The sequence below is a fragment of the Corynebacterium jeikeium genome (genome assembly GCF_028609885.1).
GTDB lineage: Bacteria > Actinomycetota > Actinomycetes > Mycobacteriales > Mycobacteriaceae > Corynebacterium > Corynebacterium jeikeium.
Window position 1 is genome coordinate 1,495,232 of record NZ_CP063195.1, and the last position, 922,746, is coordinate 2,417,977.

Below are 922,746 nucleotides of genomic sequence, written 5' to 3' on the forward strand. Positions count from 1 at the left end.
CCAAAGGCCGCTGGGCAGGACAACCGTTTAAGCTCTTGGGCTGGCAGGAACAGATCGTGCGCGACCTGTTCGGCACCATCAAGCCCGACGGCTACCGCCAGTTCACCACCGCCTATGTGGAAATCCCCAAGAAGCAGGGCAAGTCCGAGCTGGCCGCCGCGATCGCGCTGCTGCTGACCTGCGGGGACGGTGAGCAAGCCGCCGAGGTCTACGGGTGCGCGGCAGACCGACAGCAAGCCAGCATCGTCTTCGAGGTCGCCGCCGACATGATCCGCCAATCACCAGCCCTATCGAAGCGGGTGAAAATCCTCAGCAGTCAGAAGCGGATCATCTACAAGCCGACCAACAGCTTCTACCAGGTGCTCTCGGCTGAGGCGTACTCCAAGCACGGGTTCAACATCTCCGGTGTCGTCTTCGACGAGCTGCACACCCAACCCAACCGGGCCCTGTTCGACGTGATGACCAAGGGCTCGGGTGATGCGCGCACCCAGCCGCTGTACTTCCTCATCACCACCGCAGGCACCGACACCCACAGCATCTGCTACGAGCAGCACCAAAAAGCACGCGACATTCTGGCGGGCAAGAAACACGACCCCACCTTCTACCCGGTGATCTACGGCGCAGACCTGGACGATGACTGGACGGATGAAAAGGTCTGGCACAAGGCCAACCCCTCGCTTGGGGTCACGGTGCCGGTGGATAAGGTACGCGCCGCGTGCAACTCGGCGCGCCAAAACCCCGCCGAGGAGAACTCGTTTCGCCAGCTGCGGCTTAACCAGTGGGTGAAACAGTCCGTGCGGTGGATGCCCATGCACATCTGGGACGCCTGCGCGGACCCGGTAGACCTAGACGAGCTGGAGGGCAGGCCCTGCTACGGCGGGCTGGACTTGGCCTCCACGACGGATATCACCGCGTTCGTGCTCGTCTTCCCGCCCTACGGGGATGACGAGCAGTACCGGATCGCCCCGTGGTTCTGGATACCGGAGGACAACCTTTCGCTGAGGGTGGCGCGTGATCACGTGCCCTACGACCTGTGGCACGCCCAAGGCTTTCTGGAGACCACGGAGGGCAACGTGGTCCACTACGCCCACATCGAGCACCTCATCGAGCAGCTCGGCGAGAGGTTCGATATCCGCGAGATCGCCTTCGACCGGTGGGGCGCAGTCCAGATGAGCCAAAACCTCGACGATGCCGGTTTCACCGTCGTGCCGTTCGGGCAGGGCTTCAAAGACATGAGCCCACCGAGCAAGGAGCTGATGAAGCTCGCACTTGAAGGACGCTTGGCTCACGGAGGGCACCCGGTGCTGGCCTGGATGGTCGACAACATCCACGTACGCACCGACCCGGCAGGAAACATCAAACCCGACAAGCAGAAGTCCACCGAGAAGATCGACGGGGTCGTCGCCACCATCATGGCCCTTGACCGCGCGATCCGAGGCGGCAGCGCTCAGACGGGCGCGTCGGTGTACGACTCGCGCGGGTTGCTCGTCCTCTAACGCTCACGACAACGCAAAAGGAGGCCCCTGTGGGACTTTTCGACTGGCTACGCGGCACCAATGCCCGGCAGGTGTCGAACCACCAGCTGTCTTCGAGCTACAGCTTCCTGTTCGGTCCCACCAGCTCCGGACGCACGGTCACCGAACGCTCAGCGATGCAGATGACTGCGGTGTATTCGTGCGTGCGGATCCTGGCAGAAGCAATCGCGGGCCTGCCCCTGCACGTCTACCGCACCGAGAAAGACGGGTCGAAGGTCAAAGCCACCGACCACACGCTCTACCGGCTGCTGCACGATGAGCCCAACCCGGAGATGACCAGCTTCGTCTTCCGAGAGGCCCTCATGACGCATCTGCTACTGTGGGGCAACGCCTACGCACAGGTCATCCGCAACGGCCTCGATGAGGTCATCGGCCTGTATCCGCTCATGCCCAACCGGATGAGCGTAGGCAGGGACGATGCAGGCAGGCTCTACTACGAGTACCAAACCACCAGCGACGAACCCGCCGGTGAGTGGTCACGCATCCGGCTTTCACCTGCTGACGTGCTGCACATCCCCGGGCTCGGGTTTGATGGGCTGGTGGGCTATAGCCCGATTGCGATGGCGAAAAACGCGGGTTAAGGGTCAAAATGTGTGTCTGGCTCGGCGTGTCGCGGGGGTTAGATTTGGCCTTTTTGAATGCCGATTGAGTGGGTGTAGTCGGTGTCGATAGCGTTGTCGTAGAGGGCTGGGCGTCCTGTTTCGTGGTCGGCTTGGTTCTCGGTTTGGGTCAGGGTGGATACTTTGGCGAGTTGGCCCTGGCCCCAGTCGGACTGCCTGGCGATTCGTACTGGATCGTCAGGCAGTTCCGTTTTTAAGTAGAGCCACCAATCCAGCATGCGGCGTTGTCGTTCGCCTGATCTGCCGCGGTGGGTTCTGGCGAGCAGTTTGAGCTGGGCGTTGATGCCGCCTTCTAAGCTGTTGGTGGTGGATTTGATCCGCTCGGGCGCAAGGACTCCTGCTGGCGGGTTGAGGTAGACAAACAGCATCTCGGACCGCCAAAGATGGTTGAGGCTGTTGTAGGCCTTGCGCACGTTGTGGTGGGTCCACACGCGGGTCCATGCACCTGTTTTGGGGTCTTTGATCATGGTTTTCTCGTTCATCCATTCCCGGTAGATCGTTGAAAACTCGTGCAGTTGCACACCCCACGCGGCGGCTTCATCCAGTGTGGTGATCCGGGTCAGTTTCAGCGCAAGTCGGTAGATGGTGCGCCCGGCATCGGTGCGTGGGTTGGTGGTGGTGTAGCGGCGGACCACGCGTTGGGCGTGGACGAGGCAGCGTTGAATTTTCGTAGTCGGCCAGCACTTTTTGATTGCGCTGTATGCGCCTTGGCCGCCGTCGATGACGGCGATGAGTGGGGCTTCGATGCGTTCAAGCAGCAGTTGGTAGTCGCGGGTGGTTTCGTGTTTGCACCAGTGCCAGGCGATCACGTGGTCGATGGTCGCCGCGACGATCAGGCAGCCACCGGCGGTGTAGGTGCCATCGAGAAATACCTGGTCGTAGATCCGCTTGTGGTGGCCGGCGGTGGGGTCAGGCACATCAACGAGCCAGCACCACTTGAAGCGCCGCTTCATGGTGGCGCGGCTAACACCGTTTCGTTTGGCTAGGTCGTCGAGTGATATTGCGGTGGTGCAATGCTCGATGAACTGGGTGAACACTGCCGCGTTGGTGATGTCGTTTCGACGTTTGACGCTGGAGGCGCCGCATTGTTTGCAGCGCCATCTGGTGGTGCCTTTGCTGGTGGTGCCGTTGCGTTTCATTTCACCGCCGCAGTGGCAGCGTGGTTGGTTCTTCGACATTGCGACACCACACCACGCCGCGCATAGCACATCACGGCTGCCACACCGAGGATTTCCCGTCGGGGGCTAGATATATGCTTCCGGAGCATATACTTTCCGGAAACCTACAGGTCAATCCGTGAAAATCCGCGATTCCGGACACACTTTTTGACCCTTAACCCAAAAACGCGATCGGCATGGCCATGGCCACCGAAGACTACGGGGCGTCGTTCTTCGCCAACGGGGCCGCCCCTGGCGGGGTGCTGGAGCATCCGGGCACGATCAAAGACCCGTCTCGGGTGCGCGAGTCCTGGCAGCAAACCTTCGGTGGGGCCCGCAACGCCAACAAGGTCGCGGTACTCGAAGAGGGCATGAAGTACACGCCCATCTCCGTTAGCCCGGAGCAGGCGCAGTTCTTGGAGACCAGGAAGTTCCAGATCAACGAGATCGCCCGGATCTTCCGCATCCCACCGCACATGGTCGGCGACCTCGAAAAATCGAGCTTCTCCAACATTGAGCAGCAGTCCTTGGAGTTCGTGAAATACACGCTCGACCCGTGGGTCATCCGCTGGGAACAAGCCCTGACCAAGACACTGCTTAGCCCACGCGAGAAGCCGAGCGTGTTCGTGAAGTTCAACCTCGAGGGCCTGCTGCGTGGCGACTACGTCTCGCGCATGAACGGCTACGCGGTAGCACGCCAGAACGGGTGGATGAGTGCCAACGACATCCGCGCCCTCGAAAACCTCGACCGCATCAACCCTGCTGATGGTGGCGACGTGTACCTGGTCAACGGCAACATGCTGCCGCTGTCCATGGCCGGGGCCTACGCCACCGCGAGGCAGGAGGAACCAGCGGGGTTGGAGCCGTCAGAAGGCGGTTTGCCTCCTGGCGGGCCACCAACTGAACACAGAGTTGAAAGGAGGAGCCGGTGAGACGGTTCTGGAACTGGGAGCCACCCGCTCCCGACACATCTAACCCGGCAGGTAGTGATACCAGCCGGGTTTTGCGTATCAACGGGGTGATCGCTGAGGAATCATGGTTTGACGACGACATCACCCCGGCCCTGTTCGCCTCCGAACTGGCGGCAGGTTCCGGTGATGTGACGGTGTGGATCAACAGCCCAGGAGGCGACGTCGTCGCGGCAGCCCAGATCTACAACATGCTCCTCGACTATCCCGGACACGTGAAGGTGTGCATCGACGGGATCGCAGCCAGCGCCGCCAGCGTGATCGCGATGGCAGGTGAGGTCGTGTCGATGAGCCCGGTGTCGATGCTCATGATCCACAACCCGGCCACCCTCGCCGTCGGTGACGCCGACGAGCTGGGCCGGGCCATCGACATGCTCGCAGCGGTCAAAGAGTCCATCATCAACGCCTACGAGCTGAAAACCGGGATGAGCCGGGCCAAGCTCGCACGGCTGATGGATCAAGAGACCTGGATGGACGCACGAGCCGCGATCGCGATGGGGTTTGCCGACGACTACCTCACCGGCAACGCCCCTAAGGTCACCGACCCCGATGAGGATGAGGACGATGATGAGGAGCCGGACACGAAGGTACCGTGGCCGCCGAAGTCACAGAGCCCCGCCCCGCTGGCCGATACCGCCAGCGGGGTGTGTTTTGCCCGCAAACCTGCCGAGCAGCGCCTTGTCGCGCACCTGACCGACACGCCACGAGCTACCCAGCTACCGGTCCCAGCACTTGCACCACCTGTGGGGCGACGTGTGGTGGACCTGTATGCCGCCTTGATCAATCACACTCACCAACACTGAAGGAGAACCCATGTCTACGATGACGATTTCTGATCTGCGTACCCGCCGCGCCGACACCTGGGAGAAGGCCAAGGCCTTCCTCGACGAGCGCCGCGACACCACCACCGGCTGCCTGTCCGCCGAGGACGACCAGACCTACGCCCGCATGGAAGCCGATATCGACAAGCTCACCAACGAGATTGCCCGGGCTGAGCGCGCCCAGCGTCTGGACGCTGATCTTGCCCGGGCCACCCATTCGCCGCTGTTCTCGATGCCCGGCCAGACCGGAGATGAGAGCGAACCGTCCAAGATGGGTCGCGCTTCCGCGTCCTACAAGCGGGCCTTCTGGGACGCGATGCGCCTGAACGCCTCCCCAATGGAGGTGCGCAACGCCCTGTCCGAGGGGGTCGATTCCGAAGGCGGCTACCTCGTGCCGGACGAGTTCGAGCACACCCTCATGCAGTCGCTGGCCGACCAGAACATCATGCGAGGCCTTGCCAACGTCATCCAGACCACCAGCGGGGACCGCAAGATCCCGGTCGTATCCACCCACGGCAGCGCCGGGTGGCTCGATGAGGGCAAGCCCTACACCGAATCCGACGAGACCTTCTCCCAGATCACGCTCTCGGCGTTCAAGCTCGGCACGTTCCTCAAGATCAGCGAGGAACTGCTCGGCGATTCGGTCTTCGACGTCGAGGCCTACCTCGCCGCCGAGTTCGCCCGCCGCATCGGTGCCGCCGAAGAGGAGGCCTTCCTCGTCGGTGACGGCAAGGGCAAGCCGACCGGCATCTTCGATCCCACCGGTGGTGGCATCTCGGATGTGACCACCGCGAAGGCCGCAGACATCACCGCCGATGAGCTCATCGACCTGCACTACAGCCTGCGCGCACCGTATCGGGCCCGGGCAGTGTGGCTGATGAACGACGCCACCGTCAAGACCGTGCGCAAGCTCAAGGACAACCAGGGCCAGTACCTGTGGCAGCCAGCACTGGCCGCTGGTGCCCCGGACATGATCCTGGGCAAGCCCGTGCACACCTCCACGTTCGCACCCGAGATCAAGGCGGGCGCGAAGACCGTGGCGTTCGGTGACCTGTCCTACTACTGGATCGCTGACCGGCAGGGACGCTCGTTCAAGCGCCTGAACGAACTGTTCGCCACCTCCGGCCAGGTCGGTTTCCTCGCCTCCCAGCGCCTGGACGGCAAGCTCGTCCTGCCCGAGGCCGTCAAGATCCTCACCCAGAAGGCCGGAGCCTAAAACTCCCCGCACGCAACGAATAGGAGGTGGCAGCCATGAACCACCAGCTCATCGACCAGGTCAAAGCCAACCTCATCCTCGCCCACGACGCCGACGACGAGCTCATCGCCCACCTGGTGGCCGCTGCCACCTCCTATGCCACCGCCTACCAGCACCTACCCGAGGACTACTACGAGGCCCACGAGATGCCCGGTTCGACCCGGCAGGCGATCGTGATGCTCGCCAGTCACTTCTACGAGTCGCGTGACGGGTCCACGGCAGGGTTCTGGTCCGACAAACCCGATGCCGCCAAAGCCATGTGGGGCGCGGTGAACACGCTGCTGCGCCTCGAGCGCGAATGGAAGGTCTAACCCATGGCTGGTATCGGCAGTATGCGAGAAACCATCGACCTCATCACCCCCGTAGCCCGCAGGGACGCTGCGGGGTTCACCGCTAGCGCCGAGCAGGTGGTCGCCTCGGTGCGCACCTACAGGGAGATGAGGCACGCCAGCTCAGCGTGGGTCAACCGTGCCGCCTACACGCAGGCCACCGTCTTATTCCGCATCCGCACCATCCCCGGGCTCACCGTCTCGGAGGTCATGCAGATCGCCGCTTGCGATGGCCGCTACGTCATCGACACCGTCGAGCCCATCGGCGGCTACATCGAGATCCTTGCCCACCGTCTGCAACCGGAAGGAGCCCATCATGGCGCGCGTCCAGATCCGACTGCCCAATAAGTACATCGACGCACTCGAGGCCACCTCACGCCTGCTGGACACTGCAGCCGACGAAGTCTTGAGCGCTGGCGCGAACGTGGTCGAACCACGCATGAGAGCCAACCTCGCATCCGCGATCGGGCGGGCGACCACGATGCCGTCCCGCTCAACCGGCCAGCTCATCGGAGCCCTGGGTGTTACCAGCGTGAAGGTCAACAGCAAAGGTGCCCACAACGTCAAAGTCGGTTTCGCTGAAAACCGCCGCGACGGCAGGTCGAACGCGCTCATCGCCAACGTGTTAGAGCACGGCAGGAGCAACCAGCCCGCACGCCCGTTTCTGGCACCGACACGCTCCCAGACCAGGCGGGGTGCGGTGGAGGCGATGAAAACCGTGCTGGCAGCCAAACTCGACGGGATCACACCATGACCATCCCGCTGCTGGAAACCCTCACCACGATCGCTGACCAGCTTGATCTGCCCATCGCGGTGAGCCTGTTTAGCGCCTCGCCCGCACCGGACACCTATCTAGTTGCCACCCCGATCGCCGACACGCTGGAAGTGTTCGCCGACAACACCCCACACGTCGAAATCGAAGAAGTCCGCCTCTCCCTGTTCACAGCAGGTAACTACCTCACCTGGCGGGACACGCTCACCCGTGCTCTCGTCGACGCGGGGCTGGTGGTCACGGCCAGACGCTACATCGGCTTCGAGGACGACACCGGCTACCACCACTACAGCTTCGATACCAGCTGCCACCACCCGTTTTAACGAAAGGACGCAATCCCCATGGCCACGATTGGTCTTGACAAGCTCTACTACGCCACGATCACCGAAAACCCCACCACCGGCGAGGAAACCTACGCCAGCCCGAAGCCACTGGCCAAAGCGATCTCAGCGGAGTTGTCCGTCGAAGTCGCCGAGGCAATCCTCTATGCCGACGACGGGCCCAGCGAGATCGTCAAGGAATTCAAATCCGGCACGCTCACCCTCGGCGTGGACGACCTGGGAGCAGAAGCCGCAGCGGCACTGACCGGCGCAACCCTGGATGCCAACGGGGTACTCATCTCGTCCTCGGAAGACGGCGGCACACCGGTAGCGATCGGGTTCCGTGCCGCACGCTCCAACGGCACCTTCCAGTACTTCTGGCTCTACCGCGTCAAGTTCGCCCTACCAAGCACCACGCTTGCCACCAAGGCCGACTCGATCACGTTCTCCACCCCGAGCATCGAGGGCACCATCCTGCGTCGCAACAAGCCAGACGCGAAGGGCCGTCACCCGTGGAAAGCCGAAGCCACCGAAGGCGACCCCAAGGTCAAGGCCGAGATCATCACCGGCTGGTACCAGTCCGTCTACGAGCCCGCCGCCACCAGCCCCGGCAAGTAAAGGAGCACCCCCATGACTGACACACCATCGCGTGACACCGCTCGCAGTGCGACCGTGACGATTGGTGGGAGCGAGTACGAGCTGGTGCTCACCACCAAGGCCACCCGGCTGATTGCTGAGCGCTACGGCGGGCTGGACAACCTCGGCACCGCGTTGGAGACCTCCGAGGACCTCGGTCAGACACTGACCGAGGTGATCTGGCTGATCACACTGCTGGCCAACCAGTCAGTGCAGATCCACAACCTCACCCACCGCGACAACCCGCGCCCGCAGTTGACGGAGGACGAGGTGGAGCTGCTGACGGTTCCTGCCGATATCGCCGACTACCGGGGTGCGATCGCTGAGGCACTGCAGCGAGGCACCCGCCGCGACATCCTCACCGAGCCAGCCCCAAAAGCGAGCCCGGCAGCGGACGGATAGTCGAATCCGACCGGGCAGTGTTCACCCGCCTGACCTACATCGGTTTAGCCCACCTCGGCCTGAGACAAGACGAGGTGGGCCTGATGGTCTTTGGTGAGCTCCTTGACCTGGTGGACTGCTGGCGGATCGAGACAGGACGAGCGAAACCAGCACGGGTGTGGTTCATCGACGACATCATCCCGACCGGCATCTAACCCCACTGACAGGCAGGTGAATCCTCATGGCTGACTCATCGTTTGGTCTCAAGATCGGTCTGGAAGGTGAACGCGAGTTCAAGCGGGCCATCACCGACATCAACCGTGAAATGCGGGTGCTGGGCTCGGAGATGAAACTGGTGGCCTCCCAGTTCGACAAGAACGACAAGTCCACCCAGGCACTGGCCTCCCGCAACCAGGTGCTGACCAAAGAGATCGAGAACCAAAAGTCCAAGATCGAGACACTCAAGGCCGCACTCGAGAACTCGGCCGCGTCGTTCGGGGAGAACGATTCGCGCACGAAGAACTGGCAGATCCAGCTCAACAACGCCGGTGCCGAGCTCAACGAGCTGGAAAAAGAGCTCAAGGCCAACAACGATGCGCTCGGCGAGTTCGGGGACGAGGCCGACGGGGCAGGCGATGATGCGAAGGACGCTGCCAAGGGCGCCGGACGCTTGGAGGACGCGGTCGATGATCTCGGCGACGAGATGGACGACACCGGGGATAAGACCCGCGTCTTCGGTGACGTGCTCAAAGCGAACCTGGCCGCCGAGGCGATCGTCGCTGGTGTCAAGGGCATCGGCAAGGCGATCGCGAGTATCGGCCGGGGTATGGCCGATGCTTTGAAGGACGGGGTGGAGTACAACGCCCGCATGGAGCAGTACACCACCAGCTTCACCACGATGCTCGGCGATCAGGCCAAAGCCCAACAGCTGGTCAACGACCTGAAAACCCAGGCCGCGAAGACCCCGTTCGGCATGGGCGATCTCGCAGGCAGCATGCAAACCCTGCTGGCCTTCGGCATCAGCCTGGAGGATGCGAAGAAGCACCTGATGCATATCGGTGACATCTCCCAAGGTGACGCGCAGAAGATGGAGTCACTGACCTTGGCGTTCGCCCAGATGTCCTCGACGGGCAAGCTGACCGGCCAGGACCTCAACCAGATGATCAACGCCGGGTTCAACCCGCTGGAGGAGATCTCCCGCAAGACGGGTAAGTCCATCGGCGAGCTGAAAGAGGAGATGGCCAAGGGCGCGATCAGCGCGGACATGGTCGCTGACGCGTTCGCTTCGGCAACCGAGGAAGGCGGCCGTTTCCACGGGGCGATGGAAGCCCAGTCGAAAACCTTCACCGGCCAGCTGTCGACCATGCGCGACGGCATCGACAACCTCAAAGGCCTGCTCGCCCAAGGTCTGACCGACGCGCTGGCTGGCACGGTCATGCCGATGGTCAACGGATGGATCGATGAGCTCACGGCAGCCTTCGAACAAGGCGGAGCCCCGGCATTGATCGACAAGCTCGGCGAGATCCTGCAAGAAGCACTCGGGTTCATCGCCGAGCAGCTGCCAATGGTCGTCGAGACCGGCATGTCGATCCTGACCGCGCTGCTCGAAGGCATCATCGAGGTGTTGCCGTCGGTTGCCGAGACAGCGGTGATGCTCATCGTCGCACTAGTGGAGGCGATCATCGAGGCGCTGCCGTCACTGTTGGAAGCAGCCCTGCAGATCATCACCACCTTGGTCACCGGGATCGGTGAGGCACTCCCGGAGCTCATCCCGGCGGCCGTGGAGATGATCGTCGCCCTGGTCCAAGGCCTGGTCGATAGCCTGCCGATGATCCTAGAGGCGGCGTTGCAGCTCATCCTCGGGCTCGCCCAGGGTCTGCTGGAAGCGATCCCGGTGCTCATTGAGGCACTGCCGCAGATCATCACCTCGATCGTGGAGTTCCTGGTCGGGGCGATCCCGCAGATCATCGAGACCGGTATTGCGTTGTTGACCTCCCTGGTCGACGCGCTCCCGGAGATCATCACCGCGATCGTGACGGTGCTGCCACAGATCATCACCGGCATCATCACCACGCTGCTGTCGGCCCTGCCGCAGCTCATCGAGGCTGGCGTCAAACTGCTCACCGCGCTCATTGGGGCGCTGCCGCAGATCATCAGCACGATCGTGGCCGCGCTGCCGCAGATCATCGCAGCGATCGTCTCGGCGATCGGTGGGGCGATCCCGCAACTGGTCATGGCAGGCGTTGAGCTGCTGACCGCGTTGATCACGAACCTGCCGCAGATCATCTCGACCATCGTGGCGGCGATCCCGCAGATCATCACCGGAATCGTTGGCGCGGTCGGTCAAGGGGTCGGCCAGATGGCCTCTGCTGGCGCGGACCTGGTGCGCGGCTTGTGGAACGGCATCCAGTCGCTGGCAGGCTGGCTCTGGGACAGGGTTACAAGCTGGTGTTCTGACATTTGGGACGGCATCACCGGCTTCTTCGGCATCAACTCGCCGTCCAAGGAAATGGCGTGGGTCGGTGACATGCTCACCCGAGGCCTGGCCGGAGGTATCGAAGACACCGGCGACCGCGCCATCGACGCAGCTCAAGATGTTGCCGCTGACACCCTGGCGGCCATGGGTGAGCTCACCAGCGGTATCGACGTTCCCATCACCACCAGCCTGGACCCGGTCGATCTGGCCCCAACCCACCTGCAACCACCGCCTGCAACCACCAGCCACAGCGCTGTCGGCCAAGAGGCAGGGCGCGCAGGAGAGGTGGCGGGCATCGTCGACCAGACCGCCCGGGCACTGCTGGAGGCCATGGACATCAAGGTCGTGCTCAACGACGGCACGCTGGTGGGCAAACTCGCCCCCGGCATCAACCGCCAGCTGGCTCGTATCAACTCCCACCACACGGTGCTCGCCACTGGAGGAGGTGTCTAATGCACGGTTTCACTCTCGACAAGTCAGTGTCCTCGACGTCGCTGGGCCTGCGGCTCACAGGCCCGGTCGACCTGCCGGTCGCCGAGCGGGTCACCGACGATATTGAGGTGGCGGGCAGAGCCGGGACGCTGACCCGCCTGGGCGGCTGGCATGACACGTCGATCACGTTGCCGCTGGCGATCACAGGCGGCCTGGCCGCCTACCACAAGGCCGCACTGGCGCTGGAGCGGGCGGCGACCATTCACCTGTCCCACCAGCCCGGGGCGTTCCACAAGGTCAAACACGCCTCCATTAGCCCACTGCGCGCGGACATGTCCTCGTGGGGCTTTTTCGAGGCGCACCTGGTGTGCGAGCCGTTTAGCTACCTCGATTCTGGGCTGACCACCCACACGCTCACCGCCTCCGGACAGATCACCAACCCCGGTCTGGTGGATGCGGCACCGATCATCACGATCAAGGGCACCGGGGCGTTGACGCTGACGATCAACGGAACTACCTACCGCGTCCAGTCACCGGCAGGGCAGATCACCCTGGACTCGGCCCGGCTTGTCGCACACGTCGCGGGCCGGGTGCAAACCGACGCTCTGACCGGCACGTTCCCACTGCTTACCCCAGGGGTTAACCGGGTCACCCTCGGTAGTGGCGTCTCCAGAGTCGAGATCACCGGGAACTGGCGAAACCCCTAACCCGGCCCATTTCTTTGCTCCTCAATGCGCCCGTAGCCGTTTTGCTCTCGGCTGCGGGCAAAACGTCTGTGAAAGGAACCCCACCGATGCTTACCGTGCATGCCTCGACTGCCACCACGTTCACCGCCACCGGCGAGGGTGTCCTCGACCCTGAACTCATCGACGCCCGGGTCGTGGAGGAGCTCGGCGGGGCCTACCAGCTGACCGTCACCTACCCAGCCGATGGGCCGCTGGCCTCGAAGCTTGTAGTCGAGGCGATTATCGCAGCCCCTGTTCCTGGCACCACCATCCGGCAGGGGTTTCGTATCCACGAGGTCACCACGAGCCTGGACAGGCTGTTGGAGGTCACGGCCTTCCACCTGTTCTACGACCTGGCAGGCAACTTTATCGCCGACACGTTCGTGGTCAACAAGACTCCTAAGGCGGCCCTCGACCAGCTCCTTGGTGCTGCGACCACGAAGCACCGGTTTACCGCGACCAGCTCCGATACGGCCACCAGGGCCTCTGCGCGTGTGGTGCGAATGAACCTGGCCGCAGCGATCATGGACCAGGGCTCGGACAACACGTTCGCCTCCCGGTGGGCCGGAGAGCTCACGCGCGATAACTGGCACATCCACCACGCCGCCACACGCGGCGCAGATCGTGGTGTCGTGATCCGGGATCGCAAGAACCTCACCGGCTACACCTCGACCATCGATCTGACGAGCGTGGTCACCCGGATTGTGCCGGTCGGGTTTGATGGGATCACCCTGCCCGAGCTCTACGTCGACTCGCCACACGTGGATCACTACGCGATCCCGCATATCAAGGTGATGCGCTACCCGGACATCAAAGCGATCGCCGACGCGGAGAACCCCCGTGAGGACGAGGTGCCCCTGCCGCAGGCGCACGCGCTGCTTCGTCAAGCCGCCAAGGCCGAGTACGCCACCAACCACGTCGATACGCCTGCCGCGAGCTACACCGTCTCGTTCGTTGATCTCGCCTCGACGAGCGAGTACGCCGACCTCGCTGAGCTGGAGACCGTCCTGCTGGGCGACACGGTGACCGTCCAGCACGCCGACCTGGGCGTGTCCCTTTCTGCACGGGTTGTCGGCTACGAATACGACCCGCTCCGGCAGGCGTATGTCTCGGTGGAGTTGGGGTCGGTTGCAGGGAAGTTCACCTCGATCACCCGCACCATCACCACCGCGCAGACGGCCGCCCAGATGGCTGCTGATCTCGCTGGCGTAGCGCTGGCATCAGCGGACGGGAAATCCACCAACCATTACGGGCCGAAACAGCCCGCTGCCGCCCGCCTTGGGGACACGTGGTTCAAGGACAATGGCGAGAGCATCGAGATCTGGATCTACCAGCTCACCGACACCGGCGAGCCCGGGTGGGTCGCCCTTGCCACGGACCTCAACCATGCCCAGGTCAGTGCTGAGCTTGCTGAGGCTCGCGCTGAGGTGGAGGCAGCGAAAACCGCTGCAGAAGAGGCCCAAGCCGCCGCTGCCGCTGTCGGTGCTCGCCTCACCGAAGCCGAAGCCGAGATCGGCCATGCACGCGAGGCAGCCAGCCAGGCCGAAGCCACCGCGCAGCAGGTGCAACAAGCCGCCGCCGGTATTGATGAGCGGCTCGGCCAGGCCGAAGATGAACTCGACCAGGCTGTCACAGCGGTAGCGGGACTGGATTCCCAGTTGGCGACCACCCATCAGATCGCCTCCCAGGCTGCTCGTGAACTCGTCACCCTGGATGCGCGCCTTGACGGTATCGACCAGCAGGTCGGTGATCTCGCGGCTGATGCGCAAGAAGCACACAACGCTGCTGCCGCCGCTGCCAACCAGGCTCAGCAGGCCTCAACCCGGGCCGCCCGCGCGGCAGGCATCGCGGACGGCAAAGCAGATGTGCTCATCCAAACTGGCGCGCCAGCGCAACAGTTCCAGAAAGCCACCACCTTGTGGATCGACACCACCAGTGGGGCGAACACCCCGAAACGGTGGAACGGAACTGCGTGGGTGGCCGTGACAGATAAGACCGCCCGCGATGCGGCAACCCGCGCCACCCAAGCATCCAGTGCAGCGACCACGGCACAACAACGCGCCGATGCGGCCTACAGTCTTGCCGAAACCAAACCCTCCGACGCCCAGGTGCGCCAACTGGCAGATCAGGCGCAGCAGGCAGCGATTACGGCAGCGAAAGCGGACGCGAAAGCGAAAGCCGACCAGGCCAAAGCCGACGCGCTCAAAGCTGCTGCCAGTGATGCGTCCACGAAAGCTGATGCCGCGAAAGCCCAAGCCATCGCTGCAGCCAGCCAGGACGCGGCAGCCAAAGCGAACAAGGCTCTCGCTGATGCGAAAGCAGCCCTTAACGCGGCACTGGCCGCAGCCCGAGCAGAAATCACCACCGAGATCCAGAACTCGGCGAACGGGAAAAACACCATCACCCTGTCCACGGCCAGCCCGTCCGGGTCGGGCAAACGGGTTGGGGATACGTGGTGGCGGCGCTCTGGTGGAGTGATCATCGGTCAATGGTCGTGGGATGGCACCACGTGGCTGGCAACCCAGCTCCGCCACGAGGTGATCGCCTCAGTTGATGTCAACGCACTGCTGGTCACCGGCACCGCACGGATGAACGAAGCGGCGGTCAAGAAGATCATCGGTGATGCGGCGTTCTTCAAGCAGCTCACCACCAACAGACTGTTGGTGTCGAGCCCGGACAACATCATCCCGGGAGGCGATATCGCACCCGAGCCCGTGTGGTGGCCAGCCAGCCTGCAACGGGTCACAACTGACCCGCCACCGGGCTACGAAGCATGCCTGGAAACCAGCGCAGGACAAGGCACCGTTCACTTAACCTCAGATGCGAGTCGGCTCGTGCCCGTGACCCCAGGTGCCGTGTATGCCGTGGAAGTGTGGCTGCACGCAGATAAACCAGACTCGCGGTTCTATCTGGATCTGCGTAACCAGAAGGGCGCACACGCAGGAACCGCTGGAGAAGTGGTCAACGACGGCGACCACGCCACCGGTGGCGGCGTACACGCGATCGCCAACCAGCTCGTTCCCACCACGTGGACGAGGTTCTCGTGCCGCTACACCATGGCCAAAGACACGACACAGATCCGGCTCGGTGCTGCCTTCTTCAATCACCCCAACGGCACTGAGCATAGCGCGGTGATCCGTATCGGCGGAATCCGTGTGCGTGCCATGAGCGGGGCGACCCTGATCGAGGATGGGGCGATCACGACCGACAAGATCGCCGCCGGTGCGATTACCGCTGCCACCATCAAGGCAGGGGCCGTCACCAGTGACAAACTCACCATCGCCAACGGGTTCATCACATCGGCCATGATCGCAAACGCCGCGATCACCGACGCGAAAATCGCCAACCTGTCAGCGTCGAAGATCACCACCGGCACGCTCGCGGCTGCACGGATCGCGGCCGGGTCGATCACCAGTGACAAACTCACGATCGCTGATGGGTTTATTAAGACGGCGATGATCGCTAACGCGGCGATCACCGACGCGAAGATCGGTTCGTTGTCGGCCTCGAAGATCACCACCGGCACCCTGTCGGCTGCCCGGATCGCGGCCGGGTCGATCACCAGCGACAAGCTCAGGATCGCCACCGGGTTCATCCAAACCGGAATGATCGCGGATGCAGCGATAACCTCGGCGAAGATCGGTGCGCTCGACGCGGGCAAGATCACCACCGGTGTGCTTAGTGCTTCGCGTATCGGGGCGCGGTCGATTACGGCGGACAAGCTCGCAACCAACGCCATCCAGGTGGGGCTGGCGGGGTGGACGAACTCCATCCGCATCAGCCCCACGCAGATCGCCTGGTACAACGGGTCCACGCTGGAAGGGACCATCACCTCGTCGGGGATGCGGTTCTACTACGGCTCTCGCTTCATCGGGTGGACCGGGCAGCAATCGAAAGCCGGTGCAGCGGACATCCGTGGTATCTCGAACTCGTTGGAATACACCGGCGACTACATCAGCTGGTCGTACAAAACGACGTCGACGAGCACCACCTACACGACCATGCTCACCCTGGACCCCAGGGGCAAGTTCTACGGCCAGTCGGGTATCCACCTCGGTGCCGCGCTACGCACCCACGGACACGACTTCTACACCCAAGGCAACCGCATCATCATCCCGCAAGACTGCACCCTCAACGGGGTCGGCACCTACCCCGGCTGGGCAGGAAGTAGCGGCAAATCCAAGGTCGTGTTCCACACCAACGACCTGTACGTGATCAGCGGCAACACCTTCTACAACATGACCAGCGTGTTCAACCGAGTCAAAGACCTCATGTCACGGATGAACTCACTGATCTCGCTGCTGAACCAAGGCTGGGTGAAAAACATCAACAGTGGCGCAAACGGCAACATCACCTGGAATTACTTCAGCAACACCGGGCTGTCGTCCATGTCGACCACGTTGAGCTAACCGAACAGAAAGGACCACACATGCGTTTCCTCCTACCGGCACACCAGATCCGTCCCTCGATCGCGCTGCTTAATGACATGCCGTTGACAGGTAGCGCGTCTCGGGCACGCAGCAAACTCATCCGGCTCCTCGAGCAGGCCTATGCCAGCTTCGCCGAAGACGAATACGAGCTCGTGCGCGCCCACGCTGTGTGCGATGAGGACGGTCAACCCGTCATCGATGCCGACGGGACCCTCACCCTGGCCAACCCGGATCACGCCACCGGGTTCCACACCCAGCACCAGGCGCTGTTGGCCCAGCGCGTCGAAGTCGAAGGCCCCACCTATGAACATCACGGCCACGACGTCGTCGGCTTCCTCGACGCGCTGGAGATGGAACTCTCCGGCAGCGCGGCAGCTGCCTACGACGCGCTCTACGACGCCATCACCGAATCCCTCGCCGGGGGTGAGTAGCACCCATGAGCACCCCAATCGATACACCCGTGACCGGTGAGGACGACGAGGAAGGGATCGTCGAGGTCATCGGCAGCGGCCCGAAAGCCCTCCACACTGTCTCGGCCACCCCGGCCACTGATCAACCGCCTGCCGCGCCCACCGAACACACCGGGACGATCGACCTGTACGAGCCGATCCTGGACATCCTCACCAGCCCGGAACTCTAACCCCAAACCGCACTCCCAACAGGCCCACACCACTTCGGTGCGGGCCTTTGTCGTGTGCCCACAAACGGGAAGGAACCCACTTTCTATGTCGCTCAAAGCTATCTGGGCCACGATCCAAACCGGCCTGGCCGGGGTCGGGGCCGTCATCGGCGCGTTCCTCGGAGGCCTCGACGGCCTGGTGTACGCGCTCATCGCCTTCATCGTATTCGACTACATCACCGGCGTACTCGCCGCGATCGCCGAACGCCGCGTCTCCTCAGCCATCGGATTCCGGGGCATCTCCCGCAAGATCCTCATCTTTACCCTGATCGGACTTGCCCACCTGCTCGACGTGCACGTCATCGGAACACCCGGAGCACTACGCACCGCCACCGTCGTGTTCTACCTGTCCAACGAAGGCATCTCCCTGATCGAAAACGCCACCCGGCTCGGGCTGCCCGTACCAGCCCACATCCGCCGCGCCCTGGACCTGGTCACCCGTGACGTGACCGGCAAACCCGACCTCGAACACCACCCCAACCAAACCACCACCTCAGCAGAAAAGGAGAACCTCTGATGAAGAACTGGGCCACCCTCGAAGCCGACGAAAACCGGCTGATGAACAAGCACTACAGCGCCGGACGAAGCGGACGGAAGATCAACAAGGTCATCATCCACCACAACGCAGGCAACCTCACCATCAAGTCCATCTGGGACGTGTGGCAGACCCGCCAAGCATCCGCCCATTACCAGGTCGACTCCAACGGTCGCATCGGCCAACTCGTGTGGGATCGCGACACCGCCTGGCATGCAGGCAACTGGGATGCCAACACCACCTCCATCGGTATCGAACACGCCGACATCTCCTCCAAGCCCTGGCGCATCTCCGAGGCCTGCCTCGACAACGGTGCCCACCTCGTCGCGGCCATCTGCCACTACTACAAGCTCGGACGACCCGTGTGGGGCAAGAACGTGTTCGGCCACAAGCATTTCTCTTCCACCGAATGCCCGGCCTCCCTTGCAGGAAGCCAGCATGCGGCCTACATGGCACGCGCCCAGTACTGGTACGACCGCATGAGCGGCACCAAGCCCGCCCCGACACCACCGGCAAAGCCCACACCGCCCGCACCCAAGCCCTCCGCCAACATCGACGCTCTGGCTGATGCGGTCATCCGTGGAGACTACGGCAACGGCGAGGAACGCAAGCGCCGACTCGGCGGCAACTACGCCGCCGTGCAGAAACGCGTCAACGAAAAGCTCGCCGGACGAAGCCCCGCCAAGCCCTCCGTCAACATCGATGCCCTCGCTGATGCGGTGATCCGTGGAGACTACGGCAACGGCGAGGAACGCAAGCGCCGACTCGGAGCCAACTACGCCGCCGTGCAGAAGCGCGTCAACGAGAAGCTCGGCATCGGCTAACCCACACGAGAACACTCTCTGGCCCCGTCATCACCTTCATCGAGGTGGTGGCGGGGCCCTTTTCTGCGTTTGCGCAGCTGGTGTTTACCGCAGGTCTTCGAACGGGTCGATGACGGACTGCACTCCACAGCTCGGGCAGATGAACGCGATACGGATTCCTTCACCTTCGCCTGCAACAAACGGGTCAGGGACACAATCTGAGCCGCATTCTGAACAGGTTCAGTACGACTGGTCGTCGAGAAACACCGGGAGTTCACCGTCGTCGTCAGTCATCTTCACCCGCCCTTGCTCTGGTCACGGTTCACACGTCGATGGCTCCAGATTGTGAATTGAGCAAAGAATAGCTGCCTTATCCGAATAGAGGCGCAGATCCCAGACATGGGTGCGAACTCGGCAGGGAGGCTTTGTTTCTGCTGTCCGGTTTCGTCTGGTGCAACCGGCGTATGGGCGACCACCTTTCGCCTCGTTGCCAGGAGGGCCTGCTCATGGCTCTGAACCAGACTGATCGCCATCACATCCAGATGATGCGCGCTGCAGGAGTTGCCTACTCTCGTATCGCCGCGCACCTGGACCTCAACGCCAACAGCGTCAAGACCTATTGTCTGCGACACGGCATCACCGTCGACCCTGCCGTTGAGCAGGTCACGGACCCAGTTGGAGTGTGGTGCTTGCACTGCTGCAAGCCAATCGAGCTCCGGCAAGGATCGAAGTTCTGCTCCACTTCCTGCCGACGAGCCTGGTGGGCCACCCACCGCAGAGTGGTCACCGAAGAACTGGTCTGCGCGAACTGCCACCGACAGGTCACTGTGGCTCGCACGAACCAGACGAAACGCAAGTACTGCTGCCACCCGTGCTACATCCAGCACCGTTTCAACACCCGTGGCGGTAAACGATGAACATGGCAGCCGAGCTGACGGCTCATCACCAGCTCACGCAGGTCAAGCAGCTTCTCGAACGCGGCATCCTCACCCCACGCGAAGCCATCACCGTGTGCCAGCGCCTCGACGCCCCAGATGCGCCACTGGCCGCCCTACAAAGAGCCAGTTTCGTTGACTATCTCGAGGGTTTGAGTGATGTATGGATACAACCTGAAACCCTGTCTGACTAGGAGAAATACCTTGAAGAGAATGGAGCAAATCACCCCGCCACCGATCAGTGCTTCTCCGCTTGTGAAAGTGGCAGCGTATGCCCGCATCAGCATGGAAACCGAGCGCACACCGCTGAGTTTGTCCACCCAAGTTTCCTACTACCAGCAACTCATTCACGACACTCCTGGCTGGACGTTCGCCGGAGTGTTCGCCGATTCTGGAATCTCTGGAACCACCACGCATCGACCCCAGTTCCAAGAAATGCTGGCCCTTGCCCGGGAAGGGGCAATCGACCTGATCCTCACCAAGTCGATCTCGCGCTTCGCTCGCAACACCGTCGACCTGCTCGAAACCGTTCGCGAGCTGAAAGACCTCGGGGTGGAGGTGCGATTCGAAAAAGAGAACATCTCCTCAACCAGCGCTGACGGAGAACTCATGCTCACCCTGCTGGCGTCTTTCGCGCAGGCAGAATCAGAGCAAATCAGCCAAAACGTGAAGTGGCGCATTTGGAAAGGCTTCGAAGAAGGAAAAGCGAACGGCTTCCACTTGTACGGTTACACCGACTCCGCTGATGGCACCGACGTGCAGATCATCGAAGAAGAAGCAGCCGTGGTGCGCTGGATCTTCGCCCAGTACATGAAGGAGACCTCGTGCGAAAAGATGGCCGCGCAGCTCATCGCCGACGGCAGGGTTCCGCATCTGGCTGACAACAAGTTGCCCGGCGAATGGGTTCGTCACATCCTGAAGAACCCGCACTACACCGGCGACCTCCTGTTGGGGCGATGGTCCACTCCGGAGGGTAGACCTGGACGAGCAGTGCGCAACACCGGCCAGTTGCCCCAGTACCTGGTGGAAAACGCGATCCCCGCGATCATCGACCGCGACACTTTCGTCGCGGTCCAAACCGAGATTGCACGCCGACGTGAACTCGGGGCCCGGGCGAACTGGTCCATAGAAACTGTGGCGTTGACGTCGAAGATCAAATGCGTGTCCTGCAACTGCTCGTTTGTGCGCAACGTACGCAATCCGAAAACCCAAAACTCGATCTCCACCGAGCACTGGATCTGCACCGAACGGAAGAAAGGCCGCAAAACCGGATGCGGCACCTGCGAAATCTCTGACACGGCGCTCAAAGGCTTCATCGCTCAAGTTCTGGGTATCGAGGCCTTCGACGAGGATGTGTTCAACGAGCGTATCGACCACATTGACGTGCAGGGAAAAGACCATTACACGTTTCAGTACACCGATGGCACCAGCAGCTCGCACACGTGGCGACCAAACCTGAAGAAGAGCTCGTGGACCCCAGCAAGAAAAGCCGCCTGGGGTGAACTCGTGCGTGCCCGCTGGGCCGAAGCCAAAAGGCTCGGGTTGGACAATCCACGGCAAGCACCAACACCGCCAGAAGCATTGGCGAAGTACCGGGCCGTGGCCAAGGCAGAGGCTGAGCGCCTGCGCGCCGAGCGAGGCGAACGCTAAATGGCCCGCACCGTCACAGCAATCCCCGCCACCCGAGCGCTCCACACGGGTGCTCCACTTGGACAGACAACCCTGCGCAGGGTCGCCGGGTATGCCCGCGTGTCCACCGACCACGACGATCAGGTGACGTCCTACGAAGCCCAAGTCGACTACTACACCCGCTACATCAGCGACCACGCGGGCTGGCAGTTCGTCAAGGTCTATACCGATGAAGGCATCACCGGTACCTCAACCAAACACCGCGCTGGGTTCCAGCAGATGGTGACCGACGCGCTCGACGGCAAGATCGACCTGATCATCACCAAGAGCGTGTCCCGGTTCGCCCGCAACACCGTCGACTCGCTGACCACCGTTCGAGCGCTTAAAGACAAAGGCGTGGAGGTCTTCTTCGAGAAAGAAGGCATCTGGACCTTCGACGCCAAAGGCGAGCTCCTCATCACCATCATGAGCTCGCTGGCGCAAGAAGAAGCCCGCTCCATCTCGGAAAACGTCACCTGGGGGCACCGCAAACGCTTCGCCGACGGCAAGGTCACCGTCCCATACTCTCGGTTCCTTGGATACGACAAAGGTGAAGACGGAAGCCTCGTCATCAACCCCGAGCAAGCCAAAACCGTGCGCCGGATCTACAACATGTACTTAGGCGGCATGTCCATCGGAACGATCGCCCGCACCCTCACCGACGAGCCAGAGACCTTCACCGCTGCAGGCAACAAGACCTGGTATTACCGATCCATACGAGCGATTCTCACCAACGAGAAATACAAGGGTGACGCTCTCCTGCAGAAGTCGTACGTCGCTGACTACCTGACGAAACGTCAAGTCATCAACCAAGGCGAAGTGCCCCAGTACTACGTCACCGCCAGCCATGAGGCGATCATCAGCCCCGCAGTGTGGGACTTCGTCCAAGCCGAGATAGCTAAAGGCGCTAGGGATCAGCGAACCCAGCACCGCACCCGCCCCTTCTCATCGACCTTCGAGTGCAGCCAGTGCGGGCACTTCTTCGGCTCGAAAACCTGGCACGCGGGCAGTAAGTACGAAAAGGTCATCTGGCGGTGCGGCCACAAATACGCAGGCCAGGACAAATGCGCCACCGGGCACATCAGTGATCAGCGACTCAAGGACATGTTCCTGGAGGCCATTCGCCTTCGATTCGGCTCACCGACCGACACCGGTGTCAGCCAAGCCGTTCTCGACGCCCTCGACACAAGTGACCTGGAGGTTGAGGCCGCCGGGCTTCTCGCTCAGATCAACGAGGTGGCAAAGAAGCTCCAATCGATGATCGCCCACAATGCACGAGTCGCTCAAGACCAGCAAGCCTACGAGAAGGCGTTCAACGCTAGCCACGAGCAGCACCAGGCGCTGTTAGCTGAGCACGCTGCCGTGGTCGCCGAGATCCAGAACAAGAACAACCGACTGGCCGCCTACCACTACTACAGGGAAGAGACCGCCAACCTTGATCTTGAACAGTTGGTCTTCAGCCCATACCTCTGCGTAGCTTTGCTCGAAAAAGGCACCGTCGACGTCGACGGCAACGTCACCTTTCAATTCCGCGACGGCAGCACCCAAGTAGTCGCCATCAAGCCATCAGATGGCGCATAGCACCATACCCGCCGTCGGTCCCTCATCACCCCGGAGAGGCGAGCAGTCAACTAAGATCTGGGCATGAGCTTTACTGCAACAGTTTTACGTGTGCTGGTTGCTTCGCCTTCCGATGTTCCTGAGGCTCGTGACGCCGTTGAGAGCGCAATTCATTCATGGAACAGCCGCCATGCTGCTACGCGAAGTATCGTGCTACTCCCATGGCGTTGGGAAAGCTCTTCTGTGCCCCTATTGGGTGATCATCCACAGTCAATCATCAATGAACAAGGGGTCGACGGGGCCGACATCATCGTAGCGTTGTTCGGCAGCCGTCTTGGTTCTCCCACTCGCGAAGCGGTTTCAGGAACCGTTGAAGAGATCGAGCGTGCCGTCAATAGCGGGAAGCCAGTGCACCTGTACTTCTCAACAGCTCCACTACCGCACGACGTAGACACCTCTCAATTGGACGGGCTTCGTCAATTTAGGCAGGAAATAAGCGAGCGGGGTCTGCTTGGCGAGTTTGACGATGCGCGCCAGCTTGAAAGCCAGATCTGGGCAGCCATTGAGCTTGACTTGGCCAGGATGGATACGTTCACGGCAGCGAGTCAAGACACTCCAGTCGGTGTCAGGTTCCGAGTCGCCTCCAACAGCGAGCGGTTGCAAACAGGCATCGACAAGTCCGGTAAGGCGAAGTATGAAACTAAGCGCTGGTACGAAGTTACCAATACTGGTGATCTCGCTGCTGAGTCGGTGACCTTCGAAGGCCAAGCTGCATCGGGTCTTATGAGACTCCTTGTGGATAATCAGCCAGTCACGCTGGAACCTGGAGTCATCTGGAAAGTGCCAGTCCTGCATTCGATGAACACCGCAGGCACAAAGCTCATCGTGCACTGGGTCGAAGATAACGAGCAACAGTCAAAGTCGTTCGACGTCCAATAGCGCACGAGGTTACGTAAGTGAACCAGTCAGGCGGCTAAATCGTAGTTCGCGCGCGTTTGTATCCAGCGTGGCATGAAAGTTTCATAAACGGTGGTGGAGCGGGGAGCATCCTTCGGGATTTCCAGTACCTGAGCCATGATTCTGGAAACTTCAGCCGGGGTGTAGAACTGGCCCTTGCTCTTGCCGGACTCTGTCGCAAAATGCCGCATGAGGTACTCATACGCATCCCCGAGCAAGTCGTCACCTTCAGCACGCGAACCAGTGAAGTCGATGTCCTGGAAGATGCTAATGAGGTTGGTCAGGCGATCCTGCATCGCCTTGCCTTCGCCCAATTTGTTTGGGTCATCGAAGTCGGCGTTGTTGATCACGCCCTGCAGGTCGTTCTCCTCAGCCAGCCGGCGGATGGCGATGTTCATCCTCTCGCCGATGTCCGGGGCACCCTTCACGGCAACCAGATCATCGAAAGAGCCACCCTCGGGAACCTCGATCAGGCTGTAAGGATCGCTCTTGGCCTTATCCGAGACGTACTTTACGAAGAGCAGCGTTAGGACGTAGTCCTTGTACTGGCTGGCGTCCATGCCGCCGCGCAGCTCATCGGCACTCTTCCAGAGGGAGCTATAAAGATCAGACTTTTTGAGAGCCACTACCATGCCACCACCTTCGGCAGCTTGGCCACTAACTTCTTACCCTGGGCTCTTAAGGTCATATGCTGTTCGTCTCCTCCACTGAACGTGGTTAATCTTCTAGTTAATACCGACATTACTGACCGACTCAGACACGAATGCCGGGCAGTACCCGTCGAAGAGGTTCAATCAGGGTTCCGAGGGATTAATGAGCCTCTACGGCGTGCAGCTGCCAATGGTGCAATTATACTTTGACCAGGTGTTTTATAAATCGTTTGATGGTTACAGTCTAGGCGCCCATTACATTTTCGGTTCGCTCGTGCGTTCGCCCTACCCCGTCCCCTAAAGGTCTATCCACTCCAGTGTGCGCAGATTCTGCCCGCCGCAAGGGGGTCGCGGATACATTCCAGCGCATGCACACAACCAATGACACCCCCGACCTGGATGGCTACGTGGGCTGGGTTGTTGATGACCTCAAATGGGGAACGTTGCAGGACTACCTCGGCACCGAGGAGGAAGCTCGCGAGCTCTCTTCTCGGACCGGTGGCGGTCCTATCTACAAGCGAACTTGGATGCGCCTAGCGTGAGTACGGTGAACCGACAGCAGCCTCCACCCCACGTAAAACGTCAGTACAGAACGCCAATTTGTGGGTAAGGGGTAGAACGTAGGCTCACATAGCGCGACAGGCTCCCATCTTCTTCTATTCTAAGGGGAGGCAACCTCTCACCTACGTGCTGGCGTATCCACTACTTCGAGTTCATGTGTGGAGGGTGTCACTCGGAGGGACACGCCCTGGAAGTCCCTGAGGTCGGATAGAAGGAGACGAATTCCCCGTTGTTTCATCACTCACAGAGAAAGCAGGCTTAGCCTGCAGGGTCCGGGCAATTTTGCCCGATGGAATGAAGAGTCACCGCCGCGCCGGCGGGATAGGGGATGCGGACGTTTTTGTCCATTAACGGGTTAAGTAAAGAAAAGTGTGTCTTTTCCGGGCGTGTTGCGGTTATTTGATCCAGCCTTTTTGGATGCCGAGGTTGTGTTGGTAGCTGGTGTCGATGGCGGGTTAAGGGTCAAAATGTGTGTCTGGCTCGGCGTGTCGCGGGGGTTAGATTTGGCCTTTTTGAATGCCGATTGAGTGGGTGTAGTCGGTGTCGATAGCGTTGTCGTAGAGGGCTGGGCGTCCTGTTTCGTGGTCGGCTTGGTTCTCGGTTTGGGTCAGGGTGGATACTTTGGCGAGTTGGCCCTGGCCCCAGTCGGACTGCCTGGCGATTCGTACTGGATCGTCAGGCAGTTCCGTTTTTAAGTAGAGCCACCAATCCAGCATGCGGCGTTGTCGTTCGCCTGATCTGCCGCGGTGGGTTCTGGCGAGCAGTTTGAGCTGGGCGTTGATGCCGCCTTCTAAGCTGTTGGTGGTGGATTTGATCCGCTCGGGCGCAAGGACTCCTGCTGGCGGGTTGAGGTAGACAAACAGCATCTCGGACCGCCAAAGATGGTTGAGGCTGTTGTAGGCCTTGCGCACGTTGTGGTGGGTCCACACGCGGGTCCATGCACCTGTTTTGGGGTCTTTGATCATGGTTTTCTCGTTCATCCATTCCCGGTAGATCGTTGAAAACTCGTGCAGTTGCACACCCCACGCGGCGGCTTCATCCAGTGTGGTGATCCGGGTCAGTTTCAGCGCAAGTCGGTAGATGGTGCGCCCGGCATCGGTGCGTGGGTTGGTGGTGGTGTAGCGGCGGACCACGCGTTGGGCGTGGACGAGGCAGCGTTGAATTTTCGTAGTCGGCCAGCACTTTTTGATTGCGCTGTATGCGCCTTGGCCGCCGTCGATGACGGCGATGAGTGGGGCTTCGATGCGTTCAAGCAGCAGTTGGTAGTCGCGGGTGGTTTCGTGTTTGCACCAGTGCCAGGCGATCACGTGGTCGATGGTCGCCGCGACGATCAGGCAGCCACCGGCGGTGTAGGTGCCATCGAGAAATACCTGGTCGTAGATCCGCTTGTGGTGGCCGGCGGTGGGGTCAGGCACATCAACGAGCCAGCACCACTTGAAGCGCCGCTTCATGGTGGCGCGGCTAACACCGTTTCGTTTGGCTAGGTCGTCGAGTGATATTGCGGTGGTGCAATGCTCGATGAACTGGGTGAACACTGCCGCGTTGGTGATGTCGTTTCGACGTTTGACGCTGGAGGCGCCGCATTGTTTGCAGCGCCATCTGGTGGTGCCTTTGCTGGTGGTGCCGTTGCGTTTCATTTCACCGCCGCAGTGGCAGCGTGGTTGGTTCTTCGACATTGCGACACCACACCACGCCGCGCATAGCACATCACGGCTGCCACACCGAGGATTTCCCGTCGGGGGCTAGATATATGCTTCCGGAGCATATACTTTCCGGAAACCTACAGGTCAATCCGTGAAAATCCGCGATTCCGGACACACTTTTTGACCCTTAACCCTCGATGGCGGTGTCGTATTCTGCTGGTGCACCGATGTCATTGGTAGTGGCTGTGGTGTTGTGGGTGATCAGGTCTGTTGCTGTGGAAAGTGCGTCTTGACCCCATCGTTGGTCCCTGGCGATCTTGACCGGATCGTCAGGGACTTCTGTATGTAGATACAGCCACCAATCCATCACTGTGCGTTGATGCGGTAGTGATAGTCCGCGGTGTCTGCGGGCTAGTTCTTTTATGGGGGCGTTGATGCCACCTTCGAGGCTGTTTGTTGTTGCTGCAAGGTTGTCGGGGTCGATGGTTGTTGGTGGGGGTTGCAGGTAGGTAAACAGCAGGTCTCTGCGGTGCAGAGATAGCAATGATTGATAGGCCGCTCGGACGCGTTGGTGGGTGTAGACCTTGGTGTAGGCGCCGGTAGCAGGGTCTTTGATGGTGGTTTTCTCGTTCATCCATTCCCGGTAGGTGTGGTCGAATTCGTGCAGGTGGGCGACCCATGTGGATGCTTGGTCAAGGTCGGTGATGCGAGTGAGTTTCAGGGCTAGGCGGTAGAGGGTTTTGCCGGCATCGGTGCGGGGGTTGCTGGTGGTGTGGCGGCGGACTGTTCGTTGGGCGTGGACGAGGCAGCGTTGGATGCGTGTTGTTGGCCAGCAGTGGTGGATGGCTGATTGGGCACCTTGTCCGCCGTCTGTGACTGCGATTAGTGGTGCGGCAATGGGGCGTAGGAGTTCGGTGTAGGCGGCGGTGGTTTCGTGTCTGGCCCAGGTCCAGTTGATGACGTGGGTTTTACTGGCTGCGATCAGGAGGCATCCGGACTTTAGATAGGTCGCGTCGAGGAAGATTTGGTCATGGATGCGGAATGAGTCGATGGTGGGTGTGGGGATGATCCACCAGCACCATCGGAATCGGTGGTGCATGGTTTGCCTGGTTACGCCATGGTGTGCGGCGAAGGTGGTTAGAGATTGGGTGCCGGTGGCCCATTGGATGAACAAAGCCATGGTGGCGGTATTTTTGTTGTGGGTTTGGGTGTTGCGGGTAAAGGAGTGTCCGCAGTGGGTGCAGCGCCAACGGGTGGTTGATTTGCTGGTGGTGCCGGGGCCTGACCCCCGGAAAGTAGACACGTCGGGGGTTAGCTATGCTGCTTGGGTCAGTGTAGCTGATGTGAGTGCTTCGAAGTCATTGGGGGCTAGAAGGTTGCACCAGGAGTGCCGTCTGCGGGTGTTGTAGCGCATGCACCATCGAAAGACTTCCTGCCGGCAGATAATGGGATTATCAAAGACTTTCCGATCACGTAGCACTTCACGTTTTAAGGTGGCGTTAAATGATTCTGCCAGGGCATTATCGGCACTAGTTCCCACCGCGCCCATGGATTGGCGTACACCAAGTTGGGCGCAGTGGTCCCTAAACGCCTGTGAGGTGTACACACTTCCATGATCAGAATGGAAAATAGCCCCGTCAAGGCTTCCGCGGACTGTGCTGGCATGGGACAAAGCCTCGATGACCAGTGAGACACGCATGTGGTCTGCGAGTGCATAACCTGCAAGTCTTCGTGAATAGGTGTCAATGACCGTGGCCAGGTACATGTTCTTACCGCCCTTACACGGCAGGTAGGTGATGTCGCCTACATAAACACGGTTCGGCTCGTCAGCGGTGAATGTACGGCCTACTAAATCTGGCATGACACGGTGACCAGGCTTGCGCCGGGTGGTGATGCATCGACGCCGTTTGCTAAAGCCTTTTAGCCCCATGGATTTCATGATGCGCGCAACCTTCTTATGGTTGATCGGGCCGAAGTCCGTATCGTCGTTGAGGCTTGCAGCGATGCGTTTAGCACCATAAAGCCCGTTCTCATCATCAAAGATGGCCTTGATTCTTGCACCAATAAGGGCATCGGAACATATCTTTAACCTGCGATTTTCGTGGGTGTTGACCCATTTATAAAACGAGGAGCGATTGAGCTTTAACACATGGCACATCCGCTTGACCGAGTACTCGGTTCGGTGGTCATAGACAAACTGGAAGCGGATCACCAGCGTGTCTCTTCGGCAAAATATTTCGCGGCCTTGCGCAGAATATCGCGTTCTTCGCGCAGCTTCGCGTTCTCTTTTTCTAGCTGGCGGATTCGCTCGGAATCAGTCGTCTCCTTGGCGTTGTCGCGCATGGCCTTCGTGCGGGCACGTTTGCCGGTGCCGTATTGCTGAAGCCAGGAGAAAAGCGAGGAACGATTGACTCCAAGCTCTGCTGAAGCCGCGTGAAGTGAAAGGTCCTCATTGTTTTCATAGAGGGCCACAGCATCACGTTTGAACTGTTCGGAATACCTAGGCATGGTGGTAGATTACCTTTCTTCCCAACCCAACCGGGCTGGATATCAGGTGTCTACCAAACAGGGGTCAGGTCCCCGTTTTTCTTTGTGTTGTTGCCGCATAGTGGGCAGCTGGGGCGGTTGGTGGTCATCCTTTAATCCAACCGGTGTGCGGTTAGCACAAATGTGGCCGGAGGTGCGGGATGGTGTGGGTAATAGCTTTCGGGGAGCTATTCTTTGGTGATTTGTGGTGTGTGGTCTGGGGTTATGGTGGCATGCGGACACACTTTTCTTTACTTAACCCCCATTAACCCCTCATCAGCTAAATCGGGGGTTAAGGGTCAAAAAGTGTGTCCGGAATCGCGGATTTTCACGGATTGACCTGTAGGTTTCCGGAAAGTATATGCTCCGGAAGCATATATCTAGCCCCCGACGGGAAATCCTCGGTGTGGCAGCCGTGATGTGCTATGCGCGGCGTGGTGTGGTGTCGCAATGTCGAAGAACCAACCACGCTGCCACTGCGGCGGTGAAATGAAACGCAACGGCACCACCAGCAAAGGCACCACCAGATGGCGCTGCAAACAATGCGGCGCCTCCAGCGTCAAACGTCGAAACGACATCACCAACGCGGCAGTGTTCACCCAGTTCATCGAGCATTGCACCACCGCAATATCACTCGACGACCTAGCCAAACGAAACGGTGTTAGCCGCGCCACCATGAAGCGGCGCTTCAAGTGGTGCTGGCTCGTTGATGTGCCTGACCCCACCGCCGGCCACCACAAGCGGATCTACGACCAGGTATTTCTCGATGGCACCTACACCGCCGGTGGCTGCCTGATCGTCGCGGCGACCATCGACCACGTGATCGCCTGGCACTGGTGCAAACACGAAACCACCCGCGACTACCAACTGCTGCTTGAACGCATCGAAGCCCCACTCATCGCCGTCATCGACGGCGGCCAAGGCGCATACAGCGCAATCAAAAAGTGCTGGCCGACTACGAAAATTCAACGCTGCCTCGTCCACGCCCAACGCGTGGTCCGCCGCTACACCACCACCAACCCACGCACCGATGCCGGGCGCACCATCTACCGACTTGCGCTGAAACTGACCCGGATCACCACACTGGATGAAGCCGCCGCGTGGGGTGTGCAACTGCACGAGTTTTCAACGATCTACCGGGAATGGATGAACGAGAAAACCATGATCAAAGACCCCAAAACAGGTGCATGGACCCGCGTGTGGACCCACCACAACGTGCGCAAGGCCTACAACAGCCTCAACCATCTTTGGCGGTCCGAGATGCTGTTTGTCTACCTCAACCCGCCAGCAGGAGTCCTTGCGCCCGAGCGGATCAAATCCACCACCAACAGCTTAGAAGGCGGCATCAACGCCCAGCTCAAACTGCTCGCCAGAACCCACCGCGGCAGATCAGGCGAACGACAACGCCGCATGCTGGATTGGTGGCTCTACTTAAAAACGGAACTGCCTGACGATCCAGTACGAATCGCCAGGCAGTCCGACTGGGGCCAGGGCCAACTCGCCAAAGTATCCACCCTGACCCAAACCGAGAACCAAGCCGACCACGAAACAGGACGCCCAGCCCTCTACGACAACGCTATCGACACCGACTACACCCACTCAATCGGCATTCAAAAAGGCCAAATCTAACCCCCGCGACACGCCGAGCCAGACACACATTTTGACCCTTAACCCACATTTTGACCCTTAACCCTAAATCGGGGACTAAACGGCAAAAAGCACGGCCCGAAAGCCGTGCTAAAAAAATTTGTACCCCGTACGGGATTTGAACCCGTGTTACCGGCGTGAGAGCTGCCGGCGTCCTAGGCCGCTAGACGAACGGGGCGCGTGCGCCACATGATCGGCGCGCGTGCTTTTGCAAGCAGCAAGAAAGAACTCTACACAGTAGTTCCTTTACCTACCTAATCCGCAGGTGGCGTGGCATTTTTCAGCCACGCCGGAGCAGCACCTACAGCGCACGCAGTTCCGCGACCTTCTCTTCCAGCACCGCGACCAACGGGTTGTCCGGAATCCGCTTGGCCGCCACCTCGCTCACCGCGCCGTACCACCACTGCTGCTTGTCCTTACCGGAGTTGAAACGACCCCACAGCTCGTCGCCGATCTCGGAGTGGTCGGCCAGAATCGAAAGCAAGTTGTGCAGCTTGTCAGCCACAGAAACAATCACGGAGCCCTCATCGGCGCCGGAAAGGTGCGCCAGGTAAGCATCGGAGCGTTCCTGCCAGTCAGTGATGCTGTCATCCTTCGTCACGCCCAGCACTAGCTCCACCACGCGATCGCCGAAGTCCTCCCGCATCTGCGCCTCGGAATACTCCTCCGGCACGTCCTCCAAAATGTCGTGGAACAGCGCAGCAATCAGCACGTCTTCGTCATCCGTAACCGTGCTGGCCAGGTGCATCACGCCGAAGATGTGAGAAACATACGGAATGTCAGTGCCCTTGCGGGTGTGGTTACGGTGCGCGTACGCCGCCACGTTGATGGCGCTCAGCAGTCGCGGCGAAGTCGCCACATCCAGCAGCTGCGCACCCACTTCTGCGCGAGTCGTTGCGTCAGTCATCGTCTACCTTCTTTCCAATCAGCCCGGCACTTCCGGGAACACTCTTGACTATAAGAATCCCCGGACACCCTCCTTCGCGTGTCCTTGTTCGATTTCTTTTCCGACGCCCCCAGTCCGCACCGCTACAAACTCCCACCTACCAGGTATCTTCAGTAGCTAATGAGTGTTGAAAACCCCAGAACGAACGCCCCTCAGATGAGCGCATCGTTCCCACCCTCGGAGGGCAGGTCACACCGGCACTGCCCTCTGAGGCGTACCACGAGGAAGTCGTGCGGGAGCACCGCTGGCTGGAACCCTCAACTTGGAAGGTCATCGCCAAGCGTCTCTATTTCGAGGTTTTCTTCAACGCTTTGCTAGACAAAGGCGCCACGCTGAGCTTCTTCACACTGCTCACCGGACTGCCGACTTTGCTGGCCTTTTATGCGATCATCACGCTGTTCCTTGACCAAAACCGCAACCAGGTCACGGAGCTCACCGACGAATTCATTGATAAAACATCCCACCAACTTTCCAGACAATGCGCAGAGCATTGTCTCCACGGTCATCGGCTCTACGGAGCAATCCATCGTCATGCTGGTGATCAGCGTGCTGCTTGCCCTGTTTTCCTCGTCGGCGTACCTCCGCGCATTTTCCCGTATGTCCAACGAAATGTACGGGCGGCGCGAAGGACGTGGCCTCATCAGGAGGTGGACGACCATGTGGGCAGTCACCCTTGTTCTGGTGATCGGACTGGTCTTCATCGCGGGCGCATACTTTCTTCGGGAGGATATCGCCCGGCCACTGCTGGACAAGGTCGCCGAGCCGCTTAGGATACAGGGCTTCACCACCTTCGTCCTGGAGCACTTCCTGCCGGTCTGGCAGTACCTTCGCTGGCCAGTGATCTTCTTCGTGTCGGCGATCCTCATCGCCATCCTCTACCATGTCGCCCCGAACGTGCGCTTCGGGCGCGTGCGGTGGCTAACGGTGGGCTCCACATTCGCGCTGATCAGCATAACTATCGTCGGCCTGCTGCTACGCGCCTATCTAAACAACTTCGGTTACATCGGTATCTACGGCGCGCTGGGAGGCATCATCGTCAGCCTCCCTCGGCTTGGTCTTAAGCAACTCCCTGCTGCTCCTCGGCGTGAAGCTGGATGCGGAGATCGCCCGCACGCGCGAGCTGCAGTGGCATGGAATCCGAGCGAATCATCCAGGTTCCGCCGCGCTCCTCCGCAGCGGTGGAGAGCTTCAGCCACCTCCACGACAGCATTGAGGAACAGTCTTCGCAGTTGCGAAACGAAGCGGCGTCCAAAACACTAGCCCCTGCCCTGCACCCGACCAGCGAGTTCACCGCAGGCACCATAGAATCGGGAACTATGAGCCACGAACTGAACTCCACCACCGTCGGCGGCCACGTCCGCGCCGCCGTAAGCACCCCGCCCCAGCACGCTTCCACCCGCAAGTTTTGGACCGGCCTTTCCCGCAATATCCAAGAGCGCATCGCCGACGATTGGGAACGCACCCGCGAAGCCTACGCCGCCACCCGCCAACAGCATTACTTTTCCGCCGAGTTCCTCATGGGCCGCGCGCTGCTGAATAACCTCCACCAACCTCGGCCCCCCCCCCTGGTGGAAGAGGCTCAGGCCGCCACCCGGGAGCTCGGCCACGAGCTCGCGGACGTCCTAGAAATTGAAAACGATGCCGCCCTGGGCAACGGTGGCCTGGGTCGCCTGGCCGCCTGCTTCCTGGATTCCGCCGTCACCCAGGATTACCCCGTCACCGGCTACGGCATCCTTTACCGCTACGGCCTGTTCCGCCAGTCCTTCGACAATGGCTTCCAGGTGGAGCGCCCGGACCCGTGGCGCGAAGAGGAATACCCCTTTACTATCCGCCGCGCCTCCGACCAGCTAGTCGTTCACTTCGACGACATGAAGGTCCGCGCGATCCCCTATGACATGCCCATCACCGGCTACGGCACCCGCAACGTGGGCACCCTGCGCCTGTGGAAGGCCGAGCCGTGGGAGGAGTTCGACTACGACGCTTTCAACTCCCAGCGCTTCACCGATGCCATCATCGAGCGCGAGCGTGTCAGCGACATCTGCCGCGTGCTCTACCCGAACGACACGACCTACGAGGGCAAAGCTGCGCGTGCGCCAGCAGTACTTCTTCACCTCCGCCTCCCTGCAGGCGATGATCCGCAGCCACCTGGCCCACCACGGGGATCTGAAGAACTTCGCGGACTTCCACTCCGTGCAGCTGAACGATACCCACCCGGTGCTGGCCATCCCGGAGCTCATGCGCCTGCTGATGGACGAGCACGGCATGGGTTGGGAGGAAGCCTGGGAGATCGTATCCGACACCTTCGCCTACACCAACCACACCGTCCTCACCGAGGCCCTGGAGCAGTGGGACCAGCAGATCTTCCAGCAGTTGTTCTGGCGAGTGTGGGAGATCATCGCCGAGATCGACCGTCGCTTCCGCATCGAACGCTCGGCGGAGGGGATTGATGGCGTCACCATCCAAAGAATGGCCCCGATCCAACACGGTGTGGTGCACATGGCGTGGATCGCCTGCTACGCCGCGTATTCCATCAACGGCGTGGCCGCGCTGCACACAGAGATCATCAAGCGCGAAACCCTCGCCGATTGGCACGCGCTGTGGCCCGAGAAGTTCAACAACAAGACCAACGGTGTTACGCCGCGCCGCTGGCTGCGGATGATTAACCCTCGCCTGTCTGCGCTGCTTACTCGCCTTTCTGGTGATGACGCCTGGGTCACCAACCCGACAACCTCAAGGAACTGCGCAGCTTCGCCTCCGACCCGGCGGTCATGCAGGAACTCCGCGAGATCAAGGCCGCCAACAAGCACGACTTCGCCGAGTGGATCGCCGAGCGCCAGGGCGTGGTCATCGACCCGAACTCCATCTTCGACGTACAGATCAAGCGCCTGCATGAGTACAAGCGCCAGCTACTGAACGCCCTGTACGTGCTGGACCTGTACTTCCGCATCAAGGAGGACCACGAGCGCGACCTGCCGCCGCGCACCGTCATCTTCGGCGCGAAGGCTGCGCCGGGCTACACGCGGGCAAAGGCCATCATCAAGCTGATCAACGCAATCGCGGACCTGGTGAACAACGATCCGGTCGTTTCCCCGCTGCTGAAGGTCGTGTTCGTGGAGACCATGATTCTGGAAACTTCAGCCGGGGTGTAGAACTGGCCCTTGCTCTTGCCGGACTCTGTCGCAAAATGCCGCATGAGGTACCTCATACGCATCCCCGAGCAAGTCGTCACCTTCAGCACGCGAACCAGTGAAGTCGATGTCCTGGAAGATGCTAATGAGGTTGGTCAGGCGATCCTGCATCGCCTTGCCTTCCAATTTGTTTGGGTCATCGAAGTCGGCGTTGTTGATCACGCCCTGCAGGTCGTTCTCCTCAGCCAGCCGGCGGATGGCGATGTTCATCCTCTCGCCGATGTCCGGGGCACCCTTCACGGCAACCAGATCATCGAAAGAGCCACCCTCGGGAACCTCGATCAGGCTGTAAGGATCGCTCTTGGCCTTATCCGAGACGTACTTTACGAAGAGCAGCGTTAGGACGTAGTCCTTGTACTGGCTGGCGTCCATGCCGCCGCGCAGCTCATCGGCACTCTTCCAGAGGGAGCTATAAAGATCAGACTTTTTGAGAGCCACTACCATGCCACCACCTTCGGCAGCTTGGCCACTAACTTCTTACCCTGGGCTCTTAAGGTCATATGCTGTTCGTCTCCTCCACTGAACGTGGTTAATCTTCTAGTTAATACCGACATTACTGACCGACTCAGACACGAATGCCGGGCAGTACCCGTCGAAGAGGTTCAATCAGGGTTCCGAGGGATTAATGAGCCTCTACGGCGTGCAGCTGCCAATGGTGCAATTATACTTTGACCAGGTGTTTTATAAATCGTTTGATGGTTACAGTCTAGGCGCCCATTACATTTTCGGTTCGCTCGTGCGTTCGCCTACCCCGTCCCCTAAAGGTCTATCCACTCCAGTGTGCGCAGATTCTGCCCGCCGCAAGGGGTCGCGGATACATTCCAGCGCATGCACACAACCAATGACACCCCGACCTGGATGGCTACGTGGGCTGGGTTGTTGATGACCTCAAATGGGGAACGTTGCAGGACTACCTCGGCACCGAGGAGGAAGCTCGCGAGCTCTCTTCTCGGACCGGTGGCGGTCCTATCTACAAGCGAACTTGGATGCGCCTAGCGTGAGTACGGTGAACCGACAGCAGCCTCCACCCCACGTAAAACGTCAGTACAGAACGCCAATTTGTGGGTAGGGGTAGAACGTAGGCTCACATAGCGCGACAGGCTCCCATCTTCTTCTATTCTAAGGGAGGCAACCTCTCACCTACGTGCTGGCGTATCCACTACTTCGAGTTCATGTGAGGGTGTCACTGAGGACACGCCCTGGAAGTCCCTGAGGTCGGATAGAAGGAGACGAATTCCCCGTTGTTTCATCACCACAGAGAAAGCAGGCTTAGCCTGCAGGGTCCGGGCAATTTTGCCCGATGGAATGAAGAGTCACCGCCGCGCTTGGCTGATAGGGATGCGGACGTTTTTGTCCATTAACGGGTTAAGTAAAGAAAAGTGTGTCTTTTCCGGGCGTGTTATGTATATTTGATCCAGCCTTTGGATGCCGAGGTTGTGTTGGTAGCTGGTGTCGATGGCGGGTTAAGGGTCAAAATGTGTGTCTGGCTCGGCGTGTCGCGGGGGTTAGATTTGGCCTTTTTGAATGCCGATTGAGTGGGTGTAGTCGGTGTCGATAGCGTTGTCGTAGAGGGCTGGGCGTCCTGTTTCGTGGTCGGCTTGGTTCTCGGTTTGGGTCAGGGTGGATACTTTGGCGAGTTGGCCCTGGCCCCAGTCGGACTGCCTGGCGATTCGTACTGGATCGTCAGGCAGTTCCGTTTTTAAGTAGAGCCACCAATCCAGCATGCGGCGTTGTCGTTCGCCTGATCTGCCGCGGTGGGTTCTGGCGAGCAGTTTGAGCTGGGCGTTGATGCCGCCTTCTAAGCTGTTGGTGGTGGATTTGATCCGCTCGGGCGCAAGGACTCCTGCTGGCGGGTTGAGGTAGACAAACAGCATCTCGGACCGCCAAAGATGGTTGAGGCTGTTGTAGGCCTTGCGCACGTTGTGGTGGGTCCACACGCGGGTCCATGCACCTGTTTTGGGGTCTTTGATCATGGTTTTCTCGTTCATCCATTCCCGGTAGATCGTTGAAAACTCGTGCAGTTGCACACCCCACGCGGCGGCTTCATCCAGTGTGGTGATCCGGGTCAGTTTCAGCGCAAGTCGGTAGATGGTGCGCCCGGCATCGGTGCGTGGGTTGGTGGTGGTGTAGCGGCGGACCACGCGTTGGGCGTGGACGAGGCAGCGTTGAATTTTCGTAGTCGGCCAGCACTTTTTGATTGCGCTGTATGCGCCTTGGCCGCCGTCGATGACGGCGATGAGTGGGGCTTCGATGCGTTCAAGCAGCAGTTGGTAGTCGCGGGTGGTTTCGTGTTTGCACCAGTGCCAGGCGATCACGTGGTCGATGGTCGCCGCGACGATCAGGCAGCCACCGGCGGTGTAGGTGCCATCGAGAAATACCTGGTCGTAGATCCGCTTGTGGTGGCCGGCGGTGGGGTCAGGCACATCAACGAGCCAGCACCACTTGAAGCGCCGCTTCATGGTGGCGCGGCTAACACCGTTTCGTTTGGCTAGGTCGTCGAGTGATATTGCGGTGGTGCAATGCTCGATGAACTGGGTGAACACTGCCGCGTTGGTGATGTCGTTTCGACGTTTGACGCTGGAGGCGCCGCATTGTTTGCAGCGCCATCTGGTGGTGCCTTTGCTGGTGGTGCCGTTGCGTTTCATTTCACCGCCGCAGTGGCAGCGTGGTTGGTTCTTCGACATTGCGACACCACACCACGCCGCGCATAGCACATCACGGCTGCCACACCGAGGATTTCCCGTCGGGGGCTAGATATATGCTTCCGGAGCATATACTTTCCGGAAACCTACAGGTCAATCCGTGAAAATCCGCGATTCCGGACACACTTTTTGACCCTTAACCTCGATGGCGGTGTCGTATTCTGCTGGTGCACCGATGTCATTGGTAGTGGCTGTGGTGTTGTGGGTGATCAGGTCTGTTGCTGTGGAAAGTGCGTCTTGACCCCATCGTTGGTCCCTGGCGATCTTGACCGGATCGTCAGGGACTTCTGTATGTAGATACAGCCACCAATCCATCACTGTGCGTTGATGCGGTAGTGATAGTCCGCGGTGTCTGCGGGCTAGTTCTTTATGGGGGCGTTGATGCCACCTTCGAGGCTGTTTGTTGTTGCTGCAAGGTTGTCGGGGTCGATGGTTGTTGGTGGGGTTGCAGGTAGGTAACAGCAGGTCTCTGCGGTGCAGAGATAGCAATGATTGATAGGCCGCTCGGACGCGTTGGTGGGTGTAGACCTTGGTGTAGGCGCCGGTAGCAGGGTCTTTGATGGTGGTTTTCTCGTTCATCCATTCCCGGTAGGTGTGGTCGAATTCGTGCAGGTGGGCGACCCATGTGGATGCTTGGTCAAGGTCGGTGATGCGAGTGAGTTTCAGGGCTAGGCGGTAGAGGGTTTTGCCGGCATCGGTGCGGGGTTGCTGGTGGTGTGGCGGCGGACTGTTCGTTGGGCGTGGACGAGGCAGCGTTGGATGCGTGTTGTTGGCCAGCAGTGGTGGATGGCTGATTGGGCACCTTGTCCGCCGTCTGTGACTGCGATTAGTGGTGCGGCAATGGGGCGTAGGAGTTCGGTGTAGGCGGCGGTGGTTTCGTGTCTGGCCCAGGTCCAGTTGATGACGTGGGTTTTACTGGCTGCGATCAGGAGGCATCCGGACTTTAGATAGGTCGCGTCGAGGAAGATTTGGTCATGGATGCGGAATGAGTCGATGGTGGGTGTGGGGATGATCCACCAGCACCATCGGAATCGGTGGTGCATGGTTTGCCTGGTTACGCCATGGTGTGCGGCGAAGGTGGTTAGAGATTGGGTGCCGGTGGCCCATTGGATGAACAAAGCCATGGTGGCGGTATTTTTGTTGTGGGTTTGGGTGTTGCGGGTAAAGGAGTGTCCGCAGTGGGTGCAGCGCCAACGGGTGGTTGATTTGCTGGTGGTGCCGGGGCCTGACCCCCGGAAAGTAGACACGTCGGGGGTTAGCTATGCTGCTTGGGTCAGTGTAGCTGATGTGAGTGCTTCGAAGTCATTGGGGGCTAGAAGGTTGCACCAGGAGTGCCGTCTGCGGGTGTTGTAGCGCATGCACCATCGAAAGACTTCCTGCCGGCAGATAATGGGATTATCAAAGACTTTCCGATCACGTAGCACTTCACGTTTTAAGGTGGCGTTAAATGATTCTGCCAGGGCATTATCGGCACTAGTTCCCACCGCGCCCATGGATTGGCGTACACCAAGTTGGGCGCAGTGGTCCCTAAACGCCTGTGAGGTGTACACACTTCCATGATCAGAATGGAAAATAGCCCCGTCAAGGCTTCCGCGGACTGTGCTGGCATGGGACAAAGCCTCGATGACCAGTGAGACACGCATGTGGTCTGCGAGTGCATAACCTGCAAGTCTCCGTGAATAGGTGTCAATGACCGTGGCCAGGTACATGTTCTTACCGCCCTTACACGGCAGGTAGGTGATGTCGCCTACATAAACACGGTTCGGCTCGTCAGCGGTGAATGTACGGCCTACTAAATCTGGCATGACACGGTGACCAGGCTTGCGCCGGGTGGTGATGCATCGACGCCGTTTGCTAAAGCCTTTAGCCCCATGGATTTCATGATGCGCGCAACCTTCTTATGGTTGATCGGGCCGAAGTCCGTATCGTCGTTGAGGCTTGCAGCGATGCGTTTAGCACCATAAAGCCCGTTCTCATCATCAAAGATGGCCTTGATTCTTGCACCAATAAGGGCATCGGAACATATCTTTAACCTGCGATTTTCGTGGGTGTTGACCCATTTATAAAACGAGGAGCGATTGAGCTTTAACACATGGCACATCCGCTTGACCGAGTACTCGGTTCGGTGGTCATAGACAAACTGGAAGCGGATCACCAGCGTGTCTCTTCGGCAAAATATTTCGCGGCCTTGCGCAGAATATCGCGTTCTTCGCGCAGCTTCGCGTTCTCTTTTTCTAGCTGGCGGATTCGCTCGGAATCAGTCGTCTCCTTGGCGTTGTCGCGCATGGCCTTCGTGCGGGCACGTTTGCCGGTGCCGTATTGCTGAAGCCAGGAGAAAAGCGAGGAACGATTGACTCCAAGCTCTGCTGAAGCCGCGAAGTGAAAGGTCCTCATTGTTTTCATAGAGGGCCACAGCATCACGTTTGAACTGTTCGGAATACCTAGGCATGGTGGTAGATTACCTTTCTTCCCAACCCAACCGGGCTGGATATCAGGTGTCTACCAAACAGGGGTCAGGTCCCCGTTTTTCTTTGTGTTGTTGCCGCATAGTGGGCAGCTGGGGCGGTTGGTGGTCATCCTTTAATCCAACCGGTGTGCGGTTAGCACAAATGTGGCCGGAGGTGCGGGATGGTGTGGGTAATAGCTTTCGGGGAGCTATTCTTTGGTGATTTGTGGTGTGTGGTCTGGGGTTATGGTGGCATGCGGACACACTTTTCTTTACTTAACCCCCATTAACCCCTCATCAGCTAAATCGGGGGTTAAGGGTCAAAAAGTGTGTCCGGAATCGCGGATTTTCACGGATTGACCTGTAGGTTTCCGGAAAGTATATGCTCCGGAAGCATATATCTAGCCCCCGACGGGAAATCCTCGGTGTGGCAGCCGTGATGTGCTATGCGCGGCGTGGTGTGGTGTCGCAATGTCGAAGAACCAACCACGCTGCCACTGCGGCGGTGAAATGAAACGCAACGGCACCACCAGCAAAGGCACCACCAGATGGCGCTGCAAACAATGCGGCGCCTCCAGCGTCAAACGTCGAAACGACATCACCAACGCGGCAGTGTTCACCCAGTTCATCGAGCATTGCACCACCGCAATATCACTCGACGACCTAGCCAAACGAAACGGTGTTAGCCGCGCCACCATGAAGCGGCGCTTCAAGTGGTGCTGGCTCGTTGATGTGCCTGACCCCACCGCCGGCCACCACAAGCGGATCTACGACCAGGTATTTCTCGATGGCACCTACACCGCCGGTGGCTGCCTGATCGTCGCGGCGACCATCGACCACGTGATCGCCTGGCACTGGTGCAAACACGAAACCACCCGCGACTACCAACTGCTGCTTGAACGCATCGAAGCCCCACTCATCGCCGTCATCGACGGCGGCCAAGGCGCATACAGCGCAATCAAAAAGTGCTGGCCGACTACGAAAATTCAACGCTGCCTCGTCCACGCCCAACGCGTGGTCCGCCGCTACACCACCACCAACCCACGCACCGATGCCGGGCGCACCATCTACCGACTTGCGCTGAAACTGACCCGGATCACCACACTGGATGAAGCCGCCGCGTGGGGTGTGCAACTGCACGAGTTTTCAACGATCTACCGGGAATGGATGAACGAGAAAACCATGATCAAAGACCCCAAAACAGGTGCATGGACCCGCGTGTGGACCCACCACAACGTGCGCAAGGCCTACAACAGCCTCAACCATCTTTGGCGGTCCGAGATGCTGTTTGTCTACCTCAACCCGCCAGCAGGAGTCCTTGCGCCCGAGCGGATCAAATCCACCACCAACAGCTTAGAAGGCGGCATCAACGCCCAGCTCAAACTGCTCGCCAGAACCCACCGCGGCAGATCAGGCGAACGACAACGCCGCATGCTGGATTGGTGGCTCTACTTAAAAACGGAACTGCCTGACGATCCAGTACGAATCGCCAGGCAGTCCGACTGGGGCCAGGGCCAACTCGCCAAAGTATCCACCCTGACCCAAACCGAGAACCAAGCCGACCACGAAACAGGACGCCCAGCCCTCTACGACAACGCTATCGACACCGACTACACCCACTCAATCGGCATTCAAAAAGGCCAAATCTAACCCCCGCGACACGCCGAGCCAGACACACATTTTGACCCTTAACCCACATTTTGACCCTTAACCCTAAATCGGGGACTAAACGGCAAAAAGCACGGCCCGAAAGCCGTGCTAAAAAAATTTGTACCCCGTACGGGATTTGAACCCGTGTTACCGGCGTGAGAGGCCGGCGTCCTAGGCCGCTAGACGAACGGGGCGCGTGCGCCACATGATCGGCGCGCGTGCTTTTGCAAGCAGCAAGAAAGAACTCTACACAGTAGTTCCTTTACCTACCTAATCCGCAGGTGGCGTGGCATTTTTCAGCCACGCCGGAGCAGCACCTACAGCGCACGCAGTTCCGCGACCTTCTCTTCCAGCACCGCGACCAACGGGTTGTCCGGAATCCGCTTGGCCGCCACCTCGCTCACCGCGCCGTACCACCACTGCTGCTTGTCCTTACCGGAGTTGAAACGACCCCACAGCTCGTCGCCGATCTCGGAGTGGTCGGCCAGAATCGAAAGCAAGTTGTGCAGCTTGTCAGCCACAGAAACAATCACGGAGCCCTCATCGGCGCCGGAAAGGTGCGCCAGGTAAGCATCGGAGCGTTCCTGCCAGTCAGTGATGCTGTCATCCTTCGTCACGCCCAGCACTAGCTCCACCACGCGATCGCCGAAGTCCTCCCGCATCTGCGCCTCGGAATACTCCTCCGGCACGTCCTCCAAAATGTCGTGGAACAGCGCAGCAATCAGCACGTCTTCGTCATCCGTAACCGTGCTGGCCAGGTGCATCACGCCGAAGATGTGAGAAACATACGGAATGTCAGTGCCCTTGCGGGTGTGGTTACGGTGCGCGTACGCCGCCACGTTGATGGCGCTCAGCAGTCGCGGCGAAGTCGCCACATCCAGCAGCTGCGCACCCACTTCTGCGCGAGTCGTTGCGTCAGTCATCGTCTACCTTCTTTCCAATCAGCCCGGCACTTCCCGGGAACACTCTTGACTATAAGAATCCCCCGGACACCCCCTCCCCTTCGCGTGTCCTTGTTCGATTTCTTTTCTCGACGCCCCCCAGTCCGCACCGCTACAAACTCCCACCTACCAGGTATCTTCAGTAGCTAATGAGTGTTGAAAAACCCCAGAACGAACGCCCCTCAGATGAGCGCATCGTTCCCACCCTCGGAGGGCAGGTCACACCGGCACTGCCCTCTGAGGCGTACCACGAGGAAGTCGTGCGGGAGCACCGCTGGCTGGAACCCTCAACTTGGAAGGTCATCGCCAAGCGTCTCTATTTCGAGGTTTTCTTCAACGCTTTGCTAGACAAAGGCGCCACGCTGAGCTTCTTCACACTGCTCACCGGACTGCCGACTTTGCTGGCCTTTTATGCGATCATCACGCTGTTCCTTGACCAAAACCGCAACCAGGTCACGGAGCTCACCGACGAATTCATCGATAAAAACATCCCCACCAACTTCCAAGACAATGCGCAGAGCATTGTCTCCACGGTCATCGGCTCTACGGAGCAATCCATCGTCATGCTGGTGATCAGCGTGCTGCTTGCCCTGTTTTCCTCGTCGGCGTACCTCCGCGCATTTTCCCGTATGTCCAACGAAATGTACGGGCGGCGCGAAGGACGTGGCCTCATCAGGAGGTGGACGACCATGTGGGCAGTCACCCTTGTTCTGGTGATCGGACTGGTCTTCATCGCGGGCGCATACTTTCTTCGGGAGGATATCGCCCGGCCACTGCTGGACAAGGTCGCCGAGCCGCTTAGGATACAGGGCTTCACCACCTTCGTCCTGGAGCACTTCCTGCCGGTCTGGCAGTACCTTCGCTGGCCAGTGATCTTCTTCGTGTCGGCGATCCTCATCGCCATCCTCTACCATGTCGCCCCGAACGTGCGCTTCGGGCGCGTGCGGTGGCTAACGGTGGGCTCCACATTCGCGCTGATCAGCATAACTATCGTCGGCCTGCTGCTACGCGCCTATCTAAACAACTTCGGTTACATCGGTATCTACGGCGCGCTGGGAGGCATCATCGTCGGCCTCCTCGGCTTGGTCTTAAGCAACTCCCTGCTGCTCCTCGGCGTGAAGCTGGATGCGGAGATCGCCCGCACGCGCGAGCTGCAGGCCGGCATGGAATCCGAGCGAATCATCCAGGTTCCGCCGCGCTCCTCCGCAGCGGTGGAGAGCTTCAGCCACCTCCACGACAGCATTGAGGAACAGTCTTCGCAGTTGCGAAACGAAGCGGCGTCCAAAAAACACTAGCCCCCTGCCCCGCACCCGACCAGCGAGTTCACCGCAGGCACCATAGAATCGGGAACTATGAGCCACGAACTGAACTCCACCACCGTCGGCGGCCACGTCCGCGCCGCCGCCGGCACCCCGCCCCAGCACGCTTCCACCCGCAAGTTTTGGACCGGCCTTTCCCGCAATATCCAAGAGCGCATCGCCGACGATTGGGAACGCACCCGCGAAGCCTACGCCGCCACCCGCCAACAGCATTACTTTTCCGCCGAGTTCCTCATGGGCCGCGCGCTGCTGAATAACCTCACCAACCTCGGCCTGGTGGAAGAGGCTCAGGCCGCCACCCGGGAGCTCGGCCACGAGCTCGCGGACGTCCTAGAAATTGAAAACGATGCCGCCCTGGGCAACGGTGGCCTGGGTCGCCTGGCCGCCTGCTTCCTGGATTCCGCCGTCACCCAGGATTACCCCGTCACCGGCTACGGCATCCTTTACCGCTACGGCCTGTTCCGCCAGTCCTTCGACAATGGCTTCCAGGTGGAGCGCCCGGACCCGTGGCGCGAAGAGGAATACCCCTTTACTATCCGCCGCGCCTCCGACCAGCTAGTCGTTCACTTCGACGACATGAAGGTCCGCGCGATCCCCTATGACATGCCCATCACCGGCTACGGCACCCGCAACGTGGGCACCCTGCGCCTGTGGAAGGCCGAGCCGTGGGAGGAGTTCGACTACGACGCTTTCAACTCCCAGCGCTTCACCGATGCCATCATCGAGCGCGAGCGTGTCAGCGACATCTGCCGCGTGCTCTACCCGAACGACACGACCTACGAGGGCAAGAAGCTGCGCGTGCGCCAGCAGTACTTCTTCACCTCCGCCTCCCTGCAGGCGATGATCCGCAGCCACCTGGCCCACCACGGGGATCTGAAGAACTTCGCGGACTTCCACTCCGTGCAGCTGAACGATACCCACCCGGTGCTGGCCATCCCGGAGCTCATGCGCCTGCTGATGGACGAGCACGGCATGGGTTGGGAGGAAGCCTGGGAGATCGTATCCGACACCTTCGCCTACACCAACCACACCGTCCTCACCGAGGCCCTGGAGCAGTGGGACCAGCAGATCTTCCAGCAGTTGTTCTGGCGAGTGTGGGAGATCATCGCCGAGATCGACCGTCGCTTCCGCATCGAACGCTCGGCGGAGGGGATTGATGGCGTCACCATCCAAAGAATGGCCCCGATCCAACACGGTGTGGTGCACATGGCGTGGATCGCCTGCTACGCCGCGTATTCCATCAACGGCGTGGCCGCGCTGCACACAGAGATCATCAAGCGCGAAACCCTCGCCGATTGGCACGCGCTGTGGCCCGAGAAGTTCAACAACAAGACCAACGGTGTTACGCCGCGCCGCTGGCTGCGGATGATTAACCCTCGCCTGTCTGCGCTGCTTACTCGCCTTTCTGGTGATGACGCCTGGGTCACCAACCTCGACAACCTCAAGGAACTGCGCAGCTTCGCCTCCGACCCGGCGGTCATGCAGGAACTCCGCGAGATCAAGGCCGCCAACAAGCACGACTTCGCCGAGTGGATCGCCGAGCGCCAGGGCGTGGTCATCGACCCGAACTCCATCTTCGACGTACAGATCAAGCGCCTGCATGAGTACAAGCGCCAGCTACTGAACGCCCTGTACGTGCTGGACCTGTACTTCCGCATCAAGGAGGACCACGAGCGCGACCTGCCGCCGCGCACCGTCATCTTCGGCGCGAAGGCTGCGCCGGGCTACACGCGGGCAAAGGCCATCATCAAGCTGATCAACGCAATCGCGGACCTGGTGAACAACGATCCGGTCGTTTCCCCGCTGCTGAAGGTCGTGTTCGTGGAGAACTACAACGTCTCCCCCGCCGAGCACATCCTGCCGGCCTCCGATGTCTCGGAGCAGATCTCTACCGCGGGCAAGGAGGCCTCCGGCACCTCCAACATGAAGTTCATGATGAACGGCGCGCTGACGCTGGGCACCATGGATGGCGCGAACGTGGAGATCGTGGATTCCGTTGGTGAGGACAACGCCTACATCTTCGGCGCCCGCGTGGAGGAACTGCCCGAGCTGCGCGCGGACTACAAGCCCTACGAGCTGTACGAATCCGTGCCCGGCCTGAAGCGCGCCCTGGACGCGCTGGATAACGGCACCCTGCACGACGACTTCACCGGCTGGTTCTACGACCTGAAGCAGTCGCTGATCCACGGCTACGGCGAGGGCGCCTCCGACACTTACTACGTGCTGGGCGACTTCGCGGACTACCGCGACGTACGCGACCGCATGGCCGCGGACTACGCGGCCGACCCGCAGGGCTGGGCGCAGAAGGCGTGGGTGAACATCTGCGAATCCGGGCGTTTCTCCTCCGACCGCACGATCCGTGACTACGCAACGGAGGTTTGGAAGTTGGAGCCCGCGCCGATTAACAAATAGTTCCCGACCTGCACCGGCGCAGGTCGGGGCGTCAAAAAAGGGTGTAAAAGAGGGGCGTTAAGAAACCGTAAAGAGTCATTAGCACGGGGCACCACCGGTGTTGTTATATCTACATGCTTTATGACTTTTTAATGGTTGCAGTAACCTGCGCGCTGTTCGGCGCAATGGGTGCCGCCTTGAAGGCGGTGGACAAGCTATGAGCTGGGAACTGATCGTCGGTGGGATCCTGGGGATCCTGGCCATCATCTACCTGTTGGTTGCCCTGTTGAACCCGGAGAAGTTCTCATGAGCGGGGCCATCACAGGGTGGATCCCTGTCATCATGGTCATCATTGCCCTCGCGGCTTTCTACGTGCCGCTGGGCAACTACATGGCCGCCACGTTCACATCCAAGAGGCACAATGCCTTCGAACGTGGCTTCTATCGCCTGATCGGCGTAAACCCCGACGGCCAGCAAAAGTGGACTCGCTACTGCGCAAGCCTGTTGGCGTTTTCTGCCCTCAGTGTCGTGTTCGTTTACCTGCTGCAGCGCGTGCAGCAGGCGCTGCCCCTGAACCACGGCAAGGAGCCCGTGCACTGGGACCAGGCGTGGAACACCGCCGTATCCTTCACGACTAACACCAACTGGCAGTCCTACTCCGGTGAGACGGCCATGACCATCCTCACCCAGATGGCGGGCCTGGCAGTGCAGAACTTCGTGTCCGCCGCGGTGGGCATCACCGTGGCCATCGCGCTGATCCGCGGCCTGGCCAACCGCATGGGCAACGGCCAAATCGGCAACTTCTGGGTCGACTTGACCCGCGCGGTCTTCCGCATCCTGCTGCCGATGGCAATCATCGGTGCGATCCTGCTGATTTCCCAGGGTGCGATCCAGAACTTCCACGCTCCGACCACTGTGGAGACGATCACGGGTGGCCAGCAGACCATTCCGGGCGGTGCAGTGGCCTCGCAGGAAGTCATCAAGGAGCTGGGCACCAACGGCGGTGGCTACTTCAACGCCAACTCCGCCCACCCGTTTGAGAACCCGAACGCATGGACCAACATGCTGGAGATCTTCCTCATCCTGGTGATCCCGGTTAGCCTGACCCGCACCTTCGGCAAGATGGTGAACGACACCCGTCAGGGTTGGGCAGTTCTGGCCGCCATGGCCGTGCTGTACTTCGCTTCCCTGGCAGTCGTGATGTCCAGCGAAACCTCCCTGGCTGCCTTCCAGGGCGGTGGCATGGAAGGTAAGGAGTACCGCCTGGGCGTGCTGCCTTCCTCCTTCTTCGCCGTCACCACGACAATGACGTCGACGGGCGCGGTGGACTCCTTCCACTCCAGTTACCACCCGCTGGCTGGCGGCATGCTGATCCTGGACATGATGCTGGGCGAGATCTCCCCTGGTGGCGTGGGCACTGGCCTGTACGGCATGCTCATGATCGCCCTGCTCAGCGTGTTCGTCGCGGGCCTGATGGTCGGCCGTACCCCGGAGTACCTCGGCAAGCGCATCGGCGTTTCCGAGATCACGAAGGTCAGCCTGTACATCCTGGTCATGCCGACGTTGGTGCTGGCCGGTGTGGGTATTTCCGCCATGCTGCCCGATACCCGCGACTCGGTATCCGCAGCCGGTCCGCACGGCTTCAGCGACATTGTCTACGCCTACACCTCGGCCTCCAACAACAATGGTTCCGCGTTCGCCGGCTTCGGTGCAGATACCCCGTGGTTCAACATCACCCTGGGTCTGTGCATGTTGCTGGGCCGCTTCCTGCCGATCGTCTTCGCGCTGGCACTGGCCGGAGACTTCGCTAAGCAAAAGCCGGCTGCCGAAAACGCCGGTACTCTACCCACCCACCGCCCGCAGTTCGTGGGAGTGATGGTCGGTATCGCCATCATCGTTGGCGCGCTGACCTTCCTGCCCACCCTGGTCCTCGGCCCGTTGACGGAGGCTCTGTCATGACAACCCTAAATGCTCCTTCGCGCACTGAAGCGAAGCGTGCGACGGCTCCGGCCACGCACGACAAGAAGAAAAACGAGGGCGCTTTTTCCGCAGCCCAGTTGAAGCAGGCTCTGCCGCTGGCGCTAAAGAAGATGGATCCGCGCCTGCTGTACAAAACGCCAGTGATGTTCCTGGTGGAGGTCGGCGCGCTGTTCACCTTGGTTTTGGCGATCGCGCATCCTTCCCTGTTCACCTGGTCCATCACCGTGTGGCTGTGGCTGACCGTTCTGTTCGCCACCCTGGCCGAATCTGTGGCCGAGGGTCGCGGTAAGGCGCAGGCGGACGCCCTGCGTGCCACCCGCACCCAGTCGAACGCCCTGAAGTTCACCGGTTCCGACGTGAACGATCCCCACCTGGCACCGGCGCTGGAAAACTCCGGCGCGGGCATGCAGGAGGTCACCGAGGAGGTCTCCAGCGAGTCCCTGCTGCCGGGCGATATCGTGCTGGTCAGCGCCGGTAGCGTGATCCCCGCCGACGGTGACGTCATCATGGGCGCCGCCAGCGTGGACGAGTCCGCCGTCACCGGCGAATCCGCACCCGTTATCCGCGAATCTGGCGGTGACCGCTCCGCCGTCACGGGTGGTACCCGCGTGCTCTCTGATGCGATTGCTATCCGCGTGACCAGCAAGCCGGGCGAGTCCTTTATGGACCGCATGATCGGCCTGGTCGAGGGCGCGGAGCGCAAGAAGACCCCGAACGAATTGGCCCTGGGCACCCTGCTGATCGTGCTGACGATCATCTTCATGATCGTGGTGTTGGCTCTTGCCCCGATGGCCGCGTTCAACGGTGCCGAGCAGTCCCCCGTGGTGCTGGTCGCTCTGCTTGTCTGTTTGATCCCCACCACCATTGGCGCGCTTCTGTCCGCCATCGGCATCGCGGGCATGGACCGCCTGGTGCAGCACAACGTCCTGGCCATGTCGGGCCGCGCCGTCGAGGCCGCGGGTGACGTAGCCACCCTGCTGTTGGACAAGACGGGCACCATCACCATCGGTGACCGCCAGGCCAGCGAGTTCGTCGCCATGGAGGGCATTAACCAGGAAGAACTCATCTACGCCTGCCAGCTATCTTCCCTGGCCGACGAGACCCCGGAGGGCCGCTCCATCGTGCAGCTCGCCGAGAAGCAGTCCGGCCTGGCCATCCCGGAAGAGACCTTCCGCAACGCAGAGTTCATCCCCTTCACCGCGCAGACCCGTATGAGTGGCATCCAGCTGCCCGCCGGCGCCGGAGAGCACACGGAGTGGTCCACAGGCCACCAGGCCGCGCACCGCAAGATCGTCAAGGGCGCAGCCTCCGAAGTTGCGAAGCTCGTGACGAACCTCGGCGGAGACGTCCCGCCGTCCATCACCGACGTCGTCAACGACATCTCCAACAGCGGTGGCACCGCACTGGTCGTGGCAGAAATCGCCCTGGACTCCCAGGGTGAAGACGTCACCGGCCGGGTGTTGGGCGTCATCCACCTCAAAGACGTAGTAAAGCCAGGCATGACGGAGCGCTTCGAGCAGCTACGCAAGATGGGCATCCGCACCGTCATGGTCACCGGCGATAACGCCCTGACCGCGAAAGCCATCGCTGCAGAGGCGGGCGTGGACGATGTCCTCGCGGAGGCAACCCCGGAGCAGAAACTGGAGTTGATCCGCAAGGAGCAGACCAAGGGGCGCCTGGTGGCCATGACCGGCGACGGTACGAACGACGCTCCCGCCTTGGCCCAGGCCGACGTGGGCGTGGCGATGAACACCGGCACCACCGCGGCCAAGGAAGCCGGCAACATGGTGGATCTGGATTCCGACCCGACCAAGCTCATCGACGTCGTGGCCATCGGCAAGCAGTTGCTGATCACCCGCGGTGCACTGACCACCTTCAGTATCGCCAATGACATTGCGAAGTACTTCGCCATCATTCCCGCGATGTTCGTGGTTGCCTTCCCAGGCCTGTCGGCGCTGAACATCATGCGCCTGCACTCCCCCGAGTCCGCGATCCTTTCTGCCGTGATCTTTAACGCGCTGGTCATTATCGCGCTGATCCCGCTGGCGCTGAAGGGCGTGAAGTACCGTGCGGGTTCTGCAGCCTCGCTGCTGTCACGCAACTTGACCATCTTTGGTTTGGGCGGCGTGATCGTACCGTTCATTGGCATCAAGATCATCGACCTGATTATCTCCGGAGTCTTCGGGCTCTAACCCTCTTGGGCTGGCAACCGCCGGCCCGCTTTGAAAGGAAACACAGAGAACAATGGCACGCGCAACATCTAGCAACGGCTTGCGTCTGGCCTCCACCACGGTGCGCATCTTCTTCCTGCTGACGTTGATCCTGGGAATTATCTACCCTGCGTTCATGGTCGGTGTGGGGCGAATCATGCCCGCCAAGGCGGACGGATCGATGATCACCAACGCTGATGGCCAAACCGCCGGTTCCACCCTTATCGCTCAGGAAGTCACGAAGCCGGGCTTCTTCTTCCCTCGCCCTTCTGCTGCTGGGGATAATGGTTATGACGCCATGTCGTCCTCCGCCACCAACCTGTCCCCCTACAGCAAGGAGTACCAGGAGGCCATCGCCTCCAAGCGCGACGAGGTTGCCCAACGCGAGGGTGTCTCCCCCGATGAGGTTCCGGTGGACGCCGTGACCTCCTCCGGCTCCGGCTTGGATCCGCACATCTCCACCGCCTATGCGAAGCTGCAGGCTCCGCGTGTGGCGAAGGAGCGCAAACTGGACCAGCAGAAAGTGGAGCAGCTGGTATCGGAGGCCACCGAGGGCAACTACACCGGTAGTGCCGACGGTGCGCCGGTGAACGTGGTGAAGCTGAACAAGGCGCTGAGCGAGCTGTAACAGGCGAGCTATAGCGAGGCCGCAGCGGGCGCGGACACGTGCCCGCAAAACCCAGGCGCGGTCGGTCTCAAGGTGTAAAACAGGCACTAGCGCCCGGACGCGTGGCGTCCAAACATTTCAGCGCAAGATAAACAACAGGAGTAACAACAACAATGACTAAGCGTGGCACGCTGAAGGTGTACCTCGGCTTCGCCCCAGGCGTGGGCAAGACGTGTGCCATGCTCAGCGAAGCGCACGACTTGTACGACCGCGGGCGGGACGTGCTGGTCGGCATCGTGGAAGACCACGGGCGCGAACGCACCCGCAAGCTCACCGAGGGGCTGCCCATGTTGCCGCGCAAAACGGTCCCACACCGTGGCGGCAACTACGAGGAGCTGGACCTCGAGGCGGCGCTGGAGGCGCACCCGGAGATCATTCTGGTCGATGAGCTGGCGCACACCGTGGTGGGCGCGCAAGATACGGACGGCAGCCGCCCTGCCGAGGCAGCCAAGCGCTGGCACGACGTGTACGCGCTGCTTGATGCCGGCATCGACGTCATCTCCACGATGAACATCCAGCACCTGGAATCCCTCAACGACGTGGTCTCGGCCGTCACCGGTACGCGCCAGCTAGAGACGGTGCCGGACCAGGTTCTTCGGGACGCCGACGAGATCGAGCTGGTGGACCTCTCCCCCGACGCTTTGCGGATCCGCTTGGCCCGCGGTGAAGTCTACCGCCAGCAACAGGCCGAGACCGCGCTGAATAACTACTTTCGCGTAGGCAACCTGACCGCCCTGCGCGAACTGAGTCTGTTGTGGTTGGCCGACAAGGTCGACGAGGGGCTGGCGAAATACCGCGAAGACAAAAAGATCAAGGAAAACTGGCCGACCCGGGAGCGCGTGGTGGTCGCCGTGCGCGGCGATGATGTCTCCGAAGCGCTGATCCGCCGCGGGGCTCGCATCACCCAGCGCGTGGCCGGGCGCGAGATGCTGGTGGTCTACGTCTCCGGCGCCGACGAAGCCTTGGGGGTTGATCTCCCCGAGCGACTGCGGCGCCTACAGGAACTCACCGAATCCCTCGACGGACAATGGCGCGTGATCGAAGGCGATGACATTGCCAACACCCTGCTAGAGTTCGCGCGGACCGTCAACGCCTCACAATTGGTGATCGGCCTGGGCACGCGCATGAGCCGGCTGTTTAGCTCCACTGCCCACAAGATCATCGACGGTTCCGGACGCATCGACGTGCACATCGTTTCTACATCTAGTGTCTCGTCCGACGACGATGCCACGAAGATGTCTAAGAGAGTGCTTCGGAAAGCTTCCCAGTTAATGGGGCTCACCCGGGATCGCGGGACGGGACTGGATACTTCGAAGCAGCTCAGCCCCACGCGCCGCTGGATCGGGTGGTTGCTGGCCGTGCCAGGCCCCATCCTCTTAACGCTCCTCGTGCTGCCGTTCTTCCGCGAAAGCGGGGCCTTGGGTTCCATCCTTTTGGGCTATTTGACGATCGCAGTTTTCGCAGCCCTGGCCGGTGGCTTCGGCCCGGCTATCGTGGCGGTGATCATCGGCTCGGTCATGGCCAACTGGTTCTTTACACACCCCTATCACACCCTCACGGTGACCGAGCCGGCGAACCTTGTGCAGATAGTCCTGTTCTTTGTCATTTCTGCAGCGGTGGCGGTGGTCGTGGATATTGCAGAGAGGCGCCGCGCCATTGCCAACCGGCGCCTCGGCCAGGCCGTTGTGCTCTCCGACTTAGCACGCGGTGCGCTGGACGAAGGCGACGACATCCGCAGTCTGCTTGCTCGCTTGCGGGAAACCTTCAACCTGGAGCGGGTAGACCTGCAGCAGTATTCGAAGGAACGCAAGAAGTGGGTCACGATGGCAACCACCGATCCGGGTGGTATCGGTGTGCCGTGGCCTAGCAAAAAGGCACCGTCGCATGTTGGTGCAGGTGATGGCATGCGCTTCGTCCTCGACGGGCGCGACCTGACCCCTGCCGAGGATGCGATGATCGAAGCTCACGGCGCCCGCATCACCGCGATTTACGACCGCGAGGAGATCGATGCAATGCGCCGGGCAACGGCCGCGCTGGAGGCCGGCAACCGTGTGGGCACCGCTCTGCTCACCGCGGTGTCCCACGACCTGCGCACTCCCCTGGCCGGTATCAAGGCCGCAGTCAGTGCGCTGAACATGGACGACATGGAGTTGGATGAAGAATCCCGATCGCTGCTGATGGAAACCATCGAATCCAGCACCGATCGGCTGGAGACCGTCATCGGCAACCTGCTGGACATGAGCCGCGTGAATTCCAACACCGTCGCCGTGCACCGCGCCAAGGTGCACTACAACACCGTGGTCGACGCAGTTCTGGCGGAGCTGCCCGAGGCAACACAGCACGTCGATTCTTTTATTGACGCCACCGTTCCGCCCGTCTTAGGCGATGCCGGTCTAGTGCAACGCATCATTGCGAACATTGTGGTTAATGCTCGCACCTACGCGCCGAATTCCCGGATCGAACTGCACGCCCAGCAGGTTGCAGCGGGTGCCGACGATCTGGCAGGTGCCGACGATCGGACTGGCGCAGAAACAGGCGCCGTGGAGCTTGCAATTGTCGACCACGGCCCAGGCTTCCCCTCGGAGCACCTTACGGACGTGTTCACCCCCTTCCAGCGCCTCGGCGATCAGTCGGCCAACCACAACGGGCTGGGTTTGGGCTTGGCTGTCGCCCGTGGCTTTGCCGAAGCCATGAACGGATGCCTCGAAGCCCGTAACACCCCAGGTGGAGGCGCCACACTGGTTCTTTCCCTTCCAACGGCAACGGGGGAACTTGAAGACGGTGAAGAACGTGGCGTCCAGAAGAAAGTACAAGGAGAAGCGCCATGAGCGGCGAAAAGATTTTGATGGTCGAAGACGACGTGGCGCTGGCTAACGCGGTGCTAGTGACTCTGCGGGCGCGTGGCTACAACGTACAGGTGGCGACGACGGCGACGAAGGCGATTCAGGTGGCCTCGAAGTGGCACCCGCAGGCGGTGCTGCTGGATCTGGGGCTGCCCGATCTGAGTGGCCTGGAGGTGCTGCGCGCGCTGCGGAATTGGACGGATATTCCCGTGCTGGTGGTTTCCGCACGCCACGACGAATCGGGCAAGATCAACGCACTGGATGAGGGCGCGGACGATTACGTGACCAAGCCATTTTCCGTCGGCGAGCTGCTGGCCCGGCTGCGGGCGGCGCTGCGAAGGGCGCCCGGCGCGCCGATTCCGGAGGAGCCCGTGGTGGAGACCTCCGACGGGCGCGTGGTGTTTGATCTACCGAACCAGCGGGTGACCGTCGACGGGCAGGACGTGCATCTGACCCCGCGGGAATGGGGCATTGCCGAGCATATGATCCGCCACCGCGGAACTCTGGTGACAAAGGTGGAGCTGCTGCAGGCGGTGTGGGGGCAGGCCTACAAAAAGGAGACGAACTACCTGCGGGTCTATGTCTCTCAGCTGAGGTCGAAGCTGGAGGTTGATCCGAGTAACCCACAGTACTTCACGACCGAGACGGGCATCGGCTACCGCCTGATACTGTGACGGGGTGCCGCCAGCGCCGGCGAAGGGGCAACCAACACCGCGAATGAGTTCACCTGACGGCCATGTTGCCGTAAACCTAGCGCAAAAAAGAGGTGGAAACATGTGTCTGGTTTTATTCATAATTCGCACATAGATAGGCGCGGCTCTTCATGCAGCTCAACAACTTCAAAAACTCGGTCTCCCAGCGTGCACAGCGTGCTCGGCGCTCCCAACGCAAGGTCGCAGGGATTTCCCTGGCTCTAGCGGTGATTCCCTTCGCCGCGGTTCCCGCAGCGCACGCAACCGCAGGCTCCGAGACCGTGGTCGGATCCACCCTGGGATCTTCCAGCTTCGGCTCCTCGGCTGGGTCTTCTGTGACGGGTTCTTCCCTGTCTGGGTCTAAGGGTCCTGCTGGTTCCACCGGCTCCTCGCAGCCGGGCACCCCAGAGGCTCCGGGCGCGCAGTCCACATTTGAACGCACTGCGACCTACCCGGTGTACGAAAACCGTCCCGAGGGCGAGGATAAGTCCGCGGCGACCGTGGCGGAGATCTCCACGATCTCCAAGGACGGCAAGACGCTGATCCACACGGACGCCCTGGCGCAGCGCATCGGCTTCATCGACATCAGCAACCCGAACGCTCCGAAGGGCCTGGGCACCCTGGATCTGAAGGCACAGGGGCACGCCAAGGACGAGCCGACCTCCGTAGCTGTGTACGGCGACTACCTGCTGGTGGTTATCGACGAGACGGGAGGCGACTTCGCCAACCCGAAGGGCCGCGTGGACATCGTGCGGGTCTCCGACCGCACCCGCGTTTCCTCCATCGACTTGCAGGGGCAGCCGGATTCCATCGCCATCTCCCCCGCTGGCGCGCCGGGCAAGCCCAAGGCCGCCATCGCCATGGAGAACCAGCGCAACGAGGAACACAACGACGGCAACCTGCCGCAGCTGCCCACCGGCTTTGTGCAGACCATCGACCTGTCCGGGGATGCCAAGGATTGGAAGGCCACCCCGATCCGCTTCGAGGACGAAAATGGCAAGCTGCTGGACGAAGTAAAGAAGGCCGGGCTGGATACCCCCGAGGACCTGGAGCCGGAGTACGTCAGCATCAACAGCAAGAACCAGCTGGCCGTCACCCTGCAGGAGAACAACGGCGTAGCCATCATCGACCTGCAGACCAACCGCATCACCAACGTGTTCAGTGCAGGCAGTACTGAGGTCAAGGGCGTCGACACTCAGTCCGATAAGCTCATCAACCCCACCGATACTCTGCCCGCCACCCCGCGCGAGCCGGACGCCATCGCATGGATCGACGATAACCACGTAGCCACCGCCAACGAGGGCGATTGGAAGGGCGGAACCCGCGGCTGGACCGTCTTCGATACCAGCGGCAAGATCATCTGGGATGCCGGCAACTCCGTGGAGAACCTGGCCATCCGCCACGGCCTGCACAACAACAAGCGCGCCAAGAAGAAGGGCGTGGAGATCGAGGGCATCGCCACCGCCAAGATGAATGGCACCAACTACGCCTTCGTCGGCTCCGAGCGCTCCAACTTCGTGGCCGTGTACAACGTCAACGATCCGGCGAACCCTCAGTTCGTGCAGATGCTGTTCACCACCAACGGCCCGGAGGGAATCCTGCCGATCCCGGAGCGCAACATGCTAGCCGTTTCCAGTGAGGTCGACGAGCCGGACAACGCCGTGCGTAGCGCGGTGACGCTATATCGTCTGGGTGGCCAGGAATCCCAGCCCTCCATTGTTTCCGCCGACGAGGGCGATGCACCGATCGGCTGGGGTGCGCTGGGTGCTCTTACTGCCGACCCGAAGGACGCCAACCGCCTGTACGCGGCCTCCGACTCCGCGTACGCCAACGGTTGGGTTTACACGATCGATGCCTCCAAGCAGCCCGCCGTAATAACCGAACGCCGCGCCGTGAAGCGCGACGGTGCCCCGGCTGAGGATCTGGACATCGAGGGCATTTCCGTTGCCGCCGACGGTGGCTTCTGGATTGCCTCCGAGGGCAAGAAGGGCAAGGATAACCGTCTCTTCCACACCGATAAGGACCTCAATATCACCTCCACGGTCGAACTCCCTGCCGACGTTGCTGAGCACATCGGCAAGTGGGGGCTAGAGGGCGTCAGTTCCACAAAGGACGAAAACGGCGTGGAACAGCTCTTCGTCGCCGTGCAGCGGCCGCTGTGGAAGGACCCGGAGGCAAAGAAGCTCGAGGCGCTGGAAGGTGAGAACACCACGCGCATCGGCAAGTACAACACGAAGACCAAGCAGTGGCAGTGGTTTGGCTACGAACTGGAGAAGCCAGCCGGCAAAGGCGACTGGATGGGCCTGTCGGAGATCACCGCATTGGATGATAAGCACCTGCTGGTAGTTGAGCGGGACAAGCTGAACGGCCCGGACGCGAAGGTCAAACGTGTGATGAAGGTGACTTTGCCCGAGGGCGGCGCTGAGGGTGAAGCCACTGGCGCGAATGGTGGCGAGCTGCCGATGGTCAAGAAGGAGCTGGCCGTGGACGTGCTGCCGAAGCTGCGTGCCACCAATGGCTGGACGCAGGAGAAACTGGAAGGCTTCACCATCGCGGCGGATGGCCAGATGTACGCGGTGACGGATAATGACGCGCTGGAGGATGCGACCGGCGAGACCGTCTTCCTGCGCCTGGGCAAGGTGAGGTAGGCAGGCAAATCCCGCCTGCTATTCCAGGCGAATGTCCCAAATCTTCGAGTTATTAAAAGTAGCGGGTGTGCAGCTAATTATTGCAACGCGCTGACCTGCAGAAACAGAATAGTTATATTCTAAGACCTGGAATTTGGGACATTCCCCCTCCCCCCCCGGGCAGAGCTCTGGCAGGCCCCAGGGGGAACCCGGCTCTTCAGCAATTGGGTTGACGGTGTCGTTCGTGCCGATGACCAGCACCGCGTCGATGTCCCCGAAGTCGTCATCGACCTCGTCGAGTTCAAGGACAATGCCATAAGGCACCTTGGCCTCGGCACTGTGGAGGTGCCAATGAAAGCCATTCAGAGTTTCCGAAGCAAAGCCATGCGGAGCTTCCAAAACTTGCGTACTCTCACTGCCATGTTTGGACTATTCGGTAAAAAGAAGAACAACACCACCGCAGCACAACAAGAAACCCAGCAAGCAGCAGATCAGCAAGCAGCCGCTCAGCACGGCAGCTTGAGCTTTCAGCTCGGCAGCGAAGGCTACGGCACCTTAACCGCCCCGAATGGAGAGCTGGTCTACGGCATCATCTCCCCCACCCCAAAGGATGTGGAGAACTACTCCTATGCCGACCAGATCCTGCCGGGAGTCTACCGCTTCCTCGCCACCGTAGATTCCGGCTTCAAACCCCTTTCCGACGCTGATCTGCCGGAGGGCTTCAACGTGGATCAGCCGGTTCTCGGCGACGCGAACTTCCCGGGCACAGACCAGCCCGCAACCAACTACACCTTTTGGGCAGTCGCTTCCGGAGCCACAGAGCGTAAGTCCCTCGAAACGCTGAAGATTGCACGCGCTGGCGATGTCTTCTTCCAGGTTAAGTCTGACTTTCCATTCGGCGCGACGCTCGCGCTAATGTTCGATCGCTTCCTGCAGATCACCAGGATTCCTGACCACGGCCACGGCCACGTGGTTTCCATGCCCGGTGGCAGCACGGTTCTGGTTCACCCAGTGGTGCCGAACCAGCCGGCGGACAACATCATGCAGCAGATGGCTCAGACCCGCCACGAGCTGCGCCAGCACCCGGTGAACGTCTCTCCCCTGATGTTCTGGGTGCACGATAACCACTGGGATGTTCTCACCGCCAAGGACGGCGTATCCCTCTTCCTGCCGGAGAGCTTCCCCGTGCAGCGCAATGCCGACGGCGCGCCGCTCATGTCCGACGGCAACGCGGGCACCCGCGCTTAGCTCTCGCGCATTTCTTCCGGCGCATATCCACGTCGTATCTGGTGCTAAACCACGCGAACCGCTTCGAGATGTGCGCGAGCTCCGCCAGTTCGCCAGCTTCCGGGTCGGCTCGGAGCACTACATTCGAGGACAGCAGCCACCTACGATAGGGGTTAATAGACAAAAAGTGTGTCCGCATCCCAGCATAACCGCAGCACACACCCCACAAATCACCGCATAATAGCTCCCCGAAAGCTATTCCCCACACCATCCCACACCTCCGGCCACATCTGTGCTAAACGCACACCGGTTGGATTAAAGGATGACCACCAACCGACCCAGCTGCCCACTATGCAGCAACAACACAAAGAAAAACGGCACCACCAGCAAAGGAACAACCCGCTGGCGCTGCACCAAATGCGGACACTCCTTTACCCGCAGCACCCAAACACACAACAAAAACGCCGCTACCATGACCTGGTTCATCCAATGGATCACCGGCACCCAACCACTGACACAGATTGCAGTTACACAAAACGTCTCAGCAAAAACACTGCAACGCCGCTTCCACTGGTGCTGGTGGATCATCCCCACACCCACCATCGATACTTTCCGTATCTACGACCAGATCTTCCTGGACGCGACCTACCTAAGGTCCGGCTGCCTCCTTATCGCTGCCAGCAAAACCCACGTCATCAACTGGACCTGGGCCAGACAAGAAACCACCGCCGCCTACACCGAACTACTACGCCCCATTGCCGCACCACTTGTCGCAGTGACAGACGGCGGACAAGGCGCCCAATCAGCCATCCACCACTGCTGGCCGACAACACGCATCCAACGCTGCCTCGTCCACGCCCAACGAACAGTCCGCCGCCATACCACCAGCAATCCCCGCACCGACGCAGGCAAAACCATCTACCGCCTAGCCCTGAAACTCACTCGCATCACAGACCTTGACCACGCAGCCGAATGGGTCACCCACCTGCACGAATTCAACCACACCTACCAGGTGTGGATGAACGAGAAAACCACCATCCGCGACCCTGCCACCGGTGCCTACAGCAGGGTCTACACCCACCAACGCGTCCGAGCGGCCTATCAGTCATTACTATCCCTACACCGCAGGGACCTGTTGTTTACCTACCTGCAACCACCACCAACAACCATCAATCCTGACGGACTAGCAGCGACAACAAACAGTCTCGAAGGCGGCATCAACGCCCCAATAAAAGAACTGGCCCGCAGACACCGCGGATTATCACTACCGCATCAACGCACAGTGATGGATTGGTGGCTGTACCTACATACAGAAGTCCCTGACGATCCGGTCAAGATCGCCAGGGACCAGCGATGGGGTCAAGACGCACTTTCCACAGCAACAAACTTGATCACCCACGACACCACAGCCACTACCAATGACATCGGTGCACCAGCAGAATACGACACCGCCATCGACACCAGCTACCAACACAACCTCGGCATCCAAAAAGGCTGGGTCAAATAACCACGACACACCCGGGAAAGACACACATTTTGTCCTTTAACCCTACGATAGCGAAAACCTCCGACCAGCTTCTGAGAAGTGAAACTGACCGGAGGTCATCGTATTCATTATTTGTACCCCGTACGGGATTTGAACCCGTGTTACCGGCGTGAGAGGCCGGCGTCCTAGGCCGCTAGACGAACGGGGCGCTGGCCTACCAGGACTCGAACCTAGAATGACGGTACCAGAAACCGTAGTGTTGCCAATTACACCATAGGCCATCGTTCGTCGAACAAAACCCGCAAGTGACACTCCCCAGATAACCAGGTCGTTGAACACTGCGAACCTCGCTCGCAACGAGGAATACTATAACCAGAACAGTGAATTACAAGCAAATCAGCTGGTAAACGCACATTTTCCGGCCATAGTAAGCTCGCTGCGCCGCTCCCTCACTGCCAGGACGGCACTCGCAAGCGCACCTACCGCTGCGCCCCTTCTGCACCTACTGCTGCGCAGGCGCGAACGGAGTCTGCTCGCGGGCAGCCCGCAGGCGCGCCAGCGTGGACTCCTTGCCCAGCAGCTCCATGGACTCGAACAGCGGCGGGGACACAGCCGCGCCGCTGATGGCCACGCGCAGGGCACCGTAGGCCTTGCGCGGCTTCAGCTCCATCTCCTCGATCAGCTTCGACTGCAGCGCACTCTCGATGACGTCAGTCTTGAACTCCCCGTCCGCGATGGCCTCCAACTGCGCGATGGCAACCTCGAGAACCTCCACCGCGTCCTCCTTCAGGTTCTTCTTGGCAGCCTTCTCATCCAGGGACAAGTCGGCGTCAGAAGTAATGAGGAAGCGCAGCAGACCGTCAGCGTCCGAGAGCGTCTTGATGCGCGTCTGCACCAGCTCCGCGGCGAAGGTGAACTTGTCCGCGGGATAGTCCGCCGGGAAGTCCTTGTACTCCTCCAGGTAGGCGCGCAGGCGCTCGGTGAAGTCGCCCAGCTCGAGCAGGCGGATGTGGTCGGCGTTGATGGCCTCCAGCTTCTTCTGGTCGAAGCGCGCCGGGTTCGGCTTCACGTCCGCCACATCGAAGTTGTCAATGAGCTGCTGCATCGTGAAGATATCCTCGTCCGCGGACAGCGACCAGCCCAGCAGCGACAGGTAGTTCAGCATGCCCTCGGGGATGATGCCGTTGTCGCGGTGGTTAAACAGGTTGGATTCCGGGTCGCGCTTGGAGAGCTTCTTGTTGCCCTCGCCCATCACGAACGGTAGGTGGCCGAATGTAGGTACCTGTTTAGCGACGCCCACCCGTACCAGCGCCTCGTAGAGTGCTATCTGTCGCGGTGTGGATGGCAGCAGATCTTCGCCTCGCAGGACGTGCGTGATCTCCATCAACGCGTCGTCCACCGGGTTAACGAGGGTGTACAGCGGCCGACCGTTAGAGCGAGCGACTACGAAGTCCGGGACGGTCTTGCCGTCCACGCTCATGTCGCCACGGACGAGGTCGTGCCACTCGTAGATGCGGTTGTCGGGCATGCGCAGGCGCCAGACCGGCTCGCGGCCTTCCGCCTTGAACTGCGCGATCTGCTCTTCAGTGAGGTCGCGGTCGTAGTTGTCGTACCCCAACTGCGGGTCGCGGCCTGCAGCCTTGTGGCGAGCCTGGACTTCCTCATTGGTGGAATACGCCGGGTAGACGTCGCCGGATTCCTTCAGCTTCTCCAAAACGTCTGCGTAGATGTCCATACGCTGCGACTGGCGGTAGGGCTCGTGGGGGCCGCCTACCTCAATGCCTTCATCCCAGCCGAGATTCAGCCACTTCAGGGAATCGATGATGGCCTGGTAGGACTCTTCAGAGTCTCGTTTCGCATCGGTATCTTCGATACGGAAGACGAGCTTGCCGCCGGTATGGCGAGCATAAGCCCAGTTGAACAGTGCCGTACGCACCATGCCGACGTGCGGGGTGCCGGTGGGCGACGGGCAGAATCGAACGCGAACTTCGCTAACTTCACTCATGGTATTTAACTGTACCTTTTCGGCTTCCAGCCTTCGCGCTTGCTCTGTATCGTCTCAGTGCCGTCACTGTGCCGTCACTGTGCCGGCTCTGTGCCGGCAAAGCAAAACCCCCGCGCAATGGCGGGGGTGCAGGTCACCGTCTAGGCATGACGTTGGCGCGACAGGAAGTGCCACGCAGCCTGCGGAGCGTCCGGGGCGAAGGCGTGCCAATTGTGGCCGCCGAAGTCCGCCCGCCACAGAACGGTGGAAGCGCGGCAACCGTTGTAGGTGAATCCGCTGGTCAGGGCGTGGGCTGGAGCACCGTGCAGGGTCTGCATGTTGCAGGAATTACGGCGTGCTGCGTTGTCGAAAGCAGCGCGGGCGCCGTAGTAGTGCATACCGTGGAGCACTCCGCCACCGTAGTGCAGCAGAGTGTCGTGCACACCGTGGATCAGCATGGTCGGCACGTTGCGCCCACGGCAGTTGTTCATGGTGGCGTCATAGTAAGCACCAGAAACAGACACGACACCGGCGACCAGATCCGGAGCCTGGCAAGCCAGGTTCATAGCCATGCCGCCACCATTGGACAGGCCAGCCGCGTACACACGGCGGGTGTCAATGTTGTAGCGCTTGGACAGGGAACGCACCATCTCGCGGACGAACGCAACGTCCTCGCCACGGCGAGTCTTGGAGTACGGAGCCCCCTCCCAGGAGCGGTCGATACCCTCTGCGTGGACGATGACAGCCTGGCGACCAGCCACCGCATTGAGGCGGGAAGTGTTTTTCATGTCCGCCGCAGATTGGCCGCGACCGCCAAACACAAAGAGGATCGGCTTCTTGCGGTTCGCCGAGTTCACCGGAACGTCAACAATCGCAGTGCGGGTCTTCCCCTTGACGTTAAAGGTCTGGTAGTTGTTCGCCGGACGCGGGCTCAGGGCGCCAGCGATACCACTGACACCACCAGAGAGGCTCCCTACCAGGCTATTCGGGGCCGCGCTAGCCTGCGGGGTTGCGGACTCGTTGCCAGCAGCAGTGTCCAGGGCCGGGCCTGCCAGGGTGCCTGCGCCAATACCGAGGGCTACAGCCAGGGACAGCGTGAGCTTGCGGAAGCGGCCGCCGCGACGGACCGGGCGGGATGCACAGGAAGCGCCAGAAACTGCGGAATCTACAGAATCAGTGTGAGTAGCCGCGGAAAAAGAGTGGGCGTTCGCGGCTTTCGTGTGAGTAAAACGTGACGAGAATTTTTGCACCGCTCAAACATACACCGGTTGGGCTGTTTTTAGGAACTTTCTCTTACAAAATCCTAAAGTTTGCCATAGCTCTAGCTGGCCGCACCTGGCAGAGTCTTGTTCTGGCGGGCTAGGAAGTTCCAGGCTTCGTTGGCCACGTCAGGGGCAAAGTGCCAGTTGTGCCCCTGGTCATTGATGCGCCAGAACACTGCCTCATCACGGCAGCCCGGGTAGCCAAACTGGGTGACATTGTTCGACTTTTGCTCCACCACTGGCTGCGGAGCACAACCGTTGCGCAGTGCACGGGAGTGGACCAGGCGCGGTGCTGGCAGATATGGCGCATTGTGCAGAGTGCCACCTTCGTAGTGGGTCAGCTCGTCCTGCTGGCCGTGGATCACGAACGTAGGCACCGACTCCGGAGCGCAGCCTTCATTAACGGGATTGTAGAAAGCACCAGAGACGCTGACCACACCGGCGATCAGGTCAGGCGCCTGGCACGAAAGGTTCATCACAAACCCGCCACCGTTAGACATTCCCGCAGCGTAAATGCGGTTACGGTCGATGTTGAACTTCCTGTCCAGCTCGTTGACGATCTGCCGTACGAAGTCCACGTCCTGGCCGCGCTTGCTGGTGGCATACGGGGCACCCTCCCAAGCATTGTTGATGCCACGCGGATAGACCACGATCGCCTCGTTGGCCGCACCGGTGTTCGAGAAGCGCGAGTAACTGCGGTAGTTTTCTGGCGTATCGTCGCGCCCGCCAAAACCAAGCAGCACAGGTGCAGGCTTGTGCGGGTCGTAGGAGGAAGTCACGCTGACAATTGCGCTGCGGATGCTGCCGTCAGGTCGGGTGAACTCGATGTTTTCTGGTTGCCCGGGTTGCGCCCGATCTATTGTTGACGCCGGCTTCGGCGCCGGTGCAGGTTTCGGTGCCGGTGCTGGCTTGGGTGCGGGGGCCGGGGCAGGCGCCGGTGCTGGTGCTGGTTTCGGTGCCGGTGCTGGCTTGGGTGCGGGGGCCGGGGCTTCTTGCGCGTTGGCCGCGCCAGCTCCGCCGAAGAGCGTGGCGGCAAGCATCACTAGCGTCATCGCGACGGATACAGCTACGAGCAGAGCGAAACGCGTAACTCTTCCGGCGATTACGGAGCCAACAGCTTTAACATTCTTAACGGCAGTCACATAAGTCACAAATGTAACATTAGACACAAGTTTCGCTGCTCTTATGCTTTAACACGCCGGAATCTGCGCAAGTTTTTAAGCACTTACTCAGCTGAGTGCGCGTTAGAGATGCTCGAGAACGACCTCACCCTCATAGCCAGCCGCGCGCAACTGGTTAATCCGTTCCTCCAACGGGGCTTCGCCAGTCCCCGGCGCCCCACGGCCTGGGAAGTCCGCAATCTGCACGTGTTCCGGCCACAGCTCACTCCCCGGCCCCCGGTCGGCGAGCCAGGTCCAGTCTTCACCGTTCGCGGCGAGGTGGTAGGCGTCCAGAAGAAGGCGGCCACCTGCAGCAACCAGGGGTGCGGCCTCCTTAATGCTGGTCACAGGGTAGTTTTCGATGCCGCTCAGCGGCTCTACCAAGGCCACACCACCAAAGCTTGCCAGGCGCTTGGCTACCGCAGCGAACGCCCGAACCTGGCGACGTTGCAACACGCGACCACCACGGCCAACCAGCACATTGAAGCGGCGCACGCCGGTCAGGCGGTGCAGATACTCGATGACGTTGAGGTGCTCAATCAGCTCTTCTGTGATCGCGGGGTCGCCGTCGGCAAACACGTCGCCGGCGCCGGCGCCTGCACCATCAGCACCGCCCTCCGAGCCAACCAGATGCAACACTCCCCGATCGCCCGCCGCCAGGTCGCCGGCCCACAGATTCAGCGCTACAAGCTGACGCGGATTCTCCTGTCGCCCCTTAGCCAGCGCATCTACCAGCTGACGCATTTGCTGCTCGGACGGGTGGGGCGTATTCCACGGCCACCACAGCTCCACCTTGTCGTAGGGAGAATTCGCAACGGATTCAAGAGCATCCGCGCCGGTCGGCGCGCCGAGGGAGTAGTTCATCGCGGTGGCGTAATCCACCTGATATGCACCTGATTCTGTATTCATAAGCATCATCATTCCACGTAGAGGCGCTAATCCAGAATTGGAATCAGCCCCTTGCGGTACAACCCTCGCGCCCTGCCCGTCCCGAACCCGGGGCACACCACAGGACACAAGCCAGAGCACAAACCAGGACACAAGCCAGAGCACAAACCGGGGCGAGGCAGCCCGTTGTCTTGCCGGGCAGTAAAATGGCACCCATGACCCACGAGCAGCGACCGGCCACCGCCCCGGATTTCCTGCTTTCCCGCCCAGATCGCAGCATCCGCACCCAGGGGCGCAAGGCGACCTTCCCAGACCCCTTCGAAGCCTCCACTGCGCTTCGAAACAAGGAAGCAGACTTGATTGTCGGCGCTTTCCCCTTCGATACCTCACTCCGCGCGGCACTCATGGAACCGGAGACTGTCGTCCGCGCCGAAGGCCCGCTGGAGCCGCCGGCTTTCTTCCGTGGTAAGGATGCCGCCCGCTCGTTGACGGTCGAGTCCGTCGAAGCGCAGACCACCGCCGAGGAACACACGGCAATGGTCGCCGCCGCCGTTGCCACGATCCAGCAGTCCCGCCTGGAGAAGGTCGTGCTGGCCCGTGCCGTGGACATCACCTACGCCGAAACCGTGGACCCGCTACTAATCGCCGCCCGCCTGATCGACCTGTCCGCTTACCGCGATGGCTTCGCCGTGGATCTCTCCGCCACGGGCCGCTCCGAGTACCAGGGCGCGATGTTCGTCGGCAGTTCGCCGGAGATGCTGATTCGCCGCGATGGCCGCCACATCTCGGCCTTCCCCCTGGCCGGTTCCGCGCCGCGCACCGGAACGCTTTCTATTGATGACGCCACAGCCCGCGAACTCGGAAGCTCCGACAAGGATTTACGCGAGCACCGCTTTGTGGTGGAGCACTACCGCCGCGTGCTAGAGCCGTTGTGCGAGACGCTGGACATCCCCGCCACCCCGGAGATCCACGAGACCAACGAGATGATCCACCTGGGCACTCAGATCGCGGGCACGCTAAAGGACGACGAGTATTCCGCGCTGGATCTGGCCTTGATGCTGCACCCCACCCCAGCCATCGGCGGCACCCCGACGGACGATGCGCTGGGGGTTATTGCGCAGGAGAAGTCCCCGCGAGAGTTCTACTCCGGTGCCGTGGGCTGGTGCGACTCCAGCGGCGACGGGGAGTTTATGCTCTCTATCCGCTGCGCCATCGTGGAGGACAACACCGCCCGCGCCTGGGCTGGCGGAGGCATTGTCGTGGATTCGATTCCCGCCATGGAGGCGGAGGAAACGTCCGCGAAGCTGCAAACAGCGCTGCGGGCACTCAACGTGCCTGCAGCGCTGCGGGAAGTGTAGCGCCCGGAGCAGCCATAGCCGGCCGGTGCTGAACACGCGGCTGGCGAGCTCCGCCTAGTTGCCGTAGGCCTGAACCGGGTTGGCCAGCTTGCCCAGACCCGGGATCTCGACCTCGATGCGGTCGCCCGGAACCATCTCTGCGGTGCCGGCGGGCGAGCCGGTGCAGATCACATCGCCCGGCAGCAGCGTGAATGCGGAGGAAACCCACTCCACGATCTCCGGAATGGACTTGATCATCTGGTTGGAGTTGGAATCCTGCTTGGTTTCCGTCTTGCCCTCGTGGGTGAGGTGCGCCAGGATCGGCTGATTATCGATGTCGATGCTGTCCACAGCCGTTTCGATCCACGGGCCCAGCGGGCAGAAGGAATCCAGGCCCTTCGCACGGGACCACTGACCGTCCTGGAACTGCAGGTCGCGGGAGGAAACGTCGTTGACGACGGTGAACCCCAGCACCACGTCCTTCCAGTTGTTGCGGTTGACGTCCTTGCACGGACGGCCGATGACGATCGCCATCTCACCTTCGAACTCCACGCGCGTGGCCCATTCGGGGATGCGGATGGGAGCCTCGGGGCCAATGACGGCTGTCGGGGGCTTCAGGAAGATCGTCGGCGGCAGGTGCTCGGCGCTCTTGTTGAACACCTCCTCGACGTGGTCAGCGTAGTTGCGCCCGACGGCGATAACCTTCGACGGCAGGATCGGGGCCAGCAGTCGAACGTCTTCGATAGGCCAGGATTTTCCGGTGAATTCGGGCTGTCCGAACGGGTGGCCTGCGATCTCGCGGAGTGTAGCGCCGGTGCCGTCCGGCTCGCCGCCTTCCACGATCGCGAAGGCCATGCCCTCGGGGTGTGCAATTCGAGCAATACGCATGTTTTCATACCCTACTCTATTGCCCCTTCTACCTCTTGCTATGCCCCTTTCTTTACAGCCCCTTCTTTACGACCCTTCTTGTCGGTCACGTTCCTATGCTTATTTATGACGCCCACTCCTCCCCCGCCCATTAACCATGAATTTAGTTTCACGTAATCCGCGGTTTACGTGCTTGCCACGGCTCCGACAGTTTTAGCCGTTAGCTTGGCCGCTATGACAAATCGCAGTGCTAATCCTCAAACCCCCAATTCCTCGACCCCTTCGCATTCCGCAACTCCTTCCAACTCCCACAGCACCATTCGCCGCACCACCCGTCGCACCTTCCTGGCCGGCGCCAGCGCCACCGGCGCCGCTCTGCTGGGCACAGGTGCAGCGCGCGCTCTCGGCTCGCAGGCCGGCAGCATGGCTGGCTCCGCTGCCGGATCGTCGGTAGGTTCCAGCGGGGCAATCGGCTCAGTTGGATTGCAGCGCGCCCGGCCAGTAATCACTCATGGCGTCGCTACCGGCGATGTGCGACCCGACGGCGGCCTCGTATGGGCGCGCGTCGATCGACCGGCTCGAATGGTCGTAGAGGCATCGACGGACCCAGCATTCCCGCGACACAAAACCAAGACCTTCCGCGGCGCCACGCTCACCCCGGATAGTGACGGCACTGGGCGGCTGCGCCTGGTTGGCATGGAGCCGGGCCAGAAGATCCACTACCGAGTGACCATGGAGGATCAGCACACTGCCGCGCGTTCCGTGCCGGTGATCGGCAGCTTCACTACCGCCCCTTCCACCAGCCAGGCGCCGAAGAACATCCGCCTGCACTGGTCCGGCGACGTGGCGGGCCAGGGCTACGGCATCAACCCGGACATCGGCGGCATGTACTGCTGGAAGACGATGGCAGACCGCAACCCGGACCTGTTTATCCACTCCGGCGATACGGTCTACGCCGACGGGCCAATCGAGGCGAACCACAAGATGGACGACGGACGGGTATTTAAAAACCTCACCAGCCCGTACAAGAACAAGGTGGCCGAAACCCTAGAGGAGTTCCGCGGCCAGCACGCCTACAACCTGCTGGACGAAAACTACAAGCGCTTCAACTCTCAGGTCGCGCAGGTAGTGCAGTGGGATGACCACGAGACGACGAACAACTGGTATCCCGGCGAGATCCTGGAGGACGACAAGTACCAGGTCAAGGACGTGAATCTGCTGGCCCAGCGCGGATTCCAGGCGTTCCACGAGTGGCAGCCGCTGGACCGAAAAATGGCCGTGGATGGCCGCGTGTACCGCAAGATCTCCTATGGTTCCCTGCTGGACATCTTCGTGCTGGACATGCGCAGCTACAAGGACCGCAACCCGGACAGCGGAGCTTCTGCCACCAAGCCGGGACAGATCCTGGGAGAAAAGCAGGCAAAATGGCTGGTCGAGGGAGTAAAGAACTCCACCGCCACGTGGAAGATCATCGCCAACGACCTGCCACTGGGCATCGTGGTGCCGGACGGGGACGACCAGGAGGGCGTATCCAACGGCAAGGGTGGAAAGGCCGTCGGCCGCGAGGCGGAGATCGGGCGCGTGCTCAGCGGCATCAAGGACGTGCGCAACGTGGTGTGGCTGACGGCTGACGTGCACTACACCGCCGCCCACCACTACTCGCCGGATCGTGCGGACTTCCAGGATTTCGCACCGTTCTGGGAGTTCGTCACCGGGCCGCTGAATGCCGGCGGCTTCGGCCCGAACGACATGGACGGCACCTTCGGCCCGGAGGTCGTGTACGTGCACGCCCCGGCGAAGGATAAGCAAAACTCCTCGCCGCTGGATGATTTCCAGCACTTCGGAGAGGTGGACATCGACGGCGGGTCGAAGGACCTGACCGTCCGCCTGTTCACCACCCGTGGCAAGGAGCTGTGGTCGAAGACGCTGCGCGCGCAGTAGTCACAAGCTGTAGGCGTGGTAGTAGGGCGCACCGCGAGCGGGCGCAGGCTGCCACCAGCGAGTCGTCGGCTTACTAGAGGTTAGCGACCACGCGGTCGCCGACCTCCGCGGTCTTCACCGGTCCGCCGTCGCGCGAGCCGGCCTCGGCGAGCACAGCGGCCTCGATACGTTCCGCGTTGGCATCGTCGCCCAGGTGACGCAGCATCAGCGCCACCGACAGGATCGCCGCGCATGGGTCGGCGATACCCTGGCCCGCGATGTCCGGCGCGGAGCCGTGCACCGGCTCGAACATAGAGGGGTTCTTCCGCGAAGGATCGATGTTGCCGGAAGCCGCCAGGCCGATACCGCCGGTGACAGCACCCGCCAGGTCGGTCAGGATGTCGCCGAACAGGTTATCCGTAACGATCACGTCGTACTCCTGTGGCTTAGTGACCATGTAGATCGTCGCCGCGTCGATGTGGTTGTAATCCACCTGCACCTCGGGGTACTCCTGCCCCACCGTTTCGATGGCGCGCTGCCACAGAGAGCCAGCGTTCACCAGCACGTTCGTCTTGTGCACCCAGGTCAGCTTCTTACGCCTGCCCTGCGCACGCTCGAACGCATCGCGCACCACGCGCTCCACGCCGTAGTAGGTGTTTTGGGATACTTCGGACGCCACCTCGTGGTCAGTTCCTTCACGCAGTGTGCCGCCGTTGCCGCAGTAAAGGCCTTCGGTTCCCTCTCGCACGACGACGAAGTCAATGTCGCCCGGGTTGGCCAGCGGGCTGGAAGATCCCGGGTACAGCTTCGACGGGCGGAGGTTCACCGCGTGGTCCAGCTTGAAGCGCAGCGGCAGCAGCAGGCCGCGCTCCAGCACGCCGGCGGGCACGGTGCGGGGGTCGCCGATGGCGCCGAGCAAGATAGCGTCGTGCTCGCGCAGAGAGTCCAGGTCCGCGTCAGTCAGGAGTTCACCATTGCGCAGGTAGCGGCGGGCGCCGAGGTCGTAATCGGTGGTCTCCACGTCGTCACGCAGAGCGTGCAGAACCTTCAGGGCCTCGGCGGTCACTTCGGTGCCAATACCATCGCCGGCAATCACTGCGAGTTTCACTGTATGAACTCCTTTGTCTCACTAGTTGGTCATTTAGAACAATAGCATGTCGCCGGGACACCGCCTGCGAACCAACATAAAATGGCGCGCATGACTTTTCAGCCATATCCCTCACACTCAACCCCCAACGCGGAAATTGGCGACGCAGCGCTGGTCATCCGCAATCTCGTAAAGACATTCGCGAACAAAGTCGCGGTGAATAACCTCAACCTGACTGTGCCGAAGGGCAGCTTCTACGGCATCGTCGGCCCCAACGGGGCGGGCAAGACCACTGCCATCCTCGCAGCAACGGGCATCATTCGGCCCGACAGTGGCAACTCCTGGGTCGCCGGTCACCCACTGTGGGCCGATCCCGCCGAGGGCATGCAGGCGGAGGAGGAAGTGCTGGCAGCCAAGCGCAGCTACGGGCTGCTGGTCGACGGCCTCCCCGTGTTCGAACGCCTCAGCGGCAAGGAGTATCTGGAATACCTGGGCTACCTGCGGGACATCCCCGGCGAGGAACTGCAGCAGCGCATCGCAGACCTGCTGCAGGCACTCGACCTAGAGGACGCGGGCAAGAAGTACATCGCCGACTACTCCGCGGGCATGAAGAAGAAGATCCTACTGGCCGGCGCCCTATTGCACAGCCCGGGAGTTTTGATTCTGGACGAGCCCTTCGAGGCCGTGGACCCGGTATCCGGCGAGGTGATCCGCACGATCCTGCGACGCTACGTGGATGCCGGGGGCACCGTGATTCTCAGCTCGCACGTGATGGAGCTGGTCGAAGGACTCTGCGACCATGTGGCAATCATCAACCAGGGCACCGTCGTAGCCGCCGGAACCACCGAGCAAGTCCGCGCTGGTAAGTCGCTTTCCGAGCGCTTCGTCGAGGCCGTGGGCGGCAAGCAGCTGGACACGAAATCCTTCGGCTGGCTACGCGGCGCGGAGCAGCCGAGCGCCCGTCAAGAGGGGCAGGCCAGTGTCGAAGACTAAAACTCTCCTCAAACTCCACTGCAAACTGTGGGCGCACGCCTTCTTAGGCAACCTGCAGATGATCATCCCGTCCGTGGCTGTAACGATTATCGCGGTAATGGGCTGTGTCTGGCTAGGGTTCAGCAGCTACGGGGCACTCGTCATCGACGGAGACCCGGCGATGTTTGTGCTGACGATGGGGCTAGGCAGCGTGCTCTACCTAGCCATGTCGGCCATCTTCCCCAGCGAGGAACGGATGCTGGATCCGCGCATGTTCAGCTCCCTGCCCCTGACCGAACGCGACATTCTGCCGGGCATGCTCACCGCCATGTTCATCAACTCTCGGGCGGCGCTCTCGCTGGTGAACACCATCATCATGGCTATCCTCGGATATCTCGCGTTCTCGGAGGTAGCCTCCGCGGGCACCGGCGCCCTGTGGGTGCTGGCATGCGTACTCCAGCTGGTGATCACGCTGCTCGCGGGCGAGGCACTAGCAGCTGCGCTCAGCGGCATCGCCACCAAATTCAACGAACTGTGGGGCAACATCGCCGGGTTCGTCGTCACCTTCGGCTTCCTGGCTCTGTACCTCTTACCGCAGTTGCTGGCCGACGGAACCGACCCCACCGCGGCCATCAAGACCAGCGCCGACATCCTGTCCTGGACACCCTTCGCCGCCGCGGCCGGAGCCGCTGCTGACATGGCCGGCATCGGAGAAGATGGCGTCAATAATGGTGGCGTCGGTACCGGCCTCGCCAAGGGCGCGATCTGCCTCGTGGCGATCCTCGCCGTGGCCTACATAATGCGCGTGGCCGTCAAGCACGACCTCAACAATCCACTGCCGCCGCAGCACGCCACCCGCTCTGCGAAGGGCGATAGCCTGCTGCTGCCACGTGTCCCGGGATCCCCGGTTGGCGCCCTTTACTCCCGCGAGATTCGCTTCTGGCGCCGGGACAACCGCTTCATGATGAGCCTGATGGTCGTGGTCGTCCTCTGCGGGCTGTACCTCCTGATGGGGATACTTAACGAGGCCAACCGCTGGATGCTGTGGTTCGCACTGTTCTTCGTATCCCTTGGTCCCCAGCAGGTCGCAGGCAACTCCCTGGGCATGGACGGCCCATCCAACTGGGTGCACATGGTCGCCGGAGTGCGCGGCAAGCAGATCGTCGCCAGCCGCAGCCTCTCCACAGCGACAGTACTGGTGCCGATCTGGCTTGTCGTCTGCATCGCTGCCGGAGCCATCGACGGCTTCAGCGCCACCTGGTTGCTGGTTAGCCTTCTCACCCTGGGGTGCATTGTCGTCGCCTCCGCGATGGCGAACTTCAGCGCCACACGCTTCCCCGCTCAAACCACCGCGCCGGGCACAAACTCGTTCAAGCAGCGTAACGGCGGCAGCAACGCCATGATTTCCGCGCTGGTGACGATGCTGATCCTTACCGTCTCTTTCCTGCCGGGCGGGCTGCTAGCGCTGATTCCGCTGGCCATGGCCGACGGAACTAGCAACAGCATTGCCGCCATTCCCCTGCTCAGCTGGCTGGGCGTGCTACTGCACTGGGGCATCGTCGTCGGCGCCGCATGGATCATGAATCGTCGCGCCTCCCGCCGGCTCGACCTCGAGTGGCCGGATATCGCGCAGAAGGTGCAGCAGTACCTGTAGCCGCGCGGCATGGGGTGTCCATAAAAGATCAATCCATACAAGAACGCAAGAAAAGGCCGGGCAACAACTGCCCGGCCTCACACGTACTGGGCGTGAAGCCCAGCCTCGCGGTTTAGAGGTTCAGAACGAATGCGTTGGAGGCGTTCAGCTCTGCCTTGACCTCTTCAACCAGCTGCTGATCCAGTTCCTCGCTCACGCGCAGAACCAGAGTTGCCGTCTGCTCATCGTCCGTCGGGGACAGTGCGGCGGCGTCGATGTTGATGCCCTTGTTGCCCAGCAGCGTGCCGACCTTGCCCAGCGCACCCGGCTGATCCGGGTAGACCAGGAACAGGTTGGTGCCGGTGGCACGTAGATCCAGGCCGCGGTGGTTGATGCGGACGATCTTCTCCACGTGCTCCAGGCCGGTCAGCGCACCAGCGACGGTAGCGGTGGTGCCATCGGCAGCGACGACCTGAACCTCCAGGATGGAGCGGTGGCTGACGGACTCGTCCTGAGTCTGCACGTCCAGCTCCACGCCGCGCTCTTCAGCGATCTGCGGGGCGTTGACGAAGGTGACCTGCTCGTCGATCACACCGGAGAACACGCCGCGCAGGCCAGCCAGGCCCAGCGCGTCAACGGACTCGGTGGACAGCTCGCCGCGGGCGGTGACGGTCACGGTGTTCGGGGCGCTGTTCAGCAGCTCGGAGGCAACGCGACCCAGGTTGGTAGCCAGGTTCAGCCACAGGGCAACCTCTTCGGAGACCTTGCCGCCGGAGACGTTCACGGCGTCCGGAACGAAGTCGCCGGACAGGGCCTTCAGAACGGAAGCGGCAACATCGGTGCCCGCGCGGTCCTGTGCCTCCACGGTGGAAGCGCCCAGGTGCGGGGTAACGACGACCTCTTCCAGCTCAAACAACGGGGAGTCGGTGCACGGCTCGGAAGCGTACACGTCGAAGCCGGCGCCGCGGATGTGGCCGGACTTGATGGCCTCTGCCAGGGCAGTCTCGTCCACCAGGCCGCCGCGGGCGGCGTTGATGATGATCTGCCCCTTCTTGGACTTTGCCAGCAGGTCCGCGTCGAACATGCCCGCGGTTTCCTTGGTCTTCGGCAGGTGGATGGTCACGAAGTCAGAGCGGCTCATCAGCTCTTCCAGCTCCACTAGCTCCACGCCCAGCTGTGCGGCGCGGGCGGGGTTGGCGTACGGGTCGTAGGCGATGATGTCCGTCTCGAAAGCTGCCAGTCGCTGTGCAAACAGCTGGCCGATGTGGCCGAAGCCGACGATGCCGACGGTCTTGCCCAGAATCTCCACGCCCTTGAAGGAGGAGCGCTTCCACTCGCCGTCGCGCAGGGTCTTGTCGGCGGCGGGGATCTGACGGGCGGTGGACAGCAGCAGGCTGATTGCGTGCTCGCAGGCGGAGTGGATGTTGGAGGTCGGAGCGTTTGCGACCATCACGCCGCGGGAGGTGGCGGTGTCGATGTCAACGTTGTCCAGGCCCACGCCTGCGCGGCCTACGATCTGCAGCTTCGGTGCTGCCTCGAGCACCTCTGCGTCAACGGTGGTTGCAGAGCGGACCAGCAGCGCGTCTGCGTCTGCGACTGCCTTCAGCAGCTCGGGGCGGTTGGGGCCGTCGACCCAGCGAACCTCGACGGAATCGCCGAGGGCATCGACGGTGGACTGGGACAGTTTGTCGGCGATGAGGACTACCGGACGGGTGTTACTCACGAATGTTTCTCCCTAAAGTGCGACATTGCCTCGCCCACGCCGAAACGACCGCGCCGACGCGGGAAGGGACCACGCCATCCAAATGTGACGTGCGACCCTTACAGCATAACTCTTACCTCTGCGTCACTCAGCATTGCATTAGAGAATTGCTGTACCGCTCTGTCTGCATCGAAATTGACGCCAATCAGTACCACCTCACTCGAGGGAGTTAGCCCCACCTGGCGCCACCCGCCGGCCGGTTGTATCCGCAAGCCAGGGCCAGCCTGGTGCCACACCTGAGCGAGCTCCGGACGGTCGGCAATCCAGCAGTATCCTTTCGAACGCACCAACCCAGTTGTGGAGCGCAGAGCCTTGATCAGTCGCTCCCTGTCGAAGGGACGGTCCCCGCGGAAGACAACGGAGCTGATGCCGTACTCTTCCGTCTCTGGGGTGTGCGGGTTCTCCAGCTCGTCGAGGTAGCCCTCGTAGGCGCGGGCCGTCGCCTCGTCGTAGAGGTGCGCGCCGAGAATGTCATCTACCGCCGACCGCCCGCCAACCGCCGCAGTATCCGTCGCCTCAGCCGCGTCGTCTGCTGCGCTGACCGACGAGCCACCACGGGCCCCATCCCCATCTAGCGATCCAGCAGTGACGATGCGGCCGTGGAGGAGTTTTTCGATGCGCGCCCGCGGGTTCATCCGCCGCAGCAACGCTAGCGTCGCGCGGTAACGTTCTTCGCTGACGAGGTCCGCTTTGGTGACGTAGATGACGTCCGCGAACTCAACCTGATCGACTAGCAGATCAGCGATGGTGCGTTCATCGTCCGCAGTCGCCTGCAAGTCCGCTTCTGTAAGCAGCTTCTTCTGCCCTATTTGCGGCAGGAACTGGGCGGCGTCAACAAGAGTGACCATAGTGTCGATCGGCGCAACGTCGGCGAGGCGAGTGCCGTCCTCCCAACGCCATTCGAAAGTTGCGGCGACGGGCATGGGCTCGGAGATGCCGGTGGATTCGATGACGATGTGGTCGAAGCTGCCGCTGCGCGCGAGCGTGCCGACGGATTCCACCAGATCCTCGCGCAGCGTGCAGCAGATGCAGCCGTTGGTGAGCTCGACGAAGCGATCCTCGCCGCGCGTGAGGTGGCCTTCGCCGGCGATGAGGGCGGCGTCGATGTTGATTTCCGAGAAGTCGTTGACGATCACCGCGATGCGGCGGCCGCCTCGGTTGGCGAGCAGGTCGTTCAGCAGTGTTGTCTTGCCCGAGCCGAGGAAGCCGGACAACACCGTGACGGGCGTGGCGCTCGCGGTGGTGGCAGACGCAGGCGCGGCGGCGGGTGCACTCCCCCGTCGTGGAGCATCGGCAGTGGGCGTGGTTTCAGAGGGCGTGCGGCCGGAAGAATGGCTATGTGCGTGTCTCATAGCCCGCTACCCTACACGCTATTGCAACCTATTTTCATTAGTGACGCCGGGAGTGCACTTCGAAATACCTCTAACGGCCCTATCTTTAGCGCTTTTAGCGTCTTTAACGTCTTTAGCGATACGGAATCGGCAAGACTCTCCCCGTTTCCGGATCCTTAACCTCCAGGCAGGAAATTCCGAAAAGATCCTCAACGAGCTTCGCAGACATAACGTCTTCCGTCTCCCCCGCCGCTAGCACCTGACCGTCACGCATAGCGACGATGGAGTCGGCGAAACGGGCCGCGTGCGTCATGTCGTGCACGACCATCACGACAGTCCGGCCAGCAGTGTTGAGATCCCGCACCAAATCCAGAATCGCGATCTGATGGGCGGGATCCAGGTACGTCGTTGGTTCGTCAAGGAGCAGCACGGGAGTCTGCTGAGCCACGGTCATTGCTACCCACACTCGCTGGCGCTGACCGCCGGACAGATCCGTCGCTGGAACGTCGAGCAGGGCGGTCACCCCGGCGCGTTCCGCCGCCTCCTCTACCGCGCGGTGGTCCTCCGCTCCCAACGACGCAAACGCCCCGGTATACGGGTACCGGCCGTACGCGATAACTTCCCGCACACTCACCCCTTCGGGAGTAACGGGCTGTTGCGGCAAGAACGCAACGTGCCGGGCAAACTCACGCGCGCTCATCTTGCGGATGGAGCGATCGCCTAGGTAGACCTGTCCCTTCGAGATTGGTTGTTGACGCCCCAACGCTCGCAGCAGCGTAGATTTTCCGCAGCCATTCGGGCCTATGAGGGCGGTAATCTTCCCCTCCGGAACCTGGAGAGAAACATCTCGCAAGACATCCGGGCCGCCGTAGCCTACCGTGATGGCCTCGGCGTGCAAGGCAGGTACACTCATCGGGAGCTCCTTTCATCTGTCGTGGGCACCGCAGGCGCTCCCGCAGGGGTGCGAGACATACGCAGCAGAAGATAAATGAAGTACGGGGCGCCGACAACGGAGATCAACGCACCCACAGGGATTTCGGTGGGTGCAAATGCCCAGCGGCCAAGGGCGTCACAGAAAACGACCAACCCCGCGCCAGCCAGCGCAGACACTGGCAACACTCGCCTGGCAGCACCACCAACCAGCAGTCGAGCAGCATGCGGCACGATTAGTCCTGCGAATCCCAACACCCCCGCCGCAGCCACAGCGGCAGCTCCCAACAGGATCGCGAACAGCACCGCCACGGTGCGCCACGTTCGCTCACTGACACCTACTCCCGCCATGGCAGAAGAGTCCAGGTTCAGCATGTCCAGGTGCCTCGAGAGCACGATGGCTACCACGATGACTACCAACACCACTGGCCCCACTACTTGCGCATCCGCGAGAGTGCGGGCGTAAAGCGACCCCTTAAGCCAGGTCATCGCCGCGCCCGCTTCCGGAGCAGCCTTGACCAACAACAGTTGAGTCAGCGCGCCCAGACCCACAGAGACCGCTACGCCAGTGAGGGTAAGCCGCACCGGATCCGTTGCTCCTCGGCCCGCGAGCACCAGCACCAGGCCTGCACCCACCAGTGCACCGATAAAAGCCACGGGAGTCAGTGCCTGCGCAGGCAAGGAACCGACACTCAACAGAGCTGCCACGGCAGCCAAGCCCCCTCCTGCGGTGACACCCACAGTGTCCGGAGCTGCCAGCGGATTACGCAGGGCTAGCTGCAGCAACGCGCCGGAGACCGCCATCGCTGCACCAGCGAGGATTCCCACGAGCACACGGGGCATCCGGTAGCGCCATATGAGTTTCCCACCGGTGAAGAGGTCGTGGATCGTCTCTGCCGGGGGCTTCATGACGGCGCCGACGCTTAATCCCAGGACGATCGCGAACGCCAGCAAAGCCAGCAGCGCTGCATACACGGCTATAACGCGGGGCGCGCCGGCATTAGTACGCCGTGGCGCTATAGCAACTTCCCGCGGCGCCGCAGTATCACCCTGCGGCGCCGCAGTGTCACTCTGCGGCGCTGCAGTGTCACGCCTCGGCGCTGCAGTTCCCGGCTGGGAAACGCCCCTCCGGAGGATTCGTTTGCGATTCAGCCTGCGGTTCATCAGCGCCCACCTCCTGGTCGCAGCCGATTAATACCCCACAGCAGCAAAGGCACGCCTGCAATGGCAGTAACCACGCCCACTGGAGTCTCCGCCGGCGCCCACAGAGCCTGCGCAACGGAATCCGCCACCAGCAGAACCACCGCGCCCACCACTGGGGCGATCACTAAGCTCAATCGGTGACGCGGGCCTGCCACCCGATACGAGACGACCGCCGCCATCAAGCCAAGGAAACCAATGGGTCCAGCAGCCGCAACTGCCGGCGCGATCAACAGCACTGCGCCCACCACTGCCAAAATGCGCAGACGGTGGGGGTTCGCGCCGACGGAAGACGAGAGGGCGTCACCAGCAAAAAGCGTATCCAGCCCCCGACCAGCAGCAATAGTAAACGGCAGAACCACCGCCACAGCAATAATGCAGGGCACTACATCCGGGAAACGAACCCCACCCAAGCGGCCCGAAAGCCACGACAGCACGGTCGAAAGCTGAGCCTCATCGATGACCAAAATGATCGCGGTACACGCCGAGAACAATGCAGAAACGGCTATGCCGAGCAAAATCATCCGCTGCACCGACTGAGCACCAGTCGGATCCCCCACCGTCACACGCATCCCGATACCTACCGTGATCGCAGCTCCAAGCGCTGCACCACACAACGCCCCCGGCAACACAGCTGCGCCCGACACAGATCCCGTGATCGTCGTGCACAGCACAGCGCCGAAAGCCGCACCGGAATTCACGCCGGTGATTTCCGGATCCGCCAGCGGGTTGCCTGTAGCCGTGCGAAGCAGCACGCCTGCCGCGCCCAAAGCCATGCCGATCACCGTCGCTGCCAAGAGCCGGTCGCGCATGACGGAGCGCATCTCCCCCGCGAGTTCTGGCGCGTTAGTCGGCACCTCCACGCTGCTCATGCGCCAGACCCATACCGCAAGAATGACAGCCAATCCCAGCGCCAGCAGAATCGCTAGTTGTGTAAGGCGTGGTTTTAGCCCTCGTTGCACTTAACTTCCTTCGGTCGTAAACGCACGAAGGTGCGCCTACTTACGAGCGTTCTCCGTTTCAATGATCTGATCCAGCATTGCCTCTGCGGCCAGCGGGCCACGAGAACGGGACCAGGTGTCCTGCTCCACGTCCACGATATCCTTCACCACACCCTTATATGGGCTGGACTTAAAGCCCTCGATGTCGTTGTACAAGTACATCCGATCCAGCTTCATTGAGGGGAGCTTATCACCCGTCATTTCGGCAACGTCAGTCTTGGACTCGATAGCGGTACGGGAACCGTCGTAGCCGTAGACGTAGCCGGCGTCAGAAAGAAGAGAGCCTGCAAAGGAATCCTTGATCCAGGTGTAGAGAGTGCCCTTCGACCATCCGACCAGCGCTGCACGAGTGTTCGGCTTGACGAGCTTCTTTGCCTCTTCGACCTTGTCTTCGATACGCTTGCGCACTTCCTTAGCTTTATCTTCCTTGCCCAGCTTCTTTGCGATGTCATCCATGGAGTCAAGGACGTCGGTGTAGCTGGAGTCGCTGTAGGACTTCGTCCCTGCAATTTCCTCCAGCTGCGGCATGATCGATTCCTGCCGCGTTGGGCTAGCGAGGATCAGATCGGGCTCAAGAGACTGAATGACCTCCAGGTTCGGCTGCTTTGCCTGTCCAACCGATTCGATGCCCTCGAGCTTGCCCTCCAGAGTCTTCGGCCCGGCGGACTTGCCGATCTCTACAATGCCGACAGGCTTTACGCCCAGCGCCTCGAGGATTTCCTCATATCGCCAGTCCAACGCGACCACCCTTGGCTCGCCGTCTTTACCGCCTCCACCGTTGTTACCGTCACCGGCGCCACAGGCAACAAGGGCCGTGGCTCCGAGAATCGTCGCGACGAGGAGAGCCAGGGCGCGACGTAAAGAGCCGCGCTGAGAGTTTCGAGAATTCATCATTCCGCAGACACTACCGGACTTAGGTTCACCTAAGCAAGGTAAACCTACCTTGCCAGGTCTAGGGCGATTGCCGAGATTCTTCCCACCTGTTAGCGAATGTTGCTGCCCCACCGTTGGCGCACGTTGCTTTCTCGGCCACTAGCAGACGTTGTTCCCCCACCGTTAGTGCACATTGCTGTCCCAACCGCTAGCAGACGTTCTGCGGACCCTCGTGGTCGGCGTGGCTGGCGCGCTCCACCTGAATGGTGGCGTGCGCGATCCCCCGCTCCTGCAGCGCGGCCTGTGCAGCACACAGCACCGCGGCCGGATCGCGCCCTTCCGGAACCACCAAGTGCACGGAAGCCAACGCGCTCGTGCCATCCAGCGACCACAGGTGGAGATCATGCACGTCCAGCACGCCGTCGACCTGCCGCAGCAAAGCATCAACCTCAGCGGGCCGGTAGCCCGGAGGCGCCTGCTCGAGCAGAATGCGCAAGGCCTGCATCATCAGCTGCCAGGCGCGCGGCAACACCAGTGCGGCAATCACCAGCGAGGCGATAACATCCGCATACTGCCAGCCGGTCAGAATGATCACGCCACCCGCCACTAGCACCGCGACGGAACCCAACATATCCGCCAGCACGTGCAGGAATGCACCCTGGACATTGACGGAATGCTCCCGCTGGCGGTTCAAGATCCACGCGGAAATGATGTTGGCTAGCAGGCCGATCACCGCGACGATCATCATCGGGCCGGCCATAATCTCCACCGGCTCGCTGAGGCGCTGGAACGCCTCGACCACGATCCAAGCGGAGATTCCCAACACGGTGACCGCATTGACGAGCGCAGCGAGCACCTCCACCCGCCGATAGCCGAAGGTCGCCTGCGCAGTTGCGGCCCTGCGACCGATGAAAATGGCGACGACCGCAATGATTAGGCCGGCGGCGTCCGAAAGCATGTGCATCGCATCGGCGAGCAACGCGACGGAGCCGGTGATCAGACCGCCGATCAGCTCTGCAAAGAAAACTGTGCCAGTGACGCCCAGCACGATGAGCAGCGCGCGCAGCGGAGCATCCGTCGGCGCGTGGGAGTGCGAATGCCCGTGCGAATGCCCGTGGCCAGAGTCGTGGGACTGTGCATGGCCGGATTCGTGCGAATGTGCATGGCCCCCCTCAGATACGCCGGCGGGCGCGGGCGCGCTGCCAGCGGTCGACGCGGGCGCGCCGCCAGCCGCAGGCGCGGACTCGCTGGAACGCGCAGAACCGTGGCGGCGCACGTCGGCACCACCACGGTCCTGTGGTTGTTGCTGAGCTACGCTTGCGGGGTCGTTCATACCCTCACTTTAGGCAGCCACATCCCTTATTGGCAACTTACTGAAAACAAAGACGGGGGACCAGAACGGCTCGCCATTGGCGGCCGGAACATGGGCTCCCCGCTAAACAGATTCCAAATTCAGAATCCATAAACTTGGAAATCTAAAGCATTCAGTTATTCAGCCAGACCGCTTTAAGCAGGCCGCTTCAGCCGAGCAGTTTCGGCCGAGCAGTTTCGGCCGAGCAGTTTCGGCCGAGCAGTTTCGGTCGGGCAGTTTCGGCCAGGCCGTTGTGACCAGGCCGCTTTAGGCGGTCTCGGCGCGAGCGTCGACCTTGACCCAGCTCATCAGGTCGCGCAGCTTAGCGCCGGTTTTCTCGATCTGGTGATCGTTGTAGGAAGCACGCAGCTCCTCCAGCTCCTTGTTGCCACCCTCAACGTTGGCAACCAGACGCTTGGTGAAGGTGCCGTCCTGAATGTCGGTCAGAATGTCCTTCATGCGCTTCTTGGTGTCCGCGTCAATGACGCGCGGGCCGGACAGGTAGCCACCAAACTCAGCCGTGTCAGACACGGAGTAGTTCATGTTGGCAATGCCGCCCTCGAACATCAGGTCCACGATCAGCTTCATCTCGTGCAGGCACTCGAAGTAAGCCATCTCCGGCTCGTAGCCAGCCTCCACCAAAACCTCGAAGCCTGTCTTGATCAGCTCCTCGGTGCCACCACACAGAACAGCCTGCTCGCCGAACAGGTCGGTAACAGTCTCCGCCTCGAAGGTCGTCGGGATCACGCCGGCGCGTGCACCACCGATGGCAGCTGCGTAGGACAGCGCCAGGTCGCGGCCGTTGTTCTTCGGATCCTGCTCAACGGCGATCAGGCACGGAACACCCTTGCCGTCGACGAACTGACGGCGAACCAGGTGGCCCGGCCCCTTCGGGGCAACCATGCCGATGATGATGTTGTCGGCCGGCTCGATCAGCTTGAAGTGGATGTTCAGGCCATGGCCGAAGAACAGCGCGTCGCCGTCGTTCAGGTTCGGCTCGATATCCTCAGTGAAGATCTTCGCCTGGGAGGTGTCCGGAGCCAGCAGCATGATCACGTCTGCCCACTTCGCAGCCTCCGCATTGGTCTTCACAGTGAAGCCAGCTTCCTCAGCCTTGGCGCGGGACTTGGAGCCCTCGCGCAGGCCGATAACGACCTCCACGCCAGACTCGCGCAGGTTCTGGGCATGTGCGTGCCCCTGGGAGCCGTAGCCGATGATGGCTACCTTGCGACCCTGGATGATCGACAGATCAGCGTCGTCGTCGTAAAAAACATCAATTGCCATGGGGAGCTTCCTTTCGTTGACTGTCTACCTTTATAGCAAACTTTATTTCATTTGGTGAGATTTTGGCGTCCACATAGTGAACTCCGTGAACTGTTGCGGGCTGTTGCCCTCTTTCGTAGGTAGTGACGCCCACCCGGCTGCAAGCCCAAGGCGTCACCAAAGAACCTAGAGATTCGCCGGGTACATGGCGCGAGGACCGCGACTGATCGCAGTCGGCGACGCCTCGACAAGCTCGCGAATACCGAACGGCTCCAGAACGTCCAGCAGAGCCTGCAGCTTCGACGGCGTGCCGGTGCACTCGATGATCACCGACTCCGGCCCAACATCCACGACGTGCGCGCGGAACAGCTTCGCGGACTCCACCACCTGCGTGCGGTTCGAGTTGTCAGCAGAAACCTTCACCATCATCAGGCCGCGGGAGACGATTGACTCCGGGTCGTGGCGCGTGACCTTAATAACGGGGATCAGCTTGTTCAGCTGCTTCGTGATCTGCTCCACCACGTGATCCTCGCCCTCGACGATGATGGTGATGCGGTTGATGCCCTCAACCTCCGTGCGGCCAGAGCTGATCGAGATGATGCTGAACGCGCGGCGGGTGAACATGCCGGAGATTCGCGAGATGATGCCGTCGACGTCCTCACACAGGACGGACAGGGTGTGGACCTGTACCTTGTTCGTGCTCATTAGTCTTCTTCACCTTCCTGGGTGACCTCGTGGATCTCCGCGGGCGATTCTGCCGCCGAGGATTCCTCGTCGAACAGCGGCCGCAGGTTGCGTGCGTACTGGATTTCCTCATTGGACGTGCCGGCGGCAACCATCGGCCACACCTGCGCATCCTCGCCGACAATGAAGTCGATGACGACGGGCCGGTCGTTGATCGCTTCCGCCTTGCGGATGGTCGGCTCTACATCCTCTGGCTTGGTGACGCGGAACGCCGCGCAGCCCATGGACTCAGCCAACATCAGGAAGTCCGGCAGGTAGGTTTCTCCCGGCTTCAGGTTGGTGTGCGAGTATCGCTGGTCGTAGAACAGCGTCTGCCACTGGCGGACCATGCCAAGGTTCCCGTTGTTGATGAGGGCAACCTTGATCGGCAGCTTCTCCACCGCGCAGGTAACGAGCTCCTGGTTGGTCATTTGGAAGCAGCCGTCGCCGTCGATGGCCCAGACGGAGGTGTCCGGCTTGCCAGCTTTCGCACCCATGGCGGCGGGCACCGAGTAGCCCATCGTGCCGAGGCCGCCAGAGTTCAGCCACGTGCGCGGGTTTTCGTAGTCCACGAACTGTGCCGCCCACATCTGGTGCTGCCCCACGCCGGCGACGTAGATGGCGTCCGGGCCGACGGTCTTGGACAGGGTCTCAATGACGAACTGCGGGGCGAGCTTGCCGTTAGGCTGCTCGTCGTAGCCGCGGGGGAAGTCTTGCTTCAGCTTGTTCAGATAGTTCAGCCAGCCGGCGGTGGCGGGCTTCTTCAGATCCAGGTTCCGCATCGCCTGGTGGAGTGCGGCCAGTACCTCGCGGGCGTCGCCGACGATAGGCACGTTGGCTTCGCGGATCTTGCCGATTTCCGCCGGGTCGATGTCAGCGTGGATGACCTTCGCGTCAGGCGCGAAACTATCCACGTGGCCGGTAACGCGGTCGTCAAAGCGGGCGCCGATGGTGATCAGCAGGTCGGAGCGCTGCAGGGCAGCAACTGCCGGGACACTTCCGTGCATGCCAGGCATGCCCATGTACAGCGGGTGGGAGGCCGGGAAGCTGCCCAGCGCCATGAGAGTGGTGACAACTGGGATGTCGTTAGCCTCTGCAAATTCCAGCAGTTCTGCGTGTGCTTCCGCCTTGATCACGCCACCACCGACGTACAGCGTCGGGCGCTTCGCTGCACTGATCATGCGCACGGCTTCCTCCACCTGGCGCGGGTGCGGACTGGTGACCGGACGGTAGCCGGGCAGCTCGTACTTCGGCGGCCAGTTGAATTCCAGCTCTGCGTTCTGCACGTCCTTCGGGATGTCCACCAGCACCGCGCCGGGGCGACCGGTGGAGGCCACGTGGAAAGCCTCGGCGATGGCGCCGGGGATGTCCTCGGGGCGGGTCACCATGAAGTTGTGCTTGGTGATCGGCATGGTGACGCCGCGAATGTCCGCCTCCTGGAAGGCGTCAGTACCCAAAAGCCCCTTTCCAACCTGGCCCGTAATAGCGACCAAGGGCACCGAGTCCATGTTGGCGTCGGCGATAGGGGTGACCAGGTTCGTCGCACCCGGGCCGGAAGTTGCGATGCACACACCCACGCGGCCGGTGGCCTGGGCGTAGCCGGTGGCGGCGTGGCCGGCGCCCTGCTCGTGGCGGACAAGGATGTGGTTCAGCTTCTCGGAGTCGTACAGCGCCTCGTAGAGCGGCAGCACAGCACCTCCGGGCAGGCCGAATACGACATCGGTTCCTAGCTCTTCTAGGGAGCGGACTACGGCCTGTGCGCCGTTAATTCGCTCTGGCCGCTTGCCGCGGGTGTTATTCGCCAAGGTGGCGGGGCTGGGTTGCGAGCGTGATGTGTGTGTCACGTTGTCTTCGCTCCTTGAGTCCTTGAATCCGTCCTGCCTTCAATTCTCCGCCCCCTCCGCTTCCCGGTTGCCCGCCGTCGCGCCGCGTCGCAGCGCACGTTACGCGCCTCAACGTCTGCCTCAGCACGCGCTGCGCAGTTCGCGCCTCAGCACGTGCTGCGCAGTTCGCGCCTCAGCACGTGCTGCGCATCAACACAGCGCGCCACGCATTGCTACGTGTTTCAGCGCCGCATAGTCCGCGCTGCAGCCCGCCACAGCGTTCGCGCTCTGGCGAGCTGGCATTACCTGGAAGCGATAGAGCCGAAGAATCTTCGGTGTGGAATCGCTTGTTCGGTTGGGTGCATGTCCTTCACACAACAAAAGCCCCCAACTTACCGACGCTGTTGCGTCGGTTGCTGGGGGCGCCGTGTCGAGCTCAACGAGGTAGCTAGTGGCGCCCCTCGATAATGAGTACTCGTACTAGTTGCGTAAATTCCATGGCTCTAAATTTAGCGACTTCTGCGAAAGTAGTCAAGCCGTTGACCACAGGTTTCCCAAAGTATGATGCCAATATCTCACCTATTGGACAGGTTAAAACGCCCCCGACCTGTGCTTCAATCCGCCCATTCCCCCCGGTTTTCCACCGAGCCACGCCCCAGCGCCCGGCAAAATCCGGGAGCCTTCAGCACCCTGCACAGCACCGGGGAATACCCCGGCACCCACGCAACATCGGAGCTCCATCCACAACCCTCTGCGCCTGAACGCGAGCCGTGAACCCGGCTGGAATCCCGTCAGAATTCCGTCAGAATCCGGCTAGAATCCGTGCCGAATCCGTGCAAGCCCAAACTCCCCAACTGGTTTCGGGACTACGGTGGGAAAGCATGTTGAAGTTCTATGCTTTCCAGCTCTGGGAATGGCTGGTTATCCACGGCATTCCCTTGACTGCACTGGTAATTATCGCAATTTTGATCCCGCGTGTGGGGCGTTTGGCGATTCGCATTGTCAGCAGCCGCTTCAATGAAGGCGAGGAAGCCACCAAATCCCGCCTCGCCCTGGTCGGCGCGTTGGTATACGTACTGCAGGCGATTGCGTACTTCGCGATCATCATGCTGGGCCTGACGAACCTGGGTGTCCCCGCTATGGGTGCTGCCCTGCCGGCAACCGTCGTTTCAGCTGCTATTGGTTTCGGCGCGCAGAACGTGATCGGCGATTTCCTCGCGGGATTCTTCATCATCTCGGAGCGGCAGTTCGGTGTGGGAGACTTCGTTGCCTTCGATGGCACCTCCAGTGACATTTCGGGCACGGTTGTGGCTCTGACCCTTCGGGCAACGAAGGTGCGCACAGCCTCCGGTGAAGTGGTGACGATCCCGAACGGTTCCGCGGGTGTGATCACGAACTATTCCCAGGACTGGTCGCGGGCGGTCGTGGACTTGGCAGTCCCGCTGCAGCCAGGAGAGTCCATGTCGCAGTTGACCGAGCGCGTTGAGGTCACAGCTGCGAAGGCACTGCAGGATCCGACTATCACCGGGGACGTCACCGGAGAATTAGAAGTTCTGCCAGCTACGGATATCGTCGCCCCCACTGCGGCAGGGCAATCATGGCAGGTGAACTTCCGAGTGATGGTCGTGGTGAACCCGGCGCGCCAGTGGGCGGTGGAGCGCGTTCTGCGCTCGGCGCTGGTGAATGTCTTCTGGGACCGCTATGACATGCCGCGGGTCTTTCGCGATGGCCGTGACGCCCAATCCTCCACCGCCCTCGATCCCATCAAGGCTGTGGCAATGGATTCCGGGCTGACGCCTACGGAGGTCCTGCCTGCCCAAGACACTTCAAAACATCGGCGCACTTCAGCCGCTCCAGTGTCTCCAGTGTCTCCAGCGTCTCCAGCGTCTCCAGCGTCACAGAGCATTTCCGGCAATTCCGCGGGAATCGCTGATTCTGCGAGCGATGAAGCAAAAAGCGGGCTTGCGCCACGCGGGACGGCTTCGGCGTACGAAGCCGCTGCCAAGGATGCGGTCCAGGCTGAAGGGGCAGACCGGGCTAGCCAACTCGCACAGCCCGGCCAGGCTGCACAGGCTGGACCGGCCGAGGCGGCTGCACAAGCTGGACCGGCCGGCGAGGCTGCACAGACCGAACAGATTAGTCAGGGCGCGAAGTCGCCCACGACTGATGGACCTGGAGTTCGCCCTCTCGACAGCGATGGAACCATTGGTCGGACACGATCAGCTTCCCCGGAGCACACCCAATCCGCCGCAACCGCCGACTCCGGCTCCGGTTCTGGCGGAGATTCCGGCCTAGCAGACAAGCGCGACGCCGACACAGGCAACGCCACCACCGACTGGACAGCTCGCATTGGTGCGAACGCTCACGCTGGCGCAGGTGCCGAGGACAGTGCCGAGGACAGTGCTAACGGTGCTGATGACACTGACGGTGCTGATGACACTGACGGTGCTGATGACGCCGAAAAGGGTGAGAAGTTCCAGGGCATCTGGCGCAGCGAACAGTACGCCTCCAAGTTCAAGAGGATCATGAGCGTCGGCGGGCGCACCCGCCCCTCCACCACCGGACTAATCCTGGCGTTGTTGCTAGTCGGCGGCCTGGCGTTGGCCTCCTCGAACCCAGAAGGCGGGGACACCGGCTGGCTTTCTCCCGATTACTGGCGCGACCGCCCTTCGAACAGCGCATCCACTGAGGACTCCGAAGCAAACAAACAATCCGACGAAAGCTCCACCAGCCAGAACAACCCCACCTCTGACCCGAGCTCCGACTCAAACTCTGACTCAAGCTCCAGCTCAAACTCTGACTCAAACGCTGAAACAAGCAATGGAACAAACCCTGGCACAAACACCGACGCAAACTCTGACGCGAATAGCGGCTCAAACTCCGGTGCAAACTCCGATCAAAACGCCAACTCGACCTCCGGCGGAGGCGACGGATCACGCAGCGGGACCGCCAATGAGCCGAACAACAACTCCAATGGCAATCCCAATAGTGGAAATGGTGGCGTCCAAAACAACTCCAACAACAGTGGCACCGGCGGCAACAGTATGAACGGCGCTGCACCTCGCGCTATGGGTGCGACGAGTACGCCCAATGCAACCGACACCACCCACGGCTGATTAAATGAACACCATGAACTCGAAGGTTTTCCACCCCAGCCGCGAACACATCCTCGGCGGGTTCGTCATGTTCCTGATCTGCTTGCTATTCACGGGCTATAAGGTCGCCTGGTTTTTCTGGGTTCCGCTAGTACCACTAGTGTTTATTTTGTGGACTTTGTGGGTGCGAACCACCGTCACTGACAAAGCCATCACCACGCGCTACCTCTTCCGCGCAGGCAAAACCATGCAATGGGAAGACTTCCGCGCGCTCCGCTTCAACCGAGCAGGACGCGCCTACGCCGTAGACAACCAAGAGAACACCATCTGGCTACCGGGCGTGACCTTTAACTCCCTGATCGACCTGCACAAGGTCAGTGGCGGACGTATCCCCGACCCCGTCAGCCCAGCGCGCGCAGCCACGGACGACAAAGTGCAGGTCGTCAACAAGGACGGCTACGCCGTGCTCATGGATAAGGACGAGTACAAGGAATACGAAAAGCAGCGCCGCCTCGAAGCGGGAGTCGATGTGCCAGACACAGACGCGCCGAAAGCAAACGCGGACGACGCTAACAGCTAGCTGCCCGGAACTCCGGGCGCGCGGGACGAGAGTCGCCAGACGATAGCCGTTGAACCAAAGGTGTCAAACGCCCGGCAGATCAACGGCTGCAAGTTCTAACCGACAAACGGCGACTAGAAAACGGCGCAAATAGAAAACACAATCCAAGAACCCAAGCCAGATAACACAGGCCAGATAACACAACCGAAGAGAACTACTAACACTAGAGTACGAAGACTAGAACGACGAGAAGAGAACCGTGAACAGTATGAACGCCATCCCATTGAGATCCGCCGTCACCACCCAGGGACGCAACGCCGCCGGCGCCCGCGCCCTGTGGCGTGCGACAGGCATGACGGATCAGGACTTCGAAAAGCCCATCATCGCCATTGCGAACTCGTACACACAGTTCGTACCGGGCCACGTGCACCTGAAGGACGTGGGAGACATCGTCGCAGACGCCATCCGCGAAGCTGGTGGCGTTCCTCGCGAGTTCAACACCATCGCCGTCGACGATGGCATTGCTATGGGACACGCGGGCATGCTCTACTCGCTGCCTAGTCGCGAAATTATTTCTGACGCCGTCGAGTACATGGTCAACGGCCACGCCGCCGATGCGCTGGTGTGCATTTCCAACTGCGACAAGATCACGCCCGGCATGCTGAACGCTGCCATGCGTCTGAACATCCCGGTGGTGTTCGTCTCCGGCGGTCCGATGGAGGCCGGCAAGGCCGTGGCCGTTGACGGTGTTGTGCAAGCTCCGACGGATCTGATTACCGCCATCTCCGCCTCTGCATCCGACAAGGTCGACGCACAGGCACTGCTGGAAGTTGAGTCCGCTGCCTGCCCGACGTGCGGCTCCTGCTCCGGCATGTTCACCGCCAACTCGATGAACTGTCTGACCGAGGCGCTGGGCCTGTCCCTGCCGGGCAATGGTTCCACCTTGGCGACTCACGCCAAGCGGAGAGACCTGTTCACCAAGGCTGGCACCACCATCGTTGAACTGTGCCGCCGCTACTACGGCGAGGGAGACGCCTCCGTCCTGCCGCGAAACATCGCCACCCGTGAGGCCTTCGAAAACGCAATGGCGCTGGACATGGCCATGGGCGGATCTTCCAACACTGTGCTGCATATCCTCGCAGCTGCCCAAGAGGGTGAGGTCGATTTCGACCTGCACTCTATCGACCAGCTGTCCCGCGAAGTGCCGTGCCTGTCAAAGGTGTCCCCGAACTCCGACTATCACATGGAAGACGTCCACCGCGGAGGCGGCATCCCCGCCATCCTCGGTGAGCTTTACCGAGCAGGCAAGCTGAACGAAGGCGTACACTCCGTTCACTCCGCCACGCTCAAGGAATGGCTCCTGTCCTGGGACATCCGCTCCGGGGCTGCAACCGAGGAAGCTATCGAGCTGTTCCACGCCGCCCCCGGCGGAGTCCGCACAACCGATCCATTCAGTACTGAGAACCGTTGGTCCAGCTTGGACACCGACGCAGAAGGTGGCGTCATCCGTGATGTGGAACATGCGTACACCGCCGATGGCGGTCTGGTTGTCCTCCGCGGCAACCTCGCCGAAGACGGCGCCGTAATCAAAGCCGCGGGTGTTGATCCGTCGATCTGGCACTTCGAAGGCAAAGCGCTAGTCGTCGAATCCCAGGAAGAAGCCGTGCGCGTGATCCTGGACAAGAAAGTCAAGCCGGGCCACGTGGTAGTCGTACGCTACGAAGGCCCCGCCGGCGGACCGGGAATGCAGGAAATGCTACACCCGACCGCTTTCCTCAAGGGCGCAGGGCTTGGCAAGGAGTGCGCGCTAATCACCGACGGTCGATTCTCCGGCGGCACGTCCGGCCTGTCCGTCGGCCACATCTCCCCTGAGGCTGCTCACGGCGGCTTGATTGGCTTGGTCCGCGACGGGGATCCGATCACGATCGACGTTCACGAGCGCCTTCTGCAACTGAACATCTCCGACGAGGAGATCGAGCGCCGCCGTGCCGAAATGGAAGCTTCCGATAAGCCCTGGACTCCCACCACTCGTCAGCGCAAGGTCACCAAGGCGCTGCGCGCTTATGCCGCGATGGCAACCTCCGCTGACCGCGGAGCCGTCCGCGAAGTGAAGTAGCCACCCCGCCCTGCCGCCGGTGCGCGGGGCCGTAGGGTGGAGGGCATGCATGTTTCACACCTCCAGCCCGATGCAATGATCCGCGTCCGTGACGCACACTTGCGGAACCTCAAGCACCAGGACGTTTCGCTGCCCCGTAACGCCCTGGTGGCGGTGACGGGCGTATCTGGATCGGGAAAGTCCTCGCTGGCGTTTGGCACACTGCACGGTGAGGCTCAGCGGCGGTATCTAGAGTCCGTTGCGCCATTCGCCCGCCGACTGATCGGCGGGGCCGTCGACCCACGCGTGGGGTCCGTTGAAGGGCTCCCGCCGACGGTCGCATTACGACAGGGGGCGCAAGCGGGCGGGGCGCGTTCGACGGTGGGAACCGTATCAAACCTGTCGAACACGATCCGCCTACTGTATTCGCGTTGCGGCCAGTACCCGGCGGGCGTTCGCGAACGCCACGGCGGGCGACTGGATTCAGATAGCTTCTCCCCTAATACGACGGCGGGAATGTGCCCAGAGTGTCAGGGCACGGGAGTCGTGCATGAGCCGACGGAGGAGTCCATGGTCCCAGATCCGTCGCTTTCCATCGACGAAGGGGCTATCGCCGCTTGGCCCGGCGCGTGGTTGGGGAAGAATTTCCGCGATATCGTCGCGGAGCTCGGTTTCCCTATGGACATTCCGTGGCGGGAGATCCCAAAGGCCGACCGAGATTGGATCCTTTACACCGATGAGCGGCCGGTGGTGACGATTCACCCTCACCGGGGTGCGGATCAGATTCAGCGGACGTATGAGGGCACTTGGCGTTCGGTGGCCTCTTATCTGCGGAAGACGTTGGCAGAGACGGGTTCCGATTCCACGCGACGCCGCGTCTTGTCGTTTATGAAGTCTTCCCGCTGTGGGGTGTGCGATGGTCGTCGACTTATTGTCGACGCCCTTTCCGTGGGTTACCTCGGCCTTCCCATCGATAGCCTTGGGGCGCTTCCTCTGGAAGACGTTCTCTCTCGCTTCGCTGAGCGCCGTGCCTCTATGCCCGCAGACACTGCCCGCGGACAGGCCGATATCTACGCCACAACTGGGCGAAGACTAGCGCAGCACGCGCCAGCCGGCGGGGATTCCAGCGCGGCCGCGGAAGCGGAGCGAATCCTGCTGAGCCAGGCGATTCCTACGCTGGAGTCAGTGGTGGATCTCGGTTTGGGGCATCTGAGCCTGGATCGTGCCACGTCTACCCTGTCGGCAGGTGAGCTGCAGCGTTTGCGGTTGGCATCTCAGCTGCGGTCGGGGCTTTTCGGAGTGGCATACGTTTTGGACGAGCCGTCCGCGGGCTTGCACCCTGAGGAGCGCCGAGCCGTGATGCGGCTGATTCGCGGTTTCCTGGACGCAGGCAATAGTGTCCTGCTGGTGGAGCACGACATGCACCTGGTGGCGGAGGCCGATTGGATCGTCGACGTCGGCCCGGGCGCGGGCGAACTCGGCGGCAAAATCCTCTACTCCGGCCCAGCCGGGGATTCCAGCGCGGACGCGAATGCAGCCGGGACTGGTATGGAGGCTGCCGACCACGCTGATGGTTGCCGTGCTAAAGACTGCCGTTGCTCTGAAACCGGCGGCGTTGGCGGTCCGGACGTCGCCGGCAACGCTGGCGGTCCGGACGTCGCCGGCGGCGCGGGCCTGGCCGGGCTGGATTGCCCCACCGGGCGGGCCCTCGCCGCCGGGCCACTGAAACTGACCACTGACGCCGAAGCGCGCACCCCCTCCGGCACTCTCAGCCTCACGGACATCAACGAACGCACCCTGAAAAGCCTCGACGTGAAATTCGGCCTCGGCACATTCACCGCGATCACGGGCGTCTCGGGCTCCGGCAAGTCCACGCTTCTGTACACGCTGGCCAACTCACTGCGCGAACGGGTGAAGACATCGGTCGACGACGGAGACGTGGCGTCAAAAAGTAAGGGCCCCGCAGAAAAAACAGGCTCCGCAAGAGCAACAACGGTCGAACTCAGCGCAGACCTCAACTCAGACATTGCCATCAACCGGTTGGTGCAAATCTCACAAAAGCCCATCGGCCGGACACCCAGATCCTGCCTCGCAACCTACACCGGACTATTCGACCGCGTACGGAAACTCTTCGCACAGACCGACGAAGCGAAACGGCGTGGCTGGACCGTCTCCCGGTTCTCGTACAACGTCACCCAAGGACGCTGCCCCACCTGCAGTGGAGAAGGGCAAATTGAAGTCGAGCTAGTGTTCCTGCCCGGCAGCTACACTCCCTGTCCCGACTGTCACGGCGCACGCTACAACTCTGAAACGCTGGAAGTCACCTGGAACGGGCGGACGATCGCGGACGTGCTGGAGCTCACCGTCGCTGAAGCGCGGGAGGTCTTCGCCGATGAAGAGGCAATCGCCCGGGCGCTGCGAGCTCTGTCGGCTGTCGGGTTGGATTACCTCCGGCTCGGGCAGCCGGCCACGGAGCTGTCCGGCGGCGAGGCCCAGCGAATCAAGTTGGCCACGGAGCTGCAGCGGGCTCAGCGGGGGCATACCGTGTACCTCATGGATGAGCCGACCACCGGCCTCCACCCCGCAGACGTGGATTTGCTGATGACGGAACTCCAGCGGTTGGTCAACAACGGCAACACCGTGGTGGTTGTGGAGCATGACATGCGGGTTGCCGCACAGGCAGACCGGGTTCTGGAAATGGGCCCGGGAGCCGGCGCGCGGGGTGGTCAGGTTGTGGCAGACGGAAGCCCCGCCACAGTGGCTCAAACGGACACCGCGACGGGGCGAGTATTAGCGGAAAGGAGCTCTAGCTAGTTGAACGGGTTTCCTCCGCCGACGCCGAGCCAAAGCGCGGCGGTAGCCGCCGCTGCGACGACAAAGAAGATCCATGCAGAAGCCAACGGTCGGGTTGCCCATCCCCTGCTGCGGTCGAGGCTGATCCGGCCGGGGCCGAGGAAGATGAGGCTTATTGACGCCACCGTCAGCGCCGCCCAAAGCTGGACGTAAGGGTTCAGGCCGTATGGCCATAGGGTTCCCTGGAAGCTATCGAGGTTATGGAATGCCATAAAGCCGCTCACAATGGTGGCGAGTGCCGCGCCGAATGGCGTGACTAGACCGAGGAGCAGCAAACCGCCGGCGACAACTTCAGCGACGGGGATTCCAATGGCAAGGATGTCGGTGAAGTTGTAGTTCTCCAGTTGGCTCTGGAATACGTCAACGCCCGGGTCTCCTCCGAACGCGAATAGTGTCTGCAGGCCGCGTACCAGGAGGTACGCGCCCAGCACTGCGCGCAGGATGAATAGTCCAAAACTGGTGGTCCCGCGCTTAACTTCCGCGACTGCACCGGCTGCATCTGTGCCCGCCGCAGCCGCCGCGTTGCGGTCTCCGTTGGCCGCGTCGCGGCCATCGCCAGCGACACCAGCATCAGCAGCCGTGTCAGCGTCAGCGGCAGTGCCGGCGGCAACGCCAGTGCCCGCTGCTCCGGCTCCAGCGGCGGCAACGCCAGTGCCCGCGTTGTTCGTCGCCGGCCGGCTGAAGGCCTGATCATTGGCTGGAGCGTTGTCCCGCTCCGCCGGTTTGGCGTCATCAACCTTGCCCCAACGATCGGACGGACCGTCGGTATGCCCAGAATCAACGCGTGCGCCGGCATTTGAGTCAGCCCCAGCCGGACCAGCGCCTGCAGCGGGCTGAGAGGCGTCAAGTTTCGAGAGATCTACTTCCGGCTCAGACGGACGGCTCTCAATGCGCTGCGGACGCGCCCGACCGAGCACAGCGTAAATGTCCCGCTTGGCGGGCTTCTCCTCAATCGGAGTCCCAGCCTCTGGAGTGTCCGCCTCGACCGGCGCTGACGTTTTCGGCTGCTCCGCAGCTACTCCGGAGGCCTTGTCCGGCTCTCGGACATCAGACTTGGCATCCCCTGCTGCTGACGATTCCACAATCTCCTCGCCGACTGTTTCCTCGCTGACTGTTTCCTTGCCGTCAGCTTCCTCGCCGGGCTTCTCAATTTTGGTCGCCTTAGCGGGAGTTGCGGAGCCGGCGGGCTTTTGCGCATCCCGACGGTAGACGGGCACGTCAATATCGTTGTTCAGGTCGTCCGCTAGATCGTCTGCGGAGTTGCCGAACAAAGCGTCGTCTGGATTGTTGGGCTTCGCGTTGTTATTCACGCTCCCCAGACTATTCTGACCAGCACGATTTGTGCGGGAGGTCACTCGGCATGTCTCCGAGCAGACGGCGGATGCGCGCCGCTAGCTGAGCTTCTTAGCGATCAGCTGGTTGACCTGTGCTGGGTCTGCCTTGCCCTTGGTGGCCTTCATGACAGCACCGACAATCGCACCGGTAACCTTCTTATTGCCTGCACGGTACTTTTCAACGATGTCCGGGTTTGCGGCCAGGGCTTCGTCAACTGCCGCTTCGATGGCGCCGTCATCGCGCACAACTTCCAGACCGCGCGCTGCGACGACCTCGTCGACGTCGCCTTCGCCCGCGAGCACTCCGTCGACTGCCTGACGTGCAAGCTTGGTGGTGAGCTTGCCTTCGTTTACTAGTGACGCCACCCGCGCCACCTGAGTCGGCGTGATGTCGAGACCGGAAAGCTCTACACCTTGTTCGTTTGCCTTGCCTGCGAGGTAGGAGACCCACCAGGAGCGAGCTTCGTCGGGCTTGGCGCCTGCTTCAACGGTGTCGACGACGAGGTCCAGTGCACCGGCGTTGACTAGGTCGCGCATTTCTTCGTCCTTCAGGCCCCACTCCTCCTGGATGCGGGCGCGGCGGATCCACGGCATTTCCGGCAGGGTGGCCCGGATTTCTTCGACCCACTCGGCGGGTGCGAGTACGGGCGGCAGGTCCGGGTCGTTGAAGTAGCGGTAGTCCGCCATGGTTTCCTTCGGGCGTCCTTTGGAGGTGGTGCCGTCGGTTTCCTGGTAGTGGCGGGTTTCCTGAACGATCTCCACGTCGTTGACGAGGCAAGCTGCCTGGCGCTGCATTTCAAAGCGCACGGCCTGCTCGACGGACTTCAGTGAGTTGATGTTCTTCGTTTCGGTGCGCGTGCCGTATTCGGTGGTGCCGACGGGGCGCAGGGACAGGTTGGAGTCCACGCGCATGGAGCCTTGATCCATACGTGCATCGGAAACGCCCAGTGCCTTGACGAGGTCGCGCAGCGCGGAAACGTATGCCTTCGCAACTTCTGGCGCGCGTTCGCCGGCGCCCTCGATGGGCTTGGTAACAATCTCGATTAGTGGCACGCCTGCGCGGTTGCAGTCCACCAGGGAGGCGGTGGCGCCGTGGATGCGGCCGTCTGCGCCGCCGAGGTGGGTCAGCTTGCCGGTGTCTTCTTCCATGTGCGCGCGCTCAATCTCCACGCGCCATTCGGTGCCGTCCTCCAGCACGACGTCCAGGTATCCGTCGTAGGCGATGGGCTCGTCGTACTGGGAGATCTGGTAGTTCTTCGGCTGATCTGGGTAGAAGTAGTTCTTACGTGCGAAGCGGGACTTCGGAGCAATTTCGCAGTTCAGCGCCAGACCGATCTTGATGGCCCACTCCACGCCGAGCTTGTTGACGACTGGCAGTGCGCCTGGCAGGCCGAGGCTGCATGGGTCAACGTTGCTGTTTGGCGCGTCGCCGAATTCCGCGGAGGACGTGGAGAACATTTTCGTCTTCGTGGCAAGTTCGACGTGAACTTCCATGCCCATTACCGGGTCGAAGTGCTCCAGCACTTCGTCGAAGTCCATCACATCATCGGAGTAATCGTAGACAGGCGCAGTCATGCCAGCCATCTTAATACGTCCCCGTGGCTGTGTGGCGTTAGGGTCGCTGGGCACTGCCCCGCCGGGCGCCAAAGGCTGTCCCGGCTCTATACGTCCTGGCACCCCCAACGCGGTTGCACTGCATGCCGGCACCGCGCCGGCCCAGCCTTCGAAAACCTCGACATCTTCGCGACGTGTACGTGTCAGCACGGCAACACGGCAACGCAGCTCCGCGTCTGCCTCGCGTTTCAGTGCCCCGGCGGTTCGCCGCGTCCCGGCGGGTTCGGCGGTTCGCCGCGTCCCGTCGTTTCGACACAGCCCGGCGAGCCTGGCGGCAGCCAGGTGACGCGCCCACTTATGCGCGCCATCCTCCCGCGGCCGCGTTGCCCGTTCACGCCATTGTGATACGCGCATAAGAGTGTCATGTTTTCAGGATTGGTTTCTCCGCCTTTCGCAAACTCCTGCAGGTGGTGAACTTGGCATTCGCTCGCCGGACGCCCACATCCCGGCCAGGCACATCGCGTCGTTTCGGCTTCCAGCATTCGGCGTTGTTTTGGTGACGCCAACCGCTTCACCCGGTATAAATTCACCGGCCCTCGTTCCGGGGCTACCAGGGTGATGCGGTCTCCATCCTTCAGCATCACGTTTGCCGTCTTCGCCGCGTCCGCAACACCTGCCGCGCCGCCCGCCCCGTCGGTCACGCCGCCTCCGCGCCTTTTACCAAAGGGCTCAGCTTGAGCAGCACTATCAGGCGTAAGCCTCGGTGTCACCGTCGCGTCGGAGCCTCCGGCCTGGTCAACTCCGGCTGGGCCGACCGCTACCTCGCCGACCGCTACCTCGCCGACGACTGAGGCGTCGGCAACTCCAGCTGGGCCGGCCATTGCGTCGGCGACTGAGGCGTCGGCGATTGGGCCCTCGGCAATTGAAGCGTCGGCAATTGGCGTGGATAGCTGGCGGGGAAACCCGGCGTCTTCTAGGCGACGGGCGACGTATTCCGCTCCGGTGAGGACAGCCCCATTGGTGGCCCGCAGCTCGATCTCATCCCCTTCGCCGCTGAGCACCTGCATATAGTCATCCAGGCTGACCACTACGTTTGTAGTCAGGGTGCTGCGTTGAACGATGCGATTCTCCGTGAGCCATGCCAGTGGGTCCAGGCGTGCGGACTCCCAGATCTCTGACATGCGATGCGACGGGCCGGTGAACTGGAGGGTGGTCTTCGTACCGTGCATAATGCGGCGTCCTCCGTCATCGGGCACACGTGGCCCCTGCATTTCGCGCCGCAGTTGCGTCGCACGGCGTGAAATCGCCGCATAATCTCCAGCGGTATTACAGAGCGTTTCGGTAAACACGTAACGCTGTTTGATCCTCAGCGTCCGTGCTCGCTCGGCGATTAGTATCAGCACGTCCAGCCCATGTCCGTTGCGCTGGGCAGCTTCCAGTGCCCGCTTCTTGTAACGCGAGTACGCCGCCCCGGAGAAGTGTTCCGCGGCCCGCGCCACACTCCGCGCATACTCGCGTTCCAGCGGCAGCTGTTCAGCGGGCTTGCCCATGGCTTCTGTCAGCAGCTCCACGCCGTGGCGCTGTGCGTCCACCACTTGGCGCTTAAGCTTCGCAAGCTGCTGCAACTTTTCCATGCCCCGAACGCTAAATCATGCGCCGATCTTTTGCCCCGCCCGGCGCAAACGCCTGTGGATAACTCGCTCCCTTCGGAAGCGTTTTCCACAAGCATTTCAACTCCCCCTTGACAATCCCCGACAAGGCATATCCTGACTGGGTGCGTCCCCACAAGCCATGCTTCAAACAAGGCAAGCAGTGTGCCCCCGCCTAGCACTACACAGCACTGCCCTGATATTCGCGACACCGTCCAGCCCCTGCCTCTAGCTTTGGATGTGCCAGACGCAGTTGCCGAACCGCCGCTGCCCCCAGGCTGGCGTCCGCTGTCGGACGTTAGCCAAACAGCGAGCGTGCCGTTTCGTAGCGCTTCTCGGGAACTTCCTTCAGCGTGCCGACGGCCTCTTCAAAGTCGATCAGCTCGATGCTGCCGCCCTTCAGCGCAACCACCTTGCCGAAATCTCCCCGAATGGCGGCCTTGGTAGCATTCACGGCAAAGCGGGTTGCCAGAACGCGGTCGAACGCGGTGGGGGTTCCGCCGCGCTGGATGTGCCCCAGCACGGTGGAGCGCACGTCAGTATCCAGGCGGTTTTCGATCTCCTTGGCGATCAGCGCGGACATGTCTTGGAACTTCTCGTGGCCGAACTGGTCCACCTCGCGTTCTGCGACGTCCAGAGTTCCTTCCTTTGGCAGTGCGCCTTCGGCTACGACAATGATGCCGTACTTCTCCCCCAGCTGGAATCGACGAGCCATGCGGCGGCAGACGTCATCGATGTCGAAGGGGAACTCCGGAATCAGAATCTCGTGCGCGCCACCGGCCATGCCCGCGTGCAGCGCGATCCAGCCGACGTGGCGCCCCATGACCTCCACGATCATCACGCGGTCGTGTGATTCGGCGGTGGTGTGCAGTCGATCGATTGCATCGGTAGCGACGGCGACGGCGGTGTCAAAGCCGAAGGTGTAGTCGGTTCCGTTGACGTCATTGTCAATGGTTTTCGGCACGCCGATTACTGGCACGCCGTTGTCGTGCAGGAAGCGCGCGCCTTTCAGAGTGCCTTCGCCGCCGATGGGAATCAGGGCGTCAATACCTGCATCCGCGAGGTTGGCTTTGACGCGGTCGATGCCGGCCATGAAGTCGTCGGGGTGCAGGCGTCCGGTGCCGAGGATGGTGCCTCCGCGGCGCAGGATCCGGTCGATAAAGTCGTCGTCATACAGTTGCACACGACGGTCTTCCAGCAGCCCCTGCCAACCATCTTCGAATCCGACGACGGTATGGCCTTCCCCGGCCGCTGTCCTCACGATGCCTCGGATAACGGCGTTCAATCCTGGGCAGTCTCCACCACTGGTCAAGGTCGCAATACGCATGTTTTAAAGTTTAGCGATACCCCGCCGGATGTGCCGGGCGGCATGTTTTGTTGCATTTCCCGGGGCTTCGCCCGCACGGTTTTTCTTTTCGGGTCTTGCTGGCCGTTGCCGGTCTTTTTTGTTGAATTTTTTGACGCCTACTCGTCTCCGCGGCTGACCTCTGGCCTAGCCATGGCGGAAGCCACTGCGCCGAGGATCAGCATGATGGCCGCGGGTAGTAGGGAGTCGCCGAAGGCTTGGGGGCCAGCTACGCCGATCCGTGCTTGGACGACGGCGGCGATAACTGCGGCCCCTGTGACGGCGCCGAGTTGGCGGGTGGCGTTGTACATTCCAGAGCCCGCTCCGGCGAACTGGGGCGGCAGGTCGCGCAGGGTGGTGGTGGAGTTTGGAGCCCAGACGAAGGAGTTTCCGAATCCGAGGATCACGAAAGCCCCGATCATCATCCACAACGGCCGCTCAGGTCGCATAGAGAACACCAATGCAGCCACGCCCACGGCCATCAGGCAGAACCCGGTGACGGCGAAGCGGCGGGGTTCGTAGCGGTCGACCAGTCGGCCGACGAACGGCGCCATAATTCCAGCGATAATGGCCATGGGAGTGACGACGAGGGATGCCTTCAGCGGGCTGAAACGATGGACTTCCTGCAGGTACATCATCACTGGCACCATCATCCCGGCGACGGTGAAGCCCATCGTGAATATGGAGGCGTTGCCGAATGCGAAGTGGCGGCGTGCGAATAGGGCGATCGGCACCAGCGCGCTACCTGCGGACAGGCGGGATTGCAGCCAGACGAAGGCCACCAGCAGCGCCAGGCCTCCGAGCAGCAGCCCCCAGATCCATGGCGCCCAGCCGGCGGGATCGCCTTCTTGGATGCCGTAGATCACCATCGTCATCGCCACCATGGAAAGCAAGATCGACGGCACGTTGATACGGTCCTCGGTTGGTTGGAACCGCGGCACCCAGCGGGCGACCATCACCACGGACAGCACGCCGATGGGCACGTTGATGAAGAACACCCACTGCCAGGTTGCGTACTGGGTGATGAGGCCTCCGAGCAGCGGCCCGGCGAGCGTGGAGATTCCCGCCGTGGCACCCCAGATGCCCAGTGCTGCCCCGCGCTTGTCGCGCGGGAAGATGCGGTTGATCACGCTCATGGTCTGGGGCGTCAATAAAGATCCGCCAATACCTTGCACGGCGCGGGCGGCGATCAGCGTATTGATGCTGCCGGCCAGTCCGCAGGCAAGCGACGAGAGCGTGAAGATCGTCATTCCCGCGATGTAGAGATTCTTCGGGCCGAAGCGGTCGCCGAGCCGGCCGGTGACCATCAGCGGCACCGCGAACGCCAGCAGGTAAGCACTGGTGACCCACAGCACTTTGCCGTAGTCGGCGTGCAGGTCGGCTTGGAATGCGGGCGTTGCGACGGCGACGATCGTTTGATCCAGCAGGATCATGAAGAAGCCGATGCACAGCGCCACGAGGGCGCGCCATGCTTGCGGCAGTGGAAGCGGCAGCACGGGGTAACTCCCGTCGCTCAGCTGGCTCTGCCGATCTTGTGCGCTCATCTGAGCGCGGCTCTGGGACTGAGCTGAATTCATTAAAGGGAGTCTACTGCCGCCCGGATGACGGGCAAACTGGCCTTAAACTCCGGCATCAGTGGAAGATCCTCCAGCTGGTCGATGGGTTGCCACAGTAGCTCCAGTGATTCGGCGGTCGGGTGCAGTTCCAGGTGTTCGGAGCAGGTGGCCAGGACAGTGGTGTACGTCCACTCGTTGATTTCCGGGTTTTCGTATTGCCACCAGAATGTGCCGCCGAGTCCGAAGATTCCGTGGGCGTCTAGCGATGCGTCGAGGCTGGGGTGTCGGACGGGGAAGTCTTGCAGGGCTTGGCGGGGGTCTCCGCTGCGTTCGACGATCTTCTCGACGTCGGCGAAGAGGTGCCATTCGTCGTCGCGGACGGGCAGGCGGCAGTACGCGGTTTTGACGGGCACGGTGGAGGTGACGATTTCTTGGTGCACCTCTACCGATGACGCCCCCACGCCTGTCTCTTCCCACGTTTCGCGGAGGGCGCCGTCGGTGGGTGATTCGCCGACGTCGATGGCGCCGCCAGGCAGAGCCCAGGTTCCGCCACGGTTGGTCCACTTGGCGCGGTGCTGCATCAGTACGTGGCGGTCGTCGGTGACGAGGAACAGCCCCGCCGCGCCGAGGACTCCCCAGCGTCGGGACCCGTCGGGGTCTTCGACGAGGCCGTCGCCTGTGTAAAGTTCGGGAATTTTACCCATGTCCCCCACCATACGCGGATCCCCAGACTCCGCCGCGGGTCGCCCGGCCCTGACCATTTCAGCGCCCCGTCCTCGGCAGAACTATGCGGCTGGGTAACCGCAAGGCCAGACTGACCGCCCTGCCCGCCGACTCTGGGACCGCCACGCTGCCCGCCGACTCTGGGGCAACCAGCTAGGAGTGGCTGGCTAGGCGCGGCCAGCTAGGAGCGACCGGCCTCGAAGGCAGCGCCAACGCGGTACAGGCGGTCGTCGCCGTGCGCCGGGCCCATGATCTGCAGGCCGGTCGGCAGGCCCGAGTCGCTGGCGAAACCACCCGGCACGGACATGCCGCACACACCCGCCAGGTTCAGCGGCAGGGTGAACAGGTCGAACATGTACATCGCCAACGGGTCATCGACCTTCTCGCCGAGCTTGAAGGCGGTGGACGGCGTCACGGGTGCGACAATCGCGTCTACCTGCTCGTAGGCCTTGGCGAAGTCCTGGGAAATCAGGTTACGTACGCGCTGAGCTTGCAGGTAGTAGGCGTCGTAGTAGCCGACGGACAGGGCGTAAGTGCCCAGCATGATGCGGCGCTTGACCTCCGGACCGAAGCCTTCGGCGCGGGTCAGGCTCATCACCTGGTCGGCGGAGCGGGTGCCGTCGTCTCCGCGGCGCTGGCCGTAGCGCATGCCGTCGAAGCGGGCCAGGTTGGAGCTGACCTCACAGGGCAGGATCAGGTAGTAGGCGTTCAGCGCGTGGTCGAAGTTCGGGCAGTCGACCTCCACCAGCTCAGCTCCCTGAGACTTCAGCTGCTCCAGGTTGGCGTGGTAGGTCTCCAGCACGCCCGGCTGGAAGGCTTCGGCCTTCTCAAACTGCTTCACCACGCCCAGCTTCACGCCGCTCAGGTCTCCGGAGGCTCCCTGCTTCGCGGCCTCGACAACCGGCGCGACGGCGTGGGAGGAAGAGGTCGAGTCGTTGGCGTCATGCCCCGCAATAACCTCGTGCAGCAGCGCCGTATCCAGAACCGTGCGCGCCGTCGGGCCGCCCTGGTCCAGCGAGGAGGCGCAGGCCACCAGGCCGTAACGGGAAACGGTGCCGTAGGTCGGCTTCACGCCGACGGTGTTGGTCAGTGCGGCCGGCTGGCGGATGGAGCCACCCGTGTCCGTGCCGATTGCCAGCGGAGCCATGCCGGCGGCCAGCGCTGCAGAGGAGCCACCGCCGGAGCCGCCTGGCGTGCGCTCCAGGTCGTAGGGGTTCTTCGTCGCGCCGTAGGCGGAGTTCTCGGTGGAGGAGCCCATGGCGAACTCGTCCATGTTCGTCTTGCCCAAGATCGGGATGCCGGCGGCGCGCAGACGCATGGTGACGGTCGCGTCGTAGGGGCTCATGTAGCCCTCCAGCATCTTAGAGGCGCACGTGGTCGGCGCGTCGGTGGTGGTGAAGACGTCCTTCAGGGCCAGTGGCACGCCTGCCAGCTTGCTGGTCGGCTGGTCCCCGGCGGCCAGTGCGTCGTCTACGTTCGAGGCCGCCGCTAGCGCTTCATCGGCGCCCACGTGCAGGAATGCGTGAATGTCGCCGTCGATTTCACCGATGCGATCCAGGTGGGCCTGGGTTACTTCCTGGGAGCTGATCTCGCGCGCGTGGATCTTCTCCGCCAATTCCGCGGCGGTCCAGGTGGTGAAGTCCGAGTCGTCCCGGGAACCGACGATGTACTTGTTCTCAGCCATGAGTGTTCCTACAGTTCCTTGCTTTTCTTTAAAGGTTTTCTCTAAAGCTTGTGTCTTTAGCGTTCGTTCGTCTAACGGTCTTTTGGCTTTTTGACGCCACCCGCGGCAGCTGGCCTAGTCAGCGAGGATCTGCGGAACCTCGAAGCGCTGCTCGCTTTGCTTCGGCGCCTGGTTCAGGGCCTGCTCTGCGGTGAGGCTCGGCACGACCACGTCTTCACGCATCACGGCAACATCGCCGTCAACGTTCTGGGTGGGATGGCTCAACGGCTCGACACCTTCAGTATCTACCTTCCCGATCGCGGCTACGTGATCGACAATCCCGTCGATCTGAGCTGCGTATTCATCCAATTCCTGCTCCCCCAGGTCCAGGCGAGCCAGGCGGGCCAGGTGGGCAACATCTTCGCGCGAAATCTCAGACATGGGTTCTACTCTAGCCAAGGCATCTATCCCCCGTGGTCTTCAGGTGGCGCTAGTATCGGTTCCATGTCTTTTCTAATGCGTGTGCGTATGCCCGACACCCCCGGCTCCCTCGGCCTGCTGGCCATGGCATTGGGGACTGTCGGCGGTGACATTCGCGGTGTGGACATCGTCGGCCAAGCGGAACAGGATGAGCCCAACTCCGTTATGGATGATATTGTCGTCTCTTTGCCGCCCGGGCATCTGCCCGACAGCCTGATCACGGCCACGCAGGAGCTCGACGGATTCTACGTCGACTCGATCCGCCCCTTTTCAGGTTCTATCGACCGACGCGGTCAGATTCAGATGCTGTCCGGGGTGGCGGAGAAGCGGCGTCACAAAGAAACGGCGCTAGAGATCATGATGCAGGACCTGCCGCGCTCCATGACGGCAGGCTGGGCGGTCGTGCTGGATACGTTGCCGCGTACGCACCGGGTGGCAGCCTCGTCTGCCGCTCCGGCGGACAACGGGCAGGAGCTGGATCACCCGCCTTTAGACGAAGCGCGCGTGCTGAACCCAGAGCGCGAGGATTGGATCCCCGAAAACTGGGCGGTCATGGACTCTGCTCTGGCGGGCACGCCGATCGAAGGCACGAGCCTGCTGCTAATCATCGGGCGCCCGGGTGGACCGGACTTCCTGCTCACTGAAGTTGAGCATTTGCGCCAGCTCGGCGCGATCTTCGGCGCGTTCTTCAGCTAGCGCTGCGTTATGCACGCCGGCGCACCGGCTGTCCACTATTCGGCGCTGATGAAGAAGTCGTAGGCCGGGCTGTCTGTCACGTCCGTGGCGTGGTAGCCAAGCTGCTGCAGGTGCTCCTGGAATTCCGCGTCGCCGGAGACGTCCTCGAACGCTGCCAGAACACGCCCGTGATCCATGCCGAAGCTGCGGTAATGGAAGCCGGTGATGTTCCAGCGGGTTCCCAGCACCTCCAGGAAGTGCAACAGGGCTCCCGGGTGTTCGGGAAACTCGAAGCTGTAGGCGGTTTCATCGACGTGCTGGCTGGGGTTGCCACCAATCATGTAACGGACGTGTTCCTTGGCCACGTCGTCGTCCGACAGGTCCACCACGCCGTAGCCTGCCTCACGGAGGTCGTCGGCGATGGCCTTGCGCTCGTCTTCACCGTTCTTGAGCTTGACGCCCACGAAAATGCGGGCGGGTTTTTCCCCATCGCGCTGGCCGACTCGGTAACTGAATTCTGTGACGGCACGGTGGCCGAGGATCTTGCAGAACTCGAGGAATGCTCCCTCGCGCTCGGGGATGCTCACGCCGAAGATGCCTTCGCCGCCCTCGCCGATCTCCGCGCGTTCGGAGACATAGCGCAGGGAGTGGAAGTTCACGTTCGCACCGGAGAGGACGTGTGCCAGGGTCTCCCCTTCGACCTGGTGGGTGGCGGCGTAACGCTTCAGGCCTGCCAGTGCGACGGCGCCGGCTGGCTCGGCGATGGCGCGAGTGTCGTCGAAGATATCCTTGATGGCGGCACTGATCTCATCCGAGCTGACGGTGATGACGTCGTCGAGGTATTCGCGGCAGACTCGAAAGGTTTCGCTGCCGATCTGCTTGACGGCCACGCCTTCGGCGAAGAGGCTGACGTGGTCGAGGGCCACGGGGTGCCCGGCGGCTAGCGCGTGGGTGAGGCAGGCGGATTCTTCGGGCTCCACTCCGATGACCTGGATGTTGGGGTCTAGTTCTTTGAGAAGCACGGAGATTCCGGCGGCCAGTCCGCCGCCGCCGACCTGTACGAAGACGCGGTCGACGTCGGGGCGGGATTGGAAGATCTCCAACCCGGCGGTGCCCTGGCCGGCGATGACAGCTTCGTCGTCGAAGGGTGCGACCCACACCATGCCCTCAACTTCGGAGAGCTCCATAGCCTTGGCCTTGGCTTCGTCGAAGTTCGCGCCGTGCAGCAGCACTTCCCCGCCGAAGCTACGGACAGCGTCGATTTTGATGCTGGGGGTCACTTCCGGCATGACGATAACGGTGCGGATACCGAGTTCCGTGCCGGAAAGCGCTACGCCCTGGGCGTGGTTGCCGGCGGAAGCGGCGACGACTCCGCGGGCGCGTTCTGCGTCCGTGAGCTGGGACATGCGGTTGAATGCGCCGCGAATCTTGAAGCTGTGCACAGGCTGCAGGTCTTCGCGCTTGACCAGCACCTCGTTGCCGATACGCTTCGACAGCGTTTCCATGTGCTCGAGCGGAGTGTTCGTGGCCACGCGGTAGACAGGTGCGGAGACGATCTTCTTCAGATACTCCGCACCGGAAATGGTCGCCGTACCTAGGTTTTCTGCCGTGCTTTGGCTATCTGCCGTGCCTTCGCTGTCCGCCGGGCCGTTCCCCTCGCTTGCAGGATGTGAAGCTTCATGTGACATGCGCTTCAGTATAGACCCGCCGGTGATCCCCCTTACGCGGCAGTCCCCGCTGCCGCTCCCTGTGCTGCAATTCCCCACCAACCGTCGACCGCCCGCTGCCTTCTAGCCCCGAGGGGTTACTGACCGGCGGGCTACTGCTGGCGGTAGTCGTCCAGGTTGACCTGCGGAGTAGGCTGCAGGTGCTCGGTGGCGGGGTTCTTTACCGACGGGTACTTCAGGTTGACGTTGTGGTCGTCCGCGGCCTCCACGTACGGGTCCTCGCCGTTCAGCACGCGCTTGACCTGTTCCTTGTCGACGGTGTGCGTCCACTTGCCGACCAGCAGGGTAGCCACTGCGTTGCCGGAGAAGTTGGTCAGCGCGCGGGCCTCGGACATGAAGCGGTCGATGCCAACGATGATGTCCACGCCTCCCAACAGCTCCGGGCGGTGGGACTGCAGGCCAGCTGCTAGCGTGGCGATACCCGCGCCGGACACGCCCGCTGCGCCCTTGGAGGCGATGATCATGAACACCAGCAGGCTGATTTGGTCGCCGAGTCCCATGTGGATATTCATGGCGTCCGAGATGAAGATGGCGGCCATCGTCAGGTAGATGGCGGTGCCGTCCAGGTTGAAGGAGTAGCCCGTCGGCACGACGATGCCCACCGTGGACTTATCCACACCAATGTGCTCCATTTTGCGCATCAAGTTCGGCAGCGCCGACTCGGAGGAGCTGGTGGCAAAGATCAGCAGGAATTCGCGGCCCAGGTACTTCACCAGCTTGAAGATGTTGAATCCCGTGAATACCCGCAGGATCAGGCCCAGGATGCCGAACACGAAAATCACACAGGTGATGTAGAAACCAAGGATCAGCACGCCCAACTGCAGGACGGCCTTGATGCCCGTACCGCCGACCACGCCAGCCATGGCGCCGAAGGCACCGATCGGTGCGAGCCATAGGATCCAGGACAAGATCTTGAATACCAACTTCTGCAACGTAGCTACGAAGCCAAGGATCGGCTCGCCGGCCTTGCCCATCGACTGTGTGGCGAAGCCCACCAGCAAGGCGATGAACAGCACCTGCAGGATCTGACCACTAGTGAAGGCGCTGAAGAAGGTGTCCGGGACGATCCCCTGGACAAAGCCCACCAGGCCTTCGGCCTTCTGCTCTTCGCCGTTGCCGAAAGTATTGCTTCCGCCGGTGCTCAGGTTCAGTCCATCGCCAGGCTGCAGGAGGTTACCGACCACCAGGCCCACTGCGAGGGCAAAGGTGGACATAGTAACGAAGTATGTCAGCGCCAGGCCGCCTGCTTTACCTACTGACGCCGCAGACCTCACCGAGCCAATTCCCAGCACGATCGTGCAGAAGATCACCGGAGCGATGATCATCTTGATTAGGCTGACGTAGGTAGTGCCCAGCTCTTTGAATCCCTTGGCAGTATCCGGGGCCACGAGGCCGAAGATGATACCGGCGATCACGGCGATGATCACGGCAATGTACAGCCAGTGGGTGTTGTCCTTCTTCTCCCTCTTAGACTCCGCGATCTGTGGAGTGGAAGCGACTGCGTATCCAGGAGCAGCGCCCTGGGGATTGTTTTTATCGTCCATGGATCCCTAGTGCCCCATTTCGGTGTATTCAGATGTTCTCTGTTTTCAGATGTCTTCTTGAAGCGTCGGCCCTCATCCCCTGCCGCGACAGTGACTTCCCTTCGGGTTCGGCTGGGGCCGAGTGGGCGTCAAAAAGAAACAGGAAAAGGACCCTAACACCTTTATTGTGCTACTTGGGGAAGATAAGAAACAAATGGCCGCTGCGATAAGTTTTCGCCAGACTACTCAGCGAGCGGCCAAGCGGTGTTGACCTGCACGTCCTTGCCCTTCTTGTGGAACCACTCTTGCAGCCCCTTTTGGGACTCGTAGAACCATGTTGCCTGGGACAGCATCAGTTCATCCGCTGACATCTGGGTAATCTCGGGATACTTGCGTGCCAGCATCCATGCCACGCGGGCTGCGGCCACCGCATCCGCCGTCGCCTCGTGAGCGTTGTCCAAAGTCACACCGTAGTGCTGGCACACGCTTTCCAGGGTACGCTTACCCTTGCGGTACTGGTCCTTTGCCCTATCAACAACATAGGGATCGAATACCGGCCCGTCGACAGTAAAGCTGGGCTCCAGAGCGCGCAGGACACTGAGGTCATAGGCGGCGTTGTAGACGATCAACGTCGCACCAGAGCGCCAGGCTGCGCGGATACCCTCGATCGTTTTGGCCAACACTTCGCCGTGATCCTGGCCGTGCTCACGGGCGTATTCGGTGGTGATGCCGTGGACGTCGGAGGCCTGCTGGGGAATCTCCACGCCGGGATCGGCGAGCATCTCGATGTCGTTTCGCTCGCGCCCTTTGATGGTCACAAGTGCGCTGGTGACGATGCGGGCGGTCTTCGGGTCTACTCCAGTGGTTTCCAGGTCGAAGCTCAGCATGTGTGCCGGGTCAAAATGCGGTGCAGTCATGGTGACCACTTTATAGGTGCCCCCGGACACCCCTCGTTATCGTTCAAATCAGAACGCTCTTCATGCGGGTCAGAGCTTTATTTCCTATTATTTTCTTCACCACAATTTTTCTCAGCGGGGAACTTTTTCCGCACTGGGAACATTATGCGGCCGCGTTGCGTCCCACCCTTGTAAAACAAAACCTCGCAGTACTTAGAAAGGCGCTGATCCCCCTTGCACCCAGCTAGCCCCACCCCCCAAACCTCAGCAAAACACCCCACACCCTGGCGCCTCACCCTCGCACTACTCGCCTTCCTCACCATCATCGCCCTCCTGCCCATCCTCGCCGTCAACGCCAACGCCGAAGACGACAACAACGGCAGCGATGGAAGCACTAGCAGCAATGACGCCACCGGCGGCGACAGCAAAGTCGCCGTCGTCCTCGACGCCTCCGACTCCATGGCCGAAAAAGATACCGGCGACGGCGGCACTCGCATGGACGCAGCCAAAAAAGCCGCCAACGACACCATCGACACCCTCGCCGATTCAGCCCAAACCGCAGTCATCGCCTACGGCTCCGAAGAATCCAACGCCCCGGACAACCGCGACAAAGGCTGCCAAGACATCACCACCCTCGCTTCCCTCGGCAACAACAAGCCCGAAGACCTCGAGGACAAGATCAACGGGCTAGAGCCCAAGGGCTACACCCCCATCGGCAATGCCATCAAGAAAGCCGCCGAGGAACTCGGCAGCTCCGGCAAGCGCAACATCATCCTCGTCTCCGACGGCATCGACACCTGCGCCCCACCACCAGTCTGCGACGTCGCCGAAGACATCGCCGGCGACGGCATCGACCTAGCCATCCACACCGTCGGATTCAAAGTCGACGACAAAGCCCAAAAAGAACTCGAATGCATCTCCGAAGTCTCCGGCGGCACCTACACGTCTGCAGACGACACCGAAGCACTCACCGAAGCACTGACTGACGCCGCCCAACGCGTCGCCGGAAATTACGAATCCGCAGGCACCCCAGTCCAATTAGCTGACAACGCCACCGATGGGTTCTACCTCGGCGAAGGCCTCTACCAAAGCACACTGCCGGCACCGCAGAAGACTAACGAAGACGGCGCTGACAAGTGGTTCAGCATCAGCGTCCCCGAAGGCAAGAAGGCTCAAATCACCGCTAACCTGGTTCCCGTCGGCTTCGAAGGCGGCGACCACATTTACTACAACGTCAACGTTGAATACAAGAACGACAGCTGCAGCGACAAGGGCTCCGGCTACTTCGGAGCCTCCAATTGGCCCGGCCCACCGGAGGCGGAGTCCGTCACTATCGAACCGGATGAGGACTGCGACCCGACGAAGTATCGCGTGAAGCTGAACCATACCGGTACCGAAATTGACCACGACCTTCCGGTTGAAATCATGGTCGGGTTCGCGCCTCAGGTCGACGGCGCCGATGCCGGCCCGGAGAACGATCGCGAAACTCCGGAAGGCGACGACAAGGATAAAGTCAAGGTGCCGAGCACCTCCCCGAAGCCGACCCCCGGCGGCAACTCCTACAACAACGCAACCGAGATCACCCCGGGCACGGTATCCGACACCTTGGTGCCCGGTGAGACGAAGTTCTACCGCATGAACGTCGACTGGGGCCAGCGCCCCATCGCAGAGGTTGAATTCGATAAGAAGAACACGGACGATTCCCGTAACGGCGACATTTACGTGGCGTCGCCGCGCCGCGAAGTAACTTCCGAGCAGACAATTCGGACCCTCGACAAGGATGTCCCCACCACCGCACGTGCTGTGGGTACGCCGTACGTTTTCTACCGCAACCGTGAAGGAAACGTTGGGGAACAGGAAGCTTCGGATGCCGGTCAGTGGTATGTCATGGTCACCCTCGAGGGCTACGACGATAACGGAAAGCAAGCAAAGGACATCGAGTTCCGCCTGTCCACCGCAGTAGAAGGAAACAAAGTCGATGGACCGGAGTGGCGTCAAACCCTAGAGCCCGGACCAACCCCCACCCCCGAGGCACCAGGAACCAACGACGACGGCAACGACGGACAGGAGAACAACGGAAACTCCAGCGACGACTCCAACGCCCAAGCCAAGGACATCGACAATGCCTCCCAGAGCAACACGATCCTATACATCGGCCTGGGAGTCCTAGTCCTCATTGTGCTCGCTGCAGTGGCCGTCTACTTCACCGCCGTCCGCCGCAAGTAGATCCGCCGCAAGTAGACTAGCGGGGGTGAGTACTCAATCCCGCTGGCAAGAACTCGCTGACCAGGTGCGCCACCACCGGCAGCTCTACTACTACGGCGAACCGGAGATCTCGGACGCGGACTTCGACGCCCTGCTGCAGGAGCTCAAAGACCTAGAGCAGGCCCACCCGGAGGTCGTCACCGGCGCGTCCCCCACCGAGGAAGTCGCGCCCGCCCCGCCCACCAGCAGTCCATTCCGCAATGTTGACCACCGCGAGCAGATGCTCAGCCTGGACAACGTCTTTGATACCGAGCAACTCGCCGGCTGGCTGGACCGCACCCCCGCGAAGACATATCTGACGGAGCTGAAGATCGACGGGGCGTCAATAAACCTCCTCTATATCGACGGCCAGCTGGAGCTCGCGCTGACCCGCGGCGACGGCACGACGGGCGAGGACATCACCCACAACGCGCGGACCCTCGACGACATCCCGGATACCCTCCACGGCACCGATGAATTCCCCGTCCCCGAACTGGTAGAGATTCGCGGCGAGGTATTCATCGACGTCGAGGACTTTGCCGCCATGAACGCCCAGCGCCAGGCCGAGGGGCTGAAAATGTTCGCCAACCCTCGCAACGCCGCTGCCGGCGCGATGCGGCAAAAGAATTCCGCGGACACGGCCAAGCGCCCACTGAAGTTGATCTGCCACGGTATCGGCGCGCGCGAGGGCTTCTCCCCCGCTTCCCAGCACGATGCGTACCGCGCGATTGCCGCGTGGGGGCTGCCGGTTAGCCCGTACACCAAGCAAGTTCACTCCGCCAAGGAGGTCCAGCAGCAGGTCGAGTACTGGGGAAACCACCGGCACGACGCAGCGCACGAGATGGACGGGCTGGTCGTCAAGGTCGATTCCCTGGAAGAGCAGCTGGAGCTGGGCCACACCAGCCGCGCCCCGCGCTGGGCGATCGCGTATAAGTACCCGCCGGAAGAGGCGATGACCACGCTGCACAACATCCGCGTCGGCATCGGCCGCACGGGGCGGGCCACGCCTTATGCGGTCATGGAGCCGAAGTACGTAGCGGGCTCCACGGTCTCGATGGCCACTCTGCACAACCCGACGGAGGCCCACCGCAAGGGCGTGATGCTGGGCGATACGATCACCATCCGCAAGGCCGGCGAGGTCATCCCGGAGGTGCTGGGCCCGGTCGAGGACAAGCGTACGGGTGCGGAGCGGCCTTTCCTATTCTCGACGTTCTGCCCCGAGTGCGGCACCCGTTTGGCTCCTTCGAAGGTTGGTGACGCCGACTGGCGTTGCCCCAACACTCAATACTGTCCCGGCCAGTTGCATACCCGCTTGACGTACCTGGCTTCCCGCAAGGCGTTTGATATCGACGCTTTGGGGGAAAAGGGCGCTTACGATCTGATCCACTCCGGCGTGCTGGCCGACGAGTCGGAACTGTTCGACCTGAGCGCCGAGGATCTGGAGAAGACCAGTTCCTATGCGACGAAGGCCGGGAAGCTGAATAAATCTGGCGAGACTTTGCTGGAGAAGCTGCAGTCCGCGAAGGAGGCGGACCTGTGGCGGGTGCTGGTTGCACTGTCGATTCGGCACGTGGGTCCGACTGCGGCGAAGGCTTTGGCGAAGCATTTCGAGTCCGTGGAGGACATCGCCTCGGCCTCAGTCGAGGAGATGGCCGGCATCGACGGTGTGGCGGAGACGATCGCGGAGTCAATTTCGGATTGGTTCACGGTGGATTGGCACCGCCGGATCGTGGATCGCTGGGCGGCTGCTGGCGTGCGGATGCACCAGGAGGCCGGGGAAGCTTCCGGAGAGGCGGATGGCGTGGATTCCGCGCTGTTGGAGGGCCTGACGATCGTAGTCACCGGTTCGCTGGAGGACTTCGACCGGACGGCAGCGAAGGAAGCCATCGAGGCTCGCGGCGGCAAGGCGGCGGGCAGCGTGTCGAAGAAGACGGACTTCCTGGTGGCAGGTGAAAAGGCCGGCTCCAAGCTGAAGAAGGCCGAGGACCTGGGCGTGCCCGTGCTGGACGAGGCAGGCTTTAAGGAGCTGCTGGAAAGCGGCGCAAACCGAACGGCGCAAAACCGAACTGAGTAGAGAGGCAGGACCGAATGACTGAAACCACAGCACTTTCCCTCCCGGAGATTGGGCTCGGAACCTACAAGATGCAGGGCCAAGCGGGCGCGGACTCCGTGGCTGCGGGCATTCGCGCGGGCTACCGTCTGATCGACTCGGCTTACAACTACGAAAACGAGGGCGCGGTGGGCGCGGGCATCCGCGCTGCGACCGGCGCCGGCGGGATCCACCGCGACGAGGTGATCGTCACCTCCAAGCTGCCCGGCCGCTACCAGCGGCACGACGACGCTATCGCTTCCGTCGAGGAATCCCTCTTCCGATTGGGTTTGGACCGCATCGACCTGCATCTCATCCACTGGCCGAATCCCAAGCAGGGTCACTACGTGGAGGCCTTCGAAACGTTGCTGGAGCTGCGCGAACGGGGGGTAATCCGCCACGTGGGCGTGTGCAATTTCCTGCCCGAGCACCTGGAGGCCGTCCACGCCGCCACCGGCGAGTACCCCGTGGTCAACCAGATCGAGCTGCACCCGCACTTTCCACAGGCCGAGGCCGTCGCGGCACACCGCGAACTTGGCATCGTGACGCAGGCCTGGTCGCCGCTGTTGCGCGGCGCGGTTCTGGAGGAGCCGGTCATTGCCGAGATTGCTGACGCCCACTCCGCAACCCCCGGGCAGGTCGTCCTAGCGTGGCACCGCGGCCGCGGGGTGTTGGCGATCCCGAAGGCTGCCTCGGAGGAGCGGCAGCGCGAGAACCTGGAGTCGTTGAACGTCACCCTGAGTGATGCAGAAATCGAGGCCATCACGGCGCTGGGCCGTCCGGATGGGCGCCGGAAGAACCAGGATCCGGCGGTCTACGAGGAGTTCTAGCGCGACTGGCGTTCAACCGCGCTCAGTCGCGTTCAGCGGTGCACGCCGCGCTCAGCGGTGCAGGCCGCGTTCAGCGGTGCAGGCCGCGTTCAGCGGTGCAGGCCTCGCTCAGGCGCGCCGGGTCCGCGCTAGAGCAGCACCAGTTGCACTATCAATTACGCCAAAGCAGGGCCGCCGCGTGGCGGGCACGAGCCGCCGCCACGGAGGCCTGCGCGGCGGTGCGCTTGCGCTCGGGAACCACAATGTCCACCAGCCCCGGCAGCTCGTCGGCTGGCAGCGTCCACTGCGTCCACTGACTTAGGACGGCGCGGGCGATGTCGCCCGCGACGGCCTCCACGTCGGCCCCGCTGAGATCTGCGGCCGGGTCGCCGGCACTCTCCACGCCGGCTGACTCCGGATGCGCAGCAGCATGCCCTCGGGCGCCCGCAATCTCCCCGCCCACCGACGGCGCCGCCTGGGGCACCACCCAGCCAATCCCCTGGCCGCGACCGATCATCCCGCCAACCAGGTCTTTGCCGCTGGTTGTCTGCAACTGATCCACGGGCACCACGATGCGGTGGAAGCCAGGCGCGTGCGAGAGGGCGTCATCGATAAAAGATCCCGTATCCAGCACCACCGGCCGCGCGACCTGCTGCTGGAAGCGCTGCCACACCCCGTAGATGAACTCGCGGTCGACGGCGGGGATCGTGTCGAAGCGGGTGGCCCCGGGTAGTCCGCCCATGACCTCGCGGACGCGCGGCTCGTGGAGTGCAATGATGACCTCGCAGCCGAGCGCCGCTGACAGCGCGCCCGCGACCTGCTCCACGCCGAAGCCCAGGTGCAGAGCGCAGTCCTTAAACGCCGGGCGGTCGCGCAACACGGGGTGGCCGCGGAACTCCACCTCGGCGCCGAACGTCCACGGCCCGGTGACGTGCAGCATCAGCCGCTCGACCTTGCTCGCCAGCAGCTCCTCAGCGGCATCCGTCGCCTCGCGTACCCAACCATCCATGCGCCGGGATTCCAGGCTCGGATGGGCAGTCAGCTCCCACCCGCGGGTATTAGCGCGGATCGGCAACTGCGCGAAGCTGGCCGTCAACGCTGTGAGATCCCCCGCCCGGCCGCAACGCGGGAACGACAAAACCGGCGGCACGCCCGTGTCCTCGTCCACGTCGCACGTGCGGGTCAGTGCGGACTGGATTGCGGCGCGCACCTCCGCGTGATCCGTGACGGTGCTCTCCCACCAGCCCAGGCGCCCGATCGGCTCCGGCTGTGCGGTGTTTTCTGCCATCGCCGTGCTACGCCTCTGCCGGCGTTGCGCGCTCACCCGCGGTACCAGCGGCACCCGCATCGCTCCACGGTGCGGTGGCGCGAATGGTGCCGCTGCCCAGCAGGATGTCGCCTTCGGCGTCCGGCTGGTAGACCACGGCGGCCTGCCCGCGCGCCACGCCCTGCAGCGGCTCGTGCAGATCCAGCTCCAGGCGCCACGGGCTCTCGCCTTCCTTCTTGACGCGCCCCGCCGGCGTGGTCCTCTCCGGGTCGTCCACCAGCCGTGCGGTGGCGGGCACTACCCCACCGTGAGCGCGCACCTGCACTTCGCACTCGAATTCGCGGCCGTGCACGGCAGGGTCCAGGCGCTTCAACCGATCGGCCGTAATCCCACCGACCCGTAGGTCGTCGCGCTGGCCGATGGTCACGGTGCCCGTGGCGGCGTCAATATCCGTCACATAGCGCGGCTTGCCGTCCAGCCCCTCGCGCGGAAGTCCCAAGCCCTTCCGTTGGCCGATGGTGAAGCCATACACACCGTCGTGCTCCGCGACGGTCGAACCGTCCTGGTCCTTCATCAGCCCCGGTCGCAGGCCGATCTTCTTGCCTAGAAACGCCTGCGTCTGCCCGTCGGGAATGAAGCAGATGTCGTGGGAGTCCGGCTTGGAGGCCACGCCGAAACCGTGGTCCTTCGCTTCTTCGCGGATCTCCGGCTTGATCGTGTCACCGACCGGGAACATGCAGTGTGCCAGCTGCTCGTCGGTCAGCACGCCCAGCACATAAGACTGGTCCTTGTTGGCGTCCACTCCGCGGCGCATCACGCCGTCGTGCAGGCGGGCGTAGTGCCCGGTCACCACGGCATCAAACCCCAGCGCGATGGAGCGGTCCAGCAGCGCCTCGAATTTGATCTTTTCGTTGCAACGCAGGCACGGGTTGGGTGTCTCGCCGATGGCGTAGGAATCCACGAAGTCGTCAATGACGTCGGCCTTGAAGCGGTCGGAGAAGTCCCACACGTAGAACGGAATCCCCAGCTTATCGGCCACGCGGCGTGCGTCCGCGGAGTCCTCCAGGGAGCAGCACCCGCGCGAGCCCGCCCGCACAGCCTCGGGGGACTGGGAAAGCGCCAGGTGTACGCCGATCACTTCGTGCCCGGCCTCAAGCGCTCGGGAGGCCGCCACGGCGGAATCCACACCGCCACTCATTGCTGCTACTACTCGCATGTTTGGCACCCTACTCGGGTACCGGCGGGTTAGGCCATTCCTGCGGCGCGGGCCTGCTCGACCACGCGCGGCAGGATGCTCGCCAGGTACTCGACCTGGTCGTCAGTGATGTCCGCGCCCAGAGTTATCCGCAGCGCACCACGGGCCACGTCCACTGGCACGCCCATGGCAGTCAGCACGTGGCTGGCTCGGTTCACCCCGGCGCTGCAGGCAGAGCCCGTCGATGCGTCCACCCCGGCGGCGTCCAAAAGCATGATCAGTGAGTCACCCTCCGCACCAGGGAAGCTCATGTGCAGGTGCCCGGGCAGCGCGCCGACCTCGGGAGTCCAGATCCGCACGCCGTCGATGCCCTGCGCCGCCGCCCGTAGCCTCTCGCGCGCCATGCGCATTCTGGCGGTTGCTTGTTCTAGTTCCTTGATTGATGACGCCAACGCCGCCGCGCATCCCACCGCACCCTGCACGTTCACGGTGCCGGAGCGGAGCTTTCGCTCCTGGCCGCCTCCGCGCACGGGGCTTAAGATGTCCGCGTCTCGGCGGGCGAGCAGCAGGCCCGTGTTCTTCGGACCGCCGAACTTGTGGGCGCTGGCAGCCAGCGTGGTGGCACCGAGGGCGTGGAAGTCGACGGGGACGTGGCCGACGGCCTGCACCGCGTCGGTGTGGAAAGGCACGCCGTTGTCGCGGGCAAAACTGGCGAGTCGCTCCACCGGCTGGATCGCGCCGGTTTCGTTGTTGGCCCACATGCAGGTCAGTAGCGCCAGGTCGCTCGGCGCGCCCGCGCTACCTTCTAGACCGGCAATCCAGTCTTCGGCACGGACGCGGCCGGCGGCGTCCACAGGAAGGACCGCACGTTCAAACCCCAGATCGAGCGGCCCGGCCGTGAGCCAGTCGACGGACTCGACCACGGCGGGGTGTTCAATGTCGGAGCTGGCGATCACGTGCGCGCCGCGGTGGGCCTTCGAACCAAACGCGAGCCCCTGGATGGCGATGTTATCGGCCTCCGTGCCGGAGCCGGTGAAGATCACCTCTGCTCCATCCGCGCCGAGGAGTTCGGCGATCTGCTCACGGGCGTCCTCGAGGCTGCGACGGGCATCGCGCCCGGTCTTGTACTGGCCTGCGGGGTTCAGCAGCCCTGCGGCACGCTCCATCGCCTCCTGCGCTTCGGGTCGCAGGGCCTGGGACGCCGCATTGTCCACGTACAGGCGCTCCCGCGCGGCCGTTGCGCCGCCGCCCGTCGCCTCAGCCGACGCGCCTGGCACTGGACTCTTCGCTGCGTGGTTGGTCTTGTTCACGCCCCTACCCTACTTCTTGGTCAGCAAACATCGCTCACGGGACCTTTGCCTCTTGGTATTATCCAGGTACTCAGAGCTGATATCTACAGAAGCGATAGCAATGGGGCTCGCAGGATTTTTGTTTATGCCCCTGATCGCGTTTCTTGTCCTAGCAGTTCCTGGTGTGCTCATCATGATCATCCATTTGCTCCGGAAGAACAATAAGGGCAAGGACACGGACAGGGACACAGACAAGGACACAGCTGGATCGGAAGATCCCGGATCTAACACTTCTAACAAGTCCACAGAGATCTAACAGATCTAACAAAATCTAGCAAAGCTCCACTATGCTGTGAGGCATGTCCGATCCCTCACGCCAGTCCGCTGTGCCCGGCCAGCGCAACCCCTTCCGCCCCAGCTTCGGCACGTCGCCGTACTACCTCGCAGGCAGAGCGGAGCTGCTGCAGGATTTCGAGCTCAGCCTCGCCGAAGGCCCCGGCTCCCCGCACCGCACGATCTTGGCCAGTGGTCTGCGTGGCGTGGGCAAAACGGTGCTACTCAACGAGATCGAGGACAAAGCCCGCGTCCAGGGTTGGATCGTCCTGCGCGCTTACCCGAACAACGACATGATCTCCGAGCTGGTCGAAACGACTATCCCCACCGCCATCACAAGTATCGAGCAGCCACCAGAGCGCAAACTCTCCGGCGCATCCATCACCGGCGTGGGCAGCTTCCGCACTGAAGCACACTCAAGAGCCGAAGAACTCCGCAGCGTACCAACGCTCATCACCCGCTTACGCGAACTCTCCGACGCAATCACCGGCACCGGCATCCTCATCACCCTCGACGAGCTGCAATCCGCCGACCTCGACCAGCTCCACCGCCTGGCCACAGCGGTCCAGGACCTCATGCGCGACGAGCGCGACATCGCCTTCGTCTGCGCGGGCCTGCCCCACGGCGTGGACACGCTACTGCAGCACGAGGGCACCACGTTCCTCCGCCGCGCCTTCCGCGTCGACCTCCACGCTGTGCCGACCGAGGAAGTCTCGAAGACCCTCGCCATCACCGCCGCGGATTCTGGCCGTCCTTTTACTGATGACGCCCTATGCCGCGCCACCGACATTTGCCGCGGATACCCGTACCTCATCCAAGTGGTCGGCGCACTGTCCTGGGCGGCTGCCGGGATCGATGATTCGGGCACCATCGAGGCCGCACACGTGGAGACTGCCTCCCGACGGGCAATCGACCGCATGACCAGCCACGTCCACCGGCCCGCGCTCAGCCGTCTGCCGGAGGGGGAAATGAACTTCCTCCGCGCGATGGCTGCGATTAGTGCCGACGAGGGGGCGTCCGAACCAGAATCGGTGAGCGCAGCAGCACCGGCAACGAGAGCTGTCAAGACTGGCGACATCGCCACTCACCTGGGCGTGGAGCCGAGGGGCCTGTCCACGTGGCGGAGCCGCCTCATTACCCGGGATCTGATCGAGCCAGCGGGATTCGGTCGCGTGCGTTTCACGCTGCCTTACATGGACGAGTACATCCGGCAGCAGGACGGGTAGCGCCGAACAAGCCACAAGAAAAACCGGCGCCCTCCCGCCAGCGTAGAGCTAAGCGAAAGGGCGCCGGCTGTAAAAGCCTAGGGTGAAGAACTACTTGCGGTTCTTCAGCTCCTCGGTAGCCTGCGGAGCAACCTTGAACAGGTCGCCGACAACACCGAAGTCTGCGATCTCGAAGATGGAAGCCTCTTCGTCCTTGTTCACAGCAACGATGGTCTTGGAGGTCTGCATACCAGCCTTGTGCTGGATAGCGCCGGAGATGCCCAGTGCGATGTACAGGTTCGGGGAGACCGTAACACCGGTCTGACCAACCTGGAACTTACCCGGGTAGTAGTCGGCATCCACAGCTGCACGGGAAGCACCAACGGCGGCACCCATGACGTCGGCCAGCGGCTCGACGACGTCGGTGAAGCCCTCGGAGCCGCCCACGCCACGACCACCGGAAACCACAATGTTGGCCTCGGTCAGCTCCGGACGATCGCCGGCTTCAGCCGGGGCGAAGGAGGTGATGGTGACGGCGGTCGGGCCAGCACCCGGCAGCTCAACCTGCTGGACGTTGCCAGCAGCAGCCTGCGGCTCCGGATCCAGGGAGCCCGGAGCCAGGGTGAAGACCGGGGATGCGCCGGCAGCGGAAGCGGTAACGGTGTAAGCGCCACCGAAGATGCTGATCTCAGCGGTCTTCTCAGCGGTGATGTTGTTGGTGTTGTACAGAACGCCGGAAGCAACGCGGGCGCCAACGCGACCTGCAATTTCGTTGCCCGTTGCGGTAGCGGAGACGATAACCGGAACCTGCAGCTGAGCTGCCAGGCCGGACAGTGCGTCGACCTCCGGGGTGATCAGCAGGGACTCTGCCTGATCGGACTCAGCGGCGTAGATGGTCTCTGCGCCAGCCTCGGCCAGTGCGCCCTGCAGCTTCTCGGTAGTTCCGGGAGCGCCAACAACAACGGCGCCGACGGTGCCGAACACACGTGCAGCGGTGATCAGCTCGACGGTGGAGTTCTTCAGCTGACCCTCACCGTGCTCAACCAGTACTAGTACGTTGGTCATGTCCTTAAATCCCTACTTCCCTTAAACCAGCTTTTCCTTGACCAGGAACTCGACCAGCTGCTTGCCGCCCTCGCCCTCGTCGTTGATGATCTCACCAGCCGACTTCGGCGGCTTCGGGGTGGAAGCGGAAACGGAGGTGGTGGCGTTTGCCAGGCCAACGTTTGCAGCGTCCACGCCGATCTCTTCCAGAGACAGCTCTTCGATGGTCTTCTTCTTGGCAGCCATGATGCCCTTGAAGGCAGCGAAGCGCGGGGTGTTGGACTTCTCGGTCACGGACACGATGGCCGGGGTCGGAGCCTCCAGGCCGAATACGCCCTCTTCGGTGACGCGCTTACCGGTGACCTTGCCACCCTCAACGCTCAGCTCTTCCATGTGAGTCAGAGCCGGGATCTGGCGGTACTCAGCCAGCAGGCCCGGGACGGAACCAGCGCCACCGTCGGTGGAGGCGTTGCCGGCGATAATCAGCTCGATGTCCTCGATCTGGTTCAGGGCGTTGGACAGGGTCCATGCCGTGCCCAGTGCGTCGGAGCCAGCCAGGTTCTCATCTACAACCAGCTTGGCCTCGTCGCAGCCCAGGGACAGTGCCTTACGCAGCGCTTCGGTTGCGCGCTCCGGGCCGACGGACAGAACGATGACGTTGCGGGAGCTATCTGCTTCCTTCAGCTGCAGTGCAGCCTCAACAGCGTTTTCGTTGATTTCGTCCAGGACAGCATCTGCGCTGTCGCGGTCGAGGGTGAAGTCATCGTCGGTGAGCTTGCGCTCGGAGTAGGTGTCCGGCACCTGCTTAACCAGAACAACGATGTTCGACATTCGTTGACCTTCCTGCTTGGGTATTGTGATTTGGCACCATAGTACCTACCACTGGGTGACCACCGCCACAAATTTCCTATATTGTTTTAGAACTACCCCCGCGAGCTGCGACGAGCCCGGCAAATAAATGCCACAGCCTTGGCAGCGCCGCCCTCACCGATGCGCGTAACCACGACAGAGTAAGCAGTATCCGCCACTCCGGCACCGCTCGCGCCACCATTTCCGCCCGCGTTGCCCTTCTTCAGCTTCCACTTCTTCCGCAGCTCATCGGGGTCCACATCCACGCCGCGCACGAGGATCTCCACGCTCTTCGCACCCAACCCCACCAACGCAGAACGCGCCTTCTTCAGCGGCACTTTTTCCACAACCTCGAAGCCGCGCACGCCCGCTGGTAGCTCGTCGCCAGTCAGGTACGCGATGTGTGGATCCAACTGCCACAGCCCATGCCGCGCCGCGTATTGGCGCACTAGCCCGGCGCGCACGATGGCGCCGTCGGGGTCCACGATGTAGCGCCCTACCCCGCCCACACGATCAGTCTCGGGCTCATCGCTTGTCACTATTTCTTTAACTGATGACGCCCCCATCACGACCGCCCGGCGCCCCCGCCCAAGGATCGCGGGTGAATAGAGGCACGCCTCCTTTACTCCTCCATCGACGGAAACGACTTCCACGTGGCCGTCGAACTCGGAGTAGTCGATCCCCGGTGCGCATTTGACCACCATTTTGTCGTAGCAGTCCAAAAGCTCCGGCAGCGGCGGCTGCAAATCCTCTAGCTTGGCAATGCGGCCCGAGGAGTTCCGGCGAGCGGGATCTGCCACCACCACGCCGGATTTCAGCGCACCGGATTTCAGGTCACCAGCGAACGCGGGTCGCAGCGCATCCATGCGCACTACCGGGACCTCCGGCACATTGAAGCGGGCCATGCGCAGCCGCTGGTGATCTAGGTCCCCGCCCAGTGCGCGCAGCCCCGCGGCAGAAAGCGCGTACAGCTCGGTGCCAATGCTGCACGTGACATCCACGGCAGCCTCCACCCCGGCACCCTTCAACACCTCCGCGCGCCACTCGGCGACTACCGGCGGGGTGGCCTGCTGAACTGATTCGCTATCCATCAGCCAGCTATCCGGCAGCTTGCCCGCACGGCGGGCCTGCACCAGTTCCACTAGGGCGCGAGCGTGCTCGCCGTGTGCCTTACGCAGGTGGGAAAGGTCCTGCACGAGGGTTTTCTTGGTTAGCTGGTACGTGGTGGCGTCATTAATAAGGGGCGAGCCAGCGGCGCAATCAGCGAGCAGAAAATCCAGCTCGGCGGCAGAAAAGGCCATCGTTGCGCGCTACTGCTCGTAGGAGTGGGGACGAATGGCGAAAGGGTTCTCCGGCATCTCGGCGGGGTCTACGACGAACTTCATGCCCGGCGCGAACTGGCGGGCAGGTGCGCCATACATCTGCTGCTCCATCAGGTAGTACTCGGCCATGTACGGCTCGTCGACGGGCTCTTCGAGCACCGGATCGACGGAGAGGCTGGAGGAAAAATCCAACACTTCCTCGACAGTGCGGAAAGTATCCAGCAGCTTCAGCTGGGCCCACGTCGGCGGCATCAGAGAGATCTTGCGGGAGCGCCACCCGTCCAACAGCGTGGAGGGACGGAACCAACCCGTCGAGGTAGCCTCCGGGGTATCGGCTCTGGTCTCCTGCCCCTCCGGCATGGCGGCCACGAAAAAGGCTGTGTCGTAGCGGATCGGCTGCTCCACCGGGGTAACCCAGTTGGCCCAGGGGCGCAGCAGGTCGGAACGCAAGACCAAGTTGTTGTTGCTCATAAAGTCGGAGAAGCTCAGTTGGTGGTTCTCCAACAGCTTGCGTTCCTCCTGGTAGGGCGTGGTGTCCACGACTGGGGAGCCATCGCGGTGGGTGGCCAGCAGCGTGCCGCACTCCTCGAAGGTCTCGCGCACCGCGGCACACACCAGGGCGCGGGCCATACTTTCCGGCTTCTGCAGGCGCTTGGCCCACCATTTGACCTCCGCGCCCTGCCAATTGATGGCCGGCGACATGTGGCCATCGCCGTCGACGTCTCCCGGCATGTCTCGGGAATCCACACCGCCGCCTGGGAAAACCGTCATCTCCGCGCAGAACTTCATGGTCGAGGCGCGCTCCTGGACGTACACCTCGATCCCCGACAACGTATCGCGCAACAGAATCACCGTTGACGCGTGACGTGGCTGCACTGGGCCCAAACGGTTTTCCTTCATGCGTCAGAGTCTACCGATCTTCCTGTCGGCGGTGGCCGGCTCCACTGGCGCCACTGGCTCCACCGGCTCCATTGGAACGGTGGCTGCCCCGGCGTTGGCGGCTGCGGCGGGCGAACCAGCGACCGTCCTCGTGCTTGACTTCGATTGGCTGGTGGAAGGTGCGGGTGAGGTTCTCGCTGGTCATTACGTCTTCCAGGATGCCCTGCGCCACAACCTCGCCCTCGTCCAGCAACAGAGCGTGGGTGAACCCCGGCGGGATCTCCTCCACGTGGTGGGTGATCATCACGATCGCCGGGGAGTCCGGATCCGCCGCCAGGTCCGAAAGCAGCGCCACCAAGTCCTCGCGGCCGCCGAGGTCCAGGCCTGCGCCCGGTTCGTCCAGCAGCAACAGCTCGGGGTCGTTCATCAGTGCGCGGGCGATCAGCACGCGCTTGCGCTCACCTTCGCTTAGGGTCCTCCAGGTCTGCTCGGCCAGGTGGTAGGCGCCGACGCTTTCCAGGATCTCAATGGCGCGCTCGTAGTCCAGCTCGTCGTAATCCTCGCGCCAGCGGCCCAGCACGTCATAGCCGGCGGAAATCACGATGTCCGCGACCTTCTCATCTCCCGGCACGCGCTGCGCCAGCGCAGAGGAGCTCATTCCGATGGCGGTGCGCAGCTCGCGCAGATCCACCTTTCCCATCTGCTCACCAACCAGCTTTACCGTGCCGGTGGTTGGGAACATCTGTGCCGACGCCAGGCGCATCAAGGTGGTCTTGCCCGCCCCGTTGGGCCCGACAATGATCCAGCGTTCGTCCAGCTCCATCTGCCAATCCATTGGCGCCAGGATGGCCCGCCCGTCACGTACGACGGAAACGTTGCGCATATTTACGATCAGGTCGTCCTCATCGGCCTGCGCGGTGGCCGGGGTGGAAATCAAGTTCGTCACGTTCTCGCTCACTCCCCCATGGTGCCTCAAGATCCGCGCGAAGTGTGCCAACAACATAGGCTTGCTGTGTAAGCACCAAAGCGAACCGCCAACGGATCCCCACTGCCACCCAAAAGGAGCTTTCCCATGACCGGCCGCCTCGGCATCGACTGCATCTCCCCCGTCATCTCCCACGGAGCCACCCCCGCCAAGGCCATCGTCGGCCAGGTGTTCCCGGTCAGCGCAAGCGTCTGGCGCGAGGGGCACGACGCTATTTCTGCCACCCTCGTCGTCCGCCGCCCCGCCGGCGCTGAGGGTGGCCGCGCGAAGATCACGATGTCGCCTGACCCCGATGACGTCGACCGTCGCCATGCCGTGTTCGTTCCGGATGTGCCGGGTATGTGGACCTTTCGTGTTGACGCCTGGTCGGATCCAGCAGCCACATGGTTCAACGCAATCACCAAGAAGGTAGCCGCGGGCCAGGATGCCCAGGCGCTGGCCAATGATTTTGAGCTCGGCGCGCGCCTGTTCGAGCGGGCGGCGGAGAAGGCCTCCCGTAAGCACCGGGAGCTGGTGGCTTCCGTGCCAGGCCAGCTGCGCGATGAATCCTTGAGCATCGACGAGCGCCTGGCCACCGCCCTGTCTCCGGAAATCAAGGAGGCCCTGGACAAGCGCCCGCTGCGCGACCTGCTGACCCGCGGCCCGGAGTTCCACGTGCTGGTGGAGGAAAAGACCGCCGGCGTGGGCGCCTGGTACGAGATGTTCCCCCGCTCCACTGGCGGTTGGGATGCCGACGGCAACCCGGTGCACGGCACCTTCGCCACCGCTGCCGCGGACCTGCCGCGCATCGCGGACATGGGCTTCGACGTGCTGTACCTGCCGCCGATTCACCCGATCGGCGAGATCAACCGCAAGGGTAAGAACAACACTCTGACCCCCACCCCGGAGGACGTCGGCTCCCCGTGGGCCATCGGCTCCAAGGACGGCGGCCACGAGGCCGTACACCCACGCCTCGGTACCGTCGAGGACTTCGAGAACTTCGTCGCCGACGCCAACAAGCAGGGTCTGAAGGTCGCCCTGGACCTTGCGCTGCAGTGCGCCCCCGACCACCCGTGGGCTAAGGAACACCCGGAGTGGTTCACCGTGCTGCCGGACGGCACCATCGCCTACGCCGAGAACCCTCCGAAGAAGTACCAGGACATCTACCCGCTGAACTTCGACAACGACCCGGAGGGTCTGTACCGCGAGGTGCTGAAGGTTGTGCGCCTGTGGATCGGCCGCGGCGTGCGCATCTTCCGCGTGGATAACCCACACACCAAGCCCACGAACTTCTGGCAGTGGCTGATCGCCGAGGTCCACGCCACCGACCCGGACGTGGTCTTCCTCTCCGAGGCTTTCACCCGCCCGCCACGCCTCTACGGCCTGGCCAAGGCGGGATTCACGCAGTCCTACAGCTACTTCACTTGGAAGACCACCAAGGAGGAGCTGGAGGAGTTCGCCGGGGACATCGCCAACTACGCCGATGTCTTCCGCCCGAACCTGTTCGTCAATACCCCGGACATCCTGCACGAATCCCTGCAGACCGGCGGCAAGGCCATGTTCGCCATCCGCGCCGCTCTGGCCTCCACCCTCTCCCCGCTGTGGGGCGTGTACTCCGGCTTTGAGATCTACGAATCCACGCCGGTTCACGCGGGCTCGGAGGAGTACCTGGACTCCGAGAAGTACGAGCTGCGTCCGCGCGACTACTCAGTGGACAACTGCGCTGAATGGATCAGGGATCTGAACCTGTGGCGTCAAGAAAACCCGGCGCTGCAACAACAGCGCACCCTGCGCTTGCACGAGACCACGAGCGACGACCTCCTCGCGTACTCGAAGGTCGACGGTGTTACCGGCAACGCGGTGCTCGTGGTGGTGAACCTGAACCCCAACGCGATCGTCGAGGGCTCTGTGCACCTGGATACCGAAGCGCTTGGCCTGGGCGCGCCGGAGGAGGTGCACTTCGAGGTCACCGACCTGCCGACGAACCAGACCTACACCTGGGGCGCCAGCAACTACGTGCGTCTGGATCCGGACTTCCAGGTTGCGCACATCTTCCGGCTGCCCACCCTCGGTGAGGGTGAGCGCGAGCGGGTCTGCATGCGAGCTCAGGAAGAATACGATCCCCGCAGGTAGAATCGGCGGGTATGAACCACGATTACCACCGGCTCGCAGAACGTAGGCACCACGCCCCGCACGACGTGCTTGGGGCACACGAAAACGGAGACGGAACCACCACCATTCGCACGGTTCAGTGCGGGGCGGAGTCCGTCGCCGTGCGCATCAACGGCGGCGAGCCGGTGCAGATGGAGCCGGCAGAGGAATACCCGGCGCTATTCACCGCAACCGTGGATTACTTCGTAGACACCTACGTCTTCGAAGTCACCTGGGCCGGCGGCACCACCGCCACCCTGGAAGACCCCTACCGGCGTCTGCCTACCGTCGGCGACCTGGATCGCTACCTCATCGGAGAGGGGCGGCACGAGGAGCTGTGGAAGGTGCTCGGCACGCACGTGCTGGACGGCGGCGTGTCCTTTTCCGTGTGGGCGCCGCATGCCGCGGGTGTTTCCGTGATCGGCGACTTCAACGGCTGGAACGCTAACCAACACCCCATGCGCGCGCTGGGTAGCAGCGGCATCTGGGAACTGTGGATCCCCAGCGTGGGTGCCGGGGCGCACTACAAGTTCTCCATCACCACCGGCGACGGCGTACGCCTGGACAAGGCCGACCCGATGGCGCGCCTGGCAGAGCCCGCCCCCGCGACCGCTTCCATCGTCGTGGCGGACAGCGACTATGCCTGGGGCGACGACGAGTGGCTGGCTCACCGCGCCGCCGTGGGCGTGGACGAGACCATGAGCATCTACGAGATGCACCTAGGCAGCTGGCGCAAGGGGCGCAACTACCGGGAGCTGGCCGCGGAGCTGGTGGAGTACGTGCAGAAGCTGGGCTACACCCACGTAGAGCTCATGGGCGTCTCCGAGCACCCCTTCGAGCCCTCCTGGGGCTACCAGGTGACCAGCTACTACGCGCCGAACAACCGCTACGGCGGCCCGGACGACCTGCGCTACCTGATCGATTCGCTGCACCGCGCCGGCATCGGCGTAATTATGGACTGGGTTCCCGGCCACTTCCCCAAGGACGGCTGGGCTCTGGGCCGCTTCGACGGCGAGGCCTGCTACGAGCATCCGGATCCGCGCCGCGGCGAGCAGCCGGACTGGGGCACCTACGTGTTCGACTTCGGGCGCAACGAGGTACGCAACTTCCTGGTGGCGAACGCTTTGTACTGGTGCAAGGAGTTCCACATCGACGGCCTGCGCGTGGATGCCGTGGCCTCGATGCTGTACCTGGATTACTCCCGCGATGACTGGCTGCCCAACGAGTTCGGCGGGCGCGAGAACCTGGATGCGGTGGAGTTCCTGAAGGAAATGAACGCCACCGTGCACCGCAAGTGCCCGGGCTCGCTGACCATCGCCGAGGAGTCGACCTCCTGGCCGGGTGTGACCGCCCCCACCAGCGAGGGCGGCCTGGGGTTCAGCCTGAAGTGGAACATGGGCTGGATGCACGACAGCCTGGAGTACATCCAGCGCGATCCCGCCTACCGCAGCTACCACCACAACGAAATCACGTTCTCGATGGTCTACGCCTACTCCGAGAACTACGTGCTGCCGATCAGCCACGACGAGGTAGTACACGGCAAGGGCACCCTGTGGTCGCGCATGCCCGCCGGTTCCGCCTGGGACAAGGCTGCGATGGTGCGCAGCTACCTGGCGTTCATGTGGGCGCATCCAGGCAAGAAGCTGCTCTTCCAAGGCCAGGAATGGGGCCAGACCGAGGAGTGGAACGAGTCCCGCGGTCTGGATTGGCACGACCTCGAAGGCTGGGAGGGAGAATTCCACCGCGGCATCAGCGCCCTGACCAGCCAGCTGAACAAGCTCTACCACTCCGAGCCCGCGCTGGGGCAGGATCACGCGCCGGAAGGCTTTCAATGGATCGCCAGCGACGACTCGACGAATAACGTTCTTTCCTTTATTCGACGCCACCGTGGACGCGAACTGGCGTGTGTCATTAACTTCTCGGGTACCACCCAGGAGAACTACCGCATCGGCCTGCCGCAGGCCGGTACGTGGCGCGAGGTGTTAAACACCGACGACGTGCAGTACGAGGGTGCCGGGCGCGTGAACGGCGACCTGCACACGGAGCCCACCGGCTCCCACGGCATGCAAGCTTCTGCGGTGTTGCAGATCCCGGCGCACACCGCACGCTGGTTCGTGCTGGAGGGCTAACCCCGGCTAGAACAGCGCCGAGGCCATGCGGGTGCGGCCCGTGATGACCTCCGGGTCCGCCGGGTCGAACAGGCTGAACAGCTCCAGCAGGCGAGCCTTCGCCTGCTTCTTGTGATCCGCGCTCCCCTCGGCGGACGGGCGCAGCTCCTCGATCAGCAGGTCGAAGGCCTTAGGCTTGTCGCCCGCCAGCAGCAGGCGGTCGGATTCCGCGAACTCGTCCCCACCCGTGGACAGGCGCTGCATCAGCAGCGCGTTGGCACGCGCCGCGCGGGCCTCCCCTACGACCTCGTCGTCGGCCTGCGCGGGGTTGGCAAGGATGGCGTCATAATCCTCAATTGCGCCCGCGTAATCCTCCGCTTCGAGCTTTTCGGCGGCAGCAGCCAGGCGCGGGTCGCCCGCATCCTGGTCCGCGTCAGCACCGGCCGCAGCAGCGCCCGCGCCACCGCCGGCCGCATTAGCCGGGTCTTCCTCCGGAGCCAAGCCACGCAACTTGCCGTCTACGGCCTGAACTACCGCATCTACCCAGCCGTGCAGCTGCGCGGCAGGCTGGCCTCCCTCGAAGTTGGTCAGCGGGCGGCCGGCGGCCAGCGCAATGACGGTGGGGATTGCCTGCACGCCGAAGGCCTGGGCGACCTCCGGGGTGGCGTCCACATCGACATAACGGAAAAGCCACTTGGTCGGTGCCTGCTGGGACTCAGCTAGCTTGGTGAAGTCCTGGCGCATCTGCTCCGATGCCTCCGAACGGGCAGAACCCAGCAGCGTAATCACCGGAACCTGCGTGGAGCGGACCACAAGGTCAAGCTCGAAGTTCTCCGGGGTGATAGTGCTTACGAAAGCTACGGAAGCCCCGGTGCCTCCTGCGCCGGTTCCACCGGCCGCCGCACCCGGCTGGCCTGCCGCGCCAATACCTCCAGCGGCGGCGCCAGTGCCAGCCGCGCCCGCCTGAGCGGCGCGAGCCTGCGCCTGCGCCCGCTGTTCGGCCTGCTGCTTTACTGCACCCAGGTCCACTGCCCCAGCAACAAAGCGGGACGGAGGGATATTAGAAGGATTCGTCACCTTTTAAGTGTCCTTTCTTGATAGCCCTCAAGCGCGGCGGCCGCGCGGGAGAGCTTACTTTGCCGGATAAGGGGCTAGGGCCAACCAACGGAGCTAGGTCTTTTAGAAGAGCCGCAGCTCCGAGGAGTCGGTTCCTCGCATTGCTTCGTAATCCAGAGTAACGCAACGGAAGCCGCGGTCCTCCGCCAGTGTGCGAGCCTGCGGCTTGATCTCCTGGGCGGCAAACACGCCCGTTACGGGCGCCAGGAGCTCGTCCCGGTTCAGCAGCTCCACATATCGCGTTAGCTGCTCAACCCCGTCGATCCCACCACGGCGCTTGATCTCCACAGCCACCGTCGCGCCCGTCGAGTCCTTAGACAATATGTCTACTGGGCCGATAGCTGTCGGGTACTCGCGGCGGATCAAAGAGTAGCCCTCACCCAAGATCTCAATCTGCTCGGCCAGCAGCTCCTGCAAGTGCGCCTCCACGCCATCCTTAACCAGTCCTGGGTCCTCCCCCAGGTCATGCTCCGTATCTGAATAGATCTCGAAGATTTGGATCCGCAGCTGCTCCCCCTTTGGATTCGTAACGATCCACAACTGCTCGACCCCCTCATTTCCAAGCTCCGAATACTCCGTAGGGGCGTCATCACCATCAAAAGAGCTAGCCTCGACGGCCTCAAGGGAACACGGCGGCATCATCCAGTTGAGCGGCTTATACGCGCGATCGTCGGCGTGGATAGAGACCGAACCATCGGCCTTCAGCAAGATCAAACGGTCTGCAGGCGGCAGATGGGCCTCCAGGCGTCCGACGTAATCGACACAGCAGCGGGCAATGACTAAGCGCATGGTTGTTCAGCCTACGCTACCGAAGCCGGCGGCGACTCAACGGCGGGGTATGCGGCGCTCCGAAGGGGCCGACTCGAGCCAGGCCACAAGCGCAGTATCCCCGGCACTATCCAGGGCGATTTCCCAATGAGTCTTGCGATGAACTACCTCGACGACGTGGACGTTATCTTCCAAGAAAGCGGACTCGCGCGGGGTGATTTCGCGGCGAGAAACGATTGCTGTGCCCAAGCGTGTAAGCACCACGTCCGAGGCCGGGCGCAGGCTACGCAGCTTGTAGAACTTGGCGGAGTGGCCCGAATACTTCAAAATCCCGTGGCGCCAGTGCCTGCCATCGGAATTCGGCAGGCGCCGGACAACCACGGGATACCCCTGGGAACGCAGCGTAAAGAAGCGCCACACAACGGCGGTGACGACGAACAGCGCCACCGCCGCAAGAAAATACAACAACCACGCCATATACCTAACTTACAGGCATGAAGTGGGTTTCGAAAAAGCAAAACGGGCCCCACCGTGAAAACAGTGGAACCCGTTTGTCGGGAAGTTTAAAGCTAGTTAGCTCTTAAGCTTCCATACGCTTCACAGCGCGCAACTCGGACTCTGCGACAGCCTTGTCATGCTCAGTCTCTGCAGACTGCTTGCGAGACTCGGCATCCGCAACGTTGACCTCGCTGGCCCACGTTGCAGAATCCGCCAGAATGGTGATCTTCTCGGAGGACACGGACAGGAACCCGCCCTGTACCGCGGCCACCAGCTTCTCACCGGTGTTCGTCCGAATGGTAACGACGCCGTTCTCGACCAGCTGGCCGAGCAGAGGCTCGTGACCAGGGAGCACGCCGATCTCGCCCTCAGTGGTCTGCGCGGTAACGGACGTTGCGGTACCAACCCACAGCGGACGTTCCACGGAGACCAGTTGTGCGGCAATCTCAGCCATGTGCTTAACCCCTTACTTTTCGGTCATCTTCTTGTAAGCAGCCTCGACATCGTCCAGGCCACCCAGACCGTTGAAGGCCTGCTCCGGGTAAGCGTCGAACTCGCCGTCGCAGATGCGCTCGAAGGCGTCGATCGTGTCGGCCAGCGGCACGTAGGAGCCCGGGATGCCGGTGAACTTCTCCGCAACGAAGAAGTTCTGGCCCAGGAAGCGCTCCAGACGACGTGCACGCTGAACGGTGATCTTGTCCTCTTCCGAGAGCTCGTCCATACCCAGGATGGCGATGATGTCCTGCAGTTCCTTGTTCTTCTGCAGGATGTGGATCACGCGCTGGGCAACCTCGTAGTGACGCTCGCCGACGATACCCGGCTCGAGGATACGAGAGGTAGAGGTCAGCGGGTTCACTGCGGGGTAAATACCCTTCGAAGCGATGGAACGATCCAGCTCGGTCGTTGCATCCAGGTGGGCGAAGGTCGTTGCCGGTGCCGGGTCGGTGTAGTCATCGGCCGGCACGTAAACGGCCTGCAGGGAGGTAATGGAACGACCCTTGGTCGAGGTAATACGCTCCTGCAGAACACCCATCTCGTCAGCCAGGGTGGGCTGGTAGCCCACGGCAGAAGGCATACGACCCAGCAGGGTCGAAACCTCAGAACCAGCCTGGGTGAAACGGAAGATGTTGTCGATGAACAGCAGCACGTCCTGGTTCTGAACATCGCGGAAGTACTCCGCCATGGTCAGACCGGACAGAGCCACGCGCATACGGACTCCCGGCGGCTCGTCCATCTGGCCGAACACGAGCGCGGTATCCTGCAGCACGCCCATCTCTTCCATTTCCAGGAAGAGGTCGGTGCCCTCACGGGTACGCTCACCAACACCTGCGAACACGGAGGTACCGGAGAACTCGCGGGCAATACGGGTAATCATCTCCTGGATGAGCACCGTCTTACCCACACCTGCACCACCGAACAGGCCGATCTTGCCGCCCTTCACGTACGGGGTCAGCAGGTCGATGACCTTAATACCGGTCTCCAGGATCTCGGTCTTACCCTCGAGCTGGTCGAATGCCGGCGGCTCGCGGTGGATGCCCCACTGCTCGCCGTCGCGGCCCAGGCCCGGCTCGTCCAGGCAGTCGCCCAGAGCGTTGAAGACGTGGCCCTTGACAACGTCGCCGACCGGTACGGAGATCGGCTTGCCGGTGTCGGTAACCTCAGCGCCACGGATCAGGCCGTCGGTCGGTGCCATAGACACGGCGCGCACAAGGTTGTCCCCGAGGTGCTGTGCAACCTCCAGGGTGATGGTCTTTGCCACTGCCTCGAGGTCAACCTCGACGGTCAGGGCGTTGAACAGTGCTGGCTGCTGGCCGCGCGGAAACTCCACGTCGACGACCGGGCCGATAACTCGCACGACGCGGCCCGCAACAGCCGATTCAGCAGAAGGCTGAACCTGGTTTGCTGTAGTCATACTTAATCACTTTCTCCGCTATCGGCGAGCGCGGATGCGCCACCGACGATCTCTGTAATTTCCTGGGTAATCTGGGCCTGACGAGCCTGGTTGGCAACTCGAGAAAGCTGCTTGACCAGGTCGGTCGCGTTGTCGGTTGCTGCGCTCATCGCGGTACGACGCGCTGCGGATTCCGACGCCGCAGACTCCAGCATTGCTGCGAAGATGCCTCGGGAGACATACTGCGGCAGCAAGGCCTTCAACAGGGTGTCTGGGTCGGGCTCGAAGTCGTAGTCGGCAGCAATATGGTCTACCTTGTCGGAGACCAGATCCTCGCCGAGCTCGAACTTCTCTTCCTCAACCACAGTCTCGATCGGCAACAGTCGGTGTGCCTCTGGCTTCTGGCTCAGCATGGACTCGAAGCGGGTGTACACGATGTGCACCTCGTCGAATCCCTGTACAGCCTGCCCCTCTTCCGCCTTGAGGCCCTCGCGCCACTTAGCGGTTCCTTCGGAACCAGCGACGAAGCCGTCAATCAGGTGGCGACGCACATCGTGAGTAGCGGCATAATCGGGGTCCTGAGAGTAGCCCGACCAGGCGCCTGCGATGTCTTCGCCACGGAAGTTGTAGTAGGAGATGCCCTTGTTACCAGAGACGTACAGAACAACGTCCTTGCCTTCGTTCTCCAGGCGCTTGCGCAGCTCTGCAGTCTTCTTGAAGACGTTGTTGTTGTAGCCACCGCACATGCCACGGTCACTTGAAACCACGAGGATCGCAGCGCGGGAAGCATCCGTCGGCTCCTGCAGGATCTTGTGGTCCAGGGTGCTGGCGGCGGCCAGACGCTGAACCACGCGGGTGATTTCATCCGCGTAAGGCTCTGCATCGTCTACACGTGCCTGAGCCTTCGTGATCCTCGAGGTGGCGATGAGCTCCTGGGCCTTCGTGATCTTCTTGGTCGAGTTCACGGACTTGATGCGTGTCCTCAGCTCGCGAAGACTAGCCATAACTATCGCCTCCCTTCTGTTTCATTAATGGTTTTGGTGGTCACTGTGCTCACTTACCTTCCGCGCCTACTGAGTTTTGCGGGAGACAGTGATCTGAGACTTGGTGACCTCGTCGTCGCCAAGCGGACGAGCTTCCGGCTCGTTGATGACGGGGGTGCCGTCGGTGGTCTGGAAGCCCTGCTTGAAGTCCTGGACTGCGCCAGCCAGCTCGGCCTTGGATTCGTCGCTGAACGGGGTGCCACCCTTGATCTGTTCGAACACGCCACCGTGGGTAGCGTGCAGGTTCTCCAGCAGCTCGGACTCGAAGCGGCGAACGTCCTCAACCGGTACGTCGTCGAACTCGCCCTCGCCAGCCAGGTAGATGGAAACCATCTGATCCTCGACAGACTGCGGCTCGGTCTCCTTCTGCTTCAGCAGCTCGACCAGGCGCTTACCGCGCTCCAGCTGCGCCTTGGAAGCCGGGTCCAGGTCGGATGCGAAAGCAGCGAATGCCTCCAGGTCGCGGTATGCGGCCAGGTCCAGACGCAGGGAGCCGGACACCTTCTTCATGCCCTTGGTCTGTGCGGCACCACCAACACGGGAGACGGAAACACCAACGTTGATAGCCGGTCGGACACCCTGGTTGAACAGATCGGACTCCAGGAATACCTGACCGTCGGTAATGGAAATAACGTTGGTCGGAATGAAGGCAGATACGTCGTTTGCCTTCGTCTCGATGATCGGCAGTGCCGTCAGGGAACCGCCACCCAGCTCGTCGTTCAGCTTCGCTGCGCGCTCCAGCAGACGGGAGTGCAGGTAGAAAACGTCACCGGGGTATGCCTCGCGACCCGGCGGGCGGCGCAGCAGCAGGGAGATCGCACGGTAGGCCTCAGCCTGCTTGGTCAGATCATCGTAGATAACCAGGACGTGCTTGCCCTGGTACATCCAGTGCTGGCCCAGTGCGGCGCCGGTGAACGGTGCCAGCCACTTGAAGCCGGCGGAGTCGGATGCCGGTGCTGCCACGATGGTGGTGTACTCCAGCGCGCCGTGGTCTTCCAGGGTCTTACGGATCGAAGCGATCGTGGAACCCTTCTGGCCAACAGCAACGTAGATGCAGCGAACCTGCTGCTTCGGGTCGCCGGTTGCCCAGTTGTCGCGCTGGTTCAGGATGGTATCGATGCAGACCGAGGTCTTACCGGTCTTGCGGTCGCCAATGATCAGCTGACGCTGACCACGGCCAATCGGGGTCATTGCGTCGATAGCCTTGATGCCGGTCTGCATCGGCTCCTCGACGGGCTGACGCATCAGGACGGAGGGCGCCTGAAGTTCGAGGGCACGTTCTTCCTCGGACTCGATGTCGCCCAGACCGTCGATGGCCTGACCCAGTGGGTTGATAACGCGGCCAAGGAACTTCTCCCCGACCGGAATGGACAGGACCTCGCCGGTCCTCTTGACCTCGTCGCCCTCCTTGAGGGTCTCGAAGTTACCCAGGATCACGACGCCGACGCTGTCGGTGTCGAGGTTCTGTGCGACGCCAATCACGCCGCCTGGGAACTCGAGTAGCTCGTTAGCCATCACAGAAGGCATGCCGCTTACCTGGGCAATACCGTCTGCAGCCGCCGTGACCACGCCGACCTCCTCACGGGAGGCCTCCGGGGAGTAGCTCGAGGTGTAGTTCGCAATCGCGCTACGGATCTCATCGGAGGAGATCGTCAGCTCCGCCATGTTCTTCCTGCTCTCGGTTTCGTCTTCCAGCATCTATTTTCTTGCTTGGTCTTTGTCGGTTTCTTGGAGCGCTTTTTATGACGCCCTAAGCGATCGACGCGCGGAGGCGCCGCAGGTTACCTGCAGTGCTGCCGTCGATAATTTCGTGTCCGACGCGGATCACGGCACCGCCGAGGAGGCTGGTATCAACCTCGGAGTGGACCGCAATCTTGCGACCGTAAATCTTTTCCAGCTTGTCCGACAGAGTCGACTTCTGCTGTTCACCCAGGGCAGCTGCGGCACGGACACGCGCTACGGTGCGTCCTTCCAGTGCAGCTACCTCGTCTACCAACGAGTCAAGTTCCTCGACTGGACGCTGACGCAGACGGCCAATTGCCTGCAGCGCCAGTGCCTCGGTCGTGGAGGTGACCTTTCCATAGAGAACCTTGGCCAGCAGGTCGCGACGTGCATCCGGGGATGCGGCGCGGTCAGCTAGCTTCAGCTCCAGCTCCGGCTCACGCTCGATGATGCGGGCCAGCTGGAACAGTTCGTCTTCAACACGATCCTGTTGACCTTGGGCGTCGGCGGCGCGCAGCAGGGCCAGGCGGCCCAGCTTCACCAGTCCGTCGCGCAGGTCGCGAGTGTTGGACCACGACTGGGATACAGCAGCAGACACGATTTCTTCCGTCGAGGCAGATACCTTGCCGCCGAACAGGCTCTTGGCCAATTCAACGCGGGTGTTGGTATCCCTCGCCGGGTCGATCAGCGCGACACGTAGGCCGCGGTCACTGTCGAGCAGCTCGACTACGTCGAACAGCTCGGTGCCGGTGTTCACACCGGTGCCCACTTTGTCGGAGGTCTCGTTGAGACCCTGGTCCAGGGTCTGCTCGAGGCGCTCAAGTGCCTCTCGGCTCGCTGCGTGCATACCGATCACTTCCCGGATGCGCCGACGTTGTCCAGTCCGGCGAGGAAGTTATCGATGGTGCCCGAGCGCTTCACGTCGTCCGACAGCTGCTCGCCCAGCAGGCGCTCAGCCAAGTTGATGGAGTTCTCGCCCATCTCCTTGCGCAGGTCGGTGACAACGGCGGAACGCTGTGCCTCGAGCTGCTTGTGGCCCGACTCGACGATACGGTTGGACTCTTCGGTTGCCTGAGCCTTCATATCCGCGATGATCTTCTGGCCCTGGGAACGGGCGTCATCACGAATCTGTGCAGCCTCAGTGCGTGCCTCAGCAAGCTGAGCGTTGTACTTCTCCAAGGCAGCCTTAGCCTCTGCCTGAGCGGACTCGGCACGCCGAATGCCGCCCTCGATCTGATCCTCGCGCTGATTCAGCACTTCCTGGAACTTCGGAAGCACGAACTTCCAGAAGACAAACAGGATGACTGCAAAAGGAATGATGGACCAGACGATGTCGTACAGCGGAGGGATCAGCGGGTTTACCGACTCCTCCATCGGCAGCTTTTCAGCTGCTAGCAAAAAGGTGTTCGTCATAGTCTCCAGCTTTCGATTCTGGTGCGGTGGTTAAAAAGTGCTCTTAAAGAGCGGCCAATCGCACTGAAATTAGAACAGGAAGCCAGCGACGAAGCCGATCAGAGCCAGCGCCTCGGCGAAAGCGATACCCAGGAACATGGTGGTGCGCAGCTGGCCGGCCATCTCGGGCTGGCGAGCCATTGCCTCAGCGGTCTTACCTGCAACGTTACCCACACCGATAGCGGAGCCGATAGCAGCCAGGCCGTAGCCGATGGTGCCGAAGCCCTGGAACTTGGTGGTGGTGTCCTGCGCGATGAGGAAGATGTCGTTCATTTGGTTTCCATTACCTTTCTGAGAACCAGCCGGTTGCAGATTTTCTATTGTTGTCCGGCTTGGTCATTTGCGTACTTAAAAAGGGGCGAATTAGTGCTCGTCTGCGTGGAGGGACAGCTCGATGTACACGGCGGTCAGCAGGGAGAAGATGTATGCCTGCAGGAAGATCACCATGAGCTCGAACAGGGTGAAGGCGATCGCGAAGAGGATCGTGCCGCCAGCAGCCGCAGTCCAACCGCTCATCTGCCAGAAGAAGAAGTTCGTGGCACTGAACAGCATGACGAGGATGATGTGTCCAGCCAACATATTCGCCATAAGACGAATCGTCAGCGTTACCGGACGGAGGACGAATGTGGAGAATGCCTCGATTGGCGCCACGATGAAGTGAAGCCAAGAAGGCAAACCAGGAATGATCAGCGAGGACTTGATGTACTTACCGAAGCCATAGCGCTTCACACCCGCGTAGATGAATGCAATATACGCAACAACAGCCAGCACCAGTGGCAGACCCACGCGAGCGCTGGCTGAAATGTTCATGAACGGGATGATCGTCGACATGTTGACGGCAAGAACGGTGAAGAAGATAGCGGCGATGATCGGCAGGAACCGGCGCCCCTCCTTCTTGCCCAAGATATCCTCCGCGATGTGAATCCGAACGAAGTCCAAGAAGTACTCAGCGACGTTCTGCACGCCGCTCGGAATCAGCTTCGGCTTCCGCATTGCAAAGAAGAAGAATGCGGAAACCAGAAGAATCATCACAATACGGATGACCATGAGGCGGTCGAGCGCGAAGGCTCCACCGGCAAACTCACTGAACCACAGCTGGTTGCTATCCACTTGCCCCGGGAAGAATTCGTGTTCCAATGAAGGTACGTGGAATTCGCCCTTCATGGCCAAGGTTGTTACGCTCAGCGTTCTCTCCCGTGATTGGGCCGCAAGATTGCACAGAATCACTGCGGTGCGATGGAGGTCTCTTTTCGAAGAGTTAGGCTGACGCTGAGGGACTCCGTCGCACGTCCCTACATAATCAGCCGGTGCCGTATCTACTGTTCACACATACGTGTGCCAATAAATGGCCCGATAGAACAATATCAGCTATATCTCGATAATCGCTAAGTGAAACACGTTGCGGGTCCCCCCGCTTGGTCGTAGTTTTCAACGTTTTGGTTCCGGAAACATTTGGAATCATTCCTATACTTTCTCTAGTTTCCGTCAGCTGATGTAGAGCTTCTGGGTGCGTGTAACCGCTAAGGTCTCGATAGCCAGCACGGCAACCATGCTCAAAATCACAGTCACGGCCAGCGCCGCAGTGTCGTAGAAGGTCTTGTCCTTCAAGAAGAACAGAATCCCCAGGAGCATAGCCGCCTTAACCAGCCAGCTGCCTAGGATCAAGCCCATCGTCATCGATGGCGAAGTGTTGGAGCTAAATAGCACGATAACTACCGTCAGCAGCATAAATCCGCCACCGACCAGCCACCCGATACCTGCTCCCCACAGTCCTTCAGTGCCGCTGATAAGCCCCCAAACCAATAGGGAAAGCGCGCCCAGCACCAACAGCGCAAGAGCTCCGGAACGCATGGCAGCCTTCAGCGGTCCAACGTGGTCGCCAGCTTGGGATACGTCGTTCAGCTCAGGTAGCTCTTTAGCCCCCGCAGATCCGTTCGCCGTAGCGTCGTTTACCACAGCGTCTTTTGCAGCACCGTTATTCTGTGTCGGCTCAGTCATGGCGATTAGCTTACCCGAGCTGTGTTCGACTTCCGATTCTCCCGCCACAGCGGCACTACCGTCGCCGTCATGGCGACGATCACCAACAAACTAAAGGAGATCGCCATCACGGATAGTGGCAACACGGTAAGCCCTACCGCGCCAAAAGCCACTACCCCAACCCAGGTGTACAAAACCAAAACCACGCGCTTCTGGCTATGGCCTATGCGGAGCAGGCGGTGATGCAGGTGCTTCTTGTCCGGCGAGAAAGGGCTCTTGCCCTGGGACACGCGCCGTACCACTGCCATCACCAGATCCAGCAGTGGGATCGACAGGGCTGCCAGAACCACGATCATCGGCGACAGCAAAGCTGCCATATCCGCCGGTCCATACAGCGCCGCGTTAATGCGCCCAGAGGCCGACGTGCAGGCTGCGGACAACAGAAGGCCGATCAGCATCGCGCCACTATCCCCCATGAAAATTCGCGCGGGCGAAAAGTTATGAGGCAAGAAGCCCATGCAAATTCCTACAAGGGCTGCCGAAATTATGGCCGGCGGGTAGGCCGCCACGGTGCCACTCTGGTCATGCAGGATAGTAAGCGAATAGATCAGAATCGTCCCGGCAGCGATCGCCCCCAAACCTGCAGCCAAACCATCCAAGCCGTCCACGAAGTTCATGGCGTTGACGATGGTGACGGTCAGAAGCGCCGTCAGGATTGTGGACTGGACCTGGTCCAGGATCAGGGTGGTGCCGTCCCCAAACGGCAGATAAAACAGGTACCAACTGAGGCCCATCAGACTCATCACCACGGCACCAACTATCTGCCCGCCGAGCTTCAGCACCCAAGAAATGTCGTAGAGGTCATCGACTACACCGACGACCACAATCACGAAGGCGGCCATCAGCACGGCCGTCATATCTGGCGTTACCGGCGGAAAGCCACGCGTCAGCGCGGGCAGCTGGTTCGCCACAACCACGGCCACGACCAGTCCCGTAAACATCGCCACTCCACCCAGACGCGGCATGGGAACTTGGTGCACATCGCGTTCGCGCGGGGCGGCCATCCGCCCGTAGCGCAGAATCACCGAACGCACCACGCCCGTCACCAGATACGTCACCGTACAGGCAATGAGCAGCACCAATACCAACTCGCGCAGGGGAATTCCTGCGCCGATAGCCGGCTGGGCAAGGACGGTCATTAGACGTCTCCCCGCAGCTCCGCACTGCTCATGCCCAGAACCTCGGCCACGCGCTCGGTGGTTGCCGCCCCCTCGCGCAGGATGCGCGGGCGACCGGAAGACAGGTCAACGATGGTGGAGGCCACACCGTGGTGTGCTTCCCCACCGTCGATGTAGGTCGTCACGTCCGCGCCCAGCTGGTCCTCGGCCATCTGCACATTCGTCGCCGGCGGCTGGCCGGAGATATTGGCACTGGAAACGGCCATCGGGCCGGTGCGTTCCAAAAGCTCCAGCGCAATGGGTTGGTTGGGCATGCGCAGCATCACGGTGCCGCGGGTATCCCCCAGGTTCCACGGCAGACTGGGCGCCTGATGGACAACCATCGACAGCCCACCCGGCCAGAAGGCCTCGACTAGCTTGCGCATGTTGTAGGTGTATTCGCGTACGAGCCCCTGGATGGTGGTCCAGCTAGGAACCAGCACGGGAACGGGCATGTCGGGGCCGCGCCCCTTGGCACGCAGCAGGGCGGCCACTGCCTCATTATCGAAGGCATCGCAGCCGATGCCGTAGACCGTGTCGGTCGGCAATACGACCAACCGTCCGCCCTTCACCGCATTCGCCGCAGCATCTAGCGCGGCCTCGCGGTTCTGCGGATCGGTTGCGTCAACGGTTCTCGACATTACGGCCCTTTCTTGCTGATTTATTACGTGCTCTACCTTAACCCCATCGCCGGTACTACTGCGGTAGCAGGGCGGTGACGAAGCGCGGCCGACCGGCCAGGTCGCGGTGTTGAGTAATGTCTCGCCAGCCACGTTGCTGCATCATGGCCGCTACCTGCGCGCCGTTGGAGTCGTCGTGTTCTATTCCGACGCCACCACCTGCGCGCCCCAGCGCCTCAGCCCACTGCAGTACCCGTGGCATGAGATCCAACCCGTCGTCCCCGGAGAACACGGCTGCATGCGGGTCGGCAGCCACTTCGGGAGAAATCTCTGTGGATTCCGGTACGTACGGAGGGTTGCACACCACCACATCTGCGGGCGCGAAAGCCCCCGGGGAAACGTCCCTTGTCGCTGGCGGCTCCAATGGATCATCTACAGCCAGATCGGCCTGGACGAAAGTAGCGTTGACCTGCGGAACTAGGCGAGCATTCTTCTCGGCCAGGCGCAGCGCGGCGGGAGAGATTTCGAAGCCGGTTAGGGAGATGGGGGCGTCATAAAGAAAAGAAACTCCGAGCCCCAACGTGCCAGGGCCACAGCATAGATCGACCACGTGCGGCGTGGGCCGGCCAGTGAGGAAATGCGCGGCCCAGTCGGCGAGCAACTCGGTTTCGGGGCGTGGGACAAAGCAGCCTGGCTCCACAAAAAGGTCAAGGCCGCAAAAAGGGGCGGAGCCCACGATGTGCTGAAGGGGTTCGCGCGCGACGCGACGAGCCACCCAGTCGGCATAGGCGCTAGGGGCAGGATCGTCGGCACGCATAAAGAGGGCGCCAGGGTCGACGGCGACGCGGGGCATCGGGTCTGCGCCGGTTCCGGGCGCAGCATTGTAGAGGCCCGTCTCCGCGAGCAGGTAGCGCATCAGCAGCCGCGCGTCGACCGCAGCGGAGTCGATGCCCGCCGCGCTCAATTGTGTGGTGGCTTCGCGGATCGCCTGGTTGATCTTCAACGTTCTGCCGTCCTACCGCCCTACCGTTCTGCCCTCACCTGTGGCTAGGTAACGGCTAGTCCTCGGCCTCGAGCCGGCGTGCTCGGTCGGCTTCCTTCAGGGCTGCAAGCAGCGCCTCCAGGTCTCCGTCCAGGACGGAATCCAGGTTGTTGGCCTTGTAGCCGATGCGGTGGTCGGAGACGCGTGACTCCGGGAAGTTGTAGGTGCGGATGCGCTCGGAACGATCCATGGTGCGGATCTGCGCTGCGCGCCCCTCGGCTGCCTCGGCCTCGGCTTCCTCTTCCTTCAACTGCTGCAGTCGCGCAGCCAGAACCTGCATCGCGCGGGCGCGGTTCTGGATCTGGGAGCGCTCCTTCTGACAGGTCACCACAATGTTGGTTGGCAGGTGAGTAATGCGCACGGCGGAGTCCGTGGTGTTCACACCCTGGCCGCCCTTACCGGAAGAACGGTAGACGTCCACGCGGATGTCCTTGTCGTCGATGTGCACATCCTCGACTTCATCGGGTTCCGGGTACACCAATACGCCCGCTGCAGAGGTCTGAATGCGACCCTGCGACTCCGTGACAGGGATACGCTGCACGCGGTGCACGCCACCCTCAAACTTGAACTCCGACCACGCACCGTCGCGGGAGGGCTGCTTGGAACGGATAGACAGGGTCATGTCCTTCACGCCGCCCAGGTCGGTCTCATTCAGGCCCAGGATCTCAGTGCTAAATCCGTGGCGCTCAGCGTAGCGCTGGTACATGCGCGCCAGTTCGCCAGCGAACAGCGCGGCTTCCTCGCCTCCGGCGCCAGACTTGATCTCCATAACGATGTCGTCGCCGTCGTGCGGGTCACGCGGAGCCAGCAGGTCGGTCAGCTGCTCTTCCAGCTCGCCGATCTCCTCCTCCAGTCGCTTGGCTTCCTCAGCGAACTCCTTGTCCTCGGCTGCCATCTCGGATGCAGCCTCGTGGTCTTCGCGGGCCTGCTCGAGTTTCTGGTGCGTCTGAATGATCGGCTGCAGTTCGGAAAAGCGCTTACCGACCTTGCGGGCCGCCGCCGGGTCATTGTGCAGCTCGGGATCGCTCAGCTGCATCTCCAGGCCCTGATACTCGGCCAAAATGTCATCGATGACTGACGGTGATTGGCTCATGGTTTAGTCCTCCTCGTCCTCGCCTGCCAGAGGTGCGGAGCTGGCAACCTGCAGCATGAACTCCCGGTTGGTCTTGTTCTTACGCAGCTGCTTGATCAGCAGATCGATGGCCGCCTGCGAATCCAGGGCAGACAGGATACGGCGCAGCTTGTGCATGATGCGCGCCTCCTCCGGGCTGAGTAGCAGCTCATCCTTGCGGGTGCCCGACGGGTTCACATCCACTGCCGGGAATACACGGCGCTCGGAGATCTTGCGGTCCAGCTTCAATTCCGCGTTGCCGGTGCCCTTGAATTCCTCGAAGATCACCGTGTCGCCGGCCGAGCCGGTCTCCACCATCGCGGTGGCGATGATCGTCAGGGAGCCGCCGTTTTCAATGTTGCGGGCAGCGCCCAGGAAGCGCTTCGGCGGGTATAGCGCGTTGGAATCCACACCACCGGACAGGATGCGGCCCGAGGCCGGCGAGGAGTTGTTGTACGCACGGCCCAGTCGGGTGATGGAGTCCAGCAGCAGAACAACATCCTTGCCCTGCTCCACCAGGCGCTTTGCCCGCTCAACGGCCAGCTCGGCGACATTGGTGTGCTCCCCCGGCGGGCGGTCAAACGTGGAGGCGATGACCTCGCCCTTGACGGAGCGTTGCATGTCCGTCACTTCCTCTGGGCGCTCGTCCACCAGGACGACCATGAGGTAGCACTCGGGGTTGTTCGTGGAGATCGCGTTGGCGATGTCCTGCAGGATGGTCGTCTTGCCAGCCTTCGGCGGGGAGACAATCAGCGCACGCTGGCCCTTGCCGATAGGCATGATCAGGTCGATCACGCGGGTGGTTAGAGTCTTCGGGTCAGTCTCCAGGCGCAAGCGCTGGTTCGGGTACAGCGGGGTCAGCTTCGCAAAGTGCGGGCGCGCTGCCGCCTGCTCCGGGGTCAGGCCGTTAACCGTCTCTACCTGGTAGATCGGCGTGTACTTCTGGCGGTTTCGTCCGCGCCCACCGCCGTTATTGTTGTTGTTCTTCGGGCGAATCGTGCCGACGATTGCATCGCCGTGGCGCATGCCGTATTTGCGCACCGTGTTGATCGGTACATACACGTCCGTCGCCCCAGCGTGGTAACCAGTGGTGCGGATGAATGCGGTGTTCGCGTCGACAAAGTCGAGGATACCTGCGACGGGTGCCAGCTCTTCCGGCTTCGGGTCACGGTTATTGTTGCCGTGGTTGCCGTTGTTGCCGCCGTCACCGTTGCCACCGCCATTGTTGTTGCGGTTGTTATCCCGGTTATTGTCGCGGCTGCTGTTGCGGTTGTCGTCGCGGTTGTTGTCACGGCCACGGTTGCGGCGATTACGACGATTGCGACGGTTACGGCGGTTGCCGCGGTTATTCTCATCGCGGTTGTTGTCATCGCGATTATTGTTATCGCGCTCGCTCTCGTCGCGGTTGTTCTCGCGATCTTCGCGGTGTTCTTTACCGTGATCGCCGCCACGCTTTTCAGCGTCCCCTGCGGCTTCTTCTTGTCGCTTTTCTTGGTGACGCCCCTCCCGCGCCTCCTCTACCGGCTTTTCCTTCGGTGCCTTGGGCTCCTTGGCCTCCTTGGCCTCCTTGGGCCCAGCTTCTTCAGCAGGCTGCGGCTTCCGGGGCGCTCCGCCGCCGCTAGACGCGCCACCGGACTCGATGGCAGCGATCAGCTCACCTTTGCGCAGACCAGAGGTGCCTTTCAGCCCCTGTGCCGCTGCAACCTGGCGCAGCTCCGGCAGTTTCAACGAGGCGAGGCCATTGGCTTGGCCACGAGCCAAAATATCGGACAGGCTCACAAAAGTCCTTTCACGTCCGGCTTCTTCAAAGCCCCTTCAAAAAGCCTGCGAAGCCCCAGGGTCGGCCGGACATGCGTATTCGACAACAGTTTTTAAATTAACCCAAAGATTGCGGGAATCTTCCAGAAAGATTGCCACCTTTAATGTCCCACGATGTGACTGGCGGCGGGGTGTAGCGCGGGGTGGCGTCGTAAAAAAGATAAGAGAAAGAAACGAGCCTCGCATCCGGCTTCCGTAGCTAACCATAGCACCTCCCACACCGCGAGTACCTAACGGCTAGGCTGAATTGCATGAAGTCGACGATGCAGGAGATCCCACTTTCCGTTGCGAGGATCCTGGAATACGGGGCCAGCGTTCACCGAAACACCACCGTGACCACGTATTTTGACGAAGCTGCGGAACAAACTAGCTTCCTGCACATCGGCATCCGCGCAGCCGCGATGGCCAACATGCTGCGCGACGAGTTTGGCATCGAGCGGGGCGACCGCGTGGGCACCGTCCTGCCGAACTGCACCGAACACCTTGAGGTGCTGCTCTCCGTAGCCTCGATGGGTGCGGTGTTTAACCCCATCAACCGGCACCTCATGGACACCCAGATCACGCACATCATCAACAAGGCCGCGCCGAAAGTGCTGGTTCTCGACCCGGCTTGTAAAGAACAGATCATCCCGCTGCTAGCCGACTGCCCCTGCGTAGAAGCGGTGCTGGTGATCGGCCCGGACTTCGCTGACACCGAAGCTGTACAAAAGCTCGCCACAGCACGGCGCGATCAGGACGATCAGGGCGAAAAGGGCACGCCCGGCTTGAGCCACCTGCGCATCCTAAACCTGGAGGCCGAGTTGGATGGGCGTAGCGCAGACTTCGACTGGCCCGAAGTGGAAGAAACTGACCCGGCGGCTATCTGCTTTTCCACTGGTACAGAGGGCCCGCCGAAGGGCGTGGTCTATTCCCATCGCGCGCTGTGGCTGCACTCCATGCAGCTGCGCGCCGCCGATAGCTTCAGCATCCGCAACGGCACTAGCTTCCTGTGCTGCGTGCCGATCTATCACGTACTCAGTTGGGGCGTGCCACTGGCAGCTTTTATGGCCGGCGCACCGATCGTGTTTACCGGACGCAGCGCCACTCCAGAACACCTGGCGCACGTAATCGAAGACGCCATGCCGCGGCAAGCGCACGGATCGCCGGCAGTATGGACCGGCCTGCTGGTGCATTACGCCAAGAAGCACCCGAAGAAGATGAGCCTGCAGGAGATCTACGTTGGCGGTTCACAGGTCTCCCCTGCCATGATCGATGCCTGGGAGGAGCGCTTCGGCGTGGACATCATCCACTCCTGGGGCATGACGGAGACCGGCCCGGTGGGCACCGTTGCCCACCCACCCGCCGGAGTGGCCGGCGCTGCTCGTGCTAAGTACCGCGAAAGCCAAGGGCGCTTTCACGCGGGCATGCGCTACCGCATCGTCGACGACCACGACAATGTGCTGGAAGCCAACGACCGCAACGAAGGCGAGCTGCAGGTACGCGGCAACACGGTGACAGCCTCGTACTATAAGGACGACAGCCCGCGCTTTACCGAGGATGGCTGGCTGCGCACCGGCGACATCGCCACCGTGAATAAGGACGGCTACCTGACAATTCACGACCGCAAGGCCGACATCATTCGCTCTGGCGGTGAATGGATCTACTCTGCAGCGCTGGAAAACTACTTGTTGGAACCGGAAGCCGTGATCGAAGCCGCGGTGATCGGCATCCCATCAGAAAAATGGGGGCAGCGCCCGCTGGCAGTGGTAGTTGTGGCCGAAGGAACCCCGTGGACGGCAGAAACCGCACAAGAACTGGCTAAAGAGTTACGCGAGCGCGTGCCCGGTTGGATGGTGCCGGAGAACTGGACCTTCGTGGATCACATCGACAAGACCAGCGTGGATAAGTTCGACAAGAAGGACCTGCGCCAGCACTTCCGCGAGGGGAAATTCGACATCATCACGGTCTAGGGTGCGCCTTGAAGGGCTGCAAGAGTCACTCCGGGCTGGTTGAGAGTAAATTCGCTAGCTTTTAACAGGCGCCACTCTAACTATTACCGGGCAAAGTAGAGTAGCGTTTTCCTGCATGACCGATGTAACTGTGCTGGCCCTCGGGCCGCAATGGTTCGACCCGATGTATCTGCTTTCGGGTTCCGGACCTTTCGGCGCGGCGATCCTGCCCGCCATTTTTGCGATTATCTTCATCGAATCCGGACTATTCTTCCCATTCTTGCCCGGCGATTCCTTACTCTTCACCGCAGGCCTGCTGGCCAGCCAACCCGATGGCTTCGCACCTCTGTGGCAGGTGCTGCTGATTACCCCGATCGCGGCGATCCTGGGTGACCAGGTGGGCTATTGGATTGGCCACCGCTTCCACCCTGCGCTACGCAATCGGAAGGACGGACGTTTCTTTAAGCAAGAGCACCTGCACCGCTCCGAAGCGTTCTTTGAAAAGTACGGTTCGATCACGATCATCCTGTGCCGCTTCGTGCCCTTCGTGCGCACCTATGCCCCGCTAGTAGCTGGAATGTCAGGCATGCGTTACCGCACGTTCATTGTCTTTAACATCATCGGCGGTGTGCTGTGGGCCAGCGGCATCGTCTACCTGGGATCACTGTTCGGCGGTGTAGAGTTTGTGCGCAACAATATCGAGGCCATCTTCCTCGGTCTCGTCGCCTTCTCCGTCGTCCCGATGCTATTCGGATTGATACAGAAAAGCCGGAGTCAGAGGCAGCAATCCTCCGCTCCGGCTAGCGCCCAGGATTAGTTTCCGGTCTTATCCGGTGACATCCACCTCGACCGGCCCGGCGATACCCAACTCCAGGACCTTCATCCCGCGGCCTCGGGCCTCTTCGACCAATGCATTGTCCACCGGCTCGGTGCTCAGCACGAGGATCGTCGGGCCCGCGCCCGAAAGGAACGCCGGGTAGCCCAGGTTGCGCAAGCGGTTTACCCACTCAGCAGTCACCGGCAGCACTTCGGCTCGGTAGGTCTGGTGCATACGGTCGCGAGTGCCCTCCCATAGCAGGTCCGGATCGTCGCGCAACGCGACGGTCATCACCGCCGTGCGGGAAACGTTAAAGCGGGCATCCACGTGGCTAATGTCGGACGGCAGCACGCGGCGGATCGCCTCCGTCGAGGCGTGGAAGTCCGGGATGAATGCGGTGGCCTTAATGTCCGGGTGCACGTCGATGCGGCGGGCGTGGTAGGCCGGTGCAGATACCCCGTCGATGGGAGTATTGGTCCAAGAGACAACACCCGCGCCCAGTACTGAAGCCCCCGCGTTATCGGGGTGCCCCTCGAAGGTGGAGGCAATCTGCACCTGCGCCTGATCATCTAGCGTGAACCCTGCCAAGCCATTACCAGCCGCCACGCCGGCCGTCGCCGCGGCAGCCGAAGAACCCAGGCCACGAGACTGCGGGATGGAGTTCGTGCAGCTCACACGCAGCCCTGGAACAGTCACGTCGGCTTCCTTCAGCGTTGCGCGCAGAGCACGCACCACCAAGTGGCGCTCGTCCAACGGAACTTCGCCCTCGCCCTCGCCGGTGACCTCGACTTCCAGGCCGGACTCGATAACCTCGGCCGTCACGTAGTCGTACAAGCCCAGTGCCAGGCCGAGGGTATCGAAACCAGGCCCCAGGTTGGCAGTCGACGCAGGTACCTTGACGGTGGCCTTGCGGCCAACGGGAATTTCGACGCCCATTACTTCAAACCCAGCTTGTCTGCAACGGCGTGCGGATCCACGTCCGTGACGGTGGGCTCCGGCATCTGAGACAGAGCGGTCGTCGGGTCCTTCAAGCCGTGGCCGGTAACGGTGCACACAATGCGCTGTCCTGCGGTCAACTCGCCGTTGGCATGAGCATCCAGCAGGCCCGCAACGGAAGACGCAGATGCCGGCTCAACAAAGATGCCCTCACGTCCTGCGATGGTGCGGTAGGCCTCCAGGATCTGCTCGTCGGTCTGAGCGCGGAAGTCGCCACCCGACTCCTCCTTGGCGGCAACTGCCTGCTGCCAAGAAGCCGGGTTACCGATGCGGATCGCGGTGGCGATCGTCTCCGGCTCCAGCACGGGCTCGCCTTTGACCAGTGGAGCAGCGCCTGCTGCCTGCACACCCTTCATCACGGGACGCTGGGTGGAAACGCCATCTTCTGCGTACTCGGAGTAGCCCTTCCAATACGCCGTGATGTTGCCCGCGTTGCCGACTGGCAGGAAGTGAACGTCGGGGGCGTCACCAAGACAATCCACAATCTCAAACGCGGCGGTCTTTTGCCCCTCAATGCGCATTGGGTTCACTGAGTTAACCAGGGCGATCTCCGGGAACTCGGTAGTGGTCTTGCGCACCAGCTCGAGGCAGTCGTCAAAGTTGCCGCGGACCTGGATGATCTGTGCACCGTGCATGACAGCCTGTGCGAGCTTGCCCTGGGCGATCTTGCCCTCTGGGATCAGCACGGCGGACTTCAGACCGGCGCGAGCTGCGTAGGCAGCGGCGGAAGCCGAGGTGTTGCCAGTCGAGGCGCACATCAGAACCTTCTGGCCCTTGTGGTAAGCGTCGGTGACGGCAACGGTCATGCCGCGATCCTTGAAGGAACCGGTGGGGTTGGCGCCCTCGATCTTGAGGTAAACATCGCAGCCGGTGATCTCCGACAGGTAGTTCGCGCGTAGCAACGGAGTGCCGCCCTCGTTGAGGGTCACCGGCTCCCAGTCCTTCGCGAACGGCATCCGATCGCGGTACATGTTGATCAGGCCGGTCCAGTGGTTCAGAACCTTGTTCGTCATAACTTCCCTGTCGTTTCTTCCCTGTTATCGGTCTTGGCTTAAAGCGCCCTTAGAGTTTAGCCTTCCATGCGGATGACGGAGTCAATTGCCTTGACAGCGTCGAGATCCTTTAGCTTCGCGACGGTGTCTTCCAGGTTCTTTTCCTTCGCACTGTGGGTGATGACGACCAGGCGCGCGCCGTCGTTCAACCCTTCTTGACGCACGGTCTTCAGCGACACACCCTGCTCAGAGAACACGGAGGCCACCTCGGCCAGCACACCCAGGCGATCATCCACCTGCATGTCTACGTGGTAGCGGGTGCTTACATCGCCAAAGTTGGCAATAGGCAGGGAGGCATAGGTGGACTCCCCTGGTCCGCGGCCGCCAAGCACGATGTTGCGGGCCACAGCCACGACATCACCCAAAACGGCGGAGGCAGTCGGGCCGCCACCAGCACCGTTGCCGTAGAACATCAGGCGGCCGGCGGACTCCGCCTCCACGAAGACCGCGTTGTAGGACTCAGACACACTGGACAGTGGGTGGCTACTGGGGATCAGCGCCGGGTACACGCTTGCAGACACAGATTCCTTACCTTCCTCATCCACCAGTCGTTCGCAGATGGCCAGAAGCTTGATGGTGGAGTTTGCGGCCTTGGCCGCCTCAATGTCGGCGACGGTGATGTCGCGGATGCCTTCGGTGTGCACGTCCTCGCCGGACACGCGGGTGTGGAATGCCAGGGAGGCCAGGATGGCGGCCTTGCTGGCAGCATCAAAGCCATCGACGTCGGCGGACGGATCGGCCTCCGCGTAGCCCAGTTCCGTGGCTTCTGCCAGCATTTCGTCGTAGCTGGCGCCCCGGGTGTACATTGCGTCGAGGATGAAGTTGGTGGTGCCGTTGACGATGCCCATCACCTGGTTCACCTTGTCACCAGCCAGGGAGCGGCGCAGCGGACCAACCACCGGGATGGCGGCGGCGACGGCAGCCTCAAAGAACAGATCCACGCCGGACTCGTCGGCCGCGGCGGACAGCTCGTCGGCGTGAGCGGCGATGAGAGCCTTGTTGGCGGTGACGACGGATTTTCCGGCGCGCAGTGCGGCCAGCACAACTTCGCGCGAATAGTCGATACCGCCGATAACCTCGATGACCAGGTCGATGTCGTCACGAGCCACCAGGGAGAGTGCGTCGTCGGTTAGCTTCTCCGGATCCACTCCCGGGCGGGGCTTGGAGAGGTTGCTAACGGCGATGCCCCGAACCTCCAGCGGGCTACCGATGCGGGACGCGAACTCGTCGCTACGCTCCTCCAGCAGGCGCAACACCTCGGCGCCAACGGTACCCATGCCCAGCAGAGCCACACCTACGGTCTGGCCGATTCCCTTGCCTGGCTTAAATTTCTGCTCGGTCATGTCGCTCCTTTGTCGCTCCTCTGTAGGGTCTCAAATGAGAGAAAAGTCGGTAGTTTTTCTTAGGTTATCGCACCAATCTACCTTGCGACTAGACAAAGCTGTCCATTACCCCTGCTTTGCCCATTATCCAGGGAGGTTACTCCTCCAAAGCCAGCACGTCGTCGATGGTTTCACGCCGAATCATCAACCGTGCCTCACCGTCGGCCACACGCACCACCGGGGGGCGGGTCATCATGTTGTAGCGAGAAGCCATCGCGTAGCAGTACGCGCCGGTCGCGCCAATCATCAACAAATCTCCGGGACGAACATCATCCGGCACCAGCGCGTCGTTGACCAGCACGTCGCCCGACTCACAGTGGGAGCCCACGATGCGGGTCGGCAGCAACTCGCCCGCGACCTCACGGTTGGCCACACGGCAGTCGTACTCCGCCTGGTAGAGGGCGGGACGGATGTTGTCACTCATACCACCGTCGACGGAGATGTAGCGGCGGGTCATGCCGTCAGCCACTTCGACGTCCTTGACCGTACCCACCCGGTAGAGCGTGATCATCGACGGTCCGGCAATCGCTCGGCCAGGCTCGACGTTTAGCTTCGGCACGGGCACACCGGCTGCCTCTGCCGCCTTGCGCACCTTGCTCTTGAGGTCGGACGCCACCTCTTCCACGTCCAAAGCCTCCTGATCCGGCATGTAGGCGATACCGTAGCCACCACCGAGATCGAGGGTATCCAGCGACGTAGGGGCGTCCGAAAGCGCCGCGGTGGAATCCAACAGTTGCTTCCATAGGCCCAGCAGACGCTCTGCGGCCAGGGCGAAGCCAGAGGCCTCGAACACCTGGGAGCCGACGTGGCAGTGCAGTCCGCGCAAGCGCACTCCGTCAGCGGTGTGACACGCCATGGCCGCACGATGAGCTGCGCCGGAAGCCAAGGAGAATCCAAACTTCTGATCCTCGTGGCTAGTGGCGATGAACTCATGGGTATCGACGTGCACACCAGGAGTCACACGCACCAGCACATCCTGAGACTTCCCCAGCTCACCGGCGACGGTGGACAGCGCCTCGATCTCCTGCAGCGAGTCCACGACGATTAGCTCTGCGCCCTCGGAGACCGCCAGGCGCAGGAACTCCGGGGACTTGTTGTTGCCGTGCACGGTAATGCGCTCGGCAGGGAATCCCGCGGCCAGGGCAACCTGCAGCTCGCCGAGGGAGGCAACGTCCAGGGATAGCCCCTCTTCCATCACCCAGCGGGCGACCGTCTTAGACAAGAATGCCTTGGAGGCATAGTGCACATAGTGTCCCCCGCCGAAAGCCTTCGCCAGGCGGCGGCAGCGGGCGCGGAAGTCCTCCTCGTCCATGACGAACGCAGGCGTGCCGAAAGTCTCGGCGATCTCTGCGATCGGTACGCCGCCGATGGTGACCTCTCCCTGTCGCTCCCCCGCCGCCTCGCGTCGAAGGCTCTGCGGGTAGACGTGCGCGGGAATCGCGTTGAACTCCGCGGTGCTGGCCGTACGGCGGCGCAAAGGCGTGGAGTTCAGGTGAGTCTCCGGATCCAAGGGAATCTCCTAGGTGAGTGAGTTTTCGGCAGCGGGCGGACGTGCTGGCGTCACAAAGAAAACAGCAACTACATGCGCTCCGGGGCGGCCACGCCCAACAGCTCGAGCGCATTGGCCAGGGTCTGGCGGGAAGCGGCAGCCAGGGACAGGCGGGCGGCGAACAGAGCCTTGTTCTCCGCCACAGTCTGCTCATCATCGCTGGGCTTCGGCAGGATCTGGCACGCATCGTAGAAACGGTGAAAGGTGCCGGCCAGCGACTCGGCATAGCGGGCTACACGGTGGGGTTCACGTAGCTCGGCGGCGGTCTTCACCACAGCCGGGAACTCACCCAGGGTACGGATCAGGTCGCCTTCGCGGTCGTGGGTCAGCAGAGAAAGATCGGCACCCTCGCGAGTAACACCGAGGTCCTCGGCCTTGCGCGCCAGAGAGCACAAGCGGGCGTGCGCGTACTGGACGTAGAACACCGGGTTGTCGTTGGACTTCGAGGCCCACAGATCCATGTCGATGTCCAGGGAGGAATCCACAGAGCTGCGGATCATGGCGTAGCGGGCAGCATCCACGCCGATAGCCTCCACCAGGTCGTCCAGAGTGATGACGGTTCCGGCGCGCTTCGACATGCGGACGGCCTTGCCGTCCTTGACCAGGTTCACCAGCTGGCCGATGAGCACCTCCACCTGCTGCGGGTCGTATCCCATGGCAGCAGCGGCTGCACGGAGGCGAGCGATGTAACCGTGGTGATCGGCACCCAGCATGTAAATGCACAGGTTGTGGCCACGATCGAACTTGTCGGCCACATAGGCAATATCACCAGCGATGTATGCCGCGTTGCCGTCGGACTTGATGACCACACGGTCCTTATCGTCGCCGAAGTTGGTGGAGCGCAGCCACCATGCACCGTCGGCTTCATAGAGGTTGCCGTTGTCCTTGATCTTCTGGATCGCAGCCTCCACCGCACCGGACTCGAACAGGGAGTTCTCGTGGAAGTACACATCGAATTCCGTGCCGAACTCCGCAAGAGTGCGCTTGATGTGAGCGAACATCAGCTCCACACCCTGGGAGCGGAATAGCTCCTGTGCCTCGTCCGCGCCGAGCTTCTGCCAATCCGGGTTGGCCTCTACGATCTGGGAGGCGATGTCCTGGATGTAATCTCCGCCGTAACCATCCTCCGGCGTGGGTTCACCCTTCGCGGCGGCCACCAAGGAGCGGGCAAAGCGATCGATCTGCGCGCCGTGGTCGTTGAAGTAATACTCGCGGGTGACCTTCGCGCCGCGGGCGTTAAGCACGCGCCCCAGGGAGTCACCGACGGCCGCCCAGCGGGTGCCGCCCAGGTGGATCGGGCCAGTCGGGTTGGCGGAGACGAACTCCAGGTTGATGGCAGCGCCTGCAAGCTCATCGCCGTGGCCGAAGTTCGCGCCGGCAGTGAGGATGTCCTCGACGATCTTGCCCTGCGCGGCAGCAGCTAGGCGGATGTTGATGAAGCCCGGGCCGGCGACGGTGGCTTCGTCGATGCCCTCGTGCGCGCCGAGGGATTCCGCTAGCCAGGTGCCGAACTCGCGGGGGTTTGTGCCGGCCTTCTTGGCCACCTGCATGGCGATGTTCGTTGCATAATCGCCGTGCTCCGGGTTGCGCGGGCGTTCCACGGTCGCGCTCTCCGGCACCACGGAGGAATCCAGACCGTGGGCATCCAGGGTCGTGCGGGCAGTTTCGGTAATCAGTTCAGACAATTCAGCAGGAGTCACAGCATTAAACACTAGCAGTGAGGCCGGACACCTCACCGCAGCGGTGGAGGTGATTCAACTACTGCCCGGGTGCAGTGCTAGACTCTCAACCCGTATTGACGTGAACACAAAGTGAAGCGCCGATACGCGCCTTCGTAGCTCAGGGGATAGAGCACTGGTTTCCGGTACCAGGGGTCGTGAGTTCGAATCTCGCCGAGGGCACTCTTTTTTATTCGGATTCATCCGATTTATTTGGATCGAACTCTATTGAGTCGATGATCGCCTCGATCTCATCCTCTGACAGGGTGAGTGACAAGATCTCCACCCCAGCGGCTCCCCCGCCTCCAGCGGAAACGAACACCCAGGCTCCTTGCAAAGTCTTGCCGGACTTTTCGTTTGTTGTCCATGTGGTCAGCTTGGCCTCGTCGGCGTTTTCGATGTCCAGGTCTCGGGATTCGCCTAATTCGAATTCTCTTCCGTGTGTTGTTTGGAACTGGGCATTCACTTCGAAGTACCCCATCGTTGCGGTTGCCGTGGGACCTTGCCCCTGGTCAGAGCTCAGACGGATCACATCCGTTGGCTCTTTATCGGCCTCTTTGTCCGCGTTAGACCAAGACGTGGTGAAACCATTCTTCGTTGGTTTGAAGTCCTCGGTCTCTTCCCAATCTGCTGGAACTTCGAGGGAGATCCGCCCTTCTTCGACGCGCTGCATTCCCTCGGCCGCGGACTGACCCGAATTTTCGGCCTGATCCGACTCCTCAGAAGCAACGAGACTGCACGACCCCAGCAAGGCAGCTGAAGTGATTAGCACAGCTATCTTTACTGGCAGCGAATGGCGCTTCGAGCAGGGCTTTGAGAAGGACTTCATGGGAGCACTCCTTTGCGTTGTCTACTGTGGCGATAATAACGTCGCTGCAGGGCACTCGCCGGGTATTCTTAAAGTAATTCTTGGTAATTCTTAATAAACTCAGAGGAGCTCGAACATGCGTCGCGCAGGGATTATCGCTCTGGCTCTTACTTCCGCCCTTGCCCTTTCTGGTTGTGGTTTCGGTGGGGACGATTCGGGTGAGGTGCAGACCACTACCGTGACCGCATCTCCGGAAACCTCTACAGATAATTCCGATTCCAAGGACAAGGACAAAGACCAAGACAAGAAGGCCGAGAAGGACTCAGATGCCAAGTCTCCGGCACCCACCCCGGGTGGCTCGCAGCAGACGAATACCACCGGTGAAGTGGTCATTGGCCATACTGAGGCTCCGGGGCAGGCGAATCCATCCGTCATGAACAAGACGATCGCTTCTTGCGGAAATCCCTCGATGCACGAGACCGGCACAACTTTCTTTACCGATGGGACGTCGGGATGGACGTTGACTTGTGCCAACAAGATGATGGCTGCACGCCCGGCAGAGCCCGCACCCGCGCCGGACGATTCCTACTACGAGGGATACCTCGACGGTTATGACGATGCGCAGTACGACGGGGGTTACGACGACTACGACGATTACAGCGACTACTAGGGACGAACTCCAGCCTTCTTAATGCTGTCGATGCTCTGGTAGTCCACACCTGGGATCCGCGAGAACCTATCTTTATCGCAGGTCAGAACGATGATCTGATTCTCCCGCCCCAAGGCGCCGAGCACCTTATTCATGCTCTTGGCCCTGTTGGTATCACTGAATCCAAGTACATCGTCTAGGAAAATCGGCACCCCGCTGCCGTCGTGCCCCACCAGGCGGGCGATGGCGAGCAGCTGCAGAATCTCCACCTGCTCTTGAGCGCCCCCGGAGAGTTGCTCCTTATCCAAGCGCACGTTGCCAATGGCTCGGCTCGACACCTGGAACCGCTCATCTACGCCCAGATCAACATCGCTACCGAAGACAATCCCGGAGAGCTTGTTCAGGGCCTTGCGGTATGGCTCGGAGTACCTTTCCTGCATCCGCTTCCGCGATTCCTGAACCACCTGGTGCAGTAGCTCCGCGGCATTCGCCTGCCGGCGCAGCCTAGCGACCACGCCCTCCAGACGCTCTACTTCCGCCTCTGCCTGTTCCTTCGTTTCTGCGGACCCGCGGGCCTGCCCGAGCTTGGCGTTCAGGGCTGCAATGTCCACGCGGCATTCCTGTATCTGTTGGTTCAGCATGTTCACCCGACTCTGGGCGCCCTCAAAGCTCGCCTGCACGTCCGCAACGTCGCCGAGCTCGCCCACCTCCCGGCGTTTGGAATCCAATTTGTCGCGCACCACATCCACGGCCTGTATCGCCTGTGTGCACTTCGCGTTCAGGGCTTCGTCGGAATAGCGCTCGCGGGCTGCTTCCAGATCCCTCACCGCCCCATCCAGCTGTTGCTGCAGATTGTCCACCTTTGCCTCGTACTGGATTCTCCGCTCGATCGCGTCGTTGTTCTGCATGGAAAGCAGCCGTTCATTGGCTTCGTCCCGAATTCGGGTAGCTTCCTCCAGCGCGGCAACAGCTTCATCCACGTCGATGCTTTCGCCAGCTTCCACGTTGGCGTCACTTCGCAAGGTACTAGCGGTTTCCCGCAGCCTTTCTACCTCGGCGGTGAGGCTTTCAACCTGGCCATTCAGGTCGGAAATCGTGTGCTTACCTAGTATCGCCTTCAGGTTTGCGCGTTGGTCCCGCAGGGTTTCCTCGTCCTCGTTTCGAGCCCGCACAGCCAGCCCAAACTCTTCAAGAATCTCCGCACGGGGGCTTTCGAGTGTTACATGCTCACGCCCGACTGCCGATAGCTCCGCATTGACCTTCTGCAGGGCCTCGTCGACATTCCGGTCGAGGTTGCTGGAATCCTGCGCCGGGGTGACGCGTACCTCGTATTCGCCCAGGGCTACTGCCCATTCGGTGGTGACCTTCTTCTCCAGGCCGCTCTCCCCCAGGGTAACCTCCACCCCGCTGTCCACGATGGTGCTGCCAGCCGGCCCCTTGACCTCCACGGAGGTCGCGCCTGCATCGCGGATCTTTAGCTGCGCGTCCAGGTCCGTCATCGCCTCGCGGATACGCTGTTCCGCCTTGGGCGTGGCCGGGTTACGATCCACCTTCTGCGCCAGCTCCGCGACCTTTGCATCCAGCTTCACCGCACTTTCCCGCTCCTCTGTCGCGGACTCCAGCCGCCCCTGGACCTCCGCCGCGTTCTTCAACGCGGTGGCCAATTTGGCACGCTTTTCCGCACGCACGTACGCGGCGTGGGCATTGTCGAAGGCTTTCTTCGCCTCGCCCCGCTTGGCCTGTTGTTCCTCGGCCTTTTTCTGGACGCCACGTAGCTCCTCCGTTGCGGTGTTGAGCAACTGCTCTAGCTCCCCTTGCGCGAGTTTCTGCCTCTCCCGCGCCTCGGAGGCTTCCTTCCATCGCCCGACCTGGTCCTGCTTCAGTCCCAGCTCATCTTCCAGAGCACTCAAAGCCTCCGCGATCTTCTTCGCAGCTTCCAGGCGCTCAGCGCATTCGTCGAACTCTTTTTGAGCATCCGGGAGGTCGTCTTCGGCATCAGCGCGTTGAATCTGCTTGGATTCGATTTCGCTAATCGCTGTCTGCGCATTGTTGTATTCCAGCTCGGCGGTCGCTAGGGCTTCCTGCGCACTCGCCAAATCTGCCTCGGCTGCGGCCAGCTCTCCCTTGGAATTCCTGTTAACTCGGCGGTCCCGCAGCTTTTTGTCTTCATCGTCAATCAGACGGACCAGCAGCTCCGCGGCACCCTGGTCACCTTCGCTGATTCCTCCGGCGGCGCTGGCAGAATCGTCCACAGCACCGTCACCAGCAGTGCGCAGAGCCGAGGACAGTGAGGGAATGGCTGTGAAATCGAGGGCGCCCAGGCGCTGACCCTGGCTGACGAAAAGTGCTTCGCGCAGTGCGGAGTCGATGCTGTCGTTCAGCAGCTCGCTAAACTTCTCCATGGCCTGGTCACCGGTGTAGTTATGCACGAAGGGGCGCAGCACATCTAGGAGCACCTTCTTATTCTCGAAGTCCTTGGTGTACTCCACCAGATTCTCGCCCAGCTGCAGTCGGGCGGTGATCCTCGGTTTGGTGCCGCTGCCCACAGGGAAGAAGCCGCTGACTTTCTTGGAGGATGTCGAGACCTTCCAATCGGAAAGCAACAGGCTAAAGGCATTCATCAGGCTCGATTTTCCGGCCTCGTTACTGCCGTGGACAACGGTCACGCCCGTCGTGCTTGGGGCGAAATGTGCGGATTCGATGCCAGCGAAATTCTGCACATCCAGGCTCTCCAGCACGAAGCTGGCCTTTGGCGATGCCTTGGTAGACAATGTCATTTGCTTACCGTCCCTCTCCCCTAGTTGGCCTTCTCCGCCTGGTGCGCCAGGCGCACCAACAACCGCAGCGCATCCTGCGCCCGCTGCGCCCGCTCGACTTGTTGCGGATCATTGCTATCTGAATTCGCTAGCTGCTGCAGTTCTTCTACTGCCTCACCGACAAAGCCTTGGGCAAGCAGCCCTTCAGAAAGCTCGTCTTCGTTGGGAATGACGTGAAGCTTCATTAGCCTTTCACGTTCGTAGAGAGCAGCGAAGGTCGGTGCGATCTTCGCCAGCCGCTCGTCCAGGTACGCGGCATCGTGGACGGAGAGCGTCCCCTCCAGTGCGTACTTCACCACGGTGGTGCGCTTCGCGCCTATGCCCTCCAGTCGCTCCAGAAACTCATCGATATCCGCCGCCGAGTTCACCGTCGCGTTCAACGCCTTGAATGCCCAACGCCCGACTGGAACCTCCTCTACCTGCACATCCGCTTGTTGCTCTGGGTGCGCCGGATCCACCGCGATGTCCACGACCAACACGTTGCCGGAGTTTGCCTCACCGCGCCCGTCCTGCTCGACGAAGTCCGTGACCTCCTGTGCGCCCGAGTACCACACCCGCGCCCGGGATGCGTCCGCGTCCAGCGGCATTGTCGAGTGCGTGTCGCCCAGCGCCACATAGTCCACCTTTCGCTCACGGCACGCCCGGGCTGCATTGTCCACGTCGATGAGGTCTAGATCATCCTTCTCACCAAAAGAACTCACTGCCCCGTGGCCCACTAACACGCGAACACCCGCGCCCCGCACCGGCTCCAAATCTCTCAAAGCGGCTGCCACCAGGTCTTCGTCTGCGTTCTTCCCTCGCAGCGGGGCCCCCACAATCTCCAAAGCCACATCGGCCGCACCTGCACCGCGGGAGTTCGGCACCGCGACTGGGACCGTATCTCTGAGCACAAAAACATTGCTCAGCTCAGCAAACTCCTCCCTGTGATACACGCTCGCCGCGTCCAACGGGTCGTGGTTGCCAGGCAGTAAAAATACCGGCACCGTCGCCCCCTTCAGCACATCCATCGCACGCCCGTAGATCTCTGGTTTCAGCAGGTTGTCGTCGAAGACGTCGCCGGCCACCACGATGGCGTCACACTGCTTTTCCTCCGCGAGCTCCAGCAACACCTCGACCGCCTCCAACCGCGATTCATCAAAGCGCGACTGCGCCTCGCTACTCAAGAAGCGGCGCTTCATTCCCAGTTGCCAATCCGACGTGTGCAAGATCCGCACCCGGTGCGCCGCTGTTGCTGCCATAGGTTGTGCCATGCCTTACCCCTGCCCGTTGTTGCCGTAATCGCTAGCGTTGCCTTCTACTTCGCCACTTGTCTCGTCTGTAGTTTTATCAGCTCCTGCAGACAAGCCAGCTTCATAATAGAACATAGGTTCGACCGCTTCCAGGGTCTCATAGCAAACCTCCAGCTCATGCATAGCCTTCAGTTGATCCACCGCATGCCAAGTCACCGAACGCATAGCCTCTTTCAGAGCCTTCTGATCGCCCTGTTCCATGCCCGATTCCCACTGCAACGGCTCCCATTTCACCGGTTCCGCCGCAGTCCCCCAAAACTCGGCCGAATCCACTTGCTCCGGTTGGTCGACCTTCCCCTCCGCTAGAGCCAGCGCTTGCTGTTGCCTGATTGGTGACGCCCCCACGCCTCCGCCACCCCAGCCCTGGATTGGGCGCAGCAGCTCCTGCGCATTCAACCCTCGCCATTTCAGCAGAATGCTGGCGTCCCTATCCAACTTCTCCGCCGCGGAGTAAGCCAGCGCCACCACGTGCTTGCAGACCGCGGACTTATCCGGGCAGCTGCAGTACACACGATTCACCTGCCCGGGGTGCATCAGCACCGAGGCAACGTCCAAGCCCGGCGCGCCACCGCTCAAAAGGGAGCGGACGTGCGAACTGTCAGAGAGCATCTCGTGATACACGAAATCCCTCTGGCGATCTGTGAGCTTCCGCAGGTGAATGGACGTTTCGAAAGGCTCCAATTGCGAGCCGTGAATCAGCCCTGCAACCACGTTCTCTGCGAACTCAACGCTCAAGACCTTCCCGCCGCGGAAGTACTCGCGGCCGCGCGCCAGTCGTCCGGAATCTGCGGATCTGGATATAGCCTCCATCAGTTGCGAACTAGCCCAGCTGTCCTCTCCGCGGATGTGAGTGCCGTGCTGATCCCGCAAGCGATTCATCTCTTGGCGTCGCTTGGCTCCAAAGTCAGCGAGCACCACGTTGTCGCCCCAGGTCGCATCCGTGCGCGTGCGCTTCTTCGGCCGCTTGCTAACCATCGTTTTCCTCCAGCTGAGTGGACTCGCGCAGCTGCAGCAATTCGCTCAGCTCCTCATCGTCGAGGTTGGCGATCCACCCCTCGCCTGCGCCGACGATATCTCCTGCCAACTCCCGCTTGCTCATGATGATGTCGTGGATTCTTTCGTCGATGGTGCCCTGCACCACCAGCTTATAAACCTCCACAGACTTGTTCTGGCCGATCCGATAGGCCCGGTCTGTGGCCTGGTCCTCCACTGCCGGGTTCCACCAGCGGTCGATGTGGATCACGACCGAGGCCTCAGTCAGGGTGATGCCAGTGCCGCCAGCCCGTACCGAGAGGATCATGATCGGCGGGCCATCAACGCTCTGGAAATCGCGGACCATCTGCGTACGCTTCGCACGAGATAGCCCGCCGTGCAGCACGGGCACCTCCACCCCGAAGGTGCTCTGCAACTCCGGCGCTAGCATCTTGCCGAACGTCGGGAACTGCGTGAACATCAGTACCTTCTTGCCCTGTTCCAGCGCCTGATCAGTGATCTCAAAGATGCGCTCGATCTTGGCCGAACGGTGCTTACCGTCAGCCAAAATGCCTGAACCGTCGCCTGCAAAGTGTGCCGGGTGGTTACAGATCTGCTTGATCTTCACCAGCGCGCCCAGAATATTGGCGCGCCGCTTGCCACCGGGTAGCTGCAGGCGCATTTCCATGTCTTTAATAAAGGTCTCGTACAGGGCCGCCTGCTCCCTGGACAAAGGCACTCGCTCCACGATGTCCTGCTTCTCCGGCAGGTCCAGACCAATCGCATCGTCGTCCTTCAACCGGCGCAAAATAAAGGGCTGCACCAGGCCACGCAGCCGCCGCTTTGCCTCCTCATCCCCATAGCGCTCAATGGGGATGGCCAAACGATTCTGGAAGGCCGCAGCGGAGCCAAAGATTCCCGGGTTCGCGAAGTCCATGATCGCGTACAGGTCACTCAGCCGGTTTTCCACCGGCGTACCCGTCAGTGCGATGTGCGTCTCTGCATTCAGCGAGCGCACCGCGCGGGACTGCTTCGTCGCCGGGTTCTTTATGGCCTGCGCTTCGTCGGCCACCACTCGGCCCCACTGAACCTGCTGGTAGCGTGCAGTATTCCTTGCCACGCGCCCGTAGGTTGTCACCACCAGATCCGGCTTCTTTTGCTTTCCCTCCAGCCCCTGGGACGTGGCGTCACCAAACTCCTCGTCGGTGAGCAACCCCGAACCGTGATCAACCAAGACCTCCAGGCTCGGCACGTGCAGCGCGGCTTCTGCCCGCCAGGCTTCCACAACAGTGGTGGGCGCGACCACCAGGGTGGGGCCCGCGCAATCCTCAACCTCACGTTCCCAGGCCAGTAGAGCGAGCACCTGCAGAGTCTTACCCAGGCCCATATCGTCGGCCAGGATCGCACCGATGCGGTGACGATGCATCCAGGCCAGCCAGCTCACACCGCGGCGCTGGTGGTCGCGCAGAGTGGTCTGCACCGCCGCAGGAACTTCTACCGGCTCCGGCGGTTCCACCTGTGCCTCGCCATCGAGCAATCGTTCCACCCAGCCGTCGGCCACCACGCGGAATTCGTGGTCTGTATCCACCGTTTCGCTGGCACTCAACAGGTCGGCTTCCAGGATGTCGCGCACGCTCACGGTGGCTTCCCCCACCGGCTTGTCCTGCTCTTTCGTTACTTCCGCGAACCACTTGCGGGCGGACGACAGGGCCTCCTGATCTAGGTAGACGTACTCGCCGTTGATCCTCACGATCGATTCGGCAGCGTTCAATAGCTCCTGACGGGTGGCCTCGTCCAGCGCTTCCTCGGCCCCATCGGCGCTGCTAGTTCCCGCGCCGCCGTCACCGCCCAGACTGACCTCCCAGGAGAAGTTCATCAGCTGATCCATGCCCAGCTTTCCCGACCCCGGCCCCTGCCCTACCGGGGTGGCCTTAGCCTTTACCCGCGGGCGCACCTTGCCCCACCCACGCGGAATCATCACACTAAATCCGGCTTCGCGCAGCGCCTCCGCCCCGTGTTCTAGGAAGCTCGCTAGTTCGGTGATGTCCAGGTTCGTGCCGAGTGTTGGCTGTGCGCTCGGCAGCTCTTCTGGACGCCACCATTCCTGCCCCAGCTGATTCGCGCCGATATTTACCCACGCCAGCAGGTTTCGCACGTGCGGATTGAACTCCTGCCACACGTCCTCCACCCTGTAGAGGCTGCGGATAACCTGCTCCTTCAGCTCTTCGTTCATGGCGGCTGGGTTCAACGGCTCGAAGGGACCGCCGTTCTGGGAATAGGCAATCTGCAGCCACCATGTTGGCTCAGAATCGACTTGTTCCACTTCGGATGGTGTGGACAACAAGAACACCAGTTGCCCCGCCTGAACCTCGGCCTCGCGCCGCCACTGACTGAGGCTAGCCACGGTGCTGGCCCCACCTCGCCGGGTCGGCGTTCCCGTCGCCAGAGCCCGCACAAAATCCGAGGTGAAATCGCTCAGTTCACGGCGCAGGTGAGTCACCGCAATCCAGTGCGCAAATTCGTCGGCCATGCGATCCACTACGTCTGCGCCGCCGTTGCGCGTCAGTACTCCGGGCACCCGCTCGCGGAACTGCTGCAGTACACGTATGTGGTCGCCTGCGGGTGCAAGGGTCCAACGCGGGAACCACTGATCGTCCACGCGCTCCATTCGCACCATCACGCGCCCGGCCCGCACGGCATCCTCAACAAATGAGCACAAATTCATAAGGAATTTGAGCTCCGGCCCCAGTCCGTCAATCAAGCCACGCTTATCAGCAGCTCCACTTTCGATTTTTTTATTCGCATACTTGCATAACTGCCCCATTAGCCCGACGGACTCCTCGGGCGTTAAAGCCACCGCCGGCACCGGCAATTCCTTGACTCTTCCCCGGGGCGTAGACAGCCAGATCCCACCCCTATTGCGCCACGGGCGTGACCCCAGAATATCCATACAAACCGCAGGTAGATCACCAGTTCCCAGCTCGTCAATATCAAGTACCACCCCGTGCCCCTCGACACGCTCTACCCACAACCACAGCCCGCCCGACGTGGGTGCAACAACGTGCATTTGATGCGTGAATCCCATGCTGGAAGTTTTACCACGTACCCCGGACACCCTTCGCAACGTGAACGTGTTCGCTAACGTGGATACCGAGTTGTGCGCGTCACACATGCGCGCGCCTTCTGTACTTCGGAGCACAGAGAGCCCGAAAGCTGACGTATAGAACTTATACATTCAACTTGAGGAGATGATGTTTGTGACTGACCAAACATGGTTTGTCATAGCCATGGTGATCTATCTGGTCGTCATGCTGCTGATTGGACTTTATAGTTTCAACCAGACCGACGAGTATGAGGATTACATGCTCGGCGGGCGTAACCTGCACCCCTTCGTCGCCGCATTGTCAGCCGGCGCGTCGGACATGTCCGGCTGGCTCCTCATGGGGCTGCCAGGACTCATCTATGCATCAGGTTTCAGTGGAACATGGATGGCCATCGGCCTGCTCATCGGTGCCGCGGTGAACTGGATCGTCACCGCTCCGCGCCTGCGCTCCTACACCGAGGTGGCGAACAACTCCATCACGATCCCCTCCTTCCTGGAGAATCGCTTTAACGACCGCAGCCACTTCCTGCGCATCGCCGCCGGCATCATCATCCTGGTGTTCTTCACCTTCTACGTAGCCTCCGGCATGGTCGCCGGTGGCGTCTACTTCGAGTCCACCTTCGAGGGCGACTACCTGACCGGCATGATCATCATCGCCGCCGTAACCGTGGGCTACACCTTCATCGGTGGCTTCCTGGCCGTCTCCTTCACCGATACCGTCCAGGGCTGCATCATGTTCGTCTCCCTGCTCCTGGTGCCGGTCATGGCACTGTTGCACATGGATGATCCGGGCGCTATCTGGACCTACCAACTGGAAAACGCTTACGGCCTCGGGTCCATTGAGCCGAACCCGGATTGGTTCTCCCTGTTCACCGGCGTTTCCTTCATCACCATCATCTCCAACGCCGCGTGGGGTCTCGGCTACTTCGGCCAGCCGCACATCATCGTGCGATTCATGGCGCTGCGTAGCCCGTCCGATGCCCGCGCAGGTATGCGCTACGGTGTCGGCTGGATGTTCCTGTGCATGGTCGGCTCCGTCATGGTTGCCATCATCGGCCCTGCGTTCTTCGGCATGGACCCCTCCATCGCCATCAATGACCAGGATAAATTCGAATCTATCTTCCTGGACATGGGTCGCATCCTATTCCACCCGCTGATCGCTGGCCTTATCCTGACCGCCGTTCTGGCAGCGATCATGTCCACCATTTCCTCCCAGCTGCTGGTTGTCTCCTCCGCGCTGATCGAGGACATCTACAACGGCCTGATCAACAAGAACGCATCCGACCAGTCCTTGAAGAACCTCTCCCGCATCTCCGTGCTGGTTGTCGCCATCTTCGCCGGCGTGATTGCTCTAAACCCGGAGTCCGGCATCCTGGGCCTGGTCGAGTTCGCCTGGGCGGGCTTCGGCGCCTCCTTCGGCCCGGTCATTCTGGCTTCGCTGTACTGGCGCCGCCTCAACGCTCCGGGTGCCGCCGCGGGCCTGGTCACCGGTGCTATCGTCGCCTTCATCTGGGGCGGTCTACCGCAGTTCGGTGTTATCGAAAAGCCGTTCGGCCTGTACGAGATGATCCCGGGCGTGGCTCTGAACGTCATCGTCATGGTCGCCGTCACTCTGCTGACCAAGGCTCCGTCCAAGGAGATCACCGATACCTTCGACGAAGTAACCAAGCTCTCTAAGGTGGCCATCAAGAAGGACATCGACTTCGAGGAAGCCGCAGAGGTTACCGCCAAGTAGTGCAACCGCTATCTTGAGCGAACCTTTCTAGCGCCGCTGCAGTCTAAGACTGCATGCGGCGCTTTTTCCTGTCTCAGCCCTTCACGATCTATTGCCTGTTCCTGGTCATTGTGGTCTGTGTTGTTTCTTGGGTGACGACGCCCCATCGTCACCACCCACAGGATCAAAAAACCGTCCGGGAATACCTGCAACACATTCGCCAGATCCCCAGCCGGCCACGGGTGCTGGGGTACTCCCGCGCCCGATTCGGCGACGGTTGGGAAATGCAGGTCACTGACTTCGGGGTCTGCAATACCAGGCATTTCCTGTTAGTGCAGACCTTCGGAGGTTCTGCCGGTGGATGCGCCAGCGGCAGTGCAAACAGATCGGCGAGCGAACGAGAGGGCGTCGACCCCTACACGAAACATCCCATGGACCGCCACAGCGTAGATATAGACCACATCGTCCCGCTGGCGGCTGCGTGGGACCTGGGGGCCTACGCATGGCCGGAAGCACAGCGGCGTGCATTCGCCAACGACACACAGCGGAATTTGGTGGTGACGGCCTCTGAAGTGAACCGAGAGAAATCCGATGCCACCATGAGCGAATGGCTGCCCCCTGTGGACAGCTGCAACTACTGTGCGCGGTTTATGCGGGTAGCCGGTGACTATGGCTTAGCGCTGCCGGCAGCAGACGCACAGGCGGCACAGAAAGCCTGCGACCTTTAGGGCGCGCGGTATTCAAAGGTGACAGATCCCCTGTTCATCTGTGAGGATAGAGGACATGTCTACTTTTATTACCGCGCTTCACGTTCTGGCGGCGATCCTGCTGATCGGCCCCGTTGCTATTGCTTCTTCCATGTACGCTCCCCAGTTCCGTAAGGCACAGTCCGGTGACCCGGCTGCTATCGGTGCCCTGCGACTGGTACACCGCATCACCCGTTCCTACGGATTCGTATCTCTGCTGGTACCGGTACTGGGTCTCATCGCATTCTTCGTCGTTGACGGCGCGATGAAGAACACCGCACTGCACTTCGCTCTGCTGCTAGCCATCGCTGCCTGGGGTGTTCTGATCGCTCTGGTTATCCCCCGTCAGCGCCAGGGCCTGGTAGCGCTGAACGCTGTAGAGGCCGGTGACGCTCCCGCTTCCGAAGCAGAGGCTGCCAAGGCCGCGAATGCAGACATCTCCAAGCTGCCAGGTCAGGCGGCAATGTTCGCGGGCATCTTCAACCTGCTGTGGCTGGTCACAGCAATCTTGATGTTCATCTAACCTCGCAGCTTTTATTAGCACCCGCGGATAAAGCCGCGGATACGCAAAAACGCACCCCTCCCCGGGGTGCGTTTTTATTTGTACTGCCGCTAGCGGCGGCCTCCACGGTGCCCGCGATCTGACTTGAAGCCGCGGCCGCCGCGATCATCCCGGCGGTTGCGCCCGCCGAAGCCTCCTCGGCCACCGCGATCGTTCGAATCGCCGCGATCATCCCGGCGGTTGCGCCCGCCACGGTCACCATGGCCACTACGGCCACCACGTCCGCCGCGATCCCCGCGGTCATTGCGGTGCTGGCGCTTGTGGCTGCCCGGACGGCCTTCCGGCGCGCCTGGATCCGGCTCAATGTTGATCAGCTGACCAGACACACGAGTCTGATCCAGCGCATGGAAAACCTCCATCGGCAGATCTGCAGGCAACTCCACCAGGGAATGCTCCGCGAAGATGCTGATGCGACCGAAGTCCCGGGAGCTCATACCCCCCTCATTGGCCAGGGCACCGACGATGGCACCCGGGCGCACGCGTTGACGATGTCCGACCGACAGGCGGTACACGGCCAACTCCTTGCCATTGCGATCCGTGATGCGCGGAGCTTCCTTGTTGAAGCGCTCGTCGAAGGGCTTGTACGCTCCGCCACCGCTGCGGTTGTCGTCACCATAGCGGTCACGGCGGCGCGGACGCTCCTCCTTAGGCTTCTCCTTCATCAGGAAATCCTCGCCGGCCTGCAGCTGAGCAGCCAGAGCTGCCGCAATGTCCGCCAGTTCCACTTCGTTGGACTCCGCGTACTCCTTCACCAGGTCGCGGAAAATACCGATCTGCGGGTCCGCCAGGGACTCCGTCAGGCTGTCGCGGAACTTCTCCTTGCGGGCCTCATTCACCGCGTCCACGGTCGGCAGCTCAATCTCGTTCAACCGAGACTTCGTTGCCCTTTCGATGGACTTCAGCAGGCGGCGCTCACGGGGCGTCACAAACAAGATGGCGCGCCCCTTGCGACCGGCACGCCCAGTCCGGCCAATGCGGTGCACATAGGACTCAGTGTCGTGCGGAATGTCGTAGTTGAACACGTGGGTGATGCGATCAACGTCCAGGCCGCGGGCTGCAACATCGGTAGCCACCAGGATGTCCAGGCGGCCGTCCTTCAGCTGATCCACCGTGCGCTCACGCAAGTTCTGCGGGATATCGCCGTTGATGGCGGCAGCGTTGAAACCACGTGCGCGCAGGCGCTCTGCCAGCTCCTCGGTCTCATTCTTCGTGCGCACGAACATGATCATGGCCTCGAACTCAGTGATTTCAAGGATGCGAGTCAGCGCGTCCAGCTTGTCGCGGTGGCTGACCAACAAGTAATCCTGCTCGATGTTTTCACTGGTCCGCTGGGTAGCCTTAACCGTGATTTCCCGCGGATCGCTCAGGTATTGCTTCGACAGGCGGCGAATGCCGGATGGCATCGTCGCGGAGAACAGAGCGACCTGCTTGTCGCTGGGGGTATCCTCCAGGATGCGCTCAACATCCTCCTGGAAGCCCATGTTCAGCATCTCGTCTGCTTCGTCGAGCACCATGAAGCGCAGCTCGGAAATATCGAGGCTGCCCTTCTCCAGGTGATCGATCACGCGGCCGGGCGTACCGACCACGATGTGCGCGCCTCGGCGCAGGCCGGACAGCTGCACGCCATAGGCCTGACCACCGTAGATCGGCAGCACGTGAATGCCACCCAGGTGCTCGGAGAAAGATTGGAAGCTCTCTGCAACCTGTAGCGCAAGCTCGCGCGTCGGTGCCAGAACGAGGGCTTGGGGGTGACGCTTCGACACGTCAATACGCGACAGAATCGGCAATGCAAATGCAGCCGTCTTACCGGTGCCGGTCTGCGCAAGGCCAACCACATCGTGGCCTTCCATCAGCACCGGAATGGTTTCTGCCTGGATCGGTGAAGGTACTTCGAAGCCGACCTTCTTGACTGCAGCTAGTACGTTTTCGGGCAATCCCAGCCCGTCGAAAGAGGGCTGCTGCTCTTCACTCTGTTGGTTGTCTTTTTCTGGAACTTTCGCTTCGGCGTTCTCAGACTCCACTGCCTCATTAGTCACATCTTGTGGCTCTTGATTTACCACGGCAGAATCTTGCGAAGAATTCTCCGTGATGCCACCCTGCAGTTCATTCTGAGATACCGACTCGTCATTAACCGGCTGGTTTACGTCGCCGGTGACGTTTTCAGTATCACTCATCGCTGTCCAAGCCTACGCTGCCTTGACCGATAAAGCGATTCGCGAAAGTCTTGATTCGCGAGAGCATTCCGGAAAATGCCCCAGGGCTTAGCTACCTTCAGCTCAGGCTACTGGTCGAGCTGGGCGATCACGTGATGCGCCGCCCGTTGCCCGCTGCGCAGCACGCCGTCGATACTCGGTGTTGCATGCTGAGCGCCGGCCAGGGCGATGCGACCACCCTGGATTTCCCGATCCCCTAGCTCCTTGCCTATGCGATGCAGGCTTTGCGGGAGGTTGAGCGGGATAGCGTCAATAAACCTCTGCTCCTTCACTAGCTCCCAACTGGAAGAATCCACACCAAACAGCGAGCCTAAACCGCGCTGCACTTCATCCACCGACGGCCCCATCGCGGGGTCCGAACCGCGCGGGTGTACATGGTTAGCCGCCACCAGGTGCTTGCCTGGCGCATAGCTCGGGGCGGCGGCCGTAACCTCCGTAGCTGATGTAATTGGAGTGCTGCGAGTGCCGTCCACAGTTAGCAGCCCCTCGTCCATCACCGGCTCTTCCGAAACGAACCACCAGGATGAAACACTGGTCGTGGGCACTTCGGGCGAGCCCAGCAACTCAGTTTCCCGCCGTGGGTCGACGGCTACGATGACGTGTGAAAAGTGTTCGACTTCAGCCCCGTTGACCGTCACCCGTACCCCGTCGCCATCCTCCTCGATAGCCGTCACCGGCGTGTTCAGCCGGAACTCGGCCCCCGGCACGCGCGCCAGCGTCGTCGCCAGTTCGCCCATCCCGTTTTCCAGTACAGCTAGGTTGCCACGCAGCATCGTGGCGACCATCCACTTGGCGAAGATTGCGGAAGACTCGCCCTCGGTATCGAACAGGGAAGCGCGCAGCAGCGGATCAATCGCCACGGCGCGGGTGCGTCGGCGAACGCCTCGCTGATCCAGCGATTCGCAGGTCTTCACATCCTCATCGATGTACTTCTGTTTGATGCTGCGAAGCTCCAGGCTGGAGCGGTGGGATAGCTCAGACTTTAACCAGCGGCGCAAGGCTAATAGATCCCGAAAAGATAGTGCACTGCGGGCCTTCGAGCGCATGAGGCTTGGGATCAGGTGTGGTGCTCGGATGGGATCGCAGATCAGCGCCAAGCCATCGCTCGTAAGTGTTTGGATCGCGGGCTGGAAATAGCGGATCCCTAGAGCGGCATACTCCCCCGGCTGCAGAATTTCCTTCACTGCTGGGTACCACGAGTTGAAGGTCTGCAGCCCGTGGTCAACCGTCACCCCATCAATTCGCTCGCTGCGCACATGTCCACCAAGACTGTCGCTAGCTTCAAAGACGGTGCAGTTCAAGCCACTCTTGTACAGGGTTCGCGCTGCGGCAAGTCCAGCTAGCCCGCCTCCTACGATGGCCACATTGGCTTCGTTGGCTACGTTGGCTACGTTCTCCGCCATGTCGCTGCTCCCAAAACTATCGTCGCTCGCCTGCTGTTTCCGTCTGCGCTCACGCGCCGTCTGCGCCCCATGCTAGCGCACTGATCTTTACGTTCGGTCGCCCGCAACACCTTCACTATTCGATTGTATGTTCTATTCTTTTTTCTTAGTGACGCCACCTGTCCCACCCGTTGCCTATTCTGCATCCCTGAACACAGACCACTGTTGGCAGACCTCCACAACGGGAGCTCGGCACAGCTGATCAACACACAAGAACACGCAAAAAGGAAGTGAGCCACCATGAAATCCCGCATCACCACTCAGCGACCAAAGGTTCCTCACCCAGCTACCCATCGTCCAGCATCTAAGCGCGCGGGCGCGAACACGTATACTCTTCGGAGTTTCGCTTTGAGCGAGCCTCACCGCGCTGCGGCTGAGGCACGCGCTATGTTGCGCCATCCGCGCAGTCTGATCCGTATTACCCCCGGCTGGCAGGCGCCTCGTTTCGCGGTGGCGGCGGGCGATTCTACTGCCATAGTGCACGTTTCACGGCGGCGCATGACCTCACTGATGTGGCACAGGCTCAGCGGGCAGCTAGCCCCCGAGGGGCAGGAATTATTCCTGGTCACAGTATCTGTAGAGTGCCCACGCTGGATGCTCCACGAATCCATTCGCGTTCTGGAGCTCATCTTGGAGCAGGCGTGGACGGTCCGGGAGGACCCGCAGGAGTTTCGGGACCGCAACCACCGAGCTCAGGTCAACCTGAGCTGGCATGCGCTGATGACTCAGGAGGATCTACAGGCACGCAATGCCCCAGCTCCCCGTGCCGCATAATCCCCCTCCTCTCAGCGGAGCTCTACTCAAAACAACGGAGACGAGCTAGTCGGCGTCCTCCGTGTCCTCTGTGCCCTCCGTTTCGTCCTCATCCTCAAAATCTTCATCGAAGTCTTCATCGAAATCTTCGTCGTAGTAATCGAACTCATCCTCCAGCGGGACCAACAGCTCCTCCCACTCGGTGGCTTGCACTTGCGCGACCGCCAGTGCGTCGAAGAGCTGATCAAAGTCCGTGAAGGTACCCAGTTCCAGAACCTCCTGAGTCATCTCTGCGGCATCCTCGAGGACATTCTGATACATCACTTCACGCTCGAAGTCGCTCAGAGACTCGTCGCTTTCCAGCTCAGCTTCAGCCTGCGCTACAAGCTCGTCATACTCCTCGCCGAAGGTCACGAAGGTAACGGTCGCTTCTGGCTCATCAGTCCCGGACCCCAGCATGACGGTGAGCAGGGACCCATTGCCTACCTCTGCGCGAACTAGCATCGGCTCGATCAAATCCTGTTCAAACTCCAGGTCAGAAATGCGATCGTCGGTACCCTCCAGTAGATCGTGCAGCACGGTGATGCACTGATCCGTCGCGATATACTGAGCCACCACAGCCACTGCAGCTTCCACGGAGAACACCACGCCGACCAACGTGTCCTCAAACTCTTCAATGCCTGCGACCTCGTCGAGCTCCCCCTTGGCCATGAACACATTCGCCGAGTTGATGCCTTCGGTGGTACTCGTCTGCTCGATTTGCTGGAAATGAATCTCCAGCTCCGGAGCGATCGGTACGAACAACATGTCGTCGTTTACTCGCGACTCAATACCTTCAGTATCCAGCGCCTGAGCAATGTCCTCGTAGAAACCCACAGTCAACGTCTCCCTAGTACTTCCTAGTGTTTTATGAGGTGTTTCAGTCCGAAGCGAACGTGCATTCCGAGACTTGGGCACCATAGTAGCCCGATCCCGAACTACACGTCTCCGCACTCATCCGCACTAGCGCCCCGGCCTGGGCATCGCCACGGAACTCTCATCGCCATCCCAGCCCCGCATGTCGAACTTCTCCCATACCTGGCGAAACTCCGCGCGGGGATCTTCTTCCAACCTCATTTCCCTCTCGAACACCTGCGTCGCGCGGCTCTCCGACGTGTAGGGCTGCCATCCCGGATCCGAACCCCAGATAAAGCTCTTCCATGCCCGCTGCATATACTCGGAAACCACGGCCATCTCCTCCCCCAAAACAAAGCTGGCCTTCGAGGACTTGGCGTCACCAAAAAGAGCAGACAGCTCCATCGAGTGCATCGCACCCACCCCGAGCCGCCGCAACATCGCCGGCGCATAGTCGAAGCGGTACATCCACACAGGAGCCCCAGCGGCTTGGTGCAGTTCGGCGAGCCGAATGGACTGTGCCCAGAACACGGCGTCGGCAAGCATCTGAGCGAAAACCCCGCGACGCCCTATATCCCCATAGGCGGCCTCGATCTGCTCGGCCAAGGCTGGATCGTGGGCGCGCAACATCGTCCGAGCTGCCCTTATCCTCGAAGATTTCGACAAGAACAGGATTTGGGCAGCCGACAGCTCATCGTTATTAGTCCCGATAAGCAGTGGGATCCGCTGATGTTCGGCGCGTTCGAAGATCCCCAAAGGGTGGTCGCAAAGCAGTTCACCGTCGATAGCGATGCCAAATGCCATATTCATCTCCCGCAATCCACCGCCGCGCCACAACATTTGCTGCCCGGCGCGCACCACGTCGGCGAACGGCAAGGCGCGTAGCTCTGCGATGGACGTTGTACGCGGGACCAACCCGGAATACTGCGTGAGCTTGCGGGCCCAGAGGTTCGATTGCGCGTTAGTGTGCACGCTCATCACGGGAGCCGACTGCAGGATTACCCGGTGAAATAGGCTTTGTGCAGCAGGAATGGTCATCAGTACGGCAGCGGAAGTTCCGCCCGCTGATTCACCCATCAGAACCACATTGTCCGGGTCACCACCGAACCTCGCAATGTTCTCCTGCACCCATTTCAGCGCTAGGAGCTGGTCGCGGGTAGCGGGGTTGGGTTCGCAACTCGCTGCGTCGGAGACGTCCAGGGAACTCATGTCCACGTACCCCAGCGTGCCGAGCCGGAAGTTAAGGGCGACGTACACCACGTCCAATTCTTTGGCGAAGTTATGTCCGCGCAACACTGCGGTATGGGAGGCTCCGGCGAAGAACCCTCCACCGTGCAGGAACACCACAACTGGCAACGTAGCGTCGGTGTCTGGCCGGACGATATCCAGGTTCAGGCAGTCCTCGTCGCCGATGACTTCGTCTTTCCAGTTGTAGGCCGTCTGTGGTGCTACGTTCCCGTATTTTTCAGCTGGCCATTCTCCTTGCCAGCGCACCGGGCGTGGGGCTTTCCAGCGTTCTGCGTAGCCAAACGGGATGCCGCGCCATGTCCGCACACCGTCTACCCGAATACCGCGGACGACCCCTCCCGTGGTCTCTACCCGCACGCCTTCCTGATTCATCATTTCACCATCCTAAGCTCTAACTCTGCTGGCAGCCGGTCAAATGTCTTCCCCACCGTCGGCGCGCTTTTCGCCTACTGTTGATGCCCATGGGAATTCTCAATTTCGGTAAGTCCGATAAAACGCACGACGAGGCTACGGCTACAGCTGAGCTCATTCAGCAGGCTCGGCGTGCACCATATCCCTCTGGGCCGATCGCCCGCCGTTTCTTCGGGGCAATCGACCGCACGGTCTCTGTCCAGGAACCGCTCATCCGGTCCTATGTGGAAAAGATCGAGCAGAAGCATGGTGACGCCACGCTTCAGCGCCGACAGGAAGTTCTAGACACGCACTTTAAGAACCTGGCGACAGGATCCGGCGCGGGTACCGGTGGCGTGGCGGCAGTTCCGGGCGTAGGCACGTTGCTTTCACTGGCAGGAATCGCAGCAGAATCTGCGCTGCTCATTGAGGTGTGTGCCCTCTATGCCCTGGCCTCCGCAGAGTTGAATGGCATCGATATTTCCAAGGAGGAGACTCGCCGCGCGGTAGTGTATCTGGCGATCTCCGGGGCCACCGCCAAGGAGTTGGTGCAGGCTCTGGCTGAGGACCGCACCTTCAGCTCGCTGCAAGCTGCCAACCGGCTGCGCGGTACGCGCAAACTGCGCAAAACCAGCTCTGTTGAGCTAAAGCAAGCCAACAACATCCTGGGACGCTTTGCGTTCCGTCAGATACGCAAGAGTTTCGGCGGCGCGATGTTTAAGAAGGTTCTGCCGTTCGGCGTCGGCGCTTATCTGGGTGCGAAGGCCAACCGGAAGATCGCAGAGCGCATGGTCGACAACGTGCACGTCTTCATCCGCGAGGCCGAAGAGATCTTCTAGCTCGCCCGGGGCTGTCCACCCCTCACGTTAGAATCATCGGCGTGTTCAGAGTCATCCAAGAATCCGCCCGGCGCCACCGATGGTTATTCACTGCCGTAGTGGTTTTCACCGTGCTCTTACCCGCCATTGAGCTGCTGTTACCGCTGCTCGCAGGCGCTTCTGTGGATGGCAGCACGCACGCGATTGGGTTACTAGTACTAGCTGCTTGCGCGCGTTTCATAACGCAGGCGTTGCGGCGTTTCCTGTCTGGCACTTTTAGTGTGCGTACTCAACACAGCCTGCGTACCCGGATGTTTGAGGCAATCCAGTCGGTCGATGAGGGCACAGCCCGATCTTTCGGCACCGGCCAGGTTATCTCGCGCACCATTACTGACCTGACAAAGGTACAAGGCATGGTGGCAATGCTCCCGCTGATGGCTTCCAGCATGCTGGAGCTGGTGCTGATCTTCGCCGTGGTGCTGTGGATTTCCCCACCAATCGCCGGGATAATCGCGCTGCAAATCCCGCTGCTTTTCGTCGTGGCTTATGCCTCGCGTAAGAAACTGTATGCCCCGTCCCTGGCTTCGCAGCGCCAAGCGGCAGTAGTTGCGGAGCAGGTTGATCGCACGGTTTCAGGTGTGCAGGTGATGAAGAGCTTCGCCCAGGAGCCGCGCGAAATTGGTCGCTACCGGCTAGAATCCGCCCGGCAGTACGGCATTAACATGCATGTGGGCAAACTCAGCGCGATCTTCCAGCCCGCCCTTTCCGCACTGCCAAATGTGGCACTGGTGGCGGCTATTGCCCTAGGAGGCTGGCTGGCCATGCGTGGAGCGATCAGCGTTGGAGACTTCTTGGCGGTCTCCACATACATCACGATGCTTGCTCGGCTTACTCGCATGGCGGCTGGGACGCTGGTCAATATACACGTCACCCAACCGTGTGCAGACCGTATTCTCGAAATTATTGACGCCCCGCCGCGCCCCACCGGAACCACTCCTGTGCGCGCCCCCATGGGGTTTGTCGGCAGCGTGCCGATCGCACCGGGACAACCTCCGGTTCGGCTGAGCATCACGCCATCGAGCACGACGATTGTAGAAGGCCCGGTGGCTTCGGGAAAGACTCGCCTGGCGCATGCCTTAGCCGGCTTGAACACCCAGGATGCGGTGGACATCCGAGTAATGAGCACCACAGACGGCATGCCGATTCCTCTATTGGAGGTGCAAGAGGCCGACCGTCCAGCACTGGTGATGGACGAAGCATTCCTCTACTCCGGAACGATCCGGGAGAATATCCTGCTCGGCTATTCAGCCACTGAAGCGGAGGTCTGGGAGGCTGCCCGGCTGGCCTGTGCAGATCAGTTCATTCGGGAGGCTGGCGGACTGGATACCGTCGTAGGCGAGCGCGGCATCACGCTTTCCGGCGGGCAGCGCCAGCGCATCGCCATCGCGCGCGTACTGCTACGCACCCCGCACACAATTATTTTTGATGACGCCACCTCGGCCATCGATCAGGCCACCGAGTCCCAGATCCTGGCTAACCTCCGTACCGCGGTGTCCCACCCCACGGTGATTTACATCAGCCACCGCGCGGACGGCGGCTTCCGCGATCCGGACCAGACGATTTCCCTACCCGCGGCGCGACCGATGGCACTGCCTGAAGAAACCCCAGCCGCAGCCGAGACCTCTAATTCCTCCGATCCTGCGAACTATTCTGCCGCGGAGCCTCGCATCGCAGATCTTGACGACTGCGGGGGCTTCCGCCTTCGCACCCTGTTTGCCATGGTCCCGGGACTCATCGCAGCGGTGGTCGTCACGCTATTCCTATCTTCCGCCGCCGACATCGCCCTGCCCACGTTTATCCGCCACGCTATCGACGGCGGAGTCGCAGAGAATGACATTGGAGCGCTGTGGGTAACCTGCGGATCCGCCCTAATGGTGGTCGCACTCTCCTGGGGCGCACAGGTCGCTAACACCGTACTCACCACGCTGACTGGTGAACGTCTGATTTTTACGCTGCGCAACCGGCTGTTTCGACATATCACGGGAATGGATCTTTTGTGGTTCCACAGCCAGTCGAGCGGCAGGATCATGACTCGCCTGACGACCGATATCGACTCTCTTTCCAACTTCCTGCAATCTGGGCTTTCCCAGACAATCGTGTCGACCTCCCTGGCTCTTGGCATCCTCGGCATGCTCATCAGCACTGATCTCACGCTCGCTGGAATCGTCGCGCTGTTCCTCCCTGTGATCGTGGTGGTGACAGTGGTGTTCCGCATAATCTCCCGCCGCCTCTACACCCGGGCAAGAAGTCAGATTAGCCAGGTCAATGCCACGTTCCAGGAAGCTCTCATGGGGCTCCCCACAGGCCAAGCCTTTGGCTACGGCACGGCACTGCAGACCCGCCTAGAAAACGAGTCGCGAGAATACCTCCGCCTGCGCATTCGCTCTCAAACTGCGGTAAGCCTGTACTTTCCCGGCATAAACCTGCTCACACAACTCGCACAGGCCGCGATACTTAGTGCCGGTGGAACTCTCGTGGCCAATGGCCAGACCACCGAAGGCGCGCTGGTTGCATTCAGCCTCTACCTGACGATGCTTTTTGGGCCGATCCAACAGCTTTCCCAGGTGTTCGATCAGTTCCAGCAAGCCAGCGTGAGCGTCTCCCGGATACGCGAACTGCTTAACGAACGCCCTGCCGTCACCGCGCCTACCAACGCAGCTGTACCAGCCTTCGTGAAACGCCCGGAGATTCGGTGTGAGGGCGTCGTATATAAATACAGAACCATAAATCCCTGCGAACACAGCGGACACAGCGAACACGCCGAAGCTCCCCTAGACATCGACCACACCTTCCGCGGTACCACGGCGGTAGTCGGTGCAACGGGCGCAGGCAAAACCACCTTGCTACGGCTAATAAACCGGTTCATGGATCCCACGGAAGGGACTGTGCGAGCGGACGGAACAGATATCCAAGCTTTCGACGTGCGCGGATGGCGGCGCTGCATCGGTACTGTGCCGCAGGAACCCCATATGTTCGCCGGAACCGTAGCAGAGAACATCGCCTACGGAGCAGACGACGGAAGCCAACCGAACCTGGCAGAAGTGAAGGCGGCGGTCGGGCGAATCGGCGGCGAGAAAATCCTGCAGACAATCCCCGGCGGGCTCAGCGCCCGCATCTCCCCCGAAGCGAGGACTTTATCATCCGGCCAAAAACACATGATCGCGCTAGCAAGGGCGGAATACATTCAGCCAGCGGTCATGTTGTTGGACGAAGCGACGGCCAATATCAGTGACGACGAAGAGGCTCAGATCGTCGAAGCGATCAACCGAGTGACTCGGAACCGCACTGCACTCATCGTCGCGCACAGACTACGCACCGCCGCCCGGGCCGACACGATCGTCGTGATGGACCACGGAAGGATCGTCGAAATTGGCGAACATAACAACCTACTACAAAACGGCGGATTATATGCCGAATTGTGGAATGCCGCCCCAAGGCCAACAACGGGTTTGTAGTAGGGTGGAACGACGAGACTTAGAGTCATAAAGGAAAGAGGCGAGGACCTGCTGTGAGCAGCGCAAATTTCGGTCAAAACGAGTGGCTGGTCGATTTGATGTACCAGCAGTACAAGGAAGACCCAAAGTCTGTCGACGCTGAATGGCGCGACTACTTTGAGAAGAATTCCTCTCCGGTAAGTTCGTCGGGCAACACCCAGGCTGCCGCGGGCAACGGAGCACAGACGACCACGGGTGGCCAACGCTCCACCAAGAACACCGTCACCCCCACCCGGGATACGACGGCGGGCGGTAAGCAGCCTAATGGCTCCAAGGGCCCTAAGAGCCCTAAGAGCTCTGCATCCCAGAGCCAGGACAGCGTTAAGCCCACCCCGAAGCGCACCCCTCCGCCTGCTCCGAAGCAGCCGGTCGAGGCGCCGGAGCCTGGCGAGTCCCCCATTAAGGGCGCCGCTAGGGCCGTAGTTAAGAACATGGACGCTTCCCTGGAAATCCCGACGGCTACATCCGTGCGCGATATGCCGGCGAAGCTGATGTTCGAAAACCGTGCGATGGTCAACGAGACCCTGCGTGCGCGTGGCGGCGGCAAGATTAGCTTTACTCACATCATCGGTTACGCCCTGGTGCAGGCTGTCAAGGCTCACCCGGACATGAACAACTCCTACGAGGTTGTAGACGGCAAGCCGACCCTCGTCACGCCGGAGCACATCAACCTGGGTCTGGCCATCGACATGGTGGGCAAGAACGGTCAGCGTTCCCTGGTGGTTGCCGCCATTAAGGAAGCCGAGAAAATGTCCTTCGGCGAGTTCGTCGAAAAGTATGAGGACGTTGTTCACCGCGGCCGCGAAGGCAAGCTGACGATGGACGACTTCACCGGCGTGACCATCTCCCTGACCAACCCGGGTGGCATCGGCACCCGCCACTCCGTGCCGCGCCTGACCAAGGGCCAGGGCGCCATCATCGGCGTGGGCTCCATGGATTACCCCGCCGAGTTCGCAGGCGCATCCGAGGATCGTCTGGGAGAGATGGGCATCGGCAAGCTGGTGACCATCACCTCCACCTACGACCACCGCATCATCCAGGGTGCAGAGTCCGGCGAGTTCCTGCGCACCATGAGCCGCCTGCTGATCAACGACGAATTCTGGGACGAGATCTTCCACGCCATGCGCGTGCCCTACGCCCCCACCCGTTGGAGCCAGGACCTGCCGAATATCGGCGTAGACAAGTCCACCCGCGTGATGCAGCTGATCGAGGCTTACCGCTCCCGCGGCCACCTGATCGCCAACGTCAACCCGCTGCAGTGGACGCAGCCGGGTCTGCCTATCCCGGACCACTCCGACCTGGACATCGAGTCCCACGGCCTGACCCTCTGGGACTTCGACCGTACCTTCCACGTCGGTGGTTTCGCTGGCCGCGAGACCATGACGCTGCGTGAGGTTCTTGCTCACCTGCGCAAGGCCTACACCCTGAAGGTCGGCTCGGAATACACCCACATTCTGGACGCCGAAGAGCGCAACTGGCTGCAGGAGCGCATCGAAGCCGGCCAGGAGGGATTCACCCCTGCTGAGCAGAAGTACATCCTGCAGAAGCTGAACTCTGCCGAGGCTTTCGAGAACTTCCTGCAGACCAAGTACGTCGGCCAGAAGCGCTTCTCTCTGGAGGGCGCTGAGACCCTAATCCCGATGATGGATGCCGCCATCGACCGCGCTGCCGATGCAGCTCTAGATGAGGTCATCATCGGTATGCCGCACCGTGGCCGTCTCAACGTTCTGGCCAACATTGTGGGCAAGCCCTACGCACAGATCTTCACCGAGTTTGAGGGCAACATCGACCCGGGTGCCGCTGGTGGTTCCGGCGACGTGAAGTACCACCTGGGTCAGCAGGGCCACTACCACCAGATGTTCGGCGACAATGAGATCGACGTCTACCTGGCCGCGAACCCCTCCCACCTGGAGGCCGTCAACCCAGTCATGGAAGGCATCGCCCGCGCCAAGCAGGATCAGCTGCACGAGAAGCACACCGTCATGCCGCTCCTGCTGCACGGCGATGCTGCCTTCACCGGCCTGGGCATTGTGCAGGAGACCATCAACCTGGCTCGCCTGGAGGCCTACGAGGTCGGCGGTACCGTCCACATCATCGTGAACAACCAGATCGGCTTCACCACCACCCCGGATGCCGGCCGTTCCACCCACTACGCCACCGACCTGGCAAAGGGCTTCGACAGCCCAGTGTTCCACGTCAACGGTGACGATCCCGAGGCGGTCGTGTGGGTCGCACGCCTGGCTGTGGATTACCGCAACCGCTTCGGCAAGGACGTATTCATCGACCTCGTTACCTACCGCCGTCGTGGTCACAACGAGGCCGACGACCCGTCGATGACCCAGCCGCTGATGTACAAGCTGATTGGCGAGACGAAGAGCTCCCGCGATCAGTACACCGAGACTCTGCTGGGCCGCGGCGACCTGACCGAGGAAGACATCGAGCGCGTGCAGCGCGACTTCCACGAGCAGCTGGAGACCGTGTTCACCCAGGTGCGCGAGGCTGAAAAGGGCGCCACGCCGAAGGAGCAGAGCGGCATTACCGGCTCCCAGGATCTGCCGCATGGTCTGGATACGTCCGTGGACCGCGAGCTCGTTGAGCGCATCGGCGACGCGTTCGCTGACATTCCGGAGCACATCACCCCGCACCCGCGCGTGAAGCCTGTGATCAAGCGTCGCAAGGAAATGTCCCGCAACGGAAAGATCGACTGGGGCTTCGCCGAGCTACTGGCATTCGGCTCCCTGGTTCACGGTGGCAAGCTCGTGCGCCTGGTCGGTGAGGATTCCCTGCGTGGTACCTTCACCCAGCGTCACGCCGTGCTCTTCGACCACACCGACCACGACCGCTACAGCCCGCTTGAGGAGCTGGCACGCGAGTCCGGCAAGGGCGGTGGCTTCGAGGCCTACAACTCCGCTCTGACCGAGTACGCGGGAATGGGCTTCGAGTACGGCTACTCCGTGGGTAACCCGGATGCCCTGGTGGCGTGGGAGGCTCAGTTCGGCGACTTTGCCAACGGCGCCCAGACCATCATCGACGAGTACGTCTCCTCCGGAGAAGCCAAGTGGGGCCAGATTTCCTCCCTGGTGCTGCTGCTGCCGCACGGCTACGAGGGTCAGGGTCCGGACCACTCCTCCGCCCGCATCGAGCGTTTCCTGCAAATGTCCGCTGAGGGCTCCTGGACCATCGCCCAGCCGTCCACCCCGGCAAACTACTTCCACCTGCTGCGCCGCCACGCTCTGGGCTCCCTGAAGCGCCCGCTGGTCGTCTTTACCCCGAAGTCGATGCTGCGCAACAAGATGGCTGTCTCCTCCGTGGAGGACTTCACCGAGGTGAAGAAGTTCCAGTCCGTGATCGACGATCCGAACCAGAACGGCAAGAACGAGAACGTCAAGACCGTCCTCATGTGCTCGGGCAAGATCTACTGGGATCTGGAGAAGAAGCGCCAGGCAGACGGCCGCGACGATGTCGCCATCGTCCGTGTGGAGATGCTGCACCCGATTCCGTTCAACCGCATCGAGGATGCGCTGGATAATTACCCGAACGCCGAGGTGCGCTGGGTTCAGGACGAGCCGGCCAACCAGGGCCCGTGGCCGTTCCTGGCTCTGCAGCTGCCGGAGCACATCCCGGGCATCCAGCTGAAGCGCGTATCCCGCCGTGCACAGTCCTCTACCGCCACCGGTGTGGCGAAGGTGCACCAGCTGGAGCAGAAGCAGCTGCTGGAGGAAGCTTTCGAGTAAAGCGCTCCCCCGCCAGGCGTTAGCCCCACGCTAGCGCCCTAGGCCAGCAGCCACGCTAGCCAAGAGCCCGCCACGAGCCACTTCGAGGTTCACGTGGCGGGCTCTTTCGCGTTGCGGGTTTCCCCTCCCGATTCCGACCAATGCCGACCATTACCGATCAATGCCGGCTAGAGCCGTCCAGCATCTAGACCCCAATGCTAGATCCCAATGCTAGGCCCCAAGCATCTCCATCGATGTCCCCACCGCAACAGAGTTCAACTTCCCAAGTTCTTCGCGCCCCATCACTCGCTTCGCATACAGCACCACTGCGTTCTGCGGAAGCGAACTATCCGAGCAGGGGGTGGCATCCCCCGGCAAAGACGCCCCAATCTCCTGAGGCAGGGAACTCAGCAATGCGTCGTAGACGAGGAACTTCTTATCCGCATCCCTCTTGCTAACGTCTCCCTCACTATCAGCTTTTTTCAATTCCTGCCGCAGCTCCATCGCCCGATTTCGGTCCAACAGGCCCAGCAGCTCCCCAGTACAGCCGAAAGTAACGTTGATGTCCCCGGTTCGCAGTTGCCGTACTCTCTGGTCTGCGGGCGCCGGCTGGCGTTCCCCCTTGCGGTCATCGGCGTTGAGCTCTCGCACTAGGTAGCGTCCGAAGGCATCGGCGTAGCGCTCGGGCATCGGCGCTTCGTCCTCTGACTTTTCCGGAACCCCAATCAGGTATGGCTCCGGTTTTTCTTCGGAACAGGCCGTCAACCCACCGATTGTTGCCAGGCAGCTTATTGTCGCAATTATTGACGCCACGTTTCGCCCGCCCAGCATTCGCATCTTTCCTTGGCCCCTTTGTTCGCCGTACGCCATCCAAACGCTATCTAACTCGCCACATTCTACCCCGAGGTTGCTATGAAGTAACCTAAGAACCTATGAGTACTAGTCGTGTTTATGCAGGACGTTTGGCCGGCCTTGTTGTGCTGGGGCCGGATGGCGAGTCCGTCGGCCGTGTCCGCGATGTCGTCATCACCATCCACGGCGACGATGCGACTGCCTTGGGGTTGGTGGTGGAAATTGCGAACAAGCGCAAGATTTTCCTCCCGATGCTTCGTATCGCAACGATCACCGGCACGGATATCACCACCACGTCCAGCTCTGTGAACCTTCGTCCATTCAAGTCCCGCTCCGCTGAGCTGACGATCTTCGAGGATCTGATCGGTTCGAAGGTACACACTGACGATCCGGAGCACGAAGAGCTCCACGGCAAGGCCGTGGAGATCACGGACGTGGAACTCACCCGCAGCCGTCGCCGCGAATGGAAGATCCGCAATCTAGCGGTCACCCAGCGCAGCCGCCTGGGCCGTAAAACGTCGATAGATGTGATCCCCATAGAGCACATTCAGGGCCTCCACGCCTCGGGCACGGGTGCAGTGAACCAGGATGCGGAGCTCATCGCCTCGTTCCAGCAGATGCGCAACGCCGATGTGGCTAACGCCTTGGTGGAGATGGACGATGCGCGGCGTAACAAGATCGCCTCCGAGCTGGACGACGAGCGCCTGGCGGATGTGCTGGCAGAGATGCCGGACGACGACCAGACTGCGATCCTCGAGCACCTGAACATCGAACGTGCAGCCGACGTCCTGGAGGAGATGGACCCGGATGATGCCGCCGATATTCTGGCAGAGCTGCCAGAGGACACCTCGGACGTCCTTCTGGAGCTGATGGATCCTGAGGAGTCAGAGCCGGTCCGTCGCCTCATGGACTTCTCGCCCGAGACTGTGGGTGCGTTGATGACGCCCGAGCCGATCATTTTGACGCCCCAGGCCACCGTCGCCGAAGCTCTCGCCCACGCACGCAACCCGGAGCTGCCAACCTCCCTGTCCTCCCTGATCTTTGTTGTGCGACCTCCCCAGGCCACCCCGACGGGCAAATACCTAGGCTGTGTCCACCTGCAGAAATTGCTGCGCGAACCCCCTTCGTCCCTGATCGGCGGCATCTTGGATCTGGATCTACCAGCTTTGTTTGCCGAAGACAGTCAGGAAACGGCAGCACGTTATTTCGCGACGTACAACCTGGTGTGCGGACCAGTGCTGGATCACGACCAGCACCTGCTGGGAGCCGTGAGCGTCGATGACCTGCTGGACCACATGCTGCCGGAGGACTGGCGCGAGGAAGACTGGCGCGTAGATTCTTCTACAACCACTGCAGCGCCGGACACGCCACCGGACACGCCAGCAACACCAGAAGTAAAGGAGGTCTAGCCACACCATGGCTCGTAAGTTTTCCCGCGCGGATCTCGATACTCCGACTGATGCCACGCGGCAGAAGAAAAAATTCAACCTCGATGGTGATGGTGTAGGCCGCGTTGCCGAGAACATCGCCCGCTTCTTAGGAACCGGCAAGTACCTCTTCTATCAGACCGTCATCGTGGTCGCCTGGATCGGGCTGAACCTGGGTGGCATGTGGTGGAACTGGGATCCCTACCCATTCATCCTGCTAAACCTTGCCTTCTCTACCCAGGCTGCCTACGCCGCGCCGTTGATCCTGCTGGCGCAGAATCGGCAGGACGACCGCGACCGCGTGAGCCTGGACGAAGACCGTCGTCGCGCTGCAGAAACCAAGGCCGATACCGAATTTCTGGCTCGTGAGGTCGCCAGCGTGCGCATTGCCGTAGGCGAAACTGTAACGCGCGACTATCTACGCCGCGAACTGGAAGAACTCAACGTCCTTCTGCAGCGTATCGATGACAAGATCGACGACTCTCGCCGCGATGAAGAAGCCCGTGGCGATGCGCGCGAGAACTAGGCCGCGTGCCCGCAAGCGAGGGTAAATTAGCGTCTCGCCAGTCGTTCGATAGACTAAAACCCATCATGTCCCAAGTCACTGAATCCGCTGTACGCAGCGCGCTATCCCGCGTAGAGGATCCTGAACTAAACCGCACGATCACGGATCTCGGCATGGTGAAGTCCATCGACATCAACGGTAGTGATGTCGCCGTGGAGATCTACCTAACGATCGCCGGCTGCCCAATGAAAAACCACCTGACGGAGAAAACGCGCGAAGCCGCAGCATCTGTCGAAGGCGTGGAGAACGTCACTGTCACTACCGACGTGATGAGCGACGAACAGCGCCGCAACATCCGCCAGATGGTGCGTGGCGACTCGGCCGACCCCGTGATTCCCTTCGCCCAGGCCGATTCCACTACCCGGGTCTTCGCCGTAGCCTCCGGTAAGGGCGGCGTAGGCAAGTCCAGCGTCACCGTGAACCTTGCCGTCGCATTGCAGAAGCGCGGCCTCAAGGTCGGCGTAATCGACGCAGACATTTACGGCCACTCCGTCCCTGGTCTCATGGGCTCCACGGACAAGCCGCACCAGGTGGACGAGATGATCATGCCGCTGCAGGCGCATGGCGTGAAGCTGATTTCCATCGGCCACTTCATCGGCGATAACTCTCCCGTCGTGTGGCGTGGCCCGATGCTGCACCGCGCGATCCAGCAGTTCTTAGCCGATGTCTTCTGGGGCGACCTTGACATCCTGCTGCTGGACCTGCCGCCGGGTACCGGCGACGTAGCAATCTCCGTGGCGCAGCTGGTGCCGAACGCCGAGCTGCTGATCGTCACCACCCCGCAGGCCGCCGCCGCGGAGGTTGCAGAGCGCGCCGGCTCGATCTCTCAGCAGACCCGCCAACGCATCGGCGGTGTGATCGAAAACATGAGCTGGATGGACATGCCGGACGGCTCCCGCATGGAGGTCTTCGGCTCCGGTGGCGGCCAGTTCGTTGCCGAACGCCTTTCCCAGATCACCGGTACCAAGGTGCCGCTGATGGGGCAGATTCCGCTGGATCCAAACCTGCGCATCGGTGGAGACCTGGGCAACCCGATTGTGCTGTCCGAGCCGAACTCCCCGGCCACCATTGCATTCGGTGGGATTGCCGATCAGCTGGCAGTGCGCCGTAGCTCGCTGGCCGGTAAGTCGCTGAACCTCGGCGTCACAAAGAAATAATCAAAGAGTTCAGGTCACGTCCTCCCACCCATAACCGGGTGCGGAGGGCTTTTCCTTGGGCTCACTAGCGCTCCCCACGTCGCCCGTGAGCTGCTCTGCAGCATCGGCGACTGGGGAATCGTGGCTAGAACGGGACTCACCCGCGTTAGACTGCTGAGTCACGGCAATTCCGCCATTATCGGCGCTACCGCTGGCGAGCGAAGGCTGAGGCTGCGCAGATTTCTTGGTCTTATCTGCCTTGAGGGATTCCCGCAGGTTCGGCTTGCGCACCGTATCGACAGTGTCCTTCACGTCCTGCTTCGTCTCGTTGAAGGAAGTCAGGAAGCTATCGTCGCCATCCAGAAGAGTCTTGGTGATGAAGCCCTTCGCTCCCATCTGGCGCACCGAGTTGAGCTCCTGCAGTGGCTTGGAGAACTCCCGGAAGTCCTCCCCCAGCTCCCCGTCGATCTGCTCCTTAGCCTGCGAGATAGCGTTGCGCACCGCAAGTAGCATCGCGCGGACTTCCTTGATGAGCCCCGGCAAGCGCTCCGGGCCGATCAGGAATAGCGCAACGATCAAGAGAACGAGGACTTCGCCCCAACCTACATTGGAAAACACCTGTCTAACCTAACCTACTCCAAAGAGACTTTCACTTTACTTGCCGCGAGGCTGCAGCTTCCGCAGGAGGAGGTCCACCCGGTCGACGAGGGTTTCCGGACGGCGACAACCGTCAACGGAAAATCGGTGCGAGGGTTCGCCCTCGTCGCATTCGTCCGGAATGCGCTGCAGCTTTTCTTTCAGCCCACCGGGAGTGTGCACTGCCGAAGCATGTTTGCGCATGCGGTGGGCGGCGCTGCGTTGGGCGCGCACTTCCTCACGGCAGGTTTCACAGTGCACCAGGTGGATCTTTGCGCGGTGTTCAGCGCGGCGGGACAACTCACCATCGACCAGCGCGGCGATGGCTTCGGTGGACAGGTGGTCTACGGACAGTTCCCCCGTTAAGTTTTCTACGAAAGATGCCACGTGCCCCTACCTGCCTTCCTGCATTTCCAAACTACGGTTACGCTCTGAGATTTTCGGCTGCCAGCGTCAGCTGCGCTGGGCCTTCAATTCGGCTAGGCCTGTCCGGTGAAAACCAGTTCGCCTTGGCTACGCTCCAGGTTACCCCGAAGTTGCGCACGGGCGCGGTGGATGCGGGAGCGGACGGTGCCCATTTTGATACCAAGCGTCTGGGAGATCTCGTCGTAGCTCATCCCCAGCCCGTCGCACAGCACAACTGCCACGCGGTACTCGGGAGCAAGCTGATCCAGCGCCTGTTCCAGCGCGGGATCTAGGTTGTTGAGCTCGAAAGTATCTGCAGGATCGGCGATGCCGCCTTCGATGCGGTCATAATCCTCTGGCAGGGCCTCCATACGGATCTTCGCGCGGCGCCGGACCATGTCGAGGAACAGGTTGGTGGTAATACGGTGCAGCCAACCTTCGAAGGTGCCCGGCTGGTAGTTCTTCAAGCTGCGGAAGACTCGCATGAACGTATCCTGCGTGAGATCTTCTGCGTCTTGCTGATTACCCGCCAGCCGGTAAGCAAGGCGGTACACACTGTCTGCGTGCTGCTCGACCAGTTCCCCCCAAGATGGAAGCTCCCCCATTCCTGCATCAAACTCGGCGGTGGTTCGCGAAACGGGGTTCTGGTCTGCGTTCATGACCATGATTATGGCTTATCATCCTCAAAAAGTTGTGCTGCTCACCTGGCAGTTACCTGTGAGGATTTTACCCCCTTCAGGGAAGGAGGGAAAGTTTGTCACTTCGGTCACTCTCGTTCACTCTCTTTTCTATTTTTGACGCCACCGTCTGACATGCCGACAGCAAGCGCAACATCGACGCTCTACTGCCCTATCGTGTGAAGGCGTGAATGCTGCATCATCTTCCCCCATTGAGGCCATCCGTGAGTACGTTCGGGCAACCACCGAGCCCGACGAGGTGACCGCCGCCGCCGTTGAGGCTGCCGAAGAGTTCGGGCTACTCACCCCCGATGCGATGACTGCCGAATTCCTGGAGTTCATTGCCGCCCGCGCTGGAGCGAACGCTGCCGCCCGGGGGCACACCCCCACCGGCATTATCGTTTCCCCCGCCAGCGGCGTGATTGGCCTGCACCTATTTAAGGGCTTGAACGCAGCGCAGGCGGAGGGCCATCTGACATGCATTGAGCCGGAGGTACAGCACCAGCAGCTAGCCAAGCAGGCCTTCGCCAATGCAGGCCAGCGCCCGAATACCTTCCGCTTCCTGCCCAGCGCGCCTCTGGATGTCATTCGCCGGCTGGCGAACGATAGCTACGACATTGCAGTCGCAGAGGCAGCCACGGAGGAATTCACAGCCATCGTGGAATCCACCCTCCCGGCTCTACGCACCGGTGGCGTGTTGGTCCTGCTGGATAGCCTGATGGACGGCCTGGTCGGCGACGAGAATCATACCGACCGTCAGACGGTCCGCGCCCGCGAAGCAGATCAGTTCTTCCGCGAGCTGGAAAACGCTAAAGTCTCCCGCCTGCCCCTCGGCGCCGGCGCCACGCTGATCACTAAGACCAGCTAATAAGAGGGTTAATAGACAAAAAGTGTGTCCGCATCCCAGCATAACCGCAGAACACACCCCACAAATCACCGCATAATAGCTCCCCGAAAGCTATTCCCCACACCATCCCACACCTCCGGCCACATCTGTGCTAAACGCACACCGGTTGGATTAAAGGATGACCACCAACCGACCCAGCTGCCCACTATGCAGCAACAACACAAAGAAAAACGGCACCACCAGCAAAGGAACAACCCGCTGGCGCTGCACCAAATGCGGACACTCCTTTACCCGCAGCACCCAAACACACAACAAAAACGCCGCTACCATGACCTGGTTCATCCAATGGATCACCGGCACCCAACCACTGACACAGATTGCAGTTACACAAAACGTCTCAGCAAAAACACTGCAACGCCGCTTCCACTGGTGCTGGTGGATCATCCCCACACCCACCATCGATACTTTCCGTATCTACGACCAGATCTTCCTGGACGCGACCTACCTAAGGTCCGGCTGCCTCCTTATCGCTGCCAGCAAAACCCACGTCATCAACTGGACCTGGGCCAGACAAGAAACCACCGCCGCCTACACCGAACTACTACGCCCCATTGCCGCACCACTTGTCGCAGTGACAGACGGCGGACAAGGCGCCCAATCAGCCATCCACCACTGCTGGCCGACAACACGCATCCAACGCTGCCTCGTCCACGCCCAACGAACAGTCCGCCGCCATACCACCAGCAATCCCCGCACCGACGCAGGCAAAACCATCTACCGCCTAGCCCTGAAACTCACTCGCATCACAGACCTTGACCACGCAGCCGAATGGGTCACCCACCTGCACGAATTCAACCACACCTACCAGGTGTGGATGAACGAGAAAACCACCATCCGCGACCCTGCCACCGGTGCCTACAGCAGGGTCTACACCCACCAACGCGTCCGAGCGGCCTATCAGTCATTACTATCCCTACACCGCAGGGACCTGTTGTTTACCTACCTGCAACCACCACCAACAACCATCAATCCTGACGGACTAGCAGCGACAACAAACAGTCTCGAAGGCGGCATCAACGCCCCAATAAAAGAACTGGCCCGCAGACACCGCGGATTATCACTACCGCATCAACGCACAGTGATGGATTGGTGGCTGTACCTACATACAGAAGTCCCTGACGATCCGGTCAAGATCGCCAGGGACCAGCGATGGGGTCAAGACGCACTTTCCACAGCAACAAACTTGATCACCCACGACACCACAGCCACTACCAATGACATCGGTGCACCAGCAGAATACGACACCGCCATCGACACCAGCTACCAACACAACCTCGGCATCCAAAAAGGCTGGGTCAAATAACCACGACACACCCGGGAAAGACACACATTTTGTCCTTTAACCCTAATAAGAAATCCCCGTGCCCAGTTTGCCACCAGTATGACAGGGCTCGGGGATTCTTCTTGGTTCGGTTCGCGTTAGACTACTGCGCTAAACCACTTCGCTAGACCACCACGTTCTTGCCAATACAGACCACGCCGCCCTTGGAGATGGTGAAGCGATCCTGATCACGGGCGCGATCCACGCCGATGATCTCGCCTGCAGAAACCTGAACGTTCTTGTCGATGATTGCGTGGCGCACCACTGCCCCGCGGCCGATGCGCACGCCCGGCATAATCACGCAACCTTCGACAGAAGCGCCCTCTTCCACAACCACGTTTTCACTCAAAACGGAGTTGCGAACCGTGCCAGCGGAGATGATGCAGCCCGCCGATACCATTGAGGACTGGGCGATGCCGCCCTTGACGAACTTCGCGGGCGGAAGGTTACCCGTCTCCGCAGTGTGGATCGGCCACTGCTGGTTGTACAGGTTAAACACCGGGTGCACGCTGATCAGGTCCATGTGAGCCTCGTAGAACGCATCAACAGTACCCACATCGCGCCAATAGCCCTTATCGCGCTCGGTCTCGCCCGGCACGTAGTTGTTGGAGAAGTCATAAACGTATGCCTCCCCGCGGTCGACCAGTCGCGGGATGATGTCGCCACCCATGTCGTGGTTAGAGTTCTCATCCTCGGAGTCCTCCTTCAGCGCATCAATCAGCGTCTGCGCGGTGAAGACGTAGTTACCCATGGAGGCAAAGGAGACCTCCGGGTCGTCCGGCACACTCGGCGGCTCCGCAGGCTTCTCCAGGAACTGCTCGATCTTGTTGTCATCGTCCGCCTGGATCACGCCGAACGCCGTTGCTTCATGACGCGGTACACGAAGTCCAGCGACGGTAACACCAGCACCGGCCTTAATATGCTCCTGAACCATCTGCTCCGGGTCCATGCGGTAGACATGGTCCGCACCGAAGACGATGATGTAGTCCGGCTGCTCGTCATATACAAGGTTGAGGGACTGCAGAATCGCGTCCGCAGAGCCGGTGAACCAGCGCTTGCCCAGTCGCTGCTGCGCCGGAACCGGAGTGATGTACTGACCGGTAAGGCCGGACAGCTGCCACGACTGGGAGATGTGGCGGTCCAGGGAGTGCGACTTGTACTGGGTCAGCACGCAGATCTTGTAGTAACCGGCGTTGACCAGGTTGGATAGCACGAAATCGATCAGGCGATAGTTACCGCCAAAGGGGACGGCAGGCTTAGCACGGTCGGCGGTGAAAGGGTACAGGCGCTTACCCTCGCCACCGGCAAGGACAATGGACAGGACGTTTGATCTGCTCTTCACACTTTCCAACCTAGCGATACAGCATTACTTTTGCTTGCCAAGCAGCCAATCTGGTAACCACCCGCTGCCCCCTAACTACTCGCTAACTGCTCGCGCGCAGCGAAGCGCCCGTTTAGTTGCCAAGACAGGTGAACGTCCGCCCGGTTAATCTGGAGGCATGCGTATCGCCATGCTGACAAAGGAATACCCTCCAGAGATCTACGGTGGTGCCGGTGTGCACGTCACCGAGTTGGTTCGTTACATGCGGAAGCTCGAGCACGTGGACGTGCACTGCATGGGTGGGCCACGCGAGGAGCAGGATGTTTACGTGCACGGGGTAGACCCGGAGCTCACCGAGGCCAATGGTTCCATCAAGACCCTTTCCACCGGCCTGCGCATGGCGAACTCTTTGGGCGACGCCGAAGTTGTCCACTCACACACCTGGTACACCGGCCTGGGAGGCCACGTTGGTGGACTGTTAAACGGTATCCCCCATGTGGCCACCGCTCACTCCCTGGAACCGCACCGTCCATGGAAGCGTGAACAGCTCGGAGGCGGATACGACGTCTCCTCCTGGTCGGAGAAGAACGCGATGGAAAACGCGGACGCCGTCATCGCCGTGTCCGCCAAGATGAAGGAATCCATCCTCGACGCATACCCAGCCATCGATCCGGACCGCATCCACGTCGTGCTCAACGGCATCGACTCCGAACTGTGGCAACCCCGCCCAACCTTCGAGGCGGCCGTGGAAGCTGGCAATCGATCCGTACTCACGGAGCTGGGCGTCGATCCCAATCGCCCCATCATCTCCTTTGTCGGACGCATCACGCGCCAGAAGGGGGTGCCACACCTTCTCAAGGCGGTGGCTCACCTGGACCCGGAAATCCAGGTTGTGCTGTGCGCGGGCGCTCCGGATACCCCAGAGATCGAGGCTGAGGTCACCGCGCTAGTCGAGAAACTACAGTCAGAACGCGACGGGGTGTACTGGGTGAAGGAAATGATGGACAAGCCGCACCTGCAGGAGATCCTGTCGGCCTCCGATGCGTTCCTGTGCCCTTCCATCTATGAGCCTTTGGGCATCGTGAACCTGGAAGCCATGGCGTGCGGCACAGCCGTTGTGGCCTCCGACGTGGGCGGCATTCCGGAGGTTGTCGTCGACGGGGAAACCGGTACTTTGGTCCACTACGACGAGAACGACCCGGAGACTTTCGAGCGTGGTCTGGCCGACGCAACGAATGCTCTCGTAGCGGATCAACAGAAGGTACGAGCCTTCGGAGAAGCCGGCCGCCAGCGCGCGGTAACGACCTTCAGTTGGGCCACCATCGCAGAGCAGACTCTGGACGTTTACAGGTCCCTGCTTTAAACCGAATCCGCTGGTATGAATGGGAGCATGCACTCTTCCTCCCATAAGCACCGCCCGGAACTGCACATCACCGCAGAAACGGGGGTGCTGGAAGCCCCCGCGGGCGCCGTCTTTACCGGCGACGCTCTGCATGTATTCCACCAGTTCCGCCCCCGCGCCACCGAAGGGTCGCGCTGGGCACATCAGGTGGCCTCGGAAGCGACATACGACTGGGACATTTGCGACGACGTCGTAGTTCCTAACCAGGGGCTACCCGCGCAGGGCGATGCCGCCGAAGGTAGCGCTAACGGTGCCCCCAACGGCGCCGAGGTGGACATCCTTGCCGGCGCGTCAGTCCCGATGGGCCTCGGAGCCGAACTCTTTTTCGTCACCACTCGCGCCACAGACGAGGCATCTGCAGACCAGGTTCTGGCTGCGGACATCCCCCACGGCCAGCGCGGCCCCCGCACCTTCACCATCGAGCGTGCGGAGATCCCAAATTTGACGGAGGCCACTGAGGTTTCGGACGATCCAAGCCTGCCGGACCCCCACGTCCGCCGCCTGGGACCGATCGACATCGACGATTCCTCCTACCCTGTGGAAAATCTGGTGACCCCCAGCGTCATTCGCCACGACGATCCCGCCAATCCTGACGAAGAATGGCTAATGCTCGCCCTCTCCCTCACCGGCGACAAGGACGCACAGATCGTCGTCCTGCGCTCTGCAGACCGCCAGCACTGGCGCGTTCTAGGCCCCATCGAGCTGTCCGCTGAGGCCGCCCTGCGCCCCGGCCGCCCGTTCGCTCCGCGCATTGTTTCTATGGTGGACGCCGAATCCTCCGTCCGTCGCGATGTCCTTTTCGTGACCTTCCCCGGCGACGCTGGGGAATCCGATGAGGTCGCGGGCTACATCGTCGGCAACCTCAGCGGCACGTCGTTCAGCCTGACCAGCCCGTACACCGTCATCGACTTCGGCCATGACTTCACGCGCCCCCGCGTGATCGACCACTCCACCCCAGTGATGTTCGGCCTGGTGGGCGCCCACCCTTCGCTGGATGGGCAGTGGGCGAACTGCCTGTCGGCACCGCGTTACCTCACGCTAGTGGACGGCGAACTATTCCAGGACGTCGTCGGCGCCCCGACCGCCGTGCGCACATTCTCTGACTACGCATTCCTCTGGGCCGCCCAGCTGGATGCCACCCAGGGGCAAATCGACGTCGACGTGACGGACGATTCCGGGCAGGTGATCGCGACGATCAGCTACACCAACGACTCCGTCTCTGTCACCCGCTTGGGTGTGGACACGCGCACCGCGCCGCTGAAGGATGCGGATTCGGATACGCTAACGATCTTCCTCGACGGGCCAGTGTGTGAGGTTTTCGCTGACGGCGGTGCGGTGACGCTTACCAGCGCTATTCCGGCACACTCACAGATCTCCGACATCGATGTGCGAGCTACGGGTGGAGCAAAGATCATCTCCTCCATGCAAACCGCCGGCCGGCACCTCATGCGTATGCAGGCGGGTCTAACTTCCCCGGAAGAGCAGGAGCGTTACATGGCTGAGGCTCTTATCGCTGATCGCGACGTAGCCGAGGGAATCCTCGACGAAGACTAGCGGCAGCTCGCTGGCACGAAGCTAGCTCGGTGGTAGCGCGGAGCTAGCTGTTAGCCTTCGCTAGGCGCGTAATAGCTGCGCGGGCTGTGACCTCCATGGTCTCCGGCAAGGCGGCAATGCGCTCCTGCAAGACATCCGGGTGGATGTGGCGAGCCGAGGGACTCATGCCGATCTGCGCGGCGATGGAAGCCTGATCCAACTGCATCGGGAACTCGATATGCTCGGGCTCCCCCACCGGCACCAGGTGACCGGATGCCTGATTGATCATCCGCTCGACCTTGCCTTCCTCCACGTCCAGAATTCCCAGCGGCTCACGTAGCTCCCCTAGGTGACCGACGTCCGCGGTCAGGACAACCACCTGTCCCTCCGGCGTAAGGATGCGGGCGAACTCTGCCGCATTACGCGGTGCGAAGACAACCATGATGGCGTCAACACTTTCCGAAAGAATCGGTAGGCGCGACCAGGCGTCGGCCACGACGGCCCCGACCCGAGAGTGCGACGTGGCCAGGCGCTTCGCCGCCGCGGTAGACACATCGATACCTACGCCGCGGGAGCGCTCGATCGTGTCGAGAGTGTGTGCTAGGTAGTAACCCGTGCCGGCGCCGATCTCTACGATGGACGGAGCGTGTTCAGCGGCGACATTGCCGTCATCCAAAACGTTCTCAACGTTGGCGGTAACGGCTTCCACGAAGGGAGCAAAGTGTCCACCGGAGAGGAAGGTCTCGCGAGCGTCGATCATCGATGCATCGTCGCCCGAATAACGCAGGCCGGAGCCTCCCGCGAGAGTCACATAGCCCTGCCGTGCGACGTCGTAACTGTGGCCGGATTCGGAAACCAGAGTGCGCCACTCGTCATCGCCGGCGCTCAAGCGCGAACCGTCTACTGGGTCGGCAAGGAGGTCAATGACATCTGCAAGCACGAACAGATTCCTTCCTGAAGATTCTTATGAGACTCCCACGCGGGTGGGGATCGAACAAGCGACCACCCCATCGTAAACCGTCCACTGTCCGAAATGTATATCGGGCAGGTGTCTAGCCGCGGGTGGGCTGGCGCGCCACCGAAACTAGTGCATCAACCACTGCACCAGCGTGCGCGCGCCGAAGCCAGTGCCCACCGGGGTGACTTCGTCGTAGGTGGATTCCGCGCGTCCCGGGCCGGCGATGTCCAGGTGGATCAGCGGCACGCCACGGGTGAATCGGCGCAGGAACATCGCGGCGGTGGTCGCACCCGGCCCCTTCGGTGTCTGGCGCACGTCGGCGATCTTGGAGGTCACGTTCTCCTCCAAGTACTCCTGCATCGGCATTGGCCACCAGCGCTCGCCCACGATGGCGCCGCGACGGGCGAGCTTCACACCCGCCCCCCAGTTATCGGAGAACACAGCACCCGTGCGCAGGCCTAGCGCGACCTTGGCCGCGCCCGTCAGAGTCGCAACAGTCACCACGGCGGCGGGCTTGTACTTCTTCGCCCCGTAGCTCACAGCATCGGCTAGGATCATACGACCCTCTGCATCGGTGTTCGTCACCTCGGAGGTTAGGCCACCGTAGTGTTCCACCACGTCTCCTGGGCGGTAGGACTTTCCATCGATCATGTTTTCCGCCGCCGGGATCAGCGCTACGACCTTACGGGGCACCTGCTGCTCGGCCAGAGCACGGAAGGCAGCAATGACACTAGCTCCGCCGGTCATGTCGGTACGCATGGTGTCCATGCCCGCAGCCGGCTTCACGCTGATACCGCCCGTATCGAAAGTCACGCCTTTGCCCACCAGCACGGCAGTACGACGGCGGCGGCGCTGGTCCACCTTCTGCGGATCCCACACCAGCTCGATTAGCATCGGCGGGCGAGAGGAACCTCCGCCGACTGCCAAAATGCCGCCAAATCCCTTGTCCTTCAGCCAGCCTGCGTCGCGCAGACGCACCTTCACACCATCCAGGTCTTCCACGGCCTTCTTGGCCTGAATTGCCAGCCACTCAGGGGACTTCACGTTGGCAGGCGCATTCGCCAGATCGCGGGATAGGCAGGTCGCTTTACCCAAGGCCTTGCCTTCGTTCACTGCGGCGACGTAGTCATTCGTGTCGAAACCGTCGAACTCATAGCCTTCCGGCAACACGATGTGGACGTCGCGCACGCGGGCGGGCTTGCGCTTATTAGTGGTGATGAAGCTGTGGTTCCCAACGATCAGACCAATGACCAAGGAGCGGACGTTGGCGGGGGTAAACTCCTCCGGCAGATGCACCTGCACAATGTGCTTCTTCGCGCGCACAGGGTGACCGTCGACAACCTTGCCGATGCGGCGCACCAGACGGGCACCGGCGCCCCGCCAGCCGTCCTCTAGAAACTCTCGGCCGTCGCTGAGATCCAGCGGGCGGCTCGGCTCCTTCGGCACCCATGCCACCCATTGGCCGGTAGCGTCCAACTCAACCTCGCCCGGCGCGTTCGTGCCAGTTGCAGCCTTCACCTGCGTTTCGATGATTTCGGAGCCCTCCGCGCGCGGGCCGATCGTCACACGGGTCACTTTCTGCGGAATGCTTGGAATCGGTGCCATTGCTTAACGCTCCTTATCACGGGGATCTGCGATGTCTGTTTCGGTATTGCCGGTTTCAGCAGTGTGGTCCTCTGCAGTGTGGGTCACGGCGCCGACCTGCCGCTCCAATTCCTGGATGCGTCCGGCGAGGCGATCGATGTAGAAGTCCACTTCAGCTTGGTTGTAACCGCGAATCTCCAGAGAGAACCCGATGTCCCGGATTCCTTCGGGGGTTAGCGGGCCGTTCTCCAGGCTCTCCCAGTGCTGTAGCTTTGCGTTTCCCGCAGTGACGGGTGGCAGCGCCTCACCGCGGCCAAACACAGTACCGAGTAGATACACCAGGAGCGCGCCGACCAGGAACGCTCCGACGAGAGACAACAACCAAAACATACCTATTAATCTACCGCCTCTTAGGACCGCTTCGGCGGCATGTGGGGCCTTACTCCGTTCCTGCCCCCTCTGTCGGCCCCTCTGCCGGCCCCTCCGTCAGCGCTCCGTCGACAGGCCCTCGTCACCAAAGCGCCCCAGCTCTGCCTCAATCCGCTCTTGCTCCAGCGCCAGCTCCTCCTGTCGGATCTGGAGCTTCCGCACGTGGTTATCGTGCGCATCCACGCAAATTCTTACTGCTTCGGCGGGATCGTCAGTCACGTGGAACAGATCCACATCCTCTGGGGAGATCATGCCCTCTTCGACCAGTCGATCGCGGATCCAGTCGACCAGCCCACCCCAGAACTCCTTGCCGATCAGGATGATCGGGAACTTGCGGATCTTTTCCGTCTGCACCATCACCAGAGCCTCGAACAGCTCGTCCAGGGTGCCGTAGCCACCGGGCAGGCAGATGAATGCCTGCGAGTACTTCAGGAACATCGTCTTGCGCACGAAAAAGTAGCGGAAATTCAGCCCCAGATCCACCCATTGGTTCATGCCCTGCTCCATGGGGAGCTCGATGCCCAGGCCGATGGACATGCCGCCGGATTCCTGCGCACCACGGTTCGGGGCTTCCATCAGCCCCGGCCCACCGCCGGTGATCGTCGCGTAGCCGGCCTCGTGGATCAGCCGACCCAGCTCCCGACCCTTTTCGTAGTACTCGTGGCCGGGCTTCACGCGCGCGGAGCCGAACACTGTGATGGCCTTCGGAATCTTTGCCAACGCACCAAACCCGTCGACAAATTCGGACTGGATGCGCATAACGCGCCACGGATCGGTGTGCAGCCAATCAATGCTGGCCTGCTCCCCCAGCAGTCGCTGATCCGTTGTGGACTTCTGCTTCTGGCTGTGCCTCTTGCCGCGCAGCAGCATCGGTCCGCGGAGTCGGAATTCTCGGTTGTTGTCGCTGGTAGTCATGCGTAGGTGTGCCTTAAATGTCTGGTCGATCTTTATATTTCTTTGTGGTTCTCACGCTACTGGTTGCAGGCTCGTGGCGCTCGTTATGGATATGACGCCATCACCCCTCCACCCAGCACACGCCTTTCCCCTATGGCACTCGTGGGGAGATAGGCGGAGAGGATCTAGCGGGAGAGGAACTGGATCAACTGGCGGCTGACCTCCTCAATCTGCGCCACCGGGCAGCGTTCGTCCTTCGTGTGGCACAAGCCCGGGTCGCCGGGGCCAAAGTTCACGGCGGGGATACCCAGCTCAGTGAAACGGGCCACGTCGGTCCAGCCATACTTCGGGCGGACTCGCCCCCCGGTGGCCTCCACCAATTTCGCCGCGAAGGGTTGGTTCAGCCCTGGGGCGGCTGCGGCTGCGGCGTCATCAAGAAAAACAGAATAACCGTCGGCGGGGCTTTCGGGAGTGCCCACCTGCAGCACCTCGTAAAGGTGCGCCAGCGCCTCGTCAACACTGCGGTTCGGGGCGTAGCGGAAGTTAATGAAAGCCCAGGCCTCATCGGGAATAGTGTTGGTGGCCACTCCGGATTCGGCCATGACCGCATTGAGGCCCTCCTTGTAGGTCAGGCCGTCGATCTCTACGTCTTGCGGCTCATAGTCCGCCACGCGCACCAGCACACGAGCCAGGTCGTGGAGTGCATTGTGGCCGAGCCAGCTGCGAGCCGAGTGCGCGCGTGCGCCATGGGCGGTGACCTTCACCCGAATGGTCCCCTGGCAACCGGCCTCGATCATCGCCCCGGAGGGTTCTCCTAGCAGCGCTAGATCGCCCTCCAGCAGGTCGGGATCGGAGTGCACCAGATGGTTCAGACCGTTGTACTTGGTGGCTACTTCCTCACCCTCATAGAGAACCAGCGTCAGGTCGCAAGCTAGCTCCGGAGAGTTCGCCAGAGTGGCGAAGGCGTGCGCATAGCAGGCGGCCCCGGACTTCATGTCTACGGAACCGAGGCCGAAGATAGTCTCCTCCCCTGTCTCCGGGTCTGGCCCCAGGCGCGAGGGCAAGTTATCCGCCGGTGGCACCGTATCGAGGTGGCCCGCCAGGACTACTCGATCCGGAAGACCGCGTTGGGTACGCGCGACCAGCGTGTTTCCCCGTCGTGTGACGTCCACGTTCTCGATGGCCCGAAGGGCGGGCTCGACGGCGTCGGCAATCTCCTGCTCGTGGTGCGACTCGCTATAAATGTCAACGAGCTGGCGGGTCAGGGGCACCGCCCCTGCGAGAAGGTCGATGGGGGATTCAGGGAAAGACTCTGTAGGCGCTGCAGTACTCATTGCTTGCGATCCTAGACGAGCACACCGCCTACCGTCGGAAAACAGGCGGGTGGTCCGCGGGATGAAAAAGTATACCCGCCGCAGGGGCTAAAAGTACCCATGCTGGCCTTTACCAGGAGCAGTTGTGTTCTAATTTCGGTATGAAGACTCGAGAATCCAATTCAGGTGCCACGGAAGGCACCTCTAACCAGCTGGGTCACAGCCTAGAAACCCGGCACCTAACAATGATGGGCTTGGGCTCAGCCATCGGCGCTGGTCTTTTCCTCGGTACCGGCGTGGGCATCCAAGCTGCAGGTCCGGCCGTGCTGCTTTCCTACGTCGTCGCCGGCATTGTGGTGATCGCTGTGATGCAGATGCTGGGAGAGCTCGCCGCCGCCCGCCCTGCATCCGGCACCTTCGCCACCTACGGCCAGATGGCTTTCGGCCGCTGGAACGGCTTCGCCTTGGGTTGGCTGTACTGGTTCATGCTGATCATGGTGATGGGCGCTGAGATCACCGGCGCCGGAGCGATCATGGGTGCATGGTTCGGCGTGGAAGGTTGGATCCCAGGCCTTGTATGCGTGGTGCTGTTCACTATCGTGAACTTGGCTGGTGTCCGCGGCTTTGGCGAGTTCGAATACTGGTTTGCCTTCATTAAGGTGGCCGTCATCATCGTTTTCTTGGTCATCGGCACGGGACTGCTGCTGGGGCTGTTCCCCAACTATGATTCCCCTGGCCTGAGCCATTTCTCCGACTTCGCCCCCAACGGCATTTCTGGCATGGCAGTAGGCCTGCTAGCCGTGGCCTTCGCCTTCGGCGGCATCGAGATCGTAACGATCGCCGCCGCGGAATCGAAGGATCCGGCGAACTCCATTGCCGCCGCGGTGCGCGCCGTCATTTGGCGCATTTCCGTGTTCTATTTGGGTAGCGTCTTCCTGATCTCCGCCTTGCTGCCCTTCGAAACCCTGGGTGAGGCCGAGTCCGCTGAGGAGTCTCCGTTCACCCGCATCCTGGCTCTCGCGCAGATTCCGGGCATCGTGGAGATCATGGAAGCCGTAATCGTCTTGGCGCTGCTGTCGGCCTTTAACGCACAGATCTATGCGACCAGCCGCCTGATGTACAGCTTCTCCCAAGAGCGCAACGTGCCGCGATGGTTCGGTAAGACAAATTCCCAGAAGGTGCCCTACCGCGCCGTGTGGTGTTCCCTGTTCTTCGCCTTCGTCTCCGTGGCGCTGCAAGTGTGGGGTCCAGAGAACCTGATCAACATCCTGTTCAACGCCGTCGGCGGCACCCTGCTGGTCATTTGGATGGTCATCGTGTTGGCTCAGATCAAGCTACGCCCCACCTTCGAACGTGACGGCAGCCTGACTGTGCGCATGGTGGGCTACCCCGTACTGTCGTGGCTAACCTTCCTGGCGCTTATCGCCCTGACTGTCCTAATGCTCTTCGACAACAGCGCCCGTTTGCAGGTTCTCACCGTCACCATAGCTTTTGTCGTCTTGAGCCTGATCGGCCTAGTGCTACAGAAGACGCAGGGGCCGCAGCAATCCAACGAAAATGCTGATGCTGCTAGTACTGCTGGCGTTGCCGGAACCACTGCGACAAACAGCGACCCCAACGCATAGACACCAACACAAATGTAGGATCGACAACCATGACTTCTGCTTATGGAAATGGATTTGCCACCCTGACCGATTCTGGCGATGTGCTGGACACCTGGTTCTTCGAGTTCGACCTGGGTTCAGCTGATACTGGCACCGCCGAAGCGGGTACACAGGTGCTCGATCTTACTGACGCCAGCGCCTCCGCTCCTGATTCCTTCCGCCCCTTTGCCAAGCTGGCAGGCGCGGACGATGTCCGCGGCACCCGCCGCGTGGCGGTGACCACTAAGATTGCCGATCTGGACACCCCTCCCGCCGATGCGTATGACGCCTACCTGCGTCTGCACCTGATCTCCGGCCGGAAGATCAAGCCCCACGGCTGCAACCTAGATGGCCTATTCGGCCTTCTCAGCAACGTTGTGTGGACCAACCACGGACCGTGTGCCGTCCCCGGTTTCGAGTCTGTCCGCGCCCGCCTGCAGGCCGAGCGCGGCCCGGTGACGGTCTACAGCGTGGATAAATTCCCGCGCATGGTGGATTACGTGGTTCCCACTGGCGTGCGTATCGGCGATGCGGACCGCGTGCGCCTGGGCGCCCACCTGGCTGAGGGCACAACTGTTATGCACGAGGGCTTCATCAACTTCAACGCGGGCACGCTGGGCTCCTCCATGGTCGAGGGTCGCATCTCTGGTGGCGTGGTCGTGGGCGACGGCTCCGACATCGGTGGCGGCGCTTCCGTCATGGGCACTCTGTCCGGCGGTGGCAAGGAGGTCATCTCCATCGGCGAGCGTTGCCTATTGGGCGCGAACTCCGGCGTGGGCATTTCCCTGGGCGACGACGTCACGGTGGAGGCCGGCCTGTATATCACTTTCGGCACCAAGGTGACCCTGACCGACGAGGTGGCCAAGCAGTTGGGCAAGCAGGAAGGCGAATCCGTCAAGGCCTCCGAACTCTCGGGCGCCAGCGGCATTCTGTTCCGTCGCAACTCCATCTCCGGCGCGGTCGAGGCCGTCGCAAACGCCTCCGCCGTCGAACTCAACGAGGCCCTGCACGCCAACTAGGCCAGTTCCCCCACTGGGCCCACGGGTCTTCCAGGCAGCGCTCAATTTCGATGCGCTGCCTGTTTTTTAATGACGCCACCAGTGCCAACTCAATAGCGACGGCACGCAAGCGCAACGCGCCCGCACCGGGACGGTATTCCGGGTACGTGTCATCGCCGTAGATGGGAGCGCCCAGGTGATTCATCAGTACCCGCAGCTGGTGCGTGTACCCCGTTAGAGGTTGTAGTTCGTACACGGCGGTGGGAGTGCCCGCGCGTGTAGCTTCCACAGGTCTGGCCTCCGCACCGGCACTGCTGGCCAGCTTCCGAATGCGCGTGACGGTCAGCCGTGACCGTTCCCCGTCCACCACCTTCACCTGCGGATCGTCCTTGATCTTCAGCATCGGCAGCTGCACATCCTGCCACTGTGACCCGATCTCCGGGATGTCCGCGGCCAGTGCTTGATAAGTCTTAGAGACTTCGCGGCGCTGGAATTGGGTCTGCAGGAACCCACGGGTAACCGGGTTACGCGCGAGCACCAGCAGGCCGCGAGTGTCCCGGTCCAGCCGATGGGCTGCCACCAATTCGGGCTCCTGCAAACGTACTCGCATCAGAGACTGCGCGGTAGCGCGCAGCAGCCTACCGTTGGGCGTAGACGGCAAGCCATGTGGCTTATCCACCACCACGGCATCCGAGCCGGAGTACAACACAGGAATGTCCGCCGCCAACAGCTCTTCGGGTTCTTCTGGGAAGTCGGGATAGACCCATGTGGGCGTCCGACCCGCAAGAACTAGCCCCGGAGCCAGCAACGTGCCGGATTCGTAGGGTGAGTCGCCCGCAGCAGCGGCCAGATAGGTGCGGCCATCGTCGGGAACGCGGCCGCTCAGCATGGCTTTAACGGCGGATACGCCGTGGCGCGGCGGCGGGCGCCAGCGTTGCAAGGCGGGGATGAGGCTCAGAGCTCCCGCTACCGGGCGGCTGCGGGATCTTCGCCGGTCAAGCGGCGGGCGGCAGCCTCAATTCGCTCGTCGGTGGCGGTGAGGCCTACGCGGACAAAGTTCTTGCCCTTCGGGCCGTAGAAGTCACCCGGAGCAACGAGGATGCCCTTATCGGCCAGCTCGGCGACAGTTTCGCGACCGTCGCGGCCCTGCGTGGCCCACAGGTATAGGCCACCGTCGGAGTAATCGATGTCGAAGCCAGCCTGCAGCAGGGCAGCCTTCAGCAGGTCGCGGCGGTGGCGGTACAACTGCTTCTGCAGAATCTCGTGGCCATCCTCCACCAACGCGGCCACCATGGCGGACTGGATCGGCCCGGGGTTCATCAGACCCGCATGGCGGCGGATGCCTAGCAGCTCCTGGATCAGCTCGTCGTCGCCGGCCAGCCAGCCCGCGCGATAAGAGGCCAGGTTGGAGGTTTTCGACAGCGAGTGCACCGCAATTAGGTTGGTGAAGTCTCCCCCACACACCTCCGGATCCAAGATCGACACAGGGCGCTCCTCGACCCACCCCAGGCCCAGGTAGCACTCGTCGGAGACGATGATGGTGCCGCGTTCCCGGGCGAACTCCACGAATTTGCGCAGATGATCCACGCCCAGCACCTGGCCGTGCGGGTTCGCCGGGGAGTTCAGGTAGATCAGCGCCGGGGTCTGCGGCCCCAGCTTCAGCAGCGAATCGCTGCGCAGCACGTCGGCTCCGGCCAGGCGGGCGGAGACCTCGTAGGTCGGATAAGCCAGCTCCGGGATCACCACCGTGTGCCCCGCCCCGATCCCCAGCAGGGTGGGCATCCACGCGATGGCCTCCTTGGTGCCGATCACCGGTAGCACCTGGGTATCGGCATCCAGCCCCCGCACCTGGAAGCGGCGCTCCATCGCCCCCACGATGGCCTCACGCAGCTCCGGGGTGCCCTTCGTCTGCGGGTAGCCTGGCTCCGCGGCGGACTCCGTCAGCGCCAGCTGAATGGCCGGGGAGACCGGATCTACAGGAGTGCCGACCGACAAATCCACAATCCCATCTGGGTGACTCGTTGCCTTGGCCTTAGCCTCGGCAAGCGAATCCCACGGGAAGTCGGGCAGTCGGTCGGCTACTTTGGTGCGCTTGAAGGTCATGCTTGTACTTTATACCGCCTGCTTAGTGCGGCCGGCGCTAGCCGGTACAAGTGTGGGCGTCAATAAAGAAAAAGCAGTTAATTCTGCGGCGGCAGGTTAGCGATCAGCTCCGCGTCGAAGTCCTGCGGCCCCAGCTTGGCGGCGCCGCCCGGGGAACCCAGATCGTCGAAGAACGCGGCGTTCGCGTCGTTGTACTCTTCCCACTCGTCCGGCACGTCATCCTCGTAGAAGATGGCCTCAACCGGGCAGACCGGCTCGCAGGCGCCACAGTCCACGCACTCATCCGGGTGGATGTACAGCATGCGCTTACCCTCGTAGATGCAGTCAACGGGGCACTCTTCTACGCAAGCGCGGTCCAATACGTCTACACAGGGCTGCGCAATCGTGTAGGTCATCGTCTAAATACCTACCCTTTCTGGAAAGTTCGTCATACTCCACAGAGCTCTCTTCAAGCTTCTATTCTGTCACTTCAGCGGTTCCAGTGAAAACTGAGGGCGAAGCGGCCACGCGGCCGCTGCCATACCGACCACAAACAGCAGCATAGACCACACGGTCTGCGGCATTAACGTCGCCTCACCGAAAGGCAGCTCCGGCCACATCACGGCCAGCAGATAGCCGGCCAGCCACACGAGCGCGGGAATGCCCGCGATGAGCTTGTTATCGGTCCACAGAAGCGCGGTTTTCGTCACCGCGCGGTTGAAGAAGAACGCAAACAAGATGGTCCACGGCAGCGGTACAAGTGTGTCCCCCACCGTAATGCGCGAGCCGATGTATAAAACGCTGATGAACAGCCCGAACAGCGCGCCGATGGAGAGCCAGACGATGCCGGAAATGCGCTCAGCGCGCGTTGTGTCCTGGCGTGCCTGACTCTTGGTGGGGTGGCCCCAGTTGGGCTCGTCCTTCTTCGCGTTCACGTCGATCCATCCTAGTGCCCTACCCCGCCGGACCTCCAAGGCCACGCGGTGTAGAGCTTAAGTGCCCAGCCGTCTCAGGCCAGCTTTTCCCCCAGCGCGCGGGCGAAGAAATCCTCGGGCACGCCGGGGGCCGTCCAGCCCAGGCGATAGCTTTCGCTGTCCAGCAGCGGCTGCGTAATAAGGTTCGACAGGCAGAACAGGGTGGTTGCTGTGGGGGCCGGCGGGTTAGAGTCCCGCACCTGGTCATTGACGTCCGAGGCCGTGCCATCGGCCACCCAAATCTGGGTGGCGTGGGCACGCATGGCGGCCTGCTTGGCTGCCACGTCCTCTGCGGTTCCGTGAATCACCAGATCGACCTCCGCAGAGGGCACGGTAGCGATCTCCCCTGCGGCAGGCAAGGTCCAGCCTTCGGGCACGGCCGCCGGGTCCTCCTCGAGGCCCTGCATCCCCTCGGCGAACTTCGCTTCCTCCGTCACGCACCACAGCACCTGGCTGGGGACGAATACATCTGCGCCCGCTCTGTCAGCAGCCGCAGCCACACTACTCAGCCGCCGCACGGCCTCGTGCACGATGCGGTGCGCCTGCTTGTGGTCCGGGTGCCCGTAGCCACCGTCAGCGGCATACGTCAGGATCACCTCCGGCCGAATGCGCTGAATCTGCTGGATCAGCTGCTCTACCTGCGTATCCAGCAGGCCCTGCCCTGCCTCTGTCTCGCGCGCAAAAGCCCGCGGATGGCGGATGGACTCACTGCCCTCCATGCCCGAATCCCGCCAGGCACCGCAGCCGCCCAGAAGGTTCGGCCCGTGCTGAACCCCCAGCGCATTGAGCGCCCGCTGCAGTTCCGCAATGCGGTAACCACCGAGCATTCCCGTGCCGTGCTCGTACTGCTGGGCGTCCACAAGAGCTTGGTACTTCTCCCCGATTACCTCGCCTTCCTCGCCGAGGGTGCAGGTGACCACGGCAACGTCGTGCCCCAGCCGCCGCGCCTTTGCCAGCGCCAGCCCCGTCCACAAGGTTTCGTCGTCCGGGTGCGCATGCACCGCCATCACGGTGATTTTCTGTGTTTCGGCGCGGGTGCTGGTCACGGGTTAATCCTCCTGGAGGGCGTTTTCTGCGGCGTTGCGTTTGTTTTCCTCGATGGGGCTCAGGGTCCACCGTGGCGCCGAGATCAGCACCGAGCTGCTGTTATCCAGCGGCCAGTCTTCCAGCCCCGGGGTCGGCCCGTTGAGCCTGTCCGATGTCACCACGGTGAAACGATCGGACAGTATCGGCAACACCGTGGAGATCTCCGCGATCCGCTCGTCCAGCTTCTCTCGCTCGTCGTTGAGGTCGGCGCGGCCTTCGCTGAGCTTGTTGAGGCGTTCTTCCAGGTCGCGGTCGCAGGTACCGCTGAGGTTGCCGCCCTTTGGGGTTTTGGGGTGTGACGCCCCTTCGTCCCCGCTGTCGCTACCCTCAGCCGGGTCCTTCGAGTCTGCGTCGCCAGACGGCTCCGCGGAGTCTTCCTCTTCGGGAGCGGTAGTGCAACCGTACTGTTCCACATAGTCGAAGGTGGCCTGCGGGCTGCGTTGCCACGTCACCACGCCGTCGACTTCTCCCTGCTCCACAGCCGAACCGAGAATCTCCCCCGCCTTGCCAGTGCGAACGGTGGCGGGAATTCCGGCGTGCAGCAGCTGGTCCACGACGGAGCGGGCAGCATCCACCGCCACCTGATCATCAGTGACCGCGCCGATGACGATGCCGTCTGGGCATTGGTCGGACTGCAGGTCACGAGGCATCTCCGCGGCGGTCTTCGGGATGACATTCCAGCGCGGGGCCTCCACCTCGGGATCCTGGGAGACGATCCGCGCTATTCGCTCCGCGTTGATCGCTCCCAGAACCCGGCGGCGGGTTTCCTGGTCAGAGAAGATTGGGCTGGCCTGGTTGAGCTGCAGGTTCAACTGCACTCCCCGAGCGGTGTTGCGCATCTGCGTGTAGGGCAGCTGGTTAAGAGCCAGGTCGGTGGTGGCCGAACGGTGCGTCATGTACATCTGGATCTGCTCGGTGCGCATCATCTGCGCACCTGTGGATTCGTTAGGCACGGCGGTGAAGCGGATGATGTCGGTCTTGGCCGCCTTCGAACCCCAGTAACGGTCGTTGCGCTGCAGTTCCAGCAGGCCGCGCCCCTCGTCCACAGACTTCACGGAGAACTGCCCCGCAGACGCGACGGATCCCCCGTCCATCATCGTGTCGAAGCTACGCCCCTCCGCCCGATAAATATGGCTGGGCAAAAGGTGTGCGAACAGTCGCTTCCAGTTGTTCAGCGGCTTATCGAAGGTAACTTTGAAGCTCTTTTCCTTCTTCTCCGGCTCGATGGAGGTGATGTGGCGGTACAGCCCCTTCGCCTCTGCGAGGGGCTCGTCCACAATCGCTTTATGCAGGTATTGGAAGTCGGAGATAGTGATGGGCGTGCCATCGGACCACTGCGCCTCCGGCTGCAGGGTATAGACCACTTCCGTCGGATTCTCCCGGTCGTTTGGCTTGACCTCGCTGATCAGATCATCGTTGAGGTTCTCCCCCATCGAGCCATCTGTGTAGACACTCGGCAGGGTCAGATCGGCTACTGCCGCCACGACTGGGTTGCGATTGCCCACCAGGTGCGGATTGAGGTTGCCGGTGAAGCGATCCACGCCCACCGTGATCTCCCGCAGGCTCTCGTCAACCGGCTGTGGCTGCTGGGTTTGGGTGGAGGCGGAAGGGTCCTCCACCGTCGGAGCCTCGCCCGGATTCGCCTGGCAGGCGGCCAGCGTTAAGGCGAGTGTCGCCGATGTCAGGGCGGTCGCAGCGGTGGGCATCACACTCCAAAAACCGCGACGGCGCGCGCCGGAGGAACGGCGCGTCGGCGAGCTAGACAGTGGAAAGAGCGGGAACAAGGGCAACTTTAGGAGTTTTTATTGCGCTGCTTCTCGCGGGAACGGGCGCGGGCGCGATCGGTGGCGTTCAGGGTTACCTTGCGCACTCGGATGACCTCTGGGGTCACCTCAACGCACTCGTCGAAGCCACAGAACTCCATGGCCTCTTCCAAGGTGAGGGTGCGAGCCTTGGCCAAGGTCACCGTCGCGTCCGCGGTTGCGGAACGCATGTTGGTCAGCTTCTTTTCCTTGGTGATGTTGATGTCCATGTCCTCGTCGCGGTTGTTCGCGCCGACGACCATGCCTTCGTAGGCCTCTGCGCCCGGCTCGACGAAGAAGGTTCCGCGGTCCGCCAGCTGGATCAGCGCGTAGGCGGTGATCTGGCCGGAGCGGTCGGCAACCAGGGAGCCGGAGGCGCGACCCTTGATCTCGCCCGCCCACGGCTCGTAGCCAGCGGAGTAGCTGTTGGCGATGCCGGTGCCGCGAGTTTCAGTCATAAAGACGGTGCGGAAGCCGATCAGGCCGCGGGCCGGGACGATGAACTTCATGCGGATCCAGCCGGTGCCGGTGTTGTCCATGGACTCCATGCGACCCTTGCGGGCGGCCAGCAGCTGGGTGACGGCGCCGAGGTGCTCCTCCGGGACGTCGATGATCAGGTTTTCGTAGGGCTCGTGAACCGTGCCGTCGATGGTGCGGGTAACCACCTGTGGCTTACCGACGGTCAGCTCGAAGCCTTCACGGCGCATGGTCTCCACCAGCACGGACAGAGCCATCTCGCCACGGCCCTGCACCTCCCAGGCATCCGGGCGTTCGGTGGGCAGCACGCGCAGGGAGACGTTACCGATCAGCTCCTGGTCCAGGCGGGCCTTGACCATACGGGCAGTCAGCTTGTCGCCGCCGCCGCGGCCTGCCATCGGAGATGTGTTCACGCCGATGGTCATGGAGATTGCGGGCTCGTCGACGGTGATGCGCGGGAGGGCGACCGGGTTTTCAGGATCGGCCAGAGTATCGCCAATCATGATGTCCTCGATGCCGGAGATAGCGGCGATGTCGCCTGCAATCATCTCCTCGGCCGGCACGCGGGTCACACCCTCGGTGCGCAGTAGCTCGGCCACCTTGGCGGTCTTGACGTGCTCCTTGCCGTCCTCGTCGTAGTGGATCCAGGCGACCTGCTGGCCCTTACGCAGCCGGCCAGCGTGGATGCGCACCAGGCCAATGCGGCCCAGGAAGGAGGAGGAGTCCAGGTTGGTGACGTGCGCCTGCAGCGGGCCATCCACATCTGCGGAAGGCTCCGGCAGAACGTCGTAGAGCACGTCGAACAGCGGCTGCAAGTCCTCGGAGTCCGGAACGTTACCGTTACCCGGGTTCTCGGTGGAGGCCTTGCCCTCGCGGCCGGAGGTGTACAGCACAGGAAGATCCAGCAGCTGCTCGGCGGCCTCTGCAGCCTCGTCGTCCTCCAGGGTGGAGGCCAGCTCCAGCAGCAGATCCTGGGACTCTTCGACGACCTCGTCAATGCGTGCGTCCGGGCGGTCGGTCTTGTTCACGCAGATGATCACCGGCATCTTGGCGGCCAGGGCCTTGCCCAGCACGAAACGGGTCTGCGGCAGTGGACCCTCAGAGGCGTCAACAAGAAGAACCACACCGTCCACCATGGACAGGGCGCGCTCGACCTCACCGCCGAAGTCGGCGTGGCCGGGCGTATCGATCACGTTAATGATCAGGTCGCTACCCTCTTTACCCAGACCCTTGCGGTGGATGGCGGTGTTCTTCGCCAGGATCGTGATGCCCTTTTCCCGTTCCAGGTCGCCGGAGTCCATCACGCGCTCTTCAACTTCGCCGTGCGAAGAGAAGGCGCCGGACTGGTGCAGCATGGCGTCGACGAGAGTGGTCTTGCCGTGATCGACGTGCGCGACGATGGCGACATTGCGGAATTCAGTCAAAGACACAGATCCGAACTTTCCTTTACTTGGGTGGTTAGAGTCTTGAGTTCAAGCTAGTTGTGCAGCGTAGGCACTTCAGGGGAACCTTTCACAGCCTACTCCTTTAGTCCTCCACAATAACGCATAGGGCGCGAAGAAGTTTTTCCCAAAACCTTGAGAAAAGCTTGCAGACAGGTGTTATTGTTTACAAAAGGTTCCTACCGAACGTTACCTGCGTGACAAATGTGACAGATGTGACTAATGTGGTTTCCATCTTCTGTTTAAACGCATTTAAGACGACTAGATAAAAACCCCGAAAGGTTCACCGTGGCTTTCTCTCGACGCTTGACCCGTGCCGCCGCTGCACTGACCACTGCCTGCGCACTGGCAGTCCCGACCGTGGTGGCTCCTACTACCGCCGGCGCCCAGGTACAGGGCTCCATTGATCACCTGGGCCGCCCCGCGCCACACGTCCTGGATCAGATCGAGGCTTTCGCCAACAACCCGCAGCTGCCGCCGAACGTGAAGGCTTCCCTGAAGAAGCTGGTCGGCTTCTTCCGTGGCGATGGCAAGCCGGGCGTTGACGTTCCGGAGAACGCCCCGGCGTTCACCCAGTTCGGCTGGCCGACCGTTTCCGGCAAGTGCATCGGTGGCAAGAACAAGGCCGTCGGCACCGCGATGGGCGTGCCCGGCCCGGCGAAGCTCCCGCTGCCAGGCGTCGGCGCCGGCGAGGTCAACTTCGTCTTCACCGCAATGGGCACCGGCACGGTTGCTAAGAAGCAGACCACCGCGATGAACGTCCACTGGATCAACATCAACACCGGCAAGATGGGCCGCACCCCGCTGGGCTTCACCGGCATCAACCCGAAGGGCCCGGCCACCGTCAACGGTGTTGCCAAGACCGGCAAGGGCACCGTCATCGCCCTGCTCGAGGGTGGCGTGACCACTCACGAGAAGGAGTCCGGCTACTCCAACTGCAACTTCCTGCCGACCGCGGCACTGCTACAGGTCTAGTAGCTTTCGCCTAGACTCCCGGGGCGCAAACCCCCTCGGCCGCGCATATCTGCGCGGCCTTTTGCATATCCGCATCCATTACCCACACCTCACCGCGCTTAGCCCCCCTTTCCAAACCCCGCCCGCACTACTAGCCACAACCACACAAAACAATGGCCGATCTGCACAAAGTAAAGCAAGAGACCTTCGACCTCTCCCGCGCGATCAACATCGACCCGAAGGGCTTCGAACGCGCCGTCGACGCCTACGAACTGTCCCCCAACCAGCCCGCGGCTGTGCAGCCTGGCACTGCCAACCCCAACCCGGTGCTCTACATGCGCCGCCCCACTCCTGGCCACCCACGCTTCCATTATCTCGAATCCTGGCTAGTCCCCCACCTGGACATTCGCCTCAATAAATTCCACTTCTTCGAGGGCATCGAGCCCACGCAGGACCTCTATATAGACATCGCCTTTATCGAGATTGATGACGCCACCACCCCAGCAACCTGGCGCACCCGCGACATTTACGTGGATGTGGTGACGCACCTCCGCAAGACCCCTTCTCCGGAACGAACTCAGTCGAGCTCTAGCTGTGATGTCCAGGGACGTTGTTCTGGCCCCCGCCCGTAATGACACCGTGCCGATTCAAGAAGTATCTGTCCAGACCGCTTGCCATTGAATGGGGTGTGATGATTCTTGTTGACGGGGAAACCCGTAACCGACAAGGATTGAGAGTATGCCAAAGGCTTATCCACCACAGTTCAAGCAGCAATGCGTTGATGCAGTGCTAGTGCTAGGAAAGACTCGGGAAGAAGTGGCCCGGGAATACGAGGTCTCAGCATCAGCGTTAGGCCGCTGGGTAGCTGCTGCACAAGGCACGCAAGGTACCGGCTCCGGCTCGCACCTACGCAAAGCCGATCCCAACTCGCAGGATTCGGCCGAGTTATCTAAACGAGTTCGTGAACTGGAACTGGAGAACGAGTTTTTAAAAAAAGCGGCCGCCTTCTTCGCCAAGGGCATGTAGACGAGCATTCCTTTGCCCTGATCCGTCATTTTGAAGAAGAAGGCACATTTACGGTGACTATGATGGCCCGACTTCTACGCGTGAGCCGTGCCGGCTACTACGGGTGGAAAAAGCGCCGAAACCAGAATTATCCTTTATCTACTCCACGAGGATTTCGTGACCAGATTGCCGACGACGTCAGAGAAATCTTCGCCAAGCATAATGGTTTCGCCGGCGTACGTACCATCGCCACAGAACTAGGCACGCGTGGTATTACAGCCACGTTGTATGCCGTGCGTAAAACCATGCGGACGCTAGGGCTAGTAACTAAGTATCGCCGAGCGTTTAAACGCACGACCATTGCCGATGCCAACGCCCGAGACCGCAGCGATCTTGTACGACGCAATTTCACTCCACCAGTTCCAACAACTTACTTGTGCGGTGATATTACCTACCTTCGTACCGGGCAGGGTTGGATGTATTTAGCGACAGTGATTGATTTATCAACCAGGATGGTCACAGGCTGGCAGGTAGCCGATCGTATGACCAGCCAGCTGGTCATTGACGCACTGGACATGGCTCATCGCAGTGGCTATGTCGCAGGTAATGCCATATTTCATTCCGATCGCGGCGCCCAGTACACCAGTGCGGCATTAAGTCAGTGGGCCGAGAACCATGATGTTCGCTTATCAGTCGGCGAGGTCGGCGTGTGCTGGGATAACGCTGTGGCGGAATCGTTCTTTTCCACCCTGAAACTGCATTTACTCTACGAGCGGAAACAGTTCGTTTCCAAACTCGAAGCGCGAACCAGTGTAGGCGAATGGATCGAGGCCTACTACAACCGCCGACGCATCCACACCAGCACCGAAGAAATCCCTAAGAAAGCAATGGACGACTTCCTGACCACACCTGTGACTACCGCCGCGCAAGCGGCCTAACCAACAAACTAAAGAGTTTCACCGTCAACAAAACTTGACACAGCCCAGAAGGCATGTTAGAGTTTGGGGCATGTCGAGTCCCGAATCAGACAGGTCAGGGGTTGTCGGTCACACCGCCAGCCCCTTGAACCACTAGTTACGACGCCCACGATCTGTGTGGGCGTATGTCTGGCGTACCCGGGGCGCTGGCCGTGGTGACAAGAAGAACCATTTCTTGATCTCACACCTCGGAGTACTCGATGCCTTTTGCCCTCTACATGCTTGCCCTGGCGGTCTTCGTCATGGGCACTTCAGAATTCATGCTCGCGGGATTGCTCCCCGCGATCGCGACCGAACTTGACGTCTCGGTCGGCACTGCGGGCCTGCTGACCTCCGCATTCGCAGTCGGTATGGTCGTCGGCGCGCCAGTGATGGCGGCATTCGCTCGCCGTTGGCCACCGCGGCTCACATTGATCGTTTGCCTTCTCGTGTTCGCGGGAAGCCACGTCATCGGAGCGATGACACCAGTGTTCTCTCTCCTGCTCATCACCCGGGTGCTCAGCGCTCTCGCAAACACAGGATTCCTCGCCGTAGCACTGAGCACGGCCACTACCCTCGTGCCAGCGAACCAGAAGGGGCGTGCACTGTCGATCCTGCTCTCCGGCACGACGATCGCAACCGTCGTGGGCGTCCCCGCCGGGGCACTGCTCGGCACAGCGCTGGGCTGGCGAACGACGTTCTGGGCGATCGCCATCCTCTGTATTCCCGCGGCCGTTGGAGTCATTCGTGGCGTCACGAACAATGTTGGTCGGAGCGAGACTAGCGCGACCTCACCAAGGCTCCGTGTCGAGCTCAGCCAGTTGGCGACGCCGCGGCTCATCCTGGCCATGGCACTCGGAGCGCTGATCAACGGAGGGACCTTTGCGGCATTCACCTTCCTGGCACCCATCGTGACCGAGACCGCGGGCTTGGCCGAAGCGTGGGTGTCCGTCGCGCTGGTGATGTTCGGCATCGGATCGTTCCTTGGCGTCACGATCGCAGGACGACTATCAGATCAACGACCTGGCCTCGTGCTCGCAGTCGGCGGACCGCTATTGCTGACAGGCTGGATCGTGTTGGCAGTGGTCGCATCTCATCCCGTTGCGCTTATCGTCCTCGTCCTCGTTCAGGGATTCCTGTCGTTCGGCGTCGGCAGTACTCTGATCACGCGTGTGCTGTATGCAGCATCGGGTGCGCCAACGATGGGCGGTTCGTACGCAACCGCAGCATTGAATATCGGAGCTGCAGCGGGGCCCGTGCTTGGTGCGCTCGGGCTCGCGACCGGGCTGGGGCTGCTCGCGCCGGTTTGGGTCGCTTCGGTGCTGACAGCGATCGCTCTCGTCATCATGCTTCTCACCAGACGCGCGCTTACGAAGACCGCGGCGGAGGCCAATTGATGACCCATCCGAACGCTCTTCTCACTCCTCGTGCCCGTCTCCGGTTAGCTCGGCTGATTGTCGAAGACGGCTATCCGGCCACGATCGCCGCAAAGATGTTCATGGTCTCCCCGATCACTGCCCGGAAATGGGCAGGCCGCTACCGGGAAGAGGGTGAGTTTGGGATGCAGGATCGCTCCAGCAAGCCGCACCGGATCCCAGGCAGGACGCCCGAGCATGTCAAGAAGAAGATCATCAACCTGCGCTGGCGGCTTCGACTGGGGCCAGCCCAGATCGCTGCGCGACTTGGTCTCTCGACGTCGACTGTTCACGCGGTCCTCGTCCGTTGCCGCGTGAACCGCCTCTCGCATATCGATCGTGTCACTGGCGAGCCATTGCGGCGATATGAGCATCCTCATCCGGGATCGTTGATTCATGTCGATGTCACGAAGTTCGGCAACATCCCCGACGGCGGTGGACATCGTTACGTAGGTCGGCAGCAAGGCGCACGGAACAAGCTCGCGACTCCGGGATTACCACGAGGAAAAGATCACAAGCCGCGCACCGGGACGGCGTTCGTTCACACAGTCATCGACGACCACTCCCGCGTCGCATACGCAGAAATCTGGTCGGATGAGCAGGCGAGCACAGCGGTGGGAGTTCTCGAACGCGCCGTGGCCTGGTTCGCCGAACGAGGCGTGACCGTCGAGCGAGTCCTATCCGACAACGGGTCGGCATACAGATCCCACGCATGGAGGGACTTCTGCGCTCGGCTCGGCATCCGACACAAGCGGACACGCCCCTACCGGCCGCAGACGAACGGGAAGATCGAGCGATTCCACCGCACGCTCGGGGACGGCTGGGCCTATGCCAGGTTTTACGGTTCAGAGGCCGAACGACGCCTGGCGCTGCCCGGCTGGCTCCACTTCTACAACCACCACCGACACCACTCTGCGATTGGCGGCGTACCCTTCGACCGACTCAACAACGTCCCTGGACATCACATCTAGCTACGTCCCGGGCACATCCTCAAAGGCGCAAGTCCAGGTGCTGGACCTGGACGAGTTGGGCGAAGCACTCCTGGCGGGTTACATCACCGCCGACGAAGCCCGCCGAGCGCTGGATTCCACGCAGCGGCTGCTGGATGGGCTGCACGAACACGGCAGCGTGGCCGATTGGCTGGCCGCCCAGGGCGTCCAACTTCGTCGCACTGCCTAAGCCAGCCACGAGTTAAAACAGACTAGTACCTCGGGCGCTTCTCGCAACCTACGCCATCGCCGTCACGGTCAAAGCGGCTAGAGAAACCTGCATCCCTCTGGTAGATCGGACGCCCCAAACGATTCCAAACGTCTTTACAGTTCTGGTAGTAGACGTTCTGCGCACGCGCTGGAGCCGGGCGCTTAGCCGGAGCCGGGCGCTTAGCTGGAGCCGGCTTGGCAGCAACGGGCTTCTTAGTTGGTGCCGGCTTAGGCGCCTTCTTCACTGGCACCTTCTTTGCCGGCGCAGGTTTTGCCGGAGCCTTCTTCGCCGGAGCGGGAGGCGCAGGCGGATTAGGGATCAAGCCGGGCAGAGGATTGGGGATCAGTCGGGACTGAACCGCCCAGTTCACACCCGCAGCAATCAAAGCACCCACCGCAAGGCTTCCGACAATCGCACCAATAACCGTCTTCAAGTCAGTGGATCCAACTGGCTTGGAGCTTAGCTCTGCACCCTGCGGGTCATCGGAGGGGTTCTGACCATCTTCAGAACCATTCTCCTTGCCCTTACCTTCACCCTCGTCCGTGCCAGGATCCTTCACCTCGGGATTGGGTGCCCCTTGAGAGGAGGAATCTACTGGAATACCCGCTGCATTATCCTGTGCAGCAGCTGGGGAAATACCGCCCATGACCAGGCTGACCGAAAGCGCAGCCACGATTACTTTTTTCATCATGACGTAAGAATAGACCGCTTTCTAACTCCGCTCTAAGCAAGAGCTTAAGAAGGGGTAGTTTTTTTACTACCCCTACCGCTACGCCAGGATCTGGCGGCCCATCACCATACGGCAGATCTGGTTGGTGCCCTCGTAGATCTGGGTGATCTTCGCATCGCGCATCATGCGCTCCAGCGGGAAGTCGCGGGTGAAGCCGTAGCCGCCGAGCAGCTGGACGGCGTCCACCGTGACCTCCATGGCCACGTCGGAAGCAAATGCCTTGGAGCCTGCCGCCATGAGGCCCAGCTTGGCACCATCCTCAGCCACGCCGCGCTCCGCGTTGGAAGCCGCGGTGTAGATCATCAGGCGGGCGGCGTCGATCTTCATCTTCATGTCAGCCAGCATGAACTGGGTGTTCTGGAAGTCGGCGATCGCCTTGCCGAACTGCTTACGCTCCTTCACATACGCAACGGCCTGGTCGAACGCACCCTGGGCGATACCCAGAGCCTGCGCGCCGATGGTCGGGCGGGTGTGATCCAGGGTCTGCAGAGCGGTCTTGAAGCCAGTGCCTTCCTCGCCGATCATGCGGGAAGCCGGAACGCGGCAGTCCTCGAACAAAAGCTCGGCCGTGGGGGAACCCTTGATGCCCAGTTTGTGCTCGTAACCGGAAACGCTGAAGCCTGGGTCGTCCTTGTTCACCATGAACGCAGAGATGCCGCGTGCGCCAGCCTCCGGATCGGTCACGGCCATCACGGTGTACCAGGTGGACTTACCACCGTTGGTGATGAAGCACTTGGAGCCGTTAATAACCCACTCGTCGCCGTCGCGGACAGCGCGGGTCTTCATCGCGCCGGCGTCAGAACCAGCCTCGCGCTCCGTGAGCGCGTAAGAGGCCATCGCACCGTTAGCAATATCTGGCAGCACTTCCTTCTTCAGCTCCTCGGAGCCCTGCAGGATCAGGCCCATGGTGCCCAGCTTGTTCACAGCCGGGATGAGGGAGGAAGAACCACAAACGCGGGCAACTTCTTCGATGACGATAACTGCTGCGAGGGAGTCGCCACCCTGGCCGCCGTACTCCTCCGGAACGTGGATAGCGTTGAAGCCCGCGGCGTTCAGAGCCTCTAGGGCCTCCTGCGGGAAGCGCTCTTCTTCGTCAACGTCCTTGGCGTGCGGAGCGATCTGCTGCTCAGCCAGGTCGCGGATAGCCTCGCGCAGTGCGAGGTACTCGTCGGGCAGACGGAATGGTTCGAAATCAGGGTTGAAGCCCATGGTTAATTCTTCGCCTCTCTAGCAGTGAAGTTGAGAACGTTCTTTCCCACCGAGTGTAATGCGCTCCGGCGATTCGGTGATCTGAAAGCGATATTTACATAAAGAACCTTACATACAGCTACGGCCACCCCCTCAGTACTCCCCTCCCCGGATACGGCCACATCACTTTCCGCTCACCATTCGGTAACAAAACGCCAATCTCATTGGCCACATACATACCTTGTGTTTACAGTGTTATCCATGAAGAGCCTTCGCCGTCGTCCGGTTATCTCCCGATCCCGCGCTCCCCGCTCCGCCCTGGCCGCGGGTGCAGCCGCCCTGCTACTTGCCGGTGGTTCACTCACCCTGACCGCCTGCGACGACGAGGAGACCACCCCCTCCAACGCAGCGTCTACTCAGGAATCCGCAGAGGAAAGCTCTGCCCAATCCCTCACTGATCACAGCACTGCCAGTACCGGCGCAGCCAACAGTAAGGCCGAAGACGGCTCCGTGGGCAAGGGCGGCATGTGTGCCACCAATGATCTAGAGATCACCACCGCCGACTCGCAGGGCGCAGCCGGCTCCACGCTGGTCAACGTCGTCTTTAAGAACACTTCCTCCAAGCCGTGCTCGATGCGTGGCTTCCCGGGCGTATCCATGGTCGCAAACCACAACGGCACCCAGCTGGGCAAGCCCGCGCAGCGGGAGAAGGACGTGCCCAGCAAGGACGTAAAACTCGACCCCGGCGCATCGGCCATCGCGCCCATAAAGATCACTCAGGTTGGCGCCCTGGATCCGCAGGAGTGCAAGCCCCAGGATGCTGACGGCCTGCGCGTCTACCCGCCGGAGCAGACCAAGGCCGCCTATGTGCCGATGAAGAACCTGGAGGGTTGTTCCGGGGAAGTCGAGTACCTGTCGGTGCAGCCCGTCAGCATGGGCGATCACAGCGGCCAGGCCGGCACCGGCCAAGGCGACCAAGACGGCGAGTAGCGCCGCCCACAAGCCCACGCCCCACCCACCGTGTCTTTACTCCACAGCTCTTCCCGCACCGCACCCCGCCGGTTCACCGCATGGCTGGCTGCGGTGGCTTTGCTCTCCCTCCTCGTCCGTGGCCTCCAGCTGGGCCAGCGCACGTTCTACTGGGATGATTTCCTCATCCCTGCTACCTTCAGCGGCGGTTCCCTCGGCGACTATTTCGCCAGTTACGATGGGCACCTCATGCCGGCTTCCGCACTCGTGCAGGTGCTAGCCCATCGAATTGCGCCGCTCAATTGGTGGCTCCCCGTCACTGTGCTGATGCTGCTCAGCGCCCTCGCCGCGGCACTCTGGGCGAAGGTGTGCGTGCAGCTCGCCGGCCGCAGCCTCGCCACCCTGGGGCTTTACACCGCGCTCCTTTTCAGCCCTTTCCTCATGGACGCCGCCGGTTGGTGGTCTGCAGGCATCAACGCGCTGGCCTGGCAGATCGGCATGGCGGGATTCATGGTGTGCCTGCTCTCCGCGCGCCGGTCTCTCCCCCGCTACTCCTTGTGCGCCACCGGGTTTCTGCTTTTAGCCCTGCTGTTCACGGAGAAAGCCCTCACGATCGTCCCGGCCGCCCTCGCCCTCGCTGTGCTGGCAGGCATGGCCCGGCGCGACATCGCCCGCTTCTTCGCTGCGCCCGGCGCGCTCTTTGTCGTCTGGTCGCTGCTCTTCCTCACCCTCTCACCTCTGCCGCGCGAGGAGTCGAATAGCCAGTCGCTGTGGTCGGCGCTGCCCAATAGCCTGTTCGCCACCGTGATCCCCGGCGCGCTGGGTGGTCCGTTGTCGTGGGATCGTTGGTCGCCCTCCAGCACTTTCGCCACCGCTCCGACGTGGTGGAGTGTCGCCAGCGCTATCCTGCTGCTCGCCCTCGCCGCTTTCTGGCTGCGCCGCGATACTCGCCACCGTCTTCTCGGCCTGTTCCTGGTGCTCGGCTATCTGGCCGCCATCTACATACTGCTTGGCCGCGCCCGCAACAGCACCGGCACCTCTGGTCTGCTACTTTCCTCTATGCACTACTTCGCGGACTGGTTTACCTTCGCCGTGCTGGTGGTAGGTTGTTGCTCCCTTTCTTATGGACGCCCCCACGTCGCCAACCGCCCCACCCCCAGCTTCGCGGCCGCGCGCTCCCGCTGGGTTGGGGTGGGCGCGATTCTCAGTGCTGTGGCCATCAGCATCGTCTCTACCTACACCTGGGTTGGCACGTGGAGCAATGACCGGACCGCCGACTACCTGGCCAACCTGCGCACCTCCACGAAGTTGGACGGTTCGGGGGAACCGCCGCAACTGCTGGATCAGCCGGTTCCGCTGGACATTCTCACCCCGGTGGTGCACCCCTACGACCGCGTCTCCGCGCTGACTGGCCAGCCCGCGGCAACGCAGGTAGACGAGCCACCACGGATCATCGACGAGTCGGGGAAGATTGTGGATGCGGAGGTGGTGGCGTCCGCAACAAGCACCGCAGGTAAAGAACCCGAGTGCGGGGTGCGCATCGCCGCGGGGCACTCCCAGGCTATCCTGCTGGATAACGCACTGCCGTTCGGGGATTGGACGTGGCAGCTGAACGCGACAGCCAGCACGGATATGACGTTGACCATCACCACCCCCAACGGGCTCGAGGATGCCAAGGAGACCAAGAGCCGTGCCGTCGATGTACACCTTGGCACGGAGCTCAAGCCCCGCTGGGTGCGGGTTTCCGGTGGTGGCGGAATCCTGCTGGTGCGAGCAGAAGCGGATTCCGGTGCATCTGACGAATACGTCTGCATCGGGGCGGGTGGCATCGGTCCGCTGGTGGCGAAGGCGGACTAAAGCTGGGATAGCTGGAATAGTGTGCCTTTCCGTACCGTTGAAGGTGCTTAGGAACGAACCAAAACGCACTTCTAGGAGGCGCTGACAGATGTCGACCCAGAACGCACGGAACGCACAGAACGTCATGATCCTCGGAGGCCACGGCAAGGTGGCGCTGCTGGCGTCTCCGAAACTTGTAGAGGCCGGCCACACGGTCACTTCCGTGGTGCGCAACCCCGATCACGTGGCAGACGTGGAGGCCACCGGCGCGAAGGCCGTGGTGCAGGACATAGAGCAGCTGGATGTGGCTGGCTTCGAGAAGCTTTTCGCCGATCAGGACGTGATCATCTGGTCCGCGGGTGTGGGCGGTGGCGACGATGAGCGCACCCTCCGTGTGGACCGCGATGCGGCGATCCGCTCCATCGACGGCGCCGGAACCAAGCGCTTTGTCATGGTCAGCTACTTCAATTCTCGCGCCGATCACGGTGTGCCGGAAGACCACTCGATGTTCACCTACTGCGAGGCGAAGGCCGCCGCGGACGACCACCTGCGTGCTTCTTCCACCAAGTGGACGATCGTCGGCCCGTCCGCGCTGACGATGGACGAGCCGACCGCTAAGATCGAAACACGCTCCCCGAAGGCTGATGGCACCGCCAACGGCGACGACACGCTGCAGGCCAGCCAGGTCTCCCGCGCCGACGTGGCCGCCGTCATCGCCGAGGTTGTGGATCGCCCGAACCTGGTCGGCCACTTCATCGAGTTCAACACGGGCGACACCCCCATCACCGAGGCGCTCGACGCACACGCCGAGAACCAATCGGCTTAAGAGAAAGAGAATTTCATGGCAGCTGGCCTTGCGGCACTACTAGACGACATTGCGCTTATCGCTAAGAAAGCCGCGGCCACGACGGATGACGTCGCTGCCATCGCCGGGCGTACCTCGACGAAGGCGGCTGGGGTTGTTATTGATGACGCCGCCGTCACCCCGAAGTTCGTCGCTGGGGTATCCCCGGCGCGCGAGCTGCCGATCATTTGGAAGATCACCAAAGGCAGCCTCGTCAACAAGCTGATTATTATCCTGCCGATCATCTTGCTACTGAGTTGGCTGCTGCCCGGCGCGCTGACTCCCCTGCTGATGCTCGGCGGATTCTACCTTTCTTTCGAAGGCGCTGAGAAAGTCCTGGAGAAGGTAGGTCTGGGTAGCCACGGCGAGGGAGAATCAGACGATGGCGATGAGGAGAAAGACCAGTCCGAAAGCGCACTGGTGCGCGGGGCGATCCTCACCGACCTGATCCTCTCTGCGGAGATCATGGTGATTTCCCTGAACGAGGTTGCCGACCAGCCACTTTTGACGCGCGCCCTGGTGCTGATCCTGGTCGGCCTCATAGTCACTTTCGCCGTCTACGGCGTGGTGGGCGTACTCATCAAGATCGACGACATCGGACTTGCCCTCGCCAACAAGGAAGGCGTCAGCAAGGGGATGAAGAAGTTCGGCCTGTTCCTGGTCAAAGGAATGCCAAAACTGCTGACCGCCATCGGCATCATCGGCACCCTAGCCATGCTGTGGGTCGGTGGACATATCCTGCTGGTTGGCTTCGATGAGCTGGGCCTGCACTGGCCTTACCAGGCGGTGCACCACGTGGTGGAGAACTTTGAGCACCTCGGGGGCGCGGTAACCTGGCTGATGGAGACCGGTTTCAGCTTGCTGTTCGGCCTGCTAGTCGGCGCACTCATCGCCGTGGTGGTCGGCGGGGTAAAGAAACTGCGCGCCCGCTAAGCGCTGCAGGTGCGCTACACATGTAAATACAGAATTCCGCTAGAAGCCTAAGGAGGCTCACCTCTTGTCTGCGAAGGACGTAGCCCTCGTGCTCGAGGGCGGTGGCATGCGCAACAGCTACACCGCCGCCTGCATCGACCAGCTGCTGGAGCACAATATCGAGTTCGGCTGGGTCGGCGGCATCAGTGCCGGAGCTTCCCATACCGTGAACTTCCTTTCTGGCGATAGGAAGCGAGCCCGCGAGTCCTTCGTGGAATTCGGTGGACACCCAAAGACCGGCGGGTTCAAGTCCCTACTCAAGGGCACCGGCTACTTCAACGCGGAGTACATTTACGAGACCGCTGGCGCACCCGGCAACGATCTGCCCTTCGACTGGGAAACTTTCCAGCGTTCGAACTCCCAGGTATGCATCGGCGCGACCCGTGCGGATAACGGCGAGACAGTCTATTGGCGCCGCGAGGACATCAAAGACCTGCCGGATCTCATGCGCAAGGTCCGCGCCAGCTCTACCCTGCCGGGCCTCATGCCCGTGCCCACCATCGACGGGGTGGATTATGTCGATGGTGCCCTCGGAGATTCCGGTGGCCTGCTGATCGATGCCGCCATTGAGGATGGCTTTGAGAAGTTCCTGGTGCTGCGCACCAAGCCCAAGGGCTACGTCCGCCCCGCGCTACGGAGCCCAAAGCTAGTTAAGTCACTACTACGCTCTCGCCCGGCCGTAGCCCAGGCAATGATCGACCGGCCGCCGAAATACAACCTAGCCTCCGACAAGATCGCGGAGTTAGAGGCCAAGGGCCAGGCGTTGGTGTTCTACCCGGAGAAGATGAACGTCAGCAATACCGAGCGCCGGTTGGAACGCCTGAAGCAATCCTGGAGCGACGGGTTGGAGCAGACCAAGCGCGAATGGGAAACGTGGATGGAGTTTCTGGGCGAATCTAAATGATGCTCAGCAAACCCAGCACGATGAGCATCGCCGCCACCACATAGCCCGCCAGCGCCACCATCTGTTCCTTTCTATGGCGTAGCCCATCGATGAACCGAGCCAGTGCGCTTTCCGGCTTACGCAGAACAAAGCCCAGCGCCAGGCCAGACAGCGCCGGCAGGCTCAGCGCGAGCGTGGCATAGAGGAAGACCGCAAAGTATTTCGCCGCAGAGCTGATTCCCACGGTGCTCAAGTACGCCAGGCCAGCAAAGAAAGGCGCGGACGTCGCGGATTGGACGATTCCCAGGGCCATGCCCGAGAGGAAGGTCCCCCACGACGCTCGGCGGAGGGGGCGGGCCAGACGATTGATCATGGGGGTGGGATCGCCGCCTCGTAGCGTCAAGAAGGCACTTAGAAGACCCACCGCAATGAGGACCAGACCAAATATCGGCGAGGCCAAGGCGGTCTGCACGGCATCCGAAATCCCGTTGAACAGCAGCAACACAGCCAGCGACAGCAGGAACACTCCGAACCAGTCCCCCGCCACCAGCACTGCGGCGATGGGCGCGTAGCGGCGCGGCTTCGGGTGCATCACCGCGACAGCGAAAAGCACGCCGATGAGCAGCACGTTGACGGAATCGGCCAACGCGAAGCTCACGGCGTGCAGCATGCGGGGGATCCTTTCGGTGGCTCCCACAGCACCTGAACGATCTACCTAAACAATCTTGGGTCAGGGCGCGGGAAGGAGGGGGTGGAACTCTAGCGAACTCTAGCGAACCTTCCGGCCGTGAACAAGGAAGTACACGGCGGCGCTGACCGCGACCAGCCCGGCCAGCATCGTGTACATCGCCTGGTAGCTGGTGGCAGAAACGATCATGCCCAGCAGGATCGGGCCGAAGCCCACGCCGACGTCCAGCAACAAGAAGAGCGTGGAAATGCCCGCGCCCATCTGGTGGGGCTCGACAGCCTTGACGGAGATCGCCTGCGCGGCTGGCATTAGCGAACCATAGCCCAAGCCCGTCAGTGCACCGGCCAGAACCACCATCCAGTCCTGAGTAGAGAACGCGAGCACAACCAGGGCGATGGCGAAGGTAACCAAGCCCAGGTAGATCACAATGTTGTCGCCCTTCTGGTCCTGGATCTTGCCCAGAACGAAGCGCATCACGAGGGTCACCAGTGCATAGGCTAGGAAGAAGTATTTGGCGCCGGTGACCAGGTCGTTGTCCTCGGAGTAGCTGTTCAGGTAGGTGATCACACCTGCGTAGCACACACCGACCAACAGCATAAAGAAGCCGATGGGGGCAACCTTCGGGTGCACGATAGCCGAGAGGCTAAAGGTCGGACGGTGGTGGTGCGCATCCGCGCCCTTGGGCTCTGGGGAACGCACCAGCAAGGACAGCAGGAAGGCCACGATGGACATGCCCACCACGACCTGGAACATGGTGGTGTAGCCGACGGAGCCCACCAGCCATAGCCCCAGCGCCGGGCCGATCGCGGTGGCCAGCGTGGTACCCAGAGCGAAGTAGCCGGTTCCCTCCGCGCGGCGTGCATTGGGAATCACGGACTGGGCGACGGCCATCACTGCGGTGCTGGCGAAGGCATAACCGATGCCGTGGATAATGCGCACGGCGATCAGCAGCCCCAGGGAGTTTGCGGGAATGTAGAAGGCACAGGTCACGATGACCAACACCAGTGCGGTGAATAGCACTCGCCGCCGCCCCACCGCGTCGACGAAAAACCCCGAAAAGACGCGCGCCCCCGTCGCGCCGATAACGAAGGCACTGGAGGCCAGGCCCGCGCTCGCGTTATTGGCCGCGAATTCTTTGACTGCGTAGCCAGCCATGGTCGTCACGAGGACGTAGAAGATCATGAACTGGGCGAAGTTTACTAACCATGCAAAGACAAAAGCCGGTGTTACAACCGGCTCTTTCGTTGGTGCGGACGTTAGGAACACCTTCTTCATTTAATTGTTTTTATGTTTTATACCGCGGAGCACGTTACCAAACATCTGCAGCCTCGGTGAGACAGGGGCCACTTTTCTGTGTTCTTTCTTTCGCGCTTTCTTTGGGACGCCCCTACGCATCCAGCTCGCAATCAGGCATCAGGCAAGCACCACTCGCTCCCCCACGCTTGGCCTCCAATACGCCGCCTCAGCTGCGGTGATGGACTTAAACTCTCGCGGCGTGATCTGAGACAGGGCGTCAATATAAGAAGGAACAACATCCCGCGGCAACCTTAAACCAACCGTGAGGTGCGGAACCCAACGTGGGCCGCGACCGTCTGGGTTGAGAGCACTGAGCTCGCGGGCGGCGTTTTCCAGCTCGTCCGTGGCTTCGAGCAGCCACGCCACCGTCTGTTTCTTTCCTGTGCCGAAGACGACCACGCCCCGGCGGCTAAGCTCCGAGGGCACGGCGGATGGCAGGATCTCGCGGGCGCGCTCCACGACGTGCGGGGCCATATTCGGAGAGAACGTGACCGTGATGTGCGGAGTCTGCCGCTGTCGCGGAAACCCGCGGGCTGCGAGCTCGTCGAAGATGCCGCGGACGGTGGCGGCCTGCTCGTCGGGCAGGTTCAGCAGGATGTTCTCAGGGGAATTGACGGACATTGTTCTCTATCCTAGCTGGCTGCGCCGAGACCACCGGCGCGTCGCGTTGCCCGGCGGCGCGCTACCCTGCGTCGCGTCGCCCGGCGGCGCGCTACTTGAAGGACACGTACTCCGGAAGGTCAGCAGGCTTTTCCAACGGCTGCTTCTTCGGGTTCATGTCCAGCCCCAGCTCCTTGGCGAATACCAGGCGGGTGGACTTGTAGACTCGCTCGTCGGCCTCGTCCAGCTCGAACACGCGGGCGCCGCGCAGGGTGTGCATGGACCAGGTGCCGTCCTTCAACCCATAGGGGCCGAAACCGGTTCCCGGGCAGTAGCCCAGTTCTACCCCGAAGTAGTTGCCGTTGAAGGTGTTGATGTGGTCGTGGCCGCAGTAGATACCCAGGACGTCGCCGCGCTCGCGGACGGCGGAGTAGATGCCGGGGTTGAAGGCGCCGACGTAAACGTCCTCGTTCTTCACGCCCTCGATGCCGTGGCGCTTCTTGGCCTCGCCATGCTTGATGAGGTCGTTATTGTATGGCCCGCCGAACCACATATCGCGGTGCTCGTAGGTCGGGATGTGGAAGTACATCAGGCCTGGAATCTTCTTGCCGTAGCGCTCTTCGTAGCCCCGGGAGGTATCGCGGTACCACTGGATTTGGTCGCTGTGGATGTAGTCGTAGCCGGGGATCTCCTTGGTCTCCTGACCCGCCAGTTCCTCGCCGATGTAGTTCCCGGAATCCAGCAGCCAGATGGCGAATGCTGGGTTCGGGTTTGCGTTGCCCTGAACCAGCAGGGATACGTTGGATTCGCCGTGGATCGGGTCGTCCGCGACGTTGAGGTTGTACTTGTACTTGCGCACGAAGTTCAGCAGCGCGATCTCGTCGGCTTGAGTGCCGTCCTCCATGGAGTCTTCGTCGTGGTTACCGAAGGTGATGGCCCATGGGATCTTGCGGGACTCCATCGGCAGCACCACATTGTTTACCGCCTGGAATGCCTGTTCGGTGGTTTTGGGGCCAGAGGAGATCACGTCACCGTTGATCAGCGCAAAGTCCGGCTTCTCCTGGTCCAACACCTTGCCCATGAACTCGATGGTGCGGCGATCAGTGAGGTGATCGTCTTGAGTGTCATTGAACTGGACGATCTTGAACTTGCCGTCGCCGTTGAACTTCAGCGGCATGTCCGCGCCGCCGTTGTTGTCGCCACCGCCGTTTCCGCGCCCCGGGCCGAAGCTGGATCCGGCCAGCGAGCCTGCTGACGAGTTCCACGCCTGTGCCTGCGCTGCTGGCGCAAGTGCAGCGGTGACGCCCAACGCTCCGGTTCCCGCCAGGAAGTTACGGCGGTTCACATTGAACTGCTTGGGCGCATTCTGGCCTTCCAGCTGCTGCGATTTTTTAGATGAATTACTAGACAAGGTAATTGAGTTCCTTTTCCTGCGAGAATTGAACTTCCACAAGCTATCGGCCGCAGGTAAGCGCAAGGTTTCCTGAAGATGAATTCATAACAACTTCGCGTCTTCCCTCTCCACCGCTTGACCACTTCGCTTGACCTTGCCGTTGCGGCAACCGAAAGGATGTAGCCCATGACCGAATACACGATTGGTGATGCTGCAGATTTTTTGGGTGTGACGCCCAAAGCCCTGCGCCATTGGGATTCCATTGGGCTACTCAGCCCACAGTGGCGCACACTGGGCGACTACCGCCTCTATACCGAGGAAGATCTGCGCGTCGGCGCGGCCATTGTGCTGTACCGGGACATGGGTTTCAAGCTGGCGGAGATTCCCGACCTGATTGAAGCGCCTTCCGACGCTGCCCTTGACCGTGCCCTCCGCGCCCATCGGGAAGCCTTGGCGCGCAAGCGCGACGAGGTGGAGAGCCAATTGCGTGCGGTCGAGGATTTGATAACAACAACCCGAGTGGAGGGATACACCATGGAACAAATGGACAAGATCAAGCAGTACTTCGGCGAGCAGATGCCCGCCTACCAGGAGGAAGCTCGCGAGCGTTGGGGCGACACCCCTGAATACCAGCAGTCCCAGGAAAAGCTGGCCTCTATGGGTGACGGCGACTTCCAGGAGGTTAAGGCCAACCACGACCGCTTCGTGGCGGATCTGGTAGCTGCCCGAGATGGTGGCGTCACCCCCGATAGCGAAGAAGCACAAGAACTCGTGGAGCGGCACCGCGCAACGATTAACCAGTGGTACGAGGTTACGACCTCGCGGCAGCTGATTCTGGCACGGATGTACGTGGACGACGAGCGTTTTGCCGAGGCATACCAGGGCGCACAGGATTACCTGCTTTCGCTAGTGGAACACCGTGCGAAGCAGGAGGGAATCACCAATCCCAGCTGGGATGACTAGCTAGGGTTGCTACGATTGCGCCATGAAAGGCTACCGCACCGGAGAACATGCACTGGCGATCTACTTATCCTCCATTGCAGGATTCGTAGATACGCTGGGCTTTTTGTATCTGGGAGGGTACTTCCTGTCGTTCATGTCGGGTAACACCACGCGCCTGACTGCGGCGGTCAATGCGGGGAAATGGGACGTCGCGATGACGGCTGGCGGGGTCATGGCGCTGTTCCTCATCGGCGTGGGAATTGGGGCGCTTATCAGTCAACTCGGGCGGCGCTATTTGCCCCCGACGCGCACGCGCGAAGCGATTCTTCTGTTTATCTGCACCACCTCAACGATTGCCTCCGTACTGGTCTTAACCGGGCACGAACAGTTGGCGGTGTACAGCCTGTCATTCACCGTGGGCGCTATGAATTCCACGTTCGAGCGCGACGGCGAGGTGAGCATTTCCCTGACGTACATGACGGGCACGCTGGTGAAGATGTCTCAGCGGTTCGTGGCCGCACTCTTCGGTGGCCCGCACTTGGATTGGCTCCGCTATTTCGCTCTGTGGATGGCGCTAGCCTGCGGGGCACTCCTGGGCGGCTGGATGTATGTCCAGGTGGGTCTGCACGCGGTTCTGGTGGTGACGGGCATGCTGTACGCGGGAACCGTGACTGCACTGGTGTACCGCCAATGGCGGCGCAACCGTGGGCTGGCGGTTTAGCGCTAGTGGACTAGAGCTCCCAGGGGTTCAAATTGAGCATCCTCGCGGCTCGAAGTCCATCCGTTCGTCCTCGAGGTCAATGTCCTCTTCCATTTGCAACCGCGAAGCCCAGTCTTCATTCGAGCCGGAGATCTTCCTGTAGTCATCAATGGAAAGCAATACGAAGGCCGGCTCACCTCGATCAGTAATAACAACTGGCCCCTCACCGGCCTTCCTTTTCGCGTAACTCACATCCTGATGGAACTCACGCGCGCTCACGCTAGTCATAGCCAACCTCCTGACGCAACAACGTAACTACAAAATAGCGCGAAAAGTCTGGGCGTCTTTCATAACAAGTTAGAAACACCCTGTTTTTATCTTGGCAACACATCGTTGCTAAAGTCTGTGTAGCGACTGATCAACCGCTCACCTCTCCAACCCCAACCCCAGGGATTTTCATCATGTTTCTAGCCTTGCGCGAAATGCTTTTTGCGCGCACCCGATTCCTTCTCATGAGCGTCGTGTTGGCACTCATATCCTTGCTGGTCGTCATCATCTCCGGCCTCACAGCCGGATTGGTTAACGACGGTGTTTCCGGTCTGAAGGCAATGGATAGTGACGTCATCGCTTTCGCCGATGGCACCCAGACCGATTCGGCCTTCACGCGCTCCATCGTTGACATCACAGAGGCCGACAAGTTCGCCAACATCGACGGGGTGGAAGAGGCCGCCCCACTGGGCCTAACCATTGCAAACGCTCACAACCAGGACGGTAAAGCTATCGACCTCACCCTCCTCGGCGTAAAGCCCGGTTCTTTCATCGCACCGGAGGGCCTTCCAGAACAAAGCACCACCCCTAACGGCGGCGCCCCTACCAAGACCAAGCACGAGATCGTCGTATCCTCCACCCTCCAAGACGAAGGCATCAAAGAAGGAGACACCATCACGATCGATCGCCTTGAGATCCCGTTGAAGGTCGTCGGCTTCACCGATGGCCAGCGCACCTTCGGCCACGTCGATGCCGCTTACCTACCCCTCGATGTCTGGCAGGAAATCCACACCGGCGCACGTAAGGGCGAAAAGGTAAGCCCAGAGGCGTACAAGGAAATCTCCGTTATCGCCGCCCGCACGCAGGATAAACCAGACACTGGGGCGCTCTCCGACGCCTCCGGCCTGGACGTCCGCACCCTCAAGGAAAGCTTCGACTCCTCCCCCGGCTACACCGCCGAAATGATGACCCTTTCCATGATCAAGTGGTTCCTCTACGTCATCGCCGCCCTGGTCACCGGCGCCTTCTTCCTAGTGTGGACAATCCAGCGCGCTGGCAATATCGCCGCGCTGCGTGCAATGGGAGCCACGAAGGGCTTCCTGCTACGCGACAGCCTGGGCCAAGCCGTCATCATCCTAGGCGCGTCCGTCATCGTCGGTGCACTCATCGCCGTCGGCCTCGGAAGCCTCCTGGAAACCACGGCCATGCCCTACGCCACCGAACTCGGATCCGTCCTTAGCGGCAGCGCGATCCTCTTCGTATCTGGCCTGATCGGCGCGCTGATCGCCGTCGTCCGCGTCACCCGCACCAACCCACTCGCAGCCCTAGGAGAAAACCGATGAGCCCCGCCTCGCATCTTCCTGCCCAGCACGTTCCCGCCCTGGAACTTAAAGACGCCACGGTGACCTACACCGATGGCGATTCCCAAATCACCGCGTTGGACAAGGTGAACCTGACCGTCGAGCCCGGAGAGTTCGTCGCCGTGGTCGGCCCGTCCGGTTCCGGTAAGTCCACGCTGTTGGCCGTCGCTGGAGCGCTAACCAACCCGGCCGCAGGTGGCGTCACAATCGGCGACGAGGACATCACCAACTACGACGACAAGGAACTAGCCCGCATTCGCCGCGACTACATCGGCTTCGTCTTCCAATCCTCCGGCAGCCTGCCGGGCGCCCTCACCGCCGAGGAACAACTGGAGCTCGCCGCGCGTGTTATGGGTAAGCACGGTCGTTACTCTGGTGCGGAGCTGTTGGAGAAGGTTGGTATGACGCCCCGAGCTAAGCACCGCCCAGGAAATCTGTCGGGTGGCGAACGTCAGCGGGTGGGCATCGCCCGAGCTCTCGTCGGCGACCCACAGGTGTTGCTAGTCGACGAGCCCACCGCGGCTCTGGACCGCAAGCGATCACAAGAAATCGTGGAGCTGCTGGCTCGCGAATGCCACGAATTTAACGTCGCAGGTGTGATGGTCACCCACGATCACGAAGTCTTGAAGCACTGTGACAAGGTCTACGAAATGGTCGATGGGCGCCTGAGCGCTGCATCCAAATAGGCACCCAAATAGGCCTATACGCAGGCCGAAAAGCGGGTAGTAAACTAGGGAACCATGCCGAAGATCACAGAGACGACAGTAGCGGAGCACCGCGCGGTCCAGCACCGCGCAGTGCTGGAGGCCGCCGAGCGGCTGATCGTTGCTGGCGGCGGCAAGGTTCCCTCCCTGGCAGAGGTGGCGGCCGAGGTTGGCCTGGCCCGCCCCAGCGTCTACCGCTACGTCTCCTCCCAACATGATCTGATGGTTCAGCTGCTGGTACTTAACAGCGAAACCTGGCACGACCAGCTGGAAGACAAAGTCAAGGCCGCTCCGCCAGAGCCCGAAGATCGCATCTGCGCTTACGTGGACGCGATGCTCGACCTCTTCGTTCACGGCTCCCACGGCCCGCTGATGGCCGCCGCCCAGCACTTCCCGGAGGCGTTCGCCGAGGAAAGGGTGCAGAAATCGCACGCCGGCTTCAAGGAAATCGTGGATAGCTTCTGCCCCGGTGTTTCCTCCATCGACATCGGATTGCTGAATGCGGCGGTGGTGAGGGCGTCAGAAATAGCAAAAACCCCCGAAGACCTCGAACAAGCGACGGCGACGCTGCACCACATGGCGCGCGCCATCGTGTCGAGCTAATTCGTCGAACTACCTGCCTGATTCTGCTGTTATGCCTGGGCAAGACCGGGCGGCGTTGTAGGCTTTAGGTCATGCGAAATCGCCTTGTTGCACTCTCCATTGCCGCGTTGACGGCCCTCTCGCTTGCAGCTTGTTCGGATGATGAGACTCCGCCTGAGCCGAGCACGGCTTCGTCTTCTAAGGAGTCCGAAGAAGCTTCCGCAGCCGAAGGACAGGAAGATACTTCGGAGGAAGGGCAAGAAGATGAGGCCGCAGATAACGCAGATGACAAGGCCAAAAAGCGGCCCAACCCCACAGCGCCCAGCGACCCGAAGCCCGATAAGGTCGAGCTCGCTCCGAATGAAGCAGCCCTGGAGGGCGAGCTGATGAAGGTACGTTTCAGCGACATGACCCCTCCGGAGGACTTCGCACGAGTGGCGGACATCGTGGACGATAGCGTGGTCTACTACGCGATCAAACTCGATCCGAAGAAGCCCGTGACGGCTAAGTTGGGGGCAGGCATTGGTACCCAGACCCCTGCATGGGCCATCGTTGGTAGCAGCAGTATGCCAAATGAAATGAACTGGGACTCTATGGTCGGGCGCAAAATCCGCGCTATCGCGCACCGGGATAACATGACCTTCGCGACGGACCCATCCGCTCCCCCGACGGCGGTGACGGTCGAGAACTCGGACTACAAGCCGGAGATCCTCGACTAGGGGCCGCTACGCTGAAGCAGCCTGGTATGGCCGAATATTATCGATCTCTGCTAGTGCCTTGTCCTCGGCAAGCTCAATCTCGTACTGCATCTGCAGGTTCATCCAAAACATCGGTTCGACACCAAAAAACTTGCCCAATCTCAGAGCAGTGTCAGCGGTGATTCCGCGCTTCCCGTGCACGATTTCATTGATCCGGCGCGGCGGAACCCCTATCGACACAGCCAGTTTGTGCTGAGTGATTCCAAATCCCTCAATGAAATCCTCAAGCAGAATCTCTCCAGGATGAATCGGCGGGTAAAGCTTGTTCGACATGGCACTCCTTAGTGGTAATCCTCGATGGTCATTTGTTCGGGCCCCGCACTCGTCCACCGAAAAGTGATTCTCCACTGGTCATTCACTCGAATACTGAACGTCCCCTTCCTATCACCTTTTAGAGCCTCTAGGCGATTCCCAGGAGGTACGCGAAGGGAGTCCAGGGTACTGCAGCATCGAGCTGGTGGAGCTTCTTGTTCGCCGACTTGTGGATCCGAGTATCCAGTTTCGGAACCCGCTCACGCAAAAACACCAGTTCCGTCCCTCGGTTCCCGAATGACTGGATCATGCTTCACCCTATCCCCCCATAACGTAAAGCGTCAATAACGCTAAACGTTAAACTTGAACTCCACGACGTGTCGTTGCTAAATACCCTTTACCCTATGGACATACAGTAGAAGCTGCTAGAGATTGAGTAGATACAAAAAGTAAAAAGCGATAGCTAGGATCGCAGTACAACCTTCGAGACCGCGACGACGGCTGCTACCGTAGGCCTCGTTGCCTAACTGACACCAACGCCGTGTCCACTACTCGGGGGACACCCCCAACATTAATGCTGCCCTGCCGGCAGACCAGGGCGGCCGTGTGAGTATCGGACAATAATGCGTAGTCCTCCAAGGGTCTGGACACAGGGGCTTTCCCCTTTCCTCAGTGGTGCGACCAGAGGGAGTAGAAACATCCACCCCGGTGCACCCGCTGCGGTGACAACGACCCATCGCCCGCAGCAGGTGGCAATCGTCACGGTTATCCCTCTTTTTCAGATTCCTGTCCTCGGGATCAGAAAAAGACGGGGACCTGTCATAGGTCAGTGAGCATTTGCTGCATCTGGGCGATCTCGGCCTCCTGGTCGTTGATAATTTGTTCGGCCAGGGTGGTTGCATGGGGATTCTGGCCGTCAGCCACCTCGTCACGGGCCATGTCGACCGCACCTTCGTGGTGGGCGGTCATCTGCTCCAGGTAAAGGCGGGCGGCGCCGGTGCCCTGGGCTTCCTCAAGGGCTGTCATGTCCTCCTGGCTCATCATCCCGCTCATGCCACCCATCTCGCCGTGATCCATTCCACCTATCTCATCCATGGTCCCCATGCCCCAGAGTCGGTGACCGGCTGCTGGCCCCAGGCCTCGAGCATGGCGTTCATCCGGTCAATCTCCGGTCCCTGGGCGTCAATAACCCCCTGGGCAAACTCCACGACCTGGGCGGGGATGCCCTCCTTGGCCAGGAGCATCTCACTCATTTCCACGGTCTGCTTGTGATGGGGGATCATCATCTGGGCAAACATGATGTCCGCGTCGTTGTGATCGGCGGAGATCTCCCCGTCCTCCTCAGTCGCCGCCCTGGTGGTCTCGGTCGTCTCAGCGGTAGTCGTCACAGTGCTGGTGGCCGAGGTGGTGGCGTCGGTGTTGCCTGAGTCGGTGGCCTCACCGCAGGCGGCCAGCGCCAGGGTGGAGGCTACGGCGAGAGCGGAAAGAACAAGGGTGCGCTTTATGGTGGAGCCCTTTCAGGGTCATATGGGGTCAGTGGAGAGAAGTGATGGATCAGTGGACGGCGGTGGATTTCGGAGTAGGCGTGGTGTGTTACTCCTTCGGACTGGTGGGAGCCAGGTGGGCCGGGTCCAGATCAATCCGGCGCAACAGCTGGGCGTTCAGGGCCACCACGATGGTCGAGGCAGACATCAAGATCGCGCCCACGGCCGGGGACAGCACGAACCCGATCGAGGCGAGCACTCCGGCGGCCAGCGGCACGGCGAGGATGTTGTAGCCAGAGGCCCAGACCAGGTTCTGGATCATCTTGCGGTAGCTGGCCTGGGACAGCTCAATCATCGACAGCACTGCCCGCGGGTCATCACTGGCTAGGACCACCCCGGCAGATTCCATGGCCACATCCGTGCCGGCACCGATGGCGATACCGACCTCCGCGCGGGTCAGAGCGGGGGCGTCATTGACACCGTCACCGACCATGGCCACGCTCAAACCCCGGTCCTGCAGCTGCATGACCTTGGTGTCTTTGTCCTGGGGCAGGACCTCGGCGAAGACCTCATCGATCCCCAGGTCCTGGCCAACCGCCTGGGCCACCTGCTGCGCGTCACCGGTGATCATCGCGACCTTCACCCCGCGGTCCTGCAGGGCTTTCACGGCGGCTCGGGATTCGGGGCGGATCTTGTCCTCGACGGCCACCGCACCGATGATCTGACCGTCGCGGACAATATGGAGCACACCGGCCCCACGCCCGGTCCAGGCGCTGGTGGTGTCGGTGAGCTCGGCCGGGGTGGTGAGGTTGAACTCGCGCAGCATGTTCGGCCCGCCCACGAGGATCTCAACGCCATCGACAGTGGCCCGGACCCCCCGGCCGGAGGCGGCGCTGAAACCAGTTGCACGCATTTGCCGACGGGAGGCCTCGGGATGGGCGGCCGCGGCCGCCACGATGGCGCGGGCCACGGGGTGCTCGCTGTCGGCCTCCGCGGCGGAGGCCAGGGCCAGCAACTCGCCCTCGGTGACGCCGACAGCTGCTGCGACACCGGTGACCGCGTGCGCACCCTCGGTCAGGGTGCCGGTTTTGTCGAAGAGTACCACGTCGATGGTGCGCATCCGCTCGAGCGCCATCCGGTCCTTGATGAGCACCCCGAATTTCGCGGCCCGCTCGCTGGAGATCGCAATGACCAGCGGAATCGCCAGGCCCAGAGCGTGCGGGCAGGCGATGACCAGCACCGTGACCGTGCGCACCACGGCATCGTCCGGGCTGCCGATGATGGTCCACACCACCGCGGTGATCAGAGCGGAGATCAGCGCGAACCAGAACAACAACGCTGCCGCCCGATCCGCCAGGGCCTGGGCCCGGGAGGAGGACTCTTGGGCGTCGGCAACCATGCGTTGGATCCCGGCCAGGGCGGTGTCCCCGCCGGTAGCCTCCACCCGGATGCGGACGGTGTTGTCGGTGGCCACAGTACCGGCGACCACCTTGTCACCGGTGTCGCGGAAGACGGGACGGGATTCGCCGGTGATCATCGCCTCATCGAATTCGGCGGCTCCGTCGAGGATGGTTCCGTCGGCCGGCACCCGGGCACCGGCCCTCACCAGCACGACGTCGTCGACGGCCAGCTCGGAGATGGCCACGGTGCGGGTGGTCCCGTCGATGACTTTCTCGGCCTCATCCGGCAGCAGGGCAGCCAGCGCGTCAAGCGCGGAGGACGCGGCCCCGAGAGCGCGCATCTCCAGCCAATGGCCCAGCAGCATGATGGTCACCAGCAGAGCCAGCTCCCACCAGAAGTCCAGGTCAAAACCGCCCAGCCCCAGAGTGGTGACCCAGGAGGCGACAAACGCCACGGTGATGGCCATGGCGATCAGGAGCATCATCCCGGGTTGGCGGGATTTCAGTTCGTTCCATCCGCCCTTGAGGAAAGGCGTTCCGCCGTAGACGAAGATGATCGTGCCCAGCACCGGGGGGATCCAGGTGGATCCGGGGAATGCCGGGAGGTGGTAGCCGAGCAGCTGGGCGACCATGGGGCTGAAAATAACGACGGGAAGGGACAGAATCAGCGACCACCAGAAGCGTTCCCGAAACATTGCGGTGCTGTGTCCGGCGTGTTCGCCGTGACTATGAACGTGGTGGTCGTCGTCCATGGCGGAGTGCGGGTGATCGTGGGGCATCGCCTGGCCGTGGGTGTCGGCATCTGCGTGGTGTTCGTGGCTGGCATGATGCGGGTGGTGGGTGTGGTCTGTTTCCGGAGCGGGGTGATCACCATGGTGATCACCGGAATGGTGGGGAGTACTCATGACGTTCCTTTCGCTCAACCCGGTCGGGGTCGAGATGATGGGTAAAACTGATCAGGATAAGACGGTGTAGCCGGCCTCTTCGATGGCCCGGCGAACCATCTCCGGAGGTACGACACCGGTGACCGTGACGGTGGAAACACCACCAGCAGCGAGGTCAATCTGGACGTCGTCGACCTGGGGGAGGGCCTGAAGGGCCTGGGTCACGCTTTTCACGCAGTGTCCGCAGGTCAGGCCGGTGACCTGGTAGCTCGGGGAGGATCCTCCTGCTGACGAGTCGCTGGCGGCAGGGATGGAGGCGGTGTCGGCACGTGAGGCAGGTCCGCAACAGCTGCAGCCGTTGGAGGCCATCGGCAAGAGGCGGGGCGGGGAGGTGATCATGGGAAAGCTCTTTCGGTTCGGTGGGGTGCGGCGATGCCGCTCTCTAGCGTATACCCCCAGGGGGTATATTTTCAGCATACCCCCTGGGGGTATATTTTCAAGGGGTGGAGGGCACGGCCCTCACGCGGGGCAGGCTGTGGTCACCGAGCAGCCTCCTCACTGTCGGGAGGGGACAGCGGGAGACGGAGGGCAAACACCGCTCCGCGACCAGGTCCGGGGGAGGTGGCGGTGAGAGTGCCGCCGTGAGCCTCGATCAATGCCTTGGAAATGGTCAGACCGATACCGGCCCCGGCGTTGTCCTGGCTGCGGGCGGCATCCCCCCGGTAGAAGCGTTCGAAGATGTGTCCGAGCTGGCCAGGTGGGATGCCCTCACCGTCATCGGCGACCTGGATGAGCGCGGTGGACGCCCCCTGTCGGTGGACGCTGATCCGGACCTGCCCGCCGGCCGGGGTGTGCCGTAGCGCGTTCGACAGGAGATTGCTCAACACCTGGCCGAAGCGTTGCCGGTCCACGAGCACCCGGGCGGTGTCCGTAATGGTCTCGACCTGTAAATCGACGCCTTTGTCAGCATAAGCTTCCCCCGCGGCAGCTGCGGCGGTATGGAGCAGATCCCCGAGCCCTTCCTCCGCCAGGTCCAAATCGATCCGGCGTTCCTGGGCCCGGGAAACATCGTCAATGTCTTCCATCAACCGGGTCAGGCGGGTGAGTTGGTCAGCCATGATCGTGTGGGTGGCATTATTCCAGTCCACGACCCCGTCCTGGAGACCATCGAGGTAGACCGTGAGCACCGATAAGGGGGTGCCCATTTCGTGGGCCAGATCAGAGAGCATCTGGCGGCGGACCTGTTCGGTGTGTTCCAGCCGGTCGGCCATGGTGTTGAAGGCATGCGCCAGGGTGGTGACCTCGGGGCCTGCTTTTCCGGCGGGCACGCGGATACGGGAGTTGCCGGCCGTTAGGCTGGTAGCGGCGCGGGTGAGATCCTGCAGGGGGGTGCGCAGACGACGCGATAACCACAGGCTGGCCAGCAGGGCGCTGATCAAGGCGGTGGGTAGGGCGACGGCCAGGGTGATCAGGTTGGCGCCCCGGTAGGCCTGCTCGGCATGGAACAGCTCCAGCGAAGGGTTCTCCCGGCCGGTCATCAACATATGATCGTGGAACAGGGTCGGGCCCACCATCGTGGCCACGGCCGCGGCCACCAGCAGGCTAATCACCACGACCAACACCTGGGCGGCCAGGAAGCGGAAGGTCAGGCCGGGTCCGTGATTCATGGCTGCCCCACCCGGTAGCCCACGCCACGCACGGTGTCGATAAACCCCCGGCCCCGGGTGTCGGTGCCGAGCTTGCGACGCAAGTTGCCGATGTGGACATCGACGATGCGTTCATCACCGACCCAGGTGGTGTCCCAGACCTCGGTGACCAGGTCGTGGCGGGTCAGCACCTGGCCGGGGCGCAGGGCCAGGGCAACCAGCAGCTCGAACTCCGTGCCGGTGAGCTCCACGGTCGTCTCCCCCACCCGCACCTGGTGGGCGACGGGGTCAAGGATGAGGTCACCAACGATCAAGGGGGTGGTCACCTGCGGTGGGGTGGTGCTGGTGCGTGGACGGCGCAGCACCGCATGCACCCGGGTCACCAGTTCCCGGATGCTAAAAGGTTTGGTGATGTAGTCATCCGCCCCCAGGGTCAAACCGCTGATCTTGTCGTCCTCGCTGCCACGCGCGGTGAGCATGAGGATGTAGCAGTCCGAGAAGGTGCGGATCCGTCGGCACACCTCCAGGCCGTCGAGTTCGGGCAGCCCCAGGTCCAGCACCACGACATCGGGGGAAAAGCGACGGGTCTCGTCCACGGCCTGGGTGCCGGTGTGCGCCTGGCGGGTATCGAACCCGGCCCGGATGAGGTAGGAGGCCACCATCTGAGCCAGGGGTTGTTCATCATCGACGACCAGCACCCGCCCCGGGGGCGTGGCGGTGGTCGGTGTGTGGTCAGCCATAGACCCCAGTATCGCTCCGGCCAGGGGGGAATACCATCCTCGCTCAGTGCCCGGCGGGGAATCTTCATCAAATCTTCAAACATCACCCTTCGACCGCCGTCACCCCTGTGCCCCATCCCGCGTCGTCGGCATCGCCTCCCCTGGTCGGTTCAGCAGGCGCCACCAGGGATTTCACTGCTTGCACCGCATACCCGGGGCGGGTGGAAGGACATCGCCCACGGCTGTGGGGTGGTGTTCCGGTGGTGACCCAGCCCACCGAATTCACCCCCCTTTTCGCCCTGTTATAAGACTGTGAGCAGGGCTTTTGATTTCTAGCCCGTCAGGCACCCGTGCTAGATAAAGGTATGGCATCGACCTTGAGGCGGTGTCTTCTCATGGCCCAGCCACGATCCAAGGAGATTGACGTGAAACGAGCAGCGATCGCAGCCGCCGCCCTTGCCCTCGCCCTCACGGGGTGTTCGGCCGCCGACCCGGAACCCACCGCCGATGGGACGGTGTCCCAGGACACATTCCTGACTACCCATGGCCTGGCCGGCATGGACGCGGTGGAGATTATTGATCACCTCGACCGGCAGAAGGTCACTGAGCGTCCCACGGATCTTATCGCCTCAGTGCGTAACGATGAACTGCTGCTCTCGAGCGATGATCAGGAAGTCGTGGTTGATCTTCCCGACAATCAGACGTATGTCTCGATCGCACCCTATCTCACCTCCACCCACGACTGCTTCTACCACAGCCTCACGACCTGCCAGGGGGAACTCGACAATGAGGATATCCAGGTCACGATCACCGATGAGGCGACCGGTGAGGTGCTGGTGGACGAGGCGACAACCACCTTCGACAACGGGTTTGTCGGCTTCTGGCTTCCCGATGATGTCACCGGCCTGATTGAGGTCAGCTACCAGGGGCGTACCGGCACCACGGAGTTTTCCACCGCCGACGACGGTGCCACCTGTGTCACAGACCTGCGCCTGACGTGATGGCTCAGCAGGGTCCTCACCTGCGCCTGTCTCCCGTGTCACTGAAATCTTGCACCAAGGACGGTTAAATCATGACGAACGCTTTTTCCCGACGACAGTTTCTGCTCGGCGGGCTCGTCCTCGCCGGCACCGGGGCCGTGGCCGCCTGCACCAGCGACCCTGGACCCGCTGCCTCGGCACCAGGTCCCTCCCTTCGCCCCACTCCCACCCCCACTACGCTCGGTGAGCCGACGGTGCGCCGGACACTGACCGCCCGGCCCCTCTCCCTGGATATCGGCGGCATCGAAGCCAAGACGTGGGGATACGTCTCTGACACCGGGGATGCGGCCATTGAGGCCACTGCCGGCGACGTCCTCCAGGTCGATATCACTAACGAACTGCCTGAGAGCACCTCCATCCACTGGCATGGCATCGCACTCCACAACGCAGCCGACGGTGTGCCCGGCATGACCCAGGACCCCATTGAACCTGGCGAGTCTTTCTCCTATGTTTTTGAAGTCCCCCACGGTGGCACCTACTTCTACCATTCCCACTCCGGCCTGCAGCTTGATCGCGGCCTCCACGCCCCACTGATCATCCGTGACCCGCAAGACGCTGAGGACCAGGACGTTGAGTGGACCATCGTGCTCGACGACTGGGTCGATGGCATTCAGGGCACTCCCGACGATGAGCTCGACAAGCTCACCGGAATGGGTTCGGGCGACCATAACGGGAAGAAGGGGATGGGAGGTCACGGCCAGATGATGCACGGCTCCCCGGACCGGGTACTGGGCGGGGATGTCGGCGATGTGATGTATCCGCACTACCTCATCAACGGACGTATCCCCCGTGCTCACCGGACCTTCGAGGCTCGCCCGGGCGACAAGGCCCGCCTGCGGTTTATCAACTCCGGCGGTGACACCATCTTCAAGGTGGCCCTCGGTGGTCACCGCATGACCGTCACCCACACCGACGGCTTCCCCGTCCAGCCCCGGGAGACCGAATCGATCTACCTGTCGATGGGCGAGCGTGTCGACGTCGAGGTCATCCTCGGCGACGGCATCTTCCCGCTCACGGCTTTGGCGGTGGGTAAGGACGACCGCGCCTTCGCCGTCATCCGCACCGCCGGCGGCCAGGCCCCCCACCCCGATGTCGACTTCCCCGAGTTGTCGTCCACCGGACTGCTCCTGTCCTCCCTGAAGCCAGCAGACCGTGCACTCCTGCCCGAGGGCACACCAGACCGAGAAGTCAGCATCGACCTGGGCGGGCAGATGATGCCGTATGAATGGAGCATTCTCACCGACGGCCAATCCTCCTCCGCGACCGTGCAGGAGGGCCAGCGCCTGCGGATGGTCATGCGCAACAGGACCATGATGCCCCATCCCATGCACATCCACGGCCACACGTGGGCGCTGCCCGGCAGCGGCGGGCTACGCAAGGACACCGTCCTTCTCCGCCACGGTGAAACCATGATCGCCGACCTGATCGCTGACAACCCCGGTGAGTGGGCATTTCACTGCCATAACGCCTATCACATGGAAACCGGGATGCTCAGCTCGCTTCGCTACGAGTAACCCCCACAGCAGGGTATCGAGCGAGATGCGAAGGTAAATGGCAGCACGTGTTGTTATACGACTAACACTAGCGCGCCTTAGGTTACGTTGAACTTGAACTCCACGGAGTGTCGGCGATAACTAACCATTTGATGCGCGCGTGCGGAATTAACAACGAAATACCGCTAAAACAGACAACATATGGGGTGCACAGAAACACATATAGGTTCTGCGGAAAACCTATAGGGCGCGTCGCTAAAAACCGCTGTGCGCGGAAAACATAAAGGGTTTACGGACCCGGTCCCAGACCCCTCAATACTCTGAGCCGGAAGAATGGAAAGTGGAAGGTTGATGTATCCCCGCTATTTATTTTTTCCGTTTTTCGGAGTACATCGGGAGCTACAACTGCGGACCAGCTCTGTGTGAACTAGATGAGAAGGCGCAGCAGCGAATCATCGACGCTGGACAGTTGGTGCTGCGGGCACGCGAGCGGCACCCCCGGCGGTCACTCGCGGAGCACTACAACCCGTTATCGATGGACCCAATTCTGCTCAAGGCTCACAACAACTTGGACCAGGAAGTCGATAAGGCTTTCGGTGCGGCACGCAAACTCACCAACGAGCGCCACCGCCAGGAGCTACTGTTCGCCAGCTACGGGGAGTTGGCGAGGGGCTATGTCTCCTCGCTTTCATCAAAATCGAAACCACCAGCAGGGTCGTTCCCCGTGCGGGTGATTTTGATCGGCCCGCTGCCGGGTGTAGAACCCTGTCGCTGGCAACGCCGGGAACTATGACTGTGCCCGACGAGAACACGTCACTGTCATAACGCGGCTCACGGTAGACGAGCATGGGTCGTTCACTACTACTGGTGGATTTCGGTTTTGGTGGTGGGGGGATTACCGCCGCCGGCCTCGTTTTTTCCGTTGAGGAGGGCGTTGACTACTTCCCGATTGTGAAATGGGCCGATGGCGCGGTGGAGAGAAACCAGTCACCTGGAAGAGATCGATCCAGTCGCTGGTGCGCAATCTGGGAGGTAGGGTTGCGGGGTCGATTCCTCGCGAGCGCAACCATGATTGTGTCTCTGAACGTGATGAAAACAACCCTGCCCTTCGGAGAATTTCCCCTATCCCGCGTCCCCGGGCGGTGAAAACGGTGTGCACCATCGCCTGAAAGGCTTTGCGCTGCTCTATCGGGATCTTCGGGTCACCCACCCGGCGGATCACTAAGATCCCCCCGTCAACGTTTGGCTGTGGCCGGAAAGCAGACCTTGGTACTCGGGAACCAAGGTGAAATGTGAACCATGGGGACCACTGAGCCGTCATCATTGTGCTTGCGCCTACCCCGGCCCGGCGGCGAGCGACTTCCCACTGCATGAGGAGTACAGCGTCAGTCCATGCCGGCGCATGCAACAACTCTCGAAGAATGGCAGTAGTGAGGTGAAAGGGAATGTTTCCCACAATGACGCAGGGAGTGGCGGGTAACGGGAAGTTAAGGAAATCACCATGGACCACTTCGACCGACGCCGAGGCGGTCTTTTTTGTGAGTTTGGCAGCTAGTTTTGCGTCTACCTCAACTGCCGTTATTGGCCTCCCCAAGCGGGATAGCGGGTGAGTGAGGGCACCGCTTCCTGGCCCGATCTCAATGATGGGGCCAGAGGATTCTTTTACAAGATCGACGATGGAGTTGATGATCTTGTGGTCTGTGAGAAAATTTTGGCCATGTTCGTGACGGCCGTATCCGTATGTAGACATCAGGTGTGCTCCGTGGAGTTGAAACGAAGCCGGGCATGGCAAATGGCCGCCCGGCTAAAGGACCGGAGCGGTTTCTAACCTGCGGGAGGGAGAAAACCGCCTTAGCGGCTGGTGAGCGGCCGCATGAAAACGGAACCTGAAATCAACATGGGCCTATCGTATCCAATTAATTTCGCAGGGTCCAATACGGTGAGAAAGAAGACAACCGCACCGCAACAGTGCAAGACCTCTCTGGATTGGAATTTGTCCTACTTTCGGCTCGTCGTACAGACGCCACTGGCGTATTTTGTCTCTGGGCAACGAGGGGGAGTTACCCCCACCTCCGGATGTTTTTAAGGTGCACCCCTGATTACGCTGTGGTGCGGGAGTAATTTTGTCCGACCGATCGGACTATCCACCGACGTGGGGCGGGTAGTTCGAGGTCCCAGCAGATGATCGCGTCGATTTCGCCGCGTTCAAAGGACGCCACCATGGCGTCGTAGTCGGGGCGAGCCACATTCTTCTTTGACGCGGAAATGGACTGATCGACGTAGTTATGTCCTATGTCCAACGTGCAAGCCACGCTGCTTTGCAATGGCTTCACAGTCCTGACGCTGCCGGTCGATGGTGAGGCCATCCACGTCAGCGTCTCGTGAGATACGAAGGTAAATAGGAGCGCGTGTTGTCAAACGCTATTAATAAGGCCCTTAGCTACACATTGAACTTAAACTCGACGGTATGTAGTTGCAAAGTTACTTTCTCGAGAACCTCGCCGCCCACGTCGCTCCCGCGTTGGGTGGCAGCCGAACCACAAAGGATCAGTCATCTGCTATCCCATCGACTAATTCTTGCAGGTCGCAGGACCTTCGCGTAACTGTCAGTTCAGCGCATTTTGAATAGTTCAGCACACGATGTATTGTTCAGCACATGCTGACCATTGTTTCACGCCTCGACGTCATGAACCGGCTCGGCCGGGCCATGGCGGATCCGACGCGCTCCAGAATCCTGATGACACTACTCGACGGCCCGAGCTACCCGGCCGTGCTTTCGCGCGACCTGGACCTGACCCGCTCGAACGTCTCGAACCACCTGACCTGCCTGCGCGACTGCGGCATCGTCGTCGCCGAGCCGGAGGGCCGCAAGACACGCTACGAAATCGCCGATCCGCACCTCGCGGCAGCGCTCAACGCGCTGGTGAACGCGACGTTGGCTGTCGACGAAAACGCCCCGTGCATCGACCCTGAATGCTCGGTGCCCGGCTGCGGCGAGAAGGGAGCGGACGCATGAGCTCGGCGTGTGGATGCGCACACGAACCCGCCACAGAGATCGAAGAACTCGATCGGCCATGGTGGAAGGACCCCGAGTTGCTACTGCCGATCTTCTCCGGCGTAGCCCTCGGCATAGGTCTGGCGCTGGACTGGTCCGGGGTAGAGACACCCGCGACAGTACTGTTCTGGGTCGGCCTGCTGCTAGGGGCGTATACGTTCGCGCCCGGCGCGATCCGAAACCTTGTCACGAAGCGCAAGCTCGGCATTGGTTTGCTGATGACGATCAGCGCGGTCGGCGCGGTAATCCTCGGTTACGTCGGAGAGGCCGCGGCGCTAGCGTTCCTGTACTCGATCGCCGAGGCGCTGGAAGACAAGGCAATGGACCGGGCACAGGGCGGGCTGCGGGCACTGTTGAAGTTGGTACCGCAGACCGCGACGGTGCTGCGCGACGGCACGTCGGTCAAGGTCGCAGCGAAGGACCTCGTGGCTGGCGAACTGATGCTCGTGCGCCCCGGAGAGCGGATCGCCACGGACGGCATCATTCGGTCTGGACGTTCCAGCCTTGACACCTCAGCGATCACCGGAGAATCCATTCCGGAGGAGGTTGCACCCGGCGACGAGGTGCCCGCGGGTGCGATCAACTCCGCCGGTGTGCTGGAAGTAGAGACGACCGCAGCTGGAACGGACAACTCGCTGACCACACTCGTCGACCTCGTCGAGCAGGCGCAGGCGGAGAAGGGTGACCGCGCCCGGATCGCCGACCGAATTGCCCAACCCCTAGTGCCCGGGGTGATGATCCTGGCGGTGCTGGTCGGCGTGATCGGCTCGCTGCTGGGTGACCCAGAGACTTGGATCACCCGTGCGCTGGTGGTCCTGGTCGCAGCGTCGCCGTGCGCGCTGGCAATCTCCGTGCCGCTGACGGTCGTGGCCGCCATCGGCGCGGCCAGCCAGTTCGGCGTGGTCATCAAGTCCGGCGCGGCGTTCGAGCGACTCGGTGGCATCCGTCACCTGGCGGTGGACAAGACCGGAACCCTTACCCGCAACCAGCCCGAGGTTACCGACGTGGTCCCGGCAGACGGATTCGATCCGGCGCAGGTGCTTGCCTTCGCGGCGGCAGTTGAGCAGCAATCGACGCACCCCCTCGCTGCGGCGATCGCGGCAGCGGTGCCCGAAGCGCCCGCCGCCCAGGACATCAGCGAGGAAGCCGGACATGGCATCGGCGGCACTGTCGAAGGTCGACGGGTGCTGGTGGGCAGCCCCCGGTGGATCGACGCCGGGCCACTAAAGGCAGACGTTGAGCGCATGGAGTCCGAGGGCCAGACCTGCGTCCTTGTCACCGTCGATGACGCCCTCTCTGGGGCGATCGGGGTCCGCGACGAGCTGCGGCCCGAGGTGCCCGAAGCCGTGCAGACCCTGCACGCCAACGACGTGGAAGTGAGCATGCTCACCGGCGACAACACTCGCACCGCCCGGGCGCTGGCTGAAATCGCCGGAATCGACGACGTGCGCGCCGAGCTTCGCCCGGAGGACAAGGCAAACATTGTCGCCGAACTCTCCTCCAAGACGCCGACGGCGATGATTGGCGACGGCATCAACGACGCTCCTGCGCTGGCGGGCGCGACGGTGGGCATAGCGATGGGAGCGACCGGCTCCGACGCCGCAATCGAGTCCGCTGACGTCGCCTTCACCGGCCACGACCTCCGGTTGATCCCGCAGGCGCTGCAGCACGCCCGTCGAGGCAGCAGGATTATTAACCAGAACATCGTGCTGTCTCTGGCCATCATCATCGTGTTGATGCCACTGGCGATCAGCGGTGTGCTGGGGCTGGCCGCCGTCGTATTGGTTCACGAGGTCGCTGAAGTCATTGTCATCTTGAACGGCCTGCGGGCCGCACGAGCGAAGCGCTAAGACACACCTTCGCCCAGCGCGCTGGCTCTCCAGCGCGGACCTTGGAAGGATCGAGCTGCTCAGGAACCAAGCGTCGCCTCAAAACTTTTGCTGCCGAGCTTCATCGACACGGTCCGCGACTACCTGGGCAGTGTGTTTGGCAAAGAGCCCCACACCCATCAGGGTTGCCGATCCGTCGCCGGTCCAGTTGCCATAACCGACTAGATGCAGATTCTTCACTGCGGTTTCGCGGCCACGCATGAGGTGGCGGAATGGACTGAGGGCCGGACGGAAACCAGTGCACCAGATCAGATGGTCGTGGTCGAGCTCGCTCAAGCTATCGAAGATGGGGGTAGCGGTGAGCTGGCCGGAGTCGCGGAGCTCACGTAAATGAGGAAGCGCGACAATGTCCCCGAGGTTCGGGCCGGAATCGCCACCGAGAATCCGGCGGTGGCTGCCCGCGTTAAACGTTGAACTTGAACTCTACGGTATGTCGTTGCAAAGTTACCCCCTCTCGTTAACACCATCAAAAGGAGTGTTATTCAATGAAAGCGATCGGCTTCTTAAGCTTCGGGCATTACGCCTTCGGCAGCTAGTGCGGGCCATCTGCGGAAAAGATCGCCAAGACTCGTCTGGAGATCACCCAGGCTGCGGACGAAATCGGCGTGAACAACGCGTCCTTCCGAGTCCACCACTTCGCGCTGCAGGCCTCCGCCCCGATGCCGCTGCTGTGTGCTATCGCGGCCACCACCAAAATCATCGAGGTGGGCACCGGCGGCATCGACATGCGCTAGCGCATATCGGGGTTGTAGCGTTTGAGTCATTGACTCCCGCCGTCTACAAGTACCTACACACTTGATCGGTGCTGCACGTTTCAGGATCCGGGTGCGCGGCGTCCTGGCTAAGGTCCGCGATAGTGTCGCGCAGCACGGAGAGCTGCGCGATCTGCTGCTCGATCTCAGCGAGGCGCACGTCAAGCAGGTCGCGCACGTGCCCGCAGGGCGCATGGCCGCCGTCGCGGATGTCGAGGATCTGGCGGATCTGGGCGAGGGTGAGGCCCGCGGCCTGGCCGCGGTGGATGAAGTCGATCCGGGCGACCGTCTCGGGCGCGTAGTCGCGGTATCCGGACGGCGTGCGCTCGGTCGGGGGTAGAAGGCCCTGTTCCTCGTAGAAGCGAAGGGTCTTCGCGGTAGTGCCCGCCCTCTCGGCGAGTTCTCCGATCCACATTGCTGTCTCCCTCCGTGGCCGCGCTTGACCTTCCCCTGCACTGGAAGGTCCAGTATGGCTGAGACAGAGCAGAAAGCCAAGAGTTGACAGGAGTAGCGATGCCTACGAAGTACGATCTCGCCATCATCGGATCGGGAGGCGGCGCGTTCGCCGCTGCGATCCGCGCCAGCACGCTCGGGAAGTCGGTGGTGATGATCGAGCGCGGGACGCTCGGCGGCACCTGCGTGAACACGGGCTGCGTCCCGTCGAAGGCGCTCATTGCCGCGGCCGGCGCGCGGCACGTCGCGGTCGACGCCGCAACCCGGTTCCCCGGGATCGCGACGACGGCGGATCCCGTCGACATGCCCGCGCTGATCGCTGGGAAGCAAGCGTTGGTGGAGTCGCTGCGCGGCGAGAAGTACGCCGACGTCGCCGACTCCTACGGCTGGCAGGTCCTCCGCGGCGACGCCTCGTTCGTGGGCACCCCTGATGCGCCGGTTCTCGATGTTGCCGGATCCGACGGAAGCGTCGAGACCATCGAGGCCCACCACTACCTGGTCGCGACTGGTTCTCGCCCGTGGGCACCGCCGATCGACGGCCTGGAGGAGACCGGATACCTGACCTCGACCACGGCGATGGAGCTGACGGAGGTCCCCGAGTCGCTGCTGGTGCTCGGCGGCGGCTACGTCGCCCTGGAGCAGGCGCAGCTGTTCGCCCGCCTCGGCTCGCAGGTCACGCTGCTCGTGCGGTCCCGGCTCGCCTCGAAGGAGGAGCCGGAGGTGTCGAAGGCGCTCCAGGAGGTGTTCGCCGACGAGGGCATCCGCGTCGTCAGCCGCGCAGTGCCCACCCGGGTCTCCCGCGGCACGGGAGGCGAGGCCGTCGTGACCGCCGCCTTGTCCGGCGGCTCGCAGGAGTTCCGCGCCGACCAGGTCCTGGTCGCCCTCGGACGCCGTCCCGTCACCGATGGCCTGAACCTCGATGCGGTCGGGGTGAATACCGGAGACTCCGGCGAGGTGGTCGTCTCCGACCGGCTGCAGTCCTCGAACCCGCGGGTCTGGGCCGCGGGCGACGTGACCGGGCACCCCGAGTTCGTCTACGTCGCCGCCCACCACGGCACCCTCGTCGCCGAGAACGCGTTCGCCGACGCCGACCGGTCCGTCGACTACGCCCGCCTGCCGCGGGTGACGTTCACCGGGACCGCGATCGGCGCGGTCGGGATGACCGAGAAGGACGTCCTCGCCGCGGGGATCCGCTGCGACTGCCGCGTCCTGCCCCTGCACCACGTGCCCCGCGCCTTGGTGAACCGCGACACCCGCGGGTTCATCAAGATCGTCGTGAACGCCGAGACGAAAGAGATCCTCGGCCTGACCGCCGTCGCCAAGGACGCCGGGGAGCTCGCCGCCGCAGGCGTCCACGTGCTCGGCAGGACCGTCGCCGAGGTCGCCAACGCCTGGGCCCCCTACCTGACCATGGCCGAGGGCATCCGGATCGCCGCGAAGGCCTTCACCACCGACCCGTCGCTGCTGTCGTGCTGCGCATGAACGGCAACGCAGGCAATCGGGGAGATCTCATCCTGAAGCAGACGATGAGCGCCGATCAGGACCGCGACGAATGGCGCGCCGGTCCCGTCGTCGCTGCAGTGACCGGGCTGCTCTTGCTGGCATGCTGCGCGCTTCCGTCGCTGCTCTGCTGCGGCCTGCCGTTCATCGCGGCGGGCGGAGCACTCGCAGGCGTCGGTGGGCTCCTCGGTAATCCCTGGATCATCGGTGCCGGGACCGCCGTCGTGATGGCCGTCATGGCGGGGATGCTCGTCAGGCTACGGCGGCGGCACCGGCGCCGCAGGTCCGGCTGCTGCGAAAATCCTTCGACCGCTGATCGGAACCGGTAGTTCGAGCGGATCCAGCGATCACTGCCACCTGCGGAGGCCGCTGAAATCGAAGCCCGACGGGAGAAGGAGGAGCAAAAAGCGTTCGAATCAACCGGTGACGAGGATAATACTGAGGCTGGATCCCGGCCGTCGCGACGCGGTCTCCGCTTCCGCCGAGACGAGAAAGGGTTGTGGGCACCTAGGCTGGGCGGCATGAACGACATGACCATAGCGCCCGGCCCGGGGATCCCCGACGGTGCGGTCATCGCCGCCGATCTCGCGGAGCGTTTCGCGAAATCGTCGACTCCGGGCGGCCAGGGCGTCAACACGACGGACGGCAAAGTCCAGCTTTCCATCGATGTCGCCGAATGCGCATCGCTTACCGACGCCCAGCGTCACCGTATCTCGCGCAACCTCGAGCACCGCCTAGACGGCTCCGTCTTTACCGTGACTGCGTCGACTCAGCGGTCTGTGTTTCGCTAGTGGTCCTCTCGCTTGCACCTGCGACACAGCCTCGTGCCCCCGGGCCGTAGCGTTCGGGGGAGCACAATAGCCCCAGTCCTCATCACGTCCCGGGATCAAAGAGTTCATCGCAGAGGTTAAGCACTACACGTTAAACTTAAACTCCACCACGTCACCGTCGGCCATCACGTAGTCCTTGCCTTCCTGGCGAACCTTGCCGTGGGCGCGAGCCTCCGCCATGGAACCAAGCTCGTCCAGGTCCTCAAAGGCCACGATCTCGGCCTTAATGAAGCCCTTCTCGAAGTCCGTGTGGATCACGCCGGCCGCCTGCGGGGCGGTATCACCCTGGTGAATCGTCCATGCGCGGGCTTCCTTCGGCCCAGCAGTCAGATAGGTCTGCAGGCCCAGCGTTGCGAAACCAGCCTTCGCCAGCGTCTGCAACCCCGGTTCAGTCTGCCCGACGGATTCCAGCAGCTCAGCCGCCTCCTCGTCGTCCAGCTCCAGCAGGTCCGCCTCCGTCGCGGCGTCCAGGAACACGCAGTCCGCAGGAGCCACCAGCTCGCGCAGCTCCGCCTTCTTCGCGTCATCGGTCAGCACAGACTCGTCGGAGTTAAACACGTACAGGAACGGCTTGGCCGTCAGGAAGTGCAGATCGCGCACGGTTGCCAGGTCGATCTCCCCCTGCGCCGCGGCGCTCGACAGCGTGCGGCTATCCTCCAGGATTTCCTGCGCCTTCTTGGCTCCCTCGACCTGCTCGGCCAGATCCTTGTTCTTCCGCGCTTCCTTCTCCAGGCGCGGCAGAGCCTTCTCTACCGTCTGCAGGTCGGCCAGGATCAGCTCCGTCTCAATGACGGAAATGTCGCTGGCGGGGTCCACACGTCCATCGACGTGGATCACGTTGTCGTCGGAGAATGCACGCACCACCTGGCAGATCGCGTCTGCCTCACGGATGTTCGCCAGGAAGGCATTACCCATACCCTCGCCGTCGGAGGCGCCCTTCACGATGCCGGCGATGTCCACAAAGGAAACAGTCGCGGGCAGGATGCGCTCGGATTCGAAGATCTCCGCCAGGCGCGTCAGGCGCGGGTCCGGCAGCTCCACCAGCCCCACGTTGGGCTCAATGGTCGCGAACGGGTAGTTCGCAGCCAGAACATCGTTGCGGGTCAGGGCGTTAAACAGCGTGGACTTGCCCACGTTGGGCAGGCCAACAATTCCAAGAGTAAGAGTCACGTGCCCCATCCTATCGCCCGGCCGTCGCTGCCTCCAATGCGCCCTTTCTATTGCCTCTATTGCCATACTTATTGCTTCTTTTTGACGCCCACCGCTGCCCACCCAAAGCCGCTCCAGTACCCCCACATACCCCAGACCGGCTACCCCCGCCCTTTCATTAGGTAATCAATCCGAGGAAAGAATTGTGAAAACCCACTATCAGAGCCTGTCAACCGCCATATAGTAAGTGCACCTTAGAAAACCTTGAGGCTTTACCACCCATTAAGCCACTTCTCTTAATTCTTCGCCTTGCGAGATGCCTGCTAGAAAGTTGCACCTCAATGACCACTTCATCCTCCTCGCCTGAAGCTAGCACCCGTCAGAGACGGGAAACATTCAACACCCGCCTCGTGTTCCTCATGGCCGCAATTGGCTCTGCGGTCGGCCTGGGTAACATTTGGCGCTTCCCCTACGTCGCCTTTGAAAACGGCGGCGGCGCCTTCCTGATCCCCTACCTGGTCGCGCTCCTCACCGCGGGTATTCCCCTGCTGTGGTTCGACCTTGCCATGGGTCACCGCTTCCGCGGCTCCACTCCCCTGACATTCCGCCGCACCAGCAAGTACGCAGAGCCGATCGGCTGGCTGAAGGTAGGTGTGAACTTCTTCATCGCGGTCTACTACGCCGCCATTATCGCCTGGGCGGGTATCTACACCTGGAAGTCCATCAACAAGACATGGGGTGAGGACGCAGAGTCTTATTTCCAGGCTGAATTCCTGAAGCTTGATGACTCCTCTGCATGGACCGGTGACTTCGTCATCCCGGTTCTGCTGGTCATGGTCGCCGTCTGGGCGATCTGCATCTTTACCCTGGCTCGCGGAATCAACGAAGGCATCGGCCGCGTCACCATGTTCTTCGTGCCGGTACTGATCGTCCTGTTCGTGGTCATGGTGGTCCGCGCCCTGTTCCTCGACGGTTCTGCCGAAGGTCTGAACACATTCTTCATCCCTAACTGGAGTGTGCTGTCCGATACTTCCGTATGGATCGCCGCTTATGGCCAGATCTTCTTCTCCCTGTCCATCGGCTTCGGCATCATGATGACCTACGCCTCTTACCTCAAGCCGCGCACGAACCTCACCGGCACCGGTATGGTCACGGCCTTCGCTAACTCCTCCTTCGAAGTTCTGGCCGGCATCGGCGTGTTCGCCACCCTGGGGTTCATGGCTGCCCAGTCTGGCACCTCCGTCGAGGAATCGGTCTCCGGCGGCATCGGCCTGGCGTTCATTGCCTTCCCGACCATCATCAACGAAATGCCGGCGGGACCCCTGTTCGGCGTGCTGTTCTTCGGCTCCTTGTTCCTTGCTGGCATTACGTCGCTCATCTCCATCATGGAGGTTGTCATCTCCGCTGTGAAGGACAAACTGAACCTGTCCCGTGAGGTCGCCTCGATCAGCATTGGTGGCATCATGGCCGTCGTCTCCTGCCTGCTGTTCTCCACCACGTCCGGTCTGATCACCCTGGACATCATGGACAAGTTCACCAACAACCTGGGCATCGTGATCTGTGCCGTCGCCGCGGTTCTGACCATTGGTTGGATTCAGGGGCGCCGTAACGAAATGGCGCAGCACCTCAATGCTGTTTCGGAGCTGCGTCTGGGATTCGTGTGGCAAGCTTGCGTATTCGCCATCACCCCTGTGGTGCTGCTGTACTTCCTGTTCGAGGAAGTCCGTACCCTCCTCTCCGAAGGCTACGAGGGCTACGCATCCGGGACGATCTTCGCTTACGGCTGGTTGGTGCTCATCATCATCGGCCTGGGCGCGGTGGTATGGAGCTTCGTGCCTTTCCGCGGCAACCTGTTCCTCGATGGTCTACCGAGTTCGGACTACGGCGTGCCTCCAAAGGGTCGGCCGAGTGGCACTCCGAACCCGCTCGCCAATGGCGCTGCCACCGCCGCTACTTCTTCCACCAGCTCTAACAATGGCCCTAACAATGGAAAGGAACTGTCATGACCGGCCCCGCAATTCTCCTGATGGCCCTGTTCATTATCGTGATCTGGGGTGGGCTCGTTGCAGCGATTCTTATGCTTGCGAAAACGGATGACGCCACCACCGGCGAGCTGGGATCCGCACCCGGCACGGACAACGATTCCCTGCTCAAGGTGAACACGTCCTCCGCGGCACATTAAGCCGCCTATCAACACGCCCAGGGAGCGCGTCATAAACTCCCGTTTTGGACCTGCGTGAGGCAGAATAGGGAGAATGAACTCCCAGAACCCTCACGACAGGTCCTTTCCCTATAAGGATGGCCGTGACTTTGCAGACTTCATCGCAGGGTCCCATCGACTAGATACGGAAAACATTCCCATCCCGGGGGACGACAGGGACGAAGAACGCCTCGGCCATGGCCAGTTCGCTGACGAACCGGAGGCCGCCAAGCACCCAACAATCAGCCCCGACTCCCCCGAGGCCGAGCTGGTCGAGGATAGGCGAGCAGAAACTGCCCCCACAGTGGTGGAAAAGGGGGACTCCTACGTCCAGGAGCGCAACACCGCCCGCGCCACGACAGGCATGGAGAAGCCACTGGATGAAGATCACGAGCCAGACGGAGAAACGGAAACTGACGATCGTCCTGGGCTTCGCTCGCACGCCGCAAAGGTCAAGAAGAAGGATAAGAAGCCTGCTAAGAAATCTCCTGTCGATGAGCAGCTAAACCCTGAACTACGCGACCGCGCGGAGGTCATCGGCACCACCGGTCGCTGGTTTGCGGGCTGGTGCTTGCGCTTTATCATCATCGCCGCGGCGCTGTACCTGGGATTCCAGGTATTCGGCAAGCTCTGGGCCGGCATTCTGCCGGTCTGCCTGTCGGTGATCGTATGTACCGTGCTGTGGCCGGTCGTGCGCCTGCTCCGCAAGTTGAAGATCCCCAACAGCTTGGCTGTGCTGATCTCTATCCTAGGCTTCTTCGCCCTCATCATCGGCACCTTCGCCGCCATCGCGCCCAGTGCCGTGGACCAGGGTAAGACGATCGTCAACCAGGCCAGCGACGGCATCGGCCGGATCCAGGACTGGCTGCAAGGACCCCCTGTGAATTTGCAGGAAAGCCAGTTCAACGATGGTGTCCAGCAGATCACCGACTGGCTGCAGAACAAGTCCGGCGACATCGCAACGAGCATCGCCGCCTTCGGTACGGAAACCGCTTCCCTGCTGGTCACCCTCTTCGTGATGCTGGTGCTGACGTTCTTCTTCCTGAAGGACGGAGAGAGCTTCCTGCCGATGCTGCGCCGCGTGACGGGCCGCCGCGTCGGCTGGCACCTCACTGAGGTTCTGACTCGTTGCTGGAACACCCTGGGCGGCTTCATCCGCACCCAGGCCATCGTGTCCGCGATCGACGCTATCTTCATCGGCCTGGGCCTCGTGCTGCTGAACGTTCCGCTGGCCGGCCCGCTGGCTATCCTGACGTTCTTCGGCGGCTTCATCCCCATGGTCGGCGCTTTCGTCGCCGGCGCGCTGTCCGTGTTGATCGCACTGGTGGCAGTCGACTTCAACACCGCCGTTATGGCACTGCTCCTGGTCGTTGCCGTCCAGCAGCTGGAAGGCAACATCCTACAGCCGGTGCTGCAGTCCCGCGCGATGAACGTCCACCCTGTCATCATTCTGCTGTCCGTCACCCTGGGCTCCACCCTGTTCGGCATCATCGGTGCCTTCCTGGCAGTGCCCTGCGCCGCTATGATCGCTGTCATCCTGCGATACATGGGCGACCTGACGGACCTCGCCACGGGCGAAAAAACCTCTCAGGATATCGAGTTTGCTACCACCGCGGGTTCTCTCACAGGCGAACAGTCGGAGCGTGCCGCCCAACGCTGGCAGGAGCTGCGCAAGGCCATGATGTTGAATAGCTCCGGCAAGACTGATCCTGCCGATTCCACCAAGGCCACGACTGCAACGGAGGACAATGACGATCCCGCGGAGGCGGCGGCCGACGCGAACGAGGGGGCGTCATCCCTCAGCGACAAGAGAGCACAGATCCGCGGTAAGGTGCAGTCAATCTATAAGTCCCTCCGTGGCAATAACGAGTAGAGCGAGCCAAAGAAGTAGCATTACCCCGTGACCGAAAGCAGCCGACACAGAAGCAACAACCGCTCCGTACACCGTGGCGTACGCAGCCGCGGCAAGGCTGAGGTGGCGCATGATGATTCACCGGCGCACTGGTTCCCCGTCTGGGCACCCGTACTGGTGATGCTGGCCATTGTCTTCACCGGCCTAGTGCTCGCCAATGGCGATACCACGATCCCGACTCTTTTCTTCGGCCTCTTCGCCGTAGGAATGATTGCCTCTACCATCTTCGTCGAGCCGCGCGGACTCTTCATCACCGTCGCTTCGTTCCCACTGTTTTACCTGTTCGGATCGCTTTTGATTGGCTGGTTCAGTTCCGGAAGGGCGACAATTGCCAGCCGGAAGACGAAGGTCATCACCTCGATCTACCCCGCCATTGAGCACTACCTGTGGCTACTGATCCCCTTCCTCGTCGCAGTGGGTATTGCGGTTTTCCGCTGGTGGAACTTCCGCGAGTCCCTCACCCGCAAGGCCGCGAAGCTGGAGATGCAGCGCCGCCGTCGCAGCGAATCCGACCGCAGCAATATTGAGACCTACGGTCGCGCACAAGAGCGTTCGCACGCTCGAAGCCACGCGCGCAGAAGTGCTCGTTCTTTTAATGACGCCCCCAGCTACGAACCGCGGAAACGTTCAGAACGAACGGCACAGCGTGGAACCCGCATTCCCCGGGGCGGGGATTCGGTTCCTGCCCCCTATCAGGAGCGCGCCGCCAGGAGCTTGGATAGGGATTCCGACAGGAGCATCGATAGGGACGAGGAATTCCTGCGCCTTGGAGAGACCTCCAGCGCCGACAACTCCCGTACTAGCGCCAAGCGGGTCACCCGAAGCTCTGAGGAGTTACGCGAGAACGCTCAGCGCCGCCGGATCCCCTTCCCGGAGCGGCGCATGTCCCCCAAGCGCTACCTCGACGACGAGCGCGAATAGCTGATCTGGCTCTGGCGCTCTGCGGTTAGCTCCCCCCCCTATCGGGTTTGGTTTATTTCTGGGTCCGCGGCGGACGCAGCTCGCGTGGCAGGGAGAAGATCAGATCCTCTGTGGCGGTGGTGACTTCCTCCACCTCGCCGTAGCCCTTCTCCGCCAGCAGCTCCAGCACACCGCGAACGAGGATCTCCGGGACGGATGCGCCTGAGGTTACGCCGACGTGCGTCACGCCATCCAGCCAAGCGGGATCGACCTGCTCTGCGTAATCCACCAGATGGGCATCCTGCGTTCCGTGCTGCAGGGCTACCTCCACCAGGCGCTTGGAGTTGGAGGAGTTCTGCGAACCAACCACGATCATGAGCTCCACCTTCGGAGCGATGGCCTTGACCGCGACCTGACGGTTCTGAGTGGCGTAGCAGATGTCATCGGACGGCGGATCTTGGATGTGCGGGAACTTCTCGCGCAGCAGTTTCACGGTTGTCATAGTTTCGTCCACGCTCAGGGTGGTCTGGGACAGCCACACCAGCTTCGTATCCTCCGGGAAGTCCAGCGCATTCACGTCGTCCTCGCCGTCGACCAGGTGGACGACATCCGGGGCCTCACCCGCGGTGCCCTCGACCTCTTCGTGGCCGTGGTGGCCGATCAGAATGATCTGGTATCCCTGCTTAGCGAAGCGCGTGACCTCGTGGTGGACCTTGGTGACGAGCGGGCACGTGGCGTCAAAAGTCTTCAACTCGAGCTGGCGTGCCTCCTCGTGCACGGCGGGCGATACACCGTGCGCCGAGAACACCACATTGGAGCCACGAGGAATCTCCGAGGTCTCGTCGACGAAGATCACGCCGCGATCCTCGAAAGTCTTCACAACGTGCTTGTTGTGCACAATTTCCTTACGCACGTACAGCGGCGCACCGTGCTTTTCCAAAGCCTTCTCGACGGACTCGACGGCACGATCGACTCCGGCGCAATAACCGCGCGGAGCAGCTAGATAAACCTTCTTCGTGTCGGCAGTTGCCTCGGTAGTTGGGGTAGTCATGTGCCCCATCGTAATGGAAGTACCTGACAGTGCCCATCCCCTGCCCATCCGCTGCCTTTGTACTGCTCATCCACTGGTCATCAACTGGTGTCCGAGCCGTCATTTAGAATGCATAACCATGAGTGTTCCAAACTCCCCTGAAGCCCCGTGGGCGGTCGGGCAGCTAAACGACCAGGTGAAGAACTGGATCCAAAGGTTGGGGTTCATCTGGGTAGAAGGCCAGGTCACGCAGGTAAACATGAAGAGCACCTGGCGGTTTTCCTACATCACTCTGCGCGACGTGAACCTGGAAGCTTCGGTCTCCCTGACCGTGGAGACGAGCGCGCTGAAGAACCTGGCCACTCCGGTGAAAGACGGCGACCGCATTGTCGTGCACGGCAAGCCGTCGTTCTATTCCAAGCGCGGCAGCTTTTCCCTGTGGGTCACGGAAATCCGACAGGTCGGTATCGGCCAGCTGCTCGCGCAGATCGAACAGCTGAAGAAGGCCATGTTCGCCGAGGGACTTTTCGATCCCCGCTTGAAGGCCACCCTGCCCTTCCTGCCCACCACCGTGGGTTTGATTACCGGTCGTGGTTCGGCGGCGGAGCGGGACGTGATGGAGGTGGCCAAGCGCCGCTGGCTCGCAGTGCGCTTTCGGGTGATTAACACAGCAGTCCAAGGCCCGAAGACGGTTCCGCAGGTCGTCGATGCTCTACACGAGCTGGAGCAGGACCCGGCGGTCGACGTAATCATCGTCGCCCGTGGCGGTGGCTCTGTGGAAGATCTGCTGCCGTTTTCCGAAGAAGCACTGGTTCGCGAGGTATCCCGCCTCCGCACCCCGGTGGTTTCGGCCATCGGGCACGAGCCGGACAATCCCCTGCTGGACTACGTGGCCGACGTCCGCGCGGCCACTCCCACAGATGCGGCCAAGACAGTGGTCCCGGATGTGGTTCAGGAGCTGCGAATCATCAGCGAAGCACGCCAGCGCGGCGCCGGTGCCCTGCGTAACTGGGTCTCACACGAGCGTAAGGGGCTGGCGCAGATCCGCACCCGGCCCGTGATGGCGGACCCCAGCCTGCCAGTCACCCGTCAGAAAGACATCATCGCGGAGGCTCTGCAGCGCAAGGATCGCGCGCTCGGCGTGCATGTCCGTTCGCTGCGTTCCTCCATCGAATCGCTGAAGGCGCAGGTCAATGCCCTGGGGCCGTCCCAGACCCTTGCGCGTGGCTATTCCATCGTGCAGGTCATTCCGCGTGACAAATCTGGAGCCCAGGTGGTCACCACGGTGGATCAGGTTGATCCCGGTTCACAGCTGCGCATCCGGGTCCCTGACGGATCCATCACGGCCGCGGCGATGGGTGTACAGGCGGCGCCTGGGGGCGTCATGAATAGAAACAGCAACACCACAGACAGTACCGGCAGCACAGACAGCACCGAGAACAGCACAGGAGAGGCTTAAGACGATGGCGAACAACACCAGCAACGGCACCAACAACACCGAAAACGGCGAGCAGCAGAAGTTTCGCCCACTCGACCAGCTGAGCTACGAGCAGGCACGCGATGAACTGGTGGAGGTTGTGAAGATCCTCGAGCTCGGGCAGATGAGCCTCGACGAGTCGCTGAACTACTGGGAACGCGGCGAGGAGCTGGCCGCATACTGTGAGGACTACCTCAATGGCGCATCCAAGCGCATCGAGCAAGCGCTACAGCAGCGCGAAGCACGCAACGCCGAGGCGCAGGGCGAAAGCTAGCTAGCGCCTGGGGCTAGTTAGCTGTTTCGGCGCTACTGGGCTCGGCAGCCGCTCCCGCAGCATCGGGACTGTCGGAAACGTCGGTGACGTCAATTGGCTGCGTCGCAGCAATCTTCTCTGCGGCAGTGCGAGTCTGCTCGTGGGAGGCCATCGCCTCTATAGCCAAGCGCACATCCCCCAGGTCAGCGACCCACAGCGGGCGGGCGTCGTCTCCGGTGAAGATGTGCCACTCGACGTCCCCCGTGGTCTCCGTTCCAGTCTCTTCCCGCACGGAATCATCAGGCTGAGAAGCAGCCTTAAAGTCGGCACCGGTTTGGGTCAAGGAAATGTAGTTCTCCCCGTTAATAACCCAACCGACCAGGCTCGACGGCTCGCCGCCGACCATCACACGACGGGCGGAGTTGGCCACCCAGCCTTCCGGCATCTCCGGATTACGGATCGGGAAGTCGAAGGTCCGGGCATCCATCTGCAGCACAGTATCCTTGTCGACCTCCTGCACAGGACCCGAGCGATCAGCCTCTCCAGGGTTATAGGAGCACAGGCCCGTAAACCCGACCGTCAGGAACATGGCAACCAACAGCACCACCAGGGAAAGCACAATGTCCTTGGTGGATTGAAACGCACGGGGTTTTTGAATCTGCACGCCCGCCATTATCGCATTGCCTCCGCTGGCCTGGCCAAATCAACCCTAGGTAAGGCTGGACGGCAAAAGATAGGGCAAAGCATGAAACAACGCCCGGGGTAAATGAGGCACAATGGAAGAAGAGTGGAAACAATTACCTATCAGCCACCAATCAGCAACAGAAAAGAGCTTGAAGATCATGTCTACTGAGCACATCCCTGCTGTCTCCCCCAACCCGGAGGCTCCGGATCGCAACCTGGCGATGGAGCTGGTCCGCGTGACCGAAGCCGCCGCCCTCGCCTCCGGCAAGTGGGTTGGCCGTGGACAGAAAGAATCCGGTGACGGCGCAGCCGTGGATGCGATGCGCCAAATGATCAACTCCGTGGAAATGGACGGCGTTGTCGTGATCGGCGAGGGCGAGAAGGACGAAGCCCCCATGCTGTTCAACGGCGAGCAGGTCGGCACCGGCAACGGCCCGGCAGTGGACATCGCCGTCGACCCGGTCGACGGCACCACCCTGATGGCCGAAGGCCGCCCGAACGCCATCTCCGTGATCGCCGCCGCCGAGCGCGGATCCATGTACGACCCGTCTGCTGTGTTCTACATGAAGAAGATCGCCGTTGGCCCGGAGGCCGTGGGCAAGGTGGACATCGACGCTCCGGTCGCTGACAACATCAACGCCGTGGCCAAGGCCAAGGGCACTGTCCCGGGCGACATCACCGTCGTCGTGCTGGACCGCCCACGCCACGAGGATCTGATCCGCGAGATCCGCGAGGCCGGCGCGAAGGTCCGCCTGATTGGCGACGGCGACGTTGCAGGTGCCGTGGCAACCGCCCAGGACACCGCCACCAACTCCGTGGACATCATGATGGGCATCGGCGGCACCCCGGAGGGCGTTATCGCCGCCGCCGCCATGAAGTGCATGGGCGGCGAGATCCAGGGCAAGCTGTGGCCGAAGGACGAGGCTGAACGCCAGAAGGCCCTGGACGCAGGCCACGACCTCGACCGCGTGCTGACCACCAACGACCTGGTGAACTCCGAGCACTGCTACTTCGTCGCCACCGGCGTGACCAACGGCGACATGGTGCGCGGTGTCTCCTACCACCAGAACTCCGCCACCACCCGTTCCCTGGTCATGCGCTCTCGCTCCGGCACGATCCGCTTCATCGAGTCGCAGCACCAGCTGGCGAAGCTGCAGTCCTACTCCGTGCTGGATTACACCCGTAACTAGCCCTTTTTATGACGCCCCCACGCCGCCGCCGTACAGCAGGCCTTTTAGGTAGATTGGGCGGTGTCCGTGCGGGGCACGAAAGACTATCCGCTTTCCCACGGTTCCCGGTTTTGAGCCCTTTGGTGGGTTCGAAGCGGGAGGCGTCAAAAACCTAAGAAGATAAAGGTGATGAAAGAATGACCGAGCAAGAATTCCGCATTGAACACGACACGATGGGCGAGGTTAAGGTTCCCGCCAAGGCTCTGTGGCGTGCGCAGACGCAGCGCGCGGTGGAGAACTTCCCGATCTCCGATCGCCCGCTGGAGTCCGCCCAGATCCGCGCGATGGGTCTTTTGAAGGCGGCCTGTGCACAGGTGAACAAGGACCGTGGCCTGCTGACCGACGAGCAGGCGGATGCCATTATCTCCGCTGCGAAGGAAATCGCTGACGGCAAGCACGACGCTGAGTTCCCGATCGACGTGTTCCAGACCGGCTCCGGCACCTCTTCCAACATGAACACCAACGAGGTCATCGCCTCCATCGCCAAGAACAATGGCGTGGAGATCCACCCGAATGACCACGTGAACATGGGGCAGTCCTCCAACGACACGTTCCCGACCGCTACCCACGTGGCCGCCACCCAGGCTGCTGTCAATGACCTGATTCCGGGTCTGAAGGTTCTGCAGGAATCCCTGGCTAAGAAGGCCAAGGAGTGGGAGACGGTTGTTAAGTCCGGCCGCACCCACCTGATGGATGCCGTCCCAGTGACCCTGGGCCAGGAGTTCTCCGGCTACGCCCGCCAGATCGAGGCAGGCATCGAGCGCGTTGAGGCCACCCTGCCCCGCCTGGGTGAGCTGCCGATCGGTGGCACTGCAGTCGGCACCGGCCTGAACACTCCGGCTGACTTCGGCGCGAACGTTACCGCCGAGCTGGTGAAGCTGACCGGCGTGGAGCAGCTGCGCGAGGCTGAGAACCACTTTGAGGCACAAGCCAACCGCGATGGCCTGGTTGAGTTCTCCGGTGCTATGCGCACCATCGCTGTCTCCCTGAACAAGATTGCCAACGACATCCGCTGGATGGGCTCCGGCCCGCTGACCGGTCTGGGCGAGATCCACCTGCCGGACCTGCAGCCGGGCTCTTCCATCATGCCGGGCAAGGTCAACCCGGTTCTGTGTGAGACCGCAACCCAGGTTGCTGCACAGGTCATCGGTAACGACGCTGCCGTTGCCTTCGGCGGTTCCCAGGGTGCGTTCGAGCTGAATGTGTTCATCCCGATGATGGCCCGCAACGTGCTGGAGTCTGCGAAGCTGCTGGCCAACACTGCCCGCGTATTCGCGGAGAAGCTGGTCGACGGCATTGAGCCGAACGAGGAGCGTATGCGCACTCTGGCTGAGTCCTCCCCGTCCATCGTTACCCCGCTGAACTCTGCCATTGGCTACGAGGCTGCTGCGAAGGTTGCTAAGACTGCTCTCAAGGAGGGCAAGACCATCCGCCAGACAGTTATCGACCTGGGCTTTGTCGACGGTGAAAAGCTGACCGAGGAGGAGCTGGATAAGCGCCTCGACGTCCTGGCTATGGCAAACACCGACCGCGACAAGTAGGCGAAAGCTAACTACTGACGCTGTTTTGTGGCCAGCTGGCTGGCTGGTCGGCAAGCTGACTGGCTGGTTGGCACGCTGGCCAGTTGGCCGGCACACTGACAGGGCCGCACTTGCCGGGGCATCCTGGCTGGTCATCCTGGATGGTCATCCTAGCTGGCCATCCTGGATGGCCCGCAAGCTGGGTCGACTCACCCGCTGTTGTTTTCCGAAGGCACTAGTAGGCATTAGCGCTACTAGTAGGCACTAGCCACCACCTTTGGAGGAGTGACGGCGGGTTTTCTATTTGTCATGCATCTGACCCCTGTCCCTCTGGCCCTCTCGCCACCGCCGAAGGGGCGAAATGTCGCTAGACCGAGAATATGCACTGCGCCTCGGCCGACTTCACACAATCACAACGCGCTGAACTGGGATTTTACTTTACTGGAACCTGATCCCATTAACGGACTCTCGTTCTAGCGACATTCAGCCTCTCCAGCACCGACCAATACCCACTATTTGCCACTACACCGCCAACCAACCACTATCCTTCAAAAGCTATTGGTCACACCAGCACCACACGTTTCATAAATGTCGGAAAAGTTGCAAAACACCTCCTCGCCAAAATTGGCACCTTCCACAACACCCCCGTGACCTGCATTTTTACACTATTGAAAATCTACTCCGACAAGGTTGTGCAACTTTTCCGACAATCGACCCTCTGGAATGCAACTTTTCCGACACTTAACCACCGGCGAACCGAAACACACTGGCCCGCCACCTGAGTTACGCAGCACCCCCAACTGGGTCAAGTCCGGTGTAGTGGTGTAGCCGTTTGTGCTTTCGGCTCGATATGAAGTTCGGGGCTTGGTTAGGCGGTTAGCTGGTGGTGGTCGTCACGATGTTCTCCTGGGTGGTGCATGAGGTGCTTGGTGTGTTCGAGTGCGGTCAGTGACATGTAGCGTTTTTGTTGGATCCAATCGTCGTGTTGCTCGGCTAGGACCGCACCGACAAGCCGGATGATGGATTCACGGTTTGGGAAAATGCCGACGACGTCGGTGCGCCGGCGGATCTCTCGGTTTAACCGTTCTGTGGGGTTGTTTGACCACACCTTCGTCCAGACTGGTTTCGGCACTGCGGTAAACGCCAGTACTTCATCGAGTGATTCCTCCAAATACGCCGCGACGTGAGGGAATTTCGGCTCCAGTAGGTCGACAACTTCGCGGGCTTGAGCCCAAGTGGATGTGGCGTCAGGTTGCTGGAAGATTGTCTGGAACATCGCAGAGACCATCGGCCATTGTGTTTTCGGGACCTTTTCGTAGAGGTTCTTCGCGAAATGGGTGCGGCACCGCTGCCACGACGCATTGGGCAGCACTTCGGAAATGGCGTGCTGGATGCCTTCGTGGGCATCACTGGTGATAAGGAATACCCCAGTAAGTCCGCGGGCTTTTAAGTCCTGGAAGAAGCCTTTCCACGACGCGTTGGATTCCGCGGTGGCGACGTGCATGCCGAGCATTTCGCGATACCCGTCGGCGTTGACTCCGGTGGCAAGCAGCACTGAGCATTTGACCACCCGGCCGCCTTCACGGACTTTGATCGTGAGCGCATCGCACGATAAAAAGGCGTACCCGCCGGGGTCTAGTGGGCGGTTTTTGAAGTCTGCGACCATGTCGTCGAGTTCTTCTGACATGCGTGAGACTTGCGATTTCGACATGCTGGAAATCCCAAGTGTAGCCACCAGATCATTCATCCTGCGGGTGGAAACCCCCTTAAGGTAGCACGTGGCGATCACAGTCGATAAGGCTCGTTCTGCTCGTGAGCGGCGCTCTAACAGCCAGTCTGGGAAGAACGCGCCGTGGCGCAGTTTCGGCACCGCCACGTCGATCGTGCCGACACGGGTGTCAAGGTCGCGGTGGCGATACCCGTTGCGGTGGTTGACCCGCTCGGTGGATACAACCCCGTATTCGGCGCCGCAGACGGTGTCAGCCTGGGCGGAGAGGATCTGGTTGATAAACCCTTGCAGCATCTGGCGCATCAAATCCGGAGACGCTTGGGCCAGCAAATCATCCAGATAGGTTGTCGGGTCGATAGAATACGGTGCAGCGGTCATCGTCATAGGCCTTTCGGTGAGATGTGGTAGTTGAGTTGAAAGGCTAACTGGCGGTGGCCGCCCACTACTTTCCGGGATCCACCATCAGCAAGCGTTACACCACACTAAGGGACGCAACCCCCCAACTGCCACGCGAACTCCATCACTCCGCCACAGCGCACCCCCCCACAGCGCAAACTGCTAGCCACAGCACTCCACAGCGCAAACTGCTAGCCACAGCGCACCCCACAGCACCCCACAGCGCGAACCGTTACCCACGACACCCCCAGCAAGGCCGTATGAAAAATCACACAAACCTTGCACTGGATACAACTTTGCACTGGGTGTAACTTCGACTAGGTGACTAACTCAAACTGCTCAGATACCTCAGACCCCACATCCATGGGACTGCGCGAGCGCAAGCGCCTGGAGACCAGGCTACGAATCGAGGACGAGGCCACCCGCCTCTTCCTCGATCGTTCCTTTGATGGAGTCACTTTGGAAGATGTCTGCGAAGCAGCAGGTATTAGCCGCCGTACCTTTTTCAACTACTTCTCTTCAAAGGAGCACGTTGCGGTCGGTAAACAACCCCCATTGCTCACCAAGGACGACTTCGACAAGCTCGAGAGCTTCTCCCCCGCACAGGGCAGCCTGCCTCAATACCTCTACGACATGCTGACCAAGAAGCGCATCGAGGAGGCCAAAAAATCGGACAATGCCAACCTCGATCCGGAACTTGCGGAGTCGATACGGTGGCGTCGATCCCAAATAATAGAGAGATTCCCCAGCCTGGCACTCTCGAAGCTCGTCAGCTACGAAAAGCTACGCAGCGACCTCGCCGAAGCGGTGTGCAAGAACCTCGAAAGCCATCCGGGCAACCGCAGCACCGACATGGAGGCGATGGAGGAAGCGCACCTCATCGTCACCGCGGCAACAACGGTGCAATGGGCCGCAGCAACCTCAGCCGCACGGCGCGGCAGAACCCTGAACAGCACAAAGGACTTCGACATCGCGCTTGTCGGCCTGCAAAAGATCTTCAGTGCCATCGAACCAGCCACCCCCGAGCCAACAGCAGAAACAACCAAGGAGAACCGCCCATGAAAGATACTCGCGAAGAAGCCGCAGCGGCCAAGGCGCGGCTCGACGCGGCAGAGAAGCAGCGCCAGGAAAACAACAACAATGTCCCCCTAGTCTTTGGCTGCCTGATGCTTGGCATGCTGATGTCCTCGCTGGGGCAGATGATCTTCTCCACCGCTCTGCCCACCCTCGTCGGTGAGCTTGGCGGCGCCAACAAAATGAGTTGGGTCATCACCAGCTTCCTGTTGACCATGACCATCGGCATGCCCGTCTACGGAAAACTGGGCGACCAGATGGGCCGCAAGCCGCTGTATCTGCTGGCAGTAACTCTGTTCCTGGTCGGGTCCGTCCTCGGCGCGCTGGCGCAGAGCATGAACATGATGATCGTCGCCCGTGGCGTGCAAGGCCTCGGTGCGGGCGGCCTGATGATCGGTGCCCAATCCATCATCGCCGACGTGGTTCCCGCCCGTGACCGTGGCCGATACATGGGCATCATGGGCGCCGTCTTCGGCCTGAGTTCCGTACTGGGGCCTCTGTTGGGCGGCTTCTTCACCGACGGTCCCGGCTGGCGCTGGGCGCTCTGGTTCAACGTGCCGCTGGCAGTCATTACGATCCTGATGGTTTTCTTCAACCTCAAGCTGCCGAAGCGCGGCTCGCGCGCACACTTGGACGTCCCCGGTACGGTTTTGATGGCCGGCGCAACCAGCTCGCTGATTCTGCTGCTCACCTGGGGTGGTCGAGATTACGCCTGGTCGAGCCCCGTCATCATCTGCCTGGGTATCGCGGCAGTCGTCTTGGCCACACTGTTTGTGCTGGTGGAACGCAAGGCCAAGGATCCGCTGATCCCGATGCAGCTGTTCACTGTCCGCAATTTCGTGGTCACCACAGCGGCCGGCACGATCACGGGTGTGGTCATGTTTGGCGTATTGGCTTACATGCCGACATACATTCAGATGGTTCACGGCATGACCCCCACCAAGGCCGGTCTCATGATGATTCCGATGATGGCCGGAATGATCGTTACCGCCACCGCCTCCGGCCAGTACGTGTCCCGCACGGGTCGCTACAAGTGGTTCCCCGTCGCGGGTCTGCTCGTTGCCGCCACGGCGGTTGGTCTTATGGGGCTTTTTGACGCCCACGATTCCCTCGTGCACCTCGGTCTTGTTTTGGCTCTCATGGGTGTTGGCCTGGGGCTTTCGATGCAGATCCTGGTGCTGATTGTGCAGAACTCTTTCCCAATCTCGATGGTGGGAACTGCGACAGCTTCGAATAACTTCTTCCGCCAGATTGGTGGCACGGCGGGCTCTGCGATTATCGGTTCGCTGTTCACACACCGCGTGGCGGATCTGATGGGTCAGCGGGTGCCCGGCGCGCTCAAGGAGTTGGGTCCGCAGGGGGCTGAGTTTGCGAAGGACTTCCAAGGCGGTGGCAGTGCGCGGTTGACCCCGGAGATCGTCGATACGCTGCCTGGCCCGTTGCATGACGCGATTATTACCTCGTATAACGACGCCCTCGTCCCAGTTCTCGGGGCTATGGCGCCGGTGGCCGTGTTGGCTGCGCTGATTCTGGTCTTGGTACGTCAGGACACCCTGAAGGAGACCATCGAGTAGTCCCCGTTGGGATCCTGCGCTTGGAAAGTTACTTGGTCTCTTCTGCCGATCCCTCAGCGTTGCCCTCGTCGGAGCGCTCCAGGTTTTCCTGGTAGTACTTCCAGGCCGGGCCACCCTCAAGGATCTTCTCCATCACCATGTTGTGGCGCCACGTGCCCTTCTTCGGCCCGTAGTTCATGTGGGACATGCAGTGGAATACGCCCACTTCCTCGAATCCTCGGGAGACGTGCAGCCGCACGGAGCCCTCGTTCTCCGGGAAAATGCTGGAGTGCATCGCCCAGTGGCCCTGCTCGGCGGCGTCCTTGAGCAGCCTATCGAGCAGGCTGCCGGCCACACCCTTGCCTGCGGCATCCTTGTGGACGTAGATCGAGTCCTCCAGCACTCCGTCGAACACGTCACGGTGGCTGGCGGATGTGGCGGTGATCCACCCCAGGATCTTCTCCCCATCCTCGCCCAGGCCTGCGGCTGCGGCGGCTGCGGGATCCGTGTCGATGGCAACGAAAGAGAGCTCGGGCAGGCGGTGGCGCATAAAGTCTTCCCACGCTTCGGGCGCGTTTTCCTCAAAGGTCGCCTCGCCCGTATCCATACCGGTCTGCAGGATCTTCTGGACTTGCGGATAGTCCTTCTCCTCCATCAGGCGGATGGAGATTGCCTGCTTGGCACTGTTCTGGGCGTTGTTGCCAGCGTTGCTATCTGCGGCGCTCCCTGCAGTGTTCACAGAGTTCCCAGTATTCGCAGTGTTCCCTGCGGTGTTCGCGGAAGTCATGGAAGAAATTGTGCCCTAAAACCCATCGTTTACGCCACCTGACTACCGGCAGCTGTGAGCGAACTATCCTTTTTCCAACAGATTCGTCACCAGTTCAGCGATCGCGGAACGCTCGGACCGGGTCAGCGTAACGTGCGCGAACAGCGGATTGTTCTTCAGCTTTTCGATCACCGCCTGGATTCCGTCGTGGCGCCCTACCCGCAGGTTATCGCGCTGCGCAACGTCGTGAGTCAGTACAACGCGGGAGTTGCGCCCCAGGCGAGAGAGCACTGTTAGCAGGACGTTGCGTTCGAGTGACTGGGCCTCGTCCACAATGACGAAGCTGTCGTTGAGGCTGCGGCCACGGATGTGCGTCAGCGGCAGCACCTCCAGCAACCCGCGGGCGTCGATCTCCTCCAGCACGTTGTCACTCACCACCCCTTCTAGGGTGTCGTACACCGCCTGCGCCCAGGGGTTCATCTTTTCCGTTTCGCTGCCGGGCAGGTAACCCAAGTCCTGTCCACCGACGGCATACAGAGGGCGGAAGACGACGATGCGCTTGTGCTCACCGCGCTCCAGCACCGTCTCCAACCCGGCGCACAGCGCCAGCGCGGACTTGCCGGTACCCGCGGATCCGCCGAGACTTACGATGCCAACCTCGTTATCCAGCAGCAAGTCCAGCGCCACGCGCTGCTGGGCGCTGCGTCCACGAATACCGAAGGCTTCCAAGTCGGTGGGAACCTGGCGCACCATTCCGTCGCCCATTGTGCGCGCCAGAACGGACTGGCTGCCCGCGGTCAACTGTAGGCCGCAGTGGATCGGCAGTTCATCGACCTCGTCGCCGTCTACCGTCAGCGCTCCAGAGATGTCGGCCTCCCCCACGTCGTACAGCTCGTCGATGATGCTGGAGGGCACCTCCGCGCGGGCCATGCCGTTGTAGCCGGTAAGTACGACGTCCTGAGCGTGGTACTCGTCTGCGTCAAGACCAACAGCACCGGCCTTCACTCGCAGTGGCACGTCCTTCGTCACCAGTGTGACGTTGTGCCCTTCGGCCCGCAGGTTCAAAGCACAAGCCAGAATGCGGTGATCGTTTTGTTCTCCGCGCAGGCCCGTGGGCAGCACGGACTGGTCGACGTGGTTCAGTTCCACCTGGACGGTACCGCCGGCTTCATTAACAATGCTGGGCATGTCCAGCCGTCCGTGTTCCTGACGAAAATCTTCGAGCATGCGCAGAGCCTGACGAGCAAACCAGCCGAGTTCCGGGTGGTGGCGCTTGCCTTCTAGTTCACTGATCACGACGACGGGGAGAATGATGCGGTGCTCCGCAAACTTGATGAGTGCCCAGGGATCGGATAGCAACACCGAAGTGTCGAGAACATAAGTGCGTAGGCCGAGCTCTGCGTCGGAATGCGCGTTGAGAGCCTGTTCTGCCTGAAGGTTCTGATGTGCCTGATCGGTGGGCGCGGCGGAAGTCATGGAGGTGGTGCTCCTTTTAAGGGGTTATGAGCCAATCAACCCGGACGTTCCACGCCGCAAAAGCTACGCTTTACATCCGGGAAACGGATGCGGTGGGTAGTTGTTACTTGCTTCGGACATCCTCGACGCTATGCGCGCCGCATGGAAATTACATTGTTGTCAGATGAACTCTGGGTAAACATAAAAAGCCCCAGGTTCTGAGGCATTTTCCGCCCCTCACCTGGGGTTATCAAGTTCTACTTTAAAGTTAGAACCTAGCGCTTCTCGATGGTCTCAGCGAACTTGCCGGAAGCGTCCTTTGCCCACGTAATGGTGCCGTTTTCGAAGGACTGGGTCCAACCGTTAGCTGCGTCGCCCTTCTCCGGAGCGGTCGGCAGACCCAGCTCATTGTCCAGGCCGCCACCGTTGTTCCAAGTTTCGCCGATCTTGCCGATCAGCGGAACCGCACCGTGGTCCTTAGAGTTAGCAATCCAGCCCTTCTCGAAGGTAGCCAGGGAGCCATTCTCTCCCTCGGCGAACTCGGTCAGCTTACCGAAAGCGCCGGTCTCGCCGCCCTCGTTGTCCCAAGCGGTCTTGACATCCTTCGGCAGCTCAACCTCTTCACCGCTAGCGGTCTGAACCTTCTCAGTCTCACCCTTGGCATCGGCGCCCTCAGAGCCCTCAGCGTCAGCACCCTCAGAGCCCTCAGCCTCTGCACCCTCGGTCTCAGACTTGCCGTCCTTACCTTCACCGGCCTTAGCAGTAGCAGAATCGGCAGCCTCTCCAGCCTTCTCGGTGGCGGAGTTTGCTGCATCGCCGGCCTTATCCTTGGCGTCCTCTGCATCGTCGGAGCACGCAGCAACGCCGAATACCAGGGATGCACCTGCGGCCAGAGCCACTGCGGAACGGCGGAAACGCTTGTTGGAGTTCATTACTAATACCTTTCTGTCGGTTCTTTTTAGCTCTCACTTATCGCAAGAGCGCCACCCCTCCAGTCGTAGTAGCTTTCCTATGAAGAATGCACGCCCCGTTTGGGAATCTTGACCCAACCGAGATCAACTCTTTATCTTCGCCGCGCACCTTGGGGAGTCTTTTTCTTTCCGCTTTTATTGCCTTTATCTGCATTTTTACTGACGCCACCACGTCCTCGCTTAGCCACCTGTCGCGAGCTGCTCGCGGTGCGCCCTTTGCATATCCCAACGAAGTCCTGGATGACGTCACTGTCGGATTCTGTAAGCCACATCAGGGCCACACGGGTGCGGGGACACGTGGTGGCGTCAATCCCCAAAAGGTCACGATGAACCACCCCGCGCTGGTTAATAGATCGCAGCAAGGGGCGCGGAGCTACGGCGATACCAACATTGGCAGCCACTACCTGCAGGGCTTCGCGCAGTGCTCCCACATCATCCCATCCGTTGGACGGGGTAACGTACATCAGCTTCTCGTCAACTAGCTCTCGAAAGGCGATGGAATCCATGACCTTGACGGGATGATCCTTGGGGGCAGCGACGCCGATCTGTTCCTCATAGAGAGCAACCTCGTGCATATCAGCCGGGCGCTCAAACCCCTGCGCGGGGAGGCGCACCAATGCAACATCCGCCTGTCCTGCACGAATGTAGGGTAACGGGTCGTCGGCGCCCGCGCTGGCAATCTTCCACCCGGGAACTCGCTCGTCAAAGCGGCGGAACCATTTATCCGGCTGCACGCCAGTACTAAAAACAACTTTCAAGTGCTGACGCGCCTTCACGGTGCGGTTCTGCGGAGAGGGCTGAGTGGGCATGGGACTAATAATAGAGCCGTTCATTAGAATGATGGGCATGACTGACGCAAACCCGAGTTACAAGTCCGGCCCGCCCATGAAACCCGCCACCGCCGCTAAGAAGCTGGCCATTTACCTTCCGGCCACCCCGCAGGAGTTTCAGGATTCCGCACTCAGCCACGAGCAATTCGTAGAGCTGCAGAAGAATCCGCCCGAGTGGCTGCAGACGCTGCGTCGAGAAGGGCCGCACCCACGCCCCGAGGTAGCTCGCAAACTAGGCATTAGCATTACGTCGCTTAAGAACAATGACATGGATAAGCCGCTCACTACAGCGGAGATTAAGGCATTGCTTGAAAAGCAGCCAGAGTGGTTGCGGGAGGCTCGCACTAAGTTGGCTAGCGAGCGAGATGAGACGGGGCGTCAATAGCTTCAGCCAAAGGCGGCAATCGCCCCTCAGGGCAGCATATAAAAAATAAGAAAAGGCGAGGATAAGCCCGATATTTCGGACCTTTCCTCGCCTTTCGCCTTCGATGGTGACGAGCCATCAGAAGCCTTTATCCGGTAAGCAATCGCCAGGTGACGAAACTGTCGATTGCGGGACAACCGGATGAACAACCGCAACACCTCGGAGGAGAAAGCTGTAGCCGATGCTCATGCGCTTCGGGGAGAAGAGAGAAACCCTCATCGCATGAATACTGCGCCGGCAACCCGACTTTCGACAGGTGCTGCAACATATTCCACAACTGCAGTGCGCCTCAGGTGACTAGCCTGCGACACACTCAAGAGGTTAGCCAACCCTCACTTGGCTTGTCAATATTTAAGCAACAAAATTGTTGAATAAATATCTGACCTGGGGTTATATCGACCTCAAGTGGACAGGTTTGACCACAGGGGGTGGATCTAAAGGTATGCGCAGCGCTTGATGACACATTTTCGCCCAATATCGAGGGGTTTCCTTGTGCTTTCACCCCAAAGAAATGCTATTCTCATAAACAATGCAGAGATGCACGTCACAATAGCGATGTGACATCCAGCTGCAACACAAAGAAATCTCTATAACCAACCTTGCCGCTGCTGGCGCTACTTGCGACGCTGACGAATCCAGCGATTCAGCCTTTTAGTAGTTCACGCAGCCATTGCCTTGGTTTGAAAGGAACCCATGAAGAACTTCCTGCCACGCAACATTTTCGAAGAAGAGCACAACATGTTCCGCGAGGCCTGCGCGGACTTCGTGAAGGCCGAGATCGCCCCGAACGTTGACCGCTGGCACGAGCAGGGCTACTGCGACCGTGAGATGTTCCAGAAGGCTGGTCAGCAGGGCCTGCTGGGCATGATGGCACCGGAACAGTTCGGCGGCGGCGGTATGGAGAACGACTACCGCTTCAACGCTGTACTGACCGAGGAGCTGGCTAAGGCTGACTCTGGTTCCGTCATCGTGGGCATCCAGACCATCAACGACCTGGTCATTCCTTACCTGCAGCGCTTCGGCAACGACGATCAGAAGGAGCGTTTCCTGAAGCCGCTGTGTGCCGGTGAGAAGATCGCCGCACTGGCAATGACCGAGCCGGGCGCAGGCGCCGACCTGGCTGGCATCCGCACCTTCGCTAAGAAGGACGAGAACGGCGACTACATCGTCAACGGCGCAAAGACCTTCATCTCCAACGGTGTTCAGGCAGACTTCACCCTGCTGGTCGTCGTGACCAACCCGGAGAAGGGCCGCGCAGGCGTTTCCATGCTGATCGTTGAGGACGGCATGGAGGGCTACACCAAGACCGGCCCGCTGAAGAAGGTCGGCCTGAAGTCCCAGGACACCGCTGAGCTGTCCTTCGAGGACACCCGCGTTCCGAAGGAGAACCTGCTGGGCGAAGAGGGCGCAGCATTCGGTTACCTGCGCACCAACCTGGCTCAGGAGCGTCTGTCCATCGCCGTGGGCTCCATCGCTACCTCCCGCCGCGCATTCGATCTGGTTTACAAGCACTCCCAGGATCGCAAGACCTTCGGTCAGCGCCTGATCGACCACCAGGCATACCGTTGGGAGCTGGCCAAGATGGCCACCAACATCCAGGGCTCCCAGTCCTTCGTTGATGCCTGCATCATGGAGAAGGTCAACGGCACCCTGGACGAGGTCACCGGTGCAATGGCTAAGTACCAGACCACCGAGCTGCAGATCGAGGTTGTAAACGAGGCCCTGCAGCTGCACGGCGGCTACGGCTTCATGCTGGAGTACCCGATCTCCACCCACTACCTGGACTCCCGTGTCCAGCCGATCTACGGCGGCCCGAACGAGATCATGATCGAGATCATCTCTCGCCGCCTGGCCAAGGGTGAGAACTAAGGCCTAGCTCTACTAGGTCCAGCCCTACGGGGCCCTACTCCCCCTTAAACTGCGGTGGTCGCTTTCCTAGGAAGGCGGCCACCGCTTCGCTATGGTCGGCGGTGTTAAACAGGCGCAGCTGTGCCTCCGCCTCCGCCGCGGCAGCATCGCTAATCGCCGCGGTGTTCTTCACCAGCGCCTTCATCTCCTTATATGCCGCGGTCGGGCCAGCGGCGAAGTTGTTAGCCAGCTTCTCCACGGTCGCTTCGAGATCCGCCGGCTCTACAAGCTGCTCTACCAGGCCCAGCTCTGCGGCTTCCTCGGCGGGCACTTTGCGATCCAGGAGCAGCAACTGCAGAGCCTTCGCACGCCCCACGCAGTCCACCAGGGTCTGTGACAGGCCCGAGTCCGCCGCCAGGCCCACACCCGTGAAGGCGCCCTTGAAAGAGGCTGCTGTGGACATCACGCGGAAGTCGCAGGCCATTGCCAGTCCCCAGCCCGCACCTGCCGCCGGCCCCTGAATCGCGGCGATCGTCGGCACGCTGATCCCGGCGAGGAGCTCAGTCATGGGGTTGTACTCCTCCACCACCTTTTCCATCCCCGTGCGATTCTGCGTATCCCGCAGCTGTTCCTTCAGATCCTGGCCGGAGCAGAACGCCTTGCCGTTGGCGCGCAAAACCACGGCACGCACCGCGGAGCCAAGTTCTTCGGAATCCTTTTGCGCATTCCGGAATGCCTCGATCAGTGCGAGCCGGAGTTCTTGATTCAACGAGTTGTATGCCCCCGTGCGGTTCAGCGTGATGTAGCGTACGGCTCCAACTGTGGAGACCTGCACGATGTCGCCCGTCGGAGTCGACGCAGCGGCAGTGCTTGGAGAGTTAGCAGAGTTTGGAGTGTCCTGAGTCATAGAACAAACTCTAGGCCATCTGCCCGTCAGCTTGGCTCGCAAGGAACTTCAGGAAACGGAGGGCCGGCTCGGAGAGGCGGTTCTTCGAGCTCCACACCACTCGCAGCGGCCGGTCAAACTTGACTCCGACCACCGGAACCTCCACGTACTGCCCAGTAGCTAGTTGCGACGCTACGGCTCTTCGCGCGATCACCCCTGGCGCCCCGATCGCACCGATTGCCGTGCGCTGCGCTCCCAGGGAACCGAATTCCCCCGCCGGTGGAGCGAGCTCGCCCAAAACGGCCTCCACCACTTCCCTGGTACCACTTCCCGGTTCGCGTAGCACCAAAGGTGTGGACTTCAACTCGTTCTTCGTCACTATTTTTTCTCTTGACGCCGTTTTCCCCGGCTTAGTGTCCGAATGACCATGATCGTTGGCCTGCGCCCAGGGGTGCTCTGCAGGCACGACAACCACCAGTTCATCGTGCCCCAGCACCCGCTGGTGCAGTTCGTGTGAGACCCAGTTTCCCTCTACTACCGCAAGTTCCGCCTGGCCCTGGACAACCTGGCGCTGCGCCCCTTGGCTATTGAGTTGCCGCATATGCAGATGGGTCTGTGGGCTGATGCGCAAATACTTCGCTGCCCAGCGTGGGTAATCCAATTCCGCCACGGTGTTCGAGGCCACGAGTTTAACCTCTTCGACAACGCCTTCTCCCAGTGCTTCTTCAAGGCCACGAGCGCATTCGTCGAGCGCGTCCTCTAGGCTCTCCAGTACGCGGACGACCTGGCGGCCTACCTCCGTGGTGGAACTCCCTGCGGCTCCGCGCCAGAAGATGCGCGCATCTAGGTGTTTTTCCAACTTGGCAATGCGCATACTGACGGTCTGTTGCGAGACGTTCAGATGCTCTGCGGCCCGGTTCATGCCTCCATACCGAGCGACAGCGAGGACGGAATCTACTGTGAGGGCGTCAGGAACATAGCCACGTCGAGCAGGGAAAGAATCCCCTTCGTTATCAAGATTCCTTTGGGGGTACATGCATTCATTGTAACCCTGTCCAGCACATACACTCTCCCGCTACTGCCGAGCACTGCCTAGCCTCAAGAATATGAATACGAAGCACAGCAAGCCCGACCTACCGCCCCTAGGCCCCGGTTGGGCCGGAGCGGTGATGGGGCTGGGCATCACGGCGTCACTCATGGACATTCACTTAAGCTCAACGCTGGGGCACCTCCCTGCCGAGCTAATGCTTGGCGCGGCGACACTCCTCGCTTTGGCTCTCACCGTAGGGTTCCATAGACATCGCAACCCGGGTTTCCACTCGAGCGCCATGCCGGCATGGGGAATGGCTTCCATGGGCATCCTCGCCTTGGGCAGTGCATACTCCCTCATCTTCGGTGCTTGGCTGGTTCACGCCTTCTGCTGGGCCGTCGGGACCGTCCTTGGCGCAATCACGTGCGTGAAGTTCATCCGCTACCTCTTTGTTAGCCGCCCAGCTCCCGCCTTTACCTGGGGGCTGCCCCTGGTCGCGCCCATGGTTGCTGCTACTGCCTCGGCTCAGCTGGCACCTCATGCTGGCGCGTGGGGCTCGGCTGTGCACGGAATTGGCGTCGCTTGCTTTGCCCTGGCCTGGGTGACGGCAGTACCGACATTTGCCTTCGTCTACGCGCGCACCTTCCCAACCATCCCCACCCAGTTCGCCACCACCGCGTGGATTCCGCTGGGCCTCGTCGGCCAGTCCACTGTGGCCGCACAGTTGCTTGCCGGCGAACAGTGGCACTTCCGCGCCATGGTCTACGGCATAGTAATGCTGAGCGTTGGTATTCCCCTCGCCTGCTACGCCATATGCCAGCACTGGGGAACGGCCCTGGGCGGTGCCCCCATGCCTTACAACCCCACCTGGTGGGCCAGCACCTTCCCCGTGGGTACGTGCTGTCTTGGAACCCACACCCTAGCCGAGAAATCCACAAATTCCGCGCTGCTGGCGTGGGATTTGGGATGGATGGACACCATCAGCGCCGCCCTGCTCGTTCTGCTACTTCTGCACGTCGTTTGGGCAGCATTCGGGGCTCGCAAGCTATCGCGGCGACCGGACACCGTAATTGCCGGCTAGCACGAAAGCAATGCGTGGGAGATGGCCTAGTCGCGGATGATCTCCGCGCCTGCGTCCTCCAGCTCCTGAATAGCGGACTTGCCGCCCTGCTCAGTCACCGCCGAGCACAGTTGCTCGATGACGCGCACGTGTAACCCAGCATTCATTGCATCCAGCGCCGTGGCACGGACACAGAAGTCGGTGGCGATGCCCACGATCGTTACGTTTTCTACCTCGTGGGAGTTTAGCCACTGCTGAAGTGTTTGCTCCTCGCCCGCAAGGTGGCCTTCAAAGCCGGAGTAGGCAGCGGTGTATTCGCCCTTGTGGAACCAGACGTCCACGAGTTCAGGATTCAGCTCGGCACAGACCTGCGCACCGTGGGTGTCGGCTACACAGTGAACCGGCCAGGTGTCCTTGTAGTCCGGCTCCTCCCCTTCTGGCGCAAAGTGGCCTTCGGGCTTGATGTGCCAATCCTTTGTGCCAACGATGAGTGGGCGGGAGGCCACGGAAGAGCCGTCACTAGCTTCCGCTTCTTCACCCTCGGCGTGCACTAGGCCACCCAGCCAGGCGTTGATCCCCCGCGCCACTTCTAGTCCCCGGTCGGTTCCCAGGGAACCATCGACGAAGTCGTTCTGAACGTCGACGACGATGATTGCATCCTTCGCCTGCGTGCTGACCATAGTGCTAAACCTCTACTCTTTAGGCCGGTTTTCTCGGAGCCGCTTGTCTTGAAGCCGCTGGGCTTCTTAGACGAGCTTCCAGTCTTCCAGGCCCTCGTACAGCGGGAAGTCCTCGGCGATCTTGTCCACACGGGCGCGCAGTGCAGCGATGTCCGCGTTGCCAGCCAGAGCGGTACCAATGACATCTGCGACCTCGGTGAAGGCCTCGGTATCCAGGCCGCGGGAGGCCAGGGCGGAGGTACCGATGCGCAGGCCGGAGGTGACCATCGGCGGGCGCGGGTCGAAGGGGACAGCATTGCGGTTGACGGTGATGCCAACTTCGTGCAGCAGGTCTTCGCCCTGCTGGCCGTCCAGCTGAGAGTTGCGCAGGTCAACCAGCACCAGGTGCACGTCGGTGCCACCGGTGAGCACCTGTACTCCAGCGTCCTTCGTGTCCTGAGCATTCAGGCGCTCCGCCAGGATCTTCGCGCCCTCGAGGGTGCGCTGCTGACGATCGCGGAACTCGTCGGACTGTGCCACCTTCATGGCCACAGCCTTAGCGGCGACGGCGTGCATCAGCGGGCCGCCCTGCTGGCCCGGGAAGACGGAAGAGTTCAGCTTCTTGGCGTACTCCTGCTTAGCCAGGATCATGCCGGAACGGGGGCCACCCAGAGTCTTGTGGACGGTGGTGGAAACCACGTCAGCGTGCGGAACCGGCGACGGGTGCAGGTCTGCGGCAACCAGGCCAGCGAAGTGAGCCATGTCCACCCACAGCTTCGCGCCAACCTCATCGGCAATGGACTTGAAGGCTGCGAAGTCCTGGTGACGCGGGTAGGCGGACCAGCCGGCGATCAGCACCTGTGGCTTTTCTGCAATGGCCTGCTCGCGGATCTTGTCCATATCCAGACGGAAGGTCTCCGGATCCACCTCGTAAGCGGCAACCTCGTAGAGCTTGCCGGAAAAGTTCAGGTGCATGCCGTGGGTCAGGTGACCACCGTGTGCCAGGGACAGACCCATGATCTTGTCACCCGGGTTAGCCAGGGACATCAGGACTGCTGCGTTGGCCTGGGCACCGGCGTGAGGCTGCACGTTGGCGAACTCCGCGCCGAAGACCTGCTTAGCGCGGTCGCGGGCCAGGTCCTCGATGACATCCACGTGCTCGCAGCCGCCGTAGTAACGGCGGCCTGGGTAGCCTTCGGCGTACTTATTGGTGAGAACAGAGCCCTGTGCCTGCAGCACGGCGCGCGGCACGAAGTTCTCCGAGGCAATCATCTCCAGGGTGGTGCGCTGGCGGCGCAGCTCACCCGCGATGGCTTCTGCGACCTGGGGATCCAGCTCCGCCAAAGGAGTGTTGTGCTGTTGTGAGTTCTGAGTGGACGAATTCTGCGGAGAAGTCACGTCTACCAAGGCCTTCCATTGTGGATGAATCTAAGAAAGATAAAACCGGTTGCTTATCTGCATCACTATCATAGCGAGTACCCACAGCGCCCTATACCCAACCCATACCCCAGCCCAACCCCAGCCCACACCCACCTCACTGCCAAACCATTGCGATCCCACTGCGGCTCCATGACAAACCCATGGCGATCCAATTTCACCTTGCCCCATTTTCGGGGCACAATGGGTGCTATGACTTCCCCCAGCCCTTACATTGAGCTGGACCGTACTCAGTGGCGCACCTTAAGAAAGTCGATGCCCCAGGTCCTCACCGAAGATGAACTGGAACAGCTCCGCGGCATCGGCGATGAAATCGACCTGGAAGAAGTCTCCGAGGTCTACCTCCCGCTGTCCCGCCTGATTTTCCTACGCGTCGAAGCGCACCGCAGGCTCAACGCCGCCACTGAAACGTTCCTCGGCGAAGCAATGCCGCCGATCCCTTACATCATCGGCGTCTGCGGCTCCGTCGCCGTCGGCAAGTCCACCACCGCCCGCGTGCTGCAGGTTCTGCTGCAGCGCTGGGAGACAAACCCGCGGGTGGACCTCGTAACCACTGATGGCTTCCTGCTGCCCACCGCAGAGCTCGAGCGCCGCAAGCTCATGCACCGCAAGGGCTTCCCGGAGTCCTACGACCAGGCGGAACTACTGAGCTTCATCACCAAGGTAAAGTCCGGCACCCAGAAGGTGCAGGCTCCGGTGTACTCGCACGAGGCCTACGACCGCATTCCGGACCAGGCCATCACAGTCGACCGCCCGGATATCCTCATCGTCGAGGGGCTAAACGTTCTACAGACCGGCCCCACCCTCATGGTCTCCGACCTCTTCGATTTCTCCGTTTACGTCGATGCCCGGCGCGAGGACATCGAGGATTGGTACATCGACCGCTTCCTGCGCCTGAAGAACACTGCGTTTAAGGATCCGAAGGCGCACTTCCACCACTTCGCCAACTTCAGCGATGAAGAGGCCACCGTGGTCGCTAGGGAAATCTGGCAGACCGTGAACCTGCCGAACCTGATGGAGAACATCCTTCCCACCCGCGTGCGTGCTTCCTTGGTTCTGCGCAAGGGCCCGGACCACCTGGTGCAGAAAGTGCGGATGCGGAAGATCTAGCCCCCCGCGCGCTATCGCGGGCAGTTATCGCCCGCACCCCTATCGCCGGTTATCCCCCGCTTATAGCCCGAAGCGCCTGTGCCGCTGCGAGTAGTCGCGCAGTGCTCGCAGGAAATCCACGCGCCGGAAGGCCGGCCAATAGGTATCGGTAAACCAGATCTCCGAGTACGCGGACTGCCACAGCAGAAAACCAGATAGGCGCTGCTCCCCCGACGTGCGGATCACCAGGTCCGGATCCGGCTGCCCCGAGGTGTACATGTGATTCCCCAACGCCTCGGCGGTGATTGCCTCTGCCATATCCTCCGGCGCCGTCCCCTGCTCCGCCAGCTCGGCCACGAGGGTCTGCACCGCATCCACGATCTCCTGGCGCCCGCCATAGCCCACGGCCACATTCACGCGCACGCCCGTGTGATCGTTCGTCTTGGCCTGGTTTTCCTCTAGGCGAGTACGCAGCTGTTCAGGCAGCAGCTCTAGGTGGCCAACGGTACGCAGCTGGAACCCGGCGTCAGAATCTGCCAATTCCTCCGCGACATCACCGATGATGCTGCACAACAACGACAGCTCCTCTGGCGAGCGCTTCAGGTTTTCGGTGCTGAGCAGGTACACCGTAACGGTTTCGATCCCCAGCTCATCACACCAACCACACATCTCCGCAATCTTCCTAGCGCCCACCCGGTGGCCGTGCGACACATCCGTGAACCCGTTCTCGCGCGCCCAGCGGCGGTTGCCATCGGCCATGATGGCAACGTGCTTCGGGCGTGGTTTCTCGCGCAGCGAGCGCGCTAGGCTCGCCTCGTAGGCTGGGTATAGCAGCTGGGGGATGCGGTTCACAGTGTTGATCCTACTGATGCTGGTTCGGGGGTTCTTCGCCGTCCTTGTTGACGCCCTTAGCCCGCGCCCGTTCAGCGTCAATAGCTGCGGGGCCGGTCAGAGTGCCGGAGGAGGGCAAAAAGCGCTCATCGGTCTGCGGCACCTCAGTACGGGCAAACATAGAGCTCTTACCTGCGGTCTCGTCGAACCCTTCGGCCTTCATCGCTGCTTCCAGCTTCTCCGTGTCGAAAAGGTCAATGCCACGCGCATCAGCAAACGCCTGACGGCGCTCGAGACGGCGGATGCGCTTGTTCATGGCGAAGCCGATGAGCAGCACAACCAGCAACAAGATGACAATCACGAACAGGCCCACGGGGGCTGCCTTACCGAACTCGGCCCCCTTCGGGCCGGTGCGCTCTGCCTGCGCAATGATCCAGGTGGCGGTGTTCATCGCTGGAAACTCCTTCTTGTTATCTGCCCATTAACTTTAGTTTGTCGCCCACCAGTGGGGAAACCCTGCGCTGCGCTAATCTGCCGCAGCGCTGCGCTAATCTGCCTCGCTTAAACCGGCGAAGAGTTCCGTCTCTGGCAGCTCGCTGTTCACACGCGACTGCGCAAGCTCGAACTCCTCGGTCGGCCACACCTGCTTCTGCAAGTCCATATCCGCCAGGAAGAACGCTCCCTTTGGGTCAATCTGAGTGCGGTGAGCACGCAACGCATCATCGCGACGTTCAAACCAATCAGCAACATTCACGCGAGTGGTCACTCGAGAGAAAATATCCGGCAGCTGCCTCCACATCTCCAAGTGCTGCAGAACCTGCTCCGGCAGCTGCGCGCCGCGTTCATACATGGCAGTAGCCAGGTTCTCAAAGCGCTCGCGAATGAACCCATGGGTGTAGTAGAGCTTCTTTACCTCCCACGGTTCGCCCAGCTCCGGGTGGTAGTTCGGATCGCCGGCAGCCTCCCAAGCACGAACGGAAACCGCATGCACCTTGATGTGATCCGGGTGCGGGTAACCGCCGTACTCGTCGTAGGTGATGATGACGTGCGGGCGAAACTCACGGACCACTCGTACTACGTTTTGCGTAACCTCATCCGTGTCTTCCAGTGCAAAACATCCCTCGGGCAGCGGCGGCTTCGGGTCGCCCTCCGGCAGCCCGGAATCCACATAGCCCAGCCACTCATGCTCCACGCCCAGGATGGAAGCCGCCTGGGCCATCTCCTCGCGGCGCACCTCAATCATCTCACCGATGCCCTGCTCGGCCAGTTCCTGCATCTCTGGGTTCAGGATGTCCCCGCGTTCACCACCGGTGCACGTCAGTACCTTCACCCGGTGCCCCTCGTCGACATAACGAGCCATCGTGGCCGCACCCTTGCTCGATTCGTCGTCCGGGTGCGCATGAATCGCCAACAAGCGATAACGCTGCGTATCTGCGGAAGATGTCTTTTCACTCACGCCAATACAATCTACTACCCAGTCCGCACCTACCCAATAGAACCACCGGTCCAGGCAGGCCGGGGACGTGGGCGTCAATAGTAAAAGGGTGGGCTAGACTAGAGACATCATGAACGCGGCGAAAAAGAGCATCCAAAAAGAGCGCTACGGCGAAACGCGCAACCAGAAATTCTCCGGGAAAATCGTTGTAGTAATCCTTGCCGTAGTGTTGGCGGCAACGCTTGCTTATGCGGTCTCGCAGTTCATGCGCAACTCGGAGGCGGACGTCACAGCGCAAGAATCCGGCGGCGAAATCGTCTCGGACGAGCGCATGACCATGAGCATCGACGTCACCCGCAAGGATCCCTCCAAACCCGCGTACTGCATCGTCACTGCTCTGGACTACGACAAAAACGAAGTTGGGCGCCGCGAGTTCGTCATCCCCCGCGGCGGAGAAGAAGTAGAGCGCTTCCTGGTGGACATCCCCACCCGCGAGCGCGGCTACGCAGCCACCGCCTACGGTTGCTCCGCCACGCTGCCGCCACACCTAGACCCACGCGACTAACCCAACCCGCGCGACTAGGCCGGGCAGCCCGGGTAGCCTGGCGCCCAGGTGCTACACTTTGCACGCCTACTTAATAATTTATTGACGCCCACGTGAGAGACCGCGTCAACCTTCAACGAAGATGGGAGAACCCAATGGCCGAGAACCAGACTCGCTGGCTGACCCAGGAATCTTACGACCGACTGAATACAGAACTGACGGCTCTGAAGGAAAACCGTCCGGTGCTGGCAGCCGAGATTAACGAGCGCCGCGAAGAGGGCGACTTGAAGGAGAACGGCGGCTACCACGCAGCCCGCGAACAGCAGGGCCAGGAGGAAGCACGCATCACCTACCTGGAGGAGCTGCTGGATAGCGCCACCATCGGTGAGGCTCCGCAGGAGTCCGGCGTGGCACTGGTTGGTTCCGTGATCCACGTTTACTACGACGGCGACGAGGACGATAAGGAGACCTTCCTGATCGGTACCCGTGGCCTGGAGTCTTCCAACCCGGACCTGGAGACCTACTCCACCGATGCTCCGCTGGGCGCGGCCATCGTCGGCGCCAAGGTTGGCGAGACCCGCGAGTACCAGACCCCTGCCGGCGATACTGTATCTGTGACGATCGTTTCGGCTGAGCCTTACGACCCGGACCTGGACGTTCCGCGCGCGGATCAGTAGTTTCCGGCGGCTAGCGGCACAATTACTACTTTGCTGGCGCTGGACGGCTGATCGCGGCCGATACTTATCGAGAAGGGCGCCTTCGGGCGCCCTTTCTTGTTTTCCTCTGTTTTCAGGTCTCCCTGCAGGGCCCAATGATGCCCGACAGCGCCCGGCACTCGCCCCGGCGGCACCTCTCCCACCCAGGCAGCGGCCATTGCGACCCCTCTGAGCGGTTAGATGTCGGAAAAGTTGCAATTTATTATTGGAAGACATTCCCACTTACCTAAACCCGCAGGTCAGAGTGTTTTGTTACTCACGCGTCGTAAGCTGGAAATTTTGTTTTGCAACTTTTCCGACATCTAGGCCTGAGACCTGCATCTTTTCCGACATTTCCCGCCCCACACTCACTTTTCTCTACCCCGCCATTCCCCTTAGCCCCATCCTGAAAGAGGTTAAACCTCCAGATGTCGCCAGATCGGGAATATACAGGGAGACGTGTCGTCAGATCGGGAATACGCAGGAGGGAACCCCTCCAAATCAGGGCTATACCGGGGTGGATGTCGCTAGAACGGGAATGCGTTCTTGCAAACTATTTGCAACTTCGAGAAAGTGCAGGTCAGGACGTTGCGGTTTTATCAGGCTGACTGGCCGCGCTCACGCATTCCCGATCTAACGACATTCCTCCGCCCAAGCTGCAAAACTCCCCCGCACACCGACAGCCAAGTCGCTGCTCTCCCGCACACCGGCGTCCAAGTCGCCGCTCTCCCACGCACCGACAGCCAACTTTCCCGCCCCCATGCGACAGCCTCTCCTATGGGCAGCAATAAAGGGGCTCCCGGTTAACCGGAAGCCCCTCAACCTACAGCGCCTCAGAATTTAAAACTTAGGCACCTAATGCACAGGCTCCAAAGCTCGGCGCCAGGCGCTGAAATGCTAGTCCCTGAAGTAAGACAGCAGGCGCAGGATCTCGGTGTACAGCCAGACCAGAGTAACGGCCAGGCCAAGCGCTACACCCCAAGCCATCTTCGACGGAGCGCCAGCGCGGACCAGACGGTCAGCCTGGTCAAAGTCCAACAGGAAGCTCATGGCAGCAATGCCGATGCAAACCAGGGAGAAGATGATGGCGATCGGGCCACCGTCTCGCAGGGCACCTGCGGACCCTGTAACCAGTGCAAACACCAGGTTGCCCAGTGCCAGAACCAAGGTGCCGATCATGGCCGCAACCAGGAAGCGAGTGAACTTCGGGGTCACACGAATAGCACCGGTCTTGTATACAAACAGCATGCCGATGAACACGCCAATGGTTCCCAGAACCGCCTGGGCAATGAGCATACCGGCGTCAGTATCGCCAACGGCAGCACCAGACACCAGGAACGTAAAGCCACCAACAAACAAGCCCTCAAAAGCCGCGTAGGTCAGCGTGACCGGCGCGGAGTCGTACTTCTTGCCGAAAGCAGAAACCAAAACGGCGATCAGGCCACCGATCATGCCGACGAAGGTTAGGCCCATCGCGATGCCAGAGTAGCTCAGGCCGATGATGAAGTTCACCACCGCCAGAGCAATGATCACGGCCAGCGTGATGCCGGTCTTCGTAACCACGTCATCGACGGTCATCGGACGGTCGGCGCTGCCGGCCTGGCCGTAGTTAGCCGCATCCTGCATGCCGTAGCCCATAGCGGCGGTCTGAACACCGCCGTGCGCGGAGGTTGCGTAAGGGTTCATTCCCTGCTGACCGTAACCGCCCTGCTGGCCGTAGCCACCCTGGTTGCCCTGTTGTGCGAACGGGTGCTGGCCCTGGTTCTTGGCCAGCGACCCCATGAACGGGTTCGAGCTCTTCATTCTTCAGTACTCCAAAATTGTGCTGGTCATTGTCTGTGCCGGCGCCTAGGAACTGGTCGGGACTAGTTCGGGAATTGGTCGCCGGCGCTTTCGCGTACATCCTACCAACGGCTAAGCCTGTTCAAAGGTTCCCACAAACAGAATCCGCTCTCCCCCGAGCAGGGGTCACGCTCGTACACCCCATTAGCGGGCACCTCATTCACCGGCACCCATTCACGGGCCATCAACCTGCCCATCCATTTGCTTAGAAATGTTCTAGATCGAACACACTCTCCCGGCCTTTTAGGTAGTGTCCCAAACATGAAACGAACCAACTATAAGCGCCTATCCGTAGCCGCTCTGCCCACCGACCTGGAATTAGAGCTGCGCGAACTCACCACCAACGCCCGCCTACACAACCTCAATGACGACTACGACGGCAAGCGCCTGGAGATCGAGGCTCCCTTCCTCGGGGAGACGATCGGTTGGGTTGCCAGCGGTGACGCCGACGATGTCACCGAAGCATTCCGCTTCGCCCGTCGCGCCCAGCAGTCTTGGGTGCATGTCCCCTTCGCCGAGCGCAAGCGCATCTTCCGCCGTTTCCACGACCTGGTTTTGAAAAACGCCGACCTACTCTGCGACATGGTGCAGCTAGAGACAGGCAAGAACCGCGCCAGCTCCTTCGACGAGGTCATGGACGTCGCCAACAATTCGCGTTACTACTCCAACAATGTCGAGAAGTTCATGAAGCCGCGCAAGCGCGCCTCGGCGATGTCGATCATGGCGAAGTCCGTTGAGTACCGTCATCCGCTGGGCGTTGTTGGCCAAATCAGCCCTTGGAATTACCCGCTGTCCCTCGGCATTGGCGACGCGATCCCCGCGCTTCTCGCCGGAAACGCTGTGGTCGCTAAGCCCGACTCTGCTACGCCGTTTACCTCGCTTTTGGTCTTTAAGTTTCTTTTTGACGCCGGACTGCCGCGCGACCTGGTGCAGTTAGTTACCGGTTCCGGCCGAGTAGTTGGTAGCGCCATTGCGGATCAGTGCGACTTCTTGATGTTCACTGGCTCCACTGCAACGGGCAAGGTTTTGGGCGAGCAGGTTGGCCGGCGCCTGATCGGCTACTCGGCCGAGCTGGGCGGTAAGAACCCGCTGATTATTGCCAATGACGCGGACATCAGCTACGCCGCCCGCGGCGCTATCGATGCGTGCTTCTCTAACTCCGGCCAGCTGTGTGTTTCCATCGAGCGCATCTATGTCGAGCGCGCGTCCTATGAAGATTTTGTGGGCGCTTTCACCTCTCGCGTGCAGTCCATGAGCCTTGGCAGTGGCTTCGAGTGGGAGACACAGATGGGCTCTCTGGCTTCCGCTAGCCAGCTGGAGACCGTGGAGAAGTACGTCGAAGATGCCCGCGAGAAGGGCGCGAACATCCTGTGTGGTGGAAAGAAGCGTCCGGACCTAGGCCCGTATTTCTACGAGCCGACAGTAATGGTGGACGTTCCGGAGGATGCGTTGCTGCGTACCGAGGAGGTCTTCGGCCCGGTGGTTTACATCGAGCCGGTAGAAGACCTGTACGACGCGATCGAGCTGGCCAATGACACGGACTACGGCCTGAACGCCTCTGTATTTGCCGCCGATGACACTGCTTGGAAGATCGGCCCGAAGATCGAGTCCGGTTCCGTGGCCTTGAACGATGGCTACACCTCCAGCTGGGCGGCCATCGACAACCCCATGGGTGGCATGAAGGAATCCGGTGTCTCCCACCGCCATGGCGCGGAGGGGTTGCAGAAGTACACGGCAACACAGAACGTCACTTCGCAGCGCTTCATGTACTTCCGCGGGCCGGAGTCCCTTAGCCGGAAGAGCTTCTCCAAGGCCATGCTCTCACTGCTGAAGGCCGGCAAGACCTTCCGCATGCTGCCGTAGCTGCGTCTTCCGCCGCGCGACGTTCGCACGACTGTCACCCTCGGGTGGCCGCCACTACCTCGGCGGCCACCCTTTTTGCGTGCACTCCTACGCCGGTGATGGTGGCGGAACCGGGACCCACCCAATCGCCATAGCCCACGAGGAACAGGCCGGGGTGCTGGGGCGAGGGGGCGTCACCACGAAAAGAGAGCAACCCGCGAAAAGGGCCGAGGGCGGGGCGGAACCCGGTACACCAGATGAGGTGGTCGGCGGAAACGTCATCAAGGGTGGAGAACATCGGCGTGGGGCGCAGGCGGCCGGTATCGCGGGCGCGGCGGACTGCGGGGAGCATGACGATGTCTCCCAGGTTGGAATCGGCGCCGGGGTCTTCCCTACCCGCCGAGATGGCAAGGTAGCGTTCGCGATTGCGGCGGAAGAGCTCCGCGCCATCGACGTCGTCAGGCATCCAACGCGGTGGATGGCGGACGAACCAGGTGACCTCGGCGACATCGGCCAGGTCGGCGGCGATCTGCGCACCCGAGTTCGCCGCTCCGACGACGGCCACGGTGGAACCGGCGAATGGCTCCGGCCCCGGATAGGAGGCGGTGTGCCACTGTCGCCCGGCAAACTCGCCCGGATAGTAGGGAACGAAAGGCGCGGACCACGTGCCCGTGGCGGCGGCGACGGTGCGGGCGCGCCAGGTGTGGGAATGCAAGGTGCGGGAGGCGCCGCCAGCTGTGCGGGCATGCAGATGAAACAGCCCGGTCGAGTCGTCGAACTCCACCCGTTCGATATGGACGGGGCGGACGACGGGCAGATCGTAACGACGCTCGTATTCCCGCAGGTAGTCCACCACATGGTCGGGCGGTGGATAGCCCTTAGGCCCGTCGTAGCTGGGCATCGGCATGCCCGGGAGGTTGGAGAAGTTGGTGGCGGAGAACAACGTCATCGACGGCCACATGTGCCGCCAGGCCCCGCCCGGCTCCAGCTGATCATCAAACACCGCAAAGTCAGGGGCCTTGCGGCCCCGCCTTCCCTCCCGGCGCAAATAGAAGGCCGTGGCGAGGGCGGACTGGCCGCCGCCGACAATGGCGCAGTCCAGGATGCGGTTTGGATCTGGGCGTGCCATGCAATACTTAGCGCCCATTGACCGGGCGGATCGTCAGCGACTCGACCATGGCATCGTCTGTCGCATCAATGGCCAGGCGCACGGCCTTCGCCACCGATTCCGGGCGCAGGTACTGGGTTTCGTCGTAATCCGCTTCGGCCACGCCGCGGTGGGTCTGGATCTGGCGCTGCATGTCGGAATCGACCTTGCCCGGGTGAATAGAGCTCACTCGGATCTTGTCGCGCTGCTCCTCCCGCAGCGCATCGGTGTAGGCGCGCAGAGCGAACTTCGTGGTGGCGTACGGGCCAAAGCCCACGCTGGAGCGGAAGCCCGCGCCGGAGTTGATCGTCACTACAGTGCCGTGAGCCGCCTGCAGTGCATCGAGCAGCTGCCGAGTGAGCTCCGCAACGGCAAACAGGTTGATGTCAAAGGCGTGTTTCCACTGTTCAGGAGTGGTTTCGGTGACCGGATCGTGCGCCACCACGCCTGCCGAGTGCACCAACACGTCGAGCCTTTCCAGCCCCAGCTCTGCCACGGCCGCACCAATACCTTCCGTATCAGCAAGGTCCGCCACGAAGCCCTGTGCACTCGGGAACTGCGCGGCAACGTCGTGGGCCTTCTCCGAGCTGCCACCGATGATCAGGTGGTAGTCATCCTGCAATTCGCGGGCAATCGCCAGGCCGATGCCTCGAGTGCCGCCGGTGATCAATGCGGTTTTCCGATCCATTGCTGCTTTTCCTCTCCCTGCTATTCCCTGCTATTGGATTCTGATTTGGCTATTGGATTCTGGTTTTGTGTTTATGCGCGATCTGGCCCCCACACGGCCAGGGTTCTACCCCTGCGCCACTGTGCCCAGCCATGCCGTTGCATGCGGAATGTGCTGTGCGATCTTCAGTGCTGAGGTCGGTGCCGGACCGTACGGTGTAAGGGAAGATATATATGACGCCGCAGCGTGGATCGCTACACCAACCGCAGCTGTATCGACCACGTAGTCAGCCTCGTGCGCTTCCGATTCGTACTGCCCGGCTTCTAGGTATCCAGTGGCCCGAGCCCGTTTGCCGGCGTCGCGCGCGACCAATGCTCCCAGAATGCCCGCGAGTACGTCGCCGGAGCCAGGAGTGGCAGCCCAGGAGGACGCAGTGTCGACAACCACGGTGCGCATTGGGTTGGCGATGATAGTGAAGCGTCCTTTTAGCAAAACCGTGCAATTCAGCTCGCGGGCCAGCCGCTCAGTGGAGGTTATCCGGTCCGGTGACTCCTCCGGCAGCCCGGCTGCCTTCGCCAGCCGGTCGAATTCCCCATCATGCGGGGTGAGCAGCGTGGGAGCGTTACGCGTACGTAGGATCTCCAGAACGTCTGGGTTCTTCGCTAGGACGGTGATCGCGTCGGCGTCCAAAACCAAGGGCTGCACCATGTCTAAAACGGCGAGCAGTTCTTCGCGAGCATCGCGGTCAGTGCCGCGACCTGAGCCCACCATGCGCGCCTGCACCTGACCCGCCCCGCGGACGGCGGGGTGCACGACAACCTCCGGGGTGGTGGCCAAAACGTATTCAGGGTGTTCGCCGATGTAGCGCACCATCGAGCTGGTGGTGTTGACCGCCGCGAGTGTGGCCAACACGCCTGCTCCCAGATAGTCTTTACTGCCCGCGCAGATACCCACTACCCCGCCGGAGTACTTATCGTCCACTGCGCCTGGTTCGCTGGGCAGTTCCCCGGGCAGTGGTTCCGGGCTGCCGAGTAGCTGCGCGATCATTTCCTCCGACGCGAGGCGCTCGACCGGCGTGTGCCACAAAGAGACAGCGCTTTGGGCATTTTCGGCGCTTTGGAGGTTTTCGGCTTTCGCCAGCTCTGCAGAGAGCGTGGAGCCATCGTCTAGTCCAATGTCTTCGCACAGCACCGCGCCGCACGCAGCGCTGAGGCCGTGCGCTCGGCGCAGGCCACCGAAGGTGACGGTTACGTCGGCACGAACATGCCTGCCCGGCGTCTTCCCAGTATCGGCAACCACACCGCTCGGAATGTCAATGGCTAGCACGCGCACCCGGCGCTTCCCGCCAATGCGAACCCCCTGGGCCTCCCGCAAGAATTCATCGACCTCCACAGGGATCTCGCCTCGTCCGCCGAGGCCAAACATCCCGTCGACGATCACGCGATAGCTGTCTGCGTGTTCCAGACCGACGAAGCTTCCACCGGCCGCCGTGAACGCCCGCGCGGCACGTTCGTGCACGCTATCAGCGCCTTCGAGCGGGTAGGCCTCAACCTTCTTTCCCTGCATCGAAAGAACTGCACCTGCGTACAAGGCATCGCCACCGTTGCCGCCTGGACCGACCAGCAGCAACACGGAATCCTCTGCAGCGCCCGCCGGCGCCTCTGCCTGAGCGAGTATTTTCTCCGTCACGACCGCCACTGCGTGCGCAGCGGACTGCATCAGCTCGTCCTCCCGCTGCTCGCGGGCGAACAAAGCAGACTCTGCGGTGCGGATGTCCTGGACGGTATAGAGAGTGCGCATATCTCCCATGATAAGTGTGCAGCGCACTCTCCCCTGCGTTCGAACCAAACCCCAACACGCGCCCACGTAGGGGCGTCCAGAAAATCGTTTCCCAAAGGCTCTCCAAAGGGCTAGACTGCGTAGTCTGTAAAGGCGCGCCGGCGGCGCCCATAAAACCTCATAAGCACCTCATTTTTGAAAAAAAGGTTCATTCGCTTCACATGCCTCGCCCAATAAACAAGAATCAGCGGTACGTATCCGGACTGGATGGCCTGCGGACGATCGCAGTTGCTGTGGTTGTGCTGTATCACCTGCACGTTCCCGGCTTCGTCGGAGGCCTCATGGGCGTGGGCGTGTTCTTTACGCTCTCGGGTTACCTCATCACCGCGAACCTCATGCGTTCGTGGGATAAGAAGGGCAACTTGACGCTCCGCACCTTCTGGCTGCGCAGATTCCGGCGCCTCATGCCGGCGGTGATTGTCACACTGATCGCCACCCTGATCCTGACGGCGGCGCTCGCTCGTGACGAGCTCACCGAGCGCTTTTGGGAGGCACTTTCCGCCCTGTTCTACGTGAACAACTGGCACACCATCTTCCAAGAGAAGTCCTACTGGGATAACTTCGGCGGACCGAGCCCGCTGAGCCACATGTGGTCACTATCCGTCGAAGAGCAGTTCTACCTTTTCTGGCCCCTGGTGCTCCTCGCGCTGCTGGTTATAACCCGTTCGCGGATTGGTGCGCTGGTTGGGACCTTACTGCTGACGGGAGTTTCTTTTGCCTGGATGTGGAAGCTGGCCGCCCCGGGGATGGACAACACCCGCGCATACGAAGGCACCGATACCCGCGCCGGAGCCCTTCTGTTGGGTGCGTGCCTGGCGATCTGGCTATCCTCCCGCCGCCAAGCAGGAAAATCCACCGAGCCTGCGAAAACCACCGCGAACCTGTTCGGCTTTATCGGCCTGGCGGGCATCGTTGCGCTCGTCGTGCTGGTGGAACAGGAGTCGATGTTCCTTTACCACGGCGGGTTGATCCTGCTTTCCGTTGCTTCTGTGCTGGCGATTTTCTCCGTCCTGCATCCAGATAGCCTGTGGAGCCGGGTGTTGGGCTTTGGTCCCATCCGCTGGCTCGGCGAGCGTTCCTATGGCATCTACCTGTGGCACATGCCTGCGATTGCCTTCATACCGCAGTCGTGGTTGGAGAACAACAAGTTACTGGCCAGCCTTATCACCATTGGCGTGAGCGTCGCGCTGGCCGCCATCAGTTGGACGCTTATCGAGGATCCGATCCGCAAGCACGGCGTGATCCCGCCGGTCAAGGCATGGCTGCGCAGCCGCAAAGCAGACCGTGAGGTTGGCGACAACAACGAGAACTCAGGCGCACGGTCGGGTATCTTCCGACAACCTTTCCCCACCTATTTCACTTCCGGTGCCGCGGTGGTGCTGGCCGCGGTGGTTGCTATTGGTGCGACGCCCATTGGCATCAACCCCACGGCATCTCAGCAGGAAGCTGGCGCGGGCAAGGGCGGCGAGCCAGCGATGGAGCTGGATCCGTCGCAGCGTCCGGGTGGCGCTGGAAAGGCTGCAGGTTCTCCGAACCCCGCCGCGGAAGGGCCTGCTTCCCCCGTGGACCAGGAACCGGATTCCAAGCTGATGAGCTGTAAGCGCGTGGTGCACGTCGGTGATTCCACGTCCATCGGCATGTTTGCGAACGACATGGTGAATGATCCCGAGAACACTGCCTTCGAGACGTATCTGAAGTACGGTGCCGAGGAAGTCATCGACAGTGTCTTCGGCGCGCGCAACACCACCGAGGGCTGGCAGTCCGAAGACGGCACGCAGAGCTACCCACCGGCGATCGACTCCGTAAAGGAGCTACTGCCTACCGCCGCTGGCCCGGATACCTGCTGGGTGATCGCTACTGGTGTAAACGATGCTGCGAACTACGCAGCGGGCGCAAACCTGGCTGCCCCGGAACGTATCAAGATCATGATGGACATTCTGGGCGACCAGAAGGTCATGTGGCCGACGGTCACCACCAACACCAACGAGGGCTACTACGCGAACTCCAACATGGAGGAGTTCAACCAAGCGCTGCGTGACGCGCAGAAGGATTACCCGAACCTGCGGATCTACGACTGGGCTGCCGAGGCGAAGCCCGAGTGGTTCGCCGAGGGCGATTTCGCCCACTACGGCCCCGAGGGCAACAGTCAGCGCGCCGAACGCTTCCCCGCCGCTCTCGCCAAGGCCTACCCGAAGTCGAAGGGCGGCCAGCCTTCCGACGAATTGGTAGTGAACTCCGGACTATAGGGGGCAAACTCCCCAGAACGTGCAGAAACACACTAAGCTTCTGTACGTTCTTTTTTAATGTAAGGCTTATGTGGCGCGCGTGAAATCAGCGCTCATGAGCGGTTCAACGTGTAGGAGCCCCAAGCGTGGAATCACCGGAAAACGCCAGCCGGAAGCAACCGGACCAGCGAAGCCAACGAAACCAGTGGAACTCGCAGAGCTCACGGACTCCGACTGACTCTAGCCACCCTCGCGCATCTCGCGCCTCGCGCAACGAGTGGAAGAACGTGGTGCGCTCGGACGAGACCCCAGCCGCGGAAACCGATGTGGAGGCTGGCTCCACCACGCACCCCTCCACGGAACCCTTCGCACCAGTATCGCCGCCCCAACAGCCGGCCTCCAACCCCCTTGTTGCCCCAAACCCCGGCGTCGGCCCAGCGGCCAACCCGGTCGGCAGCCCGGCCGCCAGTCTGATCGCCAGTCCAGCCGCCAACCTAGGCCCAGCGCCCGTGTTCGGCCCGGGGATGGCTCCCCCACCTGCGGCAGCGCAGGCCATGGCACAGGTTCAACCGCCGAGGAAGACTTCGGTAATTCTGCCGATAATCGTCACCTTCATCGTCTGCCTCCTGTTGCTGGCAGGCGGCCTGTTCGGCTACAAGAAGCTCACCGAGCCCTCTGACAACGAGGCTAATCCGGGCAAGCCCTCCGCAGCCGCAGGCGCAGCGCCTGACGCGGGGGCCGACGAAGCGTCCGATGCAGAGCCAGTCGCGGAAGACTCCGATAGTGGGAGCGAATCCGATGGATCCGGCGAGTCCGAGGAGCAGTTCGACGCCGCTGACCTGATCCCACGGATGGCCTCAATGACGGTGCCCGACTTCAGCGTGCTCGAAGACGCCGAACGCACCGATGAAACGAGTTTTCCGGCCGTCACCTTGAGCGATGGCGTATACGGCGAACCCGGCTATGGCTTCAACATCCAGCTCGGCAGCAACGATCCAAGCGGCGATCGTGGCAAAATCTCCCCGATCTACGCACAAGGCGACCTTAACGGGGACGGGGAGGACGAAATAGTCGTGCAAATGTACAGCAACCAGGGAGGAAACAGCTACGTCAACCACTTCGTGGTGTACGACAAGAACCTCACTCCGATGGGATACACCCAGGTGGATGACCTCGACGAAGATCTGCCGACTATGGGCCGACGTGGCCAAACAGTCGACGAAGTGAAGGTCGAGGATGGAAAGCTGTTCTTCGACTACCTCGGATACGGCGATTCAGACCCCATGTCCTCCCCTTCCCAGCGCACACAGGTCTACCTGACCTGGAATGGCGGCACGGACTTCGAGCTGGCCGAGCCGCCAACCTTCCTCTGACCCCCTAGCCCAGTCTCGCTAGTCCTGCTTAAACTCGCGGGCGATCAGCAGCTTCATGATCTCGTTCGTACCGCCGTAGATGCGCTGTACGCGGGCATCCGTGTACATGCGGGAGATCGGGTACTCGCGCATGAAACCGTAGCCACCGAACAGTTGCAGGCAGCGATCCGCCACGGAACTCTGTAGGTCGGAGGCCAGATACTTCGCGGCAGAAGCTTGCGCGGTCGTCAACTTACCCTCGATGTGTAGCGCCGTGCAGTGGTCGGTCAGCGTCTTCGCTGCCAGCGTCTCGCTCGCGCACTCGGCCAGAACGAACTGGGTGTTCTGGAATCCCAGGATCGGGCGGCCGAACGCCTCGCGCTCGTTGACGTAACGGATGGTTTCGCGCACGGCCCCCTCGCAAGCGGATGAACCGCCAATAGCCAGGATCAAGCGCTCCTGTGGCAGCTGCTGCATCAACTGCACGAAGCCCATACCTTCCTGCCCGCCCAGCAGGTTATCGGCAGGCACTCGCATGTCGGTAAAGAACAGCTCGCGGGTGTCCTGACCACGCTGACCGATCTTATCCAGCACGCGGCCACGCTCGAAGCCCTCTAGATCCTGGGTTTCAGCGACGATCAAGGACAGTCCCCTGCCGCCCGGCTGGTCGTTAGTGCGAGCGACGATCACCACGACGTCGCAGTGCGTGCCGTTGGTGATGAAAGTCTTCGAGCCGTTAATCACCCACTCATCGCCATCCAGCTCTGCACGGGTCTTGATCGCCTGCAGGTCGGAACCGGTGCCGGGCTCGGTCATGGCGATCGCACCAACCAGCTCACCACTGGCCATTCCCGGCAGCCAGCGCTTACGCTGCTCCTCCGTGCCGAGTTGGTAGATGTAGTGGGCGACGATCACGGAATGCACACCGTTGTGCCAAGCAGAGTTGCCAGCCAAGGCGAGCTCCTGCTGGATTACCGCTTCGTGGGCGAAGGTGCCACCGCCTCCGCCGTACTCCTCGGGGATGGAAGCGCACAGCAGGCCAGCATCGCCAGCTTTGTTCCAAAACTCGCGCTCCACCTGGTGGTTTTCTTCCCACTTCAGCTCGTTGGGAGTTACCTCCCTAGCGATAAACTCGCGGGCGTGCAGGCGTAGGGCGTCAGTTTCCTCGGTTTCCCAAGTTGCGCGGTAGTTATCCAGGATCATGTCGATGGCTCCCTCAAAAGTGAATCCTCAAAAGTGAATCAAAGCGCCGGCGTGTATTTTTGCCGACGAAATACTTTCTTGGAAACAACGCTACAGTAGCCTGACCGTGATCTGGCTCACTTTCAAAAAGGGGCTCTAAAAGAGAAACAAAAAAGTCCCCCCAGTCGGACTCGAACCGACACTGAACGGATTTTAAGTCCGCTGCCTCTGCCAATTGGGCTATAGGGGGCGTGCCATGACCTCAGCCAGCATCCCGTCCAATATATCCTTTTCGCTAACCGTGATCTCACTTAGCCCCCAATCAAGGAACTGGCTCGCGAAAGTGTCCACCACGATTGAGCCGCCACCGATCACATCCGCGCGGCCCGGGTGCATAGGCCCGTATTCGCAGCGCTGGGGTGGCGTCAATCCCAAAAGATTGCGCGCCGTGGCGCGGAAGTCCTCTAGCGACAGGACGGCCATGTGGATAGCCCGGGAATCATACTCGGAAAGCCCCAGGGTGATGGCGGCAAGGGTGGTCATGGTGCCCGCCACGCCCACGACCTGATCCACGTCGCGCAGATCCACGTGGGAGCGCACCTGCTCCATCAGCTCCCCTACAAAATCGCGCGCCTCAGCCACCTGCTGCTCTGTCGGCGGCTGGTCATGCAAGAACCGTTCCGTCAGGCGTACACAACCCATGTTGGCCGAGAAAGCCTGTGGCTCGCGCCCCGGGCCGTGCACGACGAACTCGGTAGAGCCACCGCCCAGGTCGATCACACACACCGTGCGGTCCAGCGCATCCTGCAGATCCGTAATGGCCCCACGGAAGCTAAGCTCCGCCTCCTGCTCGCCGGAAATCACCTGTGCCACCGCCCCCTCGCGCACTCGGCCCAGGTGCCGGCGAGTGATGTCGAAGAACTCCTCGCGGTTAGCCGCATCGCGGGTGGCGGAAGTCGCCCCCATCATCACGTCCACCACGCCATATTCGACCATGCGATCGGCGTAGACCTGCAAGGCTTTGTCCACGCGCTGCAGCGCTTCGTCGGCGAAACGGCCCGTGGCATCCACCCCCTGGCCCAAGCGCACAATGATGTTATCCCTGTTGAGCTCGTTGATTTGCCCGTCTGGTGTGCGCTCGCTAATCAGAAGACGGATGGAGTTTGTTCCGCAATCAATAGCGGCGAAGCGGGGGCTCTTGTTTTGGACGGTGCTCATAGCTCCCCAGGCTACCCTGCGACACCTCGGTAGCTACTCTGCGACGCTTGCGGCTTCCATAGACGTGCCCAGCGAGGCTGCCGTCGGCCAGTCTGCAGGCAGCGCCGTACCCTCAAGCTTCGGGTTGTTCTCAATGGCCAGTGCGACAGCCTCGGTACCTAGGCGCACTCGCTGCGGCCCCTCCGCCAGGGCATAGGCAATCAGCACGTGCAGGCACTTCACACGGTCGGGCATGCCACCGCCGGAGAAGTCCGTGCCCAAGTCCTCCATCTTGTTGCGCTCCGCTAGGTAATGCTCGTGCGCAGCCTGGTAGTCGGCCGCCAGATCTTCGTCTTCAGGCAACCGGGCCTGCATAGTCTTCATCACGCCTGCGACCTCCAGTCGGGAGGCTTCGGCGGTCAAGCGCGGGTCCGTCAGGTAGTACAGCGTGGGGAACGGAGTACCATCCGGCAACTTCGGTTGGGTCTTCACCACAGCGGGAACCCCATCCGGCGTGTAGTAGCTGACCTCAACCACACCCCGCAACGGACGGCCGAGTTGCTGGCGCATTACCTCCAGGTCGTCTTCGGTCGGCGGGCCGGGCTGGCGTTGGTTAGTCATGAATTCCCTCGGTTCCTCTGTTCGGGTATCTCGCTCTAGTTGGCTGAACTGTTTGGGTTGTCTAGTTAGCTGGTGCGGGCGCTGGCGCCTGTTCTGGCGCTGCGGGCTGTTCCTGCTCCGGGTTTTCTTCCGGCACTGTTGGCAGCTTGTGGTCTTCGCTCGCCGGATCGTCTTCCTTCAATTCTTCCTCCGGCGTGGAAATCGAGTCCCACAGCTGGGCGTACCAGTCGCGGTTGCCTTCGCCCTCACCCTGGGACTCTTCGTCCGTTTCGGTGCCTAGCTCGTCAGCGTGGATCTTCGGGGAGATGATGCGATATGCCGACTCCCCCGGCTCGATCAGCCCCAGGCGCGTGCGAGCCTGTTCCTTGATGTAGTCCTCATCGCGGTAGCGGTTAAGCTCGCTGGTGAGCTCCGCTTTTTCCTTCTCCTGCACCTCAATCTTCTGGTTCAGCTGCGCCAGCTCGGCGCGTTGCTCGAAGTAGTTACGCAGCGGGTTGGCGATGGAAACCGCCAGGAAAATCACCAGTACCAGCGCCACGAGCCACGTTGTGGGGCTCATGTTCTTCGGCACCTCTACAAAGGAGCGCGCCATGCGTTTCGGCGCGGTCTGCGCGCGCGCCCGACGCCTCTCGCGCCTCTCGATCGACCGTGCTCGAGGCAAGCGGGCGGACTCGGGGCGGCTGTTTTCTGGCCCCTCTTTTTCGGACGCCACGTCTGCGCGTGGCTGATCCTCCGGCTCCTTGTCCGGTTCGCCCTTGGTCGATTTGCTCATGGTCTACAGAGTCTAGCGAAGCGAGGCTGAAATGCGAGTAGCCCACGGCCATCGGCTGGATGGCTGTGGGCTACCTGGGGCTACTGAGCCTTGCGCTCCTTGGGGAGCGCCTAACACTTACTTGGTGAAACGAGGGAAGGCGGAGCGGCCTGCGTAGACGGCTGCATCGCCCAGGATCTCCTCGATACGCAGCAGCTGGTTGTACTTGGCAACACGCTCGGAGCGAGCCGGAGCACCGGTCTTGATCTGGCCGCAGTTCAGGGCGACGGCCAGGTCGGCGATGGTGGTGTCCTCAGTCTCACCGGAGCGGTGGGACATCATGCTGCGGTAGCCGTTGCGGTGTGCCAGTTCGACAGCGTCGAAGGTCTCGGTCAGGGTACCGATCTGGTTTACCTTCACCAGCAGCGCGTTGGCTGCCTTCTCCTCGATGCCCTTGGCCAGACGCTGCGGGTTGGTGACGAAGAAGTCATCGCCGACAATCTGAACCTTGTCGCCGATCTTGGCGGTCAGGGCGGTGTAGCCCTCCCAGTCGTCTTCCTGCAGCGGGTCCTCGATGGAGACAATCGGGTACTCCTCGATCAGGCCCTCGTAGACCTTCGCCATCTCCTCGGCGGTGTGCTCGCCGCCCTCGAAGTGGTACTTGCCGTCCTTGAAGAACTCGGAGGAGGCAACGTCCAGCGCCAGGGCGACGTCCTCGCCGACCTTGAAACCGGCCTTTTCGATAGCCTCGACGATCAAGTCCAGGGCTGCCTTGGTGGAATCGACGGACGGAGCGAAGCCGCCCTCGTCGCCCAGGCCGGTGGACAGGCCCTTGTCCTTAATGACCTTCTTCAGAGTGTGGTAAACCTCGGCGCCAACGCGCAGCGCCTCGGAGAAAGTCTCGGCGCCGATCGGGGCGATCATGAACTCCTGGACGTCCACGCCGGAGTCTGCGTGTGCGCCACCGTTGAGGATGTTCATCATCGGTACCGGCAGCACGTGGGCGTTCGGGCCGCCGACGTAGCGGAACAGCGGCAGGTCGGCGGACTCTGCAGCGGCACGGGCAACAGCCATGGAAACACCCAGGATGGCGTTGGCGCCCAGCTTGGACTTGTTCTCAGTGCCGTCCAGGTCGCGCATCAGCTGGTCGATCAGACGCTGATCGTCTGCCTCCACGCCCATCAGCTCTTCGTCGATGTCCTCGATAACGTTCTTGACGGCATTGAGAACGCCCTTGCCCTGGTAGCGCTCGCCGCCATCACGCAGCTCGTGCGCCTCGTGCACACCGGTGGAAGCACCGGAGGGAACGGCTGCGCGACCGAAGGAGCCGTCGTCTAGAAGTACGTCTACCTCGACGGTCGGGTTACCGCGGGAATCGATGATTTCGCGTGCATCAATGTTGAGGATCAGGGCCATGTGTCTGCCTCCTTGGCATGTGGCATTGGGTGCCAAACTGTTGATTATCTGTTCTTGGGTTAACAGCTAACAAAGGTCTCCACCGCAGCACTTGGTAGCCCACAGGTGGCACCGAGCACAGCGGTCTACTCCCATTGTGGCACCGCCAGAATTTTTTCGCCGTCACGCGGGCAAATCCTGGCCAAAACCACCCCTCCCTAAAGGGGGAATGGCCTACTGCGGCGACTGGCCAATCGCGTAGTTCGCCGCTGCGTCGCGTACCTGCACGACGTACTCGTTGGAAAGGTTGTACCCCTTGATCGCGCTCTTCCAACCACTTTCGGTGCTAAGGTCGCGCCCTTCTCTACACAGTAGTTTGGTCGCGGTGGCGGCGGCGTCGTAGACGCTCTGCGGATTCTTCTTACCGTCGCCATCTGCGTCCACCCCGTAGATCTTCCAGGATTCGGGGATGAATTGCATCGGCCCCAGCGCACGGTCGTATTCGCGGTCGCCGTCTAGACGCCCGCCGTCGGTATCCTCCACCTTGGCGAACTCGCGGCCGTTGAGCTGCGGGCCGATGATGTCGGGCTCGGCGATGCCGTCGTCGTTGAGTTTGGACGCCCCGAATCGCTCGCCGTCGTAGGTCCCGTGGCGGGTCTCTACGTAACCGAGCCCGGCCAGCGTATTCCAGGACAGGTTGCAGGCGGGGGTCTCGTTCCGAGCGAAGCCTTCGGCCTTTCCGTAGGCCATGAGGGCCTGCAGAGGGATGTTTAGCTCCTCGGACTTCGGCTTAGCCCAGTCCAGAGCCTGCTGGTATGCGCGGTCGCTGTCTTGCGGGTCGAAGTCCGGCGCGGGACTCGCGGCCTTCGGCGGGATATCCGTGGGCACCGGCAGGCGGTCGGATTCGGCGCCACGGTCACTGGTGACGAACCCTGCCACCAGGTAACCGACCAGGGCGATGATACCCAGCAGCGCGATAACCACTACGAAGAATCCGCAACCACCCAGCAGCCCCCGGTTCGGGCGGCTTCCGGCTGCGTCGTCATCCCACACAGAATCGTTTGGTTCGATCCTCTGCGGGCGGCGATAGTGGTTCGACGCCATGGATGTCCTTCCTGCTTCTTTTTCTTAGGCCTTCTTGGGCTTCTCAGTGTGACCGCTCTGCGAATTCTTATCGGCTGCGCTTACCAACACTGCGCTTAGGCTACTCGCTGGGAGCTGAACCCTGGTTTCCGACTCGGCGATGTGCAACTCCGCCATATCTGCGAATACACGCTCGCCGACGGTGATGTGAACCCCGGGGAGCACGCCGTGCTCGGTGAGATAACGCACCAGGGCAGCATCCCTGTCGCTGATGCGATCCACGATGAGCTGTTCGCCCGTGTGGGCGTCCGAAAGAAGGAAAGCCGAGCTCGCAGGAATGTGTCCACCCTCGTCGGGAATAGGGTCACCGTGCGGGTCACGGGTGGGGTTGTTCAGCAGGCTGGCGATGCGATCGACGAAGGTTTCGGAAACCGCATGCTCTAAAACCTCGGCCTCGTCGTGCACCTCATCCAGGCCGTAGCCCAAGTGGTTGCACAGAAAAGTCTCGATCAGGCGGTGACGACGCACCATGGCCAGGGCAATCTTTCGACCCGCTTCACTGAGCTCGATGTCGCCATAAGGGGCGTGGTCGACGAGCCCTTGGGCGGCGAGACGCTTGATCGCCTCGGAGGCCGTGGAAGGGCGCTGGTCCATGTGCCTGGCCAAGACGGAGAGGGAAACTCCACCTCCAGACCACTCCTGCAGATCGAAGATCTTCTTCAGGTAATCCTGGGACCTCTCGGGAAGGTCTGTGACATGCATGTCGACCAGTGTACGGGGGTGATCGGGGTTTTAAGAACTCAAGGGTGTGGATTAAGCTGCACTATATTGTTCAATACATTGAACATTATGCCCCTTACTATCGGAAGGTTTATTACCTTGAAAATGAAGCCCAGTAAGAAGCTAGTGGCAACTCTGTGCACCACAATCCTCGCAGTTGCAGGCACCACCGCCTGCAATAGCGAGAACACACCCGATGAAAAAGCCGAGGTTCTAACGACTTTCACCATCTTGGAAGACATCACCTCCAACATCGCCGGCGATACCCTCACCGTGCGCTCACTAACCCAACCCGGCGCGGAGGTTCACGGCTACGACCCCACCCCCAGCGACATCGCCGCCGCGTCCGAAGCGGAGCTCATCATCAACAACGGACTGGGACTGGAACACTGGCTGGACAAGCTGACCGCAGACAGCTCCGCCCAGCGCACCACTGCCAGCGACGGCGTGAAGCCCATCAACATCAAGGGCACCGATCAGCCCAACCCACACGCCTGGATGAGCCCCACCCTCGCCAAAACCTATGTGGACAACATCGTCCAGGCCTTGAGCGACCTGCGTCCGGAAAACGCAAAGACCTACGAGGACAACGGCAAGAAGTACAAAGACAAGCTCGACGACGTGCAGACCGAGCTCCAGGACGGCCTGAAATCCCTGCCCCGCCACCAGCGGACACTGATGAGCTGTGAGGGTGCCTTCAGCTACCTCACCCACGATGCCGGCATGAAGGAGGGCTACATCTGGCCTGTCAACACCGAGGGCGAGATCACTCCCCAGCAAATCACCCAGGCAGCCGATTTCGTCAAGGACAATGACGTCCCCGCTGTTTTCTGCGAATCTACAGTGGAGCCCGGGCCGAAGGAACAGCTCATGCGAGATACCGGCGCCCGCGACGGCGGTACACTGTACGTCGACTCGCTCTCCGAAGCCGACGGTCCTGTACCGACCTACCTCGACCTTCTTTCTTACGACGCCCAAACCATCGTCAGCGGACTCACGGGCAAGAATCCGGAGGAATAGATGAACTCGCCACACTCTTCCCCCTCCCCCGCGCTGGTCGTCGACAATGTGCACGTGAGTTACGGCCACGTCGATGCTCTCACCGGCGTAAACCTGCAGCTCGGCTTCGGCCAGATCACCGCCTTGATCGGCATGAACGGCGCGGGCAAATCCACCCTGTTCAAAGCCATCATGGGGCTGGTGCGCCCCACCTCCGGGAGCATAACGGTCAACGCCACCGGCTCACGCGGCACGGTGGCCTACGTCCCTCAACACGACCACGTGGACTGGAACTTCCCCATCAGCGTGCGCGACATTGTTGCCAGCGGACGGCGCCGCGCACGCTCCAAGGTAGGCCTGCTACCGCAGGGTTCGGCGCTATGGGGGCTGAAGAGTTGGCGTCAAGAGAAAAGAGAAAACAACCGCATCATCGACGCGGCATTGCGGCAGACCGGACTGACCGACCTGCAGAACCGCCCCGTCGGCGCGCTATCAGGTGGCCAGCGCAAGCGCGTTTTCGTAGCACGCGGCATCGCGCAGGAGGCGAAAATCATGCTGCTGGACGAACCCTTCGCAGGGGTGGATACGCAGTCACAATCGCAGATCACCGCACTGCTACACGAGCTCGCCGAGGCCGGGACAGCGCTACTGATCTCCACACACGATTTGGACCGGCTGCCGGAACTGTGCGACAACGTGGCTATGCTCAACCGGCGGATCGTGGCCGAAGGGGCGCTGGAAGAGGTTCTGACAGCAGAGAACCTCGCGCGCACCTTCAGCACCAACACGGCGGACGCACAGCTGGTCGCTAGTGAGGAGGCGCAGCGATGAGCACACTTTCGACTCTTTTCGACCCAATCCTGGTGCCCCTGAGCTACAGCTTCGTACAGCGGGCGGTGCTCGCCGCCAGCGTGATGGCCGTGGTCGCGGGACTACTGAGCTGCTGGCTGATCTTGGTGGGCTGGTCACTGCTAGGCGATGCGGTCTCCCACGCCGTGCTGCCCGGTGTGGTGCTGGCCTACATCACCGGAGCGCCCTTCGCCGTCGGTGCGATGCTGGCCGCACTCATCGCCGTCGGCCTGGTCGGCTCGGTAAAGGAAAGAACCACCCTGCGGGAGGACACCTCCATCGGCATTGTCTTCACCACCTTCTTCGCCCTCGGACTAGTGCTTCTTTCTGTGACGCCTAGCGGCACGCACTTACAGGAGATCCTGTTCGGCAACCTGCTGGGCATAACGCAGTCCGCGCTGTGGCAGATCCTGGCCATTGGAGGCATCGCGTTTGTGGTGTTGCTGGCGAATGCACGCACGTTTACTCTGTGGGCTTTTGACGCCGAACACTCCAGAACCATGGGCTTCAATACGAAGGCCATACGGTGGGCACTGTTGGCGTGCCTGGCGTGCGTGGTGGTGGCCAGCGCCCAGGCCGTTGGCGTGATCTTGGTGGTAGCAATGCTGATTACCCCCGGCGCAACCGCTTACCTGTGGACGCGCCGCTTCCGCCACATGCTGCTTATTGCCCCGTTGGTGGCGTGGGTCAGCTGCATCACGGGCATCCTGCTGAGCTTCAACGTAGACGTATCCACTGGCGGCACCATCGTGCTGGTACAGTCGGCCATCTTCGGGCTGACGTACCTCTTCGCCCCACGTGAAGGCCTGGTACGCAGTTTTCTAACGCGGCGCTAGTTGCCCTGCTGCTGGCTCCCTGGCTGCTGGGGGTTGGGATGCTGAGGCTTGTGCTGTTGGGACTGCAGCTTCTCGCGGAACGCCGCAACAGCATCGTGTAGGCGGCGCTCTGCCTCACCGGGGCTATCTAGCTCCAGGCCAACCATCGGGTAGCGGATGTCGGTCGGGATGTCCTTGTCTGGTAGCCCCAGCTGGCGCGCCTCAGCGATGACGGCCTCCGCGGCGGTCAAAGCGCTAGTGCCGGTCGAATCTGCGGCCGTAGCAACATTGCCACTAGGCGCGACGGAGTCGGAGGGACCTGCGGCGCCTGCAGGGCCTGCCGCTGCAGCGGGCGCGTGAACGGCTGGGAACTGCTCCGCGTGTGGTTCCTGGCGGGGCTGTACAGATTCGGCCTGCTTCTCGGCCGCCTTCTGCTCAGCTTCCTTTTTGGCCTCGCTGTAGCGCAGGTAGTCCTCACCGAAACTGCGGATCCGCTGGGCTTCCTCTTCCTTTTTGCCTTCCGCCCACAGGCGGTCCTGCTCCTGGCGCGGAACCTGGCGCTCGACCTCCTCAAACAGGTAGGGGGCGCGAGCGCGCAGCTTCGCCGAAAACGCCCCGGCCACGTGACCAATGTCGAAGGCGCCACGGCGGTTCGCGATCTCCGCGTGGAAAAGCACCTGCAGCAAAACATCCGACAGCTCGGCACATAGATCCTGCTCGATCCACTCCGGGCGCGTAGCTCCTTGACCTTCGCCCTCGGGCTTCCAGTTTTCCATCAGGTCGATAGTGCGCGCGAGCTCCTCAGTTTCCTCCCGCAGGAACTTCACCAGGCTGGCGTGGGTCATGGACTGCTCCCACTCCCCCTGGCGCAGAGCACGCGCCATTAGCGCCACCGCGTCCTCGATTTCATCCATCACGGAAGCCGGAACTTCGGTGCGCGTCGTGCGGCGCAGGCCGGCCACAGCCGCAGTGTGCTCGTCGGTCCCGACGATCTCGCCGTCCACCACGCCATCGCCCGAGTGGGTGATCTCGGCTGCGTCTTCCCCGTCGGTGGCGTCACTAACAGAAGAGCTACCGGCCTCCAGCTCGCGGGCAGGCTCCATGTGCACCTTGAGGCTCGGCGCGGTGATGAGCTCCTCACCAGCTTCGATGCGGTTAACGACAGCCTCGTTTTCCAGATCCGTCGTGACGATGATGTCGGACTCATCGACCGTGTGGCCGCCCAGATCCGCAATAACCCAGCGGACGCGGATGGGCACCTCCTCCGTGTAGCAAACATCTCCACGAAGCAGATCGACGGCATCCACGGGAATCATCGCGGGGAAACGGGGATCTAGTAATACGACTGACATGGCGGTTATTCTAGCGCGTCGGGGTTTAGGACGTGCCCTTATCCTTGCCTGAGCCCTTGTCGGCACCGCCGGCCATGTTGCGAATCGGAATGCCAGCCAGCTGCGTCAACGCATCGGCGCACCACTGCACCAGCTCCGTATCGCGCAGCGGAACCGCGCGCATGCCCTGACCGCGCTTCGGCGCCGGGATCAGCACAATCTTGGTCGTCGCGCGGTAATTCGCCGCGGGGAATAGGCGCTTCAGACGCACCTGGGTGGAATCCTGCAGCTCGATGGGGCTGAAACTAATCTTCGAACCCGTGGTCACCACCTCCGTGACCTGCAGGTCTCGGCACAGCAGGCGCAGGCGCGAGAGCACCGCGAGCATCTGGATCTGCTCCGGCGGCTTGCCGTAGCGGTCGTGCAGCTCCTCGAGCACCTTCTCGATCTGCTCCTCATCCTGCACCTCGGCGAACTTGCGGTAGGCCTCCAGGCGCAGGCGCTCCGATGCTATGTACTCGGCTGGGATGTGTGCATCCACCGGCAGGTCGATGCGGATCTCCTTCTTTTCCTCTTCTCGGCCGTCGACGGGCTTACCGTCTGCCATCGCGCGAAACGCCTCCACTGCTTCGCCCACCAAGCGGACGTAGAGGTCGAAACCTACTCCGGCGATGTGACCAGATTGCTCGGCGCCCAGCACGTTGCCAGCACCGCGCATCTCCAGGTCCTTCATGGCCACGGCCATGCCCGCGCCCAGGTCGTTGTTCTGGGCGATGGTCGTCAGCCGGTCGTAGGAGGTCTCGGTCAGCACCTCCCCCTTCGGGTATAGGAAGTAGGCGTAACCGCGCTCGCGGGAGCGCCCCACGCGGCCGCGCAGCTGATGCAGCTGGGACAGCCCCATGTGGTGGGCGTTCTCCACGATCAGGGTGTTGGCATTGGCGATATCCAGGCCTGTCTCCACAATGGTGGTGCACACCAGCACGTCGAACTCGCGATCCCAGAAGCCCTTCACCGTGGTTTCTAGCTGTTCCTCGCTCATCTGGCCGTGTGCGACCACCACGCGGGCCTCCGGTACCAGGCGGCGAATGTCCGCGGCGGTCTGCTCAATACTGCGGACCTTGTTGTGCACGTAGAACACCTGGCCGTCACGCAGTAGCTCGCGGCGGATAGCCGCAGCCACGTGCTTATCCTCCTGCGCACCCACATACGTCAGCACGGGGTGACGATCCTCCGGCGGGGTGAGAATGGTCGACATCTCACGGATGCCCGCCATCGACATTTCCAGCGTGCGGGGAATCGGGGTCGCAGACATCGTCAGCACGTCCACGTGGGTGCGCAGCGACTTGATGTGCTCCTTGTGCTCCACACCGAAGCGCTGCTCCTCGTCCACGATGATCAGCCCCAGGTTCTTCCAATGCACGCCCGTCTGCAGCAGGCGGTGGGTACCGATCACGATGTCCACCGTGCCATCGGCCATGCCGGCGATGACCTTCTTGGATTCCGCCGGGGTGGTAAAGCGGGACAGCTCCTTGATAGTGGTGGGAAAGTCCTGCATGCGCTCGCTAAACGTGTTGTAGTGCTGCTGCGCCAGCAAGGTGGTCGGCACCAGCACGGCCACCTGCTTGCCGGACTGCACAGCCTTGAAAGCGGCACGCACCGCCACCTCGGTCTTGCCATAGCCCACGTCGCCGACGATCACGCGGTCCATCGGCACCGGCTTTTCCATGTCGGCCTTCACGGCCTCGATGGCGTTGTACTGATCCTCGGTTTCTGTGAAGGGGAAGGCATCTTCCATCTCCCGCTGCCAGGGCGTATCCGCGGCGAAGGCATAGCCCGGCGCGGCCTGGCGGCTGGCGTAGAGCTGCACCAACTCGCCCGCGATCTCACGTACAGCACCGCGGGCCTTGCGCTTGGTGTTCTTCCAATCCGCGCCACCCATCTTCGACAGCGCGGGCTTTTCCCCGCCGACGTAGCGCGACAGCATATCCAGCTGATCCATCGGCACGTATAGCTGATCGCCCGGCCCGCCCCGCTTGCTGGGCGCGTACTCCAGCACCAGGTACTCACGGCGGGAGGCATCCGGCCCCTTGCCCACCGTGCGTTCCGTCATCTTCACGAACTTGCCTATGCCGTGGGAATCGTGCACCACCAGGTCGCCCGACTCCAGTGCCAGCGGATCCACGCGGTTGCGCTTCTTCGCGGGCTTGCGCTTGCCCGTGGCCTTCGCGTCCACGCGGTTGCCGGTCAGGTCCGTTTCCGTGAAGAACAGCAGGCTAGGGCGCTTGTCGTCCCCGGTGAAGGGGAACACCAGCCCCTCGTAAGCCACGGCGTGGTAGATGCTCACCTGGTGTGGCGCGGGCTCGTCGGCGGTGGTGTGTTTGGACTTCTTAATCCGCCCCAGGCCACGGCTGCCGCTGAGGTCCACACCGATCGCCTCGGCCGCGATGCCAGCTTCTTGGAAACGCCGCAGCATGCGGGCCGCCACGGCCGGGGTTGGGGCCGCGAAGGCCACCCGTCCACCGGATTCCACGCGCTTGCGGATGTCGCTCATCAGCGCACCGATGGCCTCCATCTCGCCGTGCGGTCGGGGCGCCGAGTCGTAGTTGAGCTCCAAAACATCGGAAGTGTCGGCGTCAAAATCCGCCATCCCGAGCGTAGACAACGTCCACCAGGGCCGCCCCAGCTTTTGCTGCACCTTCTGCACCGCGTCGATCGAAAGATAAGCCACGCCCTCCATCGGCGCCGAGCCGCCCATTGCCGCAACGTCCCAACCGGCCTCAAGGAACTGCTGGCCCGTTTCGCGCAGGTCGTGAGCGCGGCGTTCGACTGCCGCGGGTGCCATCACCAGCGTGTGCGTACCTTCCGGCATGAGCTCCGGCAGTGCCACCAGCTCGGCCGTGTGCAGCGCCGGAATCAGCGATTCCATCCCCTGTACCTGGATTTTCTGGCTGATCTTGTCGAGGATCTCGGCCAACTCCGCGTTGCCGGCGTGCTCTTGGGCAAGGTTCTTGGCTTTTGACGCCACCTCGTCCGTCACAATCAATTCCCGGCATGCATAAACCATCACCTGGTCTGGCTCCACCCCGGGGATGGTCCGCTGGTCGCCAACGCTAAAGGCGCGAACTTCCGTGATCTCGTCGCCCCAGAAGTCCACGCGGACGGGCATCTCCTCGGTCGCGGGGAAGATATCCACGATGCCACCGCGAATAGCGAAGTGGCCGCGCTTGCCCACCACGTCCACGTGCGTATAACCGAGCTCTTGCAGCCGGTGAGTGAGGGAATCGAAGTCTATTTCCTCCCCCACCTTCAACCGCACCGGGGTGACCTCACCCAGGTTCGACTGCACAGGCTGCACCGCCGCGCGGGTCGGAGCCACCACGACCTGCAGGTTCTCGTCGCCCTCGTGCAGGCGGCGCAGCACGCGCATACGGGTGGACACCGTCTCCACAGCCGGGGAAAGCTTCTCGTGCGGCAGAGTCTCCCACGACGGGAACAGCTCCACGCGATCCCCCAGCATGTAGCGCAACACTGTGGTGAGGTCCTGGGCTTGGCGCCCCGTGGCCGTCACCACCAGCAGCGGGGTACGCTGCGCCAGCGTGCCGACCGCGAAAGGCCACGCACCCTCCGGGGCTTGCATGTGCAGGCCCCCCTCCCCCAGGTGCGTCATCATCCCGCGCAGTTTCCCGTCCTGCGCGGCGGCTTTCAGCAGCCCCGCCAGGCTGGGCGCCGGATTTGAAGTGCGGTTGGCGTTGGCTTTGGGCGTGGCTGTCTGACTCATGGCCAACAGTCTATCCTCCACTTCACCCTGCGGTTTATGCGCCCGGTTGGGTGTGCTGTAAAGTGTTCGCTGCACATTAATATGTGCACTTCTCCCATGGTGTAATTGGCAACACTACGGTTTTTGGTACCGTCATTCTAGGTTCGAGTCCTGGTGGGAGAGCTTTTTCTTTTGGAAGGGTGGGGCGATACATGTCCGGCAAGTCCAGCACAGATTCCAGTAGGTTCTGGCACACATTCACCACGAAATTCATCGGCACACCACCCAAGAGCGACCTGAAGCACGTCGAGGAAAACGCAGGCCGCTATTCCCTGGGCTTCGGCACGCAGAACATCGGCGATCAAATCGTTTCCGCTAAGACGGTTCTGCCTTGGTTCCTGTCTGTAATCGCCGCCCCGGCGTGGATCATCCCGCTTCTGGTGCCGATCCGTGAATCCGGTTCGATGCTGCCGCAGGCTCTGTTCCGCCCGTGGCTGCAGACGAAGACCTCACGGCTGGGTTTCATGCTGATCGGCACGCTTGGCCAGGCACTGGCATGCGCGATCATGGTCGCCGCCGCGCTTCTGACCAACGGGCTGCTGGCCGGACTGATCATCCTGTTCGCCCTCGCTCTGCTGTCCACCTGCCGCTCTTTGGTATCGCTGACCAGTAAGGACATCGCCGGGCGCACGGTTCCGAAGGGCTTCCGCGGGCGGCTGACCGGCTTTGCCACTACTTTGTCCGGCGCGGTGGCGATCCTGGTGGGTGTGGCCATTCAGGCCGCCCGCGGGGAGCTGACCCCTACCTTCTTCGCAATCCTTTTCGCCGTCGCCGCTGTGTCCTGGTTGGCCAGCGCATGGCTGTTTAAGGGGATCCGGGAAGGCGTCACTAAACAAGAAGAAAAAGACCTGCCGCAGGGCACGAACTACGTACGCGATGTGGTCGACGACATCGTGGACCTCGTACGCTCTGACCGCAACTTTAGGCGCTTCGTGCTGGTGCGTTCGCTGCTACTGGCCTCCGCCCTGTCACCGACATTCCTGGTGACGATGGCGAATCAACAGAGCGTGACGGAAGAATCCTCACTGGCCAGCGCCATTTTCACGGGTCTGGGAACGTTTGTGATCGCCTCTGGCGTGGCCTCGCTACTCGCCGGCAGGGTCTCGGGCTGGCTATCAGACGTGAGCTCCCGCAATACTCTGTCCGGCGCCGCACTACTGGCGACGGTCGTACTCATCATCACTGTGGCGTTGGGTTACGCTTCCTCGCTTAGTGACGCCCACACGTGGACCACCGCCCTGGTGTGGTGGCTACCCATCGCGTTCTTCATTATCTCGCTTGCCCACGCAGCGATCAGGGTCGCCCGCTCCACCTACATCGTGGACATGGCAGAGGGCACGCAACGTACCCGCTATGTATCGGTGGCGAACACGCTGATGGGCGTGTTGCTGCTGATCGTGGGCGCGTTGACCAGTGTGCTGGCACTGTTTTCCCCGGAGGTCGCACTGGCTGCACTGGCGCTTTTCGGCCTGCTGGGCGCGATCCTGTCTAAGAGCTTGCCGGAGGTATCGGTGGGCAAAAACGAGATTTCTTAAGCGCTCGCGGGCGACCCTCCCCGACTCGGCGGCGAAGCGACGCTATGCTGGAATTCGCTTTTAACCGAAAGTAAGGAATGCCAACAACGTGACTGATGCTGCTCAGAACCCCGAAGCTCACCTAAAGGCCCAAGACAAGCCTGTGGCAGTGATCGTGCTGGCCGCAGGGGCGGGCACGCGGATGAAGTCCACGACCCAAAAGACCCTGCACTCCATTGGCGGGCGCACCCTCCTTTCCCACAGCCTGCACGCCGCCGCTGGCATCGACCCCGCCCGCATCGTGGCTGTTATCGGCCATGGGCGGGAGCAAGTAGGACCGGCAGTAGCAGAGGTAGCCGAGCAACTGGGGCGCAGCATCGACACTGCAATCCAGGAGCAGCAGAACGGCACCGGCCACGCCGTACAGTGCGCAATGGAACAGCTGGAGGGCTTCGAAGGCACCGTTGTGGTTACCAACGCGGACGTACCTCTACTTTCCCCGGAGACTCTGCAGGAACTTACTGCCACCCACGACGGCGCGAGCGTGACCGTGCTGTCCGTCAACCAGGACAACCCCACCGGTTACGGCCGCATCCTGCGTACCAACGATGGCATGGTCACCGCCATCGTGGAGGAAAAGGACGCAACGGAGAAGCAGAAGGAAATCACTGAGGTCAACTCCGGTGTGTTCGCCTTCGACGCGGCTATCCTGCGCGACGGCTTGGCGCAGTTGAACACTGATAACGCCCAGGGCGAGCTATACCTGACGGACGTGCTGAGCATCGCCCGCCGGGCGGGCCACCCCGTGCGCGCCCACATCGCCTCCGACGCTGCGGAACTAGCGGGCGTCAACGACCGCGTCCAGCTAGCCGCCGCCGGCGCCGAGCTCAACCGCCGCACCGTGACCGCCGCGATGCGAGGCGGGGCGACCATCGTAGATCCGGCGACAACTTGGATCGACGTGGATGTGCAGGTAGGCCAGGACGTCACTATCCTGCCGGGAACGCAGCTGCTAGGCACCACCACCATCGGTGATAACGCGCAGATCGGACCGGATACCACTCTAGAAAACGTCAAGGTCGGCGAAGGCGCGCAGGTAGTCCGCACCCACGGCTTTGATTCCACCATCGGCCCGCGCGCCGAAGTAGGCCCCTTTACCTACATCCGCCCCGGCACGGTGCTGGGCGAAGAGGGCAAGCTCGGCGGCTTCGTCGAGGCGAAGAAGGCGAACATCGGGCGAGGCTCGAAGGTGCCCCACCTGACCTATGTCGGCGACGCGACGATCGGCGAATACTCCAACATCGGCGCCTCCAGCGTGTTCGTGAACTACGACGGTGTGAACAAGCACCACACCACCGTGGGCTCGCACGTGCGCACCGGATCCGATTCAATGTTCATCGCCCCGGTCGTGGTGGGCGATGGCGCCTACTCCGGAGCCGGTACCGTCATCAAGGAAGACGTGCCACCGGGCGCGCTGGTGGTCTCTGGTGGCAAGCAGCGCAACGTGGAGGGCTGGGTGGCTAAGAAGCGCCCCGGCACCCCAGCGGCAGAGGCCGGCGAGGCCGCAGCCAAGCGTGTGGCGGAAGGCGGTTCGCCTACGTCAACACCACAGGCAGACCAGGAGTAGCAGACAGAAGCTACGCTCGTTTTTGTTGATATCTCTGAGCGCGACCTAAAATGGGGAGCGCCTGAATAAAAGTGAATAGTCCAGCTCTTCGACCGGAAGGTTAAAGCACAAGTGTCCACCACCCACTGGATCGACAATCAAAAGAACCTGATGCTGTTTAGCGGCAGGGCTCATCCGGAATTGGGGGAGGCTGTTGCCCGCGAATTGGGCATCGAGGTCACTCCGACCACCGCCCGCGACTTCGCTAACGGCGAGATCTTCGTCCGCTTCGAAGAGTCCGTCCGCGGTTCCGATGCCTTCGTGCTGCAGTCCCACCCGCAGCCGCTGAATAACTGGCTGATGGAGCAGCTGATCATGATCGATGCACTAAAGCGTGGCTCCGCCAAGCGCATCACCGCGATCCTGCCCTTCTACCCCTACGCCCGCCAGGACAAGAAGCACCGCGGCCGCGAGCCGATCTCCGCCCGCCTGGTTGCCGACCTGCTGAAGACCGCCGGCGCGGACCGCATCGTCTCTGTCGATCTGCACACCGACCAGATCCAGGGCTTCTTCGACGGTCCGGTGGATCACATGCACGCCATGCCGATCCTGACCGACTATGTAAAGGCCAATTACAACCTGGACAACATCTGCGTGGTCTCCCCTGATGCCGGCCGCGTGAAGGTGGCCGAGAAGTGGGCCAACGTGCTGGGCGATGCCCCACTGGCGTTCATCCACAAGACCCGCGACGTTGACGTAGCCAACAAGGTCACCGCCAACCGCGTGGTCGGCGACGTGAAGGGCCGCACCTGCGTGCTGCTGGACGACATGATCGATACCGGTGGAACCATCGCCGGTGCCGTCGGCGTGCTGCGTGAGGCTGGTGCTGGCGACGTGATCATCGCCACCACCCACGGCGTATTCAGCGGCCCGGCACGCGAGCGCCTGAGCAGCTGCGGCGCCCGCGAGATCATCACTACCGATACCCTGCCACAGTCCACCGAGGGCTGGGATAACCTGACGGTTCTGCCCATCGCCCCGCTGGTGGCCAAGACCATTCACGAGATCTTCGAGAATGGCTCCGTGACCACACTGTTTGAGTAGTTTTAATCCCCGGTTGGGGGTGTGCTAACATACTTTCGAATCTCGGCGAGGGCTGAATTCTTACCCAGAATTTGGCCGTTATCGGCGCGAAAAGCACACTCCCTCTACTTTTTGTGTGACGTAACCTTGAAAAGCGAGTCCGCTCGCGTGTGGGTGCGTGACCAATAAACTGTGGGATGCATACACGCCGCGAGATATCGCGGCATTTTTTATGCCCGCGGTTGAAACGCAAGAGCGATTCAGAACAGATCTGAAGCACAAAAATTGAAGGAGAAAATCATGGCTGACATTACCCGCCTGAAGGGCGAGCTGCGCACCGAGTTCGGCAAGGGCGCTTCCCGCCGCCTGCGTCGCGACTTCCGCGTTCCGGCTGTTGTCTACGGCAACGACCTGGACCCGATGCACGTTCACGTGGACATCCTGGAGTTCCAGGCAATCCTGCGTAACGAGGGCGTGAACGCCGTTCTGGAGCTGGAGATCGAGGGCCAGGATCACCTGGTCATGATCAAGGCTGTGGACCAGAACGTGCTGACCCTGGACGTTGACCACGCTGACCTGCTGAACGTTAAGCGCGGCGAAAAGGTTGAGGTTGACGTTCCAGTTGTCTTCACCGGTCAGGCTGCTCCGGGCGCCCTGGTCACCCAGGAGGCAGACGTCATCACCATCCTGGCCGACGTTCTGAACATTCCGGAAGAGATCACCGTCGACGTCGAGGGCAAGGAAATCGGCGACCAGATTCTGGCTGGCGACCTGCAGATGCCGGGCAACGCATCCCTGGTCTCCGAGGAAGACACCCTGATCATCAACGTCGTGGAGCCGGAGGAAGAGGAACTGCCGGAGACGGACGAGGAGGGCGAAGGCGCCGAGGGCGAAGCTGCCGAGGCAGCCGAGGACGAGTCCGCAGAGGGCGAGTCCGAGGAGTAATCCACTCCCCCTTCACTCACTGGGCCACACCGTGTGCATTTTCGCACCGGGTGGCCCTTTTTGTTGCCCTTTTTATTGACGCCACCCCACGGCCGCGGGGGCTGTCCGGGTGGACAGTACAATTACCGTCAGTGAGTTAGAGAGAGGGCTGGAGACGGTGGCGTCACCAAACAAGAAACAACACACCAACAGCGACACGTGGCTAATCATCGGCCTGGGCAACCCCGGCGATAAATACGCCAACACCAGGCACAACGTCGGACGAATGGTGATCGGCGAACTGCTGGATCGACAGGTACCGGCAGCCAGCCTGAGTACCCACAAGAAAACAAACACGGACATCGCCGAGGTGAAGATCGCGGGGCGCAAGGTGGTGCTGGCGCAGCCGCGAACTTTCATGAATGTATCCGGCGGTCCGGTGCAGCAGCTGGCGGCGTTTTTCAAGATTCCGGCGGAGAACATCATCGTCGCCTACGACGACCTCGAGGGTGATCCGGGAGCAGTGAAGCTGCGACAGTCCGGTGGGGACAAGGGGCATAACGGTCTGAAGTCCATTACGAAGTCGCTGGGGACGAAAGACTACTGGCGCTTGTCGTGTGGCATTGGTCGGCCGCCCGGACGCATGGATCCAGCGGCCTATGTGTTGAAGCCCTTCCCCAAGTCAGAGGCAGCGGAAGTGGCGATCATGTGCGCCGACGCGGCCGACGAGGTTGAGCGCACCCTCGGTGTGGGAAACTAGTGGCTGTGTCTTTCCTCCAATCTCTGTTTTCCGTTTTCCGCAAGAAGTCTTCGCCACAGGAGCCTGCAACTACAACTGCAGGTGGCCCTGCAAAGCGAACCAAGCTCACCGTCGGGGAGCTGCAAGAGTTCGCCCCTGAATGGATTGTGATCGGCCTGGGCAATCCCGGCGCCAAGTACGCGGACACCCGGCACAATATCGGCTATTGGCCGATTGACCGCCTAGTTGAGCGGTATGAGGCCCAGTGGCTGCCGGTGGAGGGCCAGAAGGCTCATGCGGCGCTGATCACGGTGGAAGAAACCCCCGTGCTGCTGCTCCGCTCCACGACCTACATGAATAACTCTGGTGAGGCTGTGGGGCCGCTGGCTTCCGCTTTGAGTCTGCCGGCGGAGCGGATCATTGTCTGCCACGACGAGCTGGATATCGCCGCTGGGCAGGTCCGCATCAAGGATAAAGGTGGCGAGGGCGGCCACAATGGGCTGCGTTCAATGACGGCCGAACTGGGCACTCAACACTACGTGCGCGTCCGCATGGGCATCGGTCGCCCGCCTAAGGGAACGTCAGTGATTGATTTTGTTCTGAGCCCGTTCGAAGAGGCAGACATCGACGCAGAGAACGGGTGGATGGAAAACACTCTTCGGGATTCGGTGGACTCAGTGACGCTCATCGTGAACAATGGCACAGACATTGCGCGAAACGATATCCACACACGCAAGCACTAATAAATGCTGCGGTGCAGGTAGCGCGCAGTAACGTCAATACTCGCGGGTTTTCGAGCTACCTAGCGTTAGTATTGATGAATCAATGCACGCGATCTTGCCTTTGGGAGATGCAAAGTGAAGCAGGTTTTTGGACTACTGCGCGCTGTTCGTAACGCACGAACTGGTTCCGCGAAGTCGTCCCCCGACCAGCAAAGACATCAGGAATCTGGTGCGTCTTCCGGGTCTTCTGTGCCTTCTAAGCCGTCTGCGGCTTCCAAGCCTTCCGAGGAAAAGAAGCCGGCTCCGGCGAAGCCAGAACCAAAAAAGACAGCTCCGGCGAAGCCCGCGCAGCAGGCCTCTGCACCGAAGAAGCCAGCCGAGGGAAAAACCTCTGAGGAGAAAAAGCCGGCTCCGGTAAAGCAGGAACCTAAAAAGGCAACCTCCAAGGAGCCCACTCGATCGCCAATCAAACTCTCCGCAGGCGGCCCACCCAAGGCTCCCTCCGCTCCGAAGCCACCGAAGGCTTCTTCCCAGAAGCAGGAGCCGCGGAAGGCTTCCACTGCCTCGCAGGATCCCAAGAAGTCCACTACGGCTGCGAAGGCCCTTAAAGCAGACAAGAACAAGAAGCAGACAAGTGCGCCTCCCAAGAAGAAAGCCGCTACTCCCCGACCAGCCGCGGCTGCTCCGGCCATCAAACTCGGTAACGTAGGCGCGCCGCCCGCTCCAGGGGTTGCACCTGGCGTGGCGCGAAAAGCACCTATACCCGCAAAGGCATCCGCCGCAAAGCCCGCACCCAAGCAGGCCGCCAAGCCGGTTTCCAAGGAGGCCGCCAAGCCGGTTGCCAAGGAGACGCCTGCAGCTAAGGCCACACCGCCTGCGAAACCAAAGCCTGAACAGAAACCGGCTCCCAAGAAGGCTCCCAAGAAGGCGACTCAGCCGAAGGCTGAGCAGAAGACGGTGCCCGTGCCAGCCGCGAAGCCTGTACCAAAGCCCGCACCCAAGCAGGTCGCAGAGTCCGCGCCCATACCGGTGCCCAAACAGGCGCCCGCTGCCAAGCAGGCACCGAAGCCAGTCGCCAAGGCTAAGCCGAAGACAGTGCCGCCAGCGGCGGAGAAGTCGGCGTCACAACCAAAGAAACAGCCCGAAGCGAAGCAGGTGACAACGGCACAACCTGCACCACAGCAGACCTCTGCCCCACGCCGGAACAACGTGCCGGAAGCGCTGGCGATCCCGCCGGAAAACAAGACTGTCAAGAAGGATCGTCGCGCTCGCCTGCGCCAGGTGAAGGGGCTGGATGGCCTGCGCGGCCTCGCTGTGCTCGCCGTGGTGATTTACCACTTCTTCGGCGATATTCTGCCCGGCGGCTACCTGGGCGTGGACCTATTCTTCGTCCTGTCGGGATTCCTAATCACCTCACTGCTGGTGCGCGAGTACCGGGTAAGCAACACGATCAGCCTGAAGGACTTCTGGATCAGGCGATTCCGCCGAATTCTTCCCGCCGCGCTGGTCACGCTATTTATCGTCACCGCGATAGTCACCGCCATAGGTGGAGACATCGCCGTGGGCATCCGCGAGCAGTTCCTGGGCACGCTGTTCTTCGTCAATAACTGGACGCAGATCGCCACCTCCCAGTCTTATTTTGCGGAAAGCGAAATCCAGGTTTTCGCCCACTACTGGTCGCTGGCAGTCGAAGAGCAGTTCTACATCATCTGGCCGCTGGTAACACTTGGGATTTTCGTGTTCACCCAGCGGCGGCTGCGCCGCAGTCCACGCCGTATCCCGATGCTGGTCACGGCGGTGTTGGCTGTACTTTCCGCTGCGATCATGGCGCTGCTGTTTACCCCCGGTGAGGATCCGACGCGCGTCTACTACGGCACGGATACGCACGCTTTTGGCCTGCTCATCGGCGCTTTCCTCTCGCTGGCTGTCACCTCCACGCGCAACGACCCGCGGGTGGATTCCTGGCCGTCGGCAGGAAAGTTTGAGGCGCGGGCTGCGGGAGCGATCGGCGCCTTGGCGCTTGTCGGTTACGTCTTCCAGCTCTTGTTTATGGGCGACGACCTAGCGGTGACCTACCAGGGCGGCCTACTACTGACCAGTGTGCTGGGCGTGCTGATGATCTGGGGTGTGATCCGCGAAACCGGACCGCTGACGATAATCTTCCGCACCAATGTCATGCGTTGGCTCGGCCAACGTTCGTTCTCGCTGTACCTGTGGCACTGGCCGGTCATCATGATCCTGCGTGCTCTTTTTGACGCCGACGGTCACATGGACCACAAGTGGATTCTCGGACTGGTAGCGGTGCCGATCGCTCTGGTGATCTCCGAAATTTCCTACCAGCACGTGGAGAACCCCTTCCGCCGCCGCGGTTACAAGCAGACGTGGAAGGACTACTGGAGCTCCCGACCGACCTATCACGAGATCAACGAGGGCTTTAAGAAGGTCGCGTGGCCTGTCGTACCGCTACTCGTCGTAGCCTGTGCGGGCGGAGTGATCTACGGCGTGGTGAACTCCAACGACAAGACCGCACTGGAGCAGGAACTGGACCAACTGCAGCGCATGAACCAGCAAGCCAACAAGGGCAATGCTCCCGCCCCAGCTACTCCACCGCCGCCGAAGGAAGAGAAGGCCGCGGCCGTGCAGGGCAAGGACATCACCGCAGTCGGTGACTCCGTGATGCTGGCCGCTAGCGAAGCGCTGAACACCAATTACCCGGGCATCTACATTGACGCGGATGTTTCCCGCCACTACACCGCCGGTATGGACGTAGTGCGGCAGCTGAACGATTCCGGCAAGTTGCGCAAGAACGTGTTCCTTGGCTTCGGCACCAACGGCCCGGCCTTCCCGGGCCAGTTGGAGGAGATGATTAACCTCATCGGTCCTGACCGCCAGATCTTCATGGCTATGCCCTACGGCGATCGCGAGTGGATGGCACAGTCCCGCCAGGATGTGCTGGACGCAGCTAAGACCCACGACAACGTCTACATCGCAGACTGGTGTGGCCACGCCCAGGCACACCAAAACATGCTGTTTGAAGATGGAGTTCACCCAATGCCCGAGGGCGCGCAAGAATACGCGAAGGCCTTCGACGAGGCGCTGGCCCAGGCCGCAGACCATAAGAAGAAGACCACGACTACCTGCGCCTAATGCCCACCCGCTAGACTTGTGGGCATTATGAGTACAACCGCATCCGAAGCCTCGCGCCGCCGCACATTCGCCGTCATCGCCCACCCGGATGCCGGTAAATCCACCCTCACCGAGGCGCTCGCACTGCACGCCCACATGATCAAGGAAGCCGGCGCCGTGCACGGCAAGGCCGGTCGTAAGTCCACCGTCTCCGACTGGATGGACATGGAGAAAGACCGTGGTATTTCCATCGCCTCCTCCGCCTTGCAGTTTGAATACGCCCCGGAGGACCACGACGGCGAGCCCTTCATGATCAACCTAGTTGATACCCCGGGCCACGCGGACTTCTCGGAAGATACCTACCGAGTTCTTTCCGCCGTGGATGCTGCGGTGATGCTCATTGACGGCGCAAAGGGCCTGGAGCCGCAGACGCTGAAGCTGTTCCGCGTGTGCAAGGCCCGCGGTCTGCCGATCGTTACCGTCGTGAACAAGTGGGACCGTCCGGGCCGCAGCCCGCTGGAGCTGGTGGACGAGATCGTCAACGAGATCCAGCTACAACCCACTCCCCTGTTCTGGCCCGTCGGCGAGGCCGGCGACTTCCGCGGATTGGCGCGTATCAACGACGACGGAGAGGCCGAGGAGTACATCCACTTCCTCCGCACGGCCGGTGGTTCGACGATCGCACCGGAGGAGCACTACACCCCGGAACAGGCCGTAGAGCGGGAAGAAGACGTATGGGAGACCGCCGCTGAAGAGGTCGAGCTGCTGGCTTCCGACGGCGCGCTACACGACCAGGAGCTGTTCCTGGAATGCACCACTTCCCCACTGATTTTCGCCTCCGCGATGCTGAACTTCGGCGTGCACCAGATTTTGGATACCCTCTGCGCTTTGGCGCCCGCCCCAGCGGGCCGCGATTCCGACCCGAAGGTGATCGAGGCCGCCGCGGGCGGAAACTCCGTCGCGGTGGACGAGCACCGCGACCCCACCGACGATTTCTCGGGCGTGGTGTTCAAGGTGCAGGCGGGCATGGACCGTAACCACCGGGACTCTCTGGCTTTCATGCGCGTGGTCTCCGGCGTATTCGAGCGTGGCATGCAGGTCACGCATGCGCAATCGGGTCGGTCTTTCTCTACAAAGTACGCACTGACCGTCTTCGGCCGCACCCGCGCCACCGTGGATGCCGCCTACCCCGGCGATATCGTGGGTCTAGTCAACGCTGGTTCGCTCGCCCCTGGCGACACGATCTACGCCGGCAAGAAGGTACAGTTCCCGCCCATGCCGCAGTTCGCACCGGAGCACTTCCGCACACTGCGCGCGAAGTCGCTGGGCAAGTACAAGCAGTTCCGCAAGGCCCTCGAGCAGTTGGATTCCGAAGGCGTTGTGCAGATCCTGCGCAACGACGCGCGCGGTGACGCCAACCCCGTCATGGCCGCCGTCGGCCCGATGCAGTTTGAAGTTATGCAGGCTCGAATGGACGTTGAGTACAACGTGGAGACCGTGGCCGACCCCGTCCCTTACTCTGTCGCTCGTCGTACTGACGCCGAGTCCGCGCCGGTACTGGCCAAGCAGCGAGGCGTGGAGATCTTCACCCGCACAGACGGGGAGCTAATTGCCCTATTCGGCGACAAGTGGAAACTAGCCTTCGTGGAGAAGGAACACCCGGAGCTGACGATGGAGACGTTGGTCGCCGACTAGGTGGAGTAGCGATTCGTCGCGACCCCATCAAAAATATTTGCACAAGTCTTGCAACGTTTCGCAGACTGTGCAAATATTTTGCGCATGGCAAAATTCCTGTATCGAGTAGGCCGCTCCGCCTACTTCCACAAGTGGCGCTTCCTCGCCGTCTGGCTGATCGTGTTGATCGGCGTGGGCACCGCCTCCGCACTGTTAACCAAACCCACCTCGCAGTCCTTCACCATCCCTGGACTGGAGTCCATCGAGACCCAGGACAGGATCAAGGAGGAATTCCCCAACGGCGAAGACGCTGATCAGCTAGAGGCAGCCACGGGCAAGCTCGTGATCCAAGCCCCTGAAGGTCAGACTCTTGCCAAGGGCGAGGCTGCACAATCGACCGAAGACATCCTTCAGGCGCTGCAAAAGCTCGATTTCCTGAAGGACAAGGAAAAGCTCGTCTCCCCCGTGCTGGCCAGCGAAGGCATGCACCAGCAAATGGCTCCCATGAAGCAAAAGCAGGGGATGCCGAAGGAGCAGATCACCTCCGACATCGCTGCTCTGAGCCCGCTGAGCTCCGACCAGCGCACTGGCACAATCGAGGTTTCCTTCGATGCGAAAACCGCAGCAGACGTGCCCGCCGAGGACGTACAAGAGTTCGAGGATGCGGTAAAGGACAACGCCGGCAACCTCAAGGTTGGGTGGAACGGTAACGCGTTCCAGCAGCCAGAAATGAGCATGGCCTCCGAAGCCATCGGTCTGGCCGTCGCCGCCATCGTTCTGATTGTTACCTTCGGCAGCCTTGTCGCCGCCGGCCTGCCGCTGCTTTCCGCAGTAATTGGCGTGGGCACTGGCATTGGCATCGTAATGGCTGCCACCTCCGTCACCGACAGCATCAACTCCATGACCCCCACCCTGGCCTCCATGATCGGCCTGGCCGTGGGCATCGACTACGCGCTGTTTATCCTCTCCCGCTTCCGCAATGAACTGGTCGCCCATGTAAATGGTCAGGATCTGGAGCCGAAGGAGCTGCAACAGAAGCTCAAGACGATTCCTGTCAAGGAACGCGCCCACCTAGCTGGCCTAGCCGTCGGCAAGGCAGGCTCGGCCGTGGTCTTCGCAGGCCTTACGGTGCTGATTGCACTGGCAGCACTATCCATCATTAACATTCCGTTCCTCACCGCGATGGCCTTGGCCGCCGCCGGAACCGTTGCCATCGCCGTGATCGTTGCAATCACTCTGCTGCCCGCCATCATGGGGCTCATTGGCACGAAGGTCTTCGCAGGTCGCGCACCTATAGTCAAGGCGCCGGACCCGGAAAACGAAAAGCCGACCATGGGGCTGAAGTGGGTGCGCATCATTCGCAAGAAGCCCGTCCTGTGGATGGTAGGCGCAGCAGTATTGCTGATTCTGCTGGCCATCCCCGCGATGAACCTGCGCCTAGCAATGCCCTCTGATGGCTCTATGGCCAAGGGCACCCCCAACCGCGTGGCATACGAAATGACAGAGGAGGGATTCGGACCGGGCCGCAATGCCCCGATGATTGCCCTGGTGGAGTACCCCGACCTCAATGACAAGGAAAAGGCTGCTGCTACCCAGCAGGCCGTTGCCACCCTCCAGAACACTGAAGGCGTGGAGAACGCCCAAGTAGTGCAGACCAACGGCGATCCGCGCAACCCGTCCGACCTGGGTACTGCAGCCCAGGTGTTTATCACCCCGTCCTACGGCGCAACGGATGCCCGTGCTGCCGATGTCCTTGAGCAGATGCGCGCCGAGGAAGCTGGATACAACGAGAAAACCGGCGCAACCTACGCCATCACCGGCGTTACCCCAATGTACGAGGACATTTCTCAGCGGCTTTCGGACGTCCTAATCCCCTACATTGCAATTGTCCTGGCGCTAGCATTCGTTCTGCTGATGATCGTCTTCCGCTCCATCTGGGTGCCGCTGATCGCAGCACTAGGCTTCGGCCTGTCGGTGGCCGCCACGTTCGGCGTCACCGTCGCACTGTGGCAAGAAGGCTTCGGCGGGATTATTGACGACCCGCAGCCCATCATTTCCTTCCTGCCCATCATGCTGATCGGTATTGTCTTCGGCCTGGCCATGGACTACCAGGTCTTCCTGGTCACCCGCATGCGCGAGGGCTGGGCGCACGGCAAGACCGCCGGCAATGCCACCGCCAACGGCTTCAAGCACGGCGCACGAGTGGTCACTGCAGCCGCGCTCATCATGATTTCGGTCTTCGCCGCCTTCATGATGGCCGATGAGCCGTTTATTAAGGTGATGGGCTTTGCTTTGGCCACTGCCGTGTTCTTTGACGCCTTCATCGTCCGCATGGTCTTCATTCCAGCGACCATGTTCCTACTGGACGAACATGCGTGGAAGTTCCCCAAGTGGCTGGGGAAGATCATTCCCACTGTCGATATCGAGGGCGAGAGCCTGGTTGGATTGAACGCTGACGGTAGCCGCACTCCGAATACACCTACCGAATCAGGTGAAGCAGATTCGCGAGACGCACAGGCCGGAGTAAAGTAAGGCGTCACTAAGGAAAGGTTGTGAAAGTGAGCTACGGAGGCGGAAGAAGCGTAGAGGCAGCAACGCCGAGCCTACGGGATCGCAAGAAGGCCGAAACCCGTGAGCGCATCGCCTATGCCGCCGTTGACTTACTAGTCAACGAGGGAGCGGAGAATGCTACCATCGCGAAGATCGCAGAAAGAGCTGATATTTCCCCGCGCACTTTTCACAACTATTTCCCTCATCGAGACGCTGCTTTACTATTCGCGCTTAATCAATTCGTTGAGCAAATGGTTGGCATGGTGGATACTGCACAGCCTGGGCAACAATTGATATCGATTGGCGAGAATATCGCGGTGGACTTCTTTAATCGAACGACGGGCAGCCCGAACATCATTCAAACCCTCTCCCGCCTTGCGGACCACTTACTCTCTATCCCCGCCCAAGCTCGTACAGAGCTTTTCACAGAGAACGATGGCTTTCCCCGCAATGCCGTGGAGTTCTTCTCTCCGCTCGTACAGGCGTTTCAGCGGTACAGCGAGCGCGAAGGTCGGACGCTCAACACCGCCCACGCGCTGTTGCTCATCAATTCGATCATGGTTGTACCCACAGTTTTCGTGGAGCTCAACGAAGGTGGGGAGCGTGCGGCGGAAGAAGAAATTCGAGACGCTTTCCAACTACTAGCGGGAGGGCTTTCGCAGCTCGGCTAGCTGAGAGGAGAAGCAATTAAATTCCCAACCTCCATTTTGGGAATATCAGACTTGCTACGCTAGTCTGCATCGTACGATGTCCATCCAATCGGATCATCTGGGCATATTGAAAGGTTTCTCACTCACATGTCATCGAGTTCGACGATCCCCGAGCCCTCCGCTTCCCGGCGCGAACAGAAGAAGGCCGAGACGAAGCAGAATCTCATCGAAGCCGCCATTGAGCTGTTTATCGGTTACGGACCGGAAGCTGCGACGGTTCAGGCAATTACCAAGCGGGCGGGCGTATCCACGCGCACATTCCACAACTACTTCGAGCGCCGCGACGATGTCTTCGCCTACTACCTTCACGAAGTCTTCGAGCATTTCGCATGCCGCATCCGCGAGATTGCAGCAAACCGCCCCACCGGCGGCATCGTGGACATCATGCGCGATGCAATGTGGATCTACTGCTTCCCGCCGCACGGTGATCAGGGTGATTCGGTCAGCCAGACGGGCTCGGCCGACTCGTCTGGATCGGCTGGCTCTGCCGGCTCTGCCGATATTTCCGAGTTGGTGGACCCCACCACACCGGACATCCGCAAGTTCAAGCCTCTGCTCATCATGCTGGAGAATCCGCAGGATAAGGGCAGCGGCGAACACCTGGATGTGGACCTACCTACCCTCACAGAACCTGGAACCAAGGCGCTGTGCGATGTAGACCCCGACCTCTCCCCTTTCAAGGCATTCCTGTTGCTGGATGTTTCCTTCAGCATCGCCATGCGCGCCGTAGAGGCAGCTGCGGACGAGCGGCTATCCGGAGGCCTCAGCCCCCAGGAGCTCTACGACCAGGCCTTTGACATGCTGGCCCGCGTGGAGCGCACCGAGAACAACCAGTAGTACTCCCACCAAGAACCAAACCCGGTTTCCCTCCCCGAACCCCGATGGGGGAAGATGGTCGTTGTGGAATCAGAGGGAATCTTTACAACACTGCTTAACGCAACGCTGGTCATCGGCGGCTACCCGATCCTCTGGCGCGAGATCATCGGCAATCTCTTCGGCTTAGCTTCCGCCGTCGGCGGGATGAAGCGCGTCGTATGGGCTTGGCCGGTGGGAATTGTCGGAAATATACTGCTGTTCACGGTATTCCTGGGCGGTCTCTTCCACACCCCGCAAGACCTGGACCTCTACGGCCAGGCGGGCCGCCAGGTGATGTTCCTCATCGTCTCGCTGTACGGCTGGTACCAGTGGAACCGGGCCCGCACCGCCGGCATGCGCGAACCCGATAACACTGACCCCTCCCGCTCCATCGTCAGCGAACCCGCCGCCGACAGCGCCGCAGTGCAGCCAAGTTGGGCCAGTACCAAGGAACGAATCGGCATGCTCACCTTCGCGGTGATCGGCACCATCGTTTTCGCCCTCGTCTTTGACGCGCTGGGTTCGTGGGGGCCATGGGCGGATGCCTGGATCTTCACCGGCTCCATCCTGGCCACGTTTGGCATGGCTCGCGGCTGGACAGAGTTCTGGCTGATCTGGATCGGCGTGGATATTGTCGGCGTGCCCCTCCTGCTCGCCGCCGGCTACTACCCTTCCGCTGTGCTGTACCTCGTCTACGGCGCATTCGTGCTCTGGGGCTTCTTCGTGTGGCTGCGGGTGCAACGCACCGGGGATTAAGCCAGCAGCGCCCGCCATTTCTCCACATCCACGTCTGCCGTGGTCGCCGGGTCGAACTGCGCACTGTGGTCCTTGTGCTCCAGCACGGCGCGTACCCCTTCGATGAAGTTCGGCCCCCGGCGAAGCTCCCCGCCTACCTTGAATTCCATGTCCAGAGCCTCGCGTAGCGTTGCGCTCTCCGCGCGGCGGAACAGCTCCACCGTGGCCACGAGGCTCTCCGGGTTGGCCCCCTCCAGCGAATCGGTCACTTTGGTTATAAACTGCGCCAATTCGGCGTCCGAAACAGAGCCCGCATCCCGCACGATCCGGGCTTCGATATCTACCCAAGTACCCTCAGCGAAGGTCCGCTCGATCCACTCCACATGCTGCTGCAACGTAGAGGTGGGCTCGTCCAACTCCTGCGGATCCAGCGCATTAGACCGCAGCACCTCTGGAAGGTCACCACAGTGCAAATCCGACTCGAATGCATGCACATCCGCCACCAGGTTCGTGGCCAGCCCGGTGTACAACATGTCCGCAGGGCTTAGGCGCCAGCCCGTGGTGGCGATGAAAAGCCCCACTGCGGGCGAGCAATCCAGGTGCGTCAGCCGGTAAGACATTCCTACGTCGGGCACAAAACCGATCGCGGCCTCCGGCATAGCCCCCAGGGTGCGCGGAGTGACCACGCGGTGCGAGCCATGCATAGAAATGCCCATACCTCCGCCCATAACAATGCCCTCTAGCAGCGCAATGACGGGCTTGTTTATCTGCGACAAGCGCTCGTTGAGGTCGTACTCTTCCTCGAAGAAGGAATCCCCAAAGCGGTACATGCGCTTCATGTCGCGCATCCGCACATAGCGCACGTCCCCACCCGCGCAGAAGGCCCTGTCGGAGGAAGACTTGATCACGATGAACCGAATCCAGTCGTCATCAGCCCATTTATCGACCGCCTCGCGGATCAGACGGATCATCTCGACACTCAAGGAGTTGAGAGCTTTGGGGCGGTTCAGCTCGATTACCCCGACGTGACCTGCAACAACGGCGGTCACTTCCGCGTTCGGGTCGTACGTCGGGTGCTTCCTTCTCTTGTCAGCCATGTCACCATAATTACAGGAACGACAAGGAAGTGCAGCCTAAATTGAATCTAAGTCCTACTTAGACTTCTTATCCTTCTTGGACTTCTTACTCTTCTTCTTTTTGTCGCTCTTTTTCTTTGTGGACGCCGCAGCTCCCTTACCGTCGCCCTTCGACCCCTTCTTGGAGTTCCCCTCGGACGCACCTTCCTTGGCCTGCTTGGCTTCCTTAGCTTGCTTCTTCAGCAGATCCTTTTCCAGCAGCTTTGCCACATCAGGTACGTAGCGGAACTGGGTGCGCGGCGGGCGCTCGTAGCTGGAATCGGATGCCGGTCGCTCCGGAATCTTTGGCACGCTCTTTTCCACGTACTCCCAGGGGATCGTGTTCAGCAGGTGGTTGATCACGTTGATGCGGGAACGCTTTTTATCCTCGGACTCCACGGTGTACCACGGAGCGGACGGGATGTCGGTGTGCACAAACATCTCATCCTTCGCACGGGAGTAGTCTTCCCAGCGGGTAATGGACTGCAAGTCCATCGGGGACAGCTTCCACTGGCGCAGCGGGTCGGACTGGCGGGACTGGAAGCGACGGATCTGCTCTTCGTCGGACACAGAGAACCAGTACTTGCGCAGGATAATGCCATCCTCAACCAACAGGCGCTCGAAGATAGGAGCCTGGTGCAGGAAGCGGCGGTATTCCTGGGTGGTGCAGAAGCCCATCACGCGTTCCACGCCAGCGCGGTTGTACCAGGAGCGGTCAAAGATGACGATCTCTCCGGCGGTGGGCAGCTTCTCAATGTAGCGCTGGAAGTACCACTGGCCCTTCTCGCGCGAGCTGGGAGCCGGCAGAGCCTCAATGCGGCAGACGCGCGGGCTGAGGTACTGGGTGATGCGCTTGATCGCGGAGCCCTTACCCGCAGCATCGCGCCCCTCCATCACGATGACGATGCGGGCTCCGGTTTCCACCACCCACTGCTGCAATTCGACGAGTTCAGCTTGGAGCCTTTTGAGCTCCTTTTCGTAGGCCTGTTTGTCCAGCTTGGGAAGTCTATCGCTCATTGTTCCAAGTTTAGTTCTTCGCAAGCCGAACGCCTAATGATTTCTTAGCTTTTGAGCTTTGACGAGCCTGGGCGAGAGCAACCCCACCAGTGATGGAATAATTAGCCTTTATGCAAACAACGGAAGCCGCTTTGCCACGATTGGAAAACTTCAGGCACCTCAAGTTCAGCCTCCCCGTTAAAATTGCGCTGAGCGTACTGCTGGTGCTTTCCGTTCTGCCGAAGATCTTCAACAGTCGCGGCTTCCACTACAACCTGGATCTGGACGTCTACCGGGTGGGAGCCCAGCGAGTCCTGGACGGCCAAGAGCTCTACAGCGGCCACTTCCACATCATCGGCGACACGTACCTGCCGTTTACGTACCCGCCGATTTCAGCCGTATTGTTTACTCCCCTGGCTGTGATGCCCTACCACCTGGCCGCCGTTTTGTTGGTTTGCGCCACGGTAGCCGTCACCTGGTGGGTTCTCGCCCACACTGTGCATTCTGCAGCACGCCTGGACCGCTCCTCTGCCGGGTGGGTGTCGGTAGTCCTCACCGCAGTGCTGATCCACTTGAGCCCCATTCACACCACCCTCGCCTACGGGCAGATCAATGTTCTGCTGATGGGCATGGTCTTTGCCGATGCGCTTGTGGTTCCGCGCCGTTATCGCGGCCTGCTCACGGGTGCTGCGGTTGCTATCAAATTGACGCCCGCAGTCTTCGGCCTGTGGTTCCTTCTGCGCAAGGACTGGGGTTCCATCCTGCGCATGGGCGCAGGCACGGTCGGCACCACAGCTCTAGCGTGGCTAATTCTGCCTCGCGATTCTTTGGAGTATTGGACACACACGCTGCGCGAAACCGGACGTATCGGCAACCACGAATACGCTCTGAACCAGAGCATTAACGGTCTGCTGTACCGTTTCGGCCTGCGGACGGATGACTCTTCCAGTTTGTTGTGGGTACTGCTGGTGTGCGTTTCGCTGGCAGTCATCGCCTTCATCATGATCAAGCTTATGCAGGTACAGGCGCCAATCGTCGCGCTGTGTGTCAATTCCCTGTTTGCACTGCTGGCCAGCCCAGTCTCCTGGAACCACCACTGGTCGTGGGCTCCGGTGCTGCTAGTAGCTCTAGCCTGCTACGCGATTGCTAACCCCACTTCCCCATTGGCCTCTCCGCGCTGGCTATGGGTTTCCCTGGTTGTCCTGGGATTCGCCGCCTTCGCCTTCGAGCCCACCGCTTTCGTTCCCTTCCAAGAACAGCGCGAGCTCGAATGGAATGCCTGGCAGGCGCTGCTGGGCAACTCCTACCTGTGGTGGACCATCCTGGCCCTGCTGGTGATGGCGATTCGGCTAGCGCTTTACCGCGACAAAACTCCCGCCTCTGGGGCGAGCTCTGCCGCTTAAGGGGCTTTAACCCCTCACTCCTAGCACTCCGGCACGTTGACGGAGACGTTCGTCGCCAACCCGCCGCCGGCCGTTTCCTTGTATTTTTCGGACATGTCCCTGCCGGTCTGCCGCATGGTCTCGATGACCTCATCAAGGGTGACGTGATGGTCCCCGTCGCCGCGCATCGCCATCTTGGCGGCGTTGATGGCTTTACCGGCGCTGATAGCGTTTCTTTCGATACACGGGATCTGCACCAAGCCGCCGATAGGGTCACAGGTGAGCCCCAGCGAGTGCTCCATCGCAATCTCCGCCGCGTTCGCAACCTGTCGCGGCGATCCGCCCAGCACCTCCGCCAGCCCGGCGGCGGCCATGGAGGCCGCGGAGCCGACCTCGCCCTGGCAGCCAACTTCTGCACCGGAGATGCTGGCTCGCTCCTTGTATAGCGAACCAACCGCGCCCGCGGCCAGCAGGAAGCGCCGGTTCACCTCGAACGGATCCTGCTTACCCGCGGGCGTGAACTCGCGGGCATAGAAAAGCACGGCGGGGATGATGCCCGCAGCACCATTCGTCGGCGCGGTGACTACCCGTCCGCCGGCTGCGTTTTCTTCGTTCACCGCTAAGGCAATCAGGTTTACCCAGTCCTCGGAGAACTCCGCCGTACGGTGCGGATCTTCCTCCATCAACTGGTCGTACCAACGCTTCGCGCGTCGACGAACCATCAGGGCCCCTGGCAGCACCCCGCCGAAGGTGACGCCCCGCTTGGCGCAATCCTGCATGGCCTGAGCAATTGCATCCAGGTTTGCGTCGATCTGCTCGTCTGTGCGCAGCGACTGCTCGCAGCGCCGCTGCACCTCACCCAAACTGATGCCCGCGTGTTCCGCCAGGGAAATCAGTTTGTCGCCAGACTCGAACAGCCATTGCCCGCTGAGCTCGTCCAGGGTGGGAACTTCCTCTTCTGTGCGGATGAAGCCACCACCGATGGAGTAATAGGTCTGCTTCAGCGGCTCAGGTAGGCCGCTGACCACGAATGTCATGGCATTCGTGTGTATCGATCGTCGCACGGTCGGCCGCAGCACAATGTCCTCGAACCCGCAGGTGACCGGCATGCTCTTATCGCCCGCAAGATAAATGGTGCGGGTCTGACGGATCTCGTCCAGACGAGATTGCATGTAGTCCGGATCTACCTGCGCCGGGTCGGCACCGTCCAGGCCCAGCAGGCAGGCCCCCAGCGTGCCGTGGCCGGCACCCGTAGCCGCCAACGAGCCATAGAGGACGACGCTGATGCTCAGCGAGTGTTCCCCCTCATCGGGCAAGCTCACCACGTCCGCTAGCTTGTCGGAACCCAGCGGAAGCAACCCCTCCTCAGTTGCTGAGTCGGCGGCGCGGGGAGACGCGGCGTCATCCCCCAAGAAAGCCTTGACCCGGCGCGCGAAGGACAGTCCCGCGCGCATCGGCCCGACGGTGTGCGAAGAAGACGGACCCACACCGATCTGGAAGAGGTCGAAAACGCTGACAGTCATAGTGGTGTTAAGGGGGTGGGGTTAAGGGGGAGCGAGACTAAGGGCTAGTTATCCTCGACGCGGAACTCGGCCATGCGGTCCCACTCGGTCTTGCCTGGGATCTTCGTGTTGATGATCTCCGGGGTTTCCAGCAAGTACTTCGGCATCTCGTCGCAGGCGCGCTTGAAGTGCTCGGACTCAACGTGGGCGACGTCGGCATCGTCCTGGAAAGCCTCGATCAGCAGGTACTCGTTTGCGTTCTCCGGATCGCGGAACCAGTCGAAAATTATATTGCCTCCCTCGGCGCGAGTAGCCTCGGTGAACCAGGAAACCTCCTGCAGGAAGTTGTCGGCAAACTCGGGGCGGACCTTGTACTTAACGTTGATAAGGATCATTTTTTTGATGGTAGTTGGTGTTCTGGTGGTTCGCTATTTTCGCTGTTCGCGGGCATGACGCTAGTGTCATTGGTGACGATTATGCCGGGGCTATCGGGGCGCGTGCGGGATCTTTGCGGGATCGCGAGGGCGCGCCCGTCTCCGTCGTGGCAGGGGATACCAGATCAGGGACGCCTAGAAACGCAAAAAAGACCCCCACCACGGGAGCCAAAAGGCTCAACCAATGGTGAGGGTCTATGGGGGATCGCTGCAGGGGGTGGAGGGCGCTTTCGTCGGCGGGGCACGCCCTCTTGCAGCACGGTCAGTCTATCAAAGGTTCTTCAGATCGTCCCGAATCTCCTCGGGAATATCCAAACGATGGTTCGGGTGGTCGCGCAGCCACCGACGGATCGTCTCAAGCGCCGCGCGATACCGCGCTTTCAGGTCAGCCAACTGCTGCTTGACAGTGCGCATGTCCGCTTGCAACTCCTCGATCTGCTGCTGCTGCCCCTCCAACCGCTCATCCGCATACGCTTTCGTCTCCGCTAAGAGCTTCGACCACTCATCAGCGCGAGTGGTCACCTCCGCCGCTTTCTCCTGCGACCTCGACGAGGCGCGCTGCCCCATCAGGGTAAAAAACCCACCCACTAGCGCGACCGCAACAGTGCCCAGCACTGTAAAGAGCGCGTTCATGTCCATCACGCCTCCTCATCAATGCGCACCTCTGTAGCTCGACCTCGCCCGAAAGCCCACAAAATAAGGGCGCAGATCAGGTAGTAGGATAGTGCGCTCACCCAGGCGCGGGGCAGTTGCTCGTCGAAAAACTGGCCAGCCATGAAGCTAGTTCCCCACGCCGCGTGAATGCCAACCACCAGCCCCACACACGTCGGCATGAGCTTAGAGGACAGCGTCGCCACAAGGCAGATCAGGCCAATGCCGATCCATACGACGCTCCACACGGACGGTTGGAAAACGCTTTCTAGGTAGTGTGCTGCGCGTCGATCCTGATTGACAAAGCCGGGCATGTATGAGATGCCGCGCGCGATGGTGGCGATGCCAACTATGAGTAGTCCTGCCGCGTCGGTTGCCCACCAGGTGCGGCTCATGAGTCTAGCCCTGGGTATGCGCCCTCGATCTCCGGCTCTACCTCTGGTGCTGCGTGGCGTGGCTCATAGCTCGCCTGCTGCTGGTAGGTCTGCGCCGCCGCCGCGATAGTAGGGAGCGCCTGGAGCGCTGCTACGAGGTCAAGTCCAGCCAGGGGTGCCTGGTCAGGAGCCTTGGGTAGGTTGGCTGCTGCCGTGCCGCCTGTGATCGCCGCGCCCGCGCCCGCGAGGGTGCCTAGCAAGGCGGCGATGTCGCCGTACCCTAGCGTGGTGGCGACTACGGCTGCGATACCTACTAGCGCTGCGAGGATGTAGATGATGAGGCGTACCCACGCCATTGGGGATAGCTTCTGCGGGGTCATTTAGTGCTCCTTTGCGATGTTGTCGATCTTCTGCTCTAGCTGGTTGAGCTTCTGCAGGATGAGGTAGGCGTGTGCGTCGGTGTTGTATAGAGCGTCGCGCGGGGTCATGGTGACCTTGGAGCCGGGAACGCGCGACTTGTAGCGTCGATTAATCTGGTCAAAATCTGTCATGTCGTTACCCTTCTGTGGTTGTGGTTTGCCCGGTTTAGCCGGGGTGGCCTTAGACTTGGTGCCGTAGAACAGCTCCCTTAGCTGCTCCTTGGTGCCCCTAAAGGCGTTAATGTCCACGGAAAAGCCCGCGACCTGCGCGTTTGAACCGAACTGCCACAGGCTCGGCTTTTGGTTACCTAGCGGGTAGCCCCACTGTCGGTGGTTGTTTCCGGGGTAAATATCGCGGGGCTTACCGGCCGGGTTGCGCCCATAGGCCGCGACCCAGAACTTGCCGAACTCATGCGAATCCGGTTCCCCCGGGCGAATCCGCCCCTCCCAATAGGGCACGTAAGAGTACGCACCAATGACGCGCACCCCGTGGCGCTCGAACTCGCGCTTACACGCCCTAATGTGATCCACATGCAGGCCGGCGTTGGTTTCAACGTCAATCCACATAGGCCGCTTCTTCGACCCCATGACCTGCAACGACGCTTGCACCTGCGCCGCCACACTCGTGCCCTCACTGGGGTTACGTAGGTAGTGATAAGCCGCCGTAACCAATCCCGCGCTTTCCGCGTCCGCTAGGTGCGACTGGTACGCGCGGTCTTTGTACGTGCCGTCGGTTGTGCGGATAATCGCAAAATCGATACCCTCCCGCGCGGCCTGCTTCAAGCTCATTCCGTTTTGAAAATAACTAATATCGACCCCGTACAGCGTGCCCATCGGGCTACCTCCCTTAGGTTTAGGCTTAGGTACAGCGCCGGGGTAATCCGCGTTAGCCAACCACGTTTCAGGGTCAACCCTGCGCCCGCCATAGCCGTACTCCCAGATGGTTAGGTGCAAATGAGCGCCAGTAGATTGCCCATTGGAGCCGATATATCCAATCACCTGCCCCTTACGCACCTTGTCCCCCACTTTGAGGCCGGTAGCGAAAGCGTTCCACATGTGCCCATACTCGGAACAGCCCCCGCCGACGCTGGCCGGGTGGTCGATAACGATCCACTGCCCATACCCTCTGGCCGCGCCAATGTATTGAACGGTGCCGTCAGCGACGGCGTGGAATGGTGTGCCGTCTGGTGCTGCGAAGTCGGTGCCGGAGTGGTTCTCTGGCCTGCCGGTAACGGGGTTAATCCTCCCTGCGAAGCGGCTGGTTATTCTAATTTTGTTGCGTGGTAGCGGCCAAGATCGGTTAGCCATTTCGCGCCTTTCTTGCATGAGTAAACCCCCGCCGGAAAGCGGGGGTTGTTAGATGTTGTTAGATGTTGTTAGACCTTTTGCCACAGGGCGGGCACTGCGGGCGGCTCCCACCCTGCCTGTGTGGTGTGCCCTTGGATCACCTCGTAGGTTGCGCCTTGGTGTGTGTAGCGTTCGCCGGGTTTGACGGTGGTGTTCGGCTTCCATTCTGGGGTGGCCGGTTCCGTCTCGTCGGCGGGGTTATCCTCCGTAGGCTCGTCCGGCTGTTCGCCCGTCTCCGGTTCCGGCTTGTCCTCCGTAACCTCCACCCAGTAACGCTCGTCAATACCAGGTGACCCCGGCTCCCACACATTAAGCTGCGTGCGCGTCTTGTCCAGCACGTCACGCCACGTCTTACCGCCGTTAGTAGCCAGGTCGCCGTAGTAGAAATGAGTTGCCGTGTCCAGCGGGTGCCACGGCTTCCACGGGCGCACCTTAGTATCCGCCTTCGCCGGTGGTTTCAGCTTCACGTCCTTCTCCGCCAGCCGTTCCGTCACCTCCGCGACCACTTCTTCCTTCGCCTCACGCGCCGCCTCCTCCACGGCGGGTAGTGCTGCGCGGCGTTTACGCTCGTCGGCTAGTGCCTGTTGCAGGTCGAGTAGCTGGTCTTCGGAGTACGTTGTTAGGTCAATCATGGTTGCCTTTCTGTGTGTTCTGGCTTGTTGCGTTGTTGGTTGCCTGGTTAGGTTTTCGGCCAGCGGTAGATAACCACCATGCCGCCGACCTTGCCGTTGCTACCGCTTGATCCGCTCGTCGGCGGTATGAGGTTGGCTGGGTCTCCCTGGGAGCCACCGGAGCCACCGGAACCACCGGCACCTAGCGCGTCGGCGGTTTCCCCAAACGCGGACGGTGTAGGCCGGGTAGTCGCCCCGTTCGTGGTGTACGCACCTAACGACGTATGGCCGCCCAGTGCGCCGGCTTCGCCGGTTTCACCGTTCATGAAGCCACTTGAGCCGTACCTTCCGCCCTTGCCGCCTGCGCCGACGCGTAGCGTCCCGCTACGCGGGGGGTTAGTGACTCGCACGCCAACACCGTTACGCCCAGACGAACCGGACGAACCGGCAGAGGTGTTGCTTCCGCCTTGGCCACCCTGACCGCCTTGGCCGCCCTGGTATAGCCACATGGCTATTTCTGCACCGGGTAGCGCTTCCGACCATTCGCCGGACTTCGTTACCGTTTCTACCCACACGTTCGTGGATAGTCGCGCGCGGAACGCCGGCAAGCTAGTGACCTCGTTCTTGTAGCCCGACCAGTCGTAAGCCACGACTGACACGTCGCCGGACGATGTGATCAGCGTCGAACCAGAATTGAACACGTTTTCCGACAATGCAAAAGCGCCACCGTTCGTCGCCGTTTCCACCCCCACGCCGTCCACAAACGTGCGCATACGGTAGCCATACCAGTCGTCGTAAGTGTTGAGTAGCACCCAGTGGTAGCCGCCCGGCCATGATGTCGTATAGTCCAGAACCGCCTTTCGGTCGCCGTAGGACTCGCAACGGAGTTTCCCGCCCTGCGTTGTCATGCGTAGAGCGATACGGTCGCCCTGCTGCCACGTCACCTGCGCGTTATCCCCGATATACGCCCACAGCTTTGTCTGCCGAAAACTCGAATTGAGGTTTAGGGTAAACCTGTAGTTTTCGCCCTGGTCTAGAATCTTTGCCGCCCGGTTACCCGATGCGAACGTGCCCGCCTCGTTTTGCATTACGTACAGCGTCGCTGCTTCTACCCCGAGTATCTGCTGCAAGCGTCGTGGCGCGGACGACCACACTAGCGACGTGCCCGCGTACACGGCAGATATGGGCGCGCCGCCCACGTAAATCTCTTTAACCCCGCTGGTTCCAATACTGATAGGCACGCCCTACTCCTTCACGAACGTGATGGTGTTCGACGCGGTGCCGGACGGCGGGGCGGACGATGCCACACGTAGCTCAAACGCACCCTTGGTTAAGTGCGTATCCATAATCTCGGTCAGAGAGCTACTCATGGAATCCACATACCCCTTCGTCGCCGCGTGTCCGGCACTCGTGGGGGTGGCGAACTGCGCCCGCCCGGCACTATCGCGGGACACCAGAGTGTTGCCCGTTGCTGCGCTCGTGTGACTATTAGGCGCGTTCGTCACGTCCGCCAGAGTGTGCTTATGAGACTCCGGCGGGTATGTCTCGGGCTTCCCGCTGATCGCGCCCCACGTGGTGGCCCCAGACTCGCCAGGGTCGCCCTTGTCGCCCGGTTCTCCTTGTGGGCCAGGATCGCCCTGGTCGCCCTTATACCCGCGCGGGCCACGGTCGCCCTTCACACCCTGCGGACCAGTTAGCGACGGGCTGGTCTTGCCATTTACTGTCAGCTTATCGCCGTCCCAGGACGTAGAACTAGCGATGTTCGCCGCCCGGTCAGCGTCAGCTTTAGCGGCCGTGGCGGACTTGTCGGCGTTCGTCGCGCTAGTTGCGGCCTTACCCGCGTCGGTTTTAGCGGCACTCGCGCTAGACGCCGCCGCACTTGCGGACTTACCCGCCGCATCAGCAGCCCCCTTAGCCGCGTCAGCACTACCCTTCGCGGCACTAGCGGACGAACCGGCACTATCGGCGCTGGACTTCGCGCGGTCAGCATCGGCCTTAGCTGCCTTAGCGGAGCTATACGCGTTAGACGCGGACGAAACAGCGGAATTAGCGGAGTCCTTCGCCGCGCCCGCCGACTCGGTAGCCGCCTGCGCACTCGCCGTCGCGGACTCACTAGCCGACTTAGCGGAATTAGCGAAACTCGAGGCGTCAGACCTGGACTTGTCGGCAGCGGTCGCGGAGCCATCAGCAGCAGACGCGGACTTACCCGCATTATCGGCGCTAATCTTCGCAGCGGACGCAGACCCGGCAGCAGCCGTAGCCGACTTACCGGCAGCGTCAGCGGAACCCTTCGCCTTGTCGGCCTCCGCCTTCGCGGACTTCGCGGAGCTGTCAGCCGTAGCCAACGACGCGCGCGCCTCATCGATCCACGCGCCGAAATCACGCCGCAGCTCGTCCAGCGCGTCACGCTCCAAATCACCCGCAGCCTCCGCCGCACGAATACATGCTTCCAACGACGCTGTACCAGATTCGGGGACGATCAGCTCCACCGTCTCACCAGGCAGACCACTAGATACCGCCACCAGCACACACGCGCCAGGCAAGAGTTCTAGATCGACTTTCCCATCAAAAACCGGCCTACGGTCATTAGCGGTCATCAGCCAGCCACCGGACACAGGCCGCGCCGTCTTCGAGCGCACCCACACCTCCGTAACGGCTTCAGCCGTACCTGTAATGATCTTCAGATCACCTTGAACACGCGTCATTTTCAAAACTCCTAAACAAGCCTCGGAACTGTCAAAATCACAATCTGCCGAATGCCAACCAGAGCAACCGGCTTATAGAAAAATCTTCGATCACCATCGTCACGGATCTGGGCAAAACGGATCTCCGTTCCGCCATCGTTTCCGAAGCCATTCATGTTCGACATGAGCATCACTGCGTCGCCCTCCCATGTGCCCCGCGCAACAATTGTCGCGCCACGGTCAAGAGATGCCTTATCTCCCTCAATCCGAAACAGCCCATCCGGGGTGTCATATGGCGCATGCAGCCACTGACTTTGGTGGGCGAATGTCAGCTTCGGACGTAGCCGGTTCTCGCGCTTCTCGGCCAAAGCGAGGTCTTCCTGCGCCTTAATCGCAACCGCATTAGCCTCCGTAGCCAGCCGGTTAGCCTCGGCCAGCTCGTCCTGCTGCTTATCGACCTTCTCCTGCAGCTCCCAGCGTTTAGTGTTCGCCGCAATGTACGCCGGGATTAGTCCCTGGTCAGCAGCGCCACCCTCATTGTTTTCCTGCAGCTGCCGATTCAACCGCTGCAAGTCAGCCATCACAGTAGGGATCGTCGCACCACCACCAGACAAGGCTTCAGCAAGTTTCTTCGCCTTGCCGTCAGCGTCATCAGCCGTCGCCTGCGCAGCAACCGCCTTAGAATCAGCCACACGAGCAGACTCACCAGCAGCATCAGCAGACGACTGCGCCGCCACCACACGCTCCGACAACCCCGCCAAATCACGCCGATCCTCAACCAACACCCGATGAATCGTCGCATTAGCAGCGAGTAGCGCATCCTCATCAGACACCAACTGACCACCCACATGCACACGCCAATCCACAATCGAGTGATCTGACACAATCGGCTCAATCCGCGTCACACGCATGGGCACGACCATCCCCCAAATCTCCACGTCGACGAGATCGCCAACCTGGAAATGCTGCAGGGGAACCCAGTCTCCTAGGCCTGCGAGTGTGATGTCGGATTCCAGGAAAAACTCGCCACTCGTGCGCTTAGCGGCCTCGTCTAGAACCTGCTCCACATCAGACGCAGGGGCAGGCGCTCCCTTAGCCGTAATGCTCACATCAGCGCGCACGAACCGGCGGAACATCCCACCCACGCGCTTCTCGCTGTTCAGTGCTGCGACATAGCCCAGCTCGTTACCTGGCGCAGACGGAGTGAAAATACCATCCATCTCCGCACCCTCAGGCAGAGTGATGCTCACCTTGCCGAAAGCGGTTGATGCCAGCGACCGGAGCACGGTCACCTGCGGGGACTCCGCGATTAGATACGGCCTACGCATTAGTGACCTCCTTCACTGTTAGCACGACCATCGCATGAGGAAAGCTCCGGTACCCCAGGGTGCGTTTCGGCTCGCCCTGCGACGGCGAAATATCCACCTCATCCGGCTTCATAGCCGACGTTGCTTGATTCCAACACCGCACCGGAGGATCACCCGGCCACCACACACGAGCACCCAAGATCACGCCAGCGTTCTTCGCCTGCGCCGCCACCGTCTCCCACAGGAAACCGTCCCGCGCCTCCAACGAAATCACCGGCGAGTTATCAACCTCCGGTACTTCCACAACGTGGTAGGGATCATCAACCCAGCGAGTACCGTCAGGATCGGATTGGGACATCATCGCCGCGTCTAGCGACTCCTGCGCCAATCGCCTAATGACGAACCCTGCCTTGCCGTTCTTCCATGTGAAATACGTCTTCGTCGACAGCTCAATCTTCGCCCACTTACGCGGAGTCTTAAACGGGATACCGGACAAATCCGTCTTGGCCTCGTATGGTCGTGCAGCCCACCACGCGGACGGCCACGACACAGCAGGAACCGTATGCCACACGTCCATCACACTCAGCGCATGGATCGTCACCGTGGAAGGCACACCCGCACTATCTGGATCATCAGCCGTGCAGTGCGTGATAGTCCCCCCGCGACGAACCACACCATCCTCGCCAGGGAACACGGCTAGTAGCATGTAGTCTCCCTCGGCCACGGGGATACGCCCGGACGGGTCGAAATCACGAATCGAATCAGTTACCAGCAGCTCAGCAACCCGCGTAACCGCACCAGCCACATCGCGGGCTGGGAACGTGATCGCCAGGTCTGCCGACTCCATCCACTGATCCGGAGTTTGAGAATCAACGGGGGCAGGGAGTGTGAAAAGCGGATTACCGTCAGCGTCACCCACGCCGTAGTACCTACCTTGGGTATCAATGATGTAGTTAACGTGACGCTGCCAAGAATCCCAGTCAATCATTATGCCTCCAATGGAAAAGGCCCCCGATGAAAATCGGAGGCCACATCGTTTACTTATCCCTACGCAACAGACATGATCTGCTCGTAGTAAGAATCTGAAATCTTCTGCATGTCACCAGAAATATCTAACCCTTTGCGATTGCGTGCATGACTTATTTTGGTTCGAGCACGGGCGCATGCCAGACAATCCCGGTGACCCCTTTTCGCGGTTGATTTAACAAGGTTAGGATTGACTAGCTCATGACCGTTCAAGCAGTGAGATTTACTCACTGCCCAGTGATTTCCGGCCTTTACTATGTCGTAGTTGTTATCGCTGGACGTGCCCCAACTCAAATTAGTTAGATGTGGGTTGGTCCGAACCGAATCGGCGTGAAGCGTCTCCATTCCGGCAGGGCACTCACCGACAAAAGTTGTCAGAACAAGCTGGTGAATCTGTTTCCGAATTCCCCGACGGTCACGATAAAGGGTTACCGATGGGTAACCGTTCACATTGAGATGTTGCTTAAGGTTTGTTTCAGGTGCAATGTGCCTTTGCCCGTTGCGGGTCGGCAGTTCACGCCTTAAGCTCTTGATTCGACCGCAAGTTGATATGCGGTAGAAACCTTCGTACCCCGGAACATCCGCCCACTTCTCGTCAGCACACCCAGGGCAAGGTGTATAGTTACCCATGCCATCATCACTCCTTACAGTGATCTTGGTAGCCCCGTAGCGATGGCCGTCGCTGCGGGGCCTTTCAGTACCTATTATACACCTCACAAAGATTCAGTTAGTCATAAAAAAGGAGGAGGCGGTACCACACCTCCGAATGCTTAAAGTCCCATTTTTTAGCCCCACGGGTCGGCCACCATCAGCCACCACTCCAGACGAGCACCATCAGGCAACACCCACGTACCAGACTTGCCAGGTGGCACGCCCTCCGAAACAGCGCCATCAAGACGCAACCTCGACGAGTCTAGGTCAATCGTCGTGCGCTCCTTCACACTAGGCAGCGTGAAAGTAGCGCCAGACGGGCTAGTAACCCGCCCACCATTGCCCTCGTAGACAATCCGGGGGTATATGAGGGTATCCCCGGCATTCGTCACAGTGACGCTTCCCCGCCCGGTCTGCACATCAGTACGAGCCAAACCATCACGACACACCACCGGGACTTTCAGTGTCTCCTGAGTGCGCCGGGACATATCCACCGGCACGCCAGGCAACGCACCATCCACCACCGAATCAAATACCAGAGTGTTCAGTGGGTGGTCGCCCTCAATCTCAATCATGCACGGGTTATCCCACGTCGCCTGGGACCAGCCACGACGAAGGCGCGCATACACCTCCGCTAGCTCCTCGCCGGTCTCTGTCTGCAGGTAGAACTCAAGCTCGGTCTGGATCGCCCCAAACCTGCGCCTACCCGGCAGCACACCAGCACCACCGGGGACAGCCAAATCAGACCTGGACACGTTAGCTTTGAGCGTCTCTAGCGCACCATATGGGGACAACACCGGCGAATCAGCCGGAGTACCAGTCAATCTAAACCGATCCCCCAGACTCGTTCGCAAAAACACATCTAGCACGCTAGATCAGCTCCTTTCGACGAACAGCCACGTCAGACGCAGACACAACCGTCCTCACGCGCACGTTAGACCCGCTGGTCACGCGCTTCAGCAGCTCATCGACCTCATCAGCCGTATACATATTCTCCCCACTCATGTGGATCGTGTACTCGCGTTGCACCCGATCGCGCGCCCCCGAATACTTCGGATCAAGCTTCCAATCCACACCAAACTTGCCCGCAGCATCAGCATTAGCCTTAGCCGCACGCAGGTAATCACCACGGATCTTCTCATTCCCCTTAGCGAAAGCATCCGCAGAATGATCAAGGGACTTCACCGCATACTCAAGACCCTTGATTGTCTCCTCAAGCGGGGTGACCTTCTCGTATAGATCGATCTCAGATCGGAAATCCTCAACCTCACGAGCCTGATCGCGGATCGAATCCTTGGCCTCGTAGATCGGCTTCAGCGACTCATTGACCTTAAGCGCGGTCTCCGCCTCCACCAGGCGGGGCAGCTGCGAGCGGATAACATCCATCGGGTCGCCACCACGCCACGCAACCGCACCCATCTGGGAAAACAGTCGCTGCATGTCCACATCATCCAGCGTGATGCCGGACTCGGCCAGGACAGCATCCAAAGCCTTCTGCAGCGTCTCACGCTGGGCAAGCTGGCCACGGTATTCGTTAGCGAAACTGCCCTGCGCGCCCAACTGATAGCCCCAGCGCCCCAGAACATTCTTCCTAAGCGCCTTATCAGCCTCGAACATCTCAACCAGCAGCTTCGATGCCTGCGCGCCGCCCTGCGCCTCCACGAGATCAACACCGGCGACCTTCGCGGACATGCGGATCAGGCGCTCCTGCGCGACCAACAAATCCTGCTGGTTGCGAGCATTCTCGCGGGTCGCCTTAGCCAGCGCAGCCTCAGCCTGGATCTGCTCCACACGCGCCTGCAGCTCCCCACGGAGCGCCTGCGCCCGCGCCTGCTCATAGCGGAACAGGGCACTAATCGCAGTATCAGACCACTGCTCAAGCACACCCTCAGCCTCCAAGGCAGCAAAGGACAGGTACGTATCCCAATCCTCATGCAGCCCCATCAGCTTCAACTGCGCCGCCACAGCACCCTTACGAATCTCCTCATCCAGCTCCATACGGGCGCGCGCCACGGCAAGCTCACCCTCAGCAGCCGCGACCAGACGATCCTGCTGCGCCACACGAAGCTTAAACTCCGCGTCACGCTGCGCATTCGCGCTCCGCACCAACTCCTGCTGCAGTTTCGCCGCGTTATGCTGCAGCTCCACAACCAACTTCGAGTAGGCGGCGATAGCCTCCCACGAATCAGCGACAGCCTGGCGAGACGCCAGCTGCACCTTGTAGATCCGCTCCACCAGCTCCTTAATCATATCCACAAAGAATCTGACCAGGTCAATGCCAGTTTTCAGGTACTCGATAGCCATGCCCGCAGAAATACCAGCGGGTCCAGTCAGCGCAGCCATACCGGACAATTGGTGCGCCACGCCACCCAGGCCGTTATCAGACGCGAGCTTCGCGGCACTACGGAAAGAGTCATCCAGCCCCGGCAGCAGATCGTGAAGCGGCATGTCCAGATTACGCACGGACTCTATGCGAGCCTGCGCCAGCTCTGCCTCAGCCTTCGCCACATCATCCGTGGACTTCTTCACGTCCTCGGAGCGCTTCTTCTCTGCCTCAGACTGCTTCTTCTGCGTCTCCTTACGGATCTTCGCTAGGCTCTTCTCGGCCTTAGCGATCTTGTCTGGCTTGCCGTCCTTGCGGGCGTCAGCCAGCGCCTTCTCAGCCTCCTTGATCTTCTCACTGGATTCTTTCTTGGCATCCTTGACAGCCGTTGCCGCTTCGCCCTTATCGGACTTCACGCTGCTTAGAGACTTCCGCGCCTCTGCCAGCGCCTTTTCCTTTTCGGCAATATTCGCCAGTCGGGAGGCCTGCGCCTCACGCGCATCCAACAACCCCTTCTCGGCGGATAGGAGCTTTTCGGTGATCTTCTGGATATTCTCGCCGCCGAGCATGCCCACGATCTCACCAAAGCGCCCCGCCAGCGCACGCGCCGTAACACCCTCACGGGTGGAGGGATCGGCGACCTTAGCCATGTGCTTCTCGAAAGCATTAACCTGCTTCGCCTGCACCATCGCCCAGTCCTTGATAGCGGGGACGAGCTTGCCCAGCTCCACGAAACCGCGGGACAGTACGCCCCACTGCTGGTTAGTGAGAACAGGTTCAGGTTTACCGGACTTATTGACCGCCACCTCACCGTGCTTCAGCCAACCACCACGGTCATACAGTTTCGCACTCATCAAGTTGGCCAAATCGACGATACCGCCAGAGGCATAACCGGCACGGGTAGGCCACACAGCACCAGGACCACCGTAACGCTGCTTCGTCCACAAAACACCAGCCGTCAGGTTCGTTACCGGATCAAAACGATCATCCGGCAACCCCTCAAACGCCTGCGGATTCGCAGCACGAACACCACGATACGTAGGCTCAATCACCTGCAAAAGACCACCAGAAGGTGTGCCCTTCGCCGCGTTAGAGTCCCAATTGTTCACCGCACGCGGGTTACCCGAGGACTCGATATCAATCTGCTTCAGCATGATATCGAGGTACTCCTCGCCATATCCAGCACGACGCAGAGCCTCACGAGCAGCATCCGCCCACTGAGACGCAGGACGAGCACCGCCACCGCCACCGCCCATCAGAGACGAGCCGAACTTCTTCGCCTTCTCAGCGATGAAATCCCACATCTTCTGGGACGCGGTCTTCAGGAACGCACCAGGCACATCAGAGAACCAAGAGCCGTTACCCTCGCCATCAAACTTGGCGATCTTATTGATAACGGCATCCCACGCCTTCTTTACGAGACTAAAGACGCTGGTAGCGGAGCTAACGGCAGACCCCATAGCGCCAGCAAAACCAACGCCAATGTCAGCCAGCGACTTCGACGCATCAAACTTCACGGGGCCATTCGTAGCCCAGTGAACGTGGTTCTGGTGGCCAGCATTAGTGCCAGCGCCGAAGTTAATCGGGTTGCCGTGCTTCAGATTCTGCCAGCCATCAAGCGGCCAGTGGATCAACTCCGCAGACGAGGGGAAAACCTTGTAGATCGCCCGCGCCAGCGCCTTCGACTCGCTAGACGGACGCTGCGTTTTATAGGTTGCCGGGTTCTGCCAGTCAGTAGCCTTCTGCGCACTGTAGTCATGGTACGAGCCAGGCTCGCTACGGGACGCAGAGGTCAGGTTGAAAACACCAGGGAAAAAGTGCCCCACGAATTCGCCGTGTGACCGCTGCACAGCAGACAGCGCGCCAGCAAGGTTAGTGAATCCACCCTTGGCGAAATTGCCTAGGTCAAGCACGCCGCCAGTGGCGAAATGGCTCCGGCGCAGCTGGTTTTCCACACCATTTTTGCCACCCTGACGAGCAGCAGCGTTGATACGGTCAACCCAATCCTTACCCAGCGCCTTAGTCGCCTCAGGTCGCAGGATCGCCTCACCACCGGACAGGCCAATCCGCATACCCGTGCGAGGCTCCACAAACGTATACGGGTCACGCCCAGGGGTATATCCAGGCAGCACACCACCAGTGTTGAAGTTGATCTTCACCGGGGCGGGAGCCTTTAGGCCAGGGATGAATTTTGTCACGGCGTTAACGGCCTTCAATATGCCGTTATTCCAGACCGTATTGACCACAAAACGTACCGGCTTAGCTGCGGCTTCCTTCAGGCCATCCCAGATTTTTCCAATAGCGTCGACGGTTTTAGAAAACCAATCTTTCAGGGTATCTAGCCCGTCGCGCAATCCCTTGAAAGTTGGCTTGACCAGCTTATCCGCTACCCACTGGATGCCTTTACCCAGGTTATCCCACGCGGGCTTAATGACCCGCTCCCAAGCAAATTTGAAAGCGTCACCCACTAGCGAAACTCCGCGCTTGATATTTCCGAAAGTGGGGGAAATGAGTTTCCCCCAAACCCACTTCACGAAAGCACCGAAAGCCTCAAGGGTAGGGCGAATAATCGAATTGTAAATAATCGAAATACGCCCACCGGTTTGCCCAAATTGATCAGCAATCCAATTAAATACCGGCCTCAGCGCATTCTCCCACAGCCAAGTAGCAGCGACAGACAGTGCATCCCAGACCGGCTTTATGACGTTCTCCCACGTCCAAGCGATCCCAGCGCCCATAGCCTGGAAAGATTCTCCGATCTGCTTAAACGTCGGCTGCAGTACGTTCTCCCACAGCCAAGTAGCAGCGGCAGATAGGGCATCCCACGCAACCTTAATGACGGTCTCCCACTGCGAGAAAATAGTCCCCGCAGTAGTCGTAAACGCATCAGAAATGAAACCAAAAACGGGTTGCAGGATATTTTGCCACAACCATGTAGCAGCATCAGAAAAAGCCTGGAAAACCGGCTGCACATAGGTCGCCCAGCCATTAGAAACACCAGTCGTCAGACCATCCCAAGCGATCCGAATAAGCTGCCAAGCCTGAGAGGCCTTCTCGCCGATCCAATCAAAAATAGGGACGAAAGTGTCTTTCAGCCACTGCCATGCGGCATTAAACGCATCCATCAGGGATTGCCAGACCTCGCGCCCCTTTTCCGTCTTAGTGAAAAAGACAGCCAACCCAGCCGCAACCGCAGCAATAGCCGTCACAATCAGGAAAATCGGATTAGCATTCATCACCAGGTTCAACGCGGTCTGTGCAGCCGTCTGTGCCTTAGTGACAGCGGTCAGACTCGTGAACCACTTCAACAGACCGCCAGCAGCCGCGATCTTCGCCTGGATAGCCAGCAGCCCATACGCAGCAGCCAGAGTGCCAACCACAGCAGCCAACGGCTTAATCCACGCCTCATTCTTCTGCAGCCACTCCCCGAAGTCCTTAAAAGCCGGGACGAGCTTGTCAGTAACCCACGAAGACAGGCCAGCCATAGCGCGGGAAGCGAAGTCAAGTGCCGGAACCATGAGGTTGAACACCGCAGTCGCCACAGGCTCAATCGCCAGCATCGCCTTCAGCTTGAAATTATCCCACTTCTCCGCAAAGTCGGCGGTCTCCTCAGCAACACCACCAATCGTGTCACCAGACGCCCCAATCGAATCCATGAAATCGTCATACTCAAACTTCCCCGACTTCACAGCAGCGACAAAACCAGCGCCACCCTTAGCGCCGAAAATCTTATTCGCAAGATCAATCGCCTCCATGTCCTTACCGGACTTGGACAGCTCATCGATCTTCTGGATCGTACCCCACAACGCCTTCTCAGGCTCTTTACCTTCCTTGGCGAACACGCTCAGCGCCTTAGTCATAGACCCCAGAGTCTTCTCAGAGTCCAGACCAGCCTTGTCTAATGCGCCCAGCAGGCCAGCGGACTCATTCAGACCGAAGCCAAACTGCTGCAGCGCCGGACCGGACTTCGACAGGTTGTCTGTGATCTCAGTGATAGACCGGCCAGTCGCCTGCGAAATACGGAAAAGATCATCCATCGCAGCAGGCGCAGCCTCACCCTTAATGCCGAACTGCTGCAGCGCGCCGGTCACCTTGTTGATGTCAGCGTCGATACCCATGCCCTGCAGTTGCTGGAACTGGGTAGTCAGCTTCTCCAACGGCTCGCCCGTAACACCCAAGCGCGTATTCAGGTCAGCCAGGGTCGTGCCGATCTCCGCAATATCCCCACCAACACCAATCGAATTCTGCGCGACATTACGCAGGGACTGCTGTAGCCCCTCAAAAGCCGCACCAGACGCACCAGTACCCACACGGATAGTGTCGTAAGCGTCATCGAAAGACGCGCCAAGCTCATACGCAGCCTTACCGAGACTACCGATAGCACCAATCGCAGCACCAACACCAACCGCAATCTTGCCAATAGACTTCTTAAAGCTCTTGGCCTTCTCGTCACCATCACCCAGCGCGTCAGTGGTCTTGTCGATCCCCTTAGCCGCGTCTTCCTGCGCCTTCTTCAGCTTGCCGGAAGTATCAGACAGATCTTTCTGCTGATCTTCATACTTCTTCGCAGCGGCCTTAGCGTCGCCCTCAGCGGTCGCCAGATCAGTAGTGGCTTTGAGCACCTTGCCCTTGGCCTTCTCGACCTTCGCCAGCTCCGCAGTACCGGAATTCCCGGAGGCTACAGCCTTCTGGTACTTCTCCTCAGCAGCCTGCAACTCAAGCGTGACAACCTTCAGATCCTGCTTCTTCTGCTCCTGCTTCGCCGTCGCCGCCTCAGAATCCCTAGCGAACTTCGCCAGCTTCGACTCAGAAGCCTTCACCTGCCGCTCAAGATTCGACACAGCGCTATCAAGCTCGCCGGTAATCGACTTACCAGCACGCTTACCAGCCTCCTTCGCAGGCTTCTCCAAACGCTCCGCGAACGCCTTCGACATGCCCTTGAAAACAGGCATGACAGGAACAGCAACAAAACCTAAATCCGCCACGACAATCCCCTCTAAAAACTGTTAATCTACTTGCCGACTGCGCGCCATAATGCGGGCACGTTTCGCCTCTTCCTCGCGCTGCTTCTCCACATCCTTCTCCAGCTCCTCCGGCGACCACAGGAACCTGTGCAAGTCGTCCTTATCCGATAGGTACTGAGCAATGCCGATAGCTGCCTTATCTGCAGGGAGAATCCCCATATACGCAGCGCCGATACGCGACTCAGGACGATCAAACAAATCCTCCACGATCAGCGCCACGCGACGAGAAGACAGCCCCCCTTCGGGATCGAGCCAGTCACGCACATCCAACCCCACCCGCAGCAGATCAACCTCAAGATCCTCCACATGCTCCAAAGCATGAACGAGGATCCCTAGTCGGCGCATCGACAAACCAACGGCACCCAGATAGGCCTCAAACAGCTCGTCAATACGCTGGCTAAACGGGTCAGCTAGGGTCAGTCGCATCTGCGAATCCTGGTCAAAAATACGACGAATAAGCCCCGGGCTATCCAGAACCTTGACAAGGTTTTCAGCCCCCATCCACATGGGATCGAATCGGGCTCGCAGCTCCTCCCCCTGGAATTGAAAAACTACCCACGCATCGGGCGAGTCAGCGAGGATCGCCCGTAACGCCACTAGCTATCCTCGGAGAACTCCTGACCACGGCTAATCACGCCAGGCAGAACGTCCTCAATATCATCCAGGGTCGCGCCCGCCCAATCCAGGAAGCGGCGAGTGCGAGTAGTGAGAGTAGCCATGATGATGGCCGGTCCATTCCCCTCAGCCAGCAGCAGACCGTAAGATGCCGGGAGCTTCCGCTTATCAACGATCACCTCAATGTCCACTTCCGCGCCGTTACCCAGCTCCACACCGTATTCGGTGTAAATACCGTCAGCGAACACCGGCTCCCTCTTCTCACCGTTACCGTCTACGACGTCAACATCTGCGTTAGTGGTCTTTGCAACACTCGTGGTCTTCTTAGTGGCCATGATGGTTCTCCTGGTTCTTGGTTCGTGGTTCGAAAAAGGAGGGCGGAGCATGACCCGAACCAATAAAGTCATGCTCGCCCAGCGCGGGCAGGGGGAATCGAACCCCCAACCTCAGCAACCATTACCCGCACCCCCGAGGACGTCACCCCCGAGGCGTGTTTACCGACGTACCAAACTGTCTAGACGCCTGTTGCCGGAGACTCTGCCTCCGGCTGCGTATCGACACCAGGGGTGCTCTCCCCATCGGAGGCCGGCGTGCTATCGCCGTTGTTATCCGATGGGGTTACTGTTCCCCCGATGCTGCCTTGCCTTCGTCCTTGATCTCGTGCAGGGTCACACCGTCATCGTCAGTGTCCTTCACCGGCACATAGCCAGTCAGACCGGAAGCGGAGCCGTCCGGAGTGAACGCCTTACCTGCCTCAACCTGCTTCTGTAGATCAGCGATGGTCTTAAAGACCTTCGGCTTAACCTCACGCACGGAACCATCCTCGTCAACCTTGTAGAAACGCTGCTCAAACATCAGCTCGTCATCGCCGTTTTCGTAGTCGATGGCGAGGGAGCGCGGCTGCGGATCAGTACCGTAGGTGCGATCCTGCACAGACAGCAGGGCAGGCTTACGGGAGACCTTGATCTCCACAACACCGGACTGGTACTTGTACACGCGGGCGACCATGGCCTTCGCAACCTGACTGGTGTGCGCCAGGTACAGAACACCGTCCTTCTCCGTAGTATCCGGCCACTCAATGTGGCGCAGAACAGCAGTGCCAGGGATCAGGTCGACCGTGCCGGTAACAGCACCAGCAGTGAAGCTGGTTGCGGACTGGCCACCAGTGAGGTTGGTCTTGTTGCTGGTCACCTCACGGGTCTCGCCATGAGTAGAGTCGGTAGGCTCCACACCAGCGGAGTGCCACGGGCCAACGAAAGTGCCCGTATCAATATCAACGTGGGCTGCATCCTCGTCAAAGCAGAAGAGGACCTCACGGTCCTCAAGCACCTTCACATTCAGCCCTACTGCGCGGTTCTGAGACATAGGTTTTTCCCCTCTCGAAAAGGAATAGAAATGATTGAAGCCGCCAGTGGTTTTACTGACGGCTGGAAACTAGATTGTTAGAGGTTTGCGAAGAGTCTGCCGATTCCGACCGACACACTCATAGTGGAGACAAACCCCGTGGGCTGGAAACTGGGTCCCACCCCAAAAAACGACGACTGACGGCGACTAACCCCCAAACCAATCCCCGTAATGCCCTGGGTGAGTGCTGTGTACAGATTCCGCCCCAGGGCACGCACCTGCTGTTGGTCAGGACCGTACACACTTACCCGTACTAGGTCGCGGGTATGCGCTGCTCCATCTGCTTGCTGAGTATCTTCCGCCACGACAACGGCAATGCCGTCTGTGTGGCAGTTATACCCATCAGGCAGTTGGTATTGGTGCAACATGTCCTGATCAGTGTCGGGGAACAGGCGGGAAACATGGCGGAAGGTTACGACCACTGGGTCAGGTGTGAAGCCGGCGCTAGGAGACATCCTGCACCGCCCTCGTCACAAACCCCGTCTGCGCCTGTTTCATCACAGCGCCGGGGTGCCGTACGGTAACGACCGCAAGCGGGCGACCATCAGCCTGTGACTCCACAGGGGTCACCAGAATCGTATGCTCTGGGGCTTTCTCCAAGCGTGCACGCTGACTATCGCTAATCTTATTGACCTTCGGCCAGCGCATCTCCATGTAGTCACGCAGCTTCTCCGCACGATCATTTACTGCTTTACGCACGTGAGGCTGCTGTGCCATCTGCTTAAAGATGGCGTCCATGTTAAGCGACATCGCCGCTCACCTCCCCACGCTCCACAATGAAAACGACCTTCGGCTGGTGCCAGGAAACCGCAGGACGACGGCCAACGCTGTAATCAAAAGACATACGCTGCTGCACCGTGAAATCCTCACCACGCACCTCAACGACGTCACCATCGGCAACGCGAGTTCCTGCCGGGGCGATGATCTGCAGGCGTTCCATGTCGCCATGTACAAAGTCGTTCCCCTTGATGACCTGGTCGCCAGCGGGAGACACAATGCAATGCTCCACGAGTATCCCTGGCGCGTACTGTGGCCGACCTCGCCGGTCCCGCCCTACCAGCGCTCCTCTGATAGTGATTGGTTCCCCAGCTTGGTCTGGACGTATCACGGCGACCACCTCTCCGGCCAACGACGAGGACGAGGAAACCGCCCCCGCGCGCCACGCTGCCACAACCCCAGCAACTTCAGCAGCTCATCGGTGAGCTTCACCCCACCCCACGAGACCGAATCAACATCGGAGAACGTCACCGAATCTGACTGTGGCCCCGTGGTGGATGACACCGATCGCATGCCGGCGTTGCTGCCAACCATCGTGGCCGCGGACACCATCTCTAGCACCACGCGCCGGGCTGCCGCCTCCATCCACGGGACTGTCTCGAGTTCCGCGTGGAAGTCTCGCCCGGCGCGCAGGAACGCTACCTCGATCAACTCCACCGCGTCATCGATCAACACTCCAAGGCGTTCCATCTCATCTTCGGTCAGTTCACGAGGTAGGCGGTCGGCCACATACTCGGCGTCAATCTCAAGCATGTTGTACCTCCCTCTTCCTTCTAGCGGGTAGCTGCGATGATGTCCTTCTTAGACAGCCCCTTGGTGACGATGCCTTGCGTCTCTGCGTACTTGCGCCACTCGTCGATCGACGCGGCGCGCGCCGGGCGCGGCATGTCGCCAGCTGGCTTAGCGCCCGTCGTTGGCTTCGCCTCCGGAACTACCGTCGGCTTCGGCTCCGGCTTGGATGCCGGCTTCCCTTCCGACGGATCAGCTACCGCGCCACAGGACTCAAGCCACTGCGCCGTCGCCTCATCCACCTCGACAACAGTCCCTGGTGGATACACAATGTCCTCCGGACTCCAAAACTTTGCCAGTGTGACCTTGGGCATTAGGCAATCCCGGTCAGCTTCACAACGGCCTTCGGGTTATCAACCGCAATGGCGCGCTTGCGCACCAGGTCGGAGCGCCAGGACATGGTGGGGCCACCCAGGTCAGACTGGCCGCCCTCGGAGTACAGAGGCGTAGCGGTCAGCGGCATCGTATCCGACTTGAAGCCAACGCCCTGCGCCTCGAAAATGTACGCCGTGCCCGGCTCAATCAGACGAGAAGTAGCAACACGAAGCGTGCCGAACAGTTCAGTATTCCGCAGACCGCCGAAGATGGAATCACCATTCTGGTCAAGGAATACTGGGTTATCCAGGGCGGCGTTGCCGATGTAGTACTTCTGCATAGCCTCGTTGCGCACCAGCTTCGTGTAGGACGCCGGGTGCAGCAGGATTGTGTTCGGCTCGTAGTCGAACTGACGGTTTACATCACCGTCGTTCGCAGCCTGCACCATCTCCACAGCATCGAACAGATCCTTCACCGGATCGCCACCAGTCCACGGCGCGGATACTTGCAGCTCCGGAACCTTTGCCGACTCAAAAACGCCAAGGACAGCGTTAATGCCGTGGCGGATGACAGTCTTTTCCAGAGCCTGGATGTGACGGTCTACCTGGTCAACCTTGTTCTCTTTCTTCATCTCGTACGAGATGCGGATAGCCTCACCGGACTTGATGCCGTATGCGGCGCGCAGCGGCCCCAGCTCCGGGGCAGACACTGGGATTTCGCCGAACTCGGCGATCTCCTCAGCATCATCAGCAAGATACAGACCGGCGGCTTCACGGAATGCCACAACACCCTTGTTGTCCTCAGCCTGGCGGAAGAACAGGTCCTCTAGGAACTGCCCCTGCAGGCCATCAATCACACGCTGTGGAATGAAGGTTGGGTCTGCCATCATTTCGGATACGGTCAGCTTCGGACCGTCGTAGGCGCTAGTAATGAGATCACTCATTATGTTTTCTCCTTCTCAAAAGTTGTGGGGTTAGCCCGCCGCTGCCGGGGCAACGACTGGGATTACGAGGGTTGTCTTAACGGTCTTGCCAGCACCCGTGCGGGCGGCAACACCCACAAGCAGAGACCCGGAGGCGGACACCTTGCCGTCGGCGGCGGCGTACACCGGCGCGCCCTGCTTAATCGCCGCAGCATCCCCATCAACTTCGAGTGGGACGGTGGCCGGTCCGATGTGCACTGCAACGATGTTCGGCGCATCAAGTGCCAGGGTGTTCGACGGCTGGGTCTCCTTCTCGGCGAATGCATTCTCGGTGACCGCACCGAACACCGGGCCAGCGGCGTCGGCGTGCTTTACACCGTTCTCGCCGACCTGGACGAGTCGGAACTTGGTTACGTCTGCTTCGGCCTTGTAGCTGATGGGGCCGGAGCGGAAAGTGGGATTCGGCATTATTTCTTCTCCTTAGTGAAAGTTCTTGCGGGAAAGAAAGCCGACCTTGTCGGCCTTCGCGGACAGATTCTTAGACGGCTCCTGCTCGGTGTCCTTGCCGTAGCCGATCTCCGCGCGCGGGATGGTGCCAGCCGGGTTGGACCCGTAGATGTCGCGGGCGGCCTCCGGGTCACGCTTCATCGCGGCAATCGCCTTCGTGCGGCGGGCTGCAGAGATACGGCCTTCCTTGACCCAGCTGTCTACCTCGGCGACAAGGGCGGCTTCCTTCTGCTCCTCCATCGCCTTCCAACCGTGCTGTGCAGCGGCCTTAAGCTCTGCGTAGGTCTCCGAGTCCAGCGTGATCGTGTCACCACCCGAAACAGGCGCGGCTGGCGCTGGATCTTCGCCCGTCTCTTCCTCTGTGTCAGTAGCGGCGGCCTTCACCATCACTGGGACGATCAGTTCAACCGGAGCGTCCCCGCCGTTAGCTGTAACGGTGAACTCAACCGTGGTGTCAGGCTCTACGTTCGCTGGTGCGGTCACCTTCAGCACGCCGGTATCCTCGACGACCTCCCCAGCCCAACCATCCGGCACCTCAGTCACCTCAAAGGTCACACCAGCGGGAACCTCACCGACCGGCGCGACCTCAACCGCACCCGTCGGCACCACCGTCGTGTCCTCCGGGTATGCCAGATCAATCGTGGCGGTCACGGTGACCTCTTCATTAAAAAAGCCGGAGAGTGCGTTCTGCACGTCCTCCGGCGACTTGCCCAGCTCCTTGGCGAGCTGATTCAAGATACTCATCTTGTCTCCAATCTGCCCATCACTGGGCGTAGTAGAAATGTCCCCCGATACCGACCGGGAGACAGGCGGCGGCGGAGCCGCAGCCCGGTTAGCGAACTTGAAACGCCGCTTCGCCAACGACGCCGACGGCTCCGGCGCGGACGACTTCTCAGCCACAATTCCATCCGCCAACCCAGCGGCCACAGCCTCCTCGGCGGTGTACCAGGTCTCTGCGCTCATCGCGTCCAACCAGTCCTGCACCTCACCACCGGCCTTACCGGCGTAGATAGCGGCCAGCTTGTTGTCCTGGCGCTCAAGGTCTCCCAATGTCTTGCGAACATCATCCGCATTACCCTCAGCCAAAGTCCACGCACGATGCAGCATCATCTCCGATGACTTCCGCATGAGAACACGGTCAGCACCACCAACCGCAATAAACGACGCGGCAGACGCGGCCAGCGATTCCACAATCACCGTGACCTCACCATCGTGGTTCTTCAGGGCCGTCATGATATCCACGCCTTCGTAGACATCACCGCCACCAGATGAGATACGTACAGTGACATCACCGGAGATTTCGGAGAGTTGAGCCATCACCGACTTCGCAGTAATCGCATTCTCAGGCTCCCAAAAATCCGGCCCAATCGGCCCATACATCAAAATCTCGTTCATGCTCCACCTTTCAATCGCGCCACCTTGGCTAAGAGCTCAGCGTTCAAATCAAGTGCTGCGTTGTACCGCTTTTCAAGTTCAAATCGACGTTCAATGTCAGCGAGGGCGGGCGCCAATGGTTCCCCGGTGCCGGAACCTCCCGTCACTGGCTCGCGGTACGCGTCGAACGACTCCGCCGCATCAGGCGCGGGCTTCGACTCTTCAACAGAGGCAACATCAGTAGGAACTTCATCCTGGGGACTCAGCGTGACGCCCATTTCTTCCTCAAGGCGTTGACGCTGCTTCTTCGACTCCAAAGCATCAGTAAGCTTCTGCTTCGGCGGCAGCGTGTACCGGCGACGCAAATCCTCTTCCAAATCCTTATCGCTCAGGATCAGGCCAGCGTTCTTCAAGTTCGCTAGATCAGCTGCACTGATCTCCTTCTTGGATGCAATTGGGTCGAATGAGATGCGAGGCACCAGTCCGGTGTGCTCTGGAAATGCGACCCGCACCAAGTCCTCCACGATGTGCTGTGTCGCCACATCCGCTACCCATTCCGCGGTGGTCTGCAGCGATTGGATGAACAGGTCGGATTGGGTCTCCGCTAGTGCGTAGGAGCCTCCCTTGCCCTCGAGGTTCAGGAAGTGCGCCAACACCGACTTCGCAATCATGCTGTCGTGGTAATTAATCGCCTCACGTGGGCTAACTAGCTGACCCGAGGTGCCCAGCAGCTGCAACTTCGCCCCAGCCGGGATAGAAGCCCCCGAATGCTCGCCAGCGCGGAACCCCTCAACGATGACCTGGCCATCCTCGAGGTCTTTATCCGGATCCATCGCCACATCGGAACCCGTGTACACGGGCACTCCCATGCCGTTACGGTCTAACGTGTTCAATTCAAGACGCAGCAACGAATCGCGCAGTTTCCAGTGCTTATACGCAGGACGCAGAACAGACTTACCTGTCCACTGCGCCCCCTCATCATCGAAAACATACGCAACCAGACGATCAACGGGAATACTCCGCGCCTCGCCCTGCCGATGCCTCCCCGTGATGGCAGTCTGTCGGATCGACTCCAACCCGCCATCGTCGGCGACCTTAATCCGATCGATCGTGCCCGGCCACCGCGGCGCGAGCTTCACCAAATGCTCACGCCCATCCAACCCCGGCTCATACACTTGCTCAAAGAACATATGGCCGAACTGCAGCGCCTTCAACGCTTGCTCAAGGTGCTTCTCCCACGACACACGGCCCGTGCGCGGCGCGAACGGCTTATTCGGGTCCTCACCCTTCGCCCGCAAACGCAGATCCTCACACACCGCCCCCACAATCTCATCCGGCGCGCCGTTCGGCTCCACAAACCACGTCGCGCGGCGAATCGGCAGGGTCACCGCACGAAGCACGGACGTCACCTGCGCGTCCTCGCGCCCCATCTTCGCGAACACCTTCGCGGAGTGCGGGAACCGCAGTTCCCAATTATCATCCGCAAGCGCATAGTTACGGGTAGCCCGCGCATGGCCAACCTCACGCACATTCAAACCAGCCATGCTGGCCACCTCCTAGAAACTCATCTCAGACACACGACGCTGCTTCTTCACCGCCCGTGCCGAGCTCACATAATGACGCTTACGCTTAACCTCAACCTCGCCATCCCCCACCCCGAACTCCTGCAACCCCCATACGGCCAACGTTGCGGCCACCAGGACAGTCACATCCCCGGAGTATCGGTCAAGGCTGCGATACCGGCCATTCTTCGACCGCTCCTGCGCCACCCCCAACGCATCAAGCCACCGCTGCGCCCCGTCATGCACGATCCGCTTCTCCGCCCACAAACGCAGAAACAGCTCATAAGCCTTCGACACCTGCCCACCGCTCAACAGCTCCGGCTCCACCCCCACACCCCGCAGCGGCTCCACCATCGTGGAACACTGCCCTGATGGATCAAGCACCACAGCAACAGGATCATTCAATTCCACAGTGCTGCCGACCTTCTCAACGACAACACTGCGATCGAACTCTTCATAAGGAGCCAGCGACAAAAACAACCGATCCCCCCACTGGGCAGCAGACACCACACCGACCGCTTCACCATCAGGGGTGACATCCACAGCCACACATGAATCCCCCAACGACGCCGGCATCAACTCCGACGCGGCAGACCAATCAGACAGATCAACAATCGGAACAAAGTCACTAACCTCGTCACCGTCACGTGGTACCCATTCTCCCTGCCCCAACGTCTCCACCAGAAACGGATCCAATAGCGCTTCTGAAGTGCGAGCTGACGCGGCCTCCGAACGAACCTCATCCAACTGCACACCGGGGCGCGGCTCATTCACCAACGACGGGTTTGCCTTCGCCCACGTTGCCTCATCAAACGGATCATCATCCGGTTCCCGGCACCATTCCTTGAACAGCATGCCGTCAGACCCGTCAGAAGCCGCCCACCGCTTCGCCGAGAAGATCGCACCATGGAAATGCTCCCGCGTGTTCACCGGAGACGAGATAAACACCTTCTGTGCATTAGGCCGCGCCTTCGTCGTATTATTCATCGCCGCGTAAACCTCATTCGGCAGGTCAAAACACTCATCGAAGATCAGCCAGTCGAACGACAGGCCACGACCAGTCTTCTTTGTACGCGTCCGATAGTAGATCTTCGCCTTATTTGGAAACTTAATCGCATCTTTGCCATTACCCATCACGGGGCGAGGCGAAACACCCGGGTGCTCGTCCTCCCACCACTCCATGAGCGCCGGGTTTGCTTCGATAACATCCCAAAGACGGTCGCGGGCATCCATCGCAGTATCCAAGAAGTGTGCCGAATGCATAATGCGCTCCGCGCCACACAGGTAAATGGCTACAAGCTCAAGAGCGACAAGAACCTCACCCTTGCCGTTCTGGCGGGCAAGAGACACAACGACCTCACGAGACGCCCACATACCCTCATCGGTCTGCAATAACGAGTCGCGCAGCAGCTCTTCTTGCCAGGGATACAGATTAAGGCCTGCCCAACGGACAAACTCACACGCCTTGCTGGCAAACTCAGTGTCACCGGCAGGGACATGTTGGTGCGTTGGCGTCTGGCACCCAATCAACCACTCCGGCTTACCCACCAGACACCTCCGATCACCAAAATGACTACTTCACGAGCTTGAAACCACCGAACTTATCCACGTTGGCACCCGAAACATGGCCACCATCCGCAGGACGCACCCCAAACAGATCCGGGCGCTCCTTCACCCAACCGCGGATCTCAGCCGACGCCATACGCTCAACCTTCACCGCCGGATGCTCGACCGGATCCCCCGACCCCTTATCCACAACAGCCCCCTCGGCGGCAATAATCTCCCGCGCCTCCTGCACTCTTTCGATCAACTGAGCGACAATCGTCACTGCGCGGGAATCAAACTCCGAAAGCTCACGATCGCCCGCTAACGCCTTAACCAATCCAGAATGACTCAAAACCTACCTCCATCCCTAAAAGCTCGCGAGAACCACGAAACAAGCCGAAAAACGTCATGACCAGTGGAGAGAGAGACGCCTTGCCTGCAGGCCGAGCGGGAGGGTGTCAACGCGCCACCCGCCTAAGAATTCAGGCCCGGGTCTTAATCACTGTTCACGCCCAGGCGAAACCATTCCCCGCGGGCTGATCTTCCACTTTCTTCTTCGGTTTATCCCAGGCTCCGCCTCTGCGGTTGCAGTATCGGTGTAGCAGCCTGGTCGCTCTGGTCGCCTGTTTGTTTCTAGCGTATTTCAGCGCGCTTCCTGGCCCGTGGTCAGCTTCTAGTGCTGCGTGGTCGAAGTTGCGTTCAGCGTCTTTGTACATTGGTTGGCCGCATTCGGGGCATGGGGTGCCGTCTTTGTGTTGGGCGAGTAGTCGTCGGCGTTGCCTTTGGTGTGGTGTTCCGTATCCGCGTTGCGTGGTTGTTTTCCGTGTTTTCGGAGGCATAGAGGTTTGGTGCACCTCCGGTTTTGCGTATGAGAAAACCCCACAACCTCGGGTGGTGAGGTTATGGGATTACAGGCTTTACGCACGTAAGTGTACCACGAATATGGACATCTGGTGTTATGTGTCGGTGATTTCTTTTGTGCGGTATTTGGTTTTGCCGTTTTCGATGTAGGCGGTGACGTGGTGGCGTTTGCACCATTTGCGTATTGCGTCTGGGGTTTTGCCTAGTGCTCGGCCTATCTCGTCGGCTGTGGCGTAGTCCGGCAGCTTCACTGCGTGTGGGGCTTGTGGGTGGATGTGGTGACGGAGTTCTGCCTCAAGGTCACGAAGCTCTGCTTCTAGGTCTTCGTACCACGTGAGGTTCTGGAGTCTCGCTCGGTGGCGGTAGAGCCAGGCTGCCCAGTAGTTGCCGACTTGTGTGTTGTGCGGGATGAGGATGTGTAGGTCTTCGGAGGTGTTGGTGGCGAGTTCTCTAAGTCGGGTTTGGGTGTCGAGTAGGTAGTCGAGTTGTGTGTCGTTGGTGGGGCTTGATGGTCCTGTGGTGGTGTGGCGTACGCCGGTTTGGCTGGTGCGGGCTGCGTGGTAGCGGTTTTCCCAGATTTCTGTTTGGAGGTGGTGGAGGTGGTTGGCGAGGTGGCGGAGTGTAGTGGGGAGGTCGGTGGTCATGTAGTGTTGGTCTCTTTTCTTGTGTGTGGCTTGGCGTCTACATATCTAGTGCTGTATACTGGTGTTAGTGAGCAAGAGAGTCTCGCTCACTGGAGAGGAAGAGATTATGTCGCTAGAGATAATCGCCACTCTCGCGGTCACGGCATTCGCCGGAATCCCTGGATGGGTAGACCTCATCCTGAGATGGAGGAACCGCAAGAAGTAAAGCCCCTGCTCCTGGATACCGAAACTATCCAGGGGCAAGGGCTCCCTCTCACCTTACATTCAAAGGAGTCGATCATGAACCTCGCTAGCCTCGCGTTACTGCTCAGATACATAGCTTTCGTCATTCTCCTTGCCCTGCTGGTGAAGCTGGGCGCGTCTGCCCCGGTGTTGGCGTTGGCTGTCTTGTTCGTTGCTGCCACTGCCGTTGTGGATGCTCTGAACCGCCGCGTGGATAGGGCAAGGTGATCTGGGATGCGGATTGTGGCGGTTGATCTGGATTCTGGACGGCATTTGTGGACGGCTGCGCAGTGTGCCGACTATTGCGGTGTAACTAAGCCAACGTTTACTGCGTATGCGGCGCGTGGCACTGCGCCTAGTCCGTGTGGTCATTTCGATGGGCGGACTCCCGTGTGGGATGCGGAGGAGGTTCGGGCATGGCAGGGGTCGCGTCCGTCTCATCGGCGTTAGTCTCGACCGAATGAGTTTTCCCTTTGCTCCCACCTGGCCGTATTCCGAGCCCATCACGGAAGCATTCGCTGCCTAGACCTTTGGCTATGTGTGTGGGATTTTGTTGGCTTCGATGTGCGGGGTGTGGTCGCTAGTGATGGTGTCGAGCATGTCCCTGGCGATCCCTTCGGCTTCGTATTCGCTGTGCGCTTCGACGTAGGCGGTGTAGGTGACAGTGATCTCGTACTCGTGCCAGTTGTTGTAGCGGTCGATTTGTTGCATGAGTGGGTCGGGCATTACTCCTCTTCTTTCGGGTCGAGTGGGTGTGTGTCTCCGTATTCGTCCACTATCTGTAGATCACAGTGTGGGTGTTGCATCAGGAATGTTCGGAGTGTGTTGGTGAATTGGCTGCCGTAGTCGGTTTCGTAGCCGAGGTATCCGTTCTGGTGTGCGCGGTAGAGGATTTGGCGCCAGTTGATCTCCTCGCGGATGCGGGGTAGGTCGCGGAGGTGCTGGCCTACCTCATGGGGGCTTTGTAGTGGCGGGGTGTGGCTGTTGCATTGGAGGTAGAGGTAGGTGCTCACTGCGCTTCCTGTCTGTAGTGGTGTGCGAGTAGCGCGAGGGCGAGGGGTTTCAGTTCGTCATCGTGGATGAAAATAACCTCCTCGACCCCTTGGGCTGTACATTCGATGATTATTTGCTCGCCCCAGCGGTGGAGCATGATCGGCTTTTCTTCCTTCTCCATGCAAGCTGGAAGCGGGACAACTGTGTTATCCCTTGGCAGCACGATTTCCACGGTGCGTGCCATACGGTCTGCGTAGGCGAGGGCTTCGGCGTGGGTGGGGAAACTGTATTTCGGCGATCTGTATTGCCAGTTGCGTTCTGGTGCTCCGATCCACGGGTCGTCGCCGTGCGCTTCCATTGTGCGGTCGCGCCAGACTTTCCAGCGTTTATGTTTGGTGGTCATGGTTTACTTCTTTCCGGTTGTTAGGGGTTGGGCGGTATTTCCACAGGTACGGGCTGTCCATTGGTGAGAATGTTGGTCCGGTGAGTTGTCTGCGTTCTACGGTGCGTAGCCACCGCCAGCCGTGCTGTTCAGTACGTACTGGACGCCACGCGAACCAGCGGTGCCACGGTCCGGTAATGGTCATTGCTCTGCCTGTTCTGCCTGGTCGGCGTCTCTCGTTAGCCTGTACCAGTAGTCCGATACCAGCAACCCTTCTTCGTATAGCGCTATGACTGTACGGATTGCGGCGGCGCGGTCGGTTACGTTGTTGCTTATTACGGCCTCCGCTATCTCTAGCGCTCTGTTATAGACGTGCATGTTTTCTCACTTTCGTGACCTGTGGTTTCGTAGTTTGGTTTTCAAAGTGTGAATTGAAACTGTCAAACTGTTAGCGGTTTCGCACTTTGTTTTATGAATTAGCTGGGCTGGTTCCCCATCCGTGGCGGAGAACCTGGCGGGTGGTTCCGGAGAGCATCACGTCGTCGGTGATGGCGCCCCTCTGCTCCCACACATAGGGTTTGTGTGTCCACGGGTCTTCGCCCGGTTTAGCGACAATACTTCCTTCGGGTAGTGCTCCGTATTCTTTTTCTGTGGTGACGGTTTCTGGGGTGTCGTGTGGGCGGGCGGGAATGAGCGGGGTGATGAGGGTGACTTCGTTGTCGCTCCATGCGCGCACGCCCCCCTCGTTGTTTTCGCCGGTTATCCATAAACCTGTGGATTCCTTGACCGCTGGGGCGTTCGTCGTGCTGAAGTCACCTTCGTCTGCGTCGATTAGCCACGCTTCGCCTACGGGTACGTCCTGCGGGCGGGTGGTTTGGTCTGGGAATTCGAGGTCGTCGATATTCACGGTGCGCGAGTATGTCCCGTTTGTTGAGATGCTGCTTAGGTACACGATCTGAATGAGGCCGTTGTGTGACTTATCGTCAGCGATAAGAACGTCGCCATATTCCGGGTGTTTTGCCCATCGGCCTAGTAGCCCGGTGGTGGGTTGCGCGTGGTTGATCTGGTCTTCCAGCTGTTCGATCCGCTCCGCGAGGGCTTTAGCCTGCTGTTGTAGCTCTTCCAAGCGCTTATGGTTGCTGGTCATCGAGCGTCCTCCTTCATGGCTTCGGCTTCTTCCACGGCTGCGAGGAGGGCGAGGGCTACGCGGCGGGCTTCGTTGTAGTCGAGTGCTAGTTCTTCGCCCTCATGCGTATCCACGTAGATGGTGCCCCGGCTGCGGTTGTGGGCGACGGCTCCGTCGTTGTCGATGTCGCCCTCAATTTCGATGGAGTGGCCGGTGAACCAAGCGCTGTAGGTGCGGCGGCTCGTTGTGGGCGCGGGTAGTTCGTAGGTTTTACTGATGGTCATGGGGTGTCCTCCTTAGGCTCTGGTCGGTAGATCGGTGCTGAATCGTCGGGTTCGTACAGGTCGTAGTAGGTGACACTGTTCTCGCCTGGATCGGGTGCGATGAGCCCAGCGACATGTAGCTGGTGCACGAGCTCAAATAGGCTTTCGCCCACCTCGTCCATGTAGGCTGCGATGTCGATTGCGCGGTCGAAATTGGTTACTGGGCGGCTCATGCTGCGCCCTCCATGAATGGAGTGATGGTGATGTGTGCGCCTGTTTTCTCGCCCGGTGCTGCGCGACGCTTGGAGCCTGTTAGGCGGACTATCTGTGAGTCGTCGGCGTAAGCGATGCCGGTCAGTGCGTCGTTGACGGCGCGAAGCATTTTGTCCAGGTCAGGCTTTTGCACCATGGGTGGCGCCGGTTTATCGCGCATGGCTTTAGTGCGTGGCATGACGAAATGCACGGCTACCGTCACGGCACCGTCGATGGGTCGCTTGCAGACGAATCGGGCAACTTGTGAGACAGTGTCGCGCCATGGCTTGACCTTCTTGGAGGACTCCACAAGCACGATCTTCTGCCCGCGTCGGTAGGCGTTCTTTGAGCCCTGCGGCGCAGCAATTCCCGGCACGAAAAAGGTCAGATCAGAAAGGCGGGTTTCCATCGTTGTCTCCCTGCTGGTTGGCGGGCTGGTCGGCGAATGGGTCGGCCTGCTGTTGTCCGAATCCCGCCTGGCTGTCCTGCTGGCTGAAGCCGTTCTGCTGCTGGTTGCCCTGCTGGTTCGTCGTGGCCTTCTGCACACCTGCGACTGCCCAGCGCAGATCAGGCGCTACAGAGTCGGCGGTCATTTTGATCTGCAGCTGCTCGCCGCTAGGTGACTGCCATGCGGTCGGTCGCACCTTGCCCGCGACGGTGACGCGCGTGCCCTTCTTGAGGCTGTGCGCAACATTGGCGGCCAGGGTGCCGAAGCAGGACACCTTGACGGCGATGACGGGTGTGTCTTGCCACTGTCCGGTGGCGTTGTTTTTCTCCCGCTCGCTCCACAGAACGGTGAGCCCTGCCCAGGGTTGGCCGTCCGCGTTGTGCTGCAGCACGGGATCGCTGGCGAGGTTGCCGGTTACGGTCATGTGGGTCATTTTTTCTACTCCTTGGTGCTTGGTTGGTCTTGGTTGGCGTCAGATTCGCTCTGGTTGGCGTCTCTCGCGGGTTTTCCTGGCTCTAGTACCCACTTGTTCGCAAAGCGCTTCTTCGTCGCCTCTACGGCCTTCTGGTCGACGTTCCCGGCTCGCTGGCATAGCTCTGGGGATCGCCCATCGGCAGTGAGTCCCATCTGCAGGTGCCGTTGCTGCTCGCGTTTCTGCCTGATCTGCTCCCGGACTTGCCGGTAATCGGGGTCAGCGGATAGCTCCTCATTGGCGCGCCACACCGCCTGACGGAACAGAGAGGGCGTGATCTGCCGGTCGCCGTCATGGGTGCGGGTGATCCACAGCGCGGCTTCCTGGAACACGCGAGCTGGGAGGTGTGTCCTGGCGACCACGTCGGCATAGACGGTGGCAACGACGCGGGTCTGGTGATCGTCATCCATGCGGGGCATGTGCTGTGGCAGCGCAGCCTTGAGGATCGAGATCACCTTGAATGCGATCTTCAGCGCTTGCTCGTCGGTCATGCTTCGAGTTGCCATTGCAGCACCTCCGCTTCTACGACTTCAGGCTCACTCCCCTTGCCGAAGAAACGATCCTCAAGCGCTTCAGGTGTGAATCGGTTCCTGGGGACTGCGACTGGGGTGTCGTTTTCGTCGATTGCCTCCCAGCGACGATCCTTGAGCCACTTGTGCGGGTGGGGGATGTAGCGGGCATCGTCCACTCCGGGGTTGTCCGCATAGACGGCTGTGAGGCGGAGCAGCTCTTCGGGGTCGATGGTTTTGGTTGCTTCGCGCCATTGCTTCGCCGCGTCCTTCTTCGAGGCATTGCGTCGGCGTGGGTAGGTCTTCCACCAATCCTCGAATGCGGGCGGATACTCGCTCGGTCGCGCGTCCGACCTTCGGGCGGACGAGTCCGAACTCGGTTCGGACGATATATATTCCTGTTCCCTTTCCCTGTTCCCTTTCCCTGTTCCTAGGGGTGTTTTTCCTTGCGGAGACACTGAAGTTCCTTCATTGCTACTAAACCGCTGGTCAGGGGTAGAATCCGGGTCATCTGGCGCTGGGAATTTCGGGTTCGCGCGCCGTTGAGGCTTTTGGTGGTCGTCCCAGCTAGGAATGTTGTAAAAAGTACGCCCACGGTGCTTGTAAACGTCGATTCCGAAGCCGTCCACAACTTCCTTGCAAAGACACTGAAATTCCTTGCCTTGCCTCTGAAGTTCAGAGTCGAGCCATTGATCCTCTTCCGGGAAAGCAAAAGCGCGGAGCTGAAGCATGTTCATCTCTCCGCGCCCGTGGTCATCGGCAAGGCACCACATGGCCACATAAAGAAGCCTTGCCGTATGTGAGACGCTGGCCGTATCTGGCGATGTGAAAAACTCGGGCTTAATGGTTCTGATTCGAGCCATCTTCTTCCTCCTTCCTATAAACCCCTCGGTAGTATTTCGGCGGCCAGGTGACCTCGTCCCGGCCACGAATCAACAAACCCCGCTCGTAAGACCAAGCGGGGTTAGCGTGAACGTATGTATGGCAGGCGCTACAGACGGCGATCAAGTTATCCTCCGTGTGTCCGCCGCCTTGTGATCTCATCTTGCGGTGATGCAGGTGCTGGGCTTGCCAAGCGCAAGCGCCGGGGATCATCGCCTCACAGGCGCCCTCGGCTCGGTCGAGAACCGCGTTAGCGACTGCAGGAGGCATTGCCTTACGCTTGCCCATGACCACTCCCGGCATACGCCTGACGGATTCCAGCCGCCATGGTCTGTAGTGCGGACTGCTCGCCCATGACGGCGCGTAGTGTGTCCTTCGCTCGCTTGTGCGCCACATCGGCCACATCGCGGGCTGCGCGCTTCTCCTCGGTCGAAACCTCCGCCTTGGCTTCCTTGTCCTTAATGCTACCCTCGGCTGCCAGGTAGGCCATGGCATAAGCGTTCTTGTATTCGCGCTCTGCATCGAGGTAGTCCGCGTAAGCCTTTGAGACGACCTCCACGCCCTTATAGATGCGCTCGTTTGTGGTGCGCAGGTCGCGTTCGATCTGGACGGGGTTAAGAGGCTCCATTGAGCTCCGCCTTAAGTTCGCTTACCCGGTTAGCTACCTGCTTAGCGAGGCCTAGCTGTTGCGCCTGCCCCCACTTCTCACGCAATCGCTCAATGTCCGTCTCCTTATTGACTGCATCGAGGAACTTCTGCTGCTTCGACGAAAGCGAGATTTCATAAGTGTAGCTATCAGGGTCTGGCTCGTTCGTTGGCAGGCAAAACGCCTGCAAGAACAGGGTGCGAAGCGCTACGCTCATAGCCTTAGCTGTGGCCTTATCTCCCGAATCAAAAGACTCCGCCGCGACCTTGCTATCGAAGTGCGAGCCGTCAGGGCCAAACCATCGGTAGGTGACGATAAGGTCAATAGTCTTAGCAACACTGCTCCGCGTCTGCTTCTCGCCCTGCGTCGCTTCAATGTCGATCGGCACGCAGCGCAGCCCGTGGGAGCGCATAGAAGGGCCGAAAATCTGCATTACGTCATCAATGCCACGGAACTTGAAGCCTTGATGGCTGTTGCTTTGATTCTTTCCGAGGCTAGTCACGTCATTCATGACGGCCTGCATTGCTTGATGAACATCAGTCATTGTTGTGCTCCTTCTCGAATGTAAGACGCAAGCTGGGCTTCGTTTCCTTCTCAACCGTGTACTCGTCTGCCAGGTCGGCATGATCTTTGCGGAACCTCTTGGAATCGAAGGTCTTGCGCACACTCGGCTTCGTCATCGTCACCAGGCCAATGCTGGGATACTCCCAACTGCCCGGCTCGTCACCGATGGCATGCATGATCTGTGCTCGCAGCTCGTTAATCTCCGCCTCGATACCGGCTTTCATGTCGGTGAGCTTCTTGATCTGCGCGAGCTCGAAGGACACGTCCGGGCGCTCGGGGTTCTTGCCTTCGAGCCACTTGTGGGCGAAGTCCACTAGCTCTTTGATGCGCTTCTCATTGCGCCGAATGACGCAGCTGCGCACCTCGCCAGGCTTGAACTCCTCACCCTCGATTACGTACGGCTCCCAGGCGAACAGGCACTCGTCCGCATCGGTCACATACAGCTGTACCTGCACCTGGTCGTAGTACACGGCGGGAATATCCCCGTCGCCCCAGTCACGGTGGGCGCCAACGGTCTTGATCTCGCCGATGAGCTCCATTGGTTGCCCCTCGCGCCAGTCACGATCGACCATGTCCGGTGTTGCACCGATCAGGCCGGCATCGTCCACCCACAGGTCGTCGTTGGCCTCGAGGCTCGAGTCGATCTCTAGTCGAACATGTTTAGCGATAACCGGCTCGCGTTCCTTGCCCCACTCGGTGTATCGGTTGCCGGTGAAGTTTTGCTTGCCGGTGCGCTTTTCTTCGCGCAGCTCGCGGGCGTATTTAGGCGACCGGATCGCCCTAGCAATTTCCGTAGCCGTGATAACCTCACGGCGTTGCTCCAGCCACTCTTCGGTGTCGAAGCTAATTAGGCGTTGCGGCATGGTGGCAACGCTCCTTTCTCTTCTATAAGGCGCCTTGCCTCGTTCTCTGCCTCGTAGATGAAATTGATGTCCAGCCCGAGGCGGGTAACGAGCTTGTCTAGCGTGGAAATAAACATTGTGTTGCGACGCGATACGGGGTTGCAGCACTCATTGAGCTGGGCTGGCGAAATCCCCGTGAGCTCCACAATCAGATCGCTGCCCAGGCGGTCGCGCTTAGCAGCTAGTGCAGCCTGTAGCCCGGACGGGATCGGCACTTGCTTAATCTCGCGCACTTTGGTCACCTGATCTCGTTCGCTAGTGCGTCCAGGTGATTACAGATCGCACGCTGCGACCGGGTCGCCTCCCGAACCTTCTTCCGTAGCCGGTCGGCGGCCATGCCTGGGCGCGGGTGATTCGCTCGGCTTAGCTGCTGCTGCAACTCGCGGTTACGGTCACGCAGGCGTGGAAGCCGGTGTAGTAATTCAGCCGTATAAGCAGCCAGCGGGTCGTCCGTCTTCAGCAGCTGGGAATGTGTCGCGGAAATCAGGCGATCCAGCTTCATCTCCGCGAGCTGGGTCTCTAGGTCTTTCAATGGTGGTCTTTCTAGGTCAGCAGGATTACGCAGATCAGGATCACGCCCATGCCCACGGCAAAACCGAGGGAGAACCAAAACGGCGGGGGTGGGGTCGAATCGTCGTGGTCATACGGGTCAATCAGGGGCATTAGACCAACAACTTTCCGAGATGCCAGGCGATCAGCAGGATCGTGCCCGCGAACGCGATAGCAGCCAAAGATGCTGCGATCATGTCGAACAAGGTCACCCTCTGCTCATCATTGAGCTGGTAGGGAACCGCGTCATCGACGTAATCATCGTCCATCTCCAGCCACTCGTCGATCTCGTTAATGAGTCGCTGTTGCGCCCCCTGGATAGCAGGGTGGGCTGACGGGATGATCCGTTCTGTGATTGGGGTGTCATCGTGGCGACTCATGATGCGTCCTCCTTGGGGGTGATGGATTCAACAGGGATACGGGTGGCATTCCCGATACGGATGGGATTGAGATGGGCGAGCCGGCCTTCGCGGGCATGGCGGTACAGGGTGCCGGGCGGAATTCGCAGTATTTCTGCAGCCTCGGGTATGGTGTAAAATTTGCGTTGGGTCACAGTTTTTGTCCTTTCGTGTGGCCTTGTTTTTGGTGAATGGCAGAACAACGACACCCCATCTGGATCAGAATTGATTAGGCGATGATCTGGGTGGGGTTTGTCGCGTTTTAGGGAAAGGGGCGCAGCGCCACCCTCGCACTCTTCGCGGGTGGTCGTGGGGTGGGCTTACGCGGCGACGAAACGTCGGAAGGTCGACCGCTACGCCCCTAGTACCCTCGGCAGGACTCGAACCTGCCTTGCACGTCACATAGCGCGCGCCTAGTGGCTGGCGTGGCTGGTGATCGCGTGCAAACACCTTGTGAGGGTCTGTGTCGTCTGTAGTTACCTCCCACTGGCGGGTGGGGTTCCTGCCCCTTGTTGGGGCTTGCGGGGGTCATGGCGCATCTAAGAACCAGCGCTCGCCCCGCCCGTATCGCAGACGGTGATATTCAGTTGTCAAAGAACTCGGCCATTGGTGGCCTTGTGCCCTGCCCAGGAATTGCACTTGGGGGTTGGTCTACCCAGGGCGCGAAACGTCACAGTGACGCTTCGTGGTGGCTCGTCCGGGCTTCCCCTCCCAGACGAACCAGATCAGTTAGGCATGGTTCATGCCATGAGTGCTGCAACCTGCTTGTCGATCTGCGCCCGCACCTCGCGGAGATCTTCGACGGCACGGTTGATGACATCCATGTCGCGATGCTCTTTCAGCAGCTCATTACAGATGTGCGACTCGTAGCCATGCGCGAGACTCTGTAGATAGTCGAGTGAGTTTGTCATTTGGTTGTTCTTTTCTTGTGTTGTATCGCGGGCTCGTCCAGGCTTCCCTCCCAGACGAACCGGGGGTCTAGGCTGCGTGCTTCAAGCTCTGCTGATATGCGCCCCATGAAAGTTGGCCAGATTCTCGAATCTTCGCCGCCCAGATTTCTGCAGCCTCGACAGACAACATGCGCGACTTATGCTCACGATCGGAGGCGCGACGCTCCTCTTCCGCCCACAGCTCAAGGTCGCGTGGCGTGGCTGCCGCGAGCTTCACTCGCTCGCGCACAGTCTTAGGTTTTCCGTCGACCAGAATGGTGTTCTTGACGCTGATGGGAATCTCTCCCACGAGCTGCCAGTCCAGAGGCTCTTGCCCGGTGCGCCTGTACTCTCGCATGACGGAATTGGCCGATTTGGTGAAGTTCGATTCCAGTGCGCGCGCCTGGTGTCGCAGGTGTGCGCGGGCGATCTCCTCCATATGGTTTACGTCGATCGGGATCGAGTCGGCGACCTGGTCGATCCAAGTCTTGTCGATGTATCGGTCGGGGCGGTTTGCGTTCAGCCTTGAGGTGAGAGTGTCGGTGTAGTCAATCACTTCTCTGCTCCTTGCAGGTAGGTGGTTTCGATTTCCAGGAATCGCTTGGCGATGTCCTCGGGCGCCGCGTCGAGCACTTCTTGGCGCTCTGGCCAGGTGGCCATGTCGAGCCCCCATTGGAAGTTCATGACGAAGGCTTCGAGGTAGCGGGCGTGACGCTCAATGCGTTCTCGCTTCTCGCGGCGCTCCGCCTCTTCTTTGCGCTTCTTTTCCTGCTCCGCCCGGCGGGCTTCGCGGTCGTGCTCCATGTAGGCGGCGTATGCTCCGCGCATGGTCTCAAAAGTTCCTTGAGGCTTTGAGTTCAGCCATTCCTGGGCTTCGGGGTGGTTGTCGAAGTATCGGCCTGCTTTGTCTTCGCGTTGTTGCTCGTCGCGGGCTTCTTCGATGCGGGCGCGTTCCTCGGCCTCGCGGGCGGCACGCTTTGCTTTGGCTTTTCCACAAGCGTCATCGAGCGTGATTGCGCTACTGACTACTTGATTCGCGAGCTCCGGCATTTCGTCGAGGACTAGGCCTGCTTCCTTTATGCGGTGTGCCCACCCGGTAGTGGCGGATTCGCCATTATCGACGCTTCCCCGCTTCCATCGCCCGTTCTTTCGCTTCCCGTCCTTCGCAAGCGACAGCGCGGTAGACATAGCCCGCGACCCGGTCGGCTGGTGACGACGCTCATTCGACGACCGCACAAACGCGCCCTCATCGTCACCCTCATAAACTTCAATCAGCGGCTCAATACCCAGCTTCTTGCAGGCGGCTAGGCGGTTACGCCCATCGAGAAGAACGCCGTCCTTATTGACCGTGATCGGGTCGCGCTGGCCGTTCGCCTGAATATCTGCAGCGAGTTCCGCGAGCGCTTCCTCTCCGAGCATGGGGTAGAAGTTCGCGTGCTCGCTCACTCCATTTATCTGTGTCATCTGCTATACTTTCCTTACTTTCCTTTTTTGCCCCTGTTCCTGCAGGGGCTTTTTCTATGCCGCAATCTCTTCGCGCGTGGTCGTGTAGAACATCTGCCCGAAATCTTCGAGGCCGAACCCGATAAGAACTCCGGCGACGAATGCTGCCGAAACGTTCCCGCCCTCCATTGCGCGGACGAATGTCTGCCGCTTAACTCCGATGCGCTCCGCTGCCTGGCTCTCCGAGAGTCCGAGGGTGCGGACGAGCGTCTTCATCGCTTCTGTGTTGAGCTTGATTGCCTTGGTCATGTGGTTCACCTCCTTGCCGGTATGGTTTAAAGGTAATCCATGATGGCGCACTTGTAAACCATTACCCCAAAACGGGGTTGGTTTATTTACTATCCATGCAGCTCGAATGGCTTCAAGTGGTTAGAAAATGTACCATGTAGACATGAGCGAATTTCAGCAATGGATAACCGAGGTGACCGGCGGCGCATCATGGCGCACCATCGCCGACAAGCTCGGCACCACCCACCCCACGATTCAACGGCGGCTCAAGAACGACACAGCAAGTGCTGTCATTGAGCTCGCCCGCGCCTATGGCGCCAACCCAATCCCCGGCTTACTTACTAGTCGATGCATAACGCGCGCCGACATGGACGAGCACTTCCAAGAAGCTTCGCTTAGCAGCTACACCGACCTCGAGCTCGCTCAAGAGATCGTCCGCCGACTCGAAGAAAAAGATCACGACGAACTCGCTACCGTCTACGAGTTCCAGGCCGTCGCAGATTCCAGCCCCGACGAGGACGCACTACGAGCACAGCAAGAAGGGAGCGACCTTGAATGACCATCACTTGCCCAGACCTGCACCACGTAGCCCGCCAACTCGGCGTAACCCTCACCCGCCATAATGGCGGCGTCAAGGGCTACTACAACCACACAACCCACACCATCAGCACCAGGCGCGGAATGAGTATCCAGCAGTACCGCTCCACCCTCGCCCACGAGCTCGGCCACGCGCACTATGGCGACCAGCCCACCGGCCACGGCCACTACGACCAGAAACAGGAAGCCCGCGCCGACCGGTACGCAGCGCGCCTGCTAATCGACCCCCAGGCTTTTGATACGGCGTACAGGTGGTGCCAAGGCGACCACCGCGAACTCGCCGACGAACTGGAGGTCACCCAGCACCTGCTGGCTGTCTACATGCGCCAAGCACTAACCCACTAAGAAGGACTCCCCATGACCACCATCGACAACAAGCACAACACCATCGTGTTCGACGACACCACAGCCACCGTGACCATCACCCACAAAAAGCCCCGTAACAACAGCAAAAAAGTGGAGTTCGGGCCACACACCATCCCCTACGGGGCGATCGCTAAAACCCACATCTCCAACGCCGGATTCACCATGCACGGCTACCGAATCGACCTCAAAGACCCCCTCCCAGAGGCAAGCACAGGTTCCGATCTTTATGGCGTATGGATTCACCGCTCCCAGCAAGACGCTTTCGAGTCCGCGATCAACCACGCAGCCACCCACCAGCTAGAAGAACAGTGGGAAGCGCCCCAGGTGAGCACCTTTGGTGCCCGGCTGGCCGCCTCCGTCGAGGAGAACGAGCGCGCCCAAAGGCATACCTTCGGAGACATCACCCTCACAGGTGAGGGAGTGCTCACCTACAAGGGGCACGAGTTCCCCACCCACGGTGCCCGCGCCACGGTTGACCAAGGCGGGGTGAAGCAGAAGGTAGGTGCTGGTCGCGTCGTCGGAGGAGCGGTTCTCGCCGGGCCAGTTGGGGCGGTCATCGGCGGCATGGCGAAGAAGAGCAAGGGCGATATTTCGCTAGAGGTTCAGCTTGCCGACGGCCGGGTATTGGTGACCACGGGGCCGGTAAAGAGCCTCAAGAAGGCACAAGATGTAGCCAGCCGCATTAACGACGCTGGGCTAGGTATTTAGGGCACCGCCATGAGCGTCCAGAAACGCACTACTAAGACCGGCAAGACCCGTTGGGTCGCCCGCTATCGTGACAAGACCGGGCGGGAGCACTCTAAGAGCTTCGACACGCAACGCGAGGCCAAGCAGTACCTCGCAGACCAGCGGGTCGCGCTCACCCGTGGCACATGGGCTAACCCCACCTTGGAGAAAACCACCCTTGGCACCCTAGTCGAGGATTGGATCAACGCCGGCACTGAGGTGTCCAGGCCGTTCCGCGTGTCCATGATGCGTAACCTGGGTGACCTTGCTGACCACCCTGTCGGTACGCTTGCCCCTGCCGATATACGCGCCTGGGTGGCGACATTACAGACCGGAAGGCCGTGGAAGGGTGGGGCACCACTAGGTGTGTCTGCTGTATCGAGTGCCCTAGCGAACGTGAAGCTCGTGCTTGAGCAGGCTGTGGATGATGGGTTGATCCCGAAGAATCCGGCGCGCCGCGTGACCGCGCCTGCGCCCACTACGCGCGTGACATGGCATGACATACCCACCAAAGAGCAGATCGACCAGCTGATACGGTACGCGCGCACGGGCTATGGAAAGCGTGAGAAGGGTAAGAAGTATTCGTGGTTCCAGGCGCATCCTGATCTGTCTGTGATGATCCGTGTGAGTGCTGCGACGGGGTTGCGTCCCGGTGAGGTGGCCGGCCTGCGGTGGCAGAATGTGGATTTCGATAATGGTCAGGTTCTGGTGTTGGAGCAGGCTATGCGGACTGGCGCTGGCACGCGACCACTAAAGACCGGCGACAAGGGTATCCGCGCTTTGAGTGTGGATGATGAGACGCTGGCCGCGATTAATGAGCTGCCGCGTGTGGATGAGCGCGTGTTTCATGCCCGGTGGGGTGGGGTGCCGATGACGGCGGAGAAGTACTCCCAGGCGCTGCGCCGGTTGTGCCTCGTCGTGGGTGTTGATCCGGTGACGCCGCACTCTTTCCGGCATTTTCATGCGACGGAGCTACTAAGCGCTGGTGTGCCGGTGAAGGCTGTGCAGCGTCGATTGGGGCATTCGTCGGCGCGGGTGACTTTGGATGTGTATGCGCATTTCGTGCCGGGTGGTGATGATGTGGCGGCGGATGTGATTGCGGGTGTGTTGTCTGGTGCGGGATCGGTGCGGGATCGGCGTGGCGGTTTGCGCGTTGTTGGCGGTTAGTGGCCTGGTCGTGGGGTGGTTTTTGGCTATTTTACGTTGATAAGGATCATGGTGCCCCACCCTACGCTGTGCGCCCGAGTGTTGGCAGATGCCCAGCTGGCAGAGGATCTTTGCCCTGCCTCCGGCTTACACACGCCCCTGCGCCCGGCTCTAGCCGTTGTCCACGCCGACTTCCTTCTCCGGGCCTTGCGATTCCATCGCCTCGTCCAACTGCTCGCGAAGCTCCTCGGCACGCTGCGGGTTGAAGTCCCGCCCTCCGACCATCGCCAGCATCCCGTCCAGCACGCTGTTGCCGTAGTTGTGCCCGTGGCCATTCGGCACGTTGGCCGCAACCGGAAGATCCATGGTGACCTGCCAGAAGGTAACAAACGGAATCCAGGACATAGACGGCGAGCGGTCGAAGCCCGCCGGTTCCTTCAGCCAATCAGGTTCCTGGGCGATCAGCGATGGCGACCACCACACCACCGGGTCCGAAGGGTGCTGGATAAACAGGATTCGCGGTTGGTGCCAGCCCGCACGCGAGGTCAGATCTTCTTCTCGACGCCACCGCCAGATCTCGTCGGAGTTCTCCGCAAAGCGGACATTTAGCCCGCCCGCGTATTCGGCAGAGACTTGCGGCGAGCCGGGGTCGCGCCGATCCACCAGGTCGTGCCAGAGCTTGTTGGAGTTCGGCGGGCCCGCCCACAGCAGGCCGTCCACGCTAGAGACGATGTCGCGCACGCCGGAGAAGGCCCCACTACCCGCGTTGGTGCCCAACGATTCGCCGTAGACGTACAGCTTCGGACGATCGTTTTCCGGCAGGGTGTGCCACCAGTCCACAACGGTAGAGACCAGCGCCTCTCCGGCGTCTTCCACACGCTGCTGGTCAGCGATGAACTGCACGCCGCTGGGTAGGTAGGAGTACTGGGCCGAGGCGATCGCGGAATCGCCGTCAAACATCAGTTCGAAGGCCTGAGCGGCCGTGGGGTTCACCCACCCGGTTCCCGTAGCGGGCACCACGAGCAACGCCTTCCGATCCTTCGCGCCCGTGCGCTTCAGCTCCTCGACCACGCTGTCCGCCCGAGCTTTATCCGTATCCTCCGCACCGTTTTTCAGGCTGGCGTAAACGCGAATGGGCTCCTTGCTGGGGCGGCCGGTCAGTGCTTCCAGCTCATCTTTGTACAGGCCTAAACCGACGAACCTTGTACCGAAAGCGCCCAGATCCTCCCATTTGTTGGGCGACTGCGGGCTGCCGGAACGCTCCGGCACCTGGGGTTGCTCCAGATCTTCCCGGATCTCCTGGTCCCGGACCGAAAACACCCGTTCAGCTGCGCTGACAACCGTGCCGGGAACGACGGTATCCACCAAGAAAAGCAAGGCCATGCCGACGGCCAACCAGGCGAACAGCGGGCGGGTAACACCACCCAAACGGCGCCCCACAGGGCCATCTTCCAAGGCTTCGATCAGCCACAGCAGCCCCTTACCCACCAGCACGATCAGCGCCCACAGTCCGATGCCGATGGGCAGCACAAGCAGGAACTCCGCCGCCGTATAAGCCTCCGCGTCCATCAGGTGTGCCAGCTCCTGCTGCCAACGCACGGCGAAGGAAACCCACACAAGTAGTGCCAAGATCACGACGGCCACGAAGCCAATCTCCAGGCCATTCTTCAGCTTCCGCATCCCTCGGTCGCTGAGCTCCAGCTTATGCTGTAGCTTCTCTAGCAGCCCCAGGGCCTTGCGGCGGCCCCGTCCCATGGGCTCGTTGAAGCGCCGTTGCAGGAAGGCTTCCCACAACCAGTGGAGGAACACACCAACGGTATAGCCGGTGCCGCCGGAGATACCTGCGACCACGCCCTGAAACAGCCAGTCGCGCGGCAGCAGCGAAGGCGTGAGCGAAGCCGCGAACAGCAGCGCACCGACGAGCACACCACCGGGGTCCACGTGGGCCTCCCACTGATCCCTAGCGGCGCTTAGCTTCCCAGTGATTTCCTCCTCTGCGGCGGAGGCGACATCAGCTATCTTCAAGCTTCTCCCCGATCTCCAGCCACTGCATCTCCAGCTCGCCGTGTTCTTCCTGGTTGGCCTTCAGATCCTTATCCAGCGCGGCTAGCTCGTCAGTCACGGGCTCGCCGGTAGCTGCCTTTTCCGCCACCTCGTTCATTTTCTCGTGGATGGAATTGATCTTCTGCTCGATCTTGGCCATCTTCCTTTCCAGCGCACTCATTTCCTTGGTGAGTGCGTGGACTTCCTTGGCGCCGAGGCTGGGGCGTCCAGAAGAAGCAGCGCCAGAACCGGCGGCGCCGGAGCTACCAGAACCAGAATCCGCAGCGTCGAAGGTCAGAGTGTTCTTGCGCCCCTCATCGCTAGCCTCCTGCTTGCGGCGCTCCAGGTACTGCTCGATGCCGCCGGGAAGGTTCGTCAGCCGCCCATCGCCGAACAGCGCCCAGGTGGAATCGCAGATGCGCTCGATCAGGTAACGGTCGTGGGAAATCACCACGAGCGTGCCGGGCCATTCGTCCAACAGGCTTTCCAGCTCCTGCAGGGTGTCGATGTCCAGGTCGTTCGTCGGCTCATCCAGCAGCAACACGTTTGGCTCGGCCATCAGCACGCGGGTCAGCTGCAGGCGGCGCTTCTCGCCACCCGACAGGTCCCCGATGGGCGTGCGCTGGCGCTTCGCGCTGAAGCCCAGCCGCTCGGCCAGCTGGGAGGCGCTGATTTCCTTGTCGCCGAAGGTCACGTAACTGGCGACGTCCTCGACAGATTCAATCAGGCGCTTCGTGGGGTCCAGGTCGTCCAGCTCCTGCCGCAGCCAGCCCAAACGCACGGTCTTGCCCTCAATACGGCGACCCTGTTCCAGCGGTGCCTCGCCCGCCAGGGTGCGCAGCAGGGTTGTCTTGCCGGAACCGTTCACTCCCACCAGGCCAATGCGCTCGCCGGGGCCTAAGCGCCAGGTCAGGTCCTCGACCAGGGTGCGGCCGTCCGGGGTGGCGATGCGTGCGTTCTCCAGCTCGATGACCTTCTTACCCTGGCGGCGCGCGGAGAAGCTCATCAGCTCCACCTTGTTGCGCATCGGCGGCACGTCCGCGATCAGAGACTCGGCAGCCTCGATGCGGTAGCGCGGCTTCGAGGTTCGCGCGGGCGCCCCGCGGCGCAGCCACGCCAGTTCCTTGCGCGCGAGGTTCTGGCGGCGCTGTTCGGCCGCATCTGCCTGCCGGGCGCGCTCGGCGCGGGCGAAGGTCCAGTCGTTGTAGCCACCCTCGTAGACGTCCACCGCGCCGTCGTGCACCTCCCAGGTGTGGTTGGCGACGGTATCCAGGAACCAGCGGTCGTGGGTGACCACAACCAGCGCGGTGTTGCGCCCCAGCAGGTGCTCGGCCAGCCACTGCACGCCTTCGACGTCCAAGTGGTTGGTCGGCTCGTCGAGGATCAGCAGGTCCAGATCCTGCACCAGCGCGGCAGCCAGGCCGGTTCTGCGGCGCTCGCCACCGGACAGCGAGCGCACGGGAGTATCCAGCCCCAGACGGGCAATGTCCAGCCCGTTGAGTACGCTGCGCACCTTCGGGTCGCCGGCCCATTCGTATTCCTGCAGACCTAGCGGTTCCAGCACTGCCCCGGCGACTGTCATGTCTTCCGGTGCGTCGCGCAGCACGTCCTGGGTGACCATTGCCATGCGCAGGTCGTTGTTGTGGCTTACGCGCCCGGAGTCCGGCTCGTCCTTCCGGCTCAGGATGTTCAGCAGGGTGGACTTGCCACCGCCGTTGAGCCCGACCACGCCGATGCGGTCGTTGCTATCTACTCCGAGGCTCACGTCGTCGAGCAGGGTCTTGAGCCCATAGCTCTTCGAGACTTTTTCTAGGTTGATGAGGTTACTCAAGTACTTCTTCCCTTTTTATGACGCCCGCAGCCGCAGCTGGGGAACTCGTCGTCATCGTGGAGCTGGCTTTCCCGGCCACGCTAACGGCTGTCGCCACTTCCACCGCGTCGTCAGCGGATGCGCACAGCATGGCGACCGTGGGCCCGGATCCGGAGACGATTGCTGCGATGGCGCCGGCTTCCTCGGCGGCCTTCAGGGTCTGGCGCAGGCTGGGCAGCAGACTGATGGCCGGGGCTTGCAGGTCGTTAGCCAGCAGCTTTCCCACTTCTTCCGGGTTGCCCGTCCGCAGAGCTGCGATCAGCCCCTCGGGGCTTCCAGCTCGCGCGGCCTTGGGGCTGGCTTCTGAGGCGGCGGCGCGCTGTTGATCCAGCTGTTTAAACACCTCCGGTGTGGATAGGCCGCGCTTGTCGGTGGCGATGGCCCAGTGGTAAGTGCCCGTGGCGATGACGGGCAAAAGGTTTTCCCCTTTTCCCGTGCCGCGGGCCGTGCCGCCGAGCAGGCAGAAGGGCACGTCGGCGCCCAGGTCGGCGGCGATGTCGGACAGCTGTGCGCTGCCCGGACGGCGCGGGGACCGCGGGTCCGGGAAGTACAGCTCTGTCGCCGCAACCAGCGCCGCCGCCGCATCCGCCGAGCCGCCGGCCATCCCGCCGGCGACGGGGATTCCCTTGTCGATGTGGATGTGCACGGGCTGGTCTGCCCAAGGTACGTGCGCGTTCCGCGCCTGCTCTTGAATAGCGGCGACTGCCTTCCACGCCAAGTTGCTCGAGTCCTGGGGCACCAGGTGGCTGTCGAACCCGGAGACGCTCCAGGTGCACGGCGCGGCGCATATGGCCTCCTGTGCCGCTTCAGCATCCTGTGCGTCCTGCGCGCCTTGTGCATCCCGCAGCGCGACGGTGACCTCCTCCTTCAGCGACACGGCCTGGAAGATCGTGTCGAGCTCGTGGTAGCCGTCTTCCCTGGCCGGCCCCACCCCAAGATGCAGGTTCACCTTGCCGTGCGCACTAGCCGTGACGGAGCGGTACTGCGGCTCCTGGGGGCCGAAGATGTGGGAGACAGTCATTGTGCACCCCTCAGCGAGGCCGCGGCCAACTGCACGAACTGTTCCGTCGAGAGCTTCTCGCCACGCAGGGTCGGGTCGATCCCCGCCCGGCGTAGCGCTTCCTCTGCCGCTTGGCCGCCACCGAAGTGGCCGGATAGGGCGGCACGCAGCGTCTTGCGGCGCTGCAGGAACGCGGCATCGGCTAGGGCAAACACCTCGCGGCGCAGCTGCTCGACATCTAGCTGTTCGGTACCCAGGTCGGCGCCCAACTGCCCGCCGGCCCACGGCTCCGCGCCTTCTGCATAGCGGTCGATGCGCACCAGGCCGGAATCGATCTTCGGAGCTGGCCAGAAGACGTTCTTGCCGATGGTCGCCGCCCGGGTGACGGATCCATAGAAGCCGGCCTTCACGCTGGGCACGCCGTAGATCTTGGATCCCGGCCCGGCGGCCAGACGGTCGGCGACTTCCAGCTGCACCATGACCAGAACGCGGTCGATGCTGGGGAACTCCTCCAGCATGTGCAAGAGCACGGGCACCGAGACGTTATAGGGAAGATTCGCCACCAGCGCGGTGGGAAGCGGGCGTCCGGCGTCTGCAAAGTCCTGCGCCGTTACCGCCATCGCGTCCTTGAGGATCACTGCCGCATCGGCCTCGCCTGCGCCCTGTTCTTCCAGGGTGGCGGGCAGCTTCTCGGCCAGGCGCGGATCGATCTCTACGGCGGTAACACTCGCGCCAGTTTCCAATAGCGCGAGAGTCAAAGAGCCCAGGCCAGGGCCGATTTCCACCACGTTGTCGTCCGCGGTGACATCGGCGGCCTTCACGATTTTGCGCACCGTGTTGGGGTCGTGGACGAAGTTTTGCCCCAGCTTCTTGGTGGGGTTTAGGTCCAGCTCCTCGGCGAGCTGCCGGATCTCATTGGGCCCCAGCAGCCGAATCTTCCGTTCATTCACCATTCACAGGATAGTCGAGCTGATGCTCGATAAAAACCGAGGTTGGTGCGCGGCTGCGCCCTGCTGTGCATAGCCACGCGCTGCAATTGGTCTACGGCTTAGCGCAGACCCATCTTGGAGGTGCAGGCAGGCCATGCACCCCAGCCCTGTCCGGCCTGCACGCGCTCGGCAACTGCGATCTGCTGCTCGCGGGTAGCCATGTGGGCAGCAGGTGCGTACTCGGTGCCGCCGAAAGCAGCCCAAGTAGACGGGGTGAACTGCAGGCCACCGGAGAAGCCGTTGCCGGTGTTGATGGACCAGTCGCCGCCGGCCTCGCACTGCGCCAGCTGATCCCAGACGGAACCGTTGGCCACAGCCGGAGCTGCTGCGCCGGTGTTGGAGCCCTTGTCCTTGCCCTCGCCCTTGTCAGTCTTCTTGGTACCGCGGATAATCACGCGCTCCTTCGGAGCGGTGATCTCCTTGCTGGACTTCTCCTTGCGGCTGACCTCTTCGCCATTGACGGTGCGGACGGTCGCAACAACGCGAGCCTTACCCGGCGCGCCCTTCTCTACGACCTTCTCCTCACCCTCGGGCATGTTCGGGTCTTCCTTCACACGCTCCGGAGCCGGGATCTCCTCGACCTTGGTCTCCTCGCGGTTAGCGATGCGGGTGACCTCGACGTGCATGCCCTCCTTCAGAGGGGTGTTGGCAGCCGGGGTGACCTTGTCATCCTTACCCAGCGGAGTGCCGCGCATCTCGAAGATCTCACCGACGGTGCGGGCAGGCAGGCTCATGCGACCGTCCTCGCCACCGTCGTTCAGAGTGAACTTCTTCGGGGTGACGATCTCCAGTTCCATGCCATCGAGCGGGATCTCCTGGTTACGCGCCTCGGATAGATTGCTCGCAGCGTCACTGCGGCCAATCTGGTCCAACAGGGAGCCAACGGTCAGTGCGGTGGTGTCAATCTTCTCCTGCTTGCCGTCGATGGTCAGGGCCACGGTGCGCGCGCTGCGGACGGTGATCTTGGAGTTGTCGCTGATGGCCTCGTCGAGTGCCGGAGTGACCATTGCGCGGTTGTCGATCTCCACACCAGCGGACTTCAGTGCGCCCTCGACGTCGCCGGACATGGTGCTGGCCTGAATGATGTCACCGTTGACATCCAAAGTGACCGACTTCTGCCCTGCCACCGCAACGCCGCCGCCGACAACCAGGGTTGCGAGCATGCCACCCGTGGCGATGCGCAGCGGGGTGGAGCTGGTGTTGTTAATGCGGTGCAGGTGGGACTTCTTCTTCGGTGACACTAGATCGTTGCCTCTCTTGTTACTGACGCCCTTTAGGTTTCAACCTCGCCACGTTCTGTGCACGTAGCGACGGGGCGCCCGAACGCCGATTTTTTCAACTTTTGTCACAATACGATAACGATCCTTGTTAAACAAAGATCCGCGCCAAAATGTTCCGCAAATCACAAATATGGGGGTGCAGCTGCGATAACAGCAGCCACAGCCCCCAACATGCGTTAATTTCTATATGTTTTCGTTACCTAGCGTCACACAAGGAACAGAAACCTCACTAGCGGAGCCACTAGCGAGACAGCACTATGCACTAAGCTCCCAGGTCGATCCCGTAAAGCCGTTGAGCGTTCGCCGTAACCAGCTCCCCCAGTTCCTGCGGCGCTACTCCCCGCTGCTCCGCCACACAGGCCGCGGTGTATCCGACAAAGGCCGGCTCGTTGCGCGCGCCCCGGAAAGGCTCGGGGGTCATGTAGGGCGCATCGGTCTCCACCAGAATCTGCTCCGCCGGGGCAATGCGCGCTGCCTCGCGCAGCTCCTCATTGCGCTTGAAGGTCACGTTGCCCGCGAAGGACAGCACGTAGCCGCGATCCAGCGACTCCTTAGCCACGTTCAGCGGGGAGGAGAAGCAGTGCAGGATCACGTTCTCCGGCTGCGGCGCGTCGGCAAGCACTCGCAGCAGGTCGGCGTCGGCCTCGCGGTTATGGATCATCAGTGCCTTGCCGGATTCGCAGGCCAGTTCGATGTGGAAGCGCAGCGCCTCTTCCTGCACCTCGATGCTCGGTGTTTCCTCCCCGTCACCTGGATCCTTGCCTATCCAATACGCATCCAGTCCGGTCTCGCCGATGGCCACGCAACGCGGATGGAAGGCCATCTCGCGCAAACGCTTGCACACTTCCCCCGTCACCGTCTGGGCCTTTGTCGGATGTACAGCGCAGGCCGCCCACACGCGGTCGTGGAATTCTGCAGCTTGTAGGGCCTTCTCCGTTTCCTCGATCCCGTCGCCAACGGTGCACACGCCGCGCACGCCCACGGCATAGGCGCGATCCATGAACTCACCCACCAGCCGGCGGTGGTCTTCCTCCCCGAACGTCCTGTCCCCTGCATCCGAGCCCACCACGTCCTGCCGGTGCTGGTTCTTCAGCACTGTGGACCACAGGTGGGTGTGCGAGTCGAACAGCGGGACGATCGGCTCGGGCGGAACGGGTGTCGGACGCTTCTTTCTTGCCATGCCCACCACCCTAGCGCTCCCTTAGGCGGTGCTCCCTAGGCAGTTCTACGTGCGGTCGTCCACGAACACCTTCCGGCTGGCCACCAGGCCCGCCGCCAGCAAAATGAAGTTGAACCCCACAAGAACCAACAGTCCGGCGGTCCAGGACGCAGTGGCGTCATAAAGAGCACCAAAACCAAAAGGTCCGATGCAGGCGACCGTGTACCCAATGCCCTGCGCGCCCGAAGAAAGAACTGCGGCGGCCTTCGGTTCGCGGGTACGGGTGGCGATCAGCATCAGCCCCAACGGAAAGGTAGAGCACCCCAGTGAAACCAGCGAAATCCACACCACTGGCAGACGCATCGGGTCGGTAATCACCATCAAAAGGGCCACGAACATGCAGCTGCACGACAGGATCGTCACCCATGCCGCGCCGCGTTCAAATCGCGAGGTCATCCACGGCACGATAAATGACGAGGCAGTCCCGACGAGCGCAAACACCCCGCCGATAATGCCGCCGAGCTGCGCCGACCCGCCAGATTCCACGATGATCTTCGGCGCCCAGGTGATAAAGCAGTAAGAAATGGAGGATGTCATGGCAAACATCACCACGATCCCCCAGCTCACGGGGTTACGCCACATGTGCCGATACACGCCGCGCGACTCGCTGTTCTTGTTGTTTATGACGCCCAGTAGCTTCCGTGGATGCGCCTGTCGCAGCATCGCGCTGCCACGTTGGGCGGCGGTCCCCGGGGTCACCGAGAACACAAGAACTCCCCAGCACAACAGCGCCAAGAGCGGCGGAATTGCCCACACTCCGATCGCTACGCGCCACCCGCCGAGCTCGGCCAGAGGCACAGACACCACGGATGCGGTAGCCATGCTGACCTGTCCAACTGCCATGTAAGCAATCGACATGACCGTTAGCTTGAACGGGAAGTAGTCCTTAATTACAGCGGGCAGTAGGGTATTTGTAATACCCACTCCGACCAGGCCGATCATCGTCCCGGCAAGGAACAGCCATTCATTGGGCGCCGCCATGCGCAGGCCGAACCCGGCGGTGGCAAGCACCATAGCGGTACTGATGACCGCGCGGAAGGATAGAGCCTTAGCCAAAGGGCTGGAAAGGACAGCGGCAACGGCGAACATGGCTGTAGGCGCCATGCCAACCAGGCCGATGAAAAGGTCGGAGGCACCCAGCCCGGTTCGTACGTCGTCGGCGATTGGCGGGAAAGCGCTGACGGGACTCCGCAGATTAGAGCTGGTCAGCAGCACCGCGAACGCGGCGATGACCGCCACCGCAGAAGGCACGCGACGGGCTACATTGGTTGACTTCTGCATTAAGTTCACCCCCGGTTCGTTTTAGCTTCGCATCGGCGCCACCTTTTGGTCACGCAAGCACGGCACACTAGCCACAAACCCTACTAGACCAGCATCCTCCCGCTACATTGCGACTGCAAAGGCAGGCACCAGCACTATGGAACACTTGATCGTCTTCGACCTGGGCGGCGTACTGGTTCAGCGCCGCCACACCCTGCGCGAGCTCACCACCGTAATGATCCGCCACGCCAACATTCAGTCTCGCTCCAACAACGGCAGCCAGACCAGCGTTCCCACCATCATCACCGACCCGTTTAGTTTCGAGGCAGCCTACGGCCGTTACCGCGAAAGCTACAGCCTGTCGATGGGGCCGAACGACTATTTCACCACGCTCTGCCGAGCTGCTGGCGTGCAGCCCACAGAGGAACTGATCGCGGAGCTGCTGGAGACCGACACGCGCCTGTGCTCCACCGTGAACGCTTCCGTGCTGAACCTGCTGAATCACCTGAACGCCATCGACCAGCCGTGGGGAATCTTCAGCAACGCGCCGCGTCCGGTCATGGAGGCCGTGATGGATCAGGATTGGACGACCGCCGCGGCCGTCACCTGCTTCTCCCCCGACCTGCGCTTCACCAAGCCCCACCAGGGTGCGTTCCGCCGCTTCGAGCAGGCCGCGGCTGCAGCCGGCCACGAGTACGCTTCCCTGATCTACTTCGACGACCGGCAGACTAACCTCGATGCCGCCAAACGTCGCGGCTGGGAGGCCTTCCCCTGGCACGGAGTCGAGTCCGTGCACGAGGTACTCTCGCCCATCACCGGCCTGCGCCGCGCGGACTAGCCCGCTACTTCTGCACCGGCGCCCACTCCGGGCCGGTCTCCGCCAGCTCCGGGTCGAGCTTCGGGAACAGCGGCTTAGGCTTGCTGAGCTTAGTGCCCGGCTGGATCTCCTGACGCGCCCACGTGGCCTTTTGCTTGGTGTAGTCGCCCATGATGACGGGGTAGGTGCGCCCTTCTTCGGGCAACCCCATGCCCACCGGTTGGCGCGGAGACTCATCCTTTACCTCGACAACCTCCGGCTGGGCCGCCCAGATGCCCTCGCCGCCGAGAGTTTCGAAGATCTTCTGCGCGGAGAATGGCAGGTACGGGGTCAGCAGGGTGTTCACATCGGAGACAACCTGCAGAGCGGTGTACAGAACCGTAGCCAGGCGCTCGCGCTGGTCTTCGTCCTTCGCCAACTTCCACGGCTCCATAGCCGCGATGTACTGGTTCGCGCGTCCCGCGATGCGCATGGCCTCGGTGATGCCGGCCTTGAAGCGGGAGAGGTTGATGTTATCGCCGACAACCTCGAATGCCTTGGCGGACTCGGCGAGCAGCGCCTCGTCCTCTGCGGTCAGCGGCCCCGGGGTGGGAACCTCGCCGAAGTTCTTGTGAGCCATGGAGACGGTGCGGTTCACCAGGTTGCCCCACTCGTTGGCTAGCTCGGAGTTGATGCGGCGAACGAACTCGTCCCAGGTGAAATCCGTATCGGTGGTCTCCGGCCCAGCGGTGGCGATAAAGTAACGCAGCGCGTCGGGGCCGAATTCCTTCAGGAAGTCGCGCACGTAGATCACCACACCCTTGGAGGAGGAGAACTTGGAACCCGACATCGTCAGGAACTCGGAGGATACGACCTCCGTCGGCAGGTTCAGCGCCGGATCGGCCAGATCGCCAGCCTCGCCGCCCTTGGAACCCTGACCGCCGTAGCCCAGCAGCTCTGCCGGCCAGATCTGAGAGTGAAAAGTGATGTTGTCCTTACCCATGAAGTAGTAGGACAGGGCCTCCGGGTCGTTCCACCACTTCCTCCAGGCATCCGGGTCGCCGATACGCCAGGCCCATTCGATGGACGCCGAGAGGTACCCCACGACGGCGTCAAACCAAACATAGAGTTTCTTCGCGTTGTTGTCCTGCCAGCCCTCGACGGGGATCGGCACGCCCCAGTCGATATCGCGGGACATGGCGCGCGGACGGATGTCTTCCAGCAGGTTCAGGGAGAACTTCAAGACATTCGGGCGCCAGTCGGTGCGGCCCTTGAGCCAGGTGGTGAGGGCTTCTGCCAGTGCGGGCAGGTCGAGCATGAAGTGCTCGGTGTCGATGAACTCCGGCGTTTCACCGTTGATCTTGGAACGCGGATCAATCAGGTCCTCGGGATCCAGCTGGTTTCCGCAGTTGTCGCACTGATCGCCGCGGGCGTCATTGGCACCACAGATCGGGCAGGTGCCCTCGATGTAGCGATCCGGGAGGGTACGACCGGTGGAAGAGCTGATAGCACCGCGGGTGGTCTGAGTGACCATGTAGCCGTTGTTGTACAGGCCGGTGAAGAGCTCCTGCACGACCGCGTAGTGGTTGCGGGTGGTGGTGCGGGTGAACAGGTCATAAGAAAGGCCGAGGCTCGCGAGATCCTCGACGATAATGCGGTTGTAGCGATCCGCCAACTCCTGGACGGTCGTGCCTTCCTTCTCCGCCTGCACCAGCAACGGGGTGCCGTGCTCGTCGGTGCCCGAAACCATGAGCACCTCATTGCCAGCCATTCGCTGATAACGTGCGAAAACGTCCGAAGGCACGCCGAACCCGGCGACGTGGCCGATGTGGCGGGGGCCGTTAGCGTAGGGCCATGCAACTGAGGTGAGAACTCGTTTCGACATAACCCTTAGATTAGGTGATCCCCTACCACGACGCGAAAGCAGCCCGGCTTAGGAATGCTCTGCGTTGCCGTCTGCGACGGCCTGCGGAACATCGCTCCCGCCGCCGTAACGACGGCTGCGCTTAGCGGCCTTAGCTTCGCTCTGCTCGTTGATACGACGCTCGCGAGCCATACGCAGGGCGTATTCCCGCTGTGCCTTTTCGTCCAGGTACAGCTGGTCGTTAGACAGAGCCTTGTAGATGGAAAACATCAGGGCGATAATCACCAGCAAGAACGGGCTGGCGGCGATGATCGTCACGTTCTGCAGGTTGGTCAGCGCCTCGTCACCACCGGTAAGCAGCAGCATCAGGGCGATAATCGCGGTGAGCGCACCCCACAGCACAGTGACGCCACGGTTGGCGACCAGCTGTCCACGCTGCGACATGGAACCCATGACGGTGGAGGCGGAGTCTGCGGAAGTAATGAAGAAGGTCGCCAGCAGAATCATCGCAATGATGCTTGCTACCTGTCCCATCGGTAGAGTCTGCAGCAGGTTAAACAGCTGGCTGGTGGCCTCGCCATCACCCCAGATGGAATTGCCGGTTTCCTCCGCATTAACGGCGGCGCCGCCAAAGATAGAGAACCAGATGATGGTCACCATGGTTGGAACCATCAGGACGACACACACGAACTCGCGGATCGTACGGCCGCGGGAAATGCGGGCGAGGAACATGCCGACGAACGGAGACCAGGAGACCCACCATGCCCAGTAGAAGATGGTCCAGGTACCCAGCCACTCATCTGCACCATCGCCGGAGTTAGCGGTGCGGGCGGCCATCTGGAAAAACTGGGACAGGTAGTTACCCAGGGAGGTCGGGATCAGGTTCAGAATCACCACGGTCGGCCCGAGAATCAGGACGAACAAAGCGATGAGACCGGCCAGAACCATATTGGTGTTGGACAGGTACTGAATACCCTTGCCCACACCGGAAGCGGCGGAAGCCAGGAAGCACAGACCCAGGATCACGATGGTGCCGACGATCACCCACGTGCCAGGATTAGAAATCAGCCCCGTGGCATCTAGACCGGACTGGATCTGCACTGCACCCAAGCCCAGGGAAGCCGCGGTACCGAAGACCGTCGCGAAGATGGCGGCAATATCGATGATCTTGCCCAGCGCGCCCTCGGCGCGCTTCTCCCCGATCAACGGAATAAACGCCGCGGATAGCAGCTGCTTACGCCCCAGTCGGAAGGTGCCGTAAGCAATGGCCAGCGCCACGATGGCGTACAGCGACCACGGGTGCAGGCCCCAGTGGAACAGCGTGGAGGCGAAGGAGCTAGCCACATCGTTCTTCTGCTCCCCCGGCACGCCGTCGCGGTAGTAAGTCAGCGGCTCGGTCACACCGTAGAACATCAGGCCAATGCCCATGCCTGCGGCGAACATCATGGCCACCCAAGAGACGCTGTTGAACTCCGGCGGCTCGTTATCCTTGCCCAGGCGAATGTGCCCGAACTTACTGAACGCAATGAACAGAATGAACCCTACAAACACCGTGCCGGCGAGGACGTACAACCAGCCCCAGTCGCCTACGACATAGCTCAGTGCCGTCGAGGCGAAGGCGGCGAAGCTATCGCCACCAAATATGCCCCACAGCACGACAGCCAGGATGAGGGCTGCCGCACAGCCCGTGACCACCCAGTCGATGGACTGTTCCTGATCAGCCTCAGTCGGCGTTACTTCTTCTCTTGATACAGTCATTCCTCAATATTGGGGGGTATTGTGGGCGCTTTTCAACCGCAGTGGTGCTCCAACCACGCCTGGACGGCGTCTTTAGCCTCGGCTTCTATCTCCCCTAAACCCCTATTCACCTGCCCTTATCCCCCACACAGGCCACCCGCCTCTCAGCCCAGCTAAAAACCTTTAAAAAACTCTAATTTTTCTCGCGTCCGCGCAGCACAGCTTCATAAAGCTCACGTTTGCTCACGCCCTTGGCCTTTGCCACGTCTCCGGCCGCCGCCTTCAGACGCTCCCCCTCCGCCACTTTCTGCTCCACCAACTCGACCAACGATTCCACGTCCGGCTCTGCCTGCTCGTCCGCGGCATCCACCACCACGCAGATCTCCCCCTTCACACCGCTCTCCGCCCAATCGGCCAGCTCCCGTAGTCCGCCGACCTTCACCTCTTCGAAGGTCTTCGTCAGCTCACGGCACACCGCCGCCTGTCGGTGATCCCCCAGCTCTTCGGCTGCCGCTTGCAGAGTCTTGGCCAGCCTGTGCGGGGATTCAAAGAAGCAGACGGCGTAGGGGGCGTCACTAAAGGAACTAAAAAACGAACGCCGAGCGCCGTCCTTGCGTGGTGCGAAGCCCAGGAACGCGAAGTGCCCCACCCCCAGGCCGGACAGTGCCAGAGCGGTCGGCACCGCAGAAGGGCCCGGCAGGCATGTCACCGGCACTCGAGCACGACGGGCAGCGACGACCAGCGGGAACCCGGGATCGGAAACGGAGGGCATGCCGGCGTCTGTCACCACTAGCACGCGTCGGCCCTGCACTGCCTGCTCGACGAAGAACTCCGCCCGCTCGGCCTCGTTGTGGTCGAAGTTGGAGTAGATTCGACCGGAAATCTCCACTCCCAGCGTGTCCGCGAGCGCCCGGGTGCGGCGAGTATCCTCCGCGGCCACGATGTCTGCGCTGGCCAGAGCGTCGATCAGCCGCACCGAAGCATCCAGCGGATTGCCCAGCGGCGTGGCCGCCAAGATTATTCCCCCCTGCGGCAGAGGTCGATTCTCGGCGGCGCGGGCAAGTAGCGCAGCGACTGCGTCTGCGGGGAGAGTCTTGGTTTCTACGGGTTCACTCATACCCGCCAGTATGCCCGCCAGTGCGCCCGATTGTCCGGAGCTTCTACTACAGTTGGCTTTCGTGCCGACCACACCGACTCCCCCTCTAGCGGACAGCCATGAAGTGTCTGCCGACCAGCATGACACGACCGACGTGACCCGTCGCGTGCCTACCGCTGCGTCCGGCCGGCGCGCGTTCGCCTTCACCCGGTGGAAGGGCATCCTGATTGTCCTCGGCCTGTTCGGCGCGCTCAGTCGCCTGCTCATGCTGCAGCGCCCCACCGACGCGGGCACCCCGGTGTTCGACGAAAAGCACTATGTGCCGCAGGCCTGGCAGATTCTGCAGAGCTGGTCTAACCCACTAATCGGCGGCATTGAGGACAATCCAGGCTACGGTCTGGTCGTCCACCCGCCCCTGGGCAAGCAACTCGAGGCGCTGGGCATGGCCGTGTTTGGCTACACGCCATGGGGGTGGCGAATCATGTCCGCCCTGCTGGCTGTGGTGACGATCCTGCTTATTGCCACGATTGCGCGCCGAGTGTCAAAGTCCGACCTCATCGGCTTGTTCGCCGGCATTATTGCCCTGTGCGACGGGATCCTATTCGTCACGGGGCGCTCGGCCATGTTGGACCACTTCCAAGTATTCCTGGTGTGCCTGGCGACTTATTTCGCGGTGCGAGATGCCGAGCAGATGGAGGCTCGCTTCCAGCGCGTCTGGGCCACTGGACGCATCCACGATTTCGCCCTCGGCCCGCGCATGGGCTATCGCTGGTGGCGCTTCGCCGCGGGCGTGGCGCTGGGCTTGTCCCTCTCGGTGAAGTGGAATGGCCTGTACTACATGGCCTTTTTCGGGGTGACGATTGTTGCGGTTGATTATTTTCGACGCCGCCGTTTCGGCGTGCGCCGTCCCCTTTTAGGAACCGCGTTCTTCGACGCTCTGCCTTCCTTCTTCTCCATCGTGATCGTCCCTGCGATCCTGTACCTGGTCAGCTGGCGGGCGTGGTTCGCCTCCGAAACTGGCGTGTTCCGCCACGCCGTGGAGTCCGAGCAGTACGCCAACACCACCGGGGATTGGTTCTGGTCCTTCCTGCCAGATACTCTGCAGAACTTCATCTACTATCACGTGTCCGTCATGCGCTTTCACACGGAGCTGACGAACTCTAATGGCCACCACCACAACTGGGAATCCAAGCCGTGGTCCTGGCTGGTCTCCAGCCGTTCACTGATGTACTACAACCCATCCAGCGACGAGGGCATCCACAAGGTGATCCTGCTGGTTGGTACGCCCGTCATCTGGTGGTTCTGCGTCCCCGCCATGCTGTGGGGGCTATGGTGCCTCATCGTGCACAAGGATCGCCGCTGGGTGGTGCCCGTCATCGGCTTCGCCGCTGGCTTCCTGCCATGGCTAGTCAACCTGGATCGCCAGATGTATCTGTTCTACGCGGCTAATTTGGCTCCGTTCCTGGCGATTGCGCTGGCCATGGCTCTGGGGCAACTGCTGCGCTGGCAGCGCCCGGACGTTGCTGCCCAACCGCACTCCTCCCCCAAAGCCTTTGTGAAAGCTCGCCCTGGCCAGCTGCTGGTAGTAATCTACCTGATGCTGGTGGTCTGGAACTTCCTTTATTTCCTGCCGATCTACACGGCAACTCCGCTGTCCGATTTCGCCTTCGATATGCGGATGTGGCTGCCTTCCTGGCGCTAAACTCCCGGCGTTAGTCCCAGCCCCGCGGGCGCGGCTGACCAAGCTCAAAGGTGGAGTTACGTCGGGCATCGCTGGGGCTGAAGTGCACCGGCTGGGCCATCAGCGCGCGGAAAGACTGCTGCAACGGCATGAACACGTTTTGCCTACCGGCCCACACCACGACCAGAGCCACGACCGCTGCAAGATGCACCAGCAGAAGCCATAGGGTAGTCAGGCTGCCTTCTTCCCCGACCATGCTCAGCACGATCTCCCGGGTTGCGAACCCTAATCCGAAACCCCATAGCCCCAGATAGATAGGCAAAACCGCCGAGGCCGCCTTCGGGCGCCAAGCCGCCCACAGAAGGCCACCGGCCAGTGCAAAGCGCATCGTTGCCGCGTCGGAGACCAGACGGAGTTGGGACGAGTCGGCGTCATCCCCAAGGGGCGGGCCAAACAACATCGACAGGCCCCACACAACATAGACCAGCGCCACGATGACAAGGGCGGAGCGCCCAAAGAGCAAAGGCAACTGACGGCGGCGCAGTCCCCCGCTGATCTGTGGGTTGTGATCGGCCTGCTCCAGAACTTGTGCGAGCAGCGCAGCCTTCTGCTCGTCGCCCGGCTCCGTCGCAGGCTCACCTTCGGTCGGGGTGGCGGAGACGTTCATCCGGCGGCCCAGCGCGGTGACGGTGGAATACCAGCGCTGGCAGTCCTCGCAGGCGGCAAGGTGCGCGTCGACCAGGTCGTCGGACAGCTCGGCGGTTTCGCCGTCGAGCCGGGCGGACATCGAAGTCCTGACCGCTTGACAGTCCATGCGCTTAATCCCGCCTCTTACGTGCTTGACTTAACTTCAGCCGAAGCGCGACAGTGCCCTATCCAGGCTCGCGCGTCCCGCGCCGAAAACAACAATCATCATAAGCGAGACGACCAGGAGCAGCACAAACTCCATGCCCCCATCGGTGACGAAAAAACCGTTGGACCAGTGCACGAAGTACAGCACCAATGCGCTGTAGATGGCGAATAGTCCGGCAACTGCCGTGGTCAGCAAACCAACGATGAGCATTGCGCCGCCGAGCATCTCGAAGCTGGCGGCCGCCCAGGCGCTGACTTTCGGCTGCGGAATGTGCAGGCGGTCGAAGGTGGCGATGGTGCCGGTTACTCCGCTCATGCCGTCGATAAAGACCTTCTTCCAGCCGTGGGCAATGAAGATCACGCCGGTGACAAGGCGCAGTAGCAGCAAAGCCGCGTCACGCGCTGCAGGGTGGTTCAGCATGCGGAAGGTTTACCCCTAGACCGCGCGGATGCCGGAGCGCGGATCGATGTATTCCTTGTCCGAGCCGGAAGCGGATGGTCCGTTCGTGTCCGGACCCCCACCCGGAAGGTCGAAGAAGTCACTGCCGTCGGCGTACTCCAGGTTGCTGAAGGCCGGGTCGTCTTCGTCGGTCTCCAGGATCACGGCGCCCGGGCGGATCAGGCGATCCGGCACGCCCAGCTCGTCGTCCTCCGTGTTGCGCACACCCAGGCGGGCGCGGCGCATACGCACCAGGCGGCGGTGGCGCAGCTCGCGCTCCTCGATGGCCTGGCGGCGGAGCATCACCAGGTAGAAGGCAGTGAAGGCAACCATGGCCACGAAGGTCAGCCACACGCCGCTGCCCAGAGCCAGGCTGGCGCCGAAGGTCAGCACGCACAGAGCCAGCAGTACCAGCAGCACCTTCTTGCGGCGGTTCTGGCGTTCGCGGGCCAGGCGCGCGGAGGCCACTGGGTCGTACACGCCGCGGCCGCGACGGGCGGCCAGGTACTTCAGATCGGCCTCGCTCAGCTCGTCGGACTCCTCGAGGATGTCCAGGTTCTTGCCCTCCGGGGCTGCATCGACGTGGTCTACCAAATCTGGTGACGCCTTCACGTCCCCGCCGCGCACGTACCCAGTCGGGACTGCGGCGTATGCGGCTTGGCGGGCGCTCTGTTCTTCAGCCTGCTCTTCGACCTGCTCTTCGGCCTGGTCCTCAGACTGCTGGGCCTGCTCAGTCGGTCCAGCCTCCTCAGTGTGCTCAGCAGCTACGTCCGCAGTTTCGGCGCTCATCTGCGCCTTCTTCACCGGGGAGAACTCGCCGGTGTCCATCTCATCCTGAGCGGTGTAGCGCACTGCGCTGCCCGCTGCAGCCGCCGCTACGACCTTTTCGGAGCTCTCGCCGGACTCTCCCTCGGCCGCGTCCTCCGCTTGGGCGTCAGTCGCCTCCGCGTCAGTCGCCTCTGCGTCAGCCACTTCAGCGTCTACTACCTCGCCGTCAACGACTTCCCCATCAACGATCTCGGTAGCCTCGGCGCCCTTACTTCCCTTGTTTTGCTCGTCGCTATCCTTCGTGGTCATCAGCGCCCGCAGACCACGCGCATTGCCCGACTTCGCGTCGGACACGGAATCTTCGTCTTCCAGCAGAACGTACTCGGGCTCAGCGTCGACCAGCTCCAGCTCCTCGTCATCGGAGGACATGTACAGCCCTTCGGCGGGCTTGAGCTTGCGCTTCGCCTTCAGCGTGCTTCCACCCCTATGCAGCACGCGGGTTTCACTCAGTGCCTGGGCAGTCCGTCGCACGGGTTTTTGGTTGCGCAGCAAAAGCGGCGCCAAAAGCACCAACCAGACGGCGGCAATGAGCAAAAGGGAGCCGGACACGAGTATCAGTTCTCCTCAAATTGTGGGAAGTTTATGCGGGCAGCGTGAGCAGTCAAGCGCTAGCCACGCTACCCGCGTTGCCTTAAATTCTGCGATAGCCACGCCGGTGCTAGTTTCGGTTCACAGCCAACCCCAAGATTCCGCGGTTCACCAGCGTGCGAACCACCCCTTCCGGAGCTACTTCCTCCTGCGTCTGTGCTACCAGTAGGTGGTCCCGCCATTCGCCGTTGATGTGCAGGTTTCGCTGCAGGTGCCCTTCGATGCGGAAGCCGGTTTTCTCCAGTACCTTTCTGGACGCCACGTTCTCCGGCATGACCGTAGCTTCTATCCTGTGCAGCCCCACTACCTGCATTCCCAAGTCCACCCCCAGCGCTACCGCCGCGGTAGCTACGCCTTGGCCTTGGAAACGCGAGTGCACCCAGTAGCCGATCCAGGCGCTGGATACTGTTCCATATTGGATGTTGCCGATCGTCAGCTGACCCGCAAACTCCCCATCAATGTCGATGACCATCGGCACCAACACGCGGTCGGCAGACAGAATCTGCAGGTTGTGGAAAGTTTTCCTCCAAGCCTGTGGGCTGTGCGCTGTCGCCCAGTCCCCTTGCACGGTCGGCTCAAAGGGTTGCAATAGTTGCTGGTCTTCAATCCGCGCTGCGCTCCACCTCTCCCCGTCTGTGGCGCGCACGGGGCGCAGAGCTACCGGCAGTCCGGCGGGGGCGTCATTAAGATCTCCATGAGAGTGCCCGCGACTTAAAACGGTGCGCGTGTGCTGCTCGGGCACCGCGGCGGGGGCGAAGGCAGCACGCAGTCGGTGAAGCACGGGCGGGCTAATCCTTGTTGCTGAGGAACAACACGTCCACAACCTGGCCCGGTGCCACGTCAGTCACATCGGACGGCACTACGATCAGGCAGTTGGCCTGCCCATGGCTTCCCAGTAGGTGGGTTGGCTCGCCACCGTTCACCGCACCCAGGGGATCTACCAAAAACTCGCGGGTCTCCCGGTCGCGCATCAGCTGACCGCGGATAAAGCCCCGGCGGCCAGGCGCCGAAGCAATACCGGCGATCGTGCGGGCAGGTACCACACGGCGGGTAGCTTGACGCCGGCCACGGATAAGCTGCACCAGGGGGCGCACCATAACCTCGAAGGCCACCAGCGCGGCAGAGGGATTGGCCGGAAGCAGGAAGGTAGGAACCTTGTCCTGCCCCAGCGTGCCGAAGCCCATGACGGAGCCGGGGTGCATGGCGATGCGCTGGATGTCCATCTCCCCCATCTCGGACAGAATTTCCCGCAATTCGTCGCTAGCCGCGCCGCCCACTGCACCGGAGATAACCACGACCTCGGAGCGCAGAAGCTGGCTTTCCAAAACCTCGCGCATTTTACGCGGCTCGCCGCTGAGGATACCCACGCGGTGCACGTCCGCACCGGCCTCGCGAGCGGCGGCGGCCAGTGCGTAAGAGTTCACGTCGTAGACCTGGCCCACCGCCGGATCGCGGTCGATGTCTAGCAATTCACGGCCGAAGGATAGTACCGAAAGGCGCGGGCGAGGGTAGACCAGAACCTTAGATCGCCCCACGGCAGCCAGCAGACCAACCTGGGCGGCGCCGATGACGGCGCCTTCCTCGACAACCACATCGCCGGGCTGCACGTCGGAGCCCTTCCTGTGTACGAATTCACCAGAAGCGATGGCCTCCAGCGGGCGAATCTTACGGCCTTCCTTTTCCACCCAGTCCAGCGGTAGTACAGAATCCGCCAGGGTGGGCAGCGGTGCGCCCATTTCCACGCGTACAGCCTGGCGCGGCTGCAAACGGATCGGGCGCAGAGAGCCGGCGGTTACGTCACCGACGATCGGCAGGGTTTCCTTTACTCCGCCGGTGCTCTCTGTAGCCTTCTCCGTAGCTGGGGCATCTTCGGGGTCTCGGTCGAAGTCGCCACTCCGGGCAGCGGCCAGCGCTTGACGAATATCCACACTGCGGACGGCATACCCGTCAATGGCAGCTTGGTCGAATCCGGGCAACGGTTCCGTGCCCTCGACCCTTTCGGCGCAACGCAGCCCCAGGGTCTCGGTAATGGCGATGCGCACTGGCTCAGGGGTCACCGCCGCAGAGGTGATAATTGCCAGCTGTTCTTCGACCGATCGCATGTTTTATCCCTAGTTTTCGTTTTCCTGATCGAGGCGCTCGCGCAGCCAGGTTTTCAGGCTGGGGCCATATGTCTCATTCTGGAGAGCGAAATCGACACAAGCCCGAATGTACCCACCCGGGTTTCCCAAGTCATGGCGCAGACCGTGGTGGACAATGATGTGCACGGGGTGGCCTTCGGTGATCATCAGCTCGATGGCATCGGTGATCTGGATTTCCCCACCCTTGCCGGGCTTCGTGCGGCGCAGTGCATCGAATACCTGCCGGTCTAGCAGGTAGCGTCCGGTGGCCACGAAGTTGGACGGAGCATCTTCTACGGCAGGTTTTTCAACCATGCCCTTAACGATCTTCACATCGGCGTGGTCCGCCTCGTCGATCTCGAAAACTCCGTAGTTGCTGGTCTCCTCCCGCGGCACTTCGAAGGCACACAGCACGGATCCGCCATACTGCTTGCGCACAGCAAGCATCTTCTCCATCACGCCCATCGGCAGCACCAGATCATCCGGCAGCATGACGGCGAAGCAGTCTTCGTCTTCATCTAGCACCTGCTCGGCCAGCCCAATGGCGTGCCCCAGTCCGAGCGGCTTCTCCTGCTCGACAGCCACTACGTCGATCAGGCCGTCGGTAGCGCGCACCTTGTTTAGCTGGTCGGTCTTATTGCGCTGTTCAAGTGTGCGTTCCAGCTCTTCATCGGTATCAAAGTGGCCGAGCACCCCACCCTTCTTCGGAGCCGTCACGATGGCCAAGCGGTCTGCACCCGCGTCAGCGGCTTCCTTCGCGATCAGTTCGATCCCGGGAGTGTCTACGACGGGCAGCAACTCTTTCGGGACAGTTTTGGTGGCTGGCAGGAAGCGGGTTCCGAGCCCGGCAGCCGGGACCACGACGGTACGCAGTGCGGCTTGCTCGGACGTGGAGATCGTAGGGCTAGAAGTCATGCCGGAATAGTAGCGCTTTAAGCTCTGGGTTTCGTGCTCTACACACCACTTAAGGAGAGTTTTCTTTTGCACTAGGCTTTTAGGCGATGACCACTACCACTGAGTTAAAAAAGCGCACCCGGGCAAAGGTGCGAGCTGCCCGTACCCACCGCGTCGACGAGCGCCCTTCCCGCGACCGGAACATCCAGGCTCACCTCCTGGACGCTCTCGCAAAACTCCCCTGCGCGCCTTCCACCATCGGCGCCTATGTCCCTCTCCCCAATGAGCCCGGCGGTGCGGACCTTCCCGATGTCCTGGCGCGCACGGGAGCGCGGGTATTGCTCCCTCGCGTTGTTCGTGGTGACGCCCCCAGCCTCGAATGGGTCGAATATCAACCGGACAACCCAAACCTTGCCGAAGGGACGTGGGGAATACTCGAGCCGGTGGGCGAGCCAGTAGGCAACTCGGAAAGTAATGCAGTTCACACTTTTCCAACATGCGTAGATGTAATAGTTACGCCTGCTCTGTCGATTGATTATCATGGGATACGGCTCGGACAGGGCGGTGGTTTCTATGATCGAACTCTTGCCAATCGCCCAGCACACGTGAAAGTGTGGGCAGTGGTGGATCACGAAGAATTCACCCGCGACGTTCCCTGCCAAGACCACGATCTGGTCGTAGACGCTGTGGTCAACGATCTCGGATACTTCCCCATTTTCTAATTGCTTTAAAAGGTCTGCGCTAGGTCGTGGACAAGAAAGGTCTTTTGCACCATGCTTGAGGGTTTTAAGAAGTTCATCATGCGCGGCAACGTCATGGAACTTGCCGTAGCCGTCATCATCGGCGGTGCCTTCACCGCCATCGTCACTGCTTTCACCAGCGGCATCGTCGAGCCGCTCCTGGCCGCAGTCGGCGGCTCCCCCGAGTTCGGAATGGGCTTCCACCTCCGCGAGGGCAACGATGCAACGTTCGTCAACATCGGCGCTGTCCTGACTGCTGCCGTTAACTTCCTGATCATCGCTGCCGTCATCTACTTCCTGATGATCATGCCGATGAACAAGCTGGCTGAGATGAACGCTCGCCGCAAGGGCATCGAGCCGGAGGAGGCTGCAGCTACCGAGACCGAGCTGCTGGCCGAGATCCGCGACCTGCTGCTGGAGCAGCGTGGTGGCGAAGCAGAGCCGACCGGCAAGCACGCAGAAAACTAACGCAACCTAAGCCCTATTAACCCCAGTGCGGCGGGCGCTGTTCTTCTAGAAAGCGGCGCTCCTGCTGAGCGGAAGGGCGATCATCGCCCCACTCATCCCGTGAAGGGTATGAGTGGGGTTTTGTTGTGCCGGAGGCGATGGCGTCAATAAAAGAAGAACCCGAACCCCCAGCCTGGCCGGCCTTCCCTACCTTTCCGTAGAACCTGCGACGACGGCGAACCGGCTGGCTCTTACTTGAGTGGCCGGTGCTCACTCTAGGCCCGGTTGTTCATATCGTCGACAACGTGGCGCACCAGAGGTCCAAGGGTCGCCATGCCATCGCGGATCGCCCCGCGGGAGCCAGCGATGTTGACCACCACAGTCGAGCCAGAGATACCGGCTACGCCGCGGGACAGACCCGCGTCCAGTGAGTTAGCCGCCAGGCCAGAGGAGCGCAGAGCCTCCGCGATGCCGGGAACCTTACGGTCCAGCTCGGCGCGGGTGGCCTCCGGGGTCTTATCGCGCGGGCCAGTGCCAGTACCGCCGATGGTGACGACCAAATCCGCGCCGCCGACAACAGCAGTCTGAATGACCTTGCGGATCGCGGACTTACGAGACTCGACGCTGAGTACAGCATCGACCAGGAAGCCCTCCTCTGCCAGCAGCTCCGCGACCAGTTCGCCGTTCTTGGCCTTCTCCTCCGGGAAGTCGGTAACGAGCACGACCATGGCGTGTAGAGGAGGCTCGCTGCTCAATTGCTCACGGTTGCGCTCCTGGGCGTCCAAGGAGTGGAACAGCGAGTCATCTGGCTCCGGGATTTCCTCTGCCAGCCGGTCCACCTGCGCGTGGTCGACAGAACTCATTGCCATGACCTTGCCGATGTCAGCGTTGATGTCCGCAGACTCTTCCTTAGCCTTCTGAGCTGGCATGGCGTTCCTCCTGAGTTGATAAACGGATGTAACTAATAAAGTATCCCGTTCGCCCTCTGCTGTACAGGCGAACGGGAATGGGGGTTTACTCGGCGGTTGTGAGCGTCAGCTCGACCTCGCGCTCCTTGCCATCGGGGCCTTCCTTGACCTTCAGCTTTACCTTGTCGCCCACAGCGTGCGAGCGGATTGCTGCGATTAGCCCTACACCCGAATCCACTCGTCGGTCGTCGACGTGAGTAACAAGATCACCCTTCTTCAAGCCTGCCTTGTCCGCGGGACTGTCCTTGTTCACGTCCGCGATGACGGCACCATTTTCGCTAGAGCGCGTATCGACCTTCGCACCGATGATTGGGTGCTCAGCCTTGCCATTATCGATAAGTTGCTTGGAAATTCGCTCTGTCTGGTTGATCGGGATGGCGAAGCCCAGACCGATGGAACCTGCTACTTCCCTGCCGCCGGTAGAGGCAATGACGGATGGGATGCCGATAAGCTTGCCCTCCATGTCCACCAAGGCTCCGCCGGAATTACCGGGATTGATGGAGGCATCAGTCTGGATCGCGTCGATCAAGGATGCCTCACCGCCATCCTCACCGGAAGCCTGTACGGGACGGTTCTTCGCCGAAACGATGCCGGTAGTGACCGTGGCTGACAGCCCCAGTGGAGAACCAATCGCCATTACGTCCTCGCCGACGTTCACCTTGTCCGAGTCACCGAACTCAATGGGCTGCAGATCCGTGACGTTCTTTGCCTTGATCACCGCAATATCGGTCTGCGGGTCAGTGGCCACCACTTCCGCCTCGAGGCTACGGCCGTCGTTGAGGGTAACCTCCATTTTTGCCCGCCCGCCCTGGGCTCCCGCGACCACGTGATTGTTCGTGAGGATCAATCCGTCGGAGGAGATAACTGAGCCGGAGCCCTCGTCTCCGCCCCGGGATGTCGTAACTCTGATGGAAACCACAGAGGGCAGGACCTTATTGGCAACGTCGGTGGTACTGCCGGGCTTCACCGGATTGGACGCATTCTTCTCCTCCGAAGACTTGCTCGAACTACTGGAGTTATCAAAGGAGGAAGTGGCATTGTTGCTGGTTTTGTTGTCGTTGATCGAGTCCATGCCCACGTACGTGACGGCGGAAGCAACAACAGCACCCGCTAGCAGCAGTGCCGCAACGGCCGGCGTGGACCAGCGCTTCTTTTCCTGCGGCTGACTGCTCAACTGGGGCTGATAGGGGTCTGCAAAAGATGCCTGTCCCGGTGCCGACGGCGGAGCCTGCACGGATGTCGGCTGTGGGTACTGCTGCGGGGCCTGCTGCTCTGGGAAAGGTTGGGAGCTAGGCTGCACCGCCGGGCCCACCTGTGTCGCCGGCTCCTGTGTCTGCTCTTGCTGGCCGTTCCAGCGCATGTGGTCCCGGTGAACTCCCCCCTGTGGCCTGCCGTCCCCTTGCCCCGGCTTTTGGCCGCTGTTAGAAAAGTCCGGTGCTCCGGGCATCCGTTGCCCATCCCCCGAGTAGTTCTCGCCCATGTTTTGTTCCCTTTCGTCCATAGCGACCAGTATGTCCGTTATGTATGTAGTTCAGCACTACGAATGCTGTAGTTTTTCTGCCAGTTTAAGGAAAATCCTTGGTGAATAGTTCCCAAACCCCGCCTAGGTCGCGCTAGCTCGGCTCCCCCGGGAGCACTACGCGCATCAGGGCACCTCCGTCATCCGACTCATCGGCAACGATCACCCCGTGGTGGCGCTCGATAACCTGCTTGACGATCGCTAGCCCCAGGCCGGAACCAGGCATCGAACGCGCCTGGATCGAGCGGTAGAAGCGGTCGAAGACATTCTCACGGTCTTCCTTCGGGATACCGGGCCCGGAATCCGCCACTCGAATCTCCACTTCCTGGTGCGCTGGAGCTTCGGCATCGGAACCCGCAGCGCCACCTTCCTCGCTCACAATCGGCTGCATCCACACGCGCACCACACCGCCCTCCGGTGACCATTTCGCAGCGTTGTCCAGCAAATTCAGCAAGGCTCGGGACAGGGCAAAGGAATCTCCCTGCAGGTGCCACTCGATCAGGTGCGCGTCGAAGGTCACATCCGGGCGGCGTCGCTGCACGCGCTCGATCCCCAGGTTGATGAGCTCGGAGACTTCGACGGTGGTTAGGACTTCCGGATTCGAGTCTTCACGAGCCAAATCCACAAGGTCGCCGATCAGCCCGCTCATCTCGTCAATCTGCGCGATCACGTCGCGCTCTAGGTCCTTGCGGTCTTCCTCACTGATGCCGGGACCTTCACCGTCTTTTCTTTGTGACGCCAACATCAGTAGCTCTATGTTTGTGCGCAGCGAAGTCAACGGTGTCTTGAGCTCGTGCGAGGCATCCGCAACGAGGTTCTTCTGCTTAGTCTGCGCATTCTGGAGCGCATTCATCATGTTGTTGAACGAGTCCGTAAGGGACCCGAGCTCATCGTGGGAGTAGACGGGGATCTGCCGCAGCTCGCCAGTGCGGGAAACCTCGTCGGCCGCGCGTCGGAGCCGGGTAATCGGTTGAATACCAGAGTTCGCCACTGCGATACCCGCAATGATGGATGCAACAAAGCCAGTCACCGCAATGAGGATCAAAACCAACCAGAGGGATTCGAGCGTCTGGTTGGTAAAGGCGATGTCCAGCCGCAGCACAATTACACGGCCGTCCAAGGCACCGATAGCAAAACTCCGCTTGTCACCCTCCGATTCGAAAGTATAGGGATCGTCACCGACGAGCACGGAAATCTCGTCAGGGTTGAGTATGCCCTCAAATTTGCGCACGTCCGCCCGTCGCCCGGCTTGGTCGGCAGGCACGATAAGAACGCTCATGTTGTTATCGGAATCAAAGAAGCGGGGGCGGTAGTCCTCCCCCTCCCCGGTCTCGCTGACCGGAAACTCAAAGCCCGAATCGATGTAGGCCTGCGCTTGCGTCTGCAGTGTCTTATCCATCTCCTGCGACAGAACTTGTTTCACGGTGGCGTAGGAGGAGACGGTGATGATGGCGATACACAGCATCACCACTATGGCCGTAAGGGCCGCCAGCCGCGTGCGCAGGGATAATCCGCGCACCGAAAAACGGAGGGACTGGATCAGCCGGTCCCTCCTGCTATCCCCTCGAGTGTCTGCGCCCCCATTCTCGGGAGAGGCACGTTCGGGCTCTACCGAGAGGTAATCCTCCGGGAGCCTACGCAGGATCACGGTGCGGTCTCACGCAGCGCGTACCCCACCCCACGAACAGTGTGAATCAATCGAGTCTCGTTGTTAGCCTCCGTCTTACGGCGCAGATAGCCAATGTAAACCTCTAGCGCGTTGCCGGAGGTTGGGAAGTCATAACCCCACACCTCTTCCAAGATGGTGTTGCGGGAAAGCACCTTACGCGGGTTGTTCATCAGCAGCTCCAGCAAGGCAAACTCCGTGCGGGTCAAGCTGATCTGGCGGTCACCGCGGAAAACGTCGCGCGTCTCCGGGTTCAGGGTCAGGTCTTCAAAGCGCAGCGGCTCGCGGGTTTCGCCTTCCTGAATCGCCGGACGGGCAGCGCGGCGGAACAGCGAACGGGTGCGGGCCAGCAGCTCCTCAAGGGCGAAAGGCTTGGGCAGGTAATCGTCAGCACCGGCATCCAGGCCGGCCACTCGCTCCTCCACGGAATCGCGGGCGGTCAACAACAGGATCGGTAGGTCGTCTCCGTGGCTGCGTAGTTCGCGGCACACGTCCAGGCCGTCCTTCTTGGGCATCATTACGTCCAGGATGGCCAAGTCCGGTCGTTCTTCGGCGATGAGCTTAAGGGCCTCCTCGCCATCCGTTGCCAGGATGACGGTGTAGCCGTTGAAGATCAGGGAACGGCGCAGGGATTCGCGCACAGCCTGGTCATCATCTACAACAAGAATCTTCATGTGTTCCATTGTGCCTATGAAGTTGTCACAATGCCCGCGCGGATCCACATTTTTAAGGAAAGCACAGGATTTCTTAGGTCTAGGTTTGCGTATACAAAACCCCGCCACACATGTATGTGCGACGGGGTTTTGCTGGACTCGAATTAATCCAGGTCAATAAGACCCAGCTGAGCTGCCTTCACCAGGCGGCGAGGAATCTGAACATCCTGGCCCTGAACCTTAACGTGCTGCAGAGCAACGTTGTCGGCCTTCCACTGGGAACGGCGGGAGTGCGTGTTTGCACGGGACATACGGCGCTTTGGAACTGCCATTGTCTTCTACCTCCTAATTAAAGGTATTGAGAGTGTGAAATAGGTGTCTTGCGATCTTCGTGGTGTGAAGAGGTCTTACTTCTTCTTGCGGCGGGTCATGTTGCCGTAGCGGCGCTGGAACTTCTCCACGCGGCCGGCGGTATCCATAACGCGCTGAGCGCCGGTCCAGAAGGGGTGGGACTCGCTGGTCACGTCAACGACGATGAGCGGGTACTCGTTGCCGTCTTCCCATTCAACGGTGCGGTCGGAGGTAGCAGTGGAGCGAGTGATGAACTGGTGGCCAGTGCTCGCATCCTTGAAGACTACGGGGTGGTAGTCGGGGTGGATATCCTTCTTCATGGTTTCCTCTTATTCCCTTAGGTACGTGTACATCAGGTCGGTCCCGTGCGTTACTTGCGCGGGTCGTGCCTGAGTCGGGTCATAAAAAGCAGCGCGCCTTCTTTTTATTGACGCCCTTTAGGCCAGCCCGCTAAGCAGGTGGATTTTGGGCGTGACAAAGTCGGTCGCACAACGAGGAATTATCATAGCGAAAGAGAAGGCCATAAAGAAAATCGCGTTTCCCGAGCTGGAATGGGGCCAACTGGGGCGTAGGGGCGTCAGAAACAGCGATTAGGTTATGGCGCAGCGGTGCTGTAAAGTTAGCTCCCGCTGTTGTCTATGTAAACGTCATCGCCGGACAGATTTTAGGCTAGATACGCTAGATGCAGCGCCCCACCACCTAAAGCTCTTGGCCCGTCTAACCATGGGTTTTTGGAAGTGCGCGGCGCAGACACCTGAGATCTCCGGCGGAAGGAGAAAACCCATGTCGGCATATTGCCAGGTCACGGGACGCAAGCCGAGCTTCGGCAAGTCTGTGTCCCACTCGCACCGCCGCACGAACCGTCGCTGGAACCCAAACATCCAGCGCCGTACGTTCTACTTGCCCTCTGAGGGCCGTTCCATCACGCTGAACGTGTCCACCAAGGGCCTGAAGACCATTGACCGTGACGGCATCGAGTCTGTCGTTGCCAAGATCCGCGCCCGTGGGGAGAAGATCTAACTATGGCACGTAACGATATCCGCCCAATCATCAAGCTGAAGTCTACGGCTGGCACCGGTTACACCTACGTCACCCGTAAGAACAAGCGCAACAACCCGGATCGCATCACTCTAAAGAAGTTCGATCCGATTGCCCGCAAGCACGTCGAATTCCGCGAGGAGCGATAGTTTATGGCTAAGAAGTCCATGATCGCGAAGAACGAGCAGCGCAAGGAAATCGTCGCCCGCTACGCGGAGCGTCGCGCTGAGCTCAAGAAGATCATCAAGAACCCGAACAGCACCGACGAGGAGCGCCTGGATGCACAGTGGGAGCTGAACCGTCAGCCCCGCGACGCTTCCCCAGTTCGCGTCCGTAACCGCGATGCAGCTGATGGCCGCCCGCGCGGCTACCTGCGTAAGTTCGGCCTGTCCCGTGTACGTGTCCGCAACATGGCTCACCGCGGTGAGCTGCCGGGCGTACGCAAGTCCAGCTGGTAAGGGGGAGCTTTCACAATGAAGCGCACCAACATGAAGAAGGCGCGGATGGAACAGTCCCGCCGCCCGAAGAAGAACCCGCTCAAGGCCGAGGGCATTGAGACGGTTGACTACAAGAACTACGACCTGCTGCGTAAGTTCATCTCCGAGCGTGGCAAGATTCGCTCTCGCCGCGTGACGGGCCTGACCCCGCAGCAGCAGCGTCAGGTTGCCACCGCCGTGAAGAACGCGCGCGAGATGGCACTGCTGCCTTTCCACAGCCGCTAAACCGCTGTGCCCTTTCGGGCTAGCAGCAAAAGGCTGCGGCCTGGAGACGTTTAACAGACACGATCAAGACCCACCGCCCCGTGCGAAAGCGCGAGCTAGGCGGCGGGTCTTTTTCGTACCTTTTTAGCCACCCGCCCGGCGGCCTGGCGGCTTTCTTCGCTAAGCTTGCACAGTAAAACTCTTAAGCGCTCCCCTACGCCTATCGGGATTAGAGGGGCGCAGACACATTCGGACGCAAGTCGAACAACAGTTAGGAAGCCCGCAGTTGAGTAATAACAACAACTATCCCAATGGAGACTTCGGTTCCAATGACTTGCCGGATTACAACGCCTACACCGGCGGTAACTCCGGCGACTCCAACCCCTACGAGCAAACCGGTTACGGCGCGGAACAGAACAGCTACGGCGCCGAGCAGGGTGGCTACGGCGCTGAGCAGGGTGGCTACGGCGCTGAGCAGGGTGGCTACGGCGCCGGCAACTACGGCGCCGGCGATCCCAATGCCTATGGTGCACCTGCATTCCCGAATGCTGCGGCCAACAACGGTGCCATGTTCGGCAACGACCGCCCGGGCGCCTGGAAGCGCCTTCTGGCGCTCATCATCGATAGCCTCTTGGTTCAGGTGGTTATCGGCGGCATTTTGCTGTTCGTTATCTGTGGCCAGGATCTAGTGGACTGGTACGACGCTCTGAAAACCGCCAGCTCCCCCGAAGAGGCAAACGAACTGTACCCAAGCGGTAAAGTGGCCATCTGGGGCCTAATCATGCTGGTCATCTGGTTAACCTACCGTGTCCTCATGGAATCCAAGAAGGGAGCTACCCTCGGCAAGATGGCTATCGGCGCCCGTGTAACTTCCACTGACGGGCAAAACCTCACCCCGGTAGAGTCGCTGAAGCGTAACGGCTGGTACATCATCGGCACTGTCCTGGGTCTGATCCCTTTGGTCGGCTCCTATCTGGCGCTGGCTTTCTACATTGTTGTAGGCGTGACCATTGGCCAGAGCCCGGAGAAGCAGTCCTTCACCGATAAGTTCGCCAACGCCTACGTGGTGGACAAATCCGCGTACTACGGGGTTAACTAGGGTCGCGACTACTGCGCTTAAGGCGCAAATACTTAACATAGCCTCATGTTGAACGTCCTCTCCGGCTTTGCCGTCGTCATCTTCGTCATAGCGATCGGCTTCGGAGTAGGGCGTCTTCGGCTTTTAGGCCCCAATGCGGTCTATACCCTGAACATGTTCGTGTTCTGGATCGCGCTACCCTGCACGCTAATCACGTTCATGTCTAAGACGGACATTGCCCAGCTTTTCGGCCCAAACCTTCTGGTCGTGGCGCTGTCCACGCTCACCACGGGCTTCTTGGCATTCCTCGGCTATCGCTGGATTACGCGACGGTCCACCGAGGATTCCATCATCGCGATGCTGGCCTGCACCTACTGCAACGGATCCAACCTGGGCATCCCACTAGCCGCCCATTTGATGGATGACCCCACACTCACACTCCCGGTGATCCTCTTCCAGGTCGGCTTCTACGGCCCGCTGAACGTGCTGGCCCTGGATATGCGCACCGGTAAGCAGGCCACGAACTTTGTGCGCTCTACTCTGCTGACGATCCTAAAGAATCCACTTATCATCGGCGCCGCCATCGGCATCGTCATCTCCCTGCTGCAGCACAACACGGGCTTTATCCTGCCGACGATTGTCGCGGATCCGCTGGGGATCATCGCGGACGCCACCGTCGGCTGCGCACTGATCGCCTTCGGCATGTCCATGGCGGAGGTGCGCGTGCTCCAGCCCGGACTGTCGCCCCGTCGCTCCGTGTGGGCGACGTCGCTGGTCAAAACGGTTGTGCACCCCGCCATCGCCGCGTTCTACGGTGTCTTTCTTTGTGACGCCTCGTCTCAGTTGCTTTTGGCCATGGTTCTCCTGGCGGCTCTCCCGACCGGGCAGAACGTCTTCACCTATGCCCAGCGTTTCGGCGTGAATAAAGTTTTAGCGCGAGACACCGCGGTGATCTCCACGGGGCTCGCGCTACCAGTGATGGCGCTGATTATGGTGTTTCTAAGTTTCTGATAGTTCGCTCATGCTTAGGCCTAGCACTCCGACGAAAAAGACGAAGTACAGGATGATAAGGGCAACGGATACAACTGCAGATGCAATGGCTAGGTTCTTCGCCTTGTCTGACGCATCCTGTGCACCTGCATAGTCACCGCGGTACCAGCGGCCTTCTACTTGCGAGGAGTAGTAAATACCTATTGCGCCGAGGGGCAAACAGCACAGGAGAGTCGTTAGAATCGTCGCCCACATCCAGTTATCCGGCGGGGTGCTGCCCACGCCCGGCTGGTAATTCTGACCCAGCTGCGCGCCGTAGCCGGCGGACTGATTCGGGTAACTGTTGTTCTGATAGCTGCCGTAACTCGGGGGCTGGTTCTGGCTCGGGTTCTGGTTGTACCCGCTGTTGTATGGGTAGCCCTGGTTTCCCTGCTGGCCGAAAGGGTCCTCGTTGGAAGGGTTCTGATCGTATGGGTTGGTCACTAGCTTCCTCGGCTGACTTCTTGAAGTTGGTTGGTAAATGAAATACGCCATTAAAATACCAAAGCAACGCAGAATGTTCCCGGACCGAAAGAATTTATACGCGCAATTCTAGAAACGGCGAGAACGGCAGGATGCGCGCAACGAACCACAGGCCAATCACTATTCCCACCACCAGCGGCGCATGCCGGAAATGCTCCCAGTTAGGGATTCGCTTCCCCCACGATCGCGCGGTCCACGCCAGCCAGCTCCAGATCAAGAGGACGACGGCGAAGATCCCAACCGCGTTGTAATGCAGAGCTGCGCCGAAGTCTCCCTGGACAAGCGCCTGGACCATGCGCATCGAACCGCAGCCGGGACAGTTGAATCCGAATAGTGCTTTCGTGGGGCATTCTGGGATCACCCCGCCCGGGGTCTGCGGATCAGCTGCGGCTATGGCGCAGCACGCACACACCGCTGCCGCGCCGACTGCCAGCGGCAGCAGCTTTGCAAAAGCTCCGGTAGCCGCGCCGATGCCAGTGCGGTCGCCGCTACCCGAACGGAGGCCTAGCGCCACAGCAGCAGCGCGTCGCCCTGACCGCCGCCGCCACACAGGGAAACGGCAGCCTTGCCGGAGCCGCGGCGCTTCAGCTCGTGCGCAGCGTGAACCACCAGGCGGGCACCGGAGGCGCCGATCGGGTGGCCCAGGGAGATGCCGCCGCCGTGGATGTTGGTCTTCTCCAGCGGGTAGTCCAGGTCCTTGATGGACTGTGCGACAACGGAGGCAAACGCCTCGTTGATCTCCAGGAAGTCCAAGTCGCCGGCCTCCCAGCCGGCCTTCTTCAGTGCCGCGGCGGTGGCCTGCGACGGCTGGGAGTGCAGCTTGGTGTCCGGGCCGGCGGTCTGGCCGTACTCGCCCAGGGTGGCTAGGATCTCCAGCCCCTTGGCCTCAGCGTTCTCGCGGGAGGTCAGCACCACGGCTGCCGCACCGTCGGAGATCTGGGAGGCAGAGGCGGCGGTGATGGTGCCGTCCTTCACGAAAGCCGGACGCAGCTTCGCGAGCCCCTCAGCGGTAGTACCGGGCCGGATGCCCTCGTCGGCGGAGACGGTCACGGTCTCCTTGCGGCCCTTGACCTCGATGGAGACGATCTCATCATTGAAGACGCCTTCGTTGGTCGCGGCCTCGGCCAGCTGGTGGGAGCGGGCAGCGATCTCGTCCTGCTCCTCGCGGGTAATACCGCGCTCGGCGTTGCCCTCGTCGGTCTCCAAGCCCATGGCGGTGCCCTCGTTCGGGTCGGACAGGCCGTCGCGCTCCAGGGAATCCTGCAGCGCCAGGGAGCCATAGCCCTTGCCCGCGCGCACGCCCGCGGCGACGTGCGGGGCATTCGTCATGGACTCCTGGCCACCGGCGACGACGATGCTGGCGTCACCCAGGCGGATCAGGCGGGAAGCGTTAATCACGGCATCCAGGCCGGATAGGCACACCTTGTTCACCGTCATAGCGGGGACGTTCATCGGGATACCTGCGGCCACAGCGGACTGCTTCGCGGGGTTCTGCCCGGAGCCCGCCTGCACAACCTGGCCCATCAGTACGTAATCCACGGCATCCGCCGACACACCGGAGCGCTCCAGCACGGCCTTGATGGTCTCTGCGCCCAGATCGACCGCGCTCTTCTTCGCCAGCGCGCCGAGCATGCGCCCCTGCGGGGTGCGTGCTGCGCCTACAACGACAATGTCCTTCGGGTCTTCCTGCAAGGTCATCTGAAAAATCCTAACTTTCGAAACTAGTGGCGTCATCGCTTAAAAAAGCCTGCGTCGTGCCCTCAAGTATGGCACGAACAATGGCCCAGCGAGGCCGATTGGGGGTCTACCCCAGCGCCGTCCTAAACGGCACTGCGGTCTTTTCTTCTACCTCTTCTGTGGTGACGCCAGGTGCCAGCTCCACCAAAGTCAGCCCATCTTCGTCGCGATCGAAAACCGCAAGGTCAGTGATGATCCGATCGACCACGCCGAGGCCCGTAGTCGGCAGCGTGAGCTCCTCGATGAGCTTCGGCTCCCCGGTCTTGGTGGTGTGATCCATCAGGACGATCACCCGGCGCGCGCCGACGACCAGATCCATGGCGCCGCCCATACCCTTGACCATCTTGCCGGGTACCATCCAGTTGGCGATGTCGCCGCGGGCGTTGACCTCCATGGCGCCGAGAATGGCGACGTCGATCTTGCCGGCGCGGATCATGCCGAAGCTTAGGGCGGAATCGAAGTAGCTGGTGCCGGGCAGTGCCGTCACCGTCTCCTTGCCTGCATTAATGAGGTCCGGGTCTGCGTGGCCCGCTTCCGGGTAGGGGCCGATGCCCAGCATGCCGTTTTCAGATTGCAGGGAAACGGTCACACCCTCCGGCACATAGTTCGGCACCAAGGTGGGCATGCCGATGCCGAGGTTTACGTACTGGCCGTCCTCGAGCTCCTGGGCGGCACGGGCGGCCATTTCTTGCCTGGTCCAGCCGGTCATCGCACGGTCTCCTTTTCAATCATCTTGTCGGCTGCCTGTTCCGGGGTAAGTTCCACGATTCGGTGGACGAACACGCCGGGCAGGTGAATGTCATCCGGGTCGAGTTCGCCGACCTCCACAACCTTTTCGGTCTCCACGATGCAGATCTTGCCGCTCATGGCAGCCAGGGGGTTGAAGTTGCGGGCAGTCTTAGCGAAGCGCAGGTTGCCGTCCTTGTCGGCCACGGCGGCGCGGACCAGGCCAAAGTCGGCGCGGATGGCGGTTTCCAGCACGTAGTCCTCGCCGTCGATGGTGCGGGTTTCCTTGGCTGGTGAAGCCACCTCCACCTTGGTCTTGTCCGCCTGGTCGTACTTCCACGGCATGCCGCCCTCGGCGACGAGCGTGCCCACGCCGGTGCGGGTGAAGAAGGCGCCGATGCCGGAACCGCCGGCGCGCAGCCGCTCCGCAAGGGTGCCCTGCGGGGTGAGCTCTACCTCGAGCTCGCCGTCTAGGTATTGGCGGGCGAACTCCTTGTTCTCGCCGACGTAGCTGGCCACGATGCGGCGCAGCTGGTGGTTCGCCAGCAGCAGCCCCAGGCCGCGGCCATCCAGGCCGGCGTTGTTGCTAACCGCTTCGAGGTCTTTGACCTGCGTGCGGCTTATCTCTTCAAGCAAGACCTGCGGGATGCCGCACACCCCGAATCCGCCGACGGCCAGGGTGGCTCCGTCTTGAATGTCAGCGATTGCCTCCGCGGCAGTGCGCAGTTTTGAATGATGTGGCGCTGTTGTGCTCACGGTTGCTTCCTTTCTGTTTGGGCTGTTGCCTACTTCTGATAGATCCCGAGCAGCTCCACCGCGTGCTCGCGCAGCTCGACCTTGCGGACCTTGCCCGAAAGCGTCATCGGGAAGGAGTCCACGCACTCGACGTACTTCGGGATCTTGTGGCGAGTCAGGTCGCCAGCACAGAACTCACGAACTGCTGCCTGATCCAACGGCTCGGCGTCCTCGCGCATGATGATGAAGGCCATCAGCTCCTCGCCGTACTTCTCGTCCGGTACGCCGACGACCTGCACGTCGGAGATGTCCGGGTGCGTCATGAGGAACTCTTCGATTTCCCGCGGGTAAAGGTTTTCGCCGCCGCGGATTACCATGTCCTTCGCGCGTCCGGTGATGCGCGCGTAGCCTTCCTCGTCCATCGTTCCCAGGTCGCCGGAGTGCATCCAGCCGTCCTCGTCGATGGCATCAGCTGTCTTACCGGGCATGTCCCAGTAACCCTGCATCACCAGGAAGCCGCGAATCAGGATCTCGCCCTGCTCGCCACGCTTCACGGTCTCACCGGTCTCGGGGTCCACGATTTTCACTTCGATGTGGGGGTTGGGGCGACCGACGGTACCCACGCGCTTCTCAATCGGATCGTCAACCAACGTCTGGTGGTTCACCGGCGAGGTTTCCGTCATGCCGTAGGCGATGGTGATCTCGTTGATGTTCATGATGTCCATCACCTGCCGCATCGTGCGGGTGGGGCAGGCTGTGCCGGACATGATGCCGGTGCGCAGGCTGGACAGGTCATAGGTCTTGCCCTTGGCCTTGGCGTGCTCGATCTCGTCGAGCTCTGCCATGAACATCGTCGGCACCCCGTACAGGCTGGTGGCCTTGCCGTGCTCAACGGCCTCCAGCACCGACTGTGGGTTGAAGACCGGGCCAGCGATGATCGTCGTTGCACCGTGGGTGATGGCACCCAGGTTGCCCATCACCATGCCGAAGCAGTGGAAGAAGGGCACGGGGATGACGACCTTATCCTGGTCTGTGTACTGCAGGGTCTCCCCCACCAGGTAGCCGTTGTTCAGGATGTTGCGGTGGGTCAGAGTGGCGCCCTTGGCCATGCCGGTGGTACCGGAGGTGTACTGGATGTTAATGGGATCGTCCGGGTGCAGCTGCTCGCGCACTGGGTTCAGATCCAGGATCGCATGGTTAGCTAGCTCGTCCCAGCGTTCAGAGCCAAAGAAGATCGTCTCCTTGTAGTTGTGACGGCTGAACTGGCTTTCCGCCGCGTCGATCATCGCGCGGTAATTCGAATCCTTGAAGCGACCCGCGGAGAACAAGCCCTTCACACCGGACTGGCCCATGGCGTAAACCAGCTCCTTGTGACGGTAGGACGGGTTGATGCAGACCAGGATCGCGCCGATCTCGGCGGTAGCGAACTGCACCAGCGTCCACTCCCAGCGGTTAGGCGCCCAGATGCCGATGCGATCGCCCTTGCGGTAGCCGGCGGCGTGCAGACCGGAAGCTAGGCGCTGCACCTTGCGGTAGAACTCCGTGTATGTCAGGTGCACATCACCGTAGAAGTCGATGACCGCGTCGTGGTCCGGGTACTCAGCCACAATTCGGGCTAGGCACTGGCCGATCGTTTCGTCCAGCAGGTCCACGTCAGTGCGGCCAACCTGGTGCGACAGGGTGGGGTCCAGATCCGCCGGGTCGGATAGAACAATCGGGCGGTCGTTGCGGGTCGGGGTAGTCATGGTTATCAACCTTTTCGTGTGAAAGGAATTTTGCGTTGAAGTTGAAGTTGAAACAGTGCGAAGTAGGTAGAAGGGAAGAACATGGGGAAGCTAGCGAATCCTGGCGGCAATCACTTCGGCCTGGCGCAGCAAGGGCGCATCGATCATCTGTCCGTCCAGCGCGAAAGCTCCGGAGTTCTCGGCCGCTCCTTCGATGACCCGGCGCGCCCAGGTGGCCTGCTCCTCGGTGGGTGCGTAGGCCTCGCGGATGACGGGCACTAGGCCGGGGTGGATCGAAACGGTGGCCGCGAAACCACTGGCGGCTGCGTCGATAGCTTCGGCGCTGGCGCCTTGCGTATCCTTCGTGTCGGCGTGAATGGAATCCAGCGCCACGATGCCCGCTGAGGCTGCGTGCAGCAGCACCATTGCTCGGGTCAGGCGTGGGACCTCCCGGTAGCCTCCCGGGTGGCCGGACGGGCCGCCGCCGGGCGTGGGAACCTCATCGGCTGCGTAACGGGAGCTCGTCCCGCCCAGCGCCGCAGTCAGGTCCTCGGCACCCCAGAACAAGGCCACCACCTGCGGGTCCGCGGCGATGTCTGCGAGGTTCACCACGCCCCTGGGGGTTTCAATCAGGGCGATCGCGCGAAAGTCTTCGGGAAGTGCCCGGCGGTTGGAGCTGGCGTCACCAAGAACAAGAGCGCTTTCCACCTTCGGCACCATCACAGTCCTAAACGGCGAGTCCGTGACGGCGGCAAGGTCTTCGGCGAAATCGGGCGAATCGATGGGGTTAATGCGCACGATGGTGCGTTCCGGATCGAGATCCGCGTGGATCACGTTTTTCCTGGCCTCGGCGCGGTTTTCGGCGCGGCAGCCGTCCTCGAGGTCGAGAATGACCATGTCGGAACGGTCAGCGGCTTTAGCGAAGCGTTCAGGGCGGTCAGCCGGCGCGAACAGCAGCGCGGGGCCTTGTGGTAGCCATGCGGTGTTGGACACTTCGGTGTTAGACATCTTCACCCGAACCTTCCGGCGCGCACTGCATCAGCGTCTTGCGCGTGGCCTTGCACACGATGGTGCCGTCCTGGTTGCGTCCAATGTGCTCCAGCTCCACGATGCCCTGTCCAGGGCGCGACTTCGACAGTCGCTTACCCACGCAGCGCGTTTCGGCGTACAGGGTATCGCCGTGGAACATAGGCGCAGGGAAGGAAATCTCGCTGAACCCCAGGTTGGCCACGATGGTGCCCAGGGAAAGCTGGCTGACGGACAGTCCCACCACCGTGGACAGGGTGAACATGGAGTTCACCAGCCGCTCGCCGCGGAAGCCATCCTGAGTGGCCGCCCATGCAGCGTCGATGTGTAGCGGTTGGGTGTTCATGGTCATGGTGGTGAACAGGGTGTTATCCGCCTCGGTGACGGTGCGCCCAGGCTGGTGCCGGTAGACCACCCCCTCGGTGAACTCCTCGAACCACAGGCCGCGCTGCACAACTTCTTTTTCTGTGCTCATTGTCGCTGGTCTCCTATACTTTTCGCTTGGCTACTGGTGCTCTTTTATTGACGCCTTCTCGTCCCCGCGCCCATAGACGTGTGGCTACACGCCCAGGGCTCGGGCGATGAGCATTTGCTGCACCTCGGTGGTGCCCTCGCCGATTTCGAGGATCTTGGAGTCGCGGTAGTGGCGGGCCACGCGGTATTCGTTCATGAACCCGTAGCCGCCGTGGATCTGCGTGGCATCGCGGGCGTTATCCATCGCCGCTTCGGAGGCGACCATCTTGGCGATGGATGCTTCCTTGCTGAAGTTCTCCCCCGCAGCCATCTTCGCCGCAGCTGCGTACCAGGCCTGGCGGGCGGTCCAGGCGCGGGCTTCCATACGGGCGATCTTGAAGCTGATGGCCTGGTACTCGGAGATCGGTTTGCCGAAGCTGGTGCGTTCCTTGGCATAGCGCACGCACTCGTCCACGCAGCCCTGGGCAGCGCCCGTGGCTAGCGCAGCGATGGCAATGCGGCCTTCTTCGAGAATGGACAGGAAGTAGGCGAAGCCGCGGCCGCGCTCGCCGACGAGGTTCTCCTCCGGCACGCGGACGTTGTCGAAGGTCAGCGGATGGGTGTCGGAGGCGTTCCAGCCGACCTTGTTGTAGGAGGGCTCGGCAGTAAAACCAGGAGTGCCGCTGGGCACGATGATGGCGGAGATTTCCTTCTTTCCGTTCTCCCGCTGGCCGGTGACGGCGGTGGCGGTGACCAGGGAGGTGATGTCCGTGCCGGAGTTGGTGATGAACTGCTTGGAGCCGTTGATGACCCACTCGCCACCGTCGAGCTTGGCGGTGGTCTTGGTGCCGCCAGCATCCGATCCGGCTTCGGGCTCGGTCAGGCCGAAGCCCGCCAGGTTCTTGCCCGCCACCAGGTTGGGCAGGTAGGTCTGCTTCTGCTCGTCGCTGCCGAAGCGGTAGATCGGCATGATTCCCAGGGAAACTCCGGCCTCCAGGGTGATGGCGACGGACTGGTCCACGCGGGCGAGCTCTTCCAGTGCCACGCCGAGGGCCATGTAGTCGCCGCCCATGCCGCCGTATTCCTCGGAGATCGGCAGGCCGAACAGCCCCATTTCTCCCATTTGGCGGACGACATCGTAGGGGAATGTGTGGTCGCGGTCGTGCTGGGCAGCGACGGGGTCGACCACGCGGTTGGCGAAGTCCTCCACTGCGTCGCGTAGCTCGTGCAGCTCATCGGAGAGGTAGGGGTTGCGGTTCTTGGTGCTCTGGCTCATGGTTTGGGTCCTCTTTCTGGGTTGGGTGTTTGGGTTGGACGTCTGGGATGGGTGTGTGGGTTAGGGAGATACGTGTGAAGTGAGGTTTTTAGTTGTCGCTGCCATCGGCGCTGTCGGCGGCGATGACCTCCGCCAGGACTTCTCCGGTGCCGACCTTCTGCCCGACGGCAGCGTGGATCTTGACCCGCCCGTCGCAGGTGGCCTCGAGGGTGTGCTCCATCTTCATGGCCTCGATAACGATCACGGGCTGGCCCTCGGTGACCTCGTCGCCGTCGGCAACTTCCACGGCGATGACCGTGCCGGGCATGGGGCTCAGAATGTCCGGCGACTCCTCCGAGCTGGCTTCCGCGTCGTTCGCAGTGCCGGAGAACACCTCCACCACGTGCGTGCCGTGCGGGCCGGTGATGCTGCCGTTGGCAGTGGCGCTCCACTTTTCGGCCGGACCGCCGTCGAAGGAGAGTCGCCATTCGGTGGTGCTACCCTGCGGGTTGGCGACCACCTGGATGCTCCTGGTCTCGGGCTGCACTGGCGCATCCTCGTCGTCACCGCTGGTCAGCGGAGTGAGCTGCACCCCCCAGCTGCCGTTGCTGTACTCCGCGCGGGCTTCCACCGGCGCCGTGACGCCACTCGGATCCGCCAGCACCAGCCGCAGCGGGGCGCGATGCCCAGCGCCGCGCCAGCCGTCGCGGGCGGTCCACACACTGCCCAGCGGGGTTGCGGTTGCCTTTGTTTCGGACGCCCCTTCGGCTCCGCCGGCCAGCGCCCCAGCCAGGTGCAGCAGTGCGACGGCGAAGGTATCCGCGGGAACCTCGCGGGGCTGGAACTCTTCGACAATGGAGTCGAGCAGTCCCGTGTGCAGGTCTCCCGCCACGACCTCCGGGCGGGTGACCAGGAAGCGGTTGAAGTCGATGTTGGTGGTCAGTCCCTCGATGCGGGTGTGGGACAGCGCCTGATCCAGACGCTCGAGGGCCTCTTCGCGCGTGTCGGCGTGGGTGATGATCTTCGCCAGCATTGGGTCGTAGTCGGAGCTGACCTCTTGGCCCTCCACCACGCCGGCGTCCACACGAATCCCTTCCCCGCGCGGCCAGGAAAGACCCGTGATTAGTCCGCCGGTGGGCAGGAATCCGGCGGCGGCATCCTCGGCGTAGACGCGAGCCTCCACCGAATGCCCGTTGAGCTGCACGTCATCCTGCGTGATTGGCAAGGCCTCGCCGCGGGCCACGCGGATCTGCCATTCCACCAGGTCGCGGCCTGTAACCATCTCGGTGACTGGGTGCTCGACCTGCAGGCGGGTGTTCATCTCCATGAAGAAGAAGCGCTCGGGCTGCTTGGCGGAAACAATGAACTCCACGGTGCCCGCGCCGCAGTAGCCGCAGGCGCGAGCCGCGTCGCAGGCGGCCTCGCCGATCTCCTGCCGGGTCTTCTCATCCAGCAGGGCCGACGGTGCCTCTTCGATGACCTTCTGGTGGCGGCGCTGCAGCGAACACTCGCGCTCGCCCAGGTGGATTACGTTGCCGTGGGAGTCGGCGACGATCTGCACTTCGATGTGCCGGGGCGTGTCCACGAAGTGCTCCAGGAACAGCGTGTCGTCGCCGAAGGAGCTAGCGGCCTCGCGGCGGGCGGAAACTAGCGCGCTGGCCAGCTTCTCCGGCTCTTCGACCAGGTGCATTCCCTTGCCGCCACCGCCGGCGGAAGGCTTGATCAGCACCGGGAAGCCCACCGAGTCGGCAGCGTCGATAATCTCCTGGTCCGTCAGGTTCGGCCGGGAGATACCGGGCACGGTCGGCACGTCGCGGGATTCCACGGTGGCGCGGGCGGTGATCTTGTCGCCCATCTTGTCGATAGCCCCGGCGGGCGGGCCGATGAAGATGATTCCCTCGTCCTCGCAACGCTTGGCGAAGGTCGCGTTCTCCGAGAGGAAGCCGTAGCCGGGGTGGATGGCGCCGGCGTCGGTCGCCTTGGCGGCGTCAATAACCTTATCGATGTTTAGGTAAGACTCCGCAGCGGCGGCAGGGCCCAAACACACGGCCTTGTCGGCAGCGTGCACGTGCGGCGCGGCGGAATCCGCCTCGGAGTAAACGGCCACGGCCTTCAGGCCCATGCGGTGCACGGTGCGAATCACACGCAGGGCGATTTCGCCGCGGTTGGCGACCAGCACCGTATCGAACGGGCCGGTGAGAGCATGTGTGTCACTCATGTCAGTTTCTCTTTCTTGTGGTGGATACTTAGGCAGCTTGAACAGGAGTTACATGCGGAATACGCCGAAACCGGTTTCCTCGCGCGGGGCCTGAGCGCAGATGTCGAGGGCCATGGCGAGGGTGCGGCGGGTGTCCGCGGGGTCGATCACCCCGTCGTCCCAGAGGCGCGCGGTGGAGTACCAGCAGGTGGACTTTTCGTCGAACATCTCCCGAATGGGTGCCTCGAAGGCCTCTTGCTCCTCCGCCGACCACTCCTCGCCCCGGCGCTCGATCTGCGCGCGGCGGACGGTCGAGAGAGTCATGGCCGCCTGGGGGCCGCCCATCACGGCGATGCGTGCGTTAGGCCACATCCACAAAAAGCGCGGCGAATAAGCCCGTCCGCACATCGAGTAGTTGCCCGCACCGAAGGCAGCGCCGGTGACGACGGTGAGCTTGGGCACTGATGCAGTGGCCACCGCGTTCACCATCTTCGCCCCGTGCTTCGCAATGCCGCCCTCTTCGTATTGACGCCCCACCATGAAGCCGGTGGTGTTCTGCAGGAAGATGATGGGGATGTTTCGCTGCTCGCAGAGCTCAATAAAGTGTGCGCCCTTCATGGCGGCTTCGGCGAAGATGATGCCGTTGTTGGCGATCACTCCGACCTGGTGACCTTCCAGCCGGGCAAAGGTAGTGATGATGCTATTACCGTATTCGCTCTTGAACTCCGACAGGCTGCCTTCGTCGCACAGAGTCTCAATAACCTCGTGCGCATCGTAGGGAATCTTTGGGTCAGTGGGCACAATGTCGTAGAGGTCCTCCTGCGGGCGCGGAGCCGGCACAGGGGCGCTGCGCTTCCAGGGAGTCGGCTTGGATTCCGGCAGGGTCTTGACGATGTTGCGCATGATCCGCAGCGCGTCCTCATCGTCTGCTGCCAGGTGATCCGTCACGCCGGAGATGCGAGAGTGCATTGCACCGCCGCCGAGTTCTTCGGGAGTAACGTCTTCACCAGTCGCGGCCTTCACCAACGGTGGGCCGGCCAGGAAGATGGTGCCCTGGTTTTCAACGATGATGGTCTCGTCACTCATGGCCGGAACGTAGGCGCCACCTGCAGTGCAGGAGCCCATGACGGCGGACAGCTGCGGGATGCCCTTGGCCGACAGGTTGGCTTGGTTGAAGAAGATGCGACCGAAGTGGTTTCGGTCCGGGAATACGTCATCCTGCTGCAGCAGCATCGCGCCGCCGGAATCCACCAGGTAGATGCACGGAAGGTGGTTCTGCTCGGCGATCTCCTGGGCACGGAGGTGCTTCTTCACAGTCATCGGGTAGTAGGTACCGCCGGAGACGGTGGCGTCATTAGCGGCGATCATGCAGAGGCGACCGTGCACAAGCCCGACTCCAGCGACGATGCCCGCCGCCGGCGCCTTTCCGTCGTACATCTCCTCGGCGGCTAGTGGCGCGACCTCTAGGAACGGGCTACCGGGGTCTAGCAACAGGCGGATGCGGTCGCGTGGCAGCAGCTTGCCCCGGTCGGTGTGGCGCTTGCGAGCCCTCTCTCCTCCGCCGGCTTGAGCGCGGGCGAGGCGCTGGCGAAGCTCTTCGACGAGCTCGCGGTGGCTCGGGATTTCGCGGGCGGCGCCGCGAGGGTTGGCCGGATCTGTCGCTTGGGTGGTTGGAGTATCCACGTGTGCAGCTCCTAGGAAGGTGACGGAAGGTACAGGACGGTACAGGAAGGTGGCAGAAGGCGAGTGCTGGAGGGCATCAGAACACCCCGCACTTCAGTTTCAGTTACAAGCGATTAACTAACTTGTTGACGTCACCTTAAGTGACCTAGACCACTTTTGCTAGTGAATCTAAAAAGTTTCCCCTCTTTAGCTACCCCCGAAAGCGCTAGCCCCCGTGCTTAAACCAGGCCGACCGCAGCACGCGCCGCCGCCACAGTCTGCCGCCGCACCAGCGCCGCGGAAGCCCAACCGCGGGTCACCTCTGAGGAGTTAATCATCCCCACCACCAGCTGCGCGGTGATCCGCCCCGCCTCCCCCTTGTAGCGCGCGTCCATCTCCTCCAATGCTTCCGCAAACAACTTCAAATAGCTCCCCTGTGCGGAACGTACTCGCCCACGCCCCTCCTCCCCCATGCGAAAAAGTTCGCGGTTATGCAGGCGAATTAGCTCCGGCTGGGACAGTGCAAAGTCCACCTGGAAGTCGATCAGCACCGCCAGACGCTCACGCGGGTCCTCCAGGCCGTCGACGATCTTGCGCGCCGCGGAAAGCAGGTGCTCCGAAATGCCCGTCATCAGCTCCGTCAGAATCTCTTCTTTGCCGGAAAAGTGCCGATACACCGCCGGCCCGGATACCCCCACTGCGTGCCCGACCTCTTCCAGGCGCGTCCCATGGAATCCCTTATTCGCCATGATCGTGGCGGCAGCACGCAACAGCTCCACCCGTCGTTGTTCCTTTGCCGCCGCACGCGCAGACAGGCCTTCCGTGGCGGGCTCGGCTAGATAATGAGAACGCATAACCAACACCCTACTGGTTAAGCGTCGCTAACTGAATACCTTCCCCGCGATTAGCAGGCCGCTTCCGGCAGGCTGTTCACCTTCGACCGCAGGAACTCCGCCGCCGCCGTCAGCTCCGCCTGCCCGGACTCGTAGCTACCATCCGGGCTTTCCACTGCAATGGCCACGGCCACATAGCCCGAGCCTGCGCCATCAGACCTCGGGATGAGCCCAAACTGCCGTAGCCCATACGCGCCTGCGTTGTCCGGCCCCCAGCCGCCCTTAAAGATGGCGCCCGGAATCGTCCCCAGCCCATAACCCCCACCGTTACCGACGTTGCTCATGGCCGATACCACGGGCTCCGCCCCTTCAATACACCGCAGGTGGGAGGCGAAATCAGCCTGCGCGCTCAGCGACCAATCGCTCTGCCCGAAAGAGCTGAACCCCGGGCGCACCTCTTGCGACTCCACCCGTGCGCCACTGCCACCCTCGCGAATCACCGCGCTGGTTGCCTCCGCAGCCTGCTCCGGAGTACCTAGAGAGGACCACAGAGTTTCCGCGGCCGCATTGTCGGAGTTCTGAATTGCCTGCGTCATTGCCCCGTGCACGCTCGGGTCGTTCCGCAACGCGGCAATAGCAACCGGCACCTTCGCGGTCGACCACGGTGCCACTGTCGTTTCCCCCGCGCCATCCATCCCGGCCACCGCGATGGCCGCCGCACCGTTGTAGCCGAGCTCACCGTGTTGCTCTTCCTGGGGTTTTTCTGGTGTGGACGCCCCAGTGGTCGGCTGTGGACCACGGGACTTAGGCTTCCCGTCAGGTTGGGCTGAGGTGGATGGGTTGGGCGCGTTGGCGTCATCCCTTTCCACCTCCCCAATCGTGCATCCCGCAACGCTAACGCTCGCCGCGCAAACCACGGCGGCGACCAGGCCTCGTCGAACAGAGCCGCGTTGAACCGAGCCCGGTCTAGGAGATGTAAACAATGGCATTGTTTCCTCCCGTGCAGGTCACGTACTTACCGTTATCCCTGCACTTCATGGAGTAGCTCTGTCCAGTGACAGACGAATATGCAGATACCGTGCCGCTCGTACTATCGGTATCCAGGTAGTGGGTCACGAATGCATCGCGTACGGCCACTGCGAAAGGCTTAGAGGTAAGGTCGCTGCCGGTGTAAACGTTATTGAAGTCACCCGCGGGCTTGCCTTCCTCGGCTGCACTATTGGCCGGCACGGCACTGGAGGGCAACTTCGGATTGGTCGGACGGGAGCCTTCCTCATCGTCATTAGCCTCGTCCGTGGCTTCTTCCTCTTCAGATACGGCATCTTCGTCTTCCGCGGCGGTGTCCTCGCCGTCAGTGCTCTCGCCTTCTGCGCCCTCGGTTTTGGAGGAGCTGCTCGCAGCCTTTCCATCTGCGCCGCCTGTGCCGTTCTTGTCCCCAATCCAGCCCATGTAGTACGCAGCACCCGCCACCAAGGCAAGGGCAAGGAGCACAGCCAGCACGACACCTAAGATCGGTAGGAATTTGCTTTCCTTCTCCGACTCCTGCGCGTATGTGTACTGCTGGTACTGCGGGTTTTGCTGTCCCTGCCAGTTCTGCTGTTGATTCTGCTGCTGATTTTGGGGTGGCTGGGAGGCCTCCCACTGTTGCCAACGCTGTTGACTCTGGTCCCCCTGCGCCCCCTGGCTGGCCTGCTGCGACGACACCTGCCACTGATTCTTCCCCGCACCCTGCTCATTGTGGCGGTACTGCGGGGGCTCCGGCTTATCTGGGTTGTTCTTCCCGACGCCGGGATCAGTGGGGTACTCGTTAGACATAACCGGGGGAACTCCTGCGTTGAAACTTCTTGGAAGTATTAAAACTAGTTCAACATTAGGCGCTCACCCGGGCTCGCGGGTAGCGAACCGCAAAGCCCGCCCCACCGCAAGTGCGCACTCTAGTGCGCGAAGTGGCGCTCACCGGTGAGATACATGGTGACGCCCGCCTTCTCCGCCGCCTCGATAACCTCCGCGTCACGGACCGAGCCACCCGGCTGCACGACTGCACGGACGCCAGCAGCAGCCAGCACCTCAAAGCCGTCGGCAAACGGGAAGAAAGCGTCCGAGGCCGCAACGGCGCCCTCGGAGCGCTTCTCGTCTCCTGCCAGGGAGTTTGCACGCTCCACGGCCAGCTTGGCAGCGTCCACGCGGTTTACCTGGCCCATGCCCACGCCCACGGTGGCGTCATCCTTGGCCAGCAGAATGGCGTTCGACTTCACCGCGCGCACGGTGCGCCAAGCGAACTCCAGCTCGCGCAGGGTGGCCTCGTCGGCAGCTTCGCCGGCAGCCAGGGTCCAGTTGCTCGGGTCGTCGCCCTTGGCGTCGATGGCGTCCACCTGCTGCACCAGCAGGCCACCGGAGATCTCGCGGCCCTGCAGCTCCGGCTCCTCGCTCGGGGCGTCTGCTTGCAGGATGCGGATGTTCTTCTTCTGGGACAGGATCTCTACCGCACCTTCCTCGTAACCCGGCGCGATGATGACCTCGGTGAACACCTCGGCCACCTGGTTGGCCATTTCCACGCTAACCTCGCGGTTCACTGCGATCACGCCGCCGAATGCGGACATCGGGTCGCAGGCGTGCGCCTTCTTGTGGGCATCAGCGATGGACTCGTCGGAGACCGCGATGCCGCACGGGTTGGCGTGCTTGATGATGGCCACGGTTGGGCGCTTGTGATCCCACGCGGCGCGCCAGGCAGCATCCGCGTCGGTGTAGTTGTTGTAGCTCATCTCCTTGCCGTGGAACTGCTTGGCGCCGGCCAAACCGGTGCCATCGGAGTAGAGCGCCGCAGCCTGGTGCGGGTTTTCGCCGTAGCGCAGCACGTTGGCGCGCTCGTAGGAGGCTCCGATCCACTCGGGGAATTGCACGCTTGCATCCGACTCTGCGTCTGCCCCGGCTTGCGCGGCGGTCTGCTCGCCCATCCAGGTTGCAACGGCCACGTCGTAGGCGGCGATGTGGCGGAATGCATCCACGGCCAGGTCGGTGCGCTCCGCGCGGGTGAATCCCCCAGCATTAGCAGCGGCCACTACATCCTCGTAGCGGTTGGGATCTACTACAACGGCCACGGACGGGTGGTTCTTCGCAGCAGCGCGGACCATGGACGGGCCACCGATGTCGATCTGCTCCACGCAGGCGTCGAAATCAGCCCCGGAGGCCACAGTCTCGGTGAACGGGTACAGGTTCACAACGACCAGCTGGAAGGCCTCAACGTCCAAATCCTCCAGCTGCTTCAGGTGGTCTTCCTTGCGGGTATCTGCGAGAATGCCCGCGTGTACTCGCGGGTGCAGCGTCTTAACGCGGCCTTCCAGCACTTCCGGGAATCCGGTCAGCGCTTCAACCTCGGTCACAGGCACTCCGGCCTCCGCGATTTTCTTGGCGGTAGAGCCGGTGGAGACGATGTCCACGCCCGCGGAGTGCAGCCCCTTGGCGAGCTCCTCCAGGCCGGTCTTGTCGTACACGCTGATCAGCGCGCGACGGATTTCCTTCTTGTCTGCGCCGTTGGTTGCTGTGGTGCCATCACTCATGGTTTTTGGATCCTGGCCTTTCGTTCCTAGAAGGTTCGCTGTTCTTGAAAATCGTGCAGCACCTCTACCAAGAGTGTGCGCTCCACCTTCTTGATTCTCTCATGCAAACTGTCGACTGTGTCGTCCCGCGCGACCTCCACCGCTTTTTGGGCGATGATCGGTCCCGTGTCCACGCCACTATCTACAACATGAACTGTAGACCCGGTTACGCGAACACCGTAATTTAGTGCGTCTTCGACGGCGTGCGCCCCGGGGAATGCGGGCAGCAATGCCGGGTGGGTGTTGATGATCTTCCCCTCGAAACGCTCCACCACTTTCGGCCCAATGATGCGCATAAAGCCAGCGCTCACCACCAGGTCAGGTTCGTAGCTAGCCAGCGTGTCCGCCAGCTCCTCGTTCCACTTATCCCGGTTGGTCTGCTTAGGCACGTATTCGACCAAAAAGTTCTCGATGCCCGCGCGCTCGGCACGATCCAGCGCTTCGCACTGCCGGTCACTGCCCACGGCGAGAATCTCTACCCGCGAGCGGTCGACGTTATCAATCACGCTCTGGAGCAGAGTCCCCGTCCCGCTCGCCAGAATCACTATCCTCATCGTCTGTTTCTTCCTCTGTTTCTGTATCTTCTTTGTCTTCTGTGTCTTTTGTGGCTTCTCGTTCTTTCTTAATGACGCCCCCATCTTCCCCCTCTTCCGGTTCCTCCGTAGGGGCGTCATCTTCAGAAGAGTCAGTATCCATGCTTTCCGCACCGTCCGCTACGTCGTCAGCCCCAGCGTCAGCCTCAGTCTCAGTCTCAGCGGAATCCTTGTTTTCAACGTCGTCAGCATCTTCAGTTTCTTCAGTTTCTTCAGTTTCCTGAGCCTCCGACTGAGCCTGCTTGGATTCACCTGGCTCCACGACCTCAGCTTCCGGGATGTCCTCAATTACGGACTCGCCACGGCGGGCGGTGAAGAACATCATTACAGCGGCGGGCACCAGCAGCCAGGCAGCGAGCTCCACGGCAAAGAGCCACTCAACCGCACCCGTACGCCCGTAAACACCCAAGTCCCCGCCAGCCAGCCAAGAGGCACAGAAACCGATCAGCCCGGCGCAAGCACCAGCCCCCACCCCCTGCAACAGCGGTACCTCTACATAGGAACGGCCGCGCAAGAAGGTGTAGACACATGCCACCGCCACGCCGGCGGGCACGGCCAGCAGCGCTGCACCGAAAGGAATCTGATCGTTAGGGACCGCCGCCAAGACCGGCAGCGGCGGCAGATTTACGTTGTTGGCGGTGAAGAGGCTGACTGCGCCGTTACCGACGTGGAATTCGCCACCCAGTAACACCGCCATAGATGCGACCACCACGTTCGGCACATATAGCAACGCAACGAAGGTCAACCCCAGCACACCCATGGTGGAGGAAGTGATTTCGTATGCCTTGCCTACAGCCTCCAAGTTAGTAAGTAGATATACGGCAGCGGCGAGGGCACCGGCTGCGGCCATCCACTTCAAAAAGCGCCCAGCCAGCAGCATCGATTCCACCGGCCACGTAGACCAGCCACGGCGCAGCAGCAGCGCGCGCCAAACCCGAGCCCGCATGCCGATAACGATCGCTGCGCCATTAACCAGCGCCGTAGAGATCAGCGCGACCAGCAGATTGGGCGGGGTAATGTCGTAAACCCTAGAGGCATCCCACAGCATCAGCCACGCGATCCCCGTCAGCAACAGGGGAATCAACAGACTCAAGGTGGTGAACACCCGCAGTCCGCGAACACTGATCGAGTTACCCAGCACCGTGGTGGCCCGCTTTGCATGGCCCCACACCAACACCAGCGCAGGCAGTAGCGGTACAAACCCCAGCTTCGCCCCCGCCATTTCAATGGGAGCCAGGTTAAACACCATCCACATCGAGGCGATACTGGCGGGCACCTTATTGAAACCCGCACCGATGCCAATAAGGACGGCGACAATAGCGATGACACCCAAAGTTACAGCGTGGTTAATCAGCAGCTGTGGACCAAAACGTTTTACGTGAGGCTTCCACTTCGCCCACCCATTAAAGATGGCGGCTTTCACACCACCAGCCGGCGCGTCTGCGGTGGCCTTGGACTTGGCCTTTGGAGTGGCCTTAGAGTTTGTGACGCCGGTGGGCTTCGCCGCTACAAAACGTTCGTGCCCCGTACCTTCGGCGGTGTTGGCGCCAGTGCCTTTAATTCTGTCTGCGCTGCTGGCAGCCGAGGCTCGCCTTGAGCGGCTGGAGCCGGGGCGTCGTGAAGACGCAGATCGTCGGGATCCGGGTCGTTGGGCAGCAGAATCTTTACTCACCCGTCCTATTGTGCCTAATAGTGACAACTACCTGGCGGACTGACCCACCTTCCAGACCCTCTTCTACACCCTTGAGCGCAGACACGCCTAAGGTTCTACTTGAGGGTTTGTGGGTAGCGTAATGAAGATCACTAGCGGGGTTCAACCACTACAAAAGCAGCATAAAAACGCCTGGAACAGGGGAAATTCATTCTTAGACTCAGGTAAGGTTACCTCCACTACCCCCGCAATGTAATCAAAGCGTTATTTTTCGCCATTTTAGTTGCCGCAATGTTGCCAAACCGATAGTGTTACGTTCCGTTGATAACAAAGTGGTTACAAATTGCTTGCACAACAGACTCGAGCCCCAACAATCAGGCTCGGGGAAGAGCGAAAGCGATCGTGCGAAATCACATGTGACAGTTGTTAAAAAACATCGATTAGGTCAAAGGGTTACTAGGACAGTGCGAAACACTACTGAAGCGAGCCGTACCGGCATCCACCGCAAGCAGGAGAACACCGCGAAGCGTCGCTTCGCGCTCGTGGCCGTCGCTACGACCGCTGTGACTACTGCTGGCGCTGCCGGCGCTACCGCTGGTGCATCCCAGAACTCCAAGGACGATATCGCCCTAGCTTCCGAGAACACCGCCATCCTCGCCCAGGGCGAGGGCGCTCAGGGCTCTGCAGCTCCGGCGGATGCCCAGGCTTCCGCCAACGAGGCTCCGCAGATCCTCGAGGTCCCACAGGCCAAGCCGGTTTCCGATCTGTCCCAGCAGCTCGATTCCGCCCTGCGTTTTGCCAAGGAGCGCACCGAGGCTGATCTGGCTGCTCGCATGCCCGAGTTCGTCAAGCCCGCCGAGGGCACCTTCACCTCCGGCTTCGGCTCGCGTTGGGGCACCTTCCACTACGGCGTCGACATAGCCAACGCCGTAGGCACCGCCATCCGTGCAGTCCACGACGGCACCGTCATCGACTCCGGCCCTGCTTCCGGCTTCGGCAACTGGATCCGCATCAAGCACGACGACGGCACCGTCACCGTCTACGGCCACATGGCCACCCTGGACGTTAAGGTTGGCGACCGTGTAACCAGCGGCCAGAAGATCGCTGGAATGGGCTCCCTGGGCTTCTCCACTGGCTCCCACCTGCACTTCGAGGTTCGCCCGAACGGCGGCGAGGCTGTCGACCCGAAGCCTTGGCTCGCTGAACGTGGTATCCAGCTCTAAGCCTTAGGCAAAGGACACAAAAACCTCCCGACCGCCCCCTTTTTGAACTAGCCCCCGAAAGTTGGACTGGTTTAATTCTATGCGGTTAGGGTTTCAAGGGTCTGATTCCGATATTGCATCGGGGTCAGGCCCTTGAGTCGTTGTTGGATGCGTTCGGTGTTGTACCACTGGATGTATTCGTCGATTGCTTGGTTGAATTCTGCGACGGTGCCGAAGACTTCACCGTGGTACATCTCGGTTTTCAAGTGGCCGAAGAAGTTCTCCATGACCGCGTTGTCGTAACAGTTGGCTTTACGCGACATCGACTGAACACCGCCGTTGTCACCGATCAGGTCGCGCCAGGAGGCGTGCTGGTACTGGAAGCCTTGGTCAGTGTGCATCATCCACCCGGGTTCAGGCGCACACGTTTTAATCGCCTTGGACAAAGAGGCAGCGGTAAACGCTGTCGACGGCGATGTAGCCACGGTGTGGGCAACAATTGAGCGATCGAACAGGTCCATCACCGGTGACAGGTAGACCTTGCGACCTGCGACCCTGAACTCGGTGACGTCGCTGACAAAGACGGTATTTGGCTGATCCGGGGTGAACTTGCGGTCAAGCTTGTTGTCAGCGATGTGACTGATCGTCCCAGCATAGGAAACATAAGGTCTACGTTGGCGAATCTTGGCTCGCAGCCCCATCTCGCACATGAGCTTGTACACGAGTTTGTGGTTGACCACCCACCCCTGGTTACGCAGGTCAAGTAACACTCGCCGGTAGCCGTAGCGATGCTTGTTGCGCTCGAAGCTTTCCCGGATCTCGGCCTTGAGCGCGGCGTGCTTATCCGGCTTACTGAGTCGTTTCTGGTGGTAGAAGAACGTCGACCGTGGGATACCTGCTGCCTTTAGGAGATACTCCAGGCGGTGGTGCGACTTGAGGATGACAATCGCCTGGACTTTCAGGCGCGTCTCTGGTTCCTCAAGTCCCGCAATTTTTTTAGATAAGCGTTTTCCGCTTCCAACCGCGCGATCCGGCGCCGCAGCTTCTCCTCTTCGGTCAGCGGCTTTGGCACAGCCGAACCTTTGGGCCTGCCCTTCGGCTTCGGTTTTAACGCCTCGTCGCCACCTTTACGCCATTGCCGCGACCAATAACTGACCAGCTGGTCCGACGACAGGTTAAATTCACGCGCAAGATCCATCTTTGTCTCGCCGGAAAGGTGGCGCTCGACAACTTCCTTTTTGAACTCGAACGAATACTGCTGCTTTGTCGGTTTCTCCACAAGACATAGCCTGCCATGCAGCTGAAACCGACGATAGAGCAAACGGACGGCGTTTTTGGGGACACCAAGAGCATTGGCAGCGGCTGTTTCGCCCATGCCTTGCTCGAAACACTCCACCAGCTGTTCACGCTGCTGCTCATTCAGCGAACTTCGTGCTCTCAATGAAAACTGCTCCCCACTAGTCGGTAACTGATTTCTCAGTCCAACTAATGGGGAGCAGTTCATTTTGGGTGGTCGGGAGGTTTTTGTCTACCTCGCCGCGACTTTCAAGGTGGGGATCCCCCACCTCGGAAGCCAGTGCGAATTACTTCAGAGCCGCACCAATCTGCTTGGCTGCATTGGTCACACCATCGTGGGACATGTGCAGGGTCAGGTTGTAGCGCGGAGTCTGGTTATCAAAGACGCCGGCAACCCAAGCCTTGCCGCCCGGCTGGCAGGTATCGTGCCCGCGGGTGGAGCGGTGAAGGTCAACGAAAACGCCACCGTTGCGCTTGGCTGCATCGTGAGCCTGGCGCCACAGCTGACGCTCGGCTTCCTTCACGATCGGGAACGGAGCCTGAATCGGCGGCAGACCGTGCGGACGGATCAGACACAGGCCTGCGCGATCGTTCGTGAGGTGCGGGTAGCTCACAAACTGGATGCGAGCATTCGGAGCAGCGCGCTTGATCTTGTTAGCGAGGCGGTCATAAGAACGAGCTGCCGCACGGTTATTGATCGGATCCAGAGTGCGGTAGGTGTCATTAGCTCCAACCATGATCGGCACGTTGCGCGTGTTGCGGTTCAGCTTGCCGTCGCGGATAGCCTGATCCAGGCGAGCCTCTAGCGGCTCGCGGCCCAGGTACAGCTCCTTGCCGTTGCAGGAGTAGTCATCCACGTGGGCACCCGTCAGCCGCTGCAGCTCAGTGGCCACGCGGAATTTACCGTGGATGCACTTACGTGCGCCACTGCGCTTGGCGTCAATAATCTGGTTGAGCGTCGTGTTAGCGAAGTAGGAATCACCGAGCAACACGGTGTTTCCGGGGGCAGCCTGGGCAGCAGGGGCCAGGCCCATGACCGATCCTGCTACGGCGACAGCCGCAGTCAAGATGCGTGCAATTTTCTTCATCAGTTTCTCCCGTATGTGTTTTTGTGCCGTATTAAGGCTATCGATCGCGAGGCGAAAATGTTAGCTGTTCGGAAGCTTTGCCGGCATGACCTTACCAGTTGGGTTGCGCGGAAGCTCATCCAGGAATGTAACTTCGCGGGGAACGGAGTGCTCCGCCAAGTTGTCCCTGACCCATTCTTGGACGGACTCCTTGGTCAGCGCCTCACCCTCCGGGGTGTCTTCACGCACGATCCACACCGCCATGCGCTTGAAGCTCTCTTCGTCGTCCACGCCCTTGGCGTAGAGGTCTCGAATGCCAGGCATTGGCGCCAACACCTCTTCCACGCTGCGTGGGTACACGTTTTCACCGCCGACGATGATCATGTCGTCCGCCCGGCCGAGCACAAACAGGCGACCTTCCTCGTCGAGGTACCCACGGTCGCCAATCTCCAGCAGGCCGTGCTTGATCTTCATCTGATCGCGCGTGTGTGCATAACGGCGCATGGTCATGGTGCCTCGGGCATAGATGCGGCCCGGGGTGTTCGGCGGCAGCACGTTTCCGTCGTCGTCCAGGATCTTGACGCGTACGCCGCGCACCGGGCGCCCGGCCAGAGCCGGATTCTCGACGAGTTCCTCCTTCTTAGCAATAGCGACCACGCTGTTTTCGGTGGATCCGTAGAAGTTGCAGACCACGGGACCGAATTGCTTGTGCAGGCCGCGGAGCAGATCTTCGTGCATGGCATTGCCGGAGGACACGATGAACTCAATCGACGAAGCGTCGTAGTCGCCGTTCTGTGCGACCTTGAGCTGCTCCTTGATGAAGATGGGCGAGGTAATGATGCCGTTGACCTTGTAACGCTCGACGTCCTCCATCGCCTGCACTGGATCGAAGTCACGGCGGAACACCACTGTCGCGCGGTGGGCAAAAATCAGGTTCAGGTTCGCCCAGCCCCACGAGTGGAACATAGAGGCGGTCTGCTGGATCATCATCTCCGCCCGCCACGGGATCCAGGTGACAAGATCCGCCAGCGGAGTCGGGATGGGCGGCTCCCGGTGCACTACGGCCTTCGGGGTACCAGAGGTGCCGGAGCTCAAGATGGTGATGAAGCCGCGCTTCGGGATCTTAGGCAGCTTCTCCTCCGCCTCGGAGGGTGCGTGGTCGATGACCTGCTGGAAGGTTTCCCATTCCGGGTTCGGAGCCTGCGGGTTCTCCAGATCCTCCGCATAGCCGATGATCACCTTGGCGCGCGAATAGTCCGCGGGCAGCCTGTCCGCGAACTCCTCGTCGATGATGATGGTGTGAACATCCAGCTCCTCCATACTCTTCTGCAGCTGGACTGGACTGGAAGCCGGGTTGAGCAGGCTAATGTCCGCCCCGATGAATCCCTTGGCGACCAGCGCGTAGACGACCACGCGGGAATTGCGGGCCATGACCGCAATATTCTTGCCTGGCCCCAGGCCCATGCGCTGTAGTGCGCGGGCGAAGGCCAGCGAATCATTGCGAACCTCCGCATACGTGCGTTCGCCGATGTCATCGATGATGGCCGTACGGTTCGGCGCCACTTCTGCCGCGTACCACGCCTGACGTCCAGCGGTGAAGCCATAGCGGGCGATGCTCTCGACCAGCTTGGCTTTCCCCTTAACACCGCCGCCTCTGACGACTACGCCCGATTTCAGCGCAGTCCCCAGGCCGGTGGCAATAGCGTGGGTCTCTGCCCAGGCGGCCTCGCCCAAGTGCTTAAGGTCTTGCAATTTGGAAGTCACTTGTTGATTGTTCTGCATTAATACCCTTCTAGTTACGCCTAACCCATCGAAAGAGGATGCTGTTACGTTACATTAAGAAAATATTTTCTGCGCAACATTGGCCACAATCGTCACTTCCGCAACACGCCGGCTCGGGCGCGCCCCAGAGCCCCAGGGGCTAGAGCTTCTCCATCGGCACGCCGCCGAACAGCATCAGACGCACCGTGCCCTGACTGCCGAAGTCGATCATGCAGGTCGTGTGCGAGCCACTGCCGTCCACGCTCTTCACCGTGCCCAGGCCGTACTTGTCGTGGTTGACCTTGTCCCCCACCGCCAAGTCGAGATCCTGGTTCTTCTTCGCCCCGGCTCCGAAGGCAGGCTTCGCCTTCTTCGCTGGCTTCCGGTAGGACTGGCCGCCCCAGCCGCTGGCCCCCGCGCCCCAGCCACCCGAGCCGCCTGAGCCGCCGAAGCTGGTGCCATCGGCGTAGCCTCCGCCACCCCAGGCGGAATCCACACCGCTGCCGAAGCGGGCGGGCTCCTCGCGGATCCACTCCATCAGATCCTCCGGAACCTCGGAAAGGAAGCGCGACGGCGGATTGTTCACCGGCGCTCCCCAACCGCTGCGCGTAATCGCACGGGTAAGGAACAGCCGCTGCTTTGCACGGGTAATGCCCACATAGGCCAGGCGCCGCTCCTCGGCCAGCTCCGTCGGGTCACCCAGCGCGCGCATGTGCGGGAACTGTCCGTCTTCCCAGCCGGTCAGGAACACCACGGGGAACTCCAGCCCCTTGGCGGTGTGCAACGTCATGAGCGTCACCATGTCCTGCTCGTCCGCGGGGATCTGGTCCGCGTCCGCTACCAGGCTCACGCGCTCTAGGAAGGCCTGCAGGCTACCCAGCGGCGCTTCCCCTTCGGTGAGCATGGCGTCGGCGGTGTCTCCGGCGCTACCATCGCTGCTACCAGCGCTACCGGCGGTGCCACCACCCGGCATCTCCTCGTACGCCTTCAGGTTCGCCGACTCCTGCGAGAACTCATGCCCCACGCTCACCAGCTCGTTCAAGTTGTCCAGGCGCGCCCCATCCTGCGGGTCGTTGGATTTCTCCAGCAGCTCCTTGTAGCCGGTCATGTCCAGCACCGCAGAGATCACCCGCCCCAGGTCGGGCAATCCCAGTCCGGACCCGTCCGATGCCGTCATCTCCATAGACTCCGTCTCTGCCCGCAGCGCGTCCATCATTTCCAGGAACTTGCCAATGGAATTGCGGCCGCGTGCGGAAAGGCCGGCGACCTTCCCCGCGGCGGCGTCACCAAGAGCAGCCGAAAAACCAATCCCCTGGCCTTCCGCATGCACAGTGACCTGCGCGATGGCCTTATCACCGATTCCGCGGCGCGGGGTGTTGATGATGCGCCGCAGCGCCACCGTGTCGTCCGCGTTGTCCAGAACCTTGAGATAAGCCACAATGTCGCGGATCTCGCGGCGCTCGTAGAAGCGCGTGCCACCGACGACCTTGTACGGCATACCGGAGCGCACCAGCACGTCCTCGATCGCACGAGAGGCGTTATTGGTGCGGTACATGATCGAGATGTCGCCGTAGGAGTATCCCTCGTTATCCACCAGGTCGTCGATCTGCTCGACGATGAAGTTCGCCTCGTCGTGCTCGTTATCCGCAACGTAACCGCCGATCAGCTCGCCATCGCCTAGGTCCGTCCACAGCTTCTTCGGGCGGCGCCCCTGGTTCCGGTCAATCACCGCGTTGGCTGCGGACAGGATCTTCTGGGTGGAGCGGTAGTTCTGCTCAAGCAGGATCGTGTGCGCATCCGGGTAGTCGCGCTCGAATTCTTCGATGTTGCGGATCGTCGCGCCGCGGAAGGCATAGATCGACTGGTCGGCATCGCCCACCACGCACAGCTCGCACTCGGCTTTGCCCTTGCCCGCGAGAGCCGCCACCAGCTCGTATTGTGCGTGGTTGGTGTCCTGGTACTCGTCGACCATGATGTGGCGGAAGCGGCGCCGGTAGTGCTCGCGAACGTCCGGATTATTGTTCAGGATCGCCACGACCTCACCGATCAGATCGTCGAAGTCCACCGCGTTGGCCGCCCGCAGGCGGTTCTGATACGTCTTGTACAGCGTGGCGATCTGGGCCGTGTGGGGGTTGGAGTCGCGCTGCGCTTCCTCCAGCGCCCCGGCCGGGCCGACCAGTTCGTTCTTCCAATTGGAGATCACATTCAGCACCCCACGGGGCGAGAACTCCTTCAAGTCCAGCGAGGCATCCTTGATGATCATCGTCATCAGGCGCTTGGAATCGTCCGAGTCGTAGATGCTGAAGTTCGTGTTCAACCCCGGCGCGAGGTGCGCATTGGCACGTAGCACGCGCACACAGAAGGAGTGGAAAGTGGAGACCCACATGCGCTCCGCCTGCGGGCCGACCATGTCCACCACGCGCTCGCGCATTTCCGCCGCCGCCTTGTTGGTGAAGGTGATCGCCAGGATCTGCCACGGCGCCACCCCGTTTGCCAGCAAATATGCAATGCGGCGCGTCAGCACACTCGTCTTGCCGGAGCCCGCGCCCGCCACGATCAGCAGCGGGCTGCCCATGTGCTCGACCGCCTGTCGCTGCTGCGGGTTGAGGCCTTCGAGGAGCTTTTCTTTATGACGCCCCGTCTCCCCCGCTGCCGTCCCAGCATTACCTCGCTGTTGCGACGGTGTTTGCTGTACTCGGTGTGGCTGCGGGCTATCAGAATGCAGATTCGCCAGCACGCTTTCGTATCCCTCAGGTGGCAGCTCGTCCTCCGGCGGCGGGACCTCATCATCGAAAAGCGTTGGTTCCTCAGGCAGCGGCAGGTCGGCGAACGGATCGTGCTGGTTGTTCATGTTTCCCTTGAGCTCCCTTAAAAACTTTCCCGTGCACCGCTGGAACCTCACGCTCCAGGGCTCTTTTTGATTCTCGGCCTTGACGACTAGCGGTAGGATACAACGCATGAGCGACAACGATTCTGCGGCTTCTTCAAAGCCCAACGAGTTCACCGTCCGCATGCCTTCTGGCACGGACGATCCCTTGTCGGATTCAGAAATTCAATCCTACCGCGAGGAGATCAACCGCCTCGACCGCGTCATCATCGACGCAATCCACCGTCGCAGCGAAGTATCGAAGGCAATCGGGAAGACACGCCTGGGCTCCGGCGGCACGAAGCTGGTCTATACCCGCGAGGTTGCCATCATTAACCAGTTCCGCGCAGAGTTCGGTTCGGAGGGCGTAGAAATAGCAAAAGCCCTGCTGCAGCTAGGCAGAGGGCGTTTGGGCTAAGGGGCGGCCGGAGTTCGGCCGGGAAGCCTGGGAACTAAGCCAAGCGGAACCCGGCACCCACCCCACCGGCCGCGTTGAGGTCTGCGGCGATCACGTTCCACGCGGCACCGGCCGTCGGTGCGTGCAGTGGCCCCTGCAGCGGGGTGGTGCAAGAAGGCAGGTTGGCCACTCCGCCGTTGACGATGCCGACCAAACGGTTGCCGACGTAGATCGGGCCGCCCGAATCTCCCATCGAACCGCACAGGTGGGAAACCAGGAACGGCCCGGAAATCGCCAGCATGGGACCGCAGGAAACTCCGGTGGCGACACCGGTTTTGCAGATCTGTTGCAGGCTAGCTGGGGTGGGGCCACCGAGAGCATTCAGGTGAACGTTGTTGTAACCGCGGGTCAGGCGGACCTTGTTATTGAACTTGATCACAGCGTAGTCCGGGTAACCGTTACGGACGACGGTACCGATCTGACCGGCACCCTCGGCGTCCATAGAAACAACCGGAGCACCGGGGCCACCACAGTGACCTGCGGTGATACCCACCTTGTTTCCGGCCTTGTCGTAGCCAACCACACCCAGGGTGCAGATGTTGTTGCCTACGTAAATCGGCATGGAAGGCCCGGCCAGAACGCTGGGCGCCGCGGCACGCTGAGCCTGCGGAATGCCTGGAGACGTGAAGTAGTGGCCCGGGACGCGGTGCGGGCCCGGCTGGCCGGTTGCTTGCAGGAATGCATCTGCGGAACCAGTGGGCGCGGCGGCAGCCTCTGGCGCGGTGAAGGCTGAGCCAAAAACGGCGGAAGTGGCCAATGCCACGCCCGCCAGCAAGGCTCCAAGGCGACGACGGACGGCGCTACGGAAGGAGCGCCCAACGGGGATTCGTGTGGATACAGATGCGGCTGACATGAGCCCAACCCTATCGCAGAAACACTGATTCACATGCGCCACAGAGGTAACAATTTGGACAAGGTTACCCCTGCTCTCCCGCCGCGCAATTAAGTCGGCGGGCGGCCACCGACTAGCGCAGTACGGTAACGCTACCGTTGCTGTTGACCTTGACCTTTGCGGCGAATGCAGCAGCCATGTTCAGGCGCTGCCAAGAGCCGCGCGGGCCCTGATCGTCCAGCGGGGAACCGGACGGGATAGCGGTCTGGCGCAGGATGGAGGCACGCTGGTTGTAGCTCAGCTTCGGGAACTTCGGCAGCAGCAGATCCGGGGCCGCCTGCGGCACGATCATCGGCGCGTCCTTGCGGTAGATCTTCGGGAAGCCATAGGTCATACGATCGGTGTACTCGCGCACAGCCTGGTCGGTGGAGCGGTATGCCTTGTCGTTCTTCACGACCTCAGCGATCGGGCGACCCGCGCGCCACTCCAGCTCCGCACGCAGCTCCTTGCCCGCCTGCTGGATTGCGTCGCGCATCTTCGGATCGTTCCAGCGGTCAGCGGCAGCTGCGGTGCCGGACATGCGGCCACCCATGACGTCCAGCGGGTAGTGCACGCCCATGACAATGCGGTTGTTGCCAGCCTCGGAACCACGAGCCAGGATCTGCGGAGCCAGCTCCGGCAGGGTCAGCGCCAACAGGGTAGTGGACCACACGGCCTGGTTGGTGTGACCAGACGGGTAGGACTTGGAGGTGCCATAGTACTTGTTCTGGCCGTCCTCGTACTTCTTGATGCGCTCCGGAGCAACCACGAACGGACGGTCGTTGTTGAACACGACCTTCTCTACAAAGGTGGAGGATGCCACTCCGCCCGCACGAGCCAGGTAGCCGTTGCCCAGCAGGAACTGGGTCTTCGGCAGGCGATTCTCGCGCAGGGCATCGCGGAAGTGGCGGCCGAGCTCTGTGCCCAAAGAATCGGAGAACGCATCCAGCACGCCAGCCTTGTCCGCGCGAGCGTCCTTCTGTGCGCGCTGGATGGCAGCCGGGTTGTCCTGCACAGCGTTGTTGATGTTCACAACCTTGTCCAGGTTCTGCTTCATGATGCCCGGGTGGTTGGCGCGCACGTCGTTGAAGCCATCGACTACGTCCAGGTAGACGCCGTAGCCGTGGGAGCTGATGTCAGAGATGTAGCCGCCCAGGTATTCCGGGCCGAAAGGCTGCGGGGTCGGGGCACCCTTGTGCTGCACGGGGTGCGGGTAGCTCGGCAGCCCCTCGGAGCCAGCAACCGCCGGCACGCTCGGTGCAGCCTCCACCGGCGCGACATTCACTGCCGAAAGGGACATGGTCGTAGCCATCACGGTGGCCATCGTGATCTTGAGGCTCTTGGTCTTGGTCACTTTTCTCTCACCCTTGAAGTCTCGTCCTGCAATTCTTCTTGACGCCAAGCCTCCTGGCTCGCCCGGCGCCTTTTGCGATAGTTTTATAAACTCCTTCGGACACTAACCCAGGTTTCTGAACGGCAGGTTAATTTGAGGTTAGGCGCGGATGACGCTGAGGGCGTCATAAAGAAAAGAGCTAGACAATAAAGCCTTGCCAACGCGCGGCTTGCAGTGAATCGTCGTTGCTGTCCCGGGTGAAGGGGAAGTTCTTCAAGACCTGATTGGTGAAGCTATCCACGCGCTGATTGGCGTTGCGCAAGTCGTAATAGGTCGTCATCTCCGCATCATAATCCGCCAGGTCGACAGCAAGATTCTCGCGGGTCTGGTAACCGTTTTCCATCACGCGGAACTTGCGCGGCATGCGAGGCTTCAGCTGCGGATCCTGGTTCGGCCAGCCCAGGGTAAGGCCAACCACCGGGAAGGTGTAGCGCGGCAGATCGAGCAGCTCGATAACCCCGGCAGTGTCGTTGTGGATATTGCCCAGGAAGTTGGCGCCCAGGCCAAAGGATTCAGCGGCGTTCACCACGTTCTCTGCCATCAGGCAGGCGTCGGTGAAGGCCTCCACAAAAGCCTTCGTGCGCCCAGCGGCCCGCGGGTCGCCGCCATTTTCCTGCAGGATCTGCGCATTCCGCGCCGTATCCGCCAAGAACAACAGGTACACCGGTGCGCGGCGAACATACTCCTGGTTGCCAATTTCCGCCAGGCGCTCCCGCAACTGCGTATCTGTCACGCGAATGATGCTGGCCTGCTGCATACCGCGGGAAGATGCCGTGCGCATGGCTACGTCATAGATGGTTTCCAGGGTCTGGCCGTCCACCGGCTGATCCGTGAACTCTCTAATCGTGCGGTGGGAAAGCTGACGTTCGACCATCGGGTTCGAGTTTTTAGGCATGGCCCCAACCCTAGCTAGAAATTTTTTCCACGTTTTCCGGCCTGCGCCGGGAACAAACGTTAGCGATAATACATTCCAACACTGTTAGCCTGTGCGGGTCGCTACCGGACCGCCACGCGCTGAGTTGTTCTAGATAGGTACGTTCAAGAGTTTCCCAAGGAAGTATTGCTTACATGATCATCGCAGTTATCATCCTCGCCATCCTCGTAGTCCTCGCCATCATCTGGTTCGCCATGTACAACGGCCTCGTCAAGAAGCGAAACACCGTTAACGAGGCGTACGCCCAGATCGATACCCAGCTGCAGCGCCGCGGCGACCTGATCCCCAACCTGGTAGCCACCGTCAAGGGGTACGCCAACCACGAAGCCAAGGTATTCCACGACATCGCGGAGCTACGCACCGCCACCGACCGCGCCCGCGCCACCGGCGACGTGCAGGATGCCTCCCAGGCCGACGCTGTATTTGGTCGCACCATGGCCACCCTGCGCGCTACCGCCGAGGCGTACCCGGAGCTGCAGGCTTCCCGCAACTTCCAACAGCTGCAAGAGGAGCTCGCCTCCACCGAAAACAAGGTGGGCTTCGCTCGCCAGTACTACAACGCCTCCACGAATACCTACAACACCGCCATCCAGTCCGTACCAACGAATATCGTCGCTTCCGTGCACGGCTTCCAGCCTTTCGGGTTCTTCCAGGTGGAAGAGTCCAAGCGCCAGGCTCCGGACGTTTCTTTCTAGCCTTCTTGTCCTGCCCCGCCCCCCTCTCAAGGCCACTTCCGCTTCTTAAGCATCGCACCTAGCGGGCAGGACTCGTGAGCACTGAAAGTGCTGAAAGGACGGATAACGGACAATGGCCAACCAGCCGAGAACCTTTGACGAATCGCTATCGCAGCTACGCAAAGGCATCGCTGTCGCGTGGATCGCGAACGTATTTGTACTCCAGCTTTCCATCGTGGCGTGTGCCTGTGCGGCCTACGTTGGCATCCAGGGAAGCGATATTGACTACAACACCCTGGGCAAGGTCATTCTGATCTCCGCCGGGGTCGCCATCCCGGTTGCCGCGCTGATCCTGCTGTACTCGTATTTCTTTTCCACCAAGACCGTGATTTCCGCCATCGGTGGCGAAAAGCGCAAAGTGGAAAAGGGCATGGTCTACAACATCGTGGAGGAGATGTCGATCGCCGCGGGCATGCCCTCCCCGCCTAAGGTCTATGTGCTCATCGGCACCGGAGTGCCCAATGCCTACGCTCTAGGCGGCAAGCGCAACAAGCCCCATACCGGCACCATCGTCGTCACCGAAGAGCTAGGCTACCTGCTGAACCGCGAGCAGATGCAGGCGGTAATTGCCCACGAGATGAGCCACCTGACCGCCGACGATAATCGTGTGATGACCCAGCTGGTGGCCATCGCGTCCGTCATTTCCATCCTGCAGTCGGTGTTTATCTACGGCAGTTTCAGCAACAACAACCGGAGTCGCTCTAGCTCCAACTCGAACGGCGGCGGAAACGCTATCGCCGCCATCGTGATCTTGCTGATCTCCTTCTGCGTTATCCTCGCCGCCCCAGCGCTGGCAAACATCGCCCGGGCCTACATGTCTCGCCACCGCGAGCAGCAGGCCGACAGCCACGGAGTATCGCTGTGCCGTAACCCCACCGCACTAGCACAAGCCCTGATCACTATCCGCGCGTTCCACCAGGCGAACCCTTCTACGGTGCAGAACTCCATGTACGGCACGCCCGGCTCCCTGGCTTTGTACGCACCGGAGCAGGACATCATCCAGGGCTTCCACAATTCCGACGCAGGCAAGAAGGGGTCCGTCTTCAAGCGCGCCATGACGAAGAAACGGAACTTTTCCGCTACCCACCCGCCGATCTGGGAAAGGGTCAACGCGCTGATTGCCATGGGTGCCTACGTGCAGGATTTCGTCCCGTATGTGCCGGAGCATGCGCAGATTGCCGGACACATCAAGTAGCCTGGGGCTTTCTATGACTCCCCTCTCCTATACCTCGACTGACGGCTTTCCGGAGCTACACATGTCGCGGATCATCAATGCGGAATTCGATACCGCCGCGGCCAGGCTTTTCCGCTGGGGCGTGCAGCGCAGTGGCCTCTTCCGCGTGCGCCCCACCCACGAGGTTGTGGAGATTGGCGCCGAGGTCGCTCTCAGCCTCGGGCCGTGGACGTTCCACTGCCGGGTTGTCGATACTTTCTCCACGCCCGGCCGCTGCGGCTTTACTTATGGCACTCTCCCCGGCCACGCCGAGCGGGGCGAGGAGACCTTCACCCTCGAGCGGTTGCAGGACGGTAGGGTTCTTTTTCTTGTTGACGCCAAGTCCCAACCCGCCCGTTTCCCCGCGCTGCGCCCAGTCATCGACCTGCCGAGGCGTGCCCTCATTCGTCGCTTCTACCTGCGCGCTTTGGACGATTGAGCAGAAGACTAACGGCAGATAGCGGCGGCCACAGACCGCGCGCAACTCTATAGGCAATCCCAGCCGAAGATGACCCGATCAAAGTTGCATGCTGCCAGGTCGTCGGGGTGGATGAAGAAATTTCCGACTCCACTATCGCCCCACTCACATGGGCCATCTTGATCAATCGTCGCCAGCACGATCCGAGGGTCAGACGGCGAAAACCGGCCTTCGTTCACAAGAACTGTGTAGCCACCGAGCGAGGATCCGTTTGCTTGTGGATAGCCAATTGGCTCCAAAAATTCATCGGCGTGAGGGTAAACGGTGAAGCCCTCTTTTTCTGCACGGGCGACAGCCGCATCAAACGCATCCTTTGTCGTTTTCCCGAAGTCAAGGTGGGGCTGCTCAAATGTCGTTTGCCCATCAATTACCCAGCGTGAAACTAAGTTTCCTCGATAAGTGTGAATATCTACGAAATCCCGCCCCCTCCTTAAAAAGGCGCGGGGACCCTTCAGATCAAAAATGAAACGACCGTACTCGTGGGTGCTGTAATTCACTTCTTGATCGAATCGAACTCCGTCGATAGTGACGGGATCGAATGGCTCAGATGCAGGGTGCTCACCGGAATCCATGATCTCTTCCTCGGGCATCTCGCCGACATGCGGCGCTGAGAAATCCTCGAAGTATCGGGCGAACGGAATGGGTCCTGCGCATTGATCCGGCTTGTCCGTCGCTATCCAGGGATCGCCCCAGAATTCTATGTCAGGTACGAAAAGCTGAAGTAGCCCAGTCGTCGGGAACCCTGGAAGGGGCTCTAGCTCGGAGAAATTAAACTGGGCAATGAAGAACATGGGCCGGCCATCGTAATACGGGTAGGGCGCGTGTTCCGGCAGGTAGGGAGTGCCACATACCTTCGAAGTGGTCGGTGAATCAGGCCGCGTGCTCTCCTTAAGCGCAAGAGCAGGACGGGTGGGAATGCTGTCGAAAGAGTATTTCAGATCATCCAGACTGGTCGATTCAAACATGTCAACAACCTTAGGCGTCCGGCCACAATCCCACATGCGCAAAATCATCTCGCCGGTATCTAAACCAGCGAGGGGATCAATTTGTAGCGGGGGCAGGATTCGAACCTACGACCTCTGGGTTCTCACCCTCAAGTTCGAGCCACCTGCAGTTATTACCCTTTTACCTGCTGATTAGAGAGGTATAAGCATACTGGGCCTTACTGCGCCTTACCGCAGATTACCGACTCTTAAGTCCCGTTTTGAGTCCCACTTTCTTCACCGAGATTCAAGGCTCCCCGCATAGCGTCGACATCAGTCCAATCCGTGTAGTTGCGCGTGTTCACGTCGACGTCATGCCCGAAGTAGGCTGCACGCACCTGGGCGGGCACCCCTCGCGCGATGGCCCGGTTATTGAGCACCGTGCGCCAGTCATGGGATCTCATTAAAGCGATGTGGTCGTCCTGGACCTGCGCGCCGACATCTTTAAACAGAGCCGCTGACGCTTTCACGGCGTTGTCGGTGCGCCAGTGCGCCTGCTTGTCTCCTGGCGAAGGGATCAGTGGGTCGGTCGTTCCTAGTCCGTCGAGCCGGTTTAACCAAAACTTTTCGACACGCTTGTCCAGGAACGGGATAGAACGGCCTCTGTGCGTTTTGGATTGATCAGATGTAATGCTGATCGCGATTTGCCCATTAGCGACTTTTACAGATTGTCTCGTCGCCGCCAGCGCCTCTGAGATGCGAAGTCCCGTCCCCGCTTGTAGTAGTGCCAGCGCAACCACGTTGCCATGTTTTGCGATGGAGCTTGCTCGCCGCCTGTTTGTGAGGGCCGTCTTTGACGGTGGCGAGTACGCCTGAAGATGCGCAGCAGATTCAGGGGGCCGACACCGGAGAAGCGTGACCCTTACAAACAGACTGTGGCCCCGGCTGCATCAGCAGTCGGGGCCACCCTGCCACAGTAAGCACGATAAGTAGGAGGTGGATATGCGAGACAAGTTCTCGACATATTCGCGCACCACCGTGCGCCTCGATAAGGATTTAGACCGATTTGTCGAGGAGGTCGCACGGGTCGTAGGGGTGCAAAAGGCCGTCGTGTTCCGGGAAGCTCTCTATGTCCTCGCGGAGGAGGAGAGCGTGCTGACGCAAAAGCGTTTGGCCCCGGACACGCTGCGCCGCCTGGACGAGATGAACGACCAACTGCGGCGGATTGGCGTCAATCTAAACCAGTTGGCTCGCCGCGCGAATATCGACGGCGTGGCCCCCGTGTCTGAGGCTGTAGAAAGCATTGGCTCCGAGGTTTCTTCTCTTCGCAAAGAGGTGAAGGACTTTGTCCACAATCAAGATTAACTACAGCCAGAATATCCGCGCGGCAACGGTCTACGCCGTCTATGGAACGGCAGACAATGCCCGCAAGGGTGAGGTGCGAGCCGATGCTTTATGCACGGTTCAACCTAACGCTGAATCGTTTTCTCCGGAGGCTACGGCTGGCCGTTGGTCGGGTGTGGACTTCATGGAAGCCAGTGTGGAAGAAATGGAGCGATATGCTCCGGCTCAGCGCACTGACGAAGCAATTATTTATATCCAATCGTGGGCTAAAGACGAGCTGGATAAGGATAACCCGGCCGATGTAGCTCGGGCTAATGCGGCTGGCTCAGAGCTGGCGATGCGGCTGACGCAGGGCACGGGAGTTCCGTTTACCGTGGCTACGCACACCGACAGTAAAAGCGGCTGTGTCCACAACCATATCGTCTTTGCCAACCACGATACGCAGACAAAGAAGGCTGCACCTCGGGATATGCGCAACTGGTACAAGCTGCGCAATATCAACGACGAGCTGATGCGCGATTTGGGGATGCGTGTCCTGGAGCGAGAGCCGGAAATATCGCTGCTTCCTGCTGAGCGCAGGGCACGCAAGGAGGGCAAGTCCACAGACTCGACGGGCCTGGGCGTGGATGAGCTGACCGCAGCCACGTGGGCTGATTTTGCCCGCAAGCGCATGGATGAGCTGTGCGCGGATAAACAGGTGGCAGATGCTGACGACCCACTGGCGAAGGCAGTAGAGATTGCTGGCAAATACAACCTGTCTCTAAAAGTGCAGCCCAACTCAAAAACCGAGGGTGAGTCGCTAACCGTGGCCCTGGTCGACGACGACGGCGAGGATGCCTACTTCACGAACACCACGAAGGCCGGACGTACTCGAAAGCGTAAAGCAGCTAAAGCTGGCTCAAAATTGGGCCGCAGCTACTCGCTAGAGGGTGTGACCGAACGCGTTAACGAGGCCCAATCAGCCCTTCTTGCGCGGCAGCTTGCAGCACTTCAAGCCAATTCAACCGATGACGACCTGGAGGCGAAATACGGCTCCAGCCTTCTCGATGACGAGGAGGAAGAAAACTATAACAACCAGGAGGTATTCAATCATGGTGTCAGTGACCGAGATGACGAAGCTAGCCCAAGCAGCGGCGAAAGGCAAGATGGACAGCGTCTTGAAGGTTCTCAGCCCACGCCTGGACAAGGCGGAGAAGGCTATCAAGACGCTGCAGGAGAAACTGAAGAGTCTGCCGGAGAATACAGGGGACATTCTCAGTTGTCTGCCCAGCGACTTCTCGACGAGGTTGACGCAAGCGGAAAGCGAATTAAGGAACGTAAAAAGCAATCTCGCCGCAAACAAGAACTACGTGAGCAGCAGTCACTTCCAAGTAACGATGATGGAAGTGCAGCAGATGATCACCGGGCTGATAAGGAACATCGAGGATCTGCCCAACGGCCTGGAGGGGGTAAAAGGGTACCTAATCGAGATAAGCGAGCAGATGTCGCGTCTGACAAGGATGCAACAGCTGGTACTCAAAGCAGCCGAAAGCCCCATCCATCTCGACAAGGATTCCAGCCAAGCAGTAGCCCAGAGCCTGAACGCTCAGATGACTTCGAGCCTGACTTCTAGCCTGGAACCGCTGGTAGAAGTAGCTGTATCTGAGGCAATGTCGAAAGAGTCCGAAAGCCTGCACAAGGCAGCAGAAGCATCTAAGAAGGCTCGCAGCGCCCTGCTCCAGGAGAAGGAGTCCAACGAAAAGCTGCTGGAGAAGATACGTGCAGAGCGCAAAAAGTACAACGACGACATGGAAAAGTCGAACACGAACTTTATTAAGGCTTGCCAGTCTGCCTCGTGGATTGCAGCCAGTGTCCTCGTCGTTGCTATCGCACTCGTTGCTGTCGGAGCCTTGGGGAAGGGGCTGCTAAGTATGCTCGGCATACCCGACGGCGTGTCTGCCTTGTGGGGTCACGTCCAGGAGGCCAACGGCATCGGCCCAACACTGGGCTGGTTGGCGTTAACACTTATCGTCATAGGGGTTCTTATAGCGCTTATGACCTGGATGCTGTCCCAGGCTGCGCCGGGTATTGCTCACTTGGTCGAGGAATACCGTCGCAATCACCCGAGGAAAGAAACGAACCACTAACTAAAACACGTGCACCGTAAAAAGTCAAAAGCCCCACAACACAGCGTAGCGGTTAACCGCTACGCTTCTTTTATGCTCTTCCTATGCCCCAACTTTGCAACAGCACCAATAAACTGGCGCCCCGGTTATAAGTTGGGGCGCCAAGTCGATGTGCTCGAGTCGGGGGATGTTAGTGGCCGGTGCCAAGCCGGCCAGACAGGCGGTTCAGCCGGTCCTGACTGGGACCGTCGAGCCCGATAATGGACACGGTTTTGCCTCTGTCCTGGAACTTCTGCGTAATCGCGTCAAAGGTCGCGACCGTGGAGGCATCCCAGATCTCCGCCTCAGTGAGATCAATAGTGATATGACGGGCAGAATCGGTGTAATCAAAGCGATAAACCAGGTCATTGCTTGATGCCCAAAACAACTGGCCATGCACCCGGTAGGTACGAGTATCAATCTCGCCATCGCCGTCGCCGTCGATCTCGGAGACCTTTTCAATGGAAGCGATATGTGCCATCCGACGGGCGAACATGATCATCGCGGTGACCACACCCAACACCACACCAATGGCCAGGTTGCTGGTGGCTAGGGTGGCAATAATCGTCACGGCCATAACAATGGTCTCAGAGACCGGCATGAGTTTAAGGGTGCGTGGATGCACCGAGTGCCAGTCGATGGTGCCGACCGAGACCATGATCATGATTGCCACCAGCGCAGCCATCGGGATCATGCCAACGATGTCGCCCAGTGCCAGGACCAGGACCAGCAGGAACACACCGGCTAACAGGGTGGATAGGCGGGTACGTGCCCCGGATTCGCGGACGTTGATCATGGTTTGACCGATCATCGCGCAGCCACCCATGCCGCCGAAGAAACCGGAGGCAATATTAGCCACCCCCTGTCCCCAGGATTCACGAGTTTTATCGGAATGAGTGTCGGTGATGTCATCGACGAGCTTGGCGGTCATCAACGATTCCATGAGACCGACCACGGCCATGGCCAGGGCATAAGGCGCGATGATCTGCAGGGTCTCCAACGTCCACGGCACGTTCGGAATAAACAGGGACGGTAAGGTCTCCGGCATCTTGCCCATGTCCGAGACCGTCGGGACAGTCAAACCGGCGGCAATGACCAAACCGGTGAGCACGATAATCGTGACCAGCGGGGCGGGGATCACACTGGTGAGCTTGGGGAAGAAAATCATGATCACCACACCCAAGCCGACGAGTGGGTAGACTATCCAAGGCACATCAATGAGGTGTTCGAGTTGGGCGGTGAAAATCATAATGCCCAGTGCATTGACGAAACCCAGCATCACCGATCGGGGGATAAAACGCTGAAGTTTCGCCACACCGAGGGCGCCGAGCACGATTTGTAGGACACCGCCCAACAGGACGGTGGCGATGAAATAATCCATCCCGTAACCACGCGCCACAGGAACAATGACTAGGGCAATAGCCCCGGTGGCGCCGGTGATCATTGCCGGGCGGCCACCGGTAAAGGCGATCGCAATGGCCATGACTACCGAGGAAAACAGACCCATGGCTGGGTCAACACCGGCAAGGATGGAAAAGGCAATGGCCTCAGGGATCAGCGCCAGGGATACCGCCAGTCCGGCCAGAATCTCTATACGGATACGGGCGGGGGAAGAAAATGCGTAACGGAAGGATGCGATGATCCCGGTAGGGGCATCAGCGCCGTCTGGACTCAGGAGGGGGCGGGGGGCCGCCGTGCTAGTTTCAGTCATAGATGTCCAATCTTTGAGGGGATAGGTAACTGGGCGAACGCCCGAAAGGAATCCAACCCTCTAGTAACTTTAGGTTTGGTGATGGTGGTCATGGTAGCGGGAGTTTTACTCAACCGCCAACCCAGGCACAGGAACCCGTGAGCAACATCACCGTGAAGGAGAACAGGCAATGCAAAACAGTAATTTCAAGATCGGCGAGGTCGTTGACCAGACGGGGTTGTCGATTCCCACCTTGCGTTATTATGACAACGTCGGCCTGATTACCCCATCGGGGCGTAGCCCTGGTGGGTTCAGGCTTTATAGTGAGGCTGATGTACGTCGTGTTTTGCTGGTGCGACGGATGAAACCGCTGGGGTTTACTCTGGATCAGATGCGGGAATTCCTGGAAGCTGCGGAGATTCTTCATAGTTCAGATGGCGGGCAGGACAGTGATACCGCACAGCAGGCACGGAGTAATGCCAAGGCCACCCTTGCCGACATTCGTGAGGAGACGCGCACCCGCTACGAAAAGCTACGCAAGCAAATTGCCTACGCTGAGGAATTCCTCGATCTGGTCAACACCCTGGCACCCTAAACTGCCCCCATCCTTCGCAGGGAGAAAAAGACCATCGTATTGAATGCGCTCTGTCGAATCGCGTTCCAGATGAAGTGGACGAACGCCCGCGGCCTCTCCGGAGTGGATGGCGATAGTACAGAGGACTTCTGAAATCCGTGCAGACGACTCCTCAAAACGACACAGTCATCCAAGGTCACAAAATCGAAAATTGTCACTTAACCCCATCACTTCCAAACCGGCTTAAGTGACAAAATGCCATCGCTAAAGTCCCGATTTGAGTCCCAGGACGTGCGCCTTAAGAGAAATAACTAAAGCCCCTACCAGTGTTTCTCCTGGTAGGGGCTTGGAAGTTGGTAGCGGGGGCAGGATTCGAACCTACGACCTCTGGGTTCTCTGTATTAAGTGCGCACTACTTGAAACTATCTCTGGCAACAATACAGTTCGCCACTGCAGCAGACCCCTGAGTGAAGTACCCACCCCCTCCAGAAACAATTAACCCAATATAAAGGTATATACCGGCCACCAACCCATTTTAGAAATCATCACGATCGCAAGTACGTTTCAATCCAATTAAGTACCGTAATTCGTGACAGATCTCCAATTCGCTACATCGGCGATGGTTCACAATATCTCCCCAAGGCGTCCGAAAAGCGTTTCACCGCAATCTCATTTCAGGTGGAGCAACCCTTGAACGAAGACTCGACAACTGCAGGCAGTCGCTTGAGCGCACCTATCCCTAATAGGCCAAGCAAACCGCTTCTTTTCTCCCCAGGGAGGGAAGCAAGCGACTGATAAATCCCCTTTTCCACTAATCGTTTTACATCGACCATCAGCCACAAGAAATCCCGAAGCTACTACAAAGGTTAACAAGCAAAAGACAATCGTCACAATACGACCATCATGCACCTAACAAAGTGCCGGTACGACGTCACCTAAGTCATATTCAAAACTAAGGAGCGTCACTAACCGGCCTCCCCATCACACGCTCGCCGAGTAGCGATTTAAACCTATCAACACTACTTTATTGACCGGGCCACCATGCCACAAACTCGATAATTTTTCTTGTAAAGCCTAGCGCAGGTTCGACAAAATGAAAACCTACCACGGCAGAATATTGTAAGAAAAAAACTGGCATTAGCCCAAAGAATCTAGTTTCTCATTTAATAAATTATTCCTCTCTTTTAGCTCAGAAATTTCGTTACGCAACTCGTCTATGTCGGCCCGATACAAGGCAATCCTCTCGTCGACCTGCTCCTTGTCCCATCGGGGCTTAATATGTTTAGTACAGTTTTTATCCGAAGCTACAATATCAACTATCATTGCCCTCTCAGACTTAGACCGGATTTCTTTATCGCCTAGATTACGTAATTGTTTAGCAATTTTTGGGTCATCACAAAGCTCAATTACCCGCGCATATCCGAACACCTTTAATCGTGTTCGAAGTGGGTAGTTAATGAAGAATAATGCTACTCGCCCATCTCGGTCGATGTTGCCTGTACTCACATACTGGTTGTTCCCCATAAACTCTAACCACCCTATAGTCCTGTCATCCAGAACGTGCACAAAGCCCTTTGGACCACCTCTATGCTGGACATAAGGCCAACCTGCACCAGTTACCGTAGACAGGAAGAAAGAGTCAGCCTGCTGTATCAACTTCCGGTCTGCGGGTTCAAACTCAAATCTCCCTACTCGCTCCGGAAGTGTTGTTCCTACGGAGCCTTGACGTCGGCGAACAAACGAATCGTAGGCGAGTTGTTCATAAGTGACTGCGTCTGCCCCCTCATGCGTAGCCCCTTCGTTAGATTCCGCTTCCTTAGCATCCATGTCTTTCATACTAGCGGGTAACGGGTGAAGCGTACTGAGTTTGGTCCCGTTCGCATCCAGGGAAGGATAGGAAACTATCGTAAAACTTTTGCCCTAATCTCGCCGCCTAGGCGTGCCCCTTAGCCGAGGAGGGCAAGGAGCTTGAAGGTTACTCATGGTGGCCAACTGTCGAGTAGACCAAGCGGAGCTTGAGGATTGTCGCCCACACTAACTCCGGTTGCATGCATTACTGCACCGTCTGAGCACAAGGAGTTCTCGACTGACGGACTTCGACGGATATGTTGGAAGACAAGTAGCGAAGCGGGGTACGTGCTGTCAAGGGGTGAATGCGCCACTTCGACCGGGAGGTAGTTGTGACGCGTTGGACTCCGAAGGATGTTAAGGATGCTGCTGTTGAGCGCGTGGTGGCAGGCGAGGCAGTTAGCCTGGTCGCGCGTGATGTGGGTGTAGGCCCCGAATCGGTTTACGGTTGGTTGAGGGTAAGAGGTGTCGAACCTCCAGGCAGGCGTGCGAGTCGTTTGCGTGATCCGTTTGTCCGTGAGGCTGTTGGGTTGGTGCGTGCAGGTATGTCGATCAGTCAAGCAGCACAGACTGTTGGAATATCGACTGGCTTGCTTCACAGCAGGTTAAAGAAAGCTGGTGTAATCGAAGTGCGGCCTAGACGCGCCCACTTGTCACCTGATGAACGTGCCCAGGCCGTGGAGCGAGTGCTTGCTGGTGAGAGCTGTCAGACAGTGGCTGATGCTATCGGTGTGCATCCTTCTACCGTGTATGGGTGGATAAGGAAGCAGCGGTATGCGAAGTTACGCCGGCAGCGACATCGTCGAACGCCTGATGAGGCGGTGGTGTCTTTGCCAGATACAGGCAAGAAGCTGGGTAAAGATTCTGTTATGCCAGCACCGATGAAAACTCAAGCCGTTGATGGATTTCCTAGCGGCGTATTCGACAAACACGCCTTAGTAGGGCGTGGTCGCAGGCTTACTGTTGAAGACCGTGTTGCTATTGAAGCGGGATGTCGTGTCGGTGATTCGGCACGAGCCATCGCGCAGAAAATAAATAGGCACCACAGTGTCGTCGCTCGTGAAATCACCCGTAATGGTTGGAAGATCGTCGATGAGGACGGCACAGAGCAGCTGCGGTATAACGCCCACAACGCTGCTGTTTCTACTGCTGGTCGGATGGTGCGGCCAAAACTACGCAAGCTCGATGAAAGCCCAACGCGTCGGGGTGTAGTAGTCGATTGCCTTGCCCGCAGGTGGTCACCTGGGCGCATTAGTGCATGGCTTGAGCATGCTTTCAGCGATGATGAAAGCATGCGTATTTCCCACGAAGCGATCTACAGTGCCTTATACATTCAAGGCAAAGGCAGCCTGCGAGCCGAGCTTGAAGAAGTCATGAAGACTAAAGACGTACTTATCCGCGGCGGCTCAACACGCAAGCGTCGTGCCCGAAACGCTGGCGTGTTAACCGGTCGCCCTTGGATCAAAGGTGCTGAGATCACCCACCGCAGCCCGGAAGCTGATGACAGGGCTATTCCCGGGCACTGGGAGGGCGACCTTGTTATTGGTAAAGGTGGCAAAAGCGCGCTGATTACCCTAGTAGAGCGCACCAGCCGTTACACCCTGCTTGGACACCTTCCCGATGAGCACAGTTCACACACCGTGGTCGCAACCCTGCAGGACATGGTCAAAGACCTCAACACCGAGCAGCTAAAGACCATCACATGGGACCAAGGCGCAGAAATGGCTGTCACAGCACAAGTCCAGATTAAAGACGGCTGCCAGGTGTTTTTCTGTGAACCGCACTCACCGTGGCAGAGACCAACCAACGAGAACACCAACGGCGAGATCAGGCGCAGGTTCTACAAAAAGGGCACCGACTTTGCCACCGTCACACCCGAACATGTCGCGTGGGTGCAAAATGAGCTCAACGAAACACCCCGACAAATCCTCGGCGGCGCAACCCCACGTGAAATACTTAACGAACTATTCAAGCGTGGCGCATCCACCGCTTGATTCCGCCGTAGATGAATTCCTTGAGATTGTGTTGGCTTTTTCGCAGTGGCGGTCGAACACCGCACGCGGAAATAGTCGATTGTATCGATACCTAGCGGAATCGCTTCAAAGCGAGGCAAATGGCCGCACGTTGAATGCGGCGTTAGATTGTTGGTTGTCTCTTTTCAAAGGGACCGTGTGCCAATATCTCAGCTAGCGCGAGAGTACCAAAGGCAAAAATCAATAATTTCATAGTACGTGGTTCGACTCGCGCCTTCGCCATCCCCAGCCCCCCGTTTTGCTATATTCCTCATCAAGATCCGACTCATCTGCTTCGCCCATATCACCGTCGGGCTTAATCACCACCCCCTCGTTGTACTGCTAGTATCTGGCGAGCAAACTTTTGCTCTCAGCCTCGCATTCCCCGCGTGAGCGTGGCCTCGTGGACCTTCAGTTTGTCCGACGTATCCGTAAAACTTCACTGTCGGGTCACCGGGTTGCGCGCAGCTACACAAACTACGCTCATGCCCTTAAACAGTAAATACATCACCACAAAATGAATGAAGAAAACGGTGCCGATAATCCACATGTAGAGCCGCAACGCCCCCAGCGCCCCTCACCGACAATCAGCAAGACAGCTGTCCCGATGGCACCTATCTTTCTTCCCTCCCCAGGACACGATAGGACGTCATCACCCTGGCTTTCCTCAACAATCGCGATACTGACAATTTCATCATTGCCGATTCAATGGAGTTAACTAAGAGTACCGGAGTGACATAGCGCAAATACGCTCTTTGCAACGACCACCAGGAACTGCTCCAGCGAGACGAACAGCGCGGATGAGGGATTGGCGCTCTCCACGACGGCTCCGGTCAAGAAGCCCGGCTGCGAGGCCTCGAACTCGAAGCCCGCACAATCCAGAACAGAGAACCAGATAATCGGCACAATTCTCGGTAAGGCGATGACGCCTCCGATGAATTCGTGGGCTTTCCGAACGCGAGAAATGGGCACCACAAACATGCCCGCGAACGGCGACCAGCAAATGGTTCACCCTAGTAGAGCACCGTACACGCAGCCCCCTTCCCAATTCGGACTGACATCGTAGCCGTCGGTGCAGAACATAATCCTCGTCAGCGTATCCATGCTCATACCAGCCGTGTCGACGATTTAGGGCAACTGCGGCAACGTCGAGCCCCTAGGCAGGTAGAAACTGGTGAGAACATCACCACCCTAAAGTTTGTGCCTACGAATCACAAACTTCAAATGAGGCATCACGCTAAAGGTCAAACGCCTGTGCCCCGTGGCAGACTCGTCGAAGCTGCTACCCCAGCTTCTTACCTTCAGAAGTCACAGCGCCAGAGATATAAGGAAGCATTGATTAGATATACTACGTGCATGGTTCGAAGGAAGGTAATGAGGTCAGCTTCCGCGATTCTGAGTGTCGGAACGCTTCTACTTTCAGGATGTACCTCGAGCTTTGATAAGGCTCAGACAACTACACTGACGGTCTTCGCCGCAGCATCCCTGGCTGAGGTCTACGGAGCAATAGGAAAGGAATTCGAGGCTGCTAACCCAGGAGTTGACCTCCAATTTGAGTTTGCTGGATCACAAACCCTAGTGGAGCAGTTAGTAAACGGTGCGGATGCTGATGTATTAGCAACTGCAGATGCCATTACCATGGATCGCGCTGTGGATGGTGGTGTTGTGAGCGGCAGACCAATCCCTTTCGCTGAAAACATACTGACTATCGCGGTCGAGCCAGGTAACCCACTTGATATCTCGGAGCTCGTATCTTTAACAAATCCCGACGTCGCAGTCGTTGTCTGCGCCAAGGGAGTGCCGTGCGGTAACGCTACCGAAACAGCTACAGAAGCCGCCGGAGTGATTCTGAGACCAGTCTCTGAGGAACAGAAGGTTACTGACGTACTTGGAAAGGTTTCCTCAGGACAAGCGGACGCTGGCCTAGTGTACCGCACAGATATTGCCACCGCGAATGGCGCGGTGGAGGCAGTAGATTTCCCAGAAGCAAACCGAGCAGTCAATAGCTACTTCATCAATACCGTCACTGGCACCCCGAGATCTCGGGATGCCAAGCGGTTCATCGAATTCATGTCCACCGCGGATGCACAGGAAATTCTCTCGGATGCAGGCTTCCAACCGGCGGAAAAATCATAGGGCCATCACAGTGTCCCCTAGAACACCACGAATTGTCCCCCGCTGGCTATTCGTACCAGCGGGGTTAGGAATAATCTTTTTACTCCTCCCCATTATCGGACTGATATCCCAAATCTCTTGGAGTAATTTTCCAGCCCTGATCTTCGCCGACACTGCTATCGATGCTCTCCGGTTATCAATCTGCACCTCTGCAACCGCCACCGCAATTGTTGTTGCCATCGGCATTCCACTGAGCATGATTCTGGCTTGGACCGATTTCCCGGGCAAGAAGCTCCTACGCGCGCTCCTGCTCTTACCTCTTGTGCTGCCACCAGTAGTGAGCGGTATTGCACTCCTTCAGGCTTTTGGACGGCGTGGCCTCATTGGCTCCCAATTTGAAGCCTTTGGAATAGAAATCGCTTTTACTACAGTTGCGGTGGTCATATCCCAGGTTTTTATTTCGCTCCCATTCATGGTGGTGACACTCGAAGGGGCACTAAATACAGCAGGGAGAAGCTACCAAACCGTGGCAATGAGCCTCGGTGCTTCCCCAACCCGAACCTTATGGCGCGTGAGCGTGCCGATGATGACTCCTGCAATTATGTCGGGAGGCATACTTGCATTCGCCCGAAGCTTGGGAGAATTTGGCGCAACCAGCATCTTTGCAGGTTCCCGCCAAGGTGTAACCCGAACCTTACCCGTTGAGATCTACCTTCAACGAGAAATTGATCCCGACTCGGCAATTGCTCTATCCCTGCTGCTTATCATATCTTCCATTGTCATCGTCGGAGCGGTATACGGGAGGGTGCGCAAATGACAGAGGCAACAGAGTTGTTAGAGTTCGATGTATCGATCCCCTCAAGAAAGTTCGACATCGCCTTTGAGCTTCCAATGGGGCGAGTACTTGGAATCATCGGCCCCAATGGAGCTGGCAAGTCCACCATAGCTGGAGCACTAGCAGGCACTGTCGTCCCGACCAGCGGTCGCATCAGTGTCCGAGATAGAGTCTTGACCGATACCGCCACCGGAACATACGTTCCAATACACCAAAGAAAAGTCGGACTACTAGCACAGGACCCACTGCTGTTCCCGCACCTATCAGTCATAGACAACCTGACTTTCGCCCCTAAAAGCCAAGGGAGCCCGGACGCTCAAAAAGTCGCCGAGCATTGGCTGAGAAAACTCGAACTCGAGCCCCTATCCCACCGCAAACCACACGAACTCTCCGGCGGTCAGGCACAGCGAGTCGCCCTCGGTCGAGCTTTCGCCGGCTCGCCGGACATACTGTGCCTAGACGAGCCCTTCCGCGCATTAGATATCACCGTCGCTGCAGATATGCGTGCCCTTCTCTGCCCGCTGTTGCACAAAATGACAGTTCTCCTGATTACCCATGATGTCCTCGATATCATGTACCTCGCAGATGATGTAGCAGTCATTGAACACGGACGCCTCGTGCGACTTGGAACTACCGACGACGTCATTGAGAAACCCCTCGACAAATTCACAGCTCGATTCTCTGGTACCAACATCATCAAAGGACGAAGCATCGGAAACGAAACACTTCGCAGTGGATCCGGGGAAATACTCGTCACAGGAAAGCCTGGCCACAAAATTCCCGCTGGACAACGAGCAATCGCTAGCTTCCGCCCTACCGCAGTGAGTATCCTCACGGACCACACGGATGAAAACATGAGAAATCAATGGCCAGCAACAATAAAAGGGCTCGAACAGGGAGCTGGAACAATCACCGTCATCTGCGATGTGAAGGGAGATTCCATCCGGGCAGAAATAAGTCCTGCATCCGCAGCGCAACTTTCACTCGTTACTGGCAATGCCATCATCGTCGCAGTCAAAGCACAAGAGATAGAACTTTACCCAGCACATTAGGGGAAAGACGCTACAGGATAATCGCTGTACTAATGTCGTTGCCATGGCACACAACCCCGACTACCCGCTGGCAGACATCTCGGCAATTATCATCACTGTCTCCGACCGCTCATTCGCAGGCCGTCAAGAGGACAAGTCTGGGCCTAGAGCCGTCGAAACACTGATCAAGGCGGGATTCACTCGACCACAGGTGCGTGTCATACCGGACGGCATAGAATCAGTACGAGATGCACTAAAGCAAGCTATTGCAGACGGCTACAGGTTGATTGTGACAACCGGCGGCACTGGCATCGGACCTCGGGATTTAACCCCCGAAGCTACTGCCACCGTTATTGCAACTCGCATCCCTGGCATCGAGAACCAGATTCTTCACCACGGTCTGTCTTCCACCCCCACAGCTGGGTTGTCCCGACCCGTCATAGGGCTCAGCGACCGCAGCAGTAAAGCAGCACTCATCATTAATGCTCCAGGCTCTACTGGTGGCGTTACCGACACACTCGACGTCATAACACCACTTTGCGGCCATATCTTTAGCCAGCTTGCCGGGGGCAAGCACTAGGGGAATACGAGCATAATGAATCGTCTCGTATTTGTGGAGTCCATCCAAATGACTTCATCTTCCGTGCGGGGCGGCTAATCCTCGCGAACCCAAGTACCCGAACGGCCGCCAGTCTTCCTAACTATCTTTGCTTCCCTAATTGTCACCGTACGGTCTACGCTTTTCACCATATCCACGATGGCTAACGCAACCGCACTCACGCCCACCAATGCTTCCATTTCAACGCCTGTCCGGTCGGCGGTAGTCACCTCGACCGAAATGAGTATCTCACTTTCGGTAACGTCAATTTCAACTTGTGCCCCTTGCACACTTATGACATGAGCAAGGGGAAGCAAATCCGGAGTTTTCTTAATTGCCTGAATTCCGGCGATCCTTGCCACAGCAAGTACATCCCCCTTGGGAACTTCCCCACTTCGAATCGCTGCGAGGACTTCCGGTGATACATCTACTATTCCGGTAGCTGTTGCGGTTCGGATAGTCGGCTGCTTAGCGGCCACATTGACCATGTGTGCCTCTCCCGCCGAAGTCAGGTGCGTGAACCTCATTTTCCCTCCAAGATTATCGCGTCCACAATCATGCCCGGTTTCACTTGCGTAACTTCTAGCGGAATCAGCGCCAAGGCGTCGGCCCGATGAAGGCTAGCTATGGCGTGCGATGCCGAGCCCAATGCATGAGATGGCACCGCCTTCGGTACCAGACATACAGGCATAACCTGTGCTTTTCCCTGATGCGACACCCAGCCCGTACCGACTTCTACAGGCTGGGTTGAAAGCATGCCCGGACCTCCCGACAACGCGGAGAGAAACGGCCGAACAAAAACATGGAAACTCGTAAACGCACTGACAGGATTTCCCGGAAGCCCGATAATCGGTGTCCCATCTGCGGTACCGTACCCCTGCGGTTTTCCAGGTTGAATAGCAACCTTTACAAAGCTCATTCGAGGCGAATCAGCATCCTTGGTCTCTATTGACATAGCCTGCTTCACCACTTCGAAGGCTCCTGCAGACACACCGCCTGTGGTGAGAATTAAATCGGCGCACGAAGCAGCCTTGTAAAGTAGCGAAAGGAACTCATCTTCCCGGTCTACGCTGCGAGACTGCTGAACAATGTCCGCTCCCGCCTGTCTTACCAACGATGCCAGCATCGGGCCGTTGGAATCGGGAATATGCCCTAGATGTAACGATTCACCGGCCTCCGTTAGTTCGTCTCCAGTAACAATCACCGCTACGCGCGGGCGCCTATGAACCAACACCCTGGCAACACCAGCCGCGAGAACTCCCGCAAGAAGTGACGGAGTGACTCGCTCGCCGGCGGAAGCGACCATCTTTCCTCGTTCTATGTCATGCCCTCTAAAACGGATACTCGCTCCCTGCTCTACGTGTCCGGTAATTGTCACCTCCCGTGGTGCAGGTCCAGCACCCGGGGGTTGATCCGTGAGCTCTACAGGAACGACAGTATCCGCTCCGGAGGGCAGAACCGAGCCTGTCATGATTCTCATCGCGGTTCCTCCACGCAGCGCTCGAGGTACTGCCCCTGCCGGAATATCACCTGAAACTGGTAAGGTTACCGACCCTGTCGAGCTCTCAGCGAGAACCGCAATATCGCGGTAAGCCACTGCATAGCCGTCCATTGATGAGTTGTCGAAGGGCGGCACCGGAACCTCAGCTCGCACGGCTTCCGCTAAGCACTGCCCCACTGCTTCGCCGACCGACACCTCCTCAACTGGAGTAACCCTAACTAAGCGTTGCAAGCGGTTTGAGTACTCTTCAGGAGTCATCATAAAAATCGCCACACCTTAAAATCTGAAAACTTAACGTCGCCGACTGCGACACGGCCAATGAGTGGACTCCCACAACCTGTCAATAGCTTCATCGCTTCTCCGGCCATCAGGGAACCACACACTCCAACAGCAGGTCCGACGACCCCCATCGCGGCAGGGGTCGGAACAGCACCAGGTGGAGGCGGAGCAGCATGTAGGTCTCTAAGAGTCGTCGGTTTATTCGGACTAGTTGACCAGAATGTTGAGACCTGCCAAGTAGTCGCTGCGACCACCGCCCATACCAGAGGATGCCCAGACCCCGCACACCAATCGGCCACGGTGTATTTCGATTCGAAAGTGTCAGAACAATCGAGGACAATGTCGTAGCTTCCCGCAACTTGGTCCAGCAAATTTGGCATAGCCCAACCGTATTCCGCCACATCGACATCCGAGTTAAGTGCTTCAATGCTCCTACGCGCTGAGGAAGTCTTTGGCATTCCCAGTGCCGCCTCATTATGGATTATTTGGCGTGGTAGGTTACCGGTCTCGACGACATCAGCGTCGCACAGCCCAATGTGCCCAACCCCCATGCCAGCCAAGTAGCTCAGTACTGGGCTGGCAAGGCCACCAGCGCCCACGACAAGCACCCGGGCAGCAAGTAGTCTCGCCTGGCCTTCTTCCCCAATAACTGAGATTGTGCGTTGATGCCGCTCTCGCTCACGGGGAGATAGCGATCTAACGGGATTATGGAGTGCTAATGCCTTCTCACTAAGGCCTTTCACGGAAGACCACTCCAACTCGTAGAGCCGTTAGAAAACTGCTGGAGTTTCCAAATCGGGACGCGCGTTTTGATCTCTTCAACGATATCTAAACAGGCCGAGAACGCCTCAGCCCGATGCTCTGCAGAGACAATTGCAATGAAAGCATCATCCCCAACCTCCAAATCACCTACTCGATGAGCCACTACAACCTGGTGAACTTGGTCTCGCTTCGCAACGCCCTCGGCGATGTCCGCCAAAGCATCTTCGGCGAAAGGATGCGCTGAATACTGAATACCAGCTACGAGTTGTCCTCCATCGTGGTTTCGTACCACGCCGCGAAATACGACAGTTGCACCACAGCGCTCATCCTCAGCTAACTCTTCCAATGCTTGGGCATCAAGAGGCTGTACCGAAATAAATGCGTATGGCACTCTCCTATCCTCCCGCAAATGGAGGCAAAACATGGAGCTCTGATTGAGGCCCCACCAACGAATCCCGCCGAGCCCGCACACCATCAACAAGGAACGTGGAATGTTCCAAAACCCGTGCGAGCTCAGAGTTTTCCTGTCGCAGTGTGTTCAACACGGTTGAAAGAACGACTCTACCGTCAACCTGAATATCACGTTCCGAACACCCCGCCGCACTAGCGGCGGCCGCAAAGAATTCCACCTTCACGTTAATTTTCACCTCAAATCTCTCTTTTAAGAGTAAAATAGCTTTTCGTTTTCGATACGGCAGTCTCGGTACCCTTACCAACGTGCCGTACCGTTGCCAAAAGCACACCACTCGGACAGATCACTTCGATACCTACCCACCGATGGCTGACATCGTCCGCGACGGCGTCGCAAACCCGACTTGCTCGATACCGTGCTCACGAGGTTTCCCCCACATCGCCTGACGCCACACAGCAGCTATCTCACTATCAGTAGCGCCACCGCGCATTAGCTCCATCAAATCTGTTTCCCTTGTCGAGAAAAGGCACGAGCGAACCTTTCCATCAGCAGTGATGCGGGTACGCGAACACGCACCACAAAAAGGCTCAGACACCGACGAAATGAAGCCCACATCTCCATCTGGGAGACCTTTTCCCCTCACCGGGAAAACCTCAGCTGGTGCTGATCCTCGCTCGCGCGCAAGCCCCAACTCAAAACCAGCATCGGTCAACCTCTCTTTCACGGCAGCACTGGTCACTACAACTGATGGATCCCATTTCTCCGTGCCAATTGGCATGTTCTCGATGAAACGCAGCGACGCGCCAACACGCAAAGCATAAGACAAAAGCGCTGCCGGATCATCCTCATGATGCAAAACAGCATTGATTTTTACTGTCATGCCCGTGGAAATCGCCGCTTCAATTCCCCGCAGCACATCGAGTAGGCGATCCCTCCGAGTCAGCGCAGCGAATCGGGAGCGATTCACGGTGTCCAAAGAAATATTGACTCTGCTAAGCCCAGCTTCTCGCAGCTTCTCGGCGCGATGCGTAAGTGCAGTTGCGTTAGTCGTCAAGGCCAGAACTGGTTGAGGTTCCAATTCTGAAATCTCAGCAATAACCCCCTCAAGGTTCTTGCGTAGAAGCGGCTCACCACCAGTAAACCGTACCTTTGTTACGCCTAGGTCTCGAACCCCGATTTTCACCAACCGTACGACCTCGGAATCAGAGAGTAGGTTCGATGTAGGGAACCAATCCATACCGTCAGCAGGCATACAATAAGTACATCGGAGATTACACCGATCTGTCAGAGAGATACGCAAATCAGTCGCTACCCTACCGAATTTGTCCACAAGCTTCATCGAATAACCTCCAAATCTTGCATCTCATCTATGTACGCTTATGTACGCTCGCTCTTGAAATAGGTCAAGCCCTAATGGCGTATCTGGCTATCGTATCTGTGGCTATCTTTGGACTGTGTGTCATGGGTCAACTCGCGAACAGCAGGTGGTGATCATGTGGCGATTTCCCTGCTGCCAGTAGCAATGCCGTCGACAGCGTTGGCTGCGATGACCTGTTTGGTCTGGGCCAGACTAGTCAGCGAAATGTAACGTTTTGCTGTATCCACCCATCATGTTGTTCAGCCCGTTCCGCGCCAACAAGGCGAATGAAAGCAGCACGATCCGGGAAGATTCCCACGTTATTCGTGCATCGTCGAATCTTCCGATTGAGTCCAACAGCGGGGTATTCGACCAGATCTGGGCCACACTGCTGACGGCGCTGCCGTAATCGCCAGCGGGCCCGGCTCCGTACGCAGCTTAGAGATGGCTACGTCACAAACCCGACTCTGGTGTCAAGTTGGCCGCGGCAGTGTCCATGACGGGTTTTAGTCCTTTCTGGCTATACGGTGGCGCACTTGCCGCCGCAGACGCTGTCAGCCTAAGTAGAGATAATCTGATTAATGAAATCTCCGGGCATTTGACGCGGCAAATCTGGGAAAATTTGGGGCAGTAAGCCTTGGGAATAGATAGTTGGATTGCCCTAAGGAAATTTCACGGCCACCGAAAGTGCGTTTCTTTCAAGAGTAGGTAGGAGTTGATTCGATAGTTACACGCAATGATCGCCCAATGCGCACTGACTCGAGGTTTACCGCGGGCTACAGATACACCGAATTAAGGGACGCAACCGAGATACTACCGAAATGATCCTTCATCCTGGTACAGATCCCGGGTTGCCCACAGCAGTAGAGGGAAATAAAGTGACTCAACGAACCGAAGAGGGATAGCTACAAGGAACTTCATAAATGGCAGAATCCAGATATAAGCGAGCACCATTTTCAAGCATTCAAGGCACACTTGGACTTGCAGTAGCAATGGGAATCGGCAGGTTCTTCTATACTCCACTACTTCCCCTCATGGCGGCCGCTCTAAACTGGTCAAGCTCCATCTCGTCTTGGATTGCAGTAGCAAACTATCTTGGTTATCTTTTCGGATCATTAGCCCTTTCTAAAGACTGGGTTCCCAAAACGGCGCCCGTTTATCGTGGATCGCTAATTTGCTCGACATTACTGCTTGCCACAATGGCATTGACAGATAACCCAGGAATACATAGTTTCATTCGATTTTTGGCTGGAATAGCGTCTGCATTCATCTTCGTGTGTATTACACAGTTTGCCAGCCAGAATTTACACTCCCCTTCTCTGGTTGGTTTTGTTTATGGTGGTGTTGGATTAGGCATCACTGTTTCTGGAATAGCAGTATGTCTACTAGGCCAAACCTTGGCATGGGCACACTTATGGGGAGCTGCCGCCCTAATTAGTACCCTATTTAGCATCGTAGCTTGGACCTGGCCCATTAGCACTGAAGCGCCCCCTAGAAATCGAAAGATTCCGGACAGTTCCGCGGATCGATCTACTTCGGAGTTTAAGCGAGCTTTCCGATTATTAGATACAGGCTATTTCTTTCAAGGCTTTGGGTACATTATTATCGGAACCTATCTCGTTATACTAGCTAACCCTGTTTTCGGCTCATCAGCAGCCGCCATCACATGGGCCGTGGCTGGCATCGCAGCAATTCCCTCACCCTACCTCTGGTCAGCATTGGCAAAGCGTTACGGTCGGCGCCATACGCTACTTAGCTGTTATACACTTCAAGTTGGTGGAGCGATTGCAGCTATTTTTGGAAATTCAGTTTTCTTACTAATGGTTGCCGCAATAATTTTCGGCGCTACCTTCATGGGGATTACAATGCTTACAATCTCAATAGGCGTCGCCTATGGAATAAATGGCGGGGCTGCCCGATTAACGACTTGGTATAGCCTAGGACAAGTCGTAGGACCAGCAGTTATCGGGCTATTTTTATCAGATTCAATTAAAGCATCATTTATTATTGCGACTATCGCTATCGCCATCGGCATGGCAACAATTAAGCTTTCACGGTTGTGATAAGCGTTTATCTTCGTTTTGTTGCAATCATCCTTGGCGCCAAAGGCGGCCGTCACGACTGAAATGAGAGTTCTACCATACAATATTAATGGCTCGTAGTTTTCACCGAAGATGGCTCCATTTTTGCAATACGCTGATTCAGTGAAAATTACCGCGGGTTAAGTGACAAAAATGTGTCTGGTTTCCAGCATATCTGCTGATCAGACTATGTAAAGCGGGCTTGAATAAGGTTCCAGACCTTATTCGGGCGCGTTTTTCCTTCAATCCACCGGAACGGCGTCCCAGTGTGGTAGCCGGATGTTGGTTAGCTTTGCCGGTGACACCTAACAGACCACGATGCCCCGTATGTACTGGGCAAATGAAGAGAAACGGCACCACCAGCAAAGGAACAACCCGCTGGCGCTGCACCAAATGCGGACACTCCTTTACCCGCAGCACCCAAACACACAACAAAAACGCCGCTACCATGACCTGGTTCATCCAATGGGTCACCGGCACCCAACCACTGACACAGATTGCAGTTACACAAAACGTCTCAGCAAAAACACTGCAACGCCGCTTCCACTGGTGCTGGTGGATCATCCCCACACCCACCATCGATACTTTCCGTATCTACGACCAGATCTTCCTGGACGCAACCTACCTAAAGTCCGGCTGCCTCCTTATCGCTGCCAGCAAAACCCACGTCATCAACTGGACCTGGGCCAGACAAGAAACCACCGCCGCCTACACCGAACTACTACGCCCCATTGCCGCACCACTTGTCGCAGTGACAGACGGCGGACAAGGCGCCCAATCAGCCATCCACCACTGCTGGCCGACAACACGCATCCAACGCTGCCTCGTCCACGCCCAACGAACAGTCCGTCGCCATACCACCAGCAATCCCCGTACTGACGCAGGCAAAACCATCTACCGTCTAGCCCTGAAACTCACTGGCATCACAGACCTTGACCACGCAGCCGAATGGGTCACACACCTGCACGAATTCAGCCACACCTACCGGGTGTGGATGAACGAGAAAACCACCATCCGCGACCCTGCTACCGGCGCCTACACCAAGGTCTACACCCACCAACGCGTCCGAGCGGCCTATCAATCATTGCTATCTCTGCACCGCAGAGACCTGCTGTTTACCTACCTGCAACCCCCACCAACAACCATCGACCCCGACAACCTTGCAGCAACAACAAACAGCCTCGAAGGTGGCATCAACGCCCCCATAAAAGAACTAGCCCGCAGACACCGCGGACTATCACTACCGCATCAACGCACAGTGATGGATTGGTGGCTGTATCTACATACAGAAGTCCCTGACGATCCGGTCAAGATCGCCAGGGACCAACGATGGGGTCAAGACGCACTTTCCACAGCAACAGACCTGATCACCCACAACACCACAGCCACTACCAATGACATCGGTGCACCAGCAGAATACGACACCGCCATCGACACCAGCTACCAACACAACCTCGGCATCCACTGGGGCAAATAACCACGACACACCCGGGAAAGACACACTTTTTGTCCTTTAACCCCTATTCGACTTGGACTAGGCCTTCTCAACGAGAAAATCCCCTCGCCGGTATCTAAACCAACGAGGGGATCAATTTGTAGCGGGGGCAGGATTCGAACCTACGACCTCTGGGTTATGAGCCCAGCGAGCTACCGAGCTGCTCCACCCCGCGACGAGTGCTGTACGCCATCGCGTCAGCGACTCCCCTACTGTAACGCAGAGGTCGGATAAAGTGAAATCGCCTGTTCACAGACGATTTCACAAGAGCTTAACGCTCAGACTGCAGATCCTGGACTGCCTTATCCAGCTCATCCAGAGCCTTACCGAACTCCTCGAAGGTGCCAGACTCGCGGGTCTTGTTCACCTTGTCCATCGCATCACGCACCCGCTGCTCCGGAGAGGCATCGGTGCCGCCACCGTCAGACTTCCCCGCCGTAGCCTTCGCGTCCGAGCCCTGGTCGCCCTTGTCGCCCTTGTCATCCTGGCCGTCTGAACCCTTGTCCCCGGCCTTGGAGTTCTTCTTGTTCTTATCCTTGGTCGGGTCAACCACTGAACCGTCAATCTCGCGGATGTCGGTCGTGGAGGACGTATTGATACCCACCTGGCTCAGAGCCTCGGCGATGGTCGGGGCGTAACCCACCTGGCCGTTGTAGCTCACCAGCACGCGCAACAGCTTCGGGAAGGCCGAATCCTGGCCACTGCGCTGCGAGTACACCGGCTCGACGTACAGGATCTGCCCGTCGCCCACCGGCAACGTCAGCAGGTTGCCGTTCGTCAGGTCGTTCGTACCCTTCAACAGGGTGCGCTCGCGGGCAATCTCATCGGAAGACATCATCGTGTCCTGCGCCTGGTTCGGACCCAGCGTCTGCGTGCCCGTCGGCAGCACCCGCACACTGATCTTGCCGTAGTTATCCGGATCGGAGCTCACCGACATGTGTGCAGCCAGGAACTCACGGCGCAAGCCGCGGAATGGGGTGATCAGCTGGAAGGAAGGTTTATTCGTCTTCGGATCCGCCGCCACTACGTAGTACGGCGGCTGCGCATTGTCCTGCCGATCCTGCGGTGCGGTCGGATCCGTCGGCACAGACCAGAACGAGTCGTTCTGGAAGAACACCCCTGGGTCAGAGACGTGATACTTGGCAATGAGCTCGCGCTGCACCTTGAACATATCCTCTGGGTAGCGAAGGTGATTCTCCAGCTCCTTACTGATCTCGGAGCGCGGCTTAACCACGTCCGGGAACGCACCCCGCCAGGCCTTCAGCACCGGGTCCGCCTCATCGTAGGCGTACAGATCCACGCTACCGTCGTAGGCATCGACCACGGCCTTCACGGAATTGCGAATGTAGCCAACCTCATTGTCGACGACCTGGGTTTCACTAACGCCGTCGGGATTAAGGGCGTCCGCAGTAGAATCAGTAAGCCCAATCCGCTCGGAGTAGGGCAGGTTATTCAACGTCGTGTAACCGTCAACGACCCACTTCACCCGGCCGTCAATGACGATCGGGTAGGTCTTGGAGTCCGTGGTCAGCCACGGAGCTACCTTGTGCACACGCTCGCGGGGGTCGCGCTCGTAAAGGATCTTCGAGCCCTCACCAATGCGGTCCGTCAGCAGCATGTTCATCGACTCGAAGTGGGCAGAGAACATCAGGCGGTTGAAGTAGTTAGAAACATCAACACCGCCGGTACCGGTGTAGGTGTAGTTGGATGCGTCGGTATCGTACTCCAGCGGCTCGCCTTCGGTATTACCGACGATCGCATAGTCAGAGTTGTTCTGATTCGACGAAGCAATAACAGGGCCGAAGTAAATGCGCGGCTGCTTAACATCCAGCTTCAGCTCGCCGCCCTGCTTACCGGACTGCATCGACTGCAGATCCGCGACCGTGTAGACCGGGTAGCCACCGCGGGCAGAGCCGACGTCGCGGGCTACCTCGTCAACCTTGCGGGAAGGTGCTGCCACAAAACCATTGCCGTGGGTGTAGACCGTGTGGCGGTTGATCCAGTCGTTCTGGTTGCCGTCAAGGGTGTTCGGGTTCAGCTCACGGGCGGCAACCACGAAGTCGCGCATCTTGCCGTCCACCTCGTAGCGGTCGATCGCCAACTCGTCCGGGAAGCCGTAGAAGTTTCGCAGCTGCTGTTGCTGCGTAAACGTCGGGGTCAGTACTTCCGGGTCCAGCAGTCGCACATTGGAGAGAGTCGCGGAGTCGTCTGCAACGGCCTTCTTCTGCTCCTTCGAAGCCGCATCCCCAGCAGCACCCCAGTCGCGGTCGTAGGTGACCTTGTCGTCACCAATGCCGTAGGCGTAGCGGGTTGCCTCGATGTTGCGGGCGATGTACTCGCGTTCCTTCTCCGCACGGTTCGGGTTGACGGAGAACTGCTCCAGCATCGCGGGCCACGCCAGCCCGACGGTCAGCGACGAACCGACCATCAGCGCCACTGCCAGCGCCGGGATACGCAGGTCTCGCAGAACGATCGTGATGAAGAACATGGCCGCCACGAAGATCGAAATCACCAACAGCACAATCTGCGCAGGCAGGACAGCGTTGATGTCCGTATAGGAGGCACCCGTAAAGGTTTCGTGCGACCGGGTAAGCAGGCCATAGCGGTCGAACCAGTAACCGACCGCCTTCAGTAGCATCCACACGCCTGCAATAACGGCCAGCTGCCTGCGGGCATTCGTGGAAATAGAGGCCTTCTCCCCCACCCGCGGGTTACCTGTCGTGATGGACCCCAGCAGGTAGTGGCCAATGCCGTTGATCACAAAGGCCAGGATCAGCAACACGCTGAAGGTAGAGACAAGCATCTGCAGGAAAGGCAGATTAAAGGCGTAAAAGCCCAGGTCCTTATCGAACTGCGGATCGTGCACCCCAAAATTCGATCCGTTCAGGAACAGCAGTACCGAACGCCAGTTGGACTGCACGATCATGCCGGTGATCACACCAACGAACAGCGGAATGCCCACCAGGAAGGGGCGCATGTTACGGCGGATCAGAGGCCGGTACTCGGCCAGAGGTGAAGATGTGCCCAGGGATTCGATCTCGTCCGGCCGCGCGCGGTACGCCAGAAATGCTGCCAGCCAGGAAATCAGTGCTCCGATTAGTCCGAAGACCACAAAGAGCACCAGCCGGGTGACGATCACATTCATAAACACGCCCTGGTAATCCACACTGCGGAACCAGGCGAAGTCGGTGTAAGTGCTCACCACCACCGGCACAATGAAGATCGCGATGGCGATGATCGCCACTAGGATCCCCAGAATTTTCGAGCGCCTGCTCGACCCTGGGGCGGACGGGAACTGCGGCTTCGGGCGGCCCGAAGACGGTGGCGTGGGCGTGCTCAAGGCTTAATTACTCTCCTGCTAATCGCACCTGTGGGTATCGCTGATCGCGATGTTTCTACCAGGATACGTACAATTCTTAAAGCCTCATAACAAACCCCAACCCATCCCCCAACGAAAGAAAGGCATCACGAATGACCTCTCCCGATTCCTCCCCGAACGTCGATCTGCAGGACGAGCGCGTGCTCAACGCCGCGCTGCGCGAGGCAGTGGACTTCGTGCAGGCCGAGGGCTGGGACCAACCGGCCACCTTGTTCGCTCTGGTCCCGGCCTCGTTAATCGCCGATGCCGCGCCCCAGGCCTTTGACGACGATGCCCCGGCCAACCCATTGGCCCTGGTGGTACAGGAGGACATCCCGGAGCACATCCGCCCCGGCAGCGAGGAGCTCGGCCAGTTCCTGGCGACCATCCGCTGGCCAGCTCCCGTCGTCGGCGCGATCCTCGCCCAGGAGATCACCTTCTCCAACGCCGCGCCCGGTGCGGACCCTGCCCCGCGCCAGGCTCGTTTGTTTAGCGGACTTCTTTGTGACGCCGACTTCTCCGGCCCCGAGCGTTCCCTCATCCAACTACGCCCCAGCGAGGAGGAGCTTGCGGAAGATCCCTTCGGCCAGGACAAGGTGCAGTTGCTCGGCGGAGACGATATCGCCCCCGGCGTGATTCACACCCTACGCGCCACCTTCGAGGCCGACGAATAGGAGCTACCTGTAAACGCTACTTGCAGGTATCGGCCTGCTTGCCGTCGTTGTAGTCCTTGAGATCCTTAATTGCATCGTCGAGGGTATCGACCTTCAGCAGGGTGATCCCCTCCGGCAGCTCGTGGACAGCCTCGGCACAGTTCTGTGCTGGCACTAAGAACACCTCCGCGCCGGCTTCCTTAGCGGCAGCGATCTTGTGAGTGATGCCACCAATCGGGCCGACCTTGCCTGCGGCGTCAATAGTTCCGGTACCGGCGACGAACTTCCCACCTGTAAGTTCCTCGGGCGTCAGCTTGTCGACGACCGCCATAGAGAACATCAGTCCGGCGGAAGGGCCACCGATGTCGGTGAGGTTGTACTCGACCTTGATGTTGCCGCCGGGCTGGGCGACGGCCGTCACGCCGAGGAAGGCAGTGTCCTTCGGATGGTCGCCGCGAACCTCCTTCGGCAGCTCGGCGAGCTTGACCTTGATGTCCTTGTCCTTTTCCTGACGCTTGACGGTGACGGTGACCTCGTCGCCCGGCTTGTAGCCCTTAATCTTGTCGGACAGTTCGCTGGGCAGTGTAATTTTTTCCCCATCGACCTTGGTGATGATGTCGTTGACCTCGATCTTGCCCTGCGCCGGGGAATCCTCAGAGATCTCCAGCGCCATCGTCTCCAGGGGCTTGTTCAGGTGGTTCATCGCCGAAATGGTGGCGTTGGACTCCGAATTGGCGAAGGCGGCAGCATTCTGGCGCTGCACCTCTTCCGAAGACTTGCCGGAGGGGAAGACATGCTCGATCGGAACCAGGGTGTCGTCTGTAGAGATCCAACGCTTCAACGCCTGTGGCAAGGTCATGTTCGTGCGGACGGACACGGTGGTCATGTTGAGGTTGCCACTGGTCGGGTAAGTTTTCGCACCGCTGATGTCCACGACCTGGCGGCTTTCAACCTCACCCAACGTGTTAAACGTCGGCCCGTTGCCCTCAGCTGCATACGGGACGGTCAGGTCGATACCGGTGCCGGGGATCGACGGCAGGCCGAGGAGGGAAAAGACTGCCACGACGGGCACAGCACCCACGACGATGGTGCGATTTCGCCTGTTCCAGAATTTCACCTGCCTAACTCTACATGCTTCGCCTGCCAGGTTCGCCCACCCCGCGCAGGCCGAACCCTGTTCGCTCTCAGCACACGCAAAAAGGCTTCCCGACGGCCTTTCAAGGTCGTTTTCACCCTGCAACAGTCGGTACGGTGGGGTACATGAGTAAATTCGGTTTTGGCTTCCACGGCCCGCATGATTCCGATGACGACCGTGACCGGGATCGCGACAGGGATCGCGACGGTGACCGCGACAAAAACGGCAACAACGGGAATGAAAACAACCCGTTCGGCTTCTTCTTCGGCGGCCCGATGGGCGGCGGCGCGGGCGGAATGAACGGCGGCGCCGGTCACATGGGGGCCGGCAACCTGGGCGATATCCTGAACCAATTCGGTTCCATGCTCTCCGGTTTCGGCACAGACATGAACAGTGCCGAAGGGCAAGGGCCGGTCAACTACGGGCTAGCCAAGCGCACCGCGCGCCAGCGTATCGCCGCCACAAATAAAGACACTCGCCCTAGCCACAACGACTCGCAGGCCGTGGCCGATTCGGTCCGCCTGGCGGAACTCTGGCTAGATGAGGCCACTGATCTGCCCGCCGGCGCCTCCGGGTCCGTGGCCTTTGGCCCAGCGCAGTGGTTGGACGAAACCTTCGAAACGTGGAAGCGCGTGGTCACTCCTCTGGCCGATAAGCTCGGCGACGCTGCCCTCGGCGGCGTGCCTGAGGAGATGCGCAGCCAGCTCGGCCCGCTAGCTGGAATGATGAAGCAGATCAACGCTATGAACTTTGGTGCACAACTTGGCAACACCCTGGGCGAGATGGCCACGGACGTAGTGCTTTCCACCCAGTGGGGTGTGCCGTTGGCCGAGGGCGATACCGCCGCCATAGCAACCGAGCACCTGGATGCCATGGCCAAGAAGCTGGGCTGCGAGCCCCGCGAGGCGCTTATCTATCTAGCCGCCCGCGAGGCCGCGCACCTGCGCCTTTTCAAGCACGTCCCGTGGCTGGTGGAGCGTCTCATCCTAGACGTTGAGGAGTTTGCTGCCGGTCTGTCTTTGGACTACTCCGCCATCGAGGAAGCCACCCGGGAGATCACCCCGGAATCCATGAATGATCCGGCGAAGATGCAGGAGATGATGGAGCGGATGCAGGGCCAAGACCTCTCCCCCCAGGTCGTCTCTGCCAACGCTCACGCCCGCGAGCGCCTAGAGACCAGCCTGTCACTGATTGAGGGTTGGGTGGACTATGTCGTTGGTTCCGCCCTGAACTCCCGCATCCCCGGCGCCGCCATGATCGGTGTCGCCTGGTCCGAGTTCCGCAACAACGGCTACCCCGCCATGGATGCGCTGACCAAGGCCGTAGGAATTAGCTTCACTGCCCCGAAGGCAAACGAGGCAGCCGAGCTGTGGCGCAAGCTGGAGGATGCGGTGGGCGTCACTAAGCGCGACGGTGTCTGGGACCACCCCGACTTCCTTCCCGTAGCCTCCGACCTGGACAACCCGGCGGCCTTCATCAGCAGCGTGGCTTTCGACGAGGACGAGATGGAGGACTTCAACCCCATCAGCGAAATCGAGAAGCTGGAGCGAGAGCTCAACGAGAAGCGCGGCGAGGAAGACGGCAAAGAAGACGGCGAGGACAGCGACAAGAGCTAGTCGCGCATCCCCCAACGCTTGAAGGCCTCCAGGTAGCCCTGCGCCTTCTCCAGCTGCGGGGTGCGCGCCTCCCACTTGCGAAACTCCGGCCCGTGGTTCGGCACGAACGTGTGGATCAGCTCGTGGATAATCACCGCATCCAGCACGTACCCGGGCACCTCCTGCAGCTGGTGGGCGATCCGGATGCGCTTGGACTGCACCGAGCAGCTACCCCAGCGCGTGTTCATATTCGTGACGAACTTGATCTCCCCGACTGTCGCCCGACCACCGAGATACTTGTCGTTGAGCTGCACCGCCCGCTCTGCTAACTCCCTGTTGCCCAATGTTTGACGCCGACTCTTCAGCGCCTTGCCCACCAGCTCTACGCTGATTCTGCGCAGCTCAGCCTCTCCGATGGCCGCGGGCGACATGACCAAGAAGCCTTCGCCTTCTTCTCGCACTGCAACGGTCTTCTTGCGCCGAGTGGACAGGCGGATTGTGACGGGCGGTACCGTCGCTGCCGTCACCTCGGGACTCAGCCGGGCCGCAAGCTCCTCCTGCACCTCATAGGCCAACCGCTGTGGATCGATCGCGTGCGAGCGGAAAGAGGGGGCCATGGGAACATCCTTTCCACCAGCGAAGACGTTGTTGTGCTGCTAGTGTGAGAGGCGACTAAACAGCGCGCATGGGGAGCGCAGGCTGCCGCACCGGGATTCAAGGGACTGGATTTAGCGGACAGGGTTTTAGGGGGAATGCATTCATGCTAGAGCTTAACTTGCCGGCGAGCACAGCCATCCTGGCCAGGCCGACGATCGGCCTGCAGTTCGGAGTGCTGCCACACGAATCGATGATTCTGCCGCTACCAAAGAACGTGAACCCCGGCCAGGTAGCCCACGTTTTTGCCCTGGCCCGCGGGGGAATCACCTTCGACGAACTGCAACAGAAGCTGGGCTTTTGCGGACTGGAAACAGACGATGCGCGGCTTATGCTCTCCGAGATGCTACAGGCCCGGATACTGCAGCCTTCTCAGAGGGATGTGGATTTTCACGTCCTGGCCTCTGGCGTGGCCAGCGAACGGCTGGAACCCGTGCTGGAGGCGCTGGGGTTAAGCTTCCGCGTCACCTCCACGCCCAGCGAAGCCCGGCGTTCGCTAATCGCCCTACCCGGAGCGGTGTTCCCCACACCGGACGTGCAGCACGCACTGATGGTCAACCGCGTGGCCCACTACCCCGCCGGCATCGTGGACGGGAAAACAGTTTTGGGGCCGCTGGTGGTGCCGGGCGTTACTCCATGTCTTGCCTGCATGGATAGCTACTACGGGAAGATTGATGACGGCTGGCGCGGAGTTCGACTGCAGGCCACAGGAAGGCCGGGAAGTACGGAGAGGCACCTCATCCAGGCGGCCTCCACCCAGCTGGCGATGATGCTGGATGAGCATGTGCTGCCCTGGTGGCGGGCTCACACGGAGTTCATCAGAACACGCAGGATAGCGCGGCTGAATCAGGAAACCCTACCCGAGGAGCCGGAAATCCCCGAGGTTCTGAGGCAACGGCGGCTGGTGGATTTCGCTACCGGCGCCGTGCAGACCTACCAAGTGCCCTTCGGCGACAACTGCCTCTCTTGCCGGGCGGTGCGGGTCTAGTTAGGCATAGTTGCTGACGATAGCCAGCACGTCCTCGCCGAACTCCTGGACCTTCACCGGGCCTATGCCCGGCACAGCCAGCAACTGGTCAGACGTGGTGGGCAGCTTCTCGGCGATGGCGCGCAACGTGGCGTCCGTAAAAATGACATACGCCGGCACCGCCTTGTCCTTCGCCTGGGCGGTGCGCCAATCGCGCAGCTCAGCGAGCAACAGGTGGTCGGTTTCGGGGGCGTGCTGACCACAGCGGCCGAGGATCTTCAGCTCCGGGCTGCCGAGGCGAGCACCGCAGACGGCGCAGGCGTTCTTCGGTGCGCCGAGCCGCTCGCGGGAGTTCCCGCTGCCGGAGTGGCGCTGGGCGGCGGCTGCTTCCTCCTGCGGGACCAGCCCGTCGAGGAAGCGGGTGCGGTGGCGGTTTGCCTTCGATCCCTCCTGGCGCGCGAGCGACCAGCTGAGGTGCAGGTGCTCGCGGGCGCGGGTGATTCCGACATAGAACAGGCGCCGCTCCTCTTCGATGGCCTCCTCCGAGCCTGCGCCCTTGAGCGCATGGCGGATCGGCAGGGTGCCTTCGTTAAGGCCGACAAGGAAAACCGCGTCCCATTCCAGGCCCTTGGCGGCGTGGATGCTGGCGAGGGTGACCCCTTGGAACTTCGGCGGGTTTTTAGCGCTCATGCGTTCCTTCAGCAGCGCAACTACGCCCGGCATGCTCAAGGGTTCAGCGGCGCTGGAGGTGATCTCCTTAACCAGGTCGAACAAAGCCTGCAGGGACTGCCAACGGGCGCGTTCCTGCGAACCGGAAGGCTCGGCGCTAGTCAGGCCGACGGGAACGAGTGCGGCGCGGACTGCATCGGGCACGTCCTCCGGGGCTGGGTCGTACTTCTTCGCCGCGGCGATGATGGCATTCATGCCCTCCCGGATCTCGGTGCGCTTGAAAAAGCCCTCGCCGCCCTTAACCTGGTAACCGATTCCGGCCTGTTCCAGCTCGTATTCGTAGTTCGCCGACTGCGAATTGATGCGGTACAGGATCGCGATGTTCGCCGGTTCCACACCCTTGCTGATGAGCGCCTGGATTTCCTTGACCACCGCCACCGCCTCGGCGGGTTCGTCCGGGTATTCGTGGAACTGCGGAAGGGGGCCCGCAGGGCGCTGGCCCTCCAGCTTCAGGCGGGTGCCCGCCACTCGCCCCTTCGCCTTGCCAATGACGTTGTTGGCCAGGTCCACGACCTGCGGGGTGGAGCGATAATCGCGGTACAGGCGCACGGTAGTGGATTCCGGGTATTTGGTGGTGAAGTCCAGCAGATACTCCGGGGTGGCGCCGTTGAAGCTGTAGATCGTCTGGTTGGCGTCCCCCACCACGGTCAGGTCGTCCCGATCGCCCACCCAGGCGTCCAGCACGCGCTGCTGCAGGGGTGTAACGTCCTGGTACTCGTCAACGACGAAGGTGCGGTAGCGGGAGCGAAACTCGTCGGCGATGCCCGTGTTGGATTCGATGGCGGCCGCCATGTGCAGGAGTAGGTCGTCGAAGTCCAACAGCATGCCCTCTGGCGTGGTCTTCATGCTCTCGTACCCCTGAAAGACCTTGACGAATGTCTGGGGATCCACCGGGCAGTCGCGGCGGCGGGGCTCGACATAATGGGGGTAGTCTTCCGCGCTGATCAGGGAGGACTTCGCCCACTCGATCTCCCCGATCAGGTCCGCCAGCATCGCGGTGCTGGTTTCCACTCCTACTGCCCGGGCGGCGCGGGAGACAATGCGGAACTTGTTGTCCAGCAGCGTCCACGGCAGGTCGCCCGCGTAGGCCGGCCAGAAGTACTTCAACTGCCGCATCGCCGCAGCGTGGAAGGTCTTGGCCTGCACCTTCGGGATATTCATCAGAGCCAGGCGCTCGCGCAGTTCCGCGGCGGCGCGGGCGGTGAAGGTGACGGCAAGCACATGGTCGGGGTTGACGAACCCGCCGTCCACGAGGTGGGCGATGCGGTGGGTGATGGTGCGGGTCTTACCGGTGCCGGCGCCGGCGATGATGCTGACCGGCCCGCGCGGGGCCGACGCAGCTCTAGCCTGTTCCGGATCCAGTCCGTCCAGCAGGGAGCTCACTCAAAGCACCCCTACTTCGTGCCGAGGGTGTCGTCGGCTCCCGGGTTGGAGCGCACGTACAGCACGCGGTCGCCCGGCTCGATCGTTTCCGCTTCGGAGGAGTCAATGCGATACAGCTCGCCGGAGCGCACCACACCCAGCACCACGTCTTCCAGCACGCGCGGGTTGCCGCCAACCTCTTCCTCGCTGACCAGCCGCTCGGCGATGGAGAAGCCTTCATCGGGAGACAGTAGATCCTCCATCATCTCCGTCACCGACGGGGTGACGGTGGCCAGTCCCATCAGACGGCCGGCAGTTTCGGAGGAAATCACCACAGAGTCCGCACCGGACTGGCGGAGCAGGTGCGAGTTATCGGATTCTCGCACGCTGGCGACAATGGTTGCCGCTGGGGCGATCTCTCGCACCGAAAGGGTGATCAGCACTGCGGTATCGTCCTGGTTCGGGGCTACGACGACGGCGCGGGCGCGGTTAACGCCGGCGAGCTTCAGCACGTCGGATCGGGTGGCCGAGCCCTGCACGGTCACCAGTCCCTGTGCGGAGGCCTGGTCCAGCACCTCGCGGTCCGTATCCACCACCACGATCTGCGAGGGCGATACACCGTCGGCCAAGAGTGCTGCGATAGCGGAGCGCCCCTTGGTGCCATAGCCGATGACGATGGTGTGGTTGCGCATTTTCTTCCTCCAGCGGCGAATGTTGAAAGTCTTGCGGGACTCTTCAGTAAGGACGGACAGCGTAGTTCCGACCAGCAGGATCAGGAAGATCAGGCGGGCCGGAGTAATGATGAGGATGTTGACGAGTCGCGCGTTTTGCGTCTGCGGCGAGACGTCGCCGTAGCCCGTGGTCGACAGGGATACCGACGAGTAGTACAGGGCGTCTACAAACGTTTCCATCCCCTCGTACGCATCCCGGTCGATGTAGGCCAACACCGCAACAAGCATTATCAGCAGGAAGGCGTAGAACATTCGCCGGACAATGAGCCACCAGGGGCTTTGGACCACTGAGGTCGGGATACGGACGATGTTGATTAGCGCGTGCGGCGGTAGCTCATCGACTTCATCGTCGGCACGGAAGCGCTCGCGCAGCCGGTACTTCATCTACGTCCTCTCGTCACTGCTCGTGGTCGCCTTGGGTGGTCTTTTTAGTGACGCCCCCAAGCATCCCTTCGAGCTCGTCTGCAGACAGTAGTGTACGCGGTTCATAGGTTTCATTTGCCGCGACATAGTGGAACGCAGCCCGGACGTTCTCGGCGGGCACCTCCACCCCCAGTTTTGCGCTGAGCAGTTTGGCCCAGGCGAGCCGGTAGACGGCCAGCTGCATGGCGGCTGCGTCCATGTCCGCGCCGGTGGGTTTGCGTCCGGTCTTCCAGTCCACAACGATCCATCCGGCGGTGGGATCGGTTCCGTCGTGGAAGACCGCGTCGATTCGGCCTTCGAACACGTGGCCGCCGATGGTGACAGAGTACGCCCCTTCCACGCTCTCGGGTTGGCGGTCTGCCCACTCGGAGCGCAGGAAGGCATCCTTCAGCGTTTCGAGGTAGGGGTCTTCCAGGGTTGCGTCGGAGGCGCCAGGGAGCTGATCTTCGTCCAGCAGGCTGACCTGCTTGTAGCGTTCCTCCACCCAGTTGTGGAAGGCGGTGCCGCGCTTGGCATAGGGCTTCGGCTCCAACGGAATCGGGCGACGGGCGCGCAGAGCGAACTCCTGGTTGTCCTTGCGCAGGCTGACAGCCTCGGTGGCGGTCATGCGGACATTCAGCGGAACCACTAGCTCGGCGTTGTCCATCGCCGAGAACTCCTCAAGTAGCAGGTTTGTTTCGAGATCCCAGGCTTCGGCCAGTGTGGTCGGCGCTCCATCCGCAGTGGCGCCTGGCGCTGGTCGGCTCTGTCCGTCTTGTTCTTCCTGTTGGGAGACAGCTTCGATTTCCTTGCGCACTTGCTCGGCGCCTTCGGCCACACCGGGGCGAGTCATTGCGGGAGCCGGGCTGGGCCAGCTAGCGCCGGCGGTCGCCACCGTGTCGCGTTCCTTACGCTCTTCCTCGTAGTCTCCCCGCTCCCCGTTTATCTGCGGGGTGGGAAGCATGAGCTTGTCCTCTAGGGGCAAGTCCGGGTTGTCTAACCGCGTATCCAAGTCTTTGTAGTACATTCCCATGCCGGACCAATGCTCTACGTTGGCTGCAACCCCGCTCTGCTCCAGGTATTCGTGCAGCAGGGTGAGGCAGATTGATGGGTCGTTACCCTTGCTTGCCGACTCTTTAAAGGCCGAACCGCTGACGAAGAGCACTCGCTCGGAACGGGTGATGGCCACGTAGAACAGGCGGTCGTTCTCTTTGGCTCGGAAGCGGCTCACCTGTTTGTTGAACTCCTTGTATGCCTTGGTGTGTCCGCTTCGGTCTTCTGCATCGTCAGTCACCAGTGTCGGATATGCCCCTGGGTCGTCGCCCGCATCGCCGCGTAGGCTGCTCGGCAGCACTCTCGCCTTGATGGTCCACGCGGACTCGCTTCGAGGCTGGGAGTAGTCCCCGTAACGTTCGCGCGAGGCATGCGGCACGGCGACAATGTCCCACTCCAACCCCTTGGCCTTGTGGACGGTGAGGATCTGGACCGTATTGTCCTTGCGCTGCACCTCACCCGGATCCAGACCATCTTCTTCCGATTGAGCGGCTAGTAGGTACTCCACCAATGCCTTAGGGGTGGCGCTACCTGTGCGGGAAACGTCCCGCACAATCTGCGCGAACTTATCCAGATGGCTGGTGCCGATCGCCTGCTCGGGGCGGCGGTGCCAGCGCGTCAAGACCTCCGTGCGCACCCCGAGCATCTTCTCAATGTCTGCCACCAGATCTGGAAGGTTCTTACCCAGGCTATGACGGCGCAGGTATCCAAGCTCCCGGCCGAGTTGTGCCAGTCTGCGGGAGCCTTCGGCCGACATTCCCATCTGCTCTGCGTCGGTCAGATCAGCGAGCGCATCGATCAGCCCCACGGAGAACTCCGTAGCGTTCGGGATGGCCTCTAGCACTTCCTCGATCAACTCGTCGCGCACTCCAGGAGTGCGGAGCAGCTCGATGTTCTCCTGGCGCTGCCGTTCCATTGCAGCGTCGTCGACGGCACCCGCTTCCCCGGCTCCGCGTTTGGCGATCTGCTCCGCCCGGCGCGTGAGCACTGCAAGGTCAGCGGCTCCGATGTTCCATCGCGGGCCGGTCAATAAGCGCAGCAGGGCCACATCATCGGTTGGGTCTACGAGCACCCGCAGCATTGCGAACACATCTGCGACCTCGGGGATATACAACAATCCCGGCCCCGCCGTCATGTCCGCGGGCACGCCGCGCTCCACGAGTTTTTCGTAAATCGGAACTGCGTCTTTGTTGACCGTTACCAACACGGCGGCGGAAAAGGGCTTAACCTTCGCAGGATCGTCGGCGGTCTCCAACTTCCGCTGGTGGTCCCGCCACTGACTTTGCAGCTTGTCGGCTAGCCAGTCGAGCTCCTGCTCCCGCTCGTCGAAAAATGCCACCGCCGATTCGCCTTCTGTGGCTCCGGGGCGCGGGCGCAGCTCGGAGACCAGGCGTCCAGTACTTTCGGTGCTGCGCTCCATGGACCACGTAGAGACCCTGTTGGCCATGTCCAGCACCATGGTGGGGTTGCGCCAGGAGGTCAACAGCTGCAGCTTCTCGGCTGGTTCTCCGGCCGCGTTGGGGAAGTCGGTTCGGAATTTCTCCAAGTTGGAGGCCGTCGCTCCACGGAATTGGTAGATCGACTGCATTGGGTCGCCCACTGCCATTGCGGAAAAGCTTCCCTCGCCCGCTCGCCCATCGCCAAACAACGAACGCAGCATTACGCGCTGTGCGTGGCCGGTGTCCTGATATTCATCCAACATCACCACCCGGAAGCGGCGGCGCTGGTCTTGCCCCACGACTTCGTGGTCGCGCACGAGCGTCGCCGCTTTACTCATCTGCTGCCCGAAAGTCAGTAGGTCGCACTCCTGCAGGGTCTCGCGGAACTTCTGCACCAGCTTCAACAACTCGATGCGGTATTGCTGGGTGTCGCGAAACTTCGTGTTTTCGTCCGTGAATTCTTTCTTGCTTCGCGGCCCCTTGGGCAGCTCTTCCAAGAGCTTCTTCGCTGCCGCGCTTTCCTGCTCGACCGCTGCAATACCGACCAGGTGGTTGTCCATCTCATCCGAAAGAGCGCACACGTCTGCGATCACGCTGGACACGGCGGTCTGCGTGGTGAGCGAATCACCAGAGTTGATCACCACGTCGCGGGCCACCATCCACCGTTCGGCGTCCGTAATGAGGCGGGCGGCTGGCTCCGAGGGAATCAGCAGACCGTATTCGCGGACGATGTCCCCCGCATAGGAATCGTAGGTAGCCACCGCCGGTGCAATATTCTTCAGCACTTCGCGCCGCGGATCGTCAGCCGACAGCTGGTCCATGAAAGCGCTTCCCGCGAGGGTTTGCAGACGTTGGCGAATACGTTCGCCAAGTTCAGCCGCAGCCTTGCGGGTAAAGGTCAACCCCAGGATCTGCTCGGGCCGGGCGTAGCCGTTGGCCACCATCCACACTGCACGCGCTGCCATTGTTTCGGTCTTACCTGCACCAGCGCCGGCGACGACAAGGAAATTACCGAACGGACCGGCCTGGATAACGTCCGCCTGCTCGTCAGTCGGAGCAAACTTCTGCCCCATCAGCTGGGATAGCTCTTGGGGGCTAAAGATGTGTCGGTTGCTATCCATTTAAATCACCTGGTTTCCTTCGTCTTGCGCGGGGCAGATCGTCTTGAAGTCGCAATGCCTACACCCGTCGTTTGGTGTGGCCAGGTATGTCGGCCCCGCAGTCACCGGTGCGATCTCCATAAGCTGGTCGTGTACTCCGCTTAATTGCTCTTCCGTCAGCTCTGCCTGGTTTCTTTCGGTAATCGTCTTGGTCTGGGTGCCTGGGTACACCAGCGCTGCACCCCCGGGACGGTACTTTTGCGCTGAACCACCGGAACGCTCGTTGAGTGGCAGTAGGAATTGGTACGCACTTAGCTGCGGACTCTCCGCCGCAGCGTTCTTCGTCACCGCGGTCTTGCCGGTTTTGAAGTCGATCACCTTTGTCAGCCCGTCCTCCGGATTCGTGGCCAGCAGATCCGCGCGCCCGCTCAGCGTCACCTCAACTCCGTCGGGTGTCTGCCCAACGCGCGCCCGTAGCGTTCGCTCAGTCTCGAGCTCGAATTCTTTGTCTCTGTAGCCGGCAATGAAGCCATGCAGTTTATTGACGCCACCTTCCCAGCGCTCCACCGTTTGCGTGTTCTTCCACGCTGGTCCGTCGAGCACGTGCGGCAGAATTTCGCGGACGGCCAGCTGCGCCTCGTCGAGCTCCATTCCCTGCACGATCTGTTCTGCAATGGCGTGAATGAAAATACCCACGCGCATCGCCTCCGTGGATTCACTCACCCCGCCATTGCTGTCCAGGAAGGCTCGCAAAGCACAGGTGTTCCAGCTCTCCAGCTTGGAAGGGCTCAACCGAATCTTGTCGCCAGCCAGCACTCGCGCGTCCGTGGAGGGCTCCGCCGTGCCCCACCAGTCTTCGGGAGCGGCACCGTACACCCCGGCCCGTGCCATCTTGGCCAGATTCCGCGCCGCCGCGCGACGCTCGTGGCCTGGGCGGTTGGGGTCGGTGACAGCATCGCGTAACTCCGCCAGCAGGGAATCGATGGCCAACACGCGTGGCAGCGCGCCCGCCCCGGAACCGGAGACCTTGCGCCCCACTGAAGTCTCCGCTTCCTCCGCCCCTTCCGCTTCGTCGGCTGTAGCCAGTTCCGTGGGTTCCACTCCCATCTCGGCGATGAACCTCGACGGCACCAGCGCCTCATCGCCGGAGTTCCGCACGCAGGTCACGTGCACACTATCCGTCGCGCGGCTGAGTGCTAGCAGGAAGAGCCGGCGCTCTTCCTCAATCGCATCGTTGATGCGCGCCACCGGCACACTCGGGTCGATCCCCCGGTCCAGCAGATCCACAAGCTCCAGCTGGCCGAAAAGCCCTCCGACGGTCGGGCCGGTCGGCCACTCGCCTTCCTGCACCCCGGCAATGGCCACCACCTTCCACTGGCGCCCTGCTGCCGCGTGGGCAGGCAGAATTTCCACTGCTCCGGCGCGCACGCCCCGCTGGTCGCGTCCGCCGGTGGGCACTTTCTGAGCGCGGAGGTTCTCTACGAAGCTCTCCATCTGCGCATGCGGATTGCGCTCCGCGAAGTCGCCCAGAATGTCGAACAAGCTCATGACCGCGTCCAGGTCCGCGTCGGCTTGCGCACCAAGCGATCCGCCCTTCAGCGCTTGAGCGCGCAGATGCATATCCAGCTTGGTGGCCTGCCAGATCTTCCACAGCACCATCTCCGTGCCTTGGTTGTTCTTCCACGCCTGTCGCCCGGCCTCCAAGACGGTGGACACGCGCTGGATGACCTCCTTCTCGCGCGGCCCACAGTGGCTGGTAATCCACTGATTCGCTGGGTCTCCGGGGTGGTTCAGTAGCTCCGTGACGTAGTCCGCGGCTTGGAAAGGCCTGCCGTCCTCGTGGGCTCGCAGCGTCTGCCCAGCTGCCTGCCCGGCCACCTGCCCAGCCATCTGCGCAGAACGGATGGCCAGGGCTACCGCACGGTGCACGCGGCGCACCATCACCGGGTCCGCGCCTCCCACACTTCCCTCCAACACACTGTGCATCTCCGCCACCGTGAGGGTCCGGTAGCTCGCCTCTGCTGCCAGCAGCAGCATTCGCGCCAGGGGTTGCTCCGCCAGCACCACGGAGGTAGGGTCCACCTTCACCGGCACGCCATAGGCCATCAGAGTCCTGCGCACTCTCGCAATGCTGCCGGTGCCACGCACGATTACCGCGATGTCGTCCCACGCAACTTGCTGTTCGATGTGCGCCCGCCGCACCACATCTACAATCTTCAGTCGCTCGGCGGTCTCCGTCGGGGTGATCGTCACCTGCACGGTCTCGGCGCCTGTGGAGCCTCCGCTCGTAAAGTCTCCCGAATCGGCAGAGCGCAGCTCCACGCGGCTTGGCTGAGCACCCAAATGCCTACGGAGGGCGTTCACGGACTGGGCCGCAGGTGGCGTCAAACGATAAGAAGCGCTCAGAACCACCCGGTGGTCCGGGTCCTGCGAGTAGGAATCCAGGAAAGCCTCGTCCGCCCCGCGGAAGTGGAACACGCACTGGTCCGGATCGCCCGCGATGAGGGTACGGGTTCCTGGCACCATAAAGCTCTCGATCAGCCGGGCCGAAGCCGGGTCCAGATTGTGCGCATCGTCGACCAGCAGCAGCTTCACCTTCTCCCGCTGCTGCTCGACCAGTTGCTCGCCCTCCGGCTTCTCGAAAGCAGCCAGGGTCGCGTGCAACAGCTCGGAGGCGTTCAGGCTTTCCGAGCGGCTCAGGCGCTGGACCTGCTGGTATTCCTGCTGGAAGCGCCCTGCGGCCTCCCACATCGGGCGATCGTGTTCGACCCCTAGCTGCTGCAGCTGCTGCGCTGATAAACCACGTTCCGTGGCACGCAGCAGCAGGTCGCGCAGCTGCTGGGCAAACCCCGCGTAGCTCAGTGCGGGGACAACGTTGGTGGGCCAGTACCGGTTGCCGTCCTCCTCGGTCCCCCGCAGAATCTCTCGGATCTGCATGTCGTGTTCCGCACCCGTAATCAACCGCGGCTGCTTCTGCCCGCGCAGAGTCTGCACACTGCGATAGAACGCAAAGGCCCACGAGTGCACGGAACGCACGAACGTGCCGGACGCAGCGTAGTCGCCCTCCCCCGCCATGCGCTGGTACAACGCCGCACGCACGGCCGTCGCCGACTCCTTCGACGGTGCGAAGAACATTATTTCGGACGCCGATCCCCCCTGCAGCAAAAAGTCTCGCGCCGCAGAGATCAACAGCGACGTCTTGCCCGTGCCCGGCCCACCGAGGACTGCGTAGGGTCGAGAATAATCAACCCGCGTGGAGCCTTCCACCAAGGCTCCGGCGAGCCCGTCGAAGCGCTCCGGTGGCCGTATCGCATCCGTGGGCTGCCCCAACCGCACCTTTGGGTTCCCACTGGCTCCCAGGCGTTTTTCGAGATCGTAGTTGGGGCTATTGAGTGAGTTTTCGGGCGAGTTCTTTAGCCTGTCGCGGTCCATGGCTATAAGTCTGTCATGTGCCCCGGACAGCCTCCGGACGAATGCCTGTTTCGTGTTCGATTATGGGGAACAACTAGCCTTCTCGTGTAGCCACCCAGGCCGCCACAACGTCGGCCACGCGTGCCAGGCCCTCCCACGATTCCGGCAGCGAGTTCGGTAACATGGCGTGCAAGAACAGTCGGTACATCACCGCGCGCAACACCAGTTGCGTGAAGTCGGGCAGGTGCGCCCAGCGGTCCAATAGCGCATCCGGCGCGTTGCCCCAGGCCATCGTGTCCACGATCAACAGTGCGACACTCCAGGCGGCCGGGTGCCACGCCGGATAAAGGTCCGTGACGATGGGATCAGCGGTGCCGTCGAAGATAGTGCATCCGGCGATGTCGCCGTGCACCAACTGGTCGGCCTCCACAATCGGTTCGCGCAGTTCAGCAAGGTTAGCTGCCTTCACCAGTGCGGCGGCCACGTCATCCCGGGGCACGCTCTCGGGCGCCAGCACCGGGGTGACCCATTCCGCCGGGTCCTCGGCGAATGCGGCCTGATCCGCCGCGGCGAAAAGATCGTGTTCGTTCCATTTCTCCCCTGCCACAGGCGGCGCCAGGAAGGTCGGCTTCTTTTCACCACGCAGGGCCTCGTTCAGGCGTAGGGCGGCCGCCACCATCTCATCGAAACGCGGAGACTGGTGGCCGGACATGAAGGTCCGCGCCCGCCAACCGGACACGCTGAAGCGCCCGTCGGAAGAGAAGATGGGCCGCGACATGGAAACCCCCGCCGGGCGCACTTTCGACATGATCTTGGCGATCCACGCCGCCCGCGCCGGTTCGTCGGTCCGGGATATCACCGCCCTGTCGCAGCGCCATCCCTGGCTCCACTCCTGTTCCAGCAGCACCGGATGTGCCGAAGGCACCTGAAAGCTGGCCAGGATATGCGCCGGCGGTGGGGAGTTGAAGTCGCTGTGAGAATCGTCGTTGATCATGCGCTCGCTTATTTACTGTTCTTGTACCCGAACGGGAACACCCACGGGTTTACCTTGCAGGTATTCGAATTGCCCTTGAAGGCCTTGTCTGGGTTGATTTTATAGATCTCAGCGTTGTTCAGGCTGATGGTCTGTTGCATCATAATCGGCGCCAGTGCGCCATCCTTGGAGCACGGGACGTGTGCTTTGTGCCCGATTCCGTGGCCGACCTCGTGGTTAATCATGTACTGCCGGTAGGCTCCTAGATCCCCTTCAAAGGGAATGGCACCGCGCACCCAACGTGCCTCGTTGAGGACAACCCGGCGTTCGCCCGGATAGTTGCAGCTAGTCTCAATGCCATAGCTATCCCCACAGGTCGCGGCGGTGGTCTCTGGGGAGGTCAACTGGATCCGCATATCCGGCTCCTTCCCCTTCGGCAGCTTCTTCTCGTCCACGTGCTGGAAGGAGTACTGCGGATCGCCCACCCATGACTTCGGGTTGGCCAGGGTGGCATCCACCATCGCAGCAAAGGCATCGTCGCCACCGTAGGCAGAGGACTTCAATGTCGTCTCAACCTCCACAACATAGGTGAACTTCTTTTTCCCCTTGCCAAAGGTCTTGCCGGGCTCGCCTACGGTGCGGAATTTGCCGCTCCCCTTCTTCGTGTACTTGCCTCCCGGGGGCAGCGAGCCGAACTCCAGCCCCTCGTAATCACCGTCTTCGGCGCCGGCCACGCCACCGTCATCGCTGCTAGTAACCGCCACTTCGCCGGTGGCCTGCGTGTCTTCGTCGTCCCCCAGGCCATGCAGAATGCTGTACATAACCAACAAAGTGACGAGCACAAAAGCAGCAGTAATCAGCACTACACTGCGGAAGCTAAACCGCCCGCGCTGAGGCTCCCGCACCTCTTCTTCAGTCGCTCTCGGTGCAAGCTTCCGCGCCGGAGGGATCGGATGGCGCTCTACGTTACTGCCGCTACTCATACAGCTAGTCGCTGACTCCTTAGGGCTTACTTAGCTTACGAAGCCGACGGAGTTCTTGGCCTCAGCGCCGACCTCCACGTATGCGATCTGTCCGCGAACCAGCACGTAGCGTGCCCCCTTGGCACCTTCGATGGTCAGCGTCTCATTCTCGCCGGAACGCAGGAAGCTCTCGATCTCTGCTACGTACTCGTCCTGGGACTTAGCCTGCCCGCTCTTGGCGTCAATGGTGATAGCCAGCTCGCGGGCGTTGTGTACGAATCCGACCTTGATCTGCATGGGAAAACCTTCCTTCATGTTCGTTCTATACTCACGTGCAGTATTGTGACCATCATAGCTATCTGGTCGAGCAAGGAAGGCGGGTGCTGCAGGTGCTGATGTCCTCTGGGTCTTCTGAAGCCTCTTCTGGGGCCAATACCTCTCGCCCGACCTTCAGCTCGCTCGGCGTGGCCGCGGAGATCACGGAAGCTCTGGCCACGGCCAACATTACGCACGCCTTCGCCATCCAGGAATACACCTTGCCTATCGCACTGAAGGGTTCCGATGTTATCGGCCAGGCACGCACGGGGATGGGCAAGACTTTGGGTTTCGGCATTCCTGTCCTCGATCGGGTTTTTGATGACGCCACCGTCACCGCCCCAGACGGCACCCCGCGCGCCTTGATCGTGGTGCCCACCCGGGAGTTGTGCCTGCAGGTCACCGACGACCTGACCCTGGCTGCCCGCAATTTGCGCGTGCCAGTGGAGACCGAGGGGGCGTCCCAAAGAAAAAAGAGTAAGACCCGAGCCCTGCAGGTACATGCGGTATACGGTGGCGTGCGCTTCGACAAACAGACGACGGCTCTGGCACGGGGCGTAGACGTGGTAGTCGGCACGCCGGGGAGGCTGCTGGACCTGGCACAGCAGGGGCATTTGCAGCTGAATACGGTGGAAATCGTCGTGCTGGACGAGGCCGACGAGATGCTGGATCAAGGGTTCCTGGACGATGTCCGTAGCATCATCACGCAGACCAGCCCGCAGCGGCAGACGATGCTGTTTTCTGCCACCATGCCGGGGCCGATTGCAGCGCTGACTAGGACATTTATGCGACACCCTGTGCTCATCCAGGCTGATAGCGCGGCGACGGAGGCAACGCATGAGTCTACGAAGCAGGTGGTATTCCAATCCCATAAGCTCGATCGACTCTCCGCACTGGCCCGAATTCTGCAGTCCCCGGGACGTGGACGCAGCATCGTTTTTGCCCGTACGAAGCGGCAAGCTGCGGGAGTGGCCGAAGAGCTGGCTAAGCTGGGCTTCCGTGTGGGCGCGGTGCACGGGGATATGCGCCAAAACGACCGTGAGGAATCGCTGGACGAGTTCCGCCGTAATGAGGTGGACGTGATGGTGGCTACCGACGTGGCTGCGCGCGGCATCGACATCGAGGATGTTACGCACGTGATCAATTACCAGGTGCCAGACGATGAGCGCACCTATGTTCACCGCATCGGCCGCACGGGGCGCGCGGGAAACACGGGCACGGCGGTGAGCCTCATCGGCTGGGACGAGGTCGCGAGGTGGAACGCCATCAGCGACGCCCTGGGGCTAGGGCTGCAAGACCCACCGCAGTGGTTCTCCTCCAGCGCAGAGTTTCTGGCCGAGTTCGACCTTCCAGAGGATGTTGGAGACCGGGTGGGTGCGCCGCGCGGAGTGAAAGGCGCAGCATTGAAGGTGAAAAAGTCCCGCAAGAGGCCACGCCCATGAGCAAGCGGATCCCCTCTCCCGAGCGCGCCCGCCGCAGCGACCACATCGCCGCTGCCGCGTTAACCTGCGGGCTGCTTGCCCTCGGCGGGATCACGTGGCTTGGTTCCGATGCCCGCGAGGTAGACCACCGCGTTGCTGATAGCCCAATCGAGGCCGAGGACAAGACTCTCGCCTCCTCCGATTTCGCCAAGGGCGACCGGCAGATTCCGCAGCAGTTGCACGAGCTGTGGGACGCAAAGACAGACTCTGCTGACCTGGTGGTGGATCAAGGCGGGGTGGTTTTGACCTCTGGCGCCAAGGCCACGATGGTGCGGGGCGACGACGGCACGGAGGTCTGGCACTATAAGGCGCCACACAACCTGTGTGCCGTGGCGACAAACTGGGGCAAGACGAACCTATTCCTGCAGGGTCCCAAGGGATGCGGACAGGTGGTGGCGCTGGATAGCGGCACCGGCGAATACCGTCACACTCGCGACATGCTGGCTGCCGACCACGTGGAGTTATTTCAAAGCCGCGACAACATCGGGATGCTTTCCCCCACCCGCACGGAGTTGCTGCGCTCAGATGCGGTGCGGCGCGTAGAGGTCGGCGACAAACTGACCGTAGTAAAGCCGAACAAGCAGGCCTACACCAATTGCACCTTTACTTCCGCCTTGACGCGCAAAGACCTACTGGTTACCGCGCAGACGTGCCCCGATAACGAAAAAAAGTTGATCCGACTGCTGAAGACCAACCCAGAGGAATCTGATGCCCCGGAAAAGTTCCACGAGTACGAGGTTCCCGCAAACAGCGAGCTAGTGGGTGTGGGGCTAGACCGGGCGGTGATTTACGTCCCCGGAAACGGAACACGCGCAAAGGATGAAAACGATAACGAGGGCTCGCGCTTCCAGGTACTGGACAACGCAGGTAACTTTCAGCAGTTCCCTGCCGACCCCGCCCCGCTGTTGGATCCGCAGCAGCGGGAAGGCACGCTGTTTCGCGCCCAAACTGCGGACTCGGCACACCTGATGAGTTGGTTTGATGGCGCCCGCGTGGTTACCTTCACCCCGTCCACCATGGAGCCTGCATTCCAGGTCGGCGGCGCTATCGGCCCGGCGACCCCTATGGAAGGGAGGCTGCTAGTCCCCACCGTCAAGGGAATTGCTGTGGTGGACTGGGATAGCGGCAAGGTTCTGCGCACGATCCCTGTGGATCGCAAGGGGTACGCCGGACAGGTGACGCTCAAATTGGTCGGTGAGGTGCTGGTGGAAAAGCGCGGCGAGTCCGTCGTGGCATTGGGTAGTGACGCTGAGCAACGCTAGCCAATAACCGCTTTCCCCTGGCATACCAAATCATTTCATTGTGACATTCATCACATTTAAGAAAAAGCTGGGTTAAGGGTCAAAATGTGTGTCTGGCTCGGCGTGTCGCGGGGGTTAGATTTGGCCTTTTTGAATGCCGATTGAGTGGGTGTAGTCGGTGTCGATAGCGTTGTCGTAGAGGGCTGGGCGTCCTGTTTCGTGGTCGGCTTGGTTCTCGGTTTGGGTCAGGGTGGATACTTTGGCGAGTTGGCCCTGGCCCCAGTCGGACTGCCTGGCGATTCGTACTGGATCGTCAGGCAGTTCCGTTTTTAAGTAGAGCCACCAATCCAGCATGCGGCGTTGTCGTTCGCCTGATCTGCCGCGGTGGGTTCTGGCGAGCAGTTTGAGCTGGGCGTTGATGCCGCCTTCTAAGCTGTTGGTGGTGGATTTGATCCGCTCGGGCGCAAGGACTCCTGCTGGCGGGTTGAGGTAGACAAACAGCATCTCGGACCGCCAAAGATGGTTGAGGCTGTTGTAGGCCTTGCGCACGTTGTGGTGGGTCCACACGCGGGTCCATGCACCTGTTTTGGGGTCTTTGATCATGGTTTTCTCGTTCATCCATTCCCGGTAGATCGTTGAAAACTCGTGCAGTTGCACACCCCACGCGGCGGCTTCATCCAGTGTGGTGATCCGGGTCAGTTTCAGCGCAAGTCGGTAGATGGTGCGCCCGGCATCGGTGCGTGGGTTGGTGGTGGTGTAGCGGCGGACCACGCGTTGGGCGTGGACGAGGCAGCGTTGAATTTTCGTAGTCGGCCAGCACTTTTTGATTGCGCTGTATGCGCCTTGGCCGCCGTCGATGACGGCGATGAGTGGGGCTTCGATGCGTTCAAGCAGCAGTTGGTAGTCGCGGGTGGTTTCGTGTTTGCACCAGTGCCAGGCGATCACGTGGTCGATGGTCGCCGCGACGATCAGGCAGCCACCGGCGGTGTAGGTGCCATCGAGAAATACCTGGTCGTAGATCCGCTTGTGGTGGCCGGCGGTGGGGTCAGGCACATCAACGAGCCAGCACCACTTGAAGCGCCGCTTCATGGTGGCGCGGCTAACACCGTTTCGTTTGGCTAGGTCGTCGAGTGATATTGCGGTGGTGCAATGCTCGATGAACTGGGTGAACACTGCCGCGTTGGTGATGTCGTTTCGACGTTTGACGCTGGAGGCGCCGCATTGTTTGCAGCGCCATCTGGTGGTGCCTTTGCTGGTGGTGCCGTTGCGTTTCATTTCACCGCCGCAGTGGCAGCGTGGTTGGTTCTTCGACATTGCGACACCACACCACGCCGCGCATAGCACATCACGGCTGCCACACCGAGGATTTCCCGTCGGGGGCTAGATATATGCTTCCGGAGCATATACTTTCCGGAAACCTACAGGTCAATCCGTGAAAATCCGCGATTCCGGACACACTTTTTGACCCTTAACCCAAAAAGCTCTAGCCAAACTGGCAATAACATGCCAAAATCATCCAAGTAACCGATAAGAGGCCAAAAGGTTAACAACAAGCCAACGAGGCCTTAATCGCACAGGCGAGAAGCCGCCGCGACCCCCTCTACACACAGGTCTGCACGCCACTTCGCCACCACCACTTTTGCCTGAATTTGCCTAGAGATTCTCTAGGTCAGTTCGTCGAGCCCAACTTCGATCACCGGCTAAAGTGCCCACACCGACTGCAAGCAACAAAGACGACGCATCTTCAGACATTCTTTGTCTGAAAAAATAGAAGGGAAACACAACAATGGATTGGCGCCACAAAGCCGTTTGCCGTGAAGAAGACCCCGAGCTGTTCTTCCCCGTAGGAAACTCTGGCCCCGCCCTGGCTCAGATCGCCAAGGCCAAGCTGGTCTGCAACCGCTGCCCCGTAGCCTCCCAGTGCCTGAACTGGGCCATCGAGTCCGGCCAGGATGCCGGCGTATGGGGCGGCATGGCCGAGGACGAGCGCCGCGCACTGAAGCGCCGCACCAACCGCGGCCGCACCCGCACCCGCAAGCGCATCACCGTTTAAACCCCGACATTTTGTCCAGCTTCGCGCCCCCGCTAAGCTGAACAGGTCGAAACTGTCCCCTTTAACACCAAGGAGCTGCACAATGAGCAAGCGTGGCCGCAAGCGCAAGGATCGTCGCAAGAAGAAGGCTAACCACGGCAAGCGCCCGAACTCTTAAGCCGTAACGCAAAAGGCCGGCAGGCACACCGCATAAGACGGTGCCTGCCGGCCTTTTACGCTATGTAGGGCTAGTAGTTGCGGGCTACAACGCTCCCAATACGCTGTGCGCAATCAGAGAATCGATACGACGAACATCGAGGCCACGACCGATCTTTACCTTGATCTTTCCGGCTCGCGTCCAAAGTTCAATCTCAGCATTGAAATCGAGCGTTCCCGCGTTCTCCGTGGACCACATGTTGATCGACGAATACGGCAGAGAATAGACCTCTACCTTCTTGCCCCTCAGTCCTTGTGCGTCACGCATGATGAGGCGCTTCGTGGTGAAGATTGCACTATCCCTGAACGTCTTAAACGCTACAACCGCCTGCTCTCCGGGCACGAGCAGCGCCATGACATCCTCCGGAATCGGAACTTCTTCAATGAACATCCATTCCGCAATCTGAGCAGCTTCCATCGTTCTCTCCAAGGGTTGGGAAGGCTAGCGCCTCCGATTTTCTAACTAATGCTGTCTACCTAATACCAAATGTAGATTGCATCCGGCTGCAGCAATGAGGAAAAACAAAAACTGTGAGCTACTCCTCCACACGTCACTCCTCCACGCGGTAGCTAATCACCCGCAGCTGCGTGCAGATCCGCGCGCGTAGCTCCACAGGCGCGGGCTGGTTACAACAGCTCCGCAACAGGTCCCGCACCTGCTGCTCGATACCTAGCTGCCGTAGGCACTCAGGGCAAGCGTCGGCGTGAGCGCGCAAACGTTCGCGGCTCTCCCAGTCGGCGTCACCATCAGCAACCTCGTACAGGACATCCAGCAGGTCGTCGCAGTCCGTCTTTCGCGAATTGTCTTTGCACATGTGCTCTTATCCCTTCGCTTCCGTCAGCTTTTTTCGGGCCGTCTTGCTTTGTGCCGCCTCCGTCACGATCCCGTGCTCCGCCGCCACGTCCTTCAACTTGCTACGCAACTGCTTTCGCCCGCGGTGCAGGCGCGACATGACGGTACCGATGGGAGTGTCCATGATCTCGGCAATCTCTTTGTAGGCCAAACCCTCCACGTCCGCGTAGTACACGACCATGCGGTAGTCTTCCCCCAGACTCATCAGGGCATCCTGAATGCGCTTATCGGGGATGTTCTTCAGCGCCTCCACCTCGGCGGATTCCAGGCCCACGGAGTCGTGCTTCGCCGTTTCTGCCAGCTGCCAGTCGGTCATCTCGTCAGCGCTGGATTCCGTCGGGCGACGTTGAGCCTTGCGGTAGCTGTTGATGTACGTATTCGTCAGGATTCGGTACATCCACGCCTTCAGGTTCGTACCTTCCTTGAAGGAACCAAACGCCTGGTAGGCCTTCATATACGCATCCTGCACCAGATCCTGCGCATCGGCCGGGTTGCGCGTCATCCGCAGCGCCGCGCCGTAGAGCTGATCCAGCAGGGGCAGCGCGTCAGCCTCGAATCTGTGCAGCAGCTCGTCTGCAGTGTCATCGCTGCGTTTCATTCGCTCACCTCTCACTTTTCTTTCAACGTAATTCTATCGCCGGTTCATTCCCACCAGTTCCGGAAAATTGTTCGCCACGGAGCCGACCCTCCTGTCGGCCTTGCTGCTGCGCACTTCTGTTGCCTTATTTGGTGACGCCACCAACTCCGCCCCTGCACCCTTCAGCCAAGTATCAAGCTCGTCTCCTACCAAAATCCTGGGCATGCGGCTGTGCAGCCAGTCGAGTTCCGGCAGGGCCGCGACGGTAATGATGGTGCCGTAGAGCTTTCCTTCGACGGCTTTACACAGCCCGGCAGCGTACAGGGGGTTGCCGTCGGTGGCGGTGGTGAACCACGGCTGCTTCTTTCCGTCCTCGCCGACCGTCCACTCGTACCAGCCGTCCATCGGAAACGCACACGGCAGAGAGCCGGAGAACAGGGGTTTAGAGAATGCGGTCTCTCCCCGTGCGTTGAACACCGTCTTCGGCGGGTAGCCCCAGTGTGCGGGTCCGATCGCGGCCTCGTTTCGAAACTCCCGCACGATGGGCACCTCGGTGGTGGGCGCCACGTTGTAGTTAGCGGGCCACTCCCCAGCCCCGGCGCGGGCTATGCGCGGGGCACCCAGCCTTCGTCGCAGGTCACCCGAAAGCTCCTCTAAGGAGCTGAACAATACGTATCGGCCACACATACTCGCCCATTATGCCCACCCCACACTTCTTTTCCAGGCAAAAAGTGAGACAATGTGGGTATGTCTGCAGGTATGTCTGAACAACTCTGGCCGGCCCCGGTCGCCACCGAGCCCGTACAGGCCACCGTGGCGATCCCCGGCTCGAAATCCATCACGAACCGTGCGCTGATCCTCGCCGCGCTAGCGGATGCGCCTTCCACCATCACCGGTGGGCTGGTGAGCCGCGATACGGAGCTGATGATGTCGGCTCTGCGTGCCTTGGGGACCCAGATCCTATTGAAGAACGACCAAATGTACGTCACCCCAGCGGAAAAGCTGCACGGCGGTGAGGTGGATTGCGGCCTGGCTGGAACCGTAATGCGCTTCGTCCCGCCGATCGCTGCCCTGGCCACTGGCACGGTTGCTTTCGACGGTGACGTGGAGGCGCGCCGCCGCCCGATGTCTACCACTTTGGATTCCCTGCGTGCCCTTGGCGCCACCGTGAAAACAAGCACCGAGTGCAACCCGGAGGGGTTGCCTTTCTTCGTGGAGGGTTCCGGGGAGATCCAGGGCGGGGAGATCACCATCGATGCTTCCCAGTCCTCCCAGTTCGTCAGCGGCTTGCTCCTGGCCGGTGCGCGCTTCACCGAGGGGGTTACCGTTATCCACGAGGGTAACTCCCTGCCCAGCCAGCCCCACGTCGAGATGACGGTGCAGATGTTGCGTGAGGCCGGGGTGCACGTCGAGACCTCCTTCAACCGGTGGACCGTCCACCCCGGCCCGATCCGTGGCCGTCAATGGCACGTGGAGCCGGACCTGTCGAACGCCACCCCGTTCATGGCCGCGGGCGTGCTCACCGGTGGCACCGTGCGCATTCAGAACTGGCCCGCCACCACCAACCAGCCGGGCGACCAGTTCCGCCAGATCCTGTTGGACATGGGCGCGGAGGCGGAGCTGGACGTCCATCACGGCGATCTTGTTGTCTCCAGCACCGGCCGCATCAACGGGATTACCTGGGACATGCACGATATTGGGGAGCTCACCCCCACCGTCGCCGCCCTGGCGGCCCTGGCCGATGGACCTAGCCACCTCTACGGAATCGCGCACCTGCGCGGCCACGAGACCGACCGACTACAGGCCCTGGCGGATAACATCAACGCCCTGGGTGGCAACGTCGAGCAGACCGCCGACGGGCTGATCATCCACCCGGCTGCCCTGGAGGGTGGCCGCTGGGAGTCCTACGCCGATCACCGCATGGCCACCGCCGGAGCGATCCTGGGCCTGCGCGTCGAAGGCATCCACGTCTCCGACGTGGACACCACCGCCAAGACCCTTCCCGGCTTCCGCCGCCGCTGGGCGCAGCTGCTGGGCCAGGAACGTTAAATGGGGCGACGGCACAGCAACGCCCATCACTGGGACGAATCCGATGTCCGCGTCCGTCCAGGTAAGGGCTCTCGCCCGCGGACCAAGGATCGGCCGAGCCATAAAAACGCCAAGCGGGGCATGGTCGTCTCCAAAGACCGCGGCCGCTGGGGTGTAGTGCTGGACGAAAACGGCACCCTCGTCACCTGCATGCGCGCCCGCGAAATGGGGCGCACCAATGTGGTCGTTGGAGACCACGTCAGCGTGGTTGGCGACACCTCCGGAAAAAAGGACACCCTGGCACGCATCGTGCGGCTCGAGGACCGCACCTCCATTCTGCGACGCACGGCAGACGACACAGACTCTTTCGAGCGAATCGTCGTGGCCAACGCGGACTACCTGCTTATCGTCAGCGCAGTGGCTGATCCACCGCCGCGTACCGGCTTCGTCGAGCGCGCCCTCATCGCTGCCTTCGTCGGCGGCCTCACCCCGCTGGTCTGTCTCACCAAATCCGACCTCGCCGACCCCAGCGCCTTCGCCGCCGAGTTCCGTGACCTCGACGTAGAGGTGCTCACCACGGGCGTCAGCGATTCCCTGGACGAACTCACCGAGCACATCACCGGTAAGGTCAGCGCGCTCGTCGGCCATTCCGGGGTGGGCAAGTCCACCCTGTTCAACCGCCTCATTCCCGACGCAGAACGCGCCACCGGGGAGGTCAGCGGGGTGGGCAAGGGCCGCCACACCTCCACTCAGTCAGTCGCGCTCCAGTTGCCCGCTGGCGGTTGGATTATCGACACCCCCGGAATCCGCAGCCTGGGGCTGGCCCACGTCGACCCAGATACCGTCGTGCATGTCTTCGAGGATCTCCGCGAGGTCACCGAAGACTGCCCCCGCGGCTGCACGCACATGGGTCCGCCCGCCGACCCGGAGTGCGCTCTGGATACTCTCACCGGCGCTTCCGCCCGGCGCGTCACCGCGATCCGCCGCCTACTGGAGGCCCTGCGCAGCAACAACGAGTGGGAAATGTAGCCAGGCCGCTACATCAAATCCACCAGGAACGGTAGCTCCTTCGCGTCGTACCAGCTCATCAGGTTGTCCTCGCAATCCCCCAGAGCGAACTCCGCATCCTCATCCCCCAGGTCAGCCGCGTCGATGCACTCGATCGCCTTGGCCGTGGCGGCCTCCGCGTCGGCGTCATCAACATGAATCGCCAACAACTGCTGCACCTTCACAACGGCCGGGTCCAACCGCACCACGGACTCACCGTCGGTCGGCGCCAGCGTAACTGCAGAGTCGTCGATCTCCGCGCTGATCACCACGCGCCGGTGCGGGAAGCGCTCCTCCCCACCCGCGCTGAGCAGGCGCAGCGAGGCCCGTGCAGCGTCTAGGAACGCGGTGTACGCCAACTCCTCCTCGTCGCCGCCGGTGTAAAACTCCCGCACCGCCGGGGTTAGGGCAAAGCCCACCGCGGAGCGAACCGGGTGTTCTCCCTGCTCAGCGAGTGTGCCCAGCATGTCAAAAGTCGCAGGAATATACACCAGCATGGTTTAGAACTCCCCCTCCAGCCCAAACACGCCGGTGATCTCCACCACCGCGCGGTCGAACTGCTGGTAGTAAATACCGATCAAGCCGGCATCCACTGCGCCACGGATGTTCAGGATGTTGTCATCCACCAACACCAGATCCTGTTGTGGCAGGTCCAGACGGTCCGCGGTGATGCGGAAGATCTCCTCCGAGGGCTTCTCCGCCCCAACTTCGCCGGAAAGCACCACAGCATCCACGTAACCGCCTTCCAGCCACGTGCGAATCGGAGCCGCTCCCGCCCCGCCCGGGTCGTTGGAAAGAATAGCCGTGGCGATGCCTTCCGCCCGCGCCGCTGACAGCAGCTTGCGCCACCGCCTGCGATCCTCCTCGGCGCCGTCCAACACTCCGCAATAATCAACTACTAGTCCACGCATGCTCTACATTCTGCCATCTTTTCGCCCACCGGCGCCCCGCGGGGCGCGCACTTCGCTATAGTTATGCCCGTATGGCGCCTTCGGGGGAACGCACCATACAGAAACCACCACACAGCACCACTGGCATGAACCACAGGGGGACTTCTTTCGTGACCACTTCAATTTCCGCACGCCCACTTCCGGACTTCGTGTTCCTGCGCCCGCCCACCCCGGCCGTTGCAGCACAGGCCACCGAGGAGGAGGTCACTAGTTCTTTTCGTGACGCCAACACCCCGCCACCCCAGCGCATCGCACAGATCGTAAAAATGTGGCTGGAGGCTTTGGAAGGGCGCCGTCCAATTGAGCATTTGCGCCGCGCGCCCTTCGGCGAGCGGGTGTTGGAGCAACTGCGCGTCCGTCGGATTGTGCGACCAGAACCGACAAGTGGGCGGGTGGAAAAGGGGGCGTCAATAATAAGCCTGCACATCCAGCCCAGCGCGGGCGATTGCGTCCGCTTTTGCGCATCGGTGCAGATGGGCGAGCGGGTGCGGGCTATCGCGGGCAGCATGTCGCAGCACACGCAAAAGCGCCGTGCGGAGCTGCATCAACTGCACAGCTCCGCGCGGCGCGGAGTCAAGATCTGGGCGATCGATAGCCTCAGCTTGATTTAGCGTTTAGCCACCCATGGTGGTCTGCGTAGCGCGATCCACGGCCACGCCCTCGTTGCCCGCCGCCGGGTCCTCGACGTGCACCTGGCCAGCCTGCTTCAGCTGGTTGCGCACCAGGAACAGCTGGCGGACAGTCTCTTCCTTGATGCCGTCCTTCATTCGGTTAAACATGTCGCCACCCTCGCGCTGGTACTCCACCAGAGGATCGCGTTGCGCCATCGCGCGCAGGCCGATGCCCTCCTTCAGGTAGTCCATCTCGTAGAGGTGCTCACGCCACTTCTGGTCCACGACGTTCAACAGGGCTGCGCGCTCCATGCCGCGCATCTGCTCCTCACCGGCGACCTCCGAGACCTTCTCCTCCAGCTCGTCGTACTCGCGGTTGGCGTCGTCGAGCAGCGCCTCCAGCAGCTGAGAAGAGCTCAGCTCGCCCGGGCGGCCGTAATCGTCGCCTTCCACCAGTTCCTCGTGGGTAAAGGTCGGGCCGTAGAGGGAATCCAGGGCGTTCCACAGGGTATCCAGATCCCAGTCCTCGACATAGCCCTCGGCGGTCGCGCCGTCGACGTATGCCTCGATGGTGTCCTTCAGCATGTTGCGGATCTGCTTTTCCACATCCTCACCCTCGAGGATCTGGCGGCGCTCGCCGTAGATCACCTTGCGCTGCTCGTTCATGACTTCGTCGTACTTGAGCACGTTCTTGCGCATCTCGAAGTTGGCGGACTCCACCTGGGACTGTGCGCCCTTGATGGCGTTGGTGACCATCTTCGAGTCGATAGCCTCGTCGTCCGGGATGTTCAGGCGAGTCATCATCGCCTCCATCGTCTGGCCGACGAAGCGCACCATCAGATCGTCGCGCATGGACAGGTAGAAGCGGGTCTCGCCCGGGTCGCCCTGACGTGCGGAACGGCCACGCAGCTGGTTGTCGATGCGGCGGGATTCGTGACGCTCCGTGCCCAGCACGTACAGGCCACCGACCTCGCGGACCTTCTCCGCTTCTTCCTTGGACTCCTCGCGGACCTTCTCGATCTCGTCGTCCCAGGCCTCTTCGTATTCCTCCGGGGTCTCCACCGGATCCAGGCCGCGCTCACGCAAGTTAATGTCGGCGATGATGTCCGGGTTACCACCCAGCACGATATCCGTACCACGACCAGCCATGTTGGTAGCCACGGTTACCGCACCCAGACGGCCTGCCTGGGCAACAATCTCTGCTTCCTTCTCGTGGTACTTCGCGTTCAGCACATTGTGCTTGATGCCACGGCGCTGCAGCAGCCTGGACAGGTACTCGGAACGCTCAACGGAGGTGGTACCCACGAGCACCGGCTGTCCGATCTCCACACGCTCGGCAATGTCTTCGGCCACGGCTTCGAACTTCGCCTCCTGAGTCTTGTAGATCAGGTCGACGTTATCCTTACGCTTGTTTTCCTTGTTCGTCGGAATCGCGGCAACATCCAGCTTGTAGGTGGACTTCAGCTCGGCGGCTTCGGTCTCCGCCGTACCGGTCATGCCGGCCAGCTTGTCGTACAGGCGGAAGTAGTTCTGCAGGGTGACGGTTGCGAGGGTTTGGTTCTCGTTCTTGATCTCGACGTGTTCTTTCGCCTCGATCGCCTGGTGGATGCCCTCGTTGTAGCGACGGCCGTCCAGGATGCGGCCGGTGAACTCGTCGACGATGACGACCTCACCATTGCGGACGATGTAGTCCTTGTCGCGGGTGAACAACTCCTTGGCCTTGATGGAGTTGTTCAGGTAGCTCACCAGTTGCGAGTGCTCCGGGGCGTACAGGTTCTCGATACCCAGCTGGTCCTCGACGAACTCCACGCCCTCTTCCTTGACGCCCACGGTCTTCTTCCGCTCGTCGACTTCGTAGTGGATGTCACGGGTCAGCTTCGGAGCGATCGCTGCGAAAGCGGAGAACCACTTGCTGGAGCCTTCCACCGGACCGGAGATGATCAGCGGGGTACGGGCTTCGTCAATGAGGATCGAGTCCACCTCATCCACGATGGCGTAGTTGTGGCCACGCTGTACCAAGTCGTTCAAAGAGTGCGCCATGTTGTCGCGCAGGTAGTCGAAGCCGAACTCGTTGTTTGTGCCGTAGGTGATGTCGGCGTTGTAAGCCTCGCGACGCTCGGCGGGGTTCTTGCCGCTCAGAATCACGTCGGTGCTGAGTCCCAGGAAGCGGTGAACACGGCCCATCCACTCGGCGTCACGCTTTGCCAGGTAGTCGTTCACGGTAACGACGTGCACGCCCTTGCCGGACAGTGCATTGAGGTAGGCGGGCAGCACACAGGTAAGAGTCTTACCTTCACCGGTCTTCATCTCGGAGACGTAACCGAAGTGGAGGCCAGCGCCACCCATGATCTGCACCTTGTAGTGCTTCTGGCCCAGCACGCGCCAGGAGGCCTCACGCGCGGTGGCAAAAGCCTCGAGCAGGATGTCATCCAGGCTCTCGCCGTCTTCCTGAACTCGCTTCTTAAGCTCGTCGGTCTTGGCCTGCAGTTCCTCGTCGGTGAGTTTGGTGTATTCCTCGTCGAGGTCCATCACCTGGTCGGCGATTTTAGCGAGACGCTTGACCGCACGGCCTTCGCCCATACGGAGGATTTTCGAAAGTCCTAGCACGCTGATGCTGTCCTTTGCTCGATTTCTAAAACTGATTAGCTAATTTGTCGGCTCCGAACAATCCTACCCCCACCCCCAAGGTCACGGGCAACTACACCTAGCAAGCTCGGGCATAAAAACCGGCCCCCACGGGTTGGGCGTGGGGGCCGACTCTTTTACGAATTAAGAGAAGATAAAACTGAGCAACAGAGCAAGCTGTTACTTCTCTGCGTTCTTCTCTTCCAAGGTGATCAGACCGTAGTCAAAGGCGTGACGACGGTACACCACGGACGGCTGGCCGTTCTCCTCGTTGATGAACAGGAAGAAGTCGTGGCCCACCAGCTCCATCTCGCTCAACGCCTGGTCAACGCTGATCGGAGCGGCCTTGTGCACCTTCTTGCGCACGATCTGGCCAGGCTTGAACTGATCCTCGTAGGGGTCGACGTCATACTGTCCAACCTCCTCCGGCTTGGTCTCCGCCTTCGGCTGTGCATCTTCCACCAGGCTGGCAGCTGCCTCGCCCATGGACATCGGAGTGCGGTGGCCGGAACGGGCAATCTTGCGACGTGCCTTCACCTTTCGCAGGGAGCGCTCCATGCGGCCAACGGCGACCTCGAGGGCAGCGTAGAAGGAGTCTTCCTTAGCCTCTGCGCGAGCGATGTGGCCCTTGCCGGTTGCGGTGATCTGTAGGCGATCCTGCTGGTCACCACGGCGCGGGTTGGGCTCGTGCTGCAGCTCCACGTGGAAGAACGTGAGAGTCGGATCCAAGCGCTCGATCTTCGCCAGCTTGCCCTTGACGCGATCAGCGAAGTGCTCCGGCACCTCAACGTTGCGGCCAGTGATCTCTACGCCTGCCTCAGGTGCAGCAAGTTCCTCGTTGCCAAAGTCAGACGAGTTTTTGCCGGTCGACATTGCTCAACCTCCAAAGTCATTCACCGCCAGAATCAGGCCGGATTACCCACCTTCCAACGGCGATCTTTCCAACTCCCAGTCTACCTAATTTCCGTATCTGCCCTTGCGCATTTACCCCTTATTCATGTGAATCGTGTGATCCATGTGCATCATGTGATTTATGCGCCCGCTAACACCAGCGCCAATCGCGGCCGCACGCCACGCGCCGCCAGAGCCAACGCAAACTGCGCTGTTGTAGCGCCAGTTGTACACACGTCATCCACGATCACGACCTCCCCCATCCCCCGCAGTCGACCAATCGCCGTCGGATCGAAAAGGATCTTGCCGGCAATATTCTCGCGCCGTTGGTGCCGATCCAGCCCAACCGAATCCACACTTTCCTCACTGAGCCACGCCACAGGGTAAACCTCCACCCCGGGATACAGCGCCGCGGCTGCACGGCAAAAGCGGGTGACGATATCCCCGCCTCGCTGCCGCGCCGCTGATCGGCGGGTAGGGGCGGGCACCAGCACTACCCGCCCCAAGCGCGGATCAGGCACCAAACCCAGCCCACTCACATGCAGTATCCCGGCGGCCAGCACTCGCCCGGCCACATCTATGGCCGCCGGACGCAACCGCTCCTTTGCACTGAGTATCAGCATTCGCCGCGCACCTCCGTATACCCCGGCGGCAAAAACGGGCACCAGTGCCACCCGCGGCTGCCAACGTTGCCAGCTCTGCATCAGCTGCAGCCCGCACGCCTCACATAGCTGTTTACTGGTCGGCGTTCCGCAGCACACACAGTCGGCACGCCACACGAGCCCTACAAGCGCGCCTAAATCCCCCTTAAACCCCATGAGCACTCAGCCTAGTCGGCCAGCACTGGGGTTGCCCGCTTTCCTTGCATGGTCGGCACTTCGCGCCAGAAGCGTGACTCCTCGGAGGTGACGTCGAACTGCATCAGCGCATTGGCGTCGGTGACGTAAATCTTGCTGCCGTCGGTAGCCACCGATACCACCGGGGCTGACAAGTTGCGGCCCGTGATCTGCTGCGAATAGGAGCCATCAACCTCGATGTCCCAGACCGGGGCGTCATTGGCACGCGTGCCCACCAACACGGACCCGTCGTCGGACCAGTCTGCGCTGACCGCCGTGTCGCCTACTGCGTGGCCGATCTCTACCGGCGCACCCAGCCGCTTTGTGCCATCATCCGTCGTATCCAACGTCACCACGTAAACCCGCCCGTTTACGATCATCACTGCGCGGGCACCATCGTGCGATACGCGGAATACACTGATGCGCTTATCCTTTCCGTCCACCATTGCCATCGTGGAGCTGTCCACCTTGCGCTCTCCCACGATGCCACTTTCCGGGTTGCGAGTAATTTCCGTGATCCGCTCGCCGTCGGCCACCACGTAAGCCGAGGTGGCATCCAGCCCCCAGGTCGGACGGGTTAGGGAATTCGCCCGCACGGAGCTCACCGGCTGGTCGCCCTTCGCTCCGATCATCAGCTGGCGCGGCGCATCGCCCCGCCCGGTCACGGCAGCGTAGACCTCGTCCCGCGGGCTAAGCGCCACGGATTCAATATAGTTTTGGTCAAGCCATCCGCCCAGCTGCTGCGCTCGCGCCCCATCCTGTTGGTAAACGTCCCCGCCGGACACTGCCCGCAGCGGGGTCTGCACCTGTACATTCGGGTCGTATTGCGAAAGATCCTGCACCAGCCACTTGCCATGCATATCGTCGGTCATCGGCGTACCGTCCGCCGTGAGTTCGTAGGGGCCTCGAACCTCGGACCCCGCCAGCGTCCACACCACCTGTGCCGCCAGTAGCCGGCGTGCATCAGCGGACAGTTCCTGCAGTCCGGTGAAATGAACTGCGGGGTCGCCCTCACCATCATTGGAAACCTGGGCGGTGGCGTCCTCAGGAACAAGGTTTCGAACAGCCTTCTTCAAACGATCCTGCGGCCCCGCAACCAGCAACGAGACCAAAGAGGCGGCGGTGGACTGCTGACCGGTGTAGATCCACCGGCGGTCCGAGACGAGCGCTCGACCGTTGAGATCCGGGAAGTAGATGTTGCGGGCGCGATAGGTGCTTACGAAGTCCTGCCGGTCCAGCACCACAACGTTCGGCAGGTTGCTGATACGCCATTGTCCGTCGACATTTTGCATCTCGTAACTGGTTTCGAACGCGGTGTACTGCGGGTCAAACACACCCCCCACGCCCAGTGTTCCGACGATGTTTCCACGCACGCGGTAGGTGATCTTCGAATCGTTGCCCGGGCCTTCGGAGGAGATGTCGATCCGGTCGAGCACCATCGTCGGCGCATCGGACTGCCATCGCCCCTGCATGCCGCCGGTGAGGAACTTCTTGGCCGCCTGGTGGTCGCGCAGCGGATGGGCGCTGGCGGTGAAGAAATCACGCAGCAGCAGGTCGGAGGGCTGCCCGTCGGTCGGGGTCGGCGCCTCTTGTCCGCTGGGCGCCGGCGCGTAGCTGGAGATCGCCTCGGGGTTCGTGTCATCCGGCAGGGTCGAGCAACCGGCCAGCAGACCCAGTCCGGCCACCACGGACAGTACCTTTTTGACCTTTGTGGTCTTTGTGGCCTCTGTGGTCTTGTTACTCATCTTCGCCCCCTTCTTGTTCTTGGGTAGTGACGCCCTCAGCCTCCACCGCCAAAGGCAGCGGCGAGGTCTTTACGATGTGGCCCTGTTCCATTGGGAGCGTCAACCGGAAGCACGCGCCCACTCCGATCTCGCCAATCGCCTCGAGACGGCCGCCGTGCAGGTTGGCATCTTCCTTCGCAATGGCCAGACCCAAACCAGTGCCGCCCGTGCGGCGCTCGCGCGACGGGTCGGAGCGCCAGAAACGGTTGAAGACCATCTCCTCCTCGCCGGGCTTCAGCCCCACTCCATGGTCGGTGACAGCAACGGCCAGGGCATCTTCCCCGACGGCCATTTTCACCTCGATCGGCTTGCCTTCTGAGTGGTCCACAGCATTTGCCAGGAGGTTGCGCAGAATACGTTCCACGCGACGCGAGTCCACGGCCACGACCACGGGATCTTCCGGCAGATCCACATTGAACTCGGTGCCGATTTCCTCAGCGATGGCTCGTACCTGCTGCAGAGCGGAGCGCACCACGCCGCGCACATCGACCTTCTCGGCAGACAAGTTCGCCACTCCCGCGTCGTGTCGAGAAATCTCCAACAGGTCACCCAGAAGTGTCTCGAAGCGGTCGAGCTCCTTCGTCATCAGGTGAGCTGCACGGGCAGTGAGCGGATCGAGTTCATCGGCATTGTCTTCGATCATGTCCGCCGCCATGCGCACCGTCGTCAACGGTGTACGCAGCTCGTGGGAAACGTCCGACGTGAACTGTCGCTGCAACGAGCCGAACTCCTCCAGGTTTCGAATCTGGGTGGAGAGCTTCTCCGCCATGTCGTTGAAGCTAAAGGCGAGCCTGGCGACCTCGTCCTGGCCGTCGACGACCATCCGCTCGTGCAGGTGGCCCGCCGCCAACTTTTCGGCGATCTTAGAGGCCGCACGGACCGGGCCGGTAATCTGCTGGGAGAACACCCAACTGATCACCAACAGCAGGATGATCAGGACGATCCCGCCGGCCATCAGCAAGCCGCGCATGAGGTTCAGAGTGGCCTCTTCAGAGGTCAGCGGCACCAGCAAATACAGTTCGAGACCGGGGATGTCAGAGTAGACGGGACTGCCGATAATCAGCGCCTTGTAGGTGCCGTTTTCCCCGTCTACACGGGCGTACTGGTAGGCCACCTGCCCCTGGCGTACAAACTCGCGCAGATTTGCCGGGATGTCGATGTTGTCCGGGATCCGTGTTTCCGCATCACTCGCGTTGGAGGCGATGAGCACCGAGTCATACACCGGGGCGCTTGATTGCTCCACCCCTGTCGAGCGGTTAGTCAACACCGCCCTAGCGGAAGTCAGACGCACGGACACCGGGTTGGAAGAGTCGGTGGCGCCGATCTGCTCTTCCACCGCCGTGCGTGCCCGGTCCATGCTATCCACGGCTTCGGAGAACTTGGTGGCCAACAACTGCTGGCTCAGGAACCCGACCAGCAGGAAACCAATGAGCAGGAATGCGAAAGTACTGGAGGCCACCACGCTACCGATCACTCGCAGCTGGATGGACTGGTGCCAGCGCAGCCGAATCGAGTTGATGAGCCGCCGCCAGGTATCCCGCGGCCGGCGGAAGAAGTCGCGCAGCACGGACCAGAACGTCGCGCCGGCTGCCAGCGTCTTCCCCTGCACTCTCTGCGGGAAACCCGGGGCCTTCGGTTGCGCTAGGCGGGCCGGCTTGCGTTTCTTGGGCTTAGCTTGTTCCTGCTCCACGAGAACCTATTCGCCGGTCTTGTAGCCGATCCCGCGGACGGTTTGGATGATCTTCGGGTCGTCCGGGTCCCTCTCCACCTTCGAACGCAGGCGCTGAATGTGGACGTTCACCAGGCGCGTATCGCTGGATTTACGGTAGCCCCACACCTGCTCTAGCAACTCCTCGCGGGAGAACACTTGACGCGGACGGGAGGCCAGCGTAACCAGCAGGTCAAACTCGATGGGGGTCAGCGCGATCTCCTGGCCATCGCGGATCACCTGGTGCCCGGGCACATCAATCTTTAGGTCTACTACCTCGATCGTCTCCGCAGGGGCCTCCTCCGGAGTGCGGCGTAGGCGGGCCCGTACGCGCGCCACCAGCTCCTTCGGCTTGAATGGCTTGTGCACGTAGTCATCGGCACCGGATTCCAGGCCCAGCACCACGTCCACGGTGTCAGTGCGGGCGGTCAGCATAACGATCGGCACCGTGGAGGTCTCGCGGATCGCCTTGCACACGTCAATGCCGTTCATTCCGGGGAGCATAACGTCCAGCAGGATGAGGTCCGGGTTGTGTTCCTCCGCGGCTTTCACGGCCTCTACACCGTCACCCACGACAACGGTGCGAAAACCCTCGCCTTGCAAAACAATGGTGAGCATTTCCGCGATAGCCGGGTCGTCGTCGACCACCAGAATCTTCGTTTCCACGGTTGTCATCCTCTCATTTCTTCCAGCAGATCCGCGACCTTAGCCGCACGGGCCTCATAGTCATCCCCTGTGCTGTCGACCGTCACCCACGGGCTCAGCCACTGCTGCTCCGCCAACGCTCGGTAGGCGCAGACGGTACGTTCCTGCAGGCTACTATCCCGCTCATAAGCATCTCGCGCCCGCGTTTGATCCTGGGCTTCGCGCGACTCGGCCCGCTGCCCGGCCACTTCTGCCTCGACATCCACCAAGATTTGCAAGTCCGGCGCCGGGATGCCGAGCTTTTCCTGCTCTAGCTGAGTGACCCATTCGCCGACCTCAGCCACGTCGCCCCCAACCCGCGCGGCGGAGTACGCCACATTGGAAGCCGTATAGCGGTCAATCAGGATCACGTAACCATCGGCATCAAAGCCCGCCAAATCTGCCCCGATCTCGGCGCGGTCGAGGGCGAACAGGGTGGCCATGCCGTGCACGGAATGAATCAAATCCCCCAGGTTTTCATGCAGTGCTTCGCGGGCGAGCATCGCCGGGTGGGATTCCTCGTAGCGTGGGAACGCGATGCGCGCTACCGGCACCTCGCGCTCCACCAACTCCTTTTCCACGGCCGTAACCAGGGTGTTCTTCCCCGCGCCGTCGACTCCTTCAAAACTAACGATCATATCTAGTAGCGGTAGTGCTCCGGCTTGAACGGTCCGGCGACGTCCACGCCGATGTACTCTGCCTGTTCCTTGGTCAGGGTCGTCAGCTTGCCACCGAGTGCCTCGACGTGGATGCGTGCAACCATCTCGTCCAGGATCTTCGGCAAGCGGTAGACCTCGTTGCCGTACTGGTCGGACTTCGTGTACAGCTCGATCTGCGCGATCGTCTGGTCGGCGAAGGAGTTGGACATCACGAACGACGGGTGGCCGGTGGCGTTGCCCAGGTTCAGCAGGCGCCCCTCGCTCAGCACCACAATGGAAACCGGGTCGCCGTTCTTACCTTCGAAGGTGAACTCGTCCACCTGAGGCTTGATGGTCACGCGGCTGACGTCCTCGCGGTGCAGCAGGCTGGCCATGTCAATCTCGTTGTCGAAGTGGCCGATGTTACCGAGCACTGCGTGGTTCTTCATCATCTGCATGTGCTCAAACGTGATGATTCCGAGGTTCCCCGTTGCGGTGATGACGATGTCGGCGTCACCAATAAAGTCCTCTACCTGCACGACCTCGAAGCCGTCCATGAGCGCCTGCAGGGCGTTGATCGGGTCGACCTCCGTAACCTTCACGATCGCACCCTGGCCCGCCAGCGCTTCGGCACAGCCCTTGCCGACATCTCCATAACCACACAGCAGCACCGACTTGCCGCCGATCAGCATGTCGGTAGCGCGGTTGATGCCGTCGATCAGGGAGTGGCGGGTGCCGTAACGATTGTCGAACTTCGACTTCGTCACCGCATCGTTGACGTTCATCGCCGGGAAGGGCAGCAAGCCCTGTTCCGCGAAGTGGTACAGGCGGTGCACGCCCGTCGTCGTTTCTTCGGTTACGCCCTTGATGTTTTCTGACGCCCGGCTCCAGAACTTACCGTCCTCCGCCAAGGTCTCACGCAGCATTCCGAGGAAAGCCTTGTACTCGTCAGCGTCCTGTTCTTCCGCGTCTGGGACCAGGCCGGCGTTTTCGTATTCCATACCCTTAATAACAGCCATGGTCGCGTCGCCGCCGTCGTCGAGGATCATGTTGGCCTCCACGCCTTCGCCCCAGGTGAAGATCTGCTTTAGGCACCACCAGTACTCATCCAGGGTCTCGCCCTTCCAGGCGAAAACCGGCACGCCGGCCGGAGACTCCGGGGTTCCGTCGCCGACGACGATGGCCGCGGCGGCCTCATCTTGGGTGGAGAAGATGTTGCAGGATGCCCAGCGCACCTCTGCACCGAGGGCCACCAGGGTTTCGATGAGCACGGCGGTCTGCACGGTCATGTGGATGGAGCCGGCGATACGGGCGCCCTTCAGAGGCTGCTCCTCGGCGTATTCGCTACGCAGCTGCATCAGTCCGGGCATCTCATATTCCGCCAGGCGGATCTGGTGGCGGCCGGCCTCTGCCAGCGAGAGATCCTTGACTTTAAACTCCATGGTTAGGGTGACTCCTCGGTAAATTCGCAGGGTAAAACTACAGGAAAATTCTCTTCAGACAGTCTACTAGTTCGCGCTCTCGTGCCCGCGTACTAGCTTGGACTAGCTCAGGGCCTCGACGAAGGTCTCCAGCCCCTCAGCTTCGAGGTCTTCTTCGTCCTCGCGTCGTTCCATCTCCCCATCCATCAGCTGCAGTGCCACTTCCTGCAGATTTGCGGGGCATTCGCCGATGTGAGCACGAATGAAGGGGTGGTCATCTGCCACCGTGGCCGTACTAAAGGGCGCCCCGCACCAGATTGCCGCCACTGTGGCGGCGCACAGGCCAACGGAGTAGTCCACCGAACCGGATTGCTCTTCACGCAGTGCCACGTTCACGGCGTCCACGAGCGCTCCAGCTATGTCGGGGCCGTCCAGGTCTGCCAGTTCGTCTAGGAAGTCTGCGTTGTCTTCTTCCGAGAAGATGAACTCGTCCCAGTTGCTCATGGTTCTGCCCTTTCTGTCGCTCAATTACCGACTCTAGCGCGTTTACACGCCCAATAACTGTGGTCAAAGCCGGACATCCCTGCTAGGCTCTGTTGTACCTTAACCAAATTGTGATCTTTGCCGATAAGCCGATAGAGCCGACGAGGAGGTGAGCCAGATGGCCGAAGAACAGAACGCCAAAGAACAAAGCAGCGACGTCAAAGGCAAGAGCACCGCTGTTGTCTACGAGACGGACGAGCGACACTCCCCTGTCCCCCGCGCCATCAGCGGTATCGCCATCGTCGGCTTAGCCCTGGCCGGTGTTATTGGCGTCTGGACCTGGCAATCGGGTTCAGAGGCGACCTCTCCGAAGCGGAGCACGGCGGAAGAGTCGACTGTCTCCATTAGTACGGGAGCCGCCTCCCAGGATCACGATGTGGTCTCCGACGAGCCGACGCCGCGGCCGGACCCTCCGGCCTACTCCACACGCGCCCCGCAGGCTCAGGACGCCTCAGGCTTCAGCAACGTCGCCCCGCTGGGCCAGGACCCTTACCTGCCGCCCAACGCGTGGAACGGCCAGCAGAACGACGGCTCGCAGCCGTCCGAGACCATCATTGCCGAGGGTTTGGAATCTCGCGTACAGGCCCCTCAGCCGCAACCGCCTATCTCGCCTGCTCTGCCAGCACCGTCACAGGCGGAACAGCCCAGCAGTGCTAAACCCGGCGCCACCCAACCCGGCGCAACACAGCCCGGCACTGTAGTCGATACCGGCAAGGCTACCGACGGTAGCGCCGCGATTCCCTTCCCGACAGAGGGCCTCCCACTGGAGCCTTCGGACTCGACTAAATCCCCTGAGCCGCAGCGCGGGTCCGACGACTCTAACAAACCGAAGGATCCCAAGGCGCCAGAGAAGAACGTCGCCGGCAAAGAAGCAGACGGTCCCACCGATACCACGGCGGGCCCCCAGCCTAAGCCCCGGGACGGGCGATAAAGGCCTTCCCGCTTACACGCGCTTCCTCGCCTGCGGGCACCCATGCGGCGGAGCCACTGTCCACGCGCAGTTCCCCGCACTCCGCGGTTCCCCCGACGGCCAGCACGATAGCTGGCCCAGCCACCTCGGCCTCCCCGCTCACTCTGCGTAGGCTAAATTCCTCCGCTGGGGTGTGGTACGCACCTTCCGCATCAGCCTGTAGCCGCGGATCGGCGAGCTCCTCCCAGCGCACCACGCTCAGTAGCTCTTCGACGTCGATGTGCTTCGGCGTCAAGCCGCAGCGCAGCACGTTGTCCGAGTTCGCCATGATCTCCACGCCGGTACCCCGCACATAGGCGTGCAGCTGCCCCGCATCCAGGTACAGCGCTTCCCCTTCTTGCAGGACCACGCGATTAAGCAACAGTGCGAACAGCACGCCCCTGTCGTTCGGGTACTGCTGTTCCAGGCGTACCACCAGGTCCGCCACCTCGCCCATCCAATCGTCCGCGCTGGCCGCGAGCTCCCGGCAGCGCCGCGTGAGGGCGTCAATAATCTCCGGAAGATCCTCCGCCGGCATGTGCAGCGCGCGCTCGACCGCACCGCGCAGATCGCCACGCAGGAAATCCAGCTCGGGCAAGGCGAGCTTATCCAGCAGCGCAGCCGTTCGGGCGACCGGCCGGAAGCCCGCCATCGCTTCGAACTCGCCCAGGGCCACCAGTAGTTCGGGCTTGTGGTTGTCGTCCTTGTAGTTGCGTTCGAAGGCGTCGCGAGCGATTCCGGCGGCCTCATCTGCGGCGAAACCGACTTCGGCCTGTGCCTTCGTTGGGTGCACCTGGATGCTCAGTGCACGTTCGGCGGCCAATAGCTTCAGCAGGAACGGCAGGCGCGTACGCCCCTGCCCCAACTGGCCTTCGGGGTCTGCTTCGATCAGGTCCAGCAGCACTCCGGGCGCTCCCGGGTGCGCGCCGAACCAGAGCTCGGCCTCAGGTTGTTCGGTCGGCGTAGGTCGCCCTTGCAGTTTCGCCAGCGACTCGTGCGACCCCCAGGCGTAGTTCTGTACAGCCCCTTCAATGCGGCGCATATGTGCCTCCTAAGCGCGAATCACGGCAAGAGCTTCGTCGACGATGGCTTGAACTCCCTCGTCGTCGCGTGCCTCAACGTTGAGACGCAGCAGCGGTTCGGTGTTTGACGCCCTCACGTTCAGCCACGAGCCATCCTGCAGCTCGATCGTCACGCCATCCAGTCGGTCGACGGATACGGTGCGATCAGCGAAGGCCTCTACCACGGCCTCAGTGCGGCCTGCCTGATCTTCCACCTCGGAGTTAATCTCCCCGGAAGCACGGTAGGTCTCGTAGGCACGCTTCAATTCGGAAAGCGGCTTGTCCTGCTCGCCGAGAGTGGCCAGCACGTGCAGGGCGGCCAGCATGCCGGAGTCTGCGTTGAAGAAGTCGCTGAAGTAATAGTGCGCGGAGTGCTCGCCGCCGAACACTGCACCCTCCTTGGCCATCTGGGCCTTGATGAAGGAGTGGCCCACGCGGGTGCGCACCGGCTTGCCACCCTTGGCTTCCACCAATTCGCGAACGGACTTGGAGGTAATCAGATTGTGGATGATCGTCGCGCCCGGCTGCTCGTCCAGGTAGCGCTCGGCGATCATGGCGCAAATGGTGGAGGGGGAAACGGCTTCGCCCTGCTCGTCCACGATGAAGCAACGATCCGCGTCACCGTCGAAGGCGATGCCGAGGTCCGCCCCCTTGTCCACAGTGAACTTCTGCAGATCCACCAGGTTCTTCGGGTCCAACGGGTTGGCCTCGTGGTTCGGGAAGTTACCGTCAAGCTCGAAGTAGAGGTCGAAAATCTCCAGGGTGTCCTGCTTCAACACTGCCGGAACGGTAAGCCCGCCCATGCCGTTGCCTGCATCCACCGCAACCTTTAGGGGGCGGATGTTCAGCGGCACCAGGTTGTTCAGGTATTCAGCGTAGCCCTCCAACACGTCCTCGGTGGTGTTGGTGCCGGGCTCACCGTCGTAGGCGGGGATGCCCTCGACCAGCTCGAAGGAGATGCGGTCCAGGCCGGAATCCTGCCCCACCGGACGGGCGCCGGCACGGCAAAGCTTGATGCCGTTGTACTTTGCGGGGTTGTGGGAGGCGGTGAACATCGCTCCCGGGCATCCCTTCACGCCGCTAGCGTAGTAAAGCTCGTCGGTGCTGGTGAGGCCCAGGGTGATGGTGTCCAGCCCCTGAGCGTTCACGCCCTCGGCGAAGGCTGTGGCCAGGCGGGGCGAGCTGTCGCGCATATCGTGGCCGATGACGATCGTCTCTGCGCCCTCTTCACGCATGAGGCGGGCAAAGGAGGCCGCCACGTCGCGCACGAACTGCTCGTTGAGGAATCCGGCGCCCTCGCCGACAACTCCGCGGACGTCATAGGCTTTGATGGCCGCTGCTACGTCTTTGGGGGAATGGGTAGCCATGGGGGTTTCCTTTCGCTAATGCTGGTCACGAACCGCGCGCAGGTGGCGGCGGGGGGTGGACCGGGGCAGGTTCTTCATGGAGGGATGGTGGGGTGTGGACTCTGGGATTTCCGAGCGCCGGTAGAGACGGGGGGCGGGCTGTGCCTTCGCTTGGGTCTCGTGTTCGGCGGCCTGCTGCACGGCCTCGGCCAGCGCCATCAGGTCTTCTTCATCGGCTTCGGAGGCTATGTCCTCGCCCGCCGTGGTCTCGTCAGCGAATTCCAGCGTCCAACCTTGCGGGACGGTGGTGCGGCGGGCGTGGTTTTCGCACAGGTCCCACCGGTGAGGGTTTCCGCTAACGCTCAGCGGCCCCACAATGGCTAGCTGCTCTGCATAGTTGAACTCCAGCGTAGCTACGGCGGGCTTGCCGCAGCCGGGGCGAGAGCATTGTCGGATAAAAGTCACGCGCATTAGTGTAGCCCTTTTACTGTGGCTTTCGAGCGTGCCCTCGTGGCATGTCGCCATGGCGCGGTTAAGATGTTTTCCTATGAAGCAGGACGCACGCATGAGGCAGGACCCCCGCGGCAGGGGTATCCGAGGCATCTTGCTGCCGGAGGTGCCGCGGAATAAGTCGCGTTCGGAGCGCTTCGACGATGCGGTGCTGGATGCGTTCGAGCCCATTTTGGAGCGTTTTGACGCCGAACTCTCCGGCCTCGATATCGCCGTGGACGTCGTACCACGCATGCGACTGAGTGCGGGTTACCGGCAGTGGCCTGAAGATGTAGTCGCCGACGGACAGGTCCCCTTGGGTCGACTGGTGACCGCCGGCGTGGATAACACTGGCGCACCTACGCGCCCGCGCATCATTATTTTTCGCCGCCCGGTAGAGTCCCGCGCCGCTTCCGCGCAGGAACTACAGGACATCCTGCGGATGATTATCGTGCGCTTGGTGGCCTGCTATCTGAATGCTTCCCCGGATCAGATCGACCCCCGGCTAGGCTAGCCGATACGCTTCTTCAGGCGGCGACGCTCACGCTCGGAGAGTCCACCCCAGATACCGAAGCGCTCGTCGTGCTCCAGCGCATACTCCAGACATTCGTCGCGAACCCCGCAGGCCTGGCAGATTCGCTTGGCCTCACGAGTGGAGCCGCCCTTCTCTGGGAAAAACGCCTCCGGGTCAGTTTGGGCACACAGTGCCTGCTCTTGCCAGTCCTGCTCTACCGCGTCGAAAAGCAGATCAAAGTCCTGCGTCAGATCAAAGAGGTTCTTCTGGCGAGCTTCATTGTCCACGTTGGCGTCCTGCTCTACCGCCGAGGAACCGTCAGCAAAGTGGCCACGAAGGGCGGTGTCTACTGACTTATCCACGGAGATCTCCTCATCTGATGTATCTGATGCCTGTCTTTGTCGGTCTACTGAAGATTACACACTGGTAATTACACCGCGTCAAGCTTTGAGAAATTCCCTCAAGTCACATAAATCGCATGAGCCACTTAAGCCTCAGTAGTCACGCGCTCCTGAGAAAACAGGATCGCGCACAACCACAATGTATGCGGGAAGCTCTACTTGAAACCACAACATATAGACATTTTCCTGAACCTTTAGTTCAGAACACACTAGATGTAGTGAAATTTATCTAAATTTTTTCCCGGACTGCGAAAAGCGCTAGATATCAGAGGAGAAGCGCACTCCACCGTCCGGCAAGCTAACCCCCGGCCACACGCGCAAACCATCGCGCAGCTCGCAGCGGGCACCGATGACGGCTCCTTCACCGATCACGCAATCGACCAGGTGCGCACGCGCACCGATACGCACGCCAGCGGCGATCACGCAGCGCTCCACTGTCGCGCCTGCCTCGATCTGCACGCCGTCGAAAACCACGGATTCTTCCACGCGCGCCCCTCCACCGATCTCCACGCCGCGGCCGATGACGGTGCCACCCAACAGCAGGGCACCACCGGCGATAGCGCTGGACTCGTCCACCAGGCTCTCCCCGTGGCGTCCAGCAAGCAGCGGTGAGGGTGCGATGCCACGCACCAGGTCCGAGGAACCGCGCACAAAGTCTGCCGGGGTTCCCATATCACGCCAATAGGACTGGTCCACGTGGCCAAACACGCGGGCGCCAGACTCTAGCAGCCCCGGGAAGATCTCACGTTCCACGCTGACCGGACGGCCGGCGGGGATCTTCTCGATCACGGAGCGATTGAACACGTAGCTACCCGCGTTAATCTGATCCGTCGGCGGATCCTCCGTCTTTTCCAGAAATGCACTCACGCGGCCGTCGGCATCTGTCGGCACGCAGCCGAAGGCGCGAGGGTCGGAGACTCGCAGCAGGTGCAGCGTTACTTCCGCCTCCTGCTCCACGTGGGTATTCAGCACGGCATTCAGATCAGTCCCGCCCAGAACGTCGCCGTTGAAAACCATGGCGCGGTCGTAGCGCAGGTGGTCCAGCACGTTGCGGATGCCGCCGCCGGTACCCAGCGGCTCATCCTCCACCACATACTCGATCTCCAGCCCCAGGTGACTGCCGTCACCGAAGTGCTCCTCGAAAACCTCCGCCTTGAACGAGGTGCCGAGCACCACGTGCGTCATGCCGGCAGCCTTGATGCGAGCCAACAGGTGCTCCAGGAATGGCGCGCCCGCCACCGGCAGCATCGGCTTTGGGATGGAGTTGGTCAGAGGGCGCAGTCGGGTGCCCTTGCCTCCGACCAGGATCACTGCGTCGGTCGTGGCTGCGAGATCTACCACTTCTTTGGCCTTTCTGTTCCTTACTGCTTCTTGCTATTGGTTTTCACACACTAGTCACTGTTTGCACCGTGGCGTTCAACCCACGCCGTGCGCTGCCGCAATTGCAATCTTCTCGCGGATCTTTAGGCCGACCTTCAGCACCATGCGGACCGGGAGATAACGCCACCCCGGCAGACGATCTGCCTGAAAGCGGTAGGCACTGTCGTGGTGAGCCTTTAGCACCACGTCCGGGTGCTTACCCGCCACGTGCCCCTTGGCGTGCCTGATCTCCGCGCTCGGAACGAAAACGTTTAGCCAGCCCGCGCGCCCCAGCCGGTCGCCCAGGTCCACGTCTTCCATGTACATAAAGTAACGCTCATCGAAACCGCCCAGAGCCTCGAAGGCGTCCCACCGCAGCAGCAGGCAGGACCCGCTCAGCCAGCCTGCGGTTCGTTCGTTGTCCATGTCAGCGTCGTCCAGGTAGCGCTTCGTCCAGGGGTTTGTCGGCCAGATCTTGCCCAGCAGCGCATGCCCAATTCCGGAACCGAGCTGTGGCACTGCGCGGGCGGATGGGTAGGCGCTGCCGTCTGCTTCTACGATGCGCGGGCCAAGTGCTCCTGCCCGAGGATGACGCCGCGCCGCCTCCAATAGTTCCTCGATCGCGCCCTCACTAAACACGACATCCGGGTTGGAGATCACCAGGTAGTCCGGATTAATCTCGCCAGCTTCGCGGGCCGCACGCAGGTGCCGGGCGCCGAGGTTCATGCCGGCCCCGTAGCCAACGTTTCCTCCGCTGTAGAGCAGCTCCGCACGCCCGGCCTCCGCGGCAGCCTCAGGTGCTCCGTCGGTGGAGCCGTTGTCCACCATGACAACTCGCGCATTGGTCGGCACCGAGTCCAGGAACTTGTTTAGGTACTCCCCCGGTGAATAGGTCACGGTGATGATCGCGATGGGTGCCTCTGTCATGGCCGTTGAGGTTACCTCAGGGCAACTCGCAAACTGTCCTGCCACGCGGGAAGGCCGGTCGCCGGAATCTGTAGGGCACTGTTGTGAGGCCGGCGCGCGGGGGTGGGATACTCGCTGCTCGGAACAGCCTTCACCCGCGCAGGGTCATGGCCCAGTGTGGCGAAGATCTCGCGAGCGAAGCCACACCAAGTGGTCAGCGGCCCGGAGCCGGTCACATGGCTAATTGCTGGCGACTGTCGCCCGTCCACCATCGCCGCCAGTTCCGCTGCCAGCACGTCGACGTGGGTAGGCCGGCCGTATTGGTCGTCCACTACCGTGGGGTTCACGCCGGCCCGCGCCAAGCGCGCCATGGTGGTGGCGAAGTTACGTCCAGTCGCGTCGTAAACCCAGCCCGTGCGGACCACATGGCCGCCGAGATTCAACACCCGCCGCTCCCCCTTCAGCTTGCTGCGTCCATAAGCGTTCAGTGGGCCGGGCTGGCCGTCGACTGGGTTTTCGCAGCCCACCGGCAGGTTTCCGGAGAACACGTAGTCGGTGGAGACGTACCACATCGGCACTTCGTGCACCTGGGCCCAGGAGGCTATCCTCCCCGGGGCTACCGCGTTGACTTGGTGTACCACGCTCGCGTTTTCAGGCTTCTCCGCATCGTCTACGGCTGTGAATGCAGCTAGGTTGACGATGGCTTCCACGTCAGACGGTGGCGTCAACAAGAAAGAATCCACAGACCCGGCAACGGCGAGATCCGCGTGGGCGCGCCCTACCGGCACAAAGTCGGGGCGGAGACGCAATAGGGCCCGGCCGACCTGACCGGAGGCTCCGAAAACCAAAACACTCATAAAATCAGTACTACACCAGCGCCATCTTTGCCGCTAAAGTGTAAACAATGACAGAGCAGACAGGGCATCAGAGAAGCCGCCACTCGCGGCGCATTCAGGCAGCTCCCGGAGGTGTAGAGGCCAAGCAGATCGGCCCTGGCTGGACGCGCGGGGTGCTGGCTGCGGTCTCGGCTCTTGCACTGGTCGTGATGGGTATCGGCTACATGACGGTCGGCAACCTTAACGACGGACTAGCCCAGGCTAACAACCTGAACCTCGGCAGCCAGCCGGACGGTGCGACTGACATCCTGCTCGTGGGCGTGGACTCCCGTACGGACGCGAAGGGCAACCCGCTGTCCCAGAAGGAGATCGACATGCTCCGTGCCGGCGAAGAAGAGGCTACAAACACGGACACGATGATCCTCATTCGCATCCCGAACGATGGTTCCTCGGCGACCGCGGTCTCGCTGCCCCGCGACACGTACGTCAGCACCCCTGACAACGGCAACATGAAGCTCAACGGCGTGTACGGTACTGCCAAGTTCGAGAAGTCGCAGGAGCTGGAGAAGGATGGCGACAACAGCAAGTCCGACATCGAGCAGAAGTCCACTGAAGCCGGCCGCCAGGCGCTGATCAGCTCCGTGGCAGACCTCACCGGCATCACCGTCGACCACTACGCAGAGGTTGGCCTGTTGGGCTTCGTTCTGCTCACCGACGCCGTCGGCGGCGTGGACGTGTGCCTGAAGGACAAGGTCGACGAGCCGCTGTCTGGCGCGAAGTTCAAGAAGGGCCGCCAGACCCTCGACGGCCAGGACGCACTGAGCTTCGTCCGCCAGCGCCACGAACTGCCGCGCGGCGACCTGGACCGCATCACCCGCCAGCAGGCCTACATGGCCAGCCTGGCCAACAAGGTGCTGTCCTCCAAAACGCTGACCGACCCAGGCAGCATGTCCAAGCTCAACGACGCGGTGCAGCGCTCCGTGGTACTCGACAGCGGCTGGGACGTCATGGGATTGGCCACGCAGATGCAGAACATGGCCGGCGGCGATGTCAGCTTCCAGACCATCCCGGTCACCAGCATCGACGGCACCGGTGACTACGGCGAATCCGTCGTGACGGTGGATAACGACCAGGTCCACAAGTTCTTCAAGGATCTGCTGGGCGACAAGCCGGGCGAAGAGAGCACTTCCTCCGACAAGCCCGCCGACATCACCGACTACAAGGCCAAGGACTACAAGGTCAACGTCTTCAACGCCTCCGAGCAGGCCGGTCTGGCCGCCCGCGTGTCGGATCTGGTGAAGGACTACGGTTACAAGCCGGGCAAGGTCGGCAACCACCCCGAGACAGGCATTTCGGAGTCACAGGTGAACGCCAAGAACGCCGACGATCCGGCAGCTCGCGCTCTAGCCAAGCAGCTGGGCGGGCTGAACGTGGTGGAGGATTCCTCCCTAGACGAGCACGAGCTCTCCGTCACCCTGTCCGGCACCTACGCCGGCCCGGGCATCCTGGAGCAGTCCGCCCCGCTGACCAAGCCGGACGACCCGAACGTCGGCACGCTCACCGAGGGAATCAAGGACCTCGACGGCGATGCCATCCCCGACGAGGGCACGTCCGCAACCCAGAACAGCACCGGCTCTGACAAGCCCGCCACCGTCGGCACGCCGGGTACCGGCCAGGGCACCGACCGAAAGGATCCGATCGACGCCGGCGGCGACGGTCCGATGTGTGTGAACTAATGGATATTATCGCCCCACTCGTAGCCCAGGATCCGGCCAGCCCGCGCCTGACCACCTACACTCCGGCCGGCCGCATGGAGCTGTCCGCCCAGACCCTGCACAACTGGCAGTCGAAGGCCGCCCACCTGCTGGATTCGCTCGCCCCGACCTCCGTCGGGATCGCCTGCGCCCCGGGGTGGCAGCCACTCATGATCGTTCTGGGTTGCTGGCGCACTGGTGTTTCTATTGTGGACGCCGACTCCTGCGACGTGCTTTTTACCGACGACCTAAACTTGGCGGAGGCCCACTCGGGTGAGGTTTTCGTACTCTCCGACGATCCTTTTGGCCGCGGCGTGGAGGAGTCCGGCGGTGAGTTGCCCTTCGGAGTGAACGACTTCTCCCCCGAACTGCGCGTGCAGCCGGATGCTTATCCCGGCCCGGCGGCCGCCCCCGCCCCAGAAGGTCCGCGGGTGTTGGTTCCCGCGTGGACCGATACCCAGTCGATGCTGGATACACTAAAGCCGCTGCGCGACGGCGGGTCGGTGGTGATGGCCACCGAGCCCACTGCCGAGATCGCAGCGGCGGAGAACGCGACTATTTAACGTCCTTGCGCTGGTGGACAAAGAAGGCCCAGGCCACCAGCACCACCGTCCAGGCGCAGACGATGGCCACGCTGACGGGGGTTTCGTGCGCGCCGATAGAGACGCTGCCGCCCAGGATCATCCAAATGTTGTTGAACGGCAGGTAGGGCGCGATGTTGTCGGCAATCCATTGGCTGAGCTGTTGAGAGATCAGCTCCACCGCGGTGGCCCACACCAGCGGCAGCGCTACGGCGCCGGCCGGGGAGGGAATCAACACGCCGATCGCCGAGGCCATCAGGCTGACCAGCCCGGCAAATAGGATCGTATAGCCCAGCAGCGGCAGCTGGTCTGTGTTTAGCTCCTGCGGCAAGGTCGCCACCATCGCCAGCGATACTCCCACCGCAACAGCCATGGTCACCATCGCCAGGGCTGCGTTTACAAACATCTGCGCGAACAGCTGCTGCCAGCGGGCGGGGATCACCAAGAAGGACTGCGCATGCAGGTTGTGCCCGCGCGTACCGCTGACTCGCACGGCCGATAGCGACAGGATCAGCAAGTAAGCCGGCATAAGCCCCACGCCCAGCTCGGTCAGGCCGATCTCGGGCTCGTTCGCTCCGTATTCCGACTTGTAGTAGCTCAGAGTCAACGCATTTGCCCCGATGTAGAACAGCAGGACGAAGCCCAGCATGATCCAGGTGCCCCACATGACGCGCGAGCGCGTCCATTCGCTGCGAATGATTCCTAGCATTACTGGCCCCTCCTGTCCTGAGTCTTGTACTCCACTGCCTGCCCGGTCGCGTCCAGGAACTTCTGTTCCAGCCCCACGCGTTGCGGGGTCATCTCCAGCACCACAGCTCCGGTGTCGCGCGCCAGTTCGCCGAGGCGCCTGTCCAGGTCGGGGGCTTCGGAGGCGAACTCCAGGGAGCCGTCGGTTTGCCGTGTGAGGTTGACGCCATCCAAGCGTGAGGTGGCGTCCACAAAAGAATCGGGATCGGCCACGCGCATCCGGATGGTGGGTTGGGCGCCCGTGCGCAGGAACTCATCCATGGTGTACTCGCCGATGAGGGAGCCCTTGCCAATGACGACAAGGCGGTCGGCGGTGAGTTCCATCTCATGCAGCAGGTGGGAGCTGACCAGGACGGCGCGGCCCTCGGCGGCACTGCGGCGGATCAGTCCGCGCATCCAGTGCACACCTTCGGGGTCGAGGCCATTGACGGGCTCATCGAGGATGAGGTGCTGCGGGTCGCCCAGCAGAGCCACGGCCAGGCCCAGGCGCTGCTTCATGCCGAGGGAGAACTTCTTGATCTTGCGCTTCTGCACCCCGGCTAGGCCCACCAGTTCCAGGCACTCGTCGGCGCGGGACTGCGAGATCCCGGCCGCCTGCGCGATGGAGCGAATGTGCGCCCGGGCGGAGTGGCCGGGCATGTACCAGGTCGGTTCCAGTAGCGCGCCGGCGATGTGAGGACGCTGCGCGCGGTAGGAACTCAAAGGCTTACCATTAAAGGTGACTTCGCCTTTACCTATCGTATCGAGCCCCAGGATGCAGCGCATCGTGGAGGATTTACCGGATCCGTTCGGCCCCAAGAAGCCCGTGACCTGGCCATCTGGAACCGAAAAGGTGAGCCCATGGAGAACCTCCGTGGACCCATACTTTTTCGTTAATTCTTTGACTGCGATCATGTCGTCAGGCTATCAAAATCTATTTCACGTCTCTGGTCTTGTTGCTGTACAGCCCCAGGGCCAGCAGGACGACCATCCAGGCGATCATCACCGCGAAGCCGAAGCCGGGGCTGACCATGTCGGTGTGGTCCTGGGCGTAGATCCAGGTTTGCATGTCCTGCACGCGGCTGCCCGGGGACAGGTGATACAGCGTCTTGAGGAAGGAGATCTTGTCGCCCGCGGCGTACAGCAGCCCCTCGACCACCAGCATCCACACCAGCGGCAGCGCGATGGCACCCACTCGATTACGCAGCAGTGCGGCGATCCCGACGGCCATCACGGCGAAGGCGGGAGCGCCCACCGCGTATCCCCACACGAGCAGCTGGTCTTCGCCGGTGAAGTGCCCGGCCGGGAACACATTGAACACTGCCCAGCTGAGCGCCAGGCCGAGGATGTAGTTCAGCTCCACAAACACCGCCGCCACCAGCGCGCGGGCCAGCAGCCAGGAGCTCCTACTCTTCTGCGTAAGGAAGGCGTGTGCCGTCATGCGGTTACTGATATCGCCGCCGGTCGTCGAGGCGCCGAAAATAATGGCGATCATCAGGAAGATCATCCCGCCGAATAGGAGGTCGGGCCAGCCGCCGTCCAACCGCGGGGAGTCATTGAAAAGCATGTAAAGCGTCGTCGGGCCGTAGATCGAGCCCGTGAAAAGAATCACGTAGATCCAGGTGCTGCGGAGGCTCAGCAGCTTCGTAACTTCGGAGGAGATTGCTTTGAGCATTGTTTGTCTCTTTCTTCTTGGTTCGGGCCTAGTTGGTGCGGTATTCCTGCTGCCCCGCCGTCGCGGCGAGGAAGCGCTGTTCCAGGTTGTCTGCAGTGGTCGCGAGCTTGGTCACCGCGAACCTCTCCTCCAGCGCCGTTTCTGCGATCACCGCGCGTACCTCGTTCTCTGGCATGTTGTTGACGCCCACACGCAGCGTCCGCTCCCTTTCCAGATCGACCTGGAAGCCGCGGTTGCGGAGGCTGTCTGCCAGCAGTACCGCTTCCTTGCACTCGACCTCTACGTGCGCGCCTCCGGCAAGGAACTCGTCCAGAGTCTGTTCGCCGATGAGCTTGCCCTGTCCGATCAGCACTAGGCGATCGGCAGTTTGCTGCATCTCGCTGAGCAGGTGAGAGCTGACCAGCAGACCGCGGCCGTCGTCGGCAAGTTGGCGGATAATGCGGCGCATCCAGGACACACCCTCGGGGTCTAGGCCGTTGACCGGCTCATCGAGGATCAGGTGCTGCGGGTTGCCAAGGAGGGCTGCGGCCAGGCCTAGGCGCTGCTTCATGCCGAGGGAGTAGCCGCCGACCTTCTTCTTGCCCGCGCTGGTGAGGCCCACCATGTCGAGGCATTCGTCCACGCGCTTGTCGGAGATGCCCGCACCCTTCGCGATGACGCGAAGGTGGTTGCGGCCGCTGCGGGCAGGGGTGAACCAACCGGCATCCAGGACTGCGCCAGCGATGCTGGACTTGTTATCCAAGCCTGCGAATTCGCCTGCGTATCCCTTGCCGCTAAAGGTCACCTTGCCGGCGCTCGGCTTATCGAGGCCGAGCATGCAGCGCATGGTGGTGGACTTGCCCGCGCCGTTGGGCCCGAGGAAGCCGGTCACCTGCCCATCCGGGACGGTGAATGAAAGGTCGTTGACTACTGTTTTCTTGCCGTACCTCTTAGTGAGGTTTTCCACGATGATCATGGTTCCCATGCTGCCGCCCGGGGTGGTACTCCCACATCGGACGAGGGGTTGATCTTGCGTGTCCTACCTCAGTATGACGGCCCGCCTCCCTGTTCTTCGATCGCCTGATGGTACTCGGCCAGCGCCTTGGTTTTGCGAACGTTGCGCTGGGCGAAGGTCTCCCGCCCCAGCGGTCCCTCGGCCTCGGTGATCACGCTATGCCCGTCGCCGCGGGAGGTCCACACCTCGTGCCCGTCGGGGTGCAGAGCGACGTCCCAGCTACCCGCGGTCTTGAGGTTGTGGTGCTTGGCACAGAGTAGGTGCAGGTTTGCCGTGGACGTCGGTCCGCTGCCGTAGCGCCGCACGTGGTCGTACTGGCACTTGTAGGCAGGAACCTCACAGCCCGGGAAGCGACAGTGCAGGTCGCGCCCCGCGACGGCTGCCTTGATGCTCTCCGTGGGTGCGTAGCCTTCACATTCCGCGTAGCCCGGCGCGGACAAGTGGGTCACCCGCTGCAGCCAGGTCTTGGCGGCGGAGCGGTTCAGCCAGTGGTCCTCCCCCAGCACGGCACCATCACTCGCCGGGTCGTGGTACAGGTTCAGAGTCACCGAAACCTCGGCCTTGTCGGTGATCAGCCGCAGCACCGCCTCCGGCTGCGAGCACTCGTACTTCTTGGCGGTAGCCCGCACGATCTTGTCGATCTCGATACCCTCCATCCGCGGGACCCGCAGCGTGAAGGTGGTGTACTCCGGGTCGCGACAATCCACGTTGAAGCTCGGCTCGGCCTCGGCGACCTCATCCTTAGGTACGACGTTCCGATCGGTCTCCCGCAAAATCTTCGAGATACGATTGTGGATAGTCCGCGGTGAAAACACGTGCTGGTCGGGACGTGTGGGCGTCAATTCGCAAAGAACCTTTTCCTCGACGGCCGAGCGATCGTCCGGCGCCACAGCGAAGAGGTCCTGCGCCACCCGCAATATATGACGATCGGTGAAGAAGCCCAGTGCGAAGTAATCGACAAGGCGCGGATAGTCGCGCAACACGAAGGCGGCTTCAGCCCAGGCTTCCGCGACCCCGGCCGATACTCCCAGGCGAACGGCGAGGCGGGTGCAGAAATCGGGCACCAAATCATCCCCGTCCGGCGCGCATGCCATGATCAGCTGGAACCGTTGTCGGTTAAGGTTCCGTGCCGCGACGGTCAGCGGGTCCTGCGAGCTGGCTATTCGAAACGATGGTGGTGAGGTAGTCATGGAGTTCCCCTAATCCAGCGGCGAGGTTGTGGCGACCCCGCCAAACTTCCTACCCAAATAATAGAACACACCATCAAACCAAGTCAATACCCCCACCAAAACTTTTTTCTTTTTTATTGACGCCACCAGCCTGAACAGCAAAAACTCCCGTGAACCTAAAGTAGAGACTTTAGAAAGTTTGTTCTAGAAGATCGTCGGCCCGCACCAGGTGATGCTTGAAGGCAAATAGCACCGCGTGCACACGATCGCGCGACTGGGTTTTCGTGAGCACCCGGCCAACGTGCGTCTTGACGGTAGGCAGCGAAATGTAGAGCTTGTCCGCGATCTCCTGGTTACTAAGGCCCAGCGCAATGAGCTGCAGGATCTCCAGCTCGCGCGGGGTCAGCGGATCGGGAAGGTCCAGCTCCACGGGCTCGCGGCGCTGCGGGGTCTGCTCCATACGGATGCTGCGCAGCAGGCGCGCGGTAGCCTTCGGGCTAATAACGGCAGCCGAATCGCCAACAGTGCGGACGGCGGAGATGAGGTCCTCGGGGTCAGTGTCCTTGAGCAGAAAGCCGCTGGCCCCGGCCTCCACTGCACCGAGGACGTAGTTGTCGTTATCGAAGGTAGTCAGCACGATCACGCGCGCACCGGAATCACCGGAAACCACCTGGCGGGTAGCCTCGATGCCATCCATGCGGGGCATCTGCACATCCATAAGGATGATGTCCACGGGCTGCGACTCTGCCAGCTCGCAGGCCTCCTGCCCGTCGGCGGCTTGCCACCGGACGGTGATATCGTCCTGCGAATCCAACACCAGGCCAAACCCTGCCCGTACCAGCTGCTGATCGTCGGCCAAACCTACGCTAATCACTTAATCCTCCTTCGCATAAGGCACCGTCGCGGTCACGTTCCACCCACCGGGGTACAACGCCGAGGCTCCCCACTTAGCCTCGCCACCGTGGATCGCCACGCGCTGGCGGATGCCAGTCAGGCCGCGGCCAGAGCCTTCGATCCAGTCATCACCCGGCGCGTTATCCACGCTAATGGTCACCTGGGCGGGCTCCCACTCCAGCCGGACCTGGGCAGGCACAGAACCGGCGTGCTTCAGCACGTTGGTCAGAGATTCCTGCACGATGCGGTACACGCTTAGGTCGCGGACCTCGTCCAACTGACGCGGCTCGCCCGTAACGTGCAGCTGCACCTCCACCCCGTTGCGCTTCGCATCCGCCACCAGGTCGGGCACGCCGGCCACCCCAGGGGTGACGGTGGTAGAACGCGGCGAGGGGGCGTCATCGTGAAGAACAGAGAGCAGCTCCCGCATCTGTGTCAGAGCCGAGCGACCGCGCGCGGCGATCGTGTCGAGGGCCTCGATGGCCTTGTCGGGATCCTTGCGACCTGCGTAGCGACCGCCGTCCGCCTGCGCGATGACGACAGTGAGGGAATGCGCAACGATGTCGTGCAGCTCCCGGGCGATGCGGTTGCGCTCGCTGACGGTGGCGAGCTCGGCGCGGGCGGCCAGCGCCTCCACTGCCTGGTCACGGCGCAACGAAAAGCGGCCAGCCAGCCACATCAGGGCGATGGTCACGGCGGTGAGCAGGGCGATTACTCCCCAGAACGTCCAGAACTCAGCGGTCCGAAAATCCTCACCGCCCCATGCAAAATCACCGTCTCTTCCCTTGCGCGCGTTGTAAATGGTCCCCCACGCCATCGCGTAGAAAGAGCCAAGCAACAGTAAAGTCAGCCACAGCTTGCGGCGCAGCATCAGCTTCGCGGAGATGAAATAAGCCTCATAGGCCACCACCAAGTAGCCAAGTGGCCACACTAGCAGCGCAGACGTCGCATAGGCATACATGCCAGCTGCAGTGACTGCCACACCCCATTCAGGGCGAAAGCGTTGGAGGAGCAAGCCGATGAACCCCAAAACTAGACCTGTGCTGGCAACAACAACCTGCCAGGGGGCGATGTTCATGGCGGTGCCAAATGTGCTTCCGGCACCGAGAAAGAAGAACACCATGACCACAACAGCTACAAGCACCCACCAGGAGGCATCCCGCCACCACACCGGGCGAGGAACTGCTTCATAAGACATGTATGAAGAGTCTAGTTACAGGCGCACCCTATCGCCGTAAACAAGCAGGCCATTAACGAAACGGGTGAGGAAAGGCGGCGAGAAGTGGCTGGTGGCCTCCAGCAGCTTCGTCTTCCAACCGACCGGGAAGTGCACTTTTGTTGGGCTGCGGCGCGGCGCGGTCACGGCCCTTACTACTTCTGCGGCCACGTCTTGTGGGGTTGTGGACGCCCCCAGCCGCCGCATTCCCGCCGTTTCCACATTGGCGATGAGCGCCGTCCGCGAGTACAGGGGCAAGACGGTGCGAACGCGAATGTTGTGTTTATCCCACTCGAAATCCAGCGCCTCGGAAATGCCGCGGACGGCGAACTTGGTGGCGGAGTAGGTGGCCATATCCGGGGTGCCGTAGATGGAGGAGGCGCTGCAGACGTTGACGACCACTCCATCGCCGGCCGCCTTGAGGTGTTCGAAGGCCGCGCGGCAGCCGTAGATCACGCCCTTGACGTTGACGTCGACGAGGGCGGAATCCTGCGTGAAGCTGCCGCGGTCGATGAAGTCGCCACCGTAGAGAACGCCCGCGTTGTTGATGAGTGCATTGATTCCCCCGGCGCGGGCGGCGAAGTCGGTAACAGTGGCGGACCACTGGTCGGGGTCGGTGACGTCGAGGGTGCCGGGGATAATGTTCGGATGTTGGGCCCAGCCGCGAACCTTGTCTCCGTCGAGGTCGTAGGCGCCGACGGTCCAGTCGGCCTCGGCGAAGGACTCAGCGATTGCGCGGCCGAAGCCTTGGGCCGCGCCAGTAACGAGTATTGATTTCACACCCCTAACTATTACAGTAGTTAGAGTACAGGAGGTAGATTATGGCTTATTTAATCATCGACCAATCCGGGAACCCATTAAGTCGCCCGAATGATGGAGATGTTGTATCCAATCCAGACACAGGGCAGGTCCTTACCGTCAGCTTCCTGAGGATAACCACGCCCGACGGGGACTATGAAGTTGATTTTCTTCCCGGAATTGTCGACCTCTACCAAGGAAGCAAGGATAGATCATCCTATTCCACAAATATTCAAGAGATAAGCGTCGAGAAAGGAACTCGACTTCACAAAATTGGCAGTATTGACCATATAGATGATGTAACCCTGACGCATTTAGGGGATAAATACCGAGTTCAGGCCGCGAAACTAGACGACACGAAACCAGATAGTTTAATCCTCTGCGAAGATGGTTTTATAAGAACTTTGCAAGATAGTTTTTCTGCTACCGACAGGCCTCAAGGAGTAATCCTCGTTCTCCACAAAGTAGACGAGTAGGCAGCCCCGACGCCCCCTACCCAGTTAGAACGCTTCACCCCATCAGCTTCTGCTGCAGGGCGCGATCCTTCTCCAGCACCGCGTCGCGCATGTTCTCCTGGTATTCGACCATTTTGTCCATCAGAGCCTTGTCAGCCACCGCAAGGGTGCGCACGGCCAGCAGTCCGGCGTTCTTCGCACCGTCGATGGAGACGGTGGCGGTCGGCACGCCGCCGGGCATCTGCACGATGGAGAGCAAGGAATCCAAGCCATCCAGATTGCCCAGGGCACGCGGGATGCCGATCACCGGCAGTGGGGTGGCCGCGGCGACCATGCCGGGCAGGTGGGCGGCACCGCCGGCGCAGGCGATGATCACCTTCACGCCGCGGGTGTGCGCGGTGCGGGCGTAGTCGAGCATGCGCTCCGGGGTGCGGTGCGCAGAGACCACTCCGACCTCGAAGGGGATGCCGAACTCGGCCAGCACCTCGGCGGCTGGCTCGACGGTGGGCCAGTCAGAGTCGGAGCCCATCACCAGGCCGACCAGCGGGGTGCGTACGTTCTCAGTCATCGGTTAGTCCTCCCATTCGGCGTTTTCCAGGAACTTCGCAGCCAGGCGCGCCTGCTCGCGCGTGCGCGCCGGATCCTCCCCCAGCATATTGACGTGGCCGATCTTGCGGCGCGGGCGCCAATCCTTGCCGTACATGTGAATCTTTGCGTTCGGGAAGCGACGCCACACCGCGTCCATGCGCTCGTGCATCGGCATCGCCGGATCCTCGGCCGCTCCCAGCACGTTTGCCATGACCACCACCGGCGCGGTCGGCTCGGTGGAGCCTAGCGGGCGGTCTAATACCGCGCGGACGTGTTGCTCGAACTGGCTGGTGGTGCAACCATCTTGAGTCCAGTGGCCGGTGTTGTGCGGGCGCATCGCCAGCTCGTTGACGATGATCTCCGGCTGGCCGTTCTCGTCGGTGGTCTCGAACAACTCCACCGCCAGCACACCCGTGACCCCCAGTTCGGTGGCGACGTCACGGGACAGCTGCTCGGCGGCAGCCAGGATCTCAGGCGTGGAGTTCGGGGCAGGTGCCACGGCCTCCACGCAGATTCCGTCCTCCTGCAGGGATTCCACTGCCGGCCACGCCTGCACCTCGCCGGACGGAGTGCGGGCCACCATGGCGGACAGCTCGCGCACCAGCGTGACCTTCTTCTCCGCCATCAGGGGGATCTCCTTGTCCAGCAGCTTCTCCACCAGCTCGCGGGCCTCGTCCACCGTGGCGGGGAACCACACGCCCTTGCCGTCGTAGCCACCGCGGCGGGCCTTTAGGCACACCTGGCCGCCCACGGCCTCGAAGAACCCGGCGATGTCCTCGGCGGACTCGATGGCGGCGAAGGCCGGCACGGGGGCACCCAGCTCGCGCAGCTTCTTGCGCATCACCAGCTTGTCCTGCGCGTGGATCAGCGCCGACGGCTGAGGCTGCACGTTCACACCCTCGTCGATGAGGGCATCCAGGAAGCGGTTCGGAACGTGCTCGTGGTCGAAGGTCACCGCGTCGGAATCCTGGGCAACCTCGCGGACGTGCTCCTCCAGCGCGTAATCCCCCAGCACCACGTCGGCGGTCACCTGCGCGGCCGAGGAATCCGGCGCCCCGGCCAGCACGCGGCAACTTAAGCCCAACTCGATCGCCGCCTGCTGAGTCATACGCGCCAACTGACCATCGCCGATGACCGTCACCAGCGGCGCTCCCGGCGCGTGTGCGGCGGGGCGCGCTAAAGACCAGTCGGCTGTGTTTTTCCCGTTGTTCTCACTCACGCCTTCTAACTATAGTTCCCCGGCCCGACACGCCTAAGCTGGCTTCTCAGCAGCCTCTCGAACTTGCGGGTATAGGGAACCGAATGCAGCACCAGCGGCACCCGGGCGCCCGCCACGTATACCGCCACGTTCCCCCGGTGGGAGCGGCAATCCACCACGTTGGCCAGCGGGATCTGCCCGATCCGGCTGCGCAGGTGGCCGGTCGCGGTGATCAGCCGCCTGTCGGTCAGCAGCATGCGGGAGCGCGCGCGGAAGATCAGGTGGCGCACGCAGCGCCTCCAGCAGACCCACAGCCACGCAACCAGCAGCCCCCGGCGGAGCCAAAGGAAGGCTTCCACGGTAGGGGCGTCCAAAGCATTGTTGGTCAAGTACTGGTCCAGAGCGCCGATGCCCATCCAGAACAGGCCCGTCCATAGCATTAGGCGCAGCACCGGGAAGAACATGGAGCGGCGCGCGGGGCTCAACTCCGCTAGGACCTGCTCTCCGGGGTCGAAGGTGATTTTGCTCATGCGTAGCGCCCTCCGTAGTCGCCCGTGCCGTCGGCGCGCAGGTGCACGATCTCCCCGGCGCGAATCACGCGCGTGCCCTCGCTGGTGCGAACCAGCAGCTCGCCGTCGTCGTCGATGTCGGTGGCCGTGCCCTCCACGACCTCGTCGCCGGGCAGGAATGCGCGCACGGAGGTGCCGATGGTCGCGGAAGCCTGGCGGTAGCGCGGAAGCACGGTCTGGGCCGCCCCTCCTAGTCGACGCCACCTTTCCAGATTCGCCGCCAGCTCCGCGAACACGGCCACCGCAACGTCCTCGCGGCTTGGGCAGGTTAGCCCCAGGCGGGCGCACTCCAGGTCGATGGAGCTGGCGTGGGCGACGGGCAGCTCTTCGGCCTGTAGGTCGTAATTGATGCCGAAGCCCAGGATGATCGCCGGGTGCGGGTCCAGGTGCACGGCCTCCACCAGGATGCCCACCAGCTTGCGGCCGTCCAGCACGCAGTCGTTGGGCCACTTCAGCTGGATGGGGATGTCCGTGGAGGCGCGGATGCCCTCCACGATCGACAGGCCGGTAAGCAGCGGCAGCAGGCTGATGCGGTCCACCGGCACGTCCGGCAGGCGCAGCAGCACGGAACAGATCAGCTGGCTGCGGGCCGGGGCCTCGAAGGAGCGCCCCTTGCGGCCACGCCCGGCGGTCTGTTCCTCGGCCATGAGTAGGGACATGTCGGGCAAGTCCTCCCCGCAGCGCACGCGGTCGGCCAAATCGGTGCTGGTGGAGCCGGTGGTTTCCAACACTTCGACGTGACGGTAGCCCAATGGAGCCAGGCGCTCGGCCAGGCGGCGGTGGTCTAGCGGCGTGCGCATGGGAGTACAGTCCTTTCTTTTCACATGCCTTCCCTCAGACACTCTAGCCCCACCAATCACGGCGCTGAAGTTTTTACACCGTATTATGGCGACCATGAGCTCTACCACCGACACATCGACAACTGCCGGGAAGATCGCCGACCTCCGCGATCGCTTGGCGGAGACCCACAAGCCGCAGGGGGACGAGATCCCGCGCGCTCGTCGCCGCGTGGACGCACTGCTGGATGCTGGTAGCTTCGTGGAGACCGACGCGCTGGCCCGCCACCGCTCCACCGCCTTCAAGGCAGACAAGTTCCGCCCAGTCACCGACGGCATTGTCGCCGGCTACGGCACCATCGACGACCGCCCGGTATGCGTGTTCTCGCAGGACGCCACCCTCTTCGACGGCCAAATCGGCGAGACCGCGGGCGAGAAGATCCTGAAGGTCATGGAACTGGCCGTGAAGTCCGGCACCCCGCTGATCGGCATTTACGAGGGCGCCGGCGCTCGCCCAAACGAGGGCATCGCGGCCCTGGAGTTCTTCTCCCGCATCCAGAGCCTGCAGACGAAGCTCTCCGGCGTAGTTCCGCAGATCGCCCTGGTCGCCGGCCCCACCAGCGGCGCGTTGGTGCACTCGGTGGTTCTGTCCGACGTTGTCGTTGCGGTCAAGGGTGCCGGCGAACTGGTAGATGACGCCACAGACGGCACCGCCCACGTCGTCGCCGAGGACGACGCTTCCGCGCTGGGACTCGTCGCGGACATCCTCGGCTACCTGCCCAGCAACAACCGGGCGCTCCCCCTGCGCGGGGACGAGACGGAGGCAGAGCCGGAGACAGACGAGCTGGACGGCCTGATCCCCGACTCGGACGTGCAGGCCTACGACATGCACGAGGTACTGAACCGTGTAGTCGACGCGGATTCCGTGCTGGAGCTCCAGAAGTTCCATGCGCCGAACCTGATCACGGCACTGGCGCGCGTGGGCGGCCGGAGTGTGGGCGTCATCGCGAACCAGCCCGAACAACAAGCAGGAATGATCGACGACGCGGCGGCCGAGAAGGCAGCGCGCTTCATCCGCTTCTGCGACGCCTTCAACGTGCCACTGGTGACCTTCGTGGACTCGGCGGGCTACGCACCGGACGTGCTGTTCCGCCGCACCGCGAAGCTGATCGGCGTGACGGCAGCGGCGAGCGTCGGCAAGATCGCCGTGGTCACCCGCAAGGCCTTCGGCGACGCCTACCTTTCCCTGGGCGCAAAGCGCCTGGGCACCGACCTGGTGTATGCATGGCCGACCGCGCAGATCGCGCAGGACGACAGCTACCAGGCGGAGCCTTACTCCGCCGCGGAGCGAGGCCTGGTGGACGCAGTAATCCCGCCGCGCGAGACCCGCGCGCGCATCGTCGACGGCCTGCGCCTGGTGGAGCGCAAGGCCGAGGACGGCTACCCACGCAAGCACGACAACCTGCCTTTCTAGGAGGAAGCGCGTGACTGACTTTCAGGTGATCAAGGGCAACCCGGACGAGGTTGAGACCCAAGCTCTGCAGCTCATCGTCGACGACCTGGCCAAGGAGGCCGAAGCGCTGCGCAATGCGAAGCCGGATACGCGCGGGCACTACGGCCGCGAGCTGCGCCACAGCAGCCCCGGCGCGTTCCGCAATCCGCGGATGCCACGGGGCTAGGACATGCAGCTAACTTTGGCCAGCACCTCGCCAGCGCGGGAGAAGGTGCTGAACGCTGCCGGGGTGATCCCCCGCAAGGTCTCCCCCGGCGTGGACGAGGAAGCCGCCGTCGCGGAGCTGGTGAACCCCACCCCGGCGCAGTACGTGCAGCACCTGGCCACGGCAAAGGCGCGGGCGGTAGACGGCGAACTAGTGCTGGGCGGCGACAGCATGCTGCTGATCGACGGCGAACTGCAGGGCAAGCCGCACACGCGTGAAGAGACGGTGCGACGGTGGCGCCAGCAGCGCGGGAAGCGCGCAGAGCTGGTCACCGGGCATGCGCTTTTTGACGCCGCCACGGGCCAGATCTACGAGGAAGTAGTGGCCACACAGATCCAGTTCGCCGAGGTCTCCGAGCGGGCGATCGAGGCATACGCCGCCACCGGCGAGCCGCTGGAATGTGCCGGGGCCTTCACCCTGGAAGCGCTCGGCGGGTGGTTCATCGAGAGCATCGACGGGCACCCGTCGGCCGTGATTGGCCTATCGCTCCCCGCCCTGCGGCGGGGGCTGGACTATTTCGGCTACGACTTCTGCGACCTCTGGGGCTAATCAGCCTTAACGGAGCGCTGCTCCGGGCCGACGTAACTGGATAGCGGGCGGATCAGGGCGTTGTCCTCGTTTTGCTCCACGATGTGGGCGGTCCAGCCGACGACGCGAGCCATGACGAAAATCGGGGTAAAGAACGGGATGTCGATGCCCAGCATGTAGTAAGTCGGGCCCGCCGGGAAATCCAGGTTCGGCTGGATACCGGTGCGCTGGTCCATGGCCTTCTGCATGTTGTCGTACATATCCACCCAGCGCTGGCCGTCGTGGTTGGCGGCGGTGCGGCGCATGGCGGCCTCCATAGTGGGCACGCGCGAGTCGCCCTTCTTGTACACGCGGTGGCCGAAGCCCATGATCTTGTTCTTTGCGTCGCACTGGTCCAGCACCCACTGCTCGGCGGCCGCCGGGTCCTCAACGGCCAGGAAGTTGTGCATCACGGCCTCGTTCGCACCGCCGTGCAGTGGGCCCTTGAGGGCGCCGATGGCGCCGGTGACGGCGGAGTAAACGTCGCTCATGGTGGAGCTGATCACGCGGCCGGTGAAGGTGGAGGCGTTAAAGCCGTGCTCCGCGTACAGGGTGAGGGACTGGTCGAAGGCCTCGACGTCGTCGCGATTGTTGGCGGGGCTGCCCTCCTCGTCGCCGAAGCACATGTAGAGGAAGTTCTCGGCGATATCGCGGTCGCGGGACGGCGGGATGTAATCCAGGTTCTTGCGGCGGCGTAGGTCGTAGGCGATGATCGTCGGCAGCTTGGCCAGCAGGGTCAGACCTGTGCGGCGCACCGCATCGGAGCTGCGGTCGTCCGCGTTGAGGTCCTCCGTGCCGAACACGCTCACCGCCGTACGCAGCACGTCCATGGGGTGGGCGGTCTTCGGCAGGGAGTTGATGAGGTCCAGCATGCTGCGGTCGATGGGACGCAGGGCGCGCTCTCGCTGGCGGAACTGCTCCAGCTCGCGGAAGTCCGGCAGTTCGCCGTTCCAGAGAAGGTAGGCCACGTCCTCGAAGGTGCAGTGCTCGGCCAGCTCCTGTACGGGGTAGCCCCGGTAGGTCAGGGAGTTGGTCTCCGGGTTCACCTTCGAAACACTGGACGTGTCCACCACCACGCCGTTGAGGCCTTTGTTGATGTTCTTGTCGGTGCCGGTGACGTTGGAGGTCTTGCTGGATTGGGCGCGGGGCGTGGTGAAGTTGGTGCGTCCGCGGTCGAAGGGTGCGTTGGAAACCTTGATCGGCTTAGTCATGGTGAGTAGTCCTTTCGGGTTAGAAGATGCCGCCGGGGATCTGCGGTGCGCGCGCCAGCACGTCGTCGCTGACCACGAGGTTCAGTTGGCCGAGCTCGCCGGGCGCCAGGTCCGCGGTGGCCTCAGCCACTGCGAGGAAGCGATCCTGTTCTGCTTCGTCCACCACCCCCTCGGCCAGAGTGCGGAACTTGTTGATGTAATCGGCGCGGCCGAAGGGGCGGGCGCCCAGCGGGTGAGCGTCGGCCACGGCCAGCTCATCGACGATCTCGGTGCCGTCGCGCAGGGTGACCACCGCCTTGCAGCCGAAGGCCTTTTCGGCCGGGTCGGTGGAGTGGTAGCGGCGGGTCCACTCCGGATCCTCCACGGTGGAGATCTTGTGCCACAGCTCCACGGTCTCCGGGCGCTGGGCGCGCTCGGGGGCGTAGGAGCGCTCGTGGTGCCACTCGCCGTCTTCGAGAGCGACGGCGAAGATGTACATCACGGAGTGGTCCAGCGTCTCGCGCGAAGCCTTTGGATCGAACTTCTGCGGATCATTCGAGCCGGTGCCGATCACGTAGTGGGTGTGGTGGCTGGTGTGCAGCACGATGCTTTCCACCTGGCTTAGATCCCCGATCTTGTCCCGCATGCGGCGGGCCAGGTCGATCGGCGCCTGGGACTGGTACTCCGCGGAGTGCTCCTTGGTGTAGGTATCCAGGATCGCCCGCTTCGGCTCCCCCGCCTCCGGAAGGGGTACGACGTAATGAGCGTCCGGGCCATCCAGCAGCCAGGCGATCACGCCATCCTCGCCCTCCCAGATCGGGGCCGGGGCGCCCTCGCCGCGCATGGCGCGGTCCACGGCCTCCACTGCCATCTTCCCGGCGAATGCGGGTGCATGGGCCTTCCACGAGCTGATGAGCCCCTTGCGGGACTGGCGCGTGGCCGTGGTGGTGTGCAGCGCTTGGCCGACGGCCTGGTAAATCACCTGCGGGTCCAGGCGCAGCAGCGTGCCGATACCTGCGGCCGCGGACGGCCCCAGGTGTGCAACGTGGTCGATCTTGTGCTTGTGCAGGGAGATGCCCTTGACCAAGTCCACCTGGATCTCGTAGCCGGTGGCGATGCCACGGATCAGGTCGCGCCCGCCCAGCCCGCGCGCCTGCGCTACGGCCAGGATCGGGGGAATGTTGTCACCTGGGTGGGAGTACTCGGCGGCCAGGAAAGTGTCGTGAAAGTCCAGCTCGCGCACCGCTACGCCGTTGGCCCAGGCGGCCCATTCGGGGGAGACGGTGGCGTCAGTACCAAAAACGGCGCTGGGACCGGAATGGCCCAGCGCCTGGGTGCGCGCCGAAGTGACGGGCCGGCGCACAAGGGAGGCAGCAGCGACGGCCGCATTGTCGATAATTCGGTTGACCACCATGTCCGCGGTATCTTGCGGCACCTCGACCGGGTCGGCGGCGACCTGCGCGACCTTCCATGCGAGGTGCTCTTCCTGCGGAAAGTCGTCGGCCGAGGGGTGGACGCGAACGTCGTGGTTAATCATCGCGGGGGCTAGATCCTTTCGGGAATTGAGGCTGTGATGCGCCTCACTCTAACGCCCCGCGGCGAGTTATGTAGTTAAACAAATATTTTTTAAGGACAAAACAGTACTGGTTAAAGAATCACCACGTCGTGCCGGGAGAGTTGTACTCCACACTCTTCAAGGAAACCGGAGCGCGCAACCGACCGTCGTTGTGAATCCTGATAATGGTATCTGCCACATCTTCCGCTTCGACAGCAACAATCGGAACCTCACCATCTCTTTCTTGCAGCAGAAACTTATCCTGCACACTGCCGCCAACAACGGCGAGAATTATGACGGATACATCCCCACGGTTAATGCGCGAAGCCTCGAACCGGGTAACATCCGCAGCCTTCTCTCGATACTCACTGCCCGGGTGGTTAGGACCTGCGGTAAACTGACCGGCCGAGTCGAGACTAAGCTCACCCGTCCAGTGTTTAGTATCCACCATGATAAGGCCCGCAGCCGTGGACAGAATGTGGTCCGCATTGGCCGTCGTAGCATTCCTGGCGGTTAGTTCCCCAAGCGCACCAAAGATACCCATGGCAAGGCCGAACTTCCGCGCCGTAGGGGTGGTTCCGTACATCAGGGGCTGCTCCACCCCTCTCATACCATCCAAGATCTTGGTCAATCCGTCGCGACCATCGCGGTGAATGATTACGTCGTGGGCGATCTCGATCGGGTCTGGAAGCCGTTGCTCAAGCATCAACCCAATCTGCTCCTCAGCCCTGTACCCCTGGGCGGCGCGCTGAAAAGCCGCCGGCAATCCAGTCTGCTGTATGTACCCCTGGCGCGCCATGGCGGTAAGGCGCTGAGCTTCCTGCTTACGTCTGTCTTCCACAGACTGCTCGAGAGTGGTGTTGGCTTTGAGGTTGCTGGTATCTTTCCCCTCAACCTTGCGGTTCATGGAAAAAATGAAGCTGAACATCAAATAGAAGAACGCCGCTATGGAAGCCAGTATCAGCCAGGCACCGATATAAACCTGTTCGCCAACCATTAGCAAGCTGCCAACGATGCCGCCAATGACCCACACAAGCATCGCAATGCGACGGAGCCGCTTGCGGTTTCTTTTGATATTCGCACGCTGCTCCAACTCGCCACCGTCGTATTGCCAGGCGTTCTGGCGCATTTCGTATGTAACAGAGAAGCCTTCGACCTCATCCTCCAGGAACGCATCCACGGAGGCTTCGAAGTCTTCCCACCCACTCTGCCCGGGGCGCTTCTTTCCATAAACAATTGCCATCTGACCTACTACCTACTTCCTTAACGGGCAATTAATACCCCCTAAGAAAGTAGGGTACTAGAGGCAACTAGGCGTGCTTCGCCTCCACACGCTTAATGGCTTCTTCGGCAACCAGCTGCTGGATGCCCATGTCCAGCTCGGAGGTGAAGCCTACGCAGGAGCAGTTGATTTCGCCCAGGACGTAGGTGTCCTCGCCGGTCTCGTCGTCATCGGCCAGCATGAAGTCGGCGGTCCAGATCAGCGGAATGTTGTCACCCCCCAGCTTCTCGGCGATGACCGGGCGAGCCTCGGCGAACATGTCCACCAGATCCTGCCACTCCTCCGGCTTCTGGTAGGTGTACTTCGCGCCGGAGAACAGGGTTGCGGAGAACGCATCGCCGCCCTCGGCAGGCTTCTTGTGAACCACGAACACCGGGTGCGGGCCAACCAGCAGAATGCGGATCTCACCCTCGACGATGCGCGGCATGAAGCGCATATCCACCAGCATGCCGTTATCACCAACGATGTACTGGTCACAGAAGTCCATGAACTCGCCCAGCTCGCGGACCTCAGTGTGGTTGTCTACAGCCTCGGTGCACTTCAGCTTCGTATCCAGGGGCAGAGCCGTGCCCGGCTCGATGGACTCGGCCAGCTGCTTGTCTTCCAGCTGCACGCGCCAGATGCCGGAGCCGGTGGAGCCGCGGTTCTGCTTCAGGACGCGCTCGCCGTAGGACAGGGAGGTGGGGAAAGTCTTGTGGAAGGAATCGACGTCGTAGTAGGCGGCGGTATCGGCCGGCACCAGTTCAGTGTCGTTCAGCTTCACCAGCGCATCCTTCGCGCCGTAGGCCATCATCTCGGCTGGGGTGGACATGCCCACCAGGCCTGCTTCCTCGGTCAGCTTCGTCAGCATGTCGAAGTAGCCCTTTTCGCCACCGGGGATGTGGCCCGGGTTGACGCGGGAGATGTAGGCGTCATATTTAGCGGCAACGTCTTCGTAGATCTCGCTGGTCTTCTCCGGGTCGAAGTAGACTACCTCGGCACCCCAGCCCTTTTCGCGTATGGCCTCGACGATGGGCATGGTGTCGCGACGGTGGCCGTCCTCACCCTTGTCGTTTCCGCCCTGAACCTCAAAGACAACAATGTTCTTGTGCACGGTTTCCCCTTGCTCTGGAAGTAAAAATACAGTGCGTATGGCCACTATTGGCCAACACCCTTAATTCTACGACTACCCAGCTCAGGTGGCAGTGGAAGAAAGACCGCCGATAAGGCGCTAGACTCTCAAACGATCGAAAGGCAGGTGTTACATGGGAATCGAATACGACCCCAGCCCTCAGCTCAAGCAGTACGCGCACCCAAACAAGCTGGTCACGAACGCGTGGCTCGGCGCGAAGCTTGGCACTCCCGGCCTCAAGGTCGTTGAGGTGGATGCGGATTCCCTTTTATACGATATTGGTCACATTCCCACCGCAATGCGCCTGAAATGGTACGAAGACCTCTCAGATCCCGTGTGGCGCGACCTTATCGGCCCTAAGGAGTTCGAGGAACTCATGGGGCGCCTGGGTATCACACGGGAGGACACGGTGGTGTTTTACGGCGACCACGCGAACCTGTGGGCCGTGTACGCCCTGTGGGTCTTCGAGCTTTTCGGCCACCCGGATGTGCGAATCCTGGACGGCGGACGAGATGCCTGGATGCAAGAAGAGCGGGAAATCTCCTACGCCGTCGATGAGGTTTCGCCGCGCCCCGTCTACTCAGTGCCTTCCCACCGGAATGACCACACCCACCGCATCTTCGTCGACGAGCTGCGCACGAAGTTCGACGGCACCCAGGTGATTGACCTGCGCAACGCCGAGGAATACACCGGTGAAGTAACCCTGCCTGGCTACCCAATCCGACGCAACGGACACGTGCCTGGGGCCAAAAACCTGCGCGCAGACTCCTCCCTGCTAGCTAACTCGCGCTTCCACCCCGCCGAGGCCATCCAGGCTATCCATGCGGAGCTGCAGCTGGACTCCCACCGCGAGACCGTCGTTTATTGCAACAACGGTGCACGCGCCGCACTCGAGTGGTTCGTGCTGCGCTTCCTCTTGGGCTGGGAAAATGTGCGCGTCTACGATGGCTCGTGGGTCGAATGGGGAAACATGATGCGCGTGCCCATCGAGCGTGGCTAACTGGGGCGTGTAGCCTCATTAACTAACCCCTAACTAATAACCCGAAAGGATTGCCCGTGACTTCCAGCTCCGCCGCTGACTTGACGAAGGTACTGATCGCCAACCGTGGCGAGATTGCAGTGCGCGTCATCCGGGCTGCGCGCGACGAGGGTATCGCTACCGTCGCCGTGTACGCCGATCCGGATGCCGAGGCGCCCTTCGTACGCATGGCAGACGAAGCGCTGGCCCTTGGAGGTCAGACTTCGGCGGAAACTTACCTGGATATCGACAAGATCATCGCCGCTGCCGCTAAGTCCGGCGCCGATGCGATCCACCCCGGTTATGGCTTCCTGTCGGAAAACGCAGACTTCGCCCAGGCCGTCGTCGATGCGGGCCTGAACTGGATCGGTCCGCCGCCGGAGGCGATTCGCAAGCTCGGCGATAAGGTCACTGCCCGAAACATCGCTCTTAGTGTTGACGCCCCTATGACTCCGGGCACTAAGGAGCCTGTCGCGGATGCTGCAGAGGTCACCGCCTTTGCGGAGCGTCACGGACTTCCAATCGCTATCAAGGCCGCCTTCGGCGGTGGTGGGCGTGGCATGAAGGTCGCCTACACCCTGGACGAGATTCCGGATCTCTTTGAATCTGCGACCCGCGAAGCCATCACCGCCTTCGGCCGTGGCGAGTGCTTCGTGGAGCGCTACCTGGACCGCGCCCGCCATGTCGAGGCGCAGGTCGTGGCTGATAAGCACGGCAATGTCGTTGTCGCCTCCACCCGCGACTGCTCCGCCCAGCGGCGTTTTCAGAAGCTCATCGAGGAAGCACCTGCACCATTCTTGAGCGACGAGCAGAACGAGCGCATCTACTCCTCCGCCAAGGCCATCTGCCGCGAGGCGGGCTACTACGGTGCGGGCACGGTGGAGTACCTGGTGGGCTCCGACGGGCTGATCAGCTTCCTGGAAGTTAACACTCGCCTGCAGGTGGAGCACCCTGTCACCGAGCAGGTCACCGGCTGGGATCTGGTACGCGAGCAGTTCCGTATTGCCCGTGGCGAGGAGCTATCCCGCACTGAGGATCCGGAGATTATTGGCCACTCCATCGAGTTCCGCATCAACGGCGAAGATCCGGCGAACAACTTCATGCCCGCCCCGGGCCGCATTCAGACCTACCGCGAGCCCGCAGGCCCCGGCGTGCGCATGGACTCCGGCATCGAAACCGGCACGGTGATCGGTGGCCAGTTCGATTCGATGTTGGCCAAGCTCATCGTCACCGGCGCCGACCGCGCCGAGGCTATTCAGCGTTCCCTGCGGGCACTGGAAGAGTACGAGGTCGAAGGCATCCCAACCGTTATCCCCTTCCACCAGGCTGCGCTGAATGATCCGGCCTTCGTCGCCGAAGACGGAAACTACCGCGTGTACACCCGGTGGATCGAAGAGGAGTGGGACAACCAGCTGCCCACCTACGAGGAGCCGCTAGCAGCAGCTGCCGAGGGCCAGCTGCCGAAGGAAAAGCTGGTCGTCGAGGTTGACGGCCGCCGCGTGGAGGTGCTGGTTCCGGGCGAAATTCTGGCGAGCCGTGGATCGGTGAGCCGTGCGAAGAAGCGTCGCGCAAATGCTGCGGACATCGCCATCACCGGCGACACGGTGGCCGCCCCAATGCAGGGCACCGTGATCAAGGTGGAAGTCGCGGAAGGCGACGAAGTGGCCGAGGGCGACGTTCTGCTGGTGCTCGAGGCGATGAAGATGGAAAACGCCGTCAAGGCGCACAAGTCCGGTGTGGTGCAGTCCTTAAGCGTCGGAAGCGGCGATGGCGTCACAAAGAACCAAGCACTTATGGAGCTGAAGGACGACAGCTCCGCTGAGAACGAATAGACGAGACAGGAAACACACCCCATGACTGAAACCCCTTCTGCGCAGGCAACCACGGTCGAAAAGAAGACGCCCAAGGGCATGACCTTCCTCGGACTAGGGCTACTGATCGTTGCCGTCATTACCGCCATCGTTTCGCTGGTGGGTGTGAAGGACTTCGGAAAGAGCTACGACGTTTCAGCCGGCAAAGAGTACTACCTGCTGGCCGATGAAGAGGCTCTGAACGCCAAGGAGTGCACCCTGGTCGACAAGGAGGACAAGAACCTCGCCGACCGCATAGAAGCCGCGGATCTGAAGTTCAGCCAGGAAGACCTGGAAATCTCCGACGTCTCCCTGCCGCTGACGAAGAACAAGGGAGTGTACACCTCGATCAAGTTCACTGAGGACATCGAAGGCGCCAAGTACACCTGCGACCAGGGCAACATCTACATCTCCAAGTACTCCTCCGGCACCCTGCAGGCTCTGCGTTGGGTGACGATGCTGTGTGGAGCTGCGGGTGTGGCGATCCTGATTCTGGCAGTGTTTGCGAACCAGCGTAAGCGTTCCGCTGATGATGCCAATAGCGCAGCGGACGCAGCGGACACAGCGGACACAGCGGACACAGAAGAAGCAGTGGACACCGAGCACAGCAACGACAGCGACGACAGTGACGACTGAGTGGTAGAAAACTTTACAAACCAGCTGACCGGGACCTTGGCTAAGTGGAAAAGCTCCAAGAGGGGCTACGTATTGGCGCTCGACCAGGGGACGACGTCTACCCGCTGCATCATTTTTGATGCTCACGGCAAGATCATCAGCTCCAGCCACATGGAGCACCGGCAGATCTTCCCGCGCCCCGGTTGGGTGGAGCACGACCCGGAGGAAATCCGGCGCAACACCCGGCGCGTGATGGCGGACGCGGCGGCCTCCCGCGACATTCCGGTCGAGGAGTTCGCAGCGGTGGGCATCACCAACCAGCGCGAAACCACCGTCGTGTGGGACCGCGCCACTGGCAAGCCCATCTACAACGCCATCGTGTGGCAGGACACGCGCACCGATAAGATCGTGAGCTCTTTGAGCGAAGAACAGAAGACCATGATCTTCGAGCGCACCGGGCTGAACGCCTCCACCTACTTCGCCGGGCCGAAGATCCAGTGGATCCTGGACAACGTCGAAGGCGCCCGCGAGAAGGCGGAGCGTGGGGAGCTGGCCTTCGGAACCATTGATACGTGGCTGATCTGGGAACTCACACGCCGCTCGCGCAAGAAGTCGAAGGCGAGCCGCAGCGATCACGCCCGGCACGTCACGGACGTCACCAATGCCTCGCGCACCATGCTGATGGACCTGCGGACACAGACTTGGGATCCAGAGCTGTGCGAGCTGTTCGGCGTGCCGGAATCCATGCTGCCGGAGATCGTCAGCTCTTCCGAGGTCGTCGGGAAGGTCCGCCGTAGCGGACCTGTGCAGGGCGTGCCAATCGCGGGAATCTTGGGTGACCAACAGGCCGCCGCCTTCGGCCAGGTGTGCTTTAACCAGGGTGAAGCGAAGAACACCTACGGCACAGGCAACTTCCTGCTGATGAACACCGGCACTGAGCCGCAGTGGTCCGAGCACGGACTGATCACCACCGTGGCCTACCGGCTGGGCAACCAGCCGGCCGTGTACGCATTGGAGGGATCCATCGCCGTCACCGGCTCCCTGGTGCAGTGGCTGCGCGACAACCTAGGGTTCTTTGACACTGCCGACGACATCGAGCCTCTGGCCCGCAGCGTGGACGATAACGGCGGCTGCTACATCGTCCCGGCCTTCAGCGGGCTGCTGGCGCCACATTGGCGCCCCGAGGCCCGCGGCATCATCGCGGGGCTGACCCGTTATGTGACGAAGGCGCACATCGCCCGCGCCGCACTGGAAGCCACGGCCTTCCAGACCCGCGAGGTGGTCGAGGCCATGAATGCGGACTCGCAGGTGGATCTGAAGAACCTGCGCGTCGATGGTGGCATGGTGGTCAACTCGCTGCTGATGCAATTTCAAGCCGATCAGCTGGAGGTGCCGGTGACGGTGCCGGAGGTCTCGGAGACCACGGCCCTCGGCGCGGCCTACGCCGCCGGGCTAGCCGTGGGCTTCTACCGGGACCTCGACGAGCTGGTTTCCCTTTGGCAGGAGGAAAAGACCTACTTCCCCAAGGGCGACCCGCAGGAGCGCAAGATCGCTTACGACAAGTGGAAGCGCGCCGTTGAGCGGACGTTCGGTTGGACCGACGATTAGGCGTCCACTGCTACCTTAGAAGTATGAACGAACCGTCCCGCCGTGAAATCCGCATCTCCGATGTCGACCGTAGCGACGCTATCAGCGCGCTTGGCGAGCACTTTGCCGACGGTCGGCTCACCATGACCGAGTACGAGGAGCGCGTGCAGCAGGCCACCGCCGCAGTGTCCGAAGGCGAACTGGAACAGATCTTTTTCGACCTCCCCAAGCTGGAAGCCTGAACTGCTCCCCATTAGTTGGACTGAGAAATCAGTTACCGACTAGTGGGGAGCAGTTTTCATTGAGAGCACGAAGTTCGCTGAATGAGCAGCAGCGTGAACAGCTGGTGGAGTGTTTCGAGCAAGGCATGGGCGAAACAGCCGCTGCCAATGCTCTTGGTGTCCCCAAAAACGCCGTCCGTTTGCTCTATCGTCGGTTTCAGCTGCATGGCAGGCTATGTCTTGTGGAGAAACCGACAAAGCAGCAGTATTCGTTCGAGTTCAAAAAGGAAGTTGTCGAGCGCCACCTTTCCGGCGAGACAAAGATGAATCTTGCACGTGAATTTAACCTGTCGTCGGACCAGCTGGTCAGTTATTGGTCGCGGCAATGGCGTAAAGGTGGCGACGAGGCGTTAAAACCGAAGCCGAAGGGCAGGCCCAAAGGTTCGGCTGTGCCAAAGCCGCTGACCGAAGAGGAGAAGCTGCGGCGCCGGATCGCGCGGTTGGAAGCGGAAAACGCTTATCTAAAAAAATTGCGGGACTTGAGGAACCAGAGACGCGCCTGAAAGTCCAGGCGATTGTCATCCTCAAGTCGCACCACCGCCTGGAGTATCTCCTAAAGGCAGCAGGTATCCCACGGTCGACGTTCTTCTACCACCAGAAACGACTCAGTAAGCCGGATAAGCACGCCGCGCTCAAGGCCGAGATCCGGGAAAGCTTCGAGCGCAACAAGCATCGCTACGGCTACCGGCGAGTGTTACTTGACCTGCGTAACCAGGGGTGGGTGGTCAACCACAAACTCGTGTACAAGCTCATGTGCGAGATGGGGCTGCGAGCCAAGATTCGCCAACGTAGACCTTATGTTTCCTATGCTGGGACGATCAGTCACATCGCTGACAACAAGCTTGACCGCAAGTTCACCCCGGATCAGCCAAATACCGTCTTTGTCAGCGACGTCACCGAGTTCAGGGTCGCAGGTCGCAAGGTCTACCTGTCACCGGTGATGGACCTGTTCGATCGCTCAATTGTTGCCCACACCGTGGCTACATCGCCGTCGACAGCGTTTACCGCTGCCTCTTTGTCCAAGGCGATTAAAACGTGTGCGCCTGAACCCGGGTGGATGATGCACACTGACCAAGGCTTCCAGTACCAGCACGCCTCCTGGCGCGACCTGATCGATGACAACGGCGGTGTTCAGTCGATGTCGCGTAAAGCCAACTGTTACGACAACGCGGTCATGGAGAACTTCTTCGGCCACTTGAAAACCGAGATGTACCACGGTGAAGTCTTCGGCACCGTCGCAGAATTCAACCAAGCAATCGACGAATACATCCAGTGGTACAACACCGAACGCATCCAACAACGACTCAAGGGCCTGACCCCGATGCAATATCGGAATCAGACCCTTGAAACCCTAACCGCATAGAATTAAACCAGTCCAACTTTCGGGGGCTAGTTCAGCCTCCCGGGAGCTGGTCCCCTACTACTCCGCCCGCGAGATCGACCGTATGTACCGCAGCGGCAGGAACATGCGCCTGGGCTTGCTGCTCAGCACCGTGATCGGCAGCAGCGCCCTGGCCATGCTCTTCAATGGCGTGTGGGCGAACTCCGCCATCCTGCTGCTACTAATCCCGCTGGTTTTCGTGCTGCTTTACGTCATGAAGGTCGGCCCGAGAGCCTGGTACGAGCCCAGCCCGGAGCAGTTGGAGCGCCAGCGCTTCCGGGAGCTGAAGATGCAGCAGCGCGCCCAGCAGGCGCAGTGGAAGTTCGAGCGCAAGCAGCGCACCCACCAGCTGACCAGCAGCGCGATGAAGTTCGCGCAGAAGCGCCTTAACGGAACTGGTCAATAACCCCGGCGAATAGGCGGATGCCGATGCCCAAGGCGCGCTCGTCGAACACGATGTCCGGCTGGTGCAGGTCGGGCCGCTCCCCCTTGCCAGTCCACGCGCCCAGGCGCGCCATGGAGCCCGGAACGTGCTCCAGGTACCAGCTGAAATCTTCGCCGCCGGTGGATTGCGGCGCCTCCTTCAGCGCGTTTGGATCCACGTCGTTGACGGCCTGCGCAAGCGCTGCGGTGGAGACGTCGTCATTCATCACCGGCGGCACGCCCTTGGTGTAGCGCAGCTCGAGCTCGGCCCCGGTAGGTGCCACCAGGTGCTCTAGGAGTTCTCGCAGGGTTTCTTCGCCACGACGCCACACTCCAACCTCCGCGGTGCGGAACGTACCGAGCAGGCGAACCTCCTGGGGAATTGCGTTGAACGTAGAACCGCCGTTGATCGCGCCGAAAGTCAGCACCGTGCCGGTGCGTGGGTCCACGGTGCGGGACAGCAGGCCCGGCAGCTGCGAGGCGATGAGGCCTGCGGTGTACACCAGATCCGCCGCCAGGTGCGGACGGGAGGTGTGGCCGCCATGGCCGCGCAGGATGATCTCCACCACGTCGCTGGCGGAGGTGATCGCACCGGTGCGCACGCCGATCTCGCCGGTGCGCAGCTTCGGCTCGCAGTGGACGGCAAAGATGCGGGACACGCCATGAAGCGCTCCGGCTTCGATGACGTCCACCGCGCCGCCGTCCATGACTTCTTCGGCGGGCTGGAAGATAAAGCGAACCTGGATCCCCAGGGCATCCTCCCCGTGGGCGTCAACAAAATCGGCAAGGGCGACGGCCAGCCCCAGCACGATTGTGGTGTGGATGTCGTGACCGCAGGCGTGCATAACCCCCGGCACCTCGGAGGCGTAGTCGAGGCCTGTGACCTCTTGCAACGGCAGCGCGTCGATGTCACCGCGGAAGGCGATACGGGGCGCGCCGACAGGGCCGATGTCGGCGATCAGGCCCGTGGAAGGCAGGGCCACGGGCTGCAGCCCAGCGCGCTCGAGTTCGGCGGCGAGGAAGCGGGTGGTCTCCGTCTCCATGTGCGACAGCTCGGGGTTGCGGTGCAGGTGACGCCGCCAGTCGATGACCCGCTGTGCGTTGTCCCGCGTCCAGTTCTGCACGAACTGGCCGACGGAATGGGTGCTGCTTTCCTGCGCGCGTTCCTGTGTGCCGTCTTGCACTTGAATACTCACGTCCCTCTCACTTTTACTGACCTGTCTAGTCTAGCGCCTGCGGTATTCTTGGTTGGCATGACTGCTTCCCCAAATCCCTATGAACTGGCCGCAGAGGCTGCGGCGGCGCTGAAGGAGCGCACCGGCCTCGATTCCTATGACTGTGCCGTGGTGCTCGGCTCTGGGTGGCGCCCCGCCGCCGACGTGCTGTGCGAAGGCGCGGAAGACCTGCAGGAGTTCCCGATGTCGGAGCTGCCGGGCTTCCTTGCTCCCACCGCGCAGGGGCACGGCGGCACTGTGCGCAGCGCCCGCATCGGCAGCCGCAACGTGCTGGTGCTGTTGGGCCGCACCCACGCCTACGAGGGCCACGAGCTGTGGCGCACTGCCCATGCGGTCCGCACCGCCGCGGCCGCGGGCGTGCAGACGATCGTGCTGACCAACGCCGCGGGCGGCCTGACCGAGGGCATGACCGTCGGCGAGCCGGTGCTGATCGCCGATCACATTAACTTCACCGCCAAGACACCCCTGACGGGCGCGAACTTCGTGAACCTGGTGGATGCCTACAACCCCGAGCTGCGCACCAAGGTGCAGAAGCTACGCCCCGGCATGCGCGAGGCCGTGTACGCAATGATGCCTGGGCCGCAGTACGAAACCCCGGCGGAGATCCACATGCTGCGCACCCTGGGCGCAGGCCTGGTGGGCATGTCCACGGTCTACGAGACGATCGCCGCGCGTGAGGCGGACGTGGACGTGCTGGGTATCTCGCTGGTCACGAACCTGGCGGCGGGGGTTACCGGCGAGGCCCTGAACCACGAGGAGGTCCTGCAGGCGGGCAAGGAAGCCGCCAACGACATGGGCAAGCTGCTCGGCGAGCTGGTGAACAACCTATGAGCCAGTTGAAGTTCGGTACCGCCGGCCTACGCGCCAAAATCGGCCCCGGGCCAGACGAGATGAACGTCAGCACCGCCACCCGCGCCACGGCCGGTGTGGCTGCGTGGCTCAAGGAACGAAAGCGCCCCTTGCGCGCCGACGGGGTTTTTCGTGCGGCTGTGGGCTATGACGCCCGCTACGCCTCCCACGCCCTAGCTGTGATGTCCAGGGACGTTGTTGAGTCGGTCGAAGGGTACGCCGCCAATCGCAGAGTGGTGTCGGTGGTGGTTGTAGAAGTGGAGCCAGCCGGGCAGCGCCAGGCGTCGTTCGGCCTCTGAACCGTAAAACCTGGCATAGGCCCAGCCGTCCCCGAGCGTGCGGTGGAATCGCTCGATCTTCCCGTTCGTCTGCGGCCGGTAGGGGCGTGTCCGCTTGTGTCGGATGCCGAGCCGAGCGCAGAAGTCCCTCCATGCGTGGGATCTGTATGCCGACCCGTTGTCGGATAGGACTCGCTCGACGGTCACGCCTCGTTCGGCGAACCAGGCCACGGCGCGTTCGAGAACTCCCACCGCTGTGCTCGCCTGCTCATCCGACCAGATTTCTGCGTATGCGACGCGGGAGTGGTCGTCGATGACTGTGTGAACGAACGCCGTCCCGGTGCGCGGCTTGTGATCTTTTCCTCGTGGTAATCCCGGAGTCGCGAGCTTGTTCCGTGCGCCTTGCTGCCGACCTACGTAACGATGTCCACCGCCGTCGGGGATGTTGCCGAACTTCGTGACATCGACATGAATCAACGATCCCGGATGAGGATGCTCATATCGCCGCAATGGCTCGCCAGTGACACGATCGATATGCGAGAGGCGGTTCACGCGGCAACGGACGAGGACCGCGTGAACAGTCGACGTCGAGAGACCAAGTCGCGCAGCGATCTGGGCTGGCCCCAGTCGAAGCCGCCAGCGCAGGTTGATGATCTTCTTCTTGACATGCTCGGGCGTCCTGCCTGGGATCCGGTGCGGCTTGCTGGAGCGATCCTGCATCCCAAACTCACCCTCTTCCCGGTAGCGGCCTGCCCATTTCCGGGCAGTGATCGGGGAGACCATGAACATCTTTGCGGCGATCGTGGCCGGATAGCCGTCTTCGACAATCAGCCGAGCTAACCGGAGACGGGCACGAGGAGTGAGAAGAGCGTTCGGATGGGTCATCAATTGGCCTCCGCCGCGGTCTTCGTAAGCGCGCGTCTGGTGAGAAGCATGATGACGAGAGCGATCGCTGTCAGCACCGAAGCGACCCAAACCGGCGCGAGCAGCCCCAGCCCGGTCGCGAGCCCGAGCGCACCAAGCACGGGCCCCGCTGCAGCTCCGATATTCAATGCTGCGGTTGCGTACGAACCGCCCATCGTTGGCGCACCCGATGCTGCATACAGCACACGCGTGATCAGAGTACTGCCGACGCCGAACGACAGGAATCCCTGAACGAGGACGAGGACGATAAGCGCAACGGGATGAGATGCGACCACTGCCAACACGATCCAGCCTGTCAGCAATAGCGGTCCGCCGACTGCGAGCACGAGGCCAGGTCGTTGATCTGATAGTCGTCCTGCGATCGTGACGCCAAGGAACGATCCGATGCCGAACATCACCAGCGCGACGGACACCCACGCTTCGGCCAAGCCCGCGGTCTCGGTCACGATGGGTGCCAGGAAGGTGAATGCCGCAAAGGTCCCTCCGTTGATCAGCGCTCCGAGTGCCATGGCCAGGATGAGCCGCGGCGTCGCCAACTGGCTGAGCTCGACACGGAGCCTTGGTGAGGTCGCGCTAGTCTCGCTCCGACCAACATTGTTCGTGACGCCACGAATGACTCCAACGGCCGCGGGAATACAGAGGATGGCGATCGCCCAGAACGTCGTTCGCCAGCCCAGCGCTGTGCCGAGCAGTGCCCCGGCGGGGACGCCCACGACGGTTGCGATCGTCGTGCCGGAGAGCAGGATCGACAGTGCACGCCCCTTCTGGTTCGCTGGCACGAGGGTAGTGGCCGTGCTCAGTGCTACGGCGAGGAATCCTGCGTTTGCGAGAGCGCTGAGCACCCGGGTGATGAGCAGGAGAGAGAACACTGGTGTCATCGCTCCGATGACGTGGCTTCCCGCGAACAAGAGAAGGCAAACGATCAATGTGAGCCGCGGTGGCCAACGGCGAGCGAATGCCGCCATCACTGGCGCGCCGACGACCATACCGACTGCGAATGCGGAGGTCAGCAGGCCCGCAGTGCCGACCGAGACGTCAAGTTCGGTCGCGATCGCGGGGAGCAATCCCGCGAGCATGAATTCTGAAGTGCCCATGACGAAGACCGCCAGGGCAAGCATGTAGAGGGCAAAAGGCATCGAGTACTCCGAGGTGTGAGATCAAGAAATGGTTCTTCTTGTCACCACGGCCAGCGCCCCGGGTACGCCAGACATACGCCCACACAGATCGTGGGCGTCGTAACTAGTGGTTCAAGGGGCTGGCGGTGTGACCGACAACCCCTGACCTGTCTGATTCGGGACTCGACATGCCCCAAACTCTAACATGCCTTGGGGTTGCTCGCAAATCGTGGACACGTAGTGGAGCTACCTAGTGGTTAGGCAGCTATTTCTTTTCTGCTGTTGATTGCGCCGGCGTGGTTCTCGAAGTCGACGGGGCTGACCATCCCGAGTGCAGAGTGCCGGCGCCGGCGGTTGTAGACGACTTCAATCCAGTAGGCAACAGCCTTGCGTGCAGCATCACGGGTAGGCCATCGCTTACGGTCGTAGAATTCAGTCTTTAGCGTCGACCAGAACGACTCAGCCATCGCGTTATCGAAGCACACGCCAGTGCGCCCCACAGACTGAGCGATGCCCAGTCTGCGGCAGACCTCCCAGAGCTTCTCGCTAGTGAATTGCGTTCCACGGTCAGCGTGAAACACCAGCCCATCAGGAACGTCACCGCGCAGCGTATGCGCCATCCGCAGGGCCCGTTCAACCAAACTTGTGTCTTGAACACTATCCATTGCCCAGCCCAGTACCCTGCGGGAATGACCATCGCGGACCGCGCACAAGTACAACCATCCCTCGCTGGTGCGTAGGTAGGTAATATCCGACATCCACACCCGGTTGAGCTCACCAGTATCAAACATGCGCTTGACCAGGTCAGGAAGAGTTGACTTACGCTTGGCTTGAATCGTTGTCACCGGGACAAAGGCACGCGGTGAAATCCCTTCAATGCCCATCATGCGCATCCGCTTCGCCACAGTCTTACGGTTAAGCGAAATGTGGTAGCGCTCGGCGAGCTCTGCGGTGATCCGCGGAGCACCATAAACCTCATCAGAGTCTTTCCAAATCTGATGAATCTTACGGTCAACATCATCGTAAAATGCAACACGATCATCCTTTCCGGATAGTCGTTTCTGCTGCACATGGGCCCATTTGTAGTATCCAGACCGAGATACTTTTAATAGCCGTGCCATGCGCTTGATGCTGTAGTTCGCCTTCTCCTGCCGCATCAATTCGAACTTTTCTGCTCGCGTTGCTTCGCAGCGAAGAAGGCCGTCGCTTTTGACAAAAACTCGTTATCCATCTTGGCTTCTGCCAACTCACGGCGCAGACGAGCATTCTCAGCACGAAGATCAGCCTCACTCATCCCATCCGAGGCTCCTCGGCGTTCACGCTCGAGTTTGACCCACCGGCCCAAAAGCCCGGCGGAAACACCGATTTCCTTAGCCACATGAGCGATCGGGCGCTCTGACTCGATTACCAGGTTCGCGGCTTCACGCCGATACTCCGGCGTGTACTTCTTGCGCTGTTGACTCACAATGAACATCCTCTCCTACGGACACAAGATCCGTACAAATAGGGTGTCCACTAAACGAGGGTAACCTCAGCCTTCAATGGCAAGCGGTCTGGACAGATACTTCTTGAATCGGCACGGTGTCATTACGGGCGGGGGCCAGAACAACGTCCCTGGACATCACACCTAGCCCGTGCGACGGCGGAAACCTTCGCCGGCGCAGGCTTCGACGTGACCCTCATCGCGGAACCCTCCCCCACCCCAGTGTTGGCGTGGCTGGTGCGCTCACGGCGAATGGACGTGGGCGTGCAGATCACCGCCTCGCACAATCCCGCGCAGGACAACGGCTACAAGCTGTACCTGGACGGCGGCTCTCAGCTGGTCTCCCCCGCCGACCGGCAGATCGAGGAGCACATTGCCGCCCAGCCAACTGACGCGGCGAAGATCCCCCGCTCCGAGGCGAAGTCTGTAGACCTGTCCGTAGTCTCCGGCTATGTCACCGAGCTAAGTACCCTGGTGGCCACCGGCCGCCAATCCGAGCTGGCGCCGCGGCGGAAGCTGAAGATCCTCTACACCCCCATGCACGGCGTGGGCGGCAATGCCCTGGAGTGGGCCTTACGTGAGAACGGCTTCGGCAACGTGCACGCGGTGGCCTCGCAGCGCTGGCCGGACCCGACCTTCCCGACTGTGGACTTCCCCAACCCTGAGGAGCCGGGTGCCACCGACGCGCTGCTGGAAGAAGCCCGCGCCATCGATGCGGACCTGCTGATCGCCCTGGATCCGGATGCGGACCGCTGCATGCTGGGGCTTAAGCGCGCGGACGGCGATTATCACATGCTGCGCGGCGACGAGGCCGGCCCCTTGCTGGCGCGCCGGGTGTTGGCGGGCGTAGGGGCGTCCACAAAGAACAAGCATGTAGTAGCGACAACGGTGGTCAGCTCGCAGCTGCTGGGGCGCATGGCGCGCGCCGAGGGCTGGGACTACGTGGAGACGCTGACTGGGTTTAAGAACCTGGCGCGCGCTGCCCAAGGGCGGCCCGGTGAGCTGGCCTTTGCCTACGAGGAGGCGATCGGCACCGCACCCGCGCCGCACATCGTAGCGGACAAGGACGGCATTGCGACGGCACTGATCGCGGCGGCGTGGGCAGCCGAGGCAGACCTGGTCGCCGAGTTGGACGACATTGAGGCCACCTATGGAGTATTCAGAACCTCACAGGTGAGCGCCCGTTTCGACAGTGCCGAGCAAGCCCAAGAGTTGATCGCTCGCTGGACGGATAATCCGCCGGCTGAGCTCGCAGGTGCGGCCATGCAGGCCGGGCCGATCGAGGATTCCGCTGGCAACCGCACCGACGGCGTGCGACTGGTGGGCACTTCCGCGAATATGGGGCTGCGCGTAGTGGCCCGCGCGTCCGGCACCGAGCCGAAGGCGAAGTTCTACCTGGAGGTCAGCGCGGAGCCAGGGACGGACCCACAGGCCGTGGGGGCGCTGCTAGAGCGGCTACAGGTCGATGTTTCGGGGGCCGTATAGGCGGTCACCGGCATCGCCCAGGCCGGGCACGATGTACGCCTCCTTGTTCAGGCTCGGGTCAATAGTGGCGGTGTACAGCCGGCGCACCCCCACGTTGGCCTCCACCAGCGCATCCACACCCGGCTGCGCGGAAACCATGCACACGCAGGTGATGTCGTTGGCACCGCGCCCCTCAAGCAGGCGGATGGCGTGCAGCAATGAGCCACCGGTGGCGAGCATCGGGTCGACCAGGAACACCGGCTGGTCGCTGAGATCGTCCGGCAGTGCCTCCAGGTAGGGCACGGGCTCGTGGGTAGTTTCGTCGCGAGCCATGCCGATAAAGCCGACCTGAGCGTCGGGGATCATAGACAGCGCCGGGTCGATCATGCCTAGGCCTGCGCGGATGACGGGCACGATGATCGGCGGCTTTTCCAGTCGCGTGCCCGTAGTGGTGGCGACGGGAGTTTCCAGCTCAAAGTTCTCTACCGCCAGGTCCGAGGATGCCTCGTAGATCAGCATTGCCCCCAGGTCGGACAGGGCGGCACGGAACTGTGCGTTGTCGCTGTTCTTGTCGCGCATGATGCTGAGTCGGGAGGCGACGAGCGGATGATTAACCACCTGAATTTCCATAGTTCCCTACTCTAGTTGATCCGCAATTGAACCTTTTGGGCCACGGCAGAGTCTAAAGAAACTGAGAGTGTATTCGGGGGAGGGTTTTCATGCTTTCAGGGGATGCGTTTGCAGCTGATTCGGAGCTGGTGGGGCGGCTGCGGGAGCGTACGCAGGACGTGAGTACGGCGCTGCAGGGTAAGATCGCACCACTGCACGGCGCCGTCGGTGTGGTGGCGCCGCCGGCGCTTAGAGACTTTCTACAGGCGCTGTCGACGGCGCGGGACGCCCACGATGGGTTGTTACGGGATGCGAAAGGCTACTTTAATGACGCCACGTTTGCCCTGGGTAGCGTTCACCGCGGACTAGACGAACACGAGGGCGAATACTCCCACACCTTCAGCGGGTTGAAGGAGGTCTGAAGTGCTGGACATAGCAAGCCTCGTGGCCCCACTGGCCGCGGTGATTCCCTCGCCTTTTAGCCCAGGGCTTAGCGCCAGCGTTTCCGGGGTAAAAGGCCTGGAAAAACTGGGAGACTTGGCGGCCTCCGCCCTGCAGGGGCGGGCAGGTGACAACGTCCACGGCTCCCTGGACTCGGTGTCCAAGGTCGTTTCCCAGGCATTAGGTGCGGGCGGTGCATTGGACAAGCTTGCCGGACAGGCAGCCCAGGCCGTAGAGCGGGCTATTGGGGACCTGGGCAGTGTCTTCGACGACTGCGTGCGGGAGGTCGGCCACGCAGTGGCTACCAGCGGTGTTGCTGGCCCACTGGGAATGGTGAATGGTCTCGGCGCGGCGATGCCGGTGGTGCTGCGACACATTGGGCGGGCGGAAGATCGCATGCACAAACTAGAGGAAGAGCTGCGAGGGCTAACTCTGGATGTTCACCAGGTGAAGAAGGACCAGATTCCCGAGCGGCTGCCTGTCCGTAACCCGGATACGGCAGAGGTTGCGGCGCCGGCGTCACAAGATAGCCACAGCGCGCCGGGCGCACCAACGGAACAAGCGCGGAAAGCGGTAGCCGCGGCGAAGACAGCCCTGGGCACCCCGTATCAGTGGGGTGGGACGGTGCCAGGCAAGGGGCTGGACTGCAGTGGCCTGGTGCAATGGGCCTACCAGCAGGCTGGGGTGGATCTGCCGCGGACGGCAAGCGCGCAGGCAGTCGGGCCACAGATTTCTCGCGCGGAGCTGCAAGCAGGCGACTTGGCGGTGTGGGACGGGCACGTGGCGATGATCGTCGACGGCGGGAACATGATTGAGGCCGGTGATCCGGTGCAGATCAACCCCATCAGGCAAGACAATATCGGAATGCCCTTCAAGGGTTTCTACCGGCCGACGGCGGCCTAAGTAAACAGGCAAAGGACTTAGAGGAGAAAAACATGCCACTCATCAACGGACGATCCCACGGCAGCGGGTTGGCTCGCATCGTGAGCACTCCTCCACCTCGGGAGTATCTGGCTGCGCAGTTCCTGGGCGAAATGCCGGAAACCGTGCCCGCGGTACTGACGGCGGAGCTGCGCAACCGGCGGGCCGACCAGACGCAGGACTAAACACCGACGTAACCAGACCGACCTAGTAGAATGCCTAGCCATGGCAGCAGATAATGGCTTGAGGACATTCGGCAACGGCATCGTCGCCGTGGAGTTAGAGATCACCAGCGGCACCTGGTACACCCTGTGGGCCCCGAACTGGCTGGTCAAGGGTGAGCGCTGGCAGGGCTTCCTGGGCGATGACGACGATCTTTTCGTCTTCGACTCCCCCGCCAAGCTCCTGGCTTTCCTCGAGGACGGCGGCCGCAACGAACTGGCCGAGCACCCCAAGTGGGCGCAGTTCAAGTCCGACTTGGTCACCAATGTGGTGCCCACCCGCACCGGCAAAATCAGCCTGGTCGAGGTGCCTCGCAAGCTGGCTCAGCGCCCGGGCTATGAATCCACCTCCGCGGTCGCCCGCGGTTTCGATCTGCTGCGCTCCATGGGCAATGTCCTGGGGCTGAAGAGCGTGAACAACTGGTTCCACTCCTACTCCATCCTGGATAACGTGCGCCGCGGGCCGGACCACTACCAGTCGCAGAACGGCCTGGAAGAGTGGTCGGGGGTTGGCCGCACCGTGCTGGATCGGTGGAAGGGCATGCTCGATGACGTCGAAGTGTACCTGACCGAGCCTGAGGTCGACGAAGCGAAGGTGGAGGACGCGCAGAAGCGCATCGACGAGGCTCAGGAGGCCCGCGAGAAGCGCCAGAAGGAAAAGGAAGCCGAGGCGGCGGCTGCGGCCACGGCCACCGAGGGCAAGGACGTCGATCCTTATGACAAGACCATCTGGGCCGACGCCGGCATCGATCCGATCCGTATCAGCCTGAACGGCCAGTACGTCTACACTCTGCGCTGCTACGTCGGCGACAAGCCGCGCTTCCTCGGCCGCCACGGGGAGATCAACACCTTCCCGAACTCTCGTGCCCTCGTGCGCTGGATTATTGACGCCCACGATCACGACCTCGAAGAGTTGGATACTTGGGGCGACCTAGTCAGCGCCGCCAACGCCGGCGAGCTGGAGGTCACGGTGCACGACTCGAACCAGTACTCCTTCGCTGGCCTGCACGACGACATTTCGGAATCCCTTGACGCGGTGGATACCGACCAGCTGGGTCGCGCCTACGAGCTGCTGGCGGACGCCGCGGACTGGGCGGGCGACGACGGCGTGAACAAGATCCTGCTGAGCTACCCGAAGCTGCAGAACTACCTGGCTTACATGCTGGGTTCCCCGTCGGACGCACAGCCATCCGCCCCCTTCGACGAGGAGGCAAAGGGCTGGAAGGCACTGGAGGAAGGCCTGATTAAGCGCTTTACGCGCTTTTAGAAATTAGATGGCTGGCCCGGCCAGCCCCAGGGCATCTTCGCCTGGCTGTTGTATTTGAAAAGCGCAAATACACCAAGAGAGACGGCCGCCAACGAAAGGGCGATTGCAAAATAAACGCCGATTTCTGCACTCCCTCGGAACACCTCCTCGAAAACCAGGCCTTCTTCCCGCAGTCGAGCGCCCTCTTCCCTCTCCATGGCCTTCAATGCTCGCTGGATCTTCATGATCGACCAGATCGCCCAGCCTAGAACCACCAGACCCGCGCCAATAAACATGGAAAAGGCCACACGCGGCTTCACCGCCTGCCACAACATGACGGCACCCACAATCAGGAGCGACAGGGCTGTGACATTGGCTGGTACGCCGACCCCGGCACTGCTGAACTTCGAATCAACAACGTCAGCACCCTCCGGAGCGCCTGTGACGACAACCCTGCCCCAGCCGTTCACATTCAGCCTCATAATTCCTTCATCGTAGTTAAACCTCAGCTCCGTCCATCCGAGAAAGCTCACCGTGAACATAAGCAGGGCTAAAGCTGTAGCGCCGCCGGAGACGAGCAGCATCCATGTGCCGGGGCGGGAGCCGTATCCAAACTGAGGGTTTCCACCCATCGCGCCGTAGGGATTGGGGTTATTCATGGATCAATCACTTCCGGTCATTCAAGGGCAGCTACTAACAAAAGAGCTCGTCTGGACTTACCATGACGAGCTCTCTTGCGATGTAGAAAGGTTCTTACTGCCCCGGCTGGTTAAACGGGTTCTGGTTACCTGGCTGGCCAAACTGCGGCTGTTGGTTCGGCTGGTTCGGCTGGCCGAACTGGCCCTGCGGGTTACCCGGCTGGCCGAACTGGTTCGGCTGGTTGTTCCCCGGAACGTTCAGTTGCGGGCCGAACTTCACGATCGCCAGCACGCCGAGCACAATGATTGCCAAGGCAACGATGATGGCCAGGAAGACCGCGAACTTCGGACCACCGTCTAGGGAAATATCAGAGGCAAACCCGTAATCACTGTTGGTGGACTGAACGGCGTCCAGCTCGTCCTTTGCTTCCTTGTAGGGGCCGTTGAAATCAACGATTGTCCAGATGGCCCAGATCAGATGCACCGCACCACCGGCGATGCCGAGGTAGACCGCCACGCGCGGCTGGATCTTCAGCCACAACATAACCGCCGCGGCGATCAGCAAGCCCAAGGTCAAGAGCATGAAGAGCACGCCCAGGCCGGTGTTACCGAAATCCTCGGCGAAATCCTTCTTGTCGGCATTGTCACTCACCGAGAGCATGCCCCAGCCGTTCACGCCAGCGGTGTACTCATCTCCACTAATTTTAGTCGTGACGCCGACCCACTTGAAGAAGCTGAAGAGCAAGACCAGCAGCGCTCCGATGCCCGCCACACCCGCGGCCAGCTGGTTCCACGCGAGCGACTGCAGCCCCTGCTTCACAGCCGGACCGGGCTGCCCCGGCTGCCCCGGCTGGCCGAACTGGCTCTGCGGCTGCGGTTGATTCGGCTGCTGCGAATACGGATTCTGGCCACCGGGGTTCGGTCCCGGTTGGCCGTAGGGGTTCGGATTACTCATAACGAATACTCTCCATCTTTTCAGCGAATTTTTCTACGAATAATTCCTGTATAGGATTCGCCTAATTATTACAGCTTGTTACTGATTCGGCGACCGGAATGGCATTATCGGTCAACTACGAAGAATTGGTCGAACTTCACGGTGCTGGCTACCTCGCCGTGTTCGTAGACCTTTAGGTCTTTCTGGTTGATTTCAATATTCGTACCGCCACCAACTGGCACCCGGTAACTTCCGCTGCTCGGATCTGCGTAGGACATGTCCACGTCCTTCTCAATCGAGTGCCCGCCAACATAGCTTCGGTAGTAGTAATCGCCGTACTCCCCGACCTTGCACACCACGACGTAATCGCCGTCGCCATAGGCGGCGTACAGCCACTGGTCGTCGGCGTTGCAGTGCGCGGGGCTGCCCTCCCAGCCGTAGCTGCTCAGCCTATATTCTGAGCCAGCAGCGTCGCGGCTTTGCGGTCGCTCCGGGGTTGGCTCTTCTTCCGGGGCTTCCGAAGTTGGCTCCGCTTCGCTGGTATTCGTCTTTGTCTTGGCCTTTTGGTGCTTGGACGCCGTCGTCTCCGCAGCGACCGGCGATTCCTCACCGTCGCCGCCGCTGCCGTCTTTCCCCATAACTGCCGTGGCGGTCAGCACGCCGGCGACCAGCAGCGCCACCACAGCGATTGCGACGATGGAATAAACCCACGGAGAGGTCCTATTCTGCTGCGGCTGCGGCGCCTGTTGCGCAGGATAGTTGGAGTTCCAGCTATTCCAGTTGTTGTTGCTCATGTGTTCTTCCAACCCTTAGCGGTCCAGCTTTTCCACGTAGAGTAGCTTCGGACCACTGTTGGCGATTCCGAAGAACAACATGCCCTTCAGCTTGCCGTTGTTGTCCTCAATGGAGACCCAGTAGAAGTCCTTGTATCGGTCAACCTGATCCTCGGCCAGAACAAACCGAGCGAAATCGTTGCTCTTGGTGACTTCTCCCGGCTCGAGAGCGAGGGCATCAAACTCCTTGTTCATGCCCTCGTAATTGCCGTCGTCCAGGTCGAAGTAATCCTCGGCATCGGTCATGGCATCCTTGCCGACGTTATCGTCCAGCCACATCTGGGTCTCGCCCTTCTTGCGCAGATCCAGGAACTCCTGGGAGAGGTTCTTCACCTCTCGCTCATCGCCGAAGAACCAGCTCACACCCTTATAGCCCCCAAACAGCACCAGCACTGCGAGGAGGGGGACAACAGCAGCTAGGGTGAGCGCCAGCTTCGAGGAGCGGGCGAACTCACGCTGCAGTTTGGAAGGTTGCTTAGGCTGCTGGGGTTGCTGGAACTGCTGGAACTGCTGCCCCTGCGCCGGCACCTGTAGCTCACCCAGATCGCGCAACGCGGCAATGTCGATCTCGGGAGCGTTCGGATCGTCCAGTCGGGCATCGTACATGCCCCGCTTCGTCGGATCCGCGATTATTTGACGAGCCACCTGCAGCTCGTCCTCCCCGCCAGGGTTGGAGGTATTCCCCGTGCTCAGACGCTTATCAATATCCTCAGCGATGTCCTGAGTGCTAGTGCCCCGATCGATCCCAAGCGACTCGTACAGGTTGTAATGCGCCACGGCTTTGACCCGCTCCCATTCCTTAAAACGTCGTTATACAGGCATTTACCTTAACTTAAATCCCGCAGTTCATGGTTGAGAGAATCCAATTCGCCCCCGCCGGCCATCTCCAGCGTCAGCTGCTCCAGAGTGACCTCGGAATAATCCGCGTCCAGAGTCTGCTCCCCCATGTTCAGCAGCACAAAGTGGCTGCCCACCAGGTACGCGTGGTGGGGGTTGTGGGTAATCAGCACCACGCCGACCCCGCTTTCGGCGGCGGACTTGATGAAGCGCAGCACCATGCCCGATTGTTTGACGCCCAGCGCTGCGGTTGGCTCGTCCAGAATGATCACTCGCGCGCCGAAGTACACAGCACGAGCGATGGCCACGACCTGTCTTTGGCCTCCGGAAAGGTTAGCGATGGGCACCTCGACGTCATCCAAGTGCACTCCCATCTTCTCCAGCTCTTCGGCCGCGATGTGGCGCATCTCGTCAGCGCGCAGCATGCCGAAACGTCCGGTGAGCTCCTGGCCCAAAAAGAAGTTCCGCCACACGGACATCTGCCCGACCACAGCCAGATCCTGGTACACGGTGGCAATGCCCTTATCCAGAGCGTCCTTCGGACCGTTGAAATGGACCTCCTCGCCGTCGACCAGCACCTCGCCACTGGTGTGTTGGTGACGGCCAGCGAGAATCTTGATGAGGGTGGACTTGCCCGCACCGTTGTCTCCTAGGATGCAAGTCACCTTGCCGGGATAAACATCCAGGTCAATGTCCTTCAACACGTGGACGTCGCCATAGTCCTTGTCCACATTGCGGAGGCTGATAATCGGGGTGGCGTCAATAGAAGAAGACATTTAGCTGCGACCTCCCGAAGTGAACTTGGAGACAGAGTTGTTGGTGAGCACCGCAAACAGCAGCATGGCCCCCAAGAAGAACTTGAACCAATCCGGATTCCATCCCGCGTAGACGATGCCTTGGTTCGTCATACCAAAGATCAGCGCGCCGATGGCCGTGCCGATGGCGGTGCCGCGCCCACCCGTGAGGGCGCAGCCGCCGATGACCGCTGCGATGATGTAGAGGAACTCGTTGCCCACACCCTGGCCTGCCTGGATGGAATCGAAGGCGAATAGGTTGTGCATGCCCACGAACCATGCGGCGAAGCCAACGAACATGAACAGGATTACCTTCACCCGACGAACGGGCACGCCGGTGGCGCGAGCAGCCTCGGCATCGCCGCCGACGGCAAAGATCCAGTTGCCGAAGCGCGTCTTGAAAAGCAACACGCTAGCTAGGGCCACGAAAAGGAGCCACCAGAAGACGATGGTTTTAACCTCTACACCGAAGATGTTGATCGAGGAGGCGAAGACAGCCTTGGCGGATTCGAAGCCCTCCATATCAGCGATCGACGGGGTGGCGACCTGCCCGGTGACTAGCTTCGTCACGGCCAGGTTGATGCCCTGCAGCATGAGGAACGCGGCCAGGGTGATGAGGAACGACGGGATACCCGTGCGCATCACCATCATCCCGTTGAAGGCGCCGATAGCTAGGGCGACCAGCAGAGAGAGGAAAACGCCCACCCAGGAGTTCAGCCAGAAATTGTAGTTCAGCATCGTGGCGGCCAGGGCTGCGGTGGTGACGGCCACGCCGGAGGATAGGTCGAACTCATCGCCGATCATCAGCAGGCCAACAGCCAGGGAGATGATGCCCATAGTGGAGCTGGCGTACAGCACCGTAGAGAACGCATCGAGGGAGCGGAACGACGGGGCGACGATCATGAACAGTGTGAAGATCAGGACCGCGCCGAGCACCGAGGTGAACTCGGGACGCTTAAGGATACTCATCGCTTTCATCGCAGCCCTTCCTTGGCCGCGTCCGCGATGGTGTCCACGTTGGATTTGTCAACGAACGACGGGCCGGTGAGGACCGGCTGGCCGCCACCCACGGTGGAGCCGTTGCGCTTGGCCAACCAGAGCGCATCGATAGCCATGTAGCCCTGCAGATAGGGCTGCTGGTCCACAGCCCATTCGATGGTGCCCTTCTTGATGGCAGCGACGAGCTCCGCGTTGGTGTCGAAGGTGGAGATCTTCGCCTCAGAGCCGGCCTGTTCCTTGGCCTGCACAGCCGTCAGGGCGACGGGGGCAACCAGGCCCATGACCCAGTCGATGTCCTTCTGCTGCGCCAGTTTGGCCTGCACGGTGGACTGCACGCTGGTCAGATCCATGCCATTGACGTAGAGGTTCTCCACGGAACCGCCGCCGAGGCCCTTCTTAATGCCTGCGCAGCGGGACTCCTGGCTGGGGTTGCCCTGCTCATGGATGACGCACAGCACCTTCTTGGCGCCATCCTTGGCCAGGCGCTCACCGGCGCGTTCACCAGCAACGGACTCGTCCTGGCCGAAGAAGGCGCTGACGTCGTACTTCTTGTAGTGCTCCATGCCGGAGTTCAGGCCGACCACGGGAATGCCTGCCTTCGCTGCGCGCTTCGCCACCGGACCCAGGGCCTCCGGGGTAGGCATGGTCAAGGCCAGACCGTCGACGTTGGAGTCGATGGCATTCTGCACCAGGTTCGCCTGGTCAGGAGCCTGTGGGGAGGAACTGTAGCGGAGCTCCAGGTTGTTCTTCTTGGCAGCATCCTCCGCGCCTGCGCGGACGAGATCCCAGAAGGTATCGCCCGGCGCGCCGTGGCTCACCATCGCCACGGTGTAGCGCGGGGTATCCACTCCCCCGCCACCGCCGCCGGACGCGCCGCCACGCGGGCGCCCGCCTGTCGCCGAGCACGCGGCAAGAGCCGCACCGGTGCAGATAACTACCAGCAGCGCCACTGCGCGGCGGAGGTTGAATTTGATTCCCCAAGAATTCGCCATGCAGAGCATTTTGCCAGTTCACAGAGGCAAAACCCAACCTCAAGCGAGCTAACTTAAAGCATTCAGATGCGCTTAGCTGGAGGTTTGGCCGTCCGCTTCGCCATTGCTTTCCTCATCATCGAGGCTGAGGCCCAGCTCCTCCAGCTCCGCCTTGAGGTTCTCCATGGATAGCTCAATATCTTGCTGGCCCGCCCCTGCTGCAGCACCTGCGCCGTGCGGCTGACCGTGGCCGTGCAGGCGTTGCATGCCGCTGGAAAACTCGGCTCCCTCTGCGTCGCTTGCGTCCAAGGCCTCGTCCGGAAGATTGTTGCCGACCTCGGCGTAGGCCGGGTAGATCACGTTACGCTCGAGGTCCTCGCGCAACCCCTCGTCGCAGTACGCCACCTGCAGGGCGTTGCTAGTAAGCTCCAGCAACTGCCACAGTTCCAAGTCGCAGTGCTCAGCCAGCAGCTCGAACTCGCGGGTCATCGTGGTGCCGGAAACCAGGCGATTATCCGTGTTCACGGTGCAGAAGAAGCCCATCTCGTACAGCAAGCCAAACGGGTGGTCCGCCACGTCGTCGCAGATTCCCGTCTGAGTGTTGGAGGTCGGGCAAATCTCCAGCGCAATGCGCTGGTCGCGCATGAAGCGGGCGACCTGGCCCAGCTCGATGCCGCTCATGGTGGCATTAAAGTCCTCGTACACTCGCACTCCGTGGCCGATACGTCGGGCACCCTGCGCTAGGGCGTCACGAAGAGAGTCCACACCGGCGGCCTCACCGGCGTGAATGGTGAAAGGAATGAGGTTCTTGCGCAGCAGGTCGAACGCCGCGGCGTGCTTCGATGGCGGGAAGCCATCCTCGGCGCCGGCGATGTCGAAGCCCACCACGTAGCCCTCGCCGGGGGTGTGCTCGCCGTAGTTGTCCACCGTGAGCTGGGCGATCTCTTCGGAACGATCCGCGTGGCGCATAGCGCACAGGATCAGGCGCACGTGGATGCGCCCGCCGCGCTCGGCAACCAGGCGCTCGCCCTCCTTCACACCTTGCACGGTGGCCTCGACGACCTGCTGAAGGGAGAGGCCATCGGCCTGGTGCTGCTCCGGTGCATAACGCAGCTCGGCGTAGCAGACGTTATCAGCGGCCAGGTCCTCAACTGCCTCGCGGGTGATGCGCACCAGCCCCTCGGCGGTCTGCATGACTGCGGTGGTGTGATCAAAAGTGGTGAGGTAGGTCGGCAGGTCGCCGGAGTTAGCCGCCTCGTAGAACCACTTTTCCAACTCTGCCGGGTCGGTGGTGGGCAGCTCGTAGCCGATTTCCTCGGCGAGCTCGACTAGGGTGGCCGGGCGGACGCCGCCGTCGAGGTGATCGTGGAGCTCTACTTTGGGAAGGGACGCGATGATGTCAGAGTCAATCATGTCTAAAGATCCTAGCTGCAACCGCGCCCCACGCTTGCAGCTAGCCGCTAGCGCTTGAAGATTCTGGTGACCAACCCGCCAACGACCACACCCGCGGCTGCACCAATACCAAGCAGACCGGCACGGTTGGCGTCGGTGCTACCCGCACGCACCTCCTGGCGAACGCGAATGACAGCAGCCGGGGGTGCATCCGGGCGCAGGTTAGCCAGGGATTCCGGCGTAGTCGCAGCCCACGCGGAGCAGTACAGCAGGATGCGCCAGATGAAGTACATCAGCACCATCACACCGATCACCGGGCCGAAGGCGGCACCGGCGGGATTGGACAGCGCATTGGAGAAGAACACGGTAGCGAACTGCTTGAAGACCTCGAACAGGACCGCGCCGATGATGGCGGCCTTCACTGCGGACCTACGGGGCACCTTGGTGCGCGGCAGGTAGAGGATCATCCAGAAGAACACGCAGAAGTTGGCGATTAGCGCCACCAGCAGAGCCACCGCGAAGGTGATGTAGCGAATGCCCGGTACGTCGGCCAGCCCGACTGCATCCAGCAGCTGGGTTGTCAGTCCGGAGTTACCGATGGTGGTGATAGCAAAGGCGGCGATCAGGGAGACCAGCAGGCCGATCAGGCCGATCAGGTCCTTGACCTTGCCGGATACGAAGCCGGCAGGCTTGCCGTCGACCTTCCACATTTCAGAAACGCCCAGGCGCAGGTGGGCTATCCAGCCCAGCCCGGTCCACAGGGCCAGCAGCAGACCGATGGAGAAAACGGACTTCCGCTGTTCAATGGACTGCTCGATGATGGTCTGCAGCACCTCGCCCATGTTGCCGTCGCCCATGTTGGCAACCTTGTCCATGACGTCGTTCAGCAACCTCTCGTTGCCTGCCAGGATCATGGCCAGCACGGCCAAGGTCAACATCATCAGCGGGAAGATCGTCATCACCGAGAAATAAGTGATGCCGGCGGCATATTGGTTGCCACCTTGCTCGGTGTACCGATCCTGCATCCGCAGCACATGGTCCAGCCACGGCCACTTGTCGCGGTACTTATCCAGCGGACCCGGATCGTCCTTGCGGGATCGCTCCACGCCGTAGTTATCCAGCTTGCTCTTGTCAGGATCGGTGGTCGCCAAAGGGACGGCCCTTCCTTCCGGTCATCTCGTCTTGAAAGTTCTTCACATTAGTAAAGCACGGCGGGGCTTGCCGTGCTTTACTGTTTCGCGTTACTTGTTCCGCGTTATTGCTTCGCTACTGCTTGACTTCCGCCAGGAAGCCCACGCGCTCGTAAACCTGTTCGATGGTCTTCGCCGCGATCTCGCGGGCGCGATCCGCACCATTTGCGAGGATGCGGTTCAACTCGGCGGGGTCGGCCATGTACTCGTCGTAGCGCTGACGCAACGGGCTACAAAACGCCTCCAGCACCTCGGCTGTATCCTTCTTCAGGTCACCGTAGCCAGAGCCGGCCTTCTGGTAGCCCTCCACCAGTTCGTCGATGCTCTTATCCCCCAGTGCGGACTGGATGACCAGCAGGTTCGATACGCCCGGCTTGTTTTCCTTGTCGTAGCGAATCTCGCCGTCATTATCGGTCACTGCCGAGCGGATACGCTTAGCGGAGACCTTCGGGTCGTCCAGCAGGTTAATCAGGCCCTTGGGGTTGTCCGTGGACTTCGACATCTTGGCCGTCGGGTTCTGCAGGTCGTAGATCTTGGCCGCGCCTTCTGGGATGAATCCCTCAGGCACCACGAAGGTCTTCTTGTAGCGGGAGTTGAAGCGTTCCGCCAGATTGCGGGTGAGCTCCAAGTGCTGGCGCTGGTCTTCTCCGACCGGCACCAGATGCGGGCGGTACAGCAGAATGTCCGCAGCCATGAGCATCGGGTAGGCGTACAGCCCAGACGTGGTGTTGTCGCCGCCCTGCTTGGCGGACTTGTCCTTAAACTGCGTCATGCGGCGTGCCTCACCGTCTCCGGTGATGCACATCAGTACCCATGCCAGCTGTGCATGCTCCGGCACGTGGGACTGCACGTACAGGGTGGAGCGCTCCGGGTCGATGCCCAGGGCCAGCAGCTGCGCCACGCCCGCGAGGGTGCGCTTGCGCAGATCCTTGGGGCTGTAGCCGGGCACGGTGATGGCGTGCTGGTCGGGAATAAAATAGAAGGTCTCGTAGTCTTCCTGCAGCTGGATAAACTGCTTGACAGCTCCCAAGTAGTTGCCCAGGTGGTAGGAATCACTGGTCGGCTGCAGGCCGGAGACGACGCGCTGTTTCTTCGCAGGTTGGTTCATATTATGTAACCTTACTCGTCGCTGTTCCGGGGTTCTTCGGGCGGGTTTTGGGACGCCCGCTCGTCCCCGTATTCGTACTCTCCCCGATCGACCAGTTCGAACCGGTTTTTCCGCTTGCGTTTCTTCTGCCCGGACTTGTCCTTAGGTGCCCTTGGGGCGCCAACACTGCGCCGGCGCATCTCGCGGCGCTGCACCCCGGCCTTATTGAGAGCCCACATGGTCAGCCGCCCAGCTGGGTCGCGGACGTATTCGCGCTCCTGATATTCGAAGACAGGCAGGGAAATGCGGTAGAAGATCGCCAGCAGGCGCAGGCCGAAGGCGAAGATCAGGCAAATGACAATGACTAGCTGGCTGCCGATGGTCTCGTCCAGGTTGAAGTGCAGCATGCCCATGTACATCACCGCCACAAGAATGGCGATGGAGGCATATAGCTCCTCACTGAACACCAGTGGTACCCGGTCGCACAAAACGTCGCGCAGTACACCACCGAACACGCCGGTCACCACGGAGGAAACGATGACGATCAGGGGGTTGTAGCCCAGCTCCAGCGCGACCTGAGCACCCAGTAGCGCGAAGGTGGAAAGGCCAACAGCGTCAAGCACCAGGAAGACGGTACGGAAGTAGTCCATTAAGAAGCTGGCTAGCACGGTCACCATCGCGGCGCCGAGCACAATGGCCAGGAAGATCGGCTCGTCCACCCAGCGCAGCGGGTAGTGGCCGAACAGCAGGTCACGCACGGTGCCGCCGCCGAAGGCGGTTACCGAGGCAATGAGCATGACGCCGAACATGTCCATCCGCTGACGCCCTGCAGCCAAAGCCGCCGTCATTGATTCGGCGGTAAGCCCCAGGACGTAGAGGACGGTCAGCATGCGTACTCCACCAACACCGGCGAGTGGTCGGACCAGCGTTGGTCGTAAGCCGCGGCTTTATCCACCCACACATTGTTTGCAGTCAGCGCGCGGTCTAGCATGCCGCGAGTGGCCACCTGCAGGTCGATGCGCCAGCCCGCGTCGGTATCGAAGGCCTGGCCGCGATAGGTCCACCAGGAGTAAGGCCCGGCCTGGTCGGGAAGCACTCGGCGCATCACGTCGAAGTAGTGCGGCTCCTCCGCCGCGCCGGCAGCCAGGCGGGCTGCGGCGAGGTCGCCTGGCTTGTAGTCGACGGCGCCGAAGAAGTCGCCGGCCACGCCCGCGGGGTTGCCGTTGCGTCCGGCGTCCTCGGCGTCTGCCACCTGGGTGGCCTCATCCGGGAAAGTGCCCAACAGGGAATCCATGAAGGCCCGCTCGTCCGGCAGGAAGCCGGACTTCTTGCGGTTGGTCTTCCAATTCTTCAGGTCCTCGCGGCGGTGACAAATGTTCCAATCGCCGCCGACCACCAGCTCGGGAAGTCCGCCCTGCTCGGCCCGATCTGCCCGGCTTTGCAGGTATTCACCGAAGGAATCCAAGAAGCGGTACTTCTCGTCCTGCTTCTCCGTCCCCGCTGAGCCACTGGGCAGGTACAGGGAGGCCACGCGTACTGGAAGGTCCCCGGCATCCACCGTGGCTTCGATGTAGCGGCCGGAGTCGGAAAACTCCTCGCTTCCTGGGCCGTCACCGAAGCCAATCTGCACGTCCCGCAGAGGCAAACGCGACAGGATAGCCACCCCGGCCCGCCCCTTGGCCGCGGCTGGTGCCTGAGCCAGGTGCCACTGGTCCAGCACAGGTTCTAGGGCAGCGCGCGTCTGCTTTTCATCCGCGCGCACCTCCTGCATCAGCACCACGTCCGCAGGCGTGGCTTTAAGCCACGGCAGGATCCCCTGGTTGTCCTCGTGGCGCACCTTCGCTGCCGCCCGAATTCCATTGACGTTGACCGTTGCAATAGTCAGTGACTTCATGAGTCCCTACCCTACTAACCCGGACTACTAACCCTCGCTTTCCCTTAGAGCTTTAGAACCTAGGCCCGGGCAGCCGCGAGCTGACGGCGTCGCAAATAGTAGGCAGGAATCCACAGCAGCGCGCCACAGGCGGCCATAGCCGCACCGGCGAGCGCCGGGGTGGAATAACCATAACCAGCGGCGATAACGGCACCGCCAACCGCCGCTCCCGCTGCGTTAGCCATGTTCAGCGCTGAGTGATTCAGTGCCGCGGCGAGGGTCTGTGCGTCGCCCGCAACATCCATCAAACGGGTCTGCAGGTTCGGCACCAGGGTGGATCCCAACAAGCCGATCACGCCGAAGTTGATGATGCCTGCCACCGCGTTGTGGGACAGGAAGTAAAAGGCGGAGAGGACGACGATCAGGGACAGCAAGGTGCCGAGGATCGCGTACTCCAGGTTCCGGTCGGCCAGCACACCACCGATATAGGTGCCGATGACCATGCCAATGCCGTAGACCATCAGCGGAATCCAGATGAGGCTGCCGTTGAAGCCAGCGTTCTCCGTCAGTGTCCAAGAGATATAGGTGTAGACCGCGAACATACCGCCGAAACCGACGGTGCCGATGGCGAGGGTCATGAGCACCTGCGAGTTCACCAATGCGCCAAGCTCTGTCAGAGGCTTCGTGCGCGGCATCAACGTCATGTGCGGCACGGTGAACCACAGAGCGACAAAGGTGATCACACCGATGGCCGCGACCATCGCAAAGGCCGCGTTCCAGCCGAAAGTGGAACCCAGCCACTGCGCAATTGGCACGCCGATGACCGTGGCGATGGAAAGCCCCATGCCCGTCAATGCCACGGCTTTACCGCGCTTGCCGTTCGGAGCCATTGACGCGGCAATCAGCGCAGTGACGGAGAAGTACGCGCCGTGCGGGAAGCCCGCTATGAAACGGGAAAGCATCAGGATCCCATAGGAGTGTGCGAAGACACTCAGACCGTTGCCGATCACGAAAGCCCCCATCAACAGCAAGGCCAAGCGGCGGCGCGGGATGGAACCTGTGAGGGTGGTAATCAGCGGAGCGCCGATGACTACACCCAGCGCGTAAGCGGAAATCACGTGGCCGGCTTGGTCCTCCGAGATGGAGAAGTCCTCCGCGATAAGGTTCAGCAGACCCATCGCCACAAACTCCGTGGTGCCGATGCCGAATCCACCCAGGGCCATCGCCACCATGGCGATGTAACGATGGCGAGTGGAGATCTCAGTCTGACGCGGAACTGGACGGCGGGAGGGCAACTTTGTAAGTTTCGTTTCGCTCACGGGCATCGCTCGCTTTCATAAGTAAGTGGGACTGGTAAATGGGCTGGTTAACAGGGCGACGGAAAGTGCGGCGGCTAGGTCGCAAAGGCGCAGCGGGTAGGCGTCAAAAAAAATTTTAATCTTTAAAACCGAACAGGCCGCGCGGTGGGCAATAACCCCGTACCATTCACAGGTTTGTCATTTGCCGTATTCTTGGATCGTAAACCACTAAAAGACCAACTGACTAACTAGAGGCTGGGAGACGAACGCCACATGGCAAAGATCATCTACACCCGCACCGACGAAGCCCCACTCTTGGCGACGTATTCTTTGAAGCCGATTGTGGAGGCTTTTGCTTCGACCTCTGGAGTGGATGTGGAGACCCGCGATATTTCGCTGGCCGCCCGCATCCTGGCTGCGTTCTCCGACGTGCTGCCCGAGGAGCAGAAGGTTGACGATGCCCTGGCTGAGCTCGGCGAGCTGGCCAAGACCCCGGATGCGAACATCATTAAGCTGCCGAACATCTCTGCGTCTATCCCGCAGCTGCAGGCAGCCATCGCGGAGCTGCAGAAGGCGGGCTACGACCTGCCGGACTATCCGTCCGAGCCGAAGACCGACGAGGAACGCGACGCGCAGGCTCGCTACGACTCCGTGAAGGGCTCCGCAGTTAACCCGGTGCTGCGCGAAGGAAACTCCGACCGCCGCGCCCCGAAGGCCGTGAAGAACTTCGCCCGCAAGTACCCGCACTCCATGGGCAAGTGGTCGCCGGATTCCAAGACGAACGTCGCCACGATGGAGGCCGATGACTTCCGCCACAACGAGCAGTCGGTCATCATGGATGGCGATGACACACTGCGCATCCAGCTGGTCAAGCCGAACGGTGAGACACAGGTGCTGAAGGAAGAGCTGCCGGTGCTGGACAAGGAGATTATTGACGCCACCGTGATGCGCGCCGAGGCTCTCAGCACCTTCTTCCGGGCTCAGGTGGCTCGCGCTAAGGCGGAGGGCGTGCTGTTCTCCGTGCACCTGAAGGCCACGATGATGAAGGTCTCCGACCCGATTATGTTCGGCCACGCGGTGCGCGCATACTTCCACGACGTGTTCGAGCAGTACGGTGACCAGCTGCTGTCGGCAGGCCTGAATGGCGAAAACGGCCTGGGCGCCATCCTGGACGCGCTGGACGCAGACAAGGTAGAAAACGCGGCCGAGATCCGCGAAGCCTTCGACAAGGCTCTGGCCGACGGCCCGGATCTGGCGATGGTGAACTCCGATAAGGGCATCACCAATCTGCACGTCCCTTCCGACGTGATTGTGGACGCATCCATGCCGGCGATGATCCGTACCTCCGGCCAGATGTGGAACAAGAACGACGAGACCGAGGATACGCTGGCGGTTCTGCCGGATTCCTCCTACGCGGGCATCTACCAGGTGGTTATCGATGACTGCCGTAAGAATGGCGCGTTCGACCCGACCACCATGGGCACTGTGCCGAATGTGGGTCTTATGGCGCAGAAGGCGGAGGAGTACGGCTCCCACGACAAGACCTTCCGCATCGAGTCCGAGGGTCGAGTACAGGTGCTGAATAGCGCTGGCGATGTGCTGATGGAGCACGAGGTAGCTGCAGGTGACATCTGGCGTGCTTGCCAGGCCAAGGACATCCCGCTGCAGGACTGGGTAAAGCTGGCCGTGAAGCGCGCCGCCGCTACCGGCGCCCCGGCTGTGTTCTGGCTGGATCCGGAGCGCGCACACGACAGGAACGTGCAGAAGCAGGTGGAGACCTACCTGAAGGATCACGACACTGAGGGTCTGGATATCCGCATTTTGCCTCCGGAAGAGGCCATGCAGCTGTCCATCGACCGCATCCGTGCTGGCGAGGATACGATTTCCGTCACCGGTAACGTGCTGCGCGATTACCTGACGGACCTGTTCCCGATCATGGAGCTGGGCACGTCCGCGAAGATGCTGTCCGTCGTGCCGCTAATCGCCGGCGGTGGCTTGTTCGAGACTGGTGCGGGCGGTTCCGCACCGAAGCACGTGGCGCAGCTGGTGGAGGAGAACCACCTGCGTTGGGATTCCCTAGGTGAGTTCCTGGCCCTGGCGGAGTCCCTGCGCAAGCTGCAGGAGACCGACGACAACCCGCGCACCCCGATCTTGGGTGACGCACTGGATGCCGCCACCGAGTCCGTGCTGAACGAGTCTAAGTCCCCGTCCCGCAAGGTCGGCGAAATCGACAACCGCGGTTCTCACTTCTACCTGGCGAAGTTCTGGGCTCGCGAGCTGGCCGACCAGACTCGCGATGCAGAGCTGGCGGAGATCTTTAAGCCTGTTGCTGACGCCCTCGAGGCCAACGAGGAAAAGATCTCCCAGGAGCTGCTGGATATTCAGGGCCACGAGGTGGATCTGGGCGGTTACTACTGGCCGAACGATGAGAAGACGATCGCTGTGATGCGTCCGTCCTCTACTTTCAACGAGATCATCGACGGTCTGAACACCAACAAGTAGTCGTTGGGCTGGCTGGATCCCTAGTCCAGCCAGACTCGCTAAGCTGGCCTAACCAGCCGGATACCTGCCTATATCAACCCCAGCGCTGGCACTTTACTGCTGGCGCTGGGGTTTTCCTGTGCCTGCGCCCGCCTTACCCCACTCAGCCAACCCTCGGGAGTCCCGAATGTCGTTAGAACGGGAATGCGTCGCTCCTGAAAAATCCAGACCCTCGGAGCCAACCCCCTGACCAGCATTTTTACACACTTGCAAACGGTTGTCGATAACAGATTCCCACTCTAGCGACATTTCGCGCGTCAGGGAGACCTTAAGTGTCGGAAATCTTGCAGAAAATGGGCAGCGGGGGTACCACCGGCAGCACAAACCACCTTAAATGTCGGAAAAGTTGCAATACACTCCGGGAGGAAAAACGGGGCTCGGTCGCGCAGCCTCGTGACCAGCACATTTACGCTAATGAACATTGCCACCAATAACGTTTTGCAACTTTTCCGACACTTCACCCAAGAAAAGGCGCTCCCCATAAGGGCACCACACCCCAGTAGAGGCGCCCCACTACCAGCGAGGCTGCAGGCGGCAGGCTAAGCAAAGACGCAAGGCTCCAAAGGCAACAAGCACCACAGAAACTTCTGCATTTCTAGACCAAGCGGTATGGTAACTTCCAAAATAGAAAACACGTCCCCAACTGGGACTTTGTGGCGTCAATAAGAAAAAAGTAGACAGAGCGGTTTACTTTTAGTGCGCGTGGGTCTATCGTCGTAAATCAACAAAGCTAAACAAACCAACTAGCAGCCTAAAGGACCGCACCAATGCCGAAGTACAACAACGAGAACGCAGAGCAGTGGGGCTTCGCCACCCGCCAGATCCATGCGGGCCAGCCCGTCGGCGATACCGGCGCGCGCAACCTGCCGATCCACTTCACTACCAGCTACGTCTTCAACGACGCAGAGCACGCCAAGCAGCGCTTCCACCTGGAAGACCTGGGCCCCATCTACTCCCGCCTGACCAACCCCACCGTCGAGGCACTGGAGAACCGCCTGAACTCCCTGGAAGGCGGCGTCCACGCAGTCGCTTTCGCCTCCGGCATGGCTGCTGAGACCGCCGCGATCCTCAACCTCGCCGGCGCAGGCGACCACATCGTCGCCTCCCCGCGCCTCTACGGCGGTACCGAGACCCTGCTGCAGCACACGCTGCCGAAGCTGGGCATCGAAACCACTTTCGTAGAAAACCCCGACGACCCGGAATCCTGGCGGGCTGCCGTCCGCCCGAACACCAAGGCCTTCTTCGCCGAGACTTTCGCAAACCCGCAGGCAGACGTGCTGAGCATCCCGGCCGTCGCGGAGGTCGCCCACGCTAACCAGGTCCCGTTGATCGTGGACAACACCCTGGCCACCGCTGCCCTGGTTCGTCCGCTGGAGCTGGGCGCGGACGTCGTGGTTGCATCCCTGACGAAGTTCTACACGGGCAACGGCTCGGGCCTGGGCGGCATCATCGTCGACGGCGGCTCCTTCGACTGGTCCGTCGAGCGCGATGGCCAGCCGGTCTTCCCCGGCTTCGTCAACCCGGACCCGGCCTACCACGGCCTGAAGTACGTGGACCTGGCCCCGGCGGCTTTCGGCATGAAGCTCCGCGCCGGCATTATCCGCGACACGGGCGCCACCCTCTCCGCGTTCAATGCATGGGTTGTGGCCCAGGGGCTGGATACCCTGACCCTGCGCATCGCCAAGCACAACGAGAACGCGAAGGCCGTGGCGGAGTTCCTGGCCGAGCAGCCGCAGGTGGCCACCGTGAACTATGCGGGCCTGCCGACCTCTCCGTGGTTCAAGGTCAAGGAGGAGCTGGGCTTGGAGTACACCGGCTCTGTTCTGAGCTTCGATCTGAAGGTCGACGACCCGACTTCGGAGGAGGCGAAGGAAAAGGCTTGGGCCTTCATCGACGCTCTACAGCTGCACTCTGACCTGGCGAATGTCGGCGACGTGCGCTCCCTGGTGGTGCACCCAGCTACGACCACCCACTCGCAGTCCGACGCTCATGGTTTGGCCCGCGCAGGTGTGTCCCATGCGACGGTTCGCCTGTCTGTGGGCATCGAAGACATCACCGACATCATCAACGACCTGAAGCTCGGCTTCGCAGCCATCTAAGGTTGTTAGGTTTCTAGGCTTTAGGCTGATTTCCATGAACCCCGAGTTCCTCCCCGCTTCTGGCGCGTCGCGCACTGTCTCTATCGGCGACGTTGTCACGGAGGCGGGTGTAACTATTTTTGACGCCGAACTCCGCTACTTCGCGTTCTACGACTCTCCGGATGGCGCCGCGGACTATGCCGAGTTCTCCGCTGGCCCCGAGCCGGGCCTGTCCCCGGAGGAACGACCGATTGTTCTGATCGAGCATGCCCTCACCGGCGATGGCAATGCCGCCGACTGGTGGGCGGACATGGTGGGGCCGAACAAGCCGATCGACACCACCCGCTACCTGGTGCTCTGCGCGAATGTGCTGGGCGGCTGCCAGGGGTCCACCGGCCCGAGTTCACCGCACCCCGATGGCCAGGCGTGGGGGTCGCGATTCCCGGGCCTGTCGATCCGTGACATGGTTACGGCGGAACGGCAGTTGTTGGAGCGTGTGGGCGTCACAAAGATTCATGCATTGATTGGCGCCTCGATGGGCGGGGCGCGGGTGCTGGAGTGGTCGCTCATGCACCCGGAGATGATCAACGCGGCGCTGCCGATCGCGGTGAGCGCGCGTGCGTCTGCGTGGCAGATTGGTTTACAGTCCAGCCAGATCCGCTTCATCGAGGCGGATCCGGCCTGGCACGGTGGCGACTACTACGACACGGGTGAGGTGCCTTCGCACGGGCTAGGCCAAGCCCGCCGCATCGCGCACCTGACGTACCGGGGCGAGCTTGAGGTCGATGAGCGTTTCGGTGTGGATCCGCAAAACGGCGAAAGCCCCTACGGGCCGTACCGCGACCCGCATCAGCGTTTCGCGGTGGAGAGTTACCTGGATCGTCAGGCCGAGAAGCTGGTTGCGCGCTTCGACGCGGGTAGCTACGTGGTCCTAACCGACGCGCTAAACCGGCACGACGTCGGCCGCGGACGGGGTGGCATGAACGCCGCTTTGGGCTCGTGCCAGGTGCCGACGATGGTGGTGGGCGTGGATACCGACATTCTGTACCCGCTGCACCAGCAGGAGCACCTGTCGCGCAACTTGGGGGACTTCATCGGCATGTCGAAGGTCACCTCGCCCACGGGCCACGATGGGTTCCTGATCGAGTCGCGCCAGATGGGTCAGGTGTTGGCTAAGTTCCTGGCGAAGGCGGAGATTATCGCCGAGGGTGCCGAGGGTACTGCGCGGGATTAGCTGGTCAGCGGGTCGACGCTCACGGCGATCCACAGGATGATCACGCCGATGGCGGCGGTAAAGGCGGTATCGAACTTGCGCGAACGCACCGCCAGCACGCCCAGCACCCGGGAATCCAGGAGTAGACGTAGCACGGCCAGGTAGACCATCGCGCTGCCCAGCATGACGCTAGCGCGACGCCACCTGTCCACCAACAACAGCGCCAGCACGGCCAATAGCATCAGCCCGAACAGCCCCAACAGCGCGTACTGGACGGAGCGGGAAAGCCGGGAGGGCGGGTTGTTCCGGTCGTGGGGGTTATCGAGGAGCTGCTGGCGAGCGTCGCCGATGCGAGCTGGGCGGGAGCGATTAGCCACGCAGCAGCTTCTCCGCGCGCTCGACGACGTTGCGCACCAGGAAGGCGCGGGTTAGCGGGCCCACTCCCCCGGGGTTCGGGGACACGGCGCCGGCGACGTCCCACACATCCGGGTGCACGTCGCCCTTCAGCTTGCCGTCCTCGCCGCGGGAGACTCCCACGTCCAGGATCGCCGCGCCCGGCTTGACCATGTCCGCGGTGATCATGTGCGGCACGCCCGCGGCGGCGACGATCACGTCCGCGGCCTTCGTCTCCGCCACCAGGTCCTTGGTGCCGGTGTGGCACAGGGTGACGGTTGCATTCTCGCTGCGACGGGTGAGCATCAGGCCAATCGGGCGGCCGACTGTCACGCCGCGGCCGATAACGACGACCTTCGCGCCGTTTAGCTCCACGCCGAAGCGACGGAGCAGGTGGATCGCACCGTTGGGAGTGCAGGGCAGTGGGGCGGGCTCGTTGAGCACCAGCTTGCCCAGGTTCACCGGGTGCAAGCCATCGGCATCCTTGTCCGGGTCGATGCGCTCCAACACAGCGTTTTCATCCAGGTGCTTCGGCAGCGGCAGCTGCACGATGTAGCCGGTGCAGGCGTCATCGGCGTTCAGCTCGTCGATGACTGCGTTGAGCTCTTCCTGGGAAACGTCCGCCGGGAGGTCCTTGCGGATGGAGTTCACGCCGATCTGCTCGCAATCCTTGTGCTTCATGCGCACATAGGAGTGGCTGGCCGGGTCGTCGCCCACCAGCACGGTGGCCAGGCCGGGAGTCACGCCCTTTTCCTTCAGCGCGGCGACGCGCTGTTCAAGGTCGGCGAAGATCTCATCGCGGTAGAGTTTTCCATCCAATTTAGTAGCTGCCATGAGCCCCATTATTCCACGCGGGCTCGCTGGGATCGAGGTGGCGTCATGGCTAAAAGAGCAACTAGTACAAGAAACTAGTAGGGCCTACCGGGCCAGTACGGGGCTTGGGTTACCACGGGACGGACGGGTTTCTGGGCGGCCACGACTACACCGATGACGACGATTGCGATTCCGGCCAGCGCGACCAAGGTGGGGATGGTGAGAGTATGCTGCAGGGTCGTTTCGGTATCCAGCCAAGTATCGAGGATTTCGATGTAGCGCTGCCCCTCTTCCGAGGTCATTACATCCCGGCCATTAGGTCCCCCGGTGGGCCAAGCTTTTTCTCCGTATTCCTTGATTTCCTCGCGGAAATTCCACCCTGGCACCACTGCGAAAGCCGCTGCGCCGCCCCACCACACGAGCATGCCGCTCCAAAAAATGGCAAGTGAATCACTGCACCACTTCGGGATCACGAGCGCCACGAAATTGAGGAGGCACTGTATCCCGAAGAAGAGCGGGCCGACTGCGCCGGCGACTAGAAGTATCCCCACCCAGTCTTTGCCATAGAACACGTAACGCAGGATGCAATACACAATCGGCATAAGGAAGGCAGCAAGCCAGCCGATGAGCAGAGGCATGAAGCGAGAGTCTTGACCAGTTTGCTGCGGCGGGGCGTAACCGTAGACGGGCATCGGGGCAGGAGGGCCGTAGGGAGGGTACGTCATGCTACAGATCCTGTCAGACGGCGGGCGCTTTGGCTGGGGATTCTGGGCATTAGGGCGAACATGGCCAAGAGCATGAAAAACCGCGGCACGTTGGGACTATGCCGCGGGGCGGGATGAGGTTTTTCTTCCATACTTATAGAAGAATCTGCACGGTGGGAATGTTCCCACAGCTACTTTATTTCTCCTGTGATTCAGCCAGATCACGTCGGCGGCGAAGCAAGGTAAATGCACCCACAACAACGAGCATGGCTCCGATAAGCGCCACCCACCACAGATGCGCTCCAGTTTGCGCCAGTCGATCGATGATGCTTGAAGACTCGCCGCCTTCATGACCACCGCCTGGGCTATTTGGCGGCGCTGGAGTATCCGGGTGCTCCGGCGGCGGGGTACCTGGAGTGCTTGGCTTATCGGGCGGCGTTCCGGGCTTATCCGGAGGCGTTCCTGGATTGTCCGGCGGCGTTCCTGGCTTATCTGGCGGCGTTCCTGGATTGTCCTCCGGCTTCGGCTTCGTATTCACCGTCACGTTGTAGTTCCAGCTGCCGGTTTCTCCGATAGGGATCGTGATGAGGAAAGGACTGGACTGGCGGTATTCCTTAGTAGGATCCGCGCCCTCGTATTCCGTGACCAAGTACAAGCCGACCGGGAGGCCGGTGAACACTGCCTTACCGGAACTATCTGTGTACGCCTCAAAGGTTCTATCGAACCCCTGCCGACGAGCATCGGCTACCGAGAGCCGCTTCGCCTGATTCATCCCCTTCTCGGTAGTGAGGTCAATCCCCTGGACACGCTGCGCTGTGAAGCGAATGTTGTCGATAGGCCCAAAGGGTTTCTTGCCCCCTCGGTCGTCCCACCAATTTGGTTCGCTTTTCACCATCGTGAGAGTACCGAGACGGGTAGCATCAATAAACTTCACATCCAGGCCTTCGACCTGGCCTGTGATCGTGTGCTGCTTCGCGTTAGCCTGCGGCACAACAGGGGTGGGGGCAACGAGCGGAGTGCCGACCAGAGCCACGACTGCGCCCAAACCGAACACGGAGCGGCGCAGCCCGGCACGGTGCACCGGCGCCCACTGTACCTGTGACGCGGTGTTCATGAGGTTCACGGCTTATTCCTCTTCCATTTCTTCTTCGCCTACTACTACCTGTTCGGATTGTCTGGCTTTCTGCTTCTTCCGCTCGCGAAGGAACCACCAAGTAATCAGTGCGATGATCAACACTGCGGCGGCGAGCAGTAGCCACATCCACCACTGCATCAGCTTGCCGCGATCATCGAACACGTTGCCTTCGTCCTCATCCATTGGAACGCGGTGTGCATGCACCAGGAACCGGTGGGTATTCACGCCGTAGGGGGTGCAAGTGATGAGGGTCAGTAGGTCCTCTTCCGGCCGGGTCTTGAGGCTGTCAACCTCGTCCGGCAAGACAACCTCTGTGTCGTACACCTCGTACTTCATCTTCTCGCCGAAGGTGGATACGTAAACCGCATCGCCCTTCCGCACATCCACGAGGTTATCCCACAGCGTGGCGTTGGACAGGCCTGTGTGGCCTGTAATTACCGCGTGAGTTCCCTTTCCGCCTACAGGTAAGGAGGATCCGTAGAGGTGCCCAAGACCTTTTTGCAGAATCTCGTCGGAGGTCCCGTGGTAAACGGGTAGGCGCGATTCGATGGACGGGATAACCACCTGGCTCATGGCGCTCTGCCCAGAGAGCTGGGAAAGATACTCTTCGTATGCGGGGTTATCCTCGCTGACGCGAGCCAGCCACGGATCCAGGATTGGTCCGTCCTTGTGCGTCGTGTTGTACCTGCGGGCTTCCTCTACCGCTCGACTAAGGGCTTGAGGGTCCGTTTCCTTCAAGTCTTGTTCGTATTTTTCCGCGATCTTTTGTTGCTGGTGGTTGTTCCACTGAGTGGCGTAAACGGGATAAAGCATGACAAGCAGCCCCACCACCACTAAGAGGATGGGGAGGAAGGTGCGACGAAAGAGTGATCGCGGTGCGCTCTTTCGATGCTTACCAATTGTGCTTGTCATGTCCGTTGCTTTCCCGTTCGAACTGCCTAGCCCCTACTTCTGGGTGCTTCGGCGAGCTGCGTAGAAACCGCCACCGATAATTGCCAAACCAGCCAAAACGATGGCCCAGAAGCCTGCGCCACCGGTGTTCGGCAGGTGGTTTTCGTCGGTGTAGTTCTTGATGTTGGCGGTGTACTCGATTGCCTTGGCCGGCACACCGTTATCATTCACATCGCCCTTCTTCAGCTCGAAGTGCTCAAGTGCATCGTTGGTCACGTAGCCTTCAGGTGCCTTGGTCTCCTGCAAGCAGTAGTTGGTCTCCGAGTCGGCCTGGTTGTTGGCGAAGTCGGTAACGTGCACGCCCTCGATGGTGACAGTGCCCTGGTCGTTGGTGGTCCACGTATCCTTACCCTGGACCTTCAGCGGCTCGGTGCCCTCCTTCTGCTTCCAGGCCCCGTTACCTTCGTCGACACACTGCACCAACTGGAACTCTGCACCCTTCAGCTTCTTGTCCTCATCGTTGCCGTCGGTCTTGTTGATGGTGACCTTGCCCCAGTAGGTGTGAACCTTATCCGACGTCTTCTCTGTGTCGTGGTCGGAAGAGCCGTTATTGGTGATCAGCGTTGCGTCGTTGGGAACGTGCTGGATGAAGCCGTTGGTCTTGGTCGTGATGGTGGTGAACACGAGGTCGGTGGACTTCAGCTTGTTGCGGCCAGTTTCGGTGAATTCGACCTTAATCTCCTGGCCGTTCTTTACCAACTCGTAGTCGGTATCCGCCACCAGTTCTTGAGCGCTGTCAGCGGCCGCTCCGTACTTCACCTTGACAGTAGCGTTTGCAGCGTCCAGGTTCTGATCAAGCTTATCCTTGACGATGTACTTGCTCAGCGTGGAATTCTTAGCAACAGCCGGAACACCCGTGGTGATCGTGTACTTGTAGTCCTGGCCTGCCTGTGCGTTCTGGTCCTCAACTTCCTTGGTGATTGTCACCTTGGAGTTCTTCGGGTACGCGTGAACGTCATAGATCCAGCCCTTGCCCTCCGAGTTGGTCATCGGCACATACACCAGGAACGGTGCGCCGGGCACCAGACCCGAATTAGCCGGGACTTCGGTTTCGGTGACCTTGTAGAGGCCCTTTGGCAATTCCTCGAACTTCAGGGTGCCATCTTCGCCGGTTTCGCCTTCCTTGGAGTACGCACCGACGCCTGTCCAGGCCTTAGCTTCGGAAGGGTTGGTAATCTCGCGTGCCTTTGCCCAGTCGCCGCTGTTGTTCAGTGGCTGAACCAGCTCAATCTTGTACTTGACGCCCTTGGCTGGTTCACCAGAAGGGTTCGTAATCTCGGTTCCGTCGCCCTGCTCGCCCTCAGCGCCGATGCGCTTGTGCAGGGTAAGGGAAAGTTGCTGGTCGTTGTCGATGGTGCTGACGGCCTGCGCCTGTGCGGTCGGGGCCTCGTAGACTACTTCGGCGCCGACGGTGCCGGCAGCCAGTGCGATAGCGAATGCAGCGGACAGCGCGCCTACGCGCTTGCCGACAGTTGCGTTAGACATGAAAGTCCTTCTTTCTTACAAGTGAATGAGTAGTGGAAGTTGATCCGAGTGGTCGAGGGCACATGGTTGGCAATACTCGTGGCGAGCTACTTGCGGTGAACACTGCGCGCCGTCGTAACGGATCCTTGTGTGAGCAATGTGGTTTCTTGGCTTCAGGTCATCGTGCCCACCCGGGTCCATCTCGGCACCGGCCTGGGGTACTGGGTTGAAACATTGTTCTCCTCTTTAGAAGTTGTGCACGTCAGGGTTAGTTCAGTCGTCGGCGTATGCCCATGGCTCCTGTGGCTGCGATGAGAAGCCCCGCGAGAATGGGGAGCATCACACCGTCGCCACCGGTCTTTGGCATCACGCCCTGGTGCACATTGGCCACCTGCAGCCATGCACCATCTGGATAGTCCTGTGGCAGGTCACTCGGCTTAGACGCAGCAAACAGTGCGTTCTGCTGGTCCGACTCCACGATCGTCTTGCCGTTGGCATCTCGTTTGATGCTGATTTTCACCGGGGTAGGCAAGAGCTGATAGCCGTCTGGCGACTTCGTCTCCAACAAGTAGTAGGTTCCGTAGTCCAGCTCAGTCCAGAGGTACTTTCCATCCTCTGTGACCTTGAGGTCGGCAATTTTGTTCGCCGCCGGTCCCGTGGGGTCTTGGTCGTAGATCGCGAACTGCGCCCCGTATTTGTCGCCGTCGCGCGCGGGGATAGTCGTGACGTTTCCTGCGGAGTCCGAATCGACCTTCCACAGGTAGAAGCGGGTCTTATCGGGTCCGGGATAGCAACCCTCGTCTTCGAGGTCGCCCATCTTCACGCTATTGGCGAAGCCGCCGCGCTCTGCACTGCACGCTGGTGTGCCCGCACCGTCACCGGGTGTGACGCCACCTTCTCCGCCTCCGGCCGATTCAGTTCGAGCTTTATCGTATTCTGCCTTATCAAGGGTGAACTTCAGTTTGACTCGGTACCGATGAGTGCCGTCGCCATGCTTGGGATCCTGCCGTCCAACTGCATCGATGGTGCGCTTTTCCCGCATTTCTGGGGAGTCCTCGGAACCTTCTCGGTCACAGTTGTCTAGCCGGAAGCTTCCCGTTTGCAGCACGTCAGATTCTACCACGCACGAAGGTGTGTCTCCCGGTTGTTTGTCCTTGGACGTGTATTCGTCAGTGAAGTACACCTCCGCACCGGTGAGCTTCGCCCCCTTGGGCAGCTTCGGGGTATCGGTGGGCGCCGGGTAAACGTATTCGTTAAGGTCATCAAAGCTCTTAACCGTCACGTCATAGGCGGCAGTGTACGTAACATTGCCTTGGCCATCCGTATCGGAAGTGATGTCGTCGAAGCCGACCTTTCCGTCACCGTTGGTGTCGATGGCAGTCTTGCTCAATGCACCTGGGCAGGAATCGTAAGCAGTATCGTTCGTCGGGTCTTCGTCTTTGTCATGGTTAATCACAGACGCCGTGTTAGGGCGACATTCCGCACCGGACTTCAATGTCGCGCCAATGATGACGGTCGCCTTACCGCCGGCAGGCATGGGTCCGAAGAAGTAGGTTTTTGTTATCTCACCGGTTTGGGGATTCTCGGTGGCAGGTTGAGTGTGGACATTCCCACCGTCGTACCCCTCGTAAACAACCTGGTTGTACTCCACGAGGCCTTCGTAGGTTGCCGGCAGAATGTCGTACAAGGTGAAACCTGACGAAGCACCTTTTCCGATGTTCTCAACCCCCAGCGCCCAATACTTCTTGTCCCTGGGCAAGCCGGCAGCATAGACCTGTTCCAGTCGGGGGTCTCCTGGCTCCAAAGTAGTTTTCTTTGCCTTAAGATCCGAGGGGATCTGCACCCCGGGGTTACTCGTTGCATCGGTGTTGTAGGAAGCAGGAAGGTCCGACAGCCGAGAGACCAGCTGAAAGCTCGGATGCTCTCCGGTTGGGTCGAAAACCTTAATCTGCATGCCCACCTGATCGGCAGTACTTCCGCCGGTACCAAAGCCGAGGTTGCCGTTGCCGTACAACCAGGCCTTACCCCAGACCTTCTCCGGGATCGCTGTATTACCAGACGGGTCTTGAAGCTGATCCGCGGGGATAGTCCACGTCTTCCGTTCTCCTGTATCCATGTTGATGCGCTCAAACATGACGTGTGTCCTTGGGTTCGCCCCGTCTTGCTGCATGCGGGCGGGACTCACCAGACCCCAGAGGTACTGTGGGGCACTGGGGAGGACAACATGATCCTCAGCTCCAGCTTGGAAAGGCGCGTTGTTTTGATTACGGGCAATCTCGCCACGTGGATCCTTCGCACCTACCGCTGGCAGGGGAATCTTATACAGCTGTCGGGTACCGGATGTTGCGGTGTTGCCCACCCACATCACTTCGTTCGATCCACGTAGGTCAAAGGTGCCGGTGTTGATTAGATCCAGGTCGTTTGGCCTTCCGCTGGTCGCCTTGTGGAAAAGGGTCGCCCCCTGAGCATTCTTGACCAGCCCGAGGTCGTACACCTCACCCGTGACCGGATCGATCTGCAGAAGATGGCCCGCGGGGTGGCATTCCTGGAGGCTCGAATTGTGGTTCGCCTGGCTTATGGCGTAGATCCAGTGATCCTTCGTGTTGTAGGACAGCGCGTTGTACACCCAGTTGGAGGGCTTACCGATGGGGGTAAAAGTACTGCTACCCTCGATCTGCAGGTTGAGCTGTGTGCTCGTGTTTCCCGCCTGTCCACCATTCGGCGTGGCCGACACGTAAACAGCCGTGCCCTTATTGAGTTCGTCTTGGGTGAGCTCTCGGGGACCTTTACGGGTTGTCGCCTCCTCACACTTACACGGCACCGAGACCATGCCATAAACCTTGACCGAGTAATCGTTACCTTGTGTCGACGGCGCATTCGTCAACACCTGTAGGGTATTTCCTGGCCAAGTATTGAATCCCGTCCCTGTACCTTCAAGGTCAAAAGAGACGGAATTTACCTTCCCTGCGCTATTACGACTTTGCACCGTAATACCGGTGGTTTGCACAGCCTTACCGTTCGTGCCGATCCGACCGCCTCCGGGCGGTGGCGTGGTAGACGAGTTGTATTCAACCCCGTTGCTGGTCTCTTTCTTAGTGACAAAAAACCCGCCTAGATCCACATTAAAGGACCTTGTAGTGCTAATTTCTACCCGGGTCAGCGGCAGATCCACCCCCCGCGTACCACTCTTGATGTTAATGCGGAACTTCTTGGCGTTGCTCTTTGTAGAACTTGCAACTTGCTTTAAATCTTCGTCATTCCTCGCATCCGAAAGAGGTGTGTAGAGCTGCGTATCCAGCAGTTTCTCTTCTTTACAGTTTCCCGTTGGAGTCTGCGCCTGCGCCGAAGGAACATTAATTCCTCCAATGGCTCCCACGATGGTCACGAGTGCACCCAGAAGGGCAGCAACGGTTAGAAGACAAATACATGCCCGACTAAGCGCCGCCCCTTGGCGATCTTCGGCCAACTTAAGGTTTTCACCGGTTAATACGCGAGCCATTATCCTTTTCCAGCCTTAGATCCGTTCTTCGACCCACCTGTTAAGGTTTACCTAAAAAACGGATACCCACTCCTTCTTGGCGAGATGAAGGTTAAGCCTTCAAGCTTGCACCCTATGCGAACAAGAATATAATCTTCACCGGTGCTACTCAACTTGCCGAAAGGTTATTTAGGCTACTTTTAATCGAACCTTCACCTTGAGTCCACCGGACAGCAGTGGCACCCCTTCCGGCACCCCGCTACACACCGCCGGCGAAGCCCAACTGGCGCCACGCTTCGTAGGCTGCCACTGCTGCTGCGTTCGATAGGTTCATAGACCGCCGCCCCGGCAGCATCGGGATGCGTACCTTCGCCGTCACCCGCGGGTCGGCCAGCACCTCGTCGGCCAGGCCAGTCGGCTCCGGGCCGAAGAGCAGCACGTCACCAGGCTGGTAGTCCACCTCCGTAAACCACGTGCCCGTCTGCGCAGTAAAGGCGAACACCCGCCCCGAGCCGCGCGCCGGATCAGTCACGTGGGCCAGCGCCTCATCAATCCCCTCGTGGACGTGCACGTCTGCCAGTTCGTGGTAATCCAGCCCCGCCCGGCGCACGTGCTTGTCGTCGAACTTGAAGGCCAGCGGCCCAGCCAGGTGCAGCGAAGCCCCCGTGCCCGCGCACATGCGGATGGCGTTGCCCGTGTTCGGGGGGATCTCCGGGCGGTCGAAGACTACGTGCAGTGGTGGGTTCACACCCGCAAACTGGTTTTCAGACGTCATTCCCTCAATCTAACCGGTACAAATGTAGCCATGAGCAACTCCCCCTCCCGCAGCTTCGACCGCAGCTTCGACATCACCCTGATGGGTGCCACCGGTTTCGTCGGCGCGCTGACCGCCGGCTACCTGGCCGCCAACGCTCCCGCCGACGTGCGCATCGCCCTGGCTGGCCGGAACCAGACCAAGCTAGAAGCCCTGCGCGAGCAGCTGGCTGCAAAGCACCCGCGGGCGGCGGACTTCCCTCTAGTCATCGCCGATTCCAGCGATAATCGCTCCCTGGAGAAGCTGGCTCGCGATACCCGTGTGGTTATCTCCACCGTCGGCCCCTATTACCGCTATGGGTTCCCCCTGGTCCGCGAATGCGCCACCCACGGAACGCACTACGTCGACCTTGCCGGAGAGGCGCTCTTCATGCGGGAATCCGCTGATTCCTACCACGACCGCGCCACCGCCAGCGGGGCGCGCATCGTCCACGCCTGCGGCTTCGATTCCGTTCCGAGTGACCTGGGAATGCTGCTGCTGGGGCAGAGGGCGTCCGAAAATAAGGACAGCCTGAAGTCCGCCACCATGATCGTGAAGATGAAGGGCGGGCTCTCCGGCGGCACGGTCGACTCGATGCGCGAACAATTCGCCGCTGCCAAGGGCAGCCCGGAGAAAAAGCGGATGCTGGCCGACCCGTACACCCTCTCCCCTGACCGCGCCAACGAGCCGGACCTGGGCAAACAGCCGGACTTCGGCGTAGCGCGGGAAAGCGACATCAGCGGTTCTAGCGCTAGCGACAACAGCGAGGACGTCTGGGCGGGGCCCTTCATCATGGCGAGCTCCAACACGCGAGTGGTCCGCCGTTCGAACGCACTGCTCGGCTACGAATACGGCGACAAGCTGCGCTACAGCGAATACCAGTACACCGGCAAGGGGCTCAAGGGCCGCATGCGCGCCTTCACCATGGGCGCGGTTCTGGGCACGGCGGTGGCGGCGCTGAACCAGGACAAGCTGCGCACGTTCCTCTCCCGTTGGGTACCGGAGCCCGGCGAAGGCCCCTCCGAGGCCGAACGCGATGCCGGATTCTTCCACACCACGCATTTCGGTGTAGGCACAGGCGGCAGCACCTACCAACAGACCATCAGTCTGGACGCCGACCCGGGATATAAGGGCACGTCCCTGATGCTTAGCGAAGCTGCGCTCACCCTTGTTCTTTGTGACGCCGAACTGCCGACAGGCTCCACCTACCAAGGCGAAACCGGCGGCGGAGTGCTCACTCCGGCCACCGGCCTGGGGATGCCCTACGTGCGCCGCCTCAGCGACGCGGGCATGAAGTTCAGCGACTAGCTGAACAGGTTCTGCTCGTCCTCGGGCACACCGTTCACCTGGTTTAGGTTCAGGGTGTTGAGCTGGGTGACGTGCTCCGGGGTCAGCTCGTCCAAGGAGGAAACCTGCAGCAGGCGCATGGTGCGGCGCACCTCGCTAGCCAGGATCTCGATGGCGCGGTTCACACCTGCTTCGCCGCCGGCCATCAGGCCGTAGAGGTATGCGCGACCGATCAGGGTGAACTTCGCGCCCTTGGCGATCGCGGCGACAATGTCCGCACCATTCATGATGCCTGTATCCATAGCCACGTCCACGTCGTTGCCGACCTCGCGGACAACCTCTGGCAGCAGCTGGAAAGGCACCGGCGCGCGATCCAACTGACGGCCGCCGTGGTTAGACAGGATGATGCCATCGACGCCCAGGTCGGCCAGCTTCTTAGAATCCGGCAGATTCTGCACGCCCTTGACAACCAGCTTTCCGGGCCACATCTCGCGAATAGTCTTCAGATCCTCAAACTTGATGGAGGGGTCCATAGCGGAGTCCAACAGTTCGCCAACCGTTCCGCCGGTGCTGGTCAGGGAAGCGAACTCCAGCGGCGGGGTGGTCAGAAAGTCCCACCACCACCAGGGGCGCGGGATAGCGTTGACAACGGTGCCCAGGGAGATCTCCGGTGGGATCGAAAAACCATTGCGGGCATCGCGCAAGCGGTTGCCAGCGACGGGCGTATCCACAGTGAACAGCAGGGTATCGAAGCCGGCCTTGGCCGCGCGTTCCACCAGGCCGTAGGAGATCTCGCGCTCCTTCATCACGTACAGCTGGAACCAGTTGCGGCCGTTCGGGTTGGCCTTTTGTACGTCCTCGATACTGGTGGTGCCCAGGGTGGACAGGCAGAACGGGATGCCCGCGGATCCCGCGGCGCTCGCGCCCGCGAGTTCGCCTTCGGTCTGCATCAGGCGGGTAAAGCCAGTCGGAGCGATGCCGAACGGAAGGGAGGACTTGCCGCCGAAAATCTCCGCGGTGGTGTCCACATTGGAGACATCATTCAGGATCGACGGGTGGAACTCCACGTCGCGGAAGGCCTGGCGGGCGCGGTTCATCGAAATTTCTTCATCGGCGGCGCCATCGGTGTAGTCGAATGCTGCGGCCGGGGTGCGGCGCTTAGCGATGGCGCGCAGATCCCAGATGGTCTGTGCATCGTTGAGTCGGCGAGCCTTGAAATCCAGGGTGGGCTTCTTAAACTTCAGCAGGTCGAAAATCTCAACGGGGTTCGGGATCTGGCGTTTCTGGTGTGCCATGGGAAAATCGCTCTCCTCACAGAGTGTCTTCGCGGTTCTTTCGCGCGAAATAGCGTGGTTTTGTAGGTCGCTGTTTTAGGGCCCAACAATTCCACGATAGGACGCTTCCCCGAGCTTCGCTGCCTGGGTGTGCTGCAGCACTTCCCATTAGTGCAGCGACTTCCGCTTCCCCTAGCTCAGCTCCGCGAAGAATTCCAGGATCCGCTCGCCGATCAGCTGCCGGGACTTCGGCTTCACGAACTGGTGGCCCTCCCCCGGAACCTCCAGGAACTGCGGGTTGCGCCCCAGCTCCACCAGCGCGTCGTACAGCTGTTGGGATTCCTGCAGCGGCACGTTCGAGTCGTTGGCGCCGTGGATGAACAGCACCGGAGTGGTGATCTGTTCCGCTTTGTGCAGAGGAGAAATTTCCCACAACAGCTCTGCGTCGTGCATCGGGTACCCATATTTCGGGGAGGCCGCACTCGCCAGCCAGGGCTCGGTCGACTCGTAGTAGGTTTCAAAGCTCGTCATGCCACACGCATCCACCACACCTAGGAACATGTCTGGGTAGCGCGCGGCCGCCAGCACAGCCAGGAACCCGCCGTAACTGCGGCCTCCCAGGAATACCCGCCCGGCGGTGCACAAGTCGGCGTCACAAAGAAAAGAAACAGTATCCGCAACGTCGTCGATCGCGGCGAAGCGACCGTAACGGTCATCGGCGTGGATGAAGGCGCGGCCGTTGCCCTTGCTGCCGCGAATATTGGGGGTAAACACGGTGTAACCAGCGGCGACGATGTCCGCAAGTACGTCGTGGTGGGCGGGCCGGGACTGCCCCTCGGGGCCGCCGTGCAGGTGGACGTACACCGGGTGCCCCGGCGCGGGGTCCTCCGGTAGGTACAGCCAGCCGGAAAGCTCCAGACCGTCGCGAGCGGTGTAGTAAACCAGCTCCGGAACGTCGCCCTGCCGGGCGCGCTCGTCCAGGCGGTCGGTGCGGTCCGGATCCAGCGGCTCCACACGCCCGGCCTCCAGACGCAGCACCTCCACCGTAGGCGGCAGGTTCGGCCCTTCGACAGTCAGCGCCAGCAGCTGGCCATCGTCCGTGATGGACAGGCCCGCTGCAACCATGCCCGGCAGCTCGACGGTGCGGCGGACTTGCACGCGCTGCTCATCGCCGAGGCTCAGCAGCTCCAGGTTGGAAATGCCCGCCTGGTTCCACAGCACCGCGGCGGTCGACAGGTCCTCGCTGATGGCGAACTCGTCGACGTCCGCCTCGGGGTTGCTGATCAGCTCCTCGCGCTCGATACACACCGGGCGCTCGCCTTCGATGTCCACCACCAGGCGCATGAGCCGACGGCGGTCCGCACCGTGGTCGGTAACCACGAGGATCACCAGGCGGCTGTCAGTGATCGGCAGGATCCGCCCGTCCTCCGTGGTGGCTCCCGGCTCCGGCGGCAGCAGGGGCATCCAGCGGCCTTGAGGGTTGACCAGCAGCAGTTCGCGGTTGCCGCGCGGGCCGACGCGCATGAGGCTATACCCGGCCTCCGAGGCGACGAGCAGCGCGTCGAGGCGGCGGTCCATCACCTGGTAGCGCGACGTATTCGGGTCGACCAGGCGCGCTTCCGTCATGCCGTCGGCCGCCACGGCGTCCATCGCCAGCTTGTCGCGGTCCGATTCGACCAGATGCGTGCGGGCATCGAAGGTGTTTCTTAGCGGTGACGCCCCTTCGACCTCAGGGTCTGTAGATACCGTGAAGGTCTCGAGCTTTTCGGAGCCCTTAGGGGACACTTCGCAGGCGATCCATTGTGCGTCCGGGGAGTGCAGCACGCGCGTGACGGGGCCTTCGATGGGCAGCTGCACGGGGCGTTCTTTGCCCACACCATCCTCAGTGAGCGCTGCCTGGACGGCGTAAGGGTACCCGCCATCACGGACAATGTAAGCGATAGCAGTGCCGTTGGGAGCTAGCGAGGGGACGGTCGTATGGCGCATGACTCTAATATTCTAGCCAAGCCCCAGCAGCTGGCCTAACAGTTCCGCCTTTGGGTAGAGACTGGTGCGGGTGGGGCGAAGAAACTCTATGCTGTGAAGACATGAGCATTTACGTAAACGCTTACTCCACTGTGCGCGCGGACGTGCCTTTCCGCGGACCGGGCGAGCCCGCCATTGCATCCCGCGAGTTGTGCTTCGACTCGCCGGACCGGCCGTTCCTCAAGACGGCGGCCAATGGCGCTAGCGAGAACGAGGAGCAGCAGACCCGTGAGCTGCTGGAACACCTAACGGGTTTCGAGGGTTACGTCGCCACGCAGGGTGAGGAGCGTTTCGGCAGCTTTAATTCCTACATCCACTCGGTGATGCAGCACGTCCACAGCGTACGGCGCCACTATGTGTTCGAGCGCGACGACGACTTTGACTTCTCCCACCTGGGCGAATTCGCCGACTGGGCGCGCGAGGCCAACGCGGTCTTTTTCCTGACCGACGGCACCGTACGCAACGCAGGTGGCGCAGATCTGCTGGATCCCGCTCTAGTTGGCAGTTCCCAGTCCAGTGGAGCACAGGCAAACTCCGTGCCGCAGCACCCGGGTGCCGTGGAGCGGATGCGCCGCGTGCGCGGGGACCTGTGGCGGAAGGGGTTCCAGGTAGCGACGACACTGCCGCCAGTGCGCAGCGAAGCTGAGGTGCTGCTGCGCCCCGCCGAGGAGGTTTTCAACCGGGCCGTGACCTTGTCCGTGGTGGCGACCGTTGCCGTGGCAGTGCTAAACGGCGAACCCGTGGACTTCAACGCACTGCGCGCTGGCTCGCGACGGGCCTTCGACCACCTCACCCCGGTTGAGCGCTCCTTCCTCGACGCAGCGGAGGCTGCGCAGGGCGCACAGGGGGCACAGTCCTATAGCCAGGAGCTGCAGGACGATGCGTACCAGCTGGCCTGGGCCTACACCGCTGCAGAGTTCCTCGCCTGGGCCGTCGGCCTGATCGACATTGACGTCTTCGGGTTCGCCCCCGTGGATCTTCCCGCCTTGCGGGCTGCGCTGCGCGCCGTGGATAACGAGGGCCGCGATGCTTCCGCACTGCCGCTGCGCAGCCTCCCTGAGATCTGCGATGCTTTGGAGCACATCTACTCGCTGCGCTGGGTTTCCGTGGAACTGCAGTCCGATAACCCCAGCCAGACCGGCCCCGGCACCCTCCAGCCCCAGGACCATTCCACCCTGGTCGAACGTCACCGCGCTGTCGCCTGGCTGACCGATCCGGTTATCTCGTACGACGATGTAGATCTCTCTACTTAAACGTCGCACGCCGCGGTGGGAGGCGTCAGCGGTGATGAGCCTCAAAGAATGCGGCAACTTCGCCCGTCGCCGTCACTGCATTGGAGCGGCGTTCACGCGAACGATCCTCCGCACCCGCGCCGGCTTCACCTGTGCGCTCGCCCATCCAGGTGTGTCCGGCGTCGCCGATGGCCAGGTGCATGACCTCCATGTGTTGGCCACAGTGTGGCCATTGCACGCGCTGCACGGCATCCGTCACACGGGTTGCAATCGGCGCGCCCACGCAACGCGCGCGACCCGCATATAGCTGCGCGAACTCGAAGGCTCCCAGGTACTCGTCCTCGTATCGTTCGCCGCCACCGTAGTGGATCGTCTGATCCTTACGGCCGTGAATGTCCAGGTACGGGGTGGTTTTACCGCGCTTGAAGCGGACGTCCTGTGGCTTCTTTGGATCCGCCCCCTTCTCTGCGCAGGCGCGCCACGTGCCCGAGTAGTAGGCCGCGGAAACGGCCGCGAAGGCCGCGAACTCGTCCGGCATCTCGCAGGCCAGCTTGCCTACGAAGCCCCCGCCGTTGGACATGCCCGTCGCGTAGATCCGGTTCGCATCCACCTGGTAGGTGGAAGACACTGCATCCAGCACATCACGAACGAAGCGCACGTCCTCGCCGTGCTTCACCTGCGCATACGGGGCGCCCTCCCATGCGTTGCCGATACCCTGTGGGTACACCACGATCGCTTTCTTTCCCGCCAGACCGGTGTAACGAGCCATCTGGGTGGCCTGCTCGCGGTAGCCGTGGAACGCAAAGATCAGCGGGAGGGGCTTCTGGTCCTTCGCGTTTGCCTGTGGGTTTTTGTCGTAGGGCTGCGCGCCGCGCGGGACGTTAATGATGTACCGGCGGTCGCGCTTGCCGGACTTGAGCTCGAGGGTTTTGTTCTGCCCTGCCTTCGGCACTTCGCGGATCGGGTGGAAGTGCTGCGGGATGCGCGCCACCGCAGGGGAAACCTGCACGTTGGGGCCTGCGGGCGGGATGGCCACAGCTTCCGTCGGGGCGAAATCCGCCGGTTCTTTTACCGTATTGTGCGCCTGCGGGTCTTCGTGGTTGGCATGGGTGATCTTCTGAATTGCCACGCCCATTCCGGCTGCGCAGAGCAGCAGAAACGCCGCGAGTACGGTTGCCGCGATGCGCCTGCGGCGAAACTGCTGTTCCGTAGGGCGGCTGCCGGAGGGGCGCTCCGGCACGCGCCGATTGCTTCGGCGTTCCGCGCGGTGCCGCCCGCCCTTCTCGCGGTTTTCGGGTGTTTGCTGGCGACGCCGCCTGCTCCCCCGCCAGGAATCCTCCCCCAAGCGCGCAGCTTCCTGCTCGTTGACCTGCGGAGGTGCCGCTAGGTGGTGGCGCTCCTTCCGAGCCGAGTCCTTCTGGGCCGAGGTTTCCCGCGCGTGGCGTGGCGCGCGCGGGGCATCGGGGTCGAAAGGCTTACGAGTCACGGGGACGATTGTTCTTGGCTCATCCGCCTGTGTCAATCACCGGCCCTCGTGTTCAGTGTCACCCTAGCGCCGCCCCAGTGTCACTCGAGCGTCATCTCAGCGGAAGTCCCGCGAGCCCGCGTGTGCTCCCGCGATCTCACCGGCCGGCCGCAGCTGAGTCTCCACCTGTTCCAGCAGATCCGCCGTCACGGTGGCCGCCCCTTCCGCGTTATGGACGATGCCCCGGACGACCAGAATCTTTGCATTCAGCGCGATCGCCCGCTGCCGCGCCCACAGCCCCTGCGAGACCACAATATTCGCCAGCCCGGTCTCGTCCTCCAAACCGAAAAACACCACCCCACCTGCGGTTGCGGGGCGCTGCCGATGGGTCACCACGCCCGCGACGCGCAGCCGCGCGCCATCGGGGACGCGCAGCAAACTATCGGCCGTCACCACTGCCGCGCCGCCACGCGGGGCAGTATCACCGGAGTGCGCACCGCGCGGGGCAGGGCGCAGATGCCACTCGTCCAGGTATTCGCGCAGCAGATGCACCGGATGTTCGGCCGTCGTCACGCCCGTGGTCGCTAGTTCGGACGCCACCATCTCAAAAGCACTCATCCCAGGCAACGCCGGCGCATGCACACCGGACGTCCCCGGCAGCATTCCCGGCCGCTCGGTCGCCGCCACCCCGGCAGCCCACACGGCCTGGCGGCGGGTTAGCCCGAGGCTCCCCAAAGCCCCCGCTCGCGCCAGCTTCTCCACGTGGGCCACGGTCAGCCCGGCCTCGCGGGATAGGTCTTCCACGCTGGTGAAGCGGCCGATCCGTTCGCGCGCCTCCACGATGCGCTCCGCCACTTCGGCGGAGATCCCTTTCACCCCGCCCGCCCCGCTGAGCCCGAGCCGGATCTGCCCCACCGGCTCGCCGGTCCCCCGGCCTAACCCGTGAACTCCCGTGGGCCGGTTGGTGCGTGGGGGCGTCATTAAGGAAACAACCGCATCCACCTGCACGTCCGAAGCGTTCACGTCCACGGGAAGGACCTCCACGCCGTGGCGACGCGCGTCGGCCAGCAAGGACTGCGGCGAGTAGAACCCCATCGGCTGGGCACGCAGCAGGGCCACGCAGAACTCCGCCGGATAGTGGTACTTGAACCACGCAGAGTAGTAGACCAGGGAGGCGAAAGACTGCGAGTGTGATTCCGGGAAGCCATAGCTGGCGAAGGCCACGATCTTGTCCCATAGGCGGTCGGCCACCGCACCGCGGATTCCGTTCTTCGCCTCCAACCCCTGGTAGAAGCGCTTTTTCAGCCGCTCCATCTTCTGCGGCGAGCGCTTGGATCCCATCGCCCGGCGCAGGGTATCGGCTTCGGCGCCGCTAAAGCCCGCGGCGTCCACGGCCATCTGCATCAGCTGCTCCTGGAACAACGGGATGCCCAGGGTCTTCGTCAGGGCGGGCTCCAGGCACGGGTGGTCGAAGGTCACGGGCTCCAGGCCATTACGGCGGCGAATATAGGGGTGCACGGAGCCGCCCTGGATGGGCCCGGGGCGGATCAGCGCAACCTCCACCACCAGGTCGTAGAAGGTGCGCGGTTTCAAGCGCGGCAGGGTGGACATCTGCGCGCGGGATTCCACCTGGAACACTCCTACCGCGTCCGCGCGGGAGAGCATCGCGTAGACCTCCGGCTCCGTGGGGTCCAGCCGCCACAGCTCCACCTCCCGCCCCCGGTGGGCGCGCACCTGGTCCACCGCGTGGTGTAGCGCCTCCAGCATGCCGAGCCCCAGCAGGTCGAACTTCACCAGCCCCACGGCCGCGCAGTCGTCCTTGTCCCACTGCACCACCGAACGGCCTTCCATCCGCGCCCATTCCGTCGGCACGACCTGTGCGATCGGGCGGTCGCAGATCACCATGCCGCCGGAGTGAATGCCTAGGTGGCGGGGGTGGTCCAGCATCTGCTCGGCTAAACGCTGCACTGCGTCGGGGGTCTGTTCCGGGTTACGGGTCCAGGCATCGATCTGGCCCGGCGCGTAGCCGAGGGCACGCCCGGCATCGCGGGTGGCGCCGCGGCGGCGGTAGGTGATCACGTTCGCCACCTGCGCGGCGTTCTCGCGGCCATAGCGGGAGTACACATACTGGATAGCCTCCTCGCGCCGCCCGGATTCAATGTCGAGGTCGATGTCGGGCGGCCCGTCGCGCTCCGGGGAGAGAAAGCGCTCGAAGAGCAGGCCGGAGGCCACAGCGTCCACCGTCGTGATCCCCAGCGCAAAGCACACCGCGGAGTTCGCCGCGGATCCTCGCCCCTGGCAAAAGATGTTGTTCTCGTGGCAGAAGGAGACAATGTCGTGGACGATCAGGAAGTAGCCGGGAAACCCCAGCTGCTCGATGGTTTCCAGCTCGCGGTCGATGGTGGCCCAGGCTTGGTTGGCGGCGGCGGAGGAACCGCGCTGGCCGTAGCGCTGCGCCCCGCCGCGTTCGGTAATGGCGCGCAACCAGGTCATTTCCGTGTACCCCTCCGGCACGGGGAAGTGCGGCAGGTTCGGCGCGACAAGGTCCAGCGTGAAGGCGCATTCCTCGGCAACCTGCACGGAGGTCTCCACGGCACGCGCCAGCCACTCGCAATCGCCCGCAAGCTGCAGCATCTCCTCGCCCGAGCGCAGCCACGAGCCGCCGACCGGGTGGGTGGTCGGCTCCGCGGCTGCCATGTCTTTCCGCTCGCGCAGTGCGGCCTTCGCCCCGGCCAGCCGGGAGTACTTAGGGGTGGCGCACGTCGGGGCGCTGCTGACGATTTCGCGTAGGCCGTGGCGCACTGCCAGGGCGTGGAGGCGCTCATTGCGGTCGGCATCGGCGGGGTTCATCGTGTGCTGCAGCTCCACTACGACGTTGTCCGCGCCGAAGAGATCCACGAGCTGCGCATCCGCCCAGCGCCAATCCAGCAATACTAGCCAGTGGCCGCCGGCTGCCTCTGCCAGCTGGGGCAGGCTGGGGTACCGGACGGAGTCTTTGTCCGGGTCGGCCATGCGGGCGTCCGAAATAACCCGGCTGAGCCGCGTGTAGCCTTCGCGCCCCTTGCACAGCACCGTGAGCGGCATGTCGAGGCTCAGCTCCGCGCCGAATACCGTGGCGAGGTCCGCGTTACTCTCCGCCACCGCCGTAGCAAAGCGTGCCGCCCCATAGAAGCCGTCGCGATCCACGCACGCAAGCGCGCTTAGCCCCAGTTCACGGGCCGCCTCAACCATCTGCTCGGGCTGGCTCGCGCCACGCAGGAAGTTGTAGGCGCTGCAGGCGTGAAGTTCCGCGAAGGGGGTTGTTGCCTCTTTTTGTGACGCCCCCTCGGCCCCAGTGCCGCCCGCCTCCGCAGGGTCGAGAGACGTTGTGCGCTGCTGGCCTTCCCCCACTCCGACCGCGCGGAGATTCCGCAGCCCCGGTCCCCTGCCGGATAGCACGCTTTCAAGTTGCGCCCAGCTCAGCGGCCGCCCCTGGGAAAAGCTCCTGGATCGCGGCTTGCGTAGCGTGCGACGAGGCGCAGGGTTCGGCTCGCCAGCGGGATCGCGGGGTTCAACAGACACAGCGCGATTATAGAACACATATTCTATTAACCACCAACGGGAGCAAACTCTCTTAAAACTAGTGGAAACTAAGACTAGACTAAGTTGTTCATTCTGGTTTAGAGTGCTACTTTGATCGCACAGTTCAGCCCGGACATTCGCAAGAGCACCGGGCCCCATGACTATCCAGGAGGATCCCATGTCCCTTCGCCGTAAAGTAGCAGCCGGTGTAGCTGCAGCAGTTATGGCCTTCAGCTTGACCGCCTGCGGCGGTGACGACGACACGATCAAGGTCGGCACCACCGACCAGGGCCAGAAGCAGTGGCAGGTGTTTGAGGAAAAGGCCAAGGAAGAAGGCCTGAACGTTGAACTGGTTCCGTTCGGCGACTACAGCCTGCCGAACCGCGCGCTGGCCGACGGCGAGATCGACGTCAACAACTTCCAGCACCTGATGTTCCTGGCTGACTACAACGTCAACAACGACTCCAACCTGGTGCCGATCGGCGCTACCGAGATCATCCCGCTGGGCGTGTACTACCAGGACCACAGCGAGGTCAAGGACATCGAGGAAGCCGGCGAGGTTGCCATCCCGAACGACCCGACCAACCAGGGCCGCGCCCTGCACGTGCTGGCATCCGCCGGCCTGGTGAAGCTGAAGGACGACAAGATCCTGTCCCCCACCCCGGCTGACATCGACGAGGGCAAGTCCAAGGTCAAGGTCACCCCGGTGGACGCCGCCCAGACCGTGACCGCCTACAAGGACGGCACCCCGGCCGTCATCAACAACTCCTTCCTGGAGCGCGGCAACATCGACCCGAAGTCCGCCATCGTCGAGGATGACCCGAAGGCAGAGGCCGCCAAGCCGTTCATCAACGCCTTCGTCACCACCGAGGAGAAGAAGGACGACGAGGATCTGAAGAAGCTCGTTGAGGTCTGGCACTCCAAGGACGTTCAGGATGCACTGAACGAGCAGTCCAAGGGCACCTCCGTCCAGGTTCAGATGGGCCCGGAGGAACTGGATAAGGTTCTGAAGGACACCGAGGACCAGATCAAGAAGTAGGCCCAATCGGCACTACTAACCCCAACTCTCAAAAGAGGTTCCCTATGGCGACAGACGCACAACCAAGCGTCGACCAGCCCAGCGCCGGCAGTACCGGCGCTGCCGGCAGTAGCGGCAGTACCGGCACGGAGATCGTCTTCCGCGACGTGACGAAGGTCTTCAAGCAGGGCAAGAAGGAAATTCACGCCCTGCAGGACATCAACACGCAGATCGCGGCGGGCTCCATCGTTGGCATCATCGGCTACTCCGGCGCCGGCAAGTCCACCCTAGTCCGGCAGATCAACGGCCTGGACCGCCCCACCAGCGGGCAGATCCTGCTGGACGGCCAGGACATCGTTCCCCTGCCGGAATCGCAGATGCGCAAGCTGCGCAGCGACATCGGCATGATCTTCCAGCAGTTCAACCTGTTCTCCTCCCGCAATGTGGCAGGCAACGTCGCCTACCCACTGCGCCTGCAGGGCATGCCCAAGCAGCAGCGGGAAGAGCGCGTCAAGGAGCTGCTGGAGTTCGTCGGCCTGTCCGACAAGGGCAAGGCCTACCCGGAGCAGCTGTCCGGTGGCCAGAAGCAGCGCGTCGGCATCGCCCGCGCGCTGGCCACCAACCCCAGCCTGCTGCTCGCCGACGAGGCCACCAGTGCGCTGGACCCCTCCACCACCCGCGACGTGCTGGAGCTGCTGCGTAAGGTGAACCGCGAGCTCGGCATCACCATCGTGGTGATCACCCACGAGATGGAGGTTGTGCGTTCCATCGCCGACTCCGTGATCGTGATGGAAAACGGCCGCATCGTGGAGCAGGGCAGCGTCTACGAGGTATTTTCCAACCCGCAGACGAAGACTGCCGCCAACTTCGTGGCCACCTCGCTGCGCAACACCCCCGACATGGTCGAGGCGGAAGCACTGCAGTCCGAAAACGGTCGACTCTTCACTGTGACTATGGCTGAGGGAATCGGGTTTTTCGATGCCATCTCGAAGCTGTCCGCTGCAGGGGTGACGGTAAACATCGTCCACGGTGGCGTCACCACCCTCCAGAACCACAGTTTCGGCCGCCTTACCCTGCGCCTGACGGCCCACAATGCCGACGGCGAGAAGGCGATCGAGGAGTTCCACAGCCACATGCAGGATTCCACCGAGATTGAGGAGATCCGATGAACACGATGACCCTCGCACAAATGGATTGGGACCGCTACGGCGATACGTTCCAGAAGGCGATTTTCGAGACGCTGTACATGGTCTCGATCACGCTGCTGATCTCCTCGGTACTGGGCCTGATCATCGGCCTGCTGCTATACACCACCCGCAAGGGCGGCATTCTGCAGAACCGGGTGGTCTACTGGATCACGAACTTCCTGGTGAACTTCATCCGCCCGATCCCGTTCATCATCTTGCTGACGGCAATCGGCCCGCTGACGGACCTGGTGGTGCAGAGCCGTATCGGTACGGAAGCGGCCATCGTCGGCATGGTTGTCGCCGCCACCTTCGGCGCTGCGCGTATTTTCGAGCAGAACCTGGTGGCGATCGACCCGGGCGTGATCGAGGCCGCCAAGGCGATGGGTGCCTCGCCGCTGAAGATCATCTTCACGGTGATCATCCCCGAGGCACTGGGCCCGCTGATCCTGGGCTTCACCTTCATGTTCATCGCCATCGTGGATATGTCCGCCATGGCCGGTTACATCGGTGCAGGTGGTCTGGGTGACTTCGCGATTGTCTACGGTTACCGCTCGTTTAATGACGCCGTCACGTGGACGACCGTGGCAGTGATCATCGTGATCGTGCAGATCGCGCAGCTGGGCGGAAACTGGCTGTCGAAGAAGATCATGCGCCGCTAGGCAGTACGCGCTGCTAGAGAGCACGAAACCCCGGGCTAGTTCAGTTCAATGAATTAGCCCGGGGTTTCGTCGTGCGTTTAGAATTCCGCGACCCACGTCACGGTCTGCTTGGGCTTCTTGCCGCAGGAGGGAACGGAGGTTCCGCCTGGGTGCGCGCTCAGGCGAACCGTGATTTCTTGTTCTGCGCCGGCTGCTGAGTTCGCATCTGTGCCCACTTCTGGATTCGCTTCCGTGCCCGCTTCTGGGCGAATGGTTACGACGCGCACCTCGGTGGCGGAGTCTGCGTCTCCGGCCGCTTCCGGCTTGGTCACGCGCATGCTGGCGAGCTTGACGTGGCGACCTTCGCTGGCCAGCTTCTCCGCCACGGCCAGTTCCGCGACCTGGCCAACTGGATCCCAGACCCCGCGGCCGCGGCAGCCCTCCAGCCACAGCTCGCCTTGCTTGGCGCGCTCCAGCATGCTGCTGGCACCCGTGGTGCCGAGCTGGCCGTAGGAGTAGTTGTGGGGCAGCAGGATCATGGAGGGGGCGAAGCGGTGCCCCTTGGTGTGGGAGGATTCCCAGACCATCTGGCCGTACTTGGCGGTGAGCTCGTCGGCTACCGGACGGCCGAAAACCGCGCAGCACTTGTCGCGCTTGCCGTGGGTGCACACCAGCAGCAGTGGACCGTCGATGCGCTGGCCACCGGCGGCGCCGGGGGCGCTGAGGTCGAGATCCAGCAGCGCTTCGGGGCCAGAGACTTGCAGGCTTTCGAGGATGGGCGTGGGGTCGTCGCCGTAGCCTTCGGCCCAGCTGATGTAGAGCTGCCGGGTGGAACTGGCTGCGCGCTGCTGGCCTTCGCGGCCGGGGCGGCGGATGAACTGCAGCTGGGCGCCGTTGTCCTTGAGGAACTTCTCAACTTTTTCGGTGAGCTCCTCCCCTAGCGCGGTGCCGTCGAGAATGTCGTGACCCCAGTTGGTGACGAACTCGAGGGCGAGAATGATCTTGCCCGGCTTGGCGGTGCCGGGAAGGGCCTCGTCGGTCTGCTGGGAGCACATGTCCGCGTAGATTCCGCCGGAGGTCTGAGTGGCGGGCTGCCCGGTTTCGGGCTGTCCGGCCTGCGCGTTTCTAGTTGTAGGCATGCCTACAACAGTACCAAGTTGGAAGCTGCAGGCGGGGCTAATAAGTCGCTTCGATCCGCCACTGCTTCCCTTTGCACACCAGCAGGAATGCGTGGTCTTTGGGGGCGCCTTTGTGGTGTCCGCTGTGGGGCTCACTATGGGTTTCCTCGCGGGCTGCGATCTGCAGCCGGGCGTAGCGCTTCCCCTCGGCCCACCAGTGCTCGTCGACCGGCCAGGGGCCGGCCCATCCGGTGATGCGGAGCCGCCGGGCACCCCAGCGCAGGGTTTCCGGCGGGGAGCTCATCAGCCCGCGGCCGGTGACGTACACGGCATCACCGTGGCGGTCCAGCAGCGCCAGGCGTGCTGCTGGGTGGGCAGTGCTGGGGTTGCGCTCGCTGGGGCCACGGCCACCGGAGTTGCGACCGCTGGCACCGGGGGTGCCATCATCACTGGTCGGCGAGCCGATCAGCCCTGGCAGAGGGGGCAACAGCTGCCCTTCCCATTGGCGGGTCGGCAGGGCGGTTACCTCCTCCGGGTCGTCCTCGCCATAGGGCACGGTGGCGATACGGCGAGCTACGGCACGGCCTCCGCGGTGGATGGGACGAAGCACGCGGTTCATGCCGATCAGTGCTTGCGCCCGCCCGGCGGCGGCACGTGCGGCGCGGATGCCTTCATCTGGCCCGCCCCACAGTGGCGCGGCCAGGCTGCCCGCCGGGACAGTCTCCACGGGTACGAGTTCGATACACGTCACCCCGACGGTGTTGTCCGCCCAGTCGGACACGTCGACCACGCCGGTCTCTCCATCGACTCCGCCCTGCCCGTCGCTGTGCGCACCCTCTCCGCTAATCGTCCCCGCCCTGGCGCGCAGTCGGGTTAGCCAGCCGTCGAGCTGCCAGCGCACCCGCTGGGCTGTGTCCTGTTCCGAGAGCGGTTCGCGACAGCGCCACAGTCTCTCGATGACAGTCGGCCCGGTGTATCCCACCGGGGGTTCCAGGTAGGCTCGCACAGCCAAACGCAGGCAGGCCTCGCCAGCTGCGAAGAGCTTGTTGTGCAGCGCAGTGGCCACGTGCCGGGCAATGAATGCGGCGGTTTCTGTACGTGCGATGGGCTCATCGGCCTCATAGCGCAGCTCTAGGTCTTCCCGTTGCCGCCGGGGTGCCACATCCCGGTCGACGTGCCCGCTGGCGATGCGGTGCCACTCCACGGCCTCCTGCCCGAAGCGCGCGGCCACGTCCGCGCGCGGCAACCCAGCAAAATCGCGCATCGTACGCAGCCCCAGCTGCTGCAAGGTGGCGCTGAGGTGTGCCGGGGCGCGCAGCTCCGGTTCGATGCTCAGCACGCTGATCGGCAACCCCGCGATGAACTCCGCACCCCCTCCCACAGGAATGCTCTTGCCCAGCCGGGCCGCCCAGACCGCCGAGACCAAGTCATCGGCCACGCCGGCCAGGCAGTCGGCGTGTAACCGCGCGGCGGCATCCAGCAGTTTCTCCACCGCGTTGGCCTCGTCGCCGTAGTACCTGGCTAGCGCGTCCACCGGGAAGGCCAGCAGTCCGGGGCGTAGGGTCTCCACGACTGCGCTGACGTCCTGAAGCGCGGCCAGCACGTCCTCGTGCACGGAGGCCTGCCGGGTGGGATCGTCCGCCGCGACGTTCAGCTGCGGGTACGCCGCCAGCGCGTGCCGCTGCTTCATGCCGATCCTGATCCCCTGGGCGCGCGCGGCCGCATTGCAGGCCAGCACCCGGTAATCGGCGATCACCGCGGCGGGCGCCAGCACGTCCCACCCGCGCGACTGAGCCTGGACGTACACCGGCCAATCTGGGAACCACAGCACCGCCACCCGCCTATTGTGGGTCGCAGGCGCCGCCCGCACCACGCTATCCGGAGTGCGCATGTGCCGTATCCTCTGTATCCGCTGTGCCCACTGTGCCCGCTGTGCCCGCTACGCTCTCTGCACCAATCGTCGCCCGCACCGCACTCGGCGGCTGAGCCTTACCCCACACGCGCCCCGCGACCTCCACGGCACGGATGCGCCCACTCCCGCGACACAGCCCCAGCACACCGCATACCTGCAGCTCTACGTGCATCCTGGCCTGCGGCCACGCCTTTCCACACACCAGCAAAGCGCACTCGCTCTTCCGCAGCCGCGCCTCCACAGGTCGCGCGAAAGTCGGAGTTACGGAACCACCACTACTCCGTCCCCCCTGTCCGCTCTGCCCGCCCTGCTTGCCTAACTGTCCGCCCGCCGCAAACAGCACCACATCCATCCCTTCCACCAGCGTGCCCAGCACCGCCGCCGTGTGCGGGGTGGAATCCGGCACCAGCACCAGCCGTTCCACGTTGCCGCCGGCAGCCGCCACCGCCGCGATCGCCAGCCGCGGATAATCGACCACCGCCACACACATCCCCTGCGCCGTCAGGTGCGCCAGCACATCCACCAGCACCGCCGGGCAATCCGAAATCTGCGTCGCCTGCCCACGCGCCACCCCGCCACCCGGCAGGTGCTCGGCCAGCCACGCCGGAACCGGCGCGACGCGCACGCTGTCTCTTCTTTGTGCTTCTTTTCTTTGTGACGCCCCCTTCCCCGCCGGTGCCGATCCCAGCACCGCCGCACTCGAAGCGCTGGCCATCGGAGCTCCCCCGGATTCGATCTGCTGCATCTTGCGCCGCAAGCTGGCAATCGTTGCCTGCGCCGCAGATTCTCCTGCAGACTGCGCCATGGGTTGCCACCTCCCTTCCCTTTTTCGACACCGCATGTTCTATCAGCGTCCATGTACAGGACTACTCCGCACACAACACATATTAGAACACGTGTTCTAACTCGATGGGGTCAAATATATCCTTCCCCGAGCAGCAGCGTCAAGCGCAGAAACAAAGACGCAGGTTGAAAGGGGCGGAGAAGGTGGCGTCACCTAAAATGGGCAACCATGAGCCCAACAAACCGCAACGAGCCCGTCATCGCCCCGCCCACGCCCGTGCGCGCCGCCGCCTCGGTACTCTTCGGCCTGGCAGTGGGCATTATGGTCGCGCCGCTCGCGCCCGGCTTTCAAGTGATCGTGCTGATCCTCAACGTCGGCGCGGCACTACTCCTGACGTTTAGCCACCCTTACCGCCGACAGGTACGCGCAGAGGTGGAAAAGCGTGGCGAGCGCTACCGCACCAGCGCAGCGCAGGTCGCACCCCTGTTCCCACTATGGATCGCACTGATGGCGCTCCCGCTACTGAATACGCGCTCGTGGGTCCTCATGGCCATCATGTGGGTCATCGCCAGCGCGTACACCTGGTTCATCTACCCACACATCGACGGCACCGCGCACATCAAGCCGATCGACAAAACCAAGAAGAAGTAGCGCTCAAAGAGCACTGCGCGCAAGCAAACGGCCCGCACTCCCCGGCGCTTGGGGAGTGCGGGCCGAAAAACTATTTCAGCTTCTATTAGGAGCCAGAGAGGCTTCCGGACAGACTGCCGGAAGCACCGGAGCCGGCCGGAGCCGCACCCTTCTTCACCACGATCGGGGTGCCATTATCGAAGACCTTGTTGTTGTTCACAACAGCGCCGACCTTCACACCTGCACCGTTCTTGTAGATACCCTCCTTCTCCGGAGCCTTCCAGGTGAAATCCAGCAGCAGCGGAGTGGCGGCATTAACCTTGGGCTTCTGCTTAATCAGCAGACCCTCCGTCCAAGAAACGCGAACCTCGGTACGGTCATCGGTCTGCTTCACTGCATACTCGGACTGACCCAGCTCGTGGACAGAGTCGCCGATCAGACCACCCTTGATGCGCTCAACCTTGGCCAGCTTGAAGCCCTTCGGCATCCACTCAAGAACCTCGTCGATGCGGGTATCACCCTTCACACCCTGAATCTCAACACGGGTCTTCACGGTAGCGCCCGGAGCAACGGTGGTTGCGCCGTGAACCTGCTTATACACGTCAACATTCCAGGCCGGGCCACCGACGTTACCCAGCTTGATCTTGTCACCCTGCGGGACGTCCAGATCCTTCTTGCCACCCAGGGAACCAGTCAGGCCCCCCAGGGAGCCAGCCGGAGCAGCGGATGCAACACTTACGCCACCGAAAGCCAGTGCAGATGCTGCGGCAATAGCGGTTGCGCTACGAACAAACTTAGAAGCCATAGAGGAATACCTTTCGATCAACTTTGCAGGGGTCTGCAAACGACTTTGCGCTAAAGCATAACCTAGTTAGCGATACAAAATCAGTATTTCGGAAGTTTCCTCTGAAAAACCTCTAAGTCCGGAGCAAAACCGCTCTTACTCCCACTCGATGGTTCCCGGCGGCTTGCTGGTTACGTCCAGCACCACGCGGTTTACTTCCTCCACCTCGTTGGTGATACGGGTGGAAATCTTCTCCAACACGTCGAAAGGAATGCGGGTCCAGTCGGCCGTCATCGCGTCCTCACTAGATACCGGGCGCAACACAATCGGGTGGCCGTAGGTACGGCCATCGCCCTGCACACCCACAGAACGCACGTCCGCCAGCAGAACCACTGGGCACTGCCAGATCACGTCGTCCAGGCCAGCGGCAGTGAGCTCAGCGCGAGCGATAGCGTCGGCGGCACGAAGAGTCTCCAGGCGCTCCTCCGTCACCTCGCCGATGATGCGGATGCCCAGGCCCGGCCCTGGGAACGGCTGGCGTGCCACGATTTCCTCCGGCAGACCCAGCTCGCGACCCACGGCGCGCACCTCGTCCTTGAACAGCAGGCGCAGCGGCTCCACCAGTTTGAACTCCACGTCGTCCGGCAGGCCGCCGACGTTGTGGTGGCTCTTGATGTTCGCGGTGCCGGTGCCACCACCGGATTCCACGACGTCCGGGTACAGCGTGCCCTGTACCAGGAAGTCCACGCTGGATCCCTCCGGGGCATCGGCCAGCACGCCCGCAACGGCGCGCTCGAAGGAGCGGATAAACCCCGCGCCGATGGCCTTGCGCTTAGCCTCGGGCTCGGTCACGCCGGCCAGCTTCTGCAGGAACGCCTCGCGCTCGTCCACCGTCACCAGCTTCGCGCCTGTGGCGGCCACAAAGTCCTTCTCCACCTGCTCGCGCTCACCGGCGCGCAGCAGACCGTGGTCGACGAACACACAGGTCAGGCGGTCGCCGATCGCGCGCTGCACCAGTGCGGCCGCCACGGCGGAATCCACGCCACCGGACAGGGCGCAGATAGCGCGCCCTTCGTCGCCGATCTGCTCGCGCACCTGCTCGATCAGCTGCTCGGCAATGTTGCCCGCCGTCCAGGTCGGCTCCAGCCCAGCGGTTTCCAGCAGGAAGCGGCGCAGCACCTCCTGTCCCTTCGGGGAGTGCAACACCTCAGGGTGGTACTGCACGCCCGCCATGCGCTTCTCCGGACACTCAAAGGCGGCCACCGGCGCACCCTCGGTGCGGGCGGTCACGGTGAAGCCCTCGGGTGCTTCAGAGACGGAGTCACCGTGGCTCATCCACACTTGCTGGCTGTCCCCCATGTCCCCGTGCAGCACGCCAGCCTCGGGCTGGATCTGCAGCTCGGTGCGGCCGTACTCGCGCAGGCCGGTCTTGGCCACGGTGCCACCCATGGCCTGGGTCATTGCTTGGAAGCCATAGCAGATGCCGAATACCGGCACCCCGAGCTCCAGCAGTCCGGGTTGGAGCGAGGGGGCGTCATCTGCATAAACAGAAGAAGGGCCACCGGACAAGATCAGGGCCGCAGGGTTCTTCGCGGCAACCTCGTCGGCGGGCATGGTGTGCGGGATCACCTCAGAGTACAGGTTCACCTCGCGCACCCGGCGGGCAATGAGCTGTGCGTATTGCGCACCGAAATCCACGACAAGTACGGGCCGTGGAGCGGCGGCAGCTGAGTCTTGTTGAGTCACGTCCCTAACTCTAACGCACCTGCGCGCCACGGGGCACACCGGTCGCTAGCTAGCCACGACCGTCCGTGAAGCGCTGCTTGTACCAATCCATCGACGGCGGGGAGAAAATCAGCCCAAGAGATACCGCCGCAATCACGCCGAAGATCGTCGCGAGCCAGAACACACTCGCCTTAATCACCGTGATCGTGATGAACACCAGCGTGACATGCGTGAGCACCAGTCCCGACAAACCCCACGTACGTCCCTGGATAATCATCGCTCCGAACAGCGCGAAGGCAAAGAAGTACAGCCCCACCATCACGCCGGTGGCACCGACGTTCATCTTCACGGTCTCGTCGCCATGCTGTGGCTGGTAGCCCAGGTAGAGCACGGTCGTGGCGATGATGCCAATCACGCCGATTATTATTGACGCCCACGACAGCACCGCTAGCTGCATCGGCAACCGGTCAGTTGTGCGCTGCCACCACTGGGAAATCTTCATTCAGATCAGTTGTGTCTTTCTGTATTAGCGGACGACCAAGTACTAGCGGACGACCAGATCGACCTTCTGGAAGCTCTTAATATCCGTGTATCCACACTTAGCCATCGAGCGGCGCAGGGCGCCAATAATGTTCTCTCCACCAACCGGGTTGGCAGTCGGGCCGAACAGCAGCTCCTTCAGCGGCAGCGGCTCGTTCCCCAGGCCTACCTCTTCCACCAGGCCGCGCGGCAGCTTCGGGTGGCCCGCCGTGGACGGCCAGTACCAGTTAGGAGCGCCCGCGGAGGCAGCAGTGGCCAGGGGCAACCCCAGCGAAACGGCATCCGCGCCACAGGCGATGGCCTTGGCTACGTCACCTGAATTGCGCAGCGAAGAATCGGCGATGATGTGGACGTAGCGGCCGCCCGTCTCGTCCAGGTAGTCGCGGCGCGCCGCGGCCGCATCGGCGATAGCAGTGGCCATTGGCACGTCGATGCCCAGCGAATCGTTGTTGGTGGTGTGGCCAGAGCCGATGATCACACCCGCCGCGCCGGTGCGCATCAGGTGCATGGCAGTGGTGTAGTCCACCACGCCACCGGCGATCACCGGGATGTCCAGGCTGCCGATGAACTCCTTCAGGTTCAGCGGCTCACCGTCGCGGTGTACGTGTTCTGCGGAGACCAGGGTGCCCTGGACCACCAGCAGATCCATGCCGGACTTGATCAGCGCCGGCGCGAGCTCGCGGGCGTTCTGCGGGGATACACGGACGGCGAAGCGGATACCCGATTCCCGTACCTGGTTCAGCCGCTCCTGCAGCAGATCCACGTTCAGATCCAGGGAGTGGAGGCGCTGCAGTTCCGCGTTGGCGCCGAAGATATCGGAGCCCGAGGCGGCGTCATCCTCCTCGAACAGTGCGGACTCTGCCTTCTGGGCAGCTTCAACAACCCCGCGCAGAGCTGCGTCCAGGTCATCCACGCGACCCCAGAGGCCTTCGGCGTTGATCACCGGAAGGCCACCGAGCTGGCCAAACTCGATGGCGAACTCGGGCGTGACGATCGAGTCGGTCGGGTGCGTCATCACCGGGATGTCGAAGGAATAAGCGTCGATCTTCCACGACGTATCCACATCGTGCGAGCTGCGGGTGCGCCGGGACGGCACAATGTCAATCTGGTTCAGACCGTACACCCGGCGGGCAGCGCGCGAACGTCCGATGTCAACGTATTCCTGCATGGCTGGATTGCTCCTTAAAGGCGTGCTTTAGCTGGCTAGATCTAGCTTGCTCTTGCTGGCTCTAGCGGTTCGGGTTGTAGTTCGGCGCTTCCATGATGCCCTGCACATCGTGCGGGTGCGATTCGCGCAGCCCCGCGCCGGTGATGCGCACGAAGCGTGCGTTGTGCAGCTCGGGGATCGTCGCCGCGCCGGTGTAACCCATGGCAGCGCGCAGGCCGCCAACCTGCTGGTGCAGGATCGAGCCGATGGAGCCGCGGAACGGTACGCGGCCCTCGATGCCTTCCGGCACCAGCTTCTCCTCGGATTGCACGTCGGCCTGGAAGTAACGGTCCTTGGAGTAGGAGCGCTTCTCGCCGGTCAGGCCACGCCCCTGCATGGCGCCCATGGAGCCCATGCCGCGGTAGCGCTTGTACTGCTTGCCGTTGATAGTCACGATCTCGCCGGGAGTCTCGGCCGATCCGGCGAGCATGGAGCCCAGCATTACTGTGGACGCCCCAGCCGCCAGTGCCTTGGCGATGTCGCCGGAGAACTGCATGCCTCCATCGGCGATGATCGGCACGCCCGCCTTCTTGGCTGGGACGGCCGCTTCCATGATGGCTGTGATCTGCGGGGCACCAACGCCCGCGACGACGCGGGTGGTGCAGATGGAGCCCGGGCCGATACCGACCTTGATGCCGTCTGCTCCGGCTTCGATCATGGCCTGCGCTGCCTCGCGGGTGGCGAGGTTGCCGCCGACGACATCTACGCGGTCGCCAAACTCCTTCTTCACGCGGGAAACCATGTCCAGCACGCCGCGGTTGTGGGCGTGGGCGGTATCGACGATCAGCACGTCCACACCAGCATCCACCAGGTTGCCCGCGCGGGTCCAGGCGTCCTCACCGGTGCCGATACCAGCGGCGGCCAGCAGGCGGCCGGAGGAGTCCTTCGCAGCTAGTGGGTACTGCTCGCGCTTGGCGAAGTCCTTGACGGTGATCAGGCCGGTCAGCTTGCCAGCGCCGTCGACGATCGGCAGTTTTTCTACCTTGTTCTCGGAAAGCAGGCTCAGGGCTGCTTCGGCGGACACGCCTTCCTGAGCGACGACCAGTGGCATGGGGGTCATGGCCTCGGAGACCTTGCGGCTGAAGTCGCTTTCGAAGCGCATGTCGCGGTTGGTGAGAATGCCAACCAGCACGCCTTCGTCATCCACAACCGGCAGTCCGGAGATGCGGTAGCGGGCACACAGGTCGTCTACCTCCTGGATGGTCATGTCCGGAGAGGCGGTAACCGGGTCGGTGATCATGCCGGCCTCGGAACGCTTGACGATCTCTACCTGCTGCGCCTGGTCCTCGATGGACAGGTTGCGGTGCAGCACGCCGATACCGCCGTGGCGAGCCATGGCGACAGCCATGCGAGCCTCGGTGACGGTATCCATGGCAGCGGAGGCCACCGGGATGTTCAGGTTGATGTTGCGGGTGAACTGGGTGGAGGTGTCCACGCCGGAGGGGATTACCTCGGAGGCGGCGGGCAGCAGCAGGACGTCATCGAAAGTCAGTCCTACCAGTGCAACCTTGTTAGGGTCGTCGCCACCGGTGGAAACTGGGTAAATCTTCGCGTTCATCTCTGGGTTCGTCACAGGTTGCCCGACCTTCCTCTAGAAAATTCTGCGGCGCTGCCCCACCAGGGCTTGGGTGCCTGGGAGTTCTCGCCATCTTTTCGCCGATGTACTACAGAATAACCCTTTGCAGCGCGTTTTTGTGTGCCGGGGTTAGGTAGCGCGGCGGGGCACGCACTAGGGCGCCAGGTGGGTCAACGAAGTGACGAATACGCCGCTGGGAAGCCGAACACTCAAGTTACCTCCCGTAACGATCAACAACAGCGGAGGCGTATCCCAGGTAAACCTATCGGCGAAAGCCTGTAGGTTTTGAGCAGCCCTATTCAGCACCTGGGAACTCTGTCCCAACTTAACCTCCACAAGCACCGTTCTGCCTGCCGATTCAAAAACCGCATCCACCTCTAGCCCGGATGCATCACGGGCGTGGAAGATCTGTCGCCCCGTGAGCACACGCAGGTCGTGCACCACCTGGGATTCAAACATCTGACCTGAGTATTCAAGGTTCTGCAGTAGCTTTTCCGGGGATGCCTCCAACACAGCTGCAGCCAACGCAGGATCCGCAAGGTGCCGTTTCGGCGCCTTGCGAAGGCTGGCACGCGAACGCAGATGTGAAGACCAGGCGCGTTGCTCCTCGGCAATAAAGATCCGCTGTAGCGCAGTGAGATACTCTCTAGTAGTTGCTCGATCAATATCAATATCGGTAGCGATCGCGCTAATGGACTGCTCTGTCGCCACCCCTCGCGCCAAGGAGCGCAAGAGCGCCTGAACCTTCACGGGATCCCGACGTCTGCCGTCGGTGACATTAATGTCTACGTGCGCCACGGTCTCTGCGTAGCTACGCAGGTTTTCCTGAGCCGCAGCTGTAGAAAAATGTCGGTTTCCAGGCCAACCTCCGTGGACCATACGGTCGATGACCCCTCGGATATCCAACACAGTTTCACTGTTGTGCGTCAGTTCGCTTTCTTCCACCAGCTTCGAAAGGGACACAGCACCGTTGGAATGGCCAGACTCGTAGAAGCCGAAAGTGTGCATTCGCAACCGGGCTATTCTTCCCGCCCCGGAGTGGCGGGACTGCTCCTCCCCCGGCGCAGTTGAGCCTGTAAGGATGAATTGCCCCGGTGCTTGGCGCCGGTCAATCTCATGCCGCACTAGGTTCCATAGTCGGGGCTCCTCCTGCCATTCATCGAAAACGCGGGGAGTGGCACCATCCAGCGCCAGATCCGGCATGGTGTTGAGCTGTGTCTCTAGGTTAAGGTCCGTATCCACCTGCACGAGGCTGCCCGCTACTTGGCGCGCTGTCGCGGACTTTCCGCAGCCTTTCGGCCCTTCGATAAGCACTCCGCCGGCACGTTCTAAGGCGCTCTGCAGTCGCTTATCTTCAACCCTAGGAAGGTATTCCGCAGTCATCCTCACCAGCTATTTTCACTTGATCCATCAAATTGTCACTATTCCATTCCCCACTTTATCAGCGTTTCATTCACCAATTTGTAGCCGATCTATTCGCCAGTTTGCAAGCATTCTATCCCTCAGTTTGTAGTGAGGCGATGCTTTTGCCTTGCATTGCCGACCACAGGGTACGGTGTTGGTGTGAGCTTTAACCACGATCAGATGCCGCCGGACCCTTTCGCCGATGATCCGAACGACCCTGCGTCGTTCCTGGATCCCGACGAGTTTAATGAGGCCGTTCCGCCGTTGTCTCCCGATGAGGTTCAGGCTCTGCGGGAGGATCTGCAGAACGTCCGGGATTTCCGCAAACTGTTGGAGCCGCGTGGGGTTCGGGGTATCACCATGCTGTGTGAGGATTGCGAGGACAGTCATTTCTATGACTGGGACATCATCGAGTCGAATATTCGCACAATGTTGAACAACGAGCTTGTGCCAGTACACGAGCCTTCTGCGCAGCCAAACCCGAATGATTACGTGACCTGGGATTATTGCCTGGGCTATGCGGACGCGATCGATTTCGCGTTCCACGGACTGCGCCCGCCGTTCCTCTGGGGGAAGTAGTTAGCTGCCTTCCGCGCGGGGGGAGTTGTAGTCGGTGAGCACCGGCAGCGGCTCTGGGTTACGTGGCCCGCCCGTGGTTGGAGTCGGCTGGTCCTGACGGGTTGCCGTAGGCTCGTTTGGCTTCTTCGTTTTCGAAGTCGTCTCGGTGGGGTTTGTCGGCGACGGCGCACCCATCGGCATAGCCGGCCCCGGCTGCTCAGGGGTATCCGTCCCACCGAGCAGAATGGTGGTCGTCGGGATTTCCTCCACAGCTGTGGCCTCGGGCGCCTTGGAGCTCTTTGTTGCGGGCTTGCCCGACTTACCCTCTTCCTTCTGGCGCCTCTCGTCGTTGGACTTGCGGTCGCTCTTTTCGCTGCGCCCCTGCTTGTCTGCAACGTTCTCTTCGTCGAGGACGCCACCTTGCCCACTAGCGGAGCTCTCAGCAAGACCGTTGGAGCCCTCTGCTTCCACGGCTTCCTGCTCGGCCACGGTATCGCGCTTCACTTGTGCGCCCTGCGAGCTGGAGTAGGCAGCGTATCCCAGACCGCCCACGGCGATGGCTGCGGCCACTCCGCCGGCGATCAGCATGCTAGTCAGGGAAACTCCCCCGGCAGCGGCTGCCTTGGCGCTAGTGCGCAGCAGGCGCGAACCGTTGTCCGCACCCCCTACTGCTTCAGCCGCTTCAGCTTCAGATTCTTCGCCACTGTCTTCCGCAAACAGGAAGCTTACGTCCGGCGCAGGCGGAATATCCTGGTAAAGCTCCTCACGGCGGGCAACTAGATCCGCAAAAACAGGGTCGTTGGAATCAAAGTTTTCCGTTTCCGGAATCGCCTCGCCGCGGCCGATCGCATCAAGGATGCGATCTACATCCAGGATGGAAGCGAAGTTCTCCTCGCCCTCCCGGAAGCCGTCATTCTGCGCCATGGCTGCTGAGCTCTTTTCTTTCCTGAACTACCCGAGGGTAGCTACCTACTTTTGAATAATTCCGTGCTTCTTAAGCTTCATAACCGCGCGGTGCTGAGCAACGCGAACGGCTGTTGGCTTCGAGCCCACGATCTCCGCGGTCTCCTCTGCGGAGTAGCCGTGAATAACTCGAAGAAGAAGGATTTCTCGTGATTTCTCACTGAGAATATCGAGCTTCCTAGCTAAATCGTTACATGAATCTTGGCTTAAGTACACCTCTTCAGGCGAATCCTGGAAACTCTCTTCCTCCGGTAGCTCCTCCGTCGGATCGGACATATCCCGGGTTTGGAAACGGTAGGCGTCAGTAATCTTGTTTCGCGCCACCTGGTAGACGAAGGCCATAAACGGCGCCCCGCGATCCTCGTACCCGGATAGAGCCTTGGCAACCGCAATACAGACGTCCTGTGCAACGTCATCGGGCGTGGGGTAGCCGTGCATGCTCAGCTTGCCGCGACAGAAAAGAACCACCTTTGGGTGGATGAGCTGAATAAGGCGATTAACGGCGCGACGGTCTTGAGCAATGGCAGCCGGGAGGAGATCTCGAATCTCCTCGTCGGTCTGCTGGTCTGCAGCCATCGTCCCTACTCCGTCAAATGCTCGAGCGTCTTTATCAACGTCTTTATCAATGTGGATTGAAACTATCACACCGCGCCGACAGTCCCAGATCGACTAAAAGGGGACTGTTCGATTTCTCCTCACGCGAATGCAATTGAACAAACCTGAAACATGTTCCCACTTTTGCTCCGATTTTTCAGCTAACCTCAACCTTCCTGGCAGCCTTATCTGGCGATCCCCCAGCAAGATCGCGGGAAGATCGCAGCAAGGAGCGAATTTTTTAACCCCCTTTGGGGGAACCTAGGCGTGGCGTAGAAACAAGTTAATCCATTGTTCAACTAAGGGCGTTCCCGCAGGTAGGTGGCTACCGCTATGCGAAATAGGTATGTCACAACAGGTTTTGGCTACCCAAAAGGCACTCGTTCGTTACTTAGAGTTCATTTAAGGATTGGAACCTCTCAGACGTCACTACAAGTGAGCATCTGAATTTTCACGAGGAGTAACCACCTAATGCCACAGCCCAGCCAGCTTCCGGGACCTGCTTCTTCGACTTGGGAATGGCAACTCCATGGCGCATGCCGCGGGGCTGATTCTTCTGTCTTCTTCCACCCGGATGGCGAGCGTGGCCGTGCCCGTGCCATGCGCGAACACCGCGCCAAGGCCATCTGCCGTGAGTGCCCGGTGATTGAGCAGTGCCGCAACCACGCACTCAGCGTGGGCGAACCCTACGGCATCTGGGGCGGCCTCAGCGAGTCCGAGCGCGACGCTATCCTGCGCCCCACTTCTCGCAACCGCAACCGCCGCGTAGCCTCCTAGCAGCTGGCTCGGGCACACAAAGAATAAAGGGAGAGGGGGTTCATCCCTCTCCCTTTATTGCTGCCTAGCAGCGGGTTACAGCGGCTATCCCACTAGTGGGCGTGGCCAGCGTGTGCCCCTGCCTGATCAGCCGGAGCGGCGGGCTTGTCCACCACGGCGGTCTCTGTCGTCAGCACCATGCGGGCGACAGAGGTGGCGTTAACCACAGCGGAGTGGGTTACCTTCACCGGGTCGATGATGCCCTGCTCCAGCAGGTTGCCGTACTCCAGGGTGGCGGCGTTGAAGCCCGAGCCGTTGGACTGCTCGGCGATCTTGGAGACCACTACAGCGCCGTCCAGGCCGGCGTTATCGGCGATCCAGTATGCCGGGCGACGCAGTGCGCGTGCCAGGGAACGCAGGCCGATGCTCTCGTCGCCTTCTGCCTGGCGGGACAGCTCCTCGATCTCAGCAGCGATCTGCACCAGTACGGAGCCACCGCCGGCGATTACACCCTCCTGGCTGGCGGCACGTGCCGCGTTGATCGCGTCCTCGATGCGCAGCTTACGCTCGTTGACCTCGGTCTCAGTAGCGCCACCGGCGCGGATGACGGCCACGCCGCCGGACAGCTTCGCCAGACGCTCCTCGAACTTCTCCTTGTCCCAGGAAGAGTCGGTGCGCTCGATGTCGTTGCGGATCTGGTTACGGCGCTCCTCGACAGCCTCGGCGGAACCGGCGCCGTCGACCAGCACGGTATCTTCCTTGGTGATGTTCACGCGACGGGCAGAACCCAGCTGCTCCAGAGTGGTCTCGGAGAGCTTGTGGCCCAGCTCGCTGTCGATGACGGTACCGCCGGTGACGATAGCCAGGTCGTCCATGAACGCAGAGCGACGGTCGCCGAAGTACGGGGACTTCACAGCTGCAACCTTCAGGGACTTGCGGATGGCGTTCAGCACCAGCATCTGCAGCGGCTCGCCCTCGATGTCCTCGGCGACGATCAGCAGCGGCTTGCCGGAGTTAGCAACCTTCTCCAGTACCGGCAGGAAGTCCGGCAGGGAGGAGATCTTCTCGCGCACCAGCAGGATCAGCGGGTTCTCCAGCTCTGCGTGGCCGGTCTCCTGATCCGTAACGAAGTACGGGGACAGGTAGCCCTTGTCGAAGGAAACGCCCTCGGTGACGATCGACTCGTCCTCGATAGACTGGGATTCCTCGACGGTCACCACGCCGTCCTTGCCCACCTTGTCGAAAGCGTCGGCAACCATGGCGCCGATCTTCTCGTCGCGGGAAGAAACGGTGGCGACGTTGGCGATGGCGGCGTTATCCGCAACTGGCTGCGCCAGCTCGCGCAGCAGTTCCACAACGCGCTCAGTGCCCTGGGCGATGCCGCGGTTCACGGCGATCGGGTTGGCGCCGGCTGCCACGGTGCGCAGACCCTCGTTGATCAGGGCCTGTGCCAGCAGCGTAGCGGTAGTGGTGCCGTCGCCGGCGATGTCGTTGGTCTTGATGGCAACGGACTTAACCAGCTGGGCCCCCAGGTTCTCGAAGGGATCCTCCAGGTCGATGTCGCGAGCAATGGTCACGCCATCGTTGGTTACGGTTGGGCCACCGAAGGCCTTGTCCAGCACGACGTTGCGGCCGCGCGGGCCTAGGGTCACCTTCACCGCGTCCGCCAGGGCGTCCACGCCCTTCTGCAGGCCCTCGCGGGCCTCTTGATCAAATGCGATGAGTTTTGACATGCAGCTACCCGCTTACTTTTCGATGACAGCGAGGATGTCGCGCTGGGTCAGCAGCAGGTACTCTTCGCCGTTGTACTTCAGCTCGGTGCCGCCGTACTTGGAGAAGATGACGGTGTCACCCTCCTTCACATCCATCGGGATGCGGTCGTCGTCATCTGCCCAGCGACCGGGGCCGACAGCGATGACGGTAGCCTCCTGCGGCTTCTCCTTTGCGGAGTCCGGGATGACTAGGCCGGATGCGGTAGTGGTCTCCGCCTCGACGATCTGGACGAGGACGCGGTCCTCAAGGGGCTTGATGTTGACGTTAGCCACGATTGAATACCTCCGTGTATTCGAGCTGTAGGTTTCACTCTTGTGAACTGTTGTGCCGGTTGGTTTTCCAGATACAGCCGTCGTCGCGGGTGAACAACTGTGAGTCAAACAACCTATCTGGCACTCTACCCTCGCAAGTGCTAACGCTCAACCAGCCCCGGTGCTAGATCCCCGGCGTTAGATTCGCGGTGCTAGATCCCCTTGGTCAGGTTAATCACCGCGTTGTGCCACAGCTCGTAATCCTTCGCGTTGTCTTCCTTGTAGTTTTCAACTGCGCGGATGCCGTTGTGGATCGACTCGATATCCTCGTCGGTCAGCCCCGCCCCCTCATCGCCGACGAACAGCACGGGACCGAGGATCGCACGAGCCGGGTCGGAAATGAAGCTGGAATCGCCGGTCTCCTGCTCCTTGCGCCCCATGGAAGCCAGCGGGTTCGGCTCTGGATTCTCCGCCTTACGCGCGTCGGAGGAGTAGATGGCGGCGACAGTCAGGCCACTCTCCACGAAAACCACGTGCAGGCGGTCCTGCTCGCTTCCGCCCAGAACGTCGGCAGCCTCCGACAGGTCGATGTCCATTTCCTTCGTCTGAAGGTCAGGCGTTACCAGCATGCTGCGTGGCATATTGTGCTCCTAGCTTGTTGCGTGATGAAAAAGTTGTGAGATTTTAGACAGTCACAAAACATCTTGCCAGCAAACTAGCGATTCCGCAGGACAGGCTCTTCCACATCCAGCGAGGGGTCAGTAGGCGTCGATAAACCGCTGGGCTCCTCCCCTGCCGCAACGAGCCGCGCGGCAAGTGCCGCCATCATCACGCCGTTGTCGGTGCAAAGCTTCGCTTGCGGGATTTTTAGTTCGACGCCCACTTCTCCGCATCTTTCGGCCGCTACTTCCCGCAGCCGCCTGTTCGCAGAAACACCTCCGCCGAGCAGCATCACGCGAGCCCCCTTATCCTCGCAGGCGCGCAAGGCCTTGGTGACGAGGACATCCACCACTGCCTCTTGGAAGGAAGCGCACACATCTTCAATGGGAAGGCTCATGCCCTCCTTTTCCGCCTTTTCCACGTAGCGAGCAACGGCGGTTTTTAGCCCGGAGAAGGAGAAATCGTAGCGCGAATCTTGCTGGCGCATCATGCCACGCGGAAAAGCGATGGCCTGCGGGTCTCCATGTGCGGCCAGTCGGTCGATCACTGGGCCGCCCGGATAGCCCAGGCCCAGCAAACGTGCGACCTTGTCATAGGCCTCGCCTGCAGCATCGTCCAGGGTGCTGCCGAGCTCTTCCATCGGGGCACCCACACCGGTAACGTGCAGAATCTGCGTGTGCCCGCCGCTGACCAGAAGCGCGATGGCGTTGCTGAGGTCGTTGGGTCCGCTGTGGCCGCTGAGATCGCTGTGGCCGCTGCCAGTGTTCTCTGTGGCATCGTCTGCGAGAGTTCCGACGGCCACATGCCCGCCCAGGTGGTTCACACCATAGAACGGAACCTCCCACGCCAAGGCATAGGCCTTCGCGGCCGCAGCGCCAACTAGAAGGGCTCCGGCCAGACCTGGTCCAACGGTGGCGGCCACGACGTCCGGTGTGCGAAAACCGGGGACGTTCTTGCGCGCTTCCGCCAGGGCGGCACGCATGGTCGGCTGCATGGCCTCCAGGTGCGCGCGAGAGGCGATCTCTGGGACCACGCCTCCGAAGCGGGCGTGCTGCTCCATGGAGGATGCCACCTTGTTCGCCACGATTCTTAGCTGCTCAGCGCCGTTGCCAGGCTGCCCAGCGCCGTTGCCAGCGGTCGCCGTGCTGGCGACGATGCCCACGCCGGTCTCGTCACAGGAGCTTTCGATACCCATGATGTAGACGGGCCGGTTTGAAGTCTCGGTATCTGGGGTTGGGGTGGCGTCAACAATTAAACCGGGACGCACCATGGTGAAGGCATCGGCACCAGAGGGTTGGTAATAGGCGCGGCGGGTACCCTCGATGGCAAAACCGTAGCGCTCATATAGACCGACAGCGGGGCGGTTGTCGGTGCGTACCTCGAGGAAAATGGGGGTGTGCAGGCGGTCCGCAATGGTGACAAGTTGGTCCATGAGCAACTTGGATAGCCCTCGCCCCTGCCACTCGGGAAGAATGCCGATGGTGTGGATCTCCGCCTCCGGATCGTGGGCCGGGCCGGAGGCGGCCAGGATGGCATAACCGATCAGCTGGGGTTCGCGCGCGGTATCGGTTACCTCCAAGGCTAGGCAGTGGGTGTGCGGTGCGGCGATTTCGCTGGCGAAGGCTTCCGCGGACCAGGGGGAATCCTCAGGGAAGAGGATCTGCTCGATCTCCGCGCAAGCGGGTGCATCGGCGGGAGCGAGTTGGCGCACGCGAGCGGACTGGGAGCCTGCATGCGGACCATCCTCCACAACATCGCTATCGGCGCCTGCCGCAGAGACCTGGGCGCCCAGCTCGTGCACGCGGGAAAAATCCAGCGCCTTCGAAACTGCCTTCGCCTTCGGCTCCTTCGCATCTGGGCGGCGCAGGTAAAGCGCACGCAGCGCGGGCGCGTCGGCGAGCAACCCCGGAACCGAACCGAGGGACTCTAGCGCAGCGAGTACCAGACCACGAGGCGTGGGGTGAGCATCCACGCTTTCGATCTGGCAGCCCTCCTGGGAGCCAAAAAGCTCTTCCGTCTGCTCTGCTACCGCAGAAGCGCTAAGCACCCGCAGCGGCCAACGGTCGAACTCACTCTGGATCTCCCGCACCACATCTGGCGCGTGAACGGAAGCCGGAACTTGCACTTCAGAGCACAGCCGCCCTGCCAGCCCGGGAAAGAAGCTCATGCGCGAGTGGTAAAACTCCCGGCGGCGGGCATCGGAGACGATCAGGTAGTCGCCGAAGGCTTTAGACCCGACCTGGGAGGTTGCGTGCTCCCACGCCGTAGCGGCTGCGCTGGGAATGCCGTGGACTGGAATCGAGAGGGCGTCACCAAAAGCAGCGGCGGTAGCCATGCCAACCCGTAACCCCGTAAACGGCCCCGGGCCGGTGCCGGCGACGACCGAGTGCAAATCACCAGGGGAAAGCTCCGCCTCGGCGAGGCAAACCTGAATGTTAGGGGCGAGCAGCTCCATGTGACCGCGAACGTTATCCACCAGTCGTTCGGAAAGTACGTTCACCTGGCCATTCGCAGAAACTTGGACGATTCCGCAGGTGACATAGTTGGTAGAGGTATCGACGGCCAGCACGTTGATCATGGTGAACAAGTTTAGGCCTCTTGCGCGGCCAGCTCGAATTGGTTCTTCAGCAGGCCCGGCATCTAGAGCTGCGGTGAACAATCTGGTTGCTATTGCAGCCAAGCATTGATCACTAACACATCGGAAGTTTCAAACGCAGGTCCTCAGCATTCTCGCCGGAGACGATAATCCCGTAGGTAGAAAGATCACCTTGAGGGAACACCCCGAAAGCAGAATCGCTCGATTCCATCGGCATAGTTAACGCGCTGCATCGACTCGACTTCATTGTTTGGGCACCTTCAGCTGGAACCACTGCATCCCTAGCTTCAACCGAATCGAAGTGGGCGATGACAACACTAAGTCGATCCGAATTACAAGCAATGCGGGCAAGCTCGCCCGTGCCAGGTTCTCGATGCTCACACGACGTAGACTGCCAACCTGCTCCCCCAGACTTCTCGCTCACGATTTCCGGAAACTTACTAGCTAGCCGCGCATCTTCACCTTCCCATTGAGACGCGGAAAAATGCCAAACGCCCGCTGAAACGATCGTGGCAATTACAACCACAGTTGCGACAAGCGTGAGGAGCTTCTTGGAAAGAGCGCTTCGCCCTACATCTCGCACCAAATTCGCCGACTGATGCGCAGCAACTGCAGACTGCAGAGCAGAAATAAACTCCGAAGCGGTAGCGAAACGCTTGTGCGGGTTAACGGCCAAAACCCTCGCAAAAACTCCGTTGACGGCCTTAATGCTCGAAACATCCGCTGGATGTATCAAGTGACTTTTAAGCTCTGGCACGGGTCGGTTCACCGCCCATTGCTCATCCGTTACGGAGCCACGAACGTAGATGCCTGTCAACAGTTCAAAAGCAACCAGGCCGAGTGAATACTGTTCACTCAACGCGTTGGGTTGGGGCGGTTCCGTCACGTCCTTCGTAGCCAACAATTCGGGAGCAGTGTAACCATCCGTGCCGATACGCATCCCTACCCGGGTCATGCGCGTAGATTCCCGATCAATCGCAATACCGAAATCCGTCAGCAAAGCAGGAGGGTCGCTCACATCGGAAGATGGCAACAGAATATTTGCCGGTTTGATATCGCGATGAACCACAGGATTCGGTAGCGCCGCTAGATAATCGAGTGCGCTCGCAATCGGTGCCAAGATCTGCGCAACTTCCTGAACAGTAAGTGGCTGGCGAATGGCTCGGCGTCGGCGCAAGAAGTCGTGGAGATTCTGGCCTTCGATGTACTTCATCGCGAAGTAAGGAAAGCCATGTGCAGTCACGCCCCCGTCGTACACAGGAACAATCGCAGGATGATCCAGCGCAGCCATCGTACGCATTTCCGCATGGAATCTATTGACATACTCGGTGTCGGAGACGCGATCGTGTGACACCACCTTGATTGCCACAGTTCGATCTAGGTTTTGCTTGTAGGCGCGAAAAACAGTGCCCATTCCTCCTTGTCCAAGTTGCTGGACGTTCGAATACCCTAAGACACTTAAGTCATTCAAGAAGTCTTCAGGCGCAGGGGGATGGGAAAGATTCATGGTGAATATGGGCAGGTAGGGCTAGGCGTACAAATGCGGATTCTCCGCAGCGAATTTCGCAAGCACAATTCGCCACGGGACGTTCACACCATCTTGAAACTGTGGAACACCCAACCTTTTCAGAGTCTCCGCTATGTACTGGATTTTCTGTGAAGTTTTCTTTTCTCCCCAACCTAGTTGGCCTGCAAGGTCTTTCACAGAGGGAACTACGATACGCGGATCCGCACTTGGATCACGGTGAAGTGGCGCCGCTAGTGCAGCTAATACCTGCTGTTGCTCGATATTCGGATCGAATGTGCCCATAGTAAACGGCGCCAACGGGACATCCATTCGCGGAATGGATTCAACTGGTCGGGCAACCGTCACCTCAAGCTCATATTGGAGGTTTCTCGTCGCAAACAGAATAGAGTTCACACCTGCTGGAAGGAGCCATTGCGTTCTGGGAGTAAGACGAACAGGTGAATACTTGGTGGTTCTATACGACGGCTGAATGGTAGCGGAAATAAAACTGCCTACGTTGCGAACCATCCACATTCCGTGATCACACCAGAAATGCAAAAACGCGCGATGCATAGAGGGGTCGTCTACCCCAATTGGGAATTCAGACGCCCGGCCAAGGGTCACACTCGCTGTTTGCGGCACAACCCTGCGGGTCCCAATCAAATCATCGACGATAAGGTGGGCTCCATCATTGGCAGCTACCATTTCAGCCTAAGCAACGATCACAGGCTGGCTGATGTTAAACGGCTTGTACCCCGGTATGGCGACCTCAATTTCAAGGGTGAATTTCCCCTCCTTTTCAAGGTTGTAGGCAATGTTTGCTTCGGAGTAGTCCGACAGCTTTATGTCCTTGTTCTCAAACTTGATCTCGTCGTAGTTCACATTCTGATAGCCAGGAAGCCATTCGGGACGAACGTTTTGTCCCTTCAAGACATCGGAACCACTTTCATCGAGCAGCTTGAAACTAAGCTCTGCCCACTCCCTTTCTTCGAAAGGAACCTTCGAGAGGTCGGCTGCAGCAATCTTTAGCTCAAGCTTTGACCCCTTCTTGTACTGCATGATTCCGTTACGTTCTGCACGTGGCACGGTTACCTGCAGCTCAGAAAAACCATAATCTGGCATTTCAGGATAGGAAGTGACGATTTCCTCCGGAGAACCTGGGCCCGCTTCGTCCTTTGTCAAACGGAACTTTCCGTTGCTCAGCTCCAAGGACTTCGCTGGATCAATCAACGTTGGCTCAGCTTCTTTTTCATTCTTTGCGGAAGTAGTAGGAGTTTCAGCCTCAGAACTCGTGGATTCCGGGGTAGAAGATTCTGCACTCGAGGACTGCACCTCAAAAGACTGCTCCGCCTGCGGAGCTTCGTCCTTTGAGCACGCGGCAATCGACAGAGTAGTAATTGCCGCAGCCCCCAACGCCAGCAACTTCTTTGGAATGGTCATGTGCGTTCTCCTCGAAAAGTGATCATCGTCAGACATTCTCCCCTGGGAATCATACCTCTGAGGAGACTGCGGAAATCTAACTGTCCGCGCGGTCGCTTTGCTGAGGAGCATGTGGTTACTCATGAATTCATCATTGCTCGCTACCTGGAGCATTTGTTGGGATGTCGGGAGCGCTCCCCAGGGCAAGGCACAACGCGGCCCACTATCAACGCATCACCACTCCAGCGCCCCACCAACTGAATCTGATTCGGAGTATGAAGAAAAACAAGAAGTCCCCGAGAGGCTCTCGCAGTAAACCTCTCGGGGACGGTATACAACTGGCGGGTTGATCAGGCCCTTAAGTGCCAGCGTCTTGTGAAACACCCCTCACGGTGATTCGTCAACTATCATTGCACGGCGCGACTCCTGAAGGCAAACCCTTCCGAGAGGTTCCCCAGTTTTTCCTAAGAATTTGCCAGGGTGTGTCCAGTCGCTCCCCGACCGCCTTAGACCCAGCGCCACGTGACGGTGCGCGAATCCGCAGCCGGTACTTCCGGAGCGGCCAGGTCGGCGGGGCTGCCCACGCTACCCCGGTCGATCTGCACGTCAAGCACCTTCTCGCTTAGGGGCTCCACCACCCCGCGGCCCCATTCCGCCACCACGACCACGTCGTCAATGTCCGCGTCAATGTCCAAGCTCTCCAGAGCGTCAAGCACCTCGTTGCGGTCAATGTGGCGCCCCGGCTCGATGCCCTCCTCCACGTCCGCACCCAGCAGGCGGTAGGCGTCCATGTGCAACAGCCCCACCCCGCGCTGCCCGGCGCGGTGGGTCCGCACGATGGTGAACGTCGGCGACTGCACGCGCCCCTTCACTCCCAGGCCAGCGGCCAGCCCCTGGGTCAGGGTCGTCTTGCCCGCACCCAGCGGGCCGGAGAGCACCACCACGGTCCCGGCCTCCAGCTGCTTACCCAGCTGCTCGCCGAGAGCCCGCATGTCGTCGGCGGTCGCGGCCGCACAGGAACCGTCAGCAGAGAAGTCCGGGCGGCCGCCCTTAAACACCCTCTTGACCCTCGGCCCCCGCGGCATCGTCAGCACTTCGTAGCTAATCGTGCCCGCCAGCTCCGCAAACTCGTCTGCACTGTTGCCACCCTCGCCGAAGATCACCGCCCAGTCACCCGGTTTCACGTCTGCGGCGCCGTTGGTAGATCCTTCAGCACCATCGGCCGGCCCCAGCTCCACGACGATCTGATCCATGCATACTCGCCCGATCTGCGGATATGTTTTCCCGTTGATCGTTACCTGCATCTTTCCGGATACGCTTCGCGGCAGCCCGTCAGCGTAGCCGAGCGCCACCACGGCAGTGCGGGTATCCCGCTGTGCCCGCCAAGTGTGGCTGTAGCTCACCCCCTCCCCCTTCGGCACTACTCGGGTTGTTGTCACTCGGGCGCGCAGTGTCATCGCAGCGCGCAGTTCGACGTCCACCCCGATCGGGTCGATGCCGTATAGTCCGACGCCCGGTCGCACCAGCTGGTAGGCGAGATCAGGACGGTGCAAAGTGGCCGGTGTGTTTGCAATGTGATTGCAGGGCACCCGCAGCCCGCGGGATCGGCAAAACTCGATAGCTTCCGCAAAGCGGGCGGCCTGCAGGTTATTCGCTTCCGACTTAGGGTCGTCGGCGCTGGCCATGTGGGTCATCACAGCGGTGACTTCCACCAGTTCCGTCTTGGATGCCAGCAACTCAACAGTTTCCCGCCACTCGGCGGGGCTCACGCCGGAGCGGGAAAGACCGGTATCCACCATGAGTGTCACGCGCACAGGAGCGCTAACCTGCGCTTCCCGCTGCGTTTTCTCGGCCTGGTCCACCAAGGAACGCGCGTGCGCCAGCGAGGGCACACCAACGTTGATATCCGCTGCGAACACCTCTGCCAGGTCTTCGCCAGGAGTCCACATCCAGGCGGTGATCGGCGCGGAAGCGTAACTCTCCCCCAGACCCGCGAGAATCTCGCGCAAATGCAGAGCCTCCCCCAGGGTGGCCACACCCAGCTGTTCCACGCCCGCATCCAGCATTGCGGGCGCCACCACGTCCACCCCGTGGTTGTACGCATCGGCCTTCACCACGGCCAATACCCCGGCGGGAGCCGCAGCCTCTCGGAACACGCGCACATTATGCGCGATGGCATCCAGGTCAACGACTAGTTCCGCAAGGTGACGATCCGACATATTCATAACCTTAGCCACCCCTCCTGGAATTCTAGGAAAGGGGCACGGCAGGGGGCGTCACTAAGAAAGAACCCCGGACTATTCGACGGTGACAGACTTTGCCAGGTTGCGTGGCTTGTCGATGTCCTCGTTGCCACACTGGCGCGCAATGTCGGCGGCCAGGAACTGCAGTGGAACCGTGGACAGCAGCGGCTGCATCAGCGACGTGGTTCCCGGAATCTCCAGCAGCCAGTTAGCGTACGGACGGACGGCCTCATCGCCTTCCTCGGCAATGACGATGGTCTTCGCACCGCGGGCGCGAATCTCCTGGATGTTGGAGACAATCTTGGAGTGCAGCACCGGACGGCCGTTCGGGCTAGGCACGACAACGACGACGGGCAGGTCGTCCTCGATCAGAGCGATCGGGCCATGCTTGAGCTCGCCGGCGGCAAAGCCCTCCGCGTGGATGTAGGCCAGCTCCTTCAGCTTTAGCGCGCCCTCGAGCGCAACTGGGAAGCCCACGTGGCGCCCCAGGAACAACATGGTCTTCACCGGGCCGAGCTCCTCGGCCAGCTGCAGGATCTGGTCACGCAGGCCGAGGGTCTTCTCGATCTTCTCCGGCAGAGCCTCCAGAGCGTAGTAGATCTCCGCGATCTCGTCGGCGTACTTGGTGCCACGGGCTTGGGCCAGGGCCAAGCCCACAAGGTAGTTCGCGGCGACCTGCGCCAGGAAAGCCTTCGTGGAGGCCACGCCGATCTCGGGGCCGGCGTGGGTGTACAGCACGGCATCGGATTCGCGTGGGATCTGCGAACCGTTGGTGTTACAGACAGCCAAAACACGGGCGCCCTGCATCTTCGCGTGACGTACGGCCTCCAGCGTGTCGGCGGTCTCGCCGGACTGGGACACGGCCACAACGAGAGTGCGCTGATCCAACACTGGGTCGCGATAGCGGAACTCGCTGGCGACCTCGATCTCAACGGGTAGGCGCACCCAGTGCTCGATGGCGTACTTGGCCAGCAAGCCGGAGTGATATGCCGAGCCACAGGCGACGACGAAAACCTTCTCCACACCGCGCAGATCTTCGTCGGACAGGCGCTGTTCGTCCAGCACGATGCGGCGGCCGTCGAAGTGGCCAGCCAGGGTGTCGCGGACTGCGGCGGGTTGCTCGTGGATTTCCTTCATCATGAAGGAATCGAAGCCGTCCTTCTGCGCCGCATCCAGGTCCCAGTCGATGGTAAAGGGCTTTCCTTCCACCGGGTTGCCGTCGAAGTCGTAGATGTCGTAGGAATCGGCGGTGATGACCACCGCATTGTCCTGACCCAGCTCCACGGCGTTCTTAGTACGGTCGATGAAGGCCGCTACGTCGGAGCCGAGGAACATTTCACCCTCGCCCACGCCGACGATCAGCGGGGTAGAGCGGCGGCCTGCGACGATAGTGCCCGGGTGGTCATCGTGGACGAACAGCACGGTGAAGGCGCCGTCCAGGCGGGAAAGAACCTTCAACGCGGAAGCTTGGAAGTCTCCGGCCGTCTCGCCTTCGTTGTAGGCGAGCGCCAGCAGGTGTGCGGCAACCTCGGAGTCGGTCTCGGATTCCAGCTCGATGCCAGCGGCCTCGATCTCTGCACGCAGGGTGGAAAAGTTCTCGATGATGCCGTTGTGGACGATGGCGGCCTTGCCATCGAAGGAACGGTGCGGGTGCGCATTCACGTCGTTGGGGCGGCCGTGGGTCGCCCAGCGGGTGTGGCCGATGCAGGCAGTGCCGAGGAAGGAATCGCGGCCGACCTCATCGATGCGGTCGATGAGGTTTTGCAGTTTGCCTTCCTTCTTTTCGAGGTGCAGGGAGCCCTGCTCGACAACTGCGATGCCTGCGGAATCATATCCGCGGTATTCCATTCGCTCCAGCGCATCCAACCCGATTTGGAGGGCCTCGGAGTTACCTACGTAGCCAACAATTGCACACATGCCTTTGACGATACACAATGGCTAGTCCGTTTCGGTAAGCTGTGGGGCTGTGGCAGATAAGATGAAGAACCTAATTACTCGTTTGGGCAAGCGCGGCCCGCACCGCGTGATGGTCGGTGACCTGAACTTCGCTGGAATTCCGGGGCGCGTTTATACCCCGGCGGAAGGTAACGGCATCCCCGGCATCGCTTTCGGACACGATTGGCGTGTCGGGGTGGATGCGTACCACTCGACGTTGCGTCACCTGGCCAGCTGGGGCTTCGCTGTAGCGGCGCCAGATACGGAAAAGGGCTTTTCTCCGAACCACCGTGGCTTTGCCGCCGACCTAGAAACTGCACTGCAGATCCTGGCTGGTGTGCGTTTGGGTAATGGCAATGTCACGGTGCAGCCGAATGAGCTGTACCTGGCTGGACACGGCATGGGCGCTTCGGCTGCAGTGCTGGCTGCGACGGGCCGCCGCCACCGTAGCGAGCTGAAGGGCTATGAAACCGAGCCCACCATCAACGGTGTGATGGCCGTTTACCCGGCGGATACTTCTCCGGATGCGACGGAGGCTGCGAAGTACGTGAAGGCTCCCGGCCTGGTACTGGAGGCTGGTCGTTTGGGCGAGACCCCGATGGGTAACGCCAAGCGCATGGCCGCCCACTGGGGCGGGGACGTTGTATACCGCGAGCTTCTGGGCGCTTCTGCAAGCAGCTTTCACGAGAAGTACGGCCGTAGCTTCGCTCTGGGTGCCGGTCTGCCGCAGTTTAGCCAGCAGGAGCTGGCACGCGGCCTGATGACTGGCTTCGTCCTGGCCGAGGATGAGAAGAAGTACGAATCCTTCCGCGATAGCCACGCCGAGCTGAAAAAGACCCGCACCGCCACCCAGCACGAGCTCTACAAGAACCTGCCGGAGAACGTAGATCTGGACGAGCGGCTAGCGGAAATCTTCTAACGCTCGCCCCTCTTAAGGTTCAGCCCCTCTAGTCAAAGATCCGCCCGCGCACTCCGCGAGCACCATTGCTTGCCGCGACGTTCCCATTCGCGGTCGCGACCGTTTTATTTGCCTTATCTCCCTGCTCTTTCTTGGCTTCTTCAAGTTGGCGCGTGCATTCCTTGAGAGTTTCCTCAAACTCGCGTACCGACTCTTCAACCTCTGCCATGTAGTCATCAACGATGCGCTGGTAGCGCTCTGTCAGTTCTTGCCTGCTGGTCACCACTCACCACTCCTTTCGATAGTGACGCCCACTGCCGCAGCACCCGCACCCGCTAATTCCACAGAGGTACCTGTCATTTCAATGGATGCAGCTCCCGCTGCCGAAACCCATACGTCCGGGGTCCACTGCTTGGAAGGCTCCGGGCCTGCTTTCGGGGCCGATTCCGAGTTTTCCGTGTTGGGTGCCGCGGGCGTGATCGGTTCGCCCTTCGTATCGCTTGATGGTGGCGTTGGCGCCTTGCACTCCGGCTTCGGCTCGGGCTTAGGTTCCGGCTTGGGTTCCTCGCACTGCTGCGGGGGTTCCGGCTTGGGTTCCGGCTTCGGCTCCTCGCACTGCCGTGGCGGTTCCGGCTTCGGCTCATCACAGGGCTCAGATGGTTCCGGTTCCGGCTGCGGATTCCCGACCGGTTTCGGCTCTGGCTCCCGCTCAGGCTTGCAGTCTTCCTTGTGCTCAACCTGTTCGTTTGGCGGAGCCGGCTCAGGTCTAGACTCCGGGCACGGCTCAGGCTCCGGCTTAGGTTCTGGCGCTGGCTCCGGTGCCGGGCATTGGTCCGCGGGTGGGACCAGAGCCTCCGTTGCGCAGTGCACAATCTGCTCCCACACCTTCACCGCACCCTCGACATTAATCTGCAGGGAGCCAGCCAACGAAGGCGCCAAGGGTGCCGGCGGAGCGGGTGGCGGAGGTGGCGGAACCAGGGATTGTGCAGGCATCGGCGCTGGTACAGGCTCTGGAGTTGCCACAGGTACAGGTGCCGGTGCCGGTTGCGGAGCCTGAGCCATAGCCGTCTGCGTAACCACCTGAGCCGCCGCCTGTGGCGCGGGGTGCTGTGCAGCCCCCGTCTCACACGGTTGCTCGGCCGCCGGAGGGGGCGTCACTACCTTCTTCGGCGCTGGGCAATCACCTTCCGGGGCCTTCACAGGCTCCGGACACTTGGTCTCGACGGGCTTGGGATCATCGCACAGTGGCTTGTGCGAATTGCCGGGCTCGGCGGCGGGCTTCGCATCGCGGATCAGCTGATCCATAGTTGAATCCAGGCAATTGTTGCGGCTGTGCAGAATGTCTTCCGCGAGCTTCCCCGCCAGCTTCGCTAGCAGATCGATCAAAGGCTTGCCTCCACCGATCAGGCCGATCGCCGCCATGCCGAAAAGCTCCAACTTCTCAGCAATGTCCTCAATCAAGCTCACCGAGGTCTCCGAGGTCGTTCCCATGACCTCCGCAGTGTCCCGCACAGCCACACAACGGTCCTGCACGCAGCACTCGTGGTTCAGCTGCTCCTTCCCCGCCTTTTCCGTCGCAGTCCCCGGCTGGGACTCCCCCGTACCCTTCAGGCTATCTTTCACGCACGCCTCGGTGGCTAGCTCCGGCGCCTTCTGCTTCTGGTTGCTCACCGGTCCAAGCGACGTAAGGATCGTCTCTGGATTCATGCCGTTGGTAAATGACGCCGCAGCCTTCGCCCCCTCCACGTCAGCACCAAAGCCGGCCATCACATCAAGTGCAGCGTTCAGCCGAAGATCCAAAGAACCCGTCATGCCCAGGCACCCCCTGCGTTCAAGCTGGCGGAGTTCTCCTGTTCCGCCTGGCCCACGCGATCCACCAGGCCCGTCAGATCCTCGCCTGCCTTCGCCAGCCTGTGGGCGTGGTTCACCCGCACGTTATGCCCCTGATCAACCAGATCCAAAAACTGCTGCGCCTTGGCCTGCAGACCCGTACCGAACGCGGCCACAGGCACGCTCGGCCGGCTGCCATCCAAATGATTCGCCCAGCTCAACTGCGCATCCCGCAACTCCGCCACCCGATCGGCTGCGGGCACTGGATCTATGTGTAACTCTCCCACGGTCTAATCCCCCTTGAACTCCCCGGCAGTGCTTTGCGCTTATGCCCTGCATAAAGGTTCCGCACAAGCGACCCGCACTGCGCAAACAAAACATCCGCACAGTTAGACTGCGCGGATGTTAAAAAGGTTCGCCGGAGTTTCCCGGCACCGTGAAGGGCCGGGAGAGGACTAGATGTACTGACCGGAGACGTTGATCGACGCGATCTGGCATCAGTCGACCATGTGCAGGGCGATTGATTCCTTGACCTGTTCGATGAACGCTCGAGCGGCGGGGCTCGGATTGAAAGATCCCCACGCGATGTACTCGGTCCGGCAAGGGCCATCGACCACGGGAATGGCTCGCAGCGCTGGGTTGGCTGGCACACAGTCGACGGGCAGCAGGCAGACGCCCAACCCGCGTTCGACGAGGGCGAGCATGAACTCGGTCGACATCGCCTCGAAGCCCACGCGGCGTTGAAGGCCTGCGGCAGCGAATGCCCGATCGCCTTGGAGCCTGCCCGGTGACCCGGCCGGGAAGTCAACGAACGTCTCGTCGGCCAGGTCGGCCAGGGCTAAGGTGCCCCTGTGTGCTAGCCGATGCTGTGACGCCATGACAGCGACGAGACGCCCTCGGGCGATCTCGTGCGCGGTGAGTCCGGACGCTGGGGTGACGTCGGCGCCCACGCCGAGGAATGCTACGTCGAGTCTCCCGCTGCTGAGATCGCGCATGAACTCATTGCTTCCCCCGCCCCGCACGGTGAGATCCACGTGGGGATGACTGGCGTGGAAGGCTGCGACGATGTCGGGCACGCTGACGGCTGTGACCGTCGGGATCACACCTACCGACAAGCTTCCGCGGACCTGGCCCACGGCCTCGGCGGCGACCGCCACGGCGCGGTCAGCGGCTGCGAGGCTGATCCGTGCTTCCGTGAGGAAGGCTTCGCCGGCGGGGGTCAGCTCGACCCGGCGGGATGAGCGCACGAACAGTGCCGTGCCGAGTTCCTTTTCGAGGGCCTTGATCTGGTGGCTCAGGGCTGACTGCACGACGAAGCAGCATTCTGCTGCTCGCGTGAAGTTGCGTTTCTCGGCGATCGCCACGACGTACCTGAGCTGTTGGAGTTCCACCCAACCATGATAACAGCTCATTGTTTGGGTGAGAACAATGTGTTGGACTCACTACTGGTGAGCAACTGATGATGGATGCATGAACACTTCTTCTCATGGGCGCCGCGATTCGTTGCTGTGGACCTGTTTGACGGCGCTGGCCCCCGCTACGTGGGGGACGACATACATCGTGACCACCCACCTCCTCCCAGCCGGGCATCCATTGTTTGCTGCGTTCATGAGGACGCTGCCGGCAGGGATCATCGCCTTGTGCCTGTCGAGGCAGCTGCCGCGCGGTTCGTGGAGGTGGAAGAGCTTCGTGTTGGGCGGTCTGAACATGGCCGCGTTCTTCCCCCTGCTGTTCTTGTCGGCGCAGCGTCTTCCGGGCGGGGTAGCGGCCACGCTGAATGCGGTACAGCCCATCATCGTTGCCCTGCTGGCCGTGGCTGTCCTCCACGAGCAACTCTCCGGATGGCGTCTGGGATGGGGTGTCGTGGGTGTCGTGGGCGTGGCCCTCGTGGTTCTCGGTCCAAGCGCTGCCCTGGACCCGGTGGGCGTGGTTGAAGGACTCGGCGGCGCAGTGGCCATGGCCACCGGCGTGGTCCTCACCAAGAAGTGGAAGCTCCCGGAAGGTGTCTCGCCCGTCGCACTGGCCGGTTGGCAGCTGACGTCCGCCGGCCTGCTGCTGGCGATCCCGGCGCTGCTGGTGGAGGGACCACCGCCGGTAATTCCTGTCCATGGCTGGCTTGGGTACGCCTGGCTCGGCCTGGTCGGGGCGCTGGTCTCCTACAGCCTCTGGTTTACCGGCATCCGACGGCTTCCGGTCACGTCCACAGCCCTCCTGGGACTCCTCTCGCCGTTGGTCGCCGCCCTGCTCGGCGCCCTGATCGCGCATGAACACCTCGGAGCCGAGCAGTACCTCGGCTTCGCGATCGCCCTGGGTGCCATGGTCTGTGGCCAGCTCCCCGCCCCCACCAATTATCGAAAGGACAATTCATGAACATCACGATTCTCGGAGCCACCGGCATGGCCGGTACCGCGATCGCGCAGGAGGCCACACGCCGCGGCCACCACGTCACTTCCGTATCGCGTAACCCACCGGAGACCAACGACCCGCATACTACCGTCGCTCGTCTCGATCTGACAGATCTCGAGGCACCCCTGCAGCCCGTCCTGAACGACGCAGACGCCGTCGTGCTCGCCGTGCGCATGGCCCCCGGCGATGAGAGCAGTGTGGCTCCGCTGACCAGCCATGTCCTCGACCACGCCGCTGTCGCGGGGGTTCGGGTTCTGGTCGTAGGAGGAGCAGCACCCTTACGCTCACCTCACGATCGGGAGTTGCGCGTCCTGGACGACCCCACCTTCGTGCCGCCCCAGTGGCGTGACGTCGCATCGGCCAGCCTCGACCAGTTCAACGCATGTACAGAACATCCGAACCAGAACTGGACCTACCTGAGTCCGTCGGCAGTCTTCGAGCCCGGACAGGGAACCGGCGCTTATCGCCGAGGCGGTGACACGCTTCTGATCAACCACGACGGTACGTCGCGGATCACCCCTGCGGACCTGGCCCTGGCCGTACTCGATGAGCTGGAACAGCCCAGCACCCAACGTCACTTCACCGCCATCGAGCAAGCAAAGGGTCTGGCCTAAAGTTAGCGGTTCACAGAGGAATCCTCGCTAACAGCCGTGAGGGGGTCGAGTTATCGGCCCCCTCCGTCTATTCCAAGGGGACGCTCTTGCTCCACGCCAACGCAGCACTGGCCTCACACGGCTTGCGGGAACCAGCCGCCCTTCTCACGATTGACCAACGTCTCCGGTCAGTACAACTAGAGCCTAGACCTCCGCCACCACAGCCGCGAGCTTCCCCGCGATGCGACGGGCCGTGCCCGGATCGGCGGCCTCCACCATCACGCGGAACAGCTCCTCGGTACCAGAAGGTCGCAGTAGCACGCGACCAGCGTCACCCAGATCCTCCTCCGCCTTGGCGATGGCCTCGACCACGCGCTCGTCGTCGGCGATCACGGACTTATCCGCCACTGGCACGTTAATCAACGTCTGCGGCAGAACCGTCATAACGCTGGCCAGTTCGGACAGCGGCTTGCCGGTCTGCGCCATGCGCGCCATCAGCGTCAGTCCCGTCAGGGTGCCGTCGCCGGTGGTGGCGTGCTCGGAGATTATGACGTGGCCGGACTGCTCGCCGCCCAGGGAAAGATCAGAGGCCAGCAGTTCGGCCAGCACGTAACGGTCACCCACCTGCGTTTCCAGCACCTTGATGCCGTTGGCTCGCATGGCCAACTTCATGCCGAGGTTGGACATAACGGTGGCCACCAGGGTGTTCTGCTTCAGCTCCCCGTTTTCCTTCATCGCCACAGCCAGGATCGCCATGATCTGATCGCCATCTACGACATTGCCCTCAGAATCCACGGCCAGGCAACGGTCCGCATCGCCATCGTGCGCCAGTCCCAGATCCGCCTGGTGCTCCAGCACAGCCTTCTGCAGAACCTCGATGTGGGTGGAGCCCACCCCATCGTTGATGTTGAAGCTATTCGGGCGGCTGTGGATCGCCACAACATCCGCGCCGGCCTGGCGGTAGGCCTCCGGGGCGGCAGTAGAGGCCGCGCCGTTGGCGCAGTCCACCACCACGCGAATGCCATCCAGCGGGTGGTTGATGGCCGTGCCGACATGAGCCAGGTAGCGCTCCAAGGCATCGGAGGATTCATCCAAGATACGGCCGATGGCTGCCCCGGTTGGGCCCGTTTCAGGCAGCTCGAGCATGGTGGCTTCGATCTCGTCCTCCACGTCATCCTGCAGCTTGCGGCCGCCAGCGGCAAAGAACTTAATACCGTTGTCCGGCATGGGATTGTGGGAGGCGGAGATCATCACGCCCATGTCGGCGCCGAAATCGTCGGTGAGGAAGGCTACCGCCGGCGTAGGGATTACGCCGACGTCCAGCACGTCCACGCCCTGTGAGGCCATGCCTGCCGACAGGGCGGCCGTCAGCATCTCTCCCGATACGCGCGGATCGCGGCCCACCACAGCGGTCGGGCGGCGACCCCCCACTTCCTCCTTGGATACCAACACGCGCGCGGCGGCGGCACCCAGCTTCATCGCCAGCGGCGCGGTCAGCTTCTTGTTTGCCAGTCCGCGCACACCATCAGTTCCGAACAATTTACCCATAGGCCGAGATCTTACCCGGCCACCCCACTGGTCGGGTGGGTGCCACTCCCGCGTAAAGGCGATTGATCCGGAAGCCAAGCAAAAGGGAAACCCCCACGTCCCAACCGAAAAGTTGATCGGCTGGGGCGTGGGGGCGTCGCCACCAAAAAGATGGAGCGATTTAACGCTTGGAGTACTGCGGTGCGCGACGTGCCTTGTGCAGGCCGGCCTTCTTGCGCTCCACGGCGCGAGCGTCGCGGGTCAGGAAGCCAGCGCGCTTCAGGTCGGTGCGCTCTGCCGGGTTGTACTTGTTCAGTGCGCGGGCGATAGCCAGGCGGAAAGCGCCAGCCTGGCCGGAGGGGCCGCCACCGTTCAGGTTGGCCTGGATGTCGAACTGGTTCTCGCGGTCCAGCAGAACCAGCGGAGCCTTAATCAGCTGCTGGTGCAGCTTGTTCGGGAAGTAGTCCTCCAGGGAACGGCCGTTGCACAGGAACTCGCCGGAGCCCGGAACCATGCGGACGCGGACGACGGCCTCCTTGCGGCGACCAACGGTCTGGATGGTGCCCTCGAAGACAACCGGCTCAGCCTCAACCTGCTCAGCCTCGTCCTCGGAAGCGATGGAGTCACCGATGGTGGCAACGAACTCTTCGTTCACTGCGTCGGTAGCGGTGTACTCGCCCTCGAAGTTCTCCTCGACAGCAGCGTTCTGCTCGTCGGTTACGTTCTCGTTGTACTCAGTCATTACTGTGCCACCTGCTTGATCTCGTAGGTCTCAGGCTTCTGGGCCTCGAAAGTGTGCTCCGGGCCAGCGAAGACGCGAAGCTTCTTGATGGACGCGCGGGACAGCTTGTTGTGCGGCATCATGCCCTTGACTGCCTCCTCGACGACGCGCTCCGGGTGCAGCTCCAAGGAACGACCCAGGGACATGGTCTTCAGACCACCCGGGTAGCCGGAGTGACGGTAGCGCATCTCGCGCTCGCGCTTGTTGGAGGAAACGTGGACCTTGTCCGCGTTGATGATGATGACGTTGTCGCCGCAGTCAACGTTCGGTGCGAAGTAGGGCTTCTTCTTGCCGCGCAGCAGGTCAGCTGCGGTAACAGCAAGACGACCCAGCACCACGTCGGTGGCGTCGATGACGTACCACTTACGGGTGATGTCACCGCTCTTCGGGTGGAAAGTAGTCACAGGGGACTCCTTAAAGTCTTGATCTTGGAACTGCCAGCCAGATGAACACTTAAACGTGAAGTACGTGAGTGCTTCTGCGGCGGCCGGTTGGGACCCGCAGAAATGCATGCGCCCGGGCAGGCCGGGCACTGTGCACACAACCCTTGGAAGTTTAGTGCAGGTTCACGCGCAAACCAAAAAGGATGTTCTGACATGAATAAAACCCCGGCTCCCACTCCCCTCGAGTCGAAGGAAACGGGCCGGGGTTCTAGCGGCCGTGCGCCGTGATGCCTACTTACTTACGGACGTCGCCGTCAATGTTGGAGTCGATCTGTTCCTTGCGGACCTCTTCGGTGTGACGCTCGGTCTCGGTGATCTGCTCCTTGTTCAGGGATACCTTCTCCACCGGGACGGTCTCCTTGTTCACAGAGACACGCTCTTCGCTCAGGGTGACGGAGGCTTCCTGGCCGGCCTCGTCGATGTTGCCCTTGAGGTTAGCTGCCTCTTCCTCGGAGATCGGGGTGCGCTCAACGCGAACCTCTTCGCGGGTGACCGGAACCTCTACGGTCTCAGTATCGGTGACTACGTACTTGCGCAGGCGAGCCTCGCCGGTCTGCACCTTGTCCTTCTGAACATTCAGGCGCTCCTCGGAGCGGATGATCTCGCCCTCGTTGTTCACAGCAGCCTCGCGGTTAGCGGCGTCAGTGTTAGCAGCTTCGCGCTCGGTGACACCCGCCTGGTCGGCGTTTGCACCGGCCACGCCAGCGCCTGCAGCAGCACCAACACCTGCACCTGCGGCACCCACTCCAGCACCAGCAGCGGTGTTACCGCCGGCAGCCTCGTGGCGATCCAGGGTGGAGCGCTCCTCGCCTGCATCCCGTACGCCAGCATGCTGGTTGCCAGCGCCCTCGCCGTAACGGGTGGTGTCCTCAACATTGTCGAGGCCGTAGTGGCGGTAGATCTCGTTCTGCTGCTCCGGGGTCAGAGCCTGGTCGGCATCGAAGTCCGGTGCGTCCTTCACGCGATCCTTGGCGAAAGCCAGGTTCAGGTTCTCACCGTCGAACTTGTGTCCGCGCATCGGAACCAGGCTGGAGTTCATACCGAACAGGCCGTGGTTAACCTCAACGAAGGTGGGCTGGCCAGACTTGTCATCAACGAAGATTTCCTTGACGCTACCCAGCTTGTCGCCAGAGTTGTCGTATGCGGTTGCCTTGAAAAGATCCTTGATGTCGTTGCTCATTTGTTAATAAATCCTTTCACCTTGTTGGTACGCAATACGGGGTTTGTCTTGCTTGGTGAGTACCAACAGTGGGGAATTACGTAGTGGTGTACATCAGCAGTGGTGTCGCTGATTGTTTTCATCTTTCCCGTACACAAAAGACGGTACGCATGGTTTTATTGACGCTTCAAGCAAAATGCTCTGCAATAGGCCTGAGGCGAGCATTTCCGCAGTATATCCCCAGTTCGCTACATACATTACGATTAGATCAAGTTTTTTAACATTAGAATCCGTAGCGCTATTTCACGACGCGGGGCGTCATTTAAAGAAAAAACTCAGGCTCCCCTTTTCTTTTTCAAAGGGAGCCCGAGAACATAGCGAGAGAAGATTGCTTAACTGGTCTTATGCCCAGCTATTTGCCGCATTGGTGTTGATTTCACTCATGCGATCATTTGCCTGGCGGACGGTGCGAGCGATCTGCCCCAGCACTTCGTTGATCTCCTGTGCGGAGGTGTCCCATTTCTTTTGAGCAGCCTGGTAGCTGTCGGAGGCCGCACCCTCCCATTCACTAACCATCGGCTGCAGATCGCGCTTTAGGTCACCCAGCAGGCCGTTGATGGTGCCGTTGCCACGGTTGATGTCATCCGCAGCATTGGCGATCTGCGCAAAGTTGTACTGAATCATTCCTGTCCCCTTCTGTAATGAATTCTGTGATGAATCTCTTGTACGCCCCGGCCGACCGGGTTAAGCGTTGAAAGCTGCTGCGTTGTCCACGTCGGTGGTATCGAAGTCACCGGCGTTGGCGCGGATGTTCTCCGCGATGCTCTGCAGTGCCTCGTTGAGCTTCCGCGCATTTTCATCCCAGCGCTCCATCAGCGAGTGGAAGGAGGTCTGTGCCTGCCCCTTCCAGCTGCCGGAAACGTCATCCACAACGCCACGCAGGCGGCTGAGCTCGCCCTGCACCTCGTCCTTCACACGGTCGACGTTGTTCGCCGCCTGGTTCATCGTGCTGACATCTGTTTTAAAGCTCATGCTTTGAAATCCCCCTGTTTAATGCTTTGCAATCTGTCGATCATGCCGCCGGGTATCCCCTTGAAAACCCTGATTAAGGCGCCATCGTAAGAGTTATACTCGCCATCCTGCGAAAAGGTTCACGGCTTCCCCTGCTTCTCTGGCCGCGCTGTTTCCACAAACTCCTGGCACACCTTTTCCCGCTGCTCATTCCACTGCCTGTACTGGCAGCCCACCGAAATCTGGTGCCCGTCCACCAGCCGCACGTGCCACAGGGTCGTCGAACTTGGATAGCTCTCCTCGTAACTCACCGGCTGGGTCGACACCACTGTCACCCCATCGTCGCCGCTGCTCACGTCGTTCAGCGCGCCGAGCATCGCCGCATCCATCTCCTCTTGTGTTTTCAGCGGAGTCTCCTTGGCCGCCACCAGTACGCGCATCCCCTTGTCGTCGCCGATGTATTCCTCCCGCGCTCGGGTTGCACTGCCTAAGTGCCACCCGTCCACATTCACGCTGATTGGTATGTCCGCACGTTTTGAACTCTGATCGGCTGTGGTCACGCCCCTCCTGTGCGGCTCGGGGAAGGGCTCAGTCAACTCCTCGTCGACCTCTTCTGACGCCGGTTCGTCTCCGACGGAATCCTCCGGCTCAACACTCGAGTCACCTTCCACACTCGCAGCGCTATCCGTGCCTTCCGCACTAGCCGTGTTCTCTGCTGCCTGCGAGTCGAACACCGTAAACGTCGCCACCAGCCCACCGATGATAAACAGCGCCAAGGCAGCCAACGCCGCGGGCAGCCTGCGGTTGTCTTTTCTTTCTTCCTTTTTTATTGACGCCCCCTCGTCCACCTCCTGCCACTCCTCCGCTTCCGCTACGGGTTCTGCTACCGCAGTGTCCGTATCTCGGTGGCGAACCGGTTCGGCAAAGTTCAGGTGTTCCAGTTCCTGCTGTGCCAGCGCGAGCTCGCTGGCCACCCGCAGCACCACGTCGTTATCCACCAGCCGTGCGCGCACGCCCATGATCCGCAGATAGTGCACAACTTGCACCGCAAAGGAGCCGGTAACCAGTACGTCTACCTCTCGCAGTCCGATGCCCCAAGGAAACAGCTCGCGAGGTTCCGGCGGGTTCACCGCCGCTGCCTCCGGGTACTCCTGTCGTTGTTCTAGCACCTCGCTGACCATCTCAAAGAGCTCGGAGAGCCTGCCGAGACTCAGCCCCGAACGCTGGAACTCCACGTCGTCCATTGCGTCCGCTCTACTCGCGGCACCCGCTGCACTCGCAGTGCCCGCGGCACCCGCGGCGCTATCGGCCCCCTCGTACTGCAAGTATCCCGGTCGTTGCATCTCGGCATCGCCAGTCACCACGAATCCTGTCGCCAGATCCGTCACCGTCATGCCGCTGACCAGCACACCCGATTCCTGCAGCGCCAGCGCCTCGGCCAGCAGTCCCCGGGCGTCCCCAATTCTCTGATCTACCCTCATTTTCTCCACCCCACTCACTTATTCTCAGTTCTGTTCCGCCGCCTCGGCCACGTGCACCGTCCAGGTTTCTTTGTGCACATAGGCGGCGCGCCCCTGTGGGCGTCGTACTAAACGAACCCCCGCGATCGGCCCGTCCTCGCGCGGCGCAGAGAACAGCAACCACGCGCTCTGGTCGCGCATAGCCTGTGTCAGCGGCTGGTAGGCAGCGCGGGCGAACTGCCCCGAACGGCGGCCAAGCACCAGGTGCAAACCGATGTCTGCGGCGTACGGCAACAGGGGAAGCAGCTGGTCGAGGCCGGGATCGGCATCCGCATCGTCGACCACCACGAATAGCTCCGGCCCGGACCACCAGGAGCGTTCCCGCAGCTGCTGCGGGGTCACGTCACTACCCGGAATTCGCTCCCGCAGCATGGCAACCCACTCGGCAAGGTCCGCGCGGAAATCCTCCGGCACACGATAATCCGCAACCCCCAACAACCCGCGACGTGTGTCCGTGACCAGGAACTCCGGCGGCTCGCCGGTGTGGCTGCGAGTATCGGCAACGGACTGCATCACCGCGCGCAGGGCAGTCGTCACGCCACTGCCCGCTTGACCAATGGCCACCAGGTGCGGGAATGTCCCCCGATCCCAGCGGACCGGATCCAAGCGCGGGCCGCCAATGGCGAAGGCCTGCGGGTCGCCCAACTCCTGCCAACCGATGCGCTCCGGCAGCACCCGCATAGCCACCTCCGGCTCGCCGCGGCGGGCGCTTTCCATCCGCACATGTTCGACATCCTGCGCGGTGGAGTTGGCGAACTGCACGTGCTTTCCGCGGGGCGAGACACCCCGGCCAGGCACATCGGGCAGGGATTTCTGCGCATCGCGGAAGTGCGCATCCAACGGGGTCATCCGCAGTTCGACCTGGCCGGTCAGCACGTCCCGCAGCGAGGGGCGGAAGTTCCACCGCAGTGCTGTGACCACCACGTGCAGGCCGCGCTCCAGGCCGGTGGTGGCCAGGCGGATGAGGCGCTGTTCTTCCTCGCCCGCCCCACCGCTGGCCGTCCCCACCTGGTCCAGCCCGTCGATGATCAGCAGGCGCTGGCCTTCCGTCTGCTCCATCTCGTCGAACAGGCGAGCTAGCCCATCGGGTCCCACCACCGCCGCCACCTGCGGCAAACGCGCGAGATCCCGCAGGCCACCGCCCGGGTCGAAGATGTACACAGGCCAGCCCGGTGAGCTGAGAACCCACCCCAGCACCAGGCTGCGCACCGCCGTGGTCTTGCCTGTGCGCGGCTGGCCGACGATCGCCCAATGCTTACGGCGCAGGTCCACATCCATCGGCACCTGCAGCCCCTCGAAGGGCAGATCCTCCAGTCCGATGCGGGCCACGCCCGGCGCGCGGGGCTCCATGACCTCACTGGCGGGCAGGTCTTCCGGCAGCGGCGGCAGCCACACCGGGTTCTGGTTCGGCCCTTCTAGCCGGTCGATCACCATCTGCATGGTGGTGGTCTCCGCCTCCACGGTGGAGCCCAGCACCCGCACCAGTCGCTGGTCGCGGGGCAGTTCCGGGCCGGAGACATAAGCCGAGTGGAAGCGCACCTTGTCCCCGGCGGAAAGGATCGCCGCACCCGGGGTGGCGGGCAGCTCGTAGGCCTCGGTGGTGCCGATCAGCGCGCGGGATTCGGAAGCAGAGAACGTGCGCAGGGCAATGCGGTAGCTCAGGTGGGATTCCAAGCCGCGCAGGCGCCCCTCCTCCAGGCGCTGCGTGGCCAGCAGCAGGTGCATTCGCAGGCTGCGCCCCAGCCGCCCGATCGCGGCGAAAACCTCGGCGAACTCGGGCCGGGCGTGCAACAGCTCGGAGAACTCGTCCACCACGATAAACAGCGCAGGCATCTGGCCCGGGTAGGCGCGGTTGTATTCGGCCGCCGTGGTCAGGCCTGCGGCGCGGAGTTTTTCTTGACGCCGATGCATCTCCCCCAACAAACTATCCTGCATTCGGTCGACCAGCCCCGCCTCCTCAGCCAGGTTGGTGATCAGCGCAGACGTGTGGGGCAGCCGATCCATACCCAGGAAGCTGGCGCCGCCCTTGAAGTCCACGAGCACGAAGTTCAGCTCCTCCGGGCTGTGCTGGTGGGCGAAGCTGATCACCACGCTTTTCAACAGTTCCGACTTCCCGCTACCTGTCGCGCCCACACACAAACCATGCGGGCCGATGCCTCCCAGGGCGGATTCCTTGATGTCCAGGTAGACCGGCGCGCCAGAAAAGCCGATGGGCGCACGCAGGTCCCCGCCCGGTAATTCCAGCAGTGACGTGCTGGATTTCACGGTGGACCTGGCGCGGCAAATCTGCGCCAGCTCCACCGCGCTGAGCTGGTCGGCCACTCCGAAGGGCACCCAGCCGTCGACGGTCCAGGCGCTCAGCAGGCACCCGCCGGCGGCATCGTCCACCTGCAGCAACAGGCCATGCCCTTTGGCATTTTCCACCCACTCGTCGCTCGGGTCAGTAACCACTGCGCCGGCGACCACGGGGCTTTGTCCCGTGCAGAAGTGCACCTTGCGCGGCCCGTCGTGCGGCAACCACTCCTCGAAAGGCCCGGTGATCCCGATGATGTCCGGGTCCTGCATCGCCAGTTGCGCCTGCATGGCACGTGCCAGGCCAGCAGCCCCGTCGCCGAGCAGCACGATGCAGTGGAAGCTGGCCAGCTCCACGGACACTGGGGCTTCGATGGTGGCGTAGCGCAGCGCAACCTCCCGCAGGCTCATGGCGCTGACCGGCTCCAGGTCCTCCGGCGGGGCGTTCACCGGCACTTCCAGCGGATCGTCCGGGGTCTGCACTGCGGTGCCGATGCGCACCACGCCCGGCTCGGCGGTCACGTCGGTGCCGGTGTGCACATGCGTCCACAACGCTTGCGGGTGCGGGTGGGCCGCCAGCATGCCCTGCAGCTGCTCGTCGTGGCTGCGCTGCACGCTATCTTTCAGCGCGTCGATATGCCGGTGGAACGAGCGCCGTGTCTCGTCCACATTCGCCCCCGGTTGGAACATCATCGCCATACTGCCCAGCATCATCAGCGGAAAGATGAAGCTGATCGGGTTGCGCCCCGATCCGGAAAGCACCATGGCGGCGACCATGCCCACCACCGCGATCAGCATCACGGCGGGCATCAGCAGCCTGATGAACGGTTGTTTGTCTTTCGGCAGCGTCGGCGGCGCCTGTGTTTGCATGCTAAAAATCCCCCGGTTACCTGCTAGTCCCCAACTAATCCCCATCCAACCCCCTGGATGTGGTTTTTGATTCTAAACCTTCCCCGGACAGCCCGCAGGGCAAGCGAGCTCGCCTCGCCTGGGTTACTATCTGTGCCGTGTAATAAACACCGGCGGGATCCAAAGGGGGGATCCTCGCTGCAGATTCAATTGGGCACGGCCTAAACGTGCACCGCCAGGGGGATTTTTACTGTGCTAGCTCTCAGCATTTCCGTGCCCGCGAAGGGCACCACTATCAACGCTGCAATCGCCGACCATGTGCCCGTCGCGGAGCTCATACCGCACCTCGTGGACGCGGAGCCGGGGGAACACTGGACCCTCCACCGGGCGGTCGGTCAGGTCCAGCCCCAACACACCCTGGCGGAGGCAGGGGTGCGCCCCGGCGAGTCGCTGACCTTGCAGATCGCCACCGTTCCCGCCCCGCCGGCCGAGGCTGTCGAGGAGCTCTCCGGCCCTATCCCCGCCAGCCCTGCTGCCTGGATCGCCGCAGCCATCGTTGCGCTGTTCAGCCTGCAGGCCGCTCCCGCGTGGCACCCTTTGGATAATCAGCTGGTTGGAGCTGGGGGCGTCCTTAACCTCAACCATTCGGCAGACACCGCAACGATCGTGGCAACGGCGGTAGCATCCCTGGCTGCGGCGGCAGCTTCGCTGCATCACCGCAACTTCACCTACCTAGCCGCGATCCTCGGTTTCGGGCTGGGGCTGCACGTGAATGTGCTGTGCGCGTGCTTTGTGGCGGCGCTCATGGTGTGGCGCAGCGGCCCGGCGCGGATTGTTACGGCCACGTGGGTGGCGTTCGCGGCGGTGAATTTCTGGCCGGGGGTTACGCTGCTGCTGGCGATGTTCGCACTGGCCTATTCGGGGCAGATTGCGATCGGGCTGGCGGGCATTAAGTTGCCGAAGGTGCCCGCGACTGGTGTGTTTACTCAGCCGACGACTACCCCCGCGGGCCAGGTGGTGGAGGTGCACTCTGCCCTGGTTGTGGCAATCGTGGCGGTGCTGGGTGCGTGCGTGTACCAGCTGGCGCCGTGGGGTGAGCCGCTGAGTCTGTGGCGAGCGGCGCTGCTGGTGTTGGTGGCCGTGCTGGGCGTGAGCGCGCGCAGCACCCGGCCGGTTCATTCGGTGGCGCTGGCGGTGTTGTCCGCCACAACGATTCTGTGGCTGGCGTTGCACGAACCCTGGGGTGCGGCGTGCCTGGTGCTGGTTGGCCTGCCGGCGGTGCGCGTGCAGTCGCCGATGTTGGGGCGGGTGATCGACATGGTGGAGGCCGTCGCGTTCTGTCTGGCCATCCCCCTGGCGCTGCAGACCACGGGGATCTTCGAGGCGATTCGGGGCATCGGCTGATGATCATCCAGGATTCCTCGCCACACGGGAACTGCCAGGAAGGCACCGTTGCGGCGCCCGGTACCGTGCCTTTGCCGGATATTGACGCCCCCTCGTACCCAGCGCTACACGCCCTGTCCCGGGGCCAGGACGTGGACGTGGCTGTGATTGATACGGGCTCCGCCGGGCCGGGCGTGGTGGGCGACCGTGATTTTTGCATTCTGCACGGATCCGTAGTGACCAGCGTGCTGCGAGCGATAGCGCCGGAAGCCAAGGTTCATTCGTTTAGGCATAACGCGGTTGCCTCCCGAGCTGAGGGCACGGTGGAGGATCTGGTTCGCGCAATCGACCGGGCTCTGAAGGCACGGGTGAAGGTCATCAACATTTCGATGGTGGCCTGCGAGGATACGGCGGAGCTACGCGAGGCTATCGGCCGGGCAGAGAAGGCCGGAGTGCTGGTGGTGGCTTCCACAGGCAACACGGGGCAGTGCCCGGAGGGCGCGCCAACGTTTCCTTCCAGTCTGGATCCCGTGCTGGCAGTGGGCGCAGTGGCGCCGCGAAAGCAGGAGCTGGCGGGTGGCATCGGCACTGGTGCGGACGCTAATACGCAGAAGGCAAACTCTGCCGACCAGGGGCGCGTGCCCGCGCAGTACAGCGCGCCGACGCACTGGGTGGACGTATACGCACCCGGCGGGCCAGTCGAGGGGCAGGTCGAGGTGCGTGGGAAGGTGCACACCATCATCGGCAGTCCCGATCCTTTCGAAGGCACCAGCTTCGCCGCGCCAGTCGTTTCCGGGACGGCGGCGTTGGTCTGGCAGATCGTCCCACACCTCAGCGTGCAGGAGGTCCGCGAGCTGCTGACCACCACTGCCACCCCTGGTGCGAGCGGACCGGGTCTGGGAAAGCAAATGCTGGTGATAAATCCCGCCGCTGCCGTGGATAAGGCTCTCGACCTGCGGGATGCGAGGGCGAGCGATAGCGGCGTCGCCAGCGGTGGCAATGCCAGCGATGGCACAGCTGACGCACGCTACGAGCTACAGACCGTCACCACTCAGCCTCACCAGTCGGAGGCTGCGAACTACTCCGTGCCGGTCGTGCTTTCCCTGGTGCTGGCGCTGGGCATCATCGCCACGGTCGTCTGCCGGGCTTTCTCCGCAGACAGCAAACCGCCGTCCGGCAGTGAGGCCACGCGGGCGAACTGAACCTCGTGTTCCGAGGTGAACCCCAGGGCGCGCAGTTCGGCTTGGCTTCCCACGGAGTAGCGCACGCCGTTATCACTGACCAGCAAATATCCGCGCTCCGTCTTCAGAGCCGAAGTGCCCCGCGGTCCGTAGAAGGCGGTTGGTTCGTCGGCCGCCAGCACGGCGCTGATTCCGGCTGAGTCCGCGCCTGTGCCATCCTTCCCTGCGCCGCTGCCAGCTGCGGCACCATCCTCCGGCTCCGCCAAACCCTTTGGCCCCGCGCATACCATCTGCGGCTGCGCCCACACCACGGGCTGCTCGTTGTCGAACTCCGGGATTCCCGCCAACACGTCCACGCTCGGCTGGCGCATCACATCCGCCAGCGGTGCCTCCACCGGCGGCACGGGGCTGCTGGCCAGGGCAAAGTCGCGCCGCGAACCTTTGACCTCCCCCACGCCCGCTCGGTCCACCAGAAACGCCCGGTCGCCAGAAGTGATTACCCTGCCCGCCACGTCGAAAGGCGCGGGCATCTTCGTCTTCCCCGCCGGCATCGCAATGTCGGGGCTGCGGCGGAATTGCTGGACCAACCCATCGCTGGCGGGCACCGCCTCCGTGCCGAAAGCCCGGGCTGCATCTGGGGTTATGCGGGCGCGAGTGGTGGCGTCGATAAGCCAATAACCCGAAGGTGCGGCCAGCAGAGCGTGGCGGTGCTCCTTGATGTGCTCGACGGCCACGACCGTGCCCACGCCACCGTCCGCACGGTCGCAGTACAACCACTCGCGGTCCGGCGCGGCAGAAAGCGCCGGCACCTGCGGAATGCCAATCGGCTGGCCCAACGGAACCTGGGACAGCTGCTCGGCGGTGGTCTTCTGTACCTCTACGGGTTGTTGCAGAATCAGCCGCGCGGAGGCAACGTTGGTGATCGGATGATAGGAATCCTCCAGGCGCAGGTGCAGCGTCCCGGTTTCGTCGGCCACCAGGTCGGCCCCGTCCAGGCTCGGCTGTGGGCGCAGTAGCCCCAGCATCACCGCTCCCCCGGCGATCAGCAGACTCAGCAGCACACCGACGACCAGCGCCCGCCGTTGGCTGCGGAGTGGATCGTGGGCCATCCGCGGATCCCCAATAACCAGCGCCAGCTCGAGCCTGCGCAGCAGAAAGTTGAATCCAGATACTTGTATCCCCGTTGTGCGCATGGTGACTGCGCTCCCCCTTTGTCGTGTTTTGCTATTTCTAGCCCCCGCTAGCGCGCTTAAGTATTTCATGGTTGAATTGCGGGCGCGAGGCGAACTTCGCATTCGGGGGAATTTCATACTTTGGGGGATGGGAATAATGGGTTCAGTGGCACTTTTTGCTGCCGAGACTGCTGACGCTAGGCATACCGCCTGGTGGGCATGGGTTTTATGCGGTTTGGTGGCGATCGGGTGCATTGTGGCGGGCTGGTTCGCCTTCGCTCGCAGCCGCGCCACCACGGATCAGGGCACGCGCTGGTTCCGTCTGCTCTGTGTGCACGACAGGTTGTGGGGCGAGCCGTCGTCGCGGCGGATTTCTACCGACCGGTTGGCCGGTGGTTTGGGTCTTTCTCTTATGGACGCCACCCTCTCCACCGCAACCGTCCCCACCAAGCCTTTCGGCCGCGGCTGGTTGGGAGATTCCTCTGCCACGCTGGTGGGCGTACCGGAGCACGCGGCGGCGCGGATGCCTTTTGCCGCCAGCGGTTGTGGGGTGTGGGCTCTGCCTGCGGAGGCTCCGCCGGTGGGCGCGGAGGTAGCCGGGCTGGCAGAGCAGCTGAGCGTTCCGGCTGCGCCGGGCTGGTTTATCGGGCTGACAGACGCGGGCGAATCCATGCTGGTACATCCCATTCCCGGCGCGACTTTTGCGGTGTTTGGGACGAGTGCACAACTGCGCGCCCTGGAGGGGTCGATGAATTGGCCGGAAGAGCTTTTCGATCTGCGCAGATTCAACTGTGGTGTTGGCCAGGCAGCCGACCCAGGGGAAACAGCGCACGTGCCGAATGCGTCGGATATGACGGAACAGCTGGGTCCGGCGGATCCGACAGATCCAGTTTCAAGCAATGCGGGCACGAAAACTCGAGTTCTGTTCGTGGAGATTCCCGCAGCCGTTCGCGGTTCACGTCATGGGAGCGTGGGCTTCGCAGCTGCGGAAGGAGTGCTTGCCCGGGGCCGTGAGCGCTTGCAACTGCTGGGATGCCCCACGGTGGACGTATATATCGCAGTTCCGCCGGTTGGCACGGGCACCATCCTGGCCCACGGAGATCACCGGGAGTACTTCAATTTCTTCGCCGTCACGGCACCTGCGCCAAAGTCTGCACCGCAGCCGGTGCCAAAGCCAGCACCACAGCCGGTGCCGCAGAATGCGGCGGTAGCAGCTGTAGCTTCCACGGCGGGCGCGCCTGCCATTTCAAGGCGTCCAAAGCATCGCCGCGCGAGGGCGAATGCTCACAAGCACCGCTTCCCTCACGGAGCGGTGTCTGGTCCTGCGGCCGGTCCCGCATCTACTGCGGCTGCTTCCGCCGACCCACTCCCGCTGCCCACCGGCGAGCGCTTGGCGCGGGTCGTCAGTGCGCGCTCCGCCAGCTCTTCGTCGGCCGGGTAATCCACCCGCACCAAGTTCAGCCCTTCCGCGGGTGCTACTGGCACGGCAGAACTGCGCTTGGTCTCCTTCAATAGCCCCGGAGTGAAATCATCCGGTCGCTTGCCCGACCCGACCGTCAAAGCCGCCCCCACCAGGGAACGCACCATCGACCAGCAGAAGGCATCCGCGGTCACATGTGCCTCATAAGTCTGCGGTTCCGCCTCAGTGGAGACGTCCACCCAGCGGAACTCCTGCAGCTCCCGAACTGTCGTGGCCCCCTCGCGGGCCTTGCAAAATGCCGCGAAGTCGTTCAAACCGATCAGCGCGTCGGAGGCCGCCTGAGTCTTCTCCAAATCAATCGGATGGCGCCACGCTGCCGTATCCCGCGCCCGCACAGGCACAGGCCCGGCCGGGTGAGTCGTCACACGATAGATGTAGTGCCGGCGCAGCGCGGAGAAGCGGGCGTCAAAACCCTGCGGAGCAACACTCGCCCCGTGCAACCGCACGTCGGAAGGCAACATGCGGGAAAGGCGCCGCACCAGATCCTCCGGGCGGGTCAGCGAGCGTTGCTCGAAGGCGTCCGCAGGAATGTCAGCGTGGCAGACCTGGCCGCTGGCATGCACTCCCGCGTCGGTGCGCCCGGCCACGACCAACTCAATGGGATGGCGCGTGACCAGTGACAACTTCTCCTGCAGAACTCCCGCGACCGTGCGCAAGCCCCCAGACTGAGTGGCCCAGCCGTGGAAATCCGTGCCGTCGTAGGCAACTTCCAGGCGCACGCGCACCAGCTCGCCGGCTTGGCTGGGCTGATCAGCCGGTGCAGCTGAGGTGGCCTGCGAGAACTGCTGGGCCTGCGGTGTCTCGGGCATGGGTGGAGCGCTCCTTCGGATGGACGTTCGTCTGGCTCGGCTAGCTGTTGCTGCTCAGCTACTGCATTCGCCATGGGCACTGTGCGCGCCTTAGTCTAGTCTGCGTGCAAGACAACGAATTCTCCGCCTCCACCCTCGACTCGCGCGCCCGCCGACTAGTCGCGTGGGTCGCTGCCCTTAACGGGCTTGGCTTAGTCGTTGAAGTGTCGATTGGGCTTGTTATCGGCTCCGCCGCTCTTTTTGCGGACGCCGCAGACTTCCTCGAAGACACTCTCATCAACGTATTGGTGCTCACCGCCCTGGGATGGTCGGTCGCCAGCCGCAGGAAGGCCAGCTATGCCCTGGCGGGGTTGATTCTGATTCCGGCTTTCGCAGCGTTCGGCACGGCCGGCTGGAAGGTTGTGACGGGCACTCCCCCGGAGCCCGTGACTCTGAGCGTGACGGCCATCGGAGCCCTGGTGATTAACCTCGTCTGCGCAGTGCTTTTGCTGCGACTGCGCGGGGCGGATAGTGCGTTGGTGCAGGGTGCTTGGCTGGCGGCGCGGAATGATGCTGCGGCTAATGTGCTAATCCTAGGCGCCGGTGTGGTGATGATGTTCTGGGCTAGCGCGTGGCCGGACATTGTGGTCGGCGTGGTCATCGGTCTGATTAACCTCTCGGCGGCGAAGGAAGTCTTTGAGCAGGCTCGCGCGGAGGAACCGGAGCTCGAGATGGACTAGGCGAACGGGCAAATGTCGTTAGAACGGGAATGCGCACGGTCCAACTCCGGCCAATGTCGCTACAACGGGAATACGTGCGACGAGAGTAAAGTGCCGGCAAAATGAAAACTCTCTGACCTGCATTTTTGCAGAACTGCAAATCGTTCGCATTAACGCATTCCCGATCTAACGACATTCGGCGCCCAAACCCACCACAAACCACGCCCAAACCCCACCATTAAGCCACCACAAACCACGCTCCACACACGCCAACTGGCGCGCCCTTGCCGGTTCGGTAACATCGGGACCGCGGGGGCGGGTGGCGTCAATAAGTAAGCAACAAAAAGGCGGGCCACGAGCTACCCCATTGGGTAACCGTGGCCCGCCTCAAAGCTAGGCGAAAGCGCCGGACTTACTTGTCCTCAGCAGCCTCGTCGGCAGCCTCAGCAGCCTCAGCTTCAGCGGCCTTGTCGGTTGCGGTGTCAGCCTCAACCTCCGGAGCCTCCTCAGCCTTAGCCTCTTCAGCCTCGACCTCAGCCTTCTGAGCCTTGGAAGCGGCAACGCGGTTAGCGCGCTCTGCCTCGGTGGAGGCCAGCGGCTCCGTCACCAGGGAGATCTGGGAGATCGGAGCGTTGTCGCCCTTGCGGTTCTCCAGCTTGATGATGCGGGTGTAGCCACCCGGACGGCCTTCGAACTTCGGAGCCAGCTCGTTGAACAGGTAAGCAACAACTTCCTTGTTCGGGATGAGCTTCAGCACGTTGCGGCGGTCCGCCAGGGTGCCGCGCTTGGCCTTGGTGATGATCTTCTCGACGTAGGGGCGCAGCAGCTTAGCCTTTGCGTCCGTGGTCTTGATGGCGCCGTGCTCAAACAGCTGAGCAGCGAGGTTGGACAGGATCTTCTTCTGGTGAGAAGCAGAACCGCCCAGGCGGGCGCCCTTCTTTGGGGTAGGCATTAGTTCTCCTCGTGTGGATCTTTAAATCAGTGAGCGCGTGCGGTTAACCACCGGGTTATTCCGCGATGTCCTCGCCCTCGGTGTCGATGAACTCACCGGTCTCTGCGTCGTAGCCCTCGATATCGGTGATATCGAAGCCCTCCGGGGCGTCCTTCAGGCCCAAGCCCAAGCCAGCCAGCTTAACCTTGACCTCGTTGATGGACTTCTGGCCGAAGTTGCGGATGTCCAGCAGGTCGGACTCCGTGCGTGCAGCCAGCTCGCCGACGGTGTGAATCTCTTCACGCTTCAGGCAGTTGTAGGAGCGGACGGAGAAGTTCAGGTCCTCGATCGGCATGCTGTAGGCAGCGATGTGCTCGCTTTCCTGCGGCGACGGGCCGATCTCGATGCCCTCTGCTTCGTGGTTCAGCTCCTGAGCCAGACCGAACAGCTCCACCAGGGTCTTACCTGCGGATGCCATGGCATCGCGGGCGGTGATGGAGTTCTTCGTCTCCACGTCCAGGATCAGCTTGTCGAAGTCCGTGCGCTGTTCCACACGGGTTGCCTCGACCTTGTAGCTGACCTTCAGAACCGGGGAGTAGATCTGGTCGACCGGGATGCGTCCGATCTCAGAAGAAGCTGTGGCAGCCGGAACGTAGCCGCGGCCACGCTCGACAGTCATCTCAATTTCCAGCTTGCCCTGCTCGTTCAGGGTAGCGATGTGCAGGTCCTGGTTGTGAACCTCTACGCCGGCCGGAACCTCAACGTCGGCGCCGGTAACCTCGCCCGGGCCTTCCTTGCGGATGAACATCGAGACAGGCTCATCGGAGTCGCTGGACAGAACCAGGGACTTGATGTTCAGGATGATGTCGGAAACATCTTCCTTCACGCCCGGGATGGTGGTGAACTCGTGGAGCACACCCTCGATGCGCAGGGAGGTCACTGCCGCGCCCGGGATGGACGACAGCAGGGTCCGGCGCAGGGAGTTACCCAGCGTGTAGCCGAAGCCCGGCTCCAGCGGCTCAATGACGAACCGGGAGCGGGAATCGTCGATGAACTCTTCCGTGAGCGCGGGGCGCTGTGAAATGAGCATTGTTTAAGCTTCTCCTTTTTCGGCGACCGCTATATGACGCCGTTAGGGGGACTACCGCCACCAGGTTTGGTTGACGGTGCGGACGGTAGAAAACCGCGTTTGGTGTTCTATCCGAAGTAATTCTAACGAATAGGTTCGTCAGGTTTACTTCGAGTAGAGCTCGACGATCAGCTGTTCCTGCAGCGGGATGTCGATCTGAGCGCGCTCGGGCAGCTGGTGCACGAGGATGCGCAGAGTGGACGGTACGACCTGCAGCCAAGCAGGAACGATCGTATCGACCAGGGCTTCCTGAGCCTCTTCGAACCACAGCATCGAGCGGGACTTCTCACGCACATCGATGATGTCGTACTGGGAGACCTTGAAGGAAGGAACGTTGACCTTCTTGCCGTTCACGGTGAAGTGACCGTGGGAAACCAGCTGGCGAGCCTGGCGACGGGTGCGTGCCAGACCTGCGCGGTAGACAACGTTGTCCAGGCGAGACTCCAGCAGGATGACCAGGTTGTCACCGGTCTTACCCGGGCGACGGTTGGCCTCTGCGTAGTAACGGCGGAACTGCTTCTCCAGGACGCCGTAGGTGTACTTCGCCTTCTGCTTCTCCTGCAGCTGCAGGAGGTACTCGGACTCCTTGATGCGAGCACGGCCAGCCTGCCCCGGAGGGTAGGGGCGACGCTCGAAGGAGTTGTCGCCGCCGACGAGGTCGACGCGGAGGCGACGGGACTTACGGGTTACGGGGCCGGTATAACGAGCCATTTTCTATCCCTAATCCTTTCTTCTCTTTAGACGCGACGACGCTTCGGCGGGCGGCAGCCGTTGTGCGGCTGCGGGGTGACGTCGGCAATGGTGCCAACCTCGAGGCCCGCGGTGGACAGGGAACGGATAGCGGTCTCGCGGCCGGAGCCCGGACCCTTAACGAATACGTCAACCTTCTTCATGCCGTGGTCCATAGCCTTGCGAGCAGCGGACTCGGCAGCCATCTGAGCGGCGAAGGGGGTGGACTTACGGGAGCCCTTGAAGCCGACGTGGCCCGAGGAAGCCCAGGAAATCACAGCGCCCTTCGGGTCCGTGATGGACACGATGGTGTTGTTGAAGGTGGACTTGATGTATGCGTGGCCGTTGGCCACATTCTTCTTGACGACGCGACGGCCAGTACGGCGCGCGCCGGAACGAGTCTTCGGAGGCATAGGTTACTTCTTCTTTCCTGCGATCGTCTTCTTGGGGCCCTTACGGGTACGAGCGTTGGTCTTGGTGCGCTGACCACGGACCGGCAGGCCACGACGGTGGCGCAGGCCCTGGTAGGAACCAATCTCGATCTTGCGGCGAATATCGGCCTGGATCTCGCGGCGGAGGTCACCCTCCACCTTCCAGGTGTTCTCGATAACGTCACGCAGAGCGGACAGCTGCTCGTCGGTCAGATCCTTGGAGCGAAGATCAGGGGAGATGCCGGTCTTTTCCAGCAGCTCCTTGGAACGGGCGGGGCCGATTCCGAAGATGTAGGTCAGTGCGACCTCCATGCGCTTCTCGCGTGGCAGGTCAACACCAGCAAGGCGTGCCATAGGGCAGTTTCCTTCCGGTTTAGCGACGGTTTTCTCCACACTCGTCCCTTTTGATCCTTCGAGTATTTCGCCAACAGTCACGGAAGAGACTGTTCGGGCACAAAGTGCCTTGAACGTGCGAAACCAACACCCCAACTATTGGAGTGTTGGAAGGAGGGCTCCGGCCGCCGCGGCCAGAGGTAGTGACCAGGTAGCTTCCACCTCGGTGGTGCTACCCAGATTGGATGTATGGAGGCTTAACGGTTTACTTGTAGCGGTAAACGATACGCCCGCGGGTCAGGTCGTAGGGAGACAACTCCACGACAACCCGATCCTCCGGGAGGATACGGATGTAGTGCTGGCGCATCTTGCCGGAAATGTGAGCCAAAACCTTGTGGCCGTTGTCCAGCTCGACACGGAACATCGCATTTGGCAGGGGCTCGACGATGCGACCCTCAACCTCGATGGCGCCTTCTTTTGCCATATCCTCCAACGTTTCCCCAGCTCTATTAGCTGGTATGGGTGATGTTTTGCTACATACGGCGCAGTCTTGGAATCTTCCACCTGGCAGCCACCAAAGGCGCCTACCTATGCGAAAGCCTCATGCACCAAGTGCCTACAATACACGCGACCTGCAAAGATGCCAAAACGCTCGCACCCGCCTCCTTAGAAGCTAGCGCGAGCGTTTGCCTTCTTGGTCGACCGTACCTCTAGGCGGGCTGCTTTTCGCGGCGCAGTTCGCCCTTCGCCAGGCGATTCACTGCCAGCGCAATCGCACCGTCGCCGGTGACGTTACATGCGGTACCGAAGGAGTCGATGGCGATGTAAGCCGCGATCATCAGTGCCACCTGGCCTTCGTCAAAGCCCAACTGGGACTGCAGCAGGCCCACGGCCGCCATAATCGCACCACCCGGTACGCCCGGTGCGGCGATCATCATCACACCTAGCAGGAAGATGAAGCCCAGGGCCATGCCCGCGGTCATGTCCACGCCGGTCATGTAAACGATGGAGAACGCAAACAGTGCAATCTTTTGCATAGAACCGGACAGGTGCACCGTTGCACACAGCGGCACCACGAAGTCCGCCACGGACTGGGATACACCGTTCTTGCGGGTGCACTCCAGCGTCACCGGGATGGTCGCTGCGGAAGAGGAGGTACCCAACGCGGTGAAGTAGGCGGGCAGCATATTCTTCAGCGCAGTGAACGGGTTGCGTTGCGCAAAGAGTCCGGCCAGTAGGTACTGCAGCGCCAGGATCACCCAGGTCATGAGCACGGCAAGGATCAGCACCTTAGCGAACTGCGATAGCGTCAGCTTTAGGTTGCCATTCATGCCCATCGTCAGGAACACACCGAAGATGTAGAACGGCAGCAGCGGGATGATGAAGCTCTCGATGACCTTCATGGTCACCTCGCGTAGCTCCTCAGCGCCCTTGAACAGAACTTCGGTGCGCATAGAAGCCATGGCGATACCCACGGTGAAGGCCAGCAGCAGTGCAGACATCACGCCCAGCGGCGGATCCATCTCCACGGAGAAGAACGGCGCCAACGCACCCTCGTCAATATCCTTGGCTTCGATCATCGACTCGTTACCCAGCAGCGACGGGTAGAGCCCTTCTGCCACGCCGTAGGCGATCAGACCGGAGATGATGGTAGAGACGTATGCGATGCCGGCGGTCACGCTCAGCCACTTGCCTGCCCCCTGGCCCAGGCTGGCAATAGCAGGGGCGATCAGGGCGAAGATCAGAACCGGGACAAAGAATCCCAGGAAGTTACTGAACAGCCCATTGAAAGTCGCAAATACGCGGCCAGCCCATTCCGGGAAGAAAAGGCTGCAGACGATACCCAGAACAATCGCAACGATGATCTTGAATATCAGAGAATTAAGAAATCTGGATCCGTTCATGCTGGCGCTTTCCCTTTGCAGTTGCTTATAGGTCCTCAAGAAACGATCAAGTGAATTGTATTTAGCCTACTCGCAATACTTAAAACCCCAATAATCGCCCGCACCCTATTAACCCCTCCCCTGCTTCCCCCTCATTACTGCTACGCCCCAACACCGCGCCTGTCAGAGAGGCCGGCGGGGCGTCATCAAGAATGAAAGAACTACTTGCGCGGCGTAAGAATTCGCGGGCCGTCGGCGGTCGCGGCGACGGTGTGCTCCCAGTGCGAGGAGAAACTGCCGTCATCGGTCAGCACCGACCACTCGTCGTCCAGCACGTAGGAATCCGCCGTGCCCAGCGCCAGCATCGGCTCGATGGCCAGCACAGAGCCCTCCTGGATCTCCGGGCCTCGCCCACCGCGGCCCTCGTTAGCCAGGTACGGATCCTCATGCATGGTGCGGCCGATGCCGTGGCCGCCGTACCCATCGACGATCCACAGCTCCACGTCGAACTTCCGCGCGGCGGCCTCGGTCGCCTTCTCCAGTGCCCAGGACACGTCCGTCAGGCGGTTGCCAGGCACCATTGCCTTCAGCCCTTCGTACAGCACCCATTCGGTCGCGCGATTTAGGCGGTCGTGTTCCTCGGCGATCTCGCCAATACCGAAGGTCCAAGCGGAGTCCCCCACCCAACCGTTGAGCGTGGCGCCACAGTCGATGGAAATCAGATCGCCTTCCTTTAGCACCACATCGGCGGACGGGATGCCGTGGACGATCATGTCGTTCGGGCTCGCGCAGATGGAACCCGGGAAGCCACCGTAACCCTTGAAAGTCGGGGTGGCACCATGGTCGCGGATAACCTGCTCAGCCACGCGGTCCAAGTCCAGCGTGGTTTTGCCCGGCTCCGCGGCCTTTTTGACTTCCTGCAGCGCCAGACCAACAATCTCCCCGGCAGCCTGCATTGCATCCAGTTGTTCGGCGGTCTTCGCCGCGATCTTCTTGTTCCTTCGCCTAAAGCCCATGTGGTTTCGTTTCTGTTCTTTCTAATAGCTCTTGTTTTTGGTGACGCCCCCTTCAGGGGCGAACAACCACAAATCCCGCCAGGTCGGACCGTGGAAGGCCGGCTGGCGGGATCAGATTGCGCGGGTGCTTACTTATCCAGCGCGTTCAGAGTGGTGCAGGAGATGTCCTCCACGGTGCCCTCTGCGTCGATGTTCAGCAGAACATCCTTGTAGTGGTCGATCAGCGGGGCGGTCTCGTTGCGGTAGACCTCCAGGCGGGTGCGGATCGTGTCCTCATTGTCATCGTTGCGGCCGCGAGCCAGCATGCGATCGACTACGACATCCTCAGAGACAACGTAGTTGATGACTGCGTCCAGGGAGTGGCCGTCGTCCTGCAGCATCTTCTCCAGCAGCTCTGCCTGCTCAATGGTGCGGGGGAAGCCGTCCAACAGGAAGCCATCGGCAGCGTCCTCCTGGTTCAGGCGGTCACGGACCATGTCGGCCGTGACGGAGGTCGGGACCAGCTTGCCAGCGTCCATGTACTCCTGCGCCTGCTTGCCCAGGTCGGTGCCCTGGGAGATGTTGGCACGGAACAGGTCACCGGTGGAGATGTGCGGAACCTTCAGCGCATCGGATAGCAGGGATGCTTGGGTGCCCTTACCAGCGCCGGGAGGGCCGAGCAGAACTAGTCTCATTTGAGGAATCCTTCGTAGTTAGACTGCATAACTTGCGATTCGAGTTGCTTGATCGTGGTCAGGGCCACGGATACCAGAATCAAGATAGCGGTACCACCGAATGGCATCTGGCCCTGGCCTCCGGCCTGTGCCGTCTGCACGCCCATGTTAATCAGGATGTTCGGCAGGGCGGCGATGATAGCCAGGTAGATAGAACCGACAATCAGCAGACGGTTCATCACGTAACCAAGGTACTCCGCGGTCGGGCGGCCCGGGCGAATGCCCGGAATAAAGCCACCGTACTTCTTCATGTTGTCCGCCTGATCGTACGGATCGTACTGCACAGAGACGTAGAAGAAGGAGAAGAAGATGATTAGGCCGACGTAAACCAGGATGTATTGCCAGGCGGCCGGGTTCGACAGTACCGCCATGACGTTACGGTTCCACCAGTTGTCCTGCCCGGCGGCCTGTGGGTTGCCGGACTGGATGATCTGGGTAATGAGGATCGGAACGGTCAGCAGTGAGGAGGCGAAAATCACGGGGATAACGCCGGCCTGGTTAACCTTCAGCGGCAGGTAGGTGGAAGTCTCACCGTACTGGCGGCGGCCAATCATGCGCTTTGCGTACTGAACGGGGATGCGGCGCTGCCCCTGCTCGATAAAGACCACGCCGACAACCAGGATCAGAACGCCAACGATGACACCGGCGAAGACGAAGCCGCCGGAGCCGGAGAAGATTGATGCACCCTGTGCCGGAAGCGACGTTGCGATACCCGCGAAGATCAGCAGGGACATGCCGTTGCCGATACCACGGTCGGTGATGAGCTCGCCCATCCACATCAGCAGCACCGCACCGGAGGTCATAATCAACACCATGGTGACGAGGCCGAAGATGCCGGTATCTTCCTTAAGCACCTGCACACCTTGCCCCAGTAGCTGGCGGCGATCCGCCAGCGCCACGATGCCGGCGGACTGCAGCAGTGCGAGAGCCACAGTGAGATAACGGGTGTACTCCGTCATCTTCGCCTGGCCGGACTGGCCTTCCTTCTTCAGCTGTTCAAACTTCGGGATCACCACTGTGAGCAGCTGAACAATAATGGACGCGGTGATGTACGGCATGATGCCGACGGCGAAGACAGAAAGCTTCAGCAGCGCACCGCCCGAAAACAGGTTGATCAAGGAGTACATGGCCGAGTTATCGGTCAGGCCCTTGATCTGCGCTTGAATCGAGCCGTAATCCACGCCTGGGGTGGGGATCTGGGCGCCAATGCGATAGAGGATGATCATCGCAAGGGAGAACAAGATCTTCTTACGAAGATCTGCGTTCTTGAACGCCGAGGAGATGGCGGACAAACTTTGCCTCCTGTGTAGTTTGTTTCCGTAGTGCGGGATCTACTGGCTAGCGCACCTGCACTTCAAGATACGCCCGCGGTGAGGCGACACTAATTGCAACCTGTACAGGTTAGCAGACAGGACAAATGCTGAGGACACTCTACCACCTACCACAAGCGCTATTTCAAATGGCACTTCCGGGTTAAGTAAAGAAAAGTGTGTCCGCATGCCACCATAACCCCAGACCACACACCACAAATCACCAAAGAATAGCTCCCCGAAAGCTATTACCCACACCATCCCGCACCTCCGGCCACATTTGTGCTAACCGCACACCGGTTGGATTAAAGGATGACCACCAACCGCCCCAGCTGCCCACTATGCGGCAACAACACAAAGAAAAACGGCACCACCAGCAAATCAACCACCCGTTGGCGCTGCACCCACTGCGGACACTCCTTTACCCGCAACACCCAAACCCACAACAAAAATACCGCCACCATGGCTTTGTTCATCCAATGGGCCACCGGCACCCAATCTCTAACCACCTTCGCCGCACACCATGGCGTAACCAGGCAAACCATGCACCACCGATTCCGATGGTGCTGGTGGATCATCCCCACACCCACCATCGACTCATTCCGCATCCATGACCAAATCTTCCTCGACGCGACCTATCTAAAGTCCGGATGCCTCCTGATCGCAGCCAGTAAAACCCACGTCATCAACTGGACCTGGGCCAGACACGAAACCACCGCCGCCTACACCGAACTCCTACGCCCCATTGCCGCACCACTAATCGCAGTCACAGACGGCGGACAAGGTGCCCAATCAGCCATCCACCACTGCTGGCCAACAACACGCATCCAACGCTGCCTCGTCCACGCCCAACGAACAGTCCGCCGCCACACCACCAGCAACCCCCGCACCGATGCCGGCAAAACCCTCTACCGCCTAGCCCTGAAACTCACTCGCATCACCGACCTTGACCAAGCATCCACATGGGTCGCCCACCTGCACGAATTCGACCACACCTACCGGGAATGGATGAACGAGAAAACCACCATCAAAGACCCTGCTACCGGCGCCTACACCAAGGTCTACACCCACCAACGCGTCCGAGCGGCCTATCAATCATTGCTATCTCTGCACCGCAGAGACCTGCTGTTTACCTACCTGCAACCCCCACCAACAACCATCGACCCCGACAACCTTGCAGCAACAACAAACAGCCTCGAAGGTGGCATCAACGCCCCCATAAAAGAACTAGCCCGCAGACACCGCGGACTATCACTACCGCATCAACGCACAGTGATGGATTGGTGGCTGTATCTACATACAGAAGTCCCTGACGATCCGGTCAAGATCGCCAGGGACCAACGATGGGGTCAAGACGCACTTTCCACAGCAACAGACCTGATCACCCACAACACCACAGCCACTACCAATGACATCGGTGCACCAGCAGAATACGACACCGCCATCGACACCAGCTACCAACACAACCTCGGCATCCAAAAAGGCTGGATCAAATAACCGCAACACGCCCGGAAAAGACACACTTTTCTTTACTTAACCCTTCACATAAGCTTGCTCCCGTTAAGATCATGGACTTTCACGCGTCAAGGAGGGATGCATGGCTATCTCTACCCCGCATGCGCAATCCCCTTCTCAATCACACCTGGGGTCTCGCGCGGACGCTACTGCGGACGCTTCTGCCAGCGCTCCATCAGGTAAAATCCCGCGTCGCCTCGTCGGCCTCGGCGTCCTTTTCCTCCTATTGCTCGCCAGCATCGTTGCCAGCATCGTGTTTGGATCACGGCAGATCCCTTTTGGAGAAGTGTCCGCCGTGTTCCGCGATCTCGGCACGGCGTTCGGCCACGCGGAGGGGCTGAATGTGGATCAGCGCGTGATCGTCGAGCTCCGCATTCCCCGCACCCTGTTGGGCCTAGTCGCCGGTGCTGCCCTTGGCGCCTCCGGTGCATTGATCCAAGGGCACACGCGCAACCCTCTCGCGGACACGGGCATTCTCGGCATCAACTACGGTGCGTCCCTGGCCGTGGTTGCCAGCTTCTCCTTGCTGGGTGTGACGTCCGTGTGGGCTACCAGCATGTGGGCGTTCGGTGGGGCCATCGCTGCTACTGCGTTGGTGTTTAGTTTGGCGTCCATAGGAGGAGGACAGGCCAATCCAATGACGCTGGTCCTCGGCGGCGCGGCTTTGTCCGCGGTCCTCAGCGCCATCATCAGCGGTTTTATCCTCACTGACGATGCCAATCTGGATCGCATGCGCTTCTGGACCGTCGGCTCCATCGCGGGCCGGGATCTCACCGTGTTCTACGGCGTGCTGCCGTTTATCCTGGTGGGCCTCCTGCTGGCGTTCATCACGGCACCGCAGCTAAACCTCCTGAATCTGGGCGATGACATCGCCTCCGGACTGGGCATCAACACCCAGCGCGCCCGCCTGATTGGCATGGCTCTGATCGCACTGCTGGCCGGTGCCGCGACAGCTGCCGCCGGCCCCATCACCTTCATCGGCCTGGTGGTCCCGCACCTCGTGCGCGCCATCACGGGCCCTGATTACCGCTGGATCCTCCCTTACTCTGCCCTGACGGGTGCGGTGATGATGCTGTTCGCAGACGTGGTGGGCCGTCTGATCGCTCGTCCGGGCGAGTTGCAAGTAGGCATCATCCTCGCGTTCGTGGGCGCGCCGTTCTTCATCGCCCTTATTTATCGACGCCGGGTGGTGGCCATTTAATGAGTTCCCTCCTTGCCCGCCCTACCTCTTCCACTATCCCTGGGCGCCCGCCATTCCGCGTGGGCTCATTTTCTGTGGTCTGGCGCCCTCGCGCGTTGACGGTGTCTCTATTGCTGCTCGTGGCGATCGTCTTGCTAGCGGCGGTCTCCATCGGCCTGGGTGACTATCCTGTGTCCCCGGCTCGTGTGCTGGAGGTGCTGTTCACCGGCCAGGGCACCCGCATTGAGCGTCTGGTGGTTTTGGATTGGCGCATGCCTCGTGCGCTGACGGCCATTCTGGTGGGCTGTGCGCTGGGATTATCCGGAGCCCTCACTCAGTCCGTGACTCGCAATGCGCTGGCCAGCCCGGATATCTTGGGCTTCACTACGGGCGCGTCCGCGGCCGCGGTCACCGTCATCACTCTGGGTGGTGGCGCTGGTGGTTTCCTCGGCTGGCTCAGCAGCATCGGCATTCCCTTGGCCGCGGTGCTTGGTGCGGCTGTCACCGCAACGGTGATGTGGGCTCTGGCGTGGAGGAGATCGACTGATTCCTTCCGGCTAGTGCTGTTCGGCATCATCATCTCTGCTCTGTTGACCTCGTATATCAACTTCCTGATGATCCGCACGGAGTTGCGCGATGCCGCGGCCGCGCAGTTCTGGCTTACTGGCTCCCTGAGCACTGCGGACTGGTCCAAGATGTGGCCCATCGCCATTGTTGTGTTGGTGTTTACACCGCTGCTGGCCTGGATTGGTCACCAACTTTTAGCCACCTTGCTGGGCTCGGATACTGCACGGGCTTTGGGACAAAACGTCCAGGGTGTGCAGGTGCTTCTGCTCGCCGCTGCCGTGGCTTTGGCAGCAGTGGCGGTCTCGGCCGCTGGCCCCATCGGGTTCGTCGCCTTCGTGGCCCCACAGGTGGCGCTGCGCTTGTGCAACTGCTCTGCACCACCGCTTCTGGCCTCTGCGCTGACCGGCGCTGCGCTACTCCTGCTGGCAGATATCAGCACCCAAACTCTTCTGCCCGTAGAGCTGCCGGTGGGCATTCTCACCTCGGCAATCGGCGGTGCGTTCCTTATTTATTTGCTGGTCCAACGGAATAGGTCAACCACGGCATGAGAAAAGATCCCACCCTGGAAGTTAGCAGTGCCGCGAACAAAGAAGGACACATGACTCAGAAGCACAGCATGAGCGCACGCGGCCTCGCCGTGGGCTACGGCGACCGGACGGTCATCGAAGGCTTGGACGTGGACTTTCCTCGCGGGCAGATCACCACAATCATCGGCCCCAATGGCTGCGGCAAATCCACGTTGTTGCGAGCCATGTCTCGTCTCCTTCCGGCGAATGAGGGCGAAGTGCTGTTAGACGGCGCCGATATCTCATCCATCAGGCGCAAGGACCTCGCACGGACCATCAGCGTGCTGCCACAAACCCCTACCGCCCCGGAGGGACTCAACGTGGCTGATCTCGTCTCGCGCGGTCGGCACCCACACCAATCGTGGATCCGTCAGTGGTCGTCCACGGACGAAGCCGAGGTGCACAAGGCGCTGGAAATGACTGGCTCGATGGGGCTGGCGGAGCGCACCCTGGATTCTCTGTCCGGAGGGCAGCGGCAGCGTGTGTGGATCTCCATGGTTCTTGCGCAGAACACGGACATCCTGTTCCTGGACGAGCCCACCACCTACCTGGATCTGGCCACGTCGGTAGAGATTTTGGAGCTGGTGCAGCGTCTACGCCGAGAGCTGGATCGGACTGTGGTGATGGTGCTGCACGATCTCAACTTGGCTGTACGCTACAGCGATAATCTCGTGGTGATGAAGGATGGACAGGTCCTCGCCACCGGGCGTCCCAGCGAGGTCATTACCCCAGAGCTACTGCTCGAGGCGTTTGCCCTCAACGCGCTAGTCATCGAGGATCCTGTCACCGGCGGTCCGCTGATCGTCCCCAAGTGACGATCAGGGCTTAGTCCTCCATCAGCTCCTGGGCGGGAGTCTTCTTGGACTTCCGCCAGTTGATCATCGCGGAAATCACCACCGGAGTCACAGACACCAGCACGATGACGATGGCGATCATGTCGATGCGATCCGCAATGCCCGGGATATCCCCCAGCAGCACGCCAATGCCGACCATGCTGACAATCCACAGCACTGCACCCGTGACGTTCCATCCCACGAACTTCTTGTACGGCATCTCCGCGGTACCAGCGGCCACGGGAATGTAGGTACGCACGATCGGGATGAAGCGCCCCAGTACCAGAGCCAACGGCCCGTACTTCAGGAAGAAAGCCTCGGCTTGTTCGAGGTGCTCGGTTATGAGGATCTTGGCGTCGGGCTTAAACAACTTGCGGCCAAAGCGGTGGCCGAGCCAGAAACCTACCTGGTCGCCCAAGAACGCCGCGACGATGGCCACGCCCACCAGAATCGGAACGTTCAAGCCCAGCTGATCGCGCAAGATTGCCGCGGTGACCAGCATGGAATCGCCGGGGAGGAACGGGAAGAGCACGCCGGATTCAATAAAGATAATCAGCGCAATGCCGCCGAGCGCCCAGCCGCCAAAGTTCTGGAGCAGGGTGGTGGCGTCCATGAGGTCGCTTAAGTGCACAGGGAATCCCTTCTAGAAAACAACTGGTCTATTCTTACCCCGGTTTCTGACCGGAATACAGGCAGCTCGCCCCTAGCGTGCATCCGTTATCCCCATGAGTGCCCGTCCCCTAGCCAGCAACAGCAAAACCGCCCCAGCACGTTCATGCGGGGCGGTTCGGCAGTTGATTCAGACTACTTCGTGGCGTCTGCCAACGGCTGCTCGATCTTGTCCAGCAGGTAGTTCAGGCTCAGCACGGTCTGCCATCCGAAGGCCTTTTCCAGGTCGCCTTCCAGGTAGACACTGTGTCCGTCCTTCACGGCGGGCAGCTTGCCCACGATCGGATCCTCGGTCACAGAAGCCTTGCTCTGCTTCGGAGAGTAAGACAGTTGATCCCACACCAGCACGTCAGAGTTGATCTGGTCTGCGTTTTCCTTGGAGACCTCACCGTAGAACTTGTCCTTGGTGATGCCCGCGTAGGCCGGGTTGATCTTGAATCCCAGCTCGGTGAAGAAGCGGCTACGCGGATCGCCCTCGGCAAAGACAGCCAGGCTCTCGTCGGAGACAGTGGCCACGCCGAGTTCCTTTTCGGCCCATTCTGGGTGGCGGCCCTTGAGCTCTGCGAACTTCTCCTTGACCTGCTCCACCTGGCGCTTTGCCTCTTCAGGCTTGCCCACGGCCTGCCCGATCTCTTCCGTGGTCACGTCCCATGGTTGCTGTAGTTCTTCGTATTCGCCCTTTTGTACGACGACAGGGGCGATCTCAGACAGCTTCTTGTACGTGTCTTCATCGATGTCCGAGTACACGGCCACGATGAGGTCTGGATTGTCCTTGGCGATGGCTTCCGCGTTGACTTCTGTGTCCTTGTCGATCCGAGGAGTGTCGCCCTCGATCTTGTCATTGGACCAGTTGCCCGCAGCCTGACCATCCGGGGTCATTCCGTCCCAGTACTTCACGGAGACAGGAGTAACTCCCAGCGCCAGCAGTGCGTCCTGATCCGTGTAGCCCAAGGAGACCACGCGCTGCGGGGCTTCCTTGATTTCGGTGGAGCCGTAGCGGTGCTCGATGGTGGTGGGGAATGCGCCCTGCTCGGCGTTGACTGCCTGGGAGTCCCCGGAATTTCCGGACTGGTCATCAGTCGAGCAAGCGGTCAGTGCCGCGCCCAAGGTCAGCACAGCAGCGGTGCTAACGAGAATCTTCTTGAGTGTCATTTTTCTCCGTTGTTACTGGTGACGGATTTCCGCGCGAGGCGTGGCCCGTACACAAAAGGGAAAGGTCAAACCTTTGGTTGGATATATCCAGCCCTATGTCCAAAGAATTCGGTGGCGGTCAGTTCCGAGTTGTCGTCGAGACGAACACGATCCAGAACAATCGCCGGCGCCGGCACGTTGGCACGGGGCGATCCACAGACCACCGCGATTCCTCCCTCGTGAGGGATGGTGACTCGGCCGGGGGTTCCGCCGAAGCGGCCCTGCGAGACGTGCGCGGAAAGCACGCGGACGCGCTGGCCTCGGAATTCAAAGTAAGCATTGGGGTACGGGTCGGACTGCGCCCTGACCAGCAAGGCGATATCTTCCGCAGGTTGGGTGAAATCTATGCGAGATTCCTGCTCGCCGCGCTTGTGGAAGTACGTAGCGCGGGTGGGATCTTGAGGTTGCGCAGTGGCGGTGCCTTGGGCGACGTCACTCAATGCGCGTTCCACGAGGGGCTCGATGAGGTCGATGGTCTTGGCCACGAGATCCGTGGTGGTGTCCTGCGGACCCACGGGGATCGCGCGCTGGGCAACGATGGGTCCGCCGTCCAGCACTTCATCCATCTCGTGCACAGTGACGCCCACGTGAGTTTCCCGGTTCAACAGCGCCCACAGGATGGGCGAAAATCCGGCGTACTCGGGCAGGAGACCATCGTGGACATTCAATGCGCCGTGCTTGGCCAGGCTGAAAACCTCGGGAGGAAGCCAGGTTCGCCAATTGTTGGCCACGATGATGTCTGGTGCAGCATCGCGCAACGCCTCAATGACGTCTTGACCCACGCGCTCAGTGACACACACCTGGAGCTCATGTTCGCTGGCGAGCTCCTCAACGGAGTCTGCCCACATTTGCTCATAAGGGTGATCGCTGGCAGGGTGCGTAACTACCAAAACTACTTCATGACCAGCATTGATGACCGCAGACAACGTCCGGTGTCCCCACGACTGATAGCCGAAAACAGCAACTCGCATGCAGGGGATGTTAGCTTAGGTTTACCTATGTAGTCAATGATGAAAGTGGCGCAATTTTCATGCCAGACTCCCCGGACGTGACCACCCTTCACCGAATCTCGGTGCCCGCGGATGCGGAAGCCCTCGTTTTCCCGGACCCCTACCGCTCGAACGTCGAGCTCACCGAATCGATGTCCACCGTCGATGTGCGCATCCCGACGCACTCAGCAGTGACCTATAGCTTTCAATCCGGCGAGCTGAAATATCCCGATCCACATAACGCACACGGCGCAGGCCCACAGGCGAGCCTATTGAGCGGCGATTCTGTGGACCAGACACTCTGGCCGCCTCGCTCCCCAGAAGTCATCGCGGACTTGCCCGGCGCACGCCTGTCCATCGACCGGAAGGTATTCGGCAGGCGCTGCACCGCGCGCCTCGATGACCGCGGTGCGGATACCACCGTGGTGTTTTTGGATGGCGATGACTGGATCCATCTGCATGACCTCACGGGCGCACTGGACCGGGCAGTCACGGCAGGGCTTATCCCCCAGATCAACCGCGTCTTCCTGCCGGCAGCCAAAGACCGCAGCGAGGAGTACACCTCCCAAACATTCGCCAGCGCACTGGCCACCGAGCTTCCGCCGATCATCAACAGCAGCCACATAGTCCTGGTGGGGCAAAGCTTCGGCGGTCTCTCCGCCCTGCGCGCAGCTCTTACGGCTTCCACCGAAACCACGCCTGCAATCAAAGGAGCCATCGCCCAGTCCCCTGCCGTCTGGTGGTCCGCTGACCGTTCTGCAGAGCTCGCGGACACGCTCTCGGACGGGCCCGCAGGAGGCGACATTGCCGCACAGCTCACTGGCCCCTCACTCGAAAATCCTGCGGCTCACAGTGGCTCCGGTCTGGCACGCATCGTACTGACGTGCGGTGCAGAAGAGCCGCCCATGCAACGACACGTGGATGCAGTGGCCGATGCCCTGACACGCCGCGGCTTTCCCACCACCAATCACCGCACGCCCGGTGGCCACGACCCTGCGATGTGGCGCCACGGGATCATCCCGGCACTCGCCGAATTGCTGGGCTGAATCTACGAGCGCGCCTCCACAAACTCCGCCACGCGCTCGACTGTCCGCAGACCGTAGAATTCGCGCACGCCAACCTCCACTCCCAGCTCTCCACGCAGCAGTGCGCAGAGCTTGATGACCGCCATGGAGTGCCCACCCATGTCAAAGTAATCAGCATCCACCGGCACGTCCTCGGGCTCAATATCTAGCGATTCGGCAAACAGCTCCGCCGTGATCTCCTCGGTTTCGTTCGCCGGTTCGCGGCCCTTCTCCGTGATCCTTTCTCCCTCACCCAGTGCAGCAAGGTCGGTCTTTCCATTCGACGTCACCGGCAACTCATCCACGATCGACCATCGATCCGGGATCATGTAGCTGGGCAGTTCCTCGCGCAATGCATTACGCACGCCAGTCAGGAAACTCTGCCGCTCCCCCTGGTCCGCATCGCGCAGTTGTGGGGCCACGAGGTGACAGGCCAGGAGTGTGGCGTCGGATATACGAACAGGAACGGTCACGCAGTGGAGGATGCGGGGATCAACGCCGCGGGACACGGCGGCCGAGACGTCGCCGGGATCCACGCGGTGACCACGAATTTTCACCTGATCGTCGCTGCGTCCGAGGTACTCGAACATGCCATCCGCACGCACGCGGACGATGTCTCCCGTGCGATACATCCGCTCACCCGGGGCGCCCCACGGGCAGGCGACCATGGAGCTGGCGGTGCGCGCCGCGAGCCCATGATACTCCTGCGCTAAGCCGCTGCCCGCGAGGTAGAGCTCACCCGGCGCTCCTGTAGGAACGGGGCGCAACCACGGGTCCAAAACGAACGCCGCCGTGCGATCCACCGGCATTCCGATCACGGGCGTGGCGCTCTCATCCGTGCCAGCACCCAGGGCGTTGATGGTGTACTCGGTGGGTCCATAGAGGTTGTATCCGCGCACGTCATCGGCCTTTCGCAAGGTCTCCCACACGCCGTGCGAGACAGCCTCGCCGCCCAAGAGCACCAGCCGCGGGCGATGCGCGCCGGATTCCAGCATCCCCTCCGCGAGCAGCTGCTCGGCAACGGTCGGGGTGACGTTGATGACATCCACCTGATGCGCGCGAATGGCCTCAACCATGGCCGCAGCATCGCGTCGCAAATCCTCGGAGAAGATCCGCACCTCGTGGCCTTCCACCAGCCAAAACAGCTCTTCCCACGACATATCGAAGGCGAAGCTGATGGCATGCGCGATCCGCAACGTCCGCCCATCGGCAGCAGCTGGGGCGAAGATCTTGCGCCGGTGATTGTCCAGCATGTTGTGCAGCCCGCGATGCTTGATCACCACGCCCTTGGGCTTGCCGGTCGATCCGGAGGTGTACATCAGGTAGGCATCGTCCCCGGGCACCGCCGCAGGCGTGTGGGTGGTGGCGTGGGAATCGGCAGTGGTGACGTCGACGCAAGGAAGCGCACCGATCCGCTCCATGCGCTCCCGAGAACTCGAGTCCACCAGCGCGGCTGCGGGCTGGCTGTCCTCCACGAGGACCCGGAGCCGCCCATCGGGGTGCGTCAGATCAAGCGGCGCGTAGCGCACCCCTGCCCACAGGGCTCCCAGCAGAGCCACCACCGAATGCGCGGAGCGCTCCACCGCAATGGCGACAGTATCGCCGCTGGTCACGCCGCAATTCTTGATCTTTTCCGCAATGTCGGAACAGCGAGCAATCAGCTCACCGAACGTCCACTGCTGTGCGTCATCCGCTAGCGCGATGCGATCTGGGAAGCGCTGGGCGGTGTCCTTGAGCTCATCCGCAATGGTGCGGTCAATGCCTTCGGCCTTCTGCCAGGAAGCCATCTGCTCCGTCGTGCTTTGCGGGGAAGAATCCTCCGCTCGGGCTGGCGCCAACTGGGCCAGCTGAGCGAGCGGGACCTCTGGTGTGTCCACAAACGCGGTCAGGACTTCGGTCGCGGCCTTGAGCACGGAATGTGCGAGGGACTCGTCCACCACGTCGTGGCGGAATTCCAGCTTGATGCCCAGCTTCGGCCCCGGAGTGAATACCCAGGTCAGAGGGAAGTGCGTGGAATCCTCCGCGCGCTCCTCCACAACCCCGTGGCGTTCCCGAAGTTCCGCTGCTGCCTGCGGATCGAGGAAGTTCTGCACCACCACCATGGAATCGAACAGCGTGCCTACCCCCAGCTGCCGCTGGATGGCGCCGAGGTCCGCGGAATCGTGGTCCATATCCTCGATGCGCTGGCGATAAACATCCTGGACCAGTTCTTCTATGCTCTGGCCGGGCCGAGCTGTCACTCGCACTGGCACTGTGTTGAGCAGCACTCCCACCACATCAGACATGGCGGGGTCGCTCAAGGCATCGCGGCCACTGACAGACTGACCAAACACCACATCCGAATCCCCTGTGACAGCACCCAAGGCCACGGCCACGGCTGCGTTGACCACGGAGGTCAACGTCACGGCCTGCGCCCGGATCTTTTCCTGCAGTGCGCCGGTCAGCTGCTCGCTGACCTCGGCAAACACCTGGCGAGGCAACTCGCTACCAGCGTGCTCTGAAGAGATATCCGCGGCCTGCGGGGCAACGAGCGTGGGCTGAGACAACGTCTCTAGGCGATGTACCCAATAGTCGCTATCTGCCTGCTCTTTGCGAGTGTCAACGGACTCGAGCAGGGCGTCAGCAATAGAACAACCGCGAGGAACCAACTCTCCCGCACCCTGCGTGCGGGCCTGGCCGGACCTCAACGTCAGCCTCTCGAGGAAGGTTTGCAGCATCACTGCACGCGACCAACCATCGACCAGAACCAGGTGGTAGGTAAGAAGCAGCGTGTCGCCAGGCTGTCCGTCACTTCGGCCGGTGACGATGGTTGCCTTCGCCAGCGGCACGGATGCGAGATCGATGCCCGCGCTGCGATCAGCGTGCATGATCGCCTCGAGATCCCCTTCGGTGGTCTCGACGGGGAGGTCAATGCCCTGTCCACTCCACGGCAAGTTCTGCACGGGTTGGCCGGAAGCATCGGTGTGGAACTCCGCGCCCATGGCTGGATGCACGGTCACTGTGTCCCGGAAGGCTTCCACCACGGCCTCGGCATCCAGTCTCCGGTCAAACGTCAACGCAGTCTGTGCAACGTAGGCACCCGGTGCTGCCACCTGTGACTGGAACCAGATTCCGCGCTGCAGCACGCTCAGCGGAGCGCGGCGTCCTGAGGATTGCTCGCGGCTGACGTGCTCCTGCAACTCGCGAGCAACCTCGCCGATGGCGCTGCGCAAACGCTCGGCGGAAATCACCGCATTCACCACGGACAGCTCCATGCTTACGGCCCGCTCGCTAGACCACACATCGGCCTCCACCAGGTAATCCGTCCACTGGCAGGCGGCATCGCCCGGCGCGTGGAGGACAGCGCCAGTCTCTCCCCGTCCGAGGTAGTTGACCAGGATCTGTGCCCCATGGGCCAGGGTTCGCTGCCCTTGCGGGTGTGTGTATCGCAGTGCCTGATAAGTGCGGCGGTCCGGGGCTGTGCCGTCCTCGTGGAGCGCGCGCATTTCCGCTGCGGCACGTGCTGCATCCGCTGGATCAGCCAACGGGATTTCCACCGGCGCGATGGTGGTAAACCATCCGAGGGTTCGACCATAGGAATGATCAGCCGGACGTCCGTGGCCTTCTACGTCCACGGCCCAGCTCCGCGCGTCCGTGCCCATTGTTCGAGCCACCGCGACGGTCACCAGTCCTGCCACGAGGTCCTGAACGTCCACACCCATCACGTCGGGTGCAACGCTCTGCAGGACCTGCGCGGTCTGTCCGTCAATGTTCACTTCGAGCGTGCTCACATGATCCGTACTCCACTGGTTCGAGTCCTCGACGGGCCGTGGCAGCGTAGCCAGTTCACTCCAGTGCAGGGCATCCTGAGCTGCTGCGGTGTGAGCATCGTGCAGTTCTTGCAGGCAAAGATCCTTGTAGCTCGCCTGCCCGGAGAGAATCCTGCGCCCTGCGAGCGCATCGCGCAGATCGTCTTCCAGAATCATCCAACTGGCGCTATCGATCACCGCGTGATGAGCAACGGCCTTGACGTACCCATCCACACACCCGAGCACCACGCTACGACCAGCAGCAATATCGATGTGATCGATCAATGCATCCACGTCCAAAGCCCGCACAACCATAGGGCCGTCTCCCTCGGCACCAACAAAGTGCGCGAACGCAGAACTGGTGTCCACGCGCGTACGAAGCATCGGATGTGCCTGCGCTACCTGCTGCAGGGCCTGTTCCAAGTCCTCCACAGCGACTGGCCCCAGATCCAAGCGGCGCGCCTGCACAAAGCGGTCGCTCATGCCTCTTTCCATCTGCCTGCGCAGCATCGCCGGGATGGGGAAAGCCCCCGAGATCTCCTGGTGCCCGTCCTTGGGCAGGGCTTCTTCCTGGCTCTGCCTTGTTTCCTGGATTTTCTGCTGGGTGGCCTGCGGCGTGACCCGCTCGGCAATCTTGCGTGGCGTGCGGCCCAAGAAGAAGTCCCGCGGAGTCACGTTGAGATCAGCGCGCGCCAGCGCGTGAGTAACGCGGATGGCAAGAATACTGTCTCCACCTAAGCGGAAGAAGTCCGAGTCCGGCTCCACCTCGGCGCGGTCCAAGCGAAGTGCATCAGCAATTGCCTGCGAGATCGCCTCCACCAGATCCGAGGTGCCCGAAGCCTGCTGAGCAGCAGGAATCTCACCCAGAAGGTCCAGGATCGCGCGCTCATCCCGCTTGCCATTGATGGTCTGCGGCACCTGCGTACTCACCGCGAATAGCTGCGGAACCATGTAGGCAGGGAGCGCGTCTCGGGCCGCTGCGGCAGCTCGGGAGGTGATCGCCTTTGCGTCGGCACGAGAATCCGTAATCAACAACGCACCCGGCACCTGGCCTTCGGGCAGATCGACGACCACCACGGTGGCCTCCCGCACACCGCTGACCTTCTCCAGCGCGCTCTCGATCTCCCCCAGCTCCACGCGATAACCGCGCAGCTGCACCTGCCTATCGGCGCGGCCCACGTAATCCAGATGACCGTTGTTCAGCACCTTTGCCATGTCATTGCTGCAGTACATCCGCGCGCCGCCGCCAACGAAAGGATCGGCCACGAAGCGGGAGGCCGTGGTAGAAGCAAGCCCCCAATAACCCGCGGTGACCTGCGGCCCGGCAACGTACATCATGCCGGTCTCTCCAGGCTGCACCGGCTGTAATTGCGCGTCCAGAACATAGGTACGCAACCCGTCCATCGGGCGGCCGATCGGGCTGCGGGCCTCCCCTGCATTCTCGGAGCATTCGTGTGCTGTGACGTGCACTGTCGTCTCCGTGATGCCATACATGTTGATAAACCGAACATTCGGATGAGCACTGCAGTAGGCAGCCTCCGCGCGGGCCTCCAAGGCCTCGCCGCCGAAGATCACCGTGCGCACCGCAGAGTCCTGCCCGAGGTGCGGCTCCAACGCGGCAAAGGCGGTTGGGGTCTGGCTCAGCACCGTGATGGCTTCGGCACGCAACACCTCTGCGGCATCCTCGGGCGAGCGCATCAGCGCATACGGCATCACCACGGCACGCCCGCCGGAGCTCAGCGCTGCCCACATCTCCCACACCGAAAAGTCAAAGGCGAAGCTGTGGCTGATCGACCACACGTCCTCCTGCGAAAACTCCACGTGGCTGCGAGCATTGCCCAGCATCGCGGTCACGTTGGCGTGTGTGACGGCCACGCCCTTCGGCCGCCCTGTGGAGCCGGAGGTGTAGATCACGTAGGCGATGTCATTGGCACGGGCCACGCTTGCCGACCGGCCCGCAGGCGGCTTCGCTTCCCCGCTCATCGTCTGTTCACTGACCACGAGGACGGGACAATCTACCAGCTCAGAGACCATTTTTTCCGCGCTGGGAGACACCAGCACGGCATCGGGCTGGCAATCCTCCAGGATCAATTCCACCCGCGCTTGCGGGGACAACGGATCCACGGGAACGTAGGTGCCGGCGGACATCGTGGTCGCCAGAATGGCCGCAACCTGCCACGCATCGCGCTCCATGAGCAGGGCTACTCTCGGGGTGTGGATGGCAACCTTCCGGTCCAGCACAGCGCGTATACGCTGAGCGGCGTCGTCTAGTTCTTCGTAGGTCCAATGCTCCGCAGCACCGTCTTCTCCGATGCTGGTCAGGGCGGGCCGGTCGCGGGAGTGCTCGAAGCTGCGTCGCCACAAAGAAGGAAGCGTGTCCACACCAGATACCGCACCCAACGCCTCTGCAACCTCACCCACGGTCGCCACCGCACCGGATTCAGACAGCAAAGAATCCACACTCACCGCGAGCATCTGCGCGATCCTTTCGGCACGTACCTCGGTGATTCGCTGCGGATCGTAGATCAGGCGCAGTGGGTGCTCAGCGGAAGGGTTGACCACGACGGACAGGGGAAAGTGCGGCGCGCCATTGTTGCGCACGTCAGCAACCTGTAGTGGCGAGCCGGGGCAGCCCACGTCCTGTGGAGATAGCGGCACCTCCACCACCATCAACGTATCCAGCAGTTCGCTGGCGTTGGTTCCCAGGTCGCGGGCAATATCAGCCAGGCTGACGTGCTGCACATCGCGGACCTGATTGTTGTGATGGACCATGGCGTGCAGCATGCTGGTCACCGGCAGGGTGGGATCAGATTGCCCCGGCGCGACCACCGGGATGGTGTTGAGCTGCATGCCCACGGCATCGGCCACGCCAAGAACGGGAATGTCACGGCCGGAAACGGAAGTGGCAAACACCACGTCAGCCCCAGGTTCGCAGCCCACCAAGGTGCGAAGGACCAGCCCCCACGCCGCGTGCACCACATCCGGCAGGCCCACACCCGCTGCCCGAGCACGCTCAGACAAGCCAACAGTCCGCGGATCGTCTACCAGCAACTCCCGGCGCTCGAGCGAACTCGAAGGATTAGGGCACAGCACCGTGGGGCGTACCTCGCGCATTTCCTCGCGCCAGACGGACATATCGGCTTCCGCGTCTCTGCGCGCCACCCATCGCACGCTGCCGGCCATTCCGGCGTCCGGGTCGTAGCGCGGGATTCGGGCATCGTCATCCCGGTAGATCTCCAGGAGATCCCGCAGCATGATGGGCACGGACCATCCGTCGGCGATCAGGTGATGCACCGTCTGGATCACGGCGATGTCCTGGCCACACACCGCACCATCGACACTGGTCGGGAGCACAACGGTCCATCGCATGAGCGGCTCGGGCGCGGCATCACCGGGCGGCTGCAAGGAGATTCCCCGCGAGAGGTCATCAGCGGCAATCTCTTCCGTACGCTGCACGAGCCACCCGTCTAATCCAGGCCCAGCCAACTCGGCAGGCACCGTCACGTCCCGAAAGTCCACCCGCAAATGCTCGGCAATCCCCGGATCAATCACGGCAACCACATCGCCACCGTCAGTTTCCCAAGGGCGGGTGCTCAGTGCGGGGTGGCGTCGGATCAAATTACGCGCAGCGCGGGCGAATCGCTCCCGGTCAAACGGTTCGCTGCATTCCACCCGCAAGACCTGTTGCTCCACATACGAGCTGGCCGATTCCTCGAATAGCGAGTGGAAGTACATGCCGTGCTGCAGCGGGGTCAGCGGCAGCACGTCCTGCAGCTCCGCGGAGCTCTGCGCAGTGATTCGTGCCAGGTCCGCAGAGTTCACGGGTGCGGGGGCAACGTCGCCCACGGACAACACGCCGTGATCGGCAAGCGCTGCCACCTCGCGCAATGCCACATCCCAGTGCGCGACCAATTCGTCGATCCGTTCGGGGGAGATCCTGCCGCGCGCCCAGGAGATCGTGGTGCGCAGGACGTATCCCTCGCCGGTGTCTTCGGCGATCGCGTTGAACTCCAGCTCGCGGACCAACGGCTGGTCCGGGTCGCGTTGCTCGCCGAGTTGGCCGGTGGAACCCGCGGGAGCGAAATCTTGTGCTCCTGCGGATACGCGCCCCAAGTAGTTGAACAGCACCTGTGCCTGCGGAGGGGTCTTCGCGGACTGATGCAACCAGGTGTGGGCCTGGTAAGGAACGCCGTTGCCGGGGATGGCCGCGAGCTGGTCTTTCACTGCGTTGAGTGCCAGCGCTAGCGGGGCGATGCTGCCCTCGACCTCTGTGGAGGCCTCCTGCACTGCCGCCCGGGTGGGGTCGATCAGCATGGGATATAGGCAGGTGAACCAGCCCACCGTGCGTGAAAGGTCTGCTTCCCTGCCCTGTGGCCCGGGTACGAATCGGGTTTCGCGGCCGTGCCCCTCCATCTCCACCAGGGTCCATGTTTGTTTGTTTCGACGCCAACGCGCCAACGCCACGCTCAATGCCGTAAGCAATACGGAATTCGCCCCCGTGCGGAAAGCGTGGGGCACCGCACCCAGTAATTCGTCCGTGATCTGCACTGATGCCTCATGTACCACGCTGCGCTCCTCACGGACTGTGGGCGCTTTCTCGGGACTATCAGCAAGCGCTGGCACCTGCGGGTCCCGCAGAGGTTCATCTGCACTCGGCAATGGGGGCAGGGAACTATTGGCATCCTCCGCGAATTCGCCAGTATCAACGGCCTGTTGCAGCAGCTGCGTCCATCGGCGCAGGGACGTCCGCTCCGGCGCGAGCTGTTCCCCGCGATACGCCGCGGCGAGGTCCTCGCCGATAATGTTCCATGACACGCCATCGACCACCAGGTGATGCACCACAAGGCGCAATCTTCCGGGCACCAGCCCAGCCGCTACCACCACTCCGACTGCCGGATCCAGCAGTTCAGAAAGCGCAGCGATGTCCGTGGTGGGGTGGATCGCCACCGCTTCTTCGGCAGATTCCTCCGGGAGTTCCAGCCGCAAGGGATTCCGCTGCACACGGGCCCGCAGTGCAGGGTGCGCCTGCAGCACGTCAGCCACCATTCGCCCGGCCAGCTGCGCATCCACATCTTCTGGAACTGAAAACTCCACGGACTGAATGAAGCCGTCCACGTGATCAGTAATGGAATCGAACCAGCGCAGAATCGGCAGCGACTGCACCTCACCGGTTGGTTCATCGTCTGGATCCTGCACGAAGGTTCCGCGCTCTTCGGCGCACCGAGCCAGTTGCTGTGGAGTGCGCGCAGAGAAAATATCTCCCACACTCACCTCCACCCCGCGCCGTCCCAGAGCCGAGACCAGGGTGATGGCCCGCAGGCTATCGCCACCGATATCGAAGAAGTCCGTCTCCGCACCCACCGCGCTAACCCCCAATGCTTCAGCCATTGCCTCCGCGAGCAGAGCAACGGTTTCCCCGTCACGTTCAGCATCGGCCGGGGCATCAGTGAGCGAGCTCCAATCAGGTTCCGGCAGTGCCTTCCGATCCACTTTTCCGTTGGCCGTCCGCGGCAACTCATCCATGACGGTGATAATCGCGGGCACCATGTATTCGGGCAGTACCTCGGCACACCAACTACGGATCGCAGCACCCACGAGGCCCGCAGTCACCGTCACGTAGCCCAGCAGTCGCCCCTCCCGAGCAATCACGCTCGCCGCCTCCACATCTGGGTGTCCCACCAGCGCAGATTCCACGTCCTCCAACTCCAGACGCATGCCACGGATTTTCACCTGATTATCGGCCCGCCCCACGAATTCCAGCGAGCCGTCGTTGTGCCGGCGCACCAGGTCTCCCGTGCGGTACATCCGGGTTCCGTCCGACGCAAACACATCCGCAACAAAGCGGCTGGCCGTGAGTCCTGGGGCATTGATATACCCCTTGGCCAGCAGGAATCCGGCCACATAGAGTTCACCAATTTCTTGGTCTGGAACCACCCGCAGGTGCTCATCGAGCACATAGAGCCGACAGTTGGGATTGGCCACACCGATGCTCGTGTTGAGGCGATCCTCGTCGTCACGGTAGATGACGTGGGAGACACCGATGGTAGCTTCCGCTGGCCCGTACCCGTGGTACAGCGGGATGGCCAGCTGCTGGCGAAATCGACGGAACAGCGCCTGGGTGAGCATCTCTCCGCCACACCAGACATGCCGCAAGCTGTCTAATAGATTCGTGCCTTCGGCCTGTTTGAGCATGACGTCGAGAACACTCGAAACCAGATACGCAAACGTCACGCCCTCGCGATGGATGAGGCGGGCCAAGCGTTGGGGGTCTTGCTCCACGCCCGGCGCGGCCACCACCACGCGGCCCCCGCAAACCAGCGGCAGGAAGATCTCATTGATGGAGATATCAAAGGCCAGCGGTGCCTTGAACAGGGAGGCATCATCGCGGCCGAAGAACAGGATCTGATCGCGCTGCCAGAGCAAGCGCTCCACGATCGCACCGTGGCGGATCATTGCGCCCTTTGGGCGGCCGGTGCTGCCAGAGGTAAAGATGACGTACGCAACGCTGTCCGTGGACGGCGGGGTGAACAGCTCGCGGGTGGCATCGAGGTCGAATAGCGCGTCTTCGGTGAGCGCGCAGTTGTCCGGCGTGAGTACGAAGCTCAGGCTGGCATCGTGGGTGACGGATTCCCGGCGCGCCTGCGGCCACGAGGGGTCTAGCGGGACAAAACTGCCACCGGCGAGCAACGTGGCGACGATACCCACCACCATCTCCGCGCTGCGCGGCAGGGAGATTCCCACACTCTGACCAGCGTCAATACCGTGTTCCCGCAAATTTCGCGCTACAGCAGTTGCATGGGCGACGAGCTGCGCATAGGTCAGTCTGTGCCGGTCATCCACCACTGCGAGCGCATCCGGGGTCTCCTGCGCATGCTGCAGGAGCAGGCTAATCAGGTCCGGGCGATCGCGATCCTGATCCGTGTCATTCCATATGCGCTGCTGGGCGATCCGATCCTGTTCACTGCGGCCATGACCGATGACGGCGCCGCCATCTCGAGAAGCAAGCGTATCGCCAGAGGAAAACGGAGTGTGAGCAGACGATCGGGTGGGCACAAAGAGCCTTTCGGTTGATGGGGAAACAGGGAATCAGACGCGGATGGCGGACGTCGGGCTAGGTGTCAGCCAACCTCAAGCGGAGCACGGCTCGGGAAAATCAGCCTGCGATCAGGTGCGAAGAATCCCGATGTTGCTCGGAGCGGAGATCTTCATCCGCCGGCGCACGATGCGTGCGTTGCTGACCCGTGATGGCCTCCACCAGTTCCCCGGAGCGGGTCGCGATGTTGGAGAGCAACGTGGAACCGAGTCCATGCGTGGCCTCAGTTGCTCCCTGCACGAAGAGTCCTGGCACGCGCTCGCCATTGAGCACGGCGCCGTAATCCCTAGTGACGGTGAATTCTTCACTGCCGTGACTATCAGCGTGAATCCCCGCAAGACCGCGAGATCGGAAGCCCGTGGCGCACACCACCACGTCAAAGTTTTCTGTCACCACGTCTCCGGTTACTCGGTGGCGAATGTCCACGTCGACGCTGCCGTCGGAACAATTACGCGCACCGAGCACCTCCGTGGTCCGGCGAATATCGAGCCGCTGACGCCCGGTGACGCTTTCCCGATACTGACGGTCGTGGAGCTCATCGAGGAGCTCAGATTCCACGCAGGCGTAATTGGTGTACCGGTGGCGGATCAACAGCTCGTTGCGGATCGCATCGGGCGCATGGAAGAAGTCATCAACGGCCTCCGGGTCGAACACCCGATTGGCGAAGGGGCTGTCATCGGCGGGGATGAAGCCGTAGCTGTTCAAGCTGCCCGTGACGGTATCGATATGCGGGCAATCGTGGAAGTACCGGATGGCCTCGGCTGCGGACTGGCCCGCGCCGATCACCAAAGCTCGGCGGATATCCCACCCACTGTTCAGCAGCTTCTTGGTGCGCGGGAGCAAATCGATGTTGTGGAAGATGCGCGAGGTGTCCAAGGAGCTGTCCTCTGCCCACGCAGGCATCTTGGCTTCCAGCCCGCGGGCAACCACCACGTTGCGGCAGCGAATGGACTCCGACTGCTGAGCTCGCTGCCCTTCGGACTCACCGCTTCCTAACTTCCTGCGGACGTGCACCACAAAACGAGCTCCGTCTGCGGCCAGTTCCGGAAGCGTCTCGATGGACGTCACGGTGGTGTTGTACTGCGTGTCCACGGTGATGTGATCCGCGATCCATCGGAGGTAATCGGCGAATTCCACGCGTTCCGGGGTGAAGGTTTGGCGGTTAATGAAATCAATCAAGCGGTCGCTGTGATGCAAGTAGTTGATGAAGCTGAAGCGGCTCTGCGGATTGCGCACCGTAACCAGGTCTTTAAGGAAGCTGATCTGCATGTTGGATCCTTCGAGGAGCATGCCTGGGTGCCAGTTGAATTCCGGGCGGGCTTCCACAAAGAGTGCATCGAGTTCTGGAGCTTGCTCTTCGATAGCTACCGCGAGCCCGAGGTTTCCGGGGCCGATGCCGATCCCGACGATGTCGCGGACGGAATTTTCGTGGGTACTGCGCTCTGCGGATGTCTGAGCTTGACGATCGATGATGGTCACTATGGCCTCTCTGTAGGATGCGCCAACCAACTTCTTAGGGTAGGCAATGCAAAGGGTAGGCTAACCTATCTTCTATTGCTCAACAACCCCCTAGCGGGAATTGCTCACCCCGCGTCCGCAAACTCCCAGCTAGAGGCTTCACATCAACTACGTCCTCGGCTACCGACTGGAAGGCCCTCCCCACACACAGGACCACCGTGGTACGCCCGCGGCGAATATCTCTCACCGCACGCGCCACTTTCATGCCCGTCATTGAATCCACTGACGAGACCGGATCAACCATCACCAACATCTCCGGCTCAGCCAGTAGCGCTCGTGCCAATCCCAGCCGCTGCCGCTGACCACCGGAAAGATTGCGCGCACCTTCGGTCAGCTCGTGATCCAATACCCCGGCTGAATGAGCCGCCCCCGGCGCCAGTTCATCGAGCCCTAAGGCGTTAAGAATGTCTACTGCATCCTCCGCCCTGCCCTCTCCAGAGCTCCGCAGCACCGCCTGCCCCACTGTGTCCCCAAACAATGCCGGCTTCCGAGGCTCGGCAAGCACAGCGGAACGCACATCGTCTACCGAGATCTCGCAAATATCGCGCCCCCGGATCCACAGTTGTTGAGTTTGTGGCCTAGTCAGGGAGCCAAGCTCCATCGACTCCCCCGCGACCAACGCATCCACCAGAGCATCTGCCCATGCGGCTGAACAGTGCACCACCGTCAGTCGCCCCTCTGCGAACGCCACGGAAGCCTGCTCTGATCCCTCGACCTCGCCGTCTCCTTCGGCCTCACCGTCTCCACCGCGCATGGAAATGGCAGGCGTGCCAATCTGAGCAGATGGCACGCCCTGCCCCTCACGCAGCCGCTGAGCTTCCGCCACGCGCTGCAGCCTCCGAACGGAAGCCCTCGCCAATCCAATGAAGCGCGGCATTCTGCTGCACTGCCGCATCGGCTCCGCGATAAATTGTGACAGCGCCACCACGGTGACCAACTCCCCCAACGTCACATCGCCGGAAATGGTTCGATAGCCCGCGTACAGGCCCACCGCACTCAGCAACAGCACATTGCTGCCCATCGCCACGGCTTCATAACCTCCGCTGACCCACGCGAGCTTCCGAGCATCCGCACACGCCTCTTCAGATTTACGCGCATATCCACGGTAGGCCGGATGCGCGCCAGCCACTCCCGAGATCACCGGCAGCCCCTGCAGAATGTCGGTCATGCGCGCGGTCACTCGCGCGAGCAGAGTTTGTTGCCGCTCCGCGCGGCGTTCAATGATCTGAGACAGCCGGTGCAGGACTATCAACACCACCGCGCTGAGCACCAACACCACCACTCCCAGTGGCAGATCAATCAGCGCCAGAACAATCGTGCAGAAAATGGCTCCCACCAGCGCACTGATCCCCACCGGGACCACTTCGATGATGTCTACCGCCTGCACCACGTCTTCACCCACCACCGTGGGCAATTCCTGGCGAGGCAGACTGTCCGCATCGTCGGAATGCCCACCATGGCTCACCACCTGCGAGGTGATGCCTGCCCGCAATTCACATACGTTCCGAGCCGACGTAGCCTGCAGTATCCGGAACCCTGTCTGCCAGCTCACAGACACCGTCGCCAGCGTAGCGCCTAAGGCTGCGATTCCACCCACCAGGTGCCACACATTCTCGCTAGCGATAAGACTGTGCGCCAACCATCCCAGTAACACCGCAATCATGGCTTCTGCCACGTGGTAGATGCTCAGCAACAAGCCACTCAGAGCCATCGCGCGAGAATTTTTTCTGACCAGCCCGCGCAGCGTCACCACCTTGTTGTCAGACACGCGCCTGCCTCCCCTGCTCATTCCAGGCGGTCCACATATCGGCATATGTTCCGTTTCTTGCTGCCAGCTCCTCGTGCGTACCTGTTTCCACCACGCGCCCGCGCTCCATCACCACCACGCTATCGGCGGAGGTTGCTTGGCTGAGCCGGTGCGCAATCACCATCGCCGTCCGTCCGCGGATCGCCGCGCGGGCAGCGTCCTCCAAGGACATCGAAAAGGCCTCGTGTGATTGCTGTGTTTCCTCGAGGTCACCGTCATCTTCGGCCGTTGATTCGTCAAGAATGACGACGCCAGCCCGAGACAATGCCACCCTGGCCAGCGCCAGACGCTGTGCCGCCACCGCATCTACGTGCAGGCCCCCTTCGCCCAGCATTGTGTCTAAGCCCTGCTTGTCGCCATGGGACAAGGATGTGCACCAATCTTCCGCACCGGTTCGGCGCAGCGCATCCCATATTTCTGCGTCGCTGGCACCTTCGGCTGCCAGCAGGAGATTATCGCGCAAACTCATCGCGAAGACGTAGTTTTCCTGGGAGGCAACGCAAAAGATCGAGCTTCTTTCTTGCGCACTCATTCCCACCACGTCGCACCCCCCAACGGTGATCACACCCGGCTCTGCCATCTCGAGGGTTCCAGAGACAATTTCCGCAACCGTGGACTTGCCAGCTCCCGATCCGCCGACCACGCATACCGTGCACCCCGCAGGGATGTGGAACGCCAAGTCATGCAAGATCTCTGGGCCATCCTCGTACCGATAATTCAGGCCCTTGACCTCTACAGCTGGACTCTGCCGATGCGAGGAGTAGTCATCAATCGGCTGTGGCGTATCCGCACCCGCGGAGCGAATGAGTCCCACGATGCGCCCCAAGGCCGCCCCGCTGCGCTGCAGTTCATCAAAGGTGAACAGAATCGTGCCGATCGGCACGAACTGACGGTGGAACAGAATCAACGCTGCCGAGATCTCGCCCACCGTCACCGCATCTTCGCGGAAGAGCAACCAGCCTACGACAGACAGGGCTGACAACCCCATGAACTCCGCGAAGTTCTCCCGCGCCACCAGCCCGGAAAACACACGAAACGCAGCGATTGATTCGTCCCGCGAAGCCTGCGCGTAGCGCCTGGTGAGACCTTGGCGGCTATCCACCAGCCGATGCGAACGAACCGAACGAATGCCCTCCATAGAACCTTGCAAGGAACCGATGACACCGGCTTCTAATTCGCGTTGGCGTCGATACAAAGGGGCAGAACGAGGAAGATACCATCGCAACCCCAGCGCATAGAACGGAATCCCGCACAGCCCCGCCAACGCGAGGCGCCAATCCAACCCCGCTATTCCAGCGCTGGCCACCACGACCATCACCAGCGCGCTGAGGGTCGATGGAACCGACTTGCGGGCACTGCTCACCAGCGCGGCGACATCCGCACCAACTCGGCCCAGCACCTCTCCCCGGCCCAGGGACTCCACCGTGGTGGAAGGCAGATTCAGCACCGCGGCGACGGCGCGCTCACGCAACTTCGCAACTACCTGGGCAATCGTCACACCCGTCAGCGCCTCCGCAAGGCCAGCGACAACGGCAGTACCAACACACGCCACGGCAGCCCACACAATCACCTTCAGCACGCCAGACTTGCCGTCACCGGCGGCTACCGCATCGATGACGCTGGCCAGCAGATAAATGGGCACCAGAGAGAGCAAGGCACCGGCGAAAGTGAACAGCACCGCACTAATTGCTGGAGTTGCGGTGCGACGGAGCAGGCGGCCAATCTCCGCAGCGGACTCACCAGGCAAAGCAGTGGGAAGTACGGCACTCACTTAAGCGTGAGACTTTCCTGCCGGTTGCAAGGTGGTCCACTCGCGGTCGATGAACTCCATCGCCTCGTCCCGCGATACCCCGCCGTCTACGCCACGGGAAGGGTCTCCCAGAGCCACGGTCCATCCGTCTGGCACGGCGGCGAACGTAGGCCACAACGAGTACTGTCCCTCGTCGTTGATAAGGGCGAAGAAGCTGCCCTGTTCGTCATCAAACGGGTTGCTAGACAACACGCGCTCCTTGTCTCATGATGCGGAAATAACGGGTTTATGGGCTGCGTTGGCCAAAGTGGTGGCACAAGTGCAGCAAGCGTGAATTAACTTAGCATAACCTAATATGCAGCTTTTGAGGGTTAAGTAAAGAAAAGTGTGTCCGCATGCCGAGAGTGTCTGATGGTTTGTGTGTGGGTACCTAACCCGCATAAGGAGATGGACCAGAATGACTACTGTGGCACGACGAGATCCGGCTGATAAGGCCAAAATTGATGCGATTGAAAAGAAGCTGCTTGCTAACCCTGAAATCGCGAAGCTGATTGATGACCTAGGCACGTCTACAACGGATGCCAATGACCTAGTTCGCGGCATGTTGCAGGCCTCGATTACCAGGGGACTCAACGCTGAAATGGATGCCTACCTGGGCTACGAGTCTGGCGACAGGAGCGCTAAAGCTGCTGCTGGGACAGACAATTACCGCAACGGATCGTATCCAAAGACCGTGGATTCTAACTACGGGCCAGTGACCGTTGATGTCCCGAGAGATCGGGCTGGAACATTCTTGCCGACTATGGTTCCTAAAGGTTCTAGGCGCTTGACTGATGTCGATGACATGATCGTCAGCTTGTACGCCGGGGGGATGACAATTAGGGACATCCAGCACCATATGGCAACTGCGATGCGGGTTGATATTTCCCATGAGACGATTTCCGCAGTCACCGATGCCGTCCTCGATGAGGTCATGATCTGGCAAAACCGCCAGCTAGACGAGTTCTACCCGGTCATTTTCCTGGATGCGTTGCGCATTAAAGTCCGCGACGGTGGCCGAGTAGTCAACAAGTCCGCGTACATGGCAATCGGCGTGGACCTGGACGGCATCAAGCACATTTTGGGATTGTGGATCGCCAAAGAAGAAGGCGCTTCATTTTGGGCGCAGGTATGCGCCAATCTTTCCAATCGTGGGGTCAAAGACGTCTTTATCGTCTGCTGTGACGGGCTTAAAGGCCTACCAGAAGCAGTCGAGGCAACTTGGCCGAACTCGATGGTGCAAACCTGTATCGTGCACCTGATTCGTGCAGCTAACCGATGGGTAGGCTACGGGGATCGCCGGGGCGTATCAGCCGCGTTGAAAAAGATTTACACCGCTGCGGACGAGTCCACAGCTCAGGCTGCCTTAGACGAATTTGAAGCCTCTGAATTGGGAGAAAAGTATCCACGCTCAGTCAAGGTCTGGCGAGATGCATGGCAGCGTTTCGTACCGTTTCTGCAGTTCCCACCAGCGGCCAGAAAGGTTATCTATACGACGAACTCGATTGAATCATTCAACAATGAACTGCGTAAAGCTACCCGCAACAGGGTGCAGTTTACCAACGATGAATCAGCGCTCAAGACGCTGTGGCTGATGATCTGCAATATCGAAGACAAACGCGCTGCAAAGAGAGCGAAGCAGGGCAAACGAGTCTCAGCGACAGCCGGCAGGCTCATGGAAGGAGCCCGAGTTTCTGGCTGGAAACAAGCTATAAACCAAATGGCCGTGGCCTACCCCGACCGCTTCGACAAATACCTATAAACCTAGCCCCACACACAAACAACTTGACACGCTCCATGCCACCATAACCCCAGACCACACACCACAAATCACCAAAGAATAGCTCCCCGAAAGCTATTACCCACACCATCCCGCACCTCCGGCCACATTTGTGCTAACCGCACACCGGTTGGATTAAAGGATGACCACCAACCGCCCCAGCTGCCCACTATGCGGCAACAACACAAAGAAAAACGGCACCACCAGCAAATCAACCACCCGTTGGCGCTGCACCCACTGCGGACACTCCTTTACCCGCAACACCCAAACCCACAACAAAAATACCGCCACCATGGCTTTGTTCATCCAATGGGCCACCGGCACCCAATCTCTAACCACCTTCGCCGCACACCATGGCGTAACCAGGCAAACCATGCACCACCGATTCCGATGGTGCTGGTGGATCATCCCCACACCCACCATCGACTCATTCCGCATCCATGACCAAATCTTCCTCGACGCGACCTATCTAAAGTCCGGATGCCTCCTGATCGCAGCCAGTAAAACCCACGTCGGGCCTGACCCCCGGAAAGTAGACACGTCGGGGGTTAGCTATGCTGCTTGGGTCAGTGTAGCTGATGTGAGTGCTTCGAAGTCATTGGGGGCTAGAAGGTTGCACCAGGAGTGCCGTCTGCGGGTGTTGTAGCGCATGCACCATCGAAAGACTTCCTGCCGGCAGATAATGGGATTATCAAAGACTTTCCGATCACGTAGCACTTCACGTTTTAAGGTGGCGTTAAATGATTCTGCCAGGGCATTATCGGCACTAGTTCCCACCGCGCCCATGGATTGGCGTACACCAAGTTGGGCGCAGTGGTCCCTAAACGCCTGTGAGGTGTACACACTTCCATGATCAGAATGGAAAATAGCCCCGTCAAGGCTTCCGCGGACTGTGCTGGCATGGGACAAAGCCTCGATGACCAGTGAGACACGCATGTGGTCTGCGAGTGCATAACCTGCAAGTCTTCGTGAATAGGTGTCAATGACCGTGGCCAGGTACATGTTCTTACCGCCCTTACACGGCAGGTAGGTGATGTCGCCTACATAAACACGGTTCGGCTCGTCAGCGGTGAATGTACGGCCTACTAAATCTGGCATGACACGGTGACCAGGCTTGCGCCGGGTGGTGATGCATCGACGCCGTTTGCTAAAGCCTTTTAGCCCCATGGATTTCATGATGCGCGCAACCTTCTTATGGTTGATCGGGCCGAAGTCCGTATCGTCGTTGAGGCTTGCAGCGATGCGTTTAGCACCATAAAGCCCGTTCTCATCATCAAAGATGGCCTTGATTCTTGCACCAATAAGGGCATCGGAACATATCTTTAACCTGCGATTTTCGTGGGTGTTGACCCATTTATAAAACGAGGAGCGATTGAGCTTTAACACATGGCACATCCGCTTGACCGAGTACTCGGTTCGGTGGTCATAGACAAACTGGAAGCGGATCACCAGCGTGTCTCTTCGGCAAAATATTTCGCGGCCTTGCGCAGAATATCGCGTTCTTCGCGCAGCTTCGCGTTCTCTTTTTCTAGCTGGCGGATTCGCTCGGAATCAGTCGTCTCCTTGGCGTTGTCGCGCATGGCCTTCGTGCGGGCACGTTTGCCGGTGCCGTATTGCTGAAGCCAGGAGAAAAGCGAGGAACGATTGACTCCAAGCTCTGCTGAAGCCGCGTGAAGTGAAAGGTCCTCATTGTTTTCATAGAGGGCCACAGCATCACGTTTGAACTGTTCGGAATACCTAGGCATGGTGGTAGATTACCTTTCTTCCCAACCCAACCGGGCTGGATATCAGGTGTCTACCAAACAGGGGTCAGGTCCAGACCAGACTCCATCAGAATCTCGACTATCGCACGCCTGCTGAGGTTGAGTCAGAGTTTTGGGCAACAAACCCGACCCAAGAAATAATAGAAATCAAGGCAAATGCCTAGGAACAAAACCCGGGGCACTTCACTTCATTTATGACGAAACGCGGTGCAGCTGGTGATCTAAAATCTCAACCTTCCCGTCTTGACCTGGTAGATCGATCCCTTCACTGGAGAAAGTGGTCACTCTAACCGCAGGCTTCAAACCAGTTATTGCTAAAGCAGACTCTCCGAGAGTTTCGTAACCTAGATCAAATCCCAATTAGGGCGCATCACGCTTGCAGTGCAGGGTGAACGACAAGACTCCTAATAAGAAAGCAGGAGATAGGATAGCGAACGCGGTTGCAAGCGCTGGATAGACACTAGTGGCCTCGCCCAACGATCTAGCCAGCAGCGAGTGGGAAGCCGCGAACGGAAGCCAAGGCGTTATAGCGTCGAACATTGGGATCTGCGCCAAGAGTTGTTCAATGAGTAACATCCAGGTGATCGGGGTCGCTACGGCTGCAGCTACAGAGCGCGTAATAACAGCGATAGAGGTAGCCATCGATGACCATACCAATACGATGCCCAAATAAAGCCCCCAATACGGTAGCGCTCCCACGCCTATTTCCAATCCATCTGGGTACAACATCCCAGCTAATAGGGCCAGCGGTATACCAATCGCAAATGCACAGACCAGAAAGACACCTTCGACGACATAGTGCGCCACCAAAGACAAATACCGAGAAGTTTGAGTGAGAAAAGCTATCGCTGTGGACCCAGATCGAATCTCGGTAGCTGTGTATGCCCCACTAAAGATTATCGCCAAAACATGAAATATGCTGATACATTTGCCAATATCACTGGCATCGATAGGTCCTTGGTATTCGGCATCATAGACTGCTGCCATGATGATGATCGGTCCGAAAAAACAGCCAAGAAGCATTACCGCATAGACACCCGTCGAGCGAAGAGAAATAAGACGGCGCAGTTCGGCGCGGAAAGCAGCAATCATGGTTGAAACCTTCTTGCGTTAAAGTCTGATGATGTGGCAGTAAGCTCTAGGAAGGCTTGTTGCAAAGTGGAAGTGCTAGAACCCAAGCTAGTGATAAGAATGTCCGCGTCGTGGCATTTACGAGACAGTGCCAATACATTTGGGATCCGTTGATTAAACGAGACTTCAAGCCCGTTTGGAAGCTTGTTGACATCGACACCCAAATTTCGTAACTCACCCATCAGACGAGAATCATCATTGGTAGCTATGATGGTGTTCTGGGAAGAATTAACGAAGTCTTTCATGTTCCATTCACCGAGAATGTGGCCTTGACCGATGATAAGGATCCGGTCGGCTAAGGTCTCGATTTCACTTAACAGATGTGAAGAGATGAATACCGCATGTCCCTGGGTAGCTAGATTCGTTAAGTAGGAACGCATCCACAGCATGCCTTCGGGGTCTAGGCCGTTCATTGGTTCATCTAGAATAAGATTCCGGGGGCGACCAAGCATTGCTGTCGCGATTCCGAGTCGTTGTTTCATTCCCAATGAGTATTTTCCCATGGGACGACGCGCAGCTGATGACATCCCCACCTCTTCCAAAACAGCATGAACTGCTGAACGAGGTAGCCCGGCTGATGCAGCAACAACTTCGAGGTGTGCTAAACCTGAACGTCCAGCATGAAACCATGATGTATCTAAAACTGCCCCAGCGGCTCTAGCCGGCTGCGCGTGTTGGGAAAGCTTGCGCCCGTCTATGAGAACATTGCCTGCGGTTGGGCAGTCTAGGCCAAGCATGCATCTCATAGTCGTAGATTTTCCTGCGCCATTGGGGCCTAGGAAACCTGTGATGGCGCCATCAGGGACAGTGAATGTGAGATCGTTGATAGCTGAGAATGTTCGATACTGTTTCGTTAGTCTGCTTACGGTAATCACGCTTGGCCGCCTTCGTGTCGAAGTCTGCTTTGTTCAGAGTTTGCAAAGCGAACCCAGACCGGGTGGAGCAAGACCACTACCAGACAAACTGTGACAACGCCTAAAGCCAGTCCGGATAACACATCATGGACGTAGTGCACCCCAGCTGCGACTCGGGAGCTGGCGATCACAATTGCCACAGGTACCACGATCCATTTAGTACGAGATAGCGCAAGAACGCAAGCTGTAGCAAATGCCGCGGCCAGCACTGAATGATTTGAAGGCCACGACCAATCACCTGGGTCTGGGCATGTGAGTGCGGTCGTGAGCATACTGCTTGCACATGGTCTCGGCTCGGAAACGAGAATCTTTATTCCTTCGCTCAGCAAATATGCGATGACAACACCGACTCCCGCACAAGCAAACACTGAAAGTCTTTCACGCGATCGAGCAAGACACCAGAGGCCGACAACTGTCGCTGTTGCCACTAGGATAAGCAGCCCTTTACTTGCTATGAGGGTGACCAGCGTTTCAAGGTGTATACGCGGAACCGTCGTAACGATCGACGAATATAGAAATTGTCGCTCAGGGAATGCGATAGCGGAGCCGATGAGTAGCGCGATAGTGACAATCCACGCCCATCCCATCCCCATCTTCAGTCCGGACCGTCTTGTTATTGATCTCGATATGTGTGTTTGGGTATCAATTTCGTTCATGGTTACTTACGCTATGGGGGTCTAATGGGCAACACATCTGCCGATGAGACATAGTTGTCTAAGCCTTTTGGCATAGAAATACTTCTCGAGTGCCTCCCTATCGGCAGTACTCTGAACGGTGATTATCAGGCATACTATGAATATGATTCTGCGTAATCGCGTAAATCCCCAGCGATTTTTGGAGATGGTTTGCGCTTTACTTTTTGGATTGATTGCAGCCGTTCCAGAGCCTGGCCTCCTAGAAGTTTCTTTTCTGACAGCATTAGGTGTAGGAATTGGAGCGATATCACGAGGTGTTAGCGTTGGGCTAGCAGGACTGGTCGTTTTGATAGTCACATGTGTGGCTAGAACTATTTGGCAGGACGGGCATTGGCTTTATCTGATGGGGGAACTGCCCCCATCAATACTCAGGGCGGGAATTCCCTGGCTGTGCATGGTAGCGGTGCGTCAGTATGTCAGTCTGGGCAAACGAGCTGAGCGGGAACGAGATCTACGAAGGCGCCAGTACGTAGCTAATCTTCAAAGTCAAGCATCTGTTGAGCGGCTTTCACTGGCCCAATCTTTGCACGATGAACTTGGCCATTCGCTCAGCCTTGTAGCTTTGAATCTCAGTCGCGTCGAACTGGATTCGGCTTTGCCCGAGAATCTTCGGAGCATCATCTCCTCTGCGCGCGAGGACCTTGGCAAAGCAGTCGAACAGTTGGGGGATTCAGTTGTTGCTCTCCGATTAGGTGCCAAGCCTGCCCCCGGGGCAACTGATTCTATCGAAGCGCTCATCAAACATGCTCAAAATGCAGGGGCATCCATCTTTGTTGATCCTTTACCTACCAGCATCTGTGCAGAAACAAGCGGCTACAAAGTTCTCTACCGTTTTCTCCAGGAGGCTATTACTAATTCGATGAAGCACGCACCGGGTGAAAACATTTTCATTCATCTAGTGGAAGTTGGAGAGGTCTTTCGAGCGCGAGTGGTTAATGCGACGACGGTTCAAGAGGTTGCGCATAGAAGCTCTGGTGTTGGTCTTTCAGCGCTTACTCGGGATCTTCGAGCCGGCGGCGGGGATCTAAAGGTCGATGCAACTAGGAGCACTTTTTCGGTCGAGGCGACGATTCCTCTACAAGTCGAGCAAAGTGTCCTGATCAATACTGAAGACCAGGAGTCTACTGCTTCTAATGAGATGGTTAACCCGGGCATCAGACATGCGCAGCAGCGGGTGGTGCTGTTGACCGCTTCCCTGATAGTTGCTGGATTGCTTGGCACTGAGGTGGCGTCTACGTTCCAGAAAAGTCGTGCGTTGCTTCCTCCGGAAGAGTTTGCAGGCATTACGGTGGGTAGTGATCAGGCAGAAATCGAACGTGTATTACCTGACCGAGAGGTTCCTCCTCGGCGGGGAGACCTTCCCATACCTGGGTGCCATTATTATGCAGTGACGGCACGTACTTTTGATGATTCTGCAGGAGATATTTACCGGGTTTGCTTCAAAGAGAATGTGGTGTCGTCGGTGGACTATCTTCGGGGAGAAGACAGATGAGTAGTAAAAAGCAGCCAGTGCGAGTCATGGTGGTCGACGATGATCCACTTATACAGGCTGGAATCAAGGGTGTGCTTGAATCTGACTCTTCCATCTTCGTGGTAGCTTCGGCATCCAGCGGTACTGAGGCCCTGGACTTGATTGACGCGTATCGACCGGATGTTTTACTTTTGGACATCCAGATGCCTGGTCTGACGGGTTTAGATGTGTTGCGAAAAGTTCGACAACGCCCACAGCGTCTAGCGTGCGTGATTGTCACTACTTTTGGTGAAGACGATTATGTGTTGGAAGCTGTTCGTTTTGATGCAGATGGTTTCGTACTAAAGGCGGGGGATCCGTCGCTTTTGCTTACTGCGGTTCATGCGGTTGCTGAGGGAGGGGCTTTTTTCTCCCCATCTGTGGCACGCAGGCTTCTTTCTCCTGAAAGGATTGCGCGTTATGCAGAAGTTCGAGCTGCTGTGGAGAAGTTTGGCCGTCTTACGTCTAGAGAGCAAGAGGTGTTGGTGCGGCTCAGTCGTGGCGCTACCAATTCGGAGATCGCGCAATCTATGCACTTAGCACCTGGGACAATCAAAGCTCATGTGTCCTCTATTCTGAGGACTACTGGCGCTCGTAACCGGGTAGAGGCTTCACTAATTGCCATCTATGCTAAAGAAAGTTCACTCTGAAACTAGACTCCCCACGATTCTTCTGAAGACTTAAGCACCACACGCATTCTCTGGAAAGACCGAGGTTTTGCAGTCTGCACAGGAATGCGCTTCGATTGGTTAGCGCGTCGACCGGCGGGTTCAAGCGGTGAATGCAACACCCGGGCCTGACCCCCGGAAAGTAGACACGTCGGGGGTTAGCTATGCTGCTTGGGTCAGTGTAGCTGATGTGAGTGCTTCGAAGTCATTGGGGGCTAGAAGGTTGCACCAGGAGTGCCGTCTGCGGGTGTTGTAGCGCATGCACCATCGAAAGACTTCCTGCCGGCAGATAATGGGATTATCAAAGACTTTCCGATCACGTAGCACTTCACGTTTTAAGGTGGCGTTAAATGATTCTGCCAGGGCATTATCGGCACTAGTTCCCACCGCGCCCATGGATTGGCGTACACCAAGTTGGGCGCAGTGGTCCCTAAACGCCTGTGAGGTGTACACACTTCCATGATCAGAATGGAAAATAGCCCCGTCAAGGCTTCCGCGGACTGTGCTGGCATGGGACAAAGCCTCGATGACCAGTGAGACACGCATGTGGTCTGCGAGTGCATAACCTGCAAGTTTTCGTGAATAGGTGTCAATGACCGTGGCCAGGTACATGTTCTTACCGCCCTTACACGGCAGGTAGGTGATGTCGCCTACATAAACACGGTTCGGCTCGTCAGCGGTGAATGTACGGCCTACTAAATCTGGCATGACACGGTGACCAGGCTTGCGCCGGGTGGTGATGCATCGACGCCGTTTGCTAAAGCCTTTTAGCCCCATGGATTTCATGATGCGCGCAACCTTCTTATGGTTGATCGGGCCGAAGTCCGTATCGTCGTTGAGGCTTGCAGCGATGCGTTTAGCACCATAAAGCCCGTTCTCATCATCAAAGATGGCCTTGATTCTTGCACCAATAAGGGCATCGGAACATATCTTTAACCTGCGATTTTCGTGGGTGTTGACCCATTTATAAAACGAGGAGCGATTGAGCTTTAACACATGGCACATCCGCTTGACCGAGTACTCGGTTCGGTGGTCATAGACAAACTGGAAGCGGATCACCAGCGTGTCTCTTCGGCAAAATATTTCGCGGCCTTGCGCAGAATATCGCGTTCTTCGCGCAGCTTCGCGTTCTCTTTTTCTAGCTGGCGGATTCGCTCGGAATCAGTCGTCTCCTTGGCGTTGTCGCGCATGGCCTTCGTGCGGGCACGTTTGCCGGTGCCGTATTGCTGGAGGGTGTCAGGAAGTTTGTGTGTGAGGCTCTGATCTAGAAGGAGTTTCACTGATAATGACTGCTGTGTCACCGAAGAAAGGCCATGACCCGGCAAGGGTCAACGAGATCAGCGAGAAGCTGATGGAAAATCCTGAGCTCGCTAGCTTGATCAGCGAGCTGTCGACGTCCGCTGATGATGCAAGCGACTTGGTCAAAGGCCTGCTGCAGGCATCGATCAACGCTGGTCTGCAGGCGGAAATGGATGCGCATTTGGGCTACGGACATTCCGACCGTAAGGCCAAAGCCCAGGTGGAAGCCGCGCAGGAGAGCAATCACCGCAACGGGTCGTACACCAAGACCGTCAATTCTGGCTACGGTGCAGTGGAAGTGACCGTGCCCAGGGATCGTGCCGGCACGTTTACACCGAAGATGGTGCCCAAGGGCGCACGTCGGCTGACAGAGCTCGACGATATGATCGTCTCGCTGTACGCCGGCGGGATGACAGTGCGCGATATTCAACACCATCTCGCAACCACGCTTGGGGTGGATATGAGCCCGGATACGATCAGCACGATTACCGATGCGGTGTTAGACGAGGTCATGATCTGGCAAAACCGCCAGCTCGACGAGTTTTACCCGGTGATCTTCCTCGACGCACTCCGCGTCAAAATCCGTGACGGTCACCGCGTGGTCAACAAAGCCTGCTACATGGCTGTTGGCATCGACATCGACGGCATCAAGCACATCTTGGGATTGTGGATCGCTGAAAATGAAGGCGCTGCATTCTGGGCATCGGTGTGCGCGGATCTGGCCAACCGGGGTGTCCAAGACGTGTTCATCGTCTGCTGCGACGGGCTGAAAGGTCTACCGGAAGCCGTGGAGGCAACCTGGCCGAATTCTATGGTGCAGACCTGCATCGTGCACCTAATTCGAGCTGCGAACCGGTGGGTGTCCTACCAGGACCGCAAATCTGTCTCCCGTGCGCTACGTGAGGTCTACACGGCCGCCAACGAGGACACCGCCCGGGCCAGCCTTGATGCTTTCGAGGCCAGTGAACTGGGCCGTAAATACCCGCAGTCGGTCAAAGTCTGGCGCGACGCGTGGGAGCGGTTCATACCGTTTCTGCAGTTCCCGCCGGCCGCACGCCGGGTGCTCTACACCACCAATTCAATCGAGTCGCTCAACGCTGAACTGCGGAAAGCTACCCGTAACCGGGGGCAATTCCCGAACGATACTGCGGCGCTGAAAACGCTGTGGCTGATGATCTGCAACATCGAAGACAAGCGCGCCGCCCAGCGAGCGAAGAAAGCGAAACGCGACATCGAATGCAACGGCTATATTGAAGGAGCGAAAGCCACCGGGTGGAAACAAGCCATCAACCAACTAGCTGTGGCGTACCCCGACCGATTCGCGGACTACTTGTAACCCAAGCCCCCCGCACACAAAGAATCGGACACTCTCTATTGCTGAAGCCAGGAGAAAAGCGAGGAACGATTGACTCCAAGCTCTGCTGAAGCCGCGTGAAGTGAAAGGTCCTCATTGTTTTCATAGAGGGCCACAGCATCACGTTTGAACTGTTCGGAATACCTAGGCATGGTGGTAGATTACCTTTCTTCCCAACCCAACCGGGCTGGATATCAGGTGTCTACCAAACAGGGGTCAGGTCCGTCATCAACTGGACCTGGGCCAGACACGAAACCACCGCCGCCTACACCGAACTCCTACGCCCCATTGCCGCACCACTAATCGCAGTCACAGACGGCGGACAAGGTGCCCAATCAGCCATCCACCACTGCTGGCCAACAACACGCATCCAACGCTGCCTCGTCCACGCCCAACGAACAGTCCGCCGCCACACCACCAGCAACCCCCGCACCGATGCCGGCAAAACCCTCTACCGCCTAGCCCTGAAACTCACTCGCATCACCGACCTTGACCAAGCATCCACATGGGTCGCCCACCTGCACGAATTCGACCACACCTACCGGGAATGGATGAACGAGAAAACCACCATCAAAGACCCTGCTACCGGCGCCTACACCAAGGTCTACACCCACCAACGCGTCCGAGCGGCCTATCAATCATTGCTATCTCTGCACCGCAGAGACCTGCTGTTTACCTACCTGCAACCCCCACCAACAACCATCGACCCCGACAACCTTGCAGCAACAACAAACAGCCTCGAAGGTGGCATCAACGCCCCCATAAAAGAACTAGCCCGCAGACACCGCGGACTATCACTACCGCATCAACGCACAGTGATGGATTGGTGGCTGTATCTACATACAGAAGTCCCTGACGATCCGGTCAAGATCGCCAGGGACCAACGATGGGGTCAAGACGCACTTTCCACAGCAACAGACCTGATCACCCACAACACCACAGCCACTACCAATGACATCGGTGCACCAGCAGAATACGACACCGCCATCGACACCAGCTACCAACACAACCTCGGCATCCAAAAAGGCTGGATCAAATAACCGCAACACGCCCGGAAAAGACACACTTTTCTTTACTTAACCCGCACTTCCCCACCACTGCGCTTCGCCCCAAAAAATAATCGCCCTGCCAGCACATTACGTGCCGACAGGGCGATTGTTAGTAACTAAGTCTGATTAGAACTTATCTAGTCTTACTTAGCCTCGGTGACGGTGCCACCGGCAGCCTCGATCTTCTGCTTTGCAGAGCCCGAGAACTTGTTAGCGGTGACGTTCAGCTTCACGCTGATCTCGCCGTTGCCCAGGATCTTCACCGGCTGGTTCTTACGAGCCAGGCCAGCTGCAACGATGTCTGCAACGGTGACGTCGCCGCCCTTGGAGAAAGCCTTCTCCAAGTCAGCCACGTTAACCACCTGGTAGGTGATCTTGGCGGGGTTGCGGAAGCCCTTCAGCTTAGGCAGACGCATGTGCAGTGGCATCTGGCCACCCTCGAATGCTGCCGATACCTGCTTACGAGCCTTGGTGCCCTTGGTACCACGACCTGCGGTCTTACCCTTGGATGCCTCACCACGACCAACGCGGGTCTTGGACTTCTTGGCGCCCGGAGCGGGGCGGAGGTCGTGGAGCTTAATTGGATCGCTCATGTTTACTCTCCTGCCACTTCTTCGACCTCGACCATGTGGCGCACAACGTTGATCTGGCCGCGGACGATCGGGTTGTCCTCGCGGACGACCGTCTGGCCAATGCGCTTCAGGCCGAGAGAGCGCATGGAATCGCGCTGCTTCGGCTTGGTTCCAACCAAGCCCTTAACCTGGGTGATCTTCAAAGCCATTGCTTATGCCCCCTGTCCTGCTGCACGAGCGCGCAGCATAGCGGCCGGAGCAACCTCGTCCAGAGACTTGCCACGGCGTGCGGCAACCTCTTCCGGACGGACCAGCTGCTTCAGGCCAGCCACGGTTGCGTGGACAATGTTGATGGCGTTGTCGGAGCCCAGGGACTTCGACAGGATGTCCTGCACGCCGGCGCACTCGAGCACCGGACGGACAGCGCCACCAGCGATCACACCGGTACCAGGAGCGGCGGGCTTCATCATAACGACGCCCGCAGCGTCCTCACCCTGAACCGGGTGGGTGATGGTTCCGTTGATCATCGGCACGCGGAAGAAGTTCTTGCGAGCCTCTTCTGCGCCCTTCTGGATTGCGGCAGGCACTTCCTTGGCCTTGCCGTAGCCGACGCCGACCATGCCCTGGCCGTCGCCGACGATGACCAGCGCGGTGAAGCTGAAGCGGCGACCGCCCTTCACAACCTTCGAGACGCGGTTGATGGTAACCACGCGCTCGATGAACTGGCTGCGCTCATCCTGCTGGTTGCGACGATCGTTACGGCCACCGCGGTCGTTGCGGTCATTGCGGCCGTTACGCTCGTTGCGCTCGTTCTTGTCGTTGTTCTCGGCGGAGCGTCCGCCGTTACGTTCACGTCCCGACATCACGCGTTCCTTCCGTTGGTGTTGTTCGTGGAGTTGGTCATTAGAACTTCAGACCACCTTCGCGGGCAGCATCAGCCAGAGCGGCGACGCGGCCGTGGTACTTGTAGCCCGCACGGTCGAAGACGACAGCCTCGATGCCAGCGGCCTTTGCGCGCTCGGCGATCAGCTGGCCAACCTTCGCACCGCGAGCCTTCTTGTCGCCCTCCATAGCGCGCACATCGGCTTCCATCGTGGAAGCTGCGACCAGGGTGTGGCCTGCAACATCGTCGATGACCTGTGCGTGCATGTGGCGAGAGGTGCGGTGAACTACCAGACGCGGGGTCTCCGGAGTGCCGGAGAGGGTCTTGCGGATACGGAAGTGACGACGTGCGCGTGCGTTGCGGCGGCGGGTGGAAATATCCTTGCCCACCGGCAGGCGCTTTTCGTTTTGTGCAGTGTTGCTCATTACTTACCCGTCTTTCCGACCTTGCGACGGACCTGCTCGCCCTCGTAACGAATGCCCTTGCCCTTGTAAGGATCATCCTTACGCAGACGGCGGATGTTCGCGGCGATCTGTCCGACCTGCTGCTTGTCGATACCTTCGATGGAGAACTTGGTGTTGCCATCCACGGCGAAGGTGATCCCCTCCGGTGCCTCAATCAGCACAGGGTGGGAGTAGCCCAGTGCGAACTCCAGGTTCTTGCCCTTGAGCTGCACACGGTAACCAACACCGAAGATTTCCATCTTGATGGTGTAGCCCTTGGTCACGCCCTCGATCATGTTGAAGACCAGGGAGCGGGACAGGCCGTGCAGGGAACGATTCTTGCGGTGATCATCCGGGCGGGTAACGACGAGTTCTTCGCCTTCCTGAGCCACGGTGATCGGGGCCGGAATGTCCTGGCTCAGGGTGCCCTTCGGACCCTTAACCTCGACAGACTGGCCGTTGATGTTGATGGTGACGCCAGAGGGGACAGCCACCGGTGCCTTGCCAACACGAGACATGGTTTGGACCTCCTCTAGTTACCAGACGTAGGCGAGAACTTCTCCGCCTACACCCTTGTTCTGAGCCTCACGGTCGGTCAGCAGGCCGTGGGACGTGGAAATGATAGCCACACCCAGGCCGCCGAGAACCTGCGGCAGCTCGTTGGACTTTGCGTACACACGAAGACCCGGCTTGGAGACACGGCGCAGCCCGGAGATAGAACGCTCGCGGGACGGGCCGTACTTCAGCTCGATGTCCAGTGTCTTGCCAACCTTGGCGTCATTGACGGTGTAGTCAGCGATGTAACCCTCCTCCTTCAGAATCTCGGCGATGTTCGCCTTGATCTTGGAGGAAGGCATGGAGACGGAATCGTGGAACGCGTTGGATGCGTTCCGCACGCGGGACAGCATGTCCGCGATGGGATCAGTCATGGTCATAAGTTTTGACCCATAGCCTTTCTCATTGCGGTTCCCAGCCCACCCAGGATGCGTGTACCGCACGCTTGCTGGCTACTAGCGCGCCCCACGCTAAGTAACGTGGGGTGCTCGCCGCCGTGTCCGCGCGGCCGCTTTATTGGGCGAGGGGCCTACAACAAAGTGGTTTGATGTTTACACTGCTCACGCTGCCAACCCAGTTTTGGGCATGGGGCAACGCAAGACCTGATAACTCTAGCAACCACCTGCGGGTTTCCCCAAATCGCTGTTTTTGGTTTTTGACGCCCCTAGGGCCAGAAATCCAGCAAATCAGGAGTAGGCCAGTCCCAGTCACGACCGAACCCGAATGATCCGCGGGCCTGCATGCCCGCTTCCGTGAGCTGGGGATCGCGGCAATCTTTGAACCCACGGATGCGTAGGCGCTTCGGTCGGTGAACAAGACCGGCGGAGGCAAGGGGCGTCACAAAAGAATCAACCGCCTTCGATAAACGGCGGCGACCGAAAAAGTTAAGGCGACCTTTGGTGCGTCGCAGAACCGCGCGTTGATACGGCTGGCTAGCACTAAGCGGCCCGACGGGCAACAAGACAGAGAGACTGTTCTTGGGTGAGGACGGTAGACGTCGAGCGATCGGACCGAGCTTGTCGGCGAGGTTTCCAAGCTTGAGGCCGCCTTCGCGAAGGAGTTGCTGAACCGCAACCATCGTCATGTGAGAGCGGCCGCCGCAGAGGACAGCAAGACTCATCGGATCAAAAGACTGAAAGGTTTCTAATCCGTTCCAGTTCAGGGCAGTGAAACGGGAGCCGGCGGGGCGCGAGGCGCCGTGTGAATGCATAGCCCAAAGATACAGGGGGTGTTCCTATATAGGTTGTCAACCTAGCGGGTGGAGAAATTGGGGGCGGATTCTCTCTGCGGGGTTGTTTGGTCGTGTTGTTTTCGGGCATGGCTGCTAGCCGACTGGGATTTTACCCGGTCGGCTATCTTTACTCTTAGTGTCTAGGCTGCTAGGTCTTCCTGTGATGGTGCGGGATCGTGGTAGTGCTTGTGGTTGCGCATCATGGCGTAGAGGACGTTGAGTCGTCTGCGGGCTAGTGCTACTACTGCGGCGTTGTGTCTTTTGCCTTCACGGCGCTTTCGTTCATAGAATTGCCGGGAACGCTCGTGGAATCTGATGGATGCAAAAGATGATTGCCATAGGGCGTTCTTTAATTTTTTATTGCCGGCTCGGTTCAGTGAGTTCGACATGATCGAGGTCCCGGACTGGTTTGTCCGAGGTGATAAGCCAGCGTAAGAGGCTAGGTGCCCAGCTGTCGGGAAGTCGGTCATGTCGCCCGCGGTCATGAGAATTTGTGCTGCCGTCTTTGGTCCGATTCCTGGCATGGATAGCAGGATTTGAGTGTGGGGGATGTCGTTGATGAGCTCGATGACTTCCTGCTCGATTTGTGTGCGGTGCTCGAGCTTTAAAAGCGCGTCCTTCGCCGACATTGCTACGCCCATTTCGGCATAGTGTGCACCAGCAATGGCAACTGTTTGCTCAGAGATGGCAGCGAAAATGGCATCGAGGACAGGTTCAGGATTGCGTGCCTTATAGCGTCGAGCGAAGGCAGTTGCCTTGGCCTTTCCGAGGCGTTTTATCTTGGTCGGTCCGCCGTAGCGTGCAAGTAGGTGCAGAACCCACTTGCGGTGAATTATCTGACCGCGAAGGGCCTGTTCGAATTGCGGGTAGCAGCCTACTAGTGCACTTCGAATCTGATTGATGAGCCTGGTGTAGGAGCGCGCTAAATCTTCGTCGATACCGTTGAGGACCTTCAACTGGAGGAAGGCTTCTTCGACGCGGTCGACGCTGCGGAGGGATTCCGGAAGGTTCTTTGCAGCGTGGGCGATGATATAGGCGTCCCGGATATCAGTTTTGGCATTGCCAGCGTGGATGCGCGAGAGTTGACGCATAGCCAAACCGGGAAGGTAGCGCACGTCGATCCCGAGTTCTTGAGCAACCGCGACAGTTAGTCGACCAATGTTATTGGGCTGGTCCACGACGACAAGGACCTTGTGGTCGTGTGCGCTGAACGCTGAAAACAGTGCGCGCAGGGATTTTTCGTTTTGGTTGATGCGCTTAGATAGCACCTGGGTGCCGTCGATATCTAAGACGCAAGCGTGGTGAAAGTATTTACCGACGTCCATGCCGATGACATAGTCGTAGGTCATGCCAGACCTCCTAGCGAATTGAATGAGTATGGGACTTATTTCATCGCTGGTGGTCGGACATACTTCACGCTGGCATCCACATTACTTTGAGACCTCGCACATTCTGTGCGGGTCAGGTTCCTATTAGCAGTCTGGAGTATGCCACTGCCTTCGGCGGCATCACCCCCCGGATCATTTTCAGACAGGGACGAAAACAAGCCATACCGAAGCCAGCGACTAGTTCCACTGCCCCAAGGCAGAAGGAACGCAGACAAACATAACCTGCCCCAGCATGGGGCTAGGAGTACGAATCCTGAGTTCCTTCAAGCGGAACTGCCAACAACGTAATGGGCACGTACAGCGGAGGCAATATCCGAGGCCTAACCGACGACCCAACCATTCACAAATGAGCAGACGCTATGTATAGCGTTTGTGCTACATGAGTGGCCATGTAGAGGCGTTAAACCTCTCTACCTGCACGTTTCAGCCGTTACATGACATATGTCACACTTTTGGTGCACCTATTGCGGGAGTGAGCCGCTATTCACTAGACATGTTGTACGTACAGAAAGTACAGACACGGCGGCGTCTGATCGGAACTCGCAGAACCGACCCCTAGACCGTCGCCATTTCGCAGTTTTATACACCCCTCTTGGAAGGAGATTCCTTTGAAGTTCAAGAAGTCCCTCGTCACCCTGGCCGCAGCATCCTCCGTTGCCCTGGCTGGCGTTCCGGCCGCAGTTGCAGACGACGCTGCTGAGGCACCGGTCGCCGCCGATGCCGCCACCCAGCCGGCTACCGACGACACCGGCACCGAGGCTGCTACCGAGGACGCTACCGAAGGTGATGACCAGGCTGAGGCAGACGACGAGGCCGCAGCTGATGACGAGACCACCGACAACGAGGGTTCCACCGAGGGCACCGAGGACGAGGGCGCCACCGAGGGCTCCATCGACAGCGAGAAGAAGGAGAAGCTGAAGGGCTCCGTCGACAAGCTGCTGGGCTGGGACGACTCCACCTCTACCCTGGACAAGATCAAGGATGTTATCGGCTTCATCGGCAAGATCGTGAAGACCTTCGCTGGCATCCCGGGCTCCAACTAAGAGTCCACCGAGCCGCGCCGACTGGGGCGCGACTCAACCAATAAAAGACCCCCGCTTCCCTACCTTCGAAGTTTCCTCTGAACTGCTCCCCATTAGTTGGACTGAGAAATCAGTTACCGACTAGTGGGGAGCAGTTTTCATTGAGAGCACGAAGTTCGCTGAATGAGCAGCAGCGTGAACAGCTGGTGGAGTGTTTCGAGCAAGGCATGGGCGAAACAGCCGCTGCCAATGCTCTTGGTGTCCCCAAAAACACCGTCCGTTTGCTCTATCGTCGGTTTCAGCTGCATGGCAGGCTATGTCTTGTGGAGAAACCGACAAAGCAGCAGTATTCGTTCGAGTTCAAAAAGGAAGTTGTCGAGCGCCACCTTTCCGGCGAGACAAAGATGAATCTTGCACGTGAATTTAACCTGTCGTCGGACCAGCTGGTCAGTTATTGGTCGCGGCAATGGCGTAAAAGTGGCGACGAGGCGTTAAAACCGAAGCCGAAGGGCAGGCCCAAAGGTTCGGCTGTGCCAAAGCCGCTTACCGAAGAGGAGAAGCTGCGGCGCCGGATCGCGCGGTTGGAAGCGGAAAACGCTTATCTAAAAAAATTGCGGGACTTGAGGAACCAGAGACGCGCCTGAAAGTCCAGGCGATTGTCATCCTCAAGTCGCACCACCCCCTGGAGTATCTCCTAAAGGCAGCAGGTATCCCACGGTCGACGTTCTTCTACCACCAGAAACGACTCAGTAAGCCGGATAAGCACGCCGCGCTCAAGGCCGAGATCCGGGAAAGCTTCGAGCGCAACAAGCATCGCTACGGCTACCGGCGAGTGTTACTTGACCTGCGTAACCAGGGGTGGGTGGTCAACCACAAACTCGTGTACAAGCTCATGTGCGAGATGGGGCTGCGAGCCAAGATTCGCCAACGTAGACCTTATGTTTCCTATGCTGGGACGATCAGTCACATCGCTGACAACAAGCTTGACCGCAAGTTCACCCCGGATCAGCCAAATACCGTCTTTGTCAGCGACGTCACCGAGTTCAGGGTCGCAGGTCGCAAGGTCTACCTGTCACCGGTGATGGACCTGTTCGATCGCTCAATTGTTGCCCACACCGTGGCTACATCGCCGTCGACAGCGTTTACCGCTGCCTCTTTGTCCAAGGCGATTAAAACGTGTGCGCCTGAACCCGGGTGGATGATGCACACCGACCAAGGCTTCCAGTACCAGCACGCCTCCTGGCGCGACCTGATCGGTGACAACGGCGGTGTTCAGTCGATGTCGCGTAAAGCCAACTGTTACGACAACGCGGTCATGGAGAACTTCTTCGGCCACTTGAAAACCGAGATGTACCACGGTGAAGTCTTCGACACCGTCGCAGAATTCAACCAAGCAATCGACGAATACATCCAGTGGTACAACACCGAACGCATCCAACAACGACTCAAGGGCCTGACCCCGATGCAATATCGGAATCAGACCCTTGAAACCCTAACCGCATAGAATTAAACCAGTCCAACTTTCGGGGGCTAGTTCACTCGAAGGGAAAGCGGGGGTCTTTGTTTTGTTAGCGCCTCTGCAACAGCATCGGCGCCGGAGCTAACGTCGCCGGAGCTGACGTCTCAGCACTGATTTACTCAGCGGAGCCCTTCTGCTTGAAGGGGAAGCCCAGCTCGCGCAGCAGTGCGCGACCTTCGTCGTCGTTGGTTGCAGTGGTAACGACGGTGATGTTCATACCGCGCGGACGGTCGATCTTGTCGACGTCGATCTCGTAGAACATGGTCTGCTCGGACAGGCCGAAGGTGTAGTTGCCGTGGCCGTCGAACTGCTTGTCGTTCAGGCCGCGGAAGTCACGAATACGCGGCAGAGCGACGGTCAGCAGGCGGTCCAGGAACTCCCACATGCGGTCGCCGCGCAGGGTAACGCGGGCGCCGATGGGCATGCCTTCACGCAGCTTGAAGTTAGCGATAGCCTTCTTCGCGGTACGGATCTGCGGCTTCTGACCGGTGATCTTGGTCAGATCTTCGATTGCGCCGTTGATCAGCTTGGAATCGCGAGCAGCGTCGCCGACACCCATGTTGACGACAACCTTGGTGACGCCCGGGATCTGCATGACGTTCTCGTAGCTGAACTCGCCGTTCAGCTTCTCGCGGATTTCCTCACGGTAGCGAGTCTTCAAACGTGGGGTGTAGTTTTCGCTCATCGTTAGATGTCCTTCCCGTTGCGCTTGGACACGCGGATCTTCTTACCGTCTTCATCGAAGCGGTAGCCGATACGGGTCGGGTTGCCATCAGAGTCAACGACCATCACGTTGGACACGTGGATCGGAGCTTCCTGGGTAACGATGCCGCCGGACTCAGCGCCGCGCTCTGGAGCGGAGTTTGCAACGTGCTTCTTGATTCGGTTGACGCCCTCGACCAGGACCTTGTCGCGCTGCGGGTAGGCCTCGATAACCTTGCCCTTTGCACCCTTGTCCGGGCCGGAGATAACCAGTACGGTGTCGCCCTTACGGATTTTCATTTAGAGCACCTCCGGAGCCAGGGAAACGATCTTCATGAACTTCTTGTCGCGAAGCTCACGTGCGACCGGGCCGAAGATACGGGTGCCGCGGGGATCGTTGTCGTTTGCCTTGATGATGACAGCCGCGTTCTCATCGAATGCGATGTAGGAGCCGTCCGGACGACGGGTCTCCTTCTTTGCGCGGACAATGACAGCCTTGACGATGTCGCCGGCCTTGACGGTGCCGCCCGGTGCAGCTTCCTTGACGGTAGCTACGACGACATCACCGATACCAGCGGAGCGTCGAACGGAACCACCGAGCGGACGGATGACCAGGATTTCCCGGGCACCGGTGTTGTCGGCAACTCGCAGACGCGATTCTTGCTGAATCACTTGAGTCTCCTAATTTGACCTAGATTTTTGCTTGCCGTGCGTGGGATTTCCGACCCTCGCGCACGCGGTCTGTGCCAGCGCGCGTTCCCCGCGCCTTCTGGCAACCGCTATATTCTTCCACACCCCTATTCAGCCGACCAAATCGCCGTATCAGAGTTTTTCGGGGCGGCGGTGGATTTCGCGCAGCGGGGGTATGTTACCCCACCCCCGCGGGATTCTTTTTTCTTTCTTATTGACGCCCCCTCCCACCCCATCAATCACACATTCCAGCAGGTCTGTTAACACTGAACTAGCCTAGTGCTTTGCCTCTCAAAACCACTGGTCAGAATGTGTCCGTGGCGTGGAATTATGTTTAAAAACTTTAGCACCCGGGACGGCGCCCGCGCTGACAGAGAGGCAGTTTCAGCTAGCACTCCCCTCGTGCTGACAGGCGTCTTTCGGCTTGCGCCCAGGAGACATAAAGGATCGTTTATGGGCCACTTTAGGGGGCAGGTAGCACTCTTGCACCGTGCTTAAAGTGCACGGTCATGCTAAATTAATCCGCGTACCACGGCCAGTTCAGGCCGACGCACCATCTTTCACGTGAGGATTAAACACATGAAGCTCAAGAAGTCTCTGCTGGCTCTGACCACCGCCGCTACCGTTGCAGTTGCCGGCACCACCGCTGCTGTTGCTGACGACGCCAACGCCTCTGCAGGCTCCGCCGTTACCGAGAACAAGGAGACCCCTAAGGGCAGCGACAAGGACGAGTCCAAGACCAAGGAAGAGAAGAAGCAGGAGCTGGCTGGTTCCGCACAGAAGTTCTTCGGTTGGAAGGACGACGCTTCCACCGTGGACAAGATCGCAAAGGTCGGCGTCTTTGTCACCACCATTGCAGCTCTGGTTGGCGGCATCGTTTCCCTGCTCACCAACTTCCAGAAGCTGGGCAAGCTGGCCAAGTAAGAACGGCCCTCTCAAGCTAGAACAAATTCGTTCAGCTGAGACCCAAGCCCCGCCGCGATCCCCGGATCGCCGCGGGGCTTTTCCTATCCCCTCACCCTTTCACTTTGCTTTAGGCAAGGGTAAGCTAACCTCTATCATGACCATGAACCTGTCGACTTTGAGTACCCCAGCGAACACTCCCGCGTACCGCGCAGCCTTCTCTGACCACCAACTCCTGGCCGCCCCTTCCGAGCCGCACCACCGAATCATTCGCGCCACTGTTTGTGACGTCAGCACCCCGGCAGAGAACCTGAAACGGATTGTCATCCACTCCCCTGAACTAGTCGGCTTTCAGCTTTCCGGCCCTGACGAATTCTTTGGCCTCTTTATGCCCTCTAAGCCCGGCGAGGATCTCCATTTACCCCTCCACGGTGGTGGCGCCAATATCCGCGCAAGCGTTGCAGCCATGCCGGAGACCCAACGCCCAAACCTGCGTTGGTACACCGTTCGCACATTCGACCCCGAACGCGGCCAGATGGCTTTCGACGTGGCGACGCATGGCGTCGATAGTCCCAATGGTGAGCACGTCGGACCAGGGCTCGCCTGGGCTCTTAGTGCTCGTGTTGACGACCAGGTAGGCATCTGGACATGCCAGGGCCTCTGGCACCGCGCGCACAATTCGCAAACGCTAATCGCAGACCCATCTGCCGCACCTTCCATTCGAGCCATCTTGGAATACGCGCAAGCTTTCGCCCCGGAACAGTTGTGCGACATGCACCTCGTGATTGTCGCCGAGAACCACGACGACCTCGAACCATCCCTCGTCGCCGACTGGGAGAGCAAACTGGGCAGCCTCGAAGTATTGTTTAGCGCTACAACGGATTTCAGCGCGGCCGTTATGTCCCACCTGCAGCAACTGGACCGCGTCGAACACCCTGCGACCCAGTCGAGGTACGTCTGGGTCGCGGGCGAAGGGCAACTCTGCAAGGAAGTGCGGCACCACGCAATCCACACATGGGGCCTCAATAGCGAATCTGTGCAGTGGTGCCCCTATTGGTTCCTTGGGAGGGCTAGGCCTTAGGCCCTCCGCTCAAGAACCCTGTGGCGGGTTAGCAACGATCCCCCGCGGCACGATCACCGGAGCCGTACCGCGGGGATCTTCCCACACCTCGGCATTCAGACCATATGCCTCGCGCAGTACATCTACCGTCAAAGCCTCCTTTGGAGAACCCTCGGCGATCTTTTGCCCGTCCTTCATGACGATCATCTCGTCGCTAAAAGCTCCCGCCAGGCCAAGATCATGAAGCACGGTAATCACCGTTTTGCCCTCTTGGGCGAGCTCCCGCACGATACTTAGAATCTCTATCGCATGCGCCGGATCTAGGTAGGTAGTCGGTTCATCCAACAGCACAATCGGCGTATCCTGCGCCAACACCATCGCCATCCAGACGCGCTGCCGCTGGCCGCCGGATAGCTCCGCCACGTCGCGAGCAACAAGATGGTCAACTTTCGTCTTCTTCAGCGCCTCGCGAACCTTTTCTTTATCTTCTGACGCCGACGCTCCCCCACCCCAGAGCGAACGACGATAAGGGTGCCGTCCGCGCTCCACGAGTTCTCCAACGGTCAACCCCGCCGGACACAGCGGGTGCTGTGGCAAAAGCGCAATTAGTTGGGCGGCTTCACGCGCCCGCAAACTATGCACGTCTTTCTCCTGGGCAAGTACCTGTCCTTCGGTGGGAGCAAGCAGCCGAGAAAGCATCTTCAGCAACGTCGACTTGCCACAACCATTGGGGCCTAAGAGCGTGGTGACCTTCCCGGGCTCTGCATCGAAAGACACGTCTTTAACGATGCTTGGGCCGTCGTTGTAGCCCACGGTGACGCGATCAACACGAACGTTCATTGAACCATTCCTTTCAGAGTTCCGCGACGGGCCGCCAACCACACAAGCAGCACCAGCGCGGGGCCACCGATGATGGCGGTAACCAAACCCACAGGGGATGTAAATGGCAGTGCGCCCGCCACGACGGCGCACGCAGCTAATAGAGCGGCGCCTGCGAAAATAGAGCACAGCGGATGGGGCGTGGGAGTGGCCGCCACCAGCTTGGCCAGCTGAGGAGCCAACAGTGCGACGAATCCAATCGGGCCGACAAACGAAACCACCACCGCGACGATGCCCGTTGCGGCGATGAGCAAAATAGCTCGCACCCTTGTGACATTTACTCCAAGTGTGGACGCGGTGGCGTCATCATGAGAAAGAAGAGGAACGTCGCGCGTAACGCAAAGGCCTAAAACTACGAAGGGCAATAGGCCCAACGCCATAGGCAACAAAGCTTCCGTGCGCACAAAGCCGGTAGACCCAGCGAGCCAGGTTTGAGCATCCGTGGCACGAGTCAAGTCAGCCCTGAGCAACAGATACTGCACTAAGGACTGTGTGAGGAACGACAGTGCCAGGCCGATGACCACTACGCGCTGGGACGTCCCGAAACCACCGAGTAGAACGAGCAAACCAACGATTACTAGTGCGCCAACCAAAGCGAGTGCAGCACGCCACCAGAACGTCGGCAACTCCTCGCTCCATGCGGGGCGGGTGACTACGGTGCCCGCCACAACCAGAACCGCTGCGCCACCGGAGACACCGAGAATGTCCGGGCTAGCTAGCGGATTGCGAGCCATGGTCTGGGTCCACGCGCCGGCCAGCCCCAGCGCCGCGCCGACCAGAACGGTAGCGATTGCTACAGGCAGGCGGAGATCCCACACCACGTTGATTGCTTGCTGTGTGCCCCCACCAGTGAGCACTTCGATGACTTCCATCGGGCTGAGCTTCACCGCGCCTTGCCCCAGAATCAGGCAATAACACAGAGCCGCTATGAGGGCGAACCCCGATGTGGCTGCCAAGATGCGTCTGCTTCGTGAACGCTTGATACTACGGATAGACGTCATATCGCTCATATCGCTCATATCGCCAGCTCCGAGTCATTCGAGGTCGGTGAGCTCTTCTTACGCCGTACCGCCAGAATCATCACTGGGGCACCGACAATAGCCAGGACAATGGACATTTCCAGCTCGTTAGGCTGCAAGACGAAGCGGCCCACAATATCGGCTAGCAGTACAGCCGCGCCGCCGACGATGCCAGTTGGTAGCAAGAGGCGGGTAAGCGCCGGGCCAGTGAACGGGCGCAGTAAGTGCGGCACGGCGAAGCCCACGAAGGTCACAAGCCCCACGGTAGCTGTCGCGGAACCGGCGAGGATGATCACCGCTGCGGCAGCCAACAAGCGGGTTCTCGTGGGCGAGCTGCCAAGGGAACGGGCGGAATCTTCGCCCATCGCAAGTAGATCCAGCGGGCGTGCTGCAAATGCACCACATAGAGCACCTAGTGCTAGACCTACAGCAGCTAGAGCCACGTCTTCCATACCCCGCCCAGCCGTGGAGCCGACAGTCCACCGGCGGAGCCCTTCCAGGGTGTCGGAAGAGTAGAGGCTCAGCATGTTCGTCGCCGCTTGCAGGGCAAAGGTAACTCCCACGCCAACGAGTACCAGAGTTAGCGGGTTACGCGATACGCGGGAAATCAGTAGCACGACTAGAGCGGCGACGGCCGCTCCGACGAGCCCCACAAGTGTCCGCTCCCCGACCGTCGTTGCCCAGCCCAAGGTCAGTGCCGCGGCGACTGCGAAACTCGCTCCAGCGTTCACGCCGATGATTCCGGGGTCCGCCAGAGGGTTGCGGGTCCAACTCTGAGCAATGGCACCCGCCATAGCCAGGGCTGCGCCTGTGATCACAGCCAAGAGCGTGCGCGGAACGCGCAGATCCCAGATAATGCCGGCCTGTTCAGCATTAATGCCGGACTGCGCCGACGGCTGCGGACCATGCGTAAGAATGCTGGTCACTTCGCTAACAGAAAGGTCTTTGGAACCCAAGTACAGGGAGGCAACCAGCAGCAATGCCAAACCAACGAGCGCGACCAAAGCAAGCAAACGCCGGGAAAACACCAAAGAATGTCGAGTTCTTGACGCAGACACTTTCAACTAGATTGCGTCAGAGAACTTGTCGACTGCCCAGGGGATGGTCAATGGGTTCGGCATACTCATTGCATTGCCCACGTTCTCGTCCATCCAGCGGACCTTGCCTTCGCGAACAACATCCAGCTTGCTGAATGTTGGATCCTTCTTCAAGGTATCCGCGGCACCCTGGTAATCAAGGACGAAAAGATAATCGACGTTGTTGAGGTCGCTGTAGTTCTCAGGTGCGATGTCGCGATAGAACTCGCCCCCGTCGCCTTCGAGCTCCTTCGGGATCTCGAAGCCCAGGCTCTCGATGAACTGCCCGCGGCCGTCACCGGAGGTGTACAGGCCGATCTTTCCCTGATAAGGCATGACGATAGCCGCACGCTTGCCCTTGAGTTCAGGATGCTGCTTTTGGAAATCATCGAAGGCCTTCTGCGTTTCCTTGACAAGCTTGTCGCCTTCTTCTTGCTTGTCTACAGCGCCGGCGATCTGGTTGACCTGATCCCGCCATGGGATCTGCCAGTCCGTGGCACCGTCTGGCTTGACAGTGGTAGGGGCAATGTCATTGAGCGCCTTCTTAGCCTGCGCGTCTACGGCGGAGTTCACCGCAATGATCTTGTCCGGATCAGCGGCAGAGATCTTCTCCAAGATCTCAGCAGTGAATCCGTTGGCAGTACCGTAAACCACCTCAGGCTTATTGTCGCCAAGCTTGTCGGTAGCCCAGGGACCGACGCCAGACGCATCAACATCTCCCTCAGCACCCCAGGGCGCTACAAGAACTGGTTGGATGCCCAGAGCGAGCAAGGTATCGCTGTCTCCTAGGCCAACTGCGGCGATGCGCTCGTCCCCGGTGCCCTCATTTTTTGACGCCGCTGCATCATCGCCTCGGGAGCAACCAGACAGAACAAGAGTGGATGCTGCCAAGACAGCGGCGGTCTTCAGTGCCGCGCGGCGGGTCAGCGAATTGTTTCGAAGCATGTAGAAGCCTAGCGTTTAGGGAACTCTTTGAGGCGCTGTAAAGTACCCGTAGCCCCAAGGGACTAATTACCTTCTCCGGCTACGTCCGACACAGCAATCTCGCCTATAGTACACAGGTTAGGCTAACCAGACAAGAGCCTACCCTAAGTTACCGCCCTTTCTGCTCGGCCTCCATCACCGAGATGCCCGAGTTATTGCAATTCGTGGCGCCAAGTGTCGGAAATGTTGCACTTCGGAGGGCTAAATGTCGGAAAAGTTGCAAAACGAAAATTGACCCCAAGCCAGCCAAACTCTAAAAACGCTCTAACCTGCAGTTTTGCAAAGGTGAAAATCTCTTCCAATAACAAACTGCAACTTTTCCGACATTTGACCTCCCGCAGCACAAGGACCTGGCCGCGCGGGGCCCTTACTGTTCCCCACCGGTCTCTTACTGCTCCCCTACCGGTCATCTACTGCCCCAAACCCGCCTCCCCGCAGGTCGAAATGTCGCTAGATCGGGAATCCATCAGCACCGGCGCGCCTCCGGAATTCGCGGCAATTCCCTGACCTGCAGTTTTGAGGAGATGCAAATCAGTGTCTTTAACGCATTCCCGTTCTAGCGACACTCGTGGGACCGCACTCCTCTGGCACACCCCGCTCTGTTTGTTCAACACCAAGCACTCCGTGGAGGCCACAGCAAAGTAGGAAACGTGGGCGTCAATAAGAAACAGAAAAGACCCCCTACCACAACAAAGCGTGGAAGGGAGTCAAGCGCTATGGCTGACTAAGCAGCCATAGCTGCCATAGCAGTCTGAACTTTCAGAGCTGCTGGGACTAGCGAGCCTTCTCGATGATCTCGGTCAGGCGGAAGTGCTTGTCCTTGGACAGCGGGCGGGTCTCCTCGATGCGAACGCGGTCGCCTACGCCGGCGGTCTCGTTCTCATCGTGGACCTTCACGCGGGAGTTACGGCGCATGATCTTGCCGTACAGTGCGTGCTGCTTGCGGTCCTCAAGCTCGACCACAATGGTCTTGTTCATCTTGGTGGAAACAACGTATCCGGAGCGGACCTTGCGGGCGCCCTTCTCGTTCTCCACAGCTGCGTTGTCATTCACGGTTGCCTCACTCATGCTGCGTCACCACCTGGGTTGGTAGACAGCCCGAGCTCGCGCTCGCGCAGGACGGTGTAGATGCGGGCGATGTCGCGCTTGACAACACCCAGACGACGGTTGTTGGTCAGCTGGCCGGTCGCAGCCTGGAAGCGAAGGTTGAACAGCTCTTCCTTCGCCTCACGCAGGCGGGTGGTCAGCTCTTCGTTGTTGAGCTCGCGGAGCTCATGTGCCGGAGTTCCGGTAGCCATTAGAACTGATCCTCCTTCTTCACGATGCGAACCTTGCAGGGCAGCTTGTTACCAGCACGGCGCAGTGCCTCCAGGGCGACCTCTTCGTTCGGGTAAGAGGCCTCGAAGAGGATACGACCCGGCTTGATGTTGGCAACCCACTTCTCCACGGGGCCTTTACCGGAACCCATACGCACGCCGAGCGGCTTCTGGGTCAGCGGACGGTCCGGGAAGATGTTGATCCACACCTTGCCACCACGCTTCATGTGGCGGTTAATGGCGATACGAGCGGACTCGATCTGACGGTTGGTGATGTAGGTCGGCTCCAGGGCCTGCAGGCCGTAGTCGCCGAACGTTACGCGGTTGCCGCCCTTGGACACGCCACGACGGGTCGGGCGGTGCTGGCGACGGTACTTAACGCGCTTCGGGATAAGCATGTGTCTTAGCCCTCCTGCTTCTGCTCAGCGCGCTGGCGACGTGCGCCACCGCGACGTGGACGCTCACGACGACCGCGAGACGGGCGCTCGTCGCGTGCATTCATCAGGCTCTCGCGACGGCCGCCGACGACGTCACCCTTGTAGATCCACACCTTGACGCCGATGCGTCCGAAGGTGGTGTGGGCCTCGTAGGTGCCGTAGTCGATCTCAGCGCGGAGGGTGTGCAGCGGAACGCGACCCTCGTGGTAGCGCTCGGTGCGGCCCATCTCCGCGCCGCCCAGGCGACCGGAGCAAACAACCTTGATGCCCTTGACCTGCGGCTGGCGCATAGCGCCCTGGATTGCCTTGCGCATAGCGCGACGGAAGGCAACGCGGTTGGTCAGCTGCTCAGCGATGGACTGTGCCACCAGCTGTGCATTGGCATCGATGTTCTTGACTTCGAGGATGTTCAGCTGAACCTGCTTGCCGGTGAGCTTCTCCAGCTGGCCGCGGATGCGGTCAGCCTCGGAGCCGCGGCGGCCAATCACAATGCCCGGGCGGGCAGTGTGGATGTCAACGCGAACCCGGTCGTGGGTGCGCTCGATGACAACGTTGGCGATGCCGGCGCGGTCAAGACCCTCGGACAGGAAGTCGCGGATCTTGATGTCCTCGGCGAGGTAGTCAGCGTACTGCTTGTCGGCGTACCAGCGGGAGCGCCACTCGGAAGTGATACCCAGCCGGAGGCCGTGGGGGTGGATTTTCTGGCCCACTACTGAGCACTTCCCTTCTGGCTCTCGACGACCACAGTGATGTGGCTGGTGCGCTTGCGGACGTGGAATGCACGACCCTGGGCGCGGGGGCGGAAACGGCGCATGGTCGGGCCCTCGTCGGCGTAAGCCTCAGAGACGACCAGCGTCTGCGGGTCCAAGCCGAAGTTGTTCTCGGCGTTGGCGGCGGCCGAAGCAACGACCTTCGCGACCGGCTCGGAAGCGGCCTGCGGAGCGTACTTCAGGATCGCCAGTGCGTCCTCGACGGACTTGCCACGGATCGTGTCGATCACGCGGCGTGCCTTCATCGGAGTGACGCGGACGAAACGCGCGGTTGCGCGTGCGGTGGTTACGGTGTCAGACATGATTATCGACGACCCTTCTTGTCGTCCTTGACGTGACCCTTGAAGGTCTTCGTAGGAGCGAACTCACCTAGCTTGTGACCGACCATGGAATCATCGATGAACACCGGCACGTGCTTGCGACCGTCGTGGACGGCGAAAGTGTGGCCGATGAAATCGGGGAGAATGGTCGAGCGACGGGACCACGTCTTGATGACGTTCTTGTTGCCCTTTTCGTTCTGAGCGTCCACCTTCGCAAGGAGGTGTTCGTCGACGAATGGGCCCTTCTTCAGGCTGCGTGGCATTCTCTACTACCTCCTCTTAGCGCTTCTTGTTCTTGTTGGAGCGACGACGGCGAACGATCATCCGGTCGCTTGGACGGTTCGGCTTGCGGGTGCGTCCCTCAGGCTGACCCCAAGGAGACACAGGGTGACGACCACCGGAGGTCTTACCCTCACCACCACCGTGCGGGTGGTCAACCGGGTTCATCACAACACCGCGGACGGTCGGGCGAACGCCCTTCCAGCGCATACGGCCAGCCTTGCCCCAGCGGATGTTGATCTGCTCCTGGTTGCCGACCTCACCGATGGTTGCGCGGCAACGGATGTCAACGCGACGGATCTCGGTGGACGGCATACGCAGAATTGCGTACTTGCCTTCCTTACCCAGCAGCTGGATGGAGGCACCAGCGGAACGAGCCATCTTGGCGCCGCCGCCCGGCTTCAGCTCCACAGCGTGGATGGTGGTACCGGTCGGGATGTTACGCAGCGGCAGGTTATTGCCAACCTTGATGTCAGCGTTCGGGCCGGACTCCAGCAGAGCGCCCTGCTTCAGACCACGCGGAGCGATGATGTAACGCTTCTCGCCATCGCGGTAGTGCAGCAGCGCAATGTTAGCGGTGCGGTTCGGGTCGTACTCGATGTGAGCGACCTTGGCAATCACGCCGTCCTTGTCGTTACGACGGAAGTCGATAACGCGGTAGCGGCGCTTGTGGCCACCACCCTTGTGACGGGTAGTGATGTGGCCGTGAACGTTACGGCCACCGGTCTTCGACAGCGGGCGCAGCAGAGACTTCTCGGGAGTTGAACGGGTAATTTCCGCGAACTCGGAGACAGAACTCTGGCGGCGACCCGGCGTAGTCGGCTTGTACTTACGAATAGCCATACTCTTGCTTCCTCTTTACCTTTCGGTATCCGGCCGCCCTTAGGCGGTCGCTCCACCGAAGATGTCGATCGGATCGCTGCCGGCGACCAGGGTCACCATGGCGCGCTTGGTTGCCTTGCGCTGGCCGTAGCCGGTGCGGGTGCGCTTACGCTTGCCCTCACGGTTAACGGTGTTAACGCTGGCGACCTTCACACCAAAAATCTGCTCGACGGCAATCTTGATTTGGGTCTTGTTAGAGCTGGGGTTAACCAGGAACGTGTAAACGTTCTGCTCCATCAGGCCGTAGGACTTCTCAGACACGACCGGAGCGATGATGATATCGCGAGGATCAGCTACAGTGCTCACTTTGCCTCCTCCTTGGTCTTATCTGCGGCGTTGATGAAGGCGTTCAGTGCCTCCACGGAGAACACAACATCGTCTGCGTTCAAAACGTCGTAGGTGTTCAGCTGGTCGTTAACCAGGGTGTGCACCTGCGGCAGGTTGTTTACGGACTTCCATGCGGTGACGTCTTCGCGGGTCAGAACGACCAGCACGGACTTACGATCCGTCAGACGCTCGATGAAAGTGCGAGCAGCCTTGGTGGACGGGGTCTGGCCTGGAACCAGCTCCTCAACCACGTGGATGCGGTTGTGGCGCACGCGATCGGTGAGGGCGCCACGCAGAGCGGCAGCCTTCATCTTCTTCGGGGTGCGCTGGGAGTAATCGCGCGGCTGCGGGCCGTGGACCGTGCCACCACCGGTGAAGTGGGGAGCGCGGATGGAGCCCTGACGTGCGCGACCGGTGCCCTTCTGGCGGAACGGCTTACGGCCACCGCCGGAAACCTGGCCACGAGTCTTCGTAGCGTGGGTACCCTGACGCTTTGCTGCGAGCTGAGCGGTAACGACCTGGTGCATCAGTGCGACGCTTGCCTCTGCATCAAAGATGGATGCGGGCAGCTCGACCGTGCCGTTGGTCTTACCGTCAGCGGTGTGGACATCAAGCTTTAGATTGCTCATGCGTGTGCACCGCCCTTCACTGCGGTCTTGACAACGACGAGGCCGCCGTTGACACCCGGAACTGCACCCTTGATCAGGAGCAGGTTGGACTCTGCGTCGACCTTGGCAACCTTCAGGTTCTGCTGGGTAACGCGGTCGTTACCCATGCGGCCTGCCATGCGCTTGCCCTTGAACACGCGGCCTGGGGTGGCAGCCTGTCCGATGGAGCCCACGCGGCGGTGTGCAGCCTGGTTACCGTGAGCAGCACCCTGGCCAGCGAAGCCGTGGCGCTTCATGCCGCCAGCGTAGCCCTTGCCCTTGGTGGTGCCCGTCACGTCGACGAACTTGACATCGTTGAAGATGTCGACGGTGACGTCCTGGCCTACCTCGTAGCTGGATGCGTCTGCAACGCGGATCTCAGCGACGTGGCGGCGCGGAGTCACGCCAGCCTTCTTGAAGTGACCAGCGGCCGGCTTGTTTACCTTGCGCGGGTCGATCTCGCCGAAGGCGATCTGTACGGCTTCGTAGCCGTCGGTTTCCTTGGTACGCACCTGGGTTACGACACAAGGCCCAGCCTCGACGACGGTAACCGGTACAACACGGTTTTCTTCGTCGAAGATCTGGGTCATGCCGAGCTTCTTGCCCAGGATGCCCTTGATCTCAATATCACTCATAGTTTCTCTTCCGCTGCCGTTTCAGTAGTTCAGACTCGTTTGCCGCTTACTGAATGTTGACGTCGACGCTGGCCGGAAGATCGATGCGCATGAGAGCGTCAACGGTCTTCGGGGTTGGGTCGAGAATGTCGATCAGACGCTTGTGCGTACGCATCTCGAAGTGCTCGCGCGAGTCCTTGTCCTTGTGCGGAGAACGGATGACGCAGTACACGTTCTTTTCAGTTGGCAGTGGCACTGGGCCGACAACACGAGCGCCGGTACGGGTTACCGTCTCGACGATCTTCTTGGCAGAAGCGTCGATAGCCTCGTGATCGTAGGCCTTGAGCCTAATGCGGATCTTCTGTCCCGCCACGCTTGTCCTCTTCCTTCAAAGCGCTCTTGCTGTATTCACAGCAGAAAAGCACGCTTCTTATCTGTCTTAGTCTTAACGCTGTCCGGCCTTGGGGCCTGGTCCAGTCGCCAGTGTCGCTTGTGTCTTACATTTACTTGTTTGTGCCATCGACGGAATGCGGGTCATTTTGGTTTTAATGAACACACGCCATCAGCACTTGGATTATCAAGTGATGTAACAACACCCGGTTCCCGCCCCTTACTCGCTCCACGATCAGTCTGGTTCAACCGAGACCTTGTATAGACCTTATATATGGAGCAAAGCTTGGAAACGCGTTCCGCGCCTTGTCGGAAGGATTGTCCTTCGCTTACTGCCGCTGTTCATTTACCATGCCCCATCCTCCGGCACCCGCGGTCGGGCGTGTCGCCCTTCCACTTTTTAAGTACCGCACAGCAAAGTAGCCCCACTGCGATCCTTTCGGATCACTGTCGCGAGGTTCTTCACCGACGATGGATCATGCTCACTTCACCATCGACACCTTCTTGGCCACGATGCTGGACACTCTGCGTATCCAACTAGCCTCATGTGCCGTGTTAAAGCAACGTCAAGTATTCAACCACACCGGGCGCGCCGAAACCAAATCCCTTTCCCCTTTTCTTTATGACGCCCCCACTCACCAACCGCCTTACACTCCACAGAAGGGTTGAGCACTACAATCGCCCCATAGTCAAGTTGGAAAGTGGATGACTTCTAGGTGGCGTCATCGATAAGGAGACACTGCAATGAGCGACTCCCCGAAGCGCGTGATTGGGCGCATCCCTCCACCGAAATCGGCATCCTCTAATCGGCCAGCGCAGTTTAGAAGGCCGACTGAAGAACCTGATGCGGAGTTTTCAACACCGCACAGCGAACGTGCCCAAGTAGCTCAGCGTAGGAAAGCAGAAGCAATCGGGCGGGTTAAGAGCCGACCGAAGCATCGCAAGCGTGACCTCCATAGGCAGAAGCGTTCACAAGGGAAGAGTGTGCCACAAACTCGAAGGCGCAGCGATCGCATTCGCCTCACAGTAGCGCGCATTGGGGTAGCGATTTTTGCTGTCCTAATCACGGTGGCGCTTTGGCAGAGGGAGGATCCGGTCCAACCTCCAGAAGGCTTGGAATCCAATGAAGTCATTGCAGAGCAATCGCCTCCTATTTCCCCGTCGCAGGCAGTAGAGATGTTTATTCCCGCGATTGATGTGCACGCCGAGTTTCAAGATGGTTCTTGCCGGGTGAAGGATGGCGCCATCAATCCGGAAACGATGGATAAGGCATGCACCTACACAGCGGGCGACCGTCCTTATTCTCTGCCGGGCACAAACTCTCCGGACATCGTGGTAATTGCCGGACATACGGGCGCCGGCGTACCCGCAGTGTTTAACAACCTCTATGACGGATCAGCCGACCACCATAGGGTTCAGGTCGGCGACAAGCTTTATGTCCGCACGGTGGACTCGGGTGATAACTGGCTGGTCTATACGGCCACTGATTTACACGACCCCATGAAGGAAGGACTCTCAGAGGATTCCAGCATTTGGGGCGAGGGCGCCAGCCCGGGGCGCCTGCTGACGATCAGCTGTATCCAACCGGCAAACCCTTTGCAATCATCTATTCGAAATGCGGTTGTAGGTTGGCAGTTCCAAGGAACTTCAAATACGGCTAACAATTCTGACTCGAAAGATTCTTAGGAATCCCCCTCAGCCTCCAGAGCGTCCAGAGTACAGCGATAGCCGATTGCGCCTAGTCGAAACGCTTCACCCCCATATGAACGTATTCCATAAGATTCTTAATATAACTTAATGACAGTAGTGGCGTATGTTGCTAGTGTTACCCGTGTTACTTTGACGTGAACTGTAACACGATCACACGACCCAAAATTCTCGAAGGAGATACCATGAAGCGTTTCTCACAGTCCCTGACCGCAGTTGCAATCGCCAGCGCGCTGACCATCGGTGGCGCCACCGTCGCACAGGCACAGGTTCCTGCCCCCGCTGAGATCACCGTCGACGGCGTCCTGTATCAGAAGCAGGCCGACGGTTCCTACAAAGCCAAGCCCACCTTCGAAGGACAACCACCAGCGACCCTGACCGCTGATCAGGCTCAGGCCGAGTGGGAGAAGCAGCAGGGCACGCAGCCCGAGGGCGAGGGTGACCAGGCCGCTCCGGACGCTGAGGGCGAGGGTGACCAGACCGCTCCGGACTCCAACGATCCGGAGGGCATCCCGGCCCCCGCCACCAAGGTCGACAAGGACGGCAACACCTGCTACCAGCACCTGCAGGATCCAACTGTGTACGTGAAGGATCGTAACCAGGTCAACGCTCCTATCACCGACGAGATGCGCGCAGAGTGCGCCACCGATTCCGAGCAGAAGCCGGGCTTCGACAAGAAGAAGCTGGCTTGGCTGGCGCTGCCGGCTACCCTGATCATCGGTGGTATCGTCTGGCACCTCGCTAACGACGGCAAGACCTACGTCAAGGACGAGAACAGCAAGGAAGCTCCGTCTGCCGAGGAGAAGGCAGCTTCCGACAAGATGCTGCAGAACAACAAGGACGAGGTCATTGCCCAGGGCGGCAAGCTGGCTGGCGACAACACCGGCAACGCTACCGAGGCAACCACTGAGCGTGGCATGCTGGCACAGACCGGCTCCAACACCGCTGCACGTGGCCTGGCTGCCCTGGCCGTCGTTGCAATGATTGCAGCCGGCGCCTTCGCTGTTCGCCGCAAGCTGTTCGCTTAAGGCCTAAGGCGGCTAAGTCGCAAAGCGCCTCAGCGCACAAACTCCTGAACCCACCTTCCTCACGGCCACGCCGTGCAGGGGGTGGGTTTCATGTATTCGGTGGGTTAAGGGTCAAAATGTGTGTCTGGCTCGGCGTGTCGCGGGGGTTAGATTTGGCCTTTTTGAATGCCGATTGAGTGGGTGTAGTCGGTGTCGATAGCGTTGTCGTAGAGGGCTGGGCGTCCTGTTTCGTGGTCGGCTTGGTTCTCGGTTTGGGTCAGGGTGGATACTTTGGCGAGTTGGCCCTGGCCCCAGTCGGACTGCCTGGCGATTCGTACTGGATCGTCAGGCAGTTCCGTTTTTAAGTAGAGCCACCAATCCAGCATGCGGCGTTGTCGTTCGCCTGATCTGCCGCGGTGGGTTCTGGCGAGCAGTTTGAGCTGGGCGTTGATGCCGCCTTCTAAGCTGTTGGTGGTGGATTTGATCCGCTCGGGCGCAAGGACTCCTGCTGGCGGGTTGAGGTAGACAAACAGCATCTCGGACCGCCAAAGATGGTTGAGGCTGTTGTAGGCCTTGCGCACGTTGTGGTGGGTCCACACGCGGGTCCATGCACCTGTTTTGGGGTCTTTGATCATGGTTTTCTCGTTCATCCATTCCCGGTAGATCGTTGAAAACTCGTGCAGTTGCACACCCCACGCGGCGGCTTCATCCAGTGTGGTGATCCGGGTCAGTTTCAGCGCAAGTCGGTAGATGGTGCGCCCGGCATCGGTGCGTGGGTTGGTGGTGGTGTAGCGGCGGACCACGCGTTGGGCGTGGACGAGGCAGCGTTGAATTTTCGTAGTCGGCCAGCACTTTTTGATTGCGCTGTATGCGCCTTGGCCGCCGTCGATGACGGCGATGAGTGGGGCTTCGATGCGTTCAAGCAGCAGTTGGTAGTCGCGGGTGGTTTCGTGTTTGCACCAGTGCCAGGCGATCACGTGGTCGATGGTCGCCGCGACGATCAGGCAGCCACCGGCGGTGTAGGTGCCATCGAGAAATACCTGGTCGTAGATCCGCTTGTGGTGGCCGGCGGTGGGGTCAGGCACATCAACGAGCCAGCACCACTTGAAGCGCCGCTTCATGGTGGCGCGGCTAACACCGTTTCGTTTGGCTAGGTCGTCGAGTGATATTGCGGTGGTGCAATGCTCGATGAACTGGGTGAACACTGCCGCGTTGGTGATGTCGTTTCGACGTTTGACGCTGGAGGCGCCGCATTGTTTGCAGCGCCATCTGGTGGTGCCTTTGCTGGTGGTGCCGTTGCGTTTCATTTCACCGCCGCAGTGGCAGCGTGGTTGGTTCTTCGACATTGCGACACCACACCACGCCGCGCATAGCACATCACGGCTGCCACACCGAGGATTTCCCGTCGGGGGCTAGATATATGCTTCCGGAGCATATACTTTCCGGAAACCTACAGGTCAATCCGTGAAAATCCGCGATTCCGGACACACTTTTTGACCCTTAACCCTATTCGGTGGCGCCTTCCACTCCCCTACGACTGTTGAACACTACAATCGCCACATAGTGGATTTTTAGGCCGAATGGCACCGAGGTGGCGTCACCCGAAGAAGGAACACCAATGAGCGACTACCGAAGCAACCCTGAGTATCTGCGCCAACGGCGCGCACTAGTTCGGAAGCACCACCCCGACGCGGGAGGAAGCGACGCAGAACTCATCGAGGCACTGCGAGTATTAGACGCGGCCTGGGATCGGCGCGCGCGACTACGCCGACAAGTGCAAGAACACCGACCTAGCTTCATTTCTGAGGAGACGGCAGACCAGGCTTTGGACGCCGCTGAGCAAGCCGTTGGCGTGGCCGAGAATCTTGCACGCAGCGCCGGAAGGTTCGCCGGCAATGTCCGCCGTACCCTCTTCCACAAACTGCCCCAGGAGTTTCGGCGCGGCTATCAGGAGGGAGACAACGAGTGACCACCCTTTACCAGCAGATCGCCCACGAGCTGCGTGAGGACATCCGTAGCGAGCGGTTCGCGGTCGGGGAACCACTACCGAGTGAGAAGGAGCTTTCGGAGCGCTTTCACGTAGCCCCCGGAACTATGCGACAGGCTCTTAACGTGCTGGTAGACGAAGGAACCCTTAGTTCCAAACGCGGTGCCCGAAAGGTCGTCATGCGGATGCCCGCTCGTTTTCCGGAAATTTCCAAGTTCCGAAGTTTCGCACAATGGGCCTATGGACGCGGACGAACCCCTGGCGGGCACGTCATCAAGCAAGAATGGGTCGAACAGACTGAGCAAGACTCACTGCTACTGCGAATCCCCGACGGCCAGCAGGTACTCACGGTTCTACGCGTCCGCACCATTGACGGTGCACCTGTCATGCTAGAACGCACACGCTACCCCGCTTGGGTGGGCGCGAAGGTCGCAGCTATGGATCCAACGTGTCCCTCTGTCACTAACGAACTAGCGACGCGTCACAATATCCACTTCTTCGCCGCAGACAATGTCTTCTCGGCCTCTAAAGCTGGAGCCGTTGATGCCCAGTGGTTGCCGCTGGCTGCTGGTGATCCAGTTTTGGTACACCGCCGTTTGTCACGCGATGCGAAAGGCTCGCCGTTGGAGATGAGTGAGGATCGCTATCTTGCCGACGCCCTTAGTATCGCCGTCCCGACGTCTGGGAAGAACAACGTACTCAGTTGGACGACGTTGAATCAATTCCCCTGGGAATAGGTTGCACGGATACAATCCTGAATACAAAAACGCCCCGGGCTCTTTAAAGCCCGGGGCATTTTCCGTTTAGCACCGTAGCGCTAAGCGGAGATCAGCGTGAAGTAGTGACTACTACTTGGTGATCTTGGTAACGCGGCCAGCGCCAACGGTGCGGCCACCCTCACGGATAGCGAAGCGCAGGCCCTCGTCCATTGCGACCGGCTGGATCAGGGTGACGGACATGTCAACGTTGTCGCCCGGCATAACCATCTCGGTGCCCTCCGGCAGCTTCACAACACCGGTAACGTCGGTGGTGCGGAAGTAGAACTGCGGACGGTAGTTGTCGAAGAACGGGGTGTGGCGGCCGCCCTCGTCCTTGGACAGAACGTAAACGGAGCCCTCGAACTCGGTGTGCGGGGTGTACGCGCCCGGCTTAGCAACGATCTGGCCACGCTCAACGTCCTCGCGCTTCAGACCACGCAGCAGCAGTGCAGCGTTGTCGCCAGCCTCTGCGGTGTCCAGCAGCTTGTTGAACATCTCGATGGAGGTAACGGTGGTCTTCTGGGACTTCTCGCGGATACCCAGGATCTCGACCTCATCGTTCAGGTTCAGGATGCCACGCTCAACACGGCCGGTAACAACGGTACCGCGACCGGTAATGGTGAAGATGTCCTCAACCGGCATCAGGAACGGCTTGTCGGTCTCGCGCTCCGGATCCGGGATGGAGTCGTCACAAGCCTGCATGAGCTCGAGGATCTGCTTGCCCCACTTCTCGTCGCCCTCCAGGGCCTTCAGTGCGGAGATGTGAACAACCGGAGCTTCCTCGTCGAACTCCTGCTCGGCCAGCAGCTCGCGAACCTCCATCTCGACGAGCTCCAGCAGCTCCTCATCGTCAACCATGTCGCACTTGTTCAGTGCAACCAGGATGTAAGGAACGCCAACCTGGCGAGCCAGCAGAACGTGCTCGCGGGTCTGCGGCATCGGGCCATCGGTTGCAGCAACAACCAGGATAGCGCCGTCCATCTGAGCAGCACCGGTGATCATGTTCTTGATGTAGTCGGCGTGACCCGGAGCGTCAACGTGAGCGTAGTGGCGCTTCTCGGTCTCGTACTCAACGTGGGAGATGTTGATCGTGATGCCACGCTCCTTCTCCTCCGGCGCCTTATCGATGGCGTCGAAAGCGAAGGACTTGTTGGCCTCGGGGAATGCGTCAGCCAGAACCTTGGTGATCGCGGCAGTGGTGGTGGTCTTGCCGTGGTCGACGTGACCAATGGTGCCGATGTTTACGTGCGGCTTGGAACGCTCGAACTTAGCCTTCGCCACTTTGTGTCCTCCTGGACTGCTCGGTGGCTACGACTCTCGCAGCCACATTAACTTTTATTCCCAACCAGCTGCTTCCCCGCAGTTTGCGGATTGCTCACTGGCTAGTTTTCTTACTTCTTGCCGAATTTCAGATTATCCGTGTAACGAACATCTTCGCCTCGACTTTGTGTTTCGAGGCCAGTCGCGCTACACGCGAACTGGGTAACGGCCAGCACACCGCATCCTACGTCACTGTACCCCATCTAGAAAAATTAGCCTCTGTAAGCAAAGCCAAAACCCCACATAAATTAGGGTAAGCCCTTAGAGACAACTATTTCTAGCCGTCTTAGCTAGTTATCTATTTGGTTACTTTTTGACGCAGGCCTGCGCCGTGCTGACCCCTACCCCGCAAGGCCCCTCACCCCGTGAACCCTCTTGTCAGCCCCGTTACGACGGAGCCTTGGGCGTCACAAGGATGAAGGAAGCCTTAGCTAGAGAGGGGCGGAAACGACCCCAGTATTAGGCCTGGCCTCCGGTGCGCTCCGCGATGATGTCGGAAGCAACGTTGGTCGGAACCTCACCGTAGGAGTCGAAGATCATCGAGAAGTTTGCACGACCGGCGGTGCGGGAACGCAGGTCACCGATGTAGCCGAACATCTCAGACAGCGGCACCTTAGCCTTGACAACCTTGGCGCCAGCACGGTCGTCCATGGAGGAAACCTGGCCACGGCGGGAGTTGATGTCGCCGATGACGTCGCCCATGTACTCCTCAGGGGTGATGACCTCAACAGCCATCAGCGGCTCCAGCAGAACCGGCTTTGCCTTGGCAACTGCTTCCTTCAGAGCCTGAGAACCGGCCAGCTTGAAGGCCATCTCAGAGGAGTCGACCTCGTGGTAAGCACCATCCAGCAGGGTGGCCTTGATGTTTACCAGCGGGAAGCCGGCCAGGTAGCCGTACTGCATAGCGTCCTGGATACCAGCGTCGACAGACGGGATGTACTCCTTCGGCACGCGACCACCGGTGACCTCGTTGACGAACTCGTAGGTCTCCTCGGAGCCCTCCTCCGGCGCGTAGGGCTCGACGGCAATGATGACGCGCGCGAACTGACCGGAACCACCGGTCTGCTTCTTGTGGGTGTATTCCAGCTTCTCGACCGGCTTGCGGATGGTCTCGCGGTAAGCAACCTGCGGGTTACCGATGTTCGCCTCAACCTTGAACTCGCGGCGCATACGGTCAACCAGAACGTCCAGGTGCAGCTCGCCCATACCGCCGATGACGGTCTGGCCGGTCTCTTCATCCAGCTTCACGGTGAAGGTCGGGTCCTCTTCCGCCAGCTTCTGGATAGCGGTACCCAGCTTCTCCTGGTCAGACTTGGTCTTCGGCTCGATGGCGACCTCGATAACCGGATCCGGGAAGTCCATGGACTCCAGGATGACCGGATCCTGAGCGTCACACAGGGTGTCACCGGTGGTGGTGTCCTTCAGGCCGATGAAGGCGTAGATGTGACCAGCGGATGCACGATCCACCGGCTGCTCCTTGTTGGAGTGCATCTGGAACAGCTTGCCGATGCGCTCCTTCTTGTCCTTCGTGGAGTTGGTGACCTGCGCACCGGATTCAACGGAACCGGAGTAAACGCGGACGTAGGTCAGCTTGCCGAAGAACGGGTGTACGGCAACCTTGAATGCCAGAGCGGAGAACGGCTCGTCCTTGGAGGGCTTGCGCAGAACCTCAACCTCGGGATCCTTAGCGTCGTGGCCCTTGATGGAGCCGACGTCCATCGGGTTCGGCAGGAAGTCGATAACAGCGTCCAGCATCGGCTGGATGCCCTTGTTCTTGTAAGCAGAACCACAGTAAACCGGGTAAACCTCGGAGTTAACGGTCAGCTTACGGATCTGTGCCTTCAGCTCATCAACGGTGAGTTCCTCACCGGCGAAGTAGCGCTCCATGAGCTCCTCGTCGGACTCAGCAACGGTCTCGACGAGCTTCTCGCGGTACTCCTCGGCCTTGTCCTTGAGATCCTCCGGAATGTCCTCGTAGGTCGGCTCCGCACCGATCTCTACCTTGCCGCGCCAGGTAACAGCGCGCATGTTCAGTAGGTCAACGATGCCATCGAAGTCGTCCTCAGCACCGATCGGCAGGGCCATTACCAGTGGCTTTGCACCCAGGCGGTCGACGATGGTCTGCACCGTGTAGTAGAAGTCTGCGCCCAGCTTGTCCATCTTGTTGACGAAGCAAATACGCGGAACGTCGTACTTGGTTGCCTGGCGCCAAACCTGCTCGGACTGCGGCTCCACGCCTTCCTTGGCGTCGAACACAGCCACCGCACCGTCCAGGACACGCAGGGAGCGCTCCACCTCAACGGTGAAGTCCACGTGGCCGGGGGTGTCGATGATGTTGATCTGGTTACCTTCCCAGAAACAGGTGGTAGCAGCGGAGGTAATGGTAATACCGCGCTCCTTCTCCTGCTCCATCCAGTCCATCGTGGAGGCGCCATCGTGGGTCTCACCGATCTTACGGTTAATACCGGTGTAGAAAAGGATGCGCTCCGTGGTGGTGGTCTTACCAGCATCGATGTGCGCCATGATGCCGATGTTGCGGACCTTCTTCAGGTCGGTCAACGCTTCAAGTGCCACTGGGTTACCCCGCTCATTTCGTTGTTGAGCGACTTTGCTGGAACTTCCATGTTGTTCACATTGTTGTTCAGTAGTGCTTCTAAAAGCCCCGAAAGCCGCAGGCGATTACGTACTCGTTCTATTGTGCCAGCTTTACGCTGTCACGTCTCGTTGAGGGTCTGCTGTTTTCTAGTGTTTTCTCGTGTCTACTAGTTAGCGCCCTCACGCGCTTAATAGCACGATAGCCCCACTACCCCTATATGAAGTTGAGGGTTGTGAGGCTATAAAACCACTGTTACCAGCGGTAGTGGGCGAAGGCGCGGTTGGCCTCTGCCATCTTGTGAGTGTCTTCGCGACGCTTCACGGATGCACCCAGACCATTCGATGCGTCCAGGATCTCGTTGGCAAGACGCTCGGTCATGGTGTTCTCACGACGCTGGCGGGTGAAGGTCACCAGCCAACGCAGTGCGAGGGTGGTGGAACGGCCGGGGCGAACCTCAACCGGAACCTGGTAGGTAGCGCCACCAACACGGCGGGAACGAACCTCAAGAGCCGGCTTAACGTTGTCGAGAGCCTTCTTCAGGGTGAGGATCGGATCGGTGCCGGTCTTCTCGCGGCACTGCTCCAGAGCGCCGTAAACGATGCGCTCTGCGGTGGACTTCTTACCGTCAAGGAGAACCTTGTTAACCAGCTGGGAGACGAGAACGTCGCCGTAAACTGGATCCTTGACTAGCTGTCGGGAAGGTGCTGGACCCTTACGTGGCATTGTTTACTTCTCCTTCTTAGCGCCGTAGCGGGAACGTGCCTGCTTGCGGTCCTTAACACCCTGGGTGTCGAGGGAACCACGCACGATCTTGTAACGAACACCCGGGAGGTCCCTCACACGACCACCGCGGACGAGCACCATGGAGTGCTCCTGCAGGTTGTGGCCCTCACCCGGAATGTAGGCGGAAACCTCGATACCGGAGGTCAGGCGAACACGGGCGACCTTACGCAGTGCGGAGTTCGGCTTCTTCGGGGTAGTGGTGTACACACGGGTGCACACACCGCGGCGCTGCGGGGAGCCCTTCAGCGCAGCAGTGGCAACCTTCGTGCTCTTATCGTGACGGCCCTTGCGGACCAGCTGCTGAATAGTTGGCATAGATGAACTTTCTTTCGGTTCTTTCGGTGCAGTATCGCAACGCGGCCACCGAAGTGGTGACTGCCCTGCGGGTTGAGCATTTGTAGCTTTGGGGATCCCAAAGGATGCGCACACACGAAAAATAAGGGGCTCTTCCTTACGGGGCCTCTTCCGTGGTGTATCACCCCACGCAATAACGTGGAGATCCCTGCATCGCACTCCAGCTGCACAACCGGCCTAGACGTTAGCCCGGCATAAACCTCGGCTAACCTGTGGCCACCACTGCACCAGCGGAGACAATACAATCTACGGGGAAGAAGTTTAGTGCACCTTGTGCCAGCTACCAAATCCCATTTTCTTAAACGCACTGGCCTACAATCATCGCGATGTTTCCTTACCCGTTCGACCTTGCATCCATCGGCGAGGGGCTACCCGCCGCCGAGCTGCTCCCCCGAATCCCCCAACGCGGCCCTTTGGTGGTGGAAGCACCGCCGGGAACTGGTAAGACAACCCTAGTCCCTCCAGCACTCTCCAATATTTTGCAGAGCTCAGTGCAAACAGCCCCTCCGCAGAAAGTACTCGTCACCGCGCCTCGTCGCGTGGCCGTCCGCGCGGCTGCCCGGCGCCTTGCGCAATTGGACGGCACCCGCGTCGGTGACCGGGTCGGTTATAGCATCCGCGGCGAACATCACCCAGGAACTCTCGTGGACTTCGTCACCCCGGGTGTGCTCCTCAATCGCCTGCTTGCAGACCCCGCCTTAGAGGGCGTGGGTGCGGTCCTCATCGACGAAGTCCACGAGCGCCAATTGGACTCCGACCTTGTGTTGGCCATGTGCCAGGAAGTCGCCATGCTGCGTGAAGGCGACCCCACCGAGGAGCTCTACCTGTGCGCCATGTCCGCCACTGTCGACACGCAGAAGCTCGCGGAGTACATGGGTGCGCAGGTTGTATCCACTCCAGCAGTCACCCACCCCCTCGAGATTTCTTATCACCCTCACCCCGAACGTGCACAGGGCTCACCCGCTTTCTATCGCCATGTTGCCAAACTCGCACAACAGGCTATCGACAACCAGCGCGAGTCTGGTCACGCGGATCACCGCACACTCGTTTTCGTCCCCGGACGTAAAGAAATCGACTGGGTCTGTACCCACCTCCCCGACGCTGCCCCGCTGCATGGCAGCTTGACGTCCCAGGAACAAGACGCAGCACTGACCGGAGACTCCCCCATCGTGGTCGCGACCTCCATCGCCGAATCTTCCCTGACTGTTCCCGGTGTCCACGCGGTCATCGACGCAGGCCTTTCTCGCACACCCCGCCGCGACCAAGCACGCGGGATGTCCGGGCTTGTCACTACCTCCACTTCCAGAGCTAGCGCCGATCAACGTGCTGGTCGCGCAGGGCGCCTTGGCCCAGGCCAGGTCTACCGTGCTTACTCTGCCGCTGACTACTCCCACTTTGCACCCGACATCACCCCGGAGATCCTCTCCTCGGATCTTGTCGCCGCTGCTCTCACGCTCGCCGCATGGGGTTCCCCCGATATCTCTCTTCTCGACGCCCCTCCGGCCGCAACTCTCACCGTTGCCCACCAGGAACTGCACTATCTGGGTGCCCTGGACTCAAAGGGTTCCATTACCGAGTTAGGCCAGAAGCTTGCGCGCATTCCCGCCGACCCACGCCTCGGAGCAGCCCTGCTGGCGCACGGCTCAGGCGCAGCCAAAGTTGTCGCGGCGCTGGCTACCGGTTTGCAAGGGGATCTGGCCGAAGCAAAGCCACCAGCTTCCGAGGTCCGTCGCTTCGCCCGGATGGTGAATGACCATGGCACGGCTACTCCGGGCGACATCGTGGCCTCTGCCTACCCCGACCGTGTGGCCAAACTCGTGGGCACAGACGCCGACCAGGCAGTGTATCTGCTGGCCTCCGGCACCCGTGCCACGCTGGCCCCTGAGTTGCGCCGCACACTCAGTGGCTCCGAATGGCTGGCAGTGGCAGAAGTGCAATTAGGACGTACTCCCCTGATCCGTGCCGCAGCAAGCCTGCAGCAGCCAAGCCCATCGCAGATCCGGGAAGACGTCACCGCACACATAACTGAAGGCAAGCTCCGGGCCCGGCGCACCCGCCACCTCGGAGCCATCGAGCTTTCCAGTACGCCAGTTTCGGTCAGCGAACTCAGCGAGGCAGATAGGCACCAGGCCGTCGCAGCCTTAGCAGCCGAGGGACTTGGGTGGCTACAGATGACGGAGGGGGCGTCAATAGTAAAAGAGAGAGTCGACTACCTGCGTCAGCAGCTGGGGGAACCTTGGCCGGATCTTGCCACAGGCGATTACACGCCAGAGGCCGAGCGAGTGGTCGCGGGCGAAAGAATCGTCGATATCGACGCCTACCAGGCGATCATGCGCCAACTCCCGTGGCCCGAGGCAGGGCGAATGGATGAACTGGTGCCGGAACGGCTGGAAGTGCCCAGTGGGTCTGCACCGAAGATTGGATACGAGACCGGACGACCGATAGTGCGCGTCAAGCTGCAGGAATGCTTTGGACTGGCAGAATCCCCCACTATTGCAGGTAAAAAAGTTCTGTTCCACCTGCTTTCGCCAGCGGGGCGCGAACTAGCTGTCACCGATGATCTTAAAAGCTTCTGGGACGGCCCTTACCAGGGCGTGCGCAAAGACATGCGGGGGCGCTATCCGAAGCACCCATGGCCCGAGGATCCATGGTCGGCGACAGCAACAAAGAAGACTAAACGCGCCTTAAGGAACTAGGAAATCAGCGCGGTGGCGCGAAACTAGCGACGCTTGCTGCCGAATGTCTTGGTGAAGTTCAGACCCCGGATCGGGGTGTGGATCGTCACGGATTGGCGACCGTCGGCGCGCTGGGTAATGCGCATCGGTCCGATACGGGTGGAACCACCCACTCCGCCGGAAGAGGTGTTCACCTTGAACGGACCGAAATTTTTGGAATCTCGAAACATAAAGCCCATGCAGCACATGATAAGGCACCGCAAGAAAAAGCGGGTACTTCCCCTTGCGTTAGGGAAGCACCCGCTCTAAGCGAACCTACTGATTCGCGCTGGAGACTGAGTTACATCAGATCCATATCGTCCAGCGGCACGGCAGCACCAGTGAACTCACCGTAAGTGTCGTCGGCGTAGAAACCATCGCCGAAGGAGGACGGCAGGGAGTAAGCCGCTGCGCGGGCCTCCTCGGTCGGCTCAACACTGATGTTGCGGTAGCGGGAAATACCCGTACCGGCCGGGATCAGCTTACCGATGATCACGTTCTCCTTCAGACCGATGAGCTTGTCCGAACGCTTGTTGATAGCAGCGTCGGTAAGCACGCGGGTGGTCTCCTGGAAGGAGGCCGCGGACAGCCAGGACTCGGTTGCCAGGGAGGCCTTGGTGATACCCATGATCTCCGCACGAACCTCTACCGGACGGCCGCCAGCCTTCACGGCTTCCTTGGACGCTGCCACTGCATCGGCGTGATCCACCAGGGAGCCCGGCAGGAACTCGGTCGAACCAGAGTCGATAACGGTCACGCGACGCAGCATCTGGCGCACGATGATCTCGATGTGCTTGTCGTGGATGGCCACACCCTGATCGCGGTAGACCTTCTGGACCTCGTTGATCAGGTGCTGCTGCACGCCACGGCGGCCCAACACGCGCAGAACCTCGTGCGGGTCGGCAGCGCCCTTAAGCAGCTGCTGGCCCATCTTCACGTGGTCGCCATTGCGGATCGGGCGCTCCACGCCACCGGTGCCCAGCGTTGCCAGGCCCTGGCGCTTGGACAGCTTCTCGTACACCACATCGTCGGAACCGTCATCCGGCTCGATGGTGAGGGTGAAGAAGTTGTCGTCGTCCTCAATGCGCACCTTGCCGTCCACCGACGCGATCGGGGACTTCGCCTTCGGCACACGAGCCTCAAACAGCTCCTGAACACGCGGCAGACCACCGGTAATGTCGCCACCGACACCACCCAGGTGGAACGTACGCATCGTCAGCTGGGTACCCGGCTCACCAATGGACTGGGCGGCAACGATACCAACGGCCTCGCCGATCTCGACCTTCTTGCCGGTCGCCATGGAACGGCCGTAGCAGGTGGAGCACACGCCGGTGTTGGTAGCACAGGTCATCACGGAGCGGACCTTTACTTCCTCCACTCCAGCCTCGATGAGAGCCTTCAGCTCGCCCTCGCCAATGACGTTGCCCTCGGCAACGACGACGGTGCCGTCGGAGGCGGTGGCGTCACTAGCTAGGTAGCGACCCAGAACAGACGTTTCGACGAAGTCCGCCGGGGTGTAGTTGCCGGTCGGCTTGCCCTCGGCGTCCAGAACCGGAACGGCCACTGGCATAACAGCGCCCTGCTTGGTGCCACAGTCGTCCTCGCGCACGATGACGTCCTGTGCCACGTCCACCAGACGTCGGGTCAGGTAACCCGAGTCGGCGGTACGCAGTGCCGTATCGGCCAGGCCCTTACGGGAGCCGTGGGAGTTGTTGAAGTACTCGAGCACGGACAGGCCTTCACGGAAGGAGGTCTTAATCGGGCGGGTGATGTACTCACCGCGCGAGTTCGTAACCATGCCCTTCATGCCGGCCAGGGTCCAGATCTGACGCATGTTACCGGCAGCACCCGACTTCACGATCATCGGAATCGGGTTGTCATCCGGGTACAGATCCTCAACGGACTGACCAACGAAGTCAGTGGCTTCCTTCCACAGGTCCACGAGGGACTGGTAGCGCTCGGCCTCGTTGATCTTGCCGCGTGCCATCTTCTTCTCGATAACACGGGCCTTGGCCTCGTAGTTATCCAGAACTTCCTGCTTATTCGGCAGAACCAGCACGTCGTGCATGGTGATGGTCACACCGGAGCGGGTTGCCCAGTAGAAGCCGGCATCCTTCAGCTTGTCCACGGTCTGCGCCACGGTGATCATCGGGTACTTCGCCGCGAGATCGTTAATGACGGCAGCCTGTGGCTTCTTCGCCATGACGCCCTCTACGTATGGGTAGTTCCACGGCAGCAGCTCGTTGAACAGCACGCGACCCAGGGTGGTCTCCGCCAGCCAGGTCTGGCCTCGCTGCCAACCATCCGGGAACAGCTCGGCCTCGATCTCCGCGGTCGGACGCAGGTGGCTGATGCGCACGTGGATCGGAGCCTGCAGGCCGAGTACGCCACGGTCGTAGGCCATGATTGCCTCAGCCAGGGAGGAGTACACGCCCTGTGCGGGGCCTTCCTCTGTAGCCGGTGCGAAAGCACCCTGGCCACCGAACTCCTCCGGCTTCTTCAGCAGAGTCAGGTAGTACAGACCGGTGACCATGTCCAGACGCGGCATAGCCAGCGGCTTACCGGATGCCGGGGACAGAATGTTGTTGGAAGCCAGCATCAGGATGCGAGCCTCAGCCTGTGCCTCTGCGGACAGCGGCAGGTGAACAGCCATCTGGTCACCGTCGAAGTCCGCGTTGAAAGCCTCACAAGCCAGCGGGTGCAGCTGGATAGCCTTACCCTCAACCAAGATCGGCTCGAAGGCCTGGATACCCAGGCGGTGCAGGGTAGGCGCACGGTTCAGCATCACCGGGTGCTCGGCAATAGCCTCTTCCAGAACGTCCCACACCTCGGGGCGCTGGCGCTCCACCATGCGCTTGGCGGACTTGATGTTCTGCGCGTAGGACTTCTCCACCAGGCGCTTCATCACGAACGGCTTGAACAGCTCCAGAGCCATCAGCTTCGGCAGACCACACTGGTGCAGCTTCAGCTGCGGACCAACGATAATCACGGAACGGCCGGAGTAGTCCACACGCTTACCCAGCAGGTTCTGGCGGAAGCGGCCCTGCTTGCCCTTCAGCAGGTCAGACAGGGACTTCAGCGGACGGTTGCCCGGGCCGGTAACCGGACGGCCGCGACGACCGTTGTCGAACAGTGCGTCGACGGACTCCTGCAGCATGCGCTTCTCGTTGTTCACGATGATCTCGGGTGCGCCGAGATCCAGCATGCGCTTCAGGCGGTTGTTGCGGTTAATAACGCGACGGTACAGATCGTTCAGGTCGGAGGTCGCAAAGCGGCCACCGTCCAGCTGCACCATCGGACGCAGCTCCGGCGGGATCACCGGGATGCAATCCAGAACCATGCCGGCCGGGTCGTTGCCGGAACGCAGGAACGCTGCGACTACCTTCAGGCGCTTCAGAGCGCGCAGCTTCTTCTGGCCCTTGCCGTCACGGATGATCTCGCGCAGGGACTCGGCCTCGGCCTCGAGGTCGAAGCTGCGGATCAGGGTCTGGATGGCCTCTGCACCCATACCGCCGGTGAAGTAATCCTCGTAGCGGTCAACCAGCTCGTTGTAGATGTTCTCATCCACAATCATCTGCTTCGGAGCCAGCTTGACGAAGGTGTTCCAGATCTCGTCCAGGCGGTCGATCTCGCGCTCAGCACGCTCACGGATGTGGCGCATCTCGCGGTCGGCTGCGTTCTGCACCTTCTTCTTAGCGTCGTTCTTGGCACCGGCAGCCTCGAGCTCGGCAAGGTCGTCCTCGAGAGTCTTGGCTCGGTCGGCCAGCTCCGCGTCGCGCTCCTGCTCGACTTCCTTCTTCTCCAGCAGCATCTCTGCCTCGAGAGTGGACTGGTCGTTGTGGCGACCCTCCTCGTCCACGGAAGTGATGATGTTGGCGGCGAAGTAGATGATCTTTTCCAGATCCTTCGGAGCCAGGTCCAGCAGGTAGCCCAGGCGAGAAGGCACGCCCTTGAAGTACCAGATGTGGGTAACAGGCGCGGCAAGCTCAATGTGGCCCATGCGCTCACGGCGAACCTTGGACTTGGTCACCTCAACGCCACAGCGCTCACAGATGATGCCCTTGTAGCGCACGCGCTTGTACTTGCCACAGCCACACTCCCAGTCACGGGTGGGGCCGAAAATGCGCTCGCAGAACAGGCCGTCCTTCTCCGGCTTCAGGGTGCGGTAGTTAATGGTTTCAGGCTTCTTGACCTCGCCACGGGACCAGCGACGGATGTCGTCCGCAGTCGCTAGACCGATGCGAAGCTCATCGAAAAAGTTGACGTCCAGCACGTGGACTTCCTTTCCCCTCCTCTTTCTGGAGGGCTTTGGGTAGTTACGGCGCCTTAAGCTGTGTTGTTTGTCGGGCTCAGGCGCCGGAAATACGGCGAATGTACGAAAGTCAGATGTTTAGGGTCGTCAACGCCCTAGCTGACGTCCATGTCAGCATCCGGACGCTCGTCACGGGACAGGTTGATGCCCAGAGCCGCGTTAGCGTTCTCCAGCTCATCGTCATCGTCAGAGGACAGCTCCATCGGGGTGCCGTCGGCAGCCAGAACCTCAACGTTCAGGCACAGCGACTGCAGCTCCTTTAGGAGGACCTTGAAGGACTCCGGGATACCAGGATCCGGGATGTTCTCGCCCTTCACGATCGCCTCGTACACCTTCACACGGCCAACCACGTCATCGGACTTGATGGTCAGGAGCTCCTGCAGAGTGTAGGCGGCACCATATGCCTGCATTGCCCACACCTCCATCTCACCGAAGCGCTGGCCACCGAACTGCGCCTTACCACCCAGCGGCTGCTGGGTAATCATGGAGTAAGGACCAGTGGAGCGAGCGTGGATCTTCTCGTCGACCAGGTGGTGCAGCTTCAGCATGTACATGTAGCCCACTGCAACCGGGTACGGGAAAGGCTCGCCGGAACGGCCGTCAATCAGGTTGGACTTACCGAAGTCGTCGACCTGACGCTCGCCGTCGCGGTTCGGCAGCGAGGAACGCAGCAGACCGGACAGCTCCGCGTTGGAAGCACCGTCGAACACCGGGGTGGCGGTCAGGGAGTCCGCCGGAACCTCGTATAGCTCCTCCGGCAGGGTCTCCAGCATCTTCTGAATCTTCGGATCCTGAGAGTCAGTGTCGACCTTCCAACCGGCCTTAGCCAGCCAGCCCAGGTGCACCTCCAGGACCTGACCAATGTTCATACGACGCGGCACGCCGTGGGTGTTCAGGATGATGTCGATCGGAGTGCCGTCCGGCAGGAACGGCATGTCCTCCTGCGGCAAGATCTTGCCGACAACACCCTTGTTGCCGTGACGGCCGGCGAGCTTATCGCCGTCCTGGATCTTGCGCTTCTGGGCAACGTAGACGCGAACCATCTCGTTCACGCCTGCGGCCAGGTCGTCGTCATCCTCACGGGAGAACACGCGAACGCCGATAACCTTGCCGGTCTCGCCGTGTGGCACCTTCATAGAGGTATCGCGGACCTCGCGGGCCTTCTCACCGAAGATGGCGCGCAGCAGGCGCTCTTCCGGAGTCAGCTCCGTTTCACCCTTCGGGGTGACCTTACCGACCAGGATGTCGCCGTCGCGAACGTCCGCGCCGATGCGGACGATACCGCGATCGTCCAGGTCAGCCAGGACATCCTCGCCCACGTTAGGAATGTCGCGGGTGATCTCCTCCGGGCCCAGCTTGGTGTCGCGGGCGTCAATCTCGTACTCCTCGATGTGAATCGAGGTCAGAATGTCTTCCTCAACCATGCGCTGGTTCAGGATGATGGCGTCCTCGTAGTTGTGGCCTTCCCAAGGCATGAAGGCAACCAGCAGGTTCTTACCCAGTGCCATCTCGCCATTGTCGGTGCCCGGGCCATCGGCCAGAACCTGGCCTGCCTCAACACGGTCGCCTTCGTCCACCAGCGGCTTCTGGTTGTAGCAGGTGCCCTGGTTGGTGCGCTCGAACTTGCGCAGCATGAAGGTATCGCGCACACCCTCGTCGTCCATGACGGTGATGTAGTCAGCGGAGACGTACTCAACCACGCCAGCCTTCGGTGCGATGATCATGTCGCCGGCGTCATAAGCGGCACGCAGCTCCATACCAGTACCCACGTACGGGGCCTCGGAACGCAGCAGCGGCACAGCCTGACGCTGCATGTTGGCACCCATCAGTGCACGGTTAGCATCGTCGTGCTCGAGGAACGGAATCATAGCGGTTGCCACGGAAACCATCTGTCGCGGCGACACGTCCATGTAGTCCACCTCGGTGTACGGGACGACCTCCACGTCGCCGCCGCGCAGGCGAACCTCAATGCGCTCCTCAGTGAACCGGTGATTCTCATCGAACGGGGTGTTCGCCTGAGCAATCACGTGGCGGTCCTCTTCGTCCGCAGTGAAGTAGTAGACCTCATCGGTGATCTGCCCATCCACAACCTTGCGGTACGGGGTCTCGATGAAGCCGAACGGGTTCACGCGAGCATAAGAGGACAGGGAGCCGATCAGACCAATGTTCGGACCCTCAGGAGTCTCAATCGGGCACATGCGGCCGTAGTGAGACGGGTGAACGTCGCGGACCTCCAGGCCAGCGCGCTCACGGGACAGACCACCCGGACCCAGCGCGGACAGGCGGCGCTTGTGGGTCAGGCCGGACAGGGAGTTGTTCTGGTCCAGGAACTGCGACAGCTGAGAGGTGCCGAAGAACTCGCGGATAGCCGCGGAAACTGGGCGAACGTTGATCAGGGAGGTCGGGGTGATCGACTCCGCATCCTGCGTAGTCATACGCTCACGCACGACGCGCTCCATGCGGGACAGACCCACGCGAACCTGGTTCTGAATCAGCTCGCCGACGGTACGCAGACGGCGGTTGCCGAAGTGGTCAATGTCGTCGGTATCAATCGGGATCTCGGTGCCGTCCGGGGAGGTCATGGACTTCTCACCGGCGTGCAGGCGCACCAGGTACTCGATGGTGGTCAGGATGTCCTCTTCCGTGAGGGTCATCACGCCATCGGTGTCGCCGCCCAGGCCCAGCTTGCGGTTGACCTTGTAGCGGCCAACCTTAGCCAGGTCGTAGCGCTTCGCCTTGAAGAAAGAGTTCTCCAGCAGAGCCTGCGCGGAGTCGCGCGTCGGCGACTCGCCCGGACGCTGCTTGCGGTAGATCTCCAGCAGAGCCTCGTCGGTGTTGTCCACGCCATCCTTTTCGAGGGTGGACATCATGAGCTCGGAGAAGCCGAAGCGGTCGGTGATCTCCTGCGTGGTCAGCCCCAGTGCCTTCAGCAGCACGGTAACCGGCTGGCGACGCTTGCGGTCAATGCGCACGCCAACGGTGTCGCGCTTGTCCACGTCGAACTCCAGCCATGCACCGCGGGAAGGGATCACCTTCACAGAGTGCAGCGGACGCTCGGTAGATGCGTCGATGGAGGCGTCAAAGTACACGCCCGGGGAACGGACAAGCTGGGAGACAACGACACGCTCGGTGCCGTTGATGATGAACGTGCCCTTGTCGGTCATCATCGGGAAGTCACCGATGAAGACCGTCTGGGACTTGATCTCACCAGACATGGAGTTGGTGAATTCCGCGGTCACATACAGCGGTGCCGCGTAGTTGATGTCCTTATCCTTCGCCTCGTCGATGGTGGACTTCACGTCATCGAAGCGGGGCTCGGACAGGGTGAGGGACATGTTCTCGGAGTAATCCTCGATCGGAGAGAGCTCCTCGAGAATCTCCTCAAGTCCGCTCATGATGCGGACGCCCTCCCCTGCCTCTGCTTGGGCACGTGCACGCCATTCGGGCGTGCCAACGAGCCAAGCGAAGGACTCTCGTTGGAGGTCTAGAAGGCCTGGAACCTCAATTGGAGCGTCGATCTTCGCAAAGCTGTGTCGCTGCGGAGCTCCGGGAATTCCGGCCACTGAGCTGGTCTGGCGGGAGACTGCCAAGATGGGTCCTTCCAGCACAACATCGGTCGGCACTACGTGGTGGAGCTGTAGTGCGCGGTCGTGATTGTGTGTGTACGGTCTCGTGATGGTCGATTTAGTTGGATTTTCCCTGCCAAACTATCTCCACGCAGAAACGACTAAACGACCTTGTCAAATGGCCTTTTTGGCACGTTTGGCAAAGTCTGCTTCATATGTAATGTCTTCACATCACTTCTGCGTAGCTTTGTAGTCGTTTCGTTGTAGCCGATAGCTCAACACTTCAAATCCAGCGCAACGAACTATCCTATAGCATCGCTGCGCGATTGTCTAGGCTTCTTCAGACTAGTTCTCAGGCTGCTCGTCGGCCTGTTCCTCAGCGGGCTTCCCTGCTCGCTTCTCGGCCCGACGCTCTTCTCGTCGCTCAGCCCTACGCTTAGCGCGCCGCCACAGAACCAACACCACGGATGCTGCTGCCACAATAACACCCGCGACAATCAATGCAACCCCCCACTTATCAGTGTGGCGTTGCCCGCTAACCTCCATGGCCTGATCCAGCATGGACTGCGTTACCCTCTGCGGAGTCTTCCCATGGAACTGCAGCAGGTTCTGCACGTCCTTACCAGAGTCATCGCGGTACGTGTCCTTTACGTTCTCCTCCACGCTAACCAGCAAGCCAGACTTTGGCTCCACTGTCAGCTCGCGCCATCCCTCATGGAACAGTTGGGCACGCTGCGGCTTTCCATCCTCCCCTTCAACGGTGATGGTGTTGCGCACTCCCGCATACTCCTTGGCCACGGAAGTTGCCGGGATCTCTTGGCGGAATACATAAAGCTCGTGCTCGTGGCCATCGGCGGTGGTCACATTACGCGTGCCGGTGAACTCCGCAGGCAACGCCCGACGTAGCGTCATATCGAAGTAATCGTAAGAGCGCTGCTCAGTCCCCTGAGGGAACTTGGCCCAGTAACCGGCAATCTCCCCGTCGGTAGCCGGTGTAGCGGGAGTGTCCGAAACCTTCGCATTACCCTTCGCCTCACCGGTCCGGCGGTCCACGGTAAAGCTCCATACCTGCGCATCTAGCAAAGATTCCAGGTCGTCTTTCACGTCCGCTCGGGCGGTCGTCACACCAACGCGCGCGCTAGCTTCCTCGTCAGTAGCAGGTTCTTCGAGCGTGATCTTGAACTGCCTGTTGACCGGCGCCGTCACATCCTCCTTGCCGTCTACCCCTTGGTAGTTCGGGCCAATGACTGACGCAGGATCGTTCAAGGTGATCGTCGTCGCAGCCAGGTCTAGAGGCACAGCCTTGTCGTTCGATACAACCTTAGGGAGCATGACGCCCACAGTGATCAGTGCTACGCCAATCAGTGCACCGAGCGCACCCAGAATGTATAGGCCTTTGCCGGAGCCCTCTTTATTAGTCACTTCTCTGCCACCATCTGCGTTTAGATCAGTTCTATCGATCCGCGCACCTGAAAGGTCAGGCACACGGTTTATCAATCGTCCCCTAAGCGTAGCAAGACAACAAAAAACCGCCGGAAATCACCAAATGTGATTCCCAGCGGCTTTGCTTTACTTGCTATACCAACGCATTCGGCACTAGACCGAAGCGCGGGAAGTAAGGCGAGCTTACTTGAGGGAGACCTTTGCGCCAGCCTCTTCCAGCTTGGTCTTAGCAGCCTCAGCGTCGTCCTTGGAAGCACCCTCCAGCAGAGCCTTCGGAGCACCCTCAACCAGCTCCTTGGCCTCCTTCAGGCCCAGGCCGGAGACGATCTCGCGGACAACCTTAATAACGCCGATCTTCTTAGCGCCTGCGTCCTCCAGAACGACGTCGAACTCGTCCTTCTCCTCAGCAGCAGCGCCGCCCTCAGCGCCCGGAGCAGCTGCAACAGCAGCAACCGGAGCAGCAGCGGTGACGTCGAAGACCTCTTCGAATTCCTTAACGAACTCAGACAGTTCGATGAGGGTCATTTCCTTGAAAGCCTCGATGAGCTCGTCCTTGGTGAGCTTAGCCATGATGGCATCCTTTCGTAGTTGCGCCGGTTGGCCGAAAAGTGTTGGCGGCCCGGCCGGCAAAATGTTTTATGTCTTATGTATGAGCGGAGGGAACTTACTGTTCCTTCTTCTCCTGCAGTGCAGCGGCCAGGCGTGCAACCTGGGATGCTGGTGCGTTGAACAGGCCTGCGGCCTTTGCCAAGGAACCCTGCATGGCACCGGCCAGCTTGGCCAGCGTGGTTTCGCGATTGTCCAGCTCGGCGATTGCCTCAACCTGAGCTGCATCAATCGTGGCACCGTCCATGTAGCCACCCTTGATCACGAAGTTCTTGTGATCCTTGCCGAAGTCCTTCATAGCCTTCGCAGCATCCACGGCCTCGCCGTTAACGAATGCGATTGCGGTAGGACCGGTCAGCAGGGACTCATCAAGCTCAATGCCGGCTTCGCGTGCAGCCAGCTTGATCATGGTGTTCTTGGCGACGGAGTAGGTAACGTCCGAACCCAATGCGCGACGCAGCTCGGTGGTCTCAGCCACGGACAGGCCACGGTACTCGGTCAACAGAGTGGACTGTGCCTGCTCGAAGCGTGCCTTGAGCTCTTCCAGCGAAGCGGTGTTCTTCGGATTAGCCATACTCTCGCCTCCTTCCTGATGTTTACGGTGTACGTTTTTGCAGTACGTCCACCGACGATCATTGTTGAAGGGCAACACTGTACATAAACGACAAAGCGCCTCGCGTTTCCGGCGTTTTACGCAAGAAACACAAGGCGCATTCGTAGGATCCCCGGCTTTCTAGGGCTGGAATCCGATCCGAACGTCTAATCGTGTTACCTGCGTGGGCCGTCATCTATGACGATGATCCTTCAATCTCCTGCCCACTCTCCCCTGTTAAGGTTCGCGCGAACGGTGATGACCGACGGTCTTCGGTGAAAACTTGACGTTGCTGATCTCGTTGTTGATCTAGTCAAACTTCCTCGAAGGAGGTTACACTCTTGCCCCTCTTTCCTCCAAATCGCTGTTTTCTATTTTTGACGCCACCCCACACAACAAATTCTTTCGTTTCCAAAACTGAGGCTGCGGATGTGATTACCCTTGGGATTCATGGACGCATTCATCCCGAAGTTCCTATCCAGCCTGCGACGTGACAATCCACTACCGGAGGGCGTCAATAAGTGGGACACACCGCTAGACGGCAAGACGCCCACGGTGTTGATCCACGGCACGTGGCTCAACGCATATAACACGTGGGACTACGTGGCCAAGCACCTCATTGCGGCAGGCCACCCAGTGTTTGCCGTGAACTATGGCAAGGACCGAGACGCCTTTACGGGTAAGGCCCCGGGAGTTTACGCCAACAACTTCCTGCGCACCTCCCAGCAAGAGGTGGCGGCATTCATTGACGAGGTTATCAAGCGCACGGGCGCGAAAAAGGTGAACTTGGTCGGCCACTCGCAGGGCGTGGCGCAGGCGCGGCTCTATCTATCCGATTCCGGCGGCGCCGACCGAGCGGATGTGGCACGCAACAAGGTGGACCGCCTGGTGGGCGTGGGCCCGGCGCACCACGGCACTACTCTTTCCGGCATATCGACCCTGGGCGACAAGATCGACCCGAACAACAAGCTCGCCGGATTCCTGGAGAAGTTCCTGGGCGGCGCTGCGATCGACCAGCGCCTCGGTAGCGAGTTTGGGGATTACCTCAACCGCGATGGGGATACCACGCCAGGCGTGGACTACACGATGATCACCGCGAAGTACGACGGCATTGCAACTCCCCGATTGAAGCAGGTGATGGTCGCCGGAGACGGCGCGCGGGTGCGCAACCTGAGCGTGCAAGACGGCAACCCACTCGACCTTTCCGGCCACCTGGCGATGTTGTACTCGCCGCGCGTTGTGGATTTGATCCTGGAGGCGCTGGAGCCCGGCGAAGACGGCCCCGCAACCTACCGGGCCGCCCATCCGCTGAAGCGCGGAATGGTGCTTCCTATGATGGGCGAATTCCGGCTACCAGGTCGGCGAGGTCGGCGAGCTTAGCGAGACTCCTCGCCGTCCCAAACCTCTTCGTCTGCGATGCCCTCTACATAGGCTTGCTCAGCACGGTCGCGACTGATTTCCCGGTAGGCCTGCAGCAGTTGCAGGGTATGGGCACGCTGCATGTTGCGGGCCGCAACAAAGAAGAGCAAGGCTCCGCCGAGTAGCCCCATCAGGCCGAGCCCCAGTAGGAAGCCGGTCGTCCAGCCACCGCCGGTAAGGGAATCTATAAAGGACTCTACGGCGGTTTTCTCAGTGTCTACGTTCTGCGCATCATTCGTGTTTGCGGCCCCGTCTGCATTCTGCTGCCCTTGGGCGGCGTTGATGCGATGGATGCCACCGGCACCGCCTGTTTCGCCTTCCACAGCCTCGGCCTCGGCTTCTACTTCGCCACCGTCTGCGGCCGCGGCGCCAGCAGAAGCGCCACCATTTGCTAACGCAGCGCCGCCGGCAGACCCAGATGAACTGCCGAGGCTACTCGAGCCGGCAGAACCACCGGAACCAGTCCCCGCGGATTCAGCCCCACTAGCAGCGTCGTGATTATCCGATGCGGCGCTGGTGCCGGAGGATGCTCCACCAGAACTCTTGCCGGCAGAGTTGTTGCTAGTGGCGCCCGCCGCCGAGGACTCACCGGTGCCAGCACCGCCAGCCGCCCCGGTGGAAGGATTCTGCTGTGCCTTGCGGTTTCCGCGCAGCGCCTCGATGCCACCGACGATCTCGTCCATGTACTTGCCGAGCTTCGCGTTTTCGCTGTCTAGGTGCTTCTGAAACTCCTGGAGTTCCTCCAGGCCAGACTTCCCACTGCCCGTATCGTCCCCGCACGAATCCTTGATGACGAAGAAGGTCTCTAGCTCCTTATCGAACTTCTTGCCGTCCACAGCAGTGCCCTGGTAGCGGAAGACTACGCGGTACACGCCCGGCTTGGTGAAGAGGAACTGCTGATGGTCGTGCGCCCCAACCGCATAGCTGACCTTGTGCTCACGGTGCTCGGAATCCAGACGCAGGCTGACACTACCCAACCCATTGTCCGACAGAGTCACCATGCGACCGGGACCTTCAAAGTCCTTGATGGTCACGTCCACGCCCTGCTTAGCCGAGTTCAGGTGCTCGGTGGAAAAGCCCAGCCACGGAACATCGGGGTTTTCACGTTGCGCCTGCGGAAGTGCGTATGCGGTCTCCCCCAGTTCCTCCTGGTAATCCTGCGGGACTCCAACCTTGGCCTTCGGGCTGTTAACTAGGAAAATGAAGCTGCCGGACTCGCGCTCCTGCACATTCGCGGGATCGGATCCGTCTTTCAGGAAGGTGTGCGGATCCGCGTCAGATTCGTCCGAGGTTCCCACGCCCATGTCCATGTGGCCCTTGGGAATCACGGCGCGCTCTGTCCCCTGCCCTTCACTGAAGGCATCGTTGACCTCGCTACGGACCTCGTCGTCGGAGATTTCCTCAGGGGCTTCGCACGTCGGCGCTGGCTTGTCGGTGCCATCGCTCGGATCTTCCTCGTCACCCGGAGTCTCATTTTCGCCTGGCGTTTCATTCTCGCCTGGCTGCTCGGGGTCTTCGGGCTGCTCAGGGTCTTCGGGCTGCTCGGGGTGCTCGGGCTCTTCAGGTTGATCTTGATCTCCGGGCTTGCCCGGCTCCAGCGGCGCGATCGGTTTCTTGATCTCGTTCAACCCAGTAGTCGTGCCCTCCGGCAGGCCAACCTGCTTGTCGGAACCAACCAGCCAGTTGATGGTGCGCGCTGCGGACTTCACGGTAGAGCCGTCCTTCTTCTTGACGTCCCACTGCATCGTCAGCTGATACAGGCCCGGCTTAGAGAAGGTCCACCCGAAGTGTCCGTGCCCGCCGACCTCGTAGTCGTAGTCCTTCAAACCGCCCTTGGTGGACAGCACGCGCTCCGGGGTAGGCGTACCGGAGTTGTGGAAGAAAACCTCCATGTCGCCGGGGCCGGAGAACTTCTTCATATGGAAGTGGAGATTTGGCTCGGCGAAATCCTTCGGCACCTCGATCTCGTGTGCCGGGTCAAAAGCACCCAGGCCCGCCCAGATCGGGCGCCATTGGTTAGTGAAGTCCGCGTTCTGCGGGGCATGCCACAGCACCGTGCCGGGCTTGCCTAGGAAGGACAGCGCCTTCTTGTTCGGCACCTTGATGCGGGAGGCTTCCTTGCCATCGATCGCGTCGGGCGCCAGTCGCAGACAGACGCCATCGGCGGGCACGGGCTGCTGCCCGTCGACGACCATCACGTCCGGCTTGCCCTTGTTATACGTTCCGTAAATCGCATCCACGTGGGCGTTATACAGCAGCTTCCTGCCCGCACAAACGTGCGTCTTTCCGGTGGCCGGATTCTTCACGTCCTTGCCGACGGTTGGTCCGTCACTGGTCGTTCCGGGCCTATGCCCTGTCGGTGTTGCTTGCGCACGCTGCAACACCTCGGCAGTGCGGTGATCACTGGTTAGTGGTGACGCCGCATTCCAGGCGCCGGCCACCACGGTTAACACCAGCACGCCCAATACCGCCAGGGTGGACTTGGCTGCCCACATCATCCGATCGGCCCTATTCTGGCTGTGTTTGAGCTGCTTAAGCAGTTTAAGCTCAGCCTGCTGCCGCTTGGCCAGCTGCTGAAAGAGTTCATCTTTTTTATGCATCAGTAGCTACCACCTGTGAGGGGTTGTTGGATTGCCGGGCGGCGCGAATGGGCGTCGCCACAAAGAAAGAAAAGAGAAAAACAACGGTGAGCACCAGGACGATGGTTGCGCCCGTGGGCACATCGATCGCCCAAGACACGTACACGCCGAGGAAGGAACCGACCATGCCTATCACGGCGCTGAGGCTCATCATCACGACCAGTCGGTCGGTCCAGAGTCGGGCTGCGGCGGCCGGCGTGATCAGCAGCGCAAGCACTAGGATGTTTCCGACGGTGCGGACAGACATCACCACGGCGGCAGTGACGGCGAGGTAGAGAACCACGTCGATCAACAACACGCGGATACCCATGGCTGCGGCGGTTTCCCGGTCGACGGAGACCGCCACGATCTCCTTGTGCAGCGCCGCCACAGCCAGGATCACGACCGCGCCGACGACAGCACTGAAGATGATGTCGGAGTTAGACACGCCTGTAATCGAGCCGAAAAGGAAGCTGTTCAGGCTGGCCGTATAGCCCTGCACCTTCGAGATCACCACCAAGCCCAGGGCGAAAGCAGCGGCGAAGAAGATACCGATGATCGTGTCTTCCTTCACGCGTCTGCGCTGCGAGAACAGAGCGATCAGCAAGGCAACCACGGCACCGGCCACCGCCCCGCCAGCGATCACGGAGAACTGCAAGGCGAAGGCAATGGCAAGGCCCGGGAACACAGCATGCGCGACCGCATCGCCGATGAAGGCCATGCCGCGCAGTACCACGTGAGTGCCGATCACACCGCAGACCAGCGCGGAGAGAACCGCCACCAGCAGCGCCTTCGGCAGGAAGGCCAGGGCGGGATTCGTCAGGTCGGCGAGGAACTGGGAGAAGGAAATCACGACACCAACCCCACTCCCCGCAACAGTGGCGAATCCGGGCGAACGTCGAAGGTCTCCATCCACGGCTCGGGGTTCTGCAGCTGATCCGGCGCACCATCGGCCACCACACGACCGTTCAGCAGCACCACGCGATCACAGACGTGCACCGCCTGCGCCAGATCGTGGGTCACCATCAGGATGCTCATGCCATCGGCAGCCAGGGACTGCAGGATCTCCACCAGCGACTCGATGCTGGGGAAATCCATGCCAGTGAAAGGCTCGTCCAACAACAGCAGCGTGGGTTCCACAGCCAGGGCGCGCGCCACCAGCACGCGCTGGCGCTGCCCGCCGGAGAGCTGACCGATGGGACGGTCCGCCAAGTGCTGCAAGTTCACGCGCTTCAGCGCATGCGCAGTGGCCGCAAAGTCTGCCCGGCGCGACCGACGGAACGGACCAATCAGCCCCGCGCGACCGTTCAGCACGGTGTGGCGAACGTCGATGGGATAGTCCCACGCGAACTCGTGGCGCTGGGGAACATAGCCCACGCTCGCGGCCTTGACACTGCCCTTGGTCCGCGGGATGAGACCCAAGATGCTGCGCATCAGGGTGGTCTTGCCTGCTCCGTTGGGGCCGAGTAGCCCGATTAGCTCCCCGGGGTGCGCCTCGAGGTTCACATCGGTAAGGATCTGGCGCCCGGACAGCCGGACACTCAGATCCGCGATCTGCAGTGCGGTCACTTCAGCTGACCCCACAGTTCATCCTCGATCCGCTTGCGCTCCTTAGCGCCCTTGCGTAGGGAGAGGAAACCGAAGGCCAGCAGTGCGACGACCACTACACCGATGCCACCCAGGATCCACGGCAGGGCGGAGTTGCCGCCATCGGAGCCTTCGCCGGAGCTGTCGGCATTCGCATCTGCGTTGTCGGCGGAATTGTTGGAGTTGGAGCTGTTGGCGTCACCAGAAGAACCAGCGGCACCGGCCTTCGGCAGCTCACCTTCCCAGCTGGAGTTCTGCGCCTCGGAAGGATCCACCCCCACGGCAAAATTCAGCACCTTCGTGGTGGTCTTTTCGGAGCCGTCCTTCATCTTCACGCGCACCCCCATGGCCACGCGGTGCACGCCCGGCTCGGTGAATACCCAGTTGGCGTGCGTGTGCGTGTTCAGATCCACCCACAGATCCTGCGGAGTGGGCTGCGCGGAATTCCACAGCTCTTGAGGCTTTTCAAATCCGCCAGCCTGCAGAAACATGCTCATCTGGCCGGGCCCCTGGTGGCCCAGATACTCCATGGTCACTCCACGGCTAGCTTGGGCGATCAGTGCCGGCGATTGCGTGTTCCATCCCAGCCACGGCACGCCCTGCACCTCGGTCTGTGGCAGCACCCATACCTCCTGGCCGGGCTGCGCACCGGTGAACTCGTAGCCACCATCGGCGGGGAGTTGCTGCTTAGCCTTGTCGGAGACATCGAAGACCACATCATCCAGCACGCGCCAGATGGGCTTTTCCTCCGCATCGTCGCGCAGTTGCACGTCCAGCTCGCCGCCGTCCAGGCGCATGCCGAGGTCCGCGTGGCCGCGGGTAAACACGTGCGACGTGCCGGCGGGGGCGTGCTGTTCTTTGTCCGTCACGGTCTGCTTTAGCGCCGGATCTTGTGCCTGACCCTGTGCTTGAGCCTGGGCTTGCGCTTGCGTCACCGTGAACGGCGAAGCCACCGGAGCGCCCGCGAATACTACTCCCCCGGCCAACAATGCGGCGACCGTAGAAGCTAGACGAAGTTTTCCGATCCGTGTGATTTCCATCTTCTGTTTAATCTCTTTTCTTCTGTTCTTCTGTTTTCTTGAAACGTCGTTTTCTTTCCTGCGCCCGGCAGGGTTATGCGCCGCCCAGTTATGCACTGCTCAGGCAGTCCGCCATCGATTCGGCATTTGTCCGCATCAAATCCACATATGTCGGCGCTGTCTCGTCCAGGGTGTCGCTGCGGATCTGGCATACGCTCACGCCCAGCCTGTCTGCGATCTGCTGCAGCTCGCGCGTACGCCCCGCCATCGTCGGCTCAATAAACACCGCCGGAACCTTCAGGTTTTCCAGGGTGCGGGTCAGGCTCACAAGATCCCGTGTACTCGGCTCGATCTCCGGATTCGGGGTGACAAAGCCGGCAACGTCCAGGCCGTAGGCGTCAGCAAAATAGGCGTAGCCGTCGTGAGCCGTCACCAGGTGCCGACGGGCCTCTGGAATAGTGCCGACCTTGCGCTTGATCTCCCGGTCAAGCCGGTCGAGCTCGTCCAGGTAGGTTCGCGCGTTCTGCTGGTAGTCAGCGGCGTGCTCCGGGTCTACCGCGATGAGCTTGTCGCGGATTACCTTCACGTATGCCATCGCATTCTTCGCGTTGTGCCACAGGTGCGGATCGAGCTCGCCATGGACGTGCTTTCCCAACACCGCTTGGGGCAGCAGGTAGGTCTCGTCGCCCGCCGTACCAAGGAAGCGGAAGTTCGGGTCGCCCGGGATCGGCTGCAGGGTCTGGTTAGGCACGCTGACCACGGCATTCTTGGGGTCAAAGGTGCCACCATCGCCGACGAGGTTGATGCTGTTGTCGTCGGCGTTCACTGCAACGTCGTAGTGTCCGCTATCTATCTTTTTTGACGCCCCGTCTTCCGTACCCACATTGAAGCGCACGGTCTGGTCCGCGATGTGCTCTGGAGGTTTGCCCTCGTCGGGCACGAGGGATGCGCTCAAGTGCAGGGTGTACGTACCGGGCTTGGAGAAGGACCAGCTCATGTGGGTGTGTGCATCGACCGGCAGAGTAGCCGTATCGCCCTCGTACCCGCGGGAGGCATCGAAGCCATCGCGGGAGTTGAAGAAGATCTCCGGTTGGCCGAAGGTACCGGTAATGTACGCCGCCGCATCGCCCGGCCCCTCCACATCCGTCACGCTAAGGTGCACTTCGGAGTGCGCGGAGCCGCCGTGCCGGGCGCCGATCCCCTGGGCGCGCAGACCCAACCAGACGGTATCGAGCGCCATGTTCTCCACCAACGGGATGACGGTAGCTCCCTGGTTGGCGGCCACGTCCGCCAGAGCCACGACCTCCGTGCCGGGCAGCACTCCGTTATCCATGGTGCGCAGCACCGACTGCTGCTCCAACAGCAGTCCGTTGTTGAACGCGATGTCCGCGTTCGCAAGGTTGCGCACATCCCGCAGAGTGAGCTCGTAGGTGTGCGGGTCTGCTGTGTTGGGGATCAGGGCGGTCACGCGGGCGGCATCGCCCGCGACGTGGCGGGCGAGGTCGGCAATGATCGGCGTGGAGGCTACGACATCCGTGATGCCATCCTCCCTGCTGGGCAAACTCGCACCACCTGCCGCGGCGCACCCAGTTAAGCCCGCTGCGAGCAGCACCGTACAGACATTCGCGCACAAGGATTTGGCAAGCCCCCGCCGCGATGAAGCTGCGTGCCCCATCCCTAGGACTTTGCGCCCGGGGATCGAGGTGGCGTCATCGAACGAAGAGCCGCCACCGAATCAGCAGACAGAGAGTTCGTGCGCAACATGTAGACCACGCCTGCGCCGAGAGCGATCAGACCCGCGCCGGCGATGGCCAGGGCCAACATCGCGGAGGTCGATCCGGTATCGGCAAGGGAGCCGTCGGCGCCGGATGCAGTGCCGGCATCTCCACCGGCTGCGCCCCCGCCTGCTCCTGCTGCGCCGGAACCGCCTTCTGCGCCGGAGGCGCAGTCGCCGTCAGTGGTGACGGTCGCGCCGAAGTCGAAGTGGCCGCTGTTAGCGTTGCCGCTGCCGCCGACGGTGAAGGTCAGCGTGGCGGGAGCGCTGATCTTCTTGCCCTGCTTGGTGGTGGCGGTCTGGGTTATGCCGACCTTGTACGTGCCGGACTTAGAGAAAACCCAGTTCGGGTGCACGTGCGAGTTGCGTGGCACCACGTGAGCGCCGGATGCATTCCCGCCGCTGGCCTTGAACCACTCCTTGCCCACAACCTGGCCCAGGTTGCCTTGTTCGAAGACGTACATGCTGCCCGGTCCGCTGAAGGACGTCAGCTTGAAGGTGACATCACCTTGCGTATTCGCCAGGAGGTCCGGGTGCATGGTGTTTACGCCCACCCATGGCACTCCGTTGGACTGAGTAGCGCCGATCATCCAGGCTGTGCCGGCTCCAACGGGGCCGAGCGCCTGCGGAAGGTTGGTCTTCGCAGCGGAGCCCAGACCGAAGTTCAGCGCGCTTGGGCTGGTCCACTTCGGTGGCTGCTGGCGGTCGTCCTTGATCTGCGGGCGGAGGGCGGGCTCGCCCTTCTTGCAGGTGGCCGAGCCTTGAGCGCCCGTGGAACCGGTAGAGCTGGTGGAGCTGGTGGAGTTGGAAGAGTTGCTGGTAGAGCTGGACTTTCCTGCCGAGCTCGACTTGCTCGTAGCACCAGCCTTACCCGCAGAACCTGCCTTGTTCCCAGTACCGGTGCCAGCGAAACCACCGCCGGTAGCGCCGCCGCCGCTTGCGTTATCACCGCTGTTCGAACTGTCCGATGCCCCGGAACCAGCGTCTGCGTCCTCGCCTCCGCACGGGGTAGCGCCCTCGGCGGGCTCGTCAGCGTTGGAATCCTGGTCGGACTTACCGACGACCCAGGTGTAGGTCTTCACTTCTGATTCAGCACCGTCAGCGGTGGCCTGCACCTGCATGGAGTAGCGGCCTGGGCGCTCGAAGCCCCAGTTGGCGTGGACGTGGCTGGGGTTAGCCTGGTTGATACTGTTGCCGGACTTGACCTCTACCCCGTCGGAGAGCAGCGGGGTGGCGCCGCCGTTGAAGGCCTGGCTCCACATGAACACTCGGCCCGGACCGCACACGCGATTGAAGTTGATCTTTACGCCCTGGTAGTGCGGTGCGACGCCCTGAGTGTCCCAGCCCGGCCAAATCAGGTCCTGCTCTTGAGTCTGAGGCAGGAAGTAGGTCGGCACACCGACCTCCGCCACATCTTTGGTGCGAGGTTCGTAGGCGTGCGCCCCAACTTCCAAGGTGACGTTGTTCGGATCGTGGGCCACGTGGGAACCGGTGGCATCCTCGGTCAGATCCAGTTTGAGGTTGCCTTTTCCTGAGGAGGTGACGTGGAAGGCGTCAATATGCCCTTGATTCAGGGTGACAGAATCGGCCTTTGCCTCAGGTAGGGTTTGCGAGCTGAGGTTGCCGATTCCGAGGAAGGCTGCGAAGCCTACGAGGAGGGCGGCTGAGAGAGCCGCGAGGGGTGATGTGCGCACCAGATTAAGTCCTTTAAAACACAATGAGTCTAGTTTTCATTAAGGACTATAGTGAAGTGGCAACCATTTTCAAACAATGGGTGTGGTAGCCCCTTCCCCACTACCCCACCCCTAAAAAGAAGAGGTAAGCACTCGAATGGTTAGACAGACATATCCAATGGAAGATCAGAGATGTCCCGAAGACGGTCTCCTGCAATTAGCGTATGCAACAGCTCGCAAGTGTCGTCATTACCAACAGCTTCCACTGCTTTCTTGAGCTCTGGTAGCGCGAAGTGGTAGGTCATATCAATATCCCCAGTACCTAAAGCCAGGCTGGCGATTCTTGTCACCAACGGCTCCCCCGTCACCGCAACAATATGCGGAGCACGCGCCTTCCTGTGCTCAATCAGGTTCAGAGCTTCCGCACGGGTGTTCTGCGCTCGATCGCTCCGCATCGTCCACTTGCACGACACAACAGCATGGACAATCTTGGCAGGATTCTCCCGATTACTTGCCCTCACAGGAGAACCCAAACCAGAATTACCGTCTACCAGAAACTCTCCCTCATTAAACTCGTCATCTGTCACGGGCTCACGCAGAACCAAGATGTCAGGAGAGATCGAATAGCTATTTCCGAGGGCAGCCCCCAATTCCGGATACCTGCGCACCAATTCGGCTAGATCTGCCAAGTGAGAGTACGGCTCACAGAGGAACAGATGTTCGCGCCGTCGAGAGCTTCCAACATTCTGAACCTCCCATGTTCCCGGACGCACCGACTGCATGTGCGTAAAAGTCTTCTTGATAAACTTAGCCACCGCACGTTCGAAGTCTGCACCCATAGACTGTCCCGCCTTCTTACGGGCAACGCTCGCACCTAGCTGATCAGCTAGATGAAGCGCAGTTTCTCGAGACGCATTACTACTACTGTCCGCATTTGAAGCAATCCTCCCTTTTGCTGCGTCAGCAATGGTCAAAACGCCTTCATCAATTAACTCTCGATGCAGCTCTTTACGAGCCCGAGTTATTAGCGATTCAGAGTGACTCACAGCCCTGCTCCCTCCAAGAGACTCATTTCTGGAACCACCGGCTCCGCCGGAACCATTCCGCTCAACGGATCCTGCCGCAAAGCCGCCACAATGCGATCACCAATCGCATGTGCCACTGGCGGCGGAAAGGCATTGCCTACTTGCTTCCACGCTGCGGTCTTGCCACCTTCCCATTTCCACTCAGAAGGGAATCCTTGAATCACAGCGCCCATACGTACAGTTAGCCGTGGCATTTCCGCACCATGCCCAACCGGGAAATCCGGCCCTGGCGCCTCATGCGCAATGCTTGTACCCCTCACACCGAGCCTCTTCCACCCTTCACGGGCGCGTGATGGACCCACATCTGGACCACCATGTTTCTTCGAGCCACCAACGAGCGTCGGTCCAATATCGTTTGCCCGCTTTGCCCATGCATCGGCACCCGGCCACCCATTCTCAGCCATAAGCGAATGAAGCGCCTCACCAACGGTTACTCGCGTGTCTAGAGGTTCAGGCCAGGCAAAGTAGTCCGCATATGGTTCCCTCAAAGCAACCAGAACGAAGCGAGGCCGCAGTTGGGGGACTCCAAAATCTGCTGCGGTAACAACCTCCCAGAAGGTGCGGTAACCCAGCTCTTCCAGCTCAGCGACCAGCTCATTTCTATATCGCGCAAATCTAGGCTGCGCTAACCCGCGGACATTCTCCAGCATGAGCGCCTTTGGACGCGACTGCGCGGTCAGCTCGAGCGCCCTCGGGAACAAATCTCTCTCGTCATCTTGCCCAAGCTGTTTACCAGCAATCGAGAAGGGCGGACATGGAACTCCCCCTGCCAGCAGATCGAGGTCATCCGCAAAAGGGGAAATGTCGAAATCTAGTACATCACCATGAACAATATTCCAAGCTGGCCGGTTCGCACGAAGAGTACTGACAGCATGACCATCGAGCTCGACTACCGCACGGTGAATAAAACCGGCAGCCTCCAACCCGAGCGCCTGGCCTCCAGCCCCAGCGCAGATCTCAACCGAAGTAAGCGGTGTTTGCATGGCTTGAACATACCACGCCCCGATGACACAACTGGAATCCTCAAAACCGGCTGTTTCTATAGTTGACCTGCGAAAACGGAAGAAACTCAACATCTTCTGGCGTCAAAAATAGAACATATGCTCTATTAAGTAAAAAACACCCTCGCCGCCCGAAGGCAACGAGGGTGCGGAAAACCTAGAAGGAACCTAGGAAACGAGATTTAAGCCTCTTCGGTGAAGTCCTTCACGATGGTGTTGTCCACCGGGACACCCGGGCCGTTGGTGGAGGACATGGTGACCTTCTTGAAGTAGCGGCCCTTGGAGGAGGAAGGCTTCAGACGCAGCAGCTCGTCGATCAGAGCGCCGTAGTTCTCAGCCAGCTGCTTCTCAGTGAAGGAAGCCTTGCCCAGGATGGCGTGCAGGTTAGCAGCCTTGTCCACGCGGAAGGAGATCTTACCGCCCTTGATCTCGGCGACAGCCTTAGCAACGTCGGTGGTGACGGTGCCGGTCTTCGGGTTCGGCATCAGGCCACGGGGACCCAGGACGCGAGCCACACGACCAACCTTGGCCATCTGATCCGGGGTAGCGATCGCAGCGTCGAAGTCGGTCCAGCCGCCCTGGATCTTTTCGATCAGCTCGGCGGTGCCAACAACGTCAGCGCCAGCCTCTTCAGCGGCGGTAGCGTTCGGGCCCTCGGCGAAGACGACAACGCGAACTTCCTTACCCGTGCCGTTCGGCAGGGAAACGGTGCCGCGAACCAGCTGGTCAGCCTTGCGCGGGTCAACGCCCAGGCGGATAGCAACGTCGACGGTAGCGTCGAAGTTCTTGGAGGAGGTCTCCTTGACAGCCTTAGCGGCTGCCAGCGGGGTGTACAGGCGGCCAGCGTCGATCTTTTCCGCTGCCGCGCGGTATGCCTTAGAGGTCTTGCTCATAGTGAATCCAATCTTTAGTTTCGTTGGAGTTGTGGTGCAGGCCAAGCAAGCAGCCTTACCACGGTTTGTGAATCCGGTTAGGGAATTACTTCTGCGGAGCGTCCTTGACGGTGATGCCCATGGAGCGAGCAGTACCGGCGATGATGGCAGCGCCAGCCTCAATGTCGTTAGCGTTCAGGTCTTCCTTCTTGGTGGTTGCAATCTCCTTGCACTGATCCCAAGTAACGGAGCCGACCTTGTCGGTGTGCGGAACGCCGGAGCCCTTCTGAATGCCCGCAGCCTTCAGCAGCAGCTTCGCTGCCGGCGGGGTCTTCAGCTTGAAGTCGAAGGAACGGTCTTCGTAGACGGTGATCTCAACCGGAACGATGTTGCCGCGCTGAGCCTCGGTAGCAGCGTTGTACGCCTTGGTGAACTCAACAATGTTCACGCCGTGCGCACCCAGAGCCGGGCCAACCGGCGGTGCCGGGGTAGCCTGACCAGCCTGGATCTGCAGCTTAATGAGGCCAGTGACCTTCTTCTTTGCCATCTTTAAACCTACTTTCTGTTATCAACGCGATCCGTGGCACGGGCAAGCCAAGTAAGCACGGTGCATTCGCGTCGACCGGATGCCGGGATTGCACCAGCCACCGGAAATGGAAAAACTTGCGTGTCGCGCCGTGAACACAAGCCCACGGACAACCTGCATAACTCTAGTTCAGCTTCTCTACCTGATCAAATTCCAGCTCAACCGGGGTCTCACGGCCGAAGATGGAGACCATGGCCTTCAGGCGGTTGTTCTCGGTATCGATCTCGCTGATGGTTGCAGAAACGGAAGCGAACGGGCCGGACAGGATGGTGACGGACTCGCCCTCCTCGTAATCCACAACAACCTGCTCGCTGGCCGGCTTCGGCGGGGTAGCCACACCCGTTGCGGATACGTCCACGCCGGTAGCTGCCTCTTCGCCATCCTCGGACTCCTGCGGCTTCGCGGTCTCCGGCGGCAGCAGGAACTTGGCAACCTCGCGGATCTTCACTGGGGTGGGCTTGCCCTCGTTGCCGACGAAGCTGGTCACGCCAGGGGTATCGCGGACAACGGACCAGGAGGCGTCATCCAGAGACATACGCACCAGAACGTAACCTGGCAGCAGCTTGCGCTTCACCAGCTTGCGCTTGCCGTCGCGCAGCTCCACAACTTCCTCGATCGGCACGACAACCTCGTGGATCTGCTCGTCCACGCCCAGGGTCTGGGCGCGCATCTCCAGGTTGGTCTTCACCTTGTTTTCGTAGCCGGAGTAGCACTGGATGATGTACCACTCGCCCGGCAGCTTCTTCAGCGCGCGCATGAACTGGCGCAGGCGAGCCTTGTAGGCAGCCATCGCAGCGTCCTCTGCGGACTGCTCGGCCTCGCCTTCGGCTCCCTCGCCACCCTCGGCTGCTGCGGAAGCCTCGGAAGCTTCAGCGCCGTCGGCGCTCGCCGTTTCTTCGGCCCCTTCGGTGGTTGGTGCTGCGGCGTCATCATTAGTGACGCCCTCAGCCTCAGCACCCGCAGCGTCCTGGTGCGCCTCAGCAACAGCCTGCTGTACGTCTTCTTGAGCGGCTGCAGCCAGGCTCTCTGCGCTGACGGCCTCGCCGTTCTGGTTGTTCTGGTTCTCTTCGGTCATGGAAGCACCCTCCATCATTAAAAATCCGCCTATCGCCGGGCGGCGAAGGCGGTATATAAGTTGATGTTCGCTAGCTTAACACAAGTTAGCGCATAATCTGTCGCAGACCCCAGCTGGCGGCCCAGTCGGTGCCGGCCACGAGGGCGCAGACGAAGATCAGGAACAGCAGGACGATGACAGTGTAGTTCACCATCTCGCGACCCGTGGGCCAGATAACCTTGCCCATTTCGGAGATCACGCCGCGGATGTAGTCCACGATGGCGCTGAAGGGGTTCTTGCGGGTCTTTACAACTTCCGGAGCCTTGGAGTTGGAGTTCGCGACCGCGCGGGACGTGGTGGCCTGGCCGGCCACCTGACGCTTGCCGGACGGACGAAGGCTGCCGCCATTGCCGGATTCACCGGCTGCGGTCTTTTTGCTCTCGTCGCTCACGTCTAAGTTCTCCTTAAAGGTACCTGCAAGGAAGATCGTGCAGGGGCGACAGGACTTGAACCTGCAACCTGCGGTTTTGGAGACCGCTGCTCTGCCAATTGAGCCACGCCCCTATCGAAGTTCTGGTTCACGAGTGTACGCGACCAGACCAACATAGGTGAAGCAACATCCTGATAGCGGGGAAATACAGTGCTCATCTGCTGGACTTGCAGCTTCCACGCCACACATTCAGTGCAACGTTCAAAAACAATAGCAGGATAACGACCGCGCGACCAAATAGGGCGCGGGTGCTGGGGCTTGCGGAGTCGGGACACGCAGGTTTAGGGCAGGCGGTTTAAGGCGAGACACAGAACGTAGCGCCAGCAAAAGCAAAACCACCCGGCGACTTACATCACCGGGTGGTCTTGATCTTATTTTGTAGCGGTGGAGGGACTCGATCCCTCGACCTCACGATTATGAGTCGTGCGCTCTAACCAGCTGAGCTACACCGCCATCGTCGCCACTTTGCTACGGACCGCCAACGGTCTGTGTCTAACGTCGCGTGACGGGGCGCATAAAATGACAGAGCCCCCTGACGGAATCGAACCGTCGACCTTTTCCTTACCATGGAAACGCTCTGCCGACTGAGCTAAGGGGGCATCACTTCATTAACGCAGCGGATTTGTTTTAACCGCATCGCTTGAAGCCTGAGTTAGCTTAACCACCCGGCGATACTTTACACAAATCGGCAGTTCAGGGGCGGGTTTTATAGCTTCCAATCACTCTGCATTCCAACGTCTTCAATGCGCTTAGGCCAGCCTCTCGCCAACTTAGCCTCCAGCCCCTCAACAGCCCACTGAATGTCGCTATCCGTTGGGTTGAGTGTCGCTAGAACGGGAATTCGTTAGTGCACATCGTTCTCACCTTCACATACACACAGGTCAGAGAGTTGACCTATGCACGGTCTTGCAAGACTTGGTGACGTTTTCCCGATCTAACGACATCCCACCGTGCAGCCTCCCCGCTACCTCATGCCCGGGTTAATAGACAAAAAGTGTGTCCGCATCCCAGCATAACCGCAGCACACACCCCACAAATCACCGCATAATAGCTCCCCGAAAGCTATTCCCCACACCATCCCACACCTCCGGCCACATCTGTGCTAAACGCACACCGGTTGGATTAAAGGATGACCACCAACCGACCCAGCTGCCCACTATGCAGCAACAACACAAAGAAAAACGGCACCACCAGCAAAGGAACAACCCGCTGGCGCTGCACCAAATGCGGACACTCCTTTACCCGCAGCACCCAAACACACAACAAAAACGCCGCTACCATGACCTGGTTCATCCAATGGATCACCGGCACCCAACCACTGACACAGATTGCAGTTACACAAAACGTCTCAGCAAAAACACTGCAACGCCGCTTCCACTGGTGCTGGTGGATCATCCCCACACCCACCATCGATACTTTCCGTATCTACGACCAGATCTTCCTGGACGCGACCTACCTAAGGTCCGGCTGCCTCCTTATCGCTGCCAGCAAAACCCACGTCATCAACTGGACCTGGGCCAGACAAGAAACCACCGCCGCCTACACCGAACTACTACGCCCCATTGCCGCACCACTTGTCGCAGTGACAGACGGCGGACAAGGCGCCCAATCAGCCATCCACCACTGCTGGCCGACAACACGCATCCAACGCTGCCTCGTCCACGCTCAACGAACAGTCCGCCGCCATACCACCAGCAATCCCCGCACCGACGCAGGCAAAACCATCTACCGCCTAGCCCTGAAACTCACTCGCATCACAGACCTTGACCACGCAGCCGAATGGGTCACACACCTGCACGAATTCAACCACACCTACCGGGTGTGGATGAACGAGAAAACCACCATCCGCGACCCTGCCAGCGGTGCCTACAGCAGGGTCTACACCCACCAACGCGTCCGAGCGGCCTATCAGTCATTACTATCCCTGCACCGCAGGAACCTGTTGTTTACCTACCTGCAACCACCACCAACAACCATCAATCCTGACGGACTAGCAGCGACAACAAACAGTCTCGAAGGCGGCATCAACGCCCCAATAAAAGAACTGGCCCGCAGGCACCGCGGATTATCACTACCGCATCAACGCACAGTGATGGATTGGTGGCTGTACCTACATACAGAAGTCCCTGACGATCCGGTCAAGATCGCCAGGGACCAGCGATGGGGTCAAGACGCACTTTCCACAGCAACAAACTTGATCACCCACGACACCACAGCCACTACCAATGACATCGGTGCACCAGCAGAATACGACACCGCCATCGACACCAGCTACCAACACAACCTCGGCATCCAAAAAGGCTGGGTCAAATAACCACGACACACCCGGGAAAGACACACATTTTGTCCTTTAACCCTCATGCCCAACTCTCGCACTGAGAACAGCAAAACCCGGTGGCCACCTCCCGCATCGGGAAGCAACCACCGGGTTGTTGTTTTGCCATTTGGCGCTGTGCCAGATGATGGATTCGAACCAACGAAGGCAGAGCCGGCGGATTTACAGTCCGCTCCCTTTGGCCGCTCGGGCAATCTGGCATGCACCATTCGGTGCGCTGGTAACTCTACTACGAGTAGCCCCAACTTATGCAAATCGCCAGCTCAAGCAGCTCTCCGGAAGCTACCCTGCGCGCCCCGCAGGCTCCGAGGCCACTCCGCCAGCTACCCCAGACGTTCCAAGGCGAAGTCCATCAAGTGACGCAGCGCCTGAGTCACCTGGTTCTCAGGCAGCTTGGCCAACTCATCCTCGCCATACTGGCGGTAGCGCTGTACGACCTCAAAGGACTTCTCGCGGCCTTCGGAGCCACGGATAAGCTCCAGCGCCTCGTCCACCAAGGCATCATCCGTGACAGGTCCGGTGAGGATCTCGCGCAGTCGCGCCCCTGTGGCGTCATCCTGCTGCATTGCGTAAAGAACCGGCAGGGTGAACACGCCCTCGCGCAAGTCCGTGCCAGGCTGCTTGCCAGAGACCTCCGGGTCGGCCCAAATGTCGATGATGTCGTCGACGATCTGGAAGATCTGGCCGACGTTGCGGCCGAAACGGAACAGTGCCTCGCGGTGCTCCTCGGAAGCGCCACTGTGCAGCGCGCCGAGCCAGCCAGCAGAGGCGATGAGCACACCCGTCTTCTCCTGAATGACGGTGAGGTAGTGCTCGATCTCGTCCTCCCCATCGCGGGCGCCAATGGTCTCCCGCATCTGGCCGGTCACCAGCTCCTGGAAGGTCTCCGCGAAGTGCTGCACCGTCTGGGCGCCGAGCGTTGCCATTATTTCGCTGGCGATGGCGAATAGGTAGTCGCCCGCCAGAATCGCCACGGAGTTGTTCCAGCGCTTGTTCGCGGATTCCGCACCGCGGCGCTGGTCGGACTCGTCCATCACGTCGTCGTGGTACAGCGTTGCCAGGTGGGTCAGTTCCACTACGGCAGCTGCCTCGTGTACTTCCTGCGCGGTTGGCTTCTCACCGTAATGAGCCGCCAGCAGGGCGAACATCACGCGGAAGCGCTTGCCGCCTGCCTCGAAAAGGTGGCTGATCTTGTCGGTGAGGAAAGACTCGCCAACCGACAGCCGATCCTTCAGCAGCTGTTCAACCTGCTGCATCGACTGGCCCAAGGCCTCGTTTAATTGCGCGTCCCCCACGTCAGGGAGCGCCGGTTTACGGGGTGTGGCACTTGGCATGTCCGTGGTCAGCCTCGACTTTTCCTCTTGAACTGCGCATGCGTTTTTCACATGCGGTCTTTTACATGTCTACCGACACTTTAGTCGATTAACGTGGCGGTGTTTAACGCACGTGCGATCTACGCCTCGACCTCCCCGCCAGCCCTCCCCACCCGCGTGGAACAATAGGTGTCGATGATTCCCCCCGCTTCTGAAACTTTCAACGCTGGCCCCCTCGGCATCGAGTGCGATCTCGCCGTCATCGGAGCAGGCCCGGCTGGTTCCGCCGCTGCTTTTCACGCCGCCCGCGCCGGCCTGGACGTGGTGATGGTGGACATGGCCGACGTGCCGGGTTCTGTGCCGGGCACTGCAGCCAGTCCCCTCCCGGTCGGCCGCGATAAGACCTGCGGCGATGGCCTCACCCCGCGCGCCGTCGCCTCCCTGGAGTCGATGGGCGCGCTCCACCTCCTCGACGGCGCCCCGTACATTCGAGGGCTCAAGCTGCACGGCTTCGGCGGTTCCATCACCGCGCCGTGGCCTTCAGGAAACTTCCCGCAACGCGGCTCGGCCATCCCCCGCACGCGCCTGGATGCTGCCCTCGCCGGGATCGCTATCGCTGCGGGTGCGCGTTTTATTCAAGCGAAGATTAATGACGCCACCTCGGCTCCAGTGACCCAGCAGCTCAGCGAGGTCGCCGGCACTCGCACCGGTGAGGGCGTGCAAGGTTCATCCGCGCCCGTGAAGATCCGTGCGCGCTTCTTCGTCCTGGCCGAGGGCGTGCGCAGTGGCATCGCCCGCAAGCTGGGCGTGCAGTGGGATAAGGGGCTGGTCCACGGCATTGCGGCCCGCAGCTACATCAACACCCCCTACGGCGACGAGCCGTGGATCCACTCGCACCTGGAGCTCAACGACGCTTCCGGAACCGCCCAGCCGGGCTACGGGTGGGTGTTCCCCCTGGGCAATCCGGCCGAAGGAGCGGATCGCGGCCCGGCTGAAGGCATCGGCAAAGCGAACCTCGGCTGCGGAGTGCTGGCCACCACCAAGCGCCCCGCCAAGGTAAACACCAAGAAGCTGCTGCGCGACTACGCGCGCCAAGTCAGCGGCGAATGGGCCATCGAGGGAGAGCCGGAATCCATCACCTCCGCCCTCCTGCCGATGGGCGGAGCCGTCAGCCGCGTGGCTGGCCCCAACTGGGCCGCCATCGGAGACACCGCCGCCTTAGTCAATCCGCTGAACGGCGAAGGCATCGACTACGCCTTGGAATCCGCCGAGTTGCTGGTCCGGTTGTTGGTTGATCAGTGGGGCGGGCCGGAGAAGTGGGCGTCCAAAATAAAGAGCCACAATGGTGCCGGCATGGAGCCAGAATGGACGGACCAGCTGCAGAAACACTATGGCGAAGCGTTCGGGCTGGCGCGGCGCCTGGCGGTGGTTCTGACGATGCCGGGGCTAATGAGCGCACTCGGACCGCTGGGCATGCGCGGGCCGCTGGCGAACCGCGTGATGGGAGTGGCGACGCGCCTGATGGGGAACCTCGTGAGTCCAGCTGACCGCGACGTGGCGGCCAGGTTGTGGCGGGGTGCAGGAAGGGTTGTAAACCTCGCACCGATTGACGAGCCCTTCGCGGCGCGGAAGTAGCCGCCGTTGCTGGCCGCACGCGGATAAGTTCCAGTTAGTCGCGGATCGCGCTATGGAGCGCCACGATTCCGCCGGTGAGGTTCTGCCAGCCGACCTCTCGCCAACCGCAGTCGCGAATCTCCGCGGCGAGTTCCTCCTGGTCAGGCCAGGCGCGGATAGATTCGGCGAGGTACTCGTAGGCATCCGCGTTAGAGCTAACCACCTTGGCGACCTTCGGCAGGGCGCGCATCAGGTATTCCTTGTAGACCGTCTTGAAGATCGGGACGACGGGGGTGGAGAACTCCGCGACAGCGAGCTTGCCGCCCGGCTTCGTCACTCGCGCCATTTCGCGCAGGCCGGCACGGAAATCCACGATGTTGCGCAGACCGTAGTTGATCGTCACCGCGTCGAAGGTCGCGTCGGCGAACGGCAGGTTCGTTCCGTCCGCGCACACCATCGGCACATTGCGGTGGGAGCCGGCGGCGAGCATGCCGAAGGAGAAGTCGCAGGCGATGCAGGTGGCACCCGTGCGGGCGAACTCTTCGGTGGATACGCCCGTGCCTGCGGCGAGATCGAGCACCAGGTCGCCGGGCTTCAAGTCGAGGCGCTTGCGGGTACGGATGCGCCAATAGCGATCCTGCCCGAAGCTCAACACCGTGTTGGTGAGGTCGTAGTTCTTGCCTACCGCGTCGAACATCGACGCGACTTCATGCGGCTTCTTTTCCAAACTTGCCCGAGACACGACTCACATCTTAGCGCGGGCGCTTCGCCTACTTCGCGGCGGGCTCGGCGCTGACCTGCGGGGCAGACTCGGCCGAAGTCTCAACGGTGGCCTGGGCGGTGGTCTCCTCGGTGGTCTCCTCAGCTGCGGGACGGGGCACTTCGCGCACCCCCGTGAAGTCGCGCTGCGAACCCTTGCGCGGGGCCGCCTTGCCACCCTGTGCGATGGCCTGGCGGTAGTAGCCGAGCAGCTGGTCGCACAGGCTGGACCAGCTCTTGTTCTGCACGCCCTCAAAGGCGTTGTCGCGGTAGGTATCCACGTCCCCGGCCAGGATGGTGTCCACCGCTTCGACCAGCTCGGCCTCGAAGTTCTCGACGTTCAGCAGATAGCCGTTGTGGCCCGGCTTGATCAGGTCGATAGGGCCACCGGCAGCCGGGCCGATGGTCGCCACGCGGGAAGCCTGGGCTTCCTGAATCGCCTGGCAGAACGTCTCGTACTGCCCGGTATGCACGAAGATGTCCAGGCTGGCGAAGGCATGAGCCAGGTCCTCGCCGTACAGCCCGCCGGTGAACACTGCGGTGGGCATCCGAGACTTGAGGTCATCCATCTCCGGGCCGTCGCCGACGATCACCAGCTGCACGTCGTCCCGGCCGTTCAGGGCAGCCATACGCTCCACGGACTTCTCGGCGGCCAGACGGCCGACGAAGCCGACGATGGTGCGGCGACCCTCCAGGTCGGCGGCCTCGCCAACGTTGCCGCGCTTCTTCTCGCCCTCCAGCAGCCATTCGCGGCGCAGCTCGTCGGAACGCTTGGAGGGGTGGAAGCGCTCGGTATCCACGCCGCGCCCCCAGTGCGCCACACCCCGCACCCGGTTTTCTTCCAGCTCGCGCATCGTCACGGAGCTCGGGGCAAGCGTCATGGCGCACATGTTGTGCATGACGCGCACCCAGCGCCAAGCCATCTTGGACAGGAACTTCATTTTGTAGTTGTTGGCGAAGCCCGCGACGTCGGTCTGGAAAATTGCCACGCAAGGCAGCTTCAGTGCCCGCGCTGCCACGGCACCCGCGCCGCCGAGCACGAAGGGGCTGGCCAGGTGAACCACGTCGGGCTGGAACTTCTTCAGCTCCGTGTACACGCTCGGCATCGGCACGCCGATCGGCAGGGAGTTAATACCCGGCACGTCTACGGCGGGCACGCGGGCGATGCGGTAGCCCTCGTAGGTCGCAATTTCCTCTTGCCCATTCGTTGCCCCCGGGGCGATCACCAGCGCTTCGTGTCCGTTGGCACGCAGGTGCTCCAAAACTCGGAGCACGGAATTGACCACGCCGTTTACGTTGGGCAGAAAGCTCTCGGCAACAATTGCAACTCGCATACCCTTCAGCTTCCCTTTTGTAGTTCACGCCCGCGTTTCGTCTGGGTAAAAACATTAACAAGTCTAGGCAAACAGAAGGTTACTTTCACCACTCAAAGTTTGTTTTTCTTCTGCCAGCGTCGGATCAGCAGCATCAGCATGGCACACACGCCCAGCCCTACGGCCATGGACGATAGTGCCGGCAGGAAAGCCAACGTCCATCCCCTCCCCTGCACCTTTACATTCTCGGGGTCGCTGACTTGGTATTCGACGCGCACGTTCTGCCCCTCCACCAGGCCAGAAGGGTACTTTAGCCCCTCCTCGGGCTGCTGGAAGTTGCCGTCTGCGTCGCGGAAGCGCACGGTGGTCCGCAGCGTCTGTACCGAGACCACCTCCGCCGTCGCCTCGGCTTTGTCTCGCGAGATCGCAAAATCATCCATCGCAGAGGTCACGATCATCCCGCCGCACACCAGCATCACCAGCCCTGCCAGGGCAATAACGGCTTGCTTCGCGCGCCGCAGTCTGCGCGCCGTCCGGATTTGTTTCGGGGTGAGCGTGTCGTTCCTCGCGCGATCTATTGTGCGGTTCATCGTGTGCCCGCAATTCTTTTTTCTATTTCTTGACGCCCACGCCTGCTCACCTTTACTTCCAGCACCGTGATCCCGCTTCCGCCGATTTCGGCGTGCTCGTCGATAACTGTGGCGAGTTCTTCCACGCTGGTAGCCAGCTTGTGTTCCACTCCGAACCCGGCGCAGAGCTCCGCGAAGTCCAGGTCCAGTGGCGTGCCGAAGACCCGCTCGAAGGCAGCGGTGCCGTCGGCGAAGGTGCGCAAGTTCTCGGCACCGGGCTCGAGGGTTTCGAAGATCCCGCCGCCACTATCGTTGGTCAGCACGATCAGCAGGTTGTCGGGGCGCGGCTCGAGCGGCCCGATGTTCAGCCCGCCGAGGTCGTGGGCGAATGTCAGATCCCCCATCACGGCGATGGTGCGCGGCGCGCGGATCGCAGTCGGGTCGGCGTGGGCGTGCGCCATCGCCGCGCCCACGGCGGTGGAGATAGTCCCGTCGATCCCCGCCGCCCCACGGTTGGCGATCGCCTGCACGCCGTCAAAAGGCAGCCCGGCGCGGGAGGCATCCCGCACCGCCGTAGACGCCCCTAGTACCAGGAGGTCCCCGTCGCGCAGGGCGTCCGCAACAACGGCCACAGCATGCACCGCGGTGAACGGTTCGCGCTCGGCCAACCCGTCGCGGACCTGATTCACGCCCATGTCGCTGATGGCGCGGGCGACCTGCAGCCAACTTTCCGGCTGCTCGCCGCGCGGCCGGACGGTGCTGCCGACCTCATCAACATTGTCGAAAACATCGGTGACGTTACGGGTGTCGCTGAGGGCGATGACGTTGATGTCCTTGTTGGCCAGGAGCTTTGTGACGCCACGGTGGAGGGTTGGCCGACCGATCACCACGATCTGTTCCGGGATGGTGACCGCCGAGTGTTCGCCGTCGCTTACGACCTGGGTACTGAACATGTCTACGGCCGCACTGTGCACGGGGAAGTCGGGTGCCGGGGCGACGGGTTCCGCGACGGTTGGCACGTCCGCTAGTTCGTCCATGATCGAACGCGCCCAGGCGACGTCGCTGACGGAGCCCGCGATGACGAGCGTGCGGCGGGAGAGGTCCACCTCGACCTGGCCATAGGGCAGCTTCCGGGGGCCGCGGGTGGGCTGGCTGGGAGCGTGCGAGTCGTGCGCACCCTCGGTCGTTGCCGCATCTTCAGCGGCGGCGATTTCGCCCGCCCACAGCGATAGCTCGTCCAGCGTCGGCGGCACGAGCGGTTCCCGCAGCGGCACGTCCAGGTGGGCTCCGCCGCCGTCGATGGGATCTGTGGCGGCATTGATTAGCTTGCGCACCAGGTCGCGGAGCTCCCCTGCGGCACCTGCAGCGGCGCCTTCCAGCGCCAGTTCGCCAGTGTTCAGGGTGCATACGGAATGGGTGCCGAAAATCTCCGCCTGGTCGATGGTCTGGTTGGCTCCCGAGCCCAGCATGGAAAGCGGCCGATTCGCCGAGAGCACAACCAGTGGCACGCCAGAGAGCGTGGCCTCCACCATGGCCGGCAGGCAGTTGGCCACGGCCGTTCCGGAAGTCATGACGACCGGCACCGGCCGCCGCGATACCTTCGCCAACCCCAGCGCTAGGAAAGCTGCCGAACGCTCGTCTGTGCGGACGTGCAGGCGCACCCGCCCGACCCTTTCCGCTTCCACGAACGCCAGGTTCAGCGGCGAGTTCCGCGAGCCGGGGCACAGCACTGCCTCGCGCACACCGCTGCGAATCAGCTGGTCAACCAGCACCAACCCCGCACGCACTGCAATGGGGCTAGTCAGCGCGGCGGAGTGCGCTGCAGAATCTGCGGCAGAGCGTGTGCCAGAGCCTTGAGTCGGGTCCTGAGCCGGATCCTGGGAAGAACTATCAGCGTTAGTCACAGTTCCACAATCTACCTTCCGCCCGCTAGGTAGCTATAAGCCGCACGCAGGCGGTCCAGCCACCAATCACGTCGCTCGCCGGTAAGGCGGAACTCCGCCAGCCGGTCGGCATCGGGGGTTACGGCGCCGGTGTGCATGCGGCCATCGACGATCCGCCGTTCTGCGAGGTCGTGTTCAAAGAGCGTGCCGGTGGCCAGTCCGGCGGCGTTGGGTTCGGCGACCATGCCATCGTCATCGATGTGCACCAGGCTGGCGGCGGCCTGCAAACCCGCGCCGAGGCCAACCGCGGTATCCAGGGCCGAACTCACCGTGATGGATACGCCGCGTTGCGCGACCTCGCTGGCCACCCGGCGGAGCTGATCCACGCCCCCGAGCGGTGGCACCTTGAGCACGGCCACGTCGCACGCCCCCGCGTCGGTAACCTCCTTGACCGCTGTGATCGGATCCGCGCTCTTACGGATGGCCTCGTCGGCAGCAACGCGCACAAACAATCCCCGCCGCATGAGGCTCTGGCGCACCTCCGCCAGCTCGGCGACGGTGCGGCAGGGCTGCTCCACATAATCCAGCGGACCGTCGGCGACGAGGGTTTCTACGACCTCCAGGGCTTGCTGGACGGTCCAGCCACCGTTGGCGTCCATGCGGATCCTCGGGGCACGAACCCCCTGGTCCGCATACCACTGCCGAACTGCACGGACGCGCTGAACATCTTGGCGCATGCTGGCGGCCGGGTCGTTGGCCAGGGCGTTCTTCTCTGCGACCTTGACCTTCACAGTGGTGCAGCCCGGGTAGCGTGCCATAAGCTCGCCGATGATCCCCGGCTGGTCGTCTACGTCCACTGCGGGGATGGTGGCGTTGACGGCCACCCACTCATTGACGGGGGCTGAACCGCTAGTTCCATAGCCGTACTGGATCGCCGAACGCAGCCACAGGGAGGCCTCGGCCGGTTCGTATTCCGGAAAAGGGGCGAACTCGGCCCACTGGGACGGGGCGTCAATAAGAAGGGCCTCACGTACAGTCACGCCACGGAAGGGCACCCGCATCGGCAGGGCAACCACGTCGGCGCGCTCGAGTAACTCGGCGAGCGACGGCAGCGGAAAAGACAGGTGGGAAGATGCGGCGGAATGGTTCATGCTTCCTACCTTGCCAAAAGCGGCCGGCCGATAGAATGGCGGGCATGACTGATTCCAGCAACAACCCCTTCAAACCCGAGCTGTGGCGCCCGGTAGATGCGCCGGGTGTAAACAACTTCACGGACATCACCTACCACCGCCATGTTGGCGAAGGCCGCGCCAACGGCATCGTCCGCATCGCCTTCGACCGCCCAGAGGTCCGCAACGCCTTCCGCCCGCACACCGTCGACGAGTTGTACCGGGCGCTGGATCACGCGCGCCGCACCCCGGACGTTGGCACGATTTTGCTGACCGGTAACGGGCCTTCCCCGAAGGACGGCGGCTGGGCGTTTTGCTCCGGCGGTGACCAGCGCATCCGCGGCCGTTCCGGTTATCAGTACGCCACCAACCACGATTCGGACGTCGCCGCCGCTGGCGCCGATGGGGTGGACGAGGCCCGCGCGAAGGTGGAGGGCGGCCGCCTGCACATTCTGGAGGTGCAGCGCCTGATCCGCACGATGCCGAAGGTTGTGATCTGCCTGGTTAACGGCTGGGCCGCCGGTGGCGGGCACAGCCTGCACGTGGTGTGCGACCTGACCCTGGCCTCCCGCGAGCACGCGAAGTTCAAGCAGACGGACGCCGACGTCGGCTCCTTCGACGCAGGCTATGGCTCCGCCTACCTGGCCAAGCAGGTGGGCCAGAAGTTTGCCCGCGAGATCTTCTTCCTCGGTGAGGCCATCGACGCTGAAACGATGCACCAGATGGGTGCCGTCAACCGGGTGGTGGACCACGCGGATCTGGAGGACACCGCCATCGAATGGGGCCGCAAGATCAACACCAAGTCCCCCACCGCGCAGCGCATGCTGAAGTTCGCCTTCAACCTAACCGACGATGGGTTGATGGGCCAGCAGGTCTTCGCGGGTGAGGCTACGCGCCTGGCCTACATGACCGACGAGGCCGTAGAAGGCAAGGATGCCTTCCTAGAAAAGCGCGAGCCGAACTGGGACGACTTCCCGTACTACTACTAACTAAGACAGTCCGGGGCTCTCTAAGACAAGTCTTCTTTGACAATTCTGCGCCCTTGGCGAAGCCCGCCTGTCGTCCAATGACTCAGGACGCACAGCACCAAAGCAAGAACTGAAGTGAGTACGACATGCGGCTCCGTGGGCGCAGGTATCAGCCGAGAATCCCCTAGAGGGACTAAAGAACGGTAAGCAGGCATAAACCCCTGGATTGCGATACAAGCCGCATAGAAGCCCAGGGAGCTAACTCCCGCCCAGTAGGGACCAATCCACGGTGATAGCCCCAGAGTCACCGATGCTACAAGGGTGCTGCTCGTCAGAATCATCAACACTACGACGTTGGCAGGGTAAATTCTCAATAGCTGCCCCATTGCCACCGCCGCCACAAGCCATATACTCACGAAGGTCACGCACAGAGAAAACAATGCAACCCCTCGTGCACGTGAGGAACTGCCTTCCCATTGAGCACTTAGAGGTTCAATCAGAACTGCCACCACAGTACTCAAAAGTAAGAAGACCAACTCCACGTAGAGCACGTATTTAGGCTCATATACCGTGTCCCAGTTCACTTGAAATCCACCATCGCCAACCAAGACAACTGCAAACACTGCCAGGAGGGAGGCGCCCACAACCCAACCCAGCCTTCGGGTCTGCCAACCGTACTTAAGAAGCTGCATTGGTACCGCCAGAATAACTGCAGGTACTCAGTTCTTTACTGTGTTCCTGCACGATCATTTCCATCTGAACGTCATTAAACTGTCGCTCTTTAGGATGGTCTGGTTCGCTACTAAAAGTTTCACGGGCCGTGACTGGAACCCTAGACAACAGCCAGTCGTTAACTTCGAAAGAAGTGTTGACAGCAGACTCGGAGGATTCCGGTCCACACACTAGAACTCCGGAAATAGCCTCGATCAATAAAGCACCAAAACGAGATCCTTGACCAGGCTTAAGCTCTACAATTCCAACGCCATAAGGCAAAGGCTTCGCTGTATCGACCAGGGACGAATCTTTCATTTCATAGAAACCCGCCCTCGACCTCCCTACAACATCATCGACTGCATTGAGCGAGGTTCTAATTCTTGCTAATTCGGGCTGGTTCTCCTCGTGTACACACACTGTGCGCTCACCAACTACTTCACAGACCTGTTTTTCTCTGGCAGAGGCAGAATACTCAAAAACCTCCACGGGGCCGGCAGGCGAAACCAAAGCGATGATAAACACAGCGATAGGGGCAGCCAAGGACATAGTCACTCTAGAAATGACACCCCGAGACCTCGTAGCGCCAGCACTATAGAGAGCAAGAACCAAAATCACTATAAAGACAAGCCCCAACAGTAATTGCCGGTTCAGCCAACTATCTGAATAAATGAAACTAGGTAGCTTCTCAGCCGGAAGTATCGGAATAAACCGCAAGGTCGAAAATCCATTAACTGCAGACATGGGAAGCACAGCGAGAAGGGCAACCGCAATCAGGGATACTTTCAGATCAGCAGCCAAGTAGCCAATGACATGACCAAGAAACACCGAAAATACAATCGATCCTAAGATGGCCAGGTATAGTTTAAACTCCGGTGTTCCACCCCCAGCTGTTGCAATAGCAAAGCTGAAGCAGATAAGCAGTACGGCAACAACGCTAAATATAGACACCGCTAACCACGTTAATGTTGTCCAGATAGACTGCCCGTAAGGGCTAACTCGAGTTCCTGCCATAGTGCTTATCCGCCCCGGAGAGTGCCCGAGGACCTGCAGCACCGCAGCTATCCCGCCTACAAGTGGCATCACGACGACAAGTGAGTTCGACAAGTTCGACTCAATAAGACCCCACTGCTGATAGGGAGCCTTCAACAGCTCAAGTTGAAAGAGGACTTCCGTTAAGGTAATTACACAGGCACCCGCAAGCATGATCCAACCGAGGGAAGACCGAGCATACAATCTAATCATGCTTCGGACTCTCCCCATTCTGGGATCGCAGACTCTGAACCAAGTCCGAGTACCCAGCTTCAAACTCAGTTCCATATCGAAGGTCATCGCTGGTAGCCAGCCCCTCTCCCATACCCTCGAGCGACCCGGAGTACAGGAGCTGCCCCTCTGCTATGACCCATACATCATCAGCCAGATACCGAAGATCTTCCATATGGTGGGTAGAAATAAGAACGAGCCTGTCATCGCTAGCAGCGTCGGCAATGCATTTCCGCATTAGCATTCTCGATTCCGGATCCAACCCTGTAGTGGGCTCGTCGAGAATCATTACCTCCGGCTCGTGTACAAGGACGCACGCGAGTCCAAGCCGTTGCCGTTGTCCACCCGAGAGCGCACCAGCCTTCAGCACTTGCTGCTCATTCAGACGAACAACATCAAGCGAATTTTCCACAGCACGATTAAGTTGCTTCCCCGTTAGACCATTAACCCATCCAACATATTCAACAGTGTCTTTGACACACATCCCGGGAACAAACGTGAAACGCTGCGGTAAGTAGCCAATAGAAGAGTTTCTCTGATACTCATCCATCGTTTTCCGCCCATGCTCTGTCACCAGGCAGACTGAACCCTTCGGGGATTTCAACCGACCAGTGACAATATTCAGCAAGGTACTCTTACCGGAACCATTCGGCCCCAAGATACCCGTGACACCTTCATTAAAAGTTCCGGTAATGGAGCGCAACACTGGCTTCTTACCAAGGATCTTCCTATACGAGAAGCTCAGTTCTTCTATTGACAGTTTCATGCGTCGGAACTCAAAACCACAGGAAAGTTAGCAACGCACACCGCGATCTCCTTGCTTCTTATTACCAGTATCGCTTCTGGTTTCGCCAAAGTATGTCCCCCTTCCTTTACATACTCCATACGCGCGAATGGCTCCGTTTCCATACCCCCAAGATTCACCAATCACCTCATCGGGAAGAAACTTCCGATCCTTCCGCAACTGCACTCGAAATCCAACAGGATTGGCGCAGTCAAACCGTCCTCCCTGGACCCCTAGCCCTCTCCCGTTCTGCCCCACGGCCCAGGTATGAAGTCGGCAATTCCCTGCTGCTGTGGTCATAAAACCACCCTCCACCCTCTCATCAGGATGGGCAACCCCCTCTTGCCTATCAACAAGCCTTCCATTAGGCTCCCGCAAGTTGTTCTCAACAACAGCATGACCGACATCCTCTGCCTGCGCACTCTGAATCGCACCCCCTGCAAGCCCCATAACTGACACCAAGCCCGCAACCACAGCTTTCATTTTCACCATTTTGGATCCATCTCCTTTTCAACATCGGGGCAGCAACTCCACCCTCAAAGGCATTAAATCCCAACAAGAACGAGGCATCAATAAGATGATTAAATTTAACCACTTTTGGGGGCAAAATTGATTGGGCAAGAACACCCCTCCACTAGCCGCGCAGCTTATTCCATGCCGGGGGCATCGGGGCGTGCAAGTCCAGCACCTCGCCATCCGGCAGGGGCACCACCAGCCTGCAGGCGTGCAGCATCAACATCCGCACACCCTTTTCTGCGGCCGTCCGGTTAGCAGCGGGATTCCCGTAACGAGAGTCCCCGATGATCGGGTGGCCCAGATGCTGCAGGTGCACGCGGATCTGGTGCTTCCAGCCTGTCAACAGCTGTGTCTCCACGAGGGTGCCCGCAGTCCCCCCACGGTTTCTTCACCCACACCTTCGTTTCCGCCCGCTGCCCGGCGCGACGATCCACCACCGTGGCCGCCCCGGTTTTGCGCAGTGGCACATCTATCCGTCGCGGCTGCCCGCCGCCCCTTTTCATCCCACCGGCAACCACCGCCAGGTAGTAGCGCTGGATGTCCTCCCCGCCGGTACGCAGGAGCCCCTGAAGATGCCGCAGCATCTTCGAATTCTTCGCCACTATCAGCAGGCCAGAGGTCTCCTTGTCCAGCCGGTGCGCCAGCTCTAGTTCCTTTTCCTTCGGCCGTAGCACGCGCAGCGCCTCGATCACCCCAGCCTTGACCCCGCTGCCCACATGCACGGCGATGTTGGCAGGCTTATTCACCACAAGCAGGGCGCCATCCTCAAAAACGATATGCCGGGACAGCCTGCGGGCCAATTGTTCCGCCGCCTTGCGATCCCCCGTAGGCGTCGGTTTCTCCGCGGCGACTTCCAGGGCGGGCAAGCGAACCTTGTCGCCGGCAACGGTGCGCTGGTCGGGTTTACACTTGGCGCCGTTGACGGTGATCTGCTTGGTGCGCATCAGGCGGAACAGCACCGTGGCGGGTACGCCCTTGACCTGCGAGCGGATGTATTTATCCAGGCGGCGATCCGCCTGCGAGTCGCTCACAATCAGGGTCTGAGGTTCGGAATGATTCATGGTGGCTCTGGCCTCTACCTGTAGCGGATTGACCTGCCACAAACCCGGCCCTGCCAGCGCTAACTTGGTAGCGTTAGCGCCATGAATATTTTTAAAGATGTTTGCATCACGATTTCCCGCATACTCGTGGGCATCGTGCTGATTGCCCACGGTTGGCAAAAGTACAATTCCTGGACCATCGACGGCACTGCTAAATCTTTCGATTCCATGGGTGTGCCGTGGCCAAACGCCTCCGCGCAGATCGCAACCTACTTCGAGCTCGCCGCGGGCGTGCTGCTGATCCTTGGCCTACTGGTCCGGATCGTCGGCCCACTGCTGTTTATCCAAATGGCCTTCGCTTTTGGCTTCGCTCACTGGGGCAAGGGTGTCTTCGTCGCCGATGGCGGCTGGGAGCTCGTCGGGGTTCTGGGCGCGGCGGGCCTCGCCCTGGCTGCGTCCGGCTCGGGTCGCTTTAGCTTGGACTATCTCTTTATGACGCCCGTACGTGCCCGCAAGGAACGTAAGGAGAAGGCAGCGCAGGAGGCCAACGGTAGCTATACTCCCGCAGCCGCGCCTGCCGGAGCGGCTGGAGCCCCGAACGCAGCTCCAAATGCTGCTCCGAATACTGGCCAGAGCCCGTACGGCAGCTATGGGTCCGCCAACCAGGGCTCTAACTTCCAGGGCTCCAATTACCAGGGTTCTAATTTCCAGGGCTCGCCCGCGCAGGCCCCCAACAACCAGAGTTCCAACTTCTGGGGCAACAACCAGGGCAATAAGTCCCAGAACAGTAAACCCTGGAACAATCGAGGAAACGACGGCTACGCTGGCTACACCATCGGTGGCACGGACAACGCTGGCAGTGCTGGCGCCGCTGGCGTTGCCGGTGGCGCCGGTGCGGCGGGCATGACGAACGGCAGCGACGCTGATGCCCCTACCACCCAGTGGAACAGCGACCAGAGCGGTGGCCCCTCCAGCAACAACAGTTTTGGCGGCTTCTCCAGCTCCGGTTCAGATTCCGGCTCGGACAGCGGCTCCAGCGGTGGAGACGGCGGCGGAGATGGCGGCGGTGGCGACTAAAGGCCACAGGCCACCCACGCCCTGCATCTGAGCAGCACACACTACCCCGCAGGAGGGCAGAAACCCTCCTCCGCGGGGTTTTGTTTTTAAGTTCTCTAAACCCAAATAAGGTGGGTAGAAAAAATGCTTGACTTTTCCAACAATTGTTGATTACCCTATGTTTTAATATTGCCAATCCACGGATATTGAGGAAGGAGAGAGCGCATCATGTTCAACCCATTTAGTCAGCTCCGAGCAAAGCTCTGGACGACCGACACCACCGAGGGGCCCGACCCGGCAGCCCCCGACGAGACCAATGCCCCCGATGTCGCCGATGCGCTCCCCCTCCCCGAGGAGTACCGCATCTACCTCGAAGCCAACCGTGACCTCCCTACCCCCTTTTTGAACGCTTTGGATACTCGCAGCCCCTCTTACCTCGACATCATCGCCTACCTCATCGACACCGGAAAGACTCCCGCTACGCGCCAGGACGTGCAGGCCAGCTTCCTCGCCATTCATAAGCGCCTTCCCGGCCCGGCGGAGCTGGAATCTACCGTGAAGCGAGTCCAGGAGTTCGGCCTAGAGGCCAGCTAACCGCACAGCCCCACTGTTCGGAGAATGCTGCCCGAGCCGGCTTGTACATTGGTCAGCATGACCGGAAACTCTTCCCTCGTCCCCCTGCAGCCGACCGTCATCAGCGCGGCCTCGCCCGAGCTTTTCGCCACCTCCCTGGAGGCTCTAAAGCGGCTGCTCGCGGAGGAAATCTCCATCCTCCCCCTCCCCGCGGACTGGGAACAATCCTGCCCCGACCTGCCGAAACAAATGCGCGCAGGGAGTTCCTTGGCAGACGATCTGGTGGCGCCAGGCACGCTCATCGCCTGCACCTCTGGCTCCACAGGCACGCCGAAGGGTGCGGTGCTCGGGTCGCGGCAACTCACCACTAGTGCGGACGCCACCGCCTCCTTCATCGGGCGCCATTACCAAGCGCAGCCGGGGGCGTGGCTGCTCACACTTCCGGCCCATCACATCGCAGGACTGCAAGTGATGCTCCGCAGCCTTCGAGCGGGCTACACTCCCCTGGCCGCCGCGCACCTGCAAGCCCAACACCTACAAGCTCAGCGCGCGCACGCCGGCGCGCGCTTCACCGCAACCGGCTTCATCGCAGACACAGAAGCATTGGCGGAAACCTACCCGGACGTGGACCTCTACACCTCCCTCGTACCCGCACAGCTGGAAAGAATCGCTGAAGACCCCGCCGCCGTTAAAGCACTGAAACGCTACGCCTGCGTGCTGGTGGGTGGCGCGGCGGCGCGTGAGGGCGTCATAAAAAAGATGGCCGAGGAAGGAGCACAGATCGCGCTGACCTACGGCTCCAGCGAGACGGCGGGCGGGATGGTGTACAACGGCCAACCCCTGCCGGGCGCGCAGGTGCGGATCGACGGCGCGGACGAGCGCGGGGCCGGGCGTGTGCGGATCAGCGGGCCGATGGTGGCGGACGGGTATCGCAACGTCGATTCGGCGGAGGCGTTTCCGGTGGCAGGTGAGTTCGTGACTTCCGACATCGGAGTTGTGGACGGCGGCGAAGAGTCAGGCGGCACGCTGCGGATTCTCGGGCGCGCCGACGGGGCCATCAACACCGGCGGCTACAAGGTGCTCCCAGAAGAGGTGGAAAAGGCCATCTGCCAGCAGGTTCCAGGAGCCGAGGCTGCCTTTACGGCAGGCGTGGAGGATCCCAAGTACGCGGAGTTCGGCGAGTCAATCGGGGCGCTGGTAGTACTGCGAGAGGCTGGCAACGGCGCGGCCGAGCACCCCCGCGAAGTGACCGACCTGGTGCGCGAGGCAATGCGCGGGCAGGCGGGGCCAAGTCTGATTCCCCGGCGCGCCTGGGCTATCCGCGAGATGCCGACCACTGGGCCGGGCAAGACCGACCGGCAGCAAGCCGCCGCGATGCTGGACGAGCTCTACGGGCAGCCGCACTCGTAAACGCCCCGGCACCTACACACCCCAGCACCTACGAGCTTGGGTCCCGGCGCCTACGGACTAGACTGAAGAGGTTTGCGGCACCCCACAGGCGCGAGTGCCGCTCCCCAGTGCGAGCCCCAAGAAAGGCGGACCATGACTTCCACTCCCAGGCAGTATCCCGGCGCGACCCCGGCCCAGTGGCTGGAGGGAGCGCGCCCGCACACCTGGGCAAACGCCGTTGCCCCGGTGCTGGCTGGCACCGCGGCGGCCACCCTGGCAGGCGAGGCGAACCCACTTCGAGCCGTACTGGCCGGGATTGTGGCTCTGGCGATGATCGTCGGCGTGAACTACGCCAACGACTATTCCGATGGCATCAAGGGGACGGACGATGACCGCTCCGGCCCGCTGCGCCTAACCGGCAGTGGGCTCGTGGAGCCGAAGAAGGTCAAGTACGCGGCATTCGCCTCCTTCGGCGTGGGAGCGGTCGCCGGCATCGCGTTGAGCCTGCTGAGCGCCTGGTGGCTGGTCCTCGTCGGCGCAGCCTGCATCGCGGGCGCATGGTTCTACACCGGCGGCAAGAACCCCTACGGCTACCGAGGACTGGGCGAAGTCGCGGTGTTCGTGTTCTTCGGCCTGGTCGCGGTGCTGGGAACGGAATTCACCCAGACCGGCAGCGTGAGCTGGCGCGGCCTGCTGCTGGCCATCGCCGTCGGCAGCCTATCCAGCGCCGTGAACCTAGCCAACAACTTGCGGGACATTCCTACTGACGCCGCCACCGGCAAGATCACCCTGGCCGTTCGCCTGGGGGACGCAAACACCCGCCGCCTGTGGGTGGGGCTTGTTTCCCTGGCGGTAATCGTCACTATCGCCATCAGCATCGGCCACTGGTGGGGGCTTATCGCCCTGCTGGCGGTTCCACTATTCGTGGTGGCAGCCCGCCCGGTGACCGGCGGCGCGGAGGGCCGGGCGCTGATTCCCGTGCTGGGCATGCTGGGCCGCGGAATGCTGCTGTGGTCGGTACTGGAGTTTGCCGCCGCCCTGCTGGCCTAAGCTGGGTAGTCCCCTGCTGGCCTAGCCTGAGCAGCCCTGCTGATCCAGGCAGATCTAGCTTTGGGCTACGCGGGCGCCGGGCCGAAGTCCACCCCGCGGAAGCGGACATTGTCCGCGATCTGCTGGGTCAGGCCGTCCCGCCATGCCATGGGAACGGCGGAGCCCAACTTGAAGGTCACCCCGATCGCATCGACCTCGTAGATTCCTCGCGGCAAGCTCGGCACTGCTGCCTCCACCTGCACCGATTGGATGCGGTACACATCCAACGCAGACTGCGTCGGTACGCCAGGGCGACCGGGGCTACCGGGGCGGAGCACCACCTGAAGTGCAAACTCCCCATCCAAGACCCCGGCACTGCGCGTCCACTGATCGGCAAGCTCGGGGCCGAGCCCCACCGACTCCGGCCCCGCACTTTGGTAACGAGTGCTGATCACGTTCACCCGCGCAATGTCGCTCCATGGGATCCGTACAGCCGCATCCCCTACCCCCGAATCGTCCACGACAAGCGCCGGGTTGATCGTCGCACTGGAAGTAGCCCGCGCGTTGGCCTGTCGCTGGCTGGTGTACCAGCCAAACATCGCAAGCCCCACCAGGGCGAGGGCTACCAGCGGAATCAGAGTCTTCTCGACCACCATCATGGCTACACACCCCACAGCGAGGGCGGCGAACACTAGCCCAATAGCCAGCCCGCCGAGCTGCTTGCCCCGCTGTGTTCGCGGGTTTACCCACACCACAACGTCCTGGGGTCTGCCATACATGGCAGTCAGTTTAATCGCCTTAGTCGTCCAGGCGCTCGCGCAATTGGTTACGCAGCTCCTGCTTGTGGGCCTGCCTATCGGCATCCCACGCCGCCACCTGCCGGGTCACCCGCAACCGCAGGCCCTTGAACATGAACATCGACAGCGGCAGAGCCAGGATCAGCGCCAACGTCATGCTGATCAGCAGCGGGAAGTAGTTCGCCATTCCCAGCAACACCACAACCATGTGGATGATGAACGTCAGCACCAGGAACAAAACCAGGCGTAAGAAACCGTAGAGCGCAATGTCGCGTACTGCCTTGCCCTTGTCGACCGACGGGTTCTTGTCTTCCGTCGTGTCCTTTGCCTTCACATCATCTTTAGCCACGCCCCCAACACTACGTTCACCCCCTGGATAACCGGTAATCACCGGCTGGAAGTGAGCGCGGGTGAATCCTCTATGCTGGAGGCCATGGGTCGCCTTGTTTTGCTCATCTTGATCATCGTCACCATCGTGCTGCTGTGGAAGGCATTCGGTCCACAGACCTGGGGGAATGGGTCGCCGTTGAGGCGCAAGGGCGTCAATAATAAACAAGAAGGGCTTAGACACAAGGGGCCGGACGACGACCCGGACTTCCTGTGGAACATCGAAAAAGAGCGCTTCAAGAAGCGGCGCGCGCAGGAGGCCAAGGACGCGGAAGAGGCCGAGCGGAAGCGCCGCCAGGAGCTCCGCGAACAGCAGCAACGCGAGGCACGCGGCGACAAGCGCAGCGAGAACACCCGCGACGAGCAGAGGCCGAATGGTCCGGAGAACTCGGACGGCCCGGACGCTCCAAAAGACGGAGAATAGCTAGAGCAGCTCCACGCGCGGCGAACGGCCCGTGCGGTAGTGGTCGATAAGCAGGAAGATGTTGTCCCAGTCCTTGTAGACCTCCGCGCGGCGCAGCACGCCCGTATCCTCGGCGCTCTCGGAAGTGCGGCCACCATCCGGCGCACGGTACAGTGGCCCCGGCATCGGCTGCGGCACACCCGGCACAACGGGGGCTTGTCGGCGCTGCTCGTGCTGGATAATAGCCTGTTCGTAAACCATTTTCGGCAGCTCCGGGGCGATGCCCGCGAAGTGCGCATAGTCCAAGGCAGGATCGCCGACGGTCATGTCGGAAAAGTCGATCACACCCACGCCGCCTTCGGCGTTCCACAGCATGTGGTCCTCGTGCAGCTCCCCGTGGGTTAGAGCGCGCTGCTGCTCCGGACGGGAGATCATCTCGTCCACCTGCGCAAACACGCGCTCCACGAACTCCGCCTCTGCAGCGCTCAGATGAGGGGCCAGGATCGTTTCCGTGCGGGACTTCATCAGCTCCAACTTGCCCGGCAGGGTGCGCGGGGCGTGGTTCAACTCGCTGGTCGCCTCTCCGTCGGTCCACCAGGAATCCACGCGGCTCATCGGCAGCACATCCGGGTCGAAGGCGTGCATCGTGGCCAGCAGGCTGCCCAGCTGCTCGGCCACCCACGCGCGCTGGCTAGTGGACAGCGTTTGCCAGAGCTCGGCGGTCAGCGGTTCGCCCAGCAGCTCGGTCTGCATGGTCAGCATCACGGGCTCGGCGGTGTTGAAGGTCCCTCGCGCGTAGGCCTGCCGCACCGTCCCCGGCACCCGCACTTTGGTGCGGCGGAACAGCTGCGCGATCAGTGAGGATTCCAGCATCGCCTGTTCCCGGTATTCCTTCTCGAAAGGCACGCGCACCACGACGGACTCAGGCAGCATGTCGTTGAGTTCATACTCCTTTGAGCGCAGCCCGTCCAGAATCACCACTGCGTGGTCGATGCCCTGCTTCGGCACACGCTGGCCCGTCCATTCCAGGTCGCGCCAGGTGCGTGCGACCATCTCCGGGATGTTCTCGATCGAAATAGCCACTTGTCTACCGCTCTTTCCCACGCTTCAGCAGCCCGCTGAGGTACTGCCCGTAGGCGCTCTTGCCCAACTTCGACGCAGATGCCTGCAGCTCCGCATCGTTAATGTAGCCCAGGCGCCACGCGACTTCCTCCGGGCAGCTGATCTTCAGGCCCTGCCGCTGCTCGACTGCGCGGACGAAGTCCCCGGCGGCGGCCAGGTCGTCCACCGTTCCCGTGTCCAGCCAGGCAGTACCGCGCGGCAACACTTCCACGTGCAGGCGCCCCTCCGCCAAATAACGGCGGTTGATGTCCGTGATCTCCAGCTCGCCACGCTCGCTGGGTTCCAGGGATTTGGCGATCCGCACCACGTCGTTGGAGTAGAAGTACAGGCCGGGAACTGCATAGTTGGACTTCGGCTCCGCGGGCTTTTCCGCCAAGCTCAGGGCCGTGCCTTCGCGGTCGAACTCCACCACTCCGTATGCCTCGGGTTCGGCCACCCAATAGGCGAAGATCGCCCCGCCGTCCGGGTTGTGGAAGCGCCGCAGCTGAGTGCCCAGGCCAGTGCCGTAGAAGATGTTATCGCCCAGCACGAGGGCCACCGCGTCGTCGCCGATAAAGTCCTCGCCCACAATGAAGGCTTCCGCCAGGCCATTCGGTTGGTCCTGCACCGCGTAACTGATCTGCACACCGAACTGCGAGCCGTCGCCCAGCAGCCCGCGGAACTGCTGCGCATCCGCTCCCGTGGTGATCACCAGGATGTCGCGGATGCCCGCCAGCATCAGAGTTGTCAGCGGGTAGTAGATCATCGGCTTGTCGTACACAGGCACCAGTTGCTTGGAAATGCCCTGCGTGATCGGCCACAGCCGCGAGCCGGTTCCCCCGGCCAGGATGATGCCCTTCATCAGTCGGTTTGCTCCCACTCGTCGGCGGCCTGCAGCGCTTCGGCCCAGTCCGCGCGCAGCTGAGCCTCCCATGCCCGCACCTCGCGGTATTCGGGCAGGCGGTCGCGCACCTCGCTCAAGCTTGGCGCCGAATCGTCCTTGGTGGATAGTACGGCTTGTTCCTTAGTGACGCCCCAGGCTACAGCCAGTTCCGCATCAAACGGGTCGATACCGTATTCCCTCTGTGGGTTGTATGCCTCGGTGACCAGGTAGTTCACGGTCGTCTGGTCGGTGTGTGCGCGGAATCCGTGGCCCACGCCCAGGGGCACGTAGACGCTGAAGTTATTCTCCGCAGACAGCTCCACGGTGATGTGCTGGCCGAACGTCGGCGAGCCCACGCGCACATCCACCAACACATCCGTAATCGCACCGGAAAGGCAGCTGACGAACTTCGCCTGCCCCGGCGGCACATCCGCCAAGTGAATGCCCCGGACCACGTTGCGGGAGGAGCGCGAAAGGTTCCCCTGGGCCACCTCGAAGGGGTAGCCCAGCTTCTCGCCGAAAGCCTCCGCCTTGAAGCTTTCGTGGAAACTGCCGCGCTCGTCGCCATGCACCTTCGGCACATAAGCCCAGGCGCCGGGGATGGGGAGATCCACAATGCTGCCCGGTTCAGCGGTTGCCAGTAGCTCGTCGGTGCGCGGGGTGGTTTCACTCATGGTTTCTACTTTAGCGGCGCTGCCGGACAACCAACGGCAAGGTTGTGCGGCGAGCTTAGAAGTAGCAGGCCATCGGCCCATCGGGGCCGTCGACGACGGTCACGGGGGTGTCAAAGATGTCGGTCAGAATCTCATCGGTCATGAGCTCCTCCGGGGTGCCGAAGCGCACGATCTGTCCGTCCTTGACGGCACAGATGTGGTCCGAGTATTTCGCCGCGAAATTGATGTCGTGCAGCACCACAATGATGGTGCGGCCAAACTCCGAGGCCGCTCGGCGCAGGTGCTTCATCATCTGCACCGCGTGGGCGATGTCCAGGTTGTTCAGCGGCTCGTCCAGCAGCACATAGTCGGTCTCCTGGCACAGCACCATCGCCACATAAGCGCGCTGCCGCTGCCCGCCGGAGAGCTGATCCAGATAGCGGTTCTCCAGCTCGCGGAGGTTGAAGAAGTCGATATAGGTGGAAATGATCTCCTCGTCCTTCCGCGTCAACCTTCCCTTCGAGTACGGGAAGCGGCCGAAGCCCACCAGCTGTCGGACCGTCAGGCGGGTGACGAAGTGGTTCTCCTGCCGCAGGATCGACAGCACCTTCGCCAGGTCCTTGGACTTCGTGGTGCTCACATCAAAGCCCGCGACCTCGATGGTGCCCTCGTCCAGATCCAGCAGTCGCCCCATCATGGTGAGCAGGGTGGACTTGCCCGCGCCGTTGGGGCCGACCAGGGAGGTCACTCCCCCGGCGGGGATCTCCAGGTTCGCCGGACCGATGCTGGCTCCGGAGCCGGAGGCGTCACTATATTTCTTAGTGACTTCGGACAGCTTGATCACAGTCGACCCTTTCTAAGAATGACGTAGAGGAACACCGTACCGCCGACCAGCTCAATGATGATCGAGACCACGCCTTGCGCGTAGAAGATGTGATTCATCACGAAGTACGCGCCCGCCAGCACGCAGAAGGCCGTGGCAATGGCCATCGGGAAGACGTAGCGGTGGTCGGAGGTGCCCGCGAACTGGTAGGCCAGCGTGGCCACCAAGAATCCCAGGAAGGCCATCGGGCCAACCAGCGCGGTAGAAACAGCCATCAGGACTGCGACCAGGATGAGCACCATGATCGACTTGCCCCGGTGGTTAATACCCAGGTTCGTTGTCGCATCCGGCCCCAAGGCCAGCACGTTGAGAGTGCGGGACATCAACAGCAGCGCGCCCGCGGCCACGGCAACCAGCACGATAGAAATCGGAAAGTACTCCGGCTCCGCGTTATTCACCGACCCGAACAGGCGGGCGGTCAGCAGGTCGAAATCGCTGGGCGTCAATAGGCGCTGCATGAAGGTAGACACCGACCCCAAACCTGCCCCGATAACAATGCCGACCAGCAACATCGCGTGCATGTTCGCGTTCTTGCCGGTGAGCAGCCAGGAATACAGCAGCAGCGCGAAGCCGACCATGAGCACCAGCTGGATGATGTAGGTGGTCATGGTGCGGGCCTCCACCAGACCGCTGCCGCCCAGGAAGAACACGGTGGAGGTGTGGATGGCCACGTACAGCGACTCGAACCCCATGATTGACGGGGTGATGATGCGGTTATTCGTCACCGTCTGGAACGCCACCGTGGCCACGGCCTGGGCAACCGCGACGATGGCGATGGCGATTACCGCGTTCATGCGGCGCTCCGCCAGCAGCCAGAAGCCGCGGGTGCCGAAAGGCATCGGGTTGCCATAGGCCAGCAGCCCCACCGCGGAAGCCACGCCCAGGACAACGATGATGCCGAGGGCTAGCCAGTACTTCGCCGCCATCGACTGCGTGGGGAACGCGCCTGAGGAGCGGCCGGGCGTGCTCGAGAGCAAACGCTGTGGGACCAGCCGCTCGAGGGTTTGGTTCGTCATTAGCGGTTCCTCACAATCAGCACGACAAAGACCACAGCGCCGACGATGCCCAGCACCACGGAAACGGGGATCTCGAAAGGCGAGATCAGTGTGCGGGCCAGTAGGTCACAGGCGGCGACGGTAGCGATGCCCACCAGGCACACCCACGGCAGGTTACTGCGCAGGTCGTCGCCGCGGATCATCGAGACGATGTTCGGCACGATCAGCCCCAGGAAAGGCAGGTTGCCGACCACGACGGTCACCACGCCCACGGCGATGGCGACCATGATGGTGCCGACCAGCACGATCCGTCGGTAGTTCATGCCCACGCTGGTGGCGAAGTCCTCGCCTAGACCAGCCAGGGTCAGACGGTCGGCCAGCAGGAACACGCCCACCACGACCAACAGCACTACCCACAGCACCTCGTACTGGCCCTTGTAGACCGAGGTGAAGCTACCAGCGAACCACACGCCCAGCTGCTGCAGCATGTCGGTCTGCAGGGCGACGAAGGTGGAGACTGCAGAGACGACCGCGCCCAGCATGATTCCCACGATCGGCACGATCAGCGAGGAGCGCAGCGATACGCGCTGCAGGAAGAAGAAGAACACCATCGCGCCGACAAAGGAGAACACGACGGCGCCGACCATCCGCCCCATCACAGTCGCACCGGGGAAGACGACCATCACGAACAGCAGGCCCAAACCCGCCCATTCGGTGGTGCCGGTGGTGGTCGGTGAGACGAAGCGATTCTGCGTGAGCATCTGCATCACCAGCCCGCACATCGCCATCGCCGCGCCCGCCAACACCAATGCGATGGTGCGCGGGACGCGGGTGATGGAGAACATGTCGATGCCATCTTGCGCGTTGAAAACGTCGTATTCGCCGATCAACAGGCTGGCGACGAGAAGCGCCCCCACGACCGTTGCGGCGACGAGGAACTTCCAGTCGACGAGCTTTCCCCGGGTACGCGCAACCCGAGGTTCGTTGTGAACCTCGGGTGATGTAGTGCTCTGAGCAGTCATTCCAGCTGGTCAATTCACTTTCTATAGTGTGCGCGCTGCCGCACGGCGGCAATGCGCGGTACTGCACGGAGGTGTGCAGCGTTAGCGCTTTACTTCCCTTCGAAGGCGTCTGCCAGGGAGTTCAGGATCTCGGTGTAGGTCGTGATCGACTCGTTGATGTACGTATCCTGCGGTGCCACGATCACGTGATCCTCCTTCAGCGCCGGCACGCCCTTCAGAGCATCGGAGCGCTTGATCACGTCTGCTGCCGGGGAGTAATCCGGCTTGTCCGCGTTGATGGCACCGTCGCGGTCCATCACCAGCATCCAGTCCGGCTTCGCATCTGCGATGGCCTCGACGGAGATGTCATCGCCCTCGTGGTTGCTAGAGGCGTTGTCGACCTCCAGTGCCGGGTCCATGCCCAGCCAGTCGAACACAGGACCCCATACGCGGCCGATGTGCGGCGCAACGTAACCGATTTCGCCGCCGGAGACATTGACGGCCATGACCTTCTTGTCGCCATCCAGCTTGTCGTAGGCCTTCTTCGCGCGATCCTTCGCATCGTTGAAGTCCTGCACCATCTTGTCGGCTTCGTCCTTCTTATCGAAGATTTCACCCAGGGTGGTGATCTGGCGGATCAGCTCCTCGTCCATCGGCTTATCCTCGCGGGGCTCCAGCTCCACGACGGCCGCATCCGGGACCAGTTCCTTGATCTCCTCGTCGCGGTCCTTGAAGCGCTGGCCGCTGATCACCAGGTCCGGCTGGGCTGCCACCAGAGCCTCGAAGTCGGGCTCCTTGTGGTTGCCGAGATCCTTGATCTCCTCGTTGTCCTTGTAGTCGGTGACGGTCGCCGGAACCAGCTTCTTCGGAGCAGCGGAAAGCTCCACTCCCCACTCGTTGAGAATCTCGAAGCTGCGGTTATCCAGTGCAACCACGGACTTCGGGTTCTTCGGAACCTGCAGTTCGCCGTTGTTGTCCTCGATGGAGATCGAATCTCCGCTGGATTGGTTGGTCGAGGTGCTCTCATCGGCGGAGCCGCAAGCAGCCAGGGACATACCTGCTGCCACGAGTGCGGCCAGCAGCTTGATGCGATTCTTTGCCATTTTTCCCTTACAAGATTCAAACTAACTTAATGTACAGTTAGCCGAACCTTATATAGGCTCCACTAAGTTAGTCAAGCCTTGCTTAAAAGGGCGGTCACCCCCGCGCGGGTGACGCTACGAGGGATCGATCTCTTCTGCGGTTATTTCTTGTTCGGTGGCGCTGTATTTCTTTTCGGACGCCGCCCTGGACTCAACCCACCACTTCTCATTCCGGCGGTACCATTCCACTGTCTCGGCAAGCCCGGAGGCGAAGTCCGTGAAGCGCGGCTGCCACCCCAGCTCGGCAATGCTGCTGGGGTCGATCGCATAGCGGCGGTCGTGGCCCGGACGGTCGGTGACGTGCACAAAGTCATCCGCCGGGCGGCCGAACAGCTCCAGCAGGTCGCGCACGACCTGCAGGTTGGAGCGCTCCCCCTCTGCGCCAATGAGGTAGGTCTCCCCCAGTTTTCCGGAATCCAGGATCGCCCAGACAGCGTCATTGTGGTCATCCACGTGAATCCAGTCGCGGACGTTCTCACCCGAGCCGTATAAGCGGGGACGATGCCCCTCGATTAAGCCGGTGATCTGCCGCGGGATGAACTTCTCCGGGTGCTGGCGCGGGCCGTAGTTGTTCGAGCAGTTGGAGATAGTGGCCTTCAACCCCCGCGAACGCACGAAGGCGCGGACAAAGTGATCCGCCGCCGCCTTAGATGCAGAGTAGGGCGAGGAGGGGTTGTACGGGGTATCTACCGTGAAGCGATTCGGATCGTCCAGGGCGAGGTCGCCGAAGACCTCGTCGGTGGAAATGTGGTGCAGCCGCACCCCGAGGTCCGCGGCCGCCTGGGCGACATTCAGGGTGCCCTCCACGTTGCTGCGGGCGAAGATCGCGGGGGTAGCCAGGGAGTTATCGTTGTGGCTCTCGGCCGCGAAATGCACGATCGCCACTCGGTCAGCAGCGGACTGCTCGGTCACCGCTATAGCTCGCTCGAGAGCCTCCCGGAACGCCGAGGCATCCGCCACGTCGCCTTCGATGAACTCCATCCGCCCCGGATAAGCTTCCTCCAGCGGGGTGCCGTCGTCGGTGCGCAGATTCAGTGGGTTCGCGGCATACGTGAGGGCGTCATAAATAAGAACCTTGACGTCCGGCCTGGTCTCCAGCGTGCGATGAACGAAGTTCGCGCCGATAAAGCCGGCTCCGCCGGTGACTAGGACGGTGGAGAAGTTCGCCTCGGGCATATTTCACTCCAGACATAGATAACTCCTTCGCAGACACAGCCTGGAAGGAGTGGGGAGACAGGTGATCTAGTTCAGGCCGGCATAAGAGTGCAGGCCGGAGACCACCATGTTGATGAAGAAGAGGTTGAAGACCATCGTGGCGAAGGCGAAGACGTTGATCCACGCGGACTTCGGGCCACGCCAGCCCGGGGTGGCGCGGGCGTGCAGGTAGGCGGCGTAGAGGATCCAGGTGATGAAGGAAACGGTCTCCTTCGGATCCCAGCCCCAGAAGCGGCCCCATGCGGCATCCGCCCAGATGGCGCCGAAGATGATACCCAAACCGAAGATCGGCAGTGCCCACACGGCGGTGCGGTAGGCCAGTGCATCCAGCTTGGTGACATCCGGCAGCGGGGCGGCTACAGTGCCCAACCAGCCCTTTTCCTCACCCTTCGGGTACTTACGGCGCAGCAGGTACATCAGGGAAGCCATGCCGGAGATCAAGCCGATGCCGGCGCCAATAGACACCACGGATACGTGGATGACGAACCAGTAAGACTGCAGCGCCGGCACAACCGGGGCGGTCTCCGCGTACAGCTTGGTGCCAGCGTAAAACAGCAGGCCGGCGACCGGGGTCAGGATCCAGGGCCACATCACACGCATTGCCTTGCGGCGGATCATGAGCGCGGCAACGATCATGGCGAACAAGGTGACCACGCCGACGTACTCGAACAGGTTGCCCCACGGGAAGCGGTTGGCAGCCAGGCCACGCAGGATCACGAACACCGCGTGGATTGCGATGGCCAGCCAGACCAGGGACTGGGTGATACCACCGAGCTTATTGGAGCGGTCCAGGGTCTTGGAGATACTCTCGGAGCGCAGGCGCTCCGGCAGCTGTGCCTCGAAGGAGGCGAAGTCGGGCTCGATGTCGTCGCCCGTAATCTCACCGGCATCGGCAACATCCGAGTCGGTCGCGTCGCCCGTAGCACCTGCGCCTACGGTCACCTTGGTGGTGGAGGCAGCGCGCGCGGAGTGCTCCGCCTGCAGCTTCTCCAGCTCCTCGGCGCGCTGGCGGCGGCGATCCGCACTCATGCGAACCATGCCGTAGTACACCAGGGATACGGCGAGCGCCAGCAGGTACAGCGCCTCCGCGGAGCGGAAAGCCAAGTCGGAGAATTCGGATAGCTGCGGATCGATCTGCATCGAAAATCCTTCTAAAGAAAAGTCTTAAATCGCTACAAAATATCAGCTTAGCGCCTGTTCACGCGCTTCCACAATCACCCGTTCGGGGTATTTCAGCCCCGTGGCTCCAGGTGATCGTCGACGTGGTCCTCCCAGTCGGCGGAATCCACGTCGTACTCCTCGTCCAGGGCCTCTTCCTCCAGCCCCAGCACGCGCTCGGCGCGGCGGTTGAACTCGCGACCCCAGCCGGCGGAGTCCGTGCGGGAAAGGCCGGCGATCTGGATGCGGGTGCCCTCGCCTTCCGGGGTGATGCGCACCCAGAAGCGGCGACGTTTCACGGCCAGGGAGGCGACCAGCGAGGCCAGCATCAGCACAGCAAATACCAGCACCCAGGTGGTCGTCGGGTCCTTGGAGATCTGCAGGTTCACGAATTCCTTGGCTCCGTCGAAGGTGATTTCCGTGCCATCGTCCAGGGTGACGGATTCGCCCTTCTCCAGGTTCACGCGATCCAGCATCTGCATCTGGCCGGAATGCAGGGCCTCCGAATCCAACGCGAAGATGTTTTGGCTGCGGCCACCATCCAGGCCAGTATCACCACGGTAAATGTCGATCGCCACCGCGGGATCGCGCATTGCCGGGAAGTTGGAGGAAAGGATCTTGCCATTCGGCCCGGTCCACTCCGCCGACGGCGCGAACAGCCCCTGTAGGGAGATCTGGTTCTTGCGACGCTCCTGCAGGTCGGGGTACATGCCCGCGGGCGGGTCCCAGCGCACCGCGCCGGAGGACAGGAAGTACGTCATATCGTCCGGGCGGAACTGCACGGTCTCGGTGCGCTTCTCCCCGTTCGGCCACTTAATCGTGAACGTCGGAGCATAGCCGTGGCCCTGCAGGTACACACGGTTTCCCTCGATGCGCAGCGGGTGATTCACCTTCAGCGTCTCGTGCTCCCACTGATCCGTCGACTTGAAGGCATCCTCCTTGCCTGCATAGTCGATGTTGGACTCAAAACCCACCGCCTGGCCATTCTGCAGGTAGTCGGCCTTGAAGTCCTTGACGTTCACGCAGAAGGGAGTCAGCCCCGTGCCGTCGAACACCGGGCCGTTGCGGAAGGAATCGAAGTTGGAAACTGCGGAGTTGCAGAACTGCGACTGCTCAGTATCCGTCCCGGCCACCACGATGACCTGCCCTTCGTAGTACACCATTTTGCCCATCGCCACCGCGATGAGAATGCCCACCAGAGACAGGTGGAAGATCAGGTTCGCAGCCTCGCGCAGGTAGCCCTTCTCCGCGGACATGGACCATGCCCCGGCGCGGTCGTTTTCCTTGTCGACCTCGTTGACGTTCCAGCCCTTAAACTCCTCGCGCAGGGATTTCTGCACGTCCTCCACCGATTCATCGACGGTGCCAGAGTAGTGATAGGGCATGCGGTCCAGGCGCTTCGGCGCCGGCGGCGGGGAGGAACGCAGGGCTTTGTAGTGGTCGATACTGCGCGGCAGGATGCAGCCGACCAGGGAGATAAACAGCAGTACGTAGATCGCCACAAACCAGGTGGACCCAAAGACGTCGAAAAGCTGTAGCTTGTCGAAGACCTCGGCGGTCTTGCCGTTGGCGTCAATATACTCGGCAACCTTGCCCTCATTGAGCGACCGTTGTGGCAGCAGCGCACCTGGGATCGCAGCCAGCGCCAGCAGGAAAAGCAGCACCAGGGCGGTCTTCATCTTCGTGAGCCACTGCCAGCCCTTCTTCGGCAAGCTCAGGATCTTCTTCAGCATGGTTGCTCTTTCGTACTTTCGCTCTCTCGTTATTATTGACGCCCACTTCTCGGCCGCGACCTTTTCCCTTAAGCCAACGGCAGCGGATCGGCTTAGATCGGCAGGGTCTTATCCGAGATGAATACCTCCCGGATATAGTCCACGAACGTCGCCCACTGGCCGGTGACCAGCAGCAAGCCGACAATGATCAGCAGCGCGCCGCCGATCATCTGGATGGTGCGGGAGTGCTTGCGCAGCCAACCGATACCCGTCAGCGCCTTCGAGGACCCCAGCGCCACGACAATGAATGGTAGCCCGAGGCCCAGACAATAGGCGACGATCAAGATCACACCGCGGGCGGCGGTCATCCCCTGGGTGCCGGCGGATACCGAAATGATGGAGGCCAGTGTGGGGCCCAGGCAGGGTGTCCAGCCCAGGGCGAACACTCCGCCCAGCAGCGGTGCCCCGGCGATGGTGGTCCAGCGCTTTGGGCTGAGGCGCGTGTCGCGCTGCAGAGGGGAAATGAAGCCCATGAACACCACGCCCATGGCTATGGTGACCACGCCACCGATGCGCATCAGCAGGTCCTGGTTCAGCCTCAGCGCGCTGATCACCCCGAAGACCGTGACCGTAGCCAGCACGAACACCACGGTAAAGCCCAGCACGAACAGTAACGCTGCGGTGGCCACCCGGCCACGCTTGGCCTTGACTACCGCGCCTTGTTCCGTGAACTCGGTCTCCGCACCCACTACTCCGGCGAGGTAGGAAATATACCCCGGTACCAGCGGAATCACGCACGGGGAGGCGAAGGAAACCAGGCCCGCGGCGGCAGATACCAGCAACGCAAGCAGTAGCGGACCGGCTGCGGCCGTATCCGCGAAAGTCTCTCCGATGGACTCCGCGAGGATCATTTACGCTTCCTCGTCCAACAGCGGCTCGACCTGCTCCCACAGCTCCTTGTCGGTGATTTCCTTCAAGAAGATGTGAGCCGGGCGGTGCTGCTTATCCAACACGATGGTGGTGGGAATCACGGAGGCCGGCACGCCGCCAAGCGCCAGGGCGGTCTTAAACGGTGGGTCGTAGATCGACGGGTAGGTGATCCCGTTGTCCTTCACAAAATCCTGCGGTTTTTCCTTGACGTTGTCGCGCACGTTGATGCCAAGGACGGTGCCGCCACCGTGTTTTTCCAGTTTCTCCTGGACACGCTGCAGATCGTCGGATTCGCTTCGGCACGGCCCACACCACTGGCCCCAGGCGTTCAGCACTACGACCTGCCCCTCGAAGTCCGAAAGGTTGATGTCATCGCCGCCGTCCAGGTTGGTGCCGGTGAAGTCGGCGACTTCCTTGCGCTCTTCTGGCTTGTAGTGGATGCTGGTCTGTCCGCCGGGGGCGACGAACTCGAACGTTCCACCACTGGCCACTGCGTCCTTGCCCGCGGTGTTGCCCTCTCCGCAGGCGGTGAGCACCGCACCGCTAGCAAGCAGAGTTGCCGCAAGCACTGCCGTTAGCTTTTTACGCACCTTAAATCTCCTGCGCCGGCTCGGAATAGTAGATGTCCGTCAGCTGTCCGCCGTCGAAGACGAGCGAAGTCACGGAGGCCAAATCACACTGGCGGTCGGCCGGATTGTGAGCCAGGGGCAGGCCCTGCACGTCCCGCTGGATCATCACGATCGGTAGCTGGTGGCTAACCAGCACGGCCTCGTGCCCGCGGGCCTTCTCACGCGCCGCGTCGACGGCCTCCCACATTCGGTCGGCGATCTCCTGGTAGGGCTCACCCCAACTAGGAATGGTGGGGTTCTTCAGCATGGGCCAGCGCTTCGGGTTCCACAGCGCGCTGCGCACACCCTTAATGTGCAGACCCTGCAGATCGTTACCCGCCTCGATGATGCGCTCGTCCGTGTGGACCTCCAGCCCCAGCTTCTCGGAGAAAGGACGGGCGGTTTCCTGTGCCCGCTGCAGCGGGGAGGCCGCCAAGTACACCACGTCGTGGTCAGCAAGGTCGGCTGCGGTGGCATGGGCCATGTTTCGCCCCCGCTCAGAGAGGTGATAACCGGGCAAACGGCCATAGAGAATGCGGTCCGGGTTGTGCACTTCTCCGTGCCGTACTAGGTGAACGATCGTTGCCATGGTCACCTAGCTTAGCGCGGACCCCAGCATGAGACCTAAGCCGACGGGGTGGCCGCTGCCGCAGCCTCCGCAGCCGGCGTAGCGGCCGCCGCGATCTTCTCAAAGTCGGCGTCAGTCAGTGCGGTGGAGACGAACCAGGTCTCGAAGACGCTCGGCGGAGCGAACACACCGCGCTCCAGGAAGGCGTGGAAGAAGGCCGGGTAGCGGAAGGTATCCGCGGCCTTCATGTCCGCGAAGTTCGCACCCTCCCCCTCGGCGAAGCGCACGCTCAACATGCTGCCCGCGCGCTGAATGTGGTGGGCCACGGAGGCCTTCGTCAATGCGTCGGACAGGATGCCTGCCAGCGCGTCGGCATTCGCATCGAGCTTCTGGTACGCGGCGGCGTCAGCCAACTTCAAAGAGGCTAGACCCGAGGCGACAGCGACGGGATTGCCCGACAGAGTACCGGCCTGATAGACCGGGCCAACCGGTGCGAGGTGATCCATGATCTCCGCCTTACCGCCGAAAGCAGCGGCGGGCAGGCCGCCGGAAACAACCTTGCCGAACGTGGTCAGGTCGCCGGCCACACCATCCTTGCCGTACCAGCCGGACTCGCTGACGCGGAAGCCAGTCATAACCTCATCGACAATCAATAGGGCTCCGTTCTCGTGGGCAATGCGCTGCAACTCCGCGTTGAAGCCCCGCGGGTTCACGGTGCCCATGTTGCCGGCGGCACCCTCCACGATGATTGCGGCGATCTCACCCTCGTGAGAGGCAAACGCATCTTCCACGGCCTGCACGTCACGGTAGGGCACCACGACGGTATCGCCTGCAGCGGCCTTGGTGATGCCCGGGGAATCCGGCAGACCGAACGTAGCCACGCCGGATCCGGCGGCCACCAGCAGCGAATCGACGTGACCGTGGTAGCAGCCCTCGAACTTCAGGATCTTGTCGCGGCCGGTGTAGCCGCGGGCGAGGCGGATGGCGGACATCGTAGCCTCAGTTCCGGAATTCACCAGGCGAGCTTTCTCCACGGAGGTGCGGCGGACGATCTCCTCCACCAGGTCCACCTCCATCGTGGTCGGCGCGCCGAAGGAAAGACCGTGCCCCGCGGCCTCCCGGACAGCCTCCACGATCTGCGGGTGTGCATGCCCGTGGATCATCGGCCCCCAAGAGCAAAACAGATCCACATAGGAGTTGCCGTCGACGTCGTGCAGCGTGGAGCCCTGCGCGGAAGTGATAAACGGCGGGGTGCCGCCCACAGATCCAAACGCACGTACCGGAGAGTTCACGCCGCCCGGGATCAGGGAGCGGGCTCGGTCGAAGGCCTTCTCGCTGGCCTGGTGCGAAGAGTTGTTCGAGTGCTGAGAGTCAGCGTTGACAGACACGAAAGGGATCCTTCCTGCCACTTCACTAGTGGTTAGCTTGCAATCCCCACCAGCCTAGCGCGGCTAGCGCTGGGACTGCTCATACTCCTCGTCCGCAGCCTCCGCGCGAGCCAGAGAAATCGCCTCGGCGCGCTGGCTTTCCTGCTTGCGTAGCTCCCGGATCTCCCTCCGACGCTCCACCCAGCCCTGCCACGAATGGGTCTGACGCAGGGTGCCGCGCGCGTAATTGCGGTGCAAGATGCGCGCGCTGCGGGTCTCAATCAACGTGGAGCTAAGTAGCATAAACACGGTAGCCAGCAGCGGGTTGAGCACGCCGGCGACTGCCAGAGCCGCGCCGACCGCGTTATAGGTCCAGGACAACCACACGTTCCAGTCGGTGGTGTTGCGGATGTGTCGAACCAGGTTCACCAGCTCCGGCAGCGCGGAAACATCCTCGCGCTGCATCACCACGTCCGCCACATCGGCGGCGGAGGGGTCGATGCGGTTGGACGAAGTCATGAGGATGCCCACATCCGCAACTCGCAACGCTCCCAGGACGTCGCTATCGCCCACCATCGCCACGCGCACGCCCATGGCGTGCACACCGCGCACAGTAGCCTCCTTGCGGTTCGGCGCGATACCGGCCAACACAGTGGAGATCCCGAGTGCGTTCGCCGTACGACGTGCCACAGGATAGATATCACGGGAGAGCATGTAGGTTTCCATCTGCATGTCCTCCAGCCTGTCGATCGCAGCCGGGGCATCATCCTTGAAACTATCTGCCAGGTTGATGACGCCGCGGTCCTTGCCCTTCCAGCTGACGATCACGGGCGAGCCACCGTTCAAAGCTGCCGTGGCCAGACGCGGATCGCGGATCTCACCCAGGTCGTGCGGGCGCCACAGGCGTGCCTTGACGTGACGCATCTCCCCTTCCATCGGCAGCTCCACCATGCCCTCGAAGGTTCCGTCCTTGGTGATCTTCACCTCCCCCACGTCCAGCCAGTGGGGAATGCCCTCCCCTCCAGCGCCGCTGTCGCGTGCCTCGCGGTCGGCGCGCACCAGCGCCTGGGAGACCGCGTGATTCGACTCCAGGGACAAGGCACCGGCCACACGGAGGATCAGGTCCGGGTTCTCCCCCTTGACAGGCGTCACGTCGATGACGTGCATCGGCCCATCGGTGAGGGTGCCCACGCGGTTGAAGATGATGGCGTCCACCTCAGCGAGCTTGTGAATGGTACTCGTATCGCGCAGTAGAGCACCCGCAGTGGCAGCACGCCACAGCCCCAAACGCAGAGCCAACGGCGCGGACAGAGCCAGAGCGACCGGTGCGACAACTGCCAACAGAGACAAGGCTGTGGCCATCGCTGCATCGACGGACTTAGTGACGGCCAGCCAGGCAATGAAGTCTACAGCGGCCAGCACAAAAGCCCACGGCACAAGCAGGCTGGCGGTTCGGTTTGTCAGCTGGGTCAAACGAGTCTCGTCCAGCGCGGACCCGCGCACCCAACGGTGCATGGCGGCCAGGCGCGTAGAGGAACCCGTGGCGTGCACGCGCATCTTCAAGGTTCCACCGTAATTCCGGGCACCGGCAAAGATGCGGTCGCCGACTGAGACCTCGAAAATACGGTGCATACCGCCAACGGGACCCATGTCGACTAGGGACTTACCACTGATGATCTCGCCGTCGCTGGGCACCATCATGCCGGTGGGAATGATGATGTCATCGCCAGTTCGGATCTCCGCGATCGGGATGTCCTTCTTTCCCGTCTTCGACTTCCGAGTCTTACGCACCACCGTGACTTCCTTGGCGGCGGGGACAGTCAGCACGGAAAGCATCGACTTCGAACGCAGCGCCGTGCGCCGGGACAGCAACCTACCGAACAACAGCAGGATCGTCCCGCCGCAGGCGACGTCGAAGAAGATCGCGCCATCAATTTCTTCCGCGGACCACACTCCGGCGAACAAAACCAAATGAGTTTGCCAGCCCACGTTGCCAGCAGAAGTGAAAATCAACGTACAGGCCGAGTACAGATAGGCCAGCAAGATCGCCACGGAACTGGCGCCGTCCAAGGCGGATTGCCTGCGTCTTAACCCGCCGAAGAATGCCCGGTGGAAAGGCCATGCGCACCACGTCGCCACCGGAGTGGCCAGCGCCAAGCAGACCCACTGCCAGTAGTCGAACTGCCAGGCGGAAACTAGCTGCAGCACCACCACCGGAAGTCCCAGCACTACGGCAACGATTAGCCGCATCCGGGTAATAAGTTGCCGGGCGGTGTGCAGTCCTTCAGTGGAGTCGAAGGGGTGCTGTCGGCGGAATTTCTCCAGCTCCACTTTGTTCCGGTCACGCCGCTTGCGGCTTTCGGCCGCAGCCCACGCACGCCGGTGATCACTGGCGTGGCGCCGCATGCGGCGGCGAGTCTCCTCGATCTCCAACCGTGAAGCACGACGGCGCAGGGAGGAATCCGTCAACCAGCTATCCAAGTTGTGCTTGTCCAGCACCTCTTGGATCTGGGCAGGCCGCACGCGATCTTCGGCGGAGATCCATGCCATGCCTGTGGAATACACCACCGACGCTTGCACGCCGGGGATGTCATTGAGCTCCTCCTCCACGGTGGTGGCAGCCACCGCGGAATCTAGCCCTTCCAGGCGGTAGGCGAAACTGGCTAGCCCCCAGTGTTCCCGGGCGGCACGGTCGGCTTCCTCTTCTTCGGAGGGCAACCGATCCATATTGAAGCCGGCCTTCGCCGCTGCCTCGCGAGCCTGCACGATCGCATTGTCGACGTCGTCGATCCCCACGGAGGCTTTTCTCGCCGCCCGGCTGCTGGCCGGGACGATCTTTGATTCGTTCTCAATCATCTCCACTAGCTCCGCAGGCTATCGCCCGGCAGGGTTCCGTCGCCTTCGATGGGCGGTCCGTCGAGCCGATGCCCGGCGTCAAAAAACGGGTTAACCGCAGGACGGTAGGCCAACAGCAGCGCGACGGCCAGCAGCAAGGCCAGGATGGCCTGACCAGGGCCGGTGAAGCCGAAAACCCAGCCTGCCAGCATAAACAGAATGCCCAGCGCGCCGAACCACAGCACCAGGCGACGCTTGCCACGGTAACCGTCGCGTACGCCACGGGAGAAGTAAACCAGCACAGCGCCGACCACGACGTTGATTCCACCGAGGATTCGCACGTTGTTACGCACGAAGTTCATGTGTTCGGCTTCCTCTGCGTTCATCGGCTCACGGTCCCACGAGGCCGTCAAAGCCAGCACTCCGAAGAAAACCATTAGTAGCCCCAGAACCACCAGCATGACGAAGCTGACGATCACCATGCGCGGCGTAGGGTCACCGGGCTGCCAGTACCTAACGTCACGGTTCGGATCCTGGCCGCTCGGCACCATCGAGGGGAACATTGCGGGCATGGTCAGCGCCCTCCCCAGGTGTGGTCGGTCCGGTCGGTGTGATCGGTGCGGTCTCTATCGTTGCTGTTCTTTTGTTGTTTTAGCTCTTCTTTTTGACGCCGCGCTTCCGCCTTGTACTCCTCCATCTCCTTGGAGTACTTCTCCATCTCCTTGTCGCTAGGCATGCCCAGCCAGTCGTGATTCTCCGGACGGGACATGAACCACAGGCCCAGTGCAGCGCATACGCCGGAAAGGATAGTCAAAACGCCGATGAGCAGCACGAACCCCACGGGCATGAACTCCGGCCCGCTAGCGAACGTGATGAGCACCGCGTTGAAAATCATGAACACGGAGGCGACGTTCAGGAACAGCCGGGAGTACGGGGCTCCGCGGCCCGCGCGCCAAGCCAGAAAGGCGCATGCAGCCGAGGCGGCGATCCCCCACACCAGCGAGCTGATGTTCACCTGTGTGGCGATTTCGGAGGCATCTTGGTCTGCCAGAACACTGGCGAACATTCCGCTTTGGCTGTCTAGAATTCCCTGACTGCTCTGGGTCAGCGCGCGTGGGTCGACGATATTGGCCACAAACTGCACCACACTGGCCAGCAGTTGTAGCACGGATACAGCCAGCCAAGCCCACACGCCGTAACGGACGTCTTCCGGCGCTTCCTTGAGGTTCGGCGCAAGACCATCCTTGCGCCCCACCTTCGGAGGCCTCGGTGGCCTAAGGGGCTGCTGCGGGCCGTTTTGGCCCTGCGGTCCCTGCGGATTCTGGGGGGCGTACTGCCCCTGCGGCCCCGGCGGCGGTCCCGGCTGAGAGCCGCCCGGGGAACCACCCTGGAGACGGGGATCGTGTTGCTGTGTACTCATACGTGCGCTGCTGTCGGTGCTGTTCATACAGCCATCTAGCCTACTGTGATTCTTGTTGGTTAAGCATCTTTGGGCACGTGGACCGCGAAGCGCCTAGCCCCGCAGCATCTGCGCCACGCGGGTTGCCCAGTAGGTCAGGATGATGTCCGCCCCGGCGCGGCGGATGCCATAGATGGATTCCATAATCGCGGCTTCCTCGTCAATCCACCCGTTCTGGGCAGCTGCGGAGATCATCGCGTACTCGCCGGATACCTGGTAGGCCGCCACGGGCACCGGAGACATGTCCGCCACCTCGCGCAGCACGTCTAGGTACGGCATCGCGGGTTTAACCATCACCATGTCCGCGCCCTCGTCGATATCCAGCTGGGTTTCCAGGATGGATTCCCGCAGGTTGCGGGGGTCCTGCTGGTAGGTGCGGCGATCGCCCTGTAGCGAGGAGCCCACCGCCTCACGGAAGGGACCGAAGAAGGCGGAGGCGTACTTAGCGGAGTAGGCCATGATCGATACGTCCTGGTGGCCGGCCTCATCCAGTGCCTCGCGGATGTGGCGGATCTGCCCGTCCATCATTCCGGAGGGGCTCACAATGTGTGCACCGGCTTCAGCTTGGGCAACTGCCATCTTCGCGTACTGCGGCAGGGTTGCATCATTGTCCACGATCTTATGACCATAGCGATCGGTGGAAAGCACGCCGCAGTGGCCATGATCTGTGAACTCGTCCAGGCAGGTATCGGCCATCACCAAGATGTCGTCGCCGAAGCGCTCGCGGACGGCGCGCAGGCCGCGGTTGAGAATGCCATCCTCGGCTACCGCCTGGCTACCGGTCGCATCCTTGTCCTCATCCAGCGGCACTCCGAACAGGTCGATGGATCCCACACCTGCGTTCGCGGCTTCTTCCACCGCGCGCAGCAGAGAATCCTCGGTGTGCTGCTGCACGCCAGGCAGGCTGGTGATGTCCCGCGGGGCATCCAGCCCATCGGCGATAAACATCGGCAGCACCAGCCGGTTGGGGTTCAGATCCGTCTCCGCAGTGAAGTTGCGCATCTGCGGAGTCGTGCGGAGTCGACGGGGACGGCGGAACGGGGTGTAGTTCGAAGTCATGCCAACGATGCTACTCCCGCGCCCGGACGGGCTTGTTAGGCCCCGGTGTCCTTCTTCTCGTTCGACTTTTTACGACGCCGCCTCCGCTTCCGCGGAGGCGGAAGCTGTCCCTTAGCGCGCAGGTCAGCCACGTGGTCAGCGAGGGCGTCCACAAGCTCCGGCACGCCAGCGGCCTCGGGCATGACGTCGACGCGCAGGCCATGCTCGCGAGCGGTCTGTGCAGCCATCGGCCCGATGCAGGCGATGATGGTGCGCGCGTGTGGCTTGCCCGCGATGCCCACCAGGTTCTTCACGGTCGAGGAGCTGGTGAAGCAGACTGCGTCGAAGCCACCGGTCTTGATCATGTCGCGGATCTCCGGGCTGGGCGGGGCGGCGCGGACGGTGCGGTAGGCCACGACGTCCTCCACGTCCCAGCCGAGTTCGATCAGGCCGTCGACCAGCACGTCGGTGGCGATGTCGGCGCGCGGCAGCAGCACGCGGTCAACCAGATCCAGGTCCGGATCGTGGGGCGGGAATACATCCACCAGACCCGCGGCATTGCGTGCATCATCCTTCGGCAGCAGTTCCGGGGTGATACCCAGGTCCTTCACCGCCTGCGAAGTCTTCGGCCCCACCGCCGCCACGCGCACACCTGCCAAGGCACGAGCGTCTAGCCCAAATTCGCCCAGCTTCTCCCACACGGCCTTCACTGCATTGACGCTGGTGAAGACGATCCAGTGGTAACGGCCGTCGACCAGGCCCTTAATGGCGCGCTCCATCTGCACGGGGCTGCGCGGTGGCTCGACGGAAATGGTGGGCACTTCCACGGGGATCGCGCCGTGAGAGGCCAGCCGGGCACTCATGGGACCCGCCTGATTCTTGGCGCGCGGCACCAACACCGTCCAGCCGTACAGGGCGCGGTTTTCCCACCAGGAGTACTTGGAACGGTTACCCACCTGGGAACCGAGCGTGACGATAAGCTCATCGGGCAGCTCGCCATCCTTGGCGGCCGGACCAGACTGGGTAGCGATGGACTTCAGAGTGTCCAGGGTTGCATCGTAGCTGCGTTGGCGACGCGTAGTGCCGTGCAGCGTAACGGTCGCCGGGGTGGCTCCGGCGATGCCGCGAGCCTTCAGCTCCTGCGCGATGGTTGACAGGTCGTCCGGGGCAGCAGTGAGAATCAGCGGCAGCCCGGCAGCCGCCAACTGATCCCAGTCGGTACCGCCGCGCACATCGGCCTCAGTGACATCTGGGCCGAGGCCAATGCCAGTAAAGGCGGGAACGGCCACGGATCCGGTCATGCCAGGGATGACCTGGAATTCTACGGGGCTTGCCGCGACGTGCTGCAATTCGTTCATGACCGCTGGGTTGCTTAGCGGGTTGCCGGCGACAAGGCGGACCACGTCGTTGCCCGCCTTGGCACAGGCGACCATTTGCTCGGCCAGAACATCCGGTGCGACGGCTTCCGGCACCGGCTCGCCGTAGGTCTCTGTGCTCGCTTCAGCGCCAGCTCCGGCGCCAGTATCTCCGCCGGCCTCAGGCCCAGTCTCAGAGTCAAGCTCAGGGTCTGCGGCTGCCGGGGCAGCCAGCACGATCTCTGCCGCCGTCGGCGGGGCTGGACGCGGGGGACGGCGGCGCGCACCGGCATCCTTAGCGGCCTTCACCTTCGCTTCCCACTCCGCCTCAGCTGCATCCAGCTTCTCCTGCGGCACCGGCAAGCGGGTGGCGATGATTTTCTGCACGGATTCCAATACCGACGGATCCACCCACGCATGAGCGGTGGTCTCCAGAATGTCTCGTGCGCGGATGGTCAGCAGCTCCGGGTTTCCGGGGCCCGCGCCCACGAAGAGGATCCGGCCGCATCCAGTGGGTGCCAGGTCGGCGACTGTCGCCACTGCGGCGGAATCAGCGCCTCCTACCTGGGCATTTCCGGAATCGGTCATAGTGGAACTTTCTAACTTGTCGGGTCTGTAATTGGGGCTTAAAAATCTGCTTGGGGCAGCTGTGCGTGTGCCGCCCCAGCGGCTAGATGCACGGCGCCAGTGAAGTATGAGGTTGGGGCCCCGGAGGGGCGTCCAGATGAGAAAAGCTAATCGGCCTCGGCGACTAACTCGGCAGCACCGTCCTCGAGCAGTGCTCTACCTATGTCGATGCCTATAGCCCTGGCCGCGGCTATGCACTCGCGCCAGCGAGGCTCCTCGGCGGCGGGGAATCCCTCGTCCGCAGTCGGCTCCGGAATGTCGAAGCCGGCCTCGCCACTGCGCACCAGCTTGCGGGAGCCGTCCATGGCGAACACACCACCGAAAACGCGCAGGACGTAGCGCTTATCGGCGCCCTCCGCAGTGCCTTCCTGCTGCACCCACTCGGAGTACGCGGCAACTGGTGCAGTGCAACCGGCCTCCAAGGTGGAAAGCACGGCCCGCTCGGCAACGGCGGCCATGTGGCTGGGCAGGTGGTCCAGGTGGCGAACGGCCTGCCAGGCGGCCTCGTCATCCGCTCGGACCTCCACACTCAACGCACCCTGGGCGGGCGCGGGCATGATCGTAGACGGATCGATCGACTCAGCGGCGCGCTCCAGTTGGCCTACGCGCTCCAGCCCCGCACGGGCCAAAACGACTGCGTCTAGGTCCTTTTCCGTGCGTCCCATGCGGGTATCGATGTTTCCGCGCAAGGGCATCAGCTCCAGGTCCGGGCGAACCGCACGGATCTGGGAAACGCGGCGCGGGGCAGACGTGCCCACCTTGGCACCCTGCGGAAGCTCCAGCAGTGGCTGATTGTTCCGGCTGACCAGCACCTCTCGCGGATCCACCCGGCGCGGAACGACGGTACGAAAACGTGGATCCGGAGCGGTCGGCAGATCCTTGAAGGAGTGCACGGCCACGTCACACTCGCCGGCTTCCAGGGCCTTGCGCAATGTTTCGGTGAACACACCCACACCGATCTGTGCAACGGGAATCTGGGCCGCCTGGGAGGCATCGCCCGGTGTATGCACCAGGTGCAGTTCTGCAGCGTAGCCCGCAGATTGCATTCCGTCGCGGACGTGACTGGTCTGCGTTGTAGCTAGCGCGGACCTGCGGGTACCGATCAGGAAAGTGCGGTCGCCATCGGCCGTCTGGCGTGCGGCGGTGGCGTTGCTAGCGTTATTAGCGCTATTAGACGTAATGGACATGAAGAGTCTTAAGCCTCCCTCACTACCCGGCCAACGCGGGCAGCACTTGGAATTTGATCGGCACGGGCAGAGGTTCCCGCGGTCTGGGCTGCACTGGAGTCAGCCTGCCCCGGCTGAGTCACCGAATCCACCATCCCGTTGGGCAGGTTGAACAAAGCAGCCAACGCATCCGGGTAGCTAACCTGCTGGCCACCGGCGGAAAGCTTCTTGGCCTGCACAGTTGGGGTGTGCAGCAGCTTATCCACCACGCGCTTCATCGACTTGACCACAGCCGCGCGGTCGGCCTCCGACATGTCGGGAGTCAGCCGCTCCAGCGCCATTAGCTCCTCGGCCATGACCTCCCCGGCTTTCTGCCGCAGGGCCTTGACGGTGGGCACAACAGACTGCGCACGCTGTTGCTCCAAGAAGTTCTGCAGCTCGTCGGCTACGATCGCGCGAGCTGGGCTCTCGTCCTGCACCCGGTCACCGGCCATGGTTGTGAGCTCCTCAATGTTGAGGAGCTTCACCCCGTCGATCTCTGCCACGGAATGCTCGATGTCCGCAGGCATGGACAGGTCGATCATCACCTTCGTGCCACGGCGCCCAGCAACGCTAGCCACGCCGCCTGCAGCCCCTACGGCCGCGCGCACGTCCTGCTCGGTGACCACGTTGCCCACCGCACCGGTTGCAGAAACCACAATGTCCACGGCACTCAAGCAGTCGGCGACCCCGTCCAGCGGCACGGCGGAGGCATCTACCCCTGCCTCACGTGCGTGGTTGACCAGGTTCTCCGCTCGCGACAGAGTGCGGTTGGCTACGGTCGCATGGTCGATACCGAGCCTTCCCAGGTGGGTGGAAGCCAAGGATGCCATTGCCCCCGCACCGATAATCAGTGCACGGTGGCCGGCGAGAGGTTGGGACGAGGGGGCGTCATCAACAACAGCAGAAAGAGCGCGCGCTGGCTCGATGTAGCGCAGCGCCTGGTCCAGAGAGAAAGACACCATGGAAGCGCCCGCCGAATCGATGGCGGTTTCGGAGTGCACGCGCTTGCCCGTCCGCAGGGCTCGCTGCGTTAAGTCGTGCAGGGTGCGCCCCACTGTGCCGGTTTCGTTCGCGGACTGGTAGGCGCTGCGCAGCTGGCCGATGATCTGCTGCTCACCGATGACCATAGAATCCAAGCCGGAGGCGACCTTCAGCATGTGTTCTGCCGCGGAATCCGCGTAGTGCACGTACAGGTGTGGCTCCAGCTCGGCGGTTTGCAGCCCGGAGAACTGGGCGATCGTGTCCACCACGTGGTCCAGGCCAGAGTGGAAAGCGTTGGCGACCGTGTAGAACTCCATGCGGTTGCAGGTGGAAAGTACCAGCGACTCGGAGATCACGTCGTTATCCACAAGCGATAGCTGCATCTTCGGCAGATCCGCATCCGCGACCGTCGCCTGCTCCAACATGGTCACCGGAGCTGAGCGGAAAGACAATCCGACCAGCAACACCGACGCGGAACCAGTCCGGGTGCTACCACTCATAATGTCTTCATGCCTCCTGCGGGGATCACTTGGGGAACTGCTGCGCGGGGCTAAACCCCCAAGTAGTTACGAGTGTCTACGGTAGCCCTTAACCCACCCCGTTGCCAAAACGAGTTCTGAAGGCTGCTATATGGCGCACATTCTGCACCCTAGTGGCTCTAGTTCTGCTCTAACGCCGCGATCAGCTCGTCATCGTCGATTTCCCAACACGCGACCTCCTCGTCGTCGACGAGTACCACGGGAACGCGGTCGCCGAATTCTTGTGCCAATTCCTCTTTTTCTTTGGTGACGCCACCACGGTCCAGCTCAATCACTTCCACGGTCGTGCCGAAGCGCTGTGCGATGGGCAAGATTTGCTGATGCACGCGGGCGCAGGAGCCGCATGTCGAGCGGCTGATCAGCTGCACTCGCGCGGCTTGGGCTGGGGAAATACTGTCAGAGCTCATGGACGCCCATGCTACCCGCCACACGGCTTTGGGCTTCGCACTCTCAGCAGGGGACTCTCCCCGCTTTCGGGTAACTTTGTTTATGTGAATGAAGCGCCTGACCTAGAACCGTCGAACCGCCCCACCCCGGCTCCTAGCCGGAATGTGGGCGAGCGTGCGGAGTTTTGGGCGGAATTGCGTGATATTGGCAGCGAATGGCGTGGATACCTGCGTGCGCTTTCCTTGACCGCGCAGTCCTTCCTCCGCGAGTTCCGAGAGGAGCGCTTCGGAAAACCCAGCCACGAAGAACGCTCAGGCGATACTGAGCCTGCAGCTGTGGAGAAGGTGGCGTCCCGCCCAAAGAAGCAGGGCCACCCCACATCCACAGCGCAGAACATTCAGGTTGGGTACGGCACCGGCGCCCCACGAGCACTCTGGGAGCTCAGCGAGACACAGCTGGACCAGCTGGCGCACAGCTACGAGATCGAAGGCGACCAGCTGCGTACCGGACTGGCCAACCTGGAGGGCGCGGGGCTGTCAGCAGAGCACCCACGGCACCTGGACCACCCTGACCCTTCAATCCCGCAGGATGCCGGCGTTGGCGCTTTTTTCGACGTGGACAACACGCTGATCAAGGGTGCCTCGATCCTGCTTTTCGCCCGTGGCCTGGCGAAGAGGCGTTTCTTTACAGCCCGCCAGCTGCTGGGCTTCATTTGGGTGCAGATGAAGTTCCGGGCGCTGGGCAAGGAAAGCGCAGACGATATTGCCAGTGGCCGGGAGCAAGCGCTGGCGCTCGTTAAGGGGCGCAAAGAGTCCGAGGTTATCGCGATGGCCCAAGAGATCTGGGCGGCGACGATCGCGGAGCGCATCTTCCCGGACACCAAGGAGCTGGCTGACATGCACATTCAGGCTGGCCAGCAGGTGTGGCTAGTGACAGCCTCGCCGGTGCAGTTGGCGCAGATCATCGCTAAGGAACTGGGGTTTACCGGCGCGCTTGGCACCGTGGCGGAGGTAAAGGATGGCCGCTTCACCGGGCGCATGGTCGGCCACATGCTGCACGGTGAGGAGAAAAAACACGCCGTTATCGCCCTGGCCAACCACGAAGGCCTGGATCTGGAGCGCTGCACTGCGTACTCGGATTCCGTGAACGACCTGCCGATGCTTTCGACCGTTGGCACGGCCGTCGCGATTAACCCGGACTCCAAGCTACGCAAGGCCGCGCTGGAACGCGGCTGGGAGATCCGCGACTACCGGCGGATGCGTCGCGCACTCCGGCGCATCGGCGGAGCGTGGCTAGCTGTAGGGGTTGGATTGCTGGGCTTGGCTGGCGGCGCGGGAGTGTGGGCTTGGAAGCAGCGCTAGGGCTGGCTAGAGCTCGCCAGGAACGCAAAACCCACCGTGCCACGCCCTTTCGAAGGGCGCTTGCGGTGGGTTTCTTTCTATATGCGGCAGCGGAAGGCTACTTACCGAGCTTCCTACGCTGAACGCGGGTCCGGCGCAGCATCTTGCGGTGCTTCTTCTTGGACATGCGCTTGCGGCGCTTCTTGATGACAGAACCCATGGGGTGAGCCTCGTTTCTCTCGGTTAGTTATCGCTTACAAGTTAAAGGTCTGCTCCCCCACCGCCGGACCTTTTACGGCGGTAGAGAAGATGTGTCCTCGGATGCACGCTGCCTGCTAAAAGGGGCGGCCACAAGGGGCTGCCACGCAAGAGTTGTTTCACATCCGTAGACACGAATGTTCCACAGTTTAACCCCCTGCACCCTGGAGAAACAAAAATCCCCCATCACCGGGCGGATGACGAAAGCCATCTAGCGCCGAAAATGGGGGACTGTTGCGTCTCGCTAATTAGCCAGTCTGGCCGGGGTTGTACTCGGAAGCTCCGAGGTATGCCTCAACGGCGGATCCACGAACACGGAAGTTGCGACCGACCTGCACGGCGGGCAGCTCCTCCGAGTGGATGAGACGGTAAACAGTCATCTTCGACACACGCATCAGGTCAGCGACCTCCGCGACGGTCAGAAATGTTCCATTTTCGGTGTTAGCCATAGATCATCACTTTCTTTGCGCTCTCATGCGCTGCAGGCTTCCCCTCCTGCAGGACTTCACACGTGATCGCTCGCGAACCATCATAACGTGAAACGTGTGAATAATGTGCAACAAGGGTGACCATTGAGAGCAGATTGCTCCTTGTGGCCTACGCAACTCGAGGTACCACAAGCTCACGCCTGTTACCGAGCGTGACTGGATTGAACAGGCGTGATCTGTGTTAAACCGTTGTGTCTAAAAAGATCACTGAGGTCGCTCGGAGAGAGGGAGAAATTAACCCCATTTGGGCGGGGCTCACGCCTACGCACCGCCCACAGGGGCGCTTAACTATCGCCGTTGGCCGCGTTCGCACCCGGCTTCGGCGCCCCCAGCTCCTCAGAGCGATTCTTGCAGGCTTCCATGGCGCGGAAGAATGCTCCGCGGATGCCAGACTCCTCCAGTTCGCGCAGCGCCGCCGCAGTGGTTCCTCCAGGGCTGGTGACCTTAGTGCGCAGCACAGAAGGCGTATCTCCGCCCTCTGCAAGGTTTTGGGACATCATGGTGGCGGCGCCCTGCACGTTAGCGATAGCCAGCTTCTCCGCCAGCGGGCGGGCTAGCCCCAGCTGCACAGCAGACTCGATCATCGCTTCCACAACCAGGAAGATGTATGCCGGACCGGAACCAGAAACAGCCGTGACTGCGTCCAGCTCCTTTTCCTTAACAATGACAGCCTCGCCGACCTTGGACATGATGTCCTGCACCGTATTCAGCTGATCCTCTTCGGCAAAGCGGCCACCGGCGATGCCAATCGCACCCTTGCCAACCAACATCGGGGTGTTCGGCATGGTGCGCACAACGGTGGTGCCCGCAGGCAACGCGGACTCCATGGTGTTGATAGTCACGCCTGCCGCCAAGGAAACCACGATCGTGTCCTGGGAGTTGCTGTCCAGCACCTCGGCCACCTCGTCCAACACGATGGGAACGATGTTGGGCTTCACGCAAATGAATAGGATGTCGGTGCCTTCAGCGGCTTCGCGCCCCTCGCGGGCGGTGACCATACCGTACTTATCCTTGAGTTCGTCCAGACGCTCCTGCGACGGGTCCGCGACGATGATCTTCTTTGCGTCTGCGGCACCTTCGGTATCCGCAACAATTCCGGCGAGCAGTGCTTCGCCGATGTTTCCTCCGCCAATAATTCCAATTTGAGTCATATAAACCAGCGTGCCAGGATTGCCGGCTTCCTGCTACCCCGCCCTTTTAGTTCCCCGACTAGTTCCCCAAGTTTCGTTAGTTCCCCCTTCAATCCACGAAGGGCGCTGGTTCCCCAACCAGCGCCCGCCCACGGCATATGAGGCTTTTACAGCCCCTGAATTAGTCGCGGCCCGATCGTCAGCACCAAACCAACGACGGCGGCGAGAATCATCAGCAGCTTGTCGCGGTGGCGCAGCAGCGCGTGCACCAGTCCGACCAGCAGCAGCGTCACAGCGATGGCCAGCACCAACGCCAGAACCGCCGGAGCCTTGGCCCACACCAGGCTGAAGCCGAAGAACACTCCCACGCCCACGGCGATTGCCAGGATCGCCTGCAGGGCCATCATGGGCCAGGAGATCGTATCGTCTTCGTATTCGACAACTTCGCCGTCCTCGAGCGATTCCTCAAGCTGCGCGAACTGTGCGCGCTCGTCACTGGTGACCTGCGAATCCGACCTAGCTTCTGCCTTTGCCTGCTTCGCATTGGTCTTGACGCCCACCTTGTCAGCAGCGTCCGCCTCAGTAGACTTAGCAACCCCAGCGGCGCCGGCTGCTCCTGCTCCGCCCGCTACCGCAGCCGCGGTAGCCCCGGCCTTGCCGGGCTTCTCGGCCTTTTCAGCCTTGCCAGGCTTTTCGGCAGGCTTGATCGGCTTGACTTGCTTGGTTGCCTTCTTAGCCTCTGGCTTGACCTCTGACTTAGCCTCCGGCTCCGCCTTCGGCTTGTCGGCCACCTTGCCGCGTGCGACCTCACCGAAGGTCGGCTTTTCAGCCTCAGCACCCTTGATGCTCTGGGCATTCTGGGCGTCCTGGACATCCTGAGTGTCCTTGGCAGCAGCAAGCTGGCCGGTCTTTTCCTCCGGACGCTCCGGGGTGCGGCTTACGGAACGCTGATCCTGCTGGGGCTTCTTGCCCGGCGTCTCCTGCTTCTCGGGCTGCGCCGCAACATCGTCCTTGGCAGCGACCTTCGGAGCGGCCTTCTCTGCCGGCTTATCTGCATCCTTAACCGCAGACTTATCCGCAGTGTCATCGTCCTCGGTCTGGACTACTGGAATGGAACCCGTCAGCTCGGCAACGGAAACGCCGCCCTTTTCCAAGTTGCGGTGACGGCGTCGACGCCGGCCAGTGTCGGCAGAACCTGGTTCGCGCCCGTTACGGGCGAGAAGTTCGGCGACTGTCAGCTTCTCACTCATCCATTGATCCCATCACTTGATCACTTGCGGCGCAGCCTCATCTGCCCTCAAGCGTCACTTTAAACATATGTCTTCAAACACACTACTTTACTCCGCCATTTATATGCGGAAGCAACAGGCATTACTTAGGTTAGATTCGGATTGTGGTCGAGCTGGCGGAAGATCACGCCTTCACGCAGAGCCCAAGGGCACATGTGCAGAACATTAATATCCAACTTGCGCATCGCCGCCTCAGCAACCAGCGCACCAGCAACAATCTGGTGCGAGCGTTCCGCACTCACGCCCTCTAACTCCGCTCGGTCGGCGGCGGTCATGCGGGAGATAAACGCGATCAGCTGGCGCAGACCGGCCTGAGTCAAAGTGCGTTTTACTCGCGGACCAGCAGAGGAAGGCGCCGCGCCGGTCAAGCGCGCCAACATCCTAAAGGTCTTGGAGGTTCCCACAGCCAGGTCAATATCACCGGAATCCAGCAGCTTCTCCACCGGATCGTTCAGCTCTTCGTCGATGAACTCCCCCAGCTCTTTCACTTTCTTTCTCGACGGCGGGTCCGTATCGAACCACTCGCGGGTCAAGCGTCCGGCACCCAGGTTCACACTGCACGCGACGTCCGGATCCTCATCTGTACCGATAGACATTTCCAGCGAACCGCCGCCAATATCCAGGTCGCAGATGCGCCCGGCGGACCAGCCATACCAGCGCCGTACTGCAAGGAACGTCAACCGCGCTTCCTCATCCCCCGATAGGATCCGCAGGCGCACGCCGGTTTCTTTTTCTACCTTGCCCAGCACCTTCTCGGAATTCTCAGCCGAGCGCAGCGCGGAGGTAGCGAAAGGCAGCATGGCCTCGCAGCGGAATTGCTCCGACATCTCCTTGGCCAACGCCACCCCGTTGAGCAGCTTCTCCTGCCCCTTTTCATTGATGGCGCCCTTCTTGTCAAGGTATTCCACCAAGCGCATCGGAGTCTTCCAATTGCTCATTGGAGTCGGCGGTCCGCCGCGCTGTGCATCGACGACCACCAGATGAACCGTATTGCTTCCTACGTCAAGCACACCTAATCGCACGCACCCCAGCCTAATGCGTCTACGGTGGAACACGTGAATGAAACGTCTGCGGAGATTGAATCGGGCACCCCAAACAACGAGCTAGCCACCGGCTATCCGGAAGGCACACCCGCTGACCTATCTATCCGCGCGGGCCACGAAATGGCTGCCGACCACCCTCGCGAATGGCTGGAGTTCATCGACCCCGCAGATTCCGAGCACATCATCCAGGTGGATCTCACGTGGTTGCTGTCCACGTACCGCTGCCGGTTCGGCACCGAAGCCTGTTTGGGTATTGACGCCGAGAATCCGGACGTCGGCTGTTGCACCCACGGCGCATTTCTCACCGACGAAGACGACCGTGCGACCCTGCGGAATGTCGCGGAAAAGCTCACAGCGGAAGACTGGCAGAACCGCCCCGCGGAAATGGATGAATGGGAGGCGAAGGGGCGTCCACAAGAAAAAAGCGGCGACGACATCGAGCCGTGGCTGGAATGGGACGAGCTAGAAAACGACGAGGGCGAAATGGAACCCGCGTTAAAGACCGTCACAACAAACGGGGCGTGCATCTTCGCTAACCGCGAAGGGTTTCCTGCGGGGCGCGGCTGTGCGCTGCACGCCTGGGCACTACGCAACGACGTAGAGCTGACTGCCGCGAAGCCCGAAGTGTGCTGGCAGGTGCCGCTACGACGTCTTGAGGACTGGGAGACTCGCCCCGACGGGGTGGAAATGCTGCGCACAACCGTTACCGAATACAACCGCCGCGGGTGGGGTGACGGCGGCGAAGACTTTGATTGGTATTGTTCCTCCGACCCAAACTGCCACGCGGGCGGGGAGGCACTGTGGCGCACCGGGCGCGAGGAGCTGACGGAGCTGATCGGCGAAGAAGCGTACGAGGTACTGGCCGCGCACTGCGAGGAGCGGGAAAAACTAGCAAAAGTCTCCCCGAGTGGGTTCCCGCTGCTGTCGATCCACCCGGCGACGGCCGAAGCACGGCGGCGCGGGATTTAGGCGGAGTTAGGCCTCGAACTTATATCCCAGGCCACGGACCGTCACCAGGATCTCCGGTCGGGAGGGGTTGCGCTCGATCTTGGAACGCAGGCGCTTAATGTGCACGTCCAGGGTCTTGGTATCTCCGACATAATCGGCGCCCCACACGCGATCGATCAGCTGGCCGCGGGTCAGCACGCGGCCGCTGTTGCGCATGAGGTACTCGAGCAAGTCGAACTCCTTCAGCGGCATTGGAACCTTCTGCCCGTCGACGGTGACGATATGGCGCTCCACGTCCATCATCACGCGATCCTCCTGCAACACCAGGCCGTCGTCGTCGGGAGCCTCGACCTCAACCTCGCCGCCACGGCGCAGAACGGCGCGGATGCGGGCGATCAGCTCGCGGGCGAAGTAGGGCTTGGTCACATAGTCGTCGGCACCGAGCTCGAGACCCACGACCTTGTCGATCTCGCTGTCGCGAGCCGTCACCATAATCACCGGCACGCTGGAGGTCTGGCGCAGCTGGCGGCATACCTCAGTCCCGGACATGCCGGGCAGCATCAGATCCAACAGGATAATGTCGATGTCTTCCGCAGCGAAGGTATCTAGCGCAGTGGGACCGTCCGGGGCCATGAAAACCTCGAAACCTTCTTTTTTCAGCAAAAATGCCAGAGGTTCCGCCAAAGACTGCTCGTCTTCGACAATCAAAACGCTCGTCACAGCTGCTCAATAACCTTTCAAAGAAAAATTTTTAAAGCTACAGAAACTATCCGCCACTATCGTAACGTGCCCGCAGGCTTTAGGGAGTATCAACCCTCAAGACACCCAGTTCACTGGGGGATTACCGGAAGATAACCCAAAGGTCATTATTTGTTCTCTATGTCTGACTCTCTACCTTCTGTACCCAATGGACCAGTTGTGCCTTCTGTGGCCTGCGCGACATCCAAGCGCCGCGCATCCGGAATAACCGGAATCTCTCCGCTCGGCAGCTCCTTAGCCTTACCCTCCTGGAAGCGTGGGAGCTCCAAAGTAAAGGTGGAGCCCGTCCCTAGGCGGGACCACAGGGAAACAGTGCCACCGTGGTTGGCCATCACATGCTTCACGATGGCCAACCCCAGGCCCGTGCCGCCTGTGTCGCGCGAGCGAGCCTTATCCACGCGGAAGAACCTCTCGAACACGCGTTTCTGATCATCCTGGGAGATGCCGATGCCTCGGTCCGTTACGCGAATGATGACGTTATCGCCGTCTGCTTCGCGAGAAATGGATACGGGCGAGCCTTCCGGCGAATAGTTGATTGCGTTGGTCAGCAGGTTGGCGACGCTCGTAACAAGGAGCCCCTTATCGCCCTTCACCATCGCCCCGGAGCGCCCGTCCTTCACCAGGTCAATGTTGCGTGCTTCGGCTGCCAGGCGGCAGCGATCAATCGCGTCCTCGATAACCTTGTCGATGCTCAAAACCTCTAAGTCCGGCAGCGATTCCGCCCCCTGCAGCTTCGACAGGCTGATCAGCTCGGTAATCATCTGGTTCATGCGACGCACTTCGACGATCAACTTCGAGCCGAAGTATTCCACGGCTTCCTCGTCGTCGCGGACCGACATGAGCGTCTCCACCAGCAGCGAGATCGCCCCAACCGGTGTTTTGAGCTCGTGGGAGACGTTGGCCACGAAGTCTCGGCGGGCGGATTCCATGCGCACGGATTCGGAATCGTCGGTGGCGTAAACCACTGCGAAGCGGTCATCCGCGAGAGAGAGCAGCTGAACCTGCCCGGCCACGGCAATGACCGGACGGTTGCTGCGCCGCGGCGGGGGCAGGAAGTTCAGCTCACGTGGCTCCTGGTCGGCGAAAACCCGCTCCACCATCTTCCACGCTTCGGCGTTGAGGTTCCGCTCGTGCACCAATCCCAACTCGTGGGCACGTGGGTTGGAAAGCACCACGTTGCGTTTGCGATCCACAACCGCCACCGCGTCAGGCGAAGACTGGATAGCGAAGTGCAGAACTTGCGCCACCGTGGAAACGCGATTGCCCTCAAGCTCTCTTTGGGTGTGAGTGTTGCGCTGAGCCTTCACTCGCTTGCGGTAGGCCCACATGCCGAATGCGCCCAGGCACACACCGACAATCAGCCCAAAGAGCAGCCCGAGGGCAACCCCTGAGGTTAAAAGTCCCAAGGCAAAAATCCCAAGGCTAAAACTTAGCCCGGCTCTTACTTAGCCTGGCCCTGTGCAGCGACTGCTGCGGCACCCGCGGCGGCTGCCTCCGGGTCCAGGTAGTCGCCACCTGGGTTCAGAACCTTGCCGTCTGCGTCGATGTTGTAGACCAGCGGGATGCCGGTTGGGATGTTCAGGCCCGCAATGTCTTCGTCAGAGATCTTGTCCAGGTGCTTAACCAGCGCACGCAGGGAGTTGCCGTGCGCGGCGACCAGGACGGTCTCGCCGTTCTTCACGCGCGGCTCAATCTCTTCCTCGTAGTAGGGGATGAAGCGCTTCACGACGTCCAGCAGGCACTCGGTGGCTGGAATCTCGGACAGGTCGGCGTAGCGCGGGTCGTTGGTCTGCGCGTACTCGTTGTCAGCGTCGATGGCCGGTGGCGGAGTGTCGTAGGAACGGCGCCATGCCATGAACTGCTCTTCGCCGTATTTGTCCTTGGTCTCTGCCTTGTTCAGCCCCTGCAGAGCGCCGTAGTGGCGCTCGTTCAGGCGCCAGTCGCGCACGACGGGGATCCAGTGGCGATCCGCCGCATCGAGGGCGATGTTGGCGGTGGTGATGGCGCGACGCAGCAGGGAGGTGTACAGGATGGTCGGCTCCAGGCCGGCCTCCTTGATCATCTCGCCGCCGCGGACTGCCTCCGCGCGGCCCTTCTCAGTCAGTCGCACGTCTACCCAGCCGGTGAACTGGTTGGAGGCATTCCATTCACTCTGGCCGTGACGCAGCAGAATCAGATTTCCGTGGGAGTTGTTTTGCTCGCTCATACCCCCAATTCTGCCATGATGTGCGTCGGCATGCCTCTGAATTCGGCGGTACCGCCTATTCTTCTGAATCTACTTCCGATTCTTGTTGCACGTCGCCGTCAGCACCGCCGCGCTCCGTGCCGTCGCTAGTCCCGTCCAGGTCGGGGGTGCTCGGACTCTTTGCTTCGGACGCCAACTTGGAGCCCGGTGGCGGCGCCAATAACTGGACCTCCTGCTCGGAGGGCTTGAGGTGCGTGAAGGCCGCGAGGTTCATAGTCGGTTCGCCACGGGACAGGCGCCATGCCCACTCGTGGCGGATGGAGGAGGCGAAGCCACGTTCGAGGATGCGATTGAAGTCGGCATCCGCCCGCTCCAGGACCTGCCCCAGGATCCGCTGAATGTCCTCGCTGGTGGTGTTATCCGAGAACTGGCCGACCAGGTAGATGTCGTTGTTCCGGTCCAGTGTGTAGTGCACTCCGAAGCTGCGGCGGTTGGCGTGCAACAGCAACTTGTAGACCTCTTCCTGGCCTTCCTCCACCGCGCGGCAAACAAAGGCTTCCACTCGGAACATGCCATCCTGCGGAATAAAAAGGCAGTTCGTTTTCAGCCGCTTCTCCCCCGGCAAGACGACTACGACGGTGTCGCCGTCTCCGGCCGGCCCCTCGGGGAGGGTGTACTCGACTTCCGCTTCGTCCAGAAGTTCACAAATCCGTGTGCGATCCATATGCCCCAAACTACATTTCCACCCGCCCCGGCGCAGTCACCTTGGATTATCTCCGTTTTTACCCGGCCGGCTGACGCTCCCCACGGTGACCAGCGGGTGGCAGCTCCTCGTACAGCTTGTGCAGCGCCTCCGCGGAAGCCTGCCAGGAGAACTTGGCTGCATGGCTGGGAGCATATTCCCCCATCGCGATGCGCAGATCATCGTCCAACACCAGCTTGCCCAGCGCATCGGCCCAGTCGCTCGGATCGTGGCCGTCCACCAGCAGGCCGGACTTCCCACCATCCACCGCGATCGGCAGGCCGCCGGTGCGCGTAGCCACGACAGGCGTGCCGCACGCCTGCGCCTCCAGCGCCACCAACCCGAAGGACTCGTTGTAGCTGGGCACTGCCACAATGTCTGCCGCCCGGTACACGCCCACCAGTTCCTCGGGTGGGCGCGGGGCCAGGAAGCGCACGCAACGGCTAATTCCCAGCTCCTCGGCCAGCAGCTGCAGCCGCTCCAGCTCGTTACCGCCCGCTCCGGAGGACCCGCCGCAAATCACCACAGCCAGCTGCTGTTGGGGGTGCCGGTCTAACAGCTCGGCCACTGCTCGCAGCAGCACCTGCGGTCCCTTCAACCGCTGCAACCGGCCGACAAACCCAATGACCTTCGTCCGGAAGGGAATGCCTAGTTCACGGCGGGAACGCTCGGTCGCACGATCCGATCCAGGCGTGAAGCGATCGACGTCTGCCCCCGGTGGGACGACTCTGATCGCGCACGTGGTGGCGTCATAACCCTCAATAAGATCCTGCACCTCCTGGTCCGTGTTTACGATCAGCAGATCCGCATTGTCCACGATCTGTTGTTCGCAGATGCGGCGCGATTCCGGCTCGCGCGAATCGCCATCGGCCAGGGAGTTGTTCTTCACCGCCGCCAGCGTGTGGGCCGTGTGCACCCAAGGAACCTGCCAGAGATCGCGCAGCAGCCACCCAACCTGCCCGGAGAGCCAATAGTGCGAGTGGATCAGGTCGTAACTCACCCCTTCCTCTCGACAGAAAGCCAGGATAGAGCCCGTAAACGCCGCCAGCTGCGTGGGCAACTCCTCCTTCGACAGCCCCTCATACGGCCCAGCCACACAGTTGATCACCCTTAGCCCCGGGCGGACGTTGACTACCTCGCCCTGTAACGGGCGGGTCGCCCGGGTAAATACATCGACGATGACGCCCCTACGTTCCAGCTGCTCAGCAATGTTTTTGACGTACACGTTCATCCCGCCGGCATCCCCCGTGCCGGGCTGCTCGAGGGGAGAAGTGTGCATGGAGATCATAGCGACGCGCATACCGCCCAAGCTTAGCCAGATTAGAGCGGGGCTGGGGGTAGGTGGCGTCCACAAAAAATTGCTTAATTCCACCAAAGAAAACGAGAAAGTTAGATAGGGTGCCAAAGTAACGTGCATCACGTTTTGAAGACTGTTTCTTTAGACCTAAGGGATCTACATGACTGACACCGAGCGCCCAGAGGGAACGGCCTGGAAGGACAAGCCTTACCTGAAGTACTACGCGGAGTGGACTCCGCACAGCCTGGAGTACCAAGACGACACCATGGCTAAGCTTCTCGACCGTACTGTCGCCGAACACTCGAGCGCCGACATCCTGGACTTCTTCGGCCAGACGATGACTTACGGAGATTTCCTTAAGCAGGTCAAGAGCGTGGCCGCTGGCCTGCGCGAGCTGGGCGTGCGCCCCGGCGACCGCGTGGCAGTAACCCTGCCGAACTGCCCGCAGCACCTGATTACGATCTTCGCCGCCCACAAGCTGGGCGCCGTAGTGGCAGAGCACAACCCTCTGTACACCGCCCGCGAGCTGGAAGGCCCCTGCAAGGACCACGGCGCGAAGGTTGCGGTGGTCTGGGACAAGATCGCCCCGATGTTCCAGGAGCTTTCACGCACCACGCCGCTGGAGAAGATCGTCAGTGTGAACATGATCGACGCGATGCCGCTGGTGAAGCGTCTGGCTCTGAAGCTGCCGATCAAGTCGATCAAGGAAAAGCGCGACCAGCTGCACGGTGAGGCACCGGGCACCATCCCGTTCTCCCAGCTGCAGAGCGCCAAGTTTGGTGGCGACGGATCGGACATCGAAAACTCCCCGGAGACGACACAGGACTCCCCTGCGTTTATCCTCTTCACTTCCGGCACGACCGGTAAGCCCAAGGGCGCGCAGCTGACGCACGGCAACGTCATGTCCAACGTCGTCCAGGGACTGTCCTGGATCAGCGGCATCGGCGAGCGTGGCCAGGAGAAGTTCCTAGCCGCCTTGCCACTGTTCCATATTTACGGCCTGACCCTGACCGCCGCGTTGGCCGTATCCACCGGCGGCAAGCTGCTACTACTGCCGAAGCCGGAGATTCCGCTGATCGTGGACCAGCTTAAGCGCGAAACCCCCACCTACATGCCGGGCGTACCGACCCTGTACGACAAGATCCTGGCCGCCGCCGAAGAGCACAACCTGGACCTGCGCGGAATCGCCAACGCCCTGTCCGGCGCAGCGCCGCTGCCGGTGCACACCACCCTGGAGTGGGAGAAGAAGACCGGCGGCAAGATCGTGGAGGGCTACGGCCTGACCGAATCCGGCCCGATCCTCGTAGCCAACCCCGTTACCTCGGAGCGCCGCGCAGGCTACATCGGCATCCCGTTCCCGGATACGGAAATGCGCGTGGCCGACCCGAACGACTTCAGCAAGACCATGCCGGACGGCGAGCCGGGTGAACTACTGGCCCGCGGCCGCCAGGTTTTCCACGGGTACATCAACATCCCGGATGAGGATCAGCCGTTCCACGAGGATTGGTTCTGCACTGGTGACATGGCTGTGATGGAGCCGGACGGCTTCATCAAGATCGTCTCCCGCATTAAGGAAATGATCATCACCGGCGGGTTTAACGTTTACCCCGCCGAGGTGGAGGAGTTCCTGGAGGAGCACGAGCAGATCCAGAAGGCCGGCGTGGTTGGCCTGCCGCAGGACGACGGCTCGGAAGAGGTTGTCGCCGCAGTTGTTCTGGCGGACGGTGTCAGCGAGGCTGACTTCGACAAGGAAGCCATCCGGGAGTGGGCTCGCGAAGGTCTGACCCGCTACAAGGTTCCCCGCCGCTTCTTCGTCGTCGACGAGATGCCGGCTGATCTGATCGGCAAGATCCGCCGCCGTGAGGTTAAGGACCTGATCATGACGATGCTGTAGGCGGACGCTTCCCCTCTTCTAGCTCTTCCCGAGTTCGGCGAATACGCCGGGCTCGGGTTTCTGCTTTCTTGGCTCCCTAAGCGCCGAATGTCGCTAGAACGGGAATGCGTTAAAGGAAACTATTTTCACCTGCATAAAGTCGCAGGTTAGAGCGTTGCGCTGTTTTGGAACCTTGCGTTTCCATTTACAGATTCCTGTTCTAACGACATTTCCACATTCCACCCCTCCCGGAACCCCTCCTCCAACTACCTCCAAAGCCCTAATTTCATATTGTTGTGAAAACCATATGGTATTCTGTGTCACATGTGCGAGGCAGAGCGCTCCGCCATCCGGGCGCCATCCGGGCCCATCCACGCACCATTCGTGGGCCATACGTGCACGACTCGCACGCCAACTAGATACCAACTGAATACCAACCCCACACCATCGATATGCACAGGAATGCAGGTGAGTCGACGATGACAACCACGCAAAACCCAGCGCACACAGCCAACGGCGCTAGCACCTCTCCCGGTACGGCTCCAGCCAAGCGCCCACCCGGTTGGAAAGACTCCAAGAAGTACGCCTGGACTTTCAGCCTCGTTCCGGCGGCCATTCCACTGATCGTGTGGGGCGTTGCCTCCTGGCTCAAAGCCATCAACGGCCCCGACCTGCTGATCCATGTCACCTGGTGGGCCGGCCCCATTGCCGTGTTTATCCTGATCCCACTGGCGGACGTGATCCTCGGCCGCGATGGCGAGAACGTGCCGGAAGAGTTCGTCCCCTGGCTGGAAGAAACCAAGTACTACCGAGTGGTGACGTACCTCTACTTCCCCATCATGCTGGCCAGCCTCATTGCCTGCTGCTACCTATGGACCAGCTCGGACCTGTTGATGATCGACCGCCTGGGCCTTGCCTGGTCTATGGGCATGAGCTCCGGCATCGGTATCGTCGCTGCCCACGAACTAGGCCACAAGAAGGGCAGCTTCGAGCGTTGGATGGGCAAGATCACCCTGGCTGTCCCCGCCTACGGGCACTTCTACATCGAGCACAACAAGGGTCACCACGTTAAGGTCGCCACCCCGGAGGATCCGGTGAGCTCCCGCATGGGCGAGAACGTCTACACCTACCTGGTCCGATCCATCCCTCACCAGATCCCACGCGCCTGGAACATCGAGAAGAAGCGTCTGGCGCGCAAGGGCAAGTCCCAATTCCACCTCAGCAATGAGGTGCTGAACGCTTGGCTGGTCACCGTGCTGGTCTGGGGCGGGCTGTTCATCGCCTTCGGCATCTACATTCTGCCGTGGATGCTAATCCAGGCCGTGCTGGGCATCGCCTTGCTGGAGTTCGTGAACTACCTAGAGCACTACGGCCTGTTGCGGCAGATGCAGCCGGATGGCCGCTACGAGCGCTGCACCCCGGAGCACTCCTGGAACTCCGACAATCTGACCACCAATATTTTCCTCTACCAGCTTCAGCGCCACTCGGATCACCACGCGAATCCGACGCGCCGCTACCAGTCGCTGCGCTCGGACGTGAAAGCTCCGGAGCTGCCAGCCGGCTACGCGACGATGATCGCCATGGCTTCGATTCCGCCGCTGTGGTTCAAGGTCATGGATAGCCGCCTGATGAAGCACTACAACTACGACGTCTCCAAGGCGAACGTCCTGCCTGGCAAGGAAGAGAAGCTGGCTGCGAGGTGGCAGCGATGAGCACGACCGCCCCAACCGGAAGCACCATCAACCCACCCAACCCAACCACTCACTACCTGCTCAGTGGCGCTGGCACGGCGGTCGGTGCTTTCTTCCTACTGCTCGCGGTCTTGGGATTGTTTGGCGTCCCCGCTTTGAGCAACGTCGTGCCTTGGCCGCTATTGATCAGCCTTTTCTTCCTGATCCCCGGCATCGCCGGCTTGTGGCGGGGCCCCGGTCAACCATCGACGTACGAGATCCCTCGCCCTAAACAACGCAAGTTCACCGACAAAAACCGCGCGGCCAAGGCTGCTTCTAAGTGACGCCCCTAGCCCCCCACCTCAACCACTTCAGTGCAAGCAAAGGAGTTTCCCCATGTCCGTTTTCCAGTGCCCCGTCTGTGACTATCGATTCGATGAGGCTGTAGGCGATGCCGCCGAGGGCTTCGACCCCGGCACCTCGTGGTCCGAGGTGCCGGATGACTGGTTCTGCCCGGACTGCGGTGTCCGCGACAAAGTGGATTTCGAGCCGGTCGCCTAGCCCCAGCTAGCCTCAGCTGGTCCAAGCTGGTCTCAGCTAGCCTCAGCTAGTCGATGCTCACGCCGACCCAGATCGGCTCCGGCTCCAGCACTACTCCAAAGGCCTCCCGCACCCCGGTGCGCACGGCGCGCGCCAGTTCCACCACATCCGCGCTGGTCGCGGAGCCACGGTTGGTCAGGGCCAGAGTGTGCTTGGTGGACAGGGAGGCGCGTTCGTTTCCCGGCACATGCCAGCCCTTTGCAAACCCGGCGCGCTCGATCAGCCACGCTGCAGAGAACTTGTACTGCGGCTCGCCCACGCTCGCACCGGCACCACCGCCCGAAGCGTCGCCGCCGCTGGACTTCACCGAGTACAGGGGCATCGACTCCGCCTCGGCATCTCCGCACTTCTCACGCACAGCAGCCACCACCGCGTCGCGCGCCTCCTCGCCGGTGACAATCGGGTTCGTAAAGAAGGACCCCGCCGACCACGTATCGTGGTCCGCCGAATCCAAAACCATGCCCTTACCCGCACGCAGTTCCAGCACGGCCTGACGCACGTCCGTAGCGGGCCGGCGGATCTCCCCGGCAGCGGCCTCGTCCGCATCCACGCCTAAGCGCCGAGCCAGCTCTCCGAAGCGCAGCGGCACACTCAAACCGTCGGTGGTCAGCTGGAACTCCACGGCCGTCACCACAGCTCGCGAGGTGAACTTCAGGTTCGAGTAGCGATACCCCAGGTCGAGGGCAGACGGATCAACCCACTCGAGCTCCCCGCGCGTGCGGTCATATAGCTGCACGCGCCGCAGCACCTGCGCAACCTCCGCGCCGTACGCTCCGACATTTTGCACGGGCGTGGCGCCCACGGAACCGGGGATCCCGCTGAGGCACTCCAGCCCGCCGAGCCCCGCCTCAACTGTCGCGGCCACCAACTGGTCCCACTCAACCCCCGCAAAGGCCCGTACCACTCCGGTCTCGCGATCGATCATCACGTCGCCTTCGGCGCTCTTCTCTGCGGCGCCCTTTTTATCGACGCCACCTTCCCCACCGCCGGCACTCATCAGCACCACGACCAGCTGGGATACTTCATCCCCCTCGCCGACCACGAGGTTCGATCCGCCGCCGACGATGAGCAGCGGCTGCGTGTGGGCGTCCAAAAAAGAGACGACCTGGGCGACAGCCTCCGCCGAAGAGCATTCGACAACCCCGGCGGGCGCGGCGCCGATGCGCAGGGTGGTCATCTCAGCGAAGGAACGGCTAGTCACACGGGTACCGGGAATGGATACGGAATCGGCACCGGTACCGCTGAGGCGCTCCAGAAGGTGGCGTGCGCGTTCTTCGGACGTGAAATGTGCGTTATTAGTCGAATCAGTCACATCACTAAAGGTAGTCTGTTGGCATGACTACTCACAGCGAGAACACTGCAACGATTAACTTCCCTATTGAAAAGGTCTACGAGGCACTGTCCTCCGCGAACTACTGGGCATACGAGGTCGAGAACATCGGCGACGAGCCTGGCGAGGTAAACTCCTTCACCCCTGAGCCGATCGAGGCCGTGCTCTTCGAGCTGCTGCCGAAGTCCGCTCTGCCGGAGGCTGTGCGCGGCATGGTTTCCCAGGATCTGAAGCTCAAGCGCGTGGTCGAGTTCGGCCCGCTGGCTGACGGCACCACCACCGGTAAGGTCAACGCGGAGGTCAAGGGCGCTCCGGTTTCCTTCTCCGCTGACGTCACTCTGAACGGCTCCGGCGACTCCACTGAGCTGAAGGCCGACTGCGCTGTGGACGTGAAGATCCCGATGATGGGCGCCGTCCTGGAACCGAAGGTTGCCGAGTGGGTAGAGGAGTTCCTGACCCGCGAGGCCGCCCTGATCCAGAAGTGGATCAGCGACAACGCTTAGACCTTTAACGAAAACTCACTCATCTGAAAGGCTCGGTTAACCCGCGTGGCTGACCACGCCCACAATCTCAAGGCCCGTTCGTGGAATACGGACGGGCCTGTTGGCGTCCCTACCCGCGGAACGACTGGCTACAACCGCCTGCGCAAGTCCGACCGCTGGCTGGTGGCGCAGCCGCAGGTGCAAGCGCAGCTGCGAGGAGCCGTGCTGCACGAGCACCGCACCCCTGTGGCCGTCGACGTTGGCTACGGGGCCTCTCACACCACTACCTGCGAGTGGGCCCGGTGGCTGCGGACCATCGCACCCACGGTGGAGGTCACCGGCCTGGAGATCGAGCCTTCCCGTGTGCTCCCTGACCGCGAGGGCGTGCATTTCGCCCTCGGCGGCTTCGAGTTGGCGGGGTTGCAGGCAGACGTTGTGCGCGCCTTCAACGTGCTCCGCCAATACGACGTGGACCAGGTCCAGGCCGCATGGGACACCATGCGTGCGAATCTGCGCCCGGGCGGCGTGATCATCGAGGGCACCTGCGACGAGGTCGGCCGCCGTTCCTGCTGGGTACTCCTAGATGAGGCCGGCCCGCAGTCCCTAACCCTCGCATGGGACCCGCGGGACATCGAAAAGCCCTCCGATCTTGCCGAACGGCTGCCGAAGATCCTGATTCACCGCAACACTCCCGGCCACCTCATCTACGACGTCCTCGAGGAGCTCGACCGCTGCTGGGAACGCGCCGCACCACTGGCCGTCTTTGGGCCACGAGTGCGGTGGCGCTCGGCGAAGCAGGAGTTCTTGGGTTCTCTTGGTGACGCCCACGCTTTCGCGGCGCGGCTCAACCCGCGCCGCCGCTTGGCGGATAACTCAATTACCCTGCCATGGTCGTTGGTTTGCGAGCCTGTGAAATAACTATCTGTAGCTATGCGTTCTCTGCCAACTCTTTGCTTTGCTATGGGTTCACGTGGGGGCTAAGGCTAAAATACGGGTTGGCACAGCTCCGACGATAAGGAACACTGATACGGGTGACTAACCCACAAAACCCATCACAGAACCCGTCCTCGAATGCCGGCGGCAACGAGGACCAGACGGCTGTCTGGAATACCAGCGGCAGCAGCAACCCCAACCAGTACGGCTCTGGCTATGGCGCCCCGCAGGGGCAGCAAAGCTCTTACGGCCCGACCGGCCAGCCGGGTGGATGCGGCCAGCCGAACCAGCAGCTGCAGTTCGGCCAGCCAGGTCAGCAGGGCGCGTATGCGCACCCCGGCGCCTATGGTCAAGCAGGGCAGAACATGTTCCAGCAGCAGCCGAAGAAGAACAAGCTCTGGCTAAAGGTCCTTATCGGATTTTTGCTTGTCATTGTTTTACTGCTGCTCCTGGCTGAGTTTGGCCTCCGCTGGTTCATGAAGGACCAGATTCAGACCGCATTTAGGGAACAACAGCAGGAATCCGGTATTTCCGAGCCAGTTGACCCGAAGATCTCCCTGGGCGCCTCCCCTGTACTGCTGGGCATTATGCAGGGCAAGATTTCCCAGATGACGGTCGATATCCCCTCTACGCTGGACATCACCTACGAAGGGCAGGATAAGTCCAAGCCCAAGGTAACCGGCGAGCCCGAGATTCATCTGGAGCTTCGGGACATGCAGATGGATACCGACAATCCTGATGACTCAGTGGTGGGCGACCTGCGCCTGCGGACGGTAATCACCAAGGAGATGCTGCTGGCCCAAGCCTCCGAGAGCGCCAACGAGGGTGGCGGGGACAACCCACTGTCCGGTTTCCTGCAGATCACTGACGTGCGCCCCAACCCGGACAAGCAAACCCTCAGCTTCGAACTAACTGGCGGTCTGGCGACTTTTGAGGTCAAGCCGGTCATCCAGGACGGAAAGATGAAGATGGAGATGGAGAACGTCTCACTGCTGGGTATGGATCTTCCGGACTCCTTCACTCAGGACATGGAGTCGCAGCTGGAGGATTCCATTCCCGCTGATGTCCAGGGCGGCATGGACTTCGAATCCATTAACGTCACCGACGAGGGAATGGAAGTGCACATGCACGGCACGGACGTTAACTTCTCCGAGCTAGATACGGGCTCCGCCACCAGTGGCTCCAGTGGCTCCGGTAACGGTAGTGGCAGCGGATCCGGTAAATCCGAGGACGTGAACCTCAACCGCCCGTGGAAGGAAGACGGCCCGGTCGGCTCCTCCGAAATGGCCGCCTAGTGCCCTCTCTAGGCGCCCTACCGGGGCTCCCTAGCTAGGCGCCCTCTCTAGGCACCCAGCACCTTCGCTGCCGCGGAAACCCCCAGGCGGGTAGCGCCCGCCTCAATCATGTCCAGGGCCGCATCCCAATCCCGGATGCCACCCGAGGCCTTGATCCCCACCAGGCCCGCGGCAACGCGCTCTTCCTCCCCCATGCCGAACGGCGCCAGCTTCCCCAGCTTGCGTAGCTCGTCGGCCATGATGCTCACAGCCTCCACGCTCGCTCCACCCGCCGGGTGGAAACCCGTGGAGGTTTTCACGTAGTCCGCACCCGCCTGCACGCACGCGCGCACTGCAGTGCGCAGCTGCTCCTCATCCAACAGTGCAGACTCCACGATCACCTTCAGCACCAGCGGGTGTGGCACGGCCTCCCGCACGGTGATTAGCTCCGCCAGAAGCGCATTCTGATCCTTCGCCAGGGCCGCCGCCACATCGATCACCACATCGATCTCGTCAGCCCCCAACTGCGCGGCATAACGCGCCTCGGTGGCCTTCACCAAGGAGGCGTGCTTGCCGCTAGGGAACCCTGCTACGGTGGCGATGCGCAGCGTGGCGTCAGTACCCAAAGAACCCGAAGGCGGCACCGAACCCAAAGGCAGCATCGAAGGCGACACACACACTGCGCCGCATCCCAACTCAGTGGCCTCGCGAACCAGAGCCGCCACGTCATCGCGCGAAGCTTCGGGCTTCAACAGCGTGGCATCCAGAATTGCGGCGACGGCCTCGCGGGTGACCTTTGAACGGTCGAAATGGGTCACCAGGAACCACCCGCGTTATCCAGCACGTCGCGGATCGCGGGGCGCACGTCCTGCCAGTAAATACCGACGATTACGGCCGCGATGATCCACAGTAGTTCGATGGCAATAAAGAAGCTCAGGATGGACAGCGCCACCGCACCGCCCATCAGCATCAACCAATTCTGCTTTTCGCGATCGATCACCATAAAGGCATCGTCGCGCGTACTAGCCAGCTGTGCCAGGCCGACGGCCGCCAGCACGAAAATAGCGACCGCCAGTGCCAGATTGATGCCCATATATACGTTAGCCAACGTCGTAAAGACCATGTACATGCCACTCAGCCTAACGCAAAGATCAGCTCAGTCAGGGAGTAAATCGCTAGCCCGGCCAACGCGCCTACAATCGTGCCATTCACGCGGATGAACTGCAGGTCCTTACCCACCATTAGCTCGATCTTGTCGGAGGCCTCCTGCGCATCCCACCGCTCGACCGTCTCGCCGATGATTCCGGTGACCTCGCCCGCGTAATTATCGGCAAGGTAGCTGGCCGCCCCGACGATGCGTCGTTCAAGCTCTTCGCGCAGCTCCGGCTCTTCTTGGATGCGACGCCCATACGCCTCCACCCATTGCGCGATCTGCCGGCGCAGCAGGGAATCTGGGTCGCGGGACCAGGAGGTGAGTGTTGCGCGGGTGGACTCCCATAAGCGGCCGGGCATCGCGGTGACAGGCCCGGAGGTCATGACGTCATTCTTGAAGCCCTCCACCCGGGCGATCATCTTCTCATCGTGCTGGAGGTCCTGCGAAAGCTGGTAGATGAACGAACGCAGCTGCCGGCGGGCGTCGTGGTTGGGGTCTCGGCGAACGTCGCCGGTGAATTCCACCAGCTCGCGGTACACGCGAGAGCCTACGAGTTCGCGGACGAAGCGAGGCGCCCAGGACGGGGTGCGCTCGTCGATGAGGCGGACAACAAAGTCTTCTGAGGTGCGGGCCTTGTCATCCATCCAGACCACAATTGCATCGACGGCGGGTTCAGTGCGCCCTTCCCGAATGAGCTGCTCCAAGCCGCGGCCCAGCGGCGGGCCCCAGGTGGGTTCGCTGAGCTTGTCGATGACCAGGGCACGGAGGACCTGCTCTGCTTCCTGAGGGTTGATGCCGTTGACTGTGAGATCGATGATTTTGCCGGCTTCCTGGGAGACGCGGTTGGCGCCACCGTCGTTGACAACCCAGTCGCTGGCACGCTCCGGAATGCGCGCCTTGCGGAGCTTATCGCTGATGAGGGCCGCATTGAGGAAGTTCTCCCCCACGAACTCGCTGAGTGCGTGGCCGACCTGGTCCTTCTTCCGCTTGATGATGGCCGTGTGTGGGATGGGAATGTGCAGCGGATGGCGGAACAGGGCGGTGACGGCGAACCAGTCGGCGAGGGCACCGACCATGCCGGCTTCGCTGGCCGCGCGAACATAGCCGATCCAGGCGCCCGGGTTACCCTGGTATTCAAGCCAGCGCATAGCCACGTAGATAAGGGTTGCGATGACCAGTAGGCCGGTGGCGATGGCCTTGTGTTTGCGCAATTCCGCCCTGCGGGCGCCTTCGGTGGCCGGGTCGGGTCCAGGGACCTGGGACAGCGCTGTGTCAGAAGCAGTCATTGTTCAATTATGGCACCGGTAAGGGCATTAAGAGGGGTTCGCTGGGGGCTCCGGTAAGGCTTCGGCGGGGCTTCGGTGAGGGTTGAGTGAATACTGGTGGTCCGACTGCGCTGCGTAGTCGTCACAGCAGTCGCCGCCAACGGCGTCGCCAAACTCGCCGCCAAACTGAAAAATGTCGTTAGAACGAGAAAACGTTAAAGACAGAAGTTTTCATTTATACAAAAGGCCTGGTCAGAGCGCTGTAGATTCTTGGAGACCAAGATTCCGGCTTGCGTATTCTCGTTCTAACGACATCGCCCCCTAAGTAGCGAGAATTTCACCAGGCGCGCCCTACCCCAGCTTCCAGGCTTACCCTTCCACCAGGCACGCCCGTCCCCATCACCCAGACAAAGCAAAACCGCGCCACCAGAAGTGGTGGCGCGGTCTGCGCAAATGGAGGCGCCTTAGCTTTGGCTCAAGCGTTTCGCTCGCGCTCTAGCTTTGGCTTAGCAAGCCGTTAACTAGATGATGCGGCCGGAACGTTTCTTGTAGTCGCGGTAGTTCTTGCGGCCTGCGTGAATACACGCAGAGCCAGCAACTACAGCAACAACGGACATCACAACGCCGATAATCAGGTACGTCATGCCGTTCTCCTGAGTGCCGGACATGTTGGTAGCCAGACCGAACACGATGGTACCCAGACCCGGCATCAGCAGCAGCCAAAAGCCCATGCCGATCCAAGTGAGGGAGCGCTGCAGCGAAGAGTGCGGCGCATCAAAGCTGGACGGCTGGTAGCCATCAACGTAGTAACGCTCCATGTGCAGGTTCTCACTGAGTGCCATGGTTCTCTCCTACTTTCTGATACTTGTCTTGGAGTTGATCTTAGTCATCCTTGCCGCGGAAAGCGGCACGGGTGCGTTCCTTTGTGATAGCTGCCACAGCCGTCAGCGGGATACCCGCCGGGCAAACGTCAGCACACTCGCCGTACAGCGAGCAAGGACCGAAAGTACCCTCGACCTCATCAACCATCTTGCGGGCGCGCTTGCCGCGCTCCTCACGCCCCAGCGGGGACAGCGTCAGGTGCACCAGCTTTGCGCCGGTGAACAGGTGAGCTGCACCGTTCGGGCAAGCGGCAACACAGGCGCCACAGCCGATGCAGGCTGCGTGATCCAGTGCCTTCTCAGCGTCGGAGTGGTTCACCAGCAGGGAGTCTGCATCCGGAGCGGTGCCGGCCATGACGGATACGAAGCCGCCCTTTTCCATCACGCGGTCCAGCGCGGAACGGTCGACGACCATGTCCTTGATCACCGGGTACGCAGCAGAGCGCAGCGGCTCCAGCTTGATGGTGTCGCCGTCGTTGAAGGAAAGCAGGCGCTGCTGGCAGGCCGGCTTGTTCTTGTCCGGGCCGTGGGGACGGTCGTTGACCATCAGACCACAGGTGCCACAGATACCCTCGCGGCAGTCCGAGGCGAAAGCAAAGGGCTCCTTGCCGTCCTCAACGTACTGGTTGTTTACGTGGTCGAGCAGCTCCAGGATGGACATCTGCTCTGCAGCGTCGTCAACGTCAACAGACTCGAAGTGGCCTTCGGCATTCGGGCCCGCCTGACGCCAGATTTCAAGATGCAGTTTCATTACTTGTAATTCCTTGTCATCAGCGGGATACGGTCGAAGTACAGGGGCTCAGAGTGGCGGATGAACTTGTTCTCGCCATTCGGCTCCCAGGCGGAGACGAAGCACCAGTTGTCATCGTCACGCTCTGCCTCGCCGTCTTCGGACAGGTGGTCATCGCGGTAGTGCGCACCACAGGACTCGTCGCGATCCAGTGCGTCCACGCACATCAGCTCGCCCAGATCCAGGTAGTCGGCAACGCGGGTTGCGTACTCCAGGGTCTGGTTCATTTCCTCGGTACCGCCCGGGATGTGGACGTTGGCCCAGAAGTCCTTGCGCAGTGCGCGGATCTTCTCGATGCCGTCCTTCATGTCCTTCACGTTGCGGGACACACCACAGGAGAAGTACAGGATCTCGCCCAGCTGGCGGTGGTAGTACTCCGGACCGTGCGGGTTGTCGCCCTTGATGGTGGTCAGACGTTCGATGCGGTCCTTGGCACGCTGCAAGGCCTCCTGAGCTGCCGGGGAATCGGCGGCCGGGATCTCCTCGCCCAGGTGCGGTGCCAGGTAGTTCGGAATGGTGAACGGCAGGGTGAACCAGCCCTCCACGGAGGAGGACAGCAGGGAGTTAGCACCCAGGCGGTTCGCGCCGTGGTACATCCAGGAGGACTCGCCAGAGCAGAACAGACCGTCGATGGACGTCATCTCGTTGAAGTCGGTCCACAGGCCACCCATGGTGTAGTGGCAGGTCGGGGCGATGCGCATCGGGGTCTCGTAGGCAGACTCGCCGATGGCCTCTTCGTACATCTGGATCAGGTTGGAGTAGCGCTCGCGAATCGTGTCCTTGCCGAGACGCTGGATAGCGTCGCCCAGGTCCAGGTACACGGAGTTCTTCATCGGGCCCACACCGTAGCCAGCGTTAATCTGCTGAGCGTTGGCACGGGAAGCGATGTCACGCGGAACCAGGTTGCCGAAGGCCGGGTAGCGGCGCTCCAGGAAGTAATCGCGCTCGTCCTCCGGGATGTCGTTCGGCTTGCGGTCGTCGCCCTTCTTCTTCGGGGTCCAGATGCGGCCGTCGTTACGCAGCGACTCGGACATCAGGATCGTCTTGGACTGCCAGGTGGAGTTCACCGGCAGGCCCGTCGGGTGGAACTGCACGAAGGACGGGGACGCCATGTATGCACCCAGCTCGTAGGCGCGCATGATGGCCGAGGCGTTGGAGTTCTTGGCCAGCGTGGACATGTGGTACACGTTGCCGTAACCGCCGGTGGCCAGCACGGTTGCGTGGCCGGTGTGAGCCTTCAGCTCGCCGGTCAGCAGGTTGCGCATGATCACGCCCTCACAGCGGCCGTCGTTGACGATCAGGTCAACCAGGTCGTTGTGAGTGAAGATCTCCACGTGGCCGGCACCGATCTGGCGGTACAGCGCAGAGGTGGTGGCCAGCTGCAGCTGCTGACCTGTTTGGCCACGGGTGTAGTAGGTACGGGAGACCTGAACACCACCGAAGGAACGGGTTGCCAGGGTGCCGCCGTACTCACGGGAGAACGGTGCGCCGACAGCGTTCATGTGGTCAATGACCTTCGGGGACTCCATAGCCAGGCGCCAGCAGTCGTTCTCGCGGCAACGGTAGTCGCCGCCCTTGACCGTGTCCTTCGCGTGCAGGTAGGTGGAGTCGTTATCCAGCTTCTTACCGCGGGAGGAGTTCACACCACCCTGCGCAGCAATGGAGTGCGCGCGGCGCGGGGAATCGTGGTAGGTGAACACCTTGACGTCGTATCCCAGCTCGCCAAGTGCGGCGGCTGCAGCGCCACCGGCTAGGCCGGTGCCGACGATGAGGATGCGGAACTTGTTGCGGTTCAGCGGAGACACCATTCCGAAGTGCTCCTTGGCGTACTGCCACTGCTTGTCCTGGCCGACTGCGTGGGGTGCGTTGTCCTTCAGAACCTTGCCGACGGTCACGCCCTCAACGACGGATTCCGGCGCAGTGAAAGCGGCGACGGCCTTGTCGTAGTCGAAGTCCGCGGTCTGATTGTGCGGGTGGTTAGTTACTTCGCTCATTTAACTCTCTTCTCCTTGTAACCAGACTCGCCGTTATTGCCCAGCCGGGACGAACGGGACCTGATCAACCAACCCAAACATCACAGCCAGCGGGATGGAGATGTTGCCGATCATTACGATCGCGGGCAGCAGGTAAGCGATCCACAGCATGACCTTGCGGGTGCGGTGGCCGGTGATGCCCAGGTCCGAGGTGGCAGTCCAGATGCCGTGGGACAGGTGCATGAACAGGATCAGCATCGCCAGGATGTAGAAGATAGCCACAGCCGGGCGGTCAAAGGATGCAATCAGGTTCTGGTAGGCGGCGTGTGCGCCGTCAGTCGGGCCCTGGAAGTCTTCGGAAGCGACCGGCTTTACGCCCATCGTCAGATCCAGGATGTGGAAGATGATAAACAGCAGCAGTACAACGCCGGTGACAATCATGCTGCGGGCGGTAAAGGTATTCCAGCTACCAACCATGCCCTTACGGCGGTAACGGCCGCGGGACTGGTGGGCACGGCCGGTCAGTGCAAATGCACACCATACGTGCAGGATCAGGGAAACCAGCAGCACGATACGAGCAACCCACAGGAAGGACTCGTGTGGCAGCAGCGGGTAACCGAACTCACGCAGGAAGTCGGCGTAGGTGTTGAAGGATTCGGCCCCCATGTAAACCTTCAGGTTTCCAACCATGTGAACCAGGACGAACAGCGCGAAGATGATGCCCGTGATGGCCATCGTCAGCTTCATCGCCCACGAAGGGAAGCCTGGCTTCTCGCGCAGGCTCGAAGTTCTCAGTTTTCCGTGAGCGATTGCCTCACGGTCGTCATATTTAACAGTCATGGCACCTCCAGTGTCATAGACACTGTATGTGCTTAAGCCCCCCTCGGACTACTCGTGTACCTGCATATTCCCGGTCTTACACCCCGTTATGGGGTACAGCATTTCCGCAATACAAACCTTGCAAAAATACCCATAACGTTACGACCGTACTGTTAGATTCCTCCTAAACGGCCGTCACTGCGCGGCGTCACACTGGTCACACGGTTTTCGAGGGTCTCCCTGTTTCTTTCCTATTGACGCCACACCCCATTCCCCTTTTGCGCCCATCGCTCACCTCGCAGGGATGCGGGGGTGACGGCGCGCGCCGGCGGTAGGCGTCAGAAAATGTATATTTTTATAGCTTTACCCAGTGATCCGGGGAACCATGCTTAGAACCGCCGTCTGCGCCCCGGGCAGCTTCGCCCCCATCGGCCGCATCGGCACGGTGTTCGCTGAGCAGCGTCGCGCCCTTCACAACGACGGGTTCGTGGCCGACGACGACCTCCTCGCCCATGACCCAGATTGGGCCGACCTTGCGGTCGCCCTCCTCGAGCACCAGCTCGACCTCGCCGGGGCGAACCTCCACGCGCAGGCGCTCGCCATACAGGGTGATGTGGTAGGTCAGGGATTCCCACTCGTCCGGCAGGCGCGGGTCGATGGTGTACTGCCCGTAGAAATCACGGAAGCCACCGAAACCATTGGTCAGCGCCGTCCACGCGCCACCGCACGAGGCGATGTGCACGCCATCCGAGGCGTTGTGGTGCAGGTCGCCCATGTCCACGAACAGGCCGCGGTAGAAGAACTCCTCTGCCTTCTCCTTGTAGCCCAGCTCCGCCGCGATGATGGACTGGACGACGGCCGACAATGTGGAATCTCCCGTGGTCAGAATGTCGTAGTAGTCGTAGTCCGCGCGCTTGACCTCGGTGGAGAAGCGCTGGCCCTGCAGGAACAGAGCCAGCACGACGTCGGCCTGCTTCAAGATTTGGTAGCGGTAGATCGTCAGCGGGTGGTAGTGCAGCAGCAGCGGGCGCTTTGGGCCGACCTCCGGATCGTCCAGGTCCCAGATGCGCCGGTGCAGGAACTGGTCGTCCTGGGGGTTGACCTTCAACTCCTCGTTGTACGGGATGTACATGCACTCGGCGGCCTTGCGCCAGAGATCAACCTCTGCCTGGGTGATGTGCTTCAGGTTCTGCAGGTTGCGGTATTCCTCGGGGCGTTCCTTTTCCGTCTGGCTTACCACCGCAGCCGCGACCTCCAGGTTGTACTGGGCCATCACGTTTGTGTACAGGTTGTTGTTCACCACGGTCGTGTACTCGTCCGGTCCGGTCACAGAGTGGATCTCGAACTTATCCTGCTTGCTGTTGAAAAAGCCGATGGACATCCAAAACCGGGCGGTCTCCACCAGCAGGCTGATGCCCTGCTGCAGCAGGAATTCCGTATCGCCCGTGGCGTAGACGTACTTCATCAGCGCAAACGCGATGTCCGCATCGATGTGGTACTGCGCGGTACCCGCCGCGTAGTAGGCCGAGGATTCCTGACCATTGATGGTGCGCCACGGAAACAGGGCGCCGTCGTGTGACAGCTCCAGTGCGCGCTGTTTGGCCGCGGGCAACATGTCGTAGCGGAAGCGCAGGGCGTTTCGGGCCAGGTTGGGGTTGGTGTAGCAGAGGAACGGCATCACGTAGATCTCCGTGTCCCAGAAGTAATGGCCACCGTAGCCGGAGCCGGTCATACCCTTTGCTGGCACGCCGTTGGTCTCCGCGCGGGCGGAGGCCTGGATCAACTGGAAGATGTTCCAGCGCACCGCCTGCTGCAGCGCGGGCTGGCCGGCAATGCGCACGTCGGAACGCTCCCAGAAGCGGGCCAGCCACTCGGCCTGGTTATCCATCAGGTTGCTAAAGCCCACCGACTTCGCGCGGTTGATGGTGCGGGCGCAGCGGAATGCGAGCTCCTGCGGAGCCACGTGGCGGGAGGAGTGATACGCCGTAAACTTCTCCAGGCGCATCTTCATCCCCTTCTTACCGTTCAGGTGGTACGTCACGCGGGCGACGTCCTCCTCCACCTCCGTGGAGACCTCCACGCCGGTGTCCACGCCCGTGTCCGTCTCATCCGAGGGGTTGTCGATATCCAGGATGTGGTCCATGGAGACCGTCACGGTCATGCCCGAGTGGTTGATCTGGTAGCCCAGCGTGGCGCGCTCCGGCTCCGTGCTGGACTGATACTTCGGGATGAACACGCGATCCTGGAACTGCTCGCCCTTGCGCGGGTCGAAACCCTCCTCGCCGGCCACGCGGGCGTTGTTATCCGGGAACTCTCCCTGGCCGTCCTCGCGGTTCAGTAGCTGGGAGGAGACCACGACGGCTGCCGGCGCGTCTAGCAGCTCGACCTCTAGGGACTGCAGCGCCAGGTGGCGCTCCTGGAAGCTCACCATACGCTCGGAGGTCACGCGCACGTGCTTGCCGCCCGGAGTGCGCCAAACCAGACTGCGGCGCAGCACGCCCTCGCGAAAGTCCAGGCTGCGGTTATATTCCATGACCTCCGCGTTGCCCAGGCGTAGCGGCTCGTCGTCGATGTACAGTCGCATAGCCTTGGCATCCGGCACCGAGACGATACTCTGCCCCATGCGTGCCAGGCCGTAGGCATCCTCCGCGTGCTCTATGTCCCAGGTTTCGTGCACGCCATTGATGAATGTGCCGTGAGTCTGGGAATCGCGCCCTTCCTCCGGGTTGCCGCGCAGGCCCAGGTAGCCGTTGGACAGCGCGAAGAGAGTTTCAGAAACGCCCAGGTCCATGAAGTTCGGGCGGGTTTCAATCAGAGCCCATTCGTCAACCGGGTTGTTGTCGCGGTCCACAGACTCCAAAGGATTCACCGCGCTGTGCTTCATGTCCGCGCGGAAGCCCTCCGCACGCAAGTCGCCACCGTCGATCGGGCGCTTGTACCCCGGCTCCGCGCCCTCTCTTCGGGTCGCTAGGAAATCTTTCAGGCGCTGGTCTTCCGGGCTGCGCTTGGTCTGTCGTTGGGCGTTGATCCCCATAGTGCTTCTGGTTTCTCCGTTTAGTTCTGTCTAGTTCCGTCTACTTCTGTGTAACTCTGTGTAAGCCTGTGTAAGTCCGTTAAAGGCCTCTGCCCACCGGCTTCCCGGTCACTCGCTCTAGCCCAATAGGTCCGCCAGGTCGTCGACCACAATGTCTGCGCCGTGTTCGTGCAGCGCCTCCGCGCCCGCCCCGCGATCCACGCCGATAACCAGCCCGAACTTGCCCGCCTTACCGCTGGCCACACCACTGGTGGCGTCCTCGACCACCACAGCATTTTCCGCATTGGCGCCGAGCTGCTGCGCGCCATACAGGTACGTATCTGGTGCGGGTTTACCCGGCAGGTTCTTTTCGGACGCCACCTTCCCATCCACTACAACCTCAAACCGATCGAGCAGCCCCGCCGCCTTAAGCACTGGTCGGGCGTTCTTCGAGGAAGAGACAATCGCGATCTGCGGGGCCTTCTCCCCCGCCGCGGCACGTTCCCGGATGGCATCCAGCAGCTGCACGGAGCCCTCGTAGGCCTGCACGCCTTCCTCCACCAGCTTCAGGAAGTCCGCGTTCTTGCGGGCGCCCAAGCCGTGGATCGTGTCCTGATCCGCGTTATCGTCCGGGTTGCCCTCCGGAACCTCGATGCCACGGCTGGCCAGCAGGGCAGCCACGCCCTCGTCGCGGCGACGGCCGTCCAGGTAGTCGAAGTAATCCTGTTCGGTGTAGGGCTCAGCCCCCTTGCCCTCCAGGAACGCACTAAACATCCGTGCCCACGCCTGGCGGTGGAGCTCTGCGGTCGGGGTGATCACGCCGTCGAGGTCGAAAAGTACGGCGTCAAAATCAAAGAGAGATCGGGCGGGCGGGGTGCCAAAGGTGGTGACGGACAAAGTCGGGCTCCTTCCGGGGCGCCTTGGTGAATGTGCGGTCGTGCATGTGTGTTCGCGTGACCACCAGTCTAACCAGGGGGTCGGACAACTGTCCGTGCAAGGAGATTGGGTGAAAATGGGTATAAGAAAACCGCCGGGTGAGGCGGGCTCACACCGGCGGTTAGGTCCTTAACGCTTTAGGCAGCGTTGGCCTCGCGCGAGGCTTTAGGCGATGCCGTTTTTAGCCTTGAACTCCAAACGACGGGCATGCAGAATCGGCTCAGTGTAACCAGCCGGCTGCTCCAGACCCTTGAACACCAAATCCTTCGCAGCCTGGAAAGCCACAGACTCATCAAAGTTCGGCGCCATGTTGCGGTAGTTCGCGTCACCAGCGTTCTGCTCATCCACCTTCGCAGCCATACGCTGCAAAGACTCCAGAACCTGCTCCTCGGTCACCACACCATGCTTCAGCCAGTTAGCCAGGTGCTGGGAGTTAATACGGCAGGTAGCGCGGTCCTCCATCAGGTCAATGTCGTGGATATCCGGGATCTTGGAGCAACCAACACCCTGCTCCACCCAGCGGACCACATAGCCCAGGATGGACTGGGAGTTGTTGTCAATCTCCTCGGCGATCTCCTCAGCAGACCAATCAGCGGACTCTGCTACCGGGATGGTCAGGATATCGCCAAGGGTCTCACGGCGGCCCTCGGTGCGCAGCTTGTCCTGTACCTCGAAGACATCCACCTCGTGGTAGTGGGTTGCATGCAGCGTTGCACCCGTCGGCGACGGAACCCACGCGGTGGAAGCGCCCTCCTTCGGCTGGCCGATCTTCTGCTCCAGCATGTCAGCCATCAGCTCAGTCTTGGCCCACATACCCTTACCGATCTGCGACTTACCCGGCAGACCGTGCGCCAGACCAGCATCCACATTGTTGTCCTCGTAAGCCAGCTTCCACGGCGCGGTCTGCAAATCAGCCTTACGCACCATCGGGCCAGCCAGCATAGAGGTGTGGATCTCGTCACCAGTGCGGTCCAGGAAGCCGGTGTTAATAAACGCCAGACGCTCCTTAACCTGCGCGATGCAAGCATCCAAGTTGGCAGTGGTACGACGCTCCTCGTCCATCACACCAACCTTCAAGGTAAACCGCTCCAGACCCAGCAGATCCTCCACCGCACCGAACAGGTCATTGGTGAACGCAACCTCCTCCGGGCCGTGCTGCTTCGGCTTCACAATGTAGATCGAACCGTTACGGGAGTTACGCAGCGGGTTGTTCTCATCCAGCCCCGGGATCGCAGCAGCCGAAGTAATAACGGCATCCATGATGCCCTCGAAAATCTCCTCACCATTCTGGTCCAGGATCGCCGGGTTCTGCATCAGGTGGCCAACGTTACGCACAAACAGCAGGGAACGACCGTGCAGACGCAGCTCCTCACCATCACGGGAGGTAAACACACGATCCTCGTTGAGCTTACGAGTGAAGGTCTTGCCGCCCTTCTCCACCTCCTCGGTGAGGTTGCCGGTGTTCAGACCGAGCCAGTTGCGGTAGCCCAGGGTCTTGTCGGTTGCGTCGACAGCGGCGACGGAGTCCTCGAAGTCCATGATCGTGGAGATTGCGGATTCGAGGTTCAGGTCCTTCACGCCGGCCTTGTCGGTCTTGCCGATCGGGGACTCCGGGTCGATCTGAATGTCGATGTACAGGCCATTGTTGTACAGCAGGATGTCAGTCGGGTTGGCCTTGTCGCCACCGAAGCCCGCGTAGACCTCCGGGTTGCGCAGGTGCACATCGTTGCCGTCGATGGTGGCGGTCAGCTGGCCGGACTCGACAGCGTACTTGGTGACGTCCTTGTGGGAGCCGGACTCCAGCGGCACAACGCGGTCCAGGAACTCGCGGCCCCACTCGATGACCTTGTCACCGCGGACCTTGTTGTAGCCGGTGCCCTTCTCCTGGCCGTTTTCCTCAGAGATGGCGTCGGTGCCGTACAGAGCGTCGTACAGGGAACCCCAGCGGGCGTTCGCCGCGTTCAGCGCGAAGCGGGCGTTCAGGATCGGCACCACCAGCTGCGGGCCGCCGGTCGTGCCGACCTCCGGGTCGATGTTCTGGGTCGTAATCTCGAAGTCGCCCGGCTCGTCGACCAGGTAGCCGATCTCCTTCAGGAAGGCCTTGTACTCCTCCGGATCCTGAGCACCCTTGTGCTCCTCGTACCAGGCGTCCATCTTCTTCTGCAGCTCGTCGCGAGTGTTCAGCAGCTCGCGGTTGCGCGGGGTGTACTCCTCGACGATCTTGCCGAAGCCATCCCAGAACTTCTCCTGCTCCTCGGCGGAATCCTTGCCGATGACGGGAAGTACCTCAGTGTTAACAAAGTCGTAGAGAGTCTTGGCAACCTGAAGGCCGCCGGCAGTTACGCGCTCGGTCTGGGTCATAGTGACGTGGCTCCTCACATATCAATCGATTTACCTATCTAAAGGTCTCTATCCTCAAAGACTAGGTGAGTTCCCTCACGATCGGCATGAAGTTGGTCATAGATCGCACTTTTCCCACCCCCACCGATGGGGATAACCGGGCAAAGCTGTTCCTTTTTTCTTTTTTGACGCCCCGAGTGACTTCGTGGCGCACCACACCTATAAGCGCAGCAAGAGAGCCACATCACGTTCACACGTTAAGGCGTCACTCAGAATCAGTGAGGAAAAAACTTCACAAGATTTACAAAAAGGGGAGCCACCCCCACACAGAAATATCCTCCTAACCCGCATTGACGTGGTTGTTTAGGTTGGTACTCTCGAAGGCAGAGACACGGAACGCAGACTTCACCTCCACTGCGCTGGAAAGCTCTGTCGAGGTTCTGGAGCATGCAGATCGTGTCCCCCCCGCCAGGAACCCCCCGGGCAGGGACCAAGACATAACTCTCCCCTTAATTAGTAAGGAAGTGACCCCTACATGTCGAACGTCGGCAAGGCACGTACCGCTGAAGAAATCCAGAAGGACTGGGACGAGAACCCCCGCTGGGCTCACGTCGAGCGCGATTACACCGCAGAGCAGGTCGCTGAGCTGCAGGGCACCGTTGTTGAAGAGCACACCCTGGCACGCCGCGGCGCTGAGATCCTGTGGGAAGCAGTCAACAAGGATGACGACTCCTACATCAACGCCCTGGGCGCCCTGACCGGTAACCAGGCCGTTCAGCAGGTCCGCGCAGGTCTGAAGGCTGTTTACCTGTCCGGTTGGCAGGTTGCAGGTGACGCTAACCTGTCCGGCCACACCTACCCCGACCAGTCCCTGTACCCGGCGAACTCCGTTCCGTCCGTCGTTCAGCGCATCAACAACGCGCTGTCCCGCGCAGACGAGATCGCTCGCGTTGAGGGCGACACCTCCGTTGACAACTGGCTGGTTCCGATCGTTGCCGACGGTGAGGCTGGCTTCGGCGGCGCACTGAACGTTTACGAGCTGCAGAAGGCCATGATCAAGGCCGGCGCTGCAGGTACCCACTGGGAGGACCAGCTGGCCTCCGAGAAGAAGTGTGGCCACCTGGGCGGCAAGGTCCTGATCCCGACCCAGCAGCACATCCGTACCCTGAACTCTGCACGTCTGGCAGCTGACGTTGCCAACACCCCGACCCTGGTTGTTGCTCGTACCGACGCTGAGGCCGCTACCCTGCTGACCTCCGACGTTGACGATCGCGACAAGCCGTTCCTGACCGGCGGCCGCACCGCTGAGGGCTTCTACAACGTGCAGAACGGCATCGAGCCCTGCATCGCCCGTGCGAAGGCATACGCTCCGTACGCTGACCTGATCTGGATGGAGACCGGCACCCCGGACCTGGAGCTGGCTAAGAAGTTCGCTGAGGCTGTTCGCTCCGAGTACCCGGACCAGCTGCTGGCTTACAACTGCTCCCCGTCCTTCAACTGGTCTGCACACCTGGACGACGACACCATCGCCAAGTTCCAGAACGAGCTGGGCGCAATGGGCTTCAAGTTCCAGTTCATCACCCTGGCTGGCTTCCACGCTCTGAACCACTCCATGTTCGACCTGGCTTACGGCTACGCCCGCAACCAGATGACCGCTTTCGTGGAGCTGCAGAACCGCGAGTTCGCTTCCGCCAAGGAGCGCGGCTTCACCGCTGTGAAGCACCAGCGCGAGGTCGGTGCTGGCTACTTCGACAAGATCGCCACCACCGTCGACCCGAACTCCTCCACCACCGCTCTGAAGGGCTCCACCGAGGAGGGCCAGTTCCACTAAGCCGCTTGTTGCCAAGCGCTAGGAACTAGCTGCGCGGGCGGTACAGCCCGCACACTACTTAAGTCCGGTCAGCACAAAAGTGCTGGCCGGACTCTTTCTCTTTCCTGACAAGCAGTTACTACGGATGAAGCCAATGGCAACTTGGCCCATGCCCCAAAGCCTCCGAATATACTGGTGAGCACCATGGGAAAACCGACTGAACGCACATCTGCACGCGCCACTGAGAGCAATACCGAGCGCCCCTTCGTCGGCTCCCGCCTTCGCCAGCTACGCAAGGAACGCGGAATCTCCCAAGCCCGCCTCGCAGAGATCCTGGACCTCTCCGCCAGCTACGTGAACCAGATCGAGCACGACGGGCGCCCGCTGACCGCCGCCGTGTTAGAGCGCATTACCGCCGCCTTCGGCGTCGACCCAACCTTCTTCGCCGACCAAGACTCCACTCGCCTGCTGGCGGAAGTCCAGGACGTCACCCTGGACCCGGAGATCAGCCCCACCCCGGCGGACGTCACCGAGCTCGCAGCACTGGTGAAGAACCACCCGGACCTGGCCCGCGCCTTCGTGGACCTCCACTCCCGCTACCGGAACGTCTCGGATACCCTCTCGCTGCTCACCGAGGAGCGCGTGCAGGGCTCCGCCATCCTCTCCATCACGCCCAAGGGTGAGCTCTTCGGCCGGGCCTCCGGGCCAGAGGCGTTCTCAATGCCACACGATGAAGTCCGCGACTTCTTCTACGCACGACAGAACTACATCGATGTTCTGGATGTAGCGGCGGAGAAGTTGGCGTCCAAAATAAACATCGGGGCGAACCAAATACACCACACAGAACAAATCATCGCCGAACGGCTACAACAGGTGCACCAAGTGCAGGTGATCTACTCGCGCGACCTGGGTGATACACAGCACAAGTTCGACCCAAAGCGAAAGACGCTCCACGTGTCGTCGAAGATGCGCCCCGGGCAGATCGCATTCCGGCTGGCCACCGAGCTGGCATTCCTAGAGGCCGGAACGACCATCGACTCGCTGGTGGAGCTGGGGCACTTCCAGTCCGAAGAATCCCGCGCGCTCGCCCGGCGCGGCCTGGCCAGCTACTATGCCGCCGCGCTGCTACTGCCCTACCAACAGTTCCACAGCTCCGCGGAGGAATCGCGCTACGACCTGGAGTTCCTTATGCGCGAATACGGCGTGGGCTACGAGACGGTCTGCCACCGCCTCTCCAGTCTGCAGCGCCCCAGCCTGCGCGGCGTTCCCTGGACCTTCGTGCGCGTGGACCGTGCGGGCAACATGTCCAAGCGCCAGTCGGCGACGGGGCTGCACCTTTCCAACTCCGGCGGCACGTGCCCGCTGTGGAATGTGTACGAAACGTTTAGCTATCCCGGCAAGATCATGCGGCAGATCGCGCAAATGCCAGACGGGAGAACCTACCTGTGGATCGCGCGCACCGTGAACCACCACCGCGCGGCATGGGGCCAGCCGGGGAAGATGTTCGCCATCGGTTTGGGCTGCGAGCTGCGGCACGCCGACCGGACGGTGTATTCGGACGGTCTGGACTTAGAGGACACGTCCGCGGCAGTGCCGATCGGCTCCGGATGCCGACTGTGCCCGCGCGATAACTGCCCGCAGCGTGCGTTCCCGCCGATCCACCGCTCGCTGGAGATCGACCCGCACCGTTCGAGTGTGTCGCCCTACTAGTTCGCCCTACTAGCGCTAGTCGCCGTCGAAAAGCCCGACGATCTGCCTGCGCTGCAGTTCGCGACGGTTGTATGTGGCCTCGCGCACCGATTCGTCGGTATCGAAGCTCGAGCCGAGTGCCCCACCGAGGGTGCCTAGTGACGCCGCAAACCATGCCAGCGTCAAATAATCCAGTGGCGTGATAGTCGAGTTCACTCGGCTTTCGAAGAAGGGCACCGGCACAACGGCGGCGCTGACCAGCAGCATCGTCAAGTAGATCAGGGCATACACGCCCGTCGCGGAGATCAGTACAGTGCCGGTGGTGGCCAGGTTATCCATCCGGGCGCGCCACCACTCCACACTGTCGGTTGAAGCTTGCGTGGTGGCTACATCGGCGCCCACGCTCAACACGGACGGTTCCGCCTTACGGCTATATCCCCCATTCCACAGGCCGTTTTTGTAGATCAACCAGAAGGTCAGCAGGGTGATGGAAAGGATAGTGATCATGATCTGCCGCCATGAACTGATCAGGTAGGACATTTCCCACACCGAACCGTAGAAGATGCCGAAGCCGCCGGTGGCCACGCCAGTGGCCAGGCAGCTGGAGAGCACCTTGAGCAACTGGCCGGGGCGGTTTCCGCGGATCATCCCCAGCAGCAGGCGCAGGGTCCGCCCGCGGCCTTCGAGTACGCGGGTGGTATCGGCCTCTACGTCGCCGCCCTCGATCTCGTCTACACCCTTTTCGCGCTGGCCGGCTCCGGCGTGCTTGCCGCAGACCAGGCGCGAAAGTTCTTGCCGTAGACCCTCCTTGGCCCGCAGCAGGCCGAAGGCGGGCAGGCACAGCATGGTGGCCTTGCCCTGCTCGACGGTCTGGCTGATTACCGGCCTGCGGGTGGTCAGCGGCAGGTCGGTGACGTAAACAAGCCGATCCCAGCCGTAGTCACGCAGGATTCCGGGGGCGGTGTCGGCTAGGCGGACGTTGCCGAACTCGTCCATCGGCAGCGTTCCGGTACGGAATTCGAGGATGGGTTTAGTCCCGGAGACGTGATTCTCCGAGGCCTTAGCTAGCTGTTGCAGCATGGCGCGTACGCGCACCGCTGGCAGTCCTCGGTCTGCCAGCAAGCCAATCTTCTCTGGCAAGTCTGGGCACCAATCGTGGCAGGGGGAGGGGTTCGGAGGGATTCGCTCGAAATCCTACTCCACCTGCGCCTTACCAAGGAAATGTTGGCCGTTTAACGCGAAAACCGGCCCGTGCCTTCAAGGAAACTTCCAGGGGAAGCTTCGCAAAGGCGCGGGCCGGTCAGCTGGCCGATGAACCTTTCTAGAGGTTGATCATGTGGCCGCCGGCGATGCCGTGGGCGGCCTCCTTCATAGCCTCCGACAGGGTCGGGTGCGTGTGAACGTTGCGGGAGATCTCCTCGGCCGTCAGGTCGAAGCGCTGCGCCAGGGTCAGCTCCGGCAGCAGTTCGGAGACGTCCGGACCGACCATGTGGGCGCCCAGCAGCTCGCCGTATTCAGCGTCTGCCACCAGCTTCACAAAGCCCACCGCGTGGCCCAGGCCCTGTGCCTTGCCGTTGGCGGTGTAGGGGAAGGTGGCGACCTTTACCTCGCGGCCTTCCTCCTCTGCCTTCTTCTTGGCTGCTTCCTCGGTGTAGCCGAAGGATGCAACCTGCGGAGAGCAGAAGGTAGCGCGCGGCATCATCTGGTAGTCGCCGAGCAGCTCGGTCTCTTCGCCCGCGATAACCTCGGCGGCAACCACGCCCTGTGCTTCGGCAACGTGTGCCAGCTGCAGCTTGGCGGTGACGTCACCGATGGCGTAGATGTGTGGAACGCTGGTGCGCATCTCGTCGTCAATGTCGATCGCACCGCGCTCGGTCAGCTTCACGCCGGTGTTCTCCAGGCCGAAGCCCTCCACGCGGGGAGCGAAGCCGATAGAGACCATCACGCGGTCTGCCTTCAGCGTTTCGTTCTTAGAGCCGTCGGCGGACTCGATGTCCACCTCCACGCCCTTGCCTTCGCCCAGGTCGCGGACAGCGGTGGTCTTGTGACCGGTCTTCAGGGTTACGCCCAGCTTCTTGTACTGCTTGGCAATTTCCTTGGAAACGTCCTTGTCCTCGTTCGGCAGGACGCGGTCCATGAACTCAACGACGGTGATGTCAACGCCGAAGTTGGACAGTACGTAAGCGAATTCCATGCCGATGGCGCCCGCGCCGATGATGACCATGGAGTCCGGCTTGTTCTCGTCCAGGATCTGCTCTTCGTAGGAGACGATGTTGCCGCCCAGCTCTACGCCCGGCAGGGACTTCACAACGGAACCGGTGGCGATGATGCAGTTGTCGAAGGTGATGGTCTTGCCTGCGTCGTCGCCGTCGGAGACCTCGATGGTCTTGTCATCAACGAAGTTGCCGCGGCCGTGGATCTCCTGAATCTTGTTCTTCTTCATCAGGAAGTGCACGCCCTTGACGATGTTGCCCGAGACCTTGCGGGAGCGCTGGTGCGCTACCTTGAAGTCCATCGAGATGTTGTCGCCGGTAATGCCGTAGGTCTTGGCTTCCTTGGTGATGGTGTGCGCAAGTTCGGCGTTGCGGATTAGCGCCTTCGAGGGGATGCAGCCCACGTTGAGGCATACGCCGCCCCAGTACTGCTTTTCGATAACGGCGGTCTTCAGACCCAACTGAGCGGCACGAATCGCCGCCACGTATCCGCCAGGGCCTGCTCCGAGTACTACTACGTCAAAATGTTCTTTAGCCACAAGTCCCAAGGGTACTTAATGTTCGTCTCTCATGTTTGTCGGGCTCGTCTTGCTCTTGGTCCCACCCTTTGTCTTTCTTATTGACGCCACCCGCATTCCCAGCCCACATCAGCTCGCATCCCCGCTTTTGGGTTTAACGGAAAAAGTTTTTCCTCCTTTGGGTTCCCAAATTTCTCGCAGATTAGGTAATGTTCCCAATGTCCTTAGAGATTTGCTGTGGATTTCTTGAATATTCTACGAATATCCGCCGGAAAAGCCCTGCAGACCTCTCCCTCTCACTCATTTGACTGACCCCACGCCCCGGGCAAGGAATACTGACGTTTCCGCATCGTGGCACCACAGAAGGATCAACTCTATGAAGCGAAGCATCGTCCGCACTCTCGCCGCTGTCACGGCTGCGATCGCCCCGTTCGCAACCGTCGCGGTCACCGCACCGGCCACCCAGGCCGCTAGCGTCTCCGCCGCCCAGAAGGCAGACGGCATCGCGCCGGCCAAGCTGAAGCTGAACTCCACGACTCCGAACCAACCGGAGGATTCCACCACGTGGCGTAAGAACATCAAAGCCTGGCAAAACGCAGGCTTCGACAACGTACAGGAAGTCTCCGCTTACTCCCCGTCGATGAAGCGCCACATCCCGTTGATCGTCATCCAGCCGAAGGATAAGGCAAAGCGCGACAACGCTCCGACCCTGTACATGCTGAACGGGGCGGACGGCGGCGAAGGCATTGCCAACTGGATTCGCCAGACCGACATCATTACCTACTACGGCGGCAACGATGACGCGAACAAGGGCACCGTCAGCCCCGGCATCGGCGCCAACATCGTGATCCCCATGAGCGGTGCGTACTCCTACTACACCGACTGGATCACCGAGCCGAACACTTCAGCGATTAAGGGGCCGCAGAAGTGGGAGACCTTCCTGACCCGCGAGCTGCCGCAGGCCATCGAGCCGGCGCTGAAGGCTAACGACAAGCGCGCCATCGCCGGCATGTCCATGACCGGCACCACCTCTCTGCTGTACGCGCAGCACCACCCGGGCTTCTACGACTCCGTCGGTTCCTTCTCCGGCTGTGCTGCAACCACCACGGGCCTGACCCCGCAGTTCATCAACCTGGTTCTCAACCGCGGTGGCACGGACTTCACCAAGATGTGGGGCCCTGTCAACGGTGAGGTTGCTCGCTACAACGATGCCCTGATCAACGCTGAGAAGCTGCGTGGCCAGGAGAACATCTACGTCTCCACCAGCTCCGGGTTCCCCGGCGAGCACGATATGCCGTGGTCCGAGCGAGTGAACGGCCAGCTGTCCTCCGCAGCTCAGGTGATCTTCGAGGGCGCTGTCATCGAGGGCGCCACCAACGCCTGCACCCGCGACCTGGAGCGCAAGACCAAGGCGCTGAACATCCCGGTGAACTACAACTTCCGCCCGGCAGGCACCCACCAGTGGGGCTACTGGCAGGACGACCTGCGCGGCTACTGGAAGGACCTGGTTAACGGCCTGGGTACGGGCGCCGAGCGTCCGCCGCTGCAGCCGACCAAGCCGATCTCCCCGGAGGACTTCTGGGAGGGTTCCACCGCGGGCTCCCGCTAGTTCTCAGGCGCTCTCACGCAGCGCCAGATAACAACACAACCAGATAAAACAACACTTCCCCCGCCACAGACCACCTCCGTGGCGGGGGTTGTCCTATGCAGATAGTAGTGTGCCTTACATGAAGCAATCCCAACAGCAGCCTCGTCCTTTCCGCAGCTCCCCTATCGCCGGAGCTCGGGATGCGTACACGGGCGTGGACTTCAACCTCGGGTTCCACGTGCTGCGCTACGATCTGCAGCTGGACTACGACGTAGAGCCCAACCACCTGCGCGGTGTGGCCCGCCTGGCGGTCGAGAACTACCGTCCGCTGAAGACCATGACGTTGGACCTGGCCAACAATCTCGCTGTCAACCGCGTGGAGGTCGCCGGCCACGGAGCGGCTGCCAACAACGGAACGATGAAGATCCGCCGCTTCCGGCACAACGGCAACAAGCTATCGATCACTTTCGCAGAAGAGATTGCCGAGGATCAGTCCTTTGACCTGACCATCAAGTACGGCGGCTACCCGCGCCCGCTGCGCTCCAAGTGGGGCGAGGTTGGCTGGGAGGAAACCGATGACGGAGCCCTGGTGGCAGGCCAGCCCAATGGCGCCCCCAGCTGGTTCCCCTGCGACGATACGCCGGACGAAAAGGCAATGTTCCGCGTTGCCATCACCGCCCACAGAGACGTCACTGCCATCGCCCACGGCACCCTGGTGGAGCAGTACAGCAAGGGCAACAACACCACCCGGGTGTTTGTAACCAATTACCCGATGGCCACCTACCTGGCGGCGGTGTACGTTGGCCCCTTCAGGCGCGTCGACTTCCGCAGCGCGGAACTCGGCCGCAAGACCGTCCCGGTATTCGGCTGGCTCCCCGAGGGCACCGAACACGCCAAGCGGGTCCGCGAGCTGGTCAACGAGGACTTCGGCCAGCAGACGGAAATGGTCGAGGTCTACTCGGAGCTCTTCGGCGCCTACCCCTTCCCGGAGTACTCCGTGGTGATCACGGACGAGGAGATGGAGATCCCCCTCGAAGCCCAGGGCATGAGCATGTTCGGCTGCAACCACGCCGACGGCAAGCACACCTGGGAGCGCCTGATCGCCCACGAGCTATCCCACCAGTGGTTCGGTAATTCCGTCGGCCTGGTCGAGTGGCGGGATATTTGGCTCAACGAAGGCTTCGCCTGTTACTCCGAGTGGCTGTGGTTTGAAAAGTCTCAGGGCATCCCCGCCGCCCACCATGCGTGGGCGCACCATCAGGCGCTCGCGGAGAAGCCGCAGGACATCCTGCTGATCGACCCCGGCGCGGACGACATGTTCGACGACCGGTTGTACAAGCGCGGCGCTGTGACTGTCCACGCCCTGCGCGTGCTGCTGGGAGACGAGGCGTTCTTCGACATGGTTAAGCGCTGGACCACACAGCACCGCATGGGGTTGGTGGAAACCCGCGACCTGGAGAACCTGGCAAACACCGTCGCCGAGGAAAACGGCGTGGCCCGAAGTGAAGTCCAGGGGCTGTTCGACCGCTGGTTGCGTCACCAAGAGCTACCCGACTTCCCGGGCGGTGAGGGCATCGAGCTCAGCGAGGAGCAGCTACGCGATCTTCCCGCGGGCCCCGCTGCGGAAATGGTCGATGCTTCCGGGCCGGCGCGTGCCGTGGATGCGCTGAAGCGCGTTGGGCAACGGCTCGGCGAGCTCGGTGAGAGGCTACAGGACTAGCCCTCTCTGGGCCGTCGGACGGGTTAACAAATGCGCGCCATATCGCTCGCCACAGTCTTCGTGGCCATCGCCGGTTACCTGGTGATTTGGGTTGCCAACAAGGGGCTGACCACCGCCGGGTACGAAGACTTCATGGTCTACTGGTCGCTGTTCTTCGCGATGACGGGCGTGCTGGACGGGCTGATGCAGGAGACCGCCCGGGCCGTATCCACCCGGCGCGCAGTGGAAGGCGTCCCGCAGGCCAGCGCCTCGCGGAGGAACACCCCGCGCCCGTTCGCGCTGACGAACTACATCGCCCTGGTTATCGGCCTGATAGCGCTCGTCACTGGGCCGATGTGGATCGGCGAACTCGTGCCCGGACTAACCGGGTGGGGGCTGGTGCTCATAGCCATCGGACTGGCCTGTTATACATTCCAGGCGACGGTCTGCGGGCTACTGTCCGCCAACCACTCGTGGCCGAGTTTCGCCTGGTTAATGGCCATCGATTCCGGAGTGAGGCTGGTGCTGGCCGTCGTCGCGTGGGCTCTAGGCTGGCAGTTGCTGGCTTACCTGTTCGTCACGGTGATCGGCGCAGCCACCTGGCTGCTGATCCTCGCCTGCTCCCCCACCGCTAGGGGCACCCTGCGCGACCGAGCGGACGTGCCCACCCGTCCGTTCCTCTCGCGCACGGTCAAAGCCATGGTTGCCTCGGGCGCAAACGCCGTGATGATCACCGGCTTCAGCGTACTGCTGCGCTACACCTCGGGCGCGGACGTCGGCCCCGGTGCGCTCGCCGCCACCATCACCGCCATCACGCTCACGCGCGCACCGATCCTGGTGCCCCTCCAGCGCTTCCAGCCTGCGCTGATCGTGCATTTCACGAAGCACCGCAAGCGCGTCCTGCGTGCTGCCGCGCTGCCCATCGCCGCGGTGGGGGCCGTCGCAGCCATTGGGGGCATCGCCGCCTACTTCCTCGCCGCACCGCTAATGGGGCTGTTTTTTGACGCCGCCGTGATCTCCTCCCCCGCCACCCTCGGATGGCTCACTCTCGTCTCCGGGGCGACGGCCGTCCTGATGATCAGCGGCTCGGCAGCGCTCGCGGCGGATCGCCACAACCTCTACACCGCCGGGTGGCTGATTGCGATTGTCCTGTCGACGGCGGTACTCATGCTGGACTATTCCCCCGATACGCGTGCCATCTGGGCGCTGGCAGTCGGCCCGAGTGTGGGCGCGGCCGTGCAACTGGGTGTACTAGCGCTAGCCGCTCAAAGCACCGCCCAAGTCTCCGCCCAAGCTCCCGGCCGAGCAAAGAAGACCGAAGCCTAGTTCCGCTGCTGGTCGGGGTTGGGAATGAACTTCTTGGAAGTCAGCGTCACCACAATAAGACCAATGAGAGCAACCACCGCACCAAAGCCCAGCATCTCGGTGTAGGTGAACCAATCCTTCAGGCGCGACAGAATCATCGGGAAGAAGAAGCCGATGTAGGTGATCGTGTAGAAGAATGCGGTCAATCCGCCGAGGTCGTCGGCACTGGCTATACGCTGGACTTCCGTCAGGCCGGTGATTAGGCACACGCCATAGCCGGTGCCCAGGATCAGGCCGACGGCGACCGTTCCGGCCAGCGAGCCGACGTGAGCGGTCCAGGCCGCAACCACCATGCCGATAATCACCAACACCAGGCCGATCTGCTGCGCCTGCGAGTTATTCGGGTTGATGTACTTGGTGGAAACCTGCTGGATGCCAAAGCCACAGGCCAGCGCGATGGCTGTGATGCCGGCCGAAAACGCGATGGGGTAAGGAACCTGATCCTGCGCCAAGCTCGGCATGATTGCATAGGCCACTCCGGCGCAGCCGAAAACCCACGGGGCGATAGGAATCACGGCAGTGAGGAAGCGCGGGTGCCGCAGGGAGGGCACCTTGAGATCCGACCAGAAGGAGCCCTCCATCTTGAGGTGCGCGTTCTGACGGGTCTCCGGCACGCCGAGGATACCGATCATGGAAACGGCACACAGCAGGATGCTGAGGATGTAGGGGGTCTGGCCCGGTGCGGGACCCCACTCCGCTAGCACGCCCGCCAGGGCGGCACCGACGGCAAACCCCAAGGTCAGAGACATGGTTGCACGGCGAGCCCCAGACCCCTCCTGTGCGCTGGGGTCGAACGATGGGGTGGAAAGCTCCTTGATCCACGCACCGCCTGCGGTCATCACAATGCCAACAGCAAAGCCACTAAGCAGTCGACCGGTGAAGATCAGTGGCTCATTCATTTCACCGGCGGCGATGAGGACACTGCCGACGAGGCTGATGACCGGGGCAGGAAGCATAACGATGCGGCGACCATAACGGTCCGAAAGCGGACCACACAGCAGCAGACCTGCGGCGATGCCAGCGGCGTAGCAGGCCAAGAGAGCATCTACGAAAACGGAGCCAAAGACGTTCTCACCCCGGTAGAAGACCATCATCGGAGTGAATTCGTTGCCCGCATAAGCAACCGCCAACACAGCGAAAGCAACCAGCATCCAGTACTTCTTCTGCGCGCGAGTCTTCGCGCCGCGCGTCGAGGGGGCAACCCTGCGACTGCGCACAGTGTTGCTCCGGTTACGCTGCTTGCTCTGCTCGTTCCGCTCGTTCTGCTTGCTCTGCCCAATCTGCTCGGGCGTATCCACTTCCCGGTAATTCTCGCCAAATGTGTCCTCGGTCATAAGGGCAACCCTAGTCACCAGATAGGACAGCACCAACGCAACGCTGCAGCTACTGTCGCCCTACCCCCAGTTTTAGTCATGTATTTATTAGTAAATTTTAGAGTCGCGGATCACACTCTTGCGTATCCTTAATTTCATGTCACCAAACAATTCCGAAAACACGACCGAAAACACCGCAACGACTGATAACTCGGTCACATCCAACTCAGCCGATGGAATTGCTGACAAGTCTGGAAACAAATTCCGCCGTTCCACCTCTGCGCCTAAGACCTTGTCCACGGCTCCAACAGCCGAAACGCAGGCGTCAATAGCAAAAGCCCTGCAGACCGTCCTCGACGGCGACTTCCCGGAAGCGCGCGAGGAAACCCGTAGCCTGCTGGCAGACCCGGACATCCTGCCTCGCACCGACCTCGACCTGGAGCAGTCCCGCGCCCGCACCACCGAGCAGCTGCAGCGCGTGCTCGAGTCCGGCGTGCCAAACCACGCCTTCCGCGCCGACCAGGGCGGTACAGGCGAAACTGGCCGCTGCCTAACCTCCATCGAGATGCTGGGGCACGCCGACCTGTCGCTCATGGTGAAGGCCGGAGTGCAGTGGGGTCTGTTCGGCGGCGCCGTCGGCAACCTGGGAACCGAACGCCACCAGGAGATGGTGGGCAAGCTGATGAACCTCGAAGCCCTCGGATGCTTCGCCATGACCGAGCGCGGCCACGGCTCCGACGTGCAGCAGCTGGAGACAACGGCGACGTACGACGCGGAGACACAGGAGTTCATCATCAACTCCCCTACCGCCTCCGCCGAGAAGTGGTTCATCGGCAACGCAGCGCGCGATGGCCGTTGGGCAGCAGTGTTTGCGCAGCTCATTGTCCCCAAGGCCAAGGGCGAGACCGAATCGCAAGGCGTGCACTGCTTGCTGGTGCGCATCCGCGAGGACGACGGCTCTGCCATCGACGGTGTGCGCATCGGTGACCACGGCTACAAGGGCGGGCTGAAGGGCGTGGACAACGGCACCATCAGCTTCGACAACCACCGCGTGCCCCGCGAAGCTCTGCTGAACCGCTTCGCCGACGTGGACGAGGCCGGCAACTACACCTCCCCCATCGAAAACCCGAACCGCCGCTTCTTTACGATGCTCGGAGCCCTGGTGCGCGGGCGTGTGACCGTGGGAGCTGCCGCAGGCGCGGCCGCCCGCACCGCGCTGGACATTGCTGTGACGTACGCGAACCTGCGGCGTCAGTTTGCTCCCGACGATTCGCTACCCGAAAACCGCCTGATCGAGCACCGTTGGCACCGCCTGCGCCTCATCCCGCGAGTGGCCCGCGCCTACGGCCTGCAGTTCGCCACGAACAAGCTGATCGCGCGCGTGCACGAGCTGGACCAGCGGGGCGTGGAACCGACCGAATACACCAAGGAGCAGCAGGCCGACCAGCGCGAAGTTGAAGCGCACGCCGCAGCGTTGAAGGCCGCCAACACCGCGCACGCCACCGACGCGATCCAGGAGGCCCGAGAGGCCTGCGGCGGAGCGGGCTACATGGCGGAGAACCTGCTGACCACGCTCAAGGCGGACTCGGATGTGTTCACCACCTTCGAGGGCGACAACGTGGTGATGATGCAGCTGGCGGCGAAGGAGCTAATGACGGGCTTCGCCAAGGAGCTCGGCGGACTGAACCCGATGGAGATGGTGCGCTTCGGCCTGGATAGCTTCAGCACCCTGTTGCGCCGCCGCACCGCCGCGGACGCGCTGATCCAGAACCTGGTGGATACGTTCAGCGACTCCGAGGAGACCTCGCTATTCGACCCGGCCTACCAAATCAACCTACTGAGCGAGCGGGAGGATCGCCTGATGCGCTCCCTCGCCCGCCGCCTGCGCCCCGCCCGCAAGATGGATGTGGACGAAGCGGCGAAGGTGGTCGATCAGGCGCAGGATCACCTGCTGGCCGTCGGCTGGGCGCACGTGGATCGCATCGTGTTCGAGGCCTTCGTGGAGGCAGAGTCCAAGCTGGATTCGGAAGACGCGCAGCGCGTGCTGGAGCAGGTGCGCCTGGTGTACTTCCTCAGTTGCATCGTGGATAACGCCAGCTGGTACCTGGAGCAGAACCTGCTGACGGGTACTCGCACCAAGGCCGCCCGCGCAGCGCTGAACGACCTGGTGGATTCTTTGGGCCCTTGGTCGCAAACGCTGGTGGACGCCTTCGGCATCCCGGACCACATCACGGATCTGAAGCTAATGGAGGACTACGAAGCGATGGTTCCCAAGTACGAGTCGGACCCCGCCGCGGGGCAGGCGGAGTAACCGCGCACGCGAACACCTGCGTTTTATGGCACCGTTTAATGGCACCGGGGCCAAGCCGCACCTTGGCGCGTCGTATTCTTAGGTAATGAGCTCTACCTCCTCCACCTCTCCAGATAGCGCCAGTTCACACGCGAACTCGCGCACCGGCGATGCCAAGCTAGGCAACGGACTGAAGGTGCGCCACCTCACGATGATGGGCTTGGGCTCCACAATCGGTGCTGGGCTATTCCTAGGCACCGGCGTGGGCATCGAGGCCGCCGGCCCTGCCGTGCTGCTGGCTTACATCGTCGCGGGCTTCATCGCCATCCTCGTGATGCAGATGCTGGGCGAGATGGGCACCGTCATCCCCGCTTCCGGTTCCTTCTCCGAATACGCGGAACACGGCATCGGGCGCTGGGCTGGCTTCACACAAGGTTGGATTTACTGGCTCGCGACGGTGGCAGTGCTCGGCGCCGAAATTACTGGTGCGGCGAGCTTTATGGGGGCATGGTTCGGTATTGACGCCTGGATCCCCGCCGCCGCATGCGTGCTTTTCTTCGGAGTGGTGAACCTCCTGCAGATCCGCGCCTTCGGCGAGTTCGAGTTCTGGTTCGCCTTCATCAAGGTAGCCGTGCTGGTGGCTTTCCTAGTCATCGGCTTCCTGCTGGTCTTCGGTCTCTTGCCAGGACATACCTTCATCGGCACGGAGGTCTTCACCGCCGATGGCTTTATGCCCAATGGCATGGGCGGCGTGGCCACGGCGATTCTGGCGGTGGCATTCGCCTTCGGAGGCATTGAGGTCGTAGCCATCGCTTCTGCAGAATCCGAGAATCCCCAGCGCTCGCTGATCAACGCGGTGCGCTCCACCATCACCCGCATCTCGCTGTTCTACCTGGGTTCGGTGCTAGTGATTACTTTCCTGCTCCCCCACTCTTCCCTGGGGCAGGCGGAAAGCGCAGCCGATAGTCCCTTCACTCGGGTGCTAAATCTGGCTGGCATTCCGGGCGTCGTCGGTTTCATGGAAGCCATTATTGTTTTGGCGCTACTGTCCGCCTTCAACGCGCAGATCTATGCCTCCAGCCGCATGATGTTTTCCCTTGCCAAGCGCCACGAGGCGCCCCAGGTTTTCACCCGCGTCGACGGTCGAGGAGTGCCTGTCGCCGCGATTCTTCTCTCGGTGTGTTTGTCCATCGTGATGGTAGTGCTGAACTACCTGGATACGGGCTGGTTGCTGACATTCATGCTGAATTCCGCGGGAGCTTCACTGTTGATCGTCTGGACGTTCATCGTCGTCTCCCAGCTGCGCCTGCGCCGCCGCCTGGAGCAACACGCGGGCGAAGCGTTGCCGATCCGCATGTGGGGTTTCCCCTGGCTGACCATCGCCACGTTGGTTGTGTTGGCAGGGCTGGCTTTGCTAATGCTGACGGATCCAGATTCCCGTGTGCAGCTGTTTTCTGCAGCGACGATGTTCGCGATCCTGGTGGTGGCCAGCTTCGCCAATTCCGCCATCCGTGGGCTGAGCCCCTTCGAGAAACTGCCTCTGCCGGAGATTTCCCCACAGTCCCGCTAACCGGTTTCTCCTGCTAGCGTCCGCCAGCCACATGCCCTATTGGGCTCGACGCAGGCGCGCTAGCAGCAACCGCTAAACGAGCAACTCTCGCCTTAGCGAGAAAGACTGCCGTAGTATGGCGCGTCGGAGTTCTGAGCGCCAACTAGGCCGTAAATAACGGCCCAGATGAGTCCCAGCGGTGCAAAGAGGGGGAAGCGCAGCCAAGCCGGGGTGTTTTCCCAGATGGTGTTCACTGAGCCGAGCGGGGACTTGGTGTTCGGAGTTTCTGCAGCCTGTACTTGAGTGGTGGGGGTGTGGGTTTCGGCCTGGGCAGGCGTGGCGAGACACGCGGTGACGGTTGCGGCGGTAACACCAGCGATGAGCGACTTGCGAATCTTCATTGGGGAAGAATCCTTTCCGTTGGAAGTGCTTTGTTTAGCCAAACGCTTATGGGTGGCGAAACGTTAGCGGTCGCTAGCAATCACAAAGAAGTCTGAAGCGTCCTGGGTTTATTTCCTACCTCAGCTAAAGAAGGGTTGGACAATAGACTTAGGACGCTTCGAACCGTTCCAATATTCCAACTCTCTCACGCATCGCATACCTACGCGCGTCTAGTCGTTGTCCGAGGAGTGCATCAGTTGCACTGGGTAGATGTTCACGATGTCAGCGTTATCAAATAGCCATGGGGATTGACTCTGGGTATCGGATGTCATCGTCCGCACCTCCTCTCAAATCTGCCGTAATACTGGGCGATCCACCCCACACACTGGGGCCGATGAGTGTGAGAACCGAGGGCAACAGGAGTGGGCGGACAATCAACGCGTCCATTGCCACGGCCATGGCGAGACCCAAACCAATTTCACGCACGATGCTGATCTCCGCAACCATGAACGAAAGAAATACTCCGATCATGATGATCGCCGCGAAGATTACCAACCGCGATGTCTTCGCGATTCCGAGAGAAATGGCATGTCTATGACGCGTGGTCTTAACAAACTCTTCTTTCATACGGGACGCCATAAGCACCATGTAGTCCATCGATAGGCCAAAGACGATGGCGAAGATAACGATCGGGGTGACCGAGTTGATGGAATCACCCGTCACGGCTTTCCATATAAAGGACAACAGTCCCATCGCTGCAGAGACCACCAGTCCGTTGAGGGCAACCGCGAGGACGGGCAGGCGCCACGAGCGGAATGCCCAGCCCAGCAGGGCCAACGAGATGAGCACCACGGCTGCGATGATCCAGGGAATGGAGCTTTCGACCAAGCGGTCGAAATCATCCCCCTGGGCGGTGGCTCCCGAGACGTAGACATCAGCCTGGTCGCCTGTGAGATCTTTAATATCTCGGATCATCTCGTGGGCGTCATCAGAATCCGGCAGTCCCGTCGAGGTGACGAGCACGCGAGAGTAATTCACTGACTGTTGCGATCCCGATAGTGGGTAGGGGGAGAACTTTTCCTCTGGCGTCCCCGGGACAAGCACCTGATCGACGTTGCTGACGCCACCAAGTTGGTCGGCGAATGCTGTGGCTTTCGCCTGCACGTCTTCAGCTGATTCGCCCGGTGCCCCTTCGAAGGTCACGCTCGTGGGGAACAAGGCGCGGGCATCGAGTTCGGACTGGATCGCTTCGATGCCCTCACGGGAATCCTTGCCCTCTGGGAGGATCGACGCGCTGGCGACTGGGACCTGCAGCTTGATTCCGGCCAACGGTGCGGCACATACGAGCAGTGGAACGACGACCGCGAGAGCCACGATGGCTGGTTTGGTCAGTGCGGTGCGGAGCATCGGTGAATCTTTTTCCTCCTCGATAACCAGCGCGTCGTGGAAGCCCGGCAGTTTGCCGAAGAAGAGTCGGTCGCCGAGCGCGGTGATGATGGCCGGCACCAGGGTGGACAGAGCAAGCAGCGCAATCGTCGTCACAATGATCCCTGCCAACGCAATAGAAGAAAAGACCATATTCCGTGCGATAAACAGGGCGCACAAGGCGGCGATGACGCTCAGGCCGCCAAAGCGGATGGCATGCCCTGCGGTACGGGTCGTTCCACGCAACGCGTCCGATTTGTCCATTCCTGCATGGATATTCTCCTTGTACCGAGCAATAAGGAATAGGCAATAGTCCACACTCACGGCTAAGCCAATCAAAGAGGCACCGGTGATGTACATGTTCGACACATCCATGAATTGGGCAATCACCGTACCGGCACCTTGTGTGCCTGCCAAGCAGATTCCCGCGGTGACCAGAGTGACCAAGGTCGGCCCAACAGCGCGATAGATGAATAGCAGCACAAGAATCAGCAGCGGGAAGGCAATCATTTCCGCGTGCAGGGCGTCCTTCTGGGACTGAATATTCAAGTCGTAGTCCAGTGCTGCGGCACCCGTGACGTGACTTTCTACCGAGGTGCCTTCGATAGCCTCAGCGACCTTTCCGCGAAGCGTTGGCACCATATTCTGTGTCGTCGTGTTGTCGGCGTCGAAGCCGACTTGGACGATCTGCGTCTGCCCGGAGTCAGAACCGAGCTGCGCGACTTGTCGTCCATCCGTCACATGCTCAACGTGTGGCAGCTCGTGGATGGCAGTTTCCACGGCGTCCAGTGTTGAAGAACCGACGGTCTCGTCGGAGGTGAGCACGACGGAGAGTTCATTGTCGGCGTCGCCGAAGGCCTCGCGGTTGACGTCTTGGCCGGCGAACGATTGACCGTGTTGGTCATTAAAACCGCCGGCTTTGACGGCGTCGTTAAGATGCCATGCACCGACCGCGCTGAGGACGAACACTACTGACCACAGGAGAATCACGAGCTTGGCGTGACGCTGAACAAACGTAAGAATCATGGGTTATGGCCTCCCGTGTGCTGCGCCGGTGATCTGGGCTATGGCACCAGAGATCTTCTCTTTGCGCGCGACTCCTCGGGGATCAGCAGCATCAATGTTGTGTAGTGCGTGTTCGTAGGCGTCGACGGCGCCGGAGGTGTCACCGGCGGCAGTCAGAGACTCCGCAAGCCCCACATAGGCCTGTGATGTCATCTGCCCTTCGCGGGCGACGGCACGCTTGAAGTGCGTGCTCGCTTTGCCTGTGCCGCCTCCCATCCATGGCGGCAGGACCAGAGAGCTACGACCAGCGAGGTAGGCCGCGAAGTCGTAGGACGAATGCAGGTCGGAAAGTCGATCGGCTTTTTGATTCACGACAGCGGCACGCACCATCGTGCCCACGGGAGTCAGTGAGTTTAAGGCGCGGAAGCCGTCGATGCGTGTTTTCTGTACCTGCAAGTCCAAGCGCCGTCGGGACGTTTTATCTGCAATTCTCAGCAGAAGCTGAATCCGGGAGACGACCTCGGCGGGCAGGTTTCCGTCCACCGTGAGGTTCTCAGCCACCATGGTGCGGGAGAGCGTAACCATCCCGTCGAGCGCCTGGCCGGAATCTTTCGCGGTGACGTGACTGGAGCGGTACTTCAGACCAGAAATCTTGTCGAAAGCGTCATCGCGCATGGCGCGCGCTCGGGCACGGTCATCACCACTGGTCGGCACCGTCAACGGTTGACCAATCGCGACAGAGAGCAACCGGCGGCGGGGAATGGACGCACCCTTCGGAAGCACCTCGGCCAGGCCGGTCATCCCGACGGGAATGACGGGCGTCTTGTTGGCCAATGCCATCCGGAACGCTCCGGACTTAAACGGGAGGAGCCCATCTCCCGTGTTGCGGGTGCCTTCGGGGTAGAGAACGAGTGTGTCATCACGATCCAGGACATCGCGGGCACGTTGGAAGATTTCTTCGCTGGGCGCGTTGCGGTCCACGGGGTAGCAGTCCATGGATTCGTGCCAGACGCGTGACAAGAAAGTGTCGAAGGCTTCCGCCTTTGTCGGGAACCAGACGCGGCCGGGGCGAACAGACTCGGCGAGGGTTTTCATCACGAAGTGGTCCATGTAGGACGAGTGGTTGGCGACGAGGATGACCGGTCCTGTGCGCGGGATATTATCTAGTCCTTCGACATAACCGACGTGTCGGAGGACGAGGTCGTGGATGCGAGGGGTCGATATTTTGCGGGTGGATTGCCCGATGCGGGTGGTGTTGTAGTTGACCATGGTGGCACTTACTTCACGCTCGTCATGGGGGTGGCCAGTGGGGAGCCGTCGGGACGTTGGGTGATCGCGACACCGGCGGCGACCTGTTCTTGGCGGTAGGTGCGCAAGCGTTCGATGGTGGATAGTGCGATGCCGCGTTCGGCGCACCATTCCACGAGCTGTGGGAGGCGCAGCATTTCGCCGTCGTCGCCGATGATTTCGACGATGGCTCCCACGGGCGCGAATCCAGCCATGGCGGCGAGGTCACTGCCTGCTTCGGTATGGCCGATGCGGGTGAGCACGCCGCCCTCGCGTGCCATGAGTGGGAAGACGTGGCCGGGGCGGTGGAAGTTGCTGGCTACTCCCCCGGAGGCCAACAGGTTGATCGTTGCGGCGCGGTCGGAGGCGGAAATGCCGGTGGTGATGCCGAAGTCGGCGATGGCATCGCAAGAGACGGTAAAGGAGGTGCCGAAGTCGTCTTCGTTGCGTTCGACCATGGGAGCGAGGTTGAGGGTGCGGGCGTGCTCAGCGGTCATGGGAACGCACAGCAGTCCCTTGCCTTGGGTGATCATGAAGTTGACAGTCTCGGGAGTGATCGCTTCGGCGGCCATGATGAGGTCGCCTTCGTTTTCCCGATCTTCATCGTCGACGAGAACGACCATCTTGCCGGCGGCAATATCCGCGACGATGTCTTCAATGGGAGTCAGGTGGGTTTCTGCATCGAGGCGAGCGGTGGTCTTGGTGTCGTTGGTCTGTGGAATGTCGGTCAGCATGCGGGTCATGGTCAGGTCCTTTCAAGAAATACCCGTGACGCAACATCAATGTTGTATCATTGGTATTTCTACCCCAGGAAGAAAATGCGCTCCACACGAACGGTAAAGTACCCAAGATTGGGGGTGGTTTGTTACATAATTCCAGCGTAATGAGTAACCACTTCCTTTTTACTGGGCGATCACATACTATTCATGCAATGTCATTAAAGACTCAAAATTCCGCGGTTATTACTCTTGAGCATGATCCGTCTATGATTAGAAAAATCCTGCTCGACATCAGCAATCTCTCCACATGGAACCCTGCCTTCAGCAATATCGGGCCAGAAGATTCCGACGGTGCGCATTCCGTGACCGTCCGTAGCCTCCTGAAAGGAAAGTTAACCTACACGCAACCCTCCCCTGACGTCATCACGTTTCATATTGAGATCCCGGGGCTCACCGAAGAATCCACCTTCACCCTCACCCCAGATCCTCGCGGCACGACGGTCGCCCACACCATCAACCAGCACGGTGTCCTCGCCGCCATCATCGGTGACCACGAAGCCTCACTCGTCCCCCACAAGCGCCTGACCCGACTCACTCATACACTGAACGCAACCCATAACACCTTCCCTCATGAATAACATCATTGCTGACCACCCCGAAGAATTCCGCTATCTCATCCTCGCCCTTCAACGCCAGGGGAATCGCCAGCTCAACGCTTTGTTCTCACAACTTGAACTCACTAACTCTCAAGCCGAAGCCATCGAAATCATCGGCACATATGGCCCCATGAGCACACGAGAAGTCGGCGATTACCTCATTTGTGAATCAGGCAGCCCTAGTCGACTCCTCGCTACCCTCGCAGAGAAAAGACTCACAATGACGTCTCAATCTGCTGAAGATAAAAGAATAACCCTCCACGCCCTCACCCCCGCGGGCCGTGAAATGACTACTGCTATCACCAACCTCAAGAGAGAATTTCACGAAGGCATTAGAACTACGCTCAAGAACGCTCCAAGCGCGCACCCGCAAGACATTCTGACCCAACTAACCCACCTCCTAACGGACCCTTCCCTGTCTGCAGCCATGCAAAAACGCTACCCGCACCTGTTCGATAAGCTGCCCCCACCAGCATCCGCCGAAAAAACAAAGCCTTGAAATGCTCTGGGTTTAGTTACGCTTTGTAGAGGTCGTTGACTGTCCCTACACTTAGCCGGGTCCCGGACTCAGTTAAAGCTGGCATGCTTCAATGACACGTACTGACCGCTTCGATCGCTGTTAGGGATTACCCGGTCGATGTCGAAAAAGGATACAGCCCTGACAATGCAGCTTGTGAAGGACTCTTTGGTCCGATGAAAACAATATGTTTTATGGGAGGATGCGGAACACCAACCAGGAACTGGAAGATGCCATCGCCGGTTATGGTGAGTTCTACAACGACTGCCGGGTCAAGGTGGGGGTTGAACGAAATGAGTATCGCGACTGAAGTGTCAACTATGTCGCGACTCATGACAGTGGAGCCGCTTGCGAGAATCGAACTCGCGACCTTTTCATTACGAGTGAAACGCTCTGCCGACTGAGCTAAAGCGGCGCGTACATTAAGTACGAAGCGTTATCCTAGCCGACGCAAACCCTGAGCACCAAAACGCCACCTGGGGTTAGCCCGGATACTCGCTAGGCCACCCCACAGCACTGCTGTAGGCGCCCCGCCATCGCATCCAGCGCCACCTCAGGCCGCACGTTGTACCCCAGCACCTCGCGGCATTCCATCACCGCATCTATGCAGCTCACCAGAGCCGACGCACTATTACGCCGCGCCAGTTCCTTCGACGTCGCCGCCATGTCCGGGTGTTGGTGGCCGCCGACCGGCACGCCATCGCCATCCACCGCGCCCGCGGCCTGCAGCATCGCGTCGCGGTACAGCCCGGCAATGTCGATCAGCGCCAGGTCAAGCGAGTCGCGCGTTCTTCTGGTGCGCCGGTTCTTCTGCTCTTTTTCTAGCTCTTTCATTCTTCCGGACGCCCCCCGCTGGGCCTTTGCAGCACCCTTGCCTTTCGCGCCCACGCCAAGGCTGCTCTCCAGCTCCTCACGCTCCCGCTGATCTAGCTTTTCCAGCTCGCTGGCGGCTTCTTCCTCGGCTTTCTTCACCAGCTCGGAAGTGAAACGGAATAGCGCATTGGGCTCATATACCAACTGTGGCAGCTTCAGCGCGGTGGCGCGTTTGGTGCGGGCGGCCTCGTCGCTGGCCAGGTGACGGGCCCTTCCAATGTGTCCGGCCGAGACGTCAGCGGCCCATTGGGCTTGGGTTTCGTTGAGCCCCAAGGTGGCGTCACTAAGCAAGACCCCCTTAACCGCCGCCGGCGACGGAGTGGGCACGTACACATGGCGGCAGCGCGACCGCAGGGTGATCGCAATGTCCGAGGGGTCGGTCGAGGGCGCGCACAGCAGGAAGACGGTGCGGGCGGGCGGCTCCTCGACGGATTTCAGCAAGGCGTTGGCGGCGGCATCGTTTAGGCGGTCGGCATCCTCCACAACCACCACGCGCCAGCGGGCGACGGTGGGCATGTTTGCGGCTTCGTGAATGGCGCCGCGGATCTCGTCGACCGTCAGCACCACGCCTGTGGTAGATACCCAAAGAATGTCCGGGTGCGTGCCCGCGGCGGCGCTACGGCACTGCTCGCACTCGCCGCAGCCACCGTGCGGGCACACCAAAGCGGTGGCGAAGACCTTCGCCGCGATGGAACGCCCCGAGCCGGGCGGACCGGTAAACAGCCACGAGTGGGTCATCGCTTGCGGATCCTCCACGGCCCTCTGCAGCGGGCGGCGGACAGATTCCGCGGTGATGCGCCCGAAAACCCCTGGCGCGTCTTCGGCGGCGGCCGGAGTGGTGGCCGTTGTAGTGGCCGGCGTGGTTTCCGTCATGGTTACTCAGTGTAGCTATCGACGAGGACAGGGCAGACGCACCCGGCGCGGGGCGGCGTGGGTTAATCTGAAGGGCATGAAACAACTGCTGCGCTACCTCTCGTGGGCCTGGGGAACCTCCTGGCCCCTGTACGCAGCAACCGTTCTGGCCACGAACGTCATCGGCGCAACCGCCGTGGCGACGTTCCTGCGCTTCTTCATCCCCCTGCCTGCCGCGCGTGAGCTGACTAGCCCGGATACCACCATCGCCTCGCTGTACCTCATCTACTTCGGGGTGGCCGTGGTCGCCGGCATCGCGATGACGTTGTACTTCTTCGCCCCCGTGCTGCGCTGGCAGCGCACACCGCAAGCCTATGACCCGAACATGGTGCGCGACCTGGTGCTGCGCATTCCCTTGCTGCAGACCGTCACAGGCATCGTGCTGTGGGGCATCGGGGTGGTGCTGTTCACCGTCGTGGCCTGGAGGCATAGCACCGAGTGGGGCATAACCGTCGGCGTGACGGCCACGCTCGGCGGCATGATGGTGAGCCTGATGACGTACATGGAGGCCGAGCGCCTGGTGCGCCCAGTCGCTGCAAAGGCGCTGGCCAAGGGCGCGCCGGATCACTCTCGGCTCTCCCCCCTTTCGCACCGCCTAATGACGACGTGGGCGCTGACCTCCGCCGTGCCCGTGCTGGGCATGGTGCTGCTGCTGTTCGCTGCGGCCACCGAGTTCTATCCAGAAGACTCCGGCGGCATCATCCCGGCGATGCTTGCGTTGGCGCTGACTACCCTGCTGACCGGCTTCATGGGCACCATGTTGTTCTCCATGGCCGTGGCTGACCCGATCCGCGAGCTGCAATACGCCATCAACCGCGTGCGTCGTGGCAAGGTGAACACCGACGTGCGGATCTACGATTCCTCGGAGATCGGCGTGCTGCAGGCCGGCTTTAACGAGATGATGCGCGGGTTGCAGGAGCGCCAGCGGGTCTCGGACCTCTTTGGCCGCTACGTCGGCACCGAGGTCGCCCGCCGCGCGCTGGAGGAAAAGCCGGAGCTGGGCGGCGAAACCCGGCACGTAGCCGTGCTCTTCGTGGACGTGATCGGCTCCACCGGGTTTGCCACGGAGAAGGAACCGCAGCACGTGGTGAAGGCCCTCAACGAGTTCTTCGACCGCGTGGTGGAGGTCGTGCACGCCAACAAGGGCATCATCAACAAGTTCGAGGGCGATGCCGCGCTGGCCGTGTTCGGTGCGCCTCTGCCGCTGGACGATGTGGCCGGCCACGCTCTGGCTGCCGCCCGCGAGCTAAAGGCGAAACTGCAGGGGCTGGAGTTCGCCGCGGGAGTTGGCGTGGCCGCCGGTTCCGTCGTCGCGGGCCACATCGGCGCGAAGGATCGCTTCGAGTACACCGTCATCGGCGATGCTGTAAACCAGGCCGCCCGACTGACGGACCTGGCGAAGAAAACCCCCGGTCAGGTCCTGACCAGTGCCGCGACCCTGCGCGCGGCCAACGAGGCCGAGCAGGCCCGCTGGACCATGATGAAATCCGTGGAGCTGCGCGGCCGCCGCGAGATGACGCAGATCGCCCGCCCCATCCGCGCGACCCTGGCCGACCGTTCCGAGGCTTAGGCCCCGCGCCGTACTGCGGCGATGGGGAGGTTTCTTTTCGACGCCACCTCGTCCCACCACGCCGCCGTCTTCTGCCCCACTGCCGCGGCCAGCTGCTCTGCGGTGATCCCCTTGGATTGCAGCTGCTCGGCCGTGGTGCCCTCCGGCAGCAAGCCTTCTTCGTGCAGCGCCTCGATGAGGCCGACGAAGAAGTGCGGTTCCAACGCGGCGATAGCCACCCAGCCTTCGCACTCGGCCTGGTAGAGGCCGTAGCCCGGCAGCAGGCCGCCCAGCAGGGTATCCGGTCCGGTCAGGCGGAAGCGGGCGGGCGTGGCGAACTCCGTGGCCATGTCCGCCAGGGCGACCTCGTGGTAGCTGCCCTGGCCGGTGGCGCTTGCCTGCCACAGGGCCGCCAGCGCCTGCGAGACGGCGCGTTCCGCGCCCGCCAGGTCGGCGATAGGCACCACGGGCATGACGGGCTCATCGCCGTTGAAGGAAAGGGTGCCCGCGTGCGCTTCATAGGTTAGGTCGTGGCCGGCTACGTCGACGTGTTCGCCGGAGTGGCCGACGATCGCCACCTGGGCCAAGGACGGGTAGCGTGCGTGGAGGTCTTCCCAGCCGAGCCCCAGGCGTTGCAGAGAAGCCGGACGAGAGCTCGTGAGCAGTAGGTCTGCCTTGGCTAGCAGTTCATGCAGTTCCTGCAGGCCGGATTCCTGCTTCAGGTCGATGCTGCGCACCTCCTGGCCCTCCACCAGGTGCTGATAGTAGGGCTCGCAGTACATGCGCATGGGGTCGGCAGCCTTGCCGGGGCCTTCGACCTTGATGACGGTGCCGCCGAGCTCTTGCAGACGCTTGGCGGCAACGGGACCTGGGAGGTTCGGGGCCAGAGTGACGACAGTGAAGTTCGGGAGCTGACTCATGTTTATGAACGTATCAGTTCCCACCCAAAAGTAAGGGCGAATTAACGAGACTTCTTCACCGTGCGCTTCGTCAGCGTCGGCGGCTTCTTGGCGGTCTTCTTCGTCGACTTCTTTGCGGCCTTCTTGGTCGTCTTCTTAGCCGACTTCTTCGCTGCCTTGCGGCTCGACTTCGCAGGTGCCGACCCCTCGGCTGCCTGCTTGGCGCGCCGCTCCGACAGCAGCTCGTTCGCGCGGGCGTCAGTCATCGTCTCCGGAGTATCGCCCTTGCGCAGGGAGGCGTTGGTGGTGCCATCCGTGACATACGCGCCGAAGCGACCGTCCTTGACGGACATCGGCTTGCCGGACACGTCGTTATCACCCAGCTGCTTCAGCGGCGGCTGCGCGGCTGCACGACCGCGGCGCTTCGGCTCAGCGTAAATGCGGCGGGCCTCGTCGAGGGTGATCGTGAAGATCTGCTCCTCGTTGGCCAGCGAGCGGGAATCCTTGCCCTTCTTTAGGTAGGGGCCGTAGCGACCGTTCTGGGCGGTGATCACCTCGTTGTCACTCGGATCGACGCCCACCTCGCGCGGCAGACTCATGAGCTTCAAAGCCTCCTCCAGCGTCACGCTGGCTGGCTCCATGCCGCTGAACAGGCTGGCGGTCTTGGGCTTCAGCGTCTCCTCGACGATCTGCTTGACGCGCTTTTCCTTCTGCGCCTGCGCGGTCTTGGTCTCGCGACTCAGCGGCTTCTTGCCCTCTGCCTCGCGCTCGCGATCCTGCTCGTCGCGCTCGGCCTCCCAGACCTTCACGGCCTCCTCGGCCACTCGGGATTCCTCGTCCTCGCCGAGCACCTCAGTGACGTAAGGACCGTAGCGTCCCTCGCGGGCGACGATGGTTCGCCCGTTAGCCGGGTTGGTGCCCAGCTCTCGGCCACCCTGCGGGGTGGCGAAAAGCTTCTCGGCAACCTCCAGGGTCAGCCCGTCCGGGGTCATGGATTCCGGCAGGTTGGCGCGCTGCACCTCCGGCTCGGTACCCTCCGGCGCCCCTGCCGGTACCGGCTTGATGCGCTCCAGGTAGGGGCCGTAGCGGCCCACGCGGACGACGATTGGCACGCCGTTCTCATCGTCGAAGATGTGCAGGGAGTTCACCCGGCGGGCATCGATCTGCTCCAGGTTGTCGCCCACGATGTGCTTCAAGCCACCCAGGCGGGGCACCACCGCGCCCGGGGCCTCCGGACGGGAGCTATCGCCGAAGTAGAAGCCCTTCAGCCAGTTCACACGGTCCTCATTACCCGCGGCGATGGCATCCAGCTCGTCCTCCATCGCGGAGGTGAAATCGTAGTCCACCAGCGCCCCGAAGTTCTGCTCCAGCAGGCCAATGACTGCGAAGGCCACCCACGAGGGCACCAGCGCGTTGCCGCGCGGCAGCACGTAGCCGCGGTCCTGGATCGTGCGGATGATGGAAGCGTAGGTCGACGGGCGGCCAATGCCCATCTCCTCCATCTTCTTCACCAGCGAGGCCTCGGTGTAGCGGGCCGGCGGGTTCGTCGAGTGCCCATCGGCGGCCACGTCGCGTGCGTTCAGCTCGTCGCCCTTGGTCAGCTGGGGCAGGCGCTTCTCCGCGTTATCGGCCACGTCGCGGCCGTCGGCGGTGCGGCTGACCTCCACGTATGCCTTCAAAAAGCCCGGGAAGGTCAGGGTGCGGCCGGTCGCGGTGAATTCGCAGGTCTCTCCCGACTTGGCGTCACCGGCGACGGTGAGCTTCATGGACTGACCCTTCGCGTCGGCCATCTGAGAGGCCACGGTGCGCTGCCAGATCAGCTCGTAGAGCTTGAACTCCTCGGCATCCAGCTGATTGCTCAGCTGGCCGGGGGTCTGGAAGGTCTCGCCCGCCGGGCGGATCGCCTCGTGAGCCTCCTGCGAGTTCTTCACCTTGCGGGAGTACTGGCGCGGACCATCGGCCACGAACTTCGCACCATAAAGCTCCTTGGCCTGCTTGCGGGCGGCCTCGATACCAGCGGTCGACAGAGTGGTCGAGTCGGTACGCATATAAGTAATGTGGCCGTTTTCGTACAGGCGCTGCGCAATACGCATCGTGCGCTCCGAGGTAAAGCGGAGCTTGCGGCCAGCCTCCTGCTGCAGGGTGGAGGTCATAAACGGCGGATACGGGCGGCGGGTGTAGGGCTTTTCCTCCACCGCGGTGACGGTGAACTCCTGCCCCTGCAGCCCATCGGCCAGGGACTTCGCTTTCGCCCCGTCCAGGACGAATGTTTCCTTTGCACTGGCCTTCAGCTTGCCGTCGTCGCCAAAGTCACGGCCCTGAGCCACGCGCTTGCCAGCGACCGTTGCCAGCCGTGCTTCGAAGGAGTCCGGGGCGGCGTCATCAAGAGAAGAAGAAACAGCGTCTACCACGCCGAAGGTGGCGCTCAGGTCCCAGTACTCGGCGGCGACGAACTTCATGCGCTCGCGCTCGCGCTCCACGATCACGCGGGTGGCGACGGACTGCACGCGGCCGGCGGACAGGCGCGGCATAACCTTCTTCCACAGCACCGGGGAGACCTCGTAACCATACAGTCGGTCCAGCACACGGCGGGATTCCTGTGCATCGACCAGGTCGTAATCGAGCTCGCGCGTATTCTGTGCAGCCTCAAGGATGGCGTTCTTCGTAATCTCGTGGAACACCATGCGGCGTACCGGCACCTTCGGCTTCAGCACCTCAAGCAGGTGCCACGCAATAGCCTCACCCTCACGGTCGGGGTCTGTCGCCAGGTACAGTTCATCGACCTGCTTCAGCTTGGCCTTAAGGTCGGAGACCTTCTTCTTCTTGTCCGGGCTGACGACGTAGAGCGCCTCGAAATCTTTATCGACGTTGACGCCCAGACGCGCCCACGGCTCCTTCTTATACTTGGCCGGTACGTCTGCCGCGCCCCGGGGGAGGTCACGGATGTGCCCGACGGAAGCCTCGACGATGTAGTTCGGCCCCAGGATCGGGGCGATCTTCTTAGCCTTCGTCGCCGACTCAACGATCACTAGACGCTTGACGTCATCGTTTGCCATCGGTTGATTTCACACATCCTTCAAAATCTAAAGTTTGCCGGGTGCCATTGTTTATACAGGTTTGTTGCAATGGGTTTGTTGCAATGGGTATACCGCAGGGGCCACTTACGCATTTCTAAGCGACACTACGCGGTTTATGCAATTCCTATGTAACCGGGGTAGGAGCGGCCTTAATCGGCGAAGCCCCCGGCCCGGGCGCGAGATGCACCGCGGGCGGGGGCTTGCAAAACCCTGTGGGTTTAAAGAGCCGTGACGTTCTGAGCCTGCGGACCCTTGGCGCCCTCACCGATCTCGAACTCGACCTTCTGGTTCTCCTCGAGAGTGCGGAAGCCGCTGCCCTGGATCTCAGAGTAGTGGACGAAGACGTCGGAAGACCCGTCGTCTGGGGCGATGAAGCCAAAGCCCTTCTCCGCGTTGAACCACTTGACGGTTCCCTGTGCCATGAATTTCTACCTATCTTGTTGAATATGTCCGGCGCAAGTCATCTGCGACCACCACACGCCGAGGCCGGAAGATACTTCGTTTCCAACCCAATCGGCCCAAAACCCAACGAGACCCCACCTCACGCCGAGGCGAGCGGAAAAGTTCCGAGGATTTTAATAACCACTCGACAGTCTGCCACGTTGCGGGTTAAACATTCAGACGAGCTTGGATTCTGCAGGACAATAACTTGTATCCACCCCCTAATGGGGTCTAGAACTAACGTTAATGTCCGACTCCACGCCCCCTACCCCAGCCTCCACGCCCGGCGGCACGGCACCGTCTTTCGGCGAGGAACTTCTGGCCGATCTGACGCCCGAGTTTCCGCGCTCCACCGTCACCCATACACACACCATTCCCGCCCGCCCATCGCAGACGGCGCAATGGCCGGACTGGGCCGATGAAACCTTGGTGGAATACCTGCATGAACAGGGAATTTCCACACCGTGGTCGCACCAGGTGGAGACCGCGAACCACGCACATGCGGGGCGGGATGTGGTGGTTGCCACCGGCACGGCGTCCGGAAAGAGCCTCGGCTACCAGCTAGCAGCCTTGAGCGACCTGGCTGCGGCGAGCACCTCGACGGCCCTTTATATTGCACCGACGAAGGCACTGGCGCAGGACCAGCGGGCGGCGCTGGCGCGAATGTGCGCGGGCGCGGCGAACCTGAACGACATCATGGTGGCCACCTACGACGGCGACACTCCACCCGAGACGCGGCGGGTGATCCGCGACCAGGCGCGGGTGATCGTGACGAACCCGGACATGTTGCATGCCTCGATCCTGGGGAATCCGCAGTCGTGGAGCCGACTGCTGCGCACGCTGCGCTACGTGGTGATCGACGAATGCCACGTATATCGCGGGGTGTTCGGCGCGCACGTAGCGATGGTGCTGCGCAGGCTTCTGCGGCTGTGTGGGACGGCCCCGACGATCGTGCTCGCATCCGCGACCAGCGTGGATCCGGCGGCGCACGCACGCCGACTGACGGGGCGGTCAGACGTGGTGGCGGTGACGCAGGACGGGGCGCCCGCGGGAGAACGGACCGTCGCGCTGTGGGAGCCCGGATTCCTGCCAGATATGGAAGGCGAAAACGGCGCCCCGGTTCGGCGGGCGGCGAATTCCGAGGCTGCGGACGTGATGGGGTTGGCAATCGCCCAGGGCGCGCGGACGCTGACTTTCGTGCGCTCCCGGCGCGGGGCGGAAGTGGTTTCCGTCGCCGCCGCGGAGAAGCTGTCGGCGATGGGGCGCAGCGCGGATGCGGTGCGGGTGGCGGCCTATCGCGCGGGCTACACCCCGGAGGATCGCCGCGAGCTGGAGCGTCGCTTCGACAATGGCGAACTGCTGGGTATTGCCTCGACGAACGCCCTGGAGCTGGGCATCGACGTCGGCGGGCTGGACGTGGTGGTGACCAGCGGCTTCCCCGGCACGATCGCCAGCTTTAGGCAGCAGGCCGGGCGTGCGGGCAGGCGCGGCCAGGGTGCACTGGTGGTGCTGGTCGGCGCAGATGACCCGATGGATACGTACCTGCTGCACCACCCGGAGGCTTTGCTGGACCGGCCGGTGGAGAACACGGTGTTCGACCCGACGAACCCCTACGTACTGGCCGACCATGTGGTGTGCGCGGCGGCGGAAAAACCCCTGTCCGAGACGGAGATTACGCACTGGGGTGCGGAGCGGGTGGTGGAGCACCTGCTGCGCCAGGGCGCACTGAAGCGCAGGCCGCGAGGCATTTTCGCAGACCTGAAAGTGGCGGAGCAGGTGCATTCGCAGGTCTCGATTCGCGGCGGGGCGGCGGCCCAGGTGGCGATTGTGGAGGCCGATTCCGGCCGACTGCTGGGCACGGTGGATCAGTCGCGCGCGACGTCGGACGTGCACACCGGGGCGGTGTATATGCACCAGGGCGAGACGTTCGTGGTGCAACTGCTGGACCTGGAGGAATCCGTGGCGTGGGTGCGGCCGGAGTTCCCGGAGTACACCACCCAGGTGATCCGCGATACCGACATTGCGGTGCGGCGCACCCGGGGGACGCGCAAGGTCTGCGACGGGGTGTGGCTGGCGGATGTGGACGTGGAGGTTTCGCACACCGTCAGCGGTTATCGAAAGCGCCTGCCAGGCGGCGAGATCCTGGAGACCGTGCCGCTGGACGTGCCGCCGGAATCGCTGCGCACCCGCGCGGTGGCCTACACCGTGGACCCGGATGTGCTGCTGGATCTGGGGTTGCCGGAGCCGACGTGGCCGGGGACGTTGCATGCCGCGGAACATGCGGCGATTGGGCTATTGCCGCTGATTGCGACGTGCGACCGCTGGGATATCGGTGGTGTTTCTACCGCTTTGCATGCGGATACGGGTCTGCCGACGGTGTTCGTGTACGACGGCTATGCCGGCGGCGCGGGCTTCGCCGAGCAGGGCTTTGCACGATTTGCCGAGTGGATGGCCGCTACCGCCGAGACCGTGGAGACCTGCGAGTGTGAGTCCGGCTGCCCGTCTTGCGTGCAGTCGCCAAAGTGTGGAAACGGCAATGATCCACTGTTCAAGGCGGGTGCGGTGTTGTTGTTGCAAACGCTGGCCGGGGCGGCGGGTTAGTTCACTGTTTTTCTTTGGGACGCCCACATCGCAGCTTGCCCGAGAATATACTTTCCCCCATGAAGGCTTTTTCTGGGAATAATCACACTGGGTTCCGGCGGGGTTTTAGGGCGAGTGTCGCCGCCACGATGTCCTTGGTTGCGTTGTCCGGGATGGGCGGGGTGGCTACCGCCCAGTCCGTAGCGCCGTCGGGGTCAGCGCCGTCGGGTGTGGCCTCCTCTGCGCCAACGCCTTCCGGACCGCAGTCGAGCGCTGCCGCGTTGGTCAACCGCGGCGAGCCGATGCGCACTCCAGCTCCGTTCGCCGGCAAACCGGTGGATAGTGGGCTACAGATCGGCGCGGTTCCCGCTAAGGCAGGGGCGCTAATGAACACGGTCCCTCTCGATCCGTCTGTAGGTTTGACCGCTGCTGGCCAGCAGTTCCGTTTCAGCTACTCGACCACCAACCAGCATGGGGCAGTGGCGCCTTCCACCGGTGCCGTGTTCTTCCCGAAGGGCAAGGCTCCGGCTGGCGGTTGGCCGGTGCTGGCGTGGGCACATGGGACGGTGGGCCTGGCGGATCAGTGCACCCCATCTATGAATCCGCGCTCCCAGCGGGATCAGGATTATCTGAACCATTGGCTCAACCAGGGTTATGCGATCGTCGCCAGTGACTATGCGGGCATGGGCACCGAGGGGCTCATGAGCTACCTCAACGGCAAGTCCACCGCAGCTAACGTGGTGGACTCCGTGATCGCCGCACAGGACCTGCCTGCAGTGAAGCAGGGGGGCCAGAAGCTCTCCCGCAACTGGGCGGTTATTGGCCAGTCCCAGGGCGGCGGAGCGGCCTTGCACGTCGCTCTGCGAGCCACGGAGCGGAGCCAGCAGGCGAATCTGAACTTCCTGGGCACGGTAGCCACGGGCGCGCCAGCCTATGTTGAAGAGATCGTGTTGGCGGGCAGCCCGACCTTCCCACCTGTGCCTTTGCCCGCCGGGCTGAACACTTACGCGATGTATATCGTTGCAGCGTTCCGGGAAGCCAACCCGAACGTCGATGTCGATTCCGCTCTGACCGACGAGGGTAAGCGCATGGTGAAGGCCGCCGAGGATTCTTGTTATCCGGAGCTTTCGGCGGCAGTGAAGGGCACCAATGTCGCGCGGGCGTTTTCCAAACCACTCCGCGAGGTGCCGGGCCTGGAACCCGCGCTGCGCGCGTTCATGCAAACTCCTGCGACCGGCTACGATAAGCCGGTTTTCCTGGGGCACGGTCTCATGGACATGGACGTTCCCACCCCTATCGGCATCATTTTGAACACGGACATGTGGATCAACCAATTCATCGGGGATATGCGTAGCCGCAACCAGCGGGTAGAGGTTCACTGGTACCCCACCGACCACGGCGGGACCGTCCCTGCCTCGCAGGTGCACTCCACCCCGTTTTTGGCTGACCTGTTCCGCAACGCTTAGCCCGCGCAAGCCCCGCCTTCGCGCGGCACACTTCACCCCCTCACAGAGCGGCGTCTGACTACTCCGCGGGCCCGGCGATGGCCTGCGCCTTCTGCGGGAGGATGCGCGAGTTGGAGCCCATGCGGGTGGTCACGTCCACCGTCACGAACTCCCCGTTGACCTCGCAGCTTTCCACGTCGGCACCGTTGGCGCCGGCGATGCTTCGCGCCGTATCGCACGGCTCGCCCTCGCCCGTCTGCACAACCATCGCCGCCGATAGCGCAGCCAGGTCCGCGGCCGTGCTGGCCTGCTCCTTGTGACCCAGCATGGCGCTGCCGATAGCCAACAGGGAAACCACCGACAGGACGCCGAGCGTGATCATCGCCCCATAGACGGTGCTCATCTTTCACCCCCCGTCATCTAACTCAATCCCCTCTATTCCCCGTCCGGCTCCACCAACGTGACAGCCTCGCCGTGAACGTCGAACAGCGCCCCGTCCTTGGTGACCTTCACCCGCACAAGTGGCGATTCCGCACTACCTTCGCGGGAGGTGTAGACGGCCGCGGTGGCGTCAATCTGCCTGGCGAGCGCAACCCCATCGCCGCCGCGCGCTTCGGCCCGGGCCACGGTCCGTGCCAGTGATTGCGCCGTGGCGGCCTGCGACATGGTGACCAATCCCGCGGCGGATCCACCAGCGACGAGCGTTATGGCGGACAGGACGATGGCGCCTTCGACTGTGTTCATGTTCGTTCCCGGTTAAAGATTCTTGTGTACTTCTGTGTAGGTCGTGGTGTGCAGTTTTTTGGTGACGCCCTCGCGCGCCCGACCCCTTGAAGAGTTCAGACACACGGGGGCGTGGTGGGGGACCGGAGGCCGACCAAGAGCCTTTTCGGGCTACTTCGTGTTCAGTGCCTTCTCGAAGATTCCGCTCAGCGCCTGTTCCACGGTGTCCGAGGTTACGACGGTGTACAGCAGTGCTCCGAGAGCAGCTGCCGCCACGCAACCGAGGGCATATTCAATAGTGGACATGCCGCGTTCATCGGTGTAGCGACTATAGATAGCACCGATAATCTGGTTCCACCAACGAGCGATAGGGTGCAGTTCAGAATGTGTTTCTTCTGAGATTCCCGTGCTCGGATCCGTCTTGACCGGCGCGGCCTTGACCTGCACCGGCATCACGGCCGATGGAAGAGCGGTTGGCGTGGGGGTAAGTGGAGCGGTCATGGTTGGAGTGGTCATGATCAATGTCCTTCCTGGCGACACAACAAACGCACCGCCATGTCGAGTGAGTTGAGTTCGATAGATGTCAGATGTCCGTGTGAACCACTGTGAACTGCTTTCCCCGGGAGTGCCCCTCCCTCTGCGTCGGTACCCATAGCCCTTAGAGCGAGGCCATTCCGATGGCCAGCGGTATCAAGCCGACGAAGACGAAGGCCGGGAGAAAGCAGAGGGTCAGTGGCGCCGCCAAGGCAATCAGCACCTTTTCAGCTCCGGCGGTTGCTTTGTCTGCGGCAACTCGGCGGAGGTGTTCGGCCTGTTGATGCATTCCATCGGCAAGCGATGTTCCGGCGCGGGTTTGCTGCGCCGCTTGGCGGGCGATGGGGCCAAGGAGGGGATGATCGGCCAGCGTAAGCCAAGCATCCTGTCCCCCACCGAGGTTCAGCAGCGCCATGGCGCGGCCGAGTTCCCCCTCCCCATCGTGTTCACCATTCTGGATTAGCTGACCCACCCCCACGTCCCAGGCTGGCAGCAGTGCCTTTCCGGAACGCAACGCAGCTGCGGAGACATCGAGGGCGCGGGCCGCGTCCAGCGGACCCATGAGTGTGGAGCCGGCAGGTCCAGCCCGCACACCCACTCCACCCAGCGGTGATGTAGTCAACGATTCGCTTAGATGCTCCGTCCACAGGGTGCCGGCACATACCAGGCCCACGCCTACCAGGAAAAGCAGTACTCCCAGTACATTCGTCAGCAGAAAGGTCAGCGTGCCCAGCCCGCTACTCTGCCCTAATGCCACCGCGCCGACCGGCAATGCCAGCAGCACAGTAACGGTCAGCCGTGCCCCTGCTGTCGCGGATGTGGATTTGGAGATGTGCGCCAACTGCGCATCAATGTCCGTCACGTGCGCCCGAGCCAGCGTCGCCAGCCCCACGCCGTGGCGGCGGGAAATGCCCCAAATATGGAATAGGTGGGCAAGGAAGCTAGGGGCGTCACTGCCCGGTGCGGCACCAGCAGCCCCTGCGCCCGGCGCGGCACCTAGACGCACTCTCACACAAGCGACATCCAACTGGTGGCGCAGAGTTTCAGAATTTAACCCTTCGGCGGCGTGCTCAACGGCCTCCAGTGGGCGGGCGCCTGCGGCTACCTCGCGGGCGATGGCATCCACAACATCGCGCACCTCGGCCAGGGTTTTCATCTGCCGACGGGTTTTCATCATCCGCCCCACCACAATCTTGAGGGTGAAGGCCACCATCAACGCGGCCGCCACCACCGCCAGTACCGGAATCATGATTCTCCCCTCCCTTCAGCCCAGCTCATCGCAGAACTCCTCGAATCCCCCGCGGGCACCATCGCGCCAATGCCACAGAATCTCGATGTGCGCCCGCTCGTCGCCGACCAGCCGCCCGATGTGCGTCAGCCGTCGCCCCCGCTCCGTTCGGGAAACGTGCAACACCACGTCTATGCCGTCGATCACCTGGCGGGTCAGGGCAATCCGATCCAGCCCGGCCATCGCACCCAGTGCCTCCAGCCTCCCCGGCACACTCGCTGGGTCGTTTGCGTGGATGGTGCCCGCACTGCCCGCGTGCCCTGTATTCAGGGCAACCAGCAGGTCCGCCACTTCGGGGCCTCGGATCTCGCCCACCACGATGCGATCGGGACGCATGCGCAGACTCTGCTTCACCAGCGTCGTCATGGAGATCGCACCCGCCCCCTCCGCATTGCCCTCGCGGGTAGCCAATGCCACTACGTGCGGATGGTCTATCAGTAATTCCGGGGTGTCCTCCACCACGAGCAGCCGCTGGTCGTAGGCAACCTCCGCCAACAGCGCAGCCAGCAGGGTGGTCTTCCCCGCGCCCGTCCCGCCGCTAATCAGAATGTTCCGCCGTGCCCGCACAATCCGCCGCAGCACGCCCGCCATCTCTTCACTGGCCAGGCCGCCTTGTACCAGCGCATCCAAGGAGTTCTTTTGCCCCCTAATTGCTCGCAGGCTAATGCAGCTGCCGCCCGCTGCCGGCGGAGCTAGCAGAGTGTGCACACGGATCGCCTGCGCCGACACGTCCGGAGGCAGCTCCCGCAGCACCCCGTCTGCGAAGGGCCGAGCTTCGTCCAGCCGCTCCCCGCACAGTGTGGCCATCCGCACCGCTAGGTCACGCGCCGCCTCCGTATCGATCTGCACCCCGTCTATTGGCTGCATACCTTCGCCCCGATCCGCCCATACGCTGCCATCCCCATTGAGCACAACGTCCGTCACCTGCGAATCCTGTAGAGGTCCGGCAAGCGGCCCCAGCCCACTGAATTCCCTCTGTAGAGTCCGCACGTTCTCCACACTCGCCTTCCCGATCAGGTGCAAGCTGCGCGAAAGGTCGTGCTCGTCCGGCCTGCTAATCCCCTGTTCGGCCAGGTCGTCGCGCACTATTGCCAGTAGTCCGCGCTCCGGTTCCGGCTGGTTGTTCTTGCTCTTTTTTCTTCGTGACGCCACCTGCGTCTCCCCCGTCCCGTCTATCCCCTAGCTCGCGATAGGCAGCGCGCAGTTGCCGACGATGTGCTGGATTTTCTCCCACACCTCGCGCACCGGCCCGCGGGCGCGGTCGTGCTTCAGCGAGCTTTCAATCCAGTACTCGGCCTCGCCTCGATCCAGGGCGGCAGTGCACTGGTCGTCGTGGCGAATCACCGCCACCGGAACCTCGTCCATCATCATCGCGGCGACGGCCACAGAGGTGGAAGCACCGGGAACTTCCCGCAATACAATCAGCGGCTTGGTTCGGTCGTTCTCCAGCATTCGGTTCCGTAGCGCGCTGGCAGCAGTCGCCCCTTGGATGGTTAGGGGTGCTACCAGGATGTGCACATCAGGCTCCCCCTCGCCCCATTGCTCCTGCCATCCTGCGCTCGCACTATCGGCCACTGGCAGGCTGCGCCCGCAGTCCACCACCAGGTCATCCGCATGCATTAAACCGGCTAGTTGGCCCACATCCAGCCCCCTGCCCCCGCTGGGTGCACCGAATGTTGGATAGCGGTCTGCGTAGATCACGGGAACAGCTCCACCATCCGCGCTGATCTTCTTGCCGCCCGCGCTGTCGAAGCCCAACATCAGAAGGTGACTGCGCAGTTGGTCAAAGTCGCAGTCGGCAGGGATCTGGTTGCGGGTGAGCCCCGGCCGCCGTTCCTTGCCCAGAACCAAGTCCAGGCCGCAGGAGTGCGGGTCAGCATCCACCAACACCGCAGGCCTTCCCTCGCAGGACATGTAGTAGGCCAGTTGTGCCGCAAACAGGCTGGACCCTGCCCCGCCGACCGCTGAGCTCACCGCGATGCGTACCGCGTCGTTTGTCCCGATCATCTCCGCTAAGACCATCGCTCCACCGGCATCCAGGGAGGGCTCCAGCTGATCCACGCGGATCGCCCGCACCAGCCGGTGGCAGGTCAGCTCGCTCTCCCTATCACTCAGCACGATCGCTGAGTTCTGGCAGGTAAACCCCTCTTTCCGTTCCAGCTCGCGGAGGAGGTTCGCTTCGAACTCTTCCGTGCCGTCATGCATAATCATCGGTCTGCGGGTCACCGCCACGACCATGCGCGCCTCGTTGTTCCACAGCGGATCAGCGATGTCCACGATCACCGGTCGGAGCTGTGCCGTTCGCTCCTGCAGCTTCTTCTTTGCTGCTGTTCTTGCCTTCTTGGCTGCTGCCTTGCTCTGCTTTGCTGAATGCCCTGCGCCCATGCACCAAAGGCTCCCAGCTGCGGGCTTGCAAAAGTACCCCTGATTTTTTAGCTGTGGAAAAGTCGGGTTGGCGTCATAAAAAAGGGCCTAGACCCTGTGAATAACCCGAAACGAAAAAAGATTAGAGTGACATAAGTAGCGCAATGTTACTAGAATGACGCATGTGACTCACCACCAGGACCCACCCCGCGCACAGGGCGCAGAGCGAGTTTTGGCCATTTTCGACCTCGATAAGACCATCATCGACACGTCGGCATCCCTGGCCTACCGCCGCCCCATGGCCGAACGCGGCCTGCTGAATACCGGTGAAGTGCTGAAGATGATGGCGATGCTGGGCAACTACATGCTCTCCACCCATTCCGAGGGCAACCTGGAATCCACTAAAGAAGCCCTGACCAGGATCATCAAGGACCGCGAATCCGAACCCCTGCGCCAGGTCGCCCAAGAGGCCCTGCAGGAGGTCATCACCCCATTCATCTACGCCGAGGCGCGCGAACTGATCGAATGGCATCGCAAGATGGGCCACCGCATCGCCATCGTGACCGCCTCAGCCTCCGTCATGGTGCAGCCCATCGCCAAGGAACTCGGCGTGGACCACCTCTTCGCCACTGAACTGGAGGAAAAAGATGGGCGCTTCACCGGCGCCGTCACGCACTTCAACAAGGGGCATGCAAAGGTCGAGCGGATCCTAGAGCTCGCCCGCAAACACGGATACGACCTGGAGCGAAGCTACGCTTATTCTGACGCCGCCACAGACATCCCCATGCTAAAGCTGGTGGGCAATCCGGTTGCGGTGAACCCGGACCGCCCCCTGAAGAAGCAGGCTACAGAGGCCGAATGGCCGATCCGCCAATTCGTCCGCCCGGAACCACTATTTCCACAGGCAGCGGTTATCGCCGGCGCCGGCGCCACCCTGGCTCTGCTTGGCATTGCCGCCACCGGCCTGGCGATGTGGTGGCGCGGACGCGCGGAAGGCTCAGACGAGGCCTAGCGCAGCCTAGCGACAACTTCTATTTCGCGTCCGCGATCGACTTGCCCTCCAGCGAGCCCTCGGACAGGCCCGTGGCGTGGAAAACAATCCACTCGGCCACGCCCTCCGGGGTGCCACTAGCAAACCCCTCGGCCTTCGCCTGGTACTCGTCGCGCCGACGGTTCCACCAGACCTCCGGCACACCCAGCCCACGTGGATCCAAGCCGGTGGCGATGGTCGCCAGTCGGGAGCAAGCGCGGGCCGTCACGCCGGTGGCGTCCGCAAAAGGCTGCAACGTCAGCAACTCGCCGTGGATCACCGCAGACAACACCGTCGCGTTCACCTTAGTGCCACCAGTAATGAACTTGCCCAGCAGCTGCAGGCGCGCATCCGTGGAGCGGCGCGGGCGCCCCGGCACCAGAAACTCCGCATCCCCCGCAGCCTTCTGCCGAAATGCCGGGTCGGACATCTGCGGGCTAGCAACCGAGTTGATGCGCGCGATGATCTGCAGCGGTGCGCGCCGCCAGGTGGTCACCGTTTCCGTCACACCGTCCGGCGCCAGCAGCTCCGCAGCACGCAGCGCTCCGGCCAGGATTGGGTCCTCCACCTGGCCATCCTCCGGCAAGCGCGGGGAGCCACCGTCCAACTGCGCCGAGGCACGGGCGCCGCGCAGCACCGATTCTGCACCCGTGACATCCCAGCCGCGCAGGTTGGCGGGGTGGCGGTGCAGACGCGCCAGGTGGTCGTTGGCTTGGGTCACAGCCTCCGGCACTCCGGGTAGTTCAGCCAGTCCAGCGAGTGGGTCTTGCGCAGAATTGTCAGACATATTTAAGACAATAATGCACCCGCGCGCGCAATCTTCCCCGTGGTCTGGCAAACTAGGGGGAGTCAATTAGGTGTAACCCCCAGGAGTTTTAACAGTGAGCAACAACGATCACGATGGCATGTTCACCGACCGCGATAGCTTTAACCCGAAGGTTAACGCTATTCCGCTGTCGGATGTTGATACCCATGCCAAGGGTCAGGCCAGCATCAGTGACCTGGTGAAGGATGCCTCTGCGCAGGTTTCCTCCCTGGTTCGTTCCGAGGTCGAGCTGGCAAAGACCGAGATCGCTACTTCCGCCAAGAAGGCCGGCATCGGCGTGGGCCTGTTCGGCGCTGCCGCCATCATCCTGGCCTACAGCTCCTTCTTCCTCTTCTTTACCATCGCCGAGGCATTGGATACCTTCATGTGGCGTTGGGCGGCCTTCCTGGTCGTCTTCCTGTTCATGCTGGTTCTGGTTGCCATCCTGGCTCTGGTTGGCCTGAAGCAGGTCAAGGGCGTGAAGAAGCCGGAGAAGACCATCGAGTCCGTCGGTGAGCTGAAGACCGTGATCCCGCAGAAGGGCAAGAACTCTTCCTCCGCGCGCCGCCCGGGAATGTACACCTAAATCCCCCGTGCGCCTCAAGATAACTTGAGGATGAATTGAGATGACATTCGAAGATTCTCACGCCGCAGATCCGCACACCCCGCATGCCACTTTCGTGCATTCGCGGGGTGTGCGTCTTCGCGTGGACGTTCAAGGCCCCCGCAACGCGCCATTGGTGCTTCTCATCCACGGTTTCGGCGGCGGAGCTTTCGACTGGCACCCGCTGATGCGGGAGCTCGCGGGCGAGGACCTGCGCCTGGCCGCCGTGGATCTTCGGGGCTATGGCCGTTCGGATAAAACCCCGCGCGGATACGACCTCACCACCGCCGCCAGCGATATGGCCGGGGTTATCCGCGGCCTGGGTCACACGACCGCCACCGTCGTTGGCCACGGTTTTGGAGGCATGGTCGCCTGGACTCTGGTGGCTCACAACCCGGAGCGGGTTCGCAGCTTCGTCACCCTTTCCGCGATCAATCCGCTACTGCGTTTCCGCAGGATCCTAGCCCAGCCATTCTCTCAGCCGCACTTCGCGCGCCGTCTACTGTCGGCCCAGCTACCGCGCCTTCCGGAGCGCAAACTGCTAGCCGATAACGCCGCAGCGGCCGAAAAGATCTTTAGGGCAGGTGTGGCCCCGGGTTTTAGGGATACGGACGCCTACTTCCGCAGCGCCACACTCCGCCGCGAGGCAATGCAGGTAGATAAGGTGGCGCATCTTTCCTGCGAGTACCTGCGCTGGCCTTTCCGTAGCCGCTTCCGTCCCGAAGCAATGCGCTTCGAGCGGACCTTCCCTGCGACCACACCTGTGCCGCTTTTAGCGGTGGACGGCAACATGGATCCGATCTACGACGAATCCCTGGCGCAGAAGTCCGCCCGGAAGGCCGATACCGCCGAGCACAAGGTGCTTTACGGCGTGGGCCACTACCCGCACGTGGAGGATCCGCCGTGCGTCGCGGAGCTACTCCGCGAGCACCTGCGCGCTTAAGTCGCTAATCCGCCACGCAAGCACCCGTCGCCGGGCTGCCCTGGTGGGCGGTCACGTCCCCGACGTGCTTCATGACCTCTTCCCTGGTCAGCGCGTAACCAGTGTCCTTCTCGTTAACGTCGGCACCGAATACGACCCCCAGCACGTGGCCGTCCTTGTCGATCAGCGGGCCACCGGAGTTACCCTGCACCACGGAGCCGCGCAGCGAGTACGCCTCACGCTCCACTCGAGCATCTGCATAGATGTTCGGCCCACTGACCACGAACTTCTCACGGATACGCGCCGGAGTGGCTTTAAATGGCCCGCCGTTGGGGTAGCCCATAACGATCGCGTCCTGCCCTTGCTGCCCCACTCCATCGGCCCATTTCATCGGCACTAAGGGGAGGTTTTCGCTACGGAGCAGCGCGATGTCCACCTGCGGGTTGTAATACACCACCCGAGCCTCGCGCGGGCCATCCTTTGTCATCAGCGTTACCTGGTTGGTTCCGGCCACCACGTGGGCGTTGGTCATCACCGTATCCTCGGCAACCACCCAGCCGGTGCCCTGCAGCATGCGGCTGCACTGCTCCGCCTGCCCCACCACGCGCAGCACACTGTCGCGGGTGTTCTGCACCGCCGGGGATCGCATCAGGGCATTATCCGGCGGATCAACCTCCGCAGCAGGCAGATTCTCCATCGGGTCGGCGATCATCGGGAAGCCCGAGTCGTTGATCAGCTGCGAGGTCTGCGCCGGCAGTTGTTTGAACCACACGGGGGCGGCGCTGCCCACGGCACTGAGGATCTTGCTGCCCTTGATGGACTTGCCGAAGCCGCCGACGTTTCCGGTGGCGATTGGCACGAGGATCAGCCACACGATCAGCAGCGTTGTAAAGACCTGCACGACGGAGCCAACGGCGGAGTCCGCCCGCAAGGCTTCCCGAGTGCGGATGTTATCCCGCAGTTTCGCGCCTATGCCGGAGCCGATGGCGTAACAGATCACCACCACGAGCGTCACGGTGAGAAGTGCCGCAAAAAACCGCGCGCTGTAGCTATCTGGGGCTTTCTCCTCCGCAAAGTGCACGGCGATCGGCACCAGCTTCACGCCCAGGTAGCCGCCTAGAGCCACTCCGACGAAGCTCAGTGTGGCGCTAAACCCGCCCTGCCGATACCCGGAGATCGCTGCGCCGAGGCACACCAAAACCAGCACGATGTCGAGGATCACCGACCCTGTCGCTCCGCTCATGGTGCGCCTCCGTTTCTGCCCATCTCATTGGCTCTGTGGAACCCTTCCCGCATTTCGCCGAGCGCCTCGCCATTGGCGGAGCCGGCCAGCGTCTCGAAAAGGTTCCACGGCCCGTCTGCACCGCTATCACCGCCACTGGACCAGGGTTCCTCCCAGCCTGCACGGCGCAGCAGGGCGCTGATCACCCCGCCGGTGAAACCCCATAGGACCAGCGGGTTTTCCTCGCCGATGTGCAGGTTCCAGGCCGGTCCGCGCCAGCCGGCAAAGCCCACCTCGAAGCGTCGCTCCGGGTTCACCAGCTCGCCCAGGGGGTAGGGCTCAACCCAGTCGTTTTCGGTTGTAGGGCAGCTTACCGCATGGGGTTGACGCCACCACGCCACCACTGGCACCACTGCAAAATTTGAACGATCAATGTAGATCGGTTGCAGTACTGCAAACGGCTCCACCGTGTCCGGGTTCAGCCCCGTTTCCTCCTCGGCCTCCCGCAGGGCGGTCTCCACCGGCCCAGCGTCGGCTTCCTCCAAACGCCCGCCGGGAAAGGCCACCTGTCCGCTGTGGTTGCGCATGGTTGGCGTGCGGTGGGTCAGAAGCATGGTTGCGTCGGCGGGGATGGCCTGCCTGCCTGTGGCGCTGGCAGGGCGGGAGAAGGTGGCGTCACCAGAAAGAAGAATCAGCACCGCCGAGTAGCGGGGCGGGCGGCCATGCTCGTCGACCTCCGGCACGATCCGGGCGGAGTCGTTGAGGTACTGGTGGATGTCCACCTCGCGGCACTCGCGGGCGAAGTCGTGTAGCCATTCGGGCAGGTTGGAAGGCAGTTCTGGCTGTTCTTGCATACGTGCGAGCCACCGGTCTAGGTGGGTGTTCGGCTGCGAATTCGAGCTGGTCATAGAACCTCCTGCACCGCCTTTTCCATTTCCTCGGCACTGTGGAAGGTCTGCGCGTACAGGTGCGCGCGGGTGCCGTCCGGGTTGTAAACCACAGTCAGTGGCACCACCTTCGGTAGATTCGCCGCGGAGTCGAAAATGTGGTTGGAATCCTGGAAGCTGGGCAGCTTATTCACATCCAGGTCGCGCAGCATGTCCGCCCCGGCCTGCCCCTTGGCATCCAGGTGAACTCCCACGACATTCCACTCGGGGTGCTGTTCGGCGAGTTTCTGCACCACCGGCAGTTCCTCACGGCAGGGGGCGCACCACCATGCCCAGACGTTCACGACTGTGGGCTTTCCAGCCAGACGTTCGGCCAGGGAGGTCTGTGACTTGGCTGTGTCACCCCCTGTCCCACCTTCTGTCAGGCACGGGAGGCGCACGTCCTTCAACTCCGCCTCGGGGCTCACGGCGGCCCCCCTCTCTCCCCCGCCTTCATCTTCGCCTGCCGGGCAGCGGACCTCGTTCGCAACCTCGACAGGCCCGTCGTCCGCTGGGGCCGAGGGGGCGTCCTCCTCCATAGAAGACGCGGGCGCACCTGCGTCATCCGCAGAATCATCGCGCAACGCGGCAATCAGCGGCACGCAAAGAATCGCAATGCCAACAACCAGCGTGACCGCGATGATGATCGCGCGTGTGCGGGCGGAGTGTTCGACAGGTGCAGACATAACAGGAAATCAGTCTACCTGGCTGCTTGCCTCGAACCCCGCCATATCTAGTAGGTGGTCGCGGTCGTCCGACTTAATCATTGTTGACGCCACCTCAGGGTCAGCCGGCCCCGCCATCCCGAAGCTTGGGCACTGACGCGCCAAAAAGCAGGCTCCACAGGCCGCCCGGCGCGAATGGCAGATTCGTCGGCCGTGGAAGATCGCCCGGTGGGAGTACAGAGTCCATTCCTTGCGCTCGATTAGCTCCATGAGGTCGCGCTCGACCTGCACGGGGTCTTCGTGTTCCGTGAGCTTCCACCGGCGGGCCAGGCGCCCCAAGTGCGTATCCACGGTGATGCCCGGCACGCCGAAAGCGTTTCCCAGCACCACATTTGCAGTCTTTCGCCCCACGCCGGGGAGTTTCACCAGTTGCTCGAGCGTGCCGGGCACCTCGCCACCGTGCCTTTCCACGATCGCTTGGCCAAGCCCCACAATGCTTTTTGCCTTCGAGCGGTAGAAGCCTGTGGACTTGATGAGCTGTTCGACATCCTCGATGTTCGCCTCCGCGTAGTCGGCAGCGGTGGGATAGCGCCGGAACAGCGCAGGGGTAACGGCGTTGACGCGCTTATCGGTGCACTGTGCGGACAGTACGGTGGCCACCAGTAGCTCAAGTGGGTTGCTAAAATCCAGCTCGCAGTGTGCGTCCGGGTATGCCTCCGCGAGCATTCGGTTTATCTTGCGGGCACGGCGCTTGCGGCCCAGCGGGGTTTCCTCACCCTTCGCAGCGATGTGCGCGCCGATGCGCGGCAGGGTGGGTTGAGCGGACGGGGCGGTGTGGTGAGTCATAGAACCTTCCACTTCGACGAAAAGCAGTTCTGCGAGCAAAAGCGACAACTAATAATATTTTCAAATGTACCTTCACCCCGAATTGCGCTGTGACATAGTTGGGTATGATCTAACAAAAGAGACGAACCATACATATATGGCGTGATGTACGCTACACAGGTGAGGTGGTTACCCGAGCCACCGCGATGCCAGAAACGGAAGTGAAACTAAGGATGGCAGAAGTATCCGAAATACTATCGAGGGCGGGCATTTTCCAGGGTGTTGAACCCAACGCAGTCCGCACCCTCATCGAGCAGCTGGATACCGTCAAATTTCCTCGTGGCACCACCATCTTCGACGAGGGTGAGCCGGGCGACCGACTGTACATCATTATCAGCGGCAAGGTGAAGCTCGCCCGCCACTCGGTAGATGGGCGTGAGAACCTGCTGACTGTCATGGGCCCTTCCGACATGTTCGGCGAGCTGTCCATCTTCGACCCTGGTCCCCGCACCTCATCCGCCGTCTGCGTGACGGAGTTGCAGGCAGCAACGATGGACTCCACGATGCTGCACAACTGGATCAGCGAACACCCGGAGATCGCCGAGCAGCTGCTGCGCGTGCTGGCCCGCCGCCTGCGCCGCACCAATAATTCTCTGGCAGATCTGATTTTCACGGACGTTCCCGGCCGCGTAGCCAAGGCTCTGCTGCAGCTGGCGAACCGTTTCGGCACCCAGGAGGGCACCGCATTGCGCGTGCACCACGACCTGACCCAGGAGGAGATCGCCCAGCTGGTCGGCGCCTCCCGTGAGACCGTGAACAAGGCGCTGGCGGAGTTCGCCCACCGCGGGTGGATCCGACTGGAGGGCAAATCCGTACTCATCTCGGACACCGAGCGCCTAGCCAAGCGCGCTCGCTAGGGCTGCTCGCCACTTTTGGGCAGCGCTTGAGCGGCGCGCTCCGGGTGGAGCTATAGATAACACACAAAAAAGCCCGCACCTTCTGGTGCGGGCTTTTTCAGGTGGCAGTAGCCTCCGCTAGTCTTCGTCACCGCGCAGGAAGCGCAGCGTCACACGAGTAGACTGCGCCGCGGCGTTGCGCAGCACCGGATCCACATCCGTGTAGATCTCATCGACGATCTCATTCACCGAAGCGTCGTCACCCAGCTTCTTCAGCGCTTCCTTGACCTGCTCCAGGCGCTGCTCACGGCGGTCGATGTACTTCTGTGCAACCTCCGCCAAGTTCGGCAAATCCGGGCCGTGGCCAGGCAGCAGCGGCTTATCCTGGCCGCGCTCGCGCAGCTTGGAGAGGGTCTCCAGGTAGGCCCCCAGGTCACCATCAGTCTCGGAAATCATGGTGGTGTGGCGGCCAGCGAGGGTATCGCCAGTGATGATGCCCTCAACGTCGGAATCGTCGGTGCCACCGTTGGAGTGAATAAAGAAGGCAACACAGTCGGAGGTATGACCCGGGCAGTGGACGACCTCGATAGTCGGGGTGAGCCCCTCGAAGGAGATGATCTCTCCATCCTTCAACTCGTCAGCTGCGATGCAGTACTGCTTGTCGAAAGCGCGAACCGCCGCGCCGGAGATCTGACGGAAGCGCTGAGCACCGTTGGCATGATCGGCGTGACGGTGAGTCAACAACACAACGCCGATCTCTGCACCACCCTCGGTGGCCTTGGTGTTCAACACATTCAGGTGACCCTCGTCCTGTGGACCCGGATCCACCACAACGGATACTGTGTCGTTTTCTCCCTTAATCACCCAGGAGTTCGTGCCTTCAAGGGCAGCGTAGCTGGGGTTCGGCGCGAGAACGACGCCGGCGTTCGGGGTTACTGGACGTAGTTGGCTATAAGCGGGGTGCTTCATGCCTCCCAGTGTAGTTCGAACCGCGATTTTATGCGCTGATCTGCGCGACGATTTCTACCTCTACGGGGGCATTCAGTGGCAGTGCGGCCACACCGACTGCGGCGCGGGCATGCACACCGGCCTCGCCAAAGATCTCCCCCAAAAGTTCGGAGGCGCCGTTGATCACGCCTGGCTGTCCACCGAAGTCCGCGGTAGAGGCAACAAATCCGTTGACCTTCACGATCCGTTCGATGTTATCGATACCCACCAGGTCGTCAATGGCGGCAATAGCGTTCAGCGCGGCGGTACGGGCGGCGTCATAAGCCTGCTCTTCAGTCACCTCAGCACCGACCAAGCCCGTGACGGGCAGCTGGCCGTCCACGAAGGGCAGCTGGCCAGAGGTGTAGACCATGTTCCCGCTACGCACGGCCGGTACATAAGCCGCGACGGGAGCCGCCACCGGAGGTAGCTGCAGTCCGAGCTCTTCTAACTTTTGGCGAAAGTTCTGCTGTGCCATATTTATTACTTCTATATTTATTACTTCTGTTGCCTCTTTTGCCCTACTGCTCCAGCGGGCGCTTCATGTAGGCAACGTGCTGCTCACCGGTCGGGCCGGGCAGGACGGAAACGAGCTCCCAGCCATCCTGACCCCAGTTATCCAGGATCTGCTTAGTGGCGTGAGTGAGCAGCGGTACGGTTACGTATTCCCATTTAGTCATGGGAACCACTGTAGTGATTACTTCTTCGTAGCGCTGGCAGCTTCGAGCTGGCCGGCGAAGAAGTCCGCCCAGCTGGTGATCTCGGGGTGCTTGCGCAGCAGCGCACGGCGCTGGCGCTCAGTCATGCCACCCCACACGCCAAACTCCACCTTGTTGTCCAGGGCATCGGCGCGGCACTGCAGCACGACGGGGCAGTGGCGGCAGATGGCCACAGCCTTACGCTGGGCAGCGCCCTTTACAAAAAGCTCGTCCGGATCCACGTTGCGGCAGTGCGCCTGAGTGATCCACTCGCCGCGATTATTAAAGGACTCGCGGGTCGTAATCTGTTCAGCAGGCTGGCAGGTCGGCTTGGAGCCGCTGGTCACCTTCGTGCGGGCAAGCGATGCAGTCATTCTCTTCCTCCGAAACGTGCCTCCAGCAGGGACGGCCCTCGCGCCTTGTGCGTCGGTTGTCGTTTGGTACCGCCAACTGCCGTAGAGGCTTGCTGTAGTAGTAATTTTATTCACACGTTTTTAGAAGTGTCGAATAGGTCACATTTTGGGGGTAACTGATGCCCACGCGACATTTCTTAAGTATGGATTCAACCGACCAGCGAAAACTGTAGATCTGCTACCCACCCCGCGACCTTTTCTTTTTGACGCCCATACGATCCCGCTGGTCAGCCCACCAGTAAACCGTGTCGCACGTCACATCTTGAACTTTTCCCATATCGGCGCCGGAATGAATTTTTTCCACGAGAGATGCATAAAACTGCAAAGGAGGAGATCACCCCCGACGGTTGGCGTGAGGGCGTCACAAGGAGTCACTAAGGAAAGACCAAAAAGGCCAAAGCGTTGTCCGAGGCGTGGGTTATGGTGATAGCCGTGGACGCACCGAAGCCATTTCTGAAACTGTTCCTCGCCATCCTGGCCGGTGGCGTGCTGCTGGCCGCTGCCATCCTGCCGTTTGCAGGCGCGGGTGGCTGGGTAGTAAACGCCAGTACGGACGCGATGAACTCCAACGTGCAGGACATCTCCGAGAACAACTCGGTGCCACTGCGCTCGCGGATAACTGACAGGGATGGCAAGACAATCGCCTGGGTGTACAACCAGAACCGCACAGAGGTGCCGTCAGACAAGATCTCCCAGGCAATGAAAGACAGCATCGTTGCCATCGAGGATCGCCGCTTCTACCAGCACAAAGGCGTGGATATCCGCGGCACCCTGCGCGCCGCAGCGGCGAATTTCTCCAGCGGTGGGGTCTCGGAGGGCGCGTCGACGATTAACCAGCAGTATGTGAAGAACTACCTGTGGCTAATCGAGGCGGAGAACGAGGACGAGGCTGCTCAGGCCATCGAAACCTCTCTACCCCGCAAGCTGCGCGAAATGAAGATGGCTGGCGACTTGGACGACAAGCTGTCCAAAGACGAAATCCTGACGCGCTACCTGAACCTGGTCTCCTTCGGCAACAGCGCCTTCGGCGTTCAAGCCGCGGCGCAAACCTACTTCGGCGTGAACGCGTCGGACCTGAATGACAATCAGGCGGCCTTCTTGGCTGGAATCGTGCAATCCACCAGCGCACTGGATCCGTACACCAACCCAGAGGGCGCGAAGCAGCGGCGAGACGCGGTACTGCAGGCACGTGTGAACGCGGATAGCCTGTCGCAGGCCAAGGCGGACGAGCTCTCGAGCAAGCCGCTGGGCGTACTAAAAGAGCCGAAGGTTCCCTCCAACGGCTGCATCGGCGCCGGCGGCTCCGGGTTCTTCTGCGATTACGTGCTGGAGTACCTGGATAAGAAGGGCATCTCCAAGGACGAGGTGGCTAAGGGCGGTTACACGATCCGCACCACGCTGGACGCACAGGCGCAGAAGCAGGCGGAAACGGCCGCCCGCAGCAAGGTTTCGCCAGACCAAGAGGGCGTATCGGCCGCCACGAATTACATCGCACCCAAGGATGGCAAGCACCAGGTGGTGGCCATGGCCTCCTCGCGCGAGTATGGGCTAAGCCAGGACGAGCGGGAGACCGTACTGCCGCTACCGCACTCACTGCAGGGGCACGGCGCCGGCTCCGTGTTCAAGATCTTTGCGGCCGCGGCTGCGCTGGAAGACGGCATGGGGCTTAACACTAACCTCGCGGTGCCTACCCGCGCCGAGGTTGAAGGCATGGGCGCAGGTGGCGCACCGGGCTGCCCGCCGAACAAGTACTGCGTGGAAAACGCGGGCTCCTACAAGCCCAACATGACGCTGAAGGAAGCCTTAGCAACCAGTCCGAACACCCCCTTCATCGAGATGGCGGAGAAGCTGGGCATGAAGCGCATCACGGACATAGCTATCAAGCTAGGCTTGCGCTCCTACAAGAATGAGGGCAGCTTCGACGGCGAACACTCCGTGGAGGAATACATCAAGGACAACAACCTTGGTTCCTTCGTGCTGGGCCCCACAGCCGTCGACCCACTGGAGCTTTCCAACGTGGCCGCCAGCCTGGCCGACCACGGCCGCTGGTGCGAACCCACGCCCGTGCTGTCCGTAAAGGACCGCAATGGCAAAAAGGTAAAAATGGAGAAGGCGGACTGCGAGCAGGCCATCGACAAGAAGATCGCCGATGCGCTGGCAAACGGCCTGGGCAGCGACGTGCAGCAGGGCACTGCCTCTGCTTCCGCCCGCGCGACCGGCTGGAGCGGACCGCTGTCCGCCAAGACGGGTACGACGGAAACCAGCTTTTCCGCGGCGTTCCTGGGCTTCACCTCCGGTTGGGCTGGATCCTCCTACATCTTTAACGACGGAGGCACGGCGAAGAACCTGTGCACCGCGCCTGTGCGCCAATGCGGCAACGGCAACCTCTACGGCGGTAACGAGCCCGCACAGATTTTCTTCGAGGCCTCGAAGCCGATGATCAAGAAGTACGGTGGCGGCAAGCTGCCCTCCTACGACAAGAAGTACGACGCAGGCACAAACCCCGGCAAGTGGGGAGCGCCCGCATCCACCGGCGAAACGGGTGGTGGCGCCTCGAGTGGCGGCAACTCCGCACCCGCCCCGCAGGCACCACAGGGCCAAGGGGAGCTGGACCTCCCGCCGGAGATCCGCCGCGGCCTCGATGACCTCGATGACTTTCTGAACCAGCTCCGCTAGCGCATTAGCTCCGCCGCGCGTGACGCACGGCGGGTATGTCCCGCCCACGGGCGAAACGATACCCTGGGGAACGTGAAGAACAATCGTCGGAACTCCTCAGCGAACTCGCCAGCCCAGCCCCGCAAACGTCTGCTCACCCCCGCCAACGTGCTGAAAAGCGCGCTCGGAGTTGGGGCGGCCGGCGCGGCGGTCGCTGCGGCGTCATATAAAGAAACCCTAAAATTCCAGCATCACGAGGTAACAGTGCCGCTGCTTGAGCCCGGCACGCTACCCGACGATTGGGATAGCTTCCGACTGCTGCACGTCAGCGACCTGCACATGCTGGACAAGCAGAAGCACAAGCAGGAATGGGTCGCCGCGCTGGACCGCCTGGACCCGGACCTGGTGGTCAACACGGGCGACAACCTCGGCGAGGAGGACGGCGTGCCGGGAGTACTCCGCGCGCTCGGGCCACTGCTGGAACGACCCGGCGTGTTCGTTTTCGGCAGCAACGACTACTTCGCGCCGCGCCCCGTGAACCCCTTCATCTACCTGCTGGGCAAGAAGCGCAAGCCCTCCCAGGTGCAGCTGCCATGGAAGGGGATGCGCGCGGCCTTCATCGAACGCGGCTGGCACGACGCCTCGAACGCCACCGTCGAGTTCGCCATCGACCCCGCCGCGACGGGCTCCCTGACCAGTCCAGAAAAGATCAAGCTGGCCATCGCGGGCGTGGACGACCCTCACCATGAGCTGGACGATTACTCGCGGATCGCGGGGCGCCCTAATAGTGACGCCGACCTGGCCATCGGGCTGAGCCACTCCCCGGAACCGCGCGTCCTGGACCGCTTCGCCGCCGATGGATACCAGCTGGTGCTGAGCGGTCACACGCACGGCGGGCAGCTATGCCTGCCGGGTGGGCGCGCCATTGTGACGAATTGCGGCATCGACAGGAGCCGGGCGCGCGGGCTTTCCCGCTGGACCGAGCGCATGTGGCTGCATGTGACCAACGGGCTGGGCAGCTCTAAGTACGTGCCTTTCCGCATTTTCTGCCGCCCGTCGGCGACGTTGATCCACATTGTGGAGAAGCCGGCGGGCTAAAAATGCCCGTTATGCAGCCATTTTGAAAATTGCCCCCCTCGGGAGCTATAGTTGTTCGAGTTGCAGCCGTTGGCTTTGCTTAGCTCCCTTTCACAGGGTTGCGTTGTGAATTTTTCGCAGAGGCAGGACTAGCGTGCCGCTCCAGACCGGGATATGGCGCAGCTTGGTAGCGCACCTCGTTCGGGACGAGGGGGTCGCAGGTTCAAATCCTGTTATCCCGACCAGATTTAGCCCCAGTCAGTGGCCCATACGGGTCACAGGCTGGGGCTTTTTCATATCCTTGCGCTCCCTATCGCCCACCGTGTAAGAAATTAATAGCCCCCGCGTTAGTAGCCTAGCCTTACCTAACCTTTCCAAAGGTTTGTTTCCGCAAGGCTCACTACCGCTGTGGCCACCGGGATTGCATCGCAGGCAGCCCGGGACAATTAGAAACTTCCCCTCACAAGACAAGGCTCAACAAGCGCAACCATGGAACACCTAGCCAATTCCGGCCCATCGCTACGTGTCCTCACTCGTAGTGATCTCGCAGATATAGAACTCCCTCCCGAACAAGTCATCCGAGCAGTCGAAGATGGCTACCTTGCACTGGAGTCCGGCGCCTCCCGCTGCCCTACAAAGATGATGATCGACCTCCCCGTAGAGAGTCGCGACTCAATCGCCTTTTCCATGCTCGGTTTCGACGCCGCGCGAGACCTCGTTGGTTACAAGACCTCATACCGCAAAGGCAGCGACAACCGCGACCAGTACTACACCACAATTACCCTGTACGACGACGAAACCGGTCTGCCTTACGCCCTCATGGACTGCCAGAAAATCGGCGCCTCCCGCACTCCGGCAACCACCGCGCTCATCGCCCGCGAATGCGCACGCTCCGGCGCCACCTCCGTAACGATGCTCGGAACCGGGCTGCAGAGTATGAACACGCTGGCATATCTGCTCACCGTCCTGCCGAATCTCCAGCATCTCCGCTTACACGGCACCCATCCCGAGGGCGTCAAGGACACACTTGACGTTCTGCAACGCTGGTTCCCGGACCGCTCCGTCGAACTCATCGGAACTGCCAAATCACTGAATAACACGAGCTCAGATAGCATTTCTCACGCAGTGACCTCAGCTCGCGAAATCATCGCCGCGGACACCGACGCCGTGCGCGATGCAGTCTCGACCAGCGACATCACCGTGGTGGCGTCAGGTCGTGCGTGGCACCCAAAGATTCATACCAGCTGGATTCCCGAGGGTGGACTGTTAATCTCCGTAGCCTCGAAGGGTGTAGCCGATGGCGCCGTCGCGGAAGCCGACCGTGTCATCGCAACCAGCAAAGGGCAGTTCGACCTCGTCGGTCAGAGGCTCCTCCAGGGGCGCAATGTGCAGCTCGACGCCACTCTCCCAGACATCCTCGCCAGCCAGGTTCCGGGTCGTATCAGCGACTCTGAACGCATCTTCGCTTTCTGCAGCGGAATGATCGTTACGGACATTCCCATCGCTCACGAACTCGCCGTACGGGCGTTTTCCGCAGGAAGGGGAAGCGAGGTCACACTGTGGAGCTAGCGCCCAGCCTACCACCGCTCGTACAGGCGTGGGAGGAGGAACTGTTCAACCACCCCTGGGCTCTGCCGCAGATGCGGGAGTTGGCGTCGGGTCCCTTCCATGTGCTGTATCCAGCGCAACTGCGCACCAATCTGAGGGACTTTGCCACCACGGCACAGGATATGAACGTGGACTGCACTGTGTTCTTCGCACGCAAGGCGAACAAGGCCGAGTGTTGGCTGCAGGAAATCGCCGCTGCAGATCAAGGCGTAGATGTAGCCAGCGGACCGGAGCTCGTCGGCGCTCTGGCCGGAGGAATTCGCGGGACAAAACTAGTGATCACCGGCGCGGAAAAAGCAGACAATCTGCTGTGGCTGGGTATCCGTCACGGGTGCACAATCGCAGCGGATTCGCCCGGCGAACTGCAAAGAATACTAGACATCACCCGAAGGGAAACGTCTGCACACCACACCGACGGCCACACACGCGTGCTGCTGCGCATTCTGCCCGCCGAGCAGACTGAGAGCCGCTTCGGCTGTACACCTCAAGAGTGGTCAGCGTGCATTTCGGGTCTGCCTGAACTCGGGAAACACGTCGATATCGTCGGCTCCTGCTTTCATCTCAACGAATACAGCTCCGAGCAAAGGGGCAAAGAAGCGCACCGCAGCCTGGACTTTATGCGTGAGCTGCGCCGCAAAGGGTGGCGAGCGGACACTCTGGACATCGGTGGGGGATTTTCAGTTCGCTACAGCGCCGACGCAGACTGGGAAGCATTCCAACCCACGTTGACGGACGCGAGCGCTTTCCACGCAGGCCACACTCCCAGCACCTCCTATCCCTATGGCGGGGAAAAGGCAACCGGACCGGAGATGTTGCGCGCCATTCTGAACACCCCTACCAAACAGGTCGACGGGCAGACCCTCGCAGAGCGATTGCGCACCGAGGGCGTAAAGCTGGCACTCGAACCTGGAAGAGCGCTCCTAGCTGGCTGCGGACTCACCGTGTTCCCGGTACAAGGAGTCAAAAGCGCAGAGACTGAACGCAAATCCCCAGATCTCAATCCGCAAGAGAATTCGCACTACAGGTACCAGATACTCACCGCTGCAGGACTCAGCATGAGCCTGTCCGAGCAATGGAAATCCAGCGAATTCTTGCCCGATCCCACCCTTTGGCCACAGCGCGAAGGCACCCCTACGCGCGCGTGTGTCGGCGGATCAAGCTGCATGGAATACGACATGCTCACCTGGAGAACCATCTGCTTTCCCCGCGCACCCAAGCGTGGCGACCTGCTGATTTACCACAACACGGCTGGATACCAGATGGACAAGAACGAAAGCTCTTTCCACCAGCTACCGCTCCCCAGCCGCTTCGTCTGGGATAGCTCAGTCCCCACCATTCGTCATGATCACCCCCTGCATGTGGAACTCTGAAAGGCTATTGGCACGTTCCATGAAAATCTCAACTCGCACTACCCACTCAGCGATGAGCGGCGCGGGCGGCGAGTCGGCGCACCCTGCCGTGTGCACGGTTGCCCCGCCGCGCGTCAGCACCAAAATCTGCGACCTGATCGGCAACACACCCGCACTGGAGCTTTGCCGCACAGGCACCGGAAGCCGACTCATCCTCAAATTGGACTGCTTCAATCCCACCGGGAGCGTCAAAATCCGCATGGCGATGGAAATGGTGCAAGGCGCCGAGCGTGCCGGGCTCTTGCGCCCGGGTAGCCGGATCGTTGAACCCACCTCGGGAAACACAGGACTTGGCCTGGCTATCGCGGCCTCCCAGCGCGGGTACAGATTTACCGCAGTGGTGGATCATCATGCCGCCAAAGACAAACTCGATGCCATGCGTGCCCTCGGTGCCGAGCTGATTTTCGTCGGCTCACCGGACACGAGCAAGCCATCCACCGTAGCCCGGCGGAGCATGGCGAAGCACATCGTCGAATCCGACCCGAACGCCTGGTGGCCCGACCAACACAACAACCCGGACAACCCGGGCGGATATGCACAGCTCGCGCACGAGCTTTCCGCCCAATGTTCGGACGGCGTGGACGTGCTCGTCGCCGCCGTAGGCACGGGCGGCACCCTCTGCGGAACCACACGTGAACTTCGAAGGATGGGCCACGAGGCAAAAACGGTGGGCGTCGAGCCAGAAGGATCCATCATTTTCGGAGGACCGGCTGGCTCCTACAAACAGTCCGGCGCGGGTGCTCCCGGCGGCTTCACTATCGGGCAGAACGTGGATTATGCCCTAATCGATCAGCAGATCAAGGTAGGCGACGTCAAGGCATTCGCCACCTCGCGCGTACTCGCCCGGCGACACGGACTAATGGTTGGAGGAACTGCCGGGGCAGCAGTCCATGAGGGGCTGCAGACCTTGCAGACCTGCGCCGCGAACAGCACTGTTGTAGTGCTTGTTTGCGACGCTGGGGAGAAATACCTGGACACAGTGTTTAACGACGCATGGTTGGATAGCCACGGGCTGCGCTCCGAGATCGCAGAGCGGCACGTGGAGAACATGCTGCGCGCCTACCGCGATTCGCGTTCCTTGTGCGCCGGCTGCCAGGCGCCACGATGCAGCGCGGTGCGGAGATGAGGGTGGCTGCGAGGTTGAACTCCATTCAGAAGTACCGCGAAGTCCTTGGAATTTCCCTTCCCATCGCCGGGGTGCAGCTCGCCGGGGTGGCGCTGACCACCACGGACGTCCTGATGCTGCAATCCGTGGGGGTGCTGGCGATCGCTGGCGGTGGCTTGGCCATGCAGCTATACAACCAGATCCGCACGATGTGCGTGGGCATGGTGACGGCCAGCTCAAATCTCGTGGCCGAGGCTGCGGCAGAGATGGAACGGGAAGAAGCCTCTAGTCAGCCCTCGGAGGAAGGCGCGGAGCGGATCCGGCGAGCCGTGCGATCCTCCTTCGCCGTGGGCACAGGCACTGCGGTCCTCGGCGCGCTACTGGTCATCACCTTCGGCGCACTGGTTCTTGCTCTGCCTATCGACGAGCAGGTCGCCCATCTCACCTTCGCCATGACCCTCACATTGGCGCCGGGACTCATCCCCATGTTGTGGCTCAACGTCTTGCGCCAGTTCGCGGTGGGCATGCGCAAGCCTGGCTCCCTGCTTGCCATCACGCTGGTATCAATCTTCGTCAACATCGCCCTGAACTGGTCGTTTATGGCTTGGGCAACGTCGGACACATGGAAGGTGGCGGGCATCGGGCTATCCACGACCACCGTCCAACTTTTCACGTTGCTAGCCTTCCGCGTGGTCGTGCTGCGTATACCCGAGCTGCAACCCTACTTTCAGGTTCTGCCCCGCGCCGGCGACGGGGAGACTATACGCCACCTCGTGCGCCTCGGAGTACCAGTTAGCCTGACCTATGGCTCGGAGGCAGCGATTACGACAATCGCCGGGTTGGCGATGGGAACCCTCAGCCCACAGATGTTGGCAGCGCACAACGTTGTCAACCAGCTAGCGTACATCGTCTACCAGGTTTGCATCGGCTTCTCCCATGGCGGGTCGGTGCTCATCACGAGGGCACGAGCCGAAGGCGCCAACGCGGTGCGCGCGGTAACCCGGCGCGTGCTACTCGTCGTGGTCGTGTACCTGGGGATTATGGGCGCACTGTGGCTTCTGCTGGGTCGCTGGATACTGCGCCCGTTCCTGGGAAGTGCAGACGCCACCACCTTCCACATCGCCGTCCTGCTTCTGTGCCTCGCCGTGCTTCAGCAGTTCTCTAAGGGAATTCAGAACGTGACAGTGGGTTTGCTGAGGGGGCTCAAGGACACCACTTCCGGGCTGCGCTGCACTCTCATTGGATATTGGCTAGTCGGCGTACCCGGAATTCTGGTGATGGGCAAGCTCCTTAGGTGGGAGGGCTACGGCGTGTGGTGGGGACTGATCGCGGGCTTCGCAACCACTGCCGTGCTGCTATTGCGGACCTATTCTCGACGCCTCGCTTCAATTTCCTAATGGGGCGTAAGACGGCTTTTACCTCCAAGCATTGCCTTTGATCGAAGGTGTGGCTAACCTAAGTAAGCCAACCCAAAGAAAGGAACACAGTTGTCCCTCACGACACTTAGGGCTCGCAGCCCCCGAACCCCCATGCGCCCTCATCTTCGCATGGCTCGCGCAGTTGTCTCGGCCGTCGCCGCCGCCAGCCTCTTCATGACCGCCGCCTGCAGCGCCAGCGACGAACCACACTCCACAATCAGCGGAGAAAAACAGCAGATCACCGACATCCTCGGACGCAATGTTGAGGTTCCGAAGAAGGTCGAGCGGATCCTCATGGGCGGGCAGAGAATGCTCTACACCACCGCTATCCTCAACAAGGAAAACCCGCTCCAGGGGATCGTCGCCTGGCCCGATGACCTGCAGCAGAACGATCCCGGCACGTACAAAAAGTACCAACAGAAATTCTCGAAGATCGGGGATATCAAGCAGACCGGCGAGGTTTACGACGGTTCGATGTCCCTCGAGCAGGCCCTGGAGTCCCGCCCAGATGTCTTCATTGTCTCTGCGAACAGTTTCGAGGCAGCCCAAGACGCTGGCATCATCGACGGCCTTGAAAAGGCTGGAATCCCCACCGTCACCGTCGACTACTTCACCGACCCGGTGAAAAACACCGTGCCGAGCGTGCGCTTGCTCGGCAAAGTGCTCGGGTACGAAAAGGAGGCGGAGAAGTACGCCCGGTTCTACGAATCCAAGGTGGACATGGTTCACGACCGGTTGGAAAAAGCCAAAGCCACTCCCACCCCAACCTTCCTCTGGCGAGCTCCCGGCTACTTCGACTGCTGCTCCACTTTCGCCAAGTCCAACCTGGCTCAATTAGTCACCGCAGCGGGTGGCAAGAACCTGGGAGACGACATGATTGAAGGTAAGCAAGGCCAGGTCTCCCCCGAAGCGCTGGCTGGAAAAGACCCGGACGTCATCATCGCCACCGGCGCTGACTGGACTGATGCCAAGCAGCAGCCAAAAAAGACTGGCTTTATCCCCCTCGGTTACGACGAGTCCGCCGATCAGGCAGCCCGGGATTTTCAGCGCGTCGTTAACGGGCAACCTGTCCTCAAGGAAATGCGAGCCGTCAAGGACAAGAGAGCCTACGCCGCGTGGCATCACTTCTACGACTCTCCGTACAACTACCTGGCCATCGAGTGGTTCGCCAAGGCCATGCACCCCGACCTGTTTGCCGACATTGACCCGCAGGCTGACATGAAGGAACTGCACGAAAAATTCCTCCCCGTGGAGGCGAGCGGCACCTTCTGGACTGGTTTGCCATGAGCCACGTCGCCCCGACACGGTCAACCCCTGCCGTAAACGGGAAGGATCACAAAGACAGCATCCCGCAACGTCAACGCCCCGGCGTGAGCTGGTACCGAGCAGCCAGCAGGCGCAAGGTGGCAATCATCGCCGGGCTCGCGGCTCTGCTATGTGCAGTCACCGCCACAGATTTCCTCATCGGCAGCAGCATGCCTGCTAATGAGGCGATATATGTGCTATTTCACCCCAGCGATTCCCGCCCTGTTGACCGACAGATCATCTTTGATATTCGCCTGCCAATGACCATCACGGCGGTCCTCATCGGCGCTGCCCTCGCTGCCGCTGGCGCAGAGATGCAAACCATCCTGGGCAACCCCCTCGCAGAGCCCTATACACTGGGTATTTCCGCTGCCTCCAGCTTCGGCGCCGCCTTCGCCACCGTCTCCGGATTCACCGCGGCAGGAATTGGAGCAACGCTGGGGATGGCCGGCAGCGCGTGGGTGTTCGGCATCGCAGCCTGCGCGGTGATCGTCCTCTTCTCCCGGTCAAAGAGCGCCGGCACGGAGGGAATGATCTTGCTAGGCATTGCAATCGTGTTCCTTTTCGACGCTCTCCTGGCACTGATGCAATACCTCGCCTCGCAGACCCAGCTAGAGCAGGTGGTCTTCTGGACGATGGGCAGTCTCACGCGCGCCAAGTGGCCCCAGATCTGCCTCCTGGCACTCGTCTCGCTGATCGTCATCGCATTCTTCTACCGCAACGCGTGGACACTGACGGCGTTTCGAATGGGAGACGACCGCGCCAGGTCCATGGGAATCAACGTCAACAGGCTGCGCACGCTCACACTGGTGGGCGTCTCCCTCATGGCTGCGACTGCCGTTTCGATGGCCGGGACGATTGGCTTTATCGGCCTCGTCGGCCCACACATCGCCAGGATGCTCGTCGGCGAGGATCAGCGATTTTTCCTCACTACATCCATCTTCTCCGGTGCGCTCTTGCTTACCTCAGCCTCCGTGGTCTCCAAGCTGATCCAGCCCGGCGCGATCCTGCCCGTCGGCATCATCACGGCGATTGTGGGCGTGCCAGCGTTCGTCGTCCTCATCGTTCTGCGCCGCCGGCCCCGAACCGTCTCCTCGCCCACCTAAAACTCCGTCGCCGCGCCCACTTCTTCTCGCTCCAGACCCCTCCCTCACCCCAGAAAGGACAACCTCGTGGAACAGCCCACCACGGTTCCGTCAGCCCCCGCACTGCAGGTCACCGACCTGAGCTTTTCCCACGGAGCAGCGCAGATCCTGAATGGCGTTTCTCTTCCGGGGATCGACGCCGGGACCGTCACCGCCCTTGTAGGCCCCAATGGAGCTGGTAAATCCACCCTGCTGCGCTGCATGGCTCAGCTGTGCCGATTCAGCGGCAGTGTCACCGGACCCGACGCGGTGTATTTGCCACAGGATCCCCCGCCGGAAAGCACCCTTACAGTGTTTGAATCGGTGCTACTGGCGCTCCAGCACTCACGCACGGGATTCAGTGGGCTGCGCGTGGCCACATCCACCCAGGATAGAGTCAGCGCGGTACTCACACGACTGGGTCTGAAAGAATTCGAGTCTCGCACGATGTCCCAGCTCTCCGGCGGCCAGCGCCAGCTGGTGAGCTTCGCTCAGGCGATCGTACGCCGCCCCCGGGCTCTTCTGTTGGACGAGCCAACCAGTGCTCTCGACCTGCGCAATCAGCTGACCCTCATGGAGCACATTTGCACCTACGCCGTTGAAGCACCCGCGGCAGTGGTGGTCACGATGCACGATCTCTCGCACGCGGCACGCTTCGCCGATCGCATCGCAGTGCTTCACAACGGCGCCGTTTACGCGCATGGAGCCGTGGAGGATGTGCTCACCGAAGAAATGTTGCGCGAGGTCTACCGAGTCGATGGAACGATTACGCCCACCGGTGATGGAAATGTAGCGATCACCACGTCAAGGGCAATATGAGGGTCTGCTAAACTTTGGCGAGTCGCATAAAATATTTCCGTTCATGTTCCGACGTGACGGACCGCCCAATTTTTTCTAGCCCTCCGAGGTCACCCTCCCGCGCATCTTGGAGACACTAGGAGCGATCGATCGGCTCCGCAGTTCGGGACGTTGAAGGCGATTGTGCGTTTGCCTAAGATATCGTCGTCGAACTCATTGGTTAGGGTGTTTTAGACACGTGGCAGTGCTGGCCATCCCCGTCACCGTCGCGGTGGCGCTCATCCTCGTCCCCTTACTGGTCAAAACACTTGATCGTAAAGCCGGTTGGCCTTTAGGCGTGACCTTCCTGGCACTCGCGGGGTACGTGATCAAGCATGCGGATCCGATACTCAACGGCAAGACAGTCACCTGGTCCGTGACGTGGATCCAAGGTTTCCTCACGGGCGCGGGCGGTGCAGGCGACGCAAACTCAGGCGCCCTCAACTTGGCCCTGAAAATGGACTCCCTGGGACTGTTCTTCACCCTCCTGGCGCTGCTCATCGGCGCCGTCGTGTTCATCTACTCCGCCGCCTACCTGCACAAGGGCGACAAGATCATGAGCTTCTACGTGCTCATGACCTCCTTCATGCTGGCAGTCCTCCTGCTAGTCCTGGCCGACGACGTGGCCCTGCTGTTCATCGGCTGGGAGCTGGTCTCCCTGGCCTCCTTCTTCCTCATCGCCCGCTCGGGCTCCGGCGGCGAGGCCGGTTCCATCCGCACCCTCCTGCTGACTTTCATCGGCGGCCTGTTCCTGCTGGCTGCCCTGGGCATCGGCGTGATCACCACGGGCACCACCAACCTTTCGGCCATGCTGCACTCCCCCGCCTGGGAGGGCCAGGACGTGCGCCTGGCCATCGTCGCGGTTCTTATCGCCCTGGCGGCGTTCTCGAAGGCCGCGCAGATCCCCTTCCACTTCTGGCTGCCGGAGGCGATGGCCGCGGACACCCCGGTTTCCGCCTTCCTGCACGCCGCCGCCGTGGTCAAGGCTGGCGTGTACCTGTTGCTGCGCTTCTCCGGCCTGTTCGAGGGTGTGATGGCCTGGCACATCCTGCTGATCGTCATCGGCATGACCACCGCCATCATGGGTGCCGTGTTTGCCATCCAGAAGACGGATCTGAAGAAACTCACGGCCTATTCCACGGTCTCCCAGCTGGGCTGGATCGTCGCCACCATTGGTGTGGGCACTCCTTTTGCCATCAGTGCCGCGCTGGTTCACACGGCCGCCCACGCGCTGTTCAAGTCCTCGCTGTTCATGATCGCCGGCGTGGTGGACCACCAGGCCGGATCGCGTGACATTCGTCGCCTAGGGCCGCTGTGGCGCCAGATGCCCTTTACTTTTGTGTCCGCTGTGATCGCGGCGGCGTCAATGGCTGCTATTCCCCCGACCTTCGGCTTTGTGTCGAAGGAGGGCATGCTTACCGCGTTCGAGGAGGCGCCGTTTAACAACGCCGGCGTGATCGCCTTGCTGGTCGCGGCGGGGCTCGGCGCGTTGGCCACCTTCGTGTACTCCGCGCGCTACGTCTTGGGCGCATTCATCGACGGTCCGAAGGATATGTCACACGTGAAGGAGGCTCCGGCCAATCTGTGGATTCCCGCGGTGCTGCCGGGCGTGCTTTCCCTGCCGGGTGTCGCGTTCCTGGGCTTCTTCGACGAGACTCTCGACCAGGTCGTCGATGCCACGGGTCTGGGCCACGCTCACACACACTTGGCGCTCTGGCACGGCCTGACTGTGGCGCTCTGGATCTCTCTCGCGGTGCTGGTCGCGGGCGTCATTGTTGTTATTTATCGACGCCCTCTGCTCCAGCCGCTCGAGGGCAAGCGTCTCGGGGTGGCAACGGGCGCGGAGATGATCTCCGCATTCATCGAACGCTCGACCAAGGTGGGCCGTGCGTTTGGCCGCCTGGCGAACTCTGTGAACCCCAACCGGCACGTGGTGTGGATCTTCGCCTCGCTGATTGTGCTGGCGGGCTTCTCCCTGCTGGGGCCGGGTCGCCTGGAGAGGCTGGCGGATCTGCCGCCGCGTGTCGAGGGGATCGACAGCATCGTGGACCTCGTTGGCCTGGTGATTATCGGCTTGAGTGTGCTCGTGATGATTGGTACTCGCTCGCGCCTGGCTTCCGTGGTGCTGGTCGGTGTGGTCGGCGTGGGCGTTTCCTGGGTCATGCTGACACTAGGCGCACCGGACGTCGCCACCACCCAGTTGTTGGTCGAGTTCTGCGTGGTCGTCATCATGATGCTGGTGATCCGCCACCAGCCGCGCCTGTACCTGCGCGAGGGCGCAAACCGTACCCGCTTCGCCACAGTTCTGGCGGTGCTGGTCGGTGTGATTACCTTCCTGGGCGTGTGGCTGCTTATCGGCCGTCACGAGAAGCCCGCGATCGCGCAGTGGTACTTGGAGAACACCCCGGAGATCTCCGGCGGCAACAACGTGGTCGCGGTCATCCTGGTGGAGTTCCGTGCCTTCGATACCTTGGGCGAGCTGACGGTGCTGGGCATGGCGGGCATCGTCATCGCCGCGCTGATCAAGTCCATCCCCCGCTCCCCGGTTCCGGGCTACGGTCCGGGTTCCACCGCGGAGCTGTTCCGCGCTCCGGGTTCCACCCGCTTCCCGGATGTGCACAAAGTTCCGGAGCTGGCGCCGTTCTACTCCAAGTACCTGCGCTCCACGCACCTGAACTCCATCAACTCGCGGATGACGATGTACCCGCTGATCCCGATTCTTGCGCTGCTGTCCGCCGCCACATTCTGGCGCGGCCACCAGGCTCCCGGCGGCGGGTTCGTCGCCGCCCTGATCGCGGCCTGCGGCATCTTCATGTACTACCTGGCGCAGTCCCGAGCCAAGAAGATGTTCACCGACCAGGTGGCCTACACCTTCGTCGGCGCGGGCATGGCGATGGCGCTGATCACCGGCCTGATCGGCTACTTGCATGGCGGATTCCTGGCGCCAATCCACGGGGAGATTCTGGGGCAGCACATGACCACCTCGCTGATCTTCGACGGCGGCGTGTACCTGGCAGTGCTCGGCCTGGTGGTCATCGTCATCAACCAGATGGGTGGCCGCGAGCGCCCGGGTACCGACCCGGCAACGCTGAAGTCCAAGTTCCGCGCCCAGACTGCGACGCAGAAGATGGGTCCGAACTCCAAGGGCAAGCGTCCCACGCCCATCGAGGGCAAGGCGGATCCCGCCAAGCAGCCCTCGCCTGTGGCTGTGACTGTCGGCGGCAGCAACATTCCGCTCAACCCCTCCCAAGTCTCCGCTGCCGCGAAGGCTGCGGAGGAGGCCCACCGGGCCGAGCGCGAAGCGGCCCGCGCGCCGGTGAAGGCTGTCAAGGACGGGGCTGAGGCCAAGGCCGCGGAGCCTGATGGCGTCGCTAAGAAAAACACCGAACAGCAAGAACAGCACGAGAAGAAGGGAGAGAACCAGTGATCATCGCAGCTATCATCGCCATCCTGATGGGCGGCGGCGTGTACCTGGTGATGCAGCGCGGAATGCTGCGCATCATCATGGGAATCACGCTGATGAGCCACGCGGTTAACCTCCTGATCCTCGCTGCGGGCATCGGCGCGTGGCGCATGGATCCGCTGATGGATCGCGCGACCCCCGAGCAGGCAGCCGACCCGCTACCCCAGGCGTTCGTGCTGACAGCAATCGTGATCTCCATGGCCTCCACCGCCGTGATGCTGGCCATGGCCGCGCTCGGCCGCGACGACGACACGTTCGGCAGCGACGACGTGGAGACCGCCTCCCGCCGCCTGCGCACCCTGCAGACGATGGGCTGGAAGAACTACGAGGAAGCCAAGGCCCACGGCGGAGTGGTCAAGGAGCACGAGGATAAGAAGCTCGGCGCCAACGACTACACGGAAGTCCACTCCACCACCGACGAGGACGGCCCGGGCGAAGCCGCCGCACAGCCAGCCGATGCAGCCAAACCTGCCGGCGCAGCCAGCACCAGCGACAAGGCGCGCGCTAACGATCAGAAGGGAGCGCAGAAGTAATGACCGAAGGTTCCCTCCTCAGCTTGTTTATCGCCGTCCCGCTGCTGGCTGCGGCCGTTGCCGCGATGGCTCCGTGGATGAGCCTCCGCCGCGCGCTGGGCCTGCTAGTGCCGGCATTCGGCATCGTCGGCGGCGTCTGGGTACTGGTGAAGGTCAACGAGCCGAACACGGTGCTGGTCGATAACGTCGGTGGGTTCGTCGGCGGTATCTCCATCCCGCTGGTCGCCGACAACCTGGCGGGCATTATGATCCTGACGACCTCCGTCGTCGCCCTGATCGCCAACTGGTTTGCCGACGTTGTCGGGGAGACGCGCACCCGCTTCTACCCCGCCCTCACGCTCATGCTGATCGGCGGCGTATGGGGTGCGCTGCTGACCGCGGACTTGTTCAACCTGTTCGTGTTCATCGAAGTCATGCTGATGCCTTCCTTCGGTCTGCTGGCGATGACCGGCACGTGGGCTCGCCTGGCGGCGGGCAGGATGTTCATCATCGTGAACCTGGTGACCTCCCTGGTGCTGCTGAGCGGCGTGGTACTGATCTACAGCGTGGTGGGCACCACCAACCTCGCAGCTTTGGCGGGCGCGGCTGGACCCCGCGGCACTGAGTTTGCCGAGGGGGTCTACGGCAACCAGTGGCAGCTGGTGATCCCGCTGGGTGTGGTTCTGCTGGCGCTGGCTGTGAAGGCGGGCGCGGCACCCGTTCACACCTGGCTGCCGCGTGCCTACCCGTCTACCTCCCCGGCCGTGATGGCGCTGTTCTCCGGCCTGCACACCAAGGTCGGCATCTACGCGATTTTCCGCGTGTACCTGACCATCTTCGAAGGCGACCCCACCTGGTCCTGGGCAATCCTGGTGATCGTGGTGCTGGGCATGCTGATCGGTGGTTTCGCCGGCCTGGGAGAAACCACGATGCGCAGCGTGATCGCCTACCAGATGGTCAACGGCATCCCATTCATGCTGATTGGACTGGCTTTCCTCAGCGACGATGCCCGTCTCATGCTCAGCGCAGCACTGTTCTACATGCTGCACCACATGATCGTCGCCGGATCCCTCATCATGGCCTCCGGCGCGATCGAGGAGACCTACGGTTCGGGCCGCGTGCGCAAGCTCTCCGGCCTGATGCGCCGCGACCGCTTCGTCGCCGTAGTCTTCGCGGCGGGTGCGCTGGCTATCGTCGGCCTACCGCCGTTCTCCGGACTGTGGGGCAAGCTGGCGCTGGTCTTCGGTGTGGCCCAGGACGGCACGTGGAAGACCTGGCTGGCCATCGGCGCGATCATTGTCTCCTCCATCGGCGCCTTGGTCTCCATGATCTACGTGTGGCGCGAGGTGTTCTGGGGGCGCCAGATGAACGCCAACGAGGCCGACCCGGAGCTGCGCGTACCGCGCCGCTACGTGTGGCCGTCGGCAGTCATGATGCTGATCTCCGTAGGCATGTTCATCGGCGCCGGGCCGATCTTCCAGCAAGTCAACAAGGCCGCCGATAACCTGACCGACACGACCGCTTATGTCGAGGCAGTCCTCGGCGATCCGGATGACGCCGTCGGTGCGGTCCTGCCACCCGGCCCGAGCGGATTGGATAATGTTCCTGCCGGTGCGCGTAGTACTACGAACGATGACGCCCACACCGAGCGTGCTGAGCGTGCCGAACGCGAAGGCCGCGGAGGCCACGAGAACCGCGAAGACCGCGAAAGCCGCGAAGACCGTAAAGACACGGAGCAGCAGGCTCAGAACCGGGAGGAGCGCTAAGCCATGGCAAAGTTCAGCATTGTCCAAGCAATAAGGTCCACCGGCCACGCGCTGAAGTACGCCGTGTGGCTCACCGGGCAGATCATCAAGGAATCGGTCGTCATGGCGGCCGATACCCTCGGCACCGGCCGCAATATCGCGCCGGTAGTGATCTACTACCCGCTGCGCGTGACCAGCGAGCGGGACATCGCGGCCCTCATCGCCTCGATCACCATGACCCCCGGCACGCTCTCTCTGGGCGTGACTGGCCCGAAGGAGGTCGACTACGACGCAGCCGCCGGCGAGCGCAGTTCTAAGGACGCCTTCGCCGTGGCCCGCTCGGAGTTCAACACCCACGGCCTAGACCACGTCCAGCGCTTCCTCGCGGTCCACGCCATGTACGGCGCCGACCCCGAAGAGCTGTTAGCCAGCCTGGCGGACATGGAGGAGCACCTCGCCCCATCGGTGAAGGAAAAGCCGCTGCACTTCGACGTGCAGTATCTGGTGGAGAAGGGCCGCCCCGGCCCGCGTGGCTTCCGCGGTTCACGCGGCGGTCGTGCCTCCGATGAGACGGTCTTCGACGTAGAGAAGGTGGATTCCACTCCACACGCCGCCGCCTTCGTCGCCGCGATCCTCCAGTCCGACGAGGAGGAAAAGAACCCCTCCGACGTACGCGACATGGATCGCAAGGAACGCTACGAGATCGCCCGCCGGAACGCTGAGCGCGCCAAGGCCCGGATCTCCAATGCAACCCCCGATATTGATACTTTCCGCGGGGACAACCTGGGGGCGTCCAAACCCGACCAGGAAGGCCGCACCAAACCGGGAGAGACCTTGTACGACCCGTTGTATCCGAAGAACAACCCAAAGGAAGGCAAGTAGATGGAGCCCAGGGACTTACTAAATATCCTGGTGGGCATCGCCGCCGCCATTGTTGTTATCGCGCTGTTTACGGTGTTGTGGCGCGCAGTGTCTACGCATAATGACGCCCGCCGCGCCGTCCTTTCCGACATGGTGTTTATGGCGATGGCAGGCCTGTTTTTGTGTTATTCGATCTTCCACCGCACGTCGATCACCTACGAGGTCGCACTGTTCGCCGGCCTGTTCGGCGCGCTGTCGACGATCTCCTATGCCCGCATCATTTCTCGAGGGAGGCGCTAAATGTCCACAACAGTCCTCGCCGCTGCCGGCGAAATGGTCGAATTCAGCGAACCTGGTTGGCTTGGCGCGATTACCGCGGGTGTGCTCGCCATTCTCGGGGCGATCTTTATCTTTGTTTCTGCCCGCGCAATGTACCTTGCTCCGGACGCCCTCAGTCAGGTCAACATGGTCGGTCCAGCTGTCGGCGTGGGGCTTCCCCTGCTGATCAGCGCCAACCTGGTTTACTCCTGGTCGACGGAAGGGTTTGTGCTGGGCGAATTGATCCGCGCGATCGTCGCGATCGTTGCGTTGCTGGTGATCGGCGCCGTCGGTTCATACGTAATGGGCCGTGCGCTGCATGCGACGCACTGGGATCACACCGTGCCGCTGTCTGGTGGTCAGCGGGCGAAGGAGCCCAAGTAGCGCCAGCGGGCGCAACCTTAAGACCAGTAGCGCCATTAGAAAACGAGTCCGCCCACCACTTCCTTGGTGGGGGCGGACTCGTTTTTACTTTTTGCGGGGCGGAACTAGCCGACGACGGCCACAGCCTCAACGTCGATTTCGCCACGCATCGCCTTGGAGTAAGGGCAGAACGCGTGTGCATCCGCAACCAGCTCGTCGGCCTTAGCCTGGTCCACGCCGAAGACGGTGGCGGTGATCTTCGCGGACAGGCGGAAGCCTTCCGGAACCTTGTTCAGGGTGGTCTCAACGGTAACCTCCGGGGACTGGGTCATTTCCACGCCAGCCTCCTTGATGGTCTTCTGCAGAGCGCCGTTGAAGCAGGCGGCCCAGCCTGCGGAGACCAGCTGCTCCGGGTTCGTGCCCTCGCCGGAGCCGCCCATTGCCTTTGGCGGGCGAACGTCCAGGTCGATCTGGCGGTCGTCGGTGGCTACGTGGCCGTCACGGCCGCCGCCGGTAGAAAGTGCCTTTGCTGTGTACAGTGCCTCGCTCATGAGTGAACCAATCCTTTCGCCAAAACTGTCTGTTGGTCGTCGTTAGTTGCTGTTTGATTCTTTTGCGGCGCCCAGCCTACGTGAACCGGCGGGCGCCGCGCTGTGGCCAGTGGCGGCTACTTGCCGGTGAAGATTTCCTTCACCCGGTCGCGCAGGTTCTCGTCGACCTTGCCCCAGTAGGTCCAGCACTGCTCGGCCACCTGGTCAGACACACCGTCCATCGCGCCTGCGATGTTGTTTGCCAAGCGCTCCCGGGCGGCGTCATCCAGAACCTCGCGCACCAGCTGGCCCGCCTGGATGAAGTCATCGTCCTCCGGGTGGCGGACGTATGCCCCGCGGGTCAGGTCAGTGCCGTGCAGGTCGTCGAACAGGCCCAGCTCCTCCGCGGCGGTCACGGCGGATTCCTGGCCGCGGCCAAAGCCGTACTGGGATTCACCGGCGGCCACGCCCTGCTCGACGGCACCGGAGCCATCGTTGACGTCGTTTACGCCCTCGCCGCGCTCGAAGCGATTCGGGGAGTACACCGGGGTGCCGGCCGGCGGGAACTCCTGGTTACCCGCGCCGTCCTTGGCGGTGTAGTAGTTCTTCTCCGCCACAATGGAACGGTTGGAAGGCAGCTGGTGGAAGTTCACGCCCAGGCGGTAACGCTGCGTGTCTGCGTAGGCGAAGGAGCGAGCCAGCAGCATCTTGTCCGGAGACAGCCCAATGCCCGGCACCAGGTTCGACGGCGCGAAAGCGGCCTGCTCGATCTGGGCGAAGAAGTTCTGCGGGTTCTCGTTCAGCGTGAAGTGGCCGACCGGAATCAGCGGGTAATCCTTCTGGGACCAGGTCTTCGTCAGGTCAAACGGGTTCCAGCGGTAATCTTCCGCCTCGGCGACAGGCATGATCTGCACCTTCACATCCCACGTCGGGTAATCGCCGCGTTCGATGGCGTCATAAAGATCCTGGCGGGAGGAATCGAAGTTGCCCGAGGCAATGACCTTGGCGGCTTCCTCCTCGGTGTAGAAGTCCCAGCCCTGGCGGGTCTTGAAGTGGTACTTCACCCAGAAACGCTCGCCGGCGTCGTTGATCCACTGATAGGTGTGAGAGCCGAAGCCATCCATGTGGCGGAAGTCCGTCGGGATACCGCGATCGCCCATCAGGTAAGTCACCTGGTGTGCGGTCTCCGGGGAGCGGGTCCAGAAATCCCACTGCATGTCCGCAGAGCGCAGGCCGGAATCCGCCAGACGCTTCTGGGAACGGATGAAGTCCGGGAACTTAATGCCGTCGCGCAGGAAGAACACCGGGGTGTTGTTGCCCACGATGTCGTAGTTGCCCTGCTGGGTGTAGAACTTCAGCGAGAATCCGCGCACGTCGCGCACCGCGTCGGGGAAGCCCTGCTCGCCCGCGACGGTGGAGAAACGGGCCAGCATCGGGGTCACACGCCCCGGCTGGAACAGGTCCGCCTTGGTGTACTTGGAGACGTCCTCGGTGATGGTCAGCTCACCGAAGGCGCCGGAGCCCTTGGCGTGCACGTTGCGCTCCGGGATGCGTTCGCGGTTGAAGTGCGCGTGCTTTTCCACCAGGTGTACGTCGGAAAGCAGCAGCGGACCCTGCTGGCCCACGGTCGCGGAGTGCTCCTCGGTGCTGACCGGGGAGCCGTTCACGTTCGTCGAGGCCCCGGAGTAGGGGCACACGCCGCGGGAGGCGACGCCCTTGGCCGTGGTGATTGGGTCGTTATTGGTGCCGTCATTATTCGTAGCAGTCATGGGTACCTCCAGATACCTAATAGCTTTGGCTATGCAATCCACCTTGCCAGAATTTCCGCACCCGCGTGTTAGGCTTTGTCCATGACCAGCCAGGCAACCAGCAGTCAGGCGCACGATGCCGCTGTGACCGACCTCGCCCTGCGCGCCGCCAGCGGCGACCGCCAGGCGTTGACCGAGTTCATTTCCGCCACGCACGACGACGTGTGGCGCCTGCTGGCCCACCTGGCCGATACCGACCGTGCGGACGACCTCACGCAGGAGACCTACCTGCGCGTACTAAGCGCCCTGCCGCGCTTCGCCGCCCGTTCCACGGCCCGCACCTGGATCCTCTCCCTCGCCCGCCGCGTGTGGGTCGATAGCGTACGCCACGACATGGCCCGCCCGCGCAGCTCCGCCACGGAGATTGAGGACGCCACCAGCGCCACCCCCGCCGCCGAAACCACTGGCGGGCAAAGCTGGGCCGAGTGGGTGGACACTCGCGCCCTCATCGACCAGCTGGAGGAGGAACGCCGCGAGGCTCTGATCCTCACGCAGGTGCTGGGCTACACCTACGCCGAGGCTGCGAAGATCGCTAACGTCCGCGTGGGCACGATCCGCTCCCGCGTTGCCCGCGCCCGCGCCGACCTGGTTGAGATGGCTGGCAAGGGACGCGGTGGCGTCACCAAGAAAGAAAAGAACAAGCGCCGCTTCGGCGTAGCCTAACCCTGGTACAACCACTCGCGACGGCGCATTTAAGGAACAGCGGGGTCAACGGGCTAGGCTGGTGAATATGAGCACGAGCCCCAGCAACCCGTCCATCGCTGCCAACTCCGCACTACTGCTGCTGTCTTTCGGCGGCCCGGAGAAGGCCGAAGACGTGGTGCCTTTCTTGGAGAATGTCACGCGCGGCCGCGGCATCCCCCGCAAGCGTTTGGAGAAGGTGGGCGAGCACTACTTCGCGCTCGGCGGTCGCTCCCCCATCAACGATCAAAACAAGCAGTTGATCAGCAATATCGAGGCCGAGCTTGCCCGGCGCGACATCGACCTGCCTGTGTACTTCGGCAACCGCAACTGGGAGCCCTATGTGGAGGACGCACTGCAGCAGATGGTCCGCGATGGCATCCGCCACGTGTACGTCTTCGCTACCAGCGCCTGGGGCGGCTACTCAGGCTGCTCGCAGTATCAGGAGGACCTGCGCCGCGCCATCGCCGCGTGCGAGGAGGCTGGCCTGGAGCCGCCGAAGGTGGAGCGTCTGCCGCAGTTCCACCGCCACCCGACGTTCATCGCGGAGTTTGCCCAGGCAGTGGATGCCGCCCGCGAGCAGCTGCGTGCTGAGCACGGCGAGGAGACCGCGGCACAGGCCGACCTGGTTTTCACCGCGCATTCCGTGCCGACGGTGGCGGATAAGACCGCGGGCCCGCACAAATTCGGCGGAAATCTGTACTCTCAGCAGGTGCTTGATGCCTCGCGTTTGATCCAGCAGACCAGCAGCTTCGCTAACAACCCTGGTAGCGGTGCGGATTACGGATGGACTGGTCGACTGGCCCGCCACGAAAATGTCGGAGGCCGCGGCGACGGACCCGCCCACACGGGTGAGACGGTGGGGGTTGATGTTGGCGTCGCCACCGCACTCGACGTCGAGCTCGTGTGGCAGTCACGGTCGGGCTCCCCGCATGTGCCGTGGCTAGAGCCGGACGTGTGCGACCACATCGAGGCGCGCGCGGAGGCCGGCAATAAGCGCGCAATTGTCCTGTGCCCGGTCGGCTTCATCACCGATCACATGGAGGTCAAGTGGGATCTGGATACTGAGGCCCGCGATGCCGCCGCAAAGGCAGGTATCCCCTTCGTGCGCGTTGCCACCCCGGGTTTGACCGCCGGTTTCGCAGGGATGGTGGTTGATCTTGTTGTTGGTAGTGACGCCCCCAGCGCCAACCTCTCCGAAGATCAGCAGGCCGCGCGCGCTTTGGCGGCGAAGGTTACCGGCGAGCTGGCGACAGTTCCAGACTTCGGCCGCACCTTCAACGGCAAGCCGTGCGCGCCGGGATGCTGCGGCAGCGAGGCCTAGAGGCCGGGCGAGCTACCCGGCGCGACGCGGCGCAACGCTAGACCAGCAGCTCCGCGATCTGGATGGTGTTCAGTGCGGCACCCTTGCGTAGGTTATCCCCGGCGACGACCAGCACTAGGCCGCGGTTTCCGTCGACGGTCTGGTCCTGGCGGATGCGGCCGACCAGGCTCTCGTCGATGCCCGTGGCAGCCAGCGGGGTGGGCACGTCCACGACCTTCACGCCCGGGGTCTCAGCCAGCAGCTGGCGGGCGGTTTCCGGAGTGATTTCGCGGTCGAATTCCGCGTGGATGGTCATGGTGTGGCCGGTGAAGACAGGCACGCGCACGCAGGTGCCGGCCACGCGCAGCTCGGGGATGCCCAGGATCTTGCGGGATTCGTTGCGCAACTTCTGCTCTTCGTCGGTCTCCTCGGAGCCGTCGTCGACGAGGTTGCCAGCCAGTGGCAGGGCGTTGAAGGCGATAGGCGCCACGTAGGGGCCTAGGTCTTCGGCCTTGAGGGCGGAACCGTCGTGCACCAGCTTGCGCAGCCCCTCGTCGTCAATGGTGTTCTCATTGGCGGTGTTCTCAGTGGCAACCAGGTTGTCCAGCACCTGGCGCACCAGCGCGTCCACGCCGGCCAACCCGGAGCCGGAAACGGCCTGGTAGGAGCTGACGTGCATCTGCTTCAGGCCTGCCGCCTTGTGCAGTGCACCCATGACTGGCATGGCGGCCATGGTGGTGCAGTTCGGGTTGGCGATAATGCCCTTGGGTGTGTTCTTGACGTCCTGTGGATTCACTTCAGAGACAACCAGCGGGACTTCTGGATCCTTGCGGAAAGCCGACGAGTTGTCCACGACGATCGCGCCGGCTTCTGCGAAGCGCGGGGAGTGCTCGCGGGAGGTTCCGCCGCCTGCGGAAAACAGGGCGATGTCGATGCCGCGCAGGTCCTCCGTAGCGGTGGCTGCGACGTCTTCGATGACGATCTGCTCGCCGCGGAATTCCAACTCCTTACCCGCGGAGCGGGAGGAAGCGAAGAATCGTACCTTGTCCGCCGGGAAGTTCCGCTCAACGAGGATGTCACGCATCACGCGACCAACTTGGCCGGTGGCTCCGACGACAGCGATGGTGGTCATTCGGGGATCTACCTCTTCTATCTGCTTAAGCTGCTGTTTTAGCGTCCCGTCCCAGCGTACACGGTGGCTTCTTCGTCGCCGCCCAGCTGGAAGCGGTCGTGGATGGCGCGCACGGCCTTATCCACGTCGGTGTCGCGGATCAGCACGGAGATGCGGATCTCGGAGGTACTGATCAGTTCGATGTTCACGCCCGCGTCACGTAGCGCCTCGCAGAAGTCGGCGGTCACACCGGGGTGAGACTTCATACCAGCGCCGACCAAGGAGACCTTGCCCACGTGGTCGTCGAAGATAAGGTCCTGCCAGTCGTTCTGTTCCTTAATCCCCTTCAGCAGTTGCATTGCGCGGGTGGCGTCGGTACGCGGGCAGGTGAAGGTAATGTCGGTGCGGTTGTTGTCGATCTTGCTGATGTTCTGCACAACCATGTCGATGTTGATCTCAGCGTCGGCGACGGCGCGGAAGACCTTCGCTGCTTCCCCAGGGGAATCCGGGATGCCGAGAACGGCGATCTTGGCCTCGGAGCGGTCGTGTGCCACGCCGGTGAGTACTGCTTCTTCCATGGGAATATCCTCCATTGATCCAGAGACGAGGGTGCCGATGTCGGTGCTATACGAGGAGCGGACGCGCAGAGGCACGTCGAATGCGCGGGCGTACTCCACGCTGCGCAGCATCAGCACCTTCGCGCCGACTGCTGCCATCTCCAGCATTTCTTCGAAAGAGATCGTGTCGAGCTTTTGAGCGTCCGGCACGATGCGCGGGTCCGCGGTGTACACGCCGTCGACGTCAGAATAGATCTCGCACACGTCTGCTTCGAGTGCCGCGGCCAGGGCGACTGCGGTGGCATCCGAGCCGCCGCGGCCGAGAGTGGTCACGTCACGCGTCTCGCGGTTCACACCCTGGAAGCCGGCGACGAGGCAGATTTTCCCTTCGTCCAGAGCTTCCTGCACGCGGCCGGGGGTGACATCCACGATGCGCGCATTGCCGTGCCGCTCGGTGGTCAGCACGCCTGCCTGCGAGCCGGTGAAGGATTGCGCCTCGGCGCCGAAGGAGGCGATGGCCATGGCCACTAGCGCGTTGGAGATGCGCTCACCGGCGGTCAGCAGCATATCCATCTCGCGCGCGGGCGGCACGGGGTTTACCTGCTCAGCGAGTTCCAGCAGGTCATCGGTGGTGTCTCCCATTGCGGAGCAGACGACGACTACATCGTTGCCCTGCTTCTTGGTTTCCACGATTCGCTCGGCTACGCGCCGGATCCTCTCCGCGCTTTCCAGCGAGGAGCCGCCGTATTTCTGAACGATGAGCGCCACTGGTTGTTGCCACCTTCCGGGTCTAGTCTTAATCAAACTTTAGACTACTTTGTCTGTTTCCCTGGGGCTAGGGTTCGAGTAACTCTTTTTTACTTTATGACGCCACCTCTCCAGCAAACCACATTCGTCACATACGTAACACGCGCATCGCGGGCCAATATCCGACACAACCCCTGGCGTCCGATAAAGTACCCAAGGAACAAAGCACCCGAATAGCACGCAAGTTCGGTGCATCAGCGTAAGCGCGCCCACCCGGCGCAGCACAGCACGACCAACCAAGAAGATAACCACGAGGTGAGGGGCCACGATGCTCGAAAACAACGCGCTCGCAGTTGTTTTCGCCTTGGGCTCCGCTCTCACCATCGCCTGGGGGACGGTGGTGCGCCACCGCATCGCCGTCGCTTCGGGAGAGAACCGCAGCGGCGCTATCTGGGATGCCATCAAACAGCCCATGTGGTGGGTTGGCGTGGCCAGCGCCCTGTTCGGATACCTTCTGCAGATCGTGGCGCTGGCGTTCGGAACACTTCTGGTGGTGCAGCCGATCCTCGTACTTTCCTTGATGTTCACACTGCCACTTTCGGCAAAATACGACGGGCGGCGAATATCGGCGTCCGAAACAGCATGGGCGGGGCTTTTGACGGCCGCAGTGGCCATCCTCGTTGTGCGCGGCAATCCGGCGCCTGGGCACCGCGAGCCAGACCTGAGCGTGTGGCTAGTGTGCCTGAGCATCGGCGCAGTGATCCTGCTGGCGTTCTTTGTGTATGCGCTGGAGCAGGCAGCCGCGCTGCGCGCGTTGGTGCTGGGGTCCATCACCGGCGCGATCATGGGATATGTCGCCGTGCTTTCGAAAGCCGTGGTGGACGTTTTCAGCGATGCCGGGACTGCCGCGCTTCTGGCTTCGTGGGAGCTGTGGACTTTGATCGCCTTCGCGGCGATCGGCACGGCGGTGCAGCAGGCCTCATTTAACGCCGGGCCACTGAAGAACTCCTTGCCCGCGATGACAGTGGTGGAGCCACTTGTGGCGTTCGTTCTGGGCTACATCGTTCTGGGCGAGAAGTTCCAGATTGACGGCTGGGAGTACGCCTACATGGCAGCCGCCATTGCAGTGATGACGATCTCGACGGTGATTCTGAGCCGCAAGTCGATCGACGAAGGCGGCAGCAATGAGGCACCCACTGAGACAGCCCCAGCCGCAGGCGCGGGCGTATCCAAGCATCAAATCAACTGATCAAATCTCATCCTATTGACAGTTTTCAGTTAGCTCTGATTAACTACCCTCTAAGTTTTCAGCACCCTGCAGAAAGCCTCTACTCACCTTTCTAGAACTCATAAGGAGTGGGATGAAAAAGATCATCTCCACGACCGCCGTGCTTGGACTAGTCACGGGCGGTCTGCTCTTAACCTCTGCCGCATCCACTGCCGAGACCACCAGCGCCGGTATCTCACTCAGCTGCCAAGCAACCCCTTCCACAAGCCTGGCGGGGCCACAGGAATTCAGCACAGAAAATGTCACCGTCAACATTGATGCCCCAAAGAGTGTCCGGATCGGCGAGGAGTTCCGCACCGCATTCTCCATCGACCCGGTAGAGGTCGAACTGCCGGCACTTCCGATGGGCGCAAAGATGGAGAGCGCGAGCCGGTTGAAGCTGGATCTCGCTCTGCCGGCAGGCGTGGAGTTCCTCGGCGCGGATATCGACGACTCGAAGTCCAACTTGAAGGGCATGAAGGTCATCCAGGTGGATGATGCGGGTCGCCCCAGCGCCACCGGCCAGTTCCTCCGCGTAACCAGTGCAGACAATGCCACCATCGGCAATGGCCCGAACTCTGCCCGCAACCGCGAGGGCGGAATCAAGTACACGATGAATGGCTCCAAGATCGATCTACGCTTCCCTGAGATCACACTTCGCCTCAAGGCGAAGACCGCTGGGGAAAAGTCGCTGGGAGTGCGCGCCCAGGGCGCGGCGGGCACCTTCGCTAAGGACGAGAACTTCCTGACGATGCTGGGCAAGGTATCCGCTCCGATTGTCGGCACCATCTGGGCCCCGGTGCAGTGCTCGCCACGCGCGAACAGTAAGGCTCCTCTGGACCCTCGGGCCTCGAAGCTGGCGAGCGTAGACGTCGCTGAGGCTTCCGAGGTGGCTCTGAATCTCGAGGCCAGCGACACTCCAGTAGCCGGTAAGCCCACCGAACTGACCGCAATCCTCGAGCCAACCGCTGAGGGAACCGTGGAATTCACCTCCGGCGGCCTGAAAGCAAGCGCTCCGGTGGTCGATGGCAAGGCCACTGCAGAGCTGACGTTCCCAACCACTGGCGAGCACGAGGTCACGGCACGCTTCCAGCCGAAGAATTCCGGCGAGTTCAAGGAGGCTACGGCCACCACTACCGTGACGGTCGAGGGCCAGGACGCGGCCCTGAGCGTCGAGGCTCCTGAAAACGCCCCGGCGCGTTCGCGCGTAGAGGTGAAGGCCACCGTGGCGGAGGGCGCCGAGGGTACTGTGCGCTTCCGCCTGGGTGATGCGACGGTGACGGCGAAGGTAGGCGCTGGGGCCGCCGTCGCTGAGCTGCCCACCGGCTCGACCCCCGGGGATCAGCAGATCACCGCAGAGTTCATTCCCGCCCCGCGCAGCGCATTCGCAGCAGGCACGGCTAGCGCACCGATCACGATCGATGCCGTCACCGGAACGACGATCGAGCTAGGCGCGGACCCCACCGGCCCGGTTCGCCCCGGGCAGCCGGTAAGCATTAGCGCCACCGTCACCCCTGCAGAGAACACGGAGCAGGCAGAAGGCAAGGTGGAGTTCCTCATCGATGGCGAGCGGGTCACCCGCACGCTGGAGGAGCACCGCGCGACCGTGGAGTTCACCCCAGACCGCGCTGGCGAGTTCCGGGTGGAAGCCAAGTTCATCCCGGCAGATGAAACCCAAACTCCAGCCGAGGATGTACTGACCGTACAGGTCCAGGGATCCTCTGAGACCCAGCTTGAAGTCAACGCGCCGACGGACGTCCAGCCGCTGGTTGAGGCGCCAACCACCGTAACCGTTAACCCGGCTGCAGCTGGCACCGTGACTGCCGTGATTGACGGACGCCGTATTTCCGCAGAGTTTCAGGAAGACTCAGGAACCGTCACTCTGCCACTGGTGTTCCCACGCGAGGGAGACTTCGAAGTCCCAGTCACCTTCGCCCCTGCGAACCCGGCTGACGCGCAGCGCGCGGAAACCACAATCAACGTCAAGGTCGCCGCTCCTGCAGTAAGCGGCGTCGATATCGCTCTCACCGGACCCAATACCGCCGTAAAGGGCGAGAAGACGAACTACACTGCGACCCTCACCCCAGATGCAGGTGACCGTCACGGCGTGACGGGCTTCCTGGAGGTCCTTATCGACGGCAAGAAGGTCACCAAGGACGGCGAGCCGATCCGCATCCCAGTCGTTGAAGGCATCGCAGAGTTTGACGTGCTGTGGAACCGCGCCGGCGCCCAAGAACTCACCACGGTGTTCCACAACACCGAAGGCAAGGAAGTCTCCCGCGCCGCAACAACCGTGACTGTAGCGAGCGGCGACGACAAGCCAGATGAGACCGATAAGCCGGGCGACAATGACAAGCCTGACGAGACTGGCAATTCCAGCGGTAGCTCTAACGGCGGCTCCAACAGTATTACCCCGAGCGGCTCCAACACCACAGCGACTGATCCCTTCGCTCCATTGGTCGAATTCTTCCGCATGTTGTGGGAGTGGCTGACTTCGCTGTTCTCCGGTGGTGGCTCCTCTACTGGTAACTCCACCGCTCCCCGCAACTAATTCCTTCCCACCTCTTACTCCCACAAGGACTGTTCCATGACCCTAATGCCCTCCCGCCGCTTGGGCCGTATCGCTCTGGGCGCGATCACTTCCCTATCCCTAAGCTTCACACTCATTTCAGCGGCTCCCTCCAGCCTTGCCAACCCCCTTGCCACTGCAGCTCCGACGAGCAAGTCGGTACTGGTGAATCACCTGTGCGTTGAGGATAAGGGGTGGTTTTCCAATGGCTCCGACCTGACACTTTCGCCCGACGATGTCGCCGTCGAGTACCCGGAAACTGTTCTTCCGGGGCAGACATTCACCGTCAAGATCCAGCCGGGCGAGATGCGCACCGGTGGAAAGGATACGGGGCGGATGAAGTACGATATCGCGCTGCCGCAGGGGGTGAAGATCAGCAACCTACGTCTCGATGGTGGTGCGTCCGGCCTCAATGCCAACCCGGCTGCCGTGGTGCAGCGCGTTGACGCCGCGGGCAAGCCGAATGCCAACGGCGCGTTCGCCCGCATCTGGGATGGCGCGAACTCCGTAAATAACGGCGGCAATGAAAACGACAGCTGGGGATGGGGGACTGGCCGCGCTGGCCTGGCAGTAGACAAGAACAAGTCCTTCCGCCTGCCACGCATCGCCTTCGACGTCACCGCCCCGACCGAGGTGGGCGCAAAGATCGTGACCGGCCTGCGCGCAGCCGGCAGCGGTGTTGGCCCCACCAGCAAGGAGAACAGGGATAACACCCTGTCGATGCTAGCCAAGGCGAACGTTGCTGATGCGGTGTACTGCACCGCGGATGCCGCCGGCAAGACTCTCACCAGCACCACGGTGGCCCTGCGCGATACACAGACCGAATTCGCCGAAACCTCCACCGACCTTGAGGTCTTCAGCGGCGCAGGCGACGTCACCCTGAAGGCTCTCGTCAAGGGTACGGATGGCCAGCCCATCACCGAAGGCAAGGTCGAGTTCGACCTAGGCGATGGCCAGCGTCGCACGGTGGATGTCCGCGATGGCGTCGCGGAGCTGCGCTACACCTACACCGAGCTGGAGGACCGCGAGTCCGTCAAGCACAAGGTTGTGGCTCGCTACCTGGGTGTCGAGGGGCGCACGAGTGCCTCTGAGGCAACCACGACTGTGACGGTCAACCCCGTGCCGCGCACTGCCTTGAAGGCCACCGTTGACCTCAAGGGCGAGGTCGACGCGACAGCCCCCGCGGAGGGCAAGCTGCCGATGACTCTGCAGGCGACGGTTGGCGCTGAGCTGGCTGATCCGGAAACAGATCCCGATGCTGATGCCGCCCTCGAGGACGGCGTAGAAGTGGTGTTCTTCAACGGCGACGAGGAGATCGGTCGCGCGAAGACCGCGAACGGCGTGGCGGAACTGCAGACCACCGTGCCGGATGAGCCAGCCACGCTGCAACTGCGCGCTGTCGTCGAGGACTTCGAGAACGACACCCAGGAGGTCTCCGGCGCCGAGGACACGCTTGAGCTGAAGGTGGCTCCGGTGGCGAAGACCACCCTGAAGTTGGACGAGGTTGAACCGGCGCTGGTGGGCGAAAAGCGAAAGCTGAGCGCTCAGTACACTGCAACCCCCGGCTCCCCAGAAGGGGCCGAGGTGATCTTCCGCGCCAACGGCATCCGTATCGGCACCGCGCAGACCGATGCCGAGGGCAACGCGAGCGTGGAGCACACCTTCGACCAGGCTGGTCTGCAAACGATCACCGCGGAGGTTCGCGAGCGTGAGGTGTCTGGACGCACGTTCGCCAAGGCAGTGGCCGAGCCGGTGAAGTTTGAGGTGCTCAGCCCGGGGAAGGTGGAGACCGGAACCACCCTGAGCCGCGATGAGGTGAATGTCGACCTGGACGCCCAGACGCTTACGGGCGATACTGTGGCCTTCACTGCGAAGGTGACCGTCCAAGGGGATGAAAAGATCACAGAAGGTGCAACCGTTTCCTTCTTCAACGGCGAGCAGTTCCTCGGCACCGCGCCGGTCGATCCAAACACCGGCGAGGCACGTTTTGAGTACCGCTTCCCGACTCGGGGTGAACACCAGATGCGGGCAGTCTTCAACGGCCAGGAAGTCGTCAATGCCGATGGCGCGGTCACAGCGCTGTTGGAGCCCTCTACCTCCGAGGAGCTGACCGTGGAGGTAAAAGCTCACGAGATTGTGGTCGAAGACACGGGCACAGGCAATGATGGCGGCAATGACGGCGACGGAAATGAAAACCCGGACAACGGAAACCCCGGAGATAACGAGCCTGGTAAGGGCTCTTCCCAGGGGTCTCTGGAGAATCCGACCCTCCGCACCATTTTGATCACGCTGGGCTCCCTCGGAATCATCAGCGCGATCATCGCAGCCGCGATGCACTTCCTCAATCGCTAGCGTCCCCCATGGGCCGCTAGTGCCCTATCAGGTCGCTAGCGCCCTAATGAGTGCCGAGACGGCGGCGTCATAAAGAAAGAACAAGAAGAAAGAACCGCATCAAACACCCCACATTGAGGGACAGATTTCCCGCAATGTGGGATTTGGGGCGGTTTTTTATCTGTTTTGGAAGCTCTTCCTGTGACACACCTAATACTCGGGCTATAGTGGTGACTATGACTACGCCAGCGCGCAACCTGCTTCTGCGACGCGGCGGGGCTCAAAGGTTCTAAGAGATTTGGGTTTACAGCCCAACGACCGACCGGCACCCCGTCGCGGACTTTGGCGTTGCCGGTCGGGAAAACAACCAAGAACAAACAATTCTTCTCAGGAGCCCCCACCCATGTCTAACGACACTTTCATCTCCGCACCCGCCCGCATCAACACCCCGAACGGCGAAATCCCCGAAGGCCAGCCCGCCTGGAACAAGCAGCGCAACTCCTCCATGCCGCACGTGCGCTACCAACCCTTCTTCGAAGAGGTAGAGGAAATCACCCTGCCGGACCGCACCTGGCCGGACAAGGTCATCGACCGCGCCCCGCAGTGGTGCGCCGTGGACCTGCGCGACGGCAACCAGGCGCTGATCGACCCGATGAGCCCCGAGCGCAAGCGTCGCATGTTCGAACTGCTGGTGGACATGGGCTACAAGGAGATCGAGGTCGGCTTCCCGTCTGCCTCCCAGACCGACTTCAACTTCGTCCGCGAGATCATCGAGAAGAACATGATCCCCGACGACGTCACCATCCAGGTGCTGGTTCAGGCGCGCGAGCACCTGATCCGCCGCACCTTCGAAGCCTGCGAGGGCGCGAAGAACGTCATCGTCCACTTCTACAACTCCACCTCGAAGCTGCAGCGCAAGGTTGTGTTCCGCAAGGACAAGGAGGCCATCAAGAAGCTGGCCACCGACGCAGCCGAGCTGATTAAGACCATCGCCAAGGACTACCCAGACACGAACTGGCGCTGGGAGTACTCCCCCGAGTCCTACACCGGCACCGAGGTCGCCTACGCCAAGGAAGTCTGCGACGCAGTCGTCGAGGTAATGGACCCGACACCGGAGAACCCGATCATCCTGAACCTGCCCTCGACCGTCGAGATGATCACCCCAAACGTTTACGCGGACTCCATCGAGTGGATGCACCGCAACCTGAACCGCCGCGACTCCATCATCCTGTCGCTGCACCCGCACAACGACCGCGGCACCGGCGTGGCAGCTGCCGAGCTGGGCTACATGGCCGGCGCCGACCGCATCGAAGGCTGCCTGTTCGGCAACGGCGAGCGCACCGGCAACGTCTGCCTGGTCACCCTCGGTCTGAACATGCTGACCCAGGGCGTGGACCCGCAGATCGACTTCTCTGACATTGACCAGGTCCGCCGCACCGTCGAGTACTGCAACCAGCTGCGCGTGCCGGAGCGCCACCCTTACGGCGGCGACCTGGTGTTCACCGCATTCTCCGGCTCCCACCAGGATGCGATCAACAAGGGCCTGGATGCCATCGCGGAGAAGATCGACCCGGACGCCACCGCCGAGGAAGTCACCCAGGAGGCCATGGTCGAGAAGACCTGGGAGGTCCCCTACCTGCCGATCGACCCGAAGGACGTCGGCCGTTCCTACGAAGCCGTGATCCGCGTGAACTCCCAGTCCGGCAAGGGCGGCGTGGCCTACATCATGAAGACCGACCACAACCTGCAGCTGCCGCGCCCGATGCAGGTGGAGTTCTCCTCCGTCGTGCAGGCCGTCACCGATGCCGAGGGCGGCGAGGTGAACCCGAAGGCCATGTGGGACATCTTCTCCGGCGAGTACCTGGACCGCGTCGCCCCGATCGAGACCATCTCCCTGACCGTCGACGGCGGCCAGAACGAGGGCGAAGAGGCCAAGGTCACCGGCCAGATCGAGTTCAACGGCGAAGGCAAGACTGTGCAGGGCCGCGGCAACGGTCCGATCAACGCATACTGCAACGCGCTGGAAGAGCTGGGCTACGACGTGGAGGTGCAGGAGTACAGCCAGCACGCCCGCACCTCGGGCGACGACGCTGAGGCCGCCGCATACGTCCTGGCCGAAATCAATGGGGCGAAGTACTGGGGCGTGGGCATCGCCAGCTCCATTACCTACGCTTCGCTGAAGGCCATTACTTCCGCGGTGAACCGTTCGCAGGATGCCGCCGCTGGGGTTTCCCAGGGAGTCTAGGGTCCCGGGAACCGCGCAGGCTGCCAGCGGGGCGCGGTTCCCCGCTGGGTAGTATGTAGTCCATGAACGAGAACGATCACTCGGCCGCCCCCGGCCCCGAGCACACCGGCGCGCGCCGCCCAAGGCGCCCGCGCCGCAGGGTGACTCGCCCTGCAGGTTCTCTCGCTGTTTCTTTTTCTGACGCTAGTACTTCGGACGCCCACTCCCCCGCCCAGAACCACTCCCCCGCAGGAGCCGAGAGGCACTCCGAGCCAGTAGCAACCCCCGAGTTCCAAGCTGCCACGGATTCCCACGGCGGCGACGGGAGCGCAAGCGCTTCCGGCGGGAACTCCAGCGAGGGCAACGACCACTCGAGCCCCCGAGAGGAGCTCGAGTCCGCTCTGCATGACCTCCCCTCCAAGGAGGAGGCCCCCTTTGCGGCCGTGAGCATCTCCACCTCCGGCATTCACCCGAAAACCTCCCGGCTGGTGGCGCTTTCCGTAGTCTTCTTCGGCCCCGGCGCGGAAGCCCCCGGCGACGTTGCAAACGCCGATGAACTGCCGACTATCAACATCGGCCAGGAAGTCGGCGCCCTGACCCGCCACCTCAACCCCGGCGAGGACGCCGGCCCCTGGCACCTCCACGGCTACCAGGTCAACGAGCTCTCCCAGGCACTGGGCTTCAATTCCAGCGCGCAGCTGATCCACCAGGCCTTGGACGGACGCACGCTCATCATGCATGAGTCCGATTACGTGTGGGGCTTCATCACCCACGAGTTCAAACTGTCGCAGCGCTCCGCGAACCGCGGCCGGCGCAGCCGCGGGCGCGGTCGCGGCGGTCGGCGCCAGCCAACCCCCGCACCGGTCTCCATCATCGACACACTCGCCACCGCACGACGCCAAGCGATCGACTCTACCGACCCCCGCCTGCGCGCCATCGTCACCAGCTACAACCGCGCCGCCGACACGACTGCCGGCGACCCTGCCGCCGGCGACGCTCCCGCAAACGCCAGCCGGTCCGCCGTGCTGGCCCCTGCGGCGGCGCTGCCAGAGGTGGGGGCTGCGGCGTCACTAAGTAAAAAAGACATCGACCCCGACGAGCTGCTCGAGGCGAACGCGCGCCTCACCGCCGCCCTCGCCCTCGCGCAGCAGCGCAACGGCGAGCTGACCGTGCTGGACCCCGAGGATCTTGCGGCCGATCAATTTGGGCTGCGGCGTAGTGGCCTTCGTATTGACGCCGCCAACTCTCCCCGCCCATACGTAAACCCCGGGGCGTGGAAGCGCGGGGAGCCGCTGGTCGAAGGTATGGAATTTGTGGTCAGCCCGGATGTGGAGGTCGACCCGGACGTGCTGATCGGCCAGGGTGTTGCTGCGGGGCTGGCATATAGCGAGAAGCTGAATCGTCGCAGCTCGCTGGTGGTGTGTAATGAAAACTACGAGCTGCGGGGCAAGGCGATGCACGCCGACCGGAAGAACATTCCCCTGATTCGGGATGAGGACTTCCTGGCTCTGCTGAATAACGTGCAGCCCGGCGAGAAGGAGGCCGTTCCGACGAAGCCGGGTGCGGACGCGCGCCCGCGGACCAGCGGCTTGGCCGGCCCGCGTGGCGAGTCTGGCTCTGGCGGACACGGCTCTAGCGGCTCTGGCTCTGGCGGCTCTGGCAGGTCAGATGGGCGCGGCTCTGGCTCGGGCAAATCCGGCAAGTCTAAGAAGTCGAACAAGAACGGTCGCTCCAACAACTCCGCCCACAAGGGCAATGCAAACCCCGGCGGCCACGAGGGGAAGATCCCGGGGCCCAGTGGCAAGCGAAATCGTCGGAGGCGTCGGCGCCGCAAGAGTTCCGGGGGCTCCAGGGGCTCCACCAACGGCGGAAACTAGCCCGGCGTACCTCGCCCCCCCTTCGAAGGCGCCGGAGCTGGGAGGCGGCAGAGCGTCAATGTCCAAAATCTACGAGTTATTAAAAGTAGCTCATCTGCAGCTAAAAAACGCAACCCTCTGACCTGCAGGAATAGATTAGTTATATTTTAAGACGTGGAATTTTGGACATCGCCCCTAATAGCCAGCAGACTGGCCGGCGTTTGCTAGCCAGCAGGCGGCCCAGTGGTGACTAGCCAGCAGGCAGGTCGGTGTCGGTTAGTCACCCAGGTCGATGCCGGTTAGTCGCCCTTCAGCTCGGTGATAAGTGCGCGCACGCGGGCGTCAATGTCATCACGCACCAGGCGCATGCGCTCCATGCCCTCAATACCGCGCTCGGAGGGCTCGTCGGTAACCCACCGCTCGAGGGTTCCCTGCGCGTCGGCGGGTAGCTCCAACTGGGCGTCCTTGCCGAGGATGACCACCCGGTCAGCCTCCCGCAGCAACTGCGGATCTACAGCCTTTGGGCGGCCACCGGACATGTCCGCACCGACCTCGCTGATGGATTCCACCGACTCCGTGTTGAGCTTCGTCGCCGGTTTGGTGCCAGCGGAATGAATCTCGATGGCCTCGCCAGCATGCTTGTCCGCCAAGGCGGCCGCCATTTGCGACTTGCCGCCGTTGCCTACGCAGACGAAAAGTACCTTGGGTTTATTGCTCATGGTTTAATCCTCCCCCATCGAGACGGAATGTGCTGGACTGCTGTGCCGCACGGGCAGTGTCGGGTCGCCAGCGAAGAGCTTCGGCCCCACCCACAGCATGACGTAGACCAGACCGACTAGCACCGGAATCTCGATCAGCGGGCCGACCGTTCCAGCCAGTGCCTGCGCAGAGGTCGCACCAAAAGTACCGATAGACACGGCGATGGCAAGCTCGAAATTGTTGCCCGCAGCGGTAAAAGACACAGAAGCAGACTGAGCGTAGTTCAACCCCGCAGCCTTGGACACAGCCAGCGCCAGGGCGAACATTCCAGCGAAGTAGGCCACCAACGGAACCGCCGTCCGAGCCACCGCCCACGGGTTGTCCGTAATCTGCTCTCCCTGCAGCGCAAACAGAAGCACGATCGTATAAAGCAGACCAATCAACGCGAGGGGAGAGATCGCGGGCAAGAACTTTTCCTCGTACCATTGCTGCCCCTTCAACCTCTCCCCGAGCACGCGGGAAGCCAAGCCAGCCGCCAACGGGATACCCAGGAAAACCAGGACAGATACCACGATCGACCAGAAGGAAAAGTCTGCCGAGGTTGTAGGAAGCCCCAGCCAGCCGGGGAGAATCTGCAGATAAAACCAGCCCAGCACTCCAAACATGAGCACTTGGAAAACAGAGTTGACCGCCACCAGGACGGCGGTCAACTCCCTATCCCCGCAGGACAGCTCCGACCACACCAGAACCATCGCGATGCATCGGGCCAGGCCGACGATGATCAGCCCGGTGCGCAGCTCAGGCTCGTCGGGCAAACATACCCAGGCCAGGATGAACATCAACGCTGGCCCAACGACCCAGTTGAGGGCAAGGGAAACCGCCATCAGGCGCTTATCCGCCGCAATCTGCCGGGTTTTGTCGTAGCGAACCTTCGCCAGCGGCGGATACATCATGACCAGCAGGCCGAGCGCGATCGGAAGCGAGATCCCTCCCACCTCCAGCTCCCCGAGCTTCGCTCCGATTTCTGGCACCACCCGATTAACGAGCAGTCCAGCAATCATCGCGAGGATAATCCACACGGGCAGGAACCTATCCAAAAAGGACATCTGCGGGCGCTGTGAAGCTGTCATGCAACCTTCCTTAGACATTGACACAAGTCGATATAAAACCAAATGACATATTGATGCCTGTCAATATAAATGGCATATTGATATCTGTCAATATAAGATGCTCCGTATGGCCACTCCGCAAATTTTTCCGCTCGCAGACATCTCTACATGCTGCTCCTTGAGCAAAGGACCGCTATCGGATCCTGAGGCCACCCGTTATGCCACCTTGTTCAAGGTCCTATCCGACCCCGCCCGCTTGCAAATACTCTCCCACCTGGCAGCCAAAGGCTGCGAACCAATCAGCGTAAACCAGCTAACAGACATCACGGGACTAAGCCAGCCCACGGTCTCACACCACCTAAAGCGGCTTACCGATGCAGGTCTGCTCCGCAAAGCCCGAACAGGTCGCACTGTCACTCACCTAGTAAAGCCCGAACTCTTCGCTGAACTTCGCGCTGTTCTGCAAATGGACTAACGCTCGCCATCTCCGGCGCGCCAGCCTCCAAATTCCAGCACGCCCCTGCGGGTACACTTAATCCCCATGGATAACTCTGATCGAACCGGCGTACAGCCTGCGGGCACGCAGCACTCCGGGCCGCAGGGCGCCCAGAACACCGGGCAGCAGGGCACCCAAGCTGCCGGCGCTCAGCCCGCCGGCGCACGCCGCTCCGCGCTGCAGCGGTTCCGCAGTTCCGTTGCGATTCGCATGGCGCAGCTGGCTACGTGGGCGTCAAGAAAGGCAGGGCGAGGGGCCGGCGGCATGATCGGCGGCCTCGTCGGCGGGGCAATCGACCCGCAGCTGATGGCAAGCCTCGGCGCCGGCAAAGATGGCAAGAAGCGTCCAACGGTGCTGGTCACGGGCACAAATGGCAAGTCCACAACCACTCGCATGTTGGCTAGTGCCGTCCGCACGGCTGCGACCGTCTGCACCAATGAGGGTGGCGACAACATGGACGCGGGCGTCATCAGTGCGCTGCTCGCCGGCCGCGACGCTGACGCAGTCGTGCTGGAAGTCGATGAGCTTCACGTCCCCAAGATCGCCGAGAAACTCGACGCGGACGTGCTGGTGCTGCTGAACCTCTCGCGCGACCAGCTGGATCGTGTAGGCGAGATCAACAAGATCGAGCGCGCCCTGCGTGCGTGCGTGGAGGCGCGACCGAACATGCAGGTCATCGCCAACTGCGATGACGTTTCCATCACCTCCGTCGCCTGGGATTCCCCGAACGTCCAGTGGGTCAGCGCCGGTTTCGGCTGGGCCGGCGATTCCACTAGCTGCCCGCGCACGGAAGGCGCAATCATCCACCGCACGGGCGAGGATGGCGTGGTGGACTGGTTCGCAGCGAAGAAGCTCCCGGACGGCCGCGAATTCCGCAGGCCACAGCCCGATTGGCGCATCACTGAAGAGGGGCTGATCGACCGCGAGGGCAAGCTCCACCCGATGAACCTCACGCTCCCGGGCAACGCAAACCGCGGCAATGCCACCCAAGCCGTCGCCGCCGCCGTGGCTTTGAGCGAGCTGCTCCCCGAGCGCATCTCTACCGAACAGGCAATCGCCGCCGCGGAGAAGGTGGATAACGTCGCAGGCCGCTACTCCGTGGTGCACTTCGGTAACCACGAGGTGCGCCTGATGCTGGCGAAGAATCCAGCCGGCTGGCAGGAGGCCCTGTCGATGGTGGACCGCACCGCCGATAGCCTCGTGATCAGCGTAAATGGCCAGGTTGCCGACGGCCAGGACCTGTCGTGGCTGTGGGACGTGCGCTTCGAAAACTTCGAAGGCGTGCACGTGGTGGCCGCAGGCGAGCGCGGCACAGATCTGGCGGTCCGCCTCGGATACGCAGCAGTCGAGCACAATCTGATTAAGGACACGGTCGAGGCGATCCGTTCCTGCCCGCCGGGCCGCGTGGAGGTTCTGGCGAATTACACGGCTTTCCGCGATCTGAAGCGGGTGCTGGACAAGGAAGGGGAAGCGTAAATGAGCACTGAGCTGAACATCGGCCTGATCCTGCCGGACGTGCTGGGCACGTATGGCGACGATGGCAACGCCCTGGTGCTGCGCCAGCGCGCCCGGATGCGTGGCGTCTCGGCGGAGATCCACCCCATCCACCTGGGTGAGGCAGTCCCGGAGTCCCTGGACGTTTACACCGTCGGCGGCGGCGAGGATACCGCGCAGGTTCTGGCTGCGGAGCACCTGATCAGCGACGGCGGCATTGCCCGCGCAGTCGCCGCCGGCCGCCCGGTTCTGGCTATTTGCGCAGGTCTACAGGTGTTTGGCCGATCTTTCACCAGCCATGGTCGCACGGTCGAGGGGTTGGGTCTTATTGACGCCACCACATCCCAACTCGCCGAGCGCATGATCGGCGAGATCGCTTCCACCCCGGCAGCCTCCGCTGTGACCGGTGGGGCGGCGGCAGCTCAGGCTGGCGCTGGTGGCGGGGCAAACGCAGCGAGCACCGGCGGGGCAGGCCTGACCGAGCCGCTGACGGGGTTCGCTAACCACATGGGTGCGACGATCCTGGGCGAGGATGCGGAGCCGTTGGGCCGCCTGACTCGCGGCACGGGCAACACCGATGTCCACGGAGCGGAGGCCGCTGGGCTTTCCGGTGAGGATGCTCACCGGCAGACGCGCGCCGAAGGCGCGGTCCAGGGCTCCGTCGTGGCGACGTACATGCACGGCCCCGTGCTGGCCAGGAATCCGCAGTTGGCGGACTGGCTGCTAGCCCGCGCGATGGGGGTTGCACTCAACGAACTGCCCGAGTTCCAGGGTGAGCTGGCGGAGCAGTTGGAGCGCGAGGTGGCGTCGCTAAGAAAGGAACGCCTCTAAGCGCCGAGCTTGGCCACGCTAAGGATCATCGGCAGCTGAAGGGGGACCCGCGCGAAGGCGATGGCGCGCGCAGGCTGCGGTTTGGCACGCCAGTCCCAGGCCATCTTGATGTTGCCGGGGAGCACGCCGACTAGGAAGAGTGCGGCGGCGGGGGCGATTGTACTGCGCAGCGCGCCGCGCCATTCGTGCTTCAGGCTACATGCCGCGATGCTGGTGGCCAGGGCGATTTCCATGGCTCCGGAGCCGAGCGTCCAGGCGCGCGGGGTGCCGGGGAGTTCCTCCGGAACGATTCTGTCGAAGCCCTCCGGCTTAACAAAGTGCAGCACGCCTGCGGTGCCGAAGACGGTTCCCCATACGGCGGAGCGAATTCCGGCCGCGCGGGACAGGCGGTGCGGACGGAAGGCGTTGTGCAAAGGGTTTTTACTCATGGGCGCCACTGTAGTCCTGCCGTGCGACAGCGGCGCTCTGTGCCGTCGCTACCACGGCTAGAGAGGCTCCAGCGACTACAGAAACTACAGCGCGGTGCGGCCGGCGAACGCGCGGGACAGGGTGAGCTCGTCGACGAACTCCAAGTCCCCGCCCATCGGGATGCCCGAGGCCAGGCGCGTGACCGTTAGCCCGGGGAAGTCTCGCAGCAGTCGGCCGAGGTAGGAGGCCGTCGCCTCGCCTTCCGTGTTCGGGTCGGTGGCGATGATGACCTCGGTGATCTCGGGGGCTTCGTCGTACTCGACGTCGGTTTCGACGGCAGCCGTTTTGGCGTTGCCCGTTTCCGCTGCGTCCGCGCCGCTGGATTCGCCATCGGCGGGGGTGTCGGCGTCGCCAAGAGAAGCCCCGCCACCCTTCGCGCCGAGCGCAACGTCCGGCAGCGCCCCGCCGATGCGCTGCACCAGGGGCGTGACATTCAGTTCCTTCGGCCCGATGCCGTTCAGCGGGTCGAGTGCCCCGCCGAGCACGTGGTAGCGCCCGCGGTATTCTGCGGTGCGCTCGATCACCTGGATGTCTTTGGACTCCTCGACCACGCAGATGATGCTTTTATCGCGGTTGGAGTCCGCGCAGATCCGGCACACATCTTCTTGGGAGATGTTGTGGCAGATACGGCAGAACGTCACGCCGCGCTGCAGGCGGCCGAGTGCGCTTTGGAAACGCTCGATGTCCTCCGGCTCTTCGTTCAGCAGGTGCAGTGCGATGCGTTGCGCACTTTTCGGCCCGATGCCCGGCAGCCGGGAGAATTCGTCGATGACGTCCTGTAGGGGTCCTTCGAACAACTAGGTCTCGCTTTGGAGTCTTAGAAGGCTTAGAAGCCCAGGCCGCTCATGCCCTGGGACAGCGGGCCCATCTTCTCCTCGGCGAGGGTCTGCAGCTTCTGGTTTGCGTCCTTGAACGCGCCGAGCAACAGGTCCTTCAGGGTGTCGATGTCTTCGGGGTCGACGATCTTCGGGTCGATCTCCATGTCGGTGACCTCGCCGGAGCCTGCGACGGAGATGGTGACCAGGCCGTTGCCTGCTTCGCCCTTGACGGTGGAAGCGGCGATTTCGCGCTGTGCTTCCTGCAGCTGCGCCTGCATCTGCTGGGCCTGCTGCATCAGCTGGTTCATGTCTGGCTGGCTCATTTTGCTTACCTTTCGTCGGGTTTTTTCGTGCTTGTTTTTAGTACTTCCACAACTGTACCGGTCGGCCCGGACAGGCGTGTTAGGCGCCGTCGCGTGTGCGGGTGGTTGTGTTCACGCTTAGCGAACTCTCTCCGCACCCAGACTCTTTTCGATCAGTTCACCTGCGATTTCCAGCGGCGTGCGGTGGTCGCGCTGGCCGGGTGCGCGCTCTAGGTCGGCGAGTAGTTCGTCGCGTTCGTTTTGTTCTGTTCTTTGTGACGCCCCCTCGTTTCCGGCAGAGCCCACCCCAGCGCGGGGCTGGTGGCTAGCCGCTCGGGGCGAGGCTTCTCCCGTCCGTGCGGAAGGTCCAGATGCCGCAGGCGGCACGGCGGGGCCAGGCTGTCCAGACTGATCGGAAGGCGCCGACAGGTCGGTGGGGTCGGAGGGTTCAGGCGGGAGCGGCGCGTCGGCAGCTGGGTTGGCACCTGGGTTGGCAGCGGCGCTAGCGGCCGTGCTGCCGTCCCAGGTATCAACGGGTGCGTCTCCGTAGGCATCAACTGGCGGCTCGTCGGGCAGGGGGACGCCGTTGAAGCCGTTTTCCATGTTGTACTTCTTGCGGGCCTTGGCTCGTTCGGCGCGGGCGCGCCACCCGGAGTTCGGGTCCTCCTGCGCGGCGGATTCACTCGAATTGGCTACTGTTCCGGCCCCTGCAGCGGCACCCGCTGCACCCGTGCCCGCAGCTGCGCCTGCGTTGCGGTGGGAGTGCGAGGCCTTGCGCATCGCTTCCTCCATCGCGCGGGCACGCTCCAGGGCGCTGCTGGCTGCGCTGCGGGAGGCCGTTGCGTCCATCGGGGTTTCCGCTGGCACAGGGTTCACTGGTGTGGAAGCTGGCGTTTGTCCCTCACCGGCGGAGGGCTGTGCCGCCGCCGGTTCAGATTTTCCCGGCTCATCGCCTCCCGCAGGTTCGGCTCCTTCAGAGCCCCTGGCCGATCCGGCCGACCCGGTCGATTCGGTGGCACCGGCACCAATAGCCTCGTCGCCGACGTAGACGACGATGCGGGCGGGGCTACCTGTGACGTCCTGGATAGCCTGTGAATACACCTCCGCATTTTTCGGCCCGCTGACTAGCCGCGCTAGTGAACCGGTGTGGTGGTCAACGTGAACCTCGCCTGGAATGGGCTGGGCTGCGCGCGGGGAAGCGCCCCGCAGGGCGATCCAAGCGCTGAGGTCCAGGCCGTGGACGGCGTCCATGATGCGCGCCCAGGAGTCCGAATCAATCGTGGCGGCTGCTTCCGCAGAAGCTTCCATCGAAGCTTCCGTCGAAGCCTCTGCCGAAACCTCTACCGGTTCGGAGCCTGCCGGTGATGCCTCCGAGCTTGCTTTGGCAGTATCCGCTGGTGTGGGCTCTTCCGTTGCAGCGGCAGACTCCGCGGCGCTGGCCTGGCGGTGACGCTGCATGATGTCGCGGGCCCGGCGCGCCTCGGCAATGGCCGGGGACTCCTCTGCCGTCTCTTGCGCAGTCTCGGGCTCCGTCCCCCGCTCCGTACCTTGCGCAGTCCCCGGCGAGACTTCCTGTGCGGTTTCCTTCGCCGGGGAATTCTCCGCAACCGCCTCGGGGGGCTCAACGGACCGAGCCGGAGGCTGCTCCGCGGCTGGCTCCTGTCCTGCTGTCAGATTTTGCTCCGGCGCATTTTCTACACGCTGTGCCGGTTCAGCTTGAGCTGGCTCAGGCTGCGCCGATGCAGACTGCTGCGCTGCGTCCTGCGCGGCCTTCCTGCGGCGGGCAAACATCTCCGCTCGGCTGCCGCGCACGCCCGTACCAGCGCGCGTGCCAGCACCGCTGCCGCCCGCGCCGGAGCCTGCCCTTCCGGCCCCCGTTCCGACAGCACCGCCATTCCCCTTCTCCAGGGCCTCCACGCGCTGCGCCAGCGCCTCCACCGTCATGCCAGCGGCAGGCAGCGCCATGCGTGCGCACAGGATCTCCAGCAACAGTCGCGGAGCCGTGGCGCCGCGCATCTGCGCCAACCCCTCGTTCACCAGAGATGCGCAGCGCGTCAGCGTCGCCTGGCCCATCTTCTCCGCCTGCTCGCGCAGCACGTCGCGAGATTCCTCCGGTGCGTTCACCAGACCGCGCTCGAAAGCATCCGGCACCGCCTGCACCACCAGCAGATCGCGGAAGCGGTCCAGCAGGTCCTCGCTGAAGCGGCGCGGGTCGTACCCCGCATCAATCACCTCGTCGACCACTGCGAACAGTGCGGCGGAATCGTGCTCCGCCAGCGCATCCACAGCACGGTCGATCAGGGTGGAATCCGTCACGCCCAGCAGAGCCAGCGCGCGGTTGTACGTCACGCCCTCCGGCCCAGCACCGGCCAGCAGCTGGTCCATAATCGACAGCGAGTCACGCGGCGAACCGCCACCCGCGCGGATGACCAGCGGATACACCGCATCCTCCACAGGCACGCCCTCGCCGGACACCACCGACTCCAACAGTCCGCGCATATCCGGCGGCGCCAGCAGGCGGAATGGGTAGTTGTGGGTTCGGGAGCGAATCGTCTGCAGCAGCTTCTCTGGCTCCGTCGTGGCGAAGATGAAGATCAGGTGCTCCGGCGGCTCCTCCACGATCTTCAGCAGGGCGTTGAAGCCCGCCGTGGAGATCATGTGCGCCTCGTCAATAATGAACACCCGGTAGCGCGATTCCGCAGGTGCGTAGAAGGCACGTTCGCGCAGTTCGCGCATGTCGTCCACGCCGTTGTGCGTGGCGGCGTCCAGCTCCGTGACGTCCAAGTTCCCCGGCCCGCCGGGCGCCAGCGATACACAAGATTCGCACTTTCCGCAGGGCGTGGACGTCGGCCCTTCCACACAGTTCAGCGAGCGGGCCAGGATGCGCGCCGACGACGTCTTGCCGCAGCCACGCGGCCCGGAAAACAGGTATGCGTGGTTGATCCGCCCGCTATCCAGCGCCACCGACAACGGCTCAGTCACATGGGATTGCCCCACGACCTCGGCAAACGTCGCCGGACGATATTTCCTATAAAGTGCCACGAACCTAGCCTACATTCCGCCTAAGACGACCCGTTACGGTCGCCTAGCGCCATATGTCGTTGATATTGACGCCCTCACGCACCAACCGCTCCTGCACCGCGGCCACACCGGCCGTCTGCGCGAGCTCAAGCTCCTCGTCTGTCAGCATCACCAGCTGCGCGACGATGGTCAGCCGGCCCGGGTGGGTGAACTCCACGTCGGTCTCGCCTTCCTTCGAGTGGCGGCCCGCGCCCCCGGAGGTGACCTCGTGGACGTGCGGCACGCCCTCGTCCCACACATAGGGAACCACCAGCAGGCCGTTGCGGGCGGTGATCTTCCGCTCCGAATCTGCATCCATCTGCTGCACCACGTTCGGCAGCATCGTGCCGGGCTGCGGGGGCCAGTGACCAGGGTCCTGGGAGATCATCGTCGCAGCGTGGGCCAGCAGGTCGGCGGCGGTATCGTCGTGCCCACTGACTACTGTCAACAGCTCCACGCGCAGGTCGGAGCCGTCTTCCGTCTCCAGGCCGGTTTCCATGCGCCCCGCGTCGATGGTCATTGCAACCGTCTCGGCCAGCACGGGCTCGTCATCGCCCTCCTGGGGTACGCCTTCACCGTCCAGGGGTGCCTCGTAACCCTCCTGGGGTGTGCCGTTCTGGGACGAAGGGGCGTCACCAAGAAACACCTCGGCGACAGCGAACTCAGGGAAGGAATCGGCGACCTTGCGGCGCGCGACGGTCGGCTCGCCGGGGAGTAGCCCCTGGACCCAGACCAGTGTTTCGTCGGTGTTGATGGTGGCCTCCTGCTTGCTGTTTGAAGGTGTGGGTTAGGTGCCGGTTAGCGCTGGCCTGCGTCGTGCTCGACCATTTCGATTGCGGCGTAAAGCACGCAGGTGGCGAAGCCCTCCATGGCGACCTCCAGCTGCTCGATCGTCGGCATGGAAGGCGCCAGGCGCAGGTTGCGGTCGTTCGGATCCTGCTTCAGCGGGTAGGTCGAACCCGCAGCGGTCAGGGCCACGCCAGCCTTCTTCGCCAGCTCCACCACGCGGCCAGCGGTGCCGTCCAGCAGGTTCACGGAGATGAAGTAACCGCCCTCTGGAACGGTCCACTCGGCAACGTTGAGGTCGCCCAGGCGGCGCTGCAGGATCTCCACCACGCGGGTGAACTTCGGCCCCAGGGAGCCCGCGTGCTTACGCATGAGGTCACGCACGCCCTCGGCATCCTTCAGGTACTGCAGGTGAGCCAACTGGTTGACCTTGTTCGGGCCAATGCCACGCACGTTGGCGATCTTCTTGTACCACTCCAGGTTCTCCGTGGAGGAAGCGAAGAAAGCCAGGCCAGCGCCCGCGAAAGTGATCTTGGAGGTAGAGGACATGGCCCAGAAACGGTTCGGGTTGCCCGCCTTCTCGGCGACGTCCAGGATGTTGATGATCTCCGGGAACTCGTCGGTCAGGGTGTGGACGGCGTAGGCGTTATCCCACACGATGCGGAAATCCGGAGCGCCGGTTTCCATCGCAGCCAGAGCCTCGGCGGTCTGCTGCGAGTAGGTAACGCCCGTCGGGTTGGCGAACATCGGCACGGCCCACATGCCCTTCACTGCCGGGTCCTTCGCCAGCTCGCGTACCTGGTCCATGTCCGGGCCTTCGTCAGTCATGTCGACAGTCAGCATCTCGAAGCCGAACAGCTCGGTGATGGAGTGGTGGCGGTCGTAACCCGGCACGGGGCAGATCCACTTCAGCTTCTCCTCCGCTGACCAGGGACGCTCAGAATCGTTGGTGCCGAAGGTGTAGGCCCAGCTGATCAGGTCGAACATGATGTTCAGGCTGGAGGCGTCTCCGGCGATGACGTTATCCACCGGCAGCCCCAGGACATCCGCCCACAGCTGGCGGACCTCCGT

The 922,746-nt window shown here is 61.3% G+C and carries 811 protein-coding genes, 14 tRNA genes and 20 pseudogenes (2 of these 845 only partly in view); 301 read left to right on the top strand and 544 right to left on the bottom strand.

The genetic code is table 11. The annotated features are described in order from the left end of the window. Positions 1 to 1,496, top strand: partial view of a terminase large subunit gene (locus CJEIK_RS06650; protein WP_005295571.1) — the 3' portion only. The gene continues 103 nt to the left of window position 1, outside the view; 1,496 of the gene's 1,599 nt are visible here — the last part of the coding sequence; its start codon lies off the left edge, out of view; the stop codon is at positions 1,494 to 1,496. A gap of 29 nt (positions 1,497 to 1,525) precedes the next feature. After that, positions 1,526 to 2,116 carry a phage portal protein gene (locus CJEIK_RS06655; protein ID WP_249024831.1) on the top strand — a complete coding sequence of 197 codons (591 nt, stop codon included), beginning with the start codon at positions 1,526 to 1,528 and terminating at the stop codon, positions 2,114 to 2,116. A 38-nt stretch (positions 2,117 to 2,154) separates the two neighbouring features. Here CJEIK_RS06655 and CJEIK_RS06660 read toward each other — a convergent pair whose 3' ends face one another. After that, the gene (locus CJEIK_RS06660; protein ID WP_005323424.1) at positions 2,155 to 3,333 is read right to left on the bottom strand and encodes an IS256-like element IS1249 family transposase; all 1,179 of its coding nucleotides are present in this window, start codon (positions 3,331 to 3,333) and stop codon (positions 2,155 to 2,157) included. A 170-nt stretch (positions 3,334 to 3,503) separates the two neighbouring features. Between CJEIK_RS06660 and CJEIK_RS06665 the strand changes: the two genes are divergently transcribed. The 22 genes from CJEIK_RS06665 to CJEIK_RS06770 all read left to right on the top strand — a co-directional run bounded on the left by CJEIK_RS06665 (position 3,504) and on the right by CJEIK_RS06770 (position 23,976). Next, the gene (locus CJEIK_RS06665) at positions 3,504 to 4,244 is read left to right on the top strand and encodes a phage portal protein (protein WP_256639906.1); all 741 of its coding nucleotides are present in this window, start codon (positions 3,504 to 3,506) and stop codon (positions 4,242 to 4,244) included. A 71-nt stretch (positions 4,245 to 4,315) separates the two neighbouring features. Beyond that, entirely contained in the window at positions 4,316 to 5,083 is a 768-nt protein-coding gene (locus CJEIK_RS06670) for a head maturation protease, ClpP-related (RefSeq protein ID WP_005295578.1), read from the top strand. A gap of 10 nt (positions 5,084 to 5,093) precedes the next feature. Then, on the top strand, positions 5,094 to 6,317 hold the full coding sequence (locus CJEIK_RS06675; protein WP_005295581.1) for a phage major capsid protein: 1,224 nt from the start codon (positions 5,094 to 5,096) through the stop codon (positions 6,315 to 6,317). A 35-nt stretch (positions 6,318 to 6,352) separates the two neighbouring features. Further along, the gene (locus tag CJEIK_RS06680) at positions 6,353 to 6,667 is read left to right on the top strand and encodes a head-tail connector protein (RefSeq protein ID WP_005295583.1); all 315 of its coding nucleotides are present in this window, start codon (positions 6,353 to 6,355) and stop codon (positions 6,665 to 6,667) included. 3 nt (positions 6,668 to 6,670) lie between these two features. Further along, positions 6,671 to 7,033 carry a phage head completion protein gene (locus tag CJEIK_RS06685; RefSeq protein ID WP_005295585.1) on the top strand — a complete coding sequence of 121 codons (363 nt, stop codon included), beginning with the start codon at positions 6,671 to 6,673 and terminating at the stop codon, positions 7,031 to 7,033. Next, positions 7,002 to 7,439 carry an HK97-gp10 family putative phage morphogenesis protein gene (locus CJEIK_RS06690; RefSeq protein ID WP_005295586.1) on the top strand — a complete coding sequence of 146 codons (438 nt, stop codon included), beginning with the start codon at positions 7,002 to 7,004 and terminating at the stop codon, positions 7,437 to 7,439. Before CJEIK_RS06685 ends, CJEIK_RS06690 begins: the two co-directional genes overlap by 32 nt. Further along, positions 7,436 to 7,780 (top strand): hypothetical protein, encoded by a 345-nt coding sequence (locus tag CJEIK_RS06695; RefSeq protein WP_005295589.1) that lies wholly within the window; start codon positions 7,436 to 7,438, stop codon positions 7,778 to 7,780. The genes CJEIK_RS06690 and CJEIK_RS06695 overlap by 4 nt, the downstream gene beginning before the upstream one ends. An 18-nt stretch (positions 7,781 to 7,798) precedes the next feature. Then, positions 7,799 to 8,395: a major tail protein gene (locus tag CJEIK_RS06700; RefSeq protein ID WP_005295596.1), complete on the top strand. Its 597-nt coding sequence runs from the start codon at positions 7,799 to 7,801 to the stop codon at positions 8,393 to 8,395. A 12-nt stretch (positions 8,396 to 8,407) separates the two neighbouring features. Further along, positions 8,408 to 8,815: a hypothetical protein gene (locus CJEIK_RS06705; RefSeq protein WP_005295598.1), complete on the top strand. Its 408-nt coding sequence runs from the start codon at positions 8,408 to 8,410 to the stop codon at positions 8,813 to 8,815. Between the two features lie 17 nt (positions 8,816 to 8,832). Beyond that, positions 8,833 to 9,009 (top strand): hypothetical protein, encoded by a 177-nt coding sequence (locus tag CJEIK_RS06710; RefSeq protein WP_005295604.1) that lies wholly within the window; start codon positions 8,833 to 8,835, stop codon positions 9,007 to 9,009. Between the two features lie 26 nt (positions 9,010 to 9,035). Then, complete coding sequence (locus tag CJEIK_RS06715; RefSeq protein WP_005295608.1) at positions 9,036 to 11,723, top strand: phage tail protein; 2,688 nt, start codon at positions 9,036 to 9,038, stop codon at positions 11,721 to 11,723. Beyond that, a complete protein-coding gene (locus tag CJEIK_RS06720; protein WP_005295609.1) occupies positions 11,723 to 12,409 on the top strand; it encodes a hypothetical protein in 687 nt (228 codons plus the stop codon). The genes CJEIK_RS06715 and CJEIK_RS06720 overlap by 1 nt, the downstream gene beginning before the upstream one ends. Positions 12,410 to 12,495: 86 nt before the next feature. Beyond that, positions 12,496 to 16,836 carry a phage tail spike protein gene (locus CJEIK_RS06725; RefSeq protein ID WP_005295612.1) on the top strand — a complete coding sequence of 1,447 codons (4,341 nt, stop codon included), beginning with the start codon at positions 12,496 to 12,498 and terminating at the stop codon, positions 16,834 to 16,836. Positions 16,837 to 16,856: 20 nt separating this feature from the next. Next, complete coding sequence (locus tag CJEIK_RS06730; protein ID WP_005295614.1) at positions 16,857 to 17,288, top strand: DUF1617 family protein; 432 nt, start codon at positions 16,857 to 16,859, stop codon at positions 17,286 to 17,288. Positions 17,289 to 17,293: 5 nt separating this feature from the next. After that, a complete protein-coding gene (locus CJEIK_RS06735) occupies positions 17,294 to 17,497 on the top strand; it encodes a hypothetical protein (RefSeq protein WP_005295616.1) in 204 nt (67 codons plus the stop codon). An 85-nt stretch (positions 17,498 to 17,582) separates the two neighbouring features. After that, positions 17,583 to 18,053: a phage holin family protein gene (locus tag CJEIK_RS06740; RefSeq protein WP_005295618.1), complete on the top strand. Its 471-nt coding sequence runs from the start codon at positions 17,583 to 17,585 to the stop codon at positions 18,051 to 18,053. Then, the gene (locus tag CJEIK_RS06745) at positions 18,053 to 18,895 is read left to right on the top strand and encodes an N-acetylmuramoyl-L-alanine amidase (protein WP_005295621.1); all 843 of its coding nucleotides are present in this window, start codon (positions 18,053 to 18,055) and stop codon (positions 18,893 to 18,895) included. Before CJEIK_RS06740 ends, CJEIK_RS06745 begins: the two co-directional genes overlap by 1 nt. A gap of 485 nt (positions 18,896 to 19,380) precedes the next feature. After that, positions 19,381 to 19,791, top strand: a complete 411-nt coding sequence (locus CJEIK_RS06750) for a hypothetical protein (RefSeq protein ID WP_034965040.1) — start codon at positions 19,381 to 19,383, stop codon at positions 19,789 to 19,791. Further along, the gene (locus CJEIK_RS06755; RefSeq protein WP_005295626.1) at positions 19,788 to 20,003 is read left to right on the top strand and encodes a hypothetical protein; all 216 of its coding nucleotides are present in this window, start codon (positions 19,788 to 19,790) and stop codon (positions 20,001 to 20,003) included. Before CJEIK_RS06750 ends, CJEIK_RS06755 begins: the two co-directional genes overlap by 4 nt. Before the next feature lie 19 nt (positions 20,004 to 20,022). Continuing rightward, entirely contained in the window at positions 20,023 to 21,459 is a 1,437-nt protein-coding gene (locus CJEIK_RS06760; protein WP_005295627.1) for a recombinase family protein, read from the top strand. Beyond that, entirely contained in the window at positions 21,460 to 23,058 is a 1,599-nt protein-coding gene (locus CJEIK_RS06765) for a recombinase family protein (protein WP_005295629.1), read from the top strand. It abuts the gene before it with no gap. A gap of 63 nt (positions 23,059 to 23,121) precedes the next feature. Beyond that, positions 23,122 to 23,976: a hypothetical protein gene (locus CJEIK_RS06770; RefSeq protein ID WP_034965042.1), complete on the top strand. Its 855-nt coding sequence runs from the start codon at positions 23,122 to 23,124 to the stop codon at positions 23,974 to 23,976. A 26-nt stretch (positions 23,977 to 24,002) separates the two neighbouring features. Here the strand turns inward: CJEIK_RS06770 and CJEIK_RS06775 are convergent, their stop codons facing one another. Beyond that, positions 24,003 to 24,626 (bottom strand): type I restriction-modification system subunit M N-terminal domain-containing protein, encoded by a 624-nt coding sequence (locus CJEIK_RS06775; RefSeq protein WP_005295634.1) that lies wholly within the window; start codon positions 24,624 to 24,626, stop codon positions 24,003 to 24,005. Between the two features lie 386 nt (positions 24,627 to 25,012). Between CJEIK_RS06775 and CJEIK_RS06780 the strand changes: the two genes are divergently transcribed. Further along, complete coding sequence (locus tag CJEIK_RS06780) at positions 25,013 to 25,186, top strand: hypothetical protein (protein WP_005295638.1); 174 nt, start codon at positions 25,013 to 25,015, stop codon at positions 25,184 to 25,186. A 516-nt stretch (positions 25,187 to 25,702) separates the two neighbouring features. On the opposite strand, the gene CJEIK_RS06785 is transcribed toward CJEIK_RS06780, so the two are convergent. From CJEIK_RS06785 to CJEIK_RS06795, 3 genes are all read right to left on the bottom strand, one after another. Further along, the gene (locus CJEIK_RS06785; protein WP_005323424.1) at positions 25,703 to 26,881 is read right to left on the bottom strand and encodes an IS256-like element IS1249 family transposase; all 1,179 of its coding nucleotides are present in this window, start codon (positions 26,879 to 26,881) and stop codon (positions 25,703 to 25,705) included. A gap of 154 nt (positions 26,882 to 27,035) precedes the next feature. Then, positions 27,036 to 28,151, bottom strand: a complete 1,116-nt coding sequence (locus tag CJEIK_RS06790) for an IS1249 family transposase (protein ID WP_115597270.1) — start codon at positions 28,149 to 28,151, stop codon at positions 27,036 to 27,038. 12 nt (positions 28,152 to 28,163) lie between these two features. Further along, positions 28,164 to 29,356, bottom strand: a protein-coding gene (locus tag CJEIK_RS06795; RefSeq protein ID WP_370510474.1) for an IS3 family transposase whose coding sequence is annotated in 2 segments (ribosomal slippage) — positions 28,164 to 29,074 and positions 29,074 to 29,356 — 1,194 coding nt in all. Because the reading frame shifts where the segments join, the coding sequence is not laid out codon by codon here. A gap of 468 nt (positions 29,357 to 29,824) precedes the next feature. Between CJEIK_RS06795 and CJEIK_RS06800 the strand changes: the two genes are divergently transcribed. After that, positions 29,825 to 31,003, top strand: a complete 1,179-nt coding sequence (locus CJEIK_RS06800) for an IS256-like element IS1249 family transposase (RefSeq protein ID WP_005323424.1) — start codon at positions 29,825 to 29,827, stop codon at positions 31,001 to 31,003. A 121-nt stretch (positions 31,004 to 31,124) separates the two neighbouring features. Here the strand turns inward: CJEIK_RS06800 and CJEIK_RS06805 are convergent. Both CJEIK_RS06805 and CJEIK_RS06810 read right to left on the bottom strand, forming a co-directional pair. Beyond that, positions 31,125 to 31,199 (bottom strand) — tRNA-OTHER (locus CJEIK_RS06805). A 123-nt stretch (positions 31,200 to 31,322) separates the two neighbouring features. Further along, a complete protein-coding gene (locus tag CJEIK_RS06810; RefSeq protein WP_005292796.1) occupies positions 31,323 to 31,928 on the bottom strand; it encodes an HD domain-containing protein in 606 nt (201 codons plus the stop codon). Between the two features lie 486 nt (positions 31,929 to 32,414). Between CJEIK_RS06810 and CJEIK_RS06815 the strand changes: the two genes are divergently transcribed. Both CJEIK_RS06815 and malP (CJEIK_RS06820) read left to right on the top strand, forming a co-directional pair. Beyond that, complete coding sequence (locus tag CJEIK_RS06815) at positions 32,415 to 33,227, top strand: YihY/virulence factor BrkB family protein (RefSeq protein ID WP_273657828.1); 813 nt, start codon at positions 32,415 to 32,417, stop codon at positions 33,225 to 33,227. Between the two features lie 56 nt (positions 33,228 to 33,283). Further along, positions 33,284 to 35,083, top strand: a pseudogene (gene malP, locus CJEIK_RS06820) (maltodextrin phosphorylase MalP); the annotation flags it as partial. A 35-nt stretch (positions 35,084 to 35,118) separates the two neighbouring features. Here malP (CJEIK_RS06820) and CJEIK_RS11320 read toward each other — a convergent pair. From CJEIK_RS11320 to CJEIK_RS06840, 5 genes and pseudogenes are all read right to left on the bottom strand, one after another. Beyond that, positions 35,119 to 35,178 (bottom strand): annotated as a pseudogene (locus tag CJEIK_RS11320) (hypothetical protein); the annotation flags it as partial. A 112-nt stretch (positions 35,179 to 35,290) separates the two neighbouring features. Beyond that, positions 35,291 to 35,599 (bottom strand): annotated as a pseudogene (locus CJEIK_RS06825) (type I restriction-modification system subunit M N-terminal domain-containing protein); the annotation flags it as partial. Between the two features lie 1,061 nt (positions 35,600 to 36,660). After that, positions 36,661 to 37,839, bottom strand: coding sequence for an IS256-like element IS1249 family transposase (locus CJEIK_RS06830; protein WP_005323424.1), 1,179 nt, complete (start codon positions 37,837 to 37,839; stop codon positions 36,661 to 36,663). Between the two features lie 111 nt (positions 37,840 to 37,950). After that, a pseudogene (locus CJEIK_RS06835) lies at positions 37,951 to 39,104 on the bottom strand (IS1249 family transposase). Positions 39,105 to 39,116: 12 nt separating this feature from the next. Next, positions 39,117 to 40,306 (bottom strand): annotated as a pseudogene (locus tag CJEIK_RS06840) (IS3 family transposase). 468 nt (positions 40,307 to 40,774) lie between these two features. On the opposite strand from CJEIK_RS06840, the gene CJEIK_RS06845 reads away from it, so the two are divergent. Continuing rightward, positions 40,775 to 41,953, top strand: coding sequence for an IS256-like element IS1249 family transposase (locus CJEIK_RS06845; RefSeq protein ID WP_005323424.1), 1,179 nt, complete (start codon positions 40,775 to 40,777; stop codon positions 41,951 to 41,953). A 121-nt stretch (positions 41,954 to 42,074) separates the two neighbouring features. On the opposite strand, the gene CJEIK_RS06850 is transcribed toward CJEIK_RS06845, so the two are convergent. Further along, a tRNA-Glu gene (locus CJEIK_RS06850) sits at positions 42,075 to 42,147 on the bottom strand. 123 nt (positions 42,148 to 42,270) lie between these two features. Further along, positions 42,271 to 42,876: an HD domain-containing protein gene (locus CJEIK_RS06855; RefSeq protein WP_005292796.1), complete on the bottom strand. Its 606-nt coding sequence runs from the start codon at positions 42,874 to 42,876 to the stop codon at positions 42,271 to 42,273. A gap of 167 nt (positions 42,877 to 43,043) precedes the next feature. Between CJEIK_RS06855 and CJEIK_RS06860 the strand changes: the two genes are divergently transcribed. The 9 genes from CJEIK_RS06860 (at position 43,044) to CJEIK_RS06900 (ending at position 57,644) form a co-directional block, all read left to right on the top strand. Beyond that, entirely contained in the window at positions 43,044 to 44,189 is a 1,146-nt protein-coding gene (locus CJEIK_RS06860) for a YihY/virulence factor BrkB family protein (RefSeq protein ID WP_005292802.1), read from the top strand. Between the two features lie 57 nt (positions 44,190 to 44,246). Next, positions 44,247 to 46,625, top strand: coding sequence for a maltodextrin phosphorylase MalP (malP, locus tag CJEIK_RS06865; RefSeq protein WP_005292804.1), 2,379 nt, complete (start codon positions 44,247 to 44,249; stop codon positions 46,623 to 46,625). A 196-nt stretch (positions 46,626 to 46,821) separates the two neighbouring features. Then, positions 46,822 to 46,914 (top strand): K(+)-transporting ATPase subunit F, encoded by a 93-nt coding sequence (gene kdpF / locus CJEIK_RS06870; protein WP_034964313.1) that lies wholly within the window; start codon positions 46,822 to 46,824, stop codon positions 46,912 to 46,914. Beyond that, the gene (gene kdpA, locus CJEIK_RS06875) at positions 46,911 to 48,563 is read left to right on the top strand and encodes a potassium-transporting ATPase subunit KdpA (protein WP_005292806.1); all 1,653 of its coding nucleotides are present in this window, start codon (positions 46,911 to 46,913) and stop codon (positions 48,561 to 48,563) included. The genes kdpF and kdpA overlap by 4 nt, the downstream gene beginning before the upstream one ends. Beyond that, complete coding sequence (gene kdpB, locus CJEIK_RS06880; RefSeq protein WP_005292809.1) at positions 48,560 to 50,776, top strand: potassium-transporting ATPase subunit KdpB; 2,217 nt, start codon at positions 48,560 to 48,562, stop codon at positions 50,774 to 50,776. The genes kdpA and kdpB overlap by 4 nt, the downstream gene beginning before the upstream one ends. Positions 50,777 to 50,828: 52 nt before the next feature. Then, a complete protein-coding gene (kdpC, locus tag CJEIK_RS06885; RefSeq protein ID WP_005292811.1) occupies positions 50,829 to 51,422 on the top strand; it encodes a K(+)-transporting ATPase subunit C in 594 nt (197 codons plus the stop codon). A gap of 152 nt (positions 51,423 to 51,574) precedes the next feature. Next, a complete protein-coding gene (locus CJEIK_RS06890) occupies positions 51,575 to 54,289 on the top strand; it encodes a sensor histidine kinase (protein ID WP_005292814.1) in 2,715 nt (904 codons plus the stop codon). Then, a complete protein-coding gene (locus CJEIK_RS06895; protein WP_005292816.1) occupies positions 54,286 to 54,978 on the top strand; it encodes a response regulator in 693 nt (230 codons plus the stop codon). The genes CJEIK_RS06890 and CJEIK_RS06895 overlap by 4 nt, the downstream gene beginning before the upstream one ends. A gap of 149 nt (positions 54,979 to 55,127) precedes the next feature. Continuing rightward, positions 55,128 to 57,644: an esterase-like activity of phytase family protein gene (locus CJEIK_RS06900; protein ID WP_034964315.1), complete on the top strand. Its 2,517-nt coding sequence runs from the start codon at positions 55,128 to 55,130 to the stop codon at positions 57,642 to 57,644. Between the two features lie 162 nt (positions 57,645 to 57,806). Here the strand turns inward: CJEIK_RS06900 and CJEIK_RS06905 are convergent. Then, a pseudogene (locus CJEIK_RS06905) lies at positions 57,807 to 57,962 on the bottom strand (NAD(P)(+) transhydrogenase (Re/Si-specific) subunit beta); the annotation flags it as partial. Positions 57,963 to 58,043: 81 nt separating this feature from the next. On the opposite strand from CJEIK_RS06905, the gene CJEIK_RS06910 reads away from it, so the two are divergent. Then, positions 58,044 to 58,871 (top strand): hypothetical protein, encoded by an 828-nt coding sequence (locus CJEIK_RS06910; protein WP_248623846.1) that lies wholly within the window; start codon positions 58,044 to 58,046, stop codon positions 58,869 to 58,871. A 301-nt stretch (positions 58,872 to 59,172) separates the two neighbouring features. Continuing rightward, positions 59,173 to 60,357, top strand: a complete 1,185-nt coding sequence (locus tag CJEIK_RS06915) for an IS256-like element IS3509 family transposase (RefSeq protein WP_011273851.1) — start codon at positions 59,173 to 59,175, stop codon at positions 60,355 to 60,357. Positions 60,358 to 60,471: 114 nt separating this feature from the next. Here CJEIK_RS06915 and CJEIK_RS06920 read toward each other — a convergent pair. The 6 genes from CJEIK_RS06920 to CJEIK_RS06945 form a co-directional block, all read right to left on the bottom strand. Continuing rightward, a tRNA-Glu gene (locus CJEIK_RS06920) sits at positions 60,472 to 60,544 on the bottom strand. A gap of 1 nt (position 60,545) precedes the next feature. Next, positions 60,546 to 60,617, bottom strand: a tRNA-Gln gene (locus CJEIK_RS06925). A 221-nt stretch (positions 60,618 to 60,838) separates the two neighbouring features. Next, complete coding sequence (gltX, locus tag CJEIK_RS06930; RefSeq protein ID WP_034964316.1) at positions 60,839 to 62,341, bottom strand: glutamate--tRNA ligase; 1,503 nt, start codon at positions 62,339 to 62,341, stop codon at positions 60,839 to 60,841. A 140-nt stretch (positions 62,342 to 62,481) separates the two neighbouring features. Beyond that, on the bottom strand, positions 62,482 to 63,570 hold the full coding sequence (locus CJEIK_RS06935) for a CE1 family esterase (RefSeq protein WP_005292830.1): 1,089 nt from the start codon (positions 63,568 to 63,570) through the stop codon (positions 62,482 to 62,484). Positions 63,571 to 63,641: 71 nt separating this feature from the next. Then, entirely contained in the window at positions 63,642 to 64,733 is a 1,092-nt protein-coding gene (locus CJEIK_RS06940; protein ID WP_231913260.1) for a CE1 family esterase, read from the bottom strand. Between the two features lie 93 nt (positions 64,734 to 64,826). After that, positions 64,827 to 65,651: a TIM barrel protein gene (locus tag CJEIK_RS06945; protein WP_111712020.1), complete on the bottom strand. Its 825-nt coding sequence runs from the start codon at positions 65,649 to 65,651 to the stop codon at positions 64,827 to 64,829. A gap of 194 nt (positions 65,652 to 65,845) precedes the next feature. On the opposite strand from CJEIK_RS06945, the gene CJEIK_RS06950 reads away from it, so the two are divergent. After that, positions 65,846 to 66,988 carry an isochorismate synthase gene (locus CJEIK_RS06950; RefSeq protein ID WP_005292836.1) on the top strand — a complete coding sequence of 381 codons (1,143 nt, stop codon included), beginning with the start codon at positions 65,846 to 65,848 and terminating at the stop codon, positions 66,986 to 66,988. A gap of 54 nt (positions 66,989 to 67,042) precedes the next feature. Here CJEIK_RS06950 and CJEIK_RS06955 read toward each other — a convergent pair whose 3' ends face one another. Next, positions 67,043 to 67,855, bottom strand: a complete 813-nt coding sequence (locus tag CJEIK_RS06955; RefSeq protein WP_034964318.1) for a fumarylacetoacetate hydrolase family protein — start codon at positions 67,853 to 67,855, stop codon at positions 67,043 to 67,045. 213 nt (positions 67,856 to 68,068) lie between these two features. On the opposite strand from CJEIK_RS06955, the gene CJEIK_RS06960 reads away from it, so the two are divergent. Further along, on the top strand, positions 68,069 to 69,775 hold the full coding sequence (locus CJEIK_RS06960) for an alkaline phosphatase D family protein (RefSeq protein WP_077536193.1): 1,707 nt from the start codon (positions 68,069 to 68,071) through the stop codon (positions 69,773 to 69,775). Positions 69,776 to 69,848: 73 nt separating this feature from the next. On the opposite strand, the gene CJEIK_RS06965 is transcribed toward CJEIK_RS06960, so the two are convergent. After that, entirely contained in the window at positions 69,849 to 70,862 is a 1,014-nt protein-coding gene (locus CJEIK_RS06965) for a 3-isopropylmalate dehydrogenase (RefSeq protein ID WP_005292843.1), read from the bottom strand. A gap of 81 nt (positions 70,863 to 70,943) precedes the next feature. Here CJEIK_RS06965 and CJEIK_RS06970 point away from each other — a divergent pair, with 81 nt between their 5' ends. Together CJEIK_RS06970 and CJEIK_RS06975 are read left to right on the top strand one after the other, a co-directional pair. Next, positions 70,944 to 71,834, top strand: coding sequence for an ABC transporter ATP-binding protein (locus tag CJEIK_RS06970; protein ID WP_005292846.1), 891 nt, complete (start codon positions 70,944 to 70,946; stop codon positions 71,832 to 71,834). Beyond that, a complete protein-coding gene (locus CJEIK_RS06975) occupies positions 71,821 to 73,467 on the top strand; it encodes a hypothetical protein (protein WP_005292848.1) in 1,647 nt (548 codons plus the stop codon). Before CJEIK_RS06970 ends, CJEIK_RS06975 begins: the two co-directional genes overlap by 14 nt. A 112-nt stretch (positions 73,468 to 73,579) precedes the next feature. On the opposite strand, the gene serA is transcribed toward CJEIK_RS06975, so the two are convergent. From serA to CJEIK_RS07025, 10 genes are all read right to left on the bottom strand, one after another. Further along, positions 73,580 to 75,169 (bottom strand): phosphoglycerate dehydrogenase, encoded by a 1,590-nt coding sequence (gene serA / locus CJEIK_RS06980; protein WP_005292851.1) that lies wholly within the window; start codon positions 75,167 to 75,169, stop codon positions 73,580 to 73,582. Between the two features lie 98 nt (positions 75,170 to 75,267). Continuing rightward, entirely contained in the window at positions 75,268 to 76,560 is a 1,293-nt protein-coding gene (locus CJEIK_RS06985; RefSeq protein ID WP_077536191.1) for a GTP-binding protein, read from the bottom strand. Positions 76,561 to 76,672: 112 nt separating this feature from the next. Next, positions 76,673 to 77,452 (bottom strand): ABC transporter ATP-binding protein, encoded by a 780-nt coding sequence (locus CJEIK_RS06990; RefSeq protein ID WP_005292857.1) that lies wholly within the window; start codon positions 77,450 to 77,452, stop codon positions 76,673 to 76,675. Beyond that, the gene (locus CJEIK_RS06995; RefSeq protein ID WP_005292860.1) at positions 77,449 to 78,633 is read right to left on the bottom strand and encodes an iron ABC transporter permease; all 1,185 of its coding nucleotides are present in this window, start codon (positions 78,631 to 78,633) and stop codon (positions 77,449 to 77,451) included. Before CJEIK_RS06995 ends, CJEIK_RS06990 begins: the two co-directional genes overlap by 4 nt. Further along, positions 78,633 to 79,541, bottom strand: coding sequence for a FecCD family ABC transporter permease (locus CJEIK_RS07000; RefSeq protein WP_005292862.1), 909 nt, complete (start codon positions 79,539 to 79,541; stop codon positions 78,633 to 78,635). Before CJEIK_RS07000 ends, CJEIK_RS06995 begins: the two co-directional genes overlap by 1 nt. A gap of 126 nt (positions 79,542 to 79,667) precedes the next feature. Beyond that, positions 79,668 to 80,564: an ABC transporter substrate-binding protein gene (locus tag CJEIK_RS07005; protein ID WP_005292864.1), complete on the bottom strand. Its 897-nt coding sequence runs from the start codon at positions 80,562 to 80,564 to the stop codon at positions 79,668 to 79,670. A gap of 187 nt (positions 80,565 to 80,751) precedes the next feature. Continuing rightward, positions 80,752 to 81,876 carry a cation diffusion facilitator family transporter gene (locus CJEIK_RS07010; protein WP_115597267.1) on the bottom strand — a complete coding sequence of 375 codons (1,125 nt, stop codon included), beginning with the start codon at positions 81,874 to 81,876 and terminating at the stop codon, positions 80,752 to 80,754. Positions 81,877 to 82,161: 285 nt separating this feature from the next. Then, positions 82,162 to 83,178 (bottom strand): ketol-acid reductoisomerase, encoded by a 1,017-nt coding sequence (gene ilvC / locus CJEIK_RS07015; protein WP_005292868.1) that lies wholly within the window; start codon positions 83,176 to 83,178, stop codon positions 82,162 to 82,164. 165 nt (positions 83,179 to 83,343) lie between these two features. Beyond that, positions 83,344 to 83,862: an acetolactate synthase small subunit gene (gene ilvN, locus CJEIK_RS07020; protein ID WP_005292872.1), complete on the bottom strand. Its 519-nt coding sequence runs from the start codon at positions 83,860 to 83,862 to the stop codon at positions 83,344 to 83,346. Beyond that, positions 83,862 to 85,724: an acetolactate synthase large subunit gene (locus tag CJEIK_RS07025; RefSeq protein WP_011273794.1), complete on the bottom strand. Its 1,863-nt coding sequence runs from the start codon at positions 85,722 to 85,724 to the stop codon at positions 83,862 to 83,864. Before CJEIK_RS07025 ends, ilvN begins: the two co-directional genes overlap by 1 nt. Before the next feature lie 860 nt (positions 85,725 to 86,584). On the opposite strand from CJEIK_RS07025, the gene CJEIK_RS07030 reads away from it, so the two are divergent. The 4 genes from CJEIK_RS07030 (at position 86,585) to CJEIK_RS07045 (ending at position 94,266) form a co-directional block, all read left to right on the top strand. Then, complete coding sequence (locus CJEIK_RS07030; RefSeq protein ID WP_005292878.1) at positions 86,585 to 88,819, top strand: mechanosensitive ion channel family protein; 2,235 nt, start codon at positions 86,585 to 86,587, stop codon at positions 88,817 to 88,819. A gap of 13 nt (positions 88,820 to 88,832) precedes the next feature. Then, positions 88,833 to 89,378: a PH domain-containing protein gene (locus CJEIK_RS07035; protein WP_231913409.1), complete on the top strand. Its 546-nt coding sequence runs from the start codon at positions 88,833 to 88,835 to the stop codon at positions 89,376 to 89,378. A 247-nt stretch (positions 89,379 to 89,625) separates the two neighbouring features. Further along, positions 89,626 to 91,473 (top strand): dihydroxy-acid dehydratase, encoded by a 1,848-nt coding sequence (gene ilvD / locus CJEIK_RS07040; RefSeq protein ID WP_005292882.1) that lies wholly within the window; start codon positions 89,626 to 89,628, stop codon positions 91,471 to 91,473. A gap of 45 nt (positions 91,474 to 91,518) precedes the next feature. Continuing rightward, positions 91,519 to 94,266, top strand: a complete 2,748-nt coding sequence (locus tag CJEIK_RS07045) for an excinuclease ABC subunit UvrA (protein ID WP_077536189.1) — start codon at positions 91,519 to 91,521, stop codon at positions 94,264 to 94,266. Here the strand turns inward: CJEIK_RS07045 and CJEIK_RS07050 are convergent. The 8 genes from CJEIK_RS07050 to gatC form a co-directional block, all read right to left on the bottom strand. Continuing rightward, positions 94,263 to 95,615: a DoxX family protein gene (locus tag CJEIK_RS07050; RefSeq protein WP_005292892.1), complete on the bottom strand. Its 1,353-nt coding sequence runs from the start codon at positions 95,613 to 95,615 to the stop codon at positions 94,263 to 94,265. The genes CJEIK_RS07045 and CJEIK_RS07050 overlap by 4 nt on opposite strands. A gap of 81 nt (positions 95,616 to 95,696) precedes the next feature. Further along, positions 95,697 to 97,223 carry an Asp-tRNA(Asn)/Glu-tRNA(Gln) amidotransferase subunit GatB gene (gene gatB / locus CJEIK_RS07055; RefSeq protein WP_005292895.1) on the bottom strand — a complete coding sequence of 509 codons (1,527 nt, stop codon included), beginning with the start codon at positions 97,221 to 97,223 and terminating at the stop codon, positions 95,697 to 95,699. Positions 97,224 to 97,441: 218 nt separating this feature from the next. Further along, positions 97,442 to 98,827: an HNH endonuclease signature motif containing protein gene (locus CJEIK_RS07060; protein ID WP_005292898.1), complete on the bottom strand. Its 1,386-nt coding sequence runs from the start codon at positions 98,825 to 98,827 to the stop codon at positions 97,442 to 97,444. Between the two features lie 313 nt (positions 98,828 to 99,140). Continuing rightward, positions 99,141 to 100,169: an ATP-dependent 6-phosphofructokinase gene (locus tag CJEIK_RS07065; RefSeq protein WP_005292901.1), complete on the bottom strand. Its 1,029-nt coding sequence runs from the start codon at positions 100,167 to 100,169 to the stop codon at positions 99,141 to 99,143. Between the two features lie 137 nt (positions 100,170 to 100,306). Then, on the bottom strand, positions 100,307 to 101,731 hold the full coding sequence (locus CJEIK_RS07070; RefSeq protein WP_172544893.1) for an MFS transporter: 1,425 nt from the start codon (positions 101,729 to 101,731) through the stop codon (positions 100,307 to 100,309). Between the two features lie 32 nt (positions 101,732 to 101,763). Continuing rightward, the gene (locus CJEIK_RS07075; RefSeq protein ID WP_231913406.1) at positions 101,764 to 102,447 is read right to left on the bottom strand and encodes an NUDIX domain-containing protein; all 684 of its coding nucleotides are present in this window, start codon (positions 102,445 to 102,447) and stop codon (positions 101,764 to 101,766) included. A 200-nt stretch (positions 102,448 to 102,647) separates the two neighbouring features. Further along, entirely contained in the window at positions 102,648 to 104,150 is a 1,503-nt protein-coding gene (gene gatA, locus CJEIK_RS07080) for an Asp-tRNA(Asn)/Glu-tRNA(Gln) amidotransferase subunit GatA (protein WP_005292912.1), read from the bottom strand. 114 nt (positions 104,151 to 104,264) lie between these two features. Beyond that, positions 104,265 to 104,570 carry an Asp-tRNA(Asn)/Glu-tRNA(Gln) amidotransferase subunit GatC gene (gatC, locus tag CJEIK_RS07085; RefSeq protein WP_005292916.1) on the bottom strand — a complete coding sequence of 102 codons (306 nt, stop codon included), beginning with the start codon at positions 104,568 to 104,570 and terminating at the stop codon, positions 104,265 to 104,267. Positions 104,571 to 104,633: 63 nt separating this feature from the next. On the opposite strand from gatC, the gene CJEIK_RS07090 reads away from it, so the two are divergent. Then, positions 104,634 to 105,305, top strand: coding sequence for an ACT domain-containing protein (locus CJEIK_RS07090; RefSeq protein WP_034964327.1), 672 nt, complete (start codon positions 104,634 to 104,636; stop codon positions 105,303 to 105,305). Positions 105,306 to 105,340: 35 nt separating this feature from the next. On the opposite strand, the gene ilvA is transcribed toward CJEIK_RS07090, so the two are convergent. From ilvA to CJEIK_RS07105, 3 genes are all read right to left on the bottom strand, one after another. Beyond that, positions 105,341 to 106,972, bottom strand: coding sequence for a threonine ammonia-lyase, biosynthetic (ilvA, locus tag CJEIK_RS07095; protein ID WP_005292921.1), 1,632 nt, complete (start codon positions 106,970 to 106,972; stop codon positions 105,341 to 105,343). A 131-nt stretch (positions 106,973 to 107,103) separates the two neighbouring features. After that, complete coding sequence (locus CJEIK_RS07100) at positions 107,104 to 108,555, bottom strand: C4-dicarboxylate transporter DctA (protein ID WP_005292924.1); 1,452 nt, start codon at positions 108,553 to 108,555, stop codon at positions 107,104 to 107,106. A gap of 221 nt (positions 108,556 to 108,776) precedes the next feature. After that, on the bottom strand, positions 108,777 to 109,451 hold the full coding sequence (locus CJEIK_RS07105; protein WP_050760808.1) for a 3'-5' exonuclease: 675 nt from the start codon (positions 109,449 to 109,451) through the stop codon (positions 108,777 to 108,779). A gap of 213 nt (positions 109,452 to 109,664) precedes the next feature. Between CJEIK_RS07105 and CJEIK_RS07110 the strand changes: the two genes are divergently transcribed. Genes CJEIK_RS07110 through CJEIK_RS07120 form a run of 3 tightly spaced genes read left to right on the top strand, consistent with a single transcriptional unit; the run spans position 109,665 to position 114,593 of the window. Continuing rightward, positions 109,665 to 111,656, top strand: coding sequence for a vWA domain-containing protein (locus CJEIK_RS07110; protein WP_005292930.1), 1,992 nt, complete (start codon positions 109,665 to 109,667; stop codon positions 111,654 to 111,656). Positions 111,657 to 111,681: 25 nt separating this feature from the next. After that, positions 111,682 to 113,748, top strand: coding sequence for an NAD-dependent DNA ligase LigA (gene ligA / locus CJEIK_RS07115; RefSeq protein ID WP_005292933.1), 2,067 nt, complete (start codon positions 111,682 to 111,684; stop codon positions 113,746 to 113,748). Between the two features lie 14 nt (positions 113,749 to 113,762). Beyond that, entirely contained in the window at positions 113,763 to 114,593 is an 831-nt protein-coding gene (locus CJEIK_RS07120; protein ID WP_005292935.1) for an aldo/keto reductase, read from the top strand. 151 nt (positions 114,594 to 114,744) lie between these two features. Here the strand turns inward: CJEIK_RS07120 and CJEIK_RS07125 are convergent, their stop codons facing one another. The 3 genes from CJEIK_RS07125 to CJEIK_RS07135 are packed head-to-tail and all read right to left on the bottom strand — an operon-like array spanning position 114,745 to position 118,311. After that, positions 114,745 to 115,860, bottom strand: a complete 1,116-nt coding sequence (locus CJEIK_RS07125; protein ID WP_034964335.1) for a hypothetical protein — start codon at positions 115,858 to 115,860, stop codon at positions 114,745 to 114,747. A 7-nt stretch (positions 115,861 to 115,867) separates the two neighbouring features. Beyond that, positions 115,868 to 117,055, bottom strand: coding sequence for a tRNA 2-thiouridine(34) synthase MnmA (gene mnmA / locus CJEIK_RS07130; protein ID WP_034964338.1), 1,188 nt, complete (start codon positions 117,053 to 117,055; stop codon positions 115,868 to 115,870). Positions 117,056 to 117,084: 29 nt separating this feature from the next. Continuing rightward, a complete protein-coding gene (locus CJEIK_RS07135) occupies positions 117,085 to 118,311 on the bottom strand; it encodes a cysteine desulfurase family protein (RefSeq protein WP_050760821.1) in 1,227 nt (408 codons plus the stop codon). A gap of 371 nt (positions 118,312 to 118,682) precedes the next feature. Here CJEIK_RS07135 and CJEIK_RS07140 point away from each other — a divergent pair, with 371 nt between their 5' ends. Next, positions 118,683 to 119,882: an ATP-binding protein gene (locus tag CJEIK_RS07140; protein ID WP_005292949.1), complete on the top strand. Its 1,200-nt coding sequence runs from the start codon at positions 118,683 to 118,685 to the stop codon at positions 119,880 to 119,882. A gap of 90 nt (positions 119,883 to 119,972) precedes the next feature. Here the strand turns inward: CJEIK_RS07140 and CJEIK_RS07145 are convergent, their stop codons facing one another. The 5 genes from CJEIK_RS07145 to CJEIK_RS07165 all read right to left on the bottom strand — a co-directional run bounded on the left by CJEIK_RS07145 (position 119,973) and on the right by CJEIK_RS07165 (position 124,958). Continuing rightward, a complete protein-coding gene (locus tag CJEIK_RS07145) occupies positions 119,973 to 120,926 on the bottom strand; it encodes an electron transfer flavoprotein subunit alpha/FixB family protein (protein WP_005292951.1) in 954 nt (317 codons plus the stop codon). 21 nt (positions 120,927 to 120,947) lie between these two features. Next, a complete protein-coding gene (locus CJEIK_RS07150) occupies positions 120,948 to 121,736 on the bottom strand; it encodes an electron transfer flavoprotein subunit beta/FixA family protein (RefSeq protein ID WP_005292953.1) in 789 nt (262 codons plus the stop codon). 92 nt (positions 121,737 to 121,828) lie between these two features. After that, on the bottom strand, positions 121,829 to 123,055 hold the full coding sequence (locus CJEIK_RS07155; RefSeq protein ID WP_005292954.1) for a THUMP-like domain-containing protein: 1,227 nt from the start codon (positions 123,053 to 123,055) through the stop codon (positions 121,829 to 121,831). A 9-nt stretch (positions 123,056 to 123,064) separates the two neighbouring features. Beyond that, positions 123,065 to 123,976: an NUDIX hydrolase gene (locus CJEIK_RS07160; RefSeq protein WP_005292956.1), complete on the bottom strand. Its 912-nt coding sequence runs from the start codon at positions 123,974 to 123,976 to the stop codon at positions 123,065 to 123,067. A 10-nt stretch (positions 123,977 to 123,986) separates the two neighbouring features. Further along, entirely contained in the window at positions 123,987 to 124,958 is a 972-nt protein-coding gene (locus tag CJEIK_RS07165; protein WP_005292958.1) for an ABC transporter ATP-binding protein, read from the bottom strand. A 69-nt stretch (positions 124,959 to 125,027) separates the two neighbouring features. On the opposite strand from CJEIK_RS07165, the gene CJEIK_RS07170 reads away from it, so the two are divergent. Next, the gene (locus CJEIK_RS07170) at positions 125,028 to 127,052 is read left to right on the top strand and encodes an alpha-1,4-glucan--maltose-1-phosphate maltosyltransferase (protein ID WP_005292960.1); all 2,025 of its coding nucleotides are present in this window, start codon (positions 125,028 to 125,030) and stop codon (positions 127,050 to 127,052) included. Positions 127,053 to 127,063: 11 nt separating this feature from the next. Beyond that, the gene (gene glgB / locus CJEIK_RS07175; protein ID WP_005292962.1) at positions 127,064 to 129,199 is read left to right on the top strand and encodes a 1,4-alpha-glucan branching protein GlgB; all 2,136 of its coding nucleotides are present in this window, start codon (positions 127,064 to 127,066) and stop codon (positions 129,197 to 129,199) included. Between the two features lie 6 nt (positions 129,200 to 129,205). On the opposite strand, the gene CJEIK_RS07180 is transcribed toward glgB, so the two are convergent. The 17 genes from CJEIK_RS07180 to rho form a co-directional block, all read right to left on the bottom strand. Further along, positions 129,206 to 130,255, bottom strand: coding sequence for a tetratricopeptide repeat protein (locus CJEIK_RS07180; protein WP_077536183.1), 1,050 nt, complete (start codon positions 130,253 to 130,255; stop codon positions 129,206 to 129,208). Between the two features lie 102 nt (positions 130,256 to 130,357). Next, entirely contained in the window at positions 130,358 to 131,083 is a 726-nt protein-coding gene (nucS, locus tag CJEIK_RS07185) for an endonuclease NucS (protein ID WP_005292966.1), read from the bottom strand. Positions 131,084 to 131,119: 36 nt separating this feature from the next. Continuing rightward, complete coding sequence (locus tag CJEIK_RS07190; RefSeq protein ID WP_005292967.1) at positions 131,120 to 131,539, bottom strand: DUF2550 domain-containing protein; 420 nt, start codon at positions 131,537 to 131,539, stop codon at positions 131,120 to 131,122. A gap of 103 nt (positions 131,540 to 131,642) precedes the next feature. Further along, positions 131,643 to 132,014 (bottom strand): F0F1 ATP synthase subunit epsilon, encoded by a 372-nt coding sequence (locus CJEIK_RS07195; protein ID WP_005292970.1) that lies wholly within the window; start codon positions 132,012 to 132,014, stop codon positions 131,643 to 131,645. 12 nt (positions 132,015 to 132,026) lie between these two features. Continuing rightward, positions 132,027 to 133,472, bottom strand: coding sequence for a F0F1 ATP synthase subunit beta (gene atpD / locus CJEIK_RS07200; protein ID WP_005292972.1), 1,446 nt, complete (start codon positions 133,470 to 133,472; stop codon positions 132,027 to 132,029). A gap of 2 nt (positions 133,473 to 133,474) precedes the next feature. Continuing rightward, the gene (locus tag CJEIK_RS07205; RefSeq protein WP_005292974.1) at positions 133,475 to 134,455 is read right to left on the bottom strand and encodes a F0F1 ATP synthase subunit gamma; all 981 of its coding nucleotides are present in this window, start codon (positions 134,453 to 134,455) and stop codon (positions 133,475 to 133,477) included. Positions 134,456 to 134,521: 66 nt separating this feature from the next. Then, positions 134,522 to 136,159, bottom strand: coding sequence for a F0F1 ATP synthase subunit alpha (gene atpA / locus CJEIK_RS07210; RefSeq protein WP_011273820.1), 1,638 nt, complete (start codon positions 136,157 to 136,159; stop codon positions 134,522 to 134,524). Positions 136,160 to 136,244: 85 nt separating this feature from the next. Continuing rightward, positions 136,245 to 137,063, bottom strand: a complete 819-nt coding sequence (locus tag CJEIK_RS07215; protein ID WP_005292979.1) for a F0F1 ATP synthase subunit delta — start codon at positions 137,061 to 137,063, stop codon at positions 136,245 to 136,247. A 5-nt stretch (positions 137,064 to 137,068) separates the two neighbouring features. Next, positions 137,069 to 137,629: a F0F1 ATP synthase subunit B gene (locus CJEIK_RS07220; RefSeq protein ID WP_005292982.1), complete on the bottom strand. Its 561-nt coding sequence runs from the start codon at positions 137,627 to 137,629 to the stop codon at positions 137,069 to 137,071. Between the two features lie 69 nt (positions 137,630 to 137,698). After that, on the bottom strand, positions 137,699 to 137,941 hold the full coding sequence (locus tag CJEIK_RS07225; RefSeq protein ID WP_005292984.1) for an ATP synthase F0 subunit C: 243 nt from the start codon (positions 137,939 to 137,941) through the stop codon (positions 137,699 to 137,701). 90 nt (positions 137,942 to 138,031) lie between these two features. Further along, positions 138,032 to 138,832, bottom strand: a complete 801-nt coding sequence (atpB, locus tag CJEIK_RS07230) for a F0F1 ATP synthase subunit A (protein WP_005292986.1) — start codon at positions 138,830 to 138,832, stop codon at positions 138,032 to 138,034. A 321-nt stretch (positions 138,833 to 139,153) separates the two neighbouring features. Then, positions 139,154 to 139,666 (bottom strand): Cg1360 family ATP-synthase-associated protein, encoded by a 513-nt coding sequence (locus CJEIK_RS07235; RefSeq protein WP_005292988.1) that lies wholly within the window; start codon positions 139,664 to 139,666, stop codon positions 139,154 to 139,156. Positions 139,667 to 139,671: 5 nt separating this feature from the next. After that, positions 139,672 to 140,844, bottom strand: a complete 1,173-nt coding sequence (locus CJEIK_RS07240) for an MraY family glycosyltransferase (protein ID WP_005292991.1) — start codon at positions 140,842 to 140,844, stop codon at positions 139,672 to 139,674. After that, positions 140,844 to 141,503, bottom strand: coding sequence for an L-threonylcarbamoyladenylate synthase (locus CJEIK_RS07245; protein ID WP_005292994.1), 660 nt, complete (start codon positions 141,501 to 141,503; stop codon positions 140,844 to 140,846). The genes CJEIK_RS07240 and CJEIK_RS07245 overlap by 1 nt, the downstream gene beginning before the upstream one ends. Positions 141,504 to 141,558: 55 nt before the next feature. Then, entirely contained in the window at positions 141,559 to 142,485 is a 927-nt protein-coding gene (locus CJEIK_RS07250) for a N5-glutamine methyltransferase family protein (protein ID WP_005292996.1), read from the bottom strand. Between the two features lie 55 nt (positions 142,486 to 142,540). Further along, positions 142,541 to 143,617, bottom strand: coding sequence for a peptide chain release factor 1 (prfA, locus tag CJEIK_RS07255; RefSeq protein ID WP_005292999.1), 1,077 nt, complete (start codon positions 143,615 to 143,617; stop codon positions 142,541 to 142,543). A gap of 3 nt (positions 143,618 to 143,620) precedes the next feature. Continuing rightward, complete coding sequence (rho, locus tag CJEIK_RS07260) at positions 143,621 to 145,414, bottom strand: transcription termination factor Rho (protein WP_034964359.1); 1,794 nt, start codon at positions 145,412 to 145,414, stop codon at positions 143,621 to 143,623. Between the two features lie 290 nt (positions 145,415 to 145,704). Here rho and CJEIK_RS07265 point away from each other — a divergent pair, with 290 nt between their 5' ends. Together CJEIK_RS07265 and CJEIK_RS07270 are read left to right on the top strand one after the other, a co-directional pair. Continuing rightward, entirely contained in the window at positions 145,705 to 147,402 is a 1,698-nt protein-coding gene (locus tag CJEIK_RS07265; RefSeq protein ID WP_005293005.1) for a long-chain fatty-acid--CoA ligase, read from the top strand. 115 nt (positions 147,403 to 147,517) lie between these two features. Beyond that, positions 147,518 to 148,198, top strand: a complete 681-nt coding sequence (locus tag CJEIK_RS07270; RefSeq protein ID WP_005293008.1) for a DedA family protein — start codon at positions 147,518 to 147,520, stop codon at positions 148,196 to 148,198. Between the two features lie 9 nt (positions 148,199 to 148,207). On the opposite strand, the gene thrB is transcribed toward CJEIK_RS07270, so the two are convergent. From thrB to argS, 5 genes are all read right to left on the bottom strand, one after another. Then, the gene (thrB, locus tag CJEIK_RS07275; protein ID WP_005293010.1) at positions 148,208 to 149,134 is read right to left on the bottom strand and encodes a homoserine kinase; all 927 of its coding nucleotides are present in this window, start codon (positions 149,132 to 149,134) and stop codon (positions 148,208 to 148,210) included. Further along, positions 149,134 to 150,207 (bottom strand): threonine synthase, encoded by a 1,074-nt coding sequence (gene thrC, locus CJEIK_RS07280; protein ID WP_005293013.1) that lies wholly within the window; start codon positions 150,205 to 150,207, stop codon positions 149,134 to 149,136. Before thrC ends, thrB begins: the two co-directional genes overlap by 1 nt. Positions 150,208 to 150,263: 56 nt before the next feature. Then, complete coding sequence (locus tag CJEIK_RS07285; protein WP_005293016.1) at positions 150,264 to 151,589, bottom strand: homoserine dehydrogenase; 1,326 nt, start codon at positions 151,587 to 151,589, stop codon at positions 150,264 to 150,266. Between the two features lie 136 nt (positions 151,590 to 151,725). After that, positions 151,726 to 153,138: a diaminopimelate decarboxylase gene (gene lysA, locus CJEIK_RS07290; RefSeq protein ID WP_005293018.1), complete on the bottom strand. Its 1,413-nt coding sequence runs from the start codon at positions 153,136 to 153,138 to the stop codon at positions 151,726 to 151,728. Positions 153,139 to 153,206: 68 nt separating this feature from the next. Next, a complete protein-coding gene (argS, locus tag CJEIK_RS07295) occupies positions 153,207 to 154,877 on the bottom strand; it encodes an arginine--tRNA ligase (RefSeq protein WP_034964617.1) in 1,671 nt (556 codons plus the stop codon). Positions 154,878 to 155,005: 128 nt separating this feature from the next. Here argS and CJEIK_RS07300 point away from each other — a divergent pair. Next, positions 155,006 to 155,078 (top strand) — tRNA-Arg (locus tag CJEIK_RS07300). A gap of 7 nt (positions 155,079 to 155,085) precedes the next feature. On the opposite strand, the gene CJEIK_RS07305 is transcribed toward CJEIK_RS07300, so the two are convergent. Beyond that, positions 155,086 to 155,724, bottom strand: coding sequence for a hypothetical protein (locus CJEIK_RS07305; protein ID WP_005293022.1), 639 nt, complete (start codon positions 155,722 to 155,724; stop codon positions 155,086 to 155,088). A 115-nt stretch (positions 155,725 to 155,839) separates the two neighbouring features. Between CJEIK_RS07305 and CJEIK_RS07310 the strand changes: the two genes are divergently transcribed. Then, positions 155,840 to 156,373 (top strand): hypothetical protein, encoded by a 534-nt coding sequence (locus tag CJEIK_RS07310; RefSeq protein WP_005293025.1) that lies wholly within the window; start codon positions 155,840 to 155,842, stop codon positions 156,371 to 156,373. Here CJEIK_RS07310 and CJEIK_RS07315 read toward each other — a convergent pair. The 4 genes from CJEIK_RS07315 to CJEIK_RS07330 are packed head-to-tail and all read right to left on the bottom strand — an operon-like array spanning position 156,370 to position 164,190. Next, positions 156,370 to 159,129 carry an AAA family ATPase gene (locus tag CJEIK_RS07315; protein ID WP_005293028.1) on the bottom strand — a complete coding sequence of 920 codons (2,760 nt, stop codon included), beginning with the start codon at positions 159,127 to 159,129 and terminating at the stop codon, positions 156,370 to 156,372. The two genes, CJEIK_RS07310 and CJEIK_RS07315, sit on opposite strands and share 4 nt — an antisense overlap. A gap of 20 nt (positions 159,130 to 159,149) precedes the next feature. Further along, on the bottom strand, positions 159,150 to 160,406 hold the full coding sequence (locus tag CJEIK_RS07320) for a metallophosphoesterase family protein (protein ID WP_005293032.1): 1,257 nt from the start codon (positions 160,404 to 160,406) through the stop codon (positions 159,150 to 159,152). A gap of 15 nt (positions 160,407 to 160,421) precedes the next feature. Then, complete coding sequence (locus CJEIK_RS07325; protein ID WP_005293035.1) at positions 160,422 to 161,432, bottom strand: SWIM zinc finger family protein; 1,011 nt, start codon at positions 161,430 to 161,432, stop codon at positions 160,422 to 160,424. Then, positions 161,425 to 164,190, bottom strand: coding sequence for a DEAD/DEAH box helicase (locus tag CJEIK_RS07330; RefSeq protein ID WP_237746520.1), 2,766 nt, complete (start codon positions 164,188 to 164,190; stop codon positions 161,425 to 161,427). The genes CJEIK_RS07325 and CJEIK_RS07330 overlap by 8 nt, the downstream gene beginning before the upstream one ends. A gap of 487 nt (positions 164,191 to 164,677) precedes the next feature. Here CJEIK_RS07330 and putP point away from each other — a divergent pair, with 487 nt between their 5' ends. The 3 genes from putP to CJEIK_RS07345 are packed head-to-tail and all read left to right on the top strand — an operon-like array spanning position 164,678 to position 167,515. After that, the gene (putP, locus tag CJEIK_RS07335; RefSeq protein WP_005293040.1) at positions 164,678 to 166,267 is read left to right on the top strand and encodes a sodium/proline symporter PutP; all 1,590 of its coding nucleotides are present in this window, start codon (positions 164,678 to 164,680) and stop codon (positions 166,265 to 166,267) included. Between the two features lie 53 nt (positions 166,268 to 166,320). Next, the gene (locus CJEIK_RS07340) at positions 166,321 to 166,974 is read left to right on the top strand and encodes a GmrSD restriction endonuclease domain-containing protein (protein ID WP_005293042.1); all 654 of its coding nucleotides are present in this window, start codon (positions 166,321 to 166,323) and stop codon (positions 166,972 to 166,974) included. A gap of 55 nt (positions 166,975 to 167,029) precedes the next feature. Next, complete coding sequence (locus tag CJEIK_RS07345; protein WP_005293045.1) at positions 167,030 to 167,515, top strand: hypothetical protein; 486 nt, start codon at positions 167,030 to 167,032, stop codon at positions 167,513 to 167,515. Positions 167,516 to 167,604: 89 nt separating this feature from the next. Here CJEIK_RS07345 and CJEIK_RS07350 read toward each other — a convergent pair whose 3' ends face one another. Together CJEIK_RS07350 and CJEIK_RS07355 are read right to left on the bottom strand one after the other, a co-directional pair. Continuing rightward, a complete protein-coding gene (locus CJEIK_RS07350) occupies positions 167,605 to 169,728 on the bottom strand; it encodes a DEAD/DEAH box helicase (protein WP_005293047.1) in 2,124 nt (707 codons plus the stop codon). 107 nt (positions 169,729 to 169,835) lie between these two features. Further along, a complete protein-coding gene (locus CJEIK_RS07355) occupies positions 169,836 to 171,170 on the bottom strand; it encodes an NAD(P)/FAD-dependent oxidoreductase (RefSeq protein ID WP_005293050.1) in 1,335 nt (444 codons plus the stop codon). Between the two features lie 426 nt (positions 171,171 to 171,596). Here CJEIK_RS07355 and CJEIK_RS07360 point away from each other — a divergent pair, with 426 nt between their 5' ends. Further along, complete coding sequence (locus CJEIK_RS07360) at positions 171,597 to 171,983, top strand: hypothetical protein (protein WP_034964369.1); 387 nt, start codon at positions 171,597 to 171,599, stop codon at positions 171,981 to 171,983. A 45-nt stretch (positions 171,984 to 172,028) separates the two neighbouring features. Here the strand turns inward: CJEIK_RS07360 and CJEIK_RS07365 are convergent, their stop codons facing one another. Continuing rightward, the gene (locus tag CJEIK_RS07365) at positions 172,029 to 172,838 is read right to left on the bottom strand and encodes a hypothetical protein (protein WP_005293055.1); all 810 of its coding nucleotides are present in this window, start codon (positions 172,836 to 172,838) and stop codon (positions 172,029 to 172,031) included. 126 nt (positions 172,839 to 172,964) lie between these two features. Continuing rightward, positions 172,965 to 174,479 carry a carboxylesterase/lipase family protein gene (locus tag CJEIK_RS07370; protein WP_005293058.1) on the bottom strand — a complete coding sequence of 505 codons (1,515 nt, stop codon included), beginning with the start codon at positions 174,477 to 174,479 and terminating at the stop codon, positions 172,965 to 172,967. A gap of 86 nt (positions 174,480 to 174,565) precedes the next feature. Between CJEIK_RS07370 and CJEIK_RS07375 the strand changes: the two genes are divergently transcribed. The 3 genes from CJEIK_RS07375 to CJEIK_RS07385 are packed head-to-tail and all read left to right on the top strand — an operon-like array spanning position 174,566 to position 182,600. Next, positions 174,566 to 175,333 carry a hypothetical protein gene (locus CJEIK_RS07375; protein WP_231913400.1) on the top strand — a complete coding sequence of 256 codons (768 nt, stop codon included), beginning with the start codon at positions 174,566 to 174,568 and terminating at the stop codon, positions 175,331 to 175,333. 41 nt (positions 175,334 to 175,374) lie between these two features. Next, a complete protein-coding gene (locus tag CJEIK_RS07380) occupies positions 175,375 to 178,827 on the top strand; it encodes an ABC transporter ATP-binding protein (protein WP_248623847.1) in 3,453 nt (1,150 codons plus the stop codon). A gap of 53 nt (positions 178,828 to 178,880) precedes the next feature. Continuing rightward, on the top strand, positions 178,881 to 182,600 hold the full coding sequence (locus CJEIK_RS07385) for a multifunctional oxoglutarate decarboxylase/oxoglutarate dehydrogenase thiamine pyrophosphate-binding subunit/dihydrolipoyllysine-residue succinyltransferase subunit (protein ID WP_005293066.1): 3,720 nt from the start codon (positions 178,881 to 178,883) through the stop codon (positions 182,598 to 182,600). A 210-nt stretch (positions 182,601 to 182,810) separates the two neighbouring features. Here CJEIK_RS07385 and CJEIK_RS07390 read toward each other — a convergent pair whose 3' ends face one another. Then, positions 182,811 to 183,410 carry a hypothetical protein gene (locus CJEIK_RS07390; RefSeq protein WP_011273849.1) on the bottom strand — a complete coding sequence of 200 codons (600 nt, stop codon included), beginning with the start codon at positions 183,408 to 183,410 and terminating at the stop codon, positions 182,811 to 182,813. A 101-nt stretch (positions 183,411 to 183,511) separates the two neighbouring features. Here CJEIK_RS07390 and CJEIK_RS07395 point away from each other — a divergent pair, with 101 nt between their 5' ends. The 3 genes from CJEIK_RS07395 to CJEIK_RS07405 all read left to right on the top strand — a co-directional run bounded on the left by CJEIK_RS07395 (position 183,512) and on the right by CJEIK_RS07405 (position 186,580). After that, the gene (locus CJEIK_RS07395; protein ID WP_034964373.1) at positions 183,512 to 184,840 is read left to right on the top strand and encodes a magnesium transporter MgtE N-terminal domain-containing protein; all 1,329 of its coding nucleotides are present in this window, start codon (positions 183,512 to 183,514) and stop codon (positions 184,838 to 184,840) included. 7 nt (positions 184,841 to 184,847) lie between these two features. Continuing rightward, positions 184,848 to 185,384, top strand: a complete 537-nt coding sequence (locus tag CJEIK_RS07400) for a DUF1003 domain-containing protein (protein ID WP_005293072.1) — start codon at positions 184,848 to 184,850, stop codon at positions 185,382 to 185,384. Positions 185,385 to 185,449: 65 nt separating this feature from the next. Next, complete coding sequence (locus CJEIK_RS07405) at positions 185,450 to 186,580, top strand: Mrp/NBP35 family ATP-binding protein (protein ID WP_005293075.1); 1,131 nt, start codon at positions 185,450 to 185,452, stop codon at positions 186,578 to 186,580. Positions 186,581 to 186,589: 9 nt separating this feature from the next. On the opposite strand, the gene tatB is transcribed toward CJEIK_RS07405, so the two are convergent. The 3 genes from tatB to sigE all read right to left on the bottom strand — a co-directional run bounded on the left by tatB (position 186,590) and on the right by sigE (position 188,265). Next, positions 186,590 to 187,177 (bottom strand): Sec-independent protein translocase subunit TatB, encoded by a 588-nt coding sequence (gene tatB, locus CJEIK_RS07410; RefSeq protein WP_005293079.1) that lies wholly within the window; start codon positions 187,175 to 187,177, stop codon positions 186,590 to 186,592. A gap of 36 nt (positions 187,178 to 187,213) precedes the next feature. Then, the gene (locus CJEIK_RS07415; RefSeq protein ID WP_005293082.1) at positions 187,214 to 187,582 is read right to left on the bottom strand and encodes a zf-HC2 domain-containing protein; all 369 of its coding nucleotides are present in this window, start codon (positions 187,580 to 187,582) and stop codon (positions 187,214 to 187,216) included. A gap of 92 nt (positions 187,583 to 187,674) precedes the next feature. Next, complete coding sequence (gene sigE / locus CJEIK_RS07420) at positions 187,675 to 188,265, bottom strand: RNA polymerase sigma factor SigE (protein WP_005293085.1); 591 nt, start codon at positions 188,263 to 188,265, stop codon at positions 187,675 to 187,677. Positions 188,266 to 188,464: 199 nt separating this feature from the next. Between sigE and CJEIK_RS07425 the strand changes: the two genes are divergently transcribed. Beyond that, a complete protein-coding gene (locus tag CJEIK_RS07425; protein WP_005293087.1) occupies positions 188,465 to 189,145 on the top strand; it encodes an O-methyltransferase in 681 nt (226 codons plus the stop codon). 157 nt (positions 189,146 to 189,302) lie between these two features. Continuing rightward, the gene (locus CJEIK_RS07430) at positions 189,303 to 190,487 is read left to right on the top strand and encodes an IS256-like element IS3509 family transposase (protein WP_011273851.1); all 1,185 of its coding nucleotides are present in this window, start codon (positions 189,303 to 189,305) and stop codon (positions 190,485 to 190,487) included. 142 nt (positions 190,488 to 190,629) lie between these two features. On the opposite strand, the gene glgC is transcribed toward CJEIK_RS07430, so the two are convergent. After that, positions 190,630 to 191,847 (bottom strand): glucose-1-phosphate adenylyltransferase, encoded by a 1,218-nt coding sequence (glgC, locus tag CJEIK_RS07435; protein WP_005293089.1) that lies wholly within the window; start codon positions 191,845 to 191,847, stop codon positions 190,630 to 190,632. A gap of 157 nt (positions 191,848 to 192,004) precedes the next feature. On the opposite strand from glgC, the gene glgA reads away from it, so the two are divergent. Next, a complete protein-coding gene (glgA, locus tag CJEIK_RS07440) occupies positions 192,005 to 193,189 on the top strand; it encodes a glycogen synthase (RefSeq protein ID WP_005293091.1) in 1,185 nt (394 codons plus the stop codon). Positions 193,190 to 193,216: 27 nt separating this feature from the next. After that, positions 193,217 to 194,782: a GH32 C-terminal domain-containing protein gene (locus CJEIK_RS07445; protein WP_011273853.1), complete on the top strand. Its 1,566-nt coding sequence runs from the start codon at positions 193,217 to 193,219 to the stop codon at positions 194,780 to 194,782. A gap of 43 nt (positions 194,783 to 194,825) precedes the next feature. Here CJEIK_RS07445 and CJEIK_RS07450 read toward each other — a convergent pair whose 3' ends face one another. The 5 genes from CJEIK_RS07450 to dapE all read right to left on the bottom strand — a co-directional run bounded on the left by CJEIK_RS07450 (position 194,826) and on the right by dapE (position 199,960). Further along, positions 194,826 to 195,701 carry a methyltransferase domain-containing protein gene (locus CJEIK_RS07450; RefSeq protein WP_005293095.1) on the bottom strand — a complete coding sequence of 292 codons (876 nt, stop codon included), beginning with the start codon at positions 195,699 to 195,701 and terminating at the stop codon, positions 194,826 to 194,828. Between the two features lie 144 nt (positions 195,702 to 195,845). Next, positions 195,846 to 197,324 (bottom strand): leucyl aminopeptidase family protein, encoded by a 1,479-nt coding sequence (locus tag CJEIK_RS07455; RefSeq protein WP_005293097.1) that lies wholly within the window; start codon positions 197,322 to 197,324, stop codon positions 195,846 to 195,848. A 3-nt stretch (positions 197,325 to 197,327) separates the two neighbouring features. Further along, the gene (locus CJEIK_RS07460) at positions 197,328 to 197,693 is read right to left on the bottom strand and encodes a DivIVA domain-containing protein (RefSeq protein ID WP_005293100.1); all 366 of its coding nucleotides are present in this window, start codon (positions 197,691 to 197,693) and stop codon (positions 197,328 to 197,330) included. A 96-nt stretch (positions 197,694 to 197,789) separates the two neighbouring features. Further along, positions 197,790 to 198,647 carry an LOG family protein gene (locus CJEIK_RS07465; protein ID WP_011273854.1) on the bottom strand — a complete coding sequence of 286 codons (858 nt, stop codon included), beginning with the start codon at positions 198,645 to 198,647 and terminating at the stop codon, positions 197,790 to 197,792. Positions 198,648 to 198,811: 164 nt separating this feature from the next. Then, positions 198,812 to 199,960, bottom strand: a complete 1,149-nt coding sequence (dapE, locus tag CJEIK_RS07470; RefSeq protein ID WP_005293104.1) for a succinyl-diaminopimelate desuccinylase — start codon at positions 199,958 to 199,960, stop codon at positions 198,812 to 198,814. A 140-nt stretch (positions 199,961 to 200,100) separates the two neighbouring features. Here dapE and CJEIK_RS07475 point away from each other — a divergent pair, with 140 nt between their 5' ends. Both CJEIK_RS07475 and dapD read left to right on the top strand, forming a co-directional pair. Next, positions 200,101 to 201,564 carry an amino acid permease gene (locus CJEIK_RS07475; protein WP_011273855.1) on the top strand — a complete coding sequence of 488 codons (1,464 nt, stop codon included), beginning with the start codon at positions 200,101 to 200,103 and terminating at the stop codon, positions 201,562 to 201,564. Between the two features lie 29 nt (positions 201,565 to 201,593). After that, entirely contained in the window at positions 201,594 to 202,601 is a 1,008-nt protein-coding gene (gene dapD, locus CJEIK_RS07480) for a 2,3,4,5-tetrahydropyridine-2,6-dicarboxylate N-succinyltransferase (RefSeq protein ID WP_005293108.1), read from the top strand. On the opposite strand, the gene CJEIK_RS07485 is transcribed toward dapD, so the two are convergent. The 7 genes from CJEIK_RS07485 to typA form a co-directional block, all read right to left on the bottom strand. Then, positions 202,576 to 203,520 (bottom strand): pseudouridine synthase, encoded by a 945-nt coding sequence (locus CJEIK_RS07485; RefSeq protein WP_231913398.1) that lies wholly within the window; start codon positions 203,518 to 203,520, stop codon positions 202,576 to 202,578. The genes dapD and CJEIK_RS07485 overlap by 26 nt on opposite strands. A gap of 26 nt (positions 203,521 to 203,546) precedes the next feature. Next, entirely contained in the window at positions 203,547 to 204,683 is a 1,137-nt protein-coding gene (dapC, locus tag CJEIK_RS07490; protein ID WP_005293114.1) for a succinyldiaminopimelate transaminase, read from the bottom strand. Between the two features lie 77 nt (positions 204,684 to 204,760). Beyond that, positions 204,761 to 205,078, bottom strand: coding sequence for a ferredoxin (gene fdxA, locus CJEIK_RS07495; RefSeq protein WP_005293116.1), 318 nt, complete (start codon positions 205,076 to 205,078; stop codon positions 204,761 to 204,763). A 69-nt stretch (positions 205,079 to 205,147) separates the two neighbouring features. Then, positions 205,148 to 205,642, bottom strand: coding sequence for a hypothetical protein (locus CJEIK_RS07500; RefSeq protein WP_005293117.1), 495 nt, complete (start codon positions 205,640 to 205,642; stop codon positions 205,148 to 205,150). Between the two features lie 29 nt (positions 205,643 to 205,671). After that, a complete protein-coding gene (gene mshB, locus CJEIK_RS07505) occupies positions 205,672 to 206,682 on the bottom strand; it encodes an N-acetyl-1-D-myo-inositol-2-amino-2-deoxy-alpha-D-glucopyranoside deacetylase (protein ID WP_005293120.1) in 1,011 nt (336 codons plus the stop codon). 3 nt (positions 206,683 to 206,685) lie between these two features. Next, positions 206,686 to 208,428, bottom strand: a complete 1,743-nt coding sequence (locus CJEIK_RS07510) for an ABC transporter family substrate-binding protein (RefSeq protein WP_005293122.1) — start codon at positions 208,426 to 208,428, stop codon at positions 206,686 to 206,688. Between the two features lie 86 nt (positions 208,429 to 208,514). Then, positions 208,515 to 210,431, bottom strand: coding sequence for a translational GTPase TypA (gene typA, locus CJEIK_RS07515; RefSeq protein WP_034964386.1), 1,917 nt, complete (start codon positions 210,429 to 210,431; stop codon positions 208,515 to 208,517). Between the two features lie 300 nt (positions 210,432 to 210,731). On the opposite strand from typA, the gene CJEIK_RS07520 reads away from it, so the two are divergent. The 8 genes from CJEIK_RS07520 (at position 210,732) to CJEIK_RS07550 (ending at position 215,952) form a co-directional block, all read left to right on the top strand. After that, positions 210,732 to 211,418, top strand: coding sequence for an Rv1157c family protein (locus tag CJEIK_RS07520; RefSeq protein WP_034964388.1), 687 nt, complete (start codon positions 210,732 to 210,734; stop codon positions 211,416 to 211,418). Positions 211,419 to 211,570: 152 nt separating this feature from the next. Beyond that, positions 211,571 to 212,029, top strand: coding sequence for a DUF402 domain-containing protein (locus tag CJEIK_RS07525; protein ID WP_005293128.1), 459 nt, complete (start codon positions 211,571 to 211,573; stop codon positions 212,027 to 212,029). 106 nt (positions 212,030 to 212,135) lie between these two features. Next, entirely contained in the window at positions 212,136 to 212,423 is a 288-nt protein-coding gene (locus CJEIK_RS07530; RefSeq protein WP_005293134.1) for a transposase, read from the top strand. 17 nt (positions 212,424 to 212,440) lie between these two features. Next, positions 212,441 to 213,340 (top strand): IS3 family transposase, encoded by a 900-nt coding sequence (locus CJEIK_RS07535; protein ID WP_231913422.1) that lies wholly within the window; start codon positions 212,441 to 212,443, stop codon positions 213,338 to 213,340. A gap of 164 nt (positions 213,341 to 213,504) precedes the next feature. Next, positions 213,505 to 213,558 carry a chloramphenicol resistance leader peptide gene (locus CJEIK_RS11360; protein WP_011113070.1) on the top strand — a complete coding sequence of 18 codons (54 nt, stop codon included), beginning with the start codon at positions 213,505 to 213,507 and terminating at the stop codon, positions 213,556 to 213,558. 21 nt (positions 213,559 to 213,579) lie between these two features. After that, entirely contained in the window at positions 213,580 to 214,755 is a 1,176-nt protein-coding gene (gene cmx / locus CJEIK_RS07540) for a chloramphenicol efflux MFS transporter Cmx (protein WP_011113071.1), read from the top strand. After that, complete coding sequence (locus CJEIK_RS07545; RefSeq protein ID WP_011273866.1) at positions 214,755 to 215,744, top strand: IS481-like element IS5564 family transposase; 990 nt, start codon at positions 214,755 to 214,757, stop codon at positions 215,742 to 215,744. The genes cmx (CJEIK_RS07540) and CJEIK_RS07545 overlap by 1 nt, the downstream gene beginning before the upstream one ends. Positions 215,745 to 215,781: 37 nt before the next feature. Then, positions 215,782 to 215,952, top strand: coding sequence for a DUF402 domain-containing protein (locus CJEIK_RS07550; RefSeq protein WP_011273867.1), 171 nt, complete (start codon positions 215,782 to 215,784; stop codon positions 215,950 to 215,952). Positions 215,953 to 215,974: 22 nt separating this feature from the next. Here the strand turns inward: CJEIK_RS07550 and CJEIK_RS07555 are convergent, their stop codons facing one another. Both CJEIK_RS07555 and CJEIK_RS07560 read right to left on the bottom strand, forming a co-directional pair. Continuing rightward, the gene (locus CJEIK_RS07555; protein ID WP_005293143.1) at positions 215,975 to 216,664 is read right to left on the bottom strand and encodes an excalibur calcium-binding domain-containing protein; all 690 of its coding nucleotides are present in this window, start codon (positions 216,662 to 216,664) and stop codon (positions 215,975 to 215,977) included. 78 nt (positions 216,665 to 216,742) lie between these two features. Continuing rightward, positions 216,743 to 217,912 (bottom strand): acyl-CoA dehydrogenase family protein, encoded by a 1,170-nt coding sequence (locus tag CJEIK_RS07560; protein WP_005293146.1) that lies wholly within the window; start codon positions 217,910 to 217,912, stop codon positions 216,743 to 216,745. A gap of 240 nt (positions 217,913 to 218,152) precedes the next feature. On the opposite strand from CJEIK_RS07560, the gene CJEIK_RS07565 reads away from it, so the two are divergent. From CJEIK_RS07565 to CJEIK_RS07585, 5 genes are all read left to right on the top strand, one after another. Next, positions 218,153 to 218,881 carry a DUF4232 domain-containing protein gene (locus tag CJEIK_RS07565; RefSeq protein WP_005293148.1) on the top strand — a complete coding sequence of 243 codons (729 nt, stop codon included), beginning with the start codon at positions 218,153 to 218,155 and terminating at the stop codon, positions 218,879 to 218,881. A gap of 30 nt (positions 218,882 to 218,911) precedes the next feature. Next, entirely contained in the window at positions 218,912 to 220,717 is a 1,806-nt protein-coding gene (locus tag CJEIK_RS07570; protein WP_011273870.1) for a hypothetical protein, read from the top strand. An 88-nt stretch (positions 220,718 to 220,805) separates the two neighbouring features. Further along, positions 220,806 to 221,522 (top strand): SDR family oxidoreductase, encoded by a 717-nt coding sequence (locus CJEIK_RS07575; RefSeq protein WP_005293152.1) that lies wholly within the window; start codon positions 220,806 to 220,808, stop codon positions 221,520 to 221,522. 15 nt (positions 221,523 to 221,537) lie between these two features. Next, positions 221,538 to 222,473, top strand: coding sequence for a DUF808 domain-containing protein (locus CJEIK_RS07580; protein ID WP_005293154.1), 936 nt, complete (start codon positions 221,538 to 221,540; stop codon positions 222,471 to 222,473). Between the two features lie 64 nt (positions 222,474 to 222,537). Continuing rightward, a complete protein-coding gene (locus tag CJEIK_RS07585; protein WP_005293156.1) occupies positions 222,538 to 223,416 on the top strand; it encodes a patatin-like phospholipase family protein in 879 nt (292 codons plus the stop codon). Here CJEIK_RS07585 and CJEIK_RS07590 read toward each other — a convergent pair. The 4 genes from CJEIK_RS07590 to CJEIK_RS07605 all read right to left on the bottom strand — a co-directional run bounded on the left by CJEIK_RS07590 (position 223,409) and on the right by CJEIK_RS07605 (position 227,390). Beyond that, complete coding sequence (locus CJEIK_RS07590) at positions 223,409 to 224,065, bottom strand: hypothetical protein (RefSeq protein ID WP_005293158.1); 657 nt, start codon at positions 224,063 to 224,065, stop codon at positions 223,409 to 223,411. The genes CJEIK_RS07585 and CJEIK_RS07590 overlap by 8 nt on opposite strands. Positions 224,066 to 224,164: 99 nt before the next feature. Beyond that, positions 224,165 to 225,358 carry an MFS transporter gene (locus CJEIK_RS07595; protein WP_005293161.1) on the bottom strand — a complete coding sequence of 398 codons (1,194 nt, stop codon included), beginning with the start codon at positions 225,356 to 225,358 and terminating at the stop codon, positions 224,165 to 224,167. A gap of 138 nt (positions 225,359 to 225,496) precedes the next feature. Continuing rightward, positions 225,497 to 226,000, bottom strand: a complete 504-nt coding sequence (locus tag CJEIK_RS07600; protein WP_005293164.1) for a 2'-5' RNA ligase family protein — start codon at positions 225,998 to 226,000, stop codon at positions 225,497 to 225,499. 91 nt (positions 226,001 to 226,091) lie between these two features. After that, positions 226,092 to 227,390: a metallophosphoesterase family protein gene (locus CJEIK_RS07605; RefSeq protein WP_231913396.1), complete on the bottom strand. Its 1,299-nt coding sequence runs from the start codon at positions 227,388 to 227,390 to the stop codon at positions 226,092 to 226,094. Positions 227,391 to 227,558: 168 nt separating this feature from the next. On the opposite strand from CJEIK_RS07605, the gene CJEIK_RS07610 reads away from it, so the two are divergent. Both CJEIK_RS07610 and CJEIK_RS07615 read left to right on the top strand, forming a co-directional pair. Next, positions 227,559 to 228,335, top strand: a complete 777-nt coding sequence (locus CJEIK_RS07610) for a MerR family transcriptional regulator (protein ID WP_005293171.1) — start codon at positions 227,559 to 227,561, stop codon at positions 228,333 to 228,335. A gap of 22 nt (positions 228,336 to 228,357) precedes the next feature. Further along, positions 228,358 to 229,035 carry a YoaK family protein gene (locus tag CJEIK_RS07615; protein WP_005293173.1) on the top strand — a complete coding sequence of 226 codons (678 nt, stop codon included), beginning with the start codon at positions 228,358 to 228,360 and terminating at the stop codon, positions 229,033 to 229,035. A gap of 27 nt (positions 229,036 to 229,062) precedes the next feature. Here CJEIK_RS07615 and CJEIK_RS07620 read toward each other — a convergent pair whose 3' ends face one another. Beyond that, a complete protein-coding gene (locus CJEIK_RS07620) occupies positions 229,063 to 229,302 on the bottom strand; it encodes a type II toxin-antitoxin system Phd/YefM family antitoxin (RefSeq protein WP_005293177.1) in 240 nt (79 codons plus the stop codon). Between the two features lie 173 nt (positions 229,303 to 229,475). On the opposite strand from CJEIK_RS07620, the gene CJEIK_RS07625 reads away from it, so the two are divergent. From CJEIK_RS07625 to CJEIK_RS07640, 4 genes are all read left to right on the top strand, one after another. Then, complete coding sequence (locus tag CJEIK_RS07625; protein ID WP_005293179.1) at positions 229,476 to 230,624, top strand: ABC transporter permease; 1,149 nt, start codon at positions 229,476 to 229,478, stop codon at positions 230,622 to 230,624. Further along, positions 230,621 to 231,328, top strand: coding sequence for an ABC transporter ATP-binding protein (locus CJEIK_RS07630; protein ID WP_005293181.1), 708 nt, complete (start codon positions 230,621 to 230,623; stop codon positions 231,326 to 231,328). Before CJEIK_RS07625 ends, CJEIK_RS07630 begins: the two co-directional genes overlap by 4 nt. 54 nt (positions 231,329 to 231,382) lie before the next feature. Further along, positions 231,383 to 231,949: a TetR/AcrR family transcriptional regulator gene (locus CJEIK_RS07635; RefSeq protein ID WP_005293183.1), complete on the top strand. Its 567-nt coding sequence runs from the start codon at positions 231,383 to 231,385 to the stop codon at positions 231,947 to 231,949. A 71-nt stretch (positions 231,950 to 232,020) separates the two neighbouring features. Beyond that, positions 232,021 to 232,647, top strand: coding sequence for a hypothetical protein (locus tag CJEIK_RS07640; RefSeq protein WP_005293185.1), 627 nt, complete (start codon positions 232,021 to 232,023; stop codon positions 232,645 to 232,647). Between the two features lie 6 nt (positions 232,648 to 232,653). On the opposite strand, the gene CJEIK_RS07645 is transcribed toward CJEIK_RS07640, so the two are convergent. From CJEIK_RS07645 to CJEIK_RS07675, 7 genes and pseudogenes are all read right to left on the bottom strand, one after another. Further along, complete coding sequence (locus tag CJEIK_RS07645) at positions 232,654 to 232,959, bottom strand: HigA family addiction module antitoxin (protein WP_005293187.1); 306 nt, start codon at positions 232,957 to 232,959, stop codon at positions 232,654 to 232,656. Positions 232,960 to 232,967: 8 nt separating this feature from the next. Continuing rightward, a pseudogene (locus CJEIK_RS07650) lies at positions 232,968 to 233,248 on the bottom strand (type II toxin-antitoxin system RelE/ParE family toxin). Positions 233,249 to 233,757: 509 nt separating this feature from the next. Next, positions 233,758 to 234,443 (bottom strand): annotated as a pseudogene (locus CJEIK_RS07655) (DUF305 domain-containing protein). A gap of 88 nt (positions 234,444 to 234,531) precedes the next feature. Then, positions 234,532 to 236,727 (bottom strand): copper-translocating P-type ATPase, encoded by a 2,196-nt coding sequence (locus CJEIK_RS07660; RefSeq protein ID WP_011273873.1) that lies wholly within the window; start codon positions 236,725 to 236,727, stop codon positions 234,532 to 234,534. A gap of 51 nt (positions 236,728 to 236,778) precedes the next feature. Next, complete coding sequence (locus CJEIK_RS07665) at positions 236,779 to 237,105, bottom strand: heavy-metal-associated domain-containing protein (protein ID WP_011273874.1); 327 nt, start codon at positions 237,103 to 237,105, stop codon at positions 236,779 to 236,781. A 140-nt stretch (positions 237,106 to 237,245) separates the two neighbouring features. Further along, a complete protein-coding gene (locus tag CJEIK_RS07670; protein WP_005293210.1) occupies positions 237,246 to 238,373 on the bottom strand; it encodes a sensor histidine kinase in 1,128 nt (375 codons plus the stop codon). Next, positions 238,370 to 239,092, bottom strand: coding sequence for a response regulator transcription factor (locus tag CJEIK_RS07675; RefSeq protein WP_005293213.1), 723 nt, complete (start codon positions 239,090 to 239,092; stop codon positions 238,370 to 238,372). Before CJEIK_RS07675 ends, CJEIK_RS07670 begins: the two co-directional genes overlap by 4 nt. Before the next feature lie 404 nt (positions 239,093 to 239,496). On the opposite strand from CJEIK_RS07675, the gene CJEIK_RS07680 reads away from it, so the two are divergent. The 3 genes from CJEIK_RS07680 (at position 239,497) to CJEIK_RS07690 (ending at position 242,397) form a co-directional block, all read left to right on the top strand. Continuing rightward, entirely contained in the window at positions 239,497 to 240,072 is a 576-nt protein-coding gene (locus tag CJEIK_RS07680) for a CueP family metal-binding protein (protein ID WP_034964629.1), read from the top strand. Positions 240,073 to 240,143: 71 nt separating this feature from the next. Beyond that, positions 240,144 to 241,625 (top strand): multicopper oxidase family protein, encoded by a 1,482-nt coding sequence (locus CJEIK_RS07685; RefSeq protein ID WP_005293220.1) that lies wholly within the window; start codon positions 240,144 to 240,146, stop codon positions 241,623 to 241,625. 397 nt (positions 241,626 to 242,022) lie between these two features. Next, positions 242,023 to 242,397, top strand: a complete 375-nt coding sequence (locus CJEIK_RS07690) for a type IIL restriction-modification enzyme MmeI (protein ID WP_332253768.1) — start codon at positions 242,023 to 242,025, stop codon at positions 242,395 to 242,397. 102 nt (positions 242,398 to 242,499) lie between these two features. Here CJEIK_RS07690 and erm read toward each other — a convergent pair whose 3' ends face one another. Both erm and CJEIK_RS07700 read right to left on the bottom strand, forming a co-directional pair. Next, entirely contained in the window at positions 242,500 to 243,354 is an 855-nt protein-coding gene (erm, locus tag CJEIK_RS07695; RefSeq protein WP_005293223.1) for a 23S ribosomal RNA methyltransferase Erm, read from the bottom strand. A gap of 349 nt (positions 243,355 to 243,703) precedes the next feature. Continuing rightward, positions 243,704 to 243,937, bottom strand: coding sequence for a recombinase family protein (locus tag CJEIK_RS07700; RefSeq protein ID WP_230580688.1), 234 nt, complete (start codon positions 243,935 to 243,937; stop codon positions 243,704 to 243,706). Between the two features lie 323 nt (positions 243,938 to 244,260). Between CJEIK_RS07700 and cmtR the strand changes: the two genes are divergently transcribed. Both cmtR and CJEIK_RS07710 read left to right on the top strand, forming a co-directional pair. Then, positions 244,261 to 244,620: a Cd(II)/Pb(II)-sensing metalloregulatory transcriptional regulator CmtR gene (gene cmtR / locus CJEIK_RS07705; protein ID WP_005293231.1), complete on the top strand. Its 360-nt coding sequence runs from the start codon at positions 244,261 to 244,263 to the stop codon at positions 244,618 to 244,620. Then, complete coding sequence (locus tag CJEIK_RS07710; RefSeq protein ID WP_005293235.1) at positions 244,617 to 246,509, top strand: heavy metal translocating P-type ATPase; 1,893 nt, start codon at positions 244,617 to 244,619, stop codon at positions 246,507 to 246,509. The genes cmtR and CJEIK_RS07710 overlap by 4 nt, the downstream gene beginning before the upstream one ends. Positions 246,510 to 246,587: 78 nt before the next feature. Here CJEIK_RS07710 and CJEIK_RS07715 read toward each other — a convergent pair. Beyond that, positions 246,588 to 246,926 (bottom strand): annotated as a pseudogene (locus CJEIK_RS07715) (pyridine nucleotide-disulfide oxidoreductase); the annotation flags it as partial. 107 nt (positions 246,927 to 247,033) lie between these two features. Here CJEIK_RS07715 and CJEIK_RS11325 point away from each other — a divergent pair. Further along, positions 247,034 to 247,279 (top strand): annotated as a pseudogene (locus tag CJEIK_RS11325) (LLM class flavin-dependent oxidoreductase); the annotation flags it as partial. Between the two features lie 46 nt (positions 247,280 to 247,325). On the opposite strand, the gene CJEIK_RS07725 reads toward CJEIK_RS11325, so the two are convergent. Then, a complete protein-coding gene (locus CJEIK_RS07725) occupies positions 247,326 to 247,715 on the bottom strand; it encodes a heavy metal-responsive transcriptional regulator (RefSeq protein ID WP_005293249.1) in 390 nt (129 codons plus the stop codon). Between the two features lie 98 nt (positions 247,716 to 247,813). Here CJEIK_RS07725 and merA point away from each other — a divergent pair, with 98 nt between their 5' ends. The 3 genes and pseudogenes from merA to CJEIK_RS07740 all read left to right on the top strand — a co-directional run bounded on the left by merA (position 247,814) and on the right by CJEIK_RS07740 (position 250,164). Beyond that, the gene (merA, locus tag CJEIK_RS07730; protein WP_005293253.1) at positions 247,814 to 249,235 is read left to right on the top strand and encodes a mercury(II) reductase; all 1,422 of its coding nucleotides are present in this window, start codon (positions 247,814 to 247,816) and stop codon (positions 249,233 to 249,235) included. Next, the gene (locus CJEIK_RS07735) at positions 249,232 to 249,582 is read left to right on the top strand and encodes a hypothetical protein (protein ID WP_005293255.1); all 351 of its coding nucleotides are present in this window, start codon (positions 249,232 to 249,234) and stop codon (positions 249,580 to 249,582) included. The genes merA and CJEIK_RS07735 overlap by 4 nt, the downstream gene beginning before the upstream one ends. 192 nt (positions 249,583 to 249,774) lie before the next feature. Further along, positions 249,775 to 250,164, top strand: a pseudogene (locus CJEIK_RS07740) (peptide chain release factor I). Positions 250,165 to 250,167: 3 nt separating this feature from the next. Here CJEIK_RS07740 and ychF read toward each other — a convergent pair. Next, positions 250,168 to 251,253 (bottom strand): redox-regulated ATPase YchF, encoded by a 1,086-nt coding sequence (gene ychF, locus CJEIK_RS07745; protein WP_011273881.1) that lies wholly within the window; start codon positions 251,251 to 251,253, stop codon positions 250,168 to 250,170. Positions 251,254 to 251,573: 320 nt separating this feature from the next. Between ychF and CJEIK_RS07750 the strand changes: the two genes are divergently transcribed. From CJEIK_RS07750 to CJEIK_RS07765, 4 genes are all read left to right on the top strand, one after another. Beyond that, entirely contained in the window at positions 251,574 to 253,238 is a 1,665-nt protein-coding gene (locus CJEIK_RS07750) for a sodium-dependent transporter (protein ID WP_034964410.1), read from the top strand. Beyond that, a complete protein-coding gene (metS, locus tag CJEIK_RS07755; RefSeq protein WP_005293263.1) occupies positions 253,235 to 253,414 on the top strand; it encodes a methionine/alanine import NSS transporter subunit MetS in 180 nt (59 codons plus the stop codon). Before CJEIK_RS07750 ends, metS begins: the two co-directional genes overlap by 4 nt. A gap of 73 nt (positions 253,415 to 253,487) precedes the next feature. Further along, positions 253,488 to 255,305: an AI-2E family transporter gene (locus CJEIK_RS07760; protein WP_005293265.1), complete on the top strand. Its 1,818-nt coding sequence runs from the start codon at positions 253,488 to 253,490 to the stop codon at positions 255,303 to 255,305. A 27-nt stretch (positions 255,306 to 255,332) separates the two neighbouring features. After that, a complete protein-coding gene (locus tag CJEIK_RS07765; protein ID WP_034964413.1) occupies positions 255,333 to 256,265 on the top strand; it encodes a DUF6542 domain-containing protein in 933 nt (310 codons plus the stop codon). A gap of 52 nt (positions 256,266 to 256,317) precedes the next feature. Here CJEIK_RS07765 and CJEIK_RS07770 read toward each other — a convergent pair whose 3' ends face one another. After that, on the bottom strand, positions 256,318 to 257,304 hold the full coding sequence (locus CJEIK_RS07770; RefSeq protein WP_005293269.1) for a 4-hydroxy-3-methylbut-2-enyl diphosphate reductase: 987 nt from the start codon (positions 257,302 to 257,304) through the stop codon (positions 256,318 to 256,320). A gap of 109 nt (positions 257,305 to 257,413) precedes the next feature. Between CJEIK_RS07770 and xseA the strand changes: the two genes are divergently transcribed. Both xseA and CJEIK_RS07780 read left to right on the top strand, forming a co-directional pair. After that, positions 257,414 to 258,733: an exodeoxyribonuclease VII large subunit gene (gene xseA / locus CJEIK_RS07775; RefSeq protein WP_005293271.1), complete on the top strand. Its 1,320-nt coding sequence runs from the start codon at positions 257,414 to 257,416 to the stop codon at positions 258,731 to 258,733. Positions 258,734 to 258,737: 4 nt separating this feature from the next. Beyond that, the gene (locus CJEIK_RS07780; RefSeq protein WP_005293273.1) at positions 258,738 to 259,025 is read left to right on the top strand and encodes an exodeoxyribonuclease VII small subunit; all 288 of its coding nucleotides are present in this window, start codon (positions 258,738 to 258,740) and stop codon (positions 259,023 to 259,025) included. Between the two features lie 13 nt (positions 259,026 to 259,038). On the opposite strand, the gene CJEIK_RS07785 is transcribed toward CJEIK_RS07780, so the two are convergent. Beyond that, entirely contained in the window at positions 259,039 to 259,677 is a 639-nt protein-coding gene (locus CJEIK_RS07785) for a DUF4245 domain-containing protein (protein WP_005293275.1), read from the bottom strand. A gap of 169 nt (positions 259,678 to 259,846) precedes the next feature. Between CJEIK_RS07785 and glpX the strand changes: the two genes are divergently transcribed. Together glpX and CJEIK_RS07795 are read left to right on the top strand one after the other, a co-directional pair. Next, complete coding sequence (gene glpX, locus CJEIK_RS07790) at positions 259,847 to 260,878, top strand: class II fructose-bisphosphatase (protein WP_034964419.1); 1,032 nt, start codon at positions 259,847 to 259,849, stop codon at positions 260,876 to 260,878. A gap of 176 nt (positions 260,879 to 261,054) precedes the next feature. Beyond that, positions 261,055 to 262,458, top strand: a complete 1,404-nt coding sequence (locus CJEIK_RS07795; RefSeq protein ID WP_005293280.1) for a class II fumarate hydratase — start codon at positions 261,055 to 261,057, stop codon at positions 262,456 to 262,458. An 847-nt stretch (positions 262,459 to 263,305) separates the two neighbouring features. Here the strand turns inward: CJEIK_RS07795 and CJEIK_RS07800 are convergent. Beyond that, positions 263,306 to 264,544 (bottom strand): IS256-like element IS3506 family transposase, encoded by a 1,239-nt coding sequence (locus CJEIK_RS07800; RefSeq protein WP_011113078.1) that lies wholly within the window; start codon positions 264,542 to 264,544, stop codon positions 263,306 to 263,308. A 339-nt stretch (positions 264,545 to 264,883) separates the two neighbouring features. Here CJEIK_RS07800 and CJEIK_RS07805 point away from each other — a divergent pair, with 339 nt between their 5' ends. Together CJEIK_RS07805 and CJEIK_RS07810 are read left to right on the top strand one after the other, a co-directional pair. Then, entirely contained in the window at positions 264,884 to 265,624 is a 741-nt protein-coding gene (locus tag CJEIK_RS07805) for a TetR/AcrR family transcriptional regulator (protein ID WP_248623848.1), read from the top strand. Next, positions 265,621 to 267,210, top strand: a complete 1,590-nt coding sequence (locus tag CJEIK_RS07810) for an MDR family MFS transporter (RefSeq protein WP_005293288.1) — start codon at positions 265,621 to 265,623, stop codon at positions 267,208 to 267,210. The genes CJEIK_RS07805 and CJEIK_RS07810 overlap by 4 nt, the downstream gene beginning before the upstream one ends. Positions 267,211 to 267,238: 28 nt before the next feature. On the opposite strand, the gene CJEIK_RS07815 is transcribed toward CJEIK_RS07810, so the two are convergent. The 4 genes from CJEIK_RS07815 to CJEIK_RS07830 form a co-directional block, all read right to left on the bottom strand. Then, positions 267,239 to 267,976 carry a GNAT family N-acetyltransferase gene (locus tag CJEIK_RS07815; RefSeq protein ID WP_005293290.1) on the bottom strand — a complete coding sequence of 246 codons (738 nt, stop codon included), beginning with the start codon at positions 267,974 to 267,976 and terminating at the stop codon, positions 267,239 to 267,241. A gap of 63 nt (positions 267,977 to 268,039) precedes the next feature. Next, positions 268,040 to 269,431, bottom strand: a complete 1,392-nt coding sequence (locus tag CJEIK_RS07820) for a PhoH family protein (protein ID WP_005293292.1) — start codon at positions 269,429 to 269,431, stop codon at positions 268,040 to 268,042. A 254-nt stretch (positions 269,432 to 269,685) separates the two neighbouring features. Then, positions 269,686 to 270,342, bottom strand: coding sequence for an LGFP repeat-containing protein (locus tag CJEIK_RS07825; RefSeq protein ID WP_005293294.1), 657 nt, complete (start codon positions 270,340 to 270,342; stop codon positions 269,686 to 269,688). Between the two features lie 131 nt (positions 270,343 to 270,473). Beyond that, a complete protein-coding gene (locus CJEIK_RS07830; RefSeq protein WP_005293297.1) occupies positions 270,474 to 271,190 on the bottom strand; it encodes a LysR family transcriptional regulator substrate-binding protein in 717 nt (238 codons plus the stop codon). Positions 271,191 to 271,227: 37 nt separating this feature from the next. Here CJEIK_RS07830 and CJEIK_RS07835 point away from each other — a divergent pair, with 37 nt between their 5' ends. Further along, positions 271,228 to 271,596, top strand: coding sequence for a DUF5997 family protein (locus tag CJEIK_RS07835; protein WP_011273896.1), 369 nt, complete (start codon positions 271,228 to 271,230; stop codon positions 271,594 to 271,596). Positions 271,597 to 272,328: 732 nt separating this feature from the next. Continuing rightward, positions 272,329 to 273,504, top strand: coding sequence for an acyl-CoA dehydrogenase family protein (locus CJEIK_RS07840; RefSeq protein ID WP_005293301.1), 1,176 nt, complete (start codon positions 272,329 to 272,331; stop codon positions 273,502 to 273,504). Between the two features lie 34 nt (positions 273,505 to 273,538). Here CJEIK_RS07840 and CJEIK_RS07845 read toward each other — a convergent pair whose 3' ends face one another. Together CJEIK_RS07845 and CJEIK_RS07850 are read right to left on the bottom strand one after the other, a co-directional pair. Further along, positions 273,539 to 274,390: an enoyl-CoA hydratase/isomerase family protein gene (locus tag CJEIK_RS07845; protein ID WP_005293305.1), complete on the bottom strand. Its 852-nt coding sequence runs from the start codon at positions 274,388 to 274,390 to the stop codon at positions 273,539 to 273,541. Positions 274,391 to 274,400: 10 nt separating this feature from the next. Then, entirely contained in the window at positions 274,401 to 275,405 is a 1,005-nt protein-coding gene (locus CJEIK_RS07850; protein WP_077536232.1) for a LysR family transcriptional regulator, read from the bottom strand. Between the two features lie 70 nt (positions 275,406 to 275,475). On the opposite strand from CJEIK_RS07850, the gene CJEIK_RS07855 reads away from it, so the two are divergent. Further along, positions 275,476 to 276,480, top strand: coding sequence for an SLAC1 family transporter (locus tag CJEIK_RS07855; RefSeq protein WP_005293310.1), 1,005 nt, complete (start codon positions 275,476 to 275,478; stop codon positions 276,478 to 276,480). Between the two features lie 26 nt (positions 276,481 to 276,506). Here CJEIK_RS07855 and CJEIK_RS07860 read toward each other — a convergent pair whose 3' ends face one another. Both CJEIK_RS07860 and glyA read right to left on the bottom strand, forming a co-directional pair. After that, entirely contained in the window at positions 276,507 to 277,139 is a 633-nt protein-coding gene (locus CJEIK_RS07860) for an isochorismatase family protein (protein ID WP_005293311.1), read from the bottom strand. 66 nt (positions 277,140 to 277,205) lie between these two features. Then, positions 277,206 to 278,516 (bottom strand): serine hydroxymethyltransferase, encoded by a 1,311-nt coding sequence (gene glyA, locus CJEIK_RS07865; RefSeq protein WP_050760809.1) that lies wholly within the window; start codon positions 278,514 to 278,516, stop codon positions 277,206 to 277,208. Between the two features lie 222 nt (positions 278,517 to 278,738). Between glyA and coaA the strand changes: the two genes are divergently transcribed. Next, on the top strand, positions 278,739 to 279,665 hold the full coding sequence (coaA, locus tag CJEIK_RS07870; RefSeq protein WP_034964429.1) for a type I pantothenate kinase: 927 nt from the start codon (positions 278,739 to 278,741) through the stop codon (positions 279,663 to 279,665). A gap of 60 nt (positions 279,666 to 279,725) precedes the next feature. Here the strand turns inward: coaA and CJEIK_RS07875 are convergent, their stop codons facing one another. From CJEIK_RS07875 to mca, 3 genes are all read right to left on the bottom strand, one after another. Further along, positions 279,726 to 280,496 (bottom strand): isoprenyl transferase, encoded by a 771-nt coding sequence (locus CJEIK_RS07875; RefSeq protein ID WP_005293321.1) that lies wholly within the window; start codon positions 280,494 to 280,496, stop codon positions 279,726 to 279,728. Between the two features lie 10 nt (positions 280,497 to 280,506). Further along, the gene (locus tag CJEIK_RS07880; protein WP_005293323.1) at positions 280,507 to 280,926 is read right to left on the bottom strand and encodes a hypothetical protein; all 420 of its coding nucleotides are present in this window, start codon (positions 280,924 to 280,926) and stop codon (positions 280,507 to 280,509) included. A 96-nt stretch (positions 280,927 to 281,022) separates the two neighbouring features. Then, positions 281,023 to 281,931: a mycothiol conjugate amidase Mca gene (mca, locus tag CJEIK_RS07885; RefSeq protein ID WP_034964433.1), complete on the bottom strand. Its 909-nt coding sequence runs from the start codon at positions 281,929 to 281,931 to the stop codon at positions 281,023 to 281,025. Between the two features lie 109 nt (positions 281,932 to 282,040). On the opposite strand from mca, the gene CJEIK_RS07890 reads away from it, so the two are divergent. Beyond that, positions 282,041 to 282,475 (top strand): DUF4307 domain-containing protein, encoded by a 435-nt coding sequence (locus tag CJEIK_RS07890; RefSeq protein ID WP_005293327.1) that lies wholly within the window; start codon positions 282,041 to 282,043, stop codon positions 282,473 to 282,475. Between the two features lie 134 nt (positions 282,476 to 282,609). Next, positions 282,610 to 283,131, top strand: coding sequence for a transcription elongation factor GreA (gene greA, locus CJEIK_RS07895; protein ID WP_005293329.1), 522 nt, complete (start codon positions 282,610 to 282,612; stop codon positions 283,129 to 283,131). A 915-nt stretch (positions 283,132 to 284,046) separates the two neighbouring features. On the opposite strand, the gene CJEIK_RS07900 is transcribed toward greA, so the two are convergent. Then, positions 284,047 to 284,952, bottom strand: coding sequence for a Bax inhibitor-1/YccA family protein (locus CJEIK_RS07900; protein ID WP_005293335.1), 906 nt, complete (start codon positions 284,950 to 284,952; stop codon positions 284,047 to 284,049). A 300-nt stretch (positions 284,953 to 285,252) separates the two neighbouring features. Here CJEIK_RS07900 and CJEIK_RS07905 point away from each other — a divergent pair, with 300 nt between their 5' ends. Continuing rightward, a complete protein-coding gene (locus tag CJEIK_RS07905) occupies positions 285,253 to 286,854 on the top strand; it encodes a succinic semialdehyde dehydrogenase (protein ID WP_005293336.1) in 1,602 nt (533 codons plus the stop codon). A gap of 34 nt (positions 286,855 to 286,888) precedes the next feature. On the opposite strand, the gene CJEIK_RS07910 is transcribed toward CJEIK_RS07905, so the two are convergent. The 3 genes from CJEIK_RS07910 to CJEIK_RS07920 form a co-directional block, all read right to left on the bottom strand. Beyond that, entirely contained in the window at positions 286,889 to 287,962 is a 1,074-nt protein-coding gene (locus tag CJEIK_RS07910) for an NAD(P)-binding domain-containing protein (RefSeq protein ID WP_034964439.1), read from the bottom strand. 7 nt (positions 287,963 to 287,969) lie between these two features. Then, on the bottom strand, positions 287,970 to 288,668 hold the full coding sequence (locus CJEIK_RS07915; RefSeq protein ID WP_005293344.1) for an SDR family oxidoreductase: 699 nt from the start codon (positions 288,666 to 288,668) through the stop codon (positions 287,970 to 287,972). Between the two features lie 105 nt (positions 288,669 to 288,773). Continuing rightward, positions 288,774 to 290,447, bottom strand: coding sequence for a bifunctional ADP-dependent NAD(P)H-hydrate dehydratase/NAD(P)H-hydrate epimerase (locus tag CJEIK_RS07920; RefSeq protein ID WP_158076089.1), 1,674 nt, complete (start codon positions 290,445 to 290,447; stop codon positions 288,774 to 288,776). A 200-nt stretch (positions 290,448 to 290,647) separates the two neighbouring features. On the opposite strand from CJEIK_RS07920, the gene CJEIK_RS07925 reads away from it, so the two are divergent. Next, positions 290,648 to 292,732, top strand: coding sequence for an acyltransferase family protein (locus tag CJEIK_RS07925; protein ID WP_005293348.1), 2,085 nt, complete (start codon positions 290,648 to 290,650; stop codon positions 292,730 to 292,732). Positions 292,733 to 292,857: 125 nt separating this feature from the next. Then, a complete protein-coding gene (locus CJEIK_RS07930) occupies positions 292,858 to 294,084 on the top strand; it encodes a hypothetical protein (RefSeq protein WP_115597265.1) in 1,227 nt (408 codons plus the stop codon). A gap of 18 nt (positions 294,085 to 294,102) precedes the next feature. On the opposite strand, the gene CJEIK_RS07935 is transcribed toward CJEIK_RS07930, so the two are convergent. The 8 genes from CJEIK_RS07935 to CJEIK_RS07970 form a co-directional block, all read right to left on the bottom strand. Next, the gene (locus tag CJEIK_RS07935; RefSeq protein WP_005293352.1) at positions 294,103 to 295,266 is read right to left on the bottom strand and encodes an acyl-CoA dehydrogenase family protein; all 1,164 of its coding nucleotides are present in this window, start codon (positions 295,264 to 295,266) and stop codon (positions 294,103 to 294,105) included. Between the two features lie 155 nt (positions 295,267 to 295,421). Next, positions 295,422 to 295,495 (bottom strand) — tRNA-Leu (locus CJEIK_RS07940). Beyond that, positions 295,486 to 296,463, bottom strand: a complete 978-nt coding sequence (locus CJEIK_RS07945) for a Ppx/GppA phosphatase family protein (protein ID WP_005293353.1) — start codon at positions 296,461 to 296,463, stop codon at positions 295,486 to 295,488. The genes CJEIK_RS07940 and CJEIK_RS07945 overlap by 10 nt, the downstream gene beginning before the upstream one ends. Before the next feature lie 33 nt (positions 296,464 to 296,496). Next, positions 296,497 to 297,063: a DUF501 domain-containing protein gene (locus CJEIK_RS07950; RefSeq protein ID WP_005293356.1), complete on the bottom strand. Its 567-nt coding sequence runs from the start codon at positions 297,061 to 297,063 to the stop codon at positions 296,497 to 296,499. A gap of 61 nt (positions 297,064 to 297,124) precedes the next feature. After that, on the bottom strand, positions 297,125 to 297,835 hold the full coding sequence (locus CJEIK_RS07955) for an FtsB family cell division protein (protein WP_005293359.1): 711 nt from the start codon (positions 297,833 to 297,835) through the stop codon (positions 297,125 to 297,127). Between the two features lie 117 nt (positions 297,836 to 297,952). Further along, on the bottom strand, positions 297,953 to 299,230 hold the full coding sequence (gene eno, locus CJEIK_RS07960; protein ID WP_005293362.1) for a phosphopyruvate hydratase: 1,278 nt from the start codon (positions 299,228 to 299,230) through the stop codon (positions 297,953 to 297,955). A gap of 213 nt (positions 299,231 to 299,443) precedes the next feature. Next, on the bottom strand, positions 299,444 to 300,313 hold the full coding sequence (locus tag CJEIK_RS07965) for a lytic transglycosylase domain-containing protein (RefSeq protein ID WP_005293365.1): 870 nt from the start codon (positions 300,311 to 300,313) through the stop codon (positions 299,444 to 299,446). Positions 300,314 to 300,337: 24 nt separating this feature from the next. Continuing rightward, the gene (locus CJEIK_RS07970; RefSeq protein ID WP_005293367.1) at positions 300,338 to 301,054 is read right to left on the bottom strand and encodes a metal-dependent transcriptional regulator; all 717 of its coding nucleotides are present in this window, start codon (positions 301,052 to 301,054) and stop codon (positions 300,338 to 300,340) included. Between the two features lie 123 nt (positions 301,055 to 301,177). Between CJEIK_RS07970 and CJEIK_RS07975 the strand changes: the two genes are divergently transcribed. Genes CJEIK_RS07975 through CJEIK_RS07985 form a run of 3 tightly spaced genes read left to right on the top strand, consistent with a single transcriptional unit; the run spans position 301,178 to position 303,756 of the window. Then, positions 301,178 to 302,092, top strand: a complete 915-nt coding sequence (locus tag CJEIK_RS07975) for a metal ABC transporter solute-binding protein, Zn/Mn family (RefSeq protein WP_034964447.1) — start codon at positions 301,178 to 301,180, stop codon at positions 302,090 to 302,092. Further along, complete coding sequence (locus CJEIK_RS07980) at positions 302,093 to 302,902, top strand: metal ABC transporter ATP-binding protein (protein ID WP_005293372.1); 810 nt, start codon at positions 302,093 to 302,095, stop codon at positions 302,900 to 302,902. Next, positions 302,899 to 303,756 (top strand): metal ABC transporter permease, encoded by an 858-nt coding sequence (locus tag CJEIK_RS07985; protein WP_005293374.1) that lies wholly within the window; start codon positions 302,899 to 302,901, stop codon positions 303,754 to 303,756. Before CJEIK_RS07980 ends, CJEIK_RS07985 begins: the two co-directional genes overlap by 4 nt. On the opposite strand, the gene CJEIK_RS07990 is transcribed toward CJEIK_RS07985, so the two are convergent. Further along, positions 303,753 to 305,087 carry a MazG nucleotide pyrophosphohydrolase domain-containing protein gene (locus CJEIK_RS07990; RefSeq protein ID WP_034964451.1) on the bottom strand — a complete coding sequence of 445 codons (1,335 nt, stop codon included), beginning with the start codon at positions 305,085 to 305,087 and terminating at the stop codon, positions 303,753 to 303,755. The genes CJEIK_RS07985 and CJEIK_RS07990 overlap by 4 nt on opposite strands. A gap of 25 nt (positions 305,088 to 305,112) precedes the next feature. Then, complete coding sequence (mfd, locus tag CJEIK_RS07995; RefSeq protein ID WP_005293377.1) at positions 305,113 to 308,844, bottom strand: transcription-repair coupling factor; 3,732 nt, start codon at positions 308,842 to 308,844, stop codon at positions 305,113 to 305,115. 90 nt (positions 308,845 to 308,934) lie between these two features. On the opposite strand from mfd, the gene CJEIK_RS08000 reads away from it, so the two are divergent. The 13 genes from CJEIK_RS08000 (at position 308,935) to CJEIK_RS08060 (ending at position 325,142) form a co-directional block, all read left to right on the top strand. Further along, positions 308,935 to 309,006 (top strand) — tRNA-Gln (locus tag CJEIK_RS08000). A 29-nt stretch (positions 309,007 to 309,035) separates the two neighbouring features. Then, positions 309,036 to 310,418, top strand: a complete 1,383-nt coding sequence (locus tag CJEIK_RS08005) for an MFS transporter (RefSeq protein ID WP_005293379.1) — start codon at positions 309,036 to 309,038, stop codon at positions 310,416 to 310,418. Between the two features lie 88 nt (positions 310,419 to 310,506). After that, complete coding sequence (glmU, locus tag CJEIK_RS08010; protein ID WP_005293380.1) at positions 310,507 to 312,024, top strand: bifunctional UDP-N-acetylglucosamine diphosphorylase/glucosamine-1-phosphate N-acetyltransferase GlmU; 1,518 nt, start codon at positions 310,507 to 310,509, stop codon at positions 312,022 to 312,024. 111 nt (positions 312,025 to 312,135) lie between these two features. After that, positions 312,136 to 313,107: a ribose-phosphate diphosphokinase gene (locus tag CJEIK_RS08015; RefSeq protein ID WP_005293382.1), complete on the top strand. Its 972-nt coding sequence runs from the start codon at positions 312,136 to 312,138 to the stop codon at positions 313,105 to 313,107. Between the two features lie 279 nt (positions 313,108 to 313,386). Then, complete coding sequence (locus tag CJEIK_RS08020) at positions 313,387 to 314,031, top strand: 50S ribosomal protein L25/general stress protein Ctc (RefSeq protein ID WP_034964454.1); 645 nt, start codon at positions 313,387 to 313,389, stop codon at positions 314,029 to 314,031. A 157-nt stretch (positions 314,032 to 314,188) separates the two neighbouring features. Then, positions 314,189 to 314,770 carry an aminoacyl-tRNA hydrolase gene (pth, locus tag CJEIK_RS08025; protein WP_172457275.1) on the top strand — a complete coding sequence of 194 codons (582 nt, stop codon included), beginning with the start codon at positions 314,189 to 314,191 and terminating at the stop codon, positions 314,768 to 314,770. Continuing rightward, entirely contained in the window at positions 314,770 to 315,492 is a 723-nt protein-coding gene (gene pth / locus CJEIK_RS08030; RefSeq protein WP_005293388.1) for an aminoacyl-tRNA hydrolase, read from the top strand. Before pth (CJEIK_RS08025) ends, pth (CJEIK_RS08030) begins: the two co-directional genes overlap by 1 nt. A gap of 114 nt (positions 315,493 to 315,606) precedes the next feature. After that, positions 315,607 to 318,618 (top strand): acyltransferase family protein, encoded by a 3,012-nt coding sequence (locus CJEIK_RS08035; RefSeq protein WP_077536230.1) that lies wholly within the window; start codon positions 315,607 to 315,609, stop codon positions 318,616 to 318,618. Between the two features lie 27 nt (positions 318,619 to 318,645). Then, positions 318,646 to 320,292, top strand: a complete 1,647-nt coding sequence (locus tag CJEIK_RS08040) for a peptide chain release factor 3 (protein ID WP_005293392.1) — start codon at positions 318,646 to 318,648, stop codon at positions 320,290 to 320,292. Between the two features lie 84 nt (positions 320,293 to 320,376). Further along, positions 320,377 to 322,803 (top strand): MMPL family transporter, encoded by a 2,427-nt coding sequence (locus CJEIK_RS08045; RefSeq protein ID WP_005293394.1) that lies wholly within the window; start codon positions 320,377 to 320,379, stop codon positions 322,801 to 322,803. 26 nt (positions 322,804 to 322,829) lie between these two features. Further along, complete coding sequence (locus tag CJEIK_RS08050; protein ID WP_248623849.1) at positions 322,830 to 323,492, top strand: TetR/AcrR family transcriptional regulator; 663 nt, start codon at positions 322,830 to 322,832, stop codon at positions 323,490 to 323,492. 126 nt (positions 323,493 to 323,618) lie between these two features. Further along, on the top strand, positions 323,619 to 324,368 hold the full coding sequence (locus CJEIK_RS08055) for a TetR/AcrR family transcriptional regulator (RefSeq protein ID WP_005293402.1): 750 nt from the start codon (positions 323,619 to 323,621) through the stop codon (positions 324,366 to 324,368). Positions 324,369 to 324,422: 54 nt separating this feature from the next. Next, positions 324,423 to 325,142: a nicotinamide mononucleotide transporter family protein gene (locus tag CJEIK_RS08060; RefSeq protein WP_005293404.1), complete on the top strand. Its 720-nt coding sequence runs from the start codon at positions 324,423 to 324,425 to the stop codon at positions 325,140 to 325,142. On the opposite strand, the gene CJEIK_RS08065 is transcribed toward CJEIK_RS08060, so the two are convergent. Together CJEIK_RS08065 and ppk2 are read right to left on the bottom strand one after the other, a co-directional pair. Further along, positions 325,139 to 326,218, bottom strand: coding sequence for an enoyl-CoA hydratase/isomerase family protein (locus CJEIK_RS08065; RefSeq protein ID WP_005293407.1), 1,080 nt, complete (start codon positions 326,216 to 326,218; stop codon positions 325,139 to 325,141). The genes CJEIK_RS08060 and CJEIK_RS08065 overlap by 4 nt on opposite strands. A gap of 54 nt (positions 326,219 to 326,272) precedes the next feature. Then, a complete protein-coding gene (ppk2, locus tag CJEIK_RS08070; protein ID WP_005293411.1) occupies positions 326,273 to 327,253 on the bottom strand; it encodes a polyphosphate kinase 2 in 981 nt (326 codons plus the stop codon). Positions 327,254 to 327,363: 110 nt separating this feature from the next. Between ppk2 and CJEIK_RS08075 the strand changes: the two genes are divergently transcribed. Continuing rightward, positions 327,364 to 328,635 (top strand): glycosyltransferase 87 family protein, encoded by a 1,272-nt coding sequence (locus CJEIK_RS08075; RefSeq protein ID WP_005293414.1) that lies wholly within the window; start codon positions 327,364 to 327,366, stop codon positions 328,633 to 328,635. 20 nt (positions 328,636 to 328,655) lie between these two features. Here the strand turns inward: CJEIK_RS08075 and CJEIK_RS08080 are convergent, their stop codons facing one another. From CJEIK_RS08080 to CJEIK_RS08210, 28 genes are all read right to left on the bottom strand, one after another. Beyond that, entirely contained in the window at positions 328,656 to 330,137 is a 1,482-nt protein-coding gene (locus CJEIK_RS08080) for an L-serine ammonia-lyase (RefSeq protein ID WP_005293416.1), read from the bottom strand. A 44-nt stretch (positions 330,138 to 330,181) separates the two neighbouring features. After that, a complete protein-coding gene (locus CJEIK_RS08085) occupies positions 330,182 to 330,511 on the bottom strand; it encodes a putative quinol monooxygenase (RefSeq protein WP_005293421.1) in 330 nt (109 codons plus the stop codon). A gap of 309 nt (positions 330,512 to 330,820) precedes the next feature. Further along, positions 330,821 to 331,183 carry a hypothetical protein gene (locus CJEIK_RS08090; protein ID WP_143336414.1) on the bottom strand — a complete coding sequence of 121 codons (363 nt, stop codon included), beginning with the start codon at positions 331,181 to 331,183 and terminating at the stop codon, positions 330,821 to 330,823. A gap of 5 nt (positions 331,184 to 331,188) precedes the next feature. Next, entirely contained in the window at positions 331,189 to 331,596 is a 408-nt protein-coding gene (locus CJEIK_RS08095) for a hypothetical protein (RefSeq protein WP_005293426.1), read from the bottom strand. Further along, the gene (locus CJEIK_RS08100) at positions 331,593 to 331,955 is read right to left on the bottom strand and encodes a hypothetical protein (RefSeq protein ID WP_005293428.1); all 363 of its coding nucleotides are present in this window, start codon (positions 331,953 to 331,955) and stop codon (positions 331,593 to 331,595) included. The genes CJEIK_RS08095 and CJEIK_RS08100 overlap by 4 nt, the downstream gene beginning before the upstream one ends. Then, positions 331,956 to 333,302, bottom strand: coding sequence for a peptidoglycan DD-metalloendopeptidase family protein (locus CJEIK_RS08105; RefSeq protein ID WP_115597264.1), 1,347 nt, complete (start codon positions 333,300 to 333,302; stop codon positions 331,956 to 331,958). Positions 333,303 to 333,370: 68 nt separating this feature from the next. After that, on the bottom strand, positions 333,371 to 333,973 hold the full coding sequence (locus tag CJEIK_RS08110) for a carbohydrate-binding protein (RefSeq protein WP_005293434.1): 603 nt from the start codon (positions 333,971 to 333,973) through the stop codon (positions 333,371 to 333,373). Positions 333,974 to 334,020: 47 nt separating this feature from the next. Then, positions 334,021 to 335,193, bottom strand: coding sequence for a hypothetical protein (locus tag CJEIK_RS08115; protein WP_005293436.1), 1,173 nt, complete (start codon positions 335,191 to 335,193; stop codon positions 334,021 to 334,023). Between the two features lie 3 nt (positions 335,194 to 335,196). Further along, the gene (locus tag CJEIK_RS08120) at positions 335,197 to 336,657 is read right to left on the bottom strand and encodes a collagen-like triple helix repeat-containing protein (protein ID WP_005293438.1); all 1,461 of its coding nucleotides are present in this window, start codon (positions 336,655 to 336,657) and stop codon (positions 335,197 to 335,199) included. An 11-nt stretch (positions 336,658 to 336,668) separates the two neighbouring features. Then, positions 336,669 to 337,964, bottom strand: a complete 1,296-nt coding sequence (locus tag CJEIK_RS08125; RefSeq protein ID WP_005293441.1) for a hypothetical protein — start codon at positions 337,962 to 337,964, stop codon at positions 336,669 to 336,671. Beyond that, positions 337,957 to 338,931 (bottom strand): hypothetical protein, encoded by a 975-nt coding sequence (locus CJEIK_RS08130; protein WP_005293444.1) that lies wholly within the window; start codon positions 338,929 to 338,931, stop codon positions 337,957 to 337,959. Before CJEIK_RS08130 ends, CJEIK_RS08125 begins: the two co-directional genes overlap by 8 nt. Before the next feature lie 59 nt (positions 338,932 to 338,990). Continuing rightward, positions 338,991 to 339,599, bottom strand: a complete 609-nt coding sequence (locus tag CJEIK_RS11365) for an NUMOD4 domain-containing protein (protein ID WP_005293447.1) — start codon at positions 339,597 to 339,599, stop codon at positions 338,991 to 338,993. Positions 339,600 to 339,754: 155 nt separating this feature from the next. Further along, the gene (locus CJEIK_RS08135) at positions 339,755 to 340,375 is read right to left on the bottom strand and encodes a hypothetical protein (RefSeq protein WP_143336413.1); all 621 of its coding nucleotides are present in this window, start codon (positions 340,373 to 340,375) and stop codon (positions 339,755 to 339,757) included. 115 nt (positions 340,376 to 340,490) lie between these two features. After that, on the bottom strand, positions 340,491 to 346,895 hold the full coding sequence (locus CJEIK_RS08140; protein ID WP_005293452.1) for a phage tail tape measure protein: 6,405 nt from the start codon (positions 346,893 to 346,895) through the stop codon (positions 340,491 to 340,493). 54 nt (positions 346,896 to 346,949) lie between these two features. Continuing rightward, positions 346,950 to 347,564: a hypothetical protein gene (locus tag CJEIK_RS08145; protein ID WP_005293454.1), complete on the bottom strand. Its 615-nt coding sequence runs from the start codon at positions 347,562 to 347,564 to the stop codon at positions 346,950 to 346,952. Next, positions 347,564 to 347,917 (bottom strand): hypothetical protein, encoded by a 354-nt coding sequence (locus CJEIK_RS08150; protein WP_005293458.1) that lies wholly within the window; start codon positions 347,915 to 347,917, stop codon positions 347,564 to 347,566. The genes CJEIK_RS08145 and CJEIK_RS08150 overlap by 1 nt, the downstream gene beginning before the upstream one ends. A gap of 283 nt (positions 347,918 to 348,200) precedes the next feature. After that, entirely contained in the window at positions 348,201 to 348,947 is a 747-nt protein-coding gene (locus tag CJEIK_RS08155) for a hypothetical protein (RefSeq protein ID WP_005293461.1), read from the bottom strand. A gap of 483 nt (positions 348,948 to 349,430) precedes the next feature. Further along, on the bottom strand, positions 349,431 to 349,736 hold the full coding sequence (locus CJEIK_RS08160) for a hypothetical protein (RefSeq protein ID WP_005293467.1): 306 nt from the start codon (positions 349,734 to 349,736) through the stop codon (positions 349,431 to 349,433). Further along, entirely contained in the window at positions 349,726 to 349,980 is a 255-nt protein-coding gene (locus CJEIK_RS08165; protein ID WP_050760812.1) for a hypothetical protein, read from the bottom strand. The genes CJEIK_RS08160 and CJEIK_RS08165 overlap by 11 nt, the downstream gene beginning before the upstream one ends. Positions 349,981 to 350,090: 110 nt before the next feature. Beyond that, positions 350,091 to 350,516, bottom strand: coding sequence for a Gp19/Gp15/Gp42 family protein (locus CJEIK_RS08170; protein WP_005293473.1), 426 nt, complete (start codon positions 350,514 to 350,516; stop codon positions 350,091 to 350,093). Positions 350,517 to 350,536: 20 nt separating this feature from the next. After that, positions 350,537 to 350,866 (bottom strand): hypothetical protein, encoded by a 330-nt coding sequence (locus tag CJEIK_RS08175; RefSeq protein ID WP_005293476.1) that lies wholly within the window; start codon positions 350,864 to 350,866, stop codon positions 350,537 to 350,539. Further along, positions 350,866 to 351,810 carry a phage major capsid protein gene (locus tag CJEIK_RS08180; RefSeq protein ID WP_005293478.1) on the bottom strand — a complete coding sequence of 315 codons (945 nt, stop codon included), beginning with the start codon at positions 351,808 to 351,810 and terminating at the stop codon, positions 350,866 to 350,868. The genes CJEIK_RS08175 and CJEIK_RS08180 overlap by 1 nt, the downstream gene beginning before the upstream one ends. A 30-nt stretch (positions 351,811 to 351,840) precedes the next feature. Then, positions 351,841 to 352,257 carry a hypothetical protein gene (locus CJEIK_RS08185; RefSeq protein ID WP_005293482.1) on the bottom strand — a complete coding sequence of 139 codons (417 nt, stop codon included), beginning with the start codon at positions 352,255 to 352,257 and terminating at the stop codon, positions 351,841 to 351,843. Between the two features lie 12 nt (positions 352,258 to 352,269). Further along, positions 352,270 to 353,691 carry a head maturation protease, ClpP-related gene (locus tag CJEIK_RS08190; RefSeq protein WP_005293484.1) on the bottom strand — a complete coding sequence of 474 codons (1,422 nt, stop codon included), beginning with the start codon at positions 353,689 to 353,691 and terminating at the stop codon, positions 352,270 to 352,272. Continuing rightward, positions 353,688 to 355,214 carry a phage portal protein family protein gene (locus CJEIK_RS08195; protein ID WP_005293487.1) on the bottom strand — a complete coding sequence of 509 codons (1,527 nt, stop codon included), beginning with the start codon at positions 355,212 to 355,214 and terminating at the stop codon, positions 353,688 to 353,690. The genes CJEIK_RS08190 and CJEIK_RS08195 overlap by 4 nt, the downstream gene beginning before the upstream one ends. Positions 355,215 to 355,226: 12 nt before the next feature. After that, positions 355,227 to 356,606 (bottom strand): hypothetical protein, encoded by a 1,380-nt coding sequence (locus CJEIK_RS08200; RefSeq protein ID WP_143336412.1) that lies wholly within the window; start codon positions 356,604 to 356,606, stop codon positions 355,227 to 355,229. A gap of 199 nt (positions 356,607 to 356,805) precedes the next feature. Next, positions 356,806 to 357,129 (bottom strand): P27 family phage terminase small subunit, encoded by a 324-nt coding sequence (locus tag CJEIK_RS08205; RefSeq protein WP_050760813.1) that lies wholly within the window; start codon positions 357,127 to 357,129, stop codon positions 356,806 to 356,808. A 604-nt stretch (positions 357,130 to 357,733) separates the two neighbouring features. After that, a complete protein-coding gene (locus CJEIK_RS08210) occupies positions 357,734 to 358,282 on the bottom strand; it encodes a hypothetical protein (RefSeq protein ID WP_005293497.1) in 549 nt (182 codons plus the stop codon). A gap of 67 nt (positions 358,283 to 358,349) precedes the next feature. Between CJEIK_RS08210 and CJEIK_RS08215 the strand changes: the two genes are divergently transcribed. Then, positions 358,350 to 358,487 carry a hypothetical protein gene (locus CJEIK_RS08215; protein ID WP_169305850.1) on the top strand — a complete coding sequence of 46 codons (138 nt, stop codon included), beginning with the start codon at positions 358,350 to 358,352 and terminating at the stop codon, positions 358,485 to 358,487. A 74-nt stretch (positions 358,488 to 358,561) separates the two neighbouring features. Beyond that, the gene (locus CJEIK_RS08220; RefSeq protein WP_155115497.1) at positions 358,562 to 358,732 is read left to right on the top strand and encodes a hypothetical protein; all 171 of its coding nucleotides are present in this window, start codon (positions 358,562 to 358,564) and stop codon (positions 358,730 to 358,732) included. Between the two features lie 306 nt (positions 358,733 to 359,038). On the opposite strand, the gene CJEIK_RS08225 is transcribed toward CJEIK_RS08220, so the two are convergent. The 22 genes from CJEIK_RS08225 to CJEIK_RS08330 all read right to left on the bottom strand — a co-directional run bounded on the left by CJEIK_RS08225 (position 359,039) and on the right by CJEIK_RS08330 (position 369,571). Then, entirely contained in the window at positions 359,039 to 359,230 is a 192-nt protein-coding gene (locus CJEIK_RS08225) for a hypothetical protein (protein ID WP_005293507.1), read from the bottom strand. Further along, positions 359,230 to 359,517 carry a hypothetical protein gene (locus tag CJEIK_RS08230; protein ID WP_005293509.1) on the bottom strand — a complete coding sequence of 96 codons (288 nt, stop codon included), beginning with the start codon at positions 359,515 to 359,517 and terminating at the stop codon, positions 359,230 to 359,232. The genes CJEIK_RS08225 and CJEIK_RS08230 overlap by 1 nt, the downstream gene beginning before the upstream one ends. Next, positions 359,514 to 359,900, bottom strand: coding sequence for a hypothetical protein (locus tag CJEIK_RS08235; protein WP_034964476.1), 387 nt, complete (start codon positions 359,898 to 359,900; stop codon positions 359,514 to 359,516). Before CJEIK_RS08235 ends, CJEIK_RS08230 begins: the two co-directional genes overlap by 4 nt. 448 nt (positions 359,901 to 360,348) lie before the next feature. Further along, positions 360,349 to 361,026 (bottom strand): hypothetical protein, encoded by a 678-nt coding sequence (locus tag CJEIK_RS08240; RefSeq protein ID WP_005293519.1) that lies wholly within the window; start codon positions 361,024 to 361,026, stop codon positions 360,349 to 360,351. Next, on the bottom strand, positions 361,023 to 361,289 hold the full coding sequence (locus CJEIK_RS08245; RefSeq protein ID WP_005293522.1) for a hypothetical protein: 267 nt from the start codon (positions 361,287 to 361,289) through the stop codon (positions 361,023 to 361,025). The genes CJEIK_RS08240 and CJEIK_RS08245 overlap by 4 nt, the downstream gene beginning before the upstream one ends. Further along, positions 361,286 to 361,501, bottom strand: coding sequence for a hypothetical protein (locus tag CJEIK_RS08250; RefSeq protein ID WP_005293525.1), 216 nt, complete (start codon positions 361,499 to 361,501; stop codon positions 361,286 to 361,288). The genes CJEIK_RS08245 and CJEIK_RS08250 overlap by 4 nt, the downstream gene beginning before the upstream one ends. Further along, complete coding sequence (locus CJEIK_RS08255) at positions 361,498 to 361,929, bottom strand: RusA family crossover junction endodeoxyribonuclease (protein ID WP_005293529.1); 432 nt, start codon at positions 361,927 to 361,929, stop codon at positions 361,498 to 361,500. The genes CJEIK_RS08250 and CJEIK_RS08255 overlap by 4 nt, the downstream gene beginning before the upstream one ends. Beyond that, on the bottom strand, positions 361,910 to 362,401 hold the full coding sequence (gene ssb, locus CJEIK_RS08260; RefSeq protein WP_005293533.1) for a single-stranded DNA-binding protein: 492 nt from the start codon (positions 362,399 to 362,401) through the stop codon (positions 361,910 to 361,912). Before ssb ends, CJEIK_RS08255 begins: the two co-directional genes overlap by 20 nt. Before the next feature lie 5 nt (positions 362,402 to 362,406). Beyond that, complete coding sequence (locus CJEIK_RS08265) at positions 362,407 to 362,946, bottom strand: hypothetical protein (RefSeq protein WP_143336405.1); 540 nt, start codon at positions 362,944 to 362,946, stop codon at positions 362,407 to 362,409. Further along, positions 362,928 to 363,812: a hypothetical protein gene (locus CJEIK_RS08270; RefSeq protein WP_034964480.1), complete on the bottom strand. Its 885-nt coding sequence runs from the start codon at positions 363,810 to 363,812 to the stop codon at positions 362,928 to 362,930. Before CJEIK_RS08270 ends, CJEIK_RS08265 begins: the two co-directional genes overlap by 19 nt. After that, on the bottom strand, positions 363,790 to 364,101 hold the full coding sequence (locus CJEIK_RS08275; protein ID WP_256639353.1) for an HNH endonuclease: 312 nt from the start codon (positions 364,099 to 364,101) through the stop codon (positions 363,790 to 363,792). Before CJEIK_RS08275 ends, CJEIK_RS08270 begins: the two co-directional genes overlap by 23 nt. A gap of 4 nt (positions 364,102 to 364,105) precedes the next feature. Then, positions 364,106 to 364,459, bottom strand: coding sequence for a hypothetical protein (locus CJEIK_RS08280; RefSeq protein WP_005293544.1), 354 nt, complete (start codon positions 364,457 to 364,459; stop codon positions 364,106 to 364,108). Next, on the bottom strand, positions 364,446 to 365,021 hold the full coding sequence (locus CJEIK_RS08285) for an ERF family protein (RefSeq protein WP_005293547.1): 576 nt from the start codon (positions 365,019 to 365,021) through the stop codon (positions 364,446 to 364,448). Before CJEIK_RS08285 ends, CJEIK_RS08280 begins: the two co-directional genes overlap by 14 nt. Beyond that, positions 365,014 to 365,904: a YqaJ viral recombinase family protein gene (locus CJEIK_RS08290; protein ID WP_005293549.1), complete on the bottom strand. Its 891-nt coding sequence runs from the start codon at positions 365,902 to 365,904 to the stop codon at positions 365,014 to 365,016. The genes CJEIK_RS08285 and CJEIK_RS08290 overlap by 8 nt, the downstream gene beginning before the upstream one ends. Further along, positions 365,889 to 366,176 (bottom strand): hypothetical protein, encoded by a 288-nt coding sequence (locus CJEIK_RS08295; RefSeq protein WP_143336406.1) that lies wholly within the window; start codon positions 366,174 to 366,176, stop codon positions 365,889 to 365,891. Before CJEIK_RS08295 ends, CJEIK_RS08290 begins: the two co-directional genes overlap by 16 nt. A 5-nt stretch (positions 366,177 to 366,181) precedes the next feature. Beyond that, positions 366,182 to 366,475 (bottom strand): hypothetical protein, encoded by a 294-nt coding sequence (locus CJEIK_RS08300; RefSeq protein ID WP_005293554.1) that lies wholly within the window; start codon positions 366,473 to 366,475, stop codon positions 366,182 to 366,184. 130 nt (positions 366,476 to 366,605) lie between these two features. Continuing rightward, positions 366,606 to 366,872, bottom strand: a complete 267-nt coding sequence (locus CJEIK_RS08305) for a hypothetical protein (protein ID WP_005293559.1) — start codon at positions 366,870 to 366,872, stop codon at positions 366,606 to 366,608. Then, the gene (locus CJEIK_RS08310) at positions 366,869 to 367,045 is read right to left on the bottom strand and encodes a helix-turn-helix domain-containing protein (RefSeq protein ID WP_005293561.1); all 177 of its coding nucleotides are present in this window, start codon (positions 367,043 to 367,045) and stop codon (positions 366,869 to 366,871) included. Before CJEIK_RS08310 ends, CJEIK_RS08305 begins: the two co-directional genes overlap by 4 nt. A gap of 585 nt (positions 367,046 to 367,630) precedes the next feature. Further along, positions 367,631 to 367,801 carry a hypothetical protein gene (locus CJEIK_RS08315; RefSeq protein WP_005293563.1) on the bottom strand — a complete coding sequence of 57 codons (171 nt, stop codon included), beginning with the start codon at positions 367,799 to 367,801 and terminating at the stop codon, positions 367,631 to 367,633. A gap of 67 nt (positions 367,802 to 367,868) precedes the next feature. Beyond that, on the bottom strand, positions 367,869 to 368,375 hold the full coding sequence (locus CJEIK_RS08320; RefSeq protein ID WP_005293566.1) for a hypothetical protein: 507 nt from the start codon (positions 368,373 to 368,375) through the stop codon (positions 367,869 to 367,871). Continuing rightward, positions 368,372 to 369,283 carry a ParB N-terminal domain-containing protein gene (locus tag CJEIK_RS08325; RefSeq protein WP_005293568.1) on the bottom strand — a complete coding sequence of 304 codons (912 nt, stop codon included), beginning with the start codon at positions 369,281 to 369,283 and terminating at the stop codon, positions 368,372 to 368,374. The genes CJEIK_RS08320 and CJEIK_RS08325 overlap by 4 nt, the downstream gene beginning before the upstream one ends. Positions 369,284 to 369,337: 54 nt before the next feature. Then, a complete protein-coding gene (locus CJEIK_RS08330; RefSeq protein WP_005293571.1) occupies positions 369,338 to 369,571 on the bottom strand; it encodes a hypothetical protein in 234 nt (77 codons plus the stop codon). Between the two features lie 142 nt (positions 369,572 to 369,713). Between CJEIK_RS08330 and CJEIK_RS08335 the strand changes: the two genes are divergently transcribed. The 4 genes from CJEIK_RS08335 to CJEIK_RS08350 are packed head-to-tail and all read left to right on the top strand — an operon-like array spanning position 369,714 to position 372,406. Further along, positions 369,714 to 370,109: a hypothetical protein gene (locus tag CJEIK_RS08335; RefSeq protein WP_143336407.1), complete on the top strand. Its 396-nt coding sequence runs from the start codon at positions 369,714 to 369,716 to the stop codon at positions 370,107 to 370,109. After that, on the top strand, positions 370,106 to 370,492 hold the full coding sequence (locus CJEIK_RS08340; RefSeq protein ID WP_005293576.1) for an ImmA/IrrE family metallo-endopeptidase: 387 nt from the start codon (positions 370,106 to 370,108) through the stop codon (positions 370,490 to 370,492). Before CJEIK_RS08335 ends, CJEIK_RS08340 begins: the two co-directional genes overlap by 4 nt. 12 nt (positions 370,493 to 370,504) lie before the next feature. After that, the gene (locus CJEIK_RS08345; RefSeq protein ID WP_005293581.1) at positions 370,505 to 371,221 is read left to right on the top strand and encodes a hypothetical protein; all 717 of its coding nucleotides are present in this window, start codon (positions 370,505 to 370,507) and stop codon (positions 371,219 to 371,221) included. Positions 371,222 to 371,230: 9 nt separating this feature from the next. Continuing rightward, complete coding sequence (locus tag CJEIK_RS08350) at positions 371,231 to 372,406, top strand: tyrosine-type recombinase/integrase (protein WP_005293586.1); 1,176 nt, start codon at positions 371,231 to 371,233, stop codon at positions 372,404 to 372,406. Between the two features lie 150 nt (positions 372,407 to 372,556). Here CJEIK_RS08350 and CJEIK_RS08355 read toward each other — a convergent pair whose 3' ends face one another. The 7 genes from CJEIK_RS08355 to CJEIK_RS08385 all read right to left on the bottom strand — a co-directional run bounded on the left by CJEIK_RS08355 (position 372,557) and on the right by CJEIK_RS08385 (position 382,067). Continuing rightward, positions 372,557 to 374,410 carry an alpha/beta hydrolase gene (locus CJEIK_RS08355; RefSeq protein ID WP_005293589.1) on the bottom strand — a complete coding sequence of 618 codons (1,854 nt, stop codon included), beginning with the start codon at positions 374,408 to 374,410 and terminating at the stop codon, positions 372,557 to 372,559. Next, positions 374,397 to 376,259, bottom strand: coding sequence for an ABC-F family ATP-binding cassette domain-containing protein (locus CJEIK_RS08360; RefSeq protein ID WP_005293592.1), 1,863 nt, complete (start codon positions 376,257 to 376,259; stop codon positions 374,397 to 374,399). Before CJEIK_RS08360 ends, CJEIK_RS08355 begins: the two co-directional genes overlap by 14 nt. Beyond that, positions 376,252 to 377,319 carry a 4-(cytidine 5'-diphospho)-2-C-methyl-D-erythritol kinase gene (locus tag CJEIK_RS08365; protein ID WP_035009473.1) on the bottom strand — a complete coding sequence of 356 codons (1,068 nt, stop codon included), beginning with the start codon at positions 377,317 to 377,319 and terminating at the stop codon, positions 376,252 to 376,254. The genes CJEIK_RS08360 and CJEIK_RS08365 overlap by 8 nt, the downstream gene beginning before the upstream one ends. After that, on the bottom strand, positions 377,316 to 378,251 hold the full coding sequence (gene rsmA / locus CJEIK_RS08370) for a 16S rRNA (adenine(1518)-N(6)/adenine(1519)-N(6))-dimethyltransferase RsmA (RefSeq protein WP_005293601.1): 936 nt from the start codon (positions 378,249 to 378,251) through the stop codon (positions 377,316 to 377,318). The genes CJEIK_RS08365 and rsmA overlap by 4 nt, the downstream gene beginning before the upstream one ends. A 95-nt stretch (positions 378,252 to 378,346) precedes the next feature. Further along, on the bottom strand, positions 378,347 to 379,528 hold the full coding sequence (locus tag CJEIK_RS08375; RefSeq protein ID WP_005293603.1) for a resuscitation-promoting factor: 1,182 nt from the start codon (positions 379,526 to 379,528) through the stop codon (positions 378,347 to 378,349). A 301-nt stretch (positions 379,529 to 379,829) separates the two neighbouring features. Beyond that, the gene (locus CJEIK_RS08380; RefSeq protein ID WP_005293606.1) at positions 379,830 to 380,747 is read right to left on the bottom strand and encodes a TatD family hydrolase; all 918 of its coding nucleotides are present in this window, start codon (positions 380,745 to 380,747) and stop codon (positions 379,830 to 379,832) included. A 45-nt stretch (positions 380,748 to 380,792) separates the two neighbouring features. Beyond that, positions 380,793 to 382,067, bottom strand: coding sequence for an MFS transporter (locus CJEIK_RS08385; RefSeq protein WP_005293609.1), 1,275 nt, complete (start codon positions 382,065 to 382,067; stop codon positions 380,793 to 380,795). A 136-nt stretch (positions 382,068 to 382,203) separates the two neighbouring features. Between CJEIK_RS08385 and CJEIK_RS08390 the strand changes: the two genes are divergently transcribed. Beyond that, positions 382,204 to 382,884, top strand: coding sequence for an HAD family hydrolase (locus CJEIK_RS08390; RefSeq protein WP_005293612.1), 681 nt, complete (start codon positions 382,204 to 382,206; stop codon positions 382,882 to 382,884). 4 nt (positions 382,885 to 382,888) lie between these two features. On the opposite strand, the gene metG is transcribed toward CJEIK_RS08390, so the two are convergent. The 3 genes from metG to rsmI all read right to left on the bottom strand — a co-directional run bounded on the left by metG (position 382,889) and on the right by rsmI (position 387,560). Next, positions 382,889 to 384,727 (bottom strand): methionine--tRNA ligase, encoded by a 1,839-nt coding sequence (gene metG / locus CJEIK_RS08395; RefSeq protein ID WP_034964491.1) that lies wholly within the window; start codon positions 384,725 to 384,727, stop codon positions 382,889 to 382,891. Between the two features lie 48 nt (positions 384,728 to 384,775). Continuing rightward, the gene (locus CJEIK_RS08400; RefSeq protein ID WP_005293619.1) at positions 384,776 to 386,464 is read right to left on the bottom strand and encodes a BCCT family transporter; all 1,689 of its coding nucleotides are present in this window, start codon (positions 386,462 to 386,464) and stop codon (positions 384,776 to 384,778) included. 172 nt (positions 386,465 to 386,636) lie between these two features. Continuing rightward, positions 386,637 to 387,560, bottom strand: coding sequence for a 16S rRNA (cytidine(1402)-2'-O)-methyltransferase (gene rsmI / locus CJEIK_RS08405; RefSeq protein ID WP_005293622.1), 924 nt, complete (start codon positions 387,558 to 387,560; stop codon positions 386,637 to 386,639). A gap of 10 nt (positions 387,561 to 387,570) precedes the next feature. On the opposite strand from rsmI, the gene CJEIK_RS08410 reads away from it, so the two are divergent. Beyond that, on the top strand, positions 387,571 to 389,241 hold the full coding sequence (locus tag CJEIK_RS08410; RefSeq protein ID WP_005293624.1) for a dolichyl-phosphate-mannose--protein mannosyltransferase: 1,671 nt from the start codon (positions 387,571 to 387,573) through the stop codon (positions 389,239 to 389,241). Positions 389,242 to 389,251: 10 nt separating this feature from the next. Here the strand turns inward: CJEIK_RS08410 and CJEIK_RS08415 are convergent, their stop codons facing one another. From CJEIK_RS08415 to CJEIK_RS08440, 6 genes are all read right to left on the bottom strand, one after another. Next, on the bottom strand, positions 389,252 to 390,034 hold the full coding sequence (locus tag CJEIK_RS08415) for a zf-HC2 domain-containing protein (RefSeq protein ID WP_005293627.1): 783 nt from the start codon (positions 390,032 to 390,034) through the stop codon (positions 389,252 to 389,254). Positions 390,035 to 390,070: 36 nt separating this feature from the next. Beyond that, a complete protein-coding gene (locus CJEIK_RS08420; protein ID WP_005293632.1) occupies positions 390,071 to 390,493 on the bottom strand; it encodes a DoxX family protein in 423 nt (140 codons plus the stop codon). A 15-nt stretch (positions 390,494 to 390,508) separates the two neighbouring features. Further along, positions 390,509 to 391,888, bottom strand: coding sequence for a divisome protein SepX/GlpR (gene sepX, locus CJEIK_RS08425; RefSeq protein ID WP_005293636.1), 1,380 nt, complete (start codon positions 391,886 to 391,888; stop codon positions 390,509 to 390,511). Positions 391,889 to 391,997: 109 nt separating this feature from the next. After that, complete coding sequence (locus CJEIK_RS08430) at positions 391,998 to 392,708, bottom strand: GNAT family N-acetyltransferase (protein ID WP_115597263.1); 711 nt, start codon at positions 392,706 to 392,708, stop codon at positions 391,998 to 392,000. 7 nt (positions 392,709 to 392,715) lie between these two features. Next, on the bottom strand, positions 392,716 to 394,029 hold the full coding sequence (gene glp, locus CJEIK_RS08435; protein WP_005293640.1) for a molybdotransferase-like divisome protein Glp: 1,314 nt from the start codon (positions 394,027 to 394,029) through the stop codon (positions 392,716 to 392,718). 9 nt (positions 394,030 to 394,038) lie between these two features. Next, entirely contained in the window at positions 394,039 to 394,962 is a 924-nt protein-coding gene (locus CJEIK_RS08440; RefSeq protein ID WP_172544877.1) for a UTP--glucose-1-phosphate uridylyltransferase, read from the bottom strand. Between the two features lie 86 nt (positions 394,963 to 395,048). Here CJEIK_RS08440 and CJEIK_RS08445 point away from each other — a divergent pair, with 86 nt between their 5' ends. Both CJEIK_RS08445 and mscL read left to right on the top strand, forming a co-directional pair. Then, entirely contained in the window at positions 395,049 to 395,663 is a 615-nt protein-coding gene (locus CJEIK_RS08445) for a 5-formyltetrahydrofolate cyclo-ligase (RefSeq protein WP_077536173.1), read from the top strand. Between the two features lie 51 nt (positions 395,664 to 395,714). Beyond that, positions 395,715 to 396,149: a large conductance mechanosensitive channel protein MscL gene (mscL, locus tag CJEIK_RS08450; protein WP_005293644.1), complete on the top strand. Its 435-nt coding sequence runs from the start codon at positions 395,715 to 395,717 to the stop codon at positions 396,147 to 396,149. 16 nt (positions 396,150 to 396,165) lie between these two features. On the opposite strand, the gene CJEIK_RS08455 is transcribed toward mscL, so the two are convergent. The 7 genes from CJEIK_RS08455 to CJEIK_RS08485 form a co-directional block, all read right to left on the bottom strand. Then, positions 396,166 to 396,402 carry a hypothetical protein gene (locus tag CJEIK_RS08455; RefSeq protein ID WP_005293648.1) on the bottom strand — a complete coding sequence of 79 codons (237 nt, stop codon included), beginning with the start codon at positions 396,400 to 396,402 and terminating at the stop codon, positions 396,166 to 396,168. A gap of 1 nt (position 396,403) precedes the next feature. Then, a complete protein-coding gene (locus tag CJEIK_RS08460; RefSeq protein WP_005293650.1) occupies positions 396,404 to 397,057 on the bottom strand; it encodes a MogA/MoaB family molybdenum cofactor biosynthesis protein in 654 nt (217 codons plus the stop codon). A gap of 85 nt (positions 397,058 to 397,142) precedes the next feature. Continuing rightward, on the bottom strand, positions 397,143 to 398,597 hold the full coding sequence (locus tag CJEIK_RS08465; RefSeq protein ID WP_005293653.1) for a S1C family serine protease: 1,455 nt from the start codon (positions 398,595 to 398,597) through the stop codon (positions 397,143 to 397,145). A gap of 112 nt (positions 398,598 to 398,709) precedes the next feature. Further along, entirely contained in the window at positions 398,710 to 400,134 is a 1,425-nt protein-coding gene (locus CJEIK_RS08470) for a HAMP domain-containing sensor histidine kinase (RefSeq protein WP_273657906.1), read from the bottom strand. Positions 400,135 to 400,259: 125 nt separating this feature from the next. After that, positions 400,260 to 400,955 (bottom strand): response regulator transcription factor, encoded by a 696-nt coding sequence (locus CJEIK_RS08475; protein WP_011273950.1) that lies wholly within the window; start codon positions 400,953 to 400,955, stop codon positions 400,260 to 400,262. 143 nt (positions 400,956 to 401,098) lie between these two features. Next, the gene (gene rpmF, locus CJEIK_RS08480) at positions 401,099 to 401,266 is read right to left on the bottom strand and encodes a 50S ribosomal protein L32 (RefSeq protein ID WP_011273951.1); all 168 of its coding nucleotides are present in this window, start codon (positions 401,264 to 401,266) and stop codon (positions 401,099 to 401,101) included. Positions 401,267 to 401,341: 75 nt separating this feature from the next. After that, positions 401,342 to 401,605, bottom strand: a complete 264-nt coding sequence (locus tag CJEIK_RS08485) for a type B 50S ribosomal protein L31 (RefSeq protein WP_005293662.1) — start codon at positions 401,603 to 401,605, stop codon at positions 401,342 to 401,344. Between the two features lie 463 nt (positions 401,606 to 402,068). Between CJEIK_RS08485 and rpmB the strand changes: the two genes are divergently transcribed. The 6 genes from rpmB (at position 402,069) to CJEIK_RS08515 (ending at position 405,113) form a co-directional block, all read left to right on the top strand. Next, positions 402,069 to 402,305: a 50S ribosomal protein L28 gene (rpmB, locus tag CJEIK_RS08490; RefSeq protein ID WP_005293665.1), complete on the top strand. Its 237-nt coding sequence runs from the start codon at positions 402,069 to 402,071 to the stop codon at positions 402,303 to 402,305. A 2-nt stretch (positions 402,306 to 402,307) separates the two neighbouring features. After that, a complete protein-coding gene (gene rpmG, locus CJEIK_RS08495) occupies positions 402,308 to 402,472 on the top strand; it encodes a 50S ribosomal protein L33 (protein WP_005279910.1) in 165 nt (54 codons plus the stop codon). Positions 402,473 to 402,475: 3 nt separating this feature from the next. Further along, a complete protein-coding gene (rpsN, locus tag CJEIK_RS08500) occupies positions 402,476 to 402,781 on the top strand; it encodes a 30S ribosomal protein S14 (protein WP_005293669.1) in 306 nt (101 codons plus the stop codon). 15 nt (positions 402,782 to 402,796) lie between these two features. Further along, entirely contained in the window at positions 402,797 to 403,045 is a 249-nt protein-coding gene (gene rpsR, locus CJEIK_RS08505) for a 30S ribosomal protein S18 (protein WP_005293672.1), read from the top strand. A 265-nt stretch (positions 403,046 to 403,310) separates the two neighbouring features. After that, the gene (locus CJEIK_RS08510; RefSeq protein WP_111711966.1) at positions 403,311 to 404,123 is read left to right on the top strand and encodes an RDD family protein; all 813 of its coding nucleotides are present in this window, start codon (positions 403,311 to 403,313) and stop codon (positions 404,121 to 404,123) included. Between the two features lie 45 nt (positions 404,124 to 404,168). Next, on the top strand, positions 404,169 to 405,113 hold the full coding sequence (locus CJEIK_RS08515; protein WP_005293678.1) for an AEC family transporter: 945 nt from the start codon (positions 404,169 to 404,171) through the stop codon (positions 405,111 to 405,113). On the opposite strand, the gene CJEIK_RS08520 is transcribed toward CJEIK_RS08515, so the two are convergent. The 17 genes from CJEIK_RS08520 to CJEIK_RS08600 all read right to left on the bottom strand — a co-directional run bounded on the left by CJEIK_RS08520 (position 405,102) and on the right by CJEIK_RS08600 (position 423,823). Beyond that, positions 405,102 to 405,575, bottom strand: a complete 474-nt coding sequence (locus CJEIK_RS08520; RefSeq protein WP_034964509.1) for a CD225/dispanin family protein — start codon at positions 405,573 to 405,575, stop codon at positions 405,102 to 405,104. The genes CJEIK_RS08515 and CJEIK_RS08520 overlap by 12 nt on opposite strands. A 94-nt stretch (positions 405,576 to 405,669) precedes the next feature. Continuing rightward, on the bottom strand, positions 405,670 to 406,128 hold the full coding sequence (locus CJEIK_RS08525; RefSeq protein ID WP_050760814.1) for a DUF2752 domain-containing protein: 459 nt from the start codon (positions 406,126 to 406,128) through the stop codon (positions 405,670 to 405,672). Further along, complete coding sequence (locus tag CJEIK_RS08530) at positions 406,119 to 407,312, bottom strand: acetyl-CoA C-acetyltransferase (RefSeq protein WP_034964513.1); 1,194 nt, start codon at positions 407,310 to 407,312, stop codon at positions 406,119 to 406,121. Before CJEIK_RS08530 ends, CJEIK_RS08525 begins: the two co-directional genes overlap by 10 nt. Positions 407,313 to 407,418: 106 nt before the next feature. Next, the gene (locus CJEIK_RS08535; protein ID WP_005293690.1) at positions 407,419 to 408,060 is read right to left on the bottom strand and encodes a CoA transferase subunit B; all 642 of its coding nucleotides are present in this window, start codon (positions 408,058 to 408,060) and stop codon (positions 407,419 to 407,421) included. Further along, positions 408,057 to 408,833, bottom strand: coding sequence for a CoA transferase subunit A (locus tag CJEIK_RS08540; RefSeq protein ID WP_005293695.1), 777 nt, complete (start codon positions 408,831 to 408,833; stop codon positions 408,057 to 408,059). Before CJEIK_RS08540 ends, CJEIK_RS08535 begins: the two co-directional genes overlap by 4 nt. Before the next feature lie 29 nt (positions 408,834 to 408,862). Further along, complete coding sequence (locus CJEIK_RS08545; protein ID WP_005293698.1) at positions 408,863 to 410,557, bottom strand: AMP-binding protein; 1,695 nt, start codon at positions 410,555 to 410,557, stop codon at positions 408,863 to 408,865. Positions 410,558 to 410,647: 90 nt separating this feature from the next. Then, complete coding sequence (locus CJEIK_RS08550; protein ID WP_005293701.1) at positions 410,648 to 411,544, bottom strand: HpcH/HpaI aldolase/citrate lyase family protein; 897 nt, start codon at positions 411,542 to 411,544, stop codon at positions 410,648 to 410,650. After that, positions 411,537 to 412,037, bottom strand: coding sequence for a MaoC family dehydratase (locus tag CJEIK_RS08555; protein ID WP_005293704.1), 501 nt, complete (start codon positions 412,035 to 412,037; stop codon positions 411,537 to 411,539). Before CJEIK_RS08555 ends, CJEIK_RS08550 begins: the two co-directional genes overlap by 8 nt. Positions 412,038 to 412,121: 84 nt before the next feature. Then, entirely contained in the window at positions 412,122 to 413,291 is a 1,170-nt protein-coding gene (locus CJEIK_RS08560; protein WP_005293707.1) for an acyl-CoA dehydrogenase family protein, read from the bottom strand. Between the two features lie 88 nt (positions 413,292 to 413,379). Beyond that, positions 413,380 to 415,488 (bottom strand): acetyl/propionyl/methylcrotonyl-CoA carboxylase subunit alpha, encoded by a 2,109-nt coding sequence (locus CJEIK_RS08565; protein ID WP_005293710.1) that lies wholly within the window; start codon positions 415,486 to 415,488, stop codon positions 413,380 to 413,382. Positions 415,489 to 415,536: 48 nt separating this feature from the next. After that, on the bottom strand, positions 415,537 to 417,150 hold the full coding sequence (locus CJEIK_RS08570; RefSeq protein WP_005293712.1) for a carboxyl transferase domain-containing protein: 1,614 nt from the start codon (positions 417,148 to 417,150) through the stop codon (positions 415,537 to 415,539). 218 nt (positions 417,151 to 417,368) lie between these two features. Further along, positions 417,369 to 417,983, bottom strand: coding sequence for a TetR/AcrR family transcriptional regulator (locus tag CJEIK_RS08575; protein ID WP_005293715.1), 615 nt, complete (start codon positions 417,981 to 417,983; stop codon positions 417,369 to 417,371). Positions 417,984 to 418,033: 50 nt separating this feature from the next. Beyond that, positions 418,034 to 418,831, bottom strand: coding sequence for a hypothetical protein (locus CJEIK_RS08580; RefSeq protein ID WP_237745976.1), 798 nt, complete (start codon positions 418,829 to 418,831; stop codon positions 418,034 to 418,036). Positions 418,832 to 418,928: 97 nt separating this feature from the next. Next, on the bottom strand, positions 418,929 to 419,777 hold the full coding sequence (locus tag CJEIK_RS08585) for a hypothetical protein (protein WP_005293720.1): 849 nt from the start codon (positions 419,775 to 419,777) through the stop codon (positions 418,929 to 418,931). A 119-nt stretch (positions 419,778 to 419,896) separates the two neighbouring features. Further along, positions 419,897 to 421,519: a bifunctional phosphoribosylaminoimidazolecarboxamide formyltransferase/IMP cyclohydrolase gene (gene purH / locus CJEIK_RS08590; protein WP_005293722.1), complete on the bottom strand. Its 1,623-nt coding sequence runs from the start codon at positions 421,517 to 421,519 to the stop codon at positions 419,897 to 419,899. Positions 421,520 to 421,545: 26 nt separating this feature from the next. After that, positions 421,546 to 422,112 carry a phosphoribosylglycinamide formyltransferase gene (gene purN / locus CJEIK_RS08595; RefSeq protein ID WP_005293723.1) on the bottom strand — a complete coding sequence of 189 codons (567 nt, stop codon included), beginning with the start codon at positions 422,110 to 422,112 and terminating at the stop codon, positions 421,546 to 421,548. After that, the gene (locus tag CJEIK_RS08600; protein WP_034964520.1) at positions 422,057 to 423,823 is read right to left on the bottom strand and encodes a cell division protein PerM; all 1,767 of its coding nucleotides are present in this window, start codon (positions 423,821 to 423,823) and stop codon (positions 422,057 to 422,059) included. Before CJEIK_RS08600 ends, purN begins: the two co-directional genes overlap by 56 nt. 443 nt (positions 423,824 to 424,266) lie before the next feature. On the opposite strand from CJEIK_RS08600, the gene CJEIK_RS08605 reads away from it, so the two are divergent. Then, positions 424,267 to 425,025 carry a M23 family metallopeptidase gene (locus CJEIK_RS08605; protein ID WP_005293731.1) on the top strand — a complete coding sequence of 253 codons (759 nt, stop codon included), beginning with the start codon at positions 424,267 to 424,269 and terminating at the stop codon, positions 425,023 to 425,025. A 77-nt stretch (positions 425,026 to 425,102) separates the two neighbouring features. On the opposite strand, the gene CJEIK_RS08610 is transcribed toward CJEIK_RS08605, so the two are convergent. The 4 genes from CJEIK_RS08610 to CJEIK_RS08625 form a co-directional block, all read right to left on the bottom strand. After that, positions 425,103 to 426,445, bottom strand: a protein-coding gene (locus CJEIK_RS08610; protein ID WP_370510477.1) for an IS3 family transposase whose coding sequence is annotated in 2 segments (ribosomal slippage) — positions 425,103 to 426,004 and positions 426,004 to 426,445 — 1,344 coding nt in all. Because the reading frame shifts where the segments join, the coding sequence is not laid out codon by codon here. 142 nt (positions 426,446 to 426,587) lie between these two features. After that, positions 426,588 to 427,388: an SGNH/GDSL hydrolase family protein gene (locus tag CJEIK_RS08615; protein WP_005293733.1), complete on the bottom strand. Its 801-nt coding sequence runs from the start codon at positions 427,386 to 427,388 to the stop codon at positions 426,588 to 426,590. Positions 427,389 to 427,448: 60 nt separating this feature from the next. Next, complete coding sequence (locus CJEIK_RS08620; RefSeq protein ID WP_231913386.1) at positions 427,449 to 429,131, bottom strand: acyl-CoA synthetase; 1,683 nt, start codon at positions 429,129 to 429,131, stop codon at positions 427,449 to 427,451. 157 nt (positions 429,132 to 429,288) lie between these two features. Beyond that, on the bottom strand, positions 429,289 to 431,979 hold the full coding sequence (locus CJEIK_RS08625; protein ID WP_034964524.1) for an ATP-dependent helicase: 2,691 nt from the start codon (positions 431,977 to 431,979) through the stop codon (positions 429,289 to 429,291). Between the two features lie 106 nt (positions 431,980 to 432,085). Here CJEIK_RS08625 and CJEIK_RS08630 point away from each other — a divergent pair, with 106 nt between their 5' ends. Continuing rightward, a complete protein-coding gene (locus tag CJEIK_RS08630; protein WP_011273975.1) occupies positions 432,086 to 432,412 on the top strand; it encodes a chorismate mutase in 327 nt (108 codons plus the stop codon). Between the two features lie 34 nt (positions 432,413 to 432,446). Here CJEIK_RS08630 and CJEIK_RS08635 read toward each other — a convergent pair whose 3' ends face one another. The 3 genes from CJEIK_RS08635 to CJEIK_RS08645 all read right to left on the bottom strand — a co-directional run bounded on the left by CJEIK_RS08635 (position 432,447) and on the right by CJEIK_RS08645 (position 435,610). Next, positions 432,447 to 433,304, bottom strand: coding sequence for a S1 family peptidase (locus tag CJEIK_RS08635; protein WP_011273976.1), 858 nt, complete (start codon positions 433,302 to 433,304; stop codon positions 432,447 to 432,449). Between the two features lie 112 nt (positions 433,305 to 433,416). Next, positions 433,417 to 434,676: an acid phosphatase gene (locus tag CJEIK_RS08640; protein ID WP_005293746.1), complete on the bottom strand. Its 1,260-nt coding sequence runs from the start codon at positions 434,674 to 434,676 to the stop codon at positions 433,417 to 433,419. Between the two features lie 178 nt (positions 434,677 to 434,854). After that, entirely contained in the window at positions 434,855 to 435,610 is a 756-nt protein-coding gene (locus tag CJEIK_RS08645; protein ID WP_011273977.1) for an NADPH-dependent oxidoreductase, read from the bottom strand. A 173-nt stretch (positions 435,611 to 435,783) separates the two neighbouring features. Between CJEIK_RS08645 and CJEIK_RS08650 the strand changes: the two genes are divergently transcribed. From CJEIK_RS08650 to CJEIK_RS08660, 3 genes are all read left to right on the top strand, one after another. Then, complete coding sequence (locus CJEIK_RS08650) at positions 435,784 to 436,344, top strand: LemA family protein (RefSeq protein WP_005293749.1); 561 nt, start codon at positions 435,784 to 435,786, stop codon at positions 436,342 to 436,344. Between the two features lie 112 nt (positions 436,345 to 436,456). Continuing rightward, positions 436,457 to 437,578: a M48 family metalloprotease gene (locus CJEIK_RS08655; RefSeq protein ID WP_005293752.1), complete on the top strand. Its 1,122-nt coding sequence runs from the start codon at positions 436,457 to 436,459 to the stop codon at positions 437,576 to 437,578. A 13-nt stretch (positions 437,579 to 437,591) separates the two neighbouring features. Beyond that, on the top strand, positions 437,592 to 438,035 hold the full coding sequence (locus tag CJEIK_RS08660; protein ID WP_005293753.1) for a DUF1990 family protein: 444 nt from the start codon (positions 437,592 to 437,594) through the stop codon (positions 438,033 to 438,035). Between the two features lie 47 nt (positions 438,036 to 438,082). Here CJEIK_RS08660 and CJEIK_RS08665 read toward each other — a convergent pair whose 3' ends face one another. Then, entirely contained in the window at positions 438,083 to 439,039 is a 957-nt protein-coding gene (locus tag CJEIK_RS08665; RefSeq protein WP_231913385.1) for a DUF1963 domain-containing protein, read from the bottom strand. A gap of 227 nt (positions 439,040 to 439,266) precedes the next feature. Continuing rightward, positions 439,267 to 439,797, bottom strand: a complete 531-nt coding sequence (locus CJEIK_RS08670; protein WP_005293758.1) for a site-specific integrase — start codon at positions 439,795 to 439,797, stop codon at positions 439,267 to 439,269. A gap of 202 nt (positions 439,798 to 439,999) precedes the next feature. Here CJEIK_RS08670 and CJEIK_RS08675 point away from each other — a divergent pair, with 202 nt between their 5' ends. From CJEIK_RS08675 to CJEIK_RS08685, 3 genes are read left to right on the top strand one after another with little or no spacing between them, the layout of a single operon-like run. Beyond that, the gene (locus tag CJEIK_RS08675; RefSeq protein WP_005293765.1) at positions 440,000 to 440,362 is read left to right on the top strand and encodes a MobC family plasmid mobilization relaxosome protein; all 363 of its coding nucleotides are present in this window, start codon (positions 440,000 to 440,002) and stop codon (positions 440,360 to 440,362) included. Further along, a complete protein-coding gene (locus CJEIK_RS08680) occupies positions 440,343 to 441,953 on the top strand; it encodes a relaxase/mobilization nuclease domain-containing protein (RefSeq protein ID WP_005293767.1) in 1,611 nt (536 codons plus the stop codon). The genes CJEIK_RS08675 and CJEIK_RS08680 overlap by 20 nt, the downstream gene beginning before the upstream one ends. 37 nt (positions 441,954 to 441,990) lie before the next feature. After that, entirely contained in the window at positions 441,991 to 442,467 is a 477-nt protein-coding gene (locus CJEIK_RS08685; RefSeq protein ID WP_011273980.1) for a hypothetical protein, read from the top strand. 169 nt (positions 442,468 to 442,636) lie between these two features. On the opposite strand, the gene CJEIK_RS08690 is transcribed toward CJEIK_RS08685, so the two are convergent. Continuing rightward, entirely contained in the window at positions 442,637 to 444,196 is a 1,560-nt protein-coding gene (locus tag CJEIK_RS08690; RefSeq protein WP_005293768.1) for a SulP family inorganic anion transporter, read from the bottom strand. Positions 444,197 to 444,365: 169 nt separating this feature from the next. Between CJEIK_RS08690 and CJEIK_RS08695 the strand changes: the two genes are divergently transcribed. Beyond that, complete coding sequence (locus CJEIK_RS08695) at positions 444,366 to 444,770, top strand: MerR family transcriptional regulator (protein ID WP_005293770.1); 405 nt, start codon at positions 444,366 to 444,368, stop codon at positions 444,768 to 444,770. 1,116 nt (positions 444,771 to 445,886) lie between these two features. Here CJEIK_RS08695 and CJEIK_RS08700 read toward each other — a convergent pair. Further along, complete coding sequence (locus CJEIK_RS08700) at positions 445,887 to 446,576, bottom strand: pyridoxamine 5'-phosphate oxidase family protein (protein ID WP_011273981.1); 690 nt, start codon at positions 446,574 to 446,576, stop codon at positions 445,887 to 445,889. A gap of 566 nt (positions 446,577 to 447,142) precedes the next feature. Here CJEIK_RS08700 and CJEIK_RS08705 point away from each other — a divergent pair. Next, a pseudogene (locus CJEIK_RS08705) lies at positions 447,143 to 447,352 on the top strand (helix-turn-helix domain-containing protein); the annotation flags it as partial. Positions 447,353 to 447,371: 19 nt separating this feature from the next. Next, positions 447,372 to 448,591 (top strand): annotated as a pseudogene (locus CJEIK_RS08710) (IS30-like element IS1513 family transposase). Positions 448,592 to 449,323: 732 nt separating this feature from the next. On the opposite strand, the gene CJEIK_RS08715 reads toward CJEIK_RS08710, so the two are convergent. Beyond that, complete coding sequence (locus tag CJEIK_RS08715; RefSeq protein ID WP_256639904.1) at positions 449,324 to 449,614, bottom strand: BCCT family transporter; 291 nt, start codon at positions 449,612 to 449,614, stop codon at positions 449,324 to 449,326. Between the two features lie 369 nt (positions 449,615 to 449,983). Between CJEIK_RS08715 and modA the strand changes: the two genes are divergently transcribed. From modA to CJEIK_RS08735, 4 genes are read left to right on the top strand one after another with little or no spacing between them, the layout of a single operon-like run. Further along, the gene (modA, locus tag CJEIK_RS08720) at positions 449,984 to 450,745 is read left to right on the top strand and encodes a molybdate ABC transporter substrate-binding protein (protein ID WP_005293777.1); all 762 of its coding nucleotides are present in this window, start codon (positions 449,984 to 449,986) and stop codon (positions 450,743 to 450,745) included. Continuing rightward, positions 450,714 to 451,541 (top strand): ABC transporter permease, encoded by an 828-nt coding sequence (locus CJEIK_RS08725; protein WP_050760815.1) that lies wholly within the window; start codon positions 450,714 to 450,716, stop codon positions 451,539 to 451,541. Before modA ends, CJEIK_RS08725 begins: the two co-directional genes overlap by 32 nt. Continuing rightward, positions 451,538 to 452,611, top strand: a complete 1,074-nt coding sequence (locus CJEIK_RS08730) for a sulfate/molybdate ABC transporter ATP-binding protein (protein ID WP_005293783.1) — start codon at positions 451,538 to 451,540, stop codon at positions 452,609 to 452,611. The genes CJEIK_RS08725 and CJEIK_RS08730 overlap by 4 nt, the downstream gene beginning before the upstream one ends. Before the next feature lie 43 nt (positions 452,612 to 452,654). Beyond that, complete coding sequence (locus tag CJEIK_RS08735) at positions 452,655 to 453,170, top strand: MogA/MoaB family molybdenum cofactor biosynthesis protein (RefSeq protein ID WP_005293785.1); 516 nt, start codon at positions 452,655 to 452,657, stop codon at positions 453,168 to 453,170. A 74-nt stretch (positions 453,171 to 453,244) separates the two neighbouring features. Here CJEIK_RS08735 and moaC read toward each other — a convergent pair whose 3' ends face one another. The 7 genes and pseudogenes from moaC to CJEIK_RS08765 form a co-directional block, all read right to left on the bottom strand. Next, positions 453,245 to 453,715, bottom strand: coding sequence for a cyclic pyranopterin monophosphate synthase MoaC (gene moaC, locus CJEIK_RS08740; protein ID WP_005293787.1), 471 nt, complete (start codon positions 453,713 to 453,715; stop codon positions 453,245 to 453,247). Next, entirely contained in the window at positions 453,712 to 454,950 is a 1,239-nt protein-coding gene (locus CJEIK_RS08745; RefSeq protein WP_011273990.1) for a molybdopterin molybdotransferase MoeA, read from the bottom strand. Before CJEIK_RS08745 ends, moaC begins: the two co-directional genes overlap by 4 nt. Beyond that, on the bottom strand, positions 454,947 to 455,711 hold the full coding sequence (locus CJEIK_RS08750) for a HesA/MoeB/ThiF family protein (RefSeq protein ID WP_077536253.1): 765 nt from the start codon (positions 455,709 to 455,711) through the stop codon (positions 454,947 to 454,949). The genes CJEIK_RS08745 and CJEIK_RS08750 overlap by 4 nt, the downstream gene beginning before the upstream one ends. Beyond that, positions 455,708 to 456,154 (bottom strand): molybdenum cofactor biosynthesis protein MoaE, encoded by a 447-nt coding sequence (locus tag CJEIK_RS08755; RefSeq protein ID WP_050760825.1) that lies wholly within the window; start codon positions 456,152 to 456,154, stop codon positions 455,708 to 455,710. The genes CJEIK_RS08750 and CJEIK_RS08755 overlap by 4 nt, the downstream gene beginning before the upstream one ends. Further along, positions 456,126 to 456,476, bottom strand: coding sequence for a MoaD/ThiS family protein (locus CJEIK_RS11370; RefSeq protein ID WP_077536255.1), 351 nt, complete (start codon positions 456,474 to 456,476; stop codon positions 456,126 to 456,128). The genes CJEIK_RS08755 and CJEIK_RS11370 overlap by 29 nt, the downstream gene beginning before the upstream one ends. Before the next feature lie 21 nt (positions 456,477 to 456,497). After that, complete coding sequence (gene moaA / locus CJEIK_RS08760; RefSeq protein WP_011273993.1) at positions 456,498 to 457,481, bottom strand: GTP 3',8-cyclase MoaA; 984 nt, start codon at positions 457,479 to 457,481, stop codon at positions 456,498 to 456,500. Between the two features lie 152 nt (positions 457,482 to 457,633). Continuing rightward, a pseudogene (locus tag CJEIK_RS08765) lies at positions 457,634 to 457,915 on the bottom strand (transposase); the annotation flags it as partial. 507 nt (positions 457,916 to 458,422) lie between these two features. On the opposite strand from CJEIK_RS08765, the gene CJEIK_RS08770 reads away from it, so the two are divergent. Together CJEIK_RS08770 and CJEIK_RS08775 are read left to right on the top strand one after the other, a co-directional pair. Continuing rightward, complete coding sequence (locus CJEIK_RS08770; RefSeq protein ID WP_077536257.1) at positions 458,423 to 459,562, top strand: YbfB/YjiJ family MFS transporter; 1,140 nt, start codon at positions 458,423 to 458,425, stop codon at positions 459,560 to 459,562. A gap of 316 nt (positions 459,563 to 459,878) precedes the next feature. After that, a complete protein-coding gene (locus tag CJEIK_RS08775; RefSeq protein ID WP_111712399.1) occupies positions 459,879 to 461,057 on the top strand; it encodes an IS1249 family transposase in 1,179 nt (392 codons plus the stop codon). Positions 461,058 to 461,176: 119 nt separating this feature from the next. Here the strand turns inward: CJEIK_RS08775 and CJEIK_RS08780 are convergent. Beyond that, a tRNA-Met gene (locus CJEIK_RS08780) sits at positions 461,177 to 461,250 on the bottom strand. A gap of 96 nt (positions 461,251 to 461,346) precedes the next feature. Next, positions 461,347 to 464,415, bottom strand: a complete 3,069-nt coding sequence (locus CJEIK_RS08785; RefSeq protein ID WP_034964533.1) for a UPF0182 family protein — start codon at positions 464,413 to 464,415, stop codon at positions 461,347 to 461,349. Between the two features lie 131 nt (positions 464,416 to 464,546). Here CJEIK_RS08785 and CJEIK_RS08790 point away from each other — a divergent pair, with 131 nt between their 5' ends. Next, a complete protein-coding gene (locus tag CJEIK_RS08790; RefSeq protein ID WP_005293814.1) occupies positions 464,547 to 465,107 on the top strand; it encodes a PPA1309 family protein in 561 nt (186 codons plus the stop codon). Between the two features lie 16 nt (positions 465,108 to 465,123). Here CJEIK_RS08790 and CJEIK_RS08795 read toward each other — a convergent pair whose 3' ends face one another. Continuing rightward, a complete protein-coding gene (locus CJEIK_RS08795; protein WP_005293817.1) occupies positions 465,124 to 466,203 on the bottom strand; it encodes a YlbL family protein in 1,080 nt (359 codons plus the stop codon). 143 nt (positions 466,204 to 466,346) lie between these two features. Here CJEIK_RS08795 and CJEIK_RS08800 point away from each other — a divergent pair, with 143 nt between their 5' ends. Then, entirely contained in the window at positions 466,347 to 467,837 is a 1,491-nt protein-coding gene (locus tag CJEIK_RS08800; protein WP_005293820.1) for a zinc-dependent metalloprotease, read from the top strand. Here the strand turns inward: CJEIK_RS08800 and CJEIK_RS08805 are convergent. Then, entirely contained in the window at positions 467,834 to 468,433 is a 600-nt protein-coding gene (locus CJEIK_RS08805) for a M48 metallopeptidase family protein (RefSeq protein WP_005293823.1), read from the bottom strand. The genes CJEIK_RS08800 and CJEIK_RS08805 overlap by 4 nt on opposite strands. A 143-nt stretch (positions 468,434 to 468,576) precedes the next feature. On the opposite strand from CJEIK_RS08805, the gene CJEIK_RS08810 reads away from it, so the two are divergent. After that, positions 468,577 to 469,458 carry a hypothetical protein gene (locus CJEIK_RS08810; protein ID WP_005293825.1) on the top strand — a complete coding sequence of 294 codons (882 nt, stop codon included), beginning with the start codon at positions 468,577 to 468,579 and terminating at the stop codon, positions 469,456 to 469,458. Here CJEIK_RS08810 and CJEIK_RS08815 read toward each other — a convergent pair whose 3' ends face one another. The 7 genes from CJEIK_RS08815 to CJEIK_RS08845 all read right to left on the bottom strand — a co-directional run bounded on the left by CJEIK_RS08815 (position 469,459) and on the right by CJEIK_RS08845 (position 481,896). After that, positions 469,459 to 471,549 (bottom strand): ATP-dependent DNA helicase UvrD2, encoded by a 2,091-nt coding sequence (locus tag CJEIK_RS08815; RefSeq protein WP_005293828.1) that lies wholly within the window; start codon positions 471,547 to 471,549, stop codon positions 469,459 to 469,461. A gap of 11 nt (positions 471,550 to 471,560) precedes the next feature. Then, positions 471,561 to 472,643 carry a potassium channel family protein gene (locus CJEIK_RS08820; RefSeq protein ID WP_005293831.1) on the bottom strand — a complete coding sequence of 361 codons (1,083 nt, stop codon included), beginning with the start codon at positions 472,641 to 472,643 and terminating at the stop codon, positions 471,561 to 471,563. Positions 472,644 to 472,656: 13 nt separating this feature from the next. Beyond that, a complete protein-coding gene (locus tag CJEIK_RS08825; protein ID WP_005293834.1) occupies positions 472,657 to 476,274 on the bottom strand; it encodes a UvrD-helicase domain-containing protein in 3,618 nt (1,205 codons plus the stop codon). Continuing rightward, the gene (locus tag CJEIK_RS08830) at positions 476,275 to 479,685 is read right to left on the bottom strand and encodes an ATP-dependent DNA helicase (protein WP_005293836.1); all 3,411 of its coding nucleotides are present in this window, start codon (positions 479,683 to 479,685) and stop codon (positions 476,275 to 476,277) included. Between the two features lie 73 nt (positions 479,686 to 479,758). Then, positions 479,759 to 480,658: a TIGR02569 family protein gene (locus CJEIK_RS08835; protein ID WP_005293839.1), complete on the bottom strand. Its 900-nt coding sequence runs from the start codon at positions 480,656 to 480,658 to the stop codon at positions 479,759 to 479,761. An 8-nt stretch (positions 480,659 to 480,666) separates the two neighbouring features. Further along, positions 480,667 to 481,620, bottom strand: coding sequence for a DUF3152 domain-containing protein (locus CJEIK_RS08840; RefSeq protein WP_005293842.1), 954 nt, complete (start codon positions 481,618 to 481,620; stop codon positions 480,667 to 480,669). 30 nt (positions 481,621 to 481,650) lie between these two features. Next, positions 481,651 to 481,896, bottom strand: a complete 246-nt coding sequence (locus CJEIK_RS08845; protein WP_034964537.1) for a DUF3107 domain-containing protein — start codon at positions 481,894 to 481,896, stop codon at positions 481,651 to 481,653. A gap of 98 nt (positions 481,897 to 481,994) precedes the next feature. On the opposite strand from CJEIK_RS08845, the gene CJEIK_RS08850 reads away from it, so the two are divergent. Further along, positions 481,995 to 483,356 carry a DEAD/DEAH box helicase gene (locus tag CJEIK_RS08850; protein ID WP_034964734.1) on the top strand — a complete coding sequence of 454 codons (1,362 nt, stop codon included), beginning with the start codon at positions 481,995 to 481,997 and terminating at the stop codon, positions 483,354 to 483,356. After that, positions 483,353 to 484,657 (top strand): Rv3212 family protein, encoded by a 1,305-nt coding sequence (locus CJEIK_RS08855; protein ID WP_005293848.1) that lies wholly within the window; start codon positions 483,353 to 483,355, stop codon positions 484,655 to 484,657. The genes CJEIK_RS08850 and CJEIK_RS08855 overlap by 4 nt, the downstream gene beginning before the upstream one ends. 114 nt (positions 484,658 to 484,771) lie before the next feature. On the opposite strand, the gene CJEIK_RS08860 is transcribed toward CJEIK_RS08855, so the two are convergent. Next, a complete protein-coding gene (locus CJEIK_RS08860; RefSeq protein ID WP_005323424.1) occupies positions 484,772 to 485,950 on the bottom strand; it encodes an IS256-like element IS1249 family transposase in 1,179 nt (392 codons plus the stop codon). A 472-nt stretch (positions 485,951 to 486,422) separates the two neighbouring features. On the opposite strand from CJEIK_RS08860, the gene CJEIK_RS08865 reads away from it, so the two are divergent. Together CJEIK_RS08865 and CJEIK_RS11375 are read left to right on the top strand one after the other, a co-directional pair. Next, positions 486,423 to 486,689 carry a WhiB family transcriptional regulator gene (locus CJEIK_RS08865; RefSeq protein WP_005293852.1) on the top strand — a complete coding sequence of 89 codons (267 nt, stop codon included), beginning with the start codon at positions 486,423 to 486,425 and terminating at the stop codon, positions 486,687 to 486,689. Between the two features lie 82 nt (positions 486,690 to 486,771). Beyond that, the gene (locus tag CJEIK_RS11375) at positions 486,772 to 486,846 is read left to right on the top strand and encodes a 50S ribosomal protein bL37 (protein ID WP_011274008.1); all 75 of its coding nucleotides are present in this window, start codon (positions 486,772 to 486,774) and stop codon (positions 486,844 to 486,846) included. A gap of 84 nt (positions 486,847 to 486,930) precedes the next feature. Here the strand turns inward: CJEIK_RS11375 and CJEIK_RS08870 are convergent, their stop codons facing one another. The 4 genes from CJEIK_RS08870 to CJEIK_RS08885 form a co-directional block, all read right to left on the bottom strand. Further along, entirely contained in the window at positions 486,931 to 487,302 is a 372-nt protein-coding gene (locus CJEIK_RS08870) for a PH domain-containing protein (protein ID WP_005293854.1), read from the bottom strand. Between the two features lie 133 nt (positions 487,303 to 487,435). Further along, on the bottom strand, positions 487,436 to 487,699 hold the full coding sequence (gene rsrA, locus CJEIK_RS08875) for a mycothiol system anti-sigma-R factor (RefSeq protein WP_005293856.1): 264 nt from the start codon (positions 487,697 to 487,699) through the stop codon (positions 487,436 to 487,438). Positions 487,700 to 487,705: 6 nt separating this feature from the next. After that, on the bottom strand, positions 487,706 to 488,335 hold the full coding sequence (locus CJEIK_RS08880) for a sigma-70 family RNA polymerase sigma factor (protein WP_005293859.1): 630 nt from the start codon (positions 488,333 to 488,335) through the stop codon (positions 487,706 to 487,708). 33 nt (positions 488,336 to 488,368) lie between these two features. Continuing rightward, positions 488,369 to 489,001, bottom strand: coding sequence for an SOS response-associated peptidase (locus CJEIK_RS08885; protein ID WP_005293861.1), 633 nt, complete (start codon positions 488,999 to 489,001; stop codon positions 488,369 to 488,371). A gap of 72 nt (positions 489,002 to 489,073) precedes the next feature. Between CJEIK_RS08885 and aroA the strand changes: the two genes are divergently transcribed. Together aroA and rsgA are read left to right on the top strand one after the other, a co-directional pair. After that, positions 489,074 to 490,363, top strand: a complete 1,290-nt coding sequence (gene aroA / locus CJEIK_RS08890; RefSeq protein WP_005293865.1) for a 3-phosphoshikimate 1-carboxyvinyltransferase — start codon at positions 489,074 to 489,076, stop codon at positions 490,361 to 490,363. Next, positions 490,364 to 491,371, top strand: a complete 1,008-nt coding sequence (rsgA, locus tag CJEIK_RS08895) for a ribosome small subunit-dependent GTPase A (RefSeq protein WP_011274013.1) — start codon at positions 490,364 to 490,366, stop codon at positions 491,369 to 491,371. A gap of 8 nt (positions 491,372 to 491,379) precedes the next feature. Here rsgA and CJEIK_RS08900 read toward each other — a convergent pair whose 3' ends face one another. Continuing rightward, complete coding sequence (locus tag CJEIK_RS08900) at positions 491,380 to 491,886, bottom strand: DUF6912 family protein (protein ID WP_005293871.1); 507 nt, start codon at positions 491,884 to 491,886, stop codon at positions 491,380 to 491,382. A gap of 3 nt (positions 491,887 to 491,889) precedes the next feature. Beyond that, positions 491,890 to 492,300, bottom strand: a complete 411-nt coding sequence (locus tag CJEIK_RS08905) for an HAD family hydrolase (RefSeq protein WP_011274014.1) — start codon at positions 492,298 to 492,300, stop codon at positions 491,890 to 491,892. A 149-nt stretch (positions 492,301 to 492,449) separates the two neighbouring features. On the opposite strand from CJEIK_RS08905, the gene CJEIK_RS08910 reads away from it, so the two are divergent. Further along, positions 492,450 to 492,950, top strand: a complete 501-nt coding sequence (locus CJEIK_RS08910) for an Rv3235 family protein (protein ID WP_011274015.1) — start codon at positions 492,450 to 492,452, stop codon at positions 492,948 to 492,950. A gap of 3 nt (positions 492,951 to 492,953) precedes the next feature. Here CJEIK_RS08910 and secA read toward each other — a convergent pair whose 3' ends face one another. From secA to CJEIK_RS08955, 9 genes are all read right to left on the bottom strand, one after another. Then, the gene (secA, locus tag CJEIK_RS08915) at positions 492,954 to 495,557 is read right to left on the bottom strand and encodes a preprotein translocase subunit SecA (protein ID WP_034964545.1); all 2,604 of its coding nucleotides are present in this window, start codon (positions 495,555 to 495,557) and stop codon (positions 492,954 to 492,956) included. 198 nt (positions 495,558 to 495,755) lie between these two features. Beyond that, positions 495,756 to 496,448, bottom strand: coding sequence for a ribosome hibernation-promoting factor, HPF/YfiA family (hpf, locus tag CJEIK_RS08920; protein ID WP_005293884.1), 693 nt, complete (start codon positions 496,446 to 496,448; stop codon positions 495,756 to 495,758). Positions 496,449 to 496,606: 158 nt separating this feature from the next. Next, positions 496,607 to 497,089 (bottom strand): ComF family protein, encoded by a 483-nt coding sequence (locus tag CJEIK_RS08925; RefSeq protein WP_231913379.1) that lies wholly within the window; start codon positions 497,087 to 497,089, stop codon positions 496,607 to 496,609. Between the two features lie 206 nt (positions 497,090 to 497,295). Continuing rightward, a complete protein-coding gene (lpqB, locus tag CJEIK_RS08930; protein ID WP_005293889.1) occupies positions 497,296 to 499,047 on the bottom strand; it encodes an MtrAB system accessory lipoprotein LpqB in 1,752 nt (583 codons plus the stop codon). Then, on the bottom strand, positions 499,040 to 500,776 hold the full coding sequence (gene mtrB / locus CJEIK_RS08935; protein ID WP_005293893.1) for an MtrAB system histidine kinase MtrB: 1,737 nt from the start codon (positions 500,774 to 500,776) through the stop codon (positions 499,040 to 499,042). The genes lpqB and mtrB overlap by 8 nt, the downstream gene beginning before the upstream one ends. Positions 500,777 to 500,782: 6 nt before the next feature. Then, positions 500,783 to 501,460: an MtrAB system response regulator MtrA gene (gene mtrA / locus CJEIK_RS08940; RefSeq protein ID WP_011274019.1), complete on the bottom strand. Its 678-nt coding sequence runs from the start codon at positions 501,458 to 501,460 to the stop codon at positions 500,783 to 500,785. A gap of 5 nt (positions 501,461 to 501,465) precedes the next feature. After that, positions 501,466 to 502,116 carry a dTMP kinase gene (locus CJEIK_RS08945; RefSeq protein ID WP_005293899.1) on the bottom strand — a complete coding sequence of 217 codons (651 nt, stop codon included), beginning with the start codon at positions 502,114 to 502,116 and terminating at the stop codon, positions 501,466 to 501,468. 2 nt (positions 502,117 to 502,118) lie between these two features. After that, on the bottom strand, positions 502,119 to 503,558 hold the full coding sequence (gene ahcY, locus CJEIK_RS08950) for an adenosylhomocysteinase (RefSeq protein WP_005293902.1): 1,440 nt from the start codon (positions 503,556 to 503,558) through the stop codon (positions 502,119 to 502,121). A gap of 102 nt (positions 503,559 to 503,660) precedes the next feature. Then, positions 503,661 to 504,041, bottom strand: coding sequence for a DUF4259 domain-containing protein (locus CJEIK_RS08955; protein WP_005293904.1), 381 nt, complete (start codon positions 504,039 to 504,041; stop codon positions 503,661 to 503,663). Positions 504,042 to 504,198: 157 nt separating this feature from the next. Between CJEIK_RS08955 and CJEIK_RS08960 the strand changes: the two genes are divergently transcribed. Further along, positions 504,199 to 505,011, top strand: a complete 813-nt coding sequence (locus CJEIK_RS08960) for a hypothetical protein (protein ID WP_005293906.1) — start codon at positions 504,199 to 504,201, stop codon at positions 505,009 to 505,011. On the opposite strand, the gene manA is transcribed toward CJEIK_RS08960, so the two are convergent. From manA to CJEIK_RS08975, 3 genes are read right to left on the bottom strand one after another with little or no spacing between them, the layout of a single operon-like run. Then, positions 504,989 to 506,071: a mannose-6-phosphate isomerase, class I gene (gene manA, locus CJEIK_RS08965; RefSeq protein WP_005293907.1), complete on the bottom strand. Its 1,083-nt coding sequence runs from the start codon at positions 506,069 to 506,071 to the stop codon at positions 504,989 to 504,991. The genes CJEIK_RS08960 and manA overlap by 23 nt on opposite strands. A 9-nt stretch (positions 506,072 to 506,080) precedes the next feature. After that, positions 506,081 to 507,457, bottom strand: coding sequence for a phosphomannomutase/phosphoglucomutase (locus CJEIK_RS08970; protein WP_005293910.1), 1,377 nt, complete (start codon positions 507,455 to 507,457; stop codon positions 506,081 to 506,083). 15 nt (positions 507,458 to 507,472) lie between these two features. Continuing rightward, positions 507,473 to 507,901 carry a DUF3499 domain-containing protein gene (locus CJEIK_RS08975; RefSeq protein ID WP_305954515.1) on the bottom strand — a complete coding sequence of 143 codons (429 nt, stop codon included), beginning with the start codon at positions 507,899 to 507,901 and terminating at the stop codon, positions 507,473 to 507,475. Positions 507,902 to 507,983: 82 nt separating this feature from the next. On the opposite strand from CJEIK_RS08975, the gene CJEIK_RS08980 reads away from it, so the two are divergent. After that, the gene (locus tag CJEIK_RS08980) at positions 507,984 to 508,439 is read left to right on the top strand and encodes a metallopeptidase family protein (RefSeq protein WP_005293915.1); all 456 of its coding nucleotides are present in this window, start codon (positions 507,984 to 507,986) and stop codon (positions 508,437 to 508,439) included. Here CJEIK_RS08980 and CJEIK_RS08985 read toward each other — a convergent pair. The 4 genes from CJEIK_RS08985 to CJEIK_RS09000 form a co-directional block, all read right to left on the bottom strand. Continuing rightward, a complete protein-coding gene (locus tag CJEIK_RS08985) occupies positions 508,436 to 508,801 on the bottom strand; it encodes a WhiB family transcriptional regulator (RefSeq protein ID WP_005293918.1) in 366 nt (121 codons plus the stop codon). The genes CJEIK_RS08980 and CJEIK_RS08985 overlap by 4 nt on opposite strands. A gap of 297 nt (positions 508,802 to 509,098) precedes the next feature. Further along, the gene (gene manB, locus CJEIK_RS08990; RefSeq protein ID WP_005293920.1) at positions 509,099 to 510,181 is read right to left on the bottom strand and encodes a mannose-1-phosphate guanylyltransferase; all 1,083 of its coding nucleotides are present in this window, start codon (positions 510,179 to 510,181) and stop codon (positions 509,099 to 509,101) included. Positions 510,182 to 510,256: 75 nt separating this feature from the next. Then, positions 510,257 to 511,126: a glycosyltransferase family 2 protein gene (locus CJEIK_RS08995; protein WP_005293923.1), complete on the bottom strand. Its 870-nt coding sequence runs from the start codon at positions 511,124 to 511,126 to the stop codon at positions 510,257 to 510,259. 11 nt (positions 511,127 to 511,137) lie between these two features. Next, the gene (locus tag CJEIK_RS09000; RefSeq protein WP_005293925.1) at positions 511,138 to 511,962 is read right to left on the bottom strand and encodes an SDR family oxidoreductase; all 825 of its coding nucleotides are present in this window, start codon (positions 511,960 to 511,962) and stop codon (positions 511,138 to 511,140) included. Between the two features lie 47 nt (positions 511,963 to 512,009). On the opposite strand from CJEIK_RS09000, the gene CJEIK_RS09005 reads away from it, so the two are divergent. Next, positions 512,010 to 513,677 (top strand): LCP family protein, encoded by a 1,668-nt coding sequence (locus CJEIK_RS09005; protein ID WP_005293927.1) that lies wholly within the window; start codon positions 512,010 to 512,012, stop codon positions 513,675 to 513,677. Then, the gene (locus CJEIK_RS09010) at positions 513,677 to 514,258 is read left to right on the top strand and encodes a TIGR03089 family protein (RefSeq protein ID WP_005293929.1); all 582 of its coding nucleotides are present in this window, start codon (positions 513,677 to 513,679) and stop codon (positions 514,256 to 514,258) included. The genes CJEIK_RS09005 and CJEIK_RS09010 overlap by 1 nt, the downstream gene beginning before the upstream one ends. Here CJEIK_RS09010 and CJEIK_RS09015 read toward each other — a convergent pair. The 8 genes from CJEIK_RS09015 to CJEIK_RS09050 all read right to left on the bottom strand — a co-directional run bounded on the left by CJEIK_RS09015 (position 514,251) and on the right by CJEIK_RS09050 (position 521,730). Further along, positions 514,251 to 514,985, bottom strand: a complete 735-nt coding sequence (locus tag CJEIK_RS09015; protein ID WP_005293932.1) for an ABC transporter permease — start codon at positions 514,983 to 514,985, stop codon at positions 514,251 to 514,253. The genes CJEIK_RS09010 and CJEIK_RS09015 overlap by 8 nt on opposite strands. Continuing rightward, on the bottom strand, positions 514,985 to 515,917 hold the full coding sequence (locus CJEIK_RS09020) for an ATP-binding cassette domain-containing protein (RefSeq protein ID WP_005293935.1): 933 nt from the start codon (positions 515,915 to 515,917) through the stop codon (positions 514,985 to 514,987). Before CJEIK_RS09020 ends, CJEIK_RS09015 begins: the two co-directional genes overlap by 1 nt. Before the next feature lie 19 nt (positions 515,918 to 515,936). After that, positions 515,937 to 516,677, bottom strand: a complete 741-nt coding sequence (locus CJEIK_RS09025; protein WP_005293938.1) for an ABC transporter permease — start codon at positions 516,675 to 516,677, stop codon at positions 515,937 to 515,939. A gap of 28 nt (positions 516,678 to 516,705) precedes the next feature. Further along, complete coding sequence (locus tag CJEIK_RS09030; protein ID WP_005293942.1) at positions 516,706 to 517,641, bottom strand: ABC transporter ATP-binding protein; 936 nt, start codon at positions 517,639 to 517,641, stop codon at positions 516,706 to 516,708. Positions 517,642 to 517,700: 59 nt separating this feature from the next. Beyond that, on the bottom strand, positions 517,701 to 518,861 hold the full coding sequence (locus CJEIK_RS09035) for an HNH endonuclease signature motif containing protein (protein WP_034964561.1): 1,161 nt from the start codon (positions 518,859 to 518,861) through the stop codon (positions 517,701 to 517,703). Positions 518,862 to 519,030: 169 nt separating this feature from the next. Then, positions 519,031 to 519,714, bottom strand: a complete 684-nt coding sequence (locus CJEIK_RS09040; RefSeq protein WP_005293950.1) for a response regulator — start codon at positions 519,712 to 519,714, stop codon at positions 519,031 to 519,033. Next, complete coding sequence (locus tag CJEIK_RS09045) at positions 519,715 to 520,932, bottom strand: sensor histidine kinase (protein ID WP_050760816.1); 1,218 nt, start codon at positions 520,930 to 520,932, stop codon at positions 519,715 to 519,717. Between the two features lie 15 nt (positions 520,933 to 520,947). After that, positions 520,948 to 521,730: an SDR family oxidoreductase gene (locus CJEIK_RS09050; RefSeq protein ID WP_005293957.1), complete on the bottom strand. Its 783-nt coding sequence runs from the start codon at positions 521,728 to 521,730 to the stop codon at positions 520,948 to 520,950. Positions 521,731 to 521,771: 41 nt separating this feature from the next. Here CJEIK_RS09050 and CJEIK_RS09055 point away from each other — a divergent pair, with 41 nt between their 5' ends. Further along, positions 521,772 to 522,224, top strand: coding sequence for a hypothetical protein (locus tag CJEIK_RS09055; RefSeq protein ID WP_005293960.1), 453 nt, complete (start codon positions 521,772 to 521,774; stop codon positions 522,222 to 522,224). A gap of 34 nt (positions 522,225 to 522,258) precedes the next feature. On the opposite strand, the gene purE is transcribed toward CJEIK_RS09055, so the two are convergent. The 4 genes from purE to CJEIK_RS09075 are packed head-to-tail and all read right to left on the bottom strand — an operon-like array spanning position 522,259 to position 525,358. Then, positions 522,259 to 522,771, bottom strand: a complete 513-nt coding sequence (gene purE, locus CJEIK_RS09060) for a 5-(carboxyamino)imidazole ribonucleotide mutase (protein ID WP_005293962.1) — start codon at positions 522,769 to 522,771, stop codon at positions 522,259 to 522,261. Between the two features lie 3 nt (positions 522,772 to 522,774). Next, on the bottom strand, positions 522,775 to 524,010 hold the full coding sequence (locus CJEIK_RS09065; RefSeq protein WP_050760817.1) for a 5-(carboxyamino)imidazole ribonucleotide synthase: 1,236 nt from the start codon (positions 524,008 to 524,010) through the stop codon (positions 522,775 to 522,777). Between the two features lie 5 nt (positions 524,011 to 524,015). Further along, positions 524,016 to 524,519 (bottom strand): hypothetical protein, encoded by a 504-nt coding sequence (locus CJEIK_RS09070; RefSeq protein WP_005293968.1) that lies wholly within the window; start codon positions 524,517 to 524,519, stop codon positions 524,016 to 524,018. Then, the gene (locus tag CJEIK_RS09075; protein WP_005293973.1) at positions 524,516 to 525,358 is read right to left on the bottom strand and encodes a biotin--[acetyl-CoA-carboxylase] ligase; all 843 of its coding nucleotides are present in this window, start codon (positions 525,356 to 525,358) and stop codon (positions 524,516 to 524,518) included. The genes CJEIK_RS09070 and CJEIK_RS09075 overlap by 4 nt, the downstream gene beginning before the upstream one ends. Positions 525,359 to 525,443: 85 nt before the next feature. Here CJEIK_RS09075 and CJEIK_RS09080 point away from each other — a divergent pair, with 85 nt between their 5' ends. The 3 genes from CJEIK_RS09080 to CJEIK_RS09090 are packed head-to-tail and all read left to right on the top strand — an operon-like array spanning position 525,444 to position 527,601. Continuing rightward, positions 525,444 to 526,808 (top strand): acyl-CoA carboxylase subunit beta, encoded by a 1,365-nt coding sequence (locus tag CJEIK_RS09080; protein ID WP_005293974.1) that lies wholly within the window; start codon positions 525,444 to 525,446, stop codon positions 526,806 to 526,808. A gap of 10 nt (positions 526,809 to 526,818) precedes the next feature. Further along, on the top strand, positions 526,819 to 527,013 hold the full coding sequence (locus CJEIK_RS09085) for an acyl-CoA carboxylase subunit epsilon (RefSeq protein WP_005293976.1): 195 nt from the start codon (positions 526,819 to 526,821) through the stop codon (positions 527,011 to 527,013). A 3-nt stretch (positions 527,014 to 527,016) separates the two neighbouring features. Further along, a complete protein-coding gene (locus CJEIK_RS09090; protein ID WP_005293978.1) occupies positions 527,017 to 527,601 on the top strand; it encodes a Maf family protein in 585 nt (194 codons plus the stop codon). Here the strand turns inward: CJEIK_RS09090 and CJEIK_RS09095 are convergent. From CJEIK_RS09095 to CJEIK_RS09110, 4 genes are all read right to left on the bottom strand, one after another. After that, on the bottom strand, positions 527,598 to 528,830 hold the full coding sequence (locus CJEIK_RS09095; protein WP_005293981.1) for a bifunctional 2-methylcitrate synthase/citrate synthase: 1,233 nt from the start codon (positions 528,828 to 528,830) through the stop codon (positions 527,598 to 527,600). The two genes, CJEIK_RS09090 and CJEIK_RS09095, sit on opposite strands and share 4 nt — an antisense overlap. A 19-nt stretch (positions 528,831 to 528,849) precedes the next feature. Further along, on the bottom strand, positions 528,850 to 530,346 hold the full coding sequence (prpD, locus tag CJEIK_RS09100; protein WP_005293984.1) for a 2-methylcitrate dehydratase PrpD: 1,497 nt from the start codon (positions 530,344 to 530,346) through the stop codon (positions 528,850 to 528,852). A gap of 118 nt (positions 530,347 to 530,464) precedes the next feature. Then, a complete protein-coding gene (locus tag CJEIK_RS09105) occupies positions 530,465 to 531,607 on the bottom strand; it encodes an NERD domain-containing protein (RefSeq protein WP_005293987.1) in 1,143 nt (380 codons plus the stop codon). A 67-nt stretch (positions 531,608 to 531,674) separates the two neighbouring features. After that, positions 531,675 to 532,739 (bottom strand): Cj0069 family protein, encoded by a 1,065-nt coding sequence (locus CJEIK_RS09110; protein WP_005293989.1) that lies wholly within the window; start codon positions 532,737 to 532,739, stop codon positions 531,675 to 531,677. Positions 532,740 to 532,890: 151 nt separating this feature from the next. Here CJEIK_RS09110 and CJEIK_RS09115 point away from each other — a divergent pair, with 151 nt between their 5' ends. The 7 genes from CJEIK_RS09115 to CJEIK_RS09145 all read left to right on the top strand — a co-directional run bounded on the left by CJEIK_RS09115 (position 532,891) and on the right by CJEIK_RS09145 (position 539,895). Further along, complete coding sequence (locus tag CJEIK_RS09115) at positions 532,891 to 533,757, top strand: sulfurtransferase (protein ID WP_005293990.1); 867 nt, start codon at positions 532,891 to 532,893, stop codon at positions 533,755 to 533,757. A 56-nt stretch (positions 533,758 to 533,813) separates the two neighbouring features. After that, positions 533,814 to 535,607, top strand: coding sequence for an acetyl/propionyl/methylcrotonyl-CoA carboxylase subunit alpha (locus CJEIK_RS09120; protein WP_005293993.1), 1,794 nt, complete (start codon positions 533,814 to 533,816; stop codon positions 535,605 to 535,607). 21 nt (positions 535,608 to 535,628) lie between these two features. Further along, complete coding sequence (locus CJEIK_RS09125) at positions 535,629 to 536,261, top strand: hypothetical protein (protein WP_005293997.1); 633 nt, start codon at positions 535,629 to 535,631, stop codon at positions 536,259 to 536,261. 36 nt (positions 536,262 to 536,297) lie between these two features. Beyond that, entirely contained in the window at positions 536,298 to 537,848 is a 1,551-nt protein-coding gene (glpK, locus tag CJEIK_RS09130) for a glycerol kinase GlpK (RefSeq protein WP_370510476.1), read from the top strand. 23 nt (positions 537,849 to 537,871) lie between these two features. Continuing rightward, complete coding sequence (locus CJEIK_RS09135) at positions 537,872 to 538,069, top strand: DUF1707 SHOCT-like domain-containing protein (RefSeq protein WP_077536200.1); 198 nt, start codon at positions 537,872 to 537,874, stop codon at positions 538,067 to 538,069. Between the two features lie 59 nt (positions 538,070 to 538,128). Beyond that, a protein-coding gene (locus tag CJEIK_RS09140) for an IS3 family transposase (RefSeq protein WP_370510475.1) occupies positions 538,129 to 539,471 on the top strand; the annotation gives its coding sequence in 2 pieces (ribosomal slippage) (positions 538,129 to 538,570 and positions 538,570 to 539,471; 1,344 coding nt in all). Between the two features lie 103 nt (positions 539,472 to 539,574). Further along, positions 539,575 to 539,895 (top strand): hypothetical protein, encoded by a 321-nt coding sequence (locus CJEIK_RS09145; protein WP_115597261.1) that lies wholly within the window; start codon positions 539,575 to 539,577, stop codon positions 539,893 to 539,895. Here CJEIK_RS09145 and CJEIK_RS09150 read toward each other — a convergent pair. Further along, positions 539,876 to 541,108 carry an amidohydrolase gene (locus tag CJEIK_RS09150; protein WP_005294006.1) on the bottom strand — a complete coding sequence of 411 codons (1,233 nt, stop codon included), beginning with the start codon at positions 541,106 to 541,108 and terminating at the stop codon, positions 539,876 to 539,878. The genes CJEIK_RS09145 and CJEIK_RS09150 overlap by 20 nt on opposite strands. A gap of 57 nt (positions 541,109 to 541,165) precedes the next feature. Between CJEIK_RS09150 and CJEIK_RS09155 the strand changes: the two genes are divergently transcribed. Together CJEIK_RS09155 and CJEIK_RS11380 are read left to right on the top strand one after the other, a co-directional pair. Then, on the top strand, positions 541,166 to 541,978 hold the full coding sequence (locus tag CJEIK_RS09155) for a purine-nucleoside phosphorylase (protein WP_005294009.1): 813 nt from the start codon (positions 541,166 to 541,168) through the stop codon (positions 541,976 to 541,978). Between the two features lie 59 nt (positions 541,979 to 542,037). Then, positions 542,038 to 542,121 (top strand): annotated as a pseudogene (locus CJEIK_RS11380) (hypothetical protein); the annotation flags it as partial. Positions 542,122 to 542,169: 48 nt separating this feature from the next. Here CJEIK_RS11380 and CJEIK_RS09165 read toward each other — a convergent pair. The 4 genes from CJEIK_RS09165 to CJEIK_RS09175 all read right to left on the bottom strand — a co-directional run bounded on the left by CJEIK_RS09165 (position 542,170) and on the right by CJEIK_RS09175 (position 545,787). Then, positions 542,170 to 543,159 carry an IS481-like element IS5564 family transposase gene (locus CJEIK_RS09165; protein ID WP_167380529.1) on the bottom strand — a complete coding sequence of 330 codons (990 nt, stop codon included), beginning with the start codon at positions 543,157 to 543,159 and terminating at the stop codon, positions 542,170 to 542,172. Beyond that, positions 543,159 to 544,334, bottom strand: coding sequence for a chloramphenicol efflux MFS transporter Cmx (gene cmx / locus CJEIK_RS09170; protein ID WP_077536302.1), 1,176 nt, complete (start codon positions 544,332 to 544,334; stop codon positions 543,159 to 543,161). The genes CJEIK_RS09165 and cmx (CJEIK_RS09170) overlap by 1 nt, the downstream gene beginning before the upstream one ends. A gap of 21 nt (positions 544,335 to 544,355) precedes the next feature. Then, positions 544,356 to 544,409 (bottom strand): chloramphenicol resistance leader peptide, encoded by a 54-nt coding sequence (locus CJEIK_RS11385; protein WP_011113070.1) that lies wholly within the window; start codon positions 544,407 to 544,409, stop codon positions 544,356 to 544,358. Between the two features lie 161 nt (positions 544,410 to 544,570). Beyond that, positions 544,571 to 545,787, bottom strand: a protein-coding gene (locus CJEIK_RS09175) for an IS3 family transposase (protein ID WP_115597260.1) whose coding sequence is annotated in 2 segments (ribosomal slippage) — positions 544,571 to 545,526 and positions 545,526 to 545,787 — 1,218 coding nt in all. Because the reading frame shifts where the segments join, the coding sequence is not laid out codon by codon here. Between the two features lie 87 nt (positions 545,788 to 545,874). Between CJEIK_RS09175 and CJEIK_RS09180 the strand changes: the two genes are divergently transcribed. Then, entirely contained in the window at positions 545,875 to 547,281 is a 1,407-nt protein-coding gene (locus CJEIK_RS09180; protein WP_249024836.1) for a phospho-sugar mutase, read from the top strand. Here the strand turns inward: CJEIK_RS09180 and upp are convergent. After that, complete coding sequence (gene upp / locus CJEIK_RS09185) at positions 547,252 to 547,890, bottom strand: uracil phosphoribosyltransferase (protein ID WP_005291693.1); 639 nt, start codon at positions 547,888 to 547,890, stop codon at positions 547,252 to 547,254. The two genes, CJEIK_RS09180 and upp, sit on opposite strands and share 30 nt — an antisense overlap. A gap of 89 nt (positions 547,891 to 547,979) precedes the next feature. Here upp and CJEIK_RS09190 point away from each other — a divergent pair, with 89 nt between their 5' ends. From CJEIK_RS09190 to CJEIK_RS09205, 4 genes are read left to right on the top strand one after another with little or no spacing between them, the layout of a single operon-like run. Continuing rightward, entirely contained in the window at positions 547,980 to 548,291 is a 312-nt protein-coding gene (locus tag CJEIK_RS09190) for a hypothetical protein (RefSeq protein ID WP_005291695.1), read from the top strand. 1 nt (position 548,292) lies between these two features. Further along, the gene (locus CJEIK_RS09195) at positions 548,293 to 549,213 is read left to right on the top strand and encodes a C40 family peptidase (protein WP_005291696.1); all 921 of its coding nucleotides are present in this window, start codon (positions 548,293 to 548,295) and stop codon (positions 549,211 to 549,213) included. A 32-nt stretch (positions 549,214 to 549,245) separates the two neighbouring features. Beyond that, complete coding sequence (locus CJEIK_RS09200) at positions 549,246 to 549,416, top strand: hypothetical protein (RefSeq protein WP_005291698.1); 171 nt, start codon at positions 549,246 to 549,248, stop codon at positions 549,414 to 549,416. A gap of 40 nt (positions 549,417 to 549,456) precedes the next feature. After that, positions 549,457 to 550,719 carry a hypothetical protein gene (locus CJEIK_RS09205; RefSeq protein ID WP_005291700.1) on the top strand — a complete coding sequence of 421 codons (1,263 nt, stop codon included), beginning with the start codon at positions 549,457 to 549,459 and terminating at the stop codon, positions 550,717 to 550,719. Here the strand turns inward: CJEIK_RS09205 and CJEIK_RS09210 are convergent. The 13 genes from CJEIK_RS09210 to CJEIK_RS09270 form a co-directional block, all read right to left on the bottom strand. After that, positions 550,716 to 551,357, bottom strand: coding sequence for a hypothetical protein (locus CJEIK_RS09210; protein WP_034964010.1), 642 nt, complete (start codon positions 551,355 to 551,357; stop codon positions 550,716 to 550,718). The genes CJEIK_RS09205 and CJEIK_RS09210 overlap by 4 nt on opposite strands. 94 nt (positions 551,358 to 551,451) lie before the next feature. Next, on the bottom strand, positions 551,452 to 552,291 hold the full coding sequence (locus tag CJEIK_RS09215; RefSeq protein WP_005291704.1) for a hypothetical protein: 840 nt from the start codon (positions 552,289 to 552,291) through the stop codon (positions 551,452 to 551,454). Between the two features lie 104 nt (positions 552,292 to 552,395). Then, positions 552,396 to 553,064 carry a hypothetical protein gene (locus CJEIK_RS09220; RefSeq protein WP_005291707.1) on the bottom strand — a complete coding sequence of 223 codons (669 nt, stop codon included), beginning with the start codon at positions 553,062 to 553,064 and terminating at the stop codon, positions 552,396 to 552,398. 15 nt (positions 553,065 to 553,079) lie between these two features. Next, positions 553,080 to 553,880 carry a J domain-containing protein gene (locus tag CJEIK_RS09225; RefSeq protein ID WP_005291709.1) on the bottom strand — a complete coding sequence of 267 codons (801 nt, stop codon included), beginning with the start codon at positions 553,878 to 553,880 and terminating at the stop codon, positions 553,080 to 553,082. Positions 553,881 to 553,930: 50 nt separating this feature from the next. After that, the gene (locus CJEIK_RS09230; protein WP_005291712.1) at positions 553,931 to 554,716 is read right to left on the bottom strand and encodes an ATP-binding cassette domain-containing protein; all 786 of its coding nucleotides are present in this window, start codon (positions 554,714 to 554,716) and stop codon (positions 553,931 to 553,933) included. Continuing rightward, positions 554,717 to 555,712: an ABC transporter permease gene (locus tag CJEIK_RS09235; protein WP_011274057.1), complete on the bottom strand. Its 996-nt coding sequence runs from the start codon at positions 555,710 to 555,712 to the stop codon at positions 554,717 to 554,719. It lies immediately after the preceding gene. Beyond that, positions 555,709 to 556,734 (bottom strand): sugar ABC transporter substrate-binding protein, encoded by a 1,026-nt coding sequence (locus CJEIK_RS09240; RefSeq protein ID WP_005291716.1) that lies wholly within the window; start codon positions 556,732 to 556,734, stop codon positions 555,709 to 555,711. Before CJEIK_RS09240 ends, CJEIK_RS09235 begins: the two co-directional genes overlap by 4 nt. A 63-nt stretch (positions 556,735 to 556,797) precedes the next feature. Further along, on the bottom strand, positions 556,798 to 558,117 hold the full coding sequence (locus CJEIK_RS09245) for an adenosine deaminase (protein ID WP_005291718.1): 1,320 nt from the start codon (positions 558,115 to 558,117) through the stop codon (positions 556,798 to 556,800). A 47-nt stretch (positions 558,118 to 558,164) separates the two neighbouring features. Continuing rightward, on the bottom strand, positions 558,165 to 559,247 hold the full coding sequence (locus CJEIK_RS09250; protein ID WP_005291722.1) for a YhjD/YihY/BrkB family envelope integrity protein: 1,083 nt from the start codon (positions 559,245 to 559,247) through the stop codon (positions 558,165 to 558,167). A gap of 115 nt (positions 559,248 to 559,362) precedes the next feature. Then, on the bottom strand, positions 559,363 to 560,394 hold the full coding sequence (gene trpS / locus CJEIK_RS09255; protein WP_005291724.1) for a tryptophan--tRNA ligase: 1,032 nt from the start codon (positions 560,392 to 560,394) through the stop codon (positions 559,363 to 559,365). Positions 560,395 to 560,405: 11 nt separating this feature from the next. Then, positions 560,406 to 561,263: a trimeric intracellular cation channel family protein gene (locus CJEIK_RS09260; RefSeq protein ID WP_005291727.1), complete on the bottom strand. Its 858-nt coding sequence runs from the start codon at positions 561,261 to 561,263 to the stop codon at positions 560,406 to 560,408. After that, complete coding sequence (locus CJEIK_RS09265) at positions 561,257 to 562,267, bottom strand: exodeoxyribonuclease III (RefSeq protein ID WP_005291728.1); 1,011 nt, start codon at positions 562,265 to 562,267, stop codon at positions 561,257 to 561,259. Before CJEIK_RS09265 ends, CJEIK_RS09260 begins: the two co-directional genes overlap by 7 nt. 59 nt (positions 562,268 to 562,326) lie before the next feature. Further along, positions 562,327 to 563,571, bottom strand: coding sequence for an MFS transporter (locus tag CJEIK_RS09270; protein ID WP_172544875.1), 1,245 nt, complete (start codon positions 563,569 to 563,571; stop codon positions 562,327 to 562,329). 246 nt (positions 563,572 to 563,817) lie between these two features. Here CJEIK_RS09270 and CJEIK_RS09275 point away from each other — a divergent pair, with 246 nt between their 5' ends. From CJEIK_RS09275 to metX, 3 genes are all read left to right on the top strand, one after another. Beyond that, positions 563,818 to 566,046: an NADP-dependent isocitrate dehydrogenase gene (locus CJEIK_RS09275; protein WP_005291732.1), complete on the top strand. Its 2,229-nt coding sequence runs from the start codon at positions 563,818 to 563,820 to the stop codon at positions 566,044 to 566,046. Between the two features lie 806 nt (positions 566,047 to 566,852). After that, positions 566,853 to 568,184, top strand: coding sequence for an O-acetylhomoserine/O-acetylserine sulfhydrylase (locus tag CJEIK_RS09280; protein ID WP_005291736.1), 1,332 nt, complete (start codon positions 566,853 to 566,855; stop codon positions 568,182 to 568,184). A gap of 34 nt (positions 568,185 to 568,218) precedes the next feature. Beyond that, positions 568,219 to 569,397, top strand: coding sequence for a homoserine O-acetyltransferase MetX (gene metX / locus CJEIK_RS09285; RefSeq protein WP_005291738.1), 1,179 nt, complete (start codon positions 568,219 to 568,221; stop codon positions 569,395 to 569,397). On the opposite strand, the gene CJEIK_RS09290 is transcribed toward metX, so the two are convergent. The 8 genes from CJEIK_RS09290 to CJEIK_RS09325 form a co-directional block, all read right to left on the bottom strand. Continuing rightward, a complete protein-coding gene (locus CJEIK_RS09290) occupies positions 569,394 to 569,753 on the bottom strand; it encodes a DUF3017 domain-containing protein (RefSeq protein ID WP_005291740.1) in 360 nt (119 codons plus the stop codon). The genes metX and CJEIK_RS09290 overlap by 4 nt on opposite strands. Further along, a complete protein-coding gene (locus CJEIK_RS09295) occupies positions 569,746 to 570,603 on the bottom strand; it encodes a bifunctional methylenetetrahydrofolate dehydrogenase/methenyltetrahydrofolate cyclohydrolase (RefSeq protein WP_077536248.1) in 858 nt (285 codons plus the stop codon). Before CJEIK_RS09295 ends, CJEIK_RS09290 begins: the two co-directional genes overlap by 8 nt. 74 nt (positions 570,604 to 570,677) lie before the next feature. Then, positions 570,678 to 571,307, bottom strand: coding sequence for a hypothetical protein (locus CJEIK_RS09300; RefSeq protein WP_115597259.1), 630 nt, complete (start codon positions 571,305 to 571,307; stop codon positions 570,678 to 570,680). 175 nt (positions 571,308 to 571,482) lie between these two features. After that, a complete protein-coding gene (locus tag CJEIK_RS09305; RefSeq protein ID WP_005291746.1) occupies positions 571,483 to 572,400 on the bottom strand; it encodes a pilin N-terminal domain-containing protein in 918 nt (305 codons plus the stop codon). A gap of 12 nt (positions 572,401 to 572,412) precedes the next feature. Beyond that, a complete protein-coding gene (locus CJEIK_RS09310) occupies positions 572,413 to 573,333 on the bottom strand; it encodes a class C sortase (RefSeq protein ID WP_005291748.1) in 921 nt (306 codons plus the stop codon). A 33-nt stretch (positions 573,334 to 573,366) separates the two neighbouring features. After that, entirely contained in the window at positions 573,367 to 574,857 is a 1,491-nt protein-coding gene (locus CJEIK_RS09315; RefSeq protein WP_005291750.1) for a SpaH/EbpB family LPXTG-anchored major pilin, read from the bottom strand. A gap of 247 nt (positions 574,858 to 575,104) precedes the next feature. Continuing rightward, complete coding sequence (locus CJEIK_RS09320; RefSeq protein WP_248623835.1) at positions 575,105 to 577,723, bottom strand: prealbumin-like fold domain-containing protein; 2,619 nt, start codon at positions 577,721 to 577,723, stop codon at positions 575,105 to 575,107. An 850-nt stretch (positions 577,724 to 578,573) separates the two neighbouring features. Then, a complete protein-coding gene (locus tag CJEIK_RS09325; RefSeq protein ID WP_005291755.1) occupies positions 578,574 to 579,089 on the bottom strand; it encodes a tRNA (cytidine(34)-2'-O)-methyltransferase in 516 nt (171 codons plus the stop codon). Positions 579,090 to 579,119: 30 nt separating this feature from the next. Between CJEIK_RS09325 and CJEIK_RS09330 the strand changes: the two genes are divergently transcribed. Continuing rightward, positions 579,120 to 580,415, top strand: coding sequence for a saccharopine dehydrogenase family protein (locus CJEIK_RS09330; RefSeq protein WP_005291757.1), 1,296 nt, complete (start codon positions 579,120 to 579,122; stop codon positions 580,413 to 580,415). Here CJEIK_RS09330 and CJEIK_RS09335 read toward each other — a convergent pair. Together CJEIK_RS09335 and CJEIK_RS09340 are read right to left on the bottom strand one after the other, a co-directional pair. After that, complete coding sequence (locus CJEIK_RS09335; RefSeq protein ID WP_005291760.1) at positions 580,412 to 581,689, bottom strand: alpha-hydroxy acid oxidase; 1,278 nt, start codon at positions 581,687 to 581,689, stop codon at positions 580,412 to 580,414. The two genes, CJEIK_RS09330 and CJEIK_RS09335, sit on opposite strands and share 4 nt — an antisense overlap. 171 nt (positions 581,690 to 581,860) lie before the next feature. Next, positions 581,861 to 583,654: an alpha/beta hydrolase family protein gene (locus CJEIK_RS09340; RefSeq protein WP_005291761.1), complete on the bottom strand. Its 1,794-nt coding sequence runs from the start codon at positions 583,652 to 583,654 to the stop codon at positions 581,861 to 581,863. Between the two features lie 101 nt (positions 583,655 to 583,755). Here CJEIK_RS09340 and CJEIK_RS09345 point away from each other — a divergent pair, with 101 nt between their 5' ends. Continuing rightward, positions 583,756 to 584,946: a DUF4272 domain-containing protein gene (locus CJEIK_RS09345; protein ID WP_005291763.1), complete on the top strand. Its 1,191-nt coding sequence runs from the start codon at positions 583,756 to 583,758 to the stop codon at positions 584,944 to 584,946. Between the two features lie 25 nt (positions 584,947 to 584,971). Here the strand turns inward: CJEIK_RS09345 and CJEIK_RS09350 are convergent, their stop codons facing one another. Further along, positions 584,972 to 586,411, bottom strand: a complete 1,440-nt coding sequence (locus tag CJEIK_RS09350; protein WP_237746023.1) for a CE1 family esterase — start codon at positions 586,409 to 586,411, stop codon at positions 584,972 to 584,974. Positions 586,412 to 586,507: 96 nt separating this feature from the next. Continuing rightward, positions 586,508 to 589,852: an error-prone DNA polymerase gene (locus CJEIK_RS09355; RefSeq protein ID WP_115597318.1), complete on the bottom strand. Its 3,345-nt coding sequence runs from the start codon at positions 589,850 to 589,852 to the stop codon at positions 586,508 to 586,510. A gap of 277 nt (positions 589,853 to 590,129) precedes the next feature. Between CJEIK_RS09355 and CJEIK_RS09360 the strand changes: the two genes are divergently transcribed. Genes CJEIK_RS09360 through CJEIK_RS09370 form a run of 3 tightly spaced genes read left to right on the top strand, consistent with a single transcriptional unit; the run spans position 590,130 to position 592,815 of the window. Then, entirely contained in the window at positions 590,130 to 590,990 is an 861-nt protein-coding gene (locus CJEIK_RS09360; RefSeq protein WP_034964185.1) for a MetQ/NlpA family ABC transporter substrate-binding protein, read from the top strand. 44 nt (positions 590,991 to 591,034) lie between these two features. Further along, entirely contained in the window at positions 591,035 to 592,138 is a 1,104-nt protein-coding gene (locus tag CJEIK_RS09365; protein ID WP_005291772.1) for a methionine ABC transporter ATP-binding protein, read from the top strand. Further along, the gene (locus CJEIK_RS09370) at positions 592,135 to 592,815 is read left to right on the top strand and encodes a methionine ABC transporter permease (RefSeq protein WP_005291775.1); all 681 of its coding nucleotides are present in this window, start codon (positions 592,135 to 592,137) and stop codon (positions 592,813 to 592,815) included. Before CJEIK_RS09365 ends, CJEIK_RS09370 begins: the two co-directional genes overlap by 4 nt. 77 nt (positions 592,816 to 592,892) lie before the next feature. On the opposite strand, the gene CJEIK_RS09375 is transcribed toward CJEIK_RS09370, so the two are convergent. Genes CJEIK_RS09375 through CJEIK_RS09385 form a run of 3 tightly spaced genes read right to left on the bottom strand, consistent with a single transcriptional unit; the run spans position 592,893 to position 596,629 of the window. Then, complete coding sequence (locus tag CJEIK_RS09375) at positions 592,893 to 593,933, bottom strand: sucrase ferredoxin (RefSeq protein WP_005291777.1); 1,041 nt, start codon at positions 593,931 to 593,933, stop codon at positions 592,893 to 592,895. Positions 593,934 to 593,970: 37 nt separating this feature from the next. After that, the gene (locus tag CJEIK_RS09380; protein ID WP_005291779.1) at positions 593,971 to 595,803 is read right to left on the bottom strand and encodes a Y-family DNA polymerase; all 1,833 of its coding nucleotides are present in this window, start codon (positions 595,801 to 595,803) and stop codon (positions 593,971 to 593,973) included. Continuing rightward, on the bottom strand, positions 595,787 to 596,629 hold the full coding sequence (locus CJEIK_RS09385; RefSeq protein WP_005291781.1) for a hypothetical protein: 843 nt from the start codon (positions 596,627 to 596,629) through the stop codon (positions 595,787 to 595,789). Before CJEIK_RS09385 ends, CJEIK_RS09380 begins: the two co-directional genes overlap by 17 nt. Before the next feature lie 207 nt (positions 596,630 to 596,836). Here CJEIK_RS09385 and CJEIK_RS09390 point away from each other — a divergent pair, with 207 nt between their 5' ends. Further along, a complete protein-coding gene (locus CJEIK_RS09390; RefSeq protein ID WP_005291782.1) occupies positions 596,837 to 597,259 on the top strand; it encodes a hypothetical protein in 423 nt (140 codons plus the stop codon). 85 nt (positions 597,260 to 597,344) lie between these two features. Here the strand turns inward: CJEIK_RS09390 and CJEIK_RS09395 are convergent, their stop codons facing one another. From CJEIK_RS09395 to CJEIK_RS09420, 6 genes are all read right to left on the bottom strand, one after another. Beyond that, a complete protein-coding gene (locus CJEIK_RS09395) occupies positions 597,345 to 598,043 on the bottom strand; it encodes a hypothetical protein (RefSeq protein WP_005291784.1) in 699 nt (232 codons plus the stop codon). A gap of 135 nt (positions 598,044 to 598,178) precedes the next feature. Then, complete coding sequence (gene guaA, locus CJEIK_RS09400) at positions 598,179 to 599,768, bottom strand: glutamine-hydrolyzing GMP synthase (RefSeq protein WP_077536203.1); 1,590 nt, start codon at positions 599,766 to 599,768, stop codon at positions 598,179 to 598,181. Between the two features lie 49 nt (positions 599,769 to 599,817). Then, on the bottom strand, positions 599,818 to 600,249 hold the full coding sequence (locus CJEIK_RS09405; protein ID WP_005291789.1) for a hypothetical protein: 432 nt from the start codon (positions 600,247 to 600,249) through the stop codon (positions 599,818 to 599,820). 42 nt (positions 600,250 to 600,291) lie between these two features. Beyond that, positions 600,292 to 601,455 (bottom strand): GuaB3 family IMP dehydrogenase-related protein, encoded by a 1,164-nt coding sequence (locus CJEIK_RS09410; protein ID WP_005291791.1) that lies wholly within the window; start codon positions 601,453 to 601,455, stop codon positions 600,292 to 600,294. Positions 601,456 to 601,516: 61 nt separating this feature from the next. Next, positions 601,517 to 603,052 (bottom strand): IMP dehydrogenase, encoded by a 1,536-nt coding sequence (gene guaB / locus CJEIK_RS09415; protein ID WP_005291793.1) that lies wholly within the window; start codon positions 603,050 to 603,052, stop codon positions 601,517 to 601,519. Between the two features lie 171 nt (positions 603,053 to 603,223). Further along, positions 603,224 to 604,453: an ATP-binding protein gene (locus CJEIK_RS09420; protein ID WP_077536205.1), complete on the bottom strand. Its 1,230-nt coding sequence runs from the start codon at positions 604,451 to 604,453 to the stop codon at positions 603,224 to 603,226. Positions 604,454 to 604,654: 201 nt separating this feature from the next. Here CJEIK_RS09420 and CJEIK_RS09425 point away from each other — a divergent pair, with 201 nt between their 5' ends. After that, positions 604,655 to 605,053, top strand: a complete 399-nt coding sequence (locus CJEIK_RS09425) for a DUF5319 domain-containing protein (RefSeq protein WP_005291801.1) — start codon at positions 604,655 to 604,657, stop codon at positions 605,051 to 605,053. On the opposite strand, the gene CJEIK_RS09430 is transcribed toward CJEIK_RS09425, so the two are convergent. Continuing rightward, complete coding sequence (locus CJEIK_RS09430; RefSeq protein ID WP_005291802.1) at positions 605,054 to 605,956, bottom strand: hypothetical protein; 903 nt, start codon at positions 605,954 to 605,956, stop codon at positions 605,054 to 605,056. A gap of 45 nt (positions 605,957 to 606,001) precedes the next feature. Beyond that, on the bottom strand, positions 606,002 to 606,571 hold the full coding sequence (locus tag CJEIK_RS09435; RefSeq protein ID WP_005291804.1) for a sigma-70 family RNA polymerase sigma factor: 570 nt from the start codon (positions 606,569 to 606,571) through the stop codon (positions 606,002 to 606,004). Between the two features lie 489 nt (positions 606,572 to 607,060). Here CJEIK_RS09435 and CJEIK_RS09440 point away from each other — a divergent pair, with 489 nt between their 5' ends. Then, complete coding sequence (locus CJEIK_RS09440) at positions 607,061 to 607,366, top strand: WhiB family transcriptional regulator (RefSeq protein WP_005291806.1); 306 nt, start codon at positions 607,061 to 607,063, stop codon at positions 607,364 to 607,366. Between the two features lie 92 nt (positions 607,367 to 607,458). Here CJEIK_RS09440 and groL read toward each other — a convergent pair whose 3' ends face one another. From groL to glmS, 9 genes are all read right to left on the bottom strand, one after another. Continuing rightward, on the bottom strand, positions 607,459 to 609,078 hold the full coding sequence (gene groL, locus CJEIK_RS09445) for a chaperonin GroEL (RefSeq protein WP_005291808.1): 1,620 nt from the start codon (positions 609,076 to 609,078) through the stop codon (positions 607,459 to 607,461). Positions 609,079 to 609,090: 12 nt separating this feature from the next. Next, positions 609,091 to 609,390, bottom strand: a complete 300-nt coding sequence (gene groES / locus CJEIK_RS09450) for a co-chaperone GroES (RefSeq protein WP_005291810.1) — start codon at positions 609,388 to 609,390, stop codon at positions 609,091 to 609,093. Positions 609,391 to 609,581: 191 nt separating this feature from the next. After that, positions 609,582 to 610,010 carry a hypothetical protein gene (locus CJEIK_RS09455; protein WP_034964022.1) on the bottom strand — a complete coding sequence of 143 codons (429 nt, stop codon included), beginning with the start codon at positions 610,008 to 610,010 and terminating at the stop codon, positions 609,582 to 609,584. Between the two features lie 74 nt (positions 610,011 to 610,084). Further along, complete coding sequence (tsaD, locus tag CJEIK_RS09460) at positions 610,085 to 612,607, bottom strand: tRNA (adenosine(37)-N6)-threonylcarbamoyltransferase complex transferase subunit TsaD (protein ID WP_005291814.1); 2,523 nt, start codon at positions 612,605 to 612,607, stop codon at positions 610,085 to 610,087. Positions 612,608 to 612,719: 112 nt separating this feature from the next. Next, entirely contained in the window at positions 612,720 to 614,132 is a 1,413-nt protein-coding gene (locus tag CJEIK_RS09465; protein WP_034964025.1) for a serine/threonine-protein kinase, read from the bottom strand. A 21-nt stretch (positions 614,133 to 614,153) separates the two neighbouring features. Further along, positions 614,154 to 614,705, bottom strand: coding sequence for a hypothetical protein (locus CJEIK_RS09470; protein WP_147292813.1), 552 nt, complete (start codon positions 614,703 to 614,705; stop codon positions 614,154 to 614,156). 138 nt (positions 614,706 to 614,843) lie between these two features. After that, a complete protein-coding gene (locus CJEIK_RS09475) occupies positions 614,844 to 615,572 on the bottom strand; it encodes a hypothetical protein (RefSeq protein ID WP_011274101.1) in 729 nt (242 codons plus the stop codon). 485 nt (positions 615,573 to 616,057) lie between these two features. After that, entirely contained in the window at positions 616,058 to 617,770 is a 1,713-nt protein-coding gene (gene alr / locus CJEIK_RS09480) for an alanine racemase (RefSeq protein WP_232501668.1), read from the bottom strand. A gap of 78 nt (positions 617,771 to 617,848) precedes the next feature. Beyond that, entirely contained in the window at positions 617,849 to 619,711 is a 1,863-nt protein-coding gene (gene glmS / locus CJEIK_RS09485) for a glutamine--fructose-6-phosphate transaminase (isomerizing) (RefSeq protein ID WP_005291824.1), read from the bottom strand. A gap of 61 nt (positions 619,712 to 619,772) precedes the next feature. Between glmS and CJEIK_RS09490 the strand changes: the two genes are divergently transcribed. Further along, complete coding sequence (locus tag CJEIK_RS09490) at positions 619,773 to 620,648, top strand: dienelactone hydrolase family protein (RefSeq protein ID WP_005291826.1); 876 nt, start codon at positions 619,773 to 619,775, stop codon at positions 620,646 to 620,648. Positions 620,649 to 620,676: 28 nt separating this feature from the next. On the opposite strand, the gene CJEIK_RS09495 is transcribed toward CJEIK_RS09490, so the two are convergent. The 4 genes from CJEIK_RS09495 to CJEIK_RS09510 all read right to left on the bottom strand — a co-directional run bounded on the left by CJEIK_RS09495 (position 620,677) and on the right by CJEIK_RS09510 (position 623,848). Next, the gene (locus CJEIK_RS09495) at positions 620,677 to 620,910 is read right to left on the bottom strand and encodes a hypothetical protein (protein ID WP_232501669.1); all 234 of its coding nucleotides are present in this window, start codon (positions 620,908 to 620,910) and stop codon (positions 620,677 to 620,679) included. Beyond that, a complete protein-coding gene (locus tag CJEIK_RS09500) occupies positions 620,907 to 622,439 on the bottom strand; it encodes a hypothetical protein (RefSeq protein ID WP_005291830.1) in 1,533 nt (510 codons plus the stop codon). The genes CJEIK_RS09495 and CJEIK_RS09500 overlap by 4 nt, the downstream gene beginning before the upstream one ends. Continuing rightward, positions 622,436 to 622,720 (bottom strand): hypothetical protein, encoded by a 285-nt coding sequence (locus CJEIK_RS09505; RefSeq protein ID WP_143336411.1) that lies wholly within the window; start codon positions 622,718 to 622,720, stop codon positions 622,436 to 622,438. The genes CJEIK_RS09500 and CJEIK_RS09505 overlap by 4 nt, the downstream gene beginning before the upstream one ends. Before the next feature lie 234 nt (positions 622,721 to 622,954). Next, positions 622,955 to 623,848: a LysR family transcriptional regulator gene (locus tag CJEIK_RS09510; RefSeq protein ID WP_231913371.1), complete on the bottom strand. Its 894-nt coding sequence runs from the start codon at positions 623,846 to 623,848 to the stop codon at positions 622,955 to 622,957. 79 nt (positions 623,849 to 623,927) lie between these two features. On the opposite strand from CJEIK_RS09510, the gene CJEIK_RS09515 reads away from it, so the two are divergent. Both CJEIK_RS09515 and CJEIK_RS09520 read left to right on the top strand, forming a co-directional pair. Further along, positions 623,928 to 624,827 (top strand): EamA family transporter, encoded by a 900-nt coding sequence (locus CJEIK_RS09515; protein ID WP_049780520.1) that lies wholly within the window; start codon positions 623,928 to 623,930, stop codon positions 624,825 to 624,827. Further along, positions 624,824 to 625,477, top strand: a complete 654-nt coding sequence (locus CJEIK_RS09520; RefSeq protein WP_005291837.1) for an NAD(P)-dependent oxidoreductase — start codon at positions 624,824 to 624,826, stop codon at positions 625,475 to 625,477. Before CJEIK_RS09515 ends, CJEIK_RS09520 begins: the two co-directional genes overlap by 4 nt. Positions 625,478 to 625,660: 183 nt before the next feature. Here CJEIK_RS09520 and glmM read toward each other — a convergent pair whose 3' ends face one another. The 8 genes from glmM to CJEIK_RS09560 form a co-directional block, all read right to left on the bottom strand. Continuing rightward, a complete protein-coding gene (glmM, locus tag CJEIK_RS09525; RefSeq protein WP_005291839.1) occupies positions 625,661 to 627,004 on the bottom strand; it encodes a phosphoglucosamine mutase in 1,344 nt (447 codons plus the stop codon). Positions 627,005 to 627,164: 160 nt separating this feature from the next. Next, complete coding sequence (gene rpsI / locus CJEIK_RS09530) at positions 627,165 to 627,725, bottom strand: 30S ribosomal protein S9 (protein WP_005291842.1); 561 nt, start codon at positions 627,723 to 627,725, stop codon at positions 627,165 to 627,167. Further along, on the bottom strand, positions 627,725 to 628,168 hold the full coding sequence (gene rplM, locus CJEIK_RS09535; protein WP_011274104.1) for a 50S ribosomal protein L13: 444 nt from the start codon (positions 628,166 to 628,168) through the stop codon (positions 627,725 to 627,727). The genes rpsI and rplM overlap by 1 nt, the downstream gene beginning before the upstream one ends. A 274-nt stretch (positions 628,169 to 628,442) precedes the next feature. Further along, positions 628,443 to 629,387 (bottom strand): PRC and DUF2382 domain-containing protein, encoded by a 945-nt coding sequence (locus tag CJEIK_RS09540; RefSeq protein ID WP_005291845.1) that lies wholly within the window; start codon positions 629,385 to 629,387, stop codon positions 628,443 to 628,445. 381 nt (positions 629,388 to 629,768) lie between these two features. Next, the gene (locus CJEIK_RS09545; protein WP_005291847.1) at positions 629,769 to 630,050 is read right to left on the bottom strand and encodes a WXG100 family type VII secretion target; all 282 of its coding nucleotides are present in this window, start codon (positions 630,048 to 630,050) and stop codon (positions 629,769 to 629,771) included. A gap of 60 nt (positions 630,051 to 630,110) precedes the next feature. Continuing rightward, entirely contained in the window at positions 630,111 to 630,398 is a 288-nt protein-coding gene (locus tag CJEIK_RS09550) for a WXG100 family type VII secretion target (protein WP_005291849.1), read from the bottom strand. Between the two features lie 119 nt (positions 630,399 to 630,517). After that, the gene (locus tag CJEIK_RS09555; RefSeq protein ID WP_005291851.1) at positions 630,518 to 631,858 is read right to left on the bottom strand and encodes a type VII secretion-associated protein; all 1,341 of its coding nucleotides are present in this window, start codon (positions 631,856 to 631,858) and stop codon (positions 630,518 to 630,520) included. 24 nt (positions 631,859 to 631,882) lie between these two features. Continuing rightward, positions 631,883 to 635,059 carry an FtsK/SpoIIIE domain-containing protein gene (locus tag CJEIK_RS09560; protein WP_005291852.1) on the bottom strand — a complete coding sequence of 1,059 codons (3,177 nt, stop codon included), beginning with the start codon at positions 635,057 to 635,059 and terminating at the stop codon, positions 631,883 to 631,885. A gap of 231 nt (positions 635,060 to 635,290) precedes the next feature. Between CJEIK_RS09560 and CJEIK_RS09565 the strand changes: the two genes are divergently transcribed. Next, positions 635,291 to 636,442, top strand: a complete 1,152-nt coding sequence (locus tag CJEIK_RS09565; RefSeq protein ID WP_005291855.1) for an EsaB/YukD family protein — start codon at positions 635,291 to 635,293, stop codon at positions 636,440 to 636,442. Further along, positions 636,442 to 637,290: pseudogene (locus CJEIK_RS09570) on the top strand (S8 family peptidase); the annotation flags it as partial. The gene CJEIK_RS09565 and the pseudogene CJEIK_RS09570, both read left to right, overlap by 1 nt. Positions 637,291 to 637,499: 209 nt before the next feature. Here the strand turns inward: CJEIK_RS09570 and eccB are convergent. Together eccB and truA are read right to left on the bottom strand one after the other, a co-directional pair. Next, complete coding sequence (gene eccB, locus CJEIK_RS09575; RefSeq protein WP_005291857.1) at positions 637,500 to 638,795, bottom strand: type VII secretion protein EccB; 1,296 nt, start codon at positions 638,793 to 638,795, stop codon at positions 637,500 to 637,502. Between the two features lie 1,281 nt (positions 638,796 to 640,076). Further along, positions 640,077 to 641,063 (bottom strand): tRNA pseudouridine(38-40) synthase TruA, encoded by a 987-nt coding sequence (gene truA / locus CJEIK_RS09580; protein ID WP_005291861.1) that lies wholly within the window; start codon positions 641,061 to 641,063, stop codon positions 640,077 to 640,079. Positions 641,064 to 641,167: 104 nt separating this feature from the next. On the opposite strand from truA, the gene CJEIK_RS09585 reads away from it, so the two are divergent. Further along, on the top strand, positions 641,168 to 641,782 hold the full coding sequence (locus CJEIK_RS09585; RefSeq protein WP_005291863.1) for a cation efflux transmembrane domain-containing protein: 615 nt from the start codon (positions 641,168 to 641,170) through the stop codon (positions 641,780 to 641,782). A 391-nt stretch (positions 641,783 to 642,173) separates the two neighbouring features. Here CJEIK_RS09585 and rplQ read toward each other — a convergent pair whose 3' ends face one another. The 10 genes from rplQ to secY all read right to left on the bottom strand — a co-directional run bounded on the left by rplQ (position 642,174) and on the right by secY (position 650,218). Further along, positions 642,174 to 642,713 (bottom strand): 50S ribosomal protein L17, encoded by a 540-nt coding sequence (gene rplQ / locus CJEIK_RS09590; RefSeq protein ID WP_005291865.1) that lies wholly within the window; start codon positions 642,711 to 642,713, stop codon positions 642,174 to 642,176. 55 nt (positions 642,714 to 642,768) lie between these two features. After that, the gene (locus tag CJEIK_RS09595) at positions 642,769 to 643,782 is read right to left on the bottom strand and encodes a DNA-directed RNA polymerase subunit alpha (RefSeq protein WP_005291867.1); all 1,014 of its coding nucleotides are present in this window, start codon (positions 643,780 to 643,782) and stop codon (positions 642,769 to 642,771) included. Positions 643,783 to 643,926: 144 nt separating this feature from the next. Further along, positions 643,927 to 644,532: a 30S ribosomal protein S4 gene (gene rpsD, locus CJEIK_RS09600; RefSeq protein ID WP_005291869.1), complete on the bottom strand. Its 606-nt coding sequence runs from the start codon at positions 644,530 to 644,532 to the stop codon at positions 643,927 to 643,929. 26 nt (positions 644,533 to 644,558) lie between these two features. Beyond that, entirely contained in the window at positions 644,559 to 644,963 is a 405-nt protein-coding gene (rpsK, locus tag CJEIK_RS09605; protein WP_005291870.1) for a 30S ribosomal protein S11, read from the bottom strand. A gap of 3 nt (positions 644,964 to 644,966) precedes the next feature. Further along, positions 644,967 to 645,335, bottom strand: a complete 369-nt coding sequence (gene rpsM, locus CJEIK_RS09610) for a 30S ribosomal protein S13 (RefSeq protein WP_005291872.1) — start codon at positions 645,333 to 645,335, stop codon at positions 644,967 to 644,969. A gap of 244 nt (positions 645,336 to 645,579) precedes the next feature. Beyond that, entirely contained in the window at positions 645,580 to 645,798 is a 219-nt protein-coding gene (gene infA / locus CJEIK_RS09615) for a translation initiation factor IF-1 (protein WP_003854422.1), read from the bottom strand. Positions 645,799 to 646,024: 226 nt separating this feature from the next. Next, positions 646,025 to 647,218: a dicarboxylate/amino acid:cation symporter gene (locus CJEIK_RS09620; protein ID WP_005291873.1), complete on the bottom strand. Its 1,194-nt coding sequence runs from the start codon at positions 647,216 to 647,218 to the stop codon at positions 646,025 to 646,027. Between the two features lie 200 nt (positions 647,219 to 647,418). Then, on the bottom strand, positions 647,419 to 648,213 hold the full coding sequence (gene map, locus CJEIK_RS09625) for a type I methionyl aminopeptidase (RefSeq protein ID WP_005291875.1): 795 nt from the start codon (positions 648,211 to 648,213) through the stop codon (positions 647,419 to 647,421). Positions 648,214 to 648,341: 128 nt separating this feature from the next. Next, positions 648,342 to 648,887 carry an adenylate kinase gene (locus CJEIK_RS09630; RefSeq protein ID WP_005291877.1) on the bottom strand — a complete coding sequence of 182 codons (546 nt, stop codon included), beginning with the start codon at positions 648,885 to 648,887 and terminating at the stop codon, positions 648,342 to 648,344. Further along, entirely contained in the window at positions 648,884 to 650,218 is a 1,335-nt protein-coding gene (secY, locus tag CJEIK_RS09635) for a preprotein translocase subunit SecY (RefSeq protein WP_005291880.1), read from the bottom strand. Before secY ends, CJEIK_RS09630 begins: the two co-directional genes overlap by 4 nt. A 330-nt stretch (positions 650,219 to 650,548) precedes the next feature. Between secY and CJEIK_RS09640 the strand changes: the two genes are divergently transcribed. The 4 genes from CJEIK_RS09640 to CJEIK_RS09655 all read left to right on the top strand — a co-directional run bounded on the left by CJEIK_RS09640 (position 650,549) and on the right by CJEIK_RS09655 (position 654,879). Continuing rightward, a complete protein-coding gene (locus CJEIK_RS09640; protein ID WP_011018353.1) occupies positions 650,549 to 651,733 on the top strand; it encodes an IS256-like element IS3503 family transposase in 1,185 nt (394 codons plus the stop codon). A 100-nt stretch (positions 651,734 to 651,833) separates the two neighbouring features. Continuing rightward, entirely contained in the window at positions 651,834 to 652,952 is a 1,119-nt protein-coding gene (locus CJEIK_RS09645; RefSeq protein WP_005325331.1) for a FecCD family ABC transporter permease, read from the top strand. Further along, entirely contained in the window at positions 652,952 to 654,046 is a 1,095-nt protein-coding gene (locus CJEIK_RS09650; protein WP_005325330.1) for a FecCD family ABC transporter permease, read from the top strand. The genes CJEIK_RS09645 and CJEIK_RS09650 overlap by 1 nt, the downstream gene beginning before the upstream one ends. A gap of 50 nt (positions 654,047 to 654,096) precedes the next feature. Further along, positions 654,097 to 654,879 (top strand): ABC transporter ATP-binding protein, encoded by a 783-nt coding sequence (locus CJEIK_RS09655; protein ID WP_019176090.1) that lies wholly within the window; start codon positions 654,097 to 654,099, stop codon positions 654,877 to 654,879. 10 nt (positions 654,880 to 654,889) lie between these two features. On the opposite strand, the gene CJEIK_RS09660 is transcribed toward CJEIK_RS09655, so the two are convergent. The 3 genes from CJEIK_RS09660 to CJEIK_RS09670 form a co-directional block, all read right to left on the bottom strand. Then, a complete protein-coding gene (locus CJEIK_RS09660; protein ID WP_005325329.1) occupies positions 654,890 to 655,528 on the bottom strand; it encodes a DedA family protein in 639 nt (212 codons plus the stop codon). Positions 655,529 to 655,701: 173 nt separating this feature from the next. Next, positions 655,702 to 656,718 (bottom strand): iron-siderophore ABC transporter substrate-binding protein, encoded by a 1,017-nt coding sequence (locus CJEIK_RS09665; protein WP_005291893.1) that lies wholly within the window; start codon positions 656,716 to 656,718, stop codon positions 655,702 to 655,704. 65 nt (positions 656,719 to 656,783) lie between these two features. After that, the gene (locus CJEIK_RS09670; protein WP_005325328.1) at positions 656,784 to 657,728 is read right to left on the bottom strand and encodes a methionyl-tRNA formyltransferase; all 945 of its coding nucleotides are present in this window, start codon (positions 657,726 to 657,728) and stop codon (positions 656,784 to 656,786) included. Between the two features lie 59 nt (positions 657,729 to 657,787). Between CJEIK_RS09670 and CJEIK_RS09675 the strand changes: the two genes are divergently transcribed. Continuing rightward, entirely contained in the window at positions 657,788 to 658,792 is a 1,005-nt protein-coding gene (locus CJEIK_RS09675; RefSeq protein ID WP_005291898.1) for an alpha/beta hydrolase, read from the top strand. A 2-nt stretch (positions 658,793 to 658,794) separates the two neighbouring features. On the opposite strand, the gene CJEIK_RS09680 is transcribed toward CJEIK_RS09675, so the two are convergent. The 5 genes from CJEIK_RS09680 to CJEIK_RS09700 all read right to left on the bottom strand — a co-directional run bounded on the left by CJEIK_RS09680 (position 658,795) and on the right by CJEIK_RS09700 (position 675,015). Then, on the bottom strand, positions 658,795 to 669,651 hold the full coding sequence (locus CJEIK_RS09680) for a non-ribosomal peptide synthetase (RefSeq protein ID WP_011274123.1): 10,857 nt from the start codon (positions 669,649 to 669,651) through the stop codon (positions 658,795 to 658,797). Positions 669,652 to 669,751: 100 nt separating this feature from the next. After that, positions 669,752 to 671,170 (bottom strand): lysine N(6)-hydroxylase/L-ornithine N(5)-oxygenase family protein, encoded by a 1,419-nt coding sequence (locus tag CJEIK_RS09685; RefSeq protein ID WP_011274124.1) that lies wholly within the window; start codon positions 671,168 to 671,170, stop codon positions 669,752 to 669,754. A gap of 79 nt (positions 671,171 to 671,249) precedes the next feature. Then, the gene (locus tag CJEIK_RS09690) at positions 671,250 to 672,977 is read right to left on the bottom strand and encodes an ABC transporter transmembrane domain-containing protein (protein WP_011274125.1); all 1,728 of its coding nucleotides are present in this window, start codon (positions 672,975 to 672,977) and stop codon (positions 671,250 to 671,252) included. Beyond that, a complete protein-coding gene (locus CJEIK_RS09695) occupies positions 672,970 to 674,787 on the bottom strand; it encodes an ABC transporter ATP-binding protein (RefSeq protein WP_011274126.1) in 1,818 nt (605 codons plus the stop codon). The genes CJEIK_RS09690 and CJEIK_RS09695 overlap by 8 nt, the downstream gene beginning before the upstream one ends. Next, complete coding sequence (locus CJEIK_RS09700) at positions 674,788 to 675,015, bottom strand: MbtH family protein (protein ID WP_011274127.1); 228 nt, start codon at positions 675,013 to 675,015, stop codon at positions 674,788 to 674,790. A 208-nt stretch (positions 675,016 to 675,223) separates the two neighbouring features. On the opposite strand from CJEIK_RS09700, the gene CJEIK_RS09705 reads away from it, so the two are divergent. Both CJEIK_RS09705 and CJEIK_RS09710 read left to right on the top strand, forming a co-directional pair. Next, the gene (locus tag CJEIK_RS09705; RefSeq protein ID WP_005291904.1) at positions 675,224 to 676,567 is read left to right on the top strand and encodes an IS256 family transposase; all 1,344 of its coding nucleotides are present in this window, start codon (positions 675,224 to 675,226) and stop codon (positions 676,565 to 676,567) included. Positions 676,568 to 676,727: 160 nt separating this feature from the next. Continuing rightward, a pseudogene (locus CJEIK_RS09710) lies at positions 676,728 to 677,099 on the top strand (IS1/IS1595 family N-terminal zinc-binding domain-containing protein); the annotation flags it as partial. Between the two features lie 38 nt (positions 677,100 to 677,137). Here CJEIK_RS09710 and CJEIK_RS09715 read toward each other — a convergent pair. The 4 genes from CJEIK_RS09715 to CJEIK_RS09730 all read right to left on the bottom strand — a co-directional run bounded on the left by CJEIK_RS09715 (position 677,138) and on the right by CJEIK_RS09730 (position 681,049). Beyond that, positions 677,138 to 678,330 (bottom strand): IS3 family transposase gene (locus CJEIK_RS09715; protein ID WP_370510474.1). Its coding sequence is split into 2 segments (ribosomal slippage): positions 677,138 to 678,048 and positions 678,048 to 678,330, totalling 1,194 coding nucleotides; the frame shifts between segments, so codons are not numbered across the junction. A 378-nt stretch (positions 678,331 to 678,708) separates the two neighbouring features. After that, on the bottom strand, positions 678,709 to 679,440 hold the full coding sequence (locus tag CJEIK_RS09720; protein ID WP_005291905.1) for an ABC transporter permease: 732 nt from the start codon (positions 679,438 to 679,440) through the stop codon (positions 678,709 to 678,711). Then, positions 679,437 to 680,354, bottom strand: coding sequence for an ATP-binding cassette domain-containing protein (locus tag CJEIK_RS09725; protein ID WP_034964029.1), 918 nt, complete (start codon positions 680,352 to 680,354; stop codon positions 679,437 to 679,439). Before CJEIK_RS09725 ends, CJEIK_RS09720 begins: the two co-directional genes overlap by 4 nt. Beyond that, positions 680,351 to 681,049 carry a phosphatase PAP2 family protein gene (locus CJEIK_RS09730; protein WP_316326026.1) on the bottom strand — a complete coding sequence of 233 codons (699 nt, stop codon included), beginning with the start codon at positions 681,047 to 681,049 and terminating at the stop codon, positions 680,351 to 680,353. The genes CJEIK_RS09725 and CJEIK_RS09730 overlap by 4 nt, the downstream gene beginning before the upstream one ends. Positions 681,050 to 681,191: 142 nt before the next feature. Here CJEIK_RS09730 and CJEIK_RS09735 point away from each other — a divergent pair, with 142 nt between their 5' ends. Together CJEIK_RS09735 and CJEIK_RS09740 are read left to right on the top strand one after the other, a co-directional pair. Further along, positions 681,192 to 682,580 (top strand): sensor histidine kinase, encoded by a 1,389-nt coding sequence (locus CJEIK_RS09735; RefSeq protein WP_005291911.1) that lies wholly within the window; start codon positions 681,192 to 681,194, stop codon positions 682,578 to 682,580. Then, positions 682,577 to 683,248, top strand: a complete 672-nt coding sequence (locus CJEIK_RS09740) for a response regulator (protein WP_034964032.1) — start codon at positions 682,577 to 682,579, stop codon at positions 683,246 to 683,248. The genes CJEIK_RS09735 and CJEIK_RS09740 overlap by 4 nt, the downstream gene beginning before the upstream one ends. A gap of 180 nt (positions 683,249 to 683,428) precedes the next feature. On the opposite strand, the pseudogene CJEIK_RS09745 reads toward CJEIK_RS09740, so the two are convergent. Beyond that, positions 683,429 to 684,510 (bottom strand): annotated as a pseudogene (locus CJEIK_RS09745) (IS3 family transposase); the annotation flags it as partial. Positions 684,511 to 684,551: 41 nt separating this feature from the next. Here CJEIK_RS09745 and CJEIK_RS09750 point away from each other — a divergent pair. Then, complete coding sequence (locus CJEIK_RS09750) at positions 684,552 to 685,901, top strand: IS256 family transposase (RefSeq protein WP_005297400.1); 1,350 nt, start codon at positions 684,552 to 684,554, stop codon at positions 685,899 to 685,901. A gap of 38 nt (positions 685,902 to 685,939) precedes the next feature. Here CJEIK_RS09750 and CJEIK_RS09755 read toward each other — a convergent pair. Beyond that, positions 685,940 to 686,071: pseudogene (locus tag CJEIK_RS09755) on the bottom strand (transposase); the annotation flags it as partial. 36 nt (positions 686,072 to 686,107) lie between these two features. Here CJEIK_RS09755 and CJEIK_RS09760 point away from each other — a divergent pair. Then, positions 686,108 to 686,959: pseudogene (locus CJEIK_RS09760) on the top strand (IS256-like element IS3503 family transposase); the annotation flags it as partial. 152 nt (positions 686,960 to 687,111) lie between these two features. Here CJEIK_RS09760 and rplO read toward each other — a convergent pair. The 8 genes from rplO to CJEIK_RS09800 form a co-directional block, all read right to left on the bottom strand. Continuing rightward, positions 687,112 to 687,561 (bottom strand): 50S ribosomal protein L15, encoded by a 450-nt coding sequence (rplO, locus tag CJEIK_RS09765; RefSeq protein WP_005291915.1) that lies wholly within the window; start codon positions 687,559 to 687,561, stop codon positions 687,112 to 687,114. Between the two features lie 2 nt (positions 687,562 to 687,563). Beyond that, positions 687,564 to 687,749, bottom strand: a complete 186-nt coding sequence (gene rpmD / locus CJEIK_RS09770; protein ID WP_005291917.1) for a 50S ribosomal protein L30 — start codon at positions 687,747 to 687,749, stop codon at positions 687,564 to 687,566. 3 nt (positions 687,750 to 687,752) lie between these two features. Next, positions 687,753 to 688,403: a 30S ribosomal protein S5 gene (gene rpsE, locus CJEIK_RS09775; protein WP_005291919.1), complete on the bottom strand. Its 651-nt coding sequence runs from the start codon at positions 688,401 to 688,403 to the stop codon at positions 687,753 to 687,755. A 40-nt stretch (positions 688,404 to 688,443) separates the two neighbouring features. After that, positions 688,444 to 688,848, bottom strand: coding sequence for a 50S ribosomal protein L18 (rplR, locus tag CJEIK_RS09780; protein WP_005291922.1), 405 nt, complete (start codon positions 688,846 to 688,848; stop codon positions 688,444 to 688,446). Further along, positions 688,848 to 689,384 (bottom strand): 50S ribosomal protein L6, encoded by a 537-nt coding sequence (gene rplF / locus CJEIK_RS09785; protein ID WP_005291931.1) that lies wholly within the window; start codon positions 689,382 to 689,384, stop codon positions 688,848 to 688,850. The genes rplR and rplF overlap by 1 nt, the downstream gene beginning before the upstream one ends. Before the next feature lie 18 nt (positions 689,385 to 689,402). Continuing rightward, positions 689,403 to 689,801 (bottom strand): 30S ribosomal protein S8, encoded by a 399-nt coding sequence (gene rpsH, locus CJEIK_RS09790; protein WP_005291933.1) that lies wholly within the window; start codon positions 689,799 to 689,801, stop codon positions 689,403 to 689,405. A gap of 284 nt (positions 689,802 to 690,085) precedes the next feature. After that, a complete protein-coding gene (locus CJEIK_RS09795; protein ID WP_115597253.1) occupies positions 690,086 to 690,631 on the bottom strand; it encodes a hypothetical protein in 546 nt (181 codons plus the stop codon). Positions 690,632 to 690,792: 161 nt separating this feature from the next. Further along, positions 690,793 to 692,001 (bottom strand): IS110 family RNA-guided transposase, encoded by a 1,209-nt coding sequence (locus tag CJEIK_RS09800; protein ID WP_005297392.1) that lies wholly within the window; start codon positions 691,999 to 692,001, stop codon positions 690,793 to 690,795. A gap of 647 nt (positions 692,002 to 692,648) precedes the next feature. Here CJEIK_RS09800 and CJEIK_RS09805 point away from each other — a divergent pair. Both CJEIK_RS09805 and CJEIK_RS09810 read left to right on the top strand, forming a co-directional pair. After that, positions 692,649 to 693,083: a hypothetical protein gene (locus CJEIK_RS09805; protein WP_005291936.1), complete on the top strand. Its 435-nt coding sequence runs from the start codon at positions 692,649 to 692,651 to the stop codon at positions 693,081 to 693,083. Positions 693,084 to 693,223: 140 nt separating this feature from the next. Then, a protein-coding gene (locus CJEIK_RS09810; RefSeq protein WP_370510473.1) for an IS3 family transposase occupies positions 693,224 to 694,566 on the top strand; the annotation gives its coding sequence in 2 pieces (ribosomal slippage) (positions 693,224 to 693,665 and positions 693,665 to 694,566; 1,344 coding nt in all). Positions 694,567 to 694,696: 130 nt separating this feature from the next. Here CJEIK_RS09810 and rplE read toward each other — a convergent pair. From rplE to rplN, 3 genes are read right to left on the bottom strand one after another with little or no spacing between them, the layout of a single operon-like run. Then, complete coding sequence (gene rplE / locus CJEIK_RS09815; RefSeq protein ID WP_005291938.1) at positions 694,697 to 695,266, bottom strand: 50S ribosomal protein L5; 570 nt, start codon at positions 695,264 to 695,266, stop codon at positions 694,697 to 694,699. Positions 695,267 to 695,268: 2 nt separating this feature from the next. Further along, entirely contained in the window at positions 695,269 to 695,583 is a 315-nt protein-coding gene (rplX, locus tag CJEIK_RS09820) for a 50S ribosomal protein L24 (protein WP_005291939.1), read from the bottom strand. After that, complete coding sequence (gene rplN / locus CJEIK_RS09825; RefSeq protein WP_005291942.1) at positions 695,584 to 695,955, bottom strand: 50S ribosomal protein L14; 372 nt, start codon at positions 695,953 to 695,955, stop codon at positions 695,584 to 695,586. A 597-nt stretch (positions 695,956 to 696,552) separates the two neighbouring features. Between rplN and CJEIK_RS09830 the strand changes: the two genes are divergently transcribed. Continuing rightward, positions 696,553 to 696,897, top strand: coding sequence for a hypothetical protein (locus CJEIK_RS09830; RefSeq protein WP_005291946.1), 345 nt, complete (start codon positions 696,553 to 696,555; stop codon positions 696,895 to 696,897). 136 nt (positions 696,898 to 697,033) lie between these two features. Next, a complete protein-coding gene (locus CJEIK_RS09835) occupies positions 697,034 to 697,957 on the top strand; it encodes a siderophore-interacting protein (RefSeq protein WP_005291948.1) in 924 nt (307 codons plus the stop codon). Between the two features lie 9 nt (positions 697,958 to 697,966). Here the strand turns inward: CJEIK_RS09835 and CJEIK_RS09840 are convergent, their stop codons facing one another. The 15 genes from CJEIK_RS09840 to rpsJ form a co-directional block, all read right to left on the bottom strand. Beyond that, positions 697,967 to 698,776 (bottom strand): ABC transporter ATP-binding protein, encoded by an 810-nt coding sequence (locus CJEIK_RS09840; protein ID WP_005291949.1) that lies wholly within the window; start codon positions 698,774 to 698,776, stop codon positions 697,967 to 697,969. After that, positions 698,773 to 699,834, bottom strand: coding sequence for a FecCD family ABC transporter permease (locus tag CJEIK_RS09845; RefSeq protein WP_005291950.1), 1,062 nt, complete (start codon positions 699,832 to 699,834; stop codon positions 698,773 to 698,775). Before CJEIK_RS09845 ends, CJEIK_RS09840 begins: the two co-directional genes overlap by 4 nt. Beyond that, positions 699,831 to 700,847: a FecCD family ABC transporter permease gene (locus CJEIK_RS09850; protein ID WP_005291951.1), complete on the bottom strand. Its 1,017-nt coding sequence runs from the start codon at positions 700,845 to 700,847 to the stop codon at positions 699,831 to 699,833. The genes CJEIK_RS09845 and CJEIK_RS09850 overlap by 4 nt, the downstream gene beginning before the upstream one ends. Positions 700,848 to 700,898: 51 nt before the next feature. Beyond that, on the bottom strand, positions 700,899 to 701,855 hold the full coding sequence (locus tag CJEIK_RS09855; protein WP_005291952.1) for an iron-siderophore ABC transporter substrate-binding protein: 957 nt from the start codon (positions 701,853 to 701,855) through the stop codon (positions 700,899 to 700,901). An 813-nt stretch (positions 701,856 to 702,668) separates the two neighbouring features. Continuing rightward, on the bottom strand, positions 702,669 to 702,962 hold the full coding sequence (gene rpsQ, locus CJEIK_RS09860; RefSeq protein WP_005291953.1) for a 30S ribosomal protein S17: 294 nt from the start codon (positions 702,960 to 702,962) through the stop codon (positions 702,669 to 702,671). After that, positions 702,959 to 703,192: a 50S ribosomal protein L29 gene (gene rpmC, locus CJEIK_RS09865; RefSeq protein ID WP_005291954.1), complete on the bottom strand. Its 234-nt coding sequence runs from the start codon at positions 703,190 to 703,192 to the stop codon at positions 702,959 to 702,961. The genes rpsQ and rpmC overlap by 4 nt, the downstream gene beginning before the upstream one ends. Continuing rightward, on the bottom strand, positions 703,192 to 703,608 hold the full coding sequence (gene rplP, locus CJEIK_RS09870; RefSeq protein ID WP_005291957.1) for a 50S ribosomal protein L16: 417 nt from the start codon (positions 703,606 to 703,608) through the stop codon (positions 703,192 to 703,194). Before rplP ends, rpmC begins: the two co-directional genes overlap by 1 nt. 5 nt (positions 703,609 to 703,613) lie before the next feature. Next, entirely contained in the window at positions 703,614 to 704,357 is a 744-nt protein-coding gene (gene rpsC / locus CJEIK_RS09875) for a 30S ribosomal protein S3 (RefSeq protein ID WP_005291959.1), read from the bottom strand. Then, on the bottom strand, positions 704,357 to 704,719 hold the full coding sequence (rplV, locus tag CJEIK_RS09880; protein ID WP_005291960.1) for a 50S ribosomal protein L22: 363 nt from the start codon (positions 704,717 to 704,719) through the stop codon (positions 704,357 to 704,359). The genes rpsC and rplV overlap by 1 nt, the downstream gene beginning before the upstream one ends. 2 nt (positions 704,720 to 704,721) lie before the next feature. Further along, the gene (gene rpsS / locus CJEIK_RS09885) at positions 704,722 to 705,000 is read right to left on the bottom strand and encodes a 30S ribosomal protein S19 (RefSeq protein WP_005291963.1); all 279 of its coding nucleotides are present in this window, start codon (positions 704,998 to 705,000) and stop codon (positions 704,722 to 704,724) included. Between the two features lie 16 nt (positions 705,001 to 705,016). Then, positions 705,017 to 705,859, bottom strand: a complete 843-nt coding sequence (gene rplB, locus CJEIK_RS09890; RefSeq protein ID WP_005291966.1) for a 50S ribosomal protein L2 — start codon at positions 705,857 to 705,859, stop codon at positions 705,017 to 705,019. A gap of 39 nt (positions 705,860 to 705,898) precedes the next feature. Beyond that, positions 705,899 to 706,204, bottom strand: a complete 306-nt coding sequence (gene rplW, locus CJEIK_RS09895; protein WP_005291980.1) for a 50S ribosomal protein L23 — start codon at positions 706,202 to 706,204, stop codon at positions 705,899 to 705,901. Beyond that, positions 706,201 to 706,854: a 50S ribosomal protein L4 gene (gene rplD, locus CJEIK_RS09900; protein ID WP_005291982.1), complete on the bottom strand. Its 654-nt coding sequence runs from the start codon at positions 706,852 to 706,854 to the stop codon at positions 706,201 to 706,203. Before rplD ends, rplW begins: the two co-directional genes overlap by 4 nt. Continuing rightward, positions 706,851 to 707,507 (bottom strand): 50S ribosomal protein L3, encoded by a 657-nt coding sequence (gene rplC / locus CJEIK_RS09905; protein WP_005291985.1) that lies wholly within the window; start codon positions 707,505 to 707,507, stop codon positions 706,851 to 706,853. The genes rplD and rplC overlap by 4 nt, the downstream gene beginning before the upstream one ends. 46 nt (positions 707,508 to 707,553) lie before the next feature. Further along, on the bottom strand, positions 707,554 to 707,859 hold the full coding sequence (rpsJ, locus tag CJEIK_RS09910; protein ID WP_005291986.1) for a 30S ribosomal protein S10: 306 nt from the start codon (positions 707,857 to 707,859) through the stop codon (positions 707,554 to 707,556). A gap of 761 nt (positions 707,860 to 708,620) precedes the next feature. Here rpsJ and CJEIK_RS09915 point away from each other — a divergent pair. Together CJEIK_RS09915 and CJEIK_RS09920 are read left to right on the top strand one after the other, a co-directional pair. Beyond that, positions 708,621 to 709,562 carry a sortase family protein gene (locus tag CJEIK_RS09915; RefSeq protein WP_231913364.1) on the top strand — a complete coding sequence of 314 codons (942 nt, stop codon included), beginning with the start codon at positions 708,621 to 708,623 and terminating at the stop codon, positions 709,560 to 709,562. 206 nt (positions 709,563 to 709,768) lie between these two features. Then, positions 709,769 to 710,611: a hypothetical protein gene (locus CJEIK_RS09920; protein ID WP_005291989.1), complete on the top strand. Its 843-nt coding sequence runs from the start codon at positions 709,769 to 709,771 to the stop codon at positions 710,609 to 710,611. 146 nt (positions 710,612 to 710,757) lie between these two features. On the opposite strand, the gene CJEIK_RS09925 is transcribed toward CJEIK_RS09920, so the two are convergent. Then, positions 710,758 to 711,936 (bottom strand): IS256-like element IS1249 family transposase, encoded by a 1,179-nt coding sequence (locus CJEIK_RS09925; protein ID WP_005323424.1) that lies wholly within the window; start codon positions 711,934 to 711,936, stop codon positions 710,758 to 710,760. A 272-nt stretch (positions 711,937 to 712,208) separates the two neighbouring features. Here CJEIK_RS09925 and CJEIK_RS09930 point away from each other — a divergent pair, with 272 nt between their 5' ends. Both CJEIK_RS09930 and CJEIK_RS09935 read left to right on the top strand, forming a co-directional pair. Then, a complete protein-coding gene (locus CJEIK_RS09930) occupies positions 712,209 to 712,559 on the top strand; it encodes a hypothetical protein (protein WP_005291991.1) in 351 nt (116 codons plus the stop codon). Then, the gene (locus tag CJEIK_RS09935) at positions 712,556 to 713,314 is read left to right on the top strand and encodes a GntR family transcriptional regulator (protein ID WP_005291993.1); all 759 of its coding nucleotides are present in this window, start codon (positions 712,556 to 712,558) and stop codon (positions 713,312 to 713,314) included. The genes CJEIK_RS09930 and CJEIK_RS09935 overlap by 4 nt, the downstream gene beginning before the upstream one ends. A 111-nt stretch (positions 713,315 to 713,425) precedes the next feature. Here CJEIK_RS09935 and tuf read toward each other — a convergent pair whose 3' ends face one another. The 4 genes from tuf to rpsL all read right to left on the bottom strand — a co-directional run bounded on the left by tuf (position 713,426) and on the right by rpsL (position 718,349). After that, a complete protein-coding gene (tuf, locus tag CJEIK_RS09940) occupies positions 713,426 to 714,616 on the bottom strand; it encodes an elongation factor Tu (RefSeq protein WP_005291995.1) in 1,191 nt (396 codons plus the stop codon). A 498-nt stretch (positions 714,617 to 715,114) separates the two neighbouring features. Then, positions 715,115 to 717,229 (bottom strand): elongation factor G, encoded by a 2,115-nt coding sequence (gene fusA, locus CJEIK_RS09945; protein WP_005291997.1) that lies wholly within the window; start codon positions 717,227 to 717,229, stop codon positions 715,115 to 715,117. A 274-nt stretch (positions 717,230 to 717,503) separates the two neighbouring features. Next, entirely contained in the window at positions 717,504 to 717,974 is a 471-nt protein-coding gene (gene rpsG / locus CJEIK_RS09950) for a 30S ribosomal protein S7 (RefSeq protein WP_005291999.1), read from the bottom strand. Between the two features lie 3 nt (positions 717,975 to 717,977). Continuing rightward, the gene (gene rpsL / locus CJEIK_RS09955) at positions 717,978 to 718,349 is read right to left on the bottom strand and encodes a 30S ribosomal protein S12 (protein WP_005292008.1); all 372 of its coding nucleotides are present in this window, start codon (positions 718,347 to 718,349) and stop codon (positions 717,978 to 717,980) included. Between the two features lie 365 nt (positions 718,350 to 718,714). On the opposite strand from rpsL, the gene CJEIK_RS09960 reads away from it, so the two are divergent. After that, positions 718,715 to 721,084, top strand: a complete 2,370-nt coding sequence (locus CJEIK_RS09960) for an ATP-dependent RNA helicase (RefSeq protein WP_034964038.1) — start codon at positions 718,715 to 718,717, stop codon at positions 721,082 to 721,084. Between the two features lie 23 nt (positions 721,085 to 721,107). Here CJEIK_RS09960 and CJEIK_RS09965 read toward each other — a convergent pair whose 3' ends face one another. From CJEIK_RS09965 to rplJ, 6 genes are all read right to left on the bottom strand, one after another. Continuing rightward, positions 721,108 to 721,302: a DUF4236 domain-containing protein gene (locus CJEIK_RS09965; protein WP_005292014.1), complete on the bottom strand. Its 195-nt coding sequence runs from the start codon at positions 721,300 to 721,302 to the stop codon at positions 721,108 to 721,110. Between the two features lie 101 nt (positions 721,303 to 721,403). After that, positions 721,404 to 725,375: a DNA-directed RNA polymerase subunit beta' gene (locus tag CJEIK_RS09970; RefSeq protein WP_005292015.1), complete on the bottom strand. Its 3,972-nt coding sequence runs from the start codon at positions 725,373 to 725,375 to the stop codon at positions 721,404 to 721,406. Between the two features lie 134 nt (positions 725,376 to 725,509). Beyond that, positions 725,510 to 729,022, bottom strand: a complete 3,513-nt coding sequence (gene rpoB, locus CJEIK_RS09975) for a DNA-directed RNA polymerase subunit beta (RefSeq protein ID WP_034964199.1) — start codon at positions 729,020 to 729,022, stop codon at positions 725,510 to 725,512. 303 nt (positions 729,023 to 729,325) lie between these two features. Continuing rightward, on the bottom strand, positions 729,326 to 730,402 hold the full coding sequence (gene pgfA, locus CJEIK_RS09980; protein WP_005292018.1) for a cell envelope lipid trafficking protein PgfA: 1,077 nt from the start codon (positions 730,400 to 730,402) through the stop codon (positions 729,326 to 729,328). Between the two features lie 204 nt (positions 730,403 to 730,606). Next, on the bottom strand, positions 730,607 to 730,993 hold the full coding sequence (rplL, locus tag CJEIK_RS09985) for a 50S ribosomal protein L7/L12 (RefSeq protein ID WP_005292020.1): 387 nt from the start codon (positions 730,991 to 730,993) through the stop codon (positions 730,607 to 730,609). Positions 730,994 to 731,087: 94 nt separating this feature from the next. Beyond that, positions 731,088 to 731,603 carry a 50S ribosomal protein L10 gene (gene rplJ / locus CJEIK_RS09990; RefSeq protein WP_005292022.1) on the bottom strand — a complete coding sequence of 172 codons (516 nt, stop codon included), beginning with the start codon at positions 731,601 to 731,603 and terminating at the stop codon, positions 731,088 to 731,090. A gap of 468 nt (positions 731,604 to 732,071) precedes the next feature. On the opposite strand from rplJ, the gene CJEIK_RS09995 reads away from it, so the two are divergent. Beyond that, on the top strand, positions 732,072 to 733,001 hold the full coding sequence (locus tag CJEIK_RS09995; RefSeq protein ID WP_005292024.1) for an esterase/lipase family protein: 930 nt from the start codon (positions 732,072 to 732,074) through the stop codon (positions 732,999 to 733,001). On the opposite strand, the gene CJEIK_RS10000 is transcribed toward CJEIK_RS09995, so the two are convergent. From CJEIK_RS10000 to CJEIK_RS10070, 15 genes are all read right to left on the bottom strand, one after another. After that, positions 732,998 to 735,640 (bottom strand): choice-of-anchor M domain-containing protein, encoded by a 2,643-nt coding sequence (locus CJEIK_RS10000; RefSeq protein WP_005292027.1) that lies wholly within the window; start codon positions 735,638 to 735,640, stop codon positions 732,998 to 733,000. The two genes, CJEIK_RS09995 and CJEIK_RS10000, sit on opposite strands and share 4 nt — an antisense overlap. Next, on the bottom strand, positions 735,633 to 736,511 hold the full coding sequence (locus tag CJEIK_RS10005; RefSeq protein WP_005292029.1) for an anchored repeat-type ABC transporter permease subunit: 879 nt from the start codon (positions 736,509 to 736,511) through the stop codon (positions 735,633 to 735,635). The genes CJEIK_RS10000 and CJEIK_RS10005 overlap by 8 nt, the downstream gene beginning before the upstream one ends. Next, positions 736,508 to 737,227: an anchored repeat-type ABC transporter ATP-binding subunit gene (locus tag CJEIK_RS10010; RefSeq protein ID WP_005292031.1), complete on the bottom strand. Its 720-nt coding sequence runs from the start codon at positions 737,225 to 737,227 to the stop codon at positions 736,508 to 736,510. Before CJEIK_RS10010 ends, CJEIK_RS10005 begins: the two co-directional genes overlap by 4 nt. Beyond that, entirely contained in the window at positions 737,224 to 738,285 is a 1,062-nt protein-coding gene (locus CJEIK_RS10015) for a choice-of-anchor M domain-containing protein (RefSeq protein WP_005292032.1), read from the bottom strand. The genes CJEIK_RS10010 and CJEIK_RS10015 overlap by 4 nt, the downstream gene beginning before the upstream one ends. Before the next feature lie 88 nt (positions 738,286 to 738,373). Beyond that, positions 738,374 to 739,825, bottom strand: a complete 1,452-nt coding sequence (locus CJEIK_RS10020) for an anchored repeat ABC transporter, substrate-binding protein (RefSeq protein WP_005292034.1) — start codon at positions 739,823 to 739,825, stop codon at positions 738,374 to 738,376. 116 nt (positions 739,826 to 739,941) lie between these two features. After that, positions 739,942 to 741,732 carry a TIGR03773 family transporter-associated surface protein gene (locus CJEIK_RS10025; protein ID WP_005292035.1) on the bottom strand — a complete coding sequence of 597 codons (1,791 nt, stop codon included), beginning with the start codon at positions 741,730 to 741,732 and terminating at the stop codon, positions 739,942 to 739,944. A gap of 140 nt (positions 741,733 to 741,872) precedes the next feature. Next, positions 741,873 to 742,757: an NgoMIV family type II restriction endonuclease gene (locus tag CJEIK_RS10030; RefSeq protein WP_011274187.1), complete on the bottom strand. Its 885-nt coding sequence runs from the start codon at positions 742,755 to 742,757 to the stop codon at positions 741,873 to 741,875. Further along, positions 742,754 to 743,779: a DNA cytosine methyltransferase gene (locus CJEIK_RS10035; RefSeq protein WP_011274188.1), complete on the bottom strand. Its 1,026-nt coding sequence runs from the start codon at positions 743,777 to 743,779 to the stop codon at positions 742,754 to 742,756. The genes CJEIK_RS10030 and CJEIK_RS10035 overlap by 4 nt, the downstream gene beginning before the upstream one ends. Positions 743,780 to 743,979: 200 nt before the next feature. Continuing rightward, on the bottom strand, positions 743,980 to 744,690 hold the full coding sequence (gene rplA, locus CJEIK_RS10040; RefSeq protein WP_005292043.1) for a 50S ribosomal protein L1: 711 nt from the start codon (positions 744,688 to 744,690) through the stop codon (positions 743,980 to 743,982). A gap of 85 nt (positions 744,691 to 744,775) precedes the next feature. Further along, positions 744,776 to 745,216 (bottom strand): 50S ribosomal protein L11, encoded by a 441-nt coding sequence (rplK, locus tag CJEIK_RS10045; protein ID WP_005292045.1) that lies wholly within the window; start codon positions 745,214 to 745,216, stop codon positions 744,776 to 744,778. Positions 745,217 to 745,379: 163 nt separating this feature from the next. Continuing rightward, positions 745,380 to 746,330 carry a transcription termination/antitermination protein NusG gene (gene nusG, locus CJEIK_RS10050; RefSeq protein WP_011274189.1) on the bottom strand — a complete coding sequence of 317 codons (951 nt, stop codon included), beginning with the start codon at positions 746,328 to 746,330 and terminating at the stop codon, positions 745,380 to 745,382. An 85-nt stretch (positions 746,331 to 746,415) separates the two neighbouring features. After that, on the bottom strand, positions 746,416 to 746,760 hold the full coding sequence (gene secE, locus CJEIK_RS10055; RefSeq protein ID WP_005292049.1) for a preprotein translocase subunit SecE: 345 nt from the start codon (positions 746,758 to 746,760) through the stop codon (positions 746,416 to 746,418). Between the two features lie 40 nt (positions 746,761 to 746,800). After that, positions 746,801 to 746,873: transfer RNA gene (locus tag CJEIK_RS10060), tRNA-Trp, on the bottom strand. A gap of 305 nt (positions 746,874 to 747,178) precedes the next feature. Continuing rightward, a tRNA-Met gene (locus CJEIK_RS10065) sits at positions 747,179 to 747,252 on the bottom strand. 73 nt (positions 747,253 to 747,325) lie between these two features. Further along, positions 747,326 to 747,398 (bottom strand) — tRNA-Thr (locus CJEIK_RS10070). A 530-nt stretch (positions 747,399 to 747,928) separates the two neighbouring features. On the opposite strand from CJEIK_RS10070, the gene CJEIK_RS10075 reads away from it, so the two are divergent. Beyond that, a complete protein-coding gene (locus CJEIK_RS10075; RefSeq protein ID WP_115597315.1) occupies positions 747,929 to 749,113 on the top strand; it encodes an IS256-like element IS3509 family transposase in 1,185 nt (394 codons plus the stop codon). 139 nt (positions 749,114 to 749,252) lie between these two features. Here the strand turns inward: CJEIK_RS10075 and CJEIK_RS10080 are convergent. Next, a tRNA-Tyr gene (locus CJEIK_RS10080) sits at positions 749,253 to 749,334 on the bottom strand. Positions 749,335 to 749,457: 123 nt separating this feature from the next. Further along, positions 749,458 to 750,468, bottom strand: coding sequence for a polyprenyl synthetase family protein (locus CJEIK_RS10085; RefSeq protein WP_005292051.1), 1,011 nt, complete (start codon positions 750,466 to 750,468; stop codon positions 749,458 to 749,460). 174 nt (positions 750,469 to 750,642) lie between these two features. Between CJEIK_RS10085 and CJEIK_RS10090 the strand changes: the two genes are divergently transcribed. Continuing rightward, a complete protein-coding gene (locus tag CJEIK_RS10090) occupies positions 750,643 to 752,082 on the top strand; it encodes a geranylgeranyl reductase family protein (protein WP_005292053.1) in 1,440 nt (479 codons plus the stop codon). A gap of 34 nt (positions 752,083 to 752,116) precedes the next feature. On the opposite strand, the gene CJEIK_RS10095 is transcribed toward CJEIK_RS10090, so the two are convergent. The 5 genes from CJEIK_RS10095 to CJEIK_RS10115 form a co-directional block, all read right to left on the bottom strand. Beyond that, positions 752,117 to 752,803, bottom strand: coding sequence for a demethylmenaquinone methyltransferase (locus tag CJEIK_RS10095; protein WP_011274191.1), 687 nt, complete (start codon positions 752,801 to 752,803; stop codon positions 752,117 to 752,119). Positions 752,804 to 752,831: 28 nt separating this feature from the next. Then, positions 752,832 to 754,154 carry a glycosyltransferase family 4 protein gene (locus CJEIK_RS10100; RefSeq protein WP_005292058.1) on the bottom strand — a complete coding sequence of 441 codons (1,323 nt, stop codon included), beginning with the start codon at positions 754,152 to 754,154 and terminating at the stop codon, positions 752,832 to 752,834. Positions 754,155 to 754,246: 92 nt separating this feature from the next. Further along, positions 754,247 to 754,723, bottom strand: a complete 477-nt coding sequence (locus CJEIK_RS10105) for a DUF3592 domain-containing protein (protein ID WP_005292061.1) — start codon at positions 754,721 to 754,723, stop codon at positions 754,247 to 754,249. Further along, complete coding sequence (gene menD, locus CJEIK_RS10110; protein WP_011274192.1) at positions 754,720 to 756,606, bottom strand: 2-succinyl-5-enolpyruvyl-6-hydroxy-3-cyclohexene-1-carboxylic-acid synthase; 1,887 nt, start codon at positions 756,604 to 756,606, stop codon at positions 754,720 to 754,722. Before menD ends, CJEIK_RS10105 begins: the two co-directional genes overlap by 4 nt. Positions 756,607 to 756,617: 11 nt before the next feature. Then, positions 756,618 to 757,736 (bottom strand): o-succinylbenzoate synthase, encoded by a 1,119-nt coding sequence (locus CJEIK_RS10115; protein WP_005292066.1) that lies wholly within the window; start codon positions 757,734 to 757,736, stop codon positions 756,618 to 756,620. A 44-nt stretch (positions 757,737 to 757,780) separates the two neighbouring features. Here CJEIK_RS10115 and CJEIK_RS10120 point away from each other — a divergent pair, with 44 nt between their 5' ends. Then, positions 757,781 to 758,743, top strand: a complete 963-nt coding sequence (locus CJEIK_RS10120; RefSeq protein WP_034964042.1) for a 1,4-dihydroxy-2-naphthoyl-CoA synthase — start codon at positions 757,781 to 757,783, stop codon at positions 758,741 to 758,743. A gap of 657 nt (positions 758,744 to 759,400) precedes the next feature. Here the strand turns inward: CJEIK_RS10120 and CJEIK_RS10125 are convergent. From CJEIK_RS10125 to CJEIK_RS10135, 3 genes are all read right to left on the bottom strand, one after another. Further along, entirely contained in the window at positions 759,401 to 760,678 is a 1,278-nt protein-coding gene (locus CJEIK_RS10125; RefSeq protein ID WP_005292072.1) for an ABC transporter permease, read from the bottom strand. Beyond that, complete coding sequence (locus tag CJEIK_RS10130; RefSeq protein ID WP_005292074.1) at positions 760,671 to 761,462, bottom strand: ATP-binding cassette domain-containing protein; 792 nt, start codon at positions 761,460 to 761,462, stop codon at positions 760,671 to 760,673. Before CJEIK_RS10130 ends, CJEIK_RS10125 begins: the two co-directional genes overlap by 8 nt. A gap of 785 nt (positions 761,463 to 762,247) precedes the next feature. Further along, a complete protein-coding gene (locus CJEIK_RS10135) occupies positions 762,248 to 763,057 on the bottom strand; it encodes a pseudouridine synthase (RefSeq protein ID WP_005292077.1) in 810 nt (269 codons plus the stop codon). Positions 763,058 to 763,138: 81 nt separating this feature from the next. Between CJEIK_RS10135 and CJEIK_RS10140 the strand changes: the two genes are divergently transcribed. The 4 genes from CJEIK_RS10140 (at position 763,139) to CJEIK_RS10155 (ending at position 767,104) form a co-directional block, all read left to right on the top strand. Then, positions 763,139 to 764,113, top strand: a complete 975-nt coding sequence (locus tag CJEIK_RS10140; protein WP_005292080.1) for a DoxX family protein — start codon at positions 763,139 to 763,141, stop codon at positions 764,111 to 764,113. 207 nt (positions 764,114 to 764,320) lie between these two features. Beyond that, positions 764,321 to 764,686 carry a hypothetical protein gene (locus CJEIK_RS10145; protein WP_005292083.1) on the top strand — a complete coding sequence of 122 codons (366 nt, stop codon included), beginning with the start codon at positions 764,321 to 764,323 and terminating at the stop codon, positions 764,684 to 764,686. Positions 764,687 to 764,743: 57 nt separating this feature from the next. After that, positions 764,744 to 766,075, top strand: coding sequence for an AMP-binding protein (locus tag CJEIK_RS10150; RefSeq protein ID WP_231913363.1), 1,332 nt, complete (start codon positions 764,744 to 764,746; stop codon positions 766,073 to 766,075). 132 nt (positions 766,076 to 766,207) lie between these two features. Next, positions 766,208 to 767,104: a 1,4-dihydroxy-2-naphthoate polyprenyltransferase gene (locus tag CJEIK_RS10155; protein ID WP_005292086.1), complete on the top strand. Its 897-nt coding sequence runs from the start codon at positions 766,208 to 766,210 to the stop codon at positions 767,102 to 767,104. 65 nt (positions 767,105 to 767,169) lie between these two features. Here the strand turns inward: CJEIK_RS10155 and CJEIK_RS10160 are convergent, their stop codons facing one another. Together CJEIK_RS10160 and CJEIK_RS10165 are read right to left on the bottom strand one after the other, a co-directional pair. Next, positions 767,170 to 767,862, bottom strand: coding sequence for a hypothetical protein (locus CJEIK_RS10160; RefSeq protein ID WP_005292087.1), 693 nt, complete (start codon positions 767,860 to 767,862; stop codon positions 767,170 to 767,172). Positions 767,863 to 767,881: 19 nt separating this feature from the next. Beyond that, on the bottom strand, positions 767,882 to 768,229 hold the full coding sequence (locus tag CJEIK_RS10165; protein WP_005292092.1) for a DUF4229 domain-containing protein: 348 nt from the start codon (positions 768,227 to 768,229) through the stop codon (positions 767,882 to 767,884). Positions 768,230 to 768,313: 84 nt separating this feature from the next. On the opposite strand from CJEIK_RS10165, the gene CJEIK_RS10170 reads away from it, so the two are divergent. Next, entirely contained in the window at positions 768,314 to 768,691 is a 378-nt protein-coding gene (locus tag CJEIK_RS10170; protein WP_231913362.1) for a hypothetical protein, read from the top strand. Here the strand turns inward: CJEIK_RS10170 and CJEIK_RS10175 are convergent, their stop codons facing one another. The 22 genes from CJEIK_RS10175 to CJEIK_RS10280 form a co-directional block, all read right to left on the bottom strand. Further along, the gene (locus CJEIK_RS10175; RefSeq protein ID WP_005292097.1) at positions 768,692 to 769,753 is read right to left on the bottom strand and encodes a phosphotransferase family protein; all 1,062 of its coding nucleotides are present in this window, start codon (positions 769,751 to 769,753) and stop codon (positions 768,692 to 768,694) included. A gap of 4 nt (positions 769,754 to 769,757) precedes the next feature. After that, a complete protein-coding gene (gene rfbA / locus CJEIK_RS10180; protein ID WP_005292098.1) occupies positions 769,758 to 770,633 on the bottom strand; it encodes a glucose-1-phosphate thymidylyltransferase RfbA in 876 nt (291 codons plus the stop codon). Further along, positions 770,633 to 771,328 carry a dTDP-4-dehydrorhamnose 3,5-epimerase gene (gene rfbC / locus CJEIK_RS10185; RefSeq protein ID WP_005292101.1) on the bottom strand — a complete coding sequence of 232 codons (696 nt, stop codon included), beginning with the start codon at positions 771,326 to 771,328 and terminating at the stop codon, positions 770,633 to 770,635. Before rfbC ends, rfbA begins: the two co-directional genes overlap by 1 nt. A 55-nt stretch (positions 771,329 to 771,383) precedes the next feature. Then, on the bottom strand, positions 771,384 to 772,151 hold the full coding sequence (locus CJEIK_RS10190; RefSeq protein ID WP_005292103.1) for an iron ABC transporter ATP-binding protein: 768 nt from the start codon (positions 772,149 to 772,151) through the stop codon (positions 771,384 to 771,386). Continuing rightward, positions 772,148 to 773,206: an iron chelate uptake ABC transporter family permease subunit gene (locus CJEIK_RS10195; protein ID WP_005292104.1), complete on the bottom strand. Its 1,059-nt coding sequence runs from the start codon at positions 773,204 to 773,206 to the stop codon at positions 772,148 to 772,150. The genes CJEIK_RS10190 and CJEIK_RS10195 overlap by 4 nt, the downstream gene beginning before the upstream one ends. Further along, positions 773,206 to 774,207, bottom strand: a complete 1,002-nt coding sequence (locus CJEIK_RS10200) for an ABC transporter permease (RefSeq protein ID WP_005292106.1) — start codon at positions 774,205 to 774,207, stop codon at positions 773,206 to 773,208. Before CJEIK_RS10200 ends, CJEIK_RS10195 begins: the two co-directional genes overlap by 1 nt. An 89-nt stretch (positions 774,208 to 774,296) precedes the next feature. Further along, on the bottom strand, positions 774,297 to 775,289 hold the full coding sequence (locus tag CJEIK_RS10205) for a siderophore ABC transporter substrate-binding protein (RefSeq protein WP_005292108.1): 993 nt from the start codon (positions 775,287 to 775,289) through the stop codon (positions 774,297 to 774,299). A 114-nt stretch (positions 775,290 to 775,403) separates the two neighbouring features. After that, positions 775,404 to 776,504 carry a dTDP-glucose 4,6-dehydratase gene (rfbB, locus tag CJEIK_RS10210; RefSeq protein ID WP_005292110.1) on the bottom strand — a complete coding sequence of 367 codons (1,101 nt, stop codon included), beginning with the start codon at positions 776,502 to 776,504 and terminating at the stop codon, positions 775,404 to 775,406. A 66-nt stretch (positions 776,505 to 776,570) separates the two neighbouring features. Further along, a complete protein-coding gene (ccsB, locus tag CJEIK_RS10215; RefSeq protein WP_005292111.1) occupies positions 776,571 to 777,683 on the bottom strand; it encodes a c-type cytochrome biogenesis protein CcsB in 1,113 nt (370 codons plus the stop codon). Positions 777,684 to 777,775: 92 nt separating this feature from the next. Next, positions 777,776 to 779,434 (bottom strand): cytochrome c biogenesis protein ResB, encoded by a 1,659-nt coding sequence (locus CJEIK_RS10220; protein WP_005292113.1) that lies wholly within the window; start codon positions 779,432 to 779,434, stop codon positions 777,776 to 777,778. A 92-nt stretch (positions 779,435 to 779,526) separates the two neighbouring features. Next, the gene (locus CJEIK_RS10225) at positions 779,527 to 780,324 is read right to left on the bottom strand and encodes a cytochrome c biogenesis CcdA family protein (RefSeq protein WP_005292115.1); all 798 of its coding nucleotides are present in this window, start codon (positions 780,322 to 780,324) and stop codon (positions 779,527 to 779,529) included. Beyond that, positions 780,325 to 780,933: a TlpA disulfide reductase family protein gene (locus CJEIK_RS10230; protein ID WP_077536162.1), complete on the bottom strand. Its 609-nt coding sequence runs from the start codon at positions 780,931 to 780,933 to the stop codon at positions 780,325 to 780,327. A gap of 1 nt (position 780,934) precedes the next feature. After that, positions 780,935 to 781,540: a histidine phosphatase family protein gene (locus CJEIK_RS10235; RefSeq protein WP_034964050.1), complete on the bottom strand. Its 606-nt coding sequence runs from the start codon at positions 781,538 to 781,540 to the stop codon at positions 780,935 to 780,937. 35 nt (positions 781,541 to 781,575) lie between these two features. After that, entirely contained in the window at positions 781,576 to 782,907 is a 1,332-nt protein-coding gene (gene hemL, locus CJEIK_RS10240) for a glutamate-1-semialdehyde 2,1-aminomutase (RefSeq protein ID WP_034964052.1), read from the bottom strand. Positions 782,908 to 782,970: 63 nt separating this feature from the next. Then, positions 782,971 to 785,742 carry a heavy metal translocating P-type ATPase gene (locus CJEIK_RS10245; protein WP_011274204.1) on the bottom strand — a complete coding sequence of 924 codons (2,772 nt, stop codon included), beginning with the start codon at positions 785,740 to 785,742 and terminating at the stop codon, positions 782,971 to 782,973. A gap of 5 nt (positions 785,743 to 785,747) precedes the next feature. Next, a complete protein-coding gene (locus tag CJEIK_RS10250) occupies positions 785,748 to 786,293 on the bottom strand; it encodes a hypothetical protein (RefSeq protein ID WP_005292125.1) in 546 nt (181 codons plus the stop codon). A gap of 2 nt (positions 786,294 to 786,295) precedes the next feature. After that, on the bottom strand, positions 786,296 to 787,141 hold the full coding sequence (locus CJEIK_RS10255; protein WP_249024828.1) for a YfjI family protein: 846 nt from the start codon (positions 787,139 to 787,141) through the stop codon (positions 786,296 to 786,298). A 93-nt stretch (positions 787,142 to 787,234) separates the two neighbouring features. Further along, the gene (hemB, locus tag CJEIK_RS10260) at positions 787,235 to 788,239 is read right to left on the bottom strand and encodes a porphobilinogen synthase (protein WP_034964055.1); all 1,005 of its coding nucleotides are present in this window, start codon (positions 788,237 to 788,239) and stop codon (positions 787,235 to 787,237) included. A gap of 35 nt (positions 788,240 to 788,274) precedes the next feature. Next, positions 788,275 to 790,161, bottom strand: coding sequence for a uroporphyrinogen-III synthase (locus CJEIK_RS10265; RefSeq protein ID WP_005292130.1), 1,887 nt, complete (start codon positions 790,159 to 790,161; stop codon positions 788,275 to 788,277). Between the two features lie 146 nt (positions 790,162 to 790,307). Continuing rightward, a complete protein-coding gene (gene hemC / locus CJEIK_RS10270) occupies positions 790,308 to 791,387 on the bottom strand; it encodes a hydroxymethylbilane synthase (protein ID WP_005292132.1) in 1,080 nt (359 codons plus the stop codon). An 8-nt stretch (positions 791,388 to 791,395) separates the two neighbouring features. Further along, positions 791,396 to 792,889: a glutamyl-tRNA reductase gene (locus tag CJEIK_RS10275; protein WP_034964058.1), complete on the bottom strand. Its 1,494-nt coding sequence runs from the start codon at positions 792,887 to 792,889 to the stop codon at positions 791,396 to 791,398. Between the two features lie 158 nt (positions 792,890 to 793,047). Next, positions 793,048 to 793,335: a glutaredoxin family protein gene (locus CJEIK_RS10280; protein WP_005292135.1), complete on the bottom strand. Its 288-nt coding sequence runs from the start codon at positions 793,333 to 793,335 to the stop codon at positions 793,048 to 793,050. A gap of 84 nt (positions 793,336 to 793,419) precedes the next feature. Between CJEIK_RS10280 and CJEIK_RS10285 the strand changes: the two genes are divergently transcribed. Next, entirely contained in the window at positions 793,420 to 794,676 is a 1,257-nt protein-coding gene (locus CJEIK_RS10285; RefSeq protein WP_248623838.1) for an HAD family hydrolase, read from the top strand. Positions 794,677 to 794,773: 97 nt separating this feature from the next. Here the strand turns inward: CJEIK_RS10285 and CJEIK_RS10290 are convergent, their stop codons facing one another. The 5 genes from CJEIK_RS10290 to CJEIK_RS10310 all read right to left on the bottom strand — a co-directional run bounded on the left by CJEIK_RS10290 (position 794,774) and on the right by CJEIK_RS10310 (position 798,842). After that, positions 794,774 to 794,875, bottom strand: coding sequence for a 30S ribosomal protein bS22 (locus tag CJEIK_RS10290; protein WP_003855542.1), 102 nt, complete (start codon positions 794,873 to 794,875; stop codon positions 794,774 to 794,776). A gap of 286 nt (positions 794,876 to 795,161) precedes the next feature. After that, the gene (locus tag CJEIK_RS10295) at positions 795,162 to 795,362 is read right to left on the bottom strand and encodes a helix-turn-helix domain-containing protein (protein WP_005292138.1); all 201 of its coding nucleotides are present in this window, start codon (positions 795,360 to 795,362) and stop codon (positions 795,162 to 795,164) included. A gap of 323 nt (positions 795,363 to 795,685) precedes the next feature. After that, a complete protein-coding gene (gene proC / locus CJEIK_RS10300; RefSeq protein ID WP_005292140.1) occupies positions 795,686 to 796,552 on the bottom strand; it encodes a pyrroline-5-carboxylate reductase in 867 nt (288 codons plus the stop codon). A 146-nt stretch (positions 796,553 to 796,698) separates the two neighbouring features. Next, positions 796,699 to 797,781 (bottom strand): DUF2157 domain-containing protein, encoded by a 1,083-nt coding sequence (locus CJEIK_RS10305; RefSeq protein WP_005292141.1) that lies wholly within the window; start codon positions 797,779 to 797,781, stop codon positions 796,699 to 796,701. 125 nt (positions 797,782 to 797,906) lie between these two features. Continuing rightward, a complete protein-coding gene (locus tag CJEIK_RS10310; RefSeq protein ID WP_034964063.1) occupies positions 797,907 to 798,842 on the bottom strand; it encodes a Ppx/GppA family phosphatase in 936 nt (311 codons plus the stop codon). Between the two features lie 33 nt (positions 798,843 to 798,875). On the opposite strand from CJEIK_RS10310, the gene CJEIK_RS10315 reads away from it, so the two are divergent. After that, positions 798,876 to 799,832 (top strand): DUF3109 family protein, encoded by a 957-nt coding sequence (locus tag CJEIK_RS10315; protein WP_050760798.1) that lies wholly within the window; start codon positions 798,876 to 798,878, stop codon positions 799,830 to 799,832. A 6-nt stretch (positions 799,833 to 799,838) separates the two neighbouring features. Here CJEIK_RS10315 and CJEIK_RS10320 read toward each other — a convergent pair whose 3' ends face one another. The 5 genes from CJEIK_RS10320 to mshA all read right to left on the bottom strand — a co-directional run bounded on the left by CJEIK_RS10320 (position 799,839) and on the right by mshA (position 804,797). After that, positions 799,839 to 800,531, bottom strand: coding sequence for a response regulator transcription factor (locus CJEIK_RS10320; RefSeq protein ID WP_005292147.1), 693 nt, complete (start codon positions 800,529 to 800,531; stop codon positions 799,839 to 799,841). A gap of 146 nt (positions 800,532 to 800,677) precedes the next feature. Continuing rightward, positions 800,678 to 801,976: a sensor histidine kinase gene (locus CJEIK_RS10325; RefSeq protein WP_005292149.1), complete on the bottom strand. Its 1,299-nt coding sequence runs from the start codon at positions 801,974 to 801,976 to the stop codon at positions 800,678 to 800,680. A 35-nt stretch (positions 801,977 to 802,011) separates the two neighbouring features. After that, positions 802,012 to 802,776, bottom strand: coding sequence for a phosphoglyceromutase (locus CJEIK_RS10330; protein WP_005292152.1), 765 nt, complete (start codon positions 802,774 to 802,776; stop codon positions 802,012 to 802,014). Positions 802,777 to 802,831: 55 nt separating this feature from the next. Beyond that, positions 802,832 to 803,479, bottom strand: a complete 648-nt coding sequence (locus tag CJEIK_RS10335; RefSeq protein ID WP_005292154.1) for a type III secretion system chaperone family protein — start codon at positions 803,477 to 803,479, stop codon at positions 802,832 to 802,834. Between the two features lie 58 nt (positions 803,480 to 803,537). Next, the gene (mshA, locus tag CJEIK_RS10340; RefSeq protein ID WP_005292156.1) at positions 803,538 to 804,797 is read right to left on the bottom strand and encodes a D-inositol-3-phosphate glycosyltransferase; all 1,260 of its coding nucleotides are present in this window, start codon (positions 804,795 to 804,797) and stop codon (positions 803,538 to 803,540) included. Positions 804,798 to 804,954: 157 nt separating this feature from the next. On the opposite strand from mshA, the gene CJEIK_RS10345 reads away from it, so the two are divergent. From CJEIK_RS10345 to CJEIK_RS10360, 4 genes are all read left to right on the top strand, one after another. Beyond that, positions 804,955 to 806,688, top strand: coding sequence for a long-chain-fatty-acid--CoA ligase (locus CJEIK_RS10345; protein ID WP_005292157.1), 1,734 nt, complete (start codon positions 804,955 to 804,957; stop codon positions 806,686 to 806,688). A 458-nt stretch (positions 806,689 to 807,146) separates the two neighbouring features. Further along, entirely contained in the window at positions 807,147 to 808,379 is a 1,233-nt protein-coding gene (locus tag CJEIK_RS10350; protein WP_011274219.1) for an alkane 1-monooxygenase, read from the top strand. After that, on the top strand, positions 808,376 to 808,681 hold the full coding sequence (locus CJEIK_RS10355) for a hypothetical protein (protein WP_005292164.1): 306 nt from the start codon (positions 808,376 to 808,378) through the stop codon (positions 808,679 to 808,681). The genes CJEIK_RS10350 and CJEIK_RS10355 overlap by 4 nt, the downstream gene beginning before the upstream one ends. Before the next feature lie 52 nt (positions 808,682 to 808,733). After that, on the top strand, positions 808,734 to 808,898 hold the full coding sequence (locus CJEIK_RS10360; RefSeq protein WP_005292166.1) for a rubredoxin: 165 nt from the start codon (positions 808,734 to 808,736) through the stop codon (positions 808,896 to 808,898). A gap of 46 nt (positions 808,899 to 808,944) precedes the next feature. Here CJEIK_RS10360 and CJEIK_RS10365 read toward each other — a convergent pair whose 3' ends face one another. Continuing rightward, entirely contained in the window at positions 808,945 to 810,249 is a 1,305-nt protein-coding gene (locus CJEIK_RS10365) for a UDP-N-acetylmuramate dehydrogenase (RefSeq protein WP_011274220.1), read from the bottom strand. A gap of 23 nt (positions 810,250 to 810,272) precedes the next feature. On the opposite strand from CJEIK_RS10365, the gene CJEIK_RS10370 reads away from it, so the two are divergent. The 3 genes from CJEIK_RS10370 (at position 810,273) to CJEIK_RS10380 (ending at position 812,977) form a co-directional block, all read left to right on the top strand. Further along, positions 810,273 to 810,770, top strand: coding sequence for a DUF2505 domain-containing protein (locus tag CJEIK_RS10370; RefSeq protein WP_005292171.1), 498 nt, complete (start codon positions 810,273 to 810,275; stop codon positions 810,768 to 810,770). 45 nt (positions 810,771 to 810,815) lie between these two features. After that, a complete protein-coding gene (locus CJEIK_RS10375; RefSeq protein WP_005292173.1) occupies positions 810,816 to 811,667 on the top strand; it encodes a class I SAM-dependent methyltransferase in 852 nt (283 codons plus the stop codon). 113 nt (positions 811,668 to 811,780) lie between these two features. Beyond that, positions 811,781 to 812,977 (top strand): LmeA family phospholipid-binding protein, encoded by a 1,197-nt coding sequence (locus CJEIK_RS10380; protein ID WP_005292175.1) that lies wholly within the window; start codon positions 811,781 to 811,783, stop codon positions 812,975 to 812,977. A 47-nt stretch (positions 812,978 to 813,024) separates the two neighbouring features. On the opposite strand, the gene deoC is transcribed toward CJEIK_RS10380, so the two are convergent. From deoC to CJEIK_RS10430, 10 genes are all read right to left on the bottom strand, one after another. Next, positions 813,025 to 813,774: a deoxyribose-phosphate aldolase gene (gene deoC, locus CJEIK_RS10385; RefSeq protein WP_005292177.1), complete on the bottom strand. Its 750-nt coding sequence runs from the start codon at positions 813,772 to 813,774 to the stop codon at positions 813,025 to 813,027. After that, positions 813,771 to 814,085, bottom strand: a complete 315-nt coding sequence (locus tag CJEIK_RS10390; RefSeq protein WP_005292178.1) for a DUF2516 family protein — start codon at positions 814,083 to 814,085, stop codon at positions 813,771 to 813,773. The genes deoC and CJEIK_RS10390 overlap by 4 nt, the downstream gene beginning before the upstream one ends. A gap of 5 nt (positions 814,086 to 814,090) precedes the next feature. Then, positions 814,091 to 815,395 carry a DUF445 domain-containing protein gene (locus CJEIK_RS10395; protein ID WP_005292180.1) on the bottom strand — a complete coding sequence of 435 codons (1,305 nt, stop codon included), beginning with the start codon at positions 815,393 to 815,395 and terminating at the stop codon, positions 814,091 to 814,093. Between the two features lie 500 nt (positions 815,396 to 815,895). Further along, positions 815,896 to 816,216, bottom strand: a complete 321-nt coding sequence (locus tag CJEIK_RS10400; RefSeq protein ID WP_005292182.1) for a hypothetical protein — start codon at positions 816,214 to 816,216, stop codon at positions 815,896 to 815,898. 40 nt (positions 816,217 to 816,256) lie between these two features. Then, positions 816,257 to 817,006: a succinate dehydrogenase/fumarate reductase iron-sulfur subunit gene (locus CJEIK_RS10405; protein ID WP_005292183.1), complete on the bottom strand. Its 750-nt coding sequence runs from the start codon at positions 817,004 to 817,006 to the stop codon at positions 816,257 to 816,259. Further along, positions 817,006 to 819,039 carry a fumarate reductase/succinate dehydrogenase flavoprotein subunit gene (locus CJEIK_RS10410; RefSeq protein WP_005292186.1) on the bottom strand — a complete coding sequence of 678 codons (2,034 nt, stop codon included), beginning with the start codon at positions 819,037 to 819,039 and terminating at the stop codon, positions 817,006 to 817,008. Before CJEIK_RS10410 ends, CJEIK_RS10405 begins: the two co-directional genes overlap by 1 nt. Positions 819,040 to 819,072: 33 nt before the next feature. After that, entirely contained in the window at positions 819,073 to 819,858 is a 786-nt protein-coding gene (locus tag CJEIK_RS10415) for a succinate dehydrogenase cytochrome b subunit (RefSeq protein WP_005292188.1), read from the bottom strand. 334 nt (positions 819,859 to 820,192) lie between these two features. Then, a complete protein-coding gene (locus CJEIK_RS10420) occupies positions 820,193 to 822,871 on the bottom strand; it encodes a glycoside hydrolase family 65 protein (RefSeq protein ID WP_005292190.1) in 2,679 nt (892 codons plus the stop codon). Between the two features lie 117 nt (positions 822,872 to 822,988). After that, positions 822,989 to 823,747 (bottom strand): HAD family hydrolase, encoded by a 759-nt coding sequence (locus CJEIK_RS10425; protein ID WP_005292192.1) that lies wholly within the window; start codon positions 823,745 to 823,747, stop codon positions 822,989 to 822,991. A 204-nt stretch (positions 823,748 to 823,951) separates the two neighbouring features. After that, positions 823,952 to 826,147 carry a malate synthase G gene (locus tag CJEIK_RS10430; protein ID WP_005292193.1) on the bottom strand — a complete coding sequence of 732 codons (2,196 nt, stop codon included), beginning with the start codon at positions 826,145 to 826,147 and terminating at the stop codon, positions 823,952 to 823,954. A gap of 514 nt (positions 826,148 to 826,661) precedes the next feature. Here CJEIK_RS10430 and aceA point away from each other — a divergent pair. Both aceA and ramB read left to right on the top strand, forming a co-directional pair. Further along, entirely contained in the window at positions 826,662 to 827,957 is a 1,296-nt protein-coding gene (gene aceA, locus CJEIK_RS10435) for an isocitrate lyase (RefSeq protein WP_005292196.1), read from the top strand. A 183-nt stretch (positions 827,958 to 828,140) separates the two neighbouring features. Continuing rightward, a complete protein-coding gene (ramB, locus tag CJEIK_RS10440; RefSeq protein WP_005292197.1) occupies positions 828,141 to 829,646 on the top strand; it encodes an acetate metabolism transcriptional regulator RamB in 1,506 nt (501 codons plus the stop codon). 15 nt (positions 829,647 to 829,661) lie between these two features. On the opposite strand, the gene CJEIK_RS10445 is transcribed toward ramB, so the two are convergent. After that, positions 829,662 to 830,765: a hypothetical protein gene (locus tag CJEIK_RS10445; protein WP_011274227.1), complete on the bottom strand. Its 1,104-nt coding sequence runs from the start codon at positions 830,763 to 830,765 to the stop codon at positions 829,662 to 829,664. A 181-nt stretch (positions 830,766 to 830,946) separates the two neighbouring features. After that, on the bottom strand, positions 830,947 to 832,377 hold the full coding sequence (gene lpdA / locus CJEIK_RS10450) for a dihydrolipoyl dehydrogenase (RefSeq protein ID WP_011274228.1): 1,431 nt from the start codon (positions 832,375 to 832,377) through the stop codon (positions 830,947 to 830,949). A gap of 355 nt (positions 832,378 to 832,732) precedes the next feature. Here lpdA and CJEIK_RS10455 point away from each other — a divergent pair, with 355 nt between their 5' ends. From CJEIK_RS10455 to CJEIK_RS10465, 3 genes are all read left to right on the top strand, one after another. Beyond that, the gene (locus CJEIK_RS10455) at positions 832,733 to 833,965 is read left to right on the top strand and encodes an alpha/beta hydrolase (protein WP_005292204.1); all 1,233 of its coding nucleotides are present in this window, start codon (positions 832,733 to 832,735) and stop codon (positions 833,963 to 833,965) included. A 118-nt stretch (positions 833,966 to 834,083) separates the two neighbouring features. Beyond that, the gene (locus CJEIK_RS10460; protein ID WP_005292205.1) at positions 834,084 to 835,664 is read left to right on the top strand and encodes a M1 family metallopeptidase; all 1,581 of its coding nucleotides are present in this window, start codon (positions 834,084 to 834,086) and stop codon (positions 835,662 to 835,664) included. 30 nt (positions 835,665 to 835,694) lie between these two features. Beyond that, positions 835,695 to 836,969 carry a hypothetical protein gene (locus tag CJEIK_RS10465; protein WP_005292207.1) on the top strand — a complete coding sequence of 425 codons (1,275 nt, stop codon included), beginning with the start codon at positions 835,695 to 835,697 and terminating at the stop codon, positions 836,967 to 836,969. On the opposite strand, the gene CJEIK_RS10470 is transcribed toward CJEIK_RS10465, so the two are convergent. After that, positions 836,966 to 838,342 (bottom strand): MFS transporter, encoded by a 1,377-nt coding sequence (locus CJEIK_RS10470; RefSeq protein WP_005292210.1) that lies wholly within the window; start codon positions 838,340 to 838,342, stop codon positions 836,966 to 836,968. The two genes, CJEIK_RS10465 and CJEIK_RS10470, sit on opposite strands and share 4 nt — an antisense overlap. A 136-nt stretch (positions 838,343 to 838,478) precedes the next feature. Here CJEIK_RS10470 and CJEIK_RS10475 point away from each other — a divergent pair, with 136 nt between their 5' ends. Both CJEIK_RS10475 and CJEIK_RS10480 read left to right on the top strand, forming a co-directional pair. Beyond that, positions 838,479 to 840,632, top strand: coding sequence for an acyl-CoA dehydrogenase family protein (locus CJEIK_RS10475; RefSeq protein WP_172544890.1), 2,154 nt, complete (start codon positions 838,479 to 838,481; stop codon positions 840,630 to 840,632). 190 nt (positions 840,633 to 840,822) lie between these two features. Beyond that, a complete protein-coding gene (locus tag CJEIK_RS10480) occupies positions 840,823 to 842,181 on the top strand; it encodes an amino acid permease (RefSeq protein WP_220329173.1) in 1,359 nt (452 codons plus the stop codon). A gap of 92 nt (positions 842,182 to 842,273) precedes the next feature. Here CJEIK_RS10480 and CJEIK_RS10485 read toward each other — a convergent pair whose 3' ends face one another. The 4 genes from CJEIK_RS10485 to ribB all read right to left on the bottom strand — a co-directional run bounded on the left by CJEIK_RS10485 (position 842,274) and on the right by ribB (position 847,001). Next, positions 842,274 to 842,561 carry a hypothetical protein gene (locus tag CJEIK_RS10485; protein WP_005292215.1) on the bottom strand — a complete coding sequence of 96 codons (288 nt, stop codon included), beginning with the start codon at positions 842,559 to 842,561 and terminating at the stop codon, positions 842,274 to 842,276. 271 nt (positions 842,562 to 842,832) lie between these two features. Beyond that, entirely contained in the window at positions 842,833 to 844,992 is a 2,160-nt protein-coding gene (locus tag CJEIK_RS10490) for an MMPL family transporter (protein WP_005292217.1), read from the bottom strand. Positions 844,993 to 844,995: 3 nt separating this feature from the next. Then, a complete protein-coding gene (locus CJEIK_RS10495; protein WP_005292219.1) occupies positions 844,996 to 846,240 on the bottom strand; it encodes a lysophospholipid acyltransferase family protein in 1,245 nt (414 codons plus the stop codon). 8 nt (positions 846,241 to 846,248) lie between these two features. After that, positions 846,249 to 847,001, bottom strand: a complete 753-nt coding sequence (gene ribB / locus CJEIK_RS10500; RefSeq protein WP_005292221.1) for a 3,4-dihydroxy-2-butanone-4-phosphate synthase — start codon at positions 846,999 to 847,001, stop codon at positions 846,249 to 846,251. A 188-nt stretch (positions 847,002 to 847,189) separates the two neighbouring features. On the opposite strand from ribB, the gene CJEIK_RS10505 reads away from it, so the two are divergent. Both CJEIK_RS10505 and CJEIK_RS10510 read left to right on the top strand, forming a co-directional pair. Further along, positions 847,190 to 847,615, top strand: coding sequence for an SRPBCC family protein (locus CJEIK_RS10505; RefSeq protein WP_034964214.1), 426 nt, complete (start codon positions 847,190 to 847,192; stop codon positions 847,613 to 847,615). Then, positions 847,608 to 848,132, top strand: a complete 525-nt coding sequence (locus CJEIK_RS10510) for a MarR family winged helix-turn-helix transcriptional regulator (RefSeq protein WP_005292225.1) — start codon at positions 847,608 to 847,610, stop codon at positions 848,130 to 848,132. The genes CJEIK_RS10505 and CJEIK_RS10510 overlap by 8 nt, the downstream gene beginning before the upstream one ends. 357 nt (positions 848,133 to 848,489) lie before the next feature. On the opposite strand, the gene CJEIK_RS10515 is transcribed toward CJEIK_RS10510, so the two are convergent. Both CJEIK_RS10515 and CJEIK_RS10520 read right to left on the bottom strand, forming a co-directional pair. Next, positions 848,490 to 848,565: transfer RNA gene (locus tag CJEIK_RS10515), tRNA-Thr, on the bottom strand. A gap of 83 nt (positions 848,566 to 848,648) precedes the next feature. Beyond that, positions 848,649 to 849,896 carry a DNA polymerase III subunit delta' gene (locus tag CJEIK_RS10520; protein WP_005292229.1) on the bottom strand — a complete coding sequence of 416 codons (1,248 nt, stop codon included), beginning with the start codon at positions 849,894 to 849,896 and terminating at the stop codon, positions 848,649 to 848,651. A gap of 76 nt (positions 849,897 to 849,972) precedes the next feature. Between CJEIK_RS10520 and CJEIK_RS10525 the strand changes: the two genes are divergently transcribed. After that, positions 849,973 to 851,505: an adenylate/guanylate cyclase domain-containing protein gene (locus CJEIK_RS10525; protein ID WP_005292231.1), complete on the top strand. Its 1,533-nt coding sequence runs from the start codon at positions 849,973 to 849,975 to the stop codon at positions 851,503 to 851,505. Here CJEIK_RS10525 and CJEIK_RS10530 read toward each other — a convergent pair. From CJEIK_RS10530 to cspE, 3 genes are all read right to left on the bottom strand, one after another. After that, on the bottom strand, positions 851,502 to 852,404 hold the full coding sequence (locus CJEIK_RS10530; protein WP_005292234.1) for a CoA transferase: 903 nt from the start codon (positions 852,402 to 852,404) through the stop codon (positions 851,502 to 851,504). The two genes, CJEIK_RS10525 and CJEIK_RS10530, sit on opposite strands and share 4 nt — an antisense overlap. Before the next feature lie 41 nt (positions 852,405 to 852,445). Beyond that, the gene (gene topA / locus CJEIK_RS10535; RefSeq protein ID WP_005292236.1) at positions 852,446 to 855,439 is read right to left on the bottom strand and encodes a type I DNA topoisomerase; all 2,994 of its coding nucleotides are present in this window, start codon (positions 855,437 to 855,439) and stop codon (positions 852,446 to 852,448) included. A gap of 239 nt (positions 855,440 to 855,678) precedes the next feature. Next, positions 855,679 to 855,882: a transcription antiterminator/RNA stability regulator CspE gene (gene cspE, locus CJEIK_RS10540; protein WP_005292238.1), complete on the bottom strand. Its 204-nt coding sequence runs from the start codon at positions 855,880 to 855,882 to the stop codon at positions 855,679 to 855,681. Positions 855,883 to 856,147: 265 nt separating this feature from the next. Between cspE and CJEIK_RS10545 the strand changes: the two genes are divergently transcribed. Next, complete coding sequence (locus tag CJEIK_RS10545; protein ID WP_005292240.1) at positions 856,148 to 858,502, top strand: DEAD/DEAH box helicase; 2,355 nt, start codon at positions 856,148 to 856,150, stop codon at positions 858,500 to 858,502. Between the two features lie 82 nt (positions 858,503 to 858,584). On the opposite strand, the gene CJEIK_RS10550 is transcribed toward CJEIK_RS10545, so the two are convergent. Next, on the bottom strand, positions 858,585 to 858,812 hold the full coding sequence (locus CJEIK_RS10550) for a hypothetical protein (RefSeq protein WP_237746459.1): 228 nt from the start codon (positions 858,810 to 858,812) through the stop codon (positions 858,585 to 858,587). Between CJEIK_RS10550 and CJEIK_RS10555 the strand changes: the two genes are divergently transcribed. After that, positions 858,712 to 859,947, top strand: coding sequence for an alpha/beta hydrolase (locus tag CJEIK_RS10555; protein WP_415538519.1), 1,236 nt, complete (start codon positions 858,712 to 858,714; stop codon positions 859,945 to 859,947). The genes CJEIK_RS10550 and CJEIK_RS10555 overlap by 101 nt on opposite strands. Positions 859,948 to 860,005: 58 nt before the next feature. Here the strand turns inward: CJEIK_RS10555 and CJEIK_RS10560 are convergent, their stop codons facing one another. From CJEIK_RS10560 to CJEIK_RS10585, 6 genes are all read right to left on the bottom strand, one after another. Next, positions 860,006 to 860,329, bottom strand: a complete 324-nt coding sequence (locus tag CJEIK_RS10560; protein ID WP_005292244.1) for an Rv3654c family TadE-like protein — start codon at positions 860,327 to 860,329, stop codon at positions 860,006 to 860,008. Between the two features lie 32 nt (positions 860,330 to 860,361). Next, positions 860,362 to 860,670, bottom strand: a complete 309-nt coding sequence (locus CJEIK_RS10565; protein WP_005292246.1) for a hypothetical protein — start codon at positions 860,668 to 860,670, stop codon at positions 860,362 to 860,364. A 150-nt stretch (positions 860,671 to 860,820) separates the two neighbouring features. After that, positions 860,821 to 861,165 (bottom strand): DUF4244 domain-containing protein, encoded by a 345-nt coding sequence (locus tag CJEIK_RS11390; RefSeq protein WP_111711881.1) that lies wholly within the window; start codon positions 861,163 to 861,165, stop codon positions 860,821 to 860,823. A gap of 142 nt (positions 861,166 to 861,307) precedes the next feature. Further along, complete coding sequence (locus CJEIK_RS10575; protein WP_005292249.1) at positions 861,308 to 862,432, bottom strand: type II secretion system F family protein; 1,125 nt, start codon at positions 862,430 to 862,432, stop codon at positions 861,308 to 861,310. Positions 862,433 to 862,447: 15 nt separating this feature from the next. Continuing rightward, complete coding sequence (locus CJEIK_RS10580) at positions 862,448 to 863,623, bottom strand: TadA family conjugal transfer-associated ATPase (protein WP_081345141.1); 1,176 nt, start codon at positions 863,621 to 863,623, stop codon at positions 862,448 to 862,450. A 27-nt stretch (positions 863,624 to 863,650) separates the two neighbouring features. Then, positions 863,651 to 864,856: a CpaE-like family protein gene (locus tag CJEIK_RS10585; protein ID WP_005292253.1), complete on the bottom strand. Its 1,206-nt coding sequence runs from the start codon at positions 864,854 to 864,856 to the stop codon at positions 863,651 to 863,653. A gap of 154 nt (positions 864,857 to 865,010) precedes the next feature. Between CJEIK_RS10585 and CJEIK_RS10590 the strand changes: the two genes are divergently transcribed. Next, on the top strand, positions 865,011 to 865,847 hold the full coding sequence (locus CJEIK_RS10590) for an HAD family hydrolase (RefSeq protein WP_005292255.1): 837 nt from the start codon (positions 865,011 to 865,013) through the stop codon (positions 865,845 to 865,847). Between the two features lie 19 nt (positions 865,848 to 865,866). Here the strand turns inward: CJEIK_RS10590 and CJEIK_RS10595 are convergent, their stop codons facing one another. Beyond that, entirely contained in the window at positions 865,867 to 866,652 is a 786-nt protein-coding gene (locus tag CJEIK_RS10595; RefSeq protein WP_005292256.1) for a Fic family protein, read from the bottom strand. Between the two features lie 118 nt (positions 866,653 to 866,770). Here CJEIK_RS10595 and CJEIK_RS10600 point away from each other — a divergent pair, with 118 nt between their 5' ends. Next, on the top strand, positions 866,771 to 867,256 hold the full coding sequence (locus tag CJEIK_RS10600) for a phage holin family protein (protein ID WP_005292258.1): 486 nt from the start codon (positions 866,771 to 866,773) through the stop codon (positions 867,254 to 867,256). A gap of 40 nt (positions 867,257 to 867,296) precedes the next feature. Next, positions 867,297 to 868,217, top strand: coding sequence for an alpha/beta fold hydrolase (locus CJEIK_RS10605; protein WP_005292260.1), 921 nt, complete (start codon positions 867,297 to 867,299; stop codon positions 868,215 to 868,217). Between the two features lie 4 nt (positions 868,218 to 868,221). Here CJEIK_RS10605 and CJEIK_RS10610 read toward each other — a convergent pair whose 3' ends face one another. Genes CJEIK_RS10610 through nth form a run of 4 tightly spaced genes read right to left on the bottom strand, consistent with a single transcriptional unit; the run spans position 868,222 to position 871,855 of the window. Continuing rightward, entirely contained in the window at positions 868,222 to 869,439 is a 1,218-nt protein-coding gene (locus CJEIK_RS10610; RefSeq protein WP_005292261.1) for a MarP family serine protease, read from the bottom strand. Then, positions 869,436 to 870,326, bottom strand: coding sequence for an NUDIX hydrolase (locus CJEIK_RS10615; protein WP_005292263.1), 891 nt, complete (start codon positions 870,324 to 870,326; stop codon positions 869,436 to 869,438). Before CJEIK_RS10615 ends, CJEIK_RS10610 begins: the two co-directional genes overlap by 4 nt. Beyond that, positions 870,323 to 871,030 (bottom strand): TlpA family protein disulfide reductase, encoded by a 708-nt coding sequence (locus CJEIK_RS10620; RefSeq protein ID WP_005292265.1) that lies wholly within the window; start codon positions 871,028 to 871,030, stop codon positions 870,323 to 870,325. Before CJEIK_RS10620 ends, CJEIK_RS10615 begins: the two co-directional genes overlap by 4 nt. Before the next feature lie 9 nt (positions 871,031 to 871,039). Further along, positions 871,040 to 871,855 (bottom strand): endonuclease III, encoded by an 816-nt coding sequence (gene nth / locus CJEIK_RS10625; protein WP_005292267.1) that lies wholly within the window; start codon positions 871,853 to 871,855, stop codon positions 871,040 to 871,042. A 212-nt stretch (positions 871,856 to 872,067) separates the two neighbouring features. Between nth and glxR the strand changes: the two genes are divergently transcribed. Continuing rightward, complete coding sequence (glxR, locus tag CJEIK_RS10630) at positions 872,068 to 872,751, top strand: CRP-like cAMP-activated global transcriptional regulator GlxR (RefSeq protein WP_011274255.1); 684 nt, start codon at positions 872,068 to 872,070, stop codon at positions 872,749 to 872,751. A gap of 117 nt (positions 872,752 to 872,868) precedes the next feature. On the opposite strand, the gene CJEIK_RS10635 is transcribed toward glxR, so the two are convergent. The 4 genes from CJEIK_RS10635 to CJEIK_RS10650 are packed head-to-tail and all read right to left on the bottom strand — an operon-like array spanning position 872,869 to position 874,789. Then, complete coding sequence (locus CJEIK_RS10635) at positions 872,869 to 873,699, bottom strand: MBL fold metallo-hydrolase (RefSeq protein WP_005292272.1); 831 nt, start codon at positions 873,697 to 873,699, stop codon at positions 872,869 to 872,871. Between the two features lie 28 nt (positions 873,700 to 873,727). Further along, complete coding sequence (locus tag CJEIK_RS10640) at positions 873,728 to 874,195, bottom strand: RidA family protein (protein ID WP_005292274.1); 468 nt, start codon at positions 874,193 to 874,195, stop codon at positions 873,728 to 873,730. 43 nt (positions 874,196 to 874,238) lie between these two features. After that, positions 874,239 to 874,397, bottom strand: coding sequence for a Sp36 family protein (locus tag CJEIK_RS10645; protein WP_005292275.1), 159 nt, complete (start codon positions 874,395 to 874,397; stop codon positions 874,239 to 874,241). Between the two features lie 17 nt (positions 874,398 to 874,414). Continuing rightward, positions 874,415 to 874,789, bottom strand: a complete 375-nt coding sequence (locus CJEIK_RS10650) for a WhiB family transcriptional regulator (protein WP_005292277.1) — start codon at positions 874,787 to 874,789, stop codon at positions 874,415 to 874,417. 459 nt (positions 874,790 to 875,248) lie between these two features. Here CJEIK_RS10650 and CJEIK_RS10655 point away from each other — a divergent pair, with 459 nt between their 5' ends. The 16 genes from CJEIK_RS10655 (at position 875,249) to CJEIK_RS10730 (ending at position 894,649) form a co-directional block, all read left to right on the top strand. Then, entirely contained in the window at positions 875,249 to 877,504 is a 2,256-nt protein-coding gene (locus CJEIK_RS10655; protein WP_005292279.1) for a transglycosylase domain-containing protein, read from the top strand. A gap of 129 nt (positions 877,505 to 877,633) precedes the next feature. Beyond that, a complete protein-coding gene (locus CJEIK_RS10660) occupies positions 877,634 to 878,581 on the top strand; it encodes a metallophosphoesterase (RefSeq protein WP_370510490.1) in 948 nt (315 codons plus the stop codon). Positions 878,582 to 878,728: 147 nt separating this feature from the next. Then, positions 878,729 to 878,805: transfer RNA gene (locus CJEIK_RS10665), tRNA-Pro, on the top strand. Positions 878,806 to 879,049: 244 nt separating this feature from the next. Then, on the top strand, positions 879,050 to 880,129 hold the full coding sequence (locus CJEIK_RS10670) for an ornithine cyclodeaminase (protein WP_011274262.1): 1,080 nt from the start codon (positions 879,050 to 879,052) through the stop codon (positions 880,127 to 880,129). Between the two features lie 71 nt (positions 880,130 to 880,200). Then, positions 880,201 to 881,538, top strand: coding sequence for a Y4yA family PLP-dependent enzyme (locus CJEIK_RS10675; protein ID WP_231913355.1), 1,338 nt, complete (start codon positions 880,201 to 880,203; stop codon positions 881,536 to 881,538). A gap of 19 nt (positions 881,539 to 881,557) precedes the next feature. Then, entirely contained in the window at positions 881,558 to 882,703 is a 1,146-nt protein-coding gene (locus tag CJEIK_RS10680; RefSeq protein WP_011274263.1) for a PLP-dependent cysteine synthase family protein, read from the top strand. A gap of 14 nt (positions 882,704 to 882,717) precedes the next feature. Then, a complete protein-coding gene (locus CJEIK_RS10685) occupies positions 882,718 to 884,079 on the top strand; it encodes an MATE family efflux transporter (RefSeq protein WP_231913354.1) in 1,362 nt (453 codons plus the stop codon). A 150-nt stretch (positions 884,080 to 884,229) separates the two neighbouring features. Beyond that, entirely contained in the window at positions 884,230 to 885,387 is a 1,158-nt protein-coding gene (locus tag CJEIK_RS10690; RefSeq protein WP_005292290.1) for an ABC transporter substrate-binding protein, read from the top strand. Continuing rightward, positions 885,384 to 886,511 carry a FecCD family ABC transporter permease gene (locus tag CJEIK_RS10695; RefSeq protein WP_005292292.1) on the top strand — a complete coding sequence of 376 codons (1,128 nt, stop codon included), beginning with the start codon at positions 885,384 to 885,386 and terminating at the stop codon, positions 886,509 to 886,511. The genes CJEIK_RS10690 and CJEIK_RS10695 overlap by 4 nt, the downstream gene beginning before the upstream one ends. Positions 886,512 to 886,577: 66 nt before the next feature. After that, the gene (locus CJEIK_RS10700) at positions 886,578 to 887,348 is read left to right on the top strand and encodes an ABC transporter ATP-binding protein (protein ID WP_005292294.1); all 771 of its coding nucleotides are present in this window, start codon (positions 886,578 to 886,580) and stop codon (positions 887,346 to 887,348) included. Between the two features lie 217 nt (positions 887,349 to 887,565). Beyond that, positions 887,566 to 890,793 (top strand): DUF4040 family protein, encoded by a 3,228-nt coding sequence (locus CJEIK_RS10705; RefSeq protein WP_034964075.1) that lies wholly within the window; start codon positions 887,566 to 887,568, stop codon positions 890,791 to 890,793. Continuing rightward, positions 890,790 to 891,362 carry a cation:proton antiporter subunit C gene (locus CJEIK_RS10710; RefSeq protein ID WP_005292298.1) on the top strand — a complete coding sequence of 191 codons (573 nt, stop codon included), beginning with the start codon at positions 890,790 to 890,792 and terminating at the stop codon, positions 891,360 to 891,362. The genes CJEIK_RS10705 and CJEIK_RS10710 overlap by 4 nt, the downstream gene beginning before the upstream one ends. After that, positions 891,362 to 893,107, top strand: a complete 1,746-nt coding sequence (locus CJEIK_RS10715) for a monovalent cation/H+ antiporter subunit D family protein (RefSeq protein WP_005292300.1) — start codon at positions 891,362 to 891,364, stop codon at positions 893,105 to 893,107. Before CJEIK_RS10710 ends, CJEIK_RS10715 begins: the two co-directional genes overlap by 1 nt. Before the next feature lie 3 nt (positions 893,108 to 893,110). Further along, positions 893,111 to 893,968: a Na+/H+ antiporter subunit E gene (locus tag CJEIK_RS10720; RefSeq protein WP_005292303.1), complete on the top strand. Its 858-nt coding sequence runs from the start codon at positions 893,111 to 893,113 to the stop codon at positions 893,966 to 893,968. Further along, complete coding sequence (locus tag CJEIK_RS10725) at positions 893,969 to 894,247, top strand: monovalent cation/H+ antiporter complex subunit F (RefSeq protein ID WP_005292305.1); 279 nt, start codon at positions 893,969 to 893,971, stop codon at positions 894,245 to 894,247. After that, complete coding sequence (locus tag CJEIK_RS10730) at positions 894,248 to 894,649, top strand: Na+/H+ antiporter subunit G (protein ID WP_005292307.1); 402 nt, start codon at positions 894,248 to 894,250, stop codon at positions 894,647 to 894,649. It abuts the gene before it with no gap. 104 nt (positions 894,650 to 894,753) lie between these two features. Here the strand turns inward: CJEIK_RS10730 and CJEIK_RS10735 are convergent, their stop codons facing one another. Together CJEIK_RS10735 and CJEIK_RS10740 are read right to left on the bottom strand one after the other, a co-directional pair. Beyond that, a complete protein-coding gene (locus CJEIK_RS10735; protein ID WP_005292311.1) occupies positions 894,754 to 895,179 on the bottom strand; it encodes an organic hydroperoxide resistance protein in 426 nt (141 codons plus the stop codon). 116 nt (positions 895,180 to 895,295) lie between these two features. Further along, complete coding sequence (locus CJEIK_RS10740) at positions 895,296 to 896,927, bottom strand: catalase (protein WP_005292312.1); 1,632 nt, start codon at positions 896,925 to 896,927, stop codon at positions 895,296 to 895,298. 81 nt (positions 896,928 to 897,008) lie between these two features. Here CJEIK_RS10740 and CJEIK_RS10745 point away from each other — a divergent pair, with 81 nt between their 5' ends. Further along, positions 897,009 to 897,629, top strand: coding sequence for an RNA polymerase sigma factor (locus CJEIK_RS10745; protein WP_005292314.1), 621 nt, complete (start codon positions 897,009 to 897,011; stop codon positions 897,627 to 897,629). A gap of 67 nt (positions 897,630 to 897,696) precedes the next feature. Beyond that, entirely contained in the window at positions 897,697 to 898,971 is a 1,275-nt protein-coding gene (locus CJEIK_RS10750) for a ferrochelatase (RefSeq protein WP_005292317.1), read from the top strand. A 37-nt stretch (positions 898,972 to 899,008) separates the two neighbouring features. Here the strand turns inward: CJEIK_RS10750 and CJEIK_RS10755 are convergent, their stop codons facing one another. Continuing rightward, the gene (locus tag CJEIK_RS10755) at positions 899,009 to 900,082 is read right to left on the bottom strand and encodes an aspartate-semialdehyde dehydrogenase (RefSeq protein ID WP_005292319.1); all 1,074 of its coding nucleotides are present in this window, start codon (positions 900,080 to 900,082) and stop codon (positions 899,009 to 899,011) included. Between the two features lie 38 nt (positions 900,083 to 900,120). Further along, on the bottom strand, positions 900,121 to 901,386 hold the full coding sequence (locus CJEIK_RS10760; protein ID WP_005292321.1) for an aspartate kinase: 1,266 nt from the start codon (positions 901,384 to 901,386) through the stop codon (positions 900,121 to 900,123). A gap of 307 nt (positions 901,387 to 901,693) precedes the next feature. Here CJEIK_RS10760 and CJEIK_RS10765 point away from each other — a divergent pair, with 307 nt between their 5' ends. From CJEIK_RS10765 to CJEIK_RS10785, 5 genes are all read left to right on the top strand, one after another. Next, complete coding sequence (locus CJEIK_RS10765; RefSeq protein ID WP_005292324.1) at positions 901,694 to 902,614, top strand: DMT family transporter; 921 nt, start codon at positions 901,694 to 901,696, stop codon at positions 902,612 to 902,614. 112 nt (positions 902,615 to 902,726) lie between these two features. Beyond that, complete coding sequence (locus CJEIK_RS10770; RefSeq protein WP_005292327.1) at positions 902,727 to 905,183, top strand: Ig-like domain-containing protein; 2,457 nt, start codon at positions 902,727 to 902,729, stop codon at positions 905,181 to 905,183. A 36-nt stretch (positions 905,184 to 905,219) separates the two neighbouring features. Beyond that, the gene (locus CJEIK_RS10775) at positions 905,220 to 907,553 is read left to right on the top strand and encodes an Ig-like domain-containing protein (RefSeq protein WP_005292329.1); all 2,334 of its coding nucleotides are present in this window, start codon (positions 905,220 to 905,222) and stop codon (positions 907,551 to 907,553) included. Positions 907,554 to 907,935: 382 nt separating this feature from the next. Then, positions 907,936 to 909,777 (top strand): 2-isopropylmalate synthase, encoded by a 1,842-nt coding sequence (leuA, locus tag CJEIK_RS10780; RefSeq protein ID WP_005292332.1) that lies wholly within the window; start codon positions 907,936 to 907,938, stop codon positions 909,775 to 909,777. A gap of 62 nt (positions 909,778 to 909,839) precedes the next feature. Beyond that, positions 909,840 to 911,633: a DNA polymerase III subunit epsilon gene (locus tag CJEIK_RS10785; RefSeq protein WP_011274282.1), complete on the top strand. Its 1,794-nt coding sequence runs from the start codon at positions 909,840 to 909,842 to the stop codon at positions 911,631 to 911,633. A gap of 278 nt (positions 911,634 to 911,911) precedes the next feature. On the opposite strand, the gene CJEIK_RS10790 is transcribed toward CJEIK_RS10785, so the two are convergent. Both CJEIK_RS10790 and arsB read right to left on the bottom strand, forming a co-directional pair. Beyond that, entirely contained in the window at positions 911,912 to 912,331 is a 420-nt protein-coding gene (locus CJEIK_RS10790; RefSeq protein WP_005292338.1) for an arsenate-mycothiol transferase ArsC, read from the bottom strand. 3 nt (positions 912,332 to 912,334) lie between these two features. Further along, positions 912,335 to 913,441 (bottom strand): ACR3 family arsenite efflux transporter, encoded by a 1,107-nt coding sequence (gene arsB, locus CJEIK_RS10795; RefSeq protein WP_011274283.1) that lies wholly within the window; start codon positions 913,439 to 913,441, stop codon positions 912,335 to 912,337. Between the two features lie 106 nt (positions 913,442 to 913,547). Here arsB and CJEIK_RS10800 point away from each other — a divergent pair, with 106 nt between their 5' ends. The 3 genes from CJEIK_RS10800 (at position 913,548) to CJEIK_RS10810 (ending at position 916,241) form a co-directional block, all read left to right on the top strand. Beyond that, the gene (locus tag CJEIK_RS10800; RefSeq protein ID WP_005292343.1) at positions 913,548 to 913,895 is read left to right on the top strand and encodes an ArsR/SmtB family transcription factor; all 348 of its coding nucleotides are present in this window, start codon (positions 913,548 to 913,550) and stop codon (positions 913,893 to 913,895) included. A 66-nt stretch (positions 913,896 to 913,961) separates the two neighbouring features. Next, entirely contained in the window at positions 913,962 to 915,392 is a 1,431-nt protein-coding gene (locus CJEIK_RS10805) for a MurT ligase domain-containing protein (RefSeq protein WP_005292344.1), read from the top strand. After that, positions 915,393 to 916,241: a type 1 glutamine amidotransferase gene (locus CJEIK_RS10810; RefSeq protein ID WP_005292347.1), complete on the top strand. Its 849-nt coding sequence runs from the start codon at positions 915,393 to 915,395 to the stop codon at positions 916,239 to 916,241. Here the strand turns inward: CJEIK_RS10810 and CJEIK_RS10815 are convergent. The 6 genes from CJEIK_RS10815 to CJEIK_RS10840 all read right to left on the bottom strand — a co-directional run. After that, a complete protein-coding gene (locus CJEIK_RS10815) occupies positions 916,238 to 916,669 on the bottom strand; it encodes a DoxX family protein (RefSeq protein WP_005292349.1) in 432 nt (143 codons plus the stop codon). The genes CJEIK_RS10810 and CJEIK_RS10815 overlap by 4 nt on opposite strands. 84 nt (positions 916,670 to 916,753) lie before the next feature. Next, a complete protein-coding gene (recR, locus tag CJEIK_RS10820; RefSeq protein WP_005292351.1) occupies positions 916,754 to 917,506 on the bottom strand; it encodes a recombination mediator RecR in 753 nt (250 codons plus the stop codon). Between the two features lie 29 nt (positions 917,507 to 917,535). Next, positions 917,536 to 917,850, bottom strand: a complete 315-nt coding sequence (locus CJEIK_RS10825) for a YbaB/EbfC family nucleoid-associated protein (protein WP_005292353.1) — start codon at positions 917,848 to 917,850, stop codon at positions 917,536 to 917,538. A 117-nt stretch (positions 917,851 to 917,967) separates the two neighbouring features. Beyond that, a complete protein-coding gene (locus tag CJEIK_RS10830; protein WP_011274285.1) occupies positions 917,968 to 920,871 on the bottom strand; it encodes a DNA polymerase III subunit gamma and tau in 2,904 nt (967 codons plus the stop codon). Positions 920,872 to 920,914: 43 nt separating this feature from the next. After that, complete coding sequence (locus tag CJEIK_RS10835) at positions 920,915 to 921,535, bottom strand: suppressor of fused domain protein (RefSeq protein WP_005292358.1); 621 nt, start codon at positions 921,533 to 921,535, stop codon at positions 920,915 to 920,917. Between the two features lie 152 nt (positions 921,536 to 921,687). Beyond that, positions 921,688 to 922,746: the 3' portion of an aspartate aminotransferase type Ic gene (locus CJEIK_RS10840; protein ID WP_034964081.1), read on the bottom strand. 225 nt of this gene lie beyond the right edge of the window; the window shows 1,059 of its 1,284 coding nt (coding positions 226-1,284); the start codon falls outside the window, past its right edge — the gene reads right to left on this strand; the stop codon is at positions 921,688 to 921,690.

Excerpts from the sequence above, each read along its gene's own strand:
- CJEIK_RS08485 (WP_005293662.1), bottom strand. The coding sequence starts at position 401,605 with ATGAAGAAGGATATCCACCCCGACTACCACCCCGTAGTCTTCAAGGAT.
- CJEIK_RS09435 (WP_005291804.1), bottom strand. The coding sequence starts at position 606,571 with ATGGCTGCAGACCAGCAGACCGACGAGGAGATTCGAGATCTCCTCCCG.
- CJEIK_RS07195 (WP_005292970.1), bottom strand. The coding sequence starts at position 132,014 with ATGGCTGAGATTGCCGCACAACTGGTCTCCGTGGAACGTCCGCTGTGG.
- CJEIK_RS07770 (WP_005293269.1), bottom strand. The coding sequence starts at position 257,304 with ATGGGGCACATGACTACCCCAACTACCGAGGCAACTGCCGACACGAAG.
- atpD (WP_005292972.1), bottom strand. The coding sequence starts at position 133,472 with ATGACTACAGCAAACCAGGTTCAGCCTTCTGCTGAATCGGCTGTTGCG.
- CJEIK_RS08565 (WP_005293710.1), bottom strand. The coding sequence starts at position 415,488 with ATGAGTGACACACATGCTCTCACCGGCCCGTTCGATACGGTGCTGGTC.
- putP (WP_005293040.1), top strand. The coding sequence starts at position 164,678 with ATGATGTTTGTGACTGACCAAACATGGTTTGTCATAGCCATGGTGATC.
- CJEIK_RS09960 (WP_034964038.1), top strand. The coding sequence starts at position 718,715 with ATGTTTCCTTACCCGTTCGACCTTGCATCCATCGGCGAGGGGCTACCC.
- rsrA (WP_005293856.1), bottom strand. The coding sequence starts at position 487,699 with ATGTGCAAAGACAATTCGCGAAAGACGGACTGCGACGACCTGCTGGAT.
- CJEIK_RS07475 (WP_011273855.1), top strand. The coding sequence starts at position 200,101 with ATGAAGACTCGAGAATCCAATTCAGGTGCCACGGAAGGCACCTCTAAC.
- CJEIK_RS08560 (WP_005293707.1), bottom strand. The coding sequence starts at position 413,291 with ATGAGCCAGAGCACCAAGAACCGCAACCCCTACCTCTCCGATGAGCTG.
- CJEIK_RS07665 (WP_011273874.1), bottom strand. The coding sequence starts at position 237,105 with ATGATCACCTCCCCGCCCCGCCTCTTGCCGATGGCCTCCAACGGCTGC.
- CJEIK_RS09300 (WP_115597259.1), bottom strand. The coding sequence starts at position 571,307 with ATGACGTACCCTCCCTACGGCCCTCCTGCCCCGATGCCCGTCTACGGT.
- truA (WP_005291861.1), bottom strand. The coding sequence starts at position 641,063 with ATGCCCGAGACACCGCAGGCCCAGCAGTTCTCGCAGGCCACCTCAGCT.
- CJEIK_RS08160 (WP_005293467.1), bottom strand. The coding sequence starts at position 349,736 with ATGTCGCTTAACATGGACGCCATCTTTAAGCAGATGGCACAGCAGCCT.
- CJEIK_RS06740 (WP_005295618.1), top strand. The coding sequence starts at position 17,583 with ATGTCGCTCAAAGCTATCTGGGCCACGATCCAAACCGGCCTGGCCGGG.
- CJEIK_RS09035 (WP_034964561.1), bottom strand. The coding sequence starts at position 518,861 with ATGACTACCTCACCACCATCGTTTCGAATAGCCAGCTCGCAGGACCCG.
- CJEIK_RS07965 (WP_005293365.1), bottom strand. The coding sequence starts at position 300,313 with ATGGCGTCGAACCACTATCGCCGCCCGCAGAGGATCGAACCAAACGAT.
- CJEIK_RS10200 (WP_005292106.1), bottom strand. The coding sequence starts at position 774,207 with ATGACTGCTCAGAGCACTACATCACCCGAGGTTCACAACGAACCTCGG.
- CJEIK_RS09080 (WP_005293974.1), top strand. The coding sequence starts at position 525,444 with ATGGCGACCATGAGCTCTACCACCGACACATCGACAACTGCCGGGAAG.
- CJEIK_RS10130 (WP_005292074.1), bottom strand. The coding sequence starts at position 761,462 with ATGAAACTGTCAATAGAAGAACTGAGCTTCTCGTATAGGAAGATCCTT.
- CJEIK_RS08980 (WP_005293915.1), top strand. The coding sequence starts at position 507,984 with ATGAAGCAGGACGCACGCATGAGGCAGGACCCCCGCGGCAGGGGTATC.
- CJEIK_RS07840 (WP_005293301.1), top strand. The coding sequence starts at position 272,329 with ATGAAGAACTTCCTGCCACGCAACATTTTCGAAGAAGAGCACAACATG.
- guaB (WP_005291793.1), bottom strand. The coding sequence starts at position 603,052 with ATGAACGCGAAGATTTACCCAGTTTCCACCGGTGGCGACGACCCTAAC.
- CJEIK_RS10475 (WP_172544890.1), top strand. The coding sequence starts at position 838,479 with ATGTCACCAAACAATTCCGAAAACACGACCGAAAACACCGCAACGACT.
- CJEIK_RS08195 (WP_005293487.1), bottom strand. The coding sequence starts at position 355,214 with ATGGCTGGTTTGAATGTGCGTGAGGTTGGCCATGCGCGGGCTACCCGT.
- CJEIK_RS08900 (WP_005293871.1), bottom strand. The coding sequence starts at position 491,886 with ATGCTGGTGTATATTCCTGCGACTTTTGACATGCTGGGCACACTCGCT.
- CJEIK_RS08650 (WP_005293749.1), top strand. The coding sequence starts at position 435,784 with ATGATCATCGCAGTTATCATCCTCGCCATCCTCGTAGTCCTCGCCATC.
- CJEIK_RS08085 (WP_005293421.1), bottom strand. The coding sequence starts at position 330,511 with ATGATCCTTATCAACGTTAAGTACAAGGTCCGCCCCGAGTTTGCCGAC.
- CJEIK_RS06990 (WP_005292857.1), bottom strand. The coding sequence starts at position 77,452 with ATGAGTGTACCTGCCTTGCACGCCGAGGCCATCACGGTAGGCTACGGC.
- CJEIK_RS06810 (WP_005292796.1), bottom strand. The coding sequence starts at position 31,928 with ATGACTGACGCAACGACTCGCGCAGAAGTGGGTGCGCAGCTGCTGGAT.
- CJEIK_RS08185 (WP_005293482.1), bottom strand. The coding sequence starts at position 352,257 with ATGCCGAATCCCACTTTCCGCTCCGGCCCCATCAGCTACAAGGCCGAA.
- CJEIK_RS10245 (WP_011274204.1), bottom strand. The coding sequence starts at position 785,742 with ATGATTGAGAACGAATCAAAGATCGTCCCGGCCAGCAGCCGGGCGGCG.
- rplQ (WP_005291865.1), bottom strand. The coding sequence starts at position 642,713 with ATGCCTACCCCAAAGAAGGGCGCCCGCCTGGGCGGTTCTGCTTCTCAC.
- CJEIK_RS06735 (WP_005295616.1), top strand. The coding sequence starts at position 17,294 with ATGAGCACCCCAATCGATACACCCGTGACCGGTGAGGACGACGAGGAA.
- CJEIK_RS10410 (WP_005292186.1), bottom strand. The coding sequence starts at position 819,039 with ATGAGCGAAGTAACTAACCACCCGCACAATCAGACCGCGGACTTCGAC.
- CJEIK_RS07105 (WP_050760808.1), bottom strand. The coding sequence starts at position 109,451 with ATGACTGCACCGCATTTTGACCCGGCACACATGCTGAGCTTCGACCTG.
- CJEIK_RS09365 (WP_005291772.1), top strand. The coding sequence starts at position 591,035 with ATGGCGACAGACGCACAACCAAGCGTCGACCAGCCCAGCGCCGGCAGT.
- CJEIK_RS10505 (WP_034964214.1), top strand. The coding sequence starts at position 847,190 with ATGTCATTAAAGACTCAAAATTCCGCGGTTATTACTCTTGAGCATGAT.
- CJEIK_RS07310 (WP_005293025.1), top strand. The coding sequence starts at position 155,840 with ATGCGTCGCGCAGGGATTATCGCTCTGGCTCTTACTTCCGCCCTTGCC.
- rpmC (WP_005291954.1), bottom strand. The coding sequence starts at position 703,192 with ATGGCTACCGGAACTCCGGCACATGAGCTCCGCGAGCTCAACAACGAA.
- CJEIK_RS07555 (WP_005293143.1), bottom strand. The coding sequence starts at position 216,664 with ATGATGAAAAAAGTAATCGTGGCTGCGCTTTCGGTCAGCCTGGTCATG.
- rpsK (WP_005291870.1), bottom strand. The coding sequence starts at position 644,963 with ATGCCTCCGAAGACTCGTTCCGGCGCGCGCCGTACTGGCCGTCGCGTC.
- CJEIK_RS09275 (WP_005291732.1), top strand. The coding sequence starts at position 563,818 with ATGGCAAAGATCATCTACACCCGCACCGACGAAGCCCCACTCTTGGCG.
- CJEIK_RS09095 (WP_005293981.1), bottom strand. The coding sequence starts at position 528,830 with ATGACTAAGCCGATCAAGGTTTCCAACGCACCCTTCGACCGCGGACGC.
- CJEIK_RS09740 (WP_034964032.1), top strand. The coding sequence starts at position 682,577 with ATGAGTAGTAAAAAGCAGCCAGTGCGAGTCATGGTGGTCGACGATGAT.
- CJEIK_RS09470 (WP_147292813.1), bottom strand. The coding sequence starts at position 614,705 with ATGCATCGCGCGTTTTTGCATTTCTGGTGTGATCACGGAATGTGGATG.
- CJEIK_RS09730 (WP_316326026.1), bottom strand. The coding sequence starts at position 681,049 with ATGAACGAAATTGATACCCAAACACACATATCGAGATCAATAACAAGA.
- CJEIK_RS07360 (WP_034964369.1), top strand. The coding sequence starts at position 171,597 with ATGTTGCGCCATCCGCGCAGTCTGATCCGTATTACCCCCGGCTGGCAG.
- CJEIK_RS09840 (WP_005291949.1), bottom strand. The coding sequence starts at position 698,776 with ATGAACGTTCGTGTTGATCGCGTCACCGTGGGCTACAACGACGGCCCA.
- CJEIK_RS06910 (WP_248623846.1), top strand. The coding sequence starts at position 58,044 with ATGTTTGGACTATTCGGTAAAAAGAAGAACAACACCACCGCAGCACAA.
- CJEIK_RS08240 (WP_005293519.1), bottom strand. The coding sequence starts at position 361,026 with ATGACCAGCAACCATAAGCGCTTGGAAGAGCTACAACAGCAGGCTAAA.
- CJEIK_RS10575 (WP_005292249.1), bottom strand. The coding sequence starts at position 862,432 with ATGATTCCGGTACTGGCGGTGGTGGCGGCCGCGTTGATGGTGGCCTTC.
- CJEIK_RS08675 (WP_005293765.1), top strand. The coding sequence starts at position 440,000 with ATGCGAGACAAGTTCTCGACATATTCGCGCACCACCGTGCGCCTCGAT.
- CJEIK_RS08280 (WP_005293544.1), bottom strand. The coding sequence starts at position 364,459 with ATGGAGCCTCTTAACCCCGTCCAGATCGAACGCGACCTGCGCACCACA.
- CJEIK_RS07510 (WP_005293122.1), bottom strand. The coding sequence starts at position 208,428 with ATGCCCACCGCTGCGACCGCCCTGACATCGGCGACACTCGCCTTAACG.
- CJEIK_RS08140 (WP_005293452.1), bottom strand. The coding sequence starts at position 346,895 with ATGCCTGTTTTCAAGGGCATGTCGAAGGCGTTCGCGGAGCGTTTGGAG.
- CJEIK_RS09205 (WP_005291700.1), top strand. The coding sequence starts at position 549,457 with ATGGCAGCAGATAATGGCTTGAGGACATTCGGCAACGGCATCGTCGCC.
- CJEIK_RS08045 (WP_005293394.1), top strand. The coding sequence starts at position 320,377 with ATGGCAAAATTCCTGTATCGAGTAGGCCGCTCCGCCTACTTCCACAAG.
- CJEIK_RS09540 (WP_005291845.1), bottom strand. The coding sequence starts at position 629,387 with ATGAGCAACGACATCAAGGATCTTTTCAAGGCAACCGCATACGACAAC.
- CJEIK_RS08190 (WP_005293484.1), bottom strand. The coding sequence starts at position 353,691 with ATGAACGAGATTTTGATGTATGGGCCGATTGGGCCGGATTTTTGGGAG.
- nth (WP_005292267.1), bottom strand. The coding sequence starts at position 871,855 with ATGACTCACCACACCGCCCCGTCCGCTCAACCCACCCTGCCGCGCATC.
- nucS (WP_005292966.1), bottom strand. The coding sequence starts at position 131,083 with ATGCGCTTAGTCATTGCCCGCTGCTGTGTCGATTACGTCGGACGCCTG.
- CJEIK_RS07780 (WP_005293273.1), top strand. The coding sequence starts at position 258,738 with ATGGCGAACAACACCAGCAACGGCACCAACAACACCGAAAACGGCGAG.
- CJEIK_RS07265 (WP_005293005.1), top strand. The coding sequence starts at position 145,705 with ATGAAGTCGACGATGCAGGAGATCCCACTTTCCGTTGCGAGGATCCTG.
- CJEIK_RS08270 (WP_034964480.1), bottom strand. The coding sequence starts at position 363,812 with ATGGCTCGAATCAGAACCATTAAGCCCGAGTTTTTCACATCGCCAGAT.
- CJEIK_RS08645 (WP_011273977.1), bottom strand. The coding sequence starts at position 435,610 with ATGCCTAAAAACTCGAACCCGATGGTCGAACGTCAGCTTTCCCACCGC.
- upp (WP_005291693.1), bottom strand. The coding sequence starts at position 547,890 with ATGGAAATTCAGGTGGTTAATCATCCGCTCGTCGCCTCCCGACTCAGC.
- CJEIK_RS09500 (WP_005291830.1), bottom strand. The coding sequence starts at position 622,439 with ATGACGGGTTCTTTGGATCTTCGGCTGAACGCTGCACTTGATGTGATG.
- CJEIK_RS07925 (WP_005293348.1), top strand. The coding sequence starts at position 290,648 with ATGCCTCGCCCAATAAACAAGAATCAGCGGTACGTATCCGGACTGGAT.
- CJEIK_RS07340 (WP_005293042.1), top strand. The coding sequence starts at position 166,321 with ATGCGGCGCTTTTTCCTGTCTCAGCCCTTCACGATCTATTGCCTGTTC.
- glxR (WP_011274255.1), top strand. The coding sequence starts at position 872,068 with ATGGCAGAAGTATCCGAAATACTATCGAGGGCGGGCATTTTCCAGGGT.
- CJEIK_RS09190 (WP_005291695.1), top strand. The coding sequence starts at position 547,980 with ATGCTTTCAGGGGATGCGTTTGCAGCTGATTCGGAGCTGGTGGGGCGG.
- CJEIK_RS09030 (WP_005293942.1), bottom strand. The coding sequence starts at position 517,641 with ATGGGAACCATGATCATCGTGGAAAACCTCACTAAGAGGTACGGCAAG.
- leuA (WP_005292332.1), top strand. The coding sequence starts at position 907,936 with ATGTCTAACGACACTTTCATCTCCGCACCCGCCCGCATCAACACCCCG.
- CJEIK_RS07155 (WP_005292954.1), bottom strand. The coding sequence starts at position 123,055 with ATGGCCTTTTCTGCCGCCGAGCTGGATTTTCTGCTCGCTGATTGCGCC.
- CJEIK_RS09135 (WP_077536200.1), top strand. The coding sequence starts at position 537,872 with ATGAACGAACCGTCCCGCCGTGAAATCCGCATCTCCGATGTCGACCGT.
- CJEIK_RS07750 (WP_034964410.1), top strand. The coding sequence starts at position 251,574 with ATGACCACTTCATCCTCCTCGCCTGAAGCTAGCACCCGTCAGAGACGG.
- rplK (WP_005292045.1), bottom strand. The coding sequence starts at position 745,216 with ATGGCAAAGAAGAAGGTCACTGGCCTCATTAAGCTGCAGATCCAGGCT.
- CJEIK_RS08290 (WP_005293549.1), bottom strand. The coding sequence starts at position 365,904 with ATGCCGCAACGCCTAATTAGCTTCGACACCGAAGAGTGGCTGGAGCAA.
- CJEIK_RS10345 (WP_005292157.1), top strand. The coding sequence starts at position 804,955 with ATGACTGACACCGAGCGCCCAGAGGGAACGGCCTGGAAGGACAAGCCT.
- aceA (WP_005292196.1), top strand. The coding sequence starts at position 826,662 with ATGTCGAACGTCGGCAAGGCACGTACCGCTGAAGAAATCCAGAAGGAC.
- ccsB (WP_005292111.1), bottom strand. The coding sequence starts at position 777,683 with ATGCAGATCGATCCGCAGCTATCCGAATTCTCCGACTTGGCTTTCCGC.
- dapE (WP_005293104.1), bottom strand. The coding sequence starts at position 199,960 with ATGAGTACTGCAGCGCCTACAGAGTCTTTCCCTGAATCCCCCATCGAC.
- CJEIK_RS08305 (WP_005293559.1), bottom strand. The coding sequence starts at position 366,872 with ATGAGTCGCCACGATGACACCCCAATCACAGAACGGATCATCCCGTCA.
- CJEIK_RS09650 (WP_005325330.1), top strand. The coding sequence starts at position 652,952 with ATGAGTTCCCTCCTTGCCCGCCCTACCTCTTCCACTATCCCTGGGCGC.
- CJEIK_RS09550 (WP_005291849.1), bottom strand. The coding sequence starts at position 630,398 with ATGAGCTTTAAAACAGATGTCAGCACGATGAACCAGGCGGCGAACAAC.
- CJEIK_RS08800 (WP_005293820.1), top strand. The coding sequence starts at position 466,347 with ATGAGTAAATTCGGTTTTGGCTTCCACGGCCCGCATGATTCCGATGAC.
- CJEIK_RS09145 (WP_115597261.1), top strand. The coding sequence starts at position 539,575 with ATGCGCCTGGGCTTGCTGCTCAGCACCGTGATCGGCAGCAGCGCCCTG.
- CJEIK_RS07400 (WP_005293072.1), top strand. The coding sequence starts at position 184,848 with ATGGCTCGTAAGTTTTCCCGCGCGGATCTCGATACTCCGACTGATGCC.
- CJEIK_RS07615 (WP_005293173.1), top strand. The coding sequence starts at position 228,358 with ATGAAAGGCTACCGCACCGGAGAACATGCACTGGCGATCTACTTATCC.
- CJEIK_RS07545 (WP_011273866.1), top strand. The coding sequence starts at position 214,755 with ATGACCCATCCGAACGCTCTTCTCACTCCTCGTGCCCGTCTCCGGTTA.
- rplC (WP_005291985.1), bottom strand. The coding sequence starts at position 707,507 with ATGAGTGATATTGAGATCAAGGGCATCCTGGGCAAGAAGCTCGGCATG.
- CJEIK_RS09405 (WP_005291789.1), bottom strand. The coding sequence starts at position 600,249 with ATGAAGATTTCCCAGTGGTGGCAGCGCACAACTGACCGGTTGCCGATG.
- mscL (WP_005293644.1), top strand. The coding sequence starts at position 395,715 with ATGCTTGAGGGTTTTAAGAAGTTCATCATGCGCGGCAACGTCATGGAA.
- CJEIK_RS08960 (WP_005293906.1), top strand. The coding sequence starts at position 504,199 with ATGGCCGAAGAACAGAACGCCAAAGAACAAAGCAGCGACGTCAAAGGC.
- arsB (WP_011274283.1), bottom strand. The coding sequence starts at position 913,441 with ATGACAGCTTCACAGCGCCCGCAGATGTCCTTTTTGGATAGGTTCCTG.
- CJEIK_RS09675 (WP_005291898.1), top strand. The coding sequence starts at position 657,788 with ATGCCAGACTCCCCGGACGTGACCACCCTTCACCGAATCTCGGTGCCC.
- CJEIK_RS10235 (WP_034964050.1), bottom strand. The coding sequence starts at position 781,540 with ATGGCAACGATCGTTCACCTAGTACGGCACGGAGAAGTGCACAACCCG.
- CJEIK_RS09410 (WP_005291791.1), bottom strand. The coding sequence starts at position 601,455 with ATGCAGGAATACGTTGACATCGGACGTTCGCGCGCTGCCCGCCGGGTG.
- CJEIK_RS10690 (WP_005292290.1), top strand. The coding sequence starts at position 884,230 with ATGGCTCGCGCAGTTGTCTCGGCCGTCGCCGCCGCCAGCCTCTTCATG.
- CJEIK_RS10145 (WP_005292083.1), top strand. The coding sequence starts at position 764,321 with ATGTTCAACCCATTTAGTCAGCTCCGAGCAAAGCTCTGGACGACCGAC.
- CJEIK_RS10770 (WP_005292327.1), top strand. The coding sequence starts at position 902,727 with ATGAAAAAGATCATCTCCACGACCGCCGTGCTTGGACTAGTCACGGGC.
- CJEIK_RS07595 (WP_005293161.1), bottom strand. The coding sequence starts at position 225,358 with ATGAAGAAGGTGTTCCTAACGTCCGCACCAACGAAAGAGCCGGTTGTA.
- CJEIK_RS06770 (WP_034965042.1), top strand. The coding sequence starts at position 23,122 with ATGAGCTTTACTGCAACAGTTTTACGTGTGCTGGTTGCTTCGCCTTCC.
- CJEIK_RS06730 (WP_005295614.1), top strand. The coding sequence starts at position 16,857 with ATGCGTTTCCTCCTACCGGCACACCAGATCCGTCCCTCGATCGCGCTG.
- CJEIK_RS07245 (WP_005292994.1), bottom strand. The coding sequence starts at position 141,503 with ATGTCGAGAACCGTTGACGCAACCGATCCGCAGAACCGCGAGGCCGCG.
- CJEIK_RS09380 (WP_005291779.1), bottom strand. The coding sequence starts at position 595,803 with ATGCGCACTCCGGATAGCGTGGTGCGGGCGGCGCCTGCGACCCACAAT.
- rfbA (WP_005292098.1), bottom strand. The coding sequence starts at position 770,633 with ATGAAGGGCATCATCCTGGCCGGGGGAACCGGCTCGCGGCTGTGGCCG.
- CJEIK_RS09520 (WP_005291837.1), top strand. The coding sequence starts at position 624,824 with ATGAACATCACGATTCTCGGAGCCACCGGCATGGCCGGTACCGCGATC.
- CJEIK_RS10075 (WP_115597315.1), top strand. The coding sequence starts at position 747,929 with ATGACCACCAACCGACCCAGCTGCCCACTATGCAGCAACAACACAAAG.
- CJEIK_RS07935 (WP_005293352.1), bottom strand. The coding sequence starts at position 295,266 with ATGATCCTGGATAACTACCGCGCAACTTGGGAAACCGAGGAAACTGAC.
- CJEIK_RS08850 (WP_034964734.1), top strand. The coding sequence starts at position 481,995 with ATGTCCTCTGGGTCTTCTGAAGCCTCTTCTGGGGCCAATACCTCTCGC.
- CJEIK_RS07980 (WP_005293372.1), top strand. The coding sequence starts at position 302,093 with ATGAACTCGCCACACTCTTCCCCCTCCCCCGCGCTGGTCGTCGACAAT.
- CJEIK_RS08880 (WP_005293859.1), bottom strand. The coding sequence starts at position 488,335 with ATGAAACGCAGCGATGACACTGCAGACGAGCTGCTGCACAGATTCGAG.
- CJEIK_RS08020 (WP_034964454.1), top strand. The coding sequence starts at position 313,387 with ATGGCTGACATTACCCGCCTGAAGGGCGAGCTGCGCACCGAGTTCGGC.
- cmtR (WP_005293231.1), top strand. The coding sequence starts at position 244,261 with ATGCTGACCATTGTTTCACGCCTCGACGTCATGAACCGGCTCGGCCGG.
- CJEIK_RS10150 (WP_231913363.1), top strand. The coding sequence starts at position 764,744 with ATGACCGGAAACTCTTCCCTCGTCCCCCTGCAGCCGACCGTCATCAGC.
- CJEIK_RS08810 (WP_005293825.1), top strand. The coding sequence starts at position 468,577 with ATGCTAGAGCTTAACTTGCCGGCGAGCACAGCCATCCTGGCCAGGCCG.
- ahcY (WP_005293902.1), bottom strand. The coding sequence starts at position 503,558 with ATGGAGTTTAAAGTCAAGGATCTCTCGCTGGCAGAGGCCGGCCGCCAC.
- ilvN (WP_005292872.1), bottom strand. The coding sequence starts at position 83,862 with ATGAGCACGAACAAGGTACAGGTCCACACCCTGTCCGTCCTGTGTGAG.
- CJEIK_RS10645 (WP_005292275.1), bottom strand. The coding sequence starts at position 874,397 with ATGACTAAATGGGAATACGTAACCGTACCGCTGCTCACTCACGCCACT.
- CJEIK_RS09995 (WP_005292024.1), top strand. The coding sequence starts at position 732,072 with ATGGACGCATTCATCCCGAAGTTCCTATCCAGCCTGCGACGTGACAAT.
- CJEIK_RS07850 (WP_077536232.1), bottom strand. The coding sequence starts at position 275,405 with ATGTACCCCCAAAGGAATCTTGATAACGAAGGGGATTCTTTCCCTGCT.
- CJEIK_RS07675 (WP_005293213.1), bottom strand. The coding sequence starts at position 239,092 with ATGGCTGACCACACACCGACCACCGCCACGCCCCCGGGGCGGGTGCTG.
- CJEIK_RS07005 (WP_005292864.1), bottom strand. The coding sequence starts at position 80,564 with ATGATGAATTCTCGAAACTCTCAGCGCGGCTCTTTACGTCGCGCCCTG.
- CJEIK_RS09475 (WP_011274101.1), bottom strand. The coding sequence starts at position 615,572 with ATGACCATTCCAAAGAAGTTGCTGGCGTTGGGGGCTGCGGCAATTACT.
- CJEIK_RS07610 (WP_005293171.1), top strand. The coding sequence starts at position 227,559 with ATGACCGAATACACGATTGGTGATGCTGCAGATTTTTTGGGTGTGACG.
- CJEIK_RS07945 (WP_005293353.1), bottom strand. The coding sequence starts at position 296,463 with ATGAGCACCGTCCAAAACAAGAGCCCCCGCTTCGCCGCTATTGATTGC.
- CJEIK_RS08005 (WP_005293379.1), top strand. The coding sequence starts at position 309,036 with ATGTCCGGCAAGTCCAGCACAGATTCCAGTAGGTTCTGGCACACATTC.
- CJEIK_RS10280 (WP_005292135.1), bottom strand. The coding sequence starts at position 793,335 with ATGAGCTCTGACAGTATTTCCCCAGCCCAAGCCGCGCGAGTGCAGCTG.
- CJEIK_RS09375 (WP_005291777.1), bottom strand. The coding sequence starts at position 593,933 with ATGCCTACAACTAGAAACGCGCAGGCCGGACAGCCCGAAACCGGGCAG.
- CJEIK_RS09295 (WP_077536248.1), bottom strand. The coding sequence starts at position 570,603 with ATGGCAGCTACTAAATTGGATGGAAAACTCTACCGCGATGAGATCTTC.
- CJEIK_RS08055 (WP_005293402.1), top strand. The coding sequence starts at position 323,619 with ATGTCATCGAGTTCGACGATCCCCGAGCCCTCCGCTTCCCGGCGCGAA.
- CJEIK_RS09325 (WP_005291755.1), bottom strand. The coding sequence starts at position 579,089 with ATGACGTCTGAAAACCAGTTTGCGGGTGTGAACCCACCACTGCACGTA.
- dapD (WP_005293108.1), top strand. The coding sequence starts at position 201,594 with ATGACTTCTGCTTATGGAAATGGATTTGCCACCCTGACCGATTCTGGC.
- CJEIK_RS10485 (WP_005292215.1), bottom strand. The coding sequence starts at position 842,561 with ATGAAGATTCGCAAGTCGCTCATCGCTGGTGTTACCGCCGCAACCGTC.
- eccB (WP_005291857.1), bottom strand. The coding sequence starts at position 638,795 with ATGCGCACAACGGGGATACAAGTATCTGGATTCAACTTTCTGCTGCGC.
- CJEIK_RS07560 (WP_005293146.1), bottom strand. The coding sequence starts at position 217,912 with ATGGGCTTCAACCCTGATTTCGAACCATTCCGTCTGCCCGACGAGTAC.
- CJEIK_RS10525 (WP_005292231.1), top strand. The coding sequence starts at position 849,973 with ATGAAACAACTGCTGCGCTACCTCTCGTGGGCCTGGGGAACCTCCTGG.
- CJEIK_RS10755 (WP_005292319.1), bottom strand. The coding sequence starts at position 900,082 with ATGACCACCATCGCTGTCGTCGGAGCCACCGGCCAAGTTGGTCGCGTG.
- CJEIK_RS11390 (WP_111711881.1), bottom strand. The coding sequence starts at position 861,165 with ATGACCACTCCAACCATGACCGCTCCACTTACCCCCACGCCAACCGCT.
- moaC (WP_005293787.1), bottom strand. The coding sequence starts at position 453,715 with ATGAGGTTCACGCACCTGACTTCGGCGGGAGAGGCACACATGGTCAAT.
- CJEIK_RS10595 (WP_005292256.1), bottom strand. The coding sequence starts at position 866,652 with ATGTCTGACAATTCTGCGCAAGACCCACTCGCTGGACTGGCTGAACTA.
- rfbC (WP_005292101.1), bottom strand. The coding sequence starts at position 771,328 with ATGAGTGAAACCACCCCGCGCACCGACGAGCTACTGGCAACCGCTGAA.
- hemC (WP_005292132.1), bottom strand. The coding sequence starts at position 791,387 with ATGTCCATTACGTCTAATAGCGCTAATAACGCTAGCAACGCCACCGCC.
- CJEIK_RS10745 (WP_005292314.1), top strand. The coding sequence starts at position 897,009 with ATGACCAGCCAGGCAACCAGCAGTCAGGCGCACGATGCCGCTGTGACC.
- CJEIK_RS07970 (WP_005293367.1), bottom strand. The coding sequence starts at position 301,054 with ATGCATGTCACAGACCTTCCCGAGAGGTCCCAGGATTACCTGAAGAAG.
- mfd (WP_005293377.1), bottom strand. The coding sequence starts at position 308,844 with ATGAGTCAGACAGCCACGCCCAAAGCCAACGCCAACCGCACTTCAAAT.
- rplL (WP_005292020.1), bottom strand. The coding sequence starts at position 730,993 with ATGGCTAAGCTCACCAAGGACGAGCTCATCGAGGCTTTCAAGGAAATG.
- mnmA (WP_034964338.1), bottom strand. The coding sequence starts at position 117,055 with ATGCGAGTAGTAGCAGCAATGAGTGGCGGTGTGGATTCCGCCGTGGCG.
- CJEIK_RS08805 (WP_005293823.1), bottom strand. The coding sequence starts at position 468,433 with ATGGCCCCCTCTTTCCGCTCGCACGCGATCGATCCACAGCGGTTGGCC.
- CJEIK_RS10530 (WP_005292234.1), bottom strand. The coding sequence starts at position 852,404 with ATGAGTCAGCTCCCGAACTTCACTGTCGTCACTCTGGCCCCGAACCTC.
- CJEIK_RS10155 (WP_005292086.1), top strand. The coding sequence starts at position 766,208 with ATGACTTCCACTCCCAGGCAGTATCCCGGCGCGACCCCGGCCCAGTGG.
- CJEIK_RS08120 (WP_005293438.1), bottom strand. The coding sequence starts at position 336,657 with ATGACGCGTGTTCAAGGTGATCTGAAGATCATTACAGGTACGGCTGAA.
- CJEIK_RS09735 (WP_005291911.1), top strand. The coding sequence starts at position 681,192 with ATGATTCTGCGTAATCGCGTAAATCCCCAGCGATTTTTGGAGATGGTT.
- CJEIK_RS09465 (WP_034964025.1), bottom strand. The coding sequence starts at position 614,132 with ATGAATCTTTCCCATCCCCCTGCGCCTGAAGACTTCTTGAATGACTTA.
- CJEIK_RS10510 (WP_005292225.1), top strand. The coding sequence starts at position 847,608 with ATGAATAACATCATTGCTGACCACCCCGAAGAATTCCGCTATCTCATC.
- CJEIK_RS09005 (WP_005293927.1), top strand. The coding sequence starts at position 512,010 with ATGACAGAGCAGACAGGGCATCAGAGAAGCCGCCACTCGCGGCGCATT.
- CJEIK_RS07270 (WP_005293008.1), top strand. The coding sequence starts at position 147,518 with ATGACCGATGTAACTGTGCTGGCCCTCGGGCCGCAATGGTTCGACCCG.
- CJEIK_RS08870 (WP_005293854.1), bottom strand. The coding sequence starts at position 487,302 with ATGGAAGCTGCTCAGATTGCGGAATGGATGTTCATTGAAGAAGTTCCG.
- CJEIK_RS08690 (WP_005293768.1), bottom strand. The coding sequence starts at position 444,196 with ATGACTGAAACTAGCACGGCGGCCCCCCGCCCCCTCCTGAGTCCAGAC.
- CJEIK_RS08330 (WP_005293571.1), bottom strand. The coding sequence starts at position 369,571 with ATGACCAAGGCAATCAAGCTCAACACAGAAGCGATGAAGACGCTCGTC.
- CJEIK_RS09440 (WP_005291806.1), top strand. The coding sequence starts at position 607,061 with ATGCCACAGCCCAGCCAGCTTCCGGGACCTGCTTCTTCGACTTGGGAA.
- CJEIK_RS07390 (WP_011273849.1), bottom strand. The coding sequence starts at position 183,410 with ATGCTGGGCGGGCGAAACGTGGCGTCAATAATTGCGACAATAAGCTGC.
- CJEIK_RS06660 (WP_005323424.1), bottom strand. The coding sequence starts at position 3,333 with ATGTCGAAGAACCAACCACGCTGCCACTGCGGCGGTGAAATGAAACGC.
- groL (WP_005291808.1), bottom strand. The coding sequence starts at position 609,078 with ATGTCAAAACTCATCGCATTTGATCAAGAGGCCCGCGAGGGCCTGCAG.
- CJEIK_RS07320 (WP_005293032.1), bottom strand. The coding sequence starts at position 160,406 with ATGGCAGCAACAGCGGCGCACCGGGTGCGGATCTTGCACACGTCGGAT.
- CJEIK_RS08150 (WP_005293458.1), bottom strand. The coding sequence starts at position 347,917 with ATGGCCACTAAGAAGACCACGAGTGTTGCAAAGACCACTAACGCAGAT.
- CJEIK_RS08385 (WP_005293609.1), bottom strand. The coding sequence starts at position 382,067 with ATGCAGAAGTCAACCAATGTAGCCCGTCGCGTGCCTTCTGCGGTGGCG.
- CJEIK_RS08265 (WP_143336405.1), bottom strand. The coding sequence starts at position 362,946 with ATGGCAACTCGAAGCATGACCGACGAGCAAGCGCTGAAGATCGCATTC.
- CJEIK_RS06675 (WP_005295581.1), top strand. The coding sequence starts at position 5,094 with ATGTCTACGATGACGATTTCTGATCTGCGTACCCGCCGCGCCGACACC.
- CJEIK_RS10750 (WP_005292317.1), top strand. The coding sequence starts at position 897,697 with ATGAGCACGAGCCCCAGCAACCCGTCCATCGCTGCCAACTCCGCACTA.
- CJEIK_RS09925 (WP_005323424.1), bottom strand. The coding sequence starts at position 711,936 with ATGTCGAAGAACCAACCACGCTGCCACTGCGGCGGTGAAATGAAACGC.
- CJEIK_RS08825 (WP_005293834.1), bottom strand. The coding sequence starts at position 476,274 with ATGGATAGCAACCGACACATCTTTAGCCCCCAAGAGCTATCCCAGCTG.
- CJEIK_RS08855 (WP_005293848.1), top strand. The coding sequence starts at position 483,353 with ATGAGCAAGCGGATCCCCTCTCCCGAGCGCGCCCGCCGCAGCGACCAC.
- CJEIK_RS10085 (WP_005292051.1), bottom strand. The coding sequence starts at position 750,468 with ATGCCAAGTGCCACACCCCGTAAACCGGCGCTCCCTGACGTGGGGGAC.
- CJEIK_RS08170 (WP_005293473.1), bottom strand. The coding sequence starts at position 350,516 with ATGCTTGAGATTGACGCCGAGTATGTGGCCGACCGCCTACCTCGTGAA.
- CJEIK_RS10655 (WP_005292279.1), top strand. The coding sequence starts at position 875,249 with ATGGTGATAGCCGTGGACGCACCGAAGCCATTTCTGAAACTGTTCCTC.
- CJEIK_RS07125 (WP_034964335.1), bottom strand. The coding sequence starts at position 115,860 with ATGGCAGAAAACACCGCACAGCCGGAGCCGATCGGGCGCCTGGGCTGG.
- CJEIK_RS06780 (WP_005295638.1), top strand. The coding sequence starts at position 25,013 with ATGCACACAACCAATGACACCCCCGACCTGGATGGCTACGTGGGCTGG.
- CJEIK_RS11365 (WP_005293447.1), bottom strand. The coding sequence starts at position 339,599 with ATGGGTAACTATACACCTTGCCCTGGGTGTGCTGACGAGAAGTGGGCG.
- CJEIK_RS08585 (WP_005293720.1), bottom strand. The coding sequence starts at position 419,777 with ATGTCTAACGAGTACCCCACTGATCCCGGCGTCGGGAAGAACAACCCA.
- rplO (WP_005291915.1), bottom strand. The coding sequence starts at position 687,561 with ATGAGCGATCCAATTAAGCTCCACGACCTCCGCCCCGCTCCGGGCGCC.
- CJEIK_RS07725 (WP_005293249.1), bottom strand. The coding sequence starts at position 247,715 with ATGTGGATCGGAGAACTCGCCGAGAGGGCGGGCACTACCGCGAAGACC.
- CJEIK_RS10725 (WP_005292305.1), top strand. The coding sequence starts at position 893,969 with ATGGAGCCCAGGGACTTACTAAATATCCTGGTGGGCATCGCCGCCGCC.
- CJEIK_RS10350 (WP_011274219.1), top strand. The coding sequence starts at position 807,147 with ATGACAACCACGCAAAACCCAGCGCACACAGCCAACGGCGCTAGCACC.
- CJEIK_RS07670 (WP_005293210.1), bottom strand. The coding sequence starts at position 238,373 with ATGAATCACGGACCCGGCCTGACCTTCCGCTTCCTGGCCGCCCAGGTG.
- CJEIK_RS07525 (WP_005293128.1), top strand. The coding sequence starts at position 211,571 with ATGGCCGATCTGCACAAAGTAAAGCAAGAGACCTTCGACCTCTCCCGC.
- CJEIK_RS07800 (WP_011113078.1), bottom strand. The coding sequence starts at position 264,544 with ATGACCGCTGCACCGTATTCTATCGACCCGACAACCTATCTGGATGAT.
- CJEIK_RS06685 (WP_005295585.1), top strand. The coding sequence starts at position 6,671 with ATGGCTGGTATCGGCAGTATGCGAGAAACCATCGACCTCATCACCCCC.
- aroA (WP_005293865.1), top strand. The coding sequence starts at position 489,074 with ATGTCTGAACAACTCTGGCCGGCCCCGGTCGCCACCGAGCCCGTACAG.
- CJEIK_RS10265 (WP_005292130.1), bottom strand. The coding sequence starts at position 790,161 with ATGACCGATTCCGGAAATGCCCAGGTAGGAGGCGCTGATTCCGCCGCA.
- CJEIK_RS09210 (WP_034964010.1), bottom strand. The coding sequence starts at position 551,357 with ATGAATAACCCCAATCCCTACGGCGCGATGGGTGGAAACCCTCAGTTT.
- purH (WP_005293722.1), bottom strand. The coding sequence starts at position 421,519 with ATGAGTGATGGCACCACAGCAACCAACGGCGCAGACAAGAAGGAAATC.
- CJEIK_RS08060 (WP_005293404.1), top strand. The coding sequence starts at position 324,423 with ATGGTCGTTGTGGAATCAGAGGGAATCTTTACAACACTGCTTAACGCA.
- modA (WP_005293777.1), top strand. The coding sequence starts at position 449,984 with ATGAGGTCAGCTTCCGCGATTCTGAGTGTCGGAACGCTTCTACTTTCA.
- glp (WP_005293640.1), bottom strand. The coding sequence starts at position 394,029 with ATGCGATCGGTCGAAGAACAGCTGGCAATTATCACCTCTGCGGCGGTG.
- CJEIK_RS10335 (WP_005292154.1), bottom strand. The coding sequence starts at position 803,479 with ATGGATCGCACACGGATTTGTGAACTTCTGGACGAAGCGGAAGTCGAG.
- CJEIK_RS10715 (WP_005292300.1), top strand. The coding sequence starts at position 891,362 with ATGACCGAAGGTTCCCTCCTCAGCTTGTTTATCGCCGTCCCGCTGCTG.
- CJEIK_RS07985 (WP_005293374.1), top strand. The coding sequence starts at position 302,899 with ATGAGCACACTTTCGACTCTTTTCGACCCAATCCTGGTGCCCCTGAGC.
- CJEIK_RS08995 (WP_005293923.1), bottom strand. The coding sequence starts at position 511,126 with ATGACAGAGGCACCCATCGCGATCATCACCGTGACCTATTCACCGGGG.
- CJEIK_RS10600 (WP_005292258.1), top strand. The coding sequence starts at position 866,771 with ATGTTCACCGACCGCGATAGCTTTAACCCGAAGGTTAACGCTATTCCG.
- CJEIK_RS10415 (WP_005292188.1), bottom strand. The coding sequence starts at position 819,858 with ATGACTGTTAAATATGACGACCGTGAGGCAATCGCTCACGGAAAACTG.
- CJEIK_RS06690 (WP_005295586.1), top strand. The coding sequence starts at position 7,002 with ATGGCGCGCGTCCAGATCCGACTGCCCAATAAGTACATCGACGCACTC.
- glgB (WP_005292962.1), top strand. The coding sequence starts at position 127,064 with ATGAACCACGATTACCACCGGCTCGCAGAACGTAGGCACCACGCCCCG.
- CJEIK_RS10035 (WP_011274188.1), bottom strand. The coding sequence starts at position 743,779 with ATGCAAACACCGCTTACTTCGGTTGAGATCTGCGCTGGGGCTGGAGGC.
- CJEIK_RS10290 (WP_003855542.1), bottom strand. The coding sequence starts at position 794,875 with ATGGGTTCTGTCATCAAGAAGCGCCGCAAGCGCATGTCCAAGAAGAAG.
- CJEIK_RS10825 (WP_005292353.1), bottom strand. The coding sequence starts at position 917,850 with ATGAGCCAGCCAGACATGAACCAGCTGATGCAGCAGGCCCAGCAGATG.
- CJEIK_RS08285 (WP_005293547.1), bottom strand. The coding sequence starts at position 365,021 with ATGACTGATGTTCATCAAGCAATGCAGGCCGTCATGAATGACGTGACT.
- CJEIK_RS08225 (WP_005293507.1), bottom strand. The coding sequence starts at position 359,230 with ATGCCCGACCCACTCATGCAACAAATCGACCGCTACAACAACTGGCAC.
- kdpC (WP_005292811.1), top strand. The coding sequence starts at position 50,829 with ATGGCACGCGCAACATCTAGCAACGGCTTGCGTCTGGCCTCCACCACG.
- CJEIK_RS10615 (WP_005292263.1), bottom strand. The coding sequence starts at position 870,326 with ATGACCAGCTCGAATTCGCAGCCGAACACCCACCTAGACCGGTGGCTC.
- CJEIK_RS10430 (WP_005292193.1), bottom strand. The coding sequence starts at position 826,147 with ATGACCCAGACCGAGCGCGTAACTGCCGGCGGCCTTCAGGTTGCCAAG.
- glmS (WP_005291824.1), bottom strand. The coding sequence starts at position 619,711 with ATGTGTGCAATTGTTGGCTACGTAGGTAACTCCGAGGCCCTCCAAATC.
- CJEIK_RS09220 (WP_005291707.1), bottom strand. The coding sequence starts at position 553,064 with ATGAGCAACAACAACTGGAATAGCTGGAACTCCAACTATCCTGCGCAA.
- metG (WP_034964491.1), bottom strand. The coding sequence starts at position 384,727 with ATGTCGAAACGAGTTCTCACCTCAGTTGCATGGCCCTACGCTAACGGC.
- CJEIK_RS08730 (WP_005293783.1), top strand. The coding sequence starts at position 451,538 with ATGACAGAGGCAACAGAGTTGTTAGAGTTCGATGTATCGATCCCCTCA.
- CJEIK_RS10220 (WP_005292113.1), bottom strand. The coding sequence starts at position 779,434 with ATGCTGAAGAAGATCCTGAGCTTGCCGAAGAAGGGCTGGCAGTGGCTC.
- CJEIK_RS10695 (WP_005292292.1), top strand. The coding sequence starts at position 885,384 with ATGAGCCACGTCGCCCCGACACGGTCAACCCCTGCCGTAAACGGGAAG.
- rpmF (WP_011273951.1), bottom strand. The coding sequence starts at position 401,266 with ATGGCAGTTCCAAAGCGCCGTATGTCCCGTGCAAACACGCACTCCCGC.
- cspE (WP_005292238.1), bottom strand. The coding sequence starts at position 855,882 with ATGGCACAGGGAACCGTCAAGTGGTTCAACGCGGAGAAGGGCTTTGGC.
- CJEIK_RS10480 (WP_220329173.1), top strand. The coding sequence starts at position 840,823 with ATGATGGGCTTGGGCTCCACAATCGGTGCTGGGCTATTCCTAGGCACC.
- CJEIK_RS07630 (WP_005293181.1), top strand. The coding sequence starts at position 230,621 with ATGAGCCCCGCCTCGCATCTTCCTGCCCAGCACGTTCCCGCCCTGGAA.
- CJEIK_RS10275 (WP_034964058.1), bottom strand. The coding sequence starts at position 792,889 with ATGAGTGGTAGCACCCGGACTGGTTCCGCGTCGGTGTTGCTGGTCGGA.
- CJEIK_RS08830 (WP_005293836.1), bottom strand. The coding sequence starts at position 479,685 with ATGGACCGCGACAGGCTAAAGAACTCGCCCGAAAACTCACTCAATAGC.
- gatB (WP_005292895.1), bottom strand. The coding sequence starts at position 97,223 with ATGGCTGGCATGACTGCGCCTGTCTACGATTACTCCGATGATGTGATG.
- CJEIK_RS07370 (WP_005293058.1), bottom strand. The coding sequence starts at position 174,479 with ATGATGAATCAGGAAGGCGTGCGGGTAGAGACCACGGGAGGGGTCGTC.
- kdpB (WP_005292809.1), top strand. The coding sequence starts at position 48,560 with ATGACAACCCTAAATGCTCCTTCGCGCACTGAAGCGAAGCGTGCGACG.
- lpqB (WP_005293889.1), bottom strand. The coding sequence starts at position 499,047 with ATGAGTAACAAGACCACAGAGGCCACAAAGACCACAAAGGTCAAAAAG.
- CJEIK_RS09265 (WP_005291728.1), bottom strand. The coding sequence starts at position 562,267 with ATGAAGTCACTGACTATTGCAACGGTCAACGTCAATGGAATTCGGGCG.
- CJEIK_RS10785 (WP_011274282.1), top strand. The coding sequence starts at position 909,840 with ATGAACGAGAACGATCACTCGGCCGCCCCCGGCCCCGAGCACACCGGC.
- CJEIK_RS07835 (WP_011273896.1), top strand. The coding sequence starts at position 271,228 with ATGACTGACGCAAACCCGAGTTACAAGTCCGGCCCGCCCATGAAACCC.
- CJEIK_RS09260 (WP_005291727.1), bottom strand. The coding sequence starts at position 561,263 with ATGCTGACCGTCCTCTACGTCCTGGGGCTTACCGCCGAATCAATGACG.
- CJEIK_RS07920 (WP_158076089.1), bottom strand. The coding sequence starts at position 290,447 with ATGCGCACTCTCTATACCGTCCAGGACATCCGCACCGCAGAGTCTGCT.
- CJEIK_RS10565 (WP_005292246.1), bottom strand. The coding sequence starts at position 860,670 with ATGAACACAGTCGAAGGCGCCATCGTCCTGTCCGCCATAACGCTCGTC.
- CJEIK_RS07350 (WP_005293047.1), bottom strand. The coding sequence starts at position 169,728 with ATGAGTGATACTGAAAACGTCACCGGCGACGTAAACCAGCCGGTTAAT.
- rplV (WP_005291960.1), bottom strand. The coding sequence starts at position 704,719 with ATGTCTGACACCGTAACCACCGCACGCGCAACCGCGCGTTTCGTCCGC.
- CJEIK_RS09915 (WP_231913364.1), top strand. The coding sequence starts at position 708,621 with ATGAGCGACTCCCCGAAGCGCGTGATTGGGCGCATCCCTCCACCGAAA.
- CJEIK_RS07620 (WP_005293177.1), bottom strand. The coding sequence starts at position 229,302 with ATGACTAGCGTGAGCGCGCGTGAGTTCCATCAGGATGTGAGTTACGCG.
- CJEIK_RS07795 (WP_005293280.1), top strand. The coding sequence starts at position 261,055 with ATGACCGAGCAAGAATTCCGCATTGAACACGACACGATGGGCGAGGTT.
- ilvC (WP_005292868.1), bottom strand. The coding sequence starts at position 83,178 with ATGGCAATTGATGTTTTTTACGACGACGACGCTGATCTGTCGATCATC.
- kdpA (WP_005292806.1), top strand. The coding sequence starts at position 46,911 with ATGAGCGGGGCCATCACAGGGTGGATCCCTGTCATCATGGTCATCATT.
- CJEIK_RS08725 (WP_050760815.1), top strand. The coding sequence starts at position 450,714 with ATGCAGGCTTCCAACCGGCGGAAAAATCATAGGGCCATCACAGTGTCC.
- CJEIK_RS09545 (WP_005291847.1), bottom strand. The coding sequence starts at position 630,050 with ATGATTCAGTACAACTTTGCGCAGATCGCCAATGCTGCGGATGACATC.
- CJEIK_RS10455 (WP_005292204.1), top strand. The coding sequence starts at position 832,733 with ATGAAGCGAAGCATCGTCCGCACTCTCGCCGCTGTCACGGCTGCGATC.
- CJEIK_RS08655 (WP_005293752.1), top strand. The coding sequence starts at position 436,457 with ATGGCCAACCAGCCGAGAACCTTTGACGAATCGCTATCGCAGCTACGC.
- CJEIK_RS08130 (WP_005293444.1), bottom strand. The coding sequence starts at position 338,931 with ATGATTGACTGGGATTCTTGGCAGCGTCACGTTAACTACATCATTGAT.
- CJEIK_RS08745 (WP_011273990.1), bottom strand. The coding sequence starts at position 454,950 with ATGATGACTCCTGAAGAGTACTCAAACCGCTTGCAACGCTTAGTTAGG.
- CJEIK_RS06715 (WP_005295608.1), top strand. The coding sequence starts at position 9,036 with ATGGCTGACTCATCGTTTGGTCTCAAGATCGGTCTGGAAGGTGAACGC.
- CJEIK_RS10490 (WP_005292217.1), bottom strand. The coding sequence starts at position 844,992 with ATGATTCTTACGTTTGTTCAGCGTCACGCCAAGCTCGTGATTCTCCTG.
- CJEIK_RS10675 (WP_231913355.1), top strand. The coding sequence starts at position 880,201 with ATGCGGGAGTTGGCGTCGGGTCCCTTCCATGTGCTGTATCCAGCGCAA.
- CJEIK_RS08845 (WP_034964537.1), bottom strand. The coding sequence starts at position 481,896 with ATGCAGATCAAGGTCGGATTCGTACACAACGCCCGCGAGCTGGCTATC.
- ppk2 (WP_005293411.1), bottom strand. The coding sequence starts at position 327,253 with ATGAGCGATAGACTTCCCAAGCTGGACAAACAGGCCTACGAAAAGGAG.
- glgA (WP_005293091.1), top strand. The coding sequence starts at position 192,005 with ATGCGTATCGCCATGCTGACAAAGGAATACCCTCCAGAGATCTACGGT.
- CJEIK_RS08100 (WP_005293428.1), bottom strand. The coding sequence starts at position 331,955 with ATGACCCCGCAGAAGCTATCCCCAATGGCGTGGGTACGCCTCATCATC.
- CJEIK_RS10195 (WP_005292104.1), bottom strand. The coding sequence starts at position 773,206 with ATGACGAACCAAACCCTCGAGCGGCTGGTCCCACAGCGTTTGCTCTCG.
- CJEIK_RS10800 (WP_005292343.1), top strand. The coding sequence starts at position 913,548 with ATGGCCACTCCGCAAATTTTTCCGCTCGCAGACATCTCTACATGCTGC.
- CJEIK_RS10640 (WP_005292274.1), bottom strand. The coding sequence starts at position 874,195 with ATGGCACAGCAGAACTTTCGCCAAAAGTTAGAAGAGCTCGGACTGCAG.
- CJEIK_RS08555 (WP_005293704.1), bottom strand. The coding sequence starts at position 412,037 with ATGAGCACAGAAAAAGAAGTTGTGCAGCGCGGCCTGTGGTTCGAGGAG.
- CJEIK_RS09430 (WP_005291802.1), bottom strand. The coding sequence starts at position 605,956 with ATGGCGCAGAATGACGGCTTCCGGGAGGGCGAGGAGAACTTCGCTTCC.
- CJEIK_RS10620 (WP_005292265.1), bottom strand. The coding sequence starts at position 871,030 with ATGTCTGCACCTGTCGAACACTCCGCCCGCACACGCGCGATCATCATC.
- CJEIK_RS09390 (WP_005291782.1), top strand. The coding sequence starts at position 596,837 with ATGAGCCCAACAAACCGCAACGAGCCCGTCATCGCCCCGCCCACGCCC.
- CJEIK_RS09075 (WP_005293973.1), bottom strand. The coding sequence starts at position 525,358 with ATGCGCACGCCGCTAGACCACCGCCGCCTGGCCGAGCGCCTGGCTCCA.
- CJEIK_RS09845 (WP_005291950.1), bottom strand. The coding sequence starts at position 699,834 with ATGAGCGATATGAGCGATATGACGTCTATCCGTAGTATCAAGCGTTCA.
- CJEIK_RS10470 (WP_005292210.1), bottom strand. The coding sequence starts at position 838,342 with ATGACCGAGGACACATTTGGCGAGAATTACCGGGAAGTGGATACGCCC.
- rplX (WP_005291939.1), bottom strand. The coding sequence starts at position 695,583 with ATGAAAATCCGTAAGGGCGACACCGTACTGGTTATCTCCGGCCCGGAC.
- CJEIK_RS07140 (WP_005292949.1), top strand. The coding sequence starts at position 118,683 with ATGTCCGATCCCTCACGCCAGTCCGCTGTGCCCGGCCAGCGCAACCCC.
- CJEIK_RS09115 (WP_005293990.1), top strand. The coding sequence starts at position 532,891 with ATGGGAATCGAATACGACCCCAGCCCTCAGCTCAAGCAGTACGCGCAC.
- CJEIK_RS08925 (WP_231913379.1), bottom strand. The coding sequence starts at position 497,089 with ATGCTGATACTCAGTGCAAAGGAGCGGTTGCGTCCGGCGGCCATAGAT.
- rpsH (WP_005291933.1), bottom strand. The coding sequence starts at position 689,801 with ATGACCATGACTGATCCCATCGCGGACATGCTGTCCCGCGTGCGGAAC.
- cmx (WP_011113071.1), top strand. The coding sequence starts at position 213,580 with ATGCCTTTTGCCCTCTACATGCTTGCCCTGGCGGTCTTCGTCATGGGC.
- CJEIK_RS10405 (WP_005292183.1), bottom strand. The coding sequence starts at position 817,006 with ATGAAACTGCATCTTGAAATCTGGCGTCAGGCGGGCCCGAATGCCGAA.
- CJEIK_RS09305 (WP_005291746.1), bottom strand. The coding sequence starts at position 572,400 with ATGAACACCGCGTCACAGGTACAGTGGGCGCCGGTGCACCGTGCCGGG.
- CJEIK_RS09345 (WP_005291763.1), top strand. The coding sequence starts at position 583,756 with ATGAGCATTTACGTAAACGCTTACTCCACTGTGCGCGCGGACGTGCCT.
- CJEIK_RS07075 (WP_231913406.1), bottom strand. The coding sequence starts at position 102,447 with ATGGGTAAAATTCCCGAACTTTACACAGGCGACGGCCTCGTCGAAGAC.
- CJEIK_RS08535 (WP_005293690.1), bottom strand. The coding sequence starts at position 408,060 with ATGACCGGCTGGACCAGGCAAGAAATGGCCGCCCGTGCCGCCCAGGAG.
- CJEIK_RS10090 (WP_005292053.1), top strand. The coding sequence starts at position 750,643 with ATGATTCCCCCCGCTTCTGAAACTTTCAACGCTGGCCCCCTCGGCATC.
- metX (WP_005291738.1), top strand. The coding sequence starts at position 568,219 with ATGAACCCCGAGTTCCTCCCCGCTTCTGGCGCGTCGCGCACTGTCTCT.
- CJEIK_RS08125 (WP_005293441.1), bottom strand. The coding sequence starts at position 337,964 with ATGCGTAGGCCGTATCTAATCGCGGAGTCCCCGCAGGTGACCGTGCTC.
- CJEIK_RS06745 (WP_005295621.1), top strand. The coding sequence starts at position 18,053 with ATGAAGAACTGGGCCACCCTCGAAGCCGACGAAAACCGGCTGATGAAC.
- CJEIK_RS10160 (WP_005292087.1), bottom strand. The coding sequence starts at position 767,862 with ATGTATGGCAGACCCCAGGACGTTGTGGTGTGGGTAAACCCGCGAACA.
- greA (WP_005293329.1), top strand. The coding sequence starts at position 282,610 with ATGGCCGAGAACCAGACTCGCTGGCTGACCCAGGAATCTTACGACCGA.
- CJEIK_RS08790 (WP_005293814.1), top strand. The coding sequence starts at position 464,547 with ATGACCTCTCCCGATTCCTCCCCGAACGTCGATCTGCAGGACGAGCGC.
- CJEIK_RS09360 (WP_034964185.1), top strand. The coding sequence starts at position 590,130 with ATGTCCCTTCGCCGTAAAGTAGCAGCCGGTGTAGCTGCAGCAGTTATG.
- CJEIK_RS06755 (WP_005295626.1), top strand. The coding sequence starts at position 19,788 with ATGAACATGGCAGCCGAGCTGACGGCTCATCACCAGCTCACGCAGGTC.
- CJEIK_RS07990 (WP_034964451.1), bottom strand. The coding sequence starts at position 305,087 with ATGTCAGTCGTATTACTAGATCCCCGTTTCCCCGCGATGATTCCCGTG.
- CJEIK_RS10250 (WP_005292125.1), bottom strand. The coding sequence starts at position 786,293 with ATGCCCGCAATGTTCCCCTCGATGGTGCCGAGCGGCCAGGATCCGAAC.
- CJEIK_RS09420 (WP_077536205.1), bottom strand. The coding sequence starts at position 604,453 with ATGACTGCGGAATACCTTCCTAGGGTTGAAGATAAGCGACTGCAGAGC.
- ramB (WP_005292197.1), top strand. The coding sequence starts at position 828,141 with ATGGGAAAACCGACTGAACGCACATCTGCACGCGCCACTGAGAGCAAT.
- CJEIK_RS10100 (WP_005292058.1), bottom strand. The coding sequence starts at position 754,154 with ATGCGAGTTGCAATTGTTGCCGAGAGCTTTCTGCCCAACGTAAACGGC.
- CJEIK_RS08945 (WP_005293899.1), bottom strand. The coding sequence starts at position 502,116 with ATGATCGTTAGTTTTGAAGGAGTCGACGGCGCGGGGAAGAACACCCTG.
- CJEIK_RS08110 (WP_005293434.1), bottom strand. The coding sequence starts at position 333,973 with ATGATTGACCTAACAACGTACTCCGAAGACCAGCTACTCGACCTGCAA.
- CJEIK_RS08615 (WP_005293733.1), bottom strand. The coding sequence starts at position 427,388 with ATGAAGAAAATTGCACGCATCTTGACTGCGGCTGTCGCCGTAGCAGGA.
- rpsM (WP_005291872.1), bottom strand. The coding sequence starts at position 645,335 with ATGGCACGCCTTGCTGGTGTTGACCTGCCACGCGAGAAGCGCATGGAG.
- CJEIK_RS06985 (WP_077536191.1), bottom strand. The coding sequence starts at position 76,560 with ATGAGACACGCACATAGCCATTCTTCCGGCCGCACGCCCTCTGAAACC.
- CJEIK_RS07710 (WP_005293235.1), top strand. The coding sequence starts at position 244,617 with ATGAGCTCGGCGTGTGGATGCGCACACGAACCCGCCACAGAGATCGAA.
- CJEIK_RS08180 (WP_005293478.1), bottom strand. The coding sequence starts at position 351,810 with ATGAGTGATCTCATTACTAGCGCCTACGACGGTCCGAAGCTGACCGTA.
- CJEIK_RS06695 (WP_005295589.1), top strand. The coding sequence starts at position 7,436 with ATGACCATCCCGCTGCTGGAAACCCTCACCACGATCGCTGACCAGCTT.
- CJEIK_RS06900 (WP_034964315.1), top strand. The coding sequence starts at position 55,128 with ATGCAGCTCAACAACTTCAAAAACTCGGTCTCCCAGCGTGCACAGCGT.
- CJEIK_RS10120 (WP_034964042.1), top strand. The coding sequence starts at position 757,781 with ATGACTGATTCCAGCAACAACCCCTTCAAACCCGAGCTGTGGCGCCCG.
- CJEIK_RS08095 (WP_005293426.1), bottom strand. The coding sequence starts at position 331,596 with ATGAGCCGCACCTGGTGGGCAACCGACGCGGCAGGACTACTCATAGTT.
- CJEIK_RS10115 (WP_005292066.1), bottom strand. The coding sequence starts at position 757,736 with ATGAACCATTCCGCCGCATCTTCCCACCTGTCTTTTCCGCTGCCGTCG.
- CJEIK_RS07220 (WP_005292982.1), bottom strand. The coding sequence starts at position 137,629 with ATGACGAACACCTTTTTGCTAGCAGCTGAAAAGCTGCCGATGGAGGAG.
- cmx (WP_077536302.1), bottom strand. The coding sequence starts at position 544,334 with ATGCCTTTTGCCCTCTACATGCTTGCCCTGGCGGTCTTCGTCATGGGC.
- xseA (WP_005293271.1), top strand. The coding sequence starts at position 257,414 with ATGAGTGTTCCAAACTCCCCTGAAGCCCCGTGGGCGGTCGGGCAGCTA.
- CJEIK_RS10810 (WP_005292347.1), top strand. The coding sequence starts at position 915,393 with ATGAGCACTGAGCTGAACATCGGCCTGATCCTGCCGGACGTGCTGGGC.
- CJEIK_RS08090 (WP_143336414.1), bottom strand. The coding sequence starts at position 331,183 with ATGAACGCGCTCTTTACAGTGCTGGGCACTGTTGCGGTCGCGCTAGTG.
- CJEIK_RS10735 (WP_005292311.1), bottom strand. The coding sequence starts at position 895,179 with ATGAGCGAGGCACTGTACACAGCAAAGGCACTTTCTACCGGCGGCGGC.
- CJEIK_RS10370 (WP_005292171.1), top strand. The coding sequence starts at position 810,273 with ATGACTACTCACAGCGAGAACACTGCAACGATTAACTTCCCTATTGAA.
- CJEIK_RS07955 (WP_005293359.1), bottom strand. The coding sequence starts at position 297,835 with ATGAGCAAATCGACCAAGGGCGAACCGGACAAGGAGCCGGAGGATCAG.
- CJEIK_RS08220 (WP_155115497.1), top strand. The coding sequence starts at position 358,562 with ATGAACCTCGCTAGCCTCGCGTTACTGCTCAGATACATAGCTTTCGTC.
- CJEIK_RS07235 (WP_005292988.1), bottom strand. The coding sequence starts at position 139,666 with ATGACTGAGCCGACACAGAATAACGGTGCTGCAAAAGACGCTGTGGTA.
- CJEIK_RS08685 (WP_011273980.1), top strand. The coding sequence starts at position 441,991 with ATGTCGAAAGAGTCCGAAAGCCTGCACAAGGCAGCAGAAGCATCTAAG.
- CJEIK_RS07035 (WP_231913409.1), top strand. The coding sequence starts at position 88,833 with ATGAACTCGAAGGTTTTCCACCCCAGCCGCGAACACATCCTCGGCGGG.
- CJEIK_RS08630 (WP_011273975.1), top strand. The coding sequence starts at position 432,086 with ATGAGCGACAACGATTCTGCGGCTTCTTCAAAGCCCAACGAGTTCACC.
- CJEIK_RS09645 (WP_005325331.1), top strand. The coding sequence starts at position 651,834 with ATGGCTATCTCTACCCCGCATGCGCAATCCCCTTCTCAATCACACCTG.
- ssb (WP_005293533.1), bottom strand. The coding sequence starts at position 362,401 with ATGACCCACATGACCGTAACCGGCAACCTCGCCAGCGATCCCGTGCTG.
- CJEIK_RS09280 (WP_005291736.1), top strand. The coding sequence starts at position 566,853 with ATGCCGAAGTACAACAACGAGAACGCAGAGCAGTGGGGCTTCGCCACC.
- dapC (WP_005293114.1), bottom strand. The coding sequence starts at position 204,683 with ATGACCTTCAAGCGCACCAAAGTAGCCGACCGACTGCCCGACTTCCCG.
- CJEIK_RS08065 (WP_005293407.1), bottom strand. The coding sequence starts at position 326,218 with ATGGCTGACAAGAGAAGGAAGCACCCGACGTACGACCCGAACGCGGAA.
- CJEIK_RS08465 (WP_005293653.1), bottom strand. The coding sequence starts at position 398,597 with ATGGACGAAAGGGAACAAAACATGGGCGAGAACTACTCGGGGGATGGG.
- CJEIK_RS10560 (WP_005292244.1), bottom strand. The coding sequence starts at position 860,329 with ATGAGCACCGTCTATGGGGCGATGATCACGCTCGGCGTCCTGTCGGTG.
- CJEIK_RS06720 (WP_005295609.1), top strand. The coding sequence starts at position 11,723 with ATGCACGGTTTCACTCTCGACAAGTCAGTGTCCTCGACGTCGCTGGGC.
- manA (WP_005293907.1), bottom strand. The coding sequence starts at position 506,071 with ATGCGCCGCATTGAAGGGGCTGTACAGAACTACGCCTGGGGGTCGCAC.
- CJEIK_RS10765 (WP_005292324.1), top strand. The coding sequence starts at position 901,694 with ATGCTCGAAAACAACGCGCTCGCAGTTGTTTTCGCCTTGGGCTCCGCT.
- CJEIK_RS07090 (WP_034964327.1), top strand. The coding sequence starts at position 104,634 with ATGTCTTTTCTAATGCGTGTGCGTATGCCCGACACCCCCGGCTCCCTC.
- CJEIK_RS09630 (WP_005291877.1), bottom strand. The coding sequence starts at position 648,887 with ATGAGACTAGTTCTGCTCGGCCCTCCCGGCGCTGGTAAGGGCACCCAA.
- prpD (WP_005293984.1), bottom strand. The coding sequence starts at position 530,346 with ATGATTAACCACGACGTTCGCGTCCACCCCTCGGCCGACGACTTTCCG.
- CJEIK_RS07405 (WP_005293075.1), top strand. The coding sequence starts at position 185,450 with ATGTCCCAAGTCACTGAATCCGCTGTACGCAGCGCGCTATCCCGCGTA.
- glmM (WP_005291839.1), bottom strand. The coding sequence starts at position 627,004 with ATGGGTAAATTGTTCGGAACTGATGGTGTGCGCGGACTGGCAAACAAG.
- CJEIK_RS08345 (WP_005293581.1), top strand. The coding sequence starts at position 370,505 with ATGACCACCATCGACAACAAGCACAACACCATCGTGTTCGACGACACC.
- CJEIK_RS08250 (WP_005293525.1), bottom strand. The coding sequence starts at position 361,501 with ATGAGCCGCCCAGTAACCAATTTCGACCGCGCAATCGACATCGCAGCC.
- fdxA (WP_005293116.1), bottom strand. The coding sequence starts at position 205,078 with ATGACCTACACGATTGCGCAGCCCTGTGTAGACGTATTGGACCGCGCT.
- ilvA (WP_005292921.1), bottom strand. The coding sequence starts at position 106,972 with ATGTCACATGAAGCTTCACATCCTGCAAGCGAGGGGAACGGCCCGGCG.
- CJEIK_RS08840 (WP_005293842.1), bottom strand. The coding sequence starts at position 481,620 with ATGAGTAGCGGCAGTAACGTAGAGCGCCATCCGATCCCTCCGGCGCGG.
- CJEIK_RS07215 (WP_005292979.1), bottom strand. The coding sequence starts at position 137,063 with ATGCACGCAGCGAGCCGAGAGGCACTTGAGCGCCTCGAGCAGACCCTG.
- rpsN (WP_005293669.1), top strand. The coding sequence starts at position 402,476 with ATGGCTAAGAAGTCCATGATCGCGAAGAACGAGCAGCGCAAGGAAATC.
- rplF (WP_005291931.1), bottom strand. The coding sequence starts at position 689,384 with ATGTCTCGTGTTGGCAAGGCACCGGTGGCTGTCCCCTCTGGCGTCACC.
- CJEIK_RS09270 (WP_172544875.1), bottom strand. The coding sequence starts at position 563,571 with ATGCCCGTGAGCGAAACGAAACTTACAAAGTTGCCCTCCCGCCGTCCA.
- CJEIK_RS09555 (WP_005291851.1), bottom strand. The coding sequence starts at position 631,858 with ATGAGGGTAGATCAGAGAATTGGGGACGCCCGGGGACTGCTGGCCGAG.
- CJEIK_RS09965 (WP_005292014.1), bottom strand. The coding sequence starts at position 721,302 with ATGGGCTTTATGTTTCGAGATTCCAAAAATTTCGGTCCGTTCAAGGTG.
- erm (WP_005293223.1), bottom strand. The coding sequence starts at position 243,354 with ATGTCTACATACGGATACGGCCGTCACGAACATGGCCAAAATTTTCTC.
- CJEIK_RS08335 (WP_143336407.1), top strand. The coding sequence starts at position 369,714 with ATGAGCGAATTTCAGCAATGGATAACCGAGGTGACCGGCGGCGCATCA.
- CJEIK_RS09315 (WP_005291750.1), bottom strand. The coding sequence starts at position 574,857 with ATGTCTAACGCAACTGTCGGCAAGCGCGTAGGCGCGCTGTCCGCTGCA.
- CJEIK_RS07580 (WP_005293154.1), top strand. The coding sequence starts at position 221,538 with ATGGCAGCTGGCCTTGCGGCACTACTAGACGACATTGCGCTTATCGCT.
- CJEIK_RS08380 (WP_005293606.1), bottom strand. The coding sequence starts at position 380,747 with ATGGCAAGAAAGAAGCGTCCGACACCCGTTCCGCCCGAGCCGATCGTC.
- CJEIK_RS09515 (WP_049780520.1), top strand. The coding sequence starts at position 623,928 with ATGAACACTTCTTCTCATGGGCGCCGCGATTCGTTGCTGTGGACCTGT.
- CJEIK_RS09655 (WP_019176090.1), top strand. The coding sequence starts at position 654,097 with ATGACTCAGAAGCACAGCATGAGCGCACGCGGCCTCGCCGTGGGCTAC.
- metS (WP_005293263.1), top strand. The coding sequence starts at position 253,235 with ATGACCGGCCCCGCAATTCTCCTGATGGCCCTGTTCATTATCGTGATC.
- CJEIK_RS10460 (WP_005292205.1), top strand. The coding sequence starts at position 834,084 with ATGAAGCAATCCCAACAGCAGCCTCGTCCTTTCCGCAGCTCCCCTATC.
- CJEIK_RS10395 (WP_005292180.1), bottom strand. The coding sequence starts at position 815,395 with ATGACTGCTTCTGACACAGCGCTGTCCCAGGTCCCTGGACCCGACCCG.
- CJEIK_RS08550 (WP_005293701.1), bottom strand. The coding sequence starts at position 411,544 with ATGTCTAACACCGAAGTGTCCAACACCGCATGGCTACCACAAGGCCCC.
- rplE (WP_005291938.1), bottom strand. The coding sequence starts at position 695,266 with ATGAGCGAAAACTACACCCCACGTTTGAAGACTCGCTACCGTGAGGAA.
- CJEIK_RS08735 (WP_005293785.1), top strand. The coding sequence starts at position 452,655 with ATGGCACACAACCCCGACTACCCGCTGGCAGACATCTCGGCAATTATC.
- CJEIK_RS08970 (WP_005293910.1), bottom strand. The coding sequence starts at position 507,457 with ATGGCTACCCATTCCCCCAAAGACGTAGCAGCGGCCATCAAAGCCTAT.
- CJEIK_RS10400 (WP_005292182.1), bottom strand. The coding sequence starts at position 816,216 with ATGGCACTCAGTGAGAACCTGCACATGGAGCGTTACTACGTTGATGGC.
- CJEIK_RS07315 (WP_005293028.1), bottom strand. The coding sequence starts at position 159,129 with ATGACATTGTCTACCAAGGCATCGCCAAAGGCCAGCTTCGTGCTGGAG.
- CJEIK_RS10740 (WP_005292312.1), bottom strand. The coding sequence starts at position 896,927 with ATGACTGCTACGAATAATGACGGCACCAATAACGACCCAATCACCACG.
- CJEIK_RS09425 (WP_005291801.1), top strand. The coding sequence starts at position 604,655 with ATGCCGCCGGACCCTTTCGCCGATGATCCGAACGACCCTGCGTCGTTC.
- CJEIK_RS09395 (WP_005291784.1), bottom strand. The coding sequence starts at position 598,043 with ATGGCTTCTAAGTTTGTTCGTAGCGCAACCGCTATTGCCGCAGCATCT.
- CJEIK_RS09125 (WP_005293997.1), top strand. The coding sequence starts at position 535,629 with ATGACTGAAACCCCTTCTGCGCAGGCAACCACGGTCGAAAAGAAGACG.
- CJEIK_RS10585 (WP_005292253.1), bottom strand. The coding sequence starts at position 864,856 with ATGGGCGCAGGGCATTCAGCAAAGCAGAGCAAGGCAGCAGCCAAGAAG.
- CJEIK_RS09385 (WP_005291781.1), bottom strand. The coding sequence starts at position 596,629 with ATGGCGCAGTCTGCAGGAGAATCTGCGGCGCAGGCAACGATTGCCAGC.
- rsmI (WP_005293622.1), bottom strand. The coding sequence starts at position 387,560 with ATGAGTGAACCCGTAGAAACCAAGACTCTCCCCGCAGACGCAGTCGCT.
- prfA (WP_005292999.1), bottom strand. The coding sequence starts at position 143,617 with ATGAGCCAATCACCGTCAGTCATCGATGACATTTTGGCCGAGTATCAG.
- CJEIK_RS08515 (WP_005293678.1), top strand. The coding sequence starts at position 404,169 with ATGTTGAACGTCCTCTCCGGCTTTGCCGTCGTCATCTTCGTCATAGCG.
- rpsL (WP_005292008.1), bottom strand. The coding sequence starts at position 718,349 with ATGCCAACTATTCAGCAGCTGGTCCGCAAGGGCCGTCACGATAAGAGC.
- tsaD (WP_005291814.1), bottom strand. The coding sequence starts at position 612,607 with ATGATCAACGTGCTGGCCGTCGATACCTCTACCAACTATGTCACCTGC.
- CJEIK_RS09240 (WP_005291716.1), bottom strand. The coding sequence starts at position 556,734 with ATGCTCTGCATGGCGAATTCTTGGGGAATCAAATTCAACCTCCGCCGC.
- CJEIK_RS07455 (WP_005293097.1), bottom strand. The coding sequence starts at position 197,324 with ATGGCACCGATTCCAAGCATTCCGCAGAAAGTGACCCGTGTGACGATC.
- CJEIK_RS08905 (WP_011274014.1), bottom strand. The coding sequence starts at position 492,300 with ATGCGTGGACTAGTAGTTGATTATTGCGGAGTGTTGGACGGCGCCGAG.
- CJEIK_RS10670 (WP_011274262.1), top strand. The coding sequence starts at position 879,050 with ATGGAACACCTAGCCAATTCCGGCCCATCGCTACGTGTCCTCACTCGT.
- gltX (WP_034964316.1), bottom strand. The coding sequence starts at position 62,341 with ATGAGTGAAGTTAGCGAAGTTCGCGTTCGATTCTGCCCGTCGCCCACC.
- CJEIK_RS09620 (WP_005291873.1), bottom strand. The coding sequence starts at position 647,218 with ATGAACGGATCCAGATTTCTTAATTCTCTGATATTCAAGATCATCGTT.
- rplP (WP_005291957.1), bottom strand. The coding sequence starts at position 703,608 with ATGCTTATCCCGAAGCGCGTTAAGTACCGTCGCCAGCACCGCCCGACC.
- CJEIK_RS08660 (WP_005293753.1), top strand. The coding sequence starts at position 437,592 with ATGACTCCCCTCTCCTATACCTCGACTGACGGCTTTCCGGAGCTACAC.
- CJEIK_RS08835 (WP_005293839.1), bottom strand. The coding sequence starts at position 480,658 with ATGATCAACGACGATTCTCACAGCGACTTCAACTCCCCACCGCCGGCG.
- CJEIK_RS06945 (WP_111712020.1), bottom strand. The coding sequence starts at position 65,651 with ATGAATACAGAATCAGGTGCATATCAGGTGGATTACGCCACCGCGATG.
- CJEIK_RS09705 (WP_005291904.1), top strand. The coding sequence starts at position 675,224 with ATGACTACTGTGGCACGACGAGATCCGGCTGATAAGGCCAAAATTGAT.
- rplD (WP_005291982.1), bottom strand. The coding sequence starts at position 706,854 with ATGAGCAATCTAAAGCTTGATGTCCACACCGCTGACGGTAAGACCAAC.
- CJEIK_RS10125 (WP_005292072.1), bottom strand. The coding sequence starts at position 760,678 with ATGATTAGATTGTATGCTCGGTCTTCCCTCGGTTGGATCATGCTTGCG.
- CJEIK_RS10610 (WP_005292261.1), bottom strand. The coding sequence starts at position 869,439 with ATGAGCGGAGCGACAGGGTCGGTGATCCTCGACATCGTGCTGGTTTTG.
- CJEIK_RS10730 (WP_005292307.1), top strand. The coding sequence starts at position 894,248 with ATGTCCACAACAGTCCTCGCCGCTGCCGGCGAAATGGTCGAATTCAGC.
- CJEIK_RS06955 (WP_034964318.1), bottom strand. The coding sequence starts at position 67,855 with ATGCGTATTGCTCGAATTGCACACCCCGAGGGCATGGCCTTCGCGATC.
- CJEIK_RS08365 (WP_035009473.1), bottom strand. The coding sequence starts at position 377,319 with ATGACTGTCTCCCACATCTTCGGCCCCCAGGAGCCGCAGTACCGCTCC.
- CJEIK_RS10140 (WP_005292080.1), top strand. The coding sequence starts at position 763,139 with ATGAATATTTTTAAAGATGTTTGCATCACGATTTCCCGCATACTCGTG.
- CJEIK_RS10605 (WP_005292260.1), top strand. The coding sequence starts at position 867,297 with ATGACATTCGAAGATTCTCACGCCGCAGATCCGCACACCCCGCATGCC.
- CJEIK_RS07975 (WP_034964447.1), top strand. The coding sequence starts at position 301,178 with ATGAAGCCCAGTAAGAAGCTAGTGGCAACTCTGTGCACCACAATCCTC.
- CJEIK_RS10495 (WP_005292219.1), bottom strand. The coding sequence starts at position 846,240 with ATGGTCAACTACAACACCACCCGCATCGGGCAATCCACCCGCAAAATA.
- CJEIK_RS07905 (WP_005293336.1), top strand. The coding sequence starts at position 285,253 with ATGAAACGAACCAACTATAAGCGCCTATCCGTAGCCGCTCTGCCCACC.
- CJEIK_RS08445 (WP_077536173.1), top strand. The coding sequence starts at position 395,049 with ATGACCACTACCACTGAGTTAAAAAAGCGCACCCGGGCAAAGGTGCGA.
- rplR (WP_005291922.1), bottom strand. The coding sequence starts at position 688,848 with ATGAGCAACACTGCACAAAACGAAAAGCGCCTGCCGGTGGGCAAGGAT.
- CJEIK_RS07065 (WP_005292901.1), bottom strand. The coding sequence starts at position 100,169 with ATGCGTATTGCGACCTTGACCAGTGGTGGAGACTGCCCAGGATTGAAC.
- CJEIK_RS07950 (WP_005293356.1), bottom strand. The coding sequence starts at position 297,063 with ATGACTAACCAACGCCAGCCCGGCCCGCCGACCGAAGACGACCTGGAG.
- purE (WP_005293962.1), bottom strand. The coding sequence starts at position 522,771 with ATGACTGAGAACGTACGCACCCCGCTGGTCGGCCTGGTGATGGGCTCC.
- rpmB (WP_005293665.1), top strand. The coding sequence starts at position 402,069 with ATGTCGGCATATTGCCAGGTCACGGGACGCAAGCCGAGCTTCGGCAAG.
- kdpF (WP_034964313.1), top strand. The coding sequence starts at position 46,822 with ATGAGCTGGGAACTGATCGTCGGTGGGATCCTGGGGATCCTGGCCATC.
- CJEIK_RS10105 (WP_005292061.1), bottom strand. The coding sequence starts at position 754,723 with ATGAACCGCACAATAGATCGCGCGAGGAACGACACGCTCACCCCGAAA.
- CJEIK_RS09665 (WP_005291893.1), bottom strand. The coding sequence starts at position 656,718 with ATGACACTCAAGAAGATTCTCGTTAGCACCGCTGCTGTGCTGACCTTG.
- CJEIK_RS08200 (WP_143336412.1), bottom strand. The coding sequence starts at position 356,606 with ATGTGGGCGTCTCGTGAGGTCGTTGTGTCTCTTGCCCGCCAGAACGGC.
- CJEIK_RS09455 (WP_034964022.1), bottom strand. The coding sequence starts at position 610,010 with ATGCCACGCAGCATGCTGGTAACGCCTGACCTTCAGACGAAGGAAATG.
- CJEIK_RS07430 (WP_011273851.1), top strand. The coding sequence starts at position 189,303 with ATGACCACCAACCGACCCAGCTGCCCACTATGCAGCAACAACACAAAG.
- CJEIK_RS07100 (WP_005292924.1), bottom strand. The coding sequence starts at position 108,555 with ATGGACGATAAAAACAATCCCCAGGGCGCTGCTCCTGGATACGCAGTC.
- CJEIK_RS08475 (WP_011273950.1), bottom strand. The coding sequence starts at position 400,955 with ATGAAGATTCTTGTTGTAGATGATGACCAGGCTGTGCGCGAATCCCTG.
- CJEIK_RS07395 (WP_034964373.1), top strand. The coding sequence starts at position 183,512 with ATGAGTACTAGTCGTGTTTATGCAGGACGTTTGGCCGGCCTTGTTGTG.
- ribB (WP_005292221.1), bottom strand. The coding sequence starts at position 847,001 with ATGACCCGCATGCTGACCGACATTCCACAGACCAACGACACCAAGACC.
- CJEIK_RS08105 (WP_115597264.1), bottom strand. The coding sequence starts at position 333,302 with ATGGCTAACCGATCTTGGCCGCTACCACGCAACAAAATTAGAATAACC.
- CJEIK_RS07170 (WP_005292960.1), top strand. The coding sequence starts at position 125,028 with ATGACCGGCCGCCTCGGCATCGACTGCATCTCCCCCGTCATCTCCCAC.
- rplA (WP_005292043.1), bottom strand. The coding sequence starts at position 744,690 with ATGAGCAAGACCTCTAAGGCATACCGCGCGGCAGCGGAAAAGATCGAC.
- CJEIK_RS06970 (WP_005292846.1), top strand. The coding sequence starts at position 70,944 with ATGGCGCGCATGACTTTTCAGCCATATCCCTCACACTCAACCCCCAAC.
- CJEIK_RS10420 (WP_005292190.1), bottom strand. The coding sequence starts at position 822,871 with ATGGGGATCAACGCCCAACGACAGACCAAGCGCAGCCCGGAAGACCAG.
- CJEIK_RS09920 (WP_005291989.1), top strand. The coding sequence starts at position 709,769 with ATGAAGCGTTTCTCACAGTCCCTGACCGCAGTTGCAATCGCCAGCGCG.
- rpsG (WP_005291999.1), bottom strand. The coding sequence starts at position 717,974 with ATGCCACGTAAGGGTCCAGCACCTTCCCGACAGCTAGTCAAGGATCCA.
- CJEIK_RS07375 (WP_231913400.1), top strand. The coding sequence starts at position 174,566 with ATGGGAATTCTCAATTTCGGTAAGTCCGATAAAACGCACGACGAGGCT.
- glpX (WP_034964419.1), top strand. The coding sequence starts at position 259,847 with ATGTCTACTGAGCACATCCCTGCTGTCTCCCCCAACCCGGAGGCTCCG.
- CJEIK_RS07070 (WP_172544893.1), bottom strand. The coding sequence starts at position 101,731 with ATGAGCGCACAAGATCGGCAGAGCCAGCTGAGCGACGGGAGTTACCCC.
- CJEIK_RS09000 (WP_005293925.1), bottom strand. The coding sequence starts at position 511,962 with ATGAGTGTTTTGGTTTTCGGAGCCTCCGGTCAGGTCGGCCGGGCCCTA.
- CJEIK_RS10295 (WP_005292138.1), bottom strand. The coding sequence starts at position 795,362 with ATGGCTAACACCGAAAATGGAACATTTCTGACCGTCGCGGAGGTCGCT.
- CJEIK_RS06995 (WP_005292860.1), bottom strand. The coding sequence starts at position 78,633 with ATGAACCGCAGGCTGAATCGCAAACGAATCCTCCGGAGGGGCGTTTCC.
- CJEIK_RS08245 (WP_005293522.1), bottom strand. The coding sequence starts at position 361,289 with ATGACCATCAGTAAAACCTACGAACTACCCGCGCCCACAACGAGCCGC.
- CJEIK_RS06760 (WP_005295627.1), top strand. The coding sequence starts at position 20,023 with ATGGAGCAAATCACCCCGCCACCGATCAGTGCTTCTCCGCTTGTGAAA.
- CJEIK_RS07010 (WP_115597267.1), bottom strand. The coding sequence starts at position 81,876 with ATGAACGACCCCGCAAGCGTAGCTCAGCAACAACCACAGGACCGTGGT.
- CJEIK_RS06830 (WP_005323424.1), bottom strand. The coding sequence starts at position 37,839 with ATGTCGAAGAACCAACCACGCTGCCACTGCGGCGGTGAAATGAAACGC.
- CJEIK_RS07760 (WP_005293265.1), top strand. The coding sequence starts at position 253,488 with ATGAACTCCCAGAACCCTCACGACAGGTCCTTTCCCTATAAGGATGGC.
- CJEIK_RS08625 (WP_034964524.1), bottom strand. The coding sequence starts at position 431,979 with ATGAACAACCAGCACGATCCGTTCGCCGACCTGCCGCTGCCTGAGGAA.
- CJEIK_RS09835 (WP_005291948.1), top strand. The coding sequence starts at position 697,034 with ATGACCATGAACCTGTCGACTTTGAGTACCCCAGCGAACACTCCCGCG.
- CJEIK_RS06775 (WP_005295634.1), bottom strand. The coding sequence starts at position 24,626 with ATGGTAGTGGCTCTCAAAAAGTCTGATCTTTATAGCTCCCTCTGGAAG.
- CJEIK_RS08340 (WP_005293576.1), top strand. The coding sequence starts at position 370,106 with ATGACCATCACTTGCCCAGACCTGCACCACGTAGCCCGCCAACTCGGC.
- merA (WP_005293253.1), top strand. The coding sequence starts at position 247,814 with ATGCCTACGAAGTACGATCTCGCCATCATCGGATCGGGAGGCGGCGCG.
- CJEIK_RS07000 (WP_005292862.1), bottom strand. The coding sequence starts at position 79,541 with ATGAGCAGCGTGGAGGTGCCGACTAACGCGCCAGAACTCGCGGGGGAG.
- CJEIK_RS06765 (WP_005295629.1), top strand. The coding sequence starts at position 21,460 with ATGGCCCGCACCGTCACAGCAATCCCCGCCACCCGAGCGCTCCACACG.
- CJEIK_RS06855 (WP_005292796.1), bottom strand. The coding sequence starts at position 42,876 with ATGACTGACGCAACGACTCGCGCAGAAGTGGGTGCGCAGCTGCTGGAT.
- CJEIK_RS07565 (WP_005293148.1), top strand. The coding sequence starts at position 218,153 with ATGAAGAGCCTTCGCCGTCGTCCGGTTATCTCCCGATCCCGCGCTCCC.
- CJEIK_RS10545 (WP_005292240.1), top strand. The coding sequence starts at position 856,148 with ATGTCCGACTCCACGCCCCCTACCCCAGCCTCCACGCCCGGCGGCACG.
- rplJ (WP_005292022.1), bottom strand. The coding sequence starts at position 731,603 with ATGGCTAATCCGAAGAACACCGCTTCGCTGGAAGAGCTCAAGGCACGC.
- CJEIK_RS06895 (WP_005292816.1), top strand. The coding sequence starts at position 54,286 with ATGAGCGGCGAAAAGATTTTGATGGTCGAAGACGACGTGGCGCTGGCT.
- CJEIK_RS09105 (WP_005293987.1), bottom strand. The coding sequence starts at position 531,607 with ATGGCAATTGTTTATGGAAAGAAGCGCCCCGGGCAGAGTGGGTGGGAA.
- CJEIK_RS10390 (WP_005292178.1), bottom strand. The coding sequence starts at position 814,085 with ATGTACATGGTCTTTACGACGTTGGCTAACGTATATATGGGCATCAAT.
- CJEIK_RS07900 (WP_005293335.1), bottom strand. The coding sequence starts at position 284,952 with ATGAAGAGCTCGAACCCGTTCATGGGGTCGCTGGCCAAGAACCAGGGC.
- CJEIK_RS07045 (WP_077536189.1), top strand. The coding sequence starts at position 91,519 with ATGCATGTTTCACACCTCCAGCCCGATGCAATGATCCGCGTCCGTGAC.
- CJEIK_RS07190 (WP_005292967.1), bottom strand. The coding sequence starts at position 131,539 with ATGGCGTGGTTGTTGTATTTTCTTGCGGCGGTGGCGCTGTTCGTCGTC.
- CJEIK_RS06915 (WP_011273851.1), top strand. The coding sequence starts at position 59,173 with ATGACCACCAACCGACCCAGCTGCCCACTATGCAGCAACAACACAAAG.
- CJEIK_RS10680 (WP_011274263.1), top strand. The coding sequence starts at position 881,558 with ATGAAAATCTCAACTCGCACTACCCACTCAGCGATGAGCGGCGCGGGC.
- CJEIK_RS07640 (WP_005293185.1), top strand. The coding sequence starts at position 232,021 with ATGCGAAATCGCCTTGTTGCACTCTCCATTGCCGCGTTGACGGCCCTC.
- CJEIK_RS06725 (WP_005295612.1), top strand. The coding sequence starts at position 12,496 with ATGCTTACCGTGCATGCCTCGACTGCCACCACGTTCACCGCCACCGGC.
- CJEIK_RS07635 (WP_005293183.1), top strand. The coding sequence starts at position 231,383 with ATGCCGAAGATCACAGAGACGACAGTAGCGGAGCACCGCGCGGTCCAG.
- CJEIK_RS07660 (WP_011273873.1), bottom strand. The coding sequence starts at position 236,727 with ATGAGTACTCCCCACCATTCCGGTGATCACCATGGTGATCACCCCGCT.
- CJEIK_RS07325 (WP_005293035.1), bottom strand. The coding sequence starts at position 161,432 with ATGGTTAGCAAGCGGCCGAAGAAGCGCACGCGCACGGATGCGACCTGG.
- CJEIK_RS08350 (WP_005293586.1), top strand. The coding sequence starts at position 371,231 with ATGAGCGTCCAGAAACGCACTACTAAGACCGGCAAGACCCGTTGGGTC.
- CJEIK_RS10305 (WP_005292141.1), bottom strand. The coding sequence starts at position 797,781 with ATGAGTGAGAAGCTGACAGTCGCCGAACTTCTCGCCCGTAACGGGCGC.
- CJEIK_RS09245 (WP_005291718.1), bottom strand. The coding sequence starts at position 558,117 with ATGATTGACTCTGACATCATCGCGTCCCTTCCCAAAGTAGAGCTCCAC.
- CJEIK_RS09595 (WP_005291867.1), bottom strand. The coding sequence starts at position 643,782 with ATGCTCATTTCACAGCGCCCCGCGCTCACGGAAGAGTTCATCGACGAT.
- rpsQ (WP_005291953.1), bottom strand. The coding sequence starts at position 702,962 with ATGAGTGAGGCAACCGTGAATGACAACGCAGCTGTGGAGAACGAGAAG.
- CJEIK_RS07825 (WP_005293294.1), bottom strand. The coding sequence starts at position 270,342 with ATGAACTCCAACAAGCGTTTCCGCCGTTCCGCAGTGGCTCTGGCCGCA.
- CJEIK_RS09020 (WP_005293935.1), bottom strand. The coding sequence starts at position 515,917 with ATGATCGCAGTCAAAGAATTAACGAAAAAGTATGGGTCCACGGAGGTT.
- CJEIK_RS09215 (WP_005291704.1), bottom strand. The coding sequence starts at position 552,291 with ATGAGTAATCCGAACCCCTACGGCCAACCGGGACCGAACCCCGGTGGC.
- CJEIK_RS07830 (WP_005293297.1), bottom strand. The coding sequence starts at position 271,190 with ATGCCCACTCAGCCCTCTCCGCAGAACCGCACCGTGAAGGCGCGTCAG.
- CJEIK_RS07460 (WP_005293100.1), bottom strand. The coding sequence starts at position 197,693 with ATGTTTTGGTTGTTGTCTCTCGTCGGAGCGTTCCTGGTCGGCGCGCTC.
- CJEIK_RS08460 (WP_005293650.1), bottom strand. The coding sequence starts at position 397,057 with ATGCCAGCTCAGAAGGCTAAGGAAGAGTCTGCGGACATCAACGCTGAC.
- rpsR (WP_005293672.1), top strand. The coding sequence starts at position 402,797 with ATGAAGCGCACCAACATGAAGAAGGCGCGGATGGAACAGTCCCGCCGC.
- CJEIK_RS09310 (WP_005291748.1), bottom strand. The coding sequence starts at position 573,333 with ATGACAAGCACAATTGGTAAGCATCGAAAGAGCGCACCGCGATCACTC.
- CJEIK_RS07785 (WP_005293275.1), bottom strand. The coding sequence starts at position 259,677 with ATGGCGGGCGTGCAGATTCAAAAACCCCGTGCGTTTCAATCCACCAAG.
- CJEIK_RS10000 (WP_005292027.1), bottom strand. The coding sequence starts at position 735,640 with ATGCATAAAAAAGATGAACTCTTTCAGCAGCTGGCCAAGCGGCAGCAG.
- CJEIK_RS07590 (WP_005293158.1), bottom strand. The coding sequence starts at position 224,065 with ATGCTGCACGCCGTGAGCTTCGCGTTGGCCGATTCCGTCAACGTGCTG.
- CJEIK_RS08325 (WP_005293568.1), bottom strand. The coding sequence starts at position 369,283 with ATGACACAGATAAATGGAGTGAGCGAGCACGCGAACTTCTACCCCATG.
- CJEIK_RS07815 (WP_005293290.1), bottom strand. The coding sequence starts at position 267,976 with ATGACTTCCGCGAACACCGCAGGGAACACTGCGAATACTGGGAACTCT.
- hemB (WP_034964055.1), bottom strand. The coding sequence starts at position 788,239 with ATGACTTCGAACTACACCCCGTTCCGCCGTCCCCGTCGACTCCGCACG.
- mshA (WP_005292156.1), bottom strand. The coding sequence starts at position 804,797 with ATGCGCGTCGCTATGATCTCCATGCACACTTCTCCCCTCGAGCAGCCC.
- CJEIK_RS08885 (WP_005293861.1), bottom strand. The coding sequence starts at position 489,001 with ATGTGTGGCCGATACGTATTGTTCAGCTCCTTAGAGGAGCTTTCGGGT.
- CJEIK_RS07030 (WP_005292878.1), top strand. The coding sequence starts at position 86,585 with ATGTTGAAGTTCTATGCTTTCCAGCTCTGGGAATGGCTGGTTATCCAC.
- CJEIK_RS07165 (WP_005292958.1), bottom strand. The coding sequence starts at position 124,958 with ATGTTGTTGGCACACTTCGCGCGGATCTTGAGGCACCATGGGGGAGTG.
- purN (WP_005293723.1), bottom strand. The coding sequence starts at position 422,112 with ATGAGGATAGTGATTCTGGCGAGCGGGACGGGGACTCTGCTCCAGAGC.
- CJEIK_RS07575 (WP_005293152.1), top strand. The coding sequence starts at position 220,806 with ATGTCGACCCAGAACGCACGGAACGCACAGAACGTCATGATCCTCGGA.
- CJEIK_RS07880 (WP_005293323.1), bottom strand. The coding sequence starts at position 280,926 with ATGAACACCGCCACCTGGATCATTGCGCAGGCAGAGCGCACCGGCCCG.
- CJEIK_RS06750 (WP_034965040.1), top strand. The coding sequence starts at position 19,381 with ATGGCTCTGAACCAGACTGATCGCCATCACATCCAGATGATGCGCGCT.
- CJEIK_RS09340 (WP_005291761.1), bottom strand. The coding sequence starts at position 583,654 with ATGCGCCATACGACCGTCCCCTCGCTAGCTCCCAACGGCACTGCTATC.
- CJEIK_RS07855 (WP_005293310.1), top strand. The coding sequence starts at position 275,476 with ATGAATACGAAGCACAGCAAGCCCGACCTACCGCCCCTAGGCCCCGGT.
- thrC (WP_005293013.1), bottom strand. The coding sequence starts at position 150,207 with ATGACGAACAAGGTTCTGAACCACTGGACCGGCCTGATCAACATGTAC.
- CJEIK_RS08255 (WP_005293529.1), bottom strand. The coding sequence starts at position 361,929 with ATGGAAACCCGCCTTTCTGATCTGACCTTTTTCGTGCCGGGAATTGCT.
- CJEIK_RS09795 (WP_115597253.1), bottom strand. The coding sequence starts at position 690,631 with ATGCATTCACACGGCGCCTCGCGCCCCGCCGGCTCCCGTTTCACTGCC.
- CJEIK_RS07120 (WP_005292935.1), top strand. The coding sequence starts at position 113,763 with ATGACTGAAACCACAGCACTTTCCCTCCCGGAGATTGGGCTCGGAACC.
- CJEIK_RS08755 (WP_050760825.1), bottom strand. The coding sequence starts at position 456,154 with ATGTTTTGCCTCCATTTGCGGGAGGATAGGAGAGTGCCATACGCATTT.
- atpA (WP_011273820.1), bottom strand. The coding sequence starts at position 136,159 with ATGGCGGAGCTGACGATCTCCTCCGATGAGATCCGTAGCGCGATTGCG.
- CJEIK_RS10255 (WP_249024828.1), bottom strand. The coding sequence starts at position 787,141 with ATGAGTACACAGCAACACGATCCCCGTCTCCAGGGTGGTTCCCCGGGC.
- CJEIK_RS09335 (WP_005291760.1), bottom strand. The coding sequence starts at position 581,689 with ATGGCACACCAGAAACGCCAGATCCCGAACCCCGTTGAGATTTTCGAC.
- CJEIK_RS08865 (WP_005293852.1), top strand. The coding sequence starts at position 486,423 with ATGGATTGGCGCCACAAAGCCGTTTGCCGTGAAGAAGACCCCGAGCTG.
- CJEIK_RS09010 (WP_005293929.1), top strand. The coding sequence starts at position 513,677 with ATGGATATTATCGCCCCACTCGTAGCCCAGGATCCGGCCAGCCCGCGC.
- rpmD (WP_005291917.1), bottom strand. The coding sequence starts at position 687,749 with ATGGCTTTGAAGATCACCCAGGTTAAGGGCTTGGTTGGAACCAAGCCG.
- CJEIK_RS08040 (WP_005293392.1), top strand. The coding sequence starts at position 318,646 with ATGAGTACAACCGCATCCGAAGCCTCGCGCCGCCGCACATTCGCCGTC.
- CJEIK_RS07845 (WP_005293305.1), bottom strand. The coding sequence starts at position 274,390 with ATGACTCAGGACACTCCAAACTCTGCTAACTCTCCAAGCACTGCCGCT.
- CJEIK_RS07910 (WP_034964439.1), bottom strand. The coding sequence starts at position 287,962 with ATGGCACGCCCAGATCCAAACCGCATCCTGGACTGCGCCATTGTCGGC.
- CJEIK_RS09090 (WP_005293978.1), top strand. The coding sequence starts at position 527,017 with ATGCAGCTAACTTTGGCCAGCACCTCGCCAGCGCGGGAGAAGGTGCTG.
- CJEIK_RS07285 (WP_005293016.1), bottom strand. The coding sequence starts at position 151,589 with ATGACCGAGCAGAAATTTAAGCCAGGCAAGGGAATCGGCCAGACCGTA.
- CJEIK_RS10520 (WP_005292229.1), bottom strand. The coding sequence starts at position 849,896 with ATGACGGAAACCACGCCGGCCACTACAACGGCCACCACTCCGGCCGCC.
- gatC (WP_005292916.1), bottom strand. The coding sequence starts at position 104,570 with ATGTCTGAGATTTCGCGCGAAGATGTTGCCCACCTGGCCCGCCTGGCT.
- CJEIK_RS08440 (WP_172544877.1), bottom strand. The coding sequence starts at position 394,962 with ATGACTTCTAGCCCTACGATCTCCACGTCCGAGCAAGCCGCACTGCGT.
- moaA (WP_011273993.1), bottom strand. The coding sequence starts at position 457,481 with ATGAAGCTTGTGGACAAATTCGGTAGGGTAGCGACTGATTTGCGTATC.
- CJEIK_RS07150 (WP_005292953.1), bottom strand. The coding sequence starts at position 121,736 with ATGTCGAACATCGTTGTTCTGGTTAAGCAGGTGCCGGACACCTACTCC.
- eno (WP_005293362.1), bottom strand. The coding sequence starts at position 299,230 with ATGGCCCTGATCCTCAACATTGATGCACGCGAAATCATCGATTCCCGC.
- CJEIK_RS06950 (WP_005292836.1), top strand. The coding sequence starts at position 65,846 with ATGACCCACGAGCAGCGACCGGCCACCGCCCCGGATTTCCTGCTTTCC.
- CJEIK_RS06800 (WP_005323424.1), top strand. The coding sequence starts at position 29,825 with ATGTCGAAGAACCAACCACGCTGCCACTGCGGCGGTGAAATGAAACGC.
- CJEIK_RS08080 (WP_005293416.1), bottom strand. The coding sequence starts at position 330,137 with ATGACTGTCAGCGTTTTCGACCTCTTCCAGATCGGTGTGGGTCCGTCT.
- CJEIK_RS10790 (WP_005292338.1), bottom strand. The coding sequence starts at position 912,331 with ATGAGCAATAAACCCAAGGTACTTTTCGTCTGCGTAGGCAACGGCGGC.
- CJEIK_RS08665 (WP_231913385.1), bottom strand. The coding sequence starts at position 439,039 with ATGTTTGAATCGACCAGTCTGGATGATCTGAAATACTCTTTCGACAGC.
- CJEIK_RS08410 (WP_005293624.1), top strand. The coding sequence starts at position 387,571 with ATGCCCGCCAGTGCGCCCGATTGTCCGGAGCTTCTACTACAGTTGGCT.
- CJEIK_RS06700 (WP_005295596.1), top strand. The coding sequence starts at position 7,799 with ATGGCCACGATTGGTCTTGACAAGCTCTACTACGCCACGATCACCGAA.
- CJEIK_RS10360 (WP_005292166.1), top strand. The coding sequence starts at position 808,734 with ATGTCCGTTTTCCAGTGCCCCGTCTGTGACTATCGATTCGATGAGGCT.
- CJEIK_RS07225 (WP_005292984.1), bottom strand. The coding sequence starts at position 137,941 with ATGAACGACATCTTCCTCATCGCGCAGGACACCACCACCAAGTTCCAG.
- CJEIK_RS10590 (WP_005292255.1), top strand. The coding sequence starts at position 865,011 with ATGACGCATGTGACTCACCACCAGGACCCACCCCGCGCACAGGGCGCA.
- rfbB (WP_005292110.1), bottom strand. The coding sequence starts at position 776,504 with ATGCCCGAGGCGAACTTCTCCACCGTCCTAGTCACCGGCGGAGCCGGC.
- CJEIK_RS07890 (WP_005293327.1), top strand. The coding sequence starts at position 282,041 with ATGAACGCGGCGAAAAAGAGCATCCAAAAAGAGCGCTACGGCGAAACG.
- CJEIK_RS10805 (WP_005292344.1), top strand. The coding sequence starts at position 913,962 with ATGGATAACTCTGATCGAACCGGCGTACAGCCTGCGGGCACGCAGCAC.
- CJEIK_RS09670 (WP_005325328.1), bottom strand. The coding sequence starts at position 657,728 with ATGCGAGTTGCTGTTTTCGGCTATCAGTCGTGGGGACACCGGACGTTG.
- rpsS (WP_005291963.1), bottom strand. The coding sequence starts at position 705,000 with ATGCCACGCAGCCTGAAGAAGGGCCCATTCGTCGACGAACACCTCCTT.
- CJEIK_RS07445 (WP_011273853.1), top strand. The coding sequence starts at position 193,217 with ATGCACTCTTCCTCCCATAAGCACCGCCCGGAACTGCACATCACCGCA.
- map (WP_005291875.1), bottom strand. The coding sequence starts at position 648,213 with ATGGGCTTTAGGCGAAGGAACAAGAAGATCGCGGCGAAGACCGCCGAA.
- CJEIK_RS09640 (WP_011018353.1), top strand. The coding sequence starts at position 650,549 with ATGACCACCAACCGCCCCAGCTGCCCACTATGCGGCAACAACACAAAG.
- rplB (WP_005291966.1), bottom strand. The coding sequence starts at position 705,859 with ATGGCTATTCGTAAGTACAAGCCGACTACGCCGGGTCGCCGCCAGAGT.
- CJEIK_RS08210 (WP_005293497.1), bottom strand. The coding sequence starts at position 358,282 with ATGACCACCGACCTCCCCACTACACTCCGCCACCTCGCCAACCACCTC.
- CJEIK_RS10225 (WP_005292115.1), bottom strand. The coding sequence starts at position 780,324 with ATGATCCTCGCGGAGTCCATCGGAGAGACTTTCGCGGATACGGCCGCA.
- malP (WP_005292804.1), top strand. The coding sequence starts at position 44,247 with ATGAGCCACGAACTGAACTCCACCACCGTCGGCGGCCACGTCCGCGCC.
- CJEIK_RS09235 (WP_011274057.1), bottom strand. The coding sequence starts at position 555,712 with ATGAAAGCGATGAGTATCCTTAAGCGTCCCGAGTTCACCTCGGTGCTC.
- CJEIK_RS08545 (WP_005293698.1), bottom strand. The coding sequence starts at position 410,557 with ATGACTACCCCGACCCGCAACGACCGCCCGATTGTTCTATCCGACCCG.
- CJEIK_RS10205 (WP_005292108.1), bottom strand. The coding sequence starts at position 775,289 with ATGGCAAAGAATCGCATCAAGCTGCTGGCCGCACTCGTGGCAGCAGGT.
- CJEIK_RS09370 (WP_005291775.1), top strand. The coding sequence starts at position 592,135 with ATGAACACGATGACCCTCGCACAAATGGATTGGGACCGCTACGGCGAT.
- ilvD (WP_005292882.1), top strand. The coding sequence starts at position 89,626 with ATGAACGCCATCCCATTGAGATCCGCCGTCACCACCCAGGGACGCAAC.
- CJEIK_RS08390 (WP_005293612.1), top strand. The coding sequence starts at position 382,204 with ATGGAACACTTGATCGTCTTCGACCTGGGCGGCGTACTGGTTCAGCGC.
- CJEIK_RS08415 (WP_005293627.1), bottom strand. The coding sequence starts at position 390,034 with ATGGACTGTCAAGCGGTCAGGACTTCGATGTCCGCCCGGCTCGACGGC.
- CJEIK_RS10170 (WP_231913362.1), top strand. The coding sequence starts at position 768,314 with ATGGGTCGCCTTGTTTTGCTCATCTTGATCATCGTCACCATCGTGCTG.
- CJEIK_RS06860 (WP_005292802.1), top strand. The coding sequence starts at position 43,044 with ATGAGTGTTGAAAAACCCCAGAACGAACGCCCCTCAGATGAGCGCATC.
- CJEIK_RS09200 (WP_005291698.1), top strand. The coding sequence starts at position 549,246 with ATGCCACTCATCAACGGACGATCCCACGGCAGCGGGTTGGCTCGCATC.
- rpsD (WP_005291869.1), bottom strand. The coding sequence starts at position 644,532 with ATGGCTCGTTATACCGGCCCCGTAACCCGTAAGTCCCGTCGCCTCCGC.
- CJEIK_RS10650 (WP_005292277.1), bottom strand. The coding sequence starts at position 874,789 with ATGACTGCATCGCTTGCCCGCACGAAGGTGACCAGCGGCTCCAAGCCG.
- CJEIK_RS09830 (WP_005291946.1), top strand. The coding sequence starts at position 696,553 with ATGAAGCTCAAGAAGTCTCTGCTGGCTCTGACCACCGCCGCTACCGTT.
- CJEIK_RS06785 (WP_005323424.1), bottom strand. The coding sequence starts at position 26,881 with ATGTCGAAGAACCAACCACGCTGCCACTGCGGCGGTGAAATGAAACGC.
- CJEIK_RS08275 (WP_256639353.1), bottom strand. The coding sequence starts at position 364,101 with ATGCCTCCTGCAGTCGCTAACGCGGTTCTCGACCGAGCCGAGGGCGCC.
- CJEIK_RS07345 (WP_005293045.1), top strand. The coding sequence starts at position 167,030 with ATGTCTACTTTTATTACCGCGCTTCACGTTCTGGCGGCGATCCTGCTG.
- CJEIK_RS09155 (WP_005294009.1), top strand. The coding sequence starts at position 541,166 with ATGACTGCTTCCCCAAATCCCTATGAACTGGCCGCAGAGGCTGCGGCG.
- CJEIK_RS08700 (WP_011273981.1), bottom strand. The coding sequence starts at position 446,576 with ATGGATGCTAAGGAAGCGGAATCTAACGAAGGGGCTACGCATGAGGGG.
- CJEIK_RS07530 (WP_005293134.1), top strand. The coding sequence starts at position 212,136 with ATGCCAAAGGCTTATCCACCACAGTTCAAGCAGCAATGCGTTGATGCA.
- CJEIK_RS09025 (WP_005293938.1), bottom strand. The coding sequence starts at position 516,677 with ATGCTCAAAGCAATCTCCTCCGAAGTTACGAAGCTGCTGAGCCTCCGC.
- CJEIK_RS06845 (WP_005323424.1), top strand. The coding sequence starts at position 40,775 with ATGTCGAAGAACCAACCACGCTGCCACTGCGGCGGTGAAATGAAACGC.
- CJEIK_RS08820 (WP_005293831.1), bottom strand. The coding sequence starts at position 472,643 with ATGAAGTACCGGCTGCGCGAGCGCTTCCGTGCCGACGATGAAGTCGAT.
- CJEIK_RS09720 (WP_005291905.1), bottom strand. The coding sequence starts at position 679,440 with ATGATTGCTGCTTTCCGCGCCGAACTGCGCCGTCTTATTTCTCTTCGC.
- CJEIK_RS07625 (WP_005293179.1), top strand. The coding sequence starts at position 229,476 with ATGTTTCTAGCCTTGCGCGAAATGCTTTTTGCGCGCACCCGATTCCTT.
- alr (WP_232501668.1), bottom strand. The coding sequence starts at position 617,770 with ATGTCGGATCGTCACCTTGCGGAACTAGTCGTTGACCTGGATGCCATC.
- CJEIK_RS07685 (WP_005293220.1), top strand. The coding sequence starts at position 240,144 with ATGACGAACGCTTTTTCCCGACGACAGTTTCTGCTCGGCGGGCTCGTC.
- CJEIK_RS10015 (WP_005292032.1), bottom strand. The coding sequence starts at position 738,285 with ATGGAAATCACACGGATCGGAAAACTTCGTCTAGCTTCTACGGTCGCC.
- CJEIK_RS06680 (WP_005295583.1), top strand. The coding sequence starts at position 6,353 with ATGAACCACCAGCTCATCGACCAGGTCAAAGCCAACCTCATCCTCGCC.
- CJEIK_RS08695 (WP_005293770.1), top strand. The coding sequence starts at position 444,366 with ATGCAAAACAGTAATTTCAAGATCGGCGAGGTCGTTGACCAGACGGGG.
- rsgA (WP_011274013.1), top strand. The coding sequence starts at position 490,364 with ATGGGGCGACGGCACAGCAACGCCCATCACTGGGACGAATCCGATGTC.
- CJEIK_RS07915 (WP_005293344.1), bottom strand. The coding sequence starts at position 288,668 with ATGGATCGGAAAACCGCATTGATCACCGGCGGCACTCGAGGCATCGGC.
- CJEIK_RS08860 (WP_005323424.1), bottom strand. The coding sequence starts at position 485,950 with ATGTCGAAGAACCAACCACGCTGCCACTGCGGCGGTGAAATGAAACGC.
- CJEIK_RS09330 (WP_005291757.1), top strand. The coding sequence starts at position 579,120 with ATGAGCAACTCCCCCTCCCGCAGCTTCGACCGCAGCTTCGACATCACC.
- CJEIK_RS07205 (WP_005292974.1), bottom strand. The coding sequence starts at position 134,455 with ATGGCTAGTCTTCGCGAGCTGAGGACACGCATCAAGTCCGTGAACTCG.
- CJEIK_RS07240 (WP_005292991.1), bottom strand. The coding sequence starts at position 140,844 with ATGACCGTCCTTGCCCAGCCGGCTATCGGCGCAGGAATTCCCCTGCGC.
- CJEIK_RS06705 (WP_005295598.1), top strand. The coding sequence starts at position 8,408 with ATGACTGACACACCATCGCGTGACACCGCTCGCAGTGCGACCGTGACG.
- atpB (WP_005292986.1), bottom strand. The coding sequence starts at position 138,832 with ATGAAGGGCGAATTCCACGTACCTTCATTGGAACACGAATTCTTCCCG.
- CJEIK_RS07355 (WP_005293050.1), bottom strand. The coding sequence starts at position 171,170 with ATGGCGGAGAACGTAGCCAACGTAGCCAACGAAGCCAATGTGGCCATC.
- CJEIK_RS10465 (WP_005292207.1), top strand. The coding sequence starts at position 835,695 with ATGCGCGCCATATCGCTCGCCACAGTCTTCGTGGCCATCGCCGGTTAC.
- CJEIK_RS08235 (WP_034964476.1), bottom strand. The coding sequence starts at position 359,900 with ATGACCACCAAACATAAACGCTGGAAAGTCTGGCGCGACCGCACAATG.
- CJEIK_RS07305 (WP_005293022.1), bottom strand. The coding sequence starts at position 155,724 with ATGAAGTCCTTCTCAAAGCCCTGCTCGAAGCGCCATTCGCTGCCAGTA.
- rsmA (WP_005293601.1), bottom strand. The coding sequence starts at position 378,251 with ATGGTGAATGAACGGAAGATTCGGCTGCTGGGGCCCAATGAGATCCGG.
- CJEIK_RS09070 (WP_005293968.1), bottom strand. The coding sequence starts at position 524,519 with ATGAGCAAAATCACCTTCGACCCCGGAGAGCAGGTCCTAGCGGAGTTG.
- CJEIK_RS10775 (WP_005292329.1), top strand. The coding sequence starts at position 905,220 with ATGACCCTAATGCCCTCCCGCCGCTTGGGCCGTATCGCTCTGGGCGCG.
- infA (WP_003854422.1), bottom strand. The coding sequence starts at position 645,798 with ATGGCAAAAGAAGGCGCCATCGAGGTTGAGGGTCGCATCGTCGAGCCC.
- CJEIK_RS07735 (WP_005293255.1), top strand. The coding sequence starts at position 249,232 with ATGAACGGCAACGCAGGCAATCGGGGAGATCTCATCCTGAAGCAGACG.
- CJEIK_RS08400 (WP_005293619.1), bottom strand. The coding sequence starts at position 386,464 with ATGACTGTATCAAGAGAAGAAGTAACGCCGACTGAGGCTGATCAGGAA.
- CJEIK_RS08315 (WP_005293563.1), bottom strand. The coding sequence starts at position 367,801 with ATGACAAACTCACTCGACTATCTACAGAGTCTCGCGCATGGCTACGAG.
- thrB (WP_005293010.1), bottom strand. The coding sequence starts at position 149,134 with ATGGGCGTCGAAATTCCCGTTGGCCGCAAGGCCACCGTCAAGGTACCT.
- CJEIK_RS09930 (WP_005291991.1), top strand. The coding sequence starts at position 712,209 with ATGAGCGACTACCGAAGCAACCCTGAGTATCTGCGCCAACGGCGCGCA.
- CJEIK_RS07810 (WP_005293288.1), top strand. The coding sequence starts at position 265,621 with ATGAAAGATACTCGCGAAGAAGCCGCAGCGGCCAAGGCGCGGCTCGAC.
- coaA (WP_034964429.1), top strand. The coding sequence starts at position 278,739 with ATGGGTGCTATGACTTCCCCCAGCCCTTACATTGAGCTGGACCGTACT.
- CJEIK_RS08175 (WP_005293476.1), bottom strand. The coding sequence starts at position 350,866 with ATGCCCAAGGTCACACTGGCAAAGTTTTGGAGTCCGGAGGACATTGTG.
- gatA (WP_005292912.1), bottom strand. The coding sequence starts at position 104,150 with ATGGCTGAGAACAAGTACATCGTCGGTTCCCGGGACGACTCGGACTTC.
- rpsI (WP_005291842.1), bottom strand. The coding sequence starts at position 627,725 with ATGACTGAGTACAACGAGAACGTAACCGACGAGCAGAACGCTGCTGTC.
- CJEIK_RS09230 (WP_005291712.1), bottom strand. The coding sequence starts at position 554,716 with ATGTCTTCTTCTATTGACGCCACCCCGATTATCAGCCTCCGCAATGTG.
- rpmG (WP_005279910.1), top strand. The coding sequence starts at position 402,308 with ATGGCACGTAACGATATCCGCCCAATCATCAAGCTGAAGTCTACGGCT.
- CJEIK_RS08530 (WP_034964513.1), bottom strand. The coding sequence starts at position 407,312 with ATGACCTTGCAGGAAGACCCGAAGGACATTGTCGTTGTAGGCGCAGCA.
- CJEIK_RS09045 (WP_050760816.1), bottom strand. The coding sequence starts at position 520,932 with ATGTCTTATGAAGCAGTTCCTCGCCCGGTGTGGTGGCGGGATGCCTCC.
- CJEIK_RS10815 (WP_005292349.1), bottom strand. The coding sequence starts at position 916,669 with ATGAGTAAAAACCCTTTGCACAACGCCTTCCGTCCGCACCGCCTGTCC.
- CJEIK_RS07060 (WP_005292898.1), bottom strand. The coding sequence starts at position 98,827 with ATGGAAAAGTTGCAGCAGCTTGCGAAGCTTAAGCGCCAAGTGGTGGAC.
- proC (WP_005292140.1), bottom strand. The coding sequence starts at position 796,552 with ATGACTCAAATTGGAATTATTGGCGGAGGAAACATCGGCGAAGCACTG.
- topA (WP_005292236.1), bottom strand. The coding sequence starts at position 855,439 with ATGGCAAACGATGACGTCAAGCGTCTAGTGATCGTTGAGTCGGCGACG.
- CJEIK_RS07145 (WP_005292951.1), bottom strand. The coding sequence starts at position 120,926 with ATGACCAACGTACTAGTACTGGTTGAGCACGGTGAGGGTCAGCTGAAG.
- CJEIK_RS07160 (WP_005292956.1), bottom strand. The coding sequence starts at position 123,976 with ATGAAGGAAAACCGTTTGGGCCCAGTGCAGCCACGTCACGCGTCAACG.
- rpsE (WP_005291919.1), bottom strand. The coding sequence starts at position 688,403 with ATGTCGGGACGTGAACGTAACGGCGGACGCTCCGCCGAGAACAACGAC.
- CJEIK_RS09055 (WP_005293960.1), top strand. The coding sequence starts at position 521,772 with ATGGCTTATTTAATCATCGACCAATCCGGGAACCCATTAAGTCGCCCG.
- CJEIK_RS10720 (WP_005292303.1), top strand. The coding sequence starts at position 893,111 with ATGGCAAAGTTCAGCATTGTCCAAGCAATAAGGTCCACCGGCCACGCG.
- CJEIK_RS10635 (WP_005292272.1), bottom strand. The coding sequence starts at position 873,699 with ATGAAGCACCCCGCTTATAGCCAACTACGTCCAGTAACCCCGAACGCC.
- CJEIK_RS07820 (WP_005293292.1), bottom strand. The coding sequence starts at position 269,431 with ATGACTTCCGCCGCGCCCACCGATCAGGCACATCAGAACCTTCAGGCA.
- CJEIK_RS10135 (WP_005292077.1), bottom strand. The coding sequence starts at position 763,057 with ATGAATCATTCCGAACCTCAGACCCTGATTGTGAGCGACTCGCAGGCG.
- CJEIK_RS09490 (WP_005291826.1), top strand. The coding sequence starts at position 619,773 with ATGAAGAACCTAATTACTCGTTTGGGCAAGCGCGGCCCGCACCGCGTG.
- CJEIK_RS07860 (WP_005293311.1), bottom strand. The coding sequence starts at position 277,139 with ATGGTCAGCACGCAGGCGAAGGATGCAATCATCGTCGTCGACGTTCAG.
- CJEIK_RS06890 (WP_005292814.1), top strand. The coding sequence starts at position 51,575 with ATGACTAAGCGTGGCACGCTGAAGGTGTACCTCGGCTTCGCCCCAGGC.
- hpf (WP_005293884.1), bottom strand. The coding sequence starts at position 496,448 with ATGTCGACCGGCAAAAACTCGTCTGACTTTGGCAACGAGGAACTTGCT.
- CJEIK_RS08155 (WP_005293461.1), bottom strand. The coding sequence starts at position 348,947 with ATGTCTCAGAACCGCGCAGTAGGGCTGAATGTGAAGGTGCTTGAGGAC.
- CJEIK_RS08575 (WP_005293715.1), bottom strand. The coding sequence starts at position 417,983 with ATGCGTTCTCATTATCTAGCCGAGCCCGCCACGGAAGGCCTGTCTGCG.
- CJEIK_RS10355 (WP_005292164.1), top strand. The coding sequence starts at position 808,376 with ATGAGCACGACCGCCCCAACCGGAAGCACCATCAACCCACCCAACCCA.
- CJEIK_RS08420 (WP_005293632.1), bottom strand. The coding sequence starts at position 390,493 with ATGCTGAACCACCCTGCAGCGCGTGACGCGGCTTTGCTGCTACTGCGC.
- CJEIK_RS08075 (WP_005293414.1), top strand. The coding sequence starts at position 327,364 with ATGCAAACAACGGAAGCCGCTTTGCCACGATTGGAAAACTTCAGGCAC.
- CJEIK_RS09750 (WP_005297400.1), top strand. The coding sequence starts at position 684,552 with ATGACTGCTGTGTCACCGAAGAAAGGCCATGACCCGGCAAGGGTCAAC.
- sigE (WP_005293085.1), bottom strand. The coding sequence starts at position 188,265 with ATGGTCATGAACGCAGACCAGAACCCCGTTTCGCGAACCACCGCCGAG.
- CJEIK_RS07645 (WP_005293187.1), bottom strand. The coding sequence starts at position 232,959 with ATGTCGAACAAGCTTTACCCGCCGATTCATCCTGGAGAGATTCTGCTT.
- CJEIK_RS09855 (WP_005291952.1), bottom strand. The coding sequence starts at position 701,855 with ATGCTTCGAAACAATTCGCTGACCCGCCGCGCGGCACTGAAGACCGCC.
- CJEIK_RS08955 (WP_005293904.1), bottom strand. The coding sequence starts at position 504,041 with ATGAGCAACTGGGACGAGTTCATCTTCTCGGAAGAAGACAACGCAGAC.
- CJEIK_RS08635 (WP_011273976.1), bottom strand. The coding sequence starts at position 433,304 with ATGTCAGCCGCATCTGTATCCACACGAATCCCCGTTGGGCGCTCCTTC.
- CJEIK_RS08770 (WP_077536257.1), top strand. The coding sequence starts at position 458,423 with ATGGCAGAATCCAGATATAAGCGAGCACCATTTTCAAGCATTCAAGGC.
- nusG (WP_011274189.1), bottom strand. The coding sequence starts at position 746,330 with ATGACCGAAGAGAACCAGAACAACCAGAACGGCGAGGCCGTCAGCGCA.
- CJEIK_RS07600 (WP_005293164.1), bottom strand. The coding sequence starts at position 226,000 with ATGTCCGTCAATTCCCCTGAGAACATCCTGCTGAACCTGCCCGACGAG.
- trpS (WP_005291724.1), bottom strand. The coding sequence starts at position 560,394 with ATGAACCAACCTGCGAAGAAACAGCGCGTCGTCTCCGGCCTGCAGCCG.
- CJEIK_RS06960 (WP_077536193.1), top strand. The coding sequence starts at position 68,069 with ATGACAAATCGCAGTGCTAATCCTCAAACCCCCAATTCCTCGACCCCT.
- CJEIK_RS09800 (WP_005297392.1), bottom strand. The coding sequence starts at position 692,001 with ATGACCTACGACTATGTCATCGGCATGGACGTCGGTAAATACTTTCAC.
- CJEIK_RS09560 (WP_005291852.1), bottom strand. The coding sequence starts at position 635,059 with ATGCAAACACAGGCGCCGCCGACGCTGCCGAAAGACAAACAACCGTTC.
- CJEIK_RS10330 (WP_005292152.1), bottom strand. The coding sequence starts at position 802,776 with ATGAGCGAGCAAAACAACTCCCACGGAAATCTGATTCTGCTGCGTCAC.
- CJEIK_RS07465 (WP_011273854.1), bottom strand. The coding sequence starts at position 198,647 with ATGACTACCAGCGACAACAACCGAGAATTCCGACTCCGCGGACCGATG.
- CJEIK_RS09165 (WP_167380529.1), bottom strand. The coding sequence starts at position 543,159 with ATGACCCATCCGAACGCTCTTCTCACTCCTCGTGCCCGTCTCCGGTTA.
- CJEIK_RS09015 (WP_005293932.1), bottom strand. The coding sequence starts at position 514,985 with ATGCTAGGAATCATTCGCAGCGAATGGACGCGCTCGCGCGTCATGTGG.